Genomic DNA, 912,320 nt, shown 5'->3' with positions numbered 1-912,320 from the left:
CCGCCGGGCGGTTCGTGCCCGGCCTCGGGCACCCGGTGCACAAGGTCCGCGACCCCCGGACGCCGGTGCTCATCGGCATCGCCGAGGAGGAGGGCCTGCGCGGCCCGCACCTGCGACTGTTCGAGGCGATCGGCCGGGTGCACGAGCAGGTGCTCGGCCGCCGGCTCCCGCTCAACGGCGCCGGGGTCTGCGGTGCGGCGCTGGCCGACCTCGGCCTGCCGGTCGAGCTGCTGCGCGGCTTCGCGCTGCTCGCCCGCGCCGCCGGGCTCCTCGGCCAGATCGCCGAGGAGCGCCGGCGGCCGATCGGCATGGACGCCTACCTGACCGTCGACCGCAACGCCGTCTACGTCGACCCCTCCGCGGATCCGGAGGGCTGAGCCGTGCGCGCCGCCGTCGTCCGCACGCCGGGCAGCCCGCCGGAGCACGGCGAGCACCCCGACCCCGCTCCGGGGCAGGGCCAGGCGCTGGTCACCGTCACCGCCGCGCCGGTGGTGCCGCTCGACCTGCTCTGCGCCAGCGGCACCTCCTACTTCGGCCGCCCCGCGGTGCCCTACGTGCCCGGGGTGCAGGGCGTGGGCCGGGTCGAGCAGTCGGCCGTCCACCCGGCCGGCACGCGGGTCTTCGTCGCCACCCAGGCCGGAATGGCGCCGGGCGACGGCAGCATGGCCGAGCGCTGCGTCGTCCGCGACGCCGACGTCATCCCGCTGGCGCCCGACGTGCCCGACGAGGTCGCCGCCGCGGTGGGCCTCTCCGGCGTCGCCGCGTGGATGGCGCTGACCTGGCGGGCGCAGCTGCAGGAGGGTGAGCGAGTGCTGGTGCTCGGTGGCGGGGGAGCGGTCGGGCAGGCCGCGATCGGCGCGGCCAAGGTGCTCGGCGCCGCCCGGGTGGTCGCCGTCTGCCGCAACGAGGCGGCCGACGAGCGGGCCCGCGCGGCGGGTGCGGACGACGTCGTGCGGCTGACCGCCGACGCCGACGTCCTCACGGAGCGGCTCACCGAGGCGTGCGGCGGCAGCGCCGACGTCGTCGTCGACCCGGTCTTCGGCCCGGCGGCCACCGCGGCCGGTCGGGTGCTGGCGCAGTGCGGCCGGCTGGTCAACATCGGTGGCGCCATGCGGGACACCGCCGAGTTCTCGTCGTCCGTGCTGCGCTCGAAGACGATCAGCGTCCTCGGCTACACCAACAACGGCATCACGATCGAGCAGCGCCGCGAGGCGCTGACCGCCGTCACCACGCACGCCGCGGCCGGCCGGCTCACCGTGGCCGCCGAGCGGCTCCCGCTTCCCGACGTCGCGGAGGCCTGGCGGCGCCAGGCGACCGGCGACGCCGGCGTCCGATTCGTGTTGATCCCCTAGGAGGAAGCAGTGCAGCTCGTCACCGAGGACAACATCACCGACCTGGCCGCCGAGCGCTGGGGCACCGCGCACGACCCGCGGACGGCGGAGCTGATGACCGCGCTCGTGCGGCACCTGCACGCCTTCGCCCGCGAGGTGCGGCTGACCGAGGACGAGTGGATGGCCGCGATCCAGTGGCTCAACCGCACCGGGCAGATCAGCAACGAGAAGCGCGAGGAGTTCATCCTCACCTCCGACGTGCTCGGCCTGTCGATGCTCGTCGTCCAGATGAACCACCAGCTCGACCCGCGGGCGACCCCGGCGACCGTGCTCGGGCCGTTCCACATCGCGGGCTCGCCGGAGCTCGGCTACGGCGACGACATGTCGCAGGGCCTGCCCGGAACGCCGCTCTACCTCCACGGCGTGGTCGAGGACCTCGACGGCAACCCGGTGCCGAACGCGGTGCTCGACATCTGGCAGGCGGACAACGAGGGCCTCTACGAGTCGCAGCACGCCGACGTCGACGAGGCACGGCTGCGCGCGAAGTACACGACCCGCGAGGACGGCACGTACTGCGTGCGCACCGTCGCGCCGCTGGGCTACACGATCCCGATGGACGGCCCGGTCGGCGAGCTCATGTCGAAGACCGACATCAGCCACTTCCGCCCGGCGCACGTGCACTTCCTGCTCAACGTGCCCGGCTACGAGCCGCTGATCACCCACCTGTTCCAGGAGGGGGCGGACTACCTCGACAGCGACGTCGTCTTCGGCGTCAAGGAGGAGCTCGTCGTCCGGTACGAGCAGCGCGAACCGGGGGAGACCCCGGACGGCGGCAAGTGCGACGAGCCCTGGTTCGAGGCGCGCTACGACTTCGTGCTCCAGCCCCGCTGACCCGACCCTCGGGTGCCGTCCCCCGCGCCATCGGGAACGATGGGGCCGGGGGACGTACCTGGGGGAGGGGGAACGGTTGGGCAGGCACCGGGCACCGGACAGCGAGTCGGCCGAGTTCGACGAGGCGACCAGCGCCATCACCGACGTCACCGGCGACTACGTCGTCGACGTGCAGCACACCCGGATCGGGATCCGCGCGCGGCACGCGATGGTGACGACGGTCCGCGGCTCGTTCTCGGACTTCGAGGGGGCGGCGCACCTGAACGCGGCCGACCCGCCCGCCAGCGCGGTCGCGCTGCGGATCCGGACGGCGACGATCGACACCGGGGTGCCCGACCGCGACGTGCACCTGCGCTCGCCCGACTTCCTCGACGTCGATCGCTACCCCGAGATCCTGTTCGCCTCCACGGCGGTCGAGCAGCTCGACGACGAGCTGTACCGGGTCACCGGCGATCTGACGATCAAGGACGTCACCCGCCCGGTCTCGGTCGACTTCGCGCTCACCGGCTCGGCGCAGGACCCGTGGGGCAACCTGCGGGTCGGCTTCGAGGGCGCGCTGGCGATCAAGCGCAGCGAGTGGGGGCTGACCTGGAACACCGCGCTGGACACCGGCGGCGTGCTGGTCAGCGATCGGATCCAGATCGAGTTCGACGTCTCGGCGATCCGCACCGCCGGCCACTGAGGCGCAGGCGCCCCCACGATCAGCTGTCCTGATCCGAGCGGGTCCTGGCTCACGCTGGGACGTGAGCCAGGACGCGCTGCAGTGAGCCAGGACGGCGACCGACGGCCGCCGGCCGTCCGGAGTTGTCGGACCCCTGCGGGACACTCCAGCGGGATGCCGGGAGACGGCGCTCGCGACGAGGAGGTGCTCCGAGCACAGTGGCCGACCAGGCTGATCCCCGGTGGACCGCCGGTGGCTGGGGCTTCGGCGTCACGTCCCAGGACCAGGCGTTCCGCGCGATCACGCGGATCGTCACGCTGGCCGCCGGACGCCGGTACGTCTGGCGGGGCTGCAGCGACCGCTCCGCCCGGATCCGCTCGTCGCTGCTGCGCAGCCTGATCATCGACGAGTCCGAGCCCCTGCCCACCGAGCTCGAACTTCGCCAGCACGAGCTGGCGGTCCTGCGGGAGGCCCGCGGGTGGGGGCTCACGCGGGAGACGGGGCCGCAGACCTCCGACCTCGCCCTGCTCGTCCACCTGCAGCAGCACGGCGTGCCGACGCGGCTGGTCGACGTCACCCACAACCCCATGACGGCGCTGTGGTTCGCGTGCGAACGCGGCGACGAGGCGGGGGTCCTGTTCGCCTTCGACGTCACCGACGTCCCGACCTACGAGACCCCCGACCCGCCCGCCGCCCCGGACTGGTCGCTCCGGCACGCGCTGGCGGTGTCGGCGAAGACCGGCTCGCCCTTCCTCGTGCGTCCCACGCGGCCGACCCCGCGCATGCAGGCGCAGGAGGGGCTCTTCCTCTCCGGCGCGGTCCCGCTGGGACCGTCGCCGGCCGGCATCGACGGCCTGCCGCTGCCGCACGCCGCCCCGCCGGGACGCGGCAGGCTCGCGAAGCTCTTCGCCCCCGACGAGCGCGGCGCGGGCCGGCCCACGCGGCTGCCCTTCTGCGCCCTCGTCGTCCCCGGTCGCATGAAGAAGGCGATCCGGGAGCACCTGACGGCGCTCGACCGACGGCGCAGCACCGTGTACCCCGATGTCGACGGCTTCCGGGACGCCCTGCGCGACGGTGCGGTCCCGCTCTACCCGCTGCCCGAGGTGCTCTCCGCTCACGACGACGTGGCCGCCGCCGGGGAGTGACGCCGGCTCACGCCGGTGCGGTGAGGTGCCGCGGGTTCGCGACCAGCAGCCGGTCGCGGACGTCGGCGCGGACCGCCTCGACCACCTCGTCCCGGCGCGCGTCGAGGCTGCCGTCGGCGATGGCGCGGCTCAGGGAGTCGTCGTCCGCGCAGCCGAGCCCGTCCAGCCGGGCCCGGTGCCGGGCCCGCGCGGCCGGTCCGAGCAGCAGCTCCCGGCGCACGGTGGCCAGCACGTTGCCCGCCACCCGGGCGTGGAAGGAGACCCGCCCGGTGGTCCCGGGCTGGACGTCGGCGGCGAGGAAGTGCGCGACGGCGTCCACCAGCTCGGTCGCGGTGGGCCGCCCGAAGAGGTCGGTCGACGAGTCGTCGGGCGGATCCGCGGGCAGGGCGGCGTCCGGTTCGTCGAGGCCGAGGGCCAGGAGGACGTCGAACTCCTGCTCGGCGGCCCGGCGGCCGATCGCGGCGAACTCGACCGACGGCTCGGTGCCGGAGAGGTGCCGGTCGGCCATGACGCCGCACATGAGGCCCCAGCGGACCGTCGCGTACACCTCCCACCAGTGCAGCTGGTCCGCGGTGGGCCGCCAGCCGGCGACCTCCGCGTAGCCGTCCAGCAGGTCGTCGCGGGAGCCGACGCCGCCCGCCGGGTGCGGCGAGCCGAAGCGCCACACCTTCGCGCACAGCCAGCCGAGGTCCGCGAGCGGGTCGCCGGTGTGCACCAGCTCCCAGTCGAGCAGCGCGCGCAGCCCGTCCGGGCCGATCATCAGGTTGCCGAGCCGGAAGTCGCCGTGCACCAGCGTCTCGCCGGCCGGCTCCGGGCGGTGGTCGGCCAGCCAGCGCAGCCCGAGTGCCAGGCCGGGCGGGGGCACCCGGCCGTCGGACAGGTAGGCGGTGGCCAGCGCAGCGAGCGGCTCGCCGGCCCGGTCGACCCGCGGCACCTCCGAGAGCGGCACCGTGTGCAGCCGGGCGAGCACCGCGCCCAGCTCCCGCGCCAGCTCCGGCCGGGCCAGCGCCGGGTCGCGGAGGATGCGGCGGGGGATCGTCTCGCCGTCCACCCGCTCCATGAGCAGGAAGGGGCGCCCCAGCAGCTCCCCGCGGTCGACGACGGCGGGCACGGGGACGCCGGCCCGGGCAGCGGCGGTCATGGCCTCGCCCTCGACCGCCAGGTCGACCCCGCCGGTGCCCGCGCCGCCGCGCAGGATCAGCTCCCGCGCGCCGTCCGCTGTCCGGGCGGTGAGCTCCCACGTCTCGCGGCTGGCCCCGCCCGAGAGCCGGGCCAGCCCGTCGACCTCGACCCGCCCGCCGAGCACCTGCGCGAGCCGGGCGGCGAGCTCGTCCCTCATGTCAGGAAACCCTCACTTCAGGAAGCCGAACAGCTGTCCCGCCACGCGCCGCATCTGGATCTCCTCGGCGCCCTCGGTGATCCGGTAGCGGCGGTGGTGGCGGTAGATGTGCTCGAACGGCAGGTGCCGGCTGTAGCCCATGCCGCCGTGCACCTGCATGGCGCGGTCGGCGGCGTCGCAGACCAGCCGGTTGCCGCGGTAGTTGCACATCGACACCAGGTGGCCGATCGAGACGGCCGGCTCGCCGCGGGCGGTGAGCTCGTCCAGCTCGACGGCGGTCTTGCGGATCAGCGTGCGCACCAGCTCGGCCTCGGTGGCGAGCTCCACCAGCGGGAACTGGATCGCCTGCCGCTCGGCCAGTGGCTTGCCGAAGGTGATCCGCTCCCGGGCGTAGCGCACCGACTCGTCGATGCAGTACTGCGCCGCGCCGACGCCCGAGGCGGCCTGCCGGATCCGGTTCTCGTGCAGGAAGGTCTGCGCGACCGAGAGCCCCTCGCCCTCCGCGCCGAGGATCGCCGAGTCCGGCACGCGGACGTCGGTGAGCGTCACCTCGCCGTGGTCGCTGGGCATGTTGAACGTCCACCAGAAGAACGGGACGTCGAAGCCGGGGGAGTCGGTGGGGACGATGAACGCGGTGATGCCGCGGGCGTGCCCCGGCTCGCCCGACGTCCGCGCGAAGACCACGTCGTGGGTGGCCGAGTGCACGCCGGTGTTCCACCGCTTGGTGCCGTTGATGACCCAGTCGCCGTCCCGGCGGACCGCGGTCGTCTCCATCCAGGTGGCGTCGCTGCCGTGGCCCGGCTCGGTCAGGCCGAAGGCCAGGCCGCGTTCGCCGGTGATCGAGGACTCGAGCAGCTCCTCCTTCTGCTCCGCCGTCCCGAACAGGTGCAGCAGGTGGGGGAAGACCAGGTTGCCGACGATGCTGTGCTCGTTCTGCAGGTCGTTGTGCAGGCCCAGCCCGCGGTGCGCGAAGTGCTCGCGGATCACGGCCATGTCCAGGTTCGACCCGTTCCGCCCGCCGAGCTCCTCGGGGAGGCTGTAGCGGAAGATGCCGGCGGCGTCGGCCCGGCGGCGCACCTCGGCCAGCAGCTCCTCCCACTCGCGGCTGGGCACCCCGCCGTTCTCGACGTCGGTGCGGGCGAACTCGCGGCGGTGGTCGAAGAAGCGCTGGTTGTCGTCCTGCTGCTGGAGGGGCTCGATCTCCTTCGTGATGAAGGCGTCCAGCTCCTCCAGCAGCGCGGTCAGGGCCGGCGGCAGGGTGAAGTCCACGCTGACTTCCTCTCGGGGGAGGGCCCGGCCGCCGGCCGTGCCGCGGTCGGGTGTGTCAGAGACGCTCGATGATCGTGGCGTTGGCCAGGCCGCCACCCTCGCACATCGTCTGCAGGCCGTAGCGGCCGCCGGTCTGCTCCAGGTGGTTGACCAGCGTGGTCAGCAGCCGGGTGCCGCTGGCGCCGAGGGCGTGCCCGAGGGCGATCGCCCCGCCGCGCGGGTTGAGCTTCTCCGGGTCGGCGTTGAGCTCCTGGGCCCAGGCCAGCGGCACCGGCGCGAACGCCTCGTTGACCTCGTAGGCGTCGATGTCGTCGATGGACAGCCCGGCCCTGTCGAGCACCTTCTTGGTGGCCGGGATCGGGCCGGTGAGCATGAGCAGCGGGTCGTCGCCGACGACGGAGAAGGAGTGGAACCGCGCCCGCGGGGTCAGCCCGAAGCGCGTGACGGCGGCCTCGCTGACGATCAGCGCGGCCGAGGCGCCGTCGGTGAGCGGCGAGGAGTTGCCCGGCGTGATGCTCCAGTCGATCTCGGGGAAGCGCTCGCTGATGGCGTCGTTCCGGAAGGACGGGCGCAGCCCGGCCAGGCCCTCGGCGGTGGTCGAGGCGCGCACGGTCTCGTCGGCCGTGTGCGCACCGGCACCGGGCACGTCGACCGGCAGGATCTCGTTGTCGAAGCCGCCCGCGGCGGCGGTCGCCGCGGCCCGCTGGTGCGAGCGCGCCGAGTACTCGTCGAGGGACTCGCGGTCGAGCTTCCAGCGGGCGGCGATCAGCTCCGCGGAGACGCCCTGGTTGACCAGCCCGTCGGGGAAGCGGGCGTGGACGCCCGGGCCCCACGGGTCCATGCCCGCCGTCGAGGTGCCCATCGGGATGCGGCTCATCGACTCCACGCCGCAGGCGATCGCGATGTCGTAGACGCCGGCGAGCACGCCCTGCGCGGCGAAGTGCGCGGCCTGCTGGCTCGAGCCGCACTGCCGGTCGATCGTCGTGGCAGGCACGGAGATCGGGAAGCCGGCGGAGAGGACGGCGTTGCGGCCGACGTTCACCGCCTGCTCGCCGACCTGGCCGACGCAGCCGGTGATCACGTCGTCGATGACCGCCGGGTCGAGGTCGTTGCGCCGCACGAGACCGGACAGGACGCCGGCCAGGAGGTCGACGGGGTGCACCCCGGAGAGCGCGCCACCGGGCTTGCCCTTGCCGGACGGCGTCCGGACGAGGTCGACGAGAAATGCTTCGGGCATGGTTCCTCCTGGGGGACCGCCGACGATGGCGGGTGCCGGGGACGGGGGGCCGACGAGGCGGCTCTCCCGCAGCATGCCTGCATTGACAGTTGACGTCAACGTCGAGTACTCACAGGAGCATCTGCTCGCAACTTCTGGAGGTAACGACGTGGACGTCGCAGGCATCACGGCACTGGTGACCGGAGGGGCCTCCGGCCTCGGGCTCGCCACCGTCGAGCGGTTGGTCGGGGCCGGCGCGAGCGCCGTGATCGTCGACCTGCCCTCCTCGCAGGGGAAGGTGGTCGCCGAGCGCCTGGGCCCGGAGGTCGCGTTCGTCCCGGCCGACGTCACCGACGAGGACCAGGTCGCCGAGGCGGTGGCCGCGGCCCAGGAGCTCGGGACCCTGCGCGCGGTGGTCAACTGCGCCGGCATCGGCAACGCCATCCGCACGGTCAGCAAGAAGGGCGCCTTCCCGCTCGCGGACTTCCGGCGGGTCATCGAGGTCAACCTCATCGGCACGTTCAACGTCATCCGGCTCGGCGCCGAGGCGATCTCGAAGACCGAGCCGGTCGACGGCGAGCGCGGCGTCGTCGTCAACACCGCCTCGGTCGCGGCGTTCGACGGCCAGATCGGCCAGGCCTCGTACTCGGCCTCCAAGGGCGGCATCGTCGGCATGACCCTGCCGATCGCCCGCGACCTGGCCTCGCTGCTCATCCGCGTGGTCACCATCGCCCCGGGCCTGTTCGACACCCCGCTGCTGGGCAGCGCGCCCGAGGAGGTGCGGGCGGCGCTCGGCGCGCAGGTGCCGCACCCGGCGCGGTTGGGCCAGCCGGCCGAGTACGCCTCGCTGGTGCAGCAGATCGTCGAGAACCCGATGCTCAACGGCGAGACGATCCGCCTCGACGGCGCGATCCGCATGGCCCCGCGCTGAGCCCGGGACTTTCCGCGCCGAAAGTCCCGGACTCCGGGACTTTCGGCGCGGAAAGTCCTCCGCGGGTCAGACCTCGGCGGGGGAGGACAGCTGCTGGCGCAGCGTGCGCTTGAGGATCTTGCCGCTCGCGTTCAGCGGCATGGCGTCGACCACGACCACCTCGGCCGGCACCTTGTAGGCCGCCAGGTGCGCCCGGCAGTGCTCGCGCAGCACCTCCGGATCCGGCGTCTGCCCGCCCGGCTCGCCGGTGACGACGGCGACCACGACCTCGCCCCAGTGCTCGTCGGCGCGGCCGACGACGGCGACCTGCGCGACCGACGGGTGGTCGGCCAGCACCGTCTCGATCTCGACGGGGTAGATGTTCTCCCCGCCGCGGATGATCATGTCCTTGCTCCGGCCGGCCAGGTACAGGTAGCCCTCGTCGTCCATGCGGGCGAGGTCGCCGCCCCAGAACCAGCCGTCGCGGATCGCCCGCGACGTCTCCTCGGGCATCTCCAGGTAGCCGTTCATGACCGGGTCCGAGCGGGTGATGATCTCGCCGGTCTCGCCGCGCGGGACGTCGCGGCCGGCCTCGTCGACGATCCGCATCTCCACGCCGAACGCCGGCTTGCCGATCGAGCCGAGCAGGTGCGGGGCCCCGGCCAGCGCGCGCCGGTGGTCGGCGGAGCTGAGCACCGACTGCAGGCCGCCCTCGGTGGCGGCCCCGAACGCGTTGATGAAGTCGCAGCCGAAGACGTCCAGGGCGCGGCGCAGCAGGGCCGGCGACATCGGCGCCCCGCCGTAGATGATCGACCGGAGGTTCGCGTAGGAGCCGGCGGTCACGTCGGGGTGCTCGAGCAGGGTGCTCACCATGGTCGGCACCAGGAAGGCGCCGGTCAGCCGGCCGCTCTGCATCCACGACAGGACGGCGGTCGGCTCGAACTGCGGCAGGATCAGCGTCGGGAAGCCGCGCCAGACGTGCATGAGGATCATGCCCTGGCCGGCGATGTGGAAGATCGGCGAGGCCGTGTAGCGGAACTCGTCCGGGACGATCTCGTAGTCGATCGACATGTTGACCACCAGCGACTTGACCATCCGCTGCGACTGCAGCACGCCCTTGGGCAGACCGGTCGTGCCGCTGGTGAACGCCAGGCCGAGGACGTCGTCGTCGGCGACCGGCACGTCGGGCTCCACGTCGGCGCCGGAGGCGACCAGCTCCTCGAACGGCACGACGCCCTCGGCGGGCTCGCCGTCGAAGGCGCCGAGCAGGCCGATGCTCGCGACGCGCGGCGCCAGCCGGCGGCAGACGTCGAGATAGCGGGCGCTGGCGAACAGCGCCTTCGGCTCGGCCCGCCGCAGCAGGGTGAGCAGCTCCTCCTCCTGCAGCCGGTTGTTCAGCGGCACGTAGGTGGCGCCGAGCTTCATGCAGGCGAGGAGCACCTCGACGTAGCCGCCGCTGTCGGTGGCCACGATCGCCACCCGGTCGCCCTGGGCCACGCCGGCGGCGCGCAGCGCGTCGGCGAGCCGGTTGACGCGGCTGTTGGTCTCGGCGAACGTCTGCTCGGAGCCGTCGCCGAACACGAAGCAGGGGCGGTCCGGGAACCGCTCGGCGGACAGCTTGAGGAATGTCCCGGCGCGGGTCATCGGTCGCACGTGGCGCCTCCGGGTTTGAATGTTGACGTCACGGTCACTTTTTTCTAGTGTCCGCCGGCGTGTGACGTCAACCACTCCGGCGGTTCCCGGCCGAATCTAGGCCGACCCGGAAGACGTCGTTGACAGGGGGCGCGCCGCCCCGTAGGAACAAGGTGACATTGACGTCATGTCCGACTGAGTCGGAGACAGGCGGCCACGGCCGCCGAGAGGGGGAGGGCGGATGGGCAGCGGACCCCTCGCCGGTGTGCGGGTGCTGGAGTTCACCGGGCTGGCGCCGGCGCCGTTCGCCTGCATGCTGCTCGCCGACCTCGGCGCCGATGTCGTCCGCGTCGACCGGCCGGGCCGGCTGCCCGCCCCCGACGGCGAGGTGCTGCTGCGCGGCCGCCGGCACGCGGTCGCCGCCGACCTCAAGGACCCCGCCCAGCGGGACGCCGTCCTGGCGCTGGCCGACCGGGCCGACGTCCTCGTCGAGGGCTTCCGCCCCGGCGTGATGGAGCGGCTCGGCCTCGGGCCGGACGACTGCCTGGCGCGCAACCCGCGGCTGGTCTACGGCCGGATGACCGGCTGGGGCCAGGACGGTCCGCTGGCGCAGGCCGCCGGGCACGACATCGACTACATCGCCCTCGCCGGGGCGCTGCACCCGATCGGTGAGCGCGGCGGCGCGCCGCTGCCGCCGGCCAACCTGCTCGGCGACTTCGGCGGCGGCGGGCTGCTGCTCGCCTTCGGCGTCCTCGCCGCCCTGGTGGAGCGGGCCGCCTCCGGCCGCGGCCAGGTCGTGGACGCCGCGATGGTCGACGGCGCCGCGCTGCTGTCGACCTATCTGCACGGCATGGCCGCCCGCGGCTTCTGGACCGAGGAGCGCGGGGCCAACCTGCTCGACGGCGGCGCGCCGTTCTACCGGACCTACCGCACCTCCGACGGCGGGTACATGGCCGTCGGCGCGATCGAGCCGCAGTTCTACGCCGAGCTCGTCCGGCTGCTGGAACTGGACCCCGCCGCGCTGCCCGACCAGAACGACCGCGCCCGCTGGCCCGAGCTCCAGGACGCGATCGCCGCCGCGTTCGCCGGCCGCACCCGCGAGGAGTGGACGAAGGTCTTCGACGGCACCGACGCCTGCGTGAGCCCGGTGCTCGCGCCCGCGGAGGCGCACGCCCACCCGCACAACGCCGTCCGCGGCACCTTCACCGAGGTGGCCGGGATCGGCCAGCCCGCCCCGGCGCCCCGGTTCGGCCGCACCCCGCCGTCCGGCCCGCCCACGCCGCCGTCCGCCGGCGACGCCGCCGTCCTCCTCGAGTGGGGGCTGCCGGCCGACCAGGCCGCCGTCCTCGAGTCCTGAACCAACCCGTTGCAAGGGAGCACCGGATGACCCCGTCCCGCGGTTCGCTCGCCGACCAGCTGAGCATCAGCCTCGGCGAGCTGCTGCCGCTCTCGGCGCGGCGGCACCCCGACAAGCCGGCGTTCCTCTTCCCCGACGGCGGGGAGCAGAGCTTCGCCGAGACCAACAGCCGGGTGAACCGGCTGGTGTCGGCGCTGCGGGAGGCCGGGGTCGGGCACGGCGACCGGATCGCCGTCCTCGCCCTCGACTCGCACCGGTACACGGAGGTCGTGCTCGCCTGCGCCAAGACCGGCGCGGTGTTCGTGCCGCTGAACTACCGGCTGATGCGCCCGGAGGTCGACGTCCTGCTGGCGCGCTCCACGCCGGTCGCGCTGTTCTCCGACCCCCGCTACGCCGGCCTGCTGGAGGGCGTCGCCGAGGCACACCCGAGCCTGCGGCTGCACGTGCAGCTGGACGAGGAGTTCGAGCGGCTGCTGGCGACCGGCGCCGACGTCGAGCCGCCGGTCGTCTGCACGGACGCCGACACCTTCGCCCTGGCCTTCACCTCGGGCACCACCGGCCTGCCCAAGGGCGTCGTGCAGTCCCAGCGGATGCACAAGAACATGATCCAGATCTGCCAGAACGAGTACCTCATGCGCGAGGACGACGTCCGCTACTGCGCGGCGCCGACCTTCCACGTCTCCGGGGTCTCGGGCCTGCTGGCCGGCATCGCGCGCGGGTTCACCTCGCTGCTGCTGCCGCAGTTCGACGCCGCCACGGTGCACCGGTTCATGGCCGAGGACCGCGTCTCCGCCGTCTTCCTCGTGCCGACGATGATCAGCAGCATCCTCCAGCTGGAGGGCGTGGACCGCTACGACTACGACCGGCTGCAGCTGATCACCTACGGCGCCGCGCCGATCTCCCCGACCCTGCTGCGCCGGGCGATCGCCACGTTCAAGTGCGACTTCCTGCAGGCCTTCGGTGCCGGCACCGAGGCCGGCCTGCAGTCGGTGCTCACCCCGGCCGACCACCGCCGGGCACTGGACGGCCGCGAGGACCTGCTCCGCTCGGCCGGCCGGCCCTCCTTCGGCGTGGCCATGCGGATCGTCGACGAGGACATGAACGACCTGCCGCCGGGCGCCGTCGGCGAGGTCGCCACCCGCAGCGACATGGTCATGGACGGGTACCTCGACATGCCCGAGGACACCGCCCGCGCCTTCCGCGACGGCTGGTTCCGGGCCGGCGACATGGGCTACCTCGACGAGGAGGGCTACCTGTACCTCCACGGCCGCAACAAGGACATGATCATCCGTGGCGGCGAGAACATCTACCCGTTCGAGATCGAGTCGGTGCTCGCCGAGCACGCCGCGGTGCAGCAGGCCGCCGTGGTCGGGGTCGCCGACGAGCACTGGGGCGAGGCGGTGCGCGCCTTCGTCACCCTGCGCACCGGGGCGAGCGTGACGCCGGAGGAGCTCACCGCCCACTGCAACGGCCGGCTCGCCCGCTACAAGGTGCCGCGCGAGTTCGTCCTCGTCGACGCCATGCCCACCAACGCCAGCGGCAAGATCCTCAAGCGCGAGCTGCGCACCTGGGACCTGCCCGCCACCACCCCGTCCGACACGGCCCAGCCCACCGACGCCCAGCCCGTCGGCGCCAACTGAGGGGATCCCCGATGCGCATCGGAACGCAGCTGCAGTACGCCGGCGGCTTCAGGGAGGCCGCCGCCGAGCTCGCCGACCTGGAGAAGGCCGGGCTGGACGTCGTCGCGGTCGCCGAGGCGTACAGCTTCGACGCGGTCAGCCAGCTGGGCTACCTGGCCGCGATCACCGACCGGCTCGAGCTGACCTCGGCGATCATGCAGGCCTTCACGAGGACGCCGACGCTCACCGCGATGACCGCCGCCGGGCTGGACTTCGTCTCCGGCGGCCGGTTCACCCTGGGCCTCGGCGCCTCCGGCCCGCAGGTGGTCGAGGGCTTCCACGGCGTGAAGTACGACGCGCCGCTGGGCCGGCTGCGCGAGATCGTCGAGATCTGCCGCATGGTCTGGCGCCGCGAGAAGGTCGTCTACCAGGGCAAGCACTACACGCTGCCCCTGCCGCCGGAGCAGGGCACCGGCCTGGGCAAGCCGCTCAAGCTGATCAACACCCCGGTGCGCGAGCGGATCCCGATCACCATCGCCGCGATCGGCCCGAAGAACGTCGAGCTGACCGCCGAGATCGCCGAGGGCTGGCAGCCGATCTTCTTCTACCCGGAGAAGGCCGCCGAGACCTGGGGCGCCTCGCTCGACGCCGGCAAGGCCAAGCGCGACCCCGCGCTCGGCGAGCTGGACGTCGTCGTCGGCGCCGCCTGCGCGGTCGGCGAGGGGCTGGAGCCGCTGCGCGAGCAGACCCGCGACTCCCTCGCCCTCTACATCGGCGGCATGGGCGCCCGCGGCAAGAACTTCTACAACGAGCTCACGGTCCGCTACGGCTTCCCCGAGGCCGCGGCCACCGTGCAGGACCTGTACCTGTCCGGCCGCAAGGCCGAGGCCGCGGCCGCGGTTCCCCAGGAGATGGTCGACGCGACGTCCCTGGTGGGCCCGGAGGGCTGGGTCGCCGAGCGGCTCGCCGCCTTCAAGGAGGCCGGCGTGACCACGCTGATGCTCACCTTCCCGCAGGGCACGCACGCGGACCGGGTACGGACCGTCGAGCAGGTCAAGAAGCTGGTGTCGGACCTGTGAGGGCCGGCCGTCACGAGGAACCGGAGACCCCCCGATGACCGCTGTGTCCAACGGCGCGGCGCCCGCCGAGGTGCTCACGGAGGCTCCGGCCCCCGTGCTGCTCGAGCGGGACGGCGACGTCGCCACGATCACGCTGTCCAACCCGCGGCGGAAGAACGCGATGACCCGGGCGGCCTGGCGCGCGCTGCGCACCGCGCTGCGCGAGGTGGCCGCGAGCGACGCCCGCGTCCTGGTGGTCACCGGCGCGGAGAGCGACTTCTGCGCCGGGGCCGACCTGAGCGGGTCGCGCGACGAGCGGCGCCCGCCGCTGGTCGACATGACCGAGGTCAACGAGGCCTGCCTCGCGCTGCACCGGCTGCCGATCCCGACCGTCGCCCGGGTGGACGGCGTCGCCGTCGGCGCCGGCATGAACCTCGCGCTGGCGTGCGACTTCGTGGTCGCGTCGGACCGGGCCCGGTTCTCGGAGATCTTCGTCAAGCGCGGCCTGTCGGCCGACTTCGGCGGCTCGTGGATCCTGCCCCGGCTGGTCGGGCTGCACCGGGCCAAGGAGCTGGTGCTGCTCGGCGACATCATCGGCGCCGAGCAGGCGCTGGCGTGGGGCCTGGTCCGCGAGGTCGTCGCCCCCGAGGAGCTCGACGCGGCGGTCGACGGGCTGGCCGGGCGGCTCGCCGCCGGGCCGCCGATCGCGATGCGGCTGTCCAAGCGGATGCTGCACGACTCCTTCGAGGCCTCCCTCGAGCGCGCGCTGGAGGACGAGGCCCGCTCGCAGCAGATCAACTTCGCCACCGAGGACACCGCCGAGGCCGGCCGGGCCTTCCTCGAGAAGCGCGACCCGGTCTTCCGCGGCCGCTGACCCCCACCCCGAGCAGGAGGCGAACGATGGAGTTCACCTGGACGCCGGAGCAGCAGGACCTCCGGGCCAGCACCCGGAAGCTGCTGCGCAACCGCGCGCCGCTGGAGAAGGCCCGGGAGCTGGCCGAGGCCGGCACCCGGCACGACCCGCAGCTGTGGACGGCGATGGCGCAGCAGGCCGGGCTGCAGGGCATCGCGGTGCCGGAGGAGCACGGGGGCAGCGGCGGCTCCTGGGTGGAGCTCGCGATCGTGCTCGAGGAGATGGGCCGGGTGCTGCTCGGCGGGCCGTTCCTGTCGAGCGTGCTCGCCGCCGAGGCGCTGATCGCGTCGGGTGACGCGACCGCCCAGGCCGAGCACCTCCCGTCGCTCGCCGAGGGCGAGCGCACCGCGACCCTCGCCGTCGTCGAGCGCGACGGCCGGTGGGGGCCGGCGAGCATCGCCGCCCGGGCCACCGGGTCCGGCGGCGAGGTCCGGCTCTCCGGGGTCAAGGAGCTGGTGCTGGACGGCGCGGACGCCGACCTGGTGCTCGTCCTCGCCCAGGACGAGCGCGGGCTGTCCCTCTACGCCGTCGACCGCGACGCCGGCGGGTTCGAGGCCGAGCGGCTGGACACCCTCGACCTCACCCGGCCCATGGCCCGGCTGCACCTGGACGACGTCCCGGCCCGGCTGGTCGGCGAGGACGGCGGGGGAGCGGCGGTGCTCGAGCACGTCCGGCGGGCCGCCGCCGTGCTGCTCGCCGCCGAGCAGGTCGGCGCGATGAGCACGCTGGTCGACCTGACCGCCGACTACGCCCGCACCCGCCGGGCCTTCGGCCGGCCGATCGGCGCCTTCCAGGGCGTCAAGCACCGGCTCGCGGACATGGCGGTGCGCCTGGAGATGTCCCGCTCGGCGGCGTACTGGGCGGCCTGGCAGGAGCCCGGCTCGGCCGACGCCGCGATGGGCGCGGCCGTGGCCGGCAGCTACTGCTCGGAGTCGTTCCTGCAGACGGCGAAGGACACCATCCAGCTGCACGGCGGCACCGGCTTCACCTGGGAGCACGACGCCCACCTGTTCCTGCGGCGGGCCCGCGCCGACGCGACCCTGGCCGGTTCCCCGGCCGAGCACCGCGCCGCCCTCGTCCCCGTCGTCCTGCCCGAGCTCGCGGAGGTGCCGGCATGACCGCCCTGCTCGACCTGTCCCCGGATGCGTCGGAGGAGGAGGTGGCGGCGGCCGCGGAGCGCTGGCTGCACGAGAACCTGCCCCCGGCCTGGCTCAAGGCGGTGCTGGACGGCGACCGCGCGGCGGTGGCCGCGCACCGCGCCGACGCCGAGGGGATGCGCGGCTGGTTCGCGCTGCTCGGCGACTCCGGCCTGGCCACGCCGTCCTGGCCGCGCGAGCACGGCGGCCTGGGCCTGTCCGCCGAGCAGGCCGGCGCGATCTCCGACGTGCTGCTGCGCTACTCGGCCGACCACGACAGCCCCGCCTTCATCGGCCGCGGCCTGACCGGGCCGACGATCCTGGCGCACGGCACCGAGGAGCAGAAGCGCCGCTTCCTGCCGCCGATCCGGCGCGGCGAGGTGCAGTGGTGCCAGCTGTTCAGCGAGCCCGGCGCGGGCTCCGACCTCGCGTCGCTGGCCACCCGGGCGGAGCGGCAGGAGGACGGCACCTGGCTGGTCAACGGCCAGAAGGTGTGGAACTCCTACGCGCACTTCGCCGACTGGGGCATCCTCATGGCCCGCACCGACCCGGCGCAGCCCAAGCACCGCGGCATCTCCTACTTCCTCGTCGACATGCGCACCCCCGGCGTGCAGCCGCGGCCGCTGCGGCAGATGAACGGCGACGCGGAGTTCAACGAGGTGTTCCTCGACGGCGTCGTCCTGCCCGAGGACGCCCTGCTGGGCGGGCTGAACAACGGCTGGGCGGTCGGCATCACCACGCTGATGCAGGAGCGCAACGGCCTCTCCGGCCGGCCCGGCGTCGGGGAGGGCAGGGGCGAGGAGCTCGCCCGGCTGGCCGCCCGCACCGGCACCTGGGCCGACCCGCTGCTGCGCGACCGGCTGCTTTCCTACCTGGTCGAGGAGCGGGTGCTGCAGATGACCACCGTGCGCGCGTTCGTCGAGACCGGCACCGGGCCGGTGGGCGCCGAGGGCTCGATCCGCAAGCTGATCAGCTCCTGGCTGCAGGAGCAGGCCGGCGTCCTGGCCGCCGAGGCCGACCCGGTCGGCGTCCTGGGCTGGCCGGCGGAGAGCGGGCTGCCCGGGCCGGCGTACGACTTCCTGACGATGAAGCAGACCAGCATCGCCGGGGGCACCTCGGAGATCCAGCGCAACATCATCGCCGAGCGCGTGCTGGGGCTGCCGAAGGACCCCGATCCCGAGAAGGACCTCCCGTTCAACCAGCGCACCCGAGGCTGAGAGGAACCCGCGTGACCACCACCACCACGTCCGTCGACCAGGAGGCCGTGCTGCCCGCCGGGCTGCCGACCGACCCCGAGACGATCCGGCTGGCCTCGCCCGAGCCCGGCGTCGTCGTCCTGACCCTGGACCGGCCGGAGCGGCTCAACGCGCTCTCCGCGGACCTGCTGCGCGAGCTGCACGCCGTCCTCGACGCCCTCGCCCTCGACCCGTCGATCCGGGTGCTGGTGCTGACCGGCGCCGGGCGCGGGTTCTGCGCCGGGCTGGACCTCACCGCCTTCGACATGGGCGGCCCCGACCGGGCCACCCGCTCCCCGCAGACCGGGCTGGCGCTGCAGAAGCACATCGCCGCGCTGGTGCCCAAGCTGCGGGCGCTGCCGCAGGTGGTCATCTCCGCGGTCAACGGCCCGGCGGCCGGCGGCGGCCTGGCGCTGGCACTGGCCTCCGACGTGCGGATCGGCGCGGAGTCGTCCCGCTACAACGTGGCGTTCGTCCGGCTCGGGCTCTCCGGCTGCGACATCGGCGTGAGCTGGCTGCTGCCGCGGCTGGTCGGCGCCTCGCGCGCCTTCGAGCTGCTGCTCACCGGCCGGATCATCGACTCCGCCGAGGCCGACCGCATCGGCCTGGTCACCCGGGTCGTGCCGGACGACGAGGTCCTCGACTCGGCCCTGGAGACGGCGCGGCTGGTGCTGGCCAACTCGCCGTTCGGCGTCCGCATGACCAAGGAGGTCATGTGGAGCCAGCTGGAGATCAACAGCCTGCAGGCCGGCATCGACATCGAGAACCGCAACCAGATCCTCAGTTCCTTCACCGGCGACCACCGGGAGGCCGCGACGGCCTTCCGCGAGCGCCGCACGCCCAACTTCCTCGATTCCTGATCCGACACGCACCTGAGAGGGGTGTCCGTGACCGACCGCGACCTCGTCGCCGAGACCGCCCGCCGGGTGGTCGCCGAGCATCCGCCGGCGACCACCCCGCAGAAGGAGTTCCTCGGCGCCTGCTTCGACGCCGGGCTGGCCTGGGTGCACTTCCCGGAGGGCTTCGGCGGGCTCGGCGTCGCGCCGGGCCTGCAGGCCGTCGCCGACGGCATCCTGCAGGGCGCCGGCGGGCCAAACCCGTTCTGGCTCAACCCGATGGGCTACGGCATGGCCGGGCCGACCGTCATGGCGCACGCCTCCCGGGAGCTGGCCGCCGAGCTGCTGCGGGCGGACTACGTCTGCGACGACATCTGGTGCCAGCTGTTCAGCGAGCCGGGCGCCGGGTCCGACCTCGCCGGGCTCGCCACCCGGGCGGTGCTGGACGGCGACACCTGGATCGTCAACGGCCAGAAGGTCTGGACCAGCTCGGCGCACAGGGCGCGCCGCGCCCTGCTGCTGGCCCGCACCGACCCGGAGCAGCCCAAGCACCGCGGGCTGACCTACTTCGTGCTCGACATGACCGACCCCGGGGTCGAGGTGCGCCCGCTGCGCCAGATGACCGGCGAGGCGGAGTTCAACGAGGTGTACCTGCGCGACGCGCGGATCCCCGACAGCCACCGGCTCGGCGAGGTGGGCGAGGGCTGGCGGGTCGCGATGACCACGCTGATGAACGAGCGCAACGCCATCGGAGGCGGGTCCAGCGTGCGCGGGTCCGGCTCGATCGGCTCGGCGCTGCGGCTCTGGCGCGAGCGGCCCGACCTGCGCACCCCCGCCTTGCGCGACCGGCTGGTCCACCTGTTCGCCACCGCCGACGCCGCCCGCCTCACCGGCGACCGGCAGCGGGTCGAGGGCGGCGAGAAGATCGGCCCGGAGGGCAGCATCAGCAAGCTGGTCGGTGCCGAGCTCAACCAGGCCGTCTACGAGTTCTGCATGGACCTGCTCGGCGTCGAGGCCTCGCTCTACAGCGGGTACGAGACCGGCCCGGACGGCGCCCCACCGGCGGTCGACGGGGAGGACCTGCAGCGCCGGTTCCTGCGCAGCCGGGCCAACACGATCGAGGGCGGCACCTCCGAGGTGCTGCGCAACATCCTGGGGGAGCGGCTGCTGGGCCTGCCCGGCGACGTCCGCGTCGACACCGGCAAGCCGTGGAGCGAGGTGCCCCGTGGCTGAGCCGTCCACCGGGCCGCTGGCCGGCCGCGTCGCCCTCGTCACCGGCGGCGGGCGCGGCATCGGCGCCGCGATCAGCACCGAGCTGGCGCTCTCCGGCGCCGCGGTCGTCCTCACCTACCGGCGCGACCGCGAGGCCGCCGAGGCGCTGGTCGACAAGCTCGCCGGCGAGGGCGCGACCGCGGTCGCGATCGAGTCGCACGTCGACGACCCCGCGTCGTCGGAGGCGGCGGTGGCCACCGCGGTCGAGCGCTTCGGCGGGCTCGACATCGTGGTCAGCAACGCCGGCGTCGCCAGCCGGGGCAACCCGGTCGCCGAGACCACCGTCGAGGAGCTGTCCTGGGTGCTCGCGGTGCACGCGATCGGCCCGCACCAGTTGGTGCGGGCGGCGCTGCCGCACCTGCGCCGGGCCGAGCGGTCCGACGTGGTGTTCGTCAGCAGCATCGCCGCGCACACCTGGCACGCGAACGGGGCGCCCTACAACATGGGCAAGGCCGCGGTCGAGGCGCTGGCGCACACGCTGGCCCAGGAGGAGCGCCGCCACGGCGTCCACGTCAACATCGTCGCCCCCGGCCTGACCGACACCGAGATGGGCCGCCGGCTGGCCCGGGCGACCCGCAGCGTCGACGACATCCGCGAGCTCGACGACGACTCGCCCTTCGGCCGCGTCTGCGCCCCCGAGGACGTCGCCCGCGCCGTCCGCTTCCTCGTCGGGCCCGAGGGCGCATACGTCAACGACCAGCGGATCGTCGTCGATGGAGGGACCTTCTGATGGTCGAGTTCGAGTTCACCCCCGAGCAGCGCGACCTGCGGGCCGTCGCCCGCGAGTTCTGCACCGAGCGCTTCGGCGAGCCCGAGGTGCGCCGGCTCATGGAGACCGCCGAGGGCTTCGACCGCGAGGTGTGGCGGCGCCTCGGCCGGGACGTCGGCCTGCTCGGCCTCGCCGTCCCCGAGGAGCTCGGCGGGGCCGGGGCCGGCCTGGTCGACCTCGCGATCGTCGCCGAGGAGTTCGGCCGCGCGGTCGCCCCGGCGCCGCTGATCAGCACCGTCGCCCTGGCGGCGACCGCGCTGCGGCTGGCCGGCGACGACGGCGTGGCCAAGGAGCTGCTGCCGGCGATCGCCGAGGGCGAGGCGGTGGTGGCGCTGGCCGCCACCGACGACCGCGGCGCCTGGGCGCCGGCCCAGCCGACGGTGCGGGCCGCGAAGAACGACGCCGGCTGGCGGCTCACCGGCGAGCAGGCCCACGTGCTCGACGGCGGCGCGGCCGACACCGTGCTCGTGCTCGCCACCACCGACACGGAGACCGGCCTGTTCGCCGTCGACGGCGGCGCCGAGGGCCTCACGCGGGAACCGCAGTCCGGCCTCGACCTCACCCGCCGGCAGGCGCGGCTGCGCTACGACGGGGTCTCCGTCCGCGCGGTGGGGGAGCCGGGCCAGGCGAGCGCCGCGGTGGCCGGGGCGCGCGATGTCGGCGCCGTCGTCCTGGCCGCGGAGGCGGTCGGCGGGGCGCAGCGGCTGCTCGACCTCTCCGTCGAGTACGCGAAGACCCGGCTGCAGTTCGGCCGGGCGATCGGCTCCTTCCAGGGGGTCAAGCACCGGTGCGCCGACATGCTGGTCGAGGTCGAGCACGCCCGGTCGGCCGCGTACCACGCCGCCTGGGCCGCCGACGCCGGCACCGACGACACCCGGGTGGCCGCCGACCTGGCCTCCGTCGTGACCGCCGAGGCCTACCTGCGGGTGGCCAAGAGCACCGTGCAGGTGCACGGCGGCATCGGCTTCACCTGGGAGCACGCGGCCCACCTGTACTACAAGCGCGCCGTCAGCGACGCCGCGCTGCTCGGCGGCCGCGCCGCCGCGGCCGAGCGGCTCGCCGCCGCCGTCCTCGACTGACAAACCCCCCCACCCCCGGACGAAGGAGTCCCATGAGCGACGAGGTGCTCACCGAGGAGCGGGACGGCGTGCTCGTCGTCTCCCTCAACCGCCCCGAGGCCCGCAACGCGGTCAACGAGGCGCTGGCGACCGCGGTCGCCGAGGCGATGGAGCGGCTCGACGAGAGCCCGCACCTGCGCGTCGGTGTCATCACCGGCACCGGCGGCACGTTCTGCGCCGGGATGGACCTCAAGGCGTTCGTCCGCGGCGAGCACCCGGTGATCGAGGGCCGCGGCTTCGCGGGCCTGGTCGAGCGCCCGCCGGCCAAGCCGCTGATCGCCGCCGTCGAGGGCTACGCGCTGGCCGGCGGCTTCGAGATCGTGCTCGCCTGCGACCTGATCGTCGCCGCCGAGGGCGCGTCGTTCGGCATCCCCGAGGTCAAGCGCAGCCTGGTCGCCGCCGGCGGCGGGCTGCTGCGGCTGCCGCGCCGCATCCCGTACCACGCGGCGATGGAGCTGGCGCTGCTCGGCAACCACGTGCCGGCGCCGCGGATGCACGACTTCGGCCTGGTCAACCGGCTGGTGCCGAACGGGCAGGCGCTCGACGCCGCGCTGCAGCTGGCCGGGGAGATCGCCGCCAACGGCCCGCTCTCGCTGATCGCCAGCAAGCGGATCATCGTCGAGTCCAAGGACTGGGCCGAGGACGAGGCGTGGAGCAAGCAGGACGCCATCGCCCGCCCGGTCGCGACGTCGGCCGACGCGCGGGAGGGCGCCACCGCCTTCGCCGAGAAGCGCCCGCCGGTCTGGCAGGGCCGCTGATGAGCGACGTCCTGCTCGTCGAGACGGCCGACCGCGTCGCGACGGTCACGCTCAACCGGCCGCAGTCGCGCAACGCGCTCTCGGCCGAGCTCATCGCCGCGCTGCGCTCGGCGATGCGCGAGCTGGAGGACGACGACGCCGTCGACGTGGTGATCCTCACCGGCGCCGACCCGGCGTTCTGCGCCGGCCTGGACCTCAAGCAGCTCGGCAGCTCCGCGGACAACCTCTCCGCGGGGTCGCGGGAGGACGGCGTCCCGTCGTGGTTCCCGTGGGCGCCGCTGTCCAAGCCGGTGATCGGCGCGATCAACGGCGTGGCCGTCACCGGGGGCCTGGAGCTGGCGCTCAACTGCGACATCCTCGTCGCCTCGGAGCGGGCCCGGTTCGCCGACACCCACGCCCGGGTCGGCGTGCTCCCCGGCTGGGGGCTGTCGGTCCTGCTGCCGCTCGCCGTCGGGCGGGGGACGGCCCGGCGGATGAGCCTGACCGGCGACTACCTCTCCGCCGAGCAGGCGCTGCGCACCGGCCTGGTGACCGAGGTCGTCCCGCACGAGCAGCTGCTGCCGGCGGCCCGTGCGGTCGCGGCGTCGATCGTCGGCAACGACCAGCCGGGCGTGCGCCGGCTGCTGCGCTCGTACAAGGACATCGAGCGCGAGCTCGTGGGGGAGGGCCTCGAGGTCGAGGCCCGCACCTCCAAGGAGTGGATGGCCGGGTTCGACCCGGCCGAGGTGGAGAACCGCCGGGCGGGCGTCCTCGCCCGCGGCCGGGCCCAGACCAGCGGAGGAGAATCCCGTGCTGACAGGTGAGCAGTACAAGGCGACGCTCGACGACGGGCGCGCGACCTACTTCGAGGGCGAGCGGGTCAAGGACCTCCCCGGTCACCCCGTCCTCGGCCAGGTCGTGCAGAACGTGGCCGACGGCTACGACTGGCTCGCCGAGCGGGCCGTGGACGGCGTCAACCCGGTCAGCGGCATCCCGCGGACGGCCGACGAGCTGCGGCACAAGGTCGAGCTGGTGCACAGCGCAGGGATGATGGCGCACGTCAACTACACGTCGATCATGACGCTGGCGACCGCCGCCGGGCGGCTGGCCACGGCCGGCCCGCAGTACGTCGAGCGGATCGACGCGTTCACCAAGTCGGCGCAGCACAGCGACATCCGGATCACCCAGTGCATCACCGACGCCAAGGGCGACCGGTCGCTGCCGCCCGCGCGCCAGCACGACCCCGACGCCTACGTCCGGGTGGTCGACCGCACCTCGGACGGCATCGTGCTGCGCGGCGCGAAGCTGCACATCACCGCGGCCAGCTTCGGCCACGAGCTGATGACCATCCCCACCAAGGCCATGAAGCCGGGGGAGGAGGACTACGCGGTCGCGGCGATGATCCCGGTCAACGCGCCCGGCGTGAAGATCATCAACACCACGTACGCGCCCCGGCACCCCGACCCCCGGCACTTCCCGGTCTCGGGCCTGGAGTCCTTCCCGGAGGGCTTCGTCATCTTCGACGACGTCTTCGTGCCCAACGAGCGGGTCTTCCTGGACGGCGAGGTGGAGCACGCCGCGGTGTTCGCGCACTCGCTGGGCCTGTGGGAACGGCTCGGCGGGCTCACCTCGATGGCCGACGGCGCCGACGTGATGGTGGGCCTGGCCCAGCTGATCGCCGAGGCCAACGGCCTGACGCGGGTGGGCCACGTCAAGGAGAAGATCTCCGAGATGATCATCCACGCCACCGTGGTGCGCGCCTGCCTCGAGGCGGCGCTCACGCACGCGGAGACGGGGGTGTTCGGCGCGGTCTTCCCGAACGAGCTCTACACGAACGCCGGCAAGTACACCGGCGCGGCCAGCTACAACCTCATGGTCCGCCACCTGCACGACATCGCCGGCGCCGCGGTGGTCACCGCGCCGTCCCTGCTGGACCTGGAGAACCCCGAGGTCGGGCCGCTGGCGAAGAAGTACATGTCCACCGGCGCCGACGTCGACGGCGAGTACCGCACCCGGCTGTTCCACGCGATCCGCGACCTGACCGCCGACTCCTACGGCGGCTGGAAGCAGGTCACGAACGTCCAGGCCGGCGGCGGGCTCTACGCCCAGCGCATCGTCACCCGCAAGCACTACGACATGGACGCCGCCAAGCACTCGGCGCTGGTCGTGGCCGGCCTCGCGGACGGCGCGCACGGCCCCAGCCACGGCATCTGAGGGCCGGGAACAGCACTGCATCGGAGGCCGCCGGGAGCACCCGCTCCCGGCGGCCTCCGGCATGCCCGTCGAAGTCAACCCCCTGGCGAGAGCGCACGTGAACGGCGCATTCCCCCGACGAAGGTGCGCCGCGGGCGCACATCGTCGGGCGCGCCGCAGTTGACGGCGTGCGCCGAGGCCGGGTTCTGCGGCGAGAAACCCGGCCTGAGCGCACAGCCTCGCCGGTCGGCGTGGGCAGGGGGCCCAGCACCCACCGGAGGCCGTCGGGAGCACCCGCTCCCGGCGGCCTCCGGCATGCCCGGGAACGGCCGCGACGGGACGACGAAAAACGCCCTCGGTCCCTTGACAGTGACTCGTGCCACTGCAAATGTGACTCCGACGTCAAGCTCACTCCGGACGTCGCCGACCCCTTCTTCGAGACCGACAGGAGTGTCCGCGGATGCTGACCGGACAGGAGTACAAGGACTCGCTCAAGGACGGCCGGAAGGTCTACTTCGCCGGCCGCCTGATCGAGGACTTCGCCACGGAGCCGGCGCTGGGCGTGCCCATGGAGGTCGCCGCTGCCGCCTACGACAAGCACTACTCCGCCGAGCCGGGCGCCGTGAACCCGCTCATCGACGCGCCGCGCAGCCCCGAGGAGCTCCGGGACAAGATCCCGGTCCTGCTCGAGATGGACCTGCTGCTCAACGTCACCTACCAGTCGCTGATGACGCTGCTGGTAGCCGCGCCGCGGATCGAGCCGGTGGCCCCGCAGTACGTCGAGCGCATCCACGCCTACGTCGAGGACGCCAAGCGCCGCGACATCCGCATCACCGAGTGCATCACCGACGCCAAGGGCAACCGCAGCAAGCACCCCGCCGCCCAGGACGACCCCGACTCCTACGTGCGGGTGGTCGACCGCGGTCCGGACGGCGTGGTCATCCGCGGCGCCAAGCTGCACATCAGCGCGGCCGCCCTCGGCCACGACCTCATGGTCATGCCGACCAAGAACATGAAGCCGGGCGAGGAGGACTGGGCGATCTGCGCCGCCGTCCCGGTCAACGCCCCCGGCGTGCACGTGACCAACACGTCGTACCACCCCTACGGCCGCGACGAGCGCGACCACCCGACCAGCTCGCGCGAGAGCGTGCCGGACAGCATGGTCATCTTCGACGACGTCTTCGTGCCGAACGAGCGCGTCTTCCTCGACGGGCAGGCCGCGCAGGCCGCCGTCTTCGCCCACTCGCTGGGCCTGTGGGAGCGCCTCGGCGGCACCGCGTTCATGGTCGAGCAGGCCGACGAGCTGGTGGGCCTGGCCCAGCTGATCGCCGAGGCCAACGGGACGGCGAAGATCAGCCACGTCCGCGAGAAGATCGACCTGATGATGATCCACGCCACGCTGCTGCGGGCGGGCCTGGAGGCGGCGCTGCTGCACGCGCACGCCACGCCGGAGGGCTACTACTACCCGGACGACATGTACACCAACGTCACGAAGTTCCAGGGTGCGGCCGAGTTCAGCGTGATGGTCCGCCACCTGCACGACATCGCCGGCGGCGCCGTCCTGACCGCCCCGTCGATGTCCGACTTCGACAACGAGACGCTGCGGCCCTACCTCGAGAAGTACATGTCGACCGGGGACGGCGTCAGCGGCGAGTACCGCACCAAGCTGTTCCACGCCATCCGCGACACCACCGCCGACGCCTACGGCGGCTGGCACCACGTGACCAACCTGCAGTCCGGTGGCGGCATGTTCGCCCAGCGACTGGTCACCCGGCGGCACTACGACATCACCCGCGCGAAGTCCCTCGCGCTCAAGGCCGCCGGCCTCGCCGGCGACTGATCCGAGGGCCGGCCGCGCGACCGCGCGGCCGGCTCCCCGGCCGGCGGAACCCGCCGCGCCGACGGGTGCTTGACAACGAGCGCCCACATACCTGACTGTGACGTCAACCACATGTTCCTGAGCCCCGCCGAATCTCGGAGTTCCCGATGACCACCCTGATCGAATTCGCCGCGCTCGGACTGGGGCTGGGCGCGGTGTACGTCGGCCTCTCGACGGGCCTGCTGCTCGTGTACCGGGCCACCGGGATCATCAACTTCGCGCAGGGCGCGATGGCGATGTGGGGCGCCTACGTGTTCGCCCGCCTGATGGACGACGGCTCGCTGATCCTCCCGATCGGCACGCTGTACTTCCCGGAGCCGCCCGGCGTCGCGCTGTCCCTGCTCATCGGGCTGGTCAACGCGTTCCTGCTCGGCGTGATCGCGCACTACCTGGTGTTCCGCCCGGTGCGGCGGGCGCCGGCCCTGGCCCAGGTCGTGGTCTCCATCGGCCTGATGGTCACGCTGCAGGCGCTGGCGGTCATCCGCTTCGGCCCCAACAGCCTGCACGTCGACAACTTCCTGCCCGACGGCAACCTCGCGCTGGGCGGCCTCGAGCTGCCGGTCCGCGAGCTGGTGATGGCCGCGATCATGGTCGTGCTGGCCGCGCTCGTCTGGGCCTACCTGCGGTTCACCCACAGCGGCCGGGCCACCCGCGCCGCCGCGGAGAACGAGCGCGGCGCCGTCCTCATGGGCTTCTCGGCCGACCGGCTGGCGCTGATCGCCCTCGTCATGGGCACGCTGGTCAGCACCGTGGCGGTCATGCTCGGCGGCGTCCTCACCGGCCTGAGCCCGACCAACTACACCCTGCTGGTCGTGCCGGCCCTCGCCGTCGTCCTGGTCGCCAAGCTCGAGTCGATCTGGCTCGGCGTCGCCGGCGCGCTGGCGCTGGGCATCTTCCAGTCCGAGCTCTCGCTGCTGTCGACCCGCAGCTGGTGGCCGACGTGGGCGCAGTCCGGCCTGGACCAGGTGCTGCCCTTCCTGGTCGTCATGGTGATCCTCTTCGCCTTCGGCAAGCGGCTGCCCGCCCGCGGCACCCTGCAGATGGTGCGGCTGCCCGACGTGGTGATCCCGCGGATCGTCCCGTGGAAGGCGGCCGCGCTGATCGCGGCGGCGGTGCTCTGCCTGGTGTTCTTCAACCCGACCTACCGGTTCGGCCTGACCACCTCGCTGATCGTGGCGATGCTGGCGCTGTCCTACGTGGTGATCACCGGGTTCCTCGGGCAGATCTCGCTGGCCCAGTCGGCGTTCGCCGGGGCGGCCGGCTTCACCCTCTCCAAGCTCACGACCGCGTGGGACGTGCCCTTCCCGCTGGCGATCCTGGCTTGCGCGCTGGTGGCCGCCGTCCTGGGCATGCTGGTCGCGCTTCCCGCCTTCCGGATCCGCGGGGTGCAGCTGGCGATCGTCACGATCGCCGCGGCGCTGGCGATCGAGCGGTTCGTGTTCGACAACTACAGCCTCACGCCGGCCACCGGGAACCCGATCGGCCGCCCGACCCTCTTCGGCCTGGACTTCGCCGTCCGGTCCGGTCGGGACCTCTCCCGGTTGTCGTTCTCGCTGATGGTCCTCGTCGTCCTCGTCCTCGTCGTCCTGCTCTTCGTGCGGATCGGCCGGGGCGACACCGGGCGGGCGTTCCTGGCCGTGCGGGCCAACGAGCGCGCGGCCGCCTCCGCCGGCATCGACGTCCGCCGCACGAAGCTGATCGGCTTCGGCCTCTCGGCCTTCATCGCGGGCATCGCCGGCTGCCTCATCGGCTACAGCCAGGGCCAGCTGTCGGCGGAGTCGTTCTCGGTGGTCGTGGGCCTGACGATCCTCGCCGTCGCCTACCTCGGCGGCATCACCTCGTTCGGTGGCGCCCTCGTCGCCGGCGTCCTCGGCCCGCTGGGGCTGGTCTACACCGCCCTGCACCAGTGGTTCGACCTCGGCAACGCCTACGCGCTGATCACCGGCATCGGCCTGATCACCACGGCGATCCTCAACCCGTCCGGCATCGCGGGGGAGACCCGCCACCAGGTCGAGTGGCTCTCGCGCAAGCTGCGCGGCGGGCGACGGGCCGAGCCGGACCGACCAGCGGCGGCCTCGGCCGCCGAGACCGCCCGTCCCGTCGAGACCCCGAGGATGACGACCGGTGTCTGAGCACTCTGCAGGGCTGCGCACCGAGCGGCTGACGGTCCGCTACGGCGGCGTGGTCGCCAACTCCGACGTCTCGCTGACCGTCGAGCCGGGGCAGGTGGTGGGCCTGATCGGCCCCAACGGCGCAGGCAAGACCACCTTCGTCGACGCCGTGACCGGCTTCACCGGCTGCTCGGGCGAGGTGTGGCTGGGCGGTCGGCGGATCGACGGGTTCGCGCCACACAAGCGCCGCGAGATCGGCCTGACCCGCACCTGGCAGTCGGGGGAGCTGTTCGGCAACCTCACCGTCGCCGAGAACATCCTCGTGGCGGCCCGGCCGGGCGGTGTGGCCGCGCTCTGGCGCGACGTGTTCGGCCGTCGCGGCCGTGCCGGCGGCGAGGTCGTCACCCGGGCCCTGGCCGCCGTCGGCCTCGAGGGCGTCGCCGGCACCCTCGCCCGCGACCTGACCCTGGGCCAGCAGAAGCTGGTCGGCGTCGCGCGGGCGCTGGCCGGCCGCTGCGAGCTGCTGCTGCTCGACGAGCCCGCGGCGGGCCTCGACTCGCACGAGAGCCTCGAGTTCGCCACCCGCGTGCGCAGCATCGCCGAGCAGGGCCCCGGGATCCTGCTCATCGACCACGACATGTCCCTCGTGCTCGGCGTCTGCGACGTCGTCTACGTGCTCGAGTTCGGCAAGCTGATCTTCTCCGGCAAGCCGGACGCCGCCCGGACCGACCCGGCCGTCGTCGCCGCCTATCTCGGAGTCCCCATGGAGACCGCCGATGTCTGAGACCGCCCGCCCCACGACCCCGCCCGCCGAGCCGGTGCTCAGCGTCCAGGGGCTGACCGCCGGCTACAACCGGGTGCCGGCCATCCGCGAGCTCAGCTTCGACCTCGCCCCCGGCGAGGTGGTCGCGATGCTCGGGCCCAACGGCGCCGGCAAGACGACGTCGCTGCTGGCGATGGTCGGCCTCGTGCCGCTGATGTCCGGCTCGGTGACCGCGCTCGGCGCCGCGGTGGACGCCAAGCGGCCGCACAAGCTGGCCCGCCGCGGCGTGCTGCTGGTGCCCGACGACCGCGGCGTCTTCTACGGCCTCACGGTGCGCGACCACTTCCGGCTGGCCTCCCGCAAGGCCGACCCCGGGCGCGAGGAGGCGGTGCTCGACCGGTTCCCCGCCCTGCGCCGCCTGCTCGGCCGCAAGGTCGGGCTGTGCTCGGGCGGTGAGCAGCAGATGCTCACCATCGCCAAGGCGCTGCTCGGCCGGCCGAAGGTGCTGATGATCGACGAGATGAGCCTGGGCCTGGCGCCGAAGATCGTCCAGGAGATGCTGCCCTCGATCCGCGACCTGGCGAAGGAGGAGGGCATCGGCGTCGTGCTCGTCGAGCAGCACATCGAGCTGGCGCTGTCCGTGGCCGACCGGGGCATCATCCTCAACCACGGGCGCGTGGTGCTGCAGGGCGGCGCCCGCGACCTGCTGAACCGCCGGGAGCAGGTCGAGGCGGCCTACTTCGGCGCCGACGAGTTCGCCGACACCGACGCCGAGGCCGGCGTCTTCGTCTCCTGAGCCGCGCGCCGGTAGCGCCGGCCGAGCGGGGGACCGTGCCGATCGACGGCACCCGCGTGGCGTGGGAGCGGTGGCCGTCCGCTCGCGGGCTGTCGCTCGTGCTGGTGCACGGCACGTCCGCGCACGCCGGCTGGTGGCACTCCACCGTCCCGGCGCTGCGCGGCGAGTTCGACGTGGTCGCCGTCGACCTCTCCGGGCACGGGGACAGCGGCCGGCGCGCGAGCTACTCGATGGCCGGCTGGGCCGAGGAGGTGCTGGCGGTCGTCGACGGCGTCTGCGGCGGCCGGGCGCTCGTGGCGGGTCACAGCATCGGCGGCCTCGTGGCGGCCGGCGCCGCCGCCCGCTCGCCGGACTCGGTCGCGGCGCTGGTGCTCGCCGACTCCATCGTCGAGCCACCGGACCGCCCGGCCGAGGTCGCGGTGCGGCCGCGCACCACCCGGGTGTACCCGTCGGTGGACGAGGCCGTGGCCCGGTTCCGCCTGGAGCCGCCGCAACCGGTGGCCGACCGGACCGTCCTCGACTACGTCGCGGCCCGCTCGCTGCGCGCGGTGGCCGGCGGCTGGGCCTGGAAGGTCGACCCGGCGATCTGGGACGTCGTCGCGCGGCCCGAGGGGCTCACCGACGGGCTTGCGGGGGTGCGGTGCCCGGTCGCCGTCGTCCGCGGCGAGCACAGCTCGCTGGTGGGGGAGGATGCCGCCGTCGTCCTCGCCCGGCGATGGGGCCGGCCGGTGCCGCAGTACACCGTGGCCGGGGCCCACCACCACCTGATGCTCGACCAGGGGGCCGCCTTCACCGGCTGCCTGCTGGCCGCGCTCGGCGACCTCCGCCGCGCGCTCGAGGGCGGCCTCGGCGACCCCGGAGCCGCGCCGTCGGCCCTCGCCGGCTGACCCGGGCGCGGGGCTCGGACGGCGGCCCGGACGGTTCCGGATCACGGGCCGGACACGGTCCACATCGACCATTGACGTCAGCGTCACTTTCGAGCAAGCTTCCGACTGTGACGTCAACCACTGAGGTTGGCGCCGGGCATCGACCGCAGCGCTCCCACCGACTCGAAGGAAGTCATCCATGAAGCGATTCACGACAGGCGCCGGAGCCGCGGCCGCCGCCGTGCTGCTCCTCGCCTCGGCGTGCAGCAAGCCGGAAGCGAGCGCCGACAGCAGCGGTGGCCTCGAGGGCGACCCGCTCACCATCGGTGTGCAGTCCCTGGACACCGGCGCGGTGGCCTACCCGCAGAGCACCTACGGCGCCGAGGCCGCCGAGTGGTACGTCAACAACAAGCTGGGCGGCATCAACGGCCGGCCGCTGGACCTGGACGTCTGCTCCGGCGACGGCACGCCCGAGACCGGCGTCAGCTGCGCCAACCACTTCGTGACCAGCGACGCCCCCGTCGTCTTCGACGCCTACGACGGCACGAGCATCGGCGCGATGGTGCCGATCCTGTCCGAGGCGAAGGTCCCGATCGTCGGGGAGCTGGCCGGCCAGGGCGTCGCCGAGGCGGCCCCGTACGGCACCGCCTACTACTTCTCCGGCCCGCTGGAGACCAGCGCGCTGGGCATGGTGACGGCGCTGGCCAACGACGGCGCCAAGACCGCCGCGCTCGCCGTCACGGACGCGCCGTCGTCCCACGGCTACGTCGACGCGCTGGTCAAGCCGCTGGGCGGCGAGCTCGGCGTCGACGTGACCGGCGTCTACACGACCGTCGACAACCTGAACTACCAGGTGCTGGCGCAGACCGAGCTGGCCAGCGACCCCGACGTCGCCGGCGTCATCGCGCTGCCCGAGGAGGCCTGCACCGGGCTGATCCAGGCGATCAAGCAGGCCGGCTTCGAGGGCACGACGTTCATGGGCTCGTGCTCCCAGTTCATCGACGAGCTGGGCGGTGACGCCGAGGGCGCCATCGTGCAGCCGCGGCTCTGGGTGCCCCTGTCACGGGACAACGCGCCGGAGGGTGTGCAGAAGCAGCTCGACGAGTTCGCCGAGGCCATGAAGGCGGTCGGCTACGAGGACGAGCAGAGCGCCCGTTCGCTGTACTCGTTCGCCGGGATCATCAACCTGGCGAACATCCTCTCCGGCATCGACGGTGACATCACCGCGGACTCGGTGAACACGGCGATGCAGGCGGTCAAGGACTTCCAGACCTACCTGGGCCCGAAGGTGACCTGCGACGGGGAGCAGTGGCCCGGCCGGCCCGGCGCCTGCAGCCACCAGGCGATCTTCTTCCAGGTCCAGGACGACGGCACCCTTGCCCCGGTCAACGAGGGCGGCTTCATCGACCTCGACACGTCGGTCGCCGAGCGCGCGATCAGCGGCTGACCCGAATGGTCCCCGGGGCCGGCACTCCGCCGGTCCCGGGGACCGCCCGTTTCCCGCCCGTTCCGTCCCCCGGAGGTTCCCGGTGACGTCGTCCCCGTGGCCGATCGGCCAGCTCTTCGCCCACGCCGCCCGGCGGTGGCCGGACCGGCTCTGCTGGGTGGCGACCGATGGCCGCGGCCGCACCTTCCGCGAGGTCAACGAGCGGATCAACCGCCTCTGCGACGCCCTCGCCGCCCGCGGCGTGCGCAAGGGCACCCGGATCGCGCTGCTGGACACCGATTCCTTCGCCTACGCGGAGCTGCTGGGCGCGTGCTTCAAGCTGGGCGCCACCTACGTCCCGGTGAACTACCGGCTGGCGCCGTTCGAGATCGAGAACATCCTCGGCCGGGCCGAGCCGGAGTGGTTCTTCGTCGGCGAGCGCTACGTCGAGACCGCCCGGTCGGTGGTGAAGACCCTGCCCGGCGACTGCCGGCTGTGGTCGCTGGACGGTTCCCTCGGGGACGACGTCGAGGTCCTGGTGGCCGAGGGTCGCGACGTGGAGCCGCAGGTGGCGCTCGGGGACGACGACGTCCTCGGGATCATGTTCACCAGCGGGACGACGGGGCTGCCGAAGGGCGTCGTGCAGTCCCACCGCATGCTCAAGACGATGATGTGGCTGGGCGGGGAGACCCGTCCGCGGCCCGGCGCCGTCCGCTACACCGCCTCGCCGATCTTCCACATCGCCGGCTGGGTGATCGTGTTCGTCCAGGCCGCGCACGGCGCCACGTCGCTGATCCATCCGCAGTTCGACGCGGAGGTCGTCGCCGAGGCGATCGGCTCGGGCCTGCTCACCGGCGCCTTCCTGGTGCCGACGATGATCCAGCAGGTGCTCGAGGTCGACCGCGGCCGCGGCGAGCACGAGCGGCTCGACACCCTCCAGTACGGCTCGGCGCCGATGCCGCCCAGCCTGCTGCGCCGGGCGCTGGAGCGCTGGCCCTCCTGCGACTTCTGGAACCTCTTCGGCGCGGGCACCGAGTCCGGGCTGCAGACCCTGCTGCGGCCCGACGACCACCGCCGCGCGCTGGCCGGCGAGGAGCACCTGCTCGGGTCGGTCGGCCAGCCGATCCTCGGCGTCGACCTTCGGATCCTCGACGACGACGGCACCGAGTGCCCGCCGGGCGTCGTCGGGCACATCGCCGCCCGAACCGACAGCGTGATGACCGGCTACCTCGACATGCCCGAGCTGACCGCCACGGCGCTGCACGACGGGTACTTCTTCGGCGGCGACCGCGGCTGGCTGGACGAGGACGGCTACCTGTTCCTCGGCGGCCGCAGCCGGGACATGATCGTCCGCGGCGGCGAGAACATCTACGTCGCCGAGGTGGAGTCGGTGCTCACCGACGTCCCGGGCGTGGCGGACGCCGCCGTCGTCGGCCGGCCCCACGAGTCGTGGGGCGAGGTCGTCGTGGCCTTCGTCGAGCACCGCGACGCCGCCGCGCCGACGGTCGCCGAGCTCGAGGCGATGTGCCGCTCGCGGCTGGCCGGCTACAAGGTGCCGGTCGAGTACCACGTGCTGTCCGCGCTGCCGCGCAACCCCACGGGCAAGGTCCGCAAGAACGAGCTGCTCGCGCTCGTCGACGGCTGACCCGGCCGCCGCCGGTCGCTGTCCGTCAGCGTGGGTTCGCACTAACGCACGACAGGCGGGAGTGCAAAGCGCCACGCCGCCCCAATTGTCAGGTGACGCCAAGCTGGGGCCCGGATGTTCGTGATCATGGGAGCTTCTTGCCCATAGCGCTGGGCTCGAGGACGGCGAATTCTGCCGCGCCATGAGAAACCTCCTGCGTCTCACCGTCCTGGCGCTCGTGTCCGTGCTCGGCGCGCTGCTCCTGTCCGCCCCGGCCTCCGCCCGCGCTCCCTACTGCGGCATCACGTGGGGCTCCCAGCCCAAGCCCGCGGCCCACCTCTCCGACGCCGAGTTCCTCTACGGCATCCGGGCCGGGCAGCACGCCTGCTACGACCGTCTCGTCCTCGACCTGGGCGGGGAGGACGCCGACTTCAGCTCGTACCGCGTCCGCTACGTCCCGGCGGTCACCGGCATCGGCTCCGGCGATCGGATCCCGCTGCGCGGCGGCGCCTACCTCGAGGTCGTCGTCGACGCGGCCCCCTACGACCGCAACGGCAACCCGACCTTCACGCCCGCCGACCGCCGCGAGGTCGTGCCGGTGGCGGGCTTCCGGACGTTCCGCCAGGTGGTCTGGGCGGGCTCGTTCGAGGGCCAGACGGAGCTCGGCGTCGGCGTGCGCGCACGACTGCCCTTCCGCGCCTTCGTCCTCCCCGGCACGCCGAACACCGACCACACGCCTCGCCTGGTGATCGACGTGGCGCACCGCTGGTGACGGTCCGACCCCGACGGCCGGCTCCCCGCGGGGGGCCGGCCGTCCGTCGTCGCGGGGGCCGAGCGCGCGCGAGATGCGCGACGTCGTGGCCATGGGGCAGGGGAAGGCCCGAGATCGCGCATCTCGCCGCGGGACCCGAGGCGACGTTTCCGCGCCGGCCTCAGCGCACTTCGTTCAGCTGTCGGTGTCTGCTGTCGGCGGGGACTGCTCCGCGGTGTTGCGCTCGGCGATCGCCAGGAGCCGGCCCACGGCCTCGTTGGACGTGGCGAACGGCGTGCCGGTGTCGACGCCGGCGAGCTTGTCGACCACTGCGGCGACGCCGTCGTCGTCGTCCGGCAGCTCCTCGAGGTCGGACTCCACGACCTGCACCCGTGCCACCCGGCCGCCGCCCACCTCGAGGACGAGACCGCTCTGCCGGCACCGTTCGGACACCAGGTGCGCGACGACGGGGGAGACCAGGTCGGGTGCGAGCCCGCGCAGCGCCGCCTCCGGCATCAGCGGCTCGGTCATGCGGGTGGCGGCCACGGGCGCGATCGCGTTCACCAGCACGCCGGCGCGGGCGCCCTCCTGCTTGAGCACGTTGACCAGGCCGACCAGGCCCATCTTCGCCGCGGCGTAGTTGGCCTGCCCGAACTGCCCGTACAGCCCGCTGGCCGAGCTGGTGACGACGACACGGCCCGAGCCCGACGCCGTCAAGTGAGGCCACGCCGCCCTCGCGCAGTACGCGGCCGCGGACAGGTGCACCCGCACGACGGCGTCGAAGTCCTCGAGCGTCATCTTCGCGAACGTCCGGTCGCGCAGGAACCCGGCGTTGGCCACCAGCGCGTCGAGCCGGCCGAACGCCTCCAGCGCCGCGTCGACGGCCGCCCGCGCGCCCTCGTGCGCGGCGACGTCGTAGCGAGCCGCTGCCGCGGTGCCCCCGGCGGCGCGGATCTCGGCGGCGACCGCCTCGGCGACGGAGGAGTCCCCGCCGCGCCCGTCGAGCTCTGCGCCCGTGTCGACGACGACCACGGCCGCGCCCCGGGCGGCGAGCGCCAGCGCGTGCGCGCGGCCCAGCCCGCGACCGCCGCCGGTGACCAGGACGACGCGGTCGTCCAGCTCGCCGCTCATGCCTGCCCCGCCGGCCGGGCCGGCTCCGGCTCGCGCAGCCCGAGGGCCCGCGCCCACACCAGCGTCATCGTGGCGATGAGGGCCTCCTCGTCGAAGTCCTTGCCCAGGTTCAGCCACACCCAGCAGGTGTGGTCGACCATCGAGCCGAGCACCTCCGAGGCCAGCCACGGATCGAGGTCGGGGTCGACCAGCCCCTGCGCCTGCTGCATCCGGATGCCGTGCGCGGTGCGGGCGACGAACGCCTCGCGCACCGACAGCCGCAGGTCGGCGACCTCCGGCGTCGACTGGCCCAGCTGGGCGACCACCACGACCAGGCGCGCCTCGGCCCGGTACGCGGCGACGAACCGGCGCATCGCCTGCTCGATCTGCTCGTGCACCGTCGCCGGGCGGGGACCCTCCGGCTTGAGCGCGGCGATCATGCGGGTGGCCAGCTCGGCGGCCACCTCGCGGAAGATCGCGTCCTTGGAGTCGTAGTACGTGTAGAAGGTGCCCTGGCTGACGCCCGCCTCCTCGGCGATGTCCGCGACCCGGGCGTCGAGGAAGCCCTGCCGCTCGAACACCCGCCGCGCGGCCTCGAGCAGCTCGGCCTTGCGGGCGTGCCCGCGGTCGGTCTGCGGGCCGGCGTTGCGGCGGAGCTGCTGCTCCGGACCGGGACCGACCCCGATGGCCGCGGCGGCGGGGCGCATCAGGTCAGCCACACGATCGTGTCCTCGGCGACGCAGGCCGGCTTCTCGGCGCCCTCGACCTCGACGGTGACGCGGAACGTGGCCTTGGTGCCGCCCTCGACCGGCGCGGTGCGCAGCAGCGCCACGCGTCCCCGGATGTGGCTGCCCACCGGCACCGGCGCCGTGAAGCGCACCTTCTCGAAGCCGTAGTGCAGGCCGTAGGTGGCGGTCACCGAAACGACCTCGCCGATCATCACCGGCACCAGCGAGAGCGTGAGCATCCCGTGCGCGATCGTGCCGCCGTACGGGCCCGCCGCCGCGCGCTCGCGGTCGACGTGGATCCACTGGTGGTCGTCGGTGGTGTCGGCGAAGGCGTCGACCCGGTCCTGCGCGATCTCGCGCCACGGGCTGACGCCGAGGTCCTCGCCCTCGGCGGCCAGCAGCTCGTGCACGTCCTGGAACGAGCGCATCGTCGCCTCCCGGGTCCGGAACTTCGGTGGGGTCAGACAGTACCCCGTCATCTGACATTGACGTCAAGTACGGACGGTCTCCGGGATCGCGGCCACCCGAGCGCGGCGGGCCGAGGCCAGCAGGAGGACGAGCAGCACCGCCCCGGCGGCCGCCGAGCAGGCCGCCGCGGCCAGCGCCCACTGGTAGCTGCCCGACCCGGTGCGCACGGCGCCGACGACGAGCGGGCCGAACGCCATGCCGCAGCTGACGCCGAGGTTGGACAGCGCCAGGATCCGCCCGAACGAGCCGGCACCGAACCGCTCGGCGACCAGCAGCGGGTGCAGCACCTGCATGTTGCCGATGGTCAGCCCGTACGCCGCCGTGCAGACGAGGACGGCGGCCGCCGACGGCGCGGCCCCGATGCCGAGGGTCGCCACGCACTGCAGACCGAGCAGCACCGCCGTGGTGACGGTCAGCCGCACCCGGCCGAGCACCGCCGAGCCGAGCACCCGGCCGGCGAGGCTGGCCAGCGCCATGACGCTCACCGCGGCCGCCGCGACCACGGCGTCGATCCGCTCGGTGACGGCGTTGAACAGGTGGGACAGCGCGCCCACCTGGCCGAGCATGCCGAGCGTGAGCGCCGCCGTCGCCAGCCAGAACCAGCCGGTGCGCAGCGCCTGCCCGACGCTCTCGCCGCCGTCGGCGACGGGCGGGGGCGGCGCGGGGTCGCCGTCCGGCCAGGCGCCGCGGGACGCAGGGTAGGGACGGACGAAGGCGAGCGTCACCGGGACCACGCCGACGACGTACGCGCCGGCCAGCCACGGGGCCGCCCCCGCGACGCCGAGCGACTGCACGAGCGCGGCGATCGGCGGCGTGAGCACCGCCCCGCCCAGCGGCAGCCCGGTGAAGGCCAGCGACATCGCCACGGCCCGCCGCCGGCTGAACCACCGGGCGAGCAGCGCGCTCGCCGGGATCGTGCCGGTGGCGGCGAAGCCCACGCCGAGCGCGGCGTAGGCCAGGACGAGCTGCCCCGGCGTCCGCACCGAGCCGAGCGCCCACAGCGCCGCGCCGGCGAACGCCGCCCCGGCGCAGATCACCCAGCGCACGTCCACCCGGTCGAGCAGGGCGGCCACCCCGACGCCGGCGACACCGCCGACGAGCAGGAACGCGCTCGTCGCGACGGACACCGTCGCCAGCGAGAACGCGTGCGGCCCGCGGGTGAGCGCCTCGAGGTACACCGACACCCCGTAGAACGAGATGCCGACGGTGACCGCGAGGACCACCCCGAGGGCGGCCACGACCACCCAGCCGTAGTACGGACGGCGCCGCCGCACCGCCCCGGCCACGCGCGGGCTCAGGCCGGGACGGCGGTGGGGACGGCGTGCGGCGCGTCGCCGAGATGGCGGCCCGCGAGCTGCTCGAGGAGCTCCTCGAACTCGGCCATCGTGCGCCGGACGATCTCGCCGACGGGCAGGATCTCGCCGATCCGGCCGGCCACCTGGCCCAGCTGCTGCAGCGAGGCGCCGAGGTCGCCGCCCTCGTAGGTGTCGCGCACCTTGAGCAGCAGCGGGACCGGGTCGGTCAGGTCGGCCTCGACCTGGCTGACCAGGTCGGTGCGCAGCACCCGCATCGGCTTGCGGTTGTGCCGGTTGAGCAGCACCGTGTCGGTCTCGGTGGCGGCGACGACGGCGTCCTTCACGTTGCCGTGGACGCCGGACTCGAGCGAGGCGAGCATCCGCGTCCCCATCTGCACGCCCTCGGCGCCGAGCGCGAACGCGGCCAGCATCGAGGCGCCGTCGACCATGCCGCCGGCCGCGACCACCGGCACGTCGAGCGACCGGGTGATCATCGGCAGCAGCACCATCGAGGCGACCTCGTGCGGGCTCTTGAAGCCGGCGCCCTCCACGCCCTCCACGACCAGGCCGTCGACGCCGGCGTCCACGGCCTTGCGCGCGGCGTGCAGCGTCGGGACGACGTGGAAGACGGTGAGCCCGGCGTCCTTGAGCAGCGGCGTGTACTTCTCCGGCGAGCCGGCGGAGGTGGTGACGAACCGGATCCCGGCGTCCACCACGACGTCGACGACGGCCGGGTCCTTCGCGAAGGCGATCGGGATGTTCACGCCGATCGGCTTGTCGGTGAGCTCCTGCGTGCGCGCGATGTCGGCGCGGACCTGCTCGACGGCCAGGGAGCCGGGGACCAGCCCCATGCCGCCGGCCTCGGAGACGGCCGCGACCAGGTCCGGCCGTGCCACCCAGCCCATCGGTGCGGAGAGGATGGGGGCGTCAACCCCGAGCAACTTAGTGACGCGGGTGTCACTTTTCATGCCCGCACGGTAGCGTGGTCGCGGTCCGTCGTTTCGTGACGTGCGTCACACGTTCTCCGCTCACCCGATGGGAGGCGGGCGGTGCTCGCGTCAGGGGTGCGGACGGGATCGGCTCGTTACGATCACGGCCGATCCGCGCGACGATGGGGCGCGCACGTACGTGCACATCAGCAGGAGGGAGGGATCGGGTCGTGGTCGCACCTCGTTCCCACGGCGCCGGGGCGGTGCCGAGCATCGGTCAGCAGGAGCGCCGGGAAACCGGTCCCCTCACGGGGAAGGGGCAGGCGCGCAAGGCCGCGCTGCTCGACGCCGCCGCCCGGGTCTTCGAGCGCCGCGGGTTCCTCGACACCCGCGTGGCCGACATCGTCGCCGAGGCGAAGGTCGCCCAGGGCACCTTCTACACGTACTTCGACTCGAAGGACGCCGTCTTCCAGGCGGTCGCCACCCGCGTCGTCGGCGAGATGCTGGTCGCGCTGCACGGCGACCACCCGAGCGCCGGCGCGACCGCGTACGAGCGGGCCTTCGCGGCGATGGAGCGCTTCGTCGACGCCTACCGGCCGCGGGCGCGGATCATCGCCCTCATCGAGCAGGTGGGCACCTTCACGCCGGAGCTGAAGACGCTGCGGCTGCAGGTCCGCGAGGCGTTCGTCGACCGGGCCGCCCGCGGCATCGCCCACCAGCAGGAGCAGGGCATCGCCGACGCGTCGCTGGACCCGGTGCTCACCGCCGAGGTGCTCGGCGCCATGGTCGACCACGTCTGCTACGTCTGGATGAACCTGGGCAAGGACTTCGACCGCGACGCGCTGCTGGAGATGCTGACGCTGGTCTGGATCCGCGCGATCGGCGCCGAGGAGCCGGCCCGCGACCGGGCCGCGGCGACGGCGCGGCCCGAGGTCGTCCCCTCGGCCTGAAACCGGCGCGGGCGTTCCCGCCCGGCCCCTCCGGCAGGTACCGTTCCGCCGTCGGAGGGAATTGACGATGAAGTCAACTGACGGGCTGCCGCTGGCCGGGATCCGGGTTCTCGAGTGCGGCGACGCGCTGGCCGCCGCCTACGCGGGCCGGCTGCTGTGCGACCTGGGCGCCGAGGTGGTGAAGGTCGAGCCGGCGCACGGCGACCCGCTGCGCGCGCTCGGCCCGTTCGTCGCGGGCATCCCGAACCGGGACCTGTCCGCGTCGGCGGCCTACTTCCACGCGGGCAAGCGGTCGGTGGTCATCGGGTCGGGGGGCATCGTCCCGCCGGACGACCCCGAGCTCGCCCGCCTGGTGGGCCGCGCCGACGTCGTCCTGCGCAGCACCAGGGACGGCGCCGACTGGGTCCCCGACGCGCTGCTCGACCGGCGCGGTGACGACCTTCTCGTCGTCGACCTGTCCACCTTCGGCCGGGTCGGGCGCTCCGGCCCGCACCCGACGAACGACCTGCTCGCGCTGGCCGCCGCCGGGCTGCTGGCGGTCAACACCTGGAGCCTGTCCGACCCCGACGCCGGGCCGCTGCGCTACCGCGGCGAGCTGGCCTCGGTGCACGCCGCGTGCGCCGGCGTGCTGGCCCTGCTCGGCGCGCTGGTCGAGCGGGACCGCAGCGGGCACGGGCAGCGGATCGACGTCTCCGCGCAGGCGGCCGTCAGCAGCGTGCTGGCCACCGCGCTGTCCCGGTACGGCTACACCGGCGGCCTGCCCGCCCGGCAGGGCACCCGCAGCGTCGGGCCGTGGGGGTTCTACGACTGCGCCGACGGCGTCGTCCTCATCCAGTGCACCAAGGACGAGGAGTACCGCCGGCTCGTGGAGCTGCTCGGCAGCCCGGAGTGGGGCGGCCTGGAGATCTTCGCGACGATGGCCGACCGCGACGCCAACTCCGACGTCCTCGACGTGTTCCTCGGCGAGGCGCTCGCCGAGTGGTCCCTGGCCGACTTCCTCGCCGCCGCGCACGCGAGCCGCGTGCCGGCCGCGCCGGTGCACTCCGGCGCCGACGTCCTCGCCTGGGAGCACCTGCGCGAGCGCGACTCGCTGCGTCCGGTCCGGGTCGCCGACGGCAGCCGTGCGGCCGAGCTGCCGGTGCCCGGGCCGGCCTGGCGGTTCGGCGGCGCCGGGCCGGCCCCGCGCGGTCCGGCGCCGCGGCTGGGCGAGGCCGCGGCGGGGGAGCTGTGGGCCGAGGCCTCGACGCCGCAGCACGAAGGGCGCCCGCCGGCGCGGCGGCCGCTGGAGGGCGTGCGGGTCCTCGACCTGACGTGGGTGTGGGCCGGCCCGTTCTCGACGATGCAGCTGGCGCACCTGGGCGCCGAGGTGATCCGGATCGAGACCACGACCCGCGTCGACGTCACCCGGCTGCTGCCGCCGTACGCCGACGACGTCCCCGGCATCGACCGCTCCGGCTACTTCAACCAGTACAACCAGGGGAAGAAGAGCGTCGCGCTCAACCTGCGCGAGCGGCGGGGCATGGACCTGCTGCGCCGGCTGGTGGCCACCGCGGACGTCGTCGTCGACAACATGGCCGCCGGTTCCCTGGCCCGCATGGGCCTGCCCTGGGACGAGATGCGCGCGCTCAACCCGCGGATCGTCGCGGTCTCCATGACCGGCTTCGGCGAGACCGGGCCCTACGCCGATCACATGGCCTACGGCTCGCTCATCGACGCGCTGTCGGGGACCGCCGCCGCCAACGGCCCGGTCGCCGGCGGCCCCGCCGACTTCGTCATGTCGCTGCCCGACCCGATGGCCGGCGTCCACACGGCGATCGCCACCGTGGCGGCCGTGCGGCAGGCGCGGCTGACCGGCGTCGGCACGCGGGTCGAGACGGCGATGCTCGAGGCCTGCCTCGCCGCGTTCCCGTGGCCGGTGCTGCACGCCGCGGTCGGCTCGGCGGTCCCGGTCATCGGCAACCGGGACGAGGAGCGCAGCCCGCACGGGGTCTACCGGTGCAGCGGGGACGACGAGTGGCTCGCGGTCGCCGTCGAGGACGACGCCCAGTGGGTCGCGCTGGCGACGGTGATCGGCTCGGACCTGGCCGGCGACCCCCGCTTCGCCGGCCTGCACGCGCGGCGGGTGCACGAGGACGCGCTCGACGCCGTCCTGGGGGAGTGGGCGGCCGGCCAGGACGCCGCCAAGGCCGCGGACGCGCTGCGCGCGGCCGGGGTGCCGGCCGAGCACGTGCTGCACGTCGTCGAGGTCTACCGCTCCGATCCGCTGCTCGCGCGCGGCCACTTCACCCGGCACGACCACCCGGAGATCGGCCCCCGGACGCTGCCCGGCGTGCCGTGGGTGACGTCGCTGTCGGACATGACGCCGGCGGCCGCGTCGCCGGCGCTCGGCCAGCACACCCGCGAGGTGCTCGCCGGCGTGCTGGGGCTCGACGGCGCCGCGATCGACGAGCTGGTGCGCGCCGGCGTGACGGTGTGACGCCGGATACAAAAAAATCAGCCGATGGACTGATTCCCTTGCTACGCTCCCACCGCATCCGTCTCGCTGCGCGCCGCGGACCCCTGAGGACATAGCGCGCCGTCCTGCTCGACGAGGAGTGAGGGTGACCTCTGTGACGACTTCCGGTTCGATCTCGGTCGACGGCAGCTACCGGCTCGAGGACCGGTTCGAGCGCACGACCGGCCGGGTCTACCTCACCGGCTGGGACGCGCTCGTCCGGCTGCCGCTCATGCAGCGGGAGCGCGACGCGCTCGCCGGGCTGAACACGGCCGGGTTCGTCTCCGGTTACCCGGGCTCGCCGCTGGGCGGCCTGGACTCCCTGCTGCGGGCGCAGCGCGCGATGCTCGCCGAGCGGGGAGTGCGCTTCGAGCCCGGCCTCAACGAGGACCTCGCGGCGACCTCCATCTGGGGCACCCAGAACCTGAACAACGGGCCGGTCCGCTCGCGCTACGACGGCGTGTTCGGCATGTGGTACGGCAAGGGCCCCGGCGTCGAGCGCTCCACCGACGCCATGCGGACGGCGAACTTCCAGGGCACCGCCCGGCACGGCGGCGTGCTCGCCGTCGCCGGCGACGACCACAACGCGCGCAGCACCGTCACCGCGCAGCAGAGCGAGACGCTGTTCATCCACATGCACATGCCGGTGCTGAACCCGGCGACCGTGCAGGAGTACCTGGACTACGGCCTGGCCGGCTGGGCGCTGTCCCGCTTCGCCAGCACCTGGGTGGGCTTCATCGCGCTCAACGACACCGCCGACTCCGCGGCCACCGTCGACGTCGACCCCTCGCGGCCGCGGCTCGTGATCCCCGAGGGCGTCGTCCCGCCGCCGCCGATGGCCGTGGGCCGCGCCGGTGAGGGGGTGGCCGGCGGCCTCTCCCGGGAGCGGGAGATCCGGACCCTGCGGCTGCCCGCCGCCCAGGCCTTCGTCCGCGCCAACGGGCTGGACCGGGTCGTCGTCGGCGCGGACCGCGGCCGCGGCCGGCTGGGCGTGGTCGCCTCGGGCAAGGCCTACCTCGACGTCATCGACGCGCTGGGGCGGCTCGGCCTCACCTCCGAGGCCGCCGCCGACCTCGGCATCCGGGTCTACAAGGTGGCCATGCCCTGGCCGCTGGAGCCCGAGGGCGTCGCGGAGTTCGCCGCCTCGGTCGACGAGGTGCTGGTGGTCGAGCCCAAGCACCCGATCATGGAGGACCAGATCAGCCGGCTGCTGTGGCGGCTCCCGGCCGAGCGGCGCCCGCGCCTGACCGGCAAGGACGACGACACCGGCGCCCCGCTGATCCCCTCCTACGGCGCCCTCGACGCCACGCTCGTCTCCCGCGTGCTGCAGCGCCGGCTCGAGGCCGTGGCCGGGGCGGAGGTCGCCGCGCGGCTGCGGCCCCGGGAGTCGATCGAGCTGCTGACCACGGCGCCGCCGAGCGCGAACGAGCCGGTCCGCGCGGCCGGGTTCTGCTCCGGCTGTCCGCACAACACCTCGACCCGCGTGCCCGAGGGCTCCTTCGCCATCGGCGGCACCGGCTGCCACGGCATGGCCGCGGGCCTGACCGTGCCCGGCCGCGAGACGCACCACTTCACGCACATGGGCGGCGAGGGCGCGCTCTGGATCGGCATGGCGCCCTTCGCCGAGCAGTCGCACACCTTCCAGAACATGGGCGACGGCACCTACTCCCACTCCGGCTTCCTGGCCATCCGGGCCGCGATCGCCGCCGACGTGACGATGACCTTCAAGGTGCTGCTCAACGGCTACATCTCGATGACCGGCGGCCAGGCGATCCCCGGCGGGCTGTCCGCGCAGCAGCTCGCCGCGCAGGTCCTCGCCGAGGGCGCCCGCCGGGTCGTCGTCGTCAGTGACGACGTCGGCTCGTACAAGGGCCGCGAGCCGTTCCCGGCCGGCGTGCGCGTGCACGACCGTGAGGAGCTGCTCGCCGTCGAGGACGAGCTGCGCACCGAGCCCGGCGTCACCGTGCTGATCTACGACCAGGCCTGCGCCGCCGAGCTGCGCCGCGAGCGCAAGCGCGGGCGCGCGGTCGACCCGGACAAGCGGACGTTCATCCACGAGACCGTCTGCGAGGGCTGCGGCGACTGCAACGTGCAGTCCAACTGCATCTCGGTGGAGCCGCTGGACACCGACCTCGGGCGCAAGCGCCGGATCAACCAGTCCACCTGCAACAAGGACTTCACCTGCGTCACCGGCTACTGCCCGAGCTTCGTCACGCTCTACGGCGCCACCCCGCGCCGGCGCGGCAAGGCCGACGTCGGCGACCGCGGCGACCTGGTCGCCGCGCTGCCCACGCCGCCGGTGGCCGGGGACAGCGGGCCGTACAACATCCTCGTCGGCGGCATCGGCGGCGGCGGCGTCCTCACCGTCGGCGCGCTGGTCGGGATGGCCGCGCACCTCGAGGGCAAGGCGGCCAGCGTGCTCAACGAGTCCGGCCTGGCGCAGAAGAACGGCGCGGTGCAGAGCCACGTCCGTGTCGCCGGCGACCCCGCCGCCGAGCTCTCCCCGCGGATCGGTGCCGGGGCCAGCGACCTGGTGCTCGGCGCCGACATCGTCGTCGCCGCCGGCGCCGGACCGCTGGCGACCATGGACCCGGCCCGGACCACCGTGGTGGTCAACCAGGACGTCCGGCCGACCGTCGCCTTCGCGGCCAACGGCCGGCTCGACCTCTCCAGCGGCCCGATGGAGCGCCGGCTGCGCCGGGCCACCGGCGACCGGGTGGAGACCGTCGCCGCCGACGCCGTCGCCACCGACCTGATGGGCGACTCCATCTACGCCAACCTCTTCCTGCTCGGGTACGCCGCGCAGCGCGGCCTGCTGCCGGTGAGCGTCGCGGCCCTGGAGCGGGCGATCGAGATCAACGGCGTCGCCGTCGCCGCGAACCGCGAGGCGTTCGGCTGGGGCCGGCTGGCCGCGGCCGACCCCGAGCGGGTCGCCGCGATCCGCGCGGAGCACTCCGGGCCGGCCGTGGCCGTCCCGACGCGCGACGAGCCGGTCGGGGACCTCATCGCCCGCCGGCGCGCCTTCCTGGTCGACTACCAGGACGAGGCCTGGGCCCGGCGCTACGAGACGGCGGTCCAGTGGGTCGCCGCGGCCGAGCAGCAGGTCGTGCCCGGCACCGACACGCTCACGCACGCGGTGGCCGAGAACCTGTTCAAGCTCATGGCCTACAAGGACGAGTACGAGGTGGCCCGGCTCTACCTGGCCCCCGAGTTCACCGCGCGCCTCGAGGACGCGTTCGAGGGCGACTACCGGGTCAAGGTGAACCTCGCGCCGCAGATCCTCAACGGCCGCGACCGCACCACCGGGCGGGCGCGCAAGTGGGAGATCCCGCTGGAGGTGGCCCGGCCGGCGTTCGCGGTGCTGGCCCGCGCCCGGCGGCTGCGCGGCACCAAGCTCGACGTGTTCGGCAGGACGGCACACCGCAAGGCCGAGCGCGCGCGCATCGACGAGTACCTGGCCGTGCTCGAGGAACTGACCGGCGCGCTGACCGCCGAGAACCACCGGATCGCCGTCCAGGTGGCCGCGCTGCCCGAGACGATCCGCGGGTTCGACACGATCAAGGACGAGGCGGCCGAGCGGGCCCAGGAGAAGCAGGCGGTGCTGCTGGAGGAGTTCCGGGCGCTCACCGTCGCCCGGGCCGGCTGACCCGCGTGGGGACGACGGACGGCGGCGCGACGCGGGCGGTGCCGGTCGGCGCGCTCGGCGCGGTGCTGACCGACGCCTTCCGGACCGCGGGGATGGGGGAGCCGGAGGCCGCCCGCATCGCCGACGCGCTCGTCCGCGCGGAGACCGCCGGCGTCCCCACCCACGGGGTGCTCCGGGTCCCCTGGTACCTCGACGCGCTCGCCGCGGGCAGGGTCCGGCCGGCCGGCGAGCTGCGCGTCCGCCGGCGCACGCCGGGGGTCGCGACGCTCGACGGCGGCGGCGCCTTCGGCTACCTGCCCACCTGGGTGGCGCTGGAGGACGCGCTCGCCAGGGCGGGGGAGACCGGGGTGGCCTGCGTGGCCGTGTCCGCGATCGCCGAGTTCGGCCGGGCGGCGTACTACGCCGAGGAGGCCGCGGCGCGCGGGCTGGTCGCCGTCGTCTGCCAGAACACGCTGCCGCTGCTCGCCGCGCCCGGGGCCGACGTGGCCACCCACGGCAACAACCCGCTCGCCTTCTCCGGCCCCGGCGCCGACGCCCCGGTCTTCGACGCGGCGTTCTCCGCCCGGTCCGGCGGCGAGCTGCGGCGGCGGGCGCTGCTCGGGCTCCCGCTGCCGGCCGAGTGGGGCTACGTCGACGCCGACGGCGTCCCGACCACCGATCCGGCCCGGGCGATGCTCGCCGCGCAGCAGGCCGTCGGCGGCGCCAAGGGCTTCGGCATCGCCGTCCTGGTCGACCTGCTCGCCGGGGTGCTCAGCTCCTCGGCGAGCGGGCCGGCGGTGCGGGCCGGCGTCCCCGAGGTGGGCGCGATGGTGCTCGCCTTCGATCCGGCCGCCTTCGGGACGACGCCCGAGCGGGTGGGCGAGCAGTTCGCCGCCGGCGCCCGGGCCGTCCGCGCCGCCGGTGGCCGCTGGCCGGGGGACCGCGCCCGCGCCGCGCGCCGCCTCGCCGAGGAGCACGGGGACGTCGAGGTGCCCGTCCCCGTGCTCGAGGCGCTCGCCGCCGCCGTGGGCCCCGACCAGGCCGCCCGCCTGGGCTGAACCCGGGCGGGCGGCGCGGTCAGGCGCCGAGCGGGTCGGTCCCGATGACCTTGTCGCCGGCCAGCTCCTGCAGCTGCTCGGCGGCCACCCCGAGCAGGCCGCCCAGCACGGCCTCGTTCCACTCGCCGAGGTAGGGCGAGCGCCGGGGCTCCACGAACGGGGAGGCGCTCATCCGGAAGGGCTGGCCCGGGTAGTGCTTCTCCCCGACCCCCTCCCGGTCCTGCACGACCCAGAACCCTCGCGCGGCCAGGTGCGGGTCGGCCAGCATGCGGGCGCCGTCCACGACGACGCCGGCCGCGATCCCGCGCGCCTGCAGCCGCTGCATGAGGTCGTCGGCGTCCCGCTGCGCCGTCGCGCGGGCGACGTGCTCGCGCACCGCGTCGCGGGCGGCCAGGCGGTCGGCGACGGTGGCCAGCGGGGTGGTGCCGTCGGTGTCGGCGGCGATGCCGAGCTCCTCGCACAGGGCGGCCCACTCGGCGTCGCTGCGGCAGGCCAGGGCGAGCCAGCTGTCCTCGCCGCGGCAGGGGAAGGCGCCGTGGGGGGAGTGCAGCGGGCTGTCGTTGCCGCGCCGGGTGGGCGCGACCTCGGCGAGCTGCGCCTCGACCAGCGTGTGCGCGGCGAACGCGGTCGCCGTCTCCAGCTGGCTGAGGTCGATGTGCTGGCCCTCGCCGGTGCGCCGGCGGTGGTTGAGCGCGGCGAACAGGGCCAGGGTGCCCATCAGCGCCGCCAGCGGGTCGCCGCCGGTGGTGCTGGTGAACAGCGGGCCGGAGTCGGCGTAGCCGGTGAGGTGGCACAGCGTGGACATCTGCTCGGTGGTCCACGCGAACGCGGTGTAGTCCCGCCACGGGCTGTCGCCGCCGAAGCCCGGCATCGACACCATGATCAGGTCGGGCCGGATCTCCTTCAGCCGGTCGTAGTCCAGCCCGAAGTTGGCCATCACCCGCGGCGTGTAGTTCTCCACCACCACGTCGGACTGCGCGACCAGCCGGCGCAGGATCTCGGCCCCGCGCGGGTCGGTCAGGTTGAGCGTGATGCCCTGCTTGTTGCGGTTCACCCAGTTGAAGTTGGGCGACTTCTCCCAGCGCCGCTCGCCGCGGCCGCCGCCGCGCCAGCCGTCGACCCGCTGGATCGACTCGACCTTGATCACCTCGGCGCCGAGGTCGCCGGCGATCAGGGTGACCATCGGGCCGGACTGGAACTGGGTGAGGTCGACGATGCGCAGCCCCTCCAGCGGGGGGCGCAGGCCGGCGGGGGCCTCGGCGGGCCGGGTCTCGACGTCCAGCTGCGCGGTCACGCGATCACTCCTGCACTCCGAAGGTCGTCGAGCTCGGTGGGGGACAGGCCCAGCAGGTCGCCCAGCACCGATTCGGTGTCGGCGCCGAGCCCGGGCGGCGGTCCGGGGCGGGACGGCGTCTCGCCCATGACGAACGGCACGCGGGGGGTCCGGACCTCGCCCACCCCGTCGATCCGGTGCGTCTCGAGGTAGTCGCGCGCGGCGTGCACCTCCAGGTCCAGGGCGTCGCGCGGGGAGGTGACCATGCCGAACGGCAGCCGCCACAGCTGGGCCTCGTGGAAGGTCTCCAGCGCCGGGCGGGCCGCCAGCGCCTCCTCGATCGCCGCCCGGATCTCCGGCAGGTAGGCCAGCCGGCCGTAGTAGTCGGTGGCGAACCGGGGGTCGTCGGCCATGTCCGGGCGGCCGATGAAGGCGCAGAGCGTCTCCCACTGCGCCTCGGTCAGCACGTTGACGCCGAGGTACCCGTCGCCGCAGCGGACGTGGAAGGAGGGCCCGGTCATGTAGTCGGAGTGCCGGCCGATGCCTTCGCCGTGGTACTCGAACAGCATCGACGGGAAGAAGGCGCAGGTGATCGCGGCCTCCAGCGAGGAGACGTCGACGAAGTTGCCGACGCCGTCCCGTGCGCGCGCCTCGACCGCGGCGAGAGCGGCCACCGCGCCGTAGGCGCCGGCCACGGTGTCGGTGATCTCGCCGCCGGCCTGCAGCGGCTCGCGCCCCTCCTCGCCGCACGTGTGCATCCAGCCGCCCAGCGCGCAGGCGATGAGGTGGCTGGAGGCGAAGTCGCGGTACGGCCCGTCGTTGCCGAAGGGCGAGACGGCCACCACGATCGCGCCGGGGTGCGCGGCGGCGAGCCGCCCGGCGGTCAGCCCGTGCTCCTCCCAGCGGCCGTCCGGGCCGTCGACCACGACGACGTCGTGGGTCGCGACCAGCTCCGCGAGCAGCGGCCGCGACTCCGGCGCGTCGAGGTCGAGGGCGACGCTGCGCTTGCTCGTGTTCAGGTAGAGGAACTCCGGCGAGGCGGCCAGCACCTCGCCGGACTGCGCCGTGGTGCGCCCGCGCGCGGGGTCGCCGGCGCCGGGCGGCTCCACCTTGACGACGTCGGCGCCGAGGTCGCCGAGCAGCTTCGCGCAGAACGCGGCCGCCGGCGTGGAGCTGAGGTCGAGGACCTTCTCGTCGGCGAGCGGCCCCCGGGGGGCGCGCGGAAGGGATGGATCTGGTAACCGTGTCACGCGAAGAACCGTTCGTCCTGGGGCCCGCCTGCTCGGCGACGGCCCGTCCGCTGCGTGCTTGGAATTCAGTCGGTGGACTGAATATCATGTGACCTACATCTCTCGCAAGGGCCGCCGGGTCTCCGGCCGCCCCAGGACGGAAGGGGGCAGCCATGGAGCTGCGGACGGGGCAGCGACTGCACTGCGAGGTGTGCGCTGCGAGCGTCGTCGTCGTGCGCGCCGGCGGAGGCGCGGTGGACCTCGAGTGCGACGGGCGGCCGCTGGGGACCGACGCCCCCGCGGGCGCCGGGGCGGCGCCCGCGCCGAACGGCGGCGGGACCGTCATGGGCAAGCGCTACACCGACGCCGGCGGCGCGCTGGAGCTGCTCTGCGTCCGGGGCGGCGCCGGGACCCTGGTGGCCGGCGGCGAGGCGCTGCGGCTCAAGGAGGGCAAGGCGCTGCCCAGCTCGGACTGATGCGTCCCGGATCGACCGGCACCCCCGGCGGCGCCACCTATGCTCGGCGCTCCGGGGGTGCGGACTTCCGGACCTCCGGAAGGGAAGCCATGGACGGGATCGTTCGCGAGAAGCGCCGGGTCGGCCGGCCGGCGGGGGCGCAGAGCGGGCAGACCCGCGAGCTGCTCGTCTGGTCGGCCGTGGAGCGCTTCGCGCGGGAGGGCCTGGCCCGCACCACGCTGCGCGAGATCGCCGAGGCTGCCGGGCTGACCCAGGGCACGCTCTACCACCACTTCAGCGCCAAGAGCGAGCTCTACATGACCGCCTACGTGTTCGCGGTCGAGGAGCTCTACCGGCACTTCCGCGAGGCGATCGCCGACGAGCCGTCCCTGCGCGGGCGGGTGTCGGCCCTCCTCGACTGCATGCTGCGGCTGCAGACCGACTCGCCGCACCTGCTGGCCTTCATCCTGCGCGCCTGGGTGGAGCACGAGTCCGAGTCCGCCGAACTGCCCCCGCTGCCCATCCCCGCCGCCGTGACCGAGTTCCTCCAGCACCTCTCGGGCGACGCGGTGGACCGCGGCGAGATCGCGGCCGAGGACGTCGCCGGCCTGGTCGCGGTGTTCCGGTCGGTCGCGTGGGGTGTCGGCGTGCTCTCGCTGACCAGCCAGCAGCCCACCGCCGCCGTGGAGGGGTTCAAGAAGCTCTTCGAGGGCCGGCTCATCCGCGACGTCGTCCGCGACTGAGTTCGGTCGAGCGGGTCGAGCCGGCCTTCCGTCCGTGGAGCTGGGCCACGACGCGGCCCCACGGGCGGCGGGGCGGCCTCACCTCTCGCCGAACCGGATCCGCGACTGTGCACCGGGGGACTTGACGCACACGTCACACTGAGGCCGCCTCCTCCGCACGTCGGTGTGCGGGGGTCTTGCCGCGGAGGTCTGCCGTGATTGTCTGCATCGATCACGTCGGGGTCGTCGCGCGGTCGTACGACGAGGCGGCCGACCTGCTGCTCGGGACCTTCGGCCTCACCCTCGACGACGACCGCAACCCTGACTCCGGCGTCATCTACATGCCGCAGGAGAACGCCGACATCTACTTCCTGAGAGCCGGCAGCGGGGAGACCCGCATCGAACTGCTGCTCCCGCGCGACGCCTCGGCCGGCATGGGCCGCTGGCTGCAGAAGCGCGGCCCGAGCGTGCACCACCTGGCGTTCATGGTCGACGACGTGCAGGCGCACGCCGCCGAGCTGCGCGACAAGGGGCTGCGCCAGATCGACCTCGGCCCGAACGCCGCGGCCGCGTTCTTCTACCCCCGCGACACGATGGGCATCCTCACCGAGCTCGTGGACGTGCGCACCATGAAGCGGCTGCACGAATCGGCGGTGCCGCCCGCCGGCTGAGCACCCCCGCGAAAATCGAGATGCGCGTCACCTCTTGACAGCGCCGGGGTTCATCCAAAGAATCAGCTCGCCGCACGATTTGTGGTTCCGATCACGTCACAGGAACCGTCTGACGGACCCCGCCCGAGGGGTCCGGGTCCTTCCTCCCACGCCTACTCGGCCTTGCCCTGGGGAACTCATGTCTCTTGTCGAGAAGGAGCACCACGGCGACGTGGTGGTCATCCGGATGAACCGTCCGGACAAGCTCAATGCGATGAACAAGCAGCTCCTCACCGAGCTGGCGTACGCCTTCACCGAGTTCCGCGACGACCCGGCCCAGAAGATCGCGATCCTCACCGGGACCGGCCGGGCCTTCTGCGCCGGCGAGGACCTGGTCGAGGCCGCCGAGCGCGGGACCCCGGGGCTGGACCCCGACCTGCCGCCCGACCCCTTCTGGAACGACGCGAAGGGTCCGGCGGAGACCATCGACAAGCCGATCATCGCCGCGGTCAACGGCTGGGCGATGGGCGGCGGCTTCATCTACTCGTGGATGTGCGACCTGCGGGTCGCCTCGCGCAACGCCGTCTTCGAGATCTCCGAGGCCCGGCACTGGCTGCTCGGCGCCTTCCAGTTCGGCTTCACCGACACGCTGCCGTGGTCGGTCGCCACCGAGCTCGCGCTCGGCTTCCGGATGAGCGCCGAGCGCGCCCACCAGATCGGCTTCGTCAACCGGCTGGTCGAGGACGTCGAGGACCTCCTGCCCGCGGCGTTCGAGCTCTGCGACCACCTGCTGAGCATCCCGCCGGCGTCGCTGGCGAACACGCTGAACGTGGCGCGCAAGCTCCGCCCGCAGATCCCGCCGGAGGTCGAGCGGCTGAGCGAGAAGCTCAAGAGCAACGGCAACCTCGACGACGTCATGGAGGCGCGCCGCGCCTTCGCCGAGAAGCGCAAGCCGGTCTTCACGGCCCTCTGAGGAACCCGCCGGACGGCGGGGAACCGCCGTCCGGCCGCCTCACCCGAATCAGCACGTGCCCCGTCCCGGTCCGGAGGCAGCCCGCCCGCCCGGATCTCGTCCACTGGAGGACAGCTAGGTGCAAGCGATCAGCACGGAGACGGTCTCCCGGCGCAACTTCCTGCGCCTCATGGGCCTCGGCGGCGCCGTCGTGGTCGGCGGGCCGCTGCTCGCCGCCTGCGGCTCGGACACCGGATCGAGCAGCGCGACGAGCAATGCGCAGGTGGACGCCAACGGGACCCTGACCGTGGCCTACCACCTGGCCACGAACTCGCTCGACCCGCTGCGCATGACCACCGGTCAGTTCGTGACGTTCATGTACCCCATGTACGACACGCTGCTGACCCTGGACGAGAACGCCGACGCCGCGCCGAGCCTGGCGACGAAGTGGGAGTACTCGGCGGACGGCACGACCCTCACCCTGACGCTGCGCGACGACGTCACCTTCCATGACGGCACCACGTTCGACGCCGACGCGGTGAAGGTGAACATCGAGCGGGTCCTCAACACCGCCGACTCGCCGGTGCGCAGCCAGCTCAAGACCGTCCAGTCGGTGACCGTGCAGGACCCCACCACCGTGGTCATCCAGCTGACGAGTCCCGACGCCTCGCTGCTCGGCATCCTCGCCGACCGGCCCGGCGCCATGGTCAGCCCGAAGGCGATCGCCGACGGCATCGACCTCAACACCCAGGACGCCGGCTCCGGTCCCTACAAGCTCACCTCGTTCGCCCAGGGCGACCAGGCGAGCTACGAGCGCTACGCCGACTACTGGGACGGCGCGGCCGCGCCGTCGAAGACGCTGGTCATCAAGTCGGTCAACGACGGGCAGGCCCGGCTCAACGGCGCGACGGCGCGCACCTTCGACGTCGCCTACCTGACCCCGACCCAGTTCCAGGCCGCCGACAAGGCCGGGCTGCAGACCGCCTCGCAGGAGACGCTCTGGTACATCCAGCTGGCGTTCAACGTGCGCGGCGCGCTGGCCGACCAGAACGTCCGGCTGGCGATCGCGCACGCGATCGACCGCCAGACGATCTGCAAGACGATCTACTTCGGGCAGGCCAGCCCGACGTCGTCGATGTTCCCGGAGTGGTACTGGGCGGCGAACCCGGACATCCCGGCCGACTACTACCCGTACGACCCGGCCAAGGCGAAGAAGTTCCTCAGCGACTCCGGCCTGAGCGACGTCTCCTTCGAACTGATCTTCGCGGCCGGCTCGGACCCGTACCCGCAGTTCGCCGAGATCCTGCAGGCGCAGATGAAGGACGTCGGGATCACCATGAACCCGCGGGCGGTCGACATCAACCAGCTGGCCAGCGAGTTCGCCGGCGGCAAGACCGACTGCCTGATCGGTGGCGGCGGCCAGATGGCCGACCCGTCGCTGGTGTTCGAGACGTACTTCGCGCCGAACGCCTTCTTCAACCCGGCGAAGACCCAGGCCCAGGACCTGGCCGACGCCATCTCGCAGGTCCGCACCACCACCGACCGGGACGCCCGGCTGAAGGTGATCAACCAGGCCAGCCAGATGGTCGCCGACCGGGCGCTGTGCGTCCCGATCCTCGCGCCGAAGGTGCTCTTCGCCTACAACGGCCAGCGGGTCGCGAAGTACAGCCCCGCCCCGCTCGGCGCGATCATGCCCACCCGCGGCGTCGGGGTCCTGCAGGGCTGACGGGGGATGCACCATGGCTCACTACGTGCTGAGACGGCTGCTGCTGCTCGTCCCGGTCATGCTCATCGTGTCGCTGCTCAGCTTCTCGCTGATCCTGCTGGTGCCCGGCGACCCGGCGGTCACGATCGCCGGGCAGTCGGCCACGCGGGAGCAGATCGCCGCGATCCGTGACGCGCTCGGCCTGGACCGGCCGCTGATCGTGCAGTACTTCAGCTGGCTCGGGCACACGCTGACCGGCGACTTCGGCACCTCGCTGTCGACCGGGCAGCCGGTGGTCGGCTCGATCCTCGAGCGGCTGCCGATCATGCTCTCCCTGGCCGGCGGGGCCCTGGTGGTCGCCGTCCTCCTCGGCTTCCCGGCCGGGGTGGCGGCGGCCGTCCGGCGCGACGGCTGGGTGGACCGGCTGCTGGGGGTCGGGGCGGCCACCGGCCTGGCGCTGCCCAGCTACTTCGTCGGGATGCTGCTGATCATCGTCGTGGCGCTCAACCTGGGCTGGCTGCCGCCCACCGGCTACACGCCGCTGGCCGCCGACCCGGCCGACTGGCTGGCCCACATCGTGCTGCCGTGCGTGGCGCTGGGCCTGGTGCCGGCCGCCGTCCTCGCCCGGCAACTGCGCGGGGCGATGGTGACCGCGCTCGACCAGGACTACGTCCGGACGGCGGACGCCAAGGGCCTGCTGCGCACCAAGGTCGTCTACAAGCACGCGCTGAAGAACGCCGCCATCGCGCCGCTCACCGCCCTCGGCACCCAGTTCGCCCTCGTCGTGGGAGGTTCGGTCGTGGTGGAGCAGGTCTTCGGCATCCCCGGGCTCGGCGCGCTGGCGATCAACGCGGTGCAGAACCGCGACATCCCGCTGATCCAGGGGATCGTGCTGTTCACCGCGCTGATGGTCCAGGCGATCAACCTGTTCGTCGACGTCTCCTACGGGTGGCTCAACCCGCGGGTCCGCGTGGCGGTGGCCCGATGACCCAGCCCTCGATGACCCAGCCGTCGGTCACGGACCTGCCGTCGTCGGCCGGGGTGATGCCGGCCGCGGAGGTGGAGCCGGTCGAGGCGCTGGGCGCGCCGCCGGCGGCGACGCCGCGCCGGCGGCTGCTCGGCCGTCCCTTCGTGCGCCGGCTGCTGCGCAACAAGGTGGCGATGGCCGGCCTGGCCTTCATCGCCTTCCTGGTCGTGATCGCGATCATCGGGGACTGGATCACGCCCTACCCGCCGGACGCCCAGGACCCGGCCGCGGCGTTCCTCCCCCCGTTCTCCGACGGGCACGTGCTCGGCACCGACCAGCTGGGCCGCGACGTGCTCTCCCGGCTGATCGCCGCGGACCGGATCGCGCTGGTCGCCGCGGCACAGGCGCTCGGCCTGGCGATGCTGATCGGCATCCCGCCGGGGCTGCTCGCCGGGTACGTCGGGCGGTTCGCCGACACCGCGGTGATGCGGGTGACCGACGCGGTGCAGAGCCTCCCGCCGCTGATCATCGCGCTGGGCATCGTCGGCGCCCTCGGCCCCGGCCTCAGCCACGCGATGATCGCGCTGGGCTTCATCTTCGCGCCCAACTTCGTCCGGATCACCCGCGCCGCGGTGCTGGAGCTGCGCGAGGAGACCTTCGTCGAGGCCAGCCGCAGCATCGGGACGCCGGCCTGGCGGATCGTGCTCACCCGGATCGTGCCCAACGCGCTGCCGCCGGTGCTGGTGCAGGTCTCGCTGGTCGCCGGCTTCGCGCTCACCGCGGAGGCCAGCCTCAGCCTGCTCGGCTTCGGCGTCCAGCCACCCCAGGCGAGCTGGGGAAGCATGCTCGGCCAGGGCTACAACTTCATCTACCAGCAGCCGTGGCTGGTGGTCTTCCCCGGCCTCGCCATCGCCCTCGCCGTGCTCGCCTTCAACGTCTTCGGGGATGGCCTCCGCGACGCGATCGGGCGCCGGAAGTGAGGGGGGACGTCGTGACCGCAACGAGCGCACATCCGGCCGGGAGCCCGGCCGGGCCGGTGCTGGACGTGTCGGACCTGACCGTCGAGGTGCACACCGAGGACGTCCGGGCGGAGGTCATCAGCGGCGTCTCGTTCTCCATCGGCCGCGGCGAGACGCTCGGCCTGGTGGGGGAGTCCGGGTCCGGCAAGTCCCTGACGTCGATGGCGATCATGGGCCTGCTGCCGAAGCGGACCTTCACGGTGACCGGCGGCCGGGTCTCCCTCGGCGGCGACGACCTCACCCGGCTCGGCCGCAAGGAGCTCGCGTCGGTCCGGGGCAGCCGGATGGCGATGATCTTCCAGGAGCCGATGACCAGCCTGAACCCGGCGTTCACCGTCGGGCAGCAGATCGCCGAGACCCTCGTCCGGCACAAGAAGGTGTCCAAGCGGGAGGCGCGGCGGCTGGCCGTGACCGCCCTCTCCGACGTCGGCATCTCCGCGGCCGAGCGGCGGGTGCACGCCTACCCGCACGAGTTCTCCGGCGGCATGCGCCAGCGGGTGATGATCGCCATGGCGCTGTGCTGCGAGCCGGAGCTGCTCATCGCCGACGAGCCGACGACGGCGCTGGACGTGACCATCCAGGCGCAGGTGCTCGACCTCATCCGGCACCTGCGCGAGACAGTCGGCATGTCGATCCTCTTCGTCACCCACGACCTCGGCGTCGTCGCCGACATCTGCGACCGGGTCGTCGTCATGTACGCCGGCCAGGTCGTGGAGGAGAGCTCGGTGGACCGGCTCTTCGCGCACCCGGTGCACCCGTACACCGCCGCGCTGCTGCGGTCGACGCCGACCAACGACGCGGCCGGTGACGGCCGCGGGCACCTGCACTCCATCCCGGGCAAGCCGCCCGCGGCCGGCGAGTTCCCGTCCGGCTGCCGGTTCGCCCCGCGCTGCGAGCTGGCGCTGCCCGAGTGCAGCACGCAGGAGATCGCGCTCCTGCCGATCGTCGACCAGTTCTCCCGGTGCGTCCGCGTCGGCGCCACCGCCGAGCGCAGGGAGGTGCCGGCATGAGCGAGTCGGCGCAGTCGCCCATGCTGACCGTCGAGGACGTGTCGGTGGAGTTCACCGCCCGGGTCGGCCGCAAGCGGGTGCCCTTCCGCGCGGTCAACGAGGTCGGGCTGACCGTGGGCCGCGGGGAGACGGTCGCCGTCGTCGGCGAGTCCGGCTCCGGCAAGTCGACCCTCGCCCGCGCCGTGCTGCGGCTGCTGCCGCTGGCCGAGGGCCGCGTGGTGGTCGACGACGTCGACGTGACGAGGCTGAAGGGCCGGGCGCTGCGGCAGGCCCGCGGGCAGGCGCAGATGGTCTTCCAGGACCCGTACTCCTCGCTGGACCCGTCCAGCACGATCGCGAACATCGTCGGCGAGCCGCTGCGCACCCACCACGGGCTGCGCGGCGCGCCGCTGGTAGAGAAGGTCCGCGAGCTGCTGGTGTCGGTGGGCCTGCACCCGGACTACGTCAACCGCTACGTGCACGAGTTCTCCGGCGGGCAGCGGCAGCGGCTGGCGATCGCGCGGGCCATCGCGCTCGACCCGGGGCTCGTCGTCCTGGACGAGGCGGTCAGCGCGCTGGACATGTCGACCCAGAACCAGATCCTCGACCTGCTCGTGGACCTGCAGGCCCGGCACGGCATGAGCTACCTGTTCATCTCGCACAACCTCGCCGTCGTCCGCTGGGTCGCCGACCGCACCGCGGTCATGTACCTGGGCCGGGTGCTCGAGGAGGGGCCCGGCAAGCGGATCCACGACCACCCGGCGCACCCCTACACCCAGTCGCTGCTCTCCGCCGTCCCGGTGCCCGACCCGCCGACCCAGCGCACCCGCCAGCGGGTCGTGCTGCGCGGGGAGACCCCGGACCCGCTGCACGTGCCGTCCGGCTGCGCGTTCCGCACCCGCTGCCCGTACGCCATGGAGATCTGCGCGGTCGAGGAGCCGCCCGCCGTCCCCGTCGACGGCGGCGGCTGGGCGGCCTGCCACCTGCTCACCGGGGCGACATCCCCGTCCGTCCCCGAGAAGTCCCTGGCGGTCGGCTGACCGCCGTCGCCGCCGAAGTCCCGACCGAAGGAGAGAGAGTGCGCGACACCCTGGTCGCCGGCCTGACCAACGAGCTCACCCACACGATCACCGCCGAGATGAGCACCGGGCACACCGGCACGCCGGTGCTGTCCACGCCCTCGATGATCGGGCTGATGGAGGGCGTCTGCCTGCAGGCCGCCCAGCCGCACCTCGACGAGAAGGAGGTGACCGTCGGCACGCACGTCTGCGTCTCCCACGTCGCCGCGTCGCAACTGGGCGAGGAGGTGACGGTCTGGTGCGAGCTCTCCGAGAAGAACCGCCGGAGGCTCACCTTCAAGGTCCGGGCCACCGTCGGCGACCGGCTGCTCGGCGAGGGCACGCACGAGCGGGCGGTCATCGACACCAGCCGCTTCGCCTCCTGACCGCCGCCTGACCTCCGAGGAGCAGAGATGACCACCCAGGAACTCACCGGTCCGGACGTCGAGACCCCCTGGCGGGCGGAGGACCTGCCCCAGCTCACCGCCGACGTCGACCAGGCCCTGACCGACCTGGAGACGTGGGGCTACTGCAAGCTCGCCGGCGCGCTGCCGCCGGAGCAGCTGGCCCGGGTGCGGCAGCGGCTGATCGACCAGGCCCGGGCAGAGGCCGAGGCCGGGGTCGGCCGCTTCGACACCGGCGCGCACCCGTCGAAGTACGAGGGCGCGGGGATCAACCAGCGCGTCGGCATGCTGGTGAACAAGGGCGTGGAGTTCCACGAGATCCTCGAGCACCCCGGCGTCTCGGCCCTGCTCACCGCCGTGCTCGGCGAGCGGTACCTGCTGACCAGCTACACCGCCAACATCACCGCGCCGGGCTGCGAGCGGCAGCTGCTGCACCAGGACCAGGGCTACGTCTCCTGGCCGCAGCCGCCCTACCCGATCGTCACCCAGGTCGTCTGGACCCTCGACGACACGACCGACCTCAACGGCGGCACCCGGATCATCCCCGGCAGCCACCTGTGGACCGAGCCGCTGCAGGACCAGGACCACCCGACGATCGCGGTGGAGGCGCCGGCCGGCACGGCGGTGCTCATGGACGGCCGGCTGTGGCACGGCGCCGGCGCCAACCGGGCCGACCACCTGCGCCGGGTGCTGCTGTCCAACTTCTGCCGGGTCTGGGTGCGGCAGCAGGAGAACCCGTTCCTCGGCCTCGCCCCCGAGGTCCAGGAGTCGCTGAGCCCGTTCATGAAGCGGCTGCTCGGCTTCCGCGTCTGGGGCACCCTCGGCGGCGTCGGGGAACCGGGCGCGATCGTCGACGGCTTCGCCACCCGGCCGGCCACCTTCACCACCCGGATGTCCTGACCCACCGATCGAAAGGCCCACCCCCATGGCCGGACTCGGCGCCCCGGAGATCGGTCTGATCCTCCTGGCCCTGTTCCTGCTCGTCGGCTACAAGAAGCTGCCCGACGCCACCCGCGCGCTCGGCCGCTCGCTGCGGATCTTCCGCAGCGAGCTGCGCGCGCCGGCCGACGGCGGCTCCGGCGGCCCGGCATGAACCTGACGCTCCTGCTGGCCATGGCCGCCGACGCCTTCGGCGACCGGGTGGTGGTCGGGCCGCGCGACGGCGGCCTGACCGCCGGCCGGTTGCGGGACCTCGCCGCCGGCGGCGCGGCGGCGGTCCGGGCGGCCGGCGCCGACGCGATCGTGTACCTGGCGGTCAACGGCCCGGCGTTCCCGGTGGCGCTGTTCGCCGCCGCGTACGCCGGGGTGCCGCTGGTGCCCGTCAACTACCGGCTGGGCACCGAGCAGGTCGAGGCGCTGCTGGCCCGCCATCCGAAGGCCTACGCCATCGTGGACGACGGCCTGCCGGTCCCCGACGGGCTCGACGCGCGGACGCCGGTCGCCTGGCTGGCGACCGCCGCCGAGCACGCCGGGCTCGACGAGCCGGAGCCCACCGCGGCGCCGGCGGTGGTGATCTACACCAGCGGGACGACGTCGGCGCCCAAGGGGGTGCTGCTGCGACACGAGAACCTGGTGTCCTACGTGCTCGGCACGGTGGAGTTCGCCGGGGCCGACCCGGAGGAGGCGGCGCTGATGAGCGTGCCGCCGTACCACATCGCCGCGGTGTCGAACGCGCTCACCAACCTCTTCGCCGGCCGCCGCGTGCTGGTGCTGGAGGCGTTCACCCCGGGCAGCTGGCTGGACCTCGTCCGCACCGAGGGCGTGACGCAGGCGATGGTGGTGCCCACCATGCTGGCCCGGATCCTGGACCACGACGGCGACCGCTCGGTGCCGACGCTCGCGTCGCTGGCCTACGGCGGGGCGCCGATGCCGACGCGGGTGATCGAGCGCGCGCTGCGCGAGTGGCCGGCCGTGAACTTCGTCAACGCCTACGGGCTGACCGAGACCAGCTCGACGATCACCGTGCTCGGCCCCGAGGAGCACCGCGCCGCGCTGGCCGCCGACGACCCGGCGGTGCGGGCCCGGCTGGGCTCGGCCGGGTGCGCGGTGCCGGGCATCGAGCTCGAGGTCCGCGACGAGCTCGGGGAGCCCGTGCCGGCCGGCACGTCGGGGCTGATCTGGGTGCGCGGGGAGCAGGTGTCCGGCGAGTACGCCGGCAGCGGCCCGTCGGTCGACGAGCGCGGCTTCTTCTGCACCCGGGACCAGGGCCGGCTGGACGCCGACGGCTTCCTCTTCATCGAGGGGCGGGTCGACGACACGATCATCCGGGGCGCCGAGAACATCGCCCCGGCCGAGATCGAGGACGTGCTGCTGCGGCATCCCGAGGTCGCCGACGCCGTCGTCGTGGGCGTGCCCGACGAGGAGTGGGGGCAGCGGATCGAGGCCGCCGCCGTCCTCACCGCCGGCAGCGGGCTGACCGAGGACGAGCTGCGGGCGCACGTGCGCGCGTCGCTGCGCGGGTCCAAGACGCCCGACCGGATCGCGTTCTGGGAGGAGCTGCCGCGCACCGTCACCGGCAAGCTGCTCCGCCGCGACGTCGTCGGCCGGCTGACCCGCCAGCTGACCGACGTCTGACGCCGGGACCGGTATGGATCCCGACGAGCTGACCGCCCGGCTGCAGCGCTGGGCCGACCGCGAGGTGCTCGCCGGCGGGCGGGTGGCCGGGCTCGCGCCCATGCCGGGCAACGCCGGGCTGAGCTTCGGCTTCGACGTCGTCGACGACGCCGGCGAGGTGCGCCGGTCGCTGGTCGTCCGGTTCGCCCCGCCGGGTGTGCGCCGCAGCGGCAACACCGACGTGCTGCGTCAGGTGCCGCTGCTGCAGGCGCTGGAGAAGGCCGGCGTCCCGGTCGCCCCGCTGGTGTGGTGGACCGGCGACGAGTCCTGGTTCGGCACCGACGCGATCGTGCAGGAGCGGCTGACCGCCCGGTCGCTGACCCTGTGGGGCGCCGACCCGGTGCCCGACCCGGAGCCGTTCCTGCACGGGGCCGTGGACACCCTGGCGCGGATCCACGCGCTGGACTGGCCGCACCTGCTCGCCGACTGGGAGCGGCCGCGGCCGATCGCCGAGGAGGTGGGCTTCTGGGAGCGGCTGCTGGCCAAGCACCTCGACCCGGCGTGGACACAGGCCGGGCAGCGGCTGGCCGCCGCGCTGCTGCGCACCGACCCGGGCGCGCACCGCACGGGGCTGTTCCACGGCGACTACCACACCAGCAACATCCTGTTCGACGAGCCGACCGGCGCGGTCGCGGCGGTGGTCGACTGGGAGATCGCCGGCATCGGCGCCACCGGGCTCGACCTCGGCTGGCTGGCGCTGATGACCGATCCGTCGTGCTGGCACCCGTCCTGGCGGGCGGGCATGCGGGTGGTGACCGAACCGCGGCGGCTGCGCGCCTGGTACGAGGCGGCGGCCGGCGTCGAGGTGCCGCACGCCGACTGGTACCAGGCGCTGGCCTGCTACCGGTTCGGCGCGATCGCCGGGTTCAACGTGCGCCTGCACCGGACCGGCCGCCGTCCGGACCCGCTGTACGAGGAGATGGCGAGCTCGGTGCCGGTGTTCTTCGCCCGCGGCCTGGAGCTGGCCGGCGGCTGACCGCTACTGCAGGACCCCGCGGATCAGCACCGCGCGGACGGCGCCGGCGGTGGGCGCGGCCAGCTGGTCCTCGAGCGGCCGGTCGAGCAGCACCAGGTCGGCCGGGGCGCCGGGGGCGACGCGGCGGCCGCCGGTGAGCCGGTCGAGGGCGGCGGCGGGGTCGAGCCGCTCGGCCGGGCCCACCACGGCCCCCGCCCGGGTGCGCCGGTGCACGGCCGCGGCCAGCACGGCCCACGGGTCGAGCGGCCCGAACGGCGCGTCGGAGGAGAGGCCGACGGCCACCCCGGCGTCGGCGAGCGACCGGCACCGGTAGAGGTCGTCGTGCTCGTCCGCCGGGACGTCGCGCAGGTAGTCGTCGCCGCGGTCGGCGAGGAAGCCCGGCTGCGTGACCACCGTGAGCCCGCGCAACCGGCCGATGAGCTCGGCCGGGACCAGCGCGGCGTGCTCGACGCGGTCGCCGGGGTGCCGCCCGGCGGTGTCGAGCGCGGCGAGCAGCAGCACGAGGGCCTCGCGGGTCACGCAGTGCACGGCCACGGCGCGGCCGGCGGCGTGCGCGGCGCGGATCCGCTCGACCAGCTCGTCGAGGCCGGGCAGCCCGGAGTCGGCGAGCACGATCTTGTACGGGCCGGCGCTCAGGGGTGCCGGCAGCGGCCGGTCCAGCGGGGCGCCGAGCACGGTGACCCGCTGCGGCAGGTGCGCGTCGGCGAGTGCGGCCAGCGCCGCGGCGTCCAGGTCGGGCGTGGCGTCGGTGACTGCCGTTATCCCCAACTCGGTGAGCCGTCGGCCGACCGGCGCGAGATCGGGCGGCGAGGCGGGAAGCCGCCCGCGCAGCCAGGCGTCGGCCCGCCAGAGCCGGCCGGTGGGGGAGCCGTCGGCGGCGCGCTCGACGCCGGGGGCGTCGGCGGTGGCCAGCCCGAGCACGTCGGCGCCCGCGCCGTTGACCACCCACAGCGCGCCGCTGCGGTGCTGCACCCGCACCGGCCGCGCGGCGTGCAGCCGGTCCAGCGCCGCGGTGTCGAGATCGCCGGCGACCGATTCGGCGTACCCGACGCCGCGCACCCAGCCGTCGGCGCCGGTGGGGGCGGCGGCCAGGACGGCGGCCAGGCCGTCGGCGTCGCGCACGTCCGGCGGCCCGGTGCGCACCGAGGCCGCGGCGGTGGCGAGGGCCATCAGGTGCAGGTGCGCGTCCACGAGGCCGGGCAGCAGCGCCCCGCCACGGGCGTCGAGCACCTCCTCGGTGGGCGCGCGCTCCAGGGCGGCCGCGACCGCGGCGACGCGGTCGCCGGTCACCCGCACGTCGGCCCGGCGGCCGGCCACCTCCGCGCCGCGGATCAGCACGGCAGGCCGAGCTCGCGCAGCACGGCCGCGGTGTCGGCCCCGGAGTCCGGCGCGCTGCCCTCGACCGCCCGGCGCCGCGGCGGCGCGACGGGGAGGTCCCCGGCGGGCCGCGACGGCGTCCCGTCGAGGGTGCGGGCGACGACGTCGGTCATCGAGACGTCCCACAGGACGCCGGAGCCGTCCGCCGGCGCGGTCGTCGCCAGGACGGCGGCGGTCAGCCCGGTGAGCGGGTCGGCCAGCGCGTCCCCGCAGAACAGCGGCGAGCCGTCGGCGTCGGCGGCGACCAGGCCGGCCGCGGCCGCGACGTCGTCGCCGAACCCCACGCGGCCGGAGTCGCGGCCGGCCGCGGTGATCGAGATCCACGTCGTCCCGGCCGCCACCGCCGCCGCGGCGTCGAGCCCCCACCCGGCCAGCGCCCGCGGCCGGGACGCCTCGATCACCACGTCGGCCGCCTCGACCAGCCGGGCCAGCGCCGCCCGGCCCGCGGTCGTGCCGGGGTCCAGGACGACCGAGCGGTGCCCGGCGTGCAGCAGCCGGTAGAACTCCGGCTCCCCGCGGCGGGCGCCGTCCGGGCGGGTCGGCGTCTCCACCTTGACCACCCGTGCCCCCGCCAGGCCCAGCAGGGACCCGCACAGCGGCCCGGCCCACAGCGCGCTGAAGTCGACGACCAGCAGGCCGTCGACCGGCCTCGGCGGCAGCTCGGGGAGGGGAAGGCCACCGGATCGCGGCCGCACCGGTGCGGCCGCGACCCCCAGCAGCTCGGCGCGCTCGGCCAGCTCGTCACCGGGATGCGCGCGCAGCCACGCCGTGACCGCCGGCCACGGGTCCACCGGCAGCTCGCGGCCGACCAGCGCGCCGAGCAGCGCGGGGTCGTCGGGCCGGGTGCAGGAGACGGCGGCCCAGCCGTCTTCGGTGGGCAGCAGCCGGCAGCCGCCGCCGACCGACACCGGCCCGCCGCGCCGACCGCCGGTGAACGCCGCCCGCTCGGCCAGCAGCGCCGGCCCGTCGAGGCGCACGCCGGTGCGCGCGGCGAACCGGCCGGCGAGCTCGCGGGCCACGGTCGCGCCGCGGCCGGGCGGGACGAGCGGCGGACCGTCCGCGCGGCCGGTGAGCGCGACGACCCCGCTCGCCGCCCAGTCGGCGGCCGGGTCGATCGGGGCGGCCACGTCGGCGACCATACGGGGGGCTAGGCCGAAGCGTCCGGGACGCGTAAGGTGCCAGCCATCCGTGTGACACTGACGTCAACAACAGGAGCGAGCGATGCGCGAGGCAGTCGTCGTCGAGGCCGTCCGCACCCCCATCGGCAAGCGCAACGGCGGGCTCTCCGGCGTGCACGCCGCCGACCTCTCCGCGCTGGTGCTCACCGAGCTCGCCGAGCGCACCGGCCTGGACCCGAACCTGGTCGACGACGTCGTCTGGGGCTGCGTCTCCCAGGTGGGCGACCAGTCCAGCAACATCGGCCGCTTCGCCGTCCTGGCCGCCGGCTGGCCGGAGACGGTGCCGGGCACCACGGTCAACCGGGCGTGCGGGTCCAGCCAGCAGGCGCTGGACTTCGCGGCGTGGGGCGTGATGTCCGGCCAGCAGGACGTCGTGGTCGCCGGCGGCGTGGAGACCATGTCGCGGGTGCCGCTGGGCTCGGCGCGGGCCAGCGGCTTCCCGTACGGGCCGAAGGTGATGGCCCGCTACGACGACTTCCCGTTCAACCAGGGCATCGGCGCGGAGCTGATCGCGGAGAAGTGGGGCTTCTCCCGCACCCGGCTCGACGAGTTCTCCGCCCGCTCGCACGCCCTGGCCGCCGCGGCGCAGGACGCCGGCGCCTTCGACCCGCAGCTGGTCCCGGTGCCCACCGACGCCGGCACGGTCACCGCCGACGAGGGGGTGCGCCGGGGCAGCAGCGTCGAGTCGCTGGCCAAGCTGAAGCCGTCGTTCAAGGAGGACGGCGTCATCCATGCCGGCAACGCCAGCCAGATCTCCGACGGCGCCGCGGCGCTGCTGGTCACCACCCCGGAGATCGCCCGCGAGCACGGGTGGACGCCGATCGTGCGGTACCACACCGGTGCCAGCAGCGGCGCCGACCCGATCTTCATGCTCACCGGCCCGATCCCGGCCACCGAGAAGCTGCTGCGCAGGGCCGGCGTGGGGATCGACGAGATCGGCGTCTACGAGGTCAACGAGGCCTTCGCCCCGGTGCCGCTGGCCTGGCTGACCGAGACCGGCGCCGACCTCGACAGGCTCAACCCGCTCGGCGGCGCGATCGCCCTCGGCCACCCGCTCGGCGGCTCCGGCGCGGTGCTCATGACCCGGATGGTGCACCACATGCGCGAGCACGGGATCCGCTACGGACTGCAGACGATGTGCGAGGGCGGCGGCACCGCCAACGCCACCCTCGTCGAGCTCGTCTGACGATCACCCAGAACTCCAGGAGGTAGGAACACATGCAGCTGCGCGTGGGACAGACGCTGGTCAGCCCGGTGGACACGGCGTCCTTCGTCGTCGTCCGGGCGCCGTCCGCGGAGGTGGAGCTGACGTGCGCCGGCGTGCCGCTGTTCGACCCGAAGGGCGGCGACGCCCCGGACGGCGCCGCCGACCCCGCCCAGCAGGACGGCACGCAGCTCGGCAAGCGCTACGTCGACGCGGAGCTCGGCCTGGAGCTGCTGTGCGCCAAGCCGGGTCAGGGCACGCTCGCCGCCAACGGCGCACCGCTCCCGCTCAAGGACGCCAAGGCCCTGCCGTCCTCGGACTGACGGCGCGGTCCGCCGAGGTGCTGATGACCGCGCTCGACCCGGCCGGCCGGCTGCGCGAACCGGTGGGGTTCGTGCCGCTGGACCGCGCCGGGCCGGACGACGTCGACGCGGCCCGGCGTGACGCGGGGGTGGTCGTGGGCGTGTCCCACGGCGGCCGGTTCGACCGCGCCGCCGCGGCCGCCTGCGATCTCACCCTGACCTCAGGGACTGCGGTGCGCGAGGCGGTCGCCGTCCCGGACGTCGATGCCGCGGTCGCGGCGCTCGCCGACCGGGTCCCCGCGTTCCCCCTGGCCGCCGGCGTGCTCGCCGGGCTGCTGCGGTGGAGCGGGGAGCTGGCCGCGGCGGCCGCGCTGGAGGCCGAGTCGCTGGCCTACTCGACCCTGCTCGCCGGCCCCGAGTTCGCGGCGTGGCTGGCCCGCCGCGGGCCGCGGCCGTTGCCGCCCCCGGTGCCGGACCCGGTGCTGCTCGACCGCACGGACGGCGAGCTGCGGATCACCCTGAACCGCCCCGAGCGGCGCAACGCCTACGGCCGGCAGCTGCGCGACGCGCTGGTCGACGCGCTGGCGGTGGCCGAGCTGGATCCGACGGTGCACGGCGTGGTGCTCGACGCCGCGGGGCCGCACTTCTGCTCGGGTGGTGACCTGGACGAGTTCGGGACCGCCGCCGACCCGGTCACCGCCCACCTGGTGCGCACGCGCGCCGGCGCCGCGCTGCCGCTGTCCCGGCTGGGCCCGCGGGTCGAGGCCCGGCTGCACGGCAGCTGCGTCGGCGCCGGGATCGAGCTGCCCGCCTGGGCCGGCCGGGTGGTGGCGGCGCCGGACACCCGGTTCGTCCTGCCCGAGCTGGCCATGGGCCTGCTGCCCGGCGCCGGCGGCACGGCGAGCATCCCGCGGCGGATCGGCCGCTGGCGGACGCTCTGGCTCGCGCTGACCGGCGCGGCCCTGGATGCAAGGACCGCCCTCGAGTGGGGGCTGGTCGACGAGATCACCGAGAAAGAGGAGCAGCGATGACGACCACCGCAACCCAGCCGGCCGCGGCCCGGCCGCCCGTGGACGTGTCCCGGCTGACCGTCGGGGTGCTGGGCGGGACCGGTCCGCAGGGCCGCGGGCTGGCGGTGCGGCTGGCCGCGGCCGGGCAGCGGATCCTGCTCGGCTCGCGGGACGCCGGCCGGTGCGGCGAGATCGCCGCGCAGGTCGCCGAGCGGGCGACCGCGGCCGCCGGCGGGACGGAGGTCTCCGTGCAGGGCGGCGCCAACGCCGACGTGGCCGGCGCGGCGGACCTGGTGATCGTCGCCGTCCCCTTCGGCGGGCACGCCGACACGGTGCGCGACCTGGCCGCGCCGCTGGCCGGCAAGGTGGTCGTGGACTGCGTGGTGCCGATGGGCTTCGACGAGCTGGGCGCCTATGTCATCGACGTGGCGGAGGGCAGCGTCGCCCAGCAGGCCGCGGCACTGCTGCCCGATTCCACGGTGGTGGGGGCTTTCCACCACCTGTCGGCGGTGCTGCTGGAGGACCTGTCCAAGCCGACCCTGGACGGCGACGTGATGGTGGTCGGCGACGACCGGGCGGCCACCGACCTGGTGCAGGCGCTGGCCGGGCGGCTGCCGGGGATGCGCGGCATCTACGCCGGGCGGCTGCGCAACGCCCGCCAGGTCGAGGCGCTCACGATCAACCTGGTGTCGGTCAACCGCCGCTACAAGGCGCACGCGGGAGTCCGCATCACCGACGTGTAGGCCGCGGCGGGGCCGCGCTCGAATCGCCGGTCGCGATCGGCGGGCTTAGCGTCGGTGCATGGCGGAGGACCCGCGGACGACGACGATCGTGGTCATGGGCGTCTCCGGCGCCGGCAAGTCGACCGTTGCTGCCGAGCTGGTGCGCCGCCTCGGCTGCCCGTTCGCCGAGGGCGACGAGTTCCACCCGCCGGAGAACGTCGAGAAGATGCACGCCGGCATCCCGCTGGACGACGACGACCGCTGGCCGTGGCTGCGCAGGCTCGCCGGCTGGATCGGTGAGCACGAGGCCGCCGGGAGCAACGCCGTCGTCACCTGCTCGGCGCTCAAGCGCGCCTACCGCGACGTGCTCCGCGACGGGCACCCGTCGGTCTGGTTCGCCCACGTCAGCGCCGAGCCGGAGCTGATCGCGGGCCGCCTCGAGCACCGCACCGGCCACTACATGCCGCCGTCCCTGCTCGGCAGCCAGCTGGCCACCCTCGAGCCGCTGCAATCCGACGAGCCGGGGGCGGTCGTCTCCGGCATCGCCCCGCCCGCGGAGGTGGCCGCGGACGTGCTCGCCGCGCTCAGCAAGGAGCGCGAGACCTCCCTCCCTCCCGAGGAGCGCTCATGACCGTGCTCGCCGCCGTCGACCACACGGGCAGCGGCCCGCTGCTGGTGACCGCCGCGGTGCTCGGCATCGCCACCGTGGTCGTGCTGATCACCGTGCTGAAGGTGCACCCCTTCCTGGCCCTGATCCTCGGCTCCGCCGTGCTCGGCGCGGTGGCGCTGATGGCCCCCGCCGACATCGTCACGAGCTTCACCACCGGTGTCGGCGCGACGGTGGGCAGTGTCGGGTTGCTCATCGCCCTCGGCGCGATGATCGGCGGGATGCTCGCCGAGTCCGGCGGGGCCGACCGGGTGGTGCACGCGTTCGTCGACCGGGTCCCGCCCGGCCGGCTGCCGTGGGTCATGGGCGGGGTGGCCGCGCTGATCGGCATCCCGCTGTTCTTCGAGGTCGGCGTCGTCCTGCTGATCCCGATCGTGCTGCTGGCCGCCCGGGAGACCCGGCAGCCGGTGCTGCGCGTCGGCATCCCCGCGCTGGCCGGCCTCTCGGTGCTGCACGGGCTGGTGCCGCCGCACCCCGGGCCGCTGGTGGCCATCGACGCCCTCGACGCCAACCTCGGCCGCACCCTGATCTTCGGGCTCATCGCCGCGATCCCGACGGTGATCCTGGCCGGCCCGGTGTTCGGCAACTTCATCAGCGGGCGGGTGCGGATCGAGGCGCCCGCGCTGGTGGCCGCCGGCGTCGGCGGCCGGGACGAGCCGGGTGCGGCCACGCCCGCCGGGCGGCCGGCGTCCGGGGGCGGGGGAGTGGACGACCCGCGGAACCCCGACGCGCTCGGCGTCGAGCGGCCCCGCCGGCAGCCCAAGCTGGGCCCGACCATCGCGACCGTCCTGCTGCCGGTCGTGCTGATGCTGCTGCGGGCGATCGCGGAGCTGACCCTCGACGAGGGCAACGGGCTGCGCACCGTCCTCGACATCCTCGGGACGCCGGTCGTCGCGATGCTCCTGGGCGTCATCCTCGCGATGTTCACCCTCGGCGTCGCGGTCGGCTTCGACAAGGAGAAGATCTCGGCCACCATCGGCGGCTCGCTGCCGGCGATCGCCGGCATCCTGCTCATCGTCGCCGCGGGCGGCGGCTTCAAGCAGGTGCTGGTCGACTCGGGCGTCGGCGACCTGGTCGGCGACGCGGCGCAGGGCGCGAGCCTCTCGCCGCTGATCCTCGGCTGGCTGGTGGCCGTCGGCATCCGGCTGGCGACCGGGTCGGCCACGGTGGCCACCATCACCGCCGCCGGCATCGTCGCGCCGCTGGCCGCCGGGCTGGACGCCAACACCGTCGCCCTGCTCGTGCTCGCCATCGGCGCCGGGTCGCTGTTCTTCTCCCACGTCAACGACGCCGGCTTCTGGCTGGTCAAGGAGTACTTCGGCATGACCGTGGGGCAGACCATCAAGAGCTGGTCGGTGATGGAGACGATCATCTCCGTCGTCGGCCTGGTGGCGGTGTTGCTGCTCTCGCTGGTCGTCTAGCCCGCCGCCGGGCCGCCGGCGTCCGGTGGCTCGATCTTCACCGGCCCCGGCGGCTCGTCCCCGGGCGGCTGGGTGTCCGGCCGGTCCCGGCGGCGGAACAGCCCGGCCACCGAGCCGGTGACGGTGCCCATCCGCTCCTGCGCCTGGCGCAGGCCGTGGATCAGCGGCACGAGGTCCTCGTTGAGCCGCTGCAGGGTGTCGGGCACCGTGTCGACGACCGGGTCGTCGAGGACCCGGCCCACCCGCTCGAGGCCGGGCCGCAGTGCGCGCACCGGCTCCTCCAGCTCCTCGACGAGCGCCTCGAGCCGCTCGGCGGTGCGCTGCGCCGAGGCGATGGTGTCCTTCGCCGCCGTCGTCGCCTCGGTCAGCTGACGGACGGTGCCCTGCAGGTCGGTCAGTGTGCGCGGCAGCTGGGCCAGCGCCTCGGTCTGCTGCTGCATGAGGGTCAGCAGCTCGGAGAGCCCGGGGATGCGCCCGAGGCTGCGGAATGGGTCCACGCCTGCACCGTCGGGGACGACGGCGTCGCGCGCAACCCGTCAGCCGGCCGGGCGGTCGGCGGTCACCCGGTGGACGACGCCGCCGAACCCGGTCTGCCCCGCCTCGGTGACGACGAACCCCGCGGCCCCGGCGAGCGCCGCGGGCTCGCGCAGCAGGTCGTCGGCCTGCCACCGGACGGCGAGCGGGTTGAGCAGCCGCTGCACCCCGCGCAGCAGCCGCCCGCGGGCCGGCCCGTGCTCCACGAGGACCAGCCGGCCGCCCGGCCTCAGCACGCGCCGCGCCTCGCGGAGCACCGCCGCCGGGTCGGCGACCGTGCACAGCGAGTAGGTCGAGACCACCGTGTCGACCGACCCGTCGGGCAGGTCCAGGGCCTGCGCGTCGCCGCGGCGCAGCTCCACCCGGCCGCTGTCGGCGGGTACCCGCGCCCGGGCGCGCGCCAGCATCGCCTCCGACAGGTCCACCCCGACGATCCGGACGACGTCGCCGGGATACAGCGGCAGGTTCAGGCCGGTGCCGACGCCCAGCTCGAGCACGGTGCCGCGGGCGCGGGAGGTGGCCCAGCGGCGCTGGTCGCCGAGCAGCCGCCGCTCCACTCCGCCGAACTGCCGGTCGTAGTCGTCGGCGTGCGTGTCGTAGTAGCCCCGGACGCGGGCGGGATCCAGGCCGGTCGCCATCGCCCGAGCATCTTCGCCGTGCCGCGCGGACCGCAAGGTCCGGTGGCCGCCCGGCGGTCCCGGCTGGTAGGACGGCGCACATGCCGATGACGACGGTTCCCGGAGCGGCCAGCGCGCCCGAGCTCGACGCCTACCTGGCGGTACCGGCCGTGGGGGAGGGACCGTGGCCGGGCGTGGTCGTCGTCCACGAGGCCTTCGGGCTGACCGACGACACCCGGCAGCAGGCCGACCGGCTGGCCGCCGCGGGCTACCTCGCCGTCGCGCCGGACCTGTTCACCGCCGGTGGAGCGATGCGCTGCCTGCGCGCGACCTTCCGCAGCCTGATGCGCGGGGAGGGTGACGCGTTCGGCGACCTGGAGGCGACGCGAGCCTGGCTGGCGGCGCGGCCGGACTGCACGGGACGGGTCGGCGTCCTCGGCTTCTGCATGGGCGGCGGCTTCGCGCTGCTGGCCGCCCCGCGCGGGTTCGACGCCGCGGCGCCCAACTACGGGATGTTGCCCAAGGACCCGGAGGAGGCGCTGCGCGGCGCCTGCCCGGTGGTCGCCAGCTACGGCGGGCGGGACCGCGGGCCGCTGCGCGGCGCGGCCGGCCGGCTGCAGACGGCGCTCGCCGAGCTCGACGTCCCGCACGACGTCAAGGAGTACCCGGAGGCCGGGCACTCCTTCCTCAACCGGCACAACACCGGGCCGTTCGCCGTCCTCGAGCGGATCGCCGGGTTCGGCTACCACCACGCCTCGGCCGAGGATGCCTGGGCGCGCATCCTCCGCTTCTTCGACGTCCACCTCCGCGGCTGAGCGGGACTTTCGGCGCCGAAAGTCCCCTCAGGATTCGATGGGGAGGCCGGTGTAGTTCTCCGCGAGCTCGCGGGCGGCCGCCTCCGAGGCGCACACCCGCTGCAGCTGGGAGAGCTGCAGCTGCGCGTCGAAGTCGTCGCCGGAGCGGTGCAGCATCGAGGTCATGAACCAGGAGAAGTGGGTGCACCGCCACACCCGCTCCAGCGCCCGGTCGGAGTAGACGTCGACCAGGTCGGACTGCTTCTCGTGCAGCAGCCGCACCAGCGCGGTGGCCAGCCGGGTGACGTCGGCGACGGCGAGGTTGAGCCCCTTCGCGCCGGTCGGCGGCACGATGTGCGCGGCATCGCCGGCGAGGAACAGCCGGCCGCGGCGCATCGGCGCGCTGACGAACGAGCGCATCGGCAGGATCGACTTGTCGGTGACCGGCCCGCGGTTGACCGACCAGCCCTCGTGCGCGAACCGGGTGTCGAGGGCGTCCCAGATCCGCTCGTCCGACCAGTCCTCGATCCGCTCGCTCGGGTCGACCTGCAGGTACAGCCGCGACACGTGCGGCGAGCGCATCGAGTAGAGCGCGAAGCCCTCCGGGTGCCACGAGTAGATGAGCTCGTCGGTGGCCGGGGCGGCGTCGGCCAGGATGCCGAGCCAGGCGTAGGGGTAGGTGCGCTCCCACACCTGCCCCCGCCCGCCCGCGGTGACGACCGGCCGCGAGACGCCGTGGAAGCCGTCGGTGCCGGCGATCACGTCGCACTCGAGCACCTGCGCGGTGCCGTCGGCATCGGTGAAGCGGATCCGCGGGCTGTCGGTGTCGACGTCCTCGGGTGTCACGTCGGAGACCTCGAACAGCAGCGGCGGGCCGCCGTCCAGCTGCGCCTTGATGAGGTCCTTGACCACCTCGGTCTGGCCGTAGACCCACACGGTGCGCCCGCACAGCTCCTTGAAGTCGAGCGCGAACCGGGTGCCGGGGTACTGCAGGTAGATGCCGCGGTGCTCCAGCCCCTCGCGCTGCAGCCGGTCGCCCACCCCGGCGGCGATCAGCGTGTCGACGGAGTGCTGCTCGAGGATGCCGGCGCGGATCCGGCCCTCGACGTACTCGCGGGACCGGTTCTCCAGCACGACGGAGTCGATGCCCTGGAGCGCCAGCAACCGCGACAGCAGCAGGCCGGCCGGGCCGGCGCCGATGATCCCCACCTGAGTTCGCACGGGGCGAGTGTGACGCCCGCTACGCCGGCACGGCGAGCGGGCGCTTCCGTTCAGCGGAAAGCGCCCGCCCGCGCCAGCTCCCGCCCGATGCCGCGCGCGGCGACCTCCAGCACCGGCACGAGCCGGGCGACGTCCCGCCGGTGGGAGGGGACGACGATGCCGAGCGCCCCCGCGACGACGGTGCTCCCGGTGCGCTCGACCGGGATGGGGACGGCGACCGACAGCGTGCCGAGCGACATCTCCTCCGCGGTGCGCGCGAACCCGCGCCGCCGGATCCCGCCGATCTCGCGGCGCAGCCGGCCGGGGTCGACCACCGTGTGCCGGGTCTCGCGGGTGAGCGAGCGCAGCACCTCCTCGGCGACCTCGTCGGGCGCGGCGGCCAGCAGCACCTTGCCGACGCCGGTGGCGTGCAGCGGCAGCCGGCTGCCCGCCTGGCTGACCACCGGCACGGACTCGCGGCCGGAGATGCGCTCCACGTACAGCGCGCGCGTCCCCTCGCGGACGGCGAGGTGCACCGTGTCGCGGGTGGCGGTGTGCACGTCCAGCAGGAACGGCGCGGCCACCTGGCGCAGCTCCAGCTGCACGGGGGCGAGCAGGCCGAGGTCCCAGAGCTTGCGGCCGATCTCGTAGCGGCCGTCGGGCCGCCGGGTCAGCGCACCCCAGGCGGTGAGCTCGGCCAGCAGGCGGTGGACCGTCGTCAGCGGCATGCCGGAGCGCTCGGAGATCTCCGACAGCGACAGCCGCGGGGCGCCCGGGTCGAAGGCGTCGAGCACCGCGAGCGCCCGGGAGGTGACCGACCGCCCGGGGGTGCTGCTGCGTCCCGGCAAGGCGCCCTCCCTCCTTCCGTCCATCGGAAGCCTCGGCTTGGGCAGCGTACGGCCGGGACGTACCTTTCCGGCTATGACCGGGACCACATCCGAGCGCGGGCTGATCCTGCCGCGCTACCTGCGCGAGCCCGCCGAGCGGCGCACGCCCGTCGGTTTCCCCGACTACCGGAGCACGGCGCTGCGCGCGCCGCTGCGGACGCCGGTCGACCTGCCGCACCGGCTCACCGAGGTCACCGGCCCGGTGCTCGGCGAGGACCGGGTCGTCACGCACGACGCCGACCTGACGCTGCGCAACGGCGGCGAGGCGCTGGGCCAGCGGATCCTCGTCTACGGGCGGGTGCTCGACAGCGACGGCCGCCCGGTGCCCGACGCGCTGGTCGAGGTGTGGCAGGCCAACGCGGCCGGCCGGTACCGGCACGTCGTCGACAACTGGCCGGCGCCGCTCGACCCGCACTTCGACGGGCTCGGCCGCGTGGTCACCGACAGCCTGGGCCGCTACGAGTTCCTCACCGTCAAGCCCGGCGCCTACCCGTGGGGCAACCACCACAACGCCTGGCGCCCGGCGCACATCCACTTCAGCCTGTTCGGCCGGGCCTTCACCCAGCGCCTGGTCACCCAGATGTACTTCCCGGACGACCCGCTGTTCGGCCAGGACCCGATCTACAACTCGATCCCGCCCTCGGCGCGGCAGCGGGCGATCAGCCGCTACGACCTCGAGCGGACCCAGGACAACTGGGCGCTGGCCTTCCAGTGGGACATCGTGCTGCGCGGCAGCGAGCAGACCCCCTTCGAGACCCAGGACGACGGAGACGTGGCGTGACCGTGAACCCCCTCGACGTCCCGCCGGACCCGGCCACGCCGTTCCAGCCTCGATCGGGGCAGCGCGGCACCGGCTTCCTCACCGAGCCGTTCCGCCTGGGCCTCACCCCGAGCGCGACGGTCGGCCCGTACCTCGCCATCGGGCTCACCTGGCCCGACGGCGTCTGGGCCGCGGCCGAGGGCACCGAGGGCGGCATCTGGATCCGCGGGCAGGTCTTCGACGGCGCGGGCGAGGTCATCCCCGACGCCATGATCGAGACCTGGCAGGCCGACCCGGACGGCGGCTTCCCGTCGGCCGAGGACCCCCGCGGGGCGTCGTCCTACCCCGGTTTCCGCGGCTACGCCCGCGCCCAGACGCTCACCGGCGAGTTCGAGGTCTTCACGCTCAAGCCCGGCCGGCTGCCGGACGGCGAGGGCGGCCTGCAGGCACCGCACATCGACGTCTCGGTGTTCGCCCGGGGCCTGCTCGACCGCGTGGTCACCCGGATCTACTTCTCCGACGAGGCCGCGGCCAACGCCGAGGACGCCGTCCTGCGCACGGTGCCCGAGGACCGCCGGTCGACGCTGCTCGCGGAGCGGACCGGTGACGGCTACCGCTTCGACGTCCACCTGCAGGGAGACGACGAGACCGTGTTCTTCGCGGTCTGACCGGCTCCGGTAGGAAGGTGCCGTGAGCGGACTCTGGGACGGCACCTTCGCCCGCGGGAAAGCGGCGGCCGCCGTCTCCGACGACGCGTGGTTCCGCGCGCTGCTGGCGGTGGAGGCCGCCCTGGCCCGCGCCGCCGCGCGGACCGGGCTGGTCCCGACGACGGCGGCCGACGCGGTCACCGCCGCCTGCGCCGACCCGTCGCGGCTCGACCTCGCGACGGTGGCGGCGCGGGCCGCGGACGCCGGCAACCCGGTGCCGCCGCTGGTGAAGGCGCTGCAGGCCGCGGTGGGGGACCGCGACGCGGTCGCCGTGCACGTGGGCGCCACCAGCCAGGACGTCGTCGACACCGCGCTGCTGCTGCTGGCCCGCGAGGCGATCGGGGCGATCGACGCCGACCTGGCCGCGGCCGCCGAGGGCGCCGCCCGGATCGCGGCCGAGCACCGGGACGCCGTCGTCATGGGCCGCACGCTGATGCAGCAGGCGCTGCCCACGACGGTCGGCCTCAAGGCGGCCGGGTGGCTGGCCGGGCTGGACGGCGCCCGGCTGCGGCTGGCCGAGGTCGTCGCGTCGCTGCCGGTGCAGTACGGTGGCGCCGTCGGCACGCTGGCCGCGAGCAAGGGCTCCGGCCGCGACGTCCGCGCGGCGCTGGCCGACGAACTGGGCCTGGTCGGCACCGCCGCGCCCTGGTTCACCGTCCGGCTGCCGATCGCCGACCTCGCCGGGGCGCTGGGCGCGGCGGCGGGCGTCCTCGCCACGGTCGCCGTCGACGTCGTCCTGCTCGCGCAGACCGAGGTCGCCGAGGCCGCGGAGGTCGCCGAGGGCCGGGGCGGCTCGTCGGCGATGCCGCACAAGGCGAACCCGGTCGCCGCGATCTCCGCCCGCGCCTGCGCCCGCCGCGCCCCCGGCCTGGTGGCCACCCTGCTCGGCGCGATGGAGCAGGAGCACGAGCGGGCCGCGGGTGCCTGGCACAGCGAGTGGCCGACGCTGACCGCGCTGCTCACCACCGTGGGGTCCGCCGCCTCCTGGCTGGCCGAGAGCCTCGCCGTCCTCCGGATCGACGCCGACCGCATGGCCGCCACGGTCGCGGCCGCCGCCGAGCCCGCGCTCGCCCAGCGGGCCACCGAGGCGCTCGCCGAGTCGCTGGGCCGGGCCGCCGCGCACGAGGCGGTCGCCGAGGCGGCCCGCGGGGCGCGGGAGAGCGGGCTGCCGCTCGCCGCCGTCCTCGCCGAGCGGACCGACCTGGACCGGTCGCTGCTCGAGGCGGCCGGCCCCGACGTGGGCGAGGCCGGCGCGCAGACCGACGCCGTCCTGGCCGAACACCGCAGCCTGACCGAAGGAGAGAGATGAGCGTCGTCGAGCTCGCGCACACCGTGGACGGGCCGGAGGACGCGCCCGTCGTCGTCCTGTCCAACTCGCTGGGCGCGGACCGTGGCATGTGGGATCCGCAGGTGCCCGCGCTGGCCGAGCGGTACCGGGTGGTCACCTACGACACCCGCGCGCACGGCGCCTCGCCGGCGCCGGAAGGGCCGTACACGCTCGACGACCTCGTCGACGACCTGGTCGCGCTGCTGGACCGCCTCGGCGTCGAGCGCGCGCACCTCGCCGGGGTCTCGCTCGGCGGGATGACCGGCCTGCGGCTGGCCGCGCGGGAACCGGCACGGGTGGACCGGCTCGCCGTGATGTTCACGTCGGCGAAGACCGATCCGCAGGGCTTCCTCGACCGGGCGCGCGCCGTCCGCGAGGGCGGTACCGCGCCGATCGCGTCGACCGTGGTGAGCCGCTGGCTGACCCCGGGGTATGCCGCCGAGCACCCCGAGCTCGTGGCGAAGCTGGAGCGGATGGTCGCGGACGCCGACGACGCGGGCTACGCGGCCTGCTGCGAGGTGGTCGCCCACCTGGACCTGCGCGCGGACCTCACCCGGATCACCGCGCCCACGCTGGTCGTCTCCGGCGCCGACGACCCCGCGCTGCCGCCGGAGCACCAGCGGGCGATCGCCGACGGGATCCCGGGCGCGGAGCTGCTCACCGTGAGCCCGGCCGCCCACCTGGGCAACCTGGAGCGGACGCTCGAGGTCACCGGCGCGCTGCTGGCCCACTTCGACGGGAGCGCCCGATGACCACCGACGACGACCGTCGCGAGAACGGCATGCACACGCGGCGGGAAGTGCTCGGCGACGCCTGGGTCGACCGCGCCGTCGCGAACACGACGCCGTTCACCGCGGACTTCCAGGACTTCATCACCCGGACGGCGTGGGGCGACCTCTGGCAGCGGCCGGGGCTGGCCCGGCGCGACCGCAGCCTGCTGACCCTGGCGATCACCATCGCCCTGCGGCACTGGGACGAGTTCGCGCTGCACGTGCGCGCGGCGAAGAACAACGGCCTCACCGACGAGGAGATCGCCGAGGTGCTCCAGCACGCCGCGATCTACGCCGGCGTCCCGGCGGCCAACCACGCCTTCAAGGTGGCCGCGCCGATCCTCGAGGAGCTGCGGCAGGCATGAGCCGGGCGGCCGGCACCCGGCTCCTGCTGGCCGCCGTGCTGCTGGCCGGGTTCAACCTGCGCGGCGCGATCGCCGCGGTCGGCCCGGTCCTGCCCGAGCTCCGCGCCGACCTCGGACTCTCCCCGACGGTCGCCGGGCTGCTCACCACCCTGCCGGTGCTCTGCTTCGCCGCGCTGGCGCCGGCCGCCGCCGGTCTCGGCCGCCGGCTCGGGGCCGAGCGGGCGGTGCTGGCCGGGCTCGTCCTGCTCACCGCGGCCATCGCCGTGCGGGTGCTCGACGGCGCCGTCGTCCTGCTCGCCGGCACCGTGCTGATCGGCGCCGCGATGACGGTCGGCAACGTGCTGCTGCCGCCGGTGGTCAAGGGTGAGTTCGGCCCGCGGGCCGGCACGGTGACCGGGCTCTACACGACCATGCTCGCCGCGGGGGCCGCCGCGACCGCCGCGCTCACCGCCCCGGTGGCCGCGGTGTGGGGCTGGCGCGCCGGGCTGGCCTGCTGGGCGGTGCCCGCTCTGGTCGCGGCCGTCGTGTGGGCGCGGGCGACCCGGCCGGGCGGCCCGGACGCCCCCGCGCCGCCGGCGCCGGGAACCGGCGTGCGGGTGTGGCGCTCCCGCCTGGCATGGGCGGTGAGCGTGCTCCTGGCCGTGCAGTCGGCGCTGTACTACGCCGTGACCGCGTGGCTGCCGAGCCTGCTGCTCGACGAGGTCGGCAGCGCGCACGCCGGGGTGGCCGCCGCGACCACCTTCCAGCTGGTCGGCATCGCCGGCACGCTCGTCGTCCCCCTGGTGGTGCGCCGGTGGGCCGGGCAGCGGGTGCTGGCCGTCGCGGTGGCCGCCACCTGGGCCGTGCTGGTGGCCGGGCTGCTGGCCGCGCCGGCGGCCTGGCCGGTGTGGGCCGCCGTGGGCGGGCTCGCCCAGGGGGCCGGCGTCGCGATGGCGTACACGCTGGTCGTGCTGCGCAGCGCCGACGAGGACCAGGCGCGCCGGCTCTCGGGCATGGCCCAGGTGGTGGGCTTCACCGGGGGCGCGGCCGGTCCGCTGGCCGTCGGCGCCCTGTTCGCCGTCACCGCCGGGTGGGTGCTGCCGCTGGTGCTGCTCCTCGCGCTGACCGCGGGGTACGCCGCCGTCGGGCTGGTCGCCGGCCGGGCGGGCACACTGGCAGAACCCCTTCCGCCCCACGGAAGTCCCGTACGCGCGCACCGGTGACGGCAGTCACGCTCGGTGCCGACGCCGTCCTGAGGAGGAGCACCGATGACCTCGATCGTCCGGAACCAGTGGTACGTGGCCGCCTACGGCCGCGAGGTCGGCCGGGAGCTGTTCAGCCGCACCATCTGCGGCGAGTCGATCCTGTTCTGGCGGACCGAGGCCGGCGAGGTCACGGCGATGAGCGACCGCTGCGTGCACCGGCGCTTCCCGCTCTCGCAGTCGCCCAGCCACCTGGTCGGCGACACCGTCGTCTGCGGCTACCACGGCTTCACCTACGGCGTGGACGGCGTCTGCGTCGCCGTGCCCGGCCAGACCCGCGTCCCGCGCACCGCGCGGCTGAAGGCCTACCCGGTGGTGGAGCAGGACAGCTTCGTGTGGGTGTTCATCGGGGACGCCGACAAGGCGGAGAGCACCCGCATCCCGCGCGCGCCGTGGCTGGACCAGGAGGGGTGGACGACGGTCTCGGGCATGGAGCCGCTCGCCGCGCGGGCCAGCCTGCTGGTCGACAACCTGCTCGACCTCTCGCACGAGACCTACCTGCACGGCGGCTACATCGGGACGCCGGAGGTCGCCGAGACCCCGATCACCACCGAGGTCGACGAGGACGCCGGCATCATCTACGTCTCCCGGCACATGGCCGACGCCGCGTGCCCGCCCTTCTACGCGAAGAGCACCGGCATCACCGGGCGGATCACCCGCTGGCAGGACATCGAGTTCACCCCGCCCTGCCTGTACAAGCTGCACAGCCGGATCGCCCCGGTCGGCGTCCTGCCCCACGACGACGGCACCGACCCCGACGCCTTCCACGTCGAGGTCGTCTACGCGATCACGCCGGAGACCGAGCACTCGACGCACGACTTCTGGGCCGTCGCCCGCGACTTCGCCCTCGACGACGAGTCGGTGTCGGACTTCCTGCGGGAGAACAACCGCACCGTCGTCCTGCAGGACGTCACCGCGCTCGACGTGCTCGAGCAGGTGATCGCGGGCGAGCCGGACGGCTACCAGGAGCTGTCGATCAACATCGACACCGGCGGCCTCGCCGCCCGCCGCATGATCGCCAAGCTCGCCGAGCAGGCGCAGCCGGCGCGGGTCGAGGCGGTCCGGTGAGCGTGCCGCCGCCCAACGAGGTGCTCGCCGGCGACAAGGTGCTGCGGGTCAACTGGCTGCCCGGCTCCGACCGGCTGCGCGGCCGCTGCCACTGCGGGATGGAGACCGAGGCGGAGGACCCGGTGGTCATGTGGGAGTGGCTGCTCGCCCACCCCGACCACCCGTCCGGCGGCGACGAGCCGACCCCGCCGGCCGAGCTGCCGCCGCCGCCCGCCCACGTCGTCACCGATCCCGCGCGCATCCGCGACCGCGCGCCGGTGCTCGTCTAGCCGGGATGCCGACCGCCGACGAGGTCGACCTGACCCTGCGCGTCGAGCGCCGCACGACCGGCGCGGAGGGCGTCGTCGTCCTGGACCTGCGCGACCCGGCCGGGACCGACCTGCCCGAGTGGTCGCCCGGCGCGCACGTCGACCTGGACCTGCCCGGCGGGCTGGTCCGCCAGTACTCGCTGTGCGGCGACCCCGCCGACCGCTCGGTGTGGCGGATCGGCGTGCTGCGCGAGCCGCAGAGCCGCGGCGGGTCGGCCCTCGTGCACGAGTCGCTGGCCGAGGGCGACGAGGTGGCGGTGCGCGGGCCGCGGAACCACTTCGCGCTGGTGCCCGCCTCGACCTACGTCTTCGTGGCCGGCGGCATCGGCATCACGCCGATCCTGCCGATGATCACGGCGGCCGAGAAGGCGGGCGCCGAGTGGGAGCTGCACTACGGCGGGCGCAGCCGCCGGTCGATGGCGTTCCTCGAGTCGCTGGAGGAGGTGACCGGCAACCGGGTCACCCTGCACCCGCAGGACGAGGTGGGGCTGATCGACCTCGACCGGATCCTCGGGCAGCCGCGACCGGGCACGCTGGTCTACTGCTGCGGGCCCGAGCCGCTGCTGGGAGCGGTCGAGCAGCGCTGCGCCGCGTGGCCGGCGGGCTCGCTGCACGTCGAGCGGTTCGCGCCCAAGGACGTCGGCGAGCCGGTGCTGACCGGGGCGTTCGAGGTGGAGCTCGCGCTCTCCGGTCGAACGCTGACCGTGCCGCCGGAGAAGTCGGTGCTGCAGGTGGTGGGCGAGGCCGGAATCGAGGTGCTGTCCTCGTGCCAGGAGGGGACGTGCGGGACGTGCGAGACGGCGGTGCTGGCGGGCGAGGTCGACCACCGGGACTCGCTGCTGACGCCGGACGAGCAGGCGGCGAACGACACGATGTTCATCTGCGTCTCCCGGGCGGCGTGCCCGAAGCTGGTGCTCGAGCTCTGAGCCCCTCGCGGACGGCGGGCGGCAAGCTGCTCGCCGTCCTGGGGTCGTTCACCCGCGAGCGGCCGGCGCTGTCGCTCTCCGACCTCGCCCGGGCCGCCGAGGTGCCGCTGTCGACCGCGCACCGGCTGGTGGGGGAGCTGTGCGCGTGGGGTGCGCTGGAGCGCGACGACGACGGCCGCTACCGCGTCGGGCTGCGCGTCTGGGAGCTCGGCGCGCTCGCGCCCCGGGGGCTGGGCCTGCGGGAGGCGGCGCTGCCGTTCATGGAGGACCTCTACGAGGTCACCCACGAGAACGTGCAGCTCGCCGTCCGGGACGACACGGAGGTCGTCTACGTCGAGCGGTTCGCCGGCCGGGACGCCGTGACCGTCTACACCCGCGTGGGCGGCCGGTTCGCGCTGCCGCCGACCGGCGTGGGGCTGGTGCTGCTGGCGCACGCGCCGCTGGAGGTGCAGGAGCGGGTGCTCGCCGGCCCGCTGCAGCGGCACACCCCGTACACGATCACCGACCCGCGGCAGCTGCGCCGCGTGCTGGCCGAGGTCCGCCGCACCGGCGTGGCGGTCAGCGACCGGCAGGTCACCACCGACGCCGTCTCGGTGGCGGCGCCGATCGAGCAGCGGGGCACGGTGGTCGCGGCGCTGTCCATCGTCGTCCACGGCAGCTCGCCGGCCGCCGTCCGCCCGTTCACCCCGGGCGTGCGGGCCGCCGCCCGCGGCATCTCCCGCGTGCTCTCCCGCGGCGGCTGAGGGCTTTTTCGGGCTAAAGTCCCCGGGCCGCGGGCCAGAGCGCGAGCAGCGTGCGCAGGCCGGTGACCAGGGCCAGCGGCTGGTCGAGCATCGGGTGGTGGCCGGCGTCGGGCAGGTCCACGACCGGCAGGTGCTCGGGCACCAGCCGGCCCATCTCGGCGGCCATCTCCGGGCTGACCAGCCCGTGCTCGCAGCGGAACAGCGCCACCGGGCAGGTGATCTTCGGCAGCAGGTCGCGCAGCAGCAGCCGGCGGCCGAAGAAGCTCGGGTCGAACTTCCACGTCCAGCCGCCCTCGACCTGGTGCAGCGACTCCCGCGCCACGTGCCGGCCGACGTAGGGGAGGACGACGTCCTGCGGCGGCAGGGTGCGGAACCGGCCGACCGCCTCCTCGAGGTCGGGGTACACCCGGCGCGGCCGCCGCTGCTCGGCCAGCCGAGCCTCCTCCGGCGGCTGGTCGTTGAGCGGCGAGTCGATGTAGGCCACCGCGGCGACGGCCTCCCCGTGCTCGACGCCGACCGTCACCGCGACCCAGCCGCCCATGCTGTGCCCGACCACCACGGGCCGGTACAGCGCCTCGGCCTCGCAGACCGTGACGACCTCGCGGGCCCACTGCCGCATGTCGTAGATCTCGCGGCGCCCGCTGTCGCCGTGCCCCGACAGGTCGACCGCCACGACGCGGTGTGACGAGAGCAGCGGCCCGATGTGGTCCCACCAGCCCGAGTGCGCCGCGCCGCCGTGGATGAGCACCAGCCCGGGCGCGCCCGGCCGGCCCCAGACGCGGTAGTGCACGCGGGTGCCGTCGACCTCGACGTCTCGGCGCTCGGGCGCCGCCGCGAGGGCGCGCGCGAACCACGCGGGCGCGTCGGTGCCGGGCTGCTCGGTCATGGTCGGTCCTCCTGGATGCGGGGTTCCGGTCGATCTTCTCCCGGCGCCGTCGGGGTGCTGCGCCCGGCTAGCCTGCCGCGCATGGACGACGCGGCGGCCGAGCGCTGGCTGCGCGATCACCGCGGGGGCGCCGAGTCGGCGGACGCGCTCGCCTTCTTCGACCGGCGCCCTCCGCTGGACGCCGCCGCCATGACCGGCCGGTGGCGGGGGACCGGCCTGCCGACGGGTCATCCGTTCGACGGGCTGCTGGAGGCGCACGGCTGGTACGGCAAGCACGTCGTCGACGCCGAGACGGTGCACCCGCTGCTGTTCCGGGACGGCGCCGGCGAGCCCCGCCCGATCGACCCCGCGTACCTCCCGCTGGGGCTGCTGCGCCGGTTCCCGTGGGTGGCCCGCACCCCGGTCGCGCGGCTCGGCTTCGCCGGGGTGAAGCCGCTGCGCCGCACCGCCGCGCCCGCCGCGCGGCTGCGCATGCTCGAGCACCGCGGGGTCGTCTCCGCCGCTGTGGTCTACGACCGGCTGCCGGTCATCGACGTCTTCCGGCGGGTGGCCGCGGGCACGCTGCTCGGGCTGATGGACATGCGCGACGTCGACCGGCCGTTCTTCTTCGTCCTGGAGCGCGACGAGCCCTAACGGTGCCGCGGCGAGCGGCCGGAGCCCGGGGCCGCCTCGGCGGCCAGCAGCGGCAGCGTCCGCCACGGCACCAGCACCGACAGCGCGATGACGCTGGTCGAGCGGACGACGTTGGGGGAGCGGCCGAGCTCGACCAGCACCTGCTGCAGCTCCTCGTGTGAGCGGGCGGCCACCCGGCACAGCACGTCGCCGCTGCCCGTGGTCGCGTGCGCCTCGAGCACCCCGGGGATCGCCTCGAGGTCGGCCCGGACGGCGTCCAGCGCGCCCTGCGCGATCTCCAGGGTGACGAACGCCTGGACGCCGAACCCGGCGGCGGCGACGTCGACGTCCGGGCCGTGGCCCGTGACGACCCCGGCCCGCTCCAGCCGTTCCAGCCGGGCGGTGACCGTGCCGCGGGCGACCCCGGTGCGGCGGGCGAGCTCCAGATCACCCGCCCGCGGGTGCTCGCGCAGCGCCGTCAGGAGTGCGACGTCGAGGGTGTCCACAGCTGAGCAGTCTGCACAGGAGAACTCCGATAACGCTAGCCCGGCCGGTCAGGATCAGCAGTCCGCGACCTACCGCTTGCGCAGGCCCCACCGCAGGTGTGCCCTGGGCCACGGACCACCCGTGCGCCGGAGGAGGGGCGATGAGCCTGGACCAGATGCTGAACGACGAGGAGCGGCTGGCCGGTCTCGACCTGCGCCAGCTCGAGCAGCTGGTCGGCCTGGTCGAGCACGACGAGTCGACCGACCCGTTCCCGGTGTCCGGCTGGGACGCGCTCGTGTGGGTCGTCGGCAACGCCGTCCAGACCGCGCACTTCTTCCAGTCCGCGTTCGGCATGGAGCTCGTGGCGTACTCCGGGCCGGAGACCGGCAACCGCGACTGCCACGCCTACGTCCTCAGCTCGGGGGCCGCGCGCTTCGTCGTCCAGGGCGCCTACGACCCGGCCAGCCCGCTGGCCGACCACCACCGCGCGCACGGAGACGGCATCGTCGACATCGCGCTCACCGTGCCCGACGTCGACCGCTGCATCGCGCACGCCCGGCGGCAGGGCGCCACGATCGTCGAGGAGCCGCACGACGTCACCGACGAGCACGGCACCGTCCGGCGGGCCTCGATCGCCGCCTACGGCGACACCGTCCACTCCCTGGTCGACCGCTCCCGCTATGCCGGTCCCTATCTGCCCGGCTATGTCGAGAAGCGCTCCACGTTCGTGAAGCGGGACGGCGCCCCGCGGCGGCTGTTCCAGGCCGTCGACCACGTCGTCGGCAACGTGGAGCTCGGCGCCATGGACGCCTGGGTCGACTTCTACAACCGCGTCATGGGCTTCACGAACATGGCCGAGTTCATCGGCGACGACATCGCCACCGACTACTCGGCGCTGATGAGCAAGGTGGTCGCCAACGGCAACCACCGGGTGAAGTTCCCGCTCAACGAGCCGGCGCCGGGCAAGAAGAAGTCGCAGATCGACGAGTACCTGGAGTTCTACGGCGGCCCCGGCGCGCAGCACGTCGCGCTGGCGACCAACGACATCCTCGGCACCGTCGACGCCATGCGGGCCGAGGGGATCGAGTTCCTCGCCACCCCGGACTCCTACTACGAGGACCCGGAGCTGCGGGCCCGCATCGGCAGCGTCCGCGCGCCGATCGAGGAGCTGCAGAAGCGCGGCATCCTGGTCGACCGCGACGAGGGCGGCTACCTGCTGCAGATCTTCACCAAGCCCACCGGTGACCGGCCGACCGTCTTCTTCGAGCTGATCGAGCGGCACGGCTCGCTCGGGTTCGGCAAGGGCAACTTCAAGGCGCTGTTCGAGGCGATCGAGCGCGAGCAGGCGCGCCGCGGCAACTTCTGACGGCCACAATGGCCATTTTGGCCCTTCCGGCTACCGCCAGGTGAGCACCCGCACGGTCGTGCCGGCCGGCGAGGAGCGCAGCTGCACGAGGTCGCAGAGCTGGTTGACCAGGTAGATGCCGCGGCCGCCGTAGTCGGCGGTGTCCGGCCGCAACCGGCCGGTCAGCGGCTCGGTCACGTGGCCGGCGTCGGTGAACTCCAGGACGGCGGCGTCGTCGTCCACCCACATGGCCACGCCGCCCCCGCCCCCGCCGTGGCGGATGCCGTTGGCGGCCAGCTCGGAGGCCGCCAGCTCGAGGGCCTCCACCTGCTCCGCGGACAACCCGCACGAGCGCGCCCACGAGCGCACCGTCCGCCGGACGGCGGGGAGGTCGCCGGCCCGGTAGTCGCCCCGCAGGACGGCGCCCGACGGCGGCGGCAGCGGCGCGCCGAAGGCGACCTGGTCCGCCTCGTCGGTGATCCCGGCGCAGGGATGGGTGACCCGCGCGCCCGCGCACACCTCGGCCGGCAGCCGCGCCTCGTCGTAGGGGCACACCAGCCGCCACGCCGGGCCGTCGGCGAACGCGCGGTTGAGCAGCCGCTCGTGCAACCCCGCCTCGACCAGCTCGGCCGGGCGGCGGCCGACGAAGGCCGGCTCGCCGACCCCGCGCAGGGGCCGGCCCTCGGCTCCGGCGCGGGCGAGGGCGTCGGCCCAGACGTCGATGATCCGCGCCGGGTTGTTGCCGATCACGGCCATGTCGAGCCACGTCACCGCGGCCGCGCCCGCGCCGAGGCTGCCGCGGAGCAGTTCCAGCCGCGGGCGCGGCTCGGCGACCACCACCGCCTCGCCGCGGGCCAGCCCCTCGCTGACGAATCCGCCGATGCCGGCCACGAACTGCGCGTCGTCCCGATAGAAGAAGCCGTCGTGCGCGAAGCCCGTCGCGGGCTCCCCGGTGGAAACGCTCACGCGACCGGCTCCCGGAACGAGACGTCGGCGCACTCGTCGAAGCGCAGGATCCGCCACATCCACTGGAACAACCGCGAGGTGCCGACGAGCTCCAGCCGGACCGACCGGTCCCGGAGGTGGCGGGCCCAGCCGGCCAGTGTGCGGCACGCGGCCACGTCGACGAACTCGACGCGGCTGAGGTCGAGGGTCACCACCGGCCGGTCGACGGGCGTGCCGGTGAGCACCCGGTGGAGGCGGTCGGCGCCGAAGCTGTCCAGCGCGCCCGCGACCGCGAGGGTGCCGCCGTCGAACCAGACGCGGAACGGCGGCTCGCCGTCGGCGGCGCGCACCAGGGGGTGCACCGCGGCGCCGTCGGCGAGCGCCTCGGCGCCGAGGTCGTTGCGGTATGCGCAGAGGGCGACCATCCCCGCGCCGGAGTCGATGTACTCGTCAGCCATGTGCTCCCACCTGACCAGGTCGGGACGGCGCTCGGGGTCGGCGGCCAGGCCGCTCACGTCGGCGACCACGCGCAGGCCGCGGTAGCCGTCCTCGATGGACGAGCGGGTCGCGGCGTCGTAGAACGCGAACTGCTCGTCGGGGGCGAACGCGCCGGAGCTCGCATAGCCGGCGCGGACGTCGAGCACCCGCAGAACGCCCCGGGCGCGCAGATCCTCGAGGTCGGCCAGCGGACCGGCGGTCGTGCGCAGGTCCGTCCCGTCGCCCTCGCCGATCCACAGCAGCCGTTCGCCGCGGGTCACGCCCTCCTCGAGGTAGCGGCGGGCCACCTCGGCGAAGTCGTCGGCGTCCTCGTAGATCCAGCAGACGTGGTCGGCGCGCGCCGCCGTCGTGGGGTCGGTGAGGAGTCCTTCGGCGCGCACGGTGTTGACGGTAGGAGCCTCCGACGCGGAAAGACAGTCGAGGCGGAAAGACAGCCCCCGCGCGGGCGATCAGGACTGCGTCGTCCCGTAGCGCAGCCCGTCCACGAGCAGGTCGAGCAGCCGCCCCGCGCGGTCCCGCTCCCCGGCCGCGAGCGAGATCCCGGACAGGCCGGCGAGCACGTCCGCGGGGTCGGCGTCCGGCCGGAGGGTGCCCGCGTCGGCGCCCGCGCGCAGCAGCAGGCCCAGCGCCTCGGTCATCCGGTCCCGGCTGTGCGCGAACGGGTTGCCGCCCGAGGCGATGACCGCCTTCAGGGCGTCGGCCATCCCGCGCTTGGTGGTCATGTAGTCGACGAAGCGGTCCATCCAGGCGCGCAGCGCGGCGGCCGGGGGCTCGGTCTCCAGCAGCTCGCCGGCGGCGTCGCAGAGCCGGGCCAGCTCGTTGCGGTAAGCGGCCTCGACCAGGGCCTCGCGGGTGGGGAAGTGGCGGTACAGGGTGCCGATGCCCACGCCGGCCTCGCGGGCGATCGCCTCGAGGGTGACGTCCTCGCCGGCCGCGAAGGTGTGCGCGGCCACCTCGAGCAGCCGGTCGCGGTTGCGCTGCGCGTCCGCGCGCAGGGCGCGGCCGCCGGATGCCGGCACGGTGCACCTCCTCGTCGTCGGGGCTGCCAAGTCGTCGGGGTTGCCAAGTCGTCGGGGTTGCCAAGCGGAGGCTGCTCCGGATAACCTACCGCACGTACCGGAGGCGCCTCCGGTCAGATCCTACGGGGCTTTCCCACCCATTCTCGTCGTGGTCGCCCGCAGCGCCTGCGTCCGCTCGTCCACCCGTAGAGGGGACATCCGCATGACCGTCGTACCCCGTCTCTCCACCCCGTTCGACGCCCGCACCACCGCCGCCGAGGTCCTCGCGGACGTCGACCTCACCGGCCGGCGCGCCATCGTGACCGGCGGCGCCTCCGGCATCGGCGTCGAGACCGCCCGCGCGCTCGCCGGCGCGGGGGCCGAGGTCACCCTCGCCGTCCGCGACCGGGCCGCCGGCGAGCGGGTGGCCCGCGACATCACCGACTCCACCGGCAACCCGTGGCTGCGGGTGCTGCCGCTCGACCTGGCCGAGCCGCGCTCCATCCGCACGTTCCTCGACATCTGGGACGGGCCGCTGCACATGCTGGTGAACAACGCCGGCGTCATGGCGCCGCCGCTGCGCCGCACCCGGCAGGGCTGGGAGCTGCAGTTCGCCACCAACCACCTCGGCCACTTCGCGCTGGCCACCGGCCTGCACCCTGCCATGGCCGGGGCCGACGGCGCCCGCGTGGTCTCGGTCAGCTCCAGCGCGCACCTGTGCTCGGGCGTGGTCCTCGACGACCTGCACTTCCGCAACCGCCCGTACGACCCGTGGCTGGCCTACGGGCAGTCCAAGACCGCCAACGTGCTGTTCGCCGTCGAGGCGCAGCGCCGCTGGGCCGACCACGGCATCGCCGTCAACGCCCTGCACCCCGGCGGCATCCGCACCAACCTGCAGCGGCACGTGACCGAGGACGAGCTCGTCCGGCTGCGTGCCGCCACGGGCAGCGCGGCTCCGGCATGGAAGACGCCGGAGCAGGGCGCCGCGACGTCGGTGCTGCTCGCCGCCTCGCCGCTGGTCGAGGGGGTCGGCGGCCGCTACTTCGAGGACTGCGCCGAGGCCCAGCCGCACCGCGAGGGCACCCGCACCGGCGTCGCCGCGCACGCGCTGGACCCCGAGGCGGCCGCCCGGCTGTGGACCGTCTCCCAGCAGCTCGTGGCGGGCTGAGTACCGGGCCGATCAGCCCAGCCGCAGTCAGCCCAGCCGCAGCCGGACCACGGGCCGCGCCGGCTGCGGCCGGGCCAGCTCGCTGAACCCGGCGCGCAGGAAGACCGACAGCGGCCCGTGGTACAGCTCGGCGGCGCCCACCCTCGGTCGCTCCGCCAGGTCGACCGGATAGCCCTCGACCTCGTCCGCCCCGCCGCGGCGGGCGAGGTCGACGGCGCCGGCCAGCAGCGCCGACGACAGCCCCGACCCGCGGGCCGAGCGGCGGACGACGAAGCAGGTCACCGCCCACACCGACGGGTCGTCGAGGCCCTCGGAGCCGCGCAGCAGCCGCCCGTTGGTCAGCCGGGTGTAGGTCGGCCGCGGCGCGACCGCCGCCCAGCCGTTCGGCTCGCCGTCGACGTAGCCGAGCACGCCGGGTGGCGGTCCCTCCCGCACCTGCCCGCGGAGCGCCTCCCGGTTGGCCGCGGCGTGCTCCCGGTCGGCCGCGCCGCCGCGGTAGAACCACTGGCACCAGCACCGGCCGGGGTCGCCCGGGCCCTCGAACACCCGGACGACGTCGTCCCAGCGGTCGGCCGTGGCCGGGTGGACCGTCACCTCCGCCATGTCCCCGCACTCTGGCATGCCGCAGAGCCTCTGACCCGCTAGCCGCGGCGCACGTGCCGGCGGAGCACCCGGCGGACCGCGCGGCGCTGCTGCTCGGCGAGCCGAGGCGGTGCCCACGCCGGCTCGGGTGGGGAGACGGCGGTGGCCAGCTCCACCCGCAGGCGGTCGACCGCGTCGAGGAGGGCCCCGTGCTGGCTCCAGGCGGCCGGGTCGACCCGCGAGTCGGCCACGAGGGCCGCGGCCAGCTCGTGCCGGCGTCGGTCGAGGGTCGCGAGATGGCCGTCCACCGAGCCGCGGCCCGACTCGCGGGTGCCGGGCTCGGCGGTGAGGCGGGCGCTGTCGCGGAGGAGTTCCGCAACGGCGGCCAGCCCGTCCGCGAGCGCCGTCCGGACCGGCGGCGACCAGGCGTGCGCGGCGTCCTCCTCGGCGACGAAGAAGGTGCGGTCGAGGAGGGCGCGGGTGAGCTGGCGCAGCGCCACCTGCGCGTGCTCCAGCGCGGTGAGCGTGCCGCGCAGCCGCGGCTGGGCCTCGCGGGCCGGCCGGCCGCGAGGGTTGAGCCGGGCGCTCTGCTCGGTGCGGGCCAGCCGGCGGTCGGCGCGGGCAACCTCGCTGCCCAGCGCGCGGGCGCGGTCGAGCCGCGCCTCGGCGACCCCGCGCGACCAGCTCCCGCGCAGCGCGTCGGCGAGGTCGGCGCACGCGCGGGCCATCCGCTCGGCGAGCTCGGCGATCGCGTCGCTGGCCGGCCGGATGTACAACGGCGGGGCGATGGCCAGGTTGACCAGCACGCCGACCGCCGCGCCGATCAGCGTCTCGACGACCCGGTCGAGCGCCGCGCTCTCGGCCCCGCCCACCGCGAGCACCAGCATCGCGCTGATCGGGACCTCGAGCAGGTGCGGGCCCAGCCGCAGCAGCCGGCCGGCCACCAGGGAGACGCCGACGACGAGGCCGAGGCTCCACCAGGTGAGCCCCGTGACGCTGGCGAACACCACCGCGAGCAGCACCCCGGCCACCACGCTGACGATCCGTTCCCAGCCGTGCGCCAGCGTCTCGTACAGGGTCAGCTGGACGACGAGCAGGGCGGTCAGCGGAGCGAGGACCGGTGACGGGCTCGTGTGCAGTCCCTGGGCCACGGCGAAGGCGAGCACGCAGGCCAGCACCGTCTTGCCGGTGCGCAGCCCCGGGACCCGCTGCCACTCCACCAGGTCGCGGAGGCCGGTCCGGAGCCGGTCCGCCACCGTGTCGAGGAGGGCCACGGGCCCCAGTCTGCCGACGCCGGACGGCTCAGCCTGCGGCCAGGTCCGCCAGCGGCACGTCGGGGTCGGCCAGCCGGTCGAGGTCCACCGCCCGGCCGGAGCGGATGAGGTCGCCGATCGGGCCGGTGACGTCCCAGACGTTGACGTTCATGCCGGCCAGCACCCGGCCCTCCGCCGTCCAGAAGGCGACGAACTCGCGGGTGGCGAGGTCGCCGCGGACGACGACCCGGTCGTACCCGCCGGGTTCGACCCAGCCGGTGTACTCCATGCCCAGGTCGTACTGGTCGCTGAAGAAGTAGGGCAGCCGCTCGTAGCTGGCCTCCTTGCCCAGCATCGCCTTCGCCGCGATCGCCGGCTGGTTGAGCGCGTTGGCCCAGTGCTCGACGCGGATGTGCCGGCCGTAGCGGGGGTGGAAGGCGTTGGCGACGTCCCCGGCGGCGAACACGGCGGGGTCCTCGGTGCGCAGCGAGGCGTCGACGACGACGCCGTCGTCCACGGTCAGCCCGGCCTTCTGGGCGAGTTCGACGTCGGGCGCCACGCCGACCCCGGCGAGGAAGACGTCGCCCTCGACGGCCGCGCCGTCCTCGAGCACGAGCGCGCCGGCTCGGGCCGAGGCGATGCGGGCGCCGAGGCGCAGGTCGACGCCGTTGTCGGTGTGCAGGTCGGCGAACACCTGCCCCATCTCCGGGCCGAGCACGCGCAGCAGCGGCAGGTCGGCGTACTCGAGGACGACGACGTCCGCCCCGGCGGCGCGCGCGGCGGCCGCGGCCTCCAGCCCGATCCACCCGGCGCCGACGACGACCACGCGGGTGCCGCTGGTGAATGAGGCCTTCAGCCGGTCGCTGTCCTCGATCGTGCGCAGGTACTGCGGCCGCAGCTCGTCGGCGCCGGGCACCGACAGCGGCCGCGGGACCGCGCCGGTGGCCAGCAGCAGCCGGTCGTACGGCAGGTCCTCCCCGGCGTCGAGCTGCACCCGGGCGGCGTCCCGGTCGACCCCGGTCGCCCGGGTGCCCAGCCGCAGGGTCACGTCGTTGTCCCCGTACCAGGCCTCCGGGTGCACGAAGGCCGACTCCAGCGGGTCCTTGCCCATCAGGTAGCCCTTGGACAGCGGCGGGCGCTCGTAGGGCGGGTGCGACTCGGCGCCGACCAGGGTGATCGGGCCGTCGTGGCCCTCCTCCCGCAGCGCGGTCACCGCCCGTGCCCCGGCCAGCGCGGCCCCCACGACGACGACGTTCATCTCGGCCCTCCGGTGGTCAGCGACAGGAACTCGGCTCGTGACCGCGGATCCTCCCGCAGCAACCCCTGGAGTGCGGAGGTGATCGTCGTGGTCCCGGGAGCCTGCACGCCGCGCAGCGTCATGCACATGTGCTCGGCCTCGATCACCACGCCGACCCCGCGCGGCCGCAGCTGCGAGGTGAGCCAGCCGGCGACCTGCGTGGTCAGCCGCTCCTGCACCTGCGGACGGCGGGCGAACAGCTCGACGACGCGGGCCAGCTTCGACAGCCCGACGATCCGCTCACCCGGCAGGTAGCCGACGTACGCCACCCCCCGGAACGGCAGCATGTGGTGCTCGCACACCGACTGCACGGGGATGCCGCGGGCGAGGACGAGCTCGTCGTAGCCCTCGTCGTTCGGGAACGTGGTGAGGTCGAAGGACCGCGGCGTGAGCATCTCGGCGTAGGCCGTGGCCATCCGGCGCGGGGTCTCGGCGAGCCCCGGCGCGCTCGTGTCGACCCCGAGCGCGGCGAGGAAGGCCTCTGCCGCTACCTCGGCGGCGACGGCGTCGGGCAGGTCGCGCTCGTCGACGACCCGCAGCCGGGCGCCCATGGCGTCGTCCAGGGGTGCCGGGGAGGTCATGAGCGGGCGGCGGCGGAGCCGGGGCGGGCCCAGGCGAGGCGGGCGAGGGCGACCGCGCCGAACAGCAGCCCGAGGTCGCGCAGCGCGATGTCGGCGTGACCGCCGAGCAGCAGCAGGTCGACGATGATCCCGGCCAGCCAGAGCGCGACGACCGGAGCGCCGATCCGGGGCGCGACCGCGACCACCAGGCCGGCGAGGATCTCGATGACCCCCACGGCGAGCATCGCCTGGTGGGCGGAGCCCGGCACCAGGTCGTCGATCTGCGGGGCCAGGTAGGCCGACCAGTCGGTGAGGACGTCGGTGAACTTGTCCACGCCGAACAGGATCGGCAGCACGGTGAAGCCGGCGCGCAGCAGGAAGAAGACCTGCGAGGCGGCCGCCTCGAACCGGGCGGGGGAGTGCGGTGTGGTGGACCTGTCGAGCAGTGTCATGGCGATCTCCGGTCTAAAGGACGGTAGCGTGGACGTTAGAACACGTGGCACTCTTACGGCAAGAGGTCTGTCTCTTAGAAACGGAGGGCCGTGATGGACGACGACTTCGCGGCCGTCGGCGCGCTGGCCGACCCGGCGCGGCGGGCGCTCTACCGCTTCGTGGCCGCCGCCGACGACGCGGTCAGCCGCGACCAGGCCGCCGAGGGCGTGGGCCTGCCCCGGCACACGGTGAAGTTCCACCTCGACCGCCTGGTCGACGACGGGCTTCTGGAGACCGAGTACCGGCGGCTGTCCGGGCGCCGCGGCCCGGGCGCCGGCCGCCCGGCGAAGCTCTACCGGCGCTCGGCGCGGCAGATCGACGTCTCGCTGCCGGAGCGGCACTACGACCTGGCCGGGCGGATCCTCGCCGGCGCCGTCGACACCGCGGCCGAGGGCGCCGTCCCCGTGCTGGAAGCGGTCGGCGAGGCCGCGGCGGCGGAGGGACGGCGGCTGGCCGGCTCACCGTGCACGCTGGTCGACGTCCTGGCCGGGCTGGGCTTCGAGCCCCGCACCGCCGGCGACCGCGTCGTCCTCGGGAACTGCCCGTTCCACGCCCTCGCGTCCACGCACACCGCCCTCGTCTGCGGCATGAACCTCGACATGCTCACCGCGCTGCTCGAGGAGCGCGGCGAGCCGGGGGTGCGGGCAGCCCTCGACCCGGCGCCGGGCCGCTGCTGCGTCGTCCTCTCGCGGGGTGACTAGACGGCGGAAGACGAAGACACGCTCAGCGCCCTCTCGGCCGGGCGCTCGGCGTGTGGTGATCTCGCCCGCGCCACGCACCCTGGAACCGAAGATCACCTCGGGTCGGGCGTCGCCTCCGGCCGCGGGAGCCAACGCTCCACCCGAGGTGATCATGCGGCGGCGGCCGCTACAGCGACTTGAGGATGTCCTCCACCCGCTGCCGGGCGTCGCCGAAGAGCATCTGGGTGTTGTCGCGGAAGAACAGCGGGTTCTGCACGCCGGCGTAGCCGGTGTTCATCGAGCGCTTGAAGACGACGACGTCCTCCGCCTCCCAGACCCGCAGCACCGGCATGCCGGCGATGGGGCTGCCCGGGTCCTCCAGCGCCGCCGGGTTGACCGTGTCGTTGGCGCCGATGACGAGCACCACCGAGGTGTCGGTGAAGTCGTCGTTGATCTCGTCCATCTCGAGGACGACGTCGTAGGGCACCTTCGCCTCCGCGAGCAGCACGTTCATGTGCCCGGGCAGCCGGCCGGCGACCGGGTGGATGCCGAAGCGCACCTGCACGCCGAGCTCCTCCAGCCGGCGGGTCAGCTCGGCGACCGGGTACTGCGCGTGCGCCACCGCCATGCCGTAGCCCGGCGTGATGACCACGGACTTCGCGCTGCGCAGCAGGTCGGCGGTCTCCTCGGCGGAGATCTCGGTGTGCGTGCCGTAGTCGGTGTCGGCGGCGACGCTGCCCTCGTTGCCGAAGCCGCCCGCGATGACCGACACGAACGACCGGTTCATGGCCCTGCACATGATGTAGGAGAGGTAGGCGCCGGAGGAGCCGACGAGCGCGCCGGTGACGATGAGCAGGTCGTTGCCGAGCAGGAAGCCCGAGGCCGCGGCCGCCCAGCCGGAGTAGCTGTTGAGCATCGAGACGACGACGGGCATGTCGCCGCCGCCGATCGAGGCGACCAGGTGCCAGCCCAGCGCCAGCGCGATCGCGGTGATCGCGGCCAGGACCGCCAGGCTGGGTGTGATCACGAAGACCACGGTCAGGACGGCGAAGGCGGCCAGCGCGCCGAGGTTGAGCGCGTTGCGGCCGGGCAGCATGAGCGGGTTGGACTTGATCCGCGCCGACAGCTTGAGGAACGCCACGATCGAGCCGGTGAAGGTGACCGCGCCGATGAAGACGCCGATGCCGACCTCGGCGGAGTGGATGCCGAGCAGGTTGGCCGGCACCTCGGTCTGTCCCGCCTCGTCGGCCTCGACCGAGAGGTAGCCGTTCCAGCCGACCAGCACGGCGGCCAGGCCGACGAAGCTGTGCAGCATCGCGATCAGCTCGGGCATGCCGGTCATCGGCACCCGGCGGGCCCGCCACAGCCCGATGACGGCGCCCACCGCCATGCCGACGGCGATCAGCGCGACGGCGCCGGCGGTGATGCTGCGGGTGGCCAGCCCGATCGTGGCCGCCAGCGCCACGGCCATGCCGGCGATCCCGAACGTGTTGCCGGCCTTGGCGGTCTCGTGCTTGGACAGCCCGGCCAGCGCGAGCACGAACAGCAGCGCCGAGACGATGTAGGCCGCGGCGGCGGCGGAGGTGGCGGTCATCGGGTGAACATGCCGAGCATCCGGCGGGTCACGGCGAAGCCGCCGAAGACGTTGATGCTGGCCACCAGGACGGCCACGAATGCCAGCGCGGTGACCACCGGGTCGTCGTGGCCGATCTGCAGCAGCGCCCCGACGACGATGATCCCGGAGATCGCGTTGGTCACCGACATCAGCGGCGTGTGCAGGGCGTGGTGCACCGACCCGATCACGTAGAACCCGACGACGACGGCCAGGGCGAACACGGTCAGGTGGCCGATGAGCTCGTTCGGCGAGAAGCCGGCCAGCAGGAACAGCGCCGCGGCGGCGACGCCGACCAGGGCGAACCGCCGTCCCGGGGGAGCGGGCCGTCTCGCGGGCAGCGCCGGCGGGGCCGGCGGCGGCTCGGCGGGGATGAGCGCGGCCGACACCTGCACCGGCGGCGGCGGCCAGAGCACCTGCCCGTCGTGCACCACGGCCATCGCGCGCTGCACGACGTCGTCCAGGTCGAGCACCAGCCGCCCGTCCGAGTCCGGGGTCAGCAGCTTCATCAGGTTGACCAGGTTGGTGCCGTAGAGCTGCGAGGCCTGGGCGGGCAGCCGGGCGGGCAGGTCGGTGTAGCCGATGATCGAGACGCCGTTCGGGGTGACGACGACCTCGTCGGGCACCGACCCGGCCACGTTGCCGCCCTGCGCCGCGGCCATGTCGACGATGACCGACCCGGACCGCATCGAGGCGACCATCTCCTCGGTGAGCAGCCGCGGCGCCGGCCGGCCCGGGATCAGCGCGGTCGTGATGATGATGTCGACGTCCTTGGCCTGCTCGGCGTACATGAGCGCCGCGCGGCGGGTGAAGTCCTCGCTCATCTCGCGGGCGTAGCCGTCGGTGCTGACCTGAGCGTCCGCCGCCGGCACGGCCACGTACTCACCGCCGAGGGACCGCACCTGCTCGGCGACCTCCGGCCGGACGTCGGTGGCGCGGACGATCGCGCCCAGGCTGCTGGCCGCCCCGATCGCGGCCAGCCCGGCGACGCCGGCGCCGACCACCAGCACCTTGGCCGGCGGCACCTTGCCCGCGGCGGTGACCTGGCCGGTGAAGAACCGGCCGAAGGTGTGCGCGGCCTCCACCACCGCGCGGTAGCCGGCGATGTTGGCCATCGAGCTGAGCACGTCGAGCGACTGCGCGCGGGAGATGCGGGGGACGGCGTCCATCGCCAGGGCGGTGATCGGCCGGCGGGCCAGCGCCTCGACCAGCGCGGGGTCGAGCGCCGGGGCGAGCTGGCTGACCAGCGTCGCGCCCTCGGGAAGCCGGTCGAGCTCCTCGGGGGTCGGCGGGTTGACGTGCAGGACGACGTCGGCGTCCCACGCCTCGGCGTCGGGCACGACCCGCGCCCCGGCCTGGGCGTACGCCTGGTCGGCGAAGCTGCTGGCGCGTCCCGCGCCCGCGCCGACGACGACCTCGTAGCCGAGGCGGCGCAGCGCGGCCACCGTCGACGGCGTCGCCGCCACGCGGGTCTCGCGCGGGCGGGACTCGCCGGGAACTCCGATTCGCATCCGCACTGCCTTTCTCAGCCGGCGACGCACGTCGCTCAGCGGATCGTCGCACCCCTCGTTCGGGTGAGCCGCGCCGGTTCCGCGCGACCACCCGTACGGAGCGGTCGATCACCTCCACGAGGAACCGCTCGCGACGGTTCCGCTTCGAGGCACGAGCAGGAGGGAGGACCGTGGCAGCCACGCCCAGCACGGTCGACGAGTGCGTGCCACCGGAGGTCGTCTCCTCCCTCATCTACAGCGCCACCGTCTCCGAGGCCATGGCCATCCTCGTCGCCGAGACGGTCGGCAACACCCCGAGGATCACCTGGGGCAACCGGGGCGCGGTCAAGCTCCTCGGGTACGGGCTCGAGGACATGCTCTGCCTGCCGGTCGAGAAGCTGCTCCCGACCCTGCGCGGCAGCGAGCTCAAGCTGTTGCTGCGCCGCGAGCGGGTCGCCCAGATGACCCTCCCGGTGCGCACCGCGAGCGGCGCCACCGTCGAGTCCGTCGTCATCGCCACCCCCGCACCCGGCGGGCGGATGTGGACGGTGCGCGTCGTCACCACCACCAATGACCTCGAGCGGGCGCTGCGCGCGACCGCCGACGCGCACGAGCGGCGCTTCTCCACGCTGACCGAGCGGTCGCCGATCCCCATGCTGCTCTCGGAGCAGGGCATGCGGCTCGCGCACGTCAACGACGCGTTCTGCAGCCTGGTCGGCCGCCGGGCCGAGCAGCTGCTCGGCACCGCCTGGATGAGCGCCGTCCACCCCGACGACCTCGACGCGGTGGTCGAGCAGGCCGCGCTGGCCCTGGAGGGTGGCGACGGCGAGGCCACCGCGCGGCTGGTGCGGGAGGACGGCAGCGAGCGGACGACGGTGCTCCGCTTCGCCCACCTGATGACCCCCGGCGTCGGCGCCGGCTTCGTCGGCACGATCGAGGACATCACCGAGCGGCTGGCCTTCGAGGAGCGGCTGGCCCACCAGGCCAACCACGACCCGCTGACCGGGCTGCCGAACCGCACGCTGCTGGCCCAGTACGTCGCCGAGCGGTTCGCCGCCGGCCGCAGCGAGTTGGCCTGCCTCTTCCTCGACCTCGACAACTTCAAGGTCGTCAACGACTCCCTCGGGCACGCCGCCGGCGACGAGCTGCTGGTCGAGATCGCGACCCGGCTGACCGCCACGGTCCGCCCCGGCGACCTGGTCGCCCGCTTCGGTGGCGACGAGTTCGTCGTGGTGTGCGAGGGCGTCGACGAGGCCGCCGCGGTCACCCTCGCCGAGCGGATCGGGCGGGCCATCTCGGCTCCGGTCGGCCTCGGCGGGGTCGACGTCCGGCCGCACGCCAGCGTCGGCGTCACCGTGCAGACCGCGGAGCACCTGGAGGCCGACGAGCTCATCCGCGACTGCGACATCGCCATGTACCAGGCCAAGGCCGGCGGCAAGGGCCGGATCACCGTGCTCGACCAGCAGGGCCGCGCCCAGGCGCGGGACAAGCTGCGGCTCGTGGCCGATCTGCGCGACGCCATCGAGCGGCGGGAGATCACCCTGCTGTACCAGCCGATCTTCAGCGCCGGGGACGGCGAACCGGTCGCCGTGGAGTCCCTCGCCCGCTGGGAGCACCCCGACCGCGGCCCGATCAGCCCGGCCACCTTCGTGCCGCTGGCCGAGGAGAGCGGGCTGATCGCCGGCCTCGGGCTGCTGGTGCTCGACGAGACCTGCCGCCAGCTGGCCGCGTGGGACGCCGAGCTCGGCCCGGCGGCGCCGATGCGGGCCAACGTGAACGTCTCGGCGCTGCAGCTCGACGAGAACCTGCCGGCCCAGGTGCGCGCGGCGCTGCACCGCCACGCGCTCGACCCCGGCCGGGTGTCGATCGAGATCACCGAGTCGGCCCTCATGGTCGACCCGGCGCTGGCCCGCGGCGTCCTCCAGCAGCTGCGCGACCTCGGCGTCGAGGTGGCCATCGACGACTTCGGCACCGGCTACTCCTCGCTGGCCTACCTGCGGCACCTGCCGGTCGACTGCCTCAAGGTCGACCGCTCCTTCGTCGCCGAGCTGGCCGAGGGCCACGCGGAGATCGCCTCGGCGGTCATCGCGCTGGCCCACAACCTCAACCTCTGCACCGTGGCCGAGGGCGTGGAGACCGTCGAGCAGGCCGAGGCTCTGGCCCGGCTCGGCGCGACCTATCTCCAGGGCTTCAGCCTCGGCCGGCCCATGACCGGGCCGGACACCACCGCCTGGTTCGCCGCCCAGCGGGACGACGTCCCGCCGACCCCCTCCCCGGAGTCCTCCCGATGACCCCCCTCGTCGTCCTCTCCGCGCCGTCGTTCGACATCGAGCGGGTGCTGGCCAGCATCGACACGATGGCCGCGCAGAAGCCGGTCGCCGCGCAGATCGTCACGGTCGCCAACTCCGACGACACCAGCGCCAAGCGGCTGGCGGGCATCCTGGCCAGCGACGTCGCCCTGGCCGGCCGGGTGATGAAGCTGGCCAACTCCGCGTACTTCGGCATGCGCGGGCGCGTGACGTCGCTGCAGTTCGCGGTCACCGTCGTCGGCTTCACCACGGTGCGGACGATGGCCACCGTCGCGCTGACCGACCTCGACGACGAGTCGCGGCTGCCCGAGGACTTCTGGTCGGTGTCCACCAGCCTCGCCCTGGCCGCCTCCACGCTGGCGCCGCGCTTCGGCGAGCGCCCGCCGGACGCCCTCTGCATCGGCCTGCTCGCGCAGATGGGCGCCGCGCTGCTGCACCACAACGACCCCGAGGGCTACGGGGAGCTGTCCGCGGCCGAGCCGACCTTCCTCGGCCGGCGCGCCGCCGAGGTGCAGCGCTACGGCATCCACGCCCTGCGGCTGACCGCCGTCGCGCTGGAGCAGTGGGGCTTCCCGGCCGGCATGGTGTCGGCGCTCAAGACCGTCGACGACCTCGGTGACCCCGGCGGCAGCCTGCTGCGCGCCTCGTTCGAGATCGCCGCCCGGCTGTGCACCGAGGACTACGAGCCGGTGCCGGTGAGCCGGCTGACCTGCGGCGTGCTGGGCGAGGACGTGCTCCCGCCGGTGCTCGAGCAGGTCCGCGCCGACGCCGACGAGCTCCGCCGGGCGATGCTGGGGGAGTAGGGGCAACTCCATCTGGGTGGGACGGCGGCCACGCTGTCGTCCGCGTCCCGCGCGGGCCAGGATCTGCCGGCATGGACGCGGTTCCGCGGATGCGGGCGATGCTCAACGGCTACCAGGCCTCCTACGCGCTCTCGGTCGCCGCGAGCCTGGGGCTCTCCGACCTGCTCGCGGACGGGCCGCGGACGGTCGCCGAGCTGGCCGCGGCCACCGGTACCCACGAGCCGACCCTGCTGCGGCTGATGCGCGCGCTCGCCGCGCTGGGCGTCTACGAGCACGCAGACGACGGCGGATTCGCGCTCACCGAGCTCGGCGCCACGCTGCGCCGCGACGTGCCCGGCTCCCTCGCTGGGTGGGCCGAGCTCATCGGGCGGCCCTCCTACGTCGCCGCGTGGACGGCGCTGGCCGACAGCGTCCGCACCGGGGACAACGCCTTCGCCCGCGTGCACGGCACGTCGGTCTGGGAGTTCCGCGCCCGGAGGCCGGAGGAGCAGGAGATCTTCGACCGGGCGATGATCTCGCTGTCGTCCGCCGTGGCCGACGCGGTGGCCGCCGCCTACGACTTCGGCCGGTTCGGCACCGTCGTCGACGTCGGCGGGGGCCGCGGCGGGCTGCTGGCCGCGGTGCTCGCCCGGCACCCCACGGTGCGCGGCGTGCTCTTCGACCAGCCCGACGTCGTCGCCGCGGCGGGGCTCGGGGAGCGGTGCACGGCCGTCGGCGGCGACTTCTTCGCCGGGGTTCCCGAGGGCGGCGACGCCTACGTGCTCAAGGCCGTGATCCACGACTGGCCGGACGAGGAGTCGGTGGCGATCCTGGCCAACTGCCGCCGGGCCATGGCGCCGTCCGGGACCCTGCTGCTCGTCGAGCAGCTGCTCGACCTCGCGCCCGACCCGGTGCGGACGGCGTTCTCGGACCTGAACATGCTGGTCGCGCCCGGCGGCCGCGAGCGCGGGCTGGACGAGTACGGCGCCCTGCTGTCCGCCGCCGGGTTCCGGCTCGGCCGGGCCGTGCCCACGGGAACCGACGTGTTCGTGATCGAGGGCTTCCCCGCCTGAGGCGGGGAAGCCCTCGACCCTCACGCGTAGGGCGCGCCCAGGGGGTCGACCGTGGGGTAGGTGTCGACGGCGGCGGCGAGACGGGCCAGCGCCCAGTCGCCGTCCCCGAGGACGTGGTCGATGGCGGTCAGCCGGCTGGTGTAGTGGCCGATCTTGTACTCGGCGGTCACGCCGATCCCGCCGTGCAGCTGGATGGCCTCCTTGCCGATGTGCCGCGAGGCCCGGCTGGTCTGCAGCCGCACGCGCTCGGCCGCCTGGCCGACGTCGCCTCCGGCGTCGATGACCAGCGACGCCCACAGCGCGATGCTGCGGGCCAGCTCCAGCGACACGTACATGTCCGCGGCGCGGAAGGTCAGCGCCTGGAACTTGTTCAGCGTGACCCCGAACTGCTTGCGGGTCTTGAGGTACTCCGACGTCGTGGTCAGCGCGGTCGCCATCGCCCCGACCGCCTCGTGCGCGTAGGCGATGCGGGCCTCGGCCAGCGCGCGCTCGATCGCGGCCGTCTGGTCCGAGCCGCCGTCCCCGAGCGGCTCGGCCGGCGTGCCGGCGAACTCGACCTTGGCCGCGCGGCCGCCGTCGTGGGTGCGGTAGCCGGTACGTGTCAGCCCGTCGGCGTTCCCGCGGACGACGAACAGCCGGGTGCCTCCCTCGACGACGGCGCTCACGACGAGGACGTCGGCGCGGGCGCCGTTCAGCACCGGCTCCTTGACGCCGGTCAGCCGCCAGGTGCCGCCGTCCTCGGTGGCCTTGACGCCGCTGGCCGTCGGGGTCCAGCGGGTGCCCGGCTCGGCGTGCGCGAACGCCGGGACGAGCGTGCCCTCGGCGAGACCGCCGAGCAGCTCCTCCCGCTGCGCCGTGGTGCCCTCGGCCGCGATCAGGCCGCCCGTGAGGACGACCGCCTCGACGAAGGGCTCGGGTGCGATGACCTTGCCGATCTCCTCGGCCACGATCGCGACCTCGACCGGCCCGGCGCCCATGCCGCCGGACTCCTCGGGGAAGGGCAGCCCGAGCAGTCCCATCTCGGCCATCCGCGCCCAGGTCTTCTCGTCGAAGCCGGGATCGGCCGCGGTGACCCGGCGGCGCTGCTCGCTGTCGCCGTACGCGCGGGTCAGCAGCCCGCTCACCGCCTCCCGGAGGGCGATCTGCTCGTCGTCGTAGGTGAAGTCCACGGTGAGATCACAACCCCAGGATCGTGCCGGCGATGATGGTGCGCTGAACCTCGTTCGAGCCGCCGTAGATGGTGACCTTGCGGTAGTTCAGGTACTCGGGAGTGGCGGCCTGTGCCCACTCGGGGACGTCGGAGCCGTCGTCGGCGTAGGACGCCAGGGACAGCGGGCCGGCGAGGTCGACGAGCAGCTCGGTGGCCGCCTGCTGCAGCTCCGAGCCCCGCAGCTTGAGGACCGACGACGCCGGGTGCGGCCGGCCGTCGGCGGAGTGGGCGACCACCCGCAGCGCGGTGAGCTCGAGGGCGAGCAGCTCGTTCTCGAGTTCGGCGATCCGGGCGGTCGTGAACGGGTCCTCCGACAGCGGGGTGCCACCCACCACGATGCTGCGCGCGTGCTGCTTGGCGTCGCTGAGCAGCCGCTTGGTGTGGCCGACGCGGGCGATGCCGACCCGCTCGTTGCCGAGGAGGAACTTGGCGATCGTCCAGCCCTGGTTCTCCTCGCCGATCAGGTTCTCGGCGGGCACCCGGACGTCCTCGAAGAAGACCTCGTTGACCTCGTGCGTGCCGTCGAGCAGCTCGATCGGCCGCAGGGTGACGCCGGGGCTGTCCATCGGGAAGACCAGCATCGAGATGCCGCGCTGCTTCTTCTCCGCGGTCGGGTCGGTGCGGACCAGGCAGAAGATCCAGTCGGCGTGCTGGCCGAGCGTCGTCCACGTCTTCTGCCCGTTGACGACGTACTCGTCGCCCTCGCGGACGGCGGTGGTCCGCAGCGACGCCAGGTCGGAGCCGGCGTCGGGCTCGGAGAAGCCCTGGCACCACCAGATGTCCATGTTCGCCGTGGCCGGGAGGAAGCGCTCCTTCTGCTCCTGCGTGCCGAAGGCGGCCAGCACCGGGCCGATCATGCTGGCGTTGAAGGCCAGCGGCTCGGGCACCGCGGCCAGCTGCATCTCCTCCCGCCAGATGTGGCGCTGCAGCGGCGTCCAGTCCCTGCCGCCCCACTCGACCGGCCAGTGCGGCACGGCGAGACCCGCGGCGTTGAGGCTGCGCTGGCTCTCGACGTACTGGTCCTTGGTCAGGTGGCGGTGCGCCGCGACCGTGTCGCGGATCGACTGCGGCACCTGCGTGGTGAAGAAGGTGCGCATCTCCTCCCGGAAGGCCTCGTCCTCCGGGGACAGCTGCAACCGCATCGGACCTCTACTCCCTGACGGCAGCTCCGCCGTCGTCGACCGTGGATTCCCCCGACGATCCCACACGTCCTACCGCCCGGTAACCCGGGCGTCGGCCACTGCCGGGGCGGGGTCCGGGGCGCGGCGCAGCAGCGCCCCGGTGAGCGCCGCCGTGACCAGTGCGACCGCGCAGGCGACGGCGGCGATGGCGGTGTACCCGCCGCTCGCCGGCACCCCGCCGCCCTCCGGCGTGGCGGCCTCGAGCAGGGTGGCGGTCAGCGCGCTGCCGGTGGCGAAGCCGACGTAGCGCAGCACCTGGTTGAGGCTCATCGCGCTGCCGGTCTCGCTCGGCGGCACCGCCCGCGTGATCAGGCCGGGGAACGCGGAGAAGGCGCCGCCCACCCCGAACCCGGAGACGCCCATCAGCACGAACAGCTCCCACAGGTGGCTGCGGGCGGTGGCGAACAGCACCGCGGCGACGGCGATCACCAGCGCGCTCGCCGGCAGCACCAGGTGCCCCCGCCCGCGGACCACCAGCGCGCGGGCGACCCGGCCGGCGAGCAGGCTCCCCGCCGAGAACGGCAGCAGGATCAGCCCCGACAGCACCACCGACGCACCGAACCCGTACCCGGACGACGTCGGCGTCTGGGCCAGGAAGGTGACCGCGGCCAGCAGCAGGTAGTTGGCCAGCCCGACCAGCAGCGCCGCGGCGTGCGCGACGGCCGCACTGCGGCCGCGCGCCAGCCGCAGGTCGACCAGCGGGGCCGGCGTGCGCAGCTCCCACAGCACCCACGCGGTCAGCGTCAGCACGGCGACCGCGGCGAGCACGAGCAGCCACGGCGTGCCCCAGCCCTGCGCCTCGCCCTCGCTCAGGTACAGCAGGCCGCAGGCCAGCCCGGTGCCGAGCAGCAGCGCGCCGACGGCGTCCAGCCGGGCGGCGGGGCGACGGGGGGACGGCGGCAGGACGACGGCCGCCGCGACCAGCGCGACCGCGGGCACCGCCGCGCCGAACCAGAACGCCGTCCGCACCCCGCCCAGCTCGGCGATCGCCCCGGTGACCGGATAGCCCAGGCCCAGCCCCGCGGCCGTGGTGATCGACAGCAGGGCCGCCGTCGACCGCGCCCGCGCGCCGGGCAGCTCGTCGCGAGCCGTGGCGATGGCGAGCGGGGTGAGGCCCAGCCCGAAGCCCTGCAGCCCGCGGCCGGCGATCAGCCAGCCGAGGCCGAGCGGCAGCGCGGCCAGCACCCCGCCGGCCACGACGACGGCGAGCACCGCCAGCACGACCGCCCGCCGGTGCAGGCCGTCGCCGAGCCGGCCGACGACCGGCGTCGCGACCGCGCCGACGACGAGGGTGACGGTGAGCGTCCACTGCGCGTCGGCCAGGGAGGCCCCGGTGTCGCGGGCGATGGCCGGCACCAGCGGGGCACCGAGGCTGCTGATCACGGCGACGCAGGTGCTGAGGAAGATCAGCACGGGGACCAGGGCGCGCGGCGGGGCCATCGGGAGCGGGGCCGTCCTCGGGGATGGGGTAGGGAGCTGCCGTGATCCTTCGTACTCTCCGCGCGCACGGGCTCCTGCGCCCGCCGGGGCTGCAGACCGACGAGGAGCGCAGCGCCTCGCGGCTCGAGCTCTTCTTCGACCTCGCCTTCGTGCTCGTCGTCGCGGAACTGGCCGGCCGGCTGCGGGAGGACGTGAGCTGGCACGGCACGCTGGTGTTCGCCGGGCTGTTCACCACCGTGTGGTGGGCGTGGACCAGCGCCACCCTCTACGCCAACCGGTTCGACCACGACGACGTCCTGTTCCGGCTGTACAAGCTGGGCGAGATGGCCGCGGTCATCGGGCTGGCCGCGAGCGCCGCCGAGGCGACCGGCGACCGGCTGGGGATCTTCGTCGGCTGCCAGGTGGCGCTGCGGCTGCTGCTGCTCCTGCAGTACGGGCGCGCGCACCGGCACGTCGAGCAGGCGCGGCCGGTCGTGCGGCTCTACCTCGCCGGTACCGCTGCCGGCGCGCTGCTGTGGGCGGTCTCGCCGCTGCTGCCGCGGCCGGCGTGCTTCGCCCTGTGGGCGGCCGCCGTCCTGGTCGAGGCGGTGGTGCCGCTGCTGGTCACGCGGGCGAAGACCGACGTCCCCCTGCACCTCGAGCACCTGCCGGAGCGCTTCGCGCTGCTGGTCATCCTCGTACTCGGCGAGTCGATCGCCGCGATCGCCGGCGGGCTGATCGACGCGGAGTGGACGGCGCCGGCGGTGGCGGTCGCCGTCGTGTCGTTCGTCCTGGCCGCGGGGCTGTGGTGGAGCTACTTCGACCTGGCCGGCGCCGGCGCCAAGCGGCTGCTCAACCGCACCCGCGGGCACCGCAGCGAGCTCGCCCACGACGTCTACGTCTTCGGGCAGCTGCCGCTCTGCCTGGCGCTGGCCGCGATCGGCGCCGGGATCGAGCTGGGCGTGGTCGAGGGCGGCCGCGGCGAGGTGCCGCCGCCGACCCGGCTGCTGCTGTCGGGCGGCGTGGCCCTCTACTTCGTCGCGATGAGCGCCACCAACAGCGGCATGGCCGGCCGGTGGCGCAGCGGCTGGTGGTGGCCGGCCGGGGCCGCGGCGATCGCCGCCCTCGACGCCGCGCTGCAGCTGCCCGCCGTCGTGGTGATCGGCGGGCTCGCCCTGCTGGTGCTCGTCGTGGTCGCCATCGGCACGGTGCAGCGCGCGACCGGGCGGCTGGCCGCCGACCCCGTCTAGCGTTCCGAGTCAGGCAACCTCTGCCTCGGACACGAGGCGGGACGCGGCTGCCCAGGCCACCACGTGTCGACTCGTGGTGGCATCGCGCACCCGTGAAGCCGCCGCGATCCGACAAGGGGCGGCATCAGATCGGCTCACCGTTGCGAGACCGACTGCGGCACTAGGGTTCGCGCCCATGACCAGCGCGGCGGACGGGCTCGTCGTCGTCACCGGTGCGGCCGGTGCGCTCGGGCGGGCGGTGCTCGGGGAGTTCCGGTCGGCGGGGCGGACGGTCGTGGCCCTCGACCGGGCGGGGGAGCGGCTGGACGAGGTGGGCCGCGAGGACGGCGTCCACGCGGTCGCCGCCGACCTGGCCGACCGGGCCTCGGTCGCGGACGCCTGGTCGGAGATCGACCGGATCGGCGTCCCCGCCGCGCTGGTGGCGCTGGCGGGCGGCTTCCGGCCGAGCTCGCTGGCCGAGCTCACCGAGGAGCTGTGGGACGAGATGTGGCGGTCCAACGTCGCCTCGCTGCTGTGGTGCGCCCAGCAGGCCGCGCCGCGGATGACCGGGGGCGGGTCGATCGTGGCCGTCGGCTCGAAGACCGCCGTCGGCGGCAAGGCCCCGCTGGCGCACGCCACGAGCAAGGCCGCGGTCGTGCGGATGACCGAGCTGCTCGCCGAGGAGCTGCGCCCGCAGGGGGTGCGGGTCAACGCCGTCCTGCCGTCGGTGATCGACACCCCGGCCAACCGGTCGTGGATGTCGTCGGAGCTCGCCGCCCGCGCGGTCGCGCCGGCGGCGATCGCCCGGGTGATCGCGTTCCTCGCCGGGCCGGACTCGGCGCCGACGAGCGGGGCGCTGGTCCCGGTCTACGGGGACGCCTGAGCCCGTCCCTATGCTGCGCCGCCATGCGGATCGAGGGCATCTCGGCACTGGTCACCGGCGGCGCCTCCGGGCTGGGGCTCGCCACGGCACGGCGTCTGGTGGACAAGGGCGCGGCGAGCGTCGTCCTGCTGGACCTGAATCCGCCGGACGACGACGTGCTGGCCGAGCTGGGCACCGCCGCGGCGTTCGTGGCCGGTGACATCACCGACGAGGCCGCCGTGTCGGCGGCGCTCGACGCCGCCGAGGAGGCCGGGCCGGTGCGCGCGGTGGTGCACTGCGCCGGCCGCGGCGGGGACCGGGTGCGGATCATCGACCGGCAGCGGCAGCCGGGCCCGCTGGAGACCTTCGAGCAGGTGCTGCGGGTCAACCTGGTGGGCACCTACAACGTGTTGCGGCTGGCCGCGGCCCGGATGAGCGGCAACGAGATCGAGGACGGCGACCGCGGCGCGATCGTGCTCACCGCGTCGGTGGCGGCGTTCGACGGGCAGATCGGGCAGACGTCGTACGCGGCGTCGAAGGCCGGCGTCCACGGGATCACCCTCGTCGCCGCCCGCGACCTGGCCAGCTGGGCGATCCGGGTGAACACGATCGCCCCCGGCGTCTTCGACACCCCGATGCTGGCCCGGCTGCGCGAGGACATCCGGCAGGGCCTGGCGGACTCCGTGCCGCACCCCAAGCGGCTCGGCGACCCGGAGGACTACGCGCACATGGCGGTGAGCCTGCTGGAGAACGGCTACGTCAACGGCCACACCGTGCGGCTGGACGGGGCCATCCGGATGGCGCCGCGCTGATCGGTACGGTCGCCGACATGACGCGGGCCTCAGGACCGCTCGCCGGCATCCGGGTGGTGGAGCTGGCCGGGATCGGGCCCGGCCCGTACGCCTGCATGCTGCTGGCGGAGCTCGGCGCCGACGTGCTGCGCGTCGACCGGCCCGGCGGGGCGCGGCTGTTCCCGCCGGAGAAGGAGGCGCTGCACCGCAGCCGGCCGTCCGCGGCGGTGGACCTCAAGAGCGCCGAGGGCCGGGACGTCGTCCTCCGGCTGGCCGAGTCCGCCGACGTCCTCGTGGAGGGGCTGCGGCCCGGGGTGACCGAGCGGCTCGGGATCGGTCCCGACGACTGCCTGGCCCGCAACCCGCGGCTGGTGTACGCCCGGATGACCGGGTGGGGGCAGGACGGTCCGATGGCCGACCGCGCCGGGCACGACATCAACTACCTGGGGCTGACCGGGGCGCTGCACGCGATCGGGACGGCGGACAAGCCGATCCCGCCGCTGAACATCGGCGCGGACTTCGGCGGCGGCTCGATGTTCCTGGTCGTCGGCGTCCTCGCCGCGCTGCTCGAGCGGGCGACCAGCGGCCGTGGCCAGGTGGTCGACGCGGCGATGGTGGACGGCGCCAGCTCGCTGATCACGATGGTCCACGGGATGCTCGGCGCGGGCCTGTGGCGGGACCGCCGGGAGAGCAACCTGCTCGACGGCGGCGCGCCGTTCTACGACACCTACCGCTGCGCCGACGGCGGGCACGTGGCCGTCGGCGCGCTGGAGCCGCAGTTCTACGCGCAGTTCGTCGCGGGGCTCGGCGTGGACCTGCCGGGCGGCCAGCACGACGTGGCGCAGTGGCCGGAGCACCGGCGGCTGATCGCCGAGGCGTTCGCCTCCCGTTCCCGGGACGAGTGGACGGCGGTGTTCGACGGGACCGACGCCTGCGTGACGCCGGTGCTCAGCCTCACCGAGGCGCCTGCGCACCCGCATCTGGCCGCGCGCGGCACGTACGTCGAGACCGCCGCCGGCGCGCAGCCCGCGCCGGCACCGCGGTTCTCGCGGACGCCGGCCGCGGTGCGCGGCGCGCCGCGGGCGCCGGGGCAGGACACGGTGGCCGCGCTGACGGCGTGGGGCTTCGCCGAGGAGGAGGTGACGGCCCTGCTGGACAGCGGCGCGGTCGTGCAGAGCGACAGGGAGGAGATCCGGTGAGCGACGAGGTGCTGGTCGAGCAGCGGGACGGCGTGCAGATCATCACGATCAACCGGCCGGAGGCGAAGAACGCCCTGAACAAGGCGGTCGCCGAGGCGGTGGCCGCGGCCGTCGACGAGCTGGACGCCTCCGACGAGCTGCGGGTGGGCGTGCTGACCGGGGCCGGCGGGATCTTCTCCGCCGGCATGGACCTCAAGGGCTTCCTCCGCGGGGAGACGCCGGCGATCGAGGGCCGGGGGCTGTGCGGCATCACCCAGACGCCGCCGCGCAAGCCGCTGATCGGCGCGGCCGAGGGCTGGGCGCTGGCCGGCGGGTTCGAGCTGCTGCTCGCCTGCGACCTCGTGGTGGCCGCGGAGACCGCGCGCTTCGGCGTCCCCGAGGTGAAGCGGTCGCTGGTCGCCGCCGGGGGAGCGGCGCTGCTGCTGCCCAAGCGGGTGCCCTACGCCCTGGCGCTGGAGATGCTGCTGACCGGCGACCCGCTGACCGCGCCGCGGGCGGCGGAGATCGGGCTGGTCAACCGGCTGACCCCGGAGGGCGGCGCCCTGGACGGCGCGCTGGCGCTGGCCGCGACGATCGCGCAGAACGGGCCGCTGGCGGTCGCCGCCACCAAGCAGGTCGCGCGCAGCACGGTCGACTGGTCGTTCGACGAGGGCTGGGGCCGGCAGGCGGCGATCATCGACCCGGTGTTCGCCAGCGAGGACGCGCGCGAGGGCTCGACGGCCTTCGCCGAGAAGCGCGCGCCGGTGTGGAAGGGGCGTTGACCGAGCACAGCGTGCTCGACGTCCTCGACCTCGAGGAGATCGACCGGGACCTCTACCGCAGCCGGCTGCTGTTCGCCGACCCGTTCCCGCTCTACGGCGGGCAGGTGGCCGCGCAGGCGCTGCTCGCCGCCGGGCGGACGGTGCCCGACGGCCGGCTCCCGCACTCGCTGCACGGGTACTTCCTGCGCAGCGGGGACGCCGCCCGGCCCGCGATCTTCCGGGTCGACCGGGACCGGGACGGGCGGTCGTTCTCCGCCCGCCGGGTGGTGGCGATCCAGGGCGGCGAGGTCATCTTCAACATGTCGGCGTCCTTCGCCGCGCCGGGAACGGGCCCCGACGTGCCGGTCGACCCGGCACCCGACGCGGAGCACCCCGACGGACTGCCGCCGCACACCCTGCCGCGGCTGTTCTCGATGGAGGGCCGGCTGCCGAGCCAGCCGTACGCGGAGGCGCACTGGCCGACGCGGTTCTGGGCGCGCAGCACCGTCGGCCTGCCGGACGACCCCCTGGTGCACGCCTGCGTGCTCACCTACCTGTCCGACATCGGCACGGGGCTCTCCGCGCTACCGGACGACGAGGCCGCCCCCGGCCCCAGCCTGGACCACGCGATCTGGTTCCACCGGCCGGCGCGGACCGACGACTGGGTGCTCATGGACCTGGTGCCGCGCTCGGTCGCGGCCGGCCGGGGCTGGTACACCGGGACGCTGCACACCGTCGACGGGGTGCTCGCCGCGAGCTTCGTCCAGGAGTCGCTGTTCCGACCCGGCCCCAATCCGTTCCGCCGGAACGAGCGCCCGGCGTCCTAGAGTGCCAAGCAGTCACATCGTCGTGGAGAGGCAGAGAACATGCGGGACGCAGTCATCGTCGAGGCCGTCCGGACGCCGGTCGGCAAGCGGAACGGCGGGCTGTCGGGAGTGCACCCCGCGGAGCTGTCCGCGCACGTGCTGAACGCGCTCGTCCAGCGGGCCGGGGTCGAGCCCGGCGTCGTGGACGACGTGGTCTGGGGCTGCGTGTCCCAGGTCGGCGAGCAGACCTTCGACATCGCCCGGACGGCGGCGCTCGCCGCGGGCTGGCCGGAGTCGGTCACCGGGGTGACCGTGGACCGGCAGTGCGGCTCGTCGCAGCAGTCGGTGCACTTCGCCGCGGCCGGACTGGTCGCGGGCCACTACGACGTCGTCGTGGCCGGTGGCGTGGAGTCGATGAGCCGGGTGCCCATGGGCTCCTCGATCGGTGAGGGCGGGCGGCCGTTCCCGCAGGCCTTCCTCGACCGCTACGACGGCGTTCTCCCGAACCAGGGCGTCGGCGCGGAGATGATCGCCGAGCGGTGGGGCTTCTCCCGCCAGCAGCTCGACGAGTACTCGGTCGCCTCGCACGAGAAGGCCGCCGCCGCTCGCGACGAGGGCCGCTTCGACGCGCAGATCGCGCCGGTGACCACCGACGCCGGCGTCGTGCAGCAGGACGAGGGCATCCGGGAGTCGACGGTCGAGAAGCTCGGCACGCTCAAGACGGTGTTCAAGCCCGAGGGCGGCGTCATCACCGCGGGCAACTCGTCGCAGATCTCCGACGGCTCGGCCGCGCTGCTGATGACGACGTCGGAGAAGGCGCGCGAGCTGGGGCTGACCCCGATCGCCCGGGTGCACACCGCCGTCCTGGCCGGCGCCGACCCGGTGATCATGCTGACCGCGCCGATCCCGGCCACGCAGAAGGCCCTGCAGAAGTCGGGGCTCTCGATCGACGAGATCGGCGCGTTCGAGGTCAACGAGGCCTTCGCCCCGGTGCCGCTGGCCTGGCTGGCCGACCTCGGCGCCGACGCGAAGGCGCTCAACCCGAACGGCGGCGCGATCGCGCTCGGTCACCCGCTGGGCGGATCCGGTGCCCGGCTGATGACCACGCTCGTGCACCACATGCGCGACAACGGCATCCGCTACGGCCTGCAGACCATGTGCGAGGGCGGCGGCCAGGCCAACGCCACCATCCTCGAGCTGCTGTGACCTGCTGACGGAGACCGGCCGGCGTGCTTCGTGCACGCCGGCCGGTTCTGCTCTCCGGCGCCGCCGGCTCCCACTCGCACGGACAGGAGGCCGAGATGTCCCGGACGGCGGTGCCCGGGACGACGGTGGCCGAGGTGATGGCCGAGCTGGCCGGGCTCGAGGACCCCAAGATCCGCGACGTGAACGCCCGGCACGGGGACGACCACGGCGTGAACCTCGGCCAGCTGCGCGAGCTGGCCAAGCGGCTGAAGACCCAGCAGGAACTCGCGCGCGAGCTGTGGGTGACCGGCGGCAGCGCGGCGAGACTGCTCGCACTCCTGATCTGCCGCCCGAAGGCGTTCGAGCGCGACGAGCTGGACACCATGCTCCGTGAGGCACGCACCCCGAAGGTGCAGGACTGGCTCGTGAACTACGTGGTCAAGAAGAGCCCGCACTCCGAAGAGCTGCGCGTGGCCTGGTTCGCCGACCCGGATCCCGTGGTCGCGAGCGCCGGCTGGGCGCTGACCACCGAGCGAGTGGCGAAGAAGCCGGAAGGCCTCGACCTCCCGGAACTCCTCGACCTCATCGAGGCGGACATGAAGGACGCCCCGGAGCGCCTCCAGTGGGCGATGAACCACTGCCTGGCGCAGATCGGGATCGAGCACGCCGAGCTCCGCGCCCGGGCGATCGGCATCGGTGAGCGCCTGGAGGTGCTCAAGGACCATCCGACACCGCCGAACTGCACGTCTCCGTTCGCCCCCATCTGGATCACCGAGATGGTGAGCCGGCAGCGGGCCACGTAGGGCGCTCGCGCGACGACGGGAACGGTCGTCATACGGCGCAGGGGCGAACCGGAACAAGCCGTCCAGGGGCGAAGCGTTTCCCACGAGCCTGCCGGGCTAAGGGGACGTCCCGATCCGAGGGGTCTCCGGCTCGAACAGTGTGGCCGGGTCCCCTTCCGTACCCGCCCGGCGTGCGGCCTCGGGAGGCGACACGATGGAACCGAGTGAGCGGATCACCTGGGAGGACTGCCCGAACTGTCGACGGCCGGCGGCTGTCGGCTGGTTCGACGGCCGGCCCGTCGAGTTCGACTGTCCGGGTGGCTGCTGCCTGAGCGTGGTGCAGCTCGACGTCTTCGCCGCCGGGCGATCCAGTCCACCTGCCGACTGGTCGACGCATCCGTAGCGCTTCGACCGGTCGCCGGCCATCCGCGGGTGGATGTCCGTTCCCCGAGGGCGGGTCAGACGGGCAGGCCTGTCGCGTCGGCCCGTCGGCGCTCCCGGCGGAAGCGGATCGGACGACGGCAGCCCTCGCCGGTGCGGGCCAGGAGGACGACGCCGGCCGCGGCCACCACCGCCGCCGGCAGCCACACCGCCGCGTGCCCCGGCTCCAGACGCTCACCGAGCAGCAGCCGCGCCGCGGGCACGGCCGCGACCGGGTCGAGCAGGATCAGCGCCGGCAGCGACCACGCCAGCGCGCCGCGCGCATAGGCCTGCTGCCCGCCGATCTGGGCGACCACCGCGGTGATCAGCGCGCCCCACAGTGCGCTCCCGGCGAGCGCGGGGACCAGCCCCTCCGCCGACAGCGTCCGCAGTCCCACGGAGATGAGGACGGCGGCAATCCCCGCGGCGGTGCCGGCGGCCGCCCCGCACAGCAGCGCGCCGTGCGGCCCGTGCTTGAACAGGCTCGCCAGCCCCACGACCAGCAACACCGCGACGACGACCGCCACGGCCACGGCGACGGTGGAGGGCAGCCGCTCCGCGTCGTCCTTCGACGGGCGGGCGGCGACCAGGAAGACGGCGAGGCCCCCGGTGGTCAGCACCGCGCCGAGCACCTCCAGCCGCACCGGCCAGCAGCGGCGGCGCACGGACCGGATGCCGAGCGCCACCACCAGGCCCCCGGCGAGCACCGGCTGCACGACCGCGACCGGCGCGAAGGCCAGCGCCACCACCTGGGACGCCGTCCCGAGCACGGTGGCGCTCTGCCCGGCGAGGAACGCCGGGCGGGTCACCAGCCGCCGCATGCGCAGCGTGCCGTCGACCGTGCTCTCCTCCGCCGCCTCGTGCTGCAGGACCGCGCCGACCGCGAACAGCACCGCGGCCAACGCGGCGATCGCCGTCCCCAGGCCGTACCCGGTGCCCGGTGCCGCAGCTGCCTCAGCCAGCATGCGACGGCTATTCCCCGCCCGGCCGCGGACGTCACACGCACGTGGCGATGAGTGACGGGTGCAGCCGGGGGAGGGGTCGCTGGCGTACGGTTCAGCCCGACGATGCGGCGGGGAGGTGCCCGCCGGACGAGGCGCAGGAGAGGTCGTGACTGATCCCGGTGCCCGCGCGCCGGTCGATGCCGGGCTGCTCGGTGCGGCGCTGGACGCCGTCCCTGACGGTGTCGCGGTCTTCGACGGGGACTGGACCTTCGCCTTCGTCAACCAGGCCGCCGCCGCCCTGCTCGAGCGCCAGCGTGCCGAACTGCTCGGCCGCAACATCTGGATCGCCCTGCCCGAGCTCGGCGGCACGATCTTCCACAGCTTCCTGCTGCACGCCCGCAGCGTCGGCGAGCGGGTCACCTGGCACGGGTACTACGCGCCGGGCGCGCGCTGGCTGAACGCCACCGCCATCCGGGACGGCGACCGGCTGCACGTCACCTTCCGCGAGGCCAGCGACCACGGCCGGGAGGACGCCGACCCGCTCCTCGGCACGGACGACGAGCCGACGGCGGACGCCGACCGCGAGCGGCTGCGGTTCCTCGCCGAGGTCAGCGAGGCGATGATCAGCACGTCGCTGAACACGCAGAAGGCGCTCGAGACGCTGCTCGAGCTCGTCGTCCCCCGGCTCTGCGACTGGGCGGTCGTGGCGCTGATCGGCGAGGACCGGCAGCCCACCGAGACCGCCCGCGCGCACCGCGACCCCGAGCGGGTCGTGGACATGAACACCTGGCTCGACAAGCCGGCGCAGGGCGGCAACGACGACAACCCCATGACCGTCGCCTTCTTCACCGGCGAGCCGATCCACGTCCACCCGATCCCGCCGGAGCTGATCGAGCCGCAGATCACCAGCGAGAAGGAGCGCGCGGCCTGGGAGCGGCTGGACGCCGGCTCCTTCTTGATCGTGCCGCTGCGGGCGCGGGGCGAGACCTTCGGCGGGATCGCGATGGTGAACGACCGGAGCCGCGGTCCGCACAGCGAGATGGAGATCGCGACCACCGTGGAGGTGGCCCGTCGCGCCGGGCTCGCGCTCGACAACGCCCGGCTCTACGGCCGCCAGCTCAAGGTCGCCGAGACGCTGCAGCGCAGCCTGCTCACCCCGCCGCCGCAGCCCGACGACCTGCAGATCGCCGTCCGCTACCAGCCGGCGGCGATCAACATGCACGTCGGCGGCGACTGGTACGACGCCTTCCAGCAGGCCGACGGCGCGACCCTGCTCGTCATCGGCGACGTCGTCGGCCACAACGTCGACGCCGCCGCGGCCATGGGCCAGATCCGCAGCATCCTGCGCGGTATCGCCTACGACCGGCAGGAGGACCCCGCGCAGATCCTCACCCGCGTCGACGAGGTGGTGACCGGTCTGCACGTCGGCACGCTCGCCACCGCGCTGATCGCCCGGATCGAGCAGTCCCCGGAGCAGCACCGCGACGGGCTGCGCGTGCTGCGGTGGTCGTCGGCCGGCCACCTGCCGCCGATCGTGCGGCACGCCGACGGCAGCGTGGAACTCCTGGCCACCCCGCCGGAGGCGCTGCTCGGCGCCGAGTCGGCGCAGATCCGCTCCGACCACGTGACCCGGCTGCTGCCCGGCGACACGGTCGTCTTCTACACCGACGGCCTGGTCGAGCAGGGGCGCACCACCATCGACGCCGGCCTCGACCGGCTGCTCGGGCTGGTCGAGCAGGTCGGCCAACTCGACGTCGACGAGCTCAGCGATCAGCTGCTCGACCGCATCGTCGCCCGCCGGAGTGAGGACGACGTCGCCATCGTCGCCGTCCGGGCCCATCCGCAGGACTGACCGCCGGTGCGGGTGCTCGTGGTCAACGCGGGCTCCAGCTCGCTCAAGGTCGACGTCGTCGAGGACGGCCGGCGGACGGCGTCGTGGGACGGGCTCCCCGACCAGCCTCCGGACGTCGACGCCGTGGGGCACCGTGTCGTGCACGGCGGGCCCGACCTCACCGAGCCCGTGCTCGTCGACGAGGACGTCGAGCGGCGGCTGCACGACCTGGTGGAGTTGGCGCCGCTGCACCAGCCGAAGTCGCTGCGCGGGCTGGCCGCGGCCCGGGCGCTGCTGCCCGGCGTCCCGCACGTCGCCTGCTTCGACACCGCGTTCCACGCCACGCTGCCACCCGCGGCCGCGACGTACCCGCTGCCACGGGCCTGGCGGGAGCGGTGGGGCGTGCGCCGCTACGGCTTCCACGGCCTCTCGCACGCATGGGCGGCCCGCCGCGCGGCCGAGCTGGCGCCGGGCAGCCGCCGCGTCGTCACCTGCCACCTCGGCGCCGGCGCATCCCTGGCCGCCGTCCTCGACGGGCGCAGCGTCGACACCACGATGGGCTTCACCCCGCTCGACGGCCTCGTGATGGCCACTCGCAGCGGCTCGGTCGACCCCGGGCTGCTGCTCTGGCTCGAGGAGCACGAGCGGCTGCGGCCGGCCGAGGTCGCCGAGGCGCTCGAGCACCGGTCCGGGCTGCTGGCGCTGGCCGGCACCGCCGACATGCGGGAGGTCCTGGCCCGCGAGGACGCCGACGCCCGGCTGGCGCTCGAGGTCTACCTGCACCGGCTGGCGGCCGGGATCGCCGCGATGACGGTGGCCCTCGGCGGGCTGGACGCGCTGGTCTTCACCGGCGGGGTGGGGGAGCGGGCGGCCGCCGTGCGCGGCGGTGCCGCGGGCCGGCTCGGCCACCTCGGCGTCGCCGTCGACGCCCGGCTCGACGCCGCGGCGACCGGTGAGGACGACGCCGAGATCTCGGCGCCGGGCGCCGGCGTCCGCTCTTTCGTCGTCCGCTCGCGGGAGGATCTGCAGATCGCCGCCGGCGTCGAGCGGGTGCTCGCGGCGGCGGCGCGGTCCGGGGGTTAGATTCCGGACCGAGGGGTTCCGGGGAGGTCGGCGATGGACGAGCGGCGCCCCGACCTGCGCATCTCCGACCGGGACCGCGCGGCGGCCGCCGAGCGGCTGCGGCTGGCCCTCGGCGAGGGCCGGCTCGACCTCCTCGAGTACGACGACCGGCTGGCGCGGGCATTCGCGGCGGTGACCTACGCCGACCTGGCGCCGCTGTTCACCGACCTGCCCGAGGCCGGCGAGATGACCGGCCCGACGGTTCCCCCGCTCCCGGCGTCCGTCCGACCCGCGAGGCCCTCGCCCGCGATCGCCCGGCTCCCCACCGCGCTCAAGGTGCTGTGGACGATCTGGCTGGCGGTCGTCTCGATCAACCTGACCGTGTGGGTGCTGGTCGGCCTCGACGGCGACCCGGCGTACTTCTGGCCGATGTGGCTGGCCGTCCCCGGCGCGGCGCTGTTCGGCATCTCGGCGGCCACCCTCGGCCTGCGCGGGCCCGAGCCGCCGGCGCTGCCGCCCGCCCCGCCGTCCCCACCCCGACCCGACGGAGATGCATGACCGCCCCCGACACCCTCGACGAGACCGGCGCCCGCTCGCGGCGGGGGCCCGTCCTGCTCGGCCTGGTGCTCACCATGGGCCTGGCGGCGATGGACACCACGATCGTGGCCACCGCCGTGCCGCAGATCGTCGACAGCATCGGCGGGTTCTCGATCTTCGGCTGGCTGTTCTCGGTCTACCTGCTGACCCAGACGGTGACCATCCCCGTCTACGGCAAGCTCGCCGACGTCTACGGCCGCAAGCCCGTGCTGCTGTTCGGCATCGTCGTATTCCTGTTCGGCTCGCTGTTGTGCTCGCTCGCCTGGAGCATGGTCGCGCTGATCGTCTTCCGGGCGGTGCAGGGGATCGGCGCCGGCGCCATCCAGGCCACCGTGCAGACGGTCGCCGGGGACCTGTACACGCTGCGCGAGCGCGGCCGGGTGCAGGGCTGGCTGTCCAGCGCGTGGGCGGTCTCGGCGGTCGTCGGCCCGGCGGTGGGCGGCCTGTTCGCCGACTACGTCAGCTGGCGCTGGATCTTCCTGATCAACCTGCCGCTCGGGGCGGTGGCGCTGGCGCTGATCGTGCGGTTCCTGCACGAGGGGCGGGGGCCGGCCCGCCGGCACCGGGTCGACTACCTCGGCAGCGCGCTGGTGCTGCTCACCTGCGGAGGGCTGATCTTCGCGCTGCTGCAGGGCGGCGTGGCCTGGCCGTGGTGGTCGGCGCCGAGCATCGCCTGCTTCGCCGCGGTCGTCGTCCTGGCGGTCGCCACCGTCGTCGTCGAGGGCCGCGCGGCCGAGCCCGTCGTGCCCGGCTGGGTGTGGCGCCGGCGCGAGCTCGTCGGCTCCAACCTCGGCTACGTCTGCCTCGGCCTGCTGGTCATCGGGCCGGCGACGTTCCTCCCGACCTACGCGCAGACCGTGCTCGGCTACGGCGCGGTGACCGCCGGCTTCGCGCTGGCCACGATGAGCATCAGCTGGCCGATCGCGGCGGCGACCTGCAGCCGGCTCTACCTGCGGATCGGCTTCCGCGACACCGCGCTGATCGGGGCTGCCGTGGCCTTCCTCGGCGTCGGCGGCTTCGTCCTCGCCCCGCCGCAGGCGCCGGCCTGGGCCGTCGTCAGCTCGACGCTGGTGCTGGGCGCCGGGCTCGGGATGATCTCCACGCCGCTGGTGGTGGGCATCCAGTCGACCGTCGACACCGGACGGCGCGGCGTGGCCACCGGCTCGCTGATGTTCTGCCGGTTCCTGGGGCAGAGCCTCGGCGCGGCGGTGTTCGGGGCGGTCGTCAACAGCACGCTGCAGAACCGGCTCGACGCGGCGCCCGCAGCGGTGTCCGGGTCGCTGCCGTCCACCGTGGACGGCGTGGAACCGGCGATCCTCGCAGGGGACCTGCCCGGCGCGGGCCTGGACTACCTGCGCTCGGCCATGGCCGCCGCCACCGAGCACCTCTACCTCGGTCTGACCGCGGTGGCGGTGCTGGCGTTCGCCGTCCTGCTCATCGCGCCGCGACGGTTCCCCGTGCTGGAGCAGCCGCCGGCTCAGTCACCGGACGACGTGGCGGCGGCGGTGTAGAGGTCGGCCATCGCCTGGCGGAGCTTGTACTTGAGCACCTTGCCGCCGACGGTCTCGGGCAGCGCGTCGGCGAAGACGACGGCCTTCGGCGTCTCGAAGCCGGCCAGCCGGCCGCGGGCCCACTCGACGAGCTCCTCCTCGGTGACCGTCGCGGCGGGCGCCCGCACGACGACGGCGGTCACCGCCTCGCCCCAGCGGTCGTGCGCCAGGCCGATCACCGCCGCCTTGGCCACCTGCGGGTGCTCGTGCAGCAGCGCCTCGACCCGCAGGCTGGAGACGTTCTCGCCGCCGCTCTTGATGATGTCCTTGTAGCGATCGACCATGATCCGCAGGCCGTCGTCGTCGACCACGCAGCTGTCGCCGGAGTGGAACCAGCCGTAGCGGAACGCCTCCTCGGTCGCCGGCAGGTCGCGGTAGTAGCCGGAGCAGACGGCGGGGGAGCGGTAGACCGCCTCGCCGGGGACGCCGGGCTTGCCCAGCAGGTCCGAGCCGTCGACGTCCATGATCGTGGAGGCCAGCAGCGGGTTCGGGATGCCGACGAAGTTGACGCTCGACCCGGCCTGCTCGTACTTGTCCCGCTCGCGGTCCGGCCAGAAGCGGTGGCAGCTGATCGCCTCGGTCTGCCCGAAGATGCCGACCAGCAGGAAGTCCTGCCCGCACCGCTCCTTGAGGCCGGCCAGCACGCCGGGCTCGACCGCGCCCCAGCCGTAGACCAGCACCGTCAGGGCGACGTCGCCGTCGTCCGCGTCGAGCGCCGCCGCGAAGGCCTTCACCAGCTGGGGCGAGCCGCCCCACAGCGCCGTCACCCGCTCGCGGCGCACCGCGGCGGCCATCTCGGCGGGCACCGGCCGGCGGCCGATCACGAACCGGCCGCCGGCGAGGAAGGCCGGCAGCGAGAGAGCCTGGTCGGCGACGTGGTAGATCACCGGCAGGAACGAGCAGAGCACCAGGTCGGCCTCGACCGGCACGCCCCGGGTCAGCGACAGCGCGAAGGCGTAGGCGCCCAGGTGCGCGTAGCTGTGCGAGAGCATCACGCCCTTCGGCAGCGCCGTCGTCCCCGAGGTGAACAGCAGCTCCCAGATGTCGTCGCCGTGGACGACGGTGTCCGGCTCCTCCGGCGAGGCGCCGGCGAGGAAGTCGGGGAACGCGACGCTGCCTGCGACCGGCCCGCCGCCGATCCCGATGGTCACGTCCGGGGCGACCCCGGCGGCGTCGAGGGCCGGCCGCACGGCCGGCCACAGCTCGGCGTCGACGATCGCGAACCGCGGCTCGGCGAGGGCGATGAGCTGCGTGACGACGTCGGGGGCGAGCGACGGGTTGAGCGGCACGTTGACCATGCCGGCCTTGGCGACGCCGAGCTTGGTCAGGTAGGCCTCGACCGAGTTCTCGCACAGCAGCAGCACGCGGTCACCGCGCCGCAGCCCGCGGGCGAGCAGGCCCTGGGCGACGCGATTCACGACGTCGTCGGCCTGGCGGTAGGTCAGCCGCTCGAACTCCGGCGTGGCGAACGCCCCGGGCCAGCCGGTGATCGCCACCCGGTCGGGCCGGCTCCAGATCATCCGCTCCAGGACGTCGCCGACGCAGACGCGGTCCCAGCGGTTGTCCGCCCGGCGCTCGTAGAGCTTCTCGACGTCGATGGCCATGACGGCTCCCGGTGCTGGGCGCGAAGGACGGTTGGTGAATCGTCGTGCACTACCGGGGTCCGCCGTCAAGGACTCTTGTGACCGGGGCCACGGATCGGGCAGTCTGACGACGTTCTAGTGAACCGTCGATCACAACCGGAGCGAGCCCGTGGACTTCGCCGAGAGCGCCGAGATGCAGGCCCTCCGGAAGACCGTCCGCGACATCGCCGGCCGCTTCGGCGGCGCCTACTACACTCGCAAGGCCGAGGCGCACGAACCGTGCGACGAGCTGTGGCACGCCCTGGGCGATGCGGGCTTCATCGGCATCAACGTGGCCGAGGAGCACGGCGGGGGCGGTGCCGGGCTGCGCGAGCTCGCCGCCGTCGTCGAGGAGACCGCTGCCGCCGGCTGCCCCCTGCTCCTGCTGCTGGTCTCCCAGGCCATCTCCGCGGAGGTGATCGGCCGCTACGGCAGCGACGAGCAGAAGGCCCGCTGGCTGCCCGGGCTGGCCTCCGGCCGCAGCAAGGTCGTCTTCGCGATCACCGAGCCCGATGCCGGGTCCAACACCCACGAGCTGGCCACGGTCGCGGTCCGGGACGGCGACGACTGGCTGCTGTCGGGCACCAAGTACTACATCTCCGGCGTCGACGAGGCCGACGCGATCCTCGTCGTCGCCCGCACCGGCTCCGAGCGCGGCCGCGACCCGGCCACGAACAAGCCGCGGCTGTCGCTGTTCGTCGTCCCCACCGACACCCCGGGGCTCGAGGCGCGGCCGCTGCCGGTCAGCGCCCAGCTGCCGGAGCGGCAGTTCACCCTGTACTTCGACGAGGCCCGGCTCGGTCCCGAGGCGCTGGTCGGCGAGGAGGGCGACGGCTTCGCCCAGGTCTTCCACGGCCTGAACCCCGAGCGGATCACCGGCGCGGCGCTCGGCGTCGGCCTCGCCCGCTACGCGCTGGACCGCGCCGCCGACTACGCCCGCACCCGCGCCGTCTGGGACAGGCCGATCGGCACCCACCAGGGCGTCAGCCATCCGCTGGCCAAGGCCAAGATCGAGACCGAGCTGGCCGCGCTCATGGTGCGCAAGGCCGCCTGGGCGCACGACCTGGGCCTGCCGGCCGGCGAGGCGAGCAACATGGCCAAGTACGCCGCGGCCGAGGCGGCGCTGGCCGCCGTCGACGCGGCGATCCAGACCCACGGCGGCAACGGGCTGTCCGCCGAGTACGGCCTCGTTCCGCTGTGGGGGCTGGCCCGGCTGCTGCGCATCGCCCCGGTGAACCGAGAGATGATCCTCAACTTCGTCGCCCAGCACAGCCTGGGCCTGCCGAGGTCCTACTAGTGGCGCACCCGCGGGTCGACGAGGGCACTGTGCTGCGCTCGACGCTCGACACCGCCGACGAGCAGTACCGCACCAACCGGACGGCGCAGCTCGCCCTGCTCGAGCAGCTGGAGGAGCAGCTGGACCTGGCCCGCGCCGGCGGCGGCGCGCGCTACGCCGAACGGCACCGGGCGCGCGGGCGGTTGCTCGCCCGGGAGCGGCTGGAGCTGCTGCTCGACCGCGACTCGGCGTTCCTGGAGCTCTCCCCGCTGGCCGCGTGGGGCACCGAGTTCACCGTCGGCGCGAGCGTGATCACCGGCATCGGCGTCGTCGCCGGCGTGGAGTGCGTGCTGATCACCCACGAGCCCACGGTGCGCGGCGGCGCGATGAACCCGTGGTCGCTGAAGAAGGTGCTGCGGGCGCTGGAGATCGCCCGGGTCAACCGGCTGCCGGTGATCAACCTGGTCGAGTCCGGCGGCGCCGACCTGCCCACGCAGTCGGAGCTGTTCGTGCCGGCCGGCAAGATCTTCCACGACCTCACCGAGCTCTCGGCGATGGGCGTCCCGACGATCGCGCTCGTCTTCGGCAACTCGACCGCCGGCGGCGCGTACGTGCCAGGCATGTGCGACTACGCCGTCCTGGTCGACCAGCAGGCGAAGGTGTTCCTCGGCGGACCGCCGCTGGTCAAGATGGCCACCGGTGAGGACGCCGACGACGAGGAGCTCGGCGGCGCCCGCATGCACGCCCGGGTCTCCGGGCTGGCCGACCACTTCGCCGTCGACGAGCGGGACGCGATACGGCTCGGCCGGCGGATCGTCAGCGAGCTGAACTGGCGCAAGCTCGGCCCCGGCCCCTCGCTGCCGGCCGACGAGCCGCGCTACGACCCCGACGAGCTGCTCGGCATCGCCCCGGCCGACATCCGCGTGCCGTTCGACCCGCGGGAGGTGCTCGCCCGCGTCGTCGACGGCTCCCGGTTCGGCGAGTACAAGCCCGAGTACGGCACCAGCCTGGTCACCGGCTGGGCGTCGGTGCACGGCTTCCCGGTCGGCGTGCTGGCCAACGTCCGCGGCGTGCTGTTCAGCGAGGAGGCGAAGAAGGCGACCGAGTTCATCCAGCTGGCCAACCAGGTCGACACCCCGCTGGTCTTCCTGCAGAACACCACCGGCTACATGGTCGGCAAGGACTACGAGCAGGGCGGCATCATCAAGGACGGCGCCAAGATGATCAACGCCGTCACCAACAGCACCGTCCCGCACATCACGATCAACACCGCGGCCAGCTTCGGCGCCGGCAACTACGGCATGAGCGGGCGGGCCTACGACCCGCGGCTGATGTTCGCCTGGGTGGGCGCGAAGCTCGCGGTCATGGGCGCCGCCCAGCTGGCCGGGGTGCTGTCCATCGTGGGCAAGGCGGCGGCTGCGGCGTCCGGGCGGCCGTTCGACGCCGAGGCGGACGACGCGCGCCGGCGGGCGATCGAGGCGCAGATCGACGCCGAGTCGCACTCGTTCTTCGTGACCGCGCGCCTCTACGACGACGGCCTGCTCGATCCGCGCGACACCCGCACCGCGCTCGGCATCGCGCTGTCGGCGGCCCACAGCGGCCCGATCGAGGGGCGCCGCGGCTTCGGCGTCTTCCGGATGTGACCGCGGTGCTCACCACCCGCAGGGGCCGAAGTGGCCATTTTGGCCGTCCGGGGAAGGCGTGATGATCCGGAAGCTGCTGGTCGCCAACCGCGGCGAGATCGCGCTGCGGATCCTGCGCACCGCGCGGGCGATGGACATCGCCACGGTCGCCGTCTTCTCCGACCCGGACGCCGATGCGCCGTTCGTCGCCGCCGCCGACGAGGCGGTGCGCCTGCCCGGGGCGACGCCGGGGGAGACCTACCTGCGCGGCGACCTGATCGTCGAGGCGGCGCGGGCAACCGGCGCGGACGCCGTCCACCCGGGGTACGGCTTCCTGTCCGAGAACGCCGGCTTCGCGCGGGCCTGCGCCGAGGCCGGGCTGGTCTTCGTCGGCCCGTCGCCGGAGGCGATCGAGGCGATGGGCTCGAAGACGGCGGCCAAGGAGCGGATGGCCGCCGCCGGGGTGCCCACGCTGCCCGGCGCGGTGATCGGCGCCCGCGGCGAGCTCAACGCCGACGCGCTCATCCGCGCGGCCGACGGGATCGGCTACCCGCTGCTGGTCAAGGCCGCGTACGGCGGGGGCGGGCGCGGCATGCGGATCGTCCGCACGCCCACCGAGCTGGCGGAGGCGGTGGCCGGCGCCCGCCGCGAGGCGGCCTCGGCGTTCGGGGACGGCACCGTGTTCCTGGAGCGGTTCGTCGAGCGGCCGCGGCACGTCGAGGTGCAGGTCTTCGGCGACAGCCACGGCACCGTCGTGCACCTCTTCGAGCGCGAGTGCTCGATCCAGCGGCGCTACCAGAAGATCGTCGAGGAGGCGCCGTCCCCGGCGGTCACCCCGGAGCTGCGGGCCGAGCTCGGCGCGGCCGCGGTCGCCGCGGCCAAGGCGATCGACTACGTCGGCGCCGGCACCGTCGAATTCGTGCTCGACCGGTCCGGCCGCTTCTTCTTCCTCGAGGTCAACACCCGCCTGCAGGTCGAGCACCCGGTCACCGAGCTGGTCACCGGGCTGGACCTGGTCCGCGTGCAGCTGCAGGTGGCCGACGGCGAGCCGCTGCCCGACGAGGTCACCGGCGCGTCGATCACCGGGCACGCGGTCGAGGTGCGGCTCTACGCCGAGGACGTGCCGGCCGGCTTCCTGCCCGTCACCGGCAGCGTGCACCGGTTCGCCGTCCCGGCGCTGCCCGGCGTGCGGGTCGACGCCGGCGTCGCCGACGGCTCGGTCGTCAGCACCTACTACGACCCGATGCTGGCCAAGGTCATCGCGCACGGGCCGACCCGCGACGCCGCCTGCCGCACCCTGGCCCGCGCACTGGCCGAGGCGCGGGTGCACGGCGTCACCACCAACCGCGACCTGCTCGTGGGGGTGCTGCGCGAGGCGGAGTTCCGCCGCGGTGAGATCGACACCGGCTACCTGGAACGGCACGACCCGGCCGAGCTCGCCCGCAACCCGCGGGAGGAACTCGCGCTGCGGGTGCACGCGCTGGCCGCGGCGCTCGCGGCGGCCGCCGAGCGCCGGACCGGCGCCCGGGTGCAGGCGAGCATCCCGGCCGGCTGGCGCAACGTGCCCAACGCCGACCAGACGGCCGTCTTCACGGCAGGCGACCGGACCCTCGAGGTCGGCTACCGGTTCACCCGCGACGGGCTGCGGGCGCGGGTGGACGGCGAGCGGCTGGACGTCACCGCCGGCGAGGTCAGCGCCGACCGCGTGACGCTCACCGTCGAGGGCGTCCGCCGCACCGTCGACGTGCACCGGGTCGGTGACACCGTCTTCCTCGACAGCCCGCTGGGGGCCACGTCGCTGACCGAGGTGGAGCGCTTCCCCGAGCCGGTGGCAGAGGAGGAGGCGGGCTCGCTGCACGCCCCGATGCCGGGCACGGTCGTGCGGGTCGAGGTCGCCGAGGGGCAGGAGGTCGCGGCCGGCACGGTGGTCGTCGTCCTGGAGGCGATGAAGATGGAGCACGCCGTCCGCGCGCCGCACGACGGCGTGGTGACCTCGCTGTCGGCGACGGTGGGGCAGGCCGTCGACACCGGACACGTGCTGGCGGTGGTGCACGCATGAGCGTGGTCACCTACCAGGTCGAGAACCGGGTCGCCTGGCTGACCATCGACCGGCCGGAGGCGCGCAACGCGCTCTCGGCCGAGGTCCGCGCCCAGCTGTGGGACGGCGTGCACCGGTTCAACGCCGACGACGAGGCGGCGGTGCTCGTGCTCACCGGCGCCGGCGACCAGGCCTTCTGCGCCGGCGGGGACCTCCGGGAGATGGCCGACACGGCGATGACGACGGTGCCGGTGGACTTCCTGCCGCAGTTCGGCCGCAACGTCGTCGTCGACAAGCCGACCATCGCCGCGGTGAACGGCGTCGCCTACGCCGGCGGCTTCCTGCTGGTGATGAACTGCGACCTCGTCGTCGCCGCCGAGCACGCGCGCTTCGCGATCACCGAGGCGAAGGTGGGCCGCGGCATGCCGTGGGCGGCGCCCCTGCCGCTGCTGGTGCCGCCGCGGGTCGCGATGCAGCTGCTGCTCACCGGCGACCCGATCGACGCGCGCCGCGCGCACGAGGTCGGCCTGGTCAACGAGGTGGTGCCGCTCGCGGAGCTGCGCGCGACGACGCAGGCGCTCGGCGAGCGGATCGCCGGCAACGCCCCGCTGTCGGTGCGGGCGGCGAAGAAGACGGTGCGGCTGACCGCCGAGCTGCCGCTGGGCGCGGCCTTCGACCAGGCCGAGGAGATCTGGGCGCCGATCTACAGCAGCGCCGACGCGCAGGAGGGGCCGGCCGCGTTCCGCGACAAGCGCGCCCCGGTCTGGAAGGGGGCGTGATGCCGGCCGACATGGGCGCGCTGACCGCCGACCTCGCGGCGGAGTCCGCGGAGCTCTACGAGGTGCTCTCGGTGCTCGCCGAGCCGGACTGGGGCCGGGACACCCCGGCGGAGGGCTGGACCGTCCGCGACCAGGTCACCCACCTCGCGTACTTCGACGGGACGGCGGTGCTCTCCGCCACCGACCCCGACCGCTTCCGCGCCGAGGCCGACGAGGTCATGGCCGGCGGCATGGACTTCCCCGACCGGATCGCCGCGGACCACCGCGACCTGTCCGGCGCCGAGGCGTTCGCCTGGCTGCAGCGGGCCCGCCGCGACTACCTCGACACCTTCGGCGCCCTCGACCCGGGTGCGCAGCTGCCCTGGTACGGCCCGCCGATGAGCGCCGCGTCGTCGGTCACCGCCCGGCTGATGGAGACGTGGGCGCACGGGCAGGACGTGTTCGACGCGTGCGGCCTGGTCCGCCGGCCCACCGCGCGGTTGCGGCACGTCGCGCACCTCGGGGTCCGCACGCTGGGCTGGAGCTTCCGGCTGCGCGGCCTGCCGGTGCCCGAGGCGCCGGTGCGGGTGGAGCTGACCGGGCCCGACGGCGACGCGTGGACCTGGGGTCCCGAGGACGCCGCCGACCGGGTGACCGGCCCGGCCGAGGACTTCTGCCTGCTCGTCGTCCAGCGCCGGCACCGGTCGCAGACCGCGCTGACCGCGTCCGGCGCGGTCGCAGACCGGTGGCTCGACGTCGCCCAGGCGTTCGCCGGCGCGCCCGGCCCCGGCAGGACGGAGGCACGGAGATGAGCCCGCCCACCGGCCCGCCCCGGCTGGCCCCGCGCCGCGCGGTGCGGATCGCCAACTGCTCCGGCTTCTACGGCGACCGGCTCGCGGCCGCCCGGGAGATGGTCGAGGGCGGCCCGATCGACGTCCTCACCGGCGACTACCTGGCCGAGCTGACCATGCTGATCCTCTGGAAGGCCCGGCAGAAGGACCCGAGCGCCGGCTACGCGCGCACCTTCCTCAAGCAGCTGGAGGACGTGCTCGGCACCTGCCTGGACCGCGGGATCCGGATCGTCACCAACGCCGGCGGGCTCAATCCGCTCGGCCTCGCCGACGAGGTCGGCAAGCTCGCCGCGACGCTGGGCCTCGCCCCCAAGGTCGCCGCGATCACCGGGGACGACCTGCTCGACCGGCTGCCGGAGCTGCAGGCCGCCGGCGTCGACCTGGCCCACTTGGACACCGGCCGCACGCTGGCCGAGGCGGGCGTGCAGCCGATCTCGGCCAACGCCTACCTGGGCGGGTGGGGGATCGCCGAGGCGCTGGCCGCCGACGCCGACGTCGTCGTCTGCCCCCGGGTCACCGACGCGTCGCTGGTGGTCGGCCCGGCCGCCTGGTGGCACGGCTGGCGGCGCTCGGACTGGGACGCCCTCGCCGGCGCGGTCGCCGCCGGGCACGTCATCGAGTGCGGGCCGCAGGCCACCGGCGGCAACTACGCATTTCTCGACGAGGTCACCGATCGCCGCTATCCCGGCTTCCCGATCGCCGAGGTGGACGTCGACGGCAGCAGCGTGATCACCAAGCACCCGGGCACCGGCGGCGTGGTCACGGTCGGCACGGTCACCTCGCAGCTGCTCTACGAGATCGCCGAGCCGGCCTACCTCAACCCCGACGTCGTCGCCCACTTCGACACCGTCGCGCTGACCCAGGAGGCGCCCGACCGGGTGCGGATCAGCGGCACCCGCGGCAGCCCGCCGCCGGACACGCTCAAGGTCGCCCTCAACTACCTCGGCGGCTACCGCAACACGATGACGCTGGTCCTCACCGGCCTGGACATCGAGGCCAAGGCGGCGTGGGCGGAGGAGCTCCTGTTCGGCCTGCTCGGCGGGCGGGCGAGCTTCGCCGAGACCGACGTCCGGCTGCTGCGCTTCGACACGCAGGACGCGCCGACCAACGAGCAGGCGACCGCGCACCTGCGGATCACGGTCAAGGACGGCGACCCCGCGAAGGTCGGCCGCCGGTTCTCCGACGCCACCATGGCGCTGGCGCTGGGCGGCTACGCGGGGTTCCACACGACGACGCCGCCGACCGGGGAGAGCGCGTACGGCGTCTACTGGCCGGCGCTGGTGCCCGCCGACGAGGTGGAGCACGTCGTCCACCTGCCCGACGGCACCACCACGACGATCCCGCACCTGACCTCGTTCCCGACGTCCGGCCAGTCGGTATCCGCGCCGGCGCCGCCGGCCGCGGAGGTGCCCGACGGCCCCACGGTGCGGCTGCCGCTGGGGACGGTCGCCGGGGCGCGGTCGGGGGACAAGGGCGGCAACGCCAACGTCGGGTTCTGGGCGAGGGACGACGCCGCGTACGCCTGGCTGGCCGCGGAGCTGACCCCCGAGCGGGTCCGCGAGCTGCTGCCCGAGGCCGCGGACCTCGAGGTCCGCGTCTACCCCCTGCCCAACCTGCGCGCGGTGAACGTGGTGGTCGTCGGGTTGCTCGGCGAGGGCGTCGCGGCGAGCACCCGGCCCGACCCGCAGGCGAAGGGGCTGGGGGAGTACCTCCGGTCCCGTCTCGTGGACCTGCCGGCCGCGCTGGTGCCCTGATGTCGGAGACCGTGCGCACCCGTGACCCGGACCGCCGGGAGCGGATCCTGCGCGCGGCCGCCGAGCTGGTCGCCGAGCGCGGCTTCCACGCGGTGAGCATGGCCGACATCGGCGCGGCGGCCGGGATCGTCGGGTCGGGGGTCTACCGGCACTTCGACTCGAAGTCCGCCGTCCTCGTGGCGCTGCTCGACGAGGGGATGGCGCGGCTGCTGACCACCGCCGCCGACGCGGTCGGCTCCGGCCGGCCCGACGCCGAGGTGCTCGACGAGCTGGTCCGCGACCAGGTGCGCTTCGCCGTCGACGAGTCGGTGCTCGTCCGGCTCTGGTTGCGGGAGGTGCAGACCCTCCCGGACGGCGACCAGCGGCGGCTGCGCCGGCTGCAGCGGCACTACGTCGAGGAGTGGGTGCACAGCCTGCGCGAGCTGCGCCCCGAGCTCTCCGACGCCGACGCCCGGGCACGGGTGCACGTGGCGATCGGCGCGATCCAGTCGGCGGCCACCTGGAACGCCGGCGTTCCGCGCGACGACCTGGTCGCGCTGCTGTCCGAGTGCGCCCGACGGTGCCTGACTGCTTGAACAGAGGAGACAGCGATGGACGTGGCCCAGAACCTCATCCAGCGGGTCAACGTCGGCGACAGCCTGACCCGGACGGCGGCGGCACGGCCGGACCACCCCGCGGTGGTCGACGGCGACCGGAGCTGGACCTACGCCGAGCTCGACGCATGGGTGAACCGGATCGCGCACGGCCTGACCGGCCGGGGCTACACGCGGGGCGACGCGCTGGGCGTGGCGTCGGGAAACAGCGCCGAGTTCCTCGCCGTCTACTACGCCTGCGCCAAGCTCGGCGTCGTCTGCGTGCCGATCAACCTCGGCTGGCGGCCCGACGAGGTGGCCTACGTGCTCGACCACTCGCGCTCCCGCGGGCTGGTCGTGGAGTCCCAGCTGGTCGGGGCCATGACCGAGGCGGTCGCGAAGGTCCCGGAGATCGCCGACGTGATCGTCGCGCCGGGCCTGGGCGCCGACTACGAGCGGGAGCCCGCCGAACGCTCGTGGACCGCCCTCGAGGAGCTCGCCGCCGACGACGCGAGCCAGCCGCAGGTGCTGGTGGAGGACCGCGACCCGCTCAGCTACCTCTACACCTCGGGGACGACGTCCTTCCCGAAGGGCGTCGTCGGCAGCCACCTGGCCATCTACCTGGAGTCGATGTCGACCGCGCTGGACAACGGCTGGAACGCGCGGGACCGCTTCCTGGCGATGATGCCGCTGTTCCACACCGCGCAGCTCAACGCGTTCAGCACGCCGGCGGTGCTGGTGGGCGCGACCATCCACCTGCTGCGCGGCTTCGACCCGGCGGTCTTCCTCGAGACGATCGAGCGGGAGCGGATCACCCAGGTCTTCGGCCTGCCGATGATGTACCGCGCCGCGCTGGAGCACCCGACCTTCGGCGAGCGGGACGTCACCAGCCTGCGCCGGGCGGTGTACGCGATGGCGCCGATGCCGGACGCGCTGATCCGGGCCTGCCTGGCGGGGTTCGACTGCGACTTCGCGCTGCTGTTCGGGCAGACCGAGATGAGCCCGTGCACGACCTTCTTCCGGCCGGAGCACCAGCTCACCCACATCGGCGCCGTCGGCACGCCGATCACCGGGGTGCAGGTGGCGGTCATGGGCCCGGACGGGTCACTGCTGCCGACCGGCGAGCTGGGGGAGATCGTCTACCGCGGGCCGTCGGCGATGACGGAGTACCTGCGCAACCCGGAGGCGACCGCGGCGGCCTTCGAGCACGGCTGGTTCCACTCCGGGGACGTCGGCCGCTTCGGCGAGGACGGCGTGCTGTGGTTCGCCGACCGGTACAAGGACGTCATCAAGAGCGGCGGGGAGAACGTCGCCTCGATCGAGGTGGAGAAGGCCGTCTACGCCGCCGATCCGCGGATCGCCGAGGCGGTCGTCGTCGGGCTGCCGCACCCGCGGTGGAGCGAGGCGATCACCGCCGTCGTCGTCCCGAAGCCCGGCGAGCAGCTCGACGAGGCCGCGCTGATCGCCGAGCTCAAGCAGCGACTCGACGGCTACAAGGTGCCCAAGGCGGTCGTGGTCGTCGACGAGCTGCCGAAGACCTCGACCGGCAAGATCCAGAAGAACGTCGTCCGCCAGCGGCACGCGGCGCTGTACGGGGGCCACGATCAGCTCAGGTGATCGTGGCGGCTCCTGGCTCAGGTTGGGACGTGAACCGGGACGCGCTGCGGTGAGCCAGGACCGCGCCTCCCGGGCTACGCGGACTCGGCGTTCTGCGCGGCCAGCTGCTCGCGCACCTTGTCCATGTCGAGGCTGCGGACGCCGGCGATCAGCTGCTCCAGCGTGGGCCCGGGCAGGGCGCCGGCCTGGTTGAACACCAGGATGCCGTCGCGGAACGCCATGAGGGTCGGGATCGACCGGATGCCGGCCGCGGAGGACAGGGCGTCCTCGGCCTCGGTGTCGACCTTGGCGAACACGATGTCAGGGTGCTGCTCGCTGGCGGCCTCGAAGACCGGCGAGAACGCGCGGCACGGTCCGCACCAGGACGCCCAGAAGTCGACGAGGACGATGCCGTTCCCCCTCACGGTCTCCTCGAACGAGCCGGCGGTCAGCGCGGTGGTGCTCATGAGGGTCTCCCGACGACGGGGAAAGTTGTCGTTGGTGCAACAGCGGTGCCCCAGCAATGTTTCCCCGCGGAGCAGGTCATCAAGCGGCCGCGCGGGCCCCGATCCGGCTGAGCGCTCGGGCGAATGCACGTGGCCGAGTGCGGGCGGCCGAGCGTCTGCTCGGAGCCCTAAGGCTCTGCTGACACGCAAATCAGGAGAGGATGGTGAAACGCCTCCCACTCAGGGCGCACAGCCCCATTCCATTGCCATAAAGCTCCAGGTGCGAGGGATCAGCACCGCCCGCCCCGGTCAGGTGCTGCGTACCGAGGGAGGGGGACTCCATGGCACGTCTCATCCGCATTCTGCTGGCCGCTCTGATAGGTGTCGTCATCACCGCGCCCCCGGCATCCGCGGCAACCGAGGAGCAGTTGAAAAGTGTGCTCGAGGACTTCTGGACGACGGTCTTCCAGACACCGACGCCCGGGGGCCAGTTCGACCAGTGCGTCGACCTGGGTGGGGTGGTCGCCCCGTTCCAGCTCAGCACCGGCCCGCTGCGCTGCGAGGTGCCCTTCGGGACGGCGATCTTCGTCGGGGCTCTCAACGTCGACTGCAGTACGGCCGAACAGCCCCCGTTCTTCGGGCGCAACGAGGCCCAACTGCGCAAGTGCGTCCGCTCCTTCGACCCGAAATCGGTCAGCATCACCGTCGACGGAAAACCGGTTCCACTGACCCCGGTCGAGACGGACCTGCTCCATCTGACCCTTCCCGCCGACAACATCTTCGGTGCGGCTGCGGGGCCGGCGGATGTCGTGGGTCGGGCTTTCGCCGCGCTCCTGACCGGCCTGTCGGTGAACACGCACCGGATCGTCATCACGGCCACCGGCAGCTTCTTCGGGGACTTCACCAGCACCACTACGATTGTGATGCGGGCGGCCCGGTAGACGAGCCGGGTCGGCAGCCGAGGGCCAATGACACTGCGTTCTGCGAGCCCTGCCCGCCGAGGTTCGCCTGGTGATCAAGAAGTCGTGGCGGTGCCGACTGGGTCTGCACACCTACGCGGCGGAGCCGTTCCTGGACGGCGGTCACCAGGGTGCGACGGTGCGCGTCTGCCGACGGTGCAGGAAGCAAGCGGGCGAGTTCGGGTCCAGCGCGTCCGGTGAGGTCCACGGGTCGGTTCCGCCTGGCTACGCCGGACCCGGGTGACGCGCCCAGCGCCGGGCCGACCGGCGCTGAACCGCCCGCGCCCGTGCCGGTTGCCGGGTGGGGGCCCGGGCGGCAGTCTGCGGCGGGTGAGCATTCCTGCCGCTCCTGTCAGCGGGCGCGCCGTCCGGACCATCGGGGTCGCCGAGCCCGGGCGCCCGGTGCTGCTCGAGGACGACGAGCCGGAGCCAGGGCCGGGGCAGGCGTGGGTGACGACCGAGTGGAGCGGGATCAGCGCCGGCACCGAGGTCGCACTGGTCCGCGGCACGGACCCGCACCACCAGCTGAGCTGGGACGCCGAGCTGCGGACCTTCCACCGCGACGGCTCGCCGGCCGGCTATCCGGTCCGCCGGCTGGGCTACATGGAGGTCGCCCGGGTCACCGAGAGCCGCACGGGGGCGCCCGCCGAGGGGACGCTGCTCGCCCTCGCCGTCGGCCACCGGACCGGCGCGTGCTTCGACGCCGCCGTCCGGCCGGTGATCACCGTCCCCGAGGACCTCGATCCGCTGCTCGGGATCTACCTCGCGCAGATGGGCCCGATCTGCGTCAACGGGCTGCTGCACGCGGCCGCCGCCCTCACCGGGCCGGGCGCGGACCTCGCCGCGGGCGTCCGCGACCGGCACGTGCTGGTCACCGGCGCCGGCGTGATCGGGTTGTTCTCGGCGATGCTCGCCGTGCAGCACGGCGCGGCGTCGGTGCTGGTCGCGGAGCCCGCGCCGGAACGGCGGGCCCTCGCGGCCGCACTCGGGCTGGACACCGTCGACGACGCCGAGGGCGCCGGGTGGCTCGCGGTCAAGGAGGCGTGGCGGCACGGCCCGGGGGACCACGGCGCCGACGTCGTCCTCCAGTGCCGAGGGCACGACGTCGCGCTGGCCACCGCGCTCAAGTCGCTGCGGCCGCAGGGCGTCGTCGTCGACCTGGGCTTCTACCAGGCCGGCGCCGAGGCGGTCCGGCTCGGCGAGGAGTTCCACCACAACGGCCTGACGATCGTGTGCGCGCAGATCGGCCGCGTGCCCCGGGGCATGGCGGCGGCCTGGCCGCGCATCGCGCTGGCCGAGGCGACCCTCGACCTGCTGCGCGAGCGTGGGGACGACGTCCGCCGGCACCTGGTCACCGACGTCGTCCCGTTCGAGCAGGGGCCGGCGCTGCTGGCCGACCTCGCCGCGCGCCGCCGCTCGACGATGACCGCGGTGCTGGCGTTCGGCGCGGTCTGAACATGGCGCAGGCATCGCCGTGGTGCGCGCGGGGCGAGCACGACCGGTGCCCGCACCGGATGGGCATGACGGCCGGCGTGCTGTGGCCCGTTCGCCCGCGGTCGGAGCTCATCCTCTGCACCGAACGCTGCCACAGCGCCCGGTACTGTCCCCTGGCCGGTCGACGGACGGTCGCGCAGGAGGTGTGGAGCGCGCAGTGCACCTGCCCTGGCGCGGATGATTCCCGGCGGTGGCTGGAGGTCGCCGACGAACGAGGTCGCGAGGTGGCCGCGCTCTACGCGGACGTCGACCTGGCGGATCGTCCCGATGCCGAGGCGATCGAGCGCAGGCTCCGCGACGCCTTCCTGGCGCACGGCGCGCCGTGCGCGGTGCAGACCTCGGCGACGCCGGCGAGGAACGCCGTGGCCTGCGGGTCGGCGAAGGCTAGGTGAGGTGCTCGCCCAGGATGACCCCGAGGTCGCCGGTGCGGCCGCGGCGCGGGTGGCGGGGGCCGCGATCCGGCCGGCCGTACGTGTAGCGGACCGTCATCACCGAGACGCCGGCCGCGCGGGCGACGTCCGGCATCGTGATCTTGCGCGGCACCGCCGGAGCGTCCGTCCACCGGTAGCGTCCCGGCCGTGGCCGCCCGCGAGCTCGTCGTGCTCGGCACGGCCAGCCAGGCGCCGACCCGCGCCCGCAACCACAACGGCTACTTCCTCCGCTGGGACGGCGAAGGCCTGCTGTTCGACCCCGGCGAGGGGACGCAGCGGCAGATGCTGCGCGCCGGCGTCCCGAGTTCGTCGATCACCCGCCTGTGCATCAGCCATTTCCACGGCGACCACTGCCTCGGCGTCCCCGGCGTCGTCCAGCGGCTGTCGCTGGACCGGGTCGCGCACCCGGTGGTCGCGCACTACCCGGCGTCCGGGCAGGTGTTCTTCGAGCGGCTGCGGCACGCCACCGTGTTCCACGAGGTCGCCGACCTCCGGGAGGAACCGCTCACCGAGGACGGCGCGGTCGACCTCGGCCGCACCGGCACCCTCGAGGTGCGCCGGCTCGACCACCTCGTCGAGGCCTTCGGCTATCGCCTGGTGGAGCCCGACGGGCGGCGGATGCTCCCCGAGGAGCTGGCCCGCCTCGGCATCGTGGGCCCGGACGTCGGCCGGCTGCAGCGCGCGGGCTCGCTGACCGTCGACGGCCGGACCGTCCGGGTCGAGGACGTCAGCGTGCCTCGGCCGGGCCAGCGGTTCGCCTTCGTCATGGACACCCGGATGTGCGACGCCGTCCTCGCGCTGGCCGACGGCGCCGACCTGCTGGTGATCGAGTCGACCTTCCTCGAGGAGGACGCCGCCCTGGCCGACCGGTACGGCCACCTGACCGCGCGCCAGGCCGGCGCGGTCGCGGCGGAGGCCGGCGTCCGCCGGCTGGTGCTCACCCACTTCTCCCAGCGCTACGCCGATACGGGCCGCTACCGCGAGGAGGCCGCCGCCGTGTTCACCGGCGAGATCGTGGTCGCCGAGGACCTCGACCGGATCGCCGTCCCGCCCCGCCGCTGACGCTCAGCCCACCGCGCGCTCGGCCAGCGCGCCGATCGCCGCGGCGCCGAGGGCGTCGACCTCGGCGGCGAGCCGGCGCAGCGGCAGGGGCTCGGCCGAGCGCAGCAGCGCCCCCAGCCGCTCGGCGGCCGCGGCCACCCGGGCCGCGCCCGGCCCCGGCAGCTCCGGCGGCGGGACGGCGTCCCACGGCTCGTCGAGCTCGGCCGAGAGCCCCGGGTACCGGCGCAGGAACTCGGCGCAGCCGGCCGCCAGGCGCCACCACGTGCCGCTCTCCAGGGCCGCCGAGCCGCCGGTGTCCGCGGTCGCCCAGCGGAGCAGGCGCACCACCTCGCCCCACACGACGTCGGACACCACGCCCTGCACCGCGGTCGGGACGGCCGGGCGCCGGGCGAGCACCAGGTCGTGCGCGGCGGCGGGGTCGAACAGGCGGGTGCGCAGGTCGTCGTCCATGCCCTCGACCCTGCGCGCCGTTCCCGACCGGCAGGTGAACGGCGGCTGTGTGTCCGCTGACGCGCGGGCCTCAGGTGCGGACGACGGCGTCCTGCTCGGCCCGCACGTCGGCACGCATCCGCGAGTGCCGGTGGCCGTAGGCGAAGTAGAAGACCAGCCCGATCACCATCCAGGCGAGGAAGCGCAGCCAGGTCTCCACACTCAGGTTCGCCATGAGGTAGAGACAGGCCAGCGCCGAGAGGACCGGCACCACCGGCGACCACGGCACGCGGAACGTGCGCTCGAGCTCTGGCCGGCGCTTCCGCAGCACGGGCACCGCGATCGAGACCAGCACGAAGGCGAAGAGCGTGCCGATGCTGACCAGGTCGGCCAGCGTCTCCAGCGGCACGAACGCGGCCATCACCAGGACGACGGCGGCGTAGGCGAGCGTCATGCGCACCGGCGTCCCCGTGCGCGGGCTGACCTTCGCGATCGCCGGCGGCAGCAGGCCGTCGCGGCCCATGGCGAAGCCGATCCGGCTCACCGTGACCAGGTCGACGAGGATCACCGAGGTCAGCCCGGCGACGGCGGCCAGCGACACCAGCGCCGAGGCCCAGGCCAGGCCGTTCTGGTCGAACGCGTCGGCGATCGGGGCGCCCTCGTCGATCTCGCTGTACTTCACCATCCCGACCACGACGAAGGAGACGCCGACGTAGAGGGCGGTCGAGACGGCGAGGGTGCCGAGCAGGCCGAGCGGCAGGTCCCGGCCGGGCCGCTTGGTCTCCTCGGAGAGGTTCGCGACCGCCTCGAAGCCGGTGTAGGAGAAGAAGACGACGGCGGCGGCGGTGAGGATGCCGCCGATGCCGAACGCCGCCGGGTTCAGCCCCGCGACGGCGGAGATGAGCGGCTGGGCGAGCCCGCTGCCGGCCTCCGCCGCCTCGCTGTGCGGGACGAACGGGGTGAGGTTGGCGCCGGTCACGAACCAGGCACCGGCGACGATCACGAAGACGCAGATCGCGACCTTGACGATGACCAGCGCGCCGGTGACCCGGGCGGACTCGCGGATGCCCAGGATCGCGATGATCGTCAGGACGACGGTGATGAGCACCGCGCCGACGTTGACCGTCGACTCCTCGCCGAACAGCGCGGTGGGCAGGTGCAGCAGGTTGCCGACGTAGCCCGACCAGCCGCGGGCGACCACCGCGGCACCGAGCGCGAACTCCAGGAACAGGTCCCAGCCGATGATCCAGGCGACCAGCTCCCCGGCGGTGGCGAAGGCGTAGGAGTAGGCGCTGCCCGCCGTCGGCACGGAGGAGGCGAGTTCGGCGTAGCAGAGCGCGGCGAGGACGGCGACCACGCCGGCGATGACGAACGAGATCACCACGGCCGGGCCCGCGTTGTTCTTCGCCTGCACGCCGGTCAACGTGAAGATCCCCGTGCCGATCACCACGCCGATGCCGAAGCCGACGAGGTGCCGCGCGGAGAGGCTGTGCCGGAGCTTGCCGACGCCCGCCGCGTCGCCCTCGGACTCGCCGAGGGCCTCGACCGGCTTGGTGCGGAACAGGTGCAGGGCCACGACGGAGCGCAGTACCCCCGCTCGATCGTCGCCCACACGTGACGTCCCCCGCGCGGGTGGCGCAGGCTGGAGGGCGTGTTCGACGTCGACTGGATGGGGCTGCTGACCCGGGAGGTGCTGCGGGAACGCGTGCCCGCGCTCGTCGCCGAGGCGTGCGCGTGGAGCGTCGGGCTCTCCGACCAGCCGCACCACCTGCGCCACCGCGGCCGGCTGGTCGCGACCGGCACGACCATCGGCGTGCGCGCCGCCAACGGCCAGGCGCTCTCCGGCGAGGAGGACGGCCGGCTGGAGCTCGGCGACGCCCGGCCGGGCAGCTTCGCCGACGCGCTCAACGCCGTCGCCGCCGACGGCGGCACCTACGCCGACCGGCTCGACCGCGAGGTGCTCGACCCGTTCGTGCGGCAGACCTGCGTGCTCGCCGCCGAGCGGGCCCGCGTCACCCGGCGGCGGGCGTGGGCCGAGCTGCTCGACGAGCTGGGGGAGGACGGCGCCGACCTCGAGGAGGTCGTCCGCGCCGGCGACTGGGAGACGCCGCTCAAGATCGACGCCGAGCACCTGCTGCTCGCCGCCCTCGGGCACGTGCCGCTGGCCGAGGTGGAGGCCGAGGGGCTGCCGCTGTCGGTGGTCCGCGCGGCCGAGGCCGCCGCCCGCTCTGCCGCGCCCGAGCCGGTCGAGCCCGACGACGGCGACCCCGGCGCGCTGTTCCTCGCCGAAGCGGCGCTGACCGCCTCCGGCCTGCCCCTCCCGGTGCCGCCGGCCGAGGCGGGGCGGCTGCTCGAGCTGCTGCTCGGCGAGGGGCTGGAGCCCGACGAGATCCCGCCCCTGCTGGCCCGCCTGCCGGTGGAGCCGGCGACCGCGGTGCAAGTGGCCGCGATGCTCGCCGCCGCCGGCGAGGAGCCCTACCGCTGAGGGATCGCGGGCGTCTCCAGCTGCGCCGCGACGCCGAGCAGGAGCGCCTCGCTGCCGGGCCGCCCCACGAGCTGGACGACCAGCGGCAGCCCGTCGCGGACGCCGACCGGCACCGTGACCGCCGGGAAGCCGGCGAGGTTCCACGCCTGGCAGAACGGCACCGCCTTCGCCGAGGCGAGGTAGGTCGCCAGGTAGCCGCGGCCGGTCAGCGCGCCGGCCGGCCCGGGGACCCGGGCGACGACCGGCGTGAGCAGCACGTCGTGTGCGGCGAACCAGCGCTCCGCCTGCTCGCCCCAGGGGTCCGCGGGCACCGGGCCGCGCCGGAGGATCCGCCGGCCCTTGCGCACCATGGCCTGCGTCCGCGGCTCCAGCCGGGCGGCGTCCAGGCCGAGCCGGTCGGCGTCGAGCGCGATCCCGGCCAGCCAGCGCCGGCCCCAGCGGTTGAGCAGCGTGGCGGGGTACGGCGGGTCGGCGGGGACGGTGGCGTGCCCGGCCGTCCGCAGCGCCCCGGCGGCGGTGTCGACGGCGGCCCGTTGGTGGGCGTCGGGCCGGCCGAGCGGCGACGGGCTCCGAGTGGACACCGCGACCCGCAGGCCGCTCGGCTCCGCGGCCGTGAACGGCTCGCCGGAGAGGACGGCGAGCGCCGCGGCGGCGTCGGCCGTCGTGCGGGCGATCGGGCCGGCGACGGTGAGGCCGCACCAGTGCTCGTCGACCCCGCCGGGCAGCGGGACCAGCCCGGGCGTCGGTTTGACGCCGACCAGCCCGCACGCGGCCGCGGGGACGCGCAGGGAGCCGCCGCCGTCCGTGCCCAGCGCGAGGGCGGCGAGCCCGGCGGCGACCGCGGCCGCGCCGCCGCCGGTCGAGCCGCCGGGGTCGCGCGCCGGGTCCCAGGGGTTGCGGGTGGCGCCGCCGGCGGCCGACGAGGTGAAGGCCCAGGCGGCGAGCTCGGGCATCCGCGTCGTCCCGACGACGACGCAGCCGGCCGCCCGGAGCCGGGCCACCAGGGCGTCGTCGGCGGCCGCCGGGGTCGCGGTCGTCGCGGCGCTGCCGTGGCGGACCGGCTCGCCGGCGACCGCGACGTTGTCCTTGACCGCGACCGGGACGCCGGCCAGCGGCAGGTCCGGCCGCCCGGGATCGCAGTCGATCGCGGCCGCCTCGGCCAGCGCGGCCTCCGTGCGGACGGTGCAGAACGCGTTCAGCTCGCGGTCCCGGGCCGCGATGCGGTCCAGGTGCTCGCCGACGACGTCCACGGCGGTGCGACGGCCGTCGCGGACGGCGGCGGCCAGGTCGAGGGCGGTGGCGGTGCCGGTGGAAGTGGTCATGCCGCCAGGCTCGCGGCGCGCGACTCCCGCCGGTATCGGGCGAACGCCCGAGTCAGGCGCGCGGGGCGTCCGGGTCGCTCTCGTCGCCGACGTAGTGGATCCCGAACGGCTTGTTCGTGAAGAACAGGAACGTGCAGTCGGCGTCCTGCGTGGCACCGTGCTCCATGATCCCGCCCTCGGGGAACCACACGAAGCTGCCCGCCGGGTACTGCCCCTGGTGGGTGTTCAGCGTCCCCTCGAGGACGTAGATGCCGTGGGCGCACGGATGGCTGTGCCACGGGTTGGTGAAGCCGGCCCGGTAGACCATCTTCAGGACCATCATCCCGGTCTCGGGGTCGTCCACCAGCGGGACGTGCTCGAGGTTCGCGCCGATGTACGCGACGGGGAACCCCTGCCATTCGGCGGTGGTGGTGTCGACGACGGTGAGCTCGACCGGCTTGGCGGTGGTGGTCATCAGGACTCCAGACTCTGGGAGCGCGCGCGAGGCAACCTACTCGCGTCGGCCCGCCCTGGTCTCCAGTTCGCCGGCCGAGAGCGCGGCGACCACGGCCGAGGCCCGGGTGGAGACCCCGAGCTTGGCGTAGGCGTGCTCGAGGTGGGCGTTGACCGTCTTCGGCGAGACGCCCAGCCTCCGGCCGATCGCGACGTTGGTCAGCCCGTCGGCCACCAGGTCGAGGACGGCGCGCTCCCGGTCGGTGAGGATCCCCGGCCGCGCCGGTCGCGGGGCCGGGGCGACGCCGGCGGCGGCGAGGACCGCCTCGACCGCCGCGGGCGGCAGCCGGCCGGCGTCGGCGTGCCCGCGCAGCAGCGCCGTCCGCTCCGCGTCGCCGCGGGCGGGCCGGTGCGGGCGCGCCTCACCGGCGGTGACCCAGGCGTCGGCGGCGGCCAGCAGCGCCGCGGCGGGGGAGAAGCCCGCGCCGGAGAGGCCGCGGTGGTAGCCCGAGCCGTCGCAGCGCTCGTGGTGCGCGCAGGCCAGCTCGGCCAGCCCGCGGAGCGCGGGGACGCGGGCCAGCGCCCGCGTGGTGAAGTACGGGTGCAGCCGGACCAGCTCCTGCTCACCGGCGGTCAGCGGACCCCGCTTCTCCCAGACGCGCGAGGAGACCGCCACCCGGCCGACGTCGTGCACGAGGCCGGCCCGGTACAGCTCGGCCGCCTCGCCCTCCGCCCGGCCGGCCGCCCGGGCGGCGGACGACGCCAGCTCGGCCACCCGCGCGCTGTGGCCCCGGAACTGCGGCGACTTGAGGTCGGCCACGAGCCCGAAGACGGCGAGCACCTCGTCGACCTGCTCGGCGTCCACCGTGCGGTGCGGCTCCGGCTCTCCGGCGAGGACCTCCACCGGTCCGGCGTCCGCCCGGGCGACCGGGAGGTCCGCGGCCACCCGGGCGAGGTGCGGGTCGAGGGACCGGCCGGCCCGGCGCCGCAGCTGCGCGGCGACGTCGTCCCGGCCGCTGAGCAGGTCCCGCACGTGCGCGACCTGCCAGACCCGCGCGGCGACCGCGATGTCCGCACCGGCGGCGCGGCCCGGGTGGCCGCGCCCGTCCCAACGCTCGAAGACCTGCCCGAGCGCCTCGCCCACCGGAGCCGGCAGGCCCAGCCGGGCGGCGACCACCTGGGCCACCTCGCAGCTGGCCACCTCGTGCTCCCGCACGATCCCGGGGGCGCGGGTGAGGAAGGCGAGCAGCCGGCCGGGCCGGGGGCCGACCGCGGCGAGCGCCCCCCGCAGCACGTCGCGCAGGTCGTGGGCATCGGCCGCGGCGAACGCGGCACTGACCGCCAGCTCGTCCCCGAGCGCGGCCGCCATCTGCGACGCGGTCGCCGTGCACCCGACGAAGCGCAGCAGACCGACCCAGAACACCGCCTCGCGGTCGGCGGCGGGCAGGTCCAGCCGGGCCGCGAGGTCCCCGGCCAGGACGGCGGCGCGCAGGCCCTGGCCGTCGGTCAGCCCCTTGGCCAGGTCGCTGACGACCGACAGACCGGCGACCAGCTCCGCCAGCCGGACCTCCCGCACCGCGCCATCCTCCCGGCCGGGCCGCCTCCGGTGGCACGATTCCCGCGTGGCGGACCCGGACCGGGAACTGCTCGTAGCGAGCCGCGCGGCGCTCCGCACGGGCGACGCCGCGAGCGCCCGCGACCTGCTGGGCCGCCTCGGTGGCGAGCCGGACGGCGAGGTGCACGAGCTCCTCGGCTCGGCGGCCTACCTGGAGCTGGACTTCCCCGGCACCGCGGAGCAGTGGGAGCGGGCCTACGCCCTGTACCGGCGCGGCGGGGACGGCGTCGGCGCGGTCCGGATGGCGCGCGTGCTCGGCGGCCTGCACATGATGGTGCTCGGCAACCGGGCGGTCGGCAGCGGTTGGCTGGCCCGCTGTCAGACGCTGCTCTCCGGCGTGCCGGACTCCCGCGAGGCCGGCTGGGTCGCCCTCGACGTCGGCATGTTCGCCGGCGAGCGGGTGCGCAAGGAGGAGAGCTTCCGGCGGGCGCTGGAGCTGGGCCGCCGGGTCGGTGACGCCGAGCTCGAGTGCGCCGCCCTGGCTTACCTGGGCGCCTCGATGGTGCACGGCGACCGGGTCGACGAGGGCATGGCGCTGCTCGACGAGGCGCTCGCCGCGGTGACCGGCGGCGAGGTCGACGACTTCTTCGTGCTGGAGGAGATCTTCTGCCAGCTGTTCGCCGCCTGCGAGCACGCCTGCGACGTCCGGCGGGCCGAGGAGTGGATCACCGTGGGGGAGGAGGTCGGCCGGCGCCGGAACCTGCCGGCGGTCTCGGCGTTCTGCCGCACCCACTACGGCGGCGTCCTGACGACCGCGGGCCGGTGGCCCGAGGCCGAGGAGGCGCTGACCGCGGCGGTCCGGCTGTGGGGGTTGAGCCGCCGGTCGGCGCTGCGGATGGGCGCGCTCGCCCGGCTGGCCGAGCTCCGGGTCCGCCAGGGCCGGATCGACGAGGCGGCGCAGCTGCTCGCGGAGCTCGAGGTCGCCTCGGCCGGGGAGGCCGCCCGCCCGCTGGCCGCGGTCCATCTCGTCCGCGGCGAGCCGGACCTCGCCGCCGACGTCCTGGAACGCGCGCTCGCCGGTGGCGACGCCGACGGTGCGGCGGCCGCGCCGCTGTGGGCGCTGCTCGTCGACGTGCACCTGGCCGCGGGCCGGGTCGACGCCGCGCGGGCGGCGGCCGAGCGGACCGTCCGTTGCGCCGAGCGGGTGCCGCGCCCCCATCTGGTCGCCCTCGCCGCGCTCGCCCGCGGCCAGGTGTGCGTGGCGGCGGGCACGGACCCCTCGGCCTGCCTGCGCGAGGCCCTCGCCGGGTTCACCGCCGCCCGGATGCCGATGGAGCTGGCCAGGGCCCGCCTCGCGCTGGCCCGCGCGGTGCACGCCGAGCGGCCGGCGGTGGCCCTCGCCGAGGCCCGCGCGGCGCTGGAGGCCTTCCGGCGGCTCCCGGCGGCCCGCGACGCCGACGCCGCCGCGGCGTTCCTGCGGGAGCTGGGCGTGCGCGCGCCCGTCACCCGCCGCGGCGACGGTCTGCTCACCGCCCGCGAGGCCGAGGTCCTCGACCTGCTCGGCGCCGGGCTGTCCAATCCCGAGATCGCCGCGCGGCTGTTCATCAGCCGCAAGACCGTCGAGCACCACGTCGGCAACGTGCTGGCCAAGCTCGGCCTGCGCAGCCGCGCCGAGGCGGCCGGGTACGCGGCCCGCGCGGGTTCAGCCGCGAGATAGGGGAGTTCACCGATCCCTCCGTCGGGCCGGCCCGGCAGCGTGGCGCCGTCCGATCCCGCGAAGGAGGAATCCCATGGAGTACGACGCGATCGTCGTGGGTGCCCGGTGCGCCGGTGCCCCCACCGCCATGCTGCTGGCCCGCGCGGGCCACCGCGTGCTGCTGGTCGACCGGGCGACCTTCCCGAGCGACACCCTGTCCACGCACGCGATCCACGCCCCGGGCGTCGCCGCGCTGCGCCGGTGGGGCGTGCTGGACGCCGTCCTGTCGACGGGGTGCCCGCCGATCGACGTCTACTCCTACGACTTCGGGGCGTTCACGCTGGCGGGCACGCCGCGGCCGTGCGACGGCAGCTCCACCGCCTACGCCCCGCGGCGCTACCTGCTCGACACGATCCTCGTCGAGGCGGCGGCCGCCGCGGGTGCCGAGGTCCGGGAGCGCTTCTCGGTCGGAAACCTCGTCGTCGAGGACGGCGTCGTCGTGGGCGTGCGCGGGCACGACCCGGACGGGCGTCCGGTCACCGAGCGCGCGCGGGTCGTCGTCGGCGCCGACGGCCGCAACTCGCACGTGGCGAAGCTGGCCGGCGCCGCCGCGTACGCGGAGCGACCCCGGCAGCAGTACGCCTACTACACCTACTGGGACGGGCTGCCCGTCGACGCGTTCGCCACCTGCATCCGCCCGGAGCGGGGCTGGGGCGCCTTCCCGACCAACGACGGCCTCACCCTCGTCGTCCTCGGCTGGCCGTACGCCGAGGCGGCGGCGTACAAAGCCGACGTCGAGGGCAACTACCTCGCCACCCTCGAGCTCGCGCCGGAGTTCGCCGAGCGGGTGCGCGCAGCCACGCGGGTCGCCCCGTACGCCGGCGGGGCGGTGCCCAACTTCCTGCGCACGCCGTACGGGCCGGGCTGGGTCCTCGTCGGGGACGCCGGCCTGACGATGGACCCGATCACCGCGCAGGGCATGTCCGACGCGTTCGCCGACGCCGAGCGGTGCGCGGGCGCCCTCGACCGGGTGTTCCGCGGCGAGGCGTCGTTCGAGGCCGCGCTGTCCGCCGCCCACGCCGACCGCGATGCGCAGGCGCGGCCGATGTACGAGTTCACGACCGGACTGGCCTCGCTGGCCCCGCCGCCGCCCGAGGTCGCGCAGCTGCTGTTCGCCGCGCAGGGCAACCAGGACGCCATGGACGGCTTCGCCTCGGTGATCGCCGGCACGCTGTCGCCGGCCGAGTACTTCTCGCCGGACAACGTCGGCCGGATCCTCGGCGGCCTCAGCGCTGCGTGAGTTCGGCAGCGGGGTGCGGTGCGCCGTGCGGAAGTCCGGCCGCCCTCCGTGAAGCCGGTGGTGCTCAGCGTCGTGAGGTGCGGCCGCCCTGCTCGAACTGAGCGCATGGAGATTCCGCTGTCACCGACCCGCGCCCGCTTCAGCACGACTCAGGGCTGGAGGGCGACCAACTCGACCTCGAACCCGTCCTCGTTCTCGAGGTAGGCCGCGTAGTGATCGGGGCCGCCGGCATGGGGATGGCGGTCGGCGAACAGCAGCGTCCAGCCATGCCGGGCGGCCTCGCCGGTCAGCTCGTCCACCTCGCGCTGGCTGCCCGCATGAAAGGCCAGGTGGTTCAGCCCGGGACGTCGGCGTTCGTGCGCCTCCGGGAGCACGTCAGGGCCGCTCTCCAAGACGATGTAGGCGGTTCCCAGGCGCCAGGAGTGGCCAGTGGCCCACGTGTCCGCAAGCCGGTAGCCCAGAGCGCGCAGCAGCCAGCCCAGCGATGCGTCAGCGGTTTCGATGTCGCTGACCCACAGCTCGACATGGTGGATCGCTCCCCGGCTACCCATGTCGCCGAGCGTGCCCGACAAGGTCGGCTCGGCAGTCAGCCGGGTCCGCAGCAGCAGCAGACCGGTGCCGCCACGCTCGCTGCGCTCCCAGCGCCCCGTCACCACACCAGGGCGTGACGGCCGCTCGGACTTGCGCGCATCTGCCACACCCCGCTGCCGAACTCAGCGCTGCGGGAGCGACTCGATGTCGAAGGCGGCCACCCGCTGGCGGTCGCCGATGATGTCGATCCCGGTCACCAGGCCGTCCTGGACTGTGAAGGCGAAGACCACCTGCGGCTCGCCGCGCAGCGACCACACCCAGCCCGGCGCGCCGTCGACCAGCACGAGCCGGGCGGCCCGCGCCTTGCCGGAGAGGAACCCGGCGACCGCGTCGGCCCCGCGCAGGTCGGTGGCGGCGCCCATGCTCGCGGCGGCGGCGTCGTAGCGCAGCACCGCGTCGGGGTGGAGCAGCCCGACCAGCGCGGTGAAGTCGCCCCCCTTGGAGGCGGCGAGGAACGCGGTGACCACCTCGCGCTTGCGGGCGGCGTCGTCCACCGGCTCCGCGCCGCGCACCCGGCGACGCGCCCGGCTGGCGAGCTGGCGGGCGGCGGCGGGGGAGCGGTCGACGATCGGGGCGATCTCCTCGAAGGGGACGTCGAACAGGTCGTGCAGCACGAACGCCAGCCGCTCCGCGGGGCCGAGGGTGTCGAGGACGGCGAGCAGGGCCAGCCCGACGGAGTCGGCGAGCACCGCCTCCTCGGCCGGGTCGGGGACGGCGTGCAGGTGGCTCGGCGGGGCGTCGTCGAGGGGGTCCTCGCGGCGGGCGGTGCGGCTGCGCAGCTGGTTGAGGGAGACGCGGGCGACGACCGTGGTCAGCCAGCCGGCGAGGTTGTCGACCTCGTCGCTGTCGGCGCGGCTGACCCTCAGCCACGCCTCCTGGACGGCGTCCTCGGCCTCCGCGCGCGAGCCGAGCAGCCGGTGCGCGACGGCGGTCAGCCGGTCGCGGTGCTCCTCGAACTGCGCGGCCAGCAGATCCTTCTCGCTCATGGCTGTCACATCCCTCGGTCGGCGGGTGTCAGAGAGGTGGAAGCACCTGAACCCGACGACCCGAGGAGCACATCATGACCACCGGACCGCGCACCATCATCTACCCCGTCACCGACCTGGCCAAGGCGAAGTCGCTGTTCAGCGCCCTGACCGGTGCCGAGCCGGTCGTGGACGCGCCGTACTACGTCCAGTTCTCCGCCGGCGGCCAGGACGTCGGGCTCGACCCGAACGGCCACCGGCACGGCCAGACCGGCCCGGTCGTCTACTGGCACGTGGACGACGTCGCGAAGAGCCTGGCCGCGCTGGTCGAGACCGGCGCCGAGAAGGTGCAGGACCCCACCGACGTCGGCGGCGGCGCGCTCATCGCGCTGGCGCGCGACGGCGACGGCAACCTGATCGGCCTGCGCCAGAACCCGTGAGGTGCCCGCCGGCCCGGCCGGGTAAGGGGCCGGGGTGCGAGCCGCCGACCAGCCCCGGGAGGGGAGCATCCGTCTCCGCGACGGCCGGACCCTGGCCTACGCCGAGTGGGGCGACCCGTCCGGCCGGCCGGTGCTCGGCTGCCACGGCTCGCCGAGCTCGCGGCTGGAGCGGCACGTGGAGGACGTCGAGGACTACCGGCGGTGGGGCGTCCGGCTGATCGTCCCCGACCGGCCGGGCTTCGGCCGCTCGGATCCGCAGCCCGGCCGGCGGGTGCTGGACTGGCCCGCCGACGTCGGCGAGCTCGTCGACGGCCTCGGCCTCGACCGGTTCGCCGTCCTCAGCCTCTCCGGGGGCGCGGCCTACGCGCTGGCCTGCGCGCACGAGTTCGGCGACCGGGTGCACGCGGTCGGCGTGCTCGGCGGGGCGCCGCCGCCCGACGTCCCGTGGCCGTGGCCGCGCTGGGTGCCGGGCCACCTGCGCTCGGCCGTGCACCGGCCGACGACGTCGGCGGTGCTGCTGCAACCGGTGTTCGCGCCGATCGCCCGGCGGCCGGCGCTGATCCCGCGGTACCTGCAGGCCCGGCTCAACCCGGCCGACCGGCGGGTGCTCGGCCGTCCCGCCGTCCGGCGGATCCTGGCGACGACGTTCACCGAGGGGCTGCGCAACGGCGCCGCCCCGCTCGCGGAGGATCGCGCGCTGCTCTTCCGCCCCTGGGGGTTCCCGCTGGCGGCGGTGCGCCAGCACGTGCACGTGTGGCACGGCACCCAGGACTGGCAGGTCCCCGCGGCGCTCGGCCGGGTGCTCGGCGCGATGCTGCCCAGCGCCTCGCTGCACTGGTTCGCCGGCGAGGGGCACTTCCTGGTGTTCGACCACGCCCGCGAGGTCTACGCGGCGCTGCACCCCTGAGCGCCGCAAGAGACAGGGACTTTGGACCCTACGGAGTTCCGGACGGAAGAGTCACGGTTCTGGGCATGAGCCAAGACGCGGCGCATCCCCTGGCCACCACGTCGCCGGACGCCGGGCCGGTCCAGCCGCTGCTGGTCCTCCGCGCCGATCCCGTCCGGGGCACCGTCCGCCTCCGCGGCCGGCTCGACCGGGTCGGCGCCGAGCTGCTGGCCGACCGCCTGCTGGAGCTGCGCCGGCTGGGCCACCGGCAGATCGCGGTGCAGGTCCCGTCGGACGCCGATCGGGACGCGCGGCTCCTGCTGGCCGAGGTGGCCGGGCGCGTCGCCGCCGACGGCCTGCGGCTGACGTTCGAGGAGGGGACGCCGCCGACCTCGTGACGGCACGTCGTGACGGCCGGCGTCACGCCTCCCGGGTGTTGATCCGCTCCCACCCCGGAGGCCTCCCATGACCGCCACCGTCGCTCCCGTTGCCGAGGCGCGTGCCCTCGCCGACGGCTTCATCGCCTACCTGGAGACGGGCCGGGCGGCGCCCGGGCTGTTCGCGCCCGACGTGTTCGTCGACTTCACGATGCCGACCTGGCGGCTGCAGGCGCAGGGGGTCGAGGACGCCCTCGCACTGCGCAGCGGCGGCCACCCCGGCCCCGGCGCGGTGCTGCGCTCCCGGTTCGACCCGACGCCGACCGGCTTCGTCCTCGAGCTGGAGGAGGCCTGGGACGACGGCGGCGAGCACTGGTACTGCCGGGAGCTGTTCCGCGCCGACGTCGGGCCGGCCGGCATCACCGAGCTCGCCGTCTACTGCACCGGCGACTGGACCGCGGCGCGGGTCGCCCAGCACGCGCGGTCGGTGACGCTGATGCGGCCCTGAGGCGGCCCTACAGTGCCGCCGTGGCGGACGCCGAATCTCGCTCGGCTGCCCTGCGTGCGTACGAGCAGGCCCGGGCGGCCGGGGACGTCGAGGCGATGACCCGCGCCGCGCTCGGCCTCGCCGCGGGCCAGAGCTTCGGCACCGTCCCCGGCCGCGTGCCCGCGTTCCTGCACGAGGCGTACACCCTGGCGAGCGGAATCCAGCGGGCCCGGGTGGCCGTCGCGCTGGCCCGCGCCTGGGTGTACGGCGGGGACGCCGAGCGGGCGGTCGCGTTCGCCCGCGAGGCGGTGACGACGGCGGAGGCCGCGGACGACGCGGCGCTGCTGGCCGAGGCCCTCGACGCGCAGCTGCTCGTGCACTGGGGCCCGGACCAGCTGGCCGCGCGGCTGGCGATCACCCGCCGGCTCGAGGACGCCGTCGTCCACCTGACCGACCTCGAGGCGCGGCTGACCGCCTCCCTCTGGCGGCTGACCACCGCGGTCGAGACGCTGGACCTGCCGGGCACCCGCCGCCAGTTGCGCGCGCTCGACGCGCTCGCCGAGGAGTCCGGCTCGGCGCGGGTGCGCTTCTTCGCCGCCGCCCGCCGCGGCATGGCCGCGCTGCTCACCGGGGACCTCGCCGCCGCCGCGGCGGCCCGGGACGCCGCCGTCGCCGCCGGCGCCGAGGCGGGGGAGCGCGACACCGAGGCCATCGAGCGGACGCTCAGCTCGGGTATCGCCCGGCAGGCCGGCGACCGCGCGGCGCTCGCGCGCGAGGCGGCGATGTACGAGGGGTTCGGGACCGGCGAGGGCGTGCTCTCGATCGCCGCGGAGGCGGCGGTGCTGTGGCTGGCCGCCGGGCGCGCGGACCGGGCGGAGGCGCTGCTGCACCAGCTCGCCGGCGGCGACCTCGGCGCGGTGCCGCGCGACGTCGACTGGCTGCTCACCGTCACCTGCCTGACCGAGGTGGCGGCCGGGACCGGCGCGACGGATCTGGCCGCGGTCGCCGTCGAGCTGCTGACGCCCTACGCCGGCCGCGGCGTGGTCAACGCCGGCGCCGCGGCGTTCGCCGGCGTCGTCGACGACTTCCTGGCGCGGGCGCTGCAGGCGCTCGGCCGGAGCGACGAGGCGGCCGCGTGCCGCTCCGCCGCCGCGGCTGCCTACCGCCGGATGGGCGCGCACTGGTGGCTGGGGCGGGTGTCGTCGCCGCCGGCCCGGGCGGCGGTCGTACCGGACGTCGTCCACCTGCACCCCGCCGCCGGCGGCGTCTGGACGGTGGGCGCGGACGGCGCCGCGGCCGCCCTGCCCGACAGCAAGGGACTGCGGTACCTGCGGCTGCTGCTGGCGCGGCCCGGCGTCGACGTCCCCGCGCTCGAGCTGTCCGACGCCGTGGCCGGGCACCCGGGCGTCTCGGTGCGCGAGGGAGACCTCGGGACGGCGCTGGACGCGCAGGCGCTGGCCGCCTACCGGTCCCGGCTGGCCGAGCTGGACGAGGAGCTCGACGAGGCGCGCGCCTGGGCCGACCCCGCGCGGGCCGACCGGCTGGCCGACGAGCGCGCGGCGCTGCTGGCCGAGGTCGCGCGGGCCACCGGCCTCGGCGGCCGGCCGCGGCGGGGCGGGGACGCCGGGGAGCGGGCGCGGGTCGCCGTCCGCAAGGCCATCGCCGCCGCAGTCGCGCGCATCGCCGACGTCGACCCCGGGCTGGCGCGGCTGCTGCGCGACGCGGTGCGCACCGGCGGCTGGTGCCGGTACGAGCCGGACCCCGGCCGGCCGGTGCGCTGGGTGCTCGACGACCCGGTCAGTTCGGCGTGATGACCACCTTGAGCGCCTCGTTGGCCGCGGCGTTGGCGAACACGTCGTAGGCCTCGTCGATCTGCGCGAACGTGAACGAGTGGGTGCCCATCTTCTCCGCGGGGATCCGCCCGCTGGCCACCATCTTCAGCAGGGTCGGGATGGAGACCGTGTCGACCAGCCCCATGGTCAGCGTGACGTTCTGGATCCACATCTCCTGCAGCGGCAGCTCCACCGGGACGCCGTGCACGCCGATGTTGGCGATCGAGCCGCCGGGCCGGACCAGGGCGCAGGTCGTGCGCAGCGTCTCGGGGTAGCCGACGGCCTCGATGGCGACGTCCACGCCGTCCCCGCCGGTCAGGGCGCGGACGTCGTCGACGGTGCCCGGCCCGACCTCGACGGCGTCCGTGGCGCCGAACTCCAGCGCCTTCTCCAGGCGGAACTTGTTGGTGTCGACGGCGATCACCCGCGACGCGCCCCACAGGCCGGTGGTGAGGACGGCGGCCAGGCCGACCGCGCCGACACCGACGACGGCGACGGTGTGCCCGGGCCGCACGTTGCCGGCGAGGACGCCGACCTCGTAGCCGGTCGGCAGCGAGTCGGCCAGGAAGATCGCCTGCTCGTCACTGACGCCCTCGGGCACCCGGTACAGCGAGGTGTCGGCGAACGGCACGCGGACCAGTTCGGCCTGGGTGCCGTCGATGAGGTGGCCGAAGATCCAGCCGATGCCGCCGACCGTCCGGCAGTGCGACGGCATGCCGCGCTGGCAGTAGTCGCAGCGGCCGCACTTGGTGATCGCCGGGACGAGCACGCGGTCGCCGACGGCGAACCCGCGGACGGCGTCGCCGACGGCGGTGACCGTCCCGACCGCCTCGTGCCCGAGGATCCGGCCGTCGGTCACCGCGGGCACGTCCCCGTGCAGGATGTGCAGGTCGGTGCCGCAGATCGTCGTCGTCTCCACCCTGACGACCGCGTCCGTGGGGTCCTGGACCACCGGGTCGGGAACGTCCTCCCAGGCCTTGCTCCCCGGTCCGTGGTAGACGAGTGCCTTCATCTCGAGCCTCCGGTGCCTCGGCCGTGCGGTTCGTCGACGGTAGGCGGGGCAGCGGCCGGCGACTGTCGCAGATTGAGATGACGCGTCCCGGCGCGTGACTCCACACACATTCGGGACCTCGGGCCCTATGCCGTCGCGGCACTTGTCTAGATGATTGAGAGCGATAACATCCGAGAAAGGGGATCCACGGCTCGATGAAGCTGGAAGACGTCCTGCGGTCGGTCAACAACGACGAGCCGATGCGTCCCGAGGAGCTCGAGCACGCCGCGGCGGTCCTCGGCGAGCACGCGCGCGCCGGCGTCCCCGGCGTCCTCGAGGCCCGGGTGCGGGTCGCGACGAGGCTCGAGCGGCTGTCGCGCTAGCCGCTCCGCCGCGCGGCGGCCGTCAGCGGACGACGGTCACCGGACACTGGGCGTAGGCGGCGACGTGCTGGCTGACCGAGCCGAGCACCAGTCCGGTGAATCCGCCGTGGCCGCGCGTGCCGACCACCAGGAGGTCGGCGGTGGCCGACTCCTCGATGAGCACCTTCGCGGGGCTGCCCTGCTTGACCCTCGGCTGGACGAACACCGGCGGATCCTCGCCGAGCGCCTCCTTGATGACCTGGACCAGGTCGTCAGCGGTCCGCTGGCTGGGGTCGGGCACGTACTTCTCCGAGACGCTGACGCTGCCCACCGGTGGCATCAGCGTGTGCTCCCACACGTTCAGAACGACCAGGTCGGCACCGTGGTCCGCCGCTTCGGCGGCGGCCCAGATCAATGCGGTCCGGCTCCCGGAGGATCCGTCGACGCCGACCACGATGGTCTTCCACCTGCTCACCGTCGTCTCCTCTGCGGGTGTCGACGAATCGGCGCTCGTGTGACGTACCCGAGGTGTTCCACATGGTGACGGCCGTGGCGCGCACCCGCCACCCGGACGCTCCACGGGCCGAGTCGGTCGCCGCGGACACGCCCGGGTCATTGCACGGTGGTTGCGGACGGCCGTGGTGGGTAATGGGGCGCGGCAGCACGGTCGAACCCAGCCCGCGTCGGCCTAAGGGGTCGCCATGGCCACCACGACAATCAAGCCCGCCTCCTCTGCAGCCGTCCCCGTGGACGCAGGGCCGGCCGAACGTCGGCCGCTGATGACGGGCCGGGCCATCCTGATGATGAACCTCGGCTTCTTCGGGGTTCAGTTCAGTTTCGGTCTCACCCAGTCGGCGGTGAACCCGCTCTTCCTGCTCATCGGGGCCGCACCCGATCAGCTGCCGATCCTCAACCTGGCCGGACCGGTCACCGGGCTGCTCATCCAGCCGCTGATCGGCGCGATCAGCGACCGGACCTGGAGCCCCCGCTGGGGCCGCCGTCGTCCGTTCGTGACCGCCGGCGCGATCCTCTGCGCGATCATCCTGGCGGTCTTCCCGTTCGTCGGCGTCCTGTGGCTGGCCGTGATCTGCTTCTGGCTGCTCGACGCCGGCAACAACACCTCGATGGAGCCCTACCGGGCGCTCATCTCCGACCGGCTGCCCAAGTCGCAACTGGCGCGCGGGTTCCTGACCCAGAGCATGTTCACCGGCGCCGGGGCGGTGCTGGCGAACCTGTCGCTGTTCGTCCTGCAGAAGGTCGACGCGCTGACGGCGACCGCCGGCAACGGCGTTCCCTACTGGATGTACGTCTGCTTCCTGCTCGGCACGTTCTGCATCCTGCTGACGGTGCTGACCGCGATGGCGAAGACGCGGGAGCTCACGCCCTCGGAAGAGGAGCTCGAGGAGATCCGCACTGCGCCCAAGGGCCTCCACCACGCGGTCGCCGAGATCGCGGACGCCGTCAAGACGATGCCGGTCGCGATGCACAAGATCGGCGTGGTGTTCCTGTTCCAGTGGTACGCCATGTTCATCTACTGGCAGTTCCTGGCGGTCAGCCTCGGCGAGACGATCTTCGGAGCCACGCCGGAGCAGGGCGGCCCGGCCTGGGAGGACGCGATCGCCTGGAGCGGTCTGCAGAACGCCGCCTACAACCTCGTCACGGCCGTCTCAGCCCTGTTCCTGGTCGGTTTCGCCCGGAGGATCGGAGCCAAGCGCGTGCACGCGGTGGCGCTCGGCCTCGCCGCGGCGGCCCTGGTCTGGCTGTCCCAGATCACCAACCAGTACGTCGCCCTGCTCCCGATGATCGGCGTGGGCATCTTCTGGGCCAGCGCGGTCGGCGTGCCCTACCTGATGGTCGCGAGCATGGTTCCGGCCAAGCGCACCGGCGTCTACATGGGCATCCTCAACATGATGATCGTGGTGCCGATGCTGATCCAGACGGTCACCTTCGGCTGGATCTACACGCACCTGCTCGACAGCAAGGGCAGCAACGCGATCATGCTCGCCGGCGTCCTGATGGCGATCGGCGGAGTGGCGATGCTGTGGGTGAACCCGCCCGACGAGGCAGACGAGTCGCCGATCATGCCGCTCGGCAGCCGCCGCAGCATCACCGTGTACGACCGGGTCGTCGTGGGCTCGGACGGCACCGCGACCAGCCTGTACGCCGTGGACCGTGCCGCGGAGGTGGCGGAGGCCGCCCATGCCAGGCTGGTCGTCGTCACGGCCTACCGCGACGGCGACCCCGCCACGGCGGCGCCGCCCGCCGAGGGAGCGCACCGCGACCTCTACGGCGTCGAGACCGCGCGCAGGGCCCTGGAGAAGTCGGTCACCGGTCTCACCGAGGAACGGGTGAGATACGTCGAGCAGCGGCTCGTCGCCGGGGACCCGGCGCAGGCGCTCCTGGACACGGTCGGGCGGAATCCGGCGAACCTCATCGTCGTCGGCAACCGCGGGCTGGGCGCGAGCGAAGGCCAGACGCTCGGCTCGGTGCCGGCCAACGTCGTGAAGAACGCCAGCTGTGACGTGCTCGTCGTGCAGACGTCGGCGCTGGACGAGGAGCGCATCTTCGGCGCGCAGCCCGCCGGGGCCGCCGTCGACGGTCCGGCCCTCGCGACGGACGACGGAGGTCGCTCACCGACTCCGTGACTCCGGGGCAACGGCGGACGCCGACTGGGTGACGAGAGCCGAGCCGGCGTCCGCCGCCGTGCTGGACACGAGCCAGTGAGCCGCGACCGGCGGCGTTCTTCGTGCACCCGTCTGCTGGCCGCCTGTAGCTCGTTCTCGTCCCGGCGCCTTGATCACCTCGGGTCCGGCGGTGCCTCACGGTCGTGGAGACACCGCCGGCCCCGACGTGATCATGGAGAGTCGGCTCGGGGGATGGTCGACAGGCAGGTCTCTCTAGGCGCCGGGGGGTGCCTCGCCGTCCGGCCCGCCGTGCAGGGCGGTGAAGACGTCGAGCAACCGGTCACGGGCTGCGGGTGGCAGGGTCGGCGTGGGCATCGTCCGGAGCGCCGCCGCCGTGCTGCGCATCTGCTCCAGGTAGACGACGCAGGGATCGCACAGCTCGAGGTGCGCGGCGATGGCCCGGTCCACGGCGTCGGGGAGCGTGCCCTCGAGGTGCTCGGTGACGAGCTCGACGAACTCCCGGCAGGCGATCGTCAGCACGTCGTCCTCCGTCGACGCCCGCGGTACGGGGAACTCAGCCACGGCCTGGTCCTTCCCCCGCAGTGCCCCGGTACACGTCCTCCAGCCGCGCCCTGAGGCGGGCGCGACCGCGGTGCAGCAGGATCCGCTGGTTGCCGGGGCTCAGCCGCAGCCGCTCGCACACCTCGTCGGACGACATCCCGTGGACGTCACGGAGCTCGACCACGACGCGCTGGCGCTCGGGCAGCTCATCGAGGGCGGCCCGCAGCTCCCGGCGCACCTCGGCGGCGACGGCGGCGTCCTCCGGAGGGGGCTCCCACGCGGCCGGCCGCCCCGCGGGCGTCCAGCCGCCCGGCCACCGGTCCCCGGCGCCGCGGAACCGGGCGGGGTCCACCGTGGGAGCGGAGTCCTCCCCGTGGTCGGGGAACGCCGACGACCACGGCACGGCGCGTGCGTCCCGCACGCCCCGGGACCGGGCCTGGTTCTCCAGGATCCGGAAGACCCAGGTCCGCAGGGACGAGCGGCCCTCGAAGCGGTCCAGCTGCGTGATCACGGCCAACCACGTGTCCTGCACGACCTCCTCGGCGGAGGCCCGGGTCGAGACGTGCAGCCGCGCGACCCGCAGCAGCCCCGGGGACCAGGCGTCGACCAGTTCGGCGAAGGCGGTCCGGTCGCCGGCGCGCAGCCGCTCCAGGAGCTCCGCCTGACCGGGGCTGCCGCCCTCGAGGACGGCAGCTGCGACCGCCGGGGACTGGCGCTGCTGCATGCGGCTGCTCCTCGCCGGGCGACGGTCGGGGACGACGGATCGCTCCGGCCATCATCGGGATCGGCCTCCGCCCGCGTCAGGGACCGAGGTCCCGGCTCGGCACCGCTCATCGGCGTGACTTCTCCGCCTGGTCGATCGCCCAGGCGGCGTTGACCAGCCCGATGTGGCTGAAGGCCTGCGGGACGTTGCCGAGCAGGTCGCCCGTGGCCGGGTCGACCTCCTCCGCCAGCAGCCCGAGGTCGTTGACGAAGGCCGCCGCCCGCTCGAACACCTCGCGGGCGCGCTCCACCTGCCCGGCCAGGGCGAGGGCCTGGGCCAGCCAGAAGGTGCAGAGCAGGAACGTGCCCTCCTCGCCGGCCAGCCCGTCGACACCCTCCTCGGTGCGGTAGCGGTAGACCAGCCCCCGGTCGTCGGTCAGCCGCTCGGCGGTGGCCTCGATGGTGGCCAGCATCCGGGGGTCGTCCGCCGGCAGGAACCCGACGATCGGCAGCATCAGGTTGGAGGCGTCCAGCGCGGTCGACCCGAAGCACTGCGTGAACGCACCCGCCTCGTCGTTCCACCCCTGCTGGAGGACGGCGTCGGCGATCTCCTCGCGGATCTTCTGCCACTCGTCCACCCGGTCCTCGCAGCCCAGCTGCGGCGCCAGCGCGATCGCCCGGTCGAGTGCGACCCAGCACATGACCTTGGAGTAGAGGAAGTGCTGCGGCTCCCCGCGCACCTCCCAGATGCCCTGGTCCCTGTCCCGCCATCGGACGGCGGCGGTGTCGGCGCAGGCCGCCAGGAACCACCGCGTCTCGTCGTCCAGGGCGGGCAGCTGGTCGGCCAGCCGGGCCGCCGCCCCGAGCAGTTCGCCGTAGACGTCGACCTGGCGTTGATTCCACGCGCCGTTGCCGACGCGCACCGGCCGGCTGTCCCGCCAGCCGCGCAGGTGGTCGAGGGTGCGCTCGGAGAGGTCGTGCTCACCACCGACGCCGAACATGATCTGCAGGGACAGGTCCGGGCCGATCCCGCCGGCCCCGGCGGTGGTCATGAACCCGAAGAAGTCCTCCGCCTCGTCCGGGCAGGCAGCCACCCACAGCGCCTCCATGGTGAAGCTCGCGTCGCGCACCCACGCGTAGCGGTAGTCCCAGTTGCGCTCGCCGCCGACGCCCTCGGGGAGGGACGTCGTCCCGGCGGCCACGACCGCGCCGCTCGGCTGGTACGACAGCCCCTGCAGCACGCGGCCGGACAGGTGGACCAGGTCCGCCCACGGGCCCTCGTAGGACTGGTGCAGCGCGCACCACGAGTCCCAGGACGCGAGGGTGCGGTCGACCAGGTCGGCCAGCTCCGGCTGGCTCCAGGCGTGCGCCGAGACCGGGTCGCCGAGGGTGCTGCGCTGCAGGGCCAGGTGGACGACCTCGCCGGCGCGCAGGTGCAGGCGCGCCGTCGCGCGGCTGTCGCCCAGCTCGGCGGTCTCGCCGGGCAGCGTGAGCACCAGCCAGTCGGCGCCGCCGCGGGCGGCCACCCCGCCGTCGACGTGCGACAGCAGCGGGACGATCAGGCCGTACTCCGGCCGGGGACGGTAGTCGACCAGCACGTCGACCTCTCCCGACGTGCAGTGGACCCGCCGGACGAGCACGTGCGGCACGTCGGTGCCCAGCCGGTGCCCCTCGTTGTCCGGGCCCAGCGCCAGCGCGTCGGTGAGGATCAGCTCGCCGTCGGCCGTGTGGAACGTCGTCTCGAGGGCGAGGGACCGGCCGGCGTACCGGCGGGTCGCCGTCCACTCCGCCTCCGGCCGCACGGACCAGTGGCCGGCGTCGTCGTCGAGCAGGTGCGCGAAGACCGCCGGGCCGTCGAACCGGGGGAAGCACAGCCACACGACGGTGCCCGCTCGGTCGACGAGCGCGCAGGAGTGCCGGTCGGAGAGGAAGGCGAGGTCGGCGATCGGGGTGGTGCTCATGGGATCTCCCGGGGGGATCGGCGGTCGTGCCTGCGCAGTCCGCCCGCGGCCCCGGCCGTTACGTGTAACGCGGCCCGGGCCGGGCGGACGACGGCAACGAGTCCGAGGAGGTCCGATGACCGTGTCCATGCGGGAAGAGCTCGACGTCGACGTCGTCGTGATCGGCGGTGGTCCGGCGGGGGAGGTGGCCGCCGGCCGGTGCGCCGACCGCGGCTTGTCGGTCGTGCTGGTCGAGAGCGAGCTGGTCGGCGGGGAGTGCTCGTACTGGGGCTGCATCCCCAGCAAGACCCTGCTCCGCCCCGGCGACGTGCTGGCCGCGGCCCGCCGGGTGCCGGGCGCGGCGGCGTCCGTCTCCGGCCCGGTCGACGTCGCCGCGGCGCTGGCCCGCCGCGACGTCATGACCTCGTCCTGGGACGACCGGGGTCAGGAGCAGTGGCTGGCCGAGCACGGGATCCGGCTGCTCCGCGGCGCCGGCAGGCTCGCCGGCCCGCGCCGGGTCGCGGTGGACGACGGGCAGGTCGTGACCGCCCGGCGCGCGGTCGTGCTCTCCACCGGCAGCAGCGCCGTGCTGCCGCCGGTTCCGGGCCTGGCCGACGTCCGGCCGTGGGACAACCGTTCCGCCACCGCCGCCAAGGAGGTGCCGGCGCGGCTGCTCGTGATCGGCGGGGGCGCGGTCGGCCTCGAGCTGGCCCAGGCCTTCCGCCGGCTCGGCGCGGCCGAGGTGACCGTCGTCGAGGCCGGGCCGGTGCTGTTGCCGCGGGAGGAGCCGTTCGCCGGCGAGCAGGTGCGCGCGGCGTTCGAGCGTGAGGGGATCGCCGTCCGGATCGGCACCGCGCTGGCGGGCATCCGGCGCGAGGGCACCGACGGGCCGGTGCGGGCGACGCTGCGCGGCGGCGAGGAGGTGACGGCGGACGAGGTGCTGGTCGCGGCCGGCCGGCGCCCGCGCACCGGCGCCCTGGGGCTGGAGACCGTCGGGCTGGAGCCGGGCAGGCCGGTGCCTGTCGACGACCGGTTGCGTGCGATCGGGGTGCCGGGGGACTGGCTGTACGCCGTCGGCGACTGCACCGGCCTCGCGCCGCTGACGCACATGGGCAAGTACCAGGCCCGCGTCGCCGCCGACGTGCTCACCGGTCGCGACGTCCGCGACCGGGCCAGCCGCGACGCCGTCACCCGGGTCACCTTCACCGATCCGCAGGTGTGCGCGGTGGGCCTCACCGCCGCCGAGGCCCGCGAGCGGGGGATCGACGTCCGCCTGCTCGACGTGGCCACCGGCGACGTCCCGGGCTCCTACGTGCTGGGCGAGGGCCTCGAGGGGACGACGCGGCTGGTCGTCGACGAGGCCGCCGGCGTGCTGGTCGGCGCCACCTTCACCGGCAACGGGGTGCAGGAGCTGCTCCACTCGGCAGCCGTCGCGGTCGCCGGCCGCGTGCCGCTGGACGAGCTCCGCCACGCCGTGCCGGCCTTTCCCACCGTCGCCGAGGTCTGGCTGCACGCCCTGGAGGCGGCCGGGATCTGACCCGATCGGAGGCCTTCCGTGCCCGATGTGTCGTTCACGAACCTGCTCGTCGTCGCGGGGGTGGCGGCGGTGGTGCCGCTGGCGCTCGGCTGGGTGCCGCGGCTGCGGGTGCCGGCGGTGGTCCTGGAGATCGTCGCCGGCGTGGTGCTGGGTCCGTCGGTCCTCGGGTGGGTGGAGGTGGACCTCCCGGTGCAGGTGCTGGCCCTGTTCGGGCTGGCATTCCTGCTGCTGCTCGCCGGGCTGGAGATCGACCTGCGAGGGTTGCGCGGGCGGCTGCTCGGGTTGGCCGGGCTGGGCTACGTCATCAGCCTCGGCCTGGCCGTGCTCGTCGGGCTGGGCGCCTCGGCGGTCGGCTGGACGACGGCGCCGCTGTTCCTCGCCATCGCGCTGACCGCCACGTCGCTCGGGCTGGTGGTGCCGGTGCTCAAGGACGCCGGCCGGGCGGGCGACGCGGTGGGGCAGACCACCATCGCCGCGGCCTCGGTCGCCGACTTCGCCGCGATCGTGCTGCTCACGCTGCTGTTCTCGACGTCCGGCGGAGGCCCGGGGCTGACGGCGGCGTTCCTGACGTTCTTCGGGGTGCTGGTCGCGGTGCTGGCCGTCAGCGCCGGGCGGGCGAGCAGGTCGATGCGGCTGGGCGAGGTGCTGGTGCGGCTGCAGGACACCACCGCGGAGATCCGCGTGCGCCTCGTCGTGCTGCTGCTCGTGGCCTTCGTGGCGCTCGCCGAGCGGCTGGGCCTGGAGACGATCCTCGGCGCCTTCCTCGCCGGGGCGCTGGTCGGGCTGATCGACCGGGACTCGGCGAGCCATCCGCGGTTCCGCGCCAAGCTCGAGGCGATCGGCTACGGCTTCCTGATCCCGGTGTTCTTCGTCAGCAGCGGCGTGCGCCTGGACCTGCGCGGGTTGCTGGAGGACCCGTCAGGGCTCGTGCAGGTACCGGTGTTCCTGCTCGCGCTGCTCGTCGTGCGCGGTCTGCCGGCGGCGCTCTACCGGCGTTCGCTGGGGCGGGCGGGCGCGGTCGCCGCGGGGCTGCTGCAGGCCACGTCACTGCCGTTCCTGGTGACCGCGGCGCAGATCGGCACGGTCACCGGCCGGCTGTCGGCGACGACCGCGGCCGCGCTCGTCTGCGCCGGGCTCCTCTCGGTGCTCGTCTTCCCAGCGGTCGCGCTCGGCGTCCTCGGCCGTCCTCAGCCCGCCGCCGAGCCCGCCGGCGTGCACGTCCGTGCCGAGCGGGACGCCGTGGCGCTCAGGGACGAGGCGGTGTTCGGCGACGAGGCGTAGCCCCGACGGCCGGCACTCCGGCCGGGCACCGCTGCGATGACGACGTCCCGGGTCAGCCGGCCCGGGTGGGCGCCGGGGCCGGCTCGCGTGGTGACGGGACGACCGACTCGGCCGGGATCCGGGCACCGAGCCGCTCGGCGATGACGTCCGCGACGCGCAGTGCGTTGGCGATGATGGTCAGCGTCGGGTTCACCGCCGTGCTCGACACGAAGAAGCTCGAGTCGGCCACGTAGAGGTTGTCCACCTCGTGCATCCGGCAGTCGAGGTCGAGGGGTGCCGACGACGGGTCCGGCCCGAAGCGGACGGTGCCGTTCTGGTGGGCCACCCCACCGATCCCGAGCTGGCCGCCGGCGTACTGCCGGTTCTCGTACACCTCCTGCTCGCAGCGGATGGAGTCGAGCAGCTCCTGCAGCCGCATCCGCAGCCGGGCCACCTCGGCGGCGTTGGTGCGGGTGTAGCGCAGCGTGATGCCGCCGTCCGGGTCGACGGTCACCCGGTTCTCGTCCAGCGGCAGGTCCTCGGTGGTCAGCCAGAAGTCGATCGAGTGCCGGGCCAGGTCGGCCGGGTCCCGCGCGTCCGGGACGTCGAAGCCGATGAGGACGGCGTCGCTCTTGCCGTTCATCTGGATCGAGCCGACCGGGTACTCCCAGTCCGGGTCGAACGGGTCGGACCAGTAGAAGTCGTTGACCCCGATCGTCTTCTGGAACCGCGTCGGGTTCGGCGTCCTCGAGAACGCCACGAGGCCCGAGTTGTTGTGGAGCATCAGGTGCCGGCCCACGTGCCCGGAGCCGTTGCCCAGCCCGGCCGGGTGCCGGTCGTCGGCCGACGCGAGCAGCAGGGCCGCGGAGTTGATCGCGCCGGCCGCCAGGACGACGACGTCGCCGGTGTACTCCTCGCGCTCGCCGTCCCGGTCGACGACGACCCGCGAGACGCTCCGCCCCGACGCCGAGGTCTCCAGCCGCACCACCCGGGCGCGGGTCCGCAGCTGCACGTTCGGGTGCCGCAGCGCCGGCTCGACCGTCATCACCTGGGCGTCGGCCTTGCCGTTGACCAGGCACGGGAAGCCGTCGCAGGTCGCGCAGCGGATGCACGCGGACAGGTGCGGCCGCGCCTCGTCGAGCAGGATGCCGTTCGGCAGGGAGAACGGGTGCAGGCCCGCGGCGGTGAGGTCCGCCCGCAGCTGCGCGATCCGCGGCTCGTCGCTGATCGCCGGCCACGGGTAGGGGCCGGGCGCCGGTGGCTCGCCGGGATCCTCCCCGCGCGTGCCGTGCACCTGGTAGAGCTGCTCGGCCCGGTCGTAGTACGGCGCGAGGTCGGCGTAGGAGATCGGCCAGGCCGGCGAGACGCCGTCCACGTGGCGCACCGCGCCGAAGTCCCGCTCGCGGAACCGGTAGAGGATCGCGCCGTAGAACTTGGTGTTCCCGCCGACGTAGTAGTGCTGCTTCGGCGTGAACCGCCGGCCGTCGGCCCCGTCGGTCCACTGGCCGCTGTTGGCGTAGCGCTTGTCCTTCCACAGCGCCATCGGGTCCCAGTTCTGCGGCTCCCGCGGCAGGTAGTCGCCGCGCTCGAGGAGCAGCACCTTCGTGCCCGTCCGGGCCAGGGCCCAGGTGACGGCGCCGCCGCCTGCGCCGGATCCGATCACGATGACGTCGGCGTGCTCGGTCATGGCTGTCTCCTGATCAGGTGATCGCGAGAGGGCTGACCCAGGCGCCGGTGGCGCCCTGGAGCTTGGCGTGGCTGACGACGAGCAGGAACTCGCGCAGCCCGTGAGCGGCGGCCTCGGCCAGCCGCAGGTTCTCCAGCACGACGACGCCGTGCCGGACGTTGAGCGTCTGCGGGACGACGAACGGCTCGTCCGGGTCCTCGGCCGGCACGGGCCCGTAGCTCCACGTGTCGCAGCCGGTGAGCGCGACGCCGTGCCCGGCGAGCCACTCGGCGAGCGCGAGTCCGGGGCCCGGTTCGCCGGACGAGTACCGCGCGTCGTCCGCGCCCCACAGGCCGCCCCAGCCGGTGTGGACGAGCACCGCGTCGCCGGGACGCAGCGCGCGCCCGCCGAGCGCCGCCACGGCGTCGGCGACGGTGACGACGTCGCCCCGCTCGAGCCGCTCGACCCCGCGGACGGCGGCGACGTCGAGCAGCAGCCCCCTGGTGACGACCTGCGGGAGCGTGTCGACGCCGAGCCGGTTGGTGCCCCACTCCTCGGCGATGTCGGCCAGCCGGTGCCCGTTGTAGGTGCGGTCGCCGGCCTGCAGGTGGTTGAGGGCGTCGAGGTGGGTGCCCATCTGCTGGGTGGCGGTGATCTGCTCGACCACCCAGTTCACCCCGTTGCGGCCCCAGCCCTCCGGTCCGGCGTCCGGGCGCCGGCGGTTGACGTGGTGGGCGTTCGTCGTCAGGTACGAGCGGAAGGTGCGGCCCGGAAAGGCCGGGACGTCGGCGTGCAGCACGTGCGCCAGGTCGAACACCCGCCCGGTGCGCACCAGCGAGACGGCGGCCAGCACCGAGGCCGGCGTGATCTCGTTGAGTGCCCCGGCTTGGTCGTCCGGACCCCACCGCGAGGGGAACCAGCCCGTCGTCCGCTCCGTGACGGAGGGGGCGAGGCCGGTCATTCGGACGACCAGGTCGTCTCGAAGGACGGGTAGAGGGTCAGGCCGCCGTCCACGAACAGCGTCTGGCCGGTGATGTAGGCGGCCTCGTCGGAGCAGAGGAACGCGGTGACCGCGGCCATCTCCTCGGCGTCGCCGGCGCGGCGCATCGGGATGTGGCTCTCCACCATCCGCCGCTTGACCGGGTCGTCGATCCACGAGCGGTTGATCGGGGTGACCGTCGCGCCGGGGCCGATGCCGTTCACGCGGATCCCCCGGGCGGCGTACTCGAGCGCGAGGGTGCGGGTGAGGTTCTGCATGCCGCCCTTGGACACCGAGTACCCGACGAACCGCGGCTTCGGGATCACCTGGTGCACGCTCGAGACGTTGACGATCGAGCCCGGTGCGCCGGTCCGCAGCCACGCGCGGATCGCCTGCTGGCTGCACAGGAACGCGCCGCGCAGGTTGACCGCGAGCACCTTGTCGAAGGCGGCGACGGCGAGCTCGTCGGTGTCGGCGGCGACCTGGATGCCGGCATTGTTGACCAGGATGTCGATCCGGCCGTACTCGCCCAGCGCCTGGTCGAACATCGCGCCGACCTGGTCCTCCTGCGACACGTCGGCGGCGACCAGGATCGGGTGCGTCCCGGCGGCCGACATCTCCTTCATGCAGATCTCGACGCCGTGCTCGATGGCGTCCCGCGTCTCCTCGGCGCCCTCCGGCGGGCCGACGTAGTTGATCGCCACGTCGACGCCCTCCTGGCCCAGACGGATGGCGATCGCCTGCCCGATGCCCGAGCTGCCGCCGGTGACCAGCGCCTTCTTGTCCTGCAGACCCTTCACGTCCGGCTCCTGTCGGTGAGTACCCGTGCCCGTCCCTCCGAGAAGAAGGCGACGGCGTCCTCGGTGGTGGAGATGCGGTCGGCGCCGCGCGCGGCCCCGAAGGGCGCGTTCCAGAACGGATCCGCGGACGGGGATCCCTCGTGCGGTCCGACGTAGAGGTAGGGCCCGGGCAGCGCGCGGTCACCCGGGGAGACTCCGTAGTTGACGGCGTCGACGGCGATGCCGAGGTCGAGGTGCTCCGGCCAGAGCACCGGATCCGCCGGCTGCCCGAGATCCGCTGCGAGGCCGCGCAGCGCCGCGTCGCCGAGGGTGAGCCAGTCGGCAAGCTGCCGCGCCGCGGCGGGGTCGATGCGCAGCGGCAGATCCGGATCGGCCGGGGTCGCGGGGGCGTAGCTGCCGCGCAGCCCGAGCGCCACGCCGGCGAATGCGGCCGCTCCCCGCAACGTCGTCAGCGGCCGGGAGCGGAGGGAGTCACCGGCGATCACCACCAGCTGGTCGCCGACGACCGCGAGGTGTTGGCCGTCGATGCCGACGGCGGTGGCGAACCCGCCCGGGTACGGACGGAGCCGGATGGTCCCGGCGCTGGCGAACTGCCCGGCGGCGAGGACGTGCTCGGCGACGCGGTGCCAGCCCTCGCGGGTCTCGGCGAGCGCCGGGGGCGTGGTGAGCGTCATGGAGCCGTGGTCTCCTGCCGGGGTGCCGCGTTACGCGGACCCAGGGCCTCGCGACGCGCGCGCCTCGCCCGACCGGCCCGGAGAGCGGAGGACGGCGGCGCGCGGAGAGCACTGCACCGGCGGGGCCGCGCGTCGTAGCGTCTGCCCTGCGGGGGCCACGGAGGACGACGGCAGCAAGGAGCTCGCCATGTTCGCTCAGGTCATCCAGGGCAGGACGTCGAACCCCGACGCGCTGCGCGCGGCGACGGACCGGTGGGTGGAGGAGCTGTCACCCGGCGCGGTCGGCTGGCTCGGCAGCACCGAGGGTGTCACCGACGACGGCCAGGCCATAGCGGTCGTCCGGTTCGAATCGGCCGAGGCGGCCCGGCGCAACTCCGAGCGGCCCGAGCAGGGGCGCTGGTGGGAGGAGGCGCAGCGGCTCTTCGACGGCGAGGTCACCTTCCTCGACAGCGACGACGTCACCGTGGACCTCGTCGGTGACCCGGACCGCGCCGGCTTCGTGCAGGTGATGCGGGGCCGGGTCAGCGATGCCGAGCGGGCCAAGGCGATCATGGCCGGCCTCCCCACCGAGAAGTTGGCGGAGTTCCGCCCGGACATCCTCGGGTCCGTGATGATCGGCAAGGACGACGGCCAGTGGGTCCAGGTCATCTACTTCACGTCGGAGGCCGAGGCCCGCGAGGGCGAGCGCAAGGAGCCGCCGCAGGAGATGGAGGAGGCCATGCGGGAGCTGATGCAGCTCAGCGTGGGTGAGACGGAGTACCTCGATCTCCGGCAGCCGATCCTGACCTCGCGACGCTGAGCCGGCGGTCGAGCCACACCCGGTCGCGCAGCCCGATCCCGTCGATCAGCGTGCCGTCCGGATAGCCACGCGACGCCGTGAAGGCGTCGCGCTCCACCGACCGCATCCGGAAGCCGTGCCGCTGGTAGAAGCGCAGGTTGCCGATGTCGGCGGCCGCGGTGGTCACCTCCAGCAGCGTGCCCGCCTCGCCGCCGAGCAGCTCGATCGCGGCCCCGACCAGCCGGCTGCCGATGCCCCGGCCCTGCAGGTCGGTCCGCACGGCCGTGCTCTTCAGCTCGGTGACCCCGGGGCGGCCGGTCGCGACGAACTGCAGGTGGCCGACGACCTCGCCGGCGCCGGTCACGGCGACCAGGACCCGGCCCTCGTGGAGACAGGAGTCCAGCTGCTGAGGGGAGTCCTCGGCCAGCTCGAACAGCGGCCGGAGCACCTCGCGCGGGCCCTCGTGGAGTGCGACGTGCAGGCCGTCGAGGTCGGGGAGGTCCTGGACGGCGATCACGACCCGGTTGCCGTCCGGGTCCAGGAAGGTCTCGCCCCAGCGGTTCCAGTACGGATTGGCGGCCACCACCGCGGGGACGCCGGCCGCCCGGAGCGCCGTCCCCGCCGTCCGGAGCTGCTCGCGGGACCGGACGTAGAGCACCAGCAGGTCCTCCTCCGTGCCCGCGACCGGTTCCACCGGTCCTGTCGTCAGCTCGAGTTCGGTGCCGCCGGGCAGCGCGAGGAACACGCCGTCGTAGCCGTCGTGCCCGGTGAACCCGCCCCGCTGCGGCAGGCCCAGCAGGTCCCGGTAGAACGCGGTCGCGCGGGGGAGGTCCCGCACCGGGCGGGCCATCCGCGCCGCCGCCCAGCCGGGTCCGGCGCTCACCGGGAGGCCGCCGGCGGCACGTACTCGAGGATCCGGCCGAGGTCGCGGAAGCCGATGGCCCGGTAGACCGCCTCGGCCATGGGCGTCGACTGCAGACTCGCGGTGCGGCACCCCCGCTCGACCGCGTCGAGCAGCTGCAGTGCGGTCACGGCCGTCCCCAGTCCGTGCCGCCGCGCCCGCGGCAGGGTCGTGACGTTGTAGATGCCGCGGTCGCCGGCGTGGTCGAACGCCATCGCCGTCGACACCCCCCCGCCCGTCGAGCGCGGCAACCCGCAGGTGGAAGGCGCTGCGGTCGACCCCGCCGAACCAACCCTCCGGCGCCGCCAGGATGCGGAGGTACTCGTCCCATCCCGGGGCAGCGGGCTCGATCCCCGGCCGTGGCCCTCGGAGGTCGCCCCGCGCCATGCCCATCGCCCGCGTCGACGCCTGCAGCGTGTACCTGCGGGACTCGAGGTCGGTGCGCATCGCCGCGTCGGTCTCGTGCACGCAGGCCGCGAAGCAGGGCACGGCGGCCGAGGCGTACGCGTCCTCCATCGCGTCCAGGGCGTGCGCCCGCTCCACCCGTGCCAGCCCCCGTCCGAGCACCGCGTTGTCGAGGAAGCCTCGCTCGGTCCGCCGGGGAAGATCGCGGCCGTGACGCCCGGCGACCGGACCACGGCCGCTCCCGGAGCGCCGTCGGCGTAGACCGTCCAGCAGGCGAGCAGGGTCCTTGCTCCGCGCAGGTAGAGGTCCTGGTCGGTCCACCCGGTCACGCCTGCTCCGTCCGTGCCGGGGAGGCGCCCGTTACGCGCCGTCCTCCTCCACGCAGACGGGGTCAGGTCGGCAGGGTCATCCCGAGCGACGCCTCGTTGGGGACGCCGACCGAGCTGTGCCCGTGCACGAGCCGCCACTCGCCGTCCTCGCGGTGGAAGACGGCGGTGCTGCGCATGGTGACCGCCGTGCCGTCGGGCAGCACGAGACGGGTCTCGTCGGCGACCCAGCCGACGTCGCCCTCCTCGTAGGCGCGCACCCGGATCGGCTCGTAGCGGGCGCTGTCGAGGCCGGCGTCCATCTGCTCCTGCCACCGCTCACGGATGGTCTGACCCTCGTACCACTCGGCGGGATCCGTGCCGATGGTGAGCAGCGCGTCGGACGACGACAGCAGTCCGGACAGCCACCCGACGTCGCCGTCCGCCAGCGCGGCGTACATCCGCTCGATCAGGGCCGCCAGCTCCGGGGACTCCCGCACGCGAGCACTGTGGCACCGGTCGGCAGCGCGCGCACGACCGAGTGGGTCAGCCCGCCGCGACCAGGCCGGTGGCGCGGGACAGCGCGCCGACCAGCCCCGGGAGGTCCCGCCGGAGCCGGTCGAACACGGCGACGTCCTCGTCGCCGGCCACGACGGCGCGGGTCCGCTCCGCGGGGACCAGCGCGGCGCGGGCGTCCGCGAGCCCGTCGGCGCGGCCCAGGGCGAGCAGCCCCAGCGCGGCCGCACCCAGGGCGCACCCCTCGGCGGCGTCGCCGAACACGACCGGCCGGCCGACGGCGGCGGCGACCGCCGTGCGCCACAGGGGCGCGCGGAAGGCCCCGCCGGTCGCGTGCACGCAGGTCATCGGCTGCTCCCGGTCGACCAGGTCGACCAGCGCGGCGAGCTGCAGGCAGACCCCCTCGACGGCGGCGCGGACGAGGTGGCCGCGGGTGTGGTGCCGGCGCAGACCCACGAAGGCGCCGGCGAGCCCGGGATCCCACGTGGGCGCCCGCTCGGCGACCAGGTAGGGGAGCAGCACCAGCCCGTCGCTGCCCGCGGGCGTGCCGGCGGCGAGGGCCAGTAGGGCCTCGTCGCCGGTCCCGGACGGGGCGGTCCGCGCGACGTCGGGCGCCAGCGCGTCGGCCGCCCAGCGCACCACGTGCGCTCCGTTGCTGGTCGCGGCGCCGATGACCCAGTGCCGGTCCGTCAGGGCGTAGCAGAACAGGTCGCGGCCCGCGGACGGCCGGTCGACCAGCATGCGCACCGCCCCGCTGGTGCCCAGGGAGAGCCCTGCGGTGCCGGGCGCGAGCGCTCCCGAGCCGAGGGTGGCCAGCGGCCCGTCGGCGGCCCCGGCCACCACGGGCGTCCCGGCGGGCAGCCCGGTGCGCCGGGCGGCGTCCGCGCCCAGATCGAGGACGGCGGTGGTCGGCAGCACCTCCGGCAGCCGGGCCGCCCGCACCGACGCCGTCCGCAGGGCCGCCGGGTGCCAGGCGCCGGTCGCGAGGTCGAGCAGACCGGTGGCCGAGGCGGACGAGAGCTCGGTGACCAGCCGCCCGGTCAGCCGCTCCAGCAGGAAGTCCTTGAGCCCCACCCACCAGCGAACGCGCGCCGCGGTCCCCGGCTCGTGCCGCGCGAACCACATCAGCTTGGTCAGCGGCGACATGGGGTGCACCGGGGTGCCGGTGATCCGCTGCAGCTCGGCGGCCTCGCCGGACGCGTGCAGCGCCCGGGCCTCCTCCTCGGCCCGGGCGTCGGCCCAGGTGAGCAGCGGGGTGATCGGCGAGCGGGACGCGTCGAGCCCGATCAGCCCGTGCATCGCCGCGCTGACCGAGACGGCGAGCACCCGGGCTCCCTCGGGGACGCAGTCGCGCACCGCCGCCAGGGCGGCCGCGGCGACGACGTCCGGGTCCTGGACCTGCCAGCCGGGCCGCGGTTGCAGCAGCGGGTACTCGTGGGCCGCGGTGTGCCGCTGCGCCGTTCCCAACCGGAACGCCACCGCCTTCGCCGCGGTGGTGCCGACGTCCAGGCCGACGACGACCTCCGCCGTCACCGGCGGCCCGACAGCGCGGTCGCGCAGGTGCGGACGGCAGCGACGAGCTCGCCGTCGTCGGCCAGCGCAGGATCCAGCGCCGCGAGGACGGCGGGCACGGCGCCGGCGAGAGGTCCGCCGGCGAGCGCCTGCAGCTCGGGACCGCGCACGTCGTTGACCGGCGAACCCTCGCCCCGCAGGTGCAGCACCCACGTGGCCAGCCCGGTCACCGCGGCCTCGGGCAGCCGCCCGGCCGCGCGCTCACGGGCCAGCACCGGCAGGATACGCACCGGCAGCTTCTGCGAGCCGTCCCCCGCGATCTGGGCCAGGTTGTGGCGGATGCGCGGGTTGGCGAACCGGTCGAGCAGCGCGGCGCAGTAGCGCTGCGACTCGGCCGCGGGGAAGCCGAGGTGCGGCTGGCAGGCCGACCACCACGAGCGGATCAGCGCCGCGCAGGCCGGGTCCGCCACCGCGTCGGACACCGTGGCGTGCCCGCGCAGCGAGCCGGCGTAGGCCAGCAGCGAGTGCGCCGCGTTGAGCAGCCAGAGCTTGCGGTCCTCGAACGGGGTGACGTCGTCGGTGAGGACGGCGCCGGCGGTCTCCCACGCGGGCCGGCCGCCGGGGAACGCGCCGGCGATCACCCACTCGCTGAACGGTTCGGTGGCCACCGGGGCGCGGTCGTCGACGCCGGTCGCGGCCAGGACGGCGGCGCGGTCGGCGGCCGTCGGCTCGGGCGTGATCCGGTCGACCATCGTCGTCGCGACGGAGACCTGCTCGTCCAGCCACTCGCCGAGCGCGGGATCGGCCAGCTCGCGCAACGCCGCCGCCAGGACCGCGCCGTTCTGCGCCAGGTTGTCGCACGGCACCAGGGTGAGCGGACCGGCGTCGGCGGCGCGGCGCGCCCGCAGTCCGGCGAGCAGGCGGGCGGGTGCGGCGTCCCGGCGGTAGCCGGCCTCGGTGACGGTCACGGTGACCACCCGGACGTCGGGGGAGGCGAGGTAGGTCAGCCACGCGTCGTCCTCGTCGGCCGCGTGGGCCCGGACGACCGACCGCACGACCTCGAACCCGTCGTCGCGGGCCCCGCGGGTGATCAGCGTGTACAGCCCGTCCTGGGCGGCCAGCGCGCGGGCGAGGTCGGGACGGCGGCCCGTGAAGGCGGCGATGCCCCAGTCGTCCCCGGCGCGGTCGGTGTACCAGGCCTGGTGGGCGCGGAAGAAGCTGCCGAGCCCCAGGTGTACGGCGCGGACCGGGGGAGCGGGCGCCGCGCGGTGCAGGTCGGTCACAGCTTGAAGACCTCCCGCGGCCGGCCGGCGACGAGGTCGACCGCGGTCTCGACCGCCTCGTCCTCGTCGAGCAGGTGCTCGCTCACCAGCCGCGCCAGGTACCCGGCGTCCAGCCGCCGGGCCATGTCGTGCCGCGCGGGGATCGAGCAGAACGCCCGGGTGTCGTCGATGAAGCCCGACGTCCGGGAGAAGCCGGCGGTCTCGGTGACGGCTGCTCGGAACCGGCGCACCGCCTCCGGCGCGTCGAGGAACCACCACGGGGCGCCCACGTAGACCGACGGGTAGAAGCCGGCCAGCGGCGCGAGCTCGCGGGAGAACACCGTCTCGTCGAGCGTGAAGAGCACCAGGTGCAGGTTCGGGTGCGTGCCGAACCGCTCCAGCAGCGGGCGCAGGGGATCGGTGAAGTCGCCGCGCAGCGGGATGTCGTGCCCGGTGTCCGGCCCGTGGGCGGCCAGCGTCGGCCCGTGGTGGTTGCGCCGCACGCCCGGGTGCAGCGTCATGACCAGACCGTCGTCGCAGGACATGCGGGCCATCTCCAGCAGCAGGTGCCGGCGCAGCGCCACCGCGTCGGCCGCCGGCGCCGTCCCACCCAGCGCCGCCCGGTAGACCCGCTCGGGGTCGGCCAGCGGCTCGGTGCCGACGTCCTCGTGGCTGTGGTCGGCCGAGACCGCCCCGTGCGCGCGGAAGTACGCCCGCCGGTCCTCCATCGCCGCCACCCAGCCGGCGTACCCGGAGGTGTCCACCCCGCTCACCTCGCCGAGCCGGGCGACGGCGCCGGCCCACCCCGGCGACCCGGCCTCCAGGTACCGGTCGGGCCGGAAGGTCGGGATCACCCGCCCGGCGAAGGCGGGGTCCGCGGCCAGTGCGGCGTGCGCGGCCAGGTCGTCGCACGGGTCGTCGGTGGTGGCCAGCACCTCGATGCCGAACCGCTCGAACAGCGCGCGGGGGCGGTAGGCGTCCTTGGCCAGCCGCTCGGCGACCTGGTCGTAGATCGCGTCGGCGGTCCCGGCCGACGGGCGGACGGTCACGTCGAAGATCTCCGCGAGCTCCGACTCGAGCCAGTAGCGCGACGGCGTCCCGCGGAACAGGTGCCAGTTCGCGCACAGCAGCCGCCAGACCCGCCGGGACTCCGCTTCCGTCAGCGCGCCGCGCCCCACGCCCAGGTCGGCCAGCGGGACGCCGCCGGCGTGCAGCAGGCGGGTGACGTAGTGGTCCGGCGTCACGAACAGCGTCGCGGGGTCGGTCAAGGGGACGTCGTCGGCGAGCACCCGGGCGTCCACGTGGCCGTGCGGCGACAGGATCGGCAGGTCGCGGACCGCCGCGTACAGGCGGCGGGCCACCTCGCGGGTGCCCGGCTCGGCGGGCAGCAGGCGGTCGGGGTGCCGGCGCAGCGGTGCGGGGGCCGTCATGCCGGCAATGCTCGCCCGCGACGACCGGAGTGGCAATCGGTTGCCGCCAGTTGCCGCGGTCACACCCGCCGGTTGCCATGTGTTGCCCGCTGCGCTTGTCCTCCGGCCGGTGCGGACGGAGGGTTCGGGCATGACCCGGATGCTCGACCCCGTCACCGGCGAAGCGGCCCTGATCGGCGGCCCCGACGGCATCCTCGGCGCCGACGACGTCGCCGCGTTCGTCGCCGAGCAGCTCGCGGCGCGCGACCTCGACGGCCGCAGCGTCTGCGTCGTCATCCCCGACGCCACCCGCAGCTGCCCGCTCCCGCTCCTGCTCACCGCGGTGCACGGCGCGCTCACCGGCCGGGTGACCCGGATGACCGCCCTGATCGCGCTCGGCACGCACGCGCCCATGACCGAGGCCCAGCTGGCCCGTCACCTCGGCTACCCGGCCGGCGACCTGGCTGCGCGCTATCCCGGCCTGGAGGTCCGCAACCACGAGTGGGACGACCCGGAGACCTTCGTGTCGCTGGGCACCATCCCGGCGTCGCGCGTCGCGGAGCTCTCCGAGGGCCGGCTGGCGGAGAGCGTCGACGTCCGGCTCAACCGCGCGGTGGTCGAACACGACGTCGCGCTCGTGGTGGGCCCGGTCTTCCCGCACGAGGTCGTCGGCTTCTCCGGCGGCAACAAGTACTTCTTCCCGGGCGTGGCCGGCCAGGAGATCATCGACCTCTCGCACTGGCTGGGCGCGCTGATCACCAGCGCCGACATCATCGGCACCCGCGGGATCACCCCGGTGCGCGCGCTCATCGACGAGGCGGCCGCGCTGATCCCCGCGGAGCGGCTGGCGCTGTGCGTCGTCGCGCAGTCCGGCAGCGGCGCGCTGCACGCGGCCGCGTTCGGGCCCCCGGAGGCGGCGTGGGCGGCGGCCGCCGACGTGTCGGCCGAGACCCACGTGCGCTACCTCGACGCGCCGGTCCGGCGGGTGCTGTCGGTGATCCCCGAGAAGTACGACGACATCTGGACCGCCGCCAAGGGCTTCTACAAGCTCGAGCCAGTGGTCGCCGACGGCGGCGAGGTGATCCTCTTCGCGCCGCACATCACGCAGATCTCGGCCATGCACCCGGAGATCGAGGAGATCGGCTACCACTGCCGCGACTGGTTCGTGCAGCAGTGGGACCGGTTCCGGCACCTGCACTGGGGCGTGCTCGCGCACTCCACGCACCTGCGCGGCGCCGGCACCTTCGACCACGAGCACGGCGAGCGCTGCCGCGTCGACGTCACCCTGGCGACCGGCATCCCGGAGGACGTCGTCCGCGGGGCGAACCTCGGCTACCTCGACCCGGCCGACGTCGACCTCGACGCCTTCCGTGCGGACGGCGAGACGTTCGTGGTGCCCGAGGCGGGGGAGGTCCTCTTCCGCCTCCGCTGAGCGGTCGACCCGCGCTCGACCAGCCGCACGGGCAGCACCATCGGCTGTCCGGTCCGGCTCTGCGCGCCCTCGATCATCGCCAGCAGGTGCTTGGTCGCCGTCGCGCCCTCGAGCCGCAGCGGTGAGGCGACGGTGGTGAGGCCGGGGGTGATCAGCTCGGCGGGCCCGATGTTGTCGAAGCCGACCACGCTGACGTCGCGCGGCACCTGGACCCCGCGGGTGCCGAGGCCCCGGATGAGCCCGATCGCGACCTGGTCGTTGTAGGCGATCACGGCCGTGGCCGCCGCGGTGACGACGTCCTCCGCCGCGCGCACGCCGCCGGCGACGTCGGGGGAGAAGGGGCCGATCCGGCGCACCCGCAGCTGCAGGTCCGCCGCCGTGTCCTGCAGCGAGCGCCAGCGCATGCCGTCGGCCCAGGAGGCCTCGGGTCCCGCGGCGTAGGTCAGGGTGTCGTGGCCCAGGTGGAGCAGGTGCTCGACCGCCCGGCGCATGCCGGTGGCGTTGTCGGGGACGACGCACGGCACGTCGACGACCACCCGGTTGAGGACGACGACCGGCTTCTGCTTCGCGATCATCCGGATGGCCGAGTCCGACATCCGGGAGCCGCCGAGCACGACGCCGTCCACCGACGGCAGCGCCCGCTCCAGCGCGGCGCGCTCCACGCGGTCGGACTCCTGGGCGTCGGCGAGCACGAGCGTGTAGCCGCCGTCGGCCGCCTCGGCCTGCGCCCCGCGGATGATCTCCGAGTAGAACGGGTTGGCGACGTCGGACACGACCAGCGCGATCATGTGGCTGCGCGCCGTCGACAGCGCCCGTGCCAGCGGGTTGACCCGGTAGCCCAGGCCCTCGGCCACCTGCCGGATCCGCTCGGCGGTCGCGGCGTTGACCCGCCCGGGCCGGGAGAAGGCGCGCGAGACGGTCGACGGGGCGACGCCGGCCGCCTTGGCGACGTCGTAGATCGTGACCTCGCGCGCCCCGCGTCCCGTGCCCACGACACCTCCGCCGCACCCGCAACAGCCGTTCCGATGGTCGGCAGCCCGCGTCGAGACAACTCATGGCAACCGATTGCCTCCACGGTAGCGGCTGTGACGTACTTCGCTCAGTCGGGCCTCCCCGGCACCGGGGCGGCCGCCTTCCGCGGCCCGCGCGCCCCGCATCCACGGCATTGACACGAGGGACTCCGACGATGAAGTCAGGCAACGGTCTGAGGTTCGCCGCAGTGGCGGCCGCGGGAGCCATCGCGCTCTCGTCCTGCTCCACCGCCGGGGGCGGCACCAGCGTCCAGAGCGGCGGGGGCGCGAGCGGCCGGGGCGGCACGCTCAACCTCGGGCAGATCCAGGACATCACCTCCTGGGACCCCGGGCAGGCGCACGTCGGGCCGAAGCTGGTGCCCTACCAGCTGGCCTACGACACGCTGATCCTCCGCGAGGCCGACGGCTCCTACGCCCCGATGCTGGCCACGACGTGGGGCTACACCGACGACACCAACACCACGTTCAGCCTCGACCTGCGCACCGACGTCACCTTCAGCGACGGCGCGACCCTCGACGCCGCGGCGGTCAAGGCCAACCTCGACCACTTCAAGAGCGCCAACGGCCCGCAGGCGATCCAGCTGGCCGACGTCGACGAGGTCACCGCCGTCGACGACGACACCGTCGAGCTTCACCTGGCGCAGCCCAACCCGGCGCTCGAGTACTACCTCAGCCAGGCCGCCGGCCTCATCGGCAGCCCCGAGTCGCTCGGCACCGACGAGATCACCGCAGCCCCGGTCGGCAGCGGCCCCTACGAGATGGACACCGCCGCCTCGGTCGCCGGCAACCAGTACGTGTTCACCGCGCGCGACGACTACTGGAACCCCGACCTGCAGCACTGGGACCAGATCACGCTCAAGGTGCTCAGCGACCCCGCTGCCCGGGTGAACGCCATCTCCTCCGGCCAGGTCGACAGCGTGCCGCTCGACGCGCGGACGGTCGGCCAGGCCACCGGTGCCGGCGTCGACGTCGTCACCTGGGACTCCGACTGGGTGGGGCTGCTGCTCTTCGACCGCGGTGGTCAGGTCAACCCCGAGCTGGCCGACGTCCGCGTCCGGCAGGCGATCAACCACGCCTTCGACCGGGACACGATCCTGAAGCAGATGCAGGGCGGCTACGGCACGGTGACCAGCCAGGTGTTCGGCACCACCAGCACCGCCTACGACGAGGGCCTGGACGACTTCTACGGGTACGACCCGGAGAAGGCCAAGCAGCTGCTCGCCGAGGCCGGCTACCCGGACGGCTTCACCCTGGAGATGCCGCTCGCCGAGCCGATGGCGCAGGTCGCCCCGTTCTTCCAGCAGCCGCTGGCGGACATCGGCATCACCGTCGAGGTGGTCTCCGTGCCGATCCAGAACTACCAGGGCGAGCTCGGCAGCGGGAAGTTCGCCGCCGGCTGGTGGAGTCTTTTCCAGGGCCCGACCTGGGTGGCGGTGCAGCAGCTGCTGTCGACCGACGCGCTCTACAACCCCTTCGACTCGACCACCCCGGAGCTGCAGGCGATGGTCGACGCCGTCCGTGCCGGTGGGGACGACGCCGACGCCCAGGCGCAGGCCCTCTCGGAGTACCTGACCGAGAACGCGTGGTTCGCCCCCTGGTTCCGGTCGGAGGCGATCATCGCCGTCGACTCCGGCGTGCACGTGGAGCCGCAGACCGAGCAGGCCGTGCCCTCCATCTACGGCTACACCCCGGCCAGCTGACCCGATCGTCCCCGGGGAACGGTGCACCCGCTCCCCGGGGACGACGGTCTCTCCACCCCGGCTACGGAGCTGCCATGCTGTCCTTCGTCCTCCGGCGACTCGGATCCGGACTCGTCGTCCTGGTCGCCGTCTGCTGCCTGACCTTCGGGCTGCTCTTCTACTCGTCCGAGAACATCGCCCGGAACATCCTGGGCGAGCAGGCCACGGCCGACCAGCTCGCGGCGAAGGAAGCCGAGCTGGGCCTCGACCGGCCGCTGCTCGGCCGGCTCGCCGACTGGTGGGCCGGCGCCGTGCAGGGCGACTTCGGCCGGTCGTGGTTCAACCGGCAGCCGGTCGTCGACGCGCTCGCCACGCGGCTGCCGGTCACGCTGACCATGCTCGTCGTGGCGATCGCGCTGATCGCCGTGGCGGCCACCGCCCTCGGCACCCTCGCGGCGGTCAAGCGAGGCTGGGCCGACCGGCTGGTGCAGCTCGGCGCCGTGGTCGGCACCGCGATCCCCGGCTTCCTGATCGGCCTGTTGCTGGTCGCCGTGTTCGCGCTCCAGCTCGGCTGGTTCCCCGCTGTGAGCACGATGAGCCCGGGCGCGGGCGCCGGGGCGTGGGCCGCCTCGCTGACGCTCCCGGTCGTCGCCCTGCTGATCAACGGGCTCACCAGCACCGCCCAGCAGGTCCGCAGCGCGGTGATCAAGCAGTACGGCCTGGACTACGTGCGGACCCTGCGCAGCCGCGGCCTCCCCGAGCGGGAGATCCTCACCCGGCACGTGCTGCGCAGCGCCGCGCCCACCGGCCTGACGGTGCTGAGCCTGCAGTTCATCGGCATGCTCAGCGCGGTCGTCGTCCTCGAGCAGGTCTTCGCGCTGCCGGGGATCGGCACCCTCGCCGTCCAGGCGACGACGACCGGCGACCTGCCGCTGGTGATGGGCGTCGTCGTCGTCACCGTCGGCGTCGTCATCCTCGTCAACCTGCTCGTCGACCTGGCCAACGGCTGGCTCAACCCCAAGGTGCGTGTCGCATGAGCGAGACCCTGCAGGCCGCTCCCACGGCGGCCCCGATCACCCGCGCGTCGCTGGGCCGCCGGCTGCGGCGCAACCCGCTCGGGATGGCCGCGGTCACCGTCCTGGTGGTGGTGTTCCTCGCCGGGCTGCTCGCGTCCTGGCTGGCGCCGCTGGACCCGAACTTCGCCGACATCGCCAAGGTTCTGGCCGCGCCGGACGCGCACAACCTGCTCGGCACCGACAGCGGGGGCCGCGACATCCTGAGCCGGCTGCTCGTGGGCGGCCGGACGACGCTGCTCGCCGCGCTGCTCTGCGTCGCGGTCGCCCTTGTCGTCGGGGTGCCCACCGGGCTGCTGGCCGGCTACTTCGGCGGCCTGTTCGACGGCGCGGCCAACTGGGTGACCAACGTGCTGCTGGCGCTGCCCGGGATCATCCTGCTGCTCACCGTCCGCGCCGCCCTCGGCCCGTCGGTGTGGATCGCGATGATCGCCTTCGGCGTGATCCTCAGCCCGGGCTACTACCGGCTCACCCGCACCGCGGTGCAGGCGGTGCGCGGCGAGCTGTACGTGGACGCCGCCCGGGTCTCGGGGCTGAGCGACGGCCGGATCCTGCGCCGGCACATCCTCTCCGTCGTCCGCGCGCCGCTGATCATCCACACGGCCGTGGTGTGCGGAGTGGCGATCGGCGTGCAGTCCGGCCTGGACTTCCTCGGGCTGGGCGATCCGCGGGTGGCGAGCTGGGGCAGCATGCTCAGCGACGGTTTCCGCAGCATGTTCCAGACCTCGCTGAACCTGCTGTGGCCGGCGCTGGCCATCGGGCTCACCACCGCCGCGCTCGTGCTGCTGGGCAACGCGCTGCGCGACGCCGTCGAGGACCCGGAGCGGGCGAAGCCGGCGAAGGCACCCGTCCCCGCGGCCCCCCGTCGCGCCCCGGCCCCCGTCGAGGCGGGCACCGAGCACCACCTGCTGAAGGTGTCGGGGCTCGGCGTCGGCTACCCGCAGGCCGACGGTTCGGTGACGCCGGTCGTCGCGGACGTCTCGTTCACCGTCGACCGCGGCGAGGTGCTCGGCGTCGTGGGCGAGTCGGGCTCCGGCAAGACCCAGTCGGCGTTCGCCGTCCTCGGCCTGCTGCCCGACGACGCCGTCGTCACCGGCGGGACGATCCAGTTCGACGGCGAGTACACAGTCGCCCCCGGGGACGGCGCCGTCGCGCAGGACCGGCTCCGCCCGCTGCGGGGCCGGCGGATCGGCTACATCCCGCAGGAGCCGATGAGCAACCTCGACCCGGCGTTCACCATCGGCTACCAGCTCACCCGGCCGATGGCGAAGCTGCTCGGCATCTCCACGGCCGAGGCCCGGCGGCGGGCGCTCGGCCTGCTGGCCGGCGTCGGCATCGCCGACCCGGAACGGACCATGGCCGCCTATCCGCACGAGATCTCCGGCGGCATGGCGCAGCGCGTGCTCATCGCCGGCGCGATCAGCTGCGAGCCGGACCTGATCATCGCCGACGAGCCGACCACCGCCCTCGACGTCACCGTGCAGGCCGAGGTGCTCGACGTCCTGCGGGGTCTGCAGCAGCGGCTGGACCTGGGCGTGCTCCTGGTGACCCACAACTTCGGCGTGGTCGCCGACATCTGCGACCGGGTCGTGGTCATGCAGTCCGGCCACGTGGTCGAGGAGGGGCCGGCGCGGACGATCCTGCGCACCCCGGGGCGCCCGTACACCCGCTCGCTGCTGGACTCGATGCTGGAGGACAAGCCGCCGCTGACGCCGCTCACCACCGCGCCGGTGTGGGGCGTGCCCGATCTGGAGGTCACCCGATGAGCACCCTGCTGGCGGTCGACGACCTCGTCGTCCGCTTCCGGCCGAAGAAGCGGCTCGGGAAGCCGTTCCAGGCCCTCTCCGGCGTCTCGCTGCGGCTGGCCGAGGGCGAGACGCTCGGCCTGGTGGGGGAGTCCGGCTCGGGCAAGACCACGATCGGCCGGGCCATCCTCGGGCTGGCGCCGGTGAGCGAGGGCCGGATCGTCTTCGCCGGCCGGGACATCACCTCGGCCTCCCGCCGGGAGCGGCGCGTGCTCAGCCGCGACCTGCAGGTGGTGTTCCAGGACCCGTACAGCTCGCTCAACCCGGCCCGCACGATCGGCGACATCCTGGCCGAGCCGCTCTCGGTCCAGGGGATCGCCGGGTCCGAGGCCCGCGGGCGGGTGCAGGAGCTGCTGGACCGGGTGCACCTGCCGGCCGACGCCATGCACCGGCTGCCCCGGGAGTTCAGCGGCGGCCAGCGGCAGCGGATCGCGATCGCCCGGGCGCTGGCCCTGCGGCCGCGGCTGATCGTCTGCGACGAGCCGGTGAGCGCGCTCGACCTGTCCACCCAGGCCCGCGTGCTGGACCTGTTCCTGGAGATCCAGCGCGACACCGGCGTCTCCTACCTGTTCGTCTCGCACGACCTGGACGTCGTCCGCCACGTCAGCCACCGGGTCGCCGTCCTCTACCGCGGCGAGCTGGTGGAGCAGGGGGACGCCGAGCAGGTCACCCGCTCGCCCCGGCACCCGTACACGCAGCGGCTGCTGCTGGCCTCACCCGTGCCCGACCCCGACCGCCAGGCCGCCCGCCGCGACGCGCGGCGGGAACTCGCCGAGCCCGCCGCGGCCTGACCCGCCACCAGCGAGAGGAACACCCATGCTCCGCCCCCAGGACGGCCCCACCCGCGAGCGCAAGAGCCTCAACGGGCTCTGGCGGTTCCGCCTCGACACCGACGGGGTCGGCAGGGACGCGGGCTGGTGGCGGTCGCCGCTCGCCGAGGCCCGCGACATGCCGGTGCCGGCCAGCTACAACGACGTCCTCGCCGACGCGGCGGTGCGCGACCACGTCGGCGACGCCTGGTACCAGACGGTGGCGCGCGTTCCCCGCGGCTGGGCCGGGCAGCGGGTCGTGCTCCGCTTCGACTCGGCCACCCACCGCGCCGTCGTCTGGGTGGACGACGTGGAGGTGGCCCGGCACGAGGGCGGCTACACGCCGTTCGAGGCCGACGTCACCGAGCACGTCCGCCCCGGGCAGGAGCTGCGGATCACCGTCGTCGTCGACAACCGGCTCACCTGGCGCTCGGTGCCGCCGGGCCTGGTCGAGAACGGCAGGCAGAAGTACTTCCACGACTTCTTCAACTACGCCGGCCTGCACCGGTCGGTGTGGCTGTCCAGCACCCCGCCGGCCTTCATCCGCGACATCACGGTGCGCACCGGCCTGGACGGTGCCACGGGCACGGTCGACTACCGCGTGGACGCCGACGGCGACGTGCGGGCGGTCCTCCGCGACGCCGAGGGCGGAGAGGTCGCGGCGGCCACCGGTGCCGACGGCGTCCTGACCGTGGCCGACGTCCACCCGTGGCGGCCGGGTGAGGGGTACCTCTACGACCTGCGGGTCGAGCTGACCGACGGCGGCGAGGTCGTGGACAGCTACACGCTGCCGGTCGGCGTCCGGACCGTGGAAGTGCGCGGCACGCAGTTCCTGATCAACGGCGAGCCGTTCTACTTCACCGGCTTCGGCAAGCACGAGGACGCCGCGGTCCGCGGCAAGGGCCACGACGACGCGCTGATGGTGCACGACTTCGCGCTGCTGGACTGGATCGGCGCCAACTCCTTCCGGACCTCGCACTACCCGTACGCGGAGGAGGTGCTGGACCACGCCGACCGGCACGGGATCGTCGTGATCGACGAGACGGCCGCCGTGGGCCAGAACATGGGTCTGGCCGGCGGGATCTGGGGCGGTCCGGCGGTCCCGACCTTCTCGGCGGAGACGATCGACGACACCGCCCGCGAGGTGCACGCGCAGGCGATCCGCGAGCTCGTCGCGCGCGACAAGAACCACCCGAGCGTCGTCCTGTGGAGCATCGCCAACGAGCCGGAGTCCGACACCGAGGGGGCGCGCGAGTACTTCGAGCCGCTGTTCGCGCTGACGAAGGAGCTGGATCCCACGCGCCCGGTGGGCTACGCGAACGTGATGCTCGCGCCGCACGGCAAGGACGTCCTGCACCCGTTCGCCGACGTCCTCATGCTCAACCGCTACTTCGGCTGGTACGTCTTCACCGGCGACCTGGCCGGCGCGGAGCCGGCGCTGCAGGCCGAGCTCGAGGCCTGGGCCGGCGAGGGGAAGCCGATCATCATCACCGAGTACGGCGCCGACACCCTGGCCGGGCTGCACTCGGTCACCCCGCAGCCGTGGAGCGAGGAGTACCAGGTCGACTTCCTGGAGATGTACCACCGGGTCTTCGACCGGGTCGACGCCGTCGTCGGCGAGCAGGTGTGGAACTTCGCCGACTTCGCCACCTCCTCGGGCATCACCCGGGTGGACGGCAACAAGAAGGGGGTCTTCACCCGGGACCGCCGTCCCAAGGCCGCCGCGTTCGCCCTGCGCCGCCGCTGGCGGGGCGGGCGGGGCTGAGCCCGCCGCCCCGCAGTGCCGGGAGGCCGCGCGCCGGTCAGTGCTCGGCTCTGGCCGCCTGGGCAGCCATCAACCTCCTGACCCATGGCACCGAAGCGTCCGCGGGCCGGCCATAGGCCACAGGGTCGAGGTAGGTGCCGACCTCGTCGGGCGGCTTCTCCTCTTCGATGACCAGGGGATGCCGTTGCGCTGAGGGGTCGATGCGGACTCCGGTCACCTGCCAGGACACGCGGCCGCCCGGCCGCCCCCCGGCGATGTCGAAGCCGGCGCCGTCGTACTCCGCCGACACGTGCAGGTCCGGTGCTGCAGACCCGAGGGACGTCACGAGGTAGCAGAGATCGCTGTTGAGGCGCCCGAACCACTCCGGGAGTTCGACGCGCGCACGACCCTCGTCGTCGAGCCCTACGGTGCCGTCGTAGTGGGTCTTGAGTGCCGGCGCTTCCACAGCGGCGTGCCGCAAGTAGCTGCGCTCAGGGTCCAGCGGGTGGTCGATGACGAACTGCTTCGTCCCGGCAGTCACCGTGAGGTTGCCGAGGACGTCGACGTTTCCCCAGAAGTTGCCGGTCCCCAGACAAGCCAGACCGCCGAGACTTTGCACGCCAAGTGTCGTCCCGAAAGCGGAGACGCCGATCTTTCCCTGGCCGTAGACACCGTCGTCGTCGACGGAGGAGCCGAAGACGCCGGCGCCGTGCGCGCTCTCTCCCTGTATCCCGGGTGCGTCGGCCTCCGAGACCCCCTTCACCCCCGCGATGGCGGGGAGCGCGCCGGACGGCCCGTTCGTGATGCCGAGGACGCCGGTTCCCCGTGCGCGGTTCTCCCCTTGCACGCCCGGCGAGGTGGCCGATTCCGTCCGGCCGAGTACCCCGGCGAACTCGTCGCTGGTCCCGAGGACCCCCGCGAAGCCTTCCCGTTCGGCGCCGCCGATCACGCCGTGGTCCTGTGTGCTCCTGGCGTCGATGCCGGGCCCACTGTCACCCCGCGCGAGCATGCCGGTGGCACCCTGCCCGACGACTCCGACGCCGCGCGTGTCCGCGTGCCCGAACACACCGATCCCGCCGAGCCCGGAGGCGAGACCGACGACCCCGTTTCCTCCCTGCTCGGCGGCATTTCGCCCGAACACCCCCGCGGCGCTGTCTGCGGTGGCGCTGCCGAGGACGCCGTTGTCCGAGGAGCTCTCCCCGCTGACGCCGACGCCCGTGGAGCTCCGCCCGCTCACGCCCGCGCCCGAGGTGGACGACCCGGCGACGCCTCGTCCGCTCTGCGAGCGCCCGAGGACGCCGTCGTTGCTGGTGCTCTCTCCGGAGACCGCCGGCCCGGCGTTGCTCACGCTCAGCACGCCGGCGCCCTGGTCGCTGAACGCCGAGACTCCCGAGCCCGTCACGCTCGTCCCGACGACGCCCGCCCACTGAGGGCCTTCTCCGACGACCCCGGTGCCGGTGGGGCTCTGGCCTTGCACGCCGAAGCCGCTGCCGTCGTCGTCACCCTTGATGCTGACCATCGATCCTCCAAGAGCCGGGATCGCAGCAGCTCCGCACCGCTCCTGCGAGCGGCGGCCAGTGTTGGGCGACGTTGTCACGGCGACGTCACCGCGCGGCAGGAGTCAGCGCAGCGCGGGGGCGCTCCGGTCCCCATGGGCGACCGCCGGCCGCGGCCCGCGGCCGACAGCGACGTCGAGCACGGCGTCGACGTCGGCGTCCGCGGTGCCGCGCCACGCGACGTGCTGGTCCGGCCGGACCAGCAGCAGGTCGCTGCCGTAGAAGGTGCGCAGCTTCGGCAGGTGCACCAGGTCGAGCAGCCGCATCGGGACGGCGGCGCGCGCGGCGACGTCGAGGAACGGCGCGGCGTCGGCGTCCGGGGCGAGCCGGATCAGCGTGTACCAGTCGCCGAGCAGGTCGAAGACCGATGAGCCGTCGGGCAGCCAGGCGTGCGGCAGCCGGGCTCCGGGGTGGGACGACGGCGCGTACCGGTTGAGCTCGGGCGCCGGCTGGGGCTCGCGGCCGGCGACGACGATCGGCGAGTCCGGGTAGTCGGAGCCGAGCACCAGGCCGAGGCTGTGGAACTCCGGGTCCTTGACCTGCAGCGCCTCGGCCACCCGGGCGCGCAGCGCGTCCCCGGCCGGGCCGTCGGCGCCGAGCTCGGCGGCGGCGAAGGACGGCGCGAGGAACGCCTCCTGGCCGCCCGCCGCGTCGATCGTGCGCTGCGCGATCGGCCGGCGCTCGGGCTCGTAGCTGTCCAGCAGCGACTCCGGCGCCCATCCCTGCAGCACCGCGGCCAGCTTCCAGCCCAGGTTGACCGCGTCGCCGACGCAGGTGTTGAAGCCGTGGCCGCCCCACGGCGGGTTCAGGTGCGCGGCGTCGCCGACGAGGAACACCCGCTCGCCGCGGTACCTGTTGGCCAGCAGCATGCGCGCCGACCACGGGTCGGTGGCCAGCACGTCGACGTCGATCTCGGCGCCGACCAGGTCGCGGACCAGGGCGACCGGGTCGACGTCCCGGGTGTTCTCGTCGACGCCCTGCACGATCGCCCACCACGTGCCGTCGAGGTCGAGCCGGCCCATGAGACCGCCGCGCCGGGCGCCGATCACCCAGTAGTGCACGCCGAGCGCGCACAGCGGGCGCTCCTCGAGCGCGCGGCTGCGGAAGGTGACCGACATGTTCGGCACCACGCCCGAGGAGCCCTCGTAGCGGGCGCCGATCGCGGCCCGGCTGATGCCGCTGCTGCCGTCGCAGCCGAGCAGGTATTCGGCGAGGACCTCGTGCCGGCTGCCGTCGGGCGCCTCGAGGCCGGCGCGGGCCTCCCGCGGCCCGTCGACCACCGACATGGCCCGCCAGCCGGAGAGCAGCGTGACGCTCGGCAGCGCGGCGGCGGCCTCGGCGAGCACGTCCTCGACGACGTTCTGCGGCGCCTGCTGGCTGGGCTCGGCGGCGATGTCCTGCGGCGTCGTCCAGAGGCCGAAGGCGTTGCGGAAGCGGGTGATCTCGTGGCCGAACAGGCCGGTGCAGAAGACGACGTCCTGGGCGTGGCTCACCGGCAGGGGAGCGGCCGCGCGCAGCCGGTCGGCGATGCCCCAGCGGCGCAGGTGCTCCATCGTCCGCACGCTCGTGGTCTTCGCCCGGGGCCGCAGCGGGTCGCGCTCGGTGCGGGGCTCCACGACGAGCACCTCGATGCCGCGCCGGCCGAGCTCGATCGCGGCGGCCAGGCCGCTGGGGCCGCCGCCGACGATCAGCACCGGGACGCGGGCGGGCACGGCGGTCATCGGATCTCCTGTCGTGGGGCACCGCCCGCTGGGGCGGGCGGACGTGCGGGAAGCTGCGCCGGGACCGGACCGGTCTCGCTCAGCGCAGTCACAGCATGGGTGGCCGGGGTCACCCCTTCCGACCCCGTTGCCATTGGCCGGAAGGGCGACGCCGGAGTTCTCAGACCGTCCGGTTCCGTTCCTGCCACTGCCGCACCCAGGCGCGGCCGTAGTCGTTGCCGTGCGGGGTGCGCAGCACGGTGTGGACGTGGAACGGCTGCGGGGTGTCGTAGTCGAGGAAGACGCCGCAGTGGTGGTCGAGCTCGGCGATGAGCACCGGCGACTGCAGCCGGTAGTAGAAGACGTCGCCGGGCCGCGCGCCGCCGATCCAGGAGAACCAGGTCTCGCCGAGGTGCGCCTCGATCTCCCGCATCCGCGCCCGCCGCGGGCCCTCCGGCAGCAGCCGGACGAACGACTCGGCGATGGCCAGTGCAGCCCGCTGCGCGGCCAGGGGCAGCTCGGCGACGCGGACGCCCTCGACCGGGATGACCCGGTTGTCCTGGAAGGCGCCGGCCAGGTGCCGCTCGTCGCCGGGGTGCACCCGGCCCTCGGGCATGGCCGGGTCGACCAACTGCGCGTACGTGGTGGCCCGGTCGCGCTGCTCGTCGGTCAGGGCGGCCATCAGGTCGAGCCCGTGCTGCACGCGGTCGGCGAACAGGTCGCGCAGGCCGGCGTGCGGGCCGGCGTCGATCTCGTCGGGCTCGGCGCCGAGGAAGACGGGGGAGAGCACCATGCGGCCCTCGACGACCAGGCAGTTGACCGCGCAGTGGTGGCCGTAGAGCTGCCAGCCCCACGGTGCGCGCCCGTCGGGGTCGCCGTACAGGGCGATGTTGTAGCTCCACGCGTTGAGCACGGTCTCGAGGTCGACGACCTCGCCGAGGAAGCCGTTGACCAGCATCATCGCGTGGGCGAGCCGGAACCCCTCGGGACTCAGCGACGCGCGGACCAGCGCCAAGGCCTTCTCCCGCACGACCTCGGGCTGCAGATCGAGCCGCAGGCCGGTGTCGAACTGCAGGAACTCCGGATTGGCCCAGGTCTGCCACTCGACCGCGTCGACGGCGAAGGAGATCCGCTTGCGGCCGTCGTCGTCCAGGACCTCGAGGAGGGCGTTGGCGGCCTCGACCATCGCCGCGACCGGCGCCTCCTCACCGGGCTCCGCCGGCGTCAGGTCGTACAGCCCCTCACGCGGGACGCCGTCCTCGGTGACCCCGCGGAACTCGTTCAGGTACAGCGGCGTCCAGCCCTCGACCAGGCCGCCGGTGAACGTGCCGGGCTTCTTCGAGAAGTCGCCGTAGGTGTGCGGGTCCATGCCGCGGACCTCGGCCAGCCGCGGGTGGTCGTGCGGGAACAGGTACTGCCGGTACTCACCGGACATGACGGGTGCCGTTCTCGACGACGGGGCTGGTGAGGACGCCGAGCCGCTCGACCTCGACCTCGACGACGTCGCCGGGGTGCAGCAGCCACTGCGGCTCGCGGGCGTAGCCGACCCCGGACGGCGTGCCGGTGGCGAGCAGGTCACCCGGCCGCAGCGTGAACGTGTGCGAGATGAGGGAGAGCGTGTCGCCGACCGTGTAGACCATCTCGTCGGTCCGGCCGTCCTGGACGACCTCTCCGTTGACCCGGGTCTGCACCCGCAGGCCGTCGCGCAGGTCGCCCACCTCGGCCGCCGGCACCAGCGGGCCGAGCGGGCCGGAGGCGTCGCCGTTCTTGCCGAGGATCCACTGGCTGGTGAGCTTCTGCGCCCGGCGCGAGGTGAGGTCGTTGAAGGTCGAGTAGCCGACGACGGCGGCCAGCGCCTCGTCCGGGGTGGCGTCCACCAGCGTCGCGCCGACGTAGGCGACGACCTCGCCCTCCCAGTCCAGCCCGTCCTCGTTGGACGGCACCGGCACCCCGGCGCCGCCGACGGTCAGCGACTGCGTCCAGCGGGCGAAGAGAGTCGGGTACGGCGGCAGCTCCTGGCCGGCGAACGACCCCTCGGCGACGTGCTTGAGGTAGTTCAGCCCGATGCAGATCACCCGGGCGCCGGGCAGCACCGGGGGCACGAACTCGACGTCAGCCGCGTCCGCGGTCGCCCCGGCCGGGGTGCCGGAGAGGTGCCCGGCCGCGTCGGCCCAGAACTCATCGAGCCCGGCGACCACGGTCACCTGCGCGCCGTCCTCCGACAGCGCGGCCACCTCGACCGGTCCGCCGTCCCGGCGGATGCCGACGATCCTCATCGTTGCTCTTCCTCTCAGCGGACGCCGAAGCGTCGGCGCAGGACGTCGATCGTGCGGGCGAGCGCCTGCTCGGCCGCTTCGGGGGAGCCGAGCCACATGTGGTCGGCGTCCGCGTACAGGTCCAGCTCGGCCGCCACGCCGGCCTCCACGAGCAGGCCGTGCAGCCGCTCGCTCTGGACCGCCGGGATGAACCGGTCGGCCGCGCCGTGCAGCAGCAGGAACGGCGGCGCGTCCGGGGTCACGTGGGTGACCGGGCTGGCCTCGGCCGCCCGCTCCGGGACGTCGGACACCGCGGCGCCGAGCAGCTGCGCCTCGCGGGTCGACGGGTCGCCCGGGTCGGTGCCGGCGTCGGCCGCGAAGCCGGCGAGGTCGGTCGGCGCGTACCAGGCGACGACGGCGGCGACCGCGCTCGACGTCCCCGTCATGCCGATCCCGCCCTCCAGCGCCGGATCGCTGACCAGGCCGAGCAGCGCGGCGAGGTGCCCACCGGCCGACTCGCCCCACGCGGCGATGCGCTCGCGGTCGATGCCGAGCTCGCCGGCGCGGGCGCGCAGCCAGCGGACGGCGGCCTTGGCGTCGTGCAGCTGGGCCGGCCAGGTCGCCTCGCCGGAGAGCCGGTAGTCGACGCCGGCGACGGCGATACCGGCCTGCGCCAGCCGCTCGAACGGGGTCGGGTCCGCGCCGCGGTAGGCCGGGCCGACGGCGTGCCGGCTGCCCAGCCGCCAGCCGCCGCCGTGCAGGAAGACGGCGACCGGCACGGGGCCGTCCGACTCGGCCGGCAGCACCAGGTCGAGCTCCAGCGGGCGGATCCCCGGGATGGCCGCGTACGGCACGCCGAGGAGGTGCCGCGTGCCGCCCGCGCCGGCGTGCGGCGCGGGCAGCGGGAGCTCGTGCGCGGGCGGGGGGAGCGGGAGGACCGGGGGCGTCAGTCCTGCGTCGGCCACGTGTAGTCCGGCATGAACTGCATGTTGTGCTGCTGCGCGGCGGCCTGCATGCGCGGGAAGTCGGGGATGAACGGCGGCTGGTCCTTGGTGGCGTGGTCGGTCGGCGTGCCCATGTGCTGGAAGAACCGCTCGAAGCCGCCGGAGAGGGTGCCCATCATCCGGGCGTCCTCGACGATCTGGTACGCGTGCGCGAAGCCGGCCGGCACGAACCCGAAGTCGCCGGGGGTGAGCAGCGACGACTGCTTCTGCCCCTCCTCGTCCTCGAAGAACAGCCGGACCTTGCCCTCGAGCACGTAGAAGGTCTCGTGGGTGGCGTTGTGCGAGTGCGTCGGGATGACGTCGCCGGCGGGGGAGTCGGCGGTGATGATGCCGAACTGGTTCTCGGTCTCGTCGCCGGAGAGCAGCACGGTGAACAGGTCGCCGAAGAGCATGGCGGTCTCGCCCTCGCCGCGGCGGAGCACGTAGGGCCGGGGCTTGCCGGGGAGGGCGCCCTTCCACTGCGGGCCCTTCGCGGGGTCGATCAGGTACTCGAAGCTCATGCGTTCTCCCGGTGCGGGTCGACGGTGACGGGTCGAAGCATCGGTGACCGCCGTCACCGGGTCCCAGCTACGTGCCATTGAGCGGAAACGATCCTGGAGTCGCGGTGCGGCGGCGGACACAGTGGCCGGTCGTGAGCTCCCCCCAGTTGCGCCTCGGCGTGCAGAGCCGGGTGGTCGTCGACAACGACTGGTCCGGCGATCCCGACGGGCTGGTCGCGCTGGCCCACCACCTGCTGTCGCCGACCAACCGCGTCGCCGCGGTGACCAGCTCGTTCATCAATCCGATCTTCGGCGCGCCGGAAGGCGCCACGGACGGCGCCGCGCTGGCGCGGGAACTGGTCGACCTGATCGGGATGCCGGAGGCGCCGCCGGTGCACGCCGGCAGCAACGGACCGTTCGGCGCCGGCGGTGCCCCCTCGGCCGCGGCGGACGCGATCGTGGCCGAGGCCCTCCGCGACGACCCGCTGCCGCTGTTCCTGGTCTGCGGCGGTCCGCTGACCAACGTCGCCCAGGCTCTGCGGCAGACGCCGGACATCGCCGCGCGGCTGACCCTGGTCTGGATCGGGGGCGCGCTCGACCCCGCCGCGGACGAGTACAACCGCGACACCGACCCGGCGGCCGCCGAGTTCGTGTTCGCCACCCCGGGGCTGACGATCTGGCAGTTCCCCCTGGAGACCTACCGCCGCTGCGCCTACTCGGTGGCCGAGCTGGAGGCCGACCTCGGCGGCAGCGGCCGGGTCGGCGAGTGGCTGTGGACCCGGTTCACCGAGCTGCCGCTGCCGGACTTCATCGAGGTCGGCGGCGTCTGGCCGCTCGGGGACAGCCCGCCGGTGCTGGTCACGGCCCTGGGCGACGAGTCCAGCGACTACCGGACGACGCCGAACGGCCGGGTCTACACCTCCGTCGACGTCCGGATGCTGGTGGCCGATCTGCTCGCGCGGCTGCGCCTGCACGAGCGTCGCCGCTGACGGGCGCTCCGCCGCCGGTCACGGCGTGCCGGTCACCAGCACCTCGATGATGTCGGCGAGCGCCCGCGGCGGACGTCGCCCGTCGAGCTCGAGGGACGCTCGCCGGCGCAGCAGGGGCTCGACCGTCTCGACGTAGCGCGCGATCTCCGCCCGCTGCTCGGCCGTCGCGCCGTACGGGTTGTCCCGCGTCGTCACCCGCTCGAGGAGCACGGGAAGCGGCGCGCTGAGCAGGACGACGTGCTCGAACCGGTCGTAGAACCGGCCCTGGTTGTCCACGGTCCCCGAGACGGCCAGGTCGGGCTGCCCGGCGAGGAGCTCCGCCATCCGGCGCTCGTCCCAGGTGCCGTCCGGGAGCACCCAGCCGTCGTAGTCGGTGTCCACCGCGAGGTGCCCGCGGCGGCGGAGTTCGGCGAGCACGGTGCTCTTCCCCGTCCCGGACATCCCCGTCACGAGCACGCGCGCCACGACGGGCACGCTAGAGCAGGATGCAGGCATGCCCGTGTTCACCGGCGTCGGCGTCGCGCTGGTCACCCTGTTCGACGAGGACGGCGCCCTGGAGGCGAAGGCGACCGCCGAGTTCGCCGCCCGGCTGGTCGACCTCGGCGTGACCGCCGTCCTGGTCGCCGGGACGACGGGGGAGGCGGCCACGCTCACCCCGGACGAGCGGAGCGAGCTGGTCGCCGCCACGCGCGCCGCGCTGCCGGCGGGCGTGCCGGTCATCGCGGGGACCGGTGCCCCGACCGGCCGGCAGGCGGCGGCGCTCACCGAGCGGGCCTTCGACGCCGGCGCCGACGCCGTCCTGGCGCTGTCGCCGCCCGGGGTGGCCGACCCGCGGCGCTACTACGACACCGTGGCGCAGGCCGCCGCCGGCCCGCTGCTGGCCTACCACTTCCCGGGCGCCGCGGCGCCGGGCATCCCGCTGGACCTGCTGCCCGAGCTGCCGGTGGCCGGGCTCAAGGACTCCTCCGGCGACGCCGCCCGGCTGCTGCACGAGCGGGAGATCTTCGCCGGCGACCTCTGGACCGGTGCGGCGAGCCTCATGGGGCTCTCCGGCGCGATCGGCGCCGCGGGGGCGCTGGTCGCCGCCGCCAACGTCGCGCCCGAGGAGTGCGTCGCCGCCTTCGCCGGGGACGGCGCGGCCCAGGTGCGCGCGGCGGCCGCCGACCGCGCCGCCTCCGTCGACTTCCCGGCCGGCTACAAGCGCGCGGCGGCCGAGCGCTTCGGCATCTCCGTGGTCACCCGGGTCGGCGGCTGACCCGGCCGTCGCGTGGTGACGTGCTGGAACGGCCCCGTCCCGGGTCCCGCCCTGAGCGTGCGAAGGGTGGGGAGGACGGGGTCCTTTCTCAGTGCGATTCGCGGCTGACCTCGGAGCCGCTCGCGCCGACGAGGAAGTCCAGGTCGGCGCCGGTGTCGGCCTGCAAGACGTGGTCGACGTAGAGCCGCTCCCAGCCGCGCCGCGGGTTCGCGAACCCGGTGACGGTCGCCTCGTTCGGGGTGCGGGCGGCGAGTTCGGCGTCGTCCACCTCGACGTCGATCCGCCGGGCGTCGACGTCCAGGCTGATCACGTCCCCGGTGCGCACCAGGGCCAGCGGCCCGCCGGCGGCGGCCTCGGGCGCCACGTGCAGGACGACGGTGCCGTAGGCGGTGCCGGACATGCGGCCGTCGCAGACGCGGACCATGTCGCGGACGCCCTGTTCCAGCAGCTTCTTGGGCAGCGGCATGTTCGACACCTCGGGCATGCCGGGGTAGCCCCTGGGCCCGCAGCCGCGCAGCACCAGCACCGAGTCGGCGTCGACGTCGAGGCCGGGGTCGTCGATGCGCGCGGTGAAGTCCTCGATCGAGTCGAACACGACCGCCCGGCCGCGGTGGCGCATCAGGTGCGGTGAGGCCGCGGCCGGCTTGATCACCGCGCCGTCGGGCGCGAGGTTGCCGCGCAGCACGGCGATGCCGCCGTGGTCGACCAGCGGCTCCCGGCGCAGCCGGATGACCTCCGGGTCCCAGACCGGGGCGTCGTCCAGGTACTCGACCAGCGGCTTGCCGGTGACGGTGAGCGCGCCGGGGTCGAGCAGGTCGCGCACCTCGGAGAGGACGGCGAGCAGGCCGCCGGCGCGGTGGAAGTCCTCCATGAGGAACCGGCCGGCCGGCAGCAGGTCGACCAGCACCGGCACGCCGGAGCCGATCCGGTCGAAGTCGTCGAGGGTCAGGTCGATGCCCAGCCGGCCGGCGATCGCCAGCAGGTGGACGACGGCGTTGGTGGAACCCCCGATGGCGGCCAGGGCCACGATCGCGTTGGCGAACGAGGCCTTTGTCAGGAAGGTCGACGGCCGGCGGTCGGCGGCGACCATCTCCACGGCCAGCCGGCCGGTGCCGTGCGCGGCCTCGAGCAGCCGGCTGTCCGCGGCGGGGGTGCCGGCGACCCCGGGGACGACGGTGCCGAGGGCCTCGGCGACCAGCGCCATGGTCGACGCCGTCCCCATGGTGTTGCAGTGGCCGCGGCTGCGGATCATGGCCGTGGCCGACCGCGCGAACTCCTCCGCCGACAGCGTGCCCGCCCGCACCTCCTCCGAGAGCCGGAAGACGTCGGTGCCGCAGCCGATCGGCACGCCGCGGAAGGTGCCGGTCAGCATCGGCCCGCCGGGGACGACGACGGCGGGCAGGTCGACCGAGGCCGCGGCCATGAGCAGCGACGGGATCGTCTTGTCACAGCCGCCGAGCAGCACCAGCCCGTCGACCGGGTTGGCGCGGAACATCTCCTCCATCTCCATCGCCGCGAGGTTGCGCCAGAGCATCGCCGTCGGGCGGACCTGCGTCTCGCCCAGGCCAAGCACGGGCATCTCCAGCGGGGTGCCGCCGGCCGCGTGGACGCCGTCGCGCACGGCGGCGGCCACCTCGGTGAGGTGGGAGTTGCAGGGCACGAGGTCCGAGGCGGTGTTCGCGATCGCGATCTGCGGTCGCTCGAACGCGTCGTCGTGCAGGCCGCGGCGCATCCAGGCGCGGTGGATGTAGGCGTTGCGGATGTCGCCCGAGTACCACTGGGCACTGCGCAGGGTCACGGCCGCCATCCTTGCGCTGTGTCCTCGTCTCGTGTCCAGACCATGCGCGCGGTCGTCCTCTCCGGACCCGGCGAGTGCGCGGTGCAGGAGGTACCGGTCCCGGTCGCCGGGCCCGGTGAGGTGGTGGTCGACGTCGAGCGGGTCGGCGTGTGCGGCACCGACGTCGAGCTGTTCACCGGCGAGCTGACCTACCTGCACACCGGGCACTCCTCCTATCCGCTGCGGCCGGGGCACGAGTGGTGCGGCCGCGTCGCCGCGGTCGGGGACGGCGTGGACGCCGGCTGGCTGGGCCGGCGGGTCATGGGCGACACGATGCTCGGCGACCGGGTCTGCCGGCGGTGCCGCCGCGGCAACCAGCACGTCTGCGAGGCCCGCCAGGAGGTCGGGATCCGGGGCGGCCGGCACGGCGCGCTGGCCGAGCAGCTCGCCGTCCCCGCGTGGTCGCTGCACGAGCTGCCCGACGCCGTCGACGCAACCCTCGGCGCGCTGGTCGAGCCGGGCGGCAACGCCTGGCGGGCGGCGCGCGCCGCCGGCGCCGGCCCGGGCGACCGGGCGCTGGTCATCGGCCCCGGGACGATCGGGCTGCTGACCGCGATGTTCCTGCGCGCGGCCGGGACCGAGGTGCACCTGCTGGGCGTCACCGAGGCGTCGCTGGCGTTCGCCCGCGATCTCGGGTTCGGCTCCGCGTGGAGCCGGGACACCCTGCCGGACCTGCCGTTCGACGCCGTCGTCGACGCCTCGACGCACGTCGCCTCGCCCGCGGTCGCCCTCGACCTGGTGGAGCCCGCCGGCCGGGTGGTCTACATCGGGATCGCCGGCACGCCGAGCACGATCGACACCCGGACGCTGCTGCTCCAGGACGTCACGGCGCTCGGGATCCTGTCGGCCTCGCCCGGCCTGGAGCCCGCGATCGCCGCATACGCGAGCGGCGAGGTCGACCCGCGGCCCCTGGTCGCGGCCACCGTCGGCCTCGACCTGGTCGGCGACGTGCTGGCGGGACGGCGACCGGAGGGCTCGGGGCGCGGTCCGAAGGTGCACGTCGACCCGAGCGTCGTCCCCGCGGGATGAGGCCGGCGGCCGGCGGCGGCGGGAGGTTTCCCACTGGCCGCCGGCACCGACGACCGGCGCCTACCTGTCCGAAGGAGGAGCCATGGTCACCGGAACCGCTGCGCGCAGCCCGGTGGAGGGCATGCTCCAGGAGAAAGCGGCCAAGTGGTGGTGGGTGCCGCTGGTCGCCGCCGGCGCCTGGGTGATCATCGCCTGGGTGGTGTTCCGCGCCGACTACGCGTCCCTGGTGGCGGTCGGCGTGCTCGTGGGCCTCGTGCTCGCCATGGCGGCGATCAACGAGGGGGCGCTGGCGGCCGCGGTCAACGGCGGCTGGAAGGTGCTGCACATCGTCCTGGCGGTGTTCTTCGCGCTCGGCGCGCTCTGGGCGTTCATCCGCCCGATCAACACCTTCTTCGCCCTCGCCTCGGTCCTCGGCCTGCTGCTGTTCCTGGAGGGCCTCGTCACCCTGGCGCGCGGCATCGCCCTCAGGGACGAGACCCCGCACTGGTGGCTGGAGCTGGTCACCGGCGGCCTGTTCATCCTGCTGGCGATCTGGGTCTCGTCGTCCGACCGGATCTGGAACCTCGCCCAGCGCGCGGCCTTCATCCTGCTGTGGGTCGGCATCATGGCGATCTTCCGCGCGATCTCCGACGTCATGCTGGCCTTCTCGCTGCGGCGGATGGGCAAGGAGGGGCTGCTCCCGGAGCCGGCTGCCGAGGAGCCTTCCGCGGCCATCCCGCGCCAGGAGCGGCGGACGCCGGCCACGACGGAGAGCACGGCCGCGACAGAAACGCCGGCCGTCTGAGGCACGGCCGCCTCGCCGAGATGCGCGGTCTCGTGACTACCCGGCCCCGGAAGCCACGAGACCGCAGATCTCGCCGCGGACGGCACAGCACAGAGACGTCACGCGGGGGCACCGAGGGGTGGGTGCTCGAGCACGCGGGGCTTGTACTCGACCAGCTGGATGCGGCCGTCGAAGGTGCGGTGCTCGATCATCTCGAGGGCGACGTCCGGATAGCCGTCGTAGATGCGCTCCGCGCCCGTGGCCCCGGTGATCACCGGGAACATCCCGACCCGGAAGCGGTCGACGAGTCCGGCTCGTAACAGGGACCGGCACAGGCTGAGGCTGCCGATTGTGCTGAGGAGCCCCGAGCCACTCGACTTCATGGCGCGGACCGCCTCGACGGCGTCGTCGCGGACGAGCGTGGAGTTGGCCCACGTCAGCGGCTCCTCGAGTGAGGAGGAGAACACCACCTTGGACGCTTGCGTGAGCCCGTCGACGGACGCCTCTTCCTCGGGCCTGAACTCGGCCTGGCCGTTCGGGACCTCGCCGGCGGCGAAGCCCGACATCAGGCGGTAGGTGTTCGCTCCCATCAGGTAGGTGACCTCGGGCTGCTCGCCGAGCCATGCGAGGTACTCCGGGCCCTCGAGGCCCCAGAACCCGGGCCATCCCTCTCCCGATGCGTAGCCGTCGAGGGAGGTGATGAAATCGACGAGAAGCTCCGACATGGCGGTGTCCCTTCCTCGGGTGTCACGAGCTTGGACCGGCCGGGAGCCACGAACTCATCGGCTGCGCTGTGGGGCAACGAGGAAGCCCATGACGCTGCAACGTCCCGAGTTCTAGCAGGTAGATCTCGACATGGAGGAGGTGAGAGTCCGTATCGGCGACGACGAGATCCTCGCGTCGTGGCACTCCTGATCGGCCGCCGAATGGCCAGCGTCACGGCGCGGAAGCCATATGCGTCACCAACAGCGGCGTGGGCATCGTCGTTAGTCGCGATGGGCGATTCTGGGAGTTCGCCGCGGATTGACGTGAGACTGAGCCGGATCTCCTGTCGCCCTGAGCGGCCTATTTGGGGACACCTCAAGTTCCCCGTGGCCGGTCCTCACGGTGGGCTCTCTCGCGTCGCAGTAGCAGCACAGCGCCGAATACCACGCCCAGGACGAAGATCACGACGGCGGCAACCCAGAACCCCAGGCTCGCGAGGAAGACGGCGATGACTGTCACCACCAGGCTCACGACTTTGTCGGCTGTTAGCCGCCTGTTCCGGCCTTCCGGCTTGTCGTGGCTGCTGGGCACCGATCGACCCTATCGGCCTCTGCCGCTCGCCTGGCTCACCCCGAACGCCCCTGAAGCGATCACCGGGGCGAGTCCGCCGGGGTGCCCCCAAGCGGCCCATTTAGGGATACTGGAGGGAACCGCCGGCACTGAATACGGCATCGCGGAAGCGGTACCGCGCCCGCATGTCGCGCAGGAAGTCGACACCGGCCCTGAGCATCCACTCCTGCTCCTCAGCGGCCCGGAGCAGTGAGTAGTGGCGTCCACCAAGGTGGTGTGCGACGGCCCCGGTGAGTAGCGGGCCTTGCACGTAGAGGCGGCCACCGCGTGATCTTCTGGATACCTTCCACAGCCCCAGGAGTTCGACGCGATGACCGCCCCTTCCAGTATCGACCCTGCCCGCTTTCTGGACGAGCAGCTGGCCCAGGCCAGCCCTGACCTGCTGCGCCAGATGCTGACCACGTTCATCAACACGCTCATGAGCGCCGAGGCCGACGCGGTCTGCGGCGCGGAGTACGGCGCCCGCTCGGCCGAGCGGACCAACGTGCGCAACGGCTATCGGCTCCGGGAGTTCGACACCCGCGCCGGCACGCTGGACGTGGCGATCCCCAAGCTTCGGTCGGGCAGCTACTTTCCCGACTGGCTGCTCGAGCGCCGCCGCCGGGCGGAACGGGCGCTGACCACCGTGGTGGCCACTAGCTACCTGCTCGGCGTGAGCACGCGCCGGATGGAGAAGCTCGTCGAGTCCCTCGGGATCACCCGGCTATCGAAGTCGCAGGTCAGCGAGATGGCCAAGGACCTCGACGCCCAGGTCGCCGACTTCCGCCACCGCCCGCTGGATGCCGGCCCGTACACGTTCCTCGCCGCCGACGCCCTCGTGCTCAAGGTCCGCGAGGGCGGCCGGGTGGTCAACGTGCACGCCCTGGTCGCCACCGGGGTCAACGCCGACGGGCACCGGGAGATCCTTGGCCTGCAGGTCACCTCCGCCGAGGACGGCGCCGGCTGGCTGGCCTTCTTCCGCGACCTGACCGCCCGCGGCCTCACCGGGGTGCAACTGGTGACCTCCGACGCTCACCGCGGTCTGGTCGACGCGATCGGCGCCACCCTGCCGGGTGCGGGCTGGCAGCGCTGCCGCACGCATTATGCGGCGAACTTGATGGCGGCCACGCCGAAGGCGTCCTGGCCGTGGGTGCGCGCGCTGCTGCATTCGGTCTATGACCAGCCCGACGCGAACTCGGTGCACGCCCAGTTCGACCGGGTCCTCGACGCCCTGACCGACAAGCTGCCCCGGGTGGCCGAGCACCTCGAGCGGGCGCGAGCCGACGTGCTGGCCTTCACCGCCTTCCCCAAGGAGGTCTGGCGGCAGATCTGGAGCAACAACCCCTCCGAGCGGCTCAACCGGGAGATCCGCCGGCGCACCGACGTGGTCGGCATCTTCCCCGACCGGGACGCGCTCATCCGCCTGGTTGGGGCGGTGCTGGCCGAGCAGCACGACGAATGGGCCGAAGGCCGCCGCTACCTCGGACTCGACGTCCTCGCCCGCTGCCGCATCCGACCCGTCACCGACACCGCCGACGCCACCGAGGAGGTGACCACCCAGACGACGATCCCGGCGCTCAGCGCCTGACCCAACCGAAGATCACGCGGTAGTCGTCACACACCACGCCAGCGGGCTTGACCCAGTGAGTCAGGAATCTCCGGAGGCGGAACCACATAGCCCAACCGACGGAACCGGCCAACCAGGTGCGCCATGGAACCCAGCGCCGCCACCGCCGCGTCCTCCGGCGTCCAGACGGAAGGGGTCAGGGTGAGGTCCCAGTGCTTGTCGCGGTCGACCCGCGCCTCGTTCTTGACGCGGTATCGATGCTGCCCAAGCAGCGTCCGGCGCACATCCCAACTGCCGATGTCCACCAGTTCGTCGATGAAGCGGTGCAGGCCGATGCGGCGGTCGGCGAACCACGCGTCGAGGGCGCGCTCCGACTCGCTCCGGATCGCGGTCAGCAGGTCATCGGCTGCGCCGAAGCCCGTCGGGGCGGCGTCGACGGCCACGCTGTCGTCGGTCAGCGTGAGTCGACCGGCCAGCGCGAGGTCTATCAGCAGGCCACAGCGCACCGCGTCGGCGGCCAGCAGTTGCACGGTGGGTCGGCCCTTGGCGTCGAGGCTCAGCGCGGTCAGGCGCGCCGCCACCCCGTCGGGCCAGTTCACGGCGCGGCACGCTACCGACGCCGAAGGCGTCTCAGTCCGGCAGGCGGCGTCACTCGTCCTGGCCGGTAGACGACACCGCCTGGCGCTTCTTCAGGCTGTCAGCGTCAGCCGCCAGCACGCTCGCCGCCGCGATGCGAACTACAGCCATGAGCGCCCAGCCCCACAGCGGCGATCGCGTACGCAGCACGACCGTGCGGGGGACGGTCGCGCCGAGGGCCGGTAACAGCACGGCGGCAGAGATGACTCCACGGTCGATCCAGCGCTTGGCCGGGCCTGCTCCGACGGGCTGATGAAGTGTGACCTTGAAATACGCCAGCCCTCCCGCGAACGAGAGCAGACTCCCGATGGCCGATCCCGCCTGAACGCCTCGCTTGCCCGCAAGAACGCGAATCGCCGGGACCACGAGCTCTACCGACGTCGACATGACGAGCAGAAAGTTGCTCCACATGACCTCGGCGAGGAAGGCGCGCGCAGGCGGGGACGCATCCGCCAACTGCTGAGCCCGGGCCGCCCTGGCTTCCGGGCTGTCCTGTCCTCTCCTTCGCCGCGGGCGCCGCACGGCGTCATGGTGCATCACCATGGGGCCCAACAGTCAGGCGTGCGGCACGGCCGCTCGGCCCGGCCTTCGGGCGGGCCGTCCGCCAGGTCGCCCTGAGCGGCGCGCTAGGGGCGACTTGCAGGAGGCGATCCATCCCCCTGGAACCGCGCTCGACGCCACATTGCTCGCTCGATGCGCCGCTTGACGACTCCACTCGCGATCGTCAATGCCAAACCGACAGCATATACGGCGCCGGCAATGAACCAGAGCGCATGAAGACCACTCCATGAAACGACGACCGTGATAAGCGCAGACGTGAGCAAGAAGAGTCGCGCCGCAACGTTCCTTAGCCGTTTGACCGCAGGGTCGTCGGCGGCCGTTACGTTCCACGGACTCGCCGACATGCGCGGCACTTTAAGCGCAGGCGAGGCGTGTCCTCAAGCGGCCCACTCAGGGATAGGTCGTCGCGCATCGTGCATGCAACTACGTCGCTTCCTCCCCGTCCTTGTGTGGCGACGCCCCGAGCAGTCCACGCTGCCGGCCATCCCTGTAGTGCACATAGGCCAGGCTGATGAAGACGACTCCTCCGAAGAGAACGGCACTGCCGCGGCCGACCTTGCCAATCGATAGATCCACGACACCATCGCAGAGAAGGAAAACCGAGAGAACCACGATGATCGCGAGGTTCCGTCGAAACGACCGTGGCGTCTCAGGCATGCCTCTCACATTGGCAGTATCGGCTTGGAGGCCCTGCCGCTGAAGCCGCCTTCCGAGCGAGCCGGCCAACTGTCTCTGAGCGGCCCACTTGAGGACACCGGGTTGAGGGGCGCCGGTCGGTCATCGGGCGTGCCGAGGGCGCCAGCATCTGTCGCGTGCCGCGATGTATCGGCCACCATGCGGCCGTGCATCCGTCCGAGAAGCTTCCGCCACTCGGCCCGCCGGAGTGGCTGGGGCCCCCGCGGGACACCATGGGTGGGGTGGTGCCGGTCGACGCAGCGGTCGTGCGCAACGAGCACCTGTTCGTCGGCCTGCGAGCGGTCACCGCCTACTCGACAGGGATCTCACTTGGCCTTGTACTCGCGGTTCGACGGCGTGCGCTCGGGAAGGACCGCTGGGAGTCGTTGCAGAACTCCTTCTTCACCGGCTTGCGTCCGCGTGGCCTGCCACCGGACGACGAGCGTGCCCTGAGCATGGAAGTCGAACTCGCAGATGGGCGGCGGGTCAGGGCCCTGTATCGATTTGAGCTAGGCCGTCTTGATCCGCTGCCACAGCCGCCCGTCCTGGTGGAGCGCAGCGGCGCAGGAATGAGCGGCTCGGATGCGATGCACCGGCAAGTCGAGCTCTGGCTGTGGCCACTGCCCGACGGCCACGCATTGACCCTGCTGCTGCAGTGGAGACCACTGGACCTGCCGCTGACCGCATACCGCATCGACCTGGAGTCGGTACGCGCCGCAGCCCAGCGGGAAATGCGCTACTGGCCGTAAGGCCGCCGGGCTGAGCTTCGGTCGGTGTCCCAGAGCGGCCCATTCAGGGCTGGGTCGGGGGAAGTGACGATCTGGCCGCTTGGCCGCTGTCGCGGAGCACTTGGACTGCCCGGAAGGGATACGAGAGCTGTTGCGCGAGGTGTGGGGGCCGGGGAATCCAGGTGAAGCTCACGCGCTCGCCGGGTGACAGGGCCCTGTAGCCCTCTGCCTCGATCAGTTCGAAGCCCGCCCAGCAGCCGCCCGGGGTGGCGTCGGAGTCGAGGACTCCCCACCCCGTCTCCTCGTCCCAGTCGCGCACGACGCCCAGCGTCATGCCGGAAGGTTCATCGGGTAACACGGGGACAGCATGGCTCGGTGACCACATCGGCGTACGCCGCCGCAGTCGCCCTAAGGCGGCCCACACGGCGACCCGGCCTGGTGTCCTCAAGCGGCCCACTACGAGACAGCGGGCCTACTTCCCCCGGGTCTGCATCCGGAACAGGGCCACTGTCGATACCAGGATGGCAAGCGAGGCCAGGCCGCTGCCCAGTAGCCACCAGTCGCTGCCTGCTGCCATTCCGACCACCATCACCACGAGGCCGACGAGGGCGATAGGCAGGGCCGCGACGGCGGCCCAAGCAGTCGGGCTCTGGGGACGCTGCACGCCGAGACCATAGGCAGGCTCACTGCCGGCAGACCTGTGCAGCGGCGGACTTCACTCCGACGGTTGACGGAGTGCGGCGGTGTCCCATAGGCCGCCTTTAGGGACGGCGACCGCAAGCTCCGCAGGACAGGCCTCGACCGTCGACCCGGTTTCTGTCGGTGGCCGCCCGTACGGTGCCGTCGTCCGAGCCAGGGAGGCGAGGTGGACGGCGAACTGCGGTGGGCGGTGACAGACGGGCCGGAGGGCACGCACGCGGTCGTGCTGCCCGACGACGTGGCGGATGCGCGTCGGCTCGTGACGTACTACAGCGGACGGTTCTGGTGCTCCACGCGCGCCGGTGGCTGCGGCGAGCGGCTGATGGCCGGCCACGGCTTCCGCCACCGCGACGCGGACTCCTGGTGCCGGTTCGCGACGTCCGGTGCCGACGCCGGCAGCGCGTACGAGCATCTGCGCTACGAGCCCGCCCTGATCAGGTGGCTCGAGGAACAGGGACACCGGCCGCGGGCGCGCACGCTGCTCGGGCAGGCCGGAGCGGCCGATCTGCAGCTCGTCGTGGACGAGCTCGACGCCGTCCTCGAGGTCCAGCTCGCGTCGCTGCCGGACGCCGCCTGGCGGGAGCGTGACGCCGATCGCCGGCAGCACCGGCACGTCACCTGGCTCTACGGCCCCGGCGCCGGGGACGCCGCGGCCACCGAGGCCGCCGTGCGCGGGTTCTCCCTGGAGCTGCGGCGGCAGAACCGGGGCCTGCTCGTGGGCGTGCGGGACGTCGACGGGCGGATCCGCTGGATCCCGGTGACCGCCTGCCTGCTGACCGCCGACGGCTTCACCGCGCCGGGCATCGCGGAGGCCCGGAGCGCGCACGCCGCCCGCACGAGCGAGCGGCGTGCGGCGGCGCGGCGGGCCTCCCGGCAGGCGCCGGCACGGACGGGCGCCCTCGACCAGCTGCCGTTCCCGGCATGACGCCCCGTCAGGCGGTCAGCCGCGGCTGCCCCGGTAGAGCCAGCCGGCCAGCGCGCGCGACAGCCGCGGCATCACGACCCAGGTCATCAGCGCGACGAGCGGGACGATCACCGCCGCGGTGCGGAAGAACAGCGGCCAGTCGCCGACCAGCGGCCGCAGCGCGGTGGAGATCAGGAACTGCAGCAGCAGGATGACGGTCGCCGTCATCACGAACGTCTTCCAGCGCGGCGGGGGCTTCGGCGCGGCCGCCGGCGGCTCGAACCAGGCCTCCATCCCGTCCAGCCGGCGGACGGCGACGGTCTCCATGAACGCCGACCCCTGCTCCAGCAGCCGGCTGCGGATGGTCGAGCGCTCCCAGCCGGCCAGCCGCTCGGGGGACTCGAACCGGTAGACCACGTGCCACACCGAGCCCCCGGCCACCGGCTTGAGCACCCCGGAGCCGAGGTAGCCGGGGAAGCGCCGCGCGGCGCCGAGGAGGTCGCCGACCCAGCGGTGGAACTCCTCCTCGTGACCGGGCGTCACCTCGCGGGCGACGACGACCGTGATGCCGTCGGTGCCTGTTCCGGTCATGGTCATATCGTTCGCCCGTTGCTGCGGGCGACGTCGCCGAGCCACGCCAGGCTGGGCTTCGGCGTGCGCGCGAACGTCTGCCGGTCGACGCCGACCAGGCCGAACGTGGGCCGGTAGCCCAGCATCCACTCGAAGTTGTCCAGCAGGCTCCAGTGCACGTAGCCGCGGACGTCGGCGCCGCCGGCGATCGCCCCGGCCAGGCCGCGCAGCGCGTCGGTGGTGAACCGGATCCGGTCCTCGTCGTCGGCGGTCGCGATGCCGTTCTCGGTGACCAGAATCGGCGTGCCCGGCAGCACCTCGGCGGCCCGGGCGACGGCCGCGCCGAGCGCCTCCGGGCGGCGCTCCATGCCGTGGGCGAGGGTCTGCAGCTCCGGCGCCGGCGGGATCAGGCCGTCCGGGCCGAAGCGGGCGCAGGTGTAGATCTGCAGCCCCACCCAGTCGTCGCCCTCGGCCGCCTGCAGGAACTGGTCCTCGAACGCGGCGACCTCCTCGCGCAGCACGGCGTCGCCGCCGTCCTCGGCGATGTTCTCCCGGCCGATCAGGGTCATGCCCGTCCGCAGCCCGGCGCCCCGGAACACCTCGCGGGCGCGGTCGTGCAGGTCGAGCAGCGCCTCGGCGACGCCTTGATCGGGTCGGGGCAGGCCGTGGATCGGCTCCCCGCGCATCGCCATGCCGGCGAGCACCGGCTGGGCGGCCATGAGGTTGGGCTCGTTGATCGTGGCGACGTACGCGGCGTCCTCGACCGCCGGCAGCGCGAACTCGGCGAAGCGGGCGATCCGGTCGCCGGTCTTCGGGCCGGTCCAGCCGCCGTCGTGCAGCAGCCAGCGCGGCTGGGTGAAGTGGACGAGCGTGACGATCGGGGACAGCCCGCGGTCGTGGCAGCCGTCGACCATGCGCCGGTAGTGGTCCAGCGCCGCCCGGGAGAACTCGCCCTCCGCCGGCTCGATCCGGCTCCACTCCAGGCTGAACCGGTAGGTGTTCAGGCCGGACCGGGCCACCAGGTCGAGATCCTCGGCCCACCGGTGGTAGGAGTCGCAGGCGTCGCCACTGGGCTCGGCGAACGGCGAGTGCGGGACGTGCTCGAGCTCCCAGTGGTCGTTGTTGACGTTGCCGCCCTCGACCTGGTGGGCGGCGGTCGCCGCGCCCCAGAGGAAGCCGTCGGGGAAGGTGGTCATGCGCTGATCTCCTCGGAGTCGCTGCCGCGGTAGCGGAAGTCGGCGAAGGCGACGGTGCCCTCGGTGGCGTAGAGGCCGACGACGCGGCCGGTGAAGGACTTGGCGACCTCGAAGGTCCAGTAGCGCCCGTCCAGCTCGGTGAGGACGACGTCCTCCCCATCGGCAGGCGTGGCGACCAGCCGGATGCGGTCGCCGCCCACGGCGCCGGCGGAGAAGTCGGACGGCGGCGGCGTCATCTCCAGGCGCAGCTCGACCTCGCCGGCCGGGAGGACGGCCGTCCACGTGTGGTCCAGCCCGGCCAGCTGCGCCCGCGCGGTGACCGTGCCGTCGGGCGCGGCCTCGATGGCGAACCAGTGGTCCTCGCCGTAGCGGGCGGCCAGGCCGCCGGTGCCGCGCGAGGCGTCGACGCGGGTCGCGACCGTCGCGCGCAGGTGGCGCTGGCGGCGGCCGAGGAACGACGGCCGCGGGTCGTCGAGCGTCGTCCCGTCGCCGGTGATCGCCAGGCCCGCCGGGGTCGTCGTCCCCACGGAGGCCGGGGTGCGGCGGACGGCGAGCCAGCCCGGGTCGTCGAGCGCGGCCGGGTCGGTCAGGTCGAACGCCTCCTCGACCCCCGCACCGGGCGCGAGCTCGGGCAGCCGCGCCTGGGGCCAGCCGTCCACCCAGTCGACCGCGGTCAGGAACGTCTCGCGCCCGAGCGGCGAGAACGCCTGCGCCAGCCCGACCGGGCGGACGCCGAGGTGCACCATCGCCGTCCCGCCGTCGGCGGTGTCGACCAGGTCGGCGTGGCCGGTGCTCTGCACCGGGGACCCGCTGCCCGCGGCGGTGAGCACCGGGTTCGCCGGGCAGCTCTCCCACGGGCCCTCCGGAGACGGGCCGCGGGCCACGGTGACGGCGTGCCCGCGGTCGGTGCCGCCCTCGGCGGCCAGCAGGTACCAGTGCTCGCCGCGGCGGTAGAGGTGCGGGCCCTCGGGGGAGTAGAGCCCGCTGCCGGCCCACAGCGCGCGGGGCTCCTCCAGCGCCTCGCCGGCGGCCAGGTCGACCTTCACCTGCCGGATCGCGTGGGGGTGCTTGGCATAGGTGACGTAGGCGGTGCCGTCGTCGTCCCAGGCGAGGTCGGGGTCGATGCCGTCGACCGCGGGGATCGCCGTCCCGTCGCTCCACGGCCCGGCGGGGTCGGTCGCCGTGAAGACGACGCAGCCGCGGCCGCCGAGGAAGACCGTGACGATCACGTGGAAGACGCCGTCCCGGTACCGGATCGTCGGCGCCCAGACACCGCCCGGGGTCGGCACCTTCTCCAGGTCGACCTGCTCCGGGCGGGTCGCGACGTTGCCGATGTGCTCCCACTCGACCAGATCGGTGCTGCGGTACACCGGCAGCGCCGGCAGGTACTCGAACGTCGAGGTCACCAGGTAGTAGGTGCCGTCGACGCGGACGATGCTGGGGTCGGGGTTGAAGCCGGGGATCAGCGGGTTCACGCGAGAACCCGCACCCGGCCGCCGGCGACGACCTCGGCCATGAGGTCCAGGGCCTGCCCGACCGGCTCGATGTCGGGCCGGGTGTTGAGGAAGCCGTGCAGCATGCCCACGGCGGTGACCTGCCGGACGTCCACGCCGGCCAGCGCCAGTTGCGCCACGAACGCCTCACCGGAGGCTCGCAGGTCGTCGTACTCGGCGTTGATGACCAGCGTCGGGCACAGCCCCTCGAGCACGCCCTGGGCGCCGAACGCGTAGCCGTCGGCGGTGGACAGCGGCCCGCCGAGGTAGTTCTCGTTGAACCACTTCGTCTGCGGCGGGAAGAAGCGCAGGACGTCGGGGACCTCGGCCATCCTCGCGGCGAGCGACGCCGACGCCGGCGGGACGACGGCGTGCGCGACGGGGTAGATCGGCAGCAGCGCGGCCGGCGGCGCACCGTCCTCGTCCCGCAGCTTCAGCGCGGCGCCGATCGACAGGTTGCCGCCGGCGCTGGCGCCGCCGAGGGAGATCCGCCCGGCGTCGATGCCGAGATCGGCGGCGTTGTCGCGCACCCAGCGGAAGGCGGCGACCACGTCGTCGTGGGGGACCGGGTAGTGGATCCCGTCGAGGCAGAGCCGGTAGTCGACGCTGACGACGACTGCGCCCGCGCGCTCGCAGATCTGGCGGGCGGTCCAGTCGGCCTCCGGCATCGCCAGGTCGCCGCCGACGAACGCGCCGCCGTGGACCCACACCAGTGCGGGGCGGTCCGGGCCGGACTCGGCGGGCAGGTACACGCGCACCGGCACGGGGCCGTGCGGGCCGGGGGCCGCCTCGTCGCGGGTTTCGACGGCGGGCGGCTCCGGTGCGCCGGTGATCGACATGAACTCGTCGAGCAGGGCGCGCTGGGCCGGGTCGGCCATGGCGGTCTCGAACGAGATGATGCCCTCGAGCAGGTGCAGCTTCGAGGCGATCGCCGGGTGGATCGGCACTGGGCAACCTCCGGGCATGAAGCGGCCCGCGGCGGGGCCGAAGTGTGGCGCCCGCCACGGGCGCTGTCGCGAGCATCGCCCGGGCGGGCGGGCAGATCCCACGGCTCTGCCATTGAGCGGAACGCCCCTCCGGGCGAGATCTGCACACTGGCCGCTATCGCGCCCCGGAAGAGGGCGACTGTGCAGATCTCGCCCGGCGGCTCAGGAGCCGGTGTAACCGATCGAGCGGCGGGCGCCGAGGCCACGGGAGATGGAGCGCGCCGCCGTCCGGACGGCGGGGCCGAGCAGCCGCGGCTCCGCGTTCTCCTGCGGCACCACCACCGACAGCGCCGCCGCGATGCGGTCGTCGGCGCCGAAGATCGGCGCGGCGACGCTGACCAGCGGCTGCGGCGTGCGCCGGCGCAGCGTGGAGATGCCCTCGCGGCGGATCTCGGCCAGCGTCCGGCGCAGCGCGGCAGGGGAGACGGCGACGTTCTCCGGCTGGTGCATCAGCGGCTGGGCCAGCACCGACTCCTGGAAGCCCGTCTCCGCGAAGGCGAGCAGCACCAGGCCGACCCCGGTCGAGTGCAGCGGCAGCCGGCCGCCGACGCGGTAGAGCACCGACATCGCCCCGTGCGCGGACAGCCGCTCGACCAGCAGCGCCTCCTGGCCCTCGCGGACGGCGAGCAGCACGTGCTGGCGGGTGACCTCCTCGAGGTCGCCCATGAAGGGCAGCGCCACCTGCTTGAGGCCCTGGCCGCGCGGCGCCAGCGAGGCGACCTCCCACAGCCGCAGGCCGATGGTGAACCGGCCGTCCGTGCCGCGCTCCAGCGCGCCCCAGGCCATGAGCCGGGTGGCCAGCCGCAGCGTCGAGCTGGTCGGGATGCCGCTGCGCCGGCTCAGCTCGCCGAGGGTCAGCGACCGGTGGCCGGCGTCGAACGCGCCGAGCAGCGCGAACGCCCGGTCGACGACGGGATCGCCCTGCGGGGGCCGCTTGCCGCGGACGCGGGCCGGCTCGGCGGATGCGCCGGTCACGGGTGGGTTTCCTGATGTTCACCCATGAGGCGGGCGCCACAGTTGTTTTCCATTGGTTGGCATTGTGCCTGACGCCCCTGTGACGTGGCCCGCATCGTTTCCAGCCGAGCCGGGCGGCACGCCACGGCCCGGCCGACCCAGGCCGTCCCATGACCCCTCCGTTGTCAGGCGAAGGAGCCACAGCAGCATGAATCGATTCACCTTCCGGACCGGCGCGGCGCTGGTCACGGCCGCGGCCGTGACGTCGCTCGCCGCGTGCAGCGGTGGGGGCGGTGGCGGCGGCGCGAGCAGCCAGAGCGCCGAGGACACCGTCACCATCGCGCTGGACGCCGACGCCGCACCGAACGGCTACGACGCGCTGCTCTACTCGCAGGGCCAGTTCCAGTTCTTCGCCGCCCTGTACGACTCGCTGTTCGTCACCCAGCCCGACGGCACGGTGAAGGGCAGCCTGGTCACCGACTTCTCGAACAGCCCCGACAACCTGCAGACCACGCTGACCCTGCGCGACGACGTCACGTTCGCCGACGGCAAGGCGCTGGACTCCACCGTGGTCAAGGCCAACCTCGACCGCCGCAGCGACCCCGACCTCGAGGCCTACGGCTCGATCGCCCCCGGCCAGGCCGCGGAGATCGCCGACGTCCAGGCCCCGGACGCGCAGACCGTCGTCATCACCTGGAAGGCGCCGCAGGCGGCTCCGGAGAACAACCTGGTCGACACGGCCGGCATCATCGTCGGCCCCGACGCCGTCGCCGACCCGGACTCGCTCAAGACGACGCCGGACGGCTCGGGCGCCTACGAGCTCAACACCGACGAGACGACCCGGGCGAGCACCTACACGCTCGACAAGAAGGCCGACGCGCACGACGCGGCCGACTGGGCCTACGACTCGATCGTCTTCGACGTGATCACCGACCCGCAGGCCCTGGCCAACGCCGTCGTCTCCGGCCAGGCCGACGTCGCCGGCATCCTCGACCCGACCACCATCGACCTGGTCGAGTCGCGGCAGAGCACCGTCAGCATCGGCGGCACCATCGTCGGCTTCCCGGTCACCGACAAGACCGGCGCCACCAACCCCGCCTTCGCCAGCGAGAAGGCCCGCCTGGCGATCGGCTACGCCATCGACCGCGAGAAGCTAATCAACGACCTGCACGACGGCTCGCGGCCGACCTCGCAGCTGTTCCCCGAGGGTGCCCCCGGCTTCGACGCGGCGCTCGACGAGGAGTTCGGCTACGACCCGGCCAAGGCCAAGCAGCTGCTCGCCGAGGCCGGCTTCCCGGACGGCTTCGAGATCAACCAGACGGTGCTCGGGCAGCCGGACGAGGACCAGGTGGCCATCCAGGGTCAGCTGGCCGAGGTCGGCATCACGGTGAACTTCATCGTCGCCACCTCGACCGACCAGGTCTTCGCCGCGGTCAACACCGACCCGGTGATCTGGGGCCCGTTCGCCGTCGGCGCCAACCCGGCCGGGTTCATCGCCGGCGTCGTCTACGGCGGCTTCATGAACACGCAGGGCGCCAAGGAGCCGGCGATCGAGCAGTCGCTCGGTGGCGCGCTGGGCGCGACGGGTGACGCCCAGGAGCAGGCGCTGACCGCGCTCAACCGGGCCCTCACCGAGCACGCCTGGTACATCCCGGTGTACGAGGACTTCACCTACTACGGCTACAACGCCGCGAAGGTGGCCGAGCCCGAGTTCGCGGGGACGAACAACTACCTGGTGCTCTCGGCGATCCAGCCGGCGAGCTGAGCGACGGCGGGTGGCCGCGGCACGAGCCGCGGCCACCCGCCGCCCGCACCCCTGACCACCCGGAGCGGACGAGGACCCCCGATGCTCACCTATGTCGCGAAGCGGCTGGCCCTGGCCGTCGGCACGGTGCTCGCCGCTGTGCTGATCACCTTCCTGCTCGTGCACGCGGGCGACGGCACCCCCGGCGCGGTGCGTCTGGGACCGGGCGCCACCCCGGCCGAGATCGCCGCGGAGAACGACGCGCTCGGCTGGAACCGGCCGCTGTTCGTCCAGTTCTTCGACTACCTGGGCCAGCTGGTCCGGTTCGACCTGGGGACGTCGCTCATCGACGGCCGCGACATCGGCTCGGACCTGGCCGACCGGCTGCCGGTCACCGGCTTCATCGCGCTGTTCGCCACGCTGTTGTCCGGCGTCGTGGGCGTGTTCCTCGGGGTCACCGCGGCGGTCCGCGGCGGCCGGTTCGGCAAGTTCATCACCTCCGGCGCCGGTGTGGCGCTCTCGCTGCCGGCCTTCTGGGTCGGCGTCCTGCTCGTCTACGTGCTGGCCATCCAGCTCGAGCTGCTCCCGGCCACGGGATACGTCGAGTTCACCGCCGATCCAGCCGCCTGGTTCGACAGCCTGCTGCTCCCGGTGCTCACGCTGACCGTCGGCGGCGCGGCGATCATCGCCCGGACCGCCAACGCCGGCATGCGCGATGCCCTCGGGCAGGAACACATCCGGACCCTGCGCGCCATGGGGACGCCGGAGTGGCGGATCCGCTACGTGCACGCGCTGCGCTTCGCCAGCGTGCCGGTGGTCTCCACCCTGGGCATCCAGTTCATCGCGCTCTTCGGCGGCTCGGTGATCATCGAGAACCTCTTCGCGCTGCCCGGCCTCGGCCAGGCCAGCCAGTCGTCGGCGTCCTCGCACGACTTCCCGGCGCTGATCGGCGTCGTCCTCATCGCCACCGTGGTGGTCGTCGTCATCAACCTGCTGCTCGACCTCGTCGTCGCCGCTCTCGACCCGAAGGTGCGCACCTCATGAGCGTCCTGCCCCTCGACGCGGCCGACGAGGTCGCCACCGAGCCGGTCCCCCCGGCCCGCCGCCGCGGCCTGCCCGGCTTCCTCCGCCGTCCCGGCGGGGTCTTCGGCGCCGCCTGGCTGACCTTCGTCATCGTGGCCTCGCTCACCGCGGCGTGGTGGCGGCCCTACGACGTCACCCAGCAGGACACCGCGAACCGGCTCGCGCTGCCCTCCGGCGCGCACTGGCTGGGCACCGACCCGCTGGGCCGCGACCTGCTGTCCCGGATCTTCACCGCCGGCGCGCTGCCGCTGCTGTCCTCGGCGCTGATGCTGCTCGTCGCCTTCGGCATCGGCCTGCCGCTCGCGCTCGTCGCCGCCGAGCGCGGCCCGCGGGTCGAGCGGGTGATCAGCCGCATCACGGAGGTCTTCCTCGCGCTGCCCTCGACGATCATCCTGCTCGCCGTCATCGGCGCGATCGGCAACAAGCTGTACGTGGTCATGGCGATCCTCGGCGTGCTGATCTCCGCCGCGGTCTACCGCGTGCTGCTGGGCGTCGCGCAGTCGGTGCGCCAGCGGCTCTACGTCGACGCCGCGCGGGTCAACGGCCTGGGGTCGCTGCGGGTGAACCTGCTGCACGTGCTGCCGTCCATGGCGACGGTGGTCGCGGTGCAGGCCGCGCAGCTGTTCGGCATCGGCCTGCTCATCGTCGCCGGCCTCGCCTTCCTCGGCTTCGGTCCGGGCGAGCCGGAGCCGAGCTGGGGCTTCATGATCCAGGACGCCTCCGGGCACGTCTTCGACGCGCCGTGGCTGCTCGTGCCGACCGGCCTGGTGCTGGCGCTGACCGTCGTCGCGGCCAACGAGCTGGCCGACGCGATCGCCGGCAAGGCGAAGGCCGAGCAGCCCCGCGTCCGCCGCCGCAAGCCGGTCGTGGCGCCGCCGGCGGTCGACGGCCCGGCCGACGCGGACGCCGTCCTCGAGGTGCGCGACCTGACCATCGCGGTGGACGACGGGCCCGACCTGGTCACGGGCGTCTCCTTCGAGCTGCGCGAGGGCACGGTGCTCGGACTCGTCGGCGAGTCCGGGTGCGGCAAGACGATGACCGCGCGCTCGCTGATGGGCCTCCTGCCCGACGGCGTCTCGGTGACCGGCGGCTCGATCCTGTGGGACGGCCGCCAGCTCGTCGGGGCGTCCGGCAAGCAGCTGACCGCGACCCGGGGCCGGGAGATCGCGATGATCTCCCAGGAGCCGATGGTCGCCCTCGACCCGATGTTCTCGATCGCCTACCAGCTGACCGGCCCGATCCGCCGCTTCCGCGGCGTGGGCCGGGGCGAGGCCCGGCGGATCGCGGCCGAGCTCCTGCAGCAGGTCGGCATCGTCGACGCCGAGCGGGTGCTGAAGAGCTACCCGCACCAGCTCTCGGGCGGCATGGCGCAGCGGGTCTGCATCGCGCTGGCGCTGACCGGGGAGCCCACGCTGCTGATCGCCGACGAGCCCACCACCGCCCTCGACGTGACCGTGCAGGCGGAGATCCTCTCGCTGCTGCGCCGGCTCGTGCACGACACCCGGCTGTCGGTCGTGATCGTCAGCCACGACCTCGGCGTGGTCGCCGACATCTGCGACGACGTCGCCGTCATGTACGCCGGCACCGTCGTCGAGTCCGGCACCGCGGCGCGCGTGCTGGACGAGCCGGCCCACCCGTACACGATGGCGCTGCTCGGCGCGAACCCGCACGTGCCCGACGGCGAGCCGGTGCCCGAGCGGCTGGCCTCCATCCCCGGCACCGTCCCGCCGCCCGGGTCGTGGCCGAACGGCTGCCGCTTCGCCAGCCGCTGCCGGTTCGCGCAGGAGAAGTGCACGGTGCCCTTCCCGGAGCTGCCCGCCCACGGCGACGGCTCGGTGCTCTGCATCCGCGTCGACGAGCTGGCCCGCGCGCACGTCACCTGGGAGGCGGAGGAGGCCGGCGCGGAGACCGTGCCCGGCCACGAGCCGCTCGAGCCCGCCGACGAGACCGCTGGAGTGTCCTCATGACCGCCGCCACCCAGGACCAGGCCACCACCCCCGCCCTCGAGATCCGCGACCTCGTCGTCCGCTACGGCTCCGGCCGCAAGGCGAGGAAGGCGACCCGGGCGGTGGACGGCGTCAGCTTCGACATCCTGCCCGGGGAGACCGTCGGCCTGGTCGGGGAGTCCGGCTCGGGCAAGTCGACGATCGGCAAGGCCGTGCTCGGCCTGCACCCGCCGGCGGCCGGCACGGTGAAGCTGCACGGCCGGGACATCACCTCGATGTCGCTCAAGGAGCGCAGCCGGGCGGTGGCCGACCTGCGGGTCGTCTTCCAGGACCCGTACTCCTCGCTCAACCCGGCCCGCACGATCGGCCAGACGCTGGTCGAGCCGCTGCGGCTGATGGGCGTCAAGGGCGAGCCCGCGCTGGCCAAGGCGCGCGCCGGCCTGGAGTCGGTCGGCCTGCCCGGCGAGGCGATCGACCGCTACCCGTCGCAGTTCTCCGGCGGGCAGCGGCAGCGGATCGCCATCGCCCGCGCGCTGGTGTGCGACCCGAAGGTCGTCGTCCTCGACGAGCCGGTGTCGGCGCTGGACCTCTCCACCCAGGCGCAGGTGCTCAACCTGCTGGCCGACCTGCGCGACCAGCGCGGCCTGGCGTTCCTGTTCATCGCGCACGACCTCGGCGTCGTCCGGTTCCTCGCCCAGCGCGCGGTGGTGCTCTACCGCGGGCAGGTCATGGAGACCGGGCCGGTCGAGCCGGTCACCCGGGCCCCGCGGCACCCGTACACGGTCGCGCTGACCGCGGCGGCCCCGGTGCCGCGGCCGGCCGAGCAGGCCGCCCGCCGGGCCGCGCGGGAAGCCGCCGGGTTCGGTACCGCGGGCGCCGCGCAGCCGTCGTCCGCGGGGTGCCCGTTCGTGCCGCGCTGCCCGCTGGCCACCGACGTCTGCGTCGAGCAGCGCCCGCCGCTGCGGCTGGTCGGCGACACCCTCACCGCCTGCCACCACGCCGAGCGCGTCCCCGCCGCCCTCTGAACCCTGCGCTTTGTCGCGAGGAAGCACGCGTGCTTCATCGCGACAAAGCGCACCGAGAACTGGAGAACTGTGCCTTCCGACGTCGAGATCGACGCACTGCTCAGCAAGCTGGACCTCGCGACCAAGGTGCGCCTGCTGTCCGGGGCGGGGGTGTGGACGACGCAGGCGGTGCCCGAGATCGGACTGCGGTCGATGACCGTGTCCGACGGGCCGATCGGCGTGCGCGGCGGCACCGACACCGAGCTCGATCCGTCCGCCGCGCTGCCGTCGAGCTCGGCCATGGCGGCGTCCTGGGACGAGGAGCTGCTGCACCGCATCGGCGGGCTGCTGGCCGGTGAGGCGGTGCGCAAGAACGTCGACGTCGTCCTCGGGCCGACGATCAACCTGCACCGCTCGCCGCTGGGCGGTCGGCACTTCGAGTGCTTCAGCGAGGACCCGCTGCTGTCGGGCCGGCTCGCCACCGCCTACGTGCGCGGCGTGCAGGAGCGGGGGATCGGCGCCTGCCCCAAGCACTACGTGGCCAACGATGCCGAGACCGACCGCCAGACCGTCGACAACCGCGTCGACGAGCGCACGCTGCGCGAGCTGTACCTGGCGCCGTTCGAAGCGGTCGTCGAGGACGCCGACCCGTGGCTGGTCATGGCCGCCTACAACGGCGTCAACGGCGCACCGATGACCGAGAACGACCTGCTCGCCGAGCCGCTGAAGGGCGAGTGGGGCTTCGACGGCGTCGTCGTCTCCGACTGGGACGCGCTCTACCACGGCGAACCCGCCGCCCGCGCCGCACTGGATCTGGCCATGCCCGGCCCGGACGCGACGTGGGGCGAGGCGCTGGTCGAAGCGGTGCGGGCCGGCCGCGTGCCTGAGGCCGCAATCGACGCCAAGGTGCGCCGGCTGCTCCTGCTCGCCGCCCGAACCGGCGCGCTGGAGAGCGTCGAGACGGAGAAGACCGCACCCGGCCGGATCGAGGACGCCTCCCCGGTGGCCCGCGAGGCTGCCGCGGCCGGCACGGTCCTGCTGCGCAACGACGGCCTGCTGCCGCTGCGCGCCGAGGAGCTGCGGCGGGTGGCCGTCGTCGGCCCCGGCGCCCGCGACGCGCGTGCCCTGGGCGGCGGCTCGGCCACCGTGCCCCTGCCGTACCTGGTCACCCCGGTCGCCGGTCTGACCGCGGCCCTGGGTGGCGCCGAGGTGGTCGCCGCCGTCGGCACGGCGCTGTCGGACAAGCTGCGCCCGGCACGGGCCGACGAGCTCGACGGCGTCCGGCTGCGCTGGCTCGACGCCGACGGCGACACCGTCGCCGAGCAGGACGCCGGGACGGCGATCCTCGTCAAGCTGGCCCGCGACGTGCCGGCCGGCGCGGTCGCGGTCGAGCTCCGCACGCGGTTCCGGCCGGACGAGGACGGCGCGTGGCGGCTCGGCGCCACGGGCTTCGGCGAGTGCGCCCTCGAGGTCGACGGCGCGCACCTGGCCGGCGGGGTCGTGCACCAGGCCGCGCCCGACGTGGAGGAGATCTTCCAGCGGGGTCCGCAGCACGCGGCGGTCGTGCCCCTGCGGGCGGGCGAGACGTCCGAGGTCGTCATCCGCTACCGCTGGCCGGCCGACGCGTTCCTCTTCTGCGCCGGCCTGGTCGTCGGGCTGCCGCTGCGCCCGGCCGACGAGGAGCTCGCGCACGCCGTCGAGCTGGCGCGCACCAGCGACGTCGCGGTGGTCGTCGTCGGCACCAGCGAGGACGTCGAGAGCGAGGGCTTCGACCGCACCTCGCTGGCCCTGCCCGGCCGGCAGGACGAGCTGGTCCGCGCTGTGGCCGCGGTCAACCCGCGCACCGTCGTGGTGGTCAACGCCGGCGCGCCGGTGGAGCTGCCGTGGCGGGACGAGGTGGCCGCCGTCCTGGTGGCCTGGTTCCCCGGCATGGAGTTCGGCAACGCGCTGGCCGACGTCCTGCTCGGCGAGGTCGAGCCTGGCGGCCGGCTGCCCACCACTTGGCCGAAGGCCATGGCCGACGCCCCGGTGCTCGGCACGACCCCGGCCGACGGCCGGTTGGAGTACGCCGAGGGCCTGCACATCGGGCACCGCGGCTACCTCGCCTCGTGGACCGAGCCGGCCTTCTGGCTCGGGCACGGCCTCGGCTACACCACCTGGGAGTGGGAGGGACTTTCGGCGCGGAAAGTCCCCGACGGGCTGACCGTCACCGTCCGGGTGCGCAACACCGGCGCCCGGCGCGGCAAGCAGGTCGTGCAGGTCTACGCCTCCCGGCCGGAGTCGGCGGTCGAGCGCCCGGCGTGCTGGCTGGCCGGCTTCGCCGTCGTGCACGCCGACCCCGGCGAGGTCGTCGACGTCCCGGTGCGGATCCACCGGCGGGCGCTGCGCCACTGGGACGACGGCTGGGTGGTCGAGCCCGGCCCGGTCCTCCTCACCGCCGGCCCGAGCGCCGGAGAGGGCCGCACGTCGGCCACGGTGACCCTGGCATGAGCGGCGCCCCGCACGGCCTGCGCGTCGAGCACCTGGACACAGCCCTCGGCATCCGGACGACGGCACCGCGGCTGTCCTGGCGGCTGCCCGACGGCGCCCGCGAGCAGCACGCCTACCGGATCACCAGCGACAACGGCTGGGACTCCGGCTGGGTCGACAGCGACGCCAGCCTGCTGGTGCCCTACGCCGGGCCGCCGCTGACCTCCTCGCAGCGGGTCGAGTGGCGGGTGCAGGTCGACACCGACCTCGGCGAGAGCCCGGTGTCGGAGCCGGCCGCGTTCGAGACCGGGCTGCTCTGGACCGAGGACTGGCAGGCCTCCTGGGTCGAGCCCGGGGTCATGCCCGACGGCCCGAAGGGCGGGCGCCCGGCCGCGCTGCTGCGGTTCGAGTTCGGCGTGGACCGGCCGGTGGTCGCCGCGCGGCTGCACGCCACCGCGCAGGGCCTCTACGAGGCGTTCCTCAACGGTTCCCGGGTGGGCGACGCCGAGCTGACCCCGGGCTACACCCAGTACGACGCGCGGCTCCAGGTGCAGACCTTCGACGTCACGGAGTCGGTGCGTGAGGGCGGCAACGCGGTCGGCGTCGTCCTCGCCGACGGCTGGTTCCGCGGGCAGACCGGCATCACGCGGGCCGACCGGCAGTGGGGTGACCGGCTGGCGCTGCTCGCCCAGCTGCACCTCGTGCACGAGGACGGCGAGGTCACCGTCGTCGGCACCGGCCCGGGCTGGCGCAGCGGCCTCGGCCACGTGGTCGCCGCCGACCTCATCGCGGGCGAGCGGTGGGACCTGACCCGGCGTCCCGACGGCTGGGACGCCCCCGGCTTCGACGACACGGACTGGGACGACGTCACCGTCGTCGAGCACGGCTTCGCCGGCCTGGTCGACTCGCCGGCCCCGCCGGTGCGCCGGGTCGAGGAGATCGTCCCGCGCTCGGTGACCCGGCTGCCCGGGGGCGCCCACCTGGTCGACCTCGGCCAGAACATCAACGGCTGGGTCCGGCTGACCGACCTCGGGCCGGCCGGCACCACGCTCACCCTGACCCACGGCGAGTGGCTCGGCCCGGACGGCGACCTGACGGTGGAGAACCTGCGCCCCGACCTGCCCTTCCTGCCGCACCCGCTGCCGACCGGCCAGGTCGACGTCGTCGTCTCCGCCGGCGTGCCCGGTGACGTGTTCGAGCCCCGGCGGACGACGCACGGCTTCCAGTACGTGCGCATCGAGGGCCACCCCGGCGAGCTCACCGTGGACGACGTCCGCGGCGTCGTCGTCCACACCGACCTTCGCCGGACCGGCTGGTTCACCAGCTCCGACGAACGGCTGAACCGCTTCCACGAGGCCGCCGTCTGGAGCTTCCGCGACAACGCCTGCGACATCCCCACCGACTGCCCGCACCGCGAGCGGCACGGCTGGACCGGCGACTGGCAGCTGTTCGTGCCGACCGCCGCGTTCCTCTACGACGTCGCCGGCTTCTCGACCAAGTGGCTGCGCGACGTGGCGGCCGACCAGTGGCCCGACGGCACCGTCGCCAACATCAGCCCGACCCCGCGCGCCGAGGGCCGGGAGGGGCCGATCGCCTTCCTCAACGGCTCCGCCGGCTGGGGCGACGCGGCGGTGATCGTGCCCTGGGAGATCCACCGCGCCTACGGCGACGTGCAGGTCCTCGAGGAGCTGTGGCCGACGATGGTCCGCTGGCTGGACCGCGCCGAGCGCACCGCGCGGGAGCAGCGCCACCCGTCGCGCGCCGCACGCCGTCCCGACCCGGCGCCGCACGAGCGCTACCTGTGGGACACCGGCTTCCACTGGGGCGAGTGGCTGGAGCCGGGCAACGGCCCCGCCCCGCTGGACGAGTTCGCGACGGCCGACAAGGGCGAGGTCGCGACCGCCTACCTCGCGCACAGCGCCGGGCTCATGGCCCGGATCGCCCGGCTGCTGGGCAGGGACGACGACGCCGCCCGGTACGCCGAGCTCTCCGACGGGGCCCGGGAGGCCTGGCGGGCGGAGTACCTCGAGGACGGCCGGCTCACGCCCGACACCCAGGCCAACCACGTCCGCGCGCTCGCGTTCGGCCTGGTGCCCGAGGAGCTGCGCCCGGCCGCCGCCGAGCGGCTGGTCGAGCTGATCCGCAAGGCCGACACCCACCTCGGCACCGGGTTCCTGGCGACGCCGTACCTGCTGCCGGTGCTCGCCAATACCGGCCACCTCGACGTCGCCTACGAGCTGCTGCTGCAGGACGGCGAGCCGTCGTGGCTGGTCATGGTCGACAGGGGCGCCACCACGGTGTGGGAGTCGTGGCACGGGGTGGACGCCGACGGCGTGCCGCACGAGTCGCTCAACCACTACTCCAAGGGCGCGGTGATCTCGTTCCTGCACCGCTACACGGCGGGCATCGAGCCGCTCGAGCCCGCGTACCGGCGCTTCCGGGTGCGGCCGCGGCCCGGGGGAGGGCTGACCCGCGCGGAGGCGGCGCACGAGTCCCCGTACGGTCGCATCGAGTCGGCCTGGCGCCGGGACGGCGAGGCCTTCGAGCTGCGCGTCGTCGTCCCCGCCGGTACCGAGGCCGAGATCGTCCTGCCCGACGGCACCACGTCGGTCGCCGGCCCCGGCGAGCACGTCCACTCGTGGATCGCCTGATGGGCGACCGGCACGACGACCTGATCGGGAAGCTGGACCTCGCCGGGAAGGTGCGCCTGCTGACCGGGGCGTCGTTCTTCTCGTTCACCGGCGACGACACGGTCGGGCTGGCGCCGCTGGGGATGTCCGACGGGCCGACGGGCGTCAAGGGCCAGTCGCAGAGCGGCGGTGCGCCGACCAGCCTGCTGCCCAACGCCACGCTGCTGGCCGGCTCGTGGAACGAGGACCTTCTGGCCGAGGTCGGCGGCTACCTCGCCGAGGAGGCGGCCCGGGCTCGCACGCACGTCGTCCTGGGGCCGACGATCAACCTGCACCGCAGCCCCCTGGGCGGCCGGCTCTTCGAGGCATTCTCCGAGGACCCGCTGCTCACCGGCCGCCTGGCGGCGGCCTACGTGCGGGGGCTGCAGGAGCGGGGCGTGGCCGCCTGCCTGAAGCACGTGGTCGGCAACGAGGCGGAGACCGAGCGGCACACCGTCGACGTCCGGATCGACCAGGCGACCCTGCGCGAGGTCTACCTGCTGCCGTTCGAGATCGCGATCACCGACGCCGACGCGTGGCTGCTCATGGCCGCCTACAACCGGGTCAACGGCGTGCCGGCGACCGAGCACGACACGGTGCTCAACCGGATCATCAAGGGCGAGTGGGGCTATCCGGGGCTGGTGGTGTCGGACTTCTTCGCCACCTCCTCGACGGCCGCGGCGATCAACGGCGGCCTGGACGTCGTCCTGCCCGGGCCGTTCGGGCCCTGGGGTGAGCAGCTCGTGGCCGCCGTGGAGCGCGGCGAGGTCGCCGAGGCGACGGTCGACGCCGCCCTGCGCCGGCTGCTGCGCCTCGCCGACCGGGTCGGCGGCCTCGGTGCGGGGCGGGCGTGGCCCGAGGTCCCGCCGCCCACCGCCCCGGCACGCCGGGAGGCGCTGCGCCGGTGGGCGGTCGCCGGGATGACCGTGCTGACCAACGACGCGACGCTGCCGCTGGCCGCCGGCAGCCGCATCGCGCTCGTCGGCGTGCCGGCGGCCGAGACGCTGCTCATGGGTGGCGGCTCCGCGGAGGTCAGCCCGCCGCACCAGATCTCGATCCTCGACGGGCTCGCCGACGCGCACGGCGGCACGCTGAGCTACGCCGGCGGCGTGCAGGTCGGCGCCTCACCGCCGCCCGCGCGGCCCGGCTTCGTCACCGACCCGGTCGACGGCACCCCCGGCCTGCGGCTGCAGATCACCACCGCCGACGGCGACCTGCTCACCGACGAGCACCTGGCCGACTGCCGCCGGGTGCTCGGCTGGTGCGGCGAGCTGGACCGTCCCGGCACCCGCGCCCGGCTGCGCGCCCGCATCGACCACACCGGGCCGCTCCAGCTCGGCGTCATCGGCATCGGCGCCTGGTCGATCACCGCCGGCGACCTCCGCCGGGAGCTCGAGGTCGCACCGGTGACCGGCGCCCCCGGGGAGTCGCTGCTGGCCCCGCCGCAGCGGCTGCTCGACGTCACCGTCGTCGGGCCCACGGAGGTCGAGGCCGAGGTCGACCTCGGCGATCTCCCGCACGCCATGGTCGGGCTCGTCGCCCGTCCCGCCCCCGTGCCGGACGACGGGGCCATCGCCGCTGCGGTCGAGGCCGCCCACGAGGCGGACGTCGCCGTGGTGGTCGTCGGCCTGACCGCCGAGCAGGAGACCGAGTCGCAGGACAAGACCACCCTGGCCCTGCCCGGCGCGCAGGACGCGCTCGTCGAGGCGGTCGCCGCCGCCGCGCGCCGAACCGTTGTCGTGGTCAACGCGGCCACCCCGGTGCTCATGCCGTGGGCCGGGCGGGTCGACGCCATCCTGGTCGCCGGGCTGCCCGGTCAGGAGGGCGGTGCCGCCGTCGCGGCCGCGCTGCTCGGCGAGCTGGAGCCCACGGGGAGGCTGGTCACCACGTGGCCGGCCGCCGACGGCGCCAGCCCGGCCTGGTCGGTCCGCCCCGACGACGGTGTCCTCTCCTACGCGGAGGGCCCCTTCGTCGGTCATCGCGGCCACGCCGCCGGCCGGGCACCCGAGCCCCGGTTCTGGTTCGGCGCCGGCCTCGGCTACGGCGTGTGGGAATACCTCGACGCCCGGCTCGACACGAGCGGCGACGCCCCGGCCGTCACGGTGACCCTGCGCAACACCGGCGACCGCGCCTCGCGCGAGGTCGTCCAGGTCTACCTCGCGCCGGCCGAACCCGATCAGCCGGTCCGGCTGGCCGGCTGGGCTGCCGCGGAGGTGGACGCCGGACAGACCGCGGACGTCACCGTCTCCTGTGACGCCCGCATGTGGCGGCGCTGGGACACCGCCGCCCAGCGCTGGGACCGGGTCGGTGACGGGGAACTGCTGATCGCCCGCGGTCTCGGCGACGTCCGCTGCCGCCTTCCGCTGCTGTGACCGAAACGGAGAACGACGAAGGATGAGCTCCACCGACACGACCGAGTGGGCCGGCCCGGCCCGCTTCCTGCCGCCGCACGAGCCGACCCGCCGGGAGGACGGCGCCCTGCACTACGCGGGCCTCACCTACGCCGTCGCGTTCGGCTACCGGCCGCTGCAGCTGGACCTGTGTGTGCCCGCCGGTGAGAACGCGCCGCCGCTGGTGGTGTGGATCCACGGCGGCGGGTTCATGTTCGGCGACCGCCGCCACCTGCCCGAGACGCTGCGGCCGGACCAGGTCTTCGACGCGCTGCTCGACGCGGGGCTCGCCGTCGCCACGATCGACTACCGGCACGCGCTGGAGGCGCCGTTCCCGGCGCAGCTGCTCGACGCCAAGGCCGCCGTCCGGTACCTGCGGGGGCACGCCGACGAGCTCGGGATCGCCACTGAGAGGATCGGCGTCATGGGCGAGTCGGCCGGCGGGCACATCGCCGCGCTGGTCGGCCTCACCGCGCACCGGCCGGACCTCGAGGGCAGCCACGGCCTCGTCGGCCCGTCCAGCGCGGTGGACGTCGTCGTCGACTGGTACGGCCCGGCCGACCTCGCCACGATGCCGCGCAAGAGCCCGCCGCCGCACATCGCAGCCAAGCTCCCGGCGGAGCTCCTGGTCGCGCCCGAGGACCAGCTCACCCGCGGGCTGGAGGGGCCGGCCCTGGCCGACGCCAGCCCGATCACCCACGTGACGCCGGACGCCCCGCCGTTCCTGCTGGTGCACGGCACCGCCGACTGGCTGGTGCCCTTCGCCCAGAGCGAGCAGCTGCACGCCGCGCTGACCGCGGCCGGCGTCGACGCCCGGCTGGTGCCGGTCGAGGGCGCCCAGCACATCTTCGACGGCCACGACGACATCGACGGCGTCGTCGGGCTGTCGGTCGACTACCTCAAGGAGGCACTGCGATGAGCGACGTGACGGTCGCACCGGTCACGTTCGAGCACCACCGGGAGCCGCTGGGCATCGGCGAGCCGACGCCCCGGCTGTCCTGGGTCGTGCGCACCGAGCTGCCCGGCTGGCGGCAGGCCGCCTACGAGCTCCAGATCGACGACTGGTCCTCCGGCCGGGTCGACTCGGCCGAGTCGGTGCTCGTGCCGTGGGATGCGCCGCCGCTGACCGGCCGCGAGCGGCGGACCGCGCGGGTCCGCGTGTGGGGCGAGGGGGCCGCGGAGCCCTCGGCCTGGAGCGAGGGCGCCGTCGTCGAGGCCGGGCTGCTGTCCCCGTCGGACTGGACGGCGCAGCTCGTGCAGCCGGTGCTGCCCGACGACGCCGAGGAGCCGGTCGTCCTGCTCCGGCGTGACTTCGTCCTGGACGAGCCGGTCGCCCGTGCCCGCCTCTACGCCACCGCGCAGGGCGTGTACGCGGCCGAGCTGAACGGCGCCGGCGTGAGCGACGACGTGCTCGCGCCCGGGTGGACCAGCTACCGGCACCGGCTGCGGTACCAGACCTACGACGTCACGGCGCTGCTCGCCGAGGGCCCGAACACCCTCGGCGTGCAGCTGGCCGACGGCTGGTACCGCGGCTACATCGGCTTCACCGGCACCCGCGCGCACTACGGCGAGCGCACCGGCCTGTTCCTGCAGCTGGAGGTCGAGCACCCCGACGGCAGCCGCACCACGGTGACCAGCGACGACGCCTGGCGCTCCTCCCGCGGCCCGGTCGTCACCGCCGGCATCTACAACGGCGAGACCTATGACGCCCGCCGCGAGCTGCCCGGCTGGTCGACCCCCGGCTTCGACGACGGCGACTGGACGCCGGTCGAGCTCGGCTCGCTCGACCCCGCGACGCTCGTGGCCCCCACCGGCCCGCCGGTGCGCCGCACCCAGGTCCTGCCGGCGGTCGAGGTGTTCCGGTCCCCGTCGGGCAGGGTGCTCGTCGACTTCGGGCAGAACCTCGTCGGCTGGATCCGGTTCCGCCTCCCGGACGCGCCGGTCGGCACGGAGATCACCGTGCGGCACGCCGAGGTCCTGGAGCACGGCGAGCTGGGCACCCGGCCGCTGCGCAAGGCCAGGGCCACGGACGTCGTCGTCCTCGACGGGCGGGGCCCGCGGACGTGGGAGCCGCGGTTCACCTTCCACGGCTTCCGGTACGCCGAGGTGGAGGGCTGGCCGGGCGAGCTGACCGCCGACGACCTCGAGGCGGTCGTCGTCCACACCGACCTGCGCCCGACCGGCACGTTCACCTGCTCGGACGCCGACGTGACCAAGCTGCACGAGAACGTCGTGTGGGGGATGCGCGGCAACTTCCTCGACGTCCCGACCGACTGCCCGCAGCGCGACGAGCGGCTCGGCTGGACCGGCGACCTCGCCGCGTTCGTGCCCACGGCGACGTTCCTCTACGACACCGCCGGGATGCTGCGGTCCTGGCTGGCCGACCTGTCCGTCGAGCAGCTCGAGGACAACAACGGCCTGCCGCCGCTGTACGTGCCGTTCCTGAAGCTGCTGCCCTTCCCGCCGTCGGCCGAGGCCGGGTGGGGCGACGCCGCGGTGCTCGTCCCGTGGGCGCTGTACCAGGGGCACGGCGACGCGCAGGTGCTCGCCGACCAGTGGCCGTCGATGACCGCGTGGCTCGACGCCTTCACCCGGGCCGCCGGACCGGACCTCGACTGGCCCGGCGTCCCCTTCATGCTCGGCGACTGGCTCGACCCCGCCGCGCCGCCGGACCGCCCCGGCGACGCGCGGACGCCGTGGCCTCTGGTCGCGACCGCCTACCTGGCGCAGACGGCGCGGATCATGGCGCGGGCCGCCGCGGTGCTCGGGCACGACGGCAGCGAGTACGCCGCCCTGGCCGAGCGCGTCGCGGAGCGCTTCCGCAGCGAGTACGTCGCCCCCAACGGGCGGGTCGCCTACCCGGCGCAGACGGCGTACGCGCTGGCGCTGGAGTGCGATCTGCTGCTGCCCGAGCAGCGCGCGCACGCCGGGAAGCTGTTCGCCGAGCAGGTGCAGAAGGACGGCTGGCACATCGCCACCGGCTTCCTCGGCACGCCGTTCGTCACCGACGCGCTGGTCAACGCCGGCGAGGTGGCGAGCGCCTACGAGCTGCTGCTGCAGCGGGAGAACCCGTCGTGGCTCTACCCGGTGACGATGGGCGCGACGACGGTCTGGGAGCGCTGGGACTCCATGCTCCCCGACGGCTCCATCAACGAGGGCGAGATGACCTCGTTCAACCACTACGCCTACGGCGCCGTCGCCGACTGGCTGCACCGGACGGTCGCCGGACTCGCCCCCGCGACCCCGGGCTACCGGACGCTGCGGGTCGCCCCGCGCCCCGGGCCGGGCATCACGTCTGCGGCGGCCACCCACGAGACGCCCTACGGCACCGCCGCGGTGTCGTGGACGCTCGACGGGTCCTCGTTCGCGCTGGAGCTGACCGTGCCGCCGAACACGACCGCCGAGGTGTCGCTGCCCGACGGCAGCGCGGTGTTCGAGGTCGGCTCGGGCCGGCACACGTTCGAGCGGACCGTCGTCCCCGTCGCGCCGGTCGAGAAGCCGCAGGACTTCAACTGGCACCCGGACGAGGACTGACGGCGTGGCGGACCGGCGGCCGCGCTGGGGGATCGTCGGCACGGGTGGGATCAGCCGGACGACGGTCGGCGACCTGCACCTGACCGAGAACCTCGACCTGGTCGCGGTCGCCTCGCGGTCGCCGGAGCTGGCCGAGGCGTTCGCACAGGCGCACGAGGTGCCCCGGTGGCACGGCTCCTACCACGCGCTGTTCGCCGACGAGGACGTCGACGTCGTCTACGTGTGCACGCCGATCGGCACCCACCACGCGGTGGCCCGCGAGGCGCTGCTGGCCGGCAAGCACGTGCTGCTGGAGAAGGCGTTCACGACCACCGCCGCCGAGGCACGGGAGCTGGCCGCGCTCGCCGCCGAGCGGGGCCGCTTCCTCATGGAGGCCATGTGGATGCGGTTCAACCCGACGATCCGCCGGCTGCTGGAGGAGGTGGCCGGCGGCGCGATCGGAGAGGTGCGCACCGTGCAGGCGAGCTTCGGCTTCCCGCCGCCGCCCGAGGCGATCCACTGGCGGCCGGAGCTCGGCGGGGGAGCACTGCTCGACATGGGCGTCTACCCGCTGACCTTCGCCCGGCTGCTGCTCGGGGAGCCGACGTCGGTGGAGGCGACGGGTGAGCTTCGTGCGGACGGGCTGGACCTCACCGCCTCGGTGCACCTGCGCTACGGCGACGGCCGGTTCGCCTCGCTGCTCACCTCGCTGCGCGGCTTCGTCTCCCCGGCCGCGAGCGTGGGCGGCAGCGGCGGGCTGATCGCGGTCGGCCCGCTGTTCCTGGCCGCCGAGTCGTTCAGCGTCGTCACCCCGCCGTTCGGCGAGCTGCGCACGGTGAGCGAGCCGAGGGAGGGCCGCGGGTACGTGCCGATGTTCCGGGCGGTCGGCGAGGCGCTCGCCGACGGGCTGCTCGAGCACCCGCTGCGCCCGCTGGCCGACACGATCGCCGTCCTGGAGACCATCGACGAGATCCGGCGGCAACTGCACGCGAGGGAGAGATGACCGTCCACGTCGCCCTGGGCAGCTCGTTCGCGTCCGGCCCCGGCATCGAGCCCATCCTCGACGCCGGCTGCGGCCGGTCGGGGAACAACTACGCGCACCTGGTCGCCGGGCGGCTCGGGTACGGGCTCGTCGACGTCACCTGCGGCGGCGCGACCGTGGACGACGTCCTGTCCCGGCCGCAGGCGCTGATGACCGGCGGCAGCGTGCCCCCGCAGATCGACGCGGTGGTGCCCGACGCCGAGCTCGTGTCGATCACTGTCGGCGGCAACGACGTCGAGTACATGCTGACCCTGGCGCGGTGCTCGTACCGGGTCGCGCCCGAGGTCGCTCCGCCGTTGGCCGGGGAGTTCTTCGCGACGGCGGCCGCCCCGGACGCGGTCGAGGCCGCGCTCGCCGCGCTGCCGGCCAGGTACGCGGGCCTCGTCGCCGCGGTCCGCGACCGGGCGCCGCGGGCGCGCGTGCTCCTCGTCGACTACCTGACCGTCCTCCCGGAGGACGGCGTGGGTCCCGCGCTGCCGATGACCGACGAGGACCTGCGCGCCTGCCGCACCCTGAGCTTCCGGCTGGAGGCGGCCACCGCCGAGGCGGCCCGGCTCTCCGGCGCCGAGCTCGTCGAGGCGTCGGCGATCAGCCGCGACCACGCCGTCGGCTCGGCCGAGCCGTGGGTGACCGGCTGGGAGTTCGGCGACGTGCTGGCCGGGGGCGTCGGCCCGTACCACCCGAACGCCGCCGGCATGCGCGCCGTCGCTGACCTGCTCGTCGACGTGATCAGCGGTCGCGGTCGATGAGCCGGTCGAGCTGCTCGGGGTAGCGGGCGCCCTGGATCTCGACCGCGGCCGCGGCCTCGTCGATCTCCCGCAGGTCGTCGTCGGTCAGCTCGAGGCCGGCCGCCGCGGTGTTCTCCTCGAGCCGCTCGAGCCGCTTGGTGCCGGGGATCGGGACGATCCACGGCTGCTGCGCGAGCAGCCAGGCGAGCGCGACCTGGCCGGGCGTGGCGTTCTTCCGCCCGGCGATCCCCGCCAGCCGGTCGACCAGCGCCTGGTTGGCCTGCCGGGCCTCCTCGGCGAACCGCGGGATGGTGCCGCGGATGTCGCCGCTGCCGAACGTCGTCGTCGCGTCGACCGTGCCGGTGAGGAAACCCTTGCCGAGCGGGCTGAAGGGCACGAAGCCGATGCCGAGCTCCGCCAGGGTCGGCAGGATCTCCGGCTCCGGCTCACGGAACCACAGCGAGTACTCGCTCTGCAGCGCCGTCACGGGCTGGACGGCGTGCGCCCGGCGGATGGTCCGCGGGGCGGCCTCGGAGAGCCCGAAGTGGCGCACCTTGCCGGCCTCGATGAGCTCCTTGACCGCGCCGGCGACGTCCTCGATCGGGACGTCCGGGTCGACGCGGTGCTGGTAGTACAGGTCGATGACGTCGGTCCCGAGCCGGCGCAGCGAGCCGTCGGCGGCCCGGTGGATGTCCTCCGGCCGGCTGGTCAGGCCGGTCTGCCGGCCGTCCGCGTCGAGCGCGAACCCGAACTTGGTGGCGATCACGACCCGGTCGCGCACCGGCGCCAGGGCCTCGCCGACGAGCTCCTCGTTGACGAACGGTCCGTAGACCTCCGCCGTGTCGAAGAAGGTGACGCCGCGGTCGACGGCCGCCCGGATCAGCGCGATCGAGTCCTCGCGCGCGGGCACCGGGCCGTAGCTCTGGGACAGGCCCATGCAACCGAAGCCGAGGGCCGAGACCTCCAGGCCCTGGCCGAGCGTGCGGGTGTGCCTCACGCCGAGGTCCCCTCCGGGTAGCCGTACTCCTCGTCGGTCACGTGGTCGCCCCACGTCGTCTCGTCGCCCTCCCAGATGGCGGTGTGGACCATGAAGCGGTCCGGGGCGGCGCCGTGCCAGTGCTCCTCGCCCGGCGGGGTCCAGATCACGTCGCCGGGGCGGATCACGAGCACCTCGCCGCCGCGTGACTGGACCAGCCCGACCCCGTCGGTGACGTGGAGGGTCTGCCCGCGGGCGTGCGAGTGCCACGCGGTCCGGGCGCACGGCGCGAAGCGCACCGTGTTCACCCGCGCCACCTCGCTGCGGGCGATGACGTCGAAGTGCACGTCACCGGTGAACCACTCGGCCGGCCCCTTGGTGGTCGGCTGCTCGGCGACGAATTCCATGCTGTCCTCCTCGGTCGGTGCCTTCCAGGGAACGCGATCTCGCGGGCAGGAGGGAGGGTCTGTCGAGAGGGGTACCGGCAGCCACCCCCTCGGACTCCTCCGGCCGGTCGATCAGGCCGGCCCGGACGACGACGCGGCGAGCAGGTCGAGCGCCCGCTGGGACGGCGAGCCGTCCTCGGCGGTGTAGGCCACGATCGTCAACCCGCGGTCCGAGGCCAGCTCCAGGGCGTCGTAGTCGAGGACGAGCTGCCCGGCGACCGGATGCCGGAAGGGCTGGACGCCGCTGCGGTAGTCCTGCACGTCGTGCTCCGCCCAGCGGCGCCGGAAGCCCTCGCTGCGCTGCGAGAGCTCCGCCACCAGGCCGGCCAGCGCCCGGTCGTGCGGGAAGCGCCCGGTCTCGGCGCGCAGGCTGCCGACCGCGGCCGCGGCGATCCGGTCCCAGTCGCCGTACAACCCGGTGGCGGCCGGATCGAGGAAGACGAACCGCGCCAGGTTGGGCGGCCGGCCGGCGGCCAGGAACATCGGCGCGTACAGCGCGGTCGCGAGCCGGTTGGCGTGGAGGACGTCGAGGCGCCCGTTGCGCACGAAGGCGGCCGCCCCCGTCATCGTGTCGAGCAGCCGCCGGACGCTCGGCCGCACCTCGTCCGGAGCGGCCCCGCCCGCGGCCCGGCCGGGAGCGCCGGCCGGCCGCATCAGGCGCAGCAGGTGGTCGCGCTCCACGTCGTCGAGCCGCAGCGCCCGGGCGATCGAGTCGAGCACCTCCGCCGAGACGCCGCGCGCGGTTCCGCGCTCGAGCTGCGTGTAGTACTCGACCGAGATGCCGGCGAGCAGGGCCACCTCCTGCCGGCGCAGCCCGGGCACCCGCCGGTTGCCGCCGTACGCCGGGAGACCGGCCTGCTCGGGGGACACCTTCGCGCGCCGGGTGGTGAGGAACTCGCGGATGGCTCCGCGGACGTCGTCCCGGCCGGTCACGCGCCCGAGCGTACGGAGGGGGGTGCTGCCGGTACCCCTGAGGACGGCGTCTCCCTCCCGCCCGAGCGCGCTGGTTCCCTGGCCTCGATGGCCACGCTGACCACGACCCCGGGGACGACGACCACCCGCACGCCCGCCGCCGCGACACTGGGCGCAGCGGTGCTCGGCTTCTTCGTGATCACCCTCGACGCGGTCGTGGTGAACGTCGCGCTCCCCTCGATGCGGGCCGATCTCGGTGGCGGCATCACCGGGCTGCAGTGGGTGGTCGACGGCTACACCCTCCTGTTCGCCGGGCTGCTGCTGTCGGCCGGCTCGCTGTCGGACCGGATCGGTGCGCGCCGGGCGTTCGGCGCCGGGCTCGTGGTGTTCGTGGGCGCGTCGGTGGCCTGCGGTCTGGCGCCGGACCTGGGGGTCCTCGTGGCCGCCCGGTTCGTCCAGGGCGCCGGGGCCGCGGTGATGATGCCGTCGTCGATGGCGCTGATCGGTCAGGCCTACCCGGACCCGGTCCGCCGGGCGCGCGCCGTGGGGATGTGGGCGATGGGCGGCGCGGTCGCGTCGTCCTCGGGGCCGGTGCTGGGCGGGCTGCTCACGCTGGTCTCGTGGCGGTGGATCTTCCTGCTCAACGTGCCGGCCGGCGCGGTGGCCCTGCTCCTGCTCGCGCGCAGCCCGCGTTCCCCCACCGGCCCGCGCCCTTCGACGGGATCGGCCAGGTCACGGCCGTGCTGGCGATGGGCGGCCTGACCTACGGGGCGATCGAGGCCGGTGCTGCCGGGTTCACCGCGCCGCAGGTGCTGACCGCGTTCGGGATCGCGGTGGCGGCGTCGACGGCGTTCCTGGTGGCGCAGGCGCGCGGCGCGCACCCGATGGTGCCGCTGGGTCTGTTCCGGTCCCGCAACGTCACGGTGATCGTCGCGGTGGGGTTCGCCTTCGTCGTCGGCTACTACGGGCTGCCGTTCGTGATGAGCCTGTTCCTGCAGCAGGTGCGCGGCCTGTCGCCGGTGGCCGCCGGGGCGACGTTCCTCCCGATGATGCTGGCCGGCGCCGTCCTGACCACGTTCATCGCCCGCCTCGCGCAGCGCACCGGCACCCGCGCCCTCGTCGTCACGGGGCTGGTCCTGATGACCGCGGGACTGGCCACCCTCGCCGCCGTCCCGCCTGACACGCCGGCCTGGGCGATCGCCGCGACGATGGTCCTGCCGGGGGTGGCGGGTCCGCTGATCATGCCGCCGGTGACCGCGCTGCTGCTGGGCAGCGTCGAGGGCGCCCGCGCCGGGGTCGCCGGCGGGGTGTTCAACACCAGCCGGCAGGTCGGCGGAGCGCTTGCGGTCGCGGTCTTCGGCGCACTGCTCGCCGGGCCGGGCGGCTTCCTGCACGGGATGCGCGTCAGCCTGCTCCTCGCCGCCCTGGTCGCCCTGGCCGCGGCGGCGGCGGCCCTGCGGCTGCGGCCCGCGGCGAGCTGACCTCAGGCCGCGAACTGCACGCGGGCGATGTCGGTGCAGATCGGGTCGAACAGCTCCCGCCGCACGACGCCCACCTTCAGGTCCAGGCAGCCGGGCGGGTCCAGCGCGACGATGGCGGCCAGGGCCTGCTCGACGGTCTCCCGCGCGACTCCCTCGCGCACCCGCCCGACGACGACGTTGCGGATCACGACGCCGTCCCACCGCGGAAGGCCGGCCCGTGCACGGCTGAGGCCCGGAACCGGGTCGGTTCCGGGCCTCAGGGGTCGACCGCTATGCGGGGACGGGGGCCTCCCGCGCGTCGTCGTCGCGGTCGGTGCGCGCGCCGGCGGCCACCCGCTGCTGCTCGTCGTCCATGATCCGGGCCAGCTCCTCCTCGGACTCCACGGCCTCGCCGCGGGCGACCATGCCGGCGACCTCGGCCAGCGGGATCTCCTTGAGGAACAGCGCCAGCACCAGCGCCACGGCCAGGATCGGCACCAGGTACCAGAACACCGGGGCGAGGGAGTTGGCGTACGCGTCGACGATCGCCGTCTTCAACGGCTCGCCGGCGGCCTGCACCGCCGCCGGCGTCAGGGTCTCCGGCGAGGTGATGCCCGCCTGCACCGCCTGCTGCCCGTTCGCCGTGAGCGCGCCGACCAGGTTGTCGGCCAGCCGGCTGGTGAACAGCGTCCCGAAGATGGCTACGCCGAGGGTGGCGCCGACCTCGCGGAAGTAGTTGTTCGTCGAGGTCGCGGTGCCGATCTGGGTCGCCGGGACGGCGTTCTGCGCGGCCAGGACGACGTTCTGCATGATCAGGCCGAGCCCGGCGCCGAGGACGAAGAACATCGCGCCGACCGTCCACAGCGACGTGCCGCCCGACAGCGTGGTCATCCAGACCAGCGCCGCCAGGATCACGGCCACACCGGCGACGGTGAAGACCTTGTAGCGGCCGGTCCGCTGGATGAACCCGGCGGAGCTCTGGATGGTCGCGATGATGCCGACGGTCATCGGCAGCATGAGCAGGCCGGAGTTCGCCGCCGAGAGCCCCGAGCTCATCTGCAGGAACGTCGGCATGAACGCGATCGCGGAGAACATGCCCAGCCCCACCGCCAGGCCCAGCGCCGTGGCGACGACGAAGGTCCGGTTGCGGAACAGCGTCATCGGGATGATCGGCTCGGCCGCGCGCAGCTCGATCGCCACGAAGACGAACGCCGAGACGACGAACGCGCCGAGCAGCCACAGCGTCTTCGCCGCGCCCCAGCCGTCGCTGCCGCCGAAGTCGGTGAACAGGATCAGCGACGTCGTGGTGGCCGAGAGCGCCACGATGCCGGCGTAGTCCAGCGGCGTCGTGCTGCGCTTGCGCGGCAGGGTCAGGGTGAACCAGCCGATGAGGAACGCGGCCAGGCCGACCGGCACGTTGATCCAGAAGCACCACTGCCAGCCGAGGGCCGCGGAGTCGGTGAAGAAGCCGCCCACGAGCGGCCCGGCGACGGCGGAGAGGCCGAACAGCGCGCCGATCGGTCCCATGTACTTCGCCCGCTCCCGCGCCGGGACGATGTCGGCGATGATCGCCTGCGACAGGATCATCAGGCCGCCGCCGCCGAGGCCCTGCACGCCCCGCCAGACCACCAGCCAGCCGAAGCTCGGCGCCAGCGCGGCGCCGAAGCTCGCGATCGTGAACAGGCCGATCGCGACGAGGAAGAGGTTCCGGCGGCCCCACAGGTCGCCGAACTTGCCGTACACGGGCATGACGAGGGTCGTCGCCAGCAGGTAGGCGGTGGTCATCCACGCCATGTGCGAGACGCCGCCGAGGTCGCCGACGATCGTCGGCATCGCCGTCGAGACGATGGTCTGGTCCAGCGCCGCCATGAGCATGCCGGCGAGCAGGGCCGAGAAGATGAGGTTGATCCGCCGGCGGGTGAGGACGATCGGCGGCGCGGACGGGTCTGAGGGCGGGGCCTGCAAGAGGGTCTCCTCGGTCGAGCGACGGTGCCGCGGGCGCGCGGCACCGAGGGGCGAGCGGACGGCGGCGGCCGCTCGGGAGTTCAGGCGGGTGGTGCGGGGAGGCCGGCGGCCAGGGCGTCCCAGGCCCCGTCGACGAGGTCGGGCAGCGAGGCGGTGAAGTCGGTGGTCAGCCAGCGGTGCAGCGCGGTGCGCAGCGCGACGCCGGCCACGCCGGCCAGCAGGGTGGGGTAGACGTCGACGCCGACCCGGGTGCCCGTGCGCTCGGCGATCGCCTCGGCCAGCTCCCGCTCCGCCTCGCCGAAGAGGCCGGCCAGCCGGCCGACGAGCACCGGGGAGGCGTCGATGACCTTGAGCCGCAGCGGCCAGAGCTCGGTCTCCTCGGCCATCTCGGCCGCCTGGACGCGCTGCACCGCGCGGAGCGCGTCGAGCGGCGTCTCGCCGGCCGGCCGGTCACGGAGCGCCGCGACCTGGCGGCCCGAGGCGTCCGGGTCCAGCCCGAGGACGGCGTCGTCCTTGGAGGAGAAGTAGTTGAAGAAGGTGCGCGGGGAGACGTCGGCGCGCTCGGCGATGTCGTCGACCGACACGTGGTCGAGGCCGCGCTCCGCGACGAGCCGCAGCGCCGCCTCGTGCAGCGCGAGGCGGGTGGCGCGCTTCTTGCGCTCGCGCAGTCCGGAGGTCACCCGGCCATCATGGCGGAGAAGTTGCAGTCTCTGCAAGTTTGCGGAGTCTGCACGGCGTGTCGCCTTGCTCACCCCCGCGCCGCTCGCGGGCGAGAGCGGCGCGGCCAGGACTCCGCGCCGCCGCACTCGCCGCACCGCGCGCGTCCGCGTTGCGGTCGGTGCCGCTCCGCGATCGGCCGCTTGGACGCGCACTCGGCCACGCGGCGCGCCGGGTCCCACCGGGCGATGTGCCGACCGGAGGGTTCGTGCGTTCCCTGTCCCCGCGGCCCGCCGACGATGCACACGTCGGCGCCGTCGAGGAACACCGCATCGCCCGCGTTGCTCCAGTACCAGCCCGACACCTCGCCGATGTCGGTCCACCTGACGGCGGCTCGGACCGCCGCCTCGTCCTCGGCGACGCGGGCCGGCAGGAACTCGGCCGGCGTCATGGCCCGAGCCTCAGGGCGCCGGGGACGCGGTCGCGGCGTGGAGGGCGAACGTGCCCTCCGGGTCGAGTCGCCGCAGGAGGGTGGCGGAGATCGCGGAGAGCTGCTCGACCTGCTCCGGCGTGAGCGCGTCGATGACGTGTTCGCGGACGTTGGCGACGTGCCCGGGCGCGGCCTCCTGGACCTTGCGCCAGCCGGCCTCGGTGAGGCGGGCGTTGGTCGCCCGGCCGTCCTGCGGGCAGGGGAAGCGCTCGACCAGGCCGCGGTCCTCCAGGCGGCGCACCACGTGCGAGAGGCGGGGGAGCGTGGCGTTGGTGCGGGAGGCGATCGCCGTCATGCGCAGGGTCCGGTGCGGCGCCTCCGACAGGATGGCCAGCACGTAGTACTCGTAGTGGCTGAGGTCGGCGTCGCGGCGCAGTTGGGCGTCGAGCGCGCCGGGGAGCAGTTCGACCACGGCGACCAGCCGCATCCACGCCCGGAGCTCGTCCTCGGTCAGCCAGTTCGCGTCCACGACGCCATTCTCGCACCAGATAGTTGACGCTACAAGTTTCCTGCCTACGTTCGCTTGTAGCAACAACCAACCCCGTCCCTCGGAGGACCCCGCCATGACGCTGCTGTCGGACCACCTCGGTCTCGCCCCGCTGCCGGCCGCCGTGCGCACCCAGGTGACCGTGCCGCTGCGGTTCCCCGACGGTTACGCGACCAGCGCCGACGTCTTCACCTTCACCGGGCTCGCCGACGGCAAGGAGCACCTGCTGCTCGGCCTGGGCGACTGGCGGGGCGCCCTCGACGACGCCGTCGCCGGCGGCCCGGCGCCGATGGTGCGCCCGCACAGCGAGTGCCTGACCGGGGACGTGTTCGGCTCCCAGCGCTGCGACTGCGGCCCGCAGCTGCGCGAGGCGGCCGAGCGGATCACCGAGGCGGGCGGCTTCCTCCTCTACCTGCGCCAGGAGGGTCGCGGGATCGGTCTGTACGCCAAGCTCGACGCCTACGCGCTGCAGGACGCCGGCCTGGACACCTACGAGGCCAACCTGGCACTCGGCCACGGCGAGGACGAGCGCGACTACACCGCCGCCGCGCAGATGCTGCACGCCGTCGGCGCCGACCGCATCCGGCTGCTGTCCAACAACCCCGACAAGGCCGCCCAGCTCGCGCTGCTCGACGTCGCCGTGACCGAGCGCGTGCCCACCGGCGTGCACCTGTCGGCGGCCAACGCCCGCTACCTGACCGTCAAGCGCGACCACACCGCGCACACCCTCGACCTGCCGCTGGCCGGCTGAGCACCCGGAGCCCGAACACTCATCGGCCCGCGGCACCCGTTCGCCGTCCACCTGCGGCACGTCGCCGCCCGCGACGCCGCCGAGGCGCACCGGGCCTGGACGCCGGACGACGGCCCGCTGCCGGCGCTGTACCTGTCCCACGGCACGCCGCCGCGGCCGAGCTGGTCTACGACTTCGGCGGCTTCCACCCGATGTACTACCGGATGCGCTACGACACCCCGGACCCGTCGGCGCTCGCCCGGCAGCTGCTCGCGGTGCTGCCGGACACCGAGCACTTCCACGAGCACCGCAACCGCGGCTTGGACCAGGGCGCGTGGCTGCCGCTCAAGGTCATGTAGCCGGCCGCGGACATCCCGGTTCTGCAGCTGAGCCTGCCCACCCACGACACGACCGAGCTGCTGTCCCTCGGGGAGCGGCTGCGGCCGCTGCGCGAAGCGGGCGTGCTGGTCGTCGGCTCCGGGTTCATGACCCACGGCCTGCCCTACCTCGACTGGTCCCGGCCCGACGTCGTCCCCGGGTGGTCCGCGGACTTCGACGCCTGGGCCGCCGACGCCCTCGCCCGCGGGGACGTCGAGGGGCTGGCGCGCTTCCGGCTGCGTGCGCCCGCCCTGCGCTACGCGCACCCGACCGTCCAGCACTTCACGCCGCTGTTCGTCACCCTCGGCGCCGCGACCGACCCCACCGCGCCGGCCACCACCGCGATCGACGGGTTCGCGATGGGCCTGGCCAAGCGCTCCGTCCAGGTGGCCTGAATGCCATGAAGACGGGGGCCTCCCCCCGGATCACGCTTGCGGTGAGAGCCGGCAGGTGTGGCGGAAGGAGGCCCGGTCCTCATGTTGCACGTTGGGTTGGATCTGAGCAGGACTCGTTTGGATGTGCATGTCATGGACGAGGCGGGCGCGCCGTTGGCGGTGACCACCGCGGCGCCGGATGCCGGTGGGCTGGCCTCGCTGGCCCACCGGGTGGCAGAGATCGGCGGGCCGGTGGCGGCGGCGATCGAGTCGATGACCGGCGCCCGCTTCGTTCATGACCAGTTGGAGTGGCACGGCTGGGTGGTGCAGATCGCTGACGCGCTAAAGGTCAAGGGGTTCGCCCCGTTGGCCTGCAAGACCGACAAGATCGATGCCTGGGTGCTGGCCGAGCTGTCGCGGCGGGAGCTGGTGCCGGCGATCTGGCTGCCCACCCCCGGCATCCGGGCCGAGCGGGAACGGGCCCGCTGGCGGCTGCACCTGGTGCGCCACCGCACGGCGCTGAAGAACCGGATCCACGCCACCCTGCTGACCTTCGGCCATCCCTGCCCGGTCTCGGATCTGTTCGGCGCCGCCGGCCGGCGGTTGCTCGACAGCCTCGAGCTGCCCGAGCCGTGGGCCGCCGACGTGGCCGCCGCGCTGCGGCTGATCGATCTCCTCGACGGCGAGATCGCCGACTGCGAGGCGGCGCTGCGCCGGGCCGGTGCCGATCACCGGTATGTGCCGCTGCTGATGAGCGCACCGGGCATTGGCTGGGTGCTCGGCTACACCATCGCCGCCGAGATCGGCGACATCGGCCGGTTCGCCACACCGAAGAAGCTGGTCGGCTACACCGGTCTGTGCCCATCCGTCGATCAGTCCGGCGGGCACGACTGGCGCGGCGAGCTGGCCAAGAACGGCCCGAAGTATCTGCGCTGGGCGCTGATCGAGGCGGCCACCCACGCCGCCCGCCACCCGGTCTACGCCGAGCGCTATCAGCGCACCAAGACCCGCCTGGGCAAGCAGCGCGGGGCGAAGGTCGCCCGCGTCGACATCGCCCGCAGGCTCGCCGAGGCCATCTGGTGGATGCTCACCACCACCAAGCCCTTCGCTCCGGCAGGCGCCCCGCGCACGGCTCTGGCCGCCTAGACGGCCCACGACTGAGATGCGCCACCGGAGCGAAGCCCCTCCCATCCGGCCTGGTCCTCCCCATGAGGAGGCGATAGAGAGATGAGCCCGGCTCCCCGCTCACCCGAGCGCAGCCCGCCCGGCGCAAGGCCACTCGCCCTCTCCGGCGGCTCAGCGATCCTGCCACCGATTCGTCACGCCTCCAGGTCGTTCGTCCTCGCCGCTACGCGGCTGCGGGCGCTCCACCCGGACCCGCTCCTCACCGCCGGCGATCAACCCTTGCCGCGGAAAGGAACAGATGACTCAAGACCCACTTGACCCCGGCCCCCGTCTTCATAGAGAGCCGGGGCTCGGTCGGTTGTCGACGCCACCGAGTGTCGACTCGTGGTGGTGTCGCACGCCCCGGAGGCCACCGAGATCCGACACGCGGTGGCAGCAGCTAGTCCTCGATGACGTCGAGGCCCTGCTCGCGCAACTGCGCCAGGTGGTCGAGCATCCCCTTCAGCACCTCCGGGTCGTGGCCCGTCCAGTCGGCCACCTCGCCGACGACGCGCAGCGGATGGCGGGTGCGGTAGGACTGCGTGGGATTGCCGGGGAACCGCTTGTTCGTCACGTTCGGGTCGTCCTCGAACGGGCCCAGCGGCTCCACGGCGTAGATGTGCCCGCGCTCGTCGCTGCCGGCCAGCGCGGTCGCCAGCTCGGCTCCCCAGGCGGCGGTGTCCACGAGCGCGGTGAAGTAGATGTGGTTGGACACCCGGCCCGCCTGGAAGTTGGAGCCGTAGCCCGGCACCAGCTCGTCGCCGACCTCGAGCGCGGACCTCGTCCCGTGGAAGAAGGGCCCCTCGACGTGCGCGCAGCGCTCGTAGGTCACGGGGACGTGGGGGCTGCTGTTCTCGGTCACCACGAGCGATGATGCCGGAGCCGCGGGCTCAGGGCAGCCGGCGGGCCGGGTCGGCCACGACGCCGGCCAGCGCCCGCAGCGCGGCGCCGGAAGCACCGGCAGCCGGCGCGGCACCGGCCGCCTCGATCCGCAGGGCGCGCCACCGGGCGGAGAGCACGCGGCGGGCCAGCTGTTCCCCCAGCTCCGGGCGCAGCAGGTCGGCGAGCTGGCCGAGGTGCCCGCCGAGGACGACGGTGGGGATGTCGAGCACGTTGACCACGCCGGCGAGGGCGACGGCCAGCGCGCGGGTCGCCGTGGCCAGCGCGGAGCGGGCGGCCGGGTCGCCGTCGAGCGCCCGGGCGCGCAGCTCCTCCGGGCCGGCGTCGAGCGGCAGCCCCGCCGCTCGCAGCAGCGCGGACCGGCCGGCGTACTGCTCGAGGCAGCCGGTGGAGCCGCACCGGCAGGCCGGCCCGTCGGGGTCGACGCAGACGTGCCCCATCTCGCCGGCCCAGCCGGAGCTGCCGGTCATCACCCGCCCGGCCAGGACGGCGGCCCCGCCGATGCCGATCTGCCCGGAGAGGTAGACGAAGTCGCGATGCGGGCCGGGCCGGCCCGGGGCGGCCTCGGCGACGGTGCGGGCGGCGAGGTCGGCCTCGTTGCCGAGCACCGGGGACAGCTCCTCGGGCAGCCGTGGGGCCAGCAGCTCCGCGGGCCGCAGGTCCGACCAGCCGAGGTTGGGCGCGCGCAGCAGCACGCCGGCGTCGACGTCGACGATGCCGGGCAGCGCCAGCCCGGCCCCCACCAGGCGCAGGTTCGGGGGCAGGCCGGCGAGCATCGCGGACGTCAGCGAGCCCAGCCGGGCCAGCGTCGCCGCGGGATCGCTGGCCACGAAGTCGCCGTCCTCGACCGTCTCGGCGACCACCCGGCCGCGCAGGTCGAGCACCCGGGCGGCCAGCAGGCCGGCGTCGACCTGCAGGCCGAGCGCGGCGATCCGCGCGCCGGGGACCAGGGGAGTGGCCGGGCGGCCGCGGCGGGGCAGCGCGACCCGCTCGACCTCGTCGAGCAGCCCGCCGGCCACCAGCTCGTCGGCCAGCCGCGCCGCGGTGGCGCGGGTCGTCCCGGTGGCCGCGGCGACGTCGGCCCGCGAGAGTGGAGCCGGTGCGGCGCAGACCGTGCGCAGCACCAGAGCGAGGTTGGCCGCGCGCACCGTCGACTGCCGGGCCGCGACCGTGTCCACCCCTTGAGGCTAGCCGTGGCATGGATTATGTTCCAGCACAGAACAAATCTTTTCCCACCCCCGGAGGAGCCGTCTTGAGCAGCACCCAGCCCACCCGCGACGACAAGTTCTCCTTCGGCCTGTGGACCGTGGGCTGGGCGGCGCGCGACCCGTTCGGCGAGGCCACCCGCCCCGCGCTCGACCCGGTGGAGAGCGTGCACCGGCTCGCCGAGTTCGGCGCCTACGGCGTGACCTTCCACGACGACGACCTGATCCCGTTCGGCAGCGACGAGGGCGCCCGCGAGCAGCACATCAAGCGCTTCCGCGCGGCGCTGGAGGAGACCGGCCTCGTCGTCCCCATGGTGACGACCAACCTGTTCACCCACCCCGTGTTCAAGGAGGGCGCGCTCACCGCCAACGACCGCGGCGTCCGCCGGTACGCGCTGCGCAAGGTCATGCGCAACATGGATCTCGCCGCGGAGCTCGGTGCGCAGACCTACGTGCTGTGGGGCGGCCGCGAGGGCGCCGAGGTCGATACCGCCAAGGACCTGCGCGCCGCGCTGGACCGGTACCGGGAGGGCATCGACACCCTCGCCCAGTACTCGATCGACCGCGGCTACGGCCTGCGCCTGGCGCTGGAGCCCAAGCCGAACGAGCCGCGCGGCGACATCTTCCTGCCCACGATCGGGCACGCCCTGGGCTTCATCTCCACCCTCGAGCACGCCGACCTGGTGGGCCTCAACCCCGAGGTCGGGCACGAGCAGATGGCCGGGCTGAACTTCACGCACGGCATCGCCCAGGCGCTGTGGCAGGGCAAGCTCTTCCACATCGACCTCAACGGCCAGAAGGGGCCGCGATACGACCAGGACTTCGTCTTCGGCCACGGCGACCTGCTCTCCGCCTTCGCCACCGTCGACCTGATCGAGAACGGCTTCCCGTCCGGCGGCCCGCGCTACGAGGGCCCCCGGCACTTCGACTACAAGCCGCTGCGCACCGAGGACGTCGAGGGCGTCTGGGAGTCCGCCGCCGCCAACATGCGCACCTACCTGCTGCTCAAGGAGCGGGCGGCCGCGTTCCGTGCCGACCCGGAGGTGCAGGAGGCGCTGGCCGCGGCGGGCGTGCCCGAGTCGGCGCAGCCCACGCTGGCCGAGGGGGAGACCTACGAGGACCTGCTGCGCGACCGTTCGGCGTTCGAGGACTTCGACGCCGAGGCCGCCGGCGCGCGCCGCGTCGGCGCCGTCCGCCTGTCCCAGCTGGCCCTGGAGCACGTGCTCGGCGCCCGATGACGCCGGCGGACGCGGCCGGGCCCCGGGGCCCGGCCGCGTCGGCCTCAGCGGGTCGCGGCCTCGGGCACCGCGCCCTGGCTCGCGGCGATGAACTCGCGGACGACCGGGTAGATCTCGGCCTCCCAGCGGGATCCGGCGAAGACGCCGTAGTGGCCGACGCCCGGCTGCAGGTGCGAGCGGTGCCGGTCGGCCGGGATGCCCGAGCACAGGTCGTGCGCCGCCGCGGTCTGGCCGGGCGAGCACATGTCGTCGTCCGCCCCCTCGACGGTGAGCAGCGCGGTGCGCCGGATGGCGGCCGGGTCGACCGCCCGCCCGCGCCAGGTGAACCGGCCGGCCGGCAGGTGGTGCTCCATGAAGACCCGCTGCAGCGTCTCCAGGTAGAAGTCCGCGGGCACGTCCATGACCGCGCCGTACTCGTCGTAGAAGCCGCGGGTGTGCGCCGCCTTCGCGTCGTCCCCGGCGACCAGCGCCCGGTAGAGCGCGAGGTGGGCGCCCAGGTGGCGCCGCGGGTTCATCGACATGAACGCGGACAGCTGCGCGACGCCGGGGTACACGCGCCGGCCCTTGCCGGGGTAGCGGGCGGGCACGGTCGTGGTCAGCACGTTGCGGTAGAAGGACAGCGGCGTCCGGTCGGCCATCGCGTTGACCCGGTTCGGGTTGATCCGGGTGTCCACCGGGCCGGCCATCAGCGTGAGGCTGCTCGGCTGCGCCGGGTCGTCGTCCTCGGCCAGCAGGGCGACCGCCGCCAGGACCAGCGGGGCCGGCTGGCACACGGCCATGACGTGGGTGTCGGGGCCGAGGTGCCGCAGCGCCTGCAGCACGTGGTCGATGTACTCGTCCAGGCCGAACCGGCCGTGCTCCAGGGGGATGTCGCGGGCGTTGTGCCAGTCCAGGACGAACACGTCGTGGTCGGCGAGCAGGGTGCGGATCGTCGGCCGCAGCAGCGTCGCGAAGTGCCCCGACATCGGCCCGACGACCAGCACCCGCGGCTGGCCGGTGACCCCCGGCTTGGCGAAGTGCACCAGCGTGCCGAACGGGGTCGACGTCTCCGGCTGGGGGAACACGTCGGCGTCCCGCCCGTCCACGACCACCGACTCGATGTCCCAGTGCGGGCGGACGTGGGTGGGGCGGGCGCGCGCCACGATGTCGCACGCCGCGCGCAGCCGGCGCGCGCTGGGCATTCCGGCGAGCGGGACGGGCAGGCCCTCCAGGGCGCGCGCGGTCAGCTCGGAGGTGATCCTGGTCGGCGCGCTCAGCCGGCGCTGCCACTCGTAGGCGGTGTAGAGCACAGTCCTGCCCGTCGTCGTCGATGGGATGCGGCACAGCGTGTGGCCTGCGCCACACGCGGTCACGCTAACCAGAGGTTCCGGGGTCGGCATGTCGGCGCCGCGCGACGCGCGCCCGGCGGTCCCCGACGTCACTCCCGCCCCACCACCGCCCGTCCGAATCACTAGGAGGATCGCTCGATGACGCTCGTCGCGGGGGTCGACTCGTCGACCCAGGCGTGCAAGGTCGTCGTCCGCGACGCCGAGACCGGGACGCTGGTCCGGTCCGGTCGCGCGCCGCACCCGCCGGGGACGGAGGTCGACCCGGCGGCCTGGGAGGCCGCGCTGACCACCGCGCTCGCCGAGGCCGGCGGGCTGGACGACGTCGCGGCGCTCGCCGTCGGCGGCCAGCAGCACGGCATGGTCTGCCTGGACGACGACGGCGCCGTCGTGCGCCCGGCGCTGCTGTGGAACGACACCCGCTCGGCCGGCGCCGCCGTGGACCTGATCGAGGAGCTCGGCGGGGGAGCGGCCGGCCGCACCGCCTGGGCCGAGGCGGTCGGCCTGGTGCCGGTCGCCTCGTTCACCGTGACCAAGGTGCGCTGGCTGGCCGAGCACGAGCCGGCGAACGCGGCCCGCACTGCCGCGGTCTGCCTGCCGCACGACTGGCTGACCTGGCGGCTGGCCGGCGCGCCCGCCCTCGACGCGCTGGTGACCGACCGCGGCGACGCCAGTGGCACCGGCTACTGGTCGGCGGCGACGGGGGAGTACCGGCTCGACCTGCTGGAGCGGGGGCTCGGGCACCGGGCCGTCGTCCCGCGGGTGCTCGGGCCGGCGGAGGCGGCCGGGCGGGCGGGGGACGTCGTCCTCGGCCCGGGCTCGGGCGACAACGCCGCGGCCGCGCTCGGGCTGGCCGCCGAGCCCGGCGATGTCGTCTGCTCGATCGGCACCTCCGGCGTGGTCGACATGGTGACCTCGGCGCCGGTCGCCGACCCGACCGGCACGGTGGCCGGGTTCGCCGACGCGACCGGCCACTACCTGCCGCTGATCGCCACCCTCAATGCCGCCCAGGTGCTGGACGCGACCGCCCGGCTGCTCGGTGTCGACCACGCGGAGCTCTCCCGGCTGGCGCTGTCCGCCCCGGCCGGCGCGGGCGGCCTCGTGCTGGTGCCCTACCTGGAGGGCGAGCGGACGCCGAACCGGCCGGACGCCACCGGCGCGCTGCACGGGCTCACCCAGGCGACCGCCGAACGCGCGCACCTGGCCCGGGCCGCGGTGGAGGGCCTGCTGTGCGGCCTGGCCGACGGGCTGGACGCCGTCGCCGCCGGGGGGACGCCGGTCCGCCGGGTGTTCCTGGTCGGCGGCGGGGCCCAGTCGGAGGCGGTGCGCCGGATCGCGCCCGCCGTCCTCGGGGTGCCGGTCCTCGTGCCGCCGCCGTCCGAGTACGTCGCCGACGGCGCCGCCCGGCAGGCCGCGTGGGTGCTGGCCGGGGGCGACACCCCGCCGGAGTGGCCGGTGCCCGGGACGGCCGTGCACGAGGCCGACCCGGTGCCGTTCGTGCGCGAGCGCTACGCCGAGGTCCGGGAGCTCACCGCGGCGCGGCAGACGTCCTAGACATCTGTTGCGCAGCCGTGTTGCGCGCCGCATGCTGTCGCCGGGCGGGGCCCCGGGGCGCATCTCGGGTGCGCCCCGCCCGCCAACGTGCGGGACCTTGGTCCCGGTAACGTTTGCCGGTCCCCCCGGCGGGCATCTGGGGGGCCGACCGACCCCGGCGTGGCCGTGAAATCCCCGCGCCGGGGTCGTGGCGTGTCCGGGGGCACGCGCGCGGGTCAGCCGACCCGCCGACGCCGCCGAGAAGGCGATCCGTGCACGCGACACGGCAACTCGCCGCCCGCTCGTGCACGGAGTGCCTTCTCGCGTCGGGAGGTTTGAGTTCCCGGGGCTGATCGGCCGGGTGTGCCGGGTCGCCGCGCCGGGCACCTGTGCGGGCGTCCGGGACGTCGCCGAGCCGAGGAGGTCCCATGACGCACGGTCGTGCCAGGTTGCGGACCGCGGCGGCGGGGATCGCGGTCGCCGCATCCGCCTTCACCGCCGTCGCGTGCGGTGGGTCCTCCGACGACGGCGGCGGCGGCCAGCAGCAGATCGAGCAGGAGGACGAGTCCGGGGACGACGGCGGGGGCGGGGGCGGGAACGGGTCGGGGGACGACGGCGGTCGGCACGGGGGACGCGAGGGCGGGGACGACCGGGGTGGCGGCGGCGACGGCTGACGCCGCCGCGGGCACCCGCCGGGGTCCCCGCGTCGCCGTGGTCGGCGGGGGCGTCCTCGGTGTCTCCACGGCCGCGCACCTGGCCGCGCGGGGCGCGCGGGTCACCCTGCTCACCGAGGCCGGTCTCGCCAGCGGCGCCTCCGGTCGCTCGCTGTCCTGGCTGAACTCCTCGGGCCGGTATTCGCCCGCCTACCACCGGCTGCGGCTGCTCGGGCTGGACCGCTACCGCACGTTCGCCGCCCGCGGCCGGTCCGTCGCCCTCGCCTTCGACGGCGCCCTCGCCTGGTCGGCGGCCGGCGGGGCCGAGGAGCTGCACGCGACGTACGAGCACCTGCGGCGGGTGGGGTACCGGGCGGAGTGGCTCGCCGGCGACGCGGTGCAGCACCGGACGCCCGGCGTCGACCCGGCCGCGATCCCGGACGAGGGCGCCCTGCTCACGCCGGACGAGGGGTGGGTCGACCTGCCGTCGCTGATCGACGCGCTGGCCGCCGACCTCACCGCCGGCGGCGGGCAGGTGCGCACCGGAGCGGGACGCTGCGAGGTCGTGGTGCGCGACGGCGCCGTGACCGGTGTGCGCACCGGCGCGGGCGAACTGCTGCCGGTCGACGCCGCCGTCCTCGCCACCGGGCCGGACGTGCCGCGCACCGTCGCCGGGCTCGGGACGGCGATCCCCGGCGCGACGACGCACGCGCTGCTGGTCCGCACGGCGCCCGTGCGGACGCGGCTGCGCGCCGTCCTCAACACCCCGCGGGTGTCCCTCCGCCCGGCGCCCGGCGACACGCTGGTCCTGGACGCGGCGTGGTCCGAGCGGGAGGTCCGCCGCCGGGACGACGGCACCTACGACGTCGGCGAGGCCACGATCGAGGGCCTGCTCCGCGAGGCGTCGGCGGTCCTCGAGGGCAACCCCGCCCTGACGACGGAGTCCCTCGGCGTCGGACCCAAGCCGATCCCCGGCGACGGCGAGCCGGTCCTAGGTGCGCTGCCCGGCATCGCCGGGTGCTTCGTCGCCTTCACCCACAGCGGGGCGACGCTCGGGCTGGTCGCGGGCGAACTGCTCGCCGAGGAGGTCCTCGGCGGCCGCCCGAGCGCGCTGCTCGAGCCCTTCCGGCCCGGCCGCTTCGCCCTGGCCTGAGACGGCGCACGGCCCGCCTCCCAGGGGAAGGCGGGCCGTGCGGTCGGCAGCGTCAGCGGACGGCGACCGGCTCCCGCTCCGCGGCGGGGTGCGACGCCTTCTCCAGCCCGGCGCCCTCGACGTCGAGCGTGGGCAGCCAGCGCAGCCCGCGGGGCAGCCACCAGGCGGCCCGGCCGAGCAGCGCCAGCGCCGCCGGCACGATCACCATGCGGACGACGAAGGCGTCGAACAGGATGCCCATCGCCAGGGCGAAGGCGATCGACTTGACCGTGGCCTCGCCGGCCGGCACGAAGCCCGCGAACACCGAGAACATGATCAGCGCGGCCGCGACGACGACCGGGGCGGCCTGGCGGAAGCCGGTGCGGATCGCCTCGACCGGTGCGGCGCCGTGGCTGTGCGCCTCGTGCATCCGGGACACCAGGAAGATCTGGTAGTCCATCGCCAGCCCGAACAGGATCCCGATGACCAGGATCGGCGTGAGGCTGATCAGCGGGCCGGCCCCCTCGAGGTTGACCACGTCGGCCAGCCAGCCCCACTGGAACACGGCGACCGTGGCGCCGAGCGAGGCGCCGACGGTGAGCAGGAAGCCCAGGACGCCGACCAGCGGGACGAGCAGCGACCGGAAGACCAGCACCAGCAGCACCAGCGCCAGGCCGACGACCAGGGCCAGGTAGACCGGCAGCGCCTCGTCGAGGGCCTGCGCGACGTCGACGCTGACCGCCGTCTGGCCGGTGACCGCGGCCTGCACCCCGTCGAGGCCGGCGAGCTCGGTCCGCAGGTCCGCCACCAGCCGCTCGGTCGCGGGGTCGGTCGGCCCGGACTTCGGGATGACGGTGAGCAGGGCCGCGGTGTCGTCGGCGTTCGGGATCGGCGGGGTGACGAGGGCGACGTCGTCCAGGCCGGTGATCGTCCCGGACAGCCCCGCCGCGGCCTCGGCGGCGCCGTCCCCCTCGAACAGGATGGTGATCGGCCCGTTGAAGCCCTCACCGAAGCCGGTCGCCAGCAGCTCATGGGCGCGGGCCTGGGTGGACCCCTCGGGCGCGCTCTGGACCAGCGTGGTCTGCATCGAGAAGAACGGGATCGAGAGGGTGCCGAGGGCCACCACGGCCAGCAGCAGCGACACGACGCGGCGCCGGGTGACCGTGGCGACCCAGCCGGCGAGGAAGCCGCGCCCCTCGGCCGCGTGCGCGTGGCGGCCGGGCGCGTGGGCCGGGTCCGCGCGGTGCTTCTTCGGCAGCGCGCGCAGGCCGAGGAAGCCGAGCGCGGCCGGGACCAGGGTGAGCGCGACCAGGACGGCGACGACGATGGTCGCCGCCGCGGCGAGGCCCATCTGGGTGAGGAACGGGATGCCGACGACGAACAGGCCGGCCAGGGCGATGACCACGGTCAGGCCCGCGGTGACCACCGCCGAGCCGGCCGTGCCGACGGCGGTGGCGATGGCGGTGGGGACGTCGGCGCCGTGCCGCAGTTCCTGCCGGTGGCGGGTGACGATGAACAGCGCGTAGTCGATGCCGACGGCCAGGCCGAGCATCGCCGCGAGGGTCGGGGTGGTCGACGACAGGTCGATGAAGCCGGTGGCGATGGTGACGCCGAGGACGCCGATGCCCACGCCGACGACGGCGGTGAGCAGGTTCATGCCGGCGACGGCGAGCGAGCCGTAGGTGAGGGCGAGGACGATCAGGGCGACCACGACGCCGAGCGCCTCGGTGATCCCGCCGACGTGCGGCGGCGCCTGCACCGCCTCGCCGCCGACCTCGACGGTGAGCCCGCTGTCGCGCGCGTCGTCGACGGCGGCCAGCAGCGCGTCCTGCTCCGCAGGCGTCACCTCGCCGGGCCCGACGCCGTAGGTCACCGTGCTGTAGCCGGTGGTCTGGTCGGCGTTGACCGTGGGGGCGGCCGGGTCCAGCGGGTTGGTGGCCGACACGACGCCGGGGAGCCCGCCCAGCGTGGTGACCAGTCGCTGCATGACCGCGGCGTTCTCGGGCGTGGTCAGCGTGGCGCCGTCCGGGGCCTGGACCACGACCCGGGCGCTGGCGCCGCCGCCGGCACCGAACTCCGCCTTGATCCGCTCGAGCGCGGTCGTGGACTCCTGCCCGGGGATGGAGAAGGCGTTCGACGTCTCCCCGGCCAGGGTGACCGCGCCGACGCCGCCCCCGACGAGGACGACCAGCCACACGAGCAGCACGGGGACGCGGCGCCGGTAGGCGAAGGCGCCGAGTCGGGACAACAGCACAGCCATGGGGGATCAGGCCTCCACCTGGTCGGGGTCGGGAAGAGCGGCGACGGGACGGCGGTGGCCGAGCGCGTCGAAGCAGGTGGCGACGATCGACGTCCGCCACTCGGTGGTCCGGTTCTGGGAGTTGGCCGCGAGGGTGAGGACGGCGAGCGCGCCGAGGGCGCCGACGACGCGGACGCTGCGCTCCGACGGTTCCGCTTCGGGGTCGACGCCGAACGCCCGGAGTGCCGCGGCGGCCGCCGGGTCCGGCGCCGGCGAACCGCCCTGCAGGACCGGCGCCAGCAGCAGCGCGACCAGCCCGGGGTGCGCCAGCGCGACGTCGACCATCACCTCGAGGGCGCGCCGGTCGCGGGTGGCGCCCGGCGGCAGGTCCTGCACGGGGTCGAGGACCCGCTGCCCCAGCGCGCCGGCCTGCGCGAGCACCGCATCGTGCAGTGCGTCCTTGCTCGGGAAGTGGTGCAGCAGGCCGGCCTTGGACAGGCCGACGGCGTCGGCGACGTCCTGCACGGAGGTCTTGGCGAAGCCGCGGCGGGCGAACAGCGCCGCCGCGCGGTCGACGATGCCTTCGTCGATCTGCTGCCGGAACGGTCGGGCCACGGCGCCAGGCTACGACCCGGCCGACTGGTCCGGTAGGCTTACCGACCGAAATGGTCGGTGCCGTCGCTCACAGCCGCGGATGGACCGCGCTGTGCTCGGCGCCCGGCACCGACCAGCCGCGCTCGGCGTAGGGGAAGCCGTCGAGCTCGGACGTCTCCGGGCCTAGCTGGTGGTAGGAGCGGATCTCGCGGATCAGCCCGTCCGCGCTGGTGAACCACTCCGTGCCGCGGGTGGCGACGCGCTCGGTCGCGCCGTCGGGCAGCCACCACATCGTCCACTCGATGACCGCCTGCTCGCGCGTGGCGCAGATGCTCTCGACCACCCAGCGTGCCTGCCGCTGGGCCGCCACCGTGCGCCAGTAGCGGGCCAGGTGCTCGGCGCCCTCCACGGCCTTCGACCCGGGATTCGGGGCGAGGAACCAGTGGACGACGTCGGGGTGCAGCGTGGTCAGCATCAGGTCGACGTCGCCGGCGCTGCAGCCGTCGTAGTACCGGGTGATCAGCGCGAGCCAGGCCGCGGACGAGTCGTCCGCCGTCCGCGGATCGGCGAGGTCGGGCACGCCGTCAGCTCACGGCGGCGAGCGCGGGGCTCCGGCGGACGTCGACGGCCAGCACGCTCGGGAAGCGCAGCAGCCGCGCCTCCAGCAGCTCGGCGCCGTCGGCGTCGACCAGGGTGTCGACCGACAGCCGCCAGCGGCCGGCGCCGGCCTCCTCGGCCTCGAAGCGGGTGACCGCGTAGGCGCGGCCGGTCAGGAGGGTCAGCACCCGCTGGACGGCGGGCAGGTCGGTCACGGTGACGTGCACCTTGGCGGGGGACATCGGATTCCTCGGCGGATCGGGAGGGGATCGCTCTCGAGGCCGTGCCTCGGACCCGCCGGCGGAGAGTCAGGCGCCGGCGGGCCCGCGGGGAATCTGCCGGATCGCCACGGAGGCAGGTTACGACGGCCGACCGCGCGCGGACCAGAGGGCCGCCGCATTGCGGTCGGTGCCGCCGGACGGCCCGCGTCCGTGGACCGAGCTGGGGCCGGACGCCACCGGGGTTCGCCGGGATCGGGACGTACGCGGAGTTCGACTCGGACGACGAGCTGCTCGACGCGACCGCCGTCGTCGTCGACGTCGGCGTCGTGTGGACCGAACCGTGGCGGCTCGACGTCACGGGTGCGCTGCGGCCCGGGCGCAACACGATCCGGATCGACGTGGCCAACGCGTGGATGAACCGGCTGATCGCCGAGGCGGCGTCCCCGATCGGCGAGATCTTCGCCCCGGTCGCGGGCCTCTACTCGCCGGACGCGCCGCTGCACCGCTGCGGGGTCACCGGCCCGGTGCGCCTGCAGCTCTTCCGGGGAGGTGCGGGCGGCCACTGACCGGTCCGGTAGACAGGCGGTGCGGCCGTTGACGTGTGCCGCGGACGAGCCTATCCGGCGGAGTGGACGACGAGCAGTGCAGTTGCCGACGCGGCCGGTGATCCCCGGCTTCCACCCCGATCCGAGCATCTGCCGGGTGGGTGACACCTACTACCTCGTCACCAGCAGCTTCGAGTACGCGCCCGGCGTGCCGATCCTCCGCTCGACCGACCTGCGGTCCTGGGAGCAGATCGGCAGCGTCCTGGACCGGCCGTCGCAGCTGTCCGTCACGGGCGCCGAGCCGTCGGGCGGGATCTTCGCGCCGACGCGGCGCCACCACGACGGCCGCTTCTGGATGATCACGACCAACATGACCGACGGCGGCGGGCACCTCCTCGTCACCGCCGAGGACCCGGCCGGTCCCTGGTCCGAGCCGGTCCGCTTCCCGGACGCTCCCGGCATCGATCCCGACCTCGCCTGGGACGACGACGGCACCTGCTACCTCACCTGGTCCGGCTTCAGCCCGGAGGAGGGACCTGGCGACGTTCCTGACCCGGTGGGACTGCTGCTGGAGGCCTGGCCCGCCGGCGCCTGAGTACGGCGTTGCCATGCACAGATGCGGTACCACAGCGGTACCATCAGCGTGTGGCGATGAACCTCCGGCTTACAGACGCGGAAACCGAGGCCCTGCGGCGCAAGGCCGAGGAAGAGGGCCGCTCGATGCAGGAGGTCGCGCGGACGGCCATCGCCGAGTATGTGTCCGATCGGCCGCGGCGGCTGCGCGCAGCGATCGACCGGGTGCGCACTGAGGACGCCGAACTCCTCTCCCGCCTAGCAAAGTGAGCTCGTCCGAGGACCGGATCGACCACCTCACCCTGGAGGACCTGCTCGAAATCGCCGCCGGCGTCGTCGAATCGGCGCAGGTGCGAGATCTCGGGCTACTGGCCTCCGCCGCGGCTCGTCCGCGCGCGACCGCGTTCGGCCGGGACGCCTATCCCGGGTTCGCTGATCGGGCGGCGGCGCTCATGCACTCGCTGGCCCGCACCCACGCGCTCGTGGACGGCAACAAGCGTCTGGCGTGGGCAGCCACCCGCGTGTTCTGCCTGCTGAACGATCGCGATCTCGCCTTCACGGTGGACGAAGCCGAGGCGCTCGTCGTCGGCGTCTCCGCCGGCGAAATCGACGTGCCGGAACTGGCCGACATCCTCCGCCAGCGCCTCGTCGACATCAGCGGTTCGGGACGCTGAGGTCTGACGGCGCCGCGCCCGGGGCTCGAGCTCGCCGGGCGCGGCGCCCGTCTCAGGAGCGCTTCAGCTCGGCGAATGTGTCGGCCACCCAGTCGGCGATGAAGGTGCTGACGTAGGGCAGGTGGTCCAGGCCGATGTGCTCGGTCGCGCCCTCCTCCGGCGTGAACACCCGCAGCTCGCGCTTGGGGGAGTTGACCGCCTGCTCGTAGGAGCGGTGCGCGTAGTCCAGCGGGATCTGCCGGTCGTTCGCGCCGTGCGCGATGAGGAACGGCACGGTGATCTTCTCCACGACGCCGTCGAGGTGGACGTCGTCGGCGAAGTCGAGGAACGCGTCGAGGTGGTGCTCGTCGCCGTCCTTGCCCCAGACCCAGAGCACGTGCTCCCAGTAGTGGGGGACGGGGCGCTCGCCCTCGCGCTCCTTGCGGCGGCGCTGCACGGCGCCCCAGTTGTGGTTGGCGCCCCAGGCCACGCACAGCGCGAGGCGCTTCTCGAACGCCGCGGCGCGCGGGGAGTAGTAGCCGCCCAGCGACCAGCCGACGATGCCGATCCGGGCCGCGTCGACGTCGGAACGCGTCTCCAGCCAGTCCACCGCCGCGCCGGCCCAGACCTCGGTGTCGATGCGCGCGGGCAGCCCCTGCAGCCGCAGCGCCTCGCCGGTGCCGGGCTGGTCGAGCATCAGGCACGAGATGCCGCGGGCGGCCAGCTCCTCCCAGTGGTTGGAGGAGTACATGTGCTCCTTGGTCGAGTCCAGGCCGTTGACCAGGATGATCACCGGCGCGGGACCGTCCGCGGTGGCCGGTGCGGCGCTGAAGTAGGCCGGCAGCGTCGTCCCCTCGTAGGGGATCGCGACCCGGGACACCGACGGGCTGTGGGTGTCGAACGCCTTCTGCGCCAGCTCGAGCAGCCGCTTGTAGGTCGGGATCCGGTTGGGGTCGGAGTGGGCCAGCATCCGTTCGGCCTGCGCGAGGTAGTTCGACGCCCGGAAGTACAGCTGCCCGGCGGTGCGGGTGTGCCCGGCCTTCGCCGCCTCCTCGGCCTGGCCGACCAGCTGGTCGGTCAGCGTCGTCCAGGCGGCCAGGAACGCGGGCGTGCCGGCGTCCTCTCCGCCCGCGGCCGCCTCCCTGATCGGCCGGCAGGCGCGGTCGACCTCGTCGATCAGCCCGCCGGAGTTCAGCGTGGCGACGACGGACAGGTTGTACGTGTACGGGCCGGTGGGGAAGTACTCGAACACTGCGGTTCCTCTCGGTGGTTCAGGAAGCGGCGCGGACGGCGTCGCTGATCGACTTGACGCCGCCGTGCGCGGTCAGGCCGCCGTCGACCGGGATCTCGGCGCGGGTGATGAAGGAGGACTCGTCGCTGACGAGGAAGAGCACCAACGGCGCCACCTCGTCGACGGTGCCGGTGCGGCCGAGCGGGGCCTCGGCGACGTCGGCGTCGCGGAACGCCGGCGCCACCGAGGCGGTCATCGGCGTCTCGATGTAGCCGGGGTGCACGGTGTTGACCCGGATCCCGCGCGGGCCGAGCTCGGTGCAGGCCACCTTCGCCAGGCCGCGCAGCGCCCACTTCGACGCCGATTCGATGGCCCTCCTGCAGGGGCCCGACGCGAGCCTGCGAGCGGTGGGGGCCAGGAGGGTCCTTGTACCGGTGACGTTGACCTGCTGCATCCGGAACAGGTCGTCGGGCTGCAGCTCGGCCAGCCGCGCCCGCCAGGTGATACCGGCGTTGGCGACCAGCCCGTGGACGACGCCGTGCCGGCGGCGCAGGTCGTCGGCGAGCGCCGTCCACCCGGCCGCGTCGGTGACGTCGAGCTGCCGGTACTCCACACCCGGCAGCTCCTCGGCCGGCCCCGGCTTCGGGTCGACGGCGACGACCGTCGCGCCCTCGGCGGCGAGCAGCCGTGCCTCCGCCGCGCCCTGCCCCTGGCCGGCGCCGGTGACGAACACGACCTTCCCCCCGGCGCGGCTCATGACGCGCGCGTGCGGGCCCGCGGCCGGGGACGAGCGGCCCGCACCGGCGGCAGCTCGACGCCCTCCACGACGCGATTGCGGATCGTGCCGATGCCCTCGACGGTCATCTCGACGACGTCGCCCGGCCGCAGCGGCGGCGGCGCCGCGTCGCCGCGGGTGCCCCACAGCTCGGCGAGGCAGCCGCCGTTGCCACAGGTGCCCGAGCCGAGCACGTCCCCGGCGCGCACCCACGTGCCGCGGGAGGCGTAGGAGATCAGCTCCTCGAACGGCCAGCCCATGTTGGACAGCAGGTCCTGGCCGATCTCGACGCCGTTCACCGACACCCGCATGTCGAGGGCCAGGAAGCCGTCGGCGTCCCGGTAGGGCTCGAGCTCGTCGGCGGTGACCAGCCAGGGGCCGAGGGTCGTCGCCGAGTCCTTGCCCTTGGCCGGGCCGAGGTTGACCTTCATCTCCCGGGACTGCAGGTCGCGGGCGGACCAGTCGTTGAGGATCGTGTAGCCGAAGATCGCGTCCCGGGCCCGCTCCGGCGACAGCGAGGCGCCGTCCGTGCCGACGACGACGGCGACCTCGAGCTCGAAGTCGAAGCGCTGCGACCCCGGCGGGACGGCGACGTCGTCGTGCGCGCCGATCAGCGCGTAGGGGTTGGTGAAGTAGAACGTCGGCGCCTCGTACCACTGCTCCACGACGCCGGCGACCCCGTCGATGGCCTTGCGCACGCCCTCGACGTGCTCCTCGAACGCGACGAAGTCACGGACCGTCGGGGGGTGCAGCGGCGGCAGCAGCCGGACGGCGTCGATCGGGACCGGCGGCGCCGACAGCGCCGTGGTGCCGGCCTCGAGCGCGGCCGGCAGCCCGGCCCGCACGAGGTCGAGCACGGTGACGTCGGCGGGCAGGGCGTGCAGCCCGTGCTCGCCGACGACGCCGGCGGTGACGATCCCGCCGTCCTCCCAGGTGGCGAAGCGCATCGGCTCAGACCGGGGGAGCGACGAACAGACCCTTGTCGGGGTCGTTGAACGACTTCTGCGCGACGAACTCGTTCATCGCGTTCGCCGTGCCCCACTGGTCGGAGACCTCGGGCTGGGTGAAGTCGTAGAGGTGCGGGTGCCAGGTGTCCTCGTCGATCTGCTCCAGCTCCGTCGTGTACTCCATCGTGTTGCCCGACGGGTCGAGGAAGTAGCTGAAGGTGTTGTTGCCGGCCAGGTGCCGGCCCGGGCCCCAGATCTTCTCCACGCCGGCGCGCAGCAGCCGGCCGGTGCCGCGCATGTACTCGTCGATGCCGCGCATCTCGAACGACGCGTGGTGCAGCGACGGGTGCGGGCCCCGCGCGATGGCCATGCTGTGGTGCCAGGAGTTGATCCGCATGAACCACATCATGTTGCCCATGCGGGGGTGCATCAGCGTGTCCGACAGGGCGAAGGCCAGGTGCTTCTCGTAGAAGGCCTTGGTGCCTTCCGGGTCGGCGGAGTTGATGACCACGTGCGAGAGGCGGACCGGGATCGACTCGCCCTCCTCGATCGGCCGGTGCTGCCGCACGGCGACGTCGGAGCTGATCTCGACGGTGCGGCCCTCGTTGTCGAAGAACCGGAAGCCGTAGCCGCCGCCCGGGGTCTGCAGGTCGCCGGGCTCGGCGATCAGCTGGACGCCGTCGGCGGCCAGCTGCCCGGCGAGGGTGTCGACGTCGGCCGCGCTCGCCGCGCCGAAGGAGATCAGGTCGATCCGCTTGTCGGCCGCCTGCCGCAGCCGGACGACGTACTGCTCCGGGGAGCCCTCCGCGGCGAGGAAGGTGAGGCCGGAGTCGCCGTGCTCGGCCTTCAGCCCCCAGGCGTTGGTGTAGAAGTCGAGCTGGGACTGGTAGTCGGGCACCGCCAGGTCGACGTGCCGCAGATGGGTGATCAGTCGCTGGGTCATCGTGGTCTTCCTATGCGGGCTGGCTGGTGAGCATGGCGATCGAGCGGATGAGGCCGGGGACGTCGCCCTGCACGTGCTCGAGCTGCCACTGCGCGACCTGGTTGGACGCGTCGACGACGGTCTTGGCGCGCTCGTAACGGCGGGTGTGGAAGGCGTCCCAGAGGTCCTGGTCGAGGGCGTCCCGCTGGGTCAGCAGCTCGGCGAGGACGACGGCGTCCTCCAGGGCCATGGCGCCGCCCTGGGCGATGGTGGGCGGGCAGGTGTGCGCGGCGTCCCCGATCAGGACGACGCGACCGCGGTTCCAGGGGACGTCGAGGACGTGCGTCTCGAACCAGGTGTAGTTGACGCGGGCCGGGTCCGTGAGCGTCTCGCGGATCTCGTCCCACGGGCCGTGATAGGCCCGCGAGAGCTGCTTCATCGTGGCGAGCTGCTCCTCGGGGGAGAGGCCGCTGCGGTCCTGTGCGTCCTCGACGATGTAGGCGTAGAGGCTGTCCTCGCCGGTGGGGCAGTAGCCGGCGATGTAGGACGGTCCGCCGTAGTAGAGGTCGGTGCGGGTCACGCCGGCCGGCCGCGGCCCGAAGGCGCGCCAGATGCCCATGCCGACCGACGTCGTCTCCAGGTCGATGCCGAGCGCGCGGCGGGTCCACGAGCGGACGCCGTCGGCGCCGATCACGAGGTCGTAGCGACCGGTGGAGCCGTCGGAGAAGGTGACGTCGACGCCGTCCTCGTCCTGGGTCAGCTCGGTGACGGTGGTGCCGAGGTGCAGCTTGACGCCGACCTCGGTGGCCCGGTCTGCCAGGATCCTCGCCAGCTCGGGGCGCGGCATGCCCATGACGGCGGGCAGATCGGGGCCGCCGGTCTGCGCGTCGGGGATCTCGGCGACGACGGTGCCCGCCGGGTCGGGGGCGCGGATGCCGGTGACGTCGAAGGCGTAGCCCGCCGCCTGCACCTGCTCCCACACGCCGAGGGAGCGCAGCTCGCGCAGCGCGTTGCCCTGCAGCGTGATGCCGGAGCCGAGGGCGGCGACCTCGGGCTTGATCTCGACCATGTCGACGGCCACCCCGGCCGTCGCCAGGTGGATGGCGGTACCGGCGCCGGCGAGGCCGGCGCCGACGACGAGGGCGCTGTTCACTGCGGGCACGGGATCTCCTCGGTCGTCACTTGACGGCGATCGGGTTGACCGGGGCGCCGACGGCGCCGGTCACGGGCAGGGGGGCGGCGGTGAGGAAGAAGTCCCACACGCCGTCGGCCGCGCAGTCGGCGGCGAGGGCGTCGAGGTCCCACATCTCGCCGATGAACAGGCCGATGTTCGGGATGGCGACCTGGTGCAGCGGCTGGAAGGCGACGTCGAACTCGTTGGGCCGCACCTCGAAGCCCCAGGTGTCGGTGGCGATGCCGGCGATCTCGGTGCCGTGCAGCCAGTCGGCGGTGGTGAACGACAGGCCGGGGGCGGCGCCGCCCGCGTAGTCGCCCCAGCCGCGGCCCTCGGCGATGTCGCGGCGGGCGCGGGTGAGCCGGCCGGTGCGCACCAGCAGGAGGTCGCCGCGGCCGACGCGGGCCGACTCGCCCTGCGCCTCGATGGTCGCGAGCAGGTGCTCGGTGGTGATCGCGAAGCCGTCGGGCAGCTCGCCGTCGTTGCCGATTGCGCGGCCGACGTCGAGCAGCACGCCGCGGCCGGCGAAGAGCGCGGCGGTGGTCTCGATGCCGGTGACCTTGTCGCCGTCGCTGGTGACGACGTCGCCCGCGCGGCGGCCGTTCCAGGCCATGCCGTGGTCGAAGATGTGGCCGAGGCCGTCCCACTGGGTGGAGGCCTGCAGCGGCATCGCGATGACGTCGTCGGCGCCGCCGATACCGTGCGGGAAGCCCTGGACGCCGCGCTCGGCGTCGGTGCCGGTGTCCAGCATGGTGTGCACCGGGTTGGTGCGGCGGCGCCAGCCCTTCTGCGGGCCGTCCATGTCGAAGCGCAGCGACAGCGAGAAGCTCGCGCCGCGGCGGACCAGCCGGGCGCCCTCGAGGCGCTTGGCCTCGTCGAGGAAGTTCAGCGTGCCGAGCACGTCGTCCTCGCCCCAGCGGCCCCAGTTGGAGCAGCGCTTGGCGGCCGCCGCGATCGCGCCCTCCGGGTCCGAGCGGTCGAGATCAGCGGGAGTGATGCGGTCGGGCACGTCGGGTCCTCTCTGAAGCGACGCGCACCACGGTCGGTCAGCCCGAAAGGGTTGGGAAGACGAGATGTGTGATGCCGGACATCAGCGCCGTCGATACGGTGGCGTCGTGAACCTGGCGAGCCTGGATCTCAACCTGCTCGTCTCGCTCGACGCCCTGCTCCAGCAGCGCAGCGTGACGCGGGCGGCGGCGCAGATGGGGCTGTCCCAGCCGGCGCTGTCGGCGTCCCTGGCCCGGCTGCGCCGGCACTTCGGCGACGAGCTGCTCACCCGGGTCGGCAACGAGTACCGGCTCACGCCGCTGGCGGTGCAGCTCAAGGAGCTGACCCGGATCGCGCTGTCCGGGGTCGAGCGGGTGTTCACCGCGCAGCCTGAGTTCGACCCCGCCTCCTCGACGCGGGAGTTCACCTTCGTGGTCAGCGACTACTGGGTCGCCGTCCTGGGCGACACCGTCGCGGAACTGCTCGCTGCGGAGGCGCCGCATGCCCGGTTGCGGCTCACGGCCAACACCGCGTCGGTGGTCGACCGGGCCGATCAGCTCATGCTCACCACCGATCTGCTGGTGCTGCCGCACGGCTTCGTCACCGGCCTGTCCTACCGGGACCTGTACCGGGACGAGTGGGTTTGCATCGTGTCCGCGGACAACCCCGTCGTCGACGAGGGGCTCACCGTCGAGCACCTGGAGACCCTCCCGTGGGTGGTCACCTTCCACGGGCCGACGGCGGCGACGCCGGCCGAGCGGCACATCCGGATGCGGGGCATCGAACCGCGCGTCCAGGTGATCACCGAGAACTTCCTGACCGTCCCGGCTCTGGTGGCCGGCAGCGACCGCATCGCTCTTCTGCAGCGCCGGCTGTTCGACCTGCTCCCGCTCAAGCTCGGTGTCCGGGCGCTGCCTCCACCGGTCGAGGTCGGCCACCTCGTCGAGGCCATGTGGTGGCACCCGGTGTTCGACGACGACCCGGAGCACGCCTATCTGCGGGACCTGGTCAGCCGGGCGGCGGGACAGGTCACGGGGCCGGCGACCGCAGAGGTATAACCGCTGTCGATCAGCCGATGACGACGTTCCAGTCGCGGATCGTCCACTCCTTGACCAGGCCGTTCTTCACGTACGGGTCCTGCTCGACGAAGCGCTCGACGACCTCGCGCGGCGCCGTCCAGATCAGCAGGGCCCGGTCGTACGGATCGGGCAAGGCACCGGCGAGCAGCAGCTCACCGCGCGCGTGGGCGTCCTTGGCGAGGCCGAGGTGCTCCTCGCGCAGCGCCGTCCGGCGCTCCAGGTAGTCGTCGACCAGGGCGTACTCCAGGACCAGGTGCATGTCCGCTCCTCAGACCGCAGCCGTGCCGATGAGGCCGTTGCGGGAGACCAGCCCGGCCAGCTGGTCCTCGGCCATCCCGTCCGTTCCCTCCGGACGGCGCGGGACCACCAGGTACCGCGACTCCGCGCTGGCGTCCCACACGGTGATCCGCGTGGCCGCCGGCAGCTCCAGGCCGAACTCGCGCAGCACGCCGCGGGGGTCGCGGACCACGCGCGAGCGGTAGGCCTCGCTCTTGTACCAGCTCGGCGAGGGCCCCAGCAGCGCGATCGGGTAGCAGGAGCAGAGCGTGCAGACGACGACGTTGTGCTCGTCGTCGGTGTTCACGACCGCCTTGAGCCGCTGCTCCTGCAGGCCGCCGCCCATCGACAGCCCCAGCTCGCCGATCGCGGTGTTGGCGTCGGCGAGCAGCCGCTCACCGAAGCCGGTGTCGGTCCACGCGCGGGCCACGATCCGCGCACCGTTCAGCGGCGATCCGCCGGCCAGGAATGCCTCGATCCGCTGATCGACCTCGCCGGTGTCGAGCAGCCCGCGCTCCTCGAGCAGCGCCTCGACGTGCCGGACCCGCGCCGCGACGGGTGCGCTGCTGTGCTTGCCGCTCATGGCCGTCCCCTCCCGTGCCGTTCGACCGGTTCCAGGTAGCTCTCCCAGAGCTCCACGGTGACGGCGTGGTCGCCCTCGCCGAACAGCTCCGCCGCGGGGAACCGCACGTGGTAGACCGCCTGCGGCGGACCGCTGCGGCCGCGGGCGCGCTCGTCGGCGAGCGGGTGGTGCCCGGCCACCTGCACGACCTCGCCGATCGCGCCGCGGGCGTAGCGCGGCAACCGGGTGTGCCCGGCCGGGTCGAGGCTGCGCGTGCGCACCAGGTCGCCGGGGCAGAAGCGGTCGGTCATCCGGCCAGCTCCTCCGCCGTCGCCACGCCCTTCTCGGCCAGCAGCGTGGTGATCGCGTGCAGCCACCGCTCGTAGTAGGAGGCGGCGAGGTAGGCCTCCGGCGGCATCCGCTCGATCGCGTCGCGGAACTCGTCGAGGTTGTAGACGCCGCGCCGCAGCAGCGCGCCGTTGAGCGCGAAGACGTGCGCCTCCCAGTCGGCATGGAACGGCGGCTCGTCGGGGTCCTCGACGACGGCGGGGAAGCCCTGCAGGCCGCCGACGTCGTTGATCCGGCTCACGGCCGGTCGTCCGCCTCGTCCGCGGCCAGGCCGGCGTGCACGTCGCGCAGCTCGCGCTTGAGGATCTTGCCGCTCGGGTTCTTCGGCAGCCCGTCGGCGAGGACGACGTACTTCGGCCGCTTGTAGCCGGCCAGCCGGGACTTGGCGTGGGCGTGCACGTCCTCGACGCTCACCGCCGCCCCCGGCTTGCGGACGACGACCGCGGTCACCGCCTCGACCCAGTACGGGTGGCTGATCCCGAAGACGGCGACCTCCGCGACGCCGTCGAGCTCGTAGATCGCCTCCTCGACCTCCCGGCTGGCCACGTTCTCCCCGCCGGTCTTGATCATGTCCTTCTTGCGGTCGACCACCGAGAGGTAGCCGTCCTCGGTCATGATCCCGAGGTCGCCGGAGTGGAACCAGCCGTCGCGGAAGGCCTCGGCGGTCTTCTCCTCGTTCGCGTAGTAGCCCAGGGCCGCGTGCGGGCTGCGGTGCACGATCTCGCCGATCTCCCCGGGCGCCACCGGGTTGCCGTCGTCGTCGACCAGCCGGGTCTCCACGTTCAGCGCGGCCCGCCCCGCCGAACCGGCCCGCTCCAGCTGCTCGTGCGGCCGCAGGATCGTGGCCAGCGGAGACATCTCCGTCTGGCCGTAGAAGTTCCACAGCTGCACGTCGGGCAGCCGGCGCTGCAGCTCGCGGAGCACCTCCACCGGCATGGGCGAGGCGCCGTAGTAGCCCTTGCGCAGGCTGGAGAGGTCGGTGGTGTCGAAGTCGGGGTGGCGCAGCAGCGAGATCCACACCGTCGGCGGGCAGAACAGCTTGGTGACCTTCTCCCGCGCGATGGTCGCGAGCAGCGCCGCGGGGTCCGGCGCGGGCAGGATGATGCTGGTCGCGCCCAGGTAGACGTCGACGGAGAAGAAGCAGTCCAGCTGCGCGCAGTGGTACATCGGCAGCGCGTGCACCTCGACGTCGTCCGGGCCCATCCCGCCGTCGACGATGCAGCTGACGTACTGGCTGATCAGCGAGCGGCTGGAGAGCATCACGCCCTTGGGCCGCGACTCGGTGCCCGAGGTGTACATCAGCCGCAGCGGGTCGTCGTCGGCGACGTCGACGTCCGGGGCGCTCTCGTCGCCGTCGCGCCACCACGGGTCGACGTCCTCCCAGCCGGCGGACGGCGCCGCGCCGGACAGCCCGATCCAGCCGCGCAGCCCGCCCTCGACGCCCGCGGACGCCAGGGCCTTCTCCGCCGTCGGGACGAGGGCGTCCTCGGCCACGATCCCGCGCGCCCCGGAGTGCTCGAGGATGAAGGCGATCTCGTCGGGGCCGAGCATGAAGTTGATCGGCACGAGGACGACGCCGACCTTGGCCGTGGCGAACGCCAGGACGGCGAACTGCCAGCAGTTGTGCGACAGCAGGGCCAGCCGGTCGCCCTTGGCCAGCCCGCGGTCGGCGAGGGCGTGCGCCGCCCGGTTCACGGCGGCGTCGAACTCGGCGTAGGTCACCCGCAGGTCCCCGGCGACGACGGCGAGCTTGTCGGGGTGGCGGCGCGCGGTGCGGTGCAGCAGGTCGCCGAGGGCGTGCTGCCGGGCGCGGTCGATCGCGGCCGTCGTGGCGGTGCTGAACATCGGTTCCATGGCGGCATCGGCCCTTTCCGGTTCGTCCCTCGTGCGCTCCGGGGCGAATCCTCCCCGCCGGACGACGACGGGTCGACAGGGGGACACGTGCACTTGTCGACGCGTCGATCCGCCCGAGCAGAGGGAGGACGTCGATGACGACGGCGAAGGAGCCGGCCACCGGCCGCGGTCGGCGCGCGCGAGGCGCCCGCCTGGCCGATCGCGGGCTCAGCCGGCTGCTCAGGCTGCCGCCGGTGACCGGTGAGTACACCGTCCGGCGCGCGGTCCGGGTGCCGATGCGCGACGGGGTCGAGCTGCTCGCCGACCACTACGCGCCTACCGGGCGCTCGCTCGGCACGCTGCTGGTGCGGGGGCCCTACGGCCGGTCGGGTCCCTACCCGCTGCTGTTCGCCCGGCTCTATGTCGAGCGCGGGTACCACGTCGTGCTGCAGAGCGTCCGCGGGACGTTCGGCTCCGGAGGCGTCTTCGCGCCCATGCTCCACGAGATGGACGACGGCGCCGACACGGTCGCGTGGCTGCGCGAGCAGCCGTGGTTCGGCGGCCGGTTCGCCACCGTCGGGCTGTCCTACCTCGGCTTCACCCAGTGGGCGCTGATGATGGACCCGCCCCCCGAGCTGGCCACCGCCCTGGTGATGGTCGGGCCGCACGACTTCCACGAGAGCCTGTACGGCACCGGGTCGTTCAAGCTCAACGACTTCCTCGGCTGGTGCGACATGCTGGCCCACCAGGAGGAGGGCAACCTCGTCAGCGGCCTGGTCCGGCACCAGTTGACCGCCCGCCGGCTGCGGCCCGGCCTGCACGAGCTGCCGCTGCTGGAGGCGGGGGAGAGGGCGCTCGCGGGCGGCGCGCCCTGGTACCGCGACTGGGTCTCGAACCCGGACCCCGCCGCGTACCCGGGCTGGGCGCGCACCCGGCTGGGCCCCGCGCTCGACCGGGTGCAGGTGCCGCTGCTGCTCATCGGCGGGTGGCAGGACGTGTTCCTGGAGCAGACCCTGCAGCAGTACGAGCACCTGCGGCACCGCGGGGTCGACGTCGCCCTCACCGTCGGGCCGTGGACCCACTCGGAGCTGCTCACGAGGGGCGCCCGCCTGGTGACGACCGAGAGCCTGGACTGGCTGGCCGAGCACCTCGCGGGCACCGGCACCCGGCGCCGGCCGACCCCGGTCCACCTGTTCGTCACCGGCGCGCGGGAGTGGCGCGATCTGCCGTCGTGGCCCCCGGCGGCCTCCGAGCGCGTCCTGCACCTGCAGCCCGGGGGCGTTCTCGGCGACGACCCGCCGGCCCCGGACGCCGCGCCGTCGACCTTCGCCTACGACCCGGCGGACCCCACGCCGACCCTCGGCGGCCGGCTGCTCTCCTCCGACGGCGGCTACCGGGACAACGCGAGGCTGGAGGCGCGGGACGACGTCCTCCTCTTCACCGGCCCGGTGCTGACCCGGCCGCTGGACGTCGTGGGCTCTCCGGTCGTCGAGCTGGCGCACGCGAGCGACAACCCGCACGCCGACCTGTTCGTGCGGCTGTGCGAGGTCGACGCGAAGGGCCGTTCCCGCAACGTCAGCGAGGTCTTCCGCCGCCTCGACCCGGCCGCCGGCGCCGGGGCGGTCCGGCTGGAGCTGGACGCGTGCGCGCACCGCTTCCGCGCGGGCACCCGGCTGCGCCTGCAGGTCTCCGGCGGCTCGCACCCGCACTGGGCGCGCAACCTCGGCACCGGCGAGGACCCGGCCACCGGGCGCACGCTGCGGCCGTCGCGCCGCACGATCGCGCACGGCGCCGGCGGGACCTCGCGGCTGCTGCTGCCGGTGGCGGGGAAGTAGCGACCGCCGTGCTGGACGGGGGCACAGGGGACCACGCACGATGCGGGAGTGAGCGTGAGCCAGCAGCCCGTCCCGACCGACGTCCAGCCGCGCACCCGCCCCGGTCGCACGATCGACCGCGCGCTCGGCCGCCTCCTCAAGCTGCCGACGGCGACGGGGGACTACACCGTGCGCCGCGCGCTGCGGGTGCCGATGCGCGACGGCGTCGAGCTGCTCGCCGACCACTACGCGCCCACCGGCCCGGCGCTCGGCACGCTGCTGGTGCGCGGCCCCTACGGCCGCGGCGGCCCGTTCCCGCTGCTGTTCGCCCGCATCTACGCCGAGCGCGGCTACCACGTCGTCCTGCAGAGCGTGCGCGGGACCTTCGGCTCCGGCGACGTCTTCGAGCCGATGCGGCGCGAGGTGGACGACGGCGCCGACACCGTCGCGTGGCTGCGCGAACAGCCGTGGTTCGGCGGCCGGTTCGCCACCGTCGGGCTGTCCTACCTCGGCTTCACCCAGTGGGCGCTGATGACCGACCCGCCGCCCGAGCTGGCCGCCGCGCTGGTCATGGTGGGCCCGCACGACTTCCACGAGAACGTGCACGGCGACGGCTCGTTCAAGCTCAACGACTTCCTCGGCTGGAGCAACATGGTGGCCCACCAGGAGGAGGGCGGCCCCGTCCGGATCCTGGCGCGCCAGGCACTGGCCGCCCGGCGGCTGCGGCCGGCGCTCGCCGGCGTCCCGCTGGTCGAGGCCGGCGAGCGGCTGCTGGCCGGGGGCGCGCCCTGGTACCGCCACTGGGTCTCGATCTCCGAGGGCGCCGACCCGTTCTGGGCGCCGATGCGGCTCGACGCCGCCCTGGAGCGGGTGCAGGTCCCGGTGCTGCTGTTCGGCGGCTGGCAGGACCTCTTCCTCGAGCAGACCCTCGCCCAGTACGAGCGCCTGCACCAGCGCGGGGTCGACGTGGCGCTCACGGTCGGGCCGTGGACGCACAACGAGCTGATGACCAAGGGGGCGGCCCTGACCACGCGGGAGACCCTCGACTGGCTGGCCGAGCACCTGGCCGGCACCGGCACCCGGCAGCGCCCCGCCCCGGTGCACCTGCACGTCACCGGGGTGGGCGAGTGGCGGTACCTGCCGTCGTGGCCGCCGGCGACCACCGAGCGGGCGCTGCACCTGCAGCCGGGCGGCGGCCTGGGCGACGACGAGCCGCCGGCGGACACCGCGCCGTCGACGTTCACCTACGACCCCGCCGATCCCACCCCGAGCGTCGGCGGGCGGCTGCTGGAGGGCGGCGGCTACCGCGACCAGAAGGAGCTCGAGGCGCGGGCCGACGTCCTCACCTTCACCGGCCCGGTGCTGCTCCAGCCGCTGGAGGTGGTCGGCTCTCCGGTCGTCGAGCTGGCGCACACGTCCGACAACCCGCACGCCGACCTGTTCGTGCGGCTGTGCGAGGTCGACATGAAGGGCCGCTCGCGCAACGTCAGCGAGGTCTTCCGCCGCCTCGACCCGGCCGCCGGCGCCGGCGTGGTCCGGCTGGAGCTGGACGCGTGCGCGCACCGCTTCGCCCCCGGCACCCGGCTGCGGCTGCAGGTGTCCGGCGGCTCGCACCCGCACTGGGCGCGCAACCTCGGCACCGGCGAGCACCCGGCCACCGGCAGCGCGATGAAGCCCTCGCACCGCACGATCGCGCACGGCGCCGGCGGCGTCTCGCGGCTGTTGCTGCCGGTGACGAGCGGCTAGGGGCGGCCATGCCCAGCTACGACGTCAACAAGGCCGCCGTCACCCAGGCGCGGAAGCTGATCGACGCCGGCAGGTACGACGACAGCACCGAGTGGTCGGAGGCCGCGCCGTCCACCGAGCAGGCCAACGAGGTGCTCGGGAAGAAGGGCTGGGCGGAGTTCGCCCGCTGGCACCTGGCCGTCGACCCGGAGGCGAACGAGGAGACGAAGGGCCGCTACGCCTTCCCCTACGGCGACTTCCGGAGGGTCAACCGGGCGGCGCTGATCCACGCCAAGCAGCGGGCGAGCCAGAACGACCACGACGCGATCGAGAAGGCGGCCGCCGAGCTGCTCGACCGGCTGGACGCGAAGCGCGGCTGACTACGCCAGCACCCAGAAGTTCTCGCCGAGCTCTGCCTCCAGCGCGGCGAGCTGCTCGCGGTGGATCTCCCGCACGCGGGCCGGGGTGATCGCCTCGGACGGGTCGACCTCCTCGATCTGCAGGCTGGTCTTGTCCTCGTAGAGGTGCTCGCCGGCCAGCCGCGCGCGCTCGTCGTAGGGCCAGATGAAGGCCTGGCGGCTGGACACGTGGAAGAGCCCCTCCGGTGTCCCCACGTCGTAGCCGATGGCCTGCAGGTCCGCGCCGCGGGCGAGCTGGTGGAAGGTGATCTCGTCCGCGACGCCCCAGTCGCCGACCGCCAACCGGTCGTCGGAGTGCCAGAGGACGGCCTCACCGACGGAGTTGTAGAACGCGAGAACACCGTCCTTGCCCTCGATCACCGCCGGGTTGGCGCCCCAGGTGACCCGGTAGACGGGGTGGTCGACCATCATGTCCGGCGCGACGATCTTGTCGAACTCGCCGGCGCCCTCCAGGTGCACGTGCCGCCACCAGTTGAGCAGGATCGCGCGGTGCAGCGGATCGGTGGTGCGGTCCAGCAGCTCGGCGGTGGGCCGCATGCACTCGGAGACGGCCTTCTCGAAACGGTTCACGGCGGACCTCCCGGGCGACGGCGCTGTCCCGCCCAGCCCAGCACGGGCGGCGGGACGGCGCGAGCGCGGCTTCCGCCAGGTGGACGCCGCCCATCGTGGCGGGCCCGGAGGCCGGCCGCCGCGGCGCTACGAGGCGTCGGCCTGCGGCGCCGCGTCGGACGCCGGCGGCATGTCGGCCAGCAGCGCGGCGACCCGGTCGTGGAAGATCCGCCACGGCCGCTCGTTCTCGTGAACCAGGCCGGCGGACTCGCTGAGCAGGTCCGCCGCCCGGTCGATCAGCTCGGCGGTGCAGTGCAGCAGGTGCGGGAACCGCGCCGCCCCGGCCAGATCGGCCCGCACCGAGGCGGGGGTGAGGTCCATTCGGTCGAGGATGTCCGCCGCTCGCTGCAGCAGCCGCCCGACGACGGTGTTGAGCCCCGCGGCCTGCCAGTCGTTGGCGATGATCCGGTGCCGCTCGCCGATCAGGTCGGCCAGCGGCGCGATGTCGAGCAGCGCCAGGGCGGCGTCCCAGGACGTCTGCATCGCCGCGGCCATCCAGTCCCCGGTGGCCAGCGTCTCCTCGCCCCGGATCCGGATCTCGCGCTGGATGTGCTCGAGCTCCGGCGGCACGCCCTGCCCCTCGAGGAACAGCACCCCGTCGAGCTCGACGGCGGTGCGGTCGTTGAGGTCCTCGGCGCCCTCGTACGGGTTGCGGGACGGGGAGTGCAGCGGCTTCGGCCGCGACCAGCGGTCGGCCAGCGCGTGCAGCGTGCGCGCGTGCCGCTGCAGCTCGATCGCCTGCTCCCGGGGAGCGGCGGCGTAGAACTTCTCGTGCTCGCGGTGGAACTCCGCGAGGTTCTCGACGGTGTGCAGCAACAGCGACGGGGGCTCGGCCGCGGCGGTCATGGCCCATTCTCCGACTCGCCGGGCGGCACCGGCCAGGGCCGGATGTCCCTTTCCGGACGGTCCTGTCCGGTGGCCCGGCACGGCGACACTGCCCGCTCAGCGGTCGGAGGAGAAGCCCGGCGGGGGAGGGCCGTGGTGCGCGGCGCGCGAGTCGTCGTCCCAGCTGCCCACGAGCGGGAGGAACAGCCAGACGGCGACCCCGGCGACCACGAGCGTGGCCGCCAGCAGGCCCAGCCGGACGGCGCCGGCGGGAACCCGCGCGGGCGGGGCGCCGACGCGCTCGCGCACGCGGGCCGACGTCAGGGCGAGCGCGGGCACGATCCGGGCGAGCAGGTGCAGGCCGCCGACGACCGCGAACACCACGAACGCCGCCTGGTGGACGCTCACCCAGTCCACGCGCCGGCCGAGCACGGTGACCACGGTCGAGCGGCTGCGCTGCTCGCCCAGCAGGATCAGCAGGACGCCGGAGGCCAGCAGGGCGAGGGTCGCGGCCACCACCAGCGGACCCAGGATGCGCAGCCCCAGCGGCGGAGGCCCGGCCGCGCGGTAGGGCCGCGAGCCGGTGTAGTAGCGCACGATCCGCCAGCCGGTGCTGGCCGTCTTCAGCAGTGCCGGCGGGATCAGCAGCACCCCGAGGGCGACGTGCCAGTCGATCAGCCCGCGGACGTCGGCGAGCGTGACGAGCTCGGCCGCGAACAGCACGAGCAGCACCAGGCCGGTCCAGGCGGTGAGCCGGGCGTTGCCGGCCGGGCCGCCCGAACCGGGCAGCACGGGGTCCGGCCGGTGTCCCCGGCCGATCGCCTCCTCGGCCACCGCCAGCGCCTCGGTGCGCAGCCGGCCGGACCGCGGCGGCGTGACGGGTGGCGGCCCGGCCTCCGAGGGCGGCATGGTCCGCATCCTTCTCCAGGTCGCTGTCCCCGGCATGTGCCAGGGCTGTGCGGCCTGCGGGCAGGATGCGAGGCATGGCTGCGCATCCCCTGCCCTCGTCCGGTGTCCTCGGCTCGGCGGGCCGGGTGAGCGCGCCCGGCGACGCGGCGGTGCGCAGCGCCGACCTCCGGCTGGCCGGCGCGCCCCTGCCGGTGGTGGGGACGGCGCGGATCTACACCTGCGGCATCACGCCCTACGACGTCACCCACCTCGGGCACGCCGCGACGTTCGTGTGGGCCGACGTCCTCGCCGCCGTGCTGCGGGCGGTCGGCGCCGAGGTGGTGAGCGCCCGCAACGTGACCGACGTCGACGACGTGCTGACCCGGGCCGCCGGTGCCCGCGGCCGGCACTACGACGAGTTCGCGCTCGGCAACGAGTACCTGTTCGAGCAGGACATGGCCGCGCTACGGGTGCACCGGCCGACGCTCGCCCCGCGGGCCCGCCACCACGTCGGGCACGTCCAGCAGCTGGCCGCGGCCCTGCTCGCCCGCGGGGCGGCCTACGAGCGGGACGGCGCGGTCTGGTTCCGCGGGGCGGGCGTCCCCGAGCGGGCCGGGCTGGACCGCGACCGGGCGCTCGAGCTGGCCGCCGCGTTCGGGGAGGACCCGGCCGACCCGCGCAAGGAGGACCCGCTCGACGTGCCGGTGTGGCGTCCGTCCGGCGAGACCGATCCGGCCTGGCCCAGCCCGTGGGGCTGGGGGCGTCCCGGCTGGCACGCCGAGTGTGCGGCGATGGCGGCGGCCGCCCTGGGCCCGTCGGTCGACGTCCTCGTCGGGGGCGCGGACCTCGCCTTCCCGCACCACGCCTACCAGGCCGCGATGGTGGAGGCCGCGGTCGCGGTGGCGCCGTTCGACCGCCGCAGGCTGCACGTCGGCCAGGTGCGCAAGGACGGCGCCCCCATGGCCAAGTCGACCGGCAACCTCACCCTGGTCGCGGACCTGCTGCGCGAGCACGCGCCGGCCGCCGTCCGGCTGCTGCTGCTCGACCGCCGCTGGGACGCCGGCTGGGACTTCGAGCCGCGGCTGCTCGCGGAGGCGGCCGGCCGGCTGGAGCGGCTCTACGGCGCCGCGGCGCGCAGCGGCGGCACCGACGCAGGCTCCGCCGCCGTCCTCGGCGCGCTGCTCGACGACCTCGACGTCCCCCGGGCCCTGGATCTCGCGGAGGAGGAGGGCGGCGCCGCCGCCCGGTGGCTGCTCCGGGTCCTCGCGCTGGGCTGAGCGACGTTCACCCGTCCGGGCGACGCGCTCACGCACGGTGAGCACGGACGATGGGCCGACGCACTGCCGACGGGGATGGACGGTGATCGTGGACCCGCAGCGCCCAGCCGGGACGCGCAGCGCCGCGCTGCTCGTGCGCGTGTGGCTCGAGGACGGCCCCGACGGGTTCCGGGCCCGCCTGACCACCAGCGAGACCTCGGACGGCGCCGCGACCGACGTGACCGTGGCCGTCGCCTCGAACCCCGACGCGCTGGTGGACGCCGTCCGGACCTGGCTCGACGACTTCCTGGTGGCCGGCACCCCCTGACGGCGACGTGCGGTGAACGGCCCTGCGCCATCGGTGCCTTTCGGCCCGTGTCGGTGGCGGGCCGTGCGCGATTTGATTGACAGTGCGTTACGGCACTGCTCAGGATCGCGCCGGCAACCGCCCGTCTGCCGGTCCGTGTGTCGAGGGGGACGCTGCCGGAAGGGAGTGCCGGATGGACGCTGCCCGGAACATCCGCGTCGCGCTGCTGGATGGATTCACCATCCGGCTCGGCTGTCCCGGCCCCGCCGCCGACGTGGGGGAGCTGCCCCGCGGCGTCCAGCGGCTGGTGGCGTCGCTGTGCCTGGCCGGCCGGCCCGCGCGCACCGCGATCGCCGGCCAGCTGTGGCCCGACCTGTCCGAGCCGCACGCGCAGGGCAGCCTCCGCTCGGCCCTGTGGCGCCTGCACAAGACCGCGCCGGGGCTGGTCGAGGCCTCCGGGGGCGCGCTGTGCCTGGCCCGCGGCGTGCGCGTCGACGTCCGCGAGTTCCGCGAGTGGGCCCGGCAGGTGCTCGACCCCCGCACCGACGTCACCGGCCTGCCCACCCCGCTGGACTGGGCGACCGGGGACCTGCTGCCGGGCTGGTACGACGACTGGGTCCTCTTCGAGCGCGAGCAGCTGCGCCAGCTGCGGATGCACGCCCTCGAGGTGCTCGCGCACAAGTTCGCCGCGGCGGGCCGGCACGCCGACGCCGTCCAGGCGGCCTACGCGGCGGTACGGGTGGAGCCGCTGCGGGAGAGCGCGCACCGGGTCGTCATCCGCGTGCACATGGCCGAGGGCAACGTCACCGAGGCGGTCCGCGCGTACGAGAACTTCCGCAGCCTGCTCGCCGACGAGCTCGGCGTGCGCCCGACCGCGCAGATGGAGGACCTGGTCCGCCGGATCCCCCGGCGGGCCCGGCTCATGGGCCCGTCGGTCCCGGCGGGGGCGCGGTCCCGCTGACGACGGCGGCCGCGGCGTCGCCGAGAGCAGCGGTCGCGGCGCGCCACGAGGTCCCGGAGGGGAAGTCGCCGAGCAGGACGACGACACGGCCGTCGGCGAGCAGGCCGGCGGAGTGCAGGATGCGGCGGCCGCCGACGCAGCACATCCAGCCCTGCTTGGCCGCGACCGGACCGACCGCGCCGGCGGCGGGGGAGAGCAGCCCGAAGAGCTGGTCGAAGCCGTCCGTGGCGCGCGGCGTCGTCTGCTGCAGCCAGCCGATCAGGGTGGCGGCGACGTCGTCGCCGTACTCGTCGTCGAGCCGGCCGAGGAAGGTGGCGACGTCGGCGGCGGTGGTGGTCGATTCGCCCCACTGACCGACCCGCGTCGGCAGTGCGGTGCCGGTCAGGCCCAGCCGGGCAGCGGCCGCGGTGACCAGGGCCGCGCCGTCGTGGCGGACCCAGAGCGTGCTCATCGCGGCGTCGTCCGAGGCGGTCGCCGCCCGGGTCATCAGCGCCTGGTCGTCGGGCGCGAGGACGAGCGTGCCGGTCTGCTGTCCCTCGAGCAGCTCGGCCACGACGAGCAGCTTGATCAGCGAGGCGGTGTACACCGGGCGCTGCGCGTCGGGCCCGGTCACCAGCTCCCGCTCGTAGGCGTCCTCGGCCACGATCGCGATGGAGCCGCCGGCCGCGGTGGCCGCCTCCTGGACCCGGGCCAGGACGGCGGCGTCGTCGACCGGGGCGGGCGGCGGCGGCAGCGGCCGGTCGTCCAGCCGGTCCGGGACGGCCGGCTCCACGTCGTCGGCCGCAGCCGCTTCACTGACCGCGGTCCACGGGGAGGAGCAGTCGGCGCACCCGAGCAGCACGAGGCCGGCCAGCGAGCCGGCGAGCAGCGCGCGGACGCCCCGCCGAACCCGCCGGCCGGCGAGCCGGGAGCCGTGGGCCATGCCCCCAGCCTGCGCCCTCTGCTGGATGAGCCGTCAAGTAGTTTCCCCTGTTCAGGCGGGCAATGGCGTCGGGGCGTACGCGAGGAGCCGCCATCCGGTCACTGTCCGTGCCCAGACGGCCAGCGCCAGGTTGTCGATCGTCTTCGCGGTGCCGCCGGCGTGGATGTCGGCGGTCATCCGGCCGACCACGATCGCGGTGTCGCCCACGACCTCCACGCGCTCCACCGGGTGGTCGGCCCGGTGGTAGACGTAGTAGCCGGTGCGGATCTTCTCGAAGTACTCCGCCTTGGTGTCGCGGACGCCGCTGGAGTGCGCGTAGCTCAGCTCGTCGGCGCACAGCTCGTCGAGCGTGGCGAGGTCGGCGTCGATCATCGCCTGGTAGCGGCGGTCCTCGGCGGCCAGCACGTCCTTGACGTCGATGTCGTCGGTCACGCCGGGGATCATGCACCCGCGCGGGCCCGCCACGCGGATCAGCCCTGCCGGATCGTGCGGGCGGCGGCGACCTGCGGCTTCGCGGCCGCCAGCCACGGGTCGAGCTGCGCGGGGTCGTCCCACGCCCGGTCGATCAGGTAGAGGCCCCTCGTCGGCGCCGTGGCGCCGAGCTCGACCAGGACCGGCTTGAGCAGCAGCTCGGGGGCGAGGAAGTGGGTGGGACCGCCGCCGAGCATCAGCGGGACGGCGACCACGCCGGCGAGGTCACCGGTGCCGATCTGGTCGAGGAAGAGCTTGAGCAGGCCGGTGTAGGTGGCCTTGTACGTGGGGCTGGCGACGACGGCGACCTCGGCAGCCTTGACCGCGGCGACGGCCTCCTCCACCGCGGGGTCGCCCCAGCCGAGCAGGCCGGCGCCGAGCTCGACGACGTCGACGACGCGGTCCGGCGGCGCGCCGGTCAGCCGTTCGACGACCAGCTCGGCGGCGGAACGGGTGCGGGAGTGCGGCTTGGGGTTGCCGACGACGGCGATCGTGCTCATGCGGACACCCTGGCAGTCTCGGTGGGCACGGGCAGACCTCCGGTCCGGCGGGATCGCAACCAGTAAACATCACCAAGTCGATGCGATTTGACGTGATTCCCGGTTCCGTGCGAGTCTGTCGACAGGTCACGAGTGCCAGCGCGAAGCCCCGGCTTGCTGGCCGGCAACCCTCCTCCGCGATGGGGTGCCCCGGGTGACGACCTGGCGGCTGCCGACCGGCGGTCGCAAGCGCGGACCCGCCTCCCGGGTCCCCGGCCCGTTCGGAGTGCTCGCATGCCCACTGCCGTCCTGTCCTGCCGCCCCGCCGTCGCCGCGGCGCCGCTGCTGCCGCTCGTCGGCGCCGGCACCCGTGTCCCGCTGGTGCCGTCGGGGAGCGCGCGGTACGTCGACCTGGACGCCGCGGCCAGCGCCCGTGCGCTGGCGGTCGTCGCCGAGCGGGTGGGCGAGGCGCTGCCGCTCTACGCCAGCGTGCACCGCGGCGCCGGCTACCTGTCACAGGTGTCGACCGCGCTGTACGAGTCGGCGCGCTCGACGGTCGCGTCGTTCGTCGGGGCCCGGCCGGACGACGTCTGCGTGGTCACCCGGCACACCACCGACGCCGTCAACCTGCTGGCCGGCTGCGTCCCGGCCGACGGCGCCGTCCTGGTGCTGGACTGCGAGCACCACGCCGACCTGCTGCCGTGGCAGCGGCGCGGTCCGGTCACCGTGCTGCCGACCGGGCCGACCGTGGTCGCGACGCTCCGGGCGATCGGCGACGAGCTGACCCGCCGGCCGTACGCGCTGGTGGCGGTGACCGGGGCGTCCAACGTGACGGGGGAGTCGCTGCCGCTCGCCGAGGTGGTCGCGCTGGCCCACGCGGCGGGTGCCCGGGTGTTCGTGGACGGCGCGCAGCTCGTGCCGCACCGCCGCTTCTCGCTGGCCGCCTCGGGCGCCGACTACGTGGCCTTCTCCGGGCACAAGGCGTACGCCCCGTTCGGCGCGGGTGCGCTGGTGGGCCGCCGAGACTGGCTGGACGACGGGCCGGCGTACCTGGCCGGCGGGGGAGCGGTGGCGTCCGTGACCGTCGAGGAGGCGGAGTGGGTCGCGGCGCCGCACCGGCACGAGGGCGGCTCGCCGAACGTGCTGGGCGCGGTGGCGCTGGCGGCGGCGTGCGACGCGCTCGCCGCGCTGCCGGACGGCGCCCTCGAGGAGCACGAGCGCGAGCTGCGCGGGCGCCTCGTCGAGGGGCTGGCGGCGCTGCCCGGCGTCCGCGTGCTGCGGATCTGGCCCGACTCGGCCGAGCCGACCGGAGTCGTGTCGTTCACCGTCGAGGGCGCCGACCCGGGGCTGGTGGCCGCCGTCCTCTCCGCCGAGCACGGCATCGGGCTGCGTGACGGACGGTTCTGCGCGCACCCGCTGCTCGCCCGGCTCGGCGCCCCGGACGGCGCGCTGCGGGCGAGCGTCGGCGTGGGCAGCACGGTCGAGGACGCCGACCGGCTGCTGACGGCGCTGGCCGGCTTCCTGGCCGACGGACCGCGGGTGGCGTACGAGCAGGTGGGTGGCCGCTGGCGGCCGGTGGACGACCCGCGGCCCGCGCCCGGCGGAGACCCGGCCGCGCTGCTGCGCGCCGCCGGCTGTGGTCCGGTCGGCTGAGCCCCGGCCGTCGTCAGCCGCGCGTGATCCAGCAGAGGCAGAACGGGTGCCCGGCGGGGTCCGCGTAGACCTGGAAGCTGTCCGGTGCGGGCCCGTCCTCGGCCGGCTTCAGCACCGTCGCGCCCAGCGACACCACCGTGGCGTGCGCCTCCGCGACGTCCTCGACCCACAGGTCCAGGTGGATCTGCTGCGGCGTGCCGTCGGGCCACTCCGGTGGGACGTGGTTCGGCGCGAGCTGGACGCCGACGCGCGGCGCACCGTCGACGAGGACCATGTGCCAGTCGTCCTCGGCGTCGACGGTGCCGCCGAGGACGCCCGCCCAGAAGCTGCTCTCGGCCTCGAGGTCCGCCGCGTCGAAGACGACGACCTGGGAGTTGATCTTCATGCGGATCATCCTGGCAGCGCCGTTCCGCGTGCCACCATGCGTCCATGAGCAGCGCCGTCGCCGTCGAGGTGAGCGCCCTGGCGATCAACGTGACGATCCCGGAGGAGCTGCGGTGGACCGACACCCGCCGCGGCGTGGAGTTCCTGCTGACCACCCTGAACGTCCGGCTCCTCCGGGACGGGCGCCTCGCGGCGAAGGCCTACGGCCGGCCGACCGCCGGAGGACGCGGCACGTACGTCACCTTCCCGGTCCCGGACCGGGCGGAGCTGGCGGCCCTGGTGGCCGAGGCGGCCGACCGCGCCGGGCAGCTGTGGAGCGCCCACCGCGGTCTCGACCGACCCTGAGGGCCCGCCGCTCAGCCGCGGCCGATGTAGGGCATCGCCGTCGCGTGCACGGTCAGCTGCGCGACGTTCGCGTCGAGCGGCAGGCCCGCCATGTAGACGACGGCGCGGGCGACGTCCTCGACGTCCATCCGCGGCTCGGGGCGCGTGCTGCCGTCGGCCTGCAGCACGCCGCCGGCCATCCGCTCGGTCATCGCCGTCGCCGCGTTGCCGACGTCGATCTGGCCGCAGGCGATGGAGTACGGCCGGCCGTCGAGCGCGGTCGACTTGGTGAGGCCGGTGACCGCGTGCTTCGTGGCGGTGTAGGCCGCCGACATCGGGCGCGGCACCTGTGCGGAGATCGACCCGTTGTTGATGATCCGGCCGCCCTGCGGCTGCTGGGCCCGCATCACCCGGAACGCCTCGCGCGTGCAGAGGAAGACGCCGGTGAGGTTGACGGCGACGACGTCCTGCCAGTCGGCCAGGTCGACCTCGTCCACCGAGGCCGCCGGGCCGAACCGGCCGGCGTTGTTCACCAGCAGGTCCACGCGGCCGTGCGCGCCGACGGCGCCGTCGAACAGCGCCCGAACCGCGGCCTCGTCGGTCACGTCCGTCGGCACCGGGTGCAGGCGCCCGGCCGGGCCCTGCGCCGTCACGGCGTCCAGCGACTCGCGGTGCCGGCCGGCCAGCACGACCCGCCACCCGTCGGCAGCGAGGGCCAGCGCGGTGGCCGCCCCGATGCCGCTGCCCGCGCCCGTCACGACCGCGACCGTGTCCCGCACCCCACCCTCCTCGCCGCCGGCGCCCATCGTGGCAGCGGCGCGGCCGTGCGGCAGGCTGGAGCCGTGATGGGTGCGGACGCGGCGAGCGCCTTCCTCATCGGCCGCCTGGCCCAGGAGGGCCGGCGTCCGCTCGCCGTGCTGAAGGCGTCGTCCGGGCGGCTGCCCGGCGTCACCGGTGTGCACGTCTTCGCCGTGGACGGCGAGCGGCTCTGGCTGGTCCAGCCCCGGCTGCTGGGCGAGCCCTCGATCGCCTCGGTGCCGCTGCGCGATGTCGGCGAGGTCACCCTGCGGACCGGCTCCGGCCGCACCGGCCGGGACGTCGTCTCCCTGCGGCTGGGGCTGCCTGCCGGAACCCTGACGTTCCGAACCCTGGACGACGCGGCGACGTGCGCCCGGTTCGTCGACGCGCTGCAGAACGGCCGCGCACGGGAGTGACGACTGTGGCCGGTGGTGTGATGTGGCTCACTGTGCGTGCGTGTCGCCGACGGGTATGGCCGGTCGTGCCACATGGTGGTCGGGGTCACACCCGACCCCGACCCCCTCTGAACGACCGGAGAGCCCACCGATGCTCGAGCCGACCCTCACCACGACGCCCTGCGACGTCGGTTGCCACGTCCTGTGCTGCGAGGCCTGCGACTGCGGCTGCCACGACGGCGAGGACTGACCGGCGCGACCGGTGCGGGCGCGGCGCGCTCCCGGTTGAGGGGCGCGCCGCGACCACGTTCAGCGCACGACGACGTCCGTGAGCCCGGGCGCGTCCAGCCCGGGCGGGGTCACGAGCCCACCGGCGGGTTCACCGCCGGCGCGTCGACCGCCTCGTCGGACAGCCCCCACCGCCGCAGGGTCTGCTCGTAGCTGCCGTCGTCGAACACGTGCTGCAGCCCCGCCTCGACGGCGTCGACCAGGCCGGTGCCCTTGAGCAGGGTCGCCGCGACGTAGGTGGTGTCGGGCCAGCCCGCGTTCACGGTGCCGACGATCTCGGTGTCGCCCTGGATCTGCTGGTACACGGCGTTCGGGTTCGGACCGAGGTAGGCGTCGATCCGCCCGGACTTCAGCGCCAGCAGCGTGTCGGCCTGGTTGGCGTAGTACTCGAGCGTCGCCGGCTCGAGCCCCGCGGCCTCGTTCTGCTCGTTCCAGTCGAGCAGGATGCGCTCCTGGTTGGTGCCCGACCCGACCGCGATGGTGTGCCCCGCGACGTCCTCGGCCCCGTCGATCACCAGATCGCTGCCGGACGGGGCGGTGAACGCCATGATCCCCTGGCGGTAGGTGGCGAAGTCGAACAGCTTCAGCCGGTCGGCGTTGACGCCGACGTTGCTGAACACCGCCTCGATGTCGCCGCTCTGCAGGGACAGCGGCCACTGCTCCCAGGAGATGTTGCGGACGTCGAGCTCCAGGCCGAGCGACTCGGCGACCAGCGAGGCGACGTCCACCTCGCTGCCCACCACGGTCGTGTTGTCGTCGGCCAGGAAGCCCAGTGGCGGCTCGCCGGAGCCGACGACGCCGACCGTGAGCTTCCCGTCACCGGCGACGTCGGCCGGCACCAGCGTCGCGGCGCCGGCGTCCTCGTCGGTGTGCGCGCGGTCGGCCTGCTCGGGGCTGGTGTCGATGACGACCTGTTCGACGCCGGACGACGACGCGGCGGCCGCGCGCTGGTCGGCCTCGATGTCCGCGGAGCTCGTGCACGCGGCGGCGAGCACCGCCACGGCGGCCAGGACGGCGGCGAGCGGTCGGGTGCTCACGCCTTCAGCCCCGGCGGGTTGGTCTCGGACTTCTCGATCGACTCGCTGGTCAGCCCCCAGCGCTCGAGCACCTGCTCGTAGGTGCCGTCGGCGATCACGCCGTTCAGCGCCTCGGTGATGGCCGGCGCCAGCCTGTTGCCCTTGGCCGTGGCGACGGCGATCTCGGCGGTGTCCGGCCAGCCGCCGTTGAACTGCCCGACCACCGTGAAGTCATCGGGCTTGGTCGCGGCCTTGTAGGCGGCGGTGGCGTTCGGGCCGAAGGCCAGGTCGATCCGGCCCGATTGCAGGGCGAACGTGGTGTCGGAGTCGTTCTGGTAGTACTGCACGTCCACCGGGTCGAGACCCTTGGCCTGATTCGCCTCGTCCCACTCGAGCAGGATCTTCTCCTGGTTGGTGCCCGAGCCCACCGCGATGCGCAGGCCGGCGACGTCCTCCGGCTTCTGGATCTCGAGCTCGGAGCCGGCCGTGGCGAGGAAGCCGAGGGTGTCGACCCGGTAGGAGGAGAAGTCGAACAGCTGCTTGCGCTCCTCGGTCACGGTGACGTTGGAGATGGTCACGTCGACGTCGCCGGACCGGGTGGCCAGCGGCCAGTTCTCCCACGCCGTGGGCACGATCTCGAGCTCCAGGCCGAGCGCGTCGGCGATCAGCTGCGCGGTGTCGGGGTCGCTGCCGATGGCGGTGGCGTTGTCGTCGGCGTAGAAGGCGAGCGGCGCGCTGAAGGCGGTGGTCGCCACCTTCAGGACGCCGTCGTCCACGATCCCCGGCGGCAGCAGGTCGATCGCGTCCTGGTTCTTCTGCGTGTGGATGCGGTCCTGGTCGGGGCTGGTGTCCACGACGAGCGCCGAGGGGCCGGCCGCCTCGTCGGCCGCGGCGCTCTCGATCTCGCTCGAGCTGGTGCACGCCGTCAGCGCCAGCGCGGCGGCGGCGGCCAGGGCGGCGACGAGAGGCCCTCGTCGGGTGCGCGTGATCACGGTCGTTCTCTCTCCTCGGTGTCGGCGTGCGGGCGCGCGCCATCGACGGGCGGCGCGGGCTGCGCCGTCCGGGGGTCGGGGGGTGGCGTTACAGGACGCGGGCCAGGAAGGCCTTCGTGCGTTCGTGCTGCGGGTCGTCGAGCACCTGCTCGGGCGGGCCGGACTCGACGATCCGGCCGTCGTCCATGAACACGACCCGGTCGGCCGCCCGGCGGGCGAAGCCGATCTCGTGGGTGACCACGATCATCGTGGTGCCGCCGCGGGCGAGGTCCTCGATGACGCCGAGCACCTCGCCGACCAGCTCCGGGTCCAGCGCCGAGGTCGGCTCGTCGAAGAGCAGGACCGCCGGCTTCATCGCCAGCGCCCGCGCGATGGCGACCCGCTGCTGCTGGCCGCCGGAGAGCTGCCGGGGATAGGCCTTCTCGCGGCCGGCCAGCCCCACGCGGGCCAGCAGCTCGCGCGCCTCGGTCTCCACCTCGGCGCGCGGCCGGCCCTGCGCCGAGACCGGCGCCTCGACGACGTTGTCCAGGGCGGTGAGGTGCGGGAAGAGGTTGAAGGACTGGAAGACGAACCCGAAGCGGGTCCGCTGCCGCAGCACGTCCTTCTCCTGCAGCTCGTGCAGCCGGTCGCCGTCCCGGTGCGCCTTGCGGCGGTAGCCGACCAGGTCGCCGTCCAGGGCGACGAAGCCGCGGTCGACCTTCTCCAGGTGGTTGATGCTGCGCAGCAGCGTCGACTTGCCCGAGCCGGACGGGCCGAGGATCACCGTGACGGTGCCCGGCTCGACGACGAGGTCGACGCCGTGCAGCACCTCGACGCCGGCGAAGGACTTGTGCACGCCGTGCACCTCGATCCGCCCCGGGCGGGTGTCCGTGGCGGTCATCGGGTGCCGCCCGTCGTGCGCACCCGGGCCAAGCCCGCGGTGAGGTTGCCCCGCAGCCGCTGCAGCGGCGTCTGCGGCAGCGTGCGGACGGCGCCACGGGCGTAGTAGCGCTCCACGTAGTACTGGATCACCGTCACGACCGTGGTCAGGACGACGTACCAGACGGCGGCGACGACCAGCATCGGCAGCACCCGCTGCGTGCGGCCGTAGATGACGCTCACCGTGTAGAACAGCTCGCCGAGCGCCAGCACGTAGACGATCGAGGTGCCCTTGAACAGGCCGATCACCTCGTTGACCGCCGTCGGCACGATCGAGCGCATCGCCTGCGGCAGCACGATCCGGGTGGTCTGCCGCCGCCGGGGGATGCCCAGCGACGCGGCCGCCTCCAGCTGGCCCTGGTCGACCGAGAGGATCCCGGCGCGGACGATCTCCGCCGAGTACGCCGCCTGGTGCAGCCCGAGGCCGAGGATCGCCGCGCCGAACTTGTCGATCAGCGAGAGCGTGTCGAAGGAGAAGAAGCTCGGCCCGAACGGGATGCCGACGTCGATGCTCTGGTACAGGTAGGCGAGGTTGTACCAGAGCAGCAGCTGCAGGATCAGCGGCACCGACCGGAACACCCAGGTGTAGCCCCAGCTGACCGCCTGCAGCAGCGGCGAGCGGGACAGCCGCATGAGCGCCAGCACGGTGCCCAGCGCGAAGCCGAGGACGGCGGTGATCAGGGTCAGCTCGATCGTCGTGACGACGCCGTGCACGATCGACTGCTCGGTGAGGTAGGCGCCGACGATGTCCCACTCCCACTTCGGGTTGGTGACCAGCGAGTGGATCACCATCGCGAGCAGGACGGCGACGACCGCGGTGGCCACCCACCGGCCGGGGTGGCGCGCGGGCACGACCTGGAGCCGGTCGTAGGGCGTCCCCGCCGGAGGTGCGGCCACCTCGGGACGGGCATCGAGCAGAGTCATGCGAGGTCCTTCTCGAAGGCGTAGTGGCGCTCGGCCGGGGGCAGGGCGCGCAGGGACTCCAGGTCGGTGGGACGGGGACGGGCCGGGTCGAACAGCGGCGTCCAGCCGGCGGCGAGGTAGAGGGCCTTGGCCTCGGGCTGGCGCGGGCCGGTGGTCAGGTACATGCGGGTGTAGCCGCGGACGGCGGCCCGCGCCTCGAGCTCGGCGAGCACGCGGCGGGCCAGCCCGCGGCGGCGGTGCAGGCTCGCCGTCCACATCCGCTTGACCTCGGCGGTGCCCGGGTCGGCGTGCCGGCGGAAGGCGCCGCCCGCGATGGGGGTGCCGTCCTGCAGGAGCAGGATCAGCTCGCCGTCCGGCGGCAGGAACTCCTCGGCGGGGTAGCGGCTGAGCTCCTGGTCCGCGCCGCCGAACAGGTCGCCGTAGCGGGTGTCGTACTCGACGGTGAGCTCGGCGAACAGCGGCGCGGCCAGCGGGTCGTGCGGGTGGACCGGCACCACGTCGAGTGCGGGTTCGACTGCGGTCATGCGGGAACTCCAGGAGGACGGCACGGAGGAGCCGCGCGCGGGCGGACCGCCCGGGCGCAGGAGGGGAGGGAGGCGACCGGGGGAGCCGGTCAGCGACGCGTCAGCGACAGAGCGCGCTGTCGGTGCGCAACAGGTCGACGGTCGGGCGGCCGACCAGGTCGATCGAGACGTGCCGCACGCGCGGCGTGCCGTCCGGTCCCACGGGATGCGCTCCTCGGTGTCTACTGCGGTTTGCGAACGCCGCGTGCGTTCGCCAGGTCGTCACCCGGGGCACCCCGTCGCAGTGGAGGGTTGCCGGCCAGCGAGCCGGGGCTTGATGCTGGCGCTCAGGACCTGCCGCGGACGATAGGTCCCGCCCGGCTTAGTCGTCAAATCCGATCGGTTTGATAGACATTGTGTCGGGGAACAGCCTGCCGCCTGCCCCGGGCGGCCCGTGCGGAGGGGAGGACCCGTGGACCGGACCGTGCTGACGTCGCGCCGGCACGTCGACCTGCTCCGCACCGCCAGCGCACGGTGTCCGGCTCCGCGCCCCCGCCGCAGCCGCCACCACGACCTGGAGACCGTCCCCGCATGTCCGTGCCCGCCCGTCCCCGACTGACCGGCCGCCCCCCGACGCTGTGCGTCGTGGGCGCCGGCCCGACCGCCATCGGCGTCCTCGAGCGGCTGGTCGCCAACGCGCCCGACCTCGCCGACGACCGCCGGCTGCAGGTGCACCTGGTCGATCCCCACCCGCCGGGCGGCGGGCGGGTCTGGCGGGCCCAGCAGCCGTCGCTGCTCTGGGCGAACTCGCTGGTGGCCGACGTCACCGTCCTGCCGGACGGCTCCGTGCAGGTCGAGGGGCCGGTGGGGGAGGGGACGACGCTCTGGCAGTGGATCGAGCAGATCGGCCGCAGCCGCCCGGACGACGACCCGGTGGGCGCCGAGGCCCGCCGGCTGGGACCGACGTCCTTCCCCTCCCGGCCGCTGGTCAACGCCTACCTCGGCTGGGTGCTGGACACCGTCGTCGACGCCGCCCGCCCGTGGGCCGACGTGCAGCTGCACGCCTCGTCGGCCGTCGACGTCCGTGTCTCCGACGCCGGCGCCACGGTGGTGCTCTCCGACGGGTCGGCGCTCGCGGCGGACGTCGTCCTGCTGGCCCAGGGCCACCTCGACGCGCACCCCACCCCGGCCGAGCGGGCGGTGGCGCACCGCGCCGCCGCGGCCGGGCTGACCTACCTGCCCACCGGCTACACCGCCGACCTCGACCTCACCCGGCTCCAGCCGGGGCAGGACGTGCTGGTCCGCGGCGCCGGGCTGGCGTTCGTCGACCTCATGGTGCTGCTCACCAGCGGTCGGGGCGGCACGTTCGCCCGGGAGGACGACGGGCGGCTGGTCTACCGCCCCTCCGGCCGCGAGCCCCGGCTGCACGTCGGCTCCCGGCGGGGCGTCCCGTACCGGGCCAAGCTCGGCTACGTGTGGCCCGGCCCGCCGGTGCCGCAGCGGTTCTTCACCCCGGCCGCGGTCGACGAGCTCTTCGGTGACCGGCCGCTCGACCTGCGTGCCGACCTCGCCCCGGTGATCGCCCGGGAGCTGGGCTGGGCGCACTACACCGAGCTGTTCCGGGCCCACCCGTCCCGCACCGCGATGGGCTGGGAGGAGTTCGCCGAGCGCTACGCCGCGTCGCCCGATGCGACGGCGCTGGTCGCCGAGGCGGTGCCCGATCCGCGCGACCGGTTCGACCTGGCCGCGCTCGACCGGCCGCTGGCGGGCCGGCGGTTCGACGGCGCCGACGCGCTCCAGGACTGGCTGCGCGATCACGTGCGCGCCGACCTCGCCCGCGCCGCCGACCCGGCGTACTCGATGGACGCCGCCGTCTTCACGTCGCTGCTGTTCTGCCACGGCACCGTGGCCGCGCTGGTCGGCGCCGGGCGGCTGACCCCCCGCTCGGAGGCCGAGGACCTCGGAGGCTGGTGGATGAACCTGTTCAGCTACCTGGCCAGCGGCCCCCCGGCGCCACGGCTGGAGGAGCTGCTCGCGCTGTCCGAGGCGGGGATCGTCCGCTTCCTCGGCGCGGACGTGCAGCTCGAGCTCGACGACGCCGCCGGGGTGCTCCGGGCGCGTTCGGCGTCGCACGACGAGGTCACCGAGGCCCGCGCGCTGGTGGAGGCGCGGCTGCCCGTGCCGGACGTGACCGGCACGCCCGATCCGCTGGTCACCCGCCTGCTGCTGCGCGGCACCGGCACGGAGAAGCTGCTCGCCGACCCGTCCGCCGGGGGGACGCGCGGGACCGGCCGGCTGCACGTCGACGCCGAGCACCGCGTGGTCAGCGCGGCCGGCGCGCCGCAGCCGCGGGTGTTCGCCGCCGGCTACTGGACCTCGGGCGGCCAGGTGGCGGCGTTCGCCCGGCCGCGGACCAACGCCCCGTTCTTCCGCCAGAACGACGCGCTGGCCCGCACCCTCTGGCGCGGGCTGACCGCCGCCCCTGTCGCCGCGGTGGAGGTGGCCTGATGACGCCACTCGCCGATTCCTTCCGCGAGGTGATGGCCGGGGTGCCCACGCCGGTCTCGGTGGTGACCACGCTGCTCGACGGCCGGCCGCACGGCACCACGGTCAGCGCGTTCACGTCGCTGTCGATGACGCCCCCGATGCTGCTGGTCTCCCTCGACCGGCGGTCGGAGCTGCTGGCCCGGCTGGCGATCGGGCAGCCGTTCGGGGTCAACGTGCTCGGCGCGCACCAGGCCGGGCTGGCCGCCGCGTTCGCCCGCAAGGGCGCCGACAAGTTCGCCGGCGTCGACTGGTCGCCCGACTCGGGCGCGCCGCGGCTGGCCGGCAGCCCCGGCTGGCTGGCCTGCACGGTCGCGCAGCTCGTCGACGGCGGCGACCACGTCGTCGTCCTCGGGAACGTGGTGCGCGCGACCGCCGACGGCGGCCCGCCGCTGACCTACCACGCCCGCACCTTCGGCACCCATTCCGTCGTCCCGGCCGCCTGACCACGCTTGGAGATCCCGTGACCCACCTGCACCTCGCCGTCGCCCTCGACGGCGCCGGCTGGCACCCCGCCGCCTGGCGCGAGCCCGACGCCCGCCCGCGGGAGCTGTTCACCGCCGGCTACTGGGTCGACCTGGTCGAAGAGGCCCAGCGCGGCCTGCTCGACTTCGTCACCCTCGAGGACGACCTCGCGCTGCAGTCCATCGACCGGTCCGGCGACGACGACCGCACCGACCGGGTCCGCGGCCGGCTGGACGCCGTGCAGGTCGCCGCCCGGGTCGCGCCGCTGACCGAGGGCATCGGGCTGGTGCCGACCGCCGTCGTCACGCACACCGAGCCGTTCCACCTGTCCAAGGCGATCGCCACGCTGGACTACGTGAGCACCGGCCGGGCCGGCGTGCGGGTGAAGGTGGCGTCGTCCCCGCACGTGGCCGCGCACTTCGGCCGCCGCGAGCCCGGGTCGCTCGAGGACCTGTTCGACGAGGCCGCCGACTGGGTCGAGGTGCTGCGCCGGCTCTGGGACAGCTGGGAGGACGACGCCGAGATCCGCGACGTCGTCACCGGCCGCTTCGTCGACCGGGAGAAGCTGCACTACATCGACTTCGCCGGCCGCTACTTCTCGGTCAAGGGGCCGTCGATCACGCCGCGGCCGCCGCAGGGGCAGCCGCTGGTGACCGCGCTGGCCCACCAGTCGATCCCGTACGAGCTGGTCGGCCGCAGCGCCGACGTCGGGTTCGTGACGCCGCGGTCCGCGACCGACGTGGCGCCGATGCTGGCCGAGATCCGGGCCGCGCAGGCCGCGGCCGGCCGGGCCGAGGAGACCGTCCACGTCTTCGGCGACGTCGTGGTGTTCCTGGACGACGACGCGGCGGCCGCTCGTGCCCGCCGGGCGCGGCTCGACGAGACCGCCGGCGAGGAGTACCGCAGCGACGCGCTGATCTTCGCCGGCTCGCCGGCCGAGCTCGCGGACCTGCTCGTGTCGTGGGCCGATGCCGGGCTGACCGGCTTCCGGCTGCGGCCGGCGACCCTGCCGCACGACCTGCGGCAGATCACGGGCTCGCTGGTGCCCGAGCTGCAGCGACGCGGGCTGTTCCGAAGCTCGTACGAGGCCTCGACCCTGCGCGGGCTGCTCGGCCTGCCGCGCCCCGCCAACCGTTACGCGACCGTCTGAGGAGCCGGCCATGCCCAAGCAGATCCACCTCGCCGCGCACTTCCCGGGCGTCAACAACACCACTGTGTGGAGCGACCCGGCGGCCGGCAGCCACATCGAGTTCTCCTCGTTCGTCCGGTTCGCGCAGGCCGCGGAGCGCGGGAAGTTCGACTTCCTGTTCCTCGCCGAGGGGCTGCGGCTGCGCGAGCAGAACGGGCAGATCTACGACCTCGACGTCGTCGGCCGCCCGGACACCTTCACCGTGCTGACGGCGCTGGCCGCGGTCACCGACCGGCTCGGGCTGACCGGGACGATCAACTCGACCTTCAACGAGCCGTACGAGGTGGCGCGGCAGTTCGCCACGCTCGACCACCTCTCCGGCGGGCGGGCGGCGTGGAACGTCGTCACCTCGTGGGACGCGTTCACCGGCGAGAACTTCCGGCGCGGCGGCTTCCTCCCGCAGGACCAGCGCTACGAGCGGGCGCGCACGTTCCTGCAGACGACGATGGAGCTGTTCGACTCCTGGCGCGGCGACGAGATCGTGGCCGATGCGTCGTCCGGGGTGTTCCTCGGCGACCCCGACGCCGGGCGCTTCGCGCACGCGGACGCCCACTTCGACATCTCGGGTCGCTTCGACGTGCCGCGCAGCCCCCAGGGGCGGCCGGTGATCTTCCAGGCCGGCGACTCGGAGGAGGGTCGCGAGTTCGCGGCGTCGTCGGCCGACGCGATCTTCAGCCGGCACTCCACCAAGGAGGCCGGCCAGGCGTTCTACGCCGACGTCAAGGGGCGGCTTCCGAAGCACGGACGGCGGCGCGAGGACCTGCTGATCCTGCCCGCCGCGACGTTCGTCATCGGCGACACCGACGCCGAGGCCGCCGAGCTCGCGCACGAGGTCCGCCGGCAGCAGGTGTCGGGGCAGACGGCGCTGCGGTTCCTCGAGCAGGTGTGGAACCGGGACCTCTCCGCCTACGACCCGGACGGCCCGCTGCCCGACGTCGACCCGGCGGTGGGGGAGGACCACGTCGCGAAGGGCCGCGCGCAGGTGCGCATGTACCGCGACCCGCTGGCCACCGCGACGCAGTGGCGGGAGCTCGCCGCGGAGAAGGGGTACTCGATCCGGGAGCTGATGATCGAGGTGCAGAGCCGGCAGTCGTTCATCGGCAGCCCTTCGACCGTCGCCGCCACCATCGACGACCTGGTGCAGTCCGACGCGGCCGACGGCTACATCCTCGTCCCGCACATCACGCCCGGCGGGCTGGACCCGTTCGTCGACCGCGTCGTGCCCCTGCTCCAGGAGCGCGGCGTCTTCCGCGCCGACTACAGCGGGACGACGCTGCGCGACCACCTCGGCCTGGGACCGGCCTAGACGATCAGCGGCAGGCGCGGGTCGGGGTGGTCGCGACGTCCCGAGGCCGCCCGGACCCACGCCTCGTCGTCGGCCAGGTCGGCGGGACGGCCGGCCACCGTCCGGCGGGCGAGGAGCTCGTCGAGGATCCGTGCCGTGAGGGCGATGCCCTCACCGGTGGCGACGGCCGGCCGGTCGAGCGCGTCGGTGACGTCGATGCCGTGGACGACGGCCTCCACGACGCGGGTCGGCACCCACTCCTCGAGGGTCATCAGCGCGAAGAAGCCGGAACCGATGGTGGCGCGGTCGTGCTCGCGGATGCCGTCCAGGCTGCGGGCGAACGTGCTCTGCGTCTGCCGGACCAGGCTCTCGCGGGTCTGGTCGGCGGCGTGCTTGACCGCGTAGTCGTAGACGACCGGCGCGACCTGGCTGCGGTCGGCGATGAAGAACGACACCCGGTCCCGGCCGGGCTGGCCGTCCTGAAGCGTGTTGAGCAGGTTCAGGGTCAGCCCGATCGAGATGTCGATGTGCCCGACCAGGTCCGACACCCGCCAGTGCGGGACGCCGCCCTCCGGGACCAGGTGCGTCTGCCGCGTCCAGTCCTCGTCGGTCAGCCCGTCCAGGACGGCGGACACCGCCGCCAGCTCGCGCTCCAGAAGGTCGGTCGTGGTGAGGTGCGGATCCGTCATCGAAAGGCCCCTTCCGCGCGGATGGGCCGGGACGTTCGTCTCCTGCTGTGTGGCTGTCAAGGGCGCCGGCTCACCAGTCGCCGTCCGGCGGGGTGAACTGGCTGACGGTGAACTCCGCGCCCTGGGGGTCGCGCAGCAGTGCCGTCTTCGTCCACAGGTTGTCGTCCGCGCGGGTCACCGTGGCGCCGAGGCGCTCGGCGATGGCGGCGCTGTCGTCGCGGTCCACGACCGTGAAGGTCACGTGCCACTGCGCCGGCTGCCCGGGCTCGACCACGAGCAGGCCGCCGATCACGTCGGCGAAGCCCTGGGGGGCCGAGGCCTGGCGTTCGTGGATGCCGGGATCGACGGTCGCGGCGAGGTGATCGCCGTAGCCGGGGACCTGGATCATCGTCCCGGCGCCCTGCTCGATGTCGACGGCGATCCAGCCGAGCAGCGGCCCGTAGAAGGCCATCGCCGCGTCGCGGTCGGGGGTGTGCAGGTCGCTGAAGTTCCACGTCCCGGGCGCGTTGGTCAGCTGCGCGCCGAGCCGCCGGCCCGCCTGCCACAACCGGAACCCCGCCCCGAGGGGGTCGCTGCACACGGCTGAACGGCCCGCCGGGCCGGCGTCCTCGGGGAGGGCGAGGACCGTCCCGCCTCGGTCGGGGACGGTGGCGACCGTGGCGTCGATGTCGTCGACGGCGACGTAGGTGTTCCACCGGGCCGTCTCGCCGGCCTGCGCCGGGGCCAGCGCGCCGACGTCCTGGCCGTCCAGGGTCGCGATCAGGTACGAGCCGGGCCTGTCCGGTGGCATCGCGTCGGTGAGGGTCCAGCCGAAGACGCCGGCGTAGAACGCGCGTCCGGCGTCGAGGTCGGGCAGCGCGCAGTCGATCCAGCAGGTCACGCCGTGCGGATAGGTCCGTTGCATGGTCACCTCCGGGTTGGTCGGCCAGGAGGCTAGCGACGGGGGCCGACACTCTCTGCCTCGCCGAACCCGCCGACACGATCTGTGGACAGCCGTTTGACCTCGGGATTCAGGTCGTGGAACTGGTGTCAGGCCGGTATCCTTCGTACAGGCGTTCGAGTGTGGAGGAGGTGTCGTGGACGGCGTGCTGACGGCGTTCGAGGAGCTTGCGGCCGTGCGCCTTCACGGCCTGGGCCCGGCGCTGCTCGACCGCGCCCGCGATCTGGTCGCCGTGCGGAACCGGATCGACGCCGAGCTCGCGCGCACGGTGCGGCAGGCCGAGTGCCAGCAGGCGTTCGAGCACGACGGGACGACCTCGCCGCGGCTATGGCTGCGCGGGCACTGCCCCCCGGCTCTCTCCCGGCGCCGCCTCGCAGGCGGTGCGCAACGGCCGCGCCCTGGAGCGGCTGCCCGCGCTGGCCGCCGCGCACGCCGCGGGTGTGGTGACCGGTGACCAGGTGGCGGTGATCGGGAGGCATCTCGGCGTCACGAAGCAGCTCGAAGCCGAGGACGTCGACGTAGAAGTCCCGCGCGCGGTCCTGGTCGGGGACGGGGAGGGACGCGACCGGCATACCGGTGATCGCCGTGCCCCCGACGGTATCGACGGGTTGACGCCCTCAGCGGTAGCAGTAGGAGTCGCTGGACGCGTCGCCGCCCTGCAGGCGGGTCTGGTGCGGTCGGAGTCCGCGCCAGTCCTCGCCGGCCGGGAAGAACCGCTCGTCGATGCTCAGCCCACCGGACGACGGGTCGGTGTCGATCTTCGCCATCCAGGAGCCGACACCGGCGGGGAAGAACTGGTCGTCCCAGGCGCCGTAGAGGGAGTTGGTGATGTAGATCCGCCGGCCGTCGCGGCTGACCTCGACCATCTGCGGGCCGCCGGCCAGCGGCTGGTCCGGCGCCACGGGGTGCGGGGTCCGCCGGACGATGCCACCGAGGTGGACCGAGCCGACCTCGCGCGGGTTCGCCGGGTCGGAGACGTCGTACTGCTTGAGCTCGCCGATGCCCCAGCAGGAGACGTAGAGCATCTTGTCGTCGACCGAGAGGTCGATGTCGGTGACCAGCGGCGGGACGGCGCCGAACGGCTTGAGCGCCGGCGGCAGGTCATCGGGGTCGGCCGGCTCGGCGGGGATCGTGATGACCTTCTCGGCCTTCCACTCCTCGCCGTCGCGGAACCAGCGCCACACCGAGGCGGAGAGGTCCGCGGTGGAGACGACGACGCCGACGAAGCCCCAGGTGGCCTCGGGGTCGTGCGACGGCCGCAGCTCCAGCACCATCTGGTGCTCGGCGCCGAGGTCGACGGTCTGCAGGTTCCGGCCCTCGGCGAGGTCCCAGAAGTGCAGCGCGTGGCCGTACTTGCCGCCGAGCAGCAGTTCGGGCACCAGCCCGTTCTCGACCATCGCCGGCGTGCCCCACTCGCTGGAGACCAGCGTGTTCTGGTTGAGGTGCCACCAGGCGTCGTAGGCCAGGTACTGCGGTCCGCGGTCGGTCTCCCACGGGCGCAGGACGTCGAAGGTGCTGTGGTCCAGCAGCGCGATCCCACCGGGGCCCTCGTCGCCGTCCCCGCTGCCCAGGCAGGTGAGGAAGACGCCGTCCGGACCGCAGTGCAGCGTGTGCGGGCGCGAGTAGCCCGCCTTCTCGGCCAGCTCCTTCGCCGTGATCGTCTTGTGCAGGGTCGGGTTCTTGGGGTCCGGGTGGGTGTCGTAGACGTGGATGTTCGAGCTGCGCAGCCCGGGCAGCAGGAGGTACCGGCGCTGCAGGCCGTCGTGCCCCATGTCGTGGCCCTCGTGCTGGAGCGCGCTCGAGCAGGCGTTCCAGCCGAAGTGGTGCAGCTCGTCGCCGACGGTCGGGAGGTCGGCCCACCCGACGATCTGCCCGTAGGTGGGCGAGCCCGGGTCGGTGTCGACGACGGTCAGCGCATCCGGCTTCTCGGCCGCGCGGTCGAACGCCACGACGTAGGCGAGCCGCTCGGTCGGCGCCGCGATCGCCTCGGAGGGGCTGCGGTAGAAGGTCGGGTCCATCTGGTGCGTCGACGCGGTCATCGCCCGCCACTCCTCGGCTGATCGGACTGAACCGCGATCAAGCTAGTGGGAGATGGGGGTGGCGGTCCATGCCCGCGGGACGCCGTCCTCAGCAGTCGGACGGGGTCTCCCGTACTCGCCCCTCGACCAGGCAGGTGACGCCGGCGACGTGCGAGCGCGCACCGTCGAGATGCGCCTGGACGCGCTCCAGGACCGCGCTCTCCCCGCGCGGCAGGGTCACCAGGATCGGCCGGTGTGCGCGGACGGCGGGGTGCGCGAAGGCCTGCCCGACCAGGCGGGCGCCGAGATCCGCGGACAGGCCGGGCGCGTCGGCCCAGAAGTCGACGACGACCCGTTCGGCCTCCTCGGCCACCTGCGCCTCGGCGAGCCGGCCGGCGTCGGTCACCACGGAGACACCGGTGCGGCTGGTGAGCAGCTCCCACGGGCGGCCGTCCGGCGCCTCGCCGCTGATCCGGCGGGGGAACGTCGCGACCGGGCTGGGGGCGACCACGACAGCGGGCATGCGCTACCTCCGGCAGCGGTAGGGACGAACAGGAGCCCGGGACGACGGCCCGGCATCGCCGGCGAGCCGTTGTTGAGCCCGGTGCGCGTCAACCGTGCCGAACCACACGCCCGCCGGGCAGGGTCCTTCGTCCTGCGTCCCCCGAAAGGTCGATCACACGGGGTCGAGCCGGTAGCCGATCCCGCGCACGGTCACCAGCTGCCCCGACGCGAGGCCGAGCTTGCGGCGCAGCCGCGCCAGGTGGACGTCGACCGTCCGGCTCGACGACTCCGCGTCCGGGCCCCAGACCGCGGCGAGGAGCTGCGCGCGGGACAGGGTCCGGCCGGCCGAGCGCGCGAGGGTCAGCAGCAGCTCGAACTCCCGCGCCGTCAGCCGCACCCGGCGTCCCGACACGACGACCGAGTAGGCGTCCGGCTCCAGCTGCAGGCGGCCGATCCGCAGCGGGCCCGCCTCGGGGTCCGGCGGAGCCGCCGCCGGCGGCGATCCGGCCAGGACGCCGAGGCGCCGGGCCAGGTCCGGCAGCACCGCGGGGTCCGAGCAGAGCAGCTCGCCGTCCTCGGTGAGGACGACGACCGCGACGGGACGTGCCGTCGGAGCGGGTCCGGCCGGCAGCAGGCGCAGCGGGGTGACGGGGGCGGCCGTCATGACGGATCTCCTGGAGGGGGCAGCGGATGGGCGCGGGCGGCGGGGCGCGTCAGTGCACGCGGGGACCGCGCCGACATCCGGAGGCCGTCGTCCGGACGAGGTCGACGTGCAGGCGCCGGCTCAGCGTCGGGAGGACCACGTCCGTGTTCGTACCACGACCGCGCCCCATTTCGCACCAAATCAGTAGGAAATCATCGGGCGGCCCAGCGGCGGGTCGGCGCGGCCAGGTGCAGCGCGAACCCGACGAGGGTCAGCGCCTGGAACAGGTAGGCCTCCGTCTCGTGCACCCAGAGGATCTTGTAGAGGCCGAAGCAGAACAGCGCCGAGAGCATCACCAGCCCGACGACCCAGCCGCGCCGCGAGCCGCGCAGCAGGCCGACGCCGCCGCACCACCAGCCGACGAGGGCGGCGGAGAACGCGGGGACGGCGACGTACGCCCACGGGCCGCCCTCGAGGAACGAGAACACGATCCCGGCGATCGCGGTGACGCTGCCCAGCAGGATCGAGAAGACGGCGGAGACGGCGGGCAGCGCGGGGATCCGGCGGCGGGTCGCCGGCGAGCTGGGGACGGCGCGGGTGGTGGTCACGGAGCTTCTCCTGTCGGGTCGCCGGGGCCGATCCCCGGACGGCGCCGACGGTCGCCGTCCCGCCGTCCCGGCCGGATCGGCGCCCGCGTCCCGATGCAGGTCGGGACGCGGTGTCCCATGACGCCGGGACGTCCGTCGGCCACCATGACCGCGTGCAGTCGACGGTCGCGGTGGAGCAGCGCCGGGCGAGCGCGCTCGCTCCCGTGCTGGCCGCGGTGCTCGTCGCCGCCGTCGCGGTCGAGCTGATCGCGCCGGCCCTCGGCCCCGGCGGCTACCGGACAGGCTGGCTGTGGTGGGTCTCCGGGCCGGTCGCGGCGGCGGCCTTCGGCACCCCGGCCGTGCTGCTGCTGCGCCGCGACCCCCGCTCGGTGACCGGCGCCTGGCTCGCGGTCGTCGCCGTCCTCAGCGTGGTCGCGCAGGCGGCCGCCGCGTGGGCGTGGCTGGCCCTGGTCGGCCGCCCCGAGTGGCACCTGCCCGGCGGCGAGCCGCTGCTGTGGGTCGGCGGGACCGCGTGGCTGCCCGGCTACTTCCTGCTGCCGACCGTGCTGCTGCTGCTCGCGCCGGACGGCCGGCCGCCGGGGCCGTGCTGGCGCCCGGTCCTGGCGGGCGCGCTGGCCGCGATCGTCCTGGTGACCGTCCTCAACGCCGTGACGCCGTACCGCACCGGCGCGGGCGTGGACACGATCATCCCCGACCAGCCCGCCTCGCTGACCAACCCGCTGGCCGCGCCGGCGGCGGCCGAGGCGCTGGGCTGGAGCGTCGCGCTGCTGCCGCTGGCCGCCGCCGCGGCCCTTGCCGCGCTGGTCGTGCGGTGGCGCCGCGCCGGCGACCGGGAGCGCCGGCAGCTGCGCGTGGTGCTCACCGGCGCGGTCGCCACGGTCGTGCTCATGGCCGGCACGTTCGCGGTGCCGCACCCGTGGTTCCTGCTGGTCGTGGCGGTGGCCCTGGTGCCGTACCCGCTCGCGCTCGGGGTGGCCGCGGCCCGGCATGGCCTGTTCGACCTCGACCTGGTGGTCCGACGGTCGGTCGTCTTCGGCCTGGTCAGCGGGTGCGTCGTCGCGGCCTACGTGCTGGCCATCGTGGGCCTCGGCGGGGTTCTCGGGCGGACGACGGGGGCGCCGCTGGTCGCCACCGCGGTCGTCGCGGTCGGCGTCGCGCCGCTGTACGCATGGCTGCAGCGGCGGGTGGACCGCTGGCTCTACGGCAACCGCTCCGACCCGGCCGGCGCCGTCCGTGGCCTCGCCGAGCGCTGGCAGGCGGGCACCTCGCTGGACGAGGTCGCGCACGACCTGGCCACCGGACTGCGGCTGCCGTCGGCGCGGATCTCCACGGCGTTCGGTCCGGCCGGCGCGTGGGGCGCCCCGCGCGAGCCGCTCACCCGGGTGCCGCTGAGGCACGCCGGCACGGTGGTCGGCGAGCTCGTCGTCGGCACCCGGGAGCCGGGCCGGCCGCTGCCCCGCCGCGACGTCGCCGCGCTGGCGGAGATGGCCACCTACGTCGCGGTCGTCGTCCACGCGCTGGCGCTGACCGAGGACCTGCAGCGCTCCCGCGAGCGGATCGTCGTCGCCCGCGAGGAGGAGCGCCGCCGGCTGCGCCGCGACCTGCACGACGGCCTCGGCCCGGAGCTCGCGTCGATCGCGCTGCAGCTGGAGACCGTCCGCGACCTCGCCGACGGGCCGGACACGCCGGCCGGGGCCCTCACCGAGTCGCTGCGCGGGCAGCTGCGCGGCGTCCTCGGTGAGGTGCGGCGGATCGTCGACGACCTGCGCCCGCCGGTGCTCGACGACCTGGGGCTGGCCGAGGCGCTGGCGCAGCTGGGCAGCCGGTTCACCGGCTCGAGCACGGAGGTGGACGTCGACGTGGCCGACCTGCCGCCGCTGACCGCGGCGACCGAGCTGGCGCTGCTGCGCATCGCGGGGGAGGCGCTGACCAACGCCACCCGGCACGGCCGGGCCACCCGCTGGACGGTCGCGCTGGCGGTGGAGGACGGGCTGCTCGCGCTGACCGTCAGCGACAACGGCCGCGGCCTGCCCGGCGAGCCGGGGCGGCCCGGGGTGGGGCTCGCCTCGATGCGCGAGCGGGCGCTGGAGCTCGGCGGCTCGTGCACCGTGGAGTCGGTGCCGGGGGAGCGGACGACGGTGCGGGCCCTGCTGCCGCTGGGGCGGACGTCGTGAGCCTGCGCGTGCTGGTCGCCGACGACCACCCCCTCTACCGCGACGGCATCGTGGCGGCACTGGCCGCGATCGGCACCGCCGAGGTCGTGGGCACCGCGGCGGACGGCGAGGAGGCGGTCGCTCGGGCGCTGGAGCTGCGCCCCGACGTCGTCCTCATGGACCTCTCGATGCCCGGCGTCAACGGCGTGGAGGCCACCCGGCGGATCACCGCGGAGTGCCCGGAGGTCGCCGTCCTCGTGCTGACCATGCTCGAGGGGGACGACTCGGTGCTCGCAGCGGTGAAGGCCGGCGCGCGCGGCTACCTGGTCAAGGGCGCCGACCGCGCGGAGATCGCCAGCGCGCTGGACGCCGTCTCCCGCGGCCAGGCGGTGTTCGGCAGCGGCGTGGCCGAGCGGATGCTCGGCCGGCTCACCGATCCGCCGCGCCGCGGGGCCTCCGCGGTGTTCCCGCAGCTGACCGAGCGGGAGGCCGAGATCCTCGACCTGCTCGCCGAGGGCCTGGGCAACGCGGCGATCGCCCGCAGGCTCTTCCTGTCGGAGAAGACCGTGCGCAACCACGTGAGCAACGTGCTCGCCAAGCTCCCGGCGGCCGGCCGGCAGGAGGCCGCCGATATCGCCCGCGCGGCGCGGCGCTGACCGCAGGCGGTCAGGCGGCGGCCCCGGTGACCCCGTGCGGGTCGATGACGTACTTGCGGGCGACGCCGGAGTCGAACTCGGCGTAGCCGCGCGGCGCGTCGTCCAGGCCGATCACGGTCGCGTTGACCGCCTTCGCGATCTGCACGCGGTCGTGCAGGATCGCCATCATCAGCCGCCGGTTGTAGCGCATCACCGGGCACTGCCCCGTGGTGAACGACAGCGACTTCGCCCAGCCGGTGCCCAGCGACAGCGACAGCGCGCCGACCTGGGCCGCCTCGTCGATGCCACCCGGGTCGCCGGTCACGTACAGGCCCGGGATGCCGATCGCGCCGCCCGCGGCGGTCAGCGCCATCAGCGAGTTCAGCACCGTGGCCGGCGCCTCGTGGGCGGCGTCCGCGCCGTGCCCGCGCGCCTCGAAGCCGACCGCGTCGACCGCGGCGTCGACCTCCGGGACGCCGAGGAGCTGCTCGACCTGGTCCTTCGGGTCGCCCTTCGAGACGTCGACGGTCTCGCAGCCGAACGAGCGGGCCTGCGCCAGCCGGTCCTCGTTGAGGTCCCCGACGATCACGACGGCGGCGCCGAGGAGCTGTGCCGACGCCGCGGCGGCCAGGCCCACGGGGCCGGCGCCGGCGACGTAGACCGTCGAGCCGGTGCCGACGCCGGCGGTGACCGCGCCGTGGTAACCGGTCGGGAAGATGTCCGAGAGCATCGTCAGGTCGAGGATCTTCTCCATCGCCTGGTCGCGGTCGGGGAACGGCAGCAGGTTCCAGTCCGCGTAGGGCACCATCACGAACTCCGCCTGACCGCCGAGCCAGCCGCCCATGTCGACGTAGCCGTACGCCGAGCCGGGCCGGTCGGGGTTGACGTTCAGGCAGATGCCGGTCTTGCCCTCCTTGCAGTTGCGGCAGCGCCCGCAGGCGATGTTGAACGGCACCGAGCAGACGTCGCCGACCCGGATGAACTCCACGCCGGGGCCGGTCTCGACCACCTCGCCGAGGATCTCGTGGCCGAGCACGAGCCCGTGCGGCGCCGTCGTCCGGCCGCGGACCATGTGCTGGTCGCTGCCGCAGATGTTGGTGGTCAGCACCTTCAGGATCGCGCCGTGCGGGCACTCCCGGCCCACGTTGTCCGGGTGCACGCCCGGCCCGTCGCGCAGGACCAGCCCGGGGTAGTCGAGGTCGTTGACCTCGACGGTGCCGGGGCCCTGGTAGGTGACGCCGCGGTTGTCGGCCATGGGTTGCCCTCGCCTTCTCTGGAGTGGATCCGCCGAAATGCCGAAATGCCGAAATGCCGAGGGGCCGCGGACCGCGTGGTCCGCGGCCCCTCGGGTCGCGCCGGTGGTCAGGCCGGGAAGCCGACCGAGTGGGTGTCCTGGAACTCGCGGATGCCTTCGATGCCCATCTCGCGGCCCATGCCGCTCTGGTTGAAGCCGCCGAAGGGCGCGCGCTCGTCGAGGAATGCGGCACCGTGCGAGTTGACGAACGTGTAGCCGGTGCGCAGCTGCCGGGCCACCGCCGCGGCGCGGTCGAGGTCCGCGGTCCACACCGACGAGCACAGGCCCGACCAGGTGTCGTTGGCCCGGGCGATCGCGTCGTCCTCGTCGTCGAACGGCAGGATCGGCAGCGTCGGGCCGAACTGCTCCTCGACCACCACGCGGGTGTCGTCCGCGGGATCGAGGACCAGCGACGGGCGCAGGAAGTTGCCGCGGGAGATGTCGGCGCCGTCGGCCGCCTCGCCGAACTCGCGGACCTCGGCGCCGGACTCGCGCGCCTGGGCCAGCAGCTCCTGCACGTACTCCTTCTGCCGGGCGCTGTGCAGCGGGCCCATGGTCACGCCCTCGTCGAGGCCGTGGCCGAGCCGCTGGGCGGCCAGGAGCTCCGACAGCCCGTCGACCACCTCGGCGTAGCGCGAGCGGTGCACGTACAGCCGCTTGGTCGCCATGCAGATCTGCCCGGTCGAGTCGAAGGTGCCGGAGAACAGCTTCTGCATCGCCTCGGCGCCGAGGTCGGCGTCGGGCAGGATGATCGCCGGGTCGTTGCCGCCCAGCTCCAGGGCGACCCGGGTGAGCGTCTCGGACGCCATCGCCATGATCCGCTTGCCGCCGCCGACGCTGCCGGTGAAGCAGACCTTCTTGACCCGGTCGTCCTGGATCAGCGCGCCGCCGATCTCGGCGTCGGCGCCGGTGACCACGTTGAGGACACCCGGCGGCAGCAGCTGTGCCACCTGCTGCACGGTGCGCACCGTGGCCAGCGGGGCGGTGGGCGGCGGCTTCACCACGACGGTGTTGCCGGCCAGCAGCGCCTGCGGGAGCGAGGCGGCCAGGATGGCCAGCGGCCAGTTGAACGGCACGATGATCGTGACCACCCCGAGCGGGAGGTAGGAGATCTCGGTCCGGTACGGCGGCGCTGCGAGCTTCGAGACGTTGTCGAGCTCGTCGGCCAGTTCCGCCGCGAGGGCGAAGCGGTGGGCGAACACGATGGAGTCGATGAACGACTCCATGCGGATCTTGCCGTTCTCGCGGGTGAGCACCTCGGCGGTCGCCGGGCGGTCGGCCTCGAGCGGGGCGAGCGCGGCCATGATCTGCGCGGCCCGGTCCTGCGGCGTGCGCGCGGCCCAGGCCGGGAACGCCCGGTGGGCGGCGGCGACCGCCTGCTCCGCTTGCTTGGCGCCGGCGGCCGCGGCGTAGCCGACGACGGAGACGCCGTCGGCCGGGTCGATCACCTGCAGAGCGTCGTCCGCGGTGCGGATCTCGCCGTCGATGAAGAGGTCTGTCCGGATCTCGGGCAGCTGGTCCAAAGACACCATCGTCTGCTTCCTCGGGGGTCGGCACAGGGCCACAGGCGCCTGTGTTCCGGGTCACGCTAGGTCGGCCGGCTCCGCGGTTCCGCAGGCATCCGACCTGTCCGGCCCGCGACATCTGACGTACGGGCACGCCGACGTCCGGCCTGGTCGCCGGGACCGGGATCGTGGCTGACTAGTCTCCCCGGCTTCACGCCCGGGTACCGGGAGCAGAGTGAATCCGGGAGGACGACCATGCCCACCGTTCGCACGACGACCTACGACCTGCTCCGCTCCTGGGGGCTGACCACCGTCTTCGGCAACCCCGGCTCCAACGAGCTGCCCTTCCTCGACGGTTTCCCCGACGACTTCCGCTACGTCCTCGGCCTGCACGAGGGCGCCGTGCTGGCGATGGCCGACGGGTACGCGCAGGCCACCGGCCGCCCGGCGCTGGTCAACCTGCACTCCGCGGCCGGCCTCGGCAACGCGATGGGCGTGCTCGCCAACACCAAGGCGTCGCACACGCCGCTGGTCATCACCGCGGGGCAGCAGGCGCGCGCGATGGTCGGGCTGGGGTCGGTGCTCGCCGAGCCGCAGATGACCCGGGTGCCCGAGCCCCAGGTGAAGTGGTCCTTCGAGCCGGCCCGCGCCGAGGACGTGCCGCGCGCGCTGTCCGAGGCGTTCCACCTGGCCACGCTGCCGCCGGCGGGGCCGGTGTTCGTGTCGCTGCCGCTGGACGACTGGGCGCGGCCCGTGGTGGACGACGAGGTCGCTCTCCTCGGCCGGCGCACCGTGCGCGCCGCCGGGGCCCTCCCGACGGACCTGCTCGCCGAGCTGGCCGGCCGGCTGACCGCGGCCCGCGCGCCCGCCCTCGTGGTCGGCCCCGAGGCGGACGACGAGCGGGCGTTCCCCCTGGTCGTGGCCCTGGCCGAGCGGCTGGGGGCCGCCGTGTGGACCGCGCCCACCCCGCCGCGCTGCCCGTTCCCGACCCGGCACCCGCTCTGGCAGGGCGTGCTGCCGCCGAGCATCGCCGGCGTGGCCGAGCACCTGGCCGGCGCGGACCTCGTGCTGGTGCTGGGCGCGCCGGTGTTCCGCTACCACGCCTACCGGCCCGGGCCGTGGCTGCCGCGGGGCACCGAGCTGGTCGCCGTCGGCGCCGATCCGGGCTCGGCGGCGCGCGCCGCGTTCGGCGACGCGATCGTGGCCGACGTCGCGACCGTCGCCGCGCAGCTGCTCGACGTCCTGCCGCCGGCCGACCGCCCGGCCCCGCCCCGGCGGACCCGGCCCGACGTCGCGCTCGGGGACGCCCCGTTCGCCGCCGACGCCGTCTTCGCGGAGCTGTTCCGGGCGCTGCCCGAGGGCACCCGGGTGGTCAACGAGTCGACGTCCAACACGTCCCAGTTCTGGACCCACCTGGACCTCGACCGGCCGCGCAGCCTGTTCTTCCCGGCCGCCGGCGGGCTGGGCTTCGGGCTGCCGGCGGCGGTCGGCGTCGCGCTCGCCGACCCCGGCCGGCCGGTGGTCGCGGTGCTCGGCGACGGCGCCGTCCAGTACGGCGTGACCGGCCTCTGGACGGCGGCGCAGCTCGGCCTGCCGGTGACCTTCCTCGTGCTGCGCAACGGCAACTACGGGGCGCTGCGCAGCTTCGTGGCCCAGCTCGGCGTCGAGGGCGCCCCGGGCCTCGACCTGCCGGAGCTGGACGCGGTGCGCGTGGCGGAGGGCTACGGCCTCGCGGCGCGCCGGGTGGCCGACGCCGGCCAGCTGGCCGACGAGATCGCGAAGCTCTCCGCCGACGGCGGGCCGCGGCTGCTCGAGGTGCCGATCACGGCCGAGACCAGGGCACTCGGCTGAGCCTGCGACGGATGACGTAGCCGCGGCGGGTCGGAAGACGGGGCCGGAACGGGCCCGCGCGCCCACGACTTCGGCTCGCCCAGCGGCTTCCATTCCTACAGCGGTGAGACGCCCGTCACCCGGCGTCCCACACCCACCCAGCCCGCCGGCGTCCAGAGGAGCACGCACCCGTGGCCACAGCCAGTACGACCAAGCCGCTGTCGAAGAAGGGCATCTTCGCGGCCAGCTTCATCGGCACGTCGATCGAGTGGTACGACTACTACATCTTCGGCACCGCCGCCGCGCTGGCGTTCGGCAGCCTGTTCTTCCCGCAGTTCTCGTCCGTCGCGGGCACGCTCGCCGCGTTCGCCACCTTCGCCGTCGGCTTCATCGCCCGCCCGCTCGGGGCCGCGGTCATCGGCCACTTCGGCGACCGGATCGGCCGCAAGTCGATGCTGGTCCTCACCCTGCTGATGACCGGCGGGGCGACCTTCCTCATCGGCGTGCTGCCCACGTACGCGGCGATCGGCGTCGGTGCCCCGCTGCTGCTGGTGCTGCTGCGGCTGATCCAGGGCTTCGGCGTCGGCGGCGAGTGGGGCGGCGCCGTCCTCATCGCCACCGAGCACGCGAGCCCGCGCCGGCGGGCCGTGTACGGCAGCTTCGCGCAGTTCGGCGTCCCGGTCGGCGTGCTGACCTCGAACCTGGCGTTCCTGGCCGTGTCGGGCCTGTCCACCGAGGAGTTCCTCAGCTACGGCTGGCGCATCCCGTTCCTGATCAGCCTGGTGCTGGTCGTCGTCGGCCTGCTGGTGCGCAGCAAGCTGCAGGACGCGCCGGAGTTCGCGGAGGTCAAGAAGCACAAGGCGGTCAGCAAGGTGCCGGTCGCCGAGCTGGTGCGCCGGCAGCCGCGCAACCTGGTCCTGGCCAGCCTGGCCTCGATCGCGCCGCCCGCGGTCGGCTACACGGTGATCGTCTACATGCTCACCTACGGCACGACCGTCGTCGGCTTCGACCGCCCGACCCTGCTGACCCTGATCCTGCTCTCGACCGTCGTGTGGATCGGCACGATCGTGGCCTCCGCCGTCCTCTCCGACCGGTTCGGGGCGAAGAAGGTGTACGCGCTCGGCGCGCTCACCGCGGTGCTCTGGCCGCTGCCGATGTTCGCGCTGGTCAACACCGGCGAGGTCTTCCCGGCGTTCGTCGCGTTCACCGTGGCCGCGCTGGTCCAGGGCCTCATGGCCGGCGCGCAGGGCGGGCTGTTCACCGAGATCTTCGACGTCCGGCTGCGCTACAGCGGCATCTCGATCGCCTACCAGCTCGGCGGCATGATCGGCGGCGCGATCACCCCGATCGCGGCGACCGCGCTCTACGGCAGCTACGGCTCGTCCACGCCGATCGCGATCTACGTCGCGGCGCTCTCGCTGGTCAGCCTGGTGGCGGTGCTCGGCCTGCGCACCGTCGCGCAGCCGGCGTCCGCCCCGGCGCCGCAGGTCGCCGGCGCCGCACCAAGCGCGGTGCGGTGACCGGACCGCGACCTGCCGCCGCGCCGGCCGGGGCCCTCGGGCTCCGGCCGGCGCGGCGGCGTCCGTTCGGCCCCCGGTACGGTTCGGCCGAGGACGCCGGACCGGCACCCGGGCGCCCGGGGCGGGAGGCGGCGGTGGACAGCGCGGGCGAGCTCGACGCCGCCGTGCTGCGCACCCTGGTCGCGGTCTCCGGCGACGGGCTGCTGGTCGTCGACTCCGACGGCCGGATCACCGCCCTGAACTCCGCGGCGGCCGAGCTGCTCGGCGCACCCGCGGCGGAGCTGCTGGGCCGGGAGGTGCCGCGCCCCGTCGTCGACACCGACGTCGACGGCCCGGGCGGGCGCCGGCGGACCGCCTGGGTGGCCCCCGACGGGCGCCGCCGCGACCTGGAGTACCGCGCGGCCGAGCTGCCCGGGGGCGGCTCCGCCGTCTGGGTCACCGACGTGACCGACGCCGTCCGCCAGCAGGAGCGGCTGACCGCGATCACCCGCGCGGCCTCCAGCGTCGCCGACGCCTACTCCCTGCGGGCGACGCTGGACGCGGTGGCCACCGAGATCGTCATGACCGCCAACATCTCCGCCGTCCAGATCCTCGCCCTCGACGACCCCCACGACGAGCTGCGCATCCTCGGCATGGCCGGCTTCGGCACGGCGCCGGACTTCCCGGCGAAGCTCAGCGCGGTCCGGCGGCTCGGCGGCGAGGTGCTGTTCATGGCGGCGCTGCAGCGCGGCGAGCCGGTGGTGTCGCTGCACCGCAAGGCGGCGATCATGGCCGACCCCACCTGGGCGCCGCTGCACGAGATCATGGGCACCCCGGACTGGGACAGCTTCGTGGCGATGCCGATGGTGGTCCGCGGCCGGCCGCTCGGCGTCATCAACGCCTACTACCTGCCGGGGGAGGATCCCGGCCCGCGGTCGCTGACCTTCCTCGCGGCCATGGCCGACCACGCCGCGGTCGCCATCGACACGGCGGCGCTGCTGGCCCAGACCCGCTCGCAGGCGCAGACCGACGAGCGCCGCCGGCTGGCCCGCGACCTGCACGACTCGGTGGTGCAGCAGGTCTTCTCGATGCGGATGCAGGCGGAGGCGCTCAAGGCGCAGCTGGACCGTCCCGGCGCCGATCCGGTCCGGGTGCGCAGCGGCGCGGAGGAGCTCGCCGAACTGTCGCAGAGCGTGCTGGCCGACCTGCGCGGGCTGGTGTTCGAGCTGCGCCCGCTGGACCTCGCCGAGCGCGGGCTGGTCGACGCCGTCCGTGCGCACGCGGCCGCGGTGGAGGCGCGCACCGGGCTGCGCATCGCCGTGCACGCCGCCGACGACCTGGACCTCGACCTGTCCATCGACATCCAGGAGGACCTCTACCGGATCGTCCAGGAGGCGCTGCACAACGTGGTCAAGCACGCCCGCGCCACCCTGGCCGAGGTGGCGGTCACCGTCGGCGGCGACCGGCTGCGCGTCGAGGTCCGGGACGACGGCCCCGGGACGGCGCAGCCCGCGCCCGAGGAGGGCCGGCAGAGCCTGGGGCTGATCTCGATGCGCGAGCGGTCCCAGCGGTGGGGCGGCCGGCTGGTCGCCGGGCCCCGAGCGGACGGCGGCTGGGGCGTCGAGGTCTCCCTCCCGCTGCCCGGCGGCTCGCGGCCGACGCGGAGGCGCTCCGATGACGGCTGAGGGGGTCGTGCGGGTGCTGCTCGTCGACGACCACGCGATCGTCCGGCGCGGCGTGCAGGCCTACGTCGACACCCTGCCGCACCTGGAGGTGGTGGCGGAGGCCGCCGACGGGCAGCAGGCGCTCGACCTGCTGCACGAGCGGCAGACGCTGGGGCAGCCGCTGCCCGACGTCGTCCTCATGGACCTGCAGATGCCGCGGATGGACGGCGTCGCCGCGACCGAGGCGATCGGCCGCACCTACCCCGACATCAAGGTCGTCGTCCTGACCAGCTTCGGCGAGGTCGAGCGGGTGCACGCGGCGCTGGCCGCCGGCGCGGCCGGGTACGTGCTCAAGGACGCCGACCCCGCGGAGGTGGCCACCGCGATCACCGCCGCGGCCGCCGGCGAGGTGCACCTGGACGCCGCCGTCGCCCGCCAGCTCGCCCGCCGCATGGCCGCGCCGCAGGTCGGCCTCAACGCGCTGACCGCGCGGGAGCGGGAGATCCTCACGCTGGTCGCGCAGGGGCACTCCAACCGCGACATCGCCGAGCTGCTGGTGATCAGCGAGCGCACCGCCCGCACCCACGTGAGCAACGTGCTCGCCAAGCTGCAGCTGTCCTCTCGCACGCAGGCGGCGCTGCTGGCGATCCGCGAGGGCCTCATCCCGCCGACGGGCTGACCGCGACGGATGACGTAGCACGGAGCTGACATCGGGCCGATCCGGCCGGCGGCCCCGCTTCCTAGGTTGGTTCGTGAGCGCGGTTCCCCGTGCTCAGCACTCCAGCAACGACGCAGGGAGGTTCGCGCCGCCGTGACTTCGACCGTCCTCGACGCGCCCGTCACCCGCACCGCATCCGACTTCGCGGCCGACGTGGTGGTGCACCGCCGCCGGGACGCCGCCGACGGGGTGGTGGCCCTGGAGCTGGCGCTGCCCGACGGCGGCGACCTGCCGGCCTGGGCCCCGGGCGCGCACATCGACGTCGAGCTGCCGACCGGGCTCACCCGGCAGTACTCGCTGTGCGGCGACCCGGCCGACCTGCGCACCTGGCGGATCGGCGTGCTGCGGGAGGCCGGCGGCCGCGGCGGCTCCCGCTGGATCGCCGACGAGCTGGCAGAGGGCGACAAGCTCTCCGTGCGCGGCCCGCGCAACAACTTCCCGCTGCTGCCCGCCGCCCGCTACGTGTTCGTCGCCGGCGGCATCGGGATCACCCCGCTGCTGCCGATGATCGCGGCGGCCCGGGCGGCCGGCGCCGACTGGGAGCTGCACTACGGCGGGCGCACCCGCGCCTCGATGGCGTTCGTCGCGGAGCTCGCCGGGCACGGCGACCGCGTGCGCCTGCACCCGCAGGACGAGGTCGGCCTGCTCCCGCTGGATGACGTCCTCGGCACGCCGGCGCCGGGCACGCTGGTCTACTGCTGCGGTCCCGCGCCGCTGCTCGACGCGGTCGAGGCGCGCTGCCGCGAGTGGGGTCCGGGCGTGCTGCACGTCGAGCGGTTCACCGCTGCGGCGGCCCCGGCCGGCGCCGCCGCCACCGCGTTCGAGGTCGTCTGCGAGCGCTCGGGGCTCACCGTCGAGGTGACCCCGGAACAGAGCGTCCTCGAGGCGGTGGAGAACGCCGGCATCGACGTGCTCTCCTCCTGCACCGAGGGGGTATGCGGCACCTGCGAGACCACGGTGCTCGAGGGCGAACCCGACCACCGCGACTCCCTGCTCACCGACGACGAGAAGGCCGCCGGCGACACGATGATGATCTGCGTCTCCCGCTGCCGGGGCGCGCGGCTCGTGCTCGACCTCTGATCCGAAGGAGACCCCCTGTGTCGACCAACCCCCTCGTGCGCAACGGCTGGTACGTCGGCGCCTGGTCCGACGAGGTCGGCCGGACGCTGATGCAGCGCTGGATCTGCGGGCGGCCGGTGTGCTTCTACCGGCTCTCCGACGGCAGCGTGAACGCCATCGAGGACCGCTGCCCGCACCGGCGCTACCCGCTGTCGCTCGGCCGGCTCGAGGACGACGTCATCACCTGCAACTACCACGGCTACAAGATCGACGGCTCCGGCACCTGCGTCGGCGTCGCCGAGCAGCCGGACACGCCCAAGGCGTCGGTGCACCGCTTCCCGCTGGTGGAGCGCGACGGCATCGTGTGGATCTGGCCCGGGGACGCCGACCGGGCCGACCCCGCCGACATCCCCGACGTCTCGTGGCTCTCCGACGAGAACTGGACCCACGTGCAGGGCGTCGTGCCGCTGAAGTCCCGGCAGATCCTGCTGGTCGAGAACCTGCTCGACCTGACCCACGAGACGTTCCTGCACCCGGGCAGCATCGGCAACGCCGCGGTCGCCGCCACCCCGATCGACGTGACCAGTGAGGGGAACCGGGTCTCGTTCGTCCGGCACATGATCGGCATCGAGGCGCCGCCGTTCTACCGGTCGTCGATGGGCGTCACCACCGACATCGACCGGTGGCAGGACGGCGACTTCTACGCTCCCGGTGTGTTCGTCCTGAACATCCGGATCGCGCCGACCGGCACCGAGGAGCCCGAAGGCTTCCACATGAAGGTCCTCTACGGCATGACGCCGGAGACCGAGACGACGACGCACGACTTCTTCGCCCTCGGCCGCGACTACAAGATCGACGACGCCGAGCTGTCGGCGTTCCAGCTCCAGCAGCAGCTGGCGGTCATGCAGGAGGACGTCGACGCCCTGGAGATCCAGGAGGTCATGGTCGCCAGCGACCCGGGCATGGTCGAGTCGTCGATCCGCTCGGACGTCGCCGGCATCCGCGGCCGCCGGCTGATCGAGCGGATGGCCAAGGCGGAGGCCGCCGCGGCGGCGGACGCGCCCGCCCGCCGTCCGCGGCCGGCGGCGGTGGCCGGGGCATGAGCACGTTCGTCCTCGTCCACGGCGCCTGGCACGGCGGGTGGTGCTGGGACCGGGTCGCGCCGCTGCTGCGGGCCGCCGGTCACCAGGTGCACGCCCCGACGCTCACCGGGCTCTCCGAGCGGGCGCACCTGCTCTCGCCGCTGGTCGGCCTCGACACCCACGTCGAGGACGTCGTCCGGCTGATCGACACGTTCGCCCTGACCGACGTCGTCCTGGTCGGGCACAGCTACGCCGGGCAGATCGTGACCGCCGTGGCCGACCGCCGTCCCGACGCGGTCGCGAGACGGGTCTACCTCGACGCGTTCGTCGGCGCCGACGGCGAGGCGGCGCGCGACCTGCTGCCCGAGACCGTCGAGCACCACTGGGCGGAGTCCGCGGCCGAGCAGGGCTTCGGCTGGCTGGTGCCGGTGCGCAAGCTCTCGGTGCTCGGCGTGACCGAGCAGGCCGACGTCGACTGGCTGACCCCGAAGCTCACGCCGCACCCGTGGAAGACCTACACCGACCGGCTGCACCTGACCGGCGCGGCCGACCGGGTGCCGGCCGCGTTCGTCGAGTGCGTGTCGTGGATGCGGGTGTTCGCCGCGCAGGCCGACCGGGCACGGGAGCGCGGCTGGCCGGTGCACGAGCTCGACACCGGCCACGAGGCGATGGTCACCGCCCCCAAGGCGCTGGCCGACGTCCTGCTCGAGCTGGCCGTCTGACAAGGGAGAAGTGTCGTGGAGTTCCTCGTCCGGTCCGAGAACCGGCTGCCCGCCGACACCCCGCCCGAGCGCCGCGAGGAGCTGCGGGCGGGGGAGCGCGCGCGGGCGATGGAGCTGCGCGCGGCCGGGATCCTCAAGCGGCTGTGGCGGGTGCCGGGCCGCAACGCGACGATCGGCCTGTACGAGGCCGCCGACCCCGCCGAGCTGCACGACGCGCTCATGTCGCTGCCGATGGCGCCGTGGCTGGACGTGCACGTCGAGGCGCTGGCCACCCACCCCCAGGAGCGCCGGTGACTCCCCGGGAGCTGCGCATCTCCTTCCGCCAGCACGACGGCGAGATGGTCGGTCGCTGCTGGTGCGGGCGCACCTTCACCAGCCCGCACCCGCGGCAGCTGTGGGAGTGGCTCGACGATCACGACCACGCCCCCGCGCCGCGCCCGGCGGAGGTGCGGTGGTGACCCGCTTCGAGGTGCCCGGGACGCCGGTGTTCGACGGGCAGACCAGCCGGCGCGGCTTCCGGATGAACAAGCTGTTCATGAGCCTGCGCGACGCGGCCGCCCGGGAGCGGTTCCTGGCCGACGAGGCCGCCTACTGCCGCGAGTTCGGGCTGACCGCCGAGCAGCAGCAGGCGGTCCTGGACCGCGACTGGCAGGCGATGATCGACCTCGGCGGCAGCATCTTCTACGTCTACAAGCTGGCCATGATGGACGGCCGGTCGATGCAGTACCTCGGCGGCGTGTTCAGCGGCATGACCGAGGAGGAGTTCGTGGCGGCGATGCGATCGGGTGGACGGCGAGGGGGAGGAGACGCTGATGGCTGAGGTGATCTGGGGCCTGGCGACCTCGCACGTGCCCTCGATCGGCGCCGCGATGGACCGGGGCAAGACCGAGGACCCGAACTGGAAGGCGCTCTTCGACGGCTACGCCCCGGCGCGGGCGTGGCTGGCCGAGCACACGCCGGACGTCGCGATCGTCGTCTACAACGACCACGCGAACGGCATCGACCTCGACATCGTCCCGACCTTCGGGATCGGCACCGCCGACCGGTACGAGGTGGCCGACGAGGGCTTCGGCCGCCGTCCGGTGCCCGACGTCGTCGGCGACTCGGACCTGTCCCTGCACCTGCTGGAGAGCCTGGTCGACGAGGGCTTCGACCTCACCGTGTTCCAGGAGCTCGCCGTCGACCACGGGTTCACCGTGCCGCTGTCGGTGTGGACGCCGGAGCCCGGCGAGGCGTGGCCGTGCCCGGTCATCCCGCTGCTGGTCAACGTCATCCAGTACCCGCAGCCCACGGCCGCGCGCTGCTACGCCCTCGGCCAGGCGCTCGGCCGTGCGATCCGCAGCTACGACCGCGACATCACCGTCGGGCTCCTCGGCACCGGCGGCATGTCCCACCAGCTGGCCGGGGCACGGGCGGGCTTCATCAACCCGGAGTTCGACGCCATGTGGATGGAGGCGATCGAGAAGGATCCCGCCCGGCTCGCCGCCCTGTCCCGCGAGGAGCTGATCCGGCAGGCCGGCTCCGAGGGCATCGAGCTGATCATGTGGCTGATCATGCGCGGCGCCATGAACGAGCAGGTGGCGAAGGTGCACTCGCACTACTTCGTGCCGGCGTCCAACACCGCCGCGGGCATCGCGCTGTTCGACAACCGGGCGCCCGTGCTCGCCTGAGAGCCGTCGCCGGAACGTACAGCCGGCGCACAGCTTCAGCACGGCCGCCTTTCACGCCGCTGCCTGACGATCGCTGCACACGCAGTGACGCAGAGGAGTGACGTGAGCGAGAACGACAACGCCCACAGCGGTTCGCGCTGGGAGCCGGGCACCACCCCGCAGCCGGCCACCCCGCCGGCCCCCGCGCCCACCTGGCAGCCACCCCAGGCGCCATCGCAGGCCGGCCCGACGCCGGCGCCGTCCCGGACCGGCCGCGGCCGGGCCGCGGTGGCCGCCGCCGCCCTCGGCCTCGTCGCCGCCGGCGGGCTCGGCGGCTTCGTCATCGGGCAGGCGTCGTCCGGCAACGCCACCGAGACCGGGGTGGTGCAGAACGCCGTCCCCGGGCAGGACGGCACCGAGGGCGGGACGCCGGGGCAGTTCCCCGACGACCACGGCGGCCGGCCGGACTTCGGCACCGGCACGCCGCCGGACTTCGACGGGGACGGCGACGGCTCGGCGACCGCGCCCGACGGCACCGATCAGGGCACCGGCGGCACCGACGACCAGAGCACCACCTAGCCGTGGCCGTCGTGACCGCGCCGTACGCCCCGGTGCCCGCCGCCGCGTACGGCCAGCCCGACTCACGGGCCCGCCTCGACGCCGCCGTCCGCACCGGCGCAGCCGTCGCGCTGTGGCTCGGCCTGCTGCTGGTCACCTACTGGTGGGCCGCCGGCGGGGGAGTGCAGGACCTGGCGGGCTGGGAGACCGGGCTGACCTCGGCCGGACGGCTGACCGGCCTGCTCGCCTCGCTCCTGCTGCTCGCGCAGGTGCTGCTCATGGCCCGCGTGCCGGTGCTCGAGGCGGCGTTCGGCCAGGACCGCCTCGCCCGGCTGCACCGGCTGACCGGGTTCACCTCGTTCACCCTGATGCTCGCCCACCTGGTGCTCATCACCTGGGGCTACGCGGCCGGCGAGCTGACCCGGACCCCGGCGACGCTCTGGGAGCTCACCGTCGACTACCCGGGCATGCTGCTGGCCGTCGCCGGCACCGCCTGCCTGGTCATGGTGGTCGTCACCAGCGTGAAGGCGGCCCGGCGGAAGCTGCGCTACGAGTCGTGGCACCTGCTGCACCTCTACGCCTACCTCGGCGTGGGGCTGGCGCTGCCGCACCAGCTGTGGACGGGGCAGGAGTTCCTCGGCTCGACCGTCCGCATCGTGTTCTGGTGGGGGCTGTGGATCCTGTCCGCGGGCGCGGTGCTGACCTGGCGGGTCGGCCTGCCGCTGGTGCGCAGCGCGCGACACCGGCTGCGGGTCACCTCCGTCGTCCCCGAGGCCGACGGCGTCGTCTCCGTCTACCTGACCGGACGGCGGCTGGACCGGCTGCCGGCGCAGGCCGGCCAGTTCTTCGGCTGGCGCTTCCTCACCGGGCGCGGCTGGAGCCGGGCGCACCCGTACTCGCTGTCCGCCGCGCCGGACGGCCGCAGCCTGCGGATCACGGTCAAGGACCTCGGCGACGGCAGCGCGCGGCTGCGCGACCTGCGCCCGGGCACGCGGGTGCTCGTGGAGGGCCCCTACGGCCGGCTCTCCGCCCGCGCCCGCACCCGCCGCAAGGTCGCGTTCATCGCCGCCGGCGTCGGCGTCACGCCGCTGCGCGCGCTGGCCGAGGGGATGGACTACGGGCCGGGGGAGGCGGTGCTGCTCTACCGCTTCCCGCAGCGGCCGCTGTTCGAGCGGGAGCTGCGCCTGCTGGCCGCCGAGCGGGGGCTGGACCTCGTCTGGCTGCCCGGCCACCGGCGCGCTCCGCGCTCGTGGCTCGGCGCGGGCACCGGCCCGGCCGACGACCTCACCGCGCTGCGCCACTGGGTGCCCGACATCGCCGAGCGCGACGTCTACGTCTGCGGCCCGGAGGAGTGGGCCGAGGACGTGCGCCGGACCACCGAGGCCGCCGGGCTGCCGCCGGAGCGGTTCCACGTCGAGAGCTTCGGGTGGTGACCGGCGTGAGACGCATCGTGCTGTGGGCGATGAGCACGCTGACCGTGCTCGTCCTGCTGTTCGGCTACCGGACGTCGACGTCGTCGGAGATGACGACGGGGACGGTGGTCGCCGCGCCGGACGCGGGCTCCGGCTTCTCCGCCTCCACCGACACGGGCACCGGCTCCACCGACTCGGGCTCGACCGGCTCGGGCTCGACCGGCTCGGGCACCGCCGGCTCGGGCACGGGGAAGACCGTGACCGGCCCGTCGGCCGACACCCGCTGGGGTCCGGTCCAGGTGCAGATCACCGTCGCGGACGGCGCGCTCACCGACGTGACCGTGGTCGACTACCCCGACGGCAACGGCAAGGACCGGCAGATCAACGCCCGCGCGCTGCCGGTGCTGGTGCAGGAGACGATCGACGCGCAGAGCGCCGACATCGACATGGTCAGCGGCGCCACGGTCACCAGCGAGGGCTACCTCGAGTCGCTGCAGGGCGCGCTGGACGAGGCCGGCCTGTGAGCGCACCGGCGGTGGCGCCGCCCGTGGCGCCGCCGGTGGCCCGGTTCGTGGAGCAGGTCATGGGCATGCCGATCAGCCTGGCGCTGCGCGGCCGGCACGCCACCGACCGCCGCGCGCTCGCGGCGTGGGCCGAGGTGGTCGCGGTGCTCCGGGAGGTCGACCGGGTGTTCAGCACCTACCGCGCCGACTCCGCCGTCTCCCGGCTGGGCCGCGGCGAGCTCGCCCTGGCCGACTGCCCGCCCGAGGTGGCCGAGGTGCTCGCGCTGGGCGCCGCCGCGGAGGCGGCGTCGGACGGGGCGTTCGCCGTCCGCCGGCGCGGGCCGGGCGGCGCCGTCGTCCTCGACCCGAGCGGCGTGGTGAAGGGGTGGGCCGCCGAGCGCGCCGCCGCGGCGCTGCGGGCGCTGCCCGACACCGACTTCTGCCTCTCCGCCGGCGGCGACCTGCTCTGCCGCACGCTGGACCCCGCCGGCCCGCCGTGGCGGATCGGCGTCGAGGACCCGCGCGACCCGAGCCGGCTGGTCGCCGTCGTCCCCGTGCACACCGGCGCGGTCGCGACGTCCGGGACGGCGCACCGGGGCGAGCACCTCGTCGACGCGCGCACCGGCCGCCGTCCCCTCGGGGTCGCCTCGGTGACCGTGGTCGCGGCGTCGCTGACCGACGCCGACATCGACGCGACGGCGGCCTACGCGCTGGGCACCGACGCGGCCCGCTGGCTCGGCACCCGCCCCGGGCGCGCCGGGCTGGTGGTCTGGGCCGACGGCTCGACCACCGTCTTCGGGGACCGCGAGAGCATCTAGACCGGGCGGCCGCGGCCCTCGCGCAGCAGCTTGACCAGCGCGTTGGTCGAGGAGTCCGAGTCGTACTCCGGCGGGTCCTGGCTCTGCAGCATGGGCGCCAGCTGGTTGGCCATCACCTTGCCGAGCTCGACGCCCCACTGGTCGAAGCTGTTGATGTCCCAGATGACGCCCTGGGTGAAGACCCGGTGCTCGTAGGCGGCGACCAGCTGGCCCAGGGTGGACGGCGTCAGCTTCGGCGCGACGATCGCGTTGGACGGCCGGTTGCCCGGCATCACGCGGTGCGGGACCACCGCCTCCGCCGTCCCCTCGGCCGCGACCTCCTCCGCCGTCCGCCCGAAGGCCAGCGCCCGCGGCTGGGCGAGGAAGTTGGACAGGAACAGGTCGTGCATGGCGTCGAGGTCGTGGTTGGGCTGCGCGAAGCCGATGAAGTCGGCCGGGACCGGCACCGTGCCCTGGTGCAGCAGCTGGTAGAAGGCGTGCTGGCCGTTGGTGCCGGGCTCGCCCCAGACGATCTCGCCGGTGGCGACGTCCACCTCGGACCCGTCGAGCCGCACCGACTTGCCGTTGGACTCCATGCACAGCTGCTGCAGATAGGCGGGGAAGCGGGCCAGGTACTGCGAGTAGGGGAGCACCGCCTGGGTCTGGGTGCCGAAGAAGTCGATGTACCAGACGCTGATCAGCCCGAGCAGCGCCGGCAGGTTCTCCTCCCACGGCGCGGTGCGGAAGTGCTCGTCGACGGTGTGGAAGCCGTCGAGCAGCTCCCGGTACTGCTCGGGGCCGATCGCGACCATGAGCGACAGGCCGATCGCGGAGGTGAAGGAGTACCGGCCGCCGACCCAGTCCCAGAAGCCGAACATGTTGGCGGTGTCGATGCCGAACTCGGCGACCTTCTCGGCGTTGGTCGAGACGGCGACGAAGTGCTTCGCCACGGCCTTGTCGTCGCCGCCGAGCCCGTCGAGCAGCCAGCGGCGGGCCTCCTTCGCGTTGGTCAGCGTCTCCTGCGTGGTGAAGGTCTTCGACGCGACGATGAACAGCGTGCTCGCCGGGTCCAGGTCGCGGGTGGCCTCGGCCAGGTCGGTCGGGTCGATGTTGGAGACGAACCGGAAGGCGATCGACCGGTCGGAGTAGTCGCGCAGCGCGAGGTAGGCCATCGCCGGGCCGAGGTCCGAGCCGCCGATGCCGATGTTCACCACTGCGCGGATCCGCTCGCCGGTGTGCCCGGTCCACTCGCCGCCACGGACCCGGTTCGCGAAGTCGGCCATCCGGCCGAGGACCTCGTGCACGTCGGCCTGCACGTCCTGCCCGTCGACGGTCCGCCCGCCGGTCGCGGGGTCACGCAGCGCGACGTGCAGGACGGCGCGGTCCTCGGTGGTGTTGATGTGCTCGCCGGCGAACATCGCCTCGGTGCGCTCGCGCAGCCCGGCCCGGTCGGCCAGGGCGGCGAGCAGCCGGATGGTCTCGCCGGTCAGCCGGTTCTTGGAGTAGTCGAGGGTCAGGTCCCCGGCGCGGACGGCGAGGCGGCTGCCGCGGTCGGGATCCTCGGCGAACAGCTCCCGGAGGTGGCGGTCCCGGATCTCCTCGTGGTGCGCCGCCAGTGCCTGCCACTCCGGGGTCTCGCTGATCCGCATGCGTCAAACCTTTGCGCACCGCCGGGCGCCTGGCCACCGATGACTTCCCGGTTCCGCTGCGGTCAGGGCAGCAGGGCGAGGAGAGGACGGCGACCATGGCGCAGACGACCGGACCGAGGACGACCGGACCGCTGGACACCGCGTTCAGCGCCGTGCTCCAGCAGAGCCCGGCGAAGGGCGGCTGGACGTACGTGCAGATGGACGGCTCGGCCGAGTACTTCGGCACCCGCGGGCTGGTGAAGGTCCGCGGCACCGTCGACGGGCACCCGTTCCGCAGTTCGTTCATGGCGCTCGGGGACGGGACGCACAAGCTCCCGGTGCGCGAGGACGTGCGGCGCGCGATCGGCAAGGGCCCCGGCGACACCGTCACCGTCCGCCTGGAGGAGCGGCTGGCCTAGATGTGCTGCCCGGACAGGTTGGTCAAGCGCGTGATCGGGGGACGGTTTCCGATCGCGGTGTGGGGCCGGTGATGGTTGTACTCGTGCAGCCAGGCCGGCAGTGCCTTTCGGCGCGCTGATTCGCTGAGGAACATGCGGCCGAAGGCCCAGCCGTCGGCCAGGGTGCGGTGGAACCGTTCGATCTTGCCGTTGGTCTGCGGCCGATAGGGCCGGGTCCGCTTGAGATTGATCCCGAGCTCGGCGCAGGCATCGCGCCAGGCGTGCGAGCGGTAGGCCGAGCCGTTGTCGGACAGCACCCGCTGGGTGGTGACGCCCCGCGCGGCGAACCAATCCACCGCGCGGCGCAGCACGCCGATCGCGGTGGCGGCGGTCTCGTCGTCGTGGGTCTCGGCGTAGGCGACGCGGCTGTGATCGTCGATCACCGTGTGCACGAATGCCGTGCCGATCACCGGGTTGTGGTGGGCGTTGCGGGGCGTGCCGGGCGTGGCCGCCCGGTTCTTCTTGCCCTGCTGGCGCCCGACGTAGCGCCAGCCGCCGCCGTCGGGGATGTTGCCCAGCTTCTTGACGTCGACGTGCAGCAGCGAGCCGGGGTACTCATGTTCATAGCGGCGGATCGGCTCGCCGGTGGCCCGGTCGACATGGGAGAGCCGGTTGAGCCGGCAGCGAACCAGCACCGCGTGCACGGTCGAGGGCGCCAGGCCGACGCGGTCGGCGATCTGGACTGGGCCGAGGCGCTTTTTCCAGCGCAGGTGCACGATCTTGCGCACCACCGGCCGCGGCGTCCGGCGCGGGCAGGAATGCGGTCGTGAGCTGCGATCCTGCATCGCCGCCGGGCCGCCCCGGCGGTACCGGTCGGCCCAGCGCTTGGCTGTGGGCCAGGAGACGTTGAACACCGCCGCGGCGTAGCTGATCGACCAGTTCTCGTCGACCACGGCGCGGCCGAGCTTCAGCCGGTGACGAGGGGTCAGGGCAGCGTTAGCGTGAGACACGAGGACCTCCGGGTTGGTGAGCGGGTGCCTTCAGCAGCCCCACTCCACGTCCGGAGGTCCTCCCTCCACAAGATCGATCAGTCAGATCGAGTGGTCACACGCCCTCGACCAACGTCTCTGGTCAGTACACCTAGAGCGGCCCTGCCCGCCACGATGGGCGACGGCGGAAGGGGACCGGGATGGGCGGCGGCTTCTACGACACCGACGGCACCGATCCCGAAGAGGCGACCGGCCTGCTCGAGCCCGAGGACACCCTCACCGGCGACAACGCGCTCGACACGGGCTGGTCACCGGCCGACCGCCCCTGGGCGAGCACCGACTGGGGCATGACCGAGCGCGAGGAGTCCGCCGGCGAGAGCCTCGCCGGGCGCCTCGCGCGGGAGCTGCCCGACACCCCGGACGACGACGACGGCGACGGACTCGGCGACGTCGTCGGCACCGACGGCGAGCTGCGCGACGACGAGGTGGGCGACCGGCGCGCCGGCCGGCTCAGCAGGGGCGACGACGGCTACGGCGACGACGAGCCCGAGCTCTGGGCTGAGGACGACGGCATCGACGGCGCCGGGGCTTCCGCCGAGGAGGCCGCCGTCCACGTGGTCCGCGACGACGACCTCTGACCCCGGAGGATCAGGCGGCCTGCAGCGGCGGGTGCGCCTCGGCGGCGGAGCCGTGGGTGAGGGAGAAGCGGAGTTCGAGGAGTTCGTTCACCGCTGTCTCGGCGGCCTCGCACGCGGTGACGATCTCCCCGCACGGCGTCAGGTAGAAGCGCGCGCGGGCCACGTTGAGGTCGGTGAAGGCGGCGAGGATCCGGCGATCGATGTCGGCCACGGTGTCAACAGGCTTCGGCATGGGAGCTTTCCAGGAAGGGAGCGTCGGCCCGTGTGTTCGACCCGTGGCTCGTCACGGGCGCACTACCCCCTCCGCGGTCGGTTGACGCTTTCTCGCCCCAGCGGATCCGGGTAGGGCTCGCGCATGGGAACGCGCAACGCGGCGGTCGCGGCCGCGGACCAGTGGATCGACCCCGACGACGGCGTCCGCTATCCCGCCGGTGAGGTGCACGCCTGGGAGCGCGGCCGGAACGAGACGGTCTGCGGGCTGGCGCTGTCCAGGTCCCGGCTGACCCGCTTCCCGCACGTCGGCTGGGCCGACGTCCAGCCCGAGTCGGGCCGGCACGCGGAGGGCGTGCAGGCCGTGTGCCGCCGCTGCCGCGCCGCACTGGGCGGCCGCCGGGACGAGCGCGGCTGGACGCGGACCAACCCCCGTCCCTGAGTCAGAGCTCCTGGACGTCGAAGGTCCGCGACGGCGCGACGAACTCCTCCTGCGCGTCCACGAGCAGGATCTCCCGTGACCCCGCCGCCTCGGTGCGGGCGAGCAGCCCGAACACCGACGCGGCGGCCCGGCCGAGGGCCACGCCGGCCGAGCGGGTCTCCAGCCACGCGGCGAGGAACAGCGCCGCGATCGCGTCGCCGGCCCCGTTGACCGACACCGACAGCCGGGGCGTACGGACGCGGTGGAGCCGCCCGCCCTCCGACGCCAGCAGGTCGACCGCGTCGTCCGGGGTGTCGTCGGTGATCAGCGACGTGGTGAGGACGACGCGCGGCCCCAGCGCGTGCACGGCGGCCACCGCCTCCCGCACCTCGGTGAGCGAGCGCGTGGCGACGCCGGCCAGCAGGTCGAGCTCGAAGTGGTTCGGCGTCACGATGTCCGCCGCCGGGACGGCAACCTCGCGCAGCAGCTCCTCGATCCCGGGCCGCACGAACACCCCGCGGCCGACGTCCCCGATGACCGGGTCGCAGCAGTAGACGGCGGCGGGGTTGGCGTCGCGCACCTTCTGCACGGTCTGCACGACCGCGTGCCCGATGTCGGCCGAGCCCAGGTACCCCGACAGGACGGCGTCGCAGCTGCCCAGCACGCCGCGCTCGGCGATGCCCGCCACGACCTCCTCGACCGCCTGGCCGTCGAAGACCCGGCCGCGCCACTCGCCGTAGCCGGTGTGGTTGGAGAACTGCACCGTGTGCACCGGCCACACCTCGATGCCGAGGCGCTGCAGCGGGAACACCGCCGAGGAGTTGCCGACGTGCCCGTACGCGACGTGGGACTGGATGGAGAGAACGGCCGTCACGGACGGCAACGGTGGCACACGGCGCTACTGCCCCTGCTCGCCGCCCGCCGCGTCCGCCACCGCCGCGGTGATGATCTCGCCGATCTGGCGCTCCGCCCGCTCTCGGTCCAGCCCGAGGCCGGCGAGCACCCCGGTGCCGTCCTCGGCGTCGAGCAGCGCCAGCAGGATGTGCTCGGTGCCGATGTAGTTGTGCCCGAGCCGCAGCGCCTGGCGGAACGTGCCCTCGAGGACCGACTTGGCCAGGTCGTCGAACGGCACCATCTCCGGGGCCGGACCGTCCGCGCGGGCGGGCAGCGTCCTCTCCGCCACGTCCCGCACCCGGTCCAGCGACAGCCCCTGCGCGACCATGATCCGGGCAGCGATCGCCTGCGGCTCGGCCAGCAGCCCGAGCACCAGGTGGCCGATCGCGATCCGGTCGTTGCCGTGGGCCTTCGCCTCGTTCTGCGCGGTGACGACGACGTTGCGCGCCCGCGGCGTGAACCGGCCGAAGCCGGCGTTCGGGTCGAGGGCGGCGGTCTCCGCGGCGCCGCGCTGCACGAAACGCTTCTGCGCGGCCTGCTTGGTCACGCCCATGCTGGCGCCGATCTCGGTCCACGAGGCGCCGGTGCGGCGGGCGCGGTCGACGAAGTGGCCGATCAGCGCGTCGGCCACCTCCCCGATGTGGTCGGCGACGAGCACGGCGTCGGTCAGCTGCTCGAGCGGGTCGGCGTGCGCGGTGGTGATCGTCTGGATGAGGTCGTCGAGGCGGACGGCGCCGGACAGCGGGGGCTGGGTCATACCGTCAACCCTAGGTTGACGGCGGGTGCGCGTCAACTCCGGGTTGACGCGCGGTCGGTGCTGTTCGCGCCCGCCGGTCCGGGTGGAGGCTGGCCGCCATGACGGACGACGGACCGGACGTGGGGGCGCTGCAGGCTCTCGTCGGGCGCTGGAGCGTGGCGGCCGAGTTCCCCTCCGGGGACGGGTCCGGCGTGCGCGGGTGGACGACCTTCGAGTGGCTCTTCGGCCGGCGCTTCCTCGTCCAGCGCTCCGGCGCCGACCACCCGGAAGCGCCGGAGGTGCATGCGCTGATCGCCCCGGACGACCGCCGTCCGGACGGGTTCGTGCAGCACTACTTCGACTCGCGGGGCGTCGTCCGGCTCTAGGCGATGACCTTCGACGGCAGCACGTGGACGCTGACCCGGCTCGAGCCGGACTTCTCCCCGCTGGACTTCCGGCAGCGGTTCGCCGGCACGTTCGCCGACGGCGCGGACACCATCCGCGGCCAGTGGGAGACCTCCGACGACGGCGTCCGGTGGCGGCTGGACTTCCGCCTCACCTACCACCGCGACTGACGTCCGCGCCCGGAACGCACTGCTCCACGCGACTCAACGGCGGGTGAGCAGGGCGGCGATCTCGTGCGCCGACTCGACGGTGGGTGCGCCGGCGAGGGCGTGCTGCAGGGCTCGTTCGTCGCGCAGGTGGGCGCGGGTCGCGCGGTGGCGGGCAAGGGCGGTGCGCAGGCGGTTCATGGCGGGTTCCTCTCGCGGGATCAGGGGGTTCAGCGGGCGGCGGCCAGCGGCGCGGGCGCGATCGGGCTGCGCACGGTGTAGACGCCGGAGTCGGGGGTGAGGGTCGCGCCGGGCAGCAGCCGGCGGATCAGCCAGACCATGCGGTCGTTGTCGGCCTGCACGGTGGCGGTGAGCTCGCCGATGCCGCGCCGGGCGGCCAGCCGGGTCAGCTCGCCGAGCAGCTGCCGGCCGAGGCCGACGTTCTGCCAGTCGTCCTCGACGACGATGGCGAACTCGGCCGACGTGGGGTCGGTGGGGGAGCGGTCGTAGCGCGCGACGCCCACCACCTCGCCCCCGACGACGGCCACGACCGCGTCGCGCGCGTCGTGGTCGACGTGCACCAGGTGGTGCACCAGCGACTCCGGCAGCCGGTGCACCGGGCCGTGGAAGCGGCGGTACCGGGTCTCGGGCGACAGTCGCGGCCAGAGCCGGTGGAAGCGCTCCTCGTCGTCGTCCTGGATCGGCCTGGTCGCCACCGCGATGTCCATCTCGGCCTCCTGAGTTCGTGTGGTGAACTCTGCTCCGGACGAGCGGGGTTCGTCAAGTGAACTCAGAAGATTTATGCTGGTCCTCGTGAGCGAGCTGTTGCAGCTGGACCGGTCGCGGTGCTCGGTCGCCGGGACGCTGGCCGTCGTCGGCGAGAAGTGGAGCCTGCTGGTGCTGCGCGAGGCCTTCCTCGGCGTGCGCCGGTTCGCCGACTTCCAGCGCATTCTCGGGGCGCCGCGCGCCGTCCTGACCGACCGGCTGGCCACCCTGGTCGACCAGGGGATCCTGCGCCGCGTGCCCTACCAGGCGGAGGGGGAGCGGCAGCGCCACGAGTACCGGCTGACCCGCAAGGGGATCGACCTCTACCCGACGCTGGTCGCGCTCATGGAGTGGGGCGACCGCTACCTGGCCGACGGCGCCGGGATGATGGAGCTGCGGCACCGCGACTGCGGCGCCCCGGTGCACCTCACGCTGACCTGCGAGGACGGGCACGCCCTCGACAGCGCGCGCGAGGTGACCCCCGTCCCGCGCTGACCGCCGGTCAGCCGGAGCGCCGCCACTTGCGGCCGTCGCGCCGGATGAGCTCGCGCGCCTCGGGCGGCCCCCAGGTCGCGGCCTGGTAGAGCGGGATGGGCCGCGCGTCGGTGTCCCAGTACTGCAGCACCGGGTCGACGATCTTCCAGGACCGGCTGACCTCGTCGGCCCGGATGAACAGCGTCGGATCGCCGATCAGCGCGTCGAGGATGACCCGCTCGTAGGCCTCGATCGCCTGCTGCTCGAAGCTCTCGTAGGAGAAGTCCATCGAGGCCTTCTGCACCCGGAAGGCGTGGCCGGGGACCTTCGCGCCGAAGCGGAGGGAGAGCCCCTCGTCCGGCTGGACGCGCACGATCAGGGCGTCGGGCTCCAGGTCACCGGTGGTGCCCGGGAACAGCGGCAGCTGCGGGGGGCGGTGGAACTCCATCGCCACCTCGGTGACCCGCGCCGGCAGCCGCTTGCCGGTCCGCACGTAGACCGGCACCTCGTTCCACCGCCAGTTGGCGACCTCCAGGCGCATCGCCACGAACGTCTCGGTGGAGCTCAGCGGGTCGACCCCGGTCTCCTCCCGGTACCCGGGCATGAGGTCCTCGCGGGTGCCGCCGCGGGTGTACTGCCCCCGGACGGCGTTGGTGGCGATGTCGGCCTCCTCCTCGAGCGGCCGGATCGCGCGCAGCAGCTTCACCTTCTCGTCGCGGATAGCCTCCGGGTGGAAGGACGTCGGCGGCTCCATGAGGAACAGCGAGAGCACCTGCAGCACGTGGTTCTGCACGATGTCGCGCATCGCGCCGGTGGTCTCGTAAAACCCGCCGCGGTCGCCGACGCCGAGGGTCTCGGCGACGGTGATCTGCACGTTGTCGACCCAGGTGCGGTTCCAGATCGGCTCGAAGATGGAGTTGGCGAACCGCAGCGCCAGCAGGTTCTGCACCGTCTCCTTGGCCAGGTAGTGGTCGATGCGGAAGATCTGCTCCTCGGTGAACGCCGAGGACAGGTCGCTGTAGAGCTCGCGGGCGCTGGTCTCGTCCCAGCCGAACGGCTTCTCGATGACCGCGCGGACGAAGGAGTCGCCCTCGGGTATGGAGAGTCCGGCCTTGCCGAGGCTGAGCGCGATCGGCCCGAACAGCCGCGGCGGGGTGGAGAAGTAGTAGACGCGGTTGCCGCCGGTGCCGCGGGACCGGTCGCACTCGCCGAGGACCTCGGCCAGCCGGGAGTAGGTGGCCGGGTCGTCGTAGCCGCCGGCCACGTACCGCGCCCCGGCGACCAGCTCGGCCCAGCGCGGGTTGTCGGCGCCGGGGACCTTGTCCCGGCAGTAGGCCGCGAACTCCTCGTCGCTCATCGGGGTGCGGGCGACGCCGACCAGCGCCACCTCCGGCGGCAGCCCGCCGTACTCGGCGAGCCGCTCGAGGGCGGGCAGCAGCTTGCGGGCGGTGAGGTCGCCGGAGGCGCCGAAGATCACCAGCGCGCAGGGAGGGGACCGCCGTTCCTGATCGGTGCTCATCTACCTCTCCCCGGTCCGGGACGACGACGGCGGCCATCGCGCCGTCCGGTGCGGTCTTTCTACCGTGCCCGCATGACGTTCGGGATCCCGGTCCGCGTGGCGGGTGCTGTCGCCGCCGCGGTCGCCGTGGGCGCGGTGCGCCAGTCCCCGCTGCTCGCCGCCGTGCTGGCCCGCGCGCAGCGGCCGGTCCTGTTCGCGGTGCGGACGACGGCGCCGCGGGTCGCGGTCACCTTCGACGACGGGCCGCACCCGGAGCTGATCCCCGCGCTGGCCGGCGTTCTCGCCCGGCACGGGGCGAGAGCCACGTTCTTCCTGCTCGGCTCGCACGCCGCCCGGGAGCCGGACCTGGTCGCCGGCCTGGTGGGCGCCGGGCACGAGGTCGGCAACCACCTGTGGGACGACCGGCCCAGCGCGTTGCTGTCGGCCCGCGACTTCCGCTGCCACCTCGCCGCGACCGACACCGTGCTGCGGCGCGCGGGCGCGCGGCCGGTGTTCCTGCGGCCGGGCTCGGGCTGGATCCGCCCGGGGATGCTGCGCGCGGCCCGCCGGTACGGCTACCGGACGGCGCTGGGCAGCATCGCCGTCCGGGACCTCGAGGTGCGCGACCTCGACCGGGAGCTGCGGTTCGTGCTGCGGCGGGTGCGGCCGGGGTCGGTCGTCGTCCTGCACGAGGGCTACGACGTCCGCGCGGGCGTCGTCCCGCTCACCGACCGGCTGCTGACCGCGCTCGCGGCGCGGGGGTTCCGCTCGGTGACCCTGTCGGAGCTGGCCGGATCCCGAGCACGATGACCCATGGCCTTCGACCCGGACCGGCTGCTGCGGCTGTGGACCGACGACCTCCCGGACGACGACGCCGCGGCCGCGGACGCCTTCCGCGAGCTCTACACCGACCCGGTGACCGTCAACGGGCGCCCGCTGGCCACGGCGGACCTGGTCGCCCGGGCGCGGGCGCTGCAGGGCGTGTTCGAGGCTCCCGAGCGGGAGGTCCTCGACGTGGTCGACGGCGGCGGCAAGGTCGCGCTCGCCTTCCGGATGGCCGGCCGGCAGGTGGGCACGCTGAACACCGCCGCCGGGCCGCTGGCGCCCACCGGGCAGCACCTGGAGCTGCGGATCATCGACGTCCTGACCCTCACCGGCGGCCGGATCAGCGCGATCCGCATGGTCGCCGACGAGCTGGGGGCGCTGGCCTCGGTGGGCGCCGTCCGGCTGCCGCTCGGGAGCTGACGGCGTCGGCGAACCCCTTGTGAAAGGGAACGCGGCCGAGCAGATTGTCCCGTCTGCTGCACCGCGACCCCGGGGGGAACCGTGTCCTCACCGCAGGCGGACGAGACCGGCATTCCCCGCGGCCTGCTGGCCGGGGACGCCGAGGCGATGGAGCTCCGGATCGCGCTGGTCTGCTACGGCGGCGTGTCCCTCGCGATCTACATGCACGGCATCACCAAGGAGCTGCAGTCCCTCGTCCTGGCGTCCCGCGCGATGGACGCCGGGCAGCGGCCGCGCGGCGGGACCGAGCGCGCGTACTACGACCAGCTGCTCCAACTGCGGGACGCCGGGCTGCCGGTCGACGTCACGATCGACCTGATCTCGGGGACGTCGGCCGGCGGGATCAACGGGGTCTGCCTCGCCAAGGCGCTCGTGGTGGGCAGCGACCAGGAGGGCCTGACCCGGCTCTGGATGCAGAAGGGCGACATCACCAACCTGCTGCGCTCCGGGGGCTTCCTGGGCTGGCCGCTCGCCGGGCTCGTCACCGCGGCGCGGCTGCCGTTCCGGGCCGGCGGCGAGTGGGCGCCGCTCGACGGCGACCGGATGAACCGCTGGCTGCACGATGCCCTCACCGAGATGGACCGCCACGGCACGGGGCAGCGGCAGCTGCGCGAGGGCGGCACGCTGGATCTGTTCGTCACCGCCACCGATCTCCGCGGCACCGACCAGATCGTGCCGCTCGGGGGCGGCGGTGGCCTGCACGACCGGACCTACGCGCGGTCGTTCACGTTCTCCTCCGACCCGGACGTGGCCGCCGCGGTGGCCGGGCACCGTCCGCCCGCCGACCGCACCCCGCCGACCATCGCCGACGACCGCGGCGCACTGGCCTTCGTCGCGCGGGCGACCTCCTCGTTCCCCGGGGCGTTTCCACCGGTGAGCCTGCGGGCCTTCGCGGCAGCGCTCGGGCGGGCGTCCCGGCGCGGGTTCGAGGCACCCGATCTGGGCAGGCGCCTGCTGCCGGACGTCGACCTGCTGCCCGGGCAGGACGCCGCGGGCGTCTACCTGATGGACGGCGGCGTGCTCGACAACGCGCCGTTCGACCACATCGTCGACGCCATCTCCCGCCAGCCGGCCGGCCGGGAGGTGACCCGCCATGTCGTCTACATCGAGCCGGACCCGGGGCGCGACTCGCCCGGTGCGCCGCTGCCGAGGTCGGCGCGGCCGGCGCAGCCGCCCACGTGGCGCGAGGGGGTGACCGGAGCCCTGCTGACGGTGCCCCACCATCAGCCGCTCCTGCGCTCGATCCGGCAGCTGGCGGCGATCAACGAGCAGACGGCGACGATCGGCCGCGTCACCCGGGAACTCCAGGACGACGTCGACACGCGCCTGACCGACCTGGGCGCCGGCGACGCGCTGTCGGGCCCGGTCGACTTCGGGACCGTGCGCGCACTTGCCGGCACCATCTACGGGGCGGTGCCGGAGGTGATCGGCGGCCCGAACTTCAGCACCTACGGGCGGTTGAAGATGCAGTCGATCGCGCACCGCCTCGCGGCCGACCTGTCGACGTACTTCGCCTATCCGCCCAGCTCACCGCGCGCCTCCTTCCTGCGGGCGGCCTTTCTGGCCTGGCTGCACGACCGCCCCCAGTGGAACGGCACGGACGAGGCACGCCAGGAGTGGCTCGGCCCGCTCGACGTGCCCTACCGGGAGCGCCGGCTGCTGTTCCTCATCGCCGGGATCAACGGGCTCTTCGCCGACCTGACGAAGCGGCAGGTCGCGGCGGGAAGCACGAGCGTCTCCGGCGGTCCGACCCGGGAGCAGTTGGCCGACGTCAAACGACGCGCCTGGCACCTGCTCGTGTCCGAGCGGGGCAAGCCGGCGACCGCCCTCGGGACGGTCGCCGCCCGCACCGGTTTCGCGGCGGCGACGGTGCTGACCGTCGAGGTCCTCGTCTCCGACCCCCGGCAGTGGGCGAAGGACAACGCCCGCGCGATCGGCGACCTCGTCGACGCCTACACCGAGGAGATCCGCCGGCTCACCGCGCACAGCGCCGAGGACCTGTGGGCGGAGTTCTCGGCGGCGACCGCGGACTGGGGCGACACGGAGGGCCGGACCCGGCTGGCCAGCCGCTACGTCGGCTTCCCGCTCTGGGACGCGCTGCTGTTCCCGGTGCAGTCGTTGTCCGGCCTGGCGCTGCTCAACCAGGTCCGGACGAGCCGCTTCAGCCCCCGCGACGCGACTGCCCTGACCCCGCCTGCGCAGGGCTTCCCGAGGCGGCGGGGACCGAAGCTGCGGGGTGTGGGGACGCACCACTTCGGCGCGTTCTTCGGCCTGGACCGGCGGCAGAACGACTACCTGTGGGGCCGGCTGGACGGCGCCGAGCTGATCCTGGGGCTCCTGCGCCGTCAGCACGAGGACCGGCGGGCACCGGACGCGCCGGCTCTGCCGAGCGGGGTGAGCATGCGGACGCTGGCGCTGACCGCCGTCCTGGATCAGGAACGGCGGTCGCTGACCGAGGTGCGTGGGCTCGTGCGCGCGCTGAGGCGACAGGTCCGCCGGCTCGATGGGCGCCGTCCGGCTGCGACTGTGCGGCGTCGCCGGTCTACTCCAGCGTGAAGCGGACGGTCTGCAGGCGGATGCCGTCGTCGCCGAAGACGAATGTGTCGACGCCGTCGGAGCAGCGGGCGGCCTTGGACACCGCCGACCACGTGATGAACAGCACGTCGCCCTCGAAGACCTGCAGCGGCACGTCCCAGGTGGCCTCGGGCAGCGCCTTCAACAGGTTGGTGAAGGCCTCCCGCACGCCGTCCCTGCCGCGCCAGACCCCCTCCGGCGTGATGAACACGGCGTCGTCGGTGTAGTCGGCGACGATCTCCTCGACGTCGCCGGCCATCAGGGCCTCTGCGTGGTGGGCGAAGATCTCCTGCGGGGTGCGGGCCATGCCGGTCTCCTCGGTCTCGGGCGGGGCGAGGGTGCGGGCGCATTCTCCGGCGGGGGAGGGCTGCGGCACCAGAGCCGGGCCGGCGTCCTGCTCAGCGGTGGTCGGGGTCGCCGAGCACCTCGCGCAGGCGCGCGGCGAACGCGTCCGGCTCGCCGTGCTGGCCGTACTCGCCGCCGAGGAACCCGCCGTGGTCACCGGGGAAGACGACCGGCTCCGTGTTGAGCGCCGCGGCGACCGCGTCCGCGCCGCGCGCCGCCATCGTCTGACCCGAGCCTGCGCCGCGCGCGATCACGACGCGGGTGCCGGAAGCTCGCAGGCCGTCGAGGTCGGGCTCGTAGCCGGTGCAGTTGCGGAGGTTCTGGCCCAGGAGCGCGTCGTCCCGGCTGCCGTCGTCCTCGGCCGGGAGGCCGAACCGGGCGGGGTCGACCGGCGGGTACTCGTAGCCGTCGGGCAGCACGCCGTCGTGGCTGACGAGGACCAGGAACTTCGCCATCGCCGGGCCCATCCCGCTGCGCTGGTAGGTCTGGTGCATGTCCTCGATCGCCGCGGTCAGCGCCCCGCGGTCGGGCAGCGCCTTCGCCAGCGGCGGCTCGTGGGCCACCAGCGTGCGTACCTGCTCGCCGTGCTGCGCCACCCACGCCAGGGCGTTGACCGCGCCGCCGCTGCTGGCGAACACGTCGACCGGCCCGCCGCCGATCGCCTCGACGATCAGCCGCAGGTCGCCGGCGTGGTGGTCGGGCGTGATCTCGCCGGAGCCGTCACTGCGCGGGCTGCGCCCGGTGCCCCGGGGGTCGTAGGTGACGACCGTCCGATCGGGGAAGTGGTCGGCCAGCGTGCCGAATCCCTCGGCGCCCATGGGCGAGCCGATGAGCAGCAGGGGGACGCCGTCGGCCGGCGTGCCGCGCACGTCGTAGGTGACGGTGGCGCCGGGGGCGTCGAGGGTGTGCGTGCTGATCGTCGTGGTCATGGTCGGCTCCCTGGTTGGTGCGGTTCTGCCATGTCGACCGGCGACGGCACCCGGACTCATCGGTGCGGGGGACGTCGCTCCCATGGCTAGAGTCGCCCGGATGGCACGGCCGACCGCGCCCCTCTCGCAGGTGTACCGGCGCTTCGGAGAGGTCGACGCCGCCGGGACGTCGCCGCTGTACGAGCGCGTCGCCGTCGCCCTGAGCGAGTCCGACGAGGCGCTGCGCGCCATCGAGGCGGCGCCGGCGCGCAGGCGGCAGCCCGCGGTGATCCTGGCGGCGCTGCACGACCTCGCCCTCGCCGGACGCGCCCCGGCGCTGGCCGCGGCCTACGCCGCTGGCGACGCCGACGCAGCCGCCGGCGCGGCGATCGACACGGTGCTGCGGATGACCGACACGGTCGTGGCCACCGCCGTCCGCCGGCGGATCCGGGCCGACGAGACCGGTCGCGGCGCCGTGCTGTACCCGGCCATCGCCGAGGCGGCGCGCCGGGCCGGCGCGGATGCAATCGGGCTGATCGACGTGGGCTGCTCGGCTGGGCTGAACCTCGATGTCGATCGGGTCGGCATCACGTACAGCAACGGGCAGTCGCTGGGCGACCCGGCATCTCCCGTGCAGCAGTCGGCGTCGATCGTGGGCGACCGGCCCGTCCCGGCGCAGGCGATGCCCGGCGTCGTCGTCCGCGTCGGCGTCGACCTCGATCCGGTCGACGTGACCGACCCGGACGACGCCCGCTGGTTGCGTGCCTGCCTGTGGCCGGACCAGCCGGAGCGGATCGCCAGGCTCGACGCGGAGATGGCGCTGGCCGCGGCCGCGCCTCCGGTGCTGCTGCACGGGGACGCCGTCGAGCTGCTGCCCGACGCCCTCGCCCGCGTGCCCGCGGACGCCCTGCCCGTCGTCACCACGACCTGGGCGCTGTCGCGCTTCCCGCTCGAGAGCCGGCTGCGCTTCCTGCACCGCCTCGACGAAGCGGCGACCGACCGTGCGGTGGCGTGGGTGTCGGTGGAGGGGGTCGGAGTCGCGCCGGCGATACCGACGTTCGGCGATCGCCGGGCGTCCGGCCACAGCATCATCGGGCTGGCGGTCTTCGAGCACTCGGCTCTGCACGCCGAGGCCGTCGGCCGCAGCTGGTCGCGGGGTCGCCTGCTGTCGTGGCTGGCCGGACTCGGATGCCCGCGAATGTCGATTCATGGTGGTAGCGCGCGCCCCTGATACCACCGCGATCCGACACTCGGTGGCATCACCGCCCTTCGCTGACGGCAGCGGCTCGTGCGCGGTGGTGGTGCGCTGCACCGAGTGCGGGGCCACCAGCAGGTACGCATCGACGCGCTGCGCTACGCCCTCGAGCGCAGCGACCTCGTGCCCTTGGCCCACCGTCTCAGCCGTTGGGGCTGCGTCTCCCGCGGGCACGGCGTGCCCTTCTAGCGCCTCGCTACCGACTGGTCGCCGCGGCGGGTTCGAGGGCGCTCCGGCAGCGGACGGCGTCGAACGGCTGGCCGGAGCTGTCGAACAGCGCCGCGGCCGCGGAGTACAGGCGGGCGGCCTCGACCGGGCGGCCCTCCGCGCCGGCGAGGGCCGCGCGCACCTCGACCAGGGCGGCGTCCCACGAGGTGCCCGACCACCGGGCCGCGATCGTCTCGGCCCGGGCGAGCCAGCCGCGGGCCGCGTCCGGCTGGTGTGCCGCGGCCAGGGACCGCGCCGCGGGGACGGCCAGCATGATCGTGCAGAACGGGCAGAAGTCCTCGGGCGCGAGCGCGGCCTCGGCCTGCTCGACGGCGGCCAGCGCCTGCTCGCCGTCCTCCGCGACGGCGACCATGGTCCCGTAGATGCGCGGCAGCAGGCAGTGCGCCACGAACGACCACCGCGCGAGCAGCAGGGCCCGCTGCAGCAGGTGCCGCGCCGAGTCGCGGTCGCCGCGGTGCAGGTGCACCTCGGCCAGCCGCTGCAGCGAGACCGACTCGCCCGAGGGGGACTCCAGGGCCCGGTGCAGGTCCGCGGACTCGACGAGGTCGGCCTCGGCCAGGTCGAGATCGCCCTTGAGCAGGGCCGCCTCGCCGTGCAGGGCCGCGGCGAAGGCGACGCCGCGCTGCACCCCGGCCCGCTCGGCGGTCCGCCGCAGCTGGTCGGCGAGGTCGAGCACCTCGTCGTACGGGGTGGGCCCGTAGAGCAGGTACTCCGCGACGCAGAGGTGCGAGTCGAACAGCCGGGAGGCCAGCTCGGGACGCCCCGCCCCCGTGCGCAGCTCGCCGCGCAGCCGCTGGAACCACTCGCCCCGGAAGTGCGCCAGCAGTCCCTGCAGGGTGACCAGGTCGAACAGGCGCGCCTCGGCGGACGCGTCCAGCCCGATGCGCCGCCGGGCCTCGTCCGCCGCGTCGGCCGCGGCCTCGATCTGCCCCCGGAACAGCGCCACGCTGCCGCGCGCCACCAGGAGCTCCGCGTCGGTGGCGCTGCCGTCGAGGCCGAGGCCGTCCAGCGCCAGCGAGGCGGTGTCGAGGTCGCCGTGCTGGGTCGCGGTCTGCGCCATCCGGACCCGCACCCGGGTGCGCAGCCCCTGGTCGGTGACCGCGCCGAGCGCCTCCCGGTAGGCGTCGACGGCCGCGAGGTCGCCGCAGGCCCGCAGCAGGTCGGCGCGCAGCGCCAGCAGCCGGGCCGCGTCGTCCCCGGTGACCGCGGAGCGAATCTGCTCGAGGGTGCCCAGTGCGTCCCGGTAGGCGCCCAGCGCGGCCTGCGTCTCGGCCGCCCGCAGCACCCAGGGCACGGCCTCCGGAGCGGCGCCCGCGTGCAGCAGGTGGTGCCCGATCCGGCCGGGGGAGCGGCCCAGCCGCTGCAGCGCCCGCGCGGCGGCCAGGTGCGCCGCCCGCCGCCCGCCGGGGCCGGTCCACCGCTCGAGCAGCGCCTCGCGCTGCAGGGCGTGGCCGAACGCGAAGCCCTGCGCGGTCCGCCGCAGCAGCCGGGCGGCCACCGCCGCCTCCAGGACGGCGTAGGCCTCCTCGTCGCCGAGCCCGGTGACCTCGACGAACTCGTCGGTGTCGAACGAGAGCCCGAGCACGGCCGCCGGCGCGACGGCCCGCAGCACCCGCTCCGGCAGCCCGGCCGGCAGCAGCGCCGCACCCGGCGGCGCGGCGGGGTCGGCGGCCACCGCCCGCGCGCCCTCCACGACCGCGAACGGCAGCCCGGCGGCGGCCGCGGCGACCGCCTGCAGCGCCGCCGGCGGCGCCGAGGGCGCGTGCCGCCGGGCGAGGGCCACGGCGTCGGGCGGGCGCAGCGGCCGCAGGTCGAGGGTCGCCGCGCTGCCCCGTCCGAGGACGCCGCCGCGGATCTCGGCCAGCACGCCGCCGCGCACCGGCCGGTGGGCCAGCACGATCGCCACCCGGTCGCCGAGCGTGGCCCGGTTGAGGAAGTGCAGCAGCCGCAGCGAGGCCTCGTCGGCGTCGTGCGCGTCGTCGACGACGAGCACCGCGCCGGCGCCGGCCGCGGCCAGCCGCAGCAGCTCCGCGGTCGCGATGAACAGCCGCTGGTGCCCGCCGGAGCCGTCCCACCCGCCGCCCCGGCCGGACAGCGCCCGCTCGATCTCCAGGCGCATCGCGTCGTCGAGCCCGTCGAGCAGCGCCGGGTGCCGGCGGGAGAGGTCGGCCACCGCCTCGAGCACCGGCGCGTAGGGCCACGCGCCGTCGATGCGGGCGGCCAGCCCGGTGCCCACCCGCATGCCCGCGGCGCCCGCCTCGGCCTCGACCGCGGCCAGCAGGCTGGTCTTGCCCACGCCGGCGGGGCCGGAGACGAACAGCATCCGCCCCGACCCCTGACGCACCCGCGCCAGCACCGCGCGGGCCCAGGCCAGCTCGTCGTCCCGCCCCAGCAGCTCTGGCGCGGACGGCGTCCCGGCGTCCGGGGCGGCCAGCAGCGACGCGCGCAGCCGGGCCGCCTCCGGGCTCAGGCCGACGCCGAGCTCCTGGCGCAGCGCCCGCTCCAGCCGTTCGAACTGGCGCAGCGCCGCCGCCCGGTCGCCGTCCGCGGCCAGCGCACGGGCCAGCGCCACGTGCGCCTGCTCGTCGGCCGGCTCCAGCGCGGCGACCTCCGCCCAGCGCCCGGCCAGCCGCAGCGCGTCGAGGTGCAGCACCCGCAGCCGCTCGCGCGGCTCCTCGGTCCACGGCTCGTACAGGTCGTCGGGCAGCAGCTCGGCGGCGAGCGCGTCGGCGGCTGCCGCGGCGCGCGCGGGGTCCCGGGCGGCCAAGGCGGCGCGGGCCAGCTCCTCGGTACGGACGGCGTCCACCTCGACGACGTCCTCCGGGCACAGCGAGACGGTCTCCCCGGCCAGCACGAGCGCGTCCGAGCCGCCCAGCCAGCGGCGCGCGTAGTGGGCGGCCTTGTGCAGCCGCGGCGCGGCCTCGGCCGGGTCGACGTCGGGCCAGAGCCCGGCCAGCACCCGCTCCCTGTGCAGCCGGTGGCCGGGGGAGAGGGCGAGCAGCTTGACCAGCGACGCCGCCGAGCGCCGCCGCCACTCCCCGTCGGGCACGGGGCGGCCGTCGACGATCACGCGGAAGCCCCCGAGCAGCTGCACGGAGACCTCGCGGGCGCTCATCCGACCCCCCGGCCCGGACCCTAGACCGCTTCGGCGGTGGCGTGGAGGCTCTCGAGGAACTCCACCTCGTCGACCATCGTGGAGGACAGCTCCATCAGCAGCCGGCGGATGCCGGGCAGGTCCCAGTCGTGGGCGGCGATCCGCTCGACGATCCGCAGCATCGGCAGCGACAGCGCGTCCCGCTGGGCCGCGTAGCCGGCCAGCGCCTCGAGCTGCGCGCGCCCGTGGTGCGGCGCGGCCAGCACCGCGCCGGCGAGCAGCTCCGCGTCGCGCAGCGCCGCGGTGATGCCGTGGGTGGACAGCGGGTCCTTCCAGTAGCCGGCGTCGCCCACCAGCGCCCAGCCGGGCCCGTACGGGGTGCGCAGGTGGCCGGGGACGCCGCGGACGTGCCGGATCCGCCCCACGGCGGTCGCCGCCGACAGCGCGGGGCCGAGCGGACCGGGACCGGCCAGCGCGCGCAGCGCGCCCTCGGGCCCGCGCTCGCCGACCAGGGGCCGCACCGTCTCCGGCCGGCCGCCGGCGAACACGCACGTCAGCCCGTCGTTGGTGGGGATGGCGCCCACGCTGACCCCCGGCCGGTAGAGCCAGGAGTAGCCGTCGACCGGGAGGCCGGCGACGTAGCCGTAGACGATCTCGGTCGCCGCGGACCCGGTGAACCGGTACGGCGCCGCGACCGCGTCGGCCACCAACGAGGCCCGGCCGTCGGCGCCGATCACCAGCGGCGCGGACTCCAGCCGCAGGCCGCCGTCCCGGTCGCGGACGGCGACCCCGGTGACCCGGCCGTCCGGGCCACGCAGCAACCCGGTGACCGGCGTGCCGTGCCGGACGACGGCGCCGGCGCGGACGGCGGCCTCGGCCAGGATCGCGTCCAGCACCGTGCGCCGCGGGGCGTAGAGGGCGTCCACCCCGGCGCCGGGCCGCACCGAGACGGTGACCTGCTCGTCGCCGTAGGAGAAGACGATGCGCCGGATCGGCGGGGTGCCGGCGGCGCGGACCTCGGGCAGCAGGCCCCAGCGGTCCAGCTGCAGCACCCCGGCCCGCATGAGCGCGTGGGTGGAGACGGTGTCGCTGCCCGGCCGCGCGCGGTCGGCGCACAGCACGCGCATCCCGGCCCCGGCCAGCAGCATGGCCGTGGAGGCCCCGGCGATGCGCGCGCCGACGACGACGGCGTCCCACCGGGGGCTCATGCGGCACGCTCCATCGGCTGCGCCGCGCCCAGCTCGTCGAGCACGCGGCTCACGATCAGCGCGGCGTCGTGCCGCGCGCCGTCGAGGAAGGTGGAGGAGCGGCGGGTCTGCCGGCGCATGCCGACCACGTGCAGCCCCGGGGCCGCGGTGGTGCCGGCGACGTGCCGGATCTCGCCGGCGGCGTCGAGCACGGGCACGTGCAGCCACGGGTAGCTGCGTTGGTAGCCGGTCGCCCAGACCACCGCGCCGATCCCGGCGGTGACCAGGTCCAGCCCGGCCGGCGCCGCGGAGGCATCGGCGGCGGCCGTCGGTGCAGGAGGGTCGAGCTCGTCGTCCAGGCCGACCGCGCGGGCGTAGGCGTCGATCCGCCGCAACTGAGCGGCCAGCCGCGCATCGGCGTCCGCCGTCGTCGTGGCGAGGTCGTCGCCGAACCGGACCCGGCTGCCCTCGATGCCGGCCACCCGGCCGGCGAGGACGACCCCGCGCGACTGCAGCGACGCCAGGTCGACGTCACGCCGGTCCGGGCGCCCGACCAGCTGCAGCGACGGCTCGGACAGTGCCAGGCACGGCCGGACGGGCTGGTCGAGCACGCCCATGACCGACAGCCACCAGAGGATGTCCATGCCGCGGTGGGTGCGCGGCAGCCGGGTGTGCGCGCCGACGGCCAGGACGACGGGCCGCCCGCTGGCGGCGATCTCGTCGGCGAGCTGCACGCCGGACGCCGAGGCGCCCACGACCAGCACGCCGCCGGCGGGCAGCGCGGCGGGGCTCGAGTAGGTGGCCGCGGTCTGCTGGCCGACGCCCGGGTCGAGGCCGGCCGCGGCCGCGGGCACGAGCGGCCGGTCGCACCAGCCGGTCGCGACGACCACCGACCGGGCGCGCCAGGAGCCGGCGGCGCTGTCGACGCGGTAGCCGCCGGGCGCGGGCCGGACCGACTCCAGCTCGGCGCCGGCGACGACGGGCGCGTCGAAGGACCGCGCGTAGCCGGTGAGGTACGCGGTGACCTCGCGGGCAGTCATGAAGCCGGTCGGGTCGTCGCCGGCGTAGGACCAGCCGGGCAGCCGGCTCATCCAGTTCGGGGTGAGCAGCCGCAGCGACTCCCACGGGCGGGAGCGCCAGCTCTCGGCGGGGCGGCCGCGGTCGAGCACGACGTGCTCGACGCCGGCGTCGGTCAGCAGCCGGCTGACCGCCAGGCCGGCCTGGCCGGCACCGAGGACGGCGACGGGGACGGAGGTCATCGCAGGCTCCCGGGAGGGGACGGGGCGGCCGGCCCGGACGGCGGGCCGGCCGCGGGGCGGGATCAGCGGGTGGTGACGTCGACCCGGACGTCGGTGCCGTTGGAGAGCACGTCCCAGACCGCGGAGCGGCGGCGGGACTGCTCGACCAGCGCGGCCAGCTCCTCGGGGGAAGCGTCGCCCTCGACGGTGAAGTGCACGCGGATCTGCGAGTAGCCGTTCCGGACCTCGTCGGAGAGGCCGAGGATGCCGAGCAGGTCGATGTCGCCCTCGACGGTGGACTCCACCTTGTGCAGGTCGATGCCGCGGGCGGAGGCGATGTTTGCCATCCCCGCGGTCAGGCAGGCGGCGATGGCGTGCAGCAGGAACTCGACCGGGGTGGGGGCCTTGCCGGTGCCGACCAGCACCGCCGGGTGGTCGGCGTCGTAGGTGAACGGCTCGGTGCGGCTGACGTCCTCCTGGCCGGCGCCGTAGAAGCCCTGGATGGTGCTGCGGCTGTTCGTACCGCTGATCCAGGTGTTCGTCGCGCGGAACCGGAAGTCGGCCAGGTCCGGGGTGCCCCGGACGGCGTCGATCGTGGCGAACAGGGTGGGGACGTCGACGCCGTTGCGGGCGGGCCGGCTCATGGTCTGCGTCATCTCGGGGGTGCTCCTCGGTGCGGGGGACTTCGGGACGGCGCGGACGCTAGGGACGACGCCTTCCCCCGGGCTTCCGCGGCGGGGACGCTCGGCGGGGTCCGCGGAAGGTCCGCGGAAGCCCCGTGCCGCACGGTCGGGGCACCGCGAACGAGAGGAGGCGGCGGACATGCGCGTGGGCGATCGCGCGAGCCGGACGAGGACGGTCCGCGCCGAGGACATCGAGCTGTTCACCGCGCTCACCGGGGACACCAACCCGGTGCACTACGACGCGGAGCTCGCGGCGCGCTCCCGCTTCGGCGGCATCGTCGTCCAGGGCGGGGTCACCAGCGGGCTGCTCAACGCGCTCGTCGCCGAGGACCTGCCCGGCCCGGGCAGCGTCTTCCTCACCGTGCAGTGGAACTTCCGGGCGCCGGTCCGCCCCGGCGACGTGCTCACCGCGCGGGCCGAGGTGACCAGCGTCCGCGAGGACAAGCCGGTCACCGGCCTGGCCACCACGATCACCAACCAGGACGGCGTCGTCGTCCTCGACGGGACGGCGGTGGTGTGGCGGGACCCGGTGGTGGCCGCCGCCGCGGCCTGAGCTGAGGGGGTCGGCCCTCGACCGGGTGCCGGAACGCGTTCGGCTGTACGGTCCATCCCAACCGTTCGAGGGACGCCGATGGCTCTGCTGCGCCGGATCGATCCCGCCCGCGCGCTGCGGGCGGGGGTCCGGCTGGCCACGACCGGCGCCACGGTGGCCGCCGTCCCCGCGTTCCTCACCGCGGGCCTGGTCGGCGACTCGGCGCGGGCCGGGATGCGCACGGCGCGGTCGGTGGCGGCGTCCGCCGTCCGGACCGTCGGCACCGTCGTGACCGGTGCCGACCCCATGCCCGACGGGCACGTGCACTCCCTGGTCGACGCCGCCCGCGGGATGGTCGAGCCGCCGACGACCCGGCACTCACCGCGGGTGTGGGCCGACCGCGGGCACGTGCAGGTCGAGCTGTGCGCGCCCACCCCGGAGGAGGCGCCGGAGGCCCGCCGCATGCTGCGGCGTGCGCTCGAGCGCCTCGACGGGGTCTCCTGGGCGACGGTCAACGAGGTCGCCGGCCGGGTACTGGTCGCCGTCGACCAGCGGCGGATCAGCCCCGAGGACGTCGTCGACGTGGTCACGGCCGTCGAGCAGGCCCGCGGCGCCCGGGGCATCTACCCGCTGCGCGAGGACCACCCGGCCGACGTGGAGCCGGTGCTCGCCGCGCTGCTCAACGCGGCCGTCGACGTCGTCGGCGTGGGCGCGGCCTACGCGGGCAGGTTCCTCCCGATCCCGGCGCTGACCCGGCACGCGACCCTCGCCGTGGCGCTGCTCGACAGCCAGCAGTGGATCAAGACCCGGCTGGCCGACCGGATCGGCCCGGTCGGCACCGACCTGCTCTTCACCGGCACCAGCGCGGTGCTGCACTCGCTCACCCAGAGCCCCACCGTGCCGGCGCTCAACGCGGCCGCGGCCGTGCAGGAGGCGCTGGAGACGCGCGCCCGGCGGCAGGTCTGGTGCCGCCGCGAGCACGAGCTGTGCGGTCCCGAGCCGGAGCAGGCCGAGGACGTGCCGGCCGACGCGCGGCCGGCGCCGGGCCAGCGCCCGAGCCCCCTGCCCGAGGGCCCGATCGAGCGCTACCGCTCCCGGCTGGGCCCCACCGAGCTGGCCGCCGCGCTGGCGCTGCTGCCGCTCACGCGCCGGCCCGGCCGCTCGGCGGACCTGATGAAGGCGCTCACGCCGAAGGCGGCGACCCAGGGCCGGGAGTCCTTCGCGGCGACCCTCGACCTGCTGCTCTGCCGGCGCGGCGTGCTGCCCATGGACGGCTCCGCCTACCGGCGGCTCGACCGGATCGACACCGTCGTGGTCGACGGCGACGGTCTGTGCACCGGCCCGCCGGTCGTCCTCGAGGCGAGCGCCGAGGCCGACGGGTGGGACGACGCCGCCGTCTGGTCGGCCGCCGCGCGGCTGCTGGGCGCCGACGACTCCGACGAGCGCGTCGCGCGCAACGGCCGCCCGCTGCGGCTCGGCCCGCCGCGGGAGTCGCCGGACGCGCCCGGCGGGCGGCTGCGGGCCGTGTACGAGGGACGGCGGCGGGTCGGGACGGTCACCGTCGCCGCCGAGCTGGACCCGCACGCCGAGGCGCTGCTCACCGCCGTGGGCCGGGCCGGGCACCGCCTGGTGCTCTCCGCGCACGTCGGCACGCGCGAGATCGCCGGCCTCGCCGACGAGGTCGCCGACGCCGGCGAGCCGCTGCTCAAGACCGTCCGGCGGCTGCAGGACGACGGCCGCGGCGTGCTGCTGGTCTCCGACTCCGACGGGCCGGCGCTGCTGGCCGCCGACGTCGCCGTGGCGCCGGCCCGCCCCGGCCGCTCGCCGGCCTGGGGCGCGGACCTGGTGACCGGGCCGGGGCTGGCCACCGCGTGCGCCCTCGTCGCGGCCACCGTCGACGCCCGGAAGCTGAGCCGGCGGGCCGTGGAGAGCGGCGTGACCGGCAACGTGCTCGGCGGCCTGCTGGCCGCGGTCGGCAGCGCCCGTTACGGGCAGGCCAAGGCGACCACCCCCGGCAAGTCCGCGACCATGATCACGATGGCCGACGGCACGTGGACGGCGGTCCGGGTGGCCCGGCGGCCGGCGCCCCCGGCGACGGTGCACACGCCCTGGCACGCGCTGGACGCCGAGGACGTGCAGCGCCGGCTGGCCGACCTGCCCGACGAGCCCGAGCGCGCGCCGTCCCGGCTGCCGTCGGCGGTCCAGCGGGCGGCCGGGCACCCGACGCTGCAGGTGCCGCTGCGCTACGCGCGCACGGTGGCCGCGGAGCTCGCCGACCCGCTCACCCCGGTGCTGGGCACGGGGGCGGCCGCGACCGCGATCCTCGGCGAGGCCACCGACGCGATCCTCGTGGGCAGCGTGACGGTCGGGAACGCGCTGATCAGCGGCTGGCAGCGGCTGCGGGCGGAGACCGCGCTGGAGTCGCTGCTGCTGGAGCAGGACGTCTGCGCCCGCCGGGAGTCCGGCGGCGGCCCTGAGGAGGTGCCCGGCAGCGCGCTGCGGGTCGGCGACGTGCTGCTGGTCGAGGCCGGGGACGTGGTGGCCGCCGACGCCCGGCTGCTGGAGGCCGCCGATCTCGAGGTCGACGAGTCGAACCTGACCGGCGAGTCGCTCGCGGTGGCGAAGTCGGTCGCGGCCACGCCGGGCGCGGAGGTCGGCGACCGGACCTGCATGCTCTTCGACGGCACGACGGTGGTGGCCGGGTCGGGGCGCGCTGTGGTCGTCGCGGTCGGCGACGCCACCCAGGCCGGCCGGGCCGCCCGCGCCGCCGGCGGCGCCGCCCCGCCGGCCGGCGTGCAGGCGCGGCTCGGCGAGCTCACCCGCAAGGTGCTGCCGCTGACGCTTGCCGGCGGCGCCGCGGTGACCGCGCTGGGCGTGCTGTGGCGCCGTCCGCTGCGCGACGCGGTCCGCGACGGCGTGGCGGTCGCGGTCGCCGCCGTCCCGGAGGGACTGCCGCTGGTGGCGACGGTGGCGCAGCAGGCCGCGGCGCAGCGGCTGTCCCGGCGCGGCGCGGTGGTCCGCAGCGCCCGGGTGCTGGAGGCGCTCGGCCGGGTCGACACGGTCTGCTTCGACAAGACCGGCACGCTGACGGAGAACCGGCTGGCGGTCACCCGCCTGGTGCCGTGCGCCGACGGCGACCTCGACGAGGACGGCCTGCTCCGGCTCGCCGCCGGGGGGATGGGGTCGGGCGACGAGGCCGCGCACGAGACCGACCGCGCCGTCCTCGAGGCGGCGCGGGAGCGGGGCGTGCTGCCCGACGGCGAGCCGGAGGCGAGCCTGCCGTTCGCCGCCGGCCGCGGGTTCTCCGCCGCGCTGCGCGACGGACGGCTGGTGGTCAAGGGCGCCCCCGAGGTGGTGCTGCGCCGCTGCGGCGCCGCCGACGAGGTGCGCGACGAGGTGCAGGGCCTCGCCGGCAAGGGGCTCCGGGTGCTCGCGGTCGCCGACCGGTCGGTGGACGGCGTGCCCGACGACCTGCAGGAGGCGGCCGAGGGGCTGACCCTGCGCGGGCTGGTGGCGCTGGCCGACACGCTGCGCGACTCGTCGGTGGCCGCGATCGAGCAGCTGCGGGCCTCCGGCGTCCGGGTGCTCGTCGCCACCGGCGACCACCCCGAGACCGCCGCCGCGATCGCCGCGCAGGCGGGCATCCCCGACGCCGACCGCGTGGTCACCGGCGGGCAGCTGGCGCGGGCCACCGACGCCGAGCGCGCCCGGCTGGTGCAGGATGCCGCGGTCTTCGCCCGGCTCTCCCCGGAGCAGAAGGTGCTGCTGGTCGGCGCGCTGCGGCGGACCGGCGCGACCCTGGCGATGACCGGCGACGGCGTGAACGACGCCGCGGCGATCCGGCTGGCCGATGTGGGCGTCGGGGTGTCGGGGGCCGAGTCGCCGGCCGCGCGCACCGCCGCCGACCTGGTGCTCACCGACCTCGACCTCACCCGGCTGGTCGACGCGATCGCCGAGGGCCGGGCCATGTGGTCGCGGGTGCGTGACGCGGTCTCGGTGCTGGTGGGCGGCAACGCCGGCGAGGTGTCGTTCACCGTGCTGGGCACCGCGTTCGGCGGCCGCGCGCCCCTGAACACCCGCCAGCTGCTGCTGGTCAACCTGCTCACCGACATGTTCCCGGCGCTGGCCGTCGCGGTCGCCGCGCCGCGGGTCGCCACCGGGGAGGACGGCGAGGGGCCGCTCGCCGGGCATCCGCTCAGGGCAGTGCTCGAGGCGGGTCCGCACCGCGACTTCACCGCGCAGCTGCGCCGCATCGTCCTGGTGCGCGGCGCGGCGACCACGGCCGGGGCGACCGGCGCGTGGACGGTCGGCCGGCTCACCGGCCTGCGCGGGCGGGCCAGCACGATGGGCCTGGCCGCGCTGATCGCCACCCAGCTCGGGCAGACCGCGTGGATGGGCCGGCGCAGCCCGCTGGTGCTGGTCACCGCGGCCGGGTCGCTCGCCGTCCTCGGGGTCGTCGTCCAGACCCCGGGGCTGTCCGGCTTCTTCGGCTGCACGCCGCTCGACCCGCTGTCCTGGCTGGTCGTGCTCGCGTCGGCCGCGGCGGGCACCGCCGGCGCCGAGGTGGTGCCGGCGATGCTCGCCGGACGACGTACCGCGAACGACTCCGCAGGAGGTGCCCCGATGACCCAGCCAGGCGACGAGCAGCCCCGCCCCGACGACACGACGCAGGACGACGAGGAGCGCGACGTCCGCCACGCCGGCGGCGGGCGGACCTCGGGGGAGACGTCGGTCGACGACGACCTCGGCCGCGGCGACTGATCCCGGTCAGGCCCCGCCGAGGACCGCCCGGGCCTCCTTGCCCACCTCGTCCATGACGGCGCGGGCCTGGTCGAGCACGCCGGACATCCAGAAGAAGCCGTGGATCATGCCCTCGTAGTTGCGGTAGGTGACCTGCACGCCGGCCTCCTGCAGCCGGTCGGCGTACTCCTTGCCGTCGTCGCGGAGGGGATCGTGGCCCGCGGTGAAGATGAAGGCCGGCGGCAGGCCGCCGAACTCCCGGGCCCGTAGCGGCGACACGTAGGGGTTGTCGGCGTCGGTCTCGCTGCGCACGTAGTGCTGCCAGAAGTACTCCATGCTGCCGCGCTGGAGCAGGTAGCCCTCGGCGTTCTCGTGCGCCGACGGCCGGTCCCACCCGTAGTCCAGCGCCGGGTAGATCAGCAGCTGGTAGGCCAGGCGCGGCCCGCCGTGGTCGCGCGCCTTGAGCGCCACCGCGGCGGCCAGGTTGCCGCCGGCGCTGTCGCCGGAGACCCCGATCCGCCGCGGGTCGATGCCCAGCTCCTCGGCGTTGTCGAAGACCCACTCGGTGGCGGCGTAGCAGTCGTCGAACGGGATCGGGAACTTGTGCTCCGGCGCCTTCTGGTAGTTCACCGAGACGATCACGCAGCCGGTGCGGTTGGCCATCGCGCGGGCGGAGGAGTCGCAGATGTCGATGTTGAGCACCACCCAGCCGCTGCCGTGGAAGTACAGCAGCGCCGGCAGCGGCCCCTCGCCCTCGGGCCGGTAGATCCGCACGGGCAGGTCGGCCGTCGGCCCGGGGATGTAGGTGTCGGTGACGGCGGCGACGTCCTCCGGCTCACCGCCGAGGTCCTTGAACGCCCGGGCGGCGACGCGCGCCTCGGCGGGTGTCAGCGCCTCGAACGGCTGGGCTCCGGCGGCGACCATGCCGGCCAGGAGGGCTTCGCACTGCGGGTCGAGGGTCATGCTGCGCTCCTCTCGCGCACTTCGCGGACAGGCCTCGACCGTGGCGCGGTCGCGGAACCGTGTCAATCGCCGGGCAGCACCCGGACCTCGGCGGCCGGCAGCGCCGTCCACCAGCGGGCGTAGCGGCGGTAGACGGCGGGATCGCGGCCGGCGAGCAGCGCGGTCAGTTCGCGCGCCTCCTGCGCGAGCCCGTCCCAGGCCGCCTCGGGCAGCGGGGCGAACGCGGTGGCCTCGATGCCGCCGTCGACCGGGCGCCACACGCCGGCGACGTAGCCGTCGACCAGCAGGGTGGGCAGGACGTCGCCGTTGCTGCGCATCACCAGCGGGCGGTACTCCGGCGGGATGATCCGGCTGCGGTCCACGTGGCCGAGCAGGGCGAGGTCCCACATGCCGAGCAGCCGCGCCGGTGCCGGGACGTCGCCGTCCGGCAGCGGCGCACCGGGGACGTCGAGCAGCTCCTTGCCGTCGGGGCCGGTCCGCCGCACCAGCTCGTCGGCCAGCCCGGCGAAGACCTGCTTCGTCCGCGACCTCGGCAGGATCGTGAACTGGGTGAAGTCCGCCTCCGACGCCGGGCCGAACGCCGACAGGTAGCGTCGCACGAGCGCTGGCATCAGCTCCTCCGGCGCGGCCTCGTACGGCGGCGCCGCGCGGTACACCGGCCGGGTCCCGAACCCCACGGCTTGCCGGCCGGGACGTGCCACAGCGGCGCGAACGTCCGCAGCGCCCACCACACCCCGCGGGTCGGCGCGCCGTCGACGTGCCCGGCCAGGAACTCCTCGATCTCGGCGGCGCTGCGCTGCTCGGCGGTGAACTCCAGCAGGCGCGGCACCAGCGCGTCGGCGTCGTCCTTGGTCAGCCCGGACGACGTGAACCGCGGATCGCCGAGCCGCGACGCCCGCAGCGGATGCCACATCGCGTTGTGGAAGGCGGGGTAGTCCTCGGCGTGCACCGCGTGCAGCGTGATCCGCATCAGCTGCGCCTTGACGACCGTCGCGTCGGCGAACGCGGCATCCAGCTCGGAGGGGTCGAAGTCGGCGACCCGGTTCCACAGCGCCAGATACGGCGACGCCGGCTCCTGGGCCTGCAGCCCGAGGACGCGGCGGACGGCCTCGGCGGCCCCGATCGGCTCGCGGCGCAGCAGCAGCTGCCGGGCGAGCAGGGCGCGGTTGAGCTGCCGGGCGGTGAGGGTCATCGCTGGGTCATCCTGCCGGTTCGCGTTCGCGGAGGGGCAGGAGGCGGACTCGGACGCGGCGGCCCGGCCAACTGGTGGTGCCGGTACGGCACTGGTCCGCACCGCGACGGTCAAGGCTACGCAGGGCCTAGGCAGTCCCAGCGCTCAAGTCGAAGCGATCCCTAGCGCGAGGCCGCGCAGGCAGCAGCCTCTTCCACACCCGGGTTGAGTTTCTCCACGTCTATCAAGCCCGACTCGTCGGACGCAGCCTTCATGCGCATGCCATGAAGCTCGATGTTGGCTATCGCCGAATATGTTAGGGCATCCCCCTCAATTCGCTCGACTTGAATGAATACGTGCTTCGACGCCGGAAGGGGGGTGTCGCTCAGATCGATCCTGGAAAACTCCGGGCCGGAGTCGTAATTCAGACGGCCATCAACAGGCGCGGAGACCACCTGTCCGGAGTCGGTAAAAATCAACAGGCGTTGTGGCTTCGCCGTTCTGTCGTAGTTGTACTCGGTGTCAAACCATCCTGGAACAACATCGATGCGCGTCAAGAGTGTCGGCCCTTCTAGTTCCAGCACGAGAAACTCTCCAGTACCCAGGCCTCGTCCGGAGAGCCAGGATGACGCAAATACGGGACTTCCGGTCCTGTCGTCGTCGACTGCACACCAGGCTGAGAAGAAGCCAGGATGCTCGCCCCGATAAAGCGATGATTCATTCACGTCGATGACCCGCACGGCAGAACTGTCCCCCTGGGTCGCAATCTGCTCGCGCGCCCATTCCGGGTGAAAGACGTCAGTCTGGCCCCGGGCGAGAAGATAGCTTCCAAGCCCCAGAAGCGCAGTCGCGAAGATCAGAATCGAGGCGGCCCAACCCCGCCGCATTCCTTGGAGAAGCGTGACGAGACTGCCCAATCCGACGACTGTAACCATGCCGGCGATAACTATGGTGAATATTCCGAGCCACAATGGCATCGACTGGATGCGCTGAACAGCGAGCGTCGCAACAGTTGTGATCGCCTCCTTGAAGCCAAGAGAGTCGCGATGCTTCGCCACTTGAGAAAATATTACAGCAGGAAGCGCCCGGTAAAGAATGACATCGCCCGATCCTCCTTGCAGGATGGTGCCCGGCGGTAGCTTGGTTCGCCATTCTGCGCGCACATTTCCGGCGTAGGCGGAGTCATCTGGCAGGTCAAGGGTCGCACTTCCGTTCTGATTGGTCTGCACGACCTTGAGCGGGTTGCCTGAAGCAGTCGAAGTGAACTGAAGCAATGCGCCTGCGACATCCTCCCGCGCGGGTTCCACCTGTTGAAGGTGAGCTACAAAGCGCTCACCCGCGAAGTATTGCCCAGTGCGTTCAAGGTTGAGCTGAACTCCGGCAAGCGGGCCACGCCCGGTAGGCGTTCCATGCGCGGTGGCTAAGTCCGCCAATACCCGTGCCCGACGAGTCACCACGCCGTCTGCAAGCGACGACCAATTTAGTCTTGCACTGATCGACCATATCGCCAGTTGAAACGCTGCTCTTTCTGCTCCGATATCGGTCGTGTAGTCGACGCGGCCCTCGGTCTCCTCTGTGGGGATTCGATCGGGGACGTTGAAGTACTCACCGGCAAGCCACGTGATCGCGGCCAATTGGGCTGGGTCGAGGCCCTGCTCGGTCAGGCCGTGCGGGATGGGGGTCAGGTCTTCGTCAGAAGTCCATTCCGATTCGGGATCAAGTGAGAATGCGAGTGCTCGCTGTTGAGAGTGATCCGACCGCAATTTCAGCGAAGGATCCTCCCGTTCCTCGACGGTCATCAGGCTCGCAGCGGGATCTTCGAGCAAGGTGGCCGTGACGGAGTACGTTGAGTCGGCCTCCTCTGCCGAGGCGGCGCCTGTATAGATGGCGACCGCGCCCGCGGTGAAGACCACGAGGAGGGCGGTGCGCACGACGGCGCGGCACGGGAAGGCCATCATTCCCCCATGTGCCTCTCGGCCTCAGATAGGCCTGCGACCCTATCTGCCGTAACGAGATCCATGCAAGATGGATGTACTGACGACTCGCACAATCCCGGTCAGGGAAGCCTAGGCGACTGGTGACCTCGTGACGAGAACTGCAGGTCAGGGCCGATGTTTAGCGCCCGGTAGTAGGTGCTAAAACGCCTCTCAGTCCGAGCGTCGTCGATGTCTTCATATCCAGCAGCCTGATAGCGGCGTGAGAAGGCCGGCATTCGGCTGCGGACGCTGGCACTGGACGGTCCAAAGCATCCGCCCGCCTACCGCAGGGCAATGGCCCACCATGGACGCTGGCTGCTGGGCGCAGGCCGGACGCAGGCAGTCTCCGGCTGGCGCAATCCGTGCCCGAGTACTGGTCTCCGCGCGGATGACGCCGGAACCGGATCGCGCGGCCCGGCCGTTCTCGCGGGCATGGAGCTCACCTGCCCGAAGTGCCACGGCCCGATGCGCACCTACGAGCGCAACGGCGTCCACGTCGACCAGTGCGCGGACTGCCGCGGGATCTTCCTCGACCGCGGCGAGCTCGAGCGGCTGATCGACGCGGAGAACGCCTGGCACGACCAGGACCGGCCGGGCAGGTCGTCGTCCGCGTCGTCCTACTCGTCGTCGTCCGGGCCCGCGGCCGCCGGTGGCGGGCTCAGCTCGGTCGTCAACGAGGTGCTGGGCGCCGCCCGCAGCCACAAGTCGAGCAGCTCCGGGCACGGCTACGACCAGTACGGCCGGCCCTACGGCCACCCCAAGCGCAAGAAGTCCTTCCTGGACCAGCTGTTCGACTGATTCGCTGACCGGGTGACCGAGAACCCCGGCATCGACCCGTCGGTCCCGCCCAGCGGACCGGGCTGCGTGGAGTGCGAGGCCGTCGAGGGCTGGTGGCTGCACCTGCGCCGCTGCGCGCAGTGCGGCCACGTCGGCTGCTGCGACTCCTCACCGGCGCAGCACGCGAGCGCGCACGCCCGGGGGAGCGGGCATCCGATCGCCCGGAGCTACGAGCCGGGGGAGACCTGGTTCTGGGACTACAGCCGCGACGAGTACGTCTCCGGCCTGGACCTGGCACCCCCGGCCGCGCACCCGATCACCCAGCCGGCGCCCGGTCCGGTCGGCCGGGTGCCGCTGGACTGGCAGCGGCACCTGCACTGATCTTCGGCGCGTACCGCAGGTGCAGGACGCCGGTCGGCAGGGTCCGGCTGCCCAGCAGCTCGAGCGGCACCGTGGGCGTGTCCTCGAACAGGCGCTGGCCCCTGCCGACGGCGATCGGGTGCACCAGCAGGTTCAGCTCGTCGAGCAGGTCGTTCGCGATCAGCCAGCGCACGGTGGTCGCGCTGCCGGACATCCCGATGTCGCCCTCGGTCCCGGTCTTGAGGTCCTGCACCTGACGGACGGCGTCCTCGCCGCCCAGGACCGTGGTGTTGCTCCAGAGCGCGCCCTCGATCGGGCGGTGGGTGAGGACGTACTTCGGCAGGCCGTTGATGTGCGAGGCGAACGGGACGTCGTCCCCCTGGGACGGCCAGTACGCCGCCCACTCGTCGTAGAGCTTCCGGCCCATCAGCATCGCCCGGGTCGTCTGCATGCCCTCGCCGACGACGCGGCCCATCTCGTCATCGAAGTAGGGGAAGTGCCACTCGTTCGGCGCCTCGACGACGCCGTCGAGTGCGATGAAGAAGCTCGAGACGATCCTGGCCATGTCGTCCTCCCGGGGTGGCCGGCGGGTCTGCAGCTGAGACGCTCCGGCTACCGCGAAGTCATCGCCACCGGTTCGGTCAGCGGCAGCAGCACCTGGAAGCGGGTCTCGCCGGGGCGGGACTCCACGCGCAGGTCGCCGCCGTGGCGATTGACCACGATCCGCCACGAGACGTCCAGGCCCAGGCCGGTGCCCTGGCCGACCGGCTTGGTGGTGAAGAACGGCTCGAAGATCCGCCGCTGCAGCTCCTCGGGGATGCCGGGGCCGGTGTCGGCCACCTCGACGAGCGCGCAGTCGCCGTCCCGGGCGGTCCGCAGCGTGAGGGTGCCGTGGCCGGCCATGGCGTCGAGCGCGTTGTGGATCAGGTTGGTCCAGACCTGGTTGAGCTCGGCGACGTAGGCCGGCACCGGGGGCAGGCTCCGGTCGTACTCCCGGACGACGGTGACGCCGGAGGGGATCTTGGCGCTCAGCATCACCAGGGTGGCGTCGAGGCCGGCGTGCAGGTCGGCGTCCTGGTGCGGGCTGCGGTCCATCTGCGAATACTGCTTGGCCGCCTCGACCAGGCCGGAGATGCGCCCGGTGCTCTCCCGGATCTCGGCGATGAGCATCTCGGTCTCGACCGTGTAGGCCAGCCAGCGCAGCGCCGGCTCGAGGAAGCCCTCCTCGACCGCGTCGGCCACCTTCTCCAGGTCGGCCGGGCCGAGCCCGGCGGGGACGAAGACGGCGGCGAGGTTCCACGGCTCGGTCACCTCGCGCTCGTCGAGCCAGTCGCCGAGGGCGTCCTCGCGGTCGGCGCGGTCCAGCGCGGTCAGGTCGGGGGCGGTGGCCAGGCCGGCGACGAAGGTCTCCTGCAGGTCGGTGAGGCAGCGCAGCAGCCGGCCGTCGACCCGCCCGTCGGCCAGCAGTGCCAGCTTGTGCCGCATCCCGGCGAAGCGGTCCTGCAGCGCGGCGGCGGCGCGGGCGGCGGCGGTCGCGGGGTTGTTCAGCTCGTGGGTGAGCCCGGCGGTGAGCTTGCCCAGCGCCAGCAGCCGCTCCCGCTGGCCGACCACCTCGTTGGTGTTGCGGGTGCCGATGAACAGGCCCTGGAGCAGGTGGACCGCCATCGGGTACCAGCGGCGGAAGACGACGGCGAACTCGTCGGCCGGCAGCGCGAGGAAGCGGCAGTCGGTCACCGCGCGCACGGAGGCCGGGTAGGTCTGGCTGATCTGGTCGCCGAAGTAGAACTGGACGGCGCCGGAGTACACGCCGCGGGCCGACGTCCGGGTCGTCTCCACGTCGTCCCCGGCGACCAGGCGGGACATCGTCATCGTGCCGTCGAGCAGCACGTAGAAGCACTCCGCGGGCGCGCCCTCCGCGCACACCTCGGTGCCGGCCGGGTGCTCGACGACGTCGCCGGAGCGCGCCACCCAGTCCAGCTGCTCGTCGTCGAGGTCGGCGAAGAGGAACAGCTCCCGCAGCTCGGCCGGCGTCAGGTGCTCGTTCATCGCTCCTCCAGGTACCGGTGCACGAGGGTGACCGCCATGGCCCCCTCGCCGACGGCCGAGGCGACCCGCTTCACCGACGTGGCCCGCACGTCCCCGGCGACGAACACGCCGGGCAGGCTGCTCTCCAGGAAGTAGGGATCGCGGTCGAGGGTCCAGCCGGCGGGCCGGCGGCCGTCGGCGAGCAGAGCTGGGCCGGTGGGGATGAAGCCGCGCTCGTCGCGGATCAGGACGCCGTCGAGCCAGTCGGTGTGCGGCGCGGCGCCGATGAAGATGAACAGGTGGCCCGCCGGCAGGGTCTCCTCGGCGCCGGTGGCCGCGTCACGCAGGGTCAGCCGCTCCAGGTGCTCGTCGCCGTGCACCTGCGTCACCGACGTCCCGGTGTGGACCTCGATGTTGTCGATGCCGGCGAGCTGCTCGATCAGGTAGTGCGACATCGAGGACTCGAGCGAGGGCCCTCGGACCAGCAGGCGGACGCACTTGGCGTACCGGGAGAAGAACACCGCCGCCTGACCGGCGGAGTTGGCCCCGCCGATGATGAAGACGTCCTGGTCGGCGCAGTCGGCCGCCTCGGTCATCGCCGAGCCGTAGTAGACGCCGCGCCCGGTCAGCTCCCGGCAGCCCGGCGCCTCGAGGCTGCGGTACATGACGCCGGTGGCGAGGACGACGGCGTGCGCGGCGATGCTCGTGCCGTCGCCGAAGTGCACCGTCCGCGCCGAGCCGGTCGACTGCAGCCCCACGACGTCGCGGGCGGTGAGCAGCTCGGCGCCGAACTTGACGGCCTGCCGGCGGGCGCGGTCGGCGAGCTGCGCGCCGGAGACGCCGTCGGGGAAGCCGAGGTAGTTCTCGATCCGGCTGCTCTGCCCGGCCTGGCCGCCGGTGGCCCGCTTCTCCACCAGCACGGTCCGCAGCCCCTCGGAGGCGCCGTACACCGCCGCGCCGAGGCCGGCCGGGCCGCCGCCGATGACCACCAGGTCGTAGAAGTCGGTGCGCGGGTCGACGTCGAGCCCGACCGCGGCGGCCAGCTGGGCCGCCGAGGGGGCGCGCAGCACCTGCCCGTCGGGGGTGAGCACCACCGGGACGTCGTCGGCGGTGGCGCCGGCCGCGGCGAGCAGCCGCTGGCCCTCCGGCTCCTCGGCGCTGTACCAGCGGTAGGAGACGGCGTTGCGGGCGAGGAAGTCGCGCGCCTTGTACGAGGGCGCCGACCAGTGGTGGCCGACGATCCGCACGTCCTCGACCGGCGCGTCCGGGCTCTCCTCCCAGGCCCGGATCATCGCGTCGACGACCGGGTAGAGCTTCTCGTCGACCGGTTCCCACGGCTTGAGCAGGTACTGGTCGACGTCCACGACGTTGATCGCGCGGATCGCGGCGTCGGTGTCGGCGTACGCGGTGAGCAGCGCGCGGCGGGCGCGGGGGAAGACGTCCATCGCCTGCTCGAGGAACTCGATGCCGTTCATCTGCGGCATCCGGTAGTCGGCCAGCAGCACGGCCACCGTGTCGCCGCGGAGCTTGAGCTCGCGCAGCGCGTCGAGGGCCTCGGCCGCCGACGACGCGCGGAGGACGCGGTAGTTCTCCCCGTAGTGGCGGCGCAGGTCCCGGGCGACGGCCCGCGAGACACCGGGGTCGTCGTCCACGCTCAGCAGTACGGGTCTGCCCACCCTCCCCATCCTGCTCGGCGCGCGGGGGAGCCGGAACCCTCCTAGTGCCGTGTCAAGCGACCTTCGCCCTCGTCGGAGGGAGCAGGGCTTGATCCTCGTCGGCGGGGTGCCGGCGAGCGACTCCCCGCAGCCGGTGCGGCTGCGGGGCGGGCCACGGCGGGCCAGGTGGACCCGCCGCCGCGGTTGCACACCGCCGGAGCGGTGCGGTCGATCGGCCGGCCGGGTGGCCGGCCGATCAGGCCGCGACGGGGATCACGCCGGGACCGGCCGGCTCGACGGGTGCGGTACACCACCGGCGCAGCGGAGAGGTCCCGACGACGAGGCACGACCACACACCCTGCCCCAGCACACCGACAGAACCATCCGAAGAGGGCAATCGTTGCCTGCCGCGGTACTAGCCTGCGGCCGTGACGCGGCGGCTGGTGGTGATCGGGGGCGACGCGGCCGGCGGCAGCGCGGCGTCCCAGGCGAAGAAGCGGCAGCGCGACCTCGACGTGGTGATGTTCGAGCGCGGCCGGGCGACGTCGTACTCGGCGTGCGGCATCCCGTACTGGATCAGCGGCGCGGTCACCGACGAGGCCGCCCTGATCGCCCGCACGCCGGAGCAGCACCGGGCGGCCGGCATCGACGTCCGCATGCGCACGGAGGTCGTCGGCATCGACCTCGACCGCCGCGCCGTCCGCTGGCGGGACCTGGACGACGGCAGCGAGGGCACCGAGCCCTACGACGACCTGGTGTACGCGACCGGCAGCGTGCCGATGCGGCCGCCCGTGCCGGGCATCGACGCCCCCGGCGTCTACGGCGTCCAGGTCCTCGACGACGGCGTCGCCCTGCGCGCCGAGCTCGACACCGGCCGGGTGCGCCGCGTGGTCGTGGTGGGCGGCGGCTACATCGGGCTCGAGATCGCCGAGGCCTGCCGGGTCCGCGGGCTCGACGTCACCGTCGTCGACAAGGCGCCGACGCCGGTCGGCACCTTCGACCCCGACGTCGGGACGTTCATCGCCGACGCGGTCCGTGCCGAGGGCGTCGAGCTGGTCCTCGGGGACGGCGTCGCGGGCGTGGAGACCGGTGCCGACGGGCGGGCGCGGGCGGTGGCGACCGAGAGCGGGCGCGAGCTGCCGGCCGACCTCGTCGTCCTCGGCCTCGGCGTCCGCCCGAACGTGCGCCTGGCCCAGGAGGCGGGCATCCCGCTCGGCATCTCCGGCGGCATCGCCGTCGACGCCCGGATGCGCACCGACGTCGGGGGCGTCTGGGCGGCCGGCGACTGCGTCGAGTCGCGCCACCGGCTCTCCGGGCAGCGGATCGTCGTGGCGCTGGGCACGCACGCGAACAAGCAGGGCCGGGTCGCCGGCGTCAACATCGGCGGCGGCTACGCCACCTTCCCCGGCGTGATCGGCACCGCGATCACCAAGATCTGCGACACCGAGGTGGCCCGCACCGGCCTGTCGACGGCGGAGGCCGAGGCGGCCGGCTACTCGTTCGTGACCGCCGTCGTCGACTCCACGACGAAGGCGGGTTACTTCCCGGGCGCGACACCGATCCGCGTCAAGATGATCGCCGAGCGGCGCAGCGGCCGGCTGCTCGGCGCGCAGATCGTCGGCCGGCGGGCGGCGGCCAAGCGGATCGACGCGCTGGCCATCTGCATCTGGAACGAGATGACCGTCGACGAGATCCTCTCCCTCGACCTCTCCTACGCACCGCCCTTCTCGCCGGTGTGGGACCCGGTGCTCATCGCCGCCCGGAAGGCCTTCGAGGCCGTGGAGGCCGACGTCCGCGCGCTGTGACGGCGCCGCGCCGTGCGGTGCCTAGGCTGCGCAACCATGCCGCTGTTCTCCTTCGAGGGGCGCAAGCCCCAGGTCCACCCCGACGCCTGGATCGCCCCGACGGCGACGCTGATCGGCGACGTCGTCGTCGAGGCCGGCGCGTCGGTCTGGTACGGCGCCGTCCTGCGCGCCGACTTCGGCCGCATCTGGATCCGCGCCGGCGCCAACATCCAGGACAACTCGGTGCTGCACGGCGGCGACGACCCGGAGACCGACATCGGCCCGGGCGTGACGGTCGGCCACATGTGCGTCGTCCACGGGGCGGTGATCGGCGCCGAGGCGCTGATCGGCAACGGCGCGACCGTGCAGGACGGCGCCCGCATCGGGGCCCGCGCGCTGATCGGCGCGGGCAGCCTGGTGCCGCCGAACGCCGAGATCCCGGCCGAGGTCATGGCGCTCGGCGCGCCGGCCAAGGTGCGCGGCCCGCTGACCGCCGGCGCGGCCTTCTGGGTGGACGGCAACCCGTCGATCTACCAGGAGCTGGCCCGCCGGCACGCCGCCGGGATCGAGCAGGTGGGGTGAGCCCGGTGGACCCCGACCGGCACCTCTACGGGGACCAGGCGGCGCCGGTCCGCGTGGTCGAGTACGGCGACTTCCAGTGCCCGTACTGCCGGGCCGCCGCGCCGGTGCTGCGCGAGCTGGTCGACACCTCGGGCGGCCGGGTGGCGCTGGTCTTCCGGCACTTCCCGCTGTTCACCGTGCACGCCTTCGCGCTGACCGCGGCCCTGGCCGCCGAGGCGTCCGGCGATCACTTCTGGCAGATGCACGACCTGCTCTTCGCCCACCAGGACCGGCTGACCGACGCCGACCTCGCCGGGTACGGCGCCCGGATCGGCGCCACCGGCGTCGTCGGGGCGGCCGCACAGTGGTTCCGACCGGCCGTCGAGGCCGACTACCGCTCCGGCGTCGCGGCCGGGGTCCGGGGGACGCCGACGCTGTTCATCGGCGACCAGCGGCACACCGGCACGCCCAAGCTGCGGGACCTGCGCGCCGCCGTCGGCCTCGGCAGCTGACTAGGCCAGCGTGGGGTCCCGCCACGGGCCGACCGGCAGCTCCGGCATCTCGACGTCGTCCTCGAGGGTGCACAGCGGCAGCCGCTCGCCCAGGTAGCGCAGCAGCAGCGAGCCGACGACGGCGGCGAGCAGCGAGCCGGCCAGGACGCCGATCTTCGCCTCTTGCCGCAGCGCCTCGTCGGAGAAGGCGAGGTCGGTGATGAACAGCGCGATCGTGAACCCGATCCCGGCCAGGACGGCGCCGCCGATGAGGTGGCCGTACCGCACCCGCCCGGGCAGCTGCCCCCAGCCCGACCGCAGCGCCAGCCCCGCGGCCAGCGAGATGCCCACCGCGTTGCCCAGCAGCAGCGCGACGACGATGCCGATCGTCACCGCCGAGCCCAGCGCCGCCGACAGCGCGCCGCCGTCCAGGCGGACACCGGCGTTGGCCAGCCCGAAGACCGGGACGACGACGAACGCCGACAGCGGGTGCAGGTCGTTCTGCAGCCGGTCGTTGGCCGGGACGGTGGCCCGGGCCGCCGCCGTCGCCTGCCGGGCGCGGGAGGCCTCGGCCCGCTCGATCAGCGCCCGCCCGTAGAAGCGCAGCCGCTCGCGCTGGTCGTCCTCGACCGGGGTGGCCGGCAGGATCAGCCCGACCAGGACGCCGGCCAGCGTCGGGTGCACGCCGGAGGCGAACACCGCGCACCACAGCGCGAGCCCCACCAGCAGGTACGGGGCCAGCTGCCACACCCTGACCCACCGCAGCCCGAGCAGCACGAGGACGAGGACGCCGCTGGCGATCAGCGCGGGCACCGACACCGACGGCGTGTAGAACAGCGCCATCACGGTGATCGCGCCGATGTCGTCGACGATCGCCAGCGTCAGCAGGAACAGCCGCAGCTGGTCGGGGCAGCGCGGGCCGAACAGCGCCAGGACGCCGATGAGGAACGCGGTGTCGGTCGACATCGGGATGCCCCAGCCGACGGCGCCGGGACCGGAGGGCACGAAGGCGACGTAGATCAGCGCGGGCAGCGCCAGCCCGCCGATGGCGCCGAGCGCCGGCACGATCACCCGCCGCCGGTCGCGCAGCTCGCCGACGGTCACCTCGCGGCTGATCTCCAGGCCCACCACGAGGAAGAACAGCGCCATGGCGCCGTCGTTGACGAGGTGCCGCAGGTCCAACGCCTCGGTCCAGCCGCCCACGCGGACGGCGACCTCCGTGGACCAGAACGCCTCGTAGCTGTCGCCGGGCAGGTTGGCCCACACCAGCGCGATCACCGCGGCGGCCAGCAGCAGCACCGCGCTGCCGGCCTCGTTGGCGAGGAACCGGCCGAAGCTCGCCGACCGGTAGGGCCGCGGGACGCTGATCCGCAGCGCCGGCCCGGGGCGGGAGGGGGCGGGGAGCTCCGTCGTCACCCGCCGATCCTCCCGCGCCGGGAGGACGGGTTGTCAGTGCTTGGTGGCGAGGTCCCGCTCGGCGGACTCGGCGTCGCGCTGGCCCGGCCCGGCGTTGGACCCGGACTCCGGTTCGTCGTCGAGCATCGTCGCCTCGTCGAACGGCACCTGGCCGGACAGCGCCCCGGAGAGCCGGTCGCGGTCGAGCTGGTCGGTCCAGGTGGCCACCAGCACCGTGGCGACGGCGTTGCCGGCGAAGTTGGTCAGCGCCCGCGCCTCGGACATGAACCGGTCGATGCCGACGATCAGCCCGACCCCGTCGAGCAGCTCCGGCCGGTGCGCGGACAACCCGCCGGCGAGGGTGGCCAGCCCGGCGCCGGTGACGCCGGCGGCGCCCTTCGAGGCGATGATCATGAACAGCAGCAGGCCGATCTGCTCGCCGATCGACAGCGGGTCGCCGAGGGCGTCGGCGATGAACAGCGAGGCCATCGTCAGGTAGATGGCGGTGCCGTCAAGGTTGAACGAGTACCCGGTGGGGACGACGATGCCCGCGACCGGCTGGCTGACGCCGGCGTGCTCCATCTTCGCGATCAGCCGCGGCAGCGCCGTCTCCGACGAGGACGTCGACAGGATGAGCAGGAACTCCCGGCCCAGGTACTTGAGCAGCGCGAAGATGTTGACCCGGCTGACGAACCGCAGGATCAGCCCGAGGATCACGAAGACGAACAGGGCGCAGGTGACGTAGAACCCGACCATGATCACGGCGAGGCTCTTCAGCGCGTCCCACCCGGTCTCGCCGACCACCGCGGCGATCGCGCCGAACGCGCCGATCGGGGCCACCCACATGATCATGGCCAGGACGCGGAAGACCAGCTTCTGGAAGTAGCCGACGGCGCGCAGGATCGGCTCGCCGGAGCGGCCCATCGCCTGGATGGCGAAGCCGACCAGCAGGGCCACGATCAGGGCCTGCAGCACCGAGCCGTCGGTGAGCGCGGAGACGAGGGTCTTCGGGATCAGGCCGAGGACGAAGTCCGTCGTCCCGCCCCCGCCCTCGGCCTCGTCGGCGAGCGCGCTGCCCTGGCCGCGCAGCTCGTCGGAGAGCTCCAGGCCCGATCCGGGGTGCAGGATGTTGCCGACGACCAGCCCGATGGCCAGCGCCACGGTCGACATCAGCAGGAAGTAGCCCAGCGCCAGCCCGCCGATCCGGCCGACCGCGGCCGCCTGCCGGATCGCCCCGATCCCGAGCACGATCGTGCAGAAGATGACCGGCGCGATGAGCATCTTGATCAGCCCGACGAACGCCGTCCCCAGCCACTTCAGGCTCACCGCGAAGTCGGGGAAGACGAACCCGACCACGATGCCCAGGACGACGGCGACGATGACGGCGATGTAGAGCCAGTGCGTGCGGTCCCGGCGCTTCGTTGCCGGGGCGTCCGTCGATGCGGGGTGCGCGGCCATGGGCCAACGCTGCGCGGCGCCCGGGTGACCCGCAACCGGGAGTGCGGAATGCTCTGGTTCCCGGGCCCCATGACCGAGAAGAGGCGTGCATGTCGCTGCTGTCCACCGTCGCCGAGTCGCTCCGCGCCGGCCGCGTCGAGATCGTCGACCTCACCGCGCCGCTGTCGGCCGGGACGCCGGTCATCCAGCTGCCCCCGGAGTTCGCCCAGACTGCGCGCTTCGAGCTCGAGGAGCTGTCCCGCTACGACGACCGGGGCCCGGCCTGGTACTGGAACAACTTCCGCACCGGCGAGCACACCGGCACGCACTTCGACGCCCCGAACCACTGGGTCACCGGCAAGGACGGCGAGGACGTCGCGTCGGTGCCGCCGTCCCGGCTGGTCGGCCCCGCCGTCGTCCTGGACTTCTCGCGGGAGGCCGCCGAGAACCCGGACTTCCTGCTCGAGGTGGACCACATCCGGGCCTGGGAGGCCACCCACGGCCCGCTGCCCGAGGGCGGGTGGCTGCTCTACCGCACCGGGTGGGACGCGCGGTCGGCCTCGCAGGAGGAGTTCCTCAACGCCGACGACACCGGCCCGCACACCCCGGGTGTCTCCCCGGCGTGCGCCCGATGGCTGGCCGACGAGGCGCCGATCATCGGGATGGGCGTGGAGACGGTGGGCACCGACGCCGGCGCGGCGCACTCCTTCGACCCGGCGTTCCCGTGCCACTCGGCGCTGATGGGCAGCGGCAAGTACGGGCTGACCCAGCTGCAGAACCTGGCGCAGCTGCCGCCCACCGGCGCCCTGCTGGTGGCCGCGCCGCTGCCGATCGTCTCCGGGTCCGGAGCGCCGGCGCGGGTGCTGGCGCTCGTCGAGCGCTGATCCGTCCGGTGAAGGTCGCGGAGGCCGTCGGCGCGGCGCTCGTCCGCTGCGGGATCTCGCAGGTGTTCGGCGTGGTCGGCTCCGGCAACTTCGCCGTCACCAACGCGATGGTCGCGGCCGGGGCGCGGTACGTCGCCGCGCGGCACGAGGGCGGCGCGGCGACGATGGCCGACGCCTACGCCCGGATGAGCGCCGGCGTCGCGGCGCTGAGCGTGCACCAGGGCTGCGGGCTGACCAACGCGATGACCGGCATCACCGAGGCGGCCAAGAGCCGGACGCCGCTGGTCGTCGTCGCCGCGGAGGCCACCTCGCGGCGGTCGAACTTCTTCGTCGACCAGACAGGTCTGGCCGCGGCGGTGGGCGCGGTGCCGATGCGGATCACCGCCGCCGGCGTGGCCTCCGCCCAGGCCGCGGTGGCGGTCGCCACGGCCGTGCACGAGCGGCGGGTGGTGCTGCTCAACGTGCCGCTCGACGTGCAGGCCGAGGAGGTGCCGGACCTGCCGGAGCCGCGGATGCCGGCGGCCCCGCCGGTCGCGGCGGTCGACCCGGCCGACGTCGACCGGCTGGCCGAGGCGCTGGCCGCCGCCGAGCGGCCGGTGTTCGTGGCCGGCCGCGGGGCCCGGGGCGCGGGCTGCCGGCGGGCGCTGGAGGAGCTGGCCGAGCGCTGCGGCGCGCTGCTGGCGACCTCCGCGGTGGCCAAGGGCCTGTTCACCGGCAACCCGTGGTCGCTGGACGTGTCCGGCGGGTTCGCCTCACCGCTGGCCGCCGAGCTCATCTCCGGCGCCGACCTGATCGTGGGCTGGGGCTGCCAGCTCAACATGTGGACGATGCGGCACGGCCGGCTGATCGCCGACGACGCCGTCGTCGTCCAGGTCGACGTCGATCCCGATGCGCTCGGCGCCCAGCGCAAGGTGGAGCTCGGGATCCCCGGCGACGTCCGCGAGGTCGCGGTGGCGGCCTCCGGCGCGCTCGCCGACCGGGCTCTTCCGGGCTACCGGACCGACGAGGTGCGGCGGGCGATCGCCGACCGGATCCGCTGGCGCGACGTCGCGTTCGAGGACGGCGGCCGCGACGGGCTGGTCGACCCGCGCGCGCTCACCGCCGCCCTGGACGACCTGCTGCCGGCCGAGCGGGTGGTCGCCGTCGACTCGGGCAACTTCATGGGCTACCCGAGCATGTTCCTCGACGTCCCCGACGAGTTCGGCTTCTGCTTCACGCAGGCCTTCCAGTCGATCGGCCTGGGCCTGTCGACGGCGATCGGCGCGGCGCTGGCCCGCCCCGACCGGCTGCCCGTGGCGGCGCTCGGCGACGGGGGAGCGCTCATGGGGGCGTCGGAGCTGGAGACCGTGGTGCGGCTGGGCCTGCCCATGGTGGTGGTCGTCTACGACGACGCCGCCTACGGCGCCGAGGTGCACCACTTCGGCCCGGACGGCGCCCCGCTGGACACCGTGCGCTTCCCGGAGACCGACTTCGCGGCGATCGCGCGCGGCTACGGGTTCACGGCGGTGACCGTGCGGTCGGTGCCGGACCTCGCGCCGGTCGCCGACTGGGTGCACGGCCCGCGGTCGGCGCCGCTGCTGATCGACGCCAAGGTCACCCGGCACGAGCCCTCGTGGTGGCTGGAGGAGGCCTTCCGCGGCCACTGACCCCGGGTCAGCGGCGCGGCGTCAGAGGTTCCGCCCGCAGGTCGGCCAGGCGCCGGGGCCCTGCACGTCGAGCACCCGCTCGGCGACGGCGATCTGCTCGCTCCTGGTGGCGAGGTCGGCGCGCGCCGCGTACTCGCCGCCGCCGAAGGAGTCCCAGGTGGACTGCGAGAACTGCAGGCCGCCGTAGTAGCCGTTGCCGGTGTTGATGCTCCAGTTGCCGCCGGACTCGCACCGGGCGACGGCGTCCCAGTCGTGGGCGTCGGCGGGCGGTGCGGGCGCGTCGCCGTCGGAGCCGGTCGACGGGGGAGTGGACGGCGCAGGGCTCTCCTGCTCCACGGTGGTCTGCTGCTGTGCGGGGGCCTGCCGCGGTTCGGGGGCCGGCTCCTGCTCAGCGGTCGGCTGCGTCTGCAGGGCGACGAGCGCGGTCCGCGCGTCGTCGAGCTCGGACTGCAGCGCGGCCTGCTCCGCCTGCACCGCGGCGGCGGTCTGCCGGGCCTCGGCCTCACCCTGGTTCGCCGCGGCCAGCTCGTCGGCGGCCTGCTGCTCGAGCGCGGCGGCGTCGGTCAGCGCGGTCCCGGCCACGACGGAGGCGTCGGCGGCCCGTTGCTCGGCGGCGGTCATCGCGTCCAGGACGTCGGACCGGCTCCTCGCGGCGGCATCGAGGAGGGCGGCCCGCTCGAGCAGCTGCGCGGGATCGCCGGCGGTCAGCAGCGCCTGCACGCCGGGGGAGGTGGTGCCCGCGATGTAGCTGCTGCGCGCGAAGGAGACGACGCCGTCGCGGGCCGCGGTCAGGTCGTGCTCGGCGTCCTCGGCTGCGGCCTGGGCGGTGGCGGCGGCGGCCCGGGCGCTCTCGAGGCTCCCGCGGGTGGCGTCGTACCGCGCGCGGGCGGCCGCGGCCCGGCCCTGCGCGGCGACCACGGCGCCCTGGGCGGCGCCCTGCCGTTCCAGGAGGTCGGCGACCTGTGCGGCCGCGTCGTCCGCGGCCTGCTGGGCGGAGGCGAGCTGCCCGTCGGACGGATTGGCCGGCCGGGCCGACGCCGTCCCGGCGACGACGATCGGCACGAGGGCCGCGACGACCCCCACGACGGCCACGCGAGCGGCCACGCGGCGCCGTACGGGCAGCCGGGTCTTCACTGCCTCGCTCAGGACCGCCACCTCCACTGTCGACCGGGCATCCGTCAGGGGGCGGATCGGTCTGGCGTGGTGGCTTCTTGAGGAGGGTCTGCAGAAATCGCCCGTGCGAGGGGGATCGGGGGAGAGGGGCTTCCTGCACCGGTCTGCTGACCGCCTGCCTCTGCTTCTCCCCCCGTTCCGTGACCACCTCGGCTCCGGCGGTGCCTCACGGTCGTGGAGACACCGCTGAACCCGAGGTGATCATGGGGCCGGATCCGGTGGCGGTCGACGGCCAGGCCGCTAGAACGGTGGCGGGTCGTCGTCCGGGTCGGGTGGTGGTTGGGGTGGTGGTCGTCGGCGCATGGCCCACGGCCGGGTGGTGCGGGTGACCCCGGACGGGGTGGTGACGTGCAGGGTGCCGTCGGGCGCCATCGCGAACAGCCAGCCGCGGAACAGGGTCTTGAGCCGGTGGTGGGTGCGGCACAGGCAGCAGAGGTTGGTGCAGGTGGTGTCCCCGCCGCGGGCGTGGGCGTCGACGTGATCGAGGTCGGCCCAGCCGACCCGGTGGCTGCAGAACGGGTGCCGGCAGGTCCGGTCGCGGGTGCGCACGAACTGCCGCTGCTTCGCCGTCGGCGTGTAGTTGGTGGTGGCCGGCGGCGGATTCCCGCCCTCGCCGCGGCGCACCCGGCGCCGCAGGTCGGCCAGGCTCAGCGTGGCGAGCAGCCGCCCGGACTCGTCGGTGACCGCGAACGTGAGGCTGCCGCCGTCCGGGGTCTGCAGGCCCAGCGCCCCGATCCGGCGCAGCAGCTCGCGCAGATGGGCGGCGGTGATCGCGTAGCCGTTCACATCGGCCGGGGCGCTGCTCGCCCCCTCCAGGGCCTCCAGGGCGGCGGTGATGGTCAGGGTCGCCCGCGCGCCCGGGGCGCCGATCGCGGCGCCGCGCACCAGCAGGGAGAAGATCTCGGTGCGGATCCGCCCGATCGGCCGCACATCCCCGTCCTGTTTGGCCAGCTGGGCGACGGCGTTGATGAAGTCGAAGCCCTCGGCGGCCTCCTCGGCCGGCAGCTCCGCGGCGAGGGTGGCCCGGCCCTCGCCGACCGGGTCGACGAGGACGTCGGCGCTGCGCTCGGCCACCTGCCGCCGCTGCTCCGCCGCCGACGCGTCCAGCTCCAGCAGCACCTCCAGGATCCGCCGCTTGAGCGCGGCGAAACCCAAGCCCGCCGCCTCCGGCAGCACCACCGCCTCCACCCGGCCGGCCAGGTCGGGGCGGGTGTGCTCGAGGGTGTCGGCGAGGATCTGCGCCCGCCGCTCGTCCAGCTCCCCCCGCGTCAGCGCGGCCTCGGTGGCCGGCAGGCTGTGCCGCCAGATCCAGGCCCGGCCCAGCCGGTGCGCCGCGGTGCCTCGACCGACACCGAGCACCATTCCCAGCTCGTCGGGAAAGGACTCACTCACCCCGGGGAACTCCGGCTCGGTCTGCCGCCAGGTCCGGCTGCGCGCCCCGCGGGCGCCGGGCGGCGGGTCGTCGGCATCGGGGCGGTCGGCGGCGAAGGCGAGCATCAGCTCGGCCTCCCGCGCGGCCAGCCGCGCCCGCTGGGCCTGCAGCAGCTGCAGCAGCCGCGCCTTCTCCTCCGCCGACAGCGACGCCACCGAAGGCCGCACCACCGTCGGCCGCCACACCACGTCGACCACGACCTCCCCGAAGGAGGAGTGCGGCGCGGCGGTGCTCATGACCCCAAGCTACGGACCACCTACGACAATTCTGCGCCGCTGAGCAGGACAGATCCGCGAAGCTTGATCACCTCGCTAGGGTCGAGCCGACTTCCACCCCGAGCAGAGGGGAGTCCGTCATGGCGTCGATCTCGGAGCGGGAGAAGCGGGAGATCGAGGCGGCCAACGCCTCCGGCAACACCCCCGTCGTCTTCATCCACGGCCTCTGGCTGCTGCCGAGCAGCTGGGCCAACTGGGCGGACTTCTTCCAGCAGGCCGGCTACGCGCCGCTGACACCGGACTGGCCGGACGACCCGGTGACGGTCGAACAGGCCCGGGCGGAGCCGGAGGTCCTCGCCAAGAAGCCCCTGGAGCAGGTCGCGGCGCACACCACCGAGATCATCAGGGCCCTGGACCGCAAGCCGGTGGTGATGGGGCACTCGACCGGCGGCCTGCTGGCGCAGATGCTCGCCGGCCGGGGCCTCGCGGCGGCCACGGTGGCGATCGACCCGGGAGTCTTCCGCGGCGTCCTTCCGCTGCCGGTCTCCGTGCTCAGGGGAGTGGGCCCGTTCCTGGTCGACCCGCGCACACGCGGCCGCGCGATCACGCTCACGTTCGACCAGTTCCGGTACGGCTGGGCGAACGCGCTGGACGAGCAGGAGGCCCGGGAGCTCTACGAGAAGTTCCACGTCGCCGCCCCGGGGATCGCCCTCGTGCAGATGGGCAACGCGAACCTCAACCCGTGGACCGAGGCGAAGGTCGACACGAAGAACCCCGACCGCGGGCCGCTGCTCATCATCGACGGCGAGAAGGACCACACGGTGCCGTGGGCGATCGCGCACGCCGCCTACAAGCTGCAGAAGCGCAATCCCGCCGTCACGGAGATCGTGAAGATGCCCAACCGGGGGCACTCGCTGACGATCGACCACGGCTGGCGCCAGGTGGCCCAGACGGCGCTCTCCTTCGTCAAGCGGTTCGCCTGAGCACGTCACCGTCGGAGGAGGTGCTGACGGGGTGACGGCGAACCGGGAGATCGTGGCCGGCGCCTTCGAGGCGTGGTCCCGCGGTGAGGGGTACGTGGCGAGCATCTTCGCAAACCAGATGACCTGGGAGATCGTCGGCCGGTCCCGGGTGTCGGGGACGTACCGCAGCGCCCGGGAGTTCAGCGACGAGGTCCTGCACCCCTTCGGTGCGCGGTTCCGGCCGGACACGCCGTTCCGGCCGGTCACCGTCCGCGGGATCTACGCCGACGGCGACACTGTCGTCGTCCTGTGGGACGGCGAGGGCACCACCACGGCGGGGACGACGTACCGCAACACCTACGCCTGGCCTGTGGGCGAACGTGGCTCCGGACGCGTCCCGCGCGACGTAGGCACGTGCTCAGGCCGGCGGAACCCAGTCGACGACCTCGTAGTGCGCGATCGACGACGAGCCGGGCCGCAGGTAGCGCTCGTCCTCCGGGTAGAGGACCGCCGCCTCCACGTCGTCGCCGGCGAAGGCGCGGACCGCGTCGAGGGACTCCCACATCGACAGGGCGACGAAGCGGGTGGCGTCCCCGTCGTCGCGGCGGAGCAGCCACGCGCCGCGGTTGCCGGCGGTCTCGCCGTACTCGCGGAACCCGGTCTCGCGGATGTAGTCGGCGTAGGTGTCGGCGTCGTCCCGACGGACCTCGCCGGTCCAGACCCGTGCGATCACGGTTCCTCCAGTCAGGGCTCGAAACGGTAGCCGCGCCCGGCCTCGGTGAGCAGGTGCCGCGGGTTCGCCGCGTCCGGCTCGAGCTTGCGTCGCAGCGTGGCCATGTAGACCCGCAGGTAGTTGGTCTGCTCCCGGTAGGCCGGGCCCCAGACCTCGGTGAGCAGCCGGCCGTGCTCGACGACCCGCCCCGGGCTGCGGGCCAGCACCTCGAGCAGGTGCCACTCGGTGGGCGTCAGCCGGACGTCGTCCCCGTCGCGGGTCACCCGCCCCGCGGCGAGGTCGACGGTGAAGTCGTCGGTGCGCACCACCGGCTGAGCCGGCTCGGGGCTGCCCCGGCGGATCGCGGCGCGCAGGCGGGCCAGCAGCTCGTCCATGCCGAACGGCTTGACCACGTAGTCGTCGGCACCGGCATCGAGCGCGGCCACCTTCTCGCGGGACTGCTCGCGCGCGGAGAGCACGAGGATCGGGACGTCGGTCCAGCCGCGCAGCCCGGCGATCACCTCGCCGCCGTCCATGTCGGGCAGCCCGAGATCGAGGACGACGGCCTGCGGCGGATGCGCCGCGGCCAGCTGGAGGGCGCCGGCCCCGGTCGCCGCCGCGTGCACCTCGAAGCCGCGGGCGCGCAGGTTGATGCTCAGCGCGCGCACCAGGGCGGGGTCGTCGTCCACCACCAGCACGGTGCTCACGGCGCGCCGCTCCGGGCCGGCGCCCCGGCGAGGGGCAGCGTGAGCCGCAGGGTCAGCCCGCCGCCGGGTGTCCCGTGCGCGGTGAGCGCGCCGTCCATCGCCTCGGCGAAACCGCGGGCGACGGCGAGGCCGAGCCCCAGGCCGCTGGGCCCGCGGTCCCCGTCCAGGCGCACGAAGGGGGCGAACAGCTGCTCCCGGGCCTCCGCCGGGACGCCGGCACCGGCGTCCACCACGTCGCACACCGCCCGGTCCCCGAGGGCGGCGCCGCGCACCGTCACCCGCCCGGCGCCGTGCCGGAAGGCGTTCTCGAGCACGTTGGCCAGCACCCGCTCGGCCAGGCCGACGTCGGCGAGCACGTCGGGGAGGTCCTCGGGGATGTCGAGGTCGACGCGATCCAGGCTGCCGAGGTCGAGCAGCGCCCGGCCGACCAGCTCCTCCAGCCGCACCCGCTCCAGCGACGTGCTCACCACGCCGGCCTGCAGCCGGGAGGCGTCGAGCAGGTTGGCGACCAGGTGCTGCAGCCGGTCCGCGCCGGCCTCGATCGTGGCCAGCAGCTCCGCGGTCTCCGCGGGCGTCCACGCGACGTCGTCCTGGCGCAGGCTGCTCACCGCCGCCTTGATCGCGGCCAGCGGGGTGCGCAGGTCGTGCCCCACCCCGGCCAGCAGGGTGGTGCGCATGCGGTCGGCGGCCTCGAGCCGGACCGCCTCGGCGGCGCGCTCGGCCAGTCGCCGGCCGTGCAGCGCGCCGGCCGCGGCCTCGGCGAAGCTGGCCAGGACGTCGCGGTCGGCGGCGAACAGCTCCGGCCCCCGCACCCGCAGCTCCAGGCCCGGGCCCGCCGGCACCCGCCGCTCGTGCTCGTCCGCGGTCGACGTCGCCTCCGCGCGGCTGACCTCGGCGACGGTCCAGCCGTCCGCCGTCCGCTCCAGCAGCGCCGCCTCGCGCATGCCGAACACGTCGCGGACGTGCGTGAGCAGGTCGGGCAGCGTCCGCTGCTCGGCCATCGTGGCGCCGGCCAGGCGGGAGAGCGCCTCGGCCTCGGCCCGCGCGCGGGCGGCCTCCGCGGTGCGCCGCGCCGCCAGCCCGACCACGGCGCTGACCGCGACCCCGACGGCGAGGAAGACGGCGAGGACCGCGACCTGCTCGGGGGACTCGACGACCAGCGTCCCGAACGGCGGGGTGAAGAACCAGTTGAGCACCAGCGCCGCGGCGACCGCGCCCGGCAGCGCGACCCAGAGCCCTCCGAGCAGCGCGGCGGCCACCACCAGCGCGAGGGCGAGCAGCACGGGCAGCTCGTAGGGCAGGTCCCGAACCGGGTCGCGCGCCGCGACCAGCGCGAGCAACCCGGCAGCGAGCAGCGCCGTCCCGGCCGCCCGGCGCCGGCGGCCCAGCCCGGTGTAGCCGGCGGGCAGCGCGGCGGCCGGCGGTCGGGACGAGGCCCTGGTCATCGGCACGAGCGTCCCACCGGGCAGGCCGCTTCGGCCGTCGTCCGCCCCGCTCATCCGACCGGCGTCGCGACCCGCTCCTCGGCCCGGCTCGAGCGCAATTGCCACGGCACGCTGGTCACCATCACGCCGGGCTGGAACAGCAGCCGGGTCTTCAGCCGCAGCGCGCTCTGGTTGTGCAGCAGGGCCTCCCACCAGTGCCCGACGACGTACTCGGGCACGAACACGATCACCACGTCGCGGGGGGAAGCCCGGCGAACGGCGCGGACGTGGTCGAGGAGCGGCTGGGTGATGTCGCGGAACGGGCTGTCGAGCACCTCGAGCCGCACCGGGACGTCGCGCCGCAGCCAGTCGGCGAACAGCCGCTCGGTCTCTCCCGGGTCCACCTGGACGGTGACCGCGGTCAGGTCGTCGGGGTGGATGCTGCGGGCGAAGGCGAGGGTGCGCAGCGTCGGCTCGTTGAGCTTCGCGACCGGCACGATCGCGTGCACCCGGCTGGGCAGCGTGATCCCGCCGGGCCGGGGCGCGGCCTCGACGTCCACGCTGTCGTAGTGCCGCCTGATCCGGCGCATCAGCAGGTACAGCAGCGGCATCGCGATGACCACGAGCCAGGCGCCGTGCACGAACTTGGTGACCAGGACGAGGACGAGCACCACGCTCGTCGCCACCGCGCCGGCCGCGTTGATCGCCTGCGACCGCCGGATGGAGCGGCGGGCCGCGGGATCCGACGCGGTCCGGAGCGCCCGCGACCAGTGCCGGACCATGCCCGCCTGGCTCAGGGTGAACGACACGAACACCCCGATGATGTAGAGCTGGATCAGGCGTGTGACGTCGGCGTCGAACGCCACGACGAGCACGGCGGCCGCGGCGGCGAGCAACACGATGCCGTTGCTGAACACCAGCCGGTCGCCGCGCCGAGACAGCTGGTGCGGCAGGTGCCCGTCGCGCGCCAGCAGCGAGGCGAGCACCGGGAAGCCGTTGAAGGCGGTGTTCGCGGCCAGCACCAGGATCGCGGCGGTGAACGCCTGCAGCAGGTAGAACGCCGGGCCGGCACCGAACACGGCCAGGCCGATCTGGCTCAGCGCGGTCTTCTGCTCGGCGCCGGCGGGAAGGCCGATCAGCAGCCGCGGGTCCTCGGCCATGTGCACTCGCGTGACCAGGGCCAGGGCGGTGATGCCGCTGAACAGGACGATCGCCAGCGCCCCCATGATCGCCAGCGTCGTCGCGGCGTTGCGGTCCTTGGGCGGCCGGAAGCTGGGGACGCCGTTGCTCACCGCCTCGACGCCGGTCAGCGCGGTGCAGCCGCTGGCGAAGGCGCGCAGCACGAGCAGGACGGTGAGCAGCCCGCCGGTGTGCGCGGCGGGCTCGATCCCGTACCCGGCGCTCTCGGCCGTGAGCGGCTGGCCGAGCGCCAGCCGGATCCCGGCCCAGGCCAGCAGGACGACGACGATCGCGACGAAGCCGTACGTCGGGACGGCGAAGGCCCGACCGGACTCCTTGACCCCGCGCAGGTTGATCACCGCCAGGACGGCGACCAGACCCAGGGACAGGGCGACCGCGTGCGGCGCGAGCGCGGGCACCGCGGAGGTGATCGCCGCGACGCCGGCGACGACCGACACGGCGACGGTGAGGACGTAGTCGACGAGCAGCGCGCTGGCCGCGACCAGGCTCGCCCGGACGCCGAGGTTCTCCCGGCTGACCGTGTAGGCGCCGCCGCCGTTCGGATAGGCGTGGCAGGTCTGGCGGTAGGAGGCGACGACGATCGCCAGCAGCGCCACCACGGCGACGGCGACCCAGGGCGTCAGGTGCAGCAGCGCCAGCCCGCCGAGACCGAGCACCAGCACGATCTGCTCGGTCGCGTAGGCCACCGAGCTGATCGGGTCGGAGCAGAAGACCGGCAGGGCCAGGCTCTTCGGCAGCAGGGTCTCGCCGAGGCGGTCGCTGCGCAGCGGACGGCCGACGAACAGGCGCTTGGGGGTGTGCAGCACGCACTCCACGGTCGGCCGGCGCAGGGCCGTCCACGCCCGGCGTTGACGGATCCCTGACGCCGGGCGGCGTGGTCTTGACGCGATCTTGACGGCGATGGCGGACGCCGCCGTCCGTACGCTGCACGCCGTGACCGCTGACCGGCCGGCGCGGGTGGCCGACGTGCACGAGCTGGCGCTCGGCCTCCCGCACGTGACGGTCGTCCGCGGGGGACAGGGGAACCCCGTCTACCAGGTCGGAGGCAGGTCGTTCGTCTTCTTCCGCACGCCGCGGCCGGACGCCGTCGACCCCGAGACGGGGGAGAAGCTGCGCGACGTGATCATCTTCTGGGTCGAGTCGGAGGCGGACAAGCAGGCGCTGGTCCAGGACCCGTCGACGCCGTTCTTCACCACGCCGCACTTCGACGGGCACGACTCGGTGCTGGTGCGGGCGAGCCGGCTGGGCGAGCTGACTCGCGGGGAGCTGGCCGAGCTGGTGCAGGACGCGTGGCTCTCGCGGGCCTCCGCCCGCCGGCGGGCCGACTGGCTCGCGGCACACGGCCTGGCGCGCTGAGTTCCGGCCGCGGCCGCCGTCTCCCCTCCATGGACGACGACGCGGCGCGGATCCGCGGGCTGGTCGAGCGGTGGGCGGCCGCGGTGCACGAGGGGCGGCTGGACGACGTCCTCGCCGACCACGCGCCCGACATCCTGATGTTCGACGTCCCGCCGCCCGACGACGGCGTGCGCGGGATCGAGGCCTACCGGCGGACCTGGCCGCCGTTCTTCGAGTGGCAGCGCAGCGGCGCGACCTTCGAGCTGGTCTCGCTCGAGGTGACCGCGGGGACCGACGCCGCGGCGCTGCTGCGCTGCGGCACGGCCGAGGAGCACGCCGAGCACCCGGAGCGGCGGCTGCGGCTCACCCTCGGGCTGCGCAGGGACGGCGGCCGCTGGGTGGTCGCGCACGAGCACCACTCCTTCCCGTCCGGTTGAGCGGCGCCCGGGCCGGGCACAGGGGCGGGCGTGGCGGTGGTCAACGCGCTGGTCGAGCGTCCTCCGGAGCAGGTCTGGGACGTGCTCGCCGACGGCTTCTCGTACGCGGACTGGGTGATCGGCACGCGGGAGATCCGCGCGGTCGACGACGGGTGGCCGGACGTGGGGACGGCGATCCACTACACGGTCGGCTGGGGGCCGCTGGCGCTGCGCGGGCGCACCCTGGTCCGCTCGGTCGAGAAGGGCCGGCGGCTCGGGCTGGAGGCCGACGCCGGCCCGCTGGGCTCGGCGCGGATCGTGATCGAGCTCAGCGAGTGGGGCGACGACACCGTCGTGATCATCGACGAGCACCCGCTGCGCGGGCCGGCGTACTGGCTGCACAGCGCGGTGTCCGAGACCGTCCTGCTGGTGCGCGGCCGCCCGATGGTGAACCAGCTCGCCAAGCTCGTGGAGCGCCGCCACCCGGAGTGACCGCGACACCCCTTGTCGCCGCGTCCGCCGCGAGGGATCGTCGCACTGCAGCGGGGGCCGTCCGGAGCCGGAACGTCCCCGGCCGCTCCGAGAGGTGGAGCGCCATGTGGTGGGCGATCGTGGATGTCCTCGCGTTCCTGCTGGTGACCGCGCTGGTGGCCGCCCTGGCGAGAGCCGAGACCGCCCGGTGGGAGGCCCACCACCGGGCGCACGTCGTCCCGCACCCGGTGACCCCCGGAGACCCCGGCCGGCGGCTGCGCGGCGCGGCCCGGCTGCGCTCCCGGCTGCGCATCGGGCTCCTCCGGGCCGGGCGCGCGCCGGTGCCCACCACCGACCGGCCGGCCGCGACCTCGCGGCGGCTGCGCTCGCGCCGGCGGTTCCCCGTGCTCGTCCACCGGCACTCCGGTTCCGAGCGCGTGGACGGCGGTCAGCGACCCTCGGGCTGACGCCGATCCTCCTGCTCCGCGTACGTGTCCAGCAGCCGGCGGGCCTGCTCGGCCGCGGCGCCCTCCTGCGCCAGCCCGGTCCGGAACGAGTCGAGCTTGGCCTGCCCCGCCGGGAACGGCGGCAGCAGCGGGACGTCGGCGTCGGTGAGCACCTCGAGCACGACCGGCCGGTCGGCGGCCAGCGCGCGGTCCCAGGCCCCGCCCAGCTCGCCGGGATCGGTGACCCGGATGCCGGTCAGCCCGAGCAGCTCGGCGTAGCCGGCGTAGGGGAACGCCGGCAGCGACTGGCTCTCGTCGAAGCGCGGATCGCCCTCCATCTCCCGCTGCTCCCAGGTGACCTCGGCCAGGTCCCGGTTGGCGAGCACGCACACGACGAACCGCGGATCGGCCCACTGCCGCCACCGGTGCGCGACGGTGACCAGCTCGGCGTTGCCCAGCATCTGCATGGCGCCGTCCCCGGACAGGGCGACCACCGGGCGATCCGGCCGGGCCAGCTTCGCGGCCAGCCCGTAGGGCACCGAGCAGCCCATGCAGGCCAGCGTGCTGGACAGGTGCGCCGGCACACCCTCGGGCAGCCGCAGCTGGCGGGCGTACCAGTAGGTCACCGACCCGACGTCGACGGCGACCTGCGCGTCGGCGGGCAGCCGGCCGGAGAGCTCCGCGACGACCCGCTCGGGGTTGACCCGCTCCGCGGGCGTGCCGGCGCGCTCGGCGGCCAGCTCCCGCCACGACCGGACGGCGTCCTCGACCTCGTCCCGCCACCCGCGGTCCGGGCGGCCGTCGAGAAGGGGCAGCAGCGCCCGCAGCGTCTCCGCGGCGTCGCCGAGCAGCGGGACCTCGATCGGGTAGCGGTTGCCCAGGTGCCGGCCGTTGACGTCGACCTGCACCGCCCGCGCCTGCCCGGGCGCGGGGTAGTACTCGGTCCACGGGTCGTTGCTGCCGACGACGAGCAGGGTGTCGCAGCGGCCGAGGACGGCACCGCTGGCCGTCGTCCCGAGGTGACCCATGACGCCCGCGGCGAACGGCCGGCCCTCGTCCACGTACGGCTTGCCGAGCAGGCTGGTGACCACGCCGGCGCCGAGCCGCTCGGCGACCTCGACCACCTCCGCCCGCGCCGCCCGGGCGCCCTGGCCGACCAGCAGCACCGGCCGCCGGCCGGCGTTCAGCAGCTCGGCGGCGGCCCGCAGGTCGTCGTCGTGGGGGAGCACCCGGCCGCGCGGCGCGGTCGGCGCGGTGACGACGACGCCGTGCTCCTGCTCCTCCCCGGGCGCCGGTTCCTGCTGCACGTCGTGCGGCAGGATCACGACGGCGGGGGAGCGGGTGGCCAGGGCGGTGCGGAAGGCCCGGTCCAGCACCAGCGGCAGCTGCTCGGCGGTCGTCGCCACCTGGGCGAACTGCGCGGCGACGTCCTTGACCAGCGACAGCAGGTCGATCTCCTGCTGGTACTCCGACCCGAGCACGGTCTGCTGCTGCTGGCCCATGACCGCGACCACGGGGACGCCGTCGAGCTTGGCGTCGTACAGGCCGGTCAGCAGGTGCACCGCGCCGGGGCCCTGGGTGGACAGGCAGACGCCGACCCCGCCGGTGTACTTGGCGTGCGCGACCGCCATGAACGCGGCCGCCTCCTCGTGCCGGGCCTGCACGAACTCCGGGTCGCCGGCGCGGCGCAGGGCACCCATGACGGCGTTGATGCCGTCCCCCGAGTAACCGAACACCCGCGGCACGCCCCACTGCCGCAGCCGCTCCACCACCAGGTCGGCCACCAGCCGCTCGCTCATGCGTCCTCCGCCCGCCGACGGCGGGCCCACGCGCCCGCCACGCCGGCGAGGGCTACCCCGGCGACGGCGACCGCACCCCGGGCGCGGCGGCGCTGCGCCCGTCCCCAGCCCCCGCGGGGCTCGGCCGGGCCGTCCACCGGGGCGAACAGAGCACCGGGGTCGGCCGGTGCCGGCGCTCCGGCGCCCAGCAGGTACCGGCGGCCGAGCTGCGCCGAGAGCCGGCCGACCGCACCCGGCACGACCGCGTAGGGCAGCGACAGCAGGTTGAGCGCACCCACCCGCACCGCCCGCCGCGGCCGGACGGCGAGGCCGACGATGTGCCCGGCCACCCGCTCCGGCTCCACCACCGGCGGCAGCGGCCGCAGCTCCCGGCCGGTCCAGTTGCCCGACGCCCGGTTGGTCGGGGTGTCGACGAAGGCGGGGTAGATCCCGCAGACCGCGACCCGCGAGCGCACCGCCAGCTCCGCCCGCAGCGCGTCGGTGAGGCCGGCCAGCCCGAGCTTCGCCCCGCTGTAGACCGCCGTCCAGGGGCTGGCGATCCGGCCGCCGATGGACACCACGTTGACGATCACCGCCGGCCCGTCCTGCCGCAGCATCCGGGGGACGGCGGCGGCGCAGCCGTGCAGCGCGCCGAGCAGGTCGACCTCGACCAGCCGCACCGACGCCTCGACGGGCACCTTCTCGAACGGCCCCCACAGGCTGGTCCCGGCGCCGTTGACCCACACGTCGATCCGCCCGAACCGCTCGACCGCGGCGTCGGCCAGCCGGTCGACCGCCGCGGCGTCGGTGACGTCGGTGGGGACGGCGAGCACCTGCGCGCCGAGCGCGCGGCAGCTGTCCGCCGCGTCCGCCAGCCGCTCGGCGCCCCGGGCCGCGAGCACGAGCCGGGCGCCCTGGCCGGCGAAGGCCCGCGCGGTGGCCAGGCCGATGCCGCTCGAGGCGCCGGTGATCACCACGACCGCGCCGGCCAGCCGCACACCCTCCACGCGGCCACCCTGCACCCGGGCGGCCCTTCCCGAAAATGAGTGGCGCCCCGATGACATCCGCGGGCCAATTCCGTCAGAGGGGCAGAGGAGATTCCGGGGGGCGAGGACGCCGCCGGAGAGGAACAGGACATGACGCGGTTGGCGATCGAGGCCACCGGCCTGACCAAGTCGTTCGGCAGCACGCAGGCCGTCGCCGGCATCGACCTGGCCGTGCCGGCCGGGTCGATCTACGGCGTCCTCGGGCCCAACGGCGCGGGCAAGACGACGACGATCCGGATGCTGGCCACGCTCATCGCGCCCGACGGCGGCACCGCCCGGGTGCTCGGCCACGACATCGTGGCCGAGGCCGACGCGGTCCGCGCCGCGGTCAGCCTCACCGGCCAGCTCGCCTCGGTCGACGAGGAGCTCACCGGCCGGGAGAACCTGATCCTGCTGGGCCGGCTGCTCGGCCTCGGCCGGGCGGCGGCGCGGGCGCGGGCCGACGAGCTGCTGGCGGCCTTCGGCATCGCCGAGGCCGCCGGCCGGCTGGTGAAGCACTTCTCCGGTGGCATGCGGCGCCGGCTCGACATCGCGGCCAGCATCGTGGTGACCCCCGAGGTGATGTTCCTCGACGAGCCGACCACCGGCCTGGACCCGCGCTCGCGCAACCAGGTGTGGGAGATCGCCCGGGCGCTGGTCGACGGCGGGACGACGATCCTGCTCTGCACCCAGTACCTGGAGGAGGCCGACCAGCTCGCCGACGGCATCGCGGTCATCGACCGCGGCCGGGTCATCGCCGAGGGTACGCCCGGGCAGCTCAAGGCCTCGGTCGGCAGCGGGGCGCTGCACGTGCGGCTGCTCGACCCGGCCGACCGGGCCGCGGCGGCGGCCGTGCTGGAGCAGGAGGTCGGCGCCGCCGTCCTGGAGCCGGACCCGGCCGCGCTGTCGGCGACCTGCCCCGACCCGGCGCGGGCGGCCGCCGGCGTCGCCGCGCTGGCGGCCGCCGGCCTCGGGCTGGCCGACTTCGCCCTCGCCCAGCCCAGCCTCGACGAGGTCTTCCTGGCCCTCACCGGCCACCCGGCCGAGGAGCCGGACCCCACCCTCCAGGAGCAGTCGTCATGACCGCCACGCCCACCACCGCCGACGCCGCCGACACCGCCGCCGTCCGCCGGGCGATCGCCGGCACCGCGCGCCCGCCGCGGCCGGGACGGCTCTCGACCGCGCTGACCTTCGGGTGGCGCGGCATGCTCAAGGTCAAGCACGTCCCCGAGCAGCTGCTCGACGTCACGGTGACGCCGGTGATGTTCGTGCTGCTGTTCACCTACCTGTTCGGCGGCGCGATCGCCGGCTCCACCGGCGCCTACCTGCAGTACGTCCTGCCGGGGATGCTGGTCATGTCGGTGCTGTTCACGACCGTCTACTCGGGCGTCTCGCTGAACACCGACCTGACCAAGGGCGTGGTCGACCGGTTCCGGTCGCTGCCGATCTGGCGGCCGGCGCCGCTGCTGGGGTCGCTGCTGGGCGACAGCGTGCGCTACGTGATCGCCGGCACCGTGATCATCGCGCTCGGCCTGGCGCTCGGGTACCGCCCCGAGGGGGGCGCGCTCGGGACCCTGGCCGCGCTCGGGCTGGTCGTCGTCTTCTCCTTCGGCCTGTCCTGGGTGTTCTCGGTGCTGGGGCTGCTGCTGCGCTCGCCGAACGCGGTGATGAACGCCGGGTTCATGGGGATCTTCCCGCTGACCTTCCTGTCGAACGTGTTCGTCGTCCCCACCACCCTGCCCGGGCCGCTCGAGGCGTTCGTGGACGTCAACCCGATCTCGATCCTGGCGACGGCGTCGCGCTCGCTCATGGGCGGTCACCCCGACGTGCAGGCCATCCTCGTGTCGCTGGCCGTCGCGGCCGTGCTCGCGGTGGTCTTCCTGCCGCTGACCACCCGGCTCTACCGCAGCCGCTGAGCCCGCCGGCGGCTGCTCAGTCGCCGACCGAGGACAGGAACTCCGGCGCCCGGCGGCCCGGGTCCGCCGCCTCGAACGCGGCGGCGAGGTCGAGCAGGTCGGCGTCGTCCCACCGCGTGCCGATGAAGGAGATGCCGATCGGCAGCGCCTCCTGCGGCCCGGCGAAGCCGGCCGGCACGGTCACGCTCGGGTAGCCGGCCACGGCGGTCGGGCCGGAGGTGCTGTAGACGAACGCGTCGGCGACCTCGTCCTCGCTGAAGTAGCGGGTGATCCAGCCGGGGGTGTTGGTCAGCCCGACGATCGCGACCAGGTCGTCGTCCGGGCCCGGCCCCTGGGCGAGGGTCTCGTCGATCGACCGGCGGGCGAGGTCGCGGATGGTGTCCCGCGTCTGCCGCACCGCCGGGTCGTCGGCGGGCACCGGCGCCGCCAGCGCCTGCTCGAAGAGCTCCTGGCCGAAGAACTTCAGCTCGGCCGGGTCCTGCGCGTTGACGTCGACCAGCCCGGCGAGGTCCGCCGGGTGGTCGCCGGGAGTGGCGGCGAGGTAGGCGTCGATGTCGCGGTGGAACTCGGCCAGCAGCGCCGGGGTCTCGCCGTCCCCGATCTCCTGCTGGAACGGCAGCGAGACGGGCACCGTGGTCGCGCCCGCGGCCTCGAGCTCCTTGACCGCGCGCGCGTACACGTCCTCCGTGGCGTCGTCGACGGCGTCGGACTGCTCGGCGGAGAGCTCCCACACCCCGATGCGGGCGCCGTCGAGCTCGTCCGGGTCCAGGTTGGCGAAGTTCGCGTCGAGGTCGGCGGGGATCTCGGCGGTGGCGGCGTCGGCCGGGTCGGCGCCCGCGAGGACCGACAGCAGGAGCGCGGCGTCCACGGTGTGCCGCGCGATCGGGCCGGCGGTGTCCTGCTCGGCCGAGATCGGCACGATCCCGTCCCGGCTGACCAGGCCGAGCGTGGGCTTGAGCCCCACGACCCCGGTCTGGCCCGACGGGCAGACGATCGACCCGTCGGTCTCGGTGCCGACGGCCACCTGGGCCAGGGACGCCGCGACCCCGGCGGCCGAGCCGCTGGAGGAGCCGCACGGGTTGCGGTCGAGGACGTAGGGGTTGTTCGTCTGCCCGCCGACGGCGCTCCAGCCGCTGGTGGAGTTGTCGCCGCGGAAGTTGGCCCACTCGGAGAGGTTGGCCTTGCCGATGATGACCGCGCCGGCGTCGCGCAGCCGGCGGGTGATCGTGGCGTCGTCGGGACGGCTGCCCAGCAGCGCGTTCGAGCCGGCGGTCGTCGGCAGGTCCGCGGTGTCGATGTTGTCCTTGAGCAGCACCGGGATGCCCTCGAGGGCGCTGCGCGGCCCGGACTCCTCGCGCACCCGGTCGCTCTCCTCCGCCTCGGCGACGGCGTCCCCGTTGACCCGCAGCACCGCGCCGAGGTCGCCGTCCAGGGCGTCGATGCGCTCCAGGTAGCTCCGGGTCAGCTCCACGGCGGTCAGCTCGCCGGACTCCAGCCGGTCCTGCAGCTGGGGGATCGTGGCGGCGTCCAGCTCCTGGCCCGGGACGTTGCGGGCCGCCGGCTGCAGCTCGGTGCCGCAGGCCGGCAGCACGAGCGTGAGGACGGCGACCAGGCCGAGCCGGCGCAGCCGGCGCGGGGCGGGCGGGACGGCGGACACGGGCACCTCCAGTGCTCGGCGGGCACCGCCCAGCCTCACCCCGGGAGGACGGCCGCGCGCGGGGAACCGGCCGCTGAGGGCGCCGGTCCGGCAGGCTGCCGGTGTGACCGGGCGTTGCGTGTCTCTCTGGCACGACACGCTGCCGCCGGACGAGCTCGACCGCCGGCGCCCGCCGCTGCCCGGCAGCACGGAGGCGGACGTCGCGATCGTCGGCGCCGGCTTCACCGGGCTGTGGACCGCCTACTACCTGGCCCGCCGCGACCCGGGGCTGCGGATCGTCGTGCTGGAGCGGGAGGTCGCCGGGTTCGGCGCCTCCGGCCGCAACGGCGGATGGGTCTCCGGACTGCTGCCGATCGCGCTGGAACAGGTCGCCGCGGCCTCGTCGCGGGCCGCGGCCGTCGCCTGGCAGCGGGCGGCCGAGGCGACCGTCGACGAGGTGCTGCGGGTGGCCGCCGCCGAGGGGATCGAGGCGTTCGCCGACAAGGGCGGCTACCTGCGGCTGGCCACCTCCGAACCGCAGGCCGCCCGGCTGCGCGCGGCGGTGCAGCAGGCACGGGCGTGGGGCTTCGGCGAGGAGGACCTGCGCCGGCTCTCCCGCCGGGAGGCACGGGAGCGGATCGCGGCGGACGGCGTCCTCGGCGCCACGTTCACCCCGCACTGCGCCGCCGTCCACCCGGGCCGGCTGGTCCGCGGGCTGGCCGGGGCGGTGGAGCGGCTCGGCGTCGCGGTGCACGAGGACACCCCGGTCACCGCGATCGAGCCGCACTGCGCGCGCACCCCGCACGGCGACGTCCGGGCGCGGGCCGTCGTCCGCGCGCTGGAGGGGTTCACCCCGGCGCTGCCCGGGCACCGGCGCACCCTGCTGCCGGTCTACTCGCTGATGCTGGCCACCGAGCCGCTGCCCGACCACTTCTGGGCCGAGGTCGGCTGGCGGGAGCGGGCCACGGTCAACGACGAGCGCCGGCTGCTGGTCTACGGCCAGCGGACCCACGACGGCCGGATCGCCTTCGGCGGCCGCGGCGCCCCGTACCGGCTGGGGTCCCGGCTCACGCCGTCGTCGGAGCTGGCCCGCGGGGTGCACGACCGGTTGCGGCACAGCCTGGTCGAGCTCTTCCCGGCGCTGGCCGACGCCCGCATCACCCACCGGTGGGGCGGGCCGCTCGGCGTGCCGCGCGACTGGTGGCCGTCGGTCACCTTCGACCGGGGCACCGGGCTGGCGGCGGCCGGCGGCTACAGCGGGGACGGCGTCGCGCTGACCAACCTCGCCGGGCGGACCCTGGCCGACCTGATCACTGGCGAGGACAGCCCGCTGGTGCGGCTGCCGTGGGTCGGGCACCGCTCGCCGCGGTTCGAGCCCGAGCCGCTGCGCTGGGCCGGGGTCAACGCCGGCTTCCGGCTGGCCGCGCTGGTCGACGAGCGGGAGCGGCGCACCGGGCGGCCGGCCGCGCTGCTCGACCGCGCGATGACCCGGCTCACCGGGCACTGAGCTACGCGGCGGGCACCAGGTCGTCGATCGAGCGGACCTCGGTCTCCAGCGTGCCCCGGCGGACGACGAGCAGGTCTCCGTTGGCCAGCTCCTGCCAGTCCCGCCCCCAGCCGCTGGAGGCGACGACGACGGCGTCGTCGGTGACCCGGTAGCGCAGGTCGTAGTAGTCCGGGCCCTCGTCGAACTCCTGCGACGCCTCGGTGTTCACCCGGGAGACGGCGTAGAGCGCGTCCGGCGTCAACAGCAGGCAGTTGAGGCTGGTGAACTCCGTCGTGGCGGCGATCTCGGCGACCGTCCCGGCCAGCGCGTCGCCGGGCGTCGCGCCCTCGCGCATCCGGGAGTGGACGGCGAGGAAGAACCGCTCGCTGTCGGTGTCGCCCCGGCGCCTGCGGCGGACCCGGCGGGGGAGCAGCCGGTCCAGCGCCTCCGGCGGCGCGATCGAGCCGTTGTGGGCGAACGCCACCCGGCCGTCGGTGAACGGATGCGTGTTCTCGCGGCGGACGTTCAAGCCCAGGGTGGCCCACCGCAGGTGCGCCAGCCCGAGGTCGGCGCTGCCGTTGCGGGCGCGGTCGGCGAACTCGGCGCTGCTGCGGGCGGCGTCGGGCTGCTTGCGGACCTCGACGCCCCGGCGGGTGCTGCGCGCCAGCCCCCAGCCGTCGGCGTGCTTGCACGACAGCTCGGTGAAGGCGTCGAGGTCCTCCTCGCCGAGCAGGTCGAGGAGCGAGGTGGGCACGCGCGCGGCCCAGCCCAGGAGTCGGCACATGGGAGAGGTCGTCTTCCTCGAGAGGTGTCACCGCGGCCGCGCTGCCGCTTTCGTCCGTGCCTCCCACGATGCCGCGCACCCGGCGGGGAATCCGGCTTCTCGGCCGGCGTGGGTCGCTCACGGTGTTCAGCCGTCCCACGGGCACCAGCGTTAGCGTCGGCGGCATGAGCGCGCTTCGGGTGGCCGTGCTGGGTCCCGGCGGGGTCGGCGGGCTGCTGGCCGGGCTGCTCGCCCGGAGCGGCGCGGACGTCGTCTGCCTGGCCGGCGCCGGCACCGTCGCCGCGCTGGACCGGGACGGGATCACGGTGAGCAGCGCCGTGTTCGGCGACTTCGCCGCCCCCGTGCGGGCGGTCGAGCGGCTGGACGGGCCGGTCGACGCCTGCCTGGTCACGGTCAAGGCCACCCAGCTCGACGCCGCGCTGGCGCGGCTACCGGCCGACGTCCTCGGCGACGCCCTGCTCGTGCCGTTCCTCAACGGCGTCGAGCACGTCGCGCTGCTGCGCGAGCGCTGCCCGGCCGCCACGGTGGTCGCCGGGACGATCCGCGTGGAGTCCAGCCGGACGGCGCCGGGGCACATCCGGCACGACAGCCCGTTCGTGCGGGTCGAGCTGGCGCCCCGGCCGGAGGCGGCGGCCCGCACGGAGCCGCTCGCCGCGGCGCTGCGGACGGCGGGGGTCGACGTCGACGTCGTCGACGACGAGGTCGCCGCGCTGTGGGGCAAGCTGACCTTCCTCGCCCCGTTCGCGCTGCTCACCACGCACGAGGGGACCGGCGTCGGCGAGGTCCGCGACCGGCGCGGCGACGAGGTGGCCGCCGCCGTCGCCGAGGCCGCCGCCGTCGCTCGGGCGGAGGGCGCGCCCGCCGACGCGGAGGCCGTCGTCGCCTTCTTCGGCTCGCTGCCCGCCGGCATGCGCTCGTCGATGCAGCGCGACGCCGAGGCCGGCCGGCCGCTGGAGCTGGAGGCGATCGGCGGCGCGGTGCTGCGCGCCGCCGACCGGCACGGCATCGACGTCCCGGTGACCCGCCGGCTGGTCGCCGACCTGCGCGCCCGCTACCCGAGCGGCGCGACGGCCCCGGCGTAGGCGCGTCCGCCCGGCCCGGCTACCGGGCGAGGTGCGCGCGGATCGCGGCGACGACCATCCGGTGGTCGTCGAGCTGCGGCAGGCCGGAGACGACCACGGCCCCGACCGGCCCGACCGACCGCACCAGCACCGGGAACGCGCCGCCGTGCGCCGCGTACAGCTGGGGGTCCAGGCCGAGCTCCTCGAACGTGGTGCCGCGCTCGGCGCCGGCCTGCCGCACGTACAGGCTGCTGTGCCCGAAGCGCTGCACCACCCGCGTCTTGCGCTCGATCCAGGAGGCGTTGTCCGGCGTGGCGCCGGGCAGGGCGACGTGGAAGAGGCGGTGGCCGTTGCGGGAGATCTCGATCGCCACCGGTGCGCCGTCCCGGCGGGCGGTGGCCACCAGCGCCGACCCGAGGTCCCACGCGTCGTCGTTGGTGAAGGAGGTGAACTGCAGCTCGTCCTCCTCGGCGGCGAGTTCGGCCACGGACGGGAAGTCGTCGGTCATGGCCCGTTCCTACCGGTCCTAGGGTCGGCCCGTGGACGACGACCTCGCGGCGGCGGTGGACCGCACCGCGGCCGCGACCCGCTTCTCGGGCGTCGTCCGCGTCGACCGTGAGGGGCACCCGCCGTTCGCCCGGGCGTACGGGTTCGCGCACCGCGGCCTGCGGATCCCGAACGCCGTCGACACCCGCTTCGGCATCGCCAGCGGCACCAAGGGGCTGACCGCGCTCGTCGTCCTGAGCCTGGTGGCCGACGGCGTCCTGTCGCTGGGGACGACGGCGCGCTCGGTGCTGGGGCCGGACCTGCCGCTGATCGACGACCGGGTGACCGTGGAGCACTGCTGGCCCACCGCTCGGGCATCGGCGACTACTTCGACGAGTCGGCCATGACGTCGTTCACCGACTACGTGCTCCCCGTCCCGGTGCACCGGCTGGCGGGCACCGAGGACTACCTCGCCGTCCTCGGCGGGCACCCGCAGGTGTCCGCGCCGGGGGAGCGGTTCGCGTACAACAACGGCGGCTTCGTCGTCCTCGCGCTCATCGCCGAGCGGGCGGCCGGCGCGTCGTTCCGGCGGCTGGTCGCCGAGCGGGTCTGCGGGCCGGCGGGCATGGCCGACACCGCGTTCCTGCGCTCCGACGAGCCGGCCGCGCGCACCGCGCTGGGCTACCTCCAGGCCGAGGGGCTGCGGACCAACGTGCTGCACCTGCCGGTCCGCGGCAGCGGGGACGGCGGGATCTTCACGACGGCCGCCGACGTCCGCGCGCTGTGGCAGGCGCTGTTCGCCGGGCGGATCGTGCCGCCGGAGCGGGTGGCCGAGATGGTGCGGCCGCGCAGCGACGTCCCCGAGGAGCGGATGCGCTACGGCCTCGGGTTCTGGCTGCCCCCGGCCGGTCCCGCCGTGATCCTCGAAGGCGCCGACGCCGGCGTCTCCTTCCGCAGCGTGCACGACCCGGAGCGCGGGCTCACGCACACCGTGCTGTCCAACTCCACCGACGGTGCCTGGCCGCTGGCCCGGCTGCTGCGCGAGCGGACTACGCCGGGCGGGCACCGAGGGAGCTGACCTGTGCCCGGAGCGCCGCCGGGTCCTCCTGCTGCATGCCGCGGACCAGCCGCTCGGCCACGCCGGCCCGGCGGTCCAGTGCGCGCAGCAGCGCGTCTCTGAGCACCCGCGCCGGCCGCGGCCGGAGGTGGGCGGCCCCGGCCAGGCGGTCGCCCGCGTCCTGCACCCGGCGGACGGCGGGCTGCCGGCGTTCGCCGTAGGCGGCGAGCGCCGCTTCGACGTCGGTCGCCTTCGTGAGCTCGGCGACGAGGACGGCGGCGTCGACCAGGGCGCTGTTGGCACCCTGTCCCGCGTTCGGGGCCATGGCGTGGGCGGCGTCGCCGAGCAGGACCCGGCGGCCGTCGGACCAGCGCGCGCAGTCGACCCGCACCACCTCGTTGACCAGCAGGTCGTCGAACCGCTCGACGGCGCCGAACACGGGGGCGGCGACCGGGAGCGCGGCGGACCAGGCCCTTCTCAGCCCGGGCAGGTCACGGGCCACGACCGCCGCCCGGACGGCGGGCGCGGTGGCCGAGGCGTAGAAGTACTGGGTCGTCGCGTCCACGGGGGCGCCGCCGAGGATGCCGCTCGGGCTCCAGTACTCGCCGGCGAACCCGTCGCCGTCCCGGGGGACCAGGCCGCGCAGGTAGACCTTGCCGGTCCGGCGCACGCGGGCGCCGAACGCGCCGGCCGAGCGGACGGCGGAGGAGACGCCGTCGCAGCCCACGACGAGGTCGGCGGTCGCGCGCTGCACGTCTGCTTCGCGCACCTCGGCGCCGAGGCGCAGGTCGATGCCGGGCTCGGCGCGGACGGCGGCGAGCAGCACCTCGTGCAGCGCGCTGCGGCGGACGGCGAGCATCTGGTCCAGGCCGGGGCCGAAGTCGGGGACGTGCAGCGAGCTGATCGGCCGGCCGTCGGGCGTGCGGACCGACATGCCGTCGGCGGCGGCGTATCCGCCGGCGCGCAGCGCTCCGTCGACGCCGAGGCCGTCCAGCACCGCCAGTCCGTTGGGTTGCAGCAGCAGCCCGGCGCCGACGGCGGCCATCTCCGCGACCCGCTCGTGCAGGGCTACCGCGGCTCCGGCGCGGGCCAGCAGCAGCGAGGTCGCCATGCCCCCGATGCCGGCGCCGACGACGGTGACACGGAGTCCCGCGAGGTCCATGCCCCGATCCTGGCCGGGCTCCGCCCGCCGTGGGCGGCCTTCCGGCATCCGCGCGGCGAGATGCGCGGTCTCGTGGCTTCCGAGGCCGGATAGCCACCAGACCGCGAATCTCGGCGGGGTGGCCACCGAGTCGTGACGCCGGTGACACCCCGTTCACCAGGGCATGCGTCCCTGGCGGGGCTGCTAGCGTCCGCTCGACCGCTTGCGAGTCGCAACCACTCAAGAGGTTCGCGTGCCGGACACCACCTGCCACATGTCGATCTCGCTGGACGGCTTCGTCGCCGGGCCGGACCAGAGCCGCGACCACCCGCTGGGCAAGCGGGGGCGCGAGGTGCACGGCTGGCACATCGGCGACCCGCGAGCCACCGATGCGGACGAGGTCGCGGCCGGGTGGCTCATGCGCCCGCGGGGCGCGTACGTGATGGGCCGGAACATGTTCGGGCCGATCCGCGGCGACTGGGATGAGGACTGGACCGGGTGGTGGGGCCCCGAACCGCCGTATCACGCGCCGGTGTTCGTGCTGACCCATCACGCACACGACCCGATCCCGATGGACGGCGGGACGACCTTCCACTTCGTCACCGAGGGCTTCGACGCGGCCTACTCCGCAGCGTGCCAGGCCGCCGGGGACAAGGGCGTGGACATCGCCGGTGGGGCCTCGACGGTCCGGCAGGCACTGGTCGCCGGCGTGATCGACGAGCTCACCCTCGACATCGCACCGGTCCTGCTCGGTTCGGGCGAGCGCATATTCGACGGGGTCGAGTCCTTCGACTTCGAACCGGTCGAGGTGCTCCACTCACCGTTGAGCACCCACATCCGCTATCGCCGCGTCAGCTAGCGCTCTACGGCCTCGCGTGGATCGCCGAGAGGAACAGGCTGCCGTTCAGCGCGTGCTGAGCCGCGGCTGACCTGGCCCGGTGCAGCGCCGTCCGCCGGCGGCGCAGCACTGCCAGGCGCGCCAACTCGCGAGACGGGGTGAGCGTTGCGGGCTGCATGGGACCCAGCGTGACCGGCTTCACACGAATGGGCGATCCCCAGAACTTGGCAGGGACTTTCGGCCCGGCTCTCTATGAAGACGGGGGCCGGGGTCAAGTGGGTCTTGAGTCATCTGTTCCTTTCCGCGGCAAGGGTTGATCGCCGGCGGTGAGGAGCGGGTCCGGGTGGAGCGCCCGCAGCCGCGTAGCGGCGAGGACGAACGACCTGGAGGCGTGACGAATCGGTGGCAGGATCGCTGAGCCGCCGGAGAGGGCGAGTGGCCTTGCGCCGGGCGGGCTGCGCTCGGGTGAGCGGGGAGCCGGGCTCATCTCTCTATCGCCTCCTCATGGGGAGGACCAGGCCGGATGGGAGGGGCTTCGCTCCGGTGGCGCATCTCAGTCGTGGGCCGTCTAGGCGGCCAGAGCCGTGCGCGGGGCGCCTGCCGGAGCGAAGGGCTTGGTGGTGGTGAGCATCCACCAGATGGCCTCGGCGAGCCTGCGGGCGATGTCGACGCGGGCGACCTTCGCCCCGCGCTGCTTGCCCAGGCGGGTCTTGGTGCGCTGATAGCGCTCGGCGTAGACCGGGTGGCGGGCGGCGTGGGTGGCCGCCTCGATCAGCGCCCAGCGCAGATACTTCGGGCCGTTCTTGGCCAGCTCGCCGCGCCAGTCGTGCCCGCCGGACTGATCGACGGATGGGCACAGACCGGTGTAGCCGACCAGCTTCTTCGGTGTGGCGAACCGGCCGATGTCGCCGATCTCGGCGGCGATGGTGTAGCCGAGCACCCAGCCAATGCCCGGTGCGCTCATCAGCAGCGGCACATACCGGTGATCGGCACCGGCCCGGCGCAGCGCCGCCTCGCAGTCGGCGATCTCGCCGTCGAGGAGATCGATCAGCCGCAGCGCGGCGGCCACGTCGGCGGCCCACGGCTCGGGCAGCTCGAGGCTGTCGAGCAACCGCCGGCCGGCGGCGCCGAACAGATCCGAGACCGGGCAGGGATGGCCGAAGGTCAGCAGGGTGGCGTGGATCCGGTTCTTCAGCGCCGTGCGGTGGCGCACCAGGTGCAGCCGCCAGCGGGCCCGTTCCCGCTCGGCCCGGATGCCGGGGGTGGGCAGCCAGATCGCCGGCACCAGCTCCCGCCGCGACAGCTCGGCCAGCACCCAGGCATCGATCTTGTCGGTCTTGCAGGCCAACGGGGCGAACCCCTTGACCTTTAGCGCGTCAGCGATCTGCACCACCCAGCCGTGCCACTCCAACTGGTCATGAACGAAGCGGGCGCCGGTCATCGACTCGATCGCCGCCGCCACCGGCCCGCCGATCTCTGCCACCCGGTGGGCCAGCGAGGCCAGCCCACCGGCATCCGGCGCCGCGGTGGTCACCGCCAACGGCGCGCCCGCCTCGTCCATGACATGCACATCCAAACGAGTCCTGCTCAGATCCAACCCAACGTGCAACATGAGGACCGGGCCTCCTTCCGCCACACCTGCCGGCTCTCACCGCAAGCGTGATCCGGGGGGAGGCCCCCGTCTTCATGGCATTCAGTCGCGGGAGCGGGAGCGCGCGCGGTGCTCGAGCAGGGCGAGCGTGCCGGCGGCGAGCAGCAGCGACCAGACCAGCTGGGCGGCGACGAGTCCGGGTGTGGGACCGCCGCGCAGCAGGACGAGCAGCCACGGCACGGTGCCGAGGATCCCGACGTCCGGACCCTGGACCAGGGTGGCGCCGACACCGACCGGCGCCGGCCCGAACGGCGTGGCCATGACCTGCCCGGTCCAGTCCAGCTCGGGCCGGTACGCGGCGCGCACCGCCGCGGCCGACCACACCGGCGCGGTGACCAGCCCGAGCGCCGTCCACGTCAGGACCGCCCCGGTGCCCAGCCCGAGCAGCAGCCCGGTCAGCGTGCACACGACGGCGGCCAGGACCAGCGGCACCACCGTGCGCGTCCGCAGGACCGTGGCGGCCGACAGAGGCAGCAGCCGGTCCAGCTCCGGGGCCGCCTGCGCCTGCCGCCCGGGGTGTCCGGCCGCCACGGCGGCCAGCGTCCAGCCGGCGAGGCAGCCGATCCAGACGGCCACCGGCAGCGCGCCCAGCCCCGCGGTCCGCGCGACCAGCACCGGGACGGCGACGGCGGCGGCCAGCTGCCCGAGCTGCCACCGGCCCCGGGCGAGGGCGACGACGTCGCCGGCGACCACCGCCTGCACCGGCCCGCGGACCCGGCCGAACCGGCGGCTGCGCCGTGGCGCCCGCGGCCGCGCGGACAGCGCCCGGCCGAGGTCGCGGGTGTCGAGGGTGAGAAAGGAGGCGGTCGCGTACTGGACGGTGACCCCGGTGGCCCGCAGCTGGCCCGCATCGAGCCGGCCGAGACCGTGCGCGGCGGCACCCAGCAGCAGCGCCGCCACCCCGGCGAGCACACCCGCCGCCCAGGCCGGAGGAGCGGGCAGGCCGGGCAGCGCGGGCAGGGCCGCTCCCAGCGCGCCCGCGGTGCCCGCGCCCGCGGCCAGGACGGCGGCCAGCACCGCCACCGCGGCCGCCAGCGAGCCGAGGCGGCCACCGCGGCCGCGGGTCTGCAGCAGCGCGGTCAGGCCCACCGCGGTCGCCGCGGCCGCGGCCGTCACGCCGAGGCCGGTCAGCACCGAGCCGAGCGTCGGTGCCGACGGCACCGCCAGCACGAGGGGCAGCGCCAGCACGACCGCGGTCACGACGACGGCCGCCGTCGTCCGGCCCAGTTCGCCGAGCAGCAGGCCGCGCCGGCCGGCCGGCAGCGGCAGCCACCAGGCGGCCGCGGCCGGCGTGCTGCTCACCGGGCCCAGCCGGTCGAGCACCAGCACCAGCCCGGCCAGCGCCAGGACGGCGCCGACGGCGGTCGCGGCCACCCCGCTCAGCGCCGTCCCCGCGATCGGGGCGGGGGCGACCACGATCTTCTCCCGCAGCGAGGCGAGCACCCCACCCGCGACGGCGATGCCCACCGCCACCGAGGTCAGCACGCCGACGACGTCCCCGAGCCGGGCCAGCAGCGTGGTCTCCGCGCGGGCGGCGGCGGCCCGGCGGGTCGCCCGGCGGACCGCCGCGCCGCTGAACTCCGCCCCGGGGTCCGCGACCGGCCCGACGGCGAGGGTCACAACCGGTCCAGGAAGGTGACGGCCCCGGCCGCGTCGACCAGCCGGCACTCGTCGTCGTCCACCACCAGGACCTCGTCGGCCAGGACGTCGACCAGGGCGGGATCGTGGCTGGCGAAGAGCACCGCGGCTCCGGCGTCGCGGCGCTGCGCCAGCCGCGCGGCCAGCCGGGTGCGCATGCCGGCGTCGAGCCGGCGCTCGGGCTCGTCGAGGACCAGCAGCCGGGCCGGGCGGACGAAGGCCGCCGCCAGCGCCAGCCGCCGGCGCTGGCCGGAGGAGAGCGCCGAGGGCAGCGAGTCGACACGCTCGCCGAGGCCGAACGCCGCCACCTCGGCGGCGACGATCGCGTCTGCGTCGGCCACACCGTGCCCGCGGGCGGTCAGCAGCAGGTGCTCGCGGCCGGTCAGCGCGGCGAAGAAGGCGTCGTCGTCCAGGACGGCGGCGACGTCCCTGCGGAAGCCGGCCTGCCGCTCGTCGACCGCCGCGCCGCCGTAGGCGACCGTGCCGGCCAGCGGCGGGAGCAGCCCGACCAGCGTGCGCAGCAGCGTGGACTTCCCGGCGCCGTTCGGGCCGACCACGCCCACCGCCCGGCCCGGCTGCACCCGGAGGTCGACCGGCGCGCAGACCGGGGCCTCGCCGTAGCCGACGAGCAGCCCGGCTGCGGCCAGCACGCCGTCCGGACCGGTTCGCGCAGTCATCTCGCGGCCACGGTAACCGGGGCACGCGGCGACTGGCCGGAACGGCCGGCCGCGCACGATGCTGCGCCCATGACTTCGACGCTGCTGGCCGGCGGCTGGGTGATCCCGATGAGCCCGGGCTCGGAGCCCTTCCGCGGCGACGTGCTGATCCAGGACGACCGGATCGCCGCCGTCGGCGCCGTGGAGCCACCGGACGGCGCCGAGGTCGTCGACGCCCGCGCCCGCATCGTGCTGCCCGGGCTGATCGACACCCATCGGCACCTGTGGCAGAGCGCGCTGCGCGGCATCGCCTGCGACTGGACGCTGGGGCAGTACTTCGCCCGGATGCGCGGGCAGCTGGGCGGGCACTTCCGGCCCGCCGACACCTACGCCGGCACGCTGCTCGGCGCGGTGGAGGCGCTCGACGCGGGGGTGACCACGGTCGTCGACTGGTCGCACAACATCAACGGCCCGGAGCACGCGGACGCCGCCTGGCAGGCGCTGCTCGACGCCGGCGGCCGGGCGGTCTTCGCCTACGGAGGGAGCAACGACCAGGCGCTACGCCGGGACCTCTCGCCGCACACCCGGGACGTCGTCCGCCTCCGGTCCGGCCCCGGCGCCGACGACACCGCCCGGGTCACCCTCGCCATGGCCGTGCGCGGGCCGGAGTTCTCCGACGCCGACACCGCGACGGAGGACTGGGGCCTGGCCCGCGAGCTGGGCCTCCCGGTCACCGTGCACGTGGGCGGCGGGCTGACCGGCGCCCGCGGCCACGTCGCCGAGCTGGCCCGCCGCGGCCTGCTCGGCCCCGACACGACCTTCGTGCACTGCAACATGCTCTCCGACGGGGAGCTGGACGCGATCGCCTCGGCCGGCGGCCGGGCGTCGGTGGCGCCGGAGGTCGAGGCCAACATGGGTCACGGCCCCGCGGCGACCTCGCGGCTGCGCGCGCGGGGGATCCCGACCGGGCTGTCCGCCGACGTGTGCACCAACGTCGGCGGCGACCTGTTCGGCGCCATGCGGGTCGCGCTGGCGCTGGAGCGCGGCGCCGCGCACGCGGCCGCCCTGGCCCGCGGCGAGACGCTCGACCGCGTGCCGCTGACCGCCCGCGACATGCTGGCCATGGCCACCCTCGACGGCGCCCGCGCCTGCGGCCTCGGCGACCGGATCGGCAGCCTCGAGCCGGGCAAGCAGGCCGACGTGCTGCTCCTGCGCGCCGACGCGCCGAACGTGGCGCCGGTCAGCGATCCGGTCGGCGCGGTCGTGCTCGCGGCGACGACGGCCAACGTCGACGGCGTCCTCGTGGCCGGCCGCTGGGTCAAGCGCGACGGCGACTTCGGTGCCCGGGACCTGCGCGCGGTCCTGGGGCTGGCGGCCGCCTCGAACGAGCACCTGCTCGACGCCGCCGGCGTCCGCGGCGAGGAGTGGTGCCCGCCCGCCGTCCGGACGCCGTCGGTCCGGATCGGCTGACCGGATGCCGGCCAAGCCGCTGCCCGACGTCCTCGCCGCCGGCCTCGACGTGCTCTTCGTCGGCATCAACCCCTCGCTGCTGTCGGCGGCGCGGGGGCACCACTTCGCCCGGCCGGGCAACCGCTTCTGGCCGGCGCTGCACCTGGCAGGCCTCACCCCGCGCCTGCTCACGCCGGACGAGGACGGCGAGCTGCCGCGCTACGGGCTCGGCGTCACCAATCTGGTCGACCGCCCCACCCGGACGGCGGCGGAGCTCGCGCCGGCCGAGCTGCACGCCGGCGCCGACGCCCTCGCCCGGCTGGTCGCCGAGCACCGGCCCCGCGTGGTCGCCGTCCTGGGGATCACCGCCTGGCGGCTGGCCTTCCGGCGGCCGAAGGCGGGGCTCGGGCGGCAGCCCGAGCGGGTCGGCGACGCGGACACCTGGGTGCTGCCCAACCCCAGCGGCCTCAACGCCCACCACCAGCTGCCCGACCTGGCGCGGCTGTACGGGCAGGTGCGCCCGTCGTGACACCGACCGCCCCGGGCGGAAGCGCGACGTGCAACGGGACCCGCGAGCCGGGGCTACGGTGCTCCAGAGGCGAACTCCGGCGGGAGCTGGTTCGGATGAGCACCGAGCTGCGCACGTCCATCGACATCGACGCCCCACCCGAGTTGGTGTGGGAGGTGCTCACCGACCTCGAGGCCTATCCGGAGTGGAACCCGTTCATCACCGACGCCACCGGCGCCGTCGAGGTCGGCGGCCGGCTGACGCTCACGATGCAACCCGTGGGCGCCCGGCGGGTCACGCTGAGCCCCACCGTGGTCGAGGCCGATCCGGCCCGGCGGCTGCGCTGGCTCGGTCGGGTGGGGGTCCGGGGCGTCTTCGACGCGGAGCACAGGTTCACGATCTCCGGCCGCGGCGGCGGCAGCCGGCTGGCGCAGGACGAGACGTTCCGGGGCGTGCTCGCACCGCTGATGGCGCGTTCGCTCAACCGTCACACGCTGCCGGCCTTCCACGCCATGAACGAGGCCCTCAAGCGGCGGGCGGAGCGCGCACCCGGGACCCGGCCGGGATGACCCCGGTGACCGGCTGAGCCGGCGGATCACCGGCCGGACGGCGACGTTCCTCCTCCGGGGCTCCGGCGCAGCGCCGTGATCGTGGTGGTGGCGCCGAGCCGCAGGAGCGCGGCCAGCCCGCGGTCGCGCTCCGCGGGGACCCCCGACAGCACGCGCTCCACGGCCTCCTCGTACCGCTCACCCAGGGCGGCCCAGGCGATGGCCGACTCCAGGCAGCGGCCGGCCAGCGCCGGGGCCCACGGTCCGAGCGCGTCCTCCGGCGGGGCCACGGGGTGACCGGCGCGCTGCAGGTACCGCAGCAGCTCCGAGCGGCTGCCGCGGTGCCCGGCCGCCGCGGCCGCGCGCAGGGCACCCGCGGCCAGCTCCGGCATCGCGGCGACGTCGTCCCGGAGCCACGCCAGCTCCACCTCGGCCGCCGCCACCGGCCCGGCCACGAAGATCTCGCTGCGCACCTCCGGCGCGGCGTCCGCCGCGCTCAGCACCGCCGCCGCCCCCGGATCGCCCCGGCGCGCGAGCAGCCGGGCGAGCAGGCAGCGGGCCTGCAGGCCCATGGCGGCCGGGTCGCCCGGCGTGGCGAGCAGGTCGCGCAGCTCGGCGATCGCGTCGTCCCACCGCCCGGAGCTGGCCAGGACGGCGCCGCGGGTCAGCCGCAGCCGGTACTCCCCGCCGAAGAACTCGCACTGCTCGGCCAGCCGCAGGCCGAGGTCGACGTAGCGCTCGGCGTCGGCGAACCGGCCGAACCGGTAGGCGCTGCCCGCCGCGTTGACGCACGCCCGCACCCGCAGCTCCAGGTGCGGATCCTCCGACGCCAGCCGGATCGAGCGCTCCAGGTCGGCGGTGCCGCGCTCGTCGCCGTCGGCGAGCCGGCCGCTGCCCACGTAGAACAGCGCCTGACAGCGGATCTCGTCGGTGTCCGCGCGCTCGGCCAGCTCCAGCGCCTGCTCGGCGTAGCGGGTGCACTCCGCCCCGGGCTCGGCCACGATGCCCAGGGTCCCGAGGTTGCTGTACGAGCGCGCCAGGCAGGCCAGTGCCGCGGCCCGGCGGACGTCGTCCCCACCGTTCCCGAGGGCCGTCACCGCCGCCGCGGCGGCGTCGCGGGCGGCGACCGGCCCGCGCGCCCAGAAGGCGGCCTTCGACCGCACGATGCAGGCGTCGGCGAGCAGGCGGACGTCGTCGGCCTGCCGCGCGACGGCCACCGCCCGCGTGGCGCTGCCGAAGGCCTCCTCGAACCGGTTGAGGTAGTACAGCGACGCCGCGTGGTCGGCCAGCAGTCGGGCCAGGACCCCGGGCGGCAGCCCCGGCCCGGCCTCGATCACCACCTCGAGCGTGGCCGCGGCCTGGCGGTAGGCGCCCGCCCGCACCGCGTCGGCCGCCGCGGCCGGGCCGGCCTCGACCAGGACCTCCGGCCGCCGTCCGGCCTGGGCGTGGTGGACCACCCGGGCGAGGTCCGGCACGGGCTCGCGCAGCAGCGCGTCGAGCACCTCGCGGTGGGCGGCGACGAGCTCCCCGGGCGTCAGGGTGGAGAGCACCGCGGCGCGGGCGATCTCGTGCCGGAACCAGACGTGCGCCGCGTCCCCGGAGAGGACGCCGGCCCGCTCGGCCTCCAGCAGCGGCGGAAGCCGGCCCTCGGCCAGGTGCTCGGCCAGCGTCCGCCCGACCCGCGAGGGGACGACGGCCAGCCGCTGCACGAGGTGCTGCGCGTCCGCCGAGACCCCGGACAGCCGCGCCAGGACCGCGTCCCGCACGGTCGCGGGCACGCCGCCGTCCCCGGCGGCGAGGATCTCGGTGACGTAGAAGGCGTTCCCGCGGGTGACCCGGTGCACGCGCCGGGCATCGGCGGCGGACCTGGCCAGCGCGGTCACCGCGTCGAGGCTGAGCGGGCGGACGGGGATCCGCAGCAGCGCCGTCCGGGGCAGCGCGCCGAGGACCTTGCGCAGGGGATGGGCCAGCCCCAGCTCGTCCTCCCGGCAGCTGAGCAGCAGGACGGCCGGCAACCCGGCGATGCGGCGGGCCAGGTGCCGGACGGCGTCCACCGTCGCGTCGTCGGCCCAGTGCACGTCCTCCAGCGCGAGCAGGGTCGGCCGGGCGCCGAGCAGCCGGGTCAGCGCGGGGAAGACGGCCTCGGGCTGCCCGCCCGCGGCGAGGGCGTCGGCGAGCTCGCCCGGGACCGCCTGCGCCAGGTCCCGGAACGGGCCGAGGGACCGGGGCGCGAGCAGGTCGTCGCAGCCGGCCTGCAGGACGGCGACCCGGCCGCCGACGCGGGCGACGAGCGCGCCGAGCAGGGCCGTCTTGCCGCTGCCCGCCTCGCCGCTGAGCAGGACGACGAGGCCCCGGCCGGCCGCGACCGCGGCGTCCACGGCCGCGCCCAGCCGGTCCAGCTCGGCGTCGCGCTCGACCAGCCGCGGGCCGTCCGCTGAACGGGGGACGGCGTCGGCCACCCGAGCGCGCAGCGCCGCCGCCGCCGGCCCGGGGACGACGCCCAGCTGGTCGGCGAGCGCCCGCGCCATCCGGTCGTAGCGCCGCAGCGCCTCGGCGCCGTTGCCCGCGTCGACGGCGCCGCGCAGCAGGGCCAGGTGCGCCTCCTCGTCGGCCGGGGCCAGCTGCAGCACCTCCTCCCAGCGGCCCGCGGCGCGCAGCAGCGCCAGCCGGGAGTCGCGCACCCGGGCCCGCGGCTCCCGGGTCCACGGCTCGTACTCGTCGTCGGGGAGCAGTTCGTCGGGGGCGAGCGCGACGGCGGCCGCGCAGGCGGCGGGGCGGCTCGCGGACGGCTCGGCCAGGGCCGCGGTGGCCGCGGCCTCGAAGCGCTCGGCGTCGACGGTGACCGGCCCGCCGGGGAGCAGCGCCACCCAGTCGTCGCGCAGCGCCACGCCCTCGGGTGTGCCGAGGGTGCGGCGGGCGTAGTGGGCGGCCTTGTGCAGCCGCGGGCGCGCCTCGTCGAGGAGCAGATCGGGCCACAGCGCGTCGGCCACCCGCTCGCACGGCAGGCGGTGGCCCCGCGACAGCGCGAGCAGCTTGACCAGCGCGGCGGCGTCCCGGCGGGGGAAGGGCGGCAGCGCGACGCCGTCCCGGCGCACCTCGAAGCGGCCGAGCAGCCGCACCTCGATCGTCCCGTCGCCCATGTCCGCCGTCCGGCCGCGCCTCACCCGGCCCGGAGCGCCCGGAGGAGCATCCCGAGCACGAGCCCCAGCGTCGCGTGGCCGACGACCCCGCGGGCGTGGCTGACCAGGGGGTAGGCGGTCAGCTGGGGGAGCGAGGTGCCCTCGTCGACGACGAGGAAGGCCGCCGCGCCGACGGTGAGGCCTGCGGTGAGTGGAGCCATCCCGCGGCGGGTCAGCGCCGCTGCAGCGACCCCGTAGCCGACGCCGAAGCTGCGGTGCACCGTGACGCCCACCCGGGCGGCCGTCTCGTCGGCGGGCCCCCGACCGACCATCGCCCGGCCGAGCTGCCGGCCCAGCTGGACCAGCGTGCCGCCCGGCGCGAGTTCCTGCTCGCGGCGCTTCGACGCCTCGCTCTGCTGCTGGTAGAACGCCGTGGTCGCGACGTCCATGGCGCGGCTGGCGACGTAGCCGGCCAGCGCGCCGGCCCACGGGGACGGGGAGCGCGGGGTCACGGGTACCACCCTCTCGCCGGAGGCGGGATGCCGGGCAGTATCCCGGCCCGGCGCCCTCCGCGGGAACGATCGCACCGCCCTCCGGATCAGCGCACCGGCAAAGACAGTCAGTTCTGGTCATGCCCCAGGGGGTGCCACCGGGCCACGCTGACGGCGTGCGATCGACGCCCTGTGCCGAAGGCCGGGTCCAGGCAGGTACGCGGATGCTGCTCGTGGCGTTCGCGGGGCTCACCCTGCTCGCCGTCCAGGCGCTGCTGATCTCCCCGCCGGCGGCGGGGGAGGGGTTCGCGTGGCGCATCGACCGTCCGGCGACCGCGGGCTTCATCGGCGCCGCGTTCGCCGCCGGCTGCGTCTTGTCGGTGCTCAGCCTGCGGCGCCGGCAGTGGGGCGACATCCGCGTCCCGGTCATCACGGTGGCCGCGTTCACCGCGCTGACGCTCGTCGCCACGCTGGTCCACGCCCACCGGCTGCTCCTGACCGACGGCGACACCGCGACGCGGCTGGCCGCCTGGGTGTGGCTCGGCGTCTACCTCGTCGTCCCGTTCGCCTGCCTGACGGTCATCGGCCGGCAGGAGATCGTGCGCGGCCCCGCGCCGGAGGTCCGCCGGCCGATGCCGACCTGGCTGACGGCGGCCCTCGCCGTGCAGGGCCTCGTGCTCGGCGGCGCCGGAGCGGCGCTGTTCGTCGGCAACCTGACCGTCCACCACGTCGACACCGCCGTCACCGGCCCGTGGCCGTGGCAGCTGACGCCGCTGTCCGCCCAGGTGATCGGCGCCTGGCTGCTCGCGTTCGCGCTCGCCGCCGCGCTGGCGATCGCCGAGCGGGACCTGGACCGGCTGCGGGTGCCGGCGGCGGCCTACACCGTCTTCGGCGTGCTGGAGCTGGTCGTGCTGGTCCGGTACCGGTCCGAGGTCGACGCCGCCGACCCGCGGCTGTGGGGCTACGTGCTCCTGCTCGTCGCCGCCGTCCTCACCGGCGGCTACGGATGGGCGGCCGCCCGGCGGCCGGCCGGTCAGGGCGCCCAGATCCTCCCCGCGGCGGGCTGGGTGGACGGCGACGGGCGGCCGGCGAGCTCCGCGACCATCGCCGCGGCCGCGGTGAGGTCGAGCGAGCTGCCCTCCGCCACGGCGGCGGTGTACTCGTCCGCGGAGAGCGCCGCCTCGGTGTCGGCGACGTAGCGCTGCCCGTCGACGGGGTCCATGCGCCGGGGGTCGTAGCCGATCCGGCGCGCCAGCGTGTCGACGGCGCCGAGCAGGACGGCGGCCGAGCGCGGGTCGCCCCCGGCGGTGAGCGCGCCGGCGGCGGTGAGCAGGCCGGCGAGGGTCGACGTCCGGTCGCCGTCGCCGGCGGCCAGGGCGGTCGCCCCCGCGACCGCGTCGAGCGCCTCCGCGGCGCGGCCGACCTCGATGAGCACCTTCGCGCGGATCCACAGCGCCGAGCACTCGGCCCACGTGTGCCCGAATCCCCGTGCCAGCTCGGTGGCGCGGTCCAGGTGCTCGAGGGCGGCCGCCGGGTTGCCGTCGGCCCGGGAGAACTGGCCCAGGGTCATCGCGATCTCCGACCGCACCCAGTCGATCCCGCACACCTCCGCGACCGCCATGCCGCGGGCGACGTCGCGGGCCGTCTCGTTGTCCTTGTCGACGTGCCCGAGCAGCGCCCGGACGAAGCCGCGGAGCACCAGGGCGAGGGCGAGCAGGCCCTCGTCCTCCGGTGCGATCTCGATGATCTCGTTGGTCCGCGCCCAGATCGACGCGACGTCGCCGGTGAGGTAGGCCAGCAGCGCGTCGCCCAGCAGGGCCTGCAGCCGGACGCCGACCGGCGCGTCCGGCGCGGCGGTCAGCGCCTCGGCCAGCCACTGCCGGCCCTCCTGCACGTGGCCGCGCCGGTACCACCACCAGCCGAGCGAGCCGGCGATGCGCAGCGCGGTCGTGCCCTGCCCGCCGGCCAGCGCGTGCGCCATCGCCGCGCGCAGGTTCGGCTGCTCGGCGTCGAGCCGCAGCCAGCTCGCCGCGCCGTCCCGGCGGCGCAGCGTGGGCTCGAGCCGCGTGGCGAGGTCGGCCATGAACGCCGCGTGCCGGTCGCGCAGCAGCCGGCGCTGGTCGTCGTCGAGGAGCTGGTCGCCGTACTGCCGGAGGGTCTCCAGCATCCGGTAGCGGCCCCGGCCGTGGTCGACCTCGACCAGCGACTGGGCGGCGAGCGCGCGCAGCGGCTCCAGGGTGCCGCCCGGCCCGTCCGGGCCGGCCACCGCCTCGACGGCGTCCGCCGCGAAGCTGCCGTGGAAGACCGACACGGCGCGGAAGACGGCGAGCTGGCGGGCGTCGAGCAGGTCGACGCTCCACTGCACGGTCGCGGCCAGCGTGCGCTGGTGCGGCCGGGCGGTGCGCCAGCCGCCGGAGAGCAGGCCGAACCGGTCGTCGACGCGCGCCGCGACCTCGGCCAGCGGCAGCGTGGTGAGGCAGGCCGCGGCGAGCTCCACGGCCAGCGGGAGCCCGTCGAGCTCCGCGCACACCGCGCCGACCAGGGCGAGGTCCTCGGGCGAGGGGTCGGCCAGGTGCGGCGCGGCCAGCCGGGCCCGGTCGAGGAACAGCCGGACGGCGTCGCTGTCGGTGTCGCCGGCGGGCATGGGACCGCACGGCACCACGGCCTCGCCGGGCAGGCCGAGCGGCTGGCGTGAGGTGGCCAGCACGCGCAGCTCGGGGCAGCGGGCGATCAGCGCGGCCACCACCTCGGCCGCGGCGTCGATGACGTGCTCGCAGTTGTCGAGGACCAGCAGCAGCGGGCGGCCCTGCAGCGCGGGCACCAGCGCGGGGACGGCGTCCCCGGCGGTGAGGCTGACGCCCAGCGCGCCCGCCAGCTCGCCGGCGACCAGGTCGGGATCGGAGACCCCGGCCAGCTCGACCAGCGCGGCGGGCAGTCCCGTGGCCGCCGTCCGGCGGGCGGCCTCCAGGGCCAGCCGCGTCTTGCCGCTGCCGCCCGGCCCGACCAGGGTCACCAGCCGCTGCGCGGCCAGCGTCGCGCCCAGGACGTCGAGCTCGCGCGCCCGGCCGATGAACGCGGTCAAGGGCACGGGGAGCGTGTCGGGACGGGCCTGCTCGGGCGCGGGCCGGGGTGCCGGGACCGGCGCCGCCTCGGGCGCCGGCCGGGACAGCCCCGGGTCCTGCCGCAGGATCCGCTCGTGCAGGGTCTGCAGCTCGCGGCCCGGGTCGACGCCCAGCTCGTCGGCGAGCAGCCGGCGGCCGTCGTCGTAGACCGCGAGCGCCTCGGCCTGCCGGCCGGCGCGGTAGAGCGCCAGCATCAGCGAGCGGCGCAGGCCCTCGCGCAGCGGCTCGGCCCGGACCAGCCCGCGCAGGTCCTCGACGAGCTCGGCGTGCCGGCCCAGCCGCAGGTCGAGGTCGGCGGCCAGCTCGCGGGCGTCGAGGCGCAGCTGCTCGAGCCGCGCGGCCTCCTCGACGGCGAAGGTCTCGGCCACGTCGGCGTAGGCGGGGCCGCGCCAGAGGTCCAGCGCCTCCCCGACGGCCGCGCGGGCGCCCTCGAGCTCGCCGCGCTCGGCGCAGCCGCGGGCCTCCCGCAGCAGCGCGGCGAACCGCAGCGCGTCGACGTCCTCCGGCGCCACCTCCAGGCGGTAGCCGGGGTCGCGGGTGACCAGCACCTGCCAGGCCCCGGGCCCCGTGCCGGGCTCGAGCTCGCGGCGCAGCTTGGAGATGACCGCCTGCAGCGTGCCCAGGTAGGCGGCCGGCGGCGAGCCGTTCCAGACCCGCTCGACCAGCACGTCCAGCGGCACGGTGGCGCCGGCGTCGACCAGCAGGGCCGCGAGGACGGCGCGGTGGCGGGGCGTCTGCCGGGGGACCGGCCGGCCGTCGTGCCAGACCTCCACCGGCCCCAGCACCCGGAAAGATCTGGAACTCACGCGGGGAGGATAGGCGGTTCGACCGACTCCAATGGTGGAGCGGCACCGTGTTTCCGCCGGTCGGGGGCGCGGCAAGGCCGTGCCAAGGCCGCGCCAAGCGCCGCCGCGCAGGCTCTGCGCCGACCGTTCCACGCCGCCGAGGAGCCCCCGTGACCGCCGCCCCGCCCGCCCGCGCGCTGCCCGTGACGCGCCCGCCCCTGTCCGAGCTGGCCGGCCTGCTGCGCGGCCGGCTGCGGGTGCCCGCGGACGGGGAGGGGGCGCCCGGTCCGCTCGCCGTCGTCGAGGTCGCGACGGCGGACGACGTCGTCGCCACGGTCCGCTTCGCCGGCCGGCACGGGGTCGAGGTGGCCGTGCAGGCGACCGGCCACGGTGGCGGGATCCCGATGGACCAGACCCTGCTGGTGCAGACGGCGGGGCTCGACGAGTGCGTCGTGCACCCCGAGGGCTGGGCCCGCGTCGGCGGCGGCGTCCGCTGGCAGCGGGTCCTCGACGCGGCCGCGGCGCACGGCCTGGCCCCGCTCACCGGCTCCGTCCCGGGGGTCGGCGTGGTCGGCTGCACGCTCGGCGGCGGCCTGGGGCCGGTCGCCCGCGCCTACGGGCCCTCCTCCGACCGGGTCCGTGCCTTCGAGGTGGTCACGGGGGACGGCGCGCTGCGGCGGGTCACCGCGGCCTCGGAGCCGGACCTGTACTGGGGGCTGCGCGGCGGCCGGGGCGCGCTCGGCGTCGTCACCGCCGTCGAGTTCGACCTGCTGGCCGTCGACGGGCTCTACGCGGGGGCGCTCGCGTTCGACGGCGCGGACGCCGCGACCGTGCTGCACCGCTGGCGCACGTGGTGCGCCGGGCTGCCCCCGCAGGCGACCACGTCGTTCGCGCTGGTGCGGGACCGGGAGACCCGGCGGCTGACCGCCGCCGTCCGCTTCGCCTGGGTCGGCGACGCCGACGCAGGAGCCGCCCTGCTGGCCCCGGTGCGCGGGTGCGCGGGGCCGCTGGCCGACGGCGTGCGGGTGCGGCCCTACACCGAGCTGGGCGAGATCCACGACGCCCCGCACGCACCCCGGCCGCTCACCGAGGCGCAGCTGCTCCTCGACGCGCTGCCGGCCGACGCCGCCGACGCGCTGCTCGCAGCGGCCGGCCCGGGCTCCGGCTCACCGCAGCTGCTCGTCGAGCTGCGCCAGCTCGGCGGCGCGATCGCCCGTGTGCCGGAGCGGTCCAGCGCCCTGGCGCACCGGGACGCGGCGTTCAGCCTCGTCGTCGACGGGCCCCCCGTACCCGGGGTGGCCGAGCACGCGGCCGGCGTGCTGGCCGCGCTGGGCCGCTGGTCCTCCGGCCGCGGCATGGCCACGTTCGGCCGCGAGGAGTCCCCGGCCGAGCTCGCGCACGTCTACGACCCGGCCACCCTGCGGCGGCTCGCCGAGCTGGCCGGCCGGTACGACCCGCACGGCATCCTCGCCGGCGCACGGGCACTGCACGCCCTCGCCGGAACCGGGGTCTGACCCACCGACGGCGACCACCCCCGGCCCGGGCCGGGGGTGGTCGCCGTGGAGCAGGGGTCAGTGCGCGGCGCTGAGCTCCCGGGTCTGCTCCGGGGCCGCCGCGGCCAGGCCGGTACCGGCGGGCTCGTCGTCGTCGAGCATCGTGGCCTCGTCGAACGGTGCGGCGCCGGAGAGCGCGGCCGCCAGCCGCGCCCGGTCCAGCTCCCGGGTCCAGGTGGCGATCAGCACGGTCGCCACCGCGTTGCCGGCGAAGTTGGTCACCGCCCGCGCCTCGGACATGAACCGGTCGATGCCCACGATCAGCCCGACCCCGTCGAGCAGCTCCGGGCGGTGGGAGGAGAGCCCGCCGGCCAGGGTGGCCAGCCCGGCGCCGGTGACGCCGGCGGCGCCCTTCGAGGCGATGATCATGAACACGAGCAGGCCGATCTGCTCGCCGATCGACAGCGGGTCGCCGAGGGCCTCGGCGATGAACAGCGAGGCCATCGTCAGGTAGATGGCGGTGCCGTCGAGGTTGAACGAGTACCCGGTCGGCACCACGATCCCGGCGACCGGCTTGCTCACGCCGGCGTGCTCCATCTTCGCGATCAGCCGCGGCAGCGCCGTCTCCGACGACGACGTCGAGACGATGAGCAGGAACTCCCGGCCCAGGTAGCGCAGCAGCGAGAAGACGTTCACACCGGCCACCGTCCGCAGCAGCAGGCCGAGGACGACGACGACGAACACGACGCAGGTGGCGTAGAAGCCCAGCATCAGGACGCCGAGGCTGGTCAGCGCGTCGACGCCGGTCTCGCCGACGACGGCGGCGATCGCGCCGAACGCGCCGATCGGCGCGGCCCACATGATCATGCCGAGCACCCGGAACACCAGCTTCTGGAAGTGCCCGACCGCGCGCAGGATCGGCTCACCCGAGCGCCCCATCGCCTGGATCGCGAAGCCGACCAGCAGCGCGACCAGCAGCGCCTGCAGCACCGAGCCCGCCGTCAGGGAGGACAGCAGCGTGGTGGGGATCAGGCCGAGGACGAACCCGGTCGCGCCCTCGCCCTGCTCGGCCGTGGCGGCCAGCTCCGAGCCCTGGCCGCGGAGGGCCTCGGTCACCTGCAGCCCGTCACCGGGGTGCAGCAGGTTGCCGACGACCAGGCCGATCGTCAGCGCCACCGTCGACATCAGCAGGAAGTAGCCCAGCGCCAGCCCGCCGACCCGGCCGACCTTCGCCGCCTGCCGGATGGAACCGATGCCCAGCACGATCGTGCAGAAGATGACCGGCGCGATGAGCATCTTGATCAGCCCAACGAAGGCGGTGCCGAGCCACTTCAGGCTGGTCGCGAACTCGGGGAGGACGAGGCCCACGACGATGCCGAGGGCCACCGCCGCGATCACGGCGAGGTAGAGCCAGTGGGTCCGGTCGCGGCGCCGCGCGGGCGCCTGTGGGGGTGCGGTGACGGTGGCCATGCCTGCTCCTGCGCGAGTCGGCCGGGGAGGCCCCGGATCGGGTCGGCCCGGTGTGAGCCGTGCCTCACCATCGGGCCGGCCGGTGACCCCGGTCACGCTTGCGTTCATAGCGTTCACGCCGGGCGCGCGCGGACACTCCGGGCGTGCGAATCCCCGCGTCCCTGGCCCGCCCGCGCCCCGGCGGGGCCAGCCTGGCGGCCCGGTTGCTGCTGCTCCAGGCGCTGGTGGTGCTCGCCGTCGTCCTCACCTCGAGCGCGGTCGCCTACGCCGACGCGCGCACCGACGTCCGGCGCAGCGGCGAGCAGCGGACCACCGCCGTCGTCGACAGCCTCGTGACCTCGCCGCTGGTGCTGCAGGCGGTGACCGGTCCCGACCCGAGCGCCGCCCTGCAGCCCTACGTCGAGCGGGTCCGGAAGGCGACCGGCACCTCGTTCATCACGGTGCTCGCCCCCGACCGCACCCGGTTCACCCATCCCGACCCCGCCGAGATCGGCCGCCCGTACATCGGCACGATCGCCCCCGCGCTGGCCGGCCGCACGTTCACCGAGACCTACACCGGCACCCTCGGCCCCTCGCTGCGCACGGTCGCGCCGGTGGTCGACGACTCCGGACGGGTGGTGGCCCTGGTGTCGGCAGGCATCACGCTCACCGCCCTCGGCCGGGACCTCACCGGCGCCCTGCCCGGCATCGTCGGGACGGCGCTGGCCACCTTCGCCGTCGGGGCCGTCGGCAGCTGGGTGCTCAGCCGCCGGCTCCGGCGGCAGACGCACGGGCTGTCGCCGGTGCAGCTGGCCCGGCTGGTCGACTACCACCACGCGGCGCTGCACGCCGTCCGGGAGGGTCTCCTGCTGGTCGACGACGACGGCCGCGTGCAGCTGGCCAACGACGAGGCCCGCCGGCTGCTCGACGTGGCCGGCGACCCCACCGGCCGGCGCGTCGGGGAGCTGGGCCTGCCCGGCGAGCTGACCGCGGCGCTCACCGGGCAGCGTGCGGTGACCGACGAGGTCTTCCTGACCGGGTCGCGGGTGGTCGTGGTCAACCAGGCGCCGACGTCCGCGGAGGGCCGCGCGGCCGGCACGGTCGTCACCCTGCGCGACCGCACCGAGCTGCAGGCGGTCACCGGCGAGCGGGACAGCATCCGGGCCTTCGCCGAGTCGCTGCGCTCCCAGGCGCACGAGGCCGCCAACCGGCTGCACACGATGGTCTCCCTCGTCGAGCTGGGCCGTGCCCAGGACGCCGTCGCGTTCGCCACCGGCGAGCTGGCCACGGCCCAGCGGCTGACCGACCGGGTCGTGGACGGCGTGGGGGAGCCGGTGCTCGCGGCGCTGCTGCTCGGCAAGGCGGCGACCGCGCACGAGCGCGGCGTCCGGCTCGACATCGATCCGGGCACGGCGGTCGGCACCACCGGCATCCCGGGCGGTGATCTGGTCACCATCGTCGGCAACCTGGTCGACAACGCGGTCGACGCGGCGCTGGCGGCGGAGCCCCCGCGGGAGGTCCGGCTGGCCGCCTGGGAGGAGGACGGGCGGCTGGAGATCCGCGTGGAGGACAGCGGCCCGGGGCTGACCGAGGAGCAGGCGGCGCACGTGTTCGAGCGCGGGTGGACGACGAAGCCGTCCGGGGCCGCCGGCCGGGGCCTCGGGCTGGCGCTCGTCCGGCAGGCGGTGGCGCGCAACGGCGGCACGGTGACCTGCCGGCCCGGGCCCGGCGCCGAGTTCAGCGTCTCGCTGCCCGTCGACGCCGCACGGGGGCCGCGGTGATCCGGGTGCTGGTGGTGGAGGACGAGCCGGTGGCGGCGGAGGCGCACCGCGCCTACGTCGACCGGACCGCGGGCTTCACCACGGTGGCCGTCGCGGGCACCGGCGGGCAGGCCCTGGACGCTCTCTCGCGGACCCCGGTCGACCTGGTGCTGCTCGACATGAATCTGCCCGACGCGCACGGCATCGACCTGTGCCGGCGGATCCGCGCCGCCGGCGCCGAGGTCGACGTGCTCGCGGTGACCTCCGCCCGGGAGCTGACCACCGTGCGCGCCGCGGCCGCCCAGGGGGTCGTCGGCTACCTGCTCAAGCCGTTCACCTACCCGGCGCTGCGCGAGCGGCTTGAGGCGTACGCGAGCTACCGCGCCCAGCTCACCCGCGGCGGCGAGGTGAGCGGCCAGTCGGAGATCGACCGCGTGCTCGACGCCGTCCGGCCGACGGGGACCGCCCCGCTGCCCAAGGGGATGGGCAGGGAGACCCTGGACTCGGTGGTCTCCGCCGTCCGCGCGGCCGACGGCCTCTCCGCAGCCGAGACCGCCGAGGTGATCGGAGCGTCGCGCATCACGGCACGCCGCTACCTCGAGTACCTCGCCGACGCCGGCCTGGTCGACCGCTCGCCGCGGTACGGGGGGACGGGGCGCCCCGAGCTCGAGTACCGCTGGCGCTAGACCGCCGGCCGCCAGCCGAGCGCGGGACCGAGCTTCGTGGCGATGTCGGTGAGGATCTGCACGTAGTCCTCGTGCTCGAAGCTGAACGGCAGCGCGAAGGCCACCTCCCGGACCTCCCGGAAGCCGGCGTTCGCGTAGAGCGCCTCGGCGATCTCGTCGGCGGTGCCGAGCACGTCGGGTGCGAACAGCAGGCGGGCGGGTCCCTGCGGGATCCCGTTGCGCGGCGAGCGGGCCTCGACGTAGGCGGTGTACTTCGCCTTCTGCTCGGGTGAGGCGCTGTCGGTCGGGATGACCACCAGCCCCTGCGAGACGCGGGCGGCGTCCCCGGCCGGATGAGCGGCGCGGAAGGCCCGGATGTGCGAGCGCTGGATCTCGGCGAAGTCGACCGAGTCCACGGCCTTGACCACGTTGCTGGTCAGGAAGTTCATGCCGTGCTCCCCGGCCCACCGCGCCGAGCTCTCGCTGCCGCCGCCGTACCACATCCGCGCCGCCAGGCCGGGGGAGTGCGGCTCCACCCGGTCCGACCACTCCTCGACGACGCTCTCCCGGCCGCGGAACGAGGCGGCCCGCTCGCCCCGGACGAAGCGCAGCAGCCGCGCCACCCGCTCGTAGGAGAAGTCCTCGACGCCGGAGGTGTCCGGGTAGAGGGCGCCCTGCACGTCGTCCCAGTGCATCGGCGGCCCGACGCTCACGCCGGGGTGCAGCCGCCCGCCGGAGAGGACGTCGACGGTGGCGAGGTCCTCGGCCAGCCGCAGCGGGTTCTCCCAGCCCAGCGGGATGACGGCGGTGCCCAGCGCGATCCGCCGGGTCCGCTGGGTGGCGGCGGCCAGGACGGCGACCGGCGAGGAGATGCCGTACTGCAGGTGGCGGTGCCGCACCCAGGCGCTGTCGAACCCGAGCTGTTCGCCGAGCTCGATGACCGCAAGCGTGGTCTCGTGCCCCGGCCCGGGATCGGCGCCGTCGAACAGGCCGATGGTGAGGAAGCCCAGCTTCTCCAGCGGGACCGAGGGATCGGGCATTGCGGCACTCCTTCGTCTGGTGGCGCCGAGTATCTCCGGCGGAGGCCGGACCTCCTCCTGGCATCCCTTGCTCTCGCCGAGGAGGTCCTCCCGATGCAGATCCGCCGTTCCCGACGACGAGGCGTTCTCCTGCTGGCCGCCACGTCCGTGGCCGCGGCCGGACTGGTGGGTGGCACGGCCGTCGCGGCCTCCGCCGACCCGCCCGCGCTCGACCCGCCGAGCTGCACCACCACCCTGGCCCGCAGCCACAGCTGGCCGGGACAGATCCCGACAGAGGACGGGCTCGTGCCCCGCTTCTCCGACGCCTACTACAGCTACCTGCTGACCCTGCCCGAGTGCCAGGACCGCCCGGGCGCCACCGCCTGACCGCCGCCACGACGCGCGGGCGTGCCCGGCCCGGCCCGCGCCCCCACGCCCCCGGGTGACCGACGCCGCAGGGCACGACGAGAAGTGCGGACGGGGGCGGCTCTAGGCTCGGGGCATGCCGCATTTCGACGTCGTGGTTCTCGGGGCCGGTCCGGGCGGGTACGTGGCCGCCATTCGCGCTGCGCAGCTCGGCAAGAGCGTCGCCGTCGTGGAGACGAAGTACTGGGGCGGGGTGTGCCTCAACGTCGGCTGCATCCCGTCCAAGGCCCTGCTGCGCAACGCCGAGCTCGCCCACCTGGTGCGCGACGAGGCCAAGACGTTCGGCATCTCGGGCGAGGTCACGTTCGACTTCGGCGCCGCCTTCGACCGCAGCCGGGTCGTGGCCGACGGCCGCGTCAAGGGCGTCCACTTCCTGATGAAGAAGAACAAGATCACCGAGTTCGACGGCTGGGGCGAGTTCACCGACCCGCACACCCTGCGCGTCGCGCTGTCCGGCGGCGGCGAGGAGACCGTCACCTTCGACAACGTGATCATCGCGACCGGCACGAACACCCGGCTGATCCCGGGCACGTCGCTCTCCGAGCGCGTGGTGACCTACGAGGAGCAGATCATGACCCGGGAGCTCCCGGGCAGCGTGATCATCGCCGGCGCCGGCGCGATCGGCGTCGAGTTCGCCTTCGTGCTCCGCAACTACGGCGTGCAGGTCACCATCGTCGAGTTCCTCGACCGGGTGCTGCCGCTGGAGGACGAGGCGGTCTCCAAGGAGCTCGCCAAGGCCTACCGCAAGCTCGGAGTCGACGTCCTGACCTCCACGAAGGTGGAGAGGATCGACGACTCCGGCGACTCGGTGACCGTCACCGTGTCCAACGCCAAGGGCACGCAGGAGCTCAAGGCCGACAAGGTCGTCCAGGCGATCGGCTTCGCGCCGCGGGTCGAGGGCTACGGCCTGGACAAGCTCGGCGTGCAGCTGACCGACCGCGGCGCCATCGCGATCGACGACCACATGCGCACGAACGTGCCGCACGCGTACGCGATCGGTGACGTGACGGCGAAGCTCATGCTCGCGCACGTCGCCGAGGCCCAGGGGGTCGTCGCCGCGGAGACCATCGCCGGCGCCGAGACGATGACCCTCGAGTACCCGATGATGCCGCGCGCCACGTTCTGCTCCCCGCAGGTGGCCAGCTTCGGCTACACCGAGGCCCAGGCCCGCGAGCTCGCCGACGAGAAGGGCTGGAAGGTCAAGGTCGTCCAGTTCCCGTTCACGGCGAACGGCAAGGCCCAGGGCCTGGGGGAGCCGGGCGGGTTCGTCAAGCTGATCGCCGACGAGACCTACGGCGAGCTGCTCGGCGGCCACCTGATCGGCCCCGAGGTCACCGAGCTGCTGCCCGAGCTCACCCTCGCGCAGAAGTGGGACCTCACCGCTCTCGAGCTGGCCCGCAACGTGCACGCCCACCCGACGCTGTCCGAGGCGCTGCAGGAGGCGTTCCACGGCCTCACGGGGCACATGATCAACCTGTGATCTTGCCGTGAGTCGGCGGCGGCGAGTGGACAGCCGCCGCCGGCCTCGTGCAGAATTCGTTGCAGTAGGGGAGTACCCCTCCGCGGAGCGTCGTCAGTACGGCCTGGAACCAGGCCCGGCGCCACCGGCCCGGTAAACATCCGGGTGGGGGAGACCTGCCGACCGCCGGGTTGGAGGACTCCCGTCATGAGCACCGCTGTTTCGTCGACCGTCCCTGTTGCCGGCGCGCTCGAGAGCGTGCCCGCCGCGACCGAGAACTGGGTGACGCCCACCTGGGACGAGGTCGTGCGCGAGCACTCCGCGCGGGTGTACCGGCTGGCCTACCGCCTCTCCGGCAACCAGCACGACGCCGAGGACCTCACCCAGGAGACGTTCATCCGGGTGTTCCGGTCCCTGGCCACCTTCTCGCCCGGCACCTTCGAGGGCTGGCTGCACCGGATCACCACGAACCTGTTCCTGGACATGGTGCGGCGCCGGCAGCGGATCCGGTTCGACGCGCTGCCCGAGGACACCGAGCGGCTGCCGGGCAGCACGCCGAGCCCGGAGCAGGTGTACGCCGACACCCACCTCGATCCGCAGATCCAGGCCGCGCTGGACGCGCTCTCGCCGGAGTTCCGCGTCGCCGTGGTCCTGTGCGACATCGAGGGGCTGACCTACGAGGAGATCGCGGCGACGCTGGGCATCAAGCTCGGGACGGTGCGCAGCCGGATCCACCGCGGCCGGGTGCAGCTGCGCGCGGCGCTGGCCCACCTGGACCCGCGCCGCGCCGCCGCCGTCCCCGACGACGGGGCGGCGTAGTGGCCCCGATCGCGGCGCGGCAGGATGGCCCGATGGAACCGGACTCCGGGCTGGAACCGGATCGGGAGCCCAATCTCGACGAGTTCCTGCTGGCCCGCATCGCCGAGGACAAGCGGATCGCCGTCGACGCGGCCGAGGGCAGCGGGCAGGAGCGGTGGCACCACGGCGACGGCGCCCTCGGCCCGCTGCCGCCGTCCGTGGGCGAGCACGCGGCCCACCACGACCCCGCGCGGACCATCGCGGAGTGCGCGACGCGGCGGCGGCTGGTCATGGCCTGCCGCGACATCGGTCCCGACCTGCACTTCCTCGGCGCCCGGCCGCACGGCCTGGCCGACTTCTTCCTCACGCCGTCGGACCAGCACCAGCTGGCCGCGCTGACCCTGGCGCTGCTCGCGCTGCCCTACGCCGAGCACCACGACTACCGGCCGGAGTGGCGGCCCTGAGCGGGTACCGCGGCAGACGATCCGTGACCTGAGGTGGGTTCGCCGGTCCCGGGAGGGTGAGCCCGGCCGGAGACCCACCGAGAGTCGGATCGTGGTGGTCTCCCGAAGGCGCGATACCACCACGGCGCGACACTCGGTGGCGGCGCGGGCCGCGTCCGTCGCGCCGCTACCCGGAGCCGAGGGCCGCCGGCACCGGCCGTGCGGCCGGCTCCTGGGCGGCGCGGCGCAGCGTCTCGGCGTAGAGCCGCTCGTAGCCCTCGGCCATGACCGCGGGGGAGAACCGCCGGCGCGCGGTGGCCACGCACGCCTCCGGGTCCAGCTCGTCCAGCCGCCCGAGCGCCGCGGTGAACCCGGCCTCGTCGGTGGCGAGGAACCCGGTGATCCCGTCGTCCACGAGCGAGGGCAGGCAGCCCCGCGCCATGCCGACCACCGGCGTCCCGGCGGCCATGGCCTCGCAGACCGCGGTGCCGCCCGGCTCGGCCCACCGGATCGGGAACAGCGCGGCCCGGGCGGAGCGCAGCAGCCGGCGCTTCTCCTCGCCGTCCACGCTGCCGATCCACCGGGCCCCGTCGCCGAGCAGGGGGGCCACGTGCTCGCCGAACCAGCGGACGTCGGGGTAGCCGTGCAGCGGGCTCGCGGGGTCGGCGAGCGCCGCAGCGAGCGCCGCGGCGTCGGGCTGACCGCCGACCGGGCCGGCCAGCACCAGGGGCACCCCGGCCGCCCGGCACGCGCGCACTGCGATGTCGGTGCCCTTCAGCTCGCACAGCCGGGCGAGGACGAGCACGAAGTCCCCGCGCTCCGCCGGCGCGGCAGGGGGGTCGTCCGGGATCGGCACCGACAGCGGCACCGCGCCCAGCGCCTGCCGCCGCAGCAGCGCCGGGCCGCGGGCGAGCTGGCTGTCGGAGACGCCCGCGTAGAACACCCGCCCGCCGCCGTCGAACGCCTCGTAGAACGCGGCGTTGCGCCGCAGGTCCCAGTGCAGCGTGTGCAGCACCGGCGGCGCCGCCGGGCCCAGCGCGGCGAGCACCGCCGGGCCGACCACCTCGACGTGGCTGTGCACTAGGTCGAACGGCACGCCGGCCGCGGCGTGCCGGCGCAGCTCGGCCACGACCGCCTGCTCGTGGGCGTGCGCCAGCCCGGTGACCTCGGGGTACGGGGCGGCCAGCCGGCCGAACTGCCCGGTGGCGAAGGCGGTGACCCGCCCATCGGCGGGCTGCGTGCTCTCGCCGACGGTGGCCAGCACGACCGTGTGCCCGCGGCGGCGCAGCTCGGTGGTGAGCGTGGCGACGACGTTCTCCAGCCCGCCGTAGCCGCGGGGTGGCACCGGCAGCCACGGGCCGGCGTCCATGAGGATCTTCACGCGGGCCCGCCGGGGGTGCGGATGCCGCGCAGCGCCCGGTACTCGGGCACGGTGTTCATGGGCGGGCGCTCGATGACGCCGACGTCCCAGGCCACGGCCTCGACGTCGGCGCCGTCCCGGACGAACTGGACCAGCTCGTCGCCCGGCACCGGCAGGCTGTGGCAGCGGGCCAGTGCGGTCTGCAGGATCTGCCCCGCCATCCGGCCCAGCGCGGCGTCGGACTGGTGGCCGTGCCGCCGGGTGCCGAGGTCCACCTGGGCGAGCGCGTCGATGCCGGCGAGCTCGGCCAGGTCGATGAGCAGGCCGAGCTCCACGCCGTAGTGCGACACGAACGGCACCTGCTCGAGCAGCCGGCGCCGGCCGGCGTACTCCCCGCTGAGCGGCTGGACGAAGCCGGACAGGTGCGGCCACAGCGCGCCCAGCAGCGGCCGGGCGGTGAGCTCGGTGACCCGGCCGCCGCCGGTGGGCACCAGCCCCTCGGAGGTGGCCAGCGGCCGGTCGTAGAGCCCCTTGACGTAGCCGACCGAGGGGTCGGTGATCAGCGGGCCCAGGAGCCCGATGACGAACCCGGGATCGAAGTCGTGCACGTCGGAGTCGAGGAAGACCACCAGGTCGCCGTCGGTGACGAACAGCGACTTCCACAGCGCCTCGCCCTTGCCGGGTACCCGCCCGTGCGCGGGCAGGACGTCGTCGACGTGGACCACGCGCGCCCCGGCGGCCGCGGCGACGGCCGCCGTCCGGTCGGTGGAGCCGCTGTCGACGACGACGAGCTCGTCGACGAGCGGGATCCGCTCGACGAAGGACGACCGGATCGCCTCGACGATGGCGCCCACGGTCGCCTCCTCGTCGAGGGCCGGCAGGACGACGCTGACCGTGCCGCCGTCGCGCCGCTTGGCCTCGAGCAGGCCGGAGGCGCTCCAGCTGGAGGCGCGGTAGGTGCGGCGCGCCAGCCAGTGCGTGATCTCAGTCCGCATTCCTCGATCTCCTTCCGACGGTGCTCTCGTGCGGCCGTGGGTCCCCCGGAGGTGCCCCAGACTGCTGCACGACCCGGCCCGTTGTCTCCCGATCGGCGCGCGGGATCTCTGGCCGGAGCACGGGCCGAGGCGGCATGATCGCCCTTCATGACGGTGCGGGCGGGGCTCATCGGTGCAGGAGCGGTCGGGGCGCGGCACGCCCGCACGCTCGCCGCACTCGACGACGTCGAGCTGGTCGGCATCTGCGATCCGCTGCGTCCGGCGGCCGAGGCGCTGGGCGAGACGCTCGACGTCCCGGTCGTCGACGACCCGGACGAGCTGCTGCGCGCGCGGCTCGACGCGGTGTGGCTGTGCGTGCCCCCGTTCGCGCACGGCGAGCTGGAGCACGCGCTGGTGCGCGCGGGGCTGCCGTTCTTCGTCGAGAAGCCGCTGGCCGCCGACCTGGCCGTCGCGCGGGACGTCGCCGCCGCGGTCGCCGCCGCCGAGCTGCCGACCGCCACTGGCTACCACTGGCGCTACCTCGACACCGTCGAGCGGGCCGCCGGGGCGGTCCGCGGCCGGGCGGTCCGGCTGGTCGCGGCCCGGTGGTGGGGCGCCACGCCGGCCTCGCCGTGGTGGAGCCGCGAGGAGCTGTCCGGCGGGCAGGTCGTCGAGCAGGCGACGCACGTGCTCGACCTGCTGCGGCTTTTCGCGGGCGAGGTGGCCGAGGTGGTCGGAGCGGCGGCGCCGTCCTCGTCGGCGGGGCGGGACGTGCCGGACGCGACCGCCGCGGTGCTGCGCTTCGAGTCCGGGGCCGTCGGCACGGTGAGCACCTCCTGCCTGCTGCCGTCGCCCACCGCGGCCGGGCTCGACGTGGTCACCGACGCGCTGTCGGTGCACATGACCGAGACGTCGCTGCGGATCGCCACCCCGGAGGGCGACTCGTGCGCCGCGCCGGGGGTGGACGCCCGGCGCGCCGTCGACCGGGGCTTCGTCGACCTGCTCTCCGGCCGGCCGGCGCCCCCCGGGCTGGTCGACGTCGCCGAGGCGCTGCAGACCCACGCCCTCGCCGTCGCGGTGGCCGAGGCGGCGCGTACCGGCACCGCCGTACCGGTCGGGGGGCGGTAGGTCAGGCCGGTGGCGGGTCGCCGGCGCACAGGACGACGTCGTGCCCGCCGAACTCCGCCTCCAGCCGCACGCCCGCCAGCCGCGCCGGGTCCAGCTCGACCAGCGCGGCGCGGGTGACGGCGTAGCAGCGGTAGCCGTCCCGCCGGCACAGGTCCGCGAGCAGCGCGCGCAGCTGCGGGGTCCCCTCCAGCACCTCGACGAACAGCGCCGGGTGCCGGGCGCGCAGGTGCTCGCGGGCGGCCGCGAGCAGGGTGTGCTCCTGGCCCTCGACGTCGAGCTTGACCAGGTCGGCGCCGGCGACGAGCGCGCGCACGTCGACCGCGGGGACGTCGAGCACGGTGGTCACGTCCCGCGTCATGGCCGGGGGCAGCTCGGTGTCCGGCCCGAGGAAGGCGACGGTCGGGGTGGCCAGCTGGTCGGCGGGCACGCGCAGCTGCACCGGCGCCGCAGCCGGGCCGGGCACCGCCGCGGCCTCGACCAGCTGCACGTTGCCGACCCCGTTGAGGGCCAGGTTGGCCCGGCAGATCTCCGCGGAGAACGGATGCGGCTCGACGGCCACGTGGCGGGTCCCCGGCGCGGCCCGCGCGGCCTGCACGGTGAAGTAGCCGACGTTGGCGCCCAGCTCGAGCACCGACTCGGCCCGCCGGCAGAAGCGCCGCCACCACGGCAGCAGCTCGGGCTCCCAGCCCTGCGTGCCGTACCAGTAGAGCTGGGCGAGCACGAGGGAGTCGGCGGCGACGAAGGCCAGCCCCGGGTCGTCGGCCAGCCGGAAGGTGCTCACCGCGCGGGGGATGCCGCCCTCCCGCAGCGCGCGCAGGACCGCCCGGCGGACGACACCCGGCCGGTCGGGCAGCGGACGGCGGAGCGCGTCGGCGACCGGGAGCGGCAGCCGGCCGACGACCGACCGCGCCACCGGGCGGAGGGCCGCCCGAGCGCGGCTCACGCCCGGCCCGCGGCGGCGCGCAGCTCGCCGAACAGCCGGGCCGCGCTGTCCTCCCAGGTCGGGAAGGTCGCGGCCCGCCGGGCGGCCGCCGCGCCCAGCCGGGCCCGCAGCGCCTCGTCGGTCGCCAGGCGGAACAGCGCCGTGGTCAGCGCGGCGACGTCCCCCGGCGGGACGACGAGCCCCTCCTCGCCGTCCCGGGCCAGGTGCGGGAGGTTGCCCGCGGCGTACCCGACGACCGGCAGCCCGGCCGCCATCGCCTCGCCGAGCACGGTGCCGTAGGGCTCGCGGAGGCTGGCCAGGGCGAAGACGTCCGCGGCGGCGTAGAGGGCCGCGACGCCGTCCACCGGCAGCGGCCCGTGCACGACCACCCGGCCGGCCAGCAGCGGATCGGCGAGCCGGTCGCGGACCCGGACGGCGTAGCGCGGCTCGGCGTCCGGGTCCCCGACCAGGTGCAGGGTCACCGCGTCGTCCGGGAGCCGGCGCACCGCCTCCAGCAGGTCGAGCAGGCCCTTGCGGGCCACCCAGTTGCCGACCGACAGCACCGCCGCCCGCCGGCCGCACCGGAGGTCGCCCGGGTCCGGGCCGGGGTCGGGGGCCACGTCCCGCCCGGGCGGGACGACCCGCAGCCGGTCCGGCGGGAGGCCGGCCGCCGCCAGGTCGTCGGCGAGCGCGGCGCTGGCCGCCAGCAGCGGATCGGCCGCGCGGTAGGCCCACCGGTCGAGCAGGGCCTGCACGGCGGTGCGCAGCCGTCCGGCGTCGATCCCGCCCGGGGGCTGGTGCAGGATCGCGACGACCGGGACGCCGGCGCGCCGCAGCCAGGGCCCGAGGTACGCCGCGGCGATGCTGTCGAGCAGCAGGACGTCGGGCCGGGAGCGCACCGCCCGCCGCAGCACCCGGGCCCCCGCGGCGACCGGCAGCGGGAAGGGCGCGGCGGGCACCGAGACGAAGCGGACCCGCGCGCCGAACCGGGGGGCCAGCGCAGCGATCCGCCGGTGGTACAGGTAGCCGCCGGTGAGCGTGCCCGGGTCGCCGAGCGTGACCAGCGAGACCATCAGCTCGTGCGGATCGTCCATGTCGCGCCCACCCCGTTCGGCGCCGGCGGCCTGCTGGGCGGCGGTGAACGCTACCCGGTCGAGCTGGCCCGCGCCCTGGCTCGCCACGCCGAGGTCGACCTGGTGACCTTCGGCCCCCGGCCGGGGCTGGTCCGCGATCCGTCGGGGCTGCGGGTGCGCACGCTGCGCCCACTCGGGCACGTCCGCCGGCACCCCGCGCACCCGATCGCGCCGCAGCTGCCGTGGGCGCTCGACGGCGCCGACGTCGTCCACACCCACCACACGCGCAGCGCCCCCAGCCGGGTCGCGGCCGTGGCGGCGCGGCTGCGGGGGCAGCGGCTGGTGACCACCGACCACGGCTTCGGCGGCGGCGGGTGGCTCGGGCTGCTGCCCGCGCTGTTCGACCGGTTCCTGACCGTCTCCGCGTTCTCCGCGGCGGTTCTGGGCGTGCCCGCCGCCCGGACCCGCGTCGTGTACGGCGGCGCGGACCCGCGGCGGTTCGCCCCGGACCCGGGCACCCGCCGGGACGGCGTCCTCTACGTCGGGCGGATCACCCCGCACAAGGGCGTCGACCGGCTGATCCGGGCGCTGCCCGACGGCGCGCGGCTCACCGTGGCCGGCTCCGCCGGCCACGACCCCCGCCCGCCGGCGCGGGACTACCCCCTGCTGCTGCGGGAGCTGGCCCGCGGCCGGGACGTCGCCTTCCCCGGCGCGGTCGGCGAGGACGCGCTGCCCGCCCTGCACCGCACCGCGGCGGTCTTCGTCCTGCCCACCGTCCGGGAGGACTGCTACGGCCGGCACTTCGCCATCTCCGAGCTGCTGGGCCTGTCCGTGCTCGAGGCGATGGCCAGCGGGACGCCGGTGGTCGCCAGCCGGCTCGACGGCCTGCCCGAGGTGGTGCGCGACGGCGAGACCGGCTTCCTGGTGACCCCCGGTGACGTGGCCGAGCTGCGCGAGCGGCTGGCCCAGCTGCTCGGCGACCGGGCGCTGGCCGCGCGCATGGGGGAGCGGGGCCGCGAGGTCGTGCTCGAGGAGTTCACCTGGGACGCCTGCGCCCGCCGCTGCCTGGCCGCCTACGCCGAGCTGGTCCCGTCCAGCGGCGCGGTGTAGCCGCCGAACGCGTCGGGGTTCTCCCACACCCGGACGGCGAGCGTCGTCCCCGGCAGGGCGCCCAGCGCGGTCGCGAGCTCGCCGTGCAGCCAGCGGGCGAACGCCTCCACGGTCACCGCCTCCACCGGCACGATCCCCTCCAGGTCCTGGCCGTCGACCCGCGCGGCGGCGCCCCGCAGCGCGTCGTCCAGCACGTCGAGGTCGACGACCATGCCCCGCTCGTCGAGGTCCTCCCGGCGGACGACGACGTCGAACCGGTAGTCGTGCGAGTGCCGCTCACCCTCCGGCGGCGGCATCCCCGGCATCACGTGGAAGGCGCGCACCCCGAACCCGGTCCCGGTCTCGTACATGGGTCACTCATATCGCAGGGCGACGTGCAGGACACCCGGAGCGCGGCTGTCGAGCAGCTCGTAGGCGCGCGCGGCCTCGGCGAACGGCACCTCGGTCGTGGCCAGGGCGGCCAGCGGCAGCTCGCCGAGCAGGCGGGCGGCGGCGTGGCGGCGGCGGGCGACGTCCCAGCGGCCGGCGAGGACGGCGGGGATCGTCGACACCTGGCTGCTGCGGATGGTCAGCCGGCGCCGGTGGAACTCCGCGCCAAGCGGCAGCGGCACCTCCTGCCGGCCGTACCAGGACCCGACCAGGGCGGTGCCCTCGTGGGCCAGCAGGGGCAGCGCCCCGGCCAGGGTCCCGGGCGCGCCGGAGAGCTCGACGACCAGCGGCACCCCGCCGGCGGGCACGCGGGCCGCCAGCTCCTCCGGCGCGACCGCGTCGATGCCGAGCGAGCCGGCCAGCTCGCGCCGCCCGGCGAGCGGGTCGGCGGCCAGGACGGTCGCGCCGGCCCGCTCCAGCAGCAGGGAGGTGAGGACGCCGACCGCGCCCAGCCCGAGGACGACGACGGTCTCCTGGGCCACCTGCCCGGCGTCCAGGCTCAGCTGCAGCCCGGTCTCCACCAGCGGGAACAGGGTCGCCGTCCGGGGATCGGTGCCGGCCGGCAGCGCGACGACGTCGTCCCCGGGGACGACGAAGCGGTCCTGGTGCGGGTGGAAGGCGAAGACCAGCGTGCCCGGGGCGAGCGAGTCCCCCGACCGCTCGACGGCGCCCACGCAGCTGTAGCCGTAGGGGAACGGGTGGCGGAACGTGCCGCCCAGCGCGCCGATCCGCTCGTCGAGCGGCAGGTCGGGGTCGAGCAGCCCGCGGTAGCAGAGCAGCTCGGTGCCCGTGCTGATCCCGGACGCCAGGGTGCGGACGAGCACCTCGCCGGAGCCGGGCTCCGGGACGTCGACCGGGGCCAGCTCGACCTGGCGCGGGGCGGTGAACAGCAGCCGGGAGGCCTGCACGCCGATCGACCTCCGTTCCGCAGACGGGTTCGTTCCGGGTCGCGCGACGGTAGCGTGCGAAACCCCGTGTCCGCCGCAGCGAGGAGAGTCGGGTCCATGGTCGAGACGTCGTCGCAGCGGCCGCGCGTACGGAAGGTGGCCTCCGCGCCGATCCCGACGCCGTACGGCCAGTTCCAGGCGCATGCCTTCGAGACGCCGTCCGGGCACGTGCACCTGGCGATGGTGACCGGCGAGATCGGCGACGGCGCCCCGGTGCTCACCCGGCTGCACTCGGAGTGCCTGACCGGCGACGCGCTCGGCTCGCTGCGCTGCGACTGCGGCGTCCAGCTGCGCTCGGCGCTGCGGACCGTCGCCGCCGAGGGCCGCGGCGTCGTCCTCTACCTCGGCGGCCACGAGGGGCGGGGCATCGGGCTGGTGGACAAGCTGCGGGCCTACGTCGAGCAGGACGCCGGGGCCGACACGGTCGACGCCAACCTGCGCCTCGGGTTCGCCGCCGACCTGCGCTCCTACGACGACGCGGCCGAGGTGCTGCGGCTGCTCGGCATCCGGTCGGTCCGGCTGCTGTCCAACAACCCGGCGAAGGCCGAGGGGCTGGAGCGCGGCGGGGTCGCGGTGGAGTCGCTGCGCGGGCTCGGCACCGCCCCGCACCGGCGCAACCGGTTCTACCTGGAGACCAAGCAGGCGCGGCTGGGCCACCACCGGCCGACCGGCCGCGGGCTCGAGGAGCTGCGCGTCCCGCCGGTGGACGTCGGCCGGCTGCTCGGTCACCAGCAGCCGCGCGCCGACCGGCCGCACGTCGTCGTCAAGTACGCGCAGACCCTCGACGGGCGGATCGCGACCGTCACCGGCGACGCCAAGTGGATCAGCGGCGAGCCGGAGCGCCGGGTGGCGCACGCGATGCGGGCCGGCTGCGACGCGGTGCTGGTGGGCGCGGGCACCGTGCTGCAGGACGACCCGCAGCTGACGGTGCGCATGGTGCCGGGCGCCTCGCCGCTGCGCGTGGTGCTGGACTCGGCGCTGCGGACCCCGCTGGACGCGAAGGTGCTCTCCGACGACGCCGCGACGCTGATCCTGTGCCGGCCCGACGCCGACCCCGACCGCCGGCGGCAGCTCGTCGTGGCCGGCGTCATGGTCCGCGAGGTTCCGGGCGGGCCCGAGGGGCTGCGGATCGACGAGGTGCTGCGGCTGCTCCGGTCCCTCGGGGTGGCCTCGCTGCTGGTCGAGGGCGGCGGCCGGGTGATCACCTCGATGCTGCGGGCGGGCGCGGCCGACCGCGTCGTCGTGTCGGTGTCCCCGACGATCATCGGGGCCGGCGTGGACGCGGTGGGCCCGCTCGGGATCAGCCGCGTCTCCGACGGCCTGCGCCTGGTCGACCGGTCGGTCTTCGTCGCCGGCGAGGACCTGCTGCTCGGCTTCGACGTCGAGCCCGGCGGGCAGCCGGAGGCGGCCCCGCCGCCCGTCGGTTCGAACGGCGGGGCCTGACCACCACAGGCTCCCGGGAAGCCGCGATGGCTGCCCCGAGTGTCCGGTCCGCCCCGCCGGACGGCGAGCCGGTGCGGATCCGGCCGGTGCCGTTTCGACGCTTGACGCGGGAAATGAATGACCGTTCAATTCGTGACATGGGTCGCATCGCGGGCGCCACCGCGGCCGGCACCCGGGAGCGGCTGCTCCGGGCGGCCGCCGACGTCTTCGCCCGCCGCGGCTACGAGGGCACCCGCGTCGTGGAGATCGCGGCCGCGGCGGGCCTCTCCAACGGCGCGCTGTACGCCCACTTCGGGTCGAAGGGGGAGCTGCTCGTCGACGCCCTGCGCGCGCACGGGCGCCGCCTTCTCGCCGACCTGATCGCGGCCGACCCGGCCCGCCCGATCCGCGACGTCCTGCTGCAGACCGGCCGGTCGCTGCGGCGGCGCCGCGAGCCCGACGAGCGGCTGATGCTCGAGGCGCTGATCGCCGCCCGCCGCGACGAGGACGTCGCCGGGCCGATGCGCGGCTACGTCCGCGAGCGGGCCGACTGGCTGGCCGGCCTGGTCCGCGACGCCCAGCGGCGCGGCGAGATCGACCCGGCGCTGCCGGCGGCCGCGATCGCGCACTTCTGCCTCGCCCTCGCCGCCGGCACCGCGCTGGTCGGCCCGGACCTGCACGACGTGGACGACCAGGAGTGGGCCGTGCTGCTCGCCCGGCTCGTGGCCGCCCTCGCTCTCCCCACCACCGCACCGACGGGAGCCGTGCCATGAGACTCCACATCGACCGGGACCGCTGCCAGGGGCACGGCCGCTGCTACGACCTCGAGCCCGACCTGTTCGGCGAGGACGAGGAGGGCTACGGCGTCGTCCTCGCCGACGGGCGGGTGCCGCCGGGCCGGGAGGACGACGCCCGCCTGGCCGTCGCCAACTGCCCCGAGCAGGCGATCGACGTCCTCGAGGAGGCCTGACATGACCGTCGACGACCGCTCCCTGGACGACTTCCGCCACGTCCGCCCCGACCCGGCCCTGGGCACCCGCAACGACCCGGTGACCGGCCCGGTGTCGGACTGGACGACGGACTTCTCGCACCTCGAGCCCGAGTACGCCCAGCGCGCGCCGGAGATCTGGGACGACCTGCGCGGGCGGTGCCCGGTCGCGCACACCGGCCGGTTCGGCGGGGGCTGGCTGCCCACCCGGTACGAGGACGTCGCCGCGATCGCCTACGACACCGACGCCTTCTCGTCGCGGGCGATCATCATGAGCAACTTCCGGCCGCCCCGGGACATCGCGCCGATCGGCGGGTCGCCGCCGATCTCGTCGGACCCGCCGTTCCACCACGACGCCCGCAAGCTGCTGCTGCCGGCCTTCACGAAGAGCGCCGTGAGCCGGCTGGAGCCCGCGACCCGGGCGTACTGCGAGTCGCTGGTCGACGGGTTCGCCGGGCGGGACGTCGTCGACGCCGCCGCCGAGTACGCGCAGCACATCCCGATGCGGGTCATCGCCGACATGCTCGGCTTCCCGCCGGAGGACGGCCCGCAGTTCGCCCGGTTCGTCGAGAACACCCTCGAGGGCGTCAACCTGCCGCCCGAGGAGCGCATCGACCGGATGGGGGAGCTGTTCGAGTACCTCTACGAGCAGATCCGCGACCACCTCGCGCACCCTCGCGAGGACCTCACCTCCTACCTGCTCCAGGCCGAGCTCTACGGCCGCAGGCTGGAGCCGCAGCACGTCGCCGGGACGATGTCGCTGCTGCTCATCGCCGGCATCGACACCACCTGGAGCGCGATCGGGGCCTCGCTGTGGCACCTGGCGGGCCACCCCGAGGACCGCCGCCGGCTGGTCGCCGAGCCGGAGCTGATGCCGACGGCGATGGAGGAGTTCCTCCGGGCCTACGCGCCGGTGACGATGGCGCGGCTGGTCCGGCAGGACATGACCTGGCGCGGCGTCGACATGAAGGCCGAGGACTGGGTGCTGCTGCCCTTCCCGGCCGCCAACCGCGACCCCGAGCAGTTCGAGCGGGCCGGCGAGGTGGTGATCGACCGGCAGGTCAACCGGCACGCCGCCTTCGGGCTCGGCATCCACCGGTGCGTCGGGTCGCACCTGGCCCGCATGGAGCTGCGGGTCGCGCTGGAGGTCTGGCTGGCGCGGCTGCCGGAGTTCTCGCTGGCCGACCCGGCCGCGGTGAGCTGGTCCACCGGTCAGATCCGCGGGCCGCGGGCCCTTCCGCTGCGGCTGGGCTGAGGGACGCCTGCGGTCAGCCGCCGGCGAGGAGGGCGCGCACCGCGTCGACGTCGTCCGCCTCGGCCGGGGTCTTGTCGGGGCGGTAGCGCACCACCCGGGCGAAGCGCAGCGCGACCCCGCCGGGATAGCGGGGGCTGCGCTGGGCGCCGTCCAGGGCGATCTCGACGACCAGCTCGGGCCGCAGGAGCACGCCCCAGTCGTGCTGCTCGCGGGCCAGGCCGGGGAAGGTGCGGGTCTGCCAGTCCAGCAGCTCGTCGGTCATGCCCTTGAACGTCTTGCCGACCATGACCGGTTCGCCGCCGTCGGGGTCGCGGGCGCCCAGGTGGATGTTCGACAGCTTCCCGGTCCGCCGCCCGTAGCCCCACTCCGCGCCGATCACCACCAGGTCGAGGGTGTGCACCGGCTTGACCTTCTGCCACGCCCGGCCGCGCCGGCCGGCGGCGTAGGGCGCGCCGAGGTCCTTGACGACGACCCCCTCGTGGCCGGCGGCGAGCGCGCCCGCGAGCACCTCGGCCGCCTGCTCGGGGGTCGGCTTGCGGACGCCGGGCATCCGCAGGGCGGCGTGCTCGTCGGCGGCCAGCAGCTGCGCCAGCGCGTGGAGCCGCACCCGCAGCGGCTCGTCGAGCAGGTCCCGGCCGTCGAGGTGGAGCAGGTCGAAGAAGAACGGGCTGAGCAGGACCGCCGCATCGTCTCCGTCCCCACCCGGCCCCGCGCTGCCGAAGCGGCTCATCGTGTCCTGGAAGGTGCGCGGCCGGCCGTCGTCGTCCAGCGCGAGGGTCTCCCCGTCGAGGACGGCGGACCGGCACGGCAGCGCCCGCACCCGCTCGGCGAGCTCGGGGACGGCGTCGGTCACCTCCCGCAGGGTGCGGGTCCACACGCGGACGTCGTCGCCGTCCCGGTGCACCTGGATCCGGGCGCCGTCGAGCTTGTGCTCGACCGTGACGTCGGCGCCGAGGTCGGCCAGCGCGGCGTCGAGCGAGGAGCCGGGGCTGGCCAGCATCGGGTGCACGGGGCGGCCGACCCGCAGCCGCTCGGCCTCCAGCGCCGCCACGCCGCCGCCGAGGGCGGTGGTGGCGGTGTCGGGCAGGCTGCCGGAGAGCATGTACGCCCGGCGGACGACGGCGGACGGCACGCCGGCCGCGGCCACCACGGCGTCGAGGACGACGCCCTCCAGCGCACCCTGGCGCAGCTCGCCGGTGAGCAGCCGGACCAGGAACCGCTGCTCGTCCGCGGTGGCGGCGCCGAACAGGCCGGCCAGCAGCGCCTCCCGGCGGGCGGCCGACCCCGTGCCGGTGGTCGCCGCGAGCTCGGTGAGCGCCTCGTCGACGGCATGCACGGTCAGCCGCGGCTCGTCGGCCGGCTCGTGCGCCAGCCGGGTCAGCGTCCGCCAGCCCACGCCCACCCGGCCCTGCAGCGTGTCCCCGGACAGCCACGCGGTCACCGGGCGGATCTCCTCGGCGTCGGCCGTCCGCAGGGCCTCGGCGATGCTCGCGGCCTTCGCCGTCCGGGCCCGCGTGGCGGCGACCGCGGCGGAGGCGGCGAGGACGTCGGCGAGCAGCACGCCGCCATCGTCGCAGGTCAGCGCCTGCGCATTGACGTTCGCCGGTCCCCGGGACGAGCATGCCCGCGAGCACGGGGGCCCGGCGACGAGAGGCCGGCCATGACGACCGCACCTGACGTTCTGGTGGATCCCGCCGCGCTGCGGGAGCAGGTCCGGGACAAGTACCGGGAGGTCGCGGCCGATCCCTCGCGCCGCTTCCACTTCCACACCGGCCGCGAGCTGGCCCGGCGGCTCGGCTACGACGACGACGCGGTGGCCGCGCTGCCGGACCGGGCCGTCGAGTCCTTCGCCGGGGTGGCGAACCCGCTCGCGCTGCGCCCGCTCGAACCGGGCGCGCGGGTCGTCGACGTCGGCTCCGGCGCCGGCTTCGACGCCTTCCTCGCCGCCCGGCAGGTCGGGCCGGGCGGCCGGGTCATCGGCGTCGACATGACCCCGGAGATGATCGCGAAGGCGACGGCGACCGCGACCGAGCTCGGGCTGGCGCAGGTGGAGTTCCGCCTCGGACTGGCCGAGGCCCTGCCGGTGGAGGACGCCTGGGCCGACGTCGTCCTCTCCAACGGCGTGATCAACCTCTGCGCCGACAAGCGCGCCGTCCTCTCCGAGATCTTCCGCGTGCTGCGGCCAGGCGGGTGGCTGCAGTTCGCCGACATCGCCAACGGCCGCCCGGTGCCGGAGGGGGCGCTGCGCGACATCGACCTCTGGACCGGCTAGATAGCCGGCGGGCTGCCCCGTGCGGGCTGGCAGAAGAGCCTGACCCAGACCGGCTTCTCCGACGTCGCCGTCGGTGACGCCGTCGACACCTTCGGCGGCGCGGACGGGGAGCGGAACGCCCGGACCTACGAGGTCTACGGCTACCCGTTCCTGGCCCGCAGACCCGGGTAGCTCACAGCCGGCGCCCTGACCGGGCACAGCTGCGACGCCCAGCGTGGCGCCATGAGTTCCCTCGGCGCCCTGCTCGGCACGGTTCTGCTCCTGGTCGAGCTGGTCCTCGTCGCCCGGGTGGTCGTGGACTGGGCTGGGCTCCTTGCCCCGGGCGGGACCGGGCTGGCCCGCGCCCGGGGAGTGACCCACCGCCTCACCGAGCCGCTGATCGCCCCGGTGCGCCGCGTGCTGCCGCCGCTGCGCGTCGGCGGGGTGTCCATCGACCTGGCGTTCACTGTCGTGTTCCTGGCCGTCGCCGTCCTCCGCGCCCTCGTCGTGAGGTTCTGAGCTCCGTCGCCTACGGTCTCGGCAGGTCCGGGACCGGAGGTGCGCGATGACGACGACGTCGATCGAGCGGCGGACGGCGCTGGAGCGCCTCCTGCCGGACGGCGCGCTGATCACCGACGACGCCGTCCTGCTGGGGCTCTCCTCCGACGAGGCGGAGTGGGCCGACGTCGGCCGGCCGGCGGGCGCCGTCCGCGCGCGCAGCGTCGCGGAGGTGCAGCAGGTGGTCGCCGCGTGTGCCGAGCTGGGCGTGCCGGTGGTGACCCGCGGCGCGGGCACCGGGCTCTCCGGCGGCGCCAACGCCGTCGACGGCTGCCTGGTGCTGGACCTCTCGCGGATGAACCGGGTGCTGGAGATCGACCCCGACGACCTGGTCGCGGTGGTCGAGCCCGGCGTGGTCAACGACGACCTCAAGGCCGCGGTGGCCGAGCACGGCCTCTGGTACCCGCCCGACCCGGCCAGCTCGCCGTGGTCGACGATCGGCGGCAACGTGGCGACCAACGCCGGCGGGCTGTGCTGCCTGAAGTACGGCGTGACCCGGGACTACGTGCTCGGCCTGCAGGCCGTCGTCGGCGGCCCGGCGGGGGCCTACGGCACCGCCGTGCGGATGGGGCGGCGCACCACGAAGGGGGTCGCCGGCTACGACCTGACCGCCCTGATGGTCGGGTCGGAGGGCACGCTGGGCGTGGTCACCGAGGTGACGCTGCGGCTGCGGCCCGCGCCGTCCGCCGCGCCGCGGACCGTCGTCGGCGCCTTCGGCTCGCTGGTCGCCGCCGGCGAGGCGGTCGCGCTGGCCACCCGCCGCAAACTCACGCCGCTCGCCCTGGAGCTGCTCGACGGGCCGACCCTGCGGGTGGTCGAGGAGTGGAAGCACCTCGGGCTGGAGGCCGACGCCGCCGCCCTGCTGCTCGCGAAGATCGACACCCCGGGCGCGTCGGGGGAGGAGGAGGCGACGGCGATGGCCGCCGCCTTCCGTGAGGCCGGGGCGCTGTGGGCCGAGCAGTCCAGCGACGACGCCGAGGCCGAGGCGCTGTTCGCGGCCCGCCGGCTGGCCTACCCGGCGCTGGAGCGGCTCGGCCCGGTGCTGACCGAGGACATCTGCGTGCCGCGCTCCGAGGTGCCGGGGATGCTCGCCGACGTCGAGGCGATCGCCACCCGGTACGGGGTGCAGATCGGGACCATCGCGCACGCCGGCGACGGCAACCTGCACCCGTGCATGATCACGCCGCCCGGGGACGACGACGCCCGCCGGGCCGCGGTCGCGGCCTTCGACGACATCCTCGCCGCCGCGATCGCCCGGCGCGGGACGGTGACCGGGGAGCACGGCGTCGGCCTGCTCAAGCGCGGGGGCATGCGGGCCGAGCTCGACCCCGGGGCGCACGCCATGCAGGAGGCGATCAAGCAGACGCTGGACCCGCTCGACCTGTTCAACCCCGGCAAGGTCGTGGGCGAGCCGTAGAGGAGGCCCGGTGTTCCGTTCCGTCCCCGTCGCGGGCGGCACGCTCTCGGTCGAGGTGCTGGCCGGCGACACCGACCCGGTGCTCGCCGTCCACGGGGTCAGCAGCAACTGCCGGCTGTGGAACTGGCTGCGCGCCGAGGCCCCGGAGCTCGCGCTGGTGGCACCCGATCTGCGAGGACGGGGCGCGAGCGTCCGCGTCGGTGGTCCGTCGTCGGTGGCCCGGCACGTCGAGGACCTGGTCGCCGTCCTGGACGAACTCGGGCTCGAGCGGGTGAGCGTCTGCGGGATGTCGATGGGCGGGTTCGTGGCGGTCGCGCTGGCCACCGCGCATCCCGGCCGGGTGCGCGACCTCGTCCTGGTGGACGGCGGGTTCCCGATGGCGGTGCACGAGGGGCTGTCCGAGGACGGCGTCCGCGCGGCCTTCACCGCCCAGGCGTCGCGGGTGGACCGGGAGTTCGCCGACGTCGACGAGTACGCCGGCTTCGTGCTGCCCGGCATGCCGCTGCTCGACCGCGACGACCCGCTGCTGCGCGACTACCTCGCGCACGACCTGGCCGACGGGCGGGTCCGGCTGGATACCGACGTGCTGGTCGCCGACGCGATCGACACGATCCTCGGCACGTCACCGTGGCGGCAGCTGGACCGGCCCACCCGGCTGGTCTACGCGCAGTGGAGCACGGGGCGCGACTCTGCACCCGCCTATCCGCCGGAGCGGGTGGCCGGGTTCGCCGCCGAGCTGCCCGCACTCGAGGCCACCGAGCCGGTGGAGGGCGTCGACCACGCGGCCAGCATCATGACCCGCCGCGGCGCCGCGGTCGTGGCCGCTCACCTTCGCGCGGCACAGCAGCGCGCGGACTGAGCAGACGGGGCCGTGCCGCGCGTTTCCGCGGAAACGCGACGCCGCCGCTCACCTGCTGTTGCTGTCACTGGCCAGCCCTATCGTTCGAACATGCATTCGATGACCGTGGAGCCCGAAGCGGCTTCTGACGAATCGCCGGTCGAGCACCCGTCCGGCTCACCGTTGCCCGAGCTGGCGCGGGCGATCACGGGCGGCGCGGTGCGGATGGCCGCGGCCACGGCGGCGTGGCTGCGGCTGGTCGCGGAGTTCGACGAGCGCGGCGGCTGGCACGGCGTCGGCATCGCCTCCTGCGGGCACTGGCTGTCCTGGCAGTGCGGCCTCTCACCCAACGCCGGACGCGAGCACGCGCGGGTCGCCCGGGCGCTGCGCAGGCTGCCGCTGATCGAGGCGGCGTTCGCCGCCGGCCGGCTGTCGTACTCGAAGGTGCGGGCGCTGACCCGGATCGCGGCCCCGGACTGCGAGGAGTCGCTGCTGGAGTTCGCGCTGTCCGCGACCGCGTCGCAGACCGAGCGGTTCTGCCGGCAGTGGCGGCGCATCGAGACGCCGACGCGGGCGGGCTGCGGCCGCACGTGGGGATGTCGTTCCAGACCTGGACCGACGACGACGGGTTCATGACGTTCAAGATCCGCGTGCCGACCGAGCAGGGCGCGCCGGTGATGACGGCGATCGACTCCCTCGCCGAGCGCGACGCCCGCCGGGAGCGCGCCCAGGCGAAGAAGGCCCAGGGGCGGCACGAGCGGATCCGCGCCGCCGGCGGGACCGTCGACCACGACGTTGCCGAGCGCTGCGCGCAGGGCGCCGCGGTCCGGCTGGCCCGCGAGCGCATCGCCGGCCGCCGCGTCGCCGCCTTCGCCGCCCTGGCCGAGGCGCGCGTGCACCTGGATCGCCGCGCGGGGGATCCGCCGCGTCGGGAGGTGGTGGTGCACGTCGACGCCGACGTGCTCGCCGACGACGCGGCTGCCGGCCGTGCCTTCTTCGAGGGCGGTCCGGCGATCGCGGGCGCGCAGGCCCGCCGCATGCTCTGCGAGGCCACCGTGGTCACGATGCTCGAGCGCGACCGGGAACCGCTGGCGGTCGGCCGCCGCCGGCGCCGGGCGACGCGGGCGCAGCGTCGGGCGCTGCTGCGCCGCGACGGCGGCTGCGCGCGACCGGGCTGCCCGGAGACCCGCATCGAACGGCTGCACGCCCACCACCTGCGGAACTGGCTCTTCGGCGGGCGCACGGACGTCGCCAACCTGGTGCTGCTCTGCGACGCCGACCACGGCCTGGTCCACGACCTCGACCTCGTCATGGCCCGCCGCGACGGGCGGCTGATCGTCACCACGCCCGAGGGGCAGTGGGCGTGGGGGAGCGCCGATGCGGCCTTCTCCGCCGGCCTGACCGGCCTGGACGCCGACCGCACCGCCGACGAGGACCCGTTCGTCGGCGTTCACCCGATCGACACCCGGATCGGCCGCCGACCGGCCGACGCGCCGGCGGAGGACGGCCGCTCCGGGTCCTCGGGTGCGCCGCTGACCAGGCGCCCGGCGCCGCGTCGCGGGCTTCCGCGCGACCGGTTCCCGCACCGCCGTCGCAGCGCACCGGCCGGACGGCCCGACGGCGTCCGGCGCCCCGGTGGCCGACGCGCCGGCGGCCCACCCGCCGGCCGGCGCACCTCGTTCGCGGCACCCGCCCCGGCCTCGCCGGCCCGGATGACCGCCCGCATCGACGCCGCCCTCTTCCCCGACGGCCCGCCCGAGCTGCCCGACACCCTCCAGGACCGCACCGACCGGATGGACATGACCTATGCCCTCGACGTCCTCATGGGCAACCGCGATCTGCTGCGACGGCTCGCCGCCGGGGCGGGCGGCGGCGACCCGAGCTGACGCCATCGCGTTTCCGCGGAAACGCCGCTCAGCGGGACACGCCGTCCAGGTAGAGCCACCGGCCCTCCTCACGGACGAACCGGCTGCGCTCGTGCTGGACACCGGCCGCCCGGTCGGCCACGTACGCCGCCCGGAACTCGACGGTGCCCTCGCGGTCGAGCATCGAGCCGGCGGTGGTGGCCACGATCTCCAGCCCGGTCCAGCGCACGGCCGGGTCGAGCTCGAGCGTCGCCGGCCGGGTGCGCGGGTGCCACGTGGTCAGCAGGTAGGCGGCGTCGCCGACCACGAACGCGCTGTACCGCGAGCGCATGAGCTGCTCGGCGGTGCCCGCGGTCGCGGCGCCGTCGTGCAGCCGGCCGCAGCACTCGGCGTAGGGCAGGCCGGTGCCGCACGGGCAGCGTCTCGGGGTCACCCGCCGAGTCTGCCCGTCCGGCCCCGTCAGCCCCTTCAGTCCTCGGCGAGCCAGACCGCGGTGTCGGGCGGCAGCGCGATGCTGCGGTCGGAGGCGGGCAGGTGCGGCGTCGAGGCGAGCAGCACCGAGCCCGTCGAGCGGACCAGCACCGTCTCGGCGCCCATGTTGACCACGCACCGCACCGTCCGCCCCGCACCGGCGCAGCGCACCGTGAGGACGTCGCCGTCGCGCTGCACGGTGGCCTCGCCCGAGCCCAGCGCCGGGTGTTCCGCCCGCAGCGCCAGCGCCCGCCGGTAGAGCTGCAGCATCGAGCCGTCGTCCCGCGTCTGGCGCGAGACGGCGTGGCGGTGCCAGCGCGCGGGGATCGGCAGCCAGGGCTCGGCCGCCCCCTTCGGCGAGAAGCCCACGCCCGCGGAGGTGTTCCACGGCATCGGCACCCGGCAGCCGTCGCGGCCGGCGCGGGCGCCGCCGCTGCGGAAGAAGATCGGGTCCCGCTTGGCCTCGTCGGGCACCACGGCCTGCGGCAGTCCCAGCTCGTCGCCGGCGTAGAGGTAGGCCGACCCGGGCAGCGACAGCAGCAGCAGGGCCGCCGCACGGGCCCGGGCGGTGCCGACCTCGCCGCCGCCGAACCGGGTCACCAGCCGGTCCTTGTCGTGGTTGCCGAGCACCCACGGCACCGAGGCGCCGACCGGCGCGAAGGCGTCCAGCGCGCAGCGCACGCCGTCGGCGAAGGCCTCCGCCGACCACGGCGACTTCAGCAGCCGGAACGCGAAGGACAGGTGGAACTCGTCGGGCCGCGAGTACAGCGCCACCTCGTCGAGGTCGGCCAGGCAGACCTCGCCGACCAGCATGGTGTCCGGGTACTCGTCGCAGATCGACCGCCAGCGCCGCCAGACGTCGTGCACCTCGGGCTGGTTCCAGGTCATCGCCTGCTCCGGGCCGTGCCCGAACAGGGTGGGGGAGTAGAGGCCGGGGTTGTCCCGCAGCTCCGGGTCCTTGAACAGGCCGTAGGCGACGTCCACGCGGAACCCGCTCACGCCCCGGTCCAGCCAGAACCGCAGCGTCTTCTCGAAGTCGGCGGCCACCTCCGGGTCGCGCCAGTTCAGGTCCGGCTGCTCGGGGGCGAACAGGTGCAGGTACCACCGCCCGTCCGGCGTCCGCGACCAGGCCGGGCCGCCGAACAGCGACTGCCAGTTGTTCGGCGGCTCCTCCGACGGCGGCGCGAAGTGGTAGCGCGCGGCCTCGGGGGAGTCCGGGTCGGCGAGCGCCGCCTGGAACCACGGGTGCCGGTCCGAGGTGTGGTTGGGGACGACGTCCAGCACGACCCGCAGGCCGAGCTGCCGCGCGTCCTCCACCAGCGCCTCGAGGTCCGACACGTCGCCGTAGTCGGGGTCGACCGCCCGGTAGTCGGTGACGTCGTAGCCGCCGTCCGCACCGCCCGAGGGGTAGTGCGGGTTGATCCACAGCGCATCGACGCCGAGCCACGACAGGTACGGCAATCGCGAGCGCAGGCCCGCCAGATCGCCGATCCCGTCGCCGTTCCCGTCGGCGAAGGAGCGCAGGTACACCTGGTACACGACGGCCGTTCGCCACCAGGGCGTCGACGACCGCGGGGACGGGACCCGTCGTTGGGCCGCGGTCCCCGCACGGATCATCCGAGCGGACACGTGCCCACCATCGGCAGCTGGGGCGCCCTAGGTCCGTATTGGAATCGCCGAACAATCGCGGGAAGCCTTGGCAGATCCCGCCAGATCCGCAGCTCGTCAGCCTGCGGTCAGGCCTCGTCGTCCCGCTCGGTGGCCGGCGTGGGCCGGTCGGCGGCCTCGTGCCCGGGGTCGAGATGGGTCACCTGTGAGAGCCGCAGCGGCCGGAACGGGCCGCCTGGGGAGACCTCGAGCGGGGCCACGACCAGGCAGACGTGGTCGCTGCCCTCGTCCAGGACGGTCACCCGCTCGGCGGTGAACCGGTGCGGGCAGCCGCGCAGGACCGGCACCCCGCCCGGCCCCGGGTCCCAGTCGCACCGGGCGAACTTGTCGACGTCGTCCCCGGACACCGTGCCGAACAGCCGCGGCAGGTCCTCGTCGACGTCGTCGGCCAGGAAGTGGACGGCGAAGTGCCGCGCGTGCAGCGCCACGCGGAACGTGTGGTTGGCCTTGGACAGCCACACCACGTACCGCGGCGGCGTGATGCTGCACTGGGCGGAGAAGCCCACCAGGCAGCCGGCCCGCTCGCCGCCGGACACCGTCGTGACGATCGCCATCGCGGGGTCCAGGTGCGCGACCAGGTCGGCGAAGTCGCCGTCGTCCTCGCTCAGCTCGGCCTCCCTCCCGGAACAGGTGCGGGCCAGAGTGTGCACCCAGCCGGCGCGGACCGCGCGCCGCCGGCCCCAGCGGCAACGCCGACCTGGTCGCCGAGGCCCGCCGCGCCATCGTGGCGGCGGGACGGCGTCCGGCCACCCCCGCCGAGGTGCGGGCCGCCGCGGGCTCGACGAAGCAATCCGCGGCAGCCCTTCCCGGCGGCGCGGTTCGGTGATGTGCTCGCCGTCACACCCACACGCACCGCCACTGGGAGGACGACGCGATGACGCAGACCCTCGACTCGCCCCCGCTGACCCCGCAGCAGCGGGCCGAGACCTGGCTGTCCGGGCTGGAGGACGCGCTGAGAGCCCGCGACGTCGAGCGCGCCGCCGGGATGTTCGCCGCGACCAGCTTCTGGCGGGACCTGGTCTCCTTCGGCTGGAACATCACCACCGTCGAGAACCGGGCCGGCGTCACCGAACTGCTCACCGAGACCCTCGAGCGCACCGACCCCACGGGCTTCGCCGCCGAGGAGCCGGCCGAGGAGGCCGACGGCGTCACCACCGTCTGGTTCACCTTCGAGACGGCGGTGGGCCGCGGCCGCGGCCTGGCCCGGCTGATCGAGGAGGACGGCGAGACCAGGGCCTGGACCTTCCTGACCTCGCTCTACGAGCTCAAGGGGTACGAGGAGCCCAAGGGCGCCCGCCGGCCGATGGGCGCCGAGCACGGGGTCAACAAGCAGCGGCTCACCTGGCTGGAGCGGCGGGAGAAGGAGCGGGCCGAGCTCGGCACCGCCGTCCAGCCGTACGTGCTCGTCGTCGGCGGCGGGCAGGGCGGCATCGCGCTCGGCGCCCGGCTGCGGTCGATCGGCGTGCCGAGCCTCGTCGTCGACAAGCACCCCCGCCCCGGCGACCAGTGGCGTGGCCGCTACAAGTCGCTCTGCCTGCACGACCCCGTCTGGTACGACCACCTGCCCTACCTGAAGTTCCCCGACACCTGGCCGGTCTTCTCGCCCAAGGACAAGATCGGCGACTGGCTCGAGTCCTACGTCGAGGCCATGGAGGTGCCGTACTGGACGAGCACCGCCGTCACGAAGGCCACGTACTCGCCGGAGAAGGGCGAGTGGACCGTCGAGCTCGAGCGCGAGGGCGACCCGCTGACGCTGCGGCCCAAGCACCTGGTGCTGGCCACCGGGATGTCGGGCAAGCCGAACATCCCGGAGATCCCCGGCCAGGACGTCTTCCGCGGCGACCAGCACCACTCGTCGGCCCACCCCGGGCCGGACGCCTACGCCGGCAAGCGCTGCGTCGTCATCGGCAGCAACAACTCCGCCTTCGACATCTGCGGCGCGCTCTACGAGTACGACGCCGACGTCACGATGGTGCAGCGCTCCTCGACGCACATCGTCCGCAGCAACACCCTGATGGACATCGGGCTGGCCGCGCTCTACAGCGAGGAGGCGGTGGCGAGCGGGGTCACCACCGAGAAGGCGGACATGATCTTCGCCTCCATCCCGTACCGGATCATGCACGAGTTCCAGATCCCGCTGTACCAGCAGATGGCCGAGCGCGACGCCGACTTCTACGAGCGGCTGGAGGCCTCCGGGTTCCGGCACGACTGGGGCGAGGACGGCTCGGGGCTGTTCATGAAGTACCTGCGCCGCGGCTCCGGCTACTACATCGACGTCGGCGCCGCCGACCTGGTCGCCGACGGGCACGTCAAGCTCGCGCACGGCCAGGTCGTGCGGGTCACCGAGGACGCCGTCGTCCTCGAGGACGGCACCGAGCTGCCGGCCGACCTGGTGGTGTACGCGACCGGGTACGGGTCGATGAACGGGTGGGCCGCCGACCTGATCGGCCAGGACGTCGCCGACCGGGTCGGCAAGGTCTGGGGCCTCGGGTCCGGGACGACGAAGGACCCTGGCCCGTGGGAGGGCGAGCAGCGCAACATGTGGAAGCCGACCCAGCAGGAGGCGCTGTGGTTCCACGGCGGCAACCTGCACCAGTCCCGGCACTACTCGCTCTACCTCGCCCTGCAGCTCAAGGCCCGGTACGAGGGCATCCCGACGCCCGTCTTCGGCCTGCAGGAGGTGCACCACCTGACGTGAGCAGCAGCGGACCGGCGGCCGGCGCCTGTGCTTGCGAACACAGGCGCCGACTCGAATTGACTCGTCCCCGCGACCGCAGCATGCTCGCGCCGTACCGAGCCGGAGCAGTCGGCACCACGTTCGGAACCGGCTCCCGGCACGGGCACAGGGATGCGCCCAACCGCGAGGGGGAGTCGTGACCGCAACGCAGGAACGCACCGCCCGGACCGGCGAGAAGCTCGTGGGCCGGGTGGCCTTCGTGACCGGCGGGACGAGAGGCATCGGCGCGGCGATCTGCCGCAGCCTGGCCGCCCAGGGAGCCGAGATCGCCGCCGGCTACAGCGGCAACCAGCAGGCGGCCGAGAACTTCTGCAAGAGCATCTCGACCGACTTCCCGGACAGCAAGGCCACCGTGCACCGCGGGGACATCGGATCCGCGGACGACTGCCGCCGCACCGTGCAGGAGGTCATCGACCAGCACGGCCGGCTGGACATCCTGGTGAACAACGCCGGGATCACCGTCGACCGCACGGTGCTGAAGATGGCCGACGAGGACTGGCGGCGGGTCATCGACGTCAACCTCTCCGGCGCGTACTACCTGTCGCAGGCGGCGCTCAAGCACATGGTCGAGCGCGGCAGCGGGCGCATCGTGATGATCTCGTCGGTCATCGGGGAGACCGGCGGCATCGGGCAGGCCAACTACTCCTCGGCCAAGGCCGGGCTGCTCGGCCTCACCAAGACCCTCGCCCGCGAGGCCGCGATGCAGATGCAGCGGTCGGGCAACACCGACGGGGTCGGGATCACGGTCAACGCCGTCACCCCCGGCTACACCGCCACCGAGATGCTGGCGACCATCCCGGAGAAGGTCCTCGACGGCCTGCGGGCGAAGATCCCGATCGGCCGGCTCGGGGAGCCGGAGGAGGTCGCGCGCGTCGTGCACTTCCTCGCCGCCGACGCCTCGTCCTACATCACCGGCCAGGTGTGGGGGGTCAACGGCGGCCTCGACATGTAGCCGTCCGCGACATCGGACCGTTCGACGTCGCGACCGCGACAGGGAGGGGGCGCGCGGGTGTTCCACCGCATCGCCGTGGTCAACAGGGGCGAACCGGCCATGCGGCTCATCCGGGCCGTCCGGGAGCTCAACGCCGAGCACGGCACGCGGACGCGCGTGATCGCTCTGCACACCGAGGCCGAGCGACGGGCCACGTTCGTGCGCGCGGCCGACGAGGCCGTCCTGCTGCGCGAGACCGGCTCGGGCAGCCCGTACCTCGACCACGAGGAGCTGGCCCGCGCCCTGCGCACCAGCCGGGCGGACGCCGCCTGGGTGGGCTGGGGCTTCGTCGCCGAGGACCCGGCGTTCGCCGAGCTGTGCGCCGACCTCGGCGTGACGTTCGTCGGCCCGCCGCCCGAGGCCATGCGGCTCCTCGGCGCCAAGATCGAGGCCAAGGTGCTCGCCGAGCAGGCCGGCGTGCCGGTCGCGCCGTGGAGCGGCGGGGCGGTCACCGGGCTCGAGGACGGTCGCCGGCACGCGGAGACCATCGGCTACCCGCTGATCGTCAAGGCGCGCAGCGGCGGCGGCGGGCGCGGCATCCGGATCGTGCGGTCCGAGGCCGAGCTGGAGGACGCGCTCACCCGCACCCAGGCCGAGGCGGAGCGCACCTTCGGCGACCCCGTCGTGTTCATGGAGCGGCTGGTCGAGGGCGGCCGGCACGTCGAGGTGCAGGTGATCGCCGACAAGCACGGCACCGTCTGGGCGCCCGGCGTCCGCGACTGCTCCGTGCAGCGGCGCAACCAGAAGATCCTCGAGGAGTCCGCCTCCCCGGCCCTGTCCGAGGAGCAGGACCGCTCGCTGCGCGAGTCCGCGATCGCCCTGGTCAAGGCCGCGGGCTACGTCGGGGCGGGGACCGTCGAGTTCCTCTACCAGCCCGACGAGCGGCTGTTCACCTTCCTGGAGGTCAACACCCGGCTGCAGGTCGAGCACCCGGTCACCGAGGAGACCACCGGCCTGGACCTGGTCAAGCTGCAGCTGCACGTCGCCGAGGGCGGCCGGCTCGAGGGCGAGGCGCCCCCGGCCCGCGGCCACGCGGTGGAGGTCCGGCTCACCGCGGAGGACGCCGAGCAGGGGTTCGCGCCGGCACCCGGCAAGGTCGAGCTCATGCGCCCGGCCACCGGCCCCGGCATCCGGGTCGACACCGGGTTCGGCGAGGGCGACGTCATCCCGCCGCAGTACGACTCGATGATCGCCAAGATCATCGCCTGGGGCCGCGACCGGCCCGAGGCCCTCGCCCGGCTGCGCGTCGCGCTGCGGGAGACCACGGTCGTGCTGCGCGGCGGGACGACGACCAAGTCCTTCCTGCTCGACCTGCTCGACCGCCCGGAGGTCGTGGCCGGCACGGTGGACACCGGCTGGCTCGACCGCACGGGCAGCGACGCCGCCGTCCTGCCGATCGGCGACGCCTGGATCGCGCTGGTCCAGGTGGCGATCGACGTCGCGGAGGCCGAGGAGGCGGGGGAGCGGGCCGCGTTCCTCGCCTCCGCGCGCGGCGGGCGGCCGCGCGCCCCGCACGAGGTGGGCCGCCCGGTCGAGCTGGGCTACCGCGGGCAGGTCTACCGGTGCACGATCGCCACGACCGGCCGGGACCGGTACCGCGTCGAGCTCGACGGCCGCTACGCCGACGTCGAGGTCGACCGGCTCGGGCCGCTGGAGACCCGGCTCGCGGTCGGCGACCGGCGCTGGGCGGTCGTCGCCGTCCAGGGCCCGGGCTCGCACCTGGTCGAGGTCGACGGGGTCGCGCACCGGGTGACCCGGGACGCCGGCGGCCTCGTCCGCGCCCCGGCACCGGCCGTGGTCGTCGCGCTGCGCGCCGCGCCGGGCGAGGAGGTCGAGGCCGGCCAGACGGTCGCCGTCGTCGAGAGCATGAAGATGGAGACGGCGGTGCGCGCGCCGTTCGCCGGCCGCGTGCGCGAGGTGCTGGTCCGGGCCAACGCCCAGGTCGACGCCGGCGCCCCGCTGCTGTTCATCGAGCGCACCGGCGGCGACGCCGAGGAGGGCACCGGCGAGCGGGTCGCGCTGCCCGAGCGGGACGACGCGCCCACCGCGCACGCCCGGGACCGCGCGCTGTCCCTGCTCGCCGCGCTGCAGGCGCTGATCACCGGCTACGACGTCAGCGCCCGCTACGCCAAGGAGCTCATCGCCCAGTACGACAGCGCCCGCGGCGAGCTCGCCGACGACGAGCTGCTGCACGGGGAGCTCACCGTCCTCACGACCTTCGCCGACCTGGCCGAGCTCTCCCGGAACCGCCCGGCGAGCGAGGAGGAGGAGGCCGACCAGCAGGTCCACAGCCCGCGGGAGTACTTCCACGCCTACCTGCACTCGCTGGACGCCGACCGCGAGGGCCTGCCGGAGAGCTTCCGCGACCGGCTGCTGCGCGCCCTGCAGCACTACGACGTCCAGGACCTCGAGCCGGGCCCGGCGCTGCAGGAGGCGGTGCACCGGATCTTCCTCGCCCAGCAGCGCACCGCCGACCACCTGCCCGCGGTGCTCGCGCTGCTCGACCGCTGGCTGCGCGCGCCGGCGCCGACCGGTGCCGCGCGCGCCGAGGTCGGCGACGTCCTCGACCGGCTGGTCGTGGCCACCCAGCTGCGCTACCCGGCCGTGGGCGACGTGGCCCGGGCGGTGCGCTACCGGTACTTCGAGGAGCCCGTGGTCCAGGCCAACCGCGAGGTCGTCCTCGAGGGCGCCACGCGGCTGCTGGCCGAGCTGGAGGAGGCCGGGGCGCGCGGCGACGGCGACGCGTCGATGCGGCGCGTCGAGCAGCTGGTCGAGAGCCCGGAGCCGCTGATCCGGCTGCTGGCCGAGCGCGCCGACCGGCGGACCGACGTCCCGGACCCGGTGGTGGAGGTGCTGACCCGCCGCTACTACCGCAGCCGGGACCTGCAGAACATCCGGTCCTTCCTGCTCGACGGGCACTCCAGCGTGACCGCCGACTACGACCTGCTCGGCACCCGGCTGCACCTGGTCGCGCTGATGGCGCCGGTGGGCGACCTGCCGAGCCTGCTGGCCGCCGTGTGCCGGATGGCCGACGACGTGACCGACCCGCAGACCCTGCTGGTCGACCTCTACCTGTCCTGGCCGGACCGCCCGGCCGACCCCGACGCGCTGGCCGAGCAGGTGCACGGCCTGCTCGGCGACCTGGCGCCGCTGCCGGTGGTCCGGCGGGTCACGGTGACCGTGTGCACCCCCGCCGGGGACGTCGAGACGGTGACCTTCCGGCCGGGACCGGAGGGGCTCGCGGAGGACCGGCTCGTCCGGGGCATGCACCCGCTGACCGCGCAGCGGCTGAACCTGTGGCGGCTGAAGAACTTCGACGGCGAGCGGGTGCCCTCGGCCGAGGACACCTACCTGTTCCACATCACGGCCAAGGACAACCCGAACGACGAGCGGTTCATCGCGATGGCGGAGGTCCGCGACCTGGCCGCGCTGCGCGACGAGGACGGCGAGATCGTCGGGTACCCGACCGTCGAGCGCCAGCTCACCGCGTGCCTGGACAGCCTGCGGCGGGCGCAGTCGCGGCGCCGCTCGCGCCGGCCGCTGGAGCACAACCGGGTCTTCCTCTACGCCTGGCCCTCGATCGAGGTCCCGCTGTCGGAGGTGGCCACCTTCGCCCGGATGGCCGCGCCGCTGACGGTCGGCGCGGGCCTGGACCAGATCATGCTGTTCGCGCGGCTGCAGGAGCCGGGGGGCGGGGCGCCGCGCGAGGTGGCCCTGCGGTTCTCCTACCGGCCCGGCACCGGCGTGCAGCTGCAGCTCACCGAGCGGCCCAGCGAGCCGATGCGCACGCTCGACGACTACACGGAGAAGGTGCTCAGCTCCCGGGCGCGCGGCGCGGTCTACCCCTACGAGCTGAGCAGCCTGCTGGCCGGCCCGGACGGGACCTTCGTCGAGCACGACCTGGGCGACGACGGCCGGCTGGTCCCCGTCGACCGGCCGCCGGGCCGCAACAAGGCCGGGATCGTGGTCGGCGTGGTGACCACGCCGACGAAGCGCTACCCCGAGGGCATGACGCGGGTGGTGCTCTTCGGCGACCCGACCAAGCAGCTGGGCACCGTCGCCGAGCCGGAGTGCGCCCGCGTCATCGCCGCGCTGGACCTGGCGGAGGAGCGCGGGCTGCCGGTGGAGTGGTTCGCGCTGTCCTCCGGCGCGCGGATCTCCATGGACTCCGGCACCGAGAACATGGACTGGGTGGCCCGCGCCCTGCGCCGGATCATCGAGTTCACCCAGGCCGGCGGCGAGGTCAACGTCGTCGTCGCGGGGATCAACGTCGGCGCCCAGCCGTACTGGAACGCCGAGGCCACGATGCTCCTGCACACCAAGGGCATCCTGATCATGACGCCGGACAGCGCGATGGTGCTCACCGGCAAGCACTCGCTGGACTACTCCGGCGGGGTCAGCGCCGAGGACAACTTCGGCATCGGCGGCTACGACCGCGTGATGGGGCCGAACGGCCAGGCGCAGTACTGGGCGCCCAACCTCACCGCCGCCTGCGAGGTGCTCTTCCAGCACTACGAGTACGCCTACGTGGCGCCGGGGGAGCGGTGGGCCCGGCCGGCCGACACCGGCGACCCGCGGGACCGCGACGTCCGGGACTTCCCGCACACCCACCCGTCCAGCGACTTCAGCACGGTCGGCGACATCTTCTCCGCGACCGCCAACCCCGAGCGCAAGAAGCCGTTCGACATCCGCACGGTGATGCGCGCGGTCACCGACGCCGACCACCCGGTCCTGGAGCGGTGGGCCGGCATGGCCGACGCCGACACCTCCGTCGTCCAGGACGCCTACCTGGGCGGGCACCCGGTCACGGTGATCGGCATCGAGTCGCACCCGATCCCGCGCCGCGGCTCGTTCCCGGCCGACGGTCCCGACCAGTGGACGGCGGGCACGCTGTTCCCGCGCTCGTCGAAGAAGACCGCGCGGGCGATCAACGCGGCCAGCGGCAACCGTCCGCTGGTCGTGCTGGCCAACCTCTCCGGCTTCGACGGCTCCCCGGAGTCGCTGCGCAAGATGCAGCTGGAGTACGGGGCGGAGATCGGCCGGGCGCTGGTCAACTTCGACGGGCCGATCGTCTTCTGCGTCGTCTCCCGCTACCACGGCGGCGCCTTCGTCGTCTTCTCCGGCGTCCTCAACGACAACATGGAGGTCCTGGCGGTCGAGGGCTCCTACGCCTCGGTCATCGGCGGGGCGCCGGCCGCCGCGGTGGTGTTCACCCGCGAGGTCGACAAGCGCACCGCCGCCGACCCGCGCGTGCGCGAGCTGGAGCAGGCCCTGGGCTCGGCCGAGGCCGTCGAGCAGGGCCGGCTGCGCGCCGAGCTGGCCACCCTCCGGGCCACCGTCCGCTCCGAGAAGCTCGGCGAGGTGGCCGCCGAGTTCGAGGGCATCCACGACATCGAGCGCGCCCGCCGGGTCGGCTCGGTGCACGCGATCATCCCTGCCGCCGAGCTGCGGCCCCGCCTCATCGCCGCCGTCGAGCGGGGGATGGAGCGCGCCGCCCGGAGCTGAGCCCCTGCGACGTCGACCGGTCAGAAAGGACCACGATGAAAGCCTTCGTCCTCAACCGCCACGGCCGACTGGTCTTCCCCTCCTGCGTCATGCCGCAGCTGGACTTCTCGACGATGGAGTCGCTGGAGCAGCTCGACACCGTCATCCGGCGGGACTTCGAGACCAAGGCCCCGAGCGGCACCGACATCCTCGACAGGATCCGCACCGACGGCTACGACAGCCGGTACGCCCTGATGCGCGACCTCGCCCTCAACCTGTTCTGGGCGAACCGCTTCTCGATCACGATGTACGACAAGCGGCCGACGCGGTGGGGGGACCTGCCGCGCACCCGCCCCGACGTGTTCCTGCCGGTGCTGGAGCCGTGGGAGGACGGCGAGACGAAGGTCGCCGCCGTCGAGTCGGCCTACCCGGCGCTGCCCCCGCGGTGGGACGGCGAGGTCGAGGACCGGCTCTTCGGCGTCCTGTTCGACGTCTTCGGCAACCGCAAGCATCACGCGACGACGCTGCCGGCGGTGAAGCCGACGGTCGCGGAGTTCCTCAAGGAGCCGGGCAACCTCACGTTCCGGCTGCCGCGCTACGACCCCGACTATCCGGTCTACGAGTACGACGAGATCCTCGACTGCCGGGAGGACGTGCCCGAGCTCGAGGCGCTGCACCGCTGGGCGATGATCCTGCACAACCAGTACCCGTGGGACCGGGCGGCGCTGGAGCTGGCCCGCGCCGACCAGCTGTCGGACGACGACTACGTGGTCGCCTTCCACCCGCGGGACGTGCACGTCCGGGACTTCCTGCGGCGTCTCTCCGCCGGTGCCACGAGCCGCCAGGCGCCGGTCGCGCGGGAGTCCAAGCAGCCCGTCCGGCCGTTCCCGGCGGTGGACGTCCGCCGGTCGTTCACGGTGATGCCGAAGCTGGAGTGCCTGGTCGCGGTGCACGGTGACACGGTCTGCACCAACGACGACGTCGTCCGCAACTCCGCCTACAACTGGTCGCCGATGAGCGCCGACGAGATCCAGGAGAAGACCGGCGTCGAGGAGCGCCGCTACACGTCGCTGAGCCTGGAGGAGCTGGCGCTGCAGGCGGCCGAGGCGGCCATGGCCAAGGCGCGGCGGGGGCCGGAGGAGATCGGCGCCGTCCTGGTGTGCACCTGCACCAGCTCGCGGCTGATCCCGTCGCTGGCCACCTATCTCTGCGGTCAGCTCGGCATCTACCAGACCCACGCCGCCTACGACATCGTCGCCGCCTGCGCCGGCATGCCCTACGGCCTGGCCGAGGCCGTGCGGCTGCTGCAGGAGACCGAGCGGCCGGTCCTCGTGGTCTGCGCCGAGAAGTTCTCGGACAAGATCGGCAACGTCCGGCCGTCGCGGATGCTGTTCGCCGACGGGGCGGCGGCCATGGTGGTGGGCCCGGCCGCCGAGGGCGAGGCGCCCGACTTCGACTTCCTGCAGACCTACGCCAGCGGCCCGGCCAGCGAGGTGAACTCGATCATCTGGCCCAACCCGGAGTTCGACAACAACATCACCGTGTTCGGCCCGCAGGTGAAGGCGCTGGCCGGCCGCTACCTCGCCCAGATGATCGAGGAGATCGGCGCCCTGCCCGACCCGGACGGCAAGGCCGCGTCGCTGCTGGACAGCGTCGAGCTGATCGTCCCGCACCAGGCCAACAAGACGATGGTGCTGCAGCTCGCCGAGCGGGCCGGGCTCGGCGCCGACCGCCTCTACTTCAACATCCAGACGACCGGCAACGCGTCCTCGGCGAGCATCCCGCTGGCCATCCACGACGCGGTCCGCGACGGCGTCATCACCGAGCCCGTCCGCGTCTTCGCGCCCGGGTTCGGCGCCGGGGCCGTGGCCGGCTACGCCGTCATGCGGGTCGATCCGGCGGTGGTGGAGGTCCAGGGCGCGCAGGCGGCGAACGTGGTCGCCGACGAGCCGGTGTTCGCGGAGCCGGCCGAGCACGGGCCCGCCTCGGAGGAGGTCCGGGAGGCGTTCGCCTGAGCGCCCGGACGGTCCGCGCCGCGGACGGGACCCGGCTGGCCGCCTGGTGCACCGACACCGACGGGGCACCGGTGTTGCTGTGCAACGGTCTCGGCGCCCCGCGGGAGGCGTGGCCGGGCGTCGTCGCGCCCGGCAGCGGCTTCCGCGTGGCCACCTGGGCGCACCGCGGGCTCAGCGGCTCCGGGCGGCCGGCGGACCCGACGCGGATCCGCGTCGAGGACCACGCCGACGACGCCCGGGCGGTGCTCGACGCGTTCGACATGCCCGAGGCGACGCTGATCGGCTGGTCGCTGGGCGTCAACATCGCCTTCGAGCTGGCCCTGGAGGACCCGGCCCGCGTGCTCGGCGTGCTCGCCGTGGCCGGCGTCCCCGGGGGCACGTTCTCGTCGCTGTTCGCCCCGTACGGAGTGCCGCGGCGGCTGCGCGCCCCGGTGGGCCGGTGGAGCAGCCGGCTGCTGCCGGTGGTGGGGCCGCTGCTGCCGCCGATCGCCGCCAGCCTGCCCCCGCTGACCGAGCTGCTCTCGCCCGGCGCCCTGCGCGGGCCGGCGCACGAGGCGGCGCACCCCGGGATGCTGGGCGCGGTGCTGCGCGAGTTCTCCCGCCACGACTGGGGCTGGTACCGCCGGCTGGCGCTGGCCGTCGCCGAGCACGCGCCGCTCGACCTCGCGCCGGTGCGCTGCCCGGTCACCTTCGTGGCCGGCCGCTACGACTCGCTGGTGGACGTCGCCGACGTCCGGACGGCGTGGCGGGCCGTGCCCGGGGCGCAGTTGCACGTGCTGCCCGGGACGCACTTCCTGCCGCTGCAGTACCCGCGGGTGATGGTGACGGAGCTGCGGCAGCTGACCGGGTCTACCGGCGGGTGACGGTGAGCTCCACGCTGCCCCGGTTGTTGCCGTAGAAGCCGAACGCGTCGTTGGGATAGGCGTGCAGGTAGCCGCTGCGGCGGGTCTCCTGCGTGGTGCCGGCGCCCACGTAGATCTTCTCGTCGGGCTCGGTGACGGCGCCGGTGGCGTCGGTCTGCTCGTTCGCGACGAGCCCGACCAGCGACAGCCACGGCTGGTCCGGCTCGCGGCGGGCGCCGAGGAGGCCGGCGTCGGGATTGTGCAGCAGCCCCCGCAGCACGCCCTGCGCGGCACCGATGAAGCCGCTGGCCACGCTGCCGAACAGGTGCCGGCCCCTGGTCTCGCCGGCCGGGCCGGCGGCGTCGCCCGCGCTGGACCAGCGACCCTCCGCGGCGAAGCGGTAGGTGCCGGGCTCCAGGTACAGGCCGGTCGCCGTCCAGGACCGGTCGGCCGGAACGGTCACCGTGGCGGTGTCGCCGGCGGCCGACAGCGTGCGGGTGCGGCGGTAGCCGGTCGCCCGCTGCCGCTCGTAGGCCGACCCGTCGACGTCGGGGTCCGGCCGGTCGGCGTCGATCAGCGGGACCGCCCGGGGCCGCGGCTGCATCGTCACCTCGAGCACCGCCCCGGCCGCCCCGTGCCAGTCGCCGTGCAGCGCACCGCCCGGGTCGGGCCGGAAGCCGGCGATCCGGTCGCGGTCGAACGTCAGCCCGATCGTGGCCGTCGCCTCGCGCATCATCCAGTCCAGGGCCCCGTCGGACAGCCCGGTGTCGGCGTGCCCGCCGCCGACGTCGGAGTGGTCGCCCGGGAACCACACCTGGCGGACGTCCTGGTCCGGCGGGACGTCGCGCCACAGCGTCGGCCGGAACGGGCCGCGCATCTCGTCGAGGGAGACCGCGTGCCGCCCGTGCGCGATGTGCGGGTTCAGGACGACGTCGAGGAACTGGTAGCGCTCGCGCGTGCCGCCGAGGTCGGGGATGCCGACGTAGGCGGGGATGCCGAGGGCACCGACGGTGTCCCACACCCCGACGAGGTCGACCGGGATGTCCGGGTCGCCCGCGCGGTAGGCGAAGCGCAGGCCGGCGTCCCAGTCCGGGTCGGCCGGCCCGGTCTTCAGGGCGCGGTAGTGCGCGTACGCCCGGTCGACCGCGTCGTCGACCTGCGCGGGAGTGAGGCCGCTGCCGTCCACCAGCCCGACCCGGCCGATCATGCCGGCCAGGCTGCGGGCGGTGTACGCGCCGCGGCTGAACCCGAACACGGCGATGCGGTCGCCGGCCCGGAACTGCTCGACCAGCCACCGGTAGCCGGCTTTGACGGTCCGCGACAGCCCGGCGCCGGTCAGCCCGCCCTCCAGCACCTCGACCGGGTTGTGGGAGACCCCGACGCCCTTGACGTAGAGCGGCTGGGGATCCCCCGGCGCCGGCACGAGCGCCCGGTGCAGCCGCGCCACGTTGCTGTCCTGCGCGACGTCCAGCCACGTGCCGTCGCAGCAGACCGACAGCCTCCTCGCCACGCGTCCGGACCGCTCAGGCCGGCCGGCGGTCGCGGACGTAGGAGCCCGGCGCCGGCTCCAGCGGCGGGTGGCCGGCGCTGCCCAGCGCCGCCGGCGCGTCCACGTCGTCCCCGGTGTGCTCGCGCAGCCACTCGGCCCACGGCTCCCACCAGCTGCCCGTGTGCCGCTCGGCCGAGGCGCGCCACGCCTGCGCGTCCGCGACCGGCTCGCCGCCGGTCCAGTAGTGCGCCTTCGGGTTGCCCGGCGGGTTCACCAGGCTCTGGATGTGGCCGCTGTAGCTCAGCACGAAGGTGCTCGGGCCGGAGAGCAGCTGCGTCGTCCGGTAGCAGCCGTCCCAGGGGGTGAGGTGGTCGGTCAGCGCTCCGGTGACGAAGGTCGGCACGGTGATCCGGCCGAGGTGGACCGGTGTGCCGAGGACCTTGAGCGCGCCTTCCCGGACCAGGGCGTTCGAGCCGAAGATCTCGAGGAACTGCTCGTGCAGCCGGGCCGGCAGGTTCGTGCCGTCGGCGTTCCACGCGAGGATGTCGAACGCGGGCGGGTCCTCGCCCATCAGCCACTCGCTGACCACGTAGTTGAAGATCAGGTCGTCGGGGCGCATCCAGGTGAACACCGCGCCCATCTCGCGCGCGCTGATCACGCCCTTGCGGGAGGAGTTGCGCCGGGCCATCTCCAGCAGCCGGGGACCGGAGAAGGCGCCGAGCGGCGCGCGGCTGGAGAAGTCGAGCAGGGTCACCGCGTAGCTGGCGGCGGACACGCGGTCGTCCGCGGTGGCCGCCAGGTGGTTCAGCGCCGTCGTCATGACCTGCCCGCCGGCGCACAGGCCCATGGTCACGACGTCGGGGGAGCCGGTGATCTCCCGGGCCACGTCGACCGCGTCGAGGACGCCCTGGGCGTAGGTGTCGAGGTCCCAGTCGGCCTGTTCCTTCGTCGGGTTGCGCCAGCTGATCATGAAGACCTGCAGGCCCCGGCTGACCGCGTACTCGACCATGCTGCGGCCCGGCCGCAGGTCCAGGAAGTAGAACCGGCCGATGGGCGGCGGCACGATCACCACCGGGCGCGCGCGGACCCGCGGGGTGGTCGGCGCGTACTGGATCACCTCGATCACGTCGGTGCGGGCGACGACCGCGCCGGGGGAGATGCCGAGGTCCTCGCCGACGGTGAAGGCGCTGCGGTCGACCTGCCGGGGCAGCCCGCCGTTGCGCACCAGGTCGTGCAGCATGTGCCCGGTGCCCCGGAGCACGCTGCGGCCGGCGGTGTCCCAGGCGCGCTTGAGGGCGGCCGGGTTGCCGAGCAGCGTGTTGGTCGGCGCCACGGCGCTGGTGACCGCGTTGAACAGGAACTTGGCCTGCTCGACCTCGCGCCAGTCCGCCCCGCTCGCCTCGTAGTCGGCGACCAGCCGGTCCAGCGCCCCGGTCACGGCGACGTAGGACTGGGCCAGGCGCCGGTAGCCGGGGTGCACCGTCCACGCGGGGTCGGCGAACCGGCGGTCCCTCGGCGCCGGCCCGAGCTCGTCGGTGCCGCGGAGGATGCGCACCGAGTCCCGGCCGAGCCGGGCGGCCTCCCGGGCCAGCGGCCGGGGGCGGGCCAGCGTGGCCAGCACGCCGCGGACCATGCCGCGGGGCGTGGGCAGGCCGACCGGTTCCGCGCCCTCGACCGAGGCCAGCGCCTCGTTCTCGGTCTGCGGTGCCGGATCGGCCGCGCCGTCCACGGAGCGGAGCCGGCGGGAACGCGGGGTGTCGGTGGCGGTCATCCTCGACCTTCCTGTGACGGCGATCACATCCGGTCGGGACCGTAGCGCACGACGACCTCGGTGGTCTGCGCCTCCGTGACGGCGCGGTGACGCCCGCCGGGGATCCTGCCCCCGTCCGAGAGGGGGACGACATGGCCGATTCGATCGCTCCATTCCCACTGGTCCGGCAGGGCGCGCGGGACCACCCGGTGCGGACGCTGCAGCACCTGCTGCGGGCCCGCGGGAAGACCGTGGCGGTCGACGGCATCTTCGGCCCGAAGACCGATGCCGCCGTCCGCGCGTTCCAGGGCGAGAAGCACCTGGCCGTCGACGGGGTCGTGGGGCCGCAGACCTGGTCGGCGCTGATCGTCACGGTGCGCAGGGGCAGCGAGGGCGACGCGGTGCGGGGCGTGCAGGAGGAGTTCCAGTTCCGCAACCTCTCCGGCGACCCGAGCAAGGGCCTGCAGATCGACGGCATCTTCGGCCCGAAGACCGAGCAGGCGGTCCGCGGCTTCCAGGAGGCCCTGTCCACCGACTTCCCCGAGGTGACCGTCGACGGCATCGTCGGCCCGGTCACGTGGCGGGCGCTGGTCAGCGGGATGCTGGCCGGCTGACCCGAGCCGCCTCAGTCCACGTCGTCGGGCCCCGGGCCGATCCCGCCCGAGTCGCGCAGCGGCGAGGCCTCGGGCAGGTCGTCGTCCGGGGGCTCGGCCGCCACCGGCCCCTCGGCGTAGAGCGTGTCCGGGTCCTTCGGGTCCATCTCCGGACCCGGCTCCCGGGCCGCGGGGCCGGTCATGCGCCGTCCCGGTCGCGCCGGACGACCGGGCGGCGGCCCTTGATCGTGGCCTGCCGCAGCGCGGTGATCACCGAGCCCGCGGCGGTCTCCGGGACCTCGACGACGGAGAACCGCTGGGCGATCTCGATCGCCCCGATGTCGCGGCCGGAGAGCCCCGCCTCGCCGGTGATCGCGCCGACCAGGTCGGCCGGGCGGACGCCGGCGCTGCGGCCGAGGCCGACGAACAGCCGGGTCACCCCGGCCGCGGGGGCGCGGCCGCCGCCCCGGTCGTCGCGCCGTCCGCGCCGGTCGTCGCGGCCGCCGTCGGCCCGCCGCGGGCCCCGCTCGGGGCGCAGCTGCACGTCGGGGATGTCCTCGTCGTCGTCGGTGCCGCCGCCGGCCTCGTGGGCCAGCTTGACCGCGGCGAGGGCGACCTCCACGACGTCGAACTCGTCGGTGAGCGTGTCGACGACGGTCCGGAACTGCTCGAGGTCGTCCTCCAGCAGGCTCTCGCGCAGGGCGGCGCGGGTGAGGTCCAGCCGCCGGGCGCGCACGTCGGCGACGGTGGGCAGCTTCTCCACCGCGATCGGCGACTTGGTCACCTGCTCGATCGTCTTGAGCATCCGGTGGGCGCGGGGCTCGGCCAGCGTGATCGCGACGCCCTCCCGGCCGGCCCGGCCCACCCGGCCGATGCGGTGCACGTAGGTCTCCGGCGCGGAGGGGACGTCGTAGTTGACGACGTGGGTGAGCTGATCGATGTCGAGCCCGCGGGCGGCGACGTCGGTGGCCACGAGCAGCTCCGCCGTCCCGGCGCGCAGCCGGCCCATGACCCGGTCGCGCTGCTCCTGGCTCATCCCGCCGTGCAGCGGCTCGGCGCGGTAGCCGCGGCCGTTGAGGGTCTCGGTGAGGGTGTCCACCTCGTCCCGCGTCCGGCAGAAGACGATGGCCGCGGTGGGCGACTCGACGTCCAGGACCCGCCCGAGGGCGGCGGGCTTGCTGGCCCGGGGGACGACGTAGGCCGTCTGCCGCACCCGAGGCGCCTCGCCGGTGGCCGGCCGCTCCCGCGCGACCTCGATGCGGACCGGGTCCCGCAGGTACCGGCGGGCCAGCGCGTCGAGGCGGCGCGGCATGGTCGCCGAGAACAGCACGGTCTGCCGCTCCTCCGGCGTCTCGTCCAGGATCGCCTCGAGGTCCTCGGCGAAACCCATGTCGAGCATCTCGTCGGCCTCGTCGAGGACCACGGTGGCGATCGACCCCAGCCGCAGCGTGCTGCGGCCGACGTGGTCCAGCGCCCGCCCCGGCGTGGCCACGACGACGTCGACGCCGGCGTCGAGGGCGCGCAGCTGCCGGCCGATCGGCTGCCCGCCGTACACCGGCACGACCCGGGCGCCGAGCTCCTTGCCGTAGCGGTAGAGCGCCTCGGAGACCTGGATCGCCAGCTCGCGGGTCGGCACCAGGACCAGGGCGACCGGCTCGGGCTCGCGGCGGCCCGCGGGCAGCCGCTGCAGCAGCGGCAGCGCGTACGCCGCGGTCTTGCCGGTGCCGGTGGCCGCCTGACCCTGCAGGTCCTGGCCCTCGACCAGCGGCGGGACCGCCTCGCGCTGGATCGGGGTGGGTTCCTCGTAGCCGAGGCCGGCCAGCGCGGTCAGCAGCTCGGGCCGCAGCCCGAGGTCGGCGAACGTGCCGCCGTTCTCGTCGTCCTGCACGGCGCCGGTCATGCCCCCATCCTTCCCACCGCCGACGGGAGCCGACTCCCCGGGTGGCCGACCGACGGTGCGACGTTAGGGTGAGCGCGCCATGCAGAGCAGACCGACGGGACAGGCGATCCCGGCACTGGGCCTGCCCGCGCGGGCGGTCAGTTCGCTGGCCGCCGCCGGGATCACCACGATCGAGGACCTGGCCGGGCTCACCCGGCAGGAGCTCGCCGGCATCAAGGGCCTGGGCCCGGGCATGATCGCCGCCATCCGGCGCGTCGTCCCCGAGCCGGGGCCGGCGGAGCCGATCGAGGACGAGGCGCCCGCCGCGCCGCCCATCCCGTCGTTCGCCTCGCTGCGCGAGCCCCGCCGCCGGAGCGCGGTCGACCTGCTGGTCCCCGAACCGGCCCCGGCCGAGCCGTCGCCCCCGCCCCCGGCGCCGCGGCCGGCCGAGTACGCGGACCTGCTGCGGCTGGTGCTGCGCCTCGCGAGGTGGTCGGTGCGCGAGCCGGTGCGCTGCCTGGGGCGGCTGCTCCGCCGCTAGGCCTGTCGGCCCCCTCGGCGACACTGCGGGGGTGAACCGGGTCGTCCTGCTGCGCCGCGGCGAGGGCGCCGTGGAGGCCCGCGAGTGCGCCGACGACGGGACGCCGGTCGCCGCGGCGCAGCTGGCCGCGGGCGAGCTCGCCGGGTTCGTGCGGGAGCGGGAGCGCACGCCGGTCCGGTGGGTGTGGGACGACACGACGCGCTGGTATCCGGCGCTGCTCGCGGCCGGCGTGCGCGTCGAGCGCTGCACCGACCTGCGGCTGAGCCACGCCGTCCTCCGGCGCTCGCCGTTCGTCGACCAGGCGGTGCTCTCCGGCGGGGACGCGGCGGGCTGGGACGCGCTGGCGCCGGTGTCCGCCGAGGAGCCCGGGCTCTTCCCGCTCGAGGACCCGGCCGACCGGCTCGACCCGCTCGGCGAGCTCGACCGCCAGCAGGCCGCGCTGGCCGCGTCGGGGGAGCGGGGACGCCTCGGGCTGCTGCTCGCGGCGGAGTCCTCCGGCGCCCTGGTCGCCGCCGAGATGACGCACGCCGGCCTGCCGTGGCGGGCCGACGTGCACGAGCGGCTGCTCACCGACCTGCTCGGCGCCCGGCCGCCGGCCGGTGCGCGGCCCCCGGTGCTGGAGGGCCTGGCGGCGCAGGTGCGCGCCGCCCTGCGGGCGCCCGAGCTGAACCCCGACTCGCCCGGCGAGCTGCTGCGCGCCCTGCAGACCGCGGGGCTGCCGGTGCGCGACACCCGCTCGTGGACGCTCGAGCAGCTCGACCACCCCGCCGTCCCGGCGCTGCTGGAGTACAAGAAGCTGGCGCGGCTGCTGGCGGCCAACGGCTGGAGCTGGCTGGACGCCTGGGTGCGCGACGGCCGGTTCCGCTCGTCGTTCGTGCCCGGCGGCGTGGTGACCGGGCGGTGGGCGTCCAACGGCGGGGGAGCGCTGTCGGTGCCGGTCCAGGTCCGCCCGGCGGCGATCGCCGACGCCGGCTGGCGGTTCGTCGTCGCGGACGTCGCCCAGCTCGAGCCGCGGGTGCTCGCCGGCATGAGCGCGGACACGGCGCTGGCCGAGGCGGCCCGCTCCACCGACCTGTACGAGGGCATGGTCGCCGCCGGCGCCGTCGCCACCCGGGCGGAGGCCAAGGTCGGCGTGCTGGGGGCCATGTACGGCGGCACCCGGGGCGAGAGCGGCCGGATGATGCCGCGGCTGACCCGCCGCTACCCGCGGGCGATCGGGCTGGTCGAGGACGCCGCCCGGGCGGGGGAGCGCGGCGCGGTCGTGCACACCCTGCTCGGCCGCGGATCGCCGGTGCCCACCGGCGCGTGGGCCGAGCGCGCCGTCGAGCTCGGTGAGCCGCCCGACGACGGCGGCTCACGGGAGGAGCGGGACCGCTCCCGCCGCGCCTGGGGGCGGTTCACCCGCAATTTCGTCGTCCAGGGGACGGCGGCGGAGTGGGCGCTGTGCTGGCTGGCCGACCTGCGCAACCGGCTGTGGCGGCTCGGCGGCACCGGCCCGGTCGAGGAGCGGCCGCACCTGGTGTTCTTCCTGCACGACGAGGTCGTCGTCCACACGCCCGAGGACCTGGCGCCGGACGTGCTCGACGCGGTGCACGGCGCGGCGGCGACGGCCGGCCGGCTGCTGTTCGGCGACTTCCCGGTCGACTTCCCGCTCGACGTCGCCGTCGTCGCCTCCTGGGCCGACGCCGGCTGAGCCGCGACCCCTAGCACCCCTCCGCCGTCAAGGCGGGGCGCCGCGACGTGCATCACTCGACGAATCGACGGCCGCCGATTGTCACGACTGCATAACGGCTCTACGGTGAATATGCCCGCCCGGTCATCACGTCCCCACCCGGGGAGTCCGAGCGGACGCCGCCGAGTCGCCCACTGTTCGGCAACGAGCAACGGGCGAGCCGGGGACCCACCGCAGTACTGGGGTGAATCCCGCTCACGGACGCCTGCGTCCGGAGCGGGTAGGGCTGCTTCCCGCCCGAACCCGTCAGCTAACTCGGTAGGCGGCTCACGGAAGAAACGGAGAGCCGCTCCGATGACGCGCGCTATTTCTGCTGCATCTGCTGCTGCACGACCCGGTACGGCCCGCTACCGCCGGATGCGCCCGCGGAGCTGACCGCCGGCGGCCGGCCCTGACGCCTCCCGCGCGCGCCCACCACCCCGAGCACCCCCGCTCGACCGGCTGACCAGCCGCTTCCCCGGTGGCCCGCGCCGGCCTGCCGCGTCCCGGACGCGCCGCCGACCCGCTGTCCGCATCCCCTCGCAGCGCGCCGCCCGCGCGCCGCTGCGCCCACACCTCACGGAGCACGTCCCCCATGGACCCCCGCACCACCACCTCCGGCCGGGCCCGCCGCGCGCGCCTCATCCCGCCCGCCGCCGCCCGCCGCCCGGGCCTGTACCTGGGCGTCGCGACCGCCGGCGCGCTCATGGTCAACGTGCTGTTCGGCGCGGACCCGGCGGCCCAGGCCGAGGCCGGGACCCCGGAGTCGGTCAGCGTCGCCCAGGAGCTCGGCCTGACCGCCCAGTCGGGCACGGTCGCCGCCCCCACCGAGGACCTGCAGCCGCTGGCGGACCTCGCCGCCAGCCGCAGCACGCGCGAGGCCGAGCAGACCGCGGCGCAGCAGGCGCAGGCCGCCGCCGACCAGGCCGAGCTCGACCGGCAGAAGGCCGAGGCGGAGGCGGAGGCCAAGGCGGAGGCCAAGGCGGAGGCCGAGGCGAAGGCCAAGGCGGAGGCCGAGGCGAAGGCCGCCGCCGCGCATACCGCGGCTGCCCCTGCCGCCGCGGAGCCGGCCCGCGAGGTCGCCGGCACCGCGGTCACCGCGACCGCGCACATCACGAACACCGCGGGCAGCATCAAGCCGCAGGTGCAGGCCGCGGCGAACGCGGTGGTCTCCAACGTGCCCGGCGCGGGCGGCATCACCCTCGGCGGCACCCGCCCCAGCGCGACCGACCCGGGCGGGCACCCGTCGGGGCTGGCGCTGGACTACATGGTGCTGTCCGACACCGGCCTCGGGAACGCGATCGTCCAGTACCACATCGACCACTGGGACGAGCTGGGCGTGGAGTACATCATCTACCGGCAGCGGATCCTCCAGTCGCCGGGCGGCTCCTGGCAGGGCATGTCGGACCGGGGCAGCGCGACGGCGAACCACATGGACCACGTCCACGTGAACTACCGCTGAGGATCAGCCCCCGTACGGCACGGTGATGATCTCCAGCATGTGGTCGTTCGGGTCCTTCCAGTACACGCCCCGGCCGCCGTCGTTGGTGTTGATCTCGCCCGGGTGCCGCTCGAACGGGTCGGCCCAGTAGTCCAGGCCGCGCGCCCGGATGCGGCCGAAGATCTCGTCGAACTCCTCCTCGGAGACGAGGAAGGCGTAGTGCCGCGGCTGGGCGACCTCGTCGTCCTGGAAGTCGAGCGAGACGCCGTTGTCGAGCTCGACGACCGCGAACGGGCCGAAGTCGGTCGGCGGCTTGCGGCCGAGCAGGTCGGCGAGGAAGGCGGCCGACGCGTGCCGGTCGCGGGCGGCGACGATGGTGTGGTTGAGCTGGACGGGCATCTGCGGCTCCCTCCGACGGCCGTGCGACGGCGAGCAGCCAAGCACGTCGGAGCCCGCTGCGGGAGCGGTCTGCTCAGCGGACGGCGACGGCCGCCTTCGCCGCCGCCTCGGCCACCGCGGACCCGACCTTCGTGACGTCAGCGCTGTCGTCCACGTAGACGACCGCGAGCGCGGCGCGGGCCCCGCCGTCGGGGCCCAGCACCGGGGCGGCGACGGAGCGCAGCCCGGCGATCACCTCGCCGTGGGAGGCCGCCCAGCCGACCCGCCGCGCCTCGCGCAGCTCCTCGCGGTCGTCCGGGGACGGCGGCTCGGGCATGAGCAGCGCGAGACCGGGGGCGCCGCGGCCCACCGGGTGCCGGGTGCCCGGCCGGTAGACGACGTGCGCCGCGGTGTCCTGCGGCTCCACGCTGGTGACGGTCACCGCCTCGTCGCCGGAGCGGATGACGAGGAACGCGGTCATGCCGAGGTCGGCGACCAGTGCATTGAGCCGGGGGAGCGCGGCGGCCTGCAGATCGGTCCGCACCCCCCGGCCGAGCGCGGCGATGCCGAGGCCGAGCCAGTAGTGCCCCGCCGGGTCCCGCTCGACGAGCTGGTGGTCCTCCAGCGTCCGCAGCAGCCGGTAGGCGATCGAGCGGTGCAGGCCGACGGCCGAGGCGATCTCCACGATCGGCTGCGGCGCGCTCACGCTCGCCAGGTGCTCGAGGATGCGCAGGCCGCGGTCGAGCGTCTGCGACTGCGGTGCGCTGCCGCCGTCCTCCGCCGCCATCGCCGTCCTCCCGATCCGTCCTCCGGTTCGCCCAGCCTACGGGCGCCGCGGCGCGGGTCCCGTTGCGGAACCCGAGCCGCGGCACGCCGTCACGCGACGATGACCTTCGGGGCGGCGAACTGCTTGAGCCCCTCGGCGCCGAACTCCAGGCCGTAGCCCGAGGACTTGACGCCCCCGAACGGCACCTGCGGGTTGAGGACGCCGTGCTGGTTGACCCAGACGGTGCCGGCCTGCAGCCGCGCGGCCACCTCGAGCGCCTGCTCGCGGTCGCTCGCCCACACCGAGGCGCCGAGCCCCTGCTCGCTGGCGTTCGCCCGGCGGACGGCGTCCTCGACGTCGGTGTACCGGATGACCGGGACCGCCGGCCCGAACTGCTCCTCGTCGACCAGCGGGACGCCGTCGGTGACGTCGGCGACGACGGTCGGCCGGTAGAACAGCGGGCCGAGCTCGGGGGCCGGCTCGCCGCCGGCGACGATGCGCGCACCGCGGGCGCGGGCGTCGTCGACCAGGCCCGCGACGATGTCGAACTGCTTCCGGTTCTGCAGCGGGCCCAGCACGTTGCCCGGCTCGAGCCCGTTGCCGATCGGCATCGTGCGCGCCAGGCCCGCGAGGGTGTCCACGACCTCGTCGTAGAGGGAGTCGTGCACGTACAGCCGCTTGAGGGCGGCGCAGGTCTGGCCGGTGTTGATGAAGATGCCCCAGAACAGGCTCTCCGCGATGGCCGGGACGTCGGTGCCCGGGAGCACGATGCCCGCGTCGTTGCCGCCCAGCTCGAGGGTGAGGCGGGCGAGGTTGGCCGCGGAGCTCTCGACGATCTTGCGGCCGGTCTGGGTGGAGCCGGTGAAGGTGATCTTGTCCAGGTCCGGGTGCGCGGCGATGGCGGCGCCCACCTCGCGGTCACCCGAGACGACGGTGAGCAGGCCCTCGGGCAGGTGCCGGTTGAAGATCTCCACGAGGGCCAGCACGCACAGCGGCGTGAACTCCGAGGGCTTGACGACGACGGCGTTGCCCATCCGCAGCGCCGGCGCCACCTGCCACACGGTGATCATCACCGGCCAGTTCCACGGGCCGATGGCGCCGACGACGCCCAGCGGCTCGTAGCGCAGCTCGGCGCGCGACGGCCCGTCCTCGAAGACCACCTCGGGCTCCAGCGCGGTGTTCGCGGCGCTGCGGGTCCAGACCGCGGCGGCGCCGACCTCGAAGCGGGCGTTGGGGCCGTCCAGCGGCTTGCCCTGCTCCCGGGAGAGGAGCACGGCGAGGTCCTCGGCGCTCGCCTCGATGTCGTCGGCGATCGCGTTCAGGATCCGGCTCCGCTCGGCGTGGCCCAGGGCGGCCCAGGCCGGCTGCGCCGCCCGCGCGGCGGCCACCGCCGCGTTCAGGTCCGCGACGGTGTGCACCGGCGCGTGGCCGATGGTCTCGCCGGTCGCCGCGTCGGGGATCGGGCGGCCCTGGTCGGCGGGGGCGGTGATGGCGTCCAGCAGGGACGTCGTCGTGGTCAAGACTTCTCCTTGGGATTCGGGCAGCCGTGTCGCGGGCGGTACGGAAGGGCGGGGAGGGTCAGCGGTGCGGGGCGGGCTCGATCCGGCCGGTGACCTCGCCGAAGGCGATGCGGGCGCCGTCCGGGCCGGGGGCGGTGGCGGTGAGCGTGACGACGTCGCCGTCCTCGAGGAACGTGCGCGTCGAGCCGTCGGCGAGGGTCAGCGGCTCGGTGCCGCCCCAGGACAGCTCGATGAACGAGCCGCGCTGGTCCTTGGCCGGGCCGCTGACGGTGCCCGAGGCGAACAGGTCGCCGGTGCGCAGCGAGGCGCCGTTGACGGTCATGTGCGCGAGCTGCTGGGCCGGGGTCCAGTACATCTCGGCGAACGGCGGGCTGCTGACCAGCTCGCCGTTGAGCCGCACCTCGATGCGGATGTCCAGGCCCCACGGGCCGGTGCCGGCGTCGTCGAGGTAGGGCAGCAGCGGCACGTCGCGGGCCGGCGGGCGCACCCGCGCGGCCTCGAGCGCGGCCAGCGGCACCACCCACGGCGACACCGAGGTGAGGAACGACTTGCCGAGGAACGGGCCCAGCGGCACGTACTCCCAGGACTGCAGGTCCCGCGCCGACCAGTCGTTGACCAGGCAGACGCCGAAGACGTGCTCGGCGACGTCCCCGAGCGGTACCGGGGTGCCCAGCGCCGACGGGGTGCCGACGACGAAGCCGACCTCGGCCTCGATGTCCAGCCGCTGCGACGGCCCGAAGGTGGGCGCGTCGTCGGCCGGCGCCTTGCGCTGCCCGGACGGCCGGACGACGGGGGTGCCGGAGACGGCGACCGTGCCCGAGCGGCCGTGGTAGCCGATCGGCAGGTGCTTCCAGTTCGGGGTCAGCGCCGCGGAGTCCGGCCGGAACATCCGGCCGAGGTTCTCCGCGTGGTGCTGCGAGCTGTAGAAGTCGACGTAGTCGGCCACCTCGACCGGCAGGTGCAGGGTGACCTCGGCGCGCGGCAGCAGGTGCGGCTCGATCACGCGCCGGTGCGAGCGGTCGGTGAGCCAGGCGGTGACCTGCGCCCGCAGGTCGCGCCAGGCCTGCGGGCCGAGCGCCAGGAACTCGTTGAGCGACCCGGTGCGGTGCACCGGGTCCTCGGTCACGCCGGCCAGGTCCAGGACGAGGTCGCCGACCGCGATGCCGGTGCGCCGCGGGCCGCCCCGGGTGGAGAAGATCCCGTAGGGCAGGTTCGCGAGGCCGAAGCCGGTGTCGGCGGGCAGATCCAGCCAGGTCATGCCTTCGGCCCCCGGCCGCTCCACGTCCACGCGTACTTGCCGTCGTCCGCCGCCGTCCCGGCCTCGCCGAGGTCGAGCGGGCGGAAGGTGTCGACCATGACGGCCAGCTCGTCGAAGTACTCGACGCCGAGGGCGCCCTCGACCGCGCCGGGCTGCGGGCCGTGCGAGTGCCCGCCCGGGTGCAGCGAGATCGAGCCCTTGCCGATGCCCGAGCCCTTGCGCGCCTCGTAGTCGCCGTCGACGTAGAACATGACCTCGTCGGAGTCGACGTTGGAGTGGTAGTAGGGCACCGGCACCGCGAGCGGGTGGTAGTCGACCTTGCGGGGCACGAAGTTGCAGATCACGAAGTTGTGGCCCTCGAAGACCTGGTGCACCGGCGGGGGCTGGTGCACGCGACCGGTGATCGGCTCGTAGTCGGCGATGTTGAACGCGTACGGGTACAGGCAGCCGTCCCATCCGACGACGTCGAACGGGTGCTCCGGGACGACGTGCACGGTGCCGGCCAGCCCGCCGGGGCCGGGGCCGCGGTGCTTGACGTAGACCTCGACGTCGGTGCCCTCGGCGGTCAGCGGCTCCGAGGGCGCCCGCAGGTCGCGCTCGCAGAACGGGGCGTGCTCGAGGAACTGCCCGTAGCGGGACAGGTAGCGCTTGGGTGGGGCGATGTGGCTGTTGGCCTCGATCGCGTAGGTGCGCAGCGGCTCCTCGCCGGTCGGGATCCAGCGGTGCGTGGTGGTGCGCGGCAGGATCACGTAGTCGCCCTGGCCGACCTGCAGCGCGCCGAACGTCGTCTCGACGCTGGCGCTGCCGCGCTCGACGTAGACGCACTCGTCGCCGGTGGCGTTGCGGTAGTACGGCGAGGTCGCCGAGGAGACCGCGTAGGAGATGCGCACGTCGCCGTTGCCCAGCACCAGCCGGCGGCCGGTGACCGGGTCGGTGGCCTTGTGCTCCTCGCCGGGGAACAGGTCGTGCAGCTTCAGGTGCCGGGGCACCAGCGGCGCGTTCGGGGTCAGCGACTGGTCGGGCAGCTCCCACGGGCGGGCGTCGACGATCGCCGACGGGACGCCGGAGTGGTAGAGCAGCGAGGAGTCCGAGGAGAAGCCCTCCTCACCGACGAGCTCCTCGTAGTAGAGCTTGCCGTCGGGACGGCGGAACTGGGTGTGCCGCTTCGGCGGGATCTCGCCCACCTGCCGGTAGAACGCCATGGGAGTTCCTCCTTCGGGACTTTCGGCGCGGAAAGTCCGATCAGGCTCGTGCGGGGACGGGAGAGGGGACGGGGACGGGGCGGGCGAGCAGCCGGGCCACCGCCGGAGTGACGTCGGCGGAGCGGGTGAGGACGGCGGCCACGTGGGCGTCGGGGCGCAGCACCCAGATCTCGTCGGGGCGGGCGCCCAGGGCCTCGCGCAGGACGGGGGTCGGGTCGAGGTCGGCCATGCGGTGCACCGTGACCGGCAGGTCCGACGGCAGCTCCCCGGGGAGTGCCGCGTCGTCCCCGACCAGCACCGTGACGCCGTCGCGGGCGAGCTGGCGCAGCCGGACGACGTCCGGCCGGCCGGGCACGGTGACCGGGCAGTCCGGCACCAGCACGCCCGGGGCGGGCACGGGGACGTCGCCGCGGGCCGGGCGGCCGGGGAACGGGCGCCGCTCGTCGCCGGTGGTCAGCGGGGAGTCGACGTACCAGAACGGCTCGGCCAGCCGGCCCGAGTTCACCTCGGCGCGCGCCAGCGGGTCGGTCGCCGCCCGCCGGAGGACGTCGAGCCGGTGGCGGGCCTCCTCCTCGGTGCCGGGGACGAGGAAGCGCATGGTCGCGGTGGTGACCTCGATGTTCTCCAGCGCCGCGGCGTGCCGCTCGTCGTGGTAGCTCTCCAGCAGCGACTCGGGAGCCCAGCCGCGCAGGACGAAGGCGATCTTCCAGGCCGCGTTCTCCGCGTCCAGCACCCCGGAGTTCAGGCCGCGCGCGCCGAACGGGGAGACCAGGTGCGCCGCGTCGCCGGCGACCAGCACCCGGCCCACCCGCATGCGGTCGACCAGGCGGGAGTGGAACCGGTAGACCGACTTCCACACGATCTCGTAGTCGCGCTCGCCGATCACCTGGCGGATCCGCCGGTCCAGGCCGCCGGAGGCCTCCTCGGCCGCCAGGTCGAAATCCGGCGGCACCTGCCAGTCGATGCGGAACGTCGAGTCCGGGCACGGGTGGATGAGCACCTGCCGGCCGGGGTTCCACTCGGGGTCGAAGTAGAACCGCCGCTCGGTCTCCCAGCCGGGCAGGTCGGTGCGGATGTCGCAGATGAGGAAGTAGTCCTCGAACGACTCGCCGGGGAAGCTCAGCCCGAGCATCGACCGGAGGTCGTCCGAGCGCGGGCCGGGGCAGGCGACGGCGTACGAGCCGCGGACGGTCGCCCCGTTCGCACAGGTCACGGTGACGCCGGAGTCGTCCTGCTCGATGCCCGTGACCCGGTGCCCCCACCGGACGTCGATGCGCGGCTCGTGGGCGATCCGCTCGTCGAGCAGCGCCTCGGTCTCGCACTGCGAGATGTTCACGAACGGCGGGAACGGCGAGCGGCCGCGGTCGGCGAAGGTGAAGCTGAACAGCTCGGCGTCGTGGTGGAAGGTGCGCGCCGTCGTCCAGGTGACGCCGCGGCGGGCGATCTCGGTGCCGACGCCGACGGCGTCCCAGACGTCGAGGACGTCGCGCTGCTGGCAGATCGCCTTGCTGCCGATCAGGTCGCGCTCGGGGCGGCCGTCGAGGACGACGACGTCCAGCCCCCACCGGGCCAGGAGCAGGGCGGTCGTCTGGCCGACCGGCCCGCAGCCGAGGACGAGGACAGGGTCTCTCGTGGAGGTCGAGGTCATCGCGGATCAGCCCTGCAGCTCGTCCCACACGGCACGGTCGCGCTCGGCGGTCCAGATGACGGGGCGCTCGATGCCGGAGAACTCGTCCCAGATCCGGGAGACGTCGAAGGGCAGGCAGTGCTCGAAGATCGGCCAGGCGCCGTACTTCGGCGCCAGCGCCTCGTGCGTCGCTTCGAACGCGTCCTTGAGCGTGCCGCCGGTGCGGTGCGCCTCGCCGACGGTGCGCTGCATGGTGAGGAGGAAGTCGCGGGTCTGCTCGATCGCGGCGTCCACCTGCTCGGTGCCGCGGGCGATCGCGCCCCGGCCGCCGATCAGCTGCTGCGCGCCGAGGGCCTTGATCCGGTCGAGGGTGCCGGCGGCCCAGTCGAAGTGGAACGCGTCGCCGGTGTAGAGCGCGGCCTGGGACTCGACCAGGTCGCCGGCGAAGCAGATCTCCTGCTTGGGCAGCCAGGCGACGATGTCGCCCTCGGTGTGGCCGCGGCCGAGGAACTCCAGGACCAGCTCGCCGCGGTCGCCGCCGAGCTCGATGGTCAGCTTGTCGCGGAAGGTCAGGGTCGGCCAGGTGAGGCCGGGGATCGACTCGGGCTCCTCGAACAGCCGCGGCATCCGGCCGTACTCGCTCTCCCAGTCCTGCTGGCCGCGCTCCTCGATCAGGTGCCTGGTCTGCTCGGAGCTGACGATCACCTCGGCGTCGAACGCGCTGGCGCCGAGCACGCGGACCGCGTGGTAGTGCGAGAGCACCAGGTAGCGGACCGGCTTGTCGGTGTGCTCGCGCAGCTTGGCCAGCCAGCGGCGGGCGGCGACGGGGGTGGCCAGGGCCTCGAAGCAGACGAGGAAGTCCTCGCCCTCGATCGCGCCGAGGTTCGGGTCCCCCTCGGCGGTGAGCGCGTACACGCCGTCGGCGAGCACCTCGAGGGTCTGCTCCTTGACGCCGAGGTCGGCGGAGGAGGCGAAGGGCTTGGCTGCCATGTGGCATCTCCTGAACGGTGAGCTGCGCGATATTCGAGTGCGCTGTTCTTTTACCGGGTCAGAACGTACGCGGGCTGTGCGCCGCGACACAAGGCTTGCGCGGCACAACGATGCGATCAATCTCGTCCGATATCCGGGCCATGCGCTCTACTTCTGAAGTCAACGCGGCGTTTCGGCGGGCGGATCGGCGGACGACGACCAGAACCCCCCGCCTGCCCCACCCGGCGTGCGGGTCGCGGCCATCCAGGGCGACACGACAGCGGCCGTCGAGGCCATCGGGGCGATCAGCGCGATCGTCACCCAGATCGCCGACCGGCAGACCACCATCGCCTCCGCGGTGGAGGAGCAGACCGCCACCACGTCGGAGATGGGCCGCTCGGTGGGCGAGGCGGCGCACGGCGCGACCGGGATCGCGGCCAACATCGCCGGGGTCTCCACCGCCGCGGAGTCCACCACCCGGGCGCTCGCGCAGACCCGCCCGGCGGTCGACGAGCTGTCGCGGATGGCCGCCGAGCTCCGCGGCGCGATCGCGCACTTCAGCTCCTGACCGGCCGGCTCACACCGGCCGGCGAGCGGACGCACAGCCGGCGCACGGGTTCGGCCGCCACCGTCGGCGCGTCCACGACGAGGTGGCCCGGGAGGCGACGATGGGGAGCACGACGAAGCGGCGTCGATGGGGGACGGCGGCCGGCCTGGTGGCCGCGGGTGCGCTCGCCGGCGGCATCGTCGCCGGCACGCTGAGCGCCGGCGCGGACGAGGGCGGCAGCACCGACGCGGCGGGCTCCACGGTCACGGCGGACCGCGACGGGCACCGCGACGAGCAGCCGCTGACCGGCGACACCCAGGACCGGGTCGAGGCCGCGGTGCTGGCCGAGTACCCCGGCGCCACGATCGTGCGCACCGAGACCGACTCCGAGGGCGTGTACGAGTCGCACGTCGTCACCGCCGACGGCCGGGAGCTGATCGTGCAGGTGGGTGCGGACTTCGCCGTCACCGGGACGCAGGACGACCACCACGGCCGGCGGTAGCGCCGCGACCGGCTGATCAGCAGGAGCGGTCAGCGCTCGCCGAACGGGACGTGCAGCCCGCCGAAGAGCTCCGCGACCATCTCGGCCCGGCTGGCCACCCCGGTCTTGGCGAAGACCCGGCGGAGGTGGGTGGACACGGTCCACAGGCTGATGTCGAGGGCGTCGGCGATGGCCCGGTTCGTCGCCCCGGCCGCCACCATGCGGGCGATCTGCAGCTCCCGGGGGCTCAGGCAGTAGCCGTTGCCGGCGCCCGGATCGATCACGAGCACCGCGCGGATCCCGTCGTGCTCGAGGACGGCTGCCCAGCCGGCGCCCGGCACCACGGTCAGCTCCATCACGCCGTCGAGCACCTGCGCGTGCATGACCTCCAGGGACCGGGCGAGCCGTTGCCGGACCTCGCGGTCCGGCCCGTCGTCCGCGGTCGGCCGCGATCCGGCGCGGGCGGCCGGCGGGTGCACCCCCCGACCTGGACGTCGCGGGCTGGGGACGACGAGGCGGTCCGGTGCAGGAGGCGTTCCGGACATCAGCGCCTCCCGCCTGGTGAGCCGGATGCCTGCGTCTCCTCGGGAGAATCGAATTCGGCCGGAGCCGAAATCGTGGCGGACCGGCCCGGCGCGCCACAAGGGACTTGTGACCGAAGCCGTTCGCCCCTCGTGGCCGTCGTCCGGCCGGGATCGGCGAACAGCCGGACGAGCAGATCGACCCCCGACGCCCACTCCGCGAGGTCGAGGTGCTCGTCCGGGCCGTGGGCCGAACCGCCGGCCGTGCCGAGACCCAGCAGGACCGGCGTCCGCGCGAACGCGCGCGTCAGCGGTCCGACCGCCGGCAGGCTGCCGCCGGAGCGGAGCAGCCGCACCGGGCTGCCCACCGCTGCCCGGCAGGCGGCGTCGAGCGCGGCCAGGGCGGCTGCCGCCGGCAGCGTCTCGTGCCCGGCGTGCGCCGCCCGTGCGGTCACCGTCAGCCGGGCGCCCGGCGGGACGGCGGACCGCGCGGTGTGCCGGAGCCGCCGCAGCTGAGCGCCCGGATCGGCCGACGGGGGCAGCCGGACGTCGAGGTCCGCGCGCGCCCGGGTCGGCACGGCGCGCGTTCCGCCGCCGGCGGCGAGCCGCAGCACCGACAGGGCGGGCAGGGCGGTGATCCGGCGGTCCAGGTCGTGGCCGACCGTGGCCCGGCCGGCGACGGCGGCGGCGACCTGCGCGTCGGAGCGGTCCCGCAGCCGGGGGTGCCGCAGCCGCGGAGAACCGGCGGGCAGCGCGGTGGACAGCCGGCCGAGCACCCGGCCGAGCACGACCCCGGGGTCGACGACCGCCCCGCCGAGCCGGCCGGGGTGCACCGGGGCGCCGCCGGTGTCGACCTCGACGGCGAGGTCGAGATGCCCGCGCTGGCTGACGGTCACGCTCGGGACGCCGTCAGGTGCGCGCTCGGTGTCGCACACCAGCACCAGGTCCGGCCGCACCGCGCCGCGCAGTGCGGCCAGCCCGTGCGCGAGACCCCGGCTGCCGACCTCCTCCGCGCCCTCCGCGACCACCCACACCGTGCTGGGCGGCCCCCCGCCCCGGCACCAGGCGTCCAGCGCCGCGACGGTGGCCATCAGCTGGCCCTTGTCGTCGTCGGTGCCCCGGCCCAGCATCAGCCGCCCGCGCACCACCGGCCGGAACGCGGCGGCGGTCCACCCCGGCCCCGGCGCGACGACGTCGTAGTGCCCGTACACGAGCACGACCGGGCTGCCCGGCGGCCCGTCGGCCCGGCCCACCACCAGCGGAGGGGCGCCCGGCACCGGGATCCGCCGCACCGCCGCCCCGGCCGTCCGGAGCAGATCGGCGAGGACCGCACCCGCGCGCAGGACGGCGTCCCGCCGGCGGGGGTCGCCGCTGACCGACGGGACGGCCACCCAGCGGGCGAGGGCCCGCAGGTGCTCCTCCCGGCCGCGGCGGGCGTGCCGCAGCGCGTCGGCGACCGGCACGGGCCCGGCCGGTCAGAGCCGCCCGGCCGGTGACCGGGCCGGCCGCGCGGTGCGGCCGCCGCGGTAGGTGCCCAGGCCGCCCCGCCGCGGGTACATGGGCGCGCGGCCGGACATCGGCGGGATGAGCGCCGGGCTGCGTTCGGCGTAGGCCGCCGCCACCCCGGACTGGCCGAGCTGCTCCCACGGCAGCACGCGGTCGCTGCCGGTCCGCCGCGCGAGGCTCATCGCCTGCGCCGAGGTGAGCCATTCCTCCGCCGGTTCGGCGATCTGCATGAGCAGCGCCTCGAACTGGCCGCGGCCGGTCTCCATCACGTGCGGCCCGGCCAGCCAGCGCAGCACGTCGCGGCCGGTGACCGCCATGCGCTGGCGCGGGCTGCTCTGCAGCCGCTCGTCGAAGTAGCGGATCAGGACCTCGTCGACGACGTCCCACGCGTTGTCGGCGCCGAACAGCTTCTTGACGTCCTCGGCCCCCAGGATCCGGAAGCACTCGTCGAGCAGCTGCATGACCTCGACGCGCAGCACGTTGAGGTGACCGAACGAGGTGAACTTCAGGTTGTTGCGCAGGTCGAGCCCGGCCCGCCGCACCACCGCGATGGACCCGAAGCTCGGGTCGATCGCCCGCTCGCGGATGACGTCGCTGATCCGCTTGTCCCGCCAGAACAGCGTCACCTGGTTGACGAAGTGCGCGAACAGCATGTGGAAGTCGGTGTTCGGCCGGCTCTGTCCCGCCCCGAGTCCCGCGCCGTAGCCCAGCACCCTGCGGTAGGCCGCGATGCGGTCGTTGCGGGTGTAGCGCAGCACGTCCCGGCGGTCGAACTGGTACAGCCGGTAGGCGCCGTCGCCGCCGGAGAGCCGGACGGCGCCGGCCTCGAACAGCTGCTTGAGCTTCTGGACGACGCGGAAGACCCCGATCTTCTCGTGCTGGTAGATGTAGTAGAGGTCGCCGACGGCGACGATCCGCTCGGAGTTGACGTTCTCGTCGTAGGGGACGACGCCGGGCGGCACCTTGACCTGGCCGAAGCGCTGGGCGGCCTCGGGGCCGACGCCGACCAGCTCGGCCAGCCCCTGGTCGGGCGGCCGCGGGGCGGCCGCCTCGGTGGTGGTCAGGGCCTCGACGAGGCTGTCGATCTGCCGGTTGAGCTCCTCGGCCAGCGCCGGGTTGGAGACCAGGCTGCCGGACAGCTGCTCGGCGACCTGCTCGCGCAGCGCTTGGACGCGGTCGAGCCGCTCCTGGTAATCCCGTTCGGACAACATCGTCGTCAGCCCCTACTCGTTGCTGTCGGTCGGCGTGCCGGCGGCCCGGTCGGTCCCCGATCCGTCCCCGTCGGGTGAACGGTCAGCGCCCTGCGCGTTGCGGGCGGCGTTCGCCTTTCTCGTCGCGGCACCCCGGCGCGCGGCCTCGGACCGACGCTCGGCCTCCGTCTGCGCGTTCCGCCCGCCGGCGCGGCGCCCGCTGCCCCGGCGGTTGCCGACGGTGGTGGACGCCGTGACCCGCCCGGCCCCGCCGCGCTCGCCGGCCGGGATCCCCTCCCCGGCCGGGACCCCGTCGTCGGCGCTGCCGTTGCGCGGCACGGGCACGCCGGGCGGGACGCCGGGCCTCGGCCGTCGCGGCGCCCCGGAGTCGTAGAACCCGCGCGAGAAGCGAGCGCCGTCCCTGTCGAACGGATCCTGCTCGTCCGGGTCGTCGAACTCGTCGGTTCCGAGCCCTGTGCCGCCGGGGACGAAGGCGTCGTTCGGCTCGTGCGACCAGTCCGGGGTGGAGTCCGGCGGCACGAAATGCCCCGGCCAGTGCCGGACCGGCGGGGCGCTGATCACCTGGCCGGTCTCCTGGTCCACCACCGCGATCGGCAGGATCTGGGCGGGGATCAGCACGGTCCCCTGGTCGAGCCGGTCGATCAACGCGGTCACCGAATCGTGGAAGTTCCGCAGGTCCTCCGCGGAGAAGAACGCCGCGATCGAGTCGTCGTCGGCCGTCGCGGAGCCGTTCAGCGGCGGCACCACCAGCCGGCTCTCCGGGTGCAGGAAAGCCGGCTGGTAGGTCGGCCGGAGGTTCGCGCCGCGCAGCTCGAGCCGGAAGTAGACCCGGTCGTCGCCGTCCACGCGGAGCACCCGGGTCGCCTGGACGTCGAAGAGCACGATGCCGGGGAAGCGGCTGATCCTGGCCGACGTGGTGAACAGGTTGCACAGCAGCCGGCAGAGCCCGGCCACCGCGACCCTCGTGCGGCCGGCGTACATGCCGCTGGGGAACGGCGACGAGCAGGACGCCGGGATGACCGTGATCGGGTCGTCCCGGCGGATGCCGAGGTCCCCCTGCGGCTCGAACGAGGGCTTCGGATACGCGCCGAGCGGGGCGACCAGGCTGTCGTGCACCGTCGTCACCAGCTCGTGGGTGAGCGGGGTGAAGGCCGTGCGGATGCCGTCCCGGCCGGTGTCCCGCAGGTAGAGCGGGCCGTCCTCGGTGAGGAACGTCCGCAGCCAGGCCAGCAGGCCGGCCAGGGTCAGCCCCGTGTCGTCGCCGAGGGTGATGGTCTGCCGCTCGGCGGCACCCACCAGCACCGAGTCGAGCACCGCCTCCACCTCGTCGACCTGCTCGGCCGCCGCGGCCAGCAGCCGGTTGATGACCACCAGGTCGGTGCCGAGGAAGCCGTTGCCGGCGCCGCCACCGATCAGCTGCTTCTGCGACTCCCAGGAGCGCCGCAGGTCCAGCAGCAGGTCGACCAGCGTCCAGAACGCCGTCCGCAGCGCCTCCTCGTCGACGGTGTTGACGTTGGCGTCGATCAGGCCGAAGCGGTCGCGCAGCGCGCCGAGCTGCCCGGGCACGGTGTCCGGGGTCTGCGCCCCGATCACCGCCAGCCCGGCCGCACCGGAGGGGATCGGCCCGAGCAGGACGGTGAACGCGCTGTCGACCAGCGCCTGACGGGGCCCGCCCAGGTACCCGAGCTCGCTGACCAGCCGGCCGACGCCGTGCCGCACGAGCGTCCGGAAGGCCTCGCCGTCCTCGGGGTCGAAGTCGGTGCGCAACGGCTTGAGGCCTTCCAGCAACCGGTTGGCCTGGTCCATGGCGCCGCGCGCGCGGGCGTACAGCGAGGCCTGCCCGCCGGTCACCCCGCCCAGGTCGGCCTGGACGGCGACGCCATGGGGCACGTACCGGCTCTCGATGTGCCCCTCCACCTCCTGCAGCTGGAAGGACGCGCGCAGCGCGGCGGCGAACGCATGGGTGTCCTCGGTGCGCGGCCGCCAGCCCAGCACGGTGCGCAGCACGGAGGCGACCAGCGGGCCCTGGTCCTGGCCCGCGATGGCGGGCGAGGAGGCGGAGGACCCGGTCCGGGCCGCCGCCTCGGTCGTCAGGACCGGGAAGACCTGGTCGACGTCGACCACGGAGACGTGGCCATCGTCATATGCAGTCACGGGAGCCTCCTGTAGGGGTCCGGTGCGGACGGGGTCTGTCGCGGTCCGGGCATCGCCGCGGCCAGCTGGCAGATCTCCTGCCAGCCGAGGTGGACCGCCTCGGCCACCGAGTCGAAGGGGTCCACGCACCGGGCGGCGGACTGCTCGACGCTGCGCCGCCAGGCCGGCCAGCCGCCCCCGCGCCCGCGTGCCGCGGCCCGCAGCTGGGCGGTCGGCTCGTAGCCGCGCACGTCGCGCCAGTAGCGGACCGACGCCTCGTGGAGGGCGGCGGCCACCTCGGGGAGCGCGGTGACGTCCGGACCGGCGGCCAGCGCGGCCAGCCGGGTCCGGGCTCCGGCGACCGCGCCCTGGATCTCGCTGACGCTCTCGACGAGCTGATCGGTGACGGCCAGGCCCACGCACTCCGGCTGGTCCTCGCAGACGATGAGCACGAGCTCGCACACCGCCGTCCACAGCTCCTCGACCGCTGCCGAGAGCTGCGCGACGGCGCGCTGCACGGTCACCGCGCTCACCGCCGCGACAGCTCGACGTAGAAGTTGCGCATCAGCACCTCCGGCGCCGCCAGCCCGCGGTCGACGGCGGTGCGCACGGCGCCGATCAGGAACCGCTCGGGGACGACGCCCGGGTCGGTGCCGGTGGCGAGCCGGGTCGCGGCCTCCTCGATCATCAGCTGGTGCCGGGGCTCGAAGGTGATCACCTCGCGCAGGCTCTTCCCGCCCAGCGAGGGGAACCGGGTGAAGCAGACCGCGTCCACCACGAGCGGCACGGCCTCGCGCCGGCTGCGCAGCACCGCGGCCGGGATCGTCGTCCCCTCGGTCGAGGGGTAGAGCCGCTGCCAGGCCCGGCGCAGCTCGTCGGCCCGCTCGGGGAAGCCCATCCGGCGCAGCAGCTCGCAGGAGAGGAACGTCCGCAGGTACGGCGTCGGGTGCACGCCGCGCGAGGAGTAGGCGAGGACCTGCTCCGTGGACCGGCCGATGACGTCCATCAGCGAGGCGACGAAGGCCTCCCCGCCGAGCAGGCAGCCGAGCATGTCGCCGAAGATCTCGCGGTTCCAGCGCGCCCACACCCGGCACACCGCCTCCGGCAGGCCCGCGGCCCGCAGCCGCCGCAGCACCGCCGCCGGGACGGCGACCTGCAGCTGCAGCTCGTTGTGCAGGTTGTGGCTGACCTCGTGCAGGATCGCGCCCATCGTCCACGGGTTGATCAGGCGGTGGTAGGGCAGCTGGACCAGGGGGAAGGGGTTGAGCTGGCGCCCCAGCCGGCGCAGCGGGATGCCGCGGCGGTAGGTGGCAGGGGAGAAGCCGGTGCGCATGTACGAGAACGGCGGCGGCGCCGGGATGCTGCGCGCCGAGCCCAGGTGCATGTAGACGTGCTGGTAGCAGTCGAGCGCGATCCGGTCGCAGGCCACCAGCCACTCGCCGTACACGCTCTGCCGCTGGCCGAACAGCTCGAAGTAGAAGTCCCACACCCGCTCGAGGGCCCGCACCCGGTCGTGGGCCCGGCTCTTGAGCTCGAGCAGCCGGGCGTAGCCGTCGGCCGCCTGCTCCCGCTCGGCCTGGCCGGCGACCTCGTCCAGCTCCGCCACCGCCCGCTGCAACGGGCGGCGCAGCGTCGCCAGCAACCGGTTCACGGCCTGGATGTGGCCCTCGCTCGGGCGCGCGATGCCGGTGCCGAACTCGTCGCGGCGGAAGTCGCGCAGTCCCTCCAGGTGGCGGCGCACGTTGAGCGACTGGCCGGCCAGGTATGCGGTGAGCACCGACGGCGGACGGGACGCGACCGCGCTCCCGTCCGCCCGTGCTCCGGTGGGAACGGCGGGAGAGCGGCGCGCCTCAGCGAGTGCGGCGGGCACGGGACACCGCGCCGGTGGTCCGCCGGCCGGCCGCGCGGCGGCGGCGGCCGTAGGCGGGCACCCGCGCACGGGTGCCGGTGGCGGCCCGCTGCGCGCGGCGGCGGTAGCGCCGGTCGAACACGCCCACCGCGCCCAGCGCCCGGCGGCAGGACTGCGGCGACCCGAGCACCCGGCCGGTCATGCGGGCCAGGGTCCGCACCGCCGCCTGCGCGTCGATCGGGCGACCGGTGGCCGCCTGGTCGGCGAGGCTCTGGGCGGTGCGCTGCAGGACGACGGGCATGGCCTGCACCAGCCGGCGCGTGGCGGGGTCGCGGCGCAGCCGGCGGACGATCCGGGTGGCCCCCCGGATCAGCGACGGCGCGTTGCGGGCCACGAGCGAGGCGGCGCGGGGGATCAGCCGGGCGGCGATCGGCACGAGCGCGCCGATGAACGCCTCCGCCTCCTCCTCGCCCTCCGCGGCTGCGGCGTTGCGGGCCAGGTGCGCCATGAGCTCGGCGTCGCGGTAGATCCGCTGGACCGGGTTGACGAAGGCCTCGTCCTCGAACTCGTCCTCGAACTCGGTCTCGCCCTCCAGCTCCGCCTCGACCTCGTACTCGAACTCGTACTCCTCCTCCCGCGCGCCGTCCTCCTCGCCCTCGCCGAGCAGGCTGCCCACGCTGCGGGCGATGCCGCCGAGGGCGCCGAGGAAGGCCTCGTCCTCGAACTCGTCCTCCAGCTCGCCCTCGTCCTCGGTCTCGAACTCGTCCTCCAGCTCGGTCTCGAGCTCGGCCTCCAGCTCGCCCTGGATGGCGGGGTAGCGGTGGTTGACGGCAGACGTCATGGCGGATCTCCCGGAAGGTCAGGTCGGATCGACGGGGATGGGCCGGCCGGTCAGCGGCCGCGCCGGCCGGTCACGCTGATGGGCCGCCCGGCCGGCGTGGCGCCACGGGGCACCCGGACGTCGCTGACGACGCGGACGGTGCGGGGCGGCTGACCACCCCGTGCGGGCACGCGGACGGGGGTCACGACGCGGACGAAGCCCGGCCGGGGTCGCGCCACCGCGCGCGCGGTGGTCACACCGGTGCGGGTGGGCTGCCGCCGGATGATCGTCGTCCGCCCCGGGTACCGGCGGCCGTCGAGCAGCGCACCGGACCGCGAGCGGCCGTACCCCCAGCCCGCGGGACGACGGTGCCGGCGCACGTGCGCCAGGCCGCGCGCGTGCCGGCGCAGGACGGCGGAGCGGGCGCCCGCGCCGCCGAGGACGCGCTGGGCGGTGCCGCCCATGATCGCGCCGACGTCGGCCGGGCTCGTGCGCACGCCGCGGACGATGCGCCGGGCCACGGTGCGGCCGCTCGCGTCGACGATGCCCGGCAGCAACCGGACGGCCGAGCGGGTCCGCGGATCGCGCCGCAGCAGGCGGGTGAGGACGGCCGCTCCGCGCAGCAGCGCGGGGAGCATCCGCTCCAGGTCACGGCGGTCGCGGGCGGACAGCGAGGCGTACGCGGCGACGCCGGCGAAGGCCTCGGCCTCGGCCTCGGACTGGGTGGACGCCGCCTGCGCGGCGAGGTACTCGGCGAGGGACTGGCCGCCGGACAGCGGCGCCGAGGCCATCTCCTCCAGCTCCGCCTCGAGCTCGGCCTCGAGCTCACCCTCGAGCTGGGAGACCGCGGCGCGGGCGATCATGCCGGCCGCGGGGCCGCCGACCGCCGTGGCGACCAGCGGGCCGACCTTCTTGACGATCGACCGGAAGACCGGGCTCTTCACCATCTTCCGCAGCCCTCGGCCGATGCGCTTGAAGAACTCCTCGGCCTCGTCCTCCAGCTCGCCCTCGATCTCCCACTCGTCCTCGGCTTCCTCCTCCGACTCGCCGAGCAGGCCGCCGACGGCGCGGGCGAGGCCACCGAGGAACGCCTCGTCCTCGTCCTCGAACTCCAGCTCGCCCTCGATCTCCTCCTCGAACTCGTCCTCGAGCTCGAGCTCCCCCTCGATCTCGTCCTCCCACTCCGCCTCGGACTCGCCCTCGCCGAGCAGGCCGCCGACGGCGCGGGCGATGCCACCGAGGAACGCCTCGTCCTCGTCCTCGAGCTCCGCCTCGTACTCCTGCTCGAACTCGAGCTCGTCCTCGAACTCCGTGGCCAGGCTCGTCATGGCGGTCTCCTCGCTGGTCCGGCGGTGCTGCGCTCACGGGCGCGCTCCGCACATGGCACCCCCGGCGGTCGGGGGCCACCAGTCGCAGGTGTGGGGGAGACTCGTCCGTGCGTCGGGCGCCCGGGCTACCCCGGGTGGACCAGCCCGGATGCGGTAGCGCGGGCCGGGTAGCCCGGCCGTGGTCACCGATGCGTACTCGTGCGGACGGGGTAGCTCGGCCGGGCGACGCAACGGCGGTTCCCGCGCGGTGTCGCGCCCTGGTCAGGCCGTCCAGCGCAGCGGCAGCCGCTTGACCCCGCGCTGGAAGTTCGACCGCAGCAGCGCCGGCGGCCCGTCGTGCTCGAGCGTGCCGGTCCGGCGCAGCAGCTCGCCGAACAGTGCGCGCATCTGCACCTTCGCCAGTTGCGCGCCGAGGCAGAAGTGCGGCCCGTGGCCGAAGGACAGGTGCGGGTTGGGCGCCCGGCGGACGTCGAACCGGTCGGGGTCGGCGAACACCGCCTCGTCCCGGTTGGCCGAGGTGAAGGAGACGACCACCTTGTCCCCGGCCCGGACCCGGACGCCGCCGAGGTCGGCGTCGGCGGTCGCGGTGCGGCGGAACACCATGACCGGCGTCCACCAGCGCAGCATCTCCTCGACCGCGCCCGGCAGCAGCGAGGGGTCGGCGCGCAGCGCGGCCAGCTGCTCCGGGTGGGCCAGCAGCGCGATCAGCCCGCCGGGCAGGCCGTTGCGCAGCGTCTCGTTCCCCGCGACGGCAAACAGCCAGAACATGTTCTCGAACTCGGCGTCGCTGACCGCTCCGCCGTCCTCGTCGACCTGGGCCAGCAGGATCGACATGACGTCGGTGCCGGGGGAGCGGCGCTTCTCCTCGGCCAGCAGCCCGGCGTAGGCGTAGAGGTCGGGCATCCCGGCCCGGGTGCGCGGGTCCGGCATCCGCCCGTCGGCGCCGGGGGAGGGGCGCAGCGCCACGGCCTGCCGGGCGAGCTCGGTGCCGGCGGCGGGGTCGAAGACGGCGGAGACCGCGTAGTCGGGGTCCTGCCAGCCGATCACCCGGTTCGACCAGTCGAAGAGCAGCCAGCGGTCCTCGGCCGGCACCCCGAGGACGTCGGCGAGGGTGAGCAGCGGCAGGTCGGCGGCGACGTCCTTGGCGAAGTCGCAGCGGCCCTCGGCGGCCCCGTCGAGCATCCGGCCGACCAGGCCGGCCGCCGTCGCCTCGATCGAGGCGGTGAGCGCGGCGACCGCGCGCGGGGTGAACGAGCGGGCGAGCAGCCGCCGCAGCCGGGAGTGGTCCGGCGGGTCCATGTTCAGCATCATCCGGCGCACCCAGTCCAGGTCCGCGGCGTCGCGGATCTGGGTGGCGCCCAGCCACGAGGAGAAGGTGGCCGGGTCGCGAAGCACCCGCTCGACGTCGGCGTGCCGCAGCACGAGCCAGAAGCCGGGACCGGCCGGCTGGCCGTGCAGGGCCGGCTCGTCGACCCAGGTCACCGGCGCCTCGGCCCGCAGCCGGCGCAGCAGCCCGAACGGCGGGCCGTCCTCGTAGCTGGCCGGGTCGACCAGCGGCACGGTGTCCACCGGCGTCTGCACGTCCGCGATCCTGTCAGGCGCCGAGCCCCGCCAGGAACCGGTCGAGCATCGTCAGCTGCGTCGCCTCGGACGTCGGCGCGGCCGGCAGCAGCGCGAGGACCTGCAGGCCCATCGCCATGGCGAGCAGCTGCTCGACCAGGACGTCGTCGGGCGTGGCCGCGGTGACCTCGCCGTCCGCGCGGGCCTGGGCGAGCAGCCCGCCCAGCTCGGCCCGCCACTGCTGCATGGCCGTGTCGTTGAGCCGGGCGAACCGCTCGTCGCCGACCGTCCGGCCCCAGAACGGCAGCACGATCCGGGCCTCGAGCCGGGTCAGCTCGGTGGTGGGCTGCACCTCGACGAGGAACGCGCGCAGGGCGGCGAGGCCGCGCCGGCCCTCGACGGCCACCCGGATGCGCTCGTTGGTCCGCTCGGAGACGTGCACGTAGGCTGCCTCGATGAGCGCGTCGTTGTTGGCGAAGTCGTAGGCCGGGACGTCACAGGCGCCTTGTCGATCTGTGAAGATGCTGCTCTGAAAGGGAACGAAGCGGCTCGGATCCCGGCCGTCCTGCGCCGCTCAGCGGCGGTCGTGGCGCTCGGCTCGGCGGCCGTGCACGTGCTGGCGGGGGCGGACGTGGTCGCGGGCCGGGGCCGTCCCGGCGGGCATGCTCGTCGTCCACCCGCTCCTGGCCCCGGCCCATCACGGCGCGGGTGTGCCCGGGGCGGCGCTGCTGGCGCTGCCCGCCGCCGGGCTCGGGCTGGCCCTGCTCGGCCTCGCCCGGGTCGGCCGCGCCTACCGGGCGGCCGGCGCGTCCTCCGCTGCCGGCACGGGCGCCGGCGCCCCCGCGCGCGGCAGGCCGAGCTCGTCCATGGCCTGCTCGTAGCACTCGTGGAGCAGGTAGAGGCGCTCGACCAGCCGGTGCACGTAGTCCGTCGAGGTGCGCAGCGCCGTCGGCTCGTCCATCAGGTCCCAGAACAGCCAGGACAGCTCCTCGCCCCCTCCGCACCACACCTGGGTGGACGGCGAGAACGACGACCCGAGGGCGGTCACGAACCGGCGGGCCACGGCCCGGCGCAGCCGGGCGGACGCCTCGCGGTAGCGGGCCTGCTCCTCCCGGCGCTGCCGCCGGGCCGGGGCGGTCCTGCGCGAGGCGCGGTCCTCCGGCGGGGGCTCCACCGCCAGGCCGATGGCCCGCCCGAGCAGCGGGACGAGCAGGGGCCGGTCGGCGTCGCACAGCTTGTCGTTGGCGCCGCGCAGGACGGCGGCCAGTTCCCGGTCCACGCAGCGCGGGTCGTCGGTGAACGGGCCGCCGGCCAGCAGCGACGTGAACTCCATGAAGCACGCCCCCCGCGCCGGGTTCTTGTGCTTGCCCCGGCTCAGCATCGGCATCGCGTCGGGCACCCTCGGGTCGGTCGAGAACTCGGACATGGCCCTCGTCTCCTGGTCGAGTCGGTCGGTGGCGTCCCCGGTGGGCGCGGCTGACGGCGGCGGAACCCTACGGAGACCGGCGTGAACGGTCCTCGTCCCCGGGGGATGAGTGGCGCCGTGCGGTCACGGCCGTCGGGCGGCGGAGCGGTAGTCGAGCAAGGCGTTGAGCTGCTGCTCGGCGCGGGTCTCGCGGTCGAGGTCCCGGCGGCTGCCGGTGCTGGCCGCCACGATCCGGGCCGAGCGGAGTTCGCCGAGGGCGTCGACGATGAGCCGGTCGAGGCTGGCGAACGAGCCCCTCGGCGGCGCGGGCGCTGTCATCTCGGACCTCCAGCACGTGGGTGCTGCTCCGGGCCGGGCGGGGCCCCGCCCGCGACCTCAGCGTGATCAGGCACGGGGCGGGCGGCATCATCCGCGACAGACGACGCGGACCGCGGCCGCGGCAGGGCCGGTCCCGCGGCGGGGGAGGCCTCCGCGCCCTCCGCCGTCCCCCGCCGGCGGCGTCGCGCGGACCGGCGTCGGGCGGCCCGCCCCTCGGTCGCCGCCCCGGACGTGCCCGCGAGCAGGATCCTCGCCCAACGGCGGTCCGGGTCCTGGCCGACCAGCACCGCGACGACGAAGAGGGTCAGCGGAACCGCGAGGACGGCGCCCAGCGGCCCCAGGACGATCGTCCACGCGAAGACGGACAGGAACGAGAGGGTGACCGACATCCCGACCGCGTCGCCGACGAACACCGGCTGCAGGACCGACTGCAGGAGGAAGTTCGCCACGGTGTAGAGGACGACCACGAGGACCGCGGTGCCGGGCCCGCCGACGAGCAGCCCCAGCAGCACCGGCGGTGCCAGCCCCAGGAAGAACCCGATGTTCGGGACGTAGTTCGTCAGGAACGACAGCAGCCCCCACAGCAGCGCCAGCGGGACCCCGAGCACCACCAGCCCCACGGTGTCGACGACGGCCACCAGGAAGCCGAATACCGTCGTCACGACGATGTAGCGGCGGGTGTTGCGGGCGAAGTCGCCGAGGGCGGTCCGCAGCCGCCAGGTCCCGGGGGCCTCGGCCAGCCGCTGCGGCAGCCCGGCCGCCTCCGCGGTCATGAACAGCACCGTGGCCAGGACCAGGATCAGGGCGGCCGCCGAGCCGGCGAGCCGCTCGAGGACCCCTCCGACGGCGGACAGCACGTTCTGCGGCGAGATCGACTTCAGCGCCTCCTGCGCCTGCTGCGGGCCCACGCCCCACCCGGCCAGCGTGGACTTCACGTCGTCCAGGAGCTTCTGCCACTCGTCGGAGTACTGGGGCAGCACGGTGGCGAGCTGGCCGAAGGAGACGGCGACCGCGACGGTGAAGGCGATCAGCCCGCCGTCGACGAGGAGCACGGCGAGCCCGACCGCGAGGGCCCGCGGCACCCGGTGGCGCTCCAGCGCGCCGATGAGCGGGTGCACGACCACAGTGAGCACGAACGCGAGCAGGACGGGGGCGAGGAACCGGGCGGCGTTGGAGATGCCCCACAGCGCCACCGCCGTCCCGGCCACCCCCAGCACGACGACGAGCCACAGGGGGAGGGCACGGCCTGCCTCGCGCTCGGGCATGCCGACCACGATGGCCGGGCGCGGGGACCGGGGCGTCACCTCCGAGGGGTGACCCGGTCGGTCAGTCGTAGACGACCGCGGTCCGCAGCAGCAGGTCCTGCACCGAACGGTTCTCCCGGCTGACCAGCACCCACAGCAGCCCGATGGGGAAAAGCGCGCACAGCACCGCCCGCACGGCGCTGCGGCCCAGCCCGAGGCGCCTCCCGGAGCCGCCGGTCACGCGCAGCCCGAGCAGCCGGTCGCCGTAGGTGTGCCCGCTGACGGCCCAGGTCACGGTGAAGTAGAGGATCTGGACGCCGAGCCCGGCGAGGAGCAGCGTCCGTGTCGAGGGGTTGGGGAAGGTGAAGCTCGTCGGGCCGAGGAGGAACCGGGTCGCCGCGACGGCCGTGTAGCCCCCGACCACGGCCAGCACGACCACGGCCAGGTCCGCGACGTTGGCGAGGGAGCGCGTGATCAGTCCGGCGCGGGCGCCCAGGATGGCGGCCCGGGCTCCCTCGGCGACGGTCGCCGGGGACGGCGCGTCGTGCCACGGCGCGGCGGCGGGCGGCGGTCGCCGCTCCTCAGCCGTCGTCACGGTCCGCGCTCCCGCCTGTCCGGGGGTCGGGCACGGCCGGGTCGGCCCGCCGTCCGTGGCGGCGCAGCAGCCGGTCGACGACCCGCTCCACCGCCCGGTCGGCGTCCGCCCCCTGGTCGCGCACGCTGCGCACCACCTCGGAGGTCACCGACCCGGTCGACATGCGCAGCAGACCCGGCAGGTCGATCTCCTGGACGACGTACCGGGCGAGGCCGGCGACGTCCGTGCGGGCGATGACCCGGTCGACGTCCACCCGGTCGACGGCGCGGTCGAGGTCGACCCGGCCGACGGCGCTGTCCAGGTCGACCCGCGCCACGACCGCGTCGAGGTCGACGCGGTCGATCACGCGGGAGACGTCGACCTTGTCCACCAGCGTGTCCAGGTCCAGCCGGGCGGCCACGGCGTCGAGGTCGACCCGGGCCACGACCGCGTCGAGGTCGACGCGGTCGATCACGCGGGAGACGTCGACCTTGTCCACCAGCGTGTCGAGGTCCAGCCGGGCGGCCACGGAGTCGAGGTCGATCCGGGCGGCGACGGCGTCGATGTCGACCCGGTCGAGGACGGCGTCGATGTCCACCCGCGCCACGACCGCGTCCACGTCGAGCAGCGCGGCCAGCCGGTCCAGGTCCACGAACTCGCGGACGAGGGCCGGGACGTCGAGCCGGGCGAGCACCGCCCAGGTCACCTCGGGCACCAGGCGGTCCGCCGCCACCCCCAGCACCCGGACGGCGGCCGACGCCGGGTGGGCGAGCACGCGGGCCACCGGTCCCTGCAGGGCGCGGCGCAGGACCGGTATCTGCCCGGTGAACGGCAGCCGCGGGCGGTTGCGCGCGGCCGCCTCCACGGCGTACCGGACCACCGCGGCCGTGACCGCCAGGACCGCGAAGGCGCCGTCGACCGCGTCGTCCACCGCGCTGCTGTCGGCACGGAGGCGGACCGCGTCCCGCGGGGCGGCCGGCCGGGCCGGCGGGTCCACCGGGATCACGGCCACGGGAACCGGCCGCCCGCTGCGCGACTCATGCGTTCCTCCTGGCTCCCGTCCGGGCCGCCATGGTCGGGCACCGGCGGGACGTTTTCCTCATCCCCAGCGGGTGAGCCGGACCCGCCCGGAGCCCGGCCATGCTCAGGGTCCCGGCCGAGCGCGGCGCCGCCCCGGCCGGGTCGGACGTGCCTGACGGAGGGGGCCCTTCGCCCCTGACCGAGGACGGCGCGGTTCGGAACTCTGGACGCACGACGACAAGCCAGCTGCGGCCGCGGGAGGAGAACGGCACGAAGACCGGCCGGAGGGGCACCTGGGAGGGCATCGCATGACCGGGTTGTCGACCGCCGGAACGTCCCCGCCGCCCGGCGGGCGGGGCGGCGCACCGGAGCGGCACCGCATGGCGCTGCTGGCGTCGAAGCTCGCCCCGCCGCAGCCCGCTCATGCCACGGTGCTCCGTCCCCGCCTGCTCACCCTGCTCACGCGGGAGGTGCAGCGCTCGCCGCTCACCCTCCTGTCCGGCCCCGCCGGCTCGGGCAAGACGGTGCTGGCGGCCTCCTGGCGGCAGAGCCAGGACGCGGGGCGGACGATCGGCTGGCTGACCCTGGACGACTACGACGACGACCCGGCGACCTTCTGGTGCTACGTCGTGGAGGCGCTGACCGGCGCCGGCGTGCGGCTGTCCGAGGTGCCGACGATGGTCGGCGGCGAGCCGCCGCCCGGCTGGTGGATCCCCCGCCTGGCCGCGGACCTCGCCGCCTGCCCGCAGCCGGTCGTGCTGGTGGTCGACAACGCCGACCACCTCACCGACCGGTCCATCGTCGCCGGCCTCGATCTGCTGCTCCGGAACGCGGCCAGCCGGCTCCGCCTGGTGCTCTGCGCCCGGGCGGACCCGCTGCTGCCCCTCCACCGGTACCGGCTGGCCGGGACGCTCGCCGAGATCCGCACCGACCAGCTGGGCTTCACGCCCGACGAGACCGGTGAGCTGCTCGCCGCGATGGGCGTGCCGGTGACGGCGGAGGTCGCGGCGGCCCTGTGCGCGGAGACGCAGGGCTGGGCGGTCGGCCTCCGGCTCGCCGCGGCACCGCTGCGGCAGGGCGTGCCGCCGGAGCGGCTGGTGACGTCGCTCGCGCACGACGACGGCAGCGTGGCCCAGTACCTCTTCGCGGAGGTCCTGGAGGGGCAGCCGGCCAGCGTCCGCCGGGTCCTGCTGCGCACCAGCGTGACCGCGGAGCTGTGGCCCGACCTGGTGGACCGGCTCTGCGCCCGCAAGAACGTCCGGCACGCCCTCGCCGGGCTGGCGCACGCCAACGCCTTCGTCGAGGAGTCCCCGGGCGCCCCCGGCGGCTTCCGCATCCACCCCCTGTTCCGGGAGATGCTGCAGGCCCAGCTCGGCTACGAGCACCCGGGCGAGCTGGCGGCCCTGCACCGGATCTGCGCCGAGTGGTACGCCGCGGCCGGGCGCGCCCCGGAGGCGGTCGGCCACGCCGTCGCCGCCGAGGACTGGGCCTTCGTCACCCGGCTGCTGATCGACGACCTGCTCGTCGCCCGCCTGCTGGCGCACGGCACCGATCCGGCCCTGCGCAGCCTGCAGTCCCTCCCACCGGCGCTGCCCGGCTCCGAGGCCGCGGTGATCCGGACCGTCGCCGCCGTGGCCGGGGGGCGCGCCCCGGCACCCGACGACCTCGCCGCGGCGGGCCGCGCGCAGGACGAGGGCAACCGGCTCCCGTTGCGCGTGTCGGCCACGCTCGCCTGCCTGACGGCGGGTGCGGGGGAGGGCACCGCGGCCGCGCCGTCCCTCGCCCGTGTCGATGCCGCCGCCGCGCTCGTCGCCGAACTGCCCGACGACGAGGGCCAGGCGCGGCGGGAGTGCGCGGCGGTGCTGAGCGACCTGCGGGTGTCGGCCATCCTGCGCACGGACGCCCCCACGGGCGCGCTGCTCGGCGTGCTGCGCGCCGCGGCGACCGCCGCCCAGGCCGCGGGCTCCCGCCGGCTGCGCTGCCGCGCGGTCGGCCGGCTCGCCCTCGTGGAAGCGCTGGAGGGGAACCTGACCCGGGCCGCCCAGCTCGCCGGGGAGGCCGAGGCGATCGCCGGCGAGGACGGCGCGGACGAGGCCGCCCGCGACCCGGCCGCGGCGACGGCGCTCGCCTGGGTCCACCTCCGCCGCTACGCCCTGGTCGAGGCGCGCGAGTGGTCGGGACGGGCCCGCCAGCGCGATCGGTCCGGCGGCCCGGGCGCGGCGCTGGGCCCCGTCCCGCTGCAGGCCGTGCTGCAGGCGCAGCAGTTCCGCCTGCGCCACGAGTACGACCTCGCGGAGCAGGTCCTGCGTCCGCACCTGCAGGGACCTCGCCTGCCCCGGTGGGTCGCGGAGCAGGTCGTGACCGAGGTGGTCCGGCTCGCCGTGGCCCGTGGGCACGTCGACGCGGGCCTGGCCATCCTCCGGGACCGCAGCTCCGACGAGCCGTGGAGCCGGCGGGTGCGCGCGGCCGCCGGCCTCCTCGGCGGGGAGCCGACGACGGACGAGCCGGTGACGGCCGAGCCCTCGGCGTCCGTGGCCGAGGCGGTGGAGTCGGCGGTCATCCGGGCGTGCCAGCTGCTCGAGGCCGGCCGGGTGACCGCGGCGGCCGAGGAGCTCGCCGCCGCGCTCGAGCTGGCCCGGCCGGAGATGCTGCGCTGGCCGTTCGTCGACACCCCGCCCCAGGCGCGCCGCCTGCTGCGGACCCACCCGCGGTTGCAGTCGCTGGGTGCCTGGCTCAACCCGTCGAGCGGGGCGCAGCCTCGTCCGACCGAGACCGGCGCGCCGGCGGCCGCGGCGGGACCCGTGGTCATGCAGGAGCTGAGCGACCGCGAGATGGAGGTCCTGCGGTACCTCGCGGAGATGCTCTCCACGGCGGAGATCGCGGCCACCATGTTCATCTCGGTGAACACGGTGCGCACGCACATCCGCAGCATCCTGCGCAAGCTGGCGGTGAGCCGGCGCAACCAGGCGGTCCGGCGGGCGCGCGAGCGCGGCCTGCTCTGACCGCCGCACCTCGTACGCGCCGGACGAGGCGGGCCGACAGCCGCAGGGGAAGCGTGATCGCGAAGAACAGCGAAGCAGGCGCCCGCCCAGTGGGAGGACGATGGCGATGGAGGCGGCTGGGACCCGGTACGAGCTACGGGTCGGCACCCTGGTCAGCAGGGCGGCCCTCACCACCTTCCGCGTGCCCGTGCAGCGGGCCGCCGTGCCGCGCAACACGGTGTACCGGATCCGCGTGCCCACCGACTGCGACCTCTCGGAGCTGCTGCACCGGCTGATCGAGCGCGGCGTGCAGGTCCTGGAGATCCGGCGGTGCCCCGAACCGCGCGCCCGGCCCCGGGACCAGCCTGCCCCGCAGGACGCGCTCGCGGACGAGTCCGGGGAGGTCCCCGCCGACGGCGTCGTCGTCCCCTTCCGGGCGAGGACCACCCAGCCGGGGCCGGGGTCCGGTCCCGCACCGGATGGTTGCTCCGCCGGGTGACCCGGTGCGCCGCGCGGGGCCGATCGCGTTCATTCGATGCGGACGATGCCGCGCCGCCGGAGGGAGCACGACGCTGCGGACGCACACCACCGCAGCTAGGAGGACAGGCACATGACGGGCACCTCGAACCGCGGGACCCCGGAGAACACCGGATACGCCGACACCGACGACCGGTACGGCGAGGCGCCGACGGCGTGGGCCGGCTGGGTCGTCTTCGGTGGCGTCATGCTGATCATGCTGGGCGCGTTCCAGATCATCGAAGGCCTCGTGGCCCTGTTCGACGACGGCTTCTACGCGGTGAACTCCTCCGGCCTCATCGTGAACGTCGACTACAACACATGGGGCTGGATCCACCTGACGATCGGCGTCATCGGCGTCCTCGCCGGCATGGGGCTCCTGGCCGGGAACATGGCGGCGCGGGTGGTCGGCGTGATCATCGCCTGCCTGAGCGCGCTGGTGAACCTGGCGTTCATCTCGGCCTACCCGGTGTGGTCGGCCATCATGATCACGCTCGACGTCATCGTGATCTACGCGATCATCGTCCACGGGCGCGAGCTCAAGGGCTACTACCGCTGAGCTCCGCCCCCCGACCCGCCCCGGCCCGCTCCGCCGCGCACCGCGGAGCGGGCCGGGTCGTGTTCCGGGATGGCTCGCGCAGCCGGATCGTCCGCCCCGGGTGACGTGCGGGGCGGGCCGGCCGGGGGACCGTGGCCGGCGACCGCTCCCCAATCCTCGTCCGCTGGAGGAGACATGACCGCAGACCTCGAGCAGGCACCCGACCTCGACGACCTCGGCCCCATCGACTACATCGTGGTGGCCTTTCCGACCGACCGGATGACCGGCGAGGCGCTGCCGCTGCTCGTCGACCTCGTCGACCGGGGCGTCATCCGCATCCTCGACCTCGTGTTCCTGCGCAAGGGCGAGGACGGCAGCGTCACGACGCTCACCCAGGTCGACCTGCAGCGGATGCAGGTGCTCGAGGCGGCACTGTTCGACGGCGCGGCCTCCGGCCTGCTCGGCCCGGACGACGTCGCCGAGGCCGCCGAGGCGCTGGAGCCGGGCACGGCGGCCGGCGTGCTGGTCTACGAGAACACGTGGGCCACGCCGTTCGCCGCCGCGCTGCGCCGTTCCGGCGGCCGGCTCGTGGCCTCCGGCCACATCCCGGTCCAGGCCCTGGTCGAGACCCTCGACGCCCTCGAGGCCGAGGAGCAGACGGCCTCCCGGGAGCCGGTCGGCTGACCGCCGGCCCCGGCTACAGGAGCCGGGAGTTCCAGTCCGGCTCCACCGCGGCCCAGTCCAGCGCCCACCGGCGGGCCCGGTGGGCGTCCAGGGCGTAGCACAGGAACGCGTAGAGGGTGCACGTCGCCATGGGCACCGCGATCAGTGCCGACGCACCCATGGCCGCCGCCGACGCCGGGATCGTGGCGCGGTCCAGCGGTGCCCGGGACAGGACGCCCTCCGCGGTCACCCACACCGGCACGGCCGTGCCCTCCGCGGTGCCGGGCGCGACCGGCACCAGGCCCTCCCGGGACGTCCCGCCGGGCACCGGCCACACGGCCAGCGCGACCACCGTCGTGGCCGAGTAGGCGCCGTCGCCGTCCGGGCGCCGTGCCGGCGCGTCCTCCAGCAGCACGGCGCGGGCCGGGATCCGCTCGGCCACCTCGACGGCCGCGACCGCCTCGAGGCGCGCGGTCGTCGCGCCGGCAGCGGCCACGGCGAGCACGGGGGCGGCGAGGAACGCGAGGACGACGACGAGCCGGCCGATCATCTGGACGCGGTCCGAGCCGCGCTTGAGCGGTCCGGAGCCGAGGGCGAACCGGCGCAGCGACCGGCGGACCGGGCGGTCCCTCGGCGCGGTCATGGGCGGCCGGCCTCAGACCAGGACGCGCCGCTTGAGCTGCTCGAACTCCTCCTGGCTGATCGCGCCGCGGTCGAGCAGCTCCTTGGCGCGGGCGATCTCGTCGACGCCGTGGAAGCCCGGCGCCGCGACCGACCGGATGTAGTCGTCGGTCTGCTGCTTCGCCGCCTCGGCCTGCCGGGTGTCGCGGTCGGCCATCGCGCGGCCCTGGGTGATCAGGTACGTGAGCGAGCCGATCAGCGGGATCACGAGGACGAACACGATCCAGCCGGCCTTGGCCCAGCCGGAGACGTCGTGCCGGCGGAAGAGGTCGGCGAAGACCGTGATGACCAGCCAGAAGTAGACCAGCAGCGCGAAGAAGAGGACGAACGTCCACATCAGGTCGACCAGCGGGTAGTCATCGGCGGCCGCGATCATGGTCCACCTCCACGAGGGGATGCTGTGTCCCGCTCAGGATGGTGACCGCCGGGTCGCGGAACCATCGTCCGGCCCGGATGAGGTCGCAGGTGGCGGCACGGGCCAGGCTCGGCCATCGGATCGGACCGGGGCGTCCCGGGGCGGGCGGAGGAATCGTCCGGCTCGCCGAACGGCTCTCTGGAGGGCCTTGCGCAACGGTGCCCGCCCGAGCCGGAAGGAGCGCGCAGATGGGACGTCAGGTGTACGAGCTCCGGGTGCGTGGACCGGTCCCCGCCGAGGTTCTCGAGGAGATCGGCGCGGAGGACCTCGGCGAGGAACCGCCGCTGACGATCCTCCGGACGGAGCCGACGGATCAGCCGGGGTTGCACGGCATGCTGCAGCGGTTGCGCAGCCTGGGGCTGGACCTGATGGAGGTCCGCACCGCCACTCCCGATCCGTCCGACAGCGGCGCGACCTGAGCGCGCGATGTCGTCCGGCCTGGCGGTGACCGGTGCGTTCCTCGCCGGGTCGGCCGTCTCCGCGGGCGCGACCGTCGCCGTCCTGACGGTGTGGGCCCGGGTCCGCTACGCCCGTCGCCTGCCGTCCTTCCGCTGCCGCCTCGGGCCGCCGCCCGGCCGGCGCGGGCACCGTGCGCGGTGGTGCCTGCGCCGCTCGTGGGCGACCTGGGTCGACGACGTGCTGCTGGTCCGGTCCGGCGCGCTGCGGCTGTGGCTCACGCCGCTGCGCGTCGGCGTCGCCCGGGACGTCACGATCCAGGCCCTGGGGCCGGGCGAGGTGCGCGGCCTGGGGAAGCGGCCGGTCGCCCTGCGGCTGACCGGGCGCGACCTGGGGATGGTGGAGATCGCCGTGGCGGCCGAGAGCGCCGACCGGCTCGTCGGCCCCTTCCTGACCGCGGCCCTGTCGGGCCTCCCCGACGCGCCCCGCGAGCGCGGGGGCTGAGGTGCGCCGGTCATCCCACCGGGGTGAAGGCGCAGGCCCCGGGGCAGGCCAGGATCTGCCGCGACGCACCCGTGCGAGGGAGGACCCATGCCGCTGCTCGACCTGTTCTGGACCCTGCTGATCATCTTCTGCTGGGTCCTGTGGTTCATGCTGCTCTTCCGGGTCTACGGCGACCTGTTCTCGCGCACCGACATCGGCGGCTGGGGCAAGGCCGGCTGGGTCGTCGTCACCCTGCTCCTGCCGTTCCTCGGGGTGTTCGTCTACCTGATCTCGCAGGGCAACGCGATGACGGAGCGGGCCGTGCGGGCAGCCGAGCGGCAGCGCGCGGCGACCGACGCCTACATCCGGTCGGTGGCGGCCGACGCCGAGGCCGAGCAGCTGGCGAAGGCCCGCGACCTCCTGCAGAGCGGCGCCATCACGCCCCAGGAGTACCAGCGCATGGTGCCGTCGGTGCACAGCTGACCCAGCCCCGGAGCGGCCGCGCTCCCGGCGGCCGCCGGCCCGTCCGTCGTCCCTGAGGAGCCGTCATGTCCCAGACCCCGCACGATGCGCAGCCGACCCCGGTGGGCACGGACGAGTCCCTGTCCCGCCTCGCCGCCCCGCTCCCCGCCCCCTCGCGGTCGACGTCGGGGAGCTGGCAGAACTGGGCCTACTTCGGTGCCGTGATCATGGCGCTGATCGGCCTGTTCTGGGCGGTCCTCGGGCTCGTCGCCCTGGTCGACGAGGAGTACTTCACCTTCCGGACCAACCGGCTGCTCGCGCTGCACAGCTACGCGGCGTGGGGCTGGGTCCACCTGCTCGGGGGGCTGCTGGCCCTGGTCGCCGCGGCCGGGATCCTGCGGGGCGCGCACCGCTGGGCCCGGATCACCGGCGTCGTCGTCGCCGGGCTCTCCGCGGTGGTGAACCTCGGCTTCCTGGGCGCCTCACCCGTCTGGTCGACGCTGCTGATCGCCCTCGACGTCGTCGTCATCTACGCGCTGACCGTGCACGGCTGGGAGCTCGAGGACGGCTGAGGCCCGGCGCCGCCGCCACGGCAGCACCCCCTCGATCTCGACCTCGAGCGAGAAGCTGAGGACGGTCCGGATCAGCACGATCACGGCCAGGATCAGCACGTTCTCCAGCGTCGGCGCCACGGCCACCGTGCGCACCAGGTCGGCGGCGACCAGCACCTCCAGGCCGAGCAGGATCGCCGCCCCGAACGACCGGCGCAGCACCCGGTAGACCGTCGCGCCGTCCCGCCCGCGCCGCCAGCAGCGGGCCGCCTGCCCGAGCGCCAGCACCAGCCCGAGGAGCAGGACGACGGCGCCGACCACCTCGAACAGCTGCGCCGTCCGCTCCATCACGTCGGAGAAGGACATGGCGGGCTCCGCGGCCGGGCCTCAGGTCCGGGCACCCTCCGGCGCCGGCTTCGGCGCGCGGGGGAGGAGCAGCGCGGCGACCCAGCCGATGACGGCGAAGCACTCCACCACCAGGATGGCCGCGACGAACTGCCGGTTGCCGGCGGTCGCCGCCACGACGAGCACCGAGCCGGCGATGGCCACGCCCAGGGACGAACCGAGGTTGGAGACGCTGCGCGAGACACCGGAGATGTCGCCCTGGACCTTCTCCGGCCACGCCGACTGGACGACGTTGACCGACGCGGTGAGCATCACGCCGACGCCGAACCCCATCAGGAACAGACCCGGCCAGTACGTCCAGATCGCGGAGTCCACCCGCGCCAGTGCCAGCAGCAGCCCGAGACCGACGATGGTCAGCGTGAACCCGGCCCGGATCAGCCGCCGCTGCGGATGCCGGCTGGCCATCCGCTGCGCCAGCCCCGAGGCCAGCAGGACGCCGATCGTGGCCGGCACCAGCATCAGACCGGTCTGGATCGCCGAGAAGCCCCGCTCCTGCTGCAGGAACACCGAGATCACGAAGAACGCCCCCTGCATGACCAGCCACTGGACGGTCTGGGTGACCAGGCCGAGGTTCGACGTCCGGTTGCGGAACAGCGAGGGCGACACCAGCGGTGGGTGACCGCGCCGCTCCCGGGTCTGCGCGTACAGGAAGTACACGGCGAGGACCAGGGCGCCGAGCGCGACCAGGATCCACACCCGGGCCGCTCCCCAGCCGTAGGTGTTGGTCTGCAGGATGCCGAAGACGAGGAGGAACAGCCCGGCCGCCGACAGCACGGCGCCGACCACGTCGAACGGCGGCCGGTCGGCGGCCGGCGGCGGATCGGCGATCCGCCGCGCGAGCAGCGCGATGGCCGCCACGACCAGCACCTGCAGCAGGAACGAGGCCCGCCAGCTGATGTAGCTGGTGATCAGGCCCCCGATCAGCGGTCCGGTGGCGGAGCCGAGGCCGGCGGCACCGCTGACCACGCCGAACCACTTGGCGCGGGTCTTCATGTCGGTGAAGAAGACGGTGATGAGGATGTAGATGGGCGGGATCAGCAGCGCCGAGCCGACCCCCTCCAGCAGGGAGTAGCCGATGGTCAGCATGCCCAGGCCCTGGGCGAGCGAGGCGAGGAGCGCTCCGGCCGCGTAGATGATCAGCCCGAGGATGAAGCAGAACTTGCGGCCCCAGATGTCGGTCAGCTTGCTGCCCGGGATCATCAGCGCCGCCATCGTCAGCGTGAACAGCGTGATGGTGGTCTGGATCCCCGCGACGTCGGTGTCGAGGTCCTCGGCGATCGTGCTGATCGCCACGTTCATGTTCGACGCTGCGTAGCTGGCGATGAACTGGGCGAGCGCGAGCGGCAGGACGACGGCGCCCGCCGTCGCCACCGCCGCACCGCTGCCGGCGCCGGTCCTGGTCATGGCATGTCCTCCGATGCGGGATCGGCGCCGGACGGTCGGGCGGGACCTACTCGGTGCGCTGCTCCGGGACCACCTGGTCGGCGAGGGCCGCCGCCCCGAGGACCGCGCGGACGACGTTGCCGGCCGCGGCGGTGATCCGGGCGCTGCCGACGATCGGGGCGATGGCGACCAGCACGGCCTGCGCCTTCTCCAGCGTCACGTCCGAGTCCGCTGCCGCCTCGAGGGTGACGAGGTAGGACGCCGGCGCGGCATCCATCGCGACCAGCGCCGCGAGCCGGACCAGCAGGTAGGTCTCGGCATCCAGCCCCGACCGCTCGAGCGCGTCGAGGTTCATGGCGAGCACCTGCTCGAGGACGGGCGCGTCGCCCTGGGCGATGCGGGGGAGTGCGTTCTCGGGTGCGGCCTGGGTCATGGCTCCTCCTGGATGCGGGGTTCCTGCATGCGGGGCGGACGGCGTCCAGCCTCGGCAGCCGGACACCGTCCGTCGTCACCCGCCGCGGACGAGGCGCCGGCGGCTCAGCGAGGCGGCCGCCCGTCGAGCGCGGCGTCGAGGGTGACCGCCGCGTCGATGAGGGACAGGTGGGTGAACGCCTGCGGGAAGTTGCCGATCTGCTCCCCGGTCAGGGCGATCTCCTCGGAGAACAGCCCGACGTGGTTGGCGTAGGTCAGCATCTTCTCGAAGGCGGTGCGGGCGTCGTCGAGCCGCCCGGCGCGGGTCAGCGCGTCGACGTAGGCGAAGCTGCACAGCGAGAAGGTGCCCTCCGAGCCCTGGAGCCCGTCGGGGGAGGCCTCGGGGTTGTACCGGTAGACCAGGCTGTCGGTCACCAGCTCGGAGTCCATCGCCTGCAGGGTCGTGGTCCACCGCGGATCGCGGCCGTCGATGAAGCCCACCGTCGGCATGCGCAGCAGCGCGGCGTCGAGGACCTCGGTGTTGTAGTGCTGCACGAACGCCTGGCGCTGGAAGTGGAAGCCCCGGTCCATGACCTGCCGGTAGATCTGGTCCCGTTCGGCGGTCCAGCGGTCCAGCGGGGCGGGGCGGCCGTGCTCGGCGGCCAGCCGGATCCCGCGGTCGAAGGCCACCCAGCACATCACCCGGCCGTACGTGAACGGCTGCCGCCCGCCGCGGGTCTCCCAGATGCCCTCTTCGGGCTGGTCCCAGTTCTCGGCCAGCCAGTCCAGCACCTGGCTGATCGCCGTCCAGCCCTGGTGGTTCAGCGGCAGCCCGGCCCGGATCCCGGCGTACATGCTGTCGAGGGCCTCGCCGTAGATGTCCAGCTGCAGCTGCTCGGCGGCGCCGTTGCCGATCCGCACCGGGGCCGACCCGCGGTAGCCGCGCCAGTTCTCGAGTTCGTCCTCCTTGAGATCGGAGGAGCCGTCGATGCGGTACATGATGTTCAGCGGTCCGCTGTCGCTGCCGGCCCGCTCCCGGATCCGGTCGGCAAGCCACACCCCGAACTGGCCGGCCTCCTCGCGGAAGCCGAGCCGCATGAGCGCGAAGACCGAGAACGAGGCGTCGCGCACCCAGGTGAAGCGGTAGTCCCAGTTGCGCTCGCCGCCCACCTGCTCGGGCAGCCCGGTCGTCGGCGCCGCCACCAAGCCGCCGCTCGGCGCGTAGGTCATCAGCTTCAGCGTGATCGCCGAGCGGTTGATCATCTCCCGCCAGCGGCCCCGGTAGGTCGACCTGGCCAGCCACGCGCGCCAGAAGCCCACCGTCTCGTCGAACAGCTGCTGGATCTCGGCCGGGTGGATCTCCCGCGGCGGGCCGTCGCCTCCGGTCTCGACCACCACGCCGCGGGTCTGCCCCGCGCCGAGCGTGATCGACGCCTGCAGGTCCCCGTCCACGATGTTGCCGCGGCCGAGGTGCTCGTCGTCCGGCTCGCGGACCAGATGCATGGTCAGCGATTCCCCGTCGGACCGGAAGACCGCCCCGTTCTCGCTGACCTCGATGCGGTGCGGTTGCCGCCCGTAGTCGAAGCGCGGCGCGACGTCGACCTCGAAGCTGATCTGGCCGCGCACGCAGTTCAGCAGCCGGACCAGCCGGTGCCGGCCCGTGGCCGCGGCTCCGGCCGGCGGCATGAAGTCGACCACCTGGCCGGTGCCGCTGTCGGTGAAGAACCGGGTGACCAGCACCGCGGTGTCCGGGAAGTACGCCTGCTTGGACGTCCAGCCGGTGCCCCGCGGGCGGATGCGGAAGCGGCCGCCGCGTTCGTCGTCCAGCAGGGCACCGAAGATGCTCGGGGAGTCGAAGCGGGGGGAGCAGAACCAGTCGATCGACCCGTCGGTGGTGACGAGCGCGGCGGTCTGCAGGTCGCCGATGATGCCGTGGTCGGCGATCGCGGTCTCGAGCGGGGCGGTCTGGGTCATGCGGCCGACCGTCGCCGCGGCGGTCCGTGGACGCCTCATCCCCGGGGGGTGATGAGCCGCGAGCGGGTCCGGAACCACCCTGGGCCGCTGACGGCCGGGCGCCGCGCCCGCCTGCCGCGGGAGAGGACAAGCTCATGCGCCGCTTCGCTGTCGGTCTGCTGATCCTGCTCAGCTCGCTGTGCCTGTTCCTGTCCAGCACCTCGCTGTGGGTCCGGCACAACGTGATCAACACGCAGGTCTTCGTGTCGAACGTGGAGACGATCGCCGACCTGCCCGAGGTGGAGGCGCGGGTCAACCAGGAGGTCACGGCCACGGTCATGGCGAACACGCAGGTGCAGGACGCCATCACCGCCGTCGTCGACGCCCTCCCGCCGCGCCTGCAGCGGTTCCAGCCCACCGTGGAGAGCGGCGTGCAGTCGGTGATCTCCGCGGGCGTCGGGCGGCTGCTCTCCAACGACCCGTTCCGGCCGCTGACCGAGGCGGCGATCACCTCGGCGCACGACCAGCTGATCAACGGCCAGCCGGTGCGGTTCACCCTGGGGCAGGCCAAGGCGCGGGTCCCGGACTCGCTGAAGACGGGCATCGCGGGTCAGGTCCTGGACCTCGTCCCGGACGACGTGGGGTTCACGGTCGTCACCCCGTCCGACGCGCCCCAGCTCTACAACGCCATCGACCTGCTCAAGTCGGTGTGGTGGTGGCTCGGCCTGATCGCCCTGGTCGCGCTGGCCGGGGCGCTCGGGGTCTCCCGGCGCCGCCGGGGCACGCTGCGCGCGTGGGCGGTCACGACGGCGGTGCTGGCGTTCCTCGCCCTGCTGACGCTGCGGGTCGCCCGCGGGCAGGTGATCACGGCGGCCCGGCCGGAGAACCGGGACGCCGTCGGCGCCGTCTACGACGTGCTGGCCGGGAGCCTGCGGGTGTGGACGCTGTGGCTGCTCGTCATCGCCCTGTTCGTCCTCGTCGAGACCCTCGTCTGGGGGCACCTCGGCATCGTGTCCGGGATCCGGCGCGGGACCGCCGCCGCCCGGGCGCAGGTCCAGCGCCGGCGCGAGGAGCGCGCGGCCGCCGCGGCGGCGGCCGCCGCGAGCCCCGCGGTCGAGGGCGCCGAGCCGGAGCCGGTCCGCGAGGAGTCCTGGCCGAAGCGGGTCGCGGCCGAGACCCGCGCGTTCGTGCAGGGCATGGAGCTCGACCGGCGGGCCGCGGCCTTCGGCGCGTTCGTCGAGGCGCACTTCCGGACGGCGCGGTGGGCGGGCATCGGCGTCGGCGTCGTCGTCCTGCTGCTCTGGCCGTCGCCGACGCTGTCCGTGCTCATCTGGATCGGCGCCGTGGTCGCTCTCTACGTCTGGGCGCTGGAGTGGCTGCGGTCGAAGGCGCCCGCCGAGGTGGCGAAGGATGCCCGGTTGGAGGGCCTCGCCGAGGCCGAGGCGCGGGCGGTCGACCAGCCGGCCGGGGCCGACGGATCGGTGGCGCTGCCGGTGCCGCGGCCCTCGACCGACGGTGCCGCCGCTCCCGCACTCGTGGGGGCCGGTGCCGGCCGGACGGCGGTCGCCGCCCCTCCCGCGCCGGTGCGGGAGCTCGAAGAACCGGTGCTCCGTCCCGAGGTGCTCTCCAGCCTCAGCGGCCGGCTCGACCTGCTGGTGCGCCTCGGCCAGGCGCACGACGCGGGGGTGCTGACCGACGAGGAGTTCGCCCGCGAGAAGGCCCGGCTGCTGTCGGTGTGACCCCGGCGCGTCAGGAGCCGCCGGCCGTGGACGACTCGCGCTCGGCGGCCCTGCGCCGGCCCCGGTCGACCGCGCTCACGAACACCCGCAGGACCAGGCCGATGAGCAGCAGGTCGACCACCATCTGCACGGTCACCAGCACCCGGGCCAGCTCGCTCGACGCGCTGATGTCACCGAAGCCCACCGTGGCGAAGACGGTGATCACGAAGTACAGGCTGTCGATGCGGCTCAGCGGCTCGGTGAAGGCCCCGGGGTCGCTGCTGTCGAGCACCACGTACGCCACGGCGAAGAGCAGCAGGAACAGCGGCAGGGACAGCGCGACGGACTCCACCGCGCGCAGGGCGGGATGCGTCGCGCGCAGGATCGCCCGCACCTGCCAGGCCATGAGCAGTCCCATCGCCAGGACGCCGGCGCCGAGCCCGGCGAGCGTCGCCGCGGTGAACGCCCGGTCCAGCGGCAGCACGAAGTAGAGGACGAGCAGGCCGGACGACGTGAGCAGCGTGCGGGCGAGGCCCCGGAGCAGCGCGCCCCGCCCCGGCCCTCCGCCGGTGCGCGGGGGAACGTCCACGCGGGCATGCTCCGGCGCGGACCGGCGGGACAGGATCACCCCCGCTGGGTGAGCAGGGTCAGAGGTCCGACCGTGCCGGCACCCGGCCCGCCGCCGCGGCCTCGGCCAGCGACCGGTGGTCGCGCTCGGTGACGTCGGCATACGTCTCGCCGAAGTCGGCGAGCGCGTTCTCGAACGCGGGGGAGGAGCCGAGGTACCCGGCGATGGCGATGCGGTCGCCGGAGCGGGCGTGCGCCCGGGCGAGGCACCACGCGCACATCTCGCCGTAGATCGTCAGCCCTTCGGGGCGGAGCTCGTCGATCTCGAGCGACCCCTTCCAGTCCCGGAGCTGCCGGACGTAGAAGTCCCGGTCGACGCCGTCGATCCCCGTGCTGCGCTGCCAGCCGAGGAAGATGTCGCTGGCCTGCTGCATCAGCCGCTGGCCGGCGACCACCCGCTGCCCCTGGTTGGCGTACCGGCTCTTGCCGACGAACTCCGCGTGCACCGAGGCCCCGGCCTCCTTGACCTGCAGCAGCAGCGGGTCGTCCTCGTCGCGCCCGACGAGCAGCACGACCCAGCAGCGGGTGCCCACGCTGCCCACGCCGACGACCTTGAGGGCCATGTCGACGAAGGAGTAGCGCTCGAGCAGCGTGCGGCGGTCGACCTGCAGGGACGTCCGGTACTGGCGGATCAGCCCGTGGAACGACGCCGCGAAGTCCTCCTCCTCGGCCGGCTGCACGACGTCGCGCAGCGGGACGAGCAACGGCGCCTCGGTGCGGATCCGCAGCCGGCCGTCGACCACCTCGGTCAGCTTCCCGAACGCCTGCATGGTGTCGCGCGTCCGGGCCTTGTCCAGCGCCCGCGCCAGCCGCTTGCGTGCCCCGTTGTCCAGCCGCGGGGCCAGCTCCCGCAGCGTGTCGTCGGCGTCGATGTGCGAGTACCAGACGTCGATGTCCCGGGTGTCGGCGAACTCCGCCATCGCCCGCCGGTACGCGGCGCCGGCGGCGATCGCGGCGGCGCGCCGCTGCTTGCGCCCGATGCCCTTGCCGCGGGCGGCGACGACGAGGCTGGCCACCAGCCGCTTGACATCGTGCTCGAACGGCCCGGGCAGCGTCTCGTCGAAGTCGTTGGCGTCGAACACCAGCCGCCGCTCGGGGGAGCCGTACAGCCCGAAGTTGGACACGTGCGCGTCCCCGCACATCTGCACGGTGAGGCCGGACACGGGCGCGGTGGCGAGGTCGGCGGCCATGACCCGGGCGGCGCCACGGTAGAAGGCGAAGGGAGACGCGAGCATCCGCCCGTAGCGGATGTCCCGGAGCTCCGGGAGCCGGTCGGCGGCCTGCTCCTCGAGCAGGGTCAGCGGGTCGCGGGACGCCTTCGTCCGGCTGAACGCGGCGTGCGCGTCGAGCGGCGCGCCGGCCCGCAGCGCCTTGCCCGCGGCGCGCCGCTCCTTGGGCGTGGGGCGCCGGGTGCGCGGGGCGGTCTCCGGCGCGGTGGGCGGGCGGTCCACGGTCAGCATGTCGACCTCACATCGTCGAGGAGTGCGTCGGAGTCGGTCAGGAAGGTCCCGACCTCGGAGGCGAGGGCGCCCAGGTTCGCGGCGTTCGGCGCGGCCTTCGCGCGGTCGACGGCGGCCTGGACGGCGTCGACGTCGGTCTGCACGGTGTCCACCGCGTCGGCGTGCTCCGCCCGGGCGTCGTCGGCCAGCTGCATCCAGTCGGCCTGGACGTTCGTCCACGCCTGCTCCACGGCGTCGAGGCCGCCCTGGAGCACGTCGACGTCGCCCAGCCCGGCCACCGACGCCCGCAGGTCGTCGGCGGACGCGCAGACGTCGGGCGGGGACGACGTCGCCGTGGCGGTCTCCGAATCGGAACCCGACGAGCACGCGGCGAGCCCACCGACGCCGACGAGCGCGGCCACGACGGCCGCTGCGGATCTGCTGCGCATGACCCGACGGTGCCGGTGCGCGGCCGGACGCTGCGTCATCCGCGCTGGATGAGGTCCGGACGGGCCTGGCGGCGCGACGCTCGGCGCCGGGATCTCGGTCGCGAAGGAGCCGGAATGACCGCGAACGTCACCAGCCCGTCGGAGGGCGCGACGCCGACCAGGCACACCGGCCTGCGCGTGGCCATCGGCCTGCTCGGCCTGGCCGCCGTCGTCGTGGGCGTCGTCCTGTTGTTCGACCCGGTGGCCGCCGCACGCACCCTCGCCCTGCTGCTCGGCCTGTCGTTCGTGATCGGGGGCCTGCTCGAGGTCGCCGTCGGCTGGCAGTCCGAGCGGCGGCGGTGGGGCTCGGTCGTCCTCGGGGCGATCCTCGTGATCGGCGGCGTCCTCGCCGTCGCGTGGCCGGGGATCACGCTGTTCGCCCTCGCCCTCATCACCGGCCTGTCGCTGATCCTGCACGGCGCGGCGCGGGTCGGCCTGGCCGTCGCCGCCCGGCACGAGATCGACGGCTGGGGGTGGCTGGTCGTCGCCGGCGCGGTCAACGTGGTGATCGGCGTGGTGGCCATCACCTGGCCGCAGGCGACCGTGTTCGTGCTCTCCCTGATCCTCGGCGCGCAGATCGCCGCCTTCGGTCTCCTGCTGCTCGTCTCCGCCTTCTGGCATCCCGGCGCCCGGGACACCACCCCGGCGGCGGCCTGACCCGATCCGAGGTGCCGGCCGGACCGGCGCCGCCTTCGATTCCTGGAGTCGACATGCCCGGACTGCTCCGCGGGATGGCCCGCACCGCCGTCGTCGCCGGCACGGCCACCGCCGTGTCCAACCGCGTCTCGCGACGCCAGGCCAACAAGTGGGCGAACCAGGGGTCCGCCCAGCCGGCCTACATGGCACCGACCCAGGCGCAGCCGCAGCAACCCGCCTACGCAGAACCGCAGTACGAGGAACCGCAGTACCAGCAGGACGCTCCGTCCGGCACCAGCTACGACACCAAGCTCGCCCAGCTCAAGCAGCTGGGGGACCTGCACAACGCCGGCGTCCTCACCGACGCCGAGTTCGAGGTGCAGAAGAACAAGATCCTCAACTCCTGACCGACCCCGGGACCACCCGGTCCCGGCCGCTCCACCCCCGAGAAGAGCACGACCGCGAGGAGAGAAGTTCATGGCCACCATGACCGTCTGGAAGTTCCCGACCGCGAACGGCGCGGCGATCGCGGAGGAGACGCTCAAGGACCTCCAGCGCAAGGAGCTCATCCAGATCCACGACGCCGCGATCGTCACCTACCCCGAGGGTGCGAAGAAGCCGAAGACCCGTCAGCTCAACAACCTGGCGGGGGCAGGCGCCCTCGGCGGCGCGTTCTGGGGGATGCTGTTCGGCCTGATCTTCTTCATCCCGCTGCTCGGCATGGCGATCGGCGCCGGTATGGGCGCGCTCGCCGGCAGCATGAGCGACGTCGGCATCGACGACTCCTTCATCCGGCGGATGCGGGAGGAGATCCAGCCGGGGACGTCGGCGCTGTTCGTCCTCTCCTCCGGCGCGGTCGTCGACAAGGTCAAGGAGGCCTTCCAGGGCCAGGAGATGGTCCTCGTCGAGACCAACCTCAGCCACGAGCAGGAGGACAAGCTCCGCGAGGTGTTCGCGGAGGAGGAGCGGACGCCGGAACCGGCCGGCTGAGCGCGCGACACCGTGGAGGGGCCCGGCCGCATCGGCGGCCGGGCCCCTCCCGCGTCGTCAGGCCACCGGGCGGCTGACGCGAAGAACCGCCGCGGAGTGCGCGGGCAGTTCGTAGGCGTCCTTCACCGGCTGCCCCTCCCGGTCGGTGCCGGCGGTGTCGAGCACGACCTCCAGGTCCAGCGCCGCGAGCCGGGCCGGGCAGAGGAACTCGACCGCGGCGTCGCCGGCGTTGAGCAGCAGGAGGTAGCTGTTGCCGGTGATGGAGCGGCCCTGCTCGTCGCGCTCGCTGATCTCCTCGCCGACGAGCAGGACGCCGAGGCCCTGCAACGGGGTGCCCCAGTCGCCCTGCTGCATCTCCCAGCCGCCGGGGTTGATCCAGTAGACGTCCTTCACGTCGCCGCCGGTGATCGGCCGGCCCTGGAAGAAGTCGCGGCGGCGGAACACCGGCTCGTCCGCGCGCAGCCGCAGCAGCCGCCGGGTGAACCCGACCAGCGAGCGGCGCTCGTCGTCGTCCGCGGCCTCCAGCCAGCTCCAGTCCAGCCAGGTCAGCTCGTTGTCCTGGCAGTAGGCGTTGTTGTTGCCGCCCTGGGTGTGCCCGAACTCGTCGCCGGCCTGCAGCATCGGCACGCCCTGGCTGAGCACGAGGGTGAGCAGCAGGTTGCGCACCTGCCGCCGCCGCAGCGCGGTGACCGCGGGGTCGGTCGACGGGCCCTCGATGCCGCAGTTCCAGCTGTCGTTGGTGTCGGTGCCGTCGCGGTTGTCCTGCCGGTTCGCCTCGTTGTGCTTGCGCTCGTGGCTGACGAGGTCGGCGAGGGTGAACCCGTCGTGGACCGTGACGAAGTTGATGCTCGCCGACGGGCGCCGGCCGTCGTCCCCGTAGAGGTCCGACGATCCGGACAGCCGGGTGGCGAGGTCGCCGAGCTGCTGCGGCCGGCCGGCCCAGAACCGGCGGACGGTGTCGCGGAAGCGCCCGTTCCACTCCGACCAGTTGACCGGGAAGTTGCCGACGTCGTAGCCGCCCGGGCCGACGTCCCACGGCTCGGCGATCAGGTGCACCTGGTTGAGCACCGGATCCTGCAGCAGCAGGTCGAAGAAGGAGGAGAGCTTGTCGTACTCGCGGAACTCCCGCGCCAGGGCGGGGGCGAGGTCGAAGCGGAAGCCGTCGACGTGCATCTCCTGCACCCAGTACCGCAGGCTGTCGGTGATCAGCTGCAGCGTGCGCGGGTGCCCGACGTTCAGCGTGTTGCCGGTGCCGGTGACGTCGTAGGTGCGCCGTCGGTCGTCGGCCAGGTGGTAGTAGGCGGCGTTGTCGATCCCGCGGAAGGCGAGGGTGGGGCCGAGCTCGCTGCCCTCGGCCGTGTGGTTGTAGACGACGTCGAGCAGCACGGCGATGCCGGCGTCGTGCAGGGTGGCGACCATCGTCTTGAACTCCCGCACCACGCCGTGCGGGTCGGCCGCCGCGGCCAGCCGGGGGTCGGGGGCGAAGAAGCCGAGGGTGTTGTAGCCCCAGTAGTTGGTCAGCCCCTCCTCGACGAGGAAGCGCTCGCTCACCCGGTAGTGCACGGGCAGCAGCTCCACGGCGGTCACGCCGAGATGCAGCAGGTGCTCCAGCGCCGCGGGCGAGCCGAGGCCGGCGTAGGTGCCGCGCAGCGGCTCGGGCACGCCGGGATGGCGCTTCGTGAAGCCCTTGACGTGCAGCTCGTGGACGACGGTGTCGGCGAGGGCGCGCCGGGGCCGGGTGTCGCTGCCCCAGGTGAAGGCGGGGTCGACGACGGCGGCGAGGGGCGCGCTGGCGGCGCTGTCGGCGAGGTCCGGGGTCGGGTCCTCGTCCGCCGCGCCGGGCACGTGGCCGAGGAGGGTGTCGTCGTGGTGGACGTCGCGGCCGACCGCCCGGGCGTAGGGGTCGAAGAGCACCTTGCTCGGGTTGCACCGGTGTCCCTCGGCGGGGCGGTAGGGCCCCGAGACGCGCAGGCCGTAGAGCTGACCGGGGCGCAGGTCGGGGAAGTAGCCGTGCCAGATGCCGCCGGTCGAGGCCGGCAGGGCGATCCGCGCCGCCTCCCGGATGCTCGCCGGCTCGTCGAACAGGCACAGCTCGATCGCCTCGGCCACCTCGGAGAAGACGGCGAGGTTCACCCCCCGCCCGTCCCAGGTCGCGCCCAGCGGGTACGGGGATCCGCGGTGCACGCGCATCGCGCTCAGCCTCCGGAGGAGCGGTCGGCCGCCACGAAGCCGGGGGAGCGGCGGCTGGTGATCAGGTCCGCCACGAGCGCCGTCCAGCCGGTCTGGTGCGAGGCGCCGAGGCCGGCTCCGGTGTCGCCGTGGAAGTACTCGTGGAACAGCAGCTGGTCGTGCCAGTCCGGGTCGGTCTGCATGCGCTCGTAGCCGCCGAACACCGGCCGCCGTCCGGCCGGGTCGTCGGCGAAGATCGCCACCAGCCGGTCGCCGAGGACCCGTGCGGCGTCGAGCAGGCGCACGCGGGTTCCCGATCCGGTCGGCACCTCGACGGTCAGCTCGTCGCCGAAGTAGGCGTCCAGCCGGGCGAGGGCGTTGATGATCAGGTAGTTCATCGGGAACCAGATCGGCCCGCGCCAGTTGGAGTTGCCGCCGAACATGCCGGTGCGCGACTCGCCCGGCTCGTAGTCCAGCCGTCCGGCCGCGCCCAGGTCGAGGGGCTGGTCGAGGTGGAAGCGGGAGACCGCTCGCACGCCGTAGGGGGAGAGGAACTCCGCCTCGTCGAGCAGCCGGGGCAGCACCCGTTCGAGCCGGCGCCGCCCGAAGACCGACATCAGCCGGCGGCCCTCGGGGCCCGTGTGCTCGAACTCGGCGAGCGCGTCGAGGCGGTCGCCGTAGTGGCCGGCGAACCACTCGACCCGGCGCCGGAGCGTCGGGAGCTGCTCGAGCAGCTTCTCCGGCGGGGCCACGAACGCCGCCAGCGGCAGCAGCGCGTCGATCGAGTGCGCCCGGATGGGCCAGGACCTCCCGTCCGGGGCGTGGACGGCGCTGTAGTACATCCCGTCCTCCTCGTCCCACAGGCCCTGGTCGGCCATCGCGAGCGCGATGACCCAGAAGTGCTCGAAGAACTTGACCGCGATGTCCTCGTAGGCCGGGCGCTCGACGGCGAGGGTCACCGCCATGCCGAGCAGGCTCAGCTCGAACAGCGCCACCCATGCCGTGCCGTCGACCTCGACCAGCCGGCCGCCGAGGTCCGGCGGGTGGTTCCGGTCGAACGGCGCGATGTTGTCCAGGCCCAGGAAGCCTCCGGCGAAGAGGTCCTTGCCGTCGACGTCGACCCGGTTCATCCACCAGGTGAAGTTGACGAGCAGCTTGTTGAAGATCTTCGTCAGCCAGTCGACGTCCCGGCCACCGTCGATCGCGAACACCCGCATGGCGGCCAGCGCGTGCACGGGCGGGTTGACGTCACCGAAGTCGTACTCGTACGCCGGCAGCTGACCGCGCGGCGTCATGTACCACTCGGAGGTGAGCAGCAGCAGCTGCTGCTTGGCCAGCTCCGGGTCGACGTGGGCCAGCGCGACGGCGTGGAAGGCGAGGTCCCAGGCGGCGAACCACGGGTACTCCCAGTCGTCGGGCATGAGGATCACGTCGCCGGCGTGCAGGTGCTGCCAGCCGGCGTTGCGGCCGAGCCGGCGCCGCTCCGGCGGCGCGGGCTGGCCGGGGTCGCCGTCGAGCCAGCGGTCGACGTCGTAGTGGTAGTACTGCTTGCACCACAGCAGCCCGGCGAAGGCCTGCCGCATGATCCGCGCCTCGTCGTCGGTCGCGTCGTCCGGCGTGAGCCCGGCGTAGAACTCGTCGGCCTCCGCCCGGCGCGCCGTCAGCAGGTCGGTGAAGCCGGCGCCGACGTCGCCCGCCTGCCGCGCCAGCCGGATCCGCACCTCCGCCGTCCCCCCTGGCTCGACGGTCAGGCGGTGGACCAGGGCGGCCTTGGTGCCACGGTGCTCGGGGTCGACCGTCGCCGCCCCGGAGACGACCGCGTCGCCGATCCCGTCCTTCGGGTACGGCGTGCCCCGGTCGACCCCGTACAGGCGGCGCAGGTTGGTCTCGTTCTCGCAGAACATCGCCTCGGGCTCGCCGTCCCAGGAGAGCTCGTAGGAGCCCAGCTCATTGTGCTCGGCGACGATCCGGTCGCCGTCGAGGCGCAGGAGAGGGCGGGGCGCCCCGGGGGACCACTGCCACGTGTTGCGGAACCACAGCGTCGGCAGGACGTGCAGCGTGGCGGTCCCGGCGCCGAGGTTGCGCACCGTGACGCGCATCAGCAGGTCGTCCGGCCCCGCCTTCGCGTGGTCGACGGTGACCTGCCAGTACCCCTCGTCGAAGACTCCGGTGTCCAGCAGCTCGAACTCGCCGACGTCCTTGCCGCGGCGCGCGTTCTCCTCGACGAGCCGGGCGTACGGGAACTCGGCCTGCGGGTAGTGGTAGCGCCAGCGCATCCACGAGTGGGTGGGCGTGGAGTCGAGGTACCACCAGTACTCCTTGACGTCCTCGCCGTGGTTCCCCTCAGGGCCGGCCAGGCCGAACATCCGCTCCTTGAGGATCGGGTCGCGCCCGTTCCACAGCGCGATTCCGAGGCAGAGCCGCTGCTCGTCGTCGCAGATCGCGGCCATGCCGTCCTCGGACCAGCGGTAGGCGCGGGAGCGGGCGTGGTCGTGCGGGAAGGACCACCAGGACTCCCCGTCGGGGCTGTAGTCCTCCCGCACGGTGCCCCACGCACGGGCGGCGACGTAGGGCCCCCACCGGCGCCAGCCCTGCTCGCCCGCGTCCGCCCGCCGCAGGCGCTCCTTCTCCGCGCCGAGCACCTCCGCCGCCCCCTGCCGGGCACCGCCCATGACCGCGCTCTCCTTCGTCCGGGGCCGGGTGCACCGGCAGCCGTGGCCAGGGTCGTGGCCGCAGGACGCCCGGCACCTCCTCCACCGCGCATGACCGGCGGCGGAGGGGGCGGCCGCACGACCAGGGAAGTCATCCGCAGGGGAGGAGGAGCACCCCGGCCCCCGGTGGCTGCAATGACTCCGCCGTTCCGAGGAGACGGGGGCGTCCGCCATGAGCCAGGCTCCGGCACCACCGACCGTGACCCCCGTCCGCGCGACCCCGACCGCCTGAGGAGCGCGTCGTGTGCCGCTGGATCGCCTACGCCGGTTCCCCGCTGCTGGTGGAGGACCTGCTCTACGTGCCCGAGAACTCGCTGATCGTGCAGAGCCTGCACGCGCGGCTCGGTGTCGAGCCGACCAACGGCGACGGGTTCGGCGTCGGCTGGTACGGCGACCGGGAGACGCCCGGGCTGTTCCGGAGCATCGAGCCGGCCTGGAACGACCGGAACCTGCGCGAGGTCGCCGGCCACGTCCGGTCGGGCATGGTGCTGGCGCACGTGCGCGCCTCCACGGGGACCCCGGTGCAGCAGACCAACTGCCACCCCTTCCGCCACGGGCGGTGGCTGTGGGCGCACAACGGTTCGATCGCCGGATTCCGGTCGGTGAAGCGCGACCTCGCGCTGGCCGTCGCGCCCGAGCTGTTCCCCGACATCGAGGGCTCCACCGACTCCGAGCTGTTCTTCCACCTCGCGCTGACCTTCGGGCTGGCGCAGGACCCGCCGACCGCGGTCGCCCGCGCGGTGGGCCTGATCGAGGAGGTCGGCCGGCGGCACGGCCAGGACTGGCCCCTGCAGATGACGGTGGCGACGACGGACGGCGAGACCCTCTGGGCGTTCCGGTACTCCAGCGAGGGGCGGTCCCGGTCGCTGTTCCACAGCACCGACGTCGGCACGCTCAAGGCGCAGTACCCGGACAACCCCGTGCTGCACCGGCTGGACGACGACGCGCGGGTCGTCGTCTCCGAGCCGCTCGGTGACCTGCGGGGCGCCTGGCGCGAGGTGCCGGAGTCGACCTGCGTCGTCGTCCGGAAGGGGGAGCAGGAGTTCCTGCCGTTCGCCCCCACCGTCCTCGAGCCGGCCGGATGACCGCGCTCCCGGGGGCGATCCCCCCGTGACCGTCACCCTGGGGGCGCCGCGGCCGGCCCTGCGCCCGGGGGCCGTCCCGACGGTCGGTGTCGAGGAGGAGTTCCTCCTGCTCCGGCCGGACGGCAGCGCGGCCTGCGTGGCGCCGGAGCTGCTCGCCGCGCTCGGCACCGAGGCCCACGCCCGGGGTAGCCCCGCTGCCTACCAGATCCGGACCGGCACCGCGGTGTGCACCGAGCTGCCGGCCGTCGCGCGGGAGCTGTCCGTGGCGCGGCGGGTGCTCGCGCAGGCCGCGGCCGACCTCGGGGCCCGCCTGGTCGCCACGGGCACACCGCCCTGGGGAGCCCCGGGCCCCGAGGTGACCTGCGCCTGCCGCGTGCACGTCGCCGTCCCCGACCGCGACACGGGCGCAGCGGTGCTCGGCCGCCTGCGGCCGTGGCTGCCCGCGCTCCTCGCACTGACCGGCAACAGCCCGCTCTGGCACGGCCGCGACACCGGCTGGAGCAGCTACCGGTTCGTCGTCCATCGGCGCTCGCCGGCCTCCGAGCCCGAACGGGGCGGGCGCGCCCTCGCCCGCCTGTCCCCGCGCCGTCCGACGGTGGAGATCGCGCTGCCCGACACCTGCCCGACCGTCGCCGACGCGGTGCTCGTGACCGGGCTGTGCCGCGCCCTGGTCGGCACCGCGGTGGCCGACGAGCTCGCCGGCTGGCCGGCGCCGGACGTCCCCGAGCGCGTGCTGGCCGTCGCGCTGCGTGCCGCCGCACGGCGCGGGGAGGCCGCCATCGTCGTGGCCCCCGGCGACGGGCGCCTCGCGCCGGCCCGCGAGGTCGTCGACCAGCTCCTGCGCGCGCTCGCGCCGGCGCTCTCGGCGGCGGGGGACCGGGAGCGGATCGCCGACCTGCTGGCCGAGCGCCTGCGCCGCGGGTCGGGCGCGGACCGGCAGCGGGCCCTGTGGCGGCTCGGCCGCCGGGAGGTCGCCGTCCAGGCCCTGGCCAACCTCTCCGCGGGGCTGGACGCGGGGGTCCAGCCAGTCCAGCCACCCGTCAGGCCGTCGGCACCCGGGCGGTGGCCCGCCACTGCGTGGGGCTGACGCCGAACCGCTGGCGGAACCAGCGGGAGAAGGCGCTCGGCGCGGTGAAGCCGAGCAGCTGCGAGACGTCGGTCAGCGAGAAGCGGTCGGTCGCGAGGTAGCGCTCCGCCAGCGCCTCGCGCGTGGCATGGACGATCCCGGAGAACGACTGTCCTTCCGCGGCCAGGTGCCGGTGCAGCGTGCGCTCGGTGACCCCCAGGCTCTGCGCGACCTGCCGGGACGAGCAGCGGCCGAGCGGCAGCAGCATCTCGACCAGCTCGCGGACCCGGCCGGTCACCGTGCCCGCCCGAGGGTCGCCGAGCGCGCGCAGGAACTGCTCGGCGTAGGGCTGCAGGAGGGGGTCCGCCGCCTTGTTGGGGGCGTCGAGCTCGCCGGCGTAGAAGACCAGCCCGGTGAACTCGTGGCCGAAGCGCAGCCGCGGGCCGAAGGCCGCCAGGTGGGTGGCCAGCGACGTCGGGGGGCGGTGCGAGAAGCAGATCGCCAGCGGCTGCCAGTGCGAGCCGAGCACCTCCCGGACGATCCCCAGCAGGGCGGCCGTCGCCAGCTCGAGTGACTGCCGCGTCGGTGCCGGCTCGCCGAACTCGAGCCACAGCCGCACGGTCGCGAGGTCGCCGTCCTCCTCGAGCCGCAGGTGCAGCGCCTCGTTGTAGCTGCGCTCGTACCGGATGAGCAGCCGCAGCGCGCCGCGCAGGTCCGGCTCCTGGCGCAGCACCACGCTGAGCGGACCGAGGGTGGCGAGCCGGCGCAGCCCCGCCAGCAGCAGGCCGAAGTCCTCCCGGGCGGCCCGCTCGGCCGAGCGCTCCAGCACCCGGGCGGCCGCCGCGGCCGGCAGCCACGTGTCGGGCGCCGCGAGATCGGCGACGTCGATGCCCTCGGCCCGGAGGAGGCGGGCCGGGTCCAGACCGAAGGACCGGGCCAGCCGGACGTAGCCGTCGAGCGTCGCGGACCGGACGAGCGGACCCATGCGCCACACCTCCTCCGCAGCACAGGTGTCCGAAGAGGGCAAGGCCGTTGTCCGGATCTGTACAGCCTCCGGGTCCGGCCGCCGCCACAGTAGATCTCGTCACGGACAGCGGAGAAGCGCTCCGGACCCGGCGGCCAGGACCACCCCCGCCGCGCCACACCTGCACCGCACGCGCGTCACGCCGTGCTGTCGCCTGCCCAGAGAAGGAGGAACTGCCGATGGCGAAGGGCATCCGCTTCCACGAGACCGGCGGACCGGAGGTGCTGCGCTGGGAGTCGCTCCCGGTCGGCGAGCCCGGCCCGGGGGAGGTGCGGGTCCGCCACGCCGCCGTCGGCCTCAACTTCGCCGACACCTACTTCCGCACCGGCCTGTACCCCGCGGCGCTGCCGGCCGGGATGGGCGTCGAGGCGGCGGGCGTGATCGAGGCCGTCGGCCCCGGCGTGGCCGGCTTCGCCGAGGGCGACCGGGTCACCTACACCGGCAGCCCGCTCGGCGCCTACAGCACCGAGCGGGTCATGGACGTCGCGCCGCTGATCAAGCTCCCCGACGCCATCGGCTTCGAGACCGCCGCCGCGATGACGATGCGCGGCCTGACGACGGCCTACCTGCTGCGCCGGATCGCGCGCCTCGAGCCCGGCGACACCGTGCTGCTGCACGCCGCCGCCGGCGGTGTCGGCCTCCTCTTCTGCCAGTGGGCGGCCCTGCTCGGCATCCGGGTGATCGGCACCGTCTCCACCGACGAGAAGGCCGCCGTCGCGAAGGCGCACGGCTGCTGGGAGACCGTCGTCCACACCCGCGAGGACGTCGCCGCCCGCGTCCGGGAGCTCACCGACGGCGCCGGGGTGCCGGTCGCCTACGACAGCGTCGGCCGGACGACGGTTCCCTCGTCCCTGGACTCGCTGGCCCGGCGCGGCCTGCTCGTCTGCTTCGGCACGGCCTCCGGGCCGATCCCGCCGATCGACGCAATGCAGCTGGCCGTCAAGGGCTCGCTGTTCGTCACCCGCCCGGCGCTGGCGGACTACATCGCCGATCCCGCCGAGCGCGCCGCCCTCGCCGGCGAGCTGTTCGACCACGTCGGCTCCGGCCGGATCGCGGTCGAGATCAACCGGCGCTACGCCCTGGACGACGCCGTCCGGGCCCACCGCGACCTGGAGTCCGGCCGCAGCGTCGGCTCCGGCGTCTTCTCGCTCGAGCCCGCGGCCGCCTGAGCCGCAGCACACCCCACCCCACACCCTGAGGAGAGACATCCCGTGTCCGTCGTCGTCGACACCCCCGTGGAGCGCGAGGCCTGGCCCTCGTTCCGCACCGGCCCCAGCTCGATCGAGGTCGTCCCGCTGACCGCGACCATCGGCGCCGAGCTGCGCAACGTCAGCCTGGCCCGCGCGTCCCGGGACGCCGCGCTCTTCGCCGAGCTCAAGGCCCTGCTGCTGCAGTACAAGGTCCTGTTCCTCCGCGACCAGGACATCACCCGCGCCGAGCACGTCGCGCTCGCCGAGCGGTTCGGCCCGCTGGAGGACCACCCCGTGGCCGGCAGCGACCCCGAGCACCCGGGCCTCGTCCGCATCTACAAGGACCTCGACAGCAAGCCCGAGCACTACGAGAACGCCTTCCACTGCGACGCCACCTGGCGCGTGGCCCCGCCCTTCGGGTCGGTGCTCCGCTGCGTGGAGGGTCCGCCGGTCGGCGGCGACACCATCTGGGTGAACATGGCCGAGGCCTACCGGCGGCTGCCCGAGCACGTGAAGCAGCAGATCGACGGGCTCAAGGCCCGGCACAGCATCGAGGCCAGCTTCGGCGCGGCGATGCCCGAGGAGCAGCGGCACGCCCTGCACGAGCGGTTCCCGGACGCCGAGCACCCGGTCGTGCGGACCCACCCCGAGACCGGCGAGAAGGTCCTGTTCGTCAACGCGTTCACGACGCATTTCACGAACTACCACACGCCGCAGAACGTGCGGTTCGGGCACGACTACTCGCCGGGCGCGAGCGAGCTGCTCAACTACCTGATCCGCCAGGCGTCGGTCCCGGAGTACCAGGTGCGCTGGCGCTGGACGACGAACAGCTTCGCGATCTGGGACAACCGCAACACCCAGCACTACGCCGTCCAGGACTACTGGCCCGCCGTCCGCAGGATGGAGCGCGCGGGAATCGTCGGAACCCCCACCTTCTGAATTCGTAGAAAAGGCTGAAAGGAAAAATCCCATGTACTTCCTCGACGACTCCCTGTTCCCCGAGAACCAGGAGAAGCTGGTCATCACCGCGGCCCCCTACGGCCCCGAGTGGGAGCCCGCCGACTTCCCGGAGGACATCCCGCTGACCATGGACCAGCACGTCCAGCAGGCCGTGGACTGCTGGGAGGCCGGCGCCACCGTGCTGCACATCCACGTGCGGGAGCTGGACGGCAAGGGCTCGAAGCGGATGTCGCAGTTCAACGAGCTGCTGCGCCGGCTGCGCGAGGCCGTGCCGGAGATGATCCTGCAGGTCGGCGGCTCGATCTCCTTCGCCCCCGAGGGCGACGGCGCCGAGGCCAAGTGGCTGTCCGACGACACCCGGCACATGCTCGCCGAGCTCGACCCGAAGCCCGACCAGGTCACCATCGCGATCAACACGTCGCAGATGAACATCGTCGAGCTGATGACCGACTCGGACATCGCCGGGACGTCGTTCCAGCGACCGGACCTCTACGAGACCTACCGCAACATGGAGGTCCCCGCCTCCCCGGCGTGGGTCGAGGAGCACCTCCGGCGCCTGGTGGCCAACGGCATCCAGCCGCACTTCCAGCTGGCCCACTCCGCGCAGCTGGAGACCGTGGAGCGGCTGGTCCGCCGCGGGGTGTACACCGGCCCGCTGAACATCACCTGGGTGGCGATCGGCGGCGGCTTCGACGGGCCGAACCCGTACACGATGATGGAGTTCATCCGTCGCGTGCCGGACGGCGCGTCGCTGACGCTCGAGAGCATCATGCGCAACGTCCTGCCGATCAACACGATGGCGATGGCGCTGGGCCTGCACACCCGCTGCGGCAACGAGGACACCCTCTGGGGGCGGCTGGGTGAGAAGTGCACCTCCGCCGACGCCGTCCGCCAGCTCGTCCGGATCGCCGGGGAGCTCGGCCGCGAGGTCGCGACGGGCAAGGAAGCCCGCGAGATCTACCAGCTCGACGAGTACTGGGGCAGCGCCGACGAGGCGCTCGCGAAGCTCGGCTACCCGCCGAACCGCAAGCCGGGCCAGGTCGGGTTCCTGCACCACGCCTGACCCCACCGCCTGATCGACGGCCCCCGCCGTCCGCGCGGGGTGCGGGCCCGCCACCGCTGAGCGCCCGCACCCCGCGCTCTCATGTCGACTACGACCACCCGGTTCGACAGTCGACCTCCCTTCCGTCGCCCGACGGAAGCCTCCACAGTTGAGATCGACTCGTCGCACTGGAGCGTCGTCATGGCAACGCTGGTCACCGAGGGCAGGCTCGACGGCACGGCCGCCGTCGAGCAGGCCCCCACGTCCCGGGCCCGGAAGTACTTCCCCTGGCTCGTCTTCGCCCTCACCTTCGGGCTCCTCCTGTCGGACTACATGTCCCGGCAGGTCCTCTCCGCCGTCTTCCCGTTCCTCAAGGTCGAATGGGCGCTCACCGACACCGAGCTCGGGGCGCTCACCAGCGTCGTCGCGCTGACCGTCGGGCTCCTCGCCGTCCCGCTGTCCCTGCTGGGTGACCGCTGGGGCCGGGTGCGGTCCATCGTGCTGATGGCCTCGATCTGGAGCCTGGCCACCCTGGGCTCGGCGCTCTCGGCGAACTACGGGGAGCTCATGCTCTCCCGGGTGTTCATCGGCGTCGGTGAGGCGGCCTACGGCAGCGTCGGCCTGGCCGTCGTCCTCGCCGTGTTCCCGGCCTACCGGCGGGCGTCGTTCACCGGCGCGTTCATGGCCGGCGGCTCGTTCGGCTCGGTCGTCGGCGTCGCCCTCGGTGGCGCGCTGGCGGTCCACTTCGGCTGGCGCTGGTCGTTCGCCGCGATGGCCATCCTCGGCCTGGTCCTGGTCGTCGCCTACCGGGCGCTGATCAGCGACAAGAAGCTCGAGGAGCACCGCGTCCGCGAGGTCGCCGACGGCGAGCCCGCGGCCGTCCCCGGAGGCCGCGCCAAGCTGCGCACCCTGTTCTCCACGCCGTCGGTGATCGCCGCCTACGTCGGCAGCGGCCTGCAGCTGTTCATCGCCGGGTCGCTGTTCGCCTGGCTGCCGAGCTACCTGGGCCGCGCCTACGGCCTGGCGCCGGACAAGGCCGCCGGGCTCGCCGCGGTCGCCATCCTGTTCATGGGCGTCGGCATGATCGTGTGCGGTGCCGTCACCGACCGGCTGAGCCGGACGGTCGCCATCCGCAAGTGGACGACGGCCATCGGCTACGCGGCGACCGCGCTGGTCTGCCTCGGCGTGGGCTTCACGCTGCACCCGGGCGGCGCACAGCTGGTGCTCCTGGCGGTGGGCGTCTTCTTCGCGGCCGGCACCTCCGGCCCGGCGGGGGCGATGGTCTCCAACCTGACCCACGAGTCGATCCGCGCCACCGCCCTGGGCACGCTGACGCTGGCCAACAACCTGCTCGGCCTCGCCGCCGGGCCGCTGGTGACCGGCATCCTGGCCGACGAGCTGGGCCTGGTCGGTGCCATGCAGATCGTCCCGATCGCGGGCGTCGGCGCGCTGATCGCCCTGATCGTCGGCCGCCGGTACTACGTGCGCAGCCTCGCCAAGGTCAACGCCCAGGCGGTGACCCGATGACCCGCGGCACCGGCACCGTCGTCCTCGTCCCCGGCCTGCGCGGGCACGTCGAGGAGCACTGGCAGACCCGGCTGGCGGCCGGCCTGCCGGAGGCCCGGGTCATCGCCCCGCTCGGCCGGTCCGAGCCCTCCCTCGAGCGCCGCGTGGCCCTGCTGGACCGGGCCGTCGCCGAGGCCGACGGACCGGTCGTGCTGGTGGCGCACAGCGCCGGTGTGCTGGTGACCGTCCACTGGGCGGCCCGCCACTCCCGGCACGCCCGGCCGGTCGCCGGGGCGCTCCTGGCGACGCCGCCCGCGCTGGCCCTCGAGCTCCCGTCGGAGTACCCGTCGCTCTCGCTGCTGCAGGAGCACGGCTGGCTGCCGATCCCGCGCGAGCCGCTGCCCTTCCCGAGCATCGTCGCCAGCAGCGACGACGACCCGCTGGGCAACCCGGTGCGGGTGCGGGCGCTGGCCCGGGCGTGGGGGAGCCGGCTGCACCCGCTGGGGAGGGTCGGCCACCTCAACCCGGCGTCGGGCTACGGCGACTGGCCGGAGGCGCTGCGGCTGATCGCGGAGCTCCGGCAGTCTGCGCTGGTGCCGGCATGACCGCCGCCGCCCCGGCCCGGCCCGCCCCCGTGCCGGCGGTGCCGCCGGCCGGGGACGGGGCCGGCACCGCCGAGGCCGGACGGGCCCCGGCCCGGCGCTGGCCCGGCCTGCTCGCCGCGGCCCTGGGCCTGGGCGGCGCGCTCCTCGCGCACCGGTTCGTCCCCGCGATCGGCGTCCTCACCTGGGCCGTCGCCCTCGGGATGGTGGCCGGCAACACCCGGCTGCTGCCCGCGGCGGCCCGGCAGGCGCTGGGGCGGGTGACCAAGCGGCTGCTCCGGATCGGGATCGTCCTGCTCGGCTTCTCGGTCTCGTTCGCCTCGATCGCAGCGCTGGGCGTGGGCACCATCGCCCTGGTGGCCGGCACGCTGGTCGCGACGCTGGTGGTCACGACGTGGCTGGGCAACCGGGCCCGGCTGGGCCGGGCGCGCAGCCTGATCATCGGCACCGGCTTCGCGATCTGCGGGGCCTCGGCCATCGCCGCGATGGAGGACACCGCACGGGCCGACGACGAGGACGTCGCCGTCGGGATCGCGATGGTCACCCTGTTCGGGACGATCGCGATGGTGCTGCTGCCGCTGCTGTGGCACCCGCTGGGCCTGTCGGACGCGCAGTTCGGCATCTGGGCCGGCGCCAGCATCCAGGAGGTCGGCCAGGTCGTGGCGGCCGCCGGCGCCGGGGGCGCCGCGGTGGTGGCCGTCGCCGTCGTCGTCAAGCTGACCCGGGTCGTGCTGCTGGCCCCGGTGGTCGCGGCGGTCAGCGTCAAGCGCCGGCTGGCCGAGCCGGGGGAGGCTGCGGGCAAGCGGCCGCCGATCGTGCCGCTGTTCGTGCTCGGCTTCGTGGCCTGCGCGGCGCTGCGCACCGTCGGACTGGTCCCCGAGGGGGCGCTCGGCGCGATCTCCCAGGTGCAGGTGGCCGCGCTCGGCGCGGCGCTGTTCGGGATGGGCGCCGGCGTCCGGCTCGCCTCGCTGTTCCGGGGCAGCAGCCGGGTGCTCGCGGTCGCGACGTTCTCCACGCTGTTCATCGCCGGGGTGTCCCTGGCCGGCGTCCTCCTGCTCGGCGCCTGATCACCCCACCTGCCGCGTCCCGGCCCGGATCCGCTCCGGGCCGGGACGACGGCCATCCGCCCCAAAGGGACGATGCCCGCGGCCATCCGGCCGCGCGATGCTGCGCTCCCCGGCCGGGGCTCCCCGGACCGGGCAGCACCGACGAGAGGCGGCGGTCATGCTGCGAGGCAGGCGGGAAGCACGGCGGGAGGAACGGCGGGACGGCGACCACCGGGTGCACTACCGGATGCGCCAGCGGCTGTTCTCCATCGGCGACGACTACTGGATCGAGACCGACGACGGGCAGCGGGTCTACAAGGTCGACGGCAAGGCCCTGCGGCTGCGCAAGACCCTGCGCTTCGAGGACGCCGACGGGCGTGAGCTCGCCAAGATCCAGGAGCGGGTGGCGCGGATCCGGGACGCCATGGAGGTCGAGGACCCCGACGGCCACCGGATCGCCATGGTGAAGAAGGCGCTGATCACCCCGCTGCGGGACCGGTGGACCGTGGAGACCCGCGACGGGCGGGACCTCGACATCAAGGGCAACATCGTCGACCACGAGTACACGTTCGAGGCCGACGGCAGGCCGGTGGCCACCGTGTCCAAGCGGTGGTTCCGCGTCGCCGACACCTACGGCGTGGAGATGGAACCGGACCAGGACCCGGTCGTAGTCCTCACCGCCACCGTGGCGCTGGACATGATGGCCCACGAGGACCGCTGAGGTCCGCCTTCTTCACCCCGCCGGGACGAGGGCGGCGGACGTCGCGCGGGCGCACGCTGTGCCCGACGCGACGTCCGGAGGTGCGGCATGATCTTGGCCCTGAGCGACGACTTCCCCCTGCTGGACGTCTTCTGGACGATGCTCATGCTCGTCGGCTGGGGGCTGTTCTTCTACCTGCTGTTCGTCGTCTTCCGCGACCTGTTCGGCCGCGACGACGTCTCGACGGCGGGCAAGGTCGGCTGGACCGTGCTGGTGCTGGTGCTGCCGATCATCGGGTCGCTGGTGTACCTCGCCTCGCAGAGCCGCGAGATGGGGGAGCGGGAGCTGCGGCGCAGGGGCGCGACGGCGCTGCGCATGGACGCCTACGAGCGGTCGGTCACCGGCGACGGCCAGTACCACGGGCTGCACGACGAGGCGACGTTCCGCAGGGACATGAGCGGCCCGGTCCGCCCGGCGTGACGCCGGTCAGTGGACCAGGGCCTTCAGCGCGATGAGGCCGGCCCCGATCAGGGCGACCAGCACCCCCCTGAACACCGCGTGGTGCGGCGTCGCGCCGGCGAAGCGGGCGGCCCAGAAGCCGTAGAAGCCGATCAGCCCCAGCCCCGTCCACTTCGCCACGGTGCCGGCGGCCTGCTCGTCGAGGACGTGCACCGCCGCCAGCAGGAAGAACACCGCGGGGAACGCGACGCCGAAGCCCACGGCGCCGGCGTCGCGGAGCATGTGCCGGAACTGCGCGCGGGTGACCTTGTGCCGCTGGCTCGTCTCGACCCCGACGACCTCGGCGTAGACCTCGGCGAGGCCGACGGCGAGGGCGGTGCCGAGCAGCCACACCGTCTCGACGCCGGGCGGCGGCGGGTGCTTCTCCAGGGCGACGATCAGCGCGAGGCCGATGATCGACCCGTAGACGACCTTGGCGACCTGGCGGGACCCGAGGTGCTGCTCGAGGCTGGTCCGCATGGGCGGCAGCCTGGGCCCGCACGACCGGCGGCGCACCCTCCGCCGCGGAGGATGCTTCAGCCGGCGGGCGCCGGGGCGCCGGCGAACAGCCGCTCGCGGACGGTCTCGCGCAGGCGCAGCACCTCCTCGATGCGGGCGAGCTGCGCCGGGGAGACCGGGAGGCCGTAGACCTCGCTGAGGAAGCGCGGCAGGTCGGCGCGGTAGTCGTGGGCCCAGGCCCGGTAGGCGCCCGGCACCTGCGCGTTCTTCATGTCCACCAGGCTCTGGAAGAACGTCGTGAGCGGCCGCCAGCGCATGCCGGGCGGGATCCCCCGGGGGCTCCCGCCGTTGGCCACCTCCGGCCGCGGCCGGTCGGGGCCCAGCCAGCCGGGCGGTGACCACAGCAGGTCGAGGCCGAACTTCGTGACGCCGTCGTTGTCGTGGCTGAGCAGCACGAACCGCGGCCGGACCCCGCCGCGGCGCTCGACGAGGGCGGCCAGCTGCGCGGCGTCGTTGACGACGGCGACACTGTCCCGGTCGACGTCGAGCCGGTCGGCGCCGGTGACCTGGTGCATCCAGCCGCTGCCGTAGGGGGTGCCGATCCAGAGCGCGCGGTCGATGCCGAGCGCGTCGAGGCCGAGCGTGCCCCAGTGCAGGAAGACGTCCTGGCTGGTGTGCGCGCCGAGGCTCTCGCCGAACAGCGCGATCCGGGGCCGGGCGCCCCGGCTCGCGCGGACGCGCTCGAGCACCCGCAGCCAGAGCAGGCGGTTCTGCTCGCGGGCGGCCTTGACCATGCCGAGGGACAGCGGCGACGGCCGGCGCGAGTACTGCAGGGTCACCGTGGCGACGTCGCCCAGCGTCAGGTACTGCAGCGCGGCCGTGGCGACGTAGTTGACGTAGCCGGTGCCGGTGGGGGAGACGAGGACGATCAGCGACCGCTCGAAGGCGCCGGTGCGCTCCATCTCCGCCAGGGCCAGGTCCACCCGCTGCCGGGCGCTCGGCGCGCTGTCCAGGCCGACGTAGACCTGCACGGGGACCGTCCGGGCCGGCTCGCCCATCACGGTCTCGATCGACATGTCCGGCACGCCGTCGGGGCGGGTGGGCACCGGGCGCGCGCGGACCGCGGCGAGGGCGTGGCGGCGTCCCTCCCGGCCCAGGGTCCGCCAGTCGACGAGGCTGCCGGGGCCGCCGCTGGACGCCGGGGGCACCCAGCGGGTCGCCTCGTCGTCCTCGAGGACCGGGACGTCGGCCGAGGTCCCCGTCTCGATCTGCTGCATGGCGCGGTGCCACAGGGCCGACGCTCCGGCCCCGATGCCGAGCAGGAACCCGGCGTGGCCGGTGAGCCGCCAGAGCTCCGCCGGCCCGGGGAACCACGCGGCCAGCCGGCGTCCGGCCAGGTCGGCGAGCAGGTGCTCGCCGTAGGCGACGCCGGTCAGCCCCGCGACCACGCCGGTCGCGACACCGAGGGAGGACAGCGCCGGGGCGTTCGCGTCGTCCTCGGGGACGTCGTCGTCCTCCCCGGTGCGGCGGCGGTCCACCAGGTACGCCAGCCCCAGGCCCACGGGGACGGCGAGGGGCAACCGGGCGAGCCGCCCACCCAGCCCCAGCCGCCGGTCGAGGGTGCGCGCGCCGAGATCGGCGGCGCCGAGCGCCGCACCGCCGAGGCCCGTGGCGCCGAGCCGCCAGGCCGCCTGGCGCACGAGCCCCCGCAGCGCCGGCTCCTGCGGGCGGGACGGGAGCGCCCGGAGCACCGCCAGCCCGAGCGGGACGGCCGCCGCGTCGACCGCGATCCGGGTGCGCTGCGCGGCGGCCGGCGAGGCGCCGTCGGCGAGGAACCGCGCCGCGGCCTCCAGCACGTCCTGCGCCTCCGCCGCGAGCAGGTAGTGCAGCCCCGTGGCCAGCCCGGTCACCAGCCCCTGGTCGACCGCGCTGCGCGGGGACAGGGAGCGGGCGAACGTCCCCGGGGCGGTCGCCGCGGCGAGGACCAGCCCGACGTCGGGGACGACGGAGGCCGCCCGTCCACCGCTGCGATCCGGGATGCGCGCTGGTGTCCGTGCCATGTCCCGATCGTGAAGCGCACCGGGCGGCCGCGGGTCATCCGCGCGGTAGGAGTCCGCCGCCCCCGGGGCCGCCTAGCGTCGGGCCTCCCACGAGCGGAGGTTCGGCATGACCGCGGAACCGACGACGACGTCCGCCCCCGCCGGCACGGAGGCCGCGCGCGTTCCCCCGCCCCGGAAGCCGCCGGACGACGAGCGGACGGGGGTGCGCAGCCGCCTGCCCCGGTGGCTGCGCTGGCTGCCCCGCTACACCTGGAGCGGCACGGTCGGCGCGCTGATCTTCGGGTGCCTCTCGCTGACGCCGTCCCTGCTGCCGCGCGGCTGGCTGATCCAGGGCATCGTCGCCGGCCTCACTGCGGCGATCGGCTACGGCGTGGGCGTCACCCTCGCCTGGCTCGTCGCGGAGTTCACCGAGAGCCGGATGTCCGCCGGGTTCCGGCACCGCGCCTGGCAGGTGCTCGCCGTCGCCGGGGTCGTCCTCGTCGTGGTCATGCTCATCCTGGGCGCGCGCTGGCAGCGGCAGATCCACGAGCTGATGGGCCTGGAGCCACCCGGATGGTCCGAGCCGGGCGGCATCGTGCTCGTCGCCGTCCTGGTGTTCGCGCTGTTCGTCGCGATCGGCCGCGGGGTCCGGGCGCTGGCCCGGTGGGTCATCCGGCTGCTCGACCGGTTCCTGCCCGACCGGCTGGGCCGGCTGCTCGGGGTCGTGCTGGTCACCGCCCTCGTCGTCTTCCTGCTCAACGGCGTGCTGTTCCAGGGACTGGTCAACGCGGCGAACTCGGCGTTCAGCGTCAAGGACGGCGGCACCGAGGAGGGCGCGGTCGAGCCCACCGCGGCCGAGCGCTCCGGCAGCCCCGACTCCCTGGTGCCGTGGGACGACCTGGGCCTGCAGGGCCGCAACTTCGCCGGCTCGGGGCCGACGCAGGAGGAGCTCACCGGCTTCTCCGGCCGGCCCGCGCTCGAGCCCGTCCGCGCCTACGTCGGCCTGGCGTCGGCGGCCGACGCCTCCGACCGCGCGGCGCTGGCCGTCCGCGAGCTCCAGCGCGCCGGCGGCTTCGACCGCGCCGTCCTGGTCGTGGTCACGACGACGGGGACGGGCTGGGTGGACCCGGCGGCGAGCGCCTCGCTGGAGTACGAGTGGAACGGCGACACCGCGATGGTGGCGATGCAGTACTCCTACCTGCCCAGCTGGCTGTCGTTCCTGGTCGACCAGGCCAAGGCGCGCGACGCCGGCCGCGCCCTCTTCGACGCGGTGTACGGCGCCTGGTCGCAGCTGCCCGAGCGCACCCGGCCGCGGCTCTACGTCTTCGGTGAGAGCCTCGGCACCTTCGGCGGGGAGGCGGCCTTCAGCGGGCTCGCCGACATCCAGAACCGCACGGACGGCGTCCTCTGGGCCGGGCCGCCCAACTTCAACGAGCTGTGGCGTGGGCTCGTCGCCGACCGCGACGCCGGCACGCCGGAGTGGCTGCCGGTCTACGACGACGGCCGCACCGTCCGCTTCGCCGACGAGGCCCCCGACCTCGCGAAGCCGGGGACACCGTGGGGCGAGCCACGGCTGGTGTACCTGCAGAACGCCTCGGACCCGATCGTGTGGTGGTCGCCGCAGCTGATCCTGAACCGGCCGGACTGGCTGCGGGGAGAGCGCGGTCCGGACGTCTCGCAAGGCATGTTCTGGATCCCGTTCGTCACGTTCTGGCAGGTCACCGCCGACATGGTGTTCGCCGTCGGGGTGCCCGACGGGCACGGGCACAAGTACGAGGCCGACTACGTGAACGGGTGGGCCGACGTCACGCAGCCGCCCGGCTGGACCGACGCCGACACCGAGCGGCTGCGGCAGCTGGTCGGGTGAGCGGGGGCGCCCGTGTGACCACGTCCGCCGATCGGCGTGCGCGGCACCGGGTGATGTCCGGCGCCGTCGTGGCCGCGCTCGTCGCGATCAACGTCACCGACCACCTGCTGCACCCGCCCTGGTGGGTCCACACGCTCGAGGCGGTCGCGCTCGTCGCCCTGGCGCGCCTGGACGGGCTGTCCTGGTCACAGCTGGGGCTGGGGCGGGACCGGCTGGGGCCCGGCGTGCGGTGGGGCCTCGGCGCGATCGCCGTCGTCGCCGGCGTCTACGTCGTCGGCGTGCTCGCGCCGACGACCCGGCCGGCGTTCCAGGACGTCCGCTACGACCTGCCGCTCCCCGACGCCCTGTACACGGCCTTCGTCGTCATCCCGCTCGGCACCGTGGCGCTGGAGGAGATCGCCTTCCGCTCGGTCCTCTGGGGGATGCTCTCGCGCCACCTGCGGGACTGGCAGGTGCTGGTCACGACCTCGCTCCTGTTCGGGCTCTGGCACATCTACCCGTCGCTGCACCTCGGCGGGACCAACCGCGGCGTGGCCGACGCGGTGGGCGGGGCGGGGGCGGCCCTGGTCGTCGTGGGCACCGTCGCGCTCACGACCATCGGCGGGCTGGTCTTCGGCGAGCTGCGCCGGCGCAGCGGCAGCGTGCTCGCCGGTGCCGGCGCGCACTGGGCCACGAACTCGCTCGGGGTGCTCTTCGGGCTGCTGGCCCGCAGCCTGGACGCCCCGGCCTGACCGGACGCCGTCATCCCGCACGGATGATGACCCGCCCGCCCGCCGGAGGCGACCCTCGGCCGATACCCCCGAGAACGATGGGGCGAGGAGGCGCGACGTGTCCGTGACCGCCACCGTCGTCGTTCCCGAGGACGACGGCCCGATCGGCGGCGCGCCCTTCGTCGAGCCGCTCGTCGCACGGCTGCACGCCGAGTACGGCGTGGACCCGGAGCAGCTGCGCCGCCTGGCCGCGCAGGCGCTCGCGATCTTCGCGACCGCCCCGGTACGGACGTTCGTGCCGATCCTGGTGGAGAAGAGGTTGCGCGAGACCTGCCGTGGCCTGCGGGGCCGGTCCGTGCACCGCGGGTGAGAAGAGTGCGGTTCGTCCCGCCCGGGGTCCGGGCCTTCCGCGGCTACCGCCGTCCCTGGCTGGTCAAGGACCTCGTCGCCGGGGTGGTGCTGACCGCGCTGCTGGTGCCGCAGGGGATGGCCTACGCCGAGCTGGCGGGGCTGCCGTCGATCACCGGCCTGTACACGACGATCACCTGCCTGCTCGCCTACGCGCTGTTCGGCCCGTCGCGGATCCTCGTCCTCGGCCCCGACTCCTCGCTCGGCCCGATGATCGCGGCGACGATCCTGCCGCTGCTCGCCGCCGGTGGGGACCCGGAGCGGGCGGTCGCGCTGGCGTCGATGCTCGCGCTGCTGACCGCCGCCATCATGATCGCGGCCGGGTTGGCCGGGCTGGGCTTCGTCGCCGACCTGCTGTCGAAGCCGACCATGATCGGCTACATGAACGGCCTGGCCCTCACGATCATCGTCGGCCAGCTGCCGAAGCTGTTCGGCTTCTCCGTCGACGCCGACGGGCTGATCGGCGAGGCGGTGGGATTCGTCCGAGGGGTCGGGCAGGGCGACGTCGTGCCGGCCGCGGCGGCGGTCGGGCTCGGCGGGATCGTGGTGATCCTCGGGCTGCAGCGGTTCTGGCCGAAGGTGCCGGCGGTGCTCGCCATGGTGGTGCTGGCCATCGCGTTCAGCAGCCTGCTCGACCTGGAGGAGCAGGGCGTCAGCCTGGTCGGGGTGCTGCCCGAGGGGTTCCCGCCGCTGACCTTCCCCCGGATCGAGTGGTCCGACCTCGCCCCGCTGGTGGCCGGCGCGTTCGCCATCGCCCTCGTCTCGCTCGCCGACACCATCTCCACGGCGTCGGTCTTCGCCGAGCGCAGTGGCCAGGAGGTCCACGGCAACCAGGAGATGATCGGGATCGGCACGGCCAACCTCGCGGCCGGTCTCTTCCAGGGGTTCCCGGTCAGCACCAGCGCCTCCCGCACCGCGGTCGCCGAGCGGGCCGGAGCCCGGTCCCAGCTCACCGGGATCACCGGCGCCGCGCTGGTGATCGTGATGATCGTGTTCCTCCCCGGCCTGTTCCAGGCGCTGCCGAACGCGGCGCTGGCGGCCGTCGTCATCACCGCGGCGCTCTCGCTGGCCGACCTGCCGGCCACCGCCCGCCTCTGGCACCAGCGCAGGACGGAGTTCAGCCTGGCGCTGGTCGCGTTCGCCGGGGTGGCCCTGCTCGGCGTGCTGCCCGGGATCCTGATCGCGGTCGGGCTGTCGATCCTCAACGTCTTCCGCCGTGCCTGGCGGCCGTACCAGACGACGCTCGGGCGGGTCGACGGCCTGGCCGGCTACCACGACGTCCGCTCGTACCCCGACGCGCACCGGTTCCCCGGGCTGGTCATCTACCGGTTCGACGCGCCGCTGATCTTCGCCAACGCCACGACGTTCCGGGACGAGGTCCGCGCGCTGGCCCGCACCGAGCCGGCCCCGCGGTGGATCGTCGTCGCCGCCGAGCCCATCACCGACGTCGACACCACCGCCGCCGACATGCTCTTCGACCTGGACCGCATGCTGGACGCGCACGGGCAGACCCTGGTGTTCGCCGAGCTCAAGGACCCGGTGCGGCGCAAGATCGAGCGCTACGGGCTCACCGAGGAGATCGAGCCCCAGCACTTCTTCCCGACCGTGGAGGCGGCCGTCGAGGCCCTGCGGAACCGGACCGCCTGAGGTCGGGCCTCCGGCCGGGGTCAGGCGCCGTCCACGCCCACGGGCGTCGGGGGTTCGGCGCCCGGCTGCCGGCCGAACGCGACCGGCCGGCCGGCCGCCAGATCCCACAGCGTCGCCCAGTCCAGCCGGCCCCGCGGCGGCCGCACGCCGGGCCGTTCCCGGGGGAGCCGGATCCGCAGCGCGCCGGGCCGGATCGTGCACCGGACCGGGGTCGCCAGCCGCACCGTCTCGCCGTCGATGCCGACCGGGATCTCGGGGACGTCCGCCGTCACCACGACCTCACGGGCCTCCGCCCGCCGCAGGCCCTGGCGGTGCGCGCCGTTGAGCAGCGCCACGGCCTGCCGCGCGCTGTCCACGCGGACGGCGACCACGCCGAGGACCCCGCGGTCCAGGCTCGCCCGCCGGCCCATCCCCGCGAGGTCGGACGCCTCGTACGGGTTGTTGCTCACCAGCAGGGCCTGCGGGGCGTCCACCGTCGTCCCGCCGACGTCGGCGACCAGGTGCGCGCCGCGCCGGCGGCTGAGCAGCTCCGGCAGCGCGTCGAGGGCGGTGCCGCGCTTGTCGTCGCGGTACGCGGGGCTCTCCACGATCTCGGCGTAGGCGCCGAAGGAGGCGTTGTTCACGAACGGGCGGCCGTTGATCGCGCCGAGGTCGATCCGCGCCTCCACGCCGTCGCGCAGTGCCTCGAGGCAGCGTGCGGGGTCCTCGCGGTCCAGCCCGAGGTCGAGGGCGAAGTGGTTGCGGGTCCCCGCGCTGATCACGAGGAACGGGACGTCGTGCTCGACGGCGACCTGCGCCACCAGGGCCTGGGTGCCGTCCCCGCCGGCCACGCCGAGCAGATCCGCACCGCGGGCCAGCGCGTCGCGGGCGAGCTGCTGGACGTCGGTGCCCGGCCGGTCCAGCAGCGCCACCTCAGCGCCGAGCTCCTCGGCCCGCTCGCGCAGCCGGAACCGGGTGACCTTGCCGCCGCCCGAGCGCGGGTTCATGACGAAGAACGGCTGCCGCGGCGCCGGGGCGTCGGTGACCGCGAGCGCCCACTCCGACGGGTCGGGGCGCAGCGCGACGCGGGCGGCGACGATCCCGGCAGCCAGCAGCGCGGCGGCCACCACGGCCACCCAGAGCAGCCGGTTCACCGCGAACACCACGAGCACCGCCACCGGAGCGGCCACGGCGAGGGCCAGCGCCAGCCAGCGCAGGGCGCCCCGCTGCAGCAGGAACCAGAAGCCGGCGGCGACCACCACGACCACCGCCGCGGCGGTCAGCAGCACCAGCCAGAGACCGCCCTCGCCGGCGAAGGCCAGCAGGAGGACGAACGCCGCCGCGACGAGCGCCAGGGAGCCCCGCGCACACCACCGCCGGCCACGTATGGAGTCCATCGCGCACCTCCCGGGGGGCCGATCCTCGACGCCCGCGATGGTGGCGCGCCCGCTCCGGCGCGCGATCACCCTTCCCGGACGGTTCGGGGCCCGGGGCGCTGCCCGTCGAGCGCCGTCCGCCGCCACTGCGTGGGACTGGTGCCGAACTGCTGGCGGAACCAGCGCGAGAACGCGCTGGGCGCCTCGAAGCCCAGCAGCTGGGACACCTCGGTCAGCGAGTACCGCTCGTTCGACAGGTAGCTCTCGGCCAGCCGTGCGCGGGTGGCGTGCACGACGGAGGAGAAGGTCTCGCCGCGGGCGGCCAGGAACCCCTGCAGGGCCCGGGGGCGGACGCCCAGGTGCCGGCTCACCGCCTCGACCGAGCTGCGCCCGAGCGGCAGCAGGAGCTCCACCGCGTCCACGACCTCCGCCACCCCCGTGGCCGCCACCTGCGCCCGCGGCGCCACGACGGTGCGCAGGAACTCCCGGGTGTAGGGCCGCAGCGACGGATCCGAGGCGGCGATCGGGGCCTGGAGCTCCTCCGCGCCGAACACCAGGCAGGCGGCCCGGTGCCCGAAGTCCAGCCGGGGCCCGAAGAGCCGGTGCCACGGCGCGGGATCCGGAGGCGGTGGGCGGGAGAAGGCTGCGGACAGGGGCTGCCAGTCCTCGCGCACCAGCGCCCGGATGATCCCCAGCAGGGCCCCCATCACCAGGTCGAGCGCCGTGTCGGCCGGTGCGGGCTCCCCGAAGTCGAGCGAGGCCTCGATCGTCGCCTGCCCGTCCGCCTCGTGCAGGAGCAGGTGGAGGGCCTCGTTGTAGGCGCGCTCGTAGCGGATCAGCAGGTCCACGGCGCTGCGCAGGTCCGCTTCGTCGCGCAGCACGACGCTGAGCGGGCCCAGGGTGCCGAGGCGGCGCAGCCCGGCCATGCGCAGGCCGAAGTCGGGGCAGTCCGCACGCCGCGCGGACAGCTCGAGCAGCCGGCCGGCGGGCGCGGCGGGGATCCAGCGGTCGGGGACGTCGAGGTCGGCGAGGCCGAGCCCCGCCTCGGTCATCAGCGCCGCCGGGTCCAGCCCCAGCGATCGGGCCAGCCGGGCGTAGCCGGTGAGCGTGTTGGTTCGGATCCGAGGCCCCATCGCAGGTTCCCTCCGCGATGTGCGAAAAGGTAAGTCGCGCGAGCAGATCAGTAAAGCGACACTGCAGAGTGTTGCCTACATTCGCTGGTGCGCCGCCGAATTACGCACCGCCCAGTTCCACTCGGGAGGCTCGAGACCGAAGCCTGCTCCGCTGCTCTCTCGGAGGACCTCATGTCCTGTCCGACAGCCGGCGTCCATGCCGATCCGGGAACGCTCACCCCTCGCGACGTCGAGCTCCTGCGGAGCCTGGTCGACGGGAAGTCCACGGCCCAGATCGCCCGGTTGCTGTCCGTCTCCAGCAACACCGCGCGCACGCGGATCCGCCGCGTCCAGCGCAAGCTCGACGCCGCAGACCGGGGGGCCGCGGTCTGCGCGGCGCGGGGCCTCGGGGTCGTCCACATCCCCCCGCCCCGCCGGCCGGCCGACTGACCGGCGGGCACCGCGACTGTTTGCCACACTGGGCCCACCTCGCCAGGCGGGCGACAGAGGGCCTCCGGTCCGTGGCGCGTTCGCCTGGCGAGGCCGGCGTCCCGGCGCATGACCTGCGCGGCGGTGGCCGCGCCCCTAACCTGTGGCCCATCGTGTGCGCCGATCGGCCGATGAGGGGCGTCGTATGGCCGTCTTCCGGATCCTCGAGGCGAAAGCCCGCCCGGGGAGCATCGACCGCGTGGCCGAGCTCCTCGTCACCCAGAACGACCACGTGGTCGCCGGGGCGCCCGGCGCGTTGTTCTCCCAGGCGCTGCGCAGCGGTGACCAGGTCCTGGCCGTCTCCAGCTGGGCGACCGCCGAGGACATGCAGCGCTACCTCGACCAGGAGGTGACCCGCGAGTTCTACCGGGCGCTGCCGGAGCTGCTGATGGGCACGCCCAGCATCCGCACCTACGAGGTGATCGGGGACGGCGACGGCGCGACCGGGTGGGGCGGCCGGCCGTGAGCTGGTACTACCCGAAGGGCTGGACCGACCAGGAGGACGGCGTCGAGCAGGTCGTCATCCACTACGTGAACACGCCGCCCGGGCAGTGGCCCGACTGGTCCTGGGGGCACGAGTCCCGGGTGCTGGAGGACCGCGGCGGCTATCCGCGCAACCGGCTCAAGGTGCTGCGCATGCCCCGCCACGTCTGGGACATGGAGAACGGCCGGCACAGCCTCGAGTACCGGTTCCACTACTACTTCGAGGTCTTCCAGAACGGGCACCGCTGGACGACCGACCTGTTCAGCGAGGACATCGTCTACCGCGACCTCGAGTACGTCGACGAGCACGGGTGGACGACGAACATCTGCATCTACTGGTCGGTGGGGGACTGGACCGCGCCGGTCTACAGCCCGATGGAGGACCCGCGGTTCCCGGCCGACTCCGAGTTCCGGTCGACGAAGTACTACACGTACTGGGACAAGGAGCGCTTCCACCACGACAAGTTCCACATGCTGCAGGCCATGGAGCGGCCGCACCGCTGGCAGTCGCGCATGTACGGTCCGCGCGGGGCCACGCTCGTGCAGCAGTACCACGTCGGCCGGATGTACCCGCCGCACGAGAAGGACGAGTTCTGGCTGGGCCCGGGCGGCCGGTCCGCGCCGGGTGGCGACAGCTGGTGGGTGCACCATCTCTAGGGACGGGGATCTGCGTTGACCGAACTGCCCGAAGCCCTCACCGAGGCCCGCCGCACCGAGACCGAGCAGCTGTTCGCCCTGCGCAAGACCTGGTTCGACCCGGCGCCGGGGATCGAGATGGTGCAGCTGCACTTCGCCTGGACCGCCCCCGGCGAGGAACCGGACTGGGAGTCGGCGGACACCCGGGTGCTGACGCCGAACGAGACCTCCCCGGGCCTGCGGACGGCGGTCATCGAGGCGCCCCGGCAGCACGACGGGAGCCGGGAGTACCTGCTGCACCACTTCTTCTACGTCGTGCGGGGCACCGAGTGGCTCAGCTCGCCGGTGTTCACGGAGGAGATCGTGGCCCGCGAGATCACCTTCACCGACGAGGCCGGCCGGTGGACGCACGTGGGCATCGCCTGGGGCGTCTCGCCCGGCGACGCCCGGCTCGCCGCGCCGAACTACACCGCGACGGCGATGGACGGGCTGGGCTTCGAGGACGCCGGGGCCGGCGCCCCGCCGGAGCCGGCGCCCATCTACGAGTTCGTGCAGGCTCAGCCGCTGCCGCACGTCTTCCGCGGGCTGGTGTGGGGACCACGCGGAGCCGACGTCCGGTACGCCTTCCACCTGGTGCGCGCCGGCTGCCCGCGCCCCGAGGAGGACACCGAGGTCTGGGACGACGACGGCGGGAGCGGGTGGATCCTCACCCTGTAGCAGGATGAGGCCCGCCATGCCGACGCCCGCTGATCTCCCGCTGACCTGGATCTCTCCCGTCGGGGAGCGGACGGCGGGCGGCCGCGTCCGTTACCAGGGTCCGCTGGCGGCCGCCGACCGGCCGCTGTCCCTGCACCTCGGCTTCGACGGCGCGGGGCCGCCCTTCGAGGTGGTCCCGCTGGAGCGCGGGGACGACGGCAGCTGGACGGCGGAGATCCCGGCCGCCGACGGGCACGTCGTCCTCGACTGCGCGGTCGCGACCGACCGGCTCGACTGGGACAACAACGCCACCGCCAACTACCGGCTGTGGCTGGACCTCGACCCGGTCGACGCGCACGTGCACGCCCGGGTCCGCGGCCTGGAGCCGATGGGCTTCGACAGCCTGCGGGTGGCGCTGGCCTCCGGCGGCATGACCCACGGCCTGGTGTCGTGGCAGGACAACGGGTTCGTCGACGAGGTGGCCGACGGCGTGCCCTGGCTGACCCGGCTGGTCTGGGTGAGCCCCGCGGGGCCGGGTGTCGACGACGTCCGCCGCCGGCTCGCCGACGGCGCGGTCGGGCTGAAGCTGCACCCGTCGTACGACGACTACCCGGCGGACTCGCCGGGGCTGGACCCGTTCCTGCGGGTGGCCGCCGAGGCCGGCGTCCCGGTGACGGTGCACACCGCGCCCGGCCCCTCGGACCCCGACCTGGTGCGCCGGCTGGCCGAGCGGCACCCCGACGTGCCGTTCGTGCTCTACCACACCTTCCTCGGTCTGCCGGAGGGCCGGCGGCGGGCGGCGCGGCACGCCCAGCAGCTGCCCAACCTGCACCTGGAGACCTCCTGGTGCGGATCGGCCGAGGTCGAGCGGCTGATCGGCGAGGTCGGCCCGGACCGCGTCCTGTTCGGCTCCGACGCGGCCGTCGACGGGCCGGCGCACTTCGTCCGCACCCCGCCGAACATCGAGCTGTCCGAGAACTACAACGGCAGCCTGCTGCGCCTGGCCCGGCGCCTGCCGCCGGAGACGCTGCGGGCGCTGCTGGAGGACAACACGCGGGCGCTGTTCCGGCTGCCGGTGCCGCGCCGGGCCGAGGCGGCCCCGTCGGTGCCGTCGGTCCCGTCGGTGGTCGCGGATCCACTCGTCCTGTTCGGCGACGCGCTGGACCAGGCCGAGCGCGTGGTCGTGGCGGTCCGGCCGGAGCAGCTGCGGCTGCCCACCCCCTGCGCCGAATGGGACGTGCAGGAGCTGCTCGGGCACCTCACCGCCGTCGCGCGCCGCGCCGAGCGGGTGGCCGCGGGGCGCCCGCACTCGACCGTGCCCGCGGTGGTGGCCCCCGACGCCCGCCGCGGCTGGGCGCCGCGGTTCGCCGCCGACGCCGCCAAGGCCCGGGCGGCGTGGGCCGACGGACCCGCCGACGTCCTCGCGCCGTGGGGCCGGCTCCCGGCACCGGTGGCGCTGTCGGGGTTCGTGCTCGAGGTGGTCGCGCACACCCACGACCTGGCGGTGGCCACGGCGTATGCGCAGCCGCTCGACGCCCGGCTCGCCGACGCCGCGCTGCGCGTGGCCGAGCGGCTGGTCCCGGCGGCGCTGCGGGGTGACGGGTCCGCCTACGCCGACCCGGTGCCGACGCCGTCCGCCGACGCGTACGACCGGCTGGCCGCGTTCCTGGGCCGCGCCCCGCGCTGACGTCGCCCAGGGTCGAGGTCGACGTCCTCTCCGGGTGGCGGGACCCGGCCGGTCACCTGCGGGGCGGTGCCTCCTGGCTCGACGACGGAGCGCCGGTCGAGCGGCGACGCAGGAAGTAGCTCGCCACCCCGACCACGATGAGCGTGCCGATGAGGGCCCCGATGAGGCCGCCCCAGTCGAAGATGTCGGTGTCGCCGATCCCCAACCCGAGGGTGAAGATGACGTAACCGAGCAGCGCGCCGGCCAGGCCCAACCCCAACGACACCAGCCACGACGTCGGCCCGCTCATCTTCCGGAACGCATCGGCGGGCATCAGGATCCGGGCGATCACGCCGCAGACGAATCCCAGCAGTATGGCTCCGACCATGTCGACCTCCTCAGGTCGCCGACCGGTTCTGCATCGCGGCCGGCCGTTGCCGCGTCGCGCCCACCTCGCTCGACCGCGCCGCCATGCTTCCGTCGGCGGGGGGTGGGCGGCCATCGCCCGGTGCGGGTGATTCGTGGGGCCTCAGCCGGCCGAACTCAGGCGTCGAAGTCGACCGTCACGGCGTCCGAGAGCGGCACGGTCTGGCAGGTGAGCACGTAGCCCGCCTCGACCTCCTTGGGCTCGAGCGCGTAGTTGCGGCGCATCTCCACCTCGCCGTCGGTGACCCGCGCGCGGCAGGTGCCGCAGACGCCGCCCTTGCAGGCGAAGGGCAGGTCCGCGCGGACCTTCTGCGCGGAGTCCAGGACGGGGACGTCCCGCGGCAGGGCCAGCGTCGTCGTCCGGCCGTCGAGGACGACGGTGACCTGGCTGCTCGGGCCGGTGACGGTCTCCTCGTCGCCGCGGACCGGCTGGGGCGGGACGTCGTCGACGTAGAACAGCTCCTGGTGCACCTTCTCGGTCGGCACCCCGAGCTCGGTCAGCAGGGCGCGGGCGTCCTGGACCATCCCGTGCGGGCCGCACAGCCACCAGTGGTCGACGTGCCCGGCGTCGACCAGGTTGTCGATCAGGGTGCGCAGCCGGGCGCCGTCGAGCCGGCCGCTGGTCAGCTCCGCGTCGCGCGGCTCGCGGGAGAGGACGTGCACCAGCTGGAGCCGCGGGCCGTGGGCGTCCTTCAGGTCGGCGAGCTCGTCGGCGAACATCACCGTGTTGCTGCGCCGGTTGCCGTAGAAGACGGTGACCGTCGACTTGCCGTCGCGCAGCACGCTGGCGGCCAGCGACAGCGCCGGGGTGATGCCCGAGCCGGCGACGACGAAGACGTGGTCGGCCGGCACCGAGAGGTCCGCGGTGAAGGTGCCCGACGGCGGCAGCACCTCGATCTCGTCGCCCGGCTCCACCTCGTGCACGAGGAAGGAGGAGAAGAAGCCGCCGGGCACCTCGCGGACACCGACCCGGGGCGCGGCACCCATCGGCGCGCAGATCGAGTAGGAGCGGCGCTCGTCGCGGTCGCCGTCCACCCGGCGCAGCGTGAGCGCCTGGCCCGGCTTGAACCGGTAGTCCTCGGCCAGCTCCGCGGGGACGTCGAAGGTGACCGCGACGGCGTCGTCGGTGAGCCGCTCGATCTTCGCGATCTTCAGCGGGTGGAACTGCGGGCGGCGGCGGGTCGGCGCGCTCACTCAGATCTCCTTGACGTGCTCGAACGGCTCGCCGCAGGCGCGGCAGCGGCGGAGGGCCTTGCAGGCGGTGGCGCTGAACTCGCTCTGCTCCACCGTGTCCGGGGAGCCGCACTGCGGGCAGGCGGCGGTGCGGCGGGTCGGGCCGAGCTGCAGCGGCACCGGGCCGGGGGAGCGGACCGGTGCGGTCCCCGGCGGGGCGATGCCGGCGGCGGCGAGCTTGCGACGGCCGGTGTCGCTGATCCAGTCGGTGGTCCAGGCGGGGGAGAGGACGGTGCGGACGTCGACGTCGGGGAAGCCCGCCGCGTGCAGCGCGTGCACCAGGTCGGCCCGCATGACGCCCATCGCGGGGCAGCCGGTGTAGGTGGGGGTGATCTCGACGACGACGGTGCCGTCCTCGTCCCGCACGTCCCGCAGCACGCCGAGGTCGGCGAGCGTGAGCATCGGCAGCTCCGGGTCGGTCACCGTCTCGGCCACCGCCCGCGGATCGGTCAGGACGGCGGTCACCAGGTGGCCGCCGGGTGCTGGCGGGCCAGGCCCTGGAGGCTGTCCAGCAGCTCGGCGAGCTCCGGGCCGTGCTCGCCGGCGCGGCCGCGGGGCGACGCGTCGGCCGGCCACGCGGGCACGCGCAGGGTGGCCCGCTCGAGCACCTGGGTGAGCACCTCGCGCGCCTCGCCGCGGACGTCCGCCGGGTCGACCGCGATACCGGCGGTGGTGAGCCGGCGCTCGACGTCGGTGGCCGTGAAGACGTCGTCCAGCAGCGGCCAGACGGCGTCCGCGCCGGCCTGGGCGCGGCGGTGCGACTCCTCGGTGCCGTCGCCGAGGCGCAGCACCCAGCGGGCGGCGTGGTCGCGGTGGTAGGCCAGCTCGTTGACGCCCTTGGCGGCGATGGCGGCCAGCACCGGGTCGCGGGACTCCCGCAGCCGGGCGAACACCGCCAGCCGCACGGTGGCCGCGACCAGCAGCCGGATCATCGTCCGCGCGAAGTCGCCGTTCTCCGCCTCGACCAGACCGCTGTTGCGGAACTCGTCGGGGTCGCGGAAGTAGGCGAGGGCGTCCTCGTCCGGGATCGACTCGGTGGCCGTCTCCCGGGACCGACCGAGGACGCCGACCGAGCCGGCGCGGGCCAGCAGCAGGCGTGCCTGGCCGAGCAGGTCGAGGGCGACGTTGGCGATGGCGACCTCCTCCTCCAGCTCGGGCGCGGCGGTGATCCACTGCGTGAGCCGCTGGGCGAGCACGAGCGCGTCGTCGCCGAGCATCAGGCAGTAGGCGCCCAGGTCGGCGGGGTCGACGCCGTCCGGCACCGTCGTGTCGACGCCGGCGAGCGGGTCGTCGAAGCCGGTCCCGAACGCCCAGTGCCCGGCGTCGTCGTGCGCGTTGGCGAGCGAGTCGTAGACGGTCTCTTCGTGCACAGGAGGCCTTTCTGCGTACTTTATCGCGATAAAGCACGTCACATGTGCGGGACGTTCTCGGGGATCTCGTAGAACGTGGGGTGGCGGTAGACCTTGTCGCCGCTGGGGGCGAACATCGGGTCCTTCTCGTCGGGGCTCGAGGCGGTGATGTCGGCCGACTTGACCACCCAGATGCTCACGCCCTCGTTGCGCCGGGTGTACAGGTCGCGCGCGGCGTGCACGGCCATCTCGTCGTCCGGGGCGTGCAGCGAGCCGACGTGCACGTGGTTGAGCCCGCGCTTGCCGCGGACGAACACCTCGTACAGCGGCCAGTCGCGGCGGGCCTTCGCCGGCTCGGTCGCGACCGGCACGTCCGAACCGGTGGGGACGGCGCCGTGCCCGCCCTCGCTGGTCATGCTCACGCGGCAGCTCCCTCGTGCTTGGCGGCGTAGGCCGTGGCGGCCTCGGTGACCCAGGCGTTGTCGTCGCGGGCGGCCTTGCGGCGGGCGATGCGCAGCGCGTTCATCGGGCCGCCGCCGGAGACGACCCGCTTGAAGTCGTCCCAGTCGATCGACCCGAACCGGTAGTGGCCGGTCTCCGGGTCCAGCGACAGCTCCGGGTCGGGCAGCGTGACGCCGAGGAACTCCGCCTGCGGCACGCTCATGTCGACGAAGCGCTGGCGCAGCTCGTCGTTGGTGTGCCGCTTGATGCCCCAGGCCATGGACTGCGCGGTGTTCGGGCTGTCGGCGTCCGGCGGGCCGAACATCATCAGCGACGGCCACCACCAGCGGTCGACGGCGTCCTGCACCATCGCCCGCTGCTCGGGGGTGCCGCGCATCATCGTCATCAGCAGCTCGTAGCCCTGCCGCTGGTGGAAGGACTCCTCCTTGCAGATGCGGATCATCGCCCGGGCGTAGGGCCCGTAGGAGGAGCGGCACAGCGGCACCTGGTTGCAGATCGCCGCGCCGTCGACCAGCCAGCCGATCACGCCGACGTCGGCGTAGGTGAGCGTCGGGTAGTTGAAGATCGAGCTGTACTTCTGCCTGCCCTCGACGAGCATGTCGGTGAGCTCGGCGCGGTCGGCGCCGAGCGTCTCGGTCGCCGAGTACAGGTACATGCCGTGGCCGGCCTCGTCCTGCACCTTGGCCAGCAGGATCGCCTTGCGGCGCAGGCTCGGCGCGGCCAGCAGCCAGTCGCCCTCGGGCTGCATCCCGATGATCTCCGAGTGCGCGTGCTGCGCGATCTGGCGGATCAGCGTCTTGCGGTAGCCCTCGGGCATCCAGTCGCGCGGCTCGATGCGGTGGTCGGCGGCGATCGTCGCGTCGAACCGGGTCTGCAGCGCGGTCTCGTCAGGCCGTTCCAGGGTGGGCGCGGACATCCTCGTCCCCTCGGTCCGTTATTTACTGACCGGATGGTCGGTAATGAGTGTGCACGATCGTGGCCCGGGACACAAGGCTTCCGACGGAGGGCTTGACAGCCGGCCTCCGGAGGGAGTTGGTTACCTGACCATCCGGTCGGTATTTGGGACGACGGCGACGACGCCGAGGACGACGGAGGCCCGTGCGATGACGGCTGCTGCCAGCGACACGAACCGACGGGTGGGATCCGCGCCCGACCCGACCCTGCTCGACGACGCCGAGCGGCTGGGCCTGGACGAGCTGCGCGCGCAGCAGCTGGAGCGGCTGCAGTGGACCCTGCGGCACGTCTACGAGAACGTGCCGCACTACCGGCGCGCGTTCGACGCCGCCGGCGTCCACCCGGACGACTGCCGCGAGCTCGCCGACCTGGCGAAGTTCCCCACCACCAGCAAGGCCGACCTCCGGGACAACTACCCGTTCGGCATGTTCGCCGTCCCGCAGGAGCAGGTCCGGCGGGTGCACGCCTCGTCCGGCACGACTGGGCGGCCCACCGTCGTCGGCTACACCGAGAGGGACATCGACACCTGGGCCACCGTCATGGCCCGCTCGATCCGCGCCGCCGGCGGCCGCCCGGGCGACAAGCTGCACAACGCCTACGGCTACGGGCTGTTCACCGGGGGGCTCGGCGCCCACTACGGGGCGGAGAAGCTGGGCACCACCGTGATCCCGGTCTCCGGCGGCATGACGCCGCGGCAGGTGCAGCTGATCCGCGACTTCGAGCCGCGGATCATCATGGTTACGCCGTCCTACATGCTCACCGTCATCGACGAGTTCGAGAAGCAGGGGATGGACCCGCGGGCGTCGAGCCTGGAGATCGGCATCTTCGGCGCCGAGCCGTGGACCGAGCAGATGCGCCTGGAGATGGAGGAGCGCGCGGGCATCCACGCCGTCGACATCTACGGCCTGTCGGAGGTCATGGGCCCCGGCGTCGCGCAGGAGTGCGTGGAGACCAAGGACGGCCTGCACATCTGGGAGGACCACTTCTACCCGGAGATCCTCGACCCGGCCACCGGCGAGGTGCTGCCCGAGGGCGAGCGCGGCGAGCTGGTGTTCACCTCGCTGACCAAGGAGGCCATGCCGGTCATCCGCTACCGCACCCGCGACCTCACCCGGCTGCTGCCGGGGACGGCGCGGCCCGGGATGCGCCGGATGGAGAAGGTCACCGGCCGCACCGACGACATGATCATCCTGCGCGGCGTGAACCTGTTCCCGACGCAGATCGAGGAGATCGTGCTGCGCACCCCGGGGCTCTCGCCGCACTTCGCGCTGGAGCTGCTCACGCGGGGCCGGATGGACCACCTCATCTGCCGTATCGAGGCCCGGCCCGACTGCCCGGCCGACCGGCGGACGGCGGCCGCCGCCGAGGTGGCCAAGGGCGTCAAGGACACCGTCGGCACCAGCATCGAGGTCGTCGTCGTGGAGCCCGAGACGCTGGCCCGGTCCGTGGGGAAGCTGCAGCGGCTGACCGACCACCGGGAGCGTGCATGACGGCCACGGCTGCCCGCCGCGGCCGGCCCGGGCACTCGCTGGACTCGCTGCTGGACGTCGCGGTCGCCGTGTTCAACGAGCGCGGCTACGACGCCACGAGCATGGAGGAGCTGGCCGCCCGGCTCGGCGTCACCAAGTCGGCGATCTACCACCACGTACCGAGCAAGGTGGAGCTGCTGCGGCTGGCCCTCGACCGCGCCCTGGATGCGCTCTTCGCCGTCACCGAGGAGCCCGGCGCGACCACCGGGCCGGCGATCGAGCGGCTCGAGCACGTGGTCCGGGGCTCGGTGCGGGTGCTCGCCGCCGAGCTGCCGTTCGTCACCCTGCTGCTGCGGGTCCGCGGCAACTCCCCGGTCGAGCAGGAGGCGCTGCAGCGGCGGCGCCGGTTCGACCGGATCGTCACCGACCTGGTCCGCGCGGCCGCGGCGGAGGGCGACGTCCGGCCGGACGTCGACCCCTCCGTCACCAGCCGGCTGCTGTTCGGCACCGTCAACTCGCTGACCGAGTGGTACCGCCCCGACCGCGGGCTCGACGCGACCGCGCTGGCCGACGCGGTCGTCGCCACCACCTTCGACGGCCTCCGGAAGTCCTGAGGGGGACCCCATGACCGCACCGCTGCTCGAGAGCTACGCCGCCGGCCGCTGGTACGCCGCACCGGACGACGGCACCCCGATCGCCGACGCCGTGACCGGCGAGACCGTCGCCCGGATCAGCAGCTCCGGCCTCGACGTCGCCGCGATGCTCGACCACGCCCGCAGCGTCGGCGGCCCGGCGCTGCGGGAGCTGACCTTCCACCAGCGGGCCGGGCTGCTCAAGCAGCTGGGCCTGCGGCTGATGGCCGACAAGGACGCGTTCTACGCGCTGTCCCGCCGCACCGGCGCCACCGACGGCGACAGCGCGGTCGACGTCGACGGCGGGTTCGGCACGCTGCTGTCCTACGCGTCCAAGGGCCGCCGCGAGCTGCCCGACGACACCGTCGTCCTCGACGGCCCGGTCGAGCCGCTCGGCAGGCGCGGCACCTTCGCCGGCCAGCACCTCTACACCCCGCTGCGCGGCGTCGCGGTGCAGATCAACGCCTTCAACTTCCCCGTCTGGGGCTTCCTCGAGAAGCTCGCGCCGGCCTTCCTCGCCGGCGTGCCCACGATCGTGAAGCCCGCGTCGCAGACCGCGTACCTCACCGAGGCCGTCGTCCGGACGATCGTGGAGTCCGGCCTGCTGCCCGAGGGCTCGGTGCAGCTGCTGGCCGGCAGCCCGGCCGGGCTGCTCGACGGGCTGGCCGGCCAGGACCTGGTCTTCTTCACCGGCTCCGCGGCGACCGCGCGCAAGCTGCGCAGCCACCCGTCGGTGGTGGCGAACAGCGTTCGCTTCAACGCCGAGGCCGACTCGCTCAACTGCTCGGTCCTCGGGCCGGACGCCGGCCCGGACACCCCGGAGTTCGGGCTGTTCGTCGACCAGCTGGTCACCGAGATGACGGTCAAGGCGGGGCAGAAGTGCACCGCGATCCGCCGGGCCTTCGTCCCGCGCGAGCTGGTGGACGACGTCGTCGCGGCGACCCGGGAGCGGCTGGCGCAGGTGGTCGTCGGCGCGCCGGGCGCGGACGGCGTGACCATGGGCGCGCTGGCCAGCCTCGACCAGCGCGAGGAGGTGCTGCGCTCGCTCAAGGCGCTGCGCGGCGTGGCCGAGCTGGTCGCCGGCGATCCCGAGCACTTCGAGGTGGTGGGCGCCGACCGCGACCGCGGCGCGTTCCTGCCGCCGCTGCTGCTGCGCTGCGACGACCTCGCCGCCGCCGAGCCGCACGACGTCGAGGCGTTCGGCCCGGTCAGCACGGTGCTGCCCTACGACGGCGTGGCCCAGGCCGTGGAGCTCGCCGTCCGCGGCCAGGGCAGCCTGGTCGGCTCGATCGTGACCCACGACCCCGCGGTGGCGCGGGAGTTCGTGCTCGGTGCGGCGCACGCGCACGGCCGGATCCTGGTGCTCGACCGCGACGACGCGAGGGAGAGCACCGGCCACGGCTCGCCGCTGCCGGTGCTCGTGCACGGCGGTCCGGGCCGCGCCGGCGGGGGAGAGGAGCTCGGCGGCATCCGCGGGGTGCTGCACCACATGCAGCGCACCGCCGTCCAGGCCTCGCCCGACCAGCTCACCGCGATCGGCGGCCGCTGGGTGACCGGTTCAGCACGCCGCGACGACGGGGTGCACCCGTTCCGCAAGTCGTTGGCCGAGCTGCGCATCGGCGACTCGATCACCGCCGGGCCGCGCGCGGTCACGCTCGAGGACATCGAGCACTTCGCCGAGTTCACCGGCGACACGTTCTACGCGCACATGGACGAGGAGGCCGCGGCAGCCAACCCGCTGTTCGGCGGCCGGGTGGCCCACGGCTACCTGATCGTGTCGTGGGCCGCCGGGCTGTTCGTCGACCCTGCCCCGGGCCCGGTGCTGGCCAACTACGGCGTGGACAACCTGCGCTTCCTCACGCCGGTCAAGCCGGGGGAGGAGCTGACGGTCACCCTCACCGCCAAGCAGATCACCCCGCGGGGCGGCGCCGACCACGGCGAGGTCCGCTGGGACGCCGTCGTCGTCAACACCGAGGGCAAGCCGGTGGCGACCTACGACGTCCTCACGATGGTCGCCAAGGCCTGGCCCCCGGCCGCCGGGAGCTGACCGGCGGGTGCGATCAGGCGCTGAGCGGGCGGCGCAGCAGGCGCAGCCGGCGGCGCTCCCGCTCGGACAGGCCGCCCCAGATGCCGAAGCGCTCGTCGTTGTTGAGCGCGTACTCGAGGCACTCGGTGCGCACCGCGCAGCCGACGCAGACCCGCTTGGCCTCGCGCGTCGAGCCGCCCTTCTCCGGGAAGAACGCCTCGGGGTCGGTCTCGGCGCACAGGGCGTCCAGCCGCCACGACTCGTCGCCCGTGGAGGGGGCCGACCACGACTCGTCGACGGGGGCCTGGCTGAGCAGGGTCAGGTTCGGGCGGGAGAAGGAAGACACGGGAAGCTCCTCAGGGATGGCGGGGCGCACAGTCCGTGACGGACCGGTACGACCTGATTGCTTCCCGTGACGTTACGCAGTGCCCCCGTGTAGCCACACTGGCACAAGCTGAGCGAAACCCGGGCCGAGTATTGGCGGAACCTGTCGGTCCGCTCCGCGGCGCAGGCGTGTTGCCGGGCGCTACCCCACCTCGGCCGTCCGCGTCGTGAACGGCAGCACGAGCCGGGAGGGGTGGCGCGCGTCGCGGTAGACCTTGTGCGTGACCGGCCGGCCCACCGGCAGGTGGAAGGCATCCGGCGGCAGCAGCGCGTTGTGGTCGTCGGCGAGCGGCTCGTCGTTGGACAGCTCGGCGACCAGGCGGTGCCCCGGCCGGAACGTCGCCGCGAACGGGTAGAGGCGCAGCACGTACTCCTCGATCGCGCCCGGCTCGACCGGCACGGCGCGGGTGTGCGGGTGGTACGGGTTGCCCTCCGTCGTCCGCTCCTCGTCCAGCTCCCGGTGCGAGGCCTTGAGGTAGCCGGTCGTGATGAGCTGCCGCCCCCCGGAGGGAGCCACGTCCCACAGCCGCAGGATGAAGTTGGTGTCCGGCTGGTCGATCTCGGCGAACAGGTGCGCGGCGCCGGTGCCCATCAGCTCGGTGTCCTGCTCGAACGGGGCGGTGCTCCAGCTGAGGATCTCGACCTCGTCCGTGACCGTCAGCGGCGCCTGGTAGAAGCCGTCCGGCGCGGCGTGCTCGGGGCCCATCGGCTCGGGTTGCGCGGCGAGCCTGCCGCGCGGGCGGAGGTACAGCGCCCGGTGCTCGACGTCCCTCGGTGGCCACTGCGCGCCGGTGACCACTCGGCGCGAGCCCTCGACGAACACGCTCACGGCAGGCTCGTCCATGACGCCGTTGTCGACGCCCTTCAGCCAGTACTCGTACCACCGGAACATCTCGTCGTGCTCCTCGACCCAGGGGCGCGACTGCATGGGCGGGTAGGAGCCGATGACCAGCTTCTTGGGACCCGTCAGGACGTCGAAGAGCTCGATGTGGCCGTCGACCGTCCAGCCCCGGCCCTGGTCGATCTGCAGGTAGACCGGGATGTCGATGTTCCGGGCGAGGTCGACCGGGTGGCGCTCCTCGTACCAGTCGCCGTCGAGATCGTTCAGCACGATGTCGAACCAGGCCTCGTGGTGCTGCGGGTAGTTCAGGACGTGCACGAGGTTCGGCCACGCGGCGACGTCCGGGTCCTGCAGGCGCTCGGCGACGCGCTTGTCGATCTCCTCGGGCGAGTACGTCTCGAGCATCCGCGACCGGATGCGGTCGGTGAAGGCCCAGCCGGAGTCGCCGCCGCGGCCCTCGCGGGCGGCGCGCGGCATGAACCACATGATCCCGCCGTGGTAGGTCGTCTCGTAGAAGTCGAAGTGGCCGCCGCTGACGAAGATCGCCTTGAGGTGCGGCGGGCGCTCGGCGGCGGCCAGCACCTGCATCGACCCGTAGTACGAGATGCCGATCATGCCGACGTTGCCGTCGCACCACGGCTGCGCGGCGACCCACTCGATGACGTCGTACGCGTCCTGCCCGAGCGGCACGCCGCCGGCGTTGTAGTTGCCGATGTGCTCGCCCTCGGAGGCACCGGAGCCGCGCAGGTCCCCGATGACGTGGGCATAGCCCTCGCCGACCACGCGGGCGATGTCGCCGGCCTCGATGCAGCCGTCCCACATGGGGCTGGGCCGCCGCTGTGGCGGCATGGTGAGCGCGAGCGCCTGCAGCTCCTTGCCGTACGGGCTCAGCGCGACCAGTGCCGGGCGCGGCTCGTCGTCGGCGCCGGAGTAGACGTCGGCGGCCAGGGCGACGCCGTCGCGCATCGGGACCCGGAGATCCTTGCGGACGGCGATCTTCCGCCCGCCGGCGTCGAGGAGTCGGGGATCAGGCATTGACGTTCCGTACCTTCCTGGCCTGAAGGGCATGACCGTGCAGCGTCGTGAAGAACGGCGACGGTTCGAGGGTGGGGTCGCCGGTGTAGCCGAGCTCCTCGGCGACCCGGGCGGGGTCGTCCGGGTGGCGGCGCGCCGCGTCGGCGACGCGGGCCTCGATGTCGAGGCTCTCCGCCAGCGCGCGCTGCGCCTGGCCGGCGTCGAGCTCGACGCCGTAGGGATCGCCGGCGGCGGTGCGGTACGGGTGCCCGAGGTACAGGTGCCGGGGGCGGACGACGTCCCGCAGGTACTCGAGGCTCGCGCGGTAGGCGACGGGGTCCTCGTAGCCGGGGAAGCCGTTCGCGGCGCCGTGCACCTGCACGGCGTCGCCGACGAAGACGTCGTCCTGGCCGTCGACGACGTACGCGACCGACCCGGCCGTGTGGCCGGGGATCGCGTACACCGAGACCGTGACCCCACCGCCGAGGTCCAGCGTCTCGCCGCCGCGCACGAGCACGGTCGGCTCCAGCTCCCCGGAGATCGCGGCGGCCGCCATCGCCGTCTGCTTCGCCTCGCCCTCGGGATCGCGCAGGTACCGCTGCCGGACGTCGAGGTAGCGGTCGACGTGCGCCCGCCGGGAGCGCAGCAGGAGCGCGTCGGCCTCGGCGATCACCACCTCCGCCCGGCGGCCGGTGAGCTCCCACAGCGCGTGCGCGCCGCCGACGTGGTCGACGTGGCCGTGGGTCAGCAGGATCCAGCGGACGTCCTCGATGCGGCGCCCGAGCCTCGCCAGCGCGGGCGCCATGCCCTCGGCGGGGGAGGAGGCGACGCCGGTGTCGACGATCGCCGGCTCGGGCGCGTCGAGGAAGAAGCTGTAGAGCCCGAACCGGCCCCAGGGGGAGACCAGCGGGTGGACCGGAACGCTCACCGGAGGAAGTCCTGGGTCTCCTCGAACACCCGGGCGTACTCCGGCAGCCACGCGAAGTGCTGCACGAACCCGTGGGCGGCGCCGGCGTACCGGCTCACCGTCACGGGCACGCCCGCCTCGGCCAGCCGCCGGCCGTAGAGCTCGCCCTCGTCACGCAGCGGGTCGTGCTCTGCCGTGATGATCAGCGCCGGCGGCAGGCCCGTGAGGTCCGCGCGCTTGATCGGCGAGACGCGGGGGTCGTCGGGGTCCGCGCCGCTGTCGAGGTAGAACGCGTTGAACGGCTCGAGCCCCGCCGTCTCGAGGCCGTAGCCCTCGGCGTTCTCCCGCAGTGACGGGTAGCGGTCGACGTCGAAGTCGAGGTCCAGCGACGGGTAGAAGAGCACCTGGTGGGTGATCGAGTCGTTGCCGTCGTCGTGCGCCATGGCCGCGACGGCCGCGGCGAAGTTGCCACCGGAGCTGTCGCCGGCGACGGCGAGGGTGCCGGCACGCTCGGCCGCCCACCGGACCACGGTGCAGCAGTCCTCCAGGCCGGCGGGGAACGCGTGCTCGGGCGCCCGGCGGTAGCCGACGGACACGACCGTGCGGCCGGTCTCCTTCGCCAGGGACCGCGCGACGGCGTCGTGCGTCTCGAGGCTGCCGAGGAAGAACGCGCCGCCATGGAAGTACACGAGCAGGCCCTGCGCGTCGGCCGGGGTGTAGATCCGCACCGGCACGCCGCCCGCGGTGGCGTCCTCGACCGAGTGCAGCGGCGGGCGCTCCTCGACCGGGGGCACCTGCGCCTCCTCGGCCGCGCGCAGCACCGCGGGGTCGAGCGGCCCCGGGGGCGGCGCGGGGAGGGTGGCCAGGGCCTCGGCGATCGTCGGGTGCAGCGTCATCGCGCGGCGACCTTCTGGCCGGGGAAGACGTCCTCGAGCTCGTCGACGGTCCACCCGTTGCGCGAGATGCGCTGCAGTTCGTCGGTGAGCGGCTTGCGCTCCGCCTGGTACGCGGCGAGCGCCGCGGGGACGGAGTCCGCGTCGCGCAGGGCGTCGGAGAGGGCGCCGGCGTCCAGGATCGCCGAGTTCGCGCCCTGGCCCTGGTGGTGCAGCATCGCGTGCGCCGCGTCGCCGATGAGGACGACGGAGCCGGAGTGCCACCTGTCGACCGGGTCGATGTCGTAGACGGCGCGGACGTTGACGCCGGCCAGGTCGAGGTCGCGGGCGATCCGCACGATGCGCTCGTCGAAGCCGTCCACCTTGGCCAGCAGGTCGTCCTTGGTGACCTGCGGCGCCCAGGTGCCGTCCGTGGCCAGGCAGGTGACGTCGAAGGACAGCGCGTCGCGGTGGCGCAGCGGCAGCAGGTAGACCTTCGTGCCCCGGCCGATGTACATGCGCAGGTTGTCGTCGACGACCGTCCCGTGCGCGTCGTCCGCGGGGATCACCACGCGGTAGGCGTGCTCGCCGGAGAACACCGGCTCGGCGCCGCTGAACAGCTGCGCGCGCACCGTCGACCTGATCCCGTCGGCGCCGACGACCAGGTCGGCCTCGACGGTCTCGCCATTGGTGAAGCCGAGGACGGCGCGCTCGCCCCGGTCCTCGACGGTGTCGAGCTTCCAGCCGAGGCGGACCATGCCCTCGGGGAGCGCGCCGACCAGGGCGTCGATGAAGTCCCCGCGGTGGATCAGGTGGGTGTGGGTCTTGACCTCGTAGTCGTCCATGCCCGGCCACGAGTCCTGGGCGATGGGGTCGCCGGTGGCGGTGAGGATCTCGAAGTAGTCACTGGGCGAGCTCACCCGCGCGATCGCGTCGAAGATCCCCCACCGGCGGAAGCGGTCCATGGTCGACGGCCGCAGGCCGATGCCGGCGCCCACCTCCCGGATCCGGTTCGCCTGCTCGTACACCGTGACGTCGGCGCCGAGCAGGCTCAGCCCGTGCGCCACCGCGGCGCCGCCGTACCCCGCGCCGACGACCGCGATCTTCAGGTGCTGGATGTCCATGTGCGTGTTCCTCAGTTCCGGAGGGTCAGGAAGTCGGCGGGGTTCTCGACGAAGATCCGGTGGATCGTGGCGTCGTCGATGCCCTCGGCCCGCAGGTCGGGGATGAGCTGCTCGTAGATGTAGTTGACGGTGTGGCCCTTGACGCCGGGCCAGCCGAGCGGGCTGCAGTTGGCGTCGGCGGAGGCGAGCACCTGGCCGACGTGGCCGTCGCGGATCACGCGGAGGAAGTGGTCGAGGCGCTCGCCGCGGTGGCGGCCCCAGAACGGCGGGTCCGGTAGCTCGAGGTCGTAGCCGAAGGTGTCGAAACCGATCCGGCCGCCCTGGCCGAGGATCGCCGTCTCGTTGACCCTGCCCTGGCTGACGCCGTCGTCGGCGTGCCCGAAGAGCACGCGGTCGAGCGGGAGCCCCTCCTCGGCGAAGACCGCGAGCGCCGGCTCCACGTCCACGGCCAGGTGGGTGAAGATCGGCACCCCGGTGAGCAGCGCGGCGCGCGCCGCTGCGCGGTAGATGCGCAGGTCGAGCTCCTTCATGCGGAAGCCGCGGCTCACGCCCACCTTGATGATCCCGGCCCGGCTGCCGGTGCCGCCGATGCCGACGGTGATCTCGTGGACGAACTGCCGCATCAGGTAGTCCACGCTCGCCTCGGCGAAGAAGCGCAGCGCGGTGTCGCCGCCGACGAAGCCGGTGCACGCGACGATGTGCACGCCGGTCTTGGCCGACAGCGACCTGTAGTAGTCGACGTCCCGGCCGTTGCAGATGCCGGTGGCGTCGACGAACGTGCCGCCCCCGTACTGGTGGAACTGCCGCAGCTTCGGGACGGTCTCCTCGTAGCGCTGCTCGGGGGTCTTCCACCACTGCGTGTCGAGCTCGGAGCCGGGCATGCCGTAGCCGATGTGCTCGTGGACGGCGACCAGGCCGAGCTCCTCGGGCGCGATCGGGCCCAGGACGGTGTTGACGCGGGACATGGTTCTTTCGGCCTCTCTCAGCGCACCGTCAGGAGCGCGCGCGGGTTCGCGACCAGGAGCCGCTGGATGTCGGAGTCGGCGACGCCGCGCGACGCGAGGAGCGGGACGAACGCGGTCAGCACGTGCGCGTACGGCAGCTCGTAGTCGGGCCGCCCCTTGGCCACACCGATCGCGCTGCACGAGAGCAGGACCCGGTCGGCGTGGCCGGCCGCGACGAGCTCGGCCACCAGTGCGGCCCGGTCCGCGTCGGTGAGGACGTCGTCCCCGTCGTTGCGGCCGACGTGGTCGATCGCGACGTAGGCGCCGAGCTCCACCACCGCGGCGGGCCACCCGGCCGCGACGGCGTCCACCCGGTCCAGGTCGCCGACGACGACGCGGTCGGCCGGCAGGCCCTCGTCGAGGACGATCTGGAGGTCCTTGCCGGCATCGGCGCCGTAGCGGATCGAGACGGGGACGCCGGTGGCGAGCCCGGCTCGGGCGGCGCCGCGGAAGAGGCTCTCGTCGGTGGGTGTCATGCCCGCACGGGTGGCGGCCGTGGCCACGAGCCCGGCGGCCGCAAGCCGCTCCACGCGGGGGACGACCATCCCCTCGGTGACCTCCCGGCCGAACAGGTCGGCGAACTTCCCGGCCGGCCAGGGGGTCGGCGGGTCGGTCTGCGGGGTGAGGAAGTAGCCGCCGAGGTTCTCCTCGGGGCCCATGCCGGTCGAGGCGACGACGTGCACGCCGGTCGCGCGGGAGAGCGCCTCGTACATGCGGACGTCGCGGCCGCCGAACATGCCGGTGCTGTCGACGATCGTCCCGCCGCCGGCCTCCCGGAAGGCGGTCAGCTTCCGGGCGAGGACCTGGAAGATCTCCGCGCGGTCGAAGGGGATGTCGTACGCGTGCTCGGCGCCCGGGACGACGGAGAGCAGCGCCTCGTGGACGGCGACGACGCCCAGCTGGTCTGCGGGCACGGGCCCGAGGACGGTGTTGACGTTCACGCGGCGGCTCCTGCTGCGGCTCGCGCGAGGAGGCGCTTGAGCTTGGCGGGCGGGGTGGGGTGGTCGACCGCGACGACGGTGTGCGGCGCGGTGGCGTCGGGCCAGGCCAGCAGGGCGGAGCCGGCGTCGAGCGAGCCGTCGAGCACGGCCGGTTCGCCGCGTGGGTCGAGGTCGCCGACGAGCTTGACGTCGAGGCCGAACTGCTCGGTCCAGCAGTACCGCGACGGCCGGTAGGGCGCGGCGGCGTCCCCGTGCAGCAGCGCGCGCACCGCGGCACGGGCCTGCTCGACGGCATTGGTCCAGTGCGGTGAGCGGGCCGGCCGTCCGTCGCCGTCCGCCAGCACTGCGACGTCGCCCGCGGCGACGACGCCGGGCGCGACCCGGCAGCGCTCGTCGACGACGACCCCGCCGTGCAGCCGGATGCCCGAGCCGGCGAGCCATTCGACGTTGGGCACGTCGCCGACCGCCGAGACGACGAGATCGGCCTCCAGGCGGCTGCCGTCGGCCAGTTCGACGCCGGTGACGCGCGGCGCGCCGAGCAGCCGGACGCCGCCGTCGGTCACGACGATGCGGACGCCGGCCCGCCCGGCCACGGACCGCACGTGCCCGCCCACGACGGCGCCGAGCAGCCGGTCCAGCGGCGGGGCGAGGTCGACGACGGTGACCTCCCTGCCCAGCGCGGCGGCGGTCGAGGCGATCTCCATGCCGAGGAACCCGCCGCCCACGACCAGCACGGAGGACGCCGAGGCCAGGTCGTCGCGCAGGCGGGCGCAGTCGGCGTGCGAGCGCAGCACCCGCTCGTCCTGCTCGGGTGTGCCCAGGCGGCGGGCGCGCGCGCCGGTGGCGAGGACCAGGCCGTCGTAGCGCACGGGCCCGGCGGGGGTGTGCACGGTCCGGGTGCGCAGGTCGAGCCCCGAGGCCGGCGTCCGCAGGCGCAGGTCGACGTCGCCGGCCAACGGCGCGAGGACGACGTCGTCGACCGACTCGGTGCCCGCGAGCACGCCCTTCGACAGCGGCACCCGGGTGTAGGGCGGCAGGTCCTCGTCGCTGAGCACGGTGATCCGGCCGTCGAAGTCCGCCATCCGCAGCATCTGCACCGCGGTCAGCGCCGCGATGGACCCGCCGGCGACGACGACCTCGCGCAGGCTCACGACTCGACCCGCAGCGCGGCCACGGGGCACACCCGGGCCCCGGCCTCGGCCTCGCGTTCCATCCCCGCCGGCACGACCTCGTGGCGGAGCACCACGACGGCGTCGTCGTCGTCGAGGTCGTAGACCTCCGGCGCCGTGTCGGCGCACAGGCCGTGGCCCTCGCACCGCTCCCGGTCCGCGGCGATCCTCATGCCGGCACCACCTCGAGGACGGGGAGCTCCTCGATGCTCCGGGTGATGTTGCTCGGCACGCGGACCTCCTCGCCCACGACCAGGCGGTGGACCCGGCCGACGAGCGCCTCGATCACGGCGTGCGCCTCGAGCCGGGCCAGTCCCTGGCCGGCGCAGCCGTGGGGGCCGTAGCCGAAGGACAGGTGGTCGATCGGGTTGCGCTCGACGAGGAAGGCGTCCGGGTCCGCGTACTGACGCGGGTCGCGGTTGCCGGCGCCGAGGAGGATCGCGACCTGGGAGCCGGCCGGCACCGTCGCGCCGTCGATCTCCACGTCCCTCGTCACGAAGCGGCCCCAGGCGTGGATGGGCACCCAGAAGCGGAGCACCTCGGCGAAGGCGGCCGGCACGAGCGCGGCGTCCTTGCGCACCAGGTCGAACTGGTCGGGGTGCGCCGCGAAGAGGGCCACGACGTTGCCGATCGCGGCGACCGTCGTGTCGACGCCGGCCCCGAGGTACTGGTGGATGATGTGGCCCGCGGTGCCGGGCGGGATGTCGCCGCGCGCCTCGGCGTCGAAGATGCCGCGGCCCACCGAGCCGGGCGCGAGGTCCTCGGCGGTGACGCTCGAGCACCAGCCGTAGAGCTCGCCGGCGATGGGGAAGTTCTCCGCCGTCCGCTGGTTCATCGGGCCGATCACCTGCATCGCGGCCTGGCCCCAGCGGAGCATGTTGTCGCGGACGTGCCCGGTGAACCCGATCAGGTCGGCGACCACCTCGAGCGGGAAGGCGCGGGCGAGCGCGTCGATGGCCTCGAAGGAGCCCTGCGCGACCAGGTCGTCGACCAGCGCCGCGGCCTTCGCGTCGATCGTCGTCTTCAGACCCCGCAGGGCACGGGGGGAGAGGTTCTCGGTCAGCGTCGCGCGCAGCCGGCTGTGGACCGGCGGGTCCGAGGCGAGCGAGGTGCCCTGCAGCGCCTCGTTGACCATCGGGTTGAAGCCGATCCTCCGCGAGGAGAAGGTCTCCGGATCCCCGAGGGCGCCGCGGATGACGTCGTAGCGCGTGAGGGCGTAGACGTCGTTCGCGGGCAGGTGCACGACCCCGCCGAGCTCGCGGAGCCGGGCGTAGCAGGGGTACGGGTCGAGCAGGACGTCGTCGGCGAAGAGGTCGATGTCGGAGGTGGGGAGGGGCATTGCTCAGACTCCGTCCGTGGCCAGGGGCCGCTCAGTGCGCGACGCCGGGAGCTCGCCGGGCAGTTCGGGGTGCAGCGGGTCGTGGAGCGACTCCGCGGTCGGCTCGGTGTCGCGGGTGCGGCCGGACAGGCCGACCAGCGTGAGCAGCGCGGCCGCCAGCGCGGCGGTCGCGCAGACGACGAACGCCGTGGAGAACCCGCTGCCGAGGGCGTCGAGCGCCAGGCCGTGGGCCGCGGCGCCCGGCGCCTCCGGCGGCAGCCCGTTGACCGCCAGCGGCCCGCCCGCCTGGAACACCGCCTCGGCGGCGCCGCCCTGGTCGGGGGGCAGGTCTGTGGTCGCCAGCGCGGCGCCCAGCTTCTCACCCGCGGTGCTCAGCGCGACGGCGCCCACGATGATGGGCCCCAGGGCGAAGCCGAGGTCGCGCAGCAGGTTGGTGGTGGCGCTGGCCATGCCCGCCTGGTGCAGCGGCACGGTGTTGATCGCCACCGCGGTGAACGAGCTGACCGACAGGGCGAACCCGACGCCGATGAGCAGCGCGGGCGCCACCATCGGCAGCAGGCTCGTGTCCTGCACGTCCAGCCCGGAGGCGAGCCAGGCGCCCACCGCCATGAGTGCGAAGCCGACGGTGAGCAGCCACCGCGCGCTGACCCGCGCCAGCAGCCGCGAGATCACCGGGATCAGCACGAAGGCCGGGGCCTGGATGAGCAGCAGCGGCAGGCCGACCCGGGCCGGCGCCTGGTGCTGGACCGCGCCCAGCCAGATGCTGAACGCGAAGCACGAGCCCAGGAAGGCGAACATGCCGACCACGGTCACGACCGAGGCCACGGAGAAGGCCCGGTTGCGGAAGATGTCCAGGTCGAGGAGCGGGGTCGCCACCCGGCGTTCCACCACCACGAACGCGACGAGGAACACCGCACCGAGGAGCAGCGCGAGGAGGATGTGCGGCTGCGTCCAGCCGTCCTCGGCCCCCTGCACCAGTGCGTAGAGGACGGCGATCAGCCCGACCGCGAAGGTCACCTGCCCGGGCCAGTCGAGACCACGGCCCTCGGGCGCGGTCGACTCCGCCGAGAGCAGCATCGTGACGACGACCGTGACCACGGCCAGGCCGGCGACGATGAGGAACGACCCCCGCCACGAGCCCACCTCGGCGAACACCCCGCCGAGCAGCGGGGAGACGGCGGCGCCGGCGGAGAGGAAGCCGGCCCACAGGGCGATGCCGCGGGCCCGGGACCCGGGCGTGTGCGTCACCGCGGCCACGAGGGCCAGGGAGGCGGGGAACATCGCGCCGGCGGCGAGGCCGTTCAGCGCGGCCCCGACCCAGAGCACCTGGACCACCGGCGCGACGGCGCTGACCACGGAGCCGACGACCAGCAGCGCGGCGCCGTACGCCTGGAGCCGGCGCCGTCCGAACAGGTCGCCCAGCACGCCGAAGGTGAGCTCGAAGACGACCACCGCGATCATGAACGCGGCCGTGATCCAGGTCAGCTGCGACCCGGTGGTCTGCAGGTCGGACTGGAACAGGCCGTTGAGCGACGCCGGCAGGGCGTTGGCGACCTGCGCCACCAGCACGGCGACGCAGGCCGCGGCCAGGGTCCCGGCGACCCGCGGACGCGCGGCCGTCGTCGAGTTCGTCGCCCTACTGCTCGGGGGCATGGCTCTCTCCTTCGAGAGTCGGGAACTTCAGGGGGCGGTGGCCGCGCCCGCCATGTGGCGGCGGTCACGGGAACGATTGGCACCATGCCAGCTTGCTTTACACAGTGTCAAGAAAAAGTTCGCCGTGTCCGGCGATCCCGGCAGAGTGCTGCCATACGCTGGGGAACATGGCGGGGTTGCGTGCGGCGCAGAAGGAGATGACCCGGCGACTGCTGCTGTCGACCGCCCTCGAGCTGTTCGAGGCCAAGGGCTACGCGGCGACGACGGTCGACGACATCGCGGCCGCGGCCGGGACGACGCGGGTGACCTTCTACGCGTACTTCCCGTCGCGCAGCGACCTGATGAGGGAGCTGATCGCCGAGCTCAACTCGATCCTCGAGCGGATCAGCGACCCGGGACACGGCACCACCGAGAACGCGCTGGTCGGCGCCGTCCGCGAGGGCACCCGGGAGGCGATCCGGGCGTGGCTGCTCGAGCGGTCCAAGCAGTGGGACACGATCCGGCCGTACACGAACGCGGCGTTCGAGGCGGCCGCCGTCGATCCGGAGCTGCGCGGGCTCGTGGACCAGTGGATCGAGGAGGTCGCGTCCGACATCGAGACCGGCCTGGACCAGGCCGATCGCTTCGCGCCGGGCACGCGGCACATGCGCGGGGTGCTCGCCTTCGCCCAGCTCGACCACGTCGCCCGCACCTGGGCGCGGGGCCGCGACCGCGCCGAGCTCGACTCGATGATCGAGGTGCTCAGCGACAGCTGGTGGGGGCTGCTGTCCGGCGACGGGACCGCGGCGGGGGAGCAGCCGGGCTGACGATCAGGCGGACGGCGTCATGCTGCCCGTCCGCACGTAGCGCGCGTGCCAGCTCAGCGCCTCCTCGAGCAGGTGCGGCGTCTGCCGGCCGTACGCGCCGGACTGCGCCCGCTCGACGTAGTCCTCGAGCAGCGGTCGGTAGTCCGGGTGCGCGCACCGGTCGATCAGCACGCGGGCGCGGCGCCGCGGCGCCAGCCCGCGCAGGTCGGCCAGGCCCTGCTCGGTGACGATCACGTGGACGTCGTGCTCGGTGTGGTCGACGTGGGAGACCATCGGCACGATGCTCGAGATCGCGCCGCCCTTCGCCGTCGACGGGGTGACGAAGAAGGAGATGTAGGCGTTGCGGGCGAAGTCGCCGGAGCCGCCGATGCCGTTCTGGATCCGGCTGCCCATGAGGTGAGTGGAGTTGACGTTGCCGTAGAGGTCGGCCTCGATCACCCCGTTCATGGCCAGCACACCCAGCCGCCGCACGAGCTCGGGGTGGTTGCTGATCTCCTGCGGGCGCAGCACGATCTTGTCCCGGTAGTCGCGCGCGTGGTCGTTGAAGTCGACGACGGCCTCGGAGCTCAGCGAGAAGGCGGTCGCCGACGCCACCGAGAACGCCCCGCTCCGGAGCAGGCCGAGCATGCCGTCCTGGATCACCTCGGTGTACGCGGTGAGGTTCTCGAACCGCGACTGCGCCAGCTCCGCGAGCGCCGCGTTCGCCACGTTGCCCACCCCGGACTGGATCGGCAGCAGCCCTTCCGGCAGGCGGCCGCGCGCCACCTCGTGCTCGAGGAACTCGATGAGGTGCCCCGCGATCCGCCGGGAGGTCTCGTCGGGCGGCGCGAAGCCGGTGTTGCGGTCGGGGGCGTCGGTCTCGACGACCGCGACGACCTTCTCCGGGTCGCAGCGCAGGTGCGGCTCGCCGATCCGGTCACCCGGCTCGACCAGCGGGATCGGCCGCCGGTTCGGGGGCAGCGCGGTGCCGTAGTAGATGTCGTGCATCCCGTCGAGGTCCGCGCTCTGCCAGGAGTTGACCTCGAGGATCACCGCGTCGGCCTGGTCGATCCAGGTCTTGTTGTTGCCGACGGACGACGACGGCACCAGGGACCCGTCCGCGTCGATCCCGCTGACCTCGACGAGGGCGACGTCGAGGTGCCCGAGGAAGCCCTCCCACACCAGCTGCGCGACGTGCGAGAGGTGGACGTCGATGTACTCCATCGAGCCGTTGTTGATCTTCTCGCGGCTGACCGGGTCCGACTGGTACGGCAGCCGCAGCTCGATGCCGTCGGCCGCCGCGAGGGCGCCGTCCAGCTCCGGCGCGGTCGAGGCACCGGTCCAGACGTTGATCCGGAAGTGCGCGCCCGCCTCGTTGGCCTCGGCGATCCGCCGCGCGAGGGCCAGCGGCACCTGCTTGGGGTAGCCGGCGCCGGTGAACCCGCTCATCCCGACGGTCGCGCCGGGCCGGATCATGGCCGCGGCCGCCTCGGCGGGGACGACCTTGCGCGCCAGCCCCGGGTGCCGGATCCGTCCGTTTCCCCCCATGGCACATCACCTTCCCGGTGATCGGCTGCCGGACGACGCGGACCTACCCGCACGGGCGCGGCGCTACCCGGCCGGCGTCCCCAGCCTCCGGCGCACCACCGCGGCCTGCTCCTCCGACCCGATCAGAGCGCCGATCGCGTCCTGCTCGGCCTGCAGGCCCTCGGCCAGGTCGACCCGGCCGGCCAGGTCCACCAGCCGCTTCACCGAGCGGGTGGCGCTGCGGCTGTGCCCGGCGATCTCGCCCGCCAGGGCCAGCGCCTCGGCGAGCGGGTCCGCCGCCTCGCGGGTGGCCAGGCCCAGCCGCGAGGCGTCGCGGCCGGACACCTTCCGCCCGGTGAGCGCGAGCTCCTTGGCGACGTCCCGCCCGACCAGCTCGGGCAGCAGCTGCGTCCCGCACATGTCGGGCACCAGCCCCCACTGGATCTCCATGACCGACAGCTGGGTGTCGGGGGCGACGATGCGGATGTCCGCGCCCAGGGCGATCTGCAGCCCGCCGCCGAAGGCGAACCCGTGCACGGCGGCGATCACCGGCGCCGGGACCAGCGACCAGACGTGCACGGCCTGCTGGCCGAGGGCCTTCGCGGCGCCCAGCGCCGGCCGGGGGACGACGACCCGCCGGCCGCCGCCCTCGGCCATCGCGGCGAAGGAGCCGAAGTCCAGCCCGGCGCAGAAGGCCCGGCCGGCGCCGGTGAGCACCACGGCGCCGACGTCGTCGCGGTCCCTCAGCTCCGTGCCGGCGGCCACGATCGCCTCGAACATCGCCGGATCGAGCGCGTTGAGCTTCTCCGGCCGGTCCAGCCGCACGACCGCCACGCCGTCGGCCACCTCGAGCGCCACCCGGCGCTGCTCGTCGTCCACCCTCGCTGTCTACGGGCGGGTGACGGCACTGTCAAACGCCGGGGTCAGGTCCCGCAGAAGGTGCGGTAGGCGCCGAAGTCCTGCGGGGCGGGGGCGGCGTAGCGGTCGAGGCCGGGGCGCTCGTCGTAGGGGGCGCGCACCGCGTCGAGCAGCCGGCCGAGCGGCGCCAGGTCGCCGTCGGTCGCGGCGGCGAGGGCCTCCTCGACCAGGTGGTTGCGCGGGATGTAGACCGGGTTGACCCGGTCCATCGCGTCGGCGTCGGGCTCCAGGGCACGCCACCGCGCCAGCCAGCCGTCGAACCCGGCCAGGTCGAGGAAGAGGTTGCGCGCCGGGTCGACGTCGCCGCGGGCCGCTCCGGCGAGCGCCCGGTAGAACGACGTGTGGTCGACGTGATCGGCCTGCAGGAGGGCGAGCAGGTCGTCGACCAGCGGCGCGTCGTCGGCGCCCTCGGGCAGGCCCAGCTTGGCCCGCATGCCCGCCGACCACGCCGCGGAGTACTCCCGCCGGAACCCGCCGAGGGCCTCCTGCGCGAGCGCGATCGCCTGCTCCCCGTCGTCGGAGAACAGCGGCAGCAGCGCCTCGGCGAAGCGGGCCAGGTTCCACTCGGCCACGAGCGGCTGGTTGCCGTAGGCGTACCGGCCGCTGTCGTCGATCGAGCTGTAGACCGTGGCCGGGTCGAAGGCCTCCATGAACGCGCAGGGCCCGTAGTCGATGGTCTCGCCGGAGATCGTCATGTTGTCGGTGTTCATGACCCCGTGCACGAAGCCGAGGAGCATCCACCGCGCGACCAGCGAGGCCTGGGCGGCGACCACCGCCTCGAACAGCGCCACGGCGGGGCGTTCGGCCTCGGCCGCGGCCGGGTGGTGGCGGGCGATCGCGTGGTCGGCGAGCCGGCGCAGCAGGTCGAGGTCGCCGGTGGCGCGGGCGTACTGGAAGCTGCCCACGCGGAGGTGGCTGGCGGCCACCCGGGCGAGGACGGCGCCCGGCACCAGGGCCTCGCGGCGGATCTGCCGCCCGGTCGCGACCACGGCGAGGGACCGGGTCGTGGGGACGCCGAGGGCGTGCATCGCCTCGCTGATCACGTACTCGCGCAGCATCGGGCCGACCGCGGCCAGCCCGTCGGCGCCGCGGGAGAACGGCGTGCGCCCGGAGCCCTTGAGGTGCAGGTCGCGCTCCCGGCCGTCGGCGTCGACCAGCTCGCCGAGCAGCAGGGCGCGGCCGTCGCCGAGGCGCGGGGCGTACCAGCCGAACTGGTGCCCGGCGTAGGCCTGCGCCACCGGGGTGGCGCCGCTGGGCACCTGGTTGCCGACCAGCAGGCGCACGCCCTCGGGGCCGCGCAGCCACGCCGGGTCGAGGCCGAGGTCGGCGGCCAGCGGCTCGTTGAGCACGAGCAGCCGCGGATCGGGCGCCGGATCGGCCTGCCAGGGGAGGGCCAGCTCCCCGAGCTCGCGGGCGAAGCGCTCGCCCAGGGCGACGGTCGGTGCGGGTGCGACGCTCACCGCATCGAGACTACGGCGCGGACAGCACCGGCAGCCGCGGCCGCGACCGGCCACCCGACGTCGCCCGCCCGGGGTCAGGGGGCGGGGACGCGAGCAGTTCGATCCCGCAGCCGGCCAGCGTGACCGCGAGCTGCCGGAGCGCCTCGCCGTCGGGATCGGCGGCCGGTTGCGCGCACGGGCCCTTCCAGCCCGGCGTCTGGGTGACCAGCAGCCGGGCACCGGCCGGTCCGGTCCGGAACGAGCGGCGCACGCCCCGCGGGACGTAGACGGCCGCGCCCGGCCCGAGCTCGGCGTAGTCGTCGTCCCCGGCCACGGCGAACGTCGCGGTGCCGCTGAGCACCACGAACGCCTCGTCCGCGCCGTGGTGCACGTAGGCCGGCCGGTCCGGGGACGGCGCGGCGTCGATGAGGAAGGACGAGAAGGCGCCGCTGGTCAGGTTCACCGGCACCACCTCGGCGATCCGGTCGCCCCACGGCAGGCGGACGGCGGTCTCCGGGTCCGCGGCGAGGCACACCGCCTGCCGGCTGGTCGACGTCACGTGCTGGCTCCTCCTGTGCTCGGTACGACGTCCACCCTCGTCCGCCGGGGTGGCCGGGTGGAACGGTCAGCACCCACACACCACCCGCACACCTCCGATGTGCGCCCAGGTCGGCCTAGCATTCGGCCCGTGCCGGTGACGGGGGCGTCGGAAGCGGGGGACACGTCCTTCGGGGAACGGCTGCGCGCGCTGCGCGAGGCGGCGCGGATGACGCAGGCGGAGCTGGCCGACCGGGCCGGCCTCTCCGTCAACGGCATCAGCGCGCTCGAGCGCGGGGTGCGGCGGCGGCCCTATCCGCACACGGTCCGGACGCTGGCCGGCGCCCTCGCGCTCTCCGACGCCGACCGGGCGTGGCTCTTCGACGGGGGAGCCGCCGAGCCCGCGCATGCGCCCGCCCCGGTGCTCGGCCTGCCCACACCGGCGACGTCCCTGATCGGGCGCGCCGGCGACCTCACCGAGATCGGCGCGCTGCTGACCGGACCCTGGCCGCGGCTGCTGACGCTGACCGGGCCCGGGGGCGTGGGCAAGACGCGGCTGGCGATCGAGGCGGCGCGGCGGGCGGCGTCCCGGTTCCGGGACGGCGTCGCGTTCGTCCCGCTGGCCCCGGTCGCCGACGCCGCCGCCGTGCCGGCCGCGGTGGCCCGCGCCCTCGGCCTTCGCGAGCTGCGGCCGGGGGAGGCCGACGCGGTCACGCCCCTCATCGAGCTGCTGCAGCCGCTGGAGCTGCTGCTCGTCCTCGACAACTTCGAGCACCTCACCGCGGCCGCGGGCACGGTCGCCGACGTCCTCGCCGGCTGCCCGGAGGTGACCGTGCTGGTCACCAGCCGGGCGCCGCTGCGGGTGCGGGGCGAGCAGGAGCGGGTGGTGGAGCCGCTCCCGCTGCCCTCGACGACGCAGGACCCCGCCCCGGAGGACGTGACGGCGTCGGCCGCCGGCGAGCTGTTCGTGTCCCGGGCGCGGGCGGTGCTGCCCTCGTTCGAGGTCACCCCGGCCACCGCGGGCGACATCGCCGCGATCTGCTGGCGGCTCTCGGGGCTGCCGCTGGCGCTCGAGCTGGTCGCCGCCAACGTCCGGATCCTGTCGCCGTCGGCGCTGCTGCAGCGGCTCGACCAGGCGCTGGCCACCGGCTGGACGCTGGACCTGCCGGCCCGCCAGCGCGGGCTGCGCACCACGCTGGACTGGAGCTTCGACCTGCTCGAGCCGGCCGCGCGGGCGCTGCTCCCGCGGCTGGCCGTCTTCGCCGGCGGCTTCGACCTGGAGGGCGCGGAGGAGGTGGCCGCGCCGGCGCCGGCGCCCGCCGGCGTCCTGGCTGCCCTGGGCAACCTCGTCGAGCACTCGCTCGTCGCCGCCGTGCACGACGCCGCGGGCGACGTGCGGTACTCGATGCTGGAGCCGATCCGCCAGTACGCCGACTCCCTGCTCGCCGACGAGGACCGGCCGCTGGTCACCGCGGCCCACGCCGCCCGCTATCTCCGGCTGGTCGAGGCCGCCTATCCCGCGTTCGAGACCGGCGCGGCGGTCGACGTCCTGCGCCGCCTCGGGACCGAGGACGGCAACATCCGGCACGCCATCGCCGAGTCGCTGCGCGCCGGCGACGCGGCGACCGCCGCCCGCATGTGCTGGGCCATGTGGCTCGCCTGGTGGCTGCGCGGCGGTGACCGGCAGGGGCGGGAGTGGGCCGAGGCCGCGCTGCGCGCCGACCTCGACGACGCCGTCCGCGCCATGGCGTCGACGACGGCCGCCGCGCTGGCCTACGTGGAGAGCGACTACACCGTGGCCGCCGACCGGTGGGCCGAGACCCTCGCCTGCGGGCGGCGCTCGGGCGAGGTCGCCATGCAGGCCAACGGCGCCGCCGGCCTCGGCCTGGTGGCGATGGCCACGGGGGAGCTGGCGCGGGCGGAGGAGTACCTCCGCGAGGCGCTGGAGCTGGCCGAACGCGCCGACGCCGACTGGCTGCGCTCGCTGCTGCTCGTGTGGCAGGGCACCGTCCGCCTGGTCACCGGGGACCCGGGCGCGGCGACCGCCCTGTTCGAGCGGGGGCTCGCGGCGGCGCGCCGGCGGGGCGACCGGCTGGTCACCTACGTCGCCCTCTACAACCTGGCCCAGGCCGCGACCACCGAGGGCCGCTTCGACGTCGCCCGGGGCATGCTGCGCGAGGGCGTCGTCCTGTCGGGGGAGACGGGGGACCGGGCGAACACGGCCTACTTCCTCGACGCCCTCGCCGTCCTCGAGGGGCAGGCCGGGCGGTGGGAGCGCGCCGCGCTGCTCCTGGGCGCCGCCGAGGCCGCGCTCGGCAGCTCCTGGGGCAGCGGCTACCACTACTACCTGCCGGATCCGGAGCTCAAGGACAAGACGCTGGCCGGCGGCCGCGCCGCCCTGGGGACGGCGTTCGACGAGGCGCTGCGCCGCGGGCGGGACCTGCCGGCCGACGTCGTGCTCGACGAGGCGCTGGCCGACGCCGGCGGCCGGTAGGGGGAGGGGGCGACCTTGGAGCAGCGCAGCCTGGGCCGCGGCCGGGACGCCGTGCCGGTCATCGGGCTCGGCACCTGGCGGCGGCTCGAGGCGGCCGCCGCCGACGGACGGCACCGCGACCTGGTCGGCGCCGCCGTCGCGGCCGGCATCCGGCTCGTCGACACCTCGCCGATGTACGGCGCCGCCGAGCGCCTGCTCGCCGACGCGCTGGAGGGCAGCCGCGACCGGGTCGTCGTCGCGGACAAGATCTGGACGCCGTCCCCGGAGGAGGGCGCGGCCCAGCTCGCCCGCGCCGTGCAGTGGTACGGCGGGCGGGTCGACCTGATGCAGATCCACAACCTCGTGGCCTGGCGCGCGCACCTGCCGATGCTCGAGGCGGCCCGGGACCGCGGCGAGGTCGGCCTGATCGGGGCCACCCACTACTCGGAGGCGGCTCTGCCGGAGCTGGCCGAGCTCATGGCCACGGGCCGCATCGACGCCGTCCAGGTGCCGTACAACCCGCAGCAGCGCGCGGTCGAGCGCACGATCCTGCCGCTCGCCGAGGAGCTGGGGCTCGGCGTCCTGCTCATGCGCCCGCTCGGCGAGGGGCGGCTGCTGCGCCGCCCGCCCGGCCCGGCCGAGCTCGCGCCGCTGCGGCCCTTCGGCGTCACCACCTGGGCGCAGGCCCTGCTGACGTGGGGGCTCTCCGATCCGCGCGTCACCGTGTCCCTGGCCGCCACCGCCCGCCCCGACCGGCTCGCCGAGAACGCCGCCGCCGGGGCGCCACCGTGGTTCGGGCCGGAGGAGCGGGCGCTGGTGCTCCGCCTGGCCGGGGCACGGTGACGCCCCGCCGGCCGGTCAGGCCTGCAGCTTGTGGTCGTCCAGGAACGCGGTGACGATCCGCACCACGTCGTCCGGGCGCTCGACGTGCATGCCGTGGCTCGACCCCGGCCCGGTCACCAGCTCGTAGCGGGCGCCGGGGATCGCGTCGGCGACGGCCTTCGACTGCCAGGGCGGGGTCAGCAGGTCCTGCTCGCCCACGATCACCAGGGTCGGCGCGGTGATCTCGCCGAGCCGGTCGAGGGTGTCGTGCGCCAGGTCGGCGTCCCACTGCTCGACCGTGACCTGCATCTGCTCCTCGGTCTGCGGGAACGCCGGCAGCATCGGCTCCAGCATCGCCGCGAAGTCCGGGTGGTCGAGCAGCTGCGGGGAGAACGCCAGGCCCGCCGCGCCCAGCGCCGCCTCCATGTCACGGACGGCGTAGGGCAGCCGCAGCGCGGTGAAGACGGAGCGCTGCAGCCCGTCGCAGCGCCCCCAGGTGGCGTACATGATCGCGCTGGCCACCTGCTCCGGGTGGGCCAGCGCCAGCTCCTGCACGACCGCGGAGCCGAGCGACCAGCCCATGACGTGCGCCTTCGGGATCTCGAGGGCGTGCATCAGCGCGGAGACGTCCTCGGCCATCGACGCGGCGGTGATCGCCCCCTCGCCCCGCTCGCTGCCCCCCAGGCCCCGGTTGTCGAAGGCGATCACGCGGTAGCTCTGGGACAGCCGCGGGATGATCTCGCCCCAGAGCGGGATCGATCCCGATGTCCCCATGATCAGGACGAGGGGATCGCCCTCGCCGCTGATCTCGTAGTTCAGCGTGACTCCGGTCCGGCAGGCCGTCTGCGGCATGGTGGGGGCTCCTCGATGTCTGGGGATACGGGCGGGCAGGGGATGGGGGCGGAGGGTCAGCTGTAGACGAGCGTGCCGTCCTCGAGGTCGGCCTTGGGCAGGGTCACCTGCTCCTCCTCGTGCTCGATCATGTGCGTCCAGGGCTCGCGGTCGCCCTGCTTGAACAGCACGTGCTGGGAGCGCATGACGTAGCCGGCGTTGAAGTTCTCCGGGTCGGACCAAGGGCGGATCTGCATGTCCGCGTCCTCCGGCCTCAGCGTCGGGACCACCATCGTGGCCCCCTTGGCGGCCATGGTCTCGAACAGCCGGCAGATCACGTCGCTGACCAGGTCCGCGCGCAGCGTCCAGCTGTGCCGGAAGTAGCCGAACACGTAGGCCATGTTCGGCACGCCGCTGATCATCAGACCGCGCCAGGTGACGCGTGCGGGGAAGTCGACGGGCTCGCCGTCGACGGTGAACGCGATGTCGCCGAACGCGGAGAGGTTGAAGCCGGTGGCGGTGACCACGATGTCGGCCGGGATCTCCTCGCCCGAGCTGACCCGGATGCCCTTCTCGGTGAACGTCTCGATCGTGTCGGTGACGATCGCGGCCCTGCCCTCGCGCAGCGCCGTGAACATGTCGCCCTCCGGGACGATCGCGATGCGCTGCTGCCAGGGGCGGTACCGGGGCGTGAAGTGCTTCTCGATGTCGAAGCCCTCGGGCAGCAGCGGGCGCATCTCGTCGAGCAGGAAGGTGTGCAGCTCCTCGGGCGCCTCGAGCGAGGTCCGTGCCAGCCACTGGTACTGCGAGATGTACTGGCGGCGGAGGATCTCGTGCGTCCACTCCTCCGGGATGTCCAGCGCGCGCAGCTGGATGGCCAGCTCGTGGGTGATCGGCGGCGCGAAGTAGTACGAGGGCGAGCGCTGCAGCATCGTCGTGAGCTCGGCCTTCTCCGCGATGGCCGGGATCAGCGTCGACGCGGTGGACCCCGAGCCGATGACGACGACCCGCTTGCCGGTGTAGTCGAGGTCCTCCGGCCACGACTGCGGGTGCACGATCACACCCTGGAACCGGTCCATGCCCTCCCACTTCGGCTGGTAGGGCTTCTCGTGGTTGTAGTAGCCCTGGCACATCCACAGGAAGTTCGCGGTGAAGCGCAGCTGCTCATCGGTGTCGGCCCGGGTCACCTCCACGGTCCACTGCCGGTCCTCGCTCGACCAGCTCGCCGTGGTGACCCGGTGCTGGTAGCGGATGTACTGCGCCAGGTCGTTCTCCTCGATGACCTCGTCGAGGTAGTCGAGGATCTCGTGTCCGCCCGCGATCGAGGGTCCTCGCCACGGCTTGAACCGGTAGCCGTAGGTGAACAGGTCGCTGTCCGAGCGCACGCCGGGATAGCGGTGGGTCCACCACGTGCCGCCCCGGTTGTCCTGCGCCTCGAGGACGACGAAGGACTGGTCGGGGAACTGCTGCCGCATGTGGTACGCGGCGCCGATCCCGGCCACGCCGGCGCCGATCACGAGGACGTCGACGTGCTCCACGCCGGACTGGTCGCTGCGCTCGGCGATGCTCACCGGCTCGGTCGTGGTCATGCTGGAGCCTCCGCTCGTTGGCCGTGATGGAGGTCACAAACGCTATAGCGCAACCGGTCGAACCGGAATCCCACTCACAGGCTCCGCGACACGCCGCAGCCCCCACGGCCGCGGGGACCGTGGGGGCTGCGATCTGCCGTCGCCGTCAGGCGCCGGGCTACTCCGTGTCCTGCTGGCCGATGCGCTCGTCGGCGAGGTCGCCGGCCTTGTCGCTCTGCTGGTCGAACCTGCCGCCGGTCTTCTCGTCGGCGAACTCCTCCGCCTTGTCCAGCGCCTGGTCGCTGCGCTGCTCGCCCTGCTCGCTGTTCAGCGCTTCCTTCGCCTTGTCCCCGAGGCCGCCGAGGTCCATGCCGCACTCCTCCCGGTTCGCTGGTGGGCTCCGGCACTACCCGGTCCGGGAGCGGTCGATGCGTCAGGCCGGGTTGTCGGCGCGGGCGTCGGCGACCACCCGGAACCACTCCGAGCGGCTGGGTTCCTCCTCCAGGCGCTGCAGCGTCTCCCGCTGGTCGAGGAAGGCGGGGTCGGAGTGCCACGCCTCCCAGTCCTCGCGGCTGCGCCAGGTCCCGACGATCACGCGGGTGGCGCTCTCGTCGTCCGAGGTGAGCAGCTGGCCGGAGATCCAGCCCGGCCGCTCCCGGGCGGAGTCGAACCGTGCGCGCATGGCGTCGTCCCACTCCGCCTCGTCGCCGGGCCGCAGCCGGGTCGTGGTCACCACCGTCATCATCGCGATCGCCTGCCCGTCGTCCTCGGCGTCGTCCTCGGCGGAAGCTGAGGGACGCCGAGTCTGCCCAGGCCGGGCCGCGGACGGCAAGGACAGCGATCGGCAGGCCGCCGTCCCGCGGGCGGCCTACGCTTCGCCGGTGCGCCCCTTCCGTGCTCAGGGCAGCCCCGCCCTCGGGCCACGGGTCCTCCTGCCGGTCCTCGTGCTGGCCGCAGGCGTCGCCCAGGGCTTCGGGCGCTTCGGGTACGCGCTGCTGCTGCCCGCCGTCAACGCCGAGCTGGTGCACTCCTACGCCGTCGCCGGACTGCTGGGCACGCTGAACCTCACCGCCTACCTCGCCGGGACGCTGCTGGTCAGCCTCACCGCCGGCCGCCTGGCGCCGGCGACCTCGGTGCGGCTGGGCCTGCTGATCAGCACCGCCGGGCTGGTGGTCCTCGCGTCGGCGCCGTCGGTGCCGGTCCTGGTGGTGGGCATGGTCGTGACCGGATTCGCCGGCGCGATGATCTGGGTGCCGGCGCCGGGCATCGCCGGCTCCGCCGTCCGCGTCGCGCGCCGCGGCCTGGCCATCGGGCTGACCGGCAGCGGCGTCGGGGTGGGCGTGGCGGCCAGCAGCGCGCTGACCGCGGTCGTGCACGCCGTCGCCGGCGCCGATGCGTGGCGCCAGGTGTGGGGGATCGAGGCCGTGCTGGCCGCGGTGGTGGCGGCCGCGGCGGCGCGGTGGCTGCGGCCGCCGGTCACCCCGGTCTCCGGTCCGGTCCGCATCTCGGCGCTGCGGGCGGTCCCCGGCTGGATCGGCTCGACGGTCTCCTACGGCGGGTATGGCCTGGCGGTCGCGATCTACATGACCTTCCTCGTCGCCGCGTACCAGGACGACGCCGGCTTCGGTTCCGGCCACGCGTCGGCGGTGTTCGCCCTGGTGGGGGTGTGCATCATGGCCGGCGGGGTGCTGCTCGGCCGCTGGTCGGACGCCGTCGGCCGGCGCGCGGCCATGACCGGGGCCTACGTCGGCATGACCGCGGCGGTGCTGCTCGTCCCGATCGGCGCCGAGCCGTGGGCGGTGCTCTCGGCCCTGCTGTTCGGCCTGGCGATGTCCGGGGCCCCGGCGGTGCTCGCCGCCCATCTCGCCGACTACCTCGACCCCCGCCGGTTCGCCGCGGCCTTCGGCGCGGTCACCCTCGTGTTCGGGCTGGCCCAGCTGGTGGGCCCGCAGCTCGGCGGGTGGATCGCCGAGCGGACGGGCAGCTTCACGACGGCGTTCCTGGTCGCGGCCGGCGCGGCGCTCGTCGGCGCCGCCGCGTCGGCGACCCTCCCGCGACGCGGTGCGGCCGCGGTGCCCCGCGGCAGCGCGCCCGAGGTGACCTGACGCGGCCTTGTCGGTGCCGCCCGCGAGGATGGCGGCATGGTGGCCTTCTTCCTCCCGCGGGCGAGCGACGACGAGCAGGCCGAGCGGCTCTACGACGCCCTGGCCGAGTTCGCCGGCTGCGAGCCGGCCCCGGCCGGGCGGCGCGTGCACTCCATCGCCTTCGCCCACGACGGGGCCCGGTGGGTCGCCGAGGTGGGCGAGGAGCTCCGCGGCCGGCGGACGACGCAGCAACTGCGCCGCGGCGAGCTGATCGAGCGCACCGAGGACCTGTCGTCGTCCTCGCGGGTGCTCGCCGTCTACCCGGGCACGCCGTTCGTCGTCGTCACCGACGCGCAGCCGATCACCGGTGCGCCGTCGGAGTGGGCCAACCCGTTCACCGCCGAGCCGGAGCAGGTGACCTACTTCGACGCGACGTGAGACGCGGCCGTGCTCAGATGCCCGTCTCGGCCGGCAGGATCCCCCGCCGGACGGCGTCCTCCAGGGCGGCGTGGTCGCGCTCGGTCTGGTCGGCGTAGGCGCGGGCGAACCGGCAGAGGGCCTGGCGCACCTTGCTGCCGCCCCCGAGGTAGCCCGCGATCATCGACGCCCCGCTGGTACGGGCGTGCCCCTTGGCCAGCAGGTAGCCGCAGATGCCGGCGTAGGCGACGAGCGCGCCGGCGTCGATGCCGGCGATCGTGATGGCGCCCTTCATGTCGCGGAACTGGCGGACGTAGTACTGGACGTCGCCCGCGCTGGTCCAGCCGAGCAGCGGATCGCTCACCGTCTGCACCGCCTGCTGGTACTCCACGACCCGCTGGCCCTGGTGGGCGTGCCACGCCGACTCGCCGTGCACGAACGGCGCGACCACCGACCGCCGCGCCTGCTTGAGCTGGAGGAACAGCACGTCGTCGGCGCTGCTGCCCTCGCACAGCGCCACCCACGCCCGCAGCCCGACCGAGCCGACGCCGACCACCTTGTGCGCGATGTCGACCAGGCGGTAGCCGCTGACCACCCGCGCCCAGTGCGGCGGCAGCGTGGTCAGGTAGGCGTCCAGCGCCTCGGCGAGCTGCTCGGCCTCCTCCGGCCGCGGCCGGGTGATCAGCGGCGGCTCGGTGACGATCCGCCGCGCGCCGTCGCGGTGCTCCGTGATCCGGGGCAGCGCGCGGTCGCTGGTGCGCTTGCGGGCCCGCCGGGCCGCCGTCTCGATCTCGGCGCGCAGGCCCGTGCCGGGCGCCGCCCGCAGCATCCGGTCGACGTCGAGGTGCTCGAAGGAGCGGGCGAGCAGCGGCTGCTCGGCCAGGGCGGCGATCTGCACCCGGTACTCCTCGACGCAGCGGGTCACCGCGTCGCCGCAGGCGGCCTCCGGCGCCCCGGCCTCCCGGCCGGCCACCCAGACGCTGGTGGTCAGCCGGCGCAGGTCCCACTCCCACGCGCCGGGGTGCGCCTCGTCGAAGTCGTTGAGGTCGAACACGAGGTCGCGCTCCGGGGAGGCGTAGAACCCGAAGTTCCCGAGGTGCGCGTCGCCGCACGCGACCGGTGTGATCCCGGTGGCCGGCAGGCAGGCGAAGTCCGCGGCGTGCACGTTGGCCGCGCCCCGCAGGAAGGCGAAGGGGGAGGCGATCATCCGGCCGACGCGCACGGGGATCAGCCAGTCCAGCCGTCCCTCGTGCGACCGGATCACCTGGTCGACGACGTCCATGCGGTCCGGCGGGGCAGTCCAGTCCCCGAGCGAGCTGCGGGGCGTCGTGTGGCGGAGCTCCCGGCCCAGCGCGTAGCGCGCCGAGCGCGGCGGCGGGCTGTCCCGCAACGAGGAGAACCCGCGGTCGTCGGCGGACGCGAGGACGGTGTGCGCCCGCCGCACACCCTGCTGCCCGGTCATGTGCGCAGCCTCGCAGCGGCGGGGTCCGCGGGCCAGGGGAGTCCGTTCCCGGATCCGCTCGCGACCACGACGCACTCAGCCGGGCTGGGACTCGTGTCCGGCGGGCACGGAACGGGTGAGGCCGCGGTAGGCGTCCGCGGCGCGGATCCGGCCGCTGACGACGTCGTGGATCGTCCGCGCGATCGGCATGCGCAGCCCGTGCCGGTCGGCCAGTTCCACCACCGTGGCGACGGTCCTGACGCCCTCGGCGACCATGCGCATCTCGGCCAGCACCTCGTCCAGGGAGCGCCCCCGGCCGAGTTGCTCGCCGACGTGGCGGTTGCGGCTCTGGGGGCTCATGCAGGTGGCCACCAGATCGCCCATGCCGGCCAGCCCGGCCAGCGTCGCCGGCTCGCCCCCCATCGCCACGGCGAGCGTGGTGAGCTCGGCCAGACCGCGGGACATCACGGCGGCCCGCGTGTTGTCGCCCACGCCCAGGCCCTCGGCGATGCCGGCGGCGATGGCGACCACGTTCTTGAGCGCGCCGCCGATCTCGCACCCCACGACGTCGTGGTGGGTGTAGACGCGGAACATCCCGCGGTTCATCTCCCGCTGCAACGCCGCGGCGACGGTGAGGTCCTCCGTCGCGATCACGCTGGCGGCCGCCTGGCCGGACATGATCTCCTTCGCCAGGTTCGGCCCGGTGAGCGCGGCGGCCGGCCTTCCGGGGAGCACCTCCTTGATCACCTGGGTCATGCGCAGGTGGGTGTCCCGTTCGAGGCCCTTGCTGAGGCTCACCACGGGGATCCAGGGCGCCAGGTCCGGCCGCACCTTCTCGAGGGTCTCCCGGAAGGCGCCGGTCGGTACGCCGACCACCAGCACCTCGGCGTGCCGGGAGGCCTCCTCGAGGTCGGCCGTCGCCCGCAGCCGTGCCGGCAGCCGAGCGCCCGGTAGGTAGGCGGCGTTGGTCCGCTGGTCGGCGACTTCCGTGGCGACGGCGGGGTTGCGTGCCCAGAGCAGGACGTTGTGGTCGCGCCGGCACAGCAGCGAGGCGACCGTCGTCCCCCACGAGCCGGCCCCGAGCACGGTCATCCTCATCGACGCCTCCTCGCGGGTGGACGATCACCGGCCCGCACAGGATGGTCGCGGACCAGCGGCCGGACCAGTCCCTGGCCAACCGCGCCCTAGGCTGGCGGACCGTGCCGCTGAACCGTTACGGCGTGCTCGCCGGCGTCCTGCACCGCTCCTTCCGCGACCGGCCGGACGAGCAGGGACGCTGGTTCCACGTCAACCTCGAGGTCGACGCCCCACCGGGCCGGTACCGGTGCGCCGTGGACGTCGACAGCAAGATGTCCGCCGTCGGGGTGCAGTGGCAGGTGCTCATCCTGCCGCCCGCCGCGCTCGGGCCGGTGCCCGCGCTCCCGCCCGGACTGCACGACCTGCCGCGCGCCCCGGACTCGGGCGCCCTGGACTACCAGCGGCACCCGGCGCTGGCCCCGCGGTCCGAGGCCGACTGGACGACGGGCTCGCACCTGCAGGCCGCCGAGGCCCTGGAGACGATCCTGGTCCCGGGGCGCCGGACGCTGGTCTTCGGGGAACCCTTCGAGACCGGGCTGGGCGTGCACAACGTGCACCAGAACCAGGGCGATCCGGCGGGCAGCCAGTGGTGGGAGGAGAACGGCATCTGGCAGGACGGCGCGACGCTGACCGAGCGCTCGGACGGCCGGTTCGACGTCTTCCTGTCCAAGTTCTCGACGCAGGCCGCCGCCACCGACGACGACGGTCACCCGCGCGGGACGGGCTACGCCCGGGGAGTCGCGTCGAGCTGACGACCGTCCCGCGGGCGCTACCCTCGCAGCTCCCGGGACGGCCGGAGGCGGCTCGGCGCCGGGCGAGGAGGCCGATCGGCATGGGCAACCGGTTCAGGGCGTCGGTCGCGCTCACCGACGAGTGGGAGCACTTCGGGTTCGGGGTCGCCGACGGCGTCGCCACGGTCACGCTGAACCGGCCCGAGAAGCTCAACCCGCTGACCTTCGAGAGCTACGCCGACCTGCGCGACCTGGTGCTGCAGCTGCCGTACCGGGACGACGTCCGGGTGCTGGTGATCCGCGGCGAGGGCAAGGCGTTCTGCGCCGGCGGGGACGTGCACGAGATCATCGGCGAGCTGCTGCGCATGCGCCCCCGCGAGCTCATGGCCTTCACCAAGATGACCGGCGACCTCATCCGGGCGATGCGCGAGGTGCCGGTGCCGATCGTCGCGGGCATCCAGGGCATCGCCGCCGGAGCCGGTGCGGTGGTGGCTCTCGCCTCGGACTTCCGGATCGTGACCGCGTCCGCCCGGTTCGCGTTCCTGTTCACCAAGGTCGGGCTCTCCGGGGGCGACATGGGGGCGGCCTACCTGCTGCCGCGCGTCGTCGGCGCCGGGCGGGCCACGCAGCTGCTGATGCTCGGCGACACGATCGACGCGCCGACCGCCGACCGGTACGGCCTGGTGAGCGAGCTGGTCGCCGACGACGAGCTGGACGACGCCGTGGCCCGGCTGGCCGCGCGGCTGGGCTCCGGGCCGGCGCTGGCCTACGCGCAGACCAAGGCGCTGATCACCCGCGAGCTGGACATGTCGCTGGCGGGAGCGATGGAGCTCGACGCCATGACGCAGGCGCTGCTGATGACCACCGACGACCACGCGGAGTTCCACGCGTCGTTCACCGAGCGCCGTCCGCCCCGGTGGACCGGCACGTGACCGACCCGCGCACCTGCCTGGTCACCGGCGCGAGCCGGGGCATCGGCGCCGCGGTGGCGGCCCGGCTCTCGGCCGACGGGCACCGGGTCGCCCTGCTGGCCCGGGACGGCGCCGCGCTCGGGTCGGTCCGCGACCGGCTGCCGTCCCCGGCGCTGTGCGTGGCCGCCGACGTGACCGACGCGGGGCAGGTGGACGCCGCCGTCGCGCGGGTGGAGCAGGAGTGGGGGCCGGTCGAGGTGCTCGTCTCCAACGCCGGCGCGGGGTTCGCCGCGTCGCTGGTCGACACGTCGGACGACGACTGGGCCCGCATGCTCGAGCTCAACCTGACCGCGCCGTTCCGGCTGGTCCGCCGGGTGCTGCCGCCGATGCTCGAGCACGGCTGGGGCCGGATCGTCGTCGTCGCCTCCGTCGTGGCCAAGCGCGGCGAGGCGCAGGTCGCGGCGTACACCGCGGCCAAGCACGGGGTGCTCGGGCTGGTCCGCTCCGCCGCCGCGGAGCTGGCCCGCACAGGGGTGACGGTGAACGCTGTCTGCCCCGGCTACGTCGACACCCCGATGACCGACGGGAACGTCGAGGCGATCGCCGCGCGGTCCGGGCGCACGCCCGACGAGGCGCGGACGGTGCTGGCGCGGCGGCAGCCGATCGGCCGGTTCGTCGATCCGGAGGAGGTGGCGGACGCCGTGCTCTTCTGTGTGGGCAACGCGGCGGTGACCGGGCAGGGCGTCAACGTCGACGGCGGGACGGTGCAGTCATGAGCCTCGAGCGGATCAACCCGCCGGAGCTGGCGCGGCCGTCGGGGTTCGCGCACGCCGTCCGGGCCCGTGGCACGGTGACCGTGCACCTGGCGGGGCAGACCGCGCTGGACGCCGAGGGGCGGATCGCCGGCCGCACCATCGTCGAGCAATTCGAGCGGGCGCTGGGCAACCTGCTCACCGCGCTGCGCGCCGCCGGCGGTGGGCCGGAGCACCTGGCGAGCCTGACGATCTACATCGTCGACGTCCCCGACTACCGGGCGCACGCCCGGGAGATCGGTGAGGTCTGGCGCCGGCTGGCCGGGCGGAACTACCCGGCGACCGCCGGGATCGGCGTCGCCCGGCTCTGGGACGACGACGCGCTGGTGGAGGTGCAGGGGGTCGCCGAGATCCCGCCCGAGGTCCCTGCCTGAGGAGGAGTTCTTCGTTGGAGATCTGGATCAACCCGGCCTGCTCGAAGTGCCGGTCCGCCACCGAGCTGCTCGACGACGCCGGCGCGACGTACACCGTGCGCCGGTACCTCGATGACCCGCCGACCGCCGACGAGCTCGACGCCGTTCTGCAACGGCTCGGCCTCGACCCGTGGGACGTCGCCCGGACGAACGAGCCTGTGGCCGCCGAGCTCGGGCTCGCCGACCTGCCCCGCGACCGGCGCCGCTGGCTCGAGGTCATGGCGGCGAACCCGATCCTCATCCAGCGGCCGATCATCACCGCGGACGACGGGACCACCGTGGTCGGCCGCTCCGAGGACGCCGTCCGCCGCGCACTGGACGCCTCCTCGTAGCCGGCACCCGACGCTCGTGCTCGCAGGCTCGGGCGTGCTCCACGTCCACGCCGCACTCGTCCCTACGCCTGGTGACTCGGCGGGGGACTGGGCAGTGGGTCGGGGTCTCGGACCGGGCACCCGACGACGTCCCGGTCAGCCGGCTCGGGCGAGCTCCGGGTCGTCGGCCGATGGGCGGAGCACCAGGATCTCGGTGCCGTCGTGGCGGTAGGTGTGCCAGCGTCCGCTGCTGTCTCGTTCGACGCGAAAGCCGTGGTGGGCCTGGGTGTGGTGCCGCTCGCACAGCAGCGCGCTGTTCTCCGGGTTGGTCTCGCCGCCGAAGAGCCAATGCACGACGTGATGAACCTCGCACCAGTAGGTCGGGGCATCGCAGCCGGCGAAGACGCAGTGCTCGTCCCGGAGTTCGACGGCCTTGCGCAGGCCGGGGGTGACCAGCCGCTGGGCGCGGCCGTAGTCGAGCAGTTCGCCGTCGGCGGAGAGCAGGTAGCGGCGCAGCTCGGCGTCGCAGGCCACCTGGCGGGCGCGGGCGGCGGAGAAGATCGCGCCGAACCCGGCCCGGGCGGCGCCCCTGCCGGTGGCCGGGTCGGCCAGGTCCTCGCTGCTCACCCGGACCGCGACCTGGGGCTTGACGCCGCGCAGCAGCGGCAGGGTGCCGCAGCCGAGATGGATGTCGGCCAGCTGGACGAGGGCGTCGGCCTGCTGCTGGGGCCGGGTGCGCGCATCGCCGGCCGGCCGGTGGGCCTGCAGCAGTGACTCGATCGCGGCCTGCAGCTTCTCCATGCCGACCGGGTCGAGGTGGAAGCGGCCGGTGCCCGAGCCGTCGGCGTGCTTGGCGAAGGAGAGGAACCGTTCCTCGGTGGGATCGGGTTCGGGGCCGTCGGCGTCGAGCCGCTCGAGCACGGTGTGCACGAGGCGGACCAGCTCGTCGTGCCGATGTCCGGCGGCGAAGCGGGCGAGCACCTCGCCGACGCCGGCCACGGTGCCGCCCTGGGCCTCGATCAGCCCGGCGTACCGGGGGCCGGTGATCTTGCCGATCAGGTCCACGTGATCGGCGGTCAGCCCCCCGGCGGCGTGCTGCTCCTCCACCGTCGGGAGCTGTTCCAGCGCCCGGCCGGTGCGCACCACCTGCGCGGCCGCCGCCCTGGACAACCGGCAGTGCCCGCGCAGCCAGGACTGTGCCGTGGCCATCCCATCGGTGGTGAACGCCTGCTTGTTCTCGGCGGTGCGCACGGTGCGGGCGAGCTCGGCGGCGATCCGGTTCTGCTGTGCCACCAGGTCGGCGGTGCGGTTGAGCAGCTGCGGCCCGGTCAGCGCGTGGAGGTCCTCGTCGGCGAGGGCGTCAAGCACCGACGTGAACTCGTCCACGAACACCTCCCCGATACTCGATCAGACGTTCGAAGCATACCGCTCCGAGGAGTGTCTCGCGACCTGAATCCCCAGGTCAGCCGCCTGTCCACAGACCGCGAGAAGGGATTGCGCATGCGCCCATGAGCCCGCCGTGACTCCAGATCCAGGTGCCCGTCAGGCATCCCTTCCTCGCCCCAAAGGCGGCTTAAGAGACAGCCGAACGGTGTGCGCTCAGGCCGGGTTCGAGAGCGTGAAGCCCGGCCTCAGCGCACACCGTTGCCCCGCAGGAGGGTGCGCTGACCGGGAAATCCTCCGTGGCCCTGAGTGGGCCGCTATGAGCGAGTGCCGGCTCGCCCCGAGGGCGGCTATAGGGACGCCCCATCCGCGCCGCGAGGTGGTCTCCGAGTCGCCCAGAGTGGGTCGTCTTGGGCGATTCGATGGCTCGACCGACGGGCGGGCTCAGGGCTACTCCTCCCGCGCGCCGAGATTCGCGGTCTCGTGGCATCCGCCGGCCGGGTAGCCGCGAGACCGCGCATCTCGGAGGAGTGGCGCCCGAGTCGCGCAGAGCGTGAGATCCGCACTCAAGCGACGTCCGACCCCAGTGAAGACGGAGCCGCCCGCCCGGACGCATGCGAGTAGCCCTCATCGGGCCGCTCTGGGACACCCCGAGGCGGCCTTCTGTGGTGGCGGCTCCGAGCGACTGTGGGTTGGCAGCCAAGACCGGCGGCGTCGCCCTACTCCTGCGGCGGCGCCGCCGGTACCGGCCCGGCGACCGCGGTGCGCCGCCGCACCAGGCGGATCGGCACCAGCACTCCCGTGGCCACCAGCGCGGCGACCGCCAGCCATGGCAGGAGGACGCCGAGGACGACGACGGCCGCGCCCAGGGCCGTCACCAGGGCCCGCCATCCGGTGCCGAGGCCGTCGAGGAAGCCGTCCGGACCGCCGACCGGCGCGACACCGAACGGCTCCAGGTGAACGCTGAGCGTCGACAGCGCGACCTGGTCGGCGAGCAGCGCCCGTTGAGACTGCAGCGACTCCAGCTTCTCCTGCCGCTCGGAGAGGGCCTTCTCGGCCGCCAACAGGGCCTCGGTCGTGGCCGCCTGGTCCATCAAGCTTTGCAGTCGCGCCACCGAGGTCTGCAGCGCCGAGATCCGCGCGTCCAGATCGACCGCCGTGGCGGTCACGTCGGCACGGGACACCGACACGTTCGCGACGTCGCCGACGTCCTCGAGGTCGGCCAGAAGCCCGGTCAGGGCATCGGCCGGCACCCGCACCACGAGGTCGGCGACGGCGCCCTCGACCCCGTCCTTTCCGGACGCCGCCTGCTCGGTGCGCTCGTCGACCCGGCCGCCGGCGGCCTCCACCAGCTCACTGACCCGCTGAGCGCCCGCGGCCGGGTCCTTGACGGCGACCGACGCGGTGGCGGTCGTGACCACCTGCCGGTCGGTGTCGGCAGGCGTGTTCCCGGGATCCCCCGGAGCGGCGGGCGCGGAAACGCCCTCGCCGGCACCGCCGTCCGATGACGAGTCCGAGCCGGCGCCGGAGCAGCCGACGAGCAGCGCCATGGCCACCGCCGCGAGTGCCATGCCCGGGGAGCGCCTCATCGTCGGACGGTAAGCGCGTGATCGGGCGGCCGACCAGCGCCGATGCCGAATCGTGGCGGCGGCGACGCCCGATCGTGACGTGGAACGGGCCGGCTCGAACCGGGCGATCCGGACACAGGCAACGGCCGGTTCTGGCCTCACCGGCCGCCCACGTGCCATCGCCCTACGCTCCGGCCATGACGGAGGCCCGGGAGGCAGGATCTCAGGCACATGTGGTGCCTCTGGCCTGGGGCGGGCCGCAGGGGTTTCACCACCAGCGGGACGGGGCTCGCGAGGTCGCGGATCTGCTCTAGCGCGGCTGGCCTCTGGCGGTCCGGTCGCTCAGCGGCTCGTCTACCGGTTCCTCGACGCGTGGCGGGACTACGTGCGGTTGTCGACGGAGGGCTGCGACTTCGGCGACACACCACTCGTGACGGGTGAGCCGCTCTCGCAGGACGGGGATGACGTCTTCGCGCACTGGGACGTCGTGCGAGAGGTCCTGCTCGGCGTGTGGCCGGACGTCGCCCCGCAGGCGGCGGCCGCATCCCGCGCGCTCGTCCGACTGGAAACCGCCTTCGGCTACGACTCCGATCGCGTCGACGTTGCCGCGGTGCACCGCGAGATGCTGACGGTGGTCGCCTTCGTCGACGACATCGAGGCGCGGATGCGGGCCCGGCCAGGCTTCGCGGAACACCGGCAGGCGGAGGGCCGCGGCTGAGTCCGGCCGACGGCTTCACCGCGCCACGACGATGACGGCCGTGGCATGTGCCTCGGCCGCCGGACGCAACGCCGCGTTCAGCTGCTCGAACAGGTCGACCGCGGCCACCCCCTTCCAGCGGGCGCGCAGCAGCTCCAGCGGCAGGCCGGGGTCGCGGTAGCGCAGTCGCCGCCAGACGGTGAGCATCCGCACGTACGCCGCGAACGCCTCGTCGTCCGGGGGAGTGCGCCGGGCGACCCGGCGGGCCAGCGGCCGGTACGCCGCGAGGAACTGCGCGTACCCGGCCTCGACCGCGTCGAGGTCCCACCACTGGCCGACCCGCTCGCGCAGCGGCGCGTACCCGAGGTGTTCACCGCGGAAGAGGTCCACGTACCGGGCAAGCCCCTGCCGCTCGAGCGCGACCTCGACCTCCTCGGTCAGCGTTCCCGGGGCCACCCAGACGCCCGGCGCCACCGGCCCGAAGCCCAGCCCGGCCAGCCGGCTGCGCAGCTCGTGCCGCTTCTCCCGCTGCGCCTCCGGCACGGTGAAGACGACCTGGACCCACCCGTCGGCGAGCGAAGCCGGCCGGTGCTCGAAGATCCGCCGGTCGCCCTCGCGCAGGACCTGCAGCATGGACGGCGACAGCGCGTACCCGGCGGCGCCGCCCAGCCGCAGGCTGCGCAGCGTGTCCCGGCGCTTCAGCCGGGAGATCGAGGACCGGACGGCGGGGGCGCTCACGCCGAGGTCCTGCAGCAGCCGGACCACGGCCGCGATCGGCAGCCAGTCGTGGCTCGCGCGGGCGTAGAGGCCGTAGACCGTGACGATCAGATGGCGCGGCTGCGGGTCGCCGAGCACGTCGCCACGGTAGCGGTGCCGCGACAGCTATGACGCGTTCTTGACTGCCGTCACGAGCAGAGCACACTGGGGGACGGCGTCCGAGATTGGGGTCCGCCATGGAGCTCTCGCCGTCCGCGCACGTCGACACCTTCTGCCGGGACAGCCTCCCGCCGTTCGAGCAGTGGCCCGAGCTGACCTTCGACCTGCCCGAGCTCGCCTATCCGCAGCGGCTGAACTGCGCCGCTGCGCTGCTGGACGACGTCGCCGCCGAGCACGGCCCCGACCGGCCCTGCCTGCTCAGCCCGACCGAGACCTGGACCTACGGCGAGCTGCTCGCCCGGGCCAACCAGATCGCCGGCCATCTCACCACCGACCTCCACCTGGTACCCGGCCAGCGGGTGCTGCTGCGCGGTCCCAACAATCCGTGGCTCGTGGCCTGCTGGTTCGGCGTCCTCAAGGCCGGCGGGGTCGCCGTCACCGTGGTGCCGGTGCTGCGCAGCCGCGAGCTGCTCCAGCTGGCCGAGATCACCCACACGGCCTACGCGCTCTGCGACGCCCGCTTCGCCGAGGACCTGACCCCGGTCGCCCAGGCCACCGGCATGCGGATGGAGTGCTACGGCGGCGGGGGAGACGACGACCTCGTCCGCCGGATCGCCGCGCATACGACGACGTACGAGAACGTCGCGACGGCGGCGGACGACGTGGCGCTGCTGGCGGCCACCTCGGGCACGACCGGCGTCCCCAAGGCGACCATGCACTTCCACCGCGACGTCCTCGCCGTCGCCGACACCTTCAGCGCGCACCTGCTGCGCCCCCGGCCTGACGACGTGTTCACCGGCACGCCGCCGCTGGCCTTCACCTTCGGGCTCGGGGGGCTGGTGGTCTTCCCGCTGCGGGTCGGGGCGTCGGTGCTGCTGCTGGAGAAGGTGACGCCGGCCGAGCTGGCCGACGCGGTGCAGCGGCACCGGGCGACGGTGCTGTTCACCGCCCCCACCGGCTACCGGGCGATGCTGCGCGCCGGCAAGGAGGGGTGCCTGGGCACGCTGCGCCGCGCCGTCTCGGCGGGGGAGCACCTGCCCAAGGCCGTGTGGGAGGAGTTCTTCGCGAAGACCGGCGTCCGGCTCATCGACGGGATCGGCAGCACCGAGCTGCTGCACATCTTCATCGCCGCCGCCGACGACGACGTCCGGCCCGGGTCCACCGGGACGCCGGTCCCCGGCTACCGGGCGGCGGTGCTCGACGACGACGGCAACCCGGCGCCGGACGGCACCCCGGGCCGGCTCGCGGTCACGGGCCCCACCGGCTGCCGCTACCTCGCCGACGCCCGCCAGACCGTCTACGTCCAGCACGGCTGGAACATCACCGGCGACACCTACGTCCGCGACGCCGACGGCTGGTTCTGGTACCAGGCCCGCAGCGACGACATGATCGTCTCCTCGGGCTACAACATCGGCGCGCCCGAGGTGGAGCAGGCGCTCGACCAGCACCCGGACGTCGTCGAGTGCGCCGTCGTCGGCCGGCCGGACCCCGAGCGGGGGCAGATCGTGCACGCCGCCGTCGTCCTGCGCGACGGGGTCACCGGCGACGAGGCGAAGGTCGCCGAGCTGCAGGCGTTCGCCAAGCGGCTCATCGCGCCCTACAAGTACCCGCGCTCGATCGAGTTCGTCCCCTCGCTGCCGCGGACGGCGACCGGCAAGCTGCAGCGCTTCCGGCTGCGCGAGACCGTGCCGACGGCCCACTGATGCGGATCGCGGTCATCGGCGGCGGCCCCGGCGGCCTGTACTTCGCCGCGCTGGCGAAGGCGCTCCGCCCCGGCACCCAGGTCGACGTCTGGGAGCGCAACGCCCCCGACGACACCTTCGGCTTCGGCGTCGTCCTCTCCGACGAGACCCTGGGCGGCATCGAGCACGCCGACCCGGTGGTGTTCGCCCGCATGGCCGAGCGGTTCGCCCGGTGGGACGACGTCGACGTGCACGTCCGCGGCACGGTGACCACGATCGGCGGCCAGGGCTTCGCCGCGATGAGCCGCAAGGTGCTGCTGCAGCTGCTGCAGGAGCGCTGCGCCGAGCTGGGCGTGCGGGTCACCTTCCGCGCCGAGGCGCCCGACGTGGACGCGCTGGCCGGCGCGTACGACCTGGTCGTGGCCGCGGACGGCGCGAACTCGGCGGTGCGCACCAAGCACGCCGACGTCTTCGCCCCCGTCCTCGACCGGCGGTACAACCGGTACATGTGGCTCGGCACCGACCGGGTGTTCGAGGCGTTCACCTTCGACATCCGCGAGACGCCGTTCGGCGTGCTGCAGGTGCACGGCTACCCCTACGACGCCGGCGGCAGCACGTTCATCGTCGAGATGCGCGAGGACGTCTGGCGCCGCGCCGGCTTCGCCGCCACCGAGGGTCAGGTCTTCCCGCCGGGCGTCAGCGACGAGGAGTCGATCGCCCGCATCGGCGAGCTGCTCGGCGACCTGCTGGACGGGCACCGGATCCTCGCCAACAACTCCAAGTGGCAGAGCTTCACCACGGTGTCGAACCGGACCTGGCGGCACGGCAACGTCGTCCTCCTCGGCGACGCCGCGCACACCGCGCACTTCTCCATCGGGTCCGGGACGAAGCTGGCGATGGAGGACGCCCTCGCGCTGGTCGCCTGCCTGCACGAGCAGCCCGACGTCCCCGCGGCGCTGGCCGCCTACGAGGCGGAGCGGCGGCCGGTCGTGCTCTCCACCCAGCGCGCGGCGCAGGCCAGCCTGCAGTGGTTCGAGAACATCGCCCAGTACGTCGGGCAGGCGCCGGAGCAGTTCGCGTTCAACATCGTCACCCGCAGCCGGCGGATCACCTACGACAACCTGCGGCTGCGCGACCCGGAGTTCGTCGCGCGGATGGACGAGTGGTTCGCCGGGGACGGCGACGTCCGGCCGCCGATGTTCCGGCCGTTCCGGCTCGGCGGGCTGGAACTGGTCAACCGCGTCGTCGTCTCGCCGATGGACATGTACTCCGCCGACGACGGGCTGCCCACCGACTTCCACCTCGTGCACCTCGGCGCCCGCGCGCTCGGCGGTGCGGGGCTGGTCTTCACCGAGATGGTCTGCGTCTCGCCCGAGGGGCGGATCACCCCCGGCTGCGCCGGCATCTACACACCCGAGCAGGAGGCCGCCTGGGCCCGCGTCGTGGACTTCGTGCACGCGCGGAGCTCGGCGAGGATCGCGCTGCAGATCGGGCACTCCGGCCGCAAGGGCTCCACGAAGCTGATGTGGGAGGGCATCGACGAGCCGCTGATCGAGGGCAACTGGGACGTCGTCGGCCCCTCACCGGTGCCGTACTCGCCGGACAACCAGGTGCCGCGCGAGCTGTCCCGCGCCGAGCTGGACGAGATCACCGCGCAGTTCGCCGCCGCCGCCGAGGCCGGCGCCCGGGCCGGGTTCGACGCGCTCGAGCTGCACTGCGCGCACGGCTACCTGCTCTCGTCGTTCCTCTCGCCGCTGTCCAACCGGCGCACCGACGAGTACGGGGGAGCGCTGCCCGGCCGCCTGCGCTACCCGCTCGAGGTCTTCGACGCGGTGCGCGCGGTCTGGCCCGGACCGCTGAGCGTGCGGATCTCGGCGACCGACTGGTGCGAGGGCGGCAACGACGTCGAGGACGCCGTCGCGATCGCCCGCGCGTTCGCCGAGCACGGGGCCGACGCGATCCACGTGTCGACCGGGCAGGTGGTCAAGGAGGAGACGCCGGCGTTCGGGCGCAGCTACCAGACGCCGTACGCCGACCGGATCCGCAACGAGGTGGGCCGGACGCACGGCGTCGCGGTGATCGCCGTCGGCGCGATCTCGTCCTACGACGACGTCAACTCGATCCTGTTGGCCGGGCGGGCCGACCTGGTCGCCGTCGGCCGGCCGCACCTCTACGACCCGCACTGGACGCTGCACGCCGCCGCCGAGCAGGACTACACGGGGGACGGCGTGACCTGGCCGGTGGCGTACCGCGCGGGCAGCCGCAGGCCGCCGACCGGGCGCACGGACGGACCGCCGCCGCGGCTGACCCTGATCCGGGAACCGGCCCGCGGCACCCGGCACACCCGCTGGCGGCCGCACGGCTGATCGTCAGGGCGCTCGCAGGAAGCCCGAAGGCACGTGGAGCCGGTCGAGGAGGCGACGGAGGTACACGTCCAGCCGGCGCCCGTTCGGCGCATCGGCCGGTCCCAGGAGCTCGAGCTCCGCCCGCAGCGCCGACCGCCGGTGCTCCAGGGCCTCGACCTCCGCCAGCAGGGCGGCGCGGCGCGCCACGGCGTCCCGGTCGAGGCGCTCGCGGGTGGCGGCGGCCTCGACGTCGGCCCGGCGCCGCTGCTCCCGTCCGGTGCTGAGCAGCCGGACGACGTCGTCCCGGGCCTGCAGCCGGGCGACGGCGGCCTCCTCCACCGCCCGCCGGCGGATCTCCTCGGCGTGCTCGGCGGCGCGCCGCTCGGCCACCCGCACCTGCTCCAGCCGCGCCTCGGCCTCCGCGCGGAGCGCCGCGGCCGCCCGCTCGCCCTCGTCGACGATCCGGCCGCCCTGCGCCGTCAGCTCCTCGAACCGGGCGACCGCCTCTGCCACCACCCGGTCCGCCTCGGCCCCGGCCTCGGCGAGCACCCGTTCGGCCCGGGCGCAGGCATCGAACCGGCGGGCCTCCGCCTCGGCGCGCATGTTCTCGGCCTCGTCGGCGGCCGCGGCCAGCATCGACCCGATCCGCCGGGACACCTGGAGGAACTCGCCGCCTCCGGCGGAGTGGGTGAGCAGCTCGCGGGCCTCCTCGAGGGCCGCCCGCGTCGCCAGGTGCCGCGCCACGAGGTGCTCGTGCTCGCGCTCGGCGGTGGCGAGCTCCTCCTCCGCCCAGCGGACGTAGGTGTCGACCTGGAAGCGGTCGTAGCCGGCGACCGCACGCCGGAACATCGGCGCGGCCTCGAGGACCGTCGGCAGGTCCCCGGTGACGTTCGGGTGCCTGTCGTCCAGCGGCTCCAGCTGCTCCAGCGGCTCGACGCTCATCCCACCTGCTTTCTCCGGATCCGGGGGCCAGGAACGCTACGGCGGGCGGACCGGGGGTGACCCCGGCTGCGCGACGGCGGTCACCCGGAGGCGGCGGAGGGCCGCCCGAACGGGGTGCCGAGGGCTCCGGCCGTCTCTCTGCGTGACTCGCCCCAGCGGGTGACGCGGACCGGCGGAGGTGTCCCGGGACCCGCGCGGTCGCGCAGGCTGTGTCGCATGGCGCCCGTCTCGACCCCGCCGGCCCCGGGCAGCATGACCGTCCCTCCGCTGTTCGGCTGGGAGGCCATCCTGACCGGGCTGCTGGTCCTCATCGCCGTCGCCGTGGTGGCCCTCGTGGTCGTGGCCGCGCGGGCCGGTACGAGCGGGCGGTCGGAGTGGCAGGCGGAGCTGGACGCGCGGTCGCGGCGCTGGGACGCGGTGCCCGAGCCGGTGCCCGAGCCGGTGCCCGAGCCGGTGCCCGAGCCGGGGGCCGACCTCCCCGGCGGGACGTCGTCCTGAGGCGCCGGTCCGCCGATGGACGACACTTCTTCCCGAACGGCGACGCGCGATCGCGACGAACCCAGGCTCGTGAGGAGCACGATGACGCACGACCAGGCCATCCCCGCGGACCGGATCCTGGAGGTCGCCGAGCGGATCGCCGGCCACCTGCTCGACGTCCAGCGCCGGGTGAACGAGCAGATGGACGCCATGCAGGCGGAGCTGCTGCCCGAGGTGCGGCGCCGGCTCGGGTACGGGGCCGCCGAGCCGGTCGACGTGTCCGGCCTGATGAACACGCGGATCGCCGGCCTGAGCATCGTCGTCACCCCTGAGGCGGTGGCCACCGTCGTGCCGCTCTCGGAGGAGTCCGCCGCCACGACCCGGGCGGGCCGGCGCGCCGTGACGTCGATCCTCGACGGCACCGACGGCCGGCTGGCGGTCATCGCCGGCCCGTGCTCCATCCACGACCCGGCCGGCACGCTGGAGTACGCCGACTTCGTCCGGCGCATGCGGGAGCGGCACTCGGCCGATCTCGAGATCCTGATGCGCACCTACACGGAGAAGCCGCGGACCGAGGTCGACTGGAAGGGCTTCGCCTACGACCCGTATCTCGACGGCTCCAACCGGATCAGCGTCGGCCTGGTCGCGACCCGCATGCTCATGTCCCGCATCACCGAACTGGGGGTGCCGGTGGCGGCGGAGCCGCTGAACGCCCTCACCCCGCAGTACGTCGACGGGCTGGTGACCTACAACGGCGTCGGCGCGCGCAACGTCACCGACCAGACGGCCCGCGAGCGGGTGTCCGGGTTCTCGGCCGTCGTCGGCTTCAAGAACTCGCCGGAGGGGAGCATCGAGGCCGCCATCCAGGCCGTCGTCGCCGCCCGGGCGCCGCACGAGTTCCTGGGCATCGACCGGCACGGGATCTCCGCCCAGCTGTCGACGACCGGCAACGAGACCGGCCACGTGATCCTGCGCGGCGACAAGCACGGCCCGAACTACTCCGCCGCCCACATCGCGGCGACAAGGGAGGCGCTGCGCACGCGCGGGCTGCCGGAGGTGGTCGTGGTCGACGCCTCCCACGGCAACAGCCAGAAGAACCACCTGCGCCAGCTCGACGTCGTCGCCGACCTGGCCGGCCAGATCGCCGGCGGTGAGCACGCGATCCGCGGCGTGATGCTCGAGAGCAACCTCGTGGCCGGCCGGCAGGACCTCGACCAGCGCCGTCCGGGCGAGCTGGCGTACGGCCTCTCCGTGACCGACGCCTGCGTCGACCTGGACATGACCGCGGTGATGCTGGACGAGCTGGCCGCGGCGGTCCGCGCGCGGCGCGGCACCCCGGCGCTGCGCGCCGGCTGACCGGCTCCGCGCGCCGGCTGACCGGCTACCGGCCGGGGATCGCGGCCGGGTCGGGGACGACGATGCCGAACAGGTCGGCGATGGCCGCGAGGCTCGCGTCCTGGACGATGGCCGCGGGGACGACGCCGTTCGGGCCGGGCAGGTCCCGGGTCGCCGTCGCGGCGGCGACGACCGTCGGCCGGTAGCCGAGGTTGAACGCGCCGCGGGCGGTCGAGTTCACGCACATGTGCGTCATGAAGCCGGCCAGGACGACGTCGGTGCACTGCGCGATGGCCAGGATGTCCTGCAGGTCGGTGCCCACGAAGGCGTTCGGCCGCCCCTTGACCACCAGTGTCTCACCGGCCCGGGGGGCCATGCGGTCGACGATCGCGCCGATGTCGGCGCGCACGTCGTACGGGCTGCCCGGGCCGGCGTCGTGCTGGACGTGCACCACCGGGACCCCGGCCGTGCGCGCGGCGTCCAGCAGCTCCTCGGCGGTGTCGAGCGCCTTCTGCACGCCGTCGAGCTCGAGGACACCGCGGGTGTAGGTGTTCTGGCAGTCGATGAGCACGAGGGTCTGCTCGCTCCAGGGCGCCGGGGTGTCGGGCATGCCGGTCAGCTGCCGGAGGCTCGTGGTCTCGGCCATGGCGGGCTCCCTGCGTCGGTGTGCGTCGGGGCCACATGGTTGCGCCGTCGGAGCCGGGCCGACAAGGGCCGGAACGCCGGATGACAGGGAGACCGTTCCGTGCTGGGCTCGGCGGGGGCCGGCCGAGCGCCGCGCACGACGGTGGGGAGGAGGCACCATGAGCAGGGCTGTCGTGGTGGCCGTGGACGACGATCCCGCCTCGCTGCGGCCGGTCGAGGAGGAGCTGCGCAGACGGTACGGCGCCGACTACGACATCCGCAGCTTCACCTCGGCGGAGGCCGCGTTGCAGGACCTGGCCGGGATCCGCTCGGCCGGCGGTGAGGTCGCCCTCGTCGTCGCCGACCAGTGGATGCCGGAGATGACCGGGCTGGAGTTCCTCGAACGCGTGCGCGCGCTGCACCCGGACGCCAGGCAGGCCGTGTTGATCACCTGGGGCGACCGGGCGATGGCACCGATTCTGCCGGCCTCGGTGCTGCGGCAGATCGACTGGGTGACCAAGCCGTGGAGCCGCGGTGACGAGCACTTCCACCAGGCGATCGGCCAGTTCCTGTTCCAGTGGGCGCAGCTGCGGCGTCCGCGCTTCGTCGGTGCCCGCGTACTGGGCGAGCGCTGGTCGCCGCGGTCGCACGAACTCCGGGACCTGCTCAGCCGCAACAGTGTCCCCTTCGACTTCCTCGACGTGACGTCCCCCGACGGCGAGGCGCTGCTGCGGGACCTCGGAGCGAGCCCCGGTCGGCTGCCCGTCGTCGTCCTGTTCGACGGCCGGGTGCTGGAGGACCCATCGGGAGCCGAGATCGCCGGGGCGCTCGGCATGAGGACCCGACCGGATGCGCGGCCGTACGACGTGACGATCGTCGGGGCCGGCCCGGCCGGGCTGGCCGCGGCCGTCTACGGCGCCTCCGAGGGACTGCGGACCGCCGTGCTGGAGACCGAGGCGATCGGTGGTCAGGCCGGCACGAGCTCCATGATCCGCAACTACCCGGGATTTCCTCGCGGCATCTCCGGCGCCGATCTCGCGCAGCGGGCCTACGAGCAGGCCTGGTTGCTGGGTGCGGAGTTCATCTACGGCCCCCGTGCGACCGGCCTGCGGGCATCGGGCACCGATCGGATCGTGTCGCTGAGCGACGGCGGCGGCGAGATCGTCAGCCGTGCCGTCGTCCTCGCGACCGGAGTGGCCTATCGGCGCCTCGCCGTCCCCGCCCTGGACGGGCTGATCGGAGCCGGTGTCTTCTACGGCGCCGCGAGCCCCGAGGCACAGGCGATGGCGGACCAGGACGTGTACGTGGTGGGTGGGGCCAACTCCGCCGGGCAGGCCGCCCTGCACCTCGCCCGCTATGCGCGGCGGGTGACGCTGCTGGTCCGCGGCTCGACCTTGGCCGCGACGATGTCGGACTACCTGCTGCGCGAGATCGACGCCGCTGCCACCGTCGACGTCCGCCACGACACCGAGGTCGCCGGCGGGGGCGGCGAGGGCCGGCTGACGCATCTGGTGCTGCGCGAGCGCGGCACCGGGGAGACCGAGACGGTGCCGGCGGCGGGACTGTTCGTGCTCATCGGTGCCGAGCCGCACACCCGGTGGCTGCCGGACGAGATCCAGCGGGACCCGGCGGGATACGTCCTGACCGGAGCCGGGCCGTCCGCCGGCACGTCGATTGCCGCGCGGCCGTTCGAGACCAGCCTGCCCGGGGTGTTCGCCGTCGGTGACGTCCGGCAGGGGTCGGTGAAGCGGGTGGCCACGTCGGTCGGCGAGGGAGCGGTGGCCATCCGGATGGTGCACGACTACCTCGCCGACACCTGAGTCCCTCGGTCGCCGGCTGCGAGGCCGGTCGAGGTTGCCGCCGAGAGCTCCCCGTGCGGCAGGATCGTGCCCTGGCGTGGTCTCCGGGGCCGGAGTGGAGGGGGCGGAGCCGCTCGATGGCGATCAGCGAGGTCGACCTGCGGCAGCGGTGGCGGAGCGGCCGGGCGTGCCACGGACTGTGGAGCTCGCTGCCCGGGGCGGTGACCGGCGAGCTCCTGGCGCGGACCGGCGCGGACTACGTCGTCCTCGACCTCCAGCACGGCGCGCTCACCGAGGCCGAGCTGCCGGCGGTCACCGCGGCGGTCACCGCCGCGGGCTCGGTGCCGCTCGTCCGGACCCGCAGCCCGCTGTTCCCCGACGTCGGCCGGCCGCTGGACCTGGGCGCCCGCGGCGTCATCGTGCCCAACGTGCGCGACGCCGCCCACGCCCGGGAGGTCGTCGCCGCCTCCCGGTACGCGCCCGCGGGCGGCCGCTCGATCGGGCGGCTCTCCGGCGGCGCCGACCAGCCGCTCGTGGTCGTCATGGTGGAGGCCGCGACCGCGCTGGACGACCTCGACGCCGTCCTCGCCGTCGAGGGGCTGGACGGCGTCTACGTCGGGCCGGGGGACCTCGCGCTGTCCCTGGAGCTGACCGGCGCGGAGCACCGGGCGGAGCTGCGCGGCGTCCTCTCCTCGATCATCGCCCGGGCCGTCGCCGCCGGCGTGCCCGTCGGGGTGCACGCCTACGGCGGCGAGGACGCCGCGGGCTACGCCGCCGAGGGCGCCACGATCGTCACGGTCGCCGCCGACGCGGTGGCCCTCGGCGAGGCGATGGCGCACCACCTGCGCGTCGCCCGCGGCTCGTCGGGGCAGGACACCGCCTGACCGGATCGCTCAGGCGGGCACCGGGGGAGCGACGCCCGCGGCCGCGGCGAAGGTGACCGCGGTGTCCCTCGCCACCGTGAACGGGTCGGCGTCCCACAGCGCCTGGGAGAAGACCTCGACCTCGACGTCCCCGCGGTAGCCGGCGGCCTCGACCAGCGCGCTGATCGCCGGCAGGTCGACGTGCCCGTCGCCGGGCAGGCCGCGGGAGAGCAGCACGTCGGGCCCCACGGGGGTCCGCCAGTCGGCCACCTGGTAGCTCGCGATCCGGCCGCCGCGCCCGGCCCGCGCGACCTGCGCGGGCAGCTCCGGGTCCCACCAGACGTGGTAGGTGTCGACGACCACCCCGACCGCGTCGGCCGGGAACTGCTCGGCGAGGTCGAGGGCCTGGCCGAGGGTGGAGACCACGCCGCGGTCGGCGGCGAACATCGGGTGCATCGGCTCGATCGCCAGCGTCACACCGGCCGCCCGGGCGTCGCCGGCGAGCTCGCCGATCGCGTCGCGGGCCCGCAGCCGGGCGCCGGCCAGGTCGCGGTCGCCGTCCGGCAGGCCGCCGGCGACGAGCACGAGCACCGGTGCCGAGCCGGGCGCGCCGGCCGCCGCCAGGACCGCCGTCTCCTCGATCGCGCGGCGGTTCTCGTCGAGCGCCGCCGCGCGGGCCCGGCCGGGGGACTGGGTGAAGAACCCGCCGCGGCACAGCGACGACACCCGCAGGCCCGACCCGGCGACCAGGGCGCAGGCCTGGTCCAGGCCGACGTCGGCGACCGGCTCGCGCCAGAGCCCGATGGCCGCGATGCCGGCCGCGCGGGTCGCGGTCAGCGCGTCGGCCAGGGAGGCGTGCTTGACCGTCGCCTGGTTCAGCGACAACCGCGGGTGCGGTGCTGTGCTCATGCGTGAGCTCGCGAGCTCGCTCACGGGACCATCACCGGGACCTCGACGCCGTGGACGGCGAGCAGCGCGTTCCACCGGCGGGCGGCCAGCTCCGGGTCCTCCAGCGCGCCGGCCGCGTCGGCCAGCCGCACGATCTCCGACAGGTGCGGCAGGCTCCGGCCGCTGTGCAGGCCGCCGACCATGCTGAACGCCGGCTGGTGCCCGTTCAGCCAGGACAGGAACGCGATGCCGGTCTTGTAGTACGACGTCGGCGCGGCGAAGACCTGCCGCGACAGCGCCTCGGTCGGGCGCAGGCGCTCCCGGTAGCGGACGGTGTCCCACTCGTCGAGCGCCGCGATGGCGGTGCTCGCCAGCGGGCCGATCGCGGCGAACGCGCCGAGCAGCGCGTGCGAGAAGCCGTCGGCGTCCCCGCCGATCAGGTCCACGTAGTGGTAGTCGTCGCCGGTGAACATCTCGACGCCGTCCGGCAGCCGGCGCCGGAGGCCGATCTCGGCGCCCGCGTCGAGCAGGCTCATCTTGATCCCGCGGATCCGGTCGGCGTCGCGCTCGATGATCCGGACGACGACGTCGGCCGCCGCGGCGGCGTCGGTGGAGCCGAAGTAGCCGGACAGCTGCGGGTCGAACGCCTCGCCCAGCCAGTGCAGCAGCACCGGGCGGCCGGCCTGCGCGAGCACCTCGCGGTAGACCCGCTCGTAGTCCGCCGGGCCCTCCGCCGCGCGGGCGAGGTGGCGGCTGGCCATGAGCACGACGCCGGCGCCGTGCTCCTCGGCGACGTGCAACTGCTCGACGTAGGCGTCGATCACCTTCGCGAGCGGGATGACCTCGTCGGCGACGTGGTCGGTGTTCACGCCGACCACCAGCGCGCCGCCCACCGACCGGGCCTCGGCGGCGCTGCGGGCGATCAGCTCGCGGGTGGCCGCGGCGTCCAGGCCCATGTTGCGCTGCGCGGTGTCCATCGCGTCGGCGACGCCGAGCCCCCACGACCACAGGTGGTGCCGGAAGGCGAGGGTGGCGTCCCAGTCCAGGTCGGCCGGCGCGCCCGGCACGTTGTCCGCACCGACCCGGGGGACGACGTGGGCCGCGGCGTAGGCGGTGCGCGACCGCAGCGGACCCGACGGACGGCGGACGGCGGCCGGCTCGCGCAGGGTCAGCGGCCGGGTACGCCCGTCGGCGCCGAGCAGGGTGACGTCGCTCATCGCGCGGGCACCCCCGCCTCGATCGCGACCCGGCGGCCGGACGCGGTGCTCTCCAGAGCGGCCTCGGCGAGCCGCATGCCGCGGGCGCCGGAGCGGAAGTCGTAGGGGTGCGGGCCGTCCTCGACCACGTGCCGGACGAACTGCTCCCACTGCAGCTTGAAGCCGTTCTCGGCCGGGTCGTTGTCCGGCACCTGCAGCCAGCCGGCCCGGTAGTCGAGGGTGTCGGGCACGTCGGGGTTCCACACCGGCTTGGGCGTGGCGTTGCGGGGCTGGATCCGGCAGTTGTGCAGCCCGGCGACGGCGCTGCCGTGCGTGCCGTCGACCTGGAACTCGACGAGCTCGTCGCGGTCGACGCGCACCGCCCAGCTCGAGTTGATCTGCGCGATCACGCCGCCCGACAGCTCGAAGATGCCGTAGGCGGCGTCGTCGGCGGTGGCCGCGTACGGCTCGCCGCGCTCGTCGACCCGGCTGGTGATGTGCGTGGCCGTCTGGGCGTACACCGACCGGACGGGGCCGAACAGGTTCTCCAGCACGTAGTTCCAGTGCGGGAACATGTCGACGACGATGCCGCCGCCGTCCTCGGCCCGGTAGTTCCAGCTGGGGCGCTGCGCGGGCTGCCAGCCGCCCTCGAACACCCAGTAGCCGAACTCGCCGCGGACCGACAGGATCTGGCCGAAGAACCCGGAGTCGATGAGCCGCTTGAGCTTCAGCAGCCCGGGGAGGAACAGCTTGTCGTGGACGACGCCGTTCTTGACCCCGGCCGCCTCGGCCAGCTCGGCGAGCTCGACGGCGTCGCGGTGCGTCTCGGCCGTGGGCTTCTCGGTGTAGACGTCCTTGCCGGCCGCGATCGCGCGCTTGATGGCGTCCACGCGGGCCGAGGTGATCTGGAAGTCGGCGTAGACGCCCCAGCGGTCGTCGGCCAGCGCGGCGTCGAGGTCGGTGGTCCACTCGGCGATGCCGTGGCGCTCGGCCAGCTCCTGCAGCGCGGGGCCGCGGCGGCCGACGAGCAGGGGCTCGACCTGCACCCGCTCGCCGTTGCCGAGCAGCACGCCCCCCTGCTCGCGGATGGCCAGGATCGACCGCAGCAGGTGCTGGCGGTAGCCCATCCGGCCGGTGACGCCGTTCATGATGATGCCGAGCGCGGGAGTCCCCATCGGTCTCTCCTGGAAAGTCGGAAAGCGTTTTCCCGAGGATAGGGCGAAAGTGTGGCGCAGGCAACCCCCCGGCCGGTCTTCGGGGCCTGCGCACGGCACCCCCGCACGAGGGAGGCCGTCGGCGCGCGCCCCGGATACGCTCTCCTCGTGCAGCCCAACGGCGATCCCCGGTCGCGCCCCGGCGCGGTGACGCTGCGGGATGTCGCGGAGCGGGCGGGCGTCTCCCTGGCAACCGCTTCCCGGGTCCTCAACGGCAGCACCCGGGTGGTCAGCCCCGACCTCGCTGCGCGCGTGGGCAAGGCGGCCGCCGAGCTGCGGTACGTCTCCAACGGCCCGGCGCAGGCGCTGGCCCGGTCGAGGACCAACGTCGTCGGCCTCGTCGTCCACGAGGTCGACGACCCCTACTTCGCCTCCATCGCCGCCGGCGCGATGCGCGTCGCCACGGAGCACGGGCTGCTCACGATGCTGGCCAGCACGTTCCGGGACGCGGCGCGGGAGGTCGAGTACGTCCAGCGGTTCCAGGCCCAGCGCGTGCGGGGCGTGCTCCTCACCGGGAGCGGGCGCCTGGCCGACGGGTCGGCGCTGGACCAGGCGCTGGGGGAGTTCAGCGAGGGCGGCGGCCGCGTCGCGCTCGTGAGCGAGCACGACCTGCCCTTCGACACGGTGCTGCCCGCGAACAGCAGGGGCGCGGGCCAGGTGGCCCGGCTGCTGCGCGACCTCGGGCACCGGGACGTCGGCGTCCTCACCGGCCCGGCGGACCTCCGGACGGTGTCCGACCGGCTGACCGGCTTCCTCGACGCGTGGGCCGCCCTCGGGGGCGACCGCGCGGCGGTGGCCGTCGCCGAGGGGGACTTCTCGCGCGCCGGCGGCCACTCGGCGACCCTCACCCTGTTCGAGCGGGCCCCTCACGTGACCGCCGTCTTCGCGCTGAACGACCTCATGGCCGTCGGTGCGCTCAGCGCCCTGCAGAACGACCTCGGCCGGCGCGTCCCCGAGGACGTGTCCGTCGTCGGGTTCGACGACCTGTGGCTGGCCGCGGACCTGCAGCCCGCCCTGACCACCGTGCGCCTGCCGCTGGAGGAGATGGGCGCCCGCGCCATGGAGCTGGTGCTGGCCGACCCCGGCGAGTCGGTCCGCCGGGTGCACGTGGGGGCCGAGCTGATCCTCCGGGCGAGCACCGGGCCGGCGCGGCGGTCCTGAGACGACGACGGCCGCGGCCGCCCGGGAGGGCAGCCGCGGCCGCGGCGGAGGGGGCGCCGGTCAGGCGGCGCCGGCCTGCACCCGGGAGAACTCCGGGCTGTGGCTCCGGGAGCGCTCCGGGGTCTCCAGGTCGCGCAGCTCGACGCGGCTGGTCTCCCGCGTGCTCCAGGCGGCGACCGCAGAGACGATGCACAGCAGGAAGGTCAGCCCGCCGATGACCAGGGGCACGTGGGTCGACCCGGGCGGCGCGATCAGCGTGAAGACCGTCGGCAGGAACGCCGTGATCAGCAGGCCGATGTTCTGCGAGACGGCGAAGCCCGTGACCCGGTGGCGGGTGGGGAACAGCTCCTGGAAGAAGCTGGCGAACGTCGCGTTCCACACCTGGTACAGGACGCCGAACATCAGGATGGCCAGGACGACCGTCAGCACGATGTTCTTCTGGCTGACCGCGTACAGGTAGCCGAAGGACAGCGCGCCGGCACCCAGCGGACCGACGATCATCAGCGGGCGGCGGCCGATCCGGTCGGAGAGCTTGCCGAAGTACGGGATCAGCGCCACGGCCACGACGTTGGCCGCGAGCGGCAGCCACAGGTACGTCGACGGGCTCATCCCGACGCCGTAGGCGGGCTGGGTGGCGTAGGCGGCGCCGAAGACGACGGCGGTGGTGCCGATGACGTTGGCCAACGCCATGAGGACGGCGCGGACGATCGTGCTGCCGCTCTCGCGGACGACCTGCAGCACCGGCGCCTTGGGCACCTCGTGCTTCGCTTCCTCCTGCAGGAAGGCCGGCGTCTCGGCGACCCGGCGCCGGATGACGTAGCCCGCGACGATGACGAAGAAGCTCAGCAGGAACGGGACGCGCCAGCCCCAGGTGTGGAAGGCCGAGTCCGACAGGAACGCCGACAGCGGGATGAAGCTCGCGGCGGCGAGGATGGAGCCCGCCTGGGTGCCCTGCAGGCTGAAGCTCGCGTAGAAGCCGCGCCGGTCCGCGGGGGCGTGCTCGACGATCATCGCGCTCGCGCCGCCGAGCTCGCCTGCGACGGCGAAGCCCTGGACCAGCCGCAGCAGGACCAGCAGCGCGGGGGCCAGGGCGCCGACCTGCGCATAGGTCGGGAGCAGGCCGACGGCGAGGGTGGAGACGCCCATCAGCAGCATGCACACGACGAGCACGTTCTTGCGGCCGTGCCGGTCGCCCCAGTTGCCGAGGACGAACGCGCCGATCGGCCGGGCGACGTAGCCCACCGCGTACGTGGCCAGCGAGGCGATGAGGGCCACCGTCGGGTTCCCGGACGGGAAGAACACGGCGGGGAAGACCAGCGCCGAGGCCTGGGCGTAGATCGAGAAGTCGTAGTACTCGAGCGTGCTGCCGATCCAGCCGCTCCAGGCGGCCCGCTTCGACATCCGGCGGGACTCGGTCCCCTGGTCGGGGGCAGCTGCCCCGCGCTCCCTGTCCTGCATGACCCCTCCTGGGTGTCTCCGCTGACGATCGGTGGTCGTGCTGCCGCTCGGGCTTGGCTTGGTAAGCGTTTACCAGAGCAACATGGTGTGACCTACCTGTCAAGAGCATCGTGTCACCCAGGTCACAGAAGCTCGCGCGGCGGCGGGCGGCATCCCGCCCGTGCTGCTGGTCGGGGTGCGTGCCGGCCGACGCGCGGCACGAGGGCACGACTCCAGAAAGCGGTTTCCAAAGTGAGCCCCGCCACGCTATCGTCGGCCGCGGAGAGCCGTTCGACCCCGGAGGACGACAGCATGGCTTCGCCTGGATCGCTCCCGGTCGTCCTGGCCGGTGCGCACGGCCACGGCCGTTGGCACCTGCACAACATCGACCGGCTGCACCGGGCCGGCGCGCCGGTCCACCTGGCCGGGATCTGCGACCCGCGCCCGTGGACGCCGGAGGACGGCGGCCCGGCGCCCGACGTGCCGGTCTCGCCGCGCCTGGACGATCTGCTCGACCGCGTCCGGCCGGCGATCACCATCGTCTGCACGCCCATGCACACGCACGCCGAGCTCGCGCTCACCGCGGCCGCGGCCGGCTCCGACGTCCTGCTGGAGAAGCCGCCGACGCCGACGCTGGCCGCCTTCGAGCAGCTCGTCGGCGACCTGGCCGGCACCGGGCGGGCCTGTCAGGTCGGCTTCCAGAGCCTGGGGTCGCAGGCGCTGCCTGCCGTCCGCGCGCTCATGGCCGACGGCGCGATCGGCGAGATCGTCGGCATCGGCGCCGCCGGTGCCTGGCAGCGCGACGCCTCGTACTACGCCCGTGCCCGGTGGGCGGGACGCCGCTCGCTCGACGGGGTGCCGGTCGTCGACGGTGCGCTGACCAACCCGTTCGCGCACGCCACCGCCACCGCGCTCGCCCTCGACGGGGGAGCGGGGGAGCAGGGGGTGGCCGACGTGCGGGTGGAGCTGCTCCGGGCGAACCCCATCGAGGCCGACGACACGTCGTCCCTGCGGCTGGTCACCGCCCGCGGGACGACGGTCACGGTCGCGGTCACCCTGGCCGGCGACGAGGAGGTCGAGCCCTATCTCGTCGTGCACGGCACCCGCGGCCGCATCGTGCTGCACTACCGGCTCGGGCGCGTGCGGCTCGAGCGCGGCGGGGACAGCGAGGTGCGCGAGTACCCGGCCACGGACCTGCTGGAGAACCTCGCCGGCCACGCGCTCGAACCCGGCGTGCCGCTGCTCGTCCCGCTGACCAGCACGCGGGCGTTCATGCAGGTGGTCGAGGCGGTCCGCCTCGCCGCGGACCCGGTGCCGATCGCGAGGCGGTACAGCCCGGTGGACCCGACGGGGGAGTTCCCGCGGCACGTCGTCCCCGGCAGCGCCGCGGCGGTCGTGCGCGCCGCCGACGAGCTCGCGCTGCTCTCCGAGCTCGGGCTCCCGTGGGCGGCCGTGGCCGCCCGTGGCTGAGGGGACGCTCGCGACGCTGAGCGTGGCCGGCGTGCGCGTCGCCGAGTACCGGGACGGCAGCGGGCTGGACGCCGTCCTGGCGCCGCGGCCCTACCTGCACCCGGTCCGAACGCTCGGCGGCCGGCCCGTCACCGACGCGCAGCCCCCGGACCATCCCTGGCACCTCGGGGTGTCCGTCGCCGTGCCGGACGTCGACGGCTGGAACCTCTGGGGCGGGCCGACGTACGTGCGCGACCGCGGCTACGTCCCGCGGGAGGACCACGGGCGGATCGAGCACGGCGAGTTCGCCGCCGTCGGTCCCGACCGGCTCGACGAGCGGCTGCGCTGGCTCGTCCCGGGCGGGGAGCCGGTGCTCACCGAGCGGCGCCGGCTGCGGGCGCGGCCGGCCGACTCGGGGTGGGAGCTGGAGTTCGCGACGACGCTCACCAACGTCTCCGGCCGGGACCTCGCGCTCGGCAGCCCGGCGAGCAACGGCCGGGCGGGGGCGGGGTACGGCGGCCTGTTCTGGCGCCTGCCGCCGGCCGGGGAGCCGACGGTGCGCAGCGGGAGCGCCGCGGGGGAGGAGGCGGTGCACGACTCCGTCGGCGGGTGGCTGCTCTGGAGCGACCCGGTCGCCGGGTTCTCGCTGGCGCTCACCGGTGCCGATGCGGCGACGCGGGCCGACCCCTGGTTCGTCCGGGTGCGGGAGTACCCCGGCATCGGGTGGCAGCTCGCCGCGCGCGAGCCCCTGCCGCTCCCGGCCGAGGGCACGGTCACCCGCGGCTTCCGGGCGCTGGTCGCCGACGGCGTCCTGGACGTCGGCGCCGTCGCGCGCTGGGCGGCCGCGGGGTCCTGAGGGGCCGCTACCCGCCGATGCCGCACTGGTCGTGCAGGTAGTTCGTCACGTGGTCGCTCGCCGTGGACAGGTCGCCCTGGACGTCGTCCAGCGCGCGCAGCGAGTCCGGATCGGTGAGGTCGGCGTCGGCGAGCGCGTCGGCCATCCGGTCCAGGCCCTGCTGCATCGCGTCCCAGTCGGCGGAGATCTCCTGGGGTGGGTCGATGGCGCGCAGCTCCTGGCCGAGCTCGTGGAACGCCTCGGAGATCGAGGCCTCGCCGTCGTCGAGCTTCGACATCGCCGCGTCGACCCGGTCGTCGATCCCCGCGGCCCGGGTGCAGAAGTCCCCCTCCCCGGTCGCGGGGGCGGACTGCTCCGCGGCGCCGGTGGCGCTCGCGTCGGCCGAGGCGTCGCCGCCGTCCCCGCCGCCGCACGCGACGAGCAGGACGACGCCGGCCATGCCGGCCATTCCGGATCGGAGACACCGCAGGCTTCGGCGCATGCGGCGAAGCTAGGGCCCGGCCGGGAGCGAGGAGCCCTCCGAGAGCCCTGCCACTCCGTGACATTCGGCCCTGGTCAGGCCAGCATCGGGCGCGGTCTTGTCACGGAGTTGGCCCAGTCAGCAGCGGTTGGGCGGGGGTGTCGGTCGGTGACAGACCTGGCGGCGGATCGGCGGAACCCCTCCCGTGAACCGGACGACGCTCCTGGCCTCCCCGACGCCTACGAGGGACCGCCGGTGGACACGCCGCCGGCGGACGGCGTGGCGCTGTCCCGGCTGATCGGACTGGCCCGGCTCACCCCACCACAGGCCCTCGAGATCGGTGCGAGCGTGCTGGCGGACGCGGCCCGCCGGACGGAACCGCCCACCGGGAGCCCGGGCAGCTCCCCGGTGGTGGTCGGCGGCGACGGGCGGGCGGTGTTCGGCACCTCCTCCTCGGTCGAGGCGGCGCTGGCGGACGTCGCCGCCGCCGCCCGGTCCGGCGCCCGCCGCGACGACCCGGCCGCCCAACGGCTGCTGGCCGAGCTCGACCGCGCCGCGCGGGAGCTGCCGGTCGCCGGCGTCCCCGTCGTCGCCGCGATGCTGGAGGAGGCGGCCGCCCCGATCGACCGCGGGGCCGTCCGCGCCGAGCTCGCCGCGCTGGTGAAGGCGGTCGGCGGGCTCCCGGTCTCGACGGGCGGCGCCGCACCGGCCGGGAACCCCGCTCCGGGTGGCCGGGCGGCCCCGGCGCCGCGGGCCGCGCGCCGGGGGAGCCGGACCGCGGCCCGGCGGATCGGCGCGTGGCTGCTCTCGGTGCTGGTCCTCGCCTCGGTCGTCGTGCTGGAGATCGTGCTCCTGCGCGACGACATCGCCACCGACGTCCGCCTGCTGCTGGACGCCGGGCGTCATGGCTCGACGTCGTCGGCGGCGCCGGAACGCGACGGCCTGCCGATCGAGCCGCCCGCGCCCGCGGCGGCCGGCAGCGTGGCCGGGGTCGACCTGCGCCCGCTCGCGCGCTGCGCACCGGACGCGCCCTGCACCGTGCGGCTGCAGGTGCGGCTCGCCCCGGCACCCGATCCGCGGGACGTGACGTGGTCGTACCGGATCATCGACCGCTGCACCGGCGCGACGCAGACCGCGCCGGGCGGACGGGTCGCCGTGCCGGCCCAGGGCGACCGGGCGGTGGCGGTCGGCACCGTCGTCCTCCCGGCCCTGCCCTCCGTGGCGGTGGTCGCCGTCACCGACGCACCCGCGGTCGCGGCCTCCGCGCCGATGTCCGTCGGCTCCTGCCTGACCGACAGGCCGGCCGGGTGAACCGCCGGAGGGGAGCTCCCATGCCGACCAGGAGACCGGCCGGGCCACCGACGGACGCCGGACGGGCACGCCGGACCAGGCAGCAGCGCAGGAACCGCCGCAGCGGCGCGTTCGACCTGCTCGCCGTCGTGGCGGCGCTGGTGCTGGTCGGGCTCGGCCTGGCGAACCTGCACCTGATCGGCGAGACCGAACTGGCGGTGCGGCAGGCCGTGATCGCCGGCGCCGGGGTGCTCGCCCTGGCGGTGTTCTGGCGCGCCCGCGTCCGGTACCTCGGCGTCCTGGGCTGGGCCGCCTACGGCGCCGCCGTCGTCCTCCTCGTCGGCGTGCTCGTGTTCGGCCTGTCCGCGAACGGCGCCACCCGGTGGATCGCGCTGGGCCCGCTGACCTTCCAGCCATCGGAGCTGGCCAAGCTGGGGCTGCTGCTGGCCCTCGCCGCCGTCCTCGGCTCGGACCGGCCGGCGTGGCAGCGCTTCACCTGGGCCGTGCTGCTCGCGGTGGTGCCCATCGGGCTCACCCTGCTCCAGCCGGACCTCAGCACCACCGCGCTGCTCGTCGTCCTCACCGGATCCATGCTGGTCATCGGGCGGGTGCCCGCCCGGTTCCTGCTGCCCCTCGCGGCCGCGGCGGCGGTCACGGCGCCGCTGCTGATCAACCTGCTGCGCCCCTACCAGCTCGAACGCCTGGGCAGCTTCCTGGTCGGCGCCCACGAGTCCCCGACCGGCTCGGGCTGGGCCGTGCTGCAGGCGCACATCGCGGTCGGCTCCGGGGGGCTGTTCGGGCGGACCGACGACCCGCTGCGCCTCCTGCGCTCGGAGTACCTGCCCCAGCGGGACACCGATCTGGCGCTGGCCAGCCTGGTCGGGCAGTGGGGGCTGGTGGCCGGCGCCGGTGTGGTGCTGGCGGCGATCGTCCTCGTGTGGCGGCTGGCGCTGGCCAGCCGCACCTCCCGCACCCCGCGCGGCGCGCTCGTCGGCGGGGGGCTGGCGATCCTCATCGGCCTGGAGACCGTCGTCTCGGTCGGCGCCAACCTCGGCCTGCTGCCCCTGGCCGGCGTCCCCTTCCCGTTGCTCAGCTACGGGGGGACGGCGCTGGTCGTCCACCTGGCCGCGATCGGGGTCGTGCTGGCCGTGCGCCGGGACGGCGCGCGCAGGCGGCTGTGGGCGATGCCGCGCTGGCGCAACCCGCGGCCGCGGCTGGTCCGGATGGTCGCGCTCGGTCTCTCGGCGCTGCTGGTCTCCTTCGGGGTGTACGGGTGGCAGCTGCAGCGCACCCAGGGCGCGGCGCTCCAGGTCAGCGGGCAGGAGCAGATGACCCGCTGCTTCCGGCTGGACGCCGCCCGCGGCGCGATCACCGACCGGCACGACGCGCCGCTCGCGGTCAACGCCGCGGACGTCGGCGCCGGCGTGGACCGGGTGCTGGTGGTACCCGCCCTGCTGCGCGCCCGGCCCGCGGACGTCGCCCGCCTGGCGCAGCTGACCGGCCGGCCGCCCGAGGAGCTCACCGCCCAGCTCGCCGGGGCGGAGAGCACCACGCTGTCGCTGCCGGTGGCCGAGGTGCCCCGCCCCGCCGGCGACGCGGTCACCGCGGCCGGGATCGCGGGCGTGTTCGTGGTCGCGGAGCCGCGCCGCATCTACCCGCAGGGCGCGCTGCTCGGCCCGGTGCTCGGCTTCGCCGGGGTGGCCACGCCGGAGGACGAGAAGCGCTGGCCCGGCCTGCCGCCGGGCGAGGTCGTCGGCCGCGCCGGCCTCGAGCAGCAGTACGACGCGGTGCTGCGCGGGATCGACGGGCGGCAGTGCGTGTACGTGAACCCGAAGGGGACGCCGGTCGCGCTGGGGGAGCGGCGGGACCCGGTGCGCGGCGCCGACCTGCGGCTGTCCCTCGACCTGGGCCTGCAGCGGCGGCTGGACGCGAGCCTGGCCGCGGCCGTGCGCGCCCAGCCCCGGCCGCAGGGCCGGATCGGCGCCGCGGTCGCGATGGACCCGCGATCGGGGCAGGTCCTCGCGATCGCGAGCAGCCCGTCGTTCGACAACAACCTCTACGGCCCGCCGGTCGACGTGAACGCGCTGGGCGCGGCCGCCGAGGCGCCCGGCTCGCCGATGCTCGACCACGTCACCCAGGCGGTCGCGCCGCCCGGCTCGACGTTCAAGCTCGTCGTGGCCGCGGCGAACCAGGCCCATCCGGTGTTCCCGGCCCGGCGGGCCATCCCGACCGGGGCCTCGTACACCTACGGCGGGCACACCTTCGGCAACTGGAAGCCGATGGGGCCGATGAACCTGGTCGACTCGATCGCCATCTCCAACGACGTGTACTTCTACAAGCTCGCCGTCGCGCTCGGGGCCGAGGGCGTGATCGACACGGCCCATGTGCTCGGGGTGGGGCAGCGCACGGGCATCGACCTCCCCGGCGAGTCCGCCGGCTACCTCGGCACCCCGGAGTCGGTCGAGGCGAAGGGCGGCACCTGGTACGGCGGGTCCACGGTCATCCTCGGCATCGGCCAGGGCGAACTGCAGGTCACGCCGCTGCAGAACGCCCGGTGGACCGCCGCCGTCGCCACCGGCAGCATGGTCACCCCGCGGCTCGGCATGGCGATCGGGGCGCCCGGGGCCACGTACACCGCGCTGCCCGGGGCCGCCCCGGTGCCGCTGCCGTTCGCCGCCGAGCTGGGGCCGATCCGCGACGGGATGCGGGAGGCGGTGACGGGCGGGACCGCCGTCCGGCTGTCGGACATCCCCGCGGCGGTCGGCGCGAAGACCGGCACGGCGCAGGACGGCGGCCTGCCCGACGGGCAGTACGACAACTGGATCACCGCCGTGGCCCCGATGGACGCGCCCGAGATCGTGATGACCGCCCTGGTGCAGGGCCCGGGAACGGGCGCGAACACCGCGAAGCAGGTCGTGTCCGACGGCCTGCGCTTCTACCTCGACCACCGGGCGGACGTCGTCGCCACCGGGCCGGTGCAGACGCCCTAGCCGTACCTAGCTGTGCTGCCCGGACAGGTTGGTCAAGCGCGTGATCGGGGGACGGTTTCCGATCGCGGTGTGGGGCCGGTGATGGTTGTACTCGTGCAGCCAGGCCGGCAGTGCCTTTCGGCGCGCTGATTCGCTGAGGAACATGCGGCCGAAGGCCCAGCCGTCGGCCAGGGTGCGGTGGAACCGTTCGATCTTGCCGTTGGTCTGCGGCCGATAGGGCCGGGTCCGCTTGAGATTGATCCCGAGCTCGGCGCAGGCATCGCGCCAGGCGTGCGAGCGGTAGGCCGAGCCGTTGTCGGACAGCACCCGCTGGGTGGTGACGCCCCGCGCGGCGAACCAATCCACCGCGCGGCGCAGCACGCCGATCGCGGTGGCGGCGGTCTCGTCGTCGTGGGTCTCGGCGTAGGCGACGCGGCTGTGATCGTCGATCACCGTGTGCACGAATGCCGTGCCGATCACCGGGTTGTGGTGGGCGTTGCGGGGCGTGCCGGGCGTGGCCGCCCGGTTCTTCTTGCCCTGCTGGCGCCCGACGTAGCGCCAGCCGCCGCCGTCGGGGATGTTGCCCAGCTTCTTGACGTCGACGTGCAGCAGCGAGCCGGGGTACTCATGTTCATAGCGGCGGATCGGCTCGCCGGTGGCCCGGTCGACATGGGAGAGCCGGTTGAGCCGGCAGCGAACCAGCACCGCGTGCACGGTCGAGGGCGCCAGGCCGACGCGGTCGGCGATCTGGACTGGGCCGAGGCGCTTTTTCCAGCGCAGGTGCACGATCTTGCGCACCACCGGCCGCGGCGTCCGGCGCGGGCAGGAATGCGGTCGTGAGCTGCGATCCTGCATCGCCGCCGGGCCGCCCCGGCGGTACCGGTCGGCCCAGCGCTTGGCTGTGGGCCAGGAGACGTTGAACACCGCCGCGGCGTAGCTGATCGACCAGTTCTCGTCGACCACGGCGCGGCCGAGCTTCAGCCGGTGACGAGGGGTCAGGGCAGCGTTAGCGTGAGACACGAGGACCTCCGGGTTGGTGAGCGGGTGCCTTCAGCAGCCCCACTCCACGTCCGGAGGTCCTCCCTCCACAAGATCGATCAGTCAGATCGAGTGGTCACACGCCCTCGACCAACGTCTCTGGTCAGTACACCTAGCGCCGGCCGTAGGCGGCCAGCAGCGAGCGGTTGCGCAGCGCCCGGGAGGCGCCCTCGGCCACGCACGTCCGGGGCTCCTCGGCGAGCTTGACCGGGAGGCCGAGGGTCCGTTCCAGGTCCGCCGCGAAGCCGGGGACCCGGGCGGACCCGCCGAAGACCAGCACGCCCTCCGCCATCACGTCCGCGATGCCCTGCGGGGGGAGGTCGTCCAGGCCGCCGGCCAGCGTCCGCACGATCTCGTCGGTGATCGGCCGCACGGCCTCGGCCACGTCGGCGGCCTGCACCGTCGCCAGCCGCGGCCGGCCGCTGGCGGCGTCGCGGCCCTGCACGACGAGCGGTCCGTTGCCGTCGGAGGCCGCGCGGATCTTCAGCTGCTCCGCCTCGAGCTCGCCGACGTGGAGCTGGTGCGTCTCCCGCAGGTGCCGGGAGACGGCCACCGTCATCTCGTCACCGGCGAGCTTGCTGGTCCGGTGGGCGAGCACCCCGCCGTAGCAGAACGCCACCGCCTCGGCCGTGCCACCGCCGACGTCGATGACCATGTGCACGCGCCGCTCCAGCGGGTCGATGCCGCAGCCGACCGCGCCCGCGATCGACCCGTCGAGCGCCGTCACGGGGCGGATGCCCGCCTCCTCCGCGGCCTCGAGCAGGGCGCGGCGCTCCAGCGCGGAGGAGCCGACGGGGACGCCGATCACGGCTCGGACCGGGAGCTCCCAGACCCGCCGGCCGGCCCGGTGCAGCACCGAGCGCAGGTACAACCGGGCCGTCTCCAGATCGGTGACCACCCCGTCGTGCAGCGGCCGGACCGCGGTGAACCGGTCCCCGGGGGCGCGGCCGAGCAGGTCGGCCGCCTCCTGCCCGACGGCGAGGACCCGCTCCCGGCGGCTGCCACCGCGGCGCAGCAGCATGACGGACGGTTCGTCGAAGACGATGCCGCGGCGGCCGTCGCTCACCACCGTGGTGGCCGTGCCCAGATCGATGCCGAGTCCCACCGTGGCCCCTCCTTGACCGCCGGCTGTGGCACCAGTCTGGGGGTGGGCCGGGGTCCGGTCCAGGCCCGACGCCCTCCGGGCCCGAGAAACTCCCTGCTCGACCGGCCCGTCACGGCGCGGACGGCGACCGCCACGTCCAGGCGGTGCGCGCGATGGCGAGCAGGAGCACCACCTCGACGGCGCTCCCGAGGAGGTAGTAGATCCACGTCTCGCCGACGACGGTGACGACGACGGAGGCCGCGTAGAGCAGGGGGACGACGACGTTGGCGGCCCGGTTCACCCTGGCCGGGGCCAGGAGCGACACCGACACCATGAGGCTCGGGACGAGGACGTAGAGCGTGGTGAGGGTCAGGAAGGCCTGGCCGATCTCGAAGCCCGGGCCCGGCGCCTCGCCCGCGAGCGCGCCGGTGATCACGTCGGCCCGGAAGAAGCCGAAGATGTCGACGTAGGCGAAGACGAACAGCGTGCTGATCCACAGGCCGCTGAGCACGACCCGCACGTCCACCCTCGTGTCCTGACGTCCGGTCGTCCGGATGCTCGTCACCGCACACCTCCTCGTTCGACGGGGGCCCACCGTGCCGCGACGGAGCCGGGGGGCACACCGGTCCCGGGGCCGGACCCCACCTGGCCGAACGGCCAGGTCAGGTGGGGCCGTTCGGCCGGCCCCGGGGAGCGGCGGATCTTCCTACGCTGACGCACCGTGTGGACAGCCGCCGGCTCGACGCGCGCCCAGCCCGCCGTGGCGACGCCGCCCGCCCGGACGCGGCGGGACGAGGTGCTGGCCGGGGTCGTCCTGGTCGGGGCCGGGGTCGAGGCCCTCACGCGGGTCGATCCGGGGTGGCGGCCCGCGGCCGTCGCCCTCGGGTGCGTCCTCGCGGCCGCCGTCCTGATCCGGCGGAGCCGTCCCCTGGCCGCGGTGGGTCTCGCCTTCGGGGCGTTCGTCGTCCTGGACCTGGCCGCGCTCGTCCTCGGCGTCGAGCAGCTGTTCCTCTACACCGGTGCGGTGGCGCTCGTGCTCCTCGCGTCGCTGTTCCGGTGGGGGTCGGGTCGCGACGTCGTCCTCGGCAGCGCCCTCGCCGCGGTGGCGCTGATCCTCAGCGTCGGCGTCGAGTCCACCGACGCCGGAGACGCGGTCGGCGGGGTCGCCGTGCTGCTGTGTGCCGCCGCCGTCGGGACGGCGACCCGGTACCGGGCGGTGGCGCGGGAGCAGCTGGTCGAGCAGGCGCGGCTGCACGAGCGCGAGCAGCTGGCCCGGGAGCTGCACGACACCGTCGCCCACCACCTGTCCGCCATCGCCGTCCAAGCGCAGGCCGGCCTGGTGCTGGCCCGCTCCGCCTCGCCGGACGGGGCGGCCGACGCGCTGCGGGTCATCGAGGGCGAGGCGGCCCGGACCCTCGCCGAGATGCGCGCGATGGTGGGCGCCCTCCGCGACCGCCCCTCCCTCGCTGCGCGCCACTCCGTGGCCGATCTCGCGGGCCTGGCCGCGACGGGCACCGATGCGCTGCGGGTCGACGTCGAGCTGCGCGGGGACCTGGCCGGCCTGCCGCCGGCCCTGGAGGCGGCCCTCTACCGCGTGGCGCAGGAGTCGGTCACCAATGCCCGGCGGCACGCCCGGCTGGCCACCCGGGTCCGCGTCACGGTGACCGGCCGGGCCGCCGACGTGGAGCTGACCGTCGACGACGACGGCGCGCGCACGGCCGCCGCGGATCCGCCCGGGTTCGGGCTGGTCGGCATGACCGAGCGGGTCACCCTGCTCGGCGGGACGCTGACGGCCGGGCCCGGTCCGGATCGCGGCTGGTGCGTCCGCGCCGTGCTCCCGCGGGGCGCCCCATGACCGTCCGCGTGATCGTCGCCGACGACCAGAGCATCGTCCGGGCCGGCCTGGCGACGATCCTCGGCGCCCAGCCCGGCATCGAGGTGGTCGGCCAGGCGGCCGACGGGCGCGAGGCCGTCGCCCTCGCCCGGCGGCTGCGGCCCGACGTGTGCCTGCTCGACATCCGCATGCCCGGCCTGGACGGCATCGAGGCCACCCGCATGCTCGCCGGACCCGGCGCCGAGTCGCCCGTCGCGGTCGTCGTGATCACCACGTTCGACACCGACGAGCACGTCCACGGGGCGCTCAAGGCGGGCGCCCGCGGGTTCCTCCTCAAGGGCGCCTCACCCGAGCAGCTGACCCAGGCGATCCACGCCGCGGTCAACGGGGACGCGCTGGTCGACCCGGGGGTCACGGCGCGCCTGCTCGCGCGCTTCGCGGCCGGCTCGGCGGCCGTGCCGGTCCAGCCCCTCGAGCCCCTCACCGACCGGGAGGAGGCGGTGCTGCTCACCGTCGCGCGGGGGCGGACGAACGCCGAGATCGGCCGGGAGCTGCACATCAGCACGAGCACCGTGAAGTTCCACCTGTCCGGGCTCATGACCAAGCTCGGCGCCCGGAACCGGGTCGAGCTGGTGATCTGGGCCTACGAGACGGGGCGGGTGCGGTGAGGACGGCGGCGGGATCACCCGTGTGGCGCGCTCCGCCGTCCCGCTGGCCGCGCCACCGCGGCGGAGGACGTCCGCAGCGGCAGCTGGACGAGGTAGGCGTCCACCGCCGCGTCCTTGCCCTTCAGGTGCAGCCCGGTCACCGGCAGCAGGTCGACGGCGCCCGGCAGCTGGTCGCGCGTGCCGGTGCCGATCAGCACGCCGCCGACCGGAGCCTGCTCCTGCAGCCGGGCCGCGACGTTCACGGTGTCCCCGACGGCGGGGTAGACCAGGTAGCCGCTGCCGCCCATCTCGCTGAACACGACGGGGCCGCTGTTGACGCCGATCCGCAGCCCCGGCCAGTCGGGATGGTCTCCGTGGATCCGCTCCGCCTCGGCCTGCAGCGCCGCGGCCGCCTCCACCGCGCGCAGCGCGTGGTCCGGCTGGTCCCCGTCGCGGTTGAACGTCGCGAACACCCCGTCGCCGGCGAACTTCTCCACCTCGCCGCCGAACCGGCGGGAGATCAGCGGCGCGGCCCGCTCGTAGTAGGCGCGCAGCATGGCCGCCACCTCCGCTGCGTCGCGCGCGGCCGTGAAGCCGGTGAAGCCAGCGAGGTCGCCGACGAGCACGGACACCTCGCCGCGGTGCTCCCGGGTCGTCGGCAGGTACAACGGCCGGAAGCGTTCGTCGCGCCACTCGCGGCGCGCGGCCGCGAACACGAGCAGGTAGCCGGCCACGATCAGCGCGTGCCACACCCACCAGGTGGGGTGCCACTTGCGCTCGCCGGCCACCGCCACGCCCACCAGCGCCTCGGCCAGCAGGCCGTAGCAGGCCACGACGCTGAAGACGAGCAGCCCGAAGTAGCTGCGGTTCACCCACCAGAGCCGGAACGCCGCGACCGCGTAGAGCAGCGCGCCTAGCGCCGCCGCCGTCTTCAGGGCGACGTTCTCCCCACCCTCGGCGGTCACCTGCTGCAGCGGCGGCCACTCGAACACCGACCACACCGCCCAGACGAGCAGCGCCACGAGCACGCCCACCCGCAGCCGCTGCCGGTGCCGCACCACCCACCCACCGGCCGAGGGCCGCACGTCCACCAGGGCCGAGGCCACCGCGAAGGGCGCGGCGACGAGCAGTCCGGCCGTGATGGCGATGTTGAAGCCGGGGAGCGCGTCGTCGGTGAGCACATGCTGCGTGCCGACGGCGTGCAGGGCCATGAAGCCGCCCGTCGCCAGGAACGCCAGGGACAGCAGCAGGACCCGCGCGTCGCCGCGCCGGCGGGCCGCCTCGCCGGCCACCAGCGAGAGGCTGGCCGCGACGGCCCCGACGGTCAGGAAGACGGCGAAGTGCAGCGGCGGCTCGCTCCAGTGCAGCCCCTTGAAGTCGTTGCGCAGCAGGAACACCAGGCCGGCAAGGGGGAGGACCAGCGCCAGCAGCACCATCGCCGCGACCGTCGGGCGGCGACCGTGGTCGGCGATCAGGCGGACGACGAACCCGGCCCTGATCCGATCGGTGTCCAGGGCCTGGCCCGGTGCGCCGTCCCCCCGCCGGGGGCGGGGGATCGATCCGGTTCCCCGGTCACGGTGCTTCCCGCTCATCGCGGGGCCCCGTCGCGGGCGCGACCTCGGAGGCGCCGCCGGACCTGCCGGAGCGGGCGGCGTGGTCTCCTTCTGACCAGGGCGGCCGGTTCGGACGCCACGGAGGGCAGTGTGCTCCCGCGGCGGGGCCGGCACCAGCAGGTTCGGGACGGCGGTCAGCGGCGCACCCGGTAGCGCAGGTGGGTCGCGTCGCGCCCCTCCAGGTGCCGGACGAGCTCCAGCTCGACGGGGTCGGCGTCGGCCGCGAACAGCCGCCGGCCCGCGCCCAGCAGGACCGGGACGAGGTGGATCTCCAGCTCGTCGAGCTCACCGGCCCGCAGCAATGCCTGCGCCGCGCCCGCGCCGTGCACCATGACGGCGCGGTCGCCCGCCGCGGCCCGGGCATCGGCGGCGCAGGCGCGGACGTCGGTGTAGAACCGGGCGCTGCCCGGCGGCTCGTCGCCGTCGTCGACGGCGTGGGTCAGCACGAGGATCGGCACGCCGTCGTGGTGGTCGCCGTTCCAGCGTCCGGCGAGCTCGAACGTCCGCCGTCCGGAGATCACCGCTCCGGTGGCCATGGCCTCGCCGTACACCTGCCCGTTCGGTCCCGGGGACAGCCGGTCGTCGAGCCAGTTGAACAGCCGGCCGCCGCCGCGGCCGAGCTCCTGCCCGGGCCGGTCGTCCGGCCCGGCGATGAAGCCGTCCAGGGACATGGACATGTAGAGCCGGATCGAAGCAGTCATCGCCTGTTCTCCCGCAGGAAAGTCATTCGGACCAGTCGGCCGCGCTCATGCCGGCGGGGTGACCGGGCGGCCACTGGACCAGCTCGATCCGGTTGCCGTCGGGGTCGGTGAGCATCGCCGTCAGGAAGTCGTCGGAGCCGTCCGGTGACGCCGGTGGCTCGACGTCCACGCCCCGGGCGGCGAGCTCCGCGACGGTCGTGGCCATCGACTCCACCGTGATGACGAAGTGGCTGAGGCCGCTGCCCGCACCCGGGTCGCCGCCCGCGGGCCCGTGGACCAGCTCGATGGTCACGAACTCGTCGTCGGGCAGCTTGAGCATGGTCAGGTGCCCGATGCCGGTCTCGGGCACCTCGCCGACCACCTCGTAGCCGACCGCCCGGTAGAACGCGAGCGACCGCTCTCGATCGGCCACGCGCAGGCCGAAGTGCAAGGTCCTCATCGCTTCCCCTCCTGCTCCATCGACGGCGAGCGGCAGGAAAAGTCATCGCGGCAGGACCGGGCCCGTTCCAGATCGGAACACCCGCGGCCGGCGGTGGCCCGCGAGGGTGAGAGCCGTCACCCCGTCTGAAGGAGCGCCGCGATGACCGCCACCGCCGAGACCCGCCTGCCGTCGACCGAGTGCGAGGCCCTCCGTGGGCTCTACGCCGACTGGGCGGGCATCCTGGCCACCACGCCCGGGCTCACCACCCGGCTGTTCCGCGCCATCTTCGACGAGTGGCACCAGCCCACGCGCGAGCCCGAGGACGTCACCTACCGCGAGGAGACCGTCGGCGGAGTGCCGGGCATCTGGGCCCTGCCCGCGGGCGCGGCGCGCTCGAAGGTGCTGCTCTACACCCACGGCGGGGGCTTCGCCGTCGGCTCGGCGGCCAGCCACCGCAAGCTGGCGGGGCACGTCGCCAAGGCCCTGGGGGTGACGGCGTTCGTCCTCGACTACCGCCGTGCCCCGGAGCACCCGCACCCGGCGCAGGTCGAGGACGGCGTCGCGGTCTTCGACGCCCTGCTCGAGCGTGGCATCCGCCCGGACGACGTCACCACCATCGGCGACTCCGCCGGTGGCAACCTCGCGGTCGCCATCCCCCTGGCGCTGCGCGAGCAGGGCAAGTCGCTGCCCGGCGCGGTCATCGCGTTCTCCCCGTGGCTCGACATGGAGAACAGGGGCGAGACCCTGCGCACGAACGACGCCACGGACGCGCTCATCACCGTCGAGCTGCTCGAGGGGATGATCGCCGGCGTCCTCGGCGACGCCGTCCCCCCGACCAGCCCGCTGGCCAACCCGCTGCACGCCGACCTCACCGGCTTCCCCCGGCTCTACGTCAACGCCGGAGGTGCCGAGTCCCTGCTGGACAACGCCACCCGGCTGGCCGACCGGGCCCGCGCGGCCGGCGTGGACGTGACGCTCTCGCTCGTGGACGGCATGCAGCACGTCTTCCCGTTCCTGGCCGGACGCGCCCCTGAGGCCGACGACGAGATCGCGGCCATCGCCGCGTGGTACCGGGGCTGATCCGCAGACCGTCCCACCGACCGCCGGGGGGCCCGCCGCACGCGCGGCGGGCCCCCCGGCGGTGGTTGACTCGCCAGCAGGGTTGCGGGAACACGACGGGGTGGTCCGATGAGCTCCTTCCCCACACGGTGGACCGGCGAGTCACCGCTGGACCCCGACCGGATCCGCCGGGCACGCGACGACCTGCTCACGCAGGGGCTGCTGGCCCGGCCGGAGCCCACGCGCGCGGTCCCCGAGGTCATCGAGCGCAGTTGGCGGCGCTGCGTGGGCGAGGCGGTCCCGACCGCGCCCGCGTCGATCCGCTACAGCAGCGCGGTGCAGCTCGACCCGCGGCTCCGCGAGGCGGCCGCACCGGTCCTGGACCGGCTCAGCGAGCACCTCGCCGACGTCCGCGTCGCGATGTTCGTGAGCAACGACCGCGGCGAGATCGTCCTCCGCCAGGCGCACGAGCCGGGACAGCGCACGGTCCTCGACCGCGCCTCGGCGGCCGAGGGCTTCGACTTCTCCGAGGCCTCGATCGGCACGAACGCGCTCGGCACGGTGATCGAGGAGCGCCGCCCGGTCGTGGTGCGCGGGAGCGAGCACTACAACGACCTGCTCGACCGGGTCACCTGCGCGGGGACGCCGATCTACGAGCCGTTCACCCGCCGGATCCTGGGCAGCTTCTCGCTGGCCTGCCTGACCGAGGACGCCAGTCCGCTGATGTACGCGATCACCACCGACGTCGGCCGGCAGATCGAGACGAACCTGACCGCGATGCTCGGCGCCCGGGAACAGGCGCTGATCCGCGCCTACCTGATCGCCGATCAGGCGGGCGGCGAGCCGGTGATCGTCGTGAACGAGCGCACCGTCTTCGCCAACACCGCCGGCCTGCCGCACCTGACGACCGAGTCCCACGCGCTGCTGTGGACGCACCTGCGCGAGGCCCCGCCGGCGCGCGGACCGGTGCGCACCCGCCTGCCGCTGCAGAACGGATGGCGCGAGGTCGTCGTCGAACCGGTCGGCGCCGGGGAGAGCCACGGGTCCGCGTACTGCATCCGGGTGCTGCCGGCCCCGGCCACCGCGGCAGCCGAGGGGACGGCGGCCCGGCGACCGCGCCGCCCGGCCGAGGAGGCACCGGTGCACCCGGTCGCCGAGGTGCACCGCCAGCTCGGAACCGCCGTCCGGCACGGCGAGCTGATCGCCCTCGACGGGGGTCCCGGTGCCGGCAAGCTGCACACCGCGCGGACGCTGCTGGCCGCCCACGGGCAGCCGGACCCGCTCGTGCTCGACCTCGCCACGGCCGCACCGGGGACCGGGTGGTTCCACACGGCCACCGGCGCCGTCGACGCCGGACGTGCCGTCGTCCTCCGGCACCTGCAGGACCTGGTCCCCGAGGACGTCAACCGGGCCAAGGCGCTCGCCGAGAGCGGTGGGAGCCGGGTGGTGATGACCGTCGATCTGTCTGCGGCGCCGGAGCCGGTGCGCGAGCTGCTCGCGCAGGTCGCCACCATCGTCGAGCTGCCCCCTCTGCGAGACATGCGCGGGGAGATCCCGGACCTGGTCGCGAACATCCTGGCGGTGCTCCCGGGAGCGGCGGCGCGGGCCCGCTTCTCGTCGGAGTCGCTGCAGGCTCTGCTGCGGTGGTCGTGGCCGGGCAACGTGGCGGAGCTGCGGCGTCTGGTGGAGTCCCTCGCCCGCCGGCACCCGGGCGGCACCGTGCGGCCGGCCGACCTGCCGCCGCACGTGCAGCGGGCGGCCTCCGGCCGCCAGCTGTCGATGATGGAGACCGCGGAGCGGGAGGCGATCGTCACCGCGCTGCAGCGCAGCGGGGGCAACCGCAGCCAGGCGGCGGAGGCGCTGGGCATCGGGCGCACCACCCTCTACCGGAAGATGCAGCAGCACCACATCGGCGTCTGACGCCGGGCGAGGGGCGCGACCAGCGGCCGCGCCCCTCGCCCGGAATCGCCCTCAGGCCGCGAGCGGGATGCGCTGGCGCACCAGGAAGCCGTCGTAGTCGGTGGCGGCCACCTCCGCCAGCTTCGTGCGGTAGGCCGACAGACCGGCCATGAAGAACATGACGGTGTGCTTCTTGCCGGGCACGTTCGCGCCGAAGATCCACGACTCCGCCTTGGGGAACAGCGTGGAGTCGGCGATCTCCTGGCAGGTGCGCGTCCAGGCGGCCTCGGCCGCGGACGTCGGCTCGACCAGACCGCCGCGCCGCTCCGCCTCACCGACCAGCTCGGTGATGAACTCGACCTGGGTCTCGATGCTCGGCGGCAGGTTGGTGAAAGGCCCGTTCGGCCCGAGGATCATGAACAGGTTCGGGAAGCCGGCGGTGCTGATGCCCAGGTAGCTGGTCGGGCCGTCCTGCCAGTGCTGCTGGATGGTCTCGCCGTCCGTGCCGCGGATGTCCATCCGCACGTAGTTGCCGTCGACCGCGTCGAAGCCGGTGGCGAAGACGAGGACGTCGAGCTCGTGCTCGGTGCCGTCCTCGGTGCGCACCCCGCGCGGGTTGATCTCGGCGATGGGGTTCTCCTTGATGCCGACCAGGCGGACGTTGTCGCGGTTGTAGACCTCGTAGTAGTCCTCGTTGCACAGCGGCCGCTTGGCGTACAGGTCGGTCGGGGTCAGCAGACGGGCGGTCTCGGGGTCCCGCACGATCTCGGCGATCTTGCCGCGGATGAACGCAGCGGCCGCCTCGTTCGCGACCGGGTCGACCGCCAGGTCGCTGAACGTGCCGAACATGAACCGGAAGCCGTTGCCCTTGTCCCAGTTCTCCTGGAACACCCGCTGCCGCTCCTCGGCGGAGACGCTCATCGCCGGGACGGTGCTCTCCTCGAAGCCGAAGGCGACCATCGAGGAGCGCACCTGTTCCCAGATCCGGTCGTAGTCCCGCTTGACGCCGGAGACGTAGTCCTCGCCGACCGGGCCGTTGCCGGAGGGCACGCAGTACTGCGGCGAGCGCTGGAACACCGTCAGGTGGTCGGCGATCTTCGAGGCGGCGCAGATGAACTGGGTGCCGGTGGAGCCGGTGCCGATGACGCCGACCCGCTTGCCCTCGAGGGTGAGGTCCTGCGGCCAGGCGCCGGTGTGCACCAGCCGGCCCTGGAAGGAGTCGCGGCCCGTGATGTCGGGGAAGTTGGTCTTCGACAGCAGGCCGACCGCGCAGACGACGTAGCGGGCGGTGAGGGTCTGCCCGTCGTCGGTGCCGACGGTCCACAGGCCGGTGCCGTCGTCGAAGGCCAGCGCGTCGACGCCGGTGTTCAGCTGGATGTCCCTGCGCAGGTCGTGCCGGTCGACGACCTTCTCGAGGTAGGCCAGGATGTCGGGCTGCTCCAGGTAGCGGGTGTTCCATTCCCACTCCTGCAGGAGCTCGCGGTCGAACGAGTACTGGTAGACGAAGCTCTCGGTGTCCGACTTGGCGCCGGGGTAGCGGTTCCAGTACCAGGTGCCGCCGACGCCGCCGGCCCGGTCGAAGGCCCGAGTCCGCAGGCCGAGCTCGTCGCGGAGCTTCTTGAGCATGTAGATGCCGCCGAAGCCGGCACCGATGACGACGGCGTCGAGGTCGATGGTCGGGGTCTTGGTCACCTGGGGAACTCCTTCGATCGGGCTGTCCTGGTGCCCGGGCCGGGTGCGGCCGGGCGGCGGTGTCGTCCACGATGTCCGCGGCCGGCCCGGCACAGGTGTTCCGATGTGAAACGCATCACCCGTCGTCCCTACGATCAGCGCGGAGGGCAGCATGCGGATCGCGGTCGCCGCCGGAGGGATCACCGCCGAGGACGTGGACTTCGTCGTGGAGGCCGAGCGCCTCGGCGCGGACTCGGTGTGGCTGGCCGAGACCTGGGGCTACGACGCCTTCACCCCGCTGGCCTTCCTGGCCGCGCGGACCAGCCGCATCCGGCTGGCCACCGGCATCGCGCAGCTGGGCGCCCGGACGCCGGCGCTGCTCGCGATGTCGGCGATGTCGATGCAGGCGCTCTCCGGCGGCCGGTTCCTCCTGGGCGTGGGCACCAGCGGCCCGCAGGTGATGGAGGGGTGGCATGGCGTCCCCTTCACCGCTCCGCTGGCGATGACCCGGGAGACGATCGAGATCCTGCGCACCGTCACCGCCGGCGAGCGGCTCGTGCACGACGGCGCGGTGTACCGGCTGCCGCTGCCCGACAGCGCCGGCCGCGCGCTCCGGTCGGCGGCCCCGCCGACCCCGGTGCCCGTCTACGTGGCCGCGATGGGGCCGCGGAACCTGGCGCTGACCGGCGAGGTGGCCGACGGCTGGCTGGCCAACACGTTCATGCCCGAGACGGCCGCAGCCTTCCTCGAGCCGCTCGCCGCCGGCGCCGCGAGCGCGGGGCGGACCCTCGCCGACCTGGACGTCGTCGTGCCGGTCGGGGTGGAGTTCACCGACGACGAGGAGGAGGCGGCCCGGCGGCACGCCCGCGGCTACGCGTTCACCATCGGCGCGATGGGCACCCGCGGGTCGAACTTCTACAACGCCGCCTTCGAGCGGCAGGGCTACGGCGACGACGTCCGCGCCGTGCAGGAGCTGTGGCTGGCCGGCGAGCGGGAGCGGGCCGCCGAGCGCGTGCCGGTGGACCTGGGCCGGCGCACCAACCTGCTCGGGCCCCCGGAGGTGGTGCGCGAGCGGATCGCGGCCTACCGCGCCGCGGGAGTGCGCACGCTGCAGGCGAAGCTGACCGGCTCCCTGGACGAGCGGCTGGCCACCCTGGGCACGCTGGTGGAGCTGTGCGCCGAGCCGGCAGGGGAGAGGAGCTGATCCATCGTGAAGTACGCCGAGGGGCCCACCGCCGAGGTGCAGGCGGTCATCGACGCCCCGCCCGCGGCGGTCTGGGCCCTGGTCACCGACATCGCCACCCCCACCCGGTTCTCCCAGGAACTGCAGGAGGTGCGCTGGCTCGACGACCAGCGGTTCGTGGGGCGCAACGCCCACCCGGCGATCGGGGAGTGGGAGACCACCAGCACCGTCGTCGCTCGTCGGCCCGAGCGGGAGTTCGGCTGGGTCGTCGGCGACCCCGCCCACCCGTCGGCCGCCTGGCGCTTCACCCTCGAGCCCACCGGCGGCGGCACGCTGCTGCGGCAGTGGATGCGCATGGGGCCGGCACCCTCCGGCCTGACGCCCGCGATCGAGGCACGCCCGGACAAGGAGGAGCGCATCGTCGCCCGCCGCCTCGACGAGCACCGGGCGAACATGCAGGCCACCGTCGACGGCATCAAGCAGCTCGCCGAGCGCCACCGGGCTGTCGGCTTCGACCTCCGCGAGGCAGGCGAGATCGAGGGCGAGCTCACCGGCGGTCAGGTGTCGGTCATCGTCGTCGACACCGACGTCCCGGGGTCCGGCCCGAGACTGCACCGGCATCCGTATCCGGAGACCTTCGTCCTGGTCAGCGGCTCGGTGCACTTCTGGGTCGGTGACGACGACTTCGTCGCCACCGGACCCAGCGTGCAGGTGGCCCCGGCCATGACCCCCCATCGCTTCCGGACCCTCGGCCCCGACCGCGTGCACATGGTCGACGTGCACGCCAGCCCGCGCTTCATCACCGAGTGGCTGGAGGACGAACCGGCCTGATGCTCAGAAGGGCGGCTCCTCGCTCGGTGCACCGACCGGCACCGCCCAGGGGTCGGGGGAGCCGCCCCGCTCGGCCGGGACGCGGCCGTCGCCGGACCCGCCGCCGGGACCGCTGCCGGAACGGGCGACCTTGGCCACCGACGCCGTCGCGTAGCGCAGCGACGGGCCGATCTCGTCGACCTCCAGCTCGACGACGGTGCGCTTCTCGCCCTCCTTGGTCTCGAAGGACCGCTGCTTGAGGCGGCCCTGAGCCATGACCCGCGAGCCGCGGGTGAGCGATCCCGCGACGTTCTCGGCCAGCTGCCGCCAGCAGCTGCAGCGCAGGAAGAGCGCCTCGCCGTCCTTCCACTCCTGGGTCTGGCGATCCAGGGTGCGCGGGGTGGACGCGATGGTGAAGTCGGCGACCGCCGCGCCCGAGGGCGTGAAACGCAACTCGGGGTCGCTGGTCAGGTTGCCGATGATGGTGATGACAGTGTCGCCGGCCATGGTCCGGTCCTCCGTAGCGTCGATGCATCGCTCAGGTGAGCGCCCGGAGGCTACGAAGGCCCACCGACATTTCCGCGCGCCGCCGGGGAGGACGGCCGGCTGCGAGGCCGCGGCGGTGTCGGCAGGGCGTGTTTCCATCGGGGGCGTCGGGGTCGGCCGGGTCGGCGGGGGGAGGGCGGGTGGCGGAGGGGCGGTCCGGGGCGGTCCTGGAGGGGTCGCTCGAGCGGATCACGTTCGCCAGCGCCCAGACCGGCTACACCGTGGCCCGGCTGGACACCGGGCGCGGCGGGGACCTGGTCACCGTCGTGGGCGCGCTGCTGGGCGCCCAGCCGGGGGAGACCCTGCGGCTGCAGGGCCGGTGGGGCTCGCACCCCCAGTACGGCCGGCAGTTCCAGGTCGAGGACTACACCACCGTGCTCCCGGCCACGACTCAGGGCATCCGCCGCTACCTCGGCTCGGGGCTGGTCAAGGGCATCGGCCCCAAGCTGGCCGAGCGGATCGTGGACCACTTCGGCGCCGACGCGCTGCGGGTCATCGAGGAGGAACCCGCGCGGCTGGCCGAGGTGCCCAACCTGGGCCCGAAGCGGACCCGGCTGATCACCGCCGCCTGGGAAGAGCAGAAGGGCATCAAGGAGGTGATGGTCGTCCTGCAGAGCCTGGGCGTCTCCACGTCGCTGGCCGTGCGCATCTTCAAGCAGTACGGCGACGCCTCGATCCGCGTCGTCCGCGAGGAGCCCTACCGCCTGGCCGCCGAGGTCTGGGGCATCGGCTTCAAGACGGCGGACACGATCGCGGCCGCGGCCGGGATCCCGCACGACAGCACCGAGCGCGTGGAGGCCGGGCTGCAGCACGTGCTCTCCGAGGCCACCGGCCAGGGGCACTGCTACCTGCCGGAGCCGGACCTGGCCGCCCGGGCGGTGGAGATGCTGCAGGTGCCGGCCGGCCTCGTCCGCCACTGCCTGGCGCTGCTCGTGGCCGATCAGAACCTGGTCCGCGACGAGCTCCCCGGCGCCGACGGCGAGCCGCCCACCGTGGCGTACTACCTCGTCCCCTTCCACCGGGCGGAGGTCTCCCTGGCCGGCGGACTGCGCCGGCTGGCCGCCGCCGAGACCGACCGGATGCCGCACTTCGCCGGCGTGGACTGGGACCGTGCGCTGGCCTGGCTGCACCGGGCCACCGGCGCGGAGCTGGCGCCCGGCCAGCAGGACGCGGTGCGGCTTGCGCTGACCCAGAAGGTCGCCGTCCTCACCGGTGGCCCCGGCTGCGGCAAGAGCTTCACCGTCCGCTCGATCGTCACGCTCGCGGCGGCGAAGGGCGCGAAGGTCGTGCTCGCCGCGCCGACCGGGCGGGCGGCGAAGCGGCTGACCGAGCTGACCGGCGTGCCGGCGCTCACCGTGCACCGGCTGCTGGAGCTGCGGCCGGGCGGGGACGCCGCCTTCGACCGGGACCGGCCGCTGCAGGCCGACCTGGTCGTGGTCGACGAGTCCTCCATGCTGGACCTGCTGCTGGCCAACAAGCTGGTCCGCGCCGTCCCGCCCGGAGCGCACCTGCTGCTGGTCGGCGACGTCGACCAGCTGCCCTCGGTCGGCGCCGGGCAGGTGCTGAGCGACCTGCTCGCCGAGGGCACGCCGATCCCGCACGTGCGGCTGACCCAGGTGTTCCGGCAGGCCAGCAGATCGGGTGTGGTGACCAACGCGCACCGGATCAACGCGGGCACGCAGCCGCAGGTCCGCGGCCTGGACGACTTCTTCCTGTTCGCCACCGACGACGCCGAGGAGGCCGCCCGGCTCACCGTGGACGTCGTGGTGCGGCGGATCCCGGCCCGGTTCGGCCTCGACCCCCGCCGGGACGTGCAGGTGCTCACCCCGATGCACCGCGGACCGGCCGGCGCCGCCGCGCTGAACGAGCTGCTGCAGGAGGCGCTCACCCCGGCCCGGCCCGGCCGGGCCGAGAAGCGCTTCGGCGGGCGGGTGTTCCGCGTGGGGGACAAGGTCACCCAGATCCGCAACGACTACGACAAGGGCGCGAACGGGGTGTTCAACGGCACCCAGGGCGTCGTCACCGCCGTCGATCCCGTCGAGCAGACGCTCACCGTCCGCACGGACGAGGACGAGGCGATCGACTACGACTTCGGCGAGCTCGACGAGCTGGTGCACGCCTACGCCGTCACCGTCCACCGCTCCCAGGGCAGCGAGTACCCCTGTGTCGTGGTCCCGCTGACCACCAGCGCCTGGATGATGCTGCAGCGCAACCTGCTCTACACCGCCGTCACCCGGGCCAAGCAGCTCGTCGTCCTCGTCGGCTCGCCGCGGGCGCTCGCCCAGGCCGTGCGCGCCACCGGGGCCGGCCGCCGGCACACCGCGCTGGCCCACCGCCTCCGCGGTGGCCCGCGGCGCGCGACCGGCTACGCCGAGAGCGAACGGCGACACGCCGATCCCGCGGCCTGACCTGCGATTTCGAGAAAGTCTGCGGAGGTGCTTGTGCGCGCCGCCCGTTTCTGTCACTACCCGCTCATAGCTTTCGGGTCGACATCTTCCCCGTGTCGGCAAGGAGCACATCATGGCCATGGATGGCCTCAAGACCCGCAAGCCCACCGGCCGCGTCCCGTGGCCGTGCATCCTCCTGGAAGGTGAGGAGAAGTCGGGAAAGAGCTGGTCTCTGGCCCAGTTCAGCGCCAGTGACAAGATCGGCGCCCTGTACTGGATCGACCTCAACGAGGGCGCCGGCGACGAGTACGGCGCCATCCCCGGCGCCGACTACCAGCTGATCGAGCACGACGGCTCGTACGCCCAGGTGCTGGCCGCCGTCCAGGCGGTCAAGGCCGAGGCGCGCCGCGCCGCCGACGCCGGCGAGCCGCCGGTGGTCCTCGGCATCGACACCGGCTCGGCGATCTGGGACGGCCTCAAGGACTGGGCGAGCGCGCGCGCCGCCAAGTCCCTCCGCAACCGCGAGCTGCTCAAGCGCGACCCGAACGCCGAGATCACGATCAGCCAGAACCTGTGGAACGACGCCGGCGCCCGCTGGCGCAAGCTGCAGACCGAGCTGCTCACCTTCCCGGGCATCGTGGTGGTGACCGCCCGTGGCAAGGAGGTCACCGAGGTCGACAGCAACGGCCGCCCGATCGAGGGACAGAAGACCTGGTCGGTGCAGACCCACCGCGAGTTCCCGTACGCGGCCAGCGTGTGGGTGCGGCTGCGCCGCGGTCGCCGGCCGCTGGTCGTCGGCGCGCGCAGCGTCCACGTCGGCATCAAGCCGAACACCGACCCGGCCCGGGAGGTCGCCGACAAGGCGGCCGACGGCCGGCTGCTGGAGTGGCTGGTCTTCGACGCGCTCAAGTGCGACCCGGGCACCGCGCACGTGCGCGACCTCGTCCCCTTCCACGGCGGCGGGCTGCTCGAGCACGAACGCGACGAGGAGGCCCGCGCCGGCCGGCCGAGCGAGCCGGACGCCGCCGACCTGGTCGCCCGGATCTCCGACGCCGAGGACGACGACGACCTGCGCGAGGTCTGGGCCCACGCCAACCGCGCGGCGCTGTTGCAGGCCGACGTCCCGACCCCCGGCGGCTCCTACACCGTCGCGGAGCTGATCCAGGCCCGGCACGAGCAGTTCGTCGAGGCCTCGATGGACGCCCACCCCGCCGGTCGCCGCCGGGCCCCGGCCGCTCCGCCCGCGCCCACGACGCCGGCCGCGGTGGTCGAGGCCGCCCGGGCCGCCGCGGGTGCCGCTCCGGCCGCCGCGCCGGCGAACCCGCTGCTGGAGGCCTCGCCGACCCCCGACGACCCGCGAGAGCGCCGGCTCACCGCCGCCCGCAAGGGCGTGCTGGCCAGCCTCGAGAGCCTCGGCGTGACCGACGAGCAGATCGCGGAGCGGTTCGGCCGGCCGGCCGAGCACGTGGCGACCAGGCGACTGACCGCGCTGGTCCGCGACGTGATCGCCACCCAGCGGTCCGGCCTGTCGGTCGGGCAGCAGGAGATCTCCGCGTGACGGCGGTCCTGCCCGCCCGGCCCAGCGCGGCCGAGCGGCGGGCCGCTCCGAGCCTGGCGGCGGCGGTCCGTGACCTCGACCGCCGCCGGGCTCGCTCGCGGCAGCGGATGATCGGCGCCTCCGAGCTCGGCGAGTGCCGGCGCCGGGCGGCCTACCGGGTCGCCCGGCGCCGGCCGACCAACTCCCGCACCGGCCTGCAGGCCTTCCTCGGCACCGAACTGCACCGCGGGGTGCTGCGCGCCCTGCGCCGCCAGTACGGCGGGGTGACCGAGGTCGGCCTGAAGGGCGAGCAGGTCAAGGGCCGCTGCGACTGGTGGCACGCCCCCGTCGTCGAGGACCTCAAGACGACGTCCCGGTTCGGCTTCGAGCGGGTGCTCACCCGGGGGGTGCCCGTCAAGCACTGGTTCCAGGTCGCCGTCTACGCCTGGCTGCTGCGCACCGGGCAGGTCCACGACCGGCGGCTCCCGGCCGGCACCGGGCAGGACGTCGAGGGACTGCGCATCCGCTACCTCTCCCGCGACTCCGGGGAGGACGTCGTCTTCGAGGCCGACCACGACCCGGCGCTGACCGCCGAGGCCCTCCTGTGGCTCACCGACGTCTACGCCACCGTGGAGGACGACGGGGTCGACGCCGTCCCGCGCGACGGGTTCGGGCCGGGCGTGGACACCATGTGCGACTGGTGCCCGTTCCTGGACCTGTGCTGGGGCCCGCCGGTGGACCCGGACACCGAGGGCGAGGTCTCCCGCCAGTCCCGCCTCACCGTCACCGACGAGGACTTCACCGCGGCCGTGCGCGACTACGACGCCTGGCGGGCCGCCGAGAACGAGGCCAAGCGGCACAAGGAGTACGCGCGGGAGCGGCTGCGGGGCCGGTCCGGGCCGGCGGAGGACCTGTACTGCGAGTGGTCCGGCGGCGGCCTGCGCACGCAGGTCGACAAGGACGCCGCGGTCGAGCGGCTGGCCGATCTGGGCGAGGTCGTGCCCACCCGGCGGATCCGCAGCCCGCAGACGATCCGCGTCACGCGGAACGGCACCGGGCGGGAAGGAGCCGCATGACCACCGTCTCGACGAGCAACCTGGCCGCCGGGGAGCCGGTGCTCACCAGCGACGTCGTCGGCACGGACTTCGGCCTGCCGCTGGTCAGGCCGGTGAAGAGCAGACAGGGCGGCCGGGTCCGGGTCGTGCGCTCGCGGTGCCGGGCCCACGGGGGCGTCGTCGTGTGGTTCACCGACGGCACCAAGACCCCGCCCCTGCACGGGCGCACGAGGTGGATCGTGGCCGAGCCCGGGCCGGGCGCGTCCACCCGCGTCGTGGCATGACGCGAGAGCGCCGGGCACGGGCCGGTCAGCACGACTCCCGGCGCGCCTGCCGCTCGGGGTCGGCGGCCGCACGGAGGCTCTCCACCCTCGCCTGGGCCGCCATCTCGAGCCCGCCGAAGGTCTCCTCCACGTGCTCCAGCCGCTCCCGCCACGCCCGCAGCGCGTCCGCGTCGGCCAGGTCCGAGGGCTCCAGGGCCAGCAGTCCCCGGATCGAGGCATCGGCCGCCTCGAGCACGCCGGACCCGTCGTCGGCGGACCCGGCCCGCGCCGCCCAGAACACCTCGGCCCAGAGCGCGGCGACGCCGTGCCCGCCGGCCGGCGGCACGCGCTGCGGGAAGGCCCGCCGCCGGTCCCCGGCGACGGCCACGAGCCGCAGCGCCAGGAGCTCACGCACCCCCCGCAGGAACTCCGGCGCCAGGGCCATCCGCGCCGGCCCCGACGCGGCGCCGATCATCCGGTCGTAGGCGTCGGCCACCCGCTGCCCGGCCCGCTGGGTGCGGTCCCACAGCTCGTAGCCGGTCAGCCGCGCGAGGGGGCCGGGTGCATCGTCGTCCGCCTCGAACCCGTCGCTCACGCCGCGGACGGTAGAGCCCCCTGCTGACGTCCTCTGGCCGACCCGCCGCCCCGGGGCCGGCACATGGGCCAGCGCGCCGACCCGACGGCTGCTGGAATACGGTCCCGAGTGGGGCGGTCAACCGCAGATCGTCCGGCAGGGTCGAACGGGAAGGATCGCTCGTGGCCGCCATTGACGCCGTGCTCGACGACGCGGGACTGAAGAACGGTCGCGTTCGCGACTTCGTCCGCCACTGGGCCGAGCACACCGGCGCAGCGCGGATCGAGGTGGTCAACGCCTCCGACGACGAGCGGCTGACCCGGGAGGCGCTGGAGGCCGGCGAGCTCTTCCCCGCCGGTGAGGGCCGGTACTACTCCCGCAGCCACGTCAAGGACACCGCCCGCTCCGAGGAGCGCACCGTCGTCGCCACCAGCGACCCGGGGGACAAGGGCGTCTACAACAACTGGCGGCCCGCCGAGGAGATGCGCCCGCTGCTCGAGGAGCGCATGCGGGGCGCGTCGGCCGGCAAGACGATGTACGTCGTCCCCTACCTGATGGCGCCGCCGGGCTCCCCGCTCGCGCGCTACGCGACCGGGGTCGAGCTCACCGACGCCCGCACCGTCGTCCTGCACATGATCCGGATGGCGCGGGTCGGTGTGGAGCACGTCGACGACCTCGACGACCCGGACAGCTTCGTCCGCGGCGTGCACGTCACCGGCGACCTGGAGAGCCTGGGCCAGGGGACGCCGGACGACCAGCGCTACTTCGTGACCGTGGCCGACGAGCGCACGATCCTGCACTACGGGTCCTCCTACGGCGGCAACGCGCTGCTCGGCAAGATCGCGCACGGCCTGCGCCAGGCCGCGTACGACGGCTGGAAGTCGGGCGAGTTCCTCGCCGAGCAGTTCATGCTGCTCGGGATCACCGACAAGCAGACCGGCCGCACCTATCACGTCTGCGGCGGGTTCCCCAGCGCGTCCGGCAAGACGAACCTGGCGATGATGCTGGCCCCCGACGCGCTCGGCGACCGCTACCACGTCACCTTCTACGGCGACGACATCGCGTGGCTGCGCGTCGATCCCGAGGACGGGCGGGTCTACGCGATCAACCCCGAGTTCGGCGTGTTCGGCGTCGCCAAGGACACCAACGAGAAGACCAACCCGACCGCGGTCGCCGCGATCGGCCCGGGCACCGGGACGATCTTCACCAACGTCGCCTACAACGAGGAGACCGGCGACGTCTGGTGGGAGGGCAAGACGCCCCAGCCGCCGGCCGACACCGAGGGGTGGCGGGACTGGACCGGGCACCCGGTCAGCGAGCGCCCGGCGGAGGCCGGCGACTCGGCCTGGGCGCATCCGAACAGCCGGTTCACGACGACGCTGGCCAACGTCCCGAACGTGGCGTCGGACTTCGAGACCCCGCGCGGCGTGCCGATCGACGCGATCATCTTCGGCGGCCGCACCCGCGACCGGGAGCCGCTGGTCCGCGCGATCCCCGACCTCGCCGAGGGCGTCTACGACGGCCTCACCCTGGGCGCCGAGGCCACCTTCGCCGCCGAGGGCACCGAGGGCGTGCTGCGCTACGACCCGATGTCGATGCGGCCGTTCATGTCCTACTCGGAGGGCGCCTACGCGGCGCACTGGCTGAAGGTCATCGGCGCCGCGCAGGACCAGCCGATCTTCGCCCACGTCAACTGGTTCCAGCGGGACCCGGACGACGGCTCCTTCCTGTGGCCGGGCTACCGGGAGAACCTGCGTCCGCTGCTGTGGCTGGTCCAGCTCAAGGCCGGCGAGGTGAGCGGCCGGCAGACGCCGGTCGGCATCGTCCCCACCGAGCAGGAGCTGGACCTGCGCGGCCTGGACCTGCCGCCCGGCGTCCTCGAGCGGCTGCTCACCATCGACACCGACCGGTGGCGGCAGGAGATGGCCTACCGCGAGGAGCACCTCGCGCAGTTCGCCGACCTGCCGGAGGAGATCTGGGCGGCGCACCGCCGGGTCGCGGCGGCGCTCGACGCAGAGGCGGGGTGACCCCGGCGGGCGCCGGACCGGCGCCCGCCGGCGGTCGTCACACCGGGCGAGCGAGCAGCTCGCGCAGCACCTCGTCGATGAACTGGTTGTCGGGCTCGTAGAAACCCAGCCCGGCGAAGTGGCCGTAGATGGTGTCGATGACCCGGACCTCGCCCTGCGGGATCGACTTCGACCACGCCACCTCGTCCTCGGGCGGGAAGTAGAGGTCGGTCCGCGCCGGGATGGAGACGACGGGGCAGCGGATGGAGCGCAGCGCGGCCTCGGTGTCCCCGTCGAAGCCCGGCGTCTTGCCGACGTCCCCGTTCTCCCAGGTCCACAGCATGGCCAGCAGGTCGTTGGGGTCCTTGTCGTCGAGCCAGTAGCCCTCCCACCAGCCGGTCAGGAAGTCGTCCAGCGTGGGGTGGCCCATCGCCCGGTACTCGCGGTTCCAGTAGAACGCCTGCGAGAGCCCCCAGCCGGCGTAGATGCGGGCGAACGCGCGCATCCCCCGCGTGGGCGGGGCCTCGGGGGAGTAGAGGCCGCCCTTGAAATCGGGGTCCAGGGTCAGCGCCGCCCGCAGGCCCTTCAGGAAGACCTTGTTGTGCTCGCTGGTCCTCGGCGCCCCGACGATGGGCGCGGCGCGCTTGACCATGTCGGGGTGGCTGACCGCCCACTGGTAGGTCTGGGCGGCGCCCATCGACGAGCCCAGGACCAGTTCCAGCGACTCGATGCCCCACTTCTGCGTGACCAGCCGGTACTGCGCCTCGATCTGGTCGTAGAAGGTGACCGGCGGGAAGTACGGCCCGTTGAACGGCGGCGGGGTGTTGCTCGGTGAGCTCGACAGCCCGTTGTTGATCTGGTTCGGCACGACGATGAAGTAGCGGTCCGGGTCGCAGGCGAGGCCCGCGTCGATGGTCCACTCGTTGGCGTCGTGCCAGGCGCTGTACCAGGTCGGGTGGACGATCACGTTGGACTTGTCGGCGTTGAGCGTGCCGAAGGTCTTGTAGGCGACTTTCGCCCCGCGCAGTACCCCGCCGTGCTGGAGCGGGAGATCCCCGATGTCGAACAGCTCGTAGTCGGTTGGCGCTGGCATGGCCCCTCCGTTTCCTCGGTGGCGTGGAGAAGCGTCCAACCGGGCCGGGTGCCGTGGCAATGGCCCAGGGCAGTTGTCCGAGGACGGGTCCAGGGGCGAGGGTGGTCCATGGCGTCGAATCCCTCGTACGAGCAGTCGAAGCAGGTGGCCGAAGCCAGCCGTGAGACCGAGTGGACCAAGCCGTCGTTCGGCAAGGAGCTCTTCCTCGGCAACTTCCGCCTCGACCTGATCCACCCGCAGCCCGACCTCGATCCGGCCGCCGTGCGGAAGGGGGAGGCGTTCCTCGAGCGCCTGCGCGCCTTCCTCACCGAGCGCGTCGACCGGCAGCAGATCGAGCGCGAGGCGAAGATCCCCGCCGACGTCGTCCGGGGCCTCGGGGAGCTGGGCGCCCTCGGCATGAAGATCCCCGAGGAGTACGGGGGGCTCGGGTTGAGCCAGGTCTACTACAACAAGGCGCTGGCCATGGCCGGCACGTGGCACTCGGCGATCTCGACGCTGCTCTCCGCCCACCAGTCGATCGGCCTGCCGGAGCCGCTGCGCCTGTTCGGCTCCGAGGAGCAGAAGCGCGAGTGGCTGCCCAAGCTCGCCACCGACCACGTCTCGGCGTTCCTGCTCACCGAGCCGGACGTCGGCTCGGACCCGGCGCGGATGAGCACCACCGCGGTCCCGACCGAGGACGGCACGGGCTACCGGATCAGCGGCACGAAGCTGTGGGCCACGAACGGCGCGGTCGCCGACGTGGTCGTGGTCATGGCCGTGGTCCCGAAGTCCGAGGGTCACCGGGGCGGCATCACCGCCTTCCTCTGCCCGTACGACCAGGAGGGCATCACGGTCGAGCACCGCAACGAGTTCATGGGGCTCAAGGGCCTCGAGAACTCGGTGACCCGCTTCGACGACGTCTTCGTCCCCACCGGGGACGTCATCGGCGGGGAGGGCAAGGGCCTGCGGATCGCGCTCACCACGCTCAACACCGGCCGCCTGTCGCTGCCGGCGTTCTGCCTGGGGGAGGCCAAGTACGCGCTGCGGATCGCCCGCGAGTGGTCGGCCGAGCGCACGCAGTGGGGCAAGCCCATCGGCAGGCACGACCCGATCGCGCAGAAGCTCGCCTGGCTGGCGGGGACGGCGTTCGGCCTGGAGGCGGTGCTCGACGTGTCCAGCCGCCTGGCCGACGACAAGCGCAACGACATCCGCATCGAGGCCGCGCTCGCCAAGCTCTACGGGTCGGAGCTGGGCTGGACCGCCGTCGACGAGATGATCCAGGTCCGCGGCGGCCGCGGGTACGAGACTGCGGAGTCGCTCGGCCGCCGCGGGGAGAAGCCGGTGCCGGCGGAGCAGATGCTGCGGGACATGCGGATCAACCGCATCTTCGAGGGCTCCACGGAGATCATGCACCTGCTGATCGCCCGCGAGGCCGTCGACCAGCACCTGCGCGTGGCCGGCGACCTGGTCCGCCCCGACGCCGCACTCGCCGACAGGACGCGAGCCGCGGCGAAGGCGGGCGGGTTCTACGCCACGTGGTTCCCGACGCTGACCACGGGCGCCGGGCAGCGTCCCCGCGCCTTCGCCGAGTTCGGCGACCTCGCCAAGCACCTGCGCTACGTCGAGCGCCACTCCCGCAAGCTCGCGCGCTGCACCTTCTACGCCATGGGCCGCTACCAGGCGCGCCTGGAGCAGAAGGGCACGCTGCTCGGCCGGATCGTCGACATCGGCGCGGAGCTGTACGCGATGGCGTGCGCGTGCGTCTACGCCGACACCATCGCCCGCGAGCAGCCCGACCGAGGGCAGGGGGCCCACGAGCTGGCCGATCTGTTCTGCGGCCAGGCCCGCCGCCGGGCCGACACGCTGTTCGCGGAGCTGTGGGCCAACGACGACGACGCCCAGTACCGGGCCGCGCAGCAGGTCCTCGCCGGCCGCTACGCGTGGTTCGAGGACGACGTGCTCGACCCGGCGGGCGACGGCCCGATGATGCCGAGCCACGCGCCACCGGCCGCCGAGCAGTTCGTGGGGGAGCCGTCGGCCGAAGCGGTGGGGGCCGCGGCCGCCGGGTGAGGGGCCCTCAGCTGACCGGGGGCGGGACGCTCTCGGCGCTGGCGGCCAGGGCGGGGTCCCAGCCGCAGGCCGCGCACGAGTGGCGGATGACCGAGCGCCCGAAGGTCACCGCCTCCCGGTGCGGGTCCGCGGCGCGGCGGACGTCGTCCCAGTCGAGCAGGAACTCGCCGAGCTCCGGCTCCCAGCGCGCGGCCGGCGGCTCGAGCCGGGCGTCCGGGTACTCGCGCGGCGCCGGGTGGGCGTAGCCGTAGAACGCCGCGCGGGGGTGCCGCTGGTCCCCGGGCCACCAGCCGACGGCGATCTCCTGGGCGTCCATGGCGTTGCGCATGATGAAGTCGTCCGCCGGCGGGTCCGCCGGGCGGCCCGAGAAGAAGCTGACCGCGAGGTCGAACGACCCCCACCACGCGTGCAGCGGGGTCGAGCGGCCGCGGTAGGGAGCGCGGAGCTCGGCGAGGGCCAGGGCCGCGCGGGTCGCCGCGGCGAAGTAGGTCCGCACCTGCCCGGGGTCGTAGGTGGCGTGCTCGCCGTCCTCGTCCAGCGGCGTGGACCACGGGGTCTCCTGGGGCCGGGGGTCGAACGTCACCGGCCCGGCCAGCCCGCGGACGGCGGCGAGCACCTCGCGCGTCACCTCGCCGACGGAGCGGTGCGGGGTGAGCGGGACCCGGTGCCGCCGTCCGTCGCTGTGCTCGACGACCGCGGAGTGGTCGTGCAGGTCCAGGACGACGACGAGGGCGCCTGACCCGTCCGGCGCGGGCAGCGGCCGGGTCTCCCAGCCGCGGCCGGTCAGGCGCAGGGCGGCGTGCTGCAGCTGCGGCTCGGGGGGCGCGAGGACGGCGGAGAGCTTGCCGAGGACCTGGGTGTGCGCATGGAGGGTGTCGCAGGTCGCCTGCCACTGCTCGTAGGGGAGCGCGGGCCAGTCCCGGGACGAGGGCACGGGACAAGCTAGCGCCAGGAGCGCGGGGTCGGCGCCCCCTTCGCGGGGCCGTTCCGGTGGCACACTCGACCGATGCCTGAGCGGTACACCGCCGTCGGCCTGGTCCCCGCCGTGCGCGGCATCCGCACGCGTGCCGACATCGGGCGGAATCTCGAGCACATCGCCCACCTGTTCAAGGCCGCGTCCTGGCTGTCGAGCCTGGACCTGCCCGTGCGGCTGGTCGCGATCCCCGAAGGGGGGCTGCAGGCGTTCAACGACGAGGTGCTCGACCTGGACCACGTGACGTTCGCGAACGAGTGCGCGATCGACATCCCCGGCCCCGAGACCGATTTCCTCGCCGATCTCGCCCGCAGCTACGACACCTTCGTCATGGCGCAGGCAAAGGCACGCCACGAGGCCTTCCCGGACCGGTTCTTCAACGTGGGCTTCGCGCTGGATCCGCGGGGCGAGATCATCCTGAAGCACTACAAGCTGACCACCCTCTACCCGGTGGAGCACTCGATGACCCCGCACGACGTGTGGGACCGCTGGGTGGAGCTGTACGGGCTGACCCTCGACGCGTTCTTCCCGGTCGCCGACACCGAGATCGGCCGGCTCGGCGTGCTGATGGCGAACGAGGGGTCCTATCCGGAGAACGCCCGCGGGCTGGCGATGAACGGGGCGGAGGTCGTCTACCGGGCGTCCTATCCGCATCCGCACACGGGCAACGAGTTCTTCGAGATCCAGAGCCGGGCGCGGGCGCTGGACAACAACTTCTACGTCCTGGCGCCGAATCTCGCGACCTACTACCTGTACCCGGAGTCGACGGATCCGATCGACACCTTCGGTGGCCGGTCCATGGTCATCGACTTCAAGGGGCGGATCGTCGGGCAGCACCTGTACGGGGCCGGCTCGTCCTACGTCGCCGGCACGATCGACATCGCCGCCCTGCGCCATTTCCGGACGCATGCGCTGTGGGACAACTGGGCCAAGGACCTCCGCACCGAGCTGTACCAGCTCGTCTACCGCGACTCGGTCTACCCGCCCAATCTCTACGCGGAGCGGCCGCCCTTCGACCACAAGGAGTTCCGCGAGCAGGTGATCGCCCGGCAGATCGAGCTGATGGTCGAGCGGGGCGTGTGGGTGGCGGACGGCGGACCGGACGCCTGAGGAGGAGGTCGTCGAGATGGTCTTCACGATCCAGCCGCACGTACGGCTGCAGGAGTGGGTGGCCGAGGAGCACGGGTTCTTCACCGCGGAGGGGCTGGACTACGAGTTCGACGTCCACGGCTTCGACATGGGCTCCGCGGCCACCGTGAGCTCCGCCGGCGCGGCGCCGCTCCCGGTGCGCAGCGGCGCCTTCGAGGACATGGCGGCCGGCCGCGCCTCCGACGTCTCCTGTGCCTGCCACTGGGCGGTGAACGCGGCCGCCACCGATCGGCACGGCAAGATGTACGGGAAGGCGTACTCCGTCTGCCCCGCCGGCATCTACGTCGCGCCGGACTCGCAGCTCGAGCGGCCGGAGGACCTCGCGGGCGTCGAGGTCGGCGTCGGCTTCCACTCCGGCAGCCACTACTCCGCGCTGCAGGCGCTGGAGGCGTTCCTGGACCGCAGCGACGTCGCGCTGAGCTTCGTCGGCCGGCCCTTCGACCGCGTGCGGCTGGCGCTGGCGCGGCGCGTCGCCGCCGTCAACGTGTGGGGGTCGCAGGCCTACCTGCTCGAGCAGCTGGGCTTCCGCAAGCTCGTCGACACCTCGTTCGTCATGGGCTTCCTGCTGTCCCCGCAGGCGGACCCGCAGGACGTCGAGCGGTACTTCCGGGCGCTCCTGCACGCCCAGCAGGAGATCGACCTCGAGCTGCCCCGCCACAGCCACCACTGGGCCCGGGAGCTGCCGCCGGACCTGCTGGAGCTGGTCGACGTCCGCCGCTTCGGCCCGGGGGAGCGGATCGTGCCCCAGCCCTACACCCGGGAGATGTTCGAGCGGACGCAGGGCTGGATGCGGGAGTGGGAGCTGCTCGACGTCCCCGCCGCGGCCGGCGCGCGCTACCAGGAGGCCGTCGTCACCTGAGGCCGGGAATCATGTGCCGGCGCACGCGTTGACACGATCGAGGCACCGACCGTGTCCCGGTCACCGGCCATCCACGGGCGATCCCGTCTCCTGTGAGACGCTTGTCGTGGCCCGCGGCGTCGATCCAGCCGGATCCGCCGGGCGGCTCGGCGTCCGGAGCGAAGGTTCTCCGCCCGGGACGCCCTCGTCCCGTCCGCGGGACCGAGCGGCATGCCGCCGCGGCGGCGGTGCCGGCATGTCAGAGGAGGAGATCCGTGGCTCGACCAGGCCAGCGCCGGAGCGGCGCTCGCCGTCCCGCCCCGCGCGACCAGCGACGGGGGCGCCGCGACGGCGACGTGCTCGCCGTGCTCGCCCGGACCGTCCGTGAGGTCGAGGCGGCCGCGCAGCGCGGCCGCGTGACCCCGGCCGTCCGCGCGAAGTTCCAGGCGATCGCCCTGCTGCTGCGAGACGAGCGCGCCCGCGTCCAGGCCGACGGCGGGAGCGAGAGCCGCCGGACCGAGCAGCTCAAGCGCCTGGACGGGATCGCGCAGATCCTCGCGACCACCGCCGTCCGGGACGCCGGGCTGCTGGCGCTGCTCGCCGAGGACGCCGTCGTCTCCGACGCGGCCCGGTCGCTCAAGCGCGACCTGCTCAAGGCCGGCGGCGTCGAGCCGGCCCCCGAGGAGGTCCCGCCGCCGCCGGCCCCGGCGGCGCCCGCTGCTCCCGAGCGCCGCGTCGTGCCCCAGTCGGTGATCTCCCGGCAGCTGGCCAACCCGTTCCTCGCCCCGGACTTCTCGGCCGTTCCGCAGCGGGTCTCCCGCCCCCGCCGGCTGGCCGGGTGGGAGCTGCTCGACCCGCTCTTCAACTCCTTCGAACGCGCCGGGAGCGGCGATGCGGCGGTCATGCCCCTGCCCGCGCCGTCCTCGCTGCACGGCCCGCAGGGGCTGGAGCTGATGCCGCACCAGGCGCAGGTCGTCGCTGCCGCCGCGGTCGGCCACCGGACCTTCCTGCTCGCCGACGAGCCCGGCCTGGGCAAGACGGCCCAGGCGCTGCTCGCCGCGGAGGCGGCGGGGGCCTACCCGCTGCTCGTGGTCGTGCCGAGCGTCGTCAAGACCAACTGGGCCCGCGAGGCCGGCATGTGGACGCCGAACCGGTCGGCCACCGTGGTCCACGGCAACGGGGCCGAGGTCGACGGCTTCGCCGACATCGTGATCGTCAACTACGAGGTGCTCGACCGCCACGTGGGCTGGTTCGGCGACTTCGGGTTCCGCGGCATGGTCATCGACGAGGCGCACTTCATCAAGAACAAGACCTCCCAGCGCTCGCAGCACGTCCTGGAGCTCTCCGAGCGCATCCGGACCCGGAGCCCGCGACCGCTGCTGATGGCGCTCACCGGCACCCCGCTGATCAACGACATCGAGGACTTCCGGGCGATCTGGCAGTTCCTGGGCTGGATCGACGACGCCAAGCCGCTCGGCGAGCTGATGGACGCGCTCGAGGACACCGGCCTGACCCCCGCCGACCCGGGTTTCTACCCGGCCGCCCGCCGCTGCGTGATCGACCGCGGCATCGTCCGCCGCCGCAAGGTCGACGTCGCCGCCGACATCCCCGCCCGCCGCATCGCCGACCTCCCCGTCGAGCTCGACGGGCCGGCCGGCCGCTCGATCCGGGCCGCCGAGCGCGACCTCGTGCGCCGGATGACGGCCCGCTACGACCGCGCGCTCGCGGCCCGCGGGTCCGACGACGTCGTCGAGGGCGTCGACGACGCCCTCGTGCGCCGGGTGGCCCGCGCGGAGCTCAAGGACGCGACCACCACGACCGGCGAGAACGTGTTCACCATGATGCGGCGCATCGGCCAGGCCAAGGCCGGCCTCGCCGCCGACTACGCGGCGCAGCTGGCCCGCAGCGCCGGCAAGGTGGTGTTCTTCGCCAAGCACGTGGACGTGATGGACGCCGCCGAGGAGGCCTTCGCCCGGCAGGGGGTGCGCTTCTCGTCGATCCGTGGTGACCAGACGCCCACCGCGCGGCAGAAGCAGATCGACGCCTTCGTCAACGATCCCGACGTCGCCATCGCGGTCTGCTCCCTGACCGCGGCCGGCGTGGGCCTGAACCTGCAGGTCGCCTCGAACATCGTGCTCGCCGAGCTGTCCTGGACCGACGCCGAGCAGACCCAGGCCATCGACCGCAGTCACCGGATCGGCCAGACCGAGCCGGTCACCGCGTGGCGCCTCATCGCGGCGCAGACCATCGACGCCCGGATCGCCGAGCTGATCGACAGCAAGGCGGGGCTCGCCGCGCGGGCGCTGGACGGTTCGGACGAGGAGATCGTCCCGTCGGCCGACGTGCAGCTCGAGGCCCTGGTGGCGTTGCTGACCGACGCGCTGCGGGAGTCGCCGCAGGGGGCCGCTGCCGGCCACTGACGGTCGCTCCGGGGCGGTGGTCCGTGTCCCTGGGCGGGCATCCGGTGGCCCTCGGTGACGGCACGTCCGGGACGGTCCGATCGGGGCCGGCCACCGGCCGTTTCCGCGGCGGAGCCCGGCACGATGCCCCCACCTCCGGCACGGACGCCGAACCGAGGAGGCCGGCATGAAGCCGCCGCCGTTCAGCTACTCCGCACCCACCTCCGTCTCCGACGCCGTCGCCCTGCTCGTCGAGCACGCCGACGAGGAGCCGCGGGTGCTCGCGGGCGGGCAGAGCCTGGTCCCGCTGATGAACTTCCGGCTGGCCCAGCCCGGCCACCTGGTCGACCTGCGCCGGGTCTCGGGCCTGGACCGCATCGGCTACGACGGCGACGTGCTGGTGATCGGCGCCATGGTCCGGCAGGCCACGGCGGAGCGCAGCCCCGAGGTCGCGCTGACCGCGCCCCTGCTGGTCGAGGCCCTCGGCCGGGTGGGGCATCCGACGATCCGCAACAGCGGCACCGTCGTCGGCAGCCTCGCGCACGCCGACCCCGTCGCCGAACTGCCGGCGGTCGCGCTCGCGCTGGGCGCGGAGCTGACCGCCGCCGGCCCGGCCGGCGAGCGACGCATCCCGGCGGGTGAGTTCTTCCAGGGCCCGTTCACGACCGCCCTGGCGCCGGACGAGCTCCTGACCGAGGTCCGGCTGCCGCCGTTCCCCGGGGGGCACGCCTTCGTCGAGTTCGCCCCCACCCACGGCAACTTCGCGGTCGTCGGGGTCGCCGCCCTCGTCGCGGTCGACGACGGGCGGATCGAGCGGGCGGCCGTGGCCGTCAGCGGGCTCGGCCCCACGCCGCTGCGGCTGACCGCCACCGAGCGGGCCCTCGCGGGCAGCCGGGCCGACGGCGCCGCGATCGGCCCGGCGGTCGACGCGGGGCTGGCCGGCCTGCAGCCGACCGGCGACGTGCACGCCGACGCCGCCACCCGGCTCGACATCGCCCGGGCGTACGTGCGCCGCGGCATCGAGCTGGCCCTCGCCCGTGCCCGCGACCGGAGGTGAGAGCGCGATGACCGACACGCAGGAGATCACGCTGACCGTGAACGGGGACGAGCACCGGCTCGCCGTCGAGCCCCGCCGGCTGCTGGTGGACGTGCTGCGCGACGACCTCGGCCTGCGCGGCGCGCACATCGGCTGCGAGAACGGGGTGTGCGGCAGCTGCACGGTGCTGATCGACGGCGCCAGCGCGCGGTCCTGCATCACCCTCGCGGTGCAGGCCGACGGGCGTGCGGTGCACACCGTGGAGTGCCTGGCGCGTGGCAGCGAGCTGCACCCGCTGCAGGAGGAGTTCTGGGAGAAGCAGGCGCTGCAGTGCGGCTACTGCACCCCCGGGATGCTCCTGCGGGCCCTCGAGATCCTCGAGCGGGACCCCGACCCGACGCCCGAGCGGGTGCGCGAGGAGATCGCCGGCAACCTGTGCCGCTGCACCGGCTACCAGTACATCGTCGAGGCGATCGTGGCCGCGGCACCACGGATGCGGCACGCCTGGGACCCGACGATCCCGACGGAGGCCAAGGTATGACCACCATCGAGCGCCCCGCGCCGCCGGTGCGGGATCACGAGCGGCCGCGCAAGTGGGTGGGCAGGAGCATCCGGCGCATCGAGGACCCGAAGTTCCTGCGCGGCCGCGGCGGCTACATCGGCGACCTGGTCACCCCGGCCACGCTGCACGCGGCGGTGCTGCGCAGCCCGCACGCGCACGCCCGCATCGTCTCCATCGACACCACGGCCGCAGCCGCGCTCGCCGGCGTGCACGCCGTCCTGACCGGTGCCCGGGCCGCGGAGCTCACCGATCCGCTGCCCGACTTCGGCCCGGCCCCCGAGAAGCACTGCTGGCGCTGCCTCGCCGTCGACAAGGTGCGCTACGTGGGGGAGGGCGTGGCCGTCGTCGTCGCCGACGACCGGTACGTCGCCGAGGACGCGCTGGCACTGATCGACGTCGAGTACGACCCGCTCCCGCCCGTCGTCGACCCGGAGCGCGCGCTCGAGCCGGGGGCGGCGCTGGTGCACGAGGCGCTGGGCGCCAACCTCGCCTACGAGCGGACCTTCGACTTCGGCGACGTCGACGAGGACTTCGCCGGCGCCGACCTCGTCGTCCGCGACCGGCTCCGCTGGCACCGCTCCGGCGGGCAGCCGCTGGAGACCGTCGGCGCGCTCGCCGACTTCGACCCCGGCACCGGGCAGCTCACGGTGCACACCAACTCGCTGTCGTTCACCAGCTACCTGTTCCTGGTGGCCACCAGCCTGAAGATGCCGGTGAACAAGCTGGACATCCGCCCGGTGCCGGCCGGGGGCAGCTTCGGCTCCAAGCTGTTCGTCACCAAGCCGCTGGTCCTCGCCGCCATGTGCTCACGGCTCGTCGGCAGGCCCGTGGTCTACCTCGAGGACCGGGTCGACAACATCTCCAACTGCGACCACCACGGCAGCGACCGGGTCTACGACGTCGAGCTGGCGGTCATGCGCGACGGCACGCTGCGCGGGCTGAAGATCGACGTGGTCGACGACTACGGCGCCTACATCCAGTTCGGCGTCGGGCACCACGGCAACGCGCTGGCCCAGGTCACCGGCCCGTACACGATCCGCAGCGTCCGCTACCGGGTGCGGGCGGCGCTGACCAACAAGAACCAGCAGGGCGCCTACCGGGGCTTCGGCTCGGAGGTCAACAACTGGATGCTCGAGCAGATGGTCGACAAGGCGGCCCGCGAGCTGGGCATCGACCCGGCGGAGATCCGGCGGCGGAACTTCATCGACCCGGAGGACTTCCCGTACTTCATCCCCACCGGGAACGTCTACGACTCCGGCAACTACCCGGCCGTCCTGGACAAGGCCCTCGAGCTCGGCGAGTACGACCGCTGGCGGGCCGAGCAGGCCCGCGCCCGGGAGCAGGGCCGCTACCTGGGCATCGGGGTGATCTCGGCGCAGGAGCGCAGCGTCTTCTCGGCCACGGAGTTCTGGTTCTGGTTCGACTCGCCCGGGGCGCCGGTGACGTCGATGCCCGAATCGGTCACCCTGACCGTGGACGCCACGGGCGGCATCACGGCCACGCTGTACTCCTGCGCGTTCTGGGGCAACAGCCCGGAGACGATGGTGGCGCAGTTGGTCGCCGAGGAGTTCGACTGCGACCCGCACGACGTCGCCGTCGTCTACCACGGCAGCCAGGGCGGCCTGCCGGCCACCGGCCCGGGTGGCTCCCGGACGACGGTCATGCTGGCCGGCGCCGTCGAGGGCGCCTCGGAGAAGATCAAGACCAAGGTGCGCCGGGCGGCCGCGGAACTGCTGGAGGCCGACCCCGACGACCTCGAGTGGGTCGACGGCGGCTACCAGGTCAAGGGCGTGCCCGAGCAGCGCAAGAGCCTCGGGGACGTCGCGATCGCGCTGCACCTGTTCAAGCACAGCTTCCCCGAGGACGTCGAGAGCGGGCTGGAGGAGAGCAAGGTCTTCGACCACCCGTACACCACGATGCCCTCGGCCGACCGCAAGGACCTCGGCGTCTTCTACCCGTTCATGGGCCACGCCTGTCACGTGCCGGTGGTGGAGGTCGACGTCGCCACGGGCCGGGTGCGGATCCTGGCCTACGCGGCGGTGCACGACTGCGGCACCCTGGTCAACCCGCGCTCGCTGGCCGGGCACATCGTCGGCGGCACCGCGCAGGGCATCGGCACCGCGCTCTACGAGGAGTTCGTCTACGACGACGAGGGGCAGCTGGTCACCAGCAGCTTCCTGGACTACCCGATCCCGACCGCGATGGAGGTGCCCGAGCTGCGGATCGGGCACGTGGAGACGCCGTCGCCGTACACCCCGCACGGCATCAAGGGCGGCGGCGAGGGCGGTCGCATGATGGCCCCCGCCGCGCTGAACGCCGCGGTGAACGACGCCCTGGCGCCGCTCGGGGTCCGGGTCACCGAGCTGCCCATGACCCCGGACCGGCTGCGCGCGGCGCTGCGGGCCGCGGACCGGCGGTGAGCGACCGGGTCGCCGTCGTCACCGGTGCGAACCGCGGGATCGGCCGGGCGATCGCCGGCGCTCTCGCCGCGAGCGGTTTCGCCGTCGCGGCGACCGCGCGCGACCCGACGACGCTCGTGGACACCGTCGCCGAGATCGAGAAGGCGGGCGGAACGGCCGCCGCGTACCGCTGCGACGTCGCCGACGAGGGCTCGGTCCGGGCGATGGCCGACGAGGTGCTCGGCGCGTGGGGCGGGGTGCACACCGTCGTCGCGAACGCGGGAGTGGCCGGCCCGACGGCGCCCGTGCACGAGATCTCCCTCGCGGAGTGGCGCGGGTGCCTGGCCGCCGACCTGGACGGCGTCTTCCTGACCTTCCGGGCCTTCGTCCCGTCGCTGATCGACGCCGGCGAGGGTTCGCTGATCGCCATCTCCTCGATGACCGGCAAGCGGCCGCTGCTGCACCGCGCGCCGTACGCCGCGGCCAAGCTGGGCGTGATCGGGCTGGTGCGCACCCTCGCGCTGGAACTGGGGCCGCACGGGGTGCGGGTGAACGCGGTGTGCCCCGGCGCCGTCGCCGGCCCCCGGATCGACGACGTGATCCGGAAGCAGGCCGCCGCGCGCGGGGTGCCCGAGGCCGAGGCGCGCGCGGCGTTCACCGCGTCCTCGCCGCTGGGCCGGCTGGTGGCGGCCGACGAGGTCGCCCGCGCCTGCGCGTTCCTCGCCTCGGACGCCGCCTCGGCGGTCACCGGCGAGGACCTCAACGTGACCGCCGGCGTCGTCATGTACTGACCGAGGGAGGATCCCGTGCAGCTGATCGACCTGTCCCAGGACATCTACGAGGGCATGAAGGTCTACCCGGGCCACCTGAAGACCGTCCAGTTCGAGCACGCCACGCACGAGGAGACCGCCCCGCGCTTCGAGGGCGGCTTCTCGTTCCAGACCACCGGCTTCATGCTCAACGACAACGGGCCCACGCACGTCGACTCGTTCTCCCACCTCGACCCGGCGCCGGGCGCCGAGACGATCGACCAGATGTCGCTGGACCTGTTCTTCGGGACGGCGGTCTGCCTGGACGTCACGGAGTTCAAGCCGCAGACCGACATCACCGCCGAGGACCTCGACCGGATCGAGCAGGAGTCCCCGGTCGAGGTGCGCCGCGGGGACATCGTGCTGTTCCACACGGGGACGTGGAACCAGTACGCGGGGGACAAGCTGTACCTCACCGAGTTCGCCGGGCTGGGGGAGTCCGCCGCGGAGTGGATCGTGCAGCGGGGCGTGAAGACGTTCGGGGTGGACAGCCCGACCCCGGACAACCCGGCCAGCCGGACCTATCCGGTGCACATGATGTGCCGGCGTGAGCACATCACCCACTATGAGAACCTGGCCAACCTCGACCGCGTCGTGAACACCCGGTTCACCTTCGTCGGCTTCCCGCTGAAGCTGTGCGGCGCGCACGGCGGGCCGACCCGGGCGGTCGCGCTGGTCGACTGACCGGGGGCCTCAGCCCCGGATGGCCCGGATCACGGGGGCGTACACGGCAGGGTCGATGCGGGCGTCCACCAGCTGCGGGCCCTGGCCCGCCTGCAGCAGCGCCCGGCGCAGCGTGCCGACGTCCTCGGCGACCGTCGCCGGCACGCCCAAGGCCCGGGCGACGCCGGCGAAGTCCACCGGCCGGTAGCCGACGGCCCCGGTGCCGCCCTGCTCGTCGCCCTGCTTGAGCTTGATGAGGGTGAGCGTGGCGTCGTCGAACACGACCACGCTGATCGGCAGCCGCAGCCGCGCCACGGTCTCCAGCTCGGCGAGCACCATCCCCAGGCCGCCGTCGCCGACGAAGCAGACGGTCCGCCGGCCGGGCCGGGCCAGGGCGGCCGCGATCGCCGCCGGCAAGGCGAAGCCCATGGTGGCCAGCCCGTTGGAGATGAGGACCGAGTCCGGCTCGTCGGTCTCCCACAGCGGCATGGCGACGAGCATGTGCGCGCCGGCGTCCACGGCGAGCGGCACGTCGCCGAGCACCTGCCGCGTGGTGCGGACGACGTCGTGCGGGGTCAGCCGGTCCGACGCGCAGGCGAGCCGGCCGGCGTCCGCCGCCCGGACGAGGGCGCCGGTCCCGGACGGCCAGCCGGGGCGGCCCCGGCCCAGCACCGGGGCGAGCAGGTCGTCGTAGGCCCCGGTCACCAGCAGCGGGGCACCGAAGTAGGCGGTCTCCACCGGATGGCTGTGCAGCAGCAGCACCGGCGCCTCGTACGGCCACGGTCCCGGCAGCGGCTCGACCGGGTCGAGCCCCACGCCCACGATCAGATCCGCCTGCTCCAGCAGCGCCCGTTCCATCACCGCGCCGGTGAACAGGCCCGCATACGTCGGCCAGGACTCCGGCACCACCCCCTTGGCCTGGTAGGTGACCAGGACCGGGCAGTCGAGCCGCGCCAGCGCCGCGCGCACCGCTCGCGGATACCGGGCGCCGTCCAGCCCCACGACGACCACCGGCCGCCGCGCCCCGCCCACCAGGTCCCCGGCCCGCGCGAGCGCCGCGTCGTCCGGGGCGGGCGGGGCCGGGACGGCCGGCGGCGGGTCCCCGGGCACGGTGGCGTCGAAGGCCAGGTGGACGGCGCCGGCGGGACCGGTCACCGCCAGCTCCGCGGCCGCACGCACGACGGCCGCGGGATCGCCGCTGCCGAGGATGCCGCTCCACTTGGTCAGCGGCGCCGCCACGGCGACCTGGTCCAGCCGCTGGTGCGCCGTGCGCCCGGCCGAGGCCTGGGGCACCGCATCGCTGACCAGCAGCAGGGGGCGGCGGTCCAGGGTGGCCGCCGCCAGCCCGTTGGCGGCGCTGGTCAGCCCCGGGCCGCGGGTGACCACCGCGACGCCGGGAGCGCCGGTGAGCCGGCCGAAGGTGGCCGCCGCGATGCACGCGGCGGTCTCCCCGTGGGTGAGCACGAACCCGATGCCGACCTCGGCGGCCGCGCCGATCACGTCCAGGTTCGGGCCGCCGCCCGGGACGCCGAAGAGGCGCCGGACCCCGGCGGCGGCGAGCCCGTCGGCGAGCGCGGCGGCCAGCTCCCGGGACACTCCGCCTCCAGGTCACGGCGCTCGACGGTCCGCGCCACGCTAGTGCGGAACCTGCCGCACGTCACCCACTTGGACGCCGTGGGAGGGCTGGTTACAGTCCGGCGACGGCCGGTGCGTCGACGCCGGCCGCACGCCGAGCCAGGGAGCGGTCATGGCGATCAAGGTGGCCCACTTCAAGGACGTCGCGGACGGCGTCCAGCCGGGCCAGTTCACGGTCGGCGACCGCGGGGAGGCGCAGCGCCTCGACGACCTGGAGCCCGTCTACCGGCAGCTCCTCGACGAACCGGTCACGGCGGTCATCGCGGTGATGGGCGACGCCGGGCGGCCCAACCTGACGCCGGTCTGGTTCGACTACGAGGGCAACACCGTGCTGCTGAACCTGGCCGCGCACCGCAGGAAGGTGGACTGGCTGCGCAAGAACCCCGAGGCCACGTTCCTCCTCATGAACCCGCAGAACGCCTACCACTGGCTCAGCATCAAGGCGACCGTCGTCCGCGAGGTGTCCGAGGACGACCCGGGCCAGAGCGAGCGGGTCAACGCGCAGCTGAACAAGATCTTCAACAAGTACACCGGCGGCGACGTCTACAGCCTCCGCGACCCGTCGTTCGACGAGCGGCGGATCCTCTTCGAGCTCGAGGTCGACTCGGTCGCCACGTTCGGCCGCCCCTGAACCGGCCGCTGCCCGTCCGGGAGGACGTCGGGTGGCCGGCATGCCCACGGTCGCGGTGGTCGGCGGCTCGCTCGGCGGGCTGACCGCGGCGCTCGTCCTGCGCGACATCGGCTGCGACGTCACGGTCCACGAGCGGTCGTCGTCGGCGCTGGAGGCCCGCGGCGCCGGGATCGCCGTCCTGCCCGAGACGCTGCGCTATCCGACCGAGCGGCTGGGCATCCCGGCCGAGCGGATCTGCGCGCGCACCGGCTGGATCCGGTTCCTGGAGAGGGACGGCTCGATCCGCCACGAGCAGCGACACACCTACCGCTTCTCCTCGTGGAACACGATCTACCGGACGCTGCTGGACGCCTTCGACCCCGGTCGCTACCTGCTCGGCCGGGAGATGACGTCGTTCACCAGTGGGGCGGACGGGGTCACGGTGCGCTTCGCCGACGGCGGGCAGACCCGGGCGGACCTCCTGGTCTGCGCCGACGGGATCAACTCCGTCGGCCGGGCGGCGTTGGTGCCGGACGCGGCCCCGCGCTACGCCGGGTACGTCGCGTGGCGCGGCGTCGTCCCCGAGGCGGCGCTCGGGCCGGCCGCGTTCGACGCGCTGCACGACGCCCTGACCTACCAACTGCTGCCGGGCAGCCACATCCTGGTCTACCCGATCCCGGGTCCGGACGGCGCGCTCGACGAGGGCCGGCGGCTGATGAACATGGTCTGGTACCGCAACGTCGCCGCCGAGGACCTGGGCTGCCTGCTCACCGACCGCACCGGGCAGCGGCGCAGCGTCTCGCTGCCGCCCGGAGCCGCCCGCGAGGAGGTCGTCGGGGGGATGCGCGCGCTCGCCGAGGACTGTCTGGCGCCGGCCATCCGCGAGGTCGTCGCCGCGGTCGCCGAGCCGTTCGTGCAGGCGGTCTTCGACATCGAGGTCCCGCGCATGGTGAGCGGGCGGGCCTGCCTGATCGGAGATGCGGCCTTCGCCGTCCGCCCCCATGCCGCCGCCGGGACGGCCAAGGCGGCCGAGGACGGCTGGGTGCTGGCCCGGCACCTCCAGGCCACCGGCGGCGAGGTGCCGGCCGCCCTCGTGGCCTGGGAGGCGGAGCAACTGGCCCTCGGGTCGGCCCTGCTCGCCCGGACGCGGGAGATCGGCGACAGCTCACAGTTCACCGGCGGCTTCCGCCCGGGCGACGAGCGGCTCATCTTCGGCCTGCACGGGCCCGGGCGCTGAGCCAGGGCGGCCCCGAGGGCGATGCGCTACGCACGCACCAGGAGGTCATCGGCGGCTGCGGTCTCGGCGAGAACGGTCGAGGGGGGCATGTCCTCCCGCGCCTGCGCGAGGACGGTCCGCCACTGCTCCGGCCGGCTCGCCTCCGGCAGGCGGGCGAGCTCGAGCGCGGCGCGGAGCCGGGACACCCGGGCGCCCTGCCCGGTCGCGATCCGCACCGCCTCGATCAGGTCGGCCACCGCCCCGTCGGCATCCTCGCCCCAGGCCAGCGCGAACAGGGCGCGCCGGCGGAGCAGTTCGGGCAGGTCGAGCTCCTCGCCGCTCCGGTGGACCCGCTCGAAGGCCTGGGCCAGGTGCCGGCTCGCCCGCTCCCGGTCACCGGCCGCCGCATCCAGCTGGGCCAGGCGGCCCAGGAGACCGGGGAAGTAGCCCTGCTGGCCCATCTGCGCCAGGGACTCGAGGATCTGCTCGAGGAAATCGCGGTCCGGTGCGCCGCCGGGCGTGCCGGTCGCCGCCCAGGCGGCGCCGAACGCCGACCAGATGACGTAGCCGTGCTCCCGGGCGATGGCGACCGCCTCCGCGCCGAGTCGCTGCGCCGCCTCGTCGTCGCCGAGGAGGTGCTGGATCCAGGTGGCGAAGGTGGACTTGACGTGGGCGAGGCTGTACGGACCTCGCGGGGACCCGATCTCGTCCGCCCGCCGGAGGGCCTCCTGCTGCCGGCGCTCGGCTTCGTCCAGCTCTCCGCGGGCAGCGCACACCGCCGCCAGGGCGGCGGCCCCGCCCGCGATCGGGTCGTTGGGCAGCGGCCACAGGGGGGAGACGCGCTGCTCGGCGGGGCGGGCGGCGATGGCGGTCAGCGCCCGCTGCAGGTGCTCCTGCGCCGAGGTGAACCGTCCCCGCTTGAAGTCGTGGTAGCCCCTGCAGCCCAGCACCTCCGGCTCGAACGAGGCGAAGGCCGGCTCGCGGACCATCGCGGTGAGCTGGTCGAGCACGTCGCCGGCCGTGGTCAGCTCGGCACTGGCGATCCAGTACGCCCAGAGGGCGATCAGTGCGGGGAGCACCTCGGGGCGCCCGAGCCGGGTGGCGATCTCCTGAGCGCGTCGGTAGTCCGCCTCGATGTCGGGGGAGAAGAAGCCGTGCATCGAGCTGAGGGAGAGCCCGCGCAGCATCCGGGCGGTGAGCTCGCGCTGGTCGCGGGCGTCGGAGGCAGGCAGGGTCGCCACCAGCTCCAGGCCCCGGGAGACCAGCCTGGTGGCCTCGGCGTGCGCCCCGCGCCCCTGTTCCCGGCGGGCGGCTTCGAGGTAGCGGTCGGCGGCGCGCTCGGGGGCTCCGGCGAGGTCCAGGTGCTGGGCGACGAGCGCCGGCTCGGCGCCGAGCGCGGCGAGGGCGCCGGCCACGGCGGCGTGCGTCCGGCGGCGCAGCTCGAGGACCTGGGTCTCGTAGGCGGCGTCGCGCATCAGCGAGTGGCGGAAGCGGTAGAAGCCCGGGGCGAGGCCGGCCGGCTCGATGAGGCCCGCGGCGCTGAGCACGCGGAGCTGAGCTGTGACGGCCTCCTTGTCGCCGATCACCGCGGCGACGGCGGCCGAGTCGAAGGTCGGGCCGACGGTGGCCGCGACCTGCACCACGCGGAGGTCGACCCCCGGGGTCTTGAGCCGCCAGGTGAGCAGTTCCTGCAACCGCAGCGGGATCGGTTCGCTGCCTCGCTCCTGGAGGGCGGAGCGGGTCAGCTCCTCGACGAACAGCGGGATCCCCTCGGCCTGCCCGATGATCGCCGCCCGCTGCTCGTCGCTCAGCGCCCTACCGGCCGCGAGGTTGTCGACGAGCCGTGCGGCGGCCGGCTCGTCGAGCCGGCCGAGCCGGACCACGCGCGCGGCGTCCCGCCAGGGGACGGCGGCGTCGTCCCGGACGGTGGCCACCGCGAGGACCCCCGGGAGCCGCCGCTCGGCGAGGCGGCCCAGGAAGTCGAGCGTGGAGGGGTCGGCCCAGTGCACGTCCTCGAAGACGAACAGGTGGGGCGTCCGGGTGGCGAGGGCGGCCAGCCAGTCCACGAGGCGGTCGAGCGTCTCGTCGAGGACGGCGCCCGGGTCCAGGTCGGGAGCCGGGTACTCGTCGGACGCGGGGACACCGACCAGCGGAGCGAGGAACGGGATCATCGACGCCGGGTCCAGCCCGAGCGAGCGGAGGTCGCCGACCAGCCACCGGAGCCGGTCGGCGCCCTCACCCACCCGGCTGAGCATGCGCTCGAGCAGCCGCGCGATGGGCCACAGCGAGATGTTGGCGTAGTAGGGCAGGCAGGCGACTCCCAGCACCCGGCCGCCGCTGGCCTCCACCCGGTCGAGGACCTCCACCACCAGCCGGGACTTGCCGATGCCCGCCTCGCCGACGACGAGGAAGGGGGCGGGCCGCTCGGTGTGCCGCCGCACCGCGTCCCACGCCGAGAGCAGCAGGGTGCGGGGTTCCTCGCGACCGACGAAGCCTGCCTTCCGGTAGCGGTCGGCCTGGAACCGGGCCGCGGCGTAGCGGGGACGCTCCACGGCGAAGGCCTCGACCGGGCGACTGATGCCTTTCAGCTGGTGCTCGCCGAGTGAGTGCAGGAAGAAGTCGGCATCGACCAGCTGCTGGGTGACGTCGCTGATCACCACCGTGCCCGGCTCGGCGGCCTGCTGGATCCGTGCGGCGAGGTTGGGCACGAGGCCGACCACCGCCTCCCGCCCGGCCGCCGAGCTGTCCGAACCGGGGCCGGTCACCACCACCCGGCCGGTGTGGATCCCGACCCGCACCTCCGGGGCGACGCCGAAGCGGCGGTCGAGCTCGGCCCGGGCATCGCGCACGGCCACGACCAGGTCCAGGCCGGCGAACACGGCACGGCGGGCGTCGTCCTCGTGCGGGTCCGGGTGGCCGAACGCGGCCAGGATGCCGTCGCCGACGTACTGCAGGACGGACCCGCTGTACCGGGTCACCGCTGTTCGGGCCGCCGAGCGGTAGAAGGTGAACAGGTCCCGCAGCTGTTCGGGCTCCCGCTGCTCGGAGAGCAGCGTGGAGCCGACCAGGTCGGAGAACAGCAGCGTCATCAGTGCCCGCTCCCCGGACGGGCCGAGCCGGCGGGCCGCCACCTGCTCCAGGAGGACCCCGGCGCGCCGGTTGTCCGGATCGACGGCGCGCACCTCCTCGGCGGTGGCGCGGGCCTGCTCGAGATCGCCGGCCGCCTGCGCGGTCTCCGCCGCGGTGAGCAACCGCTCGAGCAGGCGGCTCAGCCGCGTCTCGGCCGACAGCTCGACCGCGGTCACCGGCGCCCGCCCCGGCTTCGCCGGCTCGGTGTCGGCTCCCGATGCACCGATACCAACGTCGCCGCCACGTCGTCGAGCCCCTCCAGCCGCTTCCGGGGTGTACCCGGGACCGAGCATCCTCAGCGCGGGTCGGCCGTCCGAGAGGCCAAGGTCCCCGCGCCGGGCAGTGCCGGTCGCGGTCGCGTGGACCCGTGGTGATCACGCGCCGGCGGGTGTTGGCTGGAGGCGTTCGTCGGTCCCGCCCCCCGGAAGGGACGCCCGTGAAGCTGGTCGGATCCCCGTCGTGGCAGCTCACCGAGACCGAGGGGGACCGGGCGCACGTCCTGCTCCACATCCGGGACGTCGCGGCCCTCGAGGTGCCGGCGGAGGTCGACGCCCCGCCCCGCCTCGTCGGGCTGCCGCCGCCCGGCGTCCCGATCCTGGACGACGACCGGCGCCGGCGAGCCGGCCGGGAGTGGGCCGGCTGGTGGCAGGCGCTGCTCGAGGCGGAGAGGCGGGACCAGCCGGACGCGGACGACGACTCGTCGCTCTGGGCGTGGGCCGAGGACCTGGGGCGGGTCTGGGACCCGCCGGAGTTCCGGTCGCTCGCCGACCGGCGGGCCCTGCGTGAGGTGGCCCTCCGGCTCTACCCGGAGGCGCGTCGCTGGGTCGACGCCGGCCCGAGCAGTCCGTCCCGGCTCCCCGGGGAGGTGCACTTCCCGTGGGCGACGGTCAGGGACACCGCGGAGCGCGTCGCCGCCGAGCGCGGGGTGAGCCAGGGGGAGGTGCGGGGCACCGTGATGGTGCTCGACGTCGAGGGCCCGTGGTGGCGGCGGGTGGCCCCGGGCACGGTCCTCTGCTCGGCCGCGGCCGCGGCGGACCCGGCCACGGCGCGGTCGATCCTGCGAGATGCCTTCGAGTCCCGCCTTCCGTGACCGCGGCGTGAGCTCGGCCGGCTATCGCCGTGCGGGCTGCGGTGAGCGCCGCGGCTCGCCGGCCGCCCATGCGGCGACCCGGTCCGTGGCCAGGAGCGCGGCGACCAGCAGGATCAGCATGCCGCCGAAGAGCCACCCCGCCAGGACGTCGCTGGGCCAGTGCACGCCCTGGTAGACGCGGCTGACGCCGTCGAGGACCGCCCAGCACAGCGCCACGGCGATCCCGGCGATCCGCCACGCGCGGTGGGCGGCGCGGAGCAGGCCGAGGCAGAGCAGCCCGGCGGCCAGCGTCGCGCTCACGGTGTGTCCGGACGGGAAGGAGTACCCGGCAGCGGTCGCCGCCCAGTCCGCCCGGGGTGGGCGGTCCCGCGCGACGAGGGCGGCCAGGCCCACCCGCAGCACCTGCCCGACCACGAGGACGCCGACACCCGCCAGGGCGCCGAGCCACCATGACCTCCGGCGCAGCACCAGCACACCGCCCACGGCGGAGAGGGTGTAGGCCACCACCTCGACTCCCACGCTGACCGGCCTCGCCGCCGCGGTCAGCGGCTTCGCGCGGTCCCGCAGCGCCACGGCATGCAGCGCTGCGTCCCAGCTCAGCGGGCGGCCGTGGTTCAGCGCCACCCAGACGAGCAGGCCCGCGAACAGCACGGCCAGCACCGCCGCCGGAACGACCAGCCGGCGGACCGGCGCCCTCCGGGCGGGGGTCATCTCAGGAGTGCGACGTCGGGCACGCCCTGATGGTGACGCCGTGGCGGCCCCAGCGCCTCACGAGCCGGCCGTGCGAGCGCCGCCGGCAGTCTCGCGCCGTCTCCGGTGATCCGGCCCCCTCGCCGGCCCTATCGGATCCGGACGCCCGTCTCCGCGGTGCCGTAGCCGCCCAGGCCCTCCACCGCCGAGCGGAACGCGGCCGACCCCATCAACTCCCACAGCGGGGCGAGCAGGGGGTCGTCGAGCAGGCCGGCGGCCACGACGAGGTCGTACGGCTCGGTCGTCACCGGCACGAAGTCCAGCCCGTAGGCCCGGGCCGCGGCGAGGATGCCCAGCCCGCAGTCGGCCCGGCCGGCGGCGACGGCACCCGCCACCGCGAGGTGGGTGTGCTCCTCGCGGGCGTAGCCCTCGATGTCGTCGGGGGACAGGCCGCGGCGGCCGAGCTCGTGGTCGAGCAGCACCCGGGTGCCGGCGCCGCGCTGCCGGTTCACGTACCGGACGCCGCGGCGGGTGAGGTCCTTGACGTCCTCCAGCCCCAGGGGGTTGCCCGGCGCGACGATCAGCCCCTGCTCGCGGTGGACCAGGCGGACGACGGCGACGTCCTGCCCGGCCAGCAGCCGGTCGACGTAGGGCAGCGTGTACTGGCCGGACGCCGGGTCCAGGATGTGCGATCCGGCCAGGTGGCACAGCCCGTCCCGGACGGCGACCAGCCCGCCCAGCGAGCCGACGTTGGAGGAGGCCAGGCTGATCCGCGGGTCGCGGCGGCGCAGCTCGGACGCGGCCAGGTCGAGCACCAGGTCGTGCGAGCCGATGACCACGATCGTGCGCCGGATCTCGTCCAGGCCGCGCAGCAGCTCGATGTCGACGTCCTCCCCGGCCTGGTGACCCTCGGTCCCCGCGGGCACGACGAGCAGCCCGTCGGCCCGGACGAGGGAGGTGAGCACCCCGGCGCCGCGGGACAGCGGCGTCGCCACCACCCGGCCGGCCACCTGGCCCAGCCGGACCCGGATCCAGTCGTCCATCCCGACCACGGAGGCGAGCTTGCGGGCCAGCCGGGCCCGGGTGACCGGGCGGCGCTGCACCACCGCGCCCTGCAGCCCGGCCAGCACCGGCGCGGCGAAGATGTCGAACGTCAGCGCCGCCGACACCGGATAGCCCGGGCAGCCCACCACGGGCGTGCCGTCGACGACGCCGAGGACCACCGGATGGCCCGGGCGGACGGCGACACCGTGCACGGCGAGCGTGCCGGCCTGCTCGACGACCGAGGCGGTGTGGTCGTCGCGGCCGCGGCTGGACCCGGCGACCACCAGGACCAGGTCGGCCGCCGCGGCCGCGGCGCGCAGGGCCGCGGCGATGCGGGCCGGGTCGTCCGGCTCGATCGGCAGCACGACGGCCTCGCAGCCGGCCTCCCGCGCCTGGGCGGCCAGCATGAGGGAGTTGGTGTCCGGGATCTGACCGGGCTCGACGTCCGCCCCGAGCGGCCGGATCTCGTCACCGGTCGGCAGCACGTGCACGACGGGAGCCCGGCGGACCAGCAGATCGGCGGCGCCCGCCGCGGCGGCCGCGGCCACGTCGACCGCCCGCAGCCGGTGCCCCTCGGGCAGCAGCAGCTCACCGGCGGCCACGTCCTCGCCGACGGAGCGCACGTGCTGGTAGGGCGGCACGGCGGCGCGCAGCTCGGCGACCGGGCCGGCCGGCGTCGGCTCGTGGTGCACCTGCTCGCGCATGACCACCGCGTCCCGGCCGGGCGGCAGCGGATCCCCGGTGTCGACGACGTCGTAGGCGTCCGGCGGCAGGCGCAGGGGCGTGGTCTCGCTCGCGCCCACCGTGGCGGCGGCGGAGACCGCGATGCCGTCCATCGCGGCCGCGTCGAAGGCGGGGGAGGAGCGCCGGGCCCACACCGCCTCGGCGGTCACCCGACCCACGGCGTCGGCCAGGCCCACCCGCACGGCCGCCACCCGCTCGGGGCAGCCGCCGGCCGCGCAGGCCCGCCGCCACGCCTCGAGGGCCTGCTCCGCGGGCACGTCGCGGATGAACGGGCTAGTCGTCACGGTGCCAACCTAGGTGCACCGGTTCATGGCGTTGTCGACGACGCAGAGCTGCCACTGGGTGGCGGACCGACCGAGCGTTACCCTGCGCGACGTGGTCGAGCCAGGCGGCGGCGAGCGAGCCACCCTGGAGCAGGGGGACTACGTGCGGATCCTCGCGCACGCTCACGATCGGGCGGACGGCAATCCGCCTTTCGGCATGGTCGGGGAAAGTCTGCCCGTCGGCGGGCTGTTGGTTGCCCAGGCGGGCGCTGGTCTTGGCGTATTCGCGCCAGGGGATCTCCAGCGGGTAGCCCCCGAGGACATCCCGCGAGATGCTCTCGCGGACATTCGCCGCCGCGCCGGACTGACGCCGGAGGACCCCCGCCCCGCACGGTAGGTGCCGCCATGGCGTGCCAGCGACGTCAGGACACAGCACACCCATTGCTAGGCGTAGAGCACCACCTCGACCTCCGTGCCGGCGGGCAGCCCGGTGGCGGCTTCGGGTACGACGACGTAGCCGTCCGCGGCGGCCAGCACCGACAGCAGCGCGGAGTGACCGAAGATCGGCTCGGCCACCCCGTCGTGCAGGCGCACCTGGACGACGTCGAGCCGGCCGGCGGCGGACGGCACGTCGCGGGCCAGCCGCGCACGCGTGCACGGCTCCGGCGGTGGGTGCAGGCACCCGCCGACCAGGCGGAGCACCGGCACGCCGACCAGCCGGAACACCACCAGCGCCGACAGCGGATTGCCCGGCAGCCCGATGACCGGCACGCCGTCGCACTCGGCGAGCAGGGTCGGCTTGCCGGGCCGGACGGCCAGCCCGTGGCAGAAGACGCCGGGCGGTCCCAGGCCGGCGACGACCCCGGCGGTCTCGTCGCGGGCGCCCACGGAGGAGCCGGCGCTGACCACGACGAGGTCGCAGGCGGCGACGGCCTTGCGCAGCGCCTCGTCCAGGGCCCGCGCGTCGTCCGGGACGATGCCCCACGGCCGGGGGACGCCGCCGGCGTCGGCGACCAGCCCGGCCAGGGCGACCGCGCTGGCGTCGCGCACCTGGCCCGGGAGCAGCCGCGCCGTCGCGGCCGGCACGACCTCGTCCCCGGTGGACACGATGGCCACCGAGGGCCGCGCGTGCACGGGGAGCTCGGTCACGCCCGCGGCGGCGAGCAGGCCGAGGTCCTGGGCGCGCAGCGGCCGCCCGGCCGGCACCAGCTCGGCGCCGGGCGCGGCGTCCTCGTCGGCCCGCACCAGGCCGTCGCCCGGCGCGACCGGGCGCACCACCTCGATCGTCCCGGGCATGGCCTCCTGCGTGTACTCGACCATCACGACGGCGTCGGCGCCGGGCGGCAGCGCGCCGCCGGTCGGGATGGCCACCGCGGTGCCCGGCCGGACGGAGGTCGTGGGCTCGGCGCCCATGCGTACCGCGCCGACCACGTCCAGGTAGCCCGGCAGCCCCTCCGACGCGCCGAACGTGTCCGCGGCGCGGACGGCGAACCCGTCGACGGTCGCCCGGGCGAAGCCGGGCAGCGCGGCGCCGGCCGTGACCGGCGCGCTCGGCACGCGGTGCAGCGCCGCGTCGAGGGGCACCACCTCGGCGGCCGTGCGCCGCCCCGGCCGGAAGCCCCGGAGGGCCTCGGCCACGGTCAGCGCGGTGAAGAACTCGTGCCCCGGCACGGCCGTGCTATCCGCGGGGCTGCGGCCGGGCCGCCGTGCCGCCGCGCTCCTGCCCCAGCACGCTGACGACCGGGCCCAGCGCGACCTGCCCGAGCCCGCAGATCGACGTCCGCCGCAGCACCGTCTCCAGCTCGAGCAGGGTCGCCCGCCGCTGCTCGTCCAGGCCGCCGTCGGCCTGCGCCGCGGTGAGCAGGGCGTGCGCCTTCGCCGAGCCGACCCGGCACGGGACGCACTTGCCGCACGACTCGTCGCGGAAGAAGCGCAGCACGTTGGTGGCGGCGGCCAGCAGGTCGGTGCCTTCGGCCATCACCACCACGGCGCCCGAGCCGAGCATCGATCCGGCGTCGGCGAGGGTGTCGAAGTGGAGGCCGACGTCGAGCCGGTCGGGTCCGAGGAAGTTGGAGGAGGCGCCGCCGGGCTGCATGGCCGCGAGCTCGGCGCCGTCGGCCACGCCGCCGGCCGCCTCCAGCAGGTCCCGGATGGGAGTGCCCATCGGCACGCAGTACACGCCCGGCCGGCCCACGTGCCCGGAGACGGCGAAGAACTTCAGGCCGGTCCACCCGCCGACGCCCTGGTCCCGCCACCAGGCGGCGCCGCGCTCGACGATGACCGGGACGTCGGCGAGCGTCTCCACCGAGTTCATCAGCGTGGGGCGCCCCCACAGGCCGTAGGTGCCGGGGAACGGCGGCTTGTTCCGCGGCTCGCCGCGGTGGCCCTCCATGCACTCGATGAGCGCCGACTCCTCGCCCAGGATGTAGCCGCCGGGAGAGGTGAAGATCTCCACGGACAGCCGTCGTCCGCTGCCCGCGACGTCGTCGCCGAGCAGGCCCTCGGCGCGGAGGGTCTCGATCTCCTCGGCCAGCACCGCCCGCTCGGGGCCGTACTCGTGGCGGATGAAGACCCAGCCCTCCTCGGCCCCCACGACCACCATGCCGAGCAGCAGGCCCTCGAGCACGAGGTGCGCCTGCTCGGCGAGGATCTGCCGGTCCTTGAACGTGCCGGGCTCGGACTCGTCGGCGTTGCAGATCGCGTACTTCGTCCCGGGCGGCTGCGCTGCGACGAGCTCCCACTTGCGACCGGTGGGGAACCCGGCGCCGCCCATGCCGCGCAGCTCCGCCTCCTTCAGCGCCGTGACGACGGCGTCGGCGGTGCGCTCGCCCGCGAGCAGCGAGCGGAGCACCCGGTACCGGGGCTCACCGGGCCCGTACGGGTCGTTGGGCCACGGGCCGCCGCGGCCGTCGGGGCCGGGCCGCGCTGCCGGGGCCTCGGGCAGGGCCCCGGCGCGGGCGGCGGCGACCAGCACGCCGGTCGCGTCCGCGGCGGCCGGCTGCTCGTTCACCGCCACGGCCGGGGCGACGTCGCAGCGGCCGAGGCAGGACACCTCGACGACCTCGACGTCCGGGTCGCCGGCGTACCGCTCCCGCACCTCCTCGATGCGCGCCTGGCCGCCCTGCAGCCAGCACGCCAGGTCGTGGCAGACGTGGACGGCGACCGGTGGCGGGGGCTCGGTGCGGTAGTGCGGGTAGAACGAGATCAGCCCCTCTATCTCGTAGAGCGGCCGCCGGGTGTCGCGGGACAGCGCCTCGAGCTCCTCGCGGGGCAGCCAGCCCCGGCGCTCCTGGATGAGGTTGAGCGCGGGGATCAGCGAGGGGCCGGGGAACTTCCCCGCGCGGGCCTCCACGCCGGGAACGCGGTCCTGCCGGGCGGTCACCGGCCCTCCACCGGCTCGATGCGGACCGCGCAGAACTTGAACTCGGGGATCTTCCCGAACGGGTCGATCTCGTCGATGGTCAGCAGGTTGGCCGCCGCCTCCCGGAAGTGGAACGGGATGAAGCAGTTGCCGCGCGCCTCGCGGTGGGAGACCTTCACGTGCAGCTCGATCCGGCCGCGCCGGGAGGTCACCCGCGCCATCCCGCCGTCGGTCAGCCGCAGCCGGGCGGCGTCCTCGGGGTTGACGTAGACCTCGGCGCGGGGCGCGATCGTGTCCAGCGCGTACGAGCGGCGGGTCATCGAGCCGGTGTGCCAGTGCTCGAGCAGCCGGCCGGTGTTGAGCACGATCGGGTACTCGTCGTCGGGGAGCTCCCTGGCGGGCAGCCATTCGGCCGGCACCAGGTGCGCCAGGCCGTCGCCTGTGTTGAACCGCTCGTCGAACATCACGACGGTGCCGTCGCTGTGCTCGGGGTCGTCGTTCGGGTAGAGCTTGCCGGTGCCGCCGAGGTTGTCGTAGCTGAGGTTGCGGTAGCTCGGCATGAGCGAGACGACCTCGTCGAAGATCTCCCGCGGGGAGCCGTAGTCCCAGTCCAGCCCGACGCGGTTCGCGATGTCCTGCACCACGCGCCAGTCCTCGCGGGCCTGCCCGGGCGGGTCGAGCACCTTGCGGCCGAGCTGCACCCGGCGGTCGGTGTTCGTGTAGGTGCCGTCCTTCTCCAGGTAGGAGGTCGCCGGGAGGATGACGTCGGCGAACTCGCAGGTCTCGGTCAGGAAGATGTCCTGCACCACGAGGAACTCCAGCGCCGCGAGCGCCTTGCGGACCTTGTTGATGTTCGGGTCGGACAGGAACGGGTTCTCGCCCATCATGTACATCCCGCGGACGCCGCCCTTGAGCGCCGAGGCGACGATCTCGGTGACCGTCAGCCCGGGTGTCGGATCGAGGTCGGTGCCCCAGACCCGCTCGAAGCGGTCGTGGACGTCGGGCTCCGCGGCGCGCTGGTAGTCCGGGTAGAACATCGGGATCAGGCCCATGTCCGAGGCGCCCTGCACGTTGTTCTGCCCGCGCAGCGGGTGCAGCCCGCTGCCCGGCTTGCCGACGTTGCCGGTGATGGCGCACATGGCGATCAGGCAGCGGGCGTTGTCGGTGCCGGTGGTGTGCTGGGAGATCCCCATGCCCCAGAAGATGATCCCGGCGCGGGCCTCGCCCCAGATCCGGGCCACCCGGCGGATCGCGTCGGCCGGCACGCCGGTGATCTGCTCGCCGCGCTCCGGCGGGTAGTCGGCCACCGTGGCGGCCAGCGCCTCGAAGTTGGAGGTGCGGGCGGCGACGTAGTCGGCGTCGACCAGCCCGAGGCGGATCACCTCGTGCATCACCGAGTTGTAGAACGCGACGTCGGTGCCCGGCTTGAGCTGGCAGAACAGGTCGGCGTGCTCGGACATCCGGTCGGCCCGGGGGTCGACGTAGACGATCGTCGTGCCGGAACGCTGGGCCTGCTTGAAGAACGACGAGGCCACCGGGTGGTTGGCCGGGGCGTTGCTGCCCGCGACGATCGCGACGTCGGCGTTGACGACGTCGCCGTAGGTGGTCGAGACCGCGCCGGAGCCGATGCCCTCGAACAGGGCCGCGACGCTCGAGGCGTGGCAGAGCCGGGTGCAGTGGTCGACGTTGTTGGTGTGGAAGCCGGTGCGGATCAGCTTCTGGAAGAGGTAGGCCTCCTCGTTCGAGCACTTCGCCGAGCCGAACCCGGCGATCGCGGCCGGCCCGCCGTCGGCGTGGATCTCGGTGAGCCGGCGGGCGACGAGGTCGAGCGCCTCGTCCCAGGTGGCCTCGCGGAAGTGCGGCAGCACCTCCTCCATCGGCACCAGCCCGCCGGGTCTGCGCCCCTTGCGGCCCTTGCGCCCGACCTCCTCCTCGCCTCTGACCTCGGCGGTGAGCGGCCCCTTGGGATAGGAGTCCGCCCGCCGGATCAGCGGTGTGGTGAGCCGCTGGGGCGAGGCGGCGTAGTCCCAGCCGTAGCGGCCCTTGACGCAGAGCCGGCCCTTCGACCCGGGCTGGTCGCGGCCCTCGGCGTAGGCGATCGCGCCGCGCTCCCGGTCGACGTAGTAGGTGAGCGCGCAGCCCACCCCGCAGTAGGGGCAGACGCTGTCGACGGCGTCCAGGTCGGTGCGGGGCCGGATCGGGACGTCGTGGATGGGCTTGTTGGTCAGCGCCCCGGTGGGGCAGGCCGAGACGCACTCGCCGCAGGTGACGCAGGACGAGGCGCCCATCGGGTCGTCCAGGTCGAAGGCGATCCGGGTGGTGTAGCCCTTGCCGCTGCGGCCGATGACGTCGTTGCCCTGGACGTCGTCGCAGGCGCGCACGCAGCGGTCGCAGAGGATGCAGGCGTCGTGGTCGACGGCGATCACCGGGTTGGACAGGTCGGTGCCGCGGCCGTAGCCGTGCGGCAGCCGGCCGTCGGCGGAGACGCCGTAGCGGTCGGCCAGGCCGAGCAGCAGGTTGTCGCCGGTGGTGGTCTGCTTCGGGTCGCGCTCGCGCGGCGGCTGGTCGGCGACGAGCAGCTCGGTGAGCACCGCGCGCGCCCGCTCCACCTCGGGGGTGGCGGTGGCGACGGTCATGCCGTCCTCGCACGGGCGGACGCAGGCTGCGGCGTAGACCCGGCCGCCGACGTCCACGACGCACATGCGGCACACGCCGACGGGGTCGAACCGCTCGTCGTGGCACAGCACGGGGACGTCGATGCCGGCATCGCGCGCCGCCGTCCAGATCGTGGTGCCCTCGGGCGCGGTGACCTCGCGGCCGTCGATGGTGAGCGTGACGGTGCGGGTCAGCTGCTCGGGGGGCGACACGGTGACCATGCGTTCTCTCCTAGATCGCGGCCGGCTCGGTCAGCAGGAGGTCGGCGGTGGCGTCCGGGGCGGGATGCCCCTCGGGGTCGAGCCCCCGGGCGGCCCAGTAGCCGTCGACCATGACGCGCAGGGTCTCCGCGGACAGGCTCGCGACCCGCCCCGACCGGAGCGTCAGCGGCTCCTGCAGCAGCCGGGCGGGCAGCCAGTCGTCGGCCGGGGTCCAGCCCTCGCGGAGGTTGAACACCCGCTTGGCCAGCACGATCCGGCGCGCGGTGGCGCGCAGCTCGGCGGCGTCGACGTCCCAGCCGGTGACGGTGCGCAGCAGCCCGGCCCACTCCGCGAAGGGGTCGGTGAAGACGCCGCGCAGGAACTTGCAGAGGATCAGCGAGTCCATGACCGCGGCGCGGTCCTCGGTCTCGACGGTCGCGCGGACGTGCGCCTCCCCGCCGGCGAACCGGTCCAGCTCGCCGGAGAGGTCGGCCTCGTAGGCGCCGGAGCGGTTGTGGTCGGCCCCGCGGGCGTTCACGGCCAGCCCGAGCGCCATCGCCTGCAGCGTGCGCGGCTCGTAGCCGGGCAGCTCGAGGCCCTTGACCTGCAGCGCGAACCCCTCCGAGCCGCCGCCGACCTCGGCCGCGGCCCGCCGCGAGCCCTCGGCCAGGAGCGCGCCGAGGCCGTCGCCCCGGCCGATCTCGTCCAGCGCCCGCAGCAGGGCGGCGCCGTCGCCGAAGCGCAGCCACGGCGCGTCGAGCAGGCCCCGCTCGGCGCACTCCATCGCCCAGGCGACGGTGCCGCCGGCGGAGATCGTGTCGAGCCCGAGCTCGTCGCAGCGCGCGCTCGCGGCGAGGACGTCGTCGGGGTCGGAGACGCCGCACAACGGACCGAGGGCGAAGACGTTCTCGTACTCCACCCGCGCGGTCTTCCCGCCGCGGGCGCGGTAGACGTGCTCGCAGCCGATCGTGCAGGAGGCGCAGCTGTTGCGGGCCACGCGGCGCAGCTCGGCGAGGTCCTCGGCGGCGAGCCGGGGCGCCTCGGCGAAGGTCGCGGCGGTGAAGTTGCGGGTCGGCAGGGTGCTGATCGCGTTGAACGTCAGCAGGTTGGCCAGCGTGCCCAGCTCGCGGTACTTCGCGGTGGCCGGGCCGAAGGAGCGGGCCCGCAGGTCCCGGGCGGCGGCGAGGACGGCGGCCGGGTCGGCCGGGGCGACCTTCGTGGCGGCGTGCACCGCCACCGCCTTGATGTTCTTGGCCCCGAGCACCGCCCCGAGGCCGCCGCGGCCGGCGTGCCGCCCGTCGTGGGACAGGGTCGCGAACCGGACCCCGCGCTCCCCGGCCGGCCCGATCGCGGCGACCCGCCAGCCGCGCCCGAGCCGGGCCACGAGCGCCCGCTCGGCGTCGGCGGCCGGCAGCCCCCACACGTCGCCGGCGTCCACGAGGCGGGCGCCGGCGCCGTCGACGAGGAGGGCGGACGGGCGGGCGCACCGCCCGCGCACCACGATCGCGTCGTGGCCGGTGAGCTTGCCGGAGATCGCGAAGTGGCTGGACGCCAGCGCGTCGTTGAGCATCCCGGTCAGCGGTGACTTGGCGACCACGGCGAACTTGGCGCTGGTGGTCAGCGGCGTGCCGACCAGGGGGGAGAACACGAAGGCCAGCGGGGCGTCGGGGGAGAGGGGCTCCACCCCGGCCGGGGCCAGCCGGAGCAGCAGCCAGGTGCCCAGCCCCGCCCCGCCGAGGTAGCCGCGCAGCACCGGTTCGGGCAGCTCGACGGGGACCGCCGCGCCGTCCGTGACGTCGACGAGCAGCGCCCGACCGAAGTAGCCGCCCGGCACCGCGTCAGCCTCCGGCGGACGAGGAGAGGAACGGCACGTGGTCGTGGTCGCGCATCGCGGGCCTCACCCTCCGGCATCCGCGGACAGGAACGTGACGGTGTCGCCCGCGACCAGCGGGAGAAAGTCGTCGCGGGTGATCTGCTCGCCGTTGAGCGCGGCGAGCACGTGCCGGTCCAGGGGCAGGTCGATCGCCGCCGCCGCCCGGGCCAGGGTGGCCGCGCGCACCGTGCGCGCGCCGCCGCCCGCACGGCTGGCCGCCGTCCCGAAGCACTCGACGGTGATCAGCGGCTCGGGACGCGATCTGGCCGTCCGGTAGTCCTCCGGCTCGTTGACGTTCACCACGGAGTCGAGGTCGGGGTCCAGAGCGGCCACGGCCGGGTCGCCCTGCAGCGTGGCGTCGCCCAGCCGGACGGTGCGGCACTCCTCGAACAGGAACGCGGGCCGGAGCCGGTCGGCCGCCACCAGCTTGCCGACCAGCGGCGCCAGCTCGGTGCGGTAGGCCGCGGCCAGCGGCTGGGGGTAGCCGCGGGCCACCGGCAGCGCGACGTCGACGTCCGGGCCGACCGCGCCGAGCACGGCGCGGACGAAAGCCGGGTGCAGGAACGGCAGGTCGGTGGAGCAGACGAAGGCGACGTCGGCCCGCTCTGCCAGCGCCGCGAGCCCCACGGCGATGCCCTGCAGCGGTCCGCGGCCCTCGGACGGGTCCCGGCGCACCTCGACGGACCGCGGCAGCTCGGGCAGCTCCTGCCCGGGAGCGCCGACCACGACCACCGGCCCCGGGACGGCGCGGGCCACGATCGACGTCGTCCGCCGGAGCAGCGTCGAGCCGTACCACTCCAGGGCCGACTTGGGCGAACCCATGCGGGAGGAGCGCCCGCCCGCGAGCACGACGCCGGCCCTCCGCTCGGCCATGCCGGGATGCTAGACCGCTGAAGCGCCGCCGGACCGCCCTTTCGGACGACGGTCCTCAGCCGCTCCCGCCGCTCAGCAGCCGACTCGACCCGGGGTCGACGGTCAGCGTCACGGCGTCGCCCCGCCGGGGCGGGACGGCGCCGGGCGGCAGGTGCACGACGACGCTCTGCCCGGCGGCGTCCAGCCGCAGCTCCCAGCGGCCGGGGCCCTGCCGGACCGAGTCCACGCGCGCGGCCGACCGACCCTCCGTGGGCCGGACGGCGACGCCGGTCGCCCACGCCGCGAGCCGCGCGCCGCCGGCTGTCGCGGTGGGATCGCGGAGCAGCACGCAGCTGCCGATCCGGACCCGCCCGGTGTCATCGACGGTGACGTCGAGGACGTTCTCGTAACCGACGAGCCGGGCGACGGCCGCGTCGACGGGTGCGCGCAGCACCTCCCTCGCGGGCGCGGCCTGCCGGACGGCCCCGTCGACGAGGACGACCACGCGGTCGGCGAACCGCAGCGCCTCGTCGGCCCGGTGGGTGACGTGCACCAGGGTCACGGAGCGGTCGGCGAGCGCCTGCTCGACGTCGGCCAGGAAGGCGGCGCGCGCCTCCGGGTCGAGGGCGCTGGCGGGTTCGTCCAGCAGCAGCAGCTGCGGTTCGGTGACCAGCGCGCGGGCAAGGGCGACCCGCTGCGCCTCGCCTCCGGACAACCGGTCCGTGCGCCGTTCCGCGAGGTGACCGATGCCCAGCCGGTCGAGGGCCCCGCCTGCTCGGGCGCGTCGCCGGGTCCGGCCGACCCGGCGCCAGCGCAGCGGCAGCTCGACGTTGCGGGCGACGGTGCCGGCCAGCAGCGCCGGTCGCTGGGTGAGGTAGCTGAGGGAGCGGCGCAGCGCGAGCAGCTCGCGCCGGGTCAGCGCGGCGGGATCGCGGCCGTCGACGAGGACCCGGCCGCGGGTGGGCGTCTCGACGGCGGCGAGCAACCGCAGCAGCGTCGTCTTCCCGGCCCCGTTCGGACCGAGGACGGCGATCCGCTCGCCGCGGGCCACCGCGAGCTCCTCGACGGCCAGCACGGGACGGCCGCCGCGCAGGTGGGTGACGCCGTGGACGGCGAGCATCTGGGTCACGACCGGGCCCAGGCGCTGCCGCGCTGCTGCACCGAGGTGAGCGTCGCGTTCACGACGAACGCCAGCGCGAGCAGCACCGCCGCGTACGCCAGGGCGGGGCGGAAGTCGCCGCGCCGCACGTTCTCGACGATCGCCGTGGTCATGACCTGCGTCTGGCCGTGGATGTTGCCGCCGACGATCGTGGCGGCCCCGACCTCGGAGAGGGCGTGCCCGAACCCGGCCATGGCGGCGGCGAGCAGCGGCAGCCGGGCCTCGCCCCACAGCCGCCACAGGGCCTGCGGCCCGGTGGCCCCCATCCCGCGCAGCTGCTCGAGCAGGTCCGGCGGCAGCAGGGCGAGCGACGCGAGCGTGATCGCGGTGACGAGCGGGGTGGCGATGAGGACCTGGGCGACGACCATGCCGCGCAGGGTGTAGATCAGATCGAGCCGGCCCAGCGGCCCGGTGCGCCACAGCAGCAGCGCCACCACCAGGCCGACCACGACGGTGGGCACGGCCATCCCGGTGTTCACCACCGAGACGGCGAGCCGGTGGCCGCGGCCGCGGCGTAGGGCCAGCCAGGTGCCCAGCGGCACCCCCAGGACGACGGCGACGAGGGTCGCGGTGACCGACACGAGCAGGGAACGGGCGAGGACCTCCCCGACCGGGTCGGACAGCATGCGCGGCCTGCGATCGCTACTGCGGCGCGTCGGGGAAGAACAGCGGCTGCCCGAACCGGTCGACGCCGAACTCGCCGATCAGCTGCTGCGTCTCCGGCGTCACCAGCCAGTCCGAGAACGCCGTCGCGCACGCGCGGTTGGTGTCGGGAGCCTTCACGACGATCACGTGGTACGGGTTCTGCAGCTCGTCGCCCCCCTCGGCGACGATGTCCAAATCGAGGTTCTGCGTCGCCAGGTAGGTGCCGCGGTCGGACAGCGTGTAGGCCTGCTTCTGGCCGGCGATGGTGAGCGTCTCGCCCATGCCCTGCCCGGTCTCGAGGTACCACGACCCCGACGGGTCGATGCCCGCCTGCTGCCACAGGGCGAGCTCCTTGGCGTTGGTGCCCGACTCGTCGGCGCGGGACGCGAACGGCGCCTGCGCCGCGGCGATGGCCGCGAACGCCTCGGCCGCGTTCGCCGCCTGCCCGGCGTGCGCCGGGTCGGCGGGCGGGCCGACGACGACGAAGTCGTTGTGCATGACGGCGACCCGGGACACGCCGTGGCCCTCGGCCATGAACTTCTCCTCCGCGGCGGGGGAGTGCACGAGCAGCACGTCCGCGTTCCCGGACGCCCCCATCTCCAGCGCCTCACCGGAGCCGACGGCCACGGTCTTCACCGTGCAGTCGCTGTCCTCCTCGAAGGCGGGCACGAGCGTGTCGAGCAGCCCGGTGTCCTGGGTGCTGGTCGTGGTGGCCAGGACCATCGCCCCGGACGCCGCCGCGGTGCCGCCGCTGCCTCCCTGTGTGGCGCCCGAGCTGGCGCCGCAGCCGGTGAGGAGGAGCACCGCGAGGAACGCGGGGAGCTGCCACCGGCGGGCTGCGGTGGTGCCTGCACGGCAGTCGACGGGCCGCATGCGCGGCATTCTGTCCCGCCGCGCGCACCGGCGGTCTCGTTCGGCACGTGCGGAACCGACCACCCTGCCGGGATGAGGCCGGGCGGGGCGGCGCCCGTGCAGCGTGGGCGGGGAGGGCGGCGTCGTCCCGCGCGACGGGGGAGCGGTCGGTGGGCGCCCCCGCGAGCGAGGGGGCCGGAGGATGACCATCACGACCGAGCACCCGAAGACGCGACGGAGGCAGAGCCGGGCGGTGCGGACGGCGGAGAGCGTGGTGGCCGGCTGCGTGTTCATCATGCTGGGCCCCGTCGTGCCCGTTGCCGGCATCCCCGCCGGCCTGCTGCTCCTGCGTCGGCGGGTGCAGGCCGCGCGGGTGGTGGTCGCGTCCGCGGTGCCGGTCGTCCCGAGTGGAGCCCCGGCGGCCGCCCGCGACGCCGGCGCGGTGATCGCGATTGGCGCGCCGAGCACGCCGTACCCCCGGACGGCGCCGTCCGCCGGCGCCGGGTCGGCTCGGCTGCAGAGGGTGCGGTCCGCCGCCGTCGCGGGCCCCTGGTAGCGGGTCGTGGTGGTTCCTGTCCTGCCGGGGACGTGACCGACGAGCGCGGCGCGGCGGCGCTCGGCCAGCCCGCAGCCGGCGAGCTACCCACCGGCACGGTGACCTTCCTGTTCACCGACATCGCAGGCTCCACCCGGCTGCTGCGCGCAGACCGGCAGGCCTACGCGGTGGCGCTGGCGGAGCACCGGCGGCTGCTGCGGGCCGCGTTCGCCGCGCATGGCGGCCGGGAGGTCGACACCCAGGGCGACGCGTTCTTCGTGGCCTTCTCCTCGGCCGGGCAGGCGGTGGCCGCCGCGGCCCAGGCGCAGCACGCGCTGGCCGATCACGCCTGGCCGGACGCGCGGCGCGTGTCGGTGCGGATCGGCCTGCACAGCGGGGAGGCCACGGTCGCCGGGGACGGCTACGTCGGGCTGGCCGTGCACCGGGCCGCCCGCATCGCCGCGACCGCGGCCGGCGGGCAGGTGCTCCTGTCGGGGGCGACCGCGGCGCTGGTCGCCGACGATCTGCCGACCGGCACCTCGCTGCGCCCGGTGGGCGAGCATCGGCTGAAGGACTTCCCGCAGCCGGCGCCGCTGTTCCAGCTCGACATCGACGGGCTGCCCGGAGACTTTCCGCCGTTGCGCCTGCCCGTGCCGCACCACCGGCTGCCCGTCCCGGCGGCCCCGCTGCTGGGCCGGGACGCCGACCTCGCCGCGCTCACCGCGCTGCTGACCGACCCCGGCCCGCGACTGGTCACCCTGACCGGGCCCGGCGGCATCGGCAAGACCAGGCTGGCCCTCGAGGTGGCGCGCACCGTGGCGGACGCCTTTCCCGGCGGCGTCTTCTTCGTGGCGCTGAGCGCACTCACCGATCCCGCACTGGTGCTGCCCACGCTCGCTGATGCCCTCGGCGCCCGCCGCGAGCCCGGTGTCGAGCCGCTCGACGCCGTCCGCATCGCCCTGGGCGACGACCGGACGCTGCTCGTGCTCGACAACTTCGAACAGGTCGCGGCGGCCGCGGGCGAGCTGCCGGTGGTGCTGGACGCCGTCCCGGCCGCCGTCGTCCTGGTGACCAGCCGCCGGGCGCTGCGGCTGCGCGCCGAACGGCAGTACCCCGTGGCCTCGCTGGCCCCGACGCCGGCGGAGCAGCTGTTCGCCGAGCGGGCCGCCGCCGTCCACCCCGGTTTCACCCTGGACGGCGGGACCGCGGCGGCCGTGGCCGAGATCTGCCGGCGCCTGGACGGACTGCCTCTGGCCATCGAGCTGGCCGCGGCCCGTGTGCGCCTGCTGCCCCCGGCGGTGCTGCTCGAGCGGCTGAGCGCCTGGCTCGACGTCCTGGCCGGGCCGGTCGACCTGCCGGAGCGGCAGCGCACCCTGCGGGCCACCATGGACTGGAGCTTCCGCCTGCTCGGCACCCACGAGCAGGCGGTCTTCACGCGGCTCGCGGTGTTCTCCGGCGGCTGGACCCTGGCGGCGGCGGAGAGGGTGTGCGGCCGGTCCGGCGAGCCCGACCTCCTCGGCACCCTCTCCGCCCTGCTCGACGCCAGCCTGCTCGTGGAGTCCGGCACAGCCGTGACCGATCCGCGGCTGGACATGCTGGAGACGGTGCGGGCCTACGCGGCCGAGAAGCTGGCCGCCTCCGCCGATCGGGCCGAGGTGGAGCGACGCCACACCGACTGGGTGCTCGCGATCATCGACCCGGACCTGCTCTCACGCGCCAACGAGCTCCGGGAGGCGCTCCCGCGCATTCGTCACGAGTGGGCCAACGTCCGCGCGGCGGTGTGGCGAGCGATCGACGCGGCCGACGTGGCGGCGACGGCGCTGCTGGTCCGGAACGCCTTCCCCTACGTGCTGTTCCACGACGCCGTGCGCGAGGCGGCGGGATGGCTGGACCGGATCCTGCCCCGCGCCGCGGACGCCCCGGCGGACGTGCGTGGACGACTGCTCGTCCTCCGCGCCAACCTCGCGGGCGCCCTCGGCGACGTCACCGCGGTCGGTCCGCTCTGGGAGGAGGGGCGCCGGCTGCTTCCCGACGACGCCGACCACGCCCAGGACCACGTCCTCGTGGCTCTGGCCGGCGTCTACGCCGCCATGGCCGAGGGCTCGGTGGAGGGGGTGTCGCGGTACGTCGACGAGGCGGCCGCTCGCTCCGCCGCCCTGGGTCTGGACGTCGGGATGGCGGTCACCGCGACCATTCGCGGCGATCTGGGGCTGCTCCTCGGAGATCTCGAGGGCGCCGAGCGGCAGTACGGGGCCGCCCTCGATCTGGCCGGCCGCATGGGCGACGAGGCCTGGGTGGGCCTGATCCTCAGCATCCTGGGTCTGATCCGGCTCACCCGGCAGGACATGTCCCGCGGGCGCCGTTCGATCCTCGACGGAGCCGAGCTCAACCGCCATGGGGGTCAGCCGACGAGCATCGCGTACGCCCTCGAAGGGCTGGCGGCGGTGGCCTTGACCGACGGCCGCCCGGCGGTGGCGGCCCGGGCCCTGGCCGCGGCGGCCACCGCCCGCCGAAGCGTCGCCACGGCGCTCAACGCCGCCCTGACGATGCTGGTGGACGACCTGACCGCACGGGCCCGGGATCAGCTGGGCGACCAGGCCTACGAGGCCGCTTGCGCCGAGGGCCGCCAGTGGCCCCTCCTGCAGGCCCTGGACCGGACGCTGGCGGACCTCCACGACACCGACCGGCCGGCCGATGCCCATGCTGGCCGCCGGCACCGTGTCGACCGTCAGCCCTCGTAGGGCTCGTCGAGCATCCGGCTGAGCAACCGGCGGAGGGTTCGGTGCCCGTCCTCGCCGAGGAGTTCGGTGAGGTGCGCCTCGATCCGGTGGACGACCTCGGCGCCGTCCCGGCTACAGGCGCGGCCGCGATCGGTGAGCACGATGAGCTTGGCCCGCCGATCCGTGGGGTCCGGCGTCCGTTCCACGTAGCCCATCGATTCGAGCTCATCGACGAGCTCACTCATCGCCTGTGGGGTCACGTTGGCGGCACGAGCCAAGGCGGTCAGCCGGGCGCCCTCGGGGCCGAGCTGGCCGAAGACCAGCGAGTGCGAGGGCCGGATCGGATGGCCGGCGGCGGCCACGCCTTCGGCCACCAGGCGCGAGACCAGGAGGTGGGCGGTCGACAGCAGGGTCAGGGTGTCGGGCGCAGCACCCTCGTCGCCCATGGACAGTCTCGCAATCTTTCGGCTAGCTTGAACATCAAGCGTACCTGAGCAATGGGGCGTCATCCCGTGTCCGACCGTAGGAGGCGGCATGGACGAGTCAGGAGTTCTTCGGCGCGCGGGATGGGCGGGCGCCGCATCGGTCGTGCTGCTCGGCGTCGGAGTGGCGCTCTGCGCGTCGGTCGGCGACGACGAGCCGGGGTGGTCGGACGCCGTCGTCCTCGCGCGGCTCGGCGACGGTGCGCGGGTGACCGCCGCCGGCATCGGGCTGCCGGTGCTCGCCGTCGGGGTCGCGCTGCTGCTCTGGTTCGCCGCTGGGCTGCGGCGGGTGCTGGACCGGCTGTCCGGCGGCGACCCCCTCGCGCGCGTGACCGTGCCCGCGGCGGCCCTGCTCGGCGGGCTGATGATCACCGGGGTGTCGCTCGACGTGTCGAGCGCGGTCACGGCGTTGTCGGACGAGTTCACCCCCGACCCGGACACCGCCCGCGTGCTCGGCACGGCCGGGGGCCTCGTCGCCTTCACGGGGCTGATCGGCGGCGGGGCGCTGGTCGCCGTGGCGACGCGGATCGCCCAGCGGGCGCACGCCCTGCCGGGGTGGGCCGTGTGGGTGTCCTACGCCGTCGCCGTGCTCTGCGTGTCCGGCTACTGGAGCCAGGGCACGGCGTCCGTGGTCTTCGCGCTGTGGCTCCTCGGCGCCGTCGTCGGGGTGCAGCGCGCGGCGCGCCGGACGCCGCCGGTGCAGGGCGCACCCGCTCCGCCGGCGGCCCACACGCTCCCGACCGTCACCAGCGGCTGAGTTCGGCAGATCCCCGGTTCGGCAGCACCCTCGAGGCGTCAGATGACCACGACACGGCCGAGCGCACCAGTTGTCTGTCTGTTCGCCGTGCTCCTCTGCGGCGGCGTGGCCGGATGCTCCGGCGACAGCGGGTCGCCATCCGAGGAGGCGGCATCGTCGACGGGCGCCGCATCGGCAGGGGCAGGCCTCCGCCTCGTCTCGCTGGGCGACTCCGACGCCACGGGTGCCGGGGACGAGGAGGGCCGGGGCTGGGTGCGGCGCTACGCCGACCTGGTCGCGCGGAAGACCGGCAGCGACGTCGAGGTCGTCGCACACGCCCGGAACGGGCAGACCAGCGAGGCCCTGCTCACCCGGATCCGTCAGGACGACGCGCTTCGACACGACATCGGCTCAGCTGACTTCGTGGTGATCGGCGCCGGTGGGGCGGACATGAACGCGGGCGACGACGCCTGGGACGCCGGAACCTGCACGGGCACGGCCTGCTACGAGCCGGGCCTCGCCGCCTACGCGGACAACATCGCCGCGATCGCGGCCGAGGTCGCGGAACTGCGGGGCGATCAGCCGACCGTCTTCCGCGCGATGACCCTGCCCAACGTCCTCCCGGGCGCGGAGGACGTCATCCCGCCCTTCCTGGTGTCGAGCGCCGCGGAGGTCGGGCCGTTCCAGACCCGTTCGCTGCGCGACTCGACGTGCCTGGCGGTCCGCGAGCACGGCGGCCAGTGCATCGACGTCCTGACCGACTTCAACGGACCGGACGGCACCGAGGACGCCTACGCCGCCGGCCTGCTGAACCACGAGGACTGCTGTTATCCCAACGCCGCGGGGCATCAGCGCATCGCCGAGCTCCTGCTCGACACCGGGATCGAGCCGCAGACTCTCTCGTAGGCCGTGTGCCCACCCGGATTCCGACTGTCCGCTGAGCCTGCGTCTGCTACTCAGGCGGGGACGTCTTCGGCAGCGGGCTACGGTCCGGGGTCGTGACCAGCCCCGAGCGCGAGTACGTCCGGTCCCACCTCGACGACCTGCACGCCGACCTGGACGCCTGGCTGCGCATCCCGTCGATCTCGGCCGATCCGGTGCACGCCGCCGAGGTCGCCCGCAGCGCCGAGTGGCTGGCCGAGGCGCTGCGCCGGGTCGGGTTCCCCATCGTCGAGGTCTGGCCGACCCCCGGCGCGCCGGCGGTCTTCGCCGAGTGGCCGTCGGCCGACCCCGGCGCGCCGGTCGCGCTCGTCTACGGGCACCACGACGTGCAGCCGGTGGACCCGGTCGAGCTGTGGGAGCACCCGCCGTTCGAGCCGACTCTCGTCGAGGGCCCGGACGGCCCGGAGCTGCACGCCCGCGGCGCGATCGACGACAAGGGCAACGTCGCCATGCACCTGCTCGGCATGCGGGCGCATCTGGCCGCGACCGGCCGGGACACCCCCGCGGTCACCGTGAAGCTGCTGATCGAGGGCGAGGAGGAGTCGGGCTCGCCGCACTTCGCCGACCTGCTCCGCGAGCGGCGCGACCGGCTGGACTGCGACGTCGTCGTGGTCAGCGACACCGGCATGGCCGCGCCGCACCTGCCCAGCGCCGTCGTCTCGATGCGCGGCCTGGCCGGCGCCGAGATCACCCTGCGCGGGCCGGCCGTCGACCTGCACTCGGGCTCCTTCGGCGGCGCCGTGCCCAACCCGCTGCACGCGATGGCCTCGCTGCTGGCCGCCCTGCACGACGAGCGGGGCCGGGTCACGCTGCCCGGCTTCTACGACAAGGTCCGTCCCCTCGGGAACCGGGAACGGGAGCTGATGGGCCGGGTGCCGTTCGACGAGAAGGCGTGGCTGGCCGGGCCAGCGGCGGGCTCCGCGGCGTACGGAGAAGCCGGGTTCAGCACCCTGGAACGGATCGGCGCCCGGCCCACCGCGGAGGTCAACGGCATGTGGGGCGGTTACCAGGGCCCCGGCCACAAGACGATCATCCCGGCCGAGGCGCACGCGAAGATCAGCTTCCGGCTGGTGGCCGACCAGTCACCCGCGGACGTCGCCGAGCAGGTCCGCGCCTGGGTCGAGCAGCGGTTGCCGGAGGGCATCACCGCCGACGTGCGGGTCGAGAAGGCCGGCGTCGCTCCGTGCGCCAGCGATCTCGACTCGCCCGGCATGGCCGCCCTGCGGCGGGCGATCGCCCAGGCCTGGGACGGCGACCCCGACGAGGTGCTCTACCTGCGCGAGGGTGGCAGCGGACCGGAGGCCGCCCTGGTCGAGCACCTCGGCGCTCCGCTGCTGTTCCTGGGTGCGGGGCTGCCCACCGACCGCATCCACTCGCCCAACGAGCGGGTGCTGCTGCCCATGCTGCACCGCGGGGCCGAGGCGGCCGCGCACCTGTGGCGCGAACTCGCGGGGATCTCGGGCCGGACTTAGGCTCCGACCGCGTCCGCCCAGGTCACGGCAGCGACGCCGGAGGCCCGCCACCGTTCGAGGAGCGTCGATGTCCGACCACCAGCACCTCATCGGGCTGCTGCTCGGGACCGAGGAGGACTGGCCCACCGCCTTCGAGTCGATCATGCGACGCCTGGGCACCGTGCACGACGGGACCGGCGTCGCGCACCGGTACGACGTCGAGCGGATCACGGTCGAGCCGTTCGACCTGTGCAGCCGGCCTCGCTACGACCTGGTGATCGATCGCCTGGCCTACTGGTACTACCACCCCCGTGAGTGGCTGAAGAAGGCGGCGCTCATGGACGACGTCTACCTGCTGAACAGCCCCTTCACCTTCCAGAGCATGGAGAAGCACGCGGCGTACTGCGCCATGCTGCGGCTGGGGCTGCACGTGCCGGACACCGTGCTGGTGCCGTACAAGAACCCGCCCGAGCACGCCAAGTACGCGTACACGGCGGAGAAGTACAACCAGCCGTTCGACCTGCAGGCGATCGCCGAGCGGATGGGCTATCCGCTGTTCATGAAGCCGTACGACGGGGGCGCGTGGGTCGGCGTCACCCTGATCCGCAACCCCGAGGAGCTGCAGCGGGCGTACGACGCCTCCGGGCAGCGCCTGATGCACCTGCAGAAGGCGGTGGCGGGTTACCAGGTCTTCGCGCGGAGCCTGTCGATCGGCGCCGAGACGATGGTCATGAACTTCGACCCCGGCCAGCCGATGCACGGCCGGTACTCGGTCACGCACGACTTCCTGGACCCGGCCACCGGCGAGGAGACGGTCACCATCGGCAAGCTGGTCAATGCGTTCTTCCGCTGGGAGTTCAACTCCTGCGAGACGCTGATCAGGGACGGCGTCGTGTACCCGATCGACTACGCCAACGCCTGCCCCGACATCGCGCTGACCAGCCTGCACTACTACTTCCCGTGGGCCATCAAGGCGCTCGTCCGGTGGTCGGTGTTCTCCACCGCCACCGGCCGCCGGCCGCGGCTGGACCTGGAGACCCGGCGGTTCTTCGAGATCGCCGATCGCACCGACCTGAGCTACGGGGAGAAGCTGCAGGCCTACCGCAGGCTGGCGAACGAGTACTTCCAGACGGAGGCCTACGCCGACTTCTGCGCCAGCCGGCTCGCGCACCTGGACGAGGTCATGCTCGACTGGGTCCGCGGCCCCGACTTCGACCGGCTGCTCGTCGACACGGTGCGGTCCACGTTCCCCCCGCACGAGCACGACCACTTCATCGCGCACTACCGGGGCCTGCTCGGGATGTGGATGCGCGACGAGGAGAACCGCCTGGTGACGTGAGGGAACGGCCACCCTTCAGGGGCCCGCGCCGAGCGTGCGAGGCGTGGGAAAAAGGGTGGTCCTTCTACCAGTCGGCGACCGGCTCGTTGGCGTGCATGTGCTCGGTGTAGCGGCGCAGCATCTCCCGCAGCGCGTCGCGGCGGTCCAGCGGCTGCCGCTGCTCGTCGATGTGGTGGAACGTCTCGGCCTGCCACTCCGCGCCGTTGCGGTAGGCGGTGCAGCGGCGCTCGATGGCACCGAGCAGCCGGTCGCTGACCGCGGTGTCCACGTCCCGCTCGGCCAGGCCCTGCTGCGCCATCGGCAGCAGCCGCCGCAGCACGAGCTCGGTGACCGGCACGGTGCCCAGGCCCGGCCAGTACAGCTGGGCGTGGATGCCGTGCCGGGCGCCCTGCGTGAAGTTGTCCTCCGCGGTCGCGAACGACATCTGCGACCACACCGGCCGGTCCTGGGCGGCCAGGGTGCGCAGCAGGCCGTAGTAGAAGGCGCCGTTGGCGAACACGTCCACGATGCTCGGCCCGGCGGGCAGCACCCGGTTCTCGATCCGCAGGTGCGGCTTGCCGTCGTGGATGTCGTACACCGGGCGGTTCCAGCGGTAGATGGTTCCGTTGTGCATCCGGAGCTCGGCCAGCCGGGGGACCTCGCCGCGGTCGAGCGCGGCCACGGGGTCCTCCTCGTCGCAGACCGGCAGCAGGGCGGGGAAGTAGCGGACGTTCTCCTCGAAGTGGTCGAACACCGAGGTGATGAACCGCTCGCCGAACCAGACCCGGGGCCGGACGCCCTGTTCCTTCAGCTCCTGGGGCCGGGTGTCGGTGGCCTGCTCGAACAGCGGGATCCGGGTCTCCCGCCACAGCTCCTTGCCGAAGAGGAACGGTGAGTTCGCCCCCAGCGCCACCTGGACACCGGCGATGCACTGTGCCGCGTTCCAGTGCGCCGCGTAGTCCTGCGGGCTCACCTGCAGGTGGAACTGCGTGCTGGTGCACGCCGCCTCCGGGGCGATCGTGTCGGCGTGCACGTCCAGCCGTTCGGGGCCGTCGATCGCGATGTGCAGGTCCTCGCCGCGGGCGGCGAAGATCTGCTCGTTGATCAGGGCGTAGCGCGGGTGGGTGGTGATCGCCGCCCCGGTGACGTGCTCCGGCGCGAGGGTCGGCAGCGTGCCGATCATGACGATGTGCGCCCCGATCGCACGGGCGCGCTCCTCGGCCTGGTTGAGGCTGTCCCGCAGCTCCACCTCGAGGTCCGCGGCGGCGGTGCCGGCCAGCGAGGTCGGGCGGACGTTCATCTCGATGTTGAACTGGCCCATCTCGGCCTGGAAGACCTCGTCGGCGATCGCGGCGAGGACCTCCTCGTTGCGCATCGCCGGGTCCTGGTGGGCGTCGACCAGGTTGAACTCGATCTCCGTGCCGGTCAGCGGCCGCTCGAAGTCGAACTTGGACTCGTTGAGCATCCGGCCGAACACGTCCAGGCAGCGCCGCAGCTTCTCCCGGTAGCGCAGGCGGTCCCCGCGGGAGAACGTCCGGGCCTCGACCTCTTCGCCCACGCCGGTCGCCTCCCGTCGCTGTCACCCGTGCGGTCAGGTTGGCACGGAACCGGCCGGTCGGCAGCCCGGTCGCGCTGCCACGATGCGGCGTCCATGTCAGGGTGGACGACGTGAAGGTGACCGACAGCTGGTACTCCGAGCGCCTGGAGCAGCCGATCGGTCTGGCCCGGTGGGGCCACTACGGCACGCCGGTCCTGGTCTTCCCGACGGCGGGCGGGGACGCCGAGGAGATCGAGCGCAACGGGCTCGTGGACGCCTGCGGGCCGCTCATCGAGAGCGGCCGGGTCAAGCTCTACTCCTGCGACAGCGTGGCCGGCCAGGCGATGGTGGCCGAGGCCGGTTCGCTCGAGTACCGGATGTGGCTGTTCAACCAGTACCACCAGTGCGTCCGGCACGAGGTCGTGCCGGCGATCCGGACCGACCTGGGCGGCGCCGAGACGCCGATCGTCGCGACCGGCGCCTCCATCGGGGCGTTCAACGCGGTCGCGGTGCTCTGCCGGTTCCCGGACGTGTTCCGCGCCGCCGTGGGCATGAGCGGCACCTACCGGATCGAGCGCTTCCTCGACGGTCAGGTCTCGCAGGACCTGTTCTTCGCCTCGCCCCTGCACTTCCTCCCGGGGCTGGACGGCGAGCAGCTCGACGAGCTGCGCAGCCGGTTCGCCATTCTCGCCTCCGGCCAGGGCGCCCACGAGGACCTCGGCGAGTCGTGGGCCGCGGCCGACGTGCTCGGCCGCCGGGGCGTGCCCAACCGGGTGGACGCGTGGGGCGAGGAGTGGCCGCACGAGTGGCCGACCTGGCGGCGGATGCTGCCGCAGTACCTCGACGAGCTCTGCCCGTCGTAGCGCCGGGGCCGCCGACGCCCGATCTGGGTCCTCACGGACGAACGCTGATGATCGTCTTCCCGGTGCGTCGCTCGGTCGGGTTGAGGGCGGCGACGGCATCGCCGAGGGGCGCGACGTCGCCGATGTTCGTCCGCAGTCGTCCGTCCCGCACCCGTTGCACGACCTGACCCAGTTGGGCACGGTCGGACTCGACGACGAAATCGACCGCCAGGCCGTCGGCGGGCCGCGCCTCGGTCGGTCCGACGACGGACACCAGCGTTCCCCCGGGTCGAACCAGACGCGCGGATCGCTGCTGGATGTCGCCGCCGATGACGTCGAAGACCAGGTCGACTCCGTGGACGTCGTCCAGCGCGTCGTCGTCGAGCTCGACGAACTCGTGCGCGCCGAAGTCGAGCGCCTTCTGACGGTCGGCAGCCCGTCCGGTGCCGAGGACGTACGCACCGAACTCACGCGCGAGCTGCGTTCCCATCGAGCCGACCGCGCCGGCCGCGCCGTGCACGAGCACGCTCTGCCCCGCGTGCAGGCGGCCGTGCTCGAACAATCCCTGCCACGCGGTCAGCCCCGAGATCGGCAGGCTCGCGCCCTCCGGAAAGTCGACGTCGCCCGGCAGCGGCGCGAGGTTGCGTGCCTCGACGGCCACGTACTCCGCCAGGGCGCCGTCGCGATACCAGTCCGTGAGGCCGAACACCCGCTGTCCGACCGACAGCCCCGTCGTGCCGTAACCGAGCGCGGTGACCACTCCGGCCAGCTCGTGTCCCGGGATCGACGGTGTTCGGTCACGGTCGCGGCGATCGGTCCAGGTCGAGGGCCAGGCCAACTCGGTCGGCACGAATCCCGACGCGTGAACCTCGACGACGACGTCGTTGATCGCTGCCCGCGGCTCGGGCCGCTCCACCAGCGTCATCCCGGCCGTCCCCGCGGCCTGGTCCGTCACGACGATCGCCTGCATCGGAGATCAGGACGCGTACAGCTGGAAGTCGGCGGCGAACGCCTCGGTCATCTCGATCACCCGCTGCAGCTCGGGGTGCCGGACGACGACCATGCCGTCGCCGGTGACCGTCGAGCGCCAGTCGCGGCGCGGCGCCCCGACCGGCAACAGGTCCAGCAGCGCGACGTGCTCGCCGTACCGTCCCAGCAGCGCGTCGAGGCCCTCGGCGTGGGTGATCCGGCCCTCGCCGCGGGCGCGCTTGAAGATCGCCCCCGCGTTGTACCTGCGCTCCAGCGGCTGCATGGACCCGTGGACGACGGCCTGCGCCCAGCCGGCGTAGGTGTCGCCGTCCGTGGCGTAGTTCATGACGTCGACCACGCGGGCGCCGGGCGGGCGCGCCCCGATCTCGCCGAACACGGCCTCGCCGTCGGACTTGAGATACCACTCCATGTGCGTGAAGCCGGAGCGGAAGCCCAGCGCGGCGAGCACCGCCTCGCCCATCCGCCGTCCGCCGGCCAACCGGGGCACGGACAGGTCGCGCAGCGAGATCGACACCGGGCTGACCCACTCGTGCATGCGCATCTGCAGCGGCCGCGGCCGGTACCAGAGGACGTGCTCGAACAGGATCCGGCCGCCGGCGCAGATGGTGTCGAAGGTGAACTCCTCGCCGTCGACGAACTCCTCGACGCTGACCTCGGGCACGTGTCGCAGCATCGGCAGGACGTCGGTGAGCTCCCGGTCGGAGTCGACGCGGTAGGTGTCGGCCGAGCCGGCGCCGGCGATCGGCTTGACGATGAGCGGGTAACCGACCTTCTCGGCGGCCGCCCAGACCTCGGCGACGGCGCGCGCGCTCACGTGCCACGGCGTGCGGATCCCCGCGGCGTCGAGCACCCGCTTCATCGTCTCCTTGTCCCGGAACGGCACGGTCTGCTCGACGGAGAGGCCGGGCAGCCCGAAGGTCTCCCGGATCCGGGCGGCCAGGAGCATGTACGGCTCCCAGAGGCACTCCACCTGGTCGAGGGAGGCGTGCCGGGACAGCCCGCGCAACGCGTCGAGCACCGCCCCCTCGTCGGCGAGGTTGACCTGCTCGTAGTGGGCGAGCGAGGAGCGGGCGGCCTCGGGCAGCGCGTGCGGCGGCTGGTCGCCGACGCCGATGACGCGGGCGCCCACTCCGGCGAGCGCCCGGGTGAAGTACGCCATCTCGGCCGGGTAGCCGGGGGAGAGCATGACGACGTTCATCGGGTCTCCCGTCAGGCCTCGGCCAGTTCCACGCGGACGCCGTCGACGATCCGGTGCAGCGCGTCCTCCACCACCGCGGTGTCCGGGTCGCGCACGATCGCGTATCCCTCGCCCAGGTAGTCGGTCGCGGCGGGCTGCCCCGGCTGCGGCAGCCGCGCCTCCACGACCAGGTGCCCGATCTGCTGCTGGACGGCGTCGAGACCGTGCACCGCGCGCACCCGTCCGTGCCCCATGCCGCGCAGGTAGGCCGTTCCGGCCGCGAACCGGCGCTCGGGCACGTCGAACCGGCCGAGGATCACCAGCTCCGCCCACGCGCGGTAGAGGTCGAAGTCGTGCGCGTAGCCGTGCATCGAGGTCAGCTGTGCCCCCGGCGGCCGGGCGGCCACCTCGGAGACGGCGACCGAGCCGTCGGGCCGGGCGAACCACTCCATGTGGGTGAGCGCGTCGGTGACGCCGAGCGCCTTGAGCGCCGCCGGCCCCCACCGGTGGATGCCCTCGTACCGCGGGCCGGTGATGTCGCGGGGCACGACGACCGTCCACTGGATCCACGGGTTGCGCAGGACCTCCAGCGGCGGCGGCCGGTAGTCCGCGATCGACGACCACACGGTCGCCCCGCCGAGGGTGACGCTGTCGAAGGTGTGCTCCTCGCCGGTGAGGAACTCCTCGAGCAGCGCGGGCTCGGAGTCGCCGAGCGGGACGGCGGCGAGCCAGCTGCGGAGCATGTCGCCGCCGTCCAGCCGGAACGTCGCCTGCGCACCCGCACCCGCCGGTGGCTTGGCGACCAGCGGGAAGCCGACCTCGTCGGCGAAGGCCATGGCCTGCCCAGCGCTGTGGACGAGCGCGTGCCGGGCGCACGGGATCCCGGCGGCCTGCAGCGTCTCCTTCATCTGGGACTTGTCGCGCACGTTGATCGCGGTGCGCACGTCCATGCCCTCGATGCCGAGCCCCTCGCGGACCTGCGCGAGCGGCACCTGCAGCTGCTCCAGGGCACCGACCAGCCGCTCCACCCGGCCCAGCTGTCCCGACAGGCCGGACACCGCCCCGGCCAGCTGGCGCGGGTCGAGCGCGTCGTCGACCCGCCAGTGGGCGTCCAGCCGCTCGCGCAGGTCCGGGGGGATCCGGTCCACGGGCTCGCAGGTGACCAGGCCGATCCGGACCTCCGGCAGTTCCGCGGCGACCCGGACGAACCGCGCGGTGGCCTCGAGCAGGTACGGCGCGACGAAGGCGGCGACGACCATGGGCGGACGCTACGCCCGGCGCCGCGACCTGGCAGTTCAGCGGGGGAGACGCCGCGCTCATAGGCTCCCGGCATGAATGTGGTCTTCGTCGATCCGGCCTTCCCGTCGACGCAACGCCACTTCGTGCGCGCCCTGGCCGAGGTGGGGGCGTCGGTCCACGGCGTCGGCGACCGCCCGGGGGAGTGGCTGGACGACGAGCTGCGGTCGTGGATGGTGCACTACCACCAGGTACCGGACGTCACCGACGTCGGCGTGATGACCGACGCCGTCCGGTGGATCCAGGACACGGTCTGGGTCGACCGGCTCGAGGCGACGATCGAGTCGCACACCCTGGCCGCCGCGCAGGTGCGGGAGAACTGCACCATCCCCGGGACGTCGGTGCGGACGGCGTGGCTGTGCCGGGACAAGCCGTCGATGAAGCAGGTGCTGCGCGACGCCGGCGTGCCGACGGCCGCGTCGACCGCGGCGTCCACCGCCGAGGAGGTGCGGTCCTTCGCGCGGACGGTGGGCTACCCGCTGATCCTCAAGCCACGCTCCGGTGCCGGCGCGCTGGACACCACGCGGGTCGACGACGACAGCGGGCTCGACGCGGCCCTGGGCCTGTTCGGTGCGCAGAACGTGGACTCGATCGCCGTCGAGGAGTTCGTCGAGGGCCACGAGGGCTTCTACGACACCCTCTCGGTCGACGGCGTCCCGGCGCTGGACTTCGTGTCCCACTACTTCCCGAACGTGCTCGAGGCGATGCGCACCCGCTGGATCTCGCCGCAGTTCGTGGCCACCAACCGGATCGACTCGGTGGCCGACTACCAGGAGCTGCGCGACCTCGGGCGGCAGGTCAACGAGGCGCTGGGGATCGGTACCAGCGCGACGCACATGGAGTGGTTCTTCGGGCCGAAGGGGCTGAAGTTCAGCGAGATCGGCTGCCGTCCCCCCGGCGTCGGCGCCTGGGACCTCTACTCGGCCGGCAACGACCTCGACATCTACCGGCAGTGGGCCGACTCGATCGTCCACGGGCAGGTCTGGGGGCAGCCGTCCCGGCAGTACTCGGCCGGCATCGTGGCGCTGCGGCCCGAACAGGACGGCACCATCTCCGGCTACTCGGGCGTCGACGAGATCCAGGGCCGGCACGGGCAGTGGGTGCTCGACGCGCACCTGCCACCGCCCGGGACGCCGACCCAGCCCGAGACCGCCGGCTACATGGCCAACGCGTACGTCCGCATGCGGCACCCCGACTTCGACACGCTGCGCGGGATGCTCGACGACGTCGGCCGCACCGTGCACGTCCACGCCGGCTGAAGCCCGTGACCCCTTCGATCACGCTGCTCGGGCCGCAGCGGCGGCCGACCCTGGACCGGGTCCTGTCGTCCCTGGGCGTCGGCGGGCCGGTGGCCGTCGTCAACGCCGGCTGGCAGGAGCGGGAGGCGGACGACGCCGAGATCATGGCCCTGGCCGGCGGGCAGGCGGTGAACCTGCGGTTGTTCGCCCGCTGGATGGACGTGCTGCGGGCCGACCCCGAGTACGCCGCGGCCGAGCGCGAGCACCGGCTCGTGCTCGACGAGCTGCAGCAGCTCTACCTGATCCGGCTGGACCACGCGCTGCAGGCGGTGTCCGCGGTGGCCGGCCGGCCGGGCGGGCACGCGAACACCCTGGCCATGGCGATGGAGGACGCGCTCGCGGCGGTGCGGCTGCTCGACGCGACACACCTGGCCCGCGTGCAGGAGCTGCACGCCGCCTTCTACGAGACGTGGCGGCTGGAGGGGCGGGGCGCGATCGCCGGGCACCGCGAGGAGGTCCGCGGGCTGCTGGCAACCGCGGAGTGCCTCGTCGTCGCGGGCGGGCACGTCGGCGACCTGCTCCGCGTCCTGCACCTGTTCCACCTCGCGCCGCACCTGCCCCCGCGGCTGGTCGCGTGGTCGGCCGGGGCGATGGCGCTCACGCCGCGGGTGGTGCTCTTCCACGACCGGGCGGCCCAGGGCGCCGCGCTGACCGAGGTCTTCGACGCGGGGCTCGGCGTCGTCCCCGGGCTGGTCCTGCTGCCGCACGCACGGCGGCGGCTGCGGACCGACGACCACGCCCGGATGTCGGTGCTCGCCCGCCGGTTCGCGCCGGCGTCCTGCCTGGTCCTGGACGACGGCGTCCGGGTCGACCTCGGCCCCGGCGGCGCCCTGCCGCCGGATGCACGGCTGGTCGGGGACGACGGACGGATCACCGAGGGGACGGCGGCATGACGGCGGCCCGGACCGGGAGCGGGCGGCTGGCGATCAACCGGCTCAAGTCGGCCAAGCCCCTCGACGCCGAGGCCGTCGACCGGTTCCTCGGCCGGCACGAGGTCCCGGTCGTCGAGGGGGACCGGTGCACCTTCCTGTGGCGCGGCGAGGCGGACGAGGCGTGGGTCTGCCAGCGGATCGTCGGGCTGCCCGACCGCATCCCGCTGCGCCGCCTGCACGGCACCGACCTGTGGCAGCTGGTGCTCGAGCTGCCGGAGGGCTCGCGGGTCGAGTACCAGATCGAGATCCGGCGCGGCGAGCACTACGAGCGCTTCAACGACCCGCTCAACGAGAAGCGGTCGCACAGCCCGATGGGCTCGTCGTCGGTCTGCTTCGCCGCCGGTTACGAGACGCCGGACTGGGTGCTCCCGGACCCCGAGGCACGCCCCGGCGAGCTCAAGGAGCTCGTGCTGCGCAGCCGCGCGCTGGGCCGCGACGCGCACGTCACGGTCTACCTGCCGGCCCGGTTCCGGCCGACGGCCTCGTACCCGCTGCTGGTCGTGCACGACGGCGGGGACTTCCTGCAGTACGCCTCGATGAAGACCGTCCTGGACAACCTGATCCACCGGCTCGACGTCGCGGAGACCGTGGTCGCCTTCACCCACCCCGGCGACCGCCTGGCCGAGTACGCGAACTCCGCGGCGCACGCCCGCTTCCTCACCCGCGAGCTGCTGCCGGAACTGGAGTCCTCGCTCCCGCTCGTCGGGCAGCGTGCGGGGCGGTGCCTGCTCGGCTCCTCGTTCGGCGGGGTCGCCGCGCTGTCGGCCGCGTACCGCTCGCCCGACACGTACGGGTCGCTGGTGCTGATGTCGGGGTCGTTCGTGTTCACCGACATCGGCTCCGACCACGGCGGCGGCCCCGTCTTCGACCCGGTCGTGAAGTTCGTCAACCGCTTCCGGGCGAAGCCCCGGTGCGTGGCCGACCGGATCTACCAGTCCTGCGGCGTCTACGAGCAGCTGATCGTGCCGAACCGCTCGATGGTGCACGTGTTCGAGAACGCGGGCATGACCGTCCGCTACACCGAGGCCCGGGACGGCCACTCGTGGGAGAACTGGCGGGATCAGCTGCGTGACGCGCTGTCCTGGGTGTACCCGGGCCCGCAGAAGCTCTACTACGAATGAACGGCGCGGGGAGTCCGGTGGGGCCTGGATGAGCAGCTTCCGGGGACGTCGCCGCGGAGTAGCGTCCGGCCTGCTCTGCCCGTACACACTGCGGGAGGCATGGCCATGGGTGCAGCACCCCAGCTGGGAGGCCTGGGGGTGGGCGAGCGTTCGTTCGTCGTCCGGCTCCGGGACCTCGACGCGAGGGCCTTGCCCACAGCAGGGGGCAAGGCCGCCAACCTCGGTGAACTGATCCGGGCAGGCCTGCCCGTCCCCGACGGCTTCTGCGTGACCACGGATGCCTACGCCGACATGGCCGCTGCGGCCGGTCTGGCCGAGATCATCGACCAGTTCGCGGGAACGACCCCCGCCGACGAGTCGCGGGGCATCGAGCTGGCCCGTCGGGCGCGCGACCGGATTCTGGCCGCCGCCGTGCCCCCGGACGTGGCCGAGGTCGTCGCGGCCGCCTACCAGGATCTCGGCGGGAACACACCGGTGGCGGTCCGGTCCTCGGCGACCGCCGAGGACCTGCCGTTCGCCAGCTTCGCCGGGCAGCAGGACACCTACCTCGGCATCGTCGGTGCGGACGCCGTCCTGGACGCGGTGCATCGTTGCTGGGCCTCGCTGTGGACCGACCGGGCGGTCGTGTACCGGATGCGCAATCGCGTCGATCAGGCCGGGACCCGGCTCGCCGTCGTGGTGCAGCGGATGGTCGACGCGGCGGTGGCCGGCGTGCTCTTCACGGCCGACCCGGTCACCGGACACCGCGCGCACGCGGTCATCGATGCCAGTCCGGGTCTGGGCGAAGCCGTGGTCAGCGGCGCGGTCAACCCCGACCACTTCGTGGTCGACAGCCGCAGCGGCGTCGTGCTCGAACGCACGCCCGGGGACAAGCGCCTGGCGATCCGGGCGCGCGCCGGCGGTGGCACGGAAGCCGTTCCGCTGCCGGGATCGACGGCGCCGTGCGTCAGCGACGACCAACTGCACGAGCTGGTGGGCCTCGGGGCCCGCGTCCAGGAGCACTACGGGCAGCCGCAGGACGTCGAGTGGGCCATCGACGGGGAGGGCATGCTCTGGCTCACCCAGGCCCGCCCGATCACGACGCTGTTCCCGCTTCCGGACGACGCTTCCGCCGCCGGGCGCCGGGCGGACGAGAACCTGCGGGTCTACTTCTGCTTCAGCCTCGCCCAGGGACTGACCCGCCCGCTGACGCCGATGGGGCTGTCCGCGATCCGCGTGCTGGCGTCGTCCGTGGCCCGCCTCTACGGCCACCCGCCGGCGGATCCCGTCAGCGGTCCACCGGGCGTGCGCGACGCCGCTGGGCGGCTGTTCCTCGACATCACGCCGATCATGCGCAGCGTCCCCGGACGGGCGATCTTCCCCCGCGTGCTCGACGTCATGGAGGCGCGCTCGGCCGCTGTGCTGCGCGGTCTGTTCGACGATCCGCGGCTGTCGGTCGTGCAGCCCTCGTGGGGACCCGTGGTGCGGCGGCTCGCCCTGCTGGCGGCGCGCTTCGCCGTCCCCCTGCAGGTGCTCCAGGCCGTGCTGAGCCCGGCGAGCGCGCGTCGTCGGGCCTCCCGCGTCGGCGCGCGGCTGAGGGCGCGCGAGATCCCTGGCGACGCGGTACCCGCCCGGGAGCGGCTCGACTTCGTCCTCGGCGTGCTCAGCGACGCCGTGCCGCAGGTCATGCCGCGGGTGGTGCCGCCGGCCGCCACCGGGTTCGCCATGCTCGGCCTGGCCCTCCGGCTGCTCGGGTCCGATGCCCGGCCGGGAGACCTGGCGACGGTTCTGCGGGGTCTGCCCCACAACGGAACGACCGAGATGGACCTCGGCCTGTGGCACCTGGCCACCTCGGTCCGAGCCGACGAGGAGGCCGCGGAGGCGGTGCGCCGCGAATCGGCGGCGGCTCTGGCCGATCGCTACCGGACCGGAAGGCTGCCCGGGGAGCTGCAGCGCGCACTGCGCGGATTCCTCGACCGGTACGGCTTCCGCGCCGTGGCGGAGATCGACGTCGGCCTGCCCCGCTGGGCCGAGGACCCGACCCACGTCCTCGGCGTGCTCGGCAACTATCTCCGGCTGGACGACCCCGACCGAGCCCCGGACGCGGTGTTCGCCCGCGGGGCCGCGGAGGCCGAGGCCATGGTGTCGGCGCTGACGGACCGGGCCCGCGCACGGGGCCGGCTGCGGGGCAGGGCCGTCAGCCTTGCCCTGGACCGCACCCGGCAGCTCGCGGGTCTGCGCGAGCTGCCCAAGCACGACCTGGTGCTCGTCCTCGCCCAGGCCCGCGCCGAGCTGCTCCGGATCGGCGCGGACCTGACCGCGGCCGGCGCGCTCGCGCGGCCGGACGACATCTTCTTCCTCGACCTGCACGAGGTCGCCGGTGCTGTCGGAGGGCGCGACGTGCGCGGATCGGTCGTCGGCCGGCGCGACCGGTACGACCGCGAGACGGGCCGACGGCACGTCCCCCGCGTGTTGCTGAGCGACGGCACCGAGCCGGAGGCCGCAGCGGCGCAGCCGCCCGCGGCGGACGGTGCGCTCGCGGGCGTCCCGGCCTCAGCCGGGACGGCGACCGGTCCCGCGCGGGTCGTGCTCGAGCCGGTGGGGGCTCAGCTCGCGCCCGGCGAGATCCTCGTCGCCCCCTCCACTGATCCCGGGTGGACGCCGCTCTTCCTGACCGCGGGCGGCCTGGTCATGGAGATGGGCGGGGCCAATTCCCACGGGGCGGTGGTCGCCCGCGAGTACGGCATCCCGGCGGTGGTCGGCGTCCCGGCCGCCACGAGCAGCATCGTCACGGGCCAGGAGATCACCGTCGACGGGACGCACGGCCTGGTCTCGGTTTCGCCGCCCGGCTGATCGCTCGGCGACCGCTGTCATCGCATCGTCGGAACGGTCAGCCCGTCACGTCCGCGATCGCGCGGTCGAGGATGTCCAGGCCGAGATCCAGCTCGGCGTCGGTCACCGTCAGAGGCGGCGCGATGCGGAAGACGCCGCCCATCGCCGGCAGCTGCACGATGTTCATCGAGAGGCCGAGCTCGAAGCAGCGCCGGCTGACCGCGGCGCCGGTCTCCGGGGCGGGCTTGCGCGAGGATCGGTCGGCGACGATCTCGACGCCGAGGAGCAGTCCGCGGCCGCGGACGTCTCCGATGCACTCGTGGCGCTCCTGCAGCTCCACCAGCCCGCGCCGCAGCCGGTCGCCCGCCACGGCGGCGCGGTCGGCCAGCCGCTCGCGGGCGACGACCTCGAGCACGGCCAGTCCGACCGCGGCGGGAAGCGGATCGGAGACGTGAGTCGTGTAGAAGAGGAACCCGCGCTCGTGCGCCCGCTCCTCGATCTCGGCCGTGGTCAGGACGGCCGCCAGCGGCAGGCCGGCGCCGAGCGTCTTGGACAGCGTCAGCACGTCCGGTGTCATCCCGTCGCGCTCGTGGGCGAACATCCGCCCCGTGCGGCCGATGCCGGTCTGCGCCTCGTCGAGCACCAGCAGCATCCCGCGTTCGCGGCACCGCTCCAGGAGCGCCGGCAGGTAGCCCTCGGGCAGGTCGATCAGGCCCCCGGAGGACAGGATCGGCTCGGCGATGAAGGCCGCCAGCGCACCGGCGGTCTGCCGGTCGACGAGGTCGAAACCGTCATCGAGCTCCCGCTGCCACTCCAGCCCGCCGTCCGCCGTGGTGAACCGCGGGCGGTAGGCGTTGGGGGCGGGGATCGCCATCGAGCCGACCGCGGGCGGCCCGTAGCCGCGCCGTCCCGCCGAGTACGTCGCAGAGACGGCGGCGCCGGTCATGCCGTGCCAGGACTGGCTGAACCCGACGACCTCCCAGCCTCCGGTGACCAGGCGCGCCATCCGCAGGGCGGCCTCGTTGGCCTCGGCCCCCGTCGTCAGCAGCAGGACACGGTCCAGGCCCGGGACCAGCGACCCCAGGGCTTCGCCGAGGTCTATGACCGGCCGGGAGAGCATCCCGGAGAACAGGTGGTCCAGCCGCCCCACCATGGTGGACACCACGTCGACGATCACCGGATGGGCGTGCCCGAGGATCGCGCTCATCTGCCCACTGGTGAAGTCCAGGACGGCCCGGCCGGAGGCGTCGTACACGAACGCCCCACGCGCACGGTCGGCGACGAAGGGCAGGAACTCGCCCGATCCGCTGTACCGGACCAGATGACGAGCCGCTCGCGCGAGGTCTGCCTGATCGGCGGCGGAGGGAAGGCTCACCGGCTCACGCTAGTGCGGGCGGGCGCGGCGGTCGCCCCTCGACGACGCTCCGACGTGTACCGGATGCCGAAACGCGTGGGCCCGTTCGTGACGACGCACCGGGGGCAGAAGTCTCGTCAACCCTCCCGATGCGGAGGGTTCAGATCCCCCGGAGGCCAGTGCAGAATCGCGACATTGCACGGTGGCTCGAATCACAGCGAGGAGCCGCAGGCGTATGGCGCACATCGGATGATCGGCGAAGACCTCTCGCGGACAGTGCTTCCTGCGGCGCCACCGCGGAAAGGTGCCGTCGTCCCTCCGACGCACCGGACGACTCGCCTACCGATCGGATCAGCGTTCCGACCGGTCAGCGATCGGTGGCTGCCCTGGTCTCGCGGAGGGCCGGAAGCTGACGCCGCTGCTCCGGGTCGAGGGCGCCACGTTCGAGCCGTTGGGACGATTGGGAGGAGAGGTCCATGACCAGCGGAATCCATGAGCAGCGGGATGCATCCTCGAAGTCGGTCAGCGACTTCGACGCGGTGGTTGTCGGCGCAGGCTTCTCAGGGCTGTACATGCTGCACCGGCTGCGGGACGCGCTGGGCCTCTCGACGCGGGTTTACGAGGCGGCTGACGACGTCGGCGGAACCTGGTACTGGAACCGTTACCCGGGGGCTCGGTGCGACTCTGAGAGCTATTTCTACAGCTTCTCCGATCGACTGTCGGAGGACCTGCTCCAGGAGTGGACCTGGACCGAGCGCTTCGCCGCTCAGCCGGAGATCCTCAGCTATCTGCGGCATGTCGCCGACCGATTCGACCTGCGTAGGGACATCCAATTCAGTACCCGGGTCGTCGGTGCCGAATACGACGACACGACCGGCCGCTGGAGGATCCGCACGGAGGACGGCGGCCAGGTCACTGCGACCTTCCTGATCACCGCGGTCGGCTGCCTGTCAACGACCAATCTTCCCGACTTCCCCGGCCGGGACAGCTTCCGCGGCGAGTGGTACCACACCGGCGCCTGGCCACACGAGGGCGTGGACGTCGCGGGCAAACGGGTCGCCGTCATCGGTACTGGGGCGACGGCGGTGCAGGCCATCCCGGAGATCGCCGAGCAGGCGGCGCATGTCTACGTCTTTCAGCGCACCGCCAACTACGACATCGCCGGCGGGAACCGGCCGATGGACGCCGAGGACGGGCGCATGATCAAGGCCACTTACCGGGAGATCTGGCAGACGACGCGGGAGACGGGATTCGGCTTCCCCTACCACGTCGCGAACCGCACCGCCATGTCGGTCTCGGACGAGGAGCGGCAGCAGATCTTCACCGAGGCCTGGGAGCGCGGCGGGTTCCGGCTCGGCACCACGTTCAACGACCTGCTCTTCGACGAAGACGCGAACGAGACGGCCGCGGAGTTCCTCCGCGCCCGGATCCGCGAGCGTGTGGACGACCCGGAGATCGCCGAGTTGCTCACGCCACGGGACCACCCGTTCTTCACCAAGCGCCCGCCACTGGAGAATGGCTATTACGAGACGTTCAATCGCAAGAACGTGACGCTCGTGAACGTGCGGAAGGCGCCGATCGAGGAGATCACGTCTACTGGCGTGCGCACCGCGGAGGCCGAGTACGACGTGGACACCATCGTCTACGCCACCGGCTTCGACGCGATGACCGGAACCCTGTTCAAGCTCGGCATCCGCGGGCGGCATGGGTTGGGGCTGCAGGAGAAGTGGGTGCACGGGCCACGCACCTACCTCGGCGTCGCCACCCACGGGTTCCCGAACCTGTTCATGATCACCGGGCCGCAGAGCCCGTCGGTCCTGAGCAACATGCCGGTGTCCATCGAGCAGCACGTGGACTGGATCACCGACTGTCTGCGCCACATGCGGGACAAGGGTTTCGACACGATCGAGCCGCTGCCCGCGGCAGAGGACGACTGGGTCGAGCACCACAACGAGGTTGCCCAGATGACTCTGCTGCTCAGAGCGAACTCCTGGTGGGTCGGCGCCAACATCCCGGGCAAGCCGCGAAACCTGTATCCATACGTGGGCGGGGTGGGCACCTACCGGCAGGTCTGCGACGCGGTCGCCGCCCACGACTACGACGGGTTCATGATCGGCTCGGGCGGCGCGGCCGAGGCCGGCGAGTTCGCCCGGGTAGCGCGCGCGACGTTCCGCGACGTCGTCTCGGCGGCGGCGTCGTGACCGGCTGACTGGGTCACGAGGCGGCGCGCGGGGGTAGCTCGGGGGCATCCGAGGCGCGGGGGAGGGGGCGCGTGGCCCCGGCTCTCGCGTCACCGGGACGTCTGCGTGGACCGTCGATCCGGCAGGAGCTCGGAAGGCCGCGTGCGCGCTCGCCTCGGCCCTGCGCGACTCGTGTCGAAGCGGGGCCGTTCTCCGGCCAGCGCCCGGCCGATGTACTCCATTGCCGCGACCTGCGAGGGCCGCCCGTCCGGCTGCACCGGTGGGCTGATCTCCGCCGGGCCCATCCGCGGCAGCTCCGCCCGGCTCATGCCGAACATCTCCTCGGCGGCGGCGTTGACCGTTTCGAACTCCCCGGCGTCTACGTCGAGGATCACGATCGCGTCCGGGGTGCACTCCACCAGCGCCCGGTAGCGGGCCAACTGGGCGCGCAGGTCCTCCGCCGGGGGCTCGGGCCGGACCTGACCCGCCGCCGGCCTCGACCGCTCCGGCCCCGTCACCGCTAGCCGCGACCTTCGTTCTCGGCGCGGTCGGCGGGTGCCGTAGTGCTGCCGTCATCCCCGCCCTCGGGCGCTGAGCCCGGCGCCTCGTTCCCGGCCCCCGGGTGCCTGGCCTCGGCTCGCGGGAAGGTGCTCTCCAGCCCGGCCAGCTGCAGCAGCCGGTTCACCGGACTGGACGCGGCGCGCAGCACCGGGCGCCGGCCGGCCGCGGCGGCGGCCTCCGCGCAGCGCACCATCACGGCGAGCCCGGCGGAGCCGAGGAACGACACCTCGCCGGCGTCGATCACGTCGACCACCACGGCCAGGCCGCCCTGCCGGCTCTCGTACTCGGCCACGGCCGCGGAGTCCACGTCACCGGACAGGCACAGCACGCGCCGGCCGCCGGCCTCGTGCTCGATGGTGATCGCCCCGGGAAAGGGGCGCAGGCGCCCCGGATGCGGGCTCATGTCCGCCTCCCTGTTCGCCGGCCGGTCTCGGCGGCAGAGCCACTCCACCTGGCCGCGGGCTCAGTCTCCGGGCTCCGGCCCGGGGCGCCCTGGGAGAGGACCGCCGCCCGGGCGGCATGAATGCGTGCCTGGCCCGTCGCGCGCCGTGGGAGTTCGGTGTCCGCGTCACGGCCGGGGCCTGGAGGGTTGGCCCCGAGGCGCTGCATCGTCGCGGGATCGACACGGCCCTCGATCGCGGCCACCACCTCGAACAGGTCGAGGGAGCCGGCCCACAGGTCGCAGCCGTGAAGCTGCCGCCAGGTCACGTCTTCGTCGGGAGGAAAGGCGGCCCGTGGGTCGGCCGACCGGCCGACCGGTGCGACTGCGGAGCAGGTCATGACGTCCTCGATCCCTGGTGTGGATCGGCATGGACTGCGGGTCCGACCTCGCGACAGCCCGCCAGCGGGCGTCCGCGGCGTGACGCGAGCACGCCGAGACGAGAGGAGAGGAAACGGGCCGATTGCCAGCGGACGCCTGTTTCACCGCCGCGCCAGTCGCCACGCTCGCGCCCAACCGCCGAGGGGGCATGACCGGCGCCGTCGAAGATCACGCTACTCCTGCCGGAGCCCGCCGAACCGCTCCCGCGTGCACAATCTCGCGCGGGCGGAATGCGGCGGACACCGTGCTCCAGTTCCCGAACCAACGCCACACTGATGCTCGAGGTCATGCGCCAGCTCGAGAAGGCCGTGCAGGTGGCGAAGGACTACGTCGCCACGCACCCCGACACGCTGCTGATCGTCACCGGTGATCACGAGTGCGGTGGGCTGACCGTCGAGGGCGTCGACGAGCAGGACGAGTCCGGCGACGGCTCCACGATCTCCAGCGAGGACGGTCCCTTCACCGTCGCCGGCAGCGACAAGGAGTTCTTCCTCGACTGGACGACGAGCGGACACACCGGCGCTCCGACCCCGGTGACCGCCGAGGGCCCGGGTAGCGAGGAGTTGGCGGGTTACTACCCGAACACGCACCTCCACGAGGTGATGCACAAGGTCTTGCTGGGCTGAGTCGACAGCACGACCCGACGGGGCCGTCCCGCACTGCGCGGCGGCCCCGTCACGGTCGGACGAGACCTACCAGCCCTGGCCGGGCTGGCCGGGGGCGTAACTGCCGAAGCTCCATTCGACGCCCTCGGGATCGAGCAGCCGTGCCCGACGAGAGCCCCACTCGGTGTCCTCCGGAGGGAACACCGGCGTCCCGCCGGCCCGGATCCCGCGCTCGTACCGGTCCTCGACGGCCGCGGCATCGTCGAGCACGACGTACAGGCCACTACCGGTGGATCGGCCGATCAGCGGTGACCGCTGGTAGTCGGCGTCGTGACTCGCGACCATGAGGACGACGTCGTCGCAGCGCAACTCCGAGTGCGTGACCGTGCCGTCCTCGGCATCGGCCCGCCGCACGACCTCGAACCCGAGCGCCTGCAGCCACACCAGGGCCGCCGGGGCATCGCGGTAGCTGAGATAGGGGACCAGCTGCGCTCCCATGGCACACAACCTAGTTGGGTCCGCCTTACGCCGGAAGAGCTGCACCCGAGCCATGCAATGGTGCTGCGAGTACACGAGCCGGAGCAGGCCGGTGCGAGGTGCGAGCGTGCCGGGTTACTCGATCTCGGGTCAGTTCCTCGCTGGTGGGGCGGGGGAGAAGAAGTCGATGAGCAGCCGGGTGACCCGCTCGGCCTCGTCGTGGTGCACCCAGTGCGAGGCGCCCTCCAGGCGCTCGACCCGATCCAGGTTGGGGACGTCGTCGTGCTCGGGCTCGGCGAGGTCGGGGTTGAGGTAGCGGTCGGCTTCTCCCCAGATGACCAGGGTGGGTGCCTGGATCGGGCGGAGCGCGGCTTCGGCCACCTTGGGCGAGGTCCGTACCGAGGACCGGTAGTAGTTGATCATCCCGGTGGCGGCGCCTGGCTGGGACCAGGCGGCGATGTAGCGGTCCGTCTGCTCGGGTGTGAGGGCTGGGCGCGCGTCGCGGAGGAAGTGGCGGAAGAAGTGCCAGTCGTTGGCGTGCACGACGGCTTCGGGCAGGTCGGGGAGGTCGAAGAAGAAGAAGTACCAGGACCGGCGGAGCTGACCGGGGTGGTGCAGTCCCTGCGACAGCTTCCGCGGGTGGGCCGCGTTGAGGATGGCGAGCCGGTCGACGACCTCGGGGTGGTTCATCGCGAGGGTCCAGGCGAGGGTGCCACCCCAGTCGTGACCGACCAGCATCGCGGTCTCGGCGCCGCGTTCGCGGATGAGACCGCCGATGTCGTCGGCCAGCAGGCCGGTGTCGTAGGCCGCGACCTCTTGCGGCCGTGACGACAGGTTGTAGCCGCGCGTGTCGGGTGCCACCACGCGGAACCCGGCCGCCGCGAGGGGTGCGATCTGGGCGCGCCAGCCGAACCAGAACTCCGGGAAGCCGTGCAGCAGGACGACCAGCGGCCCCTCGCCGGCCTCGACGTAGTGCAGCCGCTGGTCGCCGATGTCGGCGTAGCCCTCGCGGAGGTCGCTGGGCAGGCCGTCACCGAAGCTGACCGCGGGGACGGCCGTGTCGGTGGACCCGGTTCGTGGGGTCGGCACCGTGGAGATGGAGTCGGTGCTTTCGGGCGCGCTGGGCGACGAGGACATGGGGGGCCTCCTGTTAGGCCTGGAATTTGCTTGACGGGAACACACCGACGGGATGTCTCGGGGTCGTGTGCAGCCCAGATCTGCCGCCCGGGTCGGGCGTCCGGGTGGATGGCCAGGTGGGCGGGCCGGGACAACCGGCGCGCAGGTAGGAGTAGCGCGGCAGGCTCATCGGGTCGGCGCGGAGGAAGTCGCAGACCGGGGGCAGGGCGGGGAACACCCTCACGAGTGGCCCGGGCACGGTCATGGCTTCCGGGACGGACGACAGACTGACCCCGGTGCCCGTGAGCGTGGAGGGACCAACGACCCTGGATCCGGCATGTCGGAACGCGATGTGAAGAGATCGAGCCGCAGGTCAGTCCCGCGGCGCGGCTCCTCGGGCTGAGCGACCGTGCCGGCGGCGAGCGGGTGATGGGCTGTGCCACGGAGGAGCGGTCCTGGCGGGAAGAACGCGACCACGGCCGTGGCGCCCACGGCGACTCAGGAGGAGCCCCGCGATCGTCGGATGCTCGCCGCCGTGCCGGGCGTTGCGGCTCCGCCGGCGGGGGCTCGCCGTCGGCGATGTACTCGTAGCGGTGCCCGTAGGTCTCGATCACCACCTGGACAACGGCGACGACCGGGATGGCGACCAGCGCGCCGAGCGGGCCGAACAGCGCGGCGCCGGTGATGACGGAGCCGAACGCGACTGCGGGGTGGACCGGGGGGACGGCTGACGGCCGTCCCCCGGCCGGCGTCCGCTGCCGGGATGCCGTCGTCGTGTGGAGGCAGGTGGGGCTGGAAACGGCTGTGCCATCGACACGGCCCGGCGCCATCTCCGCTGTCGACGGCGAAGGGTGATGCACGCCGTATCCGCTGAACGACGGGTGACAACACCTGCCGGCGGAAAGTGCGCGCGCGTGCATGTCGTTGAACCCCGGGACCAGCCACGTCCCACTCGCGTCGACCACACGCGAGCCGGTCGTCGTCCTCGTGAGGGTGCTCAGCGGGCGAGGCGGGGGAACAGGCGGTGGGCGTTGCGCGTGGCGAGCGCGCGCCAGCTCTCGCCGTCCGGCTGTGGCGCCCCGTCGATCGAGGCCAGCTGCGCCTGGGTGGCCGGTGCCGGGGTCCAGCAGTAGTCGCTGCCGTAGAGGAGGCGCTCCGTGCCGAACGCGGCGGCCAGGGCGGGCACCTGACGGGGGAACGGGGTCCCGGCGATGTCGAACCACAGCCGGGCAAGCTGCTGGGGGACCGGGTCCCCGCCGTCGGACGGCAGGATCTGCCGGAACAGCTCCATCCGCTCGGCGACCAGCGGCAGCACGCCCGCCCCGTGGGTGAAGATCCACGGGATACGGGGGTAGCGCGCCAGCACACCGGCGAACACGAGGTCGCTGACGGCGCGTGCGCTGTCGAACAGGAACTCCAGCATCGGCCGGGGACGGCCCAGGGAGATGGCCTCGGCGTGTGGCGGCGAGGTCGGGTGCACGAAGACCGGCGTGCGCCGGCGGTCGAGCTCGGCGAACAACGGCTCGAAGCGCGGGTCGCCGAGGTAGACGCCGCCGGTGTTGGTCTCGACGGTGACGCCGTCGCAACCCAGCTCGTCCATCGCGCGCTCCAGCTCGGTCAGCGCGCCGTCGATGTCCGGAAGCGGCAGGGAGGCGAAGTGGCCGAAGCGGTCCGGATGGGCCCGGCGGATCTCCGCGCCGGCGTCGTTGACGTGGTGGCTGAGGTCTCGCGCGGCGGCGTCATCGCCGAAATGGACGCCGGGGGAGGAGACGGACAGCAGCGCGGTCGCGATACCCCATTGGTCCATGAGCTCGACGTGCCGGGCGGCGTCCCAGGCAGGCCAGCCCGGCATGCCGTCGGGGTGCTCGTGGCCGGCCGCGAGGGCGGCGTCGACGTAGCGGGGAGTGAGGAAGTGGGCGTGGACGTCGACGAGCGGCACGGGCGTCGGGCCTGTCACTGAGGATTTCTCCTGAATCGTCCGGCTACCCGACGGGGGCCAGGGTGTCGGTGTCGTCGCCGGTGACCTCGGCGGTGGTCGTGGTGTTGTGCTCGTGGATGAGTGCGACGGCGCGGACCTCGTCCCGGTCGGCGATCGCGTCGACCAGCGCCGCATGCAGGTCGTAGCGGCTCTGGATGTACTCGGGCAGCGGCTGCTCGGCGACCGGCTGCACGGAGAGGGTGTGCGACTCGATGATCTCCAGCAGGCTGAGGTAGAACGACCGCAGGACCACGTTCGGGCTGATCTCGGCGATCCGCGCGTGCAGCGCCCAGTTCGCGTGGATGAACTCCGTGCCGTCCAGGTCGGCGGCGGCCGCGCGCATGCGCGCCACCTCGCGCCGCATCGCGGTCAGGTCCTTGCGGCTCGCGTGGCGCAGCGCGTCCTCGACGAGCAGCGGATCCAGCGCATTGCGGATGCGCACGGCGTCGGCGACCGACGCGGCGTCCTCGTCCAGGGCGAGGACCGAGTTGCCCAGCCGGACCATGGGGGATTGCCGGCTGGCGAACAGGCCTCCCCCTGGTCCGGGACGCACCGTGACGACGCCGCGTGACTGCACCAGGCGCAGCGCCTCGTTGAACGTGCCGACCGAGACCCCGCAGCGGGCGCGCAGCTCGTCCTTGGTGCCCAACCGCTCGCCGGGCTCCAGCGCGGCGGCGAGGGACGCGATCAGCTCGGCCGCCTGCTCGGGACGCGTCGCACCCGGCGTGGCAGGACCTCGGCGCGGCTCCCAGTCGGCCCGGCGCAGGGCGGGTGCGTCGTGAACCATCGGCGTTCCCCTCTCCGTCGTCCCGACCGCTCCGGTGGGGTCATCAAAATCCATCATGCTGAATTCTGCCAGACCCCTTGACACGTGACCACGGTCACCCCAACCTTGGCCTCACGAATTCACCATGCTGGATTACCGGCTGGACCAGGAGGCGTCATGCGGGACCAGGACTTCCGGGACCTGATGGCCGGGGTGTGCGCGCCGGTCACCGTCGTCACCACCGCCGACGACGAGGGCCCGCACGGAGCCACCGTCAGCTCGTTCGCCTCGCTGTCGCTGCACCCGCCGCTGGTCACCGTCGCCCTCGACCGGCGCTCGTCACTGCTGGCCCGCATCCAGGGCGCCCGCCGCTTCGGCGTCAACATCCTCGGCTCGGCGGACGACGAGCTGGCGCTGCTGTTCGCCCGCCGGGGCGAGGACCGCTTCGCGGAGACGTCATGGTCGCCGTCCCGCGGGCTGCCGCGGCTGGAGGGGGCGGCCGGCTGGGCGGTCTGCGACCTGTGGCAGGTCGTCGACGGCGGTGACCACCTGCTCCTCGTCGGGCTGGTCACCCACGCCGAGTCCAGCCAGCGCTCGCCGCTCGTCTACGGCCACCGCACCTTCGGCACCCATTCGCGCTTCGCCGAACGACCCCGCAAGCCCATCGTCGACACCATCGCCGCCTGCGCCGGCTGACCCCGACGCCCTCACCCGCCCCCCACCACCCGAGAGGGAGACCCGATGACCGCCGTCCAGAACATGCCCGCCACCGCCACCGACGCGGCGCCCAGCGCCGCCGAGCTCGTCGCACGGGCCCGGGAGCTGCACCCGCTCCTGAAGAAGAACGCCGCCCAGGGCGAGCAGGACCGCCGGGTCGTCGAGGAGAGCATCCAGGCCCTCACGGACGCCGGGCTGTTCAAGACCGCCACACCCAAGCGGTACGGCGGCTACGAGACCTCGATGCGCACGATGCTCGACGTCTCCGCCGCGGTGGCCGAGGCCGACGGCGGCACGTCCTGGGTGCTCACCCTGACCAACGTCTGCAACTGGATGGTCGGGCTCTTCCCGCAGCAGGCCCAGGACGACATCTTCGGCGCCGACCCCGACGCCAAGGTGTCCGGCGTCCTGGCGCCGACCGCCACCACGCAGAAGGTGGACGGCGGCTGGCGGGTGACCGGCAAGTGGTACTACAACTCCGGCTCCTGGCACGCCACCTGGGCCGCCCTCGGCATCCCGATCACCGACGAGAGCGGCGAGGTCGTCAACCAGGGACTGGCGCTGATCCCGTGCCCGGACATGGACCTCGAGGACACCTGGTTCGTGGCCGGCATGAAGTCCTCGGGCAGCAACTGCCTGGTCGCCGAGGACGTCTTCGTCCCCGAGCACCGCGTGCTGCTCGTCCCGCCGGCGATCGGCGGCGAGTACCCCACCGAGCACGGCGACACCGAGGCCTTCTACCGGTCGGCGCTGGTGCCGATCCTCGCGCTGGTCCTGGTCGGACCGCAGCTGGGCATGGGCCGGGCCGCCCTGGAGTACGTGACCAGCAAGGCCGCCAAGAAGCCGATCTCCTACACCTTCTACACCGCGCAGACGGAGTCCGTCGGCTTCCAGCTGCAGATCGCCGAGGCCGCCCGGTTGATCGACACCGCCCACCTGCACGCCTACCGGGCCGCCGCCGACATCGACGAGGCCGCCGCCCGCGGCGACTACCCCGACTTCCTCACCCGCGCCCGGGTCCGCTCGGACACCGGGTACGTCGCCGAGTGCATCACCAAGGCCATCGACATCCTGCTGTTCGCCCACGGCGCCGGGTCGTTCGCCGACGTCAACCCGCTGCAGCGGATCTGGCGCGACTCGGCCACCGCCGCCCGGCACGCCGTCGTCTCCCCGCAGGTCAGCTACGAGGTCTACGGCAAGGCCCTGCTCGGGGTCGAGGACAGCATCACCCCGCTGGTCTGAACAGCCCCGACATCTCGAGGAGTTCCTCTCGTGCGCATCGCCAATCTCTCCGGCCGTCTCGTCCTGGTCACCCCCGACGGCGCCGGCGCGCTCGACGTCGAGCGGGCCAGCCACGGCCGGTTCGGCCCCGACGTCCAAGCCGCCTACGACCGGTGGACGGAGTTCACCGGCTGGGCCGCCGGCGCCGACCTGTCGGCCGCCGAGCCGTTCGCCGTCGAGGACCTCGGCGCGCCGGCACCGGCGCCCCGCCAGGTCCTGGCCATCGGGCTGAACTACTCCGAGCACGCCGCCGAGGCCGGCTTCCAGGTCCCCGACGCCCCGACGGTCATGTTCACCAAGTGGGCCTCCTGCCTCACCGGCCCGGTCACCACCGTCGAGCTGCCCGCCGGCGGCCACACCGACTGGGAGGTGGAGCTCGTCGCGGTGATCGGTGAGCGCGCCTGGCGGATCGACGAGGACCGGGCGTGGGACCACGTCGCCGGGTTGACCGTCGGCCAGGACCTCTCCGAGCGGATCACCCAGAGCGCCGGCCCGTCGCCGCAGTTCAGCCTCGGCAAGTCCTTGCCCGGCTTCGGCCCGACCGGCCCGTGGCTGGTCACGCGCGACGAGCTCGCCGACCCCGACGACCTCGAGCTGGGCTGCGCCATCGACGGCGAGACGGTGCAGAAGGGTCGCACCCGCGACCTGATCTTCTCCGTGCCGGCCATGGTCGCCAAGCTGTCCCACAAGCTGCCGCTGCTGCCCGGCGACGTGCTGTTCACCGGCACCCCCTCCGGTGTCGGCGCCGGTCGCAAGCCCCCGCGGTTCCTCCAGCCCGGCGAGGAACTCGTCTCCTACGTCACCGGCATCGGCGAGCTCCGCCAGCGCTTCGTCGCTGCCCCTCCCGCCTGATCACCCCTCATCCAGGAGCACCGTCATGGCCCTGCACCGCCTCACCCAGATCGTCATGGGCGTCCCCAACCCCGAGGAGACCGCCGCCTACTACACCGACTTCGGCCTCACCCCGCGCGCGGCGGAGGAGGTCAGCGTCTTCGACGCGGCCACCCCCGCGCCGACCGGTGATCACACCTTCTCCACGGTGGACGGCGGCGAGCAGCTGCGCGTCGTCCACTCCGACCGCCGGCGGCTGCTGCAGCTGGGCGTGGGCGCCGACGACCCCGACGACCTCGACCGGGTGGCGGCCTCCCTGGCCGCCCTGGACGTCCCGGTCGAGCGCACCGCGCGGGGAATCCGAGCCATCGACCCGGGCACCCAGGTGACCGTGCTCGTCGAGATCGCCGACCGCTACGACCAGGAGCCGACCCCGGCGCCGGCCTACAACACCCCGGGCGTCGACGCGCGCACCGAGAACCGCGCTCCAGGGGTCGAGCGGGAGGGCGCGGTGAAGCCGCGCAAGCTCGGCCACGTCGTGCTCGGCTCCACCGACCAGGAGTTCTCCCAGCGGTTCTTCCAGCAGGGCATCGGGTTCAAGGTCAGCGACACCGTCCCCGGCCTGGCCGCGTTCATGCGCTGCTCCACCGACCACCACAACGTCCTCGTGCAGCAGGCGCCGGTCGCCTTCCTGCACCACAGCTCCTGGCAGGTCGACGACGTCGACGAGGTCGGCCGCGGCGCCACCGCGATGCTGGAGAAGGACCCCGGCCGGCACGTCTGGGGCCTGGGCCGCCACCACGTCGGCTCCAACTTCTTCTGGTACCTCAAGGACCCGGCCGGCAACTTCTCGGAGTACTACTCCGACCTCGACTGCATCGTCGACGACGCCCTGTGGCAGCCCGGCGTCTGGGAAGGCGCCCGCGGCCTCTACAACTGGGGTCCGCCGCCGCCGCCGTCGTTCCTCGCCCCGGAGGACCTCGCCGCGCTGATGACCGGCGCTCACCAGCCCGGCTGATGATCACCGACGACTCGGTGGGGGCCCAGCGCCGACCGACCGCCGACGACGAGCACCCCGACGTGCTCGTCGTCGGCGCGGGGCCGGTCGGGCTCGTCTGCGCGCTGCTGCTCGCGCATCGCGGCTGGCAGGTCACCGTGCTGGAACGCTGGCCGGAGCCCTACGCGCAGCCCCGCGCGGTCCACTTCGACGACGAGGTGGCCCGGCTGCTGGCCGACGCCGGCCTCCGGGACCGGCTCGCGCAGCTGGCCGAGCCGGCCGACGTGTACGAGTGGCGCAACGGTGCGCAGCAGCCCCTGCTGCACTTCGACTGGTCAGGCTCGGGGCCCTCCGGCTGGCCCATCGCGTCGATGTTCCACCAGCCCGACCTCGAGGCGGCGCTGGCCACGGCGGCCGCCACCGACGGCCTGAGCGTCCTGCGCGGCTACGAGGCCGTGGAGCTGTCCGAGGCGGCGGACCGCGTGCACGTCGTCGGACGGGACAGCAGCGGCGCGCAGCGCCGGTTCTCGGCCGGCTGGGTCGTCGGCTGTGACGGCGCCAACAGCTTCGTCCGGGCCCACATGCCCACCGGTCTGACCGACCTCGGGTTCTATTTCGACTGGCTGATCGTCGACGTCGTCCCGCACGAGGCCCGGCCCTGGAACCCCACGAACCTGCAGGTCTGCGACCCAGCCCGCCCCACGACCGTGGTCTCGGGCGGCCCCGGCCGCCGGCGGTGGGAGTTCATGCGGATGCCCGGCGAGACCGCCGAGCAGCTCCACACCGAGCAGACCGCCTGGCAGTTGCTCGAGCCCTGGGGGATGACCCCCGACACGTGCACGCTCGAGCGGCACGCGCTCTACACGTTCCAGGCCCGCTGGGCCGACCAGTGGCGAGCCGGTCGGCTGCTGCTCGCAGGCGACGCCGCGCACCTCATGCCGCCCTTCGCCGGCCAGGGCATGTGCTCGGGCATCCGCGACGCAGCCAACCTGGCGTGGAAGCTCGACCTCGTGCTGCGCGGCCAGGCAGCCGACGACCTGCTCGACACCTACGGCGCCGAACGCAGCGCCCACGTGCAACACGCCATCGGCATGTCGGTCGAGCTCGGCAAGGTCATCTGCGTCACCGATCCCGACCAGGCCGCGCAGCGCGACGCCTTCATGATCAGCCAGGACGCCGACCCGGCCCGCATCCTGCCGCCGCTGCCGCCGTCCACGCTCACGACCGGGGTACTGCACCACACCCCTGCCGGGGACATCGCGCCCGGTGCAGGCGTCCTCACTCCTCAGGCCCGAGTGACCTGGCGCGGCCGGACCGGGTTGCTCGACGAGGTCGTCGGCACCGGTTTCCTGCTCGCGTGCACCGAGGACCCCGGCCGTCTGCTCGACGACGGGCAGCGGGCGTTCCTGCGCGACATCGGTGGCCACGTCCTGCACCTGGTACCGGCCGGCTCCGCCCCGGCCGATGGCGCAGGAGCCGGCGCGGCCGAGCCGGCGATCGACGTCGACGGGGTCTACCTGCCGCACCTCGCGTCAGCCGGCCATGCCGCCGCACTGGTCCGGCCCGACCACTACCTCTTCGGCAGCGCCGCCACGCCGGCCGAGCTGCCCGGACTCGTCGACGACCTGCGCCGGCAGCTGTCCGGAGGCGTGCCGACCGCCGCTGGTGCCCCCGCGGGGACGGGGACGCCGGCCATGACCCATCAGGGGATGCCCGCATGAGCGAACAGCAGGCCGACTCGGCAGCGGTGCAGGACGGCCGGGGGGCGGACGGCGAGCCGCGCCCCATCTGGAGGCCGGCCCCCGAGGTGCGCGATTCGGCCGCCATCACCCGGTTCGCCCGCTTCGTGACCGACCGGACCGGTGTCGCGTTCGACGACTACCTCGACCTGTGGGCATGGTCGGTCGAGCACCTCGAGCCGTTCTGGGCCGCGGTGTGGGACTTCTTCGACGTCCGGGCCGACGGGGAGCCGACGACGGTGCTCGCCGACGCGGCCATGCCCGGCGCCCAGTGGTTCCCCGGCACCCGGCTCAACTACGCCGAGCACGCACTGCGAGCCGGTGCCGACGACGAGGTCGCCGTCACCGCCGTCACCGAGGACGGCACGACCACGCGGACCACCTGGGAGCAGCTGCGCGCCCAGGTCGCCGCGCTGGCCGGATGGCTGCGCGGTCTCGGTGTGCAGCCCGGCGACCGGGTCGTCGGCTACCTGCCGAACGCGACCCCCACCCTGGTGGCGTTCCTGGCCACTGCCAGCGTCGGCGCGGTCTGGTCGGCCTGCGGCCAGGACTACTCCGCCTCGGGGGCGGCGGCACGGTTCTCCCAGTTGGAGCCGGTGGTGCTGTTCGCCGCCGACGGCTACAGCTGGAACGGCCGGGCCCACGACCGGCGCGACGAGGTCGCCGCGCTGCAGCGGGCGCTGCCCACGCTGCGGGCCACGGTGCACGTGCCGCACCTCGGGCTGCCGGCCGGAACCGGCGACACCACGTGGCAGCAGGCGGTCGGGACACCGGCGGAGCCGCGCTTCGAGCGGGTCGCCGTCGACGCACCGCTGTGGGTGCTGTTCTCCTCGGGCACCACCGGCCTGCCCAAGGGCATCGTGCACGGTCACGGCGGCGTCCTCCTCGAGCACCTGAAACTGCTCGACCTGCACCTGGACGCCGGCCGGGGTCGGCCGCTGTTCTGGTACACCACGACCAACTGGATGATGTGGAACCTCGTCGCCTCCGGCCTGCTGGTCGGTGCGCCGGTGGTGCTCTACGACGGCAGCCCGAGCCATCCGGACCCGGCGCGGCTGTGGCGCATCGCCGCCGAGCACCGGGTGGCCGTCCTCGGGGTCAGCCCGGGCTACCTGCTGGCCAGCGCCAAGGCCGGCCTGCACCCGGGCCGCGACCTCGACCTGAGCGCGCTGCGCACGATCGGCTGCACCGGAGCGCCGCTGCCGGCCTCGGCCTATCCGTGGGTCCGGGACGCCGTCGGTTCCGGGATCCAGCTCGCCTCGACCAGCGGCGGGACCGACGTCGTCGGCGGCTTCGCCGGCAGCGCGCCCACCACGCCGGTCTGGGCGGGGGAGATCTCCGCGCCCATGCTCGGCGTCGCGCTGCAGGCCTGGAACGCCGAGGGGCGCCCGGTCGTCGGCGAGGTGGGGGAGCTGGTGGTCACCAAGCCGATGCCGTCGATGCCGCTGTTCTTCTGGAACGACCCGGACGGCGTCCGCTACCGGGAGGCCTACTTCGGCACCTTTCCCGGAGTGTGGCGGCACGGCGACTGGATGGAGGTCACCGAGCGGGGCAGCGTCGTTGTCTCCGGCCGGTCGGACTCCACGCTGAACCGGCACGGCGTACGCCTGGGCAGCGCCGACATCTACGCCGCCATCGACAAGCTGCCCCAGGTGATCGACTCACTGGTGGTCGGCGCCGAACTCGCCGACGGCGGCTACTGGCTGGTGCTCTTCGTCGTGATGGCCGACGGAGCAGCGCTCGACGACGAGCTGACCGACGTGATCAGGACGGCGATCCGCGCGCAGGCCTCGCCCCGGCACGTGCCGGACGACGTCGTCGCGGTCGCCGCCCTGCCGCACACCCGCACCGGCAAGAAGCTGGAGATCCCGGTCAAGCGGCTGATCCAGGGCCATCCCCTCGAGAAGGTCGCCAGTCCGGACGCCGTCGACGACTACGACGCGCTGGCCGCCTTCGGCCGCTACGCCGGTGGACCGGTGGGGAAGCGGGCGGGTCGATGACCTCGTCGGGCGAGCAGGCGGTCTCAACGTCCTGCTGACCGAACGCGCTTCCCTCGACCTCGCCCAGTGGGCCGAGATGCGCGCGGCGTTCCTCGACGACGCCCAGGTGCGGGTGCGACGCCGCGGTGCATGCGCGTGCGGCGTTGGACGGCGTCGACGTCACCACCTACGGGCGGATCTACTGGCGCGCCCGGCAGCAGGACGGTCGGTGGCGGATCGCCGGCCTGGAGATGCTTTACCACAAGGACACGCTCACCCCGGCGACCCGACCCGGACGCTCGACCCCGCCGGCACGGCCGCGGCGGAGCGCTTCCGGCCGAGCCACCGCTACCTCGCGATGGTGCTGCACGCCATGGGGCAAGAGATCGGATCTCGTCGAGGCCTGCTCGCCGACCACAGCACATGGCTGGCCTGACGGGTCGAACCGAGACGGACTACTGAATCGCAGGCACGGGTGCGGCAGTCAGCGATCGGCTCCCGCATCGTGGAAGGCCGCAGGCGGAGCGCCGCTCCCCATGACTGAGCATTCGCTGCGCACCTCGGGTTCCTGACCTGCAGGAACACCGGGGGTGATCGAGTGTCCGAGGGGCGACACGCCACATACGCACACGGCTACCGCTGGCCGGGCTGAGCGGTGGGCGATCGCCACCCGGAACGCATCAGACCTCTCCTCCGCGGCCGCCCCCTTCCGGTACCGGACGCCCACCCGTGCGGTCAGCCAGTGCCGGCCCGCGACGGCCAGCCGGGCGCTCCGAGTTCCCGCGAGATCGCTCGGGCGGCCTCCCGCACCGCGTCGCGCACCGACTGGTCGACCGGCCACGCCCCGGACGGCACGACGACGCCGATCGCGCCGGCGACGTCGGCGTGGGCGTCGAAGACCGGCGCCGCGACTCCGCACTCGCCGAGCAGCGCTTCTTCCACCTCCTCGGCCAGCCCCGTGGCTCGGACCGACTCCAGTTCGGCCTCCAGCGCCTCCCGGGAGGTGATCGTGTCGCCGGTCATGCTGCGCAGCGGTGCCCGCCCAACGGGTCGGCCGTCAGGCCCGGTGAACGCCAGGATCGCCTTGCCCAGCGCGCTCGCGTGGGCGGGGATGACCATGCCGACCTCGGGCATCTGCCGGCTGCCGTCGGGCCGCGGCTCGTGGTGGATGATCACGACGTCGTCGAGGAGCAGGACGGCGGTGCGGACGGCGAAGCCGGTGCGCCGGGCGACGTCCTCCGCCCACGGGATCGCCTTGGACCGCAGCTCGATCGTGTCCAGGTAGACGTTGCCGAGCCGCAGCACCGCCGGGCCGAGCTGGTAGCGGTTCGACCCGCGCTCCTGCACGACCAGGCCGTGCGCCACCAGCGTGCGCACCAGGCCGTGCACGGTGGACGGCGGCAGTTCGAGTCGGGTGGCCAGTTCCGAGAGGGCCATCCGGCGGGAACCCTGCAGTGCGGTGAGCACGCGCACGGCACGGTCGACCGACTGGATCACGCCCGCCTCCCGTCTGCGGTTCGCCGAAAAAACTCCGCCCAGGGTCCCTTGTCGAGCATGAACCCCATATGTAATCTACGCCACACGTTCGACGATGTCGAACGCCATTCGGGGAACCAGTCCGAGCGCATCCGGTGTCGTGGAGGACCCCATGCTCGACGAAACAACCCTCGCCCAGCGCCTGGTCGCCGAGTTCTTCGGCACCGCCTTCCTGGTGTTCATCGGCGTCGGGGCCGTGCCCGCGACGCTGATCGTGAACGGCGACTCGCCGTTCACCATGGCCGATCTCGGGGTCATCTCCCTGGCGTTCGGCACGGTCGTCGTGGCCACCGTGTACGCCCTCGGCCACGTCAGCGGCAACCACATCAACCCGGCGGTCACCCTGGGGCTCGCCGTCACCGGCAAGTTTCCGTGGGCCGAGGTGCCGGCCTACCTCGCCGCCCAGGTGGCGGGCGCCGTCGCCGGGGCCGGCGCCATCCTCGCCGTGCTCGGCCACAAGGCCAGCGAGGTCGGCCTGGGCGTCGCCAGCTACGGCGACATCAGCTGGACCCAGGCGTTCGCCGCCGAGTTCGTCGGCACGTTCATCCTGGTGTTCACCGTCTTCGGCGTCATCCACCGCAAGGCGGCCGCCGGCTTCGCGGGCATGGCGATCGGCCTGGTCGTCTTCGCCGTCATCATCCCCGTGGCCCCGGCGACCGGCGCCTCGATCAACCCGGCGCGCACGTTCGGGCCCATGCTGGTGCAGCAGCTCGCGGGCGGTGACGTGAAGTGGAACCAGTTGCCGGTGTACCTCATCGCCGAACTGCTGGCCGGCGTGGTCGCCGCGCTCGCCTATGGCCTCATCGCGCGGACGCCGGCCGACCGCGCAGCCGCTCCCGGCGTCGACCTCGCCGCCCCCTCCGACGACCGCGTCAGCGCGGCCGCCTCCTGACCCGCCCACCCCGCTGACAGGGAGGACCCACGCCATGAAGAAGCTCATCAACGACCCCGCCGACGTCGTCTCCGAGGCGCTGGCCGGGATCGAGGCCGCGCACCCCGACCTCCGGGTCGACCACGCGCACAAGGTCATCTACCGGGCGGACGCACCCCGGCCGGGCAAGGTGGGGCTGGTCTCCGGCGGCGGCTCCGGGCACGAGCCGCTGCACGGCGGCTTCGTCGGCCTCGGCATGCTCGACGCCGCCTGTGCCGGCGAGGTGTTCACCTCACCGGTGCCCGACCAGATGGTCGCGGCGACCAAGCTGGTCGACGGCGGCGCCGGCGTGCTGCACGTGGTCAAGAACTACACCGGCGACGTGCTCAACTTCGAGATGGCCGCCGAGCTCGCCGAGGCCGAGACCGGGGTCCGGGTCGTCTCCGTGGTCACTGACGACGACGTCGCGGTCCAGGACAGCACGTGGACGGCCGGCCGACGGGGGGTCGGCGTCACCGTGCTGCTGGAGAAGATCGCCGGCGCGGCGGCCGAGCAGGGTCGCTCCCTCGACGAGGTCGCCGAGGTGGCCCGCCGGGTCAACGAGCTCGGCCGCAGCATGGGCCTGGCGCTCACCAGCTGCACCGTGCCGGCGGTCGGGCACCCGACGTTCGAGCTCGGCGAGAAGGAGATGGAGCTCGGCGTCGGCATCCACGGCGAGCCCGGCCGCGAGCGGATCCCGATCGCCCCGGCGCGCGACATCGCAGCGATGCTCGTCGAGCCGATCCTCGGGGACCTGCCCTTCCGGTCCGGTGACGGCGTTGTCTGCTTCGTCAACGGGCTGGGCGGCACGCCGCTCATCGAGCTGTACGTCGTGTTCAACGAGGTGGCCCAGATCCTGGCCGGGCGGGGCGTGCAGATCGCCCGGTCGCTGGTCGGGCCGTACATCACCTCCCTTGACATGGCGGGCACCTCGGTCACGCTGCTGCGTGTCGACGACGAACTGCTCTCGCTGTGGGATGCGCCGGTGCGCACGCCGGCGCTGCGCTGGGGGGCCTGACCGCCATGGGAGGCGGCGTGACGACGGCTGAGCTCGTCGAGTGGCTGCGGGAGTTCGCCCGCCTGGTCGACGAGAACAAGGACCTCCTCACCGAGCTCGACGCGGCGATCGGGGACGCCGACCACGGCGCGAACATGCACCGCGGGCTCACCGCGGCGGTGGCCGCACTCGACGAGGCCGCCATCGATCAGGCCATCGCCACACCGGGCTCACTGTTCAAGAAGGTCGGCATGACCCTGGTGTCGACCGTCGGCGGGGCGAGCGGCCCCCTCTACGGCACGTTGTTCCTCCGGCTCGGCGGCGCTCTCGGTGACGCCGAGCCGGTGGGGCCGGAGGCGTTCGCCGCCGCGCTGCACGCCGGCCTGGACGGCGTGGTCGCCCGCGGCAAGGCGGATGCAGGCGACAAGACCATGTTCGACGCGCTCGCCCCCGCGGTCGCGGCGCTGGAAGCCGCGCTCGCCGCCGGCGAGCCGTGGGGAGGGGCGCTGCGCCGCGCATCGGAGGCGGCCGACGCCGGGCGCGACGCGACAACGCCGATGCTCGCCCGCAAGGGCCGGGCGAGCTACCTCGGCGAGCGGAGCACCGGCCACCAGGACCCGGGCGCCACCAGCACCGCGCTGCTGCTCACGGCGGCGGTCACCGCGCTCGGCGAGCTGCCCGAGCCGGTCGGCTCGGCGGGCGGCACCGAGGGGACGACGGCGCGATGAGGCCGCCGAGCGGCGGGGGAGCGCTCGGCGTCGGCATCGTCGTCGTCTCGCACAGCCGGGCGCTGGCGCAGGCGGCGGTGGCCCTGGCCGGCGAGATGGTGCACGGCGCCGAGCCGCGGATCGCCATCGCCGCTGGCCTCGACGACACCACCTTCGGCACCGACGCCGTGCAGATCGCCACCGCGATCGAGCAGGTCGACGGCGAGGCCGGCGTGGTCGTGCTCATGGACCTCGGCAGCGCGGTGCTCAGCGCCGAATTCGCCCTCGACCTGCTGCCCGACGACGTCCGCGGCCGCGCACTGCTCTGCCCGGCCCCTCTCGTCGAGGGCCTGGTGGTCGCGGCCGTGGCGGCGGCCGGCGGGGCGGGCCGGCAGGAAGTCGCCGACGAGGCCCGGGCGGCGCTGCTGGCCAAGGCGGCGCACCTCGAGCCCGAGACCGGCGCAGCCGCTCCGGAAACCGTCGCCGAGGCGGGGCCGAGCGCCAGCTTCACCGTCGAGAACCCCCACGGGCTGCACGCCCGGCCGGCGGCCCGGCTGGTGGCTGAGGTCCGCCGTCTCGACGCCACGGTCACCGTGCGCAACGTGACCACCGGCGGGGAGCCGGTGCCGGCGGCCAGCCTGAGCCGGGTGGCCACGCTCGGCGCCCTGCAGGGTCACGAGGTCGAGGTGACCGCCACCGGCCGGCAGGCCGGGCTCGCGGTCGACCACGTGCTCGCCCTCGCGGCCCGCCGCTTCGGCGAAGACGTCGACGATGACCAGGCGGCGGCGGAGCTCCCGGCTGCCGAGCCGGTTCCCACCGGCGAGCCGAGGCCGGCGTCCCCGGGCATCGGGATGGGCCCGGTGCGCCGGCTCGCCTCTGCCCTCGAGGTGCCCGACGACGCGCCGACCGGCCCGCCCGTGGCCGAGTGGCGGCGACTGGTCGAGGGGATCGCCGACGCCCGCCGCGACGTCGAGCGGCTGCGCACCGCCGCGGCCCAGAGCGGCGGGCCCGAGGCAGCCGGGATCTTCGAGGCGCACCTGCTGCTGCTCGACGACGCCGAGCTGCTCGGCCCGGTGCGGAGGCGGATCGACGCCGGCGGCGCCGCGCCGGCCGCCTGGGCTGCGGGGGTTGCGGCCGTCGCCGAGCGGTGGTCGGCGCTGACCGACCCGTACCTGCGGGCACGGGCCGCCGACGTCCGCGCGGTGGGGGAGCAGGTGCTCCGGGCACTGGCCGGCGAGAGCGCTGCCGCGCCGGTGGCGGTGGACGGCGTGCTGGTGGCCGACGACCTGACGCCGGGCCAGGCCGCCGTCCTCGACCCGGCCCGGGTGCGGGCCGTCGTCCTGGCGGGCGGCAGCCCGACCTCGCACGCGAGCATCCTGATCCGCTCGCTCGGCATCCCGGCCGTGTGCGGCGCCGGCAGCGCCGTACTGGACCTGGCCGAGGACTCCGAACTGGTGGTCGACGGAACGGCCGGCCGGATCGTCGCCGCGCCCGACCGCGCGACGCTGGAGCTGTACCGCGACCGGGCGGCCCGCGCCGCCGAGCAGCGGATCCGTGAGGCGGCCGACGCGGCGCGGCCCGCGGTCACCGGCGACGGCGCCGTCGTGGAGGTCGCCGCCAATCTCGCCTCTGCCGCGGAGGCCCGGGCAGCAGCCGCCGCCGGGGCCGACGGTGCCGGCCTCATCCGGACCGAGCTGGCCTTCCTCGACCGGGAGCGGCCGCCCGCCACCGACGAGCAGGAGCGCGAGTACCGCGCGATGGCCGAGGCGTTCGGTGGCCGGCCGATCACCGTTCGCACGCTCGACGTCGGCGGCGACAAGCCGCTGCCGTACCTGCCGCAGCCGGCCGAGGCCAACCCCTACCTCGGGCTGCGCGGCCTGCGGCTCTCGCTGACCCGGCCGGAGCTGCTCACCGAGCAGCTGACCGCGATCTGCCGGATAGCCGGCACGGCGCCGGTCAAGGTGATGTTCCCGATGGTCAGCACGGTCGACGAGCTGCTCGCCGCCCGGCGACTGCTCGACGCGGTGGGACGTCCGCCGGCACTGCAGGTCGGGATCATGGTCGAGGTTCCGGCCGCCGCGCTGTCGATCGACGCCTTCCTGCCCCACGTCGACTTCGTCAGCATCGGCACCAACGACCTGACCCAGTACACGCTGGCCGCCGAGCGCGGCAACGCACGGGTGGCGCACCTGGCCGACCCGCTCGACCCGGCGGTGCTGCGGCTGATCGCCGAGGTCGGCCGGCGCGCCGCCGGACGGGTGCCGGTGTCGGTGTGCGGCGAGGTCGCTGCCGACCCGCTGGCAGTGCCGCTGCTGCTCGGCGCCGGGGTGACCGAGCTCAGCGTCGCCGTCTCCGCCGTCCCGGCGGTGAAGGCGGCGGTGCGGGCGCTCGACCTTCGCGACTGCATCGACCTGGCCAAGCGCTGCCTCGAGGCGACCAGCGCCGCCGAGGTGCGCCGCCTGGCCACGGAGTTCGGTCAGTCGGCGCGCGGGGAACCGTAGCCGCCGGCAGCCGAGCGGCCAGCTCTGCTCCAGGCACGATGAGGCCCCGCGCTCAACGACCGCGGGGCCTTCTCCTGTGTCCGAGGGGCGACACCGTACATATGCACACGGCTGGGTCTCACGGTCGCCTAGGTGCACCGCGGGTGGTTGCCACGGGGAACGAGGCGTTCCGGCGCGGTTCACCAGGCGCAGGCCCACCGGAACCTGCGCCGTCCCGTATGCGGACCGCACGGCCACCCCATGGCGTTGTCCACGTGTGTCGCGTATGTGCCGGGCGCCGGCTGCCGGTGACGGGACCGGCAGCCGGCCCGGATGCTCCGGCCCGCGGGGTGCGGGCCGGAGCACCCGGCCAGGTGGTGCCTACCGCAGGTCGAAGCGGTCGAGCTCCATGACCTTGACCCAGGCGGCGACGAAGTCGCGCACGAACTTCTCCTTCGCGTCGTCGGCCGAGTAGACCTCGACGATGCCGCGCAGGATCGAGTTCGAGCCGAACACCAGGTCGGCCGCGGTGGCGGTGCGCACGACGGTGCCGTCTGCGTCCCGGCCCTCGTAGACGCCCTCGGTGTCGACCGAGGTACGCCACGAGATGCCGAGGTCGAGCAGGTTGCGGAAGAAGTCCTGCGACAGCACGCCCGGGCGGTCGGTGAAGACGCCGTGCTGCACGCCGCCGGTGTTGGCGCCGAGCACGCGCAGGCCGCCGACGAGCAGGGTCATCTCCTTGGCGGTCAGCTCGAGCATGTACGCCTTGTCGACCAGGAGCGTCTCCGGCGCGAGCTTGCTGCCCGGCTTGACCCAGTTGCGGAAGCCGTCGGCCCGCGGCTCGAGCCACCGGAAGTTGTCGACGTCGGTCTGCTCCTGCGAGGCGTCGGTGCGGCCGGGCGTGAACGGCACGGTGACCTGCACGCCGGCGTCCGCCGCAGCCTTCTCCACCGCCGCGGTGCCGCCGAGCACGATGAGGTCGGCGAGCGAGACCTTCTTGCCGGTCTGCTGCTCGAACTCCTTCTTCAGCTGCTCGAGCACCGGCAGCACATCGCGGACGCCCTCGTTGACCGCCCAGTTGATCTGTGGCTCGAGGCGCAGCCGGGCGCCGTTGGCGCCACCGCGCTTGTCCGTGCCGCGGTAGGACGCGGCGGCGGACCAGGCCGTGTGCACCAGCTGCGGGACGCTCAGGCCGGAGGAGAGCAGGCGCTGCTTGAGGTCGGCGATCTCCGCCTCGCCCACGAGCTCGTGGTCGACGGCCGGAACCGGGTCCTGCCAGATGAGGTCCTCGCTGGGCACGTCCGGGCCGAGGTAGCGGCTCTTCGGGCCCATGTCGCGGTGCAGCAGCTTGAACCAGGCGCGGGCGTACTGGTCGGCGAAATACTCGGGGTCGTTGTAGAAGCGCTGCGAGATCTCGCGGAACCCGGGGTCCATGATGAGCGCCAGGTCGGTGGTCGCCATCATCGGCGGGTTCTTCTTGCCCTCGATGTGCGCGTCGGGGACGAGCTCCTGCGCCTCGGGGTTCTTCGGCCTCCACTGCTTGGCGCCGGCGGGGCTCTCGGTGAGCTCCCACTCGTAGCTGAACAGCATCTCGAAGAAGGTGTTGTCCCACTTCGTGGGCGTCGGCGTCCAGGCACCCTCGAGACCGCTGGTGATGGTGTCGGGGCCCTTGCCGGTGCCGTGCTGGCTGATCCAGCCCAGCCCGTTGCCGTGGACGGGGCAGCCCTCGGGCTCGGGCCCGACGAGCTCGGGGTTGCCCGCGCCGTGGGTCTTGCCGAAGGTGTGCCCGCCGGCGATGAGAGCGACGGTCTCCTCGTCGGTCATGCCCATCCGGCTGAAGGTCACCCGGATGTCGTGGGCGGAGGCGACCGGGTCGGCGCTGCCCTTCGGGCCCTCCGGGTTGACGTAGATCAGGCCCATGGTGACCGCGGCGAGGTGACCCTCGTCGAGGTCGAGCGGGTCGTCGCCGCTGTAGCGCTCGTCGCCCAGCCAGGTGTCCTCCGGGCCCCAGAAGATCTCCGGCGGCTGCCAGACGTCCTCGCGGCCGAAGGCGAAACCGAAGGTCTTCAGGCCCATGTCGTCGTGCGCGACGTTGCCGGCCAGCAGGAGCAGGTCGGCCCAGGAGAGCTTGCGGCCGTACTTCTGCTTGATCGGCAGCAGCAGGCGGCGGGCCTTGTCCAGGTTGGCGTTGTCCGGCCAGCTGTTGAGCGGGGCGAAGCGCTGCGCGCCGGTGTTGCCGCTGCCGCGGCCGTCGGCGATGCGATAGGTGCCGGCGGCGTGCCACGACATGCGGATGAACAGCGGGCCGTAGTGCCCCCAGTCGGCCGGCCACCAGTCCTGCGAGGTCCGCATCGCCTGGGCGACGTCACGCTTGACCGCTTCGACGTCGAGCTTCGCGAACTCGGCGCGGTAGTCGAAGTCGTCGCCCAGCGGGTCGGAGTCCTTCGAGGGCTTGTTCAGCACCGACAGGTCGACCTGGTTGGGCCACCAGTCCCGGTTGCTCTGGGGGCGGCGGTTCGTGACCTGGGTCGGCGAGGGGATCGCCGGGTTCTCGCTCTCGCTGGTGCTGTGCGTGTGGTTCTTGTCGACCTCGTTCGTCACTGCTTACCTCTCTGGGCGGTCGAGCGGGGGGCGGAGGGTCGGCTGTCCGTGCAGGACGGGCAGCGTCCCCAGAACACGACCTCGGCCTCGTCGATGGCGAAGCCGGCGTCGTCGGACGGGGTCAGACAGGGTGCGGCGCCGATCGTGCAGTCGACGTCGACGATCGTGCCGCAGTCGCGGCAGGCCAGGTGGTGGTGGTTGTCACCGACCCGCGCCTCGTAGCGCGCTGGCGAGCCCTGCGGCTGGATGCGTCGCACCAGACCGCAGTCGGTCAGGACGCGCAGCACGTCGTACACCGCCTGGTGCGACACCGCATCCAGTCGGGCGCGGGTGGCGCCGATCAGCGCCTCGGTGTCGAGGTGTGGCTGAGCGTGGACGGCGTCCAGCACCGCCACGCGCGGCCGGGTGACCCGCAGTCCCGCGGCGCGCAGGAGACGTTCGAGGTCTGGGGCGTCCGGCACAGCGGCATCCTGACGCCTTTTCTTGAACAAGTCAAAATCGGACGTGGCGCGGTCGGCCGGCCACAAGCCGGAGACGGACTGCCGCCATCGACGCGGAAACGGTCCCCGCTACCGGAGGACGACGCCAGGGTCGACCCGCCGGTCCAGCTCGGTGACGTCGTGCGCTCGTTGGAGGAGAGCCGGCGCAGCGCGGCCGAGGTGCTCCTCGTCTCCACCCCGCCACGGGGGACGACGTGCTGGGGCCGTGCAGCGATTTCCCCCCGCGATAGGTGGTGTCTCCGGAACCCGCTGCCGGGCCGTCGGCGTGAGTTCCGCGATTCCTGAGCGCAGTCACGGCCCCACAGGATGAACTCCTGCTCGTCGCGGGCGTCGTCGATCCGGCCCACGTGGTGCGCGAGCACCGAGGTCTGCCGGGGGCCGGAGCGGCCGGTCAACGATCGGCGGGCGCCGTTGCCGCGAGCAGTTCGACGCGCTCACCGACGAGGAGTGCCCCCGTTTTTCGACGGTGGCATACATGCCGAAGATGACCGCCGCCGTGACGCCAGGTTGATGGAGACTGCCCCCGGTGCGGTTGACCTGCCGGCGAGGGGACGACCAACAGGGCCTCCGAGAACCAAGGCCGGCCGACCGGCCGATGTGGTCCTTCAGGCGGCGAGCGGACGTGCCGACTCAGAGACAGAAGAACCCCGCCGGCCCAGAAGCCGTGGGGGTTCAACTCGGTGTCCGAGGGGGGACTTGAACCCCCACGCCCTATACGGGCACTAGCACCTCAAGCTAGCGCGTCTGCCATTCCGCCACCCGGACGAGTGCGGGATCAGAGTACCCGACCGCCCGACCGGTTCGGCGCACCCCTTCGCCCGTCCGCGGGTACGTCGCCGCCCCGTGTCCGGCCGCCGGTGTTCAGCGGCTCGCCACCGCCACCCGGCCCCGGCCTGCGCGCTTGGCCTCGCAGAGGGCGGTGTCGGCTGCGGAGTAGAGCGCCCGGAGGTCCTGCGTGGAGCGCGGCAGATGCGCGACGCCCACGCTGATCGACAGCGCCAGCACGGTGCCGTCGGCCAGCACCAGCGGCTCGGCGCGCACCGCGGCCAGCAGCTCCTCGGCGCGGCGGGCGGCCACGTCCGCGGCGCAGCCGGGCAGCGGGACGGCGCGCTCGTCACCGCCCAGGCGAGATCACCCGGAACGCGTCGAACGCCTGGGCCGCGGCGGAGGAGTCCTCGGTCACCAGGTTCAGCAGGCGCAGCAGGCCGACGCCGCCGAGCGCGACAGCCGCGCAGGCACCGGGGCGATCCAGACGTTCGGCCGGCCCCAGAGCGCAGACCGCGGCCGCGACGACCTGCACGGCCACCCCGATCCACGACGCGGTCACCAGCAGGGGGCGGCCGGACGACTCCTGGAACGTGTTGAAGCCCGCCAGGACCGCCGCGCTCACGACGAGGATCAGGGCGGCGCTGCGCAGCGACGCGCGCGGATCGCGTGCGCGCAGCGACAGCATCAGCCTCATGCCGAGGGCTTCGGCACCGGGTACGGCGCGGGCGAACGCGGTTCCCCGATCGGGAGGTCGTGGCCGGCGCGGGCCCCGGTGCCCACCGGACCTAGGCTCGACGGCGTGAGCAGCCCCACGGGATCCCAGGCCCAGGACGAGGTCGCCGAGCTCCTCTCCGAGCTCATCCGCATCGACACGACCAACACCGGCGACACCGCCACGAGCGCGGGGGAGCGGGCCGCCGCCGAGTGGGTCGCGGGCAGGCTCGACGAGGTCGGCATCGACTCGGTCATCCACGAGTCCGAGCCCGGCCGGGCCAGCCTGGTCGCCCGCATCCCCGGCGCCGACTCGAGCCGCCCGGCGCTGCTCGTGCACGGCCACCTCGACGTCGTCCCCGCCGATCCGGCCGAGTGGAGCGTGCACCCGTTCTCCGGCGAGGAGCGCGACGGCTACGTCTGGGGCCGCGGCGCGGTCGACATGAAGGACATGGACGCCATGGTCCTGGCGCTGGTGCGCGAGTGGGCCCGCACCGGCGTGCAGCCGCCGCGCGACATCGTGCTCGCCTACGTCGCCGACGAGGAGGCCGGCGGCCGGCTCGGCGCGCGCTTCCTCGTCGAGGAGCACCCCGACCTGTTCGAGGGCTGCACCGAGGCGATCAGCGAGGTCGGCGGCTTCTCCATCACCGTCCGCGACGACCTGCGCCTCTACCTCGTGCAGACCGCCGAGAAGGGCCTGGCCTGGATGCGGCTCACCGCCGGCGGCAAGCCGGGGCACGGGTCGTTCGTGCACCACGAGAACGCCGTCACCCGGCTGTGCGAGGCGGTGGCGCGGATGGGCAGCCACCGCTTCCCGCTGACGCTGACCCCGCCGATGCGGGCGTTCCTCGACGCGGTCAGCGAGGCCTACGGCGTGGAGATCGACCCCGAGGAGCCCGAGGCGGCCCTCGCCCGGCTCGGCAGCATCGCGCGGATGATCGGCGCGGCGCTGCGCAACACCGCCAACCCCACGATGCTCGCCGCCGGCTACAAGGCCAACGTCGTCCCCGGGACGGCGACCGCGACCGTCGACGGCCGGTTCCTGCCGGGTCAGGAGGAGGAGTTCGAGCGGCAGCTGGCGCTGCTCGTCGGCGAGGGGATCCAGCGCGAGTGGATCGTCCACGACCAGGCCGTGGAGACGACGTTCGACGGGCCCCTGGTCGACCAGATGGTCGCGGCGCTCAAGGCCGAGGACGACGCCGCGCGGCCGGTGCCGTTCACCATGAGCGGCGGCACCGACGCCAAGAGCTTCGAGCGGCTCGGCATGCGCTGCTTCGGCTTCTCGCCCCTGCGGCTGCCCGCCGACCTCGACTTCGCCTCGCTGTTCCACGGCATCGACGAGCGGGTGCCGGTGGAGTCGCTGCGCTTCGGCATCCGGGTGCTCGACCGGTTCCTGCGGGCTGCATGATGCGGGGGTGACCTCTCCCACCCTCGGCCCCGGCTCCGTCGCGCTGATCACCGGAGGGACCGGCGGCTTCGGCCGCGCCCTCGCCGCGAAGCTGCGCGAGCGCGAGGTGACCGTCGTCCTCACCGACCTCGACAGCGAGCGCAACCGGTCGGTCGCCGCGGACCTCGGGGCGAGCTTCCTCCCGCTCGACGTCACCGACCGCGCGGCCAACCGGGCCGTGGTGGAGCAGGTCGAGGCCGAGCACGGCCGGCTGGACGCGGTCTTCCTCAACGCCGGCATCGCCGGGTTCGAGTCCGACGAGCTGTTCGACATGGACAGCTTCCTCAAGGTCGTCGACGTCGACCTGTTCGGCGTCGTCTACGGCGCCGCGGCCGCGCTGCCGGCGCTGCAGCGGGCCGGCGGCGGGTCGATCGTCGTCACCGCGTCGCTGGCCGGGCTCTCGCCGATGGCGACCGACCCCGGCTACAGCGTGGCCAAGGGCGGCGCGGTGGCCTTCGTGCGCTCGATGGCGCCGCGGCTGACCGGCGAGAACATCACCATCACCGCGATCTGCCCCGGCTTCGCCGACACCGCGATCATCGACCCGATCCGCGAGGAGTTCGAGAAGGCCGGCTTCCCGGTGCTCACCGCCGACGAGGTCGCCGACGCGATGATCGCCGCCTGGGCCTCCGGCGAGCCGGGCGCGGCCTACATCGTCCAGCCGGGCATCGGCGCGGTGCCCTACAGGTTCAAGGGCGTTCCGTCCGCGAAGACGGCGACCGGCGAGACCGCCGTCGTCCCCGAGGCGCTGCGCCCGCCGTCGATGCGCTGACCGCGGGACCGCGCACGATCAGCTGGGCTCACGGGAACGCGTCCCGGCTCGCGTCCTTACGTGAGCCAGGACGCCCGACGATCATCCGGGCTGATCGTGCGGCGGGGCTGACCGCCCGGGGGTGGTCCCGGGGCAGGCGGGCGCGGAAGACTGCGCCATGGCCGAGGCGCAGGTCCACCGCCGGATCCGCATGCGCGGGCGCGACCCGCTCCAGCCGCACCGCGCCGCGACCCCGCTGGAGCTGCTGTTCGACCTGACCTTCGTCATCGCCTACGGGACGGCGGCGAACGAGCTGGCGCACCTGCTCGCCGAGGGCCACATCGGGGCCGGCCTGGCCGGGTTCTCCTTCGCGGCGTTCGGCATCGCCTGGGCCTGGATCAACTTCACCTGGTTCGCCTCGGCCTACGACACCGACGACTGGGTGTTCCGGCTGGCCACGATGGTGCAGATGCTCGGGGTGCTGATCTTCGCGCTCGGGCTGCCGGCGATGTTCGCCTCGATCGACGAGGGCGCCGTCGTCAACAACGCCGTCATGGTCGCCGGCTACGTGGTCATGCGGGTCGCCATGGTGTTCCAGTGGCTGCGCGCGGCCCGGCAGGACCCCGCCCGGCGCAGCGCCTGCCTGACCTACGCCACCACGATCTCCATCGGGCAGGTCGGCTGGATCGCGCTGCTGGTCGCGCAGACGTCGGTCGGCGTCACGTTCGCGTGGGTCACGGTGCTGGTCCTCGTCGAACTCGTCGGGCCGGTGGTCGCCGAGTTCGGCAAAGGCGGGACCCCTTGGCACGCGCACCACATCGCCGAGCGGTACGGGCTCATGGTGATCATCGCGCTGGGGGAGGGGTTGCTGGGGACGACGGTGGCGATCGCCGCGGTGATCGGGCCGGAGGGGATGGGCTGGACGGTCGACGTCGTCGTCCTCGGCCTGGCCGGGACGGCGCTGATCTTCGGGCTGTGGTGGACCTACTTCGTGCTGCCCTGCGGGGACCTGCTGGCCCGGCACCGGCGGCGCAGCTTCGGCTGGGGCTACGGGCACATCGTCGTCTTCGCGGCGCTCGTCGCGGTCGGCGCCGGGCTGCACGCCGCGGCCCTCAAGCTCGAGCACCACAGCGCCCTCGGGACGCCGGGCACCGTGCTGACCGTGGCGGTGCCGGTCGCCGTCTACGTGGCGTCGAGCTACGCCCTCTACGACCTGCTCACCCGCACGTTCGACCCGTTCCACCTCCTGCTGCTCGCCGGCTCGGCGGCCGTGGTGCTGGCGTCGGTGGCGCTCGCCGCGGCGGGGCTGTCGCTCGCCTGGTGCCTCGCCGTCCTGGCGCTGACGCCGTGGGTGACCGTCGTCGGCTACGAGACCCTCGGCCACCGCCACCAGGACGAGGTCCTGGCGGCGGGGTGAGCGCTGAGGGCCCGGTGACGGCGGTCACCGCGGATCTGGCAGGGTCGGGGACATGCGTGCATGGCGGGTCCACCGGCTCGGCGACCCCTCCGACGTCATGTCCCTCGACGAGATCGAGCGGCCCACGCCCGGTGCGGGCCAGGTGCTGGTCAAGGTGCGGGCGGCGGCGCTGAACTTCCCCGACGTCCTGATGGCGCAGGGCACCTACCAGGAGCGGCCGCCGCTGCCGTACACGCCCGGGATCGAGCTGTGCGGGGAGATCGTCGACACCGGGCAGCGGGTGCTCGGCTCGCCGTCCGGAGGGCCCGGCGCGTTCGGCGAGTACGCGCTCATGGACGCCGCCATGGCGTTCCCGGTGCCCGAGGGCATGCCCGACGAGAAGGCCGCCGCGCTGTACCTGACCTACCAGACCGGCTGGGTCGGCCTGCACCGCCGCGCGCAGCTGAAGTCCGGCGAGGTGCTGCTCGTGCACGCCGGCGCCGGCGGCGTCGGCTCGGCGGCCATCCAGCTGGGCAAGGCCGCCGGGGCCACGGTGATCGCCACCGCGGGCGGCGAGCGCAAGGTCCAGGTGTGCCGCGACCTCGGCGCCGACCACGCCGTCGACTACACCTCCGAGGACTTCGTGCAGGTGGTCAAGGACGTCACCGGCGGGAAGGGCGCCGACGTCGTCTACGACCCGGTCGGCGGCGACGTGTTCGACAAGAGCCGCAAGTGCATCGCCTTCGAGGGCCGGCTGCTCGTCGTCGGCTTCACCAGCGGCCGCATCCCCGAGGCGCCGGCCAACCACGTGCTGGTGAAGAACTACAGCGTCGTCGGCCTGCACTGGGGGCTGTACCGCACATTCGACCCGGCGCTGTTCGGCATGGTGCACGAGGAGCTCGACCGGCTCTGGAGCGAGGGCCACATCGACCCGCTGGTCAGCCAGGCGCTGCCGCTGGAGGAGGCCCCCCAGGCGCTCAAGTCCCTCGCCGACCGCAACACCGTCGGCAAGGTCGTCCTCGTCCCCTGAGCGGCCCCCTGCAGGGTCCCGCCGCGAGCCTGCGAGCGGTGGGGCAGGGGGTTCCTTCTCAGTGCGACTGGGGCCTGCCGAGGCGGGCCTTGGTCGTTTCGACGTCCAGGCCGTGCAGCCGCAGCAGGTTCTCGCCGAGGATCTTGCGCTTGGCCTGGTCGGTGAGCTGCGGATAGCCGTAGCCCTCGCACAGGTCCTGCGGGATGGAGAAGTCCATGAACGCCCGCAGCGCCCACTGCGGGTGGAAGATCGGCGCCTCCGACCCGTAGACGATCTTGTCCTCGCCGCACCAGAAGAGCAGCTTGCCGATGATCTCGGCGAACATCCGGGGCGACCGGACGATGAAGTTGATCGTCGCCGCGATGGAGGCGTACAGGTTGGGATGACGGATCAGCTGCCAGCAGGTCTCGTCGATGAACGGCAGCCCGACGTGGAAGATCACGAAGTTGATGTCGGGGAAGTTGGCGGCCGCGCCGTCCATGTCCCAGGTCTGGGTCGCCTCGACCGGCTGCGGGCCGAGCGGCACGCCCTTGTGCACCCCGATCAGGTTGACCCCGAGCTCCTGGGCCTTCTCGAAGATCGGGAAGGCGACCTGCGGGTCGTCCATCCGCCACGGGAACGGCGAGCCGTAGTCGTAACGGACGTTGTAGAACTTGAACGCCTTGGCGCCGAACTCGCCGACCTGCCGCTCCATGAGGTCGATCGCCCTGCGCCCCTCCAGCGGGTTCACCGAGCCCCAGAAGACGGTGCGGTCGGGGTCGCGGGCGGCGAGCTCGGTGCAGGTCTCCCACGGGGAGAGCCCGTCGCGGAACAGATCGGTCAGCGGCAGCGGCATCGCCACGAGCATGTCGGTGTCGGACTCGTCGTAGACCATCTGCCGGATGTCCGACGGCGTCCACTCCTTGAGGTACTCCTCGGCGGACAGATGCGTCTCGTCGTCGGGTGTGAGCACCGAGTGGAAGGCGTAGAGGTGGTTGTTGAACATCAGCCCCTCGGGCCCGTAGGCGTTCTTCGGGGTGAAGTTGAACGGGTGCGCGACCCCGTCGAACACGAACGCGTCACCGATCACGGCTGACCTCCAGGGCGGCTAGGTACGCGTCCCGGTCGCCGGCGGCGATCGGGTCGGGCAGGAAGCGGAGCGTGCGGCGGGCGCTCTCCGAGAGGCGGTCGGTCGTCCAGGCCTCGTCCCAGACGATCTCGACCTCGCAGGAGTCGACGTCGGGGGAGGCGCCGATCGCCGCCTCGACGTCGGTGAGCACGCGGCCGGCGAACGGGCACCAGCCCGAGGTCAGCAGCAGCTCCACGCGGGCGTGCCGGTCCTCCACGGTGACCGACCGGAGCAGGCCCATGTCCACGACCGAGATGCCCTTCTCGCGGCAGCACGGGTCGTACACGCCGGACAGGGCGCGCACCGCCCACTCCGGCGCCGGTGCGGACGTCATGGCCGCATGGTGGAACCGGACCGGCCCGGACGGAAGGGGCCGGATTTCAGATGGCGACCAACGGGCGGCGATCCTCAGGCCAGGACCAGCGCGCGCGACACCCGGCCGGCGCCGGTCAGCAGGGTGCGCCGGCCGTCGCGGGCGGCGGGGGAGGTGACGACGGCGACCGCGCCGACGCCGTCCGGCGTGGCCACCGCCGCGGCCAGGCAGGCGACCCCGACGGCGTACTCGCCCTCGTCCACCGCGACGTCCCCGGCCGGCGGCAGCTGCAGGCGACGGCGGTCGACCACGGTGCGCGGCGTCAGGTCGTGCAGCGGGTGCCGGCTGAAGTACTCGTCGCGGTCGGCGGCCGGCAGCTGGCCGAGGATGCTCTTGCCGAGGGCCGTGGCGTGCCCGGCGTCGTGCACGCCGACCCACAGGTCGATCCGGGGGGCGCGGGGGCCGTCGACGATCTCCGCGACGACGATCTCCCCGTCGACGTAGCGGCCCAGGTAGACCGCGCCGCCGAGCTCGTCGCGCAGCCACTCGAGGGCCGGCCGCGCGAGCGCGACGCCGCGGGCCGCCGTCCCGTGCCGGCGGACGACGTCGATCCGGTGGCCGAGCACGTAGGAGCCGTCGTCCAGCCGCTGCAGCCAGCCCTCGTGGGCGCAGGTGCGCAGCAGGTGGTAGGTCGTGGCCAGGGGGAGCCCGGCGGCGCGGGCGACCTCTTTCGCGCGGGCCCGCCCGCCGTGCTCGGCGATGATCTCCAGCAGCCGCAGGGCCCGCTGCACCGACTGGATGAGCGTCGGCTGCCCCGGTGCTGCGCCCACGGCCCGCTCCTCTCGCGGCGGAGACCCACGATGGCAGAACCGGGGGCCGGCCGGGGGCCCGGCGCTCGTGGCCGAGTCGGCGCTACCGACCCGCCGGCGCGGCAGGCGCCACCCCGGTGGGCACGCTCGCGGCCTGGTCACCCCACGGGTTGTCGATGACGTAGCGCCAGCTGCCGTCGCTCTGCCGCTGGGCGACCTCGGCGGTCGTGCTGCCCACGCTCAGCGGCTCGCCGTCCGGGCCGGTGCCGTCGATCGACCAGGTGCACGACAGGTACGCCACCGCGCCCACGGTCACGACGACCTTGCTGTCCATGGTCAGCCGCCCGTTCAGCGCCAGGAACGCCTCGATCGCGGCGCGCACCTCGCCTCGCGAGACCTGCCCGGGCGCGACGACGACGGCGGCGTCGTCGGTGTAGAACTCCAGGAGCCGTTCGACGTCCCGGGCGTTGAATGCCTCCTGGAACAGCGGGTGGATCTGCTCCGGCGTGGTCGCGGGCATGGCGGCTCCTCGGGTCGCTGCCGATGGGACCGGAGCCTGCTCGGCGTGGCGCGGGCGCGGCTGCCCCGGTCTCCGCCGGGGCACTGCCCCGGGCCGCCCCCCGGCGCGCGGGCACCCTCCGCCACGGGCGGATCACCGTCGGCCGCGTGGGCGCCTCGGCCCCCGGGGAGCGGCCGCTAGATGACCGGCTTGGGCAGGTAGGACAGCCGCGACCGGCGCCGCATGATGACCTTCCGGGTTCCGTCGGCGTGCAGCTGGAGACGGGCGAGCTCCCAGCCGCCGGTCTCGGCCTGCAGGCTCAGCATGGTCGCCGCTGCGGATCGGGACGTGCCCGCCGGGATCCGCAGCGGCGCGAACTCCCACTCCGCGACCGCCTCCATGCGGCCGATTGTGCCCTCCGGACGCCGGGCCGTCACCCGTTCGTCACCCGGCGGCCGCACCCCGGCCCTGCCGGGCGCGTGCCCGGGCGGCACGATGAGACCCGTCGCGGCACCCGATCCGAGGAGGACCACGTGACGGAGCCCGGTTCGATCAGCGACGTGCCCGACGCCGACCGCGCCGAGCAGGAGGCGCTCCTCGACCCGCCGGCCGTGGGGCTGGCCGGCGACGCCAGCGCGCCGGCGGAGGACGTCCCGGAGGCCGACGCGCTCGAGCAGCAGCTGGCCGCCCGGCCGGGCGGGGCCGGCGGCCCGCGGCGGCCGGTGGGCGACCGGGAGGCGGACGACGCCGACGTCCTGGAGCAGGAGGCCGACGTGCCGGTCGACGAGGACGACGTCCTCAGCTGAGCAGCGGCCGGCGACTCCCGTGGCGAGGGTCGCCGGCCGCCGCCGCTGAACTGCCTGCCTACGGGACGACCTGGTACCGGGTGATCATCCCGGCGGCGATGTGGTCGTTGACGTGGCAGTGGTAGAGCCAGATGCCCGGGTCGTCGGGCGTCATGTCGGCCGTGACCATCTGGGCCGGCAGCAGCGAGACGACGTCGGTGCGCATCCCGTTGGCCACCACGGTGTTGCCGTGCCAGTGCGGGGTGTGCAGATCGACCTCGGTACCCATCGCCATCAGGTACCAGCGGACGTGCTGGCCCACCTTCACCGTCATGCCGGTCCCGGCGGTCGTACCGAGCGGCTGGTTGCCGTAGACGTAGCCGTTGATGTTGTGCATCAGGTTGGACTCGCCGAACTCCTCGTCGTCGAGCAGGGCGGGGTCCAGCCCGGCGGCCGCCATGTTCGCCGGCATGTCCAGGCTCTGGTTCTCGTCGTCGACCTGGAACACGTTGACGATCTCGCGGTCGACGTCCTTCGGGGTCCCGTCCGGCCGGGCCATGCCCTTCCGGGTCACGATGACCGGGCCCATGAGGCCGCTGTAGGTGTCGCCGACCTCGTCGGTGTGCGAGTGGTACATCCACATCACCGAGCTGCCCTCCATCGGCCCGGGGCCGGCGCGGTCGGGCACGGTGTAGTCGTAGGTGTAGGTGGTTCCGGGCGGGACGGCGTCGTCGCCCTGCTCGGCCGCGGTGGTGCCGTCGGCGTAGGGGGCACCCTCCGAGCGCTTCTCGTAGCGCAGGCCGTGCATGTGGATGCTGACCGGCCGGTCGAGGTTGTTCTTGAAGACGATGCGCACCGTGTCGCCGACGACGGCGTGGATCACCGGGCCGAGATCGCCGAGGTGCTCCCACTCCGGGGGCCGGGGCTTGAGCGTGGCGAAGGTGTCGTCGGTGTACTCCCGGTACAACGACTTCCCGTACGTGCTGCCGATCCGGTCGGGACCGGACCCCACGAACACGTTCGCCGTGTCGTCGAAGGGCTGGCCGGAGATGTCGTTGGTGCCGTCCGGCGCGTAGTTCCAGTCCACGTGGTCGGCGGCGATGTAGTACACCCGCGCCTGCCCGGCGCCGGCCTCGTCCGGCGCCGGCGCGCGGGTCAGGTCCAGCGCGACGACGACGGCGGCGACGAGCACCGCCACCGCGACGACCGTCGCGGCGATCGACGCGGCCCAGCGCCTCGGCGACGTCCTGCGCGGCGCGCGGCGCCGTTCCTCCTCTGTGGTGATCTCCATGATGGCCCCCCTGAGCCGAAACCCCGGCCGGTCCACTCCGGCTCCCCGTCGGGTTCGAAGCGGGATCCTCGGGCAGTTGCAGAGGCCAACAGAACCCCCAGCGAAGGGGTCCCCGGACCACCAGTGGTGGGGCGAAATTGCTTGAAAATTGCAGGTCAGGGGCCTGTTTCGGCTCAGCGCGCGACCTCTCGGACCCGAGACCTTCCACCGGCGGCGTGAGTTTGGTTAGGCTGCCCTAACTTCACTCCACGAGGGGCCGCCATGACCGCCTGTCCCGAGCCCGCGACCGCGCGCGCCCTCCGCCCCGGCCCGGCCGAGCGCGCCCGCACGGTCGCCGCCGCGGCGGGCGGCACCGTCTGCGCGGCCGGCGTCGAGGCCCACCTGCCGCTGGCCCACGCCGTGACCGCCGACGGCCGCGTGCTGCTGGTCGTGCCGGCCGACGGGCCGCTGGCCGCCGCGGTGGCCGCGGCGCCGCAGCGCGACCTGACCGCCCTGGTGATGGTCTGCGACCGGGCGCCGGTGCCGCTGCGCCGCCCGGTGCGCGCGCAGCTGTGGCTCTCCGGGTGGGCCACCCGGCTGCCCGAGCGGGACGTGCGCCCGGCGCTGCTCGCCTTCGCCGACGTGCGGCCGGCGGCGGCCCTGCTGGACGTCGGCCGGACGGCGACCCTGCTGCGGCTGGACCTCGCCGAGGTGGTCCTGCGCGACGGGTGCACCGTGACCGAGGTCGGCCCGGAGGAGTTCGCCTCCGCGGCCCCGGACCCGCTCGCCGGCATCGAGGCGGCCACACTGGCCCACCTCGACGCCGACCACCCGGAGTTCCTCGCGCGGCTGACCGCCCGGCTCGCGCCGGAGGACGTCGGCCCGGACGACGTCGTCCGCCCCCTCGGCCTGGACCGCTTCGGCCTGCGGCTGCGCGTCGAGCGGCCCGTCGGGCACCGCGACGTGCGGCTGGCCTTCCCGCAGCCGCTGACCTGCCCCGGTCAGCTGGGCGCGGCCATGCGGGCGCTGGCCTCCCGCTAGTCGCCCTCCACCGCCTCGGCCAGCAGCGCCGCCAGCCGGGTCCGCCGCGGCCGGACGTCGACCTCCCGCACCGCCCGCGCCAGCGCCGCGCCGCTGGCGTGCACGATCGACAGGTGCTGCTGCGCGCGGGTCAGCGCGGTGTAGACCAGCGGCCGCGACAGCATCCCGCCGGCCTCCGGCGGCAGGACGACGACCACGCCCGGCCACTCCGAGCCCTGCGCCCGGTGCACGGTGATCGCCCAGCCGTGCCGCAGGTCGAACAGCGCCTGGCCGGTGCACGTCACCGGTCCGGAGGCGAACGCGACGTCCAGCGACCCCTCGCCGGTGCCGGTGACCACGCCCACCTCGCCGTTGGCGAAGCCGATCGGCTCGAGGTCGAGGTGGTTGGCGGTCGCGACCACGCGGTCGCCGGGGTCGAAGCCGAACACCGTGCCGTCGCCGGGGTTGAGCCTGGCCTTGAGCGCCTTGTTCAGCTCGATCGTGCCGGCCGGGCCGCGGTGCACTGGGGTGACCACCTGCACCGAGCCCGGGTCGATGCCCAGCGCCCGCGGGATCGAGTCGGTGACCAGCTGCACCACCCGCCGGGACGCCTCCGCCGATCCGGTCGCCGGGACGATCACGACCTCGCGGTCCGGCGAGTCCACCGGCGGCAGCTCGCCGCCGCGGACCGCCGTCGCCAGCCGGGCGATCGCCCCGCCCTCGGCCTGCCGGTACAGGGTGGTCAGCTCGGTCACCGGGACGGCGCCCGAGTCGATCATGTCCCCGAGCACGTGGCCGGGGCCGATCGAGGGCAGCTGCGCCGGGTCGCCGACCAGCAGCAGGTGGGTGCCGTCCTGGCAGGCCTCGAGCAGCGCCGCGGTGAGCTCGACGTCGAGCATCGAGGCCTCGTCCACCACGACCACGTCGGCGTCGAGCGGCCACTCCTCGTTGCGCGCGAACCCGCCGGTGGTGCCCTGCGCGCCGAGCAGCCGGTGCACGGTCACCGCGGGGTGGTCGGTGAGCTCCTCCAGCCGCTTGGCCGCCCGGCCGGTGGGCGCGGCCAGCGCGACCTCGCTGCCCTTGGCCCGCAGCAGCTGCACGATCGCGGCCACCGTCCGGCTCTTGCCGGTGCCGGGCCCGCCGGTGAGCAGCGAGACCCCGGCGCCCAGCACCTGGGCGACCGACTTCTTCTGCTGCTCGTCCAGGCCCTTGGCCACGCTGCGCACCGACGCGGGATCGGCGATCCGCTCCGCGGTGGCCATCAGCCGCTGCACGTTCTCGGCCACCGCCTCCTCGGCCATGCCGTACCGGGCCAGCGACAGGGTGCGCAGCGCCGGGTCGGGCTCCTCGTCGGACTCGGGGTCGAACGGCGGCTCGTGCTCCAGCACCTCGCCGGACTCCACCGCGGCGACCACCGCGGCCGCCCGGTCGGTGAGGCCCTCGGCCCGCAGCGCGGCCACGACCAGGTCGGCGGGCAGGACGGTGTGCCCGTCGCGGGTCGCCGTCCGCAGGGTCTGCGCGACGATCGCCCGGCCGCGGCGGGAGTCCTGCCGGTTCGCGCCCGGCAGGATCGCGATCGCCAGGCGGTCGGCGTCGGTCAGGGTGACGCCGGTCAGGCCGAGCAGTGCCCACGGGTCGTCGCGCAGCCGCCGGCCGGCGTCCGGCCCGAGGGCGTCGGTGACGCCGGCGGCCAGCTTCGCCTCGAGCCCGGCGCCGAGGAGCAGGCCGACCACCTCGTAGGCCGGCGCGGCGGCCAGGAAGCTGGAGAACAGCCGCTCGGCGCGCTGCCGGCCGACCCGGGGCAGCTTCATCAGCCGGTCGGCGGTGACGTCGTCCGGACCGGTGATGCCCGCCCCGGGCAGCTCGGCCGCCGTCCGCTTGCCCAGGCCGGGCCACAGCCCGGCGGCGCAGAAGGCGGCGAAGACCTGGTCGGGAGGGCTGCTCATCGGCGCTCGGGGTAGCCGAAGGGGGGCGCGGAGACGTCCTCGAGCGCGGTGCGGATCGCCGCCGGCAGCCGGACGCCCTCGGCGTCGAGCGAGGCCTGCAGCTGGTGCGCCGTCCGCGCGCCGACGACCGGGGCGACGACGCCCGGGCGGTCGCGCACCCAGGCCAGCGCCACCGCGAGCGGGGTGGTGCCCAGGCCCTCGGCGGCGGTGATCACCGCCTCGACGATCCGGTCCGACGTCGCCGAGCGCAGCCCGTCGATGAAGCCCTGCCACTGCGGGGAGGCGCCGCGCGACTCGGTCGGGGTGCTGTGCCGGTACTTGCCGGTGAGGATCCCGCGGCCCAGCGGCGACCAGGCGAGCACGCCCAGCCCCAGCGCCTCGGCGGCCGGCACCACCTCGCGCTCGACCCCGCGCTGCAGCAGCGAGTACTCCACCTGGGTGCTCACCAGCGGCGTGCGGCCGGGCCAGGCCCGCTGCCAGGTCGCCGCCTGGGCGGTCTGCCAGCCGGTGAAGTTGCTCACGCCGACGTAGCGGACCCGCCCGCTGGAGACGGCCTGATCGCACGCGGCGAGGGTCTCCTCGAGCGGGGTGGTGTCGTCCCAGGCGTGCAGCTGCCAGAGGTCGACGTGGTCGACGCCCAGGCGCTCCAGCGACGCGTCGAGCGCGGCCAGCAGGTGCCCGCGCGACGCGCCCCTGCCCATCGGTCCCTCCGCCGTCCGGCCGACGGCCTTGGTGGCGAGCAGCACGTCGGCCCGGGGGACGACGTCGGAGAGCAGCCGGCCGAGGACGCGCTCGCTCTCGCCCCCGCAGTAGACGTCGGCGGTGTCGACGACGGTGCCGCCGGCGTCGACGAAGGCGGTGAGCTGCATCGCGGCCTCGTCCTCGTCGGTGTCCCGGCCCCAGGTCATCGTCCCCAGCGCCAGCCGGGAGACGACCAGGCCGCTGCGCCCCAGCGCCCGTTGCTCCACGAGCGGCCAACCTACCGGCGGAGGGGGACGACGGCCGGGGACCGTCCCCACCCCGGAGCGGCGCGTCCGGTCACCCAGGGAGGCCGCCTACCCTGACCTTCCGTGCCTGCCGCAACGCCGTCCGTGCCCGTCGTCCCGCAGCCGAGGGGCTGAGCGGCGTGGGCTGGTTCGAAGCCGTCGTCCTGGGCCTGGTGCAGGGGCTCACGGAGTTCCTGCCGATCTCCTCCAGCGCCCACCTGCGCATCGTGGGGGAGGCCTTCGGCTGGGACGACCCCGGCGCGGCGTTCACCGCGATCACCCAGATCGGCACCGAGGCCGCCGTCCTGCTCTACTTCCGGCGCGACATCGCCCGGATCGTCTCGGCCTGGGTGCTCTCGCTGTTCGGGAAGCGCAAGCACGACCCGGACGCCCGCATGGGCTGGCTGATCATCCTCGGCAGCATCCCGATCATCGTCCTCGGCCTGCTCTTCCAGGACCGGATCGAGACCAGCCTGCGCGACCTGCGGATCGTCGCGATCGCGCTGGTGGCGTTCTCGCTGATCCTGTTCTGGGCCGACCGGGTGGGCCGCAAGAAGCTGGAGCTGGCCGACCTCAGCGCCCGCGACGGCGTCCTCTACGGGCTGGCCCAGGCGCTGGCGCTCATCCCGGGCGTCTCGCGGTCCGGCGGGACGATCACCATGGGCCTGTTCCTCGGCTACACCCGCGCGGCGGCGGCCCGGTACTCCTTCCTGCTGGCCATCCCGGCGGTGCTCGGCTCGGGCTTCTTCCAGGCCTACGAGGCGCTGACCGGTGACCTCGCCGGCGGGCAGGTCGACTGGGGGCCGACGATCCTGGCCACGGTCATCGCCTTCGCCGTCGGGCTCTCGGTGATCGCCTGGCTGCTGCGCTACCTCAACCGCGGCAGCTTCACCCCGTTCGTCGTCTACCGGGTGGTGCTCGGCCTGCTCGTGCTCGGCCTGGTCGGCGCCGGCGTCCTGGCTCCCCGCTGAGCGGTTCCGTAGCCTCGACCCGTGACGACGGTCGTGCTGCTGCGCCACGGGCGGACGACGGCGAACACCGGCGGCGTCCTGGCCGGGTGGACGCCGGGCGTGCAGCTCGACGAGACCGGCCTCGAGCAGGTGCGGGCCGTCGCGGCGCGGCTGGCGCCGGTTCCGCTCGCCGCGGTGGTCAGCAGCCCGCTGGAGCGCTGCGTGCAGACCGCGCAGGCCGTCGTCGGCGACCGGCAGCTGGAACTGCAGACCGACGACCGCCTCGGCGAGGCGAAGTACGGGGACTGGACCGGGCGGCCGCTCAAGGAGCTGGTCAAGGAACCGCTGTGGAAGGTGGTCCAGCTGCACCCGTCCGCGGCCGTGTTCCCGGGCGCCGAGGGGGAGGGGCTGGCACAGACGCAGGCGCGGGCCGTCGCCGCGGTCCGGGAGTGGAACGCCAAGCTGGGCCCCGAGGCGGTCTGGCTGGCCTGCAGCCACGGCGACGTGATCAAGGCGGTGCTCGCCGACGCGCTCGGCCTGCACCTGGACTCGTTCCAGCGGATCGTCGTCGACCCGGCCTCGATCTCGGTGATCAGCTACACCGACACCCGGCCGTTCGTCGTCCGGATGAACGACACCGGGGGCGACGTGGCCGCCCTGCTGCCGCCGCCGAAGAAGCGGCGACGCCGCAAGACGGAATCGGACGCCGTCGTCGGCGGCGGCGCCGGACCGGGCGCCTGAGCCCGGTGTCATCGGCTGGACCTGCCCCGACGCCCGCGTAACCTGGGGCCCGTGCCACGCCAGGTCCACCTCTTCGATCGCCCGACCCGGTTCGTCGCCGGCACGGTGGGCCAGCCCGGAGACCGCACCTTCTACCTGCAGGCCTCCGATGCCACCGGCCGGACCATCAGCGTCGCCCTGGAGAAGACCCAGGTGCAGGTGCTCGCCGACCGCATGAGCGAGCTGCTCGACGAGATCGCCGCCCGCGCCAACACCGTCATCCCGCCCGACGCCGACGTCGACGACCTCGACCCGCTCACCCCGCCGGTCGACGAGGAGTTCCGGGTCGCCGCCATGGGCCTGGCCTGGGACGGCGAGGCGCAGGCCGTCGTCGTCGAGGCCGTCGCCGCCGGTGACGAGCCGATCGAGGAGGAGGCGATCCTCTCCGACGCCGAGGAGGGCCCCGACGCGCTGCGCGTGACCATCACGCCGGGCGCGGCGCGGGCGTTCGTGGCCCGGGCCCGCCGCGTCGTGGCCGCCGGGCGGCCGCCGTGCCCGCTGTGCTCGCTGCCGCTGGACCCGACCGGCCACGTCTGCCCCCGGCAGAACGGCTACCGCCGCTGACCGGCGGCGTCCTCCCGCCGATGAGCGAACAGCCCGAGCCGGTCGCCGCGAGTGACCTGCGGCCCCCCGCCGACGACGCCGAGTCCGCCGTCCTCCTGGCCGACGGCGAGATCGACCTCGAGGGGCGGCTGCTCGACGCGTCGAACGTGACCCTGATCGGCACGATCCGCACGGGCACGCTCGAGGCCGAGTGCGTCTACAAGCCGGTGGCGGGGGAGCGGCCGCTGTGGGACTTCCCCGACGGCACCCTCGCCGGCCGCGAGGTCTCCGCCGCCCTCGTCTCGGAGGCCACCGGCTGGCGGATCGTGCCGCCGACCGTGCTGCGCGACGGTCCGTTCGGGCCCGGCATGGTGCAGCTGTGGATGGACGGCGACCCCACCGTCGACCTGGCCGCGTTCGTGCGGCAGGACCTCCCGGCGCTGCGGCGGATGGCGGTCTTCGACGCCGTGGTCAACAACGCCGACCGCAAGGGCGGGCACATCATCCCGATGCCCGACGGCCACGTGTACGGCGTCGACCACGGCATCTGCTTCTCCGTCGACCCCAAGCTGCGCACCCTGCTGTGGCGCTGGGCGGGCAAGCAGCTGCCCGCCGAGGCGGTCGAGGTGCTGGAGCGGCTGCAGGACGGGCTGCTCGGCGACCTCGGCGAGCAGCTGCACGAGCACCTCACCCGCCGCGAGGTGCGCCGCACGCAGCAGCGGGTCGCCGAGCTGCTGCGCACCCGCCGCCACCCCGAACCCTCGGGGGACTGGCCCGCCCTGCCCTGGCCGCCCTTCTGAGTTGCGCGAGATCTGCACAGTGGTCGCCTTCGAGGCCTCGAAGGCGACCACTGTGCAGATCTCGTCGGTGGACGGCTGCAGGATCAGCGACATGCCGCACCGCTCCCGCCTCGCCATCCTGCTGCTCGACCTGCCGCCCGAGCACCACGTCGCCGGCGTGGACTTCTGGTCCGCGGCCACCGGCCACCCGCTCGAGCCGGACTCCGCCGACGACGACTGGGCCTCGCTGGGCGTCTTCGGCGACGGCTTCAAGCTGGAGACACAGCGGACGGGGGCGGGGACGCCGCCGCGCTGGCACGTCGACATCGAGACCGACGACATCCCCGCCGAGGTGGCCCGGCTCGAGGCCCTCGGCGCGAAGCGGACGGCGGACATGGGCTCGTTCTGGCAGATGACCGACCCCGCCGGGCTGGTCTTCTGCGTCGTCGGCATCCAGACCGGCGAGGCGTTCGAGAAGTACGCCACCACCTGGCCCTGACGCCGGACTACTCGATCGTGACCAGGCCGATCATCGCGGCGGCCTGGGCGGGGTCGCCGTCCACGGTCAGCACCTCCATCCCCAGCCGGTGCCACAGCGCGAGCAGCAGGTCGCCGGCGTTGCCGGTGACCGCCGCGATCGGGAACGGCCGGGTGCCGGGGAAGAGGGTGCGCTCGGCGTCGGCGTCGACGGCGTGCAGGACGACGGGGTGCGCCCCGGCCGGCGGCCCTTCGGGCAGCACGCCCGGCACGAACACCTCCAGCCACTCGTCGATGCCGTCCAGCCCGACGTCGGCCGGGATCGGGCGCAGCTCGCCCAGCACCTGCTCGACGTCGGCAGTGTGCACGACGGTCTCGACCATCTGCCGGCGCAGCACGAACGCCACGTCGCGCCGCGGCGCCCACGTCCAGACCGGCTCGGCCGGCTCGGCGCCGTCCAGGGCGGCCTCCAGCTCGGCCGCCGACAGCGCGGCGAAGCCCAGCAGCTCGTCGTCCGGACGGCGCTGCGGCTCGGGGTAGGCCGACGGGTCCTGCGCCCGCGTGCGCACGATCCACGCCCAGAAGTGCTGCACCTCGGCCAGGTGCCAGACCAGGTCGGCCACGCTCCAGCCGGGGCAGCCCGGCACGTGCGCCGTCCACCCTCGCTCCAGCACCGCGGCCGCGGCCGCGTCGGCGAAGCGGGCGTTGGCCCGCTGCAGCACCGGCAGGTACTCGTCGAGCTCCATCTGCACTCCCTCCGGCGGCGGCCGCACGTGCGTGAGAGGACCGTAGGGCCACACGGGGACGGCCCGCGGTTTTCGTCCGCGTCGGACCTCGCCTCTAGGCTCGGCGTCGTGCTCTCCTGGCCCGCCCCGCTGCTGCCGACCCTGCCCGGGGCCGGCCCCGCCCTGAAACTGCACGACACCGCCCGCGGCGAGGTGGTGGCCACCAGCCCCGATCCGACCGCGCGCATGTACGTCTGCGGGATCACCCCCTACGACGCCACCCACCTGGGCCACGCGGCCACGTACCTGGCCTTCGACCTGGTCAACCGCGTGTGGCGGGACGCCGGGCACGCCGTCCACTACGTGCAGAACGTCACCGACATCGACGACCCGCTGCTCGAGCGCGCGGAGCGCGACCACGAGGACTGGATCGTCCTCGGCATGCGCGAGACGGCGCTGTTCCGCGAGGACATGACGGCGCTGCGCGTCCTCCCGCCCGACGACTACGTCGGCGCGGTCGAGTCGATCCCGCGGATCGTCGCCCACATCGAGGACCTGCTCGACGAGGGCCTGGCCTACGTGCTCGACGACGGCACCGGCGACGTCTACCACGACGTCGCCCAGGCGCCCGGGTTCGGCGGGGAGTCCCGCTACGACGAGGCCACCATGCTGCGGCTGTTCGCCGAGCGCGGGGGAGACCCCGACCGGCCGGGCAAGCGGCAGCCGCTGGACCCGATGCTGTGGCGCGGCGAGCGGCCGGGCGAGCCGTCCTGGTCGGGCCCCCGCGGCGTGGCCGGGCGGCCCGGCTGGCACATCGAGTGCGCCACCATCGCGCTGGAGACCATCGGTATGGGCTTCGACGTCCAGGGCGGCGGCAGCGACCTGGTGTTCCCGCACCACGAGTTCTCCGCCGTCCACGCCGAGGCGCTCACCGCCACCAAGCCGTTCGCGCGCACCTACGTGCACGCGGCGATGATCGGCCTGGACGGCGAGAAGATGAGCAAGAGCCGCGGCAACCTGGTCTTCGTCTCCCGGCTGCGCGGGGACGGCGTCGACCCGATGGCGATCCGCGTGGCCCTGCTCGCCGGCCACTACCGCACGGACCGGGAGTGGACGCCGGACCTGCTGCGCGCGGCCGAGGACCGGCTGGCGACCTGGCGCCGGGCAGTCGGCACCACCGCCGGCGCCCCCGCGGCCCCGGTGCTCGCCCAGCTGCGCGAGCGGCTCTCCGACGACCTCGACTCACCCGGCGCGATCGCGGCGGTCGATGCCTGGGCGCGGGCGACCCTCGACGGGGCCCGGGAGGACGACGGGTCGCCGGCCCTGGTCCGCGACGCCGTGGACGCCCTGCTCGGCGTGGCGCTGTAGCGGCATGGGCGACCGCTTCCGGCTCACCGGCCGCGCCGCCCGGGAGGCGGAGGAGGAGCAGCTGGCCCCGGCGGCCGCCCGCTCCACGGCCAGCCGCGGCCGCGCCGTCGGCGAGCCGGAGGATCCGCTGCGGACGGCGTTCGAGCGCGACCGCGACCGGATCCTGCACGCCAAGGCCTTCCGCCGGCTCAAGCACAAGACGCAGGTCTTCCTGAACCCCGACGGCGACCACTTCGTCACGCGGCTGACCCACACGCTGCAGGTCAACCAGGTCGCCCGCTCGCTGGCCCGGGCGCTGGGCCTCAACGAGACCCTCGCCGAGGCGATCGCGCTCGGGCACGACCTGGGCCACTCGCCGTTCGGGCACATCGGCGAGGACGCGCTCGAGCCGTACGTGCCCGGTGGCTGGCACCACGCGGCGCAGGGGGTGCGGATCGTCGAGGTGCTGGAGCACCTGAACCTCACGTGGGAGGTCCGCGACGGCATCCGGGCGCACAGCTGGAAGATCAGCCCGCCGCCGGCGACCCGCGAGGGCGAGTGCGTGCGCTACGCCGACCGGATCGGCTACCTGTCCCACGACGCCCTCGACGCCGTCCGCGCCGGGGTGCTGAAGGTGTCCGACCTGCCGGCCCGCGCCCGCGCCGTGTTCGGGGAGCCGGGCAGCGAGATGGTCGGCGCCATGATCGACGCGGTCGTCGAGGGCAGCCTGTCGCCGGAGAACTCCGCCGGCGTCGTCGTCATGGCGCCCGGGCCGCTCGAGGCCTTCCACGAGCTGCGGACCTTCATGTTCGAGCGGGTCTACGGGTCCCCGACCGCGGCCGGGCAGAAGCACGTGGCGATCGACGTCATCCGGCGGCTGGTCGACCACCACCTGGCCCATCCCGAGCTCATCCCGGCCAGCTACCGGGACACCTCGGCCGATCCGGTCACGCAGGTCGTCGACTACGTCTCCGGGATGACCGACCGGTTCGCGCTGTCCATGCACGACCGCCTCTTCGACGACGACGCGTCGTCCCGGATGACCCCGCTGCTGCGCACGTCCTGAGCCTGCCCCGCGGATCGGGTGCGCCAGCATCGTCGTGATGTCCCGAAAGCGCCCACTCGGGGCGACCTGCGGTTGCACTCGGATCAGTTTCGGTATAGATCAGGACGCACACCCGCCCGGTGCCGGCAGAGAGCGTCTTCGGACAATCGGGGTACGTCGCCGGGCGGGTGGCTGCTGGAGCCCCCACTCATCGACGAGGAGTCACGTCGCCGAGTCGACATGTCGCCACGTCGACCGTTATCCCCAACTTACTCCGCGCCGTCAGGCGCGCGAGCCGCGCTCGTACGCGCGAAACCGTACTCAGTTGGAGGAGCCGCGGCGCCGGAGGTAGCGCTCGAACTCGCGGGCGATCGAGTCGCCGCTGGCACGGGACAGGTCGTCCTCGGTGGCGCGCTCCTCCAGCGAGCGGACGTACTCGACCACCTCGGCGTCCTCGTTGGCCATCTCGTCGACCGTCTTCACCCAGTCGTCGGCCTGCTGGGGAAGCGCCCCCATGGGCACGGTGAGGTCCAGGACCTCCTCGACCCGCTGCAGCAGCGCGACGGTCGCCCGGGGGGAGGGCGGCTGCGAGACGTAGTGCGGCACCGCCGCCCAGAAGCTGATCGCCGGCAGCCCCGCCTGCACGCAGGCGTCCTGGAAGACGCCGAGGATCCCGGTCGGGCCCTCGTAGCGGGACGCCTCCAGCCCCCAGCGCTGCGCGGACTCGGTGTCGTAGGCCGAGCCGGAGACCGGCGTGGGGCGGGTGTGCGGGGTGTCGGCGAGCAGGGCGCCCAGGCCGACGACGGTGTGGACGTCGAGCTCGCGGCAGAGCTCGATGAGCTCCTCGCAGAACCCGCGCCAGCGCATGTTCGGCTCGATGCCGCGGATCAGGACGACGTCGCGCTCGCTGCCCTTCGGCCGGGCCACCGAGATCCGGGTGGTCGGCCACTCGATGCGCCGGGACAGCCCGCCGATCAGCTGCACCGACGGGCGGTTGACCTGGAAGTCGTAGTAGTCCTCCGGGTCCAGCGCGGCGAGGGGGGTGGCGTCCCAGATGAGCTCGAGGTGCTCGACGGCTCCGGTGGCGGCGTCCCCCGCGTCGTTCCAGCCCTCGAAGGCGACCACCGCCACTGCGTCGGTGAGCCGGGGCAGGTCCTCAGGGGTGGACTTCGGGTCGATCACCTCTCCGAGCCTACGTCGGCCGACCCCCTCTCACCGGCTCCGTGCGACGTGTGGGGTGACAAGCCCGGCAAGGTTCGCCCGACAGGTGGACCGGCGTCGGGTGGGCCGCCCCGCTCCGTCACCGGAAGGTGAGACCATGGCAGCGTTGTTCGGGGACGACGAGGCGCCTATCCGCCCGTCGGAGTGCCGGAGCCCTGGCGCCCGACGCCGCAGTGGACACTGCCCGCTCGACGACCGAGGACCGCCATGCCGCACACCCCCGCCCTCCGCCCGGACGCCACCGCGGAGCTGACCGCCCTCCTCGAGCGGCGCATCCTGGTGCTCGACGGGGCCATGGGGACGGCGATCCAGCGGCACCGCCCGGACGAGGCCGGTTACCGCGGCGAGCGGTTCGCCGACTGGCCGACCGACCTGCAGGGCAACAACGACCTGCTGAGCGTCACCGCGCCCGCGATCGTCTCCGGCATCCACCGCGAGTACCTCGAGGCCGGCGCCGACCTGATCGAGACGAACACCTTCAACGCCACCCGGGTCTCGCTGTCCGACTACGGCATGGCCGACCTGGCGTACGAGCTCAACGTCGCCTCGGCGCGGCTGGCCCGCGAGGCGTGCGACGCGATGACCGCGCGCACCCCGGACCGGCCGCGGTACGTGGTCGGCGCGCTCGGCCCGACCAACCGGACGGCGTCCATCTCGCCCGACGTCAACGACCCCGGTGCCCGCAACATCGGCTTCGACGAGCTGGTCGAGGCCTACCTGGAGCAGGCGAACGGGCTGGTCGACGGCGGCGCGGACGTGCTGCTCGTCGAGACGATCTTCGACACCCTCAACGCCAAGGCGGCGATCTTCGCGCTGGAGACGCTGTTCGAGCAGCGCGGCCGCCGGTGGCCGGTGATGATCTCCGGCACCATCACCGACGCCTCCGGGCGGACCCTCTCCGGCCAGGTCACCGAGGCGTTCTGGAACTCGGTGCGGCACGTCGAGCCGCTGCTGGTCGGCCTCAACTGCGCGCTCGGCGCCAAGGACCTGCGGCCCTACGTCGCGGAGCTGTCCCGCATCGCCGACACGTTCGTGTCCTGCTATCCCAACGCCGGCCTGCCCAACGCGTTCGGCGAGTACGACGAGGCGCCCGCCGACACCGCGGCCGTGCTCGGCGAGTTCGCCGCCAGCGGCCTGGTCAACCTGGTCGGCGGCTGCTGCGGCACGACGCCCGAGCACATCGCGGCGATCGCCGCGGCGGTCGAGGGGACGGCGCCCCGGGTCCCGGCGCGGGTCGCGCCCGCGCTGCGGCTCTCCGGGCTCGAGCCGCTCACGGTCACCGACGACACGCTGTTCGTGAACGTCGGCGAGCGCACGAACATCACCGGCTCCGCGCGCTTCCGCAACCTGATCAAGGCCGGCGACTACCCGACCGCGCTGACCGTCGCCCGCCAGCAGGTCGAGGCCGGCGCCCAGGTCATCGACGTCAACATGGACGAGGGGATGATCGACGGCGTCGAGGCGATGGACCGCTTCACGCGGCTGATCGCCGCCGAGCCCGACATCTGCCGCGTGCCGACGATGATCGACTCCTCGAAGTGGGAGGTCATCGAGGCCGGCCTGAAGAACATCCAGGGCAAGCCGATCGTGAACTCGATCTCGCTCAAGGAGGGCGAGGAGAAGTTCGTCCGCGAGGCGCGGCTGTGCCGCAAGTACGGCGCCGCCGTCGTCGTCATGGCCTTCGACGAGGCCGGCCAGGCGGACAACCTGGAGCGCCGCACGCAGATCTGCCGCCGCGCCTACGACATCCTCACCACGCAGGTCGGGTTCCCGGCCGAGGACATCATCTTCGACCCGAACGTCTTCGCCGTCGCCACGGGCATCGAGGAGCACGCGAACTACGGGCGGGACTTCATCGAGGCCACCCGCTGGATCACGTCGCACCTGCCCGGCGCGCTGGTCTCCGGCGGCATCTCGAACGTCTCGTTCTCCTTCCGCGGCAACAACCGCGTCCGCGAGGCGATCCACGCGGTGTTCCTGTTCCACGCGATCGCGGCCGGCCTGGACATGGGCATCGTCAACGCCGGGGCGCTGGAGGTCTACGACGAGGTGCACCCGGAGCTGCGCGCGCGGATCGAGGACGTGATCCTCAACCGCCGTCCGGACAGCACCGAGCGCCTCCTGGAGATCGCCGGAGACTTCGCCGGGGACGGCGCGGCGAAGGAGACCGCGTCCGAGGAGTGGCGGGCGCTGCCGGTCGCCGAGCGGATCACGCACGCCCTGGTGAAGGGCCTCGACGAGTTCGTCGAGGCCGACACCGAGGAGCTGCGCGCCGAGATCAGCGACCGCGGCGGGCGGCCGATCGAGGTCATCGAAGGCCCGCTCATGGCCGGGATGAACGTGGTCGGCGACCTGTTCGGGTCCGGGAAGATGTTCCTCCCGCAGGTCGTGAAGTCCGCCCGTGTCATGAAGAAGGCGGTCGCCTACCTCGTCCCGTTCATCGAGGCCGAGCGCCGCCCGGGCGACGCGGAGCGCAGCAACGGCCGGGTCGTCATGGCCACGGTCAAGGGCGACGTCCACGACATCGGCAAGAACATCGTCGGCGTCGTCCTGCAGTGCAACAACTACGACGTCGTCGACCTCGGGGTGATGGTGCCCGCCCAGCAGGTGCTCGACGCCGCCAAGGCGGAGGGCGCCGACATCATCGGCCTCTCCGGCCTGATCACGCCGTCCCTCGACGAGATGGCCAACCTGGCCGCCGAGATGGAGCGCCAGGGCTTCGACATCCCGCTGCTGATCGGCGGCGCCACGACGTCGCGGGCGCACACGGCGGTCAAGGTGGCGCCGCGCTACCACGGCCCGGTCATCTGGGTGAAGGACGCCTCGCGCTCGGTGCCGGTCGTGGCCGCCCTGCTCTCGCCGGAGCAGCGGCCGGGGCTGCTCGCCGAGACCGAGGCCGACTACGCCGCGCTGCGCGAGCGGCACGCCGCCCGCCAGGACACCCGAACCCTGCTGCCGATCGCCGCGGCGCGCGCCGCGGCGACCCCCGTCGACTGGCGCGGCTACACCCCGCCGCGGCCGCGCATGCTGCTGCAGCAGGCGAAGGACGTCTGCACCGGCCCGCAGTGCGACCACCGGCACGGCGAGATCACGCAGTTCGTGCGGACGTTCACCGACTACCCGCTCGACGAGCTGCGCGGCTACATCGACTGGCAGCCGTTCTTCACGACCTGGGAGATGCGCGGCCGGTTCCCGGACATCCTGCACAACCCCGCGACCGCGGAGGCCGCCCGGCGGCTGTACGAGGACGCCCAGGCGATGCTCGACCAGATCGTCGCCGGCCGGTGGCTGCGGGCGAACGGCGTCGTCGGGCTCTTCCCGGCCAACCAGGTCGAGGGCGACGACATCGAGGTCTACACCGACGAGACGCGCCGGACGGTCCGGGCGACGCTGCACCAGCTCCGGCAGCAGACCGAGGGCCGGGACGGCTCGCCGCGCAAGTCGCTGGCCGACTTCGTCGCCCCGAAGGACACCGGCCTGCGCGACTACATCGGCGCCTTCGCGGTCACCGCCGGGCTCGGTGCGCAGGAGCGCATCGCGGAGTTCAAGAAGGCCAACGACGACTACAGCGCGATCCTGCTGGAGGCGCTGGCCGACCGCCTCGCCGAGGCCTTCGCCGAGCGGCTGCACGAGCGGGTCCGCAAGGAGTTCTGGGCCTACGCCCCGGGCGAGACGCTGGGCAACGAGGCGCTGATCGCCGAGAAGTACGCCGGCATCCGGCCGGCGCCGGGCTACCCGGCCTGCCCCGAGCACACCGAGAAGCGGACCATCTGGCAGCTGCTCGACGTCGAGGCGCACACGGGGATCGAGCTCACCGAGAGCATGGCGATGTGGCCGGGCGCGGCGGTCAGCGGCCTGTACTTCGCCCATCCGCAGGCGCGCTACTTCAACCTCGGGCGCATCGGCCGCGACCAGGTGGAGGACTACGCGCGGCGCAAGGGATGGACGGTCGACGAGGCGGAGCGGTGGCTGTCGCCGAACCTCGGCTATCGCACCGAGGACGAGTGACGCCGGCGGCGTGACGGATCGTCGGCCGGGGCCCGAGCGGCGCCGGGTGGCCGCGCGCAGTGACAGCCGGGTGACGAACGGTCCGAAGACTGGCCCGGTGGCTGGGTGGACGAGCCGGGCTGCAGACATCAGGGACGGCGGACCGCCGCTCCGAGCGGGCGTCGCGCCCGGGCGCCATGACCGGCGATGACCCCGTCACGGCCCGGCGGTCGGCGACCCCGCCCCCCGCCGGGCGCCGAGGGGCGCGTGTCGCCGTTCCCCGCGCCGGTGCCCGCGCGGACGGGCGCGTGCTACGTCCGGGTCCAGGTGCAGGACGGGGGGATCTGGTACCGGGTGGTGCTCGATCCCGACGTCCTCGAGCCGGGGGGTGACCGCACCCACGACCTGGCCAGCCTGGAGGACACGATCCAGCTCGTGCACGACTTCCTCGCCGCCTTCGAGCCGCCCGCGGGCCGCTGAGCACGGCGGACGTGACGTGTCCGTGACGCCTTCCCCCTACGGTCGGTCGCGGCACCGACTGCAAGCGGAGTCCAGCGGGGGAGGCGCCATGACCGTGCTGCCGTCCGAGGCGCCTGCGGTGGGGGAGGGCGCCGCCCTCAGCTGCGTCCTGCACCTGCTGGGGGAGGGGCCCTACGTCAGCAACGGCGGGCGCCGGCACGAGGTGCCCGAGGGGAGCAAGCGGCTGCTGGTCTTCCTGGCTCTGCACCGCCGGCGGGTCGAGCGACGGCAGGTGGCCGGCGCGCTGTGGCCGGTCGGCAGCGAGGAGCGGGCCGCCGGCAACCTCCGGTCGGCGCTGTGGCGGCTGCGCGGTGCCGACGTCGACGTTCTCGTGGCGGACAAGACCACGGTGAAGCTGCGCGACGACGTCGCCGTCGACCTGGACCTCGTCAGCGCCTGGGCGACCCGGCTGATCACCGGCGCGACGCCCGCCGCCGAGCTGACGCTCTCGCCCTACTGGACCGAGGCCCTCGACCTGCTCCCCGGGTGGTACGAGGACTGGGCGCTGCTGGAGCGCGAGCGGCTCCGGCAGCGGGTCCTGCACGCCCTCGAGGCGCTCAGCCACCGATTCCTGCAGGCCGGCCGCTGCGCCGAGGCCGTCGACGTCGCCCTGACCGCGGTGGCCGTGGAGCCGCTGCGGGAGAGCGCGCAGCGCGCGCTGCTGCGCGCCCACCTGGCCGAGGGCAACCACATCGAGGTGCTGCGGTGCTTCGCCGCCTACCGGACCCTGGTCCGGCGCGAGCTCGGCGTCGAGCCGGCCGCGGACCTCTTCGCCATGACCGAGCCGGGCTGCGGCCGCTCGGCGACCGCGCCGGCCCTGCCGGTCCGGCGGCGGGTGCTCACCGGCTGAGGCGCCGCAGGGCGACTCTGGTCACACCTCCTACCGCGTCCGCTGCTCGGTCGTGGACAGTGGGATGACGTGCGGCAACCTGTGGACGCGGTCCTTTTCGACATGGACGGCACGCTCGTCGAGACCGAGGAGATCTGGGGCGACGCGCTCGCGGCGCTGGCCCGCCGGCACGGCGGCGAGGTCACGCCGGCCGCCCGGGCGGCGACGGTCGGCACGAGCATGCCGGTGGCCCTGGGCATCCTGTACGCCGACCTCGGCATGGCGGCCGACGACGAGCAGCTGGTCGCCGACGCCGTCTGGGTCGAGGACCTCATGGTCGAGCTGCTCGACCGGGACCTCAGCTGGCGGCCGGGCGCACGCGAGCTGCTGGCCGAGGTGCGCGCCGCGGGCCTGGCGGCGGCCCTGGTGACGACGACGCCGCGGCGGCTGGCCGCCTCCCTGCTCACCCGCATGGCCGACGATCTCGGCACGGAGCCCTTCGACGTCACGGTCTGCGGCGACGAGGTGCCGGCGACCAAGCCCGACCCGGCGCCGTACCGGCAGGCGATGGCGGCCCTGGACGTCGACCCGCTCGGCTGCGTCGTCCTCGAGGACTCGCCGTCCGGCGCCGCGGCCGGGCTCGCGGCCGGCGCGGCGGTGCTCGGCGTGCCCTCGCTGTCGACGATCGCGCCCGCACCGGGCCTGACGCTGCGGACCACGCTCGCCGGCGTCACGCTGCGCGACCTGGCGGACCTGGTGGCGGCCCGGGACGACGAGCAGCCGGCCGCCTGACGCCCCGGCCGCCCGCTGCCTCGTCAGTCCCGATCGATGACCGGGAGGGTGGCCCAGCCCGCGGCCGCGGCGGCCTCCGCCGGGAACGGCGGGGGAGTGCCGCCGAAGGACGGGCACAGCGCCTGGTGGTCGCACCAGCCGCACAGCCGGCTCGGGCTCGGCCGGAAGTCGCCGGTGGAGACCGCCCGCTCGATCGCCGCCCAGATCGCCTGCAGGGTGCGCTCGAAGCGGACCAGCTCATCCTCGTCGGGGGCGTAGGTCAGGGCGTCGCCGTCGCCGAGGTAGAGCAGCTTGAGCTGGCTGGCGACCACGCCGCGGACGCGCCAGAGCACCAGGGCGTAGAACTTCATCTGGAACAGCGCCTTGGCCTCGAATGCCTCGCGCGGCATCGAACCGGTCTTGTAGTCGACGACCCGCAGCGCCCCGTTGGGCGCCACGTCGAGCCGGTCGACGTAGCCGCGCAGCAGCAGCCCGTCGGGCAGCGTGACCTCGACCAGCTGCTCCCGGCCGTCGGGCTGGATGCGGGTCGGGTCCTCGAGGGTGAAGTAGGCCTCGACCAGCCGGCCGGCCGAGGTCAGCCACGCCTCGAGCGTCTCGGCCGGCTGGTCGTCGGCGCCCTCGGCGAACAGCTCGGCGACCTCGGGGTCGGCCTCCTGCAGCTCCGCCCAGGCGGGGGCGATGAGCTCCTGCGCCGCCGTGGGCGTGCGCTCGCGCGCGGGGAGGTCGTAGAGCCGCTCGAGCACCGCGTGCACGAGCGTGCCCCGCACCGCGGCCCGGCTCTTGCGCTCGGGCAGCCGGTCGATCGTGCGGAAGCGGTAGAGGAGGGGACAGGTCTTGAAGTCGGCCGCCCGGCTCGGGGAGAGCGAGGGCCGGCGGGGAGCGTCCGGGGAAGAGGCAGGACCGCTGTCCGCGGGCTGCCCGGTCTGCACCATCGCCGTCATGGTTCCGAGGCTAGGTCGGACCGCCGACAGTTCCGAGCCCCCGCACCGCAGCAGGGGACAGGGGTCACATCCGCCTCCTCCGTAGGCTGGCCGCTCGTGACCACGGAGCAGGAGACCGTTCCCGGGGCGTTCGCCGTCGGCGACCGGGTGCAGCTGACCGACCCCAAGGGACGGCTGCACACCGTCGTCCTCCAGCCCGGCAAGCAGTTCCACACGCACCGCGGCGCCATCGAGCACGACGACCTGATCGGGGCTCCGGAGGGCTCCGTCGTGTTCTCGACGGCGAACACCGGCTACCTGGCGTTCCGGCCCCTGCTGGCCGACTTCGTCCTCTCCATGCCCCGCGGCGCCCAGGTGATCTACCCCAAGGACGCCGCGCAGATCGTCGGCTTCGGCGACATCGGTCCCGGCATGCGGGTGCTCGAGGCCGGCGCCGGCTCCGGCGCGCTCACCTGCTCGCTGCTGCGGGCGGTGGGGGAGAAGGGCTCGGTGACCAGCTACGAACGGCGCGAGGACTTCGCCGACGTCGCCCGGGCCAATGTCGGCAGTTTCTTCGGCGAGGTCCCGGGTAACTGGGCGCTGCGCCACGGCGATCTTGCTGAGCATCCGGCGGAGGAGATCGTCGACCGCGTCGTCCTCGACATGCTCGAGCCGTGGGCGGTCCTCCCGACGGTGGCCGCGGCCCTGCGCCCGGGCGGCGTCCTGGTCGGCTACGTGGCCACGACGACGCAGCTGTCGACCTACGTGGAGGCGCTGCGGGCCCAGGCCGTCTGGACCGAACCGCACGCCTGGGAAACACTGCTGCGACCCTGGCACGCCGTCGGGCTCGCCGTCCGCCCGGAGCACCGGATGGTCGCGCACACGGCCTTCCTGGTGACCGCGCGGCGGCTGGCGGAGGGCGCCGTGGCCCCGACGAGACAACGTCGTCCGCAGAAGAGTTGATCAGTCCGGGGAACGCCGGGTAACAGTTCGGCGCAGCTGTCTCAGACCCGCGCCGGCCCCCGGCACGTTGTCGGAGCGCGTGTATAGATTTGCGTCCTGGCTCCCCCCGATGTGTGCGGAGGTGCGCGATGGGCCTGGGTCCTGAGGAAGGGCGAACGCGGCGTGAACGTGACGTCGCGAGCCTGCTGAGTCAGATCTCCTACCTGGAGGAGGAGATCGCTCTCCTTCGCCGCAAGGTGGCCGACAGCCCCCGTCAGGTGCGCGTGATGGAGGAGCGGATCGCCGAGGCCGAGGGGCGCGCGGCGTTCCTCTCCGAGCGCAACGACAAGCTGGCCGGGACCCTCCGCGAGGCGCGTGAGCAGCTCGTGACCCTCAAGGAGGAGGTCGACCGGCTCGGGCAGCCGCCGTCCGGGTACGGCGTGTTCCTCGCCCGGCACGAGGACGGCACGGTCGACGTCTTCACCGGCGGCCGCAAGCTGCGGGTGTCGGTGTCGCCGAACGTCGAGGCCGACGACCTGCGCCCCGGCCAGGAGGTCATGCTCAACGAGGCGATGAACGTCGTCGAGGCCCACGGCTTCGAGAAGTCCGGCGACGTCGTCATGCTCAAGGAGCTGCTCGACCCGATCGACGGCGTCACCCAGCGCGCGCTGGTGATCGGGCACACCGACGAGGAGCGGGTGGTCTACCTCGCCGACTCCCTCACCGACCAGCCGCTGCGGGTCGGCGACTCGCTGCTGCTGGAGTCGCGGTCGGGCTACGTCTACGAGCGGATCCCCAAGAGCGAGGTCGAGGAGCTCATCCTCGAAGAGGTCCCCGACATCGACTACGGCGACATCGGCGGCCTGTCCCGGCAGATCGAGCAGATCCGGGACGCGGTCGAGCTGCCGTTCCTGCACGCCGACCTGTTCCGCGAGTACCAGCTGCGCCCGCCGAAGGGCATCCTGCTCTACGGCCCGCCCGGCTGCGGCAAGACGCTGATCGCCAAGGCGGTCGCGAACTCGCTGGCCAAGCAGGTCGCGGCGGTCAGCGGCGAGGACTCGGGATCCAAGTCGGGCCGCTCGTACTTCCTGAACATCAAGGGCCCGGAGCTGCTCAACAAGTACGTCGGCGAGACCGAGCGGCACATCCGGCTGGTGTTCCAGCGGGCCCGCGAGAAGGCCAGCGAGGGCACGCCGGTCATCGTGTTCTTCGACGAGATGGACTCGATCTTCCGCACCCGCGGGTCCGGGGTCTCCTCGGACGTCGAGAGCACGATCGTGCCGCAGCTGCTGTCGGAGATCGACGGCGTCGAGGGGCTCGAGAACGTCATCGTCATCGGCGCCTCCAACCGCGAGGACATGATCGACCCGGCGATCCTGCGGCCCGGCCGGCTGGACGTGAAGATCAAGATCGAACGGCCGGACGCGGAGGCCGCCCGCGACATCTTCACCAAGTACCTGACCACCGAGCTGCCGATCCACCCCGACGACCTGGCCGAGCACGGCGGCAGCCGGGAGATGACGATCGACCGGATGATCCAGCGGACCGTCGAGCGGATGTACACCGAGAGCGAGGAGAACCGCTTCCTCGAGGTGACCTACGCCAACGGTGACAAGGAGGTCCTGTACTTCAAGGACTTCAACTCCGGCGCGATGCTGCAGAACATCGTCGACCGCGCCAAGAAGATGGCCATCAAGGAGAACCTCGAGACCGGGACGCCGGGGCTCCGGGTCGGCCACCTCATGGCGGCGTGCCTGGACGAGTTCAAGGAGAACGAGGACCTGCCCAACACGACCAACCCCGACGACTGGGCGCGGATCTCGGGCAAGAAGGGCGAGCGGATCGTCTACATCCGCACGCTCATCAGCGGCAAGGGCAACGAGTCCGGGCGGGCCATCGACACCGCCACGAACACCGGCCAGTACCTGTAAGGACCGTGCTGCCCCACGCCTCGCACGCTCGGCGCGGGCCCCTGCAGCAGGGCCGTTCCAGCACGTCACCGGATGGCCCGGTCCCCGCTGCGGCAGGGGCCGGGCCGTCGTCGTCCCAGGGTCGGGCCGCGCGGCTTAGGGTTGGGGCATGAGCGTGCGGCGGGTCATGGGCACCGAGGTGGAGTACGGCATCTCGGTGCCCGGTCAGCCGACCGCGAACCCGACGACGCTGTCCAGCCAGGTCGTCAACGCGTGGGCGGTGGCCGAGGCCCCGACGCCGCGCCGTCCCCGCTGGGACTTCGAGGAGGAGTCGCCGCTGCGCGACGCCCGAGGCTTCGACCTCTCGCCGGCGCAGGCCCTGGACCACACCGACCTCGACGAGGACTCGGGGATGGCCAACGTCATCCTCACCAACGGCGCCCGGCTCTACGTCGACCACGCGCACCCGGAGTACTCCACGCCCGAGGTGACCAACCCGCGCGACGTCGTCCTCTGGGACAAGGCGGGGGAGCAGGTGATGGCCGAGGCGGCGCGGCGGGCCGCGCGGGTCCCCGGCACCCAGCCGATCCAGCTGTACAAGAACAACACCGACGGCAAGGGCGCGTCCTATGGCGCGCACGAGAACTACCTGATGGACCGGCGGACGCCGTTCATCGACATCATCCGCGGGCTGGTGCCCTTCTTCGTCACCCGCCAGGTCTTCGCCGGCTCGGGGCGGGTGGGCATCGGCACGGAGAGCCGCACGCACGGCTTCCAGCTCTCCCAGCGCGCGGACTTCTTCGAGGTCGAGGTCGGCCTGGAGACGACGCTCAAGCGGCCGATCATCAACACCCGCGACGAGCCGCACGCCGACGCCGACAAGTACCGGCGGCTGCACGTGATCATCGGCGACGCCAACCTCGCCGAGCTGTCCACCTATCTCAAGGTGGGGACGACGTCGCTGGTGCTGGCGATGATCGAGGCGCGGGCGCTGACCGAGGTGATCGCGCTCGAGGAGCCGGTCGCGGAGCTGCAGGCGGTCAGCCACGACCCGTCGCTGACCCACCAGGTGCGGCTGCGCGACGGTCGCCGGATGACGGCGCTGCAGCTGCAGTGGCTCTACCAGGAGCAGGCGCAGAAGTTCGTCGAGGAGCGCGGGGACGCCGACGAGCAGACCCTCGACGTGCTGCGCCGCTGGGCCGAGGTGCTCGAGGACCTCGGCCAGGACCCCATGCGCTGCGCCGACCGGCTGGACTGGCCGGCGAAGCTGCGGCTGCTGGAGGGCTACCGGTCACGGGACGGGCTGTCGTGGGGGCACTCGCAGCTGCACCTGGTGGACCTGCAGTACTCCGACGTGCGGCCCGAGAAGGGGCTCTACCACCGGCTCGTGGCGCGCGGCTCGATGCAGCGGCTGCTCACCGACGACGAGGTGACCCGGGCGATGACCTCGCCGCCCACCGACACGCGGGCCTTCTTCCGCGGCGAGTGCCTGCGGCGCTACCCCTCGCAGGTGGCGGCGGCGTCCTGGGACTCGGTGGTGTTCGACCTGGGCCGGGAGAACCTCGTGCGGATCCCGACGATGGAGCCGCTGCGCGGCACCCGCGACCACGTGGGGGAGCTGTTCGAGTCGACGTCGACGGCGCAGGAGCTGGTCGACACGATCACCGGCGGCTGACGTCTCGCCCGCTCCGGATGACCGTGAGATGTCGGTGCCGGCGGGTACCTTCCCCCTAGGCATCGAGCCACGAGCGCACCGGAGGGCAGCATGGCCACCAGGGACACCGGCGGGCAGACGCGGGCGACCAGGACCCGCGAGGAGACCGACGAGGTCGAGGCCTCGGTCGACACCGAGGTCGCCGAGCGCCACAAGGAGATGTCCGAGGACATCGACTCCATCCTCGACGAGATCGACGAGGTGCTCGAGGAGAACTCCGAGGAGTTCGTGAGGTCGTACGTGCAGAAGGGAGGGGAGTGATCACCCTGCGTAGTCGAGCAGTGTGATGGCTCCGACCAAGCGCTGCCCCGGCTGCGGGGTGGTCAAGCCGACTGCCGAGTTCGGCCGGAATCAGTCCCTCGGAGACGGTCTCTCGTTCTCCTGCCTGGCCTGCAACCGTGAACGCAGCAAGACCTGGTACCGAGAGAGCCGGCGGCAGCTCGGCAAGGAAGTCCGCGACCACTCGTGGGTTCCTGACGGCTTCCGATGGTGTCCTTCCTGCGAGCAGCCGGTTTCGCACGAGAACTACACGAGAAACAGCCGAACAACCTCTGGCTTCGGCAGCATGTGCAAGCCCTGCAAGGCATCCCTCGACCGAGATGGGTACTTCTACCGGAAGTACAAGCTCATCCGGAAAGAAGTGAGCGAGATCCGGATGGCGCAGGACGATCGCTGCGCCATCTGCGGCGACCCCGAGCCACAGCATCTCGACCACGACCACGAAGCCGAGGCGATCCGGCAGTTGCTCTGCCAGCGATGCAACCAGGGCCTCGGACTGCTGCAAGACGACCCCGATGTCATCCGAGCCGCCGCTGACCATGTCGAGCGGCACCGGAATCGACAGGCCGCCACCGCGCGGCCGGCTGACACACGCCCCGCACGGCTCACCTCCCACCAACGCCGTGTCCGGGCTCGGGTGCAGGCGCTGCTCCAGCACGACGCCGGACGCGTCCGGCGTCCGCTGCCGCCCGGGATCCTCCTCGACGGCTGATCAGCCCAGCAGCGCTGTTCGCCCGAGGCGGACAGCCGCGCCCACGGGTCGCCGGTAGGGTCCAACCGACACGACGATCGACGCCGGAGCGCGCGGCGGGAGAGGCGGATGGGTGCACGAGTCGTCAGCAGGCAGGAGCGGGTTCAGCCCCGCCTACCTGGACCGAGTGGGCTCCTCGTTCACCGATTTCCTCGCCGTCGCCGCGCCCGATCTGCTGCCCGGCCGGCGACCGCTGCCCACGCTGCCGGTCGGTGATCTCACGCCGCACGGCACCACGATCGTCTCGACCACGTACGCCGACGGCGTGCTCATGGGTGGCGACCGCCGCGCCACCATGGGCAACCTGATCGCCCAGCGCGACATCGAGAAGGTCTACCCGGCCGACTCGTGGTCGGTCATCGGCATCGCCGGCGCCGCGGGCATCGCGATCGAGATGGTCAAGCTCTACCAGGTCGAGCTCGAGCACTACGAGAAGATCGAGGGACTCACGCTCAGCCTCGACGGCAAGGCCAACCGGCTGGCGCAGATGATCCGCGGCAACCTCGGCGCCGCGCTGCAGGGCCTGGCCGTCGTCCCGCTGTTCGCCGGCTACGACCTCGACGCGGCCGAGGGCACCAGCCCCGGCCGGATCTTCAGCTACGACGTCACCGGCGGGAACTACGAGGAGCGCGGCTACGCCTCGGTCGGCTCCGGCTCCCTGTTCGCCAAGAACTCGCTGAAGAAGACCTGGCGGCCCGGGCTCGACGGCGACGCCGCCCTGCGCTCCATGGTCACCTCCCTCTACGACGCCGCCGACGACGACACGGCCACCGGCGGCCCCGACCCCGTGCGCCGGCTGTACCCGATCGTCTACCGCGTCGACGCCGAGGGCACCGTCCGGCTGCCCGACGCCGAGGTGGCCGCGGTCGCCGACGCCGTCGTGGCCGAGCGCGCCGACAACGAGGGGCAGGGCTGAGCCATGACGATGCCGTACTACGCCTCGCCCGAGCAGCTCATGCGCGACCGCTCGGAGTACGCCCGCAAGGGCATCTCCCGCGGCCGCAGCGTCGCCGTCCTCACCTATGCCGACGGCGTGCTGTTCATCGCCGAGAACCCCAGCTCCACGCTGCACAAGGTCGGCGAGATCTACGACCGCATCGGCTTCGCCGCGGTCGGCCGCTACAGCGAGTTCGAGGCGCTGCGGGTGGCCGGCGTGCGCCTGGCCGACGTCCGCGGCTACAGCTACAACCGCCGCGACGTCACCGGCCGGGTGATCGCCAACGCCTACGCGCAGACCCTCGGCGAGATCTTCACCCAGCAGATGAAGCCCTACGAGGTCGAGCTCTGCGTCGCCGAGGTGGGGGACAGCCCGGAGACCGACCAGCTGTTCCGGCTGACCTTCGACGGCTCGGTCGTCGACGAGCCGGACTTCGTCGTCATGGGCGGGCAGGCCGACGCCGTCACCGGGCACCTGCGTGAGCACTTCCTGCCCGGCATGGGCCTGGCCGACGCGCTGCAGGTCGGCGTCCGCGCGCTGTCCGCGGTCAGCCCGGTCACGGCCGGCGCCGGCAACGGCGGACCGTCGCAGCTCACCTCCCAGCAGCTCGAGGTCGCCGTCCTCGACCGGCGGCGGCCCAAGCGGGCCTTCCGCCGCGTCGTCGGCGCCGCGCTGCGCCGGACGCTCGGTGAGGACGACGGCGCCCCGGAGGCCGAGGAGACCCTCACCTCCGCGCACGCGCCCAGCGTGTCGGCGCCCGGCACCCCGGCCGGCCTGGGCGACCCCCAGGCGCCCGACACCGCCGGCGGCGCCGAGGACAGCGGTGAGGCCGCCCGGACACCGGTGGACGACGACGAGCTGGGCGGCGAGGGCTGACCTCCGCAGTTTCTCGTCGGGACCGGGGGACGGTGCGCGGGGTACCAGCCATCGTCGCTCCCGACGCCTAGTCTCGGGGCGTGGACCGACGGATCTTCGGCATCGAGACCGAGTACGGCGTCACGTGCACCTTCCGCGGCCAGCGCCGGCTGTCCCCGGACGAGGTCGCGCGCTACCTGTTCCGCCGGGTGGTCTCCTGGGGACGCAGCTCGAACGTCTTCCTGCGCAACGGCTCGCGGCTCTATCTCGACGTCGGCAGCCACCCGGAGTACGCCACGGCCGAGTGCGACGACCTGATCGAGCTCGTCGTCCACGACAAGGCGGGGGAGCGGATCCTCGAGGGCCTGCTGGTCGACGCCGAGCAGCGCCTGTCCGAGGAGGGCGTGATCGGTGACATCTACCTGTTCAAGAACAACACCGACTCCGCCGGCAACAGCTACGGCTGCCACGAGAACTACCTGGTCGGCCGGCACGGCGAGTTCAGCCGGCTGGCCGACGTCCTGATCCCGTTCCTGGTCAGCCGGCAGATCATCGTCGGCGCCGGCAAGGTGCTGCAGACCCCGCGCGGGGCGATCTACTGCGTCAGCCAGCGCGCCGAGCACATCTGGGAGGGCGTCTCCTCGGCGACGACGCGGAGCCGCCCGATCATCAACACCCGCGACGAGCCGCACGCCGACGCCGAGCGCTACCGGCGGCTGCACGTCATCGTCGGCGACTCGAACATGAACGAGACGACGACGCTGCTCAAGGTCACCATGACCGACCTCGTGCTGCGCATGATCGAGGCCGGCGTCCCGGTCAAGGACATGACGCTGGAGAACCCGATCCGGGCGATCCGCGAGATCAGCCACGACATGACCGGCCGCCGCAAGGTCCGGCTGGCCAACGGCCGGGAGATGTCGGCGCTGGAGATCCAGACCGAGTACCACAACCGGGCGGTGGACTTCGCCGACCGCGAGGGCTTCGGCCCGGTGCACCGGCAGATGCTGGAGCTGTGGGGCCGGGTGCTCAAGGCCGTCGACACCGAGGACCTGAGCCTCATCGACCGCGAGATCGACTGGGCGACCAAGTTCAGCCTCATCGAGCGCTACCGGGCCAAGCGGGACCTCCCGCTCTCCCACCCGCGGATCGCGCAGATGGACCTCGCCTACCACGACATCAGCCGCACCCGCGGGCTGTACTACCTGCTCGAGCGCAACGGTCAGGTCGACCGCGTGGCCCACGAGCCGCGGGTGTTCGAGGCGAAGAACGTGCCGCCGCAGACCACCCGCGCGCGGCTGCGCGGCGAGTTCATCCGCCGCGCCCAGGAGAAGCGCCGCGACTTCACCGTCGACTGGGTGCACCTCAAGCTTAACGACCAGGCGCAGCGCACCGTGCTGTGCAAGGACCCGTTCAAGGCCGTCGACGAGCGCGTGGACAAGCTGATCGCCAGCATGTAGCAGAAGGGGGCCTCATCTGCGGGGCCGTTCCATCAGGTCACCTGCGGCGCTCCCAGCGCTCCTCCTGGCGGAACTCCCGGCGGTCGTCGCGCCGTTCGGTGCGCCGATGGACCCCGTGCGCGACGACGGCGGCGGTGCCGACCGTGGCCGCGGTGCGGGCCACCGGGGCCGGGCCGATCACGGCCGCGCGCCGCATCCGCCTGCGTGCGATGCCCATCTCAGGCCTCCTCGTCCTCGACGTAGGCGTCGTCCTCCTCGAGGGCGGCCAGGAGGGCCTGGACCGGGATCCGGCCGCTGGCGACCAGCTGACCGCCGGCGTGCCGCACCGCCGAGCCGAACGGCGCCGCCCAGAGGTTCTCCCACACGAGCAGGCCCGCCGTGCTGCCCGGCGCGACGGCCTCGGCCACGGCGGCCACGTCGTCGGCGCTGAGCAGCATCGCCAGTCCCGCCTCGTACGTCCGCAGCGCGCCCAGCTCGCCGTCCTCCTCGAAGTCGGACAGCTCGAACACGTCCAGCTCGCCGTCCTCGCCCTTGCGGAGGATCAGCAGGTCCAGCACCCGGATGATGCCGCGCTGGACCAGGTCGTCGAGGGTGCCGGCGATCTCGCCCTTGAACTCGCTGCCTGGGAACTCGACGACGATCCAGTCGACCGGCCCCAGCTCGTCGACCGCTTCGGGGGCCTGGACCAGCTGATCGGTCATGACACCGCCTCCTGCTCAGGGGATGCGCCGATCCTTCGCCGTCCGCGCGCGGCGGCATCACCCGCAGCGGACGAGTAGCTCAGGAAGGCTCGCCGCCGGCCGGCAGGTCGTCCTCGGCCACCGGCACCCGCAGCGCCGCGTACCGCCCGGCGGCCGCGGAGGCGAGGAAGTAGGCGCGCTCCTCCTCGAGCCCGCGGCCCATGGTCGACAGCGGCACCGGCGAGAGCTTCAGCGCGTCGTCCAGCCCCACGGTGTCGACCCACACGACCTCGTTGCGCTCGGGCTGGCCGGCCAGGTCCTCGCCGATCTGCCCGCCCAGCTCCGACGACAGCCCCCGCGGCGCCACCAGCGTCACCCCGGCCAGGGCGACCCGGCCGAACGCGGTCAGCGAGTGGTGGGAGACCCCGCGGTGGCGCGGCCGCGGGTCGGCCTCCGAGATCCGCAGCGCCCCGACCGGCTCGCCGCCGAGCACGCTCACCGCGTTGCACGCCTCGCCGGCCGCGACGCCGGAGAAGCCCCACGGCGTCCCGGTGCCCAGGTTGCCCGGGCCCTGGGTGACGATCGCGACGTCCGCGCCCAGCACGTGCCGGGCGGCCAGCAGCCCGGTGTGCAGGGTGACCGCCTCCACGTCGCCGCCGAAGGCCTGCCCGACGGTCACCACGCCCACCAGGGACGGCGCCAGGGCCGACAGCGTCCGGGAGAAGCCCGCGACCAGCGCCCCGCCGTCGGTCATCACGTAGGCGACCTTGAGGTCGGGGTCGGTGGCGAGCACCCCGATCAGCACCGCCGGCAGCGCCGAGTGCAGATCGGCGACGACGACCGGCATGCCGCCGAGGTCCTCGGCGGCCGCGATGGTGGCGTGGTGCTCGGTCTCCTGCTCGTCGACGCCATGCACGGTCACCTGCAGCGGCGTGTAGCGGGCCTTGACCAGGTGCCCGGGGCCCTCGGGGTCCGGCGGCAGCCGGTCGGGGACGGCGACGACCAGCGCGTACCCGCCCGTGCCGAGCCGCTGCGCCCAGGCCGTCGTGTTGAGCAGCACGTCGTCGCCGACCTCGGGCGTGCCGACCAGCGACGGGTGGGCCAGCGCCTTCATCTCCCCGTCGTCGGGCACCTCGACGGTCAGCTCGAGCGCGTCGCGCCAGGCCTTCCCGGTCGCGGTGACGCGGCCGCGACGCCAGCGGATGCGTGATCCCCCCAGACTGCTCACCAAGGCAGGCTAGCCAGCGCGCTCGCCGGGCGCCGCGCCTGACTAGCCTGGGCGCGTGGCGGCGAAGCGGGCGGAGCGACTGGTGAACCTGGTCATCGCCCTGCTCGGCACCCGGCAGTACGTGACCGCCGCCCGGATCCGCGCCACCGTGCCCGGCTACGAGCCCGACGACGGCTCCGACCGGGCCGACGAGGCCTTCAAGCGGATGTTCGAGCGGGACAAGGCCGAGCTGCGCGAGATGGGCGTGCCCCTGGAGACCGGCCGCACCAGCGTCTTCGACACCGAGGACGGCTACCGGATCGCCCGCGCCGACTACGAGCTGCCCGAGATCACGCTGACCGGCGAGGAGGCCGCCGCCGTCGGCCTGGCGCTGCGGCTGTGGGAGTCCGCGCAGCTGGCCGGCGCCGCGCACAGCGCCCAGGTGAAGCTCAAGGCCGCCGGCATCGACGTCGACACCGGCCGGTCGATCCCGCTGCAGCCGCGGCTGGACGCCGGCGAGCCCGCGTTCGAGCCCTGCTACGCCGCCGCCCGCGACCGCCGGCTGCTGGAGTTCGGCTACCGCCGCCCCGACGAGGAGGCCCCCGCGCGCCGGCGCGTCCACCCGTGGGGGGTCGTGGCCTGGCACGGCCGCTGGTACCTGGTCGGCTTCGACCTCGACCGGCAGGCGCCGCGGGTCTTCCGGCTCTCCCGGGTGGTCGGCACGCCGAAGCCGGTCGGCCCGGCCGAGGCGTTCGAGCCGCCGGCCGACCTGGACCTGGCCGAGATCGTCGCGGGCCAGGACGGGGGAGAGGAGCACCTGGTCGTCGTCCGTGCCCGGCCGGGGACGGCGATCGGCCTGCGCCGGCACGCCACCTCCCTCGGCCCGGCCGACGACGGCGACGACCGGCTGGAGCTGCGCACCAGCGACCCCTACCGGCTCGCCGACGAGCTGGCCTCCTACGGCGCGGACGTCGTCGTCGAGGGGCCGGCCGAGGTGCGCCGGGCCGTGGTCGAGCGGCTGACCCGACTCGCGGCGATGACCGCATGAGCACGCCGTCCACCGCCGACCGAATGACCCGGCTGCTCACCCTCGTGCCGTACCTGCGGGCGCGGCCGGAGGGCGTGCGGCTGGCCGAGGCCGCCCGCGACTTCGGCGTGCCGGAGAAGCAGCTGCGCCGCGACCTGGACCTGCTGTGGATGTGCGGCCTGCCCGGCTACGGCCCCGGCGACCTGATCGACCTCGCCTTCGAGGGTGACCGCGTCCGGGTCACCTTCACCGCCGGTATGGTCCGCCCGCTGCGGCTGACCACCGACGAGGCGGTCGCGCTGGTCGTCGCCCTGCGCACGCTGCTCGAGCTGCCCGGCCTGGCCGAGCGGGACGCGGTCAGCCGCGCGCTGGCCAAGGTCTCCAGCGCCGCCGGGCACGCGGGGGAGCGGGTCACCCCGGTCGCGGTCAGCGTCGACGCGCGGGAGCAGGCGCTCGCCGTCGTCCGAGAGGGCCTGGAGCGCAAGCGGGCGCTGCACCTGCACTACTACGTGCCCACCCGCGACGAGCGCACCGAGCGGACGGTCGACCCCATGCGGCTGCTGCTGGTCGACGGCAAGTGGTACCTGGAGGCCTGGTGCCGCCGGGCCGAGGGGGTGCGGCTGTTCCGGCTGGACCGGGTGGACGACGTCCGCGTCCTCGACGAGCCGGCCGCCCCGCCGCCGCAGGCGGAGGAGCGCGACCTCGAGGGCGGGGTCTACCAGCCCGCGGCCGGCACACCGGCGGTCCGGCTGCGGCTGGCCCGCACCGCCCGCTGGGTCGCCGACTACTACCCGGTGGAGGACGTGCACCCGGTCGACGACCCGCCCGGCGGGCTCGCGGTCACCGTGCGCACCGCCGACCTCGCCTGGGCCCGGCGGCTGGTCGCCTCGCTCGGCGGCGCCGCGGTCGTCGACGAGCCGGCCGAGCTGGCCCGGCAGGTGACCGCCGAGGCGCGGGCGGCGCTGGCGCGCTACACCGGCGACGCCGAGCCGGCGACCCGCCCGGCTGGTTAGGGTCGGCCCCGTGCTGCTGCTCGTCGTGTGGATCGCCGTCGGCGTTCTCGCCGTCGTCGTCCTGGGTTCACTGGCGTACCTGACGCTGGGCGCGCTGCGGCGGCTCGGCCGGGAGGCCGCGGCGCTGGACCGGGACGTGCGCCCCGTGCTCGAGGGGCTGCAGCAGGCGGCGGCCCGGGCGGGGGAGGCCCGCACCGAGCGCACGCCCTGATCGGGGATGGCCTTCCCCCCCGCTCGGGGGGCCGGATCCCAGGTCATCCCGGCGTAGCATTTCGGCAAGCCGCCCCACATACACGGAGGAACCCGATGAACCTCGGCCCGCTGGAGATCGGACTGATCGTCCTGGCGATCCTGCTGCTCTTCGGGTACAAGAAACTGCCCGACGCCTCGCGCTCCCTCGGCCGCTCGCTGCGGATCTTCAAGGGCGAGATGAAGGGCATGAAGGACGACGACCTGAAGGGCAAGGACGCCGCGACGACCAGCCCGGTCCGTGGTGACGTCGTCCCGCCCGCCGTGCCCGCGTCCGGTGACCTCTCGGCCCAGCTCTCCGCCGACGCCGCCGAGGCCGAGGCCCGTGCCGCCGAGGCGCGCGCCGCCGAGCTGCGCAACCGCGCCGACCAGGCCCGCCGCATCTGACCGCTGTCTCGGGGGACGGACCGACCGTGAGCGAGGAAGGCCGCCCGCGCCGCCGCCGGCGTCGTGAGCCACGCGACGCCGCGGCGACGATGACGCTCATCGCGCACCTGCGCGAGCTGCGCAACCGGGTCGCGAAGGCCCTGCTGGCCCTGCTCATCGGGACCGCCATCGCCTTCTGGTGGTACTCCCACGGGCTGGGTGACTTCATCCGCGCCCCGTACTGCAACCTCCCGGAGAACCTGCGCTACGGCGACTCGGGCGGCGGCTGCGGCCTGCTGATCACCGACGTCTTCGGCGGCGTGTTCATCCGGCTCAAGGTGAGCTTCCTGGCCGGGGCGGTGCTCTCCGCGCCGTTCTGGCTCTACCAGCTCTGGGCGTTCATCACCCCGGGCCTCAAGCGCAACGAGAAGAAGTACGGGATCGCCTTCGTCGCGGCGTCCACGATGCTGTTCGCGCTCGGCGCGGCCCTGTCCTACATCTCGCTGTCGGCCGGGCTGCGGCTGCTGCTGGGCCTGGCCGGCGACGGCGTGGTCGTGGCGCTCACCGCGCAGGACTACATCGGCTTCGTGCTCTCGCTCCTGGTCGCCTTCGGCGTCAGCTTCGAGGTGCCGCTGATCGCGGTCGCGCTCAACCTGGTCGGCGCCCTGTCCTACGAGGTGCTGCGCAAGAGCCGGCGGTGGATCTTCTTCCTCACCATCGTCTTCGCCGCGTTCATCACGCCGACGCAGGACCCGTTCACGATGCTGCTGATGGCCGGCCCGATGATCGTGCTGTTCGAGGTGGCCATCCAGATCGCCCGCGTCGTCGACAAGCGGCGGGCCCGCCGGGCGGCCACCGAGCACTTCCACGACCTGTCCGACGACGAGGCCTCGCCGCTGGACGCGGCACCCTCGCCGATCGAGGACGACCTCCGGGTCGAGCACGACGACGTGGCGCAGGGCGGCAGGGCCACGCGCTCCCGCGGCTGAGCTCCGCCGCGCGCTCCGTGGACGTCGCCGTCGTCGTGGGCCCCGCCGCGGGCCGGGGACGGGCGCACGCCGTCACCGCGTCTGTGCTCGACGCGCTGCGCACCGGCGGGCTGATGCCGAAGGTGCTGCCGGCCACCAGCCGGACCGACGCCGAGCGGCAGGCCGCCGCGGCGGTGGCCGCCGGGGCCGCAGCCGTCGTCGCCGTCGGCGGGGACGGCACCGCGCACGCCGCGCTGCAGGCGGTGGCGGGCACGGCGACCCCGCTGGCGGTGGTCCCGGCGGGCACCGGCAACGACCTGGCCCTCGCACTCGGCGTCCCGGTGGACCCGGTCGCGGCGGCGCACGCGGCGGCCGCCGACCTCGCCGAGGGGACGGCGACGACGATGGACGCGGGGCGAACCGGCGACCGCTGGTGGGCCACCGTGCTGTGCTGCGGCTTCGACTCGGCGGTCACCGACCGCGCCAACCGGCTGCGCTGGCCCCGCGGCCGGCGGCGCTACGACGTGGCCATCCTCGCCGAGCTGGCCCGGCTGCGGCCGCGCGAGGTCACGATGGTCCTCGACGGCGAGCGCAGCACGCAGCCGGTGACGCTGATCGCCGTCGGCAACACGTCCTGGTACGGCGGCGGCATGCGGGTCTGCCCGGGGGCCGACCCCGCCGACGGCCGCTTCGACGTCACCGTCGTCGGCCCGATGACCCGCCGCGAGCTCGTGCGGTCCCGGCCGCGGCTGACGGCCGGCACGCACGTCGAGCACCCCGCGGTCACCGTGCACCGGGCGGCCCGCGTCGAGCTGTCCTGCCCGGGGGTCACCACCTACGCCGACGGCGAGGCGGTGGCGCCGCTGCCGGTGGTCGCCGAGTGCGTGCCCGGCGCGGTCCGCGTCGTCGGCGCCGGCCGCACCACGTCTCGCCCGGCGTGACCGCCACGATCAGCTGAGCTCGCCGCGGCGGGTCCTGGCACACCGTGCGCCGTGAGCCAGGAACCGCTCGGATCAGCTGGGCTGATCGTGGCCGCGCCGCCGCGACCGCGACCGCCGGTTTGATCCGGTCCAGGTGCGCCTAACGTGGAGTCATGTCCAGCCCTGCGGAGCGGTACGCGGCCGCACGGCGGCGCACCGCCCATCCGACTCTCGCCGACTTCACCGCCGAGCTCGGCTTCTCGCTGGACCCCTTCCAGGTGGAGGCGTGCGAGGCGCTGGACGAGGGCTCGGGCGTCCTCGTCTGCGCGCCCACCGGCGCCGGCAAGACCGTCGTCGGCGAGTTCGCCGTCCACAAGGCCCTGGCCGAGGGCCGCAAGGCGTTCTACACGACGCCGATCAAGGCGCTGTCCAACCAGAAGTTCAACGACCTGGTGGAGCGCTACGGCGAGAAGCAGGTCGGCCTGCTCACCGGCGACAACGCCATCAACGGCGACGCCCCCGTGGTCGTGATGACCACCGAGGTGCTGCGCAACATGCTCTACGCCGACTCCCCGGCGATCGACGGCCTCGGCTACGTGGTCATGGACGAGGTGCACTACCTCGCCGACCGGTTCCGCGGCGCGGTCTGGGAGGAGGTGATCATCCACCTCCCGCAGTCGGTCACGCTGGTCTCGCTGTCGGCGACGGTGAGCAACGCCGAGGAGTTCGCCGACTGGCTGGTCACCGTCCGCGGCCACACGAAGGTGGTGGTCAGCGAGGTGCGCCCGGTGCCGCTGTGGCAGCACATGCTGGTCGGCAACCGGGTGTTCGACCTGTTCAGCCTCCGCCCGGCCGCGCACGCCGGCGAGCAGGGCCTCGAACCGCGCGCGCAGTCCACCCGCGAGCGTGGCGCCTCCGTCGTCGACCCCGAGCTGGTCCGCTTCGTCCGCGAGCACGAGCGCCGCCTGGACACCTGGGGCGGCGGCAACGGACGTGGCCGCGACCGGGAGTACGGCCATCGCCCCCGCTACCGCCCGCCGGAGCGCTCGGTCGTCATCGAGCGGCTCGACCGCGCCGGCCTGCTCCCCGCGATCACCTTCGTGTTCTCCCGCAACGGCTGCGACGCCGCGGTCAACCAGTGCCTGCGCTCCGGGCTGCGGCTGACCGACGAGGCCGAGCGCGCCGAGATCGCGCAGATCATCGACGAGCGCACCGGTTCGCTGCCGGAGGGGGACCTGCACGTCCTCGGCTTCTGGGAGTGGCGCGAGGGGCTGCTCGCCGGGCTGGCCGCGCACCACGCCGGCCTGGTGCCGGCGTTCAAGGAGACGGTGGAGGAGTGCTTCGTCCGCGGCCTGGTCAAGGCCGTGTTCGCCACCGAGACCCTGGCGCTGGGCATCAACATGCCGGCGCGCACCGTCGTCCTCGAGCGGCTGGTCAAGTGGAACGGCGAGGCGCACGTCGACGTCACGCCGGGCGAGTACACCCAGCTCACCGGCCGGGCCGGGCGGCGCGGCATCGACGTCGAGGGGCACGCGGTCGTCATCTGGGCGCCCGGCGTCGACCCGGCGGTCGTGGCCGGCCTCGCCAGCACCCGCACCTATCCGCTGCGCTCGTCGTTCCGGCCCAGCTACAACATGGCGGTCAACCTGGTCGGCTCGTTCGGCCGGGCCCGGGCCCGCGAGCTGCTCGGCGCCTCGTTCGCCCAGTTCCAGGCCGACCGGTCGGTCGTCGGCCTGGCGCGGGCCGCCGCCCGGCACGAGAAGGACGCCGAGCGGTGGGCCGAGGAGATGCGCTGCGAGTCCGGGGACGTCGCCGGCTACGCCCAGATCCGCCGGGAGATCGCCGACCGCGAGAAGGCGCTGTCCCGGGACTCGCAGGCCAAGCGGCGGATGGAGGCCGCCGACGCGCTGGCCGCGCTGCGCCCCGGCGACGTGATCCGGGTGCCGTCCGGGCGCCGCCAGGGCCTGGCCGTCGTCCTCGACCCGGGGGTCACCGACCTCGCCGAGCCGCGGCCGCTGGTGCTCACCGAGGACAAGTGGGCCGGCCGGCTGTCCCCGGTGGACTTCCCGACGCCGGTGAGCGCGCTGGCCCGGGTGAAGGTGCCGAAGAACTTCAACCACCGCAGCCCGCACGCCCGCCGCGACCTGGCCTCCACGCTGCGCAACGCCCGCGTCGAGCACGAGCTGGGCGCCCGCCGGGTGAAGGCCCGCTCCGCCGCGGCGGACGACCCGGTGCTCGCCGACCTGCGCGCGGCCCTGCGCGCGCACCCCGTGCACGCGCTGCCCGACCGCGAGGAGCGGGTGCGGATCGCCGAGCGCTGGTTCCGGGCGGTCAAGGAGGCCGACGCGCTGCAGCACCGGATGGCCGAGCGCACCGGCTCGCTGACCCGGCAGTTCGACCGCACCTGCGACGTCCTCGAGGAGCTCGGCTACCTCGTGCCCGAGGTCGCGCCGCTGGTGAAGGCCGACACCGAGGTCGTCCCGGCGGTGGACGACGTCCCCCTGGTGACCGCCGAGGGCCGGCGGCTGGCCCGCGTGTGGTCCGAGGCCGACCTGCTCGTCGCGGAGTGCCTGCGCGCCGGCGTCTGGCGCGGCCTGACCGCCGCCGAGCTGGCCGCCGCCGTCTCGACGGTGGTGTTCGAGGCCCGCCGGGACACCCCCGGCCAGCCGGCCGTGCCGGCGGGGAAGGTGGCGGCGGCGATCGCCGAGATGCGCCGGATCCGGCTGCGGCTGGAGGAGCTCGAGGCCGACCAGGGCGTTCCGCTCACCCGCGACCTCGACCTCGGCTTCGCGTGGGCGGCCTACCGCTGGGCCGACGGGCAGAGCCTCGACCGGGTGCTGGCCGGCGCCGAGCAGGCGGGCACCGAGCTCTCCGGCGGGGACTTCGTCCGCTGGGCCCGCCAGCTCGTCGACCTGCTCGACCAGCTGGCCAAGGTCGCCGAGGAGCCGGTGGCGGCCACGGCCCGCGCGGCGGTGGGCCGGGTGCGCCGCGGGGTGGTCGCCGTCGCGGTGGGCGGCTGAGCTGCGCTTCGCCTCGCCGTCGCGGCCCCCCGCGTAGGGCACAATCCCAACGCCTGCGCGCCAGCAGGCTGCAGACAGCGCGATCAGGAGCGACGATGACCTACCCACCGCAGGGTGGCAGCCAGCAGGGACAGCCCGGCGGTCCGTACGGCCAGCCCGGGCCGCAGCACGGCGGGCCCGGGCAGGGCGGGTACGGACAGGGCGGGTACGGCCGGCCGGGTCAGCCGTACGGCCCGCCCGGCCAGGGCTACGGCCAGCCGGGTCAGCAGCCCGGACCGTACGGGCAGCCTGGTCAGGGCTACGGCCAGCCGGGGCCGCAGTACGGCCAACCCGGTCAGCCCTACGGCGCTCCCGGCTACGGACAGCCGGGCCAGGCTCCCTACGGGCAGGCCCCGTACGGCCCGCCTCCCTACGGGCAGCCGTACGGCCAGCCGAAGAAGTCGAGGACCGGCCTGATCCTCGGCCTGGTCGCGGCCGCGGTCGTCCTCATCGGCGGCGCGGTGGTCCTCACCCTGGTCCTCAGCTCGAAGGTGCTCGACCCGGCCGACACCGCGAGCCAGGTGGCCGCGCAGTTCGAGCAGCGCGAGGGCGTGGCGATCGACCTGTCCTGCCCCGACGACATGGAGGTCAGCAACGGCTCGACCTACCGGTGCAGCGGCACCACCGCCGACGGTGAGGACGTCACGCTGACGATCTCGATCACCGACGAGGACGCCACCCCGCCGACCTACACCTGGTCGGAGGCCTGACCGGCCGCCGGCGGGCGCGTCAGTCCAGCGCGTCCGCCGGCCAGCCCAGCGCCGCGCCGAGCCGGCGCAGCGGCGAGTCCAGGTTGTGCCGCTCGGCCAGGACGGCGAGCTTCCCGGCGTCGGCCGGGGCGCGCGGCAGCTCGCCCTCGACCGGCGGCAGGTCGATGTGCCGCTCCACGGCCACGACGACGGGCGCGGCGTCGAGGTAGTCGTGCGCCGCGTGCAGCTTCTTCAGGACGGCGGCGGTCAGCGGCGGCCGGGGGACGACGGCACTCGCCGCCGCCGCCCGGATGCCGGCCAGATCGCCGAACGCCGTGATCAGCGCGGCCGCCGTCTTCGCGCCCACGCCCGCGACGCCGGGCAGGCCGTCGCTCGGGTCGCCGCGCAGCACCGCGAAGTCGGCGTAGGCCCGCCCCGGGATGCCGTACTTGGCGCGCACCGCCGCCTCGTCGACCGCCTCGATGTCGGTGATGCCGCGCGCGGTGTAGAGCACGCGGACCCCCCGCTCGTCGTCGACCAGCTGGAACAGGTCGCGGTCGCCGGTCACCACGTCGACCGGGCCGCGGGCGCGGGTGGCCAGCGTGCCGATGACGTCGTCGGCCTCGAACCCGGGCGCGCCGACCCGCGCGATGCCGGCCGCGGCGAGCACGTCGATCAGCACCGGCACCTGCGGCGAGAGCTCGTCGGGCACCTCCTCGCCCCCCTCGGGCGCCACCCGGTGCGCCTTGTACGACGGCAGCGCGGTGACGCGGAACTCCGGGCGCCAGTCGTCGTCCCAGCAGGCGACCAGCCGGGTGGGACCGTGCGTGGTCACCAGCCGCGCGGTCATGTCGAGGAACCCCCGGACGGCGTTGACCGGGCGCCCGTCGGGTGCGGTGACGCTGGTCGGGACGCCGTAGAACGCCCGGAAGTAGAGGCTGGCCGCGTCCAGCAGCATGGTGGTCACGCCCGCGGACGGTAGCGGCCGGACGACAGCTGCGGAGATCGGCCCGTCGGTGTGGTTGGCTGCGCAGCGTGGGATCCGTTGCCGTTCCGTCCGGGCTGGTGAGCCTCGACCGGCTGCACTCCGCGCGGGAGATCGCCGGCGAGCTCGGGCTGGACCTGATGGTCGTCACCCCGGGCTCCGACCTGCGCTACCTGTGCGGGTACTCCGCGCACGCGATGGAGCGGCTGACCGCGCTGGCCGTGCCGGCCCGCGGCGAGCCGTTCCTGGTGGTGCCGCGGCTGGAGGCGCCGATGGTGGGCGCCAGCCCCGCCGGCGCCCTCGGCCTGGACCTGCTGGCCTGGGACGAGACCGACGACGCGTTCGCCGTTCTGGCCGGCGAGGTCTCCCAGCGCCTCGGGCGTGCACCCGCCCGCGTCGCCGTGGGCAACCGGACCTGGGCCGAGCACGCGCTCGGCGTCCAGCGGGCCCTGCCCGGGTCGGCGCTCGAGCTGGCCGCGCCGGTGGTCGACCGGCTGCGCATGGTCAAGAACGCCGCCGAGATCGAGGAGCTGGCCGCCGCCGGCGCGGCGATCGACCGGGTGCACGCGCGGATGGGGGAGTGGCTGCGGGTCGGGCGCACCGAGGCCGAGGTGGGCGCCGACATCGCCGCGGCGATCCTCGCCGAGGGGCACGTCGGCGTCGACTTCACCATCGTCGGCTCCGGGCCGAACGGCGCCAGCCCGCACCACGACGTGTCCGACCGGGTGGTGGAGGCCGGGGACGTCGTCGTCGTGGACATCGGCGGGGAGACGGCGACCGGCTACCGGTCGGACTGCACCCGCACCTACGCCGTCGGGCAGGCGCCGGGCACCGAGGTCGCCGAGTGGTACGGCGTGCTTCAGGAGGCGCAGGCGGCCGCCACCGCCGCCGTCCGGCCGGGGGTTCCGGCGCAGGAGATCGACGCGGTCGCGCGCCGGGTGATCAGCGATGCCGGCTGGGGCGAGTACTTCATCCACCGCACCGGGCACGGCATCGGCCTGGACACCCACGAGGCGCCCTACATCGTCGACGGCAACGACCTCGGGCTGGTGCCGGGCATGGCGTTCTCGGTGGAGCCGGGCATCTACCTGCCGGGCCGCTGCGGCGCCCGCATCGAGGACATCGTCGTCTGCACCGCGGACGGCGTCCGGATCCTGAACGGCGGCCCCCGTGACCTCGTCGTCCTCGCCGGCTGAGCCGGGCGGCGGGTCGACCGACGTCGACCGCGCGCTGCTGGCCGCCCTGGCCCGCGACGGCCGGGCCAGCTACACCGACCTGGCCGAGCGCGTGGGCCTGTCCGTCTCGGCGGTGCACCAGCGGGTGCGCCGGCTCGAGCAGCGCGGGCTGATCAAGGGCTACCGGGCGACCCTCGACGCCAAGGCGCTCGGCCTGCCGCTGACCGCGTTCGTGTCGATCACGCCCATCGACGTCGCCCAGCCCGACGACGCGCCGTCCCGGCTGGCGCACCTGCCGGCGATCGAGGAGTGCCACTCGGTGGCCGGGGTGGAGAGCTACATCCTCAAGGTGCGGGTGGCCTCGCCCGACGGGCTGGAGGCGCTGCTGCAGGAGATCCGCGCGGCGGCCAACGTCACCACCCGCACGACCGTGGTGCTCTCCACCTTCTACGAGGACCGCCCGCCGATCTGACGGGTCGCCGCGCGGCGGGCCGACTGATCTCTGCCGGTATCGACGGCGGGGCGGCGGTGCCCGAGACTGCGGGCGTGCCCGTCCGCCACGCCGTGACCAACCGCGTCGCCAACCCGGCGATGCGCCGGCTGCTGCGCTGGCCGGCCGGGCGGCTCCTCGGCCGGCATCTCGCGGTGATCCGCTACACCGGCGCCCGCACCGGCCAGGTGCGGGAGCTGGTGGCCGGGTACGCGCGCGCCGGCGGCACGGCCTGGATCTGGGTCGGCGACGCCGGCGGCAAGCGGTGGTGGCGCAACTTCCGGACGCCGGCCGACGTGGAGCTGTGGCTGGCCGGCGAGCACGTCCGCGGCCGGGGCCGCGCGGTGGAGGGTGGCACGCAGCCGGACGAGTGCCGGGAGGGCGTCGCCGCCTACGTCGCCGGCGTGCCCGGGGCGGCGCGCGTCATGCGGCTGCGGGCCGAGCCGGCAGCGCTGCGCCCGGAGGACCTGCGCGACGTCGTCATGGTGCGGGTCGACCTGACGCCCTGAGCCGACTGGACAACGAATCGAACGTGTGTTCGGATACGGGCCGTGCGGTGGGATGCGCAGCGGCTCGACGTCGAGGACGGCGCCCTGCCCGGCATGCCGACGATCCGCGGGCTGCTGCGCAGCGTGCAGGTGCCGGAGTTCCCCGGCCTCACGCTGCACGAGGTCCGCTGCCGCAGCGCGCTCAACGCCGTCCCGGCGGGTTCGGCGATGCCCTTCCCGTGGACCATCAATCCCTATCGGGGCTGCAGCCATTCGTGCGTGTACTGCCTGTCGGGCGACACGCAGGTGCTCATGGCGGACGGTCGGCAGCGCGCCATCGCCGACCTGCGGATCGGGGACCGGATCGTCGGCACGCGGGAGCAGAACGGGGAGCGCCGCTACGTGCACACCCGGGTGGAGGCGCACTGGTCCACCGCCAAGCCGGCCCACCGGCTGCAGGTGGCGGACGGGACGGAGATCGTCGCCAGCGCTGACCACCGCTTCCTGACGACCGACGGCTGGAAGCACCTGATCGACCTGACGGACGGGGACCGGCTGCGCGGCGGCGGGGACGAGGTGGTCGGCAGCGGGCCGGGTCTGAGGGTGACCTCGGTCAAGGACCTCGGCCGCGTCGAGCCGATGTTCGACATCACGACCGGGACCGGCGACTTCATCGCCAACGGGGTGGTCAGCCACAACTGCTTCGCCCGGCGGACGCACGAGTGGCTGGAGTTGGATTCCGGACGCGACTTCGACACGCAGATCGTGGTCAAGACCAACCTGGTCGAGGTGCTCGAGCGCGAGCTGGCCCGGCCGTCCTGGCGCCGCGAGCACGTCGCCCTGGGCACCAACACCGATCCGTACCAGCGCGCCGAGGGCCGCTACCGGCTGATGCCCGGCGTGATCCGTGCGCTGGCCCGCTCGGGCACGCCGTTCTCCATCCTGACCAAGGGCACGCTGGCCCGCCGCGACCTGCCGCTGCTGGCCGCGGCGTCGGGTGACGTCCCGATCGGGCTCGGCGTCTCCATGGCGATCTGGGACGACGACCTGCACGCGGCGCTCGAGCCCGGCGTCCCCAGTCCCCGGGCGCGGCTCGCGCTCGTGCGCGCGATGGCCGACGCGGGGCTGCCCTGCGGCGTGTTCCTCGCCCCCGTGCTGCCCGGCCTGACCGACGACGACGAGTCGCTGGACGCAGCCCTGGCCGCGATCGCCGCCGCGGGGGCGACCGGGGTCACCGTGCTCGCCCTGCACCTGCGGCCCGGTGCGCGGGAGTGGTTCCTCGCCTGGCTGGCCCGCGCGCACCCGGAGCTCCTGCCCCTCTACCAGCACCTCTACCGGCGGGGCGCGTACGTGCCGGCCGAGTACCGCGACGCGCTGTCCCGGCGGGTCGCGCCGCTGCTGGCCCGGCACGGCCTCGACCGGCAGCGCGGCGGCGCCGCCCGCGGGGTGGACGGGCAGCCGGTGCGCGGCCTGCCCGGCGACGAGCAGGGCGAGTTCCCGGCCGGCAGCCTGCCGCCGGCCGCGCCGCAGGACCCGCCGGAGCAGCTGGCCCTGTGCTGACCGGCGTTCAGCCGGCCATGCGGTGCAGCCGGTTGACCGCCCGGGCGGCCCGGACGACGCCGCGCGCCGAGACGGGGGGTGCCCCGGCGGCCAGCGCGAGCCGGCGGTAGGAGTCGTAGGACAGCACCGCGTAGGCGGCGGCCAGGTCCTCGGCCCAGGCCCGGCGGGACGGCGCGCTCGTGGCGCGCAGGTGCTGCCCCGTCCGGACGGCGTGCTTGGCGAAGGTGACCTGCAGCGCCTGGCTGGACAGCTGACCGCCGATGTGCGAGCCGAACCCGGGGCCGCGGCGCAGCGCCGGCAGCACCCAGGGGCTGGCGGCCAGCGCGGGGTAGCGGTTGCGCACGCTCTCCCACGCGTGCCAGGCCGTCAGGGCGCCCGGCACCGCCCAGTCGCCGTCGTCGGTGTGCACCAGCAGCCGGCGGGCGGTGGCGCGCACCTGGTCGCGGCGCAGCGTCCGGAACTGCCCCACGGTGCCCGGCCACCCCAGCGCCAGGGCGCACCAGGCCACGGTGCGCAGGTGCTCGGGGTGCTCGCTGCGGATCTGGGTGAGCGGCCGCAGGTCCAGGCTCGGCGGATCGGGCTCGGGCGTCGCGATCCGCCCCAGCGCGAGCCCGCCGTACCGGGCGACCTTGCCGTACAGCGCCAGGGTGGCCGGCTTCCAGCCGCGGGCGGCGGCGATCGGGTCCAGGCCGGTGGCGGCGAGCTCGTCGGGCCCCAGCCCGAGCTCGAGCGCCGCGTCGACCAGGCGGCGCCACTGCGGCTCGTAGCCCTCGGGCGGGGTGATGCGGCGCCAGGCACGCGCCGGGGGAGGGGCAGGCATCTCGGGCAGCGGCTGCTGCCACTCACCTCGCATGTCCCAACTCTACCGTTATCCCCAACGAAATCACAGGCCTCAGCTGTCGCCTCTTGCCGTAGACACCGGTGCCGGGACCCTGCGGGCCCCGGAGCAGTAACCGCGTGAGCCAGGGCCGCGGGCACGGGAAAGGGAGGAGTGGGAGCCGCAGGCAGCCACGAGAGAAGGCGTAGGAATGTTGGGCATAACGGTTGCTCGTGCGTGGGAATGCAGCGGCATCTCGGAGGCGGGCCCCCTTGCCGCTTCCGGGCTCTCAGCGGATCGCTGTCACCGCGCTGAGCGCAGCGCCGGCGGGGCCGATCCGCTCCGGACGGTCCGGCTGCAAGCCCGCCTCGCGGAGCTGATCGAGCAGCACGTCGACAGCGGGCAGCTCCATGCGGCCCTCCTGCGCCCGCAGCAGCAGATCCAGGTGCCGGCTGAACAGCTTCGGTTCCGCCACCGTGGTGACGACCACGAGGGCGCCGCCGGGGGCGAGCAGGCGGGCGACCGCGCGCAGCAGCTCCACCCGCTCGTCGACCGGCACGTAGTAGATGACGTTGGCGAGCAGGGCCAGGTCGATGCGGTCCGTGAGGGCGCCCGGGCGACCGGCGGCGAGCGCCTTCCTGATGTCGACGGCCTCGACGCCGGCCCGGTCGGCCAGCCCGCGCTCGCGCAGGGTGCGCCGGGCCAGTGTCACGGCGCCGGGGTCGACGTCCACGCCGATGCCGGTGGCGTCCGGAGCCGCCTCGAGCATCGCCGCCAGGTGCAGGCCGGCGCCGCACCCGATGTCGAGCACCCGGCGCGGCCGGCGCTCTCGGACGGTCCGGGTGAGCAGGTGGTGGAGCAGCGGCTCCAAGGCGGCAGAGAGCCGGGCGATGAGCTCGGCCTGCTCCTCGTTGTCGCGGCGTCGCAGGCCGCCGCAGAGCAGCGGTCGCAGCTCCCGGTAGAGGTCGGTGTGGTAGCCGCCGAAGCCCTCGTAGGTGGCCCGCACCTGGTCGTCGTCGACAACCGCTCGGCCGGCCCCGGTGAGCGCCCACGAGCCCTCGCCGGTGACCAGCCCCGCCGCCGCCAGCACGCGGAGGTAGGCCGCCAGCAGGTCGGGATCGGTCGCACCGAGGCGGTCGGCCAGTGCTGCGGTGCCGACCGCGCCCCCGGCCAGGGCGTCGAGCAGCCCGAGGTGGAGCGCCGCCGCGATCAGCTGCAGCCGGAGCGCTGCCTGCCCGTCCCGCGCCGCTCGCAGGCGCGCGCGGAGGTTCCCGCTGCGCAGCACCTCGGCCAGCACCCTCGGGTCGGGCACTCTCCCCATCGGGCACCTCCTCGCCCCGGAGGGCGGACGGTAGCGCACCTCGACCTGCGCCGACCGCCCCCGTTGGTGATCATGGTCGGGTGCGCACGGTGGGTGTCGAGGAGGAACTGCTGGTCGTCGATCCCGACGGCCGGCCGGTGCCGCTCGGCCCGGAGGCGCTCGAGGTGGCGGCCCGGCGCGGCGAGGGGGAGACCGTCGAGCAGCACGACCGCGCCGACGAGGACGACGACGGCGGCGCGGAGGGCGCCCACCTCGTCCCCGAGCTCAAGGCCCAGCAGGTGGAGCTCGGCACCCGCGTGTGCCGGACCCTCGACGAGGTGGCCCGGGAGCTGCGCCGGTGGCGGGACCGGGCCGACGCCGCCGCGGCTGCCGCCGGTGCGCGGGTGGCCGCCCTCGCCTCCTCGCCCGTCGCGGTGGAGCCGGTGCCGACCCCAGGGGAGCGCTACGAGCGGATCCACGAGACCTTCGGCCGGCTCGCCGCCGAGCAGCTCACCTGTGGCTGCCACGTGCACGTCTCGGTCGAGGACGACGAGGAGGGCGTCGCCGTCCTCAACCGGATCCGGGTCTGGCTGCCGGTCCTCACCGCGCTCACGGCCAACTCGCCGTTCTGGCTGGGCGCCGACACCGGGTACGCCAGCTACCGGTCGCAGGCCTGGAGCCGCTGGCCGTCGGCCGGCCCCAACGGCGTCTTCGCCGACGCCGCCGACTACCACCGGCTGATCGAGGACGTCCTCGCCACCGGCACCGCCGTCGACACCGGGATGGTGTACTTCGACGCCCGCCTGTCGGCCAACTGGCCCACCGTCGAGGTGCGGGTCGCCGACGTGGCGCTGCGCGCCGAGGACGCGGTCACCCACGCGGGCCTGGTCCGCGCCCTGGTCGAGACCGCCGCCGCCGAGTGGCGCGCCGGCCGGCCGGTGCCCGACGTCCGCGGCGAGCTGCTCCGGCTGGCCTCCTGGCGGGCGGGGCGCTCCGGCCTCTCCGGGGAGCTGGTGCACCCGGGGACCGGCCGCCCGGCGCCCGCCGCCGAGGTGGTCGGCGCCCTCCTCGACCACGTCCGGCCCGCGCTCGCCGACAACGGCGACGAGGACCGGGTCGCCGACGGCGTGGCCGTGCTGCTGCGCCGCGGCACCGGCGCCGACCTGCAGCGCCGCGTGCACGCCGAGACCGGGGACCTCGCCGACGTGGTCCGGGCCGCGGTTGCCGTCACCGCCGGGCAGCGGGAGGACGCCGGTCGGCCGGGGCAGCCGGGCGACCGTTAGGGTCCGCGCATGTACACGGCGAGCTGGCGCGACGTCGTCCGGCGGGACCTCTACGGCCCCGCGCCCGATCCCCGCGACCGGCCGTACCGATTCGTCGTCCGCCTGGCGCTGATCGTGTTCCGGCTGTTCGGCTTCCGCTTCGACGTGCGCGGCGCGGAGCACGTGCCGGCCACGGGCGGGGCGATCATCTGCAGCAACCACGTCAGCTTCTTCGACTTCACCTTCCTCGGGCTGGCCGCGCTGCCCGAGCGCCGGCTGGTGCGGTTCATGGCCAAGGCCGCCGTCTTCGGGCACTGGTTCGCCGGGCCGTTCATGCGGGCGATGCAGCACATCCCGGTCGACCGGAAGGCCGGGGCGGCGGCGTTCGAGTCCGCCGTCCGGGCGCTCAAGGACGGCCAGATCGTCGGCGTCTTCCCGGAGGCCACGATCAGCCGCAGCTTCACCGTCAAGGACCTCAAGGCCGGCGCCGCCCGGATGGCCGTCGACTCGGGCGTCCCGGTCATCCCGGCGGCCGTCTGGGGCGGGCAGCGGATCGCCACCAAGGGCCATCCGGTGCACTGGCGTCGCGGCGTCCCGGTGACGGTGGTCCTGGGCGAGCCGCTGGTGCCCGAGCCGGGGGAGAAGGCCCAGCAGCTGCTGCGGCGCACCCGGGCGGCCATGGAGGCGCTGCTGGACGAGGCGCAGCGGAGCTACCCGGACAGCCCGTCCGGGGACGACGACCGCTGGTGGCTGCCCGCGCACCTGGGCGGGACGGCGCCCTCCCCGGACGAGGTCGCCGCGCTCGACGCGGTCGACGCCGCCGGGAAGCGGGTCAAGGCCGCGAAGCCGCACCCGGTCGCCCGGGTGCGCGCGCTGCTGCGCCGCCGCTGACGCGCCGGCGGGCTCAGCCCGCCCAGTGGTTGGCCACGAACAGCGCGAACAGCGCGCCCTGCAGCAGGACGGCGGGGTAGAGCAGCGCCTGCAGCACAGGGCGGGCCGCCGGCCGCCGCGCCGCGAGGACCTCGGCGGCCAGGTAGAGCGAGACGCACGGCAGCACGTACCGGTGCACCGAGGTCAGGTTGCCGTTGAGGGTGAACATCACGAACGAGGCCGCTCCGAACGCGGCCAGCGGCACGCCGTCGCCCCGCAGGACGACGAGCAGGTAGACCGCGGACGCCAGCAGGACCGCCAGGGCCAGCAGCGGCAGCACGATGTCGACGACCGTGAGCAGCGTGGTGCGGCGGTCGCCGGTCGCGGCCCGGGCGAGGACCGCCACCTCGTGGCCCAGGGTCCGCGCGATGTTCAGGTCCAGGTGGTGGTAGGCCCACAGCGGGCCGGCGTCGTAGGCGGCGAACATCGCGAACGGATCGCCGACCGCCCGCCAGAGGGAGAACGCGTAGGCGCCGAACCCGAGCAGGGCCGCCGGGAACCAGAGCACCTGCGGCGCGAGCAGGCCCCGCCACCGCCAGCCGCGGGAGCGCCAGAACTCCAGGAAGCACAGCCCGAGGAACAGGACGGCGGTCAGCCGCGTGGCGGTCAGCGGGATCAGGCACAGGCCCATCGCCGTCCACCGGCGGTGCAGCGCGAAGGCGTAGGCGGCGAAGCCGAGCCCGGTGAACAGCGCCTCGGCGTAGAGCACGTGCAGGAAGAACGCGGGGGGCGCGGCGAGCAGGACGGCGACCGCCAGCCATCCCGCCCGCGGGCTGCCGACCAGCCGCCGGGCCGCCTTCACCAGCGCGACGACCGCCGCCCACACGCCGAGGGTGTTGACCAGCAACCCGGCGCCGAGGGTGCCGAGCTGGCCGAAGCTGGCCAGGTCCACGCCGCGCACCAGCACCGGGAACAGCGGGTAGAACGCCGCGGCCTGCGGATCGCTCTGGTAGAGCCCGTCGGGGATGCGCGCGTACGCCACCGCGTCCCAGCGCAGCATGTGCTGCAGCAGGGACGGCAGCGGCGGCGGGGGCATGTGCGAGAGCGTCTGGAACAGGCTGAAGGCGCGCTCGATCAGCACCCCGACGACGGTGAGCGCCACCTGGAAGCCCACGGCGACGACACCCCCGAGGACGACGTCGCGGTCCCGCCACCAGCGGCGCCGCTCGGCCGCGGCCGCGGGCAGGTCCTCGGCGGGCGGGATCGTCCCGGCGCCGGCACCGGCACCGGCACCGGCACCGGCAAGAGCCGGCTGCACGCCGACGGCGGGCTTCACGCCGACGCCGCCCGCTGCGCCCGCCCCTCCGTGTCGCCGGGCAGCCGCCCGTCGTCGCGCACCACGTTGGGCGCGGGGACCGGCAGCACCTCGGCCACGCTGTAGAGGGGCCGGCCCTGCACCTCGGTGTAGATGCGGCCGATGTAGGTGCCCAGGACGCCGAGCATGACGATCTGCACGCCGCCGAGGAAGAACATGGCCGAGGCGAGGAACGCCCAGCCCGGCACCGCGGCGTCCGGCACGAACAGCTTCACGCCCAGCACGTAGAGCACCCCGAGCAGGCTCAGCGTCGAGACCGCGTAGCCGATCCGCGAGATGAACCGCAGCGGCGTGGCCGAGAACCCGATGATGCCGTCCGCCGCGAAGCGCAGCATGCGGCGCAGCGGGTAGTGGGTGCGCCCGGCGAACCGGCCGTCCCGGTCGAAGGGCACGCCGGTCTGCCGGAAGCCCACGTAGCTGACCAGCCCGCGCAGGAAGCGGTCGTGCTCGCGGAAGCGGCGCAACTCGTCGACGACGCGGCGGTCGAGCAGCCGGAAGTCGCCGGTGTCGGGCGGGATGTCGACGTCGGACATCCGCCGCAGCGCGCGGTAGAAGAGGCGGGCGGTGAGGACCTTGAACGCGCCGTCCTGCCGCGAGCGGCGCTGGGCGTAGACGACGTCGAAGCCCTGCTCCCACCGCTGGATCAGCTCCAGGCTGACCTCCGGCGGGTCCTGCAGGTCGGTGTCCATCACGATCACCGCGTCGGCGTCCGCGGCGTCCAGCCCGGCGGTGACCGCGATCTGGTGCCCGAAGTTCCGCGACAGCGCGAGGACGGTGACCCGCGGGTCGGCCTCGGCGAGCCGGTTCAGCTGCTCCAGCGAGTCGTCGCTGCTGCCGTCGTCGACGTAGAGGAAGCGGACGTCGTACCGGTCGGCCAGGCGGGCGGCGACCGCGTCGAGCGCGGCGTGGAACGCCGCCAGGGTCTCGGACTCGTCGAACACCGGGAGGACGTACGCGACCGACCGTCGGGTGAACGTCCGCATCAACTCACCGCCTGGGCGCGCACGACAATGTGGTGACGGAGTGTATCGAGTGACAGGAGTTCCCCTTGGTCACCCGCGGGGCTGACATGGCCCCCGGCTACTCGACCACGGCCGGGGCCATGAGGCGGAACGCCTCCAGGTCGACGTCGTACCAGCGGCGCATCCGGCCCAGGTGCGCCATGCCCAGCCGGCGGCACACCGCCAGCGACGGCTCGTTGCCCGGCCGGACGACGGCGTAGACCTCCGGCAGCCCGGCCTCGAAGCCGCGGGCGACCACGGCCCGCGCGGCCTCCGTGGCGTAGCCGTGGCCCCAGCAGTCGGGGTGCAGGTGCCAGCCGACCTCGACCTCGCCCACGCCGTTGGGCAGCGGCTTGAACAGCACCGTGCCCGCGACCGTCCCGTCCTCGAGCTCCACCGCCCAGCACCCGAAGCGCTCGTCCTGGGCGTGCACCGCCGCCCACCGGCCGGGCAGCTCGGCCGGGGCGACCTTCGGCGGGCCGCCGATCCAGCGGGTCACCTCGTCGCGGCCGTAGATGTCGGCCAGCCGGGCGACGTCGGCGGCGGACGTCGTCCAGGCCCGCAACCGCAGGCGGTCGGTGCGCAGCAGCTCGCCGGCCGGGGAGAACATCCCCGGGACCTACCGCCGGCCAGGCGCCGGGAAACCCCGCTTCAGCCGAGCAGGTCGGCCGCCGAGGCGGCGCGCGAGGACGCGGCCTTCAGCTCCGCCGCGACCGGGTCGGCAGCCCGCTCGGCCCACCACGCCTGCCCACTGGCCGGCAGGGTCGCGATCGGGTCGTAGTAGGTGTAGCGGCGGTCCAGCGCCGCCTCGTCGCCGAGCTCGATGCCGGTGCGGTAGTTCTTCGTCCAGTAGCTGATGCCGCGCTCGCGGTCGTACTCGGCGACCTGGTGCACCCACCGCTTGCCGACGTAGGGGACGTCGCAGACGATCCGCGGCGTGGCGAAGCCGGGCAGGTAGCCCATGAGGTCGTGCTGCAGGGTCTGCGCCTGCGCCAGCGACACCCGCCAGTGCTCGGCGCTGGGGATCATGTCGCACATGTAGAAGTAGTAGGGCGTGATCCCGGCGCCGTCGAGGAGCGCGAAGCACAGATCGAGCAGCTGGGGCGCGGTGGCGTTCACCCCGCGCAGCAGCACGCCCTGGTTGCGGACGTCGCGCACGCCGGCCTCGAGCATCGCCCGGGCGGCCTCGGCGACCAGCGGGGTCACCTGCTGCGCGGCGTTGACGTGCGTGTGCACGGCGAGGGAGACGCCGCGCTCGCGTGCGGTGCGGGCCAGCCGGGCCATGCCCGCGACGACGTCGTCCTGCAGCCAGTGCTGCGGCAGGCCCATCAGCGCCTTGGACGCCAGCCGGATGTCGCGGACCGAGTCGACCTCCAGCAGGCCGGCGACGAACACCTCGAGGTTCTTGAACGGCAGGTTGGCGACGTCGCCGCCGGAGACGACGACGTCGCGGACGCCGGGGGTCGCGCGCAGGTAGTCGAGCATCGCCGTCTGCCGGTCGACCGGCTTGAGGTCGAACTTCAGCTTGGCGACGGCGGGCGTGGAGTTGCCGACCAGGTCCATCCGCGTGCAGTGGCCGCAGTACTGGGGGCAGGTGGAGAGCAGCTCGGCGAGCACCTTGGTGGGATAGCGGTGGGTGAGCCCCTCGACCGCCCACATCTCGTGCTCGTGCAGCGAGTCACGCGCGGCGTACGGGTGGCTGGCGGCGGCGCCGGGCAGCCGGTCGGAGGCGACCGGGAGCATGTACCGGCGCACCGGGTCGGTGAGCATCGCCGCTGTGTCGGGCACCACCCCCGGCACCATCGTGTTGAGCATCTGCGGCGGCAGCAGCAGCGACATGGTCGCCCGGCCGGCCTGGTCGGCCTCGACGTCGGCGTAGAAGGACTCGTCGAGCAGGTCGCCGTAGACGCCGCGCAGCTGGCGGACGTTCTTCACGCAGTGCGCGCGCTGCCACTGGGCGCTGCGCCACTCGGCCTCGGTCACGCCGGCGAACCCGGGCAGCCGGCGCCAGTCCGGCTCGGCCAGGGGCCGGGCGGCGTACTCGTAGGGCTGCTCCAGCACCGTGGCCTCCTTCGCGGGTCGCCTTCCCACTCCGGGGCGACTCTACGGGAGAATCTTCGGTGATACCGCTTTGACGCGATAGGTTCTCCTGCACCGATCGGGTGAAGGGGAGGAACCTGTGGCTGGGACGGCGGAGCGGGCGCTCGGCGTGCACCGCGTGCTGGAGCCGCCGGGGGTGCTGCCCCAGGCGGCGCTCCGGCTCGACGCCGACCCCGCGATCGGGCCGGACGAGGTGCGCCTCAGAGTGCAGCGGCTCAACCTCGACGCGGCATCGTTCCGTCAGCTGTCCGAGGCCTCCGGCGGGGACGGCGCGGCGGTGCGGGACGCCGTCCTGGACATCGTGCGGACCCGCGGCAAGATGCAGAACCCGGTCACCGGCTCCGGCGGCATGCTCCTCGGCGTCGTCGACGCGGTGGGGGAGGACTGCCGGGCCGACCTCGCGATCGGCGACCGGGTGGCCACGCTGGTCTCGCTCACCCTGACCCCGCTGCGGATCACCGACGACCTGGCCCGCTGGGACGGGCGCTCGGAGCAGGTGCCGGCGGAGGGGACGGCGATCCTGTTCGCCCGCTCGATCGCCGCGGTGCTGCCCGACGACCTGCCGGACGCCGTCGCGCTGGCCGTGCTCGACGTCTGCGGGGCACCGGCGGCCACCGCGCGGGTCGTGGCGCGCGCCGGCGCCCGGTCGGTCGTCGTCCTGGGGGCGGCGGGCAAGTCCGGCTGCCTGAGCCTGGCCGCCGCCCGCGACGCCGGGGCCACCCGGCTGACCGGGCTGGTGCGCGACGAGCGGGAGGCCGCCGCCCTGCGCGCCGCGGGCCTCGCCGACCGGGTCGTCGTCGCCGACGCGACCGAGCCGCTCGCCGTCGCCGCGGCGGTGGGGGAGCCGGCGGACGCGACGATCGTCTGCGTCGACGCGCCCGGCGCCGAGCACGGGGCGATCCTGGCCACGGCCGACGGGGGCACCGTGGTCTTCTTCTCCATGGCGACGTCGTTCTCGCAGGCGGCGCTGGGCGCGGAGGGGATGGCGGCGGACGTGACGATGCTGGTCGGCAACGGCTACACGCCGGGGCACGCGGCGATGGCCCTGGACCTGTACCGGGCGACCCCCGGCGTGCGCGCGCTGATCCGACCGCGGGTGGGCGCATGACCCTGCTGCTCACCGACGTCGTCGTCGGCGACCGGCCGGGGCGCGCGGTGCACGTGGTCGACGGCCGCATCGCCTGGCTGGGCGCGGCCGCCGACGCGCCCGCCGCCGGCCGGGTGATCGCGGGGGAGGGGGCGCTGCTCACGCCCGCCTTCGTCGACGCGCACGTGCACGCGACGGCAACCGGGCTGGCGCTGTCCGGCCTCGACCTCCACTCGAGCTCGAGCCTCGCCGCCGCGGTCGCGGCGGTGCGGGGGCACGCCGAGTCCTCGACCGGCGTCCTGCTCGGCACCGGCTGGGACGAGACCGGCTGGCCGGAGGACCGCGGCCTCGCCCGTACCGACCTCGACGCCGTCGTCGGCGACCGCCCGGCCTACCTGGCCCGGGTCGACGTCCACTCCGCGACGGTGTCGACGGCGCTGCTGGACCGGATCCCCGGCATCGCCGACCTGCCCGGCTTCTCGGCCGACGGGCGGCTGCGCCTCGACGCGCACCACGCCGCCCGGCAGGTGGCCTACGGATCGGTCGGGCCCGGCCAGCGGCGGGCCGCGCAGCGCGCCACGCGCGACGCCGCGGCGGCGCTGGGCATCGGCAGCCTGCACGAGATGGCCGGGCCGGAGGTGTCCGGCGCCGAGGACCTGGCCGGGCTGCTGGAGCTGGCCGCGGCCGAGCCGGGCCCCGAGGTGGTCGGCTACTGGGGCGAGCTCGCCGAGCGCGGCGGGCTGGACGTCGTCCGGGAGCTCGGCCTGGCCGGCGCCGGGGGAGACCTGTTCTGCGACGGCGCGTTCGGCTCGCACACCGCGGCCCTGTCCGCGCCCTACACCGACCGGCCCGACACCCGCGGCACGCTGCGGTTCGAGGCCGCGTCGGTGGTCGACCACGTCCGCGCCTGCACCGCCGCGGGGATCCAGGCCGGCTTCCACGTCATCGGCGACGCCGCCGTGCGCCAGGTGCTCGACGCCGTGGCCGCGGTCGCCGCGGAGCTGGGGGAGGCCGCGGTCCGGGCCTGCCGGCACCGGCTCGAGCACGTCGAGCTGATCGACGACGACGGCATCGAGCAGATGCGCCGCCTGGGCATGATCGCCAGCGTCCAGTCCGCCTTCGACGCCGCCTGGGGCGGGCCGGCGGGCATGTACGCCGAGCGGCTGGGCGCCGACCGCGCCGCGGCCACCAACCCGCTGGCCGACCTGACCGACGCCGGGGTGGCGATCGCGCTCGGCAGCGACGCCCCGGTGACCCCGCTGGACCCCTGGGGCGGCGTGCACGCCGCCGTCGACCACCGCACACCCGGCTCGGGGATGCGCCCGTTCGACGCCTTCGACGCCGCCACCCACGGCGGCCGGTACGCCGTCCGCGGCGAGCACCCGGCCGGGCCGCTCGCCGTCGGCGCACCGGCGTCGCTGGCGCTGTGGGAGACCGCGGAGACGCTCTCCGCCGTCCTCGCCGGCCGGGCGCGCCCCGCCTGCCGCCTCCTGCTGGTGAACGGAGACCCCCTGTGACTGGGACTTTTTCGGGCTCAAGTCCGGATACTTCTTCGGGCTCAAGTTCCCGACTGGAGCTGGACCCGGTGCTCGTCGCCCGGGCACGGGAGCTGGCCGGCCGTGCGGCTGCCCCCGTGGTCGACCTCGCGCGCCGGCACACCACGGTCTCGGTCGAGCGCGCCGTGCTGCGGCTGGCCGGGCTGACCGGCACCGACCCGGTGACGGGTGAGGGGCGGGCGGAGGACCGCGTGCCGTGGGTCAACCGCGTGGTGGACGCCGTCCGCGACCAGGTGGGCCTGGAGTCCGGTGTCGCGCTGCCGGTCTGGCACGCGATCACCTCCGGGTCGGCAGCGGGCCTGCAGGACGTCGCCGAGCAGGTCGGCGCCGGGACCGCCCGGTTCGGGATCCCCGCCGACCCCGAGCCGGCCCGCGAGGCCGCGCGGGCCGCCGTCGCCGCCGGGCTGGCCCGCATCGACGCCAACCGCCGCCGCCGCGACGAGCTCGTGGCCACGCACGGCGACCCGCCGCGCCGGCCCTGGATCTACCTGATCGTGGCCACCGGCGACATCCACGAGGACATCCCGCAGGCCCAGGCCGCGGCGCGGGCCGGCGCCGACGTCATCGCCGTCATCCGCTCCACCGGGCAGTCGCTGCTGGACTACGTGCCCGAGGGAGCGACCCGCACCGGCTACGCCGGCACCTACGCCACCCAGGAGAACTTCCGGCTCATGCGGGCGGCCCTGGACGACGTCAGCGCCGAGGTGGGCCGCTACGTCCGGCTGACCAACTACGCGTCCGGGCTGTGCATGCCGGAGATCGCCGTCCTGTCCGGGCTGGAGCGGCTGGACATGATGCTCAACGACGCGATGTACGGGATCCTCTTCCGCGACATCAACCCGCGACGCACCTTCGTCGACCAGCGGTTCTCCCGGATGGTGCACGCCCGCGCCGGGATCATCATCAACACCGGCGAGGACAACTACCTCACCACCGCCGACGCCGTCGACGAGGCGCACACCGTCACCGTCAGCCAGCTGCTCAACGAGACCCTGGCGCACGAGGCGGGCCTGGCGGACTGGCAGCTCGGGCTCGGCCACGCCTTCGAGATCAACCCCGACCTGCCCGACTCCTTCCGCCTCGAGCTGGCCCACGCGCTGCTGGCGCGCGCGCTGTTCCCCGACGCGCCGCTGAAGTGGATGCCGCCGACCAAGCACATGACCGGCGACGTCTTCCGCGGCTACCTGCTCGACGGGTTCTTCAACCTGGCCGGGGCGCTCACCGGCCAGGGCATCCTGCTGGTCGGGATGATGACCGAGGCCGTCGTCACCCCGTGGCTGTCCGACCGCGACCTGGCGCTGCGCAACGTCCGGTACGTCCTCGACGCCGCCGGCGGGCTCACCGAGGACTTCGCGCCGCCGAAGGGCGGGTTCATCGACAAGCGCGCCGACACGGTGCTGCGCGAGGCGGTCGGCCTGCTGGAGCGGATCGCCGACCACCCCGAGGGGCTGATCCAGGCGATCGCCGACGGCACGTTCGGCATCACCAGGCGGCCGCCGGACGGCGGCAAGGGTCTGGACGGCGTGGTGCGGCTGGCCGACGACGCGTACAACCCGGCCCTCGAGCTGCTGTCGAAGGAGGCGGTCCATGCCTGACGGCACGATCGTGCGCCCCTACGGCGACACCACGGGCGACGGCATGGTGCAGACGTCGTTCACGCTGCCGGTCCCGCCCGGGCCGAAGGCGGACGGCGCCGCGCTGCAGCTGGCCACCAAGATGGGCATCGAGCCGGCGATGGTCGTGCACAGCCACGGCATCGGCGAGGGGTACACGTTCTTCGTCGTCTACGGCCCGGTGCGCCACCTGGTCGACCTCGACGCCGTGCAGGTGGAGGAGCGCGCGTACCCGCTGCTGTCGCCGAGCGAGGTCAACGGCGCGATCAAGGCGGGGCTGCGCCGCAAGCTCGTCGTCCTCGGGGCGTGCATCGGCACCGACGCGCACACCGTCGGCATCGACGCGATCCTCAACCTCAAGGGCTTCGCGGGGGAGAAGGGCCTGGAGTACTACCGGGAGATGTCGGTGGCCAACCTCGGCGCCCAGGTCACCGTGCCGGACCTGGTCCGCCGCGCCCGCACGGCCCGCGCCGACGCCGTCCTGGTCTCCCAGGTGGTGACCCAGAAGGACGCGCACCTGCGCAACACCCGCGAGCTGGCCGCCGCGTTCCGGGAGGCGATGGGGGAGTCCCGGCCGCTGCTGGTCGTCGGCGGCCCCCGGTTCGACCCCGCGATGGCCGCCGAGCTCGGCGTCGACAAGGTCTTCGGCCGGGGGACCACGCCCGGCGAGGTCGCCAGCTACCTCGTCTCCGCCCTCGTCCCGCAGGAGGAAGCAGCATGAGCGACCCGAGGCTCGGGTTGACCGTCACCCACCGCCGGTACGTGCCGTACAGCCACGCCCACTACGGCGGCGACCTCGTCGACGGCGCGTACGCGCTCGGCCTGTTCGGAGACGTCGCCACCGAGGTCGCGATCCGGATGGACGGCGACGAGGGGCTGCTCGCGGGCTACTCCGAGGTCCGCTTCCTCGGGCCGGTGCGGGCCGGGGACGTGCTGGAGGCGCACGCCGAGGTGGTGCGGATCGGCCGGCGCAGCCGGGAGCTGCGCTGCTGGGCGCAGGTCGTCGCCCGGGCCGAGCCCGAGCGCGGGCCCTCGGCGGCGCGGATGGTCGAGCCCCCCGAGACGGTGGTCGAGGCGACGGCGACGGTGGTCGTCCCCGCCAGCGGCACGTAACGATCTGGTCACAGTCCGCCACGGGATCGTCACTCGGACGGGGGAGGGCCGAAGCACTTCCTACAGTCACTGCAGTTCCTACCGGGAGCACGACCCGTGGTCCCTCGGAGCGGCACGCCGGAACCCGCCGGCGCGGCCGGCCGGGGGGAGGCGGGGCGCGAACCCGGCGGAGCCGCGCCCCGCCCGCATCATCAGACAACGGAACGTCCCGGCCGCCGCCCGCGGCCCGGCGTCCGGCCCGAAGATGCGGATCGGCCGCGGACCCACCGCCGGCGCACCCGGACCAGACGCAACCGCGACGGTGCGGCGCCCGGCCACACGCACCGGCCGGAATGGGATGCTGGGGCGGGGCCGCCGCGGACGTGCGGCGGCCCGGCCCCCGGCCGGCCGGCCCGGGGCAGGTGCACGCGCCGGCAGGCCCGGAGCGAACAGTCCCACGGAGGCAGCGCGTGCCGGCAGGAGCGAGCGCCGACACCCTGCACCGTCCCGGGCGCCCCCAGGCCGCGCACCCCGCCGAGCGGAAGCGGCGGTGGCCCTGGCGCACCCTGCTGGCCGCTCTCGGCGGGCTGGCCCTGCTGCTGGCGTTCCCCGGCTACCACCTCACCGCCCTGGCCCCGCTCGGCCCGGCGGCGCTCGCCCTGGCCGTCCGCGGGCAGCGGGCGCGGTCCGGGCTGTGGCTGGGGTTCGTGCTGGGGGCGGCCTTCTTCGTGCCGCTGCTGTCGTGGAGCGGGGTCTACGTCGGGCCGGTGCCCTGGCTGGCGCTGGCCCTGTGGGAGGCGCTGCACGTCGCCCTGCTGGGCGCGGCCACCGCCCTGGTCTCCCGGCTGCCGCTGTGGCCGCTGTGGGCGGCCGCGCTGTGGGTCGCCGACGAGGCCCTGCGCGGGCGGTTCGTGCTCGGCGGCTTCCCGTGGGGCCGGCTCGGGCTGTCCCAGACCAGCGGGCCGCTCACCTCCCTGGCGGCCTACGGCGGCGTCCCGCTGGTCAGCTTCGCGGTGGCGCTGACCGGCACCCTGCTGGCCGCCGCCGTCCTCGCCCTGCTCCGCGCCTGGCGCGCCGCGTCGTCCCCGGCCGGGCGCACGCCGGCGACGGCCAGCGCCGCGGCGCTGGCCGTCGCCGGCGTCCTGGCCGTGCCGCTCGTCGGCGGGCTGGCCTGGCTGCCGCTGCCCGGCTCGTCCCTGACCGCGGGCGGGCCGACCGCCACGGTCGCGGTGATCCAGGGCAACGTGCCCCGCGCCGGCCTGGACTTCAACGCCCAGCGCCGCGCGGTGCTCGACAACCACGTCCAGCAGACCCTCGAGCTCGCCGCCCGGGTCGAGGACGGCCGCGCGGCCCGCCCGGACCTGGTCGTCTGGCCGGAGAACAGCTCCGACATCGACCCCTACGTCAACGCCGACGCCGACCGCGCGATCAGCCGCGCCGCGGACAGGATCGGCGCCCCGATCCTGGTCGGCGCGATCGTCCAGGGCCCGGGGCGGTTCATCAGCAACACGGCCATCGTGTGGAGCCCCCAGGACGGCCCGGGCCAGACCTACGTCAAGCGGCACCCGGTGCCCCTGGCCGAGTACGTGCCCGCCCGGAGCTTCTTCCGGTTCTTCAGCCCCTACATCGACCGCGTCACCGACCAGCACGCCGGCACCGCGGTCGGCGTCCTCGACCTGGCCGGCACGCGGGTCGGCGACCTCATCTGCTTCGAGGTGGTCTACGACTCGCTCGTGCACGACGTCGTCGACGCCGGCGCCGGGATGATCGTCGTCCAGACCAACAACGCGACGTTCGGCTTCACCGACGAGAGCGAGCAGCAACTGGCGATGAGCCGGCTGCGGGCGGTGGAGTTCGGCCGCACGGTGGTCATCGCGGCGACCAGCGGGATCTCCGCGATCGTAGCGCCGGACGGCTCGGTGGCCCGCTCCTCGTCGCTGTTCACGCCGGCGGTCTTCGTCGAGGACGTCGCCCAGCGGTCCTCCACGACCGTCGCCGAGCGCCTCGGCGGCGCCCCGGAGTGGGTGCTGACCGGCCTCGGCGTCGCCGCGCTGGTCGCCGTCCTGCTGCCCGCGCCGGTGCGCCGGCGTCTCCCGGGGGGACGGCGGTGAGTGCGGGGGAGGGCAGCGCCCGGCTGCTGGTGATCATCCCCACCTACAACGAGGCCGAGAACGTCGAGCGGATCGTCGCGCGGCTACTGGCCGCCGTCCCGGCCGCGCACGCCCTCGTCGTCGACGACGGATCCCCGGACGGCACCGGGGACCTGGCCGAGAAGCTGGCCGCCCGCGAGCCGCGGGTGCACCTGCTGCGCCGCCCCGGCAAGGCCGGGCTGGGCCCGGCCTACGTCGCCGGGTTCCGCTGGGCGCGGGCCCATGGCTTCGACGTCCTGGTCGAGATGGACGCCGACGGCTCGCACGCCCCCGAGCAGCTGCCCGGCCTGCTGGCCGCCCTGGACGCCGGCGCCGACCTGGTCCTCGGCTCGCGCTACGTGCGCGGCGGGCGGGTGGCCGACTGGCCCGCGCACCGGCTGCTGCTCTCCCGCGCCGGCAACGCCTACACCCGCTGGGCGCTGCGGCTGCCGCTGCGCGACGCCACCGGCGGCTACCGGGCGGTCCGCGGCGAGCTGGTCGACCGGCTGCCCTTCGACGACGTGGCCAGCCAGGGCTACTGCTTCCAGGTCGACTGGGCCTGGCGGGCCTGGCGCGCGGGCGCCCGCGTGGTGGAGGTGCCGATCACCTTCACCGAGCGGGCGCACGGCAGGAGCAAGATGAGCGGCTCGATCGTTGCAGAGGCGTTGGTACGGGTCACCGCGTGGGGCCTGCGGGACCGGCTGGCCGATCGGCTGCCGGGCCGCGTCCGCCGGCCCGTACCCGGACGAGCCCGGATCGGCGGGCGGTCGAGCGCGGCCCGGTAGGCGGGCCGCCGCCGCCCGCGCCGGACGGGCAGGAGAGGCGGAGGACGTCGTGGGACGTCTGCGCATGGTGCTGGGGCTGCTCGCCCTCGCCGAACTGGTCGTCTTCGTGCTGGTCGCGGCCTGGATCGGGGTGGGCTGGACGATCCTGGCGATGCTGGGCACGAGCGCGCTCGGCGCACTGCTGCTCGGCCGGCAGGGCACGAAGGCGCTGGGGGAGCTGCAGGAACGGGCGCGGACGCGGCGGCCGGCCGGGCGGGAGCTCGGCAACGCCGGGCTCGTGGCGATCGGCGGGCTGCTCATGCTGCTGCCCGGGTTCATCGGCGACCTGATCGGGCTGCTGTGCCTGCTGCCCGGAACGCGCGACGTCGTCCGGGCGCTGCTGCTGCGCACGGTCTTCGCCCGGCTGCCCGACCGGATGCGCGGCCCGGTGCGGGTGCGCAGCGCCCGCGTCGAGGAGATGGAGGGCGAGGTGTGGCGGCCCGGTCCGCGACCCGACGGCCGTCCGCCGCGGGTGATCGAGGGCGAGATCGCGCCCGGCCCGACGCCCTGAAGGACCCCGCTGCCCCCCGCCACTCGCACGCTCGCGGCGGGACCCTGCAGCGGGGCCGGAACGCGGAACGGCCCCGGTGGGAGATCCCACCGGGGCCGTTCGGTCGTGCGTGGTTCAGCTGGCGCGGGTCCGCCGGCCGCGGAGCACCTCGAGGCGCTCGGCCAGGACCTCCTCGAGGTCCTCGACGGAGCGACGCTCGAGCAGCATGTCCCAGTGGGTGCGCGGGGGCTTGACCTTCTTGGGGGTCGGCTCGGCGCCACCGACCAGCTTGGCGGCGGAACCGTCGAACTTGCACTCCCAGGTGTCGGGGAGCTCGGCGTCGTCAGCGAAGGGCACCGTGAACAGGTGGCCGGACGGGCAGCGGTACTCCGCGTACTGCCGCTCGATGGGGGCCGTGTTCCGCTCGGTCTCGTAGCTGACGCTGCCAAGTCGGCTGCCGCGCAGGGAACGCTCGCCCATGGCACACCGTCCTCTCGTGGTGCTGGTGGTCGGTCGGGACTCGACGTCCTTCGGGCGGGTGCTACCCACCGTCGGGGCGATTCAAGGGGACCAACGACAGAGTTGGCGGAGGAATTCCGCCGAAGTTGGTTCCCCATCATCTCATGGAGTGGTATGCGGCACGTCGGGCACCCCCTGTCGAGTGACACGGACGGGGGAGACGGCCAGTTCAGGAGAGTGTCAGCTGGCCCGGTCCGGCGGCGGTCGGCCCGAGCTCGCCGCGCACGTAGTGACGCCGGCACAACACCTGGTAGCGGACGTCCGGCGCCCCGGCGCCGCCGCCGGGCGGCGGCGGGGGAGCGGTGTCGGCGACGACGACGGTGGCGCCCTCCCGCACCAGGACGCCGTCCACGACCCGGGCGTTGAGCCGGCCGGGCAGGCCGCACCAGCAGAGCACCTGCACCTGCACGCGCTCGACGGTGTCGGCGACCTCGAGCAGCCGCTGGGTGCCGGGGAACAGCCGCGCGCGGAAGTCCGTGGTCAGGCCGAAGGCGTAGACGTCGACGTGCGACTCGTCGACCAGCTCGGCAAGCTGGTCGACCTGCCCGGTGTCGAGGAACTGCGCCTCGTCGACGATCAGGTAGTCGACCCGGTGCCCGGCCGCCCAGTGCTCGCGCACCAGCAGCCACAGGTCGGTGCCGGCGTCGATCTCGATCGCCTGCCGGGACAGCCCCACCCGCGAGCTGATCCGCGGCGCGCCGGAGCGGTCGCCCTGGGTCAGCAGCAGCCCGTGGCGGCCCTGCCGGCTCTGGTTGTGGTCGACCTGCAGCGCCAGGGTGGACTTCCCGCAGTCCATCGGGCCGTGGAAGAAGACCAGGTGGGCCGGCGCCGGGTAGCTGCGGCGGTTGCCCGCCGCCGGCACGGACGCGAGGACGGCGTCCCCGGGCACGCTCACAGGCGCTCCGGTGGGGTGTTGCCGGCCTCCTCGACCGCGCGGCGCATCGGCAGGGCGGCCAGCGCGACGAACCCCGCGACGAAGAAGATCACCAGACTGACGATCGCCAGCCGGTAGGAGCCGGTGAACTGGTAGGTCAACCCGAACGCCAGCGGGCCGAGCCAGCTGGTGCCGCGGTCGCTGATCTCGTAGAAGCCGAAGTACTCGGCCTCCTTGCCGGCCGGGATCAGCTGGCTGAACAGCGACCGGGACAGCGCCTGCGTGCCGCCCTGCACCAGCCCGATGACCGCGGCCAGCGCGTAGAACTGGCCGACCGCCCCCTCCTGCAGGAAGAAGGCCGCGACCAGGACGGCGATCCACGCCACCAGGCTGCCCAGGACGACGTGCTTCGCGCCGTAGCGGGCGGCCAGCCGGCCGAGGCCGAGCGCCCCGGCGATCGCCACCACCTGCACCATCAGGATCGCGCCGGTGAGCACCGACTGGTCGAGCCCGAGCTCCTCGGTGGCGTAGGTCGCCGACAGCGCGATCACCGTCTGCACGCCGTCGTTGAACAGCAGGTAGGCGCCGAGGAACCACAGCGTGAGCGGGAACGCCCGCATCTCCCGCAGGGTCGTGGCCAGCTGCCGGAAGCCGCTGCGGGAACGGGCAGCGCTCTCCCGCACCGGCCGGTTGCGCAGCCGGGACACGGTGAACACGGTGAACCCGCCCCACCACAGGCCCGCGGTGGCCAGGCAGATCCGCACGGCCTCGCCGGTGGTCAGCCCCAGGGACGGCGCCGCCAGCACCAGGCCCAGGTGGACGGCGAGCAGCAGCGCCCCGCCGACGTAGCCGAACGCCCAGCCCCGGCTGGAGACGGCGTCGCGCTCGTCCGGCCCCGCCAGGTCCGGCAGCCAGGAGTAGTAGACGACGGTGGCCGCGCCGAAGCTGATGTTGGCGACGGCGAACAGCACCGCGCCCAGCAGCCAGCGGCCGTCGGCGACGAAGAACAGCCCGGTGGTGGTCAGCGCGCCGAGCGCGGCGAACCCGGCGAGCATCTCCCGCTTGCGGCCGCTGCGGTCGGCGATCGCGCCGGTCAGCGGCAGCACCAGCACCTGCAGCAGCACCGAGGCCGACAGTACGTAGGAGAACCAGCTGCCCGGCGGGATGGACAGGCCGAGGAAGTCCAGCCGGCCGTCGGGACCGGCGCCGTCCTCGGCGACCGCGGTGAGGTAGGGGCCGAGGAAGACGGTCGTCACCGAGGTGTTGAAGACCGACATCGCCCAGTCGTAGGAGTACCAGCCGAAGCGCTCGCGGCGCAGCGCCCGGTCGACGGGCGGCTCGGTGGTGGGGCTGGCCAGCTCGGTCACCCGCGCAGGTTCGCAGGTGGGGTGCGCCCGGTCCAGCACCGGGGTCCCGCCCGGCGCCGTGGCGTGCCAGGCTCGGTCGCATCCGTCCGAGCCGGGGAGGGGCCGTGGCCGCGCGCTACCAGTACAAGGTCGTCGAACTCCGCGAGGGGATGATCGGCGGGAAGATGTCCGGCGACAAGCTGGAGAAGGTGCTCAACGAGCACGCCCGCGACGGCTGGCAGGTCAAGGCGATCACCGCGGTGGAGGTCAAGGGCCGGATCGGTCCGGGCGGGGTCGAGGGGGTGCTGGTGACCTTCGAGCGCCCGGCCGGCTGATCGCTACGGGATGTCGTCCGGGACGACGCCCCCGGGGAACGCCGCCGTCCCCGTGGCCGGCCGGGTCGGGTCGGCGTAGCGGGGGTGCTCCGGCTCGTCGGCGCGCAGCGGGACCAGGCCGCGGGTGATCGCCGCGGCGATGCGCATGCGGGCCCGGTTGGCGTCGCCCACGCGGCCCAGCTTCAGGTCCTCGAAGAACACCGGCGGGCCGACGTGCACCCTGAACGCGGGCCGGCGGGCCACCGAGCGCAGGGCCGTGCGCAGCTTGCCCCAGTCGTTGCCGTACTGGAGCACCTCGTGCGCGCCCCACTGGCTCACCGGGATCACCGGAACCCCGACGCCCAGCGCCAGCCGGGCCATACCGGTGCGGCCGCGCTCGGGCCACAGGTCCGGCGCCAGCCCGACCCGGCCCTCCGGGTACGCCACGACGTGCCCGCCGTGCACCAGCGCGACCTCGGTGACGCGCACGGCGTGCCGGGCCACCTCGGTGCCACGCTCCACGCGGATGCCGCCGGTGCGCTCCAGCAGCGGACCGGCGACCGGCGCGGCCAGGATGCCGCCGGTGGCCATGATCCGCGGCATCACCCCGAGCTTGTGCAGCGCGACGGCGATGACGAACGGGTCGAAGTCGCCGATGTGGTTGGCCGCCAGCAGCAGCGGGCCGCGGCGCAGCTCCTCGGGGATGCTGCCGCTCACCTCGACCCGGCCGAAGAGGCCCACCAGCCAGGAGAAGTTGCGCAGCATGAACCGCCACACGTCCCACGGCGGCGCCGCGGCGATGGCCAGCTCCCGGGCGAACCACTCGGGGTCGTCGGGCTTGAGGACGGAGCGGAGGTAGTCGGGCAGCGGCGGCGCCGGGGGGCGCCAGGTGCGCAGCCGCTCGCCGAGCCCGCTCACGGGCCCACCCACTGGCCGCGCTTCTCCAGCGTCTCGCGCAGCATGGCGGGGCGGTCGGTCATGATGCCGTCCGCGCCGAGATCGAGCATGGTCTCGGTTTCCTCCGGGGTGTCGACGGTCCACACGTGCACCTGCAGGCCCCGGGCGTGCGCCGCGGCGACGAACCGCTCGTCGACCAGCGCCCGGCCGCCCAGCTGCAGCGGCACCTGCGCGCAGCCGGCGGGGATGCGCACCAGGCCCGCGGCCCGCGGCGAGTACGACGACAGCCGCAGCGCGGCCACCCCGCGCGGGCCGAGCGCGGTGCACATCGACGGCCCGAACAGCCGGCGGGCCGCGGCGACGCGGGCGTCGGAGAACGACGCCAGGCACAGCCGGTCGGCGACCTTGAGCCGGCGTACGGTGCGGACCAGGGGAGCGAGCACCCCGGCGGCCTTGATGTCGAGGTTGAAGCGCACGTCCGGCCAGGCGCCGAGCAGGTCGTCGAGCCGCACGATCGGCTCCCGCCCGCCGATGCGGGCCTGCGCCACCTCCGACCACGGCAGCTGCTCGATCCGGCCGGTCCGGTCGGTGGTCCGCTCCAGCGTCGGGTCGTGGAAGGCCACCAGGACGCCGTCCGCCGTCACCCGTACGTCGGTCTCCAGGTACCGGTAGCCCAGGGCCACGCACGCCTCGAAGGCCGGCATGCTGTTCTCGAGGTGCTCGATGGCGCCACCGCGGTGCGCCAGCGCCAACGGGGTGGGCCCGTCGAGGTAGGCGAAACGGGCGGGGGGCACGCCTGACACGCTAGTTCGCCGGTGCCGGGCGGCCGTCGTCCGCCCTGGTCAGGACGGGCGGACCGCCTTGGCCATGCGCTCGACGATCGTGGTGAGGACGGCGCGCGGCGTGGCGAAGTTCAGCCGGACGTGCCCGGCGCCCCCGGCGCCGCACTCGGGGCCGTCGACCAGCGCGACGCCGGCCCGGTCCAGGAAGAACGCGCCGGGCGAGGCCGGCAGCCCGAGCCCGCGGCAGTCCAGCCAGGCCAGGTAGGTGCCCTCCGGTGGGCGGTGGCGCACGCCCGGCAGGTGCTCGGCCAGCAGGCCGGCCAGCGCGCGCCGGTTGCCGTCCAGGTACCGCAGGACGTCGGCCAGCCACGGACCGCCCTCGGTGTAGGCGGCGGTGGCGGCGAGGACACCGAGGGTGGACACCCCGGGGAGGAACAGGCCGCCGCGCTCGGCCCAGACGGCGACGTCGGCCTGGTTCGAGAAGATCAGCTGGGCGGCCTTGAGGCCGGGCAGGTTCCACGCCTTGGACGCCGACGTGCCGGTGACCGTGTGCGCGGCGGTGACCGGGGACAGCGACGCGTACGGCCGGTGCACCGCGCCGGGATGCACCAGCGGCGCGTGGATCTCATCGGCGAAGACCCGCGCGCCGGCCCGGTCCACGACCTCGGCCAGGGCCAGCTGCTCGTCGGCGGTGAACACCCGGCCGAGCGGGTTGTGCGGGTTGACGTGCACGAGCAGCCGGCCGCCGGCGGCGAACGCGCGGGCGATGCCGTCGAGGTCGTAGGTGGCTCGGCCGTCGCGCTCGCTCATCGGGACCTCGATCAGCGGGCGGCCGAGCATGCCGGGGAGCTTCACGAACGGCATGTAGGCGGGCGTGGGCAGCACGATCGGGCTGCCCGGCGGCGTGTACAGCTCGATGGCCGCCTGCAGCGCGGCGAGGACGTCGGCCACCGGGGCGATCCACTCCGGCCGCACCGTCCAGCCGTAGCGGCGCTCCTGCCAGCCGGCGCAGGCCGCGGCCATCCCGGCGACGTCGTCGTCCGTGACGTAACCCAGCCGGCCGCGGTCGACGGCCTCGTGCAGGGCCCGCGCGACGGCGGGGGCGGTGCCGAAGTCCATCTCGGCGACGAAGGCGCCGATGGCCGGGCGGTACCGGCTCCACTTGAGGCTGCCCAAGGCGCGCAGGGCGTCCTCGGTGCGCGCGTCGAAGGGCGCGGGCTCGTCGTGCGGCGCGGCCGCGGTCATGGCTTCCTCCCGGCCTCCGGGGCGGACGGTCCGCGGGACGTGAGTCTCCGCGCAGTACTGGCGTGTCCCCGGGGATTGTCCGTGGGTGCGTCTAGCGTGCCCAGACGTGGCAGAGCAGCATCCGGCCGGAACGGCGGAGGACGTCCGGCGCACGACCGAGCGGCACAAGGAGAGCGCGGAGCAGCGGCGCTGCGGCTGGTGCCGGCGCGTGCTCCCGCAGCAGGGCTCGGTGGGCAGACCCCGGATGTACTGCGGGCAGGCCTGCCGGCAGCGGGCCTACGAGCAGCGGTCGGCGACCAGCAAGGCGGGCCTGTCCGGCGACGTCGTCCTGGTGACGCGGGCGGAGCTGGACGGCCTGCAGGACCGGCTGTACCAGCTGCGCTGCGCGCTCGAGGACGTGCAGACGCTGCTCACCGAGAAGCCGACGAAGGCCGAGCTGGAACAGTCACTGGTCGATCTGGTGCGCTCGACGGGCCGGCTCGACCGTCTCTGGGTCTCCGAGCGCGCCGGCTGAGGCTTCCGTCAGCCGTTCCCGGCGTCGTTTCCGGTGTCGCTGGAGCTGGGCTCGCGGTTGCTGTTGTCCGGTAGATCGCTCTGGGACGGCGACGACGGCGTGGTCGACGCGGTGTCCTTGGGTGTTCCGGTGTTGCCCTCCGTGGGGTCGCCGCAGCCGGCCAACGTGGCGCTGCCACCGCCGAACAGCGTCAGGGCGACGAACAGGCCGGCCAGCGGACGTCGGATGCGCATGCACCGACCCTTTCCAGCCGCCGCCCCCGCGAAACGAACTCTGCGGGCGCCGGACGTCCGGCCGCCCATACCCCCGTCATTACGTCACAGTGACGTAATGACGGGGGTATGGGCCGGACCGGGGAAGGGGCGGCGGTCGGGGCCGGGACGCCGTGCCGGCCCGGGATGGTGGTGACGGGCGCCCGGACGATCATGACGTCGGACCCGGAGATGATCATGAAATGAATTGATCATGACAGGGGAGTCGGCGGGTGATCCAGGGGGTGGCCGGCGGGACACCTGACGGCGGCGGTCGTCCGGCCGGGCGGCTGGGCCCGGCGGGACGCGCGACGTCACGCGCACGATGACGAGACGCCTGCGCAACGCCGTCGACGGGGAAGCCCGGCCGGCGAGCGTCGACGAGCACGTCGCGAACGGAGCCGCGATACGTCAGGTCAGGTGCATCGAACCCGGAGGGCGACCAGGATCGCGACCCCTTCCAGGGCCTGGCCGCCAGCGCCGATAATGCACATTATGTCAACTTGCTGAGCGGGACCGGGCGGCAGCACCTCCCCACCTCTGCTGCTGGTCACTACCGTGTCGTCACGGCGGCCGAGGCGGCTAGGGAGACCCGGGTGGACATCCTGCATCCACGGATGAAGAACCTGTCGGCGCCCGACGAGACCCTCTCCATCGACAAGGGGTCGGCGAGCACGGTCAGAGTCGGCGAGATGGTCGTCGGTCGGCTCGTGCTGGAGCCCGGCTGGCGGTGGTCCACGCACGTGCGGCCCATCGCCGGAACGGCGAGCTGCCAGTTCCACCATGTGGGGTTCATGCTGTCCGGTGCCATGGGCGGCCGGATGGACGACGGCACCCGGTTCGAGGTCAGCCCCGGGGACGTCTTCGACATCCCGCCCGGCCATGACAACTGGGTCATCGGTGACGAGCCGGTCGTCTCCATCGTCTGGGGTGGCTGGCGCGGCTGGGGCAAGCCGCCGGTCGGTGAGCGCGTGCTGACGACCATGCTGATGACGGACATCGCGAAGTCGACCGAGCGGGTGTCCGCGGTGGGCGATGCGGCCTGGGATCACCTGCTCGATCGCCATCGCACCCTCGTTCGCGAGGTCCTCGAGCGCTACCGCGGCAGCGAGATAGACACCGCCGGCGACGGGTTCCTGATCGTGTTCGACGGCGCTGCGCGTGCGGTGCAGGCCGCGGTCGAGATCCGCGCCGCGGTGCGCGGCATCGGCCTCGACATCCGCGCAGGTCTCCACGTCGGCGAGGTGGAACTGGTCCCCGGGGGGATCCGGGGGCTGGCGGTCCACGAGACCGCTCGCATCATGGCGCTGGGCGATGCCGGAGACATCCTCGTCTCCAGCACGACGCGAGAACTGGCCGCAGGCTCGGGAGTCGCCTACCAGGACTGCGGCATCCACCACCTGAAAGGCATCCCCGAGCCACGCCGGGTCTTCCTGGTCGTCGCCGCGGCGGGCGAGGAGCACGGTGCAGCCACGTAGCCGACACCTCGATCGGCGTCCACTCCCCCTCAGCCGCCGAACGTCACGTCCTTGGTCTCCGTGACGCCCGCCGTGCGACCGGGTGCCGCCTGCTCCTGCCAGTAGAGGTTGGTGTGCGCGATGACCGCCTCCGGCGGCGGCGCGCCCCACGCGGTCAGGTCCTCCGTCGTGTGTGCATCCCCGACGAGCGTCACGTCGTAGCCGCGGGCGAACGCGCCGTGGATGGTCGACCGGATGCACGCATCGGTCTGCGCCCCGGTCACCACGAGGTGCCCGATCCCGGCGCGCGCCAGCACCGATTCCAGCTCGGTGTCCTCGAACGAGTCCCCGTAGCTCTTGTGCACCAGCGGCTCGGACTCCCGGCGGGTCAGCTCCGGGACGTACCGCCAGGCGTCGCTCCCCTGCTGCAGCTGCTCGTCGGAGTGCTGGACCCAGACGACCGGCACGCCCTCACCCCGCGCCCTGTCGACGAGCGCGCCGATGTTGGCGACCACCGCGTCGCGCTCGTGCGCGCCGGCGACGACGCCCTGCTGGACGTCGATCACCACCAGGGCGGTGCGGGAACGATCCGGCAGGGTGGTCATGGCGATCTCCTTCGCTGGTCGGACGCGCTCGTCTCGCCGGGAAAGGCTAAGCCGGTCCACCGACAAACCGATGAGTTCCGGCGCCCGGCGCGGTCTCCCCCGACATGCCCATCACCGCGAGCCCGATCTTCGTCACGCCCGACCTCGAGCGCCTGCGCACCTTCTACGCGACCCTGCTCGGCGCCGAGGTGACCGCGCGTTTCCCCGAGGACGGCGACGTGTTCTACCTCGGGCTGCGGGCCGGCGACTTCGCCTTCGGGCTGACCGCCGACGGCTCGGTGCCCGTCGGCGAGCCCGGCCGCGTGCTGCTCAGCATCGACGTCCCGGACGTCGACGCCCTGCTCCCAGGGGTCACCGAACTCGGCGGCCGGGTCACCGGCGGGCCGACCGACATGCCGTGGGGCCAGCGGGTGCTGCACGTCCGGGATCCGGACGGCAACGCGGTCAACCTGACCCAGCCGCTCTGACCCCGGTGCACGGCAGGCATTCCGTCACTGTGACGGATCCCCCTCTCCCGCCCGGCCGGTCAGCGCGTCGTGGCCGCCACCCGGAGACCCAGGCCGACCAGCACCGTGCCGCTGACCGCCTCGACGCGGGCCCGGATCCGCGGCCGGCGGAACCACGCGCCGGCCCGCGCGACACCGGCGGCCAGAGCCAGGTACAGCCCGGTCTCGAGGGTGATCTGCAGCAGACCCAGCAGCGCCGTGGTGGTGAAGACCGGTCCGGAGGCGGGCACGAACTGCGGATAGAAGGCGATCATGAACACGGCCGCCTTCGGGTTGGCCAGCTGGACGACGACGCCCTCGCCGAACGAGCCCCACCAGCGCCGACGCCCGAGCGGCTCCTCCGCCGGCGCCTCGGCCGCCGCTGCGGCCTTCCGCTCGCGCCAGGCGGTCCGCAGCGCCTTGATGCCGAGGTAGAGAAGCACCGCCGCGCCGACGACGCGCAGCACCAGGTAGGCCATCTCCGAGGCGGCCACCAGGGTGGCGAAGCCGGCGCCGGCGAAGAGCGCCCAGACGTAGAGGCCCAGCTCCAGGCCGAGCACCGTGGGGACGGCGGCGCGCAGGCCGCGCAGCGCGGCCCGCCGGAAGATCAGCGCCATCGCCGGCCCGGGCGAGGCGGAGATGAGGAGCACGGCCAACACGAAGGCCGGCAGCGACCCGAGCACCTCCACGCACCGGATCGTGGCATCCCTCGCCCGGCGCGTCGATCGACTTCTCGACTGGCAGAATCGGGCGGGACCGGTGAACCAGACCAACCCGTGGCGGACCCCTGCTACCGGACAGCGCGCCGAGCCGGGAGCACAGAGAGGTGGCCAGGGGATGGACGACCCGCTCTTCCGGAACGGCGGCGAGCTCGGCCGGGCCATGGCGGAGCGGGACTGGAGCCAGACCGCCGTCGGCGCCCCGGAGACCTGGCCCGCGGCGCTGCGCAACCTGGTCCGGATCGTCCTCACGTCGCGGTTCTCCATGTGGGCCGCCTGGGGCCCGGAGCTCACCGCCTTCTACAACGACGCCTACTGGCGCGACACCCTGCAGGCCAAGCACCCGTGGGCGCTCGGCCGGCCGGCGTCGGAGATGTGGGCGGAGATCTGGGAGGACATCGGCCCGCGCATCCGGTCGGTCCTCGACACCGGCGTCGCCACCTGGGACGAGGACCTGCTGCTGTTCCTGGAGCGCAGCGGCTACCCCGAGGAGACCTACCACACCTTCTCCTACAGCCCGGTCGACAGCGACGACGGCCGCACCGAGGGCATGCTGTGCGTGGTCACCGAGACCACCGGGCGGGTGCTCGGCGAGCGGCGGATGGGGACGCTGCGCGACCTGGCGGCGGCGGTCACGGCCGCACGCACCGAGGACGACGTGCTCGCCGCGGTGGCCGACCAGCTGGGCCGCAACCCGGCCGACCTGCCGTTCAGCCTCACCTACCTCGTCGACGACGCCGGCACCGCCCGGCTGGGCGCGGCCGCCGGCATCACCCCCGGCTCCGCCGCCGCCCCCATGGAGATCGGCGTCGACGACCCCGAGCCCGCCTGGCCGCTCGCCCGCATCCGCGCCGGCGAGCAGGTCGTCGTCGAGAACCTGGCCGCCCGGTTCCCGGGCCTGCCCACCGGCGCGTGGGAGCGCCCGCCCCAGCGCGCGGTCGCCCTGCCACTGACGTCGTCGGCGCAGGGGCACGGGCCGGTCACCGGGTTCCTCGTCGTCGGGCTCAACCCGCACCGCTCGTTCGACGACGCCTGCCGCGGTTTCGTCGAGCTGCTGGCCGGCCAGATCGCCTCCGGGCTGGTCAACGCCGGCAGCTACGAGGCCGAGCGCCGGCGCGCGGAGGCCCTCGCCGAGCTGGACCGCGCGAAGACCGACTTCTTCTCCAACGTCAGCCACGAGTTCCGCACGCCGCTGACGCTGATCATGGGCCCGCTCGCCGAGCTGCGGCACTCCCCCGCGCTCGACGACGCCCCCCGGGCGCGCGAGGAACTCGAGGTGATCGAGCGCAACGCGCTGCGCCTGGGCAAGCTGGTCAACACGCTGCTGGACTTCTCCCGGCTGCAGGCCGGCCGGATCCAGGCCCGGTTCGAGCCGGTGGACCTGGCCGCGACCACCGCGGAGCTGGCCAGCGTCTTCCGGTCGGCCGTCGAGCGCGCCGGCCTGCGCTTCGACGTCGACTGCCCGCCCCTGGGCGTGCCGGTCCACGTCGACCGCGACATGTGGGAGAAGGTCGTCCTCAACCTGCTGTCCAACGCGGTGAAGTTCACCTTCGAGGGCGGGATCACAGTCGCGCTGCGCCGGGACGGCGACTCCGCCGTCCTCACCGTGCGCGACACCGGCACCGGCGTCCCGGCCGGGGAGCTCCCCCGGCTGTTCGAGCGCTTCCACCGCGTCGAGCGGGCCCGGGCCCGCTCCGGCGAGGGCAGCGGCATCGGCCTGGCGATGGTGCGCGAGCTGGTCGGGCTGCACGGCGGCACCATCGCCGTGGACAGCCAGGAGGACGTCGGGACGACGTTCACCGTGACGCTGCCCCTGGGCTCGGCCCATCTGCCGCCCGAGCAGGTGGCCCCGGAGGCGTCCGCGGTGGGCGTCTCCGCCGCCGCCGCGCCGTTCGTCGCCGAGGCCCTCCGCTGGCTGCCGGGCTCCGGCGAGCCGGACGGGCCGCCGGTCCCGGTCGCCGATCCCACGGCCGGCCCGCTCGCCCTGGCGCCCGGGCGTGTGCTGGTCGCCGACGACAACGCCGACATGCGCGCGTACCTCTCCCGGCTGCTGACCCCGCGCTATCGCGTCGAGGTGGTGCCGGACGGCCAGGCCGCGCTCGAGGCGGCGCTGGCCGCGCCGCCGGACCTCGTCGTCAGCGACGTGATGATGCCGCGGCTCGACGGCATGGGTCTGGTCGCCGGGCTGCGGTCCGACGACCGCACGGCGCGCGTCCCGGTTCTGCTGCTGTCGGCACGGGCCGGCCAGGAGGCCGCGGTCGAGGGGCTGGCGGCCGGTGCCGACGACTACCTCGTCAAGCCGTTCTCCGCGGGCGAGCTGATGGCCCGCGTGGGCGCGCACGTCGAGCTGGGCCGGGTCCGCCGCGAGGCCGAGGAGCGGTTCCGCGCCATGGCCGACCTCGCCCCGGCGCTGATCTGGGTGACCGACGCCGAGGGACGGCGGGTCTTCCTCAACGCCGGCTGGCAGGAGTTCACCGGCTCCTCGGGCGCCGAGGACCTGCACAACGGCTGGCGCAGCCGGCTGCACCCCGAGGACCGCGAGCGCTACCTCGAGATCGTGTCCGCGGCGTCGGCCGGCCACCGGTCCTGGGAGGTCGAGTACCGGCTGCGCCGGGCCGACGGGGCCTACCACTGGCTGCTGGAGCGCGCGGCGCCGCTGGGCAGCGGCACGGCGCACGGCGGGTACGTCGGCAGCTGCACCGACATCAACGCCCGCTACCGGGAGAGCCAGCGGCAGAGCCTGCTCGCCGGTGTCGGCGCGGCGCTCGACCGGGCCGCGGGCGTCGACGAGCAGCTCGGGCAGCTCGCCCGCCTCCTGGTCACGACGCGGCTCGCCGATGCGTGCGACATCCGCCGGATCGAGGACGACGGCCGGCTGCGCCGCGCGGCCGTGGCCGCGCTCGATCCCGCGACCGAGGCGGTCATCGCCTCGTTCGAGGAGGAGACGCCGCCCGTGCTGCAGGCGGTGGAGACCACCCGCACGGTGGTGCTGCCGCCGGACCGCAGCGTCCCGGTCATCAGCTCACGCAACGCCCGGCCCGCGGACCTGCGCCGGCGGCTGCTCGCGAACTCCCGGATGGTCGTCCCGCTGCTGGCGCACGGGCGGGTGCTGGCGGTCCTGTCCCTCGGCCGCCGTCCGGAGTCGCCGGGGTTCAGCAGCGACGACCAGCAGCTCGTGGAGGAGATCGCCGCCCGCGCCGCGCTGGCGGTGGACAACGCGCTGCTGCTCGCCGACGAGCGGGCCAGCGCCGAGCGGCTGTCCCTGCTGCAGCGCGCGACGGCGGCGCTGTCGGCCGCCACCACGCCCGGCCAGGTCGGCGCCACCGCCGCCGCGCACATCCGCCAGCTGCTGGGTGAGGGCAGCAGCGCCGTGGTCTACGAGGTCGACGAGTCCCGGCGGGTGCTCACCTCGCTGATGCCCGACGGGGCGCGCACGGGAGCCGGCGCCCGGTGGGACGACATCCCGCTGTTCATCCCGCGCCCGCTGACCCTGGCCGTGCACGAGCGCCGTCCCCAGTGGTTCGAGGACCTGGCGGCGTGGCTGGCCGCCCGGCCCGACCAGCACCCCGACCTGCCCGAGACCATGCGGTCGCTGGGCATGTCCGGCGGGGTGGCGCTGCCCCTGGCCGTGCCGGCCGGGGTGATCGGGGTGATCGGCGTCGGCCTGACCGCGCCGCGCCGGCTCACGGCCACCGAGCGCGCCACCCTGCTCGCGCTCGCCGAGCAGTGCGCCCAGGCCCTGGACCGCGCCCGCCTCTACCGGTCGGAGCAGCGCATCGCCGAGACGCTGCAGCGCAACCTGCTGCCGCAGGGGCTGCCGGCGCTGGACCGGCTCGCCCTCGCCGCGCGCTACCTGCCCGGCGCGGAGGGCACCCAGGCCGGCGGCGACTGGTACGACGTCGTGGAGCTCGACGCCGACCGCGTCGCGATCGCCGTCGGTGACGTCGTCGGCCAGGGCCCGGCCGCCGCCGCGGTCATGGGCCAGCTGCGCAGCGCGCTGTCGACCGCCCTGCTCACCGGCAGCAGCCCGGCCGAGGCCCTGGAGATCCTGGACCGCTTCGCCACCCGGCTGCCCGGCGCCACGGCGTCCACGGCCGCCTGCCTGGTCGTCGACCGCAGCCGCGGCGCCATCCGCTGGGCGCGGGCCGGCCATCCCCCGCCGCTGCTGCTCTCCGGCGGTCACGTGCAGTACCTCGCCGACGCCGGGGCCGGCACCGTCCTCGGCGTGCACGGGCGGGCCCCGTACGCGGAGGGCACCGCCGAGATCGAACCGGGCGCCGTCCTCGTGCTCTACACCGACGGGCTCGTGGAGCGGCGCAACGAGACGCTGGACGCCGGGCTGGACCGGCTGGCCGCCTCGGTGCGCCGGCACGGCCGGGAGGCGCCCCAGCAGCTGGCCTCCCTCGTGCTGCACGAGATCCTCTCCGACACCGACCAGCCCGACGACGTCGCGCTCATCGCCGCGCGGCTGATCCCGGCGCCGCTCGCGCACCGGCTGCCGGCCGACCCCGCGCGGCTGGCCGGGATCCGGCGGACCGTCCTGGCCTGGGCGACCGAGGCCGGGCTGGCCGAGGACACCGTCGAGGACCTGCAGCTCGCGCTCGGCGAGGCCGTCGCCAACGCGGTCGAGCACGCCTACCGCGACGCCCCCGCCGGCGAATGCGCCTACCGCCTGGCCTGGCGGCCCGACGGGGACGTGGACGTGCGGGTCGAGGACTTCGGCACCTGGCGGCCGGCGCCGGCGGACCCCGGTTTCCGCGGGCGCGGCCTGCTGCTGATCCGCCGGCTGGCCCAGGACGTCGTCGTCGAGCCGACGCCCGGCGGGGGCACCACCGTGTGCTTCCGCGTGCCCGCCCGGGCCGCCGGCCGGGAGGAGTCCCGGGTCCGCCGGCGCCCGCCGTCCGCGGACGGCGGCAGCCGGGAGGCCCGGCTCACCGTGCACGCGGAGAGCGGCATCGTCGAGCTGGCCGGCGAGCTGGACCTGCGCTCGGCCGGGACCGTCGGTCCCGAGCTGTTCGCCGCGCTGGAGGCCGCGCTGCCCGGAGAGGTGACCGTCGACCTGCGCCGCGTCACCTATCTCGCCAGCGCGGGGGTCGGGCTGCTGCTGGAGGCGGTGGCGCGGGCCGGAGCCGGTGACGGGGTGCTGCGCGTGCTCGTCGACCCGGGCGGCTCCCCCGCCCGTGTCCTCGGGCTGGCGGGGCTGGACGACCTGCTCGCCGTGGCCGTCGACGACCGGTAGGCGGGCGGTGCTCCTCGAGCGGTTCTGGGAGCGGGTCACCGCCGTCGTCCCGTCGCTGGAGAGGAACGTGCTGCTCGCGGCCGCCGCCGTCGCGGCCCTGCTGGTCCTCTCCCCCGCGCTGTGGCGGATCACGCGCAACGTCGTGACCATCGCGCACGAGGGCGCGCACGGGGCGGTCGCGCTGGTGTGCGGCCGGCGGCTGGCGGGCATCCGGCTGCACTCCGACACCTCCGGCCTGACCGTCTCCGCGGGCCGGCCGACCGGCCTGGGCATGGTGCTGACCTGCGCCGCGGGCTACGTCGGGCCGGGGCTGTTCGGCCTCGGCGCGGCCGCCCTGCTGGCCGCGGGCCACGCGGTCGGCCTGCTGTGGGCGCTGCTGCTCCTGCTGGCCCTCCTGCTGCTGCAGATCCGCAACTGGTTCGGCCTGTGGTCGGTGCTGGTCACCGGGGTCGTCGTCTTCGCCGCCACGTGGTGGCTGCCGCCGACGGGCCAGGCCGCGTTCGCCGCCGTCGGCACGTGGTTCCTGCTGCTGGCCGCCCCCAAGGCCGTGGTCGAGCTGCAGCGGGCACGGCGCCGGCGTGCGGCGCCGGACTCCGACGCCGACCAGCTGGCCCGGCTGACCCACCTGCCCGCCGTCCTCTGGGTGGGGTTCTTCCTCCTCGTCGATCTCGGGGCCCTCGCCCTCGGCGGCTGGTGGCTCGTCGGCTGACGCCGCAACGGTGTTAGGGATAACGGTCGATCGAGCGATGATTCCTCGCCCGCCGGACCGTCGAAGGAGCATGGACGCCACGAACCTCGCGGACCTCTACGGACTGCCGCTGGTCGACTGGGACACGGTGGTGGCCCGGCTGGACCGCGGCCTCGAGCCCGAGCGCGAGACCTCCCGCCCGAACACCTGCTGGCTGGCCAGCATCAACGGCGACGGCAGCCCGCACGTCACCGGCGTCGGCGCGCTGTGGGTCTCCGGCAGTTTCTACTTCACGACCGGGGAGCAGACCCGCAAGGGCAGGAACCTGGCGCGGGACCCCCGCTGCTCGCTGAGCCTGTCGACCGACGAGTTCGACCTCGTGGTGGACGGCGAGGCCGCCCTCGTCGGTGACCCCGAGACCGTCGCCGACACGGCCCGCCGGTATGCCGCCGGCGGCTGGCCGGCCCGCCCCGACGAGACCGGCCTCGCGCTGACGGCGGAGTACAGCGCGCCCTCCGCGGGTCCGCCGCCCTGGCGGGTCTACCGGCTGGCCCCGCGCGAGGCGACGGTGGTCCTCGCCGCCGCGCCCGGCGGGGCGACCCGCTGGCGCCTCTGAACGCGTTCAGTCGGAGCGGGGGCGGCTGCGGCGGCGGGGCTCGGCACCCTTGGGCTGGTGCACGGGCTCCACCTTCGGCGGCTGCGGGATCTCCAGGACCAGGTCCTCGTGGTCGACGGTGACCTGGCGCCCGTGGTGGCGGATGTCGATCGGGTCGCCCTCGCGCAGCCGGTACGTCGCCCGTTTCTGCTCGACGGTCACCGACAGGCAGCGGCCCTGGTAGACGACCCGGAAGCGCAGCCGGGTGATCCGCTCGGGCAGCCGCGGGGCGAACATCAGCTCGCCGGAGTGGTCGCGCATCCCGCCGAACCCGGCGACGGCGACGGTCCAGCCCCCGGCCAGCGAGGCGATGTGCAGGCCGTGCCCGGAGTTGTGGTGCAGGTTCTGCAGGTCGGTCAGCGCCGCCTCGCCCCAGTAGTCGTGGGCCAGCTGCAGGTGCCCGGTCTCGGCGGCCACCACCGCCTGCTGCGCGGCCGACAGCGACGAGTCCCGCACGGTGCGCGCCTCGTAGTAGGCGAAGTCGGCGATCTTCTCGTCGAGGGTGAACGCGTCCCCGCGCAGGTGCAGGGCCATGACGAGGTCGGCCTGCTTGATCACCTGCTTGCGGTAGATGTCGAAGTACGGGAAGTGCAGGAGCAGCGGGTACTTGTCCTGCGGGGTGTTCTCGAAGTCCCACTCCTCGTGGTGTGTGAAGGCGTCGGACTGCATGTGCACCCCGCGCTGCGTGTCGTAGGGCACCGCCATGAGCGAGGCCGCCCGCAGCCACGTCTCGACCTCGGCGTCGCTCACGTCGAGCCGGCCGGCGACGTCGGGCTGCCGCTTGACCGCGTGCGCCGCCTCGCGCAGGTTCCGCTGCGCCATGAGGTTGGTGAAGACGTTGTTGTCCACGACCGCGGTGTACTCGTCCGGCCCGGTCACCCCGTCGATGCGGAAGCCGTGCTCGACGTCGAAGTGGCCCAGCGACGCCCACAGCCGGGCGGTCTCGACGAGCAGTTCGGCGCCGAAGTCGCGGTCGAAGTCCTCGTCGAGCGTCGCGTGCCAGTAGCGGACGACGGCGTCGGCGATGTCGGCGTTGATGTGGAAGGCCGCCGTCCCCGCCGGCCAGTACCCCGACGTCTCCTCGCCGCGGATGGTGCGCCACGGGAACGCGGCGCCGCGCAGGCCCAGGACCCGGGCGCGCTCGCGGGCCTTGTCCAGGGTGGAGTGCCGCCACCGCAGCGCGTCGCGGGCGGCGCCGGGCGCGGTGTAGGTGAGCACCGGGAGCACGTAGGTCTCGGTGTCCCAGAAGGTGTGCCCGTCGTAGCCGGGCCCGGTCAGCCCCTTGGCCGGGATCGGCTGGCGCTCGGCGCGCAGGCCCGCCTGCAGGACGTGGAACATGCCGACCCGCACGGCCTGCTGCAGCTCGTCGTCGCCGTCGATCTCGACGTCGGCCTCGTCCCAGTGCTGGTCGAGCAGCTCGCGCTGCTCGCGCAGCAGCCGGTCCCAGCCGGCCAGCTTCGCGGTGGCCAGCGCCGCCTCCACCTGGTCGCGCAGCGCGGCGCCGGAGCGGCGCGAGGACCAGCCGTAGGCCAGGTACTTCACGATCCGCAGCGAGCTGCCCTGCGGCAGCCGGGCGGCCAGCGTCCAGCGGGCCAGGTCACCGGTGGCCTCGATGTCCTCGGTGCTGGTGTCGGGCACCTCGAGGTAGTGGTCCATCCCCGCCGCGATCCGCAGCCGGCTGCGCTGCGTGCGGTGCACCAGGACCGCCCGGCGGCCGCGCGCCACGGCGATCTCCGACTGCAGCGGCTTGGCCAGCGCGGCGGCCATGCGCGGGTCCTCGACCTCGCTGGTCGGCGCGTCCTCGTTGGCCAGCAGGTCCGACTGCAGCGCCACGTAGAGGTCGCCCAGCTCGTCGGCGACCTCGACCGTGTACTCGATCGCGGCGATCGACCGGCGGACCAGGGACACCAGCCGGGTGCTGGTCACCCGCACCGTGCGGCCGCTGGGCGAGCGCCACTCGGTCAGCCGCCGCAGCACCCCGTTGCGCAGGTCGAGGGTCCGCTTGTGCTCGAGGATCTCCCCGTAGTTGAGGTCCAGCGGGGAGTCGCGCACCAGCAGCCGGATCAGCTTGCCGTCGGTGACGTTGACGACCGTCTGCCCCTGCTCGGGGAAGCCGTAGCCGGCCTCGGCGTAGGGCAGCGGCCGCTCCTCGAAGAAGCCGTTGAGGTAGGTGCCGGGGACGACCACCGGCTCCCCCTCCTCGAACGAGCCCCGCATCCCGATGTGCCCGTTGGCCAGCGCGAACACCGACTCGTGCACGCCGAGCGAGGAGTGGTCGAGACCGACCTCGGTCAGCGACCACGGCTCGACCGGGAACGAGGCCCGCCCCTCAGTCATGGCCGCCCTCCATCAGCTGCGCCAGATCGGTGACGACGACGTCCGCCCCGTGCTCCTTGAGCTGGTCGGCCTGCCCGACCCGGTCGACGCCGACGACGTAGCCGAAGTCGCCGGCCCGCCCGGCGGCCACGCCGGAGAGCGCGTCCTCGAAGACGACCGCCTGCGACGGATCGACACCCAGCGCCCGCGCGCCGGCGAGGAAGGTGTCCGGCTGGGGCTTGCCGCGCAGGTGGTCCCGGGCGGCCACGACGCCGTCGACGCGGGTGTCGATGAGGTCGGCGAAGCCCCCGGCCGACACGACCTGCTCGCCGTTGGCCGAGGCGGTGACGACGGCGGTGACCAGGCCGGCGTCCTTGACCGCACGCAGGTAGCGCATCGAGCCGGGATACACCTCCACGCCGTGCTCCTCCAGCTCCTGGAGGACGGCGTCGTTCTTCCGGGTGGCGATCGCCTGGACGGTGCCGGCCCCCCAGGGATCGCCGGGGCTGCCCTCGGGCAGGTGGATGCCCCGGCTGGCCAGGAAGTCCCGCACGCCGTCGGCGCGGGGTTTGCCGTCGACGAAGCGGTTGTAGTCGAGCTGGCTGAACTCCGGCGCCTGGGGTTCGCGGCCGTGGAGGAACTCGTCGAAGGTCCGCTTCCAGGCGGCGAAGTGCACCGTCGCCGTCCGGGTGAGGACGCCGTCGAGGTCGAACAGGCACGCGCGGATGGACTCCGGGAGACCGAGCACGCTGCGACGCTACCCAGGAAAAGTTCCGGCTGACCTGTCGATCTGCGTGATCCCGGACGTCGAAGAAACTGCAGGCCGGAGAGCCCGGCCCCACCACGGAGGTATGCCCGATGCCGCAGTACCTGTTCCTGCTCTACGACGACGAGACCCGCTGGGCCGCGCCCACCGACGAGGAGATCGCGGCGGAGATGGGCCGGCACGGCGCGTTCGCCGAGGCGGTCGCCGCCGCCGAGGGCGCCCAGATCCTCGGCGGCAGCGCGCTGCAGTCGACGCAGACCGCCTCCACGCTGCGCCGGGACGCCGCCGACGCCGAGCCGCTGCTCACCGACGGCCCGTTCGCCGAGACCAAGGAGGCCCTCGGCGGCTACTACCTGATCGAGGCACGCGACCTCGACCAGGCGCTCGAGCTGGCCCGGCAGTGCCCGGTCAGCCAGGGCGGGGTCGAGGTGCGGCCCGTCTGGCAGTTCGGCGGGTGACGGCAGGGGACGCCGTCGGGACGGCGCTGGAGCAGGTGCACCGGTCGCAGTGGCCGGTGCTGGTGGCGACGACCGTGCGCGTGCTGCGCGACCTCGACGCCGCCGAGGAGTGCGTCCAGGACGCGTTCGCCTCCGCCCTGCGCACCTGGCGCACCGACGGCGTCCCCGCCAACCCCGCGGCGTGGCTGACCACGGCCACCCGCAACCGCGCGACCGACCGGCTGCGCCGGCTGGCCACCGAGCGGCGGGCGCTGCCCGCCCTCGTGGGCGAGGTGGAGCGGATCACCCGGGACGGCGCCCCTCCCCCGGCGCCGGACGACGGCGCGGACGAGGGCGCCGACCTGCTGCGCCTGGTGCTGCTGTGCTCGCACCCCGCCCTCTCCCCCGAGGCGCGGCTGGCGCTCACGCTGCGCGCGGTGTGCGGCGTGCCGACCGCGCAGATCGCCCGCGTGATGCTCACCTCCGAGGCGACGACGGCGGCCCGGCTGACGCGGGCGAAGAGGAAGATCGCCACCGCGGGGATCCCGCTGCGGCTGCCCGGCGGCGACGACCGGGCCGCCCGGGTCGCCGGCGCGCTGGACGTCGCGCACCTGGTGCTGACCTGCGCGCACGAGTCGCCCGGCGCCGACGACGGGCTGGCCGCCCGCGCGCTGCTGCTGGCCCGGGCGCTGGTCGCGCTGGTGCCCGAGGAGACCGAGGCGCGCGGTCTGCTGGCGCTGGCGCTGCTCACCGGTGCGCGCAGCGACGCCCGCCGCGCCGCGGACGGATCGGTGGTGCTGCTGGCCGACCAGGACCGCGGCCGGTGGGACCGCGCCGCCGTCGCCGAGGGTCTGGCGCTGGTGCGCGCGCTGATGCCGCACCCCGCCGGCCGCTTCACGTTGCAGGCGGCGATCGCGGCGGAGCACGCGCGGGCGCCGGACGCGGCCGCGACCGACTGGCCGCAGGTGCTGCGGCTCTACGACGCGCTGCTGGCCGAGTGGCCGACCCCCGTGGTGGCGCTCAACCGCGCCGTGGCGGTCGCCGAGGTCGACGGGCCGCTGGCCGGGCTCCGGGCGATCGAGGCGGTCGCCGACGACCCGGCGCTGGCCCGCTACCCGTGGCTGCCCGCCGCCCGGGCCGAGCTGCGCCGCCGCAGTGGCGACGACGCCGCCGCCGCGGCCGACTACCGCCGCGCGCTGCTGCTCGCCGTCGACGCCGGTGACCGCGCCTTCCTGCAGGAACGGCTCGCCGAGCTGACTGGTTGAGCGCTGCACCGTCGGCGCGCGGGCTCTTGTCCCCCTGCCTAGGGTCGCGGTCAGGGCGGCGCACGCCGTCCCCGCACACCCGAGACCGAGGGAGCTCCCGATGGCCGACCGGCCCGTGCCGCCGAACCCGTACGACTTCCTGCCCCAGGTGCCCACCTTCACGGTGACCAGCACCGAGTGCACCGAGGGCCGGACCCTGCCGATGCCGCACACCAGCGGGCGGTTCGGGGTCGAGGGCGGCGAGGACCGCTCCCCCCAGCTGTCCTGGTCGGGCTTCCCGGAGGGGACGCGGGGCTTCGCGGTCACCTGCTACGACCCGGACGCGCCCACGGCGAGCGGCTTCTGGCACTGGATCGTCACCGGGATCCCGGCCTCGGTCACCGAGCTGCCCAGCGGCGCCGGCGAGGAGGGCGGCGCCAACCTGCCGGAGGGCGCGTACATGCTGCGCAACGACGGCGGCTTCGCCGGGTACATCGGGGCGGCGCCGCCGGCCGGCCACGGCCCGCACCGCTACTACTTCGTCGTCCACGCGCTCGACACCGACGACATGGGCGTGCCGGCGGAGGCGTCACCGGCCTTCCACGGGTTCAACCTGTTCGGCCACACCCTCGCCCGCGCGACCCTCGTCGCCACCTTCGAGCAGTAACCGGGGACTTTCTCGCGCTAAAGGACCTGGTCGGGGGGTTCGGCGACGCCGGTCGTGGCGAGGCGGGCGAAGCCGACCCGCTCGTAGACGCGGGCGACGTCGTCGTCCCCGGCGGTGAGGAACACCAGGCCGGCGGTCTCGCGGGCGTGCGCGGTCAGCGCCGAGGCCAGCGCCGCGCCCAGCCCGCGGGCCCGCAGCCGCGGCAGTGTCGCGACGCCGACGACCTCGGAGACCTCGCTGCCGTCGACGTCCACCGGCTGGTGCGAGCCCACGGCGACCGGCTCGTCGTCCTCGACGGCGACCATCATCACGGTGCGGCCGGCGGCGATCCGCTCGCGCAGCGCCGCCGTCCGGGCCGCGGCCTCGAGCGAGGTGTCCGGCGGGACCTCGACGACGTCGTGCCGTCCGCCCGGGTGGGCGAAGGCGACCGTGGCCACCCGCTCGTAGCGGGCCAGGTCGGGGTCGTCGGCGCCGACGAGGTAGAGCCGCACGCCCGGGGGCAGCAGCAGCTCGACCGGGTCGTCGGCCACGAGCAGCGGCAGCTCGTCGACCGCCAGCCCGGCCTCGCGTGCCACCCCGGCGACCTCCGGCGACCGCTCGGCGATCCACTCCAGGCCGACCGGCAGGCCGCCGCTCTCCTGGAGCAGCACCGCGGCGCGCAGGTCGTTCGGGGTCACCTTGCCGGCGCCCGGGCGCGGTCGGGCGGGGTACGGCCAGGCGATGTCGCCGATCGGCACGTCCAGCGCGCCCGCGGCCTCGATCCGTGCGTCGGGCAGCGGCGCGGCGGCGAAGTAGCGCTCGATGCAGTCGAGCATCCCGCGGCGGGTCGGCACACCGGCACAGTAGACGGGCCGCGCCAGGGGACGCCGGGATCCGGGCGATCCGGACCGCTCCCCCACCCGGCCGGGTGACCTCGCGGGCGCGGACGGCACCATGTCAGGCGTGACGGCCGGGACCCGACCCCAGATCTCGCCCTACGCGGTGTTCGACCGCGCCTCGTGGCGAGCGCTCGCCGCCGGCTCGAGGCTGCCCCTGGACGAGGCCGGGCTGCGCTCGCTGGCCTCGCTCGGCGACCGGATCGACCTCGACGAGGTGACGACGGTCTACCTGCCGCTGGCCGGCCTGCTGAACCTGCACGTGACCGCCGGCCGCCGGTTGTGGGCCGCGCAGCACTCCTACCTCGGGGACTCCACGGAGAAGGTGCCGTTCGTCATCGCCGTCGCCGGCAGCGTCGCCGTCGGCAAGAGCACGACCGCGCGCCTGCTGCAGACGCTGCTGGCGGCCGGGCCGGACCGCCCGCGCGTCGACCTGGTCACCACCGACGGGTTCCTGCTGCCCAACGCCGCCCTCGAGGCCCGTGGCCTGCTCGGCCGCAAGGGATTCCCGGAGAGCTACGACCGGCGGGCGCTGCTGCGCTTCCTCGCCGACGTGAAGTCCGGCCGGCCCGAGGTGTCCGCGCCGGTGTACTCCCACCAGTCCTACGACATCGTGCCCGGTGTCCGGCAGACGGTGGACCGGCCCGACATCCTCGTGCTCGAGGGCCTCAACGTGCTGCAGGCCGGCCACCGCGCCGACGGGACGGCGCCCGAGGTCTTCGCCTCCGACTTCTTCGACTTCTCCGTCTACGTCGATGCCGCCGAGGCCGACATCCAGCAGTGGTACGTCGACCGGTTCCTCGCGCTGCGGCGGACCGCGTTCGCCGACTCCTCGGCGTACTTCCACCGCTTCGCCGACTTCTCCGACGAGCAGGCCCGCGAGACGGCGCTGGGCATCTGGGCGGCGGTCAACGGCCCGAACCTGCGGTCCAACATCGCCCCCACCCGCTCGCGCGCCCGGCTGGTGCTGCAGAAGTCCGCCGACCACTCCGTGCGCCGGGTGCTGCTCCGCAAGCTCTGACGCTGGGCGCACCCGGCGGCATGCTGCGCCGCGTGCCGGGCGTCGCGCCATGGCGAGACCTGCCCACCCGTCGGGGTGACGTCGTGGATTCCGTCACCTGACACGGGCCTGTGAGCGCGCGCACACTTCAGGAAGTCCTGTAACAGGACGAATACTCACAGTAATTCCGGCCACCCGGCCGTGCTTCTTCCCAGGGGGAACTCCGATGTGCCACCACGCGACTCCGTGCCCCGAGGCCGACAGCGAGAGCCGTGACCTCGCCGCCGTACTCGTGAGCCACCCCGAGCAGGGCTGGCGTCTGCTCTGCAACGGCGTCGTCCTCTTCGACGACGACGGCGAGCTGCTCCCCGACGGCCGGTCGTTCGGCGACCACCACATCTGGCGGACGCCGGCACTCGTCTGAGAAGGACCCCGCTGCCCCCGTCGCTCGCACGCTCGCGCCGGGCCCCGGCAGCGGGGCCGCCCTCAGGCCTGGCCGGCTACCACGTCCTGAGTCGTGCCGAGGTCGTCGGGCGCTCCGTCGGCCCGCGCGACGTCGCGCTGACCGGCGAGGTCGGCCGCGATCTCGGCCGGGTCCGGCTCGGCGAACGCCTCCGGCGACGGGCAGGCGCAGACCAGGTGGCGGTCGCCGTAGGCCTGGTCGATCCGCCGCACCGGGCTGAGATACGACCGGCCGACCAGCCCCGGCACCGGGTGCACCGCGACGCTGCGCGCGTACGGCCGGTCCCACTCCCCCGCCACCATGGCCAGCGTGTGCGGGGCGTTGCGCAGCGGGTTGTCGGCCTTGTCGTACTCCCCGGTGGCGACCTTCTCGATCTCCGCGCGGATCGTCGCCATCGCCTCGACGAACCGGTCCAGCTCGCCCTTGTCCTCGCTCTCGGTGGGCTCGACCATCAGCGTCCCGGCGACCGGGAAGCTCATCGTCGGCGCGTGGAAACCGAAGTCGATCAGCCGCTTGGCGATGTCGTCGTTGGTCACGCCGGTCGCCTTGGTCAGCGGGCGGATGTCGAGGATGCACTCGTGCGCCACCAGCCCGGTCGCGCCGGTGTAGAGCACCGGGTAGTGCTCGCCCAGCCGCGCGGCCAGGTAGTTCGCGCCGAGGATCGCGTGCTCGGTCGCCCGCGTGAGGCCCCCGGGGCCCATCAGCCGCAGGTACGCCCACGAGATGGGCAGGATGCCGGCCGAGCCCCACGGGGCGGCGGAGACCGCCGGGCCCTGCCCGCCGGTGTCGGCCAGCGGGTGGCCGGGCAGGAACGGCACCAGGTGCTCGGCCACGCCGATCGGGCCGACGCCCGGGCCGCCGCCGCCGTGCGGGATGCAGAACGTCTTGTGCAGGTTGAGGTGGCTGACGTCGGAGCCGAAACGCCCCGGCCGGGCCAGCCCCACCATCGCGTTGAGGTTGGCGCCGTCGACGTAGACCTGGCCGCCGGCGTCGTGCACCGCCGCGCAGATCTCCTGCACCTCGGTCTCGAACACGCCGTGGGTCGACGGGTAGGTCAGCATGATCGCGGCGAGCCGCTCGGCGTGCTTGTCGACCTTGGCGCGCAGGTCGGCGAGGTCGACGTTGCCGGCGTCGTCGCAGGCCACCACCACGACCCGCAGGCCGGCCATGACGGCGCTGGCCGCGTTGGTGCCGTGCGCGGAGCTCGGGATGAGGCAGACGTCGCGCTGGTCGTCGCCGCGGGCGCGGTGGTACCGGTGGATGGCCAGCAGCCCCGCGAACTCGCCCTGCGAGCCGGCGTTGGGCTGCACGCTGACCGCCGCGTAGCCGGTGATCTCGGCCAGGTCGGCGCACAGCTCGTCGATCAGCCGGCGGTAGCCGCGGGTCTGCCCGGCCGGGGCGAACGGGTGGATCCCCGCGAACCCCGGCCAGGTGACGGCGGCCATCTCCACCGCGGAGTTGAGCTTCATGGTGCACGAGCCCAGCGGGATCATCGTGCGGTCCAGCGCCAGGTCCTTGTCCGACAGCGCCCGCAGGTAGCGCATCAGCTCGGTCTCGGAGCGGTGCGCCGAGAAGACCGGGTGGGTGAGGAACGGCGTCCGCCGACGCAGCTCCGTGGGCAGCGCGTCCGGCCCGCCGTCGGGCAGCTCGCCCGGGGTCACCCCGAACGACTCGGCCACGGCGCGCAGGATCTCCGGCGTCGTCACCTCGTCGCAGCTCACCTGGACGACGTCGTCGTCCACCTGCCAGAGGTTGATCCGCCGCTGCGCGGCCGCGGCGACGACCTCGCCGGCCCGGCCGGGCACCCGGACGGCGAGGGTGTCGAAGAAGGACTCGTGCGCCAGCTCCAGGCCGCCGGCGGTGAGCCAGCCGGCCAGCGCCTGGGCGCTGCGATGCACGCGGGCGGCGATCGCGGCCAGCCCATCCGCGCCGTGGTAGACGGCGTAGGCGCCGGCCATGACCGCGAGCAGCACCTGCGCGGTGCAGATGTTGCTGGTCGCCTTCTCGCGGCGGATGTGCTGCTCGCGGGTCTGCAGCGCCAGCCGGTAGGCGACGTCGCCGTCGGCGTCGACCGAGACGCCGACCAGCCGGCCGGGCAGCTGCCGGGCCAGGCCCTCGCGCACCGACAGGTAGCCGGCGTGCGGGCCGCCGAAGCCCAGCGGGACGCCGAAACGCTGCGTCGTCCCGCAGGCGACGTCGGCGCCCCACTCCCCCGGCGCCTCCAGCAGGGTCAGCGCCAGCAGGTCGGCCGCGACGACGACGGCGGCCCCGGCCTCGTGCGCGGCGGCGGCGAGCGCCCGGTGGTCGCGGACCGCGCCGCTGGCCCCCGGGTAGGACAGCAGCACGCCGAAGGCGCCCGCCTCGGGCAGGTCGGCGGGCCAGCCGGCGGAGAGGTCGGTGACGTGCAGCCGGATGCCGAGCGGCTCGGCGCGGGTCTCCAGCACGGCGATGGTCTGCGGCAGCGTGTCGGCGTCGACCACGAAGACGGCGTCCGGCTTCGCCCGGCCGGCGCGGCGGACCAGCGTCATCGCCTCGGCGGCGGCGGTGGCCTCGTCCAGCATCGAGGCGCCGGCGACCGGCAGGCCGGTGAGGTCGGCGACCATCGTCTGGAAGTTCAGCAGCGCCTCGAGCCGGCCCTGGCTGATCTCCGGCTGGTAGGGCGTGTAGGCGGTGTACCAGGCCGGGTTCTCGAGGATGTTCCGCTGGATCACCGCCGGGGTGACCGTGCCGTGGTACCCCAACCCGATCATCGAGGTGTAGACCTCGTTGGCCTCCGCGCGCTCGCGCAGCTGGGCGAGGACGGCGAACTCGTCGGCCGCGGGCGGCAGGTTCAGCGGCGCGCGGTCGCGCACCCCCTCGGGGACGGTGGCGTCCACCAGCGCGTCCAGGGAGTCGTAGCCGACGGCGGCGAGCATGGCCGCCGTCTCGTCGTCGCGCGGGCCGATGTGGCGGGCGGCGAAGGAACCGGAGGGATCCAGGGCGGCCAGCGAGGGCAGCGACCCGGTCAGCGGTGCGCGGTCGGTCACTACCTGCACGCTACCAGCGCGGGCCAGGCGTCAACCGGAGGCGACCCAGGGTCCCGACGAGCGGGGCCCCGGAGGGTCCCCGAGGAGCGGACGGAAGCGGCTCAGCTCAGCAGGGCAACTGGTCGCGGTGTCGGCCGGTGGGCCGACGGATTACACAGCCCGGCGCGCCCGGCGCCGCTGGGACAGCTCGTCGTCCCCGTTGTGCACCGGACCGCCGTCGAGCCGCTCGGCGGGGAGCTCGGCGATGTCGCCGGAGAGCTCGCGCAGCGCGCCGGAGACCGCGATGCCGAAGACGCCCTGCCCGCCGGCGAGCAGGTCGACGACCTCCTCGGCCGAGGTGCACTCGTACACGGTCGCCCCGTCGGAGAACAGGGTGACGTTGGCGAGGTCCTTGATCCCGCGGTTGCGCAGGTGGTCGACGGCCTTGCGGATGTTCTGCAGCGAGACGCCGGTGTCGAGCAGCCGCTTGACGACCTTGAGCACGAGGATGTCGCGGAAGGAGTAGAGCCGCTGGGTGCCCGAGCCGGTGGCGGTGCGCACCGACGGGGCGACCAGGCCGGTGCGCGCCCAGTAGTCGAGCTGGCGGTAGGTGATGCCCGCCGCGGCGCATGCGGTGGGACCGCGGTAGCCCACGAGGTCGGTGTCCACCTCGTCGTAGGCAGGCGCGCCGACCGCGGCGTCGCTGAAGAGCTGACCCTGGGAGCCGTTGCTCTGGTCGCTCACGTCCAGCGTCCTCCTCATGTCCCGGCCCGCAGCTGCGGCGGTGGACCCCGGCGCTACACCCACCAACCTCAGGTGTCACACCGTTGTTGTTCGCCGACCGTAAGCCGGGCCCTGGAGTGGGTCAACTGACGAAGGCGGCGTGTCGCGGCGCTCACCCGTCGGGGGTGGGTGCGGTGACCCTACCGTGGCGCCGTCACCGGGTCGGGCGGCCGTACCGGACGTGACCGAATCGGGACCCGCCGGTGCCGTCTGCCCTGGTCAGCCGCCGGAGCCGGAGCCGGCGCCGAAGTCCTCCGGCGAGATCTGGTCGAGGAACTCGCGGAACTTCTCGACCTCGTCCTCCTGCTCGTCGGGTATCTCGATGCCCACTTCGTCGAGCAGGTCCTCGGCCCCGAAGATCGGCGCGCCCGTGCGCACGGCGAGGGCGACGGCGTCCGACGGGCGGGCGCTGACCACCCGCTCGTCGCCGAACACCAGCTCGGCGATGTAGATGCCGTCGCGCATCTCGGTGATGTTCACCGCCTCCAGCGTCGCGCCGAGCGCCCGGACGACGTCCTTGAGCAGGTCGTGCGTCATCGGCCGGGCCGGGCGCACCCCCTGCTGCTCGAACGCGATCGCGGCGGCCTCGACCGCACCGATCCAGATGGGGAGGTACCGCTCGCCCTGCGTCTCCTTGAGCAGCAGGATCGGCTGATTGCCCGGCAGCTCCACGCGGACGCCGATGACTCGAAGCTCCTGCACGGTACGGCTCCCTCAGCTGCGGCCCGGGGGTAGCGGGCAGTCGGTCTGTCAGGCGCCCGGTCAGCGGGCCGGCGCGGCGCCCCGGCCCGGCGTCCGACGCGTTCACGGTACGCCCGACCTATGGGCGCAGGAGGTCCCGGAGTCGTGCCTCCAGCAGGGCTGTGTGCAGCTGCGCGGACAGCGCGGCGAGCTCCCGGAGCTTCTCCGTGGCCCGGGCCCGGGACTCCTCCGACCGGGCCCTGAGCAGCGGCGCGACCAGTTGCTCGATCAGCCCGGCCTCGCGATCGGCGCCGTTGCTGTAGCCCCGCAGGTGCCGGGGCTCGATGCCGTGCCGGGCCAGCCCCGCGGCGGCCCGGGCCACCGGGAGGTCGGCCGCCGGGTGCCGGCCCCTCTTGTCCGGGACGAGCAGACCGAACTGCACGCAGTCGGCCAGCTGCTCCGGCGCCAGCCCGGCCGCGCGGGCGAACTGCTCGGCCGGCATCGGCCCACCGCCGTCGTCGTCCGGCCCGTCCGGGGCCACGGCGACCGGCGGCGGCACCGAGACCGGCCCGGTGGCCGACGCCGGCAGCGGCTCGCCGCGGTCCAGCGCCTCCAGGTGCTCCTTGATCACCCGCAGCGGCAGGTAGTGGTCGCGCTGCGCCGCGAGCACGTAGCGCAGCCGGGCCACGTCGGCCGAGGAGAACTTCCGGTACCCCGACGGCGTGCGCTGGGGGTGGACGAGGTCCTCGGTCTCCAGGTAGCGGATCTTGCTGATCGTCACGTCGGGGAAGTCGTCGCGAAGAACAGCCAGCACCTCGCCGATCGTGAGGCGAGGTGAGTGCTGGTCGGCGGCGTTCCCGATCGCGCTCTCGCGCGGCTCGGGCACCGGTCAGCGGGCGGCGGGCTCGCCGGTCCGCGGACCGGTGAGGTAGACCAGCCGGAACTTGCCGATCTGCACCTCGTCACCCCCCGCGAGGGTCGCGACGTCGACCGGCTCACGGTTGACGTAGGTGCCGTTGAGGCTGCCCACGTCGTGCACCGAGAAGCCGCCGCCCTCGCGGTGGAACTCCACGTGCCGCCGGCTGACGGTGACGTCGTCGAGGAAGATGTCGCTGTCCGGGTGCCGCCCGGCCGTGGTGACGTCCTGGTCGAGCAGGAAGCGGCTGCCCGCGTTCGGGCCGCGCTTGACCACCAGCAGCGCGGAGCCGGCCGGCAGCGACTCGACCGCACCGGCGTGGGCGTCGACCGCCGTGTCGGCGCTGACCTCGGCCTGCTCGCCGGAGTCCTCGCCTCCGACCTTGGGGATGACGCTGGTCGACTCCCCCACGCGCTCCTGCGACAGGGCCGCACCGCACTGCGCGCAGAAGCGACTGCCCTCGGGGTTGTTGTGGCCACAACGAGTGCAGTGCACGTCTGTCTCCTCCGGTGCAAGAAGGCACCGCCGCGGGCCAGGGTGTGGCCGCGGGCGGCCGGCGGACGACGGGCCGGACAGCCCGTCGCGGGTCGGCCTCCGTGGGGTCACGGCGGGCCGTGGGTCATCGAATCAGCCGGTCGGCCCGAGGGTCAACCGGACGTACAGGGTGAGGGTCGCAGGCCCTCCGACCGGTTGCCGGGGGGCCGGGCCGAGGCCCGTCCCGAGAGCATAGTGAGGGCGACCCGCGCGTCACGCCCGCGGGCCGCGCCGATCACGACGCGTCGACCAGCGCCTGGTAGGCGTCGGCGTCGAGCAGGCCGCCGGTGGGGTCGCCGCCCTCCACGCGGATCTCCACCAGCCAGCCCTCGCCGTACGGGTCGGCGTTGATGGTCTCCGGGGCGTCGGCCAGCCGGTCGTTGACCGCGGCCACCACCCCGGTCACCGGCGAGTAGACGTCGGAGACCGACTTGGTGGACTCCACCTCGCCGATCGCGGTGCCCGGCGCGACCTCCTCACCGACGTCGGGCAGCTGGACGTAGACGATGTCGCCGAGGGCGTCCTGCGCGTGGTCGGTGATCCCGACCCGCACCACCGTCGCACCGCCGTCCTCGCCCTGGACCAGGGCCCACTCGTGCTGGTCGGTGTAGCGGCGGTCGCTGGGTGTTGCCATGCGGCGGGCTCTCCTCAGATCGGGGGGACGACGTCAGTCGTCGTGGGGGTCCGGCGAAGCGTATTGAGGCGCGTCGAGGGGCCGCAACGCGTCCACGACCACCTGCTGGGCCTGGGTGATGTCCACCGAGCCACCGCGGCCGCCGATGCGCTGGACGACGCCGCCGGGGATGTTCATCGCCGTCTCCAGGTTCTGCGGCGACCCGATGACGAGCACCTCGTAGGGGGCGCTGATCTCCTGGCCGTCGATGAGCAGCGCCCCCGGCTCGCCGGTGACGGCGCTGGAGACGCCGATCCGGACGCCGTCGATCTGCATCGTCTCCGCGCCGGCACCGCGCAGCTCCTGGATGGCGTCGAGGACGTCGGCGACGCGCACCTCGGCGTCGGGGTCGCGGATCACCATGCGCAGCCCCGGGCCCTGGGCGGGGACGGTGCCGTTGAGGATGCCGATGGCGTCGGCCCGCTTCCTCGCGTCCTCCAGGGCGGCGGCGGACTGGCTGTCGGAGCTGTTGAGCTGGGCGAGCAGGGCCCGCTCGTCGGCGATCTGCTGGCGCAGCCGGTCCTCCTGCCCGTTGAGGGTGTCGAGGATGCGCACGAGGTCCTCCTCCCGCGCGCCGGTCAGCTTCTGGTCGGCGTCGTCGGTGCTGCGCACCTGGACGGCGAAGGCGAAGCCCAGCAGCAGGGTGAGGACGCCGATCAGCGCGGCGGCCAGCGGGTCGCGGCGGCGCCGCGCCCGGATGACCGTCGCCGGGGTCCCGTCCCCCTCGGCCGTCCCGCCGCTGTCCTCGGCGGGCGGCGCCGGCGCGGGGGTCTCCTCCTCTGCCGCCGGGGGCTGCTCCGCAGCGCCGTCGTCCACCGGCTCGGCGGGAACGCTCGTCTCCTCCGGCGCCGGGTCGGCCGCTGGCCGCTGGTCCTCGCTCATGCCCGGAACACGTGCCTTCGGATGGCCGCGGCGTTGCCGAAGATCCGGATGCCCAGGACGACGACGACCGCGGTGGACAGCTGCGCGCCGACGCCGAGCTGGTCGCCGAGGAACACGATCAGCGCGGCGACGACCACGTTGGACACGAAGGAGATGACGAACACCTTCGCGTCGAAGGTGCCGTCGAGGCGGGCGCGGAAGCCGCCGAAGACGGCGTCGAGCGCGGCGACCACCGCGATGGGCAGGTACGGCTGCAGCCACAGCGGCACCGTCGGGTCGAAGAGCAGACCGAGGACGACGCCGACCGCGAGGCCGAGGATCGGGATCACGGGTCAGCCCCCCGGTTCCTGGTCGGTCGCCGGGGCGTCCGGGACGACGGCGGCCGCGTGCAGCTCGGGCGGGAGGGCGGCGGGCAGGGACAGGTCGTTCTCCTTGGCGAACTCGAAGCGCAGCCCGTAGGACTCGGAGATGACGGCGAGCGCGCCGACCTCCGGGCTGGCGAGGAAGGTGTCCCGCAGCGTGTCGGGATCCCCGATCGCACGGACCTCGTACGGGTTCATGACCGGGTTGAAGTCGACCAGCACCGCCTCGCCGGCGAAGCGGATCGCGCTGGTGGGGCCCAGCCGCTGGCCGTTGATGCTGATCGCCTCGGCGCCGGCGGCCCACAGGGCGTTGACGACCAGCTGCAGGTCGCCGTCCCGGACCAGGCCGTTGGGGTCGATCTCGGGCTCGCCGCCGACCGGGTCCGAGTCGGCATCGGGCTCGGCATCGGCCAGGGTCACCAGCAGGCCGGGCCCGGTGACCGGCACCGCGCCGGCGCTCAGCTCCGTGGCGGCCAGCTGGTCGCGGGCGCGCTGGCCGACCGCGGTGGCCTGCAGCGCGTCGTCGCGGGTGCGGTTCACCTCGCGGCGGAGCCGGTCGAGGGTGCCGTTGAGCTCGTCGGCGGTGTCGGTCTCGGCGTCGATGTCGCCGAGCAGCGCGTCGCGCACCTGGCCGCGGCCCCGCTCGCCGGCGGCCGCCTGGTCGTAGGTGATCGCCCCGAGCAGGCCCGCGACCACCATGACCAGCGCGACGACCAGCCGCCGGCGCCCGCGGGCGGCACGCGGGGGGTCGCCGGCCGCCTGCGCCTTGCGGGCCGCCGCCTGGGCGTAGGCGGGGTCCAGCGTCTCGGCCAGCACCTGGTCCAGCAGGGAGGCGCCCATCGACCGCGGGCCGCTCCCCCGCCGCACGGCGGACGTCACGGCGCCGCCCCGGCGCGGGCGGCGCGGACGAGGCCGGCCGCCTGGACCAGGTAGAGCACGCCGGCGAGCACGTAGAAGGCGGTGCCCCAGAGGGTGAACGCCCACGCGATCGGCTCGGCGACCGCGGCGACCGGGCCGCTGCCCTGGGCCAGCAGCAGGATCGGGAAGGCGTAGAGCAGCAGGAACGTGGCGGCCTTGCCCAGGTAGTGCACCTGCAGCGGCGGGTAGCCGTAGCGGCGCAGCACGAGCAGCGCCAGGCCGAGCACCGCCTCCCGGCCGACCAGCAGCAGGACCAGCCACAGCGGCACGACCTCGCGCAGGGCGAGCGCGATCAGCGTGGCGACGATGTAGAGCCGGTCGGCCGCCGGGTCGAGCAGCGCCCCGAGCCGGCTGCCCTGGTCGAGCAGCCGGGCGAGCTTGCCGTCGGCCCAGTCGCTGACCCCGGACAGCGCGAGGACGACGATCGCCCACCCGTCGGCCTCCGGGCCGAGCAGCAGCCAGAGGAACAGCGGGACGCCGAGCAGCCGCAGCACCGACAGCGCGTTCGGCACCGTCCAGATCCGGTCGGCCAGCTGGTTGCGGTCGGAGACCACCCCGGCCGGAGCCGGCGCAGCGGCCGACGGCTCCCTCGACGTCGTCACTGCTCCTCCAGACCAACCGGCAGCCGCGCTGCACACCGCGCCCGAGGCTACTGTCCTCCACCGACACGACGGGTGACGGCGCACCGGGCGGCGGCCCCCTCGCGGCGTCGAGGGGGCCGCGGCTGCCGGTCCCCCCTACGCCGGCACGGCGGCCGTGACCGAGGGAGGCGCGGGCTCGTAGCCGAGCGGCTTGCGCGCGAAACTGCCCGTGCCGTGCGTGACCGAGCGCAGCGCCCCGGCGTAGGTGAGCAGCTCCACCTCCGGCACCTCGGCCCGCACATGCGTCCGGTCGCGATCGGGGTCGGCGTCGGTGCCGGTGACCCGGGCCCGCCGGGCGGACAGGTCGCTCATCACCGCGCCCACGTACTCGCCCGGGACGACGACCTCCACCTCGCACCACGGCTCAAGCACCCGGGTGCCGGACGCGGACGCCGCCTCCCGCACGGCCAGCGCCCCCGCGGCCTGGAACGCCGCGTCGGAGGAGTCGACCGAGTGCGCCTTGCCGTCGACGAGGGTGAAGTGGACGTCGACGATCGGCCGGTCGTTGTTGACGCCCTTCTCCACCTGGGCGCGGATGCCCTTCTCGACGCTGCCGTGGTACTGGCTGGGCACGGTGCCGCCGACGATCTTCTGCTCGAAGACGACGCCCGAGCCGGGCACCCCCGGCGCGGCCTCGACCACGACGATCGCATACTGGCCGTGGCCGCCGGACTGCTTGACCAGCCGGCCGGTGACCCGGGCCGGCGCGGCGAGGGTCTCGACCATGGGCACCCGCACCGGGACGGTGTTCACCGAGACCCCGTGCCGGGTGCGCAGCCGGTCGAGCAGCACCTCGGCGTGGGCCTCCCCCACGCACCACAGCAGCAGCTGGTTGGTGTCCGGGCGGCGCTCCAGGCGCACCGTCGGGTCCTCGGCGACCAGCCGGGCCAGCGCGGTGGCCAGCCGGTCCTCGTCGGCGCGCGAGGCCGCCTCCAGCGCGACCGGCACCTGCGGGGTCGGCAGGTCCCACGGCTTCATCAGCCGCGGGTCCTCCGGCGAGGACAGGGTGTCGCCGGTCTCCGCGGAGGTCAGCCGGGCGACGGCGCAGATGTCCCCCGCCGGGCAGGCCGCGACCGGGCGGAGGGTCGCGCCCAGCGGCGAGGAGAGCGCGCCGATCCGCTCGTCGACGTCGTGGTCGGGGTGCCCGCGATCGGCCATGCCGTGCCCGGAGACGTGCACCGAGATGTCCGGCTGCAGGGTGCCGGAGAACACGCGCACCAGTGACACGCGGCCGACGTAGGGGTCGGTCGTCGTCTTCACGACCTCGGCGACCAGTGGGCCCTCCGGGTCGCAGGCCAGGGACGGCGCCGCCTTGCCGTCCGGGCGGGTGACCGGCGGGCAGCCGTGCTCCATCGGGCACGGGAACGCCGACACCAGCAGGTCCAGCAGCTCGGTGATGCCGACGCCGGAGAGCGGGGCGACGGCCAGGATCGGGTGGAAGTGGCCGCGGGCGACCGCGGTCTCCAGGTCGGCGATCAGATCGGCGACGACGAGCTCCTCGCCGCCGAGGTAGCGGTCCATGAGGGTCTCGTCCTCGGACTCGCCGATGATCCCCTCGATCAGCTCCCCGCGGAGCCGGTCGGCGTCGGCCAGCTCCACGTGCGGCTCGAGCAGCGACACGAGCCCGGTCGGCGTCCCGTCGGGGCCGCGCTCGACCAGGTGCAGGGGGAAGACGCCCTCCCCCAGCATCAGCTGGCACATGCGCACGGCCTCGTCGACGTCGGCCCGTGGCCGGTCGAGCTGGCTGATCACCACCGCCCGGGGCATGCCGACGGCGGCGCACTCCTCCCAGAGCGCGACGGTCGCCGCGTCGACCCCGTTGACCGCCGAGACCACGAACAGCGCCGCGTCGGCGGCGCGCAGCCCGGCCCGCAGCTCCCCCACGAAGTCGGGCGAGCCGGGGGTGTCCAGCAGGGTGATGCGGTGGTCGGCGTGCTCGACGGTGGCCACGCCGAGGGACACCGAGCGCTGCTGGCGGACCTCGACCTCCTCGTTGTCGAGGGAGGTCGTGCCCTCCTCGATGCGCCCCGCCCGGGGCAGCGCGCCGGTCGCGACCAGCAGCGCCTCGGCCAGCGTCGTCTTGCCCGACCCGGCGTGGCCGACGAGGGCCACGTTGCGCACCTTGTCCGCGGGACGCGGCGCCGGCGCCGTCCCGGTGTCCTTCGCCATGATCCGGGCCGCTCAGCCGTGGACCGCGTCACGAACGACGTGACAGGTTCCGCTCGGGTAGAACAGCCCCTCGTGCCCGTCGGGCGACCACTTCACCAGGTACGGGGGTCCGCCCGACTCGCCCCGCACCTCGAGCACCTCTCCGGTGCGCTCCGGTTCCCCCTGGTGGGTGGAATGGACGACGATGCGGTCTCCGACCTTGGCTTCCACGGCGGCCTCCCAGGGCGCTCACGCGGGCTGTGGTATGGCTCACAGCCTGCCTCCGGGCCGGGAGCCGATCAAGCCCTGGGGGCCTCCCATTCGGGCGCCGCGGCGCGGGCGTCCCGCGCGTCCGGGCCCGCGCAGCGACGCGGGCCCGGACGCCGGTCAGCGGGTGCCGGAGGCGGCCAGGGGCGGCGCCGCCGGACCGCCGCCGGCGGCCGGCGGGGTGGTCGCGGACGACGCCGGCTGCGGGGCCTGCGGCGCGGGCACCGCCGCCTCGGTCGCCGGCGCGGCGTGCCCGGTCGAGCCGCCGAAGTACATCTGCGCGAGGTCGGGGTCGGCCAGCACCGCCGCCGCCGTCCGCTGGGTGACGACCCGGCCGCTCTCCATGACGATGCCGTCGGTGGCCATGCGCATGCCGAACCGGACGTTCTGCTCGACGAGCAGGATCGTCTTGCCGCTCTCCCGCATGAGCATCACCGACTCGTAGACCACCTGCAGCGCCTTGGGGTCCAGGCCGAGCGAGGGCTCGTCGAGCAGCAGCAGGGTCGGGTCGAGCATCAGCGAGCGGGCGAACTCCACCATCCGCCGCTGGCCGCCGGAGAGGTTGCCGGCCTTGTCGGCGGCGCGCTGGGCCACGATCGGGAACAGCTCGGCGACCTGGTCATAGCGCCTGCGGACCAGGGCGCGGTCGCGCCGGATCGTGTAGCCGCCGAGCAGCACGTTCTCCCGGACCGTCAGGTTCGGGAACAGCGCGTTGGCCTGCGGCACCTGCGAGACGCCGGCCTTGAGGATGTCCGCCGGCGAGGACCGGTGGATCGGCTGCCCGTTGAGCGTGACCTCGCCCAGGCGCGGGTTGAGCAGCCCGCTGACCGTGCGCAGCACGGTGGACTTGCCCGCGCCGTTCGGACCCACGATGCAGGCGACGGACCCGCGCTCGACGTCGATGTCGACGCCCTGCAGGACGTCACCGCCGCCGTAGCCGGCGACGACGCCGCGGAGCTGGAGCATCAGCGCACCCTTTCCGGTTCGAGCTGGAAGTCGTCCCCGAGGTAGGCGTCGATGACGGCGGGGTCGGTCTGGATCTGCTGCGGCGTGCCGGAGGCCATGGTCTTCCCGCGGGCGAGCACGTGGATCGGGTCGCAGAGCCCGAGCACGAACGGCATGTTGTGCTCGACGATGAGGAACGTCTTCCCGTAGGAGTTCAGCTCCCTGATCATCTCGGCCATCCGGTCGATGAGCACCGGGTTGATGCCACCGGCGGGCTCGTCGAGCAGGATCAGCTTCGGGTCGAGCATGAGGATCTGCGCCAGCTCCACCAGTTTCTGCTGCCCGTAGGACAGCGCCCGGGCCTTCTGGTCGCGGAAGGCCCGCATGCCGACGAACTCGAGCAGCTCCTCGGCCGCCCGCGCCTCGGGCCCGCTCACCGCGATGCGGCCCAGCTGGCCCACCGAGAACGACCGCTGCGGCGCGACGACGTTCTCCAGGACCGTCATCTCGCCGAAGAGCCGGGTGATCTGGAAGGTGCGCCCGATCCCCCGGTGCGCCCGGCCCCAGGAGGGCAGCTTCTCGACCCGCTCGCCGTCGAAGGTGATCGTCCCGGCGTCCGCGGCGATGGTGTTGTCGATCAGGTTGAAGACCGTGGTCTTGCCCGAGCCGTTGGGTCCGATCAGGCCGGTGATGGAGCCGGCCGGCACGGCGAACGAGCAGCCGTCGACGGCGTGCAGTCCGCCGAAGCTCTTGACCAGCCCGGACACCTCGAGCAGCGGCTGCCCGGCGGGCGTGCGCGTGGTCGACGGCTCCAGCCGCTCCTTCAGCGACTCCAGGCTGCCGCCGGTGCCGATCCGCGCGCCCACGAGCCCGGCCTTGCCGGACGTCCGCCGCCAGTTCAGCAGCGACTCGACCGCGGGCAGCACGCCGTTGGGCAGCAGGATGACCACGGCGATCAGCAGGCCGCCGAAGAGGAAGAGCCGGGTGTTGCCGCCGCCGAGGTTGTTGTTGGCGATCTCGTTGAGCGGCTCGATGAGGAACGCGCCGAGCACCGGGCCCCACAGCGTGCCCCGGCCGCCGACCAGCAGCGACAGGATGATCTGGACGCTGATCAGGATGCTGAACATCCCGCGCGGGTCGATGAAGGTCAGGTAGTAGCCGTAGACCGCGCCGGCCATGCCCACGAAGACGGTGCTGGCGACGAACCCGGTGATCTTCTCCACCGGCAGGTTGATGCCGATGGTCGCGGCCTTGGTCTCGTCCTCGCGGATCGCGATCAGGCCCATGCCGAGCTTGGTGCGGCGGATCCACCAGGACATCAGCACCTGCAGGGCCAGGATCGCGAGCAGCGCGTAGTAGAAGGGCCAGTTGAGGATGTCGCGGTCCCAGGTCGGCAGCGGCAGGGTCAGCCCCGCCGTCCCGTTGGTCAGCGAGACCCAGTTGACCGCGATCACCTGGACCAGGAACAGGAACGCGACGGTGATGATCACGAACGCCGGGCCGCGGGAGCGCAGCGACACCAGTCCCAGGCCGACGGCGACGACGGCGGCCACGACCCCGGCCACCGGCACCCACAGCCACGGGGAGACGCCGTCGAAGCGGGTGGCCAGCACACCGATCGTGTAGCCGCCGAGGCCGATGAACGCCCCCTGGCCGAGCGAGACGTAGCCGGCGTAGCCGGTGATGATGTTGAGCCCGCTGGCGCCGACGGCGAACACCAGCGACAGGATGATCATGTTCTGGTAGTAGGCGTCGTCGACCGCCACCGGGAAGACAACGAGGAACAGCGCGCTCAGGACGACCAGCAGCCGGCCGATCCACAGCGGGCTGGCCAGGGCACGGACCGACGGGCTCATGCGGCCACCGCATCCTCTCGCAGACGGGAACCGAGCAGACCCTGCGGCCGGAACAGCAGGACGGCGAAGACGATCAGGTAGGGCACGGCGGTGGCCCAGGCCGGCGAGACGTAGGCGGCGGTCATCGTCTCGGCCACGCCGAAGAGCAGGGCGCCGAGGATGGCGCCGTTGAGGCTGCCCATCCCGCCCAGGACGACGATCGCCAGCAGCCGGGCGATCCACTGGTAGTGCGCGCCGGGGACGAACGGGTACATGACGCCGACGATCGCGCCGCCCGCGCCGGCGGCGGCGATGCCGAGCCCGAACACCAGGGCGGCCACCGAGGCCACCCGGATGCCGACCAGCTCGGCGCCGGCCGGGTTGACCGCCGCCGCCCGGATCGCCCGTCCGAGCCAGGTGCGGCTGAGCACCAGCCCCAGCACGACGAGCACCGCGATCGCGACCAGCCCGCCGAAGACCTGCGTCTTGGGCAGGAAGAGCCCGAAGACCTGGAAGGACTCGTCGGCGTAGCTGGGCCGGATGGCCGTCGAGTTGTTGCCCCAGATCGTGCCCATCGCCGCCTCCAGCACCATCGCGAGACCGAAGGTCAGCAGCACGGTGGAGACCATGGGGGCGGTGCGGATCCGGGCCACGAACAGCTTGTAGGTGACCCAGCCGAGGACGAACACGACGGGCGTCGTGATCACGATGCCCAGCAGCGGGTCGATGCCCGCCGCGTTCCACAGCGAGTAGGTGACGAACGCGGCAAGGATCAGGAAGGCGCCGTGCGCCAGGTTGATCACCCGCATGACCCCGAAGATGAGGGTGAGCCCGCCGGCGACCAGCGCGTACACCCCGCCCAGCAGCAGGCCCAGGATCAGGTCCTGCGTCAGCTCGGTCATGCCTCCCCCTCCGGGCCGGGGCCCGCCGGGCGCGGGGTGGCGCCCGGCGAGCTCACGGATTCCGTCACGCGCCGCCGCCGGGCTGCCAGCCCTGGACGATCTGGTCGCTGGTGGCGGCGTCGGTCGGCAGCACGATCTCGGCGGTGCCGCTCTGCCACTGGCCGATGAGGAACTCACCGATCGGGCTGCCGTCGTCGTTCCACTGCAGGTCGCCGAGGACGGTGTCGACGGTGTTGTCGCGCAGCCAGTCGGCGAGCTTCTCCTGGTCGTCGATGCTGCCGACGGCCTCGACGGCGGCCTGCATGACCTGCGCGGCGGCGAAGGCGTCCGCGGCGTCCTCCGGCGGCGCGCCGCCGAACATCTCGTCGTAGGTCTGCACGAACTCCTCGTTCCCGGGAGTCGAGGCCTCGGGCGTGTGGCTGACCGCGTACATGATGCCCTCGGTGTTCTCCGGGCCGACGGCCTCAGAGAACTGGTCGGCCTGCGACGGGGCGCTGGTCTGGTACAGCCACTTCGGCTGGAAGCCCAGCTTCAGCATCGAGCGGATGAGACCGACGCCGTCCTCGAACACCGCGCCGCTGACGACGAGGTCGGGGTTGGCCGCCTTCATCGCGTTGACGATCGTGTCGAAGTTCTTCGTGTCGATCGCGTAGGTCTCCTGGTAGACCGTCTGGACGCCGGCCGCCTCGAGGATCGTGCGGATGCCCTCGACGTTCGGGGCCGCGAACGGGTCGTCGATCGTCGGGTAGGCCGCCGTCTTGGGCCGCTGGTCCTCCGGCAGGCCGGCGATCCAGTTCGCGAAGACCTCGCCCTGCTTGTCGGCGGTGGCCTGCTGGGCGAAGAACAGGTACTTGAAGCCGCGGTTGAACATGTCCGGCGAGCCGCCGGCGGGCTCGACGTAGAGCATCTGGTTGCGCTCGGCGACCGCGGAGGCCGGCAGGTTGAGCAGCGAGGAGAAGGTGCCGAGGAGCAGCTCGACCCGGTCCTGGCTGATCAGCGCGTTGTAGTCGGAGACGATCGTGTTCTGGTTCGAGGCGTCGTCCTTGATGACGAGCTCGACCTGGCGGCCGAGCAGGCCGCCGTCGTCGTTGATCAGCTTCTCCCACACCTTGTAGCCCTGCTGCGCCGCCGTGCCGGGCTGGGAGAACTCACCGGTGAGAGGCAAGGACGTGCCGATCTTGAGGGTGTCGTCGTCCGAGCCGCCCCCGCCGCCGCCGTCGGAACCGCAGGCGGCGACGCCCACCACCAGAAGTCCCGTGACCGCCAGCGTCGAGAGACGCCGGTTGAGCCTGACGTGAGACATGCTTCCTCCTGACGGGCCGCAATCGATTGCGGATCTGGGCCAGATGGTGTGACCGCGGGCACACGGTGTCAAGCACTCTGCCGCGAACGGTGGCCAAATCTTTGCCGACCACTGCTCCCGCGCCTTCCGTGGCGGACCCGCGGGTCGCGGGAACCCTGGGCCGGCGTGCCCGGACGGCCCGGACGACGACACCGTCCTTCCGCGTGGTGGGACCGTCTTGCAATCGAGTGCACCCTCTGCCACCGTTCCGCTCGACAGGGGCGGGTGAGGACGAGGAGGCGCGATGCCCACGGACGTGCCGGACAGCGCGGACGTCGTCGTCATCGGCGCCGGCCACAACGGGCTGGTCGCCGCCGGCTACCTGGCCGCCGCGGGACTGGAGGTCGTCGTCCTCGAGGCCGGCGCCGCACCCGGGGGCGACACGATCACCGAGGAGCTCACCCTCCCGGGCTTCGCGCACGACTCCTGCTCGAGCGCGCACGTGCTCATCCAGTCCAACCCGCTGATCCGGGACGACGAGCTGGGCCTGCAGGCCACGTATGGGCTGCAGTACCTGCTCACCGACCCCGCGGTGGTCATGCCCCGGGCCGACGGCGACTGCCTGGTCATGCACCGCGACCTCGACACGACCGCCGACGAGCTGGCCCGCTGGTCGCCCGAGGACGCCCGCGCGTTCCGGCAGCTGGTCGCCGAGTGGACCGGCGGGCTAGCCGCCGTCCACGGCCGGTGGAGCTCCGGGCTCGACCTCGGGGACGACGACGCGGCCCGGCGCTACCGCGAGCTGCGCGGGCGCAGCGCCTGGGACGTCGTCCACGAGCGCTTCGCGCACCCGGTCGTGCGCGACTTCGTGCTCTGGATGGCCATGGCGACGATCCAGGATCCGCGCCGGCCCGGCACCGGCTTCCTGCCCTCCTCGCTCACCGCGGGGCGGCTGGCCTTCGGCTGGTCGACGCCGATCGGCGGCTCCGGCGCCCTGCCCGACGCGCTGGTCCGGCAGATCGAGGCGCACGGCGGCCGGGTGGTCTGCTCCGCGCCGGTCGCGATGGTCGAGGCGGCCGGGGGGCGGGTGACCGGCGTGCGCACCGCCGACGGGACACGGGTCACCGCGCGCCGGGCCGTGGTCTCCAGCGCGCACCTGGCCCGGCTGGGCGACATGCTCACCGGCACGGCCGTGCCCGACGACCTGCAGGAGGCGAAGAAGACCTGGCGGCCCGGGCTGTCGGTGTTCGCCGTCCACGCGGCGCTGCGCGGCGACCTCGCCTTCCCGACCCCGACCGGGCCCATCGAGAGCGTGGCCGCCGGCCTCGGCAGCACCGAGGGCCTGGTGCGGCAGCTGGACGCATTCGCCCGCGGCGAGGCCGACGCCACCGACCCGTGGCTGCTCGTCGTCAACCAGAGCGTCGTGGACAAGACCCGCGTGCCGGCCGGCGGCGGCACCTTCAAGATCCTCACGATCGCCCCCTACGAGCTGCGGGACGGGCGGAGCTGGGCGCAGGCCAAGCAGGACTACGCCGACGCGCTCCTGGCCCGCGTGGCGGCCCGGTCCACCGGCCTGTCCACCGACGACCTGCTCGCCGTCCGCGCGGAGTCCCCGGTCGACGTCGCCGCCCACAACGTGCACAACCTGGGCGGTTCCTGCCACGGCGGCGAGTTCGAGCTGCCCGACGGCGGCGTCATCCCCGGCTGGCCGACGTACCGGACGGGGGTGCCGGGCCTGTTCCTGACCGGCGCGACCACGCACCCCGGCGGCTCGGTGTCGGGCCGGCCTGGCCGCAACGCGGCGCGCGCCGTCCTCACCGACCTGGGCATCGACCCCGCCGGCGTCATGGGGCCGAGCTGAGCCGCCCGCCCGGCGGGGGACGGCTCTCCCCCATCCGCCTGCTGCAGCTCACCGCGTTCGTCAGCACGCTGGACCGCTTCGCCATGCCCCCGATGCTGCTGGCGATCGCCGCGGACCTGGACGCGTCGCTGACGTCGGTGGTGCAGGCGGCCGGGGCCTACTTCCTCGCGTACGGACTGGCCCAGCCGGTGTGGGGCATGGCCTCGGACTCCCTGGGCCGGGTGCGGACCATGCGGCTGACCCTGCTCTGCGCCGGGCTGGCCTCGGTGGCCGCCGCGTTCACCGCGGGCCCGCTCGCGCTGGGCGTCGCCCGCGGCGCCGGCGGCGCGTTCTTCGGCGCGGCGTATCCGGCGAGCCTGATCTACCTGGGCGACACCGTGCCGGCGCGCGAGCGGCAGCGCGACATCGCGCGGCTCATGGTCGGGGTGGCGCTCGGCACCGGGGTCGCGTCGGTCGGCGCCGGCGTGGTCGCGCAGCTGTTCAGCTGGCGGGCGGCGTTCGTGGTGACCGGCCTCGCCGCCCTGGTGCTCACCGTCGCCCTGCGGGCGCTCGCCGAGCCGCCGCGCACCCGCGCGCACGCCACGCTGCTCACCCCGCTGGCGCAGGTGGCCCGCTCCCGCTCGGCGGTGTTCGTGCTGGTCCTCGCCTTCCTCGAGGGCGCGGTGCTGCTCGGCGTGCTCACCCTGCTGCCCGCGGCGGTGGAGGCGGCCGGCGCCACGGCGGCGGTCGCCGGGGCGGTGACCGCCGTCTACGGGGTGGCCGTCTTCGCCGCGGCCGCGGCGGTGGGGAGGCTGTCGCGGTCGCAGCACCCGGCGCGGCTGATCGCGCTGGGCGCGGGGTCGGCGCTGGCCGCGTGCGTGGTGCTCTCGCTGTCCCGGGAGGCCGCGGTCGCCGTCGTCGTCACGCTGCTGCTCGGGCTGGCGTGGGCGGCGATGCACTCCTCCCTGCAGACCTGGGCGACCGAGGTGCTGCCCTCGGCCCGCGCGGCGGTGGTGTCGCTGTTCGCCGGGTCGCTGTTCTGCGGCAGCGCGCTGGCCGCCGTCCTGGTCGCGGACCTGGCCGACGCCGGGCGCTACCGGACGATCTTCGCCCTCGCCGCCGCGGCCGCGGCGCCGCTGGGGCTCCTGGCCGTGTGGGGCCGCGCACGATGGAGGAGGCCGGCATGAGCACGCCGCGCACGCCGGTGGGGCGAAACGGACGGACGCCGGCGGGCTCCGGCCCTAGGATCGTCGCCGTGCCCGCGCCGACACTCAGGGATGTGGCGGCCGCGGCGGGCGTGCACCCCGCGACCGCCTCGCGCGCGCTGAACCCGGAGACCCGGGCACTGGTGAACGCCGAGACCGCCCGCCGGGTGCTCAAGGCCGCGCAGTCGCTGAGCTACTCCCCCAACCCGATCGCCCGCAGCCTGAAGACGGCGAAGTCGCGGACGATCGGCCTGGTCCTGCCCGACCTGACCAACCCGCTGTTCCCGCCGATCGTCCGCGGCATCGAGGACGTGCTCGGGCCGGCCGGCTACAGCGCGCTGATCGTCAACACCGACAACGACCCCGACCGCGAGCAGGCCCTGGTCGACTCGCTGCGCTCGCGGCAGGTCGAGGGCATGATCATCGCGACCGCGCGGCTGGACCACCCGCTGCTGCAGCAGCTGCACGAGCAGGGCCTGCGGATGGTGCTGGTCAACCGCCGCGCCGAGCACCTCGACATCCCCTGCGTCACTCCCGACGACGCGACGGGCATCGCGCTGGCCGTGCAGCACCTGGCCGCGCTCGGGCACCGCCGGATCGTGCACCTGGCCGGGCCGACGACCACGTCCACCGGCCTCATCCGGGCCAAGGCGTTCCAGGCCGCCGTCCGCGACCTGGGCCTCGACGACGACCCCGCGCGGATCGTCGGCTGCGCCTACTGGACCGAGGCCGAGGGCGCCACCGCCCTGCGCAAGGTGATCGACTCCGGCACCGAGTTCACCGCGGTGGTCGCCGGCAACGACCTCATCGCGCTGGGCTGCTACGACGTCTTCGCCGAGCGGGGCATCTCCTGCCCGGGCGACGTCAGCGTCGTCGGTTTCAACGACATGCCCTTCCTGGACAAGCTGCGGCCGCCGCTGACCACCATCGGCGTCCCGCACCACTCGATCGGCGTCGAGGCGGCCCGGATGCTGCTCGAGTCGCTGGACGAGCCGGACCGCCCGGCGCGCTCGGTGCTGCTGCCGGTCGCCCTGGTCGAGCGCGGCTCGACCGCCCCGCCGTCGGCGTGAACGGCCCCGTCCCGGGCACCGCCCCGAGCGTGCGAGGGGCGGGGAGGACGGGGTCCTTCTTCAGATCCGGAAGAACAGGTTGAGGTAGCGGTCTGCCACCGTGCGGTCGCCGCGGATGGTGCCGGCGTTGCTGCGGCCGAAGGCGGTGAGCACGAAGCTGCCCGGGTCGAACTCGAGGACGGCGCCCAGGCCCGAGACGTCGCCGGGCGCGTAGTCCATGCCCTCGGGGCCGACGCTGACGCGGGTGTCGCCGGCGTTGGGCCCGCTGGTGATCCGGATGCCGAGCTCGCAGGGCTCGAGCCGGTTGGCCTCGATCGTGTACTTCCACAGCACGAACATGAACGGGGCGAGCAGGTCGGCCGCCTCGCCGTCCAGACCGTGGGCGCGGCCGGTCCCCTGCCGGACGTCCCAGGAGTGCACGCCGTAGTCCATGAGCTGGAAGGCCGGGTAGAAGAACGCCGGCAGCGGGCCCATGTAGAAGTGCGGGACGAGCAGGTTGCCCCAGTCCTCCTCGGTGAGCGCGTCGAAGGTCTCCATCATCTTGGCGAAGTCGGCGCGCAGCCGGTCGAGCATCGCCGCACGGGACTCGGACCGGAAGCCCTGGGCCTGCGAGTCGACGCGGGCGGCCATGCCGGGCAGGCCGTGGGCGGGGTCGACCGGGGAGCCGCTGCGCGCGGCGTCGAACGCGACGAAGTAGGCCTCGGTGGTGTCGACGAGGTGCCCGACGATGTCACGCACCTGCCAGTGGCCGGCGCCGGTGGCGCGTTCCCACACCTCGTCGGAGTCGACCAGGTCGAAGAACTGCGCGGCCTCCTGGCGGACCACGCGCAGGAGGGTGTCCTTCGCCTCGTAGGACATGGCGTTCCAGCTGCTCACCGTCGACTCCTCTCCGGGTCTGTGCCGTCACGAGCCCCCACGGGCTGGGGTCGATGACGGTTCAACCTAGGGACGACGCCCGCCGCGGACCAGAGTCCTTCCGCCGGACGTTCGCCGTGGTGGCGGGCCTGGCAGCATCGTCGGGGTGTGCACCGTCGTCGTCCGCTGGTCCGACGGCCGGCCGGTCCGGATCCTGGCGCTGCGCGACGAGCTGACCACGCGCGAGTTCGACGACCCGGGCCGCTGGTGGCCGGAGTTCCCGGGGCTCGTCGGCGGCCGGGACCGCGTCGCCGGCGGCACCTGGTGCGCGAGCGACGTCGCCACCGGGGTCACCGCGCTGGTGCTCAACCGGCCGCAGAAGCGGGACGCCGATCCGGGCGCCGCCAGCCGCGGGGTGCTGCCGCTGCTCGCCGCCGCGCACGGCGAGAACTGGCTCGCGCACGCGCGGCTCGACGGGATGGCCAGCTTCCTGCTCGTCCTCGCCACGCCGCACCGGCTGACCACCTGGGACTTCGACGGCGCCGGGCTGCGGACCACCGAGCACGGCGAGGGGACGACGATGGTCACCTCCGGCGGCCCCGAGGACCGCAAGGCCGACCGGTACCTGCCCGCGTTCACCGACGCCCCCGCTCCGGAGGGCTGGCGCCGGCTGGTCGAGAGCGGGCCGCCGCAGGACGACCCGGGGGCGCTCGTCGTCCGCCACGAGCGGGACGGGAAGGTCTTCGCGACCGTCTTCGGCGAGCTCGTCGAGGCCTCCCCCGGCCGGCTGCGGCTGGAGTTCAGCCGGCGGCCGTGGGACGATGGGCCGTGGCGCACCTTCGAGACCGGAGCCGTTCCGGACTCTCACGCATCGATTTCGTCCGAACACGGTGAGTGATGACGCCGCTACCGAGGCCGGCGTCGTCCGTGCCCCGGCCCCGCGTGGCATGGACGACGACGCCCTGACCCGCATACTCCCCCGGGCTCTCGTCAAGCAGGTGCGGGACCGGCTCCTGGCCTGGGGGTGACGTGCGTGTCCGCGCAGCGGGGGGATCGAGAGCAGCCGGCGGGTGAGCCGGCCGGGGCCGGGCGCGCGCCGTGGCCCCGCCGGCGTCTCCTCGTCCTGCGCCCCTGGCGGGGCACCACCTCGGTGCGCCGGGAGATCGTGCTGTTCGTCAGCACCGCGGTGTGCGCGTTCCTCGCGGTGGGGGCCGGCGCCTACGCCTTCAGCGCCAAGATCGCGCGGGACTCGGCGGTGCGGGAGGCTGAGCAGTCCGCCGCCCGCATCGCTTCGTACATGGTCGGGCCGCTGCTCTCGAACGTGCTGGCCGGGGAACCGGAGGACCGCCGCCACCTCGACCGGCTGGTCGCCGCCACGGCAGGCGACGGCACGGTCACCGCGGTGCTCGTCTGGCGGGAGGACGGGACGATCGTCTACGCCCACGACCCGGGTCTGGAGCGGCGGCGGTGGCCGCTGTCCGAGGATCTCACCGCGGCCATCGGCGGCCGGATGGTCTCCGGCTTCGAGCCGCGGTCGGAGGTCTACGGGGCGGCGCGCGGGGCGCGGCCCTACCTCGAGGTCTACACGCCGCTGCGGCTGACCGGCCAGGACGACCGGTACGTGCTGGAGGTCTACTTCGACACGTCGCGGATCGACCGGGACGCCGCGCTGTTCCGGACGCGCATCGTGCCCATGGCGATCGGCGCGCTGCTGGTCCTGCAGGCCGCCCAGATCCCCATCGCGGTCTCGCTGGCCCGGCGGCTGCGCCGGCACGAGGCCGAGCGGATCGACCTGCTCGAGCGCCACCTGGCCGGCTCCGACCGGGAGCGGCGGGAGATCGCCGCCGGCATCCACGACGGCCCGGTGCAGGACCTCGCCGGTGTCAGCTACGCGCTCACCGCCCTGGCCCCGACCATGTCCGAGGAGATCGCCGGGCGGGCCGTCCGCCTCGGCGACGCCGTCCGCCGGGCGGTCGCCGGGCTGCGCCACCTGATGGTGGACATCTACCCGCCCGACCTGAGCGGCGCCGCGCTGGCCACGGCCCTGGAGCACCTGGCCGACCCGCTGCGCGACCGGGACGTGTTCGTCCACATCGAGGGTGACGCCCCGCCGGGGACGTCGCCGCGCACGGCCGACGTCCTCTACCGGACGGCGAAGGAGACGCTGGTCAACGTGGGCCGGCACGCCTCCGCCCGGACCGTGCTGATCCGGCTCGAGGACGCCCGCCTCGACGGGTGTCCCGCGGTGCGGATGACCGTGTCGGACGACGGCGTCGGGTTCCCGCCGGCGCCCCCCGGCGACCGGCGGCGCACCCCGCGGGGCCGCAGCCTCGGGCTGCAGACGGTGCGCTATCGGGTGGTCCAGGCCGGGGGCACCGCCGCCTTCCGGAACCGGGAGGACGGCGGTGCGGAGATCGAGGTGCTGCTGCCGGTGGATTCCCCGGACACTCCGACCGTCGATTGATCCGTTCCAGAAATGGGGCCAGACTGCCGAGCGTGCCGACGGCGCCGGACTTCGAGTCCCTGCTCCGCGAGGCCGCGCTGCGGGTGACGCGCCCTCGGGTGGCGGTGCTGTCGGTGGTGCACGCCCGCCCGCACGCGGACACCGACTCGATCATCGCCGCCGTCCGGCGGGACTTCGGCGAGGTGTCCCACCAGGCCGTGTACGACGTGCTGCGCGCGCTGACCGCCGCGGGCCTCGTGCGGCGCTTCCAGCCCACCGGCTCGGTGGCACGCTACGAGGCCCGGGCCGGGGACAACCACCACCACGTGGTGTGCCGGTCCTGCGGGGCGATCGTCGACGTCGACTGCGCCGTCGGCGCCAGCCCCTGCCTCACGGCCAGCGACGACGCGGGCTACGAGATCGAGGAGGCCGAGGTCATCTACTGGGGCCTGTGCCCCGCGTGCGCCGCGGCCCGCCGTCAGCAGCTGTCAGAGGAAACCCGACAAGAGAAGAGGAATCCAGGTGCCTGACAAGGACGCGCCGCGGACCCCCAGCGAGAGCGAGAACCCCGAGATCCCGTCGCCCCAGCCGAAGGCGCACCGGCCGCAGACGAACCGCGACTGGTGGCCGAACCGGCTGGACCTGTCGGTCCTGCGCCAGCACAACCCGGCGGCCAACCCCGTGGGCGGGGACTTCGACTACCGACGGGCCTTCGCCCAGGTCGACGTCGAGGAGCTCAAGCGCGACGTCCGGGCGATCATGACCGACTCGCAGGACTGGTGGCCGGCCGACTTCGGCCACTACGGCGGGCTGTTCATCCGGTTGAGCTGGCACGCCGCCGGCACCTACCGCATCGAGGACGGCCGCGGCGGCGCCGGTTCCGGCGCGCAGCGCTTCGCCCCGCTCAACAGCTGGCCGGACAACGTGAGCCTGGACAAGGCCCGCCGGCTGCTGTGGCCCGTGAAGAAGAAGTACGGCCAGGCGGTCTCCTGGGCCGACCTGATCGCCTTCGCCGGGAACGAGGCCATGGAGTCGATGGGCTTCCAGACCTTCGGCTTCGCCTTCGGCCGCGAGGACATCTACGAGCCCGAGGAGATCTACTGGGGACCCGAGGACACCTGGCTCGGCGATGAGCGCTACAGCGGTGACCGCGAGCTGTCCGGCCCGCTCGGCGCGGTGCAGATGGGCCTGATCTACGTCAACCCGGAGGGGCCCAACGGCAATCCCGACCCGATCGCCGCGGCCCGGGACATCCGCGAGACCTTCCGCCGGATGGCGATGAACGACGAGGAGACCTTCGCGCTCATCGCCGGCGGGCACACCTTCGGCAAGACCCACGGCGCCGCGCCCGCCGACTACCTCGGCCCCGAGCCGGAGGGCGCGCCGATCGAGGACCAGGGCCTGGGCTGGAAGAACAGCTTCGGCCGGGGCGTGGGCCGCGACACCATCACCAGCGGCCTCGAGGTGACCTGGACGCAGACGCCGACCCGCTGGAGCAACTACTTCCTGGAGAACCTCTTCGGCTTCGAGTGGGAGCTCACCGAGAGCCCGGCCGGCGCGAAGCAGTGGGTCGCGAAGGACGCCGGTGACGTCATCCCCGACCCCGAGACCAACGAGCCGGCCCGCAAGCCGACGATGCTGACCACCGACCTGTCGCTGCGGTTCGACCCGGTGTACGAGCAGATCGGCCGGCGGTTCCTCGAGCACCCGGAGCAGTTCGCCGACGCCTTCGCGCGGGCCTGGTACAAGCTCATGCACCGCGACATGGGCCCGGTGTCGCGCTACCTCGGCCCGTGGGTCCCCGAGCCGCAGCCGTGGCAGGACCCGGTGCCGCCGGTCGACCACGAGCTGGCCTCCGGCGAGGACGTCGCCGCCCTCAAGCGCACGCTGCTGGAGTCCGGCCTGACGGTTGGGCAGCTGGTCACCGCGGCGTGGGCCGCGGCGGCGAGCTACCGCCACACCGACAAGCGCGGCGGGGCCAACGGGGCGCGGATCCGGCTGGCGCCGCAGAAGGACTGGGCGGTCAACGAGTCGGCCGAGCTGGACACGGTGCTGCCGGTCCTCGAGCGGGTCCAGCAGGAGTTCGGCGCCGGCGGGAAGCGGATCTCGCTCGCCGACCTGATCGTGCTGGGCGGGTGCGCGGCGGTCGAGAAGGCGGCGCGGGACGCCGGCGTCGAGATCACGGTCCCGTTCTCCCCCGGGCGCACCGACGCCGCGCAGGAGCAGACCGACGTCGAGTCCTTCGCCGTCCTCGAGCCGCGGGCGGACGGGTTCCGCAACTGGGTCCGGCCCGGCGAGAAGCTGCCCGCCGAGACCCTGCTGGTCGACCGCGCCTACATGCTCTCGCTCACCCCGCCGGAGATGACCGTGCTGGTCGGCGGCATGCGGGTGCTGGGCGCGGGCAACACCTCCCACGGCGTCTTCACCGACCGGCCCGGGGCGCTGAGCAACGACTTCTTCGCCAACCTGCTCGACATGCGCTACGAGTGGAAGCCCTCCGCCACCGCCGAGGAGAACGTCTACGAGGTCAGGGACCGCGCCACGGGCGAGGTCCGGTGGACCGCCACCGCGGTCGACCTGGTCTTCGGCTCGAACTCCGAGCTGCGGGCCCAGGCCGAGGTCTACGGCGCCGACGACGCGAGGGAGAAGTTCGTGCGGGACTTCGTGGCCGCGTGGGACAAGGTGATGAACCTCGACCGGTTCGACGTCGCCTGAGCCCGAGGTCGGGGCCGGCCGCCCGGCGGCCGGCCCCGGCTCGCTCCCCGGGCACCCCCGAGCCGAGGAGGCCAGATGGCTCCGCGCACCGCGTTCGCCCTGGCCGGGCTGGGCGGCAGCAACGCCCACGGGGCGGGGTTCCTGGCCGCGGCCCAGGCGCTCGCCCGCGACCGCGGGGAGAACAGCGGGCTGCTGCCGGGCCTGGAGATGATCTCGTGCACCTCGGGCGCGATCGCCGGCACCGCCTCCTACCTCAGCGGTGAGGACCTGCGGGCCGACCTGGAGCGGCGCATCGCGGCGGCCGAGCGCGCCCGCACCCGGTGGTGGCCGACCGCGGAGCAGACGCCCGAGCAGGCCGCCCTCGCCACGGTGCTCGTCGGGGTGCCCGGGGTGTTCCGCGGCCTGCTGCACTCCCTCCCCCGGCACTACCTGGGCGCGGCGATCGGCCTGGTCCGCGAGGGGATCGGCTGGCGGCGGCCGCCGACCGTGGACGAGCTCACCGACTACCTGCTGCCGGCCCGGGTGTTCATCCCCGCCCTCCCGGACGAGTTCTTCACCCGGACCGCCGACCTGTTCACCAGCACGCCGATCGGCGTCGTCTTCAACAGCTACGCGCCGACCCGGGACGTCGAGTACCTGCACGTCAACGAGCCCGGCCTGGAGCGCATCCGCGAGTACCACGACCCGGCGGCCGCCTACGACCGCGGCGGGGGGCGGGTCCGGTACCGGCGCATCACGCCGCAGGGGCTGCGCGAGGCGCTGTGGCTCTTCTACTACGGGTTCCGCGAGGACGGCGTCCTCGACGGCGCCTACGCGCGCTCGGTGATCCTCGACGAGCTGACCTTCGCCGACGACCTCTGGGCGGTGCGCCCGCTCAACCGCCGGTGGCTCGGGCCCGCGCCGGGCAACCTGCTCGCCGTCCTGGACCTGCAGACCGAGCTCTGGATGAACACCTCCTACCGGGAGCAGGTCCGCGCGCTGCGCCTGATCGGCCGCCTCGGCGAGGAGGGCCGGCGCGAGCTGCGCGAACGGGACCGCAAGGACCGCGACTTCCACCCGATCCACCTGCACGAAGTGGAGCTGCAGCGGCAGCGAGGGTTCTGGACGTACTTCGTCGAGGACATCGGCGTCTTCGACGAGGCGCGCGACTCCGCCTACACCCGGCTGGCCGAGCAGTACCCCGGGTAGCCGCCCGCCGGGACCGCAGATCCGCCGTCGGGGGCTATCCCCGGGAACCCGCGGAGCGCCACGATGGCACCCCGCCTCCCGCACCCTGTCGAGGACGAGCATGACGGTCGACGAGCAGGAGAAGGCCGCGATCCGGACGCCCGACCAGCGGCTGCGCGTCTTCGTGAGCTCCACGCTGGCCGAGCTCGCCGACGAGCGGGCGGCGGTGGCCCGGGCGATCACGGCACTCCGGCTGACGCCGGTGATGTTCGAGCTCGGCGCCCGGCCGCACCCGCCGCGGGAGCTGTACCGGGCGTACCTGGCGCAGTCGGACGTCTTCGTCGGCCTGTACTGGCAGCGCTACGGCTGGATCGGGCCGGGCATGGACATCTCCGGGCTCGAGGACGAGTTCCGGCTCTCCGGTTCGATCCCCCGGCTGCTGTACGTCAAGGATCCCGCCCCCGCGCGGGAACCCCGGCTGACGGCGATGATCGAGCAGCTCCAGTCGGAGGGAGCCGACTCCTACCGCTCGTTCCGCACCCCGCGGGAGCTGACCCGCCTGGTCCGCGACGACCTCGCGCTGCTGCTCTCCGAGCGGTTCGCGGCCGCCGACGTCGACCACCCGGCGACGCCCGAGGCCCCGGACCGGCCGGCGCCGCGGTCCCTGCCGGTGACGTCGACGTCCCTCATCGGACGCGAGCAGGACGTCGACAACGTCGCGGCGCTGCTGCAGACGCCCGGCGTGCGGCTGGTCAGCCTGACCGGCCCCGGCGGCGTCGGGAAGACGCGGCTCGCGATCGCCGTGGCCGAACGGGTCGGCGACCGCTATCCGCGCGGCGCGGTGTTCGTCCCGCTGGCCTCGATCGCCGAACCGGCGCTGGTGCTGCCGCGCATCGCCGCTGCCGTCGGCGCCGCCGTCGACGACGCCCGCCCGGCCCTCGACGTCCTGGCCGAGCACCTCGCGGACACGCCGACGCTGCTCGTGCTCGACAACCTCGAGCAGGTCGTCGGCGTCGCACCCGATCTCGACCAGCTCCTCGCACGGTGCGCCGGGCTCACCGTGCTCGTCACCAGTCGCACGGCGCTCCGGCTCCGCGCCGAGCGGGAGTACCCGGTGAGCGCGCTCGTGGTGCCGGTGTTCCCGCAGCCGCCGGGGGCCGGACGGCTGGCCGAGCTGCCCGCCGTCCGGCTGTTCGTCGACCGCGCCCAGGCCGTCCGCTACGACTTCGCCCTGACCGACGGCAACGCGACGGCCGTCGCGGAGATCTGCCGGCGCCTCGACGGCCTGCCGCTCGCCGTCGAGCTCGCGGCGGCGCGCAGCCGGCTGCTGGACCCGGCGGCACTGCTCGCCCGGCTCGGCAGCCGCCTCGACGCCCTGGGCCCCGGGCCGGTCGACCTGCCCGAGCGCCACCGCACCCTGCGCGCGACCGTCGAGTGGAGCGTGGGCCTGCTGGCCGACGACGAGCAGCAGATGCTGGCCACCCTCTCGGTCTTCGTCGACGGGTGGACGGTCGAGGCGGCCGTGCACGTCGCCGACCTCCCCGAGGACCGGACGCTCGACCTGCTCGACGTCCTGGCCGCGCACAGCCTCGTGACCATCGACGCGACCGACGCCGGACCGCGGTTCCGCATGCTCGCCTCGGTGCAGGAGTTCGCCGCCGAACGCCTCGCCGCACGCGAAGACCGGGCCGACGTCGAGGGGCGGCACGCCGCCTACTTCGGCGCGCTCGTGGAGGACGCCGACTGGCCGGCCGAGCGCCAGGGCGAGTGGACCGAACGGTTGCGGACCGAGGAGGAGAACCTGCGGCTGGCCGTCCGCTGGCTCCTCGCGCACGACATCGGGCGGCTGCCGCACATGTTCCGCATCCTGTGGCTGTTCTGGGAGATGCGCGGCCGCATGCCGGAGGCGCGCGGCTGGATCGCCGAGGTGCAGCTGCAGGCCGGCGCGCTGGACGACCGGGCCCGGGCCGAGCTGCTGCTGACCTCGGCCGTCACCGCCGCCGAGGTCGGGGACGACGACAGCGCGCTGGCCGCCGTCGACGGGCTCCGGCGGCTCAGGGGCAGCATGGGCGACCGCTACCTCGAGAGCGCGGCCCAGCTGGCGATCTCGTGGATCCTGCCGATCAGCGACGACTTCGACGGTGCGCTCCGCGCGGCCTCGACGGCGCTCGACGACCTGCGCCGGCCGGAGGAGCCCTTCATGGCCTTCGCCGTCCTGACCGTCGGGATGGTGGAGATGGCGCTCGGCCGGGACGAGGACGCCCGCGCGCACCTCGCGGAGGTCGTCGAGCTCGGCCGCCGGCTGGACAATCCCTGGCTCGCGGCCACGGGACGGACCCAGCTCGCCCGCCTGGCCGTGCGGTCCGGTCGTCCGGACGAGGCGCGCGCTCTCCTGGAACGGTCGGTGGACGGCAGCGAGGACACCGAGGTGAGCACGCTGGTCCTGACCTTCGCGCTCGTCGCCGCGGCCCAGCTCGCGCTGGCCGACGGAGACGCCCGGCGGGCGGCGAGCGCCCTCGGTGCGGCCGACGGGCTGCGCCGGCGCGGAGGGCTGCGGGCCTGGCCGTCGACGCGCCGCGACGAGGCCGAGCTGGCCGGCCGCGTGGCGCGGGAGATCGACGGCGGGGACTACGACGCGGCCTTCGCCGCCGGCGCCGAACTCGGTCACCGGGAGGCGACCGCCCTCGTCCGCGGCCGCTAGCCGCGCGGCGCGGTCACTGCAGCACGCGGAACCGCGGGGGGCAGCCGTCCACGTGGGGCGACGCGACCGGCAGGGCCGGCAGGTCCGTCAGCATGGCGGTGGCCAGCGGGTGCCACGCCGTCCCGCCGGCGGCGACCGCCCGGACGTGGCCGGGCAGCTCGGCGGGGTCGTCGTCCTTGAGGAGGTAGCCGGCGACCCCGAGGTCGCCGGCCTCCCGCGCGGTCGCGGCGGTGAGGCCGCCGGTCAGGACGACGATGCCCACCTCCGGGTGCTCGGCGAGCACCGCCCGGGCCGCGGTCAGCCCGTCCACCCGGGGCATCTGCAGGTCGATCAGGATCACGTCCGGCCGGGTCCGCTCCACCGCCGTGGCGACCTCGTCGCCGTCGGCGCACGAGCCCACCGGCTCGATGTCCTCCGTCGCGGCGAACAGGTCGGTGAGCGCATCCCGGATGAGCTGGTGGTCGTCGACGATCAACACGCGGGTCGGCATGGGGGCTCCTCGGCTCGGGGCCCCGGGCTGCTGCTGAACCGCGGGGAACGACGTCCAGCCTGACCATCACGCCCTGCGACGGACAGCCCACGCGGTGGGGGCACCCACTCCCCAATCCTCGGGTGCACTCCGGGCGTGTCGCGGAACGACCGCTCAGCCCTCGCCGGAGGCCGCCCACCGCAGCCGGCTCTCCAGCGCCGCGTCGAGGGCGACGGACTCCCCGTCGCGGGCGCCCCGGCCCAGCTGGAGCGAGGGAGGCGTCGGGTCGAGCCGGACGGTCCGCCGGCGGCCGAGCCGCACCGGCGGCACGAGCAGCACGTAGAAGCCGCCGTCCACCCCCACACCCACCGAACGGTCGCGCAGCAGGTACCACCCCACGACACCCGTCCGGTAGCGACCGCGCCCGGACCACGGGCGAGCCGTCAGCTCCTCGGTCGCCAGACCCGCCCGGGTCGCCTCGGCGACGAACCGGTCGATCAGCACCTGGGCCTTCACTGCCTCCTGCTCGCTCCGGAGCCGCTGCGCCTCGACGTGGTAGTGGGCGCGCTCGGTCAGCTCGGCCCGGCGGCGCGCCGCCTCCTCGGCACCGTCCATCCGTGGGGCCGTGGCGTCAGGCGAGGTCGGCCGCGATGTCGCGCGGCTGCTGCGCGTCGGTCGCCGCCCAGCTCGAAAGGAGCGTGAGGCCGTCCGCCGAGGGCGTGCCGGGCTCGGCGTTGTAGACGGTCATGTGCAGGTCCTCCTGGCCCTCGGTGGGCAGCGCCATGGAGTGGTAGACCAGGTCGAGGGTGCCGACCGCCGGATGCCGGAACTGCTTCACCCCGGTGCGGTGGATGCGCACGTCGTGGGCCGCCCACCGGGTGCGGAACTCCTCGCTCACGGTGGACAGCTCGCCGACGAGCTCCCGGAGGTCCCGGTCGTCGGGGTCGCGGCCGGCCTCGGTGCGCAGGATGGCCACCGTGGTGTTGGCGGCGCCGTCCCAGTCGGGGTGGAACGCGCGGGCCCGTGGGTCGAGGAACTGGAAGCGGGCGATGTTCGCCGGGCGGCGCGGGTCGTCGAACACCGGTGAGTAGAGCGCCCGCCCGAGGCTGTTGGCGGCGAGGATGTCCATGCGGCCGTTGAGCGCGATCGCCGCCGTGGAGTTCATCGCGTCGAGCAGCCACTGCACCCGCGGCCGGACGTTGACTGTGCCGCGTCGACGGGACGCGCGCGACGGCCGGGCGGCCCGGGCCAGGTTGAACAGGTAGAGCCGCTCGGCCTCGTCGAGCTGCAGCGCGCGGGCGACGGCCTCGAGGACGTCCTCGGACACGCCCGCGATGTGGCCCTTCTCCAGCCGGGTGTACCAGTCGGTGCTCACCCCGGCCAGGACGGCGACCTCCTCGCGCCGCAGCCCGGGCACCCGCCGCCGCCCACCGCCGGGCAGCAGCCCGGCCTGCTCCGGGCTGATGCGGGCGCGACGGCTGGCGAGGAAGTCGCGGATGTCGGAGCGGTTGTCCACCCGACCGACGGTACGGCGATCGGCCGCCGGAGGGAGGTCGAGCTGGTCCCCCCACGAACGCGCCCTCCCACGACCGCGGACAGGGGCGTTCCGTGGTCTGCAGAACCGGCCCGGTCGCTGGCGGACGACGACGTCGCCACACCGCCCTCCGCCCTCGATCGCCGAAGGAAGCATGACCACCACACTCCCCCGGACCACCCCGGTGACGGGCGAGCGGGCCGTCGGGCGCGCGCTCGCCGCCGTCCTGAGCCTGCTCACCGTCTTCGGGCCCATCTCGATGGACCTGTACCTGCCCGTGCTGCCGGCGCTCACCGCCGAGCTGCGGTCGGCGACCTCCACTGCGCAGCTGACGGTCACCGCCTGCCTGCTCGGCCTGGCGCTCGGCCAGCTCGTCGCCGGCCCGCTGTCGGACCGCTTCGGCCGCCGCCGTCCGCTGCTGGCCGGCGTGGTCGCCTACGTCGCCGTCTCGCTGCTGTGCGCGCTGAGCCCGACCATGGAGACGCTCGTCGCCGCCCGGTTCGTCCAGGGCCTCGCGGGCGGCGTGGGGATCGTGATCGCCCAGGCGGCCGGACGGGACCTGTACTCCGGCGGCCGGCTGCTGCACTACTACGGCCGGCTCACCGTGCTGGGCGGGGTCGCGGCCATCATCGGTCCCGTGATCGGCGGGCAGCTGGCCGAGGTCACCGACTGGCGCGGGATCTTCGTCTTCCTCGCGGCCGTCGGCGCGGCGATGCTCGTGGCCTGCCTCGCGGTGGTCCGGGAGACGCTGCCGGCCGAGCGGCGCGTCGCCGGCGGGCTGGCGCAGACCGGGCGCGACATGCGCCGCCTGCTGTCGGACCGGGTGTTCCTCGGCGCCGTGCTGGTCACCGGCTTCGTCAACGCCGCCCTGTTCGCCTACCTGTCCGGCGCCACCTTCGTGCTGCAGGGGGTCTACGGCCTGTCCCCGCAGGGCTACTCGTACGCGTTCGGGCTCAACTCGCTCGGGTTCATGGTGTTCGGCTTCGCCGCCGGGCGGATCTCGGAACGGTGGTCCGAGCGCGGCACGCTGCTGGCCGGGATCGCGATGGTCGTGGCCGGCGCCGGCGGGCTGCTGGCCACCGCGGCGTGGGACCTGCCGCTGACGGCGGTGGTCCTGTCGCTGCTGACGATGGTCAGCGGGGCGGCCGTGACGACTCCGCCGGCGACGTCGCTGGCGCTGGCCGGCTACCCCGACATCGCCGGCACCGCGTCGTCGTTCCTCGGCGTCGCCCGGTTCGCCTTCGGCGGCCTGGCCGCCCCCCTGGTCGGCCTCGGCGCCGGCGTCGCCCCGCTGGCGGTGGTCACCGTGGTCTCCGCGCTGCTCGCCGTCCTCGCCTACGCCGGAACCGTCCGGCCCGTCCCGCGCTGACCCACTCCCCCCTCCCCCATCCCCCTGAGAGGACATCCACTCCCATGCTCGGAACAGTTCTGCACGGCCCCGGCGACGTCCGCGTCGAGGAGCGCGAGAGGCCGCGGATCGAGAAGCCCACCGACGCCGTCATCCGGCTGTCCGCCGCCTGCGTGTGCGGCTCGGACCTGTGGCCCTACCGCGGCGTCGACGCGGTCACCGCGCCCCAGCCGATGGGGCACGAGTACGTCGGCGTCGTCGAGGAGGTCGGCGGCGACGTCACCACCGTCGCGCCCGGGCAGTTCGTCGTCGGCTCCTTCTTCGCCTCCGACAACACCTGCGAGATCTGCCGGGCCGGCTACCAGTCCCGCTGCGTCCACGGGGAGTTCGCCACCCCCACCGGCGCGCAGGCCGAGTACGCCCGGATCCCGCTGGCCGACGGCACCCTGGTCGCCACCCCGGGCAGGCCCGACGACGACCTGATCCCGAGCCTGCTCGCGGCCTCCGACGTGCTCGGCACCGGCTGGTTCGCCGCCGTCGCCGCCGAGGCCGGGCCGGGCAGGACCGTCGCCGTCGTCGGCGACGGCGCGGTCGGCCTGCTCGGCGTCCTCGCCGCGAAGCAGCTGGGCGCCGAGCGGATCATCGCGATGAGCCGCCACGAGCCCCGCCAGCGGCTGGCGCGCGAGTTCGGCGCCACCGACGTCGTCGTCGAGCGCGGCGACGAGGGCGTCGCCCGCATCAGGGAGCTCACCGGTGGCCTGGGCGCGCACTCGGTGATCGAGGCCGTCGGCACCCAGGAGTCGATGCTGCAGGCCATCCGCGCCACCCGGCCCGGCGGCCACGTCGGCTACGTCGGCGTCGCCCACGACGTGGCGCTGCCCGGCGAGGAGCTGTTCTTCTCCGGCGTCCACCTGCACGGCGGCCCCGCGCCGGTCCGCCGGTTCCTGCCCGACCTGATCGAGCTCATCTGGAACCGGACCATCGACCCGGGCAAGGTCTTCGACCTCGAGCTGCCGCTCGACCGGGCCGCCGAGGGCTACCGGGCGATGGACGAGCGCCGCGCCATCAAGGCCCTGCTGCGCCCCTGACCGGACCGCCGGCACGCGTGGCGCCCCGGGACACTCCCGGGGCGCCACCAAGGCCCTCCCGCCGCAGAGGCGGAGGACCCGCCGACACGGTGAGAGGTTCGGCCCGTGCGGCCCGGCCCGGCGGGCCTTTCGCTGGTGGTCGGACCGAACGGCGGGCTCCTAGCGTCGCCTCCGTCAGCAGTCCGGCCCATGAGGCGGTGAGCGTCATGACCCGCGCCCTGGTGGTGTACGAGAGCGTGTTCGGGGATGCCCGGGCGATCGCCCATGCGATCGCCGACGGGCTGTCGTCCGCCATGCCGGCGGATGTCGTCGCCGCGGGCGAGGCCCCGGCCGAGGTCGGTGCCGACGTGGGAGTGCTCGTCGTCGGAGGTCCCACCCACATGCTCGGCATGCCCCGGCCGTCCAGCCGCGAGGGAGCCGTGAAGCAGTACGGCGCCGACATCGCGGACACGAGCACCGGCCTGCACGAGTGGCTGGAGGCCGTCCGCGTACCCGGCGGCGTTCCCGCGGCCGCCTTCGACACGCGCAGCAGCCACCCCCGCCTGCTGGTGACGATGGATCACGCCGCCCGGACCGAGGAGAAGCTCCTCGGCAGGCTCGGCGCACGGGTCGTCGCGCCGGCCGAGCACTTCTTCGTCGTCGACGCGCAGGGCCCGCTGGTCGACGGCGAGGAGGACCGCGCCCGCGGCTGGGGCAAGACCCTCGCCGGACTGGTCACCCCTCGGACCGTGGGCTCCTGAGCGCGGACGGTGCCCGCCCCGTGGAGCACGGGGCGGGCGCCGTCGCGATCGTCAGGAGACCGGCCGCGGACGGCGGTAGGCGGCGCGGGCCCACAGCCAGCCCACCACGGCCAGCCCCACGCACCAGGCGATCGCCGTCCACACCGTGGACGCCGGCACCGGGGTTCCGGCCAGCAGGCCGCGGACGGTCTCGATGATCGGCGTGAACGGCTGGTGCTCGGCGAACACCCGGACGGCGGTGGGCATGGTGTCCGTGGGCACGAACCCGCTGCCGAAGAACGGCAGCAGCATCAGGATCATCGGGGTGGTCGACGCGGACTCCACCGACCGCGCCGAGGCGCCCATCGCGACCGTCAGCCAGGTGAGCATGAGGGCGAACAGGACGAAGAAGCCCGCGAGCCCCAGCCACCCGAGCGCGTCCGCCCCGGGCCGGAAGCCGAGCAGGACGGCCACACCCAGGACGCCGGCGGCGGCGAGCAGCGTCTGCACCACCGCGCCGAGGACGTGCCCGCCCAGCACCGCCACCGGGGCGACCGGCATGGTGCGCAGCCGGGTGACGATCCCGCCGGTCATGTCCATGGCCACGCTGATCGCGGTGGCCTGGGCGATGCTCGCCGCCGTGATCACCAGGATCGCCGGGGTGATGTAGTCCAGGTACGCGGCCCGCCCCGCCGCGCCGGGCGCGGCGCCGGCGGCGACCCCGGCGCCGAACGCCCCGCCGAACACGAAGACGAACAGCAGCAGGAGGACCACGGGCATGGCCACCAGCTGCACGGTCAGCGAGGGGTAGCGGACCATCCGCAGCAGGCTGCGCCGGGTCATCGTCGTCAGGTCGCGGGCGGTGCGGGCCGGGGCCGACGGCGCCGGGATCGGCACCCGGGTGGCAACGGCGGCGGTCATCACGCCACCTCCTTGACATCGGTGGGGAGGGACATCGGTGGGGGGACATCGGTGTCGGGGCTGGTCAGGGCGAGGAACACGTCGTCGAGGGAGCCGGCGTCGTGGGCGGCCTTGAGACCGGCCGGGGTGTCGTGCGCGACCAGCCGACCCTGGTGCAGGACGGCCACGGAGTCGGCGAGCTGATCGGCCTCGTCCAGGTACTGCGTGGTCAGCAGCACGCTCACGCCGTCGGCCACGAGGTCGCGCACCTGGTCCCACAGATCGCGGCGGGCGCGCGGGTCCAGGCCGGTGGTGGGCTCGTCGAGGAAGACGACCTGCGGGCCACCGACCAGCGTCATGGCCAGGTCGAGTTTGCGGCGCATGCCGCCGGAGAGCTGCTGGGCCGGCTTGCGGGCGGCGTCGGCCAGGCCGAAGCGCTCGGCCAGCTCCGCCGCACGCCGGCGGCCGTCCGCCCGGGGCAGGTGGAACAGGGCGGCCATGAGCCGCAGGTTCTCGGCCACGGTCAGCAGCGGGTCGACGGCGGAGAGCTGGCCGGTCACCCCGATCAGCAGTCGCACGGCCTGCGGGTCGCGGGCGACGTCGTGGCCCAGGACCGAGGCGGTGCCGGCGTCGGCGCGCAGCAGGGTGGACAGGATCGAGACGGTGGTGGTCTTGCCGGCCCCGTTGGGGCCCAGCAGCGCGGTCACGGTCCCGGCGGGCACCGTGAGGTCCAGGCCGTCGAGCACGGTCTGCTCGCCGTAGCGCTTGGAGAGCCCGGCGACCTCGATCGCCGGGACGGGACTGGTGGGCATGCTCGCTCCTTGCGCGCGTACCGGGGAACTCCCGGCGGCGCCGGGAGCGTCAGATGTCGAGGTCCTCGACCTCGGGCTGGGTGGCGTGGGCCTCCACCAGGGCGGCCAGCTCGGCCGGGACCGCCTTCTGCAGGTCCTCGAAGGTCTCGAAGACGTCGAGCGTGGAGACGGCGGGGGTCTCGCCCCACTGCTGGTCGGTGGCGAAGTGCTTGCGCCAGCCGGTCAGCTGGCCGTCCTTGCCGGCGGTGTGCACGAAGCCCTTGGGATGCGCCACGTGCACGGCGAGCTTGCCGGCGCGGGTGCGGTAGACGCGGTGGCGCTCCACGCCGTAGCTGGTCGACCGGTTCCAGTCGACGAGCTGCACGCCCTGGAAGCGCTGCAGCTTCCCCGGCTCCACACCGACCCGGACGGTGATCTCCTCGAAGCCCGCCAGGCGCCCCTCCTCGACCTCGACGAGCCGGCGCAGGGCCTTGGAGATGGCCGCGGAGAGGTTGCCCCCGGTGAGCTCCTGCGCCCGCTGGAACACGGGCAGGTCGGCGTCGGAGACGTAGATCGTCTTGTTCGGCACGACCCGAGTGTAGCCACGGGAGGAGTATACGCATACGTCTACGTATAGCAAGCGGCATGAGAGAACGGCTCGGCAGCCGGCCTGGACGACGAGCCGCGGATCAGCGGCCGGTGCGCTCGCGCGGGATCCGCTCGCCCGCCTCGATCGCCACCGGGAGCCGGTTCTCCGCCGGCGGCAGCGGGCAGGTCGCCAGGTCGGTGTAGGCGCAGGGCAGGTTGGTCGCCCGGTTGAAGTCCAGGTCGACGGTGCCGTCCGCGGCGGGGGTCACCCGGAGCACCCGGTTGGCGGCGTACGTCGTGACGCCGGAGGTGGCGTCGGTGAACAGCACCATCAGCTCGCCCGCGCCCTGGCCCGGGAAGGCGGTCAGCCGCAGCGGCTGCCCGTCGAACGCGAACTCGATCCGTCCCGGGGCGTCGTAGACGTGCTCGAGCCCGTCGACGGCCGCGCCCACGGTGGTCGGCCGCGGCTCGTCGAACGGCAGGTACCGCCCGGGCACCTTCCAGCGCGGGTGCGGCGGGTAGGCCGGCGTCCCGGTGAAGGCCGTCCGCAGCGGATTGCCCGGGTGCCGCGGCCGGACGATGTCGTGACCTCCGCGCTTCGCCACCTCGATCACGGCCTCGCCCCAGGCAGCGGTGATCCCGCCACGCTCCGGCACGACGCCGAAGGCGTACCGCCCGGTGACGGGCGCGCCGTCGACGACCAGCTCCTCGCCGGCGGCCAGGTCGACGACCACGCCGTCCGGGCCGGTGGACCAGGCGCCGGGGGCGTCGGCGAAGCGCTGCGGCTCACCGCTCAGCCAGTGCAGGCCGGTCACGGCGAGGAAGCCGTGCGGATCGGCCAGCCGGGCGTCCTTCTGGCGGTGCCACTCCGCCCAGTCGGCAGTGAAGGCGTCGAGGGCCTCGGTGGTGGTCATGGCGCGCTCCTTCGATTCGGCGTCAGGCGGGCACGCGGACGGCGGCGAAGGTCACCCGCTGCCGCAACCGGAAGCCCAGCGACTCGTACAGCCGGATGGCCGAGGTGTTCTCCGCGGCGGCGTGCAGGAACGGGGTCTCGCCGCGCTGCCGGATGCCATGCGCAACGGCCAGGACCAGCCGGGTCGCCAGGCCCCTCCCCCGGTGCGCCGCAGCGGTGCAGACGGCGCTGATCTCGGTGAACCCGGGTGGGTGCAGCCGTTCGCCGGCCATCGCCACGAGCTCGCCCCGGTCGCGGATGCCGAGGTAGGTCCCCATCTCGACGGTGCGCGGCAGGAACGGCCCGGGCCGGGTGCGCTCGACCAGCGCCAGCATCTCGGGGACGTCGGCGACGCCCAGCCGGACCGCGTCGCCGTCCGGCGCGGCGGGCACGCCGTCGTCGATCATCTGCACCCCCGGCATGGCGAACACCGTCTCCCAGCCCGCCGGGATCTCCGGGGCCACGACCGCCAGCGGCACGACACCCCCGGGGCCGGCCAGGACGGCGAGGTCGGCCCAGTCCCGCGCGGTGGGCTCGGCGGGAAGCGCCAGGAACGGCGAGACGTCGAGCGGGTAGCGCAGCACGCCGCCGCGGCGTTCGGCGAACCGGGCGTGCGGACCGGTGAGCGCGGCCCGCACGGCGTGGTCGAGCGGGTGGGCGTCCGCGGCGGCAGGGCCATCCGCGGCGGTGCGCCCGGGGCGGGAGACGGTGGTCATGCAGGTCCTCGTTCGAGCCGCGCCGGTCGACGTCCGGCCGTGCGGCAAAACTCTACCAATCCAGTGGAGAAAGCTCAGCGGCGTCGGGCCGCGGGGGTGAGTTCGTGCGCGCCGTAGCTGGTGTCGTCGGGGTTGAGCGTGACCCCCGGGGGCGACGAGCTCGTCGATGCGGTCGAGGACCTCCGCCGGCAGCGTGGTGTCGGCGGCCGGGAGATAGGACTCCAGCTGCTCCATCGTGCGCGGGCCGACGATCGCCGACGTGACGCCGGGGTGGTTCAGGACGAAAGCGATCGCCATCTCGATGAGCGTGATCCCGGTCTGCTCGGCGAGCCGGGCGAGGTCCTCGACGATGTCGAGCTTGCGCTGGTTGGCCGGGCTGCTCATGTCGAACCGCGCGCTGGGCCGGGCGCTCGAGGTGGGCGTTCCGGCGGCGTCCTTGCGCCACCGGCCCGACAGCCAGCCGCCGGCCAGCGGGCTGTAGGTGAGGGTGCCCATGCCGTGGCGCTGCACCGTGGGCAGGACGTCCTCCTCGATGCCGCGTACGAGCATCGAGTACGGCGGCTGCTCGGTGACGAACCGCTCCAGGCGCCGCTCCCGGGAGGCCCACTGCGCCTCCACGATCTGCGAGCCGGAGTAGGACGACGACCCGAGATAGCGCACCTTGCCCTGACGGACCAGGTCGGTCAGCGCCCCCAGGGTCTCCTCGACGTCGGTGTCCGGGCTGGGCCGGTGCACCTGGTAGAGGTCGATGTGGTCCGTGCGCAGCCGCCGCAGCGAGTTCTCGACCTCGCGGATGATCCAGCGGCGCGAACCCCCGCGGGAGTTGGGCTCCTCGCCCACCGGGATGAAGAACTTCGTGGCCAGGACGACGTCGTCGCGGCGGCCGGCGAGCGCCTCCCCCAGGATCTCCTCCGACACGCCGTCCGAGTACACGTCGGCGGTGTCGACGATGTTGATCCCGGCGTCGAGGGCGCGGTGGATGATCCGGATCGAGTCGGCGCGGTCGTCGTTGCCCCACGGGCCGAACATCATCGCCCCGAGACACAGCGGACTGACCTGGACGCCGGTACGGCCGAGCGGGCGGAACTGCACGGAGGATTCCCTCTTCTCGGTACGGCCCGACGGTGATGCCGGGACCTCCCTGGACGCTAGGCACGAGGACGACGGCGAGGGAGGTCCTGTCAGCCCCTGGATGACCGAGGATGGCGGCGTGCTCTCGGTCGCCCTGGCCCGCGCGCTGCGCGACGCCGGACTGCAGTGGACCCCCGCCCGCGGCGACAGCTTCGTCATGCCCGACCGGGAGATGGACTCCGACGTCTTCGTGCTCTCGGACATGACGATCGAGGTGCACCAGTTCCCCGGGGGGCCGGTCATCGGCTTCAACGGCACGACCGAGTGGGCGCTGGACTCGATCGAGCAGTCCGAGGCGCTGTGGGTGCCGGCCGAGCACCAGCTGCGCGAACTGCTCGGCGAGGCGTTCGCCGGCCTCGCGCCGACCGGCGACGGCTACCGGGTCACGCTCCGGGTCGAGGGCGCGACCAGCGGGTTCGAGGGCCCCGACGCGGCCGCGGCCTACGCCCGGGCGCTGCTGCACCTGCTGAGGTCGCGGCGCGGCTGACCGGCCGCGGCAGGTCCTCAGCCGGCCGCCCGGTACCAGCGCGGCGAGGTGTTCGGCGGCGGGGCGAACCGCTCCTGGAGGATCAGCAGCGACGGCCCGCCGGAGCCGATCCCCGCGGCCAGCGCCGACCCGAGCTCGTCGACGCCGACGCGGCGGGCGGGCACCCCGAACGACCGGGCGAGGGCCACGAAGTCCGGCGGGGCGAGGTCACAGCCCACCGGCTGCTGACCGTGGCGGGTGAAGTCGTAGCGCAGCATGCCGTAGCCGCCGTCGTCCACGAGCACGACGGTCACCGGCAGCCGCTCCTGCGCGGCGGTGGCGAGGTCGCCGCAGGCGAACAGGAAGCCGCCGTCGCCGACCAGGGCCACGGTCGGGCGCCCGGACAGCGCCGCCCCGAGGGAGGCGGGGAAGCCGAAGCCGAGGGTTCCCCAGCCCACGGGGTAGGCCAGCCCGCGCGGGGACTCCACCCGTCCCCAGCCGCCGTACCAGTAGCCGGGGATGCACATGTCCGCGACCACCACCGCCGCCGGCGGCAGCCCGGACTCGACGGCCTCGAGGAAGGCGACCTCCGGGCCGGCGTAGGCCGCCCGCCCCTCCGGCCGGCACCACCACCGGCCCCGGGGCTCCGCCGGCAGCCGGGCCAGCAGCGCCCCCAGCGCGTCGCCGGCGTCGGCCCGCACCCAGACGTCCGGCGGGTAGGTCACCGGCTCGGCGAGGTCCACGGTCACCAGCCGAGGGGGGCGCGGCTGGCGGAAACCCTGCGTGTTCATCGCGTCGAGGTCGCTGGCGACGACGAGGACGACGTCGGCGCCGTCCCACAGCTCCCCCGCCTCCCGGGCGTGCGGCGGCAGCGGCACTAGCTCGGGCGCGTCGGGGGGCAGCAGGCCGCGCCCTCCGTAGGAGGTCAGCACGGGGGCACCCAGGCGCCGCGCGACGGCGGCCACGAGGTCGCCGGCCCCCGAGGCGGTCGCCCCGCCGCCGGCCCAGACGAGCGGACGGCGGGCGGCGGTCAGCGCCGCGGCGGCGTCGTCCACGTCCGGCTCGGGTGCGGGTTCCGCCGAGACGGGACCCGCCGCCCCGGGCTCGGGGACCTGCGCGGCGAGCAGATCGGTGGGGATCTCGAGGTACACCGGCCGCCGGGGCGCCGCCAACGCCGTCCGCCCGGCCCGCACCGCGGTGGCGAACAGGTCCTCGGCCCGCTCGACCCGCAGCACCGCCTTCGTGACCGGGCGGAAGAAGCCGGCCTGGTCCACGGTCTCGTGCAGCACGCCGCGGTAGACCCCGGGCCGCCGCTCGGTGGTGGGGATGTCGGTCGCCACCACGAGCACCGGGGAGTGGGCGGCCCAGGCCTCGCCGGTCGCCGCCACCGCGTTCGCCGCCCCCGGGCCGGTGGTGGTGACCGCCACCCCGAGCCGGCCGGTCGCCCGCGCGTAGCCGTCCGCGGCATAGGCCGCCGTCTGCTCGTGCCGGACGCCGATCATCCGGACACCGCTGCCGGGGAAGGCCCGCCACGCGGCCAGGTTGTGCACCCCGGGCAGCCCGAAGGCGACGTCTCCCCCGAGCTCCCTCAGCGCGGCGACCAGCGCCTCCCCGCCCGTGGCCATCTCCCGACCTCCCGTGGCCGCAGCGACCCGCTCCCGGATCAGCAGCGTCGCACCGAGGGCGTCACCCGGTGAAGTCGGTGCTGCGGCTGACGTCCTCCCACGCGTCCAGGTCGGCCCGCAGGGCGTCGAGCGCGGCGCGGATCCCGTCCGAGGCGTCGTTGCCGAGCACGAGCAGGTAGGGCGCCTTGCCGGACTCGACGACGTCGATCAGTGCCGCCGCACGGGCCGGGTCACCCGGCTGCCGGCCGTGACCGGTGTCGTGGTCCTTGCGGCGCTTGCCGGCGGTGTCGGCGTAGTCGGCGATCGGCGTCTCCGCCTGGGTGAGCGACCGGCCGGCGAAGTCGGTGCGGAATCCCCCCGGCTCGACGGTCATGGCGGTGATGCCGAGCGGGGCGACCTCCTTGCGCAGCGACAGCGTCAGCGCCTCGACCGCCGCCTTGACCGCGGAGTAGTACCCCGACCCCTCGGGCGAGATCCGCGCGCCGATCGAGGAGAGGTTGACGATCGTGCCGGACCGGCGGCGGCGCATGCCCGGCAGGACGGCCTTGATGGTGCGGACGGTGCCGAAGACGTGCGTGTCGAACAGCCGCTGGACCGGCTCGTCCTCGCCTTCCTCGACGGCCGCCCGGTAGCCGTACCCGGCGTTGTTGACGAGGACGTCGATGGCGCCGAAGCGGGCTTCGGCCTCGGCGACCGCCGCGGCGACCTGCGCGTCGCTGGTGACGTCGAGGGCCACCGCCAGCGCGGTGTCCGGATGGGCGTCCGCCAGGTCCTGGACGCCGGCGACGTCGCGGGCGGTGACGACGACGTTGTGGCCGCGGCCGAGGGCGGCCTCGGCGAAGGCCCGGCCCAGTCCGGTCGAGCAACCGGTGATGAACCACGTGGTTGCGGTGGGCTCGTTGGTACCCATGGTGATCAGGCAGTCCGTTCGTCGGAGATGGGGGAATGACCGAGCGTCGACGCCCTCGCTGGCGAACCCACGGGCCGCGCCTCCGCGTGGTCAGGACGGGGCGCTGAGCTCCCGGATGATCGCCGCGCCCCCGGGGTCGACGGTGGCGCCGAACCTCTCGCGGTTGTGCGAGTGCCCCAGCTGGTGCAGCGAGAACGCGGACTGCACCGCCGTCCACTGGCCCTGGGCGTCCAGCGATTGGTTCACCGCCTGCTTGGCCAGCTTCAGGCCCATCGACGGCATCCGCGCGATCCGCCGGGCGATCCGCAGCGCCTCGGTCTCCAGCTGGGCCGGGTCGACGACGTGGTTGACCATGCCGAGCCGGCAGGCCTCCTCGGCGTCGATCGCGCCGCCGGTGAAGAGCAGCTCCTTGGCCTTGCGCCCGCCGAACTCCCAGGCGTGCAGGAAGAACTCGTGGCCGTTGACGCCGAACGCCACGACGGGGTCGGAGAAGCTGGCGTCCGCCGCGGCGATGATCAGGTCGCAGCTCCAGGCCAGCATGAGGCCGCCGGCGATCGTCCTGCCCTGCGTGGCGGCGATCGTCGGCTTGGGGAAGTTGCGCCATCTCCAGCACAGTCCGAGGAACAGCTCCTCCTCGACGGCCAGGTAGCCCTCCGCGCCCGGCTGGGCGAAGCCGCCCCAGCAGCCGACCGGCTTGTCGGCGGCACCGACCGTCCACTCGGCGAACAGGTCGTGCCCGGCGGAGAAGTGCGGCCCGTCGGCGGCGAGGATGACCACCTTGACCTCGTCGTCCTGCGCGGCCAGGTCGAAGGCGTCGTTGAGCTCGTAGAGCATCCGGGGGTCCTGGGCGTTGCGGGCCTCCGGCCGCGCCAGCACGATCCGCATGACCGATGTCTCCGGGCGTTCGACCCGGACCCTCGACGTGTCCTGCTCGCTCACCACATGCCTCCGATCGCCGGTGGCCAGTCCATCACCCCGGAATCCGGTCGCCGACGCCGGCCACGACGTGTGTCATCGGCGGATGCACATCGAGGAGTTCGGCGAGGACGTGAGCCTCAGCTCACCGACCCGGCTGCCGGTGCGCGCACGCCGGCTCTCGCAGAAGGTGCTGCTCGTCCTGCTGTCCGGACGGATGTGGGTGCGCGACCTGGACGGGCGGCGCCGCGACCTCGCCGGCCCCACCTGGGTCGTCTGGTATCCCGGCGAGAGGATCGAGTACGGGGTCCACGGCGAGACCGTGCACTGGGTGTTCGCGCAGCGGACCGGCACTCCCCCGGCAGGGTTTCCGCGCCCCGGCTCGCTGGTCCGGTTGTCCGGCGCCACCGGGCCGGGCACCCCCGACGAGCTGGCCACGCTGGTGCACTACATGGACGACTCGCCGGACCGGAGCGGTCCGGCGTCCCTGGTCGCGGACGTCGTCGGCAGCGGGATCGGCATCTACGGCCTCTCCGAGCTGGTCGAGGTCGTCGAGGAGGCGGACGAGGACCTGCACGAGTGGGACTTCGGGCCGGGCGGGCAGGACCGGCCGGTCCGCCGGCGCACGGACTGAGGCCGGCCGGTCAGCCCAGGACGGGCAGCTCCAGCCGGGAAGGGTGCGCCGCGTCGTGGAACACCGTGACGCGGCAGGGCCGGCCGGTCGTCGCGGTGGCGAACGGTTCGACGGTGCCGAGGTTGCGGGCGAAGCGGGGGAACGCGCCTCCGGCGATCTGCACCCGCAGCCGGTGCCCGGCGCGGAAGCGGTAGGCGGTGGGGAACAGCTCGACGTCGACCGCGAGCACGCCGTCCTCCCCCACGGTGACGTCGTCGGCCGGCACGGTCCGGGGGTCGAGCCGGCGGATGCCGTCGACGACGTTGCGCGAGACGCCGTCGCGGTCGACGTCGCACAGCCGGACGAACAGGTCGGCGTGCTCGAGGTCGGGGCGGACGTGGACGCGGGCGCGCACCTGCCCGACGACGTCGACGTCGCCATCCAGCACCGGTCCGGTGAACACGAGGACGTCGTCGCGCGCCTCGACGGGGCGGTTGTCGGCCTGCTTGGCCGGACGCTCGAGCAGCGGGCCGCCGGCGCTGGGCGTGGGGTCGGCGGGGTCGTAGACGAACGCGCTGGGTGCGGCGCCGCCGTCCTCGGCGTGCGCGGTGAGCGTGCCGCCGGCGCGGAGGTGGTGATCGACCGTGCGGACGCCGGGCGGTGGCCAGGACTCCGACTCCAGCCACGTGCCGGCCTGCTGCAGGAACAGCCGGACGGGTGCTCCGGACGGCGCCGGGGCGCCGTGCAGGTGGTGGGCGAGCCAGGGGACGTCGGTGCGCAGGATCGCCCGCATCTCCCCCGGTTCGCCGTGCATCCAGGGGCCGACGGTGATGCGGGCCGGGACGCCCGCCGCGCGCAGGCGGGCGTAGTCGGCGAGCTGGGCGGCGGCGAACACGTCCCACCAGCCGGTGACCATGTTCGCCGGGGGAAAGCCGGTCAGGTCGGCGTCGTCGTGGTCGACCGTGTCCCAGAACGGGTCACCGGGGGCGGCGTGGCCGGTGAAGTCGCGCCAGAACGGCACCGGCGCGCCGGCCACGGCGGTGTCGGCGGCCTGCAGCGGCAGCCGGCGCAGCCCCCGATCGATGCGGGCCCGCAGGCGCGGGTTCGGCACCGGCACCGGCAAGCCGCCTGCCTCCTGGCGGGCGAGCGCCGCCGACCAGCGCAGCGCGTTCTCCAGGCCGGGCGCGCCGTGGTCGTAGAACCCGCTCGTGATCCGCGCGGCCGTGACGTGCGGCGAGACGGCGACGAGCGGCGGGTCGGCGTACGGGGCGACCGCCCACTGGGTGTGGCCGAAGTAGCTGCCGCCGGTCATGGCGACCCGGCCGTCGCACCAGGGCTGCTTACGCAGCCACGCGAGGGTGGCCAGTCCGTCCTCGCGCTCGGTGCCGAACGGGCGGAACTGCCCGCCCGAGCCGAACGCACCGCGGGTGGACTGCACGAACACCTGGAATCCGTGCCGGGCGAGAGACCTCGGGAAGGCGTGCTCGAGCAGGCCCGTCCGCGCGTAGGGCAGCCGGATCAGCACCACGGGCAACCCGCCCTCGACCCCGGCGGGGCGGTAGTGGTCGCCGACCAGCGTCACCCCGTCGGGCATCGGGACGGCGACGTCGCGCTCGACCGTGTACGGCGTGGCGCGCAGCGGCAGGCCCAGCGCCGCGTCCGTGATCAACCCGGTCAGCCTGCTCAGCTTGCCCATGCGCCGCGCCCCTTCCCCGACTCCGACTGCTAAATCGTATTAGATCCCGGTGACCTCGGCGGCGGCCGGAGAATCCGCCGCTACCGTCGCGCGGGTCGTCCCGACCCCGAGGGAGCGCCCATGTCACTGGACGGAGTCCGCGCGCTCGGCCGATCCGGGAGGTGGCGGGCGGAGGCGAGATCGGTGCCGAACGGCTTCTCGATCGCCACCGCGTCCGAGCTCCCCGGCCCGGTGGAGGCCAGGGCGGTCAGCGCCGGGTCCAGCAGGGACGGCGGAAGGGCCGGGTAGACCAGGGTGTCCCCGTGGTCCTCGCCGATCGCGCCGCGGACGTCCGCGGCGCTGGTGACGTCGGCCGCCCGGAAGCGCACCCGGACGACGGCGTCCCGGCTGCCGGCCGACACGGTCGCGTGCTCCTCGAGGCCGGCCGCGATGTGCTCGCGGAAGTCCTCGGTCGAACGGTCCGTGCTCGCCGGGGGAAGCTCGCGGCTCAGCCTTCACCCGGGGCCGACCGTCGTCCACCACCTGCCGACCGCCGTCAGCGCCAGAACTCGGTGAGCCGCCCGGCGACCGCTCTGCCCTGGTCGTAGCCGGCTCGAGCGGCGGGCGGCCGCAGCGACAGATCCATCGCACGGGAGCCGAACAGGTGCTCGGAGTCGCCGTCCGGGACGACCGTCTCGACCCGGCTGCCGCGGGCGCGCAGGTCGTCGACCTGCGCGGCCAGATGGGTGCCCCACTCGCGCGGATGCCGCGATCGGCCGCCCAGTGGCGAGAGCACCAGCACGCGCCCGTAGCCGGCCGCCAGATCGGCGTTCTCGGCGTTGGCTCGGTAGCCGCCGTCGATGTAGAGGCGGCCGCCGATGCTGTAGGGAGGGCCGCCGGCGGTGCTGGCGGCAACGGCGTCCACCAGGTCGACCCCGCTGTGCCGGTCGAACACGACCGGTTCACCGGTATGGGCATCGACCGCCGTGATGAGCACCGAGCGCTGCGGCCAGTGCCGGCTGGGCAGCCGGGCGGCGACGGTGGTGCGCCACCGCGCGTGCCCGGAGCCGTCCGACGCCGCGTCGATCTCGAGCGCCGCCGCACCCATCCTGCGGCGCATGTCCGCCACATCCCGGGCGGCGGCGATGATCGCGCCCGTTCGCTCCAGGTGGGTGGTCACCGACCCGACGGGACCGCGTCCGCCGCCGGGTGTCACCGGACCCGTCCGTGGCTGGGGCGGGGCGTCGAGGACGGCGGCGAGCAGGTCGGTCGGGCTGGCGCTGGTGATCTGGGCGGCGGCCGTCGATCCGGCCGACGTCCCGACGATCAGATCGGCCTCGGTCACGTCCAGGCCGGCCTCGAACAGGCCGGCGACGACGCCGATCAGCCACGCGTTGCCGGTCGATCCGCCACCGCCGAGGACCAGCGCTCGCTCGCGCGGAGATGAAGAAGGGAGTGCGTTCATCGGAGTCGCCTCTCGCGAACTGCCTGGCGGGCGCTCCCGGTGGCGACTACCTCAGTCGCGCGATCGTGAACGGCAGCGGAGCACCCACTGCGGACACTGCGTTCATGGGTCTCACCTCCTGCCGATGGATCACGATCGCCGGGACGATCGCACGCCGGCGACGCGGTGCACAACCGGCATTTCGCCGGTTGGCTCGTCCCGGCCGCGCCGCGGACCAGCTCAGAGGGTGACGTCGGACGTGATGAGCGTGGCGAGTTCGGTCAGGTCCGAAACCGTGACGTCGGCCGGGTAGCGGTCGTTGCCGAACGGGCGCCTCCGCCGGTCGATGAACGCCGATCGCAGACCCGCAGCCTTCGCACCGATGCAGTCGAAGGCGTGGTCGGCGACGAAGAGGATGTCCTCGCGGCCGAGGCCGACCAGCGCGGCGGCGGTCTGGTACGTCGTCCTGTGCGGCTTGAACGAGTCGGCCTCGGCGACCGAGATGACGCGGTCCCAGAGGTCCTCGGTGCCCGAGAACGCGACGCCGGCGGCGAGCATGTCGGGGTCGCCGTTGGACAGGATGTAGAGCCTGAGCCCGTGACCCTGCATGTCGGTCAGCGCCTGGACGACGTCCGGGAACGGGTCGAGGCGGGTGATCTCGTCGACCAGCGTGCGGACCTCGTCGTCGGTGTGCTCGATACCGGCGCGCTCGAGGGTGTAGTCGACCGCCTCGAACCCGATCTGGCGGTACGGGGTGTGGCTGCGGTGCAGCAGCGCGTCGATCATCGAGTTCTCGAAGTGGGTGCGGCGCCACCAGGTGACCAGACGGCCCGGCGGGTTCTCGGTGTAGCCCTTGCCCTCGAGGTAGGGCGAGATCGCGCGGGTCAGCCCGCCCTGCATGTCCACGACGGTGCCGTAGAAGTCGAACATGACGGCCTTGACGTGGCGAATGCTCTCGGTGGTCACGGCTGCTCCCCGGTGACGGACGGCGCTCCCGTCAGACGCTAGTGCCGCGTCAGGCAACCCACCCCGCCCCACAACGCGGTCAGGGGCCGTTCCGGATCTCGCCGGAACGACCCCTGACCTGCGGTTTCCCGCTGTCGGGCTGACAGGATTTGAACCTGCGACCCCTTGACCCCCAGTCAAGTGCGCTACCAAGCTGCGCTACAGCCCGCGCGCCGTCGCGTGCGACGACCGCCCGAGCAGGTTACCGCACGGGCCGAGCGCCCTGACCGTCCGGTCGGCGCCGCCGAGCAGCGGACGACGGGCCGTTCCGGTCGACAGCCGCCCGGCGGGAGGACGACGATTGATCGCCTCTCCCGGTAGGAGACGGCAGCGGCCGACCAGCGGGAGCCCGCGATGACGAGTGCCCTTCCGACACCACCGACGACGGAGGACGAGTCGACGGCGTCCGGCGCCGCCGCCGCCGCCCACCGCCCGGCCGGCCGCGCGCTGCTGCTGGCCGCGCTCGGCATCGTGTTCGGCGACATCGGCACCAGCCCGCTCTACGCCATGCAGACGGTCTTCTCCCTCGACAACGGCGCCGTGCAACCGACGGTGGACGACGTCTACGGCGTCATCTCGATGATCTTCTGGTCCACCACGCTGATCGTGTCGGTGAAGTACGTGGGCATCCTCATGCGGGCGGACAACGACGGCGAGGGCGGCGTCATGGCCCTGACCGCGCTGGCGCGCAGGCTCTACGCGGACAAGGCGGACAAGGCCCGGCTGCTCGTGGTCATCGGCATCGTCGGGGTGTCCCTCTTCTACGGCGACTCGCTGATCACCCCGGCGATCAGCGTGCTGTCCGCGGTCGAGGGCGTCGAGGTCGTCGCGCCCTCGCTGAGCCACCTGGTGGTGCCCGTCGCCGCGGCGATCCTGACCGTGCTGTTCGCCGTCCAGCGCTTCGGCACCGGCAAGGTGGGCGCGCTGTTCGGCCCGATCATGCTGCTCTGGTTCGGGGCGCTCGCCGCCGCCGGGATCGCCGGCGCGCTGGCCCATCCGGGGGTCATCGCGGGGCTCTCCCCCAGCTACGCCGTCCTCTTCGTGATCGACCACCCGTTCATCGCCTTCGTCGCCATGGGCGCGGTGGTGCTGGTGATCACCGGCGCGGAGGCGCTGTACGCCGACATGGGCCACTTCGGCCGGCCGCCGATCCTGCGGTCCTGGTTCTTCATCGTCTTCCCCGCGCTGACGCTGAACTACCTCGGCCAGGCCGCGGAGATCATCCGCCACCCCGCCGCGGTGGCCAACCCGTTCTTCCTGCTGTTCCCCGGCTGGGCGCGCATCCCCATGGTGTTCCTGGCCACCGCGGCGACCGTGATCGCCAGCCAGGCGGTGATCTCCGGCGCGTTCTCGCTCTCCCGCCAGGCGATGCAGCTGGGCCTGCTGCCCCCGGTGACCGTGCGGCAGACCTCCGAGCACGAGGGCGGCCAGATCTACCTGCCCGGCGTGAACGGGCTGCTGTTCGCCGGCGTGCTGGTCGTCATCCTGACCTTCGGCTCCTCGCAGCGACTCGCCACCGCCTACGGCGTCTCGGTCACCGGCGCGCTCGTCGTCGACACCGTCCTGCTGCTGATCGTGGCCCGGGTGCTGTGGCGCTGGCGGCCGTGGCAGCTGGCCCTGGCCGCCGTGGCGTTCGGCGGCCTCGAGCTGACGTTCCTCTCCGCGAACCTCTCCAAGATCCTGCACGGCGGGTGGCTCCCGCTGCTCATCGCGGTCGTCGTCTTCACCGTGATGACGACGTGGCGGCGCGGCCGGGAGATCGTCGCCGCCAACCGCAAGGAGCAGGAGGGGCCGCTGGAGGACTTCGTCGCCGAACTGCACGAGCACCCGGTGCACCGGGTGCGCGGGGTCGCGGTGTTCCCGCATCCCGGCAAGGAGACGACGCCGCTGGCGCTGCGGGCGAACGTCGGCGTCAACGAGGTGCTCCACGACGGCGTGCTCATCGTCTCGGCCAAGGCGGCCAACGTGCCCTTCGTCCTGCCCGACGACCGGTTCAGCTGCGACCACCTGGGGCACAAGGCCGACCGCATCCAGTACATGTGCGTGACGTTCGGGTTCTCCGAGGCGCCGGACCTGCCCGAAGCGCTCATGCAGGCCCGCGAGGCCGGGCTCCTGGAGCCGGGGATCGAGGATCTGGAGAACGCCCGGTTCTTCCTCTCCCGGGGCTCGATCAGGCGCACGCCGGCGCCCGGCATGGTCCGCTGGCGGAAGAGCCTGTTCCTGTTCCTCGCGCACAACGCGGCGGATCCGGCCGCCTACTTCGGCCTCCCCCGCGACCGCACGGTGACCCTGGGCAGCGCGGTCGACCTGTAGGGATCAGCCCTTCTGCCGGTCGCTCCCCCGCCCCTCGCGGACCTTGACCGAGATCTCGATCGGCGTCCCGGCGAAGCCGAACCGCTCGCGCAGCTTGCGCTCGAGGAACCGCCGGTACCCGGCCTCCAGGAAGCCGGTGGAGAAGACGACGAACCGCGGCGGCCGGACGTCGGCCTGCGTCACGTACTTGATCTTCGGCGCGCGGCCGCCGCGGGCGGGCGGGGGCGTCTCCTGCACCAGGGCGCGAACGTAGGTGTTGAGCTCCGCCGTCGGCACCCGGGTCTCCCAGGCCGCCAGCGCGGCGCGCAGGTGCTGGGCGAGCTTGTCCACGCCGCGGCCGGTCTTGGCCGAGATGTTGACCCGGCTGGCCCACTTCACCCGGGCGAGGTCGCGCTCGACCTCCTTCTCCAGCTGGTGGTGGCGGTCCTCGTCGAGGGTGTCCCACTTGTTGATCGCCAGCACCAGCGCCCGCCCGGCCTCGATGACCTGGCTGATGACCCGCTGGTCCTGCTCGCTGACCACCTCGTCGGCGGCCAGCAGCACGATCGCGACCTCCGCGGCCTGGATCGCGGCCTCGGTGCGCAGGCTGGCGTAGTACTCGGTGCCGCTCGCCGTCGACACCTTGCGGCGCAGCCCGGCGGTGTCGACGAAGCGCCACTCCTCCCCGCCGACGGTGACGATCGAGTCGACCGGGTCGACGGTGGTGCCGGCGACCGAGTCGACGACCGAGCGCTCGTCCCTGGCCAGCCGGTTGAGCAGGCTGGACTTGCCGACGTTGGGCCGGCCCACCAGCGCCACCCGCCGCGGGCCGCCCTCCTCCAGCTGCTCGCGCGGCGCCTCGGGCATCGCGTCGAGGATCAGGTCGAGCAGGTCGCCGGAGTTGCGCCCGTGCAGGGCGCTGACCGGGTTCGGCTCGCCCAGGCCCAGCGACCACAGCTCGGCGGCGTTGGCCTCGCTGCGCTCGTCGTCGACCTTGTTGGCCACGAGGATCACCGGCCGGTCGGCGCGCCGCAGGATCCGCGCGGCGGCGAGGTCGGTGTCGGTGGCGCCGACGGAGCTGTCGACGACGAAGACGATCACGTCGGCGGTGCGCATCGCGTACTCGGCCTGGCGGGTGATCGACGCGCCGAGTCCGGCGGCCTTCGGGTCCCAGCCGCCGGTGTCGACGACGGTGAACCGCTTGCCGTTCCACAGCGCCTCGTAGGCGATGCGGTCGCGGGTGACGCCCGGGATGTCCTGGACGACGGCGGCGCGGCGGCCGAGGATCCGGTTGACCAGCGTCGACTTGCCGACGTTCGGCCGGCCGACGATCGCCACCACCGGCAGCGGGCCGGTGCTCTCCTCGGTCATGTGCGCTCCCCCGCGCCGACCGCCGAGCGCGCGAGGTCGACGATGCGTGCGACGGTCTGCTCCTGCACCAGGTCGGTGCTGTCGACGATCACGGCGTCGGCGGCCGGGCGCAGCGGGCTGTCCTCCCGGCTGCTGTCGTACTCGTCGCGCCGGCGCAGGTCGGCGGCGAGCGCGGCGACCTCCTCCGGCGTGGTCAGCCCCAGCTGCAGGGCGCGCCGCTCGGCCCGCGCCTCGGGCGCGGCGGTCAGGTACACCTTCAGCGTGGCGTCGGGCAGGACGACGGTGCCGATGTCGCGGCCCTCGACCACCACGGCGTCGGCCTCCCCCACCAGGGCGCGCTGCTGGTCGACCAGCTGCCGGCGCACCGCGGGGACGGCGGACACGGCGGAGACCGCCCGGGTGACCTCGGCCCCGCGGATCCGGACGGCGACGTCGACCCCGTCGACCAGCACCAGCTCGGTGCCCGCCGACGTCCCGACCTCGATGGCCGTGCCCGCGACGACGGCGGCGACGGCCTCGCCGTCCTCGGGGTCGATCCCGGCGTCGAGGACGGCGACGGTCGCGGCGCGGTACATGGCGCCGGTGTCGAGGTAGTCGGCGCCCAGCTGCGCGGCGACGGCGCGGCCGACGCTGGACTTGCCGGTGCCCGAGGGCCCGTCGAGGGTGACCTGCCCGTGGAAGCCGCTCACTGCGCGATGTCCCGTCGCAGGGCCACCGCGCCGCGCAGGTACACGTGCTGGATCTCCGAGCGCGGCCGCTCCACCTCGACGTGCGCCATCAGCCGCAGCACCCGGGGCAGCGCGTGCGGGACGTTCATCTCGGTCGCGCACATCAGCGGCACGTCGCCGAAACCCAGCTCGCGGGCCGCCAGCGCCGGGAACTCCGAGACGATGTCGGGGGTGGCGGTGAACAGGATGCTGATGACGTCGTCGTGGTCGAGCTCGTTGCGCTCCATGACCGCGGCGACCAGCTCCCTGGTCGCCTCGAGCACCTGCTCCCGGTCGTCGGCGTCCACCTGTGTGGCGCCCCGGATGGCTCGGACGGCCATGCACACTCCTCGATCGCTCCCCGGCACCCCGCAACCGGGAGCCCTGACGAGTCTAGGTTCGCCCGTTCGGGAGGCGGTTCAGAGGCCGACCAGCTCCTGCAGGGCGCCGAGCTCCTGGCGGGTGAGCCGGCGGATCGAGCCGACCCGCATCCGCTGCAGCTCGATCGGGCCGACCGCCGTCCGCGTCAGCCGCGACACCGGCAGCCCGACGGCGGCCAGCAGCCGCCGGACGATGTGCTTGCGGCCCTCGTGCAGCACCACCTCGACGACGGACTGCCCGGCGTGGGTGTCGACCACGCGGAAGGCGTCCACCTTCACCGGGCCGTCCTCCAGCTCGATCCCGTCCCGCAGCCGCTTGCCCAGGTCGCGCTTCACCGAGCCCGACACCTGGGCGAGGTAGGTCTTCCTGACCTCGTAGGAGGGGTGCGCCAGCCGGTGGGCCAGCTCGCCGTCGTTGGTGACCAGCAGCAGGCCCTCGGTGTCCTGGTCGAGCCGGCCCACGTGCACCAGCCCGGGCGCCAGGTCGCCGACCATGTCGCCGATCGTCGGGCGGGCCCGGTCGTCGCTCATCGCGGTGAGGACGCCGGCCGGCTTGTTCAGGGCGTAGGTGACCCGGTCGTCGCGCAGCTCGATGCGGGCGCCGTCGACGGCGATGCGGTCGCGCTCGGGGTCGACCCGCATGCCCTGCACGGTCACCGTGCGGCCGTTCACGCTGATCCGGCCCCGGTCGATCATGTCCTCGACGACCCGCCGGGAGGCCAGGCCGGCCCGGGCCAGCACCTTCTGCAGCCGCTCGCCCTGCCGCTCCGGGTCGGGCTCGCCGGTGCGGTCGCCCGGGTGGGCGGGCGCGAGCTCCATGTCCTCGGACCAGCCCTCGCCGCCCTCGGTCGTGGGTTCCTCGTTCGGCAGGCCGGTGTTCATCCCGCCCAGTCTCCCACCGCCCCCGCGAGGGCCGTCACGAACCTAGCCTCGGCCCATGGCACCGAGCACGGACCGGAGCCTGCGCCTGGCGACGGGCGTCACCACCGGGTACACCGAGGACGGCGACCCCGACGGCCGCCCCGCGCTGCTCCTGCTGCACGCCTGGGCCGAGTCGCGGCGCTCGTTCGCCCGCCTGCTGCCGCTCCTGCCGCCGTGGCTGCGCATCGTCGCCGTCGATCTGCGCGGGCACGGGGACGCCGACCAGCCGGCGACGGGCTACGACCTCCCCTCCCTCGCCGCGGACGTGGTCGCCGCGATGGACGCGCTGGACCTGCCCGACGCCGTCCTGATCGGGTCGTCCAGCGGCGGCTACGTGGCCCAGCAGGTGGCGGTGACCGCCCCGCGCCGGGTCGCCGGCCTGGTCCTGGCGGGCTCGCCGCGGAGCCTTTCCGCCCGGCCGCCGTTCGCGGACGAGATCGACCGGCTCCGCGATCCGGTCGACACCGCCTGGGCGCGCGTCTTCCTGCGCCGCTTCGCCGACCCCGAGACGCTGCCGGGCTGGTACGTCGACCTGTGCGTCGAGGACCTGACCCGCATGCCGGCCGCCGTCCTGCGCGCCGCCCTGTACGGCCTGCTCGACTCGCGGCCGCCGACGGACGCCGCGACGATCGGCGCGCCGACGCTGGTGGTCAGCGGCGAGCGCGACGACCTGCTCGGGGTCGAGCAGGCGGCCGGCCTGGTCGCGGCGATCCCCGGGGCGCGCTGGCGGCGCTACGCCGACGCGGGCCACGCCGTCCTCTGGGAGCAGCCCGGCCGCCTGGCGGAGGACGTCACGGCCTTCCTCCGGCAGGTGGCGCCGACCGGCCCGTGAGCTCAGGTGTCGGGGTGCTCGTCGAGCAGGGACGACGCCTCCGGCAGCAGCGGCGCGAGCTCCGGCAGCTCGTCGAGGGCGGCGAGGCCCAGCCGCTCCAGGAACAGCGGCGTCGTCTCGTACAGCCCTCCCCCGCTGTCCGGGTCGGTGCCCACCTCGTGCACCAGGCCGCGGGCGATCAGGGTGCGCATGACGCCGTCCACCCCGACGCCGCGGATCGCCGAGACGCGGGCGCGGGTGACCGGCTGCCGGTAGGCGATCACCGCGAGGGTCTCCAGCGCGGCCTGGGTCAGCCGGCTGCGCTGCCCGTCGACCAGGTAGCGCTCGACGGCGCCGGCGAACTCCTCGCGGGTGTAGAGCCGCCAGCCCTCCCCCACGCGGCGCAGCGTGATCCCCGCGCGGCGGCGGTCGTAGTCGGCCGCCAGCTCGGCCAGGCCGGCGGCGACCTGGGACGGCGGGCAGCGCAGCGCGCCGGCCAGCGTCGCCTCGTCGACCGGGTTGTCGACGACGAACAGCAGCGCCTCGAGGCCGCCGCGCAGCTCCTCGGGGTCCAGCACGGCGATCTCGAGCTGCTCGGGCTCCGGGGCCGGCTGCGGCTCCGGCACAGGGGGGACGGCGGCCACCGGCGGCGGCAGCGGCGCGGGCTCCTCGACCGGCGGCGGCGCCACGTCCGGCTCCGGCCGCTCGGCCACCCGCGCGGCCAGCTCCGAGGCGACGGCGTCCCAGGTGGCCGGGTCGTCGTCCCCCCGGGCCTCGGCCTCCTCGCGGGTGGCCGCCAGCTCGGCGGCCAGCGCGTCCCACGAGATCGGGGCCCGCTCCTCCTCGTTCACGAGTCCTCCTCGCTGGCGCTCGTCGGACTCGTGCCCGGCGCTGCTGTGTCCCCGGGTGAGCTCGCACGCTCGCTCACCTGTACTCCTCCTCCGCGCCGCCGAGATCGGCCAGCGTCGCCGCGTCGACGGTGTCCCCGCCGACCCAGCGCACCGACAGGTCGCCCAGCGGCGTCACCTGCTCGAAGACCACCCGCTGCTGCCGGTAGAGCTCGAGCAGCGCGAGGAAGCGCGCGACCACCTCGAGGGTGTGCGCGCAGTCCGCGGTGAGCCCCCGGAAGCTGGCGGTGCCCTGCCGCATCAGCTGGTTGCGCACCGCGAGCAGCTGCTCGGCGACGCTGACCGGCGGCGCGTGCAGGTGCGCGACGCTCACCGTCTGCGGCGCCCTGGGCGCGAGCGCCTTCGCGGCCAGCGCGGCGAACTGCTGCGGCGTGACCCCCAGCAGCACCTCGGGCATCAGCTCGGCGAAGCGCGGCTCGAGCCCGGCGTCGCGCGGGAAGCGCCGGGCGGCCTGCCCCTCCCGCTCGCGCAGGAAGGCGGCCGCCTCCTTGTACGCCTTGTACTGCAGCAGCCGGGCGAAGAGCAGGTCGCGGGCCTCGAGCAGCTCGAGGTCCTCCTCGTCCTCCACCTCGGCGGCCGGCAGCAGCCGGGCGGCCTTGAGGTCGAGCAGGGTGGAGGCGACCACGAGGAACTCGCTGGCCTGGTCGAGGTCGAGCTCGTCGCCGAGCGCACGCAGGTGCGCGATGAACTCGTCGGTGACCTTCGACAGCGCGATCTCGGTGACGTCGAGCTTGTGCTTGCCGATCAGCTGCAGCAGCAGGTCGAACGGGCCCTCGAAGTTGGTCAGCCGCACGGTGAACCGCGACGGCCGCTCGCCGTCCGGCTCGGTGGTGCTCACCCCGCGAGGGTAGGCGAGGCGGTGCTACTGCCCGCGCAGCCGCCGGACGAGCACCGACTCCTCGCCGCGCTCGGCGAGGTCGGCCAGCAGCACCGAGACCGCCTCGCGGACGATCCGGCCGCGGTCGGCGGCCACGCCGTGCTGCGCCCGCAGTGTCAGGCGGGCGCTCTCCAGGGCCAGCAGCTCGTCGGCGGAGATGTAGACGGTGATCTTCTCGTCGTGCTTGGTGCGCTCGGCGCGGACCGACTTCTGCGGGCGGCCGCGGGCCGGGATGGACGGCGTCACCACCGCCGCGGGCGCCGCCGGCGACCGGAACGCGGCCAGGTCGTCACCGCCCGCGGTTGCGCCGCCCGGGACGAGGGTCAGCGGCTGGGCCGCCTCGGCGTCCCTGCGGACGGCGGTGCGCAGCGCCGGCGAGCTGGCGGTCGAGCTCAGGCTGGGCAGCTCGGTCACGTCGGCCTCGGCCGACGGGGTGTCGGTCCGGCGGAACAGCTCGTTCGCGCCGGGCAGCACGGGACGCCGGGTCACAGCGCCAGCACCTCCTTGGCGAGGTCCCGGTAGGCCGACGCGCCGGACGACGTGGGCGCCCAGGTGGTGATCGGCTGGCCGGCGACCGTCGTCTCCGGGAAGCGGACGGTGCGGGTGATGACCGTCTGGAAGACGGTGTCCCCGAAGGCCTCGACGACCCGGCTGAACACCTCGCGGCAGTGCACGGTCCGCGAGTCGTACATCGTGGCCAGGATCCCGGAGATCTCCAGCCTCGGGTTGAGCCGCTCCTTGACCTTGTCGATCGTGTCGACCAGCAGGGCCACGCCGCGCAGCGAGAAGAACTCGCACTCCAGCGGGATGATCACGCCCTCGGCGGCGGTGAGCGCGTTGACCGTCAGCAGGCCCAGCGAGGGCTGGCAGTCGATGAGGATGTAGTCGTAGTGCGCGCGGGCGTCGGCGAGCACCCGCAGCAGGGTCTGCTCGCGGGCGACCTCGCTGACCAGCTGCACCTCGGCGGCGGAGAGGTCGATGTTGCTGGGCACGAGGTCCAGGCCGGGGATGTCGGTGGGCACCGTGACGTCGGCCAGCGTGGTGCGGCGCTCCATCAGGGCGTTGTAGATGGTGCGGTCCAGGTTCTGGGCCGGCACGCCGAGCCCGACCGAGAGGGCGCCCTGCGGGTCCAGGTCGATGAGCAGCACCTTGCGGCCGCACTCCACCAGCGCGGCACCCAGGTTGATGGTCGACGTCGTCTTGCCGACGCCGCCCTTCTGGTTGCACATCGCGATGACGCGCGCGGGGCCGTGCTCCGTCAGCGGGGGCGGCTCGGGGAGCTTCCGCTGACGGGCTCGGGCGGGGTCGCCGGACCGCAGCGCGGCCGCCCCCATCTCCGGGTCACTGTCGTGCGGGCGCGCGACGGCAGCGCGAGCCGCGTCCCCTCGGGTCGCCATGGTGTGTCGTTGCCTCCAGTACGTGCCCGATCCGGGGTTGCCGGGTGCGGTCAGCGGTCCTGCCCGCTCGGGTGATCCCGACGGTAGGGACGATGGCCCGGGTTCGGCGAGGAGGCACGCCGGTTCCGACACGGAACGTGGCGAAGGATGCCAACGTGCCGACCGGCTTCAGCCGAATCCACTGGCGAAACCTACCGAGAGCGGGCCGGGGTGGCTGTCACTTCAGCGCCCGCGGGTGGCTGCTGGCGTACACCTCGCGCAGCCGGTCGACGGTCACCAGCGTGTAGACCTGCGTGGTCGTCACCGAGGCGTGCCCGAGCAGCTCCTGGACGACGCGCACGTCCGCGCCGCCGTCGAGCAGGTGGGTGGCGAAGGAGTGCCGCAGCGTGTGCGGCGACACCTCCGCCGTGAGACCGGCCCGCTCGGCCGCCGTCCGCAGGATCGACCAGGCGCTCTGCCGCGACAGCGGCCCGCCGCGCACGTTGAGGAACAGCGCTCCCCCGCGCACCCCGCCCCGGCCTGCGGCGGCCAGCGCCGGCCGGGCCCGCACCAGGTAGTCCTCCACGGCCTTGAGCGCGTAGGACCCCACGGGGACGACGCGCTCCTTGCCGCCCTTGCCGGCCAGCCGGACGGCGGCCTGCCCGCGGTCGAGGTCGTCGACCGCGAGGCCGACCGCCTCCGAGATGCGCGCGCCCGTGCCGTAGAGCAGCTCGAGCAGCGCCCGGTCGCGCAGGCCGCGCGGGCCCTCCAGCGAGCCCGCGGCCTCGATCAGCGCCACCACCGACTCCACCGGGATCGCCTTGGGCAGCCGCCGCGCCGGAGTCGGCGGGCGCACCTCGTGGGCGACGTCGTCGGGCACCAGCCCGTCGAGCAGCGCGAAGCGGTGCAGCCCGCGGACAGCGACCACCGCGCGAGCGGCCGAGGTCGTCGACAGCGGCTGGTGGTCGTCGTCCCCCCGGCGCAGCGCGGCCAGGAAGCCGGCGACGTCGGCCTCGGTGATCTCCCGCAGCCCGGTCACGCCGGCCGCGGCGAGGTACTCGGTGTAGCGCCGCAGATCGCGGCGGTAGGAGGCGATGCTGTTGGCCGCGAGCCCGCGCTCGACGGTGAGGTGGTCCAGGTAGCCGGTGACGACCCGCTCGATCGGCGAGGTCTCGGCGGCGGTGGCGGTCAGACGAGCACCTCCTCCCACGGGACGGCGGTCATCCCGTGCGCCTCGGCCACCTCGGGCAGCACGACCTGCCCGGCGACGACGTTCACCCCGTGCGCCAGGTCGGCGTGCGCGCGCACCGCGGCCGCCGTCCCCTCGCTGGCCAGGGCCATGACGTAGGGCAGCGTCACGTTCGTCAGCGCGTGCGTCGAGGTGTTGGGGACGGCGCCGGGCATGTTCGCGACGCAGTAGAAGACCGACTGGTGCACCCGGAACGTCGGGTCGTCGTGCGTGGTGGGCCGGGTGTCCTCGAAGCAGCCGCCCTGGTCGACGGCGATGTCGACCAGCACCGAGCCCGGCTTCATGCGGCTGACCAGCTCGTTGCTGATCAGCGTCGGGGCCTTGGCACCCGGCACCAGCACGGCGCCGATCACCAGGTCGGCGTCGATCACCGCCCGCTCCACCTCGTAGGCGTTGGAGGTGACCGTCTGCAGGTGTCCCTGGTAGATGCGGTCGGCGGCGCGCAGCTTGTCGACGTCCTTGTCCAGGACGATCACCTCGGCCTGCATGCCGAGCGCGATCGCGGCGGCGTTCATCCCGGAGACGCCGGCGCCGATGACGACGACCTTGGCCGCGTAGACGCCGGAGACGCCGCCGAGCAGCACGCCGCGGCCGCCGTGGGCACGCTCGAGCGAGTGTGCGCCCACCTGCGGCGCCATCCGGCCGGCGACCTCGGACATCGGGGCCAGGAGCGGCAGCGCGCCGCTGGGGCTCTGCACCGTCTCGTAGGCGATCGCGGTGGTGCCCGAGGTGGTCAGCGCGTCGGTGCACTCCTTCGACGCGGCCAGGTGCAGGTAGGTGAACAGCGTCTGCCCGGCGCGCAGCCGGTGGTACTCCTCGGCGACCGGCTCCTTGACCTTGAGCAGCAGGTCGGCGTCGGCCCACACGTCGTCGGCGGACGGGACGATCCGCGCGCCCGCCGCGACGTAGTCGGCGTCCGGGATGGACGAGCCGTCGCCCGCGGCCCGCTCGACGAGCACCTCGTGTCCGGCGCGGACCAGCTCGGTCACCCCGGCAGGGGTGAGCGCGACCCGGTACTCCCGGTTCTTGACCTCTCGGGGGACCCCGACCCGCATGTCGACTCCTTCGTCATGGTGCGGATCGCCCCGCCCGAGGGTGACGGTTGGGACCTACCGCGTCCGAGGTGTCCCGGTCGGAGACGGCCTCGGCCGGAGTCTAGGTGCGCGGGGCCCCGGTTCCCGCGTACCCGGCCGGGGCACTTCCCCCGAGATGGTCACCCAGCCGGCCCGGAGGACGTCGATGCGCCTGTACGCCCAACGCCCGGATCTGCGGCTGCGCCAGGTCCTCGCCGACGCCGGGGTCGTGGCGTGGACCGTGCTGTGGGTCCTGGTGGCGCGCGCGGTGCACGGGGCGGTCCTCGTGCTGGCCGAGCCCGGGCGGGCGGTGGAGGACCTCGGCGGCTCGGTCGCCCGGAACATGGCGTCGGCCGCCGAGACCGCCGACCGCGTGCCGGTGGCCGGCGATGCGCTGGCCCGGCCGTTCGAGGCGCTGGGCGACGCCGGCAGCTCGGTGCGCGGCGCGGGCCAGGCCGCCCAGGACGCCGTCGGCACGCTGGCGATGCTGCTGGCCGTCGTCCTCGTGCTGCTGCCGGTGGGCTGGCTGCTGGTGCGGTGGCTGCCCGGGCGGTTGCGCTACGCGCGGGAGGCGGGCGCGGCCGCCCGGCTGCTGCGCGGCACGCCGGACCTCGAGCTGCTCGCCGCCCGCGCCCTGGCCACCGCACCGCTCCCCCGGCTGGCCGCCCTCCCGGCCGGCACCGGCGCGGCGTGGCGGGAGGGCGACCCGGCCGCGGTGCGCGCCCTCGCCGCGCTCGAGCTCGGCCGCCTCGGCCTGCGCCTGCCGGACCGGGAGCGCGCCGCCACGATCAGCTGATCCGATCCCAGCGCGTCCTGGCTCACGGTGGGACGTGAGCCAGGACGCGCTACGGCGAGCCAGGACGGCGGGCGGGCTACTCCGCGTCGGCCGGGCGCAGCTGGACGCCGCCCGCCCGCGCCTGTGCGGCCGCGAGCAGCCCGATCACCGCCGAACCGTTGCGGATGCCGCCGTCGAACACCCGCCGGACCGCCTCGTCGAGCGGCACCCGCTCGATGATCATGTCCAGCTCCTCGTGCTCGACGGTGAACCCCTCCGGCCGCTCGGCCTCCGAGAGGCCCTCGGCCAGGTAGATCAGCACCTGCTCGTTGCAGAACCCCGGCGTGCTGAAGGAGTTGACCAGCAGCGACCACCGCTCGGCGGCCAGCCCGGCCTCCTCCGCGAGCTCTCGCTTCGCCGTCTCCAGCGGCGGCTCGCCGTCGGCGTCGCGCAGCCCGGCGGGCAGCTCCCACAGGTAGCCGCCGACCGGGTGCCGGTACTGCCGCACCAGCACGACCCGGCCCTCGTCGTCGACCGCCGCGACGCACACCGCGCCGATGTGCCGCACCACCTCGCGGACGCTGTCGCCGCCCCCGGGCATGGTGACGGTGTCCTTGACCAGCGTGATGATCCGGCCCTCGTGCACCGTCTCGGTCTTGAGGACCTCGTACTCCCCCGGCCGTGCCGGTTCCACCATCAGATGCCGACCTTCTCGGCCTCGTCGTCCGGCACCGGCAGCCGCGCCGACTCGCAGTAGTCGATCGCCGCGCGCACGAACGCCCGGAACAGCGGGTGCGGCCGGGTCGGCCGGCTCTTCAGCTCCGGGTGGGCCTGGGTGCCGACGAAGAACGGGTGCACCTCGCGCGGCAGCTCGGCGAACTCGACCAGCAGCCCCTCCGGCGAGGTGCCGGAGAAGACCAGGCCGGCCTCCTGCAGCCGGTCGCGGTAGTCGTTGTTGACCTCGTAGCGGTGCCGGTGCCGCTCGGTGATGTCGGTGGACCCGTAGGCCTCCGCGGCGACCGAGCCCTTCTGCAGCGCGGCCGGGTAGCTGCCCAGCCGCATCGTGCCGCCCATGTCTCGCTCGCCGGCGACGACGTCCACCTGGCTGGCCATCGTGGCGATGACGGCGTCCGGGGTGTCGGGGTCGAACTCGGCGGAGTTGGCCTTCTCCAGCCCGGCCACGTTGCGCGCGTACTCGATGACCATGCACTGCAGGCCCAGGCAGAGCCCGAGGGTCGGGATGCCGTTGATCCGCGTGTGGCGGATCGCGCCCAGCTTGCCCTCGATGCCGCGGACGCCGAAGCCGCCCGGGACGCAGACGCCGTCCACCCCGGCCAGCGCCTTCTCCGCGCCCTCGGGGGTCTGGCAGTCGTCGGAGGGCACCCAGCGGATCTCCACCCGGTTGCGGTGGGCGAACCCGCCGGCGCGCAGCGCCTCGGTCACCGACAGGTAGGCGTCGGGCAGGTCGATGTACTTGCCGACCAGCGCGATGGTGATCGTCTGCTTGGGCTTGTGCACCCGGTCGAGCAGGTCGCCCCACACGGTCCAGTCGACGTCCCGGAACGGCAGGCCGAGCCGGCGGACGACGTAGGCGTCCAGGCCCTCCCGGTGCAGCACCTTGGGGATGTCGTAGATCGACGGGGCGTCGGCGCAGGAGATGACGCCCTCGGCCTCGACGTCGCACATCAGGCTGATCTTGCGCTTGAGGTTGTCGCCGATCTCCCGGTCGGAGCGGCAGACCAGGGCGTCGGGCTGGATGCCGATGCTGCGCAGCGCGGCCACCGAGTGCTGGGTCGGCTTGGTCTTCAGCTCACCGGACGGCGCGATGTAGGGCACCAGCGAGATGTGCAGGAAGAAGCAGTTGTCGCGGCCGATCTCGTGCCGCACCTGGCGGGCGGCCTCGAGGAAGGGCAGCGACTCGATGTCGCCGACCGTGCCGCCGATCTCGGTGATGACGACGTCGACCCGCTCGGCCGACTCCGCGCCGGCGAGGATCCGCGCCTTGATCTCGTTGGTGATGTGCGGGATGACCTGCACGGTGTCGCCGAGGTACTCGCCGCGCCGCTCCTTGGCGATCACGTCCGAGTAGACCTGGCCGGTCGTGACGTTGGCCTGGCCCGACAGGTCGGTGTCGAGGAACCGCTCGTAGTGCCCGATGTCCAGGTCGGTCTCGGCGCCGTCCTCGGTGACGAAGACCTCGCCGTGCTGGAACGGGTTCATCGTCCCGGGGTCGACGTTGAGGTAGGGGTCCAGCTTCTGCATCGTGACCCGGAGGCCACGGCTGGACAGCAGGGCGCCGAGCGAGCTGGCGGTCAGCCCCTTGCCGAGTGAGGACACAACACCGCCGGTGACGAAGACGAACTTCGTCGGCTGGGAGTTGTGCAGGAGCCCGTAGTCACGCATTCCATGCGGTCGATCCACGGGAGACCACCGTAACACGGTCGCCCGCCTCGACCCCCTCGGCCGAGGGAGTGCCGTCGGTCTCGTGCGGCGCCGCCGCGAGCCACACCAGCAGCGGCACGAGCAGCGCGGCGGCGGTGGCCGGGACGGCGACCCCGGAGTCGTTGACCGCCGCGCCCAGGGTCAGGCTCAGCGCGACCGCCAGCAGCCCCGACTTCAGCGCGGCGGCGTCGTCCCGCGGCAGCCCGGACCGCCCGTCGCGCAGCAGGCCGCCGGGGCGGACCAGCCACCAGGCCGCCACCAGCGCCACCGGGAGCATCCACGCCAGCGAGCTGCCGAGCAGGATGTCCAGGTTCGCCTGGGCCTTGCGGCTGACCACCGTCCACGCCTCGCCGGTGAGCAGCTGCTCGACGAACCGGCCGAGGTGCGTGCGCTCGTCGGACGGCCGCAGCCAGTCGAGGAACGCGACCGCGCCCACCGCCACGACCGCCGCGCCGAGGATCGCCGCCAGCCGGGCCACGGTCACCCGGGTGCGGGTGAGCAGCATCGCCAGCAGCAGGAACCCGGGCACCGAGGCCAGCACCCCGCCGAAGTCGCGGCCCAGTTGCGGCGCGCCGATCAGCCCGACGACGACGACCATGCAGGCCAGCACCGTGCCGGCGACCGCGAGGCGGGCCCGCTCCGGCCGCGCCCGGCGCCCGACCGCGGTGGCCAGCGCCGCCGTGCTCAGCAGCGCGGTGGTCGAGAGCAGCCCGAAGGTGAGGTTGCCGAAGCCGGTGAACCTGCCGGCGACGATCGAGTCGTACCCCAGCAGCCCGTTCTGCTCGAGGTTCGAGCCGGTCAGGACGTCGCCGACGAGCGTGGCCAGGGTGACCAGGGCGACCGCCAGGGCCGGGTCGGACGGCCGGCGGCGCCACGGGCCCAGGGAGGCGGCCGCGACCACGAGCAGGTCGGCGGCGAGCACCGCTCCCACCAGCGCCCAGCGCGGCGCCCCCGCCCGTTCCCACGGGGCGAGCTCGGCGAGGTACGTCGCGACGGGCAGCGCCGCGACCCCGAGGGCCAGGCCGCGCAGCGCCCGCCGCGGGCCGGCGCCGGTCGGCGCGACCGCCCGGCGGAAGCGGCCGAGCCGCCAGCCGCCGAGCAGCGCCAGCCCGAGGCCCACGAGGACGGCGTTCACCGCCACCAGGCACCAGAAGAAGGCGCTGGTGCTGCGGTAGTGCACGCTCGCGGCGGTGTTCATCCGCTCCAGCTGGGCCACGGCCTCGGCCAGGCCCGGCCGCTCCCCCGTCGCCTGCATCGGCTCGCCGTTCATCGACGCCGGCCGGTCCAGGCCCAGGGCCCGCAGCGCGGTCGGGGCGACGTCGATGAGCTGGACGTACGGCGTCCGGCCGGTGCTGGCCGAGGTCAGCCAGGTGCCGGCGGCGAAGCCGGGACCCGACGCCATCACGACGTGCAGCTGCGGCCGGCCGTCGTTGACCTCCGAGACCCCCACGACGAGCACGAGCGTCGGATCGGGCAGGGCCTCCGCCGCGGCCCGCAGCTGCCCCACCGCGGCGTCGACGACGCCGAGGGCCGCCTCGCGGGAACCGGGGTCGGTGCCGGTGTCGGTGGTCTCCACACCCGGCCGGCCCGCGTCGGTGAGGTCGTCGAGGCTGACCAGGGTGAGCGGGCACGCGGTCAGCAGCTCACCGGCCGCAGCGGGGTCGGCGGGCAGCTCGTCGGTGCTGGCGAGCCGGACGTCGGGCCGGGCGACGGCCACGGTGGCGGCGCGGCCCACCACGGAGGCGCAGCCGACCTGCTCGCCGAGCGCCCCGGGCTCCGCGCCGAAGCGGGCGGTCGCCGCGTCCTCGGCGATCCGCCCGACGGTCGCCACCGGCTCGGCGAGGCCCACGCTGGCGACCTGCTCCTGCAGGCCGCAGTGCGACAGGGAGGCGTCCACCGGCGGCTCGGGGGACGGCGCACCGGAGGACGGCGGCGCCCCGTTGGGGTCGTCCGGCAGCGGCACCGTCGGCAGCGGCACCGGCGGGATCTGCTCGTCGGCGCCGGGGAACCGGGCCCGGTTGCCGGCGCCGAGGGTGGCCCAGCCGTCGAGCAGGCAGCTGGTGCCGCGCGCGGCCCGCACCGACAGCGCCCCGATCGACGACTCGCCGGCCAGGTCCCACAGCTGCGGCGTGGTCTCCGGCCCGACGTCGTCCCACACCAGCCCGGGCACCCCGATGACGAGGACGCGGGACGCGGCGTAGGGGTCGGATGCGCCGTCCGCCGCGCCGGCGGGCGCGACCAGCGTCAGCAGGGTCGCGAGCACGACGGCCAGGACAGCGGCGCACCGGGCCCTCACGGCAGCCCGTCCTCCGGATCGCCCAGCAGCTCCCGGTACACCGCGACCACCTGGCGGGCGGTGGCCGCCTCGTCGGGCCAGGTCGCCGCCTGCCGCGGGCCGGCCGCGGCGAGCTGCTCCGCCCGCGCCGGGTCGGTGAGCACTGTGACGACGGCGTCGGCGAGGGCGGCGGCGTCCCCCACGGGCACGAACTCGGCGGCCGTGCCGAACAGCTCCGGCATGCCGCCGGCCCGGGTCGCGACCAGCGGCGTCCCCGCCCGCAGCGCCTCCTGCCCGGTGAACGGGCTGCCCTCCCAGCGCGACGGCAGCACGCACAGGTCGGCCGCGGCCAGCAGGTCGGCGACGTCGTCCCGGCGGCCGAGCAGCCGGACCGGCAGGCCCTCGGCGGCGACCCGGGCCGCGAGCTGCTCCTGCAGCGGCCCGTCACCGGCGATCGCGACCAGCGGGTCGACCCGGCCGGACCACCGGGCGACGGCGTCGAGCAGCACGTCGTAACCCTTCTGCGGGTGCAGCCGGCCGATCGCGACGACCAGCGGCCGGGCACCCTCGACGCCGAGCTCGGCGCGCACCTCGTCGCGCGGGCGCTGCGCGGGCGGCCGCGGCGGCGCGATCGCCGGGGCCAGGCGGACGTCGCGGGCGCCCAGCCGGCGGGCGTTGGCCGCGAGGTCGCCGGAGACGGCCAGCACCAGGTCGGCGGCGCGGACCGTCACGCCCTCCAGCCGGCGCAGCAGCGCCTGCTTCGGTCCGGCGCCGTCCTGCAGCGCGTTGTGCAGCGTCAGCACGAGCGGGCGCCGCCGCCGGTCGAGCCGGCGCGCCGCGGCCGCGACCAGGCCGGCGCGCAGGCCGTGGGCGTGCACCAGGTCCGCGCCGGCGGTGGCCCGCCGCAGCTCGGCGACGGCGCGGGCGTCGGCGACCGGCGCCAGCCCCGCCGAGATGCCGACCGGACGGAAGTCCGCCCCGGCGGCGCTGAACCCGAACAGCTCCTCGGTGGCCGGGGCGCCGGACACGGTCACCTCGGCGCCGGCCGCGGTCAGCGCGGGGACGACGGCACGCACGTGGGAGCCGACGCCGCCGGCGCTGGTGGCCAGGACCTCCGCGATGGCGCGGCCCGAGAGGGGTGACCGCTCAGCCACCGTGCACCTCCTGCCGACCCGACGCGCGCAGCCCGCGCACCGCCGCGGTCAGCGGCCTGCGCGCGCTACCCATGATGACCGCCCCGAAGACGACCGCCACCACCGCGGCGACCGCGACGCCGGCGCCCACCGCCGCCAGCGCGCCGCCCGACGGCACCGGGTCGACGCCGAGCAGCCGCGCGACCAGCAGGCCCGCGGCCGCGCCCAGGGCCGCCGCCAGCAGGGCCGGGATCCCTACCCGGAGCACGCCGGCCAGCGCGGGGCGCCCGGCGACCCGGCCGACGACGGCCAGCAGCGCGAGCCCGGCCACGGTCACGCCGAGGCTGTGCCCGGCGCCGAGGGCCAGGCCGCGGTCGCGCGCGGGCAGGCTGCCGGCGAGCACGACGTCGGCGACGACGGCGAGCAGCCAGCCGCCCACGACGCACACCGTCGGGGCCTTCCACAGCCCGCGGGCGTAGAGGGCGCGGGTGAGCAGCGCGACCAGCCCGTAGCCGATCAGGCCCGGGGCGAACGCGATGATGGTGTCCCGCAGCGCGGCCACGTCGGCGTCGGAGCCGGTGGCCAGGAAGACCCGCGCCATCGGCCCGGCCACCGCCACCAGGACCGCGGCGGCGGCGGCGGTGCCCACGAGGACCAGCACGGCGACCGGCGCCAGCGACCGGTGGTAGCCCTCCTCGTCGCCGAGCTCGGCGGACTCGGCCAGCCCCGGGTAGGCCGACGTGGCCAGCGGCACGGCCAGCGCCGCCCACGGGACGAGGAAGACGGTCAGCCCCGCGGCGTAGACGACCTGGGTCCCGTCGGGGGCGCCGGAGTTGGCCAGCCGGATCGCGACCGCGGCCACCAGCTGCTGCCCGGCGAGGGTGAGCACCCCGGCGAGAGCCAGCCGGCGGACCCGCGGCGCCGCCCCGACCGGGAAGCGCAGCGACGGGCGCAGGCCCAGCCGCAGCCGCCGCACCGGCACGAGCAGGCTCAGGCTCAGCGCGACCACGCCGAGCGTCGTCCCGACGCCGAGCACCAGCTCCGCCGGGGTGGACAGGCCCTCGACGTCCCGGCTGCCGCCCAGGCCGGCGAAGACCAGGTAGGCGGTGGCGACGACGACGCTGGACAGCAGCGGCGCCAGCGCCGGGGCGGCGAAGCGGCGGTGCGCCTGCAGGACGCCGGCGAGCACGATGCCGATGCCGTAGAGCACCACCTGCGGGGCGAAGACGAGCAGGAACCGCGCGGCGAGGGCCACCTTCGGGTTGTCGCCGTCCGCCCCGAGCAGCAGCCGGGCGATCGGCTCGGCGAGCACGGCGACCAGCACGGCCAGCGGGGTGAGGACCAGCAGCGCCCAGCCGAGCAGCGCCGACGCCGTCCGCCGCACCTGCTCGGCGTTCCCGGCGGCGATGCCGCCGGCCAGCATCGGGACGACGAGGCCGGCCAGCGCGCCGCCGGCGACCACCTCGAAGACGATGTTGGGGACGTTGTTCGCGGCGGTGTAGGTGTCGCCGGTGCTGTCGGCGCCGACCGCGTTGGTGAAGACCAGCGTGCGGCCGAAGCCGGCCAGCCGGGCCAGGACCGTGAGGACGGCGATGAGCGCCGCGGCGCCCGCGACCCCCTGCGCGACCCGCCGGGTGGTCACGGTCTCCGGCCGAGCCGGTCCAGCTCCCGCAGCCCGGGCGTGGCCTCGATGACCTTCGTGAAGCTGACCTTCTCGCTGGCCAGGGTCAGGGCGGTGATCGCGGCCAGCAGCGCCGCGCGGGACCCGCGGCCGCCGAGCTCGGCCAGCCGCAGGCCGACCAGCGCGCCGAGGGCGTTGGCGCCGCAGTCGCCGAGCATGACCCGCTCGCCGAGGTCCTCGGGCAGCACGGCCACGGTCGCGCCGAGCGGCCCGGCGACCAGCCCGCCGGCCGGCCCGCCGAGCGTGGCGGCCGCGGCGATCGCCCCGGCCTTGCCGGCCCGGCCCGGCCGCAGGTCGAGCAGGTTGAGCAGGTTCGCCGTCCCGGCGACCAGCCCGGTCGTGAGGACGACGTCGACGAGCCCGCGGTCCCGCCGGGTGAGCAGCGCGGCGACCGCGGCCGCGCCGCCGATGCCGGCGACCTTGACCGCGCCGGCGGAGACGCGCCCGGCGCGCAGCGCCCGCAGGTGCCCGGCCAGGCCCTTGTCGCCGGCCTGCTCGGGACGCGCGCCGGCCAGGTCGTCGTAGCCGCCGACCAACCCGGCGACGCCGCCGACGACCGCGGCGGCCGTCCGGGAGCCGGCCGGCGCGCCCAGCACCGCGGTGACCGTGGCCGAGGCGGCCAGGGCCGGCCCGCCGAGCAGCGTGACCGGGCGCCCGGCGTAGTTGGTGCGCCGCCACGCGGCGCCGGCCGGGCGTGCGGTGAGGGCCGCCGCGCCGGCCAGGGCGGCGCGCGCGGCGACCGCGCCGCCGAGGGCGAGCAGCGGGCGGCTCACTGGGTGGCGGCCGGGACCGGCGGCACCGGCTGGGTGTCCTCCCCGGTGCCGTACTTGCCCGAGGTGCCCTCCCCCTCCCGGCCGAGGGCGAGGACGGTGCTGATCTGCCCGGAGATGGTGTCGACGTTGTCGACGGTCGAGACGGCCGCGGACGTGGTCGGGTCGCCGCGCAGCACGCCGATCAGGCCGGTGTCGTCGGCGGCGGTCGTGTCGCCGGAGACGACCGCGCCGGAGCCGGCCGCGTCCAGGGCGGCGGCGAGCTGGGCCAGCGTGGTGTTGCGCTGGTCGGCGTCGTCGCCCTGGAAGCCGCCCGCGGTGAGCAGCACGGCGTAGTTGGCCGGGGTGACCGACGCGGTGTCCTGGGCGAGGACGTCGAGCGCCGAGAGCCCAGCGAGCACCGAGGAGAGGTCGGCGGTGTTGGGGGCCGGCGCGCCCTTCGGGACCATCAGCACCTGCGCCAGCAGCGCGGCCACGAGCTGCCCGGCGTCCCCGCTCTCCGGCAGCTGCACGCCGGCCGGCAGGCCGGTGCCGGTCACGTAGCTCTCCAGGGCCGAGGCGCTGGACGGGTCGCTGAACTCCGGCTGCAGCCGCAGCGTGCCGGTGACCGTGCCGCCGGCCTGGCCGATGAGGGCGGTGACCTCCTCGACGGTGTCGGTGGAGACCTGGTCGTTGGTGACCACCAGGACGACGCTGCTGCCGGCCAGGGCGCCGTCGACCAGCGCCGGGGCGACGGCGGCCTCGAAGGCGTTGCTGGTCTCCTGCTGGGCCTGCACCTGCTGGGTGGTGTCCTCGAGGTCGCGCTTGTCCTGCTCGAGGGCTGAGACCTGGCCGCGCAGGTCGTCGAGGATCGGGCCGTTGAGCTGGGTCGTGCCGATGACGATGCCCAGCGCGATCGCGAGGAACACCGCGATCAGCGAGACCAGGTGGTAGCGGAAGTCGATCACGAGAAGAGGTTCTCCAGCCAGAACACGAAGCTGTTCCATTGGTCGACCAGCAGGTCGAGGTAGACGCGGCCGGCCGAGGACACCCACAGGGCCGACCCGATGGCGATGAAGGCGGCCAGCACCAGCACGACCAGCGCCGCGGTCGAGATGCGGCTGCGGTAGAGCCGGCTCACGCCCTTCGCGTCGACGAGCTTGCCGCCCAGCCGCAGCCGGGTGAGGAAGGTCGAGGCCATGCCGCCGCGGCCCTTGTCGAGGAACTCGACCAGCGTGGCGTGGGTGCCGACGGCGACGATGAGCTTGGCGCCCTTCTCGTCGGCCAGCAGCATCGCGATGTCCTCGCTGGTGGCCGCGGCCGGGAAGGTGATCGCGTCCACGCCGAGGTCCTGGACCCGCGCCAGGCCGGGCGCGCGGCCGTCGGCGTAGGCGTGCACGACCACCTCGGCGCCGCAGCGCAGCACGTCGTCGCTGACCGAGTCCATGTCGCCGATGATCATGTCCGGCTGGTAGCCGGCCTCCCGGAGCGCGTCGGCGCCGCCGTCGACGCCGATGAGCACCGGCCGGTAGTCGCGGATGTAGGACCGCAGCGCCGCGAGGTCCTCCTTGTAGTCGTAGCCGCGGACGACGACCAGCACGTGCCGGCCCTCGATCTGCGTCTCGACGTCGGGGACGCCCACGCCGTCGAGCAGGAGCGCGCGCTCCCGCTTCATGTACTCCATCGTGTTGGCGGCGAAGGCCTCCAGCTGGGTGGACAGCCCCGCCTTCGCCTCGGCCATCGCCTGGGCCACCGACTCGGCGTCCTGCACGGCGCCCTCGGCGACGACCTCGCCGTCCTCGGTGTGCAGCTTGCTGCCGTCGAGGCGGACCCGGCCGCCCTCCTTCAGCTTGCTGAACACCTCCTTGCCGACGTCGTCGAGCAGGGGGATGCCGGCGGAGACGAGGATCTCCGGGCCCAGGTTCGGATAGCGGCCGGAGATGCTGGGCGCGGCGTTGACCACGGCGGCCACCCGGCAGGCGACGAGCGAGTCGGCGCTGACCCGGTCGATGTCCTGGTGGTCGATCACCGCGATGTCGCCGGGCCGCAGCCGCTTGGTGAGGTTCTTCGTGCGACGGTCCAGGCGGACGGTCCCCGACACGCCGGGCGCCGTGTCCTGGGCCCGACTGCGTCGCAGGGTGCCGATGCGCATGACCTTCATGCTGTCACGCGCGCCGCGGGCTCCCGTCGTCCGACGCGCACGCTCGGCCGATGCGCCACCGCGATCCACCAGTTACGCACCGTGCGCGACACCACGCGAGCGCGACACGCCAGCCGTCCTGCTTCCGCCGGACCGTTACCGAACTGTGTCTAGCGTGACGCCTGTGATTGGTGGGACGTCGGCCGTGAGCCCAGCAGCGACCGTCCCCGGCCCGCGGGCCGACGGAGCGCCGCCCGAGCTGGAGGCGGTGGTCCGTGCGGTCCCGGACGAGCTCCGGCGCGCCGACCAGGGCGTTGCCGGCGACATCCCGGAGGAGGCGGCCCCTGACCCGGCCGCGACGGGAGCACCGGACGGCGCCCTGCCGCTCGACGGCACGGCGCCCGAGGGCGTGTCCGCCCCCCGCGGCAGGCGGAGACTGCGGGGGGCGGGCATCCGGGAGCGGCGGCGTCAGCAGACCCGGGCACGGATCGTCGACGCCGCCGCGGAGCTGTTCGCCGAGCGCGGCTTCGACGCGGTCAGTGTGGTGGAGATCGCACAGCGGGCCGGCGTCGTCGAGAAGACGGTGTTCAACCACTTCCCGGTCAAGGAGGGGCTGGTCTTCGAGGCCGATCCCCCGATGCGGGCGGCGCTGCTGGACGCCGTCCGCTCCCGGCCGGCCGGCGAGTCGGTGGCGGCGGCCGCGGGCAGCTTCGTCGTCGCCGCGGTCAGCATGCTCGGGTCGCCGGAGGCGGCGGCCGGCGTGGCGGAGATGGCCAAGGTCATCCGCGGCAGCCGCACGCTGCAGGTCCGCGAGCGGGAGATCCTCGACGGGCTGACCACCGCGCTGGCGGAGCTGATCGCCGCGGAGACGCGAGCGGCGCCCGGTGCGCTGGAGCCGTGGCTGGCCGCGCACGCCGTCCTCGGGCTGTACGCCGCCCTGCTCGACCTGGCCAGGGACCGCGTGCTGGCCGGCGCCGGCGGACCGGAGCTGTCGGCGGAGCTGCGGGCCCGGGGCGAGCGCGGCCTGGCGCTGCTGCAGTTCGGCCTCGCCGGCTACGCGAAGCGCCGGTGAGCCGCCGCCGCGCACAGGCACTCCTCAGCCGGGGATCTGCAGTGCCCGCAGGAGCTGGGTGGCGCGGTCGCCGGGGATGTCGGGGTCCTGGGTGAACAGCGCGACGGCGACCATGTACTCGTCCTCGCCGGCCCAGCCGCGGCCGTCGGCGCAGATCCGGCGGATGTGCTCGCGCACCTTCGGCTCGCTGCTGTAGGGCCCGTAGTCCAGGCCCATCGCGAGAAAGTTGGCGACGCGGTAGCCGAGGTCGCCGGCCGTGGTGACGGTCCCGACCGGGTCGGCGTAGCTGGCGACGGCGACGACCACGTTCGGGTAGCCGGCCTTGAGCAGCTGCAGCACCAGGTCGTTGCCGTGCACGCCGCCCCACAGCTCGGGCATGAGGATGTCGCGGTCCGGCGCCGGGATGTAGGGCGGGTTGGCGATCACCGTGGACACCCGCGGAGCACCCGAGGAGTCGGCGGCGTCGAAGAAGTCGCCCAGCTCGACGGTGTACCGGTCGGCGACGCCGCGGGCGGCGATGTTGCGCCGCGCCCGCTCCACCGACTCGGGGCTGATGTCGTAGCCGGTGACCCGCAGCTCCGGCAACGACCGGACGACGTCGGCGACGGCCGCGGCGTCACCGGTGCCGAGCTCGACGACGCCGTCCTGCGCCCAGCCCAGCTGCCGCCGGTACTGCTCGAGCAGCATGCAGACCGAGAAGCCGTAGTGCGACGACTCGTCGGCCGAGGAGAAGCAGCTCACCGCGTCCGCCCCGCCGTCGTGCCGGCGGGATCGGAATGGCCGGGAATCACCTGGTCGCCGCTGCCCACGGGTCAGGCCTACCCGCAACGTCGCGGAAATACGCCGGACGTCACCCGGTCGTGCGCGGTGTTCCCGCGGACGTCACCCGCGCGCCTGCGCCGCGACGGCCAGGAGTTCCCGGGCGTGCGCCTGGCCGGTGTCGCTGTCGGCCAGCCCGGACAGCATCCGGGCGAGCTCGCGCACGCGGTCCTCCCCGTCGACGGCGCGGATGTCGGTGGCGGTCACCCCGGCGTCGGTGTCGGGCGACTTGTCGACGACGAGGTGCGTGTCGGCGAACGCGGCGACCTGCGCGAGGTGCGTGACGACGACGACCTGGTGGTCGCCCGCCAGCCGGGCCAGCCGCCGGCCGATCTCCCCCGCCGCCTGACCGCCCACCCCGGCGTCGACCTCGTCGAAGACCATGACCGGCACCGGGTCGGCGCCGGCGAAGACGACCTCGATCGCGAGCATGACCCGGGAGAGCTCGCCGCCGGAGGCGCCCTTGTGCACCGGCCGCGGCGGGGCGCCGGGGTGCGGGGCCAGCAGCAGGGCGACCTCGTCGAGCCCCTCCGGCCCCGGGTTCTCGGCGTCGGTGTCCACCGAGAAGGAGACGCGGGCGCTCTTCATCGCCAGCCCGGCCAGCTCCCGGCCGACCTCGGCGGCGAACCCCTCGGCGGCGGCGCGGCGTCCCTCGGACACCTGCCGGCCGAGCTCGGTGACCTCGGCGCGGGCGGCGTCCCGCTCGGCCGCCAGCTTCTCCAGCGCCTCGTCGGAGACGTCGAGCTCGGAGAGCCGGCCGCGGGCGTCCTCCGCCCAGGCGAGGACGCCGGCCAGCCCCTGCCCCGGATCGGCGTACTTGCGCACCAGCGCGGTGATCGCCGCCCGGCGGTCCAGGACCTCGGCCAGCCGGGCGGGGTCGGCCTCCAGGTCGGCGACGTAGCCGGCGAGCTGGACCGAGACCTCCGAGACGACGGCGACGGCGTCGGCGAGGTCCTGGGCGAGCATCACGAGGGCCGGGTCGTCGGCCCCGGCGAGCGCGCGCTCGGCGGTGGCCAGCGCCGCGGTGGCGTCCTGGGGGAACTCCCCTCCCCCGCCGAGGTCGCCGGTGACGTCGCCGACCAGGGCCAGCCGGGCCTCGTCGGCGGCGGCCCGCAGCGCGTCGGCGTCGGCCAGCCGCTTGGCCTGGGTGTCGAGGGCCTCGTCCTCCCCCGGCTCGGGGGCGACCTGCTCGATCTCCTCCAGGCCGTAGCGGAGCACGTCGGCGGCCTGCGCCAGCTCGCGGGCCTGGCCGCGACGCCGGTCGAGGTCGGCGGCGAGCTCCCGCCAGCGGGCGTAGGCCTCGCGGTAGCGGTCCAGCGCCGCCAGGTGCTCGGCGCCGGCGTAGCGGTCGAGCGCGCGCCGCTGCTCGGCCGGGCGGGACAGCCGCAGCTGGTCGGTCTGCCCGTGGACGGCGAGCAGCCCCTCCGACAGCTCCGAGACCAGGCCGACCGGGACGCTGCGGCCGCCGAGGTGCGCACGGGACCGCCCCTCGGCGCTGACCGTGCGGGCCAGGATCAGGCTGCCGTCGTCGTCCGGCTCGGCGCCGGCCTCGCTCGCCCGCTCCCACACCGGGGAGTCGGTCGGCAGGACCAGGCGGCCCTCGACGCCGGCCCGGCCGCCCGCGCGGACCCGGCCGGGGTCGGCGCGGCCGCCGAAGAGCAGGGTCAGGCCGGTCACCACCATCGTCTTGCCGGCACCGGTCTCCCCGGTGACGACGGTGAGGCCGCGGCCGAGCTCGAGGGTGGCGTCGTCGATGGAGCCCAGCCCGCGGATGCGCAGCTCGGTCAGCGCGCCGAGCCGCCGATCCGGCTGCGGCGCGACCGTTGACGTCGCCGGCTTACGCGTCGTCGTGCGCGACGGCACCGCTCACCTCCCCCGCGCCCGGAGCGCCACCCTCGCCGTCCCCGCCGGGGAACGGCCCGCTGACGATGTCGCGGGTCAGCACGTTGCGGGTCGGCGGCAGCTCGTGGCCCGGGCCCTGGTGGTGCTGGCGCGGCCGGGCGTCGCGGAAGCCGCGGACCGGCAGCCCGAACTTGGCCACCAGCCGGTCGCCGAAGCTCGCGGAGTGGACGCGGGCGATGCGCACCGGCCGGTCGGCCCGGCGGACGTCGACCCGGCCGCCCATGGGGACGTCGATCGCCCGCCGCCCGTCGGCGGAGACGCGCGCGGTGTTGCCGTCGGCCGGGACCGAGACGGTGAGCACCGAGTCCGGCGAGGTGACCAGCGGCCGGGCGAACAGGGCGTGCGCGTTGGTGGGCACCAGGAGCAGCGCCTCGACGTCCGGCCACACCACCGGGCCGCCCGCGGAGAACGCATAGGCGGTCGACCCGGTCGGGGTGGCGCACAGGACGCCGTCGCAGCCGAAGCTGGTCAGCGGCCGGCCGTCGATGGAGATGACGACGTCGAGGACCCGTGACCGCTCGGACTTCTCGATCGAGGCCTCGTTGAGCGCCCACGTGCCGCCGACGAGTCCGCCGTCGCCGTCGAACACGTCGACCTCGATGGCCAGCCGCCGCTCGACGGAGTACTCGCACCGCTCGATCGCGGTCAGGGTCTCCTCGACGGCCTCGGGCTCGGTCTCGGCGAGGAAGCCGACCCGGCCGAGATTGACGCCCATGAGCGCGGCGTGGGTGTAGCGGGCCAGCTCGGCGGCGCGCAGGAAGGTGCCGTCGCCGCCGAAGACCATGACGATCTCGGCGCCGCGGGCGGCCTCGGCGTCGGCGGGGACGATCTCGGCGCCCGCGATGTCCAGGGCCGGCGCCTCCTCCTCGAGCACCCGGACGGTGATGCCCGCCCGGGCCAGCCGGGCCGCGGACGTCTGCGCCAGCTCGACGATGTCGCGCCGGCCGGTGTGCACCGTGAGCAGCACGTGCCGCCCGCGGCCGGGGGTCCAGCCCCCTCCGCCGGTCTCAGCCACGTTGCCTCCTCGTCGAGGTCCTTGCCCGGATCACTGCGGGCCCTCCTGCACGGCCCGCCGGACGTCGTCCTCCCGCACCGGCCCCGCTCCGCGGCGCAGCCACAGGAAGAACTCCACATTGCCCGCCGGGCCGGGCAGCGGGCTGGCCACGACCCCGGCGGTCCCCCAGCCGAGCGACGCGGCGGCGCCGGCCACCTCGAGCACGGCGGCGGCGCGGTGCTCAGGGTCGCGGACGACACCGCCGGCGCCGAGCCGCTCGCGGCCGACCTCGAACTGCGGCTTGACCATGGGCAGCAGGTCGGCGCCCTCGCGGGCGCAGGCGGTCAGCGCGGGCAGGACCAGCCGCAGGGAGATGAACGAGAGGTCGGCGACGACCAGGTCGACCGGGCCGCCGATCGCGTCGGGGGTCAGCGTGCGGACGTTGGTGCGCTCGTGCACATGCACCCGCTCGTCGGTGCGCAGCGACCAGGCCAGCTCGCCGTAGCCGACGTCGACGGCGACCACCTCGGCCGCGCCGCGGCGCAGCAGGACCTCGGTGAAGCCGCCGGTGGAGGCGCCGGCGTCGAGGGCGCGCCGGCCCTCGACCGGGACCTCGAACGCCTCGAGCGCGCCGAGCAGCTTGTGCGCACCGCGGGAGACCCAGCTGGGCGCGTCGGGGTCGGTGCGGACGACGACCGGCGTGCCCGCCTCGACACCGGTCGCGGGCTTGGTCGCGGCGCGGCCGGAGACGGCGACGCGGCCCTCGGCGATGAGCGCGACGGCGTGCTCACGGGATCGGGCCAGGCCCCGCCGCACGAGCTCCGCGTCGAGTCGGCTGCGGCGTGGCATCAGAGCTCGTCGATCGTGCCGAGCTCGCGCTGCAGCCGGGCGTGCTCGGCCTCGAACACCTCGACGTGCTCGGCGACCGGCCGCTCCTCGAGGCCGGCGAACCGCGGGTCGGCGGACCGCTGCTCCCCGCCGTCCGGCGTCGGGTCCTCCGCCCGGGCGCCGGGCGGACTGGGCTCGGTCATGGTGCTCGCCCTCTCGCGTGGGAGCCGCCGTCGCGGGCGGCCGGACTGCGGGACCTCCGGAGCGGCTGCACCGGACGTTGCCCGTCTGCGAGGTTACCGGCCGGGGACGACGGGCACGGGGCCACGCGAGGTGCGGTGGATAGCGTGCGGGGTGCACGGCACCGACCGGCCGTCCGGCGAGGAGGAGGCGCGCGTGGCCACGATGGACCAGTGCCTGAAGGCGCTCGACGAGATCCTCGGACCGCTGGCGGCGAACCCGGCCGCGGAGGGGCTGGATCGCAGCCTGTCCTGCCGGCTCACCGACCTCGGCCAGACGGTGCGCGGCCAGCTGCGTTCCGGGGCGGTGGCCGACCTGCACGTCCTCCCTGCCGACGAGCCGCAGCCGAAGGCCGACATCCGGTTCACGATGACCAGCGACGACCTGGTCGCGCTGACCGACGGAAAGCTGTCCTTCGGCCCCGCGTGGGCCTCCGGGCGGGTGAAGCTGGAGGCCGGGTTCCGCGACCTGCTGCGGTTGCGCAAGCTGCTCTGACGCGGCCGGCGTCAGCCTTCGGCGAGCCCCCAGCCGGCGAGGGCACGGGCGGCCCGGTCGTCGCCGGCCACCGTCCTCGGGGCGACGCCGTCGTCGGGGTGGGCGTGCCAGTGCGCCACGCACAGCGCCCGCAGTCCGTCGAGGCCGTCGTCGTCCGGCTCGCCGTCCGGCGCCGGACCGGCCGCGCGCAACCGGAGGACGCCGTCGGACTCGTGCTCGGCCGTCCAGGTGCCGCACCGCCACGCCTGGCCGTCGGGGACGACGGCGGGAAGGCCGCCGAGCAGGCCGGAGACGTCGGCGGAGAGCAGATCGGGCCGGTGGTCGGGCGCGGCGGCGAGCAGCGTGGCCGGGTCGGTGACCCCCGTGAGCACGAGCAGGCTGGCAGCGCCGGCCCGCCGCGCGCCCTCGATGTCGGTGTCGAGGCGGTCGCCGACGACGAGCGGGCGCTCGGCGGCCGTGCGCCGCACGCACTCGGCGTGCATCGCCGGGTCCGGCTTGCCCGCGACCAGCGGCTCCTGGCCGGTGACCCCGCGGACCACGCCGACCATCGCCCCGTTGCCCGGCAGCGGGCCCCGCGGTGACGGGAGGGTCGCGTCGGTGTTGGTGGCCACGTGCCGCGCCCCGTTGCGGATCGCCACGACGGCCTCGGCCAGCTGCGCCCAGCCCACCTCGCGGCCGTAGCCCTGCACGACCGCCTGCGGCCGGTCCTCGGCCCGCTCGACGACGGTGTGCCCGGCGGCCCGCAGCGCTGCGGCGACGCCCGGACCGCCGACGGGCAGCACTCGCGCCTCGGCGCCGATGTGCTCGGCGACCACGCTGGCGGCCGCCTGCGAGCTCGTGATGACGTCGGAGGCCTGCGCGGGCACGCCCAGCTCGACCAGGTGCCGCGCCACCTCCTCGGGCGTGCGGGCGGCGTTGTTGGTGACGAAGCCGAGGCGCATGCCGGCCTTCCGCGCCGCAGCGAGGGCGTCCGGCACGCCCGGCACCGCGTCGGGGCCGACGTAGACCACGCCGTCGAGGTCGAGGAGGGCCACGTCGAAGGCCTCGCACGGCGGCTGCCGGCTGCCGCCGGCGAGCGACGGCACCGGCCGGCCGCTCACGCCGACTCCGCCGCGCGCCGGGCCCGCACCCCGCGCAGGGCCTGCGCGTAGTGCCGGAGGTCGGGGCGCATGGCGACGGCCAGCGCCAGGTGCTCGGCGGCGACCTTCAGCTCCCCCGCGCGGCTGGCGGCGAGCCCGAGACCGAAGTGCGCGTAGTCGTCGGTGGGGTTGTCCGCGATCAGCTCGGTGAACGAGGCGATCGCCTCCTGGTACCGGCCGGCGTCGTACTGGGCCCGCGCCAGCGCCTCACGGACGCTGCGCGATCCGGGCTCGGCCTCCGCGGCGCGGCTGAGCAGCAGCGCCGCGGCCGCCGGATCGCCGTTGCTCAGCAGCTGCAGCCCGCGCTGGTACCACTCGTAGACGCCGCCTCCCGGGGAACCTGCCTCGGACACCGCTGCCCCTTCCGCGTCCGCCGGACCGCGTCCTGCGAACCGGGCGCACCGCTGCCGGCGCCCCTCCGGGACCGATCGCGGCGGCGAGCCGGAGCGGGACGCTCCTACGATCACCGTCGTGCTCTCCTCGTCGGCGGACGCCCAGTCGCCCCAGGCGAGGGGACTGGACTTCCGGCCCTTCCGGGCCCTCACCTACCGCCGGCGAGACCCCGGGCACCTGGCCCGGGTGAGTTCGCCAGCCTACGACCTGGTGACCCCGAGCGGCCGGGAGCGCCTGGCCGACGCCGACCCGCACAACATCGTGCGCCTCATCCTTCCCCGCGTCGAACCCGCCGCGGGGCCGGACGACGACGTGGCCCGCCGCTCCGCGGAGCTGTCGGCCCGCACCCTGCGCGAGTGGCTGGACGACGGCGTGCTGCAGCGCGACGACCACCGGGCGTTCTGGCTCTACGAGCTGCGCCCGCCGGGCGGGGTCCCGGCCACGATCGGCTGGCTGGGCGCGGTGGCCCTGCCGCCGCCGGGCTCCCGCGCGGTCCTCCCCCACGAGGACACCTTCCCGGTCGCGGTGGAGGGACGGCGCGCGCTGCTGGCCGCCACCGCCACCGACCTGGAGCCGATCATCCTCGCCCACGATCGCGAGCCGATCGTCTCCGCGCTCACCCGGATGGCGCAGCGCGGGGAGCCCACGCTGGAGCTCGAGGACGCCGACGCGGTGCTGCACCGGCTCTGGCGCGTCACGGACGCCGAGGTCATCCACGAGCTGGCCGCGGGCTTCACCGACGCCGGCGCGGTCATCGCCGACGGCCACCACCGCTTCGCCGCCGCGCAGGCGTACTCGCGCGGCCAGCCGGGCCGGCCCGGCGCCGACGCGATCCTCGCGCTGCTGACCCCCATGGGGCCGGGCGGCCTGCGGGTGGAGGCGATCCACCGCGTCGTCCCGGAGCTGCCGCTGGCCGAGGCCGTTCGCCGCGCCGCGGCCGGCTTCCGGATCGAGGAGCTCCCGGTCGAGCCGTCGGCCGAGGCGGCCGCCCGGCGCCGGCTGTCCGAGCCCGGAGCCTCGGGCTTCCTCCTCAGCGACGGCCACCGGCTGGTGCGGCTGCGCGATCCCGCCCCCGACGTCGTGGCCACCGTGCCGCGCGAGGCACCCGACGCGTGGCGCCGGCTCGACGTGGTGCTCGCCCATCACGGCCTGTTCGAGCACCTCTGGGGACGTGGCGACGACCCGGGGACGGTCCTGGTCGCCCACGACGTCGCCGAGGCGCTGCGGGTGGCCCGCGAACGGGCGGGCACCGCCGTCCTCCTGCTGGCGCCCTCCCCCGCCGACGTCGCGGCGGTCGCGCGGGCCGGGGCGCGGATGCCCCGGAAGTCGACGCTGTTCGTCCCGAAGCCGCGCACGGGCCTGGTGCTCCGCCCGCATGGGGACTGAGCGCCTCACGCCGTCCGGACGTCGGCGGACGCCGACCGCGGGACCTTGCGCCCCTTGCGGCAGTTGACCTCGCAGACCGACGCGGTGCCGGCGCCCGTGCGCCAGAAACGGCGCTGCAGGGCCCCCTCCACCTCGACGACGTCGCCGGGCTGCCACAACGCCGCACGCCGCTGCAGGGCGCGGTCGTAGGTGATGCAGGACAGTGTGTCGACCGACTGGCCGCGCGACCGTGGTTCCGGCCGGCGCACCACCAGCCGAAAGGTCAGCAGGACGTCCCCGCTGGGCAGGGTGCGCACCTCCGCCGGCGCGGACAACCGTCCCCGCAGCAGCACGTCGTTCCGGTCGATGACAGCCACGCTCATGGCACGAGCCTGTCGAGCGGCCGGCGCCGAACCCAGCGCACTGGATGATCTGTGGACGTGACCGTCGCATGTGGACGGTCCCTGCCGGTTCTGTCGGCGGTCAGTGCGCGGCGTCGTCCGGCGGCCGCGCGAGGGGGTGGTCCTCGCCGAGCAGCTCGGCGACCTCGGCCTCGATGTCGTCGCTGAGGTCGAGGTGGTCGTCGAGCTCGCTGTCGTCCTCCGCGGCGTCCGGCACCGGCTCGAGCGCCTCGACGGGCGCGACCTCGACCGGTTCCTCGGAGAAGATCACGTCGGGGCCGCCGCCCGTGCCGGTGACGTCGTCGACGTCGGCGGCCGCGACGGCCTCGGACCAGGCCGCGGCCCGGTCCTCCTCGCCCGCCGCCCGGAGCAGGTCCGCGTAGGCCGCGGCCAGCCGCAGCCGGTCGGGTTCCTCCGCGCTCAGACCCTCCGGCTCGCGCCGGCCCCCCAGGGCGTCCTCGAGGACGAGGCGGGCGGCGGCCGGCTCGCCGAGGTCGCGGCGGGCACCGGCCTCGACCAGCCGCAGCTCGACGAGCTCGTCGGGGTCGGGAGCAGCGAGCGCCTCGGCCACCAGCCGCAGGGCGACCTCCGGACGCCCGAGCGCCCGCTCGCAGTCGGCGAGGACGGCCCGGTACCCCGGGTCGCCGCTCATGCGGCGGTAGGCGCGCAGCTCCCGCGCGGCCTCGGCGTAGTCACCGGCGTGGTACGCGGCCACGCCCACCGCCTCGCGGACGGCGGCCACCCGGGAGGCGCGGTCCCGCGCCGCGCGGGCGTGGGCCAGCGCGGCCTCGGGCTCTTCGTCGACGAGCGTGCCGGCGGCCACGAGGTGCCGCGCAACCCGGTCGGCGTTGCGCGGGTCGAGCCCGCGCAGCGCCGCCCGCACCGACGAGTCCAGTTCCCGGGGGTCGGCCCAGTCGGGCAGCTCCGGCCCGGTCGGCCGCGCGGGGCGCTCGTCCCGTGGCCGCGCCGGCCGTCCGTAGCGCTGATCGTCGGACGGACGCCGATCGCGCCAGTCCCTGCGCTCGCTGCCGGCGCCGCCTCGATCGGCTCCGGCACTCGACGGGCGGCGTCCCTCCCGGTGCGGGCGGTCCTCTCCCGGACGGCGGTCCCGCCAGTTCGGCCGGTCACCAGCGCCGCTGCGCTCGCCACGGGGGCCGCCCGCTCGGCGGTCCTGCCACTGCGGGCGATCGCCCGGACGCCGCTCGCCGGCGCGCTCCGGCCGATCACCGCGGGAGGCGCCGTCCCGCCGGGGACGGTCCTCGCCGGCGCGGTATCCCCCGCGCGGCGGACGCTCGTCCCGAGAACCGCGGCCTCGGCCCTGTGCACGCTCGTCGTCCGGACGGCGGTCCTGCCATGCCGGCCGATCGCTGCCGGCGCGGCGGTCCTGCCACTGGCTGCGCTGCGGACGCTCGCCGCCGCGGGCCGCGCCACCCGCGGAACCCCGGCGCTCACCCGGCGCGCCGAACCGGCGGCGGTCCTCGCCGCCGTCGCCGTCAGGCCGGCCGCCGTAGCCGCCGGCCGGCCGCTGAGGACGGTCGCCGCCGGAGCGGGGTCGCCCGGAGCGCCCGCTCTGGTTCCCCGACGCACCCGCGCCCCGCGACGAGCCGTAGGACGGGCGCCCGGAGCCGCCTCGGGACGAACCGCCGCCCCGAGGGCCGCCTCTCCTGCCCGGCGAGCCGCCGGTTCCGCCTCGGGGACCTGTCATGACCTCTGGGTACCTCATCGCTGTCAGGCGTACTCGGAGAGCCGCTCATCGTGCTGCCGGACAAACAAGAACGGGGGCCAGAGCACGTGGCTCTGACCCCCGTTCTTGGAATGGTTGTCCGGCGGCGTCCTACTCTCCCACCCCGTCCCCGGGGCAGTACCATCGGCGCTGAGAGGCTTAGCTTCCGGGTTCGGAATGGGTCCGGGCGTTTCCCTCTCGCCATGGCCGCCGTAACGCTGTGAACATGTCAGACCAGGCACCCGTTGTACGGGGTGGGCCGGTTTGTGCGTTCAGAACCGCACAGTGGACGCGAGACTTCCCTTTTTGCTGCCGCCGCGGGGGCGTGAGGGTGTGTGAGTCAAGTCCTCGGCCTGTTAGTACCGGTCAGCTGCACACCTTGCGGTGCTTCCACTTCCGGCCTATCGACCCGCTGGTCTGGGCGGGGGCCTTACCCTCTCATGGAGGTGAGAGACCTCATCTTGAAGCGAGCTTCCCGCTTAGATGCTTTCAGCGGTTATCCCTGCCGAACGTAGCCAACCAGCAGTGCACCTGGCGGTACAACTGGCACACCAGAGGTTCGTCCGTCCCGGTCCTCTCGTACTAGGGACAGCTCTTCGCAAGTCTCTTACGCGCGCGGCGGATAGGGACCGAACTGTCTCACGACGTTCTAAACCCAGCTCGCGTACCGCTTTAATGGGCGAACAGCCCAACCCTTGGGACCTACTCCAGCCCCAGGATGCGACGAGCCGACATCGAGGTGCCAAACCATCCCGTCGATATGGACTCTTGGGGAAGATCAGCCTGTTATCCCCGGGGTACCTTTTATCCGTTGAGCGACACCGCTTCCACCTGCCGGTGCCGGGTCACTAGTCCCAGCTTTCGCTCCTGCTCGACCCGTCGGTCTCGCAGTCAAGCTCCCTTGTGCACTTGCACTCGACACCTGATTGCCAACCAGGCTGAGGGAACCTTTGGGCGCCTCCGTTACATTTTGGGAGGCAACCGCCCCAGTTAAACTACCCACCTGACACTGTTCCTGATCCGGATCACGGACCGAGGTTAGACATCCAATTCGACCAGAGTGGTATTTCAACGGCGACTCCACGGACACTGGCGTGCCCGCTTCACGGTCTCCCACCTATCCTACACAAGCCGAACCGAACACCAATATCAAGCTGTAGTGAAGGTCCCGGGGTCTTTCCGTCCTGCCGCGCGTAACGAGCATCTTTACTCGTAGTGCAATTTCGCCGAGCCTGTGGTTGAGACAGCTGAGAAGTCGTTACGCCATTCGTGCAGGTCGGAACTTACCCGACAAGGAATTTCGCTACCTTAGGATGGTTATAGTTACCACCGCCGTTTACTGGCGCTTGAGTTCTGAGCTTCGCACCCGAGGGCACTAACCCGTCCCCTTAACGTTCCAGCACCGGGCAGGCGTCAGTCCGTATACATCGTCTTACGACTTCGCACGGACCTGTGTTTTTAGTAAACAGTCGCTTCTCACTGGTCTCTGCGACCCCCCACCGCTGCCCCGCGCGAGGCGGTTGACGGCGAAGGGTCCCCCTTCTCCCGAAGTTACGGGGGCATTTTGCCGAGTTCCTTAACCACAGTTCGCTCGATCGCCTCGGTATTCTCTACCTGACCACCTGAGTTGGTTTGGGGTACGGGCCGCTCGGAACTCGCTAGAGGCTTTTCTCGGCAGCATAGGATCATCGGATTCGCCTCATTCGGCTATGCGTCAGGCCTCACCCTGCATGCGGAACGGATTTGCCTGCTCCGCGGGCCACACCCTTGCACCGGTACCACCACTCACCGGCCCGACTACCTTCCTGCGTCACCCCATCGCTTGCCTACTACCGGTCCGGGTCCCACGCTCGACCACGCTCCGCTCGAAAGCTCGGCGTGGCGTCGGGTGGTTAGCATCGCCGGGTTCGGCATGGACGCTCCTTCGCGGGTACGGGAATATCAACCCGTTGTCCATCGACTACGCCTGTCGGCCTCGCCTTAGGTCCCGACTCACCCTGGGCGGATTAGCCTGGCCCAGGAACCCTTGGTCTTCCGGCGGGGGAGTTTCTCACTCCCCTCTCGCTACTCATGCCTGCATTCTCACTCGCGTGGCGTCCACGGCTGGATCCCTCCGCCGCTTCACCCACCACGCGACGCTCCCCTACCCACCCCAGCCCCTGGCCGGCCCCTACGAGGACCGGCGGAGTACACGCTGGAGTGTCACGGCTTCGGCGGTGTGCTTGAGCCCCGCTACATTGTCGGCGCGGAACCACTTGACCAGTGAGCTATTACGCACTCTTTCAAGGGTGGCTGCTTCTAAGCCAACCTCCTGGTTGTCTCTGCGATCCCACATCCTTTTCCACTTAGCACACGCTTAGGGGCCTTAGCCGATGATCTGGGCTGTTTCCCTCTCGACTACGAACCTTATCGCCCGCAGTCTCACTGCCGCGCTCTCACTTACCGGCATTCGGAGTTTGGTTGACTTCAGTAAGCTTGTGGGCCCCCTAGGCCATCCAGTGCTCTACCTCCGGCAAGAAACACGCGACGCTGCACCTAAATGCATTTCGGGGAGAACCAGCTATCACCGAGTTTGATTGGCCTTTCACCCCTACCCACAGCTCATCCCCCAGGTTTTCAACCCTGGTGGGTTCGGTCCTCCACGCGGTCTTACCCGCGCTTCAACCTGGCCATGGGTAGATCACTCGGCTTCGGGTCTAGAGCACGCGACTAGAAGCGCCCTGTTCGGACTCGCTTTCGCTACGGCTACCCCCCACGGGTTAACCTCGCCACGTACCGCTAACTCGCAGGCTCATTCTTCAAAAGGCACGCAATCACCCCGCCACACGGATGCGGCTAAGGCTCTCACGGCTTGTAGGCACACGGTTTCAGGTACTATTTCACTCCCCTCCCGGGGTACTTTTCACCTTTCCCTCACGGTACTTGTCCGCTATCGGTCACCAGGGAGTATTCAGGCTTAGCGGGTGGTCCCGCCGGATTCACACCGAATTTCACGGGCTCGGTGCTACTTGGGAAACAGATCCGGGAGGCGACACGCTTTCGTGTACGGGGCTCTCACCCTCTACGGCGACCCCTTCCAGAGGCCTTCCACTAGCGACGCCGCTTTCTCACTCCCCGCCACTCCGGCAGAAATGGCTGGATCGTCCCACAACCCCGACCGCACAACCCCTGCCGGGTATCACATGCGACCGGTTTAGCCTCCTCCGCTTTCGCTCGCCACTACTCACGGAATCACGGTTGTTTTCTCTTCCTGTGGGTACTGAGATGTTTCACTTCCCCACGTTCCCTCCACACGCCCTATGTGTTCAGGCGCGGGTCACACCACATGACTGGTGCGGGGTTCCCCCATTCGGACATCCTCGGATCAACGCTCGGTTGGCAGCTCCCCGAGGCTTATCGCAGCCTCCCACGTCCTTCATCGGCTCCTGGTGCCCAGGCATCCACCGTGTGCCCTTACCAACTTGACACACAACAATTCCGCCCCCACCACCACACCCCGACAAGGGGCCCGGCGGTCCGGGCGGGCCTACACGCTCTGCAAACCACAGAGCTCAAAAAGATGCTCGCGTCCACTGTGCAGTTCTCAACGAACAAACAGCCACCATCCGCCGGCGTTCCCGCCGAACCCGCGCCGCGCGCGGTGGTCCGGAAACCGGATGGCCCTGTCGAGGAAGCCCCACCCCCACCCGGGGACGGGCCCGCTCCCTCAGGACCCAACAGCGTGCCTACGACCCCGGTCCCCGCGTCCCACCCCGGTCCACGCAGCCCCTCGCGGGGCTGCAGTACTGGGGGCCGGCGCGGGCCGGCGGCCGAACTGGTCAGCGTTCCACCCTCGAGCACCATCCAGACAACCCGCGGCCCACCGCAGATGGCGGACCGTCACCGTGCTGGCATGGCTCTGCACCGACCCGCGGATAGCGGGCCGGCGAGTGCTCCTTAGAAAGGAGGTGATCCAGCCGCACCTTCCGGTACGGCTACCTTGTTACGACTTCGTCCCAATCGCCGATCCCGCCTTCGACGGCTCCCTCCCACGAGGGGTTGGGCCACCGGCTTCGGGCGTTACCGACTTTCGTGACGTGACGGGCGGTGTGTACAAGGCCCGGGAACGTATTCACCGCAGCGTTGCTGATCTGCGATTACTAGCGACTCCAACTTCATGGGGTCGAGTTGCAGACCCCAATCCGAACTGAGACCGGCTTTTTGGGATTCGCTCCACCTCACGGTATCGCAGCCCTTTGTACCGGCCATTGTAGCATGTTTGCAGCCCTAGACATAAGGGGCATGATGATTTGACGTCATCCCCACCTTCCTCCGAGTTGACCCCGGCAGTCTCCCATGAGTCCCCACCATCACGTGCTGGCAACATGGAACGAGGGTTGCGCTCGTTGCGGGACTTAACCCAACATCTCACGACACGAGCTGACGACAACCATGCACCACCTGTGCACGGCCCTTACGGACCCCCCATCTCTGGGAGATTTCCGTGCATGTCAAGCCTAGGTAAGGTTCTTCGCGTTGCATCGAATTAAGCAACATGCTCCGCCGCTTGTGCGGGCCCCCGTCAATTCCTTTGAGTTTTAGCCTTGCGGCCGTACTCCCCAGGCGGGGCGCTTAATGCGTTAGCTGCGGCACGGAGACCGTGGAATGGCCCCCACACCTAGCGCCCAACGTTTACGGCGTGGACTACCAGGGTATCTAATCCTGTTCGCTCCCCACGCTTTCGCTCCTCAGCGTCAGTATCGGCCCAGAGACCCGCCTTCGCCACCGGTGTTCCTCCTGATATCTGCGCATTTCACCGCTACACCAGGAATTCCAGTCTCCCCTGCCGAACTCCAGTCCGCCCGTATCGACTGCAGACCCGAGGTTGAGCCTCGGGATTTCACAGCCGACGCGACGAACCGCCTACGAGCTCTTTACGCCCAATAATTCCGGACAACGCTTGCACCCTACGTATTACCGCGGCTGCTGGCACGTAGTTGGCCGGTGCTTCTTCTGCAGGTACCGTCACCGAAAAGGCTTCGTCCCTGCTGAAAGAGGTTTACAACCCGAAGGCCGTCATCCCCCACGCGGCGTCGCTGCGTCAGGCTTTCGCCCATTGCGCAATATTCCCCACTGCTGCCTCCCGTAGGAGTCTGGGCCGTGTCTCAGTCCCAGTGTGGCCGGTCACCCTCTCAGGCCGGCTACCCGTCGTCGCCTTGGTAGGCCACTACCCCACCAACAAGCTGATAGGCCGCGGGCCCATCCCCAGCCGGAAACCCTTTCCACCACCAGACCATGCGGTCAGCGGACATATCCGGTATTAGCCCCAATTTCTTGGAGTTATCCCAGAGCCGGGGGCAGGTTGCCCACGTGTTACTCACCCGTTCGCCACTGATCCCCCACCGAAGCGGGTTCACCGTTCGACTTGCATGTGTTAAGCACGCCGCCAGCGTTCGTCCTGAGCCAGGATCAAACTCTCCGTAGATGATTTGATACCGGCTGAGAACCGCGACCTGACAGATCGCGATATCAATCAACCCAAAGAAACCCACAAAGGGGTTGATACTTGGCACTGACTTTCGGCACGCTGTTGAGTTCTCAAGGAGCGGACGCGCTGAAACCCCAGCCTCGCGGCCTTCGTCTCAGGCGACTCTCGATGTGGCCCCGCGCGGCGGGCTGGCCCGCAGGCCCTCCCGGCGGCCACCCTCAGGCGGTCACGCGCGGCGCAGAGAGAAAGTTACGTGCGCCCGGAGGCCGTGTCAAACCGATTGGGCGGTGACGCCGGACACCCTCCCGGAACAGCGCGTTCACCTGCCCGTAACCGGGCCCGTCAGGCGGTCGGGGCCGGTCCCCGGTGCACGCCGGCGACGGTCCGCCGGCCGCGCCGGAGCACCAGCCAGCCCCCCTGCAGCCAGTCCGCCTCGGTCGGGACGGCGTCGGCGTCGGTCACCCGCTCGTTGTTCAGGTACGCCCCGCCCTCCTTCACCGTGCGCCGCGCCTCGGAGAGGCTGCCGACCAGCCCGGCCTGCTGGAACAGCTGCGCGATGGTCGGCGTCGGGCCGTCGACGGCGGCGAAGCCTGCCTCGCGCAGGGCGGCGCCGAGGGTGTCCTCCCCCAGCGTGCGCAGGTCCTCCCGGCCGAAGAGCGCGCGGCCCGCAGCCTCGGCCTCGCGCAACTGGTCGGGCCCGTGCACCAGCAGGGTCAGCTCCTCCGCCAGCGCGCGTTGGGCGGCCCGTGCGGCGGGGCGTTCCAGCGACTCGGCGATCAGCGCGTCGATCTCCTCGGGCTGCCGCTCCGAGAACAGCGGCAGCCAGGCCCGGGCGTCGGCGTCGTCGGCGTTGAGCCAGAACTGGAAGAAGGCGTAAGGGCTGGTGAGCACCGGGTCGAGCCAGATGCTGCCGCCCTCGCTCTTGCCGAACTTGGTGCCGTCGGACTTGGTCACCAGGGGGGTCGCCAGCGCGTGCACGCCGACGCCCTGCGTGCGGCGCACCAGGTCGATGCCGGCGGTGAGGTTGCCCCACTGGTCGGAGCCGCCGCTCTGCAGCGTGCAGCCGTACCGGAGGAACAGCTCCCGGAAGTCGTTGGCCTGCAGGATCTGGTAGCTGAACTCGGTGTAGCTGATACCGGCCTCGGAGTTCAGCCGGGCCGACACCGCCTCCTTGGCCAGCATCCGGCTGACCCGGAAGTGCTTGCCCAGCTCCCGCAGGAAGTCGATCGCCGACAGCGGCTGGGTCCAGTCCAGGTTGTCGACGTAGATCGGCGGCTTGAGGCCCTCGCGCTCGGCCGGCAGCTCGAGGAACGGCGCGACCTGCGCGCGGATGCGGTCCACCCACCCGGCGACGGTGTCGCGGTCGTTGAGCTGGCGCTCGGCCGAGGGCCGCGGGTCGCCGATCAGCCCGGTGGCCCCGCCGACGAGCACGATCGGCTGGTGCCCGGCGCGCTGCAGCGCACGCAGCACCATGAACTGCAGCAGGTGCCCCACGTGCAGGCTCGGCGCAGTGGGGTCGAAGCCGCAGTAGTAGGTGATCGGTCCCTCGGCGAGGTGGGCGCGCAGGGCCTCCTCGTCCGTGCTCTGGGCGATCAGCCCGCGGCGGTGCAGTTCGTCGATCACGTCCCTCACGGGACACCATCCTGCCCGGCGCGCCGGCGGCGGGGCTTGCCACCCGCCCGGAACACACTCACCGAGGGGGCATCGGTCACCCAGAAGCGCCACGGCAGGTCGGTCGCCTGGGTGATCCCCACGCGCGGTCCGACGGACACCGACGACGGCGCGTCCCCGTGGTGCAGCCGCAGCGGGGACGACGGCGCGAGCAGGTCGGCGCCCTTGTCCGCCGGGCCGATGGCGAGCGCCTGCGTGAGCCGGGCCGGCCCGCGGGCCAGGTCGCGGGCCGCCTTCGCGGCGGGCCGGCGGGCGCGGGCGAGGGGCTCCCCCACCACCACCTCACCGGCACGCAGCAGCACCGCCGAGCCCCGCCCGGCGGGGGCGACGACGACGTTGGCGCACCAGTGCACGCCGTAGCTGAAGTACACGTACAGCCGCCCGGGCGGACCGAACATGATCTCCGCGCGCGGTGTCGGTCCGCGGTGCGAGTGCGCCGCGGGGTCCATGCCCTCGCCGGAGTAGGCCTCGACCTCGGTGAGCCGGACCCCGACCGTCCCCTCCGGGCGGTCGGTCACCAGCCAGCAGCCGAGCAACGCCGGGGCGACCTCGTCGGGCTTCCCCAGCAGCTCGTCGCAGGTGACCAGCGGGCCCGCCGCGCTCAGAGGACGGCCGCCACGGGTGAGGCCAGGGCCCAGTCGGCGTGCTCGGTGGCCAGCGCCTTCAGCACCGTGAACTGCTGGGCCACCCGCGCGGGCGCCGTCCCCCCGCGGGTCGACCGGGCCGCCAGCGCACCCGGCACCGACAGCACCGACCGGACCTCCGGGGTGAGCCGCTCGTCGATCCCGGCGAGCTGGTCGTCGTCCAGCTGGTCGAGCTCGAGGCCGGCCTGCTCGCAGAACGCGACCATCTCGCCGCTGATCTCGTGCGCCGAGCGGAAGGGCACCCCCTGCCGGACCAGCCACTCGGCGACGTCGGTCGCCAGGGCGAAGCCCTGCGGCGCGGCCGCCTCGAGCACCTCCGGGCGCAGGGTCAGCGTGGCGATCATGCCGGTGACCGCGGGCAGCAGGAGCAGCAACTGCTCCATGGAGTCGAAGACCGGCTCCTTGTCCTCCTGCAGGTCGCGGTCGTAGGCCAGCGGCAGGCCCTTGAGCATGGTGAGCAGGCCGGTGAGGTTGCCGACGAAGCGGCCGGACTTGCCGCGCGCCAGCTCGGCGATGTCGGGGTTCTTCTTCTGCGGCATGATCGACGACCCGGTCGCCCAGGCGTCGTCGAGGCGGGCCCAGCCGAACTCGGTCGACGTCCAGAGCACGACCTCCTCCCCCAGCCGGGACAGGTGCACGCCGATCAGCGCCGCGGCGAAGCAGAACTCCGCGGCGAAGTCGCGGTCGCTGACCCCGTCGATGGAGTTGTCCGACGCGCGGTCGAAGCCGAGCTCCGCGGCGACGGCGTCGGGGTCCAGCGGCAGCGACGAGCCGGCCAGGGCGCCGGAGCCGTACGGGCTGACCGCCGTCCGCCGGTCCCAGTCGCGCAGCCGGTCGACGTCGCGGGAGAAGGCGTGCGCGTGGGCCATCAGCTGGTGGGCGATGAGCACCGGCTGGGCGTGCTGCAGATGCGTCATGCCGGGGGCGGCGACGTCGGCGTACCGCTCGGCGAGGCCGAGCAGCGCGAACTCCAGCGAGGACAGCTCGGCGACCAGCGAGCGGACCCAGTGGCGCAGGTAGAGCCGCAGGTCGGTGGCGATCTGGTCGTTGCGGCTGCGCCCGGCGCGCAGCTTGCCGCCGAGCGTGCCGAGCTTCTCGGTGAGGCCGCGCTCGAGCGCCTCGTGGACGTCCTCGTCGGACTCGGCGGCGACGAACGTCCCGGCGGCGACCTCGTCGGACAGCGCGCGCAGCGCGCCGAGCATCCGGTCGAGCTCGTCGTCGGTGAGCAGGCCCGCCCGGTGCAGCACGCGGGCGTGCGCGCGGGAGCCGGCCAGGTCGAAGGGGGCGAGCTTCCAGTCGAAGTGGGTGGACTTCGACAGGGCCGCCATCGCCGGGGACGGGCCGCCGCCGAAGCGGCCGCCCCACAGCCGGGTGTCGCTCGCAGCGGGAGGGGTCGGGTGCGGTCCGGCGGTCACGAACTCTCTTCCAGGTCGGTCTTCAGCTCGGGGTAGACGGCGGGGGTGCGCTCGGCGAGCCCGCGCAGCCGATCGGCGACGGCGGGGCCGCCGTCCGGCTCGCGGGAGATGACGAGCACGGTGTCGTCCCCGGCGATGGTGCCCAGGATGTCGGGCAGTCCCACCTTGTCGAGCGCGGAGGCGAGGAACTGCGCGGCCCCGGGTGGCGTGCGCAGGACGGCGAGGTTGGCGCTGCCCTCGGCGCTGGTGAGCAGGTCGGCCAGCAGCCGGGTGAGCCGGGCCGGGGCGGTCTGCGCCGGCCGCAGCGGGGCGTTCTCCGGGGGCAGCACGTACGACGCCGGGGCGCCGTCGGACCCGCGCAGCTTGACCGCGCCGAGCTCCTCCAGGTCGCGGGAGAGCGTGGCCTGGGTGACCTCGATGCCGGCCTCGGCCAGCAGCGCGGCCAGATGGGTCTGCGAGGTGACCGGCTGGGCCTCGATCAGTTCGCGGATCCGGGCCTGCCGCGCCGACCGCGTGACCGCGGTCGTCATCGCCGCAGGGGCCGCGGTGAGCCTGCGGAGCAGACGAAACGGAACTGCATACCGCTCATGCCCTTTCGAGGAGCCAGATGAGAACAGCTTTCTGGGCGTGCAGCCGGTTCTCGGCCTCGTCCCACACCGCGCTCTGCGGCCCGTCGATCACCTCGGCGGCGACCTCCTTGCCGCGGTAGGCCGGCAGGCAGTGCAGCACGACCGCGTCGTCCGCGGCCCGGCCCAGCGCCGCCTCGTCCAGCGCGTAGGGCAGGAACGGCGCGATGCGGGCGTCGTACTCCTCCTCCTGGCCCATCGACACCCAGGTGTCGGTGGCCAGGACGTCGGCGCCGTCGACGGCCGCGGCCGCGTCGGCGGTCCACTGCACCGATCCGCCGGTCTCGGCCGCGATCTCCGCGGCGCGCTTCAGGACGGCGGGGTCGGGCTGGTACTCCTCCGGCGAGCCGATCCGCACGTGCATGCCGGCCGTGGCGCCGCCGAGCAGGTAGGAGTGCGCCATGTTGTTGGCGCCGTCCCCGAGGTAGGTCAGCGAACGGCCGGCCAGGGACCCGCGCCGCTCGATGACCGTCTGCAGGTCGGCCAGGATCTGGCACGGGTGGTAGAGGTCGGTGAGCGCGTTGACCACCGGCACCCGGCTGACCGACGCCATGGTCTCCAGCCGGTCCTGCCCGAAGGTCCGCCACACGATCGCGGCCACCTGCCGGTCCAGCACGCGCGTGGTGTCCTCGACCGGCTCGCCGCGGCCCAGCTGGCTGCTGCCGGCGTCGATGACCAGCGGGTAGCCGCCCAGCTCGGCGACGCCGATCGAGAACGACACCCGCGTGCGGGTGGAGGGCTTGTCGAACAGCACCGCGACCGCGCGGGGTACCCCGTTCGGCGCGGCCAGCGGGGTCGGCGCCCCGGCGGTGTGCCGCGTGCGCTTGAGCTCGGCGGCCAGCGCGAGGACCTCGGCCTGCTCCGCGGGGGTGAGGTCGTCGTCCTTGGTGAAGTGGCGGATCACTGCGCGGTCTCCAGGGCCTTGTCGAGGGCGGCGGGCAGGGCGGCGACGAACGCGTCGACCTGCGCGTCGGTGAGGACGAGGGGCGGGGCCAGCCGCAGGACGCCGGGGGCGACGGCGTTGGTGAGGAACCCGGCCGCACGCAGCTCGGTCTCCAGGGCGCCGGCGACATCCGCGGTGAGGACGACGCCGAGCAGGGCCCCGCGACCGCGGACACCGCTGACCCCGGCGTGGCCGAGCCCCTCGATGCCGGCGGTGAACCGGTGCTCGAGCTCCTTGGCGCGCTCCAGCAGCCCCTCGTCGCGGATCGTGTCCAGCACCGCCAGGGCGGCCGCGGCCGCGATCGGGTTGCCGCCGAACGTCGAGCCGTGCGAGCCGGCCTGCAGCAGCTCGGCCGCCTCGCCGAACGCGAGCGTCGCGCCGATCGGCAGCCCGCCCCCGAGCGCCTTGGCCAGCGTGATCAGGTCCGGCTGCAGCCCGTCGGCCTGGTGGGCGAACCAGTGGCCGGTGCGGCCGGTGCCGGTCTGCACCTCGTCGACGGCGAACAGCGCGCCCGAGGCCTTCGCGGCCGAGGCCGCGGCGCCCAGGTAGCCGGCCGGGGACGGGAGGACGCCGCCCTCGCCGAGCATCGGCTCGAGCAGCACCATCGCCGTCCGCTCCGAGACCGCCGCGACGAGCGCGTCGGCGTCGCCGTAGGGCACGTACGACACCCCGCCGGGCAGCGGGGCGAAGGCCGCGGCCTTCGACGGCTGCCCGGTCAGCGCGAGCGCGCCCATGGTGCGGCCGTGGAAGGCGCCCTCGGCGGTGATGACCTCGGTTCTGCCGGTGAGCCGGCTGATCTTGAAGGCGGCCTCGTTGGCCTCGGCGCCGGAGTTGCAGAAGAAGACCCGGCCGGGGCGGCCGGCGAGGTCGAGCAGGCGCTCGGCGAGCAGCACGCCGGGCTCGTGCATCGCGAGGTTGGAGACGTGCCCGAGGGTGGCGGCCTGCCTCGTGATCGCCTCGACGACCCTGGGGTGGGCGTGGCCGAGGATCGTCGTCGCGATGCCGCCGAGCAGGTCGGTGTACTCGCGGCCGTCGAGGTCCCAGACCGTGGCGCCGGCGCCGCGGGCGAGCGCGACCGGCGGGGTCTTGTAGTTGCTCATCATCACGGAGGACCAGCGGGCGGCCAGCTCCTGTGTCGTCGTCACCGTGCCGGCCCCTTTCCGGCCGGGACCACCATGGTTCCCGTGCCCTCGGTCGTGAACATCTCGAGCAGGAGGGCGTGCGGCATCCGGCCGTCGACGACGGTCGCGCGGCGCACGCCGCCCTCCACCGCCCGCAGGCAGGCGGCCATCTTGGGGATCATCCCGGCGTCCAGGGACGGCAGGATCTCGGCGAGCTCGGCCGAGTCGACCTGCTGGACCAGCGAGTCGCGGTCGGGCCAGTCGGCGTAGAGGCCCTCGACGTCGGTGAGGACGACGAGCTTCACCGCCCGCAGCGCGACGGCGACCGCGGCCGCGGCGGTGTCGGCGTTGACGTTGTGCACGACGCCGTCCTTGTCCGGCGCGACGCTGGCCACGACCGGGATGTGCCCGGCCTCCAGCAGCGCGGTGATCGGCGTCGGGTCGACCGCGACGACGTCCCCGACCAGGCCGACGTCGACCGGCGTGCCGTCGACGATCGCCGCCGTCCGCTGAGCGGTGAACAGCCCGCCGTCCTCGCCGGACAGGTGCACCGCCAGGGAGCCGTGCTGGTTGATCAGCCCGACGATGTCGGGCCCGACCTGCCCGGTGAGCACCATCCGGACGACGTCGATCGTCTCCGGCGTGGTGACCCGCAGCCCGCCGCGGAACTCGCTCTCGATGCCGAGCCGGGTGAGCATCTCGGTGATCTGCGGGCCGCCGCCGTGCACGACGACCGGGTGGATGCCGCAGGTGCGCAGGAAGACCATGTCCTCGGCGAAGGCGCGGCGGCACTCCTCGTCGACCATGGCGTGCCCGCCGTACTTCACGACGACGACGTTGTCGTGGAAGTCCTTGAGCCACGGCAGCGCGCCGGTGAGGACGGCGACCTTGCGCGCGTCGCCCTCGGGGTCGTGCTTGCGCATCACCCGGGTGGTGCCGATGCGCTTCTTCGCGGGGGGCACCTCGTCGACGGCGACGTCGGGAGGCGTGGGGTCCTGGTTCATGTGGAATAGGCCGAGTTCTCGTGGACGTAGGCGATCGACAGGTCGTTGGTCCAGATGGTCGCCGACTCCGTACCTGCCTTCAGGTCGATGTCGATGTCGATCGCCCGGCCGGTGAGGTCGACGCCCTCGCGCGGGTCGCCGATCGCGCCGCCGCGGCAGACCGTCACGCCGTTGATGGACACGTCGACCCGGTCGGCCTCGAACGCGGCGTCGGTGGTGCCGATGGCGGCCAGCACCCGGCCCCAGTTCGGGTCGTTGCCGAACAGCGCCGTCTTGAGCAGGTTGTTGCGGGCGCAGGCCCGGCCGGCGGTGAGCGCGTCCTTCTCGGTGGCCGCGTTGCGGACGGTGATCGCGATGTCCTTGGTCGAGCCCTCGGCGTCGGCGAGCAGCTGCATGGCCAGGTCGGTGGCCGCCGCGGTGAGCGCCTCGGTGAGCTCGTGTGCGGACGGCCTCACCCCGCTGGCGCCGTTGGCCATCGCGATGACCGTGTCGTTGGTCGACAGGCAGCCGTCGGAGTCGACCCGCTCCACGCTCACGCCGGTGGCCTGCTTCAGCGCCGTCTGCAGGACCCCGGGGCCGGCCACCGCGTCGGTGGTGAGGACGACGAGCATCGTGGCCAGGCTCGGCGCGAGCATGCCGGCGCCCTTGGCCATGCCGCCGACGGTCCAGCCGTCGCGGCGCTGCACCGTCGTCTTCGGCACCGTGTCCGTGGTCATGATCGCCCGGGCCGCGTCGGGGCCGCCCTCTGCCGACAGGCCCGTCGCGGCCTTCGTGACCCCGGCCAGGAGCCTGTCCATCGGCAGCCGGACGCCGATCAGCCCGGTGCTCGCCACCGCGACGTCGATCGCGCCGAGGCCCAGCTCGGCGGCGACGTGCTCGGCGGTGGCGTGGGTGTCCTGGAAGCCCCCGGGGCCGGTGCAGGCGTTGGCGCCGCCGGAGTTGAGGACGACGGCCTTCAGCCGGCCGGACCGCAGCACCTGCCGGCTCCACTGCACCGGCGCGGCCGGGAAGCGGTTGGTGGTGAACACGGCGGCCGCGGTGTCGTCCGGGCCGTCGTTGACGACCAGGGCGACGTCGGGGTCGCCACTCGACTTGAGCCCGGCGGCGACGCCCGCCGCCCGGAACCCGGCCGGTGCGGTGACGCTCACGGCGCGACCCCCACCAGCGGCAGGCCGGTCGTCTCCGGCAGGCCCAGGGCGAGGTTGGCGCACTGGATCGCCGCTCCCCCGGTGCCCTTGGTCAGGTTGTCGACCGCGGCCACGACGACCAGCCGGCCGGCGTCCGGGTCGACCGCGACCTGCAGCGCGACGGTGTTGGCGCCGAGCACCTGCGCCGTCGTCGGCCACTGGCCCTCGGGCAGCAGGTGCACGAACGGCTCGTCGGCGTAGGCCTTGGCGTAGGCGGCGCGGGCGGCCTCGGCGTCCGTGCCGGGCGTCAGCGGCGCCGAGCAGGTGGCCAGGATGCCGCGGCTCATCGGCACCAGCGTCGGGGTGAAGCTGACGCTGACCGGGGCGCCGGCCGCCTGCGAGAGGTTCTGCATCATCTCCGGCGTGTGCCGGTGCACCCCGCCGACGCCGTAGGCGCTCACCGAGCCCATGACCTCGCTGCCGAGCAGGTGCGGCTTGGCCGACTTGCCCGCCCCGCTGGTGCCGCTCGCGGCGACCACGACGACGTCCGGCTCGACCAGCCCGGCGGCCAGGGCCGGGGCCAGCGCGAGGGTCACCGACGTCGGGTAGCAGCCAGGGACGGCGATCCGCCGCGCGCCGGTCAGCTTGGCCCGCTGGCCGGGCAGCTCGGGCAGCCCGTACGGCCAGGTGCCGGCGTGCTCGCCGCCGTACCAGCGCGCCCACGCCGCGGGGTCGCCCAGCCGGTGGTCGGCGCCGCAGTCGATGACCAGGACGTCGTCCGGGAGCTGCGCGGCGATCGCCGCGGACTCCCCGTGCGGCAGGGCCAGGACGACGACGTCGTAGCCGGCCAGGTCCTCGGCGGCGCTGGGCCGCACCTCGAGGTCGGCGAAGGGCAGCAGGTGCGGCTGCAGCTCGCCGAGGCGTCGGCCGGCGCTCGAGTTGGCGTGCACCCCGGCCAGGCGGAGGTTCGGGTGCCCGGCCAGCAGCCGGCACACCTCTCCCCCCGCGTAGCCGGTGGCGCCGGTGACCCCGACCGTCCACGTCTGCCCGCTCATGTGCATGACCATACACAGTCATGCATGATGTTCCACCACCGGAGGGGTCCTCGCTCACCGCAACGGGTCCTCCCTCATGGTGCGCCGTGAGGGAGGACCCTGCGGATCAGGTGACCTGATCGTCGCCGCAGAGCGGCGGCGGTGTTGGGGATAACGGTCGAGGTCAGCTCGGCACGCGGTCGAGGAAGCCGAGGACGGTGCGCAGCCGGCCGTTCCCGTCGGTGACCGCGACGTCGGAGCCCGCGATCGGCGCCGGCTCGCCGGCCGGCCCGAGCTCCCAGGAGAAGCGGAGCTGGTCGTGGTGGCCGTCGACCGGTCCGGTCAGCCGGAACACGAAGCCGGGGAACTGCCCCTGGACGGCGCCGATCGTCGCGGCGATCTGGTCCCGGCCCTCGGCGGCGACGAGCGGGTCGACGTAGCGGGCGTCGTCGGTCCACAGCTCGGCGACGGCGCGGCGCCGGGCCTCGGGGTCGGTCTCGTTCCAGGCGGCGATGTAGCGCTGCGCCAGGGCGGGGTGGTGGCTCATGACGGTGTCCTCTCGGTCGGTTCCCCTCCGGTGGGGCGGTGCACCGACCGTGCCGCGTCCAGGGAAGCGGGTCGATTACCTGCGAGGTAAGCGACGTCCGCCCGGCCGGCCCCTACGTTCGGCGGCATGACGGCACCGCCGGTCGGCTCGCTGCTGCGCACCTGGCGGCAGCGGCGCCGCCTCTCCCAGCTCGACCTCTCCAACGAGGCCGGCGTCTCGGCCCGGCACCTGAGCTTCGTCGAGACCGGCCGGGCGCGGCCGAGCCGCGAGATGGTGCTGCACCTCGCCGACTCGCTGGAGGTGCCGCTGCGGGCGCGCAACGAGCTGCTGGTGGCGGCCGGGTTCGCGCCGGTCTACGCCCGCCGCGGGCTGGACGCGCCGGACATGGCCGCCGTCCGCTCGGCGCTGGACCTGGTGCTGGCCGCCTACGAGCCGTTCCCGGCCGTGGTGATCGACCGCGGCTGGCACCTGGTCGCCGCCAACCGCGGCATCGCCCTGCTCACCGACGGCGTCGCCCCGCGGCTGCTGGAGCCGTCGGTCAACGTGCTCCGCCTGTCGCTGCACCCGGAGGGCATGGCGCCGCGGATCCGCAACCTCGCCCAGTGGCGGGCGCACGTCCTGCACCGGCTGGCCCGGGAGGCGCGGCTCTCCGGCGACCCGGGCCTCGCCGACCTGCACCGCGAGCTGGCGCTGCTGCCCGGCGGCACCGACCCGCGCCCGCCGGACGGGATCGCGGTGCCGCTGCGGATCCGCGCCGGGGACGACGACCTGGCGTTCCTCAGCACCGTCACGACGTTCGGGACGGCGGTCGACCTCACCGCCGCCGAGGTGAGCATCGAGGCGTTCCTGCCCGCCGACGAGCGCACCGCCGAGGCCCTGGGCCGGGTCCCTCAGCGGTCGGCGAACGGATCCCCGTCGCGGTAGGCCCGCAGCCCCAGCCGGCGCACGGTGCCCTCCGGCGTGGTGTGCCGCAGCTCGGCGAGGTCGTCGACCATGGCCGAGATCAGCCGGCCCGACCACTGGTCGAGCTCCCCCGCGGCGATCGCGGCGACGACGGCGACGACCCGGTCCGGCGGGGTCCAGTCGGTCCGGCCGGCGTGCATGGCCATCGACGTGGACATGCCCGTCCGGACGACGCCGGGAGCGACGTCGAAGGCGGTGACGCCGGTGCCCGCAGCGGACTCGGCGAGCGCCTCGGTGAGCCGCATGAGGCCGCTCTTGGCCACCGAGTAGGCGGAGTAGTCGCCGTAGGCGCGGATCCCCATGCCGCTGCCGAGGTTCACCACCCGGCCGTGCCCCCGCTCGACCATCGCCGGGACCACGGCGTGCACGAGCGCCTGCGCCCCGCGCACGTGGCTCTCGACCACTGCCCACCACTCGTCGGGGTCGGCCTGCCAGACCGGCACCTCCGCGGCGTCCATCAGGCCGGCGTTGTTGACCAGCAGGTCGACCCGGCCGAACGCGGCGTGCACCCGCGCGACGGCGTCCTCCACCGACGCGCGGTCGGTGACGTCGGCGGCGACGGCGAGGGTGCGCGCCCCGGTGCCCGCGGCGACGTCGTCCATCGCCGCGGCCAGCCGGTCGGCGCCTCGGGCCAGCCCGGCCACGGCCATCCCGCGCGCGGCCAGCCCCTCGGCGAGGTGCCGTCCGATGCCGGTGGACGCGCCGGTGATCAGCGCGACCTGCTCAGCCACGCAGTTCCGCCCCGGTCCGCTCGGCCGCGGCGGCCAGCGCGGCGTCGCGGACCGCGGTCGCCTCCTCGCTGGTCAGCGTCCGGTCCGGCGCGCGCAGCGTGAGCGCGTAGGCCAGCGACCGCCGGCCGGGCGGCACCGGCGCGCCGGTGTAGACGTCGAAGAGCCGCAGCCCCTCCAGCAGCTCGCCGGCGCCGTCCCGCAGCGCGGCCTCCACGTCGGCGGCCGGCACGTCGTCGCCGACCACCAGCGCCAGGTCGAGCAGCACCGGGGGGAACGCCGAGATGCGCGGGCCGACCGGCACGGCCGCAGGCGGCAGCGCGTCGACGTCGAGCTCCATGACCGATGTGCGCGCGGGCAGGTCGAGGGCGGCGCACACCCGCGGGTGCAGCTCGCCGGCGTGCCCGACCACGCGGTCGCCGACGAGCAGCTCGGCGCAGCGGCCGGGGTGCCAGGGCGCGTACTCACCCGCCCGGACCGTCAGCTCGACGCCCGCGGCGGCGGCGACGATCCGCGCCGCCTCCACCGCGTCGGCCCAGCTCGCCGGGCGGCCCGGCCCCCACCAGCCCCGCGGCTCGCGGTTGCCGGTCAGCGCCACGGCCACGTGCCAGGGCTGCGGCGGCACCGCGCCGAGCAGCGCGGCCAGCGTCTCGTCGTCCGGACGGCGGTCGACGCCGGGCACCGGCGCCGGCGTGCGGACCCCGCCCAGGAACACCCGGCCGTGCTCGAACAGGGCGACGTCGCGCTGGCCGCGGGCGAGGTTGCGGGCCAGCGTGGCCAGCAGGCCGGGCAGCAGCGTGGTGCGCAGCGCCGGCTCCTCCTCCGACAGCGGGTTGCGGACCAGCACCAGCTCCCGGCGCGGGTCGTCGCCGGGCAGGCCGAGGGTGTCGAGCACCCCCGGGGCGATGAACGGGTAGGCCGGCGCCTCGACGTACCCGGCCTCGGCGAGCGTGCGGCCGACGCTGCGCCGGCGGCGCTGGGTCTCGGTCAGCCCGCGCCCGGGCGGCGCGGTCGGCAGCACCGAGGGCACCTCGTCGTAGCCGGCCAGCCGGACGACCTCCTCCACGAGGTCGGCCGGGTCGGTGAGGTCGGGCCGCCAGGACGGCGGGACGACGTCGAGCAGCTCGCCGTCCGCGGTGATCACGCACCCGACGGCGTCGAGCAGCTCCACCACCTGCCGGGCGTCGTAGGGGACGCCGGCGATCCGGGCCGGGCGCAGCGGGTCCAGCCGGATCGGCCGCCGCGGCGCGCGGGTGTCGACGTCGACCGGCGTGCCGACCACGCGGGCGCCGCCGTACTCGGCGAGCAGCGCGGCGGCGCGGGCCAGCGCCGCCGTCGTCATCTCGGGGTCGACGCCGCGCTCGAAACGCTTGGCCGCCTCGCTGGGCAGCCGGTGCCGGCGGGCGGTGCGCGCGACCCCGGTGGGCTCCCAGTGCGCGGCCTCGAGCAGCACGCTGGTCGTCCCGTCACCGATCTCGGTGGAGGCGCCGCCCATGACCGCGGCCAGCCCGATCGGCCCGCTGTCGTCGGTGATCAGCAGGTCGTCGGCCGACAGCACCCGCGCGACGCCGTCCAGGGTGGTCAGCTTCTCGCCCTCGCGGGCCAGCCGGACGGTGATCGGCCCGCGGACGGCGTCCCGGTCGAAGGCGTGCATCGGCTGGCCGAGCTCGAGCATCACGTAGTTGGTGACGTCGACGGCCAGCGAGATGCTGCGGACGCCGGACTGGGCCAGCCGCCGGCGCATCCACCACGGGCTCGGCGCGGTGGGGTCGAGGCCCTCCAGCGCGATCATCGAGAACCGGTCGCAGCGGTCGGGGTCGGCGACGGTGACCTGCCAGGCGGGCTCCCCCGACCAGGCCGGCGGGGTCACCGCGCCCGGGTCGCGCCAGCCGACCGCCAGGCCGGTGCCCATCTCGCGGGCCAGGCCGCGCATCGCCAGGCAGTAGCCGCGGTCGGGGGTGATCGCCAGCTCGATGACGACGTCGTCCAGCCCGACCAGCGGAGCGGCCGGCGTGCCCGGGGCGGGCGCGTCGTCGCCGAGCACGAGGATGCCGGTGTGGTCGTCGCCGATGCCCAGCTCCCGGGCCGAGGCGATCATCCCGTCGGAGATCCGGTCGTAGGTCTTGCGCGAGGCGATCTCGAACCCGCCGGGCAGCACCGCGCCGGGCAGCGCGACCACCACGGCGTCGCCGGCGGCGAAGTTCCGCGCGCCGCAGACGATCCCCCGCGGCTCCTCCTCACCCACGTCGACCCGGCAGTACCGGATCGGCTTCTTGAACTCGGTGAGCTCCTCGATCTCCAGCACCCGGCCGACGACGAGCGGGCCGGTGACCGGCTCGGGGCGGTGGATCTCCTCGACCTCGAGGCCGAGCCGGACGAAGGCGGTGTCGAGCTCCTCGACCGTCGTCCCCGCGGGGATGTCGACGTACTCGGCCAGCCAGCCGATCGGAACCCTCACTGCTCAACTCCGAATGCCCTCGTGAACCGGATGTCGCCCTCGACGATGTCGCGCATGTCGCCCACGCCCGAGCGGAACTGCAGGGCCCGCTCGATGCCCATGCCGAAGGCGAAGCCCGTGTACTCCTCCGGATCGATGCCGCAGGCGACGAGCACCCGCGGGTTGACCATCCCGCAGCCGCCCCACTCGACCCAGCGCGGGCCGTCGCGGTGCTCGGGGAACCAGACGTCGAACTCCGCCGACGGCTCGGTGAACGGGAAGTACGAGGGCCGCCAGCGGGTGACCGCGTCCGCCCCGAACAGCGCCCGGGCCAGGTGGTCCAGGGTGCCGCGCAGGTGCGCCATGGTCAGCCCGCGGTCGATCGCCAGCCCCTCGACCTGGTGGAACACCGGGGTGTGCGTCGCGTCGAGCTCGTCGGTGCGGTACACCCGGCCGGGCGCCACGATGTAGATGGGCGGCCGCCGCTCGAGCATGGTGCGCGCCTGCACCGGGCTGGTGTGCGTGCGCAGCACCAGGCCGGAGTCCTCGGGCGCGACGAAGAAGGTGTCCATCATCGAGCGGGCGGGGTGGTCGCGGCCGATGTTGAGCGCGTCGAAGTTCAGCCACTCGGCCTCGAGCTCGGGGCCGTCGGCGACCTCGTAGCCCATGCCGACGAAGACGTCGGCGATCCGGTCGGTGAGCGTGGTCAGCGGGTGGCGGGCACCGCGCGGCCGCCGGTCCCACGGCAGCGTGACGTCGACCCGCTCCTCGGCGAGCACCCGGGCGTCGCGCTCGGCCTCGAGCTCGGACAGCCGTCCCTCGTACGCCGCCGTGACGGCGACGCGGGCGGCGTTGACCCGCTTGCCGGCGTCGGCGCGGGCGGCCGGCGGCAGCGCGCCGAGCTCGCGGCGGGCCAGCAGCACCGGCGCGCGGTCGCCGAGGTGCGCGGGGCGCACGGCGGCGAGCTGCTCGAGGCCGTCGGCGTCCTTGAACGCCTCGAGCGCCGCCTGCACCGCGGCGTCGAGGGCCTCGGGCGAGAGGGCCGCGACCTGCTTGGGGTCGTAGGGATCGTTGGCGCCGGACACGGGAGGCCATTCTGCCCGGCGCCCTCCCCCGCCCGCCGCCGGGTTTCCGGCCGCGTCGGCGGCCGGTGCTGGAACGGGGTGAGGGCCGCCGCGGGTGCGCCGGACGAGGAGGACGGCGTGGCGGTGCTGCTGGCGCTGCTCTCGGCGCTCGCTTGGCGGCACCGCATCACCGCAAGGGCACGCACAACACCGCAGAACCTGGTCCGTCGGAGCCCGGCTCGTCGCGCTCATCACCCTGTGCGGCCACCCGTTCGGGTCAGCCGCCCCGGGATCGGCTGAGGGGCCGCGCCGGCGGCGACGATGGTCCCCAGGTGGAGCAGCACACCGCGGAGAGCACCCTGGACGACGCCCTGGCCCCGGGCGGGGTGCGCAGCGTCTTCCAGCCCATCGTCGAACTCGACACCGGCCGGGTGGTCGCCTACGAGGCCCTGGCCCGCGGGCCGGTCGGCTCCCTCGAGCGCCCGGACGCACTCTTCGCCGCCGCCCGCGCCGCCGGCCTGCTCGCGGAGCTCGACGACGCCTGCCGCACGGCCGCGTTCCGCGGCGCCGTCGAGGCCGCGCTGCTCGCGCCGCTGACCGTCTTCGTCAACGTCGAGCCGGAGGTGCTCGACACCGCGCCGCTGGCCGAGCTGCTGGCGATCGCCGAGGCCGCCCCGGGCGAGCTGCGGGTCGTCCTGGAGATCACCGAGCGGGCGCTGGCCGCGCGGCCGGCCGAGCTGCTGCGGACCGTCGAGCGGGTGCGCGGCGCCGGCTGGGGCGTGGCGGTGGACGACGTCGGCGCCGAGCCGATGTCGCTGGCGTTCCTGCCGCTGCTGCGGCCCGACGTCGTCAAGCTCGACCTGCGCCTGGTCCAGGAGCAGCCCGGGCCCGCGATCGCCGAGATCATGAACGCGGTCAACGCCTACGCCGAGCGCTCCGGCGCGGCGGTGCTCGCCGAGGGGATCGAGACCGACGAGCACCTGGCCATGGCCCGCGCGCTGGGCGCGACGCTCGGCCAGGGCTGGCTGTTCGGCCGTCCCGGCCCCGGCGCGGTGACCGGCCGCCCGGCCGGCACGCTGGCCCGGCCGTCGGCCGCGCCCGAGGACGTCGACCGCTCCCCCTTCGCCTGCCTGCCCGGCACCGTTCCACTGCGCCGGGCGCCGAAGGCCCTGCTGATCGAGCTGTCCAAGCAGCTGGAGCGCGAGGCGATGCGGCTCGGCGACACCTGCGTCGTCGCCGCCGCCTTCCAGGAGGCCCGGCACGTCACGCCCGCCACCGCGCGGCGCTACGCCGACCTGGTCGGGCGCGCCGCGTTCGTCTGCGCGCTGGGCCAGGACCTGCCGGTCGAGCCGCTGCCCGGCGTCCGCGGCGCCGACCTGCGGCCCGGCGACCCGGTGCGCGGCGAGTGGGACGTCGTCGTCCTCGCCCCGCACTTCTCGGCGGCGCTGCTCGCCCGCGACCTGGGCGACGACGGCCCGGACCTGGAGCGCACCTTCGAGTACGCGGTCACCTACGAGCGCGACACCGTCGTCCGGGCGGCGACCGCGCTGCTCTCCCGGGTCGCCCCCGCCGCCCCGGGGACGCTGCCGACCCGCGCGCCCGCCGCCGTCCGGTCCGGCCGCGACCCGCTGCTGGAGCGGGCGCTGGCCGCCGAGCGGGAGCTGCGGGCCGAGCGCGTCCGCAGCCGCGGCTACCTCACCCGCATCGAGGAGCTGGCCGGCTGCGACCCGGTGACCGGCCTCCCCGGCCGCGAGCAGCTCGCCGAGCAGGTGGAGACGGCGCTGTGGTCGGCCCGCGCGGGCGACGACGGGCTGGCGCTGCTGCTGATCGACGTGGACGGCGTGCTGTCGGCCACGGGCATGTGGGGCCACGACGCCGGCGAGGAGCTGCTGCGCACGGCCGCCGGACGGCTGCGCGGCGCGCTGCGCCGGGGCGATCTGCTGGCCCGGCTCGGGGGGCACGAGTTCGTGGTGGCGCTGCGCGAGCTGGATCCGGGGACCGCCGCGGTGCAGGCGCGGCGCATCGCCGGCGAGCTGCTCGAGCTGGTGCGCCGGCCGGTCCGGCTGCGCGGCGCCGACCTCCCCGTCGGGGCGCGGGCCGGCGTCGGGGTGTACCCGGCCGACGGCCCGGACTTCGCCGACCTGCTGCGGGCCGCCTCGCTCAACCGGCACGAGCGCACGCCGGCCTGAGCCCGGCCGGCCACACGGACGCCGGATTCCTGTCGGACCCGCCTGACATGGTGGGCCGATGCTGAACGAGGTGGCCGACGGCGTCTGGGTCCGGCAGAGCGAGTGGGTCTGGAGCAACACCACCGTGGTGCGCGGGGACGGCGGTGTGATCCTGGTCGATCCCGGCATCCATGGTTCCGAGCTCGACGAGCTCGCCGACGACGTGGACCGGCTCGGCCTTCCGGTGGCCGCCGGGTTCTCCACGCACCTCCACTGGGACCACCTGCTCTGGCATGCCCGCTTCGGCGACGTGCCGCGCTACGCCATGCCCGACGCCGCCCACGCCGCCCCCGGAGTGCGGGAGCGGGCGCAGGCGATGGCGGCGGAGAGCGCGACGGGCATCCCGCTCGAGATGATCGGGCTGGTCACCCCGCTGCCCTCCGACGGCGGCCCGATACCGGGCGAGCTCGTCGAGCACCAGGCGCACGCCATCGGCCACGCCGCGGTCCTCCTCGCCGACCGCGGCGTCCTGCTCGCCGCCGACATGCTCTCCGACGTCCTGATCCCGCTCCTCGACCCTCGCCGTCCCGATCAGGTGGGCGCCTACGGGACGGCACTCGACCGGCTGGGTGCGGCCGCCCGGCACGTCGACGTCGTGGTCCCCGGCCACGGCGCGGTCGCCGAGGGGCCCGAGGTGGCGGCCCGCCTCGCCGCCGACCGCGCCTACATCGACGCGCTGCGGCGAGGCGAGGAACCGGTCGACGCACGGCTCGACCAGGACTGGCTCGCCGGCCCCCACCGGTCGAACCTGGAACTGGCCCGGCAGTCCTCCGGATGAACGGTGCCGGACGGTCAGTCGGGCACGGTGTCCAGCAGCTCGACCGGGAACGGCGGCCGGTCGACGCCGACCACCCGGGTGTTGCCCCACACGTCGCCCTCGGTGGCCTCGGCCCGCGCGCTGCCGTGCGGCGTGGTGAGCACCAGCACCGTCCGCGGCGGACACCCGGCCGCGACGCGGCCGCTCCACACCAGCCGCCCGGCCAGCGGGTCGAAGCGCGCGGCGAGCACGGCGCGGGCCGTCCGCGGCGGCTCCCCCTCGACCGCCACGGTCACCTCGCCCTCGAAGCCCTCGAAGCCCTCGAAGCCCTCGTCGCTCATGCACTCCTCCGCGGGGGCAGCAGCGCACCGAGGCCGCCGTGGGCGAGGTCGGTGAGCTGGTCGACCAGGTCGTGGGCCGGCACCGGACGCGTGCCCGACCACCAGTGCGCGGTCAGCTGGACCATGCCGACGACGCCGTAGGCCCAGGTCATCGCGGGGGCCGGGGCGCGACCCGCCTCGGTCAGCCGCTGGCTCATCAGCACCCCGAGCGCCTCGGCGATCTCCCGCTCGGTGGCCGCGACGAGGTCACGGCGGCCGGTGCGCCCGGCGTGGGCGTAGGCGAAGCGGTAGAGCGCCGGCTCGTCCTCGATGAGCGCGACGAACGCGGCGATGACCGCCCGCAGCCGGTCGCGGTCGTCGGCCCGCTCGACCGCCAGCTCGCCCAGCAGCCGCGGGAGCAGCACCGCAGTGGAGATGCGCTCCAGGACGGCGTCGATCAGCTCGTCCTTGTCGCTGAAGTACCGGTAGATGACCGTCTTGGACACCCGCGCCTCCCGGGCGACGTCGTCGACGGCGAAGTCCGGACCCGCCCGGCGCACCGCCTCGACGGCCGCGCCGACCAGCTCCTCCCGGCGGGCCCGCCGGTGCTCGGTCCACCGCGCGCGGCGCCCGTCCGGCGCGGCGGCCTCCCGGCGGACCGGAACGCCCCGGTCGGCCACGGTTTGCATGTGTTCCACGGTAACAGCTACCTTTCGTTACAGCTTTCCGTCGTCATCCCCCCGAGGAGTGCTGCCGATGACCGCCACCCTGTCGCAGCCCGGTACCCATCGGACGGCGAAACGCCCCGTCGACCGGCAGGAGATCTCCGCCCGCCTGCTGAGCTCAGCGGCCAGGAAGTCCTACGACCCGGCCGTCGACATCGACTGGGACGCGCCGATCCCCGCCGACCGCTACGGGCTGTCACCGGAGTGGTCGACGCTGTACGGGACGCCGCTGTGGGACCGGCTCTCCGAGGAGCAGCGGGTCACGCTGACCGTCCACGAGTACTGCTCGATCTCGGGCGTCGGCATCTGGTTCGAGCACCTGCTCATGCAGCTCGTGCTGCGCGACATCTACGGCGACGACCCGGCGCAGCCGCACGTGCAGTGGGCGCTGACCGAGATCGCCGACGAGTGCCGGCACTCGGTCATGTTCGCCCGGACGGCGCAGACGTTCGGCGCGCCGTCCTACCAGCCGCCGCCGGCGATCCTGGCGCTCGGCAGGGCCTTCGCGGCCCGGGCCGACGGGCCGGCCGCGTACGCGGCGATCCTGGTGGTCGAGGAGATCCTGGACATCTTCCAGCGCGACCTCATGAAGGACGAGCGGGTGCAGCCGCTCACCCGCGCCACCAGCCAGATCCACGTGGTCGAGGAGGCGCGGCACATGCGCTTCGCCCGCGAGGAGATCGCGCGGCGGACGCCGGGGCTGTCGGGCTGGCAGCGCCGCAAGCACCGGACGCTGGTCGCGTCGGTGGCCGCGATCGCCGTCGACAACCTGGTCCAGCCGGGCGTCTACGCCGCCGCCGGGCTCGACCCGCGGGAGGCGCGGGCGGCGGCGCGGGCCAACGAGCACTACGCCGCGAAGCTGCGGGCGGCCGCGGCCGGGCTGGTGTCGTTCCTGCGCGAGGTCGGCCTGATCGGCGGCCCGTCCGAGCTGCTCTGGAAGCGTGCGCGCGTGGTCTGAGGGACTTTCGGCGCCGAAAGTCCCTCAGACCTGGGCGAGCTGGGTGGCGTAGAGGAAGATCGCGGCGGCGGCGGCCAGGTTGAGGCTCTCCGCCCGCCCGCGCATCGGGATCCGCACCCGCGCATCGGCGGCGGCCGCCAGAGCGGCCGGCACCCCGCGGGCCTCGTTGCCGAACAGCCACAGCACCGGCCCCGCCAGCCGGTCGCCCAGCTCGCCGAGGGACACCTCGCCCCCGCCGTCGGCGGCCAGCACGGTCACACCGGCGTCCCGCAGCCGGCCGAGCAGCGGCTCCAGCGGCGTCGAGCGGACGACGTCGACGTGGAACAGGCTGCCCGCACTGGCCCGCACCGCCTTGCCGCCGTAGGGGTCGGTCGAGCCGGCGCCGAACACGACGGCGCCCGCGCCGCAGGCGTCCGCCGTCCGCAGCACCGTGCCGGCGTTGCCCGGGTCATTGAGCTCGGCGAGCGCGACCGCCAGCCGGGGCGGCGCGGCGACCACCCGCTCGGCGGGGACGTCGCGCAGCGCGCAGACGGCGACCAGGCCCTGCGGGGTGACCGTCTCCGACAGGCTCGCCGCCGCCTTCTCCGTCATCAGGCGGAGCGGCACCGGCGAGCCGTCCAGCAGGTCGGCCGACGCCGCGGCGGCGGCGGGCGTGGCGAGGACCTCCCGCACGGACGACGGATCGGCCAGCGCCTCGCGCACCGCCTGGCGGCCCTCGGCCAGGAACGCCCCGGCGGCATCGCGGCCCGCGCGGCGGGTGAGCTTGCGCGCGGCGACGATGCGCGCCGAGCGCTCGGTCAGCTGCTCCATCGACGGGTCCCCCGTGCGCACGAAGGTCCCCCTCCGAGGCTCCGGAGAGGGACCTTCGTGCGCGAACGGACCGATCAGGCGGCCTGACCGCCGGCCGGCGCGGCGGCGACGGCGGCGCGGGCGGTCTCGACCAGCGCGGCGAACGTCGCGGGCTCGTTGACCGCGAGCTCGGCGAGCACGCGGCGGTCGAGCTCGATGCCGGCCAGCTTCAGGCCCTGCATGAACCGGTTGTAGGTCATGTCGTTCTGGCGGGCCGCGGCGTTGATCCGGGTGATCCACAGCTTGCGGAAGTCGCCCTTGCGGACCTTGCGGTCGCGGTAGGCATAGGTGGCCGAGTGGAGCACCTGCTCCTTGGCCTTGCGGTAGAGCCGGGACCGCTGACCGCGGTAGCCGCTGGCGGCCTCGAGGGTCGTCCGGCGCTTCTTCTGGGCGTTGACCGCCCGCTTCACGCGTGCCACGTGAGCTCCTTCTTCTCGTTACGGGAGGGCGGTCAGATGCCCAGCAGCTTCTTCAGGTTCTTGGCGTCGGCGGGCGACACCACCTGGTCGGAGTCCAGCCGGCGCTTGCGGGTCGAGGACTTGTGCTCGAACTTGTGCTGGTTGTTGGCCTGCTCGCGCATGAGCTTGCCCGTGCCGGTGACGCGCACGCGCTTGACCGTGCCCTTGTGGGTCTTCTGCTTCGGCATGTCCTCTGTGTCCTGTTCGTCGTCTGTCGGCACCTCGCGGCAGCGTGCAGCTGCCGCACGGCACCACCTCGGTGCTGCGGTGGTTCGGTGCGCGGCCGGGGCCGTCAGGCGCTGGGCGCCTGCTCCTGGCCCGCGGCCTGCTCGCCCTTCCCCTGCCGGCGGCCGCCCTGCTGGGCCTGCGCCTGGGCGTTGCGGTGCGGGGCGATCACCATGACCATGTTGCGGCCGTCCTGCTTCGGGTTGGACTCGACGACGCCGAGCTCGGCGACGTCGGCGGCCAGCCGCTGCAGCAGCCGGTAGCCCATCTCGGGCCGCGACTGCTCACGACCGCGGAACATCACGGTGATCTTGACCTTGTCGCCGCTCTTGAGGAAGCGCTCGACGTGGCCCTTCTTGGTCTCGTAGTCGTGCGGGTCGATCTTCAGGCGCAGCCGCATCTCCTTGATGACGGTGAGCGCCTGGTTCCGCCGGGCCTCGCGGGCCTTCTGGGCGGACTCGTACTTGAACTTCCCGTAGTCCATGAGCTTGACGACGGGCGGCCGGGCCATGGGCGCGACCTCGACGAGGTCGAGCTCGGAGTCCTGGGCCAGGCGCAGCGCCTCGCCGATCGGCACGATGCCGACCTGCTCACCCTCCGGTCCGACCAGGCGGACCTCGGGGACGCGGATACGGTCGTTGATGCGGGGCTCGGTGATGGCCTCTCCTCTGCTGCTGCATGGTGAGGAGTCGCTGCCCGACCGGGCACCGGAACGACAAAGGCCCCGCGAGCGATGGTGCTCGCAGGGCCCACTCGCCGGCACGGCACGGGTGGTGAACCCGTGCGCGACGCGGGACCGGCGGTGCGCCGATTCCGCGATCCGGGGACCTGGACGTCGCGGGCGACGCCAGGTGGGAGCGGGCTCCTCTTGGTCAGCGGCCCGGGGGCCGCTGGTGGTTCGCGCGCCTCGGTGTAGCAGGGAGGCACGCCCATGCTACAGCGCCGCGTCCGCCCGGGTCATTCCCGGTGCTCCGGCGCGGATCCGGCGCCGCTGCGGCTGGCCGCCAGCAGCGCCCGCAGCCCCTCCACGGCGGCCACCGCCCGCTCCTTGTCGATCGCCTGCACGGCGAGGACGGCGATCTCCTCACCGTTGCGGAGCTCCAGCGCCGCCCACGCCGACGTCCGCTCGAACCGGACGGCGCGCACCGCCGTCCACGGCAGGTCGTGCGAGCCGAGGATGTTGCGGACCCGCACGCCGGCCGCGTCGCCGTCCACCCGGGCCCGCCCCAGCAGCAGGATCCCGGCGGCGAGCAGCACGCCCAGCCCGGCGATGGCCACCTGGTCGGCACCCCCGAACGACACCACGCCGGTCGAGGACTCCGGCAGCGTCAGCGCGGCGACGGCCATCGCGGCCAGGACGACCACGGCGACCGCGGCGCAGATCTGCCGCATCCGGCGCGGCACGGCGGTGACGGGGCGGACGGCGGACGGCACGCCCCCATGCTGCCAGCCGCTGCTGTGAGCCCAGGGGCGCCTGGCAGAGTGCCGGTCGTGGAGATCACCGGAACCGCGCAGCACGAGGCCTGGCCGGCCCGGGCACTCCCCCCGGTCGAGCGGCTCGCCGCGGACCTCTGGTCGGTCCCGGTACCGATCCCGCACGGCGGGCTGCGCTACGTGAGCGTGTACGTCCTCGGGCTCGACGGCGGCGGCCTGGGCCTGGTCGACACCGGCTGGGGCAGCGACGAGGCCTGGACGGCGCTGACCGCGGGCCTGGCCGAGATCGGCGGCTCGGCCGCCGACGTGCGCGGCGTGCTCGTCACCCACCTGCACTTCGACCACCTGGGCCTGGCCGGCCGGGTCCGGGAGGCCTCGGGCGCCTGGGTGGGGATGCACCCGGCGGACGCGGCGGTCATCGGCTCCCCCGTGCACCGCGACCCCGAGGCCTCGGTCGCCGCCGAGGTGGCGTTCCTCGTGTCCCTCGGCGCCGATCCCGCCGACGCGGCCGAGGACGTCGGCCCTCCGGCGCACCACGCCCCGTTCTCCGGCATGGCCCAGCCCGACCGGCTCCTCGAGGACGGCGACCTGGCCGACCTGCCGGGCTGGCGGATGCGCGCCGTCCACACCCCCGGGCACACGCCGGGCCACCTCTGCTTCGCCGAGGAGCGCACCGGCCTGCTGTTCTCCGGCGACCACGTGCTGCCGCGGATCAGCCCGAACATCTCCACCACGCACGACGGCCTCGCCGACCCGCTGCGCGAGTACCTCGGCTCCCTCACCCGGATCGCCGGGCGCGGCGAGCCGGCCGAGGTGCTGCCCGCCCACGAGTGGCGCTTCCGCGGGCTGGCCGAGCGCACCGATCAGCTGGCCGCGCACCACGAGCACCGGCTGGCCGAACTGCTCGCCGCGGTGCGGGAGCACCCCGGCAGCACGCCGTGGCAGCTGGCCGCGTACCTCACCTGGTCGCGGCCGTGGGAGCAGTACGAGCGGCGGATGCGGATCTTCGCCGTCACCGAGACCGACGCCCACCTGCGGCTGCTGGCCAGCCGGGGGCAGGTCGTCAGCAGCGGCGGCGCCGTCCCCACATGGGTCGCCGCCGTCCGATGACGTCCCCCGCGGACCTGGCCGGCCGGCTGCGGGCCGCGCCGCCGGGTCTGGGGCCGGTGCGGCTGGTCTGCGTCGACGGGCCGGCCGGCGCGGGCAAGACCACCTTCGGCGGGCGGCTGGCCCAGGCGCTCGGCCCCGCCGCCGGGCTGGTGCACATGGACGACCTCTACGCGGGCTGGACGCTCACCGGCGCCGCCGCGCGGCTGGCCGCCGGCGTGCTGCGCCCGCTCGCCGAAAGCCGGCCCGGCGGCTATCACCGCTTCGACTGGGCAGCCGGCCGGTTCGCCGCGACCGCGACCGCCGTGCCGGTGCCCGAGGTGCTCGTCGTCGAGGGCTGCGGCTCGTGCCCGGCCGCGCTCGACCCGTTCACCACCCTCCGCGTCTGGGTCGAGGCGCCGCGGGAGCTGCGCCTGGCCCGGGGCCTGGACCGCGACGGGCAGCACTACGCGGAGCACTGGCGGCGCTGGCAGGCGATGGAGGCCGCGTACTTCGCCGCCGAGCGCACCCGGGACCGGGCCGACGTCCTCGTCGACGGCACCGGCGGGCGGGGAGCCTGACCTGCGCGGCGGCGGCTACGCTGAGGTGTCGCGGTCCATCGAAGACACGGTGGAGCGGCGACGTGCTGGATCGGGGTGTGCCGTTGAACCGGCAACCGTCATCGAACTCCGCACTGCCGCTGGCCGACGAGCTCTCGGCCGTCTTCGCCCGGATGTCGGGCCTCCTGCTGTCCCACGAGACGGTGACCACCGCGCTGGGCCTGGTCACCTCCCTCGCCGTCGAGACGGTCCCGGGCTCGACGAGTGCCGGCGTGAGCATCATCGACGAGCGCGGCTGCCGGACGTCGGGCGCGACCGATCCGCTGACCGAGCAGGCCGACGGGCTGCAGTACGAGCTGGACGAGGGACCGTGCCTGGCGGCGACCGCGCTGCGCCAGGTGGTCCGGGTGGACGACATCGCCGCGGAGCCCCGCTGGCCCCGCTGGGCGATCGCGGCGGCCCCCCTCGGCCTGCGCGCCTCGCTGAGCGCGCCCATGGTGGTCGCCGACCGTGCCCTCGGCGCGGTCAAGGTGTACGCCGAGCAGCCGGGGGCCTTCGACGCCCACGCCGAGCACCTGCTCACCCTCTTCTCGGGGCAGGCGGCGATCTTCGTCGCCAACGTGCAGTCCTACGAGCGGGCGCAGCGGCTCACCGACGACCTGCGCCAGGCCGTCCGGGCGCGCGACGTCGTCAGCATCGCCAAGGGCGTGCTCATGGCCCGGCACGGCGTCGACGAGGACGGCGCGGTCGGGATGCTGCTCGCCCGCGCCACCCAGGACGCCGTCCAGCTGCGCGACGCGGCGCGCGCCGTCGTCGACGCCGCCGTGCGCCGGCGCCGGTGATGTCCCGCCCAGAGGCGCCGTCCCCCGAGGAGAAGCAGCGGACGGCGCTGGAACTCGGTTACCGGAACGCCGATCTGACCCTCGAGCAGCTGTGGATCAGGTACTTCGCGCTCGGCGGCAACTTCGACCTGGTGGACGTCGACGCCTACCTGACCGGGCTGACGGCGTTGCCGGCCATGGACCGGGACATGCTGGCCCACGCGGTGAACGAGCGGCTCGACGAGCTGCGCTGGCAGCGGCGCGTGCCGTACAGCCACGTGATCCGGGAGCGACGTCCGGCCAGCGGGCCCTTCGCCGCCATGGTCAACCTGCTGGAGACCGCCCACACCGCGCCACCGGAGCGGCTGGCCGCGGTCGCGGCGACCGCCGGCCGGGCGATGGACGTCGACCTCAGCCTCCGCCTGATCGACCACGACCAGCGGCGGCTGCGCTGCGTGCCCGTCTCCGGACGGGACGAGGTCCCCCCGCTGGCCGTGGAGGGCACGCTGCCGGGTCGGGTGTTCCAGACGGGGCGGATCCTCCCGTCGGAGGACGAGGTCCATCCACGCCTGTGGGTGCCGCTGGTCGACGGCACCGAGCGGCTGGGTGTCCTCGAGGTGGGCCTGCACTCCCCCGCCGACCTCTACGACCCGATGCTGCGGGAGCACTGCACGTGGCTGGCCGCGCTGCTCGGCCATCTCGTCGCCTCGATGAGCCCCTACGGCGACGAGCTGGAGCGGGCCCGCCGGGAGCTGCCGCGCTCGCCGTCGGCGGAGCTGGTCTGGCAGCAGTTGCCGCCCCTGACCGCCTCGACCGGCGCCTTCGTCATCTCCGGGAAGATCGAGCCGACCTACGACGCGGGCGGGGACGCCTTCGACTACGCGCTGTCCGAGGACGTGGTGTCGCTGGCGATCTTCGACGCGATGGGGCACGGCCTGTCGGCCGGGCTCATGGCCGCCGCGGCCCTCGCCGGCTACCGCAGCGCGCGCCGGGACCGGCGCGGACTGGTCGACCAGGTGCGGGCGATCGACGAGGTCGTCGCCGGGTCCTTCCGGGACAGCGCGTTCGTGACCGGCGTGCTGGCCGAGCTGGACCTGTCCTCCGGCCGGCTGCGCTACGTCAGCGCCGGCCACCCGCCGCCGCTGCTGCTGCGCGCCGGAAGGGTGGTCAAGGTCCTGGGCGGCGGGCGCCGGGTGCCGTTCGGCCTCGAGGCCGCCCGCCCGACCGTCGCCGAGGAGGTGCTGCAGCCGGGCGACTGGCTGGCGCTCTACACCGACGGGGTCACCGAGGCCCGTGATCCCTCCGGCGTCGGATTCGGTGAGGAGCGGCTGGTCGACTTCCTGCGCCGCGCCCTGGCCGCGGAGCAGCCGCCGCCGGAGACGGTGCGCCGGCTGACCCACGCCGTCCTGGCGCACCAGAACGGCGTCCTCCAGGACGACGCGAGCATCCTGCTGGCCTCCTGGCGGCACGGCCGCGCGGGCTGACCAGGCGCGACACATTGCCGCAACGCGGGCACCCCACCATGGGCGGGTGCCTTCGCCTGCCGTGCCGGACGCCGACCCCGACGCCCTCCTGCCCCTGGCCGGGTACACGGTCGCGGTGACCGCGGCGCGCCGCAAGGAGGAGCTGGGCGCGCTGCTCGACCGCCGCGGCGCCCGCGTGGTCCACGCCCCGGCGATCCGGATCGTGCCGCTGGCCGACGACTCCGAGCTGGTCGCGGCGACCCGGGCCGTGCTCGCCGCGCCGGTCGACCTGGTGGTGGCCACGACCGGCGTGGGGTTCCGCGGCTGGCTGGAGGCCGCCGAGGCGTGGGACCTGCCGCTGGTGGAGCACCTGCGCCCGGCGCGGGTGCTGGCCCGCGGTCCCAAGGCGCGCGGCGCGATCCGCGGTGGCGGGCTGGTCGACGCCTGGTCGCCGGAGTCCGAGTCCTCCGCCGAGGTGCTCGAGCACCTGCTCTCCGGCGCCGAGGGCCCGCTGCGGGGACGCCGGATCGCCGTCCAGCTGCACGGCGACCCGCTGCCCGACTTCGTCGAGGGGCTGCGCGCCACCGGCGCGGACGTGCTGACCGTGCCGGTCTACCGCTGGGTGCTGCCGGAGGACGTCGGCCCGGTGCAGCGGCTGGTGGCCTCGGTGGTGGCCGGCGGGGTGGACGCGGTGACCTTCACCAGCGCCCCGGCCGCGGCGTCGCTGCTGCAGGTGGCCGGGGACCTCGGGCGGCACGCGGAGTTCGTGGCCGCCCTGCGCGGGCGGGTGCGGGCCATCGCCGTCGGGGCGGTGACAGCGGGCCCGCTGACCGCCGCCGGCGTGCCGACCTGGCAGCCCGAGCGGGCCCGGCTGGGTGCCCTGGCCCGCGAGGTCGTCGCCCGGCTGCCGGAGCGCGACCCGGTGCTCGAGGTCGCCGGGCACACCCTGCAGGTCCGCGGGCACGCCGCCGTGGTCGACGGCCGGCTGGTGGAGCTGGCGCCGGGGCCGCTGTCGGTGCTGCGGGCGCTGGCCGAGCGGCCGGGCGCGGTGGTCGGCCGGCCGGCGCTGACCGCGGGCCTGCCCGGCGGCGGGGACGCGCACGCCGTGGAGATGGCGGTGACCCGGCTGCGGGCGGCGCTCGGCGTGCCGCTGGTGCAGACCGTCGTCAAGCGCGGTTACCGGCTGGCGGCCTGAGCCCGGTAGAGGTCGCGCAGCAGCGCGATCTCGCCGCCGTGGTGCGCCAGCTCGTCGACGGCGTGCACCACGAGGGCGGCCCAGCTGTCCTCGGCGTAGGGACCCCACGCCGGCCCGAGCGGCGCCCAGATGCCGTCCTCCCCCGTCGCCACGGCGTGGTCGCGGAACGCCGCGGCCGCGGTGCGCAGGTCACGCAGCGCCGTCCCGGCGTCGCCGTGCCACGCGCGGCCCTCGACCTGCAGCGGCCGCCCGGCCGGGGACCGGCTCAGGTAGTTCGCGAAGCAGTCGGAGGCCAGGTGCCAGATCCGCCAGGCGATCGTGGTGACCGGCGCGGGGTCCGGGTCGGGGTCGGCCCAGTCGGCTCGCCAGCCGGCGTCGGTGCGCCGCACCGTCCACGCCCCGGCGACCGGCTCCCACCGGTACTCGTCGTCGGTGAGGCCGGCCAGCCGCCGGTCGAGGCGTCCCCACGCGTCGTCCCAGCCGCTGAGCAGGAGGGGCAGCACCGCTCGATCGCTCATGCCGGCGCACGCTAGCGCCGCCCGCTGACGGGCGAGATCTGCACACTCGCGGGATACCAGGGGCTGATGGCCGCGAGTGTGCAGATCTCGCGGGATACCTCAGACCCGGTGGGCGGCGCCCGGGCGGAGGTAGGCCACCCAGGTGAGGACGACGCAGACGGCGTAGAAGGCGATGAACGCGAGATAGGCGCCGTCCCCGCTGCCCGTCGTGAGGAACGACTGCCGGAACGCGAGGTTGACCAGCACGCCGCCGAACGCGCCGACCGCCCCGGCGACGCCGATGAGCGCCCCCGACATGCGCAGCGCCCGCCGGTCGGCGGCCTCGGCGTCCCCGCCCTCGGCGATCTGCTGCAGGGCCTGCGACCGGAAGATCGCCGGGATCATCTTGTAGGTCGAGCCGTTGCCGATGCCGCTGAGCACGAACAGCAGCACGAAGCCGACGACGAACAGCGGCAGCGAACCGGCCTGCGACGCCCTGAACACGATCGCCGCGCCGGCGGCCATCGCGAGGAAGGTGACGACGGTGATCCGCGCGCCGCCGAACCGGTCGGCGAGCGAGCCGCCGAGCGGGCGGATCAGCGAGCCGAGCAAGGGGCCCAGCCAGGTCAGCGACGCCGCGGCCAGCGGGGTCGCGAAGTCGTCGGTGAACTGGTTCTGCAGCACCTGGCCGAAGGCGAACCCGAAGCCGATGAACGAGCCGAACGTGCCGATGTACAGGAACGACATGATCCAGGTGTGCGGCTCGCGGGTCGCCTGGCGCATCGCCCGCGGCTGGTTGCGCGCCGTCGCCAGGTTGTCCATGACCAGCGCCGCGCCGACGGCGGCGACCACGACCAGCGGGATGTAGACCCAGAGGATCAGCCGCGGGTGCCCCGCGCCGACGGTCGCCAGCACGAGCAGGCCGACCAGCTGCACCACGGGGACGCCGAGGTTGCCGCCGCCGGCGTTGAGGCCGAGCGCCCAGCCCTTGAGCCGGTCGGGGTAGAAGGCGTTGATGTTGGCCATCGAGCTGGCGAAGTTGCCGCCGCCGACCCCGGCCAGGCAGGAGACGAGCAGCAGCGTGCCGTAGTCGACGCCCGGCTCCAGCACGATCGCGGTCGCGACGGTCGGCACGAGCAGCAGCGCGGCGCTGACGATCGTCCAGTTGCGGCCGCCGAACCGGGCGACGGCGAAGGTGTAGGGCAGCCGCACGAACGCGCCGAGCGCGGTCGGCAGCGTGGTCAGCAGGAACTTGCCGGCCGGGTCGATGCCGAACACCGGCTCGGGCAGGAAGAGCACCAGCACCGACCACAGGCTCCAGATCGAGAAGCCGATGTGCTCGGAGAAGACGGAGAAGAAAAGGTTGCGGCGGGCGACCCGCCTGCCGGTGCGCTCCCAGAAGCCGGGGTCCTCCGGGCGCCAGTCCTCGATCCAGTGCGATCGGGACGGCGCGGCGGCGACGGGGGCGGACGGCGACGTGCGGGTGGGTGCGGCCATGGCGTCCACCGTGACCGGCGCCGGTTCCCCGCCCGTTGCCGCGCGGGACGAGCCGTGTTCCGTTTCGCTCACCGCGCCTGCCCCGGTGTGGTGAGGCGGGCCGCGTCCGGCGTGCGCGCCGGTCGGGCGGCCGGGGAAGATCATCGCCGTGACCCTCCCCGCGGACGAACCGGCGCCCGGGCGCGCCCTCATCGAGTCCGGCAGCCCCGTGGCCGGATCGATGACCGGCGCCGCGGCGACGCTCGTCTTCGCGCCCGGCTCCGGCGCGGTGCGGCTCGACGCGCGGCTGGCCGCCTGCCTGCGCGCGGCGGCCGAGGAGGCCGCGGCGGTGGCGGTCCCCCGTGAGCGGGTGCGGGCCGGCGCCGTCCTCGCCTTCGCCGTCGAGCACGCGGTCACGCTCGCCCGCTCCGGGCGGCAGCTGCGCAACGACTCCTTCTTCGCCGGTCGCGGCGGGGCGCGGACCGCCGCGGGTGAGGTCATCGAGGCCGTCGTCGGCGCCGCCCGCCGCTCGGCCGACGAGCGCCGGGTGCGGCACCTGGGCTACCTGCTCGCCGAGGTGGCCGTCTCCGCCGACCTCGACGCCGAGCTCGTGGCGCGCGCGCTGCGGACCGCCGAGCAGCTGGGCTGGCGGCAGCTGGCCCTGCTGGCCGGCGTCGGCCGCCGCGACCGGGTGCCGCTGCCCATGACCCCGCTCGAGGACGAGCCGCGGGCGTGGACGGCCTGGGGTGCCCGCGAGGACCTCGCCGAGATGCAGCGCGCCGGCCTGCTCGACCCGCCGCCGGCGGTCCCCCGCCCGGGCGGCGCGGCGGTGCCCCGGCTGCGCGCCGCCGACCTGCGGCTGACCCGCCGCGGTGTGCTGGTGCACCGGCTGCTCGCGCTGGACTTCGTCCGCGACGACGCCGTCGCCGAGGCCCTCGCCGACCTCGGTCTCCCCCGCTCCTGACGGCCGACCACCGCGCCGTTACCGAACCGTGATGCGGTCCTTGTGGGTCCGCTGGGTCCCTCGTCGCGTGTAGTAGGTAGCGACGAGCGGACGGAGGACCGGGTGCGGCCCGAGCACGACCCAGACTTCGAGGACTTCGTGTCCCGCGAGCAGGCCGGGCTGCTGCGCCTCGCCGTCCTCCTGGCCGGGGACCGGGGCCACGCGGAGGACCTGGTCCAGACCGCGCTGCTGAAGTGCTACCGGCACTGGGGCCGGATCACCGGCGGCGGCGACCCGACCGCGTACGTGCGGCGGGTGCTGGTGACCACCCACACGAGCTGGCGGCGCCGGCTGGCCGGCACCGAGCAGGTGGTCGAGTCGCTGCCCGACCGCGCCTCCCCGCCCCCGCCCGAGGACGACGAGCAGCTGCGGACTGCGCTGCGCGCCCTGCCCCCGCGCATGCGCACCGCCGTCGTCCTGCGGTTCTACGCCGACCTCTCCGAGGCCCAGGCGGCCGAGGCGATGGGCTGCTCGGTCAGCACCGTGAACACCCAGACGGCCCGCGGGCTCGCCCGGCTGCGCAGCGCCCTCGCCGTCGCCCCCCTCGTCCGTGAGGAGACCCGCTGATGGACACCGCGGAGCTGCACGACCGGCTCGACCGCCTCGCGGAGCGCACCGCACCGGCGCCGCGGGAGGCCGCGCACCTCGTCCGCGCGGTCGCCGCCCGTTCGCGGGCCCGGCGCCGGCAGCGCCTGGGGGTCGGCGCGGTCGCGCTGGCCGTCGTCGCGGTCGTCGCCGCCGTCCCGGCCGTGCTCTCGTGGCGGGCCTCGGCGCCGTCCCCGGCGGCTCCGGCCACCGCGACCACCACGACGGACGCCGACGTCCTGGACGCGCCGACCCGCGGATCCCTCGCGGGGGACGCCGCCTTCGTCGAGGCCGTCCGGCAGCTGCCGTGGACGGTCGCGGACGACCCGGACGCGCCGACCGCGCAGACGGAGCCGTCCCCGGAGTCGCGGCGCGTGGTCTTCGCCGGCGACGTGCCGGGCGGGCGCTGGGCGCTGGTCGCCGCGGAGGGCGTGAGCGGCGCGCCGGGCCGCGACGCCCTGTGGTTCCTCGGGCCCGAAGGCGCCGCCGCGGACCAGCTGCAGCCGGCCCTGCTGTCCGGGGGGCTGGACGCCGACTCCACCGTCGCCCTGGCCGACGCCGGCACGGGCACACTGGTCGTCGTCGCCGCGCCGGGCGACGCGGTCGAGGTGTCGGAGCGTCCCGACGTCGCCGCCGACGGCACGGTCGGCCGCAGCTGGCGGCCCGTCGACACCGAGGACGGCGTGGCCGTCGCGACGCTGTCCCCGGTCGCGACGTATGCCGACGAGGCGGTGCGGTACCGCGTCACCCGGGACGGCGCCGAGGTGGCCACCGCCCTGCCGTCCGGCTTCCGCTCCGGCGACTACCGGCCGCCGAGCATGTCGACCACGTGGCTGCGCGGACCCGCGGACGCCACGATCGCGGCGGCGCTCGCCGCGACGTCGGCCGACGTGCTCACCCGGCTCGGGCTCTCCCCCGCCGACGTGCCGTTCAGCGTGGTGTGGTCCGGCGACGTGCCGGATGCCGACGCCGGCCCGACGCACCTGACACTGCTGACCGCGACGCTGCCCTCGGGGGCCACCTACACCGAGGCGCGGCTGACGCGCGAGGGCCTGGGCGGCATGCAGCCCGCCGCCCTGTGCGGCAGCGAGCTGCGCGCCGCCGGTGCGCCGCTGACCGAGCAGACGTTCGCCGTCCGCTGCGAGGACGCGGGCGCCCTCGTGGTCGTCGCGCCGGCCACGGCGGTCGGGATGCGCGTCCTGGACGACGGCGGGACTGCGCTGGACGACGTCGACCTCGACGGCGGCGTCGCGCTCGTGCCGATCCCACCGGGCGCGGCCGGCGTGCAGACCCTCGGGGCGGACGGCGCCGTGATCGGCGAGGTGCCGGTCATGGGCTCGGTCGATCTGAGCCGCGGGTGACCGGCGAGCCGGCCTCGGTGGTCGCGGCCCGGCAGCTGGCCGAGGAGGCGCGCTCCCGCGGGAACGTCCCGCGCCGCCGGCCGCCCCGGCCGAGACCGGCGCCGCCGCGGGACGCCCCCGACCCACGCGCTTCATCGCGATGAAGCGCGGGTCAGGGACGGCGGCGGGCGCGGAGGACGGCGTCGGCGACCGCGTGCACGTGCCCGTCCTCGCCGTGCTCGTGGCCGCGGGCGCTGCGTGGCCGCGCCTCGGCGACCTGGATCTCCCAGTCGGCGGGGTCGAGCATCGCGGCCAGCTGCTCGGCGGAGGCGAAGTACTCGGGCCGGGCGTGCTCGCGGATGCCCAGGGCCTGGTCGCTCGGGTCGTGGTTGACCACGAGCAGCGTGCCGCCCGGCGCGACGGCGGCGGCCAGCCCGGCGATCACCTTCTCCCGCACGTCGGCCGGCGGGTGCAGGAACGCGCTGGTGACCAGGTCGTAGGCGCCGGCCTCCGGCGGCTCCTCGGCGAGGTCGGCCTGCCGCCACTCCATCAGGCCGGCCAGCCCGCGCTCCTCGGCCGCCCGCCCGCCGCGCTCCAGGGCGACCTCGGACAGGTCGACGGCGGTCACCCGCCAGCCCCGCTCGGCCAGCCAGAGCGCATCCCCGCCCTCGCCGGCGCCGGCGTCCAGCGCCCGGCCGGGCGGCAGATCGGCCGCCTCGGCGACGAGGACGTCGTTCACCTTCCCGCTCCACAGGTGCGTGGCCGTCCGGTACCGCTCCTCCCACCAGGCGCGGTCGTGCACCTCGGTGGCGTGCCGGTGGACCTGCACCGCCCGGCGGGTGTCCTCCTCGACCAGGTCGCCCATGATGTGCCCGCCCGCCATGAGGCCCGCGGCCGCCGCCACGATCACCTGCGCCATCGGGTCGGCCACGTTGCCGGCCACCCACACACCGGGCACGGCGGTCGCGCCGGTCGGCCCCGCGGGGACGGCGCTGGCGAACGGGACGCCGTCGCGCAGCCGCTCCTCCGCCGCCAGCCCCAGCTGGGCCAGCAGCTCGGCCCGGGCGGTGAACCGCGGGGAGACGACGACGGCCTCGCGGTCCACCACGGTGCCGTCGGCCAGGCGGACGCCGGTCAGCCGGTCGCCGTCCGTGACCAGCTCCGCGACCGCACCCTCCACCACGGCGATCCCGCGGGCGGCGAGCCGCTCGCGCTCCTCCTCCGTCGGCTCCGGGGAGGTGTGCCGGAACAGGACGACGTCGGCGCTCCACTGCCGCCAGAGCAGCGCCTGGTGCACCGCGAAGGGGTTGGTGCCGAGGATGCCGATCGGCCGGTCGCGCACCTCGGCGCCGTGGCAGAACGGGCAGTGCAGCACGCCGCTCCCCCACTGCCCGGCGACACCGGGGACGTCGGGCAGCTCGTCGACCAGCCCGGTGGTGACCAGCAGCCGCCGGGCGCGGACCTCGGCGTCGTCCACCGCGACGACGAATCCGTCGTGCTCCCGTCGCGCCCCGGTGACCCGTCCGTCGACGACCTCGCCGCCGTAGCCGGTGACCTCGGCGCGGCCGAGCGCGTACAGCTCGGCCGGCGGGGTGCCCTCCCGGCCGAGGTAGTTGTGCACGTGCCCGGCGGGCGCGTTGCGCGGCCGCCCGTCGTCGATCACCAGCACCGACCGGCCCGCCCGGGCCAGGGTCAGCGCACCGCTGAGGCCGGCCGCACCGCCGCCGACCACCACCACGTCGTACTCGTTCCGCATGCCGAGCAGAGTGGAACAGGATCCGCCGTCTTGACAAACTTCTTTGCCGGAACGGCAAACTGGACGCATGGACTTCGACGACGTGCTCACCGGGATCGGGCCGCGGCTGCGGGCGCTGCGCCAGCAGCGCGGGGACACACTGGCCCAGCTGTCGGCCACCACCGGCATCTCGGTCAGCACGCTGTCCCGGCTCGAGTCCGGCGACCGCCGTCCCACCCTCGAGCTGCTGCTGCCACTGGCCCGCGCGCACCAGGTGCCGCTCGACGAGCTGGTCGACGCGCCGCCCACCGGCGACCCGCGGGTGCACCTCAAGCCGCGGGCCGCGCACCACGGCACCACCGTCGTCCCGCTGACCCGCCGGCCGGGCGGCATCCAGGCGTTCAAGATGGTCTACCCGCCGCGGACGCCGCCCGGCGAGCCACAGCTGAAGGTGCACGAGGGCTACGACTGGCTCTACGTGCTCGCCGGGCGGATGCGGGTGCTGCTCGGCGAGCACGACGTCGTCCTCAGCCCGGGTGAGGTGGCCGAGTTCGACACCCGCACCCCGCACTGGCTGGGCAACCCGTTCGACGAGCCGGCCGAGGTGCTCGGCCTGTTCGGCCCGCAGGGCGAGCGGCTGCACGTCCGCGCCCGCCCGAAGGGCGCCTGAACGTCGTTGTCGCCGGGACGGCGCCCGTGCCAGCATCGCGCCGTGTCCGGCACCGCCGCCGCGCGGCTGGCCCGGCTGGCCGACGGATACCTGATCACGCAGCTGCTGTACGCCGCCGTCGCGCTCGGCGTGCCGGAGGCGCTGGCCGGCGGCCCGCGGTCCCCGGAGGACCTGGCCGGCGAGCTCGGCGCCGACCCGGGCCGGCTGCGCCGGGTGCTGCGCGGGCTCGCCGCGGAGGAGGTGCTCGCCGAGCTCCCCGACGGCCGGTTCGGCCTGACGGAGACCGGTGACCTGCTGCGGGCGGGCGTGCCCGGCTCCCAGCGGGGGGCGGTGACGGCGCGGGGGCAGCTGTACTTCGGCGCCGTCGCCGGGCTGGCCGACGCCGTCCGCTCCGGCGGGACGCCGTTCGAGATCGTGCACGGGCAGCCGTTCTTCGACTTCCTCGCCGCCGCGCCGGAGCGGCTGGCCGCGTTCCAGGCGTCCATGGCCGACCGCTCGGCCCGCGAGGCCGGCGCCGTCGTCGGCGCCTACGACCCGTCCGGGTTCGCGTCGATCGTGGACGTCGGCGGCGGCGCCGGCACGCTGCTGCGCGCGGTGCGCGCCCGCGCCCCGCGCGCCGACGTCCTGCTCTTCGACCAGCCGGACGTGGTCGCCCGATCCCCCGACCTCCCGTCGGCCGGCGGCGACTTCTTCACCGCCGTCCCCGCGGCTGCGGACGCCTACCTGCTCTCCCGCGTCCTGCACGACTGGGACGACGACGACGCCGTGCGCGTGCTGCGGACCTGCCGGGCGGCCATGCGCCCCGACTCGGTCCTGCTCGTCGTCGAGGCGGTGCTGCCCGAGCGCGCCGTCGACGACCCGGCGGCGGTGCGCATGGACCTGAACATGCTCGTGCTGCTGCACGGCCGCGAGCGCACCGCCGCCGAGTTCGCCGCCCTGTTCGAGGCCGCGGGCCTGGCGCTCACCTCCGACGTCCCCACGACCGCCGGCGTGCACGTCCTCGAGGCCCGCCCGACCAGGGACCGTTAGCCCGAAAAAGTCCCTACAGGTCGACGACGAGCGCGCCGTCGACGTCGCGGACCGGGTAGGTGCGCAGGGTCAGGCCGGCGGTGGGCGAGGCTCCGTCGGACCAGCGGAACGCGTAGAGGTGCAGGGGGCAGACCAGCACGTCGACGTCGGTCTGCCCGTCGGCCAGCGGGCCGCCGGCGTGCGGGCAGACCGCCTGGGTCGCGTGCAGCGACCCGTCGCGCAGCCGGAAGACGGCGACCTGCGTGTCCCCGGCGACGAACGTGCGCCCCTCCCCCAGGGGCACGTCGTCCACCCGGCCGACGGTCCACGCGCGGACGGCGGCCGCGGCCTTCTGCTCCAGCAGGCTCATCGGACCGGCACCTTCGGCAGGTCGAGCAGCGGCAGCGCGGTCCGGAACTGGCCGGGTGTCACGGGTTCGCGTCCCTCCGCCGCCCAGGGGTCGGTGTAGGCGTCGATCGAGCGCTGGATGCCCGCGTCGAGGTCGGCCACGATCCCCTCGCCGTCCTCGAGCAGGACGTGCTTCAGACGATCCAGACCGATCCGCGGCACGAAGTCGTAGGTGCGCTCGAGCCAGTTGGCGTTCTCCCGGTAGTACTGCAGGAACCGGCCGGTCAGCTCCAGCACCGCCTCCGGGGACCCGACGGTGGCCAGCAGGTCGCCCTTGCGCACGGAGGCCCCGGCCGCACCGCCCACGTACACCTCCCACGTCCCGTTGCCGATGGCGACGACGCCGACGTCCTTGACGTAGGCCTCGGCGCAGTTGCGCGGGCAGCCGACGACGGCGAGCTTGAGCTTGGCCGGGCTCTCGATGCCCTGGAACCGGCTCTCCAGCGCGATGCCGAGCGCGGTGGAGTCCCCGAGCCCGAACCGGCAGAAGTCCGACCCGACGCAGGTCTTCACGGTCCGGAACGACTTCCCGTACGCGTAGCCCGACGGCATGCCCAGGTCGGCCCACATCGCCGGCAGGTCCTCCTTGCGGACACCGAGCAGGTCGATCCGCTGGCCGCCGGTGAGCTTCACCATCGGCACCTCGTACTTCTCGGCGACGTCGGCGATCCGGCGCAGCTGGGCCGGGGTGGTGACCCCGCCCTTCATCTGCGGGACGACGGAGAACGTGCCGTCGCGCTGGATGTTGGCGTGCACGCGGTCGTTGATGAACTTCGCGTCGTTCTCCTGGACGTACTCGCCGCCCCAGACCATCCGCAGCAGCGAGGTCAGCCCCATCTTCGACTTCGCGTCCTCGGCGCCGCCGGGGGCCAGCGCCGCGAAGACGGCGGACACGCTCCTCAGGCCCTGGGTGCGGATCGCGGCGATCAGCGCCGGCTTGGCCAGCGGGATGCCCGGCACGTACCAGGAGGCCGACTCGTCCTCGGCGAGGTCGCCGTCGGCGGCCCATTCGACGATCTGCGTGACCAGCGACTTGCAGGAGCCGCAGCCCTTGCCGGCGCGGGTGCGGTCCATGACGGCGCCGACGCTGCCGCAGCCGTCCTGCACCGCGCCGCAGATCGCGCCCTTGGAGACGCCGTTGCAGTTGCAGACCTGCGAGTCCATCGGCATCTCGGCGACGCCGACCTCCGCCGCGCCGTCGGAGAGGTCGACCAGCAACCGGATCCGCTCCTCGGGCAGCGGCGACCCGCGGTCGAACGCCTGGGTCAGATAGGCGACCTTGCGGGTGTCGCCGATCAGCGTCGCGCCGACCAGCCGGTCGTCGCGGATCACCACCGAGCAGTGCACGCCGCGCCGGGGCTCGGAGATGACGAGCACCTCGTCGTCCGGACGCTCGGGCGCCTTGACGCCCATCGTGGCGACGTCGACGCCGGCCACCTTCAGTTTCGTCGCCAGCCGGCTGCCGTGGTACTCGGCCGTCGGGTCCGTGCCGGTGAGGACGTCGGCGAGCACCTTGGCGTGCTCCCAGGCGGGGGCGACCAGCCCGTAGACGGTGCCGCGGTGCTGCGCGCACTCGCCGATGGCGTAGACGTCGGGGTCGTCGGTGCGCAGCTGGTCGTCGACCACGATCGCCCGCTCCACCTCCAGCCCCGAGCGGACGGCGACGTCGGTGTGCGGCCGGATGCCGGCGGCGAGCACCAGCATGTCCGCCGCCAGCTGCCGGCCGTCGGAGAGGACGACGCCGCGCACCCGGTCCGGGCCGAGCACCTCGCCGGTGAGGGTGGACAGGTGCACGGTGATGCCGAGTGCCTCCACCCCGGCCCGGATGATCGCGCCGGCGTCGGCGTCGCACTGCGCGCTCATCAGGTGCGGTGCGGCGTCGACCAGGTCCACCGCCATGCCGTAGGTCTGCAGCGCGCGGGCGGCCTCCAGCCCGAGCAGGCCCCCGCCGACGACGACTGCGCGCCGGTGGGTGCGGGCGGCCTCGATCATCGCCCGGGTGTCCTCGATGGTGCGGAAGCCGAAGACGCCGGGCAGCAGGCTGCCGTCCGCGCGGTGCACGCCCGTCACCGGAGGGATGAACGAGTAGCTGCCGGTGGCCAGCACCAGGTGGTCGTAGGGGGTGACCGTGCCGTCGTCGGCGTGGACGCACTTGGCGGCGGTGTCGATCCGCTCGACCCGCACGCCGGCGCGCAGGTCGACGCCGTTGTCGGCGTACCAGTCGTGGCTGTTGAGGACGATCGCGTCCTCGTGCTCCTCGCCCGCCAGCACCGGCGAGAGCATGATCCGGTTGTAGCAGCCGTGCGGCTCGTCGCCGAAGACGGTGATGCGGAACTGCTCGCCGCCGCCGCGCTCGAGCACCTCCTCGACGAAGCGGGCGCCGGCCATGCCGTTGCCGACGACGACCAGCCGGCCGCGGGCGTCGGTGTCGTCGTCGGCCAGGTGCAGCGTGGTGAGGCCGGCCGGGCGGCCGCCGAGGATCGTCGCGGCCCCTGCCGCCAGAGTTCCCGGGCGCATCAGAACTCCACCAGACCCAGGTCGACCACGAGCTCGCCGGTGACGCCGTCCGGGGCGGCGGCGTGCAGCTCGACGACGGTGCCGCCGGGCAGGTCCTCGACCACCCGCAGCGGCACGTGCACGTCCCCCTTGGCGCCGATCGGGAACCAGCGCACCGGCTCGCCGTCGCGCAGCAGCAGCACGTAGACCAGCTCGCCGCATGCGTTGCCGCCGCGGAAGTACAGCGCCTGGGCCGACGCGCCGGACGGCACCGTGTAGCGCAGCGACGGGTCGAGCGGGCCGGGCTTGGCCAGCCCCTCCCCGGTGATCGGGTAGACGCCTTGCAGGAACCGTGGGGTGCTCTTCACGCGGGAGGTCCTCCTCCGGGACGGGGGCCGGGGTGTCGGGGTGGGCGGGTGCTCGTGGGCTCGGGCGGCGGGCTGCTCGGCCGGCGCGGGGATGCGCTCCTCCGGCGGGCCGACGCGGGCGACGGCGACGGCGCAGACCTTGAAGGGCGGCATCTTCGAGGTGGGGTCCAGCGCGCCGGCGTCGGTGAGGGCGTTGGCGCTCGAGGCGCCGCCCCAGTGGAACGGCACGAAGACGACGTCGGGCCGGATCGCGTCGGTGACGTGGGCGACGAACCGGGCCCGGCCGCGGCGGGTGGTCAGCTCGACGACGTCGTCCGGGCCGATGCCGTGCCGGCGGGCCAGGTCGGGGTGCAGCTCGGCGCGGGGCACGGGCGCGACCAGCTGCAGGCTCTTCGCCCGGCGGGTCTGCGTCCCCGACTGGTACTGGGCCAGGACCCGCCCGGTGGTGAGCACGTAGGGGTGGTCGGCGTCGGTCGGCTCGTGCGCCTCGACGTGCTCGACCCGCAGGAAGCGAGCGCGGCCGTCGGGGGTGGCGAACCGCTCGGTGAACAGCCGCGGCGTGCCCGCGTGCGCTTCGGACGGGCACGGCCAGAACACGCCCTGCTCGTCGTCGATCCGCCGGTAGCTGATGCCGGCGTAGTCGGCCGCTCCCCCGGCGCTGGCCCGCCGCAGCTCGGCGAAGACGGTCTCGGGGTCGCCACTGAAGTTCTGCGCTCCCAGCCGGGCGGCCAGCTCGGCGAGCAGCTGCAGGTCGTCGCGGACGCCGTCCGGCGGGTCCAGGGCGCGCCGACGGCGGATGACCCGGCCCTCGAGGTTGGTCATCGTGCCGTCCTCCTCCGCCCACATCGCGCTGGGCAGGACGACGTCGGCGAGCTCGGCGGTCTCGGAGAGGAAGAAGTCGCTGACCGCGAGGAAGTCGAGGGCTTCGAGACGGCGCATCACCCGCCGGGCATCGGGTGCTGAGACGGCCACGTTGGAGGCCAGCACGAGCAGGGTGCGGACGCCGCCGGGCGCGCCGAGGGCGTCGAGCAGCTCGAAGGCGCTGCGGCCGGGCTTGGGCAGGTCGTCGGGGTCGACACCCCAGACGGCGGCGACGTGCGCGCGGGCGGCGGGGTCGGTGAGGCTGCGGTACCCGGGCAGCTGGTCGGCCTTCTGCCCGTGCTCGCGGCCGCCCTGCCCGTTGCCCTGGCCGGTGACGGTGCCCCAGCCGCTGCCGGGGCGGCCGGGCAAACCGAGGGCGAGCGCCAGGTTGATCCACGCCTGCGCGGTGTCGGTGCCGGAGCGGTGCTGCTCGGCGCCGCGGGCCGTGAGGATCAGGGCGTTGCCCGCCCGGGCCAGCGCGAAGACGGTGCGCCGCTGGTCGGCGACCGGCACGCCGGTCAGCCGCTCGACGCGGTCCGGCCAGTACGCGGCGACGCCGGCCTTGACCTCGTCGAAGCCGGTGGTCCTTGTCGCGATGTAGTCGGCGTCGACCAGTCCCTCGGCCAGCGCGATGTGCAGCAGCCCGTTGGCCAGCGCGAGGTCGGTGCCGGGCAGCGGCTGCAGGTGCAGGGCGGCGTTGCGGGCGGTCGCCGTCCGCCGGGGGTCGACGACGATGTGCTGCGCGCCGCCCGCGCGGCTGGCGTCGAACCACTGCATCGCCGGCGGCATCGTGTCGGCCGGGTTGCTGCCGACCAGGACGACGACGTCGGCCCCGGCGATGTCCGACAGCGGGAACGGCATCCCGCGGTCGAGGCCGAAGGCGCGGTTCGCCGCCCCGGCGGCCGAGGACATGCAGAAGCGCCCGTTGTAGTCGATGGCGCTGGTGCGCAGCGCGACGCGGGCGAACTTGCCGAACTGGTAGGCCTGCTCGTTGGTCAGCGAGCCGCCGCCGAAGCAGCCGACGGCGTCGAGCCCGTGCGCGGCCTGGGTCCGCCGGATCGCGGCCACGACCAGGTCGAGGGCGTCGTCCCAGGTGGTCTCGACCAGCGGGCTGGTGCGGTCGCCGGGCACTGCGCGGACCAGCGGGCGGGTGAGCCGCTCGGGATGGTCGAGCAGCTCGGCCGACGACCAGCCCTTCGAGCACAACCCGCCGCGGTTGGTCGGGAAGTCGGCCGGCACCAGCGTGGCCGGGCGGTCGCCCGCGGTCAGGGTCATGCCGCACTGCAGCGAGCAGTAGGGACAGTGGGTGTCGGTGGTGCGGGTGCCCGCGCCGGGCGCTGCGGAGGGCATCGGGAGGGCTGCGGGCACGGACCGAGCGTGCGGTGCCGGGGTTTCCCGACGGCTGCCTCGGCGTCAAGGTCGCGTTCCGAGGACCTCACGCCGGGGGACGGCGCGCTGTGCGGTCAGAGCCCGGCGGTCGCGTGCAGGCGGTGTGTATCTCCACGTCCCATGACCCGTCCTTGAAGTCGACGTCCTCGTCGTGAGAGGGGCCCATGCGCGACAACCCACGTGCCGGGAGCGGCGCGACGCCGGCCGGACGGCGCTGCCGATGTCGGTTCCCGTCCGTCCTCAGCGCGGTCCCCGTGATGCGCCGGGGGCTCCGCAGCTTCCTCGGGGACACGGCGCTGCCCAGCGACGTGATCGAGGACCTCGTCCTGGCCGCGAGCGAGGCAGCCAACAACGCGGTGGAGCACGCCCAGCGGCCGGCGGAGCCGTTCTTCGACGTCCGTGCCGTCGTCGACGACGCAGCAGTGACCAT

847 protein-coding genes, 2 tRNA genes, 3 rRNA genes, 5 pseudogenes and 3 riboswitches (2 of these 860 running past the window's edge) are annotated in these 912,320 nt (G+C 74.4%); of the genes and pseudogenes, 437 read left to right on the top strand and 420 right to left on the bottom strand.

The features are described from left to right. The 5 genes from AB3388_RS17230 to AB3388_RS17210 form a co-directional block, all read left to right on the top strand. On the top strand, positions 1-377 hold the 3' portion of the coding sequence (locus AB3388_RS17230; RefSeq protein ID WP_495406530.1) for a citryl-CoA lyase. It extends 424 nt beyond the left edge of the window; 377 of the gene's 801 nt are visible here — the last part of the coding sequence; its start codon lies beyond the left edge, outside the window; the stop codon is at positions 375-377. A gap of 3 nt (positions 378-380) precedes the next feature. After that, a complete protein-coding gene (locus AB3388_RS17225; protein WP_495406529.1) occupies positions 381-1,352 on the top strand; it encodes a quinone oxidoreductase family protein in 972 nt (323 codons plus the stop codon). A gap of 9 nt (positions 1,353-1,361) precedes the next feature. Beyond that, complete coding sequence (locus tag AB3388_RS17220) at positions 1,362-2,222, top strand: dioxygenase family protein (protein WP_495406528.1); 861 nt, start codon at positions 1,362-1,364, stop codon at positions 2,220-2,222. 76 nt (positions 2,223-2,298) lie between these two features. Beyond that, positions 2,299-2,904: a YceI family protein gene (locus AB3388_RS17215; RefSeq protein WP_495406527.1), complete on the top strand. Its 606-nt coding sequence runs from the start codon at positions 2,299-2,301 to the stop codon at positions 2,902-2,904. A gap of 197 nt (positions 2,905-3,101) precedes the next feature. Further along, the gene (locus AB3388_RS17210; protein ID WP_495406526.1) at positions 3,102-4,028 is read left to right on the top strand and encodes an FRG domain-containing protein; all 927 of its coding nucleotides are present in this window, start codon (positions 3,102-3,104) and stop codon (positions 4,026-4,028) included. Positions 4,029-4,035: 7 nt separating this feature from the next. On the opposite strand, the gene AB3388_RS17205 is transcribed toward AB3388_RS17210, so the two are convergent. Genes AB3388_RS17205 through AB3388_RS17195 form a run of 3 tightly spaced genes read right to left on the bottom strand, consistent with a single transcriptional unit; the run spans position 4,036 to position 7,873 of the window. After that, the gene (locus AB3388_RS17205) at positions 4,036-5,367 is read right to left on the bottom strand and encodes a phosphotransferase family protein (protein ID WP_495406525.1); all 1,332 of its coding nucleotides are present in this window, start codon (positions 5,365-5,367) and stop codon (positions 4,036-4,038) included. Between the two features lie 12 nt (positions 5,368-5,379). After that, positions 5,380-6,636 (bottom strand): acyl-CoA dehydrogenase family protein, encoded by a 1,257-nt coding sequence (locus AB3388_RS17200; protein WP_495406524.1) that lies wholly within the window; start codon positions 6,634-6,636, stop codon positions 5,380-5,382. 55 nt (positions 6,637-6,691) lie between these two features. Next, positions 6,692-7,873, bottom strand: coding sequence for a thiolase family protein (locus AB3388_RS17195; RefSeq protein WP_495406523.1), 1,182 nt, complete (start codon positions 7,871-7,873; stop codon positions 6,692-6,694). A gap of 148 nt (positions 7,874-8,021) precedes the next feature. Here AB3388_RS17195 and AB3388_RS17190 point away from each other — a divergent pair, with 148 nt between their 5' ends. Then, on the top strand, positions 8,022-8,783 hold the full coding sequence (locus tag AB3388_RS17190) for a 3-hydroxyacyl-CoA dehydrogenase (RefSeq protein WP_495406522.1): 762 nt from the start codon (positions 8,022-8,024) through the stop codon (positions 8,781-8,783). A 66-nt stretch (positions 8,784-8,849) separates the two neighbouring features. Here AB3388_RS17190 and AB3388_RS17185 read toward each other — a convergent pair whose 3' ends face one another. Beyond that, positions 8,850-10,406 (bottom strand): class I adenylate-forming enzyme family protein, encoded by a 1,557-nt coding sequence (locus AB3388_RS17185; protein WP_495411469.1) that lies wholly within the window; start codon positions 10,404-10,406, stop codon positions 8,850-8,852. A gap of 229 nt (positions 10,407-10,635) precedes the next feature. Here AB3388_RS17185 and AB3388_RS17180 point away from each other — a divergent pair, with 229 nt between their 5' ends. The 21 genes from AB3388_RS17180 (at position 10,636) to AB3388_RS17080 (ending at position 34,874) form a co-directional block, all read left to right on the top strand. Then, on the top strand, positions 10,636-11,751 hold the full coding sequence (locus tag AB3388_RS17180; RefSeq protein ID WP_495406521.1) for a CaiB/BaiF CoA transferase family protein: 1,116 nt from the start codon (positions 10,636-10,638) through the stop codon (positions 11,749-11,751). A gap of 26 nt (positions 11,752-11,777) precedes the next feature. Next, positions 11,778-13,391 carry a class I adenylate-forming enzyme family protein gene (locus AB3388_RS17175; protein WP_495406520.1) on the top strand — a complete coding sequence of 538 codons (1,614 nt, stop codon included), beginning with the start codon at positions 11,778-11,780 and terminating at the stop codon, positions 13,389-13,391. A gap of 11 nt (positions 13,392-13,402) precedes the next feature. Beyond that, complete coding sequence (locus tag AB3388_RS17170) at positions 13,403-14,449, top strand: LLM class F420-dependent oxidoreductase (RefSeq protein WP_495406519.1); 1,047 nt, start codon at positions 13,403-13,405, stop codon at positions 14,447-14,449. A 34-nt stretch (positions 14,450-14,483) separates the two neighbouring features. After that, a complete protein-coding gene (locus AB3388_RS17165) occupies positions 14,484-15,302 on the top strand; it encodes an enoyl-CoA hydratase/isomerase family protein (protein WP_495406518.1) in 819 nt (272 codons plus the stop codon). A gap of 26 nt (positions 15,303-15,328) precedes the next feature. After that, the gene (locus tag AB3388_RS17160) at positions 15,329-16,459 is read left to right on the top strand and encodes an acyl-CoA dehydrogenase family protein (RefSeq protein ID WP_495406517.1); all 1,131 of its coding nucleotides are present in this window, start codon (positions 15,329-15,331) and stop codon (positions 16,457-16,459) included. Then, on the top strand, positions 16,456-17,694 hold the full coding sequence (locus AB3388_RS17155; RefSeq protein WP_495406516.1) for an acyl-CoA dehydrogenase family protein: 1,239 nt from the start codon (positions 16,456-16,458) through the stop codon (positions 17,692-17,694). Before AB3388_RS17160 ends, AB3388_RS17155 begins: the two co-directional genes overlap by 4 nt. 11 nt (positions 17,695-17,705) lie before the next feature. Further along, complete coding sequence (locus AB3388_RS17150) at positions 17,706-18,572, top strand: enoyl-CoA hydratase/isomerase family protein (RefSeq protein WP_495406515.1); 867 nt, start codon at positions 17,706-17,708, stop codon at positions 18,570-18,572. Between the two features lie 27 nt (positions 18,573-18,599). After that, positions 18,600-19,781, top strand: coding sequence for an acyl-CoA dehydrogenase family protein (locus AB3388_RS17145; protein ID WP_495406514.1), 1,182 nt, complete (start codon positions 18,600-18,602; stop codon positions 19,779-19,781). Continuing rightward, a complete protein-coding gene (locus tag AB3388_RS17140; RefSeq protein WP_495406513.1) occupies positions 19,774-20,550 on the top strand; it encodes an SDR family NAD(P)-dependent oxidoreductase in 777 nt (258 codons plus the stop codon). Before AB3388_RS17145 ends, AB3388_RS17140 begins: the two co-directional genes overlap by 8 nt. Then, the gene (locus AB3388_RS17135; protein ID WP_495406512.1) at positions 20,550-21,668 is read left to right on the top strand and encodes an acyl-CoA dehydrogenase family protein; all 1,119 of its coding nucleotides are present in this window, start codon (positions 20,550-20,552) and stop codon (positions 21,666-21,668) included. Before AB3388_RS17140 ends, AB3388_RS17135 begins: the two co-directional genes overlap by 1 nt. A 32-nt stretch (positions 21,669-21,700) precedes the next feature. Then, on the top strand, positions 21,701-22,465 hold the full coding sequence (locus AB3388_RS17130) for a crotonase/enoyl-CoA hydratase family protein (protein WP_495406511.1): 765 nt from the start codon (positions 21,701-21,703) through the stop codon (positions 22,463-22,465). Then, entirely contained in the window at positions 22,465-23,268 is an 804-nt protein-coding gene (locus AB3388_RS17125) for an enoyl-CoA hydratase (RefSeq protein WP_495406510.1), read from the top strand. Before AB3388_RS17130 ends, AB3388_RS17125 begins: the two co-directional genes overlap by 1 nt. Next, complete coding sequence (locus AB3388_RS17120; protein ID WP_495406509.1) at positions 23,255-24,658, top strand: 4-hydroxyphenylacetate 3-hydroxylase N-terminal domain-containing protein; 1,404 nt, start codon at positions 23,255-23,257, stop codon at positions 24,656-24,658. The genes AB3388_RS17125 and AB3388_RS17120 overlap by 14 nt, the downstream gene beginning before the upstream one ends. Before the next feature lie 439 nt (positions 24,659-25,097). Further along, on the top strand, positions 25,098-26,477 hold the full coding sequence (locus AB3388_RS17115; RefSeq protein ID WP_495406508.1) for a 4-hydroxyphenylacetate 3-hydroxylase N-terminal domain-containing protein: 1,380 nt from the start codon (positions 25,098-25,100) through the stop codon (positions 26,475-26,477). Between the two features lie 146 nt (positions 26,478-26,623). Next, positions 26,624-28,648 (top strand): ABC transporter permease, encoded by a 2,025-nt coding sequence (locus AB3388_RS17110; RefSeq protein WP_495406507.1) that lies wholly within the window; start codon positions 26,624-26,626, stop codon positions 28,646-28,648. After that, positions 28,641-29,411, top strand: a complete 771-nt coding sequence (locus tag AB3388_RS17105) for an ABC transporter ATP-binding protein (RefSeq protein ID WP_495406506.1) — start codon at positions 28,641-28,643, stop codon at positions 29,409-29,411. Before AB3388_RS17110 ends, AB3388_RS17105 begins: the two co-directional genes overlap by 8 nt. Continuing rightward, positions 29,404-30,186, top strand: a complete 783-nt coding sequence (locus AB3388_RS17100) for an ABC transporter ATP-binding protein (RefSeq protein WP_495406505.1) — start codon at positions 29,404-29,406, stop codon at positions 30,184-30,186. Before AB3388_RS17105 ends, AB3388_RS17100 begins: the two co-directional genes overlap by 8 nt. A 35-nt stretch (positions 30,187-30,221) precedes the next feature. Next, positions 30,222-31,073: an alpha/beta fold hydrolase gene (locus tag AB3388_RS17095; RefSeq protein ID WP_495406504.1), complete on the top strand. Its 852-nt coding sequence runs from the start codon at positions 30,222-30,224 to the stop codon at positions 31,071-31,073. A 178-nt stretch (positions 31,074-31,251) separates the two neighbouring features. Further along, positions 31,252-32,499, top strand: coding sequence for an ABC transporter substrate-binding protein (locus tag AB3388_RS17090; RefSeq protein ID WP_495406503.1), 1,248 nt, complete (start codon positions 31,252-31,254; stop codon positions 32,497-32,499). A gap of 82 nt (positions 32,500-32,581) precedes the next feature. Then, positions 32,582-34,123: a class I adenylate-forming enzyme family protein gene (locus AB3388_RS17085; RefSeq protein WP_495406502.1), complete on the top strand. Its 1,542-nt coding sequence runs from the start codon at positions 32,582-32,584 to the stop codon at positions 34,121-34,123. Between the two features lie 181 nt (positions 34,124-34,304). Continuing rightward, positions 34,305-34,874, top strand: a complete 570-nt coding sequence (locus AB3388_RS17080) for an AMIN-like domain-containing (lipo)protein (protein ID WP_495406501.1) — start codon at positions 34,305-34,307, stop codon at positions 34,872-34,874. A 174-nt stretch (positions 34,875-35,048) separates the two neighbouring features. Here the strand turns inward: AB3388_RS17080 and AB3388_RS17075 are convergent, their stop codons facing one another. The 5 genes from AB3388_RS17075 to AB3388_RS17055 all read right to left on the bottom strand — a co-directional run bounded on the left by AB3388_RS17075 (position 35,049) and on the right by AB3388_RS17055 (position 39,422). Continuing rightward, the gene (locus tag AB3388_RS17075; RefSeq protein WP_495406500.1) at positions 35,049-35,984 is read right to left on the bottom strand and encodes an SDR family NAD(P)-dependent oxidoreductase; all 936 of its coding nucleotides are present in this window, start codon (positions 35,982-35,984) and stop codon (positions 35,049-35,051) included. Beyond that, on the bottom strand, positions 35,981-36,682 hold the full coding sequence (locus AB3388_RS17070; protein WP_495406499.1) for a TetR/AcrR family transcriptional regulator: 702 nt from the start codon (positions 36,680-36,682) through the stop codon (positions 35,981-35,983). Before AB3388_RS17070 ends, AB3388_RS17075 begins: the two co-directional genes overlap by 4 nt. Continuing rightward, entirely contained in the window at positions 36,670-37,119 is a 450-nt protein-coding gene (locus AB3388_RS17065) for a MaoC family dehydratase (protein WP_495406498.1), read from the bottom strand. Before AB3388_RS17065 ends, AB3388_RS17070 begins: the two co-directional genes overlap by 13 nt. A gap of 63 nt (positions 37,120-37,182) precedes the next feature. Next, a complete protein-coding gene (locus AB3388_RS17060; RefSeq protein ID WP_495406497.1) occupies positions 37,183-38,445 on the bottom strand; it encodes an MFS transporter in 1,263 nt (420 codons plus the stop codon). 8 nt (positions 38,446-38,453) lie between these two features. Next, the gene (locus tag AB3388_RS17055) at positions 38,454-39,422 is read right to left on the bottom strand and encodes an NAD(P)H-dependent flavin oxidoreductase (protein ID WP_495406496.1); all 969 of its coding nucleotides are present in this window, start codon (positions 39,420-39,422) and stop codon (positions 38,454-38,456) included. A gap of 191 nt (positions 39,423-39,613) precedes the next feature. Here AB3388_RS17055 and AB3388_RS17050 point away from each other — a divergent pair, with 191 nt between their 5' ends. From AB3388_RS17050 to AB3388_RS17035, 4 genes are all read left to right on the top strand, one after another. Beyond that, on the top strand, positions 39,614-40,333 hold the full coding sequence (locus AB3388_RS17050) for a TetR/AcrR family transcriptional regulator (RefSeq protein WP_495406495.1): 720 nt from the start codon (positions 39,614-39,616) through the stop codon (positions 40,331-40,333). A gap of 67 nt (positions 40,334-40,400) precedes the next feature. Next, positions 40,401-42,809 (top strand): CaiB/BaiF CoA transferase family protein, encoded by a 2,409-nt coding sequence (locus AB3388_RS17045; RefSeq protein ID WP_495406494.1) that lies wholly within the window; start codon positions 40,401-40,403, stop codon positions 42,807-42,809. A gap of 133 nt (positions 42,810-42,942) precedes the next feature. Continuing rightward, the gene (locus tag AB3388_RS17040) at positions 42,943-46,473 is read left to right on the top strand and encodes an indolepyruvate ferredoxin oxidoreductase family protein (RefSeq protein ID WP_495406493.1); all 3,531 of its coding nucleotides are present in this window, start codon (positions 42,943-42,945) and stop codon (positions 46,471-46,473) included. 5 nt (positions 46,474-46,478) lie between these two features. Next, positions 46,479-47,510 carry an Ldh family oxidoreductase gene (locus tag AB3388_RS17035; protein ID WP_495406492.1) on the top strand — a complete coding sequence of 344 codons (1,032 nt, stop codon included), beginning with the start codon at positions 46,479-46,481 and terminating at the stop codon, positions 47,508-47,510. Positions 47,511-47,529: 19 nt separating this feature from the next. Here AB3388_RS17035 and AB3388_RS17030 read toward each other — a convergent pair whose 3' ends face one another. Both AB3388_RS17030 and AB3388_RS17025 read right to left on the bottom strand, forming a co-directional pair. Then, positions 47,530-48,804, bottom strand: a complete 1,275-nt coding sequence (locus AB3388_RS17030) for a CaiB/BaiF CoA transferase family protein (RefSeq protein ID WP_495406491.1) — start codon at positions 48,802-48,804, stop codon at positions 47,530-47,532. Beyond that, positions 48,801-50,033 carry a CaiB/BaiF CoA transferase family protein gene (locus tag AB3388_RS17025; protein WP_495406490.1) on the bottom strand — a complete coding sequence of 411 codons (1,233 nt, stop codon included), beginning with the start codon at positions 50,031-50,033 and terminating at the stop codon, positions 48,801-48,803. The genes AB3388_RS17030 and AB3388_RS17025 overlap by 4 nt, the downstream gene beginning before the upstream one ends. Positions 50,034-50,185: 152 nt before the next feature. On the opposite strand from AB3388_RS17025, the gene AB3388_RS17020 reads away from it, so the two are divergent. The 14 genes from AB3388_RS17020 to AB3388_RS16955 all read left to right on the top strand — a co-directional run bounded on the left by AB3388_RS17020 (position 50,186) and on the right by AB3388_RS16955 (position 62,522). Beyond that, the gene (locus AB3388_RS17020) at positions 50,186-50,488 is read left to right on the top strand and encodes a hypothetical protein (RefSeq protein WP_495406489.1); all 303 of its coding nucleotides are present in this window, start codon (positions 50,186-50,188) and stop codon (positions 50,486-50,488) included. A gap of 89 nt (positions 50,489-50,577) precedes the next feature. Beyond that, positions 50,578-51,210 (top strand): TetR/AcrR family transcriptional regulator, encoded by a 633-nt coding sequence (locus AB3388_RS17015; protein ID WP_495406488.1) that lies wholly within the window; start codon positions 50,578-50,580, stop codon positions 51,208-51,210. A 194-nt stretch (positions 51,211-51,404) separates the two neighbouring features. Next, positions 51,405-51,860: a VOC family protein gene (locus AB3388_RS17010; protein WP_495406487.1), complete on the top strand. Its 456-nt coding sequence runs from the start codon at positions 51,405-51,407 to the stop codon at positions 51,858-51,860. Positions 51,861-52,038: 178 nt separating this feature from the next. Beyond that, positions 52,039-52,812: an enoyl-CoA hydratase/isomerase family protein gene (locus tag AB3388_RS17005; RefSeq protein WP_495406486.1), complete on the top strand. Its 774-nt coding sequence runs from the start codon at positions 52,039-52,041 to the stop codon at positions 52,810-52,812. 118 nt (positions 52,813-52,930) lie between these two features. After that, positions 52,931-54,517, top strand: a complete 1,587-nt coding sequence (locus AB3388_RS17000) for an ABC transporter substrate-binding protein (protein ID WP_495406485.1) — start codon at positions 52,931-52,933, stop codon at positions 54,515-54,517. A 13-nt stretch (positions 54,518-54,530) separates the two neighbouring features. Then, positions 54,531-55,484 carry an ABC transporter permease gene (locus AB3388_RS16995; protein ID WP_495406484.1) on the top strand — a complete coding sequence of 318 codons (954 nt, stop codon included), beginning with the start codon at positions 54,531-54,533 and terminating at the stop codon, positions 55,482-55,484. Continuing rightward, positions 55,481-56,443, top strand: a complete 963-nt coding sequence (locus tag AB3388_RS16990; RefSeq protein ID WP_495406483.1) for an ABC transporter permease — start codon at positions 55,481-55,483, stop codon at positions 56,441-56,443. Before AB3388_RS16995 ends, AB3388_RS16990 begins: the two co-directional genes overlap by 4 nt. An 11-nt stretch (positions 56,444-56,454) precedes the next feature. Continuing rightward, entirely contained in the window at positions 56,455-57,492 is a 1,038-nt protein-coding gene (locus tag AB3388_RS16985) for an ABC transporter ATP-binding protein (protein ID WP_495406482.1), read from the top strand. Further along, positions 57,489-58,511 carry an ABC transporter ATP-binding protein gene (locus tag AB3388_RS16980; RefSeq protein ID WP_495406481.1) on the top strand — a complete coding sequence of 341 codons (1,023 nt, stop codon included), beginning with the start codon at positions 57,489-57,491 and terminating at the stop codon, positions 58,509-58,511. Before AB3388_RS16985 ends, AB3388_RS16980 begins: the two co-directional genes overlap by 4 nt. 38 nt (positions 58,512-58,549) lie before the next feature. Then, a complete protein-coding gene (locus tag AB3388_RS16975; RefSeq protein ID WP_495406480.1) occupies positions 58,550-58,915 on the top strand; it encodes a thioesterase family protein in 366 nt (121 codons plus the stop codon). A 27-nt stretch (positions 58,916-58,942) separates the two neighbouring features. Continuing rightward, positions 58,943-59,833 (top strand): phytanoyl-CoA dioxygenase family protein, encoded by an 891-nt coding sequence (locus AB3388_RS16970; protein ID WP_495406479.1) that lies wholly within the window; start codon positions 58,943-58,945, stop codon positions 59,831-59,833. 25 nt (positions 59,834-59,858) lie between these two features. Beyond that, the gene (locus AB3388_RS16965) at positions 59,859-60,026 is read left to right on the top strand and encodes a twin-arginine translocase TatA/TatE family subunit (RefSeq protein ID WP_495406478.1); all 168 of its coding nucleotides are present in this window, start codon (positions 59,859-59,861) and stop codon (positions 60,024-60,026) included. Beyond that, a complete protein-coding gene (locus AB3388_RS16960; protein WP_495406477.1) occupies positions 60,023-61,507 on the top strand; it encodes a class I adenylate-forming enzyme family protein in 1,485 nt (494 codons plus the stop codon). Before AB3388_RS16965 ends, AB3388_RS16960 begins: the two co-directional genes overlap by 4 nt. A 13-nt stretch (positions 61,508-61,520) precedes the next feature. Then, positions 61,521-62,522 carry a phosphotransferase family protein gene (locus AB3388_RS16955; protein WP_495406476.1) on the top strand — a complete coding sequence of 334 codons (1,002 nt, stop codon included), beginning with the start codon at positions 61,521-61,523 and terminating at the stop codon, positions 62,520-62,522. 3 nt (positions 62,523-62,525) lie between these two features. Here AB3388_RS16955 and AB3388_RS16950 read toward each other — a convergent pair whose 3' ends face one another. Then, entirely contained in the window at positions 62,526-63,860 is a 1,335-nt protein-coding gene (locus AB3388_RS16950; RefSeq protein WP_495406475.1) for an amidohydrolase family protein, read from the bottom strand. Beyond that, positions 63,854-65,026 (bottom strand): CoA transferase, encoded by a 1,173-nt coding sequence (locus AB3388_RS16945; RefSeq protein ID WP_495406474.1) that lies wholly within the window; start codon positions 65,024-65,026, stop codon positions 63,854-63,856. Before AB3388_RS16945 ends, AB3388_RS16950 begins: the two co-directional genes overlap by 7 nt. A gap of 94 nt (positions 65,027-65,120) precedes the next feature. On the opposite strand from AB3388_RS16945, the gene AB3388_RS16940 reads away from it, so the two are divergent. The 6 genes from AB3388_RS16940 to AB3388_RS16915 are packed head-to-tail and all read left to right on the top strand — an operon-like array spanning position 65,121 to position 70,403. Then, positions 65,121-66,263, top strand: a complete 1,143-nt coding sequence (locus AB3388_RS16940) for a thiolase family protein (protein WP_495406473.1) — start codon at positions 65,121-65,123, stop codon at positions 66,261-66,263. 32 nt (positions 66,264-66,295) lie between these two features. After that, positions 66,296-66,604 carry a hypothetical protein gene (locus tag AB3388_RS16935; protein WP_495406472.1) on the top strand — a complete coding sequence of 103 codons (309 nt, stop codon included), beginning with the start codon at positions 66,296-66,298 and terminating at the stop codon, positions 66,602-66,604. A 23-nt stretch (positions 66,605-66,627) separates the two neighbouring features. Next, a complete protein-coding gene (locus AB3388_RS16930; RefSeq protein ID WP_495406471.1) occupies positions 66,628-67,614 on the top strand; it encodes an enoyl-CoA hydratase/isomerase family protein in 987 nt (328 codons plus the stop codon). After that, on the top strand, positions 67,611-68,336 hold the full coding sequence (gene npdG / locus AB3388_RS16925; RefSeq protein WP_495406470.1) for an NADPH-dependent F420 reductase: 726 nt from the start codon (positions 67,611-67,613) through the stop codon (positions 68,334-68,336). Before AB3388_RS16930 ends, npdG begins: the two co-directional genes overlap by 4 nt. Positions 68,337-68,394: 58 nt before the next feature. Next, positions 68,395-68,946, top strand: coding sequence for a gluconokinase (locus AB3388_RS16920; protein WP_495406469.1), 552 nt, complete (start codon positions 68,395-68,397; stop codon positions 68,944-68,946). Next, positions 68,943-70,403: a GntT/GntP/DsdX family permease gene (locus tag AB3388_RS16915; protein ID WP_495406468.1), complete on the top strand. Its 1,461-nt coding sequence runs from the start codon at positions 68,943-68,945 to the stop codon at positions 70,401-70,403. Before AB3388_RS16920 ends, AB3388_RS16915 begins: the two co-directional genes overlap by 4 nt. Here the strand turns inward: AB3388_RS16915 and AB3388_RS16910 are convergent. Together AB3388_RS16910 and AB3388_RS16905 are read right to left on the bottom strand one after the other, a co-directional pair. Continuing rightward, complete coding sequence (locus AB3388_RS16910; protein ID WP_495406467.1) at positions 70,400-70,900, bottom strand: hypothetical protein; 501 nt, start codon at positions 70,898-70,900, stop codon at positions 70,400-70,402. The genes AB3388_RS16915 and AB3388_RS16910 overlap by 4 nt on opposite strands. Before the next feature lie 39 nt (positions 70,901-70,939). Next, entirely contained in the window at positions 70,940-71,575 is a 636-nt protein-coding gene (locus tag AB3388_RS16905) for a class I SAM-dependent methyltransferase (protein WP_495406466.1), read from the bottom strand. Positions 71,576-71,655: 80 nt separating this feature from the next. Here AB3388_RS16905 and AB3388_RS16900 point away from each other — a divergent pair, with 80 nt between their 5' ends. Then, entirely contained in the window at positions 71,656-72,369 is a 714-nt protein-coding gene (locus AB3388_RS16900; RefSeq protein WP_495406465.1) for a dienelactone hydrolase family protein, read from the top strand. Positions 72,370-72,396: 27 nt separating this feature from the next. Here the strand turns inward: AB3388_RS16900 and AB3388_RS16895 are convergent, their stop codons facing one another. Together AB3388_RS16895 and AB3388_RS16890 are read right to left on the bottom strand one after the other, a co-directional pair. Beyond that, complete coding sequence (locus AB3388_RS16895; protein ID WP_495406464.1) at positions 72,397-73,569, bottom strand: 4-hydroxybenzoate 3-monooxygenase; 1,173 nt, start codon at positions 73,567-73,569, stop codon at positions 72,397-72,399. Between the two features lie 50 nt (positions 73,570-73,619). After that, entirely contained in the window at positions 73,620-74,396 is a 777-nt protein-coding gene (locus tag AB3388_RS16890) for an IclR family transcriptional regulator (protein ID WP_495406463.1), read from the bottom strand. Positions 74,397-74,469: 73 nt separating this feature from the next. Here AB3388_RS16890 and pcaH point away from each other — a divergent pair, with 73 nt between their 5' ends. The 10 genes and pseudogenes from pcaH (at position 74,470) to AB3388_RS16840 (ending at position 82,650) form a co-directional block, all read left to right on the top strand. Beyond that, positions 74,470-75,216 carry a protocatechuate 3,4-dioxygenase subunit beta gene (gene pcaH / locus AB3388_RS16885; RefSeq protein WP_495406462.1) on the top strand — a complete coding sequence of 249 codons (747 nt, stop codon included), beginning with the start codon at positions 74,470-74,472 and terminating at the stop codon, positions 75,214-75,216. Then, the gene (gene pcaG, locus AB3388_RS16880) at positions 75,213-75,863 is read left to right on the top strand and encodes a protocatechuate 3,4-dioxygenase subunit alpha (RefSeq protein WP_495406461.1); all 651 of its coding nucleotides are present in this window, start codon (positions 75,213-75,215) and stop codon (positions 75,861-75,863) included. Before pcaH ends, pcaG begins: the two co-directional genes overlap by 4 nt. Positions 75,864-75,885: 22 nt before the next feature. Next, positions 75,886-77,211: a 3-carboxy-cis,cis-muconate cycloisomerase gene (pcaB, locus tag AB3388_RS16875; protein ID WP_495406460.1), complete on the top strand. Its 1,326-nt coding sequence runs from the start codon at positions 75,886-75,888 to the stop codon at positions 77,209-77,211. Then, the gene (gene pcaD / locus AB3388_RS16870) at positions 77,208-77,981 is read left to right on the top strand and encodes a 3-oxoadipate enol-lactonase (RefSeq protein WP_495406459.1); all 774 of its coding nucleotides are present in this window, start codon (positions 77,208-77,210) and stop codon (positions 77,979-77,981) included. Before pcaB ends, pcaD begins: the two co-directional genes overlap by 4 nt. Beyond that, a complete protein-coding gene (pcaC, locus tag AB3388_RS16865; protein WP_495406458.1) occupies positions 77,978-78,364 on the top strand; it encodes a 4-carboxymuconolactone decarboxylase in 387 nt (128 codons plus the stop codon). The genes pcaD and pcaC overlap by 4 nt, the downstream gene beginning before the upstream one ends. Then, on the top strand, positions 78,361-79,566 hold the full coding sequence (locus AB3388_RS16860) for an MFS transporter (protein ID WP_495406457.1): 1,206 nt from the start codon (positions 78,361-78,363) through the stop codon (positions 79,564-79,566). The genes pcaC and AB3388_RS16860 overlap by 4 nt, the downstream gene beginning before the upstream one ends. Before the next feature lie 45 nt (positions 79,567-79,611). Further along, entirely contained in the window at positions 79,612-80,673 is a 1,062-nt protein-coding gene (locus AB3388_RS16855) for a Rieske 2Fe-2S domain-containing protein (RefSeq protein WP_495406456.1), read from the top strand. Further along, the gene (locus AB3388_RS16850; protein WP_495406455.1) at positions 80,670-80,942 is read left to right on the top strand and encodes a hypothetical protein; all 273 of its coding nucleotides are present in this window, start codon (positions 80,670-80,672) and stop codon (positions 80,940-80,942) included. The genes AB3388_RS16855 and AB3388_RS16850 overlap by 4 nt, the downstream gene beginning before the upstream one ends. Before the next feature lie 62 nt (positions 80,943-81,004). Next, positions 81,005-81,907 (top strand): annotated as a pseudogene (locus tag AB3388_RS16845) (PDR/VanB family oxidoreductase); the annotation flags it as partial. After that, positions 81,880-82,650, top strand: a complete 771-nt coding sequence (locus tag AB3388_RS16840) for an IclR family transcriptional regulator (protein ID WP_495406454.1) — start codon at positions 81,880-81,882, stop codon at positions 82,648-82,650. The pseudogene AB3388_RS16845 and the gene AB3388_RS16840, both read left to right, overlap by 28 nt. A gap of 13 nt (positions 82,651-82,663) precedes the next feature. Here the strand turns inward: AB3388_RS16840 and AB3388_RS16835 are convergent, their stop codons facing one another. Continuing rightward, positions 82,664-83,536: an alpha/beta fold hydrolase gene (locus tag AB3388_RS16835; protein WP_495406453.1), complete on the bottom strand. Its 873-nt coding sequence runs from the start codon at positions 83,534-83,536 to the stop codon at positions 82,664-82,666. An 81-nt stretch (positions 83,537-83,617) separates the two neighbouring features. Between AB3388_RS16835 and AB3388_RS16830 the strand changes: the two genes are divergently transcribed. After that, a complete protein-coding gene (locus AB3388_RS16830; protein WP_495406452.1) occupies positions 83,618-84,169 on the top strand; it encodes a DUF4334 domain-containing protein in 552 nt (183 codons plus the stop codon). Here the strand turns inward: AB3388_RS16830 and AB3388_RS16825 are convergent. Continuing rightward, positions 84,166-84,654: an Lrp/AsnC family transcriptional regulator gene (locus AB3388_RS16825; protein ID WP_495406451.1), complete on the bottom strand. Its 489-nt coding sequence runs from the start codon at positions 84,652-84,654 to the stop codon at positions 84,166-84,168. The two genes, AB3388_RS16830 and AB3388_RS16825, sit on opposite strands and share 4 nt — an antisense overlap. A gap of 140 nt (positions 84,655-84,794) precedes the next feature. Between AB3388_RS16825 and hppD the strand changes: the two genes are divergently transcribed. Then, positions 84,795-86,000, top strand: coding sequence for a 4-hydroxyphenylpyruvate dioxygenase (hppD, locus tag AB3388_RS16820; RefSeq protein WP_495406450.1), 1,206 nt, complete (start codon positions 84,795-84,797; stop codon positions 85,998-86,000). Positions 86,001-86,030: 30 nt separating this feature from the next. On the opposite strand, the gene AB3388_RS16815 is transcribed toward hppD, so the two are convergent. The 3 genes from AB3388_RS16815 to AB3388_RS16805 form a co-directional block, all read right to left on the bottom strand. Next, a complete protein-coding gene (locus AB3388_RS16815) occupies positions 86,031-86,945 on the bottom strand; it encodes an anti-sigma factor RsbA family regulatory protein (RefSeq protein WP_495406449.1) in 915 nt (304 codons plus the stop codon). Continuing rightward, positions 86,942-87,802 carry an MEDS domain-containing protein gene (locus AB3388_RS16810; protein WP_495406448.1) on the bottom strand — a complete coding sequence of 287 codons (861 nt, stop codon included), beginning with the start codon at positions 87,800-87,802 and terminating at the stop codon, positions 86,942-86,944. Before AB3388_RS16810 ends, AB3388_RS16815 begins: the two co-directional genes overlap by 4 nt. Positions 87,803-87,871: 69 nt before the next feature. After that, entirely contained in the window at positions 87,872-88,441 is a 570-nt protein-coding gene (locus tag AB3388_RS16805) for a TetR/AcrR family transcriptional regulator (protein WP_495406447.1), read from the bottom strand. Positions 88,442-88,643: 202 nt separating this feature from the next. On the opposite strand from AB3388_RS16805, the gene AB3388_RS16800 reads away from it, so the two are divergent. Beyond that, positions 88,644-89,588 (top strand): SDR family NAD(P)-dependent oxidoreductase, encoded by a 945-nt coding sequence (locus tag AB3388_RS16800; protein WP_495406446.1) that lies wholly within the window; start codon positions 88,644-88,646, stop codon positions 89,586-89,588. Positions 89,589-89,615: 27 nt separating this feature from the next. Here AB3388_RS16800 and AB3388_RS16795 read toward each other — a convergent pair whose 3' ends face one another. From AB3388_RS16795 to AB3388_RS16775, 5 genes are read right to left on the bottom strand one after another with little or no spacing between them, the layout of a single operon-like run. Then, positions 89,616-90,191, bottom strand: a complete 576-nt coding sequence (locus tag AB3388_RS16795) for a GNAT family N-acetyltransferase (RefSeq protein WP_495406445.1) — start codon at positions 90,189-90,191, stop codon at positions 89,616-89,618. Between the two features lie 38 nt (positions 90,192-90,229). Continuing rightward, on the bottom strand, positions 90,230-91,444 hold the full coding sequence (locus AB3388_RS16790; protein WP_495406444.1) for an FUSC family protein: 1,215 nt from the start codon (positions 91,442-91,444) through the stop codon (positions 90,230-90,232). Positions 91,445-91,472: 28 nt separating this feature from the next. After that, complete coding sequence (locus AB3388_RS16785) at positions 91,473-92,681, bottom strand: NAD(P)/FAD-dependent oxidoreductase (protein WP_495406443.1); 1,209 nt, start codon at positions 92,679-92,681, stop codon at positions 91,473-91,475. Next, positions 92,678-93,301, bottom strand: a complete 624-nt coding sequence (folE, locus tag AB3388_RS16780) for a GTP cyclohydrolase I FolE (RefSeq protein WP_495406442.1) — start codon at positions 93,299-93,301, stop codon at positions 92,678-92,680. The genes AB3388_RS16785 and folE overlap by 4 nt, the downstream gene beginning before the upstream one ends. Continuing rightward, positions 93,298-93,732 (bottom strand): hypothetical protein, encoded by a 435-nt coding sequence (locus AB3388_RS16775; RefSeq protein ID WP_495406441.1) that lies wholly within the window; start codon positions 93,730-93,732, stop codon positions 93,298-93,300. Before AB3388_RS16775 ends, folE begins: the two co-directional genes overlap by 4 nt. Before the next feature lie 93 nt (positions 93,733-93,825). Here AB3388_RS16775 and AB3388_RS16770 point away from each other — a divergent pair, with 93 nt between their 5' ends. Then, positions 93,826-94,473: a helix-turn-helix transcriptional regulator gene (locus AB3388_RS16770; RefSeq protein ID WP_495406440.1), complete on the top strand. Its 648-nt coding sequence runs from the start codon at positions 93,826-93,828 to the stop codon at positions 94,471-94,473. 166 nt (positions 94,474-94,639) lie between these two features. Here the strand turns inward: AB3388_RS16770 and pntB are convergent, their stop codons facing one another. Together pntB and AB3388_RS16760 are read right to left on the bottom strand one after the other, a co-directional pair. Then, positions 94,640-96,046 carry a Re/Si-specific NAD(P)(+) transhydrogenase subunit beta gene (pntB, locus tag AB3388_RS16765; RefSeq protein WP_495406439.1) on the bottom strand — a complete coding sequence of 469 codons (1,407 nt, stop codon included), beginning with the start codon at positions 96,044-96,046 and terminating at the stop codon, positions 94,640-94,642. Then, positions 96,043-97,575 carry a Re/Si-specific NAD(P)(+) transhydrogenase subunit alpha gene (locus AB3388_RS16760; RefSeq protein ID WP_495406438.1) on the bottom strand — a complete coding sequence of 511 codons (1,533 nt, stop codon included), beginning with the start codon at positions 97,573-97,575 and terminating at the stop codon, positions 96,043-96,045. The genes pntB and AB3388_RS16760 overlap by 4 nt, the downstream gene beginning before the upstream one ends. A gap of 170 nt (positions 97,576-97,745) precedes the next feature. Between AB3388_RS16760 and AB3388_RS16755 the strand changes: the two genes are divergently transcribed. The 3 genes from AB3388_RS16755 (at position 97,746) to AB3388_RS16745 (ending at position 101,718) form a co-directional block, all read left to right on the top strand. Beyond that, positions 97,746-99,845, top strand: a complete 2,100-nt coding sequence (locus AB3388_RS16755) for a putative bifunctional diguanylate cyclase/phosphodiesterase (protein WP_495406437.1) — start codon at positions 97,746-97,748, stop codon at positions 99,843-99,845. Then, entirely contained in the window at positions 99,842-100,666 is an 825-nt protein-coding gene (locus tag AB3388_RS16750) for an HDOD domain-containing protein (protein ID WP_495406436.1), read from the top strand. The genes AB3388_RS16755 and AB3388_RS16750 overlap by 4 nt, the downstream gene beginning before the upstream one ends. Before the next feature lie 71 nt (positions 100,667-100,737). Beyond that, positions 100,738-101,718 (top strand): methyltransferase, encoded by a 981-nt coding sequence (locus tag AB3388_RS16745; protein WP_495406435.1) that lies wholly within the window; start codon positions 100,738-100,740, stop codon positions 101,716-101,718. Between the two features lie 20 nt (positions 101,719-101,738). Here AB3388_RS16745 and AB3388_RS16740 read toward each other — a convergent pair whose 3' ends face one another. The 3 genes from AB3388_RS16740 to AB3388_RS16730 form a co-directional block, all read right to left on the bottom strand. Continuing rightward, positions 101,739-102,887: an acyl-CoA dehydrogenase family protein gene (locus tag AB3388_RS16740; protein WP_495406434.1), complete on the bottom strand. Its 1,149-nt coding sequence runs from the start codon at positions 102,885-102,887 to the stop codon at positions 101,739-101,741. Between the two features lie 7 nt (positions 102,888-102,894). Continuing rightward, positions 102,895-104,070 carry an acyl-CoA dehydrogenase family protein gene (locus AB3388_RS16735; protein WP_495406433.1) on the bottom strand — a complete coding sequence of 392 codons (1,176 nt, stop codon included), beginning with the start codon at positions 104,068-104,070 and terminating at the stop codon, positions 102,895-102,897. Positions 104,071-104,139: 69 nt separating this feature from the next. Further along, complete coding sequence (locus AB3388_RS16730; protein ID WP_495406432.1) at positions 104,140-105,549, bottom strand: MFS transporter; 1,410 nt, start codon at positions 105,547-105,549, stop codon at positions 104,140-104,142. A 41-nt stretch (positions 105,550-105,590) separates the two neighbouring features. On the opposite strand from AB3388_RS16730, the gene AB3388_RS16725 reads away from it, so the two are divergent. The 8 genes from AB3388_RS16725 (at position 105,591) to AB3388_RS16690 (ending at position 113,143) form a co-directional block, all read left to right on the top strand. Next, positions 105,591-106,778, top strand: a complete 1,188-nt coding sequence (locus AB3388_RS16725; protein WP_495406431.1) for a low temperature requirement protein A — start codon at positions 105,591-105,593, stop codon at positions 106,776-106,778. Positions 106,779-106,953: 175 nt separating this feature from the next. Next, positions 106,954-107,640, top strand: a complete 687-nt coding sequence (locus tag AB3388_RS16720) for an SDR family NAD(P)-dependent oxidoreductase (protein ID WP_495406430.1) — start codon at positions 106,954-106,956, stop codon at positions 107,638-107,640. A 23-nt stretch (positions 107,641-107,663) separates the two neighbouring features. After that, positions 107,664-108,431, top strand: coding sequence for an SDR family NAD(P)-dependent oxidoreductase (locus AB3388_RS16715; RefSeq protein WP_495406429.1), 768 nt, complete (start codon positions 107,664-107,666; stop codon positions 108,429-108,431). A 17-nt stretch (positions 108,432-108,448) separates the two neighbouring features. After that, complete coding sequence (locus AB3388_RS16710; RefSeq protein WP_495406428.1) at positions 108,449-109,609, top strand: CaiB/BaiF CoA transferase family protein; 1,161 nt, start codon at positions 108,449-108,451, stop codon at positions 109,607-109,609. Beyond that, entirely contained in the window at positions 109,606-110,370 is a 765-nt protein-coding gene (locus tag AB3388_RS16705; protein ID WP_495406427.1) for a crotonase/enoyl-CoA hydratase family protein, read from the top strand. The genes AB3388_RS16710 and AB3388_RS16705 overlap by 4 nt, the downstream gene beginning before the upstream one ends. Then, entirely contained in the window at positions 110,367-111,176 is an 810-nt protein-coding gene (locus AB3388_RS16700) for an acyl-CoA thioesterase (protein ID WP_495406426.1), read from the top strand. Before AB3388_RS16705 ends, AB3388_RS16700 begins: the two co-directional genes overlap by 4 nt. Positions 111,177-111,215: 39 nt before the next feature. Then, entirely contained in the window at positions 111,216-112,361 is a 1,146-nt protein-coding gene (locus AB3388_RS16695) for a thiolase family protein (protein ID WP_495406425.1), read from the top strand. 95 nt (positions 112,362-112,456) lie between these two features. Then, on the top strand, positions 112,457-113,143 hold the full coding sequence (locus tag AB3388_RS16690) for a DNA alkylation repair protein (RefSeq protein ID WP_495406424.1): 687 nt from the start codon (positions 112,457-112,459) through the stop codon (positions 113,141-113,143). A gap of 437 nt (positions 113,144-113,580) precedes the next feature. On the opposite strand, the gene AB3388_RS16685 is transcribed toward AB3388_RS16690, so the two are convergent. Then, positions 113,581-114,507 (bottom strand): DMT family transporter, encoded by a 927-nt coding sequence (locus tag AB3388_RS16685; RefSeq protein ID WP_495406423.1) that lies wholly within the window; start codon positions 114,505-114,507, stop codon positions 113,581-113,583. Positions 114,508-114,652: 145 nt separating this feature from the next. On the opposite strand from AB3388_RS16685, the gene AB3388_RS16680 reads away from it, so the two are divergent. The 4 genes from AB3388_RS16680 to AB3388_RS16665 are packed head-to-tail and all read left to right on the top strand — an operon-like array spanning position 114,653 to position 119,487. Beyond that, entirely contained in the window at positions 114,653-116,338 is a 1,686-nt protein-coding gene (locus tag AB3388_RS16680) for a PP2C family protein-serine/threonine phosphatase (protein ID WP_495406422.1), read from the top strand. Positions 116,339-116,344: 6 nt separating this feature from the next. Continuing rightward, a complete protein-coding gene (locus tag AB3388_RS16675) occupies positions 116,345-117,400 on the top strand; it encodes an acetate/propionate family kinase (protein WP_495406421.1) in 1,056 nt (351 codons plus the stop codon). Between the two features lie 33 nt (positions 117,401-117,433). Then, positions 117,434-117,937 carry a DUF1707 SHOCT-like domain-containing protein gene (locus AB3388_RS16670; protein ID WP_495406420.1) on the top strand — a complete coding sequence of 168 codons (504 nt, stop codon included), beginning with the start codon at positions 117,434-117,436 and terminating at the stop codon, positions 117,935-117,937. Then, positions 117,934-119,487 (top strand): MDR family MFS transporter, encoded by a 1,554-nt coding sequence (locus tag AB3388_RS16665; protein WP_495406419.1) that lies wholly within the window; start codon positions 117,934-117,936, stop codon positions 119,485-119,487. Before AB3388_RS16670 ends, AB3388_RS16665 begins: the two co-directional genes overlap by 4 nt. Here the strand turns inward: AB3388_RS16665 and AB3388_RS16660 are convergent. Then, positions 119,454-121,130: an AMP-binding protein gene (locus AB3388_RS16660; protein ID WP_495406418.1), complete on the bottom strand. Its 1,677-nt coding sequence runs from the start codon at positions 121,128-121,130 to the stop codon at positions 119,454-119,456. The genes AB3388_RS16665 and AB3388_RS16660 overlap by 34 nt on opposite strands. 148 nt (positions 121,131-121,278) lie before the next feature. Here AB3388_RS16660 and AB3388_RS16655 point away from each other — a divergent pair, with 148 nt between their 5' ends. The 8 genes from AB3388_RS16655 (at position 121,279) to AB3388_RS16620 (ending at position 131,636) form a co-directional block, all read left to right on the top strand. Further along, positions 121,279-122,445 (top strand): acyl-CoA dehydrogenase family protein, encoded by a 1,167-nt coding sequence (locus AB3388_RS16655; RefSeq protein ID WP_495406417.1) that lies wholly within the window; start codon positions 121,279-121,281, stop codon positions 122,443-122,445. Next, the gene (locus AB3388_RS16650) at positions 122,445-124,067 is read left to right on the top strand and encodes an acyl-CoA carboxylase subunit beta (protein ID WP_495406416.1); all 1,623 of its coding nucleotides are present in this window, start codon (positions 122,445-122,447) and stop codon (positions 124,065-124,067) included. The genes AB3388_RS16655 and AB3388_RS16650 overlap by 1 nt, the downstream gene beginning before the upstream one ends. 61 nt (positions 124,068-124,128) lie before the next feature. Further along, the gene (locus AB3388_RS16645; protein WP_495406415.1) at positions 124,129-126,105 is read left to right on the top strand and encodes an acetyl/propionyl/methylcrotonyl-CoA carboxylase subunit alpha; all 1,977 of its coding nucleotides are present in this window, start codon (positions 124,129-124,131) and stop codon (positions 126,103-126,105) included. Beyond that, entirely contained in the window at positions 126,102-126,863 is a 762-nt protein-coding gene (locus AB3388_RS16640; protein WP_495406414.1) for an enoyl-CoA hydratase/isomerase family protein, read from the top strand. The genes AB3388_RS16645 and AB3388_RS16640 overlap by 4 nt, the downstream gene beginning before the upstream one ends. Continuing rightward, positions 126,863-127,654: a TIGR03084 family metal-binding protein gene (locus tag AB3388_RS16635; protein ID WP_495406413.1), complete on the top strand. Its 792-nt coding sequence runs from the start codon at positions 126,863-126,865 to the stop codon at positions 127,652-127,654. The genes AB3388_RS16640 and AB3388_RS16635 overlap by 1 nt, the downstream gene beginning before the upstream one ends. Then, complete coding sequence (locus tag AB3388_RS16630) at positions 127,651-129,447, top strand: acyclic terpene utilization AtuA family protein (protein ID WP_495406412.1); 1,797 nt, start codon at positions 127,651-127,653, stop codon at positions 129,445-129,447. Before AB3388_RS16635 ends, AB3388_RS16630 begins: the two co-directional genes overlap by 4 nt. Next, complete coding sequence (locus AB3388_RS16625; protein WP_495406411.1) at positions 129,447-130,022, top strand: TetR/AcrR family transcriptional regulator; 576 nt, start codon at positions 129,447-129,449, stop codon at positions 130,020-130,022. The genes AB3388_RS16630 and AB3388_RS16625 overlap by 1 nt, the downstream gene beginning before the upstream one ends. Positions 130,023-130,037: 15 nt before the next feature. After that, positions 130,038-131,636, top strand: a complete 1,599-nt coding sequence (locus tag AB3388_RS16620; protein ID WP_495406410.1) for an AMP-binding protein — start codon at positions 130,038-130,040, stop codon at positions 131,634-131,636. A gap of 74 nt (positions 131,637-131,710) precedes the next feature. On the opposite strand, the gene trxA is transcribed toward AB3388_RS16620, so the two are convergent. Further along, positions 131,711-132,082 (bottom strand): thioredoxin, encoded by a 372-nt coding sequence (gene trxA, locus AB3388_RS16615; RefSeq protein WP_495406409.1) that lies wholly within the window; start codon positions 132,080-132,082, stop codon positions 131,711-131,713. Between the two features lie 320 nt (positions 132,083-132,402). Here trxA and AB3388_RS16610 point away from each other — a divergent pair, with 320 nt between their 5' ends. The 3 genes from AB3388_RS16610 to AB3388_RS16600 all read left to right on the top strand — a co-directional run bounded on the left by AB3388_RS16610 (position 132,403) and on the right by AB3388_RS16600 (position 134,906). Further along, positions 132,403-133,002 (top strand): hypothetical protein, encoded by a 600-nt coding sequence (locus AB3388_RS16610; RefSeq protein WP_495406408.1) that lies wholly within the window; start codon positions 132,403-132,405, stop codon positions 133,000-133,002. A 348-nt stretch (positions 133,003-133,350) separates the two neighbouring features. After that, positions 133,351-134,475: a zinc-dependent alcohol dehydrogenase gene (locus tag AB3388_RS16605; RefSeq protein ID WP_495406407.1), complete on the top strand. Its 1,125-nt coding sequence runs from the start codon at positions 133,351-133,353 to the stop codon at positions 134,473-134,475. A gap of 263 nt (positions 134,476-134,738) precedes the next feature. Continuing rightward, positions 134,739-134,906: a hypothetical protein gene (locus tag AB3388_RS16600; protein ID WP_495406406.1), complete on the top strand. Its 168-nt coding sequence runs from the start codon at positions 134,739-134,741 to the stop codon at positions 134,904-134,906. On the opposite strand, the gene AB3388_RS16595 is transcribed toward AB3388_RS16600, so the two are convergent. Further along, the gene (locus AB3388_RS16595; RefSeq protein WP_495406405.1) at positions 134,899-135,057 is read right to left on the bottom strand and encodes a hypothetical protein; all 159 of its coding nucleotides are present in this window, start codon (positions 135,055-135,057) and stop codon (positions 134,899-134,901) included. The genes AB3388_RS16600 and AB3388_RS16595 overlap by 8 nt on opposite strands. A gap of 35 nt (positions 135,058-135,092) precedes the next feature. Between AB3388_RS16595 and AB3388_RS16590 the strand changes: the two genes are divergently transcribed. Beyond that, positions 135,093-136,007: a ribonuclease Z gene (locus AB3388_RS16590; RefSeq protein ID WP_495406404.1), complete on the top strand. Its 915-nt coding sequence runs from the start codon at positions 135,093-135,095 to the stop codon at positions 136,005-136,007. Between the two features lie 3 nt (positions 136,008-136,010). Here AB3388_RS16590 and AB3388_RS16585 read toward each other — a convergent pair whose 3' ends face one another. Further along, positions 136,011-136,457 (bottom strand): hypothetical protein, encoded by a 447-nt coding sequence (locus AB3388_RS16585; RefSeq protein WP_495406403.1) that lies wholly within the window; start codon positions 136,455-136,457, stop codon positions 136,011-136,013. A gap of 70 nt (positions 136,458-136,527) precedes the next feature. Then, positions 136,528-138,048, bottom strand: a complete 1,521-nt coding sequence (locus tag AB3388_RS16580; RefSeq protein WP_495406402.1) for an amino acid permease — start codon at positions 138,046-138,048, stop codon at positions 136,528-136,530. 39 nt (positions 138,049-138,087) lie between these two features. On the opposite strand from AB3388_RS16580, the gene AB3388_RS16575 reads away from it, so the two are divergent. After that, positions 138,088-138,921 carry a hypothetical protein gene (locus tag AB3388_RS16575; protein WP_495406401.1) on the top strand — a complete coding sequence of 278 codons (834 nt, stop codon included), beginning with the start codon at positions 138,088-138,090 and terminating at the stop codon, positions 138,919-138,921. Here AB3388_RS16575 and AB3388_RS16570 read toward each other — a convergent pair. Genes AB3388_RS16570 through AB3388_RS16560 form a run of 3 tightly spaced genes read right to left on the bottom strand, consistent with a single transcriptional unit; the run spans position 138,912 to position 142,251 of the window. After that, on the bottom strand, positions 138,912-140,243 hold the full coding sequence (locus AB3388_RS16570; RefSeq protein WP_495406400.1) for an amidase family protein: 1,332 nt from the start codon (positions 140,241-140,243) through the stop codon (positions 138,912-138,914). The genes AB3388_RS16575 and AB3388_RS16570 overlap by 10 nt on opposite strands. Positions 140,244-140,295: 52 nt before the next feature. Then, the gene (locus AB3388_RS16565) at positions 140,296-140,697 is read right to left on the bottom strand and encodes a cupin domain-containing protein (protein WP_495406399.1); all 402 of its coding nucleotides are present in this window, start codon (positions 140,695-140,697) and stop codon (positions 140,296-140,298) included. A 36-nt stretch (positions 140,698-140,733) separates the two neighbouring features. Next, entirely contained in the window at positions 140,734-142,251 is a 1,518-nt protein-coding gene (locus AB3388_RS16560) for an HD domain-containing phosphohydrolase (protein WP_495406398.1), read from the bottom strand. Between the two features lie 46 nt (positions 142,252-142,297). On the opposite strand from AB3388_RS16560, the gene AB3388_RS16555 reads away from it, so the two are divergent. Further along, positions 142,298-143,947, top strand: a complete 1,650-nt coding sequence (locus AB3388_RS16555; protein WP_495406397.1) for a LuxR C-terminal-related transcriptional regulator — start codon at positions 142,298-142,300, stop codon at positions 143,945-143,947. 73 nt (positions 143,948-144,020) lie between these two features. Next, the gene (locus AB3388_RS16550) at positions 144,021-145,226 is read left to right on the top strand and encodes an FAD-dependent oxidoreductase (protein ID WP_495406396.1); all 1,206 of its coding nucleotides are present in this window, start codon (positions 144,021-144,023) and stop codon (positions 145,224-145,226) included. 149 nt (positions 145,227-145,375) lie between these two features. Here the strand turns inward: AB3388_RS16550 and AB3388_RS16545 are convergent, their stop codons facing one another. Both AB3388_RS16545 and AB3388_RS16540 read right to left on the bottom strand, forming a co-directional pair. Beyond that, a complete protein-coding gene (locus AB3388_RS16545; RefSeq protein ID WP_495406395.1) occupies positions 145,376-145,879 on the bottom strand; it encodes a VOC family protein in 504 nt (167 codons plus the stop codon). A 60-nt stretch (positions 145,880-145,939) separates the two neighbouring features. After that, on the bottom strand, positions 145,940-146,803 hold the full coding sequence (locus tag AB3388_RS16540; protein WP_495406394.1) for a sigma-70 family RNA polymerase sigma factor: 864 nt from the start codon (positions 146,801-146,803) through the stop codon (positions 145,940-145,942). A 74-nt stretch (positions 146,804-146,877) separates the two neighbouring features. Between AB3388_RS16540 and AB3388_RS16535 the strand changes: the two genes are divergently transcribed. The 5 genes from AB3388_RS16535 to AB3388_RS16515 all read left to right on the top strand — a co-directional run bounded on the left by AB3388_RS16535 (position 146,878) and on the right by AB3388_RS16515 (position 150,783). Then, positions 146,878-147,222 carry a VOC family protein gene (locus AB3388_RS16535; RefSeq protein ID WP_495406393.1) on the top strand — a complete coding sequence of 115 codons (345 nt, stop codon included), beginning with the start codon at positions 146,878-146,880 and terminating at the stop codon, positions 147,220-147,222. Positions 147,223-147,256: 34 nt separating this feature from the next. After that, entirely contained in the window at positions 147,257-148,129 is an 873-nt protein-coding gene (locus tag AB3388_RS16530; protein ID WP_495406392.1) for an alpha/beta fold hydrolase, read from the top strand. 65 nt (positions 148,130-148,194) lie between these two features. Beyond that, positions 148,195-148,506, top strand: a complete 312-nt coding sequence (locus tag AB3388_RS16525; protein WP_495406391.1) for a hypothetical protein — start codon at positions 148,195-148,197, stop codon at positions 148,504-148,506. Positions 148,507-148,573: 67 nt separating this feature from the next. Then, entirely contained in the window at positions 148,574-148,993 is a 420-nt protein-coding gene (locus AB3388_RS16520) for a hypothetical protein (RefSeq protein WP_495406390.1), read from the top strand. A 20-nt stretch (positions 148,994-149,013) separates the two neighbouring features. Then, on the top strand, positions 149,014-150,783 hold the full coding sequence (locus tag AB3388_RS16515) for a hypothetical protein (protein ID WP_495406389.1): 1,770 nt from the start codon (positions 149,014-149,016) through the stop codon (positions 150,781-150,783). Here the strand turns inward: AB3388_RS16515 and AB3388_RS16510 are convergent. Then, complete coding sequence (locus AB3388_RS16510) at positions 150,770-151,816, bottom strand: alcohol dehydrogenase catalytic domain-containing protein (RefSeq protein ID WP_495406388.1); 1,047 nt, start codon at positions 151,814-151,816, stop codon at positions 150,770-150,772. The two genes, AB3388_RS16515 and AB3388_RS16510, sit on opposite strands and share 14 nt — an antisense overlap. A gap of 194 nt (positions 151,817-152,010) precedes the next feature. On the opposite strand from AB3388_RS16510, the gene AB3388_RS16505 reads away from it, so the two are divergent. Continuing rightward, complete coding sequence (locus AB3388_RS16505) at positions 152,011-152,178, top strand: hypothetical protein (protein WP_495406387.1); 168 nt, start codon at positions 152,011-152,013, stop codon at positions 152,176-152,178. Between the two features lie 22 nt (positions 152,179-152,200). On the opposite strand, the gene AB3388_RS16500 is transcribed toward AB3388_RS16505, so the two are convergent. Continuing rightward, entirely contained in the window at positions 152,201-152,632 is a 432-nt protein-coding gene (locus AB3388_RS16500) for a universal stress protein (protein ID WP_495406386.1), read from the bottom strand. Between the two features lie 226 nt (positions 152,633-152,858). Between AB3388_RS16500 and AB3388_RS16495 the strand changes: the two genes are divergently transcribed. Beyond that, entirely contained in the window at positions 152,859-154,802 is a 1,944-nt protein-coding gene (locus AB3388_RS16495; protein WP_495406385.1) for an MFS transporter, read from the top strand. Between the two features lie 252 nt (positions 154,803-155,054). On the opposite strand, the gene AB3388_RS16490 is transcribed toward AB3388_RS16495, so the two are convergent. The 3 genes from AB3388_RS16490 to AB3388_RS16480 all read right to left on the bottom strand — a co-directional run bounded on the left by AB3388_RS16490 (position 155,055) and on the right by AB3388_RS16480 (position 158,005). After that, entirely contained in the window at positions 155,055-155,363 is a 309-nt protein-coding gene (locus AB3388_RS16490; protein WP_495406384.1) for an anti-sigma factor family protein, read from the bottom strand. Next, positions 155,356-156,066 carry an RNA polymerase sigma factor gene (locus tag AB3388_RS16485; RefSeq protein WP_495406383.1) on the bottom strand — a complete coding sequence of 237 codons (711 nt, stop codon included), beginning with the start codon at positions 156,064-156,066 and terminating at the stop codon, positions 155,356-155,358. The genes AB3388_RS16490 and AB3388_RS16485 overlap by 8 nt, the downstream gene beginning before the upstream one ends. A gap of 106 nt (positions 156,067-156,172) precedes the next feature. Continuing rightward, positions 156,173-158,005: a glycoside hydrolase family 15 protein gene (locus AB3388_RS16480; protein ID WP_495406382.1), complete on the bottom strand. Its 1,833-nt coding sequence runs from the start codon at positions 158,003-158,005 to the stop codon at positions 156,173-156,175. 115 nt (positions 158,006-158,120) lie between these two features. Between AB3388_RS16480 and AB3388_RS16475 the strand changes: the two genes are divergently transcribed. Continuing rightward, positions 158,121-159,521, top strand: a complete 1,401-nt coding sequence (locus tag AB3388_RS16475) for a dihydrolipoyl dehydrogenase family protein (RefSeq protein ID WP_495406381.1) — start codon at positions 158,121-158,123, stop codon at positions 159,519-159,521. 18 nt (positions 159,522-159,539) lie between these two features. Beyond that, entirely contained in the window at positions 159,540-160,802 is a 1,263-nt protein-coding gene (locus AB3388_RS16470; RefSeq protein ID WP_495406380.1) for a cation:proton antiporter, read from the top strand. A 52-nt stretch (positions 160,803-160,854) separates the two neighbouring features. Here AB3388_RS16470 and AB3388_RS16465 read toward each other — a convergent pair whose 3' ends face one another. The 4 genes from AB3388_RS16465 to AB3388_RS16450 are packed head-to-tail and all read right to left on the bottom strand — an operon-like array spanning position 160,855 to position 164,900. Further along, on the bottom strand, positions 160,855-162,468 hold the full coding sequence (locus tag AB3388_RS16465; RefSeq protein ID WP_495406379.1) for a GMC oxidoreductase: 1,614 nt from the start codon (positions 162,466-162,468) through the stop codon (positions 160,855-160,857). 13 nt (positions 162,469-162,481) lie between these two features. Continuing rightward, on the bottom strand, positions 162,482-163,408 hold the full coding sequence (locus AB3388_RS16460; protein WP_495406378.1) for a cyclase family protein: 927 nt from the start codon (positions 163,406-163,408) through the stop codon (positions 162,482-162,484). Beyond that, positions 163,405-164,226 (bottom strand): glucose 1-dehydrogenase, encoded by an 822-nt coding sequence (locus tag AB3388_RS16455; protein WP_495406377.1) that lies wholly within the window; start codon positions 164,224-164,226, stop codon positions 163,405-163,407. The genes AB3388_RS16460 and AB3388_RS16455 overlap by 4 nt, the downstream gene beginning before the upstream one ends. After that, positions 164,223-164,900, bottom strand: coding sequence for a hypothetical protein (locus AB3388_RS16450; RefSeq protein WP_495406376.1), 678 nt, complete (start codon positions 164,898-164,900; stop codon positions 164,223-164,225). The genes AB3388_RS16455 and AB3388_RS16450 overlap by 4 nt, the downstream gene beginning before the upstream one ends. A 187-nt stretch (positions 164,901-165,087) precedes the next feature. On the opposite strand from AB3388_RS16450, the gene AB3388_RS16445 reads away from it, so the two are divergent. Further along, entirely contained in the window at positions 165,088-165,699 is a 612-nt protein-coding gene (locus AB3388_RS16445; RefSeq protein ID WP_495406375.1) for a hypothetical protein, read from the top strand. On the opposite strand, the gene AB3388_RS16440 is transcribed toward AB3388_RS16445, so the two are convergent. From AB3388_RS16440 to uxaC, 6 genes are all read right to left on the bottom strand, one after another. Further along, entirely contained in the window at positions 165,638-166,561 is a 924-nt protein-coding gene (locus AB3388_RS16440) for a GNAT family N-acetyltransferase (protein ID WP_495406374.1), read from the bottom strand. The genes AB3388_RS16445 and AB3388_RS16440 overlap by 62 nt on opposite strands. Next, positions 166,558-166,794 carry a GNAT family N-acetyltransferase gene (locus AB3388_RS16435; RefSeq protein WP_495406373.1) on the bottom strand — a complete coding sequence of 79 codons (237 nt, stop codon included), beginning with the start codon at positions 166,792-166,794 and terminating at the stop codon, positions 166,558-166,560. Before AB3388_RS16435 ends, AB3388_RS16440 begins: the two co-directional genes overlap by 4 nt. Positions 166,795-167,375: 581 nt before the next feature. After that, entirely contained in the window at positions 167,376-167,789 is a 414-nt protein-coding gene (locus AB3388_RS16430; RefSeq protein ID WP_495406372.1) for a nuclear transport factor 2 family protein, read from the bottom strand. 46 nt (positions 167,790-167,835) lie between these two features. Beyond that, positions 167,836-169,338 carry a gluconokinase gene (locus AB3388_RS16425; protein ID WP_495406371.1) on the bottom strand — a complete coding sequence of 501 codons (1,503 nt, stop codon included), beginning with the start codon at positions 169,336-169,338 and terminating at the stop codon, positions 167,836-167,838. Further along, positions 169,335-170,600, bottom strand: a complete 1,266-nt coding sequence (locus AB3388_RS16420) for a mannitol dehydrogenase family protein (protein ID WP_495406370.1) — start codon at positions 170,598-170,600, stop codon at positions 169,335-169,337. Before AB3388_RS16420 ends, AB3388_RS16425 begins: the two co-directional genes overlap by 4 nt. Beyond that, on the bottom strand, positions 170,597-172,009 hold the full coding sequence (gene uxaC, locus AB3388_RS16415) for a glucuronate isomerase (RefSeq protein WP_495406369.1): 1,413 nt from the start codon (positions 172,007-172,009) through the stop codon (positions 170,597-170,599). Before uxaC ends, AB3388_RS16420 begins: the two co-directional genes overlap by 4 nt. A 130-nt stretch (positions 172,010-172,139) precedes the next feature. Between uxaC and AB3388_RS16410 the strand changes: the two genes are divergently transcribed. After that, a complete protein-coding gene (locus tag AB3388_RS16410; protein ID WP_495406368.1) occupies positions 172,140-173,420 on the top strand; it encodes a lactate racemase domain-containing protein in 1,281 nt (426 codons plus the stop codon). Here AB3388_RS16410 and AB3388_RS16405 read toward each other — a convergent pair. Beyond that, positions 173,321-174,412, bottom strand: coding sequence for a LacI family DNA-binding transcriptional regulator (locus AB3388_RS16405; RefSeq protein WP_495406367.1), 1,092 nt, complete (start codon positions 174,410-174,412; stop codon positions 173,321-173,323). The genes AB3388_RS16410 and AB3388_RS16405 overlap by 100 nt on opposite strands. Positions 174,413-174,639: 227 nt before the next feature. On the opposite strand from AB3388_RS16405, the gene AB3388_RS16400 reads away from it, so the two are divergent. From AB3388_RS16400 to uidA, 5 genes are all read left to right on the top strand, one after another. After that, the gene (locus tag AB3388_RS16400) at positions 174,640-176,151 is read left to right on the top strand and encodes an ABC transporter substrate-binding protein (RefSeq protein WP_495406366.1); all 1,512 of its coding nucleotides are present in this window, start codon (positions 174,640-174,642) and stop codon (positions 176,149-176,151) included. A 74-nt stretch (positions 176,152-176,225) separates the two neighbouring features. After that, positions 176,226-177,167: an ABC transporter permease gene (locus tag AB3388_RS16395; protein WP_495406365.1), complete on the top strand. Its 942-nt coding sequence runs from the start codon at positions 176,226-176,228 to the stop codon at positions 177,165-177,167. Beyond that, complete coding sequence (locus tag AB3388_RS16390; protein WP_495406364.1) at positions 177,164-178,969, top strand: dipeptide/oligopeptide/nickel ABC transporter permease/ATP-binding protein; 1,806 nt, start codon at positions 177,164-177,166, stop codon at positions 178,967-178,969. The genes AB3388_RS16395 and AB3388_RS16390 overlap by 4 nt, the downstream gene beginning before the upstream one ends. Beyond that, complete coding sequence (locus AB3388_RS16385; protein WP_495406363.1) at positions 178,966-179,799, top strand: ATP-binding cassette domain-containing protein; 834 nt, start codon at positions 178,966-178,968, stop codon at positions 179,797-179,799. Before AB3388_RS16390 ends, AB3388_RS16385 begins: the two co-directional genes overlap by 4 nt. Positions 179,800-179,824: 25 nt before the next feature. After that, positions 179,825-181,582, top strand: a complete 1,758-nt coding sequence (gene uidA, locus AB3388_RS16380; protein WP_495406362.1) for a beta-glucuronidase — start codon at positions 179,825-179,827, stop codon at positions 181,580-181,582. A gap of 37 nt (positions 181,583-181,619) precedes the next feature. Here the strand turns inward: uidA and AB3388_RS16375 are convergent, their stop codons facing one another. From AB3388_RS16375 to AB3388_RS16350, 6 genes are all read right to left on the bottom strand, one after another. Continuing rightward, positions 181,620-183,080 (bottom strand): autotransporter outer membrane beta-barrel domain-containing protein, encoded by a 1,461-nt coding sequence (locus tag AB3388_RS16375; protein ID WP_495406361.1) that lies wholly within the window; start codon positions 183,078-183,080, stop codon positions 181,620-181,622. Positions 183,081-183,182: 102 nt separating this feature from the next. Next, entirely contained in the window at positions 183,183-184,838 is a 1,656-nt protein-coding gene (locus AB3388_RS16370; RefSeq protein ID WP_495406360.1) for an FAD-dependent monooxygenase, read from the bottom strand. A 160-nt stretch (positions 184,839-184,998) separates the two neighbouring features. Beyond that, positions 184,999-186,252: a DUF3500 domain-containing protein gene (locus AB3388_RS16365; RefSeq protein ID WP_495406359.1), complete on the bottom strand. Its 1,254-nt coding sequence runs from the start codon at positions 186,250-186,252 to the stop codon at positions 184,999-185,001. Beyond that, positions 186,242-187,093 carry a fumarylacetoacetate hydrolase family protein gene (locus tag AB3388_RS16360; protein WP_495406358.1) on the bottom strand — a complete coding sequence of 284 codons (852 nt, stop codon included), beginning with the start codon at positions 187,091-187,093 and terminating at the stop codon, positions 186,242-186,244. Before AB3388_RS16360 ends, AB3388_RS16365 begins: the two co-directional genes overlap by 11 nt. Before the next feature lie 14 nt (positions 187,094-187,107). Further along, entirely contained in the window at positions 187,108-188,037 is a 930-nt protein-coding gene (locus AB3388_RS16355) for an alpha/beta hydrolase fold domain-containing protein (protein WP_495406357.1), read from the bottom strand. Beyond that, positions 188,019-188,576, bottom strand: a complete 558-nt coding sequence (locus tag AB3388_RS16350) for a quercetin 2,3-dioxygenase (RefSeq protein ID WP_495406356.1) — start codon at positions 188,574-188,576, stop codon at positions 188,019-188,021. The genes AB3388_RS16355 and AB3388_RS16350 overlap by 19 nt, the downstream gene beginning before the upstream one ends. A gap of 131 nt (positions 188,577-188,707) precedes the next feature. Between AB3388_RS16350 and AB3388_RS16345 the strand changes: the two genes are divergently transcribed. Further along, a complete protein-coding gene (locus tag AB3388_RS16345) occupies positions 188,708-189,544 on the top strand; it encodes a nucleoside hydrolase (protein ID WP_495406355.1) in 837 nt (278 codons plus the stop codon). Between the two features lie 18 nt (positions 189,545-189,562). Here the strand turns inward: AB3388_RS16345 and AB3388_RS16340 are convergent, their stop codons facing one another. Next, the gene (locus AB3388_RS16340) at positions 189,563-190,009 is read right to left on the bottom strand and encodes an AAA family ATPase (RefSeq protein WP_495406354.1); all 447 of its coding nucleotides are present in this window, start codon (positions 190,007-190,009) and stop codon (positions 189,563-189,565) included. A 28-nt stretch (positions 190,010-190,037) separates the two neighbouring features. Between AB3388_RS16340 and AB3388_RS16335 the strand changes: the two genes are divergently transcribed. Next, positions 190,038-190,799 (top strand): dihydrodipicolinate synthase family protein, encoded by a 762-nt coding sequence (locus tag AB3388_RS16335; protein ID WP_495406353.1) that lies wholly within the window; start codon positions 190,038-190,040, stop codon positions 190,797-190,799. Positions 190,800-190,887: 88 nt separating this feature from the next. On the opposite strand, the gene AB3388_RS16330 is transcribed toward AB3388_RS16335, so the two are convergent. Further along, entirely contained in the window at positions 190,888-192,606 is a 1,719-nt protein-coding gene (locus AB3388_RS16330) for an IlvD/Edd family dehydratase (RefSeq protein ID WP_495406352.1), read from the bottom strand. Positions 192,607-192,615: 9 nt separating this feature from the next. Here AB3388_RS16330 and AB3388_RS16325 point away from each other — a divergent pair, with 9 nt between their 5' ends. Beyond that, on the top strand, positions 192,616-193,665 hold the full coding sequence (locus AB3388_RS16325) for a zinc-dependent alcohol dehydrogenase (RefSeq protein ID WP_495406351.1): 1,050 nt from the start codon (positions 192,616-192,618) through the stop codon (positions 193,663-193,665). A gap of 82 nt (positions 193,666-193,747) precedes the next feature. Further along, entirely contained in the window at positions 193,748-194,449 is a 702-nt protein-coding gene (locus AB3388_RS16320) for a DUF308 domain-containing protein (RefSeq protein WP_495406350.1), read from the top strand. Positions 194,450-194,547: 98 nt separating this feature from the next. On the opposite strand, the gene AB3388_RS16315 is transcribed toward AB3388_RS16320, so the two are convergent. Then, entirely contained in the window at positions 194,548-195,153 is a 606-nt protein-coding gene (locus AB3388_RS16315; protein WP_495406349.1) for a dihydrofolate reductase family protein, read from the bottom strand. 488 nt (positions 195,154-195,641) lie between these two features. Here AB3388_RS16315 and AB3388_RS16310 point away from each other — a divergent pair, with 488 nt between their 5' ends. Both AB3388_RS16310 and AB3388_RS16305 read left to right on the top strand, forming a co-directional pair. After that, on the top strand, positions 195,642-195,956 hold the full coding sequence (locus tag AB3388_RS16310; protein WP_495406348.1) for a hypothetical protein: 315 nt from the start codon (positions 195,642-195,644) through the stop codon (positions 195,954-195,956). 117 nt (positions 195,957-196,073) lie between these two features. Beyond that, the gene (locus AB3388_RS16305) at positions 196,074-197,330 is read left to right on the top strand and encodes an IS256 family transposase (RefSeq protein WP_495406347.1); all 1,257 of its coding nucleotides are present in this window, start codon (positions 196,074-196,076) and stop codon (positions 197,328-197,330) included. 26 nt (positions 197,331-197,356) lie between these two features. Here the strand turns inward: AB3388_RS16305 and AB3388_RS16300 are convergent, their stop codons facing one another. After that, on the bottom strand, positions 197,357-197,908 hold the full coding sequence (locus AB3388_RS16300; protein ID WP_495406346.1) for a GPP34 family phosphoprotein: 552 nt from the start codon (positions 197,906-197,908) through the stop codon (positions 197,357-197,359). Between the two features lie 49 nt (positions 197,909-197,957). Beyond that, entirely contained in the window at positions 197,958-198,467 is a 510-nt protein-coding gene (locus tag AB3388_RS16295; RefSeq protein WP_495406345.1) for a hypothetical protein, read from the bottom strand. Between the two features lie 956 nt (positions 198,468-199,423). On the opposite strand from AB3388_RS16295, the gene AB3388_RS16290 reads away from it, so the two are divergent. Then, positions 199,424-199,930, top strand: coding sequence for a hypothetical protein (locus AB3388_RS16290; RefSeq protein ID WP_495406344.1), 507 nt, complete (start codon positions 199,424-199,426; stop codon positions 199,928-199,930). A 43-nt stretch (positions 199,931-199,973) separates the two neighbouring features. Here AB3388_RS16290 and AB3388_RS16285 read toward each other — a convergent pair whose 3' ends face one another. Both AB3388_RS16285 and AB3388_RS16280 read right to left on the bottom strand, forming a co-directional pair. Continuing rightward, positions 199,974-200,243 (bottom strand): hypothetical protein, encoded by a 270-nt coding sequence (locus AB3388_RS16285; RefSeq protein ID WP_495406343.1) that lies wholly within the window; start codon positions 200,241-200,243, stop codon positions 199,974-199,976. Between the two features lie 138 nt (positions 200,244-200,381). Continuing rightward, positions 200,382-200,573, bottom strand: a complete 192-nt coding sequence (locus AB3388_RS16280) for a hypothetical protein (RefSeq protein WP_495406342.1) — start codon at positions 200,571-200,573, stop codon at positions 200,382-200,384. A gap of 201 nt (positions 200,574-200,774) precedes the next feature. On the opposite strand from AB3388_RS16280, the gene AB3388_RS16275 reads away from it, so the two are divergent. Beyond that, the gene (locus AB3388_RS16275) at positions 200,775-201,533 is read left to right on the top strand and encodes a competence protein CoiA family protein (protein WP_495406341.1); all 759 of its coding nucleotides are present in this window, start codon (positions 200,775-200,777) and stop codon (positions 201,531-201,533) included. 15 nt (positions 201,534-201,548) lie between these two features. Here AB3388_RS16275 and AB3388_RS16270 read toward each other — a convergent pair whose 3' ends face one another. The 5 genes from AB3388_RS16270 to AB3388_RS16250 all read right to left on the bottom strand — a co-directional run bounded on the left by AB3388_RS16270 (position 201,549) and on the right by AB3388_RS16250 (position 206,732). After that, the gene (locus tag AB3388_RS16270; RefSeq protein ID WP_495406340.1) at positions 201,549-202,103 is read right to left on the bottom strand and encodes an antibiotic biosynthesis monooxygenase; all 555 of its coding nucleotides are present in this window, start codon (positions 202,101-202,103) and stop codon (positions 201,549-201,551) included. Between the two features lie 2 nt (positions 202,104-202,105). After that, positions 202,106-203,278: a family 1 glycosylhydrolase gene (locus tag AB3388_RS16265; RefSeq protein ID WP_495406339.1), complete on the bottom strand. Its 1,173-nt coding sequence runs from the start codon at positions 203,276-203,278 to the stop codon at positions 202,106-202,108. Then, entirely contained in the window at positions 203,275-204,753 is a 1,479-nt protein-coding gene (locus tag AB3388_RS16260) for a glycoside hydrolase family 43 protein (protein ID WP_495406338.1), read from the bottom strand. The genes AB3388_RS16265 and AB3388_RS16260 overlap by 4 nt, the downstream gene beginning before the upstream one ends. Next, a complete protein-coding gene (locus AB3388_RS16255; RefSeq protein WP_495406337.1) occupies positions 204,750-205,718 on the bottom strand; it encodes an alpha/beta hydrolase in 969 nt (322 codons plus the stop codon). Before AB3388_RS16255 ends, AB3388_RS16260 begins: the two co-directional genes overlap by 4 nt. A gap of 201 nt (positions 205,719-205,919) precedes the next feature. Then, positions 205,920-206,732 carry an IclR family transcriptional regulator gene (locus tag AB3388_RS16250; RefSeq protein ID WP_495406336.1) on the bottom strand — a complete coding sequence of 271 codons (813 nt, stop codon included), beginning with the start codon at positions 206,730-206,732 and terminating at the stop codon, positions 205,920-205,922. Between the two features lie 187 nt (positions 206,733-206,919). Between AB3388_RS16250 and AB3388_RS16245 the strand changes: the two genes are divergently transcribed. From AB3388_RS16245 to AB3388_RS16195, 11 genes are all read left to right on the top strand, one after another. Beyond that, positions 206,920-208,476 (top strand): ABC transporter substrate-binding protein, encoded by a 1,557-nt coding sequence (locus tag AB3388_RS16245; protein ID WP_495406335.1) that lies wholly within the window; start codon positions 206,920-206,922, stop codon positions 208,474-208,476. A gap of 81 nt (positions 208,477-208,557) precedes the next feature. Continuing rightward, entirely contained in the window at positions 208,558-209,499 is a 942-nt protein-coding gene (locus AB3388_RS16240; RefSeq protein WP_495406334.1) for an ABC transporter permease, read from the top strand. Next, positions 209,496-211,505, top strand: a complete 2,010-nt coding sequence (locus AB3388_RS16235) for a dipeptide/oligopeptide/nickel ABC transporter permease/ATP-binding protein (RefSeq protein WP_495406333.1) — start codon at positions 209,496-209,498, stop codon at positions 211,503-211,505. Before AB3388_RS16240 ends, AB3388_RS16235 begins: the two co-directional genes overlap by 4 nt. Then, positions 211,502-212,509 carry an oligopeptide/dipeptide ABC transporter ATP-binding protein gene (locus AB3388_RS16230; protein WP_495406332.1) on the top strand — a complete coding sequence of 336 codons (1,008 nt, stop codon included), beginning with the start codon at positions 211,502-211,504 and terminating at the stop codon, positions 212,507-212,509. Before AB3388_RS16235 ends, AB3388_RS16230 begins: the two co-directional genes overlap by 4 nt. Before the next feature lie 69 nt (positions 212,510-212,578). Then, entirely contained in the window at positions 212,579-214,978 is a 2,400-nt protein-coding gene (locus AB3388_RS16225) for a beta-glucosidase family protein (protein WP_495406331.1), read from the top strand. Next, positions 214,975-217,608 carry a family 78 glycoside hydrolase catalytic domain gene (locus AB3388_RS16220; protein ID WP_495406330.1) on the top strand — a complete coding sequence of 878 codons (2,634 nt, stop codon included), beginning with the start codon at positions 214,975-214,977 and terminating at the stop codon, positions 217,606-217,608. The genes AB3388_RS16225 and AB3388_RS16220 overlap by 4 nt, the downstream gene beginning before the upstream one ends. Then, the gene (locus tag AB3388_RS16215; RefSeq protein ID WP_495406329.1) at positions 217,608-219,998 is read left to right on the top strand and encodes a glycoside hydrolase family 3 C-terminal domain-containing protein; all 2,391 of its coding nucleotides are present in this window, start codon (positions 217,608-217,610) and stop codon (positions 219,996-219,998) included. The genes AB3388_RS16220 and AB3388_RS16215 overlap by 1 nt, the downstream gene beginning before the upstream one ends. 22 nt (positions 219,999-220,020) lie before the next feature. Then, complete coding sequence (locus AB3388_RS16210; RefSeq protein WP_495406328.1) at positions 220,021-220,935, top strand: alpha/beta hydrolase fold domain-containing protein; 915 nt, start codon at positions 220,021-220,023, stop codon at positions 220,933-220,935. Beyond that, on the top strand, positions 220,932-223,550 hold the full coding sequence (locus tag AB3388_RS16205) for a family 78 glycoside hydrolase catalytic domain (RefSeq protein ID WP_495406327.1): 2,619 nt from the start codon (positions 220,932-220,934) through the stop codon (positions 223,548-223,550). Before AB3388_RS16210 ends, AB3388_RS16205 begins: the two co-directional genes overlap by 4 nt. Positions 223,551-223,554: 4 nt before the next feature. Beyond that, on the top strand, positions 223,555-224,532 hold the full coding sequence (locus AB3388_RS16200) for a Gfo/Idh/MocA family protein (RefSeq protein WP_495406326.1): 978 nt from the start codon (positions 223,555-223,557) through the stop codon (positions 224,530-224,532). Beyond that, entirely contained in the window at positions 224,529-225,320 is a 792-nt protein-coding gene (locus AB3388_RS16195; RefSeq protein WP_495406325.1) for an SGNH/GDSL hydrolase family protein, read from the top strand. Before AB3388_RS16200 ends, AB3388_RS16195 begins: the two co-directional genes overlap by 4 nt. On the opposite strand, the gene AB3388_RS16190 is transcribed toward AB3388_RS16195, so the two are convergent. The 3 genes from AB3388_RS16190 to AB3388_RS16180 form a co-directional block, all read right to left on the bottom strand. Further along, on the bottom strand, positions 225,301-226,296 hold the full coding sequence (locus AB3388_RS16190; RefSeq protein ID WP_495406324.1) for an aldo/keto reductase: 996 nt from the start codon (positions 226,294-226,296) through the stop codon (positions 225,301-225,303). The two genes, AB3388_RS16195 and AB3388_RS16190, sit on opposite strands and share 20 nt — an antisense overlap. Next, positions 226,293-226,682, bottom strand: coding sequence for a (R)-mandelonitrile lyase (locus tag AB3388_RS16185; RefSeq protein ID WP_495406323.1), 390 nt, complete (start codon positions 226,680-226,682; stop codon positions 226,293-226,295). The genes AB3388_RS16190 and AB3388_RS16185 overlap by 4 nt, the downstream gene beginning before the upstream one ends. A gap of 111 nt (positions 226,683-226,793) precedes the next feature. Beyond that, on the bottom strand, positions 226,794-227,654 hold the full coding sequence (locus AB3388_RS16180; RefSeq protein WP_495406322.1) for a helix-turn-helix domain-containing protein: 861 nt from the start codon (positions 227,652-227,654) through the stop codon (positions 226,794-226,796). 87 nt (positions 227,655-227,741) lie between these two features. On the opposite strand from AB3388_RS16180, the gene AB3388_RS16175 reads away from it, so the two are divergent. Together AB3388_RS16175 and AB3388_RS16170 are read left to right on the top strand one after the other, a co-directional pair. Continuing rightward, positions 227,742-228,395, top strand: coding sequence for an MFS transporter (locus tag AB3388_RS16175; RefSeq protein ID WP_495406321.1), 654 nt, complete (start codon positions 227,742-227,744; stop codon positions 228,393-228,395). Then, on the top strand, positions 228,383-229,114 hold the full coding sequence (locus tag AB3388_RS16170) for an MFS transporter (RefSeq protein ID WP_495411468.1): 732 nt from the start codon (positions 228,383-228,385) through the stop codon (positions 229,112-229,114). The genes AB3388_RS16175 and AB3388_RS16170 overlap by 13 nt, the downstream gene beginning before the upstream one ends. 2 nt (positions 229,115-229,116) lie before the next feature. Here AB3388_RS16170 and AB3388_RS16165 read toward each other — a convergent pair whose 3' ends face one another. The 5 genes from AB3388_RS16165 to AB3388_RS16145 all read right to left on the bottom strand — a co-directional run bounded on the left by AB3388_RS16165 (position 229,117) and on the right by AB3388_RS16145 (position 232,674). Beyond that, a complete protein-coding gene (locus AB3388_RS16165) occupies positions 229,117-229,302 on the bottom strand; it encodes a hypothetical protein (protein WP_495406320.1) in 186 nt (61 codons plus the stop codon). An 82-nt stretch (positions 229,303-229,384) separates the two neighbouring features. Continuing rightward, complete coding sequence (locus AB3388_RS16160; protein WP_495406319.1) at positions 229,385-231,058, bottom strand: MDR family MFS transporter; 1,674 nt, start codon at positions 231,056-231,058, stop codon at positions 229,385-229,387. Positions 231,059-231,138: 80 nt separating this feature from the next. After that, entirely contained in the window at positions 231,139-231,738 is a 600-nt protein-coding gene (locus tag AB3388_RS16155) for a TetR/AcrR family transcriptional regulator (protein WP_495406318.1), read from the bottom strand. A gap of 68 nt (positions 231,739-231,806) precedes the next feature. Further along, positions 231,807-232,166 carry a DUF6221 family protein gene (locus AB3388_RS16150; RefSeq protein ID WP_495406317.1) on the bottom strand — a complete coding sequence of 120 codons (360 nt, stop codon included), beginning with the start codon at positions 232,164-232,166 and terminating at the stop codon, positions 231,807-231,809. A 10-nt stretch (positions 232,167-232,176) separates the two neighbouring features. Then, on the bottom strand, positions 232,177-232,674 hold the full coding sequence (locus AB3388_RS16145) for a MarR family winged helix-turn-helix transcriptional regulator (protein ID WP_495406316.1): 498 nt from the start codon (positions 232,672-232,674) through the stop codon (positions 232,177-232,179). Positions 232,675-232,768: 94 nt separating this feature from the next. On the opposite strand from AB3388_RS16145, the gene AB3388_RS16140 reads away from it, so the two are divergent. The 4 genes from AB3388_RS16140 to AB3388_RS16125 all read left to right on the top strand — a co-directional run bounded on the left by AB3388_RS16140 (position 232,769) and on the right by AB3388_RS16125 (position 235,320). Next, on the top strand, positions 232,769-233,443 hold the full coding sequence (locus tag AB3388_RS16140; RefSeq protein ID WP_495406315.1) for a GTP cyclohydrolase II: 675 nt from the start codon (positions 232,769-232,771) through the stop codon (positions 233,441-233,443). A gap of 191 nt (positions 233,444-233,634) precedes the next feature. Continuing rightward, positions 233,635-233,781 (top strand): hypothetical protein, encoded by a 147-nt coding sequence (locus AB3388_RS16135; protein ID WP_495406314.1) that lies wholly within the window; start codon positions 233,635-233,637, stop codon positions 233,779-233,781. Between the two features lie 12 nt (positions 233,782-233,793). After that, on the top strand, positions 233,794-234,195 hold the full coding sequence (locus AB3388_RS16130) for a dioxygenase family protein (RefSeq protein WP_495411467.1): 402 nt from the start codon (positions 233,794-233,796) through the stop codon (positions 234,193-234,195). Positions 234,196-234,276: 81 nt separating this feature from the next. After that, positions 234,277-235,320 (top strand): IS110 family RNA-guided transposase, encoded by a 1,044-nt coding sequence (locus tag AB3388_RS16125; RefSeq protein WP_495406161.1) that lies wholly within the window; start codon positions 234,277-234,279, stop codon positions 235,318-235,320. A 418-nt stretch (positions 235,321-235,738) separates the two neighbouring features. On the opposite strand, the gene arr is transcribed toward AB3388_RS16125, so the two are convergent. Beyond that, complete coding sequence (gene arr / locus AB3388_RS16120; protein WP_495406313.1) at positions 235,739-236,200, bottom strand: NAD(+)--rifampin ADP-ribosyltransferase; 462 nt, start codon at positions 236,198-236,200, stop codon at positions 235,739-235,741. Positions 236,201-236,228: 28 nt separating this feature from the next. Beyond that, positions 236,229-237,416, bottom strand: a complete 1,188-nt coding sequence (locus AB3388_RS16115; RefSeq protein WP_495406312.1) for an ROK family protein — start codon at positions 237,414-237,416, stop codon at positions 236,229-236,231. 74 nt (positions 237,417-237,490) lie between these two features. Between AB3388_RS16115 and xylA the strand changes: the two genes are divergently transcribed. Continuing rightward, the gene (xylA, locus tag AB3388_RS16110; protein WP_495406311.1) at positions 237,491-238,681 is read left to right on the top strand and encodes a xylose isomerase; all 1,191 of its coding nucleotides are present in this window, start codon (positions 237,491-237,493) and stop codon (positions 238,679-238,681) included. A 44-nt stretch (positions 238,682-238,725) separates the two neighbouring features. Here xylA and AB3388_RS16105 read toward each other — a convergent pair whose 3' ends face one another. Further along, positions 238,726-239,970, bottom strand: a complete 1,245-nt coding sequence (locus AB3388_RS16105) for a polyhydroxyalkanoate depolymerase (RefSeq protein ID WP_495406310.1) — start codon at positions 239,968-239,970, stop codon at positions 238,726-238,728. 177 nt (positions 239,971-240,147) lie between these two features. Between AB3388_RS16105 and xylB the strand changes: the two genes are divergently transcribed. The 3 genes from xylB (at position 240,148) to AB3388_RS16090 (ending at position 243,345) form a co-directional block, all read left to right on the top strand. Further along, positions 240,148-241,560 (top strand): xylulokinase, encoded by a 1,413-nt coding sequence (gene xylB, locus AB3388_RS16100; protein WP_495406309.1) that lies wholly within the window; start codon positions 240,148-240,150, stop codon positions 241,558-241,560. Between the two features lie 407 nt (positions 241,561-241,967). Next, a complete protein-coding gene (locus AB3388_RS16095; protein WP_495406308.1) occupies positions 241,968-242,213 on the top strand; it encodes a hypothetical protein in 246 nt (81 codons plus the stop codon). Further along, complete coding sequence (locus AB3388_RS16090; protein ID WP_495406307.1) at positions 242,194-243,345, top strand: NAD(P)/FAD-dependent oxidoreductase; 1,152 nt, start codon at positions 242,194-242,196, stop codon at positions 243,343-243,345. Before AB3388_RS16095 ends, AB3388_RS16090 begins: the two co-directional genes overlap by 20 nt. A gap of 52 nt (positions 243,346-243,397) precedes the next feature. On the opposite strand, the gene AB3388_RS16085 is transcribed toward AB3388_RS16090, so the two are convergent. The 4 genes from AB3388_RS16085 to AB3388_RS16070 form a co-directional block, all read right to left on the bottom strand. Continuing rightward, a complete protein-coding gene (locus tag AB3388_RS16085; protein WP_495406306.1) occupies positions 243,398-245,584 on the bottom strand; it encodes an MMPL family transporter in 2,187 nt (728 codons plus the stop codon). A 6-nt stretch (positions 245,585-245,590) separates the two neighbouring features. Continuing rightward, positions 245,591-246,178, bottom strand: a complete 588-nt coding sequence (locus tag AB3388_RS16080; RefSeq protein ID WP_495406305.1) for a TetR/AcrR family transcriptional regulator — start codon at positions 246,176-246,178, stop codon at positions 245,591-245,593. A gap of 67 nt (positions 246,179-246,245) precedes the next feature. Then, complete coding sequence (locus AB3388_RS16075; protein ID WP_495406304.1) at positions 246,246-246,737, bottom strand: nuclear transport factor 2 family protein; 492 nt, start codon at positions 246,735-246,737, stop codon at positions 246,246-246,248. A 4-nt stretch (positions 246,738-246,741) separates the two neighbouring features. Beyond that, positions 246,742-246,996, bottom strand: a complete 255-nt coding sequence (locus AB3388_RS16070; RefSeq protein WP_495406303.1) for a hypothetical protein — start codon at positions 246,994-246,996, stop codon at positions 246,742-246,744. Between the two features lie 305 nt (positions 246,997-247,301). Here AB3388_RS16070 and AB3388_RS16065 point away from each other — a divergent pair, with 305 nt between their 5' ends. The 4 genes from AB3388_RS16065 (at position 247,302) to AB3388_RS16050 (ending at position 248,767) form a co-directional block, all read left to right on the top strand. Next, on the top strand, positions 247,302-247,541 hold the full coding sequence (locus tag AB3388_RS16065; protein ID WP_495406302.1) for a hypothetical protein: 240 nt from the start codon (positions 247,302-247,304) through the stop codon (positions 247,539-247,541). Positions 247,542-247,617: 76 nt separating this feature from the next. After that, a complete protein-coding gene (locus AB3388_RS16060) occupies positions 247,618-248,115 on the top strand; it encodes a family 43 glycosylhydrolase (RefSeq protein ID WP_495406301.1) in 498 nt (165 codons plus the stop codon). A gap of 50 nt (positions 248,116-248,165) precedes the next feature. After that, entirely contained in the window at positions 248,166-248,363 is a 198-nt protein-coding gene (locus AB3388_RS16055; RefSeq protein WP_495406300.1) for a hypothetical protein, read from the top strand. After that, positions 248,360-248,767, top strand: a complete 408-nt coding sequence (locus AB3388_RS16050) for a type II toxin-antitoxin system death-on-curing family toxin (RefSeq protein ID WP_495406299.1) — start codon at positions 248,360-248,362, stop codon at positions 248,765-248,767. Before AB3388_RS16055 ends, AB3388_RS16050 begins: the two co-directional genes overlap by 4 nt. Positions 248,768-248,819: 52 nt before the next feature. Here AB3388_RS16050 and AB3388_RS16045 read toward each other — a convergent pair whose 3' ends face one another. From AB3388_RS16045 to AB3388_RS16020, 6 genes are read right to left on the bottom strand one after another with little or no spacing between them, the layout of a single operon-like run. Next, the gene (locus AB3388_RS16045) at positions 248,820-249,998 is read right to left on the bottom strand and encodes an alpha/beta hydrolase family protein (protein WP_495406298.1); all 1,179 of its coding nucleotides are present in this window, start codon (positions 249,996-249,998) and stop codon (positions 248,820-248,822) included. 19 nt (positions 249,999-250,017) lie between these two features. Beyond that, on the bottom strand, positions 250,018-250,734 hold the full coding sequence (locus AB3388_RS16040; RefSeq protein ID WP_495406296.1) for an SDR family NAD(P)-dependent oxidoreductase: 717 nt from the start codon (positions 250,732-250,734) through the stop codon (positions 250,018-250,020). Continuing rightward, positions 250,731-251,699: a fumarylacetoacetate hydrolase family protein gene (locus tag AB3388_RS16035; RefSeq protein WP_495406295.1), complete on the bottom strand. Its 969-nt coding sequence runs from the start codon at positions 251,697-251,699 to the stop codon at positions 250,731-250,733. Before AB3388_RS16035 ends, AB3388_RS16040 begins: the two co-directional genes overlap by 4 nt. A 4-nt stretch (positions 251,700-251,703) precedes the next feature. Next, entirely contained in the window at positions 251,704-252,642 is a 939-nt protein-coding gene (locus AB3388_RS16030; protein ID WP_495406293.1) for a VOC family protein, read from the bottom strand. A gap of 10 nt (positions 252,643-252,652) precedes the next feature. Then, positions 252,653-253,783: an FAD-dependent oxidoreductase gene (locus tag AB3388_RS16025; RefSeq protein WP_495406292.1), complete on the bottom strand. Its 1,131-nt coding sequence runs from the start codon at positions 253,781-253,783 to the stop codon at positions 252,653-252,655. Positions 253,784-253,799: 16 nt separating this feature from the next. Beyond that, complete coding sequence (locus AB3388_RS16020) at positions 253,800-254,804, bottom strand: cyclase family protein (protein WP_495406290.1); 1,005 nt, start codon at positions 254,802-254,804, stop codon at positions 253,800-253,802. A 106-nt stretch (positions 254,805-254,910) separates the two neighbouring features. Here AB3388_RS16020 and AB3388_RS16015 point away from each other — a divergent pair, with 106 nt between their 5' ends. Beyond that, positions 254,911-255,840, top strand: a complete 930-nt coding sequence (locus tag AB3388_RS16015) for a LysR family transcriptional regulator (RefSeq protein ID WP_495406288.1) — start codon at positions 254,911-254,913, stop codon at positions 255,838-255,840. Positions 255,841-255,850: 10 nt separating this feature from the next. On the opposite strand, the gene AB3388_RS16010 is transcribed toward AB3388_RS16015, so the two are convergent. Genes AB3388_RS16010 through AB3388_RS15990 form a run of 5 tightly spaced genes read right to left on the bottom strand, consistent with a single transcriptional unit; the run spans position 255,851 to position 258,892 of the window. Beyond that, positions 255,851-256,120, bottom strand: coding sequence for a YciI-like protein (locus AB3388_RS16010; RefSeq protein ID WP_495406286.1), 270 nt, complete (start codon positions 256,118-256,120; stop codon positions 255,851-255,853). Between the two features lie 9 nt (positions 256,121-256,129). Beyond that, positions 256,130-256,720 (bottom strand): nitrile hydratase subunit alpha, encoded by a 591-nt coding sequence (locus AB3388_RS16005; protein ID WP_495406285.1) that lies wholly within the window; start codon positions 256,718-256,720, stop codon positions 256,130-256,132. After that, on the bottom strand, positions 256,717-257,010 hold the full coding sequence (locus AB3388_RS16000; RefSeq protein ID WP_495406283.1) for an SH3-like domain-containing protein: 294 nt from the start codon (positions 257,008-257,010) through the stop codon (positions 256,717-256,719). Before AB3388_RS16000 ends, AB3388_RS16005 begins: the two co-directional genes overlap by 4 nt. Then, the gene (locus AB3388_RS15995; RefSeq protein ID WP_495406282.1) at positions 257,007-257,288 is read right to left on the bottom strand and encodes a hypothetical protein; all 282 of its coding nucleotides are present in this window, start codon (positions 257,286-257,288) and stop codon (positions 257,007-257,009) included. The genes AB3388_RS16000 and AB3388_RS15995 overlap by 4 nt, the downstream gene beginning before the upstream one ends. Beyond that, entirely contained in the window at positions 257,285-258,892 is a 1,608-nt protein-coding gene (locus AB3388_RS15990) for an acyl-CoA synthetase (RefSeq protein ID WP_495406280.1), read from the bottom strand. Before AB3388_RS15990 ends, AB3388_RS15995 begins: the two co-directional genes overlap by 4 nt. Before the next feature lie 143 nt (positions 258,893-259,035). On the opposite strand from AB3388_RS15990, the gene AB3388_RS15985 reads away from it, so the two are divergent. Genes AB3388_RS15985 through AB3388_RS15975 form a run of 3 tightly spaced genes read left to right on the top strand, consistent with a single transcriptional unit; the run spans position 259,036 to position 262,799 of the window. Then, on the top strand, positions 259,036-260,715 hold the full coding sequence (locus AB3388_RS15985) for a CocE/NonD family hydrolase (protein ID WP_495406279.1): 1,680 nt from the start codon (positions 259,036-259,038) through the stop codon (positions 260,713-260,715). Positions 260,716-260,769: 54 nt separating this feature from the next. After that, positions 260,770-262,440, top strand: a complete 1,671-nt coding sequence (locus tag AB3388_RS15980; RefSeq protein WP_495406277.1) for a CocE/NonD family hydrolase — start codon at positions 260,770-260,772, stop codon at positions 262,438-262,440. 8 nt (positions 262,441-262,448) lie between these two features. Beyond that, positions 262,449-262,799 (top strand): hypothetical protein, encoded by a 351-nt coding sequence (locus tag AB3388_RS15975; protein ID WP_495406276.1) that lies wholly within the window; start codon positions 262,449-262,451, stop codon positions 262,797-262,799. Here the strand turns inward: AB3388_RS15975 and AB3388_RS15970 are convergent, their stop codons facing one another. From AB3388_RS15970 to AB3388_RS15960, 3 genes are all read right to left on the bottom strand, one after another. Continuing rightward, on the bottom strand, positions 262,800-263,408 hold the full coding sequence (locus AB3388_RS15970; protein ID WP_495406274.1) for a hypothetical protein: 609 nt from the start codon (positions 263,406-263,408) through the stop codon (positions 262,800-262,802). Between the two features lie 126 nt (positions 263,409-263,534). After that, positions 263,535-264,293, bottom strand: coding sequence for a hypothetical protein (locus AB3388_RS15965; RefSeq protein ID WP_495406273.1), 759 nt, complete (start codon positions 264,291-264,293; stop codon positions 263,535-263,537). Positions 264,294-264,389: 96 nt separating this feature from the next. Next, the gene (locus AB3388_RS15960; RefSeq protein WP_495406272.1) at positions 264,390-265,181 is read right to left on the bottom strand and encodes a hypothetical protein; all 792 of its coding nucleotides are present in this window, start codon (positions 265,179-265,181) and stop codon (positions 264,390-264,392) included. A 74-nt stretch (positions 265,182-265,255) separates the two neighbouring features. On the opposite strand from AB3388_RS15960, the gene AB3388_RS15955 reads away from it, so the two are divergent. The 3 genes from AB3388_RS15955 (at position 265,256) to AB3388_RS15945 (ending at position 267,684) form a co-directional block, all read left to right on the top strand. Next, positions 265,256-266,437 carry a cysteine--tRNA ligase gene (locus AB3388_RS15955; protein WP_495406271.1) on the top strand — a complete coding sequence of 394 codons (1,182 nt, stop codon included), beginning with the start codon at positions 265,256-265,258 and terminating at the stop codon, positions 266,435-266,437. A gap of 82 nt (positions 266,438-266,519) precedes the next feature. Next, positions 266,520-266,744, top strand: coding sequence for a hypothetical protein (locus AB3388_RS15950; RefSeq protein WP_495406270.1), 225 nt, complete (start codon positions 266,520-266,522; stop codon positions 266,742-266,744). A 172-nt stretch (positions 266,745-266,916) separates the two neighbouring features. Continuing rightward, a complete protein-coding gene (locus AB3388_RS15945; RefSeq protein WP_495406269.1) occupies positions 266,917-267,684 on the top strand; it encodes an AfsR/SARP family transcriptional regulator in 768 nt (255 codons plus the stop codon). Here the strand turns inward: AB3388_RS15945 and AB3388_RS15940 are convergent. The 3 genes from AB3388_RS15940 to AB3388_RS15930 are packed head-to-tail and all read right to left on the bottom strand — an operon-like array spanning position 267,644 to position 269,577. Continuing rightward, on the bottom strand, positions 267,644-268,606 hold the full coding sequence (locus tag AB3388_RS15940) for a serine hydrolase (RefSeq protein ID WP_495406268.1): 963 nt from the start codon (positions 268,604-268,606) through the stop codon (positions 267,644-267,646). The two genes, AB3388_RS15945 and AB3388_RS15940, sit on opposite strands and share 41 nt — an antisense overlap. A 51-nt stretch (positions 268,607-268,657) precedes the next feature. After that, positions 268,658-269,038, bottom strand: a complete 381-nt coding sequence (locus AB3388_RS15935) for a nuclear transport factor 2 family protein (RefSeq protein ID WP_495406267.1) — start codon at positions 269,036-269,038, stop codon at positions 268,658-268,660. Positions 269,039-269,076: 38 nt separating this feature from the next. Next, the gene (locus AB3388_RS15930) at positions 269,077-269,577 is read right to left on the bottom strand and encodes an NAD(P)H-dependent oxidoreductase (protein ID WP_495406266.1); all 501 of its coding nucleotides are present in this window, start codon (positions 269,575-269,577) and stop codon (positions 269,077-269,079) included. A 124-nt stretch (positions 269,578-269,701) separates the two neighbouring features. Continuing rightward, positions 269,702-269,814: riboswitch (SAM riboswitch) on the top strand. A gap of 36 nt (positions 269,815-269,850) precedes the next feature. Between AB3388_RS15930 and AB3388_RS15925 the strand changes: the two genes are divergently transcribed. Next, positions 269,851-271,209, top strand: a complete 1,359-nt coding sequence (locus AB3388_RS15925; protein WP_495406265.1) for an aminotransferase class V-fold PLP-dependent enzyme — start codon at positions 269,851-269,853, stop codon at positions 271,207-271,209. A gap of 13 nt (positions 271,210-271,222) precedes the next feature. On the opposite strand, the gene AB3388_RS15920 is transcribed toward AB3388_RS15925, so the two are convergent. Further along, complete coding sequence (locus AB3388_RS15920) at positions 271,223-271,594, bottom strand: VOC family protein (RefSeq protein WP_495406264.1); 372 nt, start codon at positions 271,592-271,594, stop codon at positions 271,223-271,225. A gap of 44 nt (positions 271,595-271,638) precedes the next feature. Between AB3388_RS15920 and AB3388_RS15915 the strand changes: the two genes are divergently transcribed. Then, complete coding sequence (locus AB3388_RS15915; protein WP_495406263.1) at positions 271,639-271,938, top strand: hypothetical protein; 300 nt, start codon at positions 271,639-271,641, stop codon at positions 271,936-271,938. Positions 271,939-271,949: 11 nt separating this feature from the next. Here the strand turns inward: AB3388_RS15915 and AB3388_RS15910 are convergent, their stop codons facing one another. Beyond that, entirely contained in the window at positions 271,950-272,696 is a 747-nt protein-coding gene (locus AB3388_RS15910) for an SDR family oxidoreductase (protein WP_495406262.1), read from the bottom strand. Between the two features lie 66 nt (positions 272,697-272,762). Here AB3388_RS15910 and AB3388_RS15905 point away from each other — a divergent pair, with 66 nt between their 5' ends. Further along, entirely contained in the window at positions 272,763-273,131 is a 369-nt protein-coding gene (locus AB3388_RS15905) for a hypothetical protein (protein ID WP_495406261.1), read from the top strand. A gap of 338 nt (positions 273,132-273,469) precedes the next feature. Here the strand turns inward: AB3388_RS15905 and AB3388_RS15900 are convergent, their stop codons facing one another. The 5 genes from AB3388_RS15900 to AB3388_RS15880 form a co-directional block, all read right to left on the bottom strand. After that, a complete protein-coding gene (locus tag AB3388_RS15900) occupies positions 273,470-274,435 on the bottom strand; it encodes an ABC transporter substrate-binding protein (protein ID WP_495406260.1) in 966 nt (321 codons plus the stop codon). Continuing rightward, a complete protein-coding gene (locus AB3388_RS15895; RefSeq protein ID WP_495406258.1) occupies positions 274,432-275,406 on the bottom strand; it encodes an ABC transporter substrate-binding protein in 975 nt (324 codons plus the stop codon). Before AB3388_RS15895 ends, AB3388_RS15900 begins: the two co-directional genes overlap by 4 nt. 88 nt (positions 275,407-275,494) lie before the next feature. Further along, entirely contained in the window at positions 275,495-276,286 is a 792-nt protein-coding gene (locus AB3388_RS15890) for an amino acid ABC transporter ATP-binding protein (protein WP_495406257.1), read from the bottom strand. Beyond that, positions 276,283-277,248: an amino acid ABC transporter permease gene (locus AB3388_RS15885; RefSeq protein WP_495406256.1), complete on the bottom strand. Its 966-nt coding sequence runs from the start codon at positions 277,246-277,248 to the stop codon at positions 276,283-276,285. Before AB3388_RS15885 ends, AB3388_RS15890 begins: the two co-directional genes overlap by 4 nt. Next, positions 277,245-277,772, bottom strand: coding sequence for a GNAT family N-acetyltransferase (locus tag AB3388_RS15880; protein ID WP_495406255.1), 528 nt, complete (start codon positions 277,770-277,772; stop codon positions 277,245-277,247). The genes AB3388_RS15885 and AB3388_RS15880 overlap by 4 nt, the downstream gene beginning before the upstream one ends. 222 nt (positions 277,773-277,994) lie before the next feature. Continuing rightward, positions 277,995-278,106, bottom strand: a riboswitch (SAM riboswitch). A 99-nt stretch (positions 278,107-278,205) separates the two neighbouring features. Between AB3388_RS15880 and AB3388_RS15875 the strand changes: the two genes are divergently transcribed. Genes AB3388_RS15875 through AB3388_RS15855 form a run of 5 tightly spaced genes read left to right on the top strand, consistent with a single transcriptional unit; the run spans position 278,206 to position 283,255 of the window. Continuing rightward, on the top strand, positions 278,206-278,370 hold the full coding sequence (locus AB3388_RS15875) for a putative leader peptide (RefSeq protein ID WP_495406254.1): 165 nt from the start codon (positions 278,206-278,208) through the stop codon (positions 278,368-278,370). Then, positions 278,343-280,259, top strand: coding sequence for an FAD/NAD(P)-binding protein (locus tag AB3388_RS15870; protein ID WP_495406253.1), 1,917 nt, complete (start codon positions 278,343-278,345; stop codon positions 280,257-280,259). The genes AB3388_RS15875 and AB3388_RS15870 overlap by 28 nt, the downstream gene beginning before the upstream one ends. After that, a complete protein-coding gene (locus AB3388_RS15865) occupies positions 280,259-280,741 on the top strand; it encodes a flavin reductase family protein (RefSeq protein ID WP_495406252.1) in 483 nt (160 codons plus the stop codon). The genes AB3388_RS15870 and AB3388_RS15865 overlap by 1 nt, the downstream gene beginning before the upstream one ends. Before the next feature lie 17 nt (positions 280,742-280,758). Then, positions 280,759-281,910: an LLM class flavin-dependent oxidoreductase gene (locus tag AB3388_RS15860; RefSeq protein ID WP_495406251.1), complete on the top strand. Its 1,152-nt coding sequence runs from the start codon at positions 280,759-280,761 to the stop codon at positions 281,908-281,910. A gap of 10 nt (positions 281,911-281,920) precedes the next feature. Beyond that, entirely contained in the window at positions 281,921-283,255 is a 1,335-nt protein-coding gene (locus tag AB3388_RS15855) for an NtaA/DmoA family FMN-dependent monooxygenase (RefSeq protein ID WP_495406250.1), read from the top strand. Here AB3388_RS15855 and AB3388_RS15850 read toward each other — a convergent pair. The 8 genes and pseudogenes from AB3388_RS15850 to AB3388_RS15815 all read right to left on the bottom strand — a co-directional run bounded on the left by AB3388_RS15850 (position 283,252) and on the right by AB3388_RS15815 (position 288,636). After that, positions 283,252-283,923 carry a maleylpyruvate isomerase N-terminal domain-containing protein gene (locus tag AB3388_RS15850; RefSeq protein WP_495406249.1) on the bottom strand — a complete coding sequence of 224 codons (672 nt, stop codon included), beginning with the start codon at positions 283,921-283,923 and terminating at the stop codon, positions 283,252-283,254. The genes AB3388_RS15855 and AB3388_RS15850 overlap by 4 nt on opposite strands. 70 nt (positions 283,924-283,993) lie before the next feature. Beyond that, positions 283,994-284,827 (bottom strand): VOC family protein, encoded by an 834-nt coding sequence (locus AB3388_RS15845; protein WP_495406248.1) that lies wholly within the window; start codon positions 284,825-284,827, stop codon positions 283,994-283,996. A 106-nt stretch (positions 284,828-284,933) separates the two neighbouring features. Next, positions 284,934-285,167, bottom strand: a complete 234-nt coding sequence (locus AB3388_RS15840; protein WP_495411487.1) for a hypothetical protein — start codon at positions 285,165-285,167, stop codon at positions 284,934-284,936. Between the two features lie 169 nt (positions 285,168-285,336). Further along, a pseudogene (locus AB3388_RS15835) lies at positions 285,337-285,435 on the bottom strand (VOC family protein); the annotation flags it as partial. A gap of 45 nt (positions 285,436-285,480) precedes the next feature. Beyond that, the gene (locus tag AB3388_RS15830; RefSeq protein WP_495406246.1) at positions 285,481-286,902 is read right to left on the bottom strand and encodes a selenium-binding family protein; all 1,422 of its coding nucleotides are present in this window, start codon (positions 286,900-286,902) and stop codon (positions 285,481-285,483) included. A gap of 88 nt (positions 286,903-286,990) precedes the next feature. Further along, on the bottom strand, positions 286,991-287,404 hold the full coding sequence (locus tag AB3388_RS15825; protein ID WP_495406245.1) for a hypothetical protein: 414 nt from the start codon (positions 287,402-287,404) through the stop codon (positions 286,991-286,993). Positions 287,405-287,557: 153 nt separating this feature from the next. Then, positions 287,558-288,049 carry a winged helix-turn-helix domain-containing protein gene (locus AB3388_RS15820; protein ID WP_495406244.1) on the bottom strand — a complete coding sequence of 164 codons (492 nt, stop codon included), beginning with the start codon at positions 288,047-288,049 and terminating at the stop codon, positions 287,558-287,560. A 191-nt stretch (positions 288,050-288,240) separates the two neighbouring features. Continuing rightward, positions 288,241-288,636, bottom strand: a complete 396-nt coding sequence (locus AB3388_RS15815) for a hypothetical protein (RefSeq protein ID WP_495406243.1) — start codon at positions 288,634-288,636, stop codon at positions 288,241-288,243. 152 nt (positions 288,637-288,788) lie between these two features. Here AB3388_RS15815 and AB3388_RS15810 point away from each other — a divergent pair, with 152 nt between their 5' ends. Further along, complete coding sequence (locus AB3388_RS15810; protein ID WP_495406241.1) at positions 288,789-290,810, top strand: sensor histidine kinase; 2,022 nt, start codon at positions 288,789-288,791, stop codon at positions 290,808-290,810. After that, positions 290,807-291,445 carry a response regulator gene (locus tag AB3388_RS15805; RefSeq protein ID WP_495406240.1) on the top strand — a complete coding sequence of 213 codons (639 nt, stop codon included), beginning with the start codon at positions 290,807-290,809 and terminating at the stop codon, positions 291,443-291,445. The genes AB3388_RS15810 and AB3388_RS15805 overlap by 4 nt, the downstream gene beginning before the upstream one ends. Before the next feature lie 10 nt (positions 291,446-291,455). Here AB3388_RS15805 and fdhA read toward each other — a convergent pair whose 3' ends face one another. Further along, positions 291,456-292,679 carry a formaldehyde dehydrogenase, glutathione-independent gene (fdhA, locus tag AB3388_RS15800; RefSeq protein ID WP_495406239.1) on the bottom strand — a complete coding sequence of 408 codons (1,224 nt, stop codon included), beginning with the start codon at positions 292,677-292,679 and terminating at the stop codon, positions 291,456-291,458. Between the two features lie 107 nt (positions 292,680-292,786). Then, positions 292,787-294,250 carry an aldehyde dehydrogenase family protein gene (locus AB3388_RS15795; protein ID WP_495406238.1) on the bottom strand — a complete coding sequence of 488 codons (1,464 nt, stop codon included), beginning with the start codon at positions 294,248-294,250 and terminating at the stop codon, positions 292,787-292,789. A 228-nt stretch (positions 294,251-294,478) separates the two neighbouring features. Between AB3388_RS15795 and mdlC the strand changes: the two genes are divergently transcribed. From mdlC to AB3388_RS15720, 15 genes and pseudogenes are all read left to right on the top strand, one after another. Then, positions 294,479-296,074 carry a benzoylformate decarboxylase gene (gene mdlC / locus AB3388_RS15790; protein ID WP_495406237.1) on the top strand — a complete coding sequence of 532 codons (1,596 nt, stop codon included), beginning with the start codon at positions 294,479-294,481 and terminating at the stop codon, positions 296,072-296,074. Positions 296,075-296,244: 170 nt separating this feature from the next. Continuing rightward, on the top strand, positions 296,245-297,573 hold the full coding sequence (locus AB3388_RS15785) for an MFS transporter (protein WP_495406236.1): 1,329 nt from the start codon (positions 296,245-296,247) through the stop codon (positions 297,571-297,573). Positions 297,574-297,707: 134 nt separating this feature from the next. Further along, positions 297,708-299,237, top strand: coding sequence for a sensor histidine kinase (locus AB3388_RS15780; protein ID WP_495406235.1), 1,530 nt, complete (start codon positions 297,708-297,710; stop codon positions 299,235-299,237). After that, entirely contained in the window at positions 299,227-299,895 is a 669-nt protein-coding gene (locus AB3388_RS15775; RefSeq protein ID WP_495406234.1) for a response regulator, read from the top strand. The genes AB3388_RS15780 and AB3388_RS15775 overlap by 11 nt, the downstream gene beginning before the upstream one ends. 159 nt (positions 299,896-300,054) lie before the next feature. Then, a pseudogene (locus tag AB3388_RS15770) lies at positions 300,055-301,014 on the top strand (PDR/VanB family oxidoreductase); the annotation flags it as partial. Between the two features lie 17 nt (positions 301,015-301,031). Further along, positions 301,032-302,096, top strand: a complete 1,065-nt coding sequence (locus AB3388_RS15765; protein ID WP_495406233.1) for a Rieske 2Fe-2S domain-containing protein — start codon at positions 301,032-301,034, stop codon at positions 302,094-302,096. Then, positions 302,093-302,797 carry an alpha/beta fold hydrolase gene (locus tag AB3388_RS15760; RefSeq protein WP_495406232.1) on the top strand — a complete coding sequence of 235 codons (705 nt, stop codon included), beginning with the start codon at positions 302,093-302,095 and terminating at the stop codon, positions 302,795-302,797. Before AB3388_RS15765 ends, AB3388_RS15760 begins: the two co-directional genes overlap by 4 nt. Positions 302,798-302,812: 15 nt before the next feature. Further along, complete coding sequence (locus tag AB3388_RS15755; RefSeq protein WP_495406231.1) at positions 302,813-303,091, top strand: muconolactone Delta-isomerase family protein; 279 nt, start codon at positions 302,813-302,815, stop codon at positions 303,089-303,091. After that, positions 303,088-303,255: a hypothetical protein gene (locus AB3388_RS15750; protein WP_495406230.1), complete on the top strand. Its 168-nt coding sequence runs from the start codon at positions 303,088-303,090 to the stop codon at positions 303,253-303,255. The genes AB3388_RS15755 and AB3388_RS15750 overlap by 4 nt, the downstream gene beginning before the upstream one ends. After that, positions 303,252-303,617, top strand: coding sequence for a protocatechuate 4,5-dioxygenase subunit alpha (ligA, locus tag AB3388_RS15745; RefSeq protein ID WP_495406229.1), 366 nt, complete (start codon positions 303,252-303,254; stop codon positions 303,615-303,617). Before AB3388_RS15750 ends, ligA begins: the two co-directional genes overlap by 4 nt. Next, entirely contained in the window at positions 303,610-304,467 is an 858-nt protein-coding gene (locus AB3388_RS15740) for a class III extradiol dioxygenase subunit beta (RefSeq protein ID WP_495406228.1), read from the top strand. The genes ligA and AB3388_RS15740 overlap by 8 nt, the downstream gene beginning before the upstream one ends. Before the next feature lie 102 nt (positions 304,468-304,569). Beyond that, positions 304,570-305,025: a hypothetical protein gene (locus tag AB3388_RS15735; RefSeq protein ID WP_495406227.1), complete on the top strand. Its 456-nt coding sequence runs from the start codon at positions 304,570-304,572 to the stop codon at positions 305,023-305,025. A gap of 2 nt (positions 305,026-305,027) precedes the next feature. Further along, positions 305,028-306,437, top strand: coding sequence for a ferredoxin reductase family protein (locus AB3388_RS15730; protein WP_495406226.1), 1,410 nt, complete (start codon positions 305,028-305,030; stop codon positions 306,435-306,437). A gap of 5 nt (positions 306,438-306,442) precedes the next feature. After that, positions 306,443-306,940, top strand: coding sequence for an FMN-binding protein (locus AB3388_RS15725; RefSeq protein WP_495406225.1), 498 nt, complete (start codon positions 306,443-306,445; stop codon positions 306,938-306,940). Further along, positions 306,937-307,737 (top strand): FAD:protein FMN transferase, encoded by an 801-nt coding sequence (locus AB3388_RS15720; RefSeq protein ID WP_495406224.1) that lies wholly within the window; start codon positions 306,937-306,939, stop codon positions 307,735-307,737. The genes AB3388_RS15725 and AB3388_RS15720 overlap by 4 nt, the downstream gene beginning before the upstream one ends. Here the strand turns inward: AB3388_RS15720 and pgi are convergent. Continuing rightward, positions 307,734-309,365 (bottom strand): glucose-6-phosphate isomerase, encoded by a 1,632-nt coding sequence (gene pgi, locus AB3388_RS15715; protein ID WP_495406223.1) that lies wholly within the window; start codon positions 309,363-309,365, stop codon positions 307,734-307,736. The genes AB3388_RS15720 and pgi overlap by 4 nt on opposite strands. A gap of 95 nt (positions 309,366-309,460) precedes the next feature. On the opposite strand from pgi, the gene AB3388_RS15710 reads away from it, so the two are divergent. Next, the gene (locus tag AB3388_RS15710; RefSeq protein WP_495406222.1) at positions 309,461-309,763 is read left to right on the top strand and encodes a DUF1905 domain-containing protein; all 303 of its coding nucleotides are present in this window, start codon (positions 309,461-309,463) and stop codon (positions 309,761-309,763) included. Here the strand turns inward: AB3388_RS15710 and AB3388_RS15705 are convergent. Continuing rightward, positions 309,760-310,752: an IS481 family transposase gene (locus AB3388_RS15705; RefSeq protein ID WP_495406221.1), complete on the bottom strand. Its 993-nt coding sequence runs from the start codon at positions 310,750-310,752 to the stop codon at positions 309,760-309,762. The two genes, AB3388_RS15710 and AB3388_RS15705, sit on opposite strands and share 4 nt — an antisense overlap. A 179-nt stretch (positions 310,753-310,931) precedes the next feature. Here AB3388_RS15705 and AB3388_RS15700 point away from each other — a divergent pair, with 179 nt between their 5' ends. After that, the gene (locus AB3388_RS15700) at positions 310,932-311,369 is read left to right on the top strand and encodes a DUF5709 domain-containing protein (protein ID WP_495406220.1); all 438 of its coding nucleotides are present in this window, start codon (positions 310,932-310,934) and stop codon (positions 311,367-311,369) included. A 10-nt stretch (positions 311,370-311,379) separates the two neighbouring features. Here the strand turns inward: AB3388_RS15700 and AB3388_RS15695 are convergent, their stop codons facing one another. Beyond that, positions 311,380-311,601: a hypothetical protein gene (locus tag AB3388_RS15695; RefSeq protein WP_495406219.1), complete on the bottom strand. Its 222-nt coding sequence runs from the start codon at positions 311,599-311,601 to the stop codon at positions 311,380-311,382. A 123-nt stretch (positions 311,602-311,724) separates the two neighbouring features. Here AB3388_RS15695 and AB3388_RS15690 point away from each other — a divergent pair, with 123 nt between their 5' ends. After that, positions 311,725-312,021, top strand: coding sequence for a hypothetical protein (locus tag AB3388_RS15690; protein WP_495406218.1), 297 nt, complete (start codon positions 311,725-311,727; stop codon positions 312,019-312,021). Position 312,022: 1 nt separating this feature from the next. On the opposite strand, the gene pdxY is transcribed toward AB3388_RS15690, so the two are convergent. Continuing rightward, positions 312,023-312,874 (bottom strand): pyridoxal kinase PdxY, encoded by an 852-nt coding sequence (gene pdxY / locus AB3388_RS15685; RefSeq protein WP_495406217.1) that lies wholly within the window; start codon positions 312,872-312,874, stop codon positions 312,023-312,025. A 24-nt stretch (positions 312,875-312,898) separates the two neighbouring features. Continuing rightward, entirely contained in the window at positions 312,899-313,651 is a 753-nt protein-coding gene (locus tag AB3388_RS15680) for a Clp protease N-terminal domain-containing protein (RefSeq protein WP_495406216.1), read from the bottom strand. Positions 313,652-313,749: 98 nt separating this feature from the next. Between AB3388_RS15680 and AB3388_RS15675 the strand changes: the two genes are divergently transcribed. Further along, entirely contained in the window at positions 313,750-314,016 is a 267-nt protein-coding gene (locus AB3388_RS15675; protein WP_495406215.1) for a hypothetical protein, read from the top strand. A gap of 3 nt (positions 314,017-314,019) precedes the next feature. Further along, on the top strand, positions 314,020-314,205 hold the full coding sequence (locus AB3388_RS15670) for a hypothetical protein (protein ID WP_495406214.1): 186 nt from the start codon (positions 314,020-314,022) through the stop codon (positions 314,203-314,205). 33 nt (positions 314,206-314,238) lie between these two features. Here the strand turns inward: AB3388_RS15670 and AB3388_RS15665 are convergent, their stop codons facing one another. Together AB3388_RS15665 and AB3388_RS15660 are read right to left on the bottom strand one after the other, a co-directional pair. Then, on the bottom strand, positions 314,239-314,382 hold the full coding sequence (locus AB3388_RS15665; RefSeq protein WP_495406213.1) for a hypothetical protein: 144 nt from the start codon (positions 314,380-314,382) through the stop codon (positions 314,239-314,241). A gap of 29 nt (positions 314,383-314,411) precedes the next feature. Continuing rightward, positions 314,412-314,909 (bottom strand): GNAT family N-acetyltransferase, encoded by a 498-nt coding sequence (locus AB3388_RS15660; RefSeq protein ID WP_495406212.1) that lies wholly within the window; start codon positions 314,907-314,909, stop codon positions 314,412-314,414. A gap of 85 nt (positions 314,910-314,994) precedes the next feature. On the opposite strand from AB3388_RS15660, the gene AB3388_RS15655 reads away from it, so the two are divergent. Continuing rightward, positions 314,995-315,441: a winged helix-turn-helix transcriptional regulator gene (locus AB3388_RS15655; protein WP_495406211.1), complete on the top strand. Its 447-nt coding sequence runs from the start codon at positions 314,995-314,997 to the stop codon at positions 315,439-315,441. Between the two features lie 7 nt (positions 315,442-315,448). Here AB3388_RS15655 and zwf read toward each other — a convergent pair whose 3' ends face one another. Further along, positions 315,449-316,939, bottom strand: a complete 1,491-nt coding sequence (zwf, locus tag AB3388_RS15650; RefSeq protein WP_495406210.1) for a glucose-6-phosphate dehydrogenase — start codon at positions 316,937-316,939, stop codon at positions 315,449-315,451. A 72-nt stretch (positions 316,940-317,011) separates the two neighbouring features. Here zwf and AB3388_RS15645 point away from each other — a divergent pair, with 72 nt between their 5' ends. The 3 genes from AB3388_RS15645 to AB3388_RS15635 all read left to right on the top strand — a co-directional run bounded on the left by AB3388_RS15645 (position 317,012) and on the right by AB3388_RS15635 (position 320,758). Continuing rightward, entirely contained in the window at positions 317,012-317,728 is a 717-nt protein-coding gene (locus AB3388_RS15645) for a polysaccharide deacetylase family protein (RefSeq protein WP_495406209.1), read from the top strand. Positions 317,729-317,731: 3 nt separating this feature from the next. Beyond that, positions 317,732-318,163: an ester cyclase gene (locus AB3388_RS15640; protein ID WP_495406208.1), complete on the top strand. Its 432-nt coding sequence runs from the start codon at positions 317,732-317,734 to the stop codon at positions 318,161-318,163. Between the two features lie 81 nt (positions 318,164-318,244). Next, positions 318,245-320,758 (top strand): patatin-like protein, encoded by a 2,514-nt coding sequence (locus AB3388_RS15635; RefSeq protein ID WP_495406207.1) that lies wholly within the window; start codon positions 318,245-318,247, stop codon positions 320,756-320,758. On the opposite strand, the gene AB3388_RS15630 is transcribed toward AB3388_RS15635, so the two are convergent. Together AB3388_RS15630 and AB3388_RS15625 are read right to left on the bottom strand one after the other, a co-directional pair. Next, positions 320,745-321,083 carry a nuclear transport factor 2 family protein gene (locus AB3388_RS15630; RefSeq protein ID WP_495406206.1) on the bottom strand — a complete coding sequence of 113 codons (339 nt, stop codon included), beginning with the start codon at positions 321,081-321,083 and terminating at the stop codon, positions 320,745-320,747. The genes AB3388_RS15635 and AB3388_RS15630 overlap by 14 nt on opposite strands. Before the next feature lie 91 nt (positions 321,084-321,174). Continuing rightward, positions 321,175-322,050, bottom strand: coding sequence for an alpha/beta fold hydrolase (locus tag AB3388_RS15625; protein WP_495406205.1), 876 nt, complete (start codon positions 322,048-322,050; stop codon positions 321,175-321,177). 100 nt (positions 322,051-322,150) lie between these two features. Between AB3388_RS15625 and AB3388_RS15620 the strand changes: the two genes are divergently transcribed. Beyond that, positions 322,151-323,260 (top strand): DUF2332 domain-containing protein, encoded by a 1,110-nt coding sequence (locus tag AB3388_RS15620; RefSeq protein WP_495406204.1) that lies wholly within the window; start codon positions 322,151-322,153, stop codon positions 323,258-323,260. Positions 323,261-323,480: 220 nt separating this feature from the next. Here the strand turns inward: AB3388_RS15620 and AB3388_RS15615 are convergent, their stop codons facing one another. From AB3388_RS15615 to AB3388_RS15600, 4 genes are all read right to left on the bottom strand, one after another. Beyond that, positions 323,481-326,627, bottom strand: coding sequence for an ATP-binding protein (locus AB3388_RS15615; RefSeq protein WP_495406203.1), 3,147 nt, complete (start codon positions 326,625-326,627; stop codon positions 323,481-323,483). Between the two features lie 20 nt (positions 326,628-326,647). Then, on the bottom strand, positions 326,648-327,814 hold the full coding sequence (locus tag AB3388_RS15610; RefSeq protein ID WP_495406202.1) for an FAD-dependent oxidoreductase: 1,167 nt from the start codon (positions 327,812-327,814) through the stop codon (positions 326,648-326,650). Then, positions 327,811-329,052 (bottom strand): flavin-containing monooxygenase, encoded by a 1,242-nt coding sequence (locus AB3388_RS15605; protein ID WP_495406201.1) that lies wholly within the window; start codon positions 329,050-329,052, stop codon positions 327,811-327,813. The genes AB3388_RS15610 and AB3388_RS15605 overlap by 4 nt, the downstream gene beginning before the upstream one ends. 62 nt (positions 329,053-329,114) lie before the next feature. Continuing rightward, positions 329,115-329,687 (bottom strand): OsmC family protein, encoded by a 573-nt coding sequence (locus AB3388_RS15600; RefSeq protein ID WP_495406200.1) that lies wholly within the window; start codon positions 329,685-329,687, stop codon positions 329,115-329,117. 166 nt (positions 329,688-329,853) lie between these two features. Between AB3388_RS15600 and AB3388_RS15595 the strand changes: the two genes are divergently transcribed. Next, a complete protein-coding gene (locus AB3388_RS15595; RefSeq protein ID WP_495406199.1) occupies positions 329,854-330,267 on the top strand; it encodes a MaoC family dehydratase in 414 nt (137 codons plus the stop codon). A gap of 78 nt (positions 330,268-330,345) precedes the next feature. Beyond that, positions 330,346-335,007 (top strand): cation-translocating P-type ATPase, encoded by a 4,662-nt coding sequence (locus AB3388_RS15590; protein WP_495406198.1) that lies wholly within the window; start codon positions 330,346-330,348, stop codon positions 335,005-335,007. 6 nt (positions 335,008-335,013) lie between these two features. Here the strand turns inward: AB3388_RS15590 and lipP1 are convergent, their stop codons facing one another. The 3 genes and pseudogenes from lipP1 to AB3388_RS15575 all read right to left on the bottom strand — a co-directional run bounded on the left by lipP1 (position 335,014) and on the right by AB3388_RS15575 (position 339,033). After that, positions 335,014-335,949: a LipP1 family hormone-sensitive lipase gene (lipP1, locus tag AB3388_RS15585; protein WP_495406197.1), complete on the bottom strand. Its 936-nt coding sequence runs from the start codon at positions 335,947-335,949 to the stop codon at positions 335,014-335,016. A 62-nt stretch (positions 335,950-336,011) separates the two neighbouring features. Then, a pseudogene (locus tag AB3388_RS15580) lies at positions 336,012-337,141 on the bottom strand (winged helix DNA-binding domain-containing protein). Between the two features lie 161 nt (positions 337,142-337,302). Continuing rightward, positions 337,303-339,033, bottom strand: coding sequence for a hypothetical protein (locus AB3388_RS15575; RefSeq protein WP_495406196.1), 1,731 nt, complete (start codon positions 339,031-339,033; stop codon positions 337,303-337,305). A gap of 495 nt (positions 339,034-339,528) precedes the next feature. On the opposite strand from AB3388_RS15575, the gene AB3388_RS15570 reads away from it, so the two are divergent. Then, positions 339,529-339,894, top strand: a complete 366-nt coding sequence (locus AB3388_RS15570) for a TFIIB-type zinc ribbon-containing protein (protein ID WP_495406195.1) — start codon at positions 339,529-339,531, stop codon at positions 339,892-339,894. A gap of 12 nt (positions 339,895-339,906) precedes the next feature. After that, positions 339,907-340,254, top strand: a complete 348-nt coding sequence (locus AB3388_RS15565; RefSeq protein WP_495406194.1) for a UBP-type zinc finger domain-containing protein — start codon at positions 339,907-339,909, stop codon at positions 340,252-340,254. Here the strand turns inward: AB3388_RS15565 and AB3388_RS15560 are convergent. From AB3388_RS15560 to AB3388_RS15550, 3 genes are read right to left on the bottom strand one after another with little or no spacing between them, the layout of a single operon-like run. Next, positions 340,190-340,798 carry a dihydrofolate reductase family protein gene (locus tag AB3388_RS15560; protein ID WP_495406193.1) on the bottom strand — a complete coding sequence of 203 codons (609 nt, stop codon included), beginning with the start codon at positions 340,796-340,798 and terminating at the stop codon, positions 340,190-340,192. The genes AB3388_RS15565 and AB3388_RS15560 overlap by 65 nt on opposite strands. A 47-nt stretch (positions 340,799-340,845) precedes the next feature. Continuing rightward, on the bottom strand, positions 340,846-342,279 hold the full coding sequence (locus AB3388_RS15555; RefSeq protein ID WP_495406192.1) for an ATP-binding protein: 1,434 nt from the start codon (positions 342,277-342,279) through the stop codon (positions 340,846-340,848). Next, complete coding sequence (locus AB3388_RS15550) at positions 342,276-343,943, bottom strand: NAD(P)/FAD-dependent oxidoreductase (RefSeq protein ID WP_495406191.1); 1,668 nt, start codon at positions 343,941-343,943, stop codon at positions 342,276-342,278. The genes AB3388_RS15555 and AB3388_RS15550 overlap by 4 nt, the downstream gene beginning before the upstream one ends. Positions 343,944-344,341: 398 nt before the next feature. Between AB3388_RS15550 and AB3388_RS15545 the strand changes: the two genes are divergently transcribed. From AB3388_RS15545 to AB3388_RS15535, 3 genes are read left to right on the top strand one after another with little or no spacing between them, the layout of a single operon-like run. Beyond that, the gene (locus AB3388_RS15545) at positions 344,342-345,718 is read left to right on the top strand and encodes an FAD-dependent oxidoreductase (RefSeq protein ID WP_495406190.1); all 1,377 of its coding nucleotides are present in this window, start codon (positions 344,342-344,344) and stop codon (positions 345,716-345,718) included. 36 nt (positions 345,719-345,754) lie between these two features. Then, a complete protein-coding gene (locus AB3388_RS15540; protein ID WP_495406189.1) occupies positions 345,755-346,279 on the top strand; it encodes a gamma carbonic anhydrase family protein in 525 nt (174 codons plus the stop codon). After that, positions 346,276-346,770, top strand: coding sequence for a DsbA family protein (locus AB3388_RS15535; RefSeq protein ID WP_495406188.1), 495 nt, complete (start codon positions 346,276-346,278; stop codon positions 346,768-346,770). Before AB3388_RS15540 ends, AB3388_RS15535 begins: the two co-directional genes overlap by 4 nt. On the opposite strand, the gene nhaA is transcribed toward AB3388_RS15535, so the two are convergent. After that, a complete protein-coding gene (gene nhaA, locus AB3388_RS15530) occupies positions 346,771-348,165 on the bottom strand; it encodes a Na+/H+ antiporter NhaA (protein WP_495406187.1) in 1,395 nt (464 codons plus the stop codon). 33 nt (positions 348,166-348,198) lie between these two features. Then, the gene (locus AB3388_RS15525) at positions 348,199-349,602 is read right to left on the bottom strand and encodes a cation:dicarboxylate symporter family transporter (protein ID WP_495406186.1); all 1,404 of its coding nucleotides are present in this window, start codon (positions 349,600-349,602) and stop codon (positions 348,199-348,201) included. Positions 349,603-349,691: 89 nt separating this feature from the next. On the opposite strand from AB3388_RS15525, the gene AB3388_RS15520 reads away from it, so the two are divergent. Continuing rightward, the gene (locus tag AB3388_RS15520; RefSeq protein ID WP_495406185.1) at positions 349,692-350,465 is read left to right on the top strand and encodes a cyclase family protein; all 774 of its coding nucleotides are present in this window, start codon (positions 349,692-349,694) and stop codon (positions 350,463-350,465) included. An 8-nt stretch (positions 350,466-350,473) separates the two neighbouring features. Further along, on the top strand, positions 350,474-352,111 hold the full coding sequence (locus AB3388_RS15515; protein WP_495406184.1) for a thiamine pyrophosphate-binding protein: 1,638 nt from the start codon (positions 350,474-350,476) through the stop codon (positions 352,109-352,111). A gap of 21 nt (positions 352,112-352,132) precedes the next feature. Here AB3388_RS15515 and AB3388_RS15510 read toward each other — a convergent pair whose 3' ends face one another. Both AB3388_RS15510 and AB3388_RS15505 read right to left on the bottom strand, forming a co-directional pair. Beyond that, positions 352,133-353,266 (bottom strand): transglycosylase family protein, encoded by a 1,134-nt coding sequence (locus AB3388_RS15510; RefSeq protein ID WP_495406183.1) that lies wholly within the window; start codon positions 353,264-353,266, stop codon positions 352,133-352,135. Positions 353,267-353,524: 258 nt separating this feature from the next. Then, on the bottom strand, positions 353,525-354,952 hold the full coding sequence (locus tag AB3388_RS15505) for an HNH endonuclease signature motif containing protein (RefSeq protein WP_495406182.1): 1,428 nt from the start codon (positions 354,950-354,952) through the stop codon (positions 353,525-353,527). Positions 354,953-355,071: 119 nt separating this feature from the next. Between AB3388_RS15505 and AB3388_RS15500 the strand changes: the two genes are divergently transcribed. After that, a complete protein-coding gene (locus AB3388_RS15500) occupies positions 355,072-355,914 on the top strand; it encodes an alpha/beta hydrolase (RefSeq protein ID WP_495406181.1) in 843 nt (280 codons plus the stop codon). Positions 355,915-356,311: 397 nt separating this feature from the next. Here AB3388_RS15500 and AB3388_RS15495 read toward each other — a convergent pair whose 3' ends face one another. The 4 genes from AB3388_RS15495 to AB3388_RS15480 are packed head-to-tail and all read right to left on the bottom strand — an operon-like array spanning position 356,312 to position 360,742. Continuing rightward, the gene (locus tag AB3388_RS15495) at positions 356,312-356,626 is read right to left on the bottom strand and encodes an antibiotic biosynthesis monooxygenase family protein (RefSeq protein WP_495406180.1); all 315 of its coding nucleotides are present in this window, start codon (positions 356,624-356,626) and stop codon (positions 356,312-356,314) included. Between the two features lie 11 nt (positions 356,627-356,637). Beyond that, positions 356,638-357,312 carry a response regulator gene (locus AB3388_RS15490; RefSeq protein ID WP_495406179.1) on the bottom strand — a complete coding sequence of 225 codons (675 nt, stop codon included), beginning with the start codon at positions 357,310-357,312 and terminating at the stop codon, positions 356,638-356,640. Beyond that, positions 357,309-358,757, bottom strand: a complete 1,449-nt coding sequence (locus AB3388_RS15485) for a sensor histidine kinase (protein WP_495406178.1) — start codon at positions 358,755-358,757, stop codon at positions 357,309-357,311. The genes AB3388_RS15490 and AB3388_RS15485 overlap by 4 nt, the downstream gene beginning before the upstream one ends. Before the next feature lie 50 nt (positions 358,758-358,807). Continuing rightward, complete coding sequence (locus AB3388_RS15480) at positions 358,808-360,742, bottom strand: APC family permease (RefSeq protein ID WP_495406177.1); 1,935 nt, start codon at positions 360,740-360,742, stop codon at positions 358,808-358,810. A 127-nt stretch (positions 360,743-360,869) separates the two neighbouring features. On the opposite strand from AB3388_RS15480, the gene AB3388_RS15475 reads away from it, so the two are divergent. The 4 genes from AB3388_RS15475 to AB3388_RS15460 all read left to right on the top strand — a co-directional run bounded on the left by AB3388_RS15475 (position 360,870) and on the right by AB3388_RS15460 (position 362,625). Next, on the top strand, positions 360,870-361,292 hold the full coding sequence (locus AB3388_RS15475) for an MmcQ/YjbR family DNA-binding protein (protein ID WP_495406176.1): 423 nt from the start codon (positions 360,870-360,872) through the stop codon (positions 361,290-361,292). Between the two features lie 29 nt (positions 361,293-361,321). After that, positions 361,322-361,708: a YybH family protein gene (locus AB3388_RS15470; RefSeq protein ID WP_495406175.1), complete on the top strand. Its 387-nt coding sequence runs from the start codon at positions 361,322-361,324 to the stop codon at positions 361,706-361,708. A gap of 30 nt (positions 361,709-361,738) precedes the next feature. Next, positions 361,739-362,179 (top strand): SRPBCC family protein, encoded by a 441-nt coding sequence (locus AB3388_RS15465; protein WP_495406174.1) that lies wholly within the window; start codon positions 361,739-361,741, stop codon positions 362,177-362,179. A gap of 104 nt (positions 362,180-362,283) precedes the next feature. Next, on the top strand, positions 362,284-362,625 hold the full coding sequence (locus AB3388_RS15460; RefSeq protein WP_495406173.1) for a hypothetical protein: 342 nt from the start codon (positions 362,284-362,286) through the stop codon (positions 362,623-362,625). On the opposite strand, the gene AB3388_RS15455 is transcribed toward AB3388_RS15460, so the two are convergent. Both AB3388_RS15455 and AB3388_RS15450 read right to left on the bottom strand, forming a co-directional pair. Further along, on the bottom strand, positions 362,607-364,403 hold the full coding sequence (locus tag AB3388_RS15455) for a thiamine pyrophosphate-requiring protein (RefSeq protein ID WP_495406172.1): 1,797 nt from the start codon (positions 364,401-364,403) through the stop codon (positions 362,607-362,609). The genes AB3388_RS15460 and AB3388_RS15455 overlap by 19 nt on opposite strands. After that, positions 364,400-365,389 carry an SDR family NAD(P)-dependent oxidoreductase gene (locus AB3388_RS15450; protein ID WP_495406171.1) on the bottom strand — a complete coding sequence of 330 codons (990 nt, stop codon included), beginning with the start codon at positions 365,387-365,389 and terminating at the stop codon, positions 364,400-364,402. The genes AB3388_RS15455 and AB3388_RS15450 overlap by 4 nt, the downstream gene beginning before the upstream one ends. Positions 365,390-365,518: 129 nt before the next feature. Between AB3388_RS15450 and AB3388_RS15445 the strand changes: the two genes are divergently transcribed. After that, entirely contained in the window at positions 365,519-366,490 is a 972-nt protein-coding gene (locus tag AB3388_RS15445) for an ATP-binding cassette domain-containing protein (RefSeq protein ID WP_495406170.1), read from the top strand. Next, positions 366,487-367,323, top strand: a complete 837-nt coding sequence (locus AB3388_RS15440) for an ABC transporter permease (RefSeq protein ID WP_495406169.1) — start codon at positions 366,487-366,489, stop codon at positions 367,321-367,323. Before AB3388_RS15445 ends, AB3388_RS15440 begins: the two co-directional genes overlap by 4 nt. 16 nt (positions 367,324-367,339) lie before the next feature. Here AB3388_RS15440 and AB3388_RS15435 read toward each other — a convergent pair whose 3' ends face one another. Beyond that, entirely contained in the window at positions 367,340-368,980 is a 1,641-nt protein-coding gene (locus tag AB3388_RS15435) for an amidase (protein ID WP_495406168.1), read from the bottom strand. Positions 368,981-369,098: 118 nt separating this feature from the next. Between AB3388_RS15435 and AB3388_RS15430 the strand changes: the two genes are divergently transcribed. Then, entirely contained in the window at positions 369,099-370,466 is a 1,368-nt protein-coding gene (locus tag AB3388_RS15430; RefSeq protein ID WP_495406167.1) for an NAD(P)/FAD-dependent oxidoreductase, read from the top strand. A 1-nt stretch (position 370,467) separates the two neighbouring features. Here the strand turns inward: AB3388_RS15430 and AB3388_RS15425 are convergent, their stop codons facing one another. After that, positions 370,468-371,229 (bottom strand): class II glutamine amidotransferase, encoded by a 762-nt coding sequence (locus AB3388_RS15425; RefSeq protein ID WP_495406166.1) that lies wholly within the window; start codon positions 371,227-371,229, stop codon positions 370,468-370,470. 164 nt (positions 371,230-371,393) lie between these two features. Here AB3388_RS15425 and AB3388_RS15420 point away from each other — a divergent pair, with 164 nt between their 5' ends. Then, on the top strand, positions 371,394-372,311 hold the full coding sequence (locus AB3388_RS15420) for a ketopantoate reductase family protein (protein WP_495406165.1): 918 nt from the start codon (positions 371,394-371,396) through the stop codon (positions 372,309-372,311). A gap of 19 nt (positions 372,312-372,330) precedes the next feature. On the opposite strand, the gene AB3388_RS15415 is transcribed toward AB3388_RS15420, so the two are convergent. After that, positions 372,331-372,798 carry a heme-degrading domain-containing protein gene (locus AB3388_RS15415; RefSeq protein WP_495406164.1) on the bottom strand — a complete coding sequence of 156 codons (468 nt, stop codon included), beginning with the start codon at positions 372,796-372,798 and terminating at the stop codon, positions 372,331-372,333. A gap of 31 nt (positions 372,799-372,829) precedes the next feature. Here AB3388_RS15415 and AB3388_RS15410 point away from each other — a divergent pair. Then, positions 372,830-373,854 (top strand): annotated as a pseudogene (locus AB3388_RS15410) (serine hydrolase domain-containing protein). Here the strand turns inward: AB3388_RS15410 and AB3388_RS15405 are convergent. Further along, positions 373,826-374,995: an FAD-dependent oxidoreductase gene (locus AB3388_RS15405; RefSeq protein WP_495406163.1), complete on the bottom strand. Its 1,170-nt coding sequence runs from the start codon at positions 374,993-374,995 to the stop codon at positions 373,826-373,828. The pseudogene AB3388_RS15410 and the gene AB3388_RS15405 overlap by 29 nt on opposite strands. 232 nt (positions 374,996-375,227) lie before the next feature. On the opposite strand from AB3388_RS15405, the gene AB3388_RS15400 reads away from it, so the two are divergent. Next, positions 375,228-375,833 carry a dihydrofolate reductase family protein gene (locus AB3388_RS15400; RefSeq protein WP_495406162.1) on the top strand — a complete coding sequence of 202 codons (606 nt, stop codon included), beginning with the start codon at positions 375,228-375,230 and terminating at the stop codon, positions 375,831-375,833. 547 nt (positions 375,834-376,380) lie between these two features. On the opposite strand, the gene AB3388_RS15395 is transcribed toward AB3388_RS15400, so the two are convergent. The 3 genes from AB3388_RS15395 to AB3388_RS15385 form a co-directional block, all read right to left on the bottom strand. Beyond that, on the bottom strand, positions 376,381-377,424 hold the full coding sequence (locus AB3388_RS15395) for an IS110 family RNA-guided transposase (RefSeq protein ID WP_495406161.1): 1,044 nt from the start codon (positions 377,422-377,424) through the stop codon (positions 376,381-376,383). A gap of 81 nt (positions 377,425-377,505) precedes the next feature. After that, a complete protein-coding gene (locus tag AB3388_RS15390) occupies positions 377,506-379,083 on the bottom strand; it encodes a DUF6297 family protein (RefSeq protein ID WP_495406160.1) in 1,578 nt (525 codons plus the stop codon). Next, the gene (locus AB3388_RS15385) at positions 379,080-379,778 is read right to left on the bottom strand and encodes an ABC transporter ATP-binding protein (protein ID WP_495406159.1); all 699 of its coding nucleotides are present in this window, start codon (positions 379,776-379,778) and stop codon (positions 379,080-379,082) included. The genes AB3388_RS15390 and AB3388_RS15385 overlap by 4 nt, the downstream gene beginning before the upstream one ends. Positions 379,779-379,847: 69 nt before the next feature. Between AB3388_RS15385 and AB3388_RS15380 the strand changes: the two genes are divergently transcribed. The 3 genes from AB3388_RS15380 to AB3388_RS15370 all read left to right on the top strand — a co-directional run bounded on the left by AB3388_RS15380 (position 379,848) and on the right by AB3388_RS15370 (position 382,283). After that, positions 379,848-381,227, top strand: coding sequence for an amidohydrolase family protein (locus tag AB3388_RS15380; protein WP_495406158.1), 1,380 nt, complete (start codon positions 379,848-379,850; stop codon positions 381,225-381,227). A gap of 4 nt (positions 381,228-381,231) precedes the next feature. Next, positions 381,232-381,735: a G/U mismatch-specific DNA glycosylase gene (gene mug, locus AB3388_RS15375; protein ID WP_495406157.1), complete on the top strand. Its 504-nt coding sequence runs from the start codon at positions 381,232-381,234 to the stop codon at positions 381,733-381,735. Positions 381,736-381,830: 95 nt separating this feature from the next. After that, entirely contained in the window at positions 381,831-382,283 is a 453-nt protein-coding gene (locus AB3388_RS15370; RefSeq protein WP_495406156.1) for an SRPBCC family protein, read from the top strand. Between the two features lie 26 nt (positions 382,284-382,309). Here the strand turns inward: AB3388_RS15370 and AB3388_RS15365 are convergent, their stop codons facing one another. The 3 genes from AB3388_RS15365 to AB3388_RS15355 all read right to left on the bottom strand — a co-directional run bounded on the left by AB3388_RS15365 (position 382,310) and on the right by AB3388_RS15355 (position 389,800). Then, positions 382,310-385,402 (bottom strand): ATP-binding protein, encoded by a 3,093-nt coding sequence (locus AB3388_RS15365; protein WP_495406155.1) that lies wholly within the window; start codon positions 385,400-385,402, stop codon positions 382,310-382,312. A 20-nt stretch (positions 385,403-385,422) separates the two neighbouring features. After that, positions 385,423-385,893 (bottom strand): hypothetical protein, encoded by a 471-nt coding sequence (locus AB3388_RS15360; RefSeq protein ID WP_495406154.1) that lies wholly within the window; start codon positions 385,891-385,893, stop codon positions 385,423-385,425. A 1,012-nt stretch (positions 385,894-386,905) separates the two neighbouring features. After that, positions 386,906-389,800, bottom strand: a complete 2,895-nt coding sequence (locus tag AB3388_RS15355) for an AfsR/SARP family transcriptional regulator (RefSeq protein WP_495406153.1) — start codon at positions 389,798-389,800, stop codon at positions 386,906-386,908. A 149-nt stretch (positions 389,801-389,949) separates the two neighbouring features. On the opposite strand from AB3388_RS15355, the gene AB3388_RS15350 reads away from it, so the two are divergent. Further along, entirely contained in the window at positions 389,950-391,293 is a 1,344-nt protein-coding gene (locus AB3388_RS15350) for an FAD-binding oxidoreductase (RefSeq protein WP_495406152.1), read from the top strand. A gap of 57 nt (positions 391,294-391,350) precedes the next feature. Here the strand turns inward: AB3388_RS15350 and AB3388_RS15345 are convergent, their stop codons facing one another. Next, entirely contained in the window at positions 391,351-392,742 is a 1,392-nt protein-coding gene (locus AB3388_RS15345; RefSeq protein WP_495406151.1) for a cation:dicarboxylate symporter family transporter, read from the bottom strand. A 143-nt stretch (positions 392,743-392,885) separates the two neighbouring features. Here AB3388_RS15345 and AB3388_RS15340 point away from each other — a divergent pair, with 143 nt between their 5' ends. Both AB3388_RS15340 and AB3388_RS15335 read left to right on the top strand, forming a co-directional pair. Then, a complete protein-coding gene (locus AB3388_RS15340) occupies positions 392,886-394,502 on the top strand; it encodes a sensor histidine kinase (protein ID WP_495406150.1) in 1,617 nt (538 codons plus the stop codon). Further along, entirely contained in the window at positions 394,499-395,167 is a 669-nt protein-coding gene (locus tag AB3388_RS15335) for a response regulator (protein WP_495406149.1), read from the top strand. The genes AB3388_RS15340 and AB3388_RS15335 overlap by 4 nt, the downstream gene beginning before the upstream one ends. On the opposite strand, the gene AB3388_RS15330 is transcribed toward AB3388_RS15335, so the two are convergent. Continuing rightward, entirely contained in the window at positions 395,164-396,186 is a 1,023-nt protein-coding gene (locus tag AB3388_RS15330) for an LLM class flavin-dependent oxidoreductase (RefSeq protein ID WP_495406148.1), read from the bottom strand. The genes AB3388_RS15335 and AB3388_RS15330 overlap by 4 nt on opposite strands. Positions 396,187-396,279: 93 nt before the next feature. Here AB3388_RS15330 and AB3388_RS15325 point away from each other — a divergent pair, with 93 nt between their 5' ends. The 4 genes from AB3388_RS15325 to AB3388_RS15310 all read left to right on the top strand — a co-directional run bounded on the left by AB3388_RS15325 (position 396,280) and on the right by AB3388_RS15310 (position 399,312). Then, entirely contained in the window at positions 396,280-396,552 is a 273-nt protein-coding gene (locus AB3388_RS15325) for a hypothetical protein (RefSeq protein WP_495406147.1), read from the top strand. A gap of 115 nt (positions 396,553-396,667) precedes the next feature. Beyond that, positions 396,668-398,071, top strand: coding sequence for a dihydrolipoyl dehydrogenase (gene lpdA, locus AB3388_RS15320; RefSeq protein WP_495406146.1), 1,404 nt, complete (start codon positions 396,668-396,670; stop codon positions 398,069-398,071). Positions 398,072-398,257: 186 nt separating this feature from the next. Next, complete coding sequence (sigE, locus tag AB3388_RS15315; protein ID WP_495406145.1) at positions 398,258-398,869, top strand: RNA polymerase sigma factor SigE; 612 nt, start codon at positions 398,258-398,260, stop codon at positions 398,867-398,869. 32 nt (positions 398,870-398,901) lie between these two features. After that, positions 398,902-399,312, top strand: a complete 411-nt coding sequence (locus AB3388_RS15310) for a DUF6221 family protein (RefSeq protein ID WP_495406144.1) — start codon at positions 398,902-398,904, stop codon at positions 399,310-399,312. A gap of 166 nt (positions 399,313-399,478) precedes the next feature. Here AB3388_RS15310 and AB3388_RS15305 read toward each other — a convergent pair whose 3' ends face one another. Both AB3388_RS15305 and AB3388_RS15300 read right to left on the bottom strand, forming a co-directional pair. Then, positions 399,479-400,672, bottom strand: a complete 1,194-nt coding sequence (locus tag AB3388_RS15305; RefSeq protein WP_495406143.1) for a glycosyltransferase — start codon at positions 400,670-400,672, stop codon at positions 399,479-399,481. Next, positions 400,669-401,646 (bottom strand): glucosyl-3-phosphoglycerate synthase, encoded by a 978-nt coding sequence (locus AB3388_RS15300; RefSeq protein ID WP_495406142.1) that lies wholly within the window; start codon positions 401,644-401,646, stop codon positions 400,669-400,671. The genes AB3388_RS15305 and AB3388_RS15300 overlap by 4 nt, the downstream gene beginning before the upstream one ends. A gap of 147 nt (positions 401,647-401,793) precedes the next feature. Here AB3388_RS15300 and AB3388_RS15295 point away from each other — a divergent pair, with 147 nt between their 5' ends. Beyond that, complete coding sequence (locus AB3388_RS15295) at positions 401,794-402,753, top strand: Gfo/Idh/MocA family protein (RefSeq protein ID WP_495406141.1); 960 nt, start codon at positions 401,794-401,796, stop codon at positions 402,751-402,753. A 1-nt stretch (position 402,754) separates the two neighbouring features. On the opposite strand, the gene AB3388_RS15290 is transcribed toward AB3388_RS15295, so the two are convergent. Both AB3388_RS15290 and AB3388_RS15285 read right to left on the bottom strand, forming a co-directional pair. Next, a complete protein-coding gene (locus AB3388_RS15290) occupies positions 402,755-403,696 on the bottom strand; it encodes an FkbM family methyltransferase (RefSeq protein ID WP_495406140.1) in 942 nt (313 codons plus the stop codon). Then, positions 403,693-404,769 carry a glycosyltransferase gene (locus AB3388_RS15285; protein ID WP_495406139.1) on the bottom strand — a complete coding sequence of 359 codons (1,077 nt, stop codon included), beginning with the start codon at positions 404,767-404,769 and terminating at the stop codon, positions 403,693-403,695. Before AB3388_RS15285 ends, AB3388_RS15290 begins: the two co-directional genes overlap by 4 nt. Here AB3388_RS15285 and AB3388_RS15280 point away from each other — a divergent pair. Further along, positions 404,755-405,858: a glycosyltransferase family 4 protein gene (locus AB3388_RS15280; RefSeq protein ID WP_495406138.1), complete on the top strand. Its 1,104-nt coding sequence runs from the start codon at positions 404,755-404,757 to the stop codon at positions 405,856-405,858. The genes AB3388_RS15285 and AB3388_RS15280 overlap by 15 nt on opposite strands. Here AB3388_RS15280 and AB3388_RS15275 read toward each other — a convergent pair. Together AB3388_RS15275 and AB3388_RS15270 are read right to left on the bottom strand one after the other, a co-directional pair. After that, a complete protein-coding gene (locus tag AB3388_RS15275; protein WP_495406137.1) occupies positions 405,822-406,208 on the bottom strand; it encodes a 6-pyruvoyl trahydropterin synthase family protein in 387 nt (128 codons plus the stop codon). The genes AB3388_RS15280 and AB3388_RS15275 overlap by 37 nt on opposite strands. 3 nt (positions 406,209-406,211) lie before the next feature. Further along, a complete protein-coding gene (locus AB3388_RS15270) occupies positions 406,212-407,195 on the bottom strand; it encodes a zinc-dependent alcohol dehydrogenase (protein WP_495406136.1) in 984 nt (327 codons plus the stop codon). Between the two features lie 96 nt (positions 407,196-407,291). Here AB3388_RS15270 and ribA point away from each other — a divergent pair, with 96 nt between their 5' ends. From ribA to AB3388_RS15250, 4 genes are all read left to right on the top strand, one after another. Beyond that, the gene (gene ribA / locus AB3388_RS15265; RefSeq protein ID WP_495406135.1) at positions 407,292-408,677 is read left to right on the top strand and encodes a GTP cyclohydrolase II; all 1,386 of its coding nucleotides are present in this window, start codon (positions 407,292-407,294) and stop codon (positions 408,675-408,677) included. Between the two features lie 137 nt (positions 408,678-408,814). Further along, a complete protein-coding gene (locus AB3388_RS15260; RefSeq protein ID WP_495406134.1) occupies positions 408,815-409,429 on the top strand; it encodes a TetR/AcrR family transcriptional regulator in 615 nt (204 codons plus the stop codon). After that, a complete protein-coding gene (locus AB3388_RS15255; protein WP_495406133.1) occupies positions 409,426-409,626 on the top strand; it encodes a ferredoxin in 201 nt (66 codons plus the stop codon). The genes AB3388_RS15260 and AB3388_RS15255 overlap by 4 nt, the downstream gene beginning before the upstream one ends. Before the next feature lies 1 nt (position 409,627). Continuing rightward, positions 409,628-410,899: a cytochrome P450 gene (locus AB3388_RS15250; protein ID WP_495406132.1), complete on the top strand. Its 1,272-nt coding sequence runs from the start codon at positions 409,628-409,630 to the stop codon at positions 410,897-410,899. 13 nt (positions 410,900-410,912) lie between these two features. On the opposite strand, the gene AB3388_RS15245 is transcribed toward AB3388_RS15250, so the two are convergent. Beyond that, positions 410,913-412,460, bottom strand: a complete 1,548-nt coding sequence (locus AB3388_RS15245) for an ATP-dependent DNA ligase (RefSeq protein ID WP_495406131.1) — start codon at positions 412,458-412,460, stop codon at positions 410,913-410,915. Between the two features lie 99 nt (positions 412,461-412,559). Between AB3388_RS15245 and AB3388_RS15240 the strand changes: the two genes are divergently transcribed. The 6 genes from AB3388_RS15240 (at position 412,560) to AB3388_RS15215 (ending at position 417,849) form a co-directional block, all read left to right on the top strand. Continuing rightward, on the top strand, positions 412,560-413,171 hold the full coding sequence (locus AB3388_RS15240) for a methyltransferase domain-containing protein (RefSeq protein ID WP_495406130.1): 612 nt from the start codon (positions 412,560-412,562) through the stop codon (positions 413,169-413,171). 222 nt (positions 413,172-413,393) lie between these two features. Continuing rightward, entirely contained in the window at positions 413,394-413,669 is a 276-nt protein-coding gene (locus AB3388_RS15235; RefSeq protein WP_495406129.1) for a YggT family protein, read from the top strand. Between the two features lie 46 nt (positions 413,670-413,715). Then, a complete protein-coding gene (locus AB3388_RS15230) occupies positions 413,716-415,125 on the top strand; it encodes an FAD-binding oxidoreductase (protein ID WP_495406128.1) in 1,410 nt (469 codons plus the stop codon). 10 nt (positions 415,126-415,135) lie between these two features. Next, positions 415,136-415,984: an alpha/beta fold hydrolase gene (locus AB3388_RS15225; protein ID WP_495406127.1), complete on the top strand. Its 849-nt coding sequence runs from the start codon at positions 415,136-415,138 to the stop codon at positions 415,982-415,984. A 90-nt stretch (positions 415,985-416,074) separates the two neighbouring features. Beyond that, the gene (locus tag AB3388_RS15220) at positions 416,075-416,599 is read left to right on the top strand and encodes a DUF222 domain-containing protein (RefSeq protein WP_495406126.1); all 525 of its coding nucleotides are present in this window, start codon (positions 416,075-416,077) and stop codon (positions 416,597-416,599) included. Further along, positions 416,560-417,849 (top strand): HNH endonuclease signature motif containing protein, encoded by a 1,290-nt coding sequence (locus AB3388_RS15215; RefSeq protein ID WP_495406125.1) that lies wholly within the window; start codon positions 416,560-416,562, stop codon positions 417,847-417,849. Before AB3388_RS15220 ends, AB3388_RS15215 begins: the two co-directional genes overlap by 40 nt. Positions 417,850-417,877: 28 nt before the next feature. On the opposite strand, the gene AB3388_RS15210 is transcribed toward AB3388_RS15215, so the two are convergent. The 3 genes from AB3388_RS15210 to AB3388_RS15200 all read right to left on the bottom strand — a co-directional run bounded on the left by AB3388_RS15210 (position 417,878) and on the right by AB3388_RS15200 (position 420,617). Next, positions 417,878-418,261, bottom strand: coding sequence for a YchJ family protein (locus AB3388_RS15210; protein ID WP_495406124.1), 384 nt, complete (start codon positions 418,259-418,261; stop codon positions 417,878-417,880). A gap of 35 nt (positions 418,262-418,296) precedes the next feature. Next, a complete protein-coding gene (locus tag AB3388_RS15205; RefSeq protein WP_495406123.1) occupies positions 418,297-419,838 on the bottom strand; it encodes a glycoside hydrolase family 13 protein in 1,542 nt (513 codons plus the stop codon). Between the two features lie 197 nt (positions 419,839-420,035). Then, positions 420,036-420,617: a flavin reductase family protein gene (locus tag AB3388_RS15200; protein ID WP_495406122.1), complete on the bottom strand. Its 582-nt coding sequence runs from the start codon at positions 420,615-420,617 to the stop codon at positions 420,036-420,038. Between the two features lie 224 nt (positions 420,618-420,841). Between AB3388_RS15200 and AB3388_RS15195 the strand changes: the two genes are divergently transcribed. The 5 genes from AB3388_RS15195 to AB3388_RS15175 all read left to right on the top strand — a co-directional run bounded on the left by AB3388_RS15195 (position 420,842) and on the right by AB3388_RS15175 (position 432,057). Continuing rightward, on the top strand, positions 420,842-422,665 hold the full coding sequence (locus AB3388_RS15195) for a flavin-containing monooxygenase (RefSeq protein ID WP_495406121.1): 1,824 nt from the start codon (positions 420,842-420,844) through the stop codon (positions 422,663-422,665). A 175-nt stretch (positions 422,666-422,840) separates the two neighbouring features. After that, positions 422,841-423,656 (top strand): 3-oxoacyl-ACP reductase family protein, encoded by an 816-nt coding sequence (locus AB3388_RS15190; RefSeq protein WP_495406120.1) that lies wholly within the window; start codon positions 422,841-422,843, stop codon positions 423,654-423,656. 57 nt (positions 423,657-423,713) lie between these two features. After that, positions 423,714-429,200: an ATP-binding protein gene (locus tag AB3388_RS15185; RefSeq protein WP_495406119.1), complete on the top strand. Its 5,487-nt coding sequence runs from the start codon at positions 423,714-423,716 to the stop codon at positions 429,198-429,200. 35 nt (positions 429,201-429,235) lie between these two features. Further along, positions 429,236-431,194, top strand: a complete 1,959-nt coding sequence (locus AB3388_RS15180; RefSeq protein WP_495406118.1) for a 3-oxoacyl-ACP synthase III family protein — start codon at positions 429,236-429,238, stop codon at positions 431,192-431,194. Positions 431,195-431,265: 71 nt separating this feature from the next. Next, complete coding sequence (locus AB3388_RS15175) at positions 431,266-432,057, top strand: alpha/beta fold hydrolase (protein ID WP_495406117.1); 792 nt, start codon at positions 431,266-431,268, stop codon at positions 432,055-432,057. Here AB3388_RS15175 and AB3388_RS15170 read toward each other — a convergent pair. Beyond that, the gene (locus AB3388_RS15170) at positions 432,044-433,546 is read right to left on the bottom strand and encodes a T6SS phospholipase effector Tle1-like catalytic domain-containing protein (RefSeq protein WP_495406116.1); all 1,503 of its coding nucleotides are present in this window, start codon (positions 433,544-433,546) and stop codon (positions 432,044-432,046) included. The genes AB3388_RS15175 and AB3388_RS15170 overlap by 14 nt on opposite strands. Before the next feature lie 13 nt (positions 433,547-433,559). Beyond that, a complete protein-coding gene (locus AB3388_RS15165) occupies positions 433,560-435,296 on the bottom strand; it encodes a PHA/PHB synthase family protein (RefSeq protein ID WP_495406115.1) in 1,737 nt (578 codons plus the stop codon). Between the two features lie 131 nt (positions 435,297-435,427). Between AB3388_RS15165 and AB3388_RS15160 the strand changes: the two genes are divergently transcribed. After that, positions 435,428-435,889 carry a peptidoglycan-binding domain-containing protein gene (locus tag AB3388_RS15160; protein ID WP_495406114.1) on the top strand — a complete coding sequence of 154 codons (462 nt, stop codon included), beginning with the start codon at positions 435,428-435,430 and terminating at the stop codon, positions 435,887-435,889. A gap of 11 nt (positions 435,890-435,900) precedes the next feature. On the opposite strand, the gene AB3388_RS15155 is transcribed toward AB3388_RS15160, so the two are convergent. Further along, entirely contained in the window at positions 435,901-436,071 is a 171-nt protein-coding gene (locus AB3388_RS15155) for a hypothetical protein (protein WP_495406113.1), read from the bottom strand. After that, positions 436,068-437,768, bottom strand: a complete 1,701-nt coding sequence (locus AB3388_RS15150) for a DEAD/DEAH box helicase (protein ID WP_495406112.1) — start codon at positions 437,766-437,768, stop codon at positions 436,068-436,070. Before AB3388_RS15150 ends, AB3388_RS15155 begins: the two co-directional genes overlap by 4 nt. 79 nt (positions 437,769-437,847) lie before the next feature. Between AB3388_RS15150 and AB3388_RS15145 the strand changes: the two genes are divergently transcribed. The 3 genes from AB3388_RS15145 to AB3388_RS15135 all read left to right on the top strand — a co-directional run bounded on the left by AB3388_RS15145 (position 437,848) and on the right by AB3388_RS15135 (position 441,461). Continuing rightward, positions 437,848-438,288, top strand: a complete 441-nt coding sequence (locus AB3388_RS15145) for a DNA-directed RNA polymerase subunit alpha C-terminal domain-containing protein (RefSeq protein WP_495406111.1) — start codon at positions 437,848-437,850, stop codon at positions 438,286-438,288. A gap of 31 nt (positions 438,289-438,319) precedes the next feature. Then, positions 438,320-439,981: a bifunctional 3'-5' exonuclease/DNA polymerase gene (locus AB3388_RS15140; RefSeq protein WP_495406110.1), complete on the top strand. Its 1,662-nt coding sequence runs from the start codon at positions 438,320-438,322 to the stop codon at positions 439,979-439,981. A 149-nt stretch (positions 439,982-440,130) separates the two neighbouring features. Continuing rightward, a riboswitch (cyclic di-AMP (ydaO/yuaA leader) is annotated at positions 440,131-440,300 on the top strand. Positions 440,301-440,594: 294 nt separating this feature from the next. Then, entirely contained in the window at positions 440,595-441,461 is an 867-nt protein-coding gene (locus AB3388_RS15135; RefSeq protein ID WP_495406109.1) for a VldE C-terminal domain-containing protein, read from the top strand. A 3-nt stretch (positions 441,462-441,464) separates the two neighbouring features. Here the strand turns inward: AB3388_RS15135 and AB3388_RS15130 are convergent, their stop codons facing one another. The 7 genes from AB3388_RS15130 to AB3388_RS15100 all read right to left on the bottom strand — a co-directional run bounded on the left by AB3388_RS15130 (position 441,465) and on the right by AB3388_RS15100 (position 449,181). Next, a complete protein-coding gene (locus AB3388_RS15130) occupies positions 441,465-441,839 on the bottom strand; it encodes a VOC family protein (protein ID WP_495406108.1) in 375 nt (124 codons plus the stop codon). A 73-nt stretch (positions 441,840-441,912) separates the two neighbouring features. After that, a complete protein-coding gene (locus AB3388_RS15125; protein ID WP_495406107.1) occupies positions 441,913-442,605 on the bottom strand; it encodes an IclR family transcriptional regulator in 693 nt (230 codons plus the stop codon). Positions 442,606-442,694: 89 nt separating this feature from the next. Then, a complete protein-coding gene (locus tag AB3388_RS15120) occupies positions 442,695-444,104 on the bottom strand; it encodes an aldehyde dehydrogenase family protein (protein ID WP_495406106.1) in 1,410 nt (469 codons plus the stop codon). A 58-nt stretch (positions 444,105-444,162) separates the two neighbouring features. Beyond that, entirely contained in the window at positions 444,163-445,362 is a 1,200-nt protein-coding gene (gene fahA / locus AB3388_RS15115; RefSeq protein WP_495406105.1) for a fumarylacetoacetase, read from the bottom strand. Continuing rightward, complete coding sequence (locus AB3388_RS15110; RefSeq protein WP_495406104.1) at positions 445,359-446,564, bottom strand: homogentisate 1,2-dioxygenase; 1,206 nt, start codon at positions 446,562-446,564, stop codon at positions 445,359-445,361. Before AB3388_RS15110 ends, fahA begins: the two co-directional genes overlap by 4 nt. A gap of 40 nt (positions 446,565-446,604) precedes the next feature. Then, positions 446,605-448,212, bottom strand: coding sequence for an FAD-dependent monooxygenase (locus AB3388_RS15105; protein WP_495406103.1), 1,608 nt, complete (start codon positions 448,210-448,212; stop codon positions 446,605-446,607). Positions 448,213-448,218: 6 nt separating this feature from the next. Then, positions 448,219-449,181, bottom strand: coding sequence for an MBL fold metallo-hydrolase (locus AB3388_RS15100; protein WP_495406102.1), 963 nt, complete (start codon positions 449,179-449,181; stop codon positions 448,219-448,221). A 226-nt stretch (positions 449,182-449,407) separates the two neighbouring features. On the opposite strand from AB3388_RS15100, the gene AB3388_RS15095 reads away from it, so the two are divergent. Further along, positions 449,408-449,728 carry a methyl-accepting chemotaxis protein gene (locus AB3388_RS15095; protein WP_495406101.1) on the top strand — a complete coding sequence of 107 codons (321 nt, stop codon included), beginning with the start codon at positions 449,408-449,410 and terminating at the stop codon, positions 449,726-449,728. Between the two features lie 100 nt (positions 449,729-449,828). Then, positions 449,829-450,209: a hypothetical protein gene (locus AB3388_RS15090; protein WP_495406100.1), complete on the top strand. Its 381-nt coding sequence runs from the start codon at positions 449,829-449,831 to the stop codon at positions 450,207-450,209. Between the two features lie 29 nt (positions 450,210-450,238). On the opposite strand, the gene AB3388_RS15085 is transcribed toward AB3388_RS15090, so the two are convergent. From AB3388_RS15085 to AB3388_RS15015, 15 genes are all read right to left on the bottom strand, one after another. Then, on the bottom strand, positions 450,239-450,667 hold the full coding sequence (locus AB3388_RS15085; protein WP_495406099.1) for a helix-turn-helix transcriptional regulator: 429 nt from the start codon (positions 450,665-450,667) through the stop codon (positions 450,239-450,241). Between the two features lie 65 nt (positions 450,668-450,732). After that, entirely contained in the window at positions 450,733-452,172 is a 1,440-nt protein-coding gene (locus tag AB3388_RS15080) for a M20/M25/M40 family metallo-hydrolase (RefSeq protein WP_495406098.1), read from the bottom strand. Positions 452,173-452,184: 12 nt separating this feature from the next. After that, entirely contained in the window at positions 452,185-453,426 is a 1,242-nt protein-coding gene (locus AB3388_RS15075; RefSeq protein WP_495406097.1) for a hypothetical protein, read from the bottom strand. A 12-nt stretch (positions 453,427-453,438) separates the two neighbouring features. Then, complete coding sequence (locus AB3388_RS15070; RefSeq protein WP_495406096.1) at positions 453,439-455,580, bottom strand: hypothetical protein; 2,142 nt, start codon at positions 455,578-455,580, stop codon at positions 453,439-453,441. Continuing rightward, positions 455,577-456,092 (bottom strand): hypothetical protein, encoded by a 516-nt coding sequence (locus AB3388_RS15065; protein WP_495406095.1) that lies wholly within the window; start codon positions 456,090-456,092, stop codon positions 455,577-455,579. The genes AB3388_RS15070 and AB3388_RS15065 overlap by 4 nt, the downstream gene beginning before the upstream one ends. After that, the gene (locus tag AB3388_RS15060; protein WP_495406094.1) at positions 456,089-457,336 is read right to left on the bottom strand and encodes a hypothetical protein; all 1,248 of its coding nucleotides are present in this window, start codon (positions 457,334-457,336) and stop codon (positions 456,089-456,091) included. Before AB3388_RS15060 ends, AB3388_RS15065 begins: the two co-directional genes overlap by 4 nt. Before the next feature lie 73 nt (positions 457,337-457,409). Then, positions 457,410-458,249 (bottom strand): hypothetical protein, encoded by an 840-nt coding sequence (locus tag AB3388_RS15055; protein ID WP_495406093.1) that lies wholly within the window; start codon positions 458,247-458,249, stop codon positions 457,410-457,412. A 50-nt stretch (positions 458,250-458,299) separates the two neighbouring features. After that, positions 458,300-459,556, bottom strand: a complete 1,257-nt coding sequence (locus AB3388_RS15050; protein ID WP_495406092.1) for a hypothetical protein — start codon at positions 459,554-459,556, stop codon at positions 458,300-458,302. Between the two features lie 261 nt (positions 459,557-459,817). Then, entirely contained in the window at positions 459,818-461,137 is a 1,320-nt protein-coding gene (locus AB3388_RS15045) for a cytochrome P450 (protein WP_495406091.1), read from the bottom strand. A 13-nt stretch (positions 461,138-461,150) separates the two neighbouring features. After that, complete coding sequence (locus tag AB3388_RS15040; RefSeq protein ID WP_495406090.1) at positions 461,151-461,558, bottom strand: TetR family transcriptional regulator C-terminal domain-containing protein; 408 nt, start codon at positions 461,556-461,558, stop codon at positions 461,151-461,153. A gap of 348 nt (positions 461,559-461,906) precedes the next feature. Further along, entirely contained in the window at positions 461,907-462,542 is a 636-nt protein-coding gene (locus AB3388_RS15035; RefSeq protein ID WP_495406089.1) for a hypothetical protein, read from the bottom strand. 123 nt (positions 462,543-462,665) lie between these two features. Next, positions 462,666-462,860 carry a hypothetical protein gene (locus tag AB3388_RS15030; protein WP_495406088.1) on the bottom strand — a complete coding sequence of 65 codons (195 nt, stop codon included), beginning with the start codon at positions 462,858-462,860 and terminating at the stop codon, positions 462,666-462,668. Further along, entirely contained in the window at positions 462,857-464,125 is a 1,269-nt protein-coding gene (locus AB3388_RS15025) for an AI-2E family transporter (RefSeq protein WP_495406087.1), read from the bottom strand. Before AB3388_RS15025 ends, AB3388_RS15030 begins: the two co-directional genes overlap by 4 nt. Positions 464,126-464,186: 61 nt before the next feature. After that, on the bottom strand, positions 464,187-464,699 hold the full coding sequence (locus AB3388_RS15020) for an RDD family protein (RefSeq protein ID WP_495406086.1): 513 nt from the start codon (positions 464,697-464,699) through the stop codon (positions 464,187-464,189). Continuing rightward, positions 464,686-465,690 (bottom strand): hypothetical protein, encoded by a 1,005-nt coding sequence (locus AB3388_RS15015; RefSeq protein ID WP_495406085.1) that lies wholly within the window; start codon positions 465,688-465,690, stop codon positions 464,686-464,688. Before AB3388_RS15015 ends, AB3388_RS15020 begins: the two co-directional genes overlap by 14 nt. 316 nt (positions 465,691-466,006) lie before the next feature. Between AB3388_RS15015 and AB3388_RS15010 the strand changes: the two genes are divergently transcribed. From AB3388_RS15010 to AB3388_RS14995, 4 genes are all read left to right on the top strand, one after another. After that, positions 466,007-468,700, top strand: a complete 2,694-nt coding sequence (locus tag AB3388_RS15010; RefSeq protein ID WP_495406084.1) for a helix-turn-helix transcriptional regulator — start codon at positions 466,007-466,009, stop codon at positions 468,698-468,700. Between the two features lie 106 nt (positions 468,701-468,806). Then, positions 468,807-469,178 carry a hypothetical protein gene (locus tag AB3388_RS15005; RefSeq protein WP_495406083.1) on the top strand — a complete coding sequence of 124 codons (372 nt, stop codon included), beginning with the start codon at positions 468,807-468,809 and terminating at the stop codon, positions 469,176-469,178. A 111-nt stretch (positions 469,179-469,289) separates the two neighbouring features. Next, entirely contained in the window at positions 469,290-469,754 is a 465-nt protein-coding gene (locus AB3388_RS15000; RefSeq protein ID WP_495406082.1) for a DUF7144 family membrane protein, read from the top strand. A 174-nt stretch (positions 469,755-469,928) separates the two neighbouring features. Continuing rightward, positions 469,929-470,417 carry a DUF6325 family protein gene (locus AB3388_RS14995; protein WP_495406081.1) on the top strand — a complete coding sequence of 163 codons (489 nt, stop codon included), beginning with the start codon at positions 469,929-469,931 and terminating at the stop codon, positions 470,415-470,417. Between the two features lie 13 nt (positions 470,418-470,430). Here the strand turns inward: AB3388_RS14995 and AB3388_RS14990 are convergent, their stop codons facing one another. Continuing rightward, entirely contained in the window at positions 470,431-471,039 is a 609-nt protein-coding gene (locus tag AB3388_RS14990) for an Rv1733c family protein (protein ID WP_495406080.1), read from the bottom strand. Between the two features lie 12 nt (positions 471,040-471,051). Next, complete coding sequence (locus AB3388_RS14985) at positions 471,052-471,453, bottom strand: SHOCT domain-containing protein (RefSeq protein ID WP_495406079.1); 402 nt, start codon at positions 471,451-471,453, stop codon at positions 471,052-471,054. A gap of 227 nt (positions 471,454-471,680) precedes the next feature. On the opposite strand from AB3388_RS14985, the gene AB3388_RS14980 reads away from it, so the two are divergent. From AB3388_RS14980 to AB3388_RS14965, 4 genes are all read left to right on the top strand, one after another. Next, positions 471,681-471,911, top strand: coding sequence for a DUF8691 family protein (locus tag AB3388_RS14980; RefSeq protein WP_495406078.1), 231 nt, complete (start codon positions 471,681-471,683; stop codon positions 471,909-471,911). 7 nt (positions 471,912-471,918) lie between these two features. Next, positions 471,919-472,392, top strand: coding sequence for a hypothetical protein (locus AB3388_RS14975; RefSeq protein WP_495406077.1), 474 nt, complete (start codon positions 471,919-471,921; stop codon positions 472,390-472,392). An 87-nt stretch (positions 472,393-472,479) separates the two neighbouring features. After that, a complete protein-coding gene (locus AB3388_RS14970; RefSeq protein WP_495406076.1) occupies positions 472,480-472,854 on the top strand; it encodes an SHOCT domain-containing protein in 375 nt (124 codons plus the stop codon). A gap of 65 nt (positions 472,855-472,919) precedes the next feature. Beyond that, positions 472,920-473,405 (top strand): DUF7144 family membrane protein, encoded by a 486-nt coding sequence (locus tag AB3388_RS14965; protein WP_495406075.1) that lies wholly within the window; start codon positions 472,920-472,922, stop codon positions 473,403-473,405. On the opposite strand, the gene AB3388_RS14960 is transcribed toward AB3388_RS14965, so the two are convergent. The 4 genes from AB3388_RS14960 to AB3388_RS14945 form a co-directional block, all read right to left on the bottom strand. Then, a complete protein-coding gene (locus AB3388_RS14960; RefSeq protein WP_495406074.1) occupies positions 473,316-473,750 on the bottom strand; it encodes a DUF1622 domain-containing protein in 435 nt (144 codons plus the stop codon). The genes AB3388_RS14965 and AB3388_RS14960 overlap by 90 nt on opposite strands. Positions 473,751-473,771: 21 nt before the next feature. Beyond that, the gene (locus AB3388_RS14955; RefSeq protein ID WP_495406073.1) at positions 473,772-475,193 is read right to left on the bottom strand and encodes an MFS transporter; all 1,422 of its coding nucleotides are present in this window, start codon (positions 475,191-475,193) and stop codon (positions 473,772-473,774) included. Between the two features lie 46 nt (positions 475,194-475,239). After that, a complete protein-coding gene (locus AB3388_RS14950) occupies positions 475,240-475,605 on the bottom strand; it encodes a carboxymuconolactone decarboxylase family protein (RefSeq protein WP_495406072.1) in 366 nt (121 codons plus the stop codon). Between the two features lie 104 nt (positions 475,606-475,709). Further along, complete coding sequence (locus AB3388_RS14945; RefSeq protein ID WP_495406071.1) at positions 475,710-477,557, bottom strand: glycoside hydrolase family 15 protein; 1,848 nt, start codon at positions 477,555-477,557, stop codon at positions 475,710-475,712. Positions 477,558-477,691: 134 nt separating this feature from the next. Between AB3388_RS14945 and AB3388_RS14940 the strand changes: the two genes are divergently transcribed. Further along, on the top strand, positions 477,692-479,275 hold the full coding sequence (locus AB3388_RS14940) for an SHOCT domain-containing protein (RefSeq protein WP_495406070.1): 1,584 nt from the start codon (positions 477,692-477,694) through the stop codon (positions 479,273-479,275). Positions 479,276-479,285: 10 nt separating this feature from the next. Here the strand turns inward: AB3388_RS14940 and AB3388_RS14935 are convergent, their stop codons facing one another. The 3 genes from AB3388_RS14935 to AB3388_RS14925 are packed head-to-tail and all read right to left on the bottom strand — an operon-like array spanning position 479,286 to position 481,769. Then, positions 479,286-479,843, bottom strand: a complete 558-nt coding sequence (locus tag AB3388_RS14935) for a potassium channel family protein (protein ID WP_495406069.1) — start codon at positions 479,841-479,843, stop codon at positions 479,286-479,288. A gap of 58 nt (positions 479,844-479,901) precedes the next feature. Further along, positions 479,902-481,341, bottom strand: coding sequence for a DUF2252 domain-containing protein (locus AB3388_RS14930; RefSeq protein ID WP_495406068.1), 1,440 nt, complete (start codon positions 481,339-481,341; stop codon positions 479,902-479,904). Further along, positions 481,335-481,769 (bottom strand): hypothetical protein, encoded by a 435-nt coding sequence (locus AB3388_RS14925; protein WP_495406067.1) that lies wholly within the window; start codon positions 481,767-481,769, stop codon positions 481,335-481,337. The genes AB3388_RS14930 and AB3388_RS14925 overlap by 7 nt, the downstream gene beginning before the upstream one ends. Before the next feature lie 114 nt (positions 481,770-481,883). Here AB3388_RS14925 and AB3388_RS14920 point away from each other — a divergent pair, with 114 nt between their 5' ends. From AB3388_RS14920 to AB3388_RS14910, 3 genes are all read left to right on the top strand, one after another. After that, a complete protein-coding gene (locus tag AB3388_RS14920; protein ID WP_495406066.1) occupies positions 481,884-482,465 on the top strand; it encodes an HdeD family acid-resistance protein in 582 nt (193 codons plus the stop codon). Between the two features lie 53 nt (positions 482,466-482,518). Further along, complete coding sequence (locus AB3388_RS14915; RefSeq protein WP_495406065.1) at positions 482,519-482,851, top strand: SHOCT domain-containing protein; 333 nt, start codon at positions 482,519-482,521, stop codon at positions 482,849-482,851. Positions 482,852-482,921: 70 nt separating this feature from the next. Then, entirely contained in the window at positions 482,922-483,434 is a 513-nt protein-coding gene (locus AB3388_RS14910; protein WP_495406064.1) for a DUF1269 domain-containing protein, read from the top strand. A 57-nt stretch (positions 483,435-483,491) separates the two neighbouring features. Here AB3388_RS14910 and glgX read toward each other — a convergent pair whose 3' ends face one another. Further along, positions 483,492-485,624: a glycogen debranching protein GlgX gene (glgX, locus tag AB3388_RS14905; RefSeq protein ID WP_495406063.1), complete on the bottom strand. Its 2,133-nt coding sequence runs from the start codon at positions 485,622-485,624 to the stop codon at positions 483,492-483,494. 5 nt (positions 485,625-485,629) lie between these two features. Continuing rightward, on the bottom strand, positions 485,630-488,275 hold the full coding sequence (locus AB3388_RS14900) for an MGH1-like glycoside hydrolase domain-containing protein (protein WP_495406062.1): 2,646 nt from the start codon (positions 488,273-488,275) through the stop codon (positions 485,630-485,632). 281 nt (positions 488,276-488,556) lie between these two features. Between AB3388_RS14900 and AB3388_RS14895 the strand changes: the two genes are divergently transcribed. Then, on the top strand, positions 488,557-489,399 hold the full coding sequence (locus AB3388_RS14895) for a class II glutamine amidotransferase (protein WP_495406061.1): 843 nt from the start codon (positions 488,557-488,559) through the stop codon (positions 489,397-489,399). 25 nt (positions 489,400-489,424) lie between these two features. Continuing rightward, positions 489,425-490,486: a carboxylate-amine ligase gene (locus tag AB3388_RS14890; RefSeq protein WP_495406060.1), complete on the top strand. Its 1,062-nt coding sequence runs from the start codon at positions 489,425-489,427 to the stop codon at positions 490,484-490,486. On the opposite strand, the gene AB3388_RS14885 is transcribed toward AB3388_RS14890, so the two are convergent. Further along, positions 490,440-491,450 (bottom strand): AraC family transcriptional regulator, encoded by a 1,011-nt coding sequence (locus tag AB3388_RS14885; RefSeq protein WP_495406059.1) that lies wholly within the window; start codon positions 491,448-491,450, stop codon positions 490,440-490,442. The two genes, AB3388_RS14890 and AB3388_RS14885, sit on opposite strands and share 47 nt — an antisense overlap. 218 nt (positions 491,451-491,668) lie before the next feature. Here AB3388_RS14885 and AB3388_RS14880 point away from each other — a divergent pair, with 218 nt between their 5' ends. The 8 genes from AB3388_RS14880 to AB3388_RS14845 all read left to right on the top strand — a co-directional run bounded on the left by AB3388_RS14880 (position 491,669) and on the right by AB3388_RS14845 (position 499,015). Next, entirely contained in the window at positions 491,669-492,658 is a 990-nt protein-coding gene (locus AB3388_RS14880; protein ID WP_495406058.1) for a quinone oxidoreductase family protein, read from the top strand. Positions 492,659-492,700: 42 nt separating this feature from the next. Beyond that, positions 492,701-493,618: a TauD/TfdA dioxygenase family protein gene (locus tag AB3388_RS14875; RefSeq protein WP_495406057.1), complete on the top strand. Its 918-nt coding sequence runs from the start codon at positions 492,701-492,703 to the stop codon at positions 493,616-493,618. Positions 493,619-493,649: 31 nt separating this feature from the next. After that, a complete protein-coding gene (locus AB3388_RS14870) occupies positions 493,650-494,702 on the top strand; it encodes a beta-keto acid cleavage family enzyme (RefSeq protein WP_495406056.1) in 1,053 nt (350 codons plus the stop codon). Between the two features lie 180 nt (positions 494,703-494,882). Then, on the top strand, positions 494,883-496,208 hold the full coding sequence (locus AB3388_RS14865) for an MFS transporter (RefSeq protein ID WP_495406055.1): 1,326 nt from the start codon (positions 494,883-494,885) through the stop codon (positions 496,206-496,208). Next, positions 496,205-496,792, top strand: a complete 588-nt coding sequence (locus AB3388_RS14860) for an RBBP9/YdeN family alpha/beta hydrolase (protein WP_495406054.1) — start codon at positions 496,205-496,207, stop codon at positions 496,790-496,792. The genes AB3388_RS14865 and AB3388_RS14860 overlap by 4 nt, the downstream gene beginning before the upstream one ends. Further along, entirely contained in the window at positions 496,789-497,856 is a 1,068-nt protein-coding gene (locus tag AB3388_RS14855; RefSeq protein WP_495406053.1) for a YeiH family protein, read from the top strand. The genes AB3388_RS14860 and AB3388_RS14855 overlap by 4 nt, the downstream gene beginning before the upstream one ends. A 157-nt stretch (positions 497,857-498,013) precedes the next feature. Beyond that, positions 498,014-498,556 carry an LURP-one-related/scramblase family protein gene (locus tag AB3388_RS14850; RefSeq protein ID WP_495406052.1) on the top strand — a complete coding sequence of 181 codons (543 nt, stop codon included), beginning with the start codon at positions 498,014-498,016 and terminating at the stop codon, positions 498,554-498,556. A gap of 87 nt (positions 498,557-498,643) precedes the next feature. Further along, on the top strand, positions 498,644-499,015 hold the full coding sequence (locus tag AB3388_RS14845) for a PLD nuclease N-terminal domain-containing protein (RefSeq protein WP_495406051.1): 372 nt from the start codon (positions 498,644-498,646) through the stop codon (positions 499,013-499,015). A 6-nt stretch (positions 499,016-499,021) separates the two neighbouring features. Here AB3388_RS14845 and AB3388_RS14840 read toward each other — a convergent pair whose 3' ends face one another. Next, positions 499,022-499,513 (bottom strand): hypothetical protein, encoded by a 492-nt coding sequence (locus AB3388_RS14840; RefSeq protein ID WP_495406050.1) that lies wholly within the window; start codon positions 499,511-499,513, stop codon positions 499,022-499,024. Between the two features lie 56 nt (positions 499,514-499,569). After that, the gene (locus tag AB3388_RS14835) at positions 499,570-501,552 is read right to left on the bottom strand and encodes an alpha/beta-hydrolase family protein (protein WP_495406049.1); all 1,983 of its coding nucleotides are present in this window, start codon (positions 501,550-501,552) and stop codon (positions 499,570-499,572) included. Positions 501,553-501,658: 106 nt separating this feature from the next. Here AB3388_RS14835 and AB3388_RS14830 point away from each other — a divergent pair, with 106 nt between their 5' ends. The 4 genes from AB3388_RS14830 to AB3388_RS14815 all read left to right on the top strand — a co-directional run bounded on the left by AB3388_RS14830 (position 501,659) and on the right by AB3388_RS14815 (position 506,163). Continuing rightward, the gene (locus AB3388_RS14830; RefSeq protein ID WP_495406048.1) at positions 501,659-503,398 is read left to right on the top strand and encodes an alpha/beta hydrolase; all 1,740 of its coding nucleotides are present in this window, start codon (positions 501,659-501,661) and stop codon (positions 503,396-503,398) included. Between the two features lie 14 nt (positions 503,399-503,412). Continuing rightward, on the top strand, positions 503,413-504,129 hold the full coding sequence (locus tag AB3388_RS14825; protein WP_495406047.1) for a CPBP family intramembrane glutamic endopeptidase: 717 nt from the start codon (positions 503,413-503,415) through the stop codon (positions 504,127-504,129). 97 nt (positions 504,130-504,226) lie between these two features. Then, positions 504,227-504,478 (top strand): three-helix bundle dimerization domain-containing protein, encoded by a 252-nt coding sequence (locus tag AB3388_RS14820; RefSeq protein WP_495406046.1) that lies wholly within the window; start codon positions 504,227-504,229, stop codon positions 504,476-504,478. A gap of 5 nt (positions 504,479-504,483) precedes the next feature. Then, the gene (locus AB3388_RS14815) at positions 504,484-506,163 is read left to right on the top strand and encodes a SulP family inorganic anion transporter (RefSeq protein ID WP_495406045.1); all 1,680 of its coding nucleotides are present in this window, start codon (positions 504,484-504,486) and stop codon (positions 506,161-506,163) included. Positions 506,164-506,183: 20 nt separating this feature from the next. On the opposite strand, the gene AB3388_RS14810 is transcribed toward AB3388_RS14815, so the two are convergent. Together AB3388_RS14810 and AB3388_RS14805 are read right to left on the bottom strand one after the other, a co-directional pair. Further along, the gene (locus tag AB3388_RS14810) at positions 506,184-507,539 is read right to left on the bottom strand and encodes a diacylglycerol/lipid kinase family protein (protein WP_495406044.1); all 1,356 of its coding nucleotides are present in this window, start codon (positions 507,537-507,539) and stop codon (positions 506,184-506,186) included. 65 nt (positions 507,540-507,604) lie between these two features. Continuing rightward, positions 507,605-508,651 (bottom strand): AraC family transcriptional regulator, encoded by a 1,047-nt coding sequence (locus AB3388_RS14805; protein WP_495406043.1) that lies wholly within the window; start codon positions 508,649-508,651, stop codon positions 507,605-507,607. A gap of 171 nt (positions 508,652-508,822) precedes the next feature. Between AB3388_RS14805 and AB3388_RS14800 the strand changes: the two genes are divergently transcribed. The 5 genes from AB3388_RS14800 to AB3388_RS14780 all read left to right on the top strand — a co-directional run bounded on the left by AB3388_RS14800 (position 508,823) and on the right by AB3388_RS14780 (position 512,621). Beyond that, entirely contained in the window at positions 508,823-509,080 is a 258-nt protein-coding gene (locus AB3388_RS14800; RefSeq protein ID WP_495406042.1) for a LuxR C-terminal-related transcriptional regulator, read from the top strand. A gap of 184 nt (positions 509,081-509,264) precedes the next feature. Then, a complete protein-coding gene (locus AB3388_RS14795; protein WP_495406041.1) occupies positions 509,265-509,585 on the top strand; it encodes an antibiotic biosynthesis monooxygenase family protein in 321 nt (106 codons plus the stop codon). Continuing rightward, positions 509,582-510,259 (top strand): hypothetical protein, encoded by a 678-nt coding sequence (locus AB3388_RS14790; protein ID WP_495406040.1) that lies wholly within the window; start codon positions 509,582-509,584, stop codon positions 510,257-510,259. Before AB3388_RS14795 ends, AB3388_RS14790 begins: the two co-directional genes overlap by 4 nt. Positions 510,260-510,274: 15 nt before the next feature. Beyond that, entirely contained in the window at positions 510,275-510,955 is a 681-nt protein-coding gene (locus AB3388_RS14785; protein WP_495406039.1) for a hypothetical protein, read from the top strand. Between the two features lie 16 nt (positions 510,956-510,971). Then, on the top strand, positions 510,972-512,621 hold the full coding sequence (locus tag AB3388_RS14780) for a TIGR03086 family metal-binding protein (RefSeq protein WP_495406038.1): 1,650 nt from the start codon (positions 510,972-510,974) through the stop codon (positions 512,619-512,621). 52 nt (positions 512,622-512,673) lie between these two features. Here the strand turns inward: AB3388_RS14780 and AB3388_RS14775 are convergent, their stop codons facing one another. The 6 genes from AB3388_RS14775 to paaA form a co-directional block, all read right to left on the bottom strand. Continuing rightward, the gene (locus tag AB3388_RS14775; RefSeq protein WP_495406037.1) at positions 512,674-512,988 is read right to left on the bottom strand and encodes a GlsB/YeaQ/YmgE family stress response membrane protein; all 315 of its coding nucleotides are present in this window, start codon (positions 512,986-512,988) and stop codon (positions 512,674-512,676) included. Positions 512,989-513,143: 155 nt separating this feature from the next. Then, positions 513,144-514,220, bottom strand: coding sequence for a 1,2-phenylacetyl-CoA epoxidase subunit PaaE (gene paaE / locus AB3388_RS14770; protein ID WP_495406036.1), 1,077 nt, complete (start codon positions 514,218-514,220; stop codon positions 513,144-513,146). Beyond that, positions 514,221-514,724: a 1,2-phenylacetyl-CoA epoxidase subunit PaaD gene (gene paaD / locus AB3388_RS14765; protein ID WP_495406035.1), complete on the bottom strand. Its 504-nt coding sequence runs from the start codon at positions 514,722-514,724 to the stop codon at positions 514,221-514,223. Continuing rightward, positions 514,721-515,629: a 1,2-phenylacetyl-CoA epoxidase subunit PaaC gene (gene paaC / locus AB3388_RS14760; protein WP_495406034.1), complete on the bottom strand. Its 909-nt coding sequence runs from the start codon at positions 515,627-515,629 to the stop codon at positions 514,721-514,723. The genes paaD and paaC overlap by 4 nt, the downstream gene beginning before the upstream one ends. A 38-nt stretch (positions 515,630-515,667) precedes the next feature. Further along, a complete protein-coding gene (paaB, locus tag AB3388_RS14755) occupies positions 515,668-516,024 on the bottom strand; it encodes a 1,2-phenylacetyl-CoA epoxidase subunit PaaB (RefSeq protein WP_495411466.1) in 357 nt (118 codons plus the stop codon). A gap of 2 nt (positions 516,025-516,026) precedes the next feature. Continuing rightward, on the bottom strand, positions 516,027-516,986 hold the full coding sequence (paaA, locus tag AB3388_RS14750) for a 1,2-phenylacetyl-CoA epoxidase subunit PaaA (RefSeq protein ID WP_495406033.1): 960 nt from the start codon (positions 516,984-516,986) through the stop codon (positions 516,027-516,029). A 220-nt stretch (positions 516,987-517,206) separates the two neighbouring features. On the opposite strand from paaA, the gene paaK reads away from it, so the two are divergent. The 3 genes from paaK to paaZ are packed head-to-tail and all read left to right on the top strand — an operon-like array spanning position 517,207 to position 521,172. Further along, positions 517,207-518,514 (top strand): phenylacetate--CoA ligase PaaK, encoded by a 1,308-nt coding sequence (gene paaK, locus AB3388_RS14745; RefSeq protein ID WP_495406032.1) that lies wholly within the window; start codon positions 517,207-517,209, stop codon positions 518,512-518,514. Continuing rightward, positions 518,511-519,107 carry a TetR/AcrR family transcriptional regulator gene (locus AB3388_RS14740; protein WP_495406031.1) on the top strand — a complete coding sequence of 199 codons (597 nt, stop codon included), beginning with the start codon at positions 518,511-518,513 and terminating at the stop codon, positions 519,105-519,107. The genes paaK and AB3388_RS14740 overlap by 4 nt, the downstream gene beginning before the upstream one ends. A gap of 10 nt (positions 519,108-519,117) precedes the next feature. Then, positions 519,118-521,172 carry a phenylacetic acid degradation bifunctional protein PaaZ gene (gene paaZ, locus AB3388_RS14735; protein ID WP_495406030.1) on the top strand — a complete coding sequence of 685 codons (2,055 nt, stop codon included), beginning with the start codon at positions 519,118-519,120 and terminating at the stop codon, positions 521,170-521,172. Between the two features lie 13 nt (positions 521,173-521,185). Here paaZ and AB3388_RS14730 read toward each other — a convergent pair whose 3' ends face one another. The 11 genes from AB3388_RS14730 to AB3388_RS14680 all read right to left on the bottom strand — a co-directional run bounded on the left by AB3388_RS14730 (position 521,186) and on the right by AB3388_RS14680 (position 532,399). Continuing rightward, positions 521,186-521,497 carry a WhiB family transcriptional regulator gene (locus AB3388_RS14730; RefSeq protein ID WP_495406029.1) on the bottom strand — a complete coding sequence of 104 codons (312 nt, stop codon included), beginning with the start codon at positions 521,495-521,497 and terminating at the stop codon, positions 521,186-521,188. A gap of 180 nt (positions 521,498-521,677) precedes the next feature. Continuing rightward, positions 521,678-523,411, bottom strand: coding sequence for a CocE/NonD family hydrolase (locus tag AB3388_RS14725; protein WP_495406028.1), 1,734 nt, complete (start codon positions 523,409-523,411; stop codon positions 521,678-521,680). After that, positions 523,404-524,318 carry an MBL fold metallo-hydrolase gene (locus AB3388_RS14720; RefSeq protein ID WP_495406027.1) on the bottom strand — a complete coding sequence of 305 codons (915 nt, stop codon included), beginning with the start codon at positions 524,316-524,318 and terminating at the stop codon, positions 523,404-523,406. Before AB3388_RS14720 ends, AB3388_RS14725 begins: the two co-directional genes overlap by 8 nt. After that, the gene (locus AB3388_RS14715) at positions 524,315-525,193 is read right to left on the bottom strand and encodes an alpha/beta hydrolase (RefSeq protein WP_495406026.1); all 879 of its coding nucleotides are present in this window, start codon (positions 525,191-525,193) and stop codon (positions 524,315-524,317) included. The genes AB3388_RS14720 and AB3388_RS14715 overlap by 4 nt, the downstream gene beginning before the upstream one ends. After that, entirely contained in the window at positions 525,190-526,293 is a 1,104-nt protein-coding gene (locus AB3388_RS14710) for an FAD-dependent oxidoreductase (RefSeq protein ID WP_495406025.1), read from the bottom strand. The genes AB3388_RS14715 and AB3388_RS14710 overlap by 4 nt, the downstream gene beginning before the upstream one ends. A gap of 11 nt (positions 526,294-526,304) precedes the next feature. Further along, positions 526,305-527,258, bottom strand: coding sequence for a phosphotriesterase family protein (locus AB3388_RS14705; RefSeq protein WP_495406024.1), 954 nt, complete (start codon positions 527,256-527,258; stop codon positions 526,305-526,307). A gap of 17 nt (positions 527,259-527,275) precedes the next feature. Next, positions 527,276-528,238, bottom strand: a complete 963-nt coding sequence (locus AB3388_RS14700) for a phosphotriesterase family protein (protein ID WP_495406023.1) — start codon at positions 528,236-528,238, stop codon at positions 527,276-527,278. Then, on the bottom strand, positions 528,235-529,389 hold the full coding sequence (locus AB3388_RS14695) for an NAD(P)/FAD-dependent oxidoreductase (protein WP_495406022.1): 1,155 nt from the start codon (positions 529,387-529,389) through the stop codon (positions 528,235-528,237). The genes AB3388_RS14700 and AB3388_RS14695 overlap by 4 nt, the downstream gene beginning before the upstream one ends. Further along, positions 529,386-529,580 (bottom strand): ferredoxin, encoded by a 195-nt coding sequence (locus tag AB3388_RS14690; protein ID WP_495406021.1) that lies wholly within the window; start codon positions 529,578-529,580, stop codon positions 529,386-529,388. Before AB3388_RS14690 ends, AB3388_RS14695 begins: the two co-directional genes overlap by 4 nt. Beyond that, positions 529,577-530,746, bottom strand: a complete 1,170-nt coding sequence (locus tag AB3388_RS14685) for a cytochrome P450 (RefSeq protein ID WP_495406020.1) — start codon at positions 530,744-530,746, stop codon at positions 529,577-529,579. The genes AB3388_RS14690 and AB3388_RS14685 overlap by 4 nt, the downstream gene beginning before the upstream one ends. Before the next feature lie 3 nt (positions 530,747-530,749). Continuing rightward, positions 530,750-532,399 carry an MFS transporter gene (locus AB3388_RS14680; RefSeq protein WP_495406019.1) on the bottom strand — a complete coding sequence of 550 codons (1,650 nt, stop codon included), beginning with the start codon at positions 532,397-532,399 and terminating at the stop codon, positions 530,750-530,752. A gap of 167 nt (positions 532,400-532,566) precedes the next feature. Here AB3388_RS14680 and AB3388_RS14675 point away from each other — a divergent pair, with 167 nt between their 5' ends. Continuing rightward, on the top strand, positions 532,567-533,205 hold the full coding sequence (locus AB3388_RS14675; RefSeq protein WP_495406018.1) for a TetR/AcrR family transcriptional regulator: 639 nt from the start codon (positions 532,567-532,569) through the stop codon (positions 533,203-533,205). A gap of 3 nt (positions 533,206-533,208) precedes the next feature. Here AB3388_RS14675 and scpC read toward each other — a convergent pair whose 3' ends face one another. The 4 genes from scpC to AB3388_RS14655 all read right to left on the bottom strand — a co-directional run bounded on the left by scpC (position 533,209) and on the right by AB3388_RS14655 (position 537,627). Then, positions 533,209-534,732 carry a succinyl-CoA:acetate CoA-transferase ScpC gene (gene scpC / locus AB3388_RS14670; RefSeq protein ID WP_495406017.1) on the bottom strand — a complete coding sequence of 508 codons (1,524 nt, stop codon included), beginning with the start codon at positions 534,730-534,732 and terminating at the stop codon, positions 533,209-533,211. A 63-nt stretch (positions 534,733-534,795) separates the two neighbouring features. Further along, positions 534,796-535,590 (bottom strand): crotonase/enoyl-CoA hydratase family protein, encoded by a 795-nt coding sequence (locus AB3388_RS14665; RefSeq protein ID WP_495406016.1) that lies wholly within the window; start codon positions 535,588-535,590, stop codon positions 534,796-534,798. Between the two features lie 44 nt (positions 535,591-535,634). Continuing rightward, the gene (locus tag AB3388_RS14660; protein WP_495406015.1) at positions 535,635-537,089 is read right to left on the bottom strand and encodes a protein adenylyltransferase SelO; all 1,455 of its coding nucleotides are present in this window, start codon (positions 537,087-537,089) and stop codon (positions 535,635-535,637) included. A 10-nt stretch (positions 537,090-537,099) separates the two neighbouring features. Then, positions 537,100-537,627 (bottom strand): cupin domain-containing protein, encoded by a 528-nt coding sequence (locus AB3388_RS14655; protein ID WP_495406014.1) that lies wholly within the window; start codon positions 537,625-537,627, stop codon positions 537,100-537,102. Positions 537,628-537,756: 129 nt separating this feature from the next. On the opposite strand from AB3388_RS14655, the gene AB3388_RS14650 reads away from it, so the two are divergent. Together AB3388_RS14650 and AB3388_RS14645 are read left to right on the top strand one after the other, a co-directional pair. Further along, positions 537,757-540,099, top strand: coding sequence for an ATP-binding protein (locus AB3388_RS14650; RefSeq protein WP_495406013.1), 2,343 nt, complete (start codon positions 537,757-537,759; stop codon positions 540,097-540,099). Positions 540,100-540,114: 15 nt separating this feature from the next. After that, complete coding sequence (locus tag AB3388_RS14645; protein ID WP_495406012.1) at positions 540,115-540,921, top strand: aldo/keto reductase; 807 nt, start codon at positions 540,115-540,117, stop codon at positions 540,919-540,921. A 15-nt stretch (positions 540,922-540,936) separates the two neighbouring features. On the opposite strand, the gene AB3388_RS14640 is transcribed toward AB3388_RS14645, so the two are convergent. The 4 genes from AB3388_RS14640 to AB3388_RS14625 all read right to left on the bottom strand — a co-directional run bounded on the left by AB3388_RS14640 (position 540,937) and on the right by AB3388_RS14625 (position 544,032). Beyond that, the gene (locus AB3388_RS14640) at positions 540,937-541,752 is read right to left on the bottom strand and encodes an alpha/beta fold hydrolase (RefSeq protein ID WP_495406011.1); all 816 of its coding nucleotides are present in this window, start codon (positions 541,750-541,752) and stop codon (positions 540,937-540,939) included. Between the two features lie 56 nt (positions 541,753-541,808). Next, positions 541,809-543,320, bottom strand: a complete 1,512-nt coding sequence (locus tag AB3388_RS14635) for a flavin-containing monooxygenase (protein WP_495406010.1) — start codon at positions 543,318-543,320, stop codon at positions 541,809-541,811. A 157-nt stretch (positions 543,321-543,477) separates the two neighbouring features. Continuing rightward, complete coding sequence (locus AB3388_RS14630) at positions 543,478-543,669, bottom strand: antitoxin (protein ID WP_495406009.1); 192 nt, start codon at positions 543,667-543,669, stop codon at positions 543,478-543,480. 63 nt (positions 543,670-543,732) lie between these two features. Continuing rightward, positions 543,733-544,032 carry an antibiotic biosynthesis monooxygenase family protein gene (locus AB3388_RS14625; protein ID WP_495406008.1) on the bottom strand — a complete coding sequence of 100 codons (300 nt, stop codon included), beginning with the start codon at positions 544,030-544,032 and terminating at the stop codon, positions 543,733-543,735. A 148-nt stretch (positions 544,033-544,180) separates the two neighbouring features. Between AB3388_RS14625 and AB3388_RS14620 the strand changes: the two genes are divergently transcribed. Together AB3388_RS14620 and AB3388_RS14615 are read left to right on the top strand one after the other, a co-directional pair. Continuing rightward, on the top strand, positions 544,181-545,404 hold the full coding sequence (locus AB3388_RS14620; protein ID WP_495406007.1) for a YbfB/YjiJ family MFS transporter: 1,224 nt from the start codon (positions 544,181-544,183) through the stop codon (positions 545,402-545,404). Positions 545,405-545,440: 36 nt separating this feature from the next. Then, complete coding sequence (locus AB3388_RS14615) at positions 545,441-545,821, top strand: hypothetical protein (protein WP_495406006.1); 381 nt, start codon at positions 545,441-545,443, stop codon at positions 545,819-545,821. 13 nt (positions 545,822-545,834) lie between these two features. Here the strand turns inward: AB3388_RS14615 and AB3388_RS14610 are convergent, their stop codons facing one another. Further along, positions 545,835-547,262 (bottom strand): DUF2252 domain-containing protein, encoded by a 1,428-nt coding sequence (locus AB3388_RS14610; RefSeq protein WP_495406005.1) that lies wholly within the window; start codon positions 547,260-547,262, stop codon positions 545,835-545,837. A 75-nt stretch (positions 547,263-547,337) separates the two neighbouring features. Then, entirely contained in the window at positions 547,338-548,339 is a 1,002-nt protein-coding gene (locus AB3388_RS14605; protein WP_495406004.1) for an NAD(P)H-dependent glycerol-3-phosphate dehydrogenase, read from the bottom strand. 101 nt (positions 548,340-548,440) lie between these two features. On the opposite strand from AB3388_RS14605, the gene AB3388_RS14600 reads away from it, so the two are divergent. The 5 genes from AB3388_RS14600 (at position 548,441) to AB3388_RS14580 (ending at position 551,517) form a co-directional block, all read left to right on the top strand. After that, on the top strand, positions 548,441-549,070 hold the full coding sequence (locus AB3388_RS14600) for a DUF2278 family protein (protein WP_495406003.1): 630 nt from the start codon (positions 548,441-548,443) through the stop codon (positions 549,068-549,070). A gap of 80 nt (positions 549,071-549,150) precedes the next feature. Continuing rightward, positions 549,151-549,981 (top strand): enoyl-CoA hydratase family protein, encoded by an 831-nt coding sequence (locus AB3388_RS14595; protein WP_495406002.1) that lies wholly within the window; start codon positions 549,151-549,153, stop codon positions 549,979-549,981. Continuing rightward, the gene (locus tag AB3388_RS14590; protein WP_495406001.1) at positions 549,978-550,736 is read left to right on the top strand and encodes an SDR family NAD(P)-dependent oxidoreductase; all 759 of its coding nucleotides are present in this window, start codon (positions 549,978-549,980) and stop codon (positions 550,734-550,736) included. Before AB3388_RS14595 ends, AB3388_RS14590 begins: the two co-directional genes overlap by 4 nt. Continuing rightward, positions 550,733-551,146 carry a RidA family protein gene (locus tag AB3388_RS14585; protein WP_495406000.1) on the top strand — a complete coding sequence of 138 codons (414 nt, stop codon included), beginning with the start codon at positions 550,733-550,735 and terminating at the stop codon, positions 551,144-551,146. Before AB3388_RS14590 ends, AB3388_RS14585 begins: the two co-directional genes overlap by 4 nt. Positions 551,147-551,160: 14 nt before the next feature. After that, positions 551,161-551,517 (top strand): arsenate reductase family protein, encoded by a 357-nt coding sequence (locus AB3388_RS14580; protein ID WP_495405999.1) that lies wholly within the window; start codon positions 551,161-551,163, stop codon positions 551,515-551,517. Between the two features lie 135 nt (positions 551,518-551,652). Here AB3388_RS14580 and AB3388_RS14575 read toward each other — a convergent pair whose 3' ends face one another. After that, positions 551,653-552,882: an HNH endonuclease signature motif containing protein gene (locus AB3388_RS14575; RefSeq protein WP_495405998.1), complete on the bottom strand. Its 1,230-nt coding sequence runs from the start codon at positions 552,880-552,882 to the stop codon at positions 551,653-551,655. 716 nt (positions 552,883-553,598) lie between these two features. Next, entirely contained in the window at positions 553,599-554,468 is an 870-nt protein-coding gene (locus AB3388_RS14570; protein ID WP_495405997.1) for a DUF4349 domain-containing protein, read from the bottom strand. Positions 554,469-554,877: 409 nt separating this feature from the next. On the opposite strand from AB3388_RS14570, the gene AB3388_RS14565 reads away from it, so the two are divergent. Then, complete coding sequence (locus AB3388_RS14565; RefSeq protein ID WP_495405996.1) at positions 554,878-555,165, top strand: hypothetical protein; 288 nt, start codon at positions 554,878-554,880, stop codon at positions 555,163-555,165. 15 nt (positions 555,166-555,180) lie between these two features. Here AB3388_RS14565 and AB3388_RS14560 read toward each other — a convergent pair whose 3' ends face one another. Continuing rightward, positions 555,181-555,999 (bottom strand): PaaX family transcriptional regulator, encoded by an 819-nt coding sequence (locus AB3388_RS14560; protein WP_495405995.1) that lies wholly within the window; start codon positions 555,997-555,999, stop codon positions 555,181-555,183. Positions 556,000-556,097: 98 nt separating this feature from the next. Here AB3388_RS14560 and AB3388_RS14555 point away from each other — a divergent pair, with 98 nt between their 5' ends. Next, positions 556,098-557,723: an AMP-binding protein gene (locus AB3388_RS14555; RefSeq protein WP_495405994.1), complete on the top strand. Its 1,626-nt coding sequence runs from the start codon at positions 556,098-556,100 to the stop codon at positions 557,721-557,723. Then, positions 557,723-560,068 (top strand): bifunctional salicylyl-CoA 5-hydroxylase/oxidoreductase, encoded by a 2,346-nt coding sequence (locus tag AB3388_RS14550; RefSeq protein WP_495405993.1) that lies wholly within the window; start codon positions 557,723-557,725, stop codon positions 560,066-560,068. The genes AB3388_RS14555 and AB3388_RS14550 overlap by 1 nt, the downstream gene beginning before the upstream one ends. A gap of 3 nt (positions 560,069-560,071) precedes the next feature. On the opposite strand, the gene AB3388_RS14545 is transcribed toward AB3388_RS14550, so the two are convergent. Beyond that, positions 560,072-560,989, bottom strand: a complete 918-nt coding sequence (locus tag AB3388_RS14545; protein WP_495405992.1) for a hypothetical protein — start codon at positions 560,987-560,989, stop codon at positions 560,072-560,074. Positions 560,990-561,205: 216 nt separating this feature from the next. Here AB3388_RS14545 and AB3388_RS14540 point away from each other — a divergent pair, with 216 nt between their 5' ends. Together AB3388_RS14540 and AB3388_RS14535 are read left to right on the top strand one after the other, a co-directional pair. Next, complete coding sequence (locus AB3388_RS14540; RefSeq protein ID WP_495405991.1) at positions 561,206-561,487, top strand: hypothetical protein; 282 nt, start codon at positions 561,206-561,208, stop codon at positions 561,485-561,487. 81 nt (positions 561,488-561,568) lie between these two features. Beyond that, entirely contained in the window at positions 561,569-562,822 is a 1,254-nt protein-coding gene (locus tag AB3388_RS14535; protein ID WP_495405990.1) for a 3-deoxy-7-phosphoheptulonate synthase, read from the top strand. A gap of 25 nt (positions 562,823-562,847) precedes the next feature. Here AB3388_RS14535 and AB3388_RS14530 read toward each other — a convergent pair whose 3' ends face one another. Continuing rightward, positions 562,848-563,447, bottom strand: coding sequence for a cysteine hydrolase family protein (locus AB3388_RS14530; protein WP_495405989.1), 600 nt, complete (start codon positions 563,445-563,447; stop codon positions 562,848-562,850). 157 nt (positions 563,448-563,604) lie between these two features. On the opposite strand from AB3388_RS14530, the gene AB3388_RS14525 reads away from it, so the two are divergent. After that, positions 563,605-565,245, top strand: coding sequence for an NAD(P)/FAD-dependent oxidoreductase (locus tag AB3388_RS14525; RefSeq protein ID WP_495405988.1), 1,641 nt, complete (start codon positions 563,605-563,607; stop codon positions 565,243-565,245). Positions 565,246-565,361: 116 nt separating this feature from the next. Beyond that, complete coding sequence (locus AB3388_RS14520) at positions 565,362-566,108, top strand: HpcH/HpaI aldolase family protein (RefSeq protein WP_495405987.1); 747 nt, start codon at positions 565,362-565,364, stop codon at positions 566,106-566,108. 9 nt (positions 566,109-566,117) lie between these two features. Here the strand turns inward: AB3388_RS14520 and AB3388_RS14515 are convergent, their stop codons facing one another. From AB3388_RS14515 to AB3388_RS14505, 3 genes are read right to left on the bottom strand one after another with little or no spacing between them, the layout of a single operon-like run. Further along, entirely contained in the window at positions 566,118-566,996 is an 879-nt protein-coding gene (locus AB3388_RS14515; protein WP_495405986.1) for a sugar phosphate isomerase/epimerase family protein, read from the bottom strand. Positions 566,997-567,016: 20 nt separating this feature from the next. Next, entirely contained in the window at positions 567,017-568,192 is a 1,176-nt protein-coding gene (locus AB3388_RS14510) for a dihydrodipicolinate synthase family protein (RefSeq protein WP_495405985.1), read from the bottom strand. Then, complete coding sequence (locus AB3388_RS14505) at positions 568,189-569,346, bottom strand: Gfo/Idh/MocA family protein (RefSeq protein ID WP_495405984.1); 1,158 nt, start codon at positions 569,344-569,346, stop codon at positions 568,189-568,191. Before AB3388_RS14505 ends, AB3388_RS14510 begins: the two co-directional genes overlap by 4 nt. A gap of 147 nt (positions 569,347-569,493) precedes the next feature. Between AB3388_RS14505 and AB3388_RS14500 the strand changes: the two genes are divergently transcribed. Continuing rightward, entirely contained in the window at positions 569,494-570,546 is a 1,053-nt protein-coding gene (locus AB3388_RS14500) for a LacI family DNA-binding transcriptional regulator (protein WP_495405983.1), read from the top strand. A 60-nt stretch (positions 570,547-570,606) separates the two neighbouring features. Here AB3388_RS14500 and AB3388_RS14495 read toward each other — a convergent pair whose 3' ends face one another. Continuing rightward, positions 570,607-572,004 (bottom strand): MFS transporter, encoded by a 1,398-nt coding sequence (locus AB3388_RS14495; RefSeq protein ID WP_495405982.1) that lies wholly within the window; start codon positions 572,002-572,004, stop codon positions 570,607-570,609. A gap of 291 nt (positions 572,005-572,295) precedes the next feature. Between AB3388_RS14495 and AB3388_RS14490 the strand changes: the two genes are divergently transcribed. Both AB3388_RS14490 and AB3388_RS14485 read left to right on the top strand, forming a co-directional pair. Then, positions 572,296-573,453, top strand: coding sequence for a Gfo/Idh/MocA family protein (locus AB3388_RS14490; RefSeq protein ID WP_495405981.1), 1,158 nt, complete (start codon positions 572,296-572,298; stop codon positions 573,451-573,453). Continuing rightward, positions 573,446-574,288: a DUF6807 domain-containing protein gene (locus AB3388_RS14485; protein ID WP_495405980.1), complete on the top strand. Its 843-nt coding sequence runs from the start codon at positions 573,446-573,448 to the stop codon at positions 574,286-574,288. Before AB3388_RS14490 ends, AB3388_RS14485 begins: the two co-directional genes overlap by 8 nt. A 7-nt stretch (positions 574,289-574,295) precedes the next feature. Here the strand turns inward: AB3388_RS14485 and AB3388_RS14480 are convergent, their stop codons facing one another. Continuing rightward, on the bottom strand, positions 574,296-574,727 hold the full coding sequence (locus AB3388_RS14480; protein ID WP_495405979.1) for a hypothetical protein: 432 nt from the start codon (positions 574,725-574,727) through the stop codon (positions 574,296-574,298). 276 nt (positions 574,728-575,003) lie between these two features. Here AB3388_RS14480 and AB3388_RS14475 point away from each other — a divergent pair, with 276 nt between their 5' ends. After that, positions 575,004-576,059 (top strand): hypothetical protein, encoded by a 1,056-nt coding sequence (locus AB3388_RS14475; protein WP_495405978.1) that lies wholly within the window; start codon positions 575,004-575,006, stop codon positions 576,057-576,059. A 20-nt stretch (positions 576,060-576,079) separates the two neighbouring features. Beyond that, positions 576,080-579,028, top strand: coding sequence for an FtsW/RodA/SpoVE family cell cycle protein (locus tag AB3388_RS14470; protein WP_495405977.1), 2,949 nt, complete (start codon positions 576,080-576,082; stop codon positions 579,026-579,028). 6 nt (positions 579,029-579,034) lie between these two features. Here the strand turns inward: AB3388_RS14470 and AB3388_RS14465 are convergent, their stop codons facing one another. The 3 genes from AB3388_RS14465 to AB3388_RS14455 form a co-directional block, all read right to left on the bottom strand. Then, positions 579,035-580,027, bottom strand: coding sequence for an IS481 family transposase (locus tag AB3388_RS14465; RefSeq protein WP_495405976.1), 993 nt, complete (start codon positions 580,025-580,027; stop codon positions 579,035-579,037). A 130-nt stretch (positions 580,028-580,157) separates the two neighbouring features. Continuing rightward, a complete protein-coding gene (locus tag AB3388_RS14460) occupies positions 580,158-581,150 on the bottom strand; it encodes a rod shape-determining protein (protein ID WP_495405975.1) in 993 nt (330 codons plus the stop codon). Positions 581,151-581,259: 109 nt separating this feature from the next. Continuing rightward, positions 581,260-581,694, bottom strand: a complete 435-nt coding sequence (locus tag AB3388_RS14455; protein ID WP_495405974.1) for a DUF6326 family protein — start codon at positions 581,692-581,694, stop codon at positions 581,260-581,262. A gap of 156 nt (positions 581,695-581,850) precedes the next feature. On the opposite strand from AB3388_RS14455, the gene AB3388_RS14450 reads away from it, so the two are divergent. Further along, a complete protein-coding gene (locus AB3388_RS14450; RefSeq protein WP_495405973.1) occupies positions 581,851-582,984 on the top strand; it encodes a sensor histidine kinase in 1,134 nt (377 codons plus the stop codon). Then, positions 582,981-583,631: a response regulator gene (locus AB3388_RS14445; RefSeq protein ID WP_495405972.1), complete on the top strand. Its 651-nt coding sequence runs from the start codon at positions 582,981-582,983 to the stop codon at positions 583,629-583,631. Before AB3388_RS14450 ends, AB3388_RS14445 begins: the two co-directional genes overlap by 4 nt. Positions 583,632-583,645: 14 nt before the next feature. Here the strand turns inward: AB3388_RS14445 and AB3388_RS14440 are convergent, their stop codons facing one another. From AB3388_RS14440 to AB3388_RS14430, 3 genes are all read right to left on the bottom strand, one after another. Then, positions 583,646-585,202, bottom strand: coding sequence for an adenylate/guanylate cyclase domain-containing protein (locus AB3388_RS14440; RefSeq protein WP_495405971.1), 1,557 nt, complete (start codon positions 585,200-585,202; stop codon positions 583,646-583,648). A gap of 155 nt (positions 585,203-585,357) precedes the next feature. After that, on the bottom strand, positions 585,358-585,924 hold the full coding sequence (locus AB3388_RS14435) for a dihydrofolate reductase family protein (RefSeq protein ID WP_495405970.1): 567 nt from the start codon (positions 585,922-585,924) through the stop codon (positions 585,358-585,360). Between the two features lie 22 nt (positions 585,925-585,946). Continuing rightward, positions 585,947-586,363 (bottom strand): VOC family protein, encoded by a 417-nt coding sequence (locus AB3388_RS14430; RefSeq protein WP_495405969.1) that lies wholly within the window; start codon positions 586,361-586,363, stop codon positions 585,947-585,949. 141 nt (positions 586,364-586,504) lie between these two features. Between AB3388_RS14430 and AB3388_RS14425 the strand changes: the two genes are divergently transcribed. Next, positions 586,505-587,425, top strand: a complete 921-nt coding sequence (locus AB3388_RS14425) for an alpha/beta hydrolase (RefSeq protein WP_495405968.1) — start codon at positions 586,505-586,507, stop codon at positions 587,423-587,425. 108 nt (positions 587,426-587,533) lie between these two features. Further along, positions 587,534-589,324 carry a sigma-54-dependent Fis family transcriptional regulator gene (locus AB3388_RS14420; protein ID WP_495405967.1) on the top strand — a complete coding sequence of 597 codons (1,791 nt, stop codon included), beginning with the start codon at positions 587,534-587,536 and terminating at the stop codon, positions 589,322-589,324. Positions 589,325-589,375: 51 nt separating this feature from the next. Here AB3388_RS14420 and AB3388_RS14415 read toward each other — a convergent pair whose 3' ends face one another. Continuing rightward, positions 589,376-590,995, bottom strand: a complete 1,620-nt coding sequence (locus AB3388_RS14415; RefSeq protein WP_495405966.1) for a flavin-containing monooxygenase — start codon at positions 590,993-590,995, stop codon at positions 589,376-589,378. Positions 590,996-591,146: 151 nt separating this feature from the next. Between AB3388_RS14415 and AB3388_RS14410 the strand changes: the two genes are divergently transcribed. Continuing rightward, positions 591,147-592,178: an LLM class flavin-dependent oxidoreductase gene (locus AB3388_RS14410; protein WP_495405965.1), complete on the top strand. Its 1,032-nt coding sequence runs from the start codon at positions 591,147-591,149 to the stop codon at positions 592,176-592,178. A gap of 6 nt (positions 592,179-592,184) precedes the next feature. Continuing rightward, positions 592,185-592,988: an SRPBCC family protein gene (locus AB3388_RS14405; protein ID WP_495405964.1), complete on the top strand. Its 804-nt coding sequence runs from the start codon at positions 592,185-592,187 to the stop codon at positions 592,986-592,988. Positions 592,989-592,991: 3 nt separating this feature from the next. Here the strand turns inward: AB3388_RS14405 and AB3388_RS14400 are convergent, their stop codons facing one another. After that, on the bottom strand, positions 592,992-593,474 hold the full coding sequence (locus AB3388_RS14400) for a single-stranded DNA-binding protein (protein ID WP_495405963.1): 483 nt from the start codon (positions 593,472-593,474) through the stop codon (positions 592,992-592,994). Positions 593,475-593,653: 179 nt separating this feature from the next. Here AB3388_RS14400 and recD2 point away from each other — a divergent pair, with 179 nt between their 5' ends. The 4 genes from recD2 (at position 593,654) to AB3388_RS14380 (ending at position 598,776) form a co-directional block, all read left to right on the top strand. After that, positions 593,654-595,921: an SF1B family DNA helicase RecD2 gene (gene recD2 / locus AB3388_RS14395; RefSeq protein ID WP_495405962.1), complete on the top strand. Its 2,268-nt coding sequence runs from the start codon at positions 593,654-593,656 to the stop codon at positions 595,919-595,921. A gap of 112 nt (positions 595,922-596,033) precedes the next feature. After that, entirely contained in the window at positions 596,034-597,458 is a 1,425-nt protein-coding gene (locus AB3388_RS14390) for a DEAD/DEAH box helicase family protein (RefSeq protein ID WP_495405961.1), read from the top strand. Next, a complete protein-coding gene (locus AB3388_RS14385) occupies positions 597,455-598,513 on the top strand; it encodes a PD-(D/E)XK nuclease family protein (RefSeq protein WP_495405960.1) in 1,059 nt (352 codons plus the stop codon). The genes AB3388_RS14390 and AB3388_RS14385 overlap by 4 nt, the downstream gene beginning before the upstream one ends. Further along, the gene (locus AB3388_RS14380; protein WP_495405959.1) at positions 598,510-598,776 is read left to right on the top strand and encodes a hypothetical protein; all 267 of its coding nucleotides are present in this window, start codon (positions 598,510-598,512) and stop codon (positions 598,774-598,776) included. The genes AB3388_RS14385 and AB3388_RS14380 overlap by 4 nt, the downstream gene beginning before the upstream one ends. A gap of 25 nt (positions 598,777-598,801) precedes the next feature. On the opposite strand, the gene AB3388_RS14375 is transcribed toward AB3388_RS14380, so the two are convergent. After that, positions 598,802-599,350, bottom strand: coding sequence for a hypothetical protein (locus AB3388_RS14375; RefSeq protein WP_495405958.1), 549 nt, complete (start codon positions 599,348-599,350; stop codon positions 598,802-598,804). A gap of 161 nt (positions 599,351-599,511) precedes the next feature. Between AB3388_RS14375 and AB3388_RS14370 the strand changes: the two genes are divergently transcribed. After that, entirely contained in the window at positions 599,512-601,356 is a 1,845-nt protein-coding gene (locus AB3388_RS14370) for a phosphoenolpyruvate carboxykinase (GTP) (RefSeq protein ID WP_495405957.1), read from the top strand. Positions 601,357-601,393: 37 nt separating this feature from the next. On the opposite strand, the gene AB3388_RS14365 is transcribed toward AB3388_RS14370, so the two are convergent. Continuing rightward, positions 601,394-602,428 carry an alpha/beta fold hydrolase gene (locus AB3388_RS14365; protein WP_495405956.1) on the bottom strand — a complete coding sequence of 345 codons (1,035 nt, stop codon included), beginning with the start codon at positions 602,426-602,428 and terminating at the stop codon, positions 601,394-601,396. A gap of 108 nt (positions 602,429-602,536) precedes the next feature. On the opposite strand from AB3388_RS14365, the gene AB3388_RS14360 reads away from it, so the two are divergent. Further along, positions 602,537-604,477, top strand: coding sequence for an acyl-CoA dehydrogenase family protein (locus tag AB3388_RS14360; RefSeq protein WP_495405955.1), 1,941 nt, complete (start codon positions 602,537-602,539; stop codon positions 604,475-604,477). A gap of 7 nt (positions 604,478-604,484) precedes the next feature. On the opposite strand, the gene AB3388_RS14355 is transcribed toward AB3388_RS14360, so the two are convergent. After that, positions 604,485-605,411, bottom strand: coding sequence for a DUF5996 family protein (locus AB3388_RS14355; protein WP_495405954.1), 927 nt, complete (start codon positions 605,409-605,411; stop codon positions 604,485-604,487). Positions 605,412-605,483: 72 nt separating this feature from the next. Between AB3388_RS14355 and AB3388_RS14350 the strand changes: the two genes are divergently transcribed. From AB3388_RS14350 to AB3388_RS14315, 8 genes are all read left to right on the top strand, one after another. Further along, entirely contained in the window at positions 605,484-606,560 is a 1,077-nt protein-coding gene (locus AB3388_RS14350; RefSeq protein WP_495405953.1) for a nitrilase-related carbon-nitrogen hydrolase, read from the top strand. Between the two features lie 16 nt (positions 606,561-606,576). After that, a complete protein-coding gene (locus AB3388_RS14345) occupies positions 606,577-607,458 on the top strand; it encodes an ABC transporter substrate-binding protein (protein WP_495405952.1) in 882 nt (293 codons plus the stop codon). Between the two features lie 254 nt (positions 607,459-607,712). Beyond that, positions 607,713-609,857, top strand: coding sequence for a DEAD/DEAH box helicase (locus AB3388_RS14340; RefSeq protein ID WP_495405951.1), 2,145 nt, complete (start codon positions 607,713-607,715; stop codon positions 609,855-609,857). Between the two features lie 166 nt (positions 609,858-610,023). Beyond that, positions 610,024-610,893, top strand: coding sequence for an FAD binding domain-containing protein (locus AB3388_RS14335; RefSeq protein ID WP_495405950.1), 870 nt, complete (start codon positions 610,024-610,026; stop codon positions 610,891-610,893). Positions 610,894-610,900: 7 nt separating this feature from the next. Next, entirely contained in the window at positions 610,901-611,413 is a 513-nt protein-coding gene (locus AB3388_RS14330) for a (2Fe-2S)-binding protein (RefSeq protein WP_495405949.1), read from the top strand. Next, entirely contained in the window at positions 611,410-613,854 is a 2,445-nt protein-coding gene (locus AB3388_RS14325; protein ID WP_495405948.1) for a xanthine dehydrogenase family protein molybdopterin-binding subunit, read from the top strand. Before AB3388_RS14330 ends, AB3388_RS14325 begins: the two co-directional genes overlap by 4 nt. Continuing rightward, positions 613,851-614,624 carry an SDR family NAD(P)-dependent oxidoreductase gene (locus AB3388_RS14320; RefSeq protein ID WP_495405947.1) on the top strand — a complete coding sequence of 258 codons (774 nt, stop codon included), beginning with the start codon at positions 613,851-613,853 and terminating at the stop codon, positions 614,622-614,624. Before AB3388_RS14325 ends, AB3388_RS14320 begins: the two co-directional genes overlap by 4 nt. Positions 614,625-614,639: 15 nt before the next feature. Beyond that, positions 614,640-615,326, top strand: coding sequence for a cyclase family protein (locus tag AB3388_RS14315; protein ID WP_495405946.1), 687 nt, complete (start codon positions 614,640-614,642; stop codon positions 615,324-615,326). A 9-nt stretch (positions 615,327-615,335) separates the two neighbouring features. On the opposite strand, the gene AB3388_RS14310 is transcribed toward AB3388_RS14315, so the two are convergent. Then, on the bottom strand, positions 615,336-616,901 hold the full coding sequence (locus tag AB3388_RS14310) for a thiamine pyrophosphate-binding protein (protein WP_495405945.1): 1,566 nt from the start codon (positions 616,899-616,901) through the stop codon (positions 615,336-615,338). A 151-nt stretch (positions 616,902-617,052) separates the two neighbouring features. Here AB3388_RS14310 and AB3388_RS14305 point away from each other — a divergent pair, with 151 nt between their 5' ends. Together AB3388_RS14305 and AB3388_RS14300 are read left to right on the top strand one after the other, a co-directional pair. Further along, positions 617,053-617,571, top strand: a complete 519-nt coding sequence (locus AB3388_RS14305; RefSeq protein ID WP_495405944.1) for a pyridoxamine 5'-phosphate oxidase family protein — start codon at positions 617,053-617,055, stop codon at positions 617,569-617,571. Positions 617,572-617,611: 40 nt separating this feature from the next. Further along, positions 617,612-618,787: an FAD binding domain-containing protein gene (locus AB3388_RS14300; RefSeq protein WP_495405943.1), complete on the top strand. Its 1,176-nt coding sequence runs from the start codon at positions 617,612-617,614 to the stop codon at positions 618,785-618,787. A gap of 26 nt (positions 618,788-618,813) precedes the next feature. Here AB3388_RS14300 and AB3388_RS14295 read toward each other — a convergent pair whose 3' ends face one another. Continuing rightward, on the bottom strand, positions 618,814-622,071 hold the full coding sequence (locus AB3388_RS14295) for an ATP-binding protein (RefSeq protein ID WP_495405942.1): 3,258 nt from the start codon (positions 622,069-622,071) through the stop codon (positions 618,814-618,816). 260 nt (positions 622,072-622,331) lie between these two features. Here AB3388_RS14295 and AB3388_RS14290 point away from each other — a divergent pair, with 260 nt between their 5' ends. Continuing rightward, positions 622,332-622,985 (top strand): hypothetical protein, encoded by a 654-nt coding sequence (locus AB3388_RS14290; RefSeq protein WP_495405941.1) that lies wholly within the window; start codon positions 622,332-622,334, stop codon positions 622,983-622,985. 21 nt (positions 622,986-623,006) lie between these two features. On the opposite strand, the gene AB3388_RS14285 is transcribed toward AB3388_RS14290, so the two are convergent. After that, positions 623,007-623,696: a phosphatase PAP2 family protein gene (locus tag AB3388_RS14285; RefSeq protein ID WP_495405940.1), complete on the bottom strand. Its 690-nt coding sequence runs from the start codon at positions 623,694-623,696 to the stop codon at positions 623,007-623,009. A gap of 128 nt (positions 623,697-623,824) precedes the next feature. Further along, positions 623,825-625,747, bottom strand: coding sequence for a molybdopterin biosynthesis protein (locus AB3388_RS14280; RefSeq protein WP_495405939.1), 1,923 nt, complete (start codon positions 625,745-625,747; stop codon positions 623,825-623,827). Between the two features lie 13 nt (positions 625,748-625,760). Here AB3388_RS14280 and AB3388_RS14275 point away from each other — a divergent pair, with 13 nt between their 5' ends. Next, complete coding sequence (locus AB3388_RS14275; RefSeq protein ID WP_495405938.1) at positions 625,761-626,123, top strand: hypothetical protein; 363 nt, start codon at positions 625,761-625,763, stop codon at positions 626,121-626,123. Positions 626,124-626,170: 47 nt separating this feature from the next. Here the strand turns inward: AB3388_RS14275 and AB3388_RS14270 are convergent, their stop codons facing one another. The 8 genes from AB3388_RS14270 to AB3388_RS14235 all read right to left on the bottom strand — a co-directional run bounded on the left by AB3388_RS14270 (position 626,171) and on the right by AB3388_RS14235 (position 637,344). After that, positions 626,171-627,397: a molybdopterin molybdotransferase MoeA gene (locus AB3388_RS14270; protein WP_495405937.1), complete on the bottom strand. Its 1,227-nt coding sequence runs from the start codon at positions 627,395-627,397 to the stop codon at positions 626,171-626,173. Between the two features lie 7 nt (positions 627,398-627,404). After that, entirely contained in the window at positions 627,405-629,108 is a 1,704-nt protein-coding gene (locus AB3388_RS14265; RefSeq protein WP_495405936.1) for an NAD(P)H-dependent oxidoreductase subunit E, read from the bottom strand. After that, on the bottom strand, positions 629,105-631,963 hold the full coding sequence (gene fdhF, locus AB3388_RS14260; RefSeq protein ID WP_495405935.1) for a formate dehydrogenase subunit alpha: 2,859 nt from the start codon (positions 631,961-631,963) through the stop codon (positions 629,105-629,107). Before fdhF ends, AB3388_RS14265 begins: the two co-directional genes overlap by 4 nt. Before the next feature lie 10 nt (positions 631,964-631,973). After that, on the bottom strand, positions 631,974-633,776 hold the full coding sequence (locus AB3388_RS14255; protein WP_495411423.1) for an aldehyde ferredoxin oxidoreductase family protein: 1,803 nt from the start codon (positions 633,774-633,776) through the stop codon (positions 631,974-631,976). 63 nt (positions 633,777-633,839) lie between these two features. After that, the gene (locus AB3388_RS14250; protein WP_495411422.1) at positions 633,840-634,688 is read right to left on the bottom strand and encodes an NTP transferase domain-containing protein; all 849 of its coding nucleotides are present in this window, start codon (positions 634,686-634,688) and stop codon (positions 633,840-633,842) included. 55 nt (positions 634,689-634,743) lie between these two features. Then, the gene (locus AB3388_RS14245; protein WP_495411465.1) at positions 634,744-635,787 is read right to left on the bottom strand and encodes an ABC transporter ATP-binding protein; all 1,044 of its coding nucleotides are present in this window, start codon (positions 635,785-635,787) and stop codon (positions 634,744-634,746) included. A 5-nt stretch (positions 635,788-635,792) separates the two neighbouring features. Beyond that, complete coding sequence (locus AB3388_RS14240) at positions 635,793-636,452, bottom strand: ABC transporter permease (protein WP_495411421.1); 660 nt, start codon at positions 636,450-636,452, stop codon at positions 635,793-635,795. Between the two features lie 16 nt (positions 636,453-636,468). Beyond that, positions 636,469-637,344 carry an ABC transporter substrate-binding protein gene (locus AB3388_RS14235; protein ID WP_495411420.1) on the bottom strand — a complete coding sequence of 292 codons (876 nt, stop codon included), beginning with the start codon at positions 637,342-637,344 and terminating at the stop codon, positions 636,469-636,471. A 181-nt stretch (positions 637,345-637,525) separates the two neighbouring features. On the opposite strand from AB3388_RS14235, the gene AB3388_RS14230 reads away from it, so the two are divergent. Together AB3388_RS14230 and AB3388_RS14225 are read left to right on the top strand one after the other, a co-directional pair. Next, on the top strand, positions 637,526-637,879 hold the full coding sequence (locus AB3388_RS14230) for a hypothetical protein (protein WP_495411419.1): 354 nt from the start codon (positions 637,526-637,528) through the stop codon (positions 637,877-637,879). Positions 637,880-637,911: 32 nt separating this feature from the next. Then, positions 637,912-640,599 (top strand): ATP-binding protein, encoded by a 2,688-nt coding sequence (locus AB3388_RS14225; RefSeq protein WP_495411418.1) that lies wholly within the window; start codon positions 637,912-637,914, stop codon positions 640,597-640,599. Here the strand turns inward: AB3388_RS14225 and AB3388_RS14220 are convergent. Continuing rightward, positions 640,587-641,024, bottom strand: coding sequence for a MarR family winged helix-turn-helix transcriptional regulator (locus AB3388_RS14220; RefSeq protein ID WP_495411417.1), 438 nt, complete (start codon positions 641,022-641,024; stop codon positions 640,587-640,589). The two genes, AB3388_RS14225 and AB3388_RS14220, sit on opposite strands and share 13 nt — an antisense overlap. An 88-nt stretch (positions 641,025-641,112) precedes the next feature. On the opposite strand from AB3388_RS14220, the gene AB3388_RS14215 reads away from it, so the two are divergent. The 4 genes from AB3388_RS14215 (at position 641,113) to AB3388_RS14200 (ending at position 645,528) form a co-directional block, all read left to right on the top strand. After that, positions 641,113-641,817 (top strand): hypothetical protein, encoded by a 705-nt coding sequence (locus AB3388_RS14215; RefSeq protein ID WP_495411416.1) that lies wholly within the window; start codon positions 641,113-641,115, stop codon positions 641,815-641,817. A 42-nt stretch (positions 641,818-641,859) separates the two neighbouring features. Continuing rightward, a complete protein-coding gene (locus AB3388_RS14210; RefSeq protein WP_495411415.1) occupies positions 641,860-642,702 on the top strand; it encodes an SGNH/GDSL hydrolase family protein in 843 nt (280 codons plus the stop codon). A 92-nt stretch (positions 642,703-642,794) separates the two neighbouring features. Beyond that, complete coding sequence (locus AB3388_RS14205; RefSeq protein ID WP_495411414.1) at positions 642,795-644,210, top strand: M20/M25/M40 family metallo-hydrolase; 1,416 nt, start codon at positions 642,795-642,797, stop codon at positions 644,208-644,210. Positions 644,211-644,277: 67 nt separating this feature from the next. Beyond that, on the top strand, positions 644,278-645,528 hold the full coding sequence (locus AB3388_RS14200; RefSeq protein ID WP_495411413.1) for a hypothetical protein: 1,251 nt from the start codon (positions 644,278-644,280) through the stop codon (positions 645,526-645,528). A gap of 64 nt (positions 645,529-645,592) precedes the next feature. Here AB3388_RS14200 and AB3388_RS14195 read toward each other — a convergent pair whose 3' ends face one another. Continuing rightward, positions 645,593-647,065: a glutamate-cysteine ligase family protein gene (locus AB3388_RS14195; protein WP_495411412.1), complete on the bottom strand. Its 1,473-nt coding sequence runs from the start codon at positions 647,063-647,065 to the stop codon at positions 645,593-645,595. Between the two features lie 110 nt (positions 647,066-647,175). Between AB3388_RS14195 and AB3388_RS14190 the strand changes: the two genes are divergently transcribed. Further along, positions 647,176-647,907 carry an esterase family protein gene (locus AB3388_RS14190; RefSeq protein ID WP_495411411.1) on the top strand — a complete coding sequence of 244 codons (732 nt, stop codon included), beginning with the start codon at positions 647,176-647,178 and terminating at the stop codon, positions 647,905-647,907. Between the two features lie 31 nt (positions 647,908-647,938). On the opposite strand, the gene AB3388_RS14185 is transcribed toward AB3388_RS14190, so the two are convergent. Genes AB3388_RS14185 through AB3388_RS14175 form a run of 3 tightly spaced genes read right to left on the bottom strand, consistent with a single transcriptional unit; the run spans position 647,939 to position 651,312 of the window. Next, the gene (locus tag AB3388_RS14185) at positions 647,939-648,856 is read right to left on the bottom strand and encodes an NADP-dependent oxidoreductase (protein WP_495411410.1); all 918 of its coding nucleotides are present in this window, start codon (positions 648,854-648,856) and stop codon (positions 647,939-647,941) included. A gap of 6 nt (positions 648,857-648,862) precedes the next feature. Continuing rightward, a complete protein-coding gene (locus AB3388_RS14180) occupies positions 648,863-650,074 on the bottom strand; it encodes an ATP-grasp domain-containing protein (RefSeq protein ID WP_495411409.1) in 1,212 nt (403 codons plus the stop codon). A gap of 11 nt (positions 650,075-650,085) precedes the next feature. Beyond that, on the bottom strand, positions 650,086-651,312 hold the full coding sequence (locus tag AB3388_RS14175; protein ID WP_495411408.1) for a hypothetical protein: 1,227 nt from the start codon (positions 651,310-651,312) through the stop codon (positions 650,086-650,088). Between the two features lie 72 nt (positions 651,313-651,384). On the opposite strand from AB3388_RS14175, the gene AB3388_RS14170 reads away from it, so the two are divergent. The 4 genes from AB3388_RS14170 to AB3388_RS14155 all read left to right on the top strand — a co-directional run bounded on the left by AB3388_RS14170 (position 651,385) and on the right by AB3388_RS14155 (position 657,532). Beyond that, entirely contained in the window at positions 651,385-652,608 is a 1,224-nt protein-coding gene (locus AB3388_RS14170; protein ID WP_495411407.1) for an ATP-grasp domain-containing protein, read from the top strand. A 5-nt stretch (positions 652,609-652,613) separates the two neighbouring features. Continuing rightward, entirely contained in the window at positions 652,614-653,540 is a 927-nt protein-coding gene (locus AB3388_RS14165) for a type 1 glutamine amidotransferase family protein (RefSeq protein WP_495411406.1), read from the top strand. Next, complete coding sequence (locus tag AB3388_RS14160; protein ID WP_495411405.1) at positions 653,537-654,700, top strand: alpha/beta hydrolase-fold protein; 1,164 nt, start codon at positions 653,537-653,539, stop codon at positions 654,698-654,700. Before AB3388_RS14165 ends, AB3388_RS14160 begins: the two co-directional genes overlap by 4 nt. A 105-nt stretch (positions 654,701-654,805) precedes the next feature. After that, on the top strand, positions 654,806-657,532 hold the full coding sequence (locus tag AB3388_RS14155; protein ID WP_495411404.1) for a PEP/pyruvate-binding domain-containing protein: 2,727 nt from the start codon (positions 654,806-654,808) through the stop codon (positions 657,530-657,532). A gap of 37 nt (positions 657,533-657,569) precedes the next feature. Here the strand turns inward: AB3388_RS14155 and AB3388_RS14150 are convergent, their stop codons facing one another. Beyond that, the gene (locus AB3388_RS14150; RefSeq protein ID WP_495411403.1) at positions 657,570-658,886 is read right to left on the bottom strand and encodes an aspartate aminotransferase family protein; all 1,317 of its coding nucleotides are present in this window, start codon (positions 658,884-658,886) and stop codon (positions 657,570-657,572) included. A 455-nt stretch (positions 658,887-659,341) separates the two neighbouring features. On the opposite strand from AB3388_RS14150, the gene AB3388_RS14145 reads away from it, so the two are divergent. Further along, positions 659,342-661,066, top strand: coding sequence for a flavin-containing monooxygenase (locus AB3388_RS14145; RefSeq protein ID WP_495411402.1), 1,725 nt, complete (start codon positions 659,342-659,344; stop codon positions 661,064-661,066). A gap of 89 nt (positions 661,067-661,155) precedes the next feature. Here AB3388_RS14145 and AB3388_RS14140 read toward each other — a convergent pair whose 3' ends face one another. Beyond that, positions 661,156-661,563, bottom strand: a complete 408-nt coding sequence (locus AB3388_RS14140; RefSeq protein WP_495411401.1) for a PAS domain-containing protein — start codon at positions 661,561-661,563, stop codon at positions 661,156-661,158. A 2-nt stretch (positions 661,564-661,565) separates the two neighbouring features. Further along, positions 661,566-662,009 (bottom strand): STAS domain-containing protein, encoded by a 444-nt coding sequence (locus tag AB3388_RS14135; protein ID WP_495411400.1) that lies wholly within the window; start codon positions 662,007-662,009, stop codon positions 661,566-661,568. A 704-nt stretch (positions 662,010-662,713) separates the two neighbouring features. Here AB3388_RS14135 and AB3388_RS14130 point away from each other — a divergent pair. Then, entirely contained in the window at positions 662,714-663,052 is a 339-nt protein-coding gene (locus AB3388_RS14130; protein WP_495411399.1) for a hypothetical protein, read from the top strand. 66 nt (positions 663,053-663,118) lie between these two features. On the opposite strand, the gene AB3388_RS14125 is transcribed toward AB3388_RS14130, so the two are convergent. The 4 genes from AB3388_RS14125 to AB3388_RS14110 form a co-directional block, all read right to left on the bottom strand. Beyond that, positions 663,119-663,529, bottom strand: coding sequence for a VOC family protein (locus tag AB3388_RS14125; protein WP_495411398.1), 411 nt, complete (start codon positions 663,527-663,529; stop codon positions 663,119-663,121). 129 nt (positions 663,530-663,658) lie between these two features. Continuing rightward, positions 663,659-664,645 carry an alpha/beta fold hydrolase gene (locus tag AB3388_RS14120; protein ID WP_495411397.1) on the bottom strand — a complete coding sequence of 329 codons (987 nt, stop codon included), beginning with the start codon at positions 664,643-664,645 and terminating at the stop codon, positions 663,659-663,661. Positions 664,646-665,621: 976 nt separating this feature from the next. Then, entirely contained in the window at positions 665,622-666,581 is a 960-nt protein-coding gene (locus tag AB3388_RS14115; RefSeq protein WP_495411396.1) for an amidohydrolase family protein, read from the bottom strand. Positions 666,582-666,606: 25 nt separating this feature from the next. Further along, on the bottom strand, positions 666,607-667,389 hold the full coding sequence (locus tag AB3388_RS14110; RefSeq protein WP_495411395.1) for a FadR/GntR family transcriptional regulator: 783 nt from the start codon (positions 667,387-667,389) through the stop codon (positions 666,607-666,609). Between the two features lie 156 nt (positions 667,390-667,545). On the opposite strand from AB3388_RS14110, the gene AB3388_RS14105 reads away from it, so the two are divergent. From AB3388_RS14105 to AB3388_RS14080, 6 genes are read left to right on the top strand one after another with little or no spacing between them, the layout of a single operon-like run. Further along, positions 667,546-668,064 (top strand): flavin reductase family protein, encoded by a 519-nt coding sequence (locus tag AB3388_RS14105; RefSeq protein ID WP_495411394.1) that lies wholly within the window; start codon positions 667,546-667,548, stop codon positions 668,062-668,064. Positions 668,065-668,109: 45 nt separating this feature from the next. Beyond that, entirely contained in the window at positions 668,110-669,327 is a 1,218-nt protein-coding gene (locus AB3388_RS14100; RefSeq protein WP_495411393.1) for an acyl-CoA dehydrogenase family protein, read from the top strand. A 30-nt stretch (positions 669,328-669,357) separates the two neighbouring features. Continuing rightward, positions 669,358-670,218, top strand: a complete 861-nt coding sequence (locus AB3388_RS14095) for a fumarylacetoacetate hydrolase family protein (RefSeq protein ID WP_495411392.1) — start codon at positions 669,358-669,360, stop codon at positions 670,216-670,218. Positions 670,219-670,243: 25 nt separating this feature from the next. Next, positions 670,244-671,215 (top strand): VOC family protein, encoded by a 972-nt coding sequence (locus AB3388_RS14090; protein ID WP_495411391.1) that lies wholly within the window; start codon positions 670,244-670,246, stop codon positions 671,213-671,215. Then, on the top strand, positions 671,215-672,915 hold the full coding sequence (gene mhpA / locus AB3388_RS14085) for a bifunctional 3-(3-hydroxy-phenyl)propionate/3-hydroxycinnamic acid hydroxylase MhpA (protein WP_495411390.1): 1,701 nt from the start codon (positions 671,215-671,217) through the stop codon (positions 672,913-672,915). Before AB3388_RS14090 ends, mhpA begins: the two co-directional genes overlap by 1 nt. Then, positions 672,912-674,933 carry an acetoacetate--CoA ligase gene (locus tag AB3388_RS14080; RefSeq protein ID WP_495411389.1) on the top strand — a complete coding sequence of 674 codons (2,022 nt, stop codon included), beginning with the start codon at positions 672,912-672,914 and terminating at the stop codon, positions 674,931-674,933. Before mhpA ends, AB3388_RS14080 begins: the two co-directional genes overlap by 4 nt. Before the next feature lie 714 nt (positions 674,934-675,647). On the opposite strand, the gene AB3388_RS14075 is transcribed toward AB3388_RS14080, so the two are convergent. Further along, entirely contained in the window at positions 675,648-676,409 is a 762-nt protein-coding gene (locus tag AB3388_RS14075) for an IclR family transcriptional regulator (protein ID WP_495411388.1), read from the bottom strand. A 151-nt stretch (positions 676,410-676,560) separates the two neighbouring features. Between AB3388_RS14075 and AB3388_RS14070 the strand changes: the two genes are divergently transcribed. Genes AB3388_RS14070 through ptsP form a run of 4 tightly spaced genes read left to right on the top strand, consistent with a single transcriptional unit; the run spans position 676,561 to position 681,563 of the window. After that, on the top strand, positions 676,561-677,340 hold the full coding sequence (locus AB3388_RS14070) for an MIP/aquaporin family protein (protein ID WP_495411387.1): 780 nt from the start codon (positions 676,561-676,563) through the stop codon (positions 677,338-677,340). Between the two features lie 34 nt (positions 677,341-677,374). Then, positions 677,375-678,376 carry a dihydroxyacetone kinase subunit DhaK gene (dhaK, locus tag AB3388_RS14065; RefSeq protein ID WP_495411386.1) on the top strand — a complete coding sequence of 334 codons (1,002 nt, stop codon included), beginning with the start codon at positions 677,375-677,377 and terminating at the stop codon, positions 678,374-678,376. A gap of 17 nt (positions 678,377-678,393) precedes the next feature. Further along, entirely contained in the window at positions 678,394-679,083 is a 690-nt protein-coding gene (dhaL, locus tag AB3388_RS14060) for a dihydroxyacetone kinase subunit DhaL (protein WP_495411385.1), read from the top strand. Next, on the top strand, positions 679,080-681,563 hold the full coding sequence (gene ptsP, locus AB3388_RS14055) for a phosphoenolpyruvate--protein phosphotransferase (protein WP_495411384.1): 2,484 nt from the start codon (positions 679,080-679,082) through the stop codon (positions 681,561-681,563). Before dhaL ends, ptsP begins: the two co-directional genes overlap by 4 nt. A 360-nt stretch (positions 681,564-681,923) precedes the next feature. On the opposite strand, the gene katG (AB3388_RS14050) is transcribed toward ptsP, so the two are convergent. From katG (AB3388_RS14050) to AB3388_RS14030, 5 genes are all read right to left on the bottom strand, one after another. Further along, complete coding sequence (gene katG / locus AB3388_RS14050) at positions 681,924-684,143, bottom strand: catalase/peroxidase HPI (protein ID WP_495411383.1); 2,220 nt, start codon at positions 684,141-684,143, stop codon at positions 681,924-681,926. After that, the gene (locus tag AB3388_RS14045; protein ID WP_495411464.1) at positions 684,140-684,604 is read right to left on the bottom strand and encodes a Fur family transcriptional regulator; all 465 of its coding nucleotides are present in this window, start codon (positions 684,602-684,604) and stop codon (positions 684,140-684,142) included. The genes katG (AB3388_RS14050) and AB3388_RS14045 overlap by 4 nt, the downstream gene beginning before the upstream one ends. 720 nt (positions 684,605-685,324) lie before the next feature. Then, positions 685,325-685,408 (bottom strand) — tRNA-Leu (locus tag AB3388_RS14040). A gap of 96 nt (positions 685,409-685,504) precedes the next feature. Beyond that, a complete protein-coding gene (locus tag AB3388_RS14035) occupies positions 685,505-685,720 on the bottom strand; it encodes a diguanylate cyclase (RefSeq protein WP_495411382.1) in 216 nt (71 codons plus the stop codon). Between the two features lie 37 nt (positions 685,721-685,757). Next, the gene (locus AB3388_RS14030) at positions 685,758-686,096 is read right to left on the bottom strand and encodes a hypothetical protein (protein WP_495411381.1); all 339 of its coding nucleotides are present in this window, start codon (positions 686,094-686,096) and stop codon (positions 685,758-685,760) included. Between the two features lie 114 nt (positions 686,097-686,210). On the opposite strand from AB3388_RS14030, the gene AB3388_RS14025 reads away from it, so the two are divergent. The 4 genes from AB3388_RS14025 (at position 686,211) to AB3388_RS14010 (ending at position 690,746) form a co-directional block, all read left to right on the top strand. Further along, entirely contained in the window at positions 686,211-687,530 is a 1,320-nt protein-coding gene (locus AB3388_RS14025) for a M20/M25/M40 family metallo-hydrolase (RefSeq protein ID WP_495411380.1), read from the top strand. A 7-nt stretch (positions 687,531-687,537) separates the two neighbouring features. Then, positions 687,538-688,341 carry an SDR family oxidoreductase gene (locus AB3388_RS14020; protein ID WP_495411379.1) on the top strand — a complete coding sequence of 268 codons (804 nt, stop codon included), beginning with the start codon at positions 687,538-687,540 and terminating at the stop codon, positions 688,339-688,341. A gap of 157 nt (positions 688,342-688,498) precedes the next feature. Continuing rightward, positions 688,499-689,737 carry a low temperature requirement protein A gene (locus AB3388_RS14015; RefSeq protein ID WP_495411378.1) on the top strand — a complete coding sequence of 413 codons (1,239 nt, stop codon included), beginning with the start codon at positions 688,499-688,501 and terminating at the stop codon, positions 689,735-689,737. 52 nt (positions 689,738-689,789) lie between these two features. Continuing rightward, positions 689,790-690,746 carry an NADPH:quinone oxidoreductase family protein gene (locus tag AB3388_RS14010; RefSeq protein WP_495411377.1) on the top strand — a complete coding sequence of 319 codons (957 nt, stop codon included), beginning with the start codon at positions 689,790-689,792 and terminating at the stop codon, positions 690,744-690,746. 58 nt (positions 690,747-690,804) lie between these two features. Here the strand turns inward: AB3388_RS14010 and AB3388_RS14005 are convergent, their stop codons facing one another. The 5 genes from AB3388_RS14005 to AB3388_RS13985 all read right to left on the bottom strand — a co-directional run bounded on the left by AB3388_RS14005 (position 690,805) and on the right by AB3388_RS13985 (position 693,876). Then, positions 690,805-691,815 (bottom strand): amidohydrolase family protein, encoded by a 1,011-nt coding sequence (locus AB3388_RS14005; RefSeq protein ID WP_495411376.1) that lies wholly within the window; start codon positions 691,813-691,815, stop codon positions 690,805-690,807. Next, complete coding sequence (locus tag AB3388_RS14000; protein ID WP_495411375.1) at positions 691,805-692,188, bottom strand: metal-sulfur cluster assembly factor; 384 nt, start codon at positions 692,186-692,188, stop codon at positions 691,805-691,807. Before AB3388_RS14000 ends, AB3388_RS14005 begins: the two co-directional genes overlap by 11 nt. A 74-nt stretch (positions 692,189-692,262) precedes the next feature. After that, positions 692,263-692,997 (bottom strand): IclR family transcriptional regulator, encoded by a 735-nt coding sequence (locus tag AB3388_RS13995; RefSeq protein WP_495411374.1) that lies wholly within the window; start codon positions 692,995-692,997, stop codon positions 692,263-692,265. Between the two features lie 82 nt (positions 692,998-693,079). After that, entirely contained in the window at positions 693,080-693,496 is a 417-nt protein-coding gene (locus AB3388_RS13990; protein ID WP_495411373.1) for a YybH family protein, read from the bottom strand. Positions 693,497-693,672: 176 nt separating this feature from the next. Continuing rightward, entirely contained in the window at positions 693,673-693,876 is a 204-nt protein-coding gene (locus tag AB3388_RS13985) for a DUF5703 family protein (RefSeq protein WP_448628670.1), read from the bottom strand. A gap of 132 nt (positions 693,877-694,008) precedes the next feature. On the opposite strand from AB3388_RS13985, the gene AB3388_RS13980 reads away from it, so the two are divergent. Continuing rightward, entirely contained in the window at positions 694,009-694,281 is a 273-nt protein-coding gene (locus tag AB3388_RS13980) for an Rv3202a family protein (RefSeq protein ID WP_495411372.1), read from the top strand. Between the two features lie 58 nt (positions 694,282-694,339). On the opposite strand, the gene AB3388_RS13975 is transcribed toward AB3388_RS13980, so the two are convergent. Next, entirely contained in the window at positions 694,340-695,551 is a 1,212-nt protein-coding gene (locus AB3388_RS13975) for a multicopper oxidase domain-containing protein (RefSeq protein WP_495411371.1), read from the bottom strand. 261 nt (positions 695,552-695,812) lie between these two features. Here AB3388_RS13975 and AB3388_RS13970 point away from each other — a divergent pair, with 261 nt between their 5' ends. Continuing rightward, positions 695,813-696,571 carry a DUF2470 domain-containing protein gene (locus tag AB3388_RS13970; RefSeq protein ID WP_495411370.1) on the top strand — a complete coding sequence of 253 codons (759 nt, stop codon included), beginning with the start codon at positions 695,813-695,815 and terminating at the stop codon, positions 696,569-696,571. On the opposite strand, the gene AB3388_RS13965 is transcribed toward AB3388_RS13970, so the two are convergent. Further along, positions 696,568-698,496: an AAA family ATPase gene (locus tag AB3388_RS13965; RefSeq protein ID WP_495411369.1), complete on the bottom strand. Its 1,929-nt coding sequence runs from the start codon at positions 698,494-698,496 to the stop codon at positions 696,568-696,570. The genes AB3388_RS13970 and AB3388_RS13965 overlap by 4 nt on opposite strands. Continuing rightward, positions 698,493-699,464: an aldo/keto reductase gene (locus tag AB3388_RS13960; RefSeq protein ID WP_495411368.1), complete on the bottom strand. Its 972-nt coding sequence runs from the start codon at positions 699,462-699,464 to the stop codon at positions 698,493-698,495. Before AB3388_RS13960 ends, AB3388_RS13965 begins: the two co-directional genes overlap by 4 nt. Before the next feature lie 158 nt (positions 699,465-699,622). Between AB3388_RS13960 and AB3388_RS13955 the strand changes: the two genes are divergently transcribed. The 5 genes from AB3388_RS13955 to AB3388_RS13935 all read left to right on the top strand — a co-directional run bounded on the left by AB3388_RS13955 (position 699,623) and on the right by AB3388_RS13935 (position 703,033). Continuing rightward, the gene (locus tag AB3388_RS13955) at positions 699,623-700,453 is read left to right on the top strand and encodes an undecaprenyl-diphosphate phosphatase (RefSeq protein WP_495411367.1); all 831 of its coding nucleotides are present in this window, start codon (positions 699,623-699,625) and stop codon (positions 700,451-700,453) included. Positions 700,454-700,474: 21 nt separating this feature from the next. Continuing rightward, entirely contained in the window at positions 700,475-701,173 is a 699-nt protein-coding gene (locus tag AB3388_RS13950) for a histidine phosphatase family protein (RefSeq protein WP_495411366.1), read from the top strand. A 51-nt stretch (positions 701,174-701,224) separates the two neighbouring features. Beyond that, the gene (locus AB3388_RS13945; RefSeq protein ID WP_495411365.1) at positions 701,225-701,776 is read left to right on the top strand and encodes a DUF3090 family protein; all 552 of its coding nucleotides are present in this window, start codon (positions 701,225-701,227) and stop codon (positions 701,774-701,776) included. A gap of 20 nt (positions 701,777-701,796) precedes the next feature. After that, entirely contained in the window at positions 701,797-702,555 is a 759-nt protein-coding gene (locus tag AB3388_RS13940) for an SCO1664 family protein (protein WP_495411364.1), read from the top strand. A gap of 91 nt (positions 702,556-702,646) precedes the next feature. After that, complete coding sequence (locus AB3388_RS13935) at positions 702,647-703,033, top strand: VOC family protein (protein ID WP_495411363.1); 387 nt, start codon at positions 702,647-702,649, stop codon at positions 703,031-703,033. 7 nt (positions 703,034-703,040) lie between these two features. Here AB3388_RS13935 and AB3388_RS13930 read toward each other — a convergent pair whose 3' ends face one another. Beyond that, positions 703,041-703,757 carry a maleylpyruvate isomerase family mycothiol-dependent enzyme gene (locus AB3388_RS13930; protein WP_495411362.1) on the bottom strand — a complete coding sequence of 239 codons (717 nt, stop codon included), beginning with the start codon at positions 703,755-703,757 and terminating at the stop codon, positions 703,041-703,043. Between the two features lie 108 nt (positions 703,758-703,865). Here AB3388_RS13930 and mshC point away from each other — a divergent pair, with 108 nt between their 5' ends. Continuing rightward, the gene (gene mshC / locus AB3388_RS13925) at positions 703,866-705,104 is read left to right on the top strand and encodes a cysteine--1-D-myo-inosityl 2-amino-2-deoxy-alpha-D-glucopyranoside ligase (RefSeq protein WP_495411361.1); all 1,239 of its coding nucleotides are present in this window, start codon (positions 703,866-703,868) and stop codon (positions 705,102-705,104) included. Positions 705,105-705,108: 4 nt separating this feature from the next. Further along, a complete protein-coding gene (locus AB3388_RS13920; RefSeq protein ID WP_495411360.1) occupies positions 705,109-706,149 on the top strand; it encodes an HD domain-containing protein in 1,041 nt (346 codons plus the stop codon). 300 nt (positions 706,150-706,449) lie between these two features. Here AB3388_RS13920 and AB3388_RS13915 read toward each other — a convergent pair whose 3' ends face one another. Further along, a complete protein-coding gene (locus AB3388_RS13915; protein ID WP_495411359.1) occupies positions 706,450-707,310 on the bottom strand; it encodes a PAC2 family protein in 861 nt (286 codons plus the stop codon). Positions 707,311-707,556: 246 nt separating this feature from the next. Between AB3388_RS13915 and metH the strand changes: the two genes are divergently transcribed. From metH to AB3388_RS13895, 4 genes are all read left to right on the top strand, one after another. After that, the gene (gene metH, locus AB3388_RS13910; RefSeq protein ID WP_495411358.1) at positions 707,557-711,357 is read left to right on the top strand and encodes a methionine synthase; all 3,801 of its coding nucleotides are present in this window, start codon (positions 707,557-707,559) and stop codon (positions 711,355-711,357) included. 246 nt (positions 711,358-711,603) lie between these two features. Continuing rightward, positions 711,604-711,816, top strand: a complete 213-nt coding sequence (locus AB3388_RS13905) for a hypothetical protein (protein ID WP_495411357.1) — start codon at positions 711,604-711,606, stop codon at positions 711,814-711,816. A gap of 88 nt (positions 711,817-711,904) precedes the next feature. Further along, complete coding sequence (locus AB3388_RS13900) at positions 711,905-712,705, top strand: AfsR/SARP family transcriptional regulator (RefSeq protein WP_495411356.1); 801 nt, start codon at positions 711,905-711,907, stop codon at positions 712,703-712,705. Between the two features lie 69 nt (positions 712,706-712,774). Then, entirely contained in the window at positions 712,775-713,476 is a 702-nt protein-coding gene (locus AB3388_RS13895; RefSeq protein ID WP_495411355.1) for an HAD family hydrolase, read from the top strand. Positions 713,477-713,499: 23 nt separating this feature from the next. Here AB3388_RS13895 and AB3388_RS13890 read toward each other — a convergent pair whose 3' ends face one another. After that, a complete protein-coding gene (locus tag AB3388_RS13890; RefSeq protein WP_495411354.1) occupies positions 713,500-714,417 on the bottom strand; it encodes a RecB family exonuclease in 918 nt (305 codons plus the stop codon). Positions 714,418-714,513: 96 nt separating this feature from the next. Between AB3388_RS13890 and AB3388_RS13885 the strand changes: the two genes are divergently transcribed. The 8 genes from AB3388_RS13885 to pafA all read left to right on the top strand — a co-directional run bounded on the left by AB3388_RS13885 (position 714,514) and on the right by pafA (position 723,244). Beyond that, positions 714,514-715,359 (top strand): tRNA (adenine-N1)-methyltransferase, encoded by an 846-nt coding sequence (locus AB3388_RS13885; protein ID WP_495411353.1) that lies wholly within the window; start codon positions 714,514-714,516, stop codon positions 715,357-715,359. A 266-nt stretch (positions 715,360-715,625) separates the two neighbouring features. Next, positions 715,626-717,269 (top strand): proteasome ATPase, encoded by a 1,644-nt coding sequence (gene arc, locus AB3388_RS13880; RefSeq protein ID WP_495411352.1) that lies wholly within the window; start codon positions 715,626-715,628, stop codon positions 717,267-717,269. Between the two features lie 148 nt (positions 717,270-717,417). Further along, positions 717,418-718,923 carry a depupylase/deamidase Dop gene (dop, locus tag AB3388_RS13875; protein ID WP_495411351.1) on the top strand — a complete coding sequence of 502 codons (1,506 nt, stop codon included), beginning with the start codon at positions 717,418-717,420 and terminating at the stop codon, positions 718,921-718,923. A 90-nt stretch (positions 718,924-719,013) separates the two neighbouring features. After that, positions 719,014-719,223: a ubiquitin-like protein Pup gene (locus tag AB3388_RS13870; protein ID WP_495411350.1), complete on the top strand. Its 210-nt coding sequence runs from the start codon at positions 719,014-719,016 to the stop codon at positions 719,221-719,223. Positions 719,224-719,248: 25 nt separating this feature from the next. After that, positions 719,249-719,953 carry an endonuclease domain-containing protein gene (locus AB3388_RS13865; protein WP_495411349.1) on the top strand — a complete coding sequence of 235 codons (705 nt, stop codon included), beginning with the start codon at positions 719,249-719,251 and terminating at the stop codon, positions 719,951-719,953. Between the two features lie 112 nt (positions 719,954-720,065). Next, complete coding sequence (gene prcB, locus AB3388_RS13860; RefSeq protein WP_495411348.1) at positions 720,066-720,908, top strand: proteasome subunit beta; 843 nt, start codon at positions 720,066-720,068, stop codon at positions 720,906-720,908. A gap of 3 nt (positions 720,909-720,911) precedes the next feature. Continuing rightward, a complete protein-coding gene (prcA, locus tag AB3388_RS13855; RefSeq protein WP_495411347.1) occupies positions 720,912-721,805 on the top strand; it encodes a proteasome subunit alpha in 894 nt (297 codons plus the stop codon). An 80-nt stretch (positions 721,806-721,885) separates the two neighbouring features. Continuing rightward, a complete protein-coding gene (gene pafA, locus AB3388_RS13850) occupies positions 721,886-723,244 on the top strand; it encodes a Pup--protein ligase (protein ID WP_495411346.1) in 1,359 nt (452 codons plus the stop codon). A 37-nt stretch (positions 723,245-723,281) separates the two neighbouring features. Here pafA and AB3388_RS13845 read toward each other — a convergent pair whose 3' ends face one another. The 3 genes from AB3388_RS13845 to AB3388_RS13835 all read right to left on the bottom strand — a co-directional run bounded on the left by AB3388_RS13845 (position 723,282) and on the right by AB3388_RS13835 (position 725,152). Further along, complete coding sequence (locus AB3388_RS13845; RefSeq protein WP_495411345.1) at positions 723,282-723,461, bottom strand: hypothetical protein; 180 nt, start codon at positions 723,459-723,461, stop codon at positions 723,282-723,284. 1 nt (position 723,462) lies between these two features. Beyond that, positions 723,463-723,945: a DUF6325 family protein gene (locus AB3388_RS13840; protein WP_495411344.1), complete on the bottom strand. Its 483-nt coding sequence runs from the start codon at positions 723,943-723,945 to the stop codon at positions 723,463-723,465. A 79-nt stretch (positions 723,946-724,024) separates the two neighbouring features. Beyond that, complete coding sequence (locus AB3388_RS13835; protein WP_495411343.1) at positions 724,025-725,152, bottom strand: DUF3866 family protein; 1,128 nt, start codon at positions 725,150-725,152, stop codon at positions 724,025-724,027. 55 nt (positions 725,153-725,207) lie between these two features. On the opposite strand from AB3388_RS13835, the gene AB3388_RS13830 reads away from it, so the two are divergent. From AB3388_RS13830 to AB3388_RS13795, 8 genes are all read left to right on the top strand, one after another. After that, entirely contained in the window at positions 725,208-726,179 is a 972-nt protein-coding gene (locus tag AB3388_RS13830; protein ID WP_495411342.1) for a helix-turn-helix transcriptional regulator, read from the top strand. Continuing rightward, entirely contained in the window at positions 726,176-727,171 is a 996-nt protein-coding gene (locus tag AB3388_RS13825; protein ID WP_495411341.1) for a helix-turn-helix transcriptional regulator, read from the top strand. Before AB3388_RS13830 ends, AB3388_RS13825 begins: the two co-directional genes overlap by 4 nt. A gap of 10 nt (positions 727,172-727,181) precedes the next feature. Further along, positions 727,182-727,382: a hypothetical protein gene (locus tag AB3388_RS13820; RefSeq protein ID WP_495411340.1), complete on the top strand. Its 201-nt coding sequence runs from the start codon at positions 727,182-727,184 to the stop codon at positions 727,380-727,382. Positions 727,383-727,477: 95 nt separating this feature from the next. After that, positions 727,478-727,807 (top strand): Sec-independent protein translocase subunit TatA, encoded by a 330-nt coding sequence (gene tatA / locus AB3388_RS13815; RefSeq protein ID WP_495411339.1) that lies wholly within the window; start codon positions 727,478-727,480, stop codon positions 727,805-727,807. Positions 727,808-727,833: 26 nt separating this feature from the next. After that, the gene (gene tatC / locus AB3388_RS13810; RefSeq protein WP_495411338.1) at positions 727,834-728,775 is read left to right on the top strand and encodes a twin-arginine translocase subunit TatC; all 942 of its coding nucleotides are present in this window, start codon (positions 727,834-727,836) and stop codon (positions 728,773-728,775) included. A gap of 17 nt (positions 728,776-728,792) precedes the next feature. Beyond that, positions 728,793-729,695: a diacylglycerol/lipid kinase family protein gene (locus tag AB3388_RS13805; protein ID WP_495411337.1), complete on the top strand. Its 903-nt coding sequence runs from the start codon at positions 728,793-728,795 to the stop codon at positions 729,693-729,695. Between the two features lie 152 nt (positions 729,696-729,847). Then, a complete protein-coding gene (locus AB3388_RS13800; protein ID WP_495411336.1) occupies positions 729,848-732,694 on the top strand; it encodes a DEAD/DEAH box helicase in 2,847 nt (948 codons plus the stop codon). Between the two features lie 95 nt (positions 732,695-732,789). After that, a complete protein-coding gene (locus AB3388_RS13795) occupies positions 732,790-733,443 on the top strand; it encodes a DUF4333 domain-containing protein (protein WP_495411335.1) in 654 nt (217 codons plus the stop codon). Positions 733,444-733,462: 19 nt separating this feature from the next. Here the strand turns inward: AB3388_RS13795 and AB3388_RS13790 are convergent, their stop codons facing one another. Next, entirely contained in the window at positions 733,463-734,380 is a 918-nt protein-coding gene (locus AB3388_RS13790; protein WP_495411463.1) for a 5'-3' exonuclease, read from the bottom strand. Between the two features lie 107 nt (positions 734,381-734,487). Between AB3388_RS13790 and AB3388_RS13785 the strand changes: the two genes are divergently transcribed. The 4 genes from AB3388_RS13785 to AB3388_RS13770 all read left to right on the top strand — a co-directional run bounded on the left by AB3388_RS13785 (position 734,488) and on the right by AB3388_RS13770 (position 738,120). Next, a complete protein-coding gene (locus tag AB3388_RS13785) occupies positions 734,488-735,603 on the top strand; it encodes a M24 family metallopeptidase (protein WP_495411334.1) in 1,116 nt (371 codons plus the stop codon). Beyond that, on the top strand, positions 735,578-736,054 hold the full coding sequence (locus AB3388_RS13780) for an Lrp/AsnC family transcriptional regulator (protein ID WP_495411333.1): 477 nt from the start codon (positions 735,578-735,580) through the stop codon (positions 736,052-736,054). The genes AB3388_RS13785 and AB3388_RS13780 overlap by 26 nt, the downstream gene beginning before the upstream one ends. 74 nt (positions 736,055-736,128) lie before the next feature. Continuing rightward, positions 736,129-736,581 carry a hypothetical protein gene (locus tag AB3388_RS13775; protein ID WP_495411332.1) on the top strand — a complete coding sequence of 151 codons (453 nt, stop codon included), beginning with the start codon at positions 736,129-736,131 and terminating at the stop codon, positions 736,579-736,581. A gap of 42 nt (positions 736,582-736,623) precedes the next feature. Then, the gene (locus AB3388_RS13770; protein ID WP_495411331.1) at positions 736,624-738,120 is read left to right on the top strand and encodes an Rv2578c family radical SAM protein; all 1,497 of its coding nucleotides are present in this window, start codon (positions 736,624-736,626) and stop codon (positions 738,118-738,120) included. A 7-nt stretch (positions 738,121-738,127) separates the two neighbouring features. Here AB3388_RS13770 and AB3388_RS13765 read toward each other — a convergent pair whose 3' ends face one another. Further along, positions 738,128-738,973, bottom strand: a complete 846-nt coding sequence (locus AB3388_RS13765; protein ID WP_495411330.1) for a hypothetical protein — start codon at positions 738,971-738,973, stop codon at positions 738,128-738,130. Between the two features lie 253 nt (positions 738,974-739,226). Continuing rightward, positions 739,227-740,258, bottom strand: a complete 1,032-nt coding sequence (locus AB3388_RS13760; protein WP_495411329.1) for a class I SAM-dependent methyltransferase — start codon at positions 740,256-740,258, stop codon at positions 739,227-739,229. A gap of 80 nt (positions 740,259-740,338) precedes the next feature. On the opposite strand from AB3388_RS13760, the gene AB3388_RS13755 reads away from it, so the two are divergent. Next, positions 740,339-741,520: a carboxylate-amine ligase gene (locus AB3388_RS13755; protein ID WP_495411328.1), complete on the top strand. Its 1,182-nt coding sequence runs from the start codon at positions 740,339-740,341 to the stop codon at positions 741,518-741,520. 9 nt (positions 741,521-741,529) lie between these two features. After that, positions 741,530-742,390 carry a lysophospholipid acyltransferase family protein gene (locus tag AB3388_RS13750; RefSeq protein ID WP_495411327.1) on the top strand — a complete coding sequence of 287 codons (861 nt, stop codon included), beginning with the start codon at positions 741,530-741,532 and terminating at the stop codon, positions 742,388-742,390. 13 nt (positions 742,391-742,403) lie between these two features. On the opposite strand, the gene AB3388_RS13745 is transcribed toward AB3388_RS13750, so the two are convergent. The 4 genes from AB3388_RS13745 to AB3388_RS13730 form a co-directional block, all read right to left on the bottom strand. Next, complete coding sequence (locus tag AB3388_RS13745) at positions 742,404-743,705, bottom strand: hypothetical protein (RefSeq protein WP_495411326.1); 1,302 nt, start codon at positions 743,703-743,705, stop codon at positions 742,404-742,406. After that, entirely contained in the window at positions 743,702-744,727 is a 1,026-nt protein-coding gene (locus AB3388_RS13740; RefSeq protein ID WP_495411325.1) for a glycosyltransferase family 2 protein, read from the bottom strand. The genes AB3388_RS13745 and AB3388_RS13740 overlap by 4 nt, the downstream gene beginning before the upstream one ends. Positions 744,728-744,824: 97 nt before the next feature. Further along, the gene (locus tag AB3388_RS13735) at positions 744,825-745,355 is read right to left on the bottom strand and encodes a GNAT family N-acetyltransferase (protein ID WP_495411324.1); all 531 of its coding nucleotides are present in this window, start codon (positions 745,353-745,355) and stop codon (positions 744,825-744,827) included. Between the two features lie 41 nt (positions 745,356-745,396). Next, positions 745,397-746,806, bottom strand: coding sequence for a KamA family radical SAM protein (locus AB3388_RS13730; RefSeq protein ID WP_495411323.1), 1,410 nt, complete (start codon positions 746,804-746,806; stop codon positions 745,397-745,399). Between the two features lie 118 nt (positions 746,807-746,924). Here AB3388_RS13730 and kdd point away from each other — a divergent pair, with 118 nt between their 5' ends. The 8 genes from kdd to AB3388_RS13690 all read left to right on the top strand — a co-directional run bounded on the left by kdd (position 746,925) and on the right by AB3388_RS13690 (position 755,657). Then, positions 746,925-747,953, top strand: coding sequence for an L-erythro-3,5-diaminohexanoate dehydrogenase (kdd, locus tag AB3388_RS13725; RefSeq protein ID WP_495411322.1), 1,029 nt, complete (start codon positions 746,925-746,927; stop codon positions 747,951-747,953). Beyond that, on the top strand, positions 747,950-749,449 hold the full coding sequence (locus AB3388_RS13720) for an amidohydrolase (RefSeq protein ID WP_495411321.1): 1,500 nt from the start codon (positions 747,950-747,952) through the stop codon (positions 749,447-749,449). The genes kdd and AB3388_RS13720 overlap by 4 nt, the downstream gene beginning before the upstream one ends. Continuing rightward, entirely contained in the window at positions 749,446-751,083 is a 1,638-nt protein-coding gene (kamD, locus tag AB3388_RS13715; protein ID WP_495411320.1) for a lysine 5,6-aminomutase subunit alpha, read from the top strand. The genes AB3388_RS13720 and kamD overlap by 4 nt, the downstream gene beginning before the upstream one ends. Beyond that, positions 751,076-751,822, top strand: coding sequence for a lysine 5,6-aminomutase subunit beta (gene kamE / locus AB3388_RS13710; RefSeq protein WP_495411319.1), 747 nt, complete (start codon positions 751,076-751,078; stop codon positions 751,820-751,822). The genes kamD and kamE overlap by 8 nt, the downstream gene beginning before the upstream one ends. After that, positions 751,819-752,214 (top strand): 3-aminobutyryl-CoA ammonia lyase, encoded by a 396-nt coding sequence (gene kal / locus AB3388_RS13705; RefSeq protein WP_495411318.1) that lies wholly within the window; start codon positions 751,819-751,821, stop codon positions 752,212-752,214. The genes kamE and kal overlap by 4 nt, the downstream gene beginning before the upstream one ends. A gap of 449 nt (positions 752,215-752,663) precedes the next feature. Next, entirely contained in the window at positions 752,664-754,304 is a 1,641-nt protein-coding gene (gene lnt / locus AB3388_RS13700; protein WP_495411317.1) for an apolipoprotein N-acyltransferase, read from the top strand. Beyond that, a complete protein-coding gene (locus AB3388_RS13695; RefSeq protein ID WP_495411316.1) occupies positions 754,301-755,107 on the top strand; it encodes a polyprenol monophosphomannose synthase in 807 nt (268 codons plus the stop codon). The genes lnt and AB3388_RS13695 overlap by 4 nt, the downstream gene beginning before the upstream one ends. 49 nt (positions 755,108-755,156) lie before the next feature. Continuing rightward, positions 755,157-755,657, top strand: coding sequence for an FxsA family protein (locus AB3388_RS13690; RefSeq protein WP_495411315.1), 501 nt, complete (start codon positions 755,157-755,159; stop codon positions 755,655-755,657). 114 nt (positions 755,658-755,771) lie between these two features. Here the strand turns inward: AB3388_RS13690 and AB3388_RS13685 are convergent, their stop codons facing one another. The 3 genes from AB3388_RS13685 to AB3388_RS13675 form a co-directional block, all read right to left on the bottom strand. After that, a complete protein-coding gene (locus AB3388_RS13685; protein WP_436693051.1) occupies positions 755,772-756,116 on the bottom strand; it encodes an RNA polymerase-binding protein RbpA in 345 nt (114 codons plus the stop codon). Between the two features lie 208 nt (positions 756,117-756,324). Continuing rightward, positions 756,325-757,050, bottom strand: a complete 726-nt coding sequence (locus tag AB3388_RS13680; protein WP_495411314.1) for a thymidine kinase — start codon at positions 757,048-757,050, stop codon at positions 756,325-756,327. Then, a complete protein-coding gene (locus tag AB3388_RS13675; protein WP_495411313.1) occupies positions 757,047-758,396 on the bottom strand; it encodes an MFS transporter in 1,350 nt (449 codons plus the stop codon). Before AB3388_RS13675 ends, AB3388_RS13680 begins: the two co-directional genes overlap by 4 nt. A 104-nt stretch (positions 758,397-758,500) precedes the next feature. Here AB3388_RS13675 and AB3388_RS13670 point away from each other — a divergent pair, with 104 nt between their 5' ends. Further along, complete coding sequence (locus tag AB3388_RS13670) at positions 758,501-758,710, top strand: DUF4177 domain-containing protein (RefSeq protein WP_495411312.1); 210 nt, start codon at positions 758,501-758,503, stop codon at positions 758,708-758,710. 3 nt (positions 758,711-758,713) lie between these two features. Here the strand turns inward: AB3388_RS13670 and AB3388_RS13665 are convergent, their stop codons facing one another. Genes AB3388_RS13665 through AB3388_RS13655 form a run of 3 tightly spaced genes read right to left on the bottom strand, consistent with a single transcriptional unit; the run spans position 758,714 to position 761,613 of the window. After that, a complete protein-coding gene (locus tag AB3388_RS13665; RefSeq protein WP_495411311.1) occupies positions 758,714-759,607 on the bottom strand; it encodes a lysophospholipid acyltransferase family protein in 894 nt (297 codons plus the stop codon). Continuing rightward, complete coding sequence (locus tag AB3388_RS13660; protein ID WP_495411310.1) at positions 759,604-760,380, bottom strand: glycerophosphodiester phosphodiesterase family protein; 777 nt, start codon at positions 760,378-760,380, stop codon at positions 759,604-759,606. The genes AB3388_RS13665 and AB3388_RS13660 overlap by 4 nt, the downstream gene beginning before the upstream one ends. Before the next feature lie 48 nt (positions 760,381-760,428). Further along, entirely contained in the window at positions 760,429-761,613 is a 1,185-nt protein-coding gene (locus AB3388_RS13655; RefSeq protein ID WP_495411309.1) for a MalY/PatB family protein, read from the bottom strand. A 106-nt stretch (positions 761,614-761,719) separates the two neighbouring features. Here AB3388_RS13655 and AB3388_RS13650 point away from each other — a divergent pair, with 106 nt between their 5' ends. Continuing rightward, positions 761,720-762,127: a hypothetical protein gene (locus tag AB3388_RS13650; RefSeq protein ID WP_495411308.1), complete on the top strand. Its 408-nt coding sequence runs from the start codon at positions 761,720-761,722 to the stop codon at positions 762,125-762,127. Between the two features lie 8 nt (positions 762,128-762,135). On the opposite strand, the gene AB3388_RS13645 is transcribed toward AB3388_RS13650, so the two are convergent. Beyond that, positions 762,136-762,360: a hypothetical protein gene (locus tag AB3388_RS13645; RefSeq protein WP_495411307.1), complete on the bottom strand. Its 225-nt coding sequence runs from the start codon at positions 762,358-762,360 to the stop codon at positions 762,136-762,138. A gap of 614 nt (positions 762,361-762,974) precedes the next feature. On the opposite strand from AB3388_RS13645, the gene AB3388_RS13640 reads away from it, so the two are divergent. Beyond that, positions 762,975-763,856 carry an adenylate/guanylate cyclase domain-containing protein gene (locus AB3388_RS13640; RefSeq protein ID WP_495411306.1) on the top strand — a complete coding sequence of 294 codons (882 nt, stop codon included), beginning with the start codon at positions 762,975-762,977 and terminating at the stop codon, positions 763,854-763,856. Between the two features lie 29 nt (positions 763,857-763,885). Here the strand turns inward: AB3388_RS13640 and AB3388_RS13635 are convergent, their stop codons facing one another. After that, positions 763,886-764,440, bottom strand: a complete 555-nt coding sequence (locus AB3388_RS13635) for a cysteine hydrolase family protein (RefSeq protein WP_495411305.1) — start codon at positions 764,438-764,440, stop codon at positions 763,886-763,888. 104 nt (positions 764,441-764,544) lie between these two features. On the opposite strand from AB3388_RS13635, the gene AB3388_RS13630 reads away from it, so the two are divergent. Further along, positions 764,545-764,907, top strand: a complete 363-nt coding sequence (locus tag AB3388_RS13630; protein ID WP_495411304.1) for a VOC family protein — start codon at positions 764,545-764,547, stop codon at positions 764,905-764,907. Positions 764,908-764,966: 59 nt separating this feature from the next. Here the strand turns inward: AB3388_RS13630 and AB3388_RS13625 are convergent, their stop codons facing one another. Beyond that, complete coding sequence (locus AB3388_RS13625; protein ID WP_495411303.1) at positions 764,967-765,614, bottom strand: LysE family translocator; 648 nt, start codon at positions 765,612-765,614, stop codon at positions 764,967-764,969. Positions 765,615-765,762: 148 nt separating this feature from the next. On the opposite strand from AB3388_RS13625, the gene AB3388_RS13620 reads away from it, so the two are divergent. From AB3388_RS13620 to AB3388_RS13610, 3 genes are all read left to right on the top strand, one after another. After that, a complete protein-coding gene (locus AB3388_RS13620) occupies positions 765,763-770,883 on the top strand; it encodes a SpoIIE family protein phosphatase (protein ID WP_495411302.1) in 5,121 nt (1,706 codons plus the stop codon). A gap of 7 nt (positions 770,884-770,890) precedes the next feature. Next, the gene (locus tag AB3388_RS13615) at positions 770,891-771,592 is read left to right on the top strand and encodes a M50 family metallopeptidase (protein ID WP_495411301.1); all 702 of its coding nucleotides are present in this window, start codon (positions 770,891-770,893) and stop codon (positions 771,590-771,592) included. A gap of 70 nt (positions 771,593-771,662) precedes the next feature. After that, complete coding sequence (locus tag AB3388_RS13610; protein ID WP_495411300.1) at positions 771,663-772,187, top strand: pyridoxamine 5'-phosphate oxidase family protein; 525 nt, start codon at positions 771,663-771,665, stop codon at positions 772,185-772,187. A gap of 6 nt (positions 772,188-772,193) precedes the next feature. Here the strand turns inward: AB3388_RS13610 and AB3388_RS13605 are convergent, their stop codons facing one another. Together AB3388_RS13605 and AB3388_RS13600 are read right to left on the bottom strand one after the other, a co-directional pair. Then, on the bottom strand, positions 772,194-774,563 hold the full coding sequence (locus tag AB3388_RS13605; protein ID WP_495411299.1) for a glycoside hydrolase family 65 protein: 2,370 nt from the start codon (positions 774,561-774,563) through the stop codon (positions 772,194-772,196). Next, the gene (locus AB3388_RS13600; RefSeq protein WP_495411298.1) at positions 774,556-775,290 is read right to left on the bottom strand and encodes an HAD family hydrolase; all 735 of its coding nucleotides are present in this window, start codon (positions 775,288-775,290) and stop codon (positions 774,556-774,558) included. The genes AB3388_RS13605 and AB3388_RS13600 overlap by 8 nt, the downstream gene beginning before the upstream one ends. A 110-nt stretch (positions 775,291-775,400) precedes the next feature. Between AB3388_RS13600 and AB3388_RS13595 the strand changes: the two genes are divergently transcribed. The 3 genes from AB3388_RS13595 to AB3388_RS13585 all read left to right on the top strand — a co-directional run bounded on the left by AB3388_RS13595 (position 775,401) and on the right by AB3388_RS13585 (position 777,656). Next, the gene (locus tag AB3388_RS13595; protein ID WP_495411297.1) at positions 775,401-775,766 is read left to right on the top strand and encodes a YciI family protein; all 366 of its coding nucleotides are present in this window, start codon (positions 775,401-775,403) and stop codon (positions 775,764-775,766) included. Then, positions 775,763-777,010, top strand: coding sequence for an RNA polymerase sigma factor (locus AB3388_RS13590; RefSeq protein ID WP_495411296.1), 1,248 nt, complete (start codon positions 775,763-775,765; stop codon positions 777,008-777,010). The genes AB3388_RS13595 and AB3388_RS13590 overlap by 4 nt, the downstream gene beginning before the upstream one ends. Before the next feature lie 100 nt (positions 777,011-777,110). Beyond that, positions 777,111-777,656, top strand: coding sequence for a YbhB/YbcL family Raf kinase inhibitor-like protein (locus AB3388_RS13585; protein WP_495411295.1), 546 nt, complete (start codon positions 777,111-777,113; stop codon positions 777,654-777,656). Between the two features lie 17 nt (positions 777,657-777,673). Here AB3388_RS13585 and AB3388_RS13580 read toward each other — a convergent pair whose 3' ends face one another. Next, the gene (locus AB3388_RS13580; protein ID WP_495411294.1) at positions 777,674-778,489 is read right to left on the bottom strand and encodes a GNAT family N-acetyltransferase; all 816 of its coding nucleotides are present in this window, start codon (positions 778,487-778,489) and stop codon (positions 777,674-777,676) included. Between the two features lie 100 nt (positions 778,490-778,589). On the opposite strand from AB3388_RS13580, the gene coaA reads away from it, so the two are divergent. Both coaA and AB3388_RS13570 read left to right on the top strand, forming a co-directional pair. Continuing rightward, positions 778,590-779,552, top strand: a complete 963-nt coding sequence (coaA, locus tag AB3388_RS13575) for a type I pantothenate kinase (RefSeq protein ID WP_495411293.1) — start codon at positions 778,590-778,592, stop codon at positions 779,550-779,552. A 205-nt stretch (positions 779,553-779,757) separates the two neighbouring features. Next, entirely contained in the window at positions 779,758-779,955 is a 198-nt protein-coding gene (locus AB3388_RS13570; RefSeq protein ID WP_495411292.1) for a DUF5999 family protein, read from the top strand. 62 nt (positions 779,956-780,017) lie between these two features. On the opposite strand, the gene gcvP is transcribed toward AB3388_RS13570, so the two are convergent. The 16 genes from gcvP to AB3388_RS13490 all read right to left on the bottom strand — a co-directional run bounded on the left by gcvP (position 780,018) and on the right by AB3388_RS13490 (position 796,789). Beyond that, positions 780,018-783,020, bottom strand: coding sequence for an aminomethyl-transferring glycine dehydrogenase (gene gcvP, locus AB3388_RS13565; protein WP_495411291.1), 3,003 nt, complete (start codon positions 783,018-783,020; stop codon positions 780,018-780,020). Between the two features lie 150 nt (positions 783,021-783,170). Next, the gene (locus AB3388_RS13560) at positions 783,171-783,743 is read right to left on the bottom strand and encodes a MerR family transcriptional regulator (RefSeq protein ID WP_495411290.1); all 573 of its coding nucleotides are present in this window, start codon (positions 783,741-783,743) and stop codon (positions 783,171-783,173) included. A gap of 258 nt (positions 783,744-784,001) precedes the next feature. Beyond that, entirely contained in the window at positions 784,002-784,484 is a 483-nt protein-coding gene (locus AB3388_RS13555; protein WP_495411289.1) for a bifunctional nuclease family protein, read from the bottom strand. A gap of 118 nt (positions 784,485-784,602) precedes the next feature. Beyond that, a complete protein-coding gene (gene ftsR, locus AB3388_RS13550) occupies positions 784,603-785,349 on the bottom strand; it encodes a transcriptional regulator FtsR (protein WP_495411288.1) in 747 nt (248 codons plus the stop codon). Positions 785,350-785,352: 3 nt separating this feature from the next. Then, positions 785,353-785,874, bottom strand: a complete 522-nt coding sequence (gene odhI / locus AB3388_RS13545; RefSeq protein WP_448623446.1) for an oxoglutarate dehydrogenase inhibitor Odhl — start codon at positions 785,872-785,874, stop codon at positions 785,353-785,355. A gap of 274 nt (positions 785,875-786,148) precedes the next feature. After that, complete coding sequence (gene gcvH, locus AB3388_RS13540; protein WP_495411287.1) at positions 786,149-786,547, bottom strand: glycine cleavage system protein GcvH; 399 nt, start codon at positions 786,545-786,547, stop codon at positions 786,149-786,151. Between the two features lie 33 nt (positions 786,548-786,580). Beyond that, positions 786,581-787,468: a DUF881 domain-containing protein gene (locus AB3388_RS13535; RefSeq protein ID WP_495411286.1), complete on the bottom strand. Its 888-nt coding sequence runs from the start codon at positions 787,466-787,468 to the stop codon at positions 786,581-786,583. Then, positions 787,465-787,797, bottom strand: coding sequence for a small basic family protein (locus AB3388_RS13530; protein ID WP_495411285.1), 333 nt, complete (start codon positions 787,795-787,797; stop codon positions 787,465-787,467). The genes AB3388_RS13535 and AB3388_RS13530 overlap by 4 nt, the downstream gene beginning before the upstream one ends. Positions 787,798-787,800: 3 nt before the next feature. Beyond that, complete coding sequence (locus AB3388_RS13525; RefSeq protein WP_495411284.1) at positions 787,801-788,670, bottom strand: DUF881 domain-containing protein; 870 nt, start codon at positions 788,668-788,670, stop codon at positions 787,801-787,803. Positions 788,671-788,705: 35 nt separating this feature from the next. Beyond that, positions 788,706-789,350, bottom strand: a complete 645-nt coding sequence (gene clsA / locus AB3388_RS13520) for a cardiolipin synthase ClsA (RefSeq protein WP_495411283.1) — start codon at positions 789,348-789,350, stop codon at positions 788,706-788,708. 135 nt (positions 789,351-789,485) lie between these two features. After that, on the bottom strand, positions 789,486-791,558 hold the full coding sequence (locus tag AB3388_RS13515) for an elongation factor G-like protein EF-G2 (RefSeq protein WP_495411282.1): 2,073 nt from the start codon (positions 791,556-791,558) through the stop codon (positions 789,486-789,488). A 12-nt stretch (positions 791,559-791,570) separates the two neighbouring features. Next, entirely contained in the window at positions 791,571-791,768 is a 198-nt protein-coding gene (locus AB3388_RS13510) for a DUF1918 domain-containing protein (RefSeq protein ID WP_448623453.1), read from the bottom strand. 156 nt (positions 791,769-791,924) lie between these two features. After that, positions 791,925-792,770, bottom strand: a complete 846-nt coding sequence (locus AB3388_RS13505) for an ABC transporter ATP-binding protein (RefSeq protein ID WP_495411281.1) — start codon at positions 792,768-792,770, stop codon at positions 791,925-791,927. Beyond that, on the bottom strand, positions 792,770-794,605 hold the full coding sequence (locus AB3388_RS13500) for a branched-chain amino acid ABC transporter ATP-binding protein/permease (RefSeq protein ID WP_495411280.1): 1,836 nt from the start codon (positions 794,603-794,605) through the stop codon (positions 792,770-792,772). The genes AB3388_RS13505 and AB3388_RS13500 overlap by 1 nt, the downstream gene beginning before the upstream one ends. Further along, a complete protein-coding gene (locus AB3388_RS13495; protein WP_495411279.1) occupies positions 794,602-795,486 on the bottom strand; it encodes a branched-chain amino acid ABC transporter permease in 885 nt (294 codons plus the stop codon). Before AB3388_RS13495 ends, AB3388_RS13500 begins: the two co-directional genes overlap by 4 nt. 64 nt (positions 795,487-795,550) lie before the next feature. Further along, entirely contained in the window at positions 795,551-796,789 is a 1,239-nt protein-coding gene (locus AB3388_RS13490) for an amino acid ABC transporter substrate-binding protein (RefSeq protein WP_495411278.1), read from the bottom strand. 283 nt (positions 796,790-797,072) lie between these two features. On the opposite strand from AB3388_RS13490, the gene AB3388_RS13485 reads away from it, so the two are divergent. The 3 genes from AB3388_RS13485 to AB3388_RS13475 all read left to right on the top strand — a co-directional run bounded on the left by AB3388_RS13485 (position 797,073) and on the right by AB3388_RS13475 (position 800,883). Then, complete coding sequence (locus AB3388_RS13485; protein ID WP_495411277.1) at positions 797,073-798,629, top strand: phytoene desaturase family protein; 1,557 nt, start codon at positions 797,073-797,075, stop codon at positions 798,627-798,629. Beyond that, the gene (locus tag AB3388_RS13480) at positions 798,626-799,795 is read left to right on the top strand and encodes an MFS transporter (protein WP_495411462.1); all 1,170 of its coding nucleotides are present in this window, start codon (positions 798,626-798,628) and stop codon (positions 799,793-799,795) included. The genes AB3388_RS13485 and AB3388_RS13480 overlap by 4 nt, the downstream gene beginning before the upstream one ends. A 68-nt stretch (positions 799,796-799,863) precedes the next feature. Beyond that, positions 799,864-800,883, top strand: a complete 1,020-nt coding sequence (locus tag AB3388_RS13475) for a LacI family DNA-binding transcriptional regulator (protein ID WP_495411276.1) — start codon at positions 799,864-799,866, stop codon at positions 800,881-800,883. Between the two features lie 60 nt (positions 800,884-800,943). On the opposite strand, the gene AB3388_RS13470 is transcribed toward AB3388_RS13475, so the two are convergent. Continuing rightward, complete coding sequence (locus tag AB3388_RS13470) at positions 800,944-801,759, bottom strand: maleylpyruvate isomerase family mycothiol-dependent enzyme (protein WP_495411275.1); 816 nt, start codon at positions 801,757-801,759, stop codon at positions 800,944-800,946. A gap of 145 nt (positions 801,760-801,904) precedes the next feature. Between AB3388_RS13470 and AB3388_RS13465 the strand changes: the two genes are divergently transcribed. The 6 genes from AB3388_RS13465 to AB3388_RS13440 all read left to right on the top strand — a co-directional run bounded on the left by AB3388_RS13465 (position 801,905) and on the right by AB3388_RS13440 (position 810,764). Continuing rightward, entirely contained in the window at positions 801,905-802,636 is a 732-nt protein-coding gene (locus AB3388_RS13465; RefSeq protein WP_495411274.1) for an NRDE family protein, read from the top strand. Positions 802,637-802,771: 135 nt separating this feature from the next. Further along, on the top strand, positions 802,772-804,202 hold the full coding sequence (locus AB3388_RS13460) for a sensor histidine kinase (protein WP_495411273.1): 1,431 nt from the start codon (positions 802,772-802,774) through the stop codon (positions 804,200-804,202). 32 nt (positions 804,203-804,234) lie between these two features. After that, the gene (locus tag AB3388_RS13455; protein ID WP_495411272.1) at positions 804,235-804,711 is read left to right on the top strand and encodes a Fur family transcriptional regulator; all 477 of its coding nucleotides are present in this window, start codon (positions 804,235-804,237) and stop codon (positions 804,709-804,711) included. After that, a complete protein-coding gene (gene katG, locus AB3388_RS13450) occupies positions 804,704-806,896 on the top strand; it encodes a catalase/peroxidase HPI (RefSeq protein ID WP_495411271.1) in 2,193 nt (730 codons plus the stop codon). Before AB3388_RS13455 ends, katG (AB3388_RS13450) begins: the two co-directional genes overlap by 8 nt. Positions 806,897-806,971: 75 nt before the next feature. Beyond that, positions 806,972-808,084, top strand: a complete 1,113-nt coding sequence (locus AB3388_RS13445; protein ID WP_495411270.1) for a hypothetical protein — start codon at positions 806,972-806,974, stop codon at positions 808,082-808,084. Positions 808,085-808,184: 100 nt separating this feature from the next. After that, complete coding sequence (locus AB3388_RS13440) at positions 808,185-810,764, top strand: ATP-binding protein (RefSeq protein WP_495411269.1); 2,580 nt, start codon at positions 808,185-808,187, stop codon at positions 810,762-810,764. A gap of 13 nt (positions 810,765-810,777) precedes the next feature. On the opposite strand, the gene AB3388_RS13435 is transcribed toward AB3388_RS13440, so the two are convergent. From AB3388_RS13435 to AB3388_RS13425, 3 genes are all read right to left on the bottom strand, one after another. Continuing rightward, positions 810,778-811,254: a response regulator gene (locus AB3388_RS13435; protein WP_495411268.1), complete on the bottom strand. Its 477-nt coding sequence runs from the start codon at positions 811,252-811,254 to the stop codon at positions 810,778-810,780. 153 nt (positions 811,255-811,407) lie between these two features. Continuing rightward, positions 811,408-811,848, bottom strand: a complete 441-nt coding sequence (locus tag AB3388_RS13430) for a hypothetical protein (RefSeq protein WP_495411267.1) — start codon at positions 811,846-811,848, stop codon at positions 811,408-811,410. A 16-nt stretch (positions 811,849-811,864) separates the two neighbouring features. Further along, positions 811,865-812,749, bottom strand: coding sequence for a helix-turn-helix transcriptional regulator (locus AB3388_RS13425; protein WP_495411266.1), 885 nt, complete (start codon positions 812,747-812,749; stop codon positions 811,865-811,867). 172 nt (positions 812,750-812,921) lie between these two features. Between AB3388_RS13425 and AB3388_RS13420 the strand changes: the two genes are divergently transcribed. The 3 genes from AB3388_RS13420 (at position 812,922) to AB3388_RS13410 (ending at position 815,943) form a co-directional block, all read left to right on the top strand. Continuing rightward, the gene (locus AB3388_RS13420; RefSeq protein WP_495411265.1) at positions 812,922-814,136 is read left to right on the top strand and encodes a multidrug effflux MFS transporter; all 1,215 of its coding nucleotides are present in this window, start codon (positions 812,922-812,924) and stop codon (positions 814,134-814,136) included. 44 nt (positions 814,137-814,180) lie between these two features. Then, positions 814,181-815,203 carry a zinc-dependent alcohol dehydrogenase family protein gene (locus tag AB3388_RS13415; protein ID WP_495411264.1) on the top strand — a complete coding sequence of 341 codons (1,023 nt, stop codon included), beginning with the start codon at positions 814,181-814,183 and terminating at the stop codon, positions 815,201-815,203. 206 nt (positions 815,204-815,409) lie between these two features. Next, positions 815,410-815,943: a flavodoxin family protein gene (locus tag AB3388_RS13410; protein ID WP_495411263.1), complete on the top strand. Its 534-nt coding sequence runs from the start codon at positions 815,410-815,412 to the stop codon at positions 815,941-815,943. A 51-nt stretch (positions 815,944-815,994) separates the two neighbouring features. On the opposite strand, the gene AB3388_RS13405 is transcribed toward AB3388_RS13410, so the two are convergent. The 5 genes from AB3388_RS13405 to AB3388_RS13385 all read right to left on the bottom strand — a co-directional run bounded on the left by AB3388_RS13405 (position 815,995) and on the right by AB3388_RS13385 (position 820,961). Next, positions 815,995-816,843 carry an ABC transporter permease gene (locus AB3388_RS13405; RefSeq protein ID WP_495411262.1) on the bottom strand — a complete coding sequence of 283 codons (849 nt, stop codon included), beginning with the start codon at positions 816,841-816,843 and terminating at the stop codon, positions 815,995-815,997. Then, entirely contained in the window at positions 816,843-817,634 is a 792-nt protein-coding gene (locus AB3388_RS13400) for an ABC transporter ATP-binding protein (protein ID WP_495411261.1), read from the bottom strand. Before AB3388_RS13400 ends, AB3388_RS13405 begins: the two co-directional genes overlap by 1 nt. A 49-nt stretch (positions 817,635-817,683) precedes the next feature. Continuing rightward, the gene (locus AB3388_RS13395; RefSeq protein WP_495411260.1) at positions 817,684-818,202 is read right to left on the bottom strand and encodes an EXLDI protein; all 519 of its coding nucleotides are present in this window, start codon (positions 818,200-818,202) and stop codon (positions 817,684-817,686) included. 100 nt (positions 818,203-818,302) lie between these two features. Beyond that, positions 818,303-819,115 carry a DUF1684 domain-containing protein gene (locus AB3388_RS13390; RefSeq protein WP_495411259.1) on the bottom strand — a complete coding sequence of 271 codons (813 nt, stop codon included), beginning with the start codon at positions 819,113-819,115 and terminating at the stop codon, positions 818,303-818,305. Between the two features lie 22 nt (positions 819,116-819,137). Further along, the gene (locus AB3388_RS13385) at positions 819,138-820,961 is read right to left on the bottom strand and encodes an aldo/keto reductase (protein WP_495411258.1); all 1,824 of its coding nucleotides are present in this window, start codon (positions 820,959-820,961) and stop codon (positions 819,138-819,140) included. Positions 820,962-821,079: 118 nt separating this feature from the next. Here AB3388_RS13385 and AB3388_RS13380 point away from each other — a divergent pair, with 118 nt between their 5' ends. After that, complete coding sequence (locus AB3388_RS13380) at positions 821,080-821,487, top strand: hypothetical protein (RefSeq protein ID WP_495411257.1); 408 nt, start codon at positions 821,080-821,082, stop codon at positions 821,485-821,487. Positions 821,488-821,504: 17 nt separating this feature from the next. On the opposite strand, the gene AB3388_RS13375 is transcribed toward AB3388_RS13380, so the two are convergent. The 3 genes from AB3388_RS13375 to AB3388_RS13365 form a co-directional block, all read right to left on the bottom strand. Beyond that, the gene (locus AB3388_RS13375; RefSeq protein ID WP_495411256.1) at positions 821,505-823,091 is read right to left on the bottom strand and encodes a thiamine pyrophosphate-binding protein; all 1,587 of its coding nucleotides are present in this window, start codon (positions 823,089-823,091) and stop codon (positions 821,505-821,507) included. Positions 823,092-823,152: 61 nt separating this feature from the next. Next, complete coding sequence (locus tag AB3388_RS13370; RefSeq protein WP_495411255.1) at positions 823,153-824,001, bottom strand: oxidoreductase; 849 nt, start codon at positions 823,999-824,001, stop codon at positions 823,153-823,155. Between the two features lie 90 nt (positions 824,002-824,091). Continuing rightward, positions 824,092-824,940, bottom strand: a complete 849-nt coding sequence (locus AB3388_RS13365; protein WP_495411254.1) for an enoyl-CoA hydratase — start codon at positions 824,938-824,940, stop codon at positions 824,092-824,094. A gap of 82 nt (positions 824,941-825,022) precedes the next feature. On the opposite strand from AB3388_RS13365, the gene AB3388_RS13360 reads away from it, so the two are divergent. Further along, a complete protein-coding gene (locus AB3388_RS13360; RefSeq protein WP_495411253.1) occupies positions 825,023-825,550 on the top strand; it encodes a hypothetical protein in 528 nt (175 codons plus the stop codon). Positions 825,551-825,560: 10 nt separating this feature from the next. Here AB3388_RS13360 and AB3388_RS13355 read toward each other — a convergent pair whose 3' ends face one another. From AB3388_RS13355 to AB3388_RS13335, 5 genes are all read right to left on the bottom strand, one after another. After that, positions 825,561-827,225 carry a CocE/NonD family hydrolase gene (locus tag AB3388_RS13355; RefSeq protein WP_495411252.1) on the bottom strand — a complete coding sequence of 555 codons (1,665 nt, stop codon included), beginning with the start codon at positions 827,223-827,225 and terminating at the stop codon, positions 825,561-825,563. Between the two features lie 80 nt (positions 827,226-827,305). Further along, positions 827,306-827,716: a hypothetical protein gene (locus AB3388_RS13350; protein WP_495411461.1), complete on the bottom strand. Its 411-nt coding sequence runs from the start codon at positions 827,714-827,716 to the stop codon at positions 827,306-827,308. A gap of 44 nt (positions 827,717-827,760) precedes the next feature. After that, positions 827,761-828,669: a patatin-like phospholipase family protein gene (locus AB3388_RS13345; protein WP_495411251.1), complete on the bottom strand. Its 909-nt coding sequence runs from the start codon at positions 828,667-828,669 to the stop codon at positions 827,761-827,763. 219 nt (positions 828,670-828,888) lie between these two features. Next, a complete protein-coding gene (locus AB3388_RS13340) occupies positions 828,889-829,614 on the bottom strand; it encodes a haloacid dehalogenase type II (protein WP_495411250.1) in 726 nt (241 codons plus the stop codon). Positions 829,615-829,748: 134 nt separating this feature from the next. Then, positions 829,749-829,822, bottom strand: a tRNA-Pro gene (locus AB3388_RS13335). A gap of 185 nt (positions 829,823-830,007) precedes the next feature. Between AB3388_RS13335 and AB3388_RS13330 the strand changes: the two genes are divergently transcribed. Continuing rightward, positions 830,008-831,966: a potassium transporter Kup gene (locus AB3388_RS13330; RefSeq protein WP_495411249.1), complete on the top strand. Its 1,959-nt coding sequence runs from the start codon at positions 830,008-830,010 to the stop codon at positions 831,964-831,966. Positions 831,967-831,969: 3 nt separating this feature from the next. On the opposite strand, the gene der is transcribed toward AB3388_RS13330, so the two are convergent. The 4 genes from der to AB3388_RS13310 form a co-directional block, all read right to left on the bottom strand. Beyond that, positions 831,970-833,316, bottom strand: coding sequence for a ribosome biogenesis GTPase Der (der, locus tag AB3388_RS13325; RefSeq protein WP_495411248.1), 1,347 nt, complete (start codon positions 833,314-833,316; stop codon positions 831,970-831,972). Then, on the bottom strand, positions 833,313-834,005 hold the full coding sequence (gene cmk, locus AB3388_RS13320) for a (d)CMP kinase (protein ID WP_495411247.1): 693 nt from the start codon (positions 834,003-834,005) through the stop codon (positions 833,313-833,315). The genes der and cmk overlap by 4 nt, the downstream gene beginning before the upstream one ends. Continuing rightward, positions 834,002-834,364 carry a chorismate mutase gene (gene aroH, locus AB3388_RS13315; RefSeq protein ID WP_495411246.1) on the bottom strand — a complete coding sequence of 121 codons (363 nt, stop codon included), beginning with the start codon at positions 834,362-834,364 and terminating at the stop codon, positions 834,002-834,004. The genes cmk and aroH overlap by 4 nt, the downstream gene beginning before the upstream one ends. Positions 834,365-834,442: 78 nt before the next feature. Continuing rightward, on the bottom strand, positions 834,443-835,285 hold the full coding sequence (locus AB3388_RS13310) for a pseudouridine synthase (RefSeq protein WP_495411245.1): 843 nt from the start codon (positions 835,283-835,285) through the stop codon (positions 834,443-834,445). A 55-nt stretch (positions 835,286-835,340) separates the two neighbouring features. On the opposite strand from AB3388_RS13310, the gene AB3388_RS13305 reads away from it, so the two are divergent. Then, positions 835,341-836,156 carry an alpha/beta fold hydrolase gene (locus AB3388_RS13305; protein WP_495411244.1) on the top strand — a complete coding sequence of 272 codons (816 nt, stop codon included), beginning with the start codon at positions 835,341-835,343 and terminating at the stop codon, positions 836,154-836,156. 2 nt (positions 836,157-836,158) lie between these two features. Here the strand turns inward: AB3388_RS13305 and scpB are convergent, their stop codons facing one another. From scpB to ald, 6 genes are all read right to left on the bottom strand, one after another. Further along, the gene (gene scpB / locus AB3388_RS13300) at positions 836,159-836,986 is read right to left on the bottom strand and encodes an SMC-Scp complex subunit ScpB (RefSeq protein ID WP_495411243.1); all 828 of its coding nucleotides are present in this window, start codon (positions 836,984-836,986) and stop codon (positions 836,159-836,161) included. 73 nt (positions 836,987-837,059) lie between these two features. Beyond that, on the bottom strand, positions 837,060-837,881 hold the full coding sequence (locus AB3388_RS13295; protein ID WP_495411242.1) for a segregation and condensation protein A: 822 nt from the start codon (positions 837,879-837,881) through the stop codon (positions 837,060-837,062). A 24-nt stretch (positions 837,882-837,905) separates the two neighbouring features. Continuing rightward, complete coding sequence (locus tag AB3388_RS13290) at positions 837,906-838,409, bottom strand: hypothetical protein (RefSeq protein ID WP_495411241.1); 504 nt, start codon at positions 838,407-838,409, stop codon at positions 837,906-837,908. Continuing rightward, positions 838,406-839,317, bottom strand: a complete 912-nt coding sequence (locus AB3388_RS13285) for a ParA family protein (RefSeq protein WP_495411240.1) — start codon at positions 839,315-839,317, stop codon at positions 838,406-838,408. The genes AB3388_RS13290 and AB3388_RS13285 overlap by 4 nt, the downstream gene beginning before the upstream one ends. Before the next feature lie 217 nt (positions 839,318-839,534). After that, a complete protein-coding gene (gene xerD / locus AB3388_RS13280) occupies positions 839,535-840,506 on the bottom strand; it encodes a site-specific tyrosine recombinase XerD (RefSeq protein WP_495411239.1) in 972 nt (323 codons plus the stop codon). Continuing rightward, the gene (ald, locus tag AB3388_RS13275; protein WP_495411238.1) at positions 840,485-841,600 is read right to left on the bottom strand and encodes an alanine dehydrogenase; all 1,116 of its coding nucleotides are present in this window, start codon (positions 841,598-841,600) and stop codon (positions 840,485-840,487) included. Before ald ends, xerD begins: the two co-directional genes overlap by 22 nt. A gap of 184 nt (positions 841,601-841,784) precedes the next feature. On the opposite strand from ald, the gene AB3388_RS13270 reads away from it, so the two are divergent. Continuing rightward, positions 841,785-842,414, top strand: a complete 630-nt coding sequence (locus AB3388_RS13270; RefSeq protein ID WP_495411237.1) for a hypothetical protein — start codon at positions 841,785-841,787, stop codon at positions 842,412-842,414. Between the two features lie 76 nt (positions 842,415-842,490). On the opposite strand, the gene AB3388_RS13265 is transcribed toward AB3388_RS13270, so the two are convergent. Genes AB3388_RS13265 through steA form a run of 8 tightly spaced genes read right to left on the bottom strand, consistent with a single transcriptional unit; the run spans position 842,491 to position 852,825 of the window. Beyond that, positions 842,491-843,090: an NUDIX domain-containing protein gene (locus AB3388_RS13265; RefSeq protein WP_495411236.1), complete on the bottom strand. Its 600-nt coding sequence runs from the start codon at positions 843,088-843,090 to the stop codon at positions 842,491-842,493. After that, entirely contained in the window at positions 843,090-844,796 is a 1,707-nt protein-coding gene (pyrG, locus tag AB3388_RS13260; protein WP_495411235.1) for a CTP synthase, read from the bottom strand. Before pyrG ends, AB3388_RS13265 begins: the two co-directional genes overlap by 1 nt. After that, positions 844,789-847,098: a hypothetical protein gene (locus tag AB3388_RS13255; protein WP_495411234.1), complete on the bottom strand. Its 2,310-nt coding sequence runs from the start codon at positions 847,096-847,098 to the stop codon at positions 844,789-844,791. The genes pyrG and AB3388_RS13255 overlap by 8 nt, the downstream gene beginning before the upstream one ends. Before the next feature lie 29 nt (positions 847,099-847,127). Continuing rightward, a complete protein-coding gene (locus AB3388_RS13250) occupies positions 847,128-848,264 on the bottom strand; it encodes a glycosyltransferase family 4 protein (RefSeq protein ID WP_495411233.1) in 1,137 nt (378 codons plus the stop codon). After that, on the bottom strand, positions 848,257-849,885 hold the full coding sequence (gene murJ / locus AB3388_RS13245) for a murein biosynthesis integral membrane protein MurJ (protein ID WP_495411232.1): 1,629 nt from the start codon (positions 849,883-849,885) through the stop codon (positions 848,257-848,259). Before murJ ends, AB3388_RS13250 begins: the two co-directional genes overlap by 8 nt. Next, entirely contained in the window at positions 849,882-850,697 is an 816-nt protein-coding gene (locus AB3388_RS13240) for a hypothetical protein (RefSeq protein WP_495411231.1), read from the bottom strand. Before AB3388_RS13240 ends, murJ begins: the two co-directional genes overlap by 4 nt. Beyond that, complete coding sequence (locus AB3388_RS13235) at positions 850,694-851,641, bottom strand: copper transporter (RefSeq protein WP_495411230.1); 948 nt, start codon at positions 851,639-851,641, stop codon at positions 850,694-850,696. Before AB3388_RS13235 ends, AB3388_RS13240 begins: the two co-directional genes overlap by 4 nt. Then, positions 851,638-852,825, bottom strand: coding sequence for a putative cytokinetic ring protein SteA (gene steA, locus AB3388_RS13230; RefSeq protein ID WP_495411229.1), 1,188 nt, complete (start codon positions 852,823-852,825; stop codon positions 851,638-851,640). The genes AB3388_RS13235 and steA overlap by 4 nt, the downstream gene beginning before the upstream one ends. Before the next feature lie 193 nt (positions 852,826-853,018). Between steA and AB3388_RS13225 the strand changes: the two genes are divergently transcribed. After that, positions 853,019-853,885 carry a TetR/AcrR family transcriptional regulator gene (locus AB3388_RS13225; RefSeq protein WP_495411228.1) on the top strand — a complete coding sequence of 289 codons (867 nt, stop codon included), beginning with the start codon at positions 853,019-853,021 and terminating at the stop codon, positions 853,883-853,885. A gap of 24 nt (positions 853,886-853,909) precedes the next feature. Here the strand turns inward: AB3388_RS13225 and AB3388_RS13220 are convergent, their stop codons facing one another. From AB3388_RS13220 to AB3388_RS13200, 5 genes are all read right to left on the bottom strand, one after another. Continuing rightward, positions 853,910-854,626: a methyltransferase domain-containing protein gene (locus AB3388_RS13220; RefSeq protein WP_495411227.1), complete on the bottom strand. Its 717-nt coding sequence runs from the start codon at positions 854,624-854,626 to the stop codon at positions 853,910-853,912. 141 nt (positions 854,627-854,767) lie between these two features. After that, positions 854,768-856,567 carry a DNA repair protein RecN gene (gene recN, locus AB3388_RS13215; RefSeq protein ID WP_495411226.1) on the bottom strand — a complete coding sequence of 600 codons (1,800 nt, stop codon included), beginning with the start codon at positions 856,565-856,567 and terminating at the stop codon, positions 854,768-854,770. Next, positions 856,542-857,621, bottom strand: coding sequence for an NAD kinase (locus AB3388_RS13210; protein ID WP_495411225.1), 1,080 nt, complete (start codon positions 857,619-857,621; stop codon positions 856,542-856,544). Before AB3388_RS13210 ends, recN begins: the two co-directional genes overlap by 26 nt. A gap of 30 nt (positions 857,622-857,651) precedes the next feature. After that, complete coding sequence (locus AB3388_RS13205; protein ID WP_495411224.1) at positions 857,652-858,449, bottom strand: TlyA family RNA methyltransferase; 798 nt, start codon at positions 858,447-858,449, stop codon at positions 857,652-857,654. Next, complete coding sequence (locus tag AB3388_RS13200) at positions 858,449-858,631, bottom strand: hypothetical protein (RefSeq protein WP_495411223.1); 183 nt, start codon at positions 858,629-858,631, stop codon at positions 858,449-858,451. Before AB3388_RS13200 ends, AB3388_RS13205 begins: the two co-directional genes overlap by 1 nt. Positions 858,632-858,833: 202 nt before the next feature. Between AB3388_RS13200 and AB3388_RS13195 the strand changes: the two genes are divergently transcribed. Continuing rightward, positions 858,834-859,163 carry an alkyl sulfatase C-terminal domain-containing protein gene (locus AB3388_RS13195; protein WP_495411460.1) on the top strand — a complete coding sequence of 110 codons (330 nt, stop codon included), beginning with the start codon at positions 858,834-858,836 and terminating at the stop codon, positions 859,161-859,163. Positions 859,164-859,174: 11 nt separating this feature from the next. Here the strand turns inward: AB3388_RS13195 and AB3388_RS13190 are convergent, their stop codons facing one another. Beyond that, positions 859,175-860,263, bottom strand: a complete 1,089-nt coding sequence (locus AB3388_RS13190; protein WP_495411222.1) for an HAD-IIA family hydrolase — start codon at positions 860,261-860,263, stop codon at positions 859,175-859,177. After that, positions 860,260-860,655, bottom strand: coding sequence for a tetratricopeptide repeat protein (locus AB3388_RS13185; RefSeq protein WP_495411221.1), 396 nt, complete (start codon positions 860,653-860,655; stop codon positions 860,260-860,262). The genes AB3388_RS13190 and AB3388_RS13185 overlap by 4 nt, the downstream gene beginning before the upstream one ends. A 118-nt stretch (positions 860,656-860,773) precedes the next feature. On the opposite strand from AB3388_RS13185, the gene AB3388_RS13180 reads away from it, so the two are divergent. Then, positions 860,774-862,081, top strand: a complete 1,308-nt coding sequence (locus tag AB3388_RS13180) for a DUF1015 family protein (protein ID WP_495411220.1) — start codon at positions 860,774-860,776, stop codon at positions 862,079-862,081. A 5-nt stretch (positions 862,082-862,086) separates the two neighbouring features. Here the strand turns inward: AB3388_RS13180 and AB3388_RS13175 are convergent, their stop codons facing one another. The 15 genes from AB3388_RS13175 to AB3388_RS13105 form a co-directional block, all read right to left on the bottom strand. Further along, positions 862,087-862,443: a single-stranded DNA-binding protein gene (locus tag AB3388_RS13175; RefSeq protein ID WP_495411219.1), complete on the bottom strand. Its 357-nt coding sequence runs from the start codon at positions 862,441-862,443 to the stop codon at positions 862,087-862,089. A gap of 100 nt (positions 862,444-862,543) precedes the next feature. Further along, positions 862,544-863,344: a hypothetical protein gene (locus AB3388_RS13170; RefSeq protein WP_495411218.1), complete on the bottom strand. Its 801-nt coding sequence runs from the start codon at positions 863,342-863,344 to the stop codon at positions 862,544-862,546. Positions 863,345-864,282: 938 nt separating this feature from the next. Further along, positions 864,283-864,399 (bottom strand): 5S ribosomal RNA (gene rrf / locus AB3388_RS13165). 121 nt (positions 864,400-864,520) lie between these two features. Continuing rightward, positions 864,521-867,651 (bottom strand): 23S ribosomal RNA (locus AB3388_RS13160). 473 nt (positions 867,652-868,124) lie between these two features. Further along, a 16S ribosomal RNA gene (locus AB3388_RS13155) occupies positions 868,125-869,648 on the bottom strand. The 16S, 23S and 5S rRNA genes sit together here, the layout of an rRNA operon. A 345-nt stretch (positions 869,649-869,993) precedes the next feature. Next, positions 869,994-871,283 (bottom strand): tyrosine--tRNA ligase, encoded by a 1,290-nt coding sequence (gene tyrS, locus AB3388_RS13150; RefSeq protein ID WP_495411217.1) that lies wholly within the window; start codon positions 871,281-871,283, stop codon positions 869,994-869,996. Continuing rightward, a complete protein-coding gene (locus tag AB3388_RS13145) occupies positions 871,280-871,888 on the bottom strand; it encodes a DNA-3-methyladenine glycosylase (RefSeq protein WP_495411459.1) in 609 nt (202 codons plus the stop codon). The genes tyrS and AB3388_RS13145 overlap by 4 nt, the downstream gene beginning before the upstream one ends. A 35-nt stretch (positions 871,889-871,923) precedes the next feature. After that, the gene (argH, locus tag AB3388_RS13140) at positions 871,924-873,381 is read right to left on the bottom strand and encodes an argininosuccinate lyase (RefSeq protein ID WP_495411216.1); all 1,458 of its coding nucleotides are present in this window, start codon (positions 873,379-873,381) and stop codon (positions 871,924-871,926) included. Further along, positions 873,378-873,911, bottom strand: a complete 534-nt coding sequence (locus AB3388_RS13135) for an arginine repressor (protein WP_495411215.1) — start codon at positions 873,909-873,911, stop codon at positions 873,378-873,380. The genes argH and AB3388_RS13135 overlap by 4 nt, the downstream gene beginning before the upstream one ends. A 55-nt stretch (positions 873,912-873,966) precedes the next feature. After that, entirely contained in the window at positions 873,967-874,911 is a 945-nt protein-coding gene (gene argF / locus AB3388_RS13130; RefSeq protein ID WP_495411214.1) for an ornithine carbamoyltransferase, read from the bottom strand. Next, positions 874,908-876,095, bottom strand: coding sequence for an acetylornithine transaminase (locus AB3388_RS13125; protein ID WP_495411213.1), 1,188 nt, complete (start codon positions 876,093-876,095; stop codon positions 874,908-874,910). The genes argF and AB3388_RS13125 overlap by 4 nt, the downstream gene beginning before the upstream one ends. Continuing rightward, entirely contained in the window at positions 876,092-877,075 is a 984-nt protein-coding gene (argB, locus tag AB3388_RS13120) for an acetylglutamate kinase (protein ID WP_495411212.1), read from the bottom strand. Before argB ends, AB3388_RS13125 begins: the two co-directional genes overlap by 4 nt. Continuing rightward, complete coding sequence (gene argJ, locus AB3388_RS13115) at positions 877,072-878,223, bottom strand: bifunctional glutamate N-acetyltransferase/amino-acid acetyltransferase ArgJ (protein ID WP_495411211.1); 1,152 nt, start codon at positions 878,221-878,223, stop codon at positions 877,072-877,074. Before argJ ends, argB begins: the two co-directional genes overlap by 4 nt. Further along, entirely contained in the window at positions 878,220-879,257 is a 1,038-nt protein-coding gene (argC, locus tag AB3388_RS13110) for an N-acetyl-gamma-glutamyl-phosphate reductase (protein WP_495411210.1), read from the bottom strand. The genes argJ and argC overlap by 4 nt, the downstream gene beginning before the upstream one ends. A 163-nt stretch (positions 879,258-879,420) precedes the next feature. Next, complete coding sequence (locus tag AB3388_RS13105; RefSeq protein WP_495411209.1) at positions 879,421-879,783, bottom strand: nuclear transport factor 2 family protein; 363 nt, start codon at positions 879,781-879,783, stop codon at positions 879,421-879,423. 126 nt (positions 879,784-879,909) lie between these two features. Between AB3388_RS13105 and AB3388_RS13100 the strand changes: the two genes are divergently transcribed. Next, positions 879,910-880,707, top strand: coding sequence for a helix-turn-helix domain-containing protein (locus AB3388_RS13100; protein WP_495411208.1), 798 nt, complete (start codon positions 879,910-879,912; stop codon positions 880,705-880,707). Here AB3388_RS13100 and AB3388_RS13095 read toward each other — a convergent pair. Genes AB3388_RS13095 through pheS form a run of 3 tightly spaced genes read right to left on the bottom strand, consistent with a single transcriptional unit; the run spans position 880,674 to position 884,996 of the window. Continuing rightward, entirely contained in the window at positions 880,674-881,477 is an 804-nt protein-coding gene (locus AB3388_RS13095; protein WP_495411207.1) for an SDR family oxidoreductase, read from the bottom strand. The two genes, AB3388_RS13100 and AB3388_RS13095, sit on opposite strands and share 34 nt — an antisense overlap. Further along, a complete protein-coding gene (gene pheT / locus AB3388_RS13090; RefSeq protein ID WP_495411206.1) occupies positions 881,470-883,932 on the bottom strand; it encodes a phenylalanine--tRNA ligase subunit beta in 2,463 nt (820 codons plus the stop codon). The genes AB3388_RS13095 and pheT overlap by 8 nt, the downstream gene beginning before the upstream one ends. Continuing rightward, positions 883,929-884,996: a phenylalanine--tRNA ligase subunit alpha gene (gene pheS, locus AB3388_RS13085; RefSeq protein ID WP_495411205.1), complete on the bottom strand. Its 1,068-nt coding sequence runs from the start codon at positions 884,994-884,996 to the stop codon at positions 883,929-883,931. The genes pheT and pheS overlap by 4 nt, the downstream gene beginning before the upstream one ends. Before the next feature lie 311 nt (positions 884,997-885,307). Between pheS and AB3388_RS13080 the strand changes: the two genes are divergently transcribed. Together AB3388_RS13080 and AB3388_RS13075 are read left to right on the top strand one after the other, a co-directional pair. Beyond that, positions 885,308-887,164 carry an EAL domain-containing protein gene (locus tag AB3388_RS13080; RefSeq protein ID WP_495411204.1) on the top strand — a complete coding sequence of 619 codons (1,857 nt, stop codon included), beginning with the start codon at positions 885,308-885,310 and terminating at the stop codon, positions 887,162-887,164. Positions 887,165-887,222: 58 nt separating this feature from the next. Beyond that, positions 887,223-887,981: an MBL fold metallo-hydrolase gene (locus tag AB3388_RS13075; RefSeq protein ID WP_495411203.1), complete on the top strand. Its 759-nt coding sequence runs from the start codon at positions 887,223-887,225 to the stop codon at positions 887,979-887,981. A 14-nt stretch (positions 887,982-887,995) separates the two neighbouring features. On the opposite strand, the gene AB3388_RS13070 is transcribed toward AB3388_RS13075, so the two are convergent. Together AB3388_RS13070 and AB3388_RS13065 are read right to left on the bottom strand one after the other, a co-directional pair. Next, positions 887,996-888,301, bottom strand: a complete 306-nt coding sequence (locus tag AB3388_RS13070; RefSeq protein WP_495411202.1) for a DUF4873 domain-containing protein — start codon at positions 888,299-888,301, stop codon at positions 887,996-887,998. Beyond that, positions 888,298-888,969, bottom strand: coding sequence for a TetR/AcrR family transcriptional regulator (locus AB3388_RS13065; protein ID WP_495411201.1), 672 nt, complete (start codon positions 888,967-888,969; stop codon positions 888,298-888,300). The genes AB3388_RS13070 and AB3388_RS13065 overlap by 4 nt, the downstream gene beginning before the upstream one ends. 67 nt (positions 888,970-889,036) lie before the next feature. Between AB3388_RS13065 and AB3388_RS13060 the strand changes: the two genes are divergently transcribed. After that, positions 889,037-889,963: an AurF N-oxygenase family protein gene (locus tag AB3388_RS13060; RefSeq protein WP_495411200.1), complete on the top strand. Its 927-nt coding sequence runs from the start codon at positions 889,037-889,039 to the stop codon at positions 889,961-889,963. A gap of 24 nt (positions 889,964-889,987) precedes the next feature. Here the strand turns inward: AB3388_RS13060 and AB3388_RS13055 are convergent, their stop codons facing one another. The 5 genes from AB3388_RS13055 to AB3388_RS13035 form a co-directional block, all read right to left on the bottom strand. Then, positions 889,988-890,794 carry a TrmH family RNA methyltransferase gene (locus AB3388_RS13055; protein WP_495411199.1) on the bottom strand — a complete coding sequence of 269 codons (807 nt, stop codon included), beginning with the start codon at positions 890,792-890,794 and terminating at the stop codon, positions 889,988-889,990. Positions 890,795-890,847: 53 nt separating this feature from the next. Beyond that, complete coding sequence (gene rplT, locus AB3388_RS13050) at positions 890,848-891,231, bottom strand: 50S ribosomal protein L20 (RefSeq protein ID WP_495411198.1); 384 nt, start codon at positions 891,229-891,231, stop codon at positions 890,848-890,850. 32 nt (positions 891,232-891,263) lie between these two features. Further along, a complete protein-coding gene (gene rpmI / locus AB3388_RS13045) occupies positions 891,264-891,458 on the bottom strand; it encodes a 50S ribosomal protein L35 (protein WP_495411197.1) in 195 nt (64 codons plus the stop codon). A 104-nt stretch (positions 891,459-891,562) separates the two neighbouring features. After that, a complete protein-coding gene (gene infC / locus AB3388_RS13040) occupies positions 891,563-892,138 on the bottom strand; it encodes a translation initiation factor IF-3 (RefSeq protein ID WP_495411458.1) in 576 nt (191 codons plus the stop codon). A gap of 314 nt (positions 892,139-892,452) precedes the next feature. After that, on the bottom strand, positions 892,453-892,929 hold the full coding sequence (locus tag AB3388_RS13035; protein ID WP_495411196.1) for a PH domain-containing protein: 477 nt from the start codon (positions 892,927-892,929) through the stop codon (positions 892,453-892,455). Between the two features lie 57 nt (positions 892,930-892,986). On the opposite strand from AB3388_RS13035, the gene AB3388_RS13030 reads away from it, so the two are divergent. The 5 genes from AB3388_RS13030 (at position 892,987) to AB3388_RS13010 (ending at position 898,054) form a co-directional block, all read left to right on the top strand. Continuing rightward, on the top strand, positions 892,987-894,039 hold the full coding sequence (locus AB3388_RS13030; protein WP_495411195.1) for an MBL fold metallo-hydrolase: 1,053 nt from the start codon (positions 892,987-892,989) through the stop codon (positions 894,037-894,039). Beyond that, on the top strand, positions 894,036-894,596 hold the full coding sequence (locus AB3388_RS13025; protein ID WP_495411194.1) for a nucleoside/nucleotide kinase family protein: 561 nt from the start codon (positions 894,036-894,038) through the stop codon (positions 894,594-894,596). The genes AB3388_RS13030 and AB3388_RS13025 overlap by 4 nt, the downstream gene beginning before the upstream one ends. An 83-nt stretch (positions 894,597-894,679) precedes the next feature. Further along, complete coding sequence (locus AB3388_RS13020) at positions 894,680-895,417, top strand: GAF domain-containing protein (RefSeq protein WP_495411193.1); 738 nt, start codon at positions 894,680-894,682, stop codon at positions 895,415-895,417. After that, positions 895,417-896,880: a PP2C family protein-serine/threonine phosphatase gene (locus tag AB3388_RS13015; protein ID WP_495411192.1), complete on the top strand. Its 1,464-nt coding sequence runs from the start codon at positions 895,417-895,419 to the stop codon at positions 896,878-896,880. The genes AB3388_RS13020 and AB3388_RS13015 overlap by 1 nt, the downstream gene beginning before the upstream one ends. Positions 896,881-896,926: 46 nt before the next feature. Next, entirely contained in the window at positions 896,927-898,054 is a 1,128-nt protein-coding gene (locus tag AB3388_RS13010; RefSeq protein ID WP_495411191.1) for a uroporphyrinogen-III synthase, read from the top strand. On the opposite strand, the gene AB3388_RS13005 is transcribed toward AB3388_RS13010, so the two are convergent. Further along, positions 898,036-898,572, bottom strand: coding sequence for a DinB family protein (locus AB3388_RS13005; protein WP_495411190.1), 537 nt, complete (start codon positions 898,570-898,572; stop codon positions 898,036-898,038). The genes AB3388_RS13010 and AB3388_RS13005 overlap by 19 nt on opposite strands. A gap of 99 nt (positions 898,573-898,671) precedes the next feature. After that, positions 898,672-900,048, bottom strand: coding sequence for an MFS transporter (locus tag AB3388_RS13000; RefSeq protein ID WP_495411189.1), 1,377 nt, complete (start codon positions 900,046-900,048; stop codon positions 898,672-898,674). 148 nt (positions 900,049-900,196) lie between these two features. On the opposite strand from AB3388_RS13000, the gene AB3388_RS12995 reads away from it, so the two are divergent. The 3 genes from AB3388_RS12995 (at position 900,197) to AB3388_RS12985 (ending at position 902,976) form a co-directional block, all read left to right on the top strand. Beyond that, entirely contained in the window at positions 900,197-900,991 is a 795-nt protein-coding gene (locus tag AB3388_RS12995) for a hypothetical protein (protein WP_495411188.1), read from the top strand. A gap of 102 nt (positions 900,992-901,093) precedes the next feature. Beyond that, positions 901,094-901,597, top strand: coding sequence for a SigE family RNA polymerase sigma factor (locus AB3388_RS12990; protein WP_495411187.1), 504 nt, complete (start codon positions 901,094-901,096; stop codon positions 901,595-901,597). After that, the gene (locus tag AB3388_RS12985) at positions 901,597-902,976 is read left to right on the top strand and encodes a hypothetical protein (RefSeq protein ID WP_495411186.1); all 1,380 of its coding nucleotides are present in this window, start codon (positions 901,597-901,599) and stop codon (positions 902,974-902,976) included. The genes AB3388_RS12990 and AB3388_RS12985 overlap by 1 nt, the downstream gene beginning before the upstream one ends. Before the next feature lie 151 nt (positions 902,977-903,127). Here the strand turns inward: AB3388_RS12985 and AB3388_RS12980 are convergent, their stop codons facing one another. Further along, positions 903,128-904,711, bottom strand: a complete 1,584-nt coding sequence (locus AB3388_RS12980; RefSeq protein ID WP_495411185.1) for an FAD-dependent oxidoreductase — start codon at positions 904,709-904,711, stop codon at positions 903,128-903,130. A 67-nt stretch (positions 904,712-904,778) separates the two neighbouring features. Here AB3388_RS12980 and AB3388_RS12975 point away from each other — a divergent pair, with 67 nt between their 5' ends. Both AB3388_RS12975 and AB3388_RS12970 read left to right on the top strand, forming a co-directional pair. Continuing rightward, a complete protein-coding gene (locus tag AB3388_RS12975; protein WP_495411184.1) occupies positions 904,779-905,360 on the top strand; it encodes a helix-turn-helix domain-containing protein in 582 nt (193 codons plus the stop codon). A 42-nt stretch (positions 905,361-905,402) separates the two neighbouring features. Beyond that, positions 905,403-906,389, top strand: a complete 987-nt coding sequence (locus AB3388_RS12970; RefSeq protein WP_495411183.1) for a methyltransferase — start codon at positions 905,403-905,405, stop codon at positions 906,387-906,389. A gap of 13 nt (positions 906,390-906,402) precedes the next feature. On the opposite strand, the gene AB3388_RS12965 is transcribed toward AB3388_RS12970, so the two are convergent. From AB3388_RS12965 to AB3388_RS12955, 3 genes are read right to left on the bottom strand one after another with little or no spacing between them, the layout of a single operon-like run. Next, positions 906,403-906,738: a Rieske (2Fe-2S) protein gene (locus tag AB3388_RS12965; RefSeq protein ID WP_495411182.1), complete on the bottom strand. Its 336-nt coding sequence runs from the start codon at positions 906,736-906,738 to the stop codon at positions 906,403-906,405. After that, positions 906,735-909,293, bottom strand: coding sequence for a nitrite reductase large subunit NirB (gene nirB, locus AB3388_RS12960; RefSeq protein ID WP_495411181.1), 2,559 nt, complete (start codon positions 909,291-909,293; stop codon positions 906,735-906,737). Before nirB ends, AB3388_RS12965 begins: the two co-directional genes overlap by 4 nt. Beyond that, positions 909,293-911,869 carry a molybdopterin oxidoreductase family protein gene (locus AB3388_RS12955; protein WP_495411180.1) on the bottom strand — a complete coding sequence of 859 codons (2,577 nt, stop codon included), beginning with the start codon at positions 911,867-911,869 and terminating at the stop codon, positions 909,293-909,295. Before AB3388_RS12955 ends, nirB begins: the two co-directional genes overlap by 1 nt. Positions 911,870-912,054: 185 nt before the next feature. On the opposite strand from AB3388_RS12955, the gene AB3388_RS12950 reads away from it, so the two are divergent. Beyond that, on the top strand, positions 912,055-912,320 hold the 5' portion of the coding sequence (locus tag AB3388_RS12950) for an ATP-binding protein (RefSeq protein ID WP_495411179.1). Its footprint extends 154 nt past the window's final position; the window shows 266 of its 420 coding nt (coding positions 1-266); it begins with the start codon at positions 912,055-912,057; its stop codon lies off the right edge, out of view.

The organism is Geodermatophilus sp. SMS 5-13, from assembly GCF_059428245.1.
The sequence above is the reverse complement of the archived record's forward strand: the minus strand, read 5'-3'. Positions and strand labels throughout refer to the sequence as shown.

Coding starts and splice junctions, on each gene's coding strand:
- AB3388_RS14810 (WP_495406044.1), bottom strand. CDS start 507,539: ATGGACTCCATACGTGGCCGGCGGTGGTGTGCGCGGGGCTCCCTGGCG.
- AB3388_RS14070 (WP_495411387.1), top strand. CDS start 676,561: ATGCTCGACGAAACAACCCTCGCCCAGCGCCTGGTCGCCGAGTTCTTC.
- AB3388_RS15825 (WP_495406245.1), bottom strand. CDS start 287,404: ATGCCCGCTGTCGTGGTCGCCCCCAGCCCGGTCGCGACGTTCCCCCGC.
- AB3388_RS13525 (WP_495411284.1), bottom strand. CDS start 788,670: ATGGGCGCCTCCCTGCTGGACCAGGTGCTGGCCGAGACGCTGGACCCC.
- AB3388_RS14530 (WP_495405989.1), bottom strand. CDS start 563,447: ATGGCCGAGACCACGAGCCTCCGGCAGCTGACCGGCATGCCCGACACC.
- AB3388_RS14220 (WP_495411417.1), bottom strand. CDS start 641,024: ATGGGCGACGAGGGTGCTGCGCCCGACACCCTGACCCTGCTGTCGACC.
- AB3388_RS15905 (WP_495406261.1), top strand. CDS start 272,763: ATGGGTGCGGACGCGGCGAGCGCCTTCCTCATCGGCCGCCTGGCCCAG.
- AB3388_RS16715 (WP_495406429.1), top strand. CDS start 107,664: ATGCGGATCGAGGGCATCTCGGCACTGGTCACCGGCGGCGCCTCCGGG.
- AB3388_RS16315 (WP_495406349.1), bottom strand. CDS start 195,153: ATGTCGGAGCTTCTCGTCGATTTCATCACCTCCCTCGACGGCTACGCA.
- sigE (WP_495406145.1), top strand. CDS start 398,258: ATGAGCACCGCTGTTTCGTCGACCGTCCCTGTTGCCGGCGCGCTCGAG.
- AB3388_RS16735 (WP_495406433.1), bottom strand. CDS start 104,070: ATGCGGTTGCAGCTGTCCCCGGAGGACGAGGCCTTCCGGGAGGAGATG.
- AB3388_RS13645 (WP_495411307.1), bottom strand. CDS start 762,360: ATGCGCATCCGACGTCCGCTGGCCGGCCTGTTCGTCGCCCTGACGCTG.
- AB3388_RS16475 (WP_495406381.1), top strand. CDS start 158,121: ATGACCGTGTCCATGCGGGAAGAGCTCGACGTCGACGTCGTCGTGATC.
- xylB (WP_495406309.1), top strand. CDS start 240,148: ATGACGCTCGTCGCGGGGGTCGACTCGTCGACCCAGGCGTGCAAGGTC.
- AB3388_RS13135 (WP_495411215.1), bottom strand. CDS start 873,911: ATGACGACCGCGGTCACGCGGTCGGCGCGGCAGGCCCGGATCCGCGAA.
- AB3388_RS16625 (WP_495406411.1), top strand. CDS start 129,447: ATGTCGGAGACCGTGCGCACCCGTGACCCGGACCGCCGGGAGCGGATC.
- pcaH (WP_495406462.1), top strand. CDS start 74,470: ATGACCGGGACCACATCCGAGCGCGGGCTGATCCTGCCGCGCTACCTG.
- lpdA (WP_495406146.1), top strand. CDS start 396,668: ATGCCGCATTTCGACGTCGTGGTTCTCGGGGCCGGTCCGGGCGGGTAC.
- AB3388_RS13305 (WP_495411244.1), top strand. CDS start 835,341: ATGGCACCGAGCACGGACCGGAGCCTGCGCCTGGCGACGGGCGTCACC.
- AB3388_RS14970 (WP_495406076.1), top strand. CDS start 472,480: ATGCCGCTGCTCGACCTGTTCTGGACCCTGCTGATCATCTTCTGCTGG.
- AB3388_RS16370 (WP_495406360.1), bottom strand. CDS start 184,838: ATGACCGCCGTGCCCGCCCGCGTCCCGGTGCTGATCGTCGGCGGCGGC.
- AB3388_RS16035 (WP_495406295.1), bottom strand. CDS start 251,699: ATGCGCTTCGCCACCTGGGAGGACGGCGGGATCGTCACCGCCGGCGTC.
- AB3388_RS16445 (WP_495406375.1), top strand. CDS start 165,088: ATGTTCGCTCAGGTCATCCAGGGCAGGACGTCGAACCCCGACGCGCTG.
- AB3388_RS13505 (WP_495411281.1), bottom strand. CDS start 792,770: ATGCTCCAGCTCCGCGGCGTCGTCGCCGGCTACGGCGGCGGTGACGTC.
- pcaD (WP_495406459.1), top strand. CDS start 77,208: ATGAGCGTCGTCGAGCTCGCGCACACCGTGGACGGGCCGGAGGACGCG.
- AB3388_RS15145 (WP_495406111.1), top strand. CDS start 437,848: ATGCAGAGCAGACCGACGGGACAGGCGATCCCGGCACTGGGCCTGCCC.
- AB3388_RS14840 (WP_495406050.1), bottom strand. CDS start 499,513: ATGCGGACCAGCCTCGAGCAGCACCTCGGGTCCCGCCAGGTCGCCAAG.
- AB3388_RS15330 (WP_495406148.1), bottom strand. CDS start 396,186: ATGCCCGATCCCTCGGTCCCGCTGGAGAAGCTGGGCTTCCTCACCATC.
- AB3388_RS15325 (WP_495406147.1), top strand. CDS start 396,280: ATGCAGATCCGCCGTTCCCGACGACGAGGCGTTCTCCTGCTGGCCGCC.
- AB3388_RS17175 (WP_495406520.1), top strand. CDS start 11,778: ATGACCCCGTCCCGCGGTTCGCTCGCCGACCAGCTGAGCATCAGCCTC.
- AB3388_RS14960 (WP_495406074.1), bottom strand. CDS start 473,750: ATGTCCTTCTCCGACGTGATGGAGCGGACGGCGCAGCTGTTCGAGGTG.
- AB3388_RS15380 (WP_495406158.1), top strand. CDS start 379,848: ATGACTTCGACGCTGCTGGCCGGCGGCTGGGTGATCCCGATGAGCCCG.
- AB3388_RS13570 (WP_495411292.1), top strand. CDS start 779,758: ATGTGCCACCACGCGACTCCGTGCCCCGAGGCCGACAGCGAGAGCCGT.
- AB3388_RS14235 (WP_495411420.1), bottom strand. CDS start 637,344: ATGCGGCCCGTCGACTGCCGTGCAGGCACCACCGCAGCCCGCCGGTGG.
- AB3388_RS17055 (WP_495406496.1), bottom strand. CDS start 39,422: ATGAAAAGTGACACCCGCGTCACTAAGTTGCTCGGGGTTGACGCCCCC.
- AB3388_RS15365 (WP_495406155.1), bottom strand. CDS start 385,402: ATGGGCGACGGGACGATCGAGGTGCGGCTGCTCGGCCGCTTCGAGGTG.
- AB3388_RS14595 (WP_495406002.1), top strand. CDS start 549,151: ATGGGCAACCGGTTCAGGGCGTCGGTCGCGCTCACCGACGAGTGGGAG.
- AB3388_RS13795 (WP_495411335.1), top strand. CDS start 732,790: ATGACCTACCCACCGCAGGGTGGCAGCCAGCAGGGACAGCCCGGCGGT.
- AB3388_RS15555 (WP_495406192.1), bottom strand. CDS start 342,279: ATGAACGAGCACCTGACGCCGGCCGAGCTGCGGGAGCTGTTCCTCTTC.
- AB3388_RS17170 (WP_495406519.1), top strand. CDS start 13,403: ATGCGCATCGGAACGCAGCTGCAGTACGCCGGCGGCTTCAGGGAGGCC.
- AB3388_RS13535 (WP_495411286.1), bottom strand. CDS start 787,468: ATGAGCGAGGACCAGCGGCCAGCGGCCGACCCGGCGCCGGAGGAGACG.
- AB3388_RS14360 (WP_495405955.1), top strand. CDS start 602,537: ATGGCGTCGAATCCCTCGTACGAGCAGTCGAAGCAGGTGGCCGAAGCC.
- tatA (WP_495411339.1), top strand. CDS start 727,478: ATGAACCTCGGCCCGCTGGAGATCGGACTGATCGTCCTGGCGATCCTG.
- AB3388_RS17100 (WP_495406505.1), top strand. CDS start 29,404: ATGTCTGAGACCGCCCGCCCCACGACCCCGCCCGCCGAGCCGGTGCTC.
- AB3388_RS17195 (WP_495406523.1), bottom strand. CDS start 7,873: ATGCCCGAAGCATTTCTCGTCGACCTCGTCCGGACGCCGTCCGGCAAG.
- AB3388_RS14675 (WP_495406018.1), top strand. CDS start 532,567: ATGGCGGGGTTGCGTGCGGCGCAGAAGGAGATGACCCGGCGACTGCTG.
- AB3388_RS14335 (WP_495405950.1), top strand. CDS start 610,024: ATGAAGCCGCCGCCGTTCAGCTACTCCGCACCCACCTCCGTCTCCGAC.
- AB3388_RS13865 (WP_495411349.1), top strand. CDS start 719,249: ATGGCTCCGACCAAGCGCTGCCCCGGCTGCGGGGTGGTCAAGCCGACT.
- lipP1 (WP_495406197.1), bottom strand. CDS start 335,949: ATGACCCTCGACCCGCAGTGCGAAGCCCTCCTGGCCGGCATGGTCGCC.
- AB3388_RS15775 (WP_495406234.1), top strand. CDS start 299,227: ATGACGGCTGAGGGGGTCGTGCGGGTGCTGCTCGTCGACGACCACGCG.
- AB3388_RS15695 (WP_495406219.1), bottom strand. CDS start 311,601: ATGCCGAAGCCTGTTGACACCGTGGCCGACATCGATCGCCGGATCCTC.
- AB3388_RS17005 (WP_495406486.1), top strand. CDS start 52,039: ATGTCTCTTGTCGAGAAGGAGCACCACGGCGACGTGGTGGTCATCCGG.
- AB3388_RS15235 (WP_495406129.1), top strand. CDS start 413,394: ATGAGTTCCCTCGGCGCCCTGCTCGGCACGGTTCTGCTCCTGGTCGAG.
- AB3388_RS13015 (WP_495411192.1), top strand. CDS start 895,417: ATGTCCCGCCCAGAGGCGCCGTCCCCCGAGGAGAAGCAGCGGACGGCG.
- AB3388_RS13760 (WP_495411329.1), bottom strand. CDS start 740,258: ATGGGGAGAGTGCCCGACCCGAGGGTGCTGGCCGAGGTGCTGCGCAGC.
- AB3388_RS15105 (WP_495406103.1), bottom strand. CDS start 448,212: ATGACCTCGACCTCCACGAGAGACCCTGTCCTCGTCCTCGGCTGCGGG.
- AB3388_RS16135 (WP_495406314.1), top strand. CDS start 233,635: ATGTACTACCGGATGCGCTACGACACCCCGGACCCGTCGGCGCTCGCC.
- AB3388_RS15890 (WP_495406257.1), bottom strand. CDS start 276,286: ATGACCGCCACGGACACCCGCCCGGGGCGGATCGAGGTGCACGGCGTG.
- AB3388_RS14985 (WP_495406079.1), bottom strand. CDS start 471,453: ATGATCGCGGCCGCCGATGACTACCCGCTGGTCGACCTGATGTGGACG.
- AB3388_RS15050 (WP_495406092.1), bottom strand. CDS start 459,556: ATGACGAGCCTGGCCACGGAGTTCGAGGACGAGCTCGAGTTCGAGCAG.
- AB3388_RS14090 (WP_495411391.1), top strand. CDS start 670,244: ATGGCCCTGCACCGCCTCACCCAGATCGTCATGGGCGTCCCCAACCCC.
- pyrG (WP_495411235.1), bottom strand. CDS start 844,796: ATGCGTGACTACGGGCTCCTGCACAACTCCCAGCCGACGAAGTTCGTC.
- AB3388_RS13720 (WP_495411321.1), top strand. CDS start 747,950: ATGACCCTGCTGCTCACCGACGTCGTCGTCGGCGACCGGCCGGGGCGC.
- AB3388_RS14725 (WP_495406028.1), bottom strand. CDS start 523,411: ATGCCTGATCCCCGACTCCTCGACGCCGGCGGGCGGAAGATCGCCGTC.
- AB3388_RS16770 (WP_495406440.1), top strand. CDS start 93,826: ATGGACGACGACTTCGCGGCCGTCGGCGCGCTGGCCGACCCGGCGCGG.
- AB3388_RS14555 (WP_495405994.1), top strand. CDS start 556,098: ATGGAGCTCTCGCCGTCCGCGCACGTCGACACCTTCTGCCGGGACAGC.
- AB3388_RS13845 (WP_495411345.1), bottom strand. CDS start 723,461: ATGGGCATCGCACGCAGGCGGATGCGGCGCGCGGCCGTGATCGGCCCG.
- AB3388_RS15295 (WP_495406141.1), top strand. CDS start 401,794: ATGACGGTGCGGGCGGGGCTCATCGGTGCAGGAGCGGTCGGGGCGCGG.
- AB3388_RS16730 (WP_495406432.1), bottom strand. CDS start 105,549: ATGGCCCCGCCGCGCGCCCTGGTCCCCGTGCTGATCTTCCTCAGCACC.
- AB3388_RS14605 (WP_495406004.1), bottom strand. CDS start 548,339: ATGAGGATGACCGTGCTCGGGGCCGGCTCGTGGGGGACGACGGTCGCC.
- AB3388_RS15740 (WP_495406228.1), top strand. CDS start 303,610: ATGGCTGAGGTGATCTGGGGCCTGGCGACCTCGCACGTGCCCTCGATC.
- AB3388_RS16920 (WP_495406469.1), top strand. CDS start 68,395: ATGGCGGAGGACCCGCGGACGACGACGATCGTGGTCATGGGCGTCTCC.
- AB3388_RS15000 (WP_495406082.1), top strand. CDS start 469,290: ATGACGGGCACCTCGAACCGCGGGACCCCGGAGAACACCGGATACGCC.
- coaA (WP_495411293.1), top strand. CDS start 778,590: ATGTCAGGCGTGACGGCCGGGACCCGACCCCAGATCTCGCCCTACGCG.
- AB3388_RS15595 (WP_495406199.1), top strand. CDS start 329,854: ATGCGCGTGGGCGATCGCGCGAGCCGGACGAGGACGGTCCGCGCCGAG.
- AB3388_RS14130 (WP_495411399.1), top strand. CDS start 662,714: ATGCGCCAGCTCGAGAAGGCCGTGCAGGTGGCGAAGGACTACGTCGCC.
- AB3388_RS14250 (WP_495411422.1), bottom strand. CDS start 634,688: ATGGCCGAGCGGAGGGCCGGCGTCGTGCTCGCGGGCGGGCGCTCCTCC.
- AB3388_RS14630 (WP_495406009.1), bottom strand. CDS start 543,669: ATGGACCTCGGCGGCCTCGGGGACAAGGCGAAGGAAGCGCTGAACAGC.
- AB3388_RS16170 (WP_495411468.1), top strand. CDS start 228,383: ATGGGCGGCCTGACCTACGGGGCGATCGAGGCCGGTGCTGCCGGGTTC.
- AB3388_RS13345 (WP_495411251.1), bottom strand. CDS start 828,669: ATGAACGCACTCCCTTCTTCATCTCCGCGCGAGCGAGCGCTGGTCCTC.
- AB3388_RS15010 (WP_495406084.1), top strand. CDS start 466,007: ATGACCGGGTTGTCGACCGCCGGAACGTCCCCGCCGCCCGGCGGGCGG.
- trxA (WP_495406409.1), bottom strand. CDS start 132,082: ATGAGCACCACCGCGCTGACCGCCGGCTCGTTCGAGGAGACCGTGAGG.
- AB3388_RS13405 (WP_495411262.1), bottom strand. CDS start 816,843: ATGACCGCCGCCGTTGCCACCCGGGTGCCGATCCCGGCGCCGTCGGCC.
- AB3388_RS13840 (WP_495411344.1), bottom strand. CDS start 723,945: ATGACCGATCAGCTGGTCCAGGCCCCCGAAGCGGTCGACGAGCTGGGG.
- AB3388_RS14850 (WP_495406052.1), top strand. CDS start 498,014: ATGCTGCGAGGCAGGCGGGAAGCACGGCGGGAGGAACGGCGGGACGGC.
- AB3388_RS14495 (WP_495405982.1), bottom strand. CDS start 572,004: ATGCAGGACAGGGAGCGCGGGGCAGCTGCCCCCGACCAGGGGACCGAG.
- AB3388_RS16410 (WP_495406368.1), top strand. CDS start 172,140: ATGACCCGGATGCTCGACCCCGTCACCGGCGAAGCGGCCCTGATCGGC.
- AB3388_RS14230 (WP_495411419.1), top strand. CDS start 637,526: ATGACCATCACGACCGAGCACCCGAAGACGCGACGGAGGCAGAGCCGG.
- AB3388_RS13410 (WP_495411263.1), top strand. CDS start 815,410: ATGACCCGCGCCCTGGTGGTGTACGAGAGCGTGTTCGGGGATGCCCGG.
- AB3388_RS16670 (WP_495406420.1), top strand. CDS start 117,434: ATGGACGAGCGGCGCCCCGACCTGCGCATCTCCGACCGGGACCGCGCG.
- AB3388_RS14865 (WP_495406055.1), top strand. CDS start 494,883: ATGGCAACGCTGGTCACCGAGGGCAGGCTCGACGGCACGGCCGCCGTC.
- gcvH (WP_495411287.1), bottom strand. CDS start 786,547: ATGGCAACACCCAGCGACCGCCGCTACACCGACCAGCACGAGTGGGCC.
- AB3388_RS14300 (WP_495405943.1), top strand. CDS start 617,612: ATGCCCACGGTCGCGGTGGTCGGCGGCTCGCTCGGCGGGCTGACCGCG.
- AB3388_RS17015 (WP_495406488.1), top strand. CDS start 50,578: ATGGACGGGATCGTTCGCGAGAAGCGCCGGGTCGGCCGGCCGGCGGGG.
- nirB (WP_495411181.1), bottom strand. CDS start 909,293: ATGCGCCCGGGAACTCTGGCGGCAGGGGCCGCGACGATCCTCGGCGGC.
- AB3388_RS15240 (WP_495406130.1), top strand. CDS start 412,560: ATGACGACCGCACCTGACGTTCTGGTGGATCCCGCCGCGCTGCGGGAG.
- AB3388_RS14105 (WP_495411394.1), top strand. CDS start 667,546: ATGCGGGACCAGGACTTCCGGGACCTGATGGCCGGGGTGTGCGCGCCG.
- AB3388_RS13595 (WP_495411297.1), top strand. CDS start 775,401: ATGCCGCAGTACCTGTTCCTGCTCTACGACGACGAGACCCGCTGGGCC.
- der (WP_495411248.1), bottom strand. CDS start 833,316: ATGACCGAGGAGAGCACCGGCCCGCTGCCGGTGGTGGCGATCGTCGGC.
- AB3388_RS15990 (WP_495406280.1), bottom strand. CDS start 258,892: ATGTTCAGCACCGCCACGACGGCCGCGATCGACCGCGCCCGGCAGCAC.
- aroH (WP_495411246.1), bottom strand. CDS start 834,364: ATGGCCGTCCGAGCCATCCGGGGCGCCACACAGGTGGACGCCGACGAC.
- AB3388_RS14570 (WP_495405997.1), bottom strand. CDS start 554,468: ATGAGGCGCTCCCCGGGCATGGCACTCGCGGCGGTGGCCATGGCGCTG.
- AB3388_RS16630 (WP_495406412.1), top strand. CDS start 127,651: ATGAGCCCGCCCACCGGCCCGCCCCGGCTGGCCCCGCGCCGCGCGGTG.
- AB3388_RS14950 (WP_495406072.1), bottom strand. CDS start 475,605: ATGACCCAGGCCGCACCCGAGAACGCACTCCCCCGCATCGCCCAGGGC.
- AB3388_RS14965 (WP_495406075.1), top strand. CDS start 472,920: ATGTCCCAGACCCCGCACGATGCGCAGCCGACCCCGGTGGGCACGGAC.
- AB3388_RS15855 (WP_495406250.1), top strand. CDS start 281,921: ATGCCCAAGCAGATCCACCTCGCCGCGCACTTCCCGGGCGTCAACAAC.
- npdG (WP_495406470.1), top strand. CDS start 67,611: ATGACGACCACCGCAACCCAGCCGGCCGCGGCCCGGCCGCCCGTGGAC.
- fdhA (WP_495406239.1), bottom strand. CDS start 292,679: ATGGCCGACAACCGCGGCGTCACCTACCAGGGCCCCGGCACCGTCGAG.
- AB3388_RS16365 (WP_495406359.1), bottom strand. CDS start 186,252: ATGTCCGGTGAGTACCGGCAGTACCTGTTCCCGCACGACCACCCGCGG.
- AB3388_RS15460 (WP_495406173.1), top strand. CDS start 362,284: ATGTGGTGGGCGATCGTGGATGTCCTCGCGTTCCTGCTGGTGACCGCG.
- AB3388_RS16995 (WP_495406484.1), top strand. CDS start 54,531: ATGGCTCACTACGTGCTGAGACGGCTGCTGCTGCTCGTCCCGGTCATG.
- AB3388_RS16385 (WP_495406363.1), top strand. CDS start 178,966: ATGAGCACCCTGCTGGCGGTCGACGACCTCGTCGTCCGCTTCCGGCCG.
- AB3388_RS16070 (WP_495406303.1), bottom strand. CDS start 246,996: ATGTCCCCCGCCAAGGTGCACGTCACCGTGACCGACCTGCCCGCCGTC.
- AB3388_RS14145 (WP_495411402.1), top strand. CDS start 659,342: ATGACCAGCGGAATCCATGAGCAGCGGGATGCATCCTCGAAGTCGGTC.
- AB3388_RS17045 (WP_495406494.1), top strand. CDS start 40,401: ATGAAGTCAACTGACGGGCTGCCGCTGGCCGGGATCCGGGTTCTCGAG.
- AB3388_RS15165 (WP_495406115.1), bottom strand. CDS start 435,296: ATGACCGCCACCGACACCCCGCGTTCCCGCCGGCTCCGCTCCGTGGAC.
- AB3388_RS16620 (WP_495406410.1), top strand. CDS start 130,038: ATGGACGTGGCCCAGAACCTCATCCAGCGGGTCAACGTCGGCGACAGC.
- AB3388_RS14550 (WP_495405993.1), top strand. CDS start 557,723: ATGCGGATCGCGGTCATCGGCGGCGGCCCCGGCGGCCTGTACTTCGCC.
- AB3388_RS16855 (WP_495406456.1), top strand. CDS start 79,612: ATGACCTCGATCGTCCGGAACCAGTGGTACGTGGCCGCCTACGGCCGC.
- AB3388_RS13740 (WP_495411325.1), bottom strand. CDS start 744,727: ATGCGGACGTTCACCCGACGGTCGGTCGCGTACGTCCTCCCGGTGTTC.
- AB3388_RS17110 (WP_495406507.1), top strand. CDS start 26,624: ATGACCACCCTGATCGAATTCGCCGCGCTCGGACTGGGGCTGGGCGCG.
- AB3388_RS13930 (WP_495411362.1), bottom strand. CDS start 703,757: ATGGAGCTCGACGAGTACCTGCCGGTGCTGCAGCGGGCCAACGCCCGC.
- AB3388_RS14305 (WP_495405944.1), top strand. CDS start 617,053: ATGGCGATCAAGGTGGCCCACTTCAAGGACGTCGCGGACGGCGTCCAG.
- AB3388_RS16965 (WP_495406478.1), top strand. CDS start 59,859: ATGGCCGGACTCGGCGCCCCGGAGATCGGTCTGATCCTCCTGGCCCTG.
- AB3388_RS15600 (WP_495406200.1), bottom strand. CDS start 329,687: ATGACGCAGACCATGAGCCGGCCCGCCCGCAACGGCGTCGACGTCCCC.
- AB3388_RS16710 (WP_495406428.1), top strand. CDS start 108,449: ATGACGCGGGCCTCAGGACCGCTCGCCGGCATCCGGGTGGTGGAGCTG.
- AB3388_RS13765 (WP_495411330.1), bottom strand. CDS start 738,973: ATGCGAGGTGAGTGGCAGCAGCCGCTGCCCGAGATGCCTGCCCCTCCC.
- AB3388_RS15700 (WP_495406220.1), top strand. CDS start 310,932: ATGGGCGGCGGCTTCTACGACACCGACGGCACCGATCCCGAAGAGGCG.
- AB3388_RS14910 (WP_495406064.1), top strand. CDS start 482,922: ATGGCCACCATGACCGTCTGGAAGTTCCCGACCGCGAACGGCGCGGCG.
- AB3388_RS14795 (WP_495406041.1), top strand. CDS start 509,265: ATGGCCGTCTTCCGGATCCTCGAGGCGAAAGCCCGCCCGGGGAGCATC.
- AB3388_RS16040 (WP_495406296.1), bottom strand. CDS start 250,734: ATGAGCCGCGCCGGGGGGAAGGTCGTGTTCGTCACCGGCGCCGGCCAG.
- AB3388_RS15470 (WP_495406175.1), top strand. CDS start 361,322: ATGGACGACGACGCGGCGCGGATCCGCGGGCTGGTCGAGCGGTGGGCG.
- AB3388_RS13310 (WP_495411245.1), bottom strand. CDS start 835,285: ATGAACACCGGCCTGCCGAACGAGGAACCCACGACCGAGGGCGGCGAG.
- AB3388_RS14080 (WP_495411389.1), top strand. CDS start 672,912: ATGAGCGAACAGCAGGCCGACTCGGCAGCGGTGCAGGACGGCCGGGGG.
- AB3388_RS16460 (WP_495406378.1), bottom strand. CDS start 163,408: ATGACCGGCCTCGCCCCCTCCGTCACGGAGCGGACGACGGGCTGGTTC.
- AB3388_RS16935 (WP_495406472.1), top strand. CDS start 66,296: ATGCAGCTGCGCGTGGGACAGACGCTGGTCAGCCCGGTGGACACGGCG.
- AB3388_RS17075 (WP_495406500.1), bottom strand. CDS start 35,984: ATGAGCGGCGAGCTGGACGACCGCGTCGTCCTGGTCACCGGCGGCGGT.
- AB3388_RS14855 (WP_495406053.1), top strand. CDS start 496,789: ATGACCGCCGCCGCCCCGGCCCGGCCCGCCCCCGTGCCGGCGGTGCCG.
- AB3388_RS13175 (WP_495411219.1), bottom strand. CDS start 862,443: ATGAGCGTGGCTGTCATCGACCGGAACGACGTGCTGCTGCGGGGACGG.
- AB3388_RS15880 (WP_495406255.1), bottom strand. CDS start 277,772: ATGACCGCAGTCGAACCCGCACTCGACGTGGTGCCGGTCCACCCGCAC.
- prcA (WP_495411347.1), top strand. CDS start 720,912: ATGACGATGCCGTACTACGCCTCGCCCGAGCAGCTCATGCGCGACCGC.
- AB3388_RS14365 (WP_495405956.1), bottom strand. CDS start 602,428: ATGCCAGCGCCAACCGACTACGAGCTGTTCGACATCGGGGATCTCCCG.
- AB3388_RS13935 (WP_495411363.1), top strand. CDS start 702,647: ATGCCGCACCGCTCCCGCCTCGCCATCCTGCTGCTCGACCTGCCGCCC.
- AB3388_RS16185 (WP_495406323.1), bottom strand. CDS start 226,682: ATGGAATTCGTCGCCGAGCAGCCGACCACCAAGGGGCCGGCCGAGTGG.
- AB3388_RS14125 (WP_495411398.1), bottom strand. CDS start 663,529: ATGGGAGCGCAGCTGGTCCCCTATCTCAGCTACCGCGATGCCCCGGCG.
- AB3388_RS14860 (WP_495406054.1), top strand. CDS start 496,205: ATGACCCGCGGCACCGGCACCGTCGTCCTCGTCCCCGGCCTGCGCGGG.
- AB3388_RS17155 (WP_495406516.1), top strand. CDS start 16,456: ATGACCGCCCTGCTCGACCTGTCCCCGGATGCGTCGGAGGAGGAGGTG.
- AB3388_RS14515 (WP_495405986.1), bottom strand. CDS start 566,996: ATGAGCACAGCACCGCACCCGCGGTTGTCGCTGAACCAGGCGACGGTC.
- AB3388_RS15500 (WP_495406181.1), top strand. CDS start 355,072: ATGGCGTCGATCTCGGAGCGGGAGAAGCGGGAGATCGAGGCGGCCAAC.
- steA (WP_495411229.1), bottom strand. CDS start 852,825: ATGCGCATCGGCACCCTGCGACGCAGTCGGGCCCAGGACACGGCGCCC.
- AB3388_RS16915 (WP_495406468.1), top strand. CDS start 68,943: ATGACCGTGCTCGCCGCCGTCGACCACACGGGCAGCGGCCCGCTGCTG.
- AB3388_RS14880 (WP_495406058.1), top strand. CDS start 491,669: ATGGCGAAGGGCATCCGCTTCCACGAGACCGGCGGACCGGAGGTGCTG.
- AB3388_RS14975 (WP_495406077.1), top strand. CDS start 471,919: ATGTCGTCCGGCCTGGCGGTGACCGGTGCGTTCCTCGCCGGGTCGGCC.
- AB3388_RS16175 (WP_495406321.1), top strand. CDS start 227,742: ATGGCCACGCTGACCACGACCCCGGGGACGACGACCACCCGCACGCCC.
- argC (WP_495411210.1), bottom strand. CDS start 879,257: ATGAGCGGGCAGACGTGGACGGTCGGGGTCACCGGCGCCACCGGCTAC.
- AB3388_RS16860 (WP_495406457.1), top strand. CDS start 78,361: ATGAGCCGGGCGGCCGGCACCCGGCTCCTGCTGGCCGCCGTGCTGCTG.
- AB3388_RS14870 (WP_495406056.1), top strand. CDS start 493,650: ATGTACTTCCTCGACGACTCCCTGTTCCCCGAGAACCAGGAGAAGCTG.
- AB3388_RS14945 (WP_495406071.1), bottom strand. CDS start 477,557: ATGACCCAGACCGCCCCGCTCGAGACCGCGATCGCCGACCACGGCATC.
- AB3388_RS13970 (WP_495411370.1), top strand. CDS start 695,813: ATGACCGCCTGTCCCGAGCCCGCGACCGCGCGCGCCCTCCGCCCCGGC.
- AB3388_RS13610 (WP_495411300.1), top strand. CDS start 771,663: ATGGACGCCACGAACCTCGCGGACCTCTACGGACTGCCGCTGGTCGAC.
- kal (WP_495411318.1), top strand. CDS start 751,819: ATGAGCGACCCGAGGCTCGGGTTGACCGTCACCCACCGCCGGTACGTG.
- AB3388_RS16265 (WP_495406339.1), bottom strand. CDS start 203,278: ATGACCACCTTCCCCGACGGCTTCCTCTGGGGCGCGGCGACCGCCGCC.
- AB3388_RS16360 (WP_495406358.1), bottom strand. CDS start 187,093: ATGAGGATCGTCGGCATCCGCCGGGACGGCGGACCGGTCGAGGTGGCC.
- AB3388_RS15550 (WP_495406191.1), bottom strand. CDS start 343,943: ATGGGGAGGGTGGGCAGACCCGTACTGCTGAGCGTGGACGACGACCCC.
- AB3388_RS15850 (WP_495406249.1), bottom strand. CDS start 283,923: ATGACGGATCCGCACCTCACCACGACCGACCTTCTGGAGCGCGAGCTG.
- AB3388_RS16005 (WP_495406285.1), bottom strand. CDS start 256,720: ATGAGCGGCAAGCACAGCAGCGCACCCGTCGCGGCGCGGGTCCGGCAC.
- AB3388_RS13430 (WP_495411267.1), bottom strand. CDS start 811,848: ATGGACGGTGCCGAGGAGGCGGCGCGCCGCCGGGCCGAGCTGACCGAG.
- AB3388_RS16335 (WP_495406353.1), top strand. CDS start 190,038: ATGCCCGTGTTCACCGGCGTCGGCGTCGCGCTGGTCACCCTGTTCGAC.
- AB3388_RS14775 (WP_495406037.1), bottom strand. CDS start 512,988: ATGGTCGGAGCCATACTGCTGGGATTCGTCTGCGGCGTGATCGCCCGG.
- pcaC (WP_495406458.1), top strand. CDS start 77,978: ATGACCACCGACGACGACCGTCGCGAGAACGGCATGCACACGCGGCGG.
- AB3388_RS15605 (WP_495406201.1), bottom strand. CDS start 329,052: ATGACCTCCGTCCCCGTCGCCGTCCTCGGTGCCGGCCAGGCCGGCCTG.
- AB3388_RS17180 (WP_495406521.1), top strand. CDS start 10,636: ATGGGCAGCGGACCCCTCGCCGGTGTGCGGGTGCTGGAGTTCACCGGG.
- AB3388_RS15930 (WP_495406266.1), bottom strand. CDS start 269,577: ATGAGCACGATCGCCGTCGTCGGCAACCCCAAGCCGCACTCCCGCACC.
- AB3388_RS16140 (WP_495406315.1), top strand. CDS start 232,769: ATGACGCTGCTGTCGGACCACCTCGGTCTCGCCCCGCTGCCGGCCGCC.
- AB3388_RS15485 (WP_495406178.1), bottom strand. CDS start 358,757: ATGACCAGGGCCTCGTCCCGACCGCCGGCCGCCGCGCTGCCCGCCGGC.
- AB3388_RS14635 (WP_495406010.1), bottom strand. CDS start 543,320: ATGACCACGACCGAGCCGGTGAGCATCGCCGAGCGCAGCGACCAGTCC.
- AB3388_RS16245 (WP_495406335.1), top strand. CDS start 206,920: ATGAATCGATTCACCTTCCGGACCGGCGCGGCGCTGGTCACGGCCGCG.
- AB3388_RS13065 (WP_495411201.1), bottom strand. CDS start 888,969: ATGCAAACCGTGGCCGACCGGGGCGTTCCGGTCCGCCGGGAGGCCGCC.
- AB3388_RS14925 (WP_495406067.1), bottom strand. CDS start 481,769: ATGCGCAGCAGATCCGCAGCGGCCGTCGTGGCCGCGCTCGTCGGCGTC.
- AB3388_RS15370 (WP_495406156.1), top strand. CDS start 381,831: ATGAGCACCGAGCTGCGCACGTCCATCGACATCGACGCCCCACCCGAG.
- AB3388_RS13500 (WP_495411280.1), bottom strand. CDS start 794,605: ATGAGCCCGTCGGTCCGTGCCCTGGCCAGCCCGCTGTGGATCGGCCGG.
- AB3388_RS14420 (WP_495405967.1), top strand. CDS start 587,534: ATGAGCTCCTTCCCCACACGGTGGACCGGCGAGTCACCGCTGGACCCC.
- AB3388_RS13070 (WP_495411202.1), bottom strand. CDS start 888,301: ATGAGCGACGAGGGCTTCGAGGGCTTCGAGGGCTTCGAGGGCGAGGTG.
- AB3388_RS16010 (WP_495406286.1), bottom strand. CDS start 256,120: ATGCACCTGGTCCTGGAGTACGCCCTGGTCGACGACTACCTGGAGCGC.
- AB3388_RS14425 (WP_495405968.1), top strand. CDS start 586,505: ATGACCGCCACCGCCGAGACCCGCCTGCCGTCGACCGAGTGCGAGGCC.
- AB3388_RS13495 (WP_495411279.1), bottom strand. CDS start 795,486: ATGACCGAGCTGACGCAGGACCTGATCCTGGGCCTGCTGCTGGGCGGG.
- AB3388_RS16795 (WP_495406445.1), bottom strand. CDS start 90,191: ATGGCGGAGGTGACGGTCCACCCGGCCACGGCCGACCGCTGGGACGAC.
- AB3388_RS13265 (WP_495411236.1), bottom strand. CDS start 843,090: ATGGTGGAACCGGCACGGCCGGGGGAGTACGAGGTCCTCAAGACCGAG.
- AB3388_RS14740 (WP_495406031.1), top strand. CDS start 518,511: ATGACGGCCACGGCTGCCCGCCGCGGCCGGCCCGGGCACTCGCTGGAC.
- AB3388_RS16690 (WP_495406424.1), top strand. CDS start 112,457: ATGTCCCGGACGGCGGTGCCCGGGACGACGGTGGCCGAGGTGATGGCC.
- AB3388_RS17205 (WP_495406525.1), bottom strand. CDS start 5,367: ATGAGGGACGAGCTCGCCGCCCGGCTCGCGCAGGTGCTCGGCGGGCGG.
- AB3388_RS17130 (WP_495406511.1), top strand. CDS start 21,701: ATGAGCGACGAGGTGCTCACCGAGGAGCGGGACGGCGTGCTCGTCGTC.
- AB3388_RS14915 (WP_495406065.1), top strand. CDS start 482,519: ATGCCCGGACTGCTCCGCGGGATGGCCCGCACCGCCGTCGTCGCCGGC.
- AB3388_RS15955 (WP_495406271.1), top strand. CDS start 265,256: ATGGCTGCGCATCCCCTGCCCTCGTCCGGTGTCCTCGGCTCGGCGGGC.
- AB3388_RS14690 (WP_495406021.1), bottom strand. CDS start 529,580: ATGAGGATCGCCGCGGACCGGGAGCGGTGCGAGGGCCACGGCCTGTGC.
- paaB (WP_495411466.1), bottom strand. CDS start 516,024: ATGACCAGCGAGGGCGGGCACGGCGCCGTCCCCACCGGTTCGGACGTG.
- AB3388_RS13445 (WP_495411270.1), top strand. CDS start 806,972: ATGGCTCCGCGCACCGCGTTCGCCCTGGCCGGGCTGGGCGGCAGCAAC.
- AB3388_RS15885 (WP_495406256.1), bottom strand. CDS start 277,248: ATGACTCTGCTCGATGCCCGTCCCGAGGTGGCCGCACCTCCGGCGGGG.
- AB3388_RS16480 (WP_495406382.1), bottom strand. CDS start 158,005: ATGAGCACCACCCCGATCGCCGACCTCGCCTTCCTCTCCGACCGGCAC.
- pgi (WP_495406223.1), bottom strand. CDS start 309,365: ATGCGGATCAGCGAGACCCCGGAGTGGCAGGCACTGGCGGCGCACCAC.
- AB3388_RS15620 (WP_495406204.1), top strand. CDS start 322,151: ATGGCACGGCCGACCGCGCCCCTCTCGCAGGTGTACCGGCGCTTCGGA.
- AB3388_RS16585 (WP_495406403.1), bottom strand. CDS start 136,457: ATGGACGACGACCTGCGCACCCGCCTGTTCGACCCCGCCGCCGCGCAC.
- AB3388_RS15560 (WP_495406193.1), bottom strand. CDS start 340,798: ATGGCCAGGATCGTCTCGAGCTTCTTCATCGCACTCGACGGCGTCGTC.
- AB3388_RS16900 (WP_495406465.1), top strand. CDS start 71,656: ATGCCGATGACGACGGTTCCCGGAGCGGCCAGCGCGCCCGAGCTCGAC.
- AB3388_RS15150 (WP_495406112.1), bottom strand. CDS start 437,768: ATGACCGGCGCCGTGCAGGACGACGAGAACGGCGGCACGTTCGCCGAC.
- AB3388_RS13965 (WP_495411369.1), bottom strand. CDS start 698,496: ATGAGCAGCCCTCCCGACCAGGTCTTCGCCGCCTTCTGCGCCGCCGGG.
- AB3388_RS14345 (WP_495405952.1), top strand. CDS start 606,577: ATGGTCTTCACGATCCAGCCGCACGTACGGCTGCAGGAGTGGGTGGCC.
- AB3388_RS16215 (WP_495406329.1), top strand. CDS start 217,608: ATGGGCGACCGGCACGACGACCTGATCGGGAAGCTGGACCTCGCCGGG.
- AB3388_RS13975 (WP_495411371.1), bottom strand. CDS start 695,551: ATGGAGATCACCACAGAGGAGGAACGGCGCCGCGCGCCGCGCAGGACG.
- AB3388_RS15250 (WP_495406132.1), top strand. CDS start 409,628: ATGACCGTCGACGACCGCTCCCTGGACGACTTCCGCCACGTCCGCCCC.
- AB3388_RS13735 (WP_495411324.1), bottom strand. CDS start 745,355: ATGTTCTCCCCGGCCGGCGAGCTGCTGCGCACCGACCGCCTGCGGTTG.
- AB3388_RS13685 (WP_436693051.1), bottom strand. CDS start 756,116: ATGGGCGAGCGTTCCCTGCGCGGCAGCCGACTTGGCAGCGTCAGCTAC.
- AB3388_RS15760 (WP_495406232.1), top strand. CDS start 302,093: ATGAGCACGTTCGTCCTCGTCCACGGCGCCTGGCACGGCGGGTGGTGC.
- AB3388_RS16800 (WP_495406446.1), top strand. CDS start 88,644: ATGACCGTCGTACCCCGTCTCTCCACCCCGTTCGACGCCCGCACCACC.
- AB3388_RS16485 (WP_495406383.1), bottom strand. CDS start 156,066: ATGCAGCAGCGCCAGTCCCCGGCGGTCGCAGCTGCCGTCCTCGAGGGC.
- AB3388_RS15030 (WP_495406088.1), bottom strand. CDS start 462,860: ATGACAGCGCCCGCGCCGCCGAGGGGCTCGTTCGCCAGCCTCGACCGG.
- AB3388_RS14610 (WP_495406005.1), bottom strand. CDS start 547,262: ATGACCGGGCAGCAGGGTGTGCGGCGGGCGCACACCGTCCTCGCGTCC.
- AB3388_RS12965 (WP_495411182.1), bottom strand. CDS start 906,738: ATGAGCCTGCTGGAGCAGAAGGCCGCGGCCGCCGTCCGCGCGTGGACC.
- AB3388_RS13655 (WP_495411309.1), bottom strand. CDS start 761,613: ATGACCGCGGCCGCGCCGCACGACGAGCCCGCGCCCTTCGACGCGCGC.
- AB3388_RS16240 (WP_495406334.1), top strand. CDS start 208,558: ATGCTCACCTATGTCGCGAAGCGGCTGGCCCTGGCCGTCGGCACGGTG.
- AB3388_RS16465 (WP_495406379.1), bottom strand. CDS start 162,468: ATGACCGAGCACGCCGACGTCATCGTGATCGGATCCGGCGCAGGCGGC.
- AB3388_RS14100 (WP_495411393.1), top strand. CDS start 668,110: ATGACCGCCGTCCAGAACATGCCCGCCACCGCCACCGACGCGGCGCCC.
- AB3388_RS15520 (WP_495406185.1), top strand. CDS start 349,692: ATGTCGCTGCTGTCCACCGTCGCCGAGTCGCTCCGCGCCGGCCGCGTC.
- AB3388_RS17185 (WP_495411469.1), bottom strand. CDS start 10,406: ATGACCCGCGCCGGGACATTCCTCAAGCTGTCCGCCGAGCGGTTCCCG.
- AB3388_RS15405 (WP_495406163.1), bottom strand. CDS start 374,995: ATGGACCTCGCGGGACTCCGTGTCACCGTCGTCGGCGCCGGCATCGGG.
- AB3388_RS16270 (WP_495406340.1), bottom strand. CDS start 202,103: ATGACCGGAACAGGCACCGACGGCATCACGGTCGTCGTCGCCCGCGAG.
- AB3388_RS14015 (WP_495411378.1), top strand. CDS start 688,499: ATGGCCGAGGCGCAGGTCCACCGCCGGATCCGCATGCGCGGGCGCGAC.
- AB3388_RS13370 (WP_495411255.1), bottom strand. CDS start 824,001: ATGGGTACCAACGAGCCCACCGCAACCACGTGGTTCATCACCGGTTGC.
- AB3388_RS14440 (WP_495405971.1), bottom strand. CDS start 585,202: ATGAGCGGGAAGCACCGTGACCGGGGAACCGGATCGATCCCCCGCCCC.
- AB3388_RS15915 (WP_495406263.1), top strand. CDS start 271,639: ATGAGCAGCGCCGTCGCCGTCGAGGTGAGCGCCCTGGCGATCAACGTG.
- AB3388_RS15670 (WP_495406214.1), top strand. CDS start 314,020: ATGACCTTCGACGGCAGCACGTGGACGCTGACCCGGCTCGAGCCGGAC.
- AB3388_RS16565 (WP_495406399.1), bottom strand. CDS start 140,697: ATGACCACCACCGCCAAGCCGGTCGAGCTCACCGTCGTCGACACCACC.
- AB3388_RS16570 (WP_495406400.1), bottom strand. CDS start 140,243: ATGACCACTTCCACCGGCACCGCCACCGCCCTCGACCTGGCCGCCGCC.
- AB3388_RS16660 (WP_495406418.1), bottom strand. CDS start 121,130: ATGGCCATCGACGTCGAGAAGCTCTACGAGCGCCGGGCGGACAACCGC.
- zwf (WP_495406210.1), bottom strand. CDS start 316,939: ATGAGCACCGATCAGGAACGGCGGTCCCCTCCCTGCGCGCTGGTGATC.
- AB3388_RS16830 (WP_495406452.1), top strand. CDS start 83,618: ATGGACGACGCGGCGGCCGAGCGCTGGCTGCGCGATCACCGCGGGGGC.
- AB3388_RS15590 (WP_495406198.1), top strand. CDS start 330,346: ATGGCTCTGCTGCGCCGGATCGATCCCGCCCGCGCGCTGCGGGCGGGG.
- AB3388_RS13195 (WP_495411460.1), top strand. CDS start 858,834: ATGGACCAGTGCCTGAAGGCGCTCGACGAGATCCTCGGACCGCTGGCG.
- AB3388_RS13355 (WP_495411252.1), bottom strand. CDS start 827,225: ATGGGCAAGCTGAGCAGGCTGACCGGGTTGATCACGGACGCGGCGCTG.
- AB3388_RS16835 (WP_495406453.1), bottom strand. CDS start 83,536: ATGACCGAGCAGCCCGGCACCGACGCGCCCGCGTGGTTCGCGCGCGCC.
- AB3388_RS16230 (WP_495406332.1), top strand. CDS start 211,502: ATGACCGCCGCCACCCAGGACCAGGCCACCACCCCCGCCCTCGAGATC.
- AB3388_RS16745 (WP_495406435.1), top strand. CDS start 100,738: ATGGACGCGGTTCCGCGGATGCGGGCGATGCTCAACGGCTACCAGGCC.
- AB3388_RS15505 (WP_495406182.1), bottom strand. CDS start 354,952: ATGAGCACCGCCGCGCCGCACTCCTCCTTCGGGGAGGTCGTGGTCGAC.
- AB3388_RS14155 (WP_495411404.1), top strand. CDS start 654,806: ATGGGTGCAGCACCCCAGCTGGGAGGCCTGGGGGTGGGCGAGCGTTCG.
- AB3388_RS13375 (WP_495411256.1), bottom strand. CDS start 823,091: ATGGCCACGGGCGGGGAGGCGCTGGTCGCCGCGCTGAGGGAGCTCGGG.
- AB3388_RS13790 (WP_495411463.1), bottom strand. CDS start 734,380: ATGCTGCTGGACGCGGCCAGCCTCTACTTCCGGGCGTTCTACGGCGTC.
- AB3388_RS15525 (WP_495406186.1), bottom strand. CDS start 349,602: ATGGCCGCGCACCCCGCATCGACGGACGCCCCGGCAACGAAGCGCCGG.
- AB3388_RS14210 (WP_495411415.1), top strand. CDS start 641,860: ATGACCACGACACGGCCGAGCGCACCAGTTGTCTGTCTGTTCGCCGTG.
- AB3388_RS16645 (WP_495406415.1), top strand. CDS start 124,129: ATGATCCGGAAGCTGCTGGTCGCCAACCGCGGCGAGATCGCGCTGCGG.
- AB3388_RS15870 (WP_495406253.1), top strand. CDS start 278,343: ATGTCCGTGCCCGCCCGTCCCCGACTGACCGGCCGCCCCCCGACGCTG.
- AB3388_RS16375 (WP_495406361.1), bottom strand. CDS start 183,080: ATGGTCAGCATCAAGGGTGACGACGACGGCAGCGGCTTCGGCGTGCAA.
- AB3388_RS17165 (WP_495406518.1), top strand. CDS start 14,484: ATGACCGCTGTGTCCAACGGCGCGGCGCCCGCCGAGGTGCTCACGGAG.
- AB3388_RS14930 (WP_495406068.1), bottom strand. CDS start 481,341: ATGCTGACCGTGGACCGCCCGCCCACCGCGCCGGAGACCGCCCCGCGC.
- AB3388_RS15275 (WP_495406137.1), bottom strand. CDS start 406,208: ATGTACGAGACCGGGACCGGGTTCGGGGTGCGCGCCTTCCACGTGATG.
- AB3388_RS16505 (WP_495406387.1), top strand. CDS start 152,011: ATGAAGCTGGAAGACGTCCTGCGGTCGGTCAACAACGACGAGCCGATG.
- AB3388_RS15110 (WP_495406104.1), bottom strand. CDS start 446,564: ATGGCGTTCTACCGGCAGGTGGGCGAGATCCCGCCGAAGCGGCACACC.
- AB3388_RS15925 (WP_495406265.1), top strand. CDS start 269,851: ATGCCCACTGCCGTCCTGTCCTGCCGCCCCGCCGTCGCCGCGGCGCCG.
- mug (WP_495406157.1), top strand. CDS start 381,232: ATGCCGGCCAAGCCGCTGCCCGACGTCCTCGCCGCCGGCCTCGACGTG.
- arc (WP_495411352.1), top strand. CDS start 715,626: ATGGAGGAGCGGATCGCCGAGGCCGAGGGGCGCGCGGCGTTCCTCTCC.
- AB3388_RS16450 (WP_495406376.1), bottom strand. CDS start 164,900: ATGACGCTCACCACGCCCCCGGCGCTCGCCGAGACCCGCGAGGGCTGG.
- AB3388_RS15675 (WP_495406215.1), top strand. CDS start 313,750: ATGACGGACGACGGACCGGACGTGGGGGCGCTGCAGGCTCTCGTCGGG.
- AB3388_RS16205 (WP_495406327.1), top strand. CDS start 220,932: ATGAGCGACGTGACGGTCGCACCGGTCACGTTCGAGCACCACCGGGAG.
- argB (WP_495411212.1), bottom strand. CDS start 877,075: ATGAACCAGGACCCCACGCCTCCCGACGTCGCCGTCGACGAGGTGCCC.
- AB3388_RS14805 (WP_495406043.1), bottom strand. CDS start 508,651: ATGGGGCCTCGGATCCGAACCAACACGCTCACCGGCTACGCCCGGCTG.
- AB3388_RS14830 (WP_495406048.1), top strand. CDS start 501,659: ATGACCGCGGAACCGACGACGACGTCCGCCCCCGCCGGCACGGAGGCC.
- folE (WP_495406442.1), bottom strand. CDS start 93,301: ATGACCTCCCCGGCACCCCTGGACGACGCCATGGGCGCCCGGCTGCGG.
- AB3388_RS15660 (WP_495406212.1), bottom strand. CDS start 314,909: ATGGACATCGCGGTGGCGACCAGGCCGATCCAGGACGACGACGAGGAG.
- AB3388_RS15160 (WP_495406114.1), top strand. CDS start 435,428: ATGGCCGATTCGATCGCTCCATTCCCACTGGTCCGGCAGGGCGCGCGG.
- AB3388_RS13330 (WP_495411249.1), top strand. CDS start 830,008: ATGACGAGTGCCCTTCCGACACCACCGACGACGGAGGACGAGTCGACG.
- AB3388_RS13750 (WP_495411327.1), top strand. CDS start 741,530: ATGTACACGGCGAGCTGGCGCGACGTCGTCCGGCGGGACCTCTACGGC.
- AB3388_RS13825 (WP_495411341.1), top strand. CDS start 726,176: ATGAGCACGCCGTCCACCGCCGACCGAATGACCCGGCTGCTCACCCTC.
- uidA (WP_495406362.1), top strand. CDS start 179,825: ATGCTCCGCCCCCAGGACGGCCCCACCCGCGAGCGCAAGAGCCTCAAC.
- AB3388_RS14525 (WP_495405988.1), top strand. CDS start 563,605: ATGAGCAGGGCTGTCGTGGTGGCCGTGGACGACGATCCCGCCTCGCTG.
- AB3388_RS17065 (WP_495406498.1), bottom strand. CDS start 37,119: ATGCGCTCGTTCCAGGACGTGCACGAGCTGCTGGCCGCCGAGGGCGAG.
- AB3388_RS14185 (WP_495411410.1), bottom strand. CDS start 648,856: ATGCAGGCGATCGTCGTGACGGACCAGGCCGCGGGGACGGCCGGGATG.
- uxaC (WP_495406369.1), bottom strand. CDS start 172,009: ATGACGGCCCCCGCACCGCTGCGCCGGCACCCCGACCGCCTGCTGCCC.
- AB3388_RS16320 (WP_495406350.1), top strand. CDS start 193,748: ATGGTCACCGGAACCGCTGCGCGCAGCCCGGTGGAGGGCATGCTCCAG.
- AB3388_RS14640 (WP_495406011.1), bottom strand. CDS start 541,752: ATGCCGCAGACGGCCTGCCGGACCGGAGTCACGCTGAACTACGAGATC.
- AB3388_RS14940 (WP_495406070.1), top strand. CDS start 477,692: ATGCGCCGCTTCGCTGTCGGTCTGCTGATCCTGCTCAGCTCGCTGTGC.
- AB3388_RS14780 (WP_495406038.1), top strand. CDS start 510,972: ATGCCGACGCCCGCTGATCTCCCGCTGACCTGGATCTCTCCCGTCGGG.
- AB3388_RS15455 (WP_495406172.1), bottom strand. CDS start 364,403: ATGAGCGAGCGGCTGGTGGCCGACCTGGTGGTGGAGCGGCTGCGGCAG.
- AB3388_RS13100 (WP_495411208.1), top strand. CDS start 879,910: ATGACGGCACCGCCGGTCGGCTCGCTGCTGCGCACCTGGCGGCAGCGG.
- AB3388_RS15665 (WP_495406213.1), bottom strand. CDS start 314,382: ATGAACCGCCTGCGCACCGCCCTTGCCCGCCACCGCGCGACCCGCGCC.
- AB3388_RS15920 (WP_495406264.1), bottom strand. CDS start 271,594: ATGAAGATCAACTCCCAGGTCGTCGTCTTCGACGCGGCGGACCTCGAG.
- AB3388_RS15130 (WP_495406108.1), bottom strand. CDS start 441,839: ATGCCCGTCCAGCTCAACCACACCATCGTCGCCGCCCGCGACCGGCAC.
- AB3388_RS14215 (WP_495411416.1), top strand. CDS start 641,113: ATGGACGAGTCAGGAGTTCTTCGGCGCGCGGGATGGGCGGGCGCCGCA.
- AB3388_RS14920 (WP_495406066.1), top strand. CDS start 481,884: ATGACCGCGAACGTCACCAGCCCGTCGGAGGGCGCGACGCCGACCAGG.
- AB3388_RS16640 (WP_495406414.1), top strand. CDS start 126,102: ATGAGCGTGGTCACCTACCAGGTCGAGAACCGGGTCGCCTGGCTGACC.
- fdhF (WP_495405935.1), bottom strand. CDS start 631,963: ATGGTCACCGTGTCGCCCCCCGAGCAGCTGACCCGCACCGTCACGCTC.
- AB3388_RS15215 (WP_495406125.1), top strand. CDS start 416,560: ATGTCGTTCCAGACCTGGACCGACGACGACGGGTTCATGACGTTCAAG.
- AB3388_RS13515 (WP_495411282.1), bottom strand. CDS start 791,558: ATGGCGAAGGACACCGGGACGGCGCCGGCGCCGCGTCCCGCGGACAAG.
- AB3388_RS13025 (WP_495411194.1), top strand. CDS start 894,036: ATGACGTCCCCCGCGGACCTGGCCGGCCGGCTGCGGGCCGCGCCGCCG.
- AB3388_RS15985 (WP_495406279.1), top strand. CDS start 259,036: ATGACGACGGCGAAGGAGCCGGCCACCGGCCGCGGTCGGCGCGCGCGA.
- AB3388_RS15195 (WP_495406121.1), top strand. CDS start 420,842: ATGACGCAGACCCTCGACTCGCCCCCGCTGACCCCGCAGCAGCGGGCC.
- AB3388_RS14715 (WP_495406026.1), bottom strand. CDS start 525,193: ATGACGCTGCACCCGACGATCGCCGAGGCCCTGGCCACCCTCCCCGCG.
- AB3388_RS15965 (WP_495406273.1), bottom strand. CDS start 264,293: ATGACCGCCGCGGCCGAGCCCCCGTCGCTGTTGCTGCACACCGTCGAG.
- AB3388_RS13940 (WP_495411364.1), top strand. CDS start 701,797: ATGAGCGAACAGCCCGAGCCGGTCGCCGCGAGTGACCTGCGGCCCCCC.
- AB3388_RS12975 (WP_495411184.1), top strand. CDS start 904,779: ATGGACTTCGACGACGTGCTCACCGGGATCGGGCCGCGGCTGCGGGCG.
- AB3388_RS14330 (WP_495405949.1), top strand. CDS start 610,901: ATGACCGACACGCAGGAGATCACGCTGACCGTGAACGGGGACGAGCAC.
- AB3388_RS16085 (WP_495406306.1), bottom strand. CDS start 245,584: ATGGCTGTGCTGTTGTCCCGACTCGGCGCCTTCGCCTACCGGCGCCGC.
- AB3388_RS13270 (WP_495411237.1), top strand. CDS start 841,785: ATGCGCCTGTACGCCCAACGCCCGGATCTGCGGCTGCGCCAGGTCCTC.
- AB3388_RS15940 (WP_495406268.1), bottom strand. CDS start 268,606: ATGGCCCACGGCTCCCGGCTCGCCGGCCGGCGGGTTCGGCGGGGCGTC.
- AB3388_RS16000 (WP_495406283.1), bottom strand. CDS start 257,010: ATGACCGACCGCTTCTGCCCCGGCGACCTGGTGCGCACGCGCAGCCTC.
- AB3388_RS15680 (WP_495406216.1), bottom strand. CDS start 313,651: ATGACCCAGCCCCCGCTGTCCGGCGCCGTCCGCCTCGACGACCTCATC.
- AB3388_RS15845 (WP_495406248.1), bottom strand. CDS start 284,827: ATGCAACGGACCTATCCGCACGGCGTGACCTGCTGGATCGACTGCGCG.
- AB3388_RS14520 (WP_495405987.1), top strand. CDS start 565,362: ATGGCGATCAGCGAGGTCGACCTGCGGCAGCGGTGGCGGAGCGGCCGG.
- AB3388_RS16150 (WP_495406317.1), bottom strand. CDS start 232,166: ATGACGCCGGCCGAGTTCCTGCCGGCCCGCGTCGCCGAGGACGAGGCG.
- AB3388_RS15625 (WP_495406205.1), bottom strand. CDS start 322,050: ATGACCACGACGATCAGCACGCACACCCTCGACGCCCCCGGCGCCACC.
- paaA (WP_495406033.1), bottom strand. CDS start 516,986: ATGTCCGCGCCCACCCTGGAACGGCCTGACGAGACCGCGCTGCAGACC.
- AB3388_RS16905 (WP_495406466.1), bottom strand. CDS start 71,575: ATGGCGACCGGCCTGGATCCCGCCCGCGTCCGGGGCTACTACGACACG.
- scpC (WP_495406017.1), bottom strand. CDS start 534,732: ATGGGGGGAAACGGACGGATCCGGCACCCGGGGCTGGCGCGCAAGGTC.
- AB3388_RS16940 (WP_495406473.1), top strand. CDS start 65,121: ATGCGCGAGGCAGTCGTCGTCGAGGCCGTCCGCACCCCCATCGGCAAG.
- AB3388_RS15090 (WP_495406100.1), top strand. CDS start 449,829: ATGGGGAGCACGACGAAGCGGCGTCGATGGGGGACGGCGGCCGGCCTG.
- AB3388_RS15025 (WP_495406087.1), bottom strand. CDS start 464,125: ATGCCCGAGCGCGAGGCAGGCCGTGCCCTCCCCCTGTGGCTCGTCGTC.
- AB3388_RS13985 (WP_448628670.1), bottom strand. CDS start 693,876: ATGGAGGCGGTCGCGGAGTGGGAGTTCGCGCCGCTGCGGATCCCGGCG.
- AB3388_RS15035 (WP_495406089.1), bottom strand. CDS start 462,542: ATGTCCGAGTTCTCGACCGACCCGAGGGTGCCCGACGCGATGCCGATG.
- AB3388_RS16210 (WP_495406328.1), top strand. CDS start 220,021: ATGAGCTCCACCGACACGACCGAGTGGGCCGGCCCGGCCCGCTTCCTG.
- AB3388_RS16285 (WP_495406343.1), bottom strand. CDS start 200,243: ATGACGCTGGGCGTCGTGCGCGACTGGGACGAGGAGACGGGGTGGGGA.
- AB3388_RS14995 (WP_495406081.1), top strand. CDS start 469,929: ATGACCGCAGACCTCGAGCAGGCACCCGACCTCGACGACCTCGGCCCC.
- AB3388_RS16980 (WP_495406481.1), top strand. CDS start 57,489: ATGAGCGAGTCGGCGCAGTCGCCCATGCTGACCGTCGAGGACGTGTCG.
- AB3388_RS14470 (WP_495405977.1), top strand. CDS start 576,080: ATGCCGACCAGGAGACCGGCCGGGCCACCGACGGACGCCGGACGGGCA.
- AB3388_RS15300 (WP_495406142.1), bottom strand. CDS start 401,646: ATGCGGACTGAGATCACGCACTGGCTGGCGCGCCGCACCTACCGCGCC.
- AB3388_RS15615 (WP_495406203.1), bottom strand. CDS start 326,627: ATGAGCGCCCGCGAGGTCTCCGTGCAGCTGCTCGGGGGCTTCCGCGTG.
- AB3388_RS15820 (WP_495406244.1), bottom strand. CDS start 288,049: ATGACGGCCGCCCCCGTCACCCCGCTGCGCCTGCTGCCGGCCGGACCC.
- AB3388_RS15255 (WP_495406133.1), top strand. CDS start 409,426: ATGAGACTCCACATCGACCGGGACCGCTGCCAGGGGCACGGCCGCTGC.
- AB3388_RS16970 (WP_495406479.1), top strand. CDS start 58,943: ATGACCACCCAGGAACTCACCGGTCCGGACGTCGAGACCCCCTGGCGG.
- AB3388_RS15610 (WP_495406202.1), bottom strand. CDS start 327,814: ATGAGCCCCCGGTGGGACGCCGTCGTCGTCGGCGCGCGCATCGCCGGG.
- AB3388_RS13900 (WP_495411356.1), top strand. CDS start 711,905: ATGACCGTGCTGCCGTCCGAGGCGCCTGCGGTGGGGGAGGGCGCCGCC.
- AB3388_RS16750 (WP_495406436.1), top strand. CDS start 99,842: ATGACCCCCCTCGTCGTCCTCTCCGCGCCGTCGTTCGACATCGAGCGG.
- AB3388_RS17135 (WP_495406512.1), top strand. CDS start 20,550: ATGGTCGAGTTCGAGTTCACCCCCGAGCAGCGCGACCTGCGGGCCGTC.
- AB3388_RS14845 (WP_495406051.1), top strand. CDS start 498,644: ATGATCTTGGCCCTGAGCGACGACTTCCCCCTGCTGGACGTCTTCTGG.
- hppD (WP_495406450.1), top strand. CDS start 84,795: ATGAGCCTGGACCAGATGCTGAACGACGAGGAGCGGCTGGCCGGTCTC.
- AB3388_RS13075 (WP_495411203.1), top strand. CDS start 887,223: ATGCTGAACGAGGTGGCCGACGGCGTCTGGGTCCGGCAGAGCGAGTGG.
- AB3388_RS16495 (WP_495406385.1), top strand. CDS start 152,859: ATGGCCACCACGACAATCAAGCCCGCCTCCTCTGCAGCCGTCCCCGTG.
- dop (WP_495411351.1), top strand. CDS start 717,418: ATGAGCGTGCGGCGGGTCATGGGCACCGAGGTGGAGTACGGCATCTCG.
- AB3388_RS14430 (WP_495405969.1), bottom strand. CDS start 586,363: ATGAGGACCTTGCACTTCGGCCTGCGCGTGGCCGATCGAGAGCGGTCG.
- AB3388_RS16535 (WP_495406393.1), top strand. CDS start 146,878: ATGACCACCGGACCGCGCACCATCATCTACCCCGTCACCGACCTGGCC.
- AB3388_RS16330 (WP_495406352.1), bottom strand. CDS start 192,606: ATGGCGGCCGTGACCCTGCGCAGTGCCCAGTGGTACTCGGGCGACATC.
- paaZ (WP_495406030.1), top strand. CDS start 519,118: ATGACCGCACCGCTGCTCGAGAGCTACGCCGCCGGCCGCTGGTACGCC.
- glgX (WP_495406063.1), bottom strand. CDS start 485,624: ATGCGCGTGCACCGCGGATCCCCGTACCCGCTGGGCGCGACCTGGGAC.
- AB3388_RS13585 (WP_495411295.1), top strand. CDS start 777,111: ATGGCCGACCGGCCCGTGCCGCCGAACCCGTACGACTTCCTGCCCCAG.
- AB3388_RS17090 (WP_495406503.1), top strand. CDS start 31,252: ATGAAGCGATTCACGACAGGCGCCGGAGCCGCGGCCGCCGCCGTGCTG.
- AB3388_RS15055 (WP_495406093.1), bottom strand. CDS start 458,249: ATGACGTCTGCCGTCAACCACCGCTACCCCGCCATCCAGGGCGAGCTG.
- AB3388_RS16955 (WP_495406476.1), top strand. CDS start 61,521: ATGGATCCCGACGAGCTGACCGCCCGGCTGCAGCGCTGGGCCGACCGC.
- AB3388_RS15385 (WP_495406159.1), bottom strand. CDS start 379,778: ATGACTGCGCGAACCGGTCCGGACGGCGTGCTGGCCGCAGCCGGGCTG.
- AB3388_RS13105 (WP_495411209.1), bottom strand. CDS start 879,783: ATGAGCCACCACCCCGCCCTGGCGCAGCGCTACATCGCCGCCTGGAAC.
- ald (WP_495411238.1), bottom strand. CDS start 841,600: ATGCGGGTCGGGGTCCCCCGAGAGGTCAAGAACCGGGAGTACCGGGTC.
- AB3388_RS14010 (WP_495411377.1), top strand. CDS start 689,790: ATGCGTGCATGGCGGGTCCACCGGCTCGGCGACCCCTCCGACGTCATG.
- AB3388_RS16350 (WP_495406356.1), bottom strand. CDS start 188,576: ATGAGCTTCGAGTACCTGATCGACCCCGCGAAGGGCCCGCAGTGGAAG.
- AB3388_RS12980 (WP_495411185.1), bottom strand. CDS start 904,711: ATGCGGAACGAGTACGACGTGGTGGTGGTCGGCGGCGGTGCGGCCGGC.
- AB3388_RS15975 (WP_495406276.1), top strand. CDS start 262,449: ATGCCCAGCTACGACGTCAACAAGGCCGCCGTCACCCAGGCGCGGAAG.
- AB3388_RS15440 (WP_495406169.1), top strand. CDS start 366,487: ATGACCGCCACGCCCACCACCGCCGACGCCGCCGACACCGCCGCCGTC.
- AB3388_RS14540 (WP_495405991.1), top strand. CDS start 561,206: ATGGCGCCCGTCTCGACCCCGCCGGCCCCGGGCAGCATGACCGTCCCT.
- AB3388_RS13605 (WP_495411299.1), bottom strand. CDS start 774,563: ATGACTGAGGGGCGGGCCTCGTTCCCGGTCGAGCCGTGGTCGCTGACC.
- AB3388_RS13415 (WP_495411264.1), top strand. CDS start 814,181: ATGCTCGGAACAGTTCTGCACGGCCCCGGCGACGTCCGCGTCGAGGAG.
- fahA (WP_495406105.1), bottom strand. CDS start 445,362: ATGACCTGGCTGGATCTGCCCGCCGACACCGGCTTCGGCCTCGCGAAC.
- ptsP (WP_495411384.1), top strand. CDS start 679,080: ATGAGGCCGCCGAGCGGCGGGGGAGCGCTCGGCGTCGGCATCGTCGTC.
- AB3388_RS16760 (WP_495406438.1), bottom strand. CDS start 97,575: ATGCGAATCGGAGTTCCCGGCGAGTCCCGCCCGCGCGAGACCCGCGTG.
- AB3388_RS15220 (WP_495406126.1), top strand. CDS start 416,075: ATGCATTCGATGACCGTGGAGCCCGAAGCGGCTTCTGACGAATCGCCG.
- AB3388_RS16395 (WP_495406365.1), top strand. CDS start 176,226: ATGCTGTCCTTCGTCCTCCGGCGACTCGGATCCGGACTCGTCGTCCTG.
- AB3388_RS16785 (WP_495406443.1), bottom strand. CDS start 92,681: ATGAACGTCGTCGTCGTGGGGGCCGCGCTGGCCGGGGCACGGGCGGTG.
- AB3388_RS14120 (WP_495411397.1), bottom strand. CDS start 664,645: ATGTCCTCGTCGCCCAGCGCGCCCGAAAGCACCGACTCCATCTCCACG.
- AB3388_RS13800 (WP_495411336.1), top strand. CDS start 729,848: ATGTCCAGCCCTGCGGAGCGGTACGCGGCCGCACGGCGGCGCACCGCC.
- AB3388_RS14615 (WP_495406006.1), top strand. CDS start 545,441: ATGGTGGCCTTCTTCCTCCCGCGGGCGAGCGACGACGAGCAGGCCGAG.
- AB3388_RS15180 (WP_495406118.1), top strand. CDS start 429,236: ATGAAAGCCTTCGTCCTCAACCGCCACGGCCGACTGGTCTTCCCCTCC.
- kamE (WP_495411319.1), top strand. CDS start 751,076: ATGCCTGACGGCACGATCGTGCGCCCCTACGGCGACACCACGGGCGAC.
- AB3388_RS14705 (WP_495406024.1), bottom strand. CDS start 527,258: ATGTCCCGCGTCAACACCGTCCTGGGCCCGATCGCGCCCGAGGAGCTC.
- AB3388_RS14410 (WP_495405965.1), top strand. CDS start 591,147: ATGCGGATCGCGGTCGCCGCCGGAGGGATCACCGCCGAGGACGTGGAC.
- AB3388_RS14445 (WP_495405972.1), top strand. CDS start 582,981: ATGACCGTCCGCGTGATCGTCGCCGACGACCAGAGCATCGTCCGGGCC.
- AB3388_RS15960 (WP_495406272.1), bottom strand. CDS start 265,181: ATGCCGCCCTCGGAGGCCGGGCCGCCACCCGTCACGCCGCCGCGGTCC.
- AB3388_RS15830 (WP_495406246.1), bottom strand. CDS start 286,902: ATGACCGCGTCGACGCACCAGATGGACCCGACCTTCTACCGCAGCCCC.
- AB3388_RS15155 (WP_495406113.1), bottom strand. CDS start 436,071: ATGACCGGCCCCGCGGCCCGGGAGCCGGGTCCGGAGATGGACCCGAAG.
- AB3388_RS14505 (WP_495405984.1), bottom strand. CDS start 569,346: ATGGGGACTCCCGCGCTCGGCATCATCATGAACGGCGTCACCGGCCGG.
- AB3388_RS13005 (WP_495411190.1), bottom strand. CDS start 898,572: ATGAGCGATCGAGCGGTGCTGCCCCTCCTGCTCAGCGGCTGGGACGAC.
- AB3388_RS14900 (WP_495406062.1), bottom strand. CDS start 488,275: ATGGGCGGTGCCCGGCAGGGGGCGGCGGAGGTGCTCGGCGCGGAGAAG.
- AB3388_RS16610 (WP_495406408.1), top strand. CDS start 132,403: ATGGCACGTCTCATCCGCATTCTGCTGGCCGCTCTGATAGGTGTCGTC.
- AB3388_RS16095 (WP_495406308.1), top strand. CDS start 241,968: ATGACGCACGGTCGTGCCAGGTTGCGGACCGCGGCGGCGGGGATCGCG.
- AB3388_RS14245 (WP_495411465.1), bottom strand. CDS start 635,787: ATGCTCGCCGTCCACGGCGTCACCCACCTGCGCGGCGGCCGTCCCGTG.
- AB3388_RS13890 (WP_495411354.1), bottom strand. CDS start 714,417: ATGACGGCGATGGTGCAGACCGGGCAGCCCGCGGACAGCGGTCCTGCC.
- AB3388_RS16540 (WP_495406394.1), bottom strand. CDS start 146,803: ATGAGCGAGAAGGATCTGCTGGCCGCGCAGTTCGAGGAGCACCGCGAC.
- AB3388_RS15865 (WP_495406252.1), top strand. CDS start 280,259: ATGACGCCACTCGCCGATTCCTTCCGCGAGGTGATGGCCGGGGTGCCC.
- AB3388_RS15310 (WP_495406144.1), top strand. CDS start 398,902: ATGGAACCGGACTCCGGGCTGGAACCGGATCGGGAGCCCAATCTCGAC.
- AB3388_RS16520 (WP_495406390.1), top strand. CDS start 148,574: ATGACCGCCACCGTCGCTCCCGTTGCCGAGGCGCGTGCCCTCGCCGAC.
- AB3388_RS14535 (WP_495405990.1), top strand. CDS start 561,569: ATGACGCACGACCAGGCCATCCCCGCGGACCGGATCCTGGAGGTCGCC.
- AB3388_RS15415 (WP_495406164.1), bottom strand. CDS start 372,798: ATGACCGACGACTTCCCGTCCGTGGCCGAACTCGCCGCCGAGGAGGAC.
- AB3388_RS15100 (WP_495406102.1), bottom strand. CDS start 449,181: ATGGCAGCCAAGCCCTTCGCCTCCTCCGCCGACCTCGGCGTCAAGGAG.
- AB3388_RS14350 (WP_495405953.1), top strand. CDS start 605,484: ATGCCTGAGCGGTACACCGCCGTCGGCCTGGTCCCCGCCGTGCGCGGC.
- AB3388_RS14680 (WP_495406019.1), bottom strand. CDS start 532,399: ATGCCCCCGAGCAGTAGGGCGACGAACTCGACGACGGCCGCGCGTCCG.
- AB3388_RS16310 (WP_495406348.1), top strand. CDS start 195,642: ATGACTGTCACCACCAGGCTCACGACTTTGTCGGCTGTTAGCCGCCTG.
- AB3388_RS14835 (WP_495406049.1), bottom strand. CDS start 501,552: ATGGCACGGACACCAGCGCGCATCCCGGATCGCAGCGGTGGACGGGCG.
- AB3388_RS14285 (WP_495405940.1), bottom strand. CDS start 623,696: ATGACCCCCGCCCGGAGGGCGCCGGTCCGCCGGCTGGTCGTTCCGGCG.
- AB3388_RS14585 (WP_495406000.1), top strand. CDS start 550,733: ATGAGCCTCGAGCGGATCAACCCGCCGGAGCTGGCGCGGCCGTCGGGG.
- AB3388_RS14200 (WP_495411413.1), top strand. CDS start 644,278: ATGTCCGACCACCAGCACCTCATCGGGCTGCTGCTCGGGACCGAGGAG.
- AB3388_RS16720 (WP_495406430.1), top strand. CDS start 106,954: ATGACCAGCGCGGCGGACGGGCTCGTCGTCGTCACCGGTGCGGCCGGT.
- AB3388_RS16510 (WP_495406388.1), bottom strand. CDS start 151,816: ATGAAGGCACTCGTCTACCACGGACCGGGGAGCAAGGCCTGGGAGGAC.
- AB3388_RS14545 (WP_495405992.1), bottom strand. CDS start 560,989: ATGAGCGTCGAGCCGCTGGAGCAGCTGGAGCCGCTGGACGACAGGCAC.
- AB3388_RS13485 (WP_495411277.1), top strand. CDS start 797,073: ATGCCCACGGACGTGCCGGACAGCGCGGACGTCGTCGTCATCGGCGCC.
- AB3388_RS14480 (WP_495405979.1), bottom strand. CDS start 574,727: ATGGCCGGCGTCGTCCTGCTCGTCGCGTGCGGCGGCGGGGACGGCGGC.
- AB3388_RS16195 (WP_495406325.1), top strand. CDS start 224,529: ATGACCGTCCACGTCGCCCTGGGCAGCTCGTTCGCGTCCGGCCCCGGC.
- AB3388_RS17115 (WP_495406508.1), top strand. CDS start 25,098: ATGCTGACCGGACAGGAGTACAAGGACTCGCTCAAGGACGGCCGGAAG.
- AB3388_RS14685 (WP_495406020.1), bottom strand. CDS start 530,746: ATGCCCCTCCCCACCTCCGACATCGACCTCTTCGCCGACGACGTCCTG.
- AB3388_RS14135 (WP_495411400.1), bottom strand. CDS start 662,009: ATGAGCCCGCATCCGGGGCGCCTGCGCCCCTTTCCCGGGGCGATCACC.
- AB3388_RS14400 (WP_495405963.1), bottom strand. CDS start 593,474: ATGGCCGGCGACACTGTCATCACCATCATCGGCAACCTGACCAGCGAC.
- AB3388_RS13200 (WP_495411223.1), bottom strand. CDS start 858,631: ATGACCGAGCCCAGTCCGCCCGGCGCCCGGGCGGAGGACCCGACGCCG.
- AB3388_RS16030 (WP_495406293.1), bottom strand. CDS start 252,642: ATGACCCAGCGACTGATCACCCATCTGCGGCACGTCGACCTGGCGGTG.
- AB3388_RS13490 (WP_495411278.1), bottom strand. CDS start 796,789: ATGTCTCACGTCAGGCTCAACCGGCGTCTCTCGACGCTGGCGGTCACG.
- AB3388_RS13435 (WP_495411268.1), bottom strand. CDS start 811,254: ATGCCGACCCGCGTGTTGATCGTCGACGACCACCAGCTCATCCGGGAT.
- AB3388_RS16390 (WP_495406364.1), top strand. CDS start 177,164: ATGAGCGAGACCCTGCAGGCCGCTCCCACGGCGGCCCCGATCACCCGC.
- AB3388_RS14180 (WP_495411409.1), bottom strand. CDS start 650,074: ATGAACGTCGTCATGCTCTCCCCCGGCTACCCGGCCGAGATGGCGTAC.
- AB3388_RS16125 (WP_495406161.1), top strand. CDS start 234,277: ATGTTGCACGTTGGGTTGGATCTGAGCAGGACTCGTTTGGATGTGCAT.
- AB3388_RS15630 (WP_495406206.1), bottom strand. CDS start 321,083: ATGGCCCGCACCCCGCAGGAGATCTTCGCCCACCACGCAGAGGCCCTG.
- AB3388_RS14175 (WP_495411408.1), bottom strand. CDS start 651,312: ATGGTCGTCGCCGCCTTCGTCGCGCCGTACCTGCTCGAGGCCACCGCG.
- AB3388_RS14160 (WP_495411405.1), top strand. CDS start 653,537: ATGACGGCGGCCCGGACCGGGAGCGGGCGGCTGGCGATCAACCGGCTC.
- AB3388_RS15230 (WP_495406128.1), top strand. CDS start 413,716: ATGACGACGACGTCGATCGAGCGGCGGACGGCGCTGGAGCGCCTCCTG.
- ribA (WP_495406135.1), top strand. CDS start 407,292: ATGGTCGAGACGTCGTCGCAGCGGCCGCGCGTACGGAAGGTGGCCTCC.
- AB3388_RS13285 (WP_495411240.1), bottom strand. CDS start 839,317: ATGGCGACCCGAGGGGACGCGGCTCGCGCTGCCGTCGCGCGCCCGCAC.
- AB3388_RS13060 (WP_495411200.1), top strand. CDS start 889,037: ATGACCGCCACCCTGTCGCAGCCCGGTACCCATCGGACGGCGAAACGC.
- AB3388_RS17080 (WP_495406501.1), top strand. CDS start 34,305: ATGAGAAACCTCCTGCGTCTCACCGTCCTGGCGCTCGTGTCCGTGCTC.
- AB3388_RS15420 (WP_495406165.1), top strand. CDS start 371,394: ATGAGCGCGCTTCGGGTGGCCGTGCTGGGTCCCGGCGGGGTCGGCGGG.
- AB3388_RS15540 (WP_495406189.1), top strand. CDS start 345,755: ATGCCGCTGTTCTCCTTCGAGGGGCGCAAGCCCCAGGTCCACCCCGAC.
- mhpA (WP_495411390.1), top strand. CDS start 671,215: ATGATCACCGACGACTCGGTGGGGGCCCAGCGCCGACCGACCGCCGAC.
- AB3388_RS15425 (WP_495406166.1), bottom strand. CDS start 371,229: ATGTGCCGACTCCTGGGCTGGGCCGCGCGCGTGCCCACCTCGCTCCTC.
- AB3388_RS15570 (WP_495406195.1), top strand. CDS start 339,529: ATGGAGCTCACCTGCCCGAAGTGCCACGGCCCGATGCGCACCTACGAG.
- AB3388_RS13205 (WP_495411224.1), bottom strand. CDS start 858,449: ATGCCACGCCGCAGCCGACTCGACGCGGAGCTCGTGCGGCGGGGCCTG.
- AB3388_RS15445 (WP_495406170.1), top strand. CDS start 365,519: ATGACGCGGTTGGCGATCGAGGCCACCGGCCTGACCAAGTCGTTCGGC.
- AB3388_RS13390 (WP_495411259.1), bottom strand. CDS start 819,115: ATGACCACCACCGAGGCCCTCGACGCCTTCACTGCCGACTGGGCGGAG.
- AB3388_RS13635 (WP_495411305.1), bottom strand. CDS start 764,440: ATGACCACCCTGCCGGATCGTTCCCGCACCGCCCTGGTGGTGATCGAC.
- AB3388_RS16775 (WP_495406441.1), bottom strand. CDS start 93,732: ATGACACTGCTCGACAGGTCCACCACACCGCACTCCCCCGCCCGGTTC.
- rpmI (WP_495411197.1), bottom strand. CDS start 891,458: ATGCCGAAGCAGAAGACCCACAAGGGCACGGTCAAGCGCGTGCGCGTC.
- AB3388_RS14325 (WP_495405948.1), top strand. CDS start 611,410: ATGACCACCATCGAGCGCCCCGCGCCGCCGGTGCGGGATCACGAGCGG.
- AB3388_RS16220 (WP_495406330.1), top strand. CDS start 214,975: ATGAGCGGCGCCCCGCACGGCCTGCGCGTCGAGCACCTGGACACAGCC.
- AB3388_RS13420 (WP_495411265.1), top strand. CDS start 812,922: ATGACCACCACACTCCCCCGGACCACCCCGGTGACGGGCGAGCGGGCC.
- mdlC (WP_495406237.1), top strand. CDS start 294,479: ATGCCCACCGTTCGCACGACGACCTACGACCTGCTCCGCTCCTGGGGG.
- AB3388_RS13990 (WP_495411373.1), bottom strand. CDS start 693,496: ATGCCCGCGACCACGCCGGAGCAGATCCACCCGCTGTTCCAGGAGGCA.
- AB3388_RS15135 (WP_495406109.1), top strand. CDS start 440,595: ATGGACCCCCGCACCACCACCTCCGGCCGGGCCCGCCGCGCGCGCCTC.
- AB3388_RS16305 (WP_495406347.1), top strand. CDS start 196,074: ATGACCGCCCCTTCCAGTATCGACCCTGCCCGCTTTCTGGACGAGCAG.
- AB3388_RS13630 (WP_495411304.1), top strand. CDS start 764,545: ATGCCCATCACCGCGAGCCCGATCTTCGTCACGCCCGACCTCGAGCGC.
- AB3388_RS16695 (WP_495406425.1), top strand. CDS start 111,216: ATGCGGGACGCAGTCATCGTCGAGGCCGTCCGGACGCCGGTCGGCAAG.
- AB3388_RS16685 (WP_495406423.1), bottom strand. CDS start 114,507: ATGCTGGCTGAGGCAGCTGCGGCACCGGGCACCGGGTACGGCCTGGGG.
- AB3388_RS16550 (WP_495406396.1), top strand. CDS start 144,021: ATGGAGTACGACGCGATCGTCGTGGGTGCCCGGTGCGCCGGTGCCCCC.
- AB3388_RS13400 (WP_495411261.1), bottom strand. CDS start 817,634: ATGCCCACCAGTCCCGTCCCGGCGATCGAGGTCGCCGGGCTCTCCAAG.
- AB3388_RS15945 (WP_495406269.1), top strand. CDS start 266,917: ATGGACGCTGCCCGGAACATCCGCGTCGCGCTGCTGGATGGATTCACC.
- metH (WP_495411358.1), top strand. CDS start 707,557: ATGCCGCACACCCCCGCCCTCCGCCCGGACGCCACCGCGGAGCTGACC.
- pntB (WP_495406439.1), bottom strand. CDS start 96,046: ATGACCGCCACCTCCGCCGCCGCCGCGGCCTACATCGTCTCGGCGCTG.
- AB3388_RS15075 (WP_495406097.1), bottom strand. CDS start 453,426: ATGTTGTCCGAACGGGATTACCAGGAGCGGCTCGACCGCGTCCAAGCG.
- dhaK (WP_495411386.1), top strand. CDS start 677,375: ATGAAGAAGCTCATCAACGACCCCGCCGACGTCGTCTCCGAGGCGCTG.
- AB3388_RS16635 (WP_495406413.1), top strand. CDS start 126,863: ATGCCGGCCGACATGGGCGCGCTGACCGCCGACCTCGCGGCGGAGTCC.
- AB3388_RS14885 (WP_495406059.1), bottom strand. CDS start 491,450: ATGGGTCCGCTCGTCCGGTCCGCGACGCTCGACGGCTACGTCCGGCTG.
- AB3388_RS13360 (WP_495411253.1), top strand. CDS start 825,023: ATGCACATCGAGGAGTTCGGCGAGGACGTGAGCCTCAGCTCACCGACC.
- AB3388_RS15345 (WP_495406151.1), bottom strand. CDS start 392,742: ATGGCCACCGTCACCGCACCCCCACAGGCGCCCGCGCGGCGCCGCGAC.
- AB3388_RS16435 (WP_495406373.1), bottom strand. CDS start 166,794: ATGGCGTTCGACCACGCCGGCGACCGCGGCATCTACAACGTCACGACC.
- AB3388_RS14710 (WP_495406025.1), bottom strand. CDS start 526,293: ATGGACATCCAGCACCTGAAGATCGCGGTCGTCGGCGCGGGGTACGGC.
- AB3388_RS14800 (WP_495406042.1), top strand. CDS start 508,823: ATGTCCTGTCCGACAGCCGGCGTCCATGCCGATCCGGGAACGCTCACC.
- AB3388_RS14000 (WP_495411375.1), bottom strand. CDS start 692,188: ATGACGTCCGCACCGGCGCCGGAGTGGGCGGTGCGCGCCCTGTCCGGC.
- AB3388_RS14990 (WP_495406080.1), bottom strand. CDS start 471,039: ATGACCGCGCCGAGGGACCGCCCGGTCCGCCGGTCGCTGCGCCGGTTC.
- AB3388_RS15640 (WP_495406208.1), top strand. CDS start 317,732: ATGGCCTTCGACCCGGACCGGCTGCTGCGGCTGTGGACCGACGACCTC.
- AB3388_RS14955 (WP_495406073.1), bottom strand. CDS start 475,193: ATGACCAGGACCGGCGCCGGCAGCGGTGCGGCGGTGGCGACGGCGGGC.
- AB3388_RS14110 (WP_495411395.1), bottom strand. CDS start 667,389: ATGGTTCACGACGCACCCGCCCTGCGCCGGGCCGACTGGGAGCCGCGC.
- AB3388_RS14240 (WP_495411421.1), bottom strand. CDS start 636,452: ATGCTGTCCGACCCGGTCGGGGAGGTCCTCGCCCGTTCCCTGCTCGTG.
- AB3388_RS15710 (WP_495406222.1), top strand. CDS start 309,461: ATGGCGCAGACGACCGGACCGAGGACGACCGGACCGCTGGACACCGCG.
- AB3388_RS16525 (WP_495406391.1), top strand. CDS start 148,195: ATGAGCCAAGACGCGGCGCATCCCCTGGCCACCACGTCGCCGGACGCC.
- AB3388_RS17125 (WP_495406510.1), top strand. CDS start 22,465: ATGAGCGACGTCCTGCTCGTCGAGACGGCCGACCGCGTCGCGACGGTC.
- AB3388_RS16960 (WP_495406477.1), top strand. CDS start 60,023: ATGAACCTGACGCTCCTGCTGGCCATGGCCGCCGACGCCTTCGGCGAC.
- AB3388_RS14435 (WP_495405970.1), bottom strand. CDS start 585,924: ATGACTGCTTCGATCCGGCTCTACATGTCCATGTCCCTGGACGGCTTC.
- AB3388_RS15260 (WP_495406134.1), top strand. CDS start 408,815: ATGGGTCGCATCGCGGGCGCCACCGCGGCCGGCACCCGGGAGCGGCTG.
- AB3388_RS16665 (WP_495406419.1), top strand. CDS start 117,934: ATGACCGCCCCCGACACCCTCGACGAGACCGGCGCCCGCTCGCGGCGG.
- AB3388_RS14030 (WP_495411381.1), bottom strand. CDS start 686,096: ATGCTGTCGCTGCGCGCACGCGATCCGCGCGCGTCGCTGCGCAGCGCC.
- AB3388_RS17160 (WP_495406517.1), top strand. CDS start 15,329: ATGGAGTTCACCTGGACGCCGGAGCAGCAGGACCTCCGGGCCAGCACC.
- AB3388_RS13620 (WP_495411302.1), top strand. CDS start 765,763: ATGGACGACCCGCTCTTCCGGAACGGCGGCGAGCTCGGCCGGGCCATG.
- AB3388_RS15690 (WP_495406218.1), top strand. CDS start 311,725: ATGGGAACGCGCAACGCGGCGGTCGCGGCCGCGGACCAGTGGATCGAC.
- AB3388_RS13440 (WP_495411269.1), top strand. CDS start 808,185: ATGACGGTCGACGAGCAGGAGAAGGCCGCGATCCGGACGCCCGACCAG.
- AB3388_RS17020 (WP_495406489.1), top strand. CDS start 50,186: ATGGAGCTGCGGACGGGGCAGCGACTGCACTGCGAGGTGTGCGCTGCG.
- AB3388_RS14390 (WP_495405961.1), top strand. CDS start 596,034: ATGGCCATGGATGGCCTCAAGACCCGCAAGCCCACCGGCCGCGTCCCG.
- AB3388_RS12985 (WP_495411186.1), top strand. CDS start 901,597: ATGGACACCGCGGAGCTGCACGACCGGCTCGACCGCCTCGCGGAGCGC.
- AB3388_RS15395 (WP_495406161.1), bottom strand. CDS start 377,424: ATGTTGCACGTTGGGTTGGATCTGAGCAGGACTCGTTTGGATGTGCAT.
- AB3388_RS15285 (WP_495406139.1), bottom strand. CDS start 404,769: ATGGACGATCCGCACGAGCTGATGGTCTCGCTGGTCACGCTCGGCGAC.
- AB3388_RS15005 (WP_495406083.1), top strand. CDS start 468,807: ATGGAGGCGGCTGGGACCCGGTACGAGCTACGGGTCGGCACCCTGGTC.
- AB3388_RS16235 (WP_495406333.1), top strand. CDS start 209,496: ATGAGCGTCCTGCCCCTCGACGCGGCCGACGAGGTCGCCACCGAGCCG.
- AB3388_RS13870 (WP_495411350.1), top strand. CDS start 719,014: ATGGCCACCAGGGACACCGGCGGGCAGACGCGGGCGACCAGGACCCGC.
- AB3388_RS14510 (WP_495405985.1), bottom strand. CDS start 568,192: ATGAGCGACGTCACCCTGCTCGGCGCCGACGGGCGTACCCGGCCGCTG.
- AB3388_RS14380 (WP_495405959.1), top strand. CDS start 598,510: ATGACCACCGTCTCGACGAGCAACCTGGCCGCCGGGGAGCCGGTGCTC.
- AB3388_RS14170 (WP_495411407.1), top strand. CDS start 651,385: ATGAATGTGGTCTTCGTCGATCCGGCCTTCCCGTCGACGCAACGCCAC.
- AB3388_RS13920 (WP_495411360.1), top strand. CDS start 705,109: ATGGGCGACCGCTTCCGGCTCACCGGCCGCGCCGCCCGGGAGGCGGAG.
- AB3388_RS15795 (WP_495406238.1), bottom strand. CDS start 294,250: ATGGTGTCTTTGGACCAGCTGCCCGAGATCCGGACAGACCTCTTCATC.
- AB3388_RS15125 (WP_495406107.1), bottom strand. CDS start 442,605: ATGGCGGCGGAGGACGGCGGCAGCGCACCGCAGTCGCAGACGCTCGAC.
- AB3388_RS14490 (WP_495405981.1), top strand. CDS start 572,296: ATGGCTTCGCCTGGATCGCTCCCGGTCGTCCTGGCCGGTGCGCACGGC.
- AB3388_RS13000 (WP_495411189.1), bottom strand. CDS start 900,048: ATGGCCGCACCCACCCGCACGTCGCCGTCCGCCCCCGTCGCCGCCGCG.
- AB3388_RS14980 (WP_495406078.1), top strand. CDS start 471,681: ATGGGACGTCAGGTGTACGAGCTCCGGGTGCGTGGACCGGTCCCCGCC.
- AB3388_RS16930 (WP_495406471.1), top strand. CDS start 66,628: ATGACCGCGCTCGACCCGGCCGGCCGGCTGCGCGAACCGGTGGGGTTC.
- AB3388_RS15645 (WP_495406209.1), top strand. CDS start 317,012: ATGACGTTCGGGATCCCGGTCCGCGTGGCGGGTGCTGTCGCCGCCGCG.
- AB3388_RS16990 (WP_495406483.1), top strand. CDS start 55,481: ATGACCCAGCCCTCGATGACCCAGCCGTCGGTCACGGACCTGCCGTCG.